This is a genomic window from Herbaspirillum sp. C7C2 (assembly GCF_022627865.1).
Classification (GTDB): domain Bacteria; phylum Pseudomonadota; class Gammaproteobacteria; order Burkholderiales; family Burkholderiaceae_D; genus Herbaspirillum; species Herbaspirillum frisingense.
In genome coordinates this window covers 1-807,240 of the sequence record NZ_JABXGI010000001.1, presented here as the reverse complement: position 1 = coordinate 807,240, position 807,240 = coordinate 1, and the positions used below count along the sequence as shown (strand labels likewise).

Sequence of the window (807,240 nt, the reverse complement as noted above, 5' to 3'; positions counted from 1 at the left end):
TAGCCCAGGGCGATCAGTGCGTACATGCTGCCTAGCACCAATCCGTTGATGATCTGCTGGATGAAAATGTCCATGAATAACTCTTCGATCTAAATTGAAACAATAAAAACACGCAGGTCTGCACCAAAGCGGACACCGCGCGAAAGCATGTCGATTAGCAAAATCCGTTCCCGGCGTTCGGGATAGCGTTATCACCCTTCCTATAAAAGGCGATAGCGCACCGTCGAAACAGTCGTCGAATTCGGGAGGAAATGAAGTGGGGATCAGCTGCTGTCGCCGCCAGGGCGGCGGGGGCTGGACCAGGAAGCGCCACCGGAGCGGCAACTGGGCGGCCGGGACCGGATGCACCGGCGCGCGCCGGTAGGCAGATGGACTTGCATGGTGGTGTCTCCCTGTCTCTGGTTGCGCCGCATTTGCGGCGCTCCGCCCTCTTTGGAGAGGGCTTGCGCGGGAGCCGCCTTTTGGGCGGCGTGTCGATAATGGTGCGGAATTATACGCAGAAGCGGCCAACAATCGCGCACAAACAATCGGCTGTTACACAAGAAATCGCGGTAAGACCATTGAACCATGGGGCAAATCTGCAACAGGCTCCGGCAAGGCGAATTCCCAACAAAAAAGGCTTGCGTCAGCAAGCCTGGGGGCGGTTGTGGCGGTTGTGGCGGCCGCAACAGTCATACGGCCGCCAGCTCGCAGGTACTCAGTGGGTCTCGGCAGCCGTGCCGCGCGCGCCCAGGCCCTTGGGCAGGGGGAAGGTGACGTTTTCCTCGATCCCGTCCAGCACACGGACGCTGCGGGCACCGATTTCCTTGATGCGATCGATTACGGCCTGCACCAGCACTTCCGGCGCAGAGGCGCCGGCAGTGACGCCGATACGCTGGCGGCCGCTGATCCATTGCGGATCGATCAGGGCGGCGTTGTCGACCATGAAGGCCGGTACGCCCTTCTTTTCGGCCAGTTCACGCAGGCGGTTGGAGTTGGAGCTGTTGGGACTGCCCACCACGATCACCACATCCACTTGCGGCGCCATGAACTTCACGGCTTCCTGGCGGTTGGTGGTGGCGTAGCAGATATCGCCCTTCTTGGGTTCGGAGATGGCCGGGAAGCGCTCGCGCAGGGCGGCGATGATCTCGGCTGTGTCGTCCACCGACAGCGTGGTCTGGGAGACATAGGCCAGCAGCGCCGGGTCGGCCACCTGCAGGCGCGCGACGTCATCCACCGTTTCCACCAGATGCATGCCGCCTTCGGTCTGGCCCATGGTGCCTTCGACTTCGGGGTGGCCGGCGTGGCCGATCATGATGATCTCGCGCCCTTCACGGCGCATCTTGGCCACTTCCATGTGCACCTTGGTGACCAGGGGACAGGTGGCGTCGAACACGGTCAGGCCGCGTTCGGCCGCCTCGGCCTGGATCGCCTTGGACACGCCGTGTGCCGAGAAGATGACAGTGCTGCCGGCCGGCACGTCGGCCAGTTCCTCGATGAACACTGCGCCCTTGGCGCGCAGGTCGCTGACCACATAGGCGTTGTGCACGATCTCATGGCGCACATAGATGGGGGCGCCGAACTGCGCCAGGGCGCGTTCGACGATCTCGATGGCGCGGTCCACGCCCGCGCAGAAACCACGGGGCTGGGCCAGCAGGATTTCGGATTCGGCTTTAGCCATGGTCATGGTAATTCCCTTGATTCTTCAAAACATCGCGAGCGCAGTATCGCCAATTATCGAGGCGCTTACAGGATTCCTATGATTTTCACCTCGAACTTCAGCGTCTGCCCGGCCAGCGGGTGATTGAAGTCGAAAATTGCGCCATCATCATCCATTGCACGCAGGATGCCGGCGAAGCGGCCGCCACCGGGGGCGGCGAAGTCCACCAGGTCTCCGATGCGGTATTGCTCGTCCATGGACGAGTTCTCGTCCAGCGTGGCACGCGAGATGCGCTGGACCAGTTCATCGCTGCGTTCGCCGAAGGCCTGGGCCGGCGCCAGTTCGAAGGTCTGGTGCGCCCCTTCCGGCAGGCCCAGCAGGCAGGCTTCCAGGAAAGGGGCCAACTGGCCCTGGCCGAATTGCAGCGTGGCCGGGTTTTCGTTGAAGGTGCTGACGATATCTTCCCCCTCCAGCGAAGCCAGGCGGTAATGCAGCGTGAGATAGGCGTTTTCGGTGACGACGGGGACGGATGGGCTGGACATGACAGGTATTCGAAGGTGCACAGGAACCCGCTATTGTAAGCCACGTTGGACCGGCGCGCCGCTGGAGGCTTCACGGCACTGAGGTTCCACATGCAGTTCCCTGCCCTGTCCTTGCGCCTGCGCAAATCCACCCCCTCGTGATCTTCATTCCATCTTCTTAGAGGAGCACAACGACATGAGCATGACCCTGACAGCCTGGCCCAAGGAACAACGGCCACGCGAACGCCTGATCCAGCATGGGCCGGCAGCCCTGTCGGACGCCGAACTGCTGGCGATCTTCCTGCGGGTGGGCATCCCCGGCAAGAACGTGATGGACCTGTCCCATGGGCTGCTGCAGCGTTTCGGCACCCTCGATGAACTCTTCGATGCCGCCCACAAGAACAGCGACCTGGGCGACGGCCTGGGTCCGGCCAAATGCAGCCAGTTGCGGGCGGCGCTGGAACTGTCGCGGCGCGTGATCCACGAACAGTTGAAGAAACGATCGGTCATGAACTCCAGCCGCGCCGTGGGCGACTACCTGAAGCTGATGTTCAAGGGCAAGGAACGTGAAAGTTTCGTCGCCCTCTTCCTCAATGTGCGCGGTCACCTGATCGGTACCGAGGAATTGTTTCGCGGCACGCTCAATCATTCCGCGGTCTACCCGCGCGAAGTGGTCAAGGCGGCGCTGCGACACAATGCCGCCTCGGTGATCGTGGCCCATAACCACCCTTCGGGTGACCCTGAGCCCAGCAAGGCCGACCTGGAACTCACCAGGGCGCTGGACGAGGCATTGGGGATGATCAACGTGGATCTGCTGGACCATTTCGTGGTAGCCGAGACACTCGTGTACTCCTTCGCCGACCATGGCCGGCTGTGAAGCAGGCAGGCCTGGCCAGCCGCAAACCCGCATGGGACAAGGCTGAGAGCCCGATGACCCAGGTCTTGACAGCAATGCCTCTGCCAATTGTTAAATCAATCAGGAATGGCAAGACACAATTGTTTTATGCAAGTCATTGAAAAAGCTGAGTTTTTTCCATATACTCTCGTTTTTCCCAAATTCGGAAATTTTTAAGGAGTCTCACATGGCACGTGTCTGCCAAGTCACCGGGAAGGGGCCGATGGTCGGCAACAACGTTTCCCATGCAAACAACAAGACCAAGCGTCGTTTCCTGCCCAACCTGCAGAATCGCCGCATTTTCGTCGAATCCGAGAACCGTTGGGTTTCGCTGCGTTTGTCCAACGCCGGCCTGCGCGTGATCGACAAGATCGGCATCGATGCCGTTCTGGCCGATCTGCGTGCTCGTGGCGAAAAAGTCTAATTAGCAGAGTAAAGGAAATCTATCATGGCGAAATCCGGCCGCGACAAAATCAAACTGGAGTCGACCGCAGGTACTGGTCACTTCTACACCACCACCAAGAACAAGCGTACTACGCCCGAAAAGATCAGCATCATGAAGTTCGATCCCAAGGCGCGCAAGCACGTCGAATACAAGGAAACCAAGATCAAGTAATTGATCCCGGTCTCTGGGTATTCCAGCAAAAAACCCGCAGAGCGATCTGCGGGTTTTTTATTGCCCGGCGCCGGTCGGCGACCACCACCTGGAAGGCAGCACTGCTTTTCCTGCGCGGCAGTGGGCACAAGGCTGCGGGATCAGCCGGCCATTCGTCATTGGACGCTACGTCCACGTCCCACCTTGGCGGGGTAAGCGACGCGACGACCGCTGCAGCCCCTGACCCGGCGCGGACGATTGTTCATATCCCTGAGCGGCGCCCAATGAAAAAATCCCCGCAGATCGCTCTGCGGGGATTTTTCATTCACATCCCGGCCTGACCGGGCTGGAAAATCATGCGTAGCTGCGCAGGCGCAGGGCGAAGTCGCGCAGGGCCTTCACGCCCGAGGCTTCGGCACGTGCACACCAGTCCTGCAGTTGCTGCAGCAGCTGTTCGCGGGTCGAATGCGAACGCTCCCAGATGGCGCTCAGTTCGATGCGCATTTCATGCATGGTCTGCAGCGCCTTGCTGTGGGCGAAGAGCTCGGACAATTGCTGCTTCTGACCATCTTCCAGGCGGCCCGGCTCACGCTGCAACAGCTTCTTGGAGGACTTCAGGAAGCGCGATTCCAGCTTGGCCTTCTCGATCAGGTGATCCAGCTCATCCTGCCAGGCGGTCTTCAGCGAACGGGCATACTTGGCCGTCACGTCGTAACGGTTGGAAATGACCGATTGCAGCGTATCCAGGTCGATCACCGACTTCTGGCGATCGAACTTGGGCACCGGAGCCACCTTCTTGACCTTGGCCAGGCCGAAGGTTTCGAGGATGCGGATGTACATCCAGCCGATGTCGAACTCGTACCACTTGGCCGAGAACTTGGCCGAGGTGCCGAAGGTGTGGTGATTGTTGTGCATTTCCTCGCCGCCGATGATGATGCCGATCGGGAACAGGTTGGTGGCTGCATCATTGCAATCGTAGTTGCGGTAGCCCCAGAAGTGACCCAGGCCATTGACCACACCGGCTGCCCAGAAGGGAATCCAGGCCATCTGCACGGCCCAGACCGTCAGGCCGATGGCGCCGAACAGCAGCACGTCGATGATCAGCATGATGCCCACACCCTGCCAGCCGTACTTGCTGTAGATGTTGTGTTCAATCCAGTCGTCCGGGGTGCCGTGACCGAACTTTTCCATGGTCTCGGCATTCTTGGACTCATTGCGGTAGAGCTCGGCGCCCTGCCACATCACCTTGTTGATGCCGCGGGTCTGCGGGCTGTGCGGGTCCTCTTCAGTCTCGCACTTGGCGTGGTGCTTGCGGTGGATGGCAGCCCATTCCTTGGTCACCATGCCAGTGGTCATCCACAGCCACAGACGGAAGAAGTGGCTGGGGATCGCGTGCAGTTCGAGCGCGCGGTGCGCCTGGCAACGATGCAGGTAGAGAGTCACGCCCACGATGGTGATGTGGGTCATCACCAGTGTGTAGATGACAATCTGCCAACCGGATGCATGCAGCAGGCCGTTGGCAACAAAGTCGAGGATCGCATCAAGGGTCATCAGTACAACTCCAAATAGAAAACAACTATCGGACTACAAATCGGGATATTACTTGTTCCGTGAAAATGGTTTTATTTTCTTTTAAGTGCCGGGTATTGTACGCGAATTCTTCGGCTCCGGACCATCAGGATTTTCCTGGGGCGTACTTTGGCGGAAGCTCCGCTCATCCATGATGCGAATGTCGCGCTTGGCATGGGCCACCTGGATGCCATGTTGCTTGAAGGCTTTCCAGATCGCACGGTTGACGTCGGAAAGGACATTGAGGCGCCCGTTTTCAGGATCGGTGATCCAGAACCCCAGCTCCAGGTCCAGCCCATCGACGCCGATCTTGATCAGCAGCGCATGCGGCGCGGTCTGCTGGGAGACTCTCTCTACACCAAGTGCGGCCTGCTCCATGATGGACAAGACCGTTTCCACATCATCCTGGTACAGAATTGTAACTTGTGTAGACAAACGTACAATGCGATGCGTCAAGGAATAGTTCTGTACCGGATTGGAGACAAATAGCTCATTGGGCAACACCGTCTCGATACCGTCCAGCCCTTCCAGGATGGTGTAGCGGGAGTTGATCTGGGTGACCCTGCCGAAATATTTCTCCACTGCAACCATGTCACCAATGACCATGCTGCGTTCCAGCAGGATCACGAAGCCGGAAACATAACTGCTGGCGATCTTCTGCAAGCCCAGCCCGATACCTACACCGAGCGCGCCGCCGAAGACCGACAGCACCGTCAGGTCGATGCCCACCAGCGACAGGCTGACCAGGAAGGCGATCAGGATCAGCAGCGCTCGTGCCATGCGGGCCACCACCGTGCGCAGCGAGGAGTGCATGCCGCTGAACTTCATCAGCCGGTTCTCCACCACCGTGCCTATCCAGAGCGCGATGATCAGCGTCACCAGCACCGAAGCCGCGCCCTGCAGCATGGTCAGCAGCGACACCTTGTGGCGCGCCAGCGGCAGCGTGGTGGTATCGAGATAATCGACGAAGTCCGGCCACAGGCCGGTGATCCACAGCACCACGCACAGCCAGACCAGCAGCGCGATCAGCTTTTCCGACAGGTGCAGCAGCGCGCCCACGGTGGCGTCCTTGACGAAGATCCCTCGCAACACATAGAACACGAAGCGCATTGCCACCTGCGCGACGGCCAGCGGGAACATGATTTCCCACAGCGAGACAGCATGGCCGCCGCGCTTGAGGATGAAGTACGCGGCCGTCAGCAGGCCTAGCGCCAGCAACGGTGAGAGCACGCGGGCAAAGCTCTTGACGCCGATCTGCATCACCAGGGACTGCTCTTCCTGGTCGGAGGGCAGCACGAAGCGCGCGCGCAGCCAGCGCGACAGGCCGACACCACCCAGCAGCGAGAGGACGATCACCACCAGCTGGCGCAACAGGTCAACCGGGCTGGGATCAGTGAAAAGGGAGAAGAAATGGTCGGTCATGGGGTCATGAAAGGCCGCTGTCGACGGTCAGCTCAGGCTCGACGCTTCAAGGCGCCGCTTCGGCATCCTGCCGGTGGCGTTGCCAGTTGGCGGCGTAGCGCGCGGCCAGGGGCGGATTCTTGCCCAGGACCAGGATGTTCTCGGCGTTCTTGTGCTGGGCCGACCAGGTGAAGTTATAGCTACCGGTGATCACCGTGGCCGAGGCCAGGCTGGCATCGATGACGATCACCTTGTTGTGGGCATTGCGGTAGGCGGTCTCCAGCCAGACCGGGATGCCGGCACCGCGCAGCTGGCGCAGGCGGTCGTTGGCGTTCTTGTCCAGCTGCCCGCCATCCATGAGCACGCGCACATCGATGCCGCGCTTGCGGGCGGCCACCAGGGCGTCGGTGATGGGCCGGCTGGTCAGCAGATAGGCTTGCACCAGGATCTGGCGCCGGGCGCTGTCGAGCTGGCTGACGATCAGGGCTTCGATGTCGTCCCAGGGAGCGAAGGCCGACTGGATCGTGCCCTGCGCGGCCACCACGGGCGGTGGCGGCAGGGATTCCCTGGCCTGGGCGCCGGGGATGGCGGCCAGGCCAAGCAGCAACCCGGCCGTCAGGACAGGCACAGAAGCCAGGCGCATCGTGTGCTTCATGCCGCGCGGCGCTCCAGCACGGCCGCAAAGAAGCCGTCGGTCTGATGCAGGTGCGGCAGCAACTTCAGGTAGTCGCCCATGTCCAGCGCAATCTTCTGCTCGGCCAGGACCTCGCTCATCGGACGCAGGATGAAATCCGGGTGCGACTGCAGGAAGTCGGCGATGACTTCGTCGTTCTCTTCTTCCAGGATGCTGCAGGTGCCATACACCAGGCGACCGCCCGGGCGCACCAGGCGGGCGGCGCTGGCCAGGATGGAGCCCTGCTTGGCGCGCATCTCGCCCAGGGTTTCCACGGACTGGCGCCATTTCATGTCGGGGTTGCGACGCAGGGTGCCCAGGCCGCTGCAGGGGGCGTCGACCAGCACGCGATCGAGCTTGCCGGCCAGGCGCTTGACCTTGGCGTCGTTCTCGTGGGCGATCACCACCGGGTGCACGTTGGACAGGCCGCTGCGCGCCAGGCGCGGCTTGAGCTTGGCCAGGCGCTTTTCGGACACGTCGAAGGCATACAGGCGACCGGTATTGCGCATCAGCGCACCCAGGGCCAGGGTCTTGCCACCGGCGCCGGCACAGAAATCGACCACCATCTCACCGCGCTTGGCGCCGACGATCTGGGCCAGCAACTGGCTGCCTTCATCCTGCACTTCGATGGCGCCTTCCTTGAACACCGGGATGTTCTGCAGCGCCGGTTTCTTGAACACGCGCAGGCCCAGTGGTGAATACGGGGTCGGCTCACAGGCCACCGGGGCCTTGGCCAGTTCGGCGATGACGGTGTCGCGGTCCGACTTGATGGTGTTCACGCGCAGGTCCAGCGGGGCCGGGCGGTTCATGGCGTCGGCCAGTTCCAGGGTGGCCGCCTCGCCCATGCGGGCCACCAGCTTGTCCCACAGCCAGGGCGGCAGGTTGCTGCGCATCTGCGGCGCCAGCTGGGTACGATCGATCTGGGCCACACGCTCCAGCCATTCGGCCTCGCCTTCCTGCAGGCCGGCGATGGATTCGGCTCCGACAGCATCGGCCAAGCCCAGCAGGGCCAGGCGGCGCATCATCGGACCGATGCCGGACTCGGCGAAGTTGGTCAGCACCGTCTTGTTGCGCAGCAGGCCATAGACGGCCTCGGCGATGACGCCGCGTTCGCGGCTGCCCAGACGCGGGTTGTCGCGGAAATAACGCGACAGCGTCACGTCGGCCGGGCCGGTGAAGCGCAGCACTTCGCGCAGCAGTTCTTCGGTATGGGGAATGATCGCGGGAGGCAATCTCATGCTAGGTCCTTCAGTTTCAATTCAAGATAAGTGATGCGCAGGCCGCCACGGCCGGCAGGCAATTCAGGCCGCGCCCGTCAGGCGCACGCGGGCGCCCTCCAGTGTCAGGCGGCCGTCGATGAACCAGCGCACGGCGCGCGGGTAGATCGCATGTTCCTGTTCCAGCACGCGCTGGGCCAGCGTTTCCTCGCTGTCCTCTTCCAGCACCGGCACGGCCGCCTGGGCCACGATGGGGCCGTGGTCAAGATCGGGCGTGACGAAATGCACCGTGGCGCCATGCAGCTTCACGCCGGCGGCCAGGGCCTGCCGGTGCGTCGCCAGGCCCGGAAAACTGGGCAGCAGGGACGGATGGATGTTGAGCATGCGGCCCTGGTAATGGTCCACGAAAGGCGCCGTCAAGATGCGCATGAAGCCGGCCAGGACCACCAGGTCAGGGGCAAACGCATCGATGCGATCGCGCAGTGCGGCGTCGAACAGATCACGCGTGGGATAGTCGCGATTGGCGATGACGGCGGTGGCAATACCGTGCCGGGCGGCGAATTCCAGGCCGCTGGCATCAGCGCGGTTGCTGATGACGGCGGCGATTCTGGCAGGCCACCGCTCGGCCTGTGCGGCACGGACGATGGCTTCCATATTGCTGCCCCGTCCGGAAATCAGGATGACGATGCTTCTCATGGGGTCGCATTGTACCTGCTGCCGGCCCGGCTGCCGCCGTTTTTCACAATGCGAAAGGCAGGGCGTGGCGTAAATGCTTTATCCGGATGTACCCCGAATGTGCCGGAATGTGCCCGGATTGCTGCGCAATTTACTGGAAGGAATAGAAAACCCGGAACGGCACCTTCTTTTCGGCCCAGTAATCGGCGGCGTCGCGGAACACGTCCAGCAGGGTCTCCCGGGCTTCCTTGTCGAACTTCTGGGTATTGGGCAGTTGCTCCAGCACCACGACGAAGCCGATCTGCTTGCCGGCCTTGTGGGTCAGGTCGGTCAGGCAATCATGCAGGGCGTCGAAATTCTTGCCGAAATGCCGGGGGAAATGGAAGGCGCTGGCGATGGTGCTCAATACCTGCTGCTTGGTGACGGCCTCGGCACAATAGGCATAGAGAAAATGCTGCTCCAGATGCGCGGCCTCCTGCTGCAGCTCGTTCACGCGGAAGGCGCGAATGGACTGCACGATATTGGGCGGCACCGTTTTAAACAAACTCATTCTCCCTTCAGTATCCATAGGCGGGGCTGTGTGGCTGTCGTGGTTGATCTGGCTGACCTGGGCTGACACGCGTGCTGCGACAGGGCCCGGTGCCCTGCCCTGCTGCCTGACCGCGATCAATCGCGGATCCGGCGGAAGCTCTTGTAGTGATCGCTCGTGTAATAGTATTCGCCGGAAGACTTGGGATCCCCGCCACTGATGATGCGTCGGGCGCCCCGGTTGCGGGCGCGCGGCGTCTTGACAGTGTATTCGCGATAATACCCGCGCTTCTGCCTGGGTAAAACCCCTTCGTAATTGCCGAAGACGGCACCGTCCTTTTCATACGGGAAAGGCCCGCCCTCGCGGATCAGGGCCATGGTCTGCTGGGCCTCGCGCGGCAGCTGGTCGAGGTTCACTTCGGGCAGACCGCCCGGCTCCGGGCCACGTGCATGCACGGGCGCGGCCAGCATCAGGGCGGTGAGCAGCACCATCCAATACTTCATGAATATCGAGGAGATGAATCGAGCTCGCATCTGCGTGGTCCGTGGTTATTCTCTAAATTGCAATTTTGTCAATTAAAAACAACAGCACCCGGTAGATTAACTTGTTGCTTTCAGCTAGGCAACCACGGCAGGGCCAAGGCTTGACCGGCAGCAAATCAGGCAGAGGCTTGGAGCAATTGCGCCGTGTCCGGTTCAAAAAAGGCCAGCACTTCCTCGCGCTTGGCGTAGGTATCGCTCTCTCCCAGGGCGATCAACTCGTTGGTGAAGCTCTGTTCGAACAACAGATAGGACGCCAATGCCGAGCCACGGGCCTCGGTCGCGCCGATGCCGCCCAGCATGGTGCGGATCGGGCGCGGCAGGCTGCTCACGTGACGGCTGGCGATGCTGTCGATGCGATGCGAGGGCGAGATCACCAGGGTGCGAATGGGTTTCAAGGGCGTGTGGCGACGCTGTTCCTCGTTCAACACCGAGAGGGTCTGGTTGACCCGGTTGATGCGTTCGATGTCGGCCGACAGGCCATCCAGGAAGATGCCCGACATCGCATGCCCTGCCACCTGCGCCAGGCTGGGATAGTGGGGCGTATTGGTGGGCGCCTGCTCGCCTTTCTCGCCCATGCGGCCGGCGCCGATGATGAGTACCTTGGTCGCGCCCAGGTGGATGGCCGGCGAGATCGGTGCGATCTGGCGCATGGAGCCATCGCCGCAGTATTCGCAGCGCCCGTCGATATACACGGGAATGGCCGGAAAGATGAAGGGAATCGCCGACGAGGCCAGCAGATGGTCGATGCCGATCTGGTCGCGGATGGCCAGACGCTGCGTGCGCCGCCAGGGTTCGATTTCCTCGGCGCATTGATAGAAGGTGATGTGCTGGCCGCTGGTATAGGACGAGGCGGTCACCGCCAGCGCATGCAGCTGTCCTTCCGCCAGCGCGGCATCCAGACGCGGCAAGTCCAGCAGGCGATGCAGCATGCTCACCAGGGGCGTGTTGTCCAGCAGGGAGTTGGGCGGGTTGGCGCGCCACTTGCGCAGCAGCCAGCCGAATGAGAACAGCGACAGCCAGCGCGCCCCGGAGCGGATCACGCCCAGTGAATCGGCGCGGTAGACCTGCTCCACCTGGAAGTTGCTCCATACCGCCATCAGCTCGCGCACGGCCTCGCCGAAATCATCGGCGCGGCAGGCCAGCGCGGTACCGTTGATGGCACCGGCCGACGTGCCGCAGATGATGGGGAAGGGATTGCTGTGTACCGGCCAGCCGGCTTCGAGCAGGATCATCGAGAGCGCATTGAGCACCCCCACCTGATAGGCCGCCCGTGCGCCGCCGCCGGTCAGGATCAAGCCTGTTTTATGTTCCATTGTCTCCATGCGGGCAGCTTATCAGCAGCGCCCGCGCTGTGGACAAGAGAATTGGCAGGGAAATGCGGCCTATTTGGGGGGCATGCGGATGGCCCCATCCAGACGGATGGTCTCGCCGTTCAACATCACGTTCTCGATGATGCTCCTGGCCAGTTGCGCGTATTCGGTGGCGCGCCCCAGACGCGGCGGGAAGGGTACGGCCTGGCCCAGCGAGTCCAGCACTTCCTGCGGCATGGCCAGCATCATGGGCGTTTCGAAGATGCCCGGTGCAATGGTCATGACCCGGATACCGCTGCGCGACAGATCACGCGCCATCGGCAAGGTCATCGCCACGATGGCGCCCTTGGAGGCCGAATAGGCGGTCTGCCCGATCTGGCCGTCATACGCCGCCACCGAGGCGGTGTGGATGATGATGCCGCGCTCGCCCTCCGCCAGCGCCTCGCCCTTGGCCATGGCATCGGCCGCGAAGCGCGCCATGTTGAAGCTGCCGACCAGGTTGATGTTGAGCGTCTTCATGAACAGCGCCATGGTATGCGGACCGTTCTTGCCGATCAGCTTTTCGGCCGGGGCGATGCCGGCACAATTGATCAGGCCGCGCAGGCTGCCCAGCGCTTGCGCGGCTTGCACCACCGCCTGCGCATCGTCCTCGGAACTGACATCGCAGCGCACGAAGATGCCGCCCAGTTCCTGCGCCAGCGCGCTGCCGGTTTCCTGGTTCAGGTCGGCCAGCACCGGCTTGCCGCCGGCGGCCGCGATCATGCGCGCAGTGGCCGCGCCCAGACCGGATGCAGCGCCGGTGACGATGAAAACATTTCCTTCGATACGCATGGAGTCTCCTGTTTTTTATCTCGCTGGCCCGGACGGATGGCCCGGGTCGCCGTGGCCTGATGATGAGGTGATGCCTCAGGCAGCATTATTTGACGGATCGGCCGGCCTGGCAATGTCTGCCCGGCATGGCGATTCCGTGGTGGCGGAGATTATGCGCAGGCCGCCGCGCCCCGACTATCGGCGCGGCGACAATTGCACGACTGCAGACGGGCTCAGTTAGGGATGTTCGGCAACAGCGGCACCAGCAGCAGCGCCACGATGTTGATGATCTTGATCAGCGGATTGACCGCCGGTCCCGCCGTGTCCTTGTAGGGGTCACCCACGGTGTCACCGGTGACCGCCGCCTTGTGGGCATCGGAACCCTTGCCGCCGTGATGACCGTCTTCGATGTATTTCTTGGCGTTGTCCCAGGCGCCGCCACCGGTGGTCATCGAGATCGCCACGAACAGGCCGGTGACGATGGTGCCCATCAGCAGCCCGCCCAGTGCCGAGGCCCCCAGCAGCAGGCCCACCAGGATCGGCACGATCACCGGCAAGAGCGACGGCAGGATCATCTCGCGGATGGCCGAGGAGGTCAGCATGTCGACCGCCTTGTCGTATTCCGGCCGTCCGCTGCCATCCATGATGCCCTTGATCTCGCTGAACTGACGCCGCACCTCGACCACCACCGCGCCAGCCGCCCGCCCCACCGCTTCCATCGCCATCGCGCCGAACAGGTAGGGAATCAGCCCCCCGATGAACAACCCGATGATCACCGCCGGACTGGAGAGGTCGAAGCTGGCCGTCTTGCCCACCGATTCCAGCGCATGCGTGTAATCAGCGAACAGCACCAGCGCCGCCAGCCCGGCCGAACCGATGGCATAGCCCTTGGTAACGGCCTTGGTGGTATTGCCCACCGCATCCAGCGGATCGGTGATGGCCCGCACCGAGTCAGGCAGGCCGGACATCTCGGCGATGCCGCCGGCATTGTCGGTGATGGGGCCATAGGCATCGAGCGCCACCACGATGCCAGCCATGGACAGCATGGCGGTTGCCGCGATGGCAATGCCATACAGGCCCGCCAGCCAGTACGACACCAGGATCGCCGCGCACACCGCCAGCACCGGATAGGCGGTCGACTTCATCGACACCCCCAGGCCAGCGATGATGTTGGTGCCATGGCCGGTGGTGGAGGCCTCGGCGATATGCCGCACCGGCTTGAAGTCGGTGCCGGTGTAGTACTCGGTGATATAGACCATCAGGCCGGTCAGCACGATGCCCACCACCGCCGCGCCCATCAGCGGCGCGCGCAATTCGGGCGGCAGCAGCAGCCAGGTGACCAGCGCAAAGCCTACCAGCGACAGCCCGGCCGACCACCACAAGCCGGTATAGAGCGCCGACATGATCTTCTTGCCCGGCTGCGCCTTGACCATCGCGCAGCCGACGATGGAGGCCAGGATCGACACCCCGCCCAGCGCCAGCGGATACAGCACGGCCAGCGTCTCCATGCCCTGCAGCACCAGGGTACCCAGCAGCATGGTGGCGATCAGCGTGACCACGTAGGTCTCGAAGAGGTCGGCCGCCATGCCGGCGCAGTCGCCCACGTTGTCGCCGACGTTATCGGCGATCACGGCAGGATTGCGCGGATCGTCCTCGGGAATGCCGGCCTCGACCTTGCCCACCAGGTCGGCGCCCACATCGGCGCCCTTGGTGAAGATCCCCCCGCCCAGGCGGGCGAAGATGGAAATGAGCGAGGCCCCGAAAGCCAGCCCGATCAGCGGCTGGATGGCGTCGTGCAGACTGGCCGCGCGCCCCTGTCCATAGACGAACAGGACCCAGAAGAACAGCGACACTCCCAGCAGCCCCAGCCCCACCACCAGCATCCCGGTGATCGCCCCGCCACGAAATGCCACGGCGAGCGCCTCGTTCATGCCCCGCGTGGCTGCCTGGGCGGTGCGCACATTGGCCCGCACCGAGACATTCATGCCGATGAAACCGCAGGCGCCCGACAGCACCGCCCCCAGCAGGAAGCCGACGGCGGTCAGCCAGCCCAGTCCGGGGATGAGGGCAATGACGATCAGCAGCACCACGCCCACCATGGCGATGGTGCGGTACTGCCGCGCCAGGTAGGCCGCCGCGCCCTGCTGGATGGCCAGTGCGATTTCCTGCATGCGGGGGTTGCCGGGGTCCTGCTTGAGAATCCAGCTACGCGAGACGAGGCCATAGATCACCGCGACAATGCCGCAGGCAATGGCAAACCACAGGGCAAGTGCCATCTTTATCTCCTTTTGTTATCACGACTCATCAACAATCACGAACATCCGCCGTGGCGCCCGGATCGGACATCGCTGCCCTGTCACCCACGCATCACCGCCGATACTGCGCCTGCAAATTACGTCGCCCTTCTTATTGGAGTTGTTGTGCTTGCCGGGGCTGCAACCGCCACACCCTCGGGCGGGTGCGGACGGCGACCAATTCCGATCGACCTCGACGATTGACCTCGCCGATGGACCGCGATCTGCCGCGATCTATCGATTTGTTAGTTTTCGAGCTCTTCCGCTCTTTGTGTCAGCCTTCAAAAGGCTAAAAAAAAGCGGACCGTAGTCCGCTTTACTTTACTCCGCCAGGGCGGCAAATGCACGATCCCTGATTTCTTCCACCGGACCCACGCCGGCGATCTTGCGATACTTCGGCGCACCCGGCTGGCCCGATTCGGCCCACTTGCCGTAGTAGCCCAGCAGCACTTCGGTCTGGTCATGGTAGACCGACAGGCGCTTCTTGACGGTTTCTTCCTTGTCGTCGTCGCGCTGGACCAGCGGTTCGCCGGTGATGTCATCCTTGCCCTCGACCTTGGGCGGGTTGAACTTGACGTGGTAGCTGCGGCCCGAACCCGGGTGCACGCGACGGCCGCTCATGCGCTCGACGATGGCGCTGTCGGGGACGTCGATTTCCAGCACGTAGTCGATGGCCACGCCGGCTTCCTTCATGGCGTCAGCCTGACGGGTGGTGCGCGGGAAGCCGTCGAACAGGTAACCGTTGGCGCAATCCGGCTGTTGCAGACGGTCCTTGACCAGGCCGATGATGATGTCGTCGGAAACCAGACCGCCCGCATCCATCACCTTCTTGGCGGCGATACCCAGCTCGGTACCCGCCGCCACCGCAGCACGCAGCATGTCGCCGGTAGAGATCTGCGGAATGTTGAATTTTTCCTTGATAAAAGTGGCTTGCGTGCCTTTACCGGCACCAGGCGCTCCTAAAAGGATGAGGCGCATAGGGTTTCCTAAATTGAGGTTTTTGAAAATTTGAATGCTTGAATTCTTTTGCGACGGGATGACAGAGGATGCCTGCCATCTACACGGTTATGCAGCTTGTTTGCGCGCCGTTTGCGTCAGCTCCGGGACGAAACTTACCACAAAATCTTACCAAACCATGACAAACGCCTGATTTTTAAGCAGTCTCCTGGCCCTGATTGTGTCGTGTCAGCTTGACAGGGAACTTACAGCAAGCGGCACCGGCCAGCCTTGCGCCGGATCATGCCAGGATAGCTGCCTGTCTTCACATCAGAGTGCGGAGATGCTTTGCACCAGGGCACTGTCGGGCGGGGCCTCGAAATGCTTGCGCACGCGCAACAGGTCCTCGGGCGTATCGACGCCGGCTTCCGGCACCAGCGAAGTGACATGCACGGCAATCGCATGGCCGTGCCACAGCACGCGCAGCTGCTCCAGCGCCTCGATGCGTTCCAGCGGGGCCGGCGTGAGCGTGGGATAGAGCTGCAGGAAGCGGTTGCTGTAGGCATACAGCCCGATATGGCGCAGCGGTACGTATTCGTTGGCGTGATCAGGGCCGCTGGCGTCCGGCAACACCTCGCGCGATTGGGCGAAGGCATCGCGATGCCAGGGAATGGTGGCCCGCGAAAAATACATGGCGCAGCCTTCCCTGTTCAGCACCACCTTGACCACATTGGGATTGAATGCATCGGCGGCGCTCTCGATGGCATGCGCGGCCGTGGCCATGGGCACGCCGGCCTTGATGTGGGCGGCGGTGGCGGCGATCAGGCCGGGATCGATCAGCGGCTCGTCGCCCTGCACGTTGACCACCACGGCATCCTCGGCCAGGTCCATGGCGGCGGCCACCTCGGCGATGCGGTCGGTGCCGGAGGGATGGTCGGCGCGGGTCATCGCCACCTCCACGCCATGCGCCTGGCAGGCGGCATGGATGTCGTGGTGATCGGTGGCCACGATGATGCGTGCGGCACCGGACAGGGCCGCACGCTCGGCCACCCGCACGATCATCGGCTTGCCGCCGAGGTCTGCCAGGGGCCTGTTGGGCAGGCGCGTGGAAGCCAGGCGCGCCGGGATGATGACGGTGAAGGTCATGGGATCAGCCGCAGCAGGAAGGGAAAATCGGGATCAGGCTGCCGGAGCCGGCGGCACGGAAGTACCTGAAGCAGCCGCAGGCGCAGCGCCCAGTTCACGGGCTTCATCGGCCCACATGATGGGGATGCCGTCACGGATGGGGTAGGCCAGCTTGTCTGCCTTGCAGATCAGTTCCTGGGCTTTCTTGTCGTAGTCCAGGGGACCTTTGCAGATGGGGCAAACCAGGATATCAAGCAGTCGGGCGTTCACGGAGTTTCTCCACTAGATGTTCAGCCAGCGCGCCGTCGATGCGCGCTGTTACGGGCACGACCCAGATACGCGGGTCGTTTCGGATGGCCTCGATAGCCCTGCATTTTACTGCATCCTTTTCCGTGATCAGGATGACATCGGCGGCAAGGCCTGCAAAGGGATCGATGGCGAAGTCGTAATGGTCAGGCAAGGGGTGGCGGGCAAAGCTCAGGCCGGCCCCTTCCAGCGTGGCGAAAAAGCGCTCGGGATTACCGATGCCGGCCACCGCTGCCAGGCGCACCGCGCCCTCGCCCATCTGGGTCAATGGCTTGCGCGCCTGCGGTGGCGCCAGTTGCACGGCCTCGTCAGCCTGCAGGCACATGGCATGCACGCCGGCCGGAGCCTTGCCCTGCAAGCCAACATTGAGCACCGAGAAATCACGCCGGCGCGAAGCCGGCTCGCGCAAGGGACCGGCCGGCAACAGCCAGCCATTGCCCACGCCCCGTGCATCGGAGAGGACGATCTCGATATCGCGCCCCAATGCGTAATGCTGCAGCCCGTCGTCGGAGATGATCACATCCACCTCCGGGTGCGCCGCCAGCAGGCTGCGCGCCGCCGCAACCCGGCGCCGCCCCACCACCAGCGGCACGCCGGTACGCTGGGCGATCAGCAGCGGCTCATCACCGACCTGCGACGCCGCAGCCTCGGGGCTGACCTCCAGGGTCTGCCCGGCACCGATGCCTGCTCCATAGCCACGCGAAATCACGCCCGGATGCAAACCGGCCGCCCGCAGCGCCTCGATCAGCCAGATCGCAAAAGGCGTCTTGCCGGTCCCGCCGACGAAGACATTACCCACCACGATCACCGGTACCGGCAGGCGCTCGGCGCGCTTGATGCCCAGCGCAAAGAGCAGCCGGCGCAGCGCCGCCAGGCCGCCGAACAGCAGCGACAGCGGCCACAGCGCGCAGGCCAGCACGCCACGGGATTGCCAGGCGCGGCTCAGGATGGCTTCGGCAGTGGGCCTGGAATCGGCCATGGTTTCAATCCGTCATCAAGAAAAGCGTGGCGCCAAGGCCAAGGCCCTGGCGCCACGTCGAAAAACAAAAGCCTGTGGATAAATCACTTGCTGCTGGACTGCGCTGCAAAGGTCAGCTTGGGATACCCCGCCAGGCGCGCCGCCTCCATCACGTTGACCACGGTCTGGTGCGTGGCCAGTGCGTCGGCATTGATGATGATGACCGGGTCGCGCTGGCTGCCGCTGGCCTGCACGGCGGCCTGCATTTCCTCGGCGAGCCCCTGCGCATCACGTGCCGGGATGCGCTTGTTGTTGATCGCATAGCGCCCGCTGGCATCGATGGCGATGTTGATCTCGAAGGGCTGCTCCAGCGCCTTCTGGGCATCGGCCGTGGGCAGCGTGACCTGCAACGCGGTGAACTTGCTGTAGGTGGTGGTCACCATCAGGAAGATCACGATCACCAGCAGCACATCGATGAAGGGGATCAGGTTGATCTCCAGGTCTTCGCGGGGACGGCCCTTGCGGAAGTTCATGGTCGGCTCCGCGCAATCAACGGCGCACGTCGTGCACGATGTCCACGAACTTCACGGCCTGCTGCTCCATGTCCACCACGAAGCCATCCACCTGGGCGCGGAAGTGGCGGTAGAACACCAGCGCCGGCATGGCGATGGCCAGGCCAAACCCGGTGTTGTAGAGCGCAATCGAGATACCGTGCGCCAGCTGCGCCGGGTTGGTGCCGACCGCATTCTGCGAGGCGAATATCTCGATCATGCCCACCACGGTACCGAACAGGCCCATCAGCGGCGCCAGCGAGGCGATGGTGCCCAGCGTGGTCAGGAAGCGCTCCAGCCGGTGCGCGGCGGCCTGGCCGGCTTCTTCGATGGCTTCCTTCATGACTTCGCGCGGGGCGTCGACATTGCGCAGACCGGCAGCCAGCACCTGGCCCAGCGGCGAATTCTGTTCCAGCTTGTCGATCACGTCGTCGTTGACGCGACCGCTCTGGTAGACCCGTACCACCTCCCCCAGCAGGTCCGGCGGCAGGATGCGCGGGCGGCGCAGATAGACCAGTCTTTCGATGACCAGCGCCAGGCCGATGATGGAAGCGATCAGCAAAGGCCAGATCGGCCAGCCGGCGGCGAGGATGATGGCGAGCAAAACGTACTCCTGTTGAATGCGGTGAAAATCTGATCCTGTTGCAAAGAAACGACCCGCCGGGTGCGCCTTCTTCTGCGGTGCAGAATGTAGCCGGTTGCGTGCGCCTCGGCAAGCGCCGTCGGCTTGGCCTTACAATGCGGCATTGTATCGCCCCTGGATCACCTGCGCCCTCATGCCCACCGACAAGTTCCCGCCCTTCCCCACCGCCCGCCCCCGTGCTGAAGCCCTGCCCGCAGGCGCCGCCAGCGAGGGCGGACCGCCCATGCTGACGGTCTCCGCGCTGAACCAGGCGGTGGCACGCATGCTGGAGCGCAATTTCCCGCTGATCTGGGTCAAGGGCGAAATCTCCAACTTCACCCGCGCCGCCTCCGGCCATTGGTATTTCAATCTCAAGGATGACGGCGCCCAGGTCCGCGCGGTCATGTTCAAGGGACGCGCCCAGTACGCCGGCTTCATGCCGCGCGAGGGCGACAAGGTCGAGGTACGCACCCTGGTCACCCTCTACGCGCCACGGGGCGACTATCAATTGAACGTGGAAGCCATCCGCCGCTCCGGTGTAGGCGACCTCTACGCTGCCTTCGTGCAGCTGAAGGAAAGACTGGAACGCGAAGGTCTGTTCGCCCGCGAACGCAAGCGGCCCCTGCCGGGCTTTGCGCGCCGCATCGGCATCGTCACCAGCCCCCAGGCCGCCGCCCTGCGCGATGTGCTGGCCACCCTGCGCCGCCGGGCGCCGCACGTGGAGGTGGTGCTCTATCCCACTCCGGTGCAGGGCGAAGGGGCGGCCCAGCGCATCGCCACTGCCATCCAGACCGCCTCGGCCCGCGCCGAGTGCGACGTCCTGCTGGTCTGCCGGGGCGGTGGCAGCATCGAAGACCTGTGGTCCTTCAATGAAGAGATGGTGGCCCGCACCATTGTCGCTGCCACCATGCCGGTCATTTCCGGCGTCGGCCACGAGACCGATTTCACCATTGCCGACTTCGCCGCCGACCTGCGCGCCCCTACGCCGACCGCCGCCGCCGAGCTGGCCGCCACGGCCCGTGAAGACTGGCTGGCCGAACTGCGCGGCCATGCGGGCGAGCTCACCCGCGCCCTGCGCCGCAGCCTCGCCGACCGCGCCCAGAACATGGACTGGCTGGCACGCCGCCTGGTCAATCCGGGTGCCACCATCGCCCATGAGCGGGTCAAGCTGGCCGCCCTGCAAACCCGCCTCTCGCATGCCAACCGCGTGCCATTGACACGCATGCGCCATCGCCTGCAGCAGGCCGCCACCCACCTGGCGCACCAGATGCCCGATACCACCCACGCCCGGCGTGACCTGGGCGAGCTGGCGCGCCGCCTGCAGGATGCCCAGGCGAGCCGCCAGGCCCAGCAGCGCCAGGCGCTGGCCAGCCTGAATGCGCAGCTGGAACTGCTGAACCCGCAACGCACGCTGGAACGCGGCTATGCCATCGTCAGCGACCGTCAGGGGCGGGTGCTGCACGCACCGGCCGAGCTGGCCGCCCGCAGCGAGATCACCATCCGCCTGGCCCAGGGCAGCGCCGAGGTCGGCATTGCCAGCGTGCAGCCACGGCTGGATTGAAGGGTGAACGCGCTACGCTTGACAGCTGTGGCAGACTTTTTTCTCATCAGCTTATAACGCCGGCCGGGGACGGTTCCCGGCCCGTTCGGCTTGGCACGTCCGCCACGCAGGTGAAGGATGAGCTGGAACGTCTTTCCACCACTGGCATCTACGGTTTTCCTTGCCTCGCGGACAGGCGCCACGCCAGCAAGAACCATTCGCATTACCCGACCGGGATGTGAAAGAAGCCGACCGGCAGGGCATTTGATCGAGTGCAAAGAATTGTCTTCCGCTTTAGAATCTCAGGTTCGGAAAAGACCCCTTCGTAGCAAACCAACAAGACTGAAAGGATTCATCATGGCACATACCCTTCCGGCACTGCCTTACGATCTGGACGCGCTGGCGCCCACGATTTCCAAGGAAACCCTGGAATATCACTATGGCAAGCACCATCAGACCTATGTGACCAACCTGAACAACCTGATCCCTGGTACCGAATTCGAAAACCTGTCCCTGGAAGAAATCATCAAGAAGTCTTCCGGTGGCATCTTCAACAACGCCGCCCAGGTGTGGAACCACACCTTCTACTGGAACGGCCTGACCCCGAAGGGTCAAGGCGCTCCGAGCGGCGCGCTGGCTGACGCCATCAACGCCAAGTGGGGCGGCTTCGACGCCTTCAAGGCCGAGTTCACCAAGCAGGGCCTGGCCAACTTCGGTTCCGGCTGGACCTGGCTGGTCAAGAAGGCTGACGGCACCCTGGACATCGTCAACACCACCGGCGCCGGCACCCCGCTGACCACCGACAGCAAGCCGCTGCTGACGGTCGACGTGTGGGAACACGCCTACTACATCGACTACCGCAACGCACGCGCCAAGTATGTCGAGAACTACTGGGGCATCATCAACTGGGACTTCGTGGCAAAGAACTTCGCCTGATCCCGGCTGCTGCCTTCCCGGCAAGAAAAAACCACGCGCAAGCGTGGTTTTTTTTCGTCCCTGCCCGGCATACAGCGTCAGGAAAAGCGATCCAGCACACTGTACCAGGCCACCCCGGCGGCGATGTAGAAGCGCTGCAGGCCGTGCAGCGGAATCGGCTGGATGGTACTGACCGGGAACGGGAACACCGCCCCCGCCTGCCCCGTGATGCGCTGCGCCAGGCAGCGTCCCATGGTACTGGCCATGGCAATGCCGCGCCCGTTGTAGCCCACTGCGATGGATAGCCCGGTCGCCGGCTCATGCACATGCGGCAGGAAATCACGCGTGATGGCGACCCGCCCCGACCAGCGGTATTCATAGCCGATCCCCGCCAACTGCGGGAACAGCAGTTCCACCGACCGTTCCAGGTGCGCGAAATCGCCCGCCCCGCGCGGCTCGCCGAAGGGACCCCGACCGCCCATGAGCAGGCGCCCCTGGGCATCGCGCCGGTAATACAGCAGCAGCCGCCGCGAATCGGAGGTGACCTCGCCACCCGGCAGGATGCTGGCCCCCTGCTCCGGCGACAGGGGTTGCGTCGCCACGATGAAGCTGTTGGCAGCGATCACCGACTGCCGCAGATGCGGCCACAGCCCATCGGTATAGCCATTGGTGGCGATGACCACGCGTTCGGCATCCACATGCGGCCCATGGGCAGTATGCAGGCGCCAGCCCGGCTGGCATCGCTCCAGCCGTACCACCGGCGTGCCACCGTGGATCACCACCCCCAGCCGCTGCGCCGCACGCGCCAGCCCCTGGCAATACTTCAGCGGATGCAGGCTGCCGGCACGCTCATCCTTCCAGCCGCCGACGTAGGCATCGGTGCCGATATGGCGCGCCACCTCGGCCGCATCCATCAGCCGCGCCGGCGCGCCTTCGGCCATCCACTGCCGGGCGCGGGCTTCCAGCGCATGCATCACCTTGGACGAATGGGTGGGCTGGATCCAGCCGCGTCGCAGCGCATCGCAGGCGATGCCGTGGCGTTCGATCAGGTCGAAGACGGTATCGGCGGCCGAACCGATGGCCGCGATCAGCGGATCGGCCACGGCGCTGCCGAACATCACCCGCAACTGGTCCGGGTCGTACTTGAGCCCCGGAATCACCTGCCCGCCATTGCGCCCGGAAGCGCCCCAGCCGGGGGCATGGGTATCCAGCACGCACACCGATACCCCGGCCTCGGCCAGGTGCAGTGCGGTCGAGAGCCCGGTATAACCGGCACCGACGATGACCACGTCATAGCGCGCGCTGGTGGCCAGCGGTGGCACCTCCGGGGCGGTGTCGACGGCCGCCGTGGCAGCCCACAGGGAAGGCGGAAAATCCTGCAGCAAGCTCGTCATGCGCGCCTCACTTGCCGATCACGCGCCGCAGGAAATCCTGGGTACGTGCATGTTGTGGTTCGCTCAGCACCTGTGCTGCCGGGCCGGATTCGACGATGCTGCCACTGTGCAGGAAGCAGACGCGGTCGGCCACCTCGCGGGCGAATCCCATCTCGTGCGTCACCACGATCATGGTCATGCCGTCCGCGGCCAGGGTGCGCATCACCGCCAGCACCTCGCCCACCAGTTCCGGGTCCAGGGCTGAGGTCGGCTCATCGAAGAGGATGGCTTCCGGCTGCATCGCCAGCGAGCGGGCAATGGCCACACGCTGCTGCTGGCCGCCCGACAATTGCGCCGGATAGGCATCGCAGCGCTGCGCCAGGCCGACCTTGTCCAGCAGGGCGATGGCCTGCGCCCGCGCCTGTTCACGCGGCACCCGGTTGACGAAGATCGGTCCCTCGGTGACGTTCTCCAGCACCGTGCGATGCGGGAACAGGTTGAAGCGCTGGAACACCATACCCACCCGCGTGCGCAGGCGATGGATGTCGGCGCCGTTGCGATCCACGCGCTGGCCGTCGATCAGGATGTCGCCGCGCTCATAGGATTCCAGTCCGTTGATGCAACGCAGGACCGTGGACTTGCCCGAGCCCGAGGGCCCTATCAGGCAGACCACCTCACCCTCGGCCACCGACAGCGAGACATCCTTGAGCACCTCGTGCTGGCCGAAGCACTTCGAAATACGTTTGACCTCGATCATCGTGCCCTCCCCTTGCTTCCACGGATTTCCAGGCGACGGATCAGGAACACCAGCGGCAGCGACAACAGCAGGTACAGCACTGCCACCATGGTATAGACCGTCATGTTCTGGAAGGTGCTGGAGGCGATCATCTGGCCGGCGCGGGTCATCTCCAGCACGGTGATGGTCGAGACCAGCGACGAATCCTTCAACATCATCACCAGCGTATTGCCATAGGGCGGCAGCGCGATGCGAAAGGCCTGCGGCAGGATCACGCGGCGCATGATCAGCGGCCCGCGCATGCCGATCGATTGCGCCGCCTCGATCTGGCCCACGTCCACCGCCTCGATGCCGGCGCGGAAGTTCTCCGCCTGGTAGGCCGAGTAGGCGATCCCCAGCCCGATCACCCCGGCCTGGAAGGCGGAGAGCTGGATGCCGATCTCGGGCAGCACGAAATAGATGTAGAACAGCTGCACGATGATGGGCAGCCCGCGGATGATGTTGACGATGGTGGCGCCCAGCAGCGAAACCGGTTTCAGGCGCGATACCTTCATCAGCGCCAGCACCAGCCCCAGCAGCGAACTGAGCAGGAAGGAATAGATCGTGACTTCGATGGTGACCAGCGCTCCCTTGAGGAGGATGGGCAGGAAGTCCAGCACGGTTTGGGAAAGCATGGGCGTAGAGATATGGGTGGGAAGGTGCGCAGGAGAACCGCCCCGCCACCCTGCGGCGACGGGAACTTGCGCGGCCACCGGTGGAGCGGTGGCCTGCGGTTACAGCGACGTCGCGCCGACGTCGGCCCGGTTCACTCAGTTCAGCTTCCACTGATCGACGATGCGCGCGAGCGTGCCATCAGCCTTGAGTTCGGCAATCGCCTTGTTCAGGCGCTCCATGAGCTTGGGATCGCCCTTGCGGATCACCAGGCAGACATCCCCCATCAGGGTGGACTGGTATTCCTTGACCAGTCGCACCTGCGGATTGGCGCCCTGCGAGAGCTGGTAGGCCACGATCGGGCGATCACCGAAACCGGCCTTGATGCGGCCCAGGCCGACGTCGCGCATCATGTCGGCCACCGAATCGTAGGTCTTCACTTCCTTGAAGCCGCCCTTCTTGTTCAGGGCATCGACGAACACCGTCCCCACCTGGGCGCCGACGATCTCACCCTTGAGGTCGTCCAGCGTCTTGTAGACCTTCTGGTCCTGGGCGTTGACGAACAGGCCCTCGCCATAGGAATAGACCGGATCACTGAAGTCCACGATCTGGGCGCGGGCCTCGGTCTTCAACATGGCTGCGGCGATGATGTCGATCTTGTTGCCGGTCAGCGAGGGGATCAGCGCGGAGAACGGCGTCTGCTGGATGTTCACCGAAAAACCGGCCTTGTTGCCTACCGCCGTGACGGTGTCGACCATCATGCCCTGCAGCTTGTTGGTCTTGATATCGAGGAAGGTGAAAGGCACCCCGGTGGAGGTGGCGCCCACGTTGTAGCTGGACTGGGCCATGGCGGGCGCGGCGGCCAGCACCGACATCAGGGCCGCAGCCCCCAGCAGTGGCGACAGCAGACGATGCAACAGGCGACTGGACGGCAGATTGAACGACTTCATACGACTCCCCCTTTGGCACAAGATCACGACGGATCGGAACGAACGGCTGGAAGTCCGCACGCCGGCAGGTGCCGACGGCGGTGTGGACTGCAGCGCCCCCGGGCGGGGACGCGGTTTCCGGTCTTCCTCCCCGGCCCGGCCTGCATCGGACTACCCGGTATGGCGCGATGCGACTTAAACCACTGAAGCGGCTGGAAGGGCTGAGGCGGGAAGAACGGCAGACGACAAACAAAGATGCATGAATATCAATATACGGCCTTGGATTAAGTATATTTGGTTTACTCGAATCGTCAATAGATATTTATGTATCGATATTCGATACATTAGATGCGAATTCCCGTAGAATTCCCCCATTCCTATCTGCGAGGAGTAGGCATGAGCGAGACCGAAGCAAGCCCCACCGACCTGCTGTTCAATCAATCACTGGAAAAAGGCCTGGCCGTGCTGCGCGCCTTCAATGCGCAGCGCCGCACCATGACCCTGGGCGACGTGGCCAGCGCCACGTCCATTTCCAAGAGTTCGGCGCAACGCATGGTGCATACGCTGGAAACACTGGGCTACATCTGCAAGCATCCCAGGACACGCCGCTACCAGCTCACGCCCAAGGTGTTAGAGGTGGGCTACAACTACCTGGCGGCCGACATCCTGGTGGACGTGGCCAATCCCTTCCTGTCCGAACTGGCCAACATGACCGGCGAGACCGTCAACCTCACCGAGCCCTACGAGCTCGAGATGGTCTATGTGGCCCGCTTCGTGGCCAGCAAGTTCATCCCCATCCACATGCCCATCGGCAGCCGCATCCCCATGTATTGCACCGCCTCCGGGCGGGCCTACCTGAGCGGGCTGGACGAGAGCGAGGCGCAGACGCTGCTGCTCTCCAGCGAGCGCACGGTCCACACGCCGCATACGCGCACCGGGGTGGAAGACATCATGGAAACGGTCAGACTGGCCCGCGAACGCGGCTTTGCCAGCAACCGGGAAGAACTGTTCCTGGGCGACATGACGGTGGCCGCGCCCATCTTCAACAGCGAGCGCCGGCCGGTGGCTTCCGTGCATGTGGTAGCGCCGACCAGCCGCTGGACGGCCGAGGATGCCGAACGCAAGCTGGGGCCGCTGGTATTGGAGTGCGCACGCTCGATCTCCAATTCGGTGCGCACGCTGGTGTAAGGCCGCAGCAGGAAAGTACAAGATCGGCCGCCGCGTGTGTGTCACAATCCCCGCTCCCCCTTAAGCCACACAGACCACCGATCGGAGAAACCATGGCCCACGTCACCCTGCACAACGCCGCCGGCTACGCCCAGGACATCAAGGCGCGCATCCACCAGCTCAAGTCGGATGAACCGGAAAGCAATGGCGGCAAGGACACCGGTCCCGCGCCCTATGAACTGCTGCTGGCCGCGCTGGCATCCTGCACTTCGCTGACCTTGCGCATGTACGCCGACCGCAAGGGCTGGGACCTGGGCAGCATCGCAGTGGACGCCCACTTCGGCCGCGACGACAGCGGCCTGGAAACCATCACCCGCAAGATCAGCTTCGGCAATGCCCTGAGCCAGGAACAACTGACCCGCCTGGCCGAAATCTGCGAAAAGACCCCGGTCACCAAGACCATCCGCCAGGGCACGGCGATTCAGACGTCGATCGCGTAACCGGCTGCGCGCCAGGCATCGATGCCGCCAGTCAGCGGCCGCACCCGGGTGTAGCCGCGCCGCATCAGCTGGCGCGCCACCACGGCCGCCGAGGCCTCGTTGGGACAGGCGCAATAGACCACCACTTCCCCTTCCACCGGACCATCGAAGACGAAGGTCTGGATTTCCTGGTTGGAGATGGTCACCGCCCCCGGGATGCGGCCATCCTGCTGCGACAGCGGCGAGCGCACATCGATGATGGTGGGCGCATTGCCCTGTTCGAGCATGGTATTGAGTTCATCCACGGTGATGCGCGCCATCTCCAGCGACTTGCGGAAGCGCCGGCGCTGCCACCACTTGTTGGCCACGAACGCCGCCAGCGCCACGGCGATCAGCAGCATCCCGTAATGCCCCAGCTGGGCCAGCACGTTCAGCAGGTCATCCACGGCCGAACTGAACAGCGAACCCAGGAAAATCCCCAGTCCCGCCCATAAAGCGCTGCCTGCCGCGTCCCACAGGATGAAGCTGACGCGGCGCGTTCCCATGGTGCCGGAGAGCGCACTGGCAATCGAGGCAAAGCCGGGGATGAACTTGGCCAGCAGCAAGGACCGCGCGCCCCAGCGCAGGTAGATCGATTCGGTCTGGCGCACACAGGAATCCGGCGAGAGCGAAATGCGGCACAGGCGCGACATGATCTTGCGCCCGTAGCGGCGGCCGGCGAGATACCAGACGTAATCGGCCATCAGTGCCGCACCGACCGCCAGGACGAGCAACAGCAGCGGCGAGTAGCGCCCGGTGGCCGACAAGGCACCGGTGATGATCAGGGTCGGATAGGCCGGCACCGGCGCACCCAGCTGCTCCACCAGCACGTTGACGAAAACGAGGATCAGACCGTATTGCTCGATGAGGTGGTAGAGGGTTTCCATGGCCAGGCCGCCTTGATGTCTTGCCGCGTGAGAAGCGGCGACTGTCCCGCCGTAACGGCGGATTGCAGGCTGCCATTATAGGCATGCCGACACCGCCCCTGCTTGGCCTGATACGGATAAAAAGGGGACGGACCATAAAAAGCGCCCTGCTCACCCGCTACAACGCGGGCGCGCAAGGCGCGAACGAGGAAGACCTCGGAGAAATCGATACTGCCGGACCGCCTCAGGCAGCGTGCTTGACGACGGCCTCGCTCTTGCCGCTGGCGGTGCCACCACCATCCTGTGCTGCCGGCCGGGTGCGCGCCAGGAACACCAGCACCGCCGCCAGCAACGAGGCACCGGACAGGGCATACAGCCCGCCCTGGATGGAACCGGTCTTCTGCTCCAGGTAGCCGAAGGTGGCAGGCGCGAAGAAGCCGCCCAGGTTGCCCAGCGAATTGACCAGCGCCAGCACCGCGGCCGCAATACGTGCATCCAGGTAGGCCTGCGGGATCGGCCAGAACAGCGAGGAAGCCGCCTTGAAGCCGATGCCGGCGAAGCACACCGCGACAAACCCGATCACCGGCCCGGACGAGGCCGACACCGCCATGCCCGTCGCCGAGATCACCAGCGCGGCAGCGACCCAGAACTGCTGCCGCTTGAAGCGCGCCGCCAGCACCGCGAACATGTACATGGCGGCAATGGCGATGATCCACGGAATGGTATTGAACAGGCCGACCTGGAAGTCATTGAAATGGCCCATCTTCTTGATGATGGTCGGCAGCCAGAAGGTCGCGCCGTAGATGGTCAGCTGGATGGCGAAGTAGATCAGACAGAACAAGACGATCTGCGGGTCGCGCAACAAGGTCAGCGCGGAAACGTGCGCCGGCCGGTTGGCGGCGCGCAGCTCCTGTTCGGCGGCGATCACCGCGGTCAGTGCTTCGCGCTGTTCCGGCGAAAGCCACTTGGCATCGGCCGGGGTGGAGTCCAGCACATTCCAGACCACCACGCAGAACAGCATCGAGACGCCGCCTTCGATCAGGAACATCCATTGCCAGCCATGCAGGCCACCGCCCTCGATGAGCAACAGCGCGCCGGTAATCGGACCGGAGAGGATGGATGCAATCGCCGAGCCCGACAGGAAGACCGCCATGGCGCGCCCACGTTCATGATTGGGCAACCACTGCGTGAAGTAATACACCACGCCGGGGAAGAAGCCCGCCTCAGTCACGCCCAGCAGGAAACGCATGAAATAGAAGCTGGTCTCGCTCTGCACGAAGGCCATGCAGGCCGCCACCAGGCCCCAGGTGAACATGATGCGGGTCAGCCAGGCGCGCGCGCCGTAACGTTGCAGCAGCATGTTGGACGGTACCTCGAAGATCGCGTAACCGACGAAGAACAGCCCGGCGCCCAGGCCGAAGGCAGCCGCGCCGATGCCCAGATCGGTAGAGAGGTGACTGCGCACGAAACCGATGTTGACGCGGTCGATGTAGTTGATGATGAACATGGCCACGAACAGCGGCAGGATGCGCCACTTGATCTTGCTCACCGCGCTGGTGAGGGCCAGGGTTGCTGCGCCTGATGATGCGGATGGGGAAGGATTCACGGGTTGTCTCCTCTGTTGAGCCCGTACTAACGATGGATGAAAGAAAAAATGAAGGAAAATTCGGGACCAGCGGCGCGTTCATCGCGCTCTTGTCACGGCCCCGCTAGCAGATGTGCAGCCCTGTGCTCAACGCACCAGGCAGGGTTTCTTGGGATCGAATTTCCAGCCCGGGATCAGGTACTGCATGGCCACCGCATCGTCCCGCGCACCCAGTCCCATGTTGCGATAGGTCTGGTGGGCCGCTTCCACCTGCTCCATGTCCAGTTCCACGCCCAGGCCCGGCTTGGCCGGCACTTGCACCTTGCCGCCCACGATCTGCAGGGGTTCGCGGGTCAGGCGCTGGCCGTCCTGCCAGATCCAGTGGGTATCGATGGCGGTGATCTTGCCCGGCGCGGCAGCGGCCACATGGGTGAACATCGCCAGCGAGACGTCGAAGTGGTTGTTGGAATGTGAACCCCAGGTCAGGCCCCACTCGTGGCACATCTGCGCCACCCGCACCGAACCCTGCATGGTCCAGAAATGCGGATCGGCCAGCGGGATATCCACCGACTGCAGCGAAATCGCATGCCCCATCTGGCGCCAGTCGGTGGCCACCATGTTGGTGGCTGTCTGCAGGCCGGTGGCGCGGCGGAACTCGGCCATCACCTCGCGTCCGGAATAACCTTCCTCGGCGCCGCACGGATCTTCCGCATAGGCCAGCACGTCATGCTGGTCGCGGCACAGGCGGATGGCATCCTTGAGCAGCCAGCCGCCGTTGGGATCAAGGGTGATGCGGGCCTTGGGGAAGCGTTCGGCCAACGCCGTGACGGCGGCGATCTCTTCCTCGCCACGCATGACACCGCCCTTGAGCTTGAAGTCGTTGAAGCCATACCGCGCATAGGCCGCCTCGGCCAGGCGGACTACCGCCTCGGGCGTGAGCGCGGCTTCATGGCGCAGGTGCAGCCAGTCGTCGGCCTGCTCCGCTTCGGCGTGATACGGCAGGTCGGTCTGCCTGCGGTCACCCACATAGAACAGGTAACCCAGCATTTCCACCTCATCACGCTGCTGCCCCTCGCCCAGCAGCGCTGCCACCGGTACCTCCAGGAACTTGCCCAGCAGATCCAGCAGGGCCGCTTCCAGCGCGGTGACGGCGTGCACTGCAATACGCAGGTCGAAGGTCTGCAGGCCCCGACCGCCGACATCGCGGTCGGCGAAGGCGGTGCGTGCCCGGTTCAGGATGCCCTGGACATTGCCGATGGACTGCCCCACCACCAGCGAGCGCGCATCTTCCAGGGTCTGGCGGATGCCCTCCCCGCCCGGGACCTCGCCCACCCCGGTATGGCCGGCGCTGTCGGTGAGGATCACCAGGTTGCGCGTGAAATACGGACCGTGGGCGCCGGACAGGTTCAGCAGCATGCTGTCGTGGCCGGCCACCGGAATGACGCGCATGTCGGTGACGCGGGGCGCCCCTTTGGCCAGGGCAGCGGAAGACGAGGTGGCAGACGTCGAGGAGGCAGGAGTGGCAAGGGCAGTCATGGCAGCACTTTCTCTTTCAATGAAGAAAAACCGGCACCCACCGGGAATGACCTGGCAGCGGATCCGGCAACAATTTGGTAGCGGTACCAAATCAGGATGAATGCATGGTAGCGGTACCAAATCAGCATGTCAACAGGGGGATGTGAAGCGCCAGATCAACTTGCCTGGCAGCATCAAAACGGATGGGGCAGTAAAGGTGGGAAAGACAGGTGGGGCAGGAGGAGCAGGAAGTGCGGAATCGCCGCGTCAGGCGCTTTCGCGCTGGATGATGGAAAAGCCGACATCGACAATGCGCTCGGCCACCTCGATGCCCGCCGCCCGGTCGATGATGAAGCGCGCCGCGCGCTGGCCGATGCCGGTGCCGTCGATGCGCACGGTGGTCAGGCGGGGTTGCAGGTCACGCGAGAATTCCAGGTCGCCGAAGCCGACCACCGCCAGTTGTCCGGGAATGGCGATGCCACGGCTCTGGGCCTCGATCATCACGCCCAGCGCCAGCAGGTCGGAACTGCAGAAGATGGCATCGGTGTCGGGCTGTTGCTGCAACAGATCGGCCAGACCCTGCCGTCCCTGCCCCAGGGTGGTCGGGGCGATGACGTGGTACATCGGCAGGGCTGCCACCCCCTGCCCGTCGTTCATGCCCAGCGCCACCGCTTCCTGCGCGAAGGACTGCATGCGGCGCTGGCTACGCTCGTCGCGCCCGCCCACCACCGCGACCTTGTTGCGACCGCGCTGGTGCAGGTAGCGCGCCACTTCGCGGCCGATGGCCTCGTGCGAAAAACCGACCAGCATGTCGATCGGCGTGGGCGTCAGGTCCCAGGTCTCGACCACCGGGATGCCGCTGGCCAGCAGCCGCTTCCTGGCCTCCGCCGAGCGCATGATGCCGGTCAGCACCACGCCATCGGGACGGCGGCCGATGATGGCTTCCAGCAGCGCATCCTCACGCGAATTCTCGTAGCCGCTCTGGCCCAGCATGACCTGGTAGCTGGCGGCGGCCAGGGTTTCGGTCAGGGTATGGACGATTTCCTGGAACACCGGCCCGATCACGGTGGGCACCACCACCGCCACCAGCCGGCTCTTGTTGGAGGCCAGCCCGCCGGCCAGCAGGTTGGGGACGTAGCCGGTCTTTTCCACCGCCTCGCGCACTTTCTGCAAGACCTTGGGCGAAACCGCCGAGGGTGTGTTCAAGGCCCGCGAGGCCGTGATCGGCGCCACCCCGGCCAGTTGCGCCACGTCGCGCAGCGTGACGCCACCGGCGCTCTTGCGCGGGCCGCGACGACGCGGTTCGGGACCATCGTCGTCGGTTCCGCGCGTGGCAAGGCTGAGGGGGACGTCAGGGGAGGTGGTTCTGTTTTCGGACATGCGGGCATTCTAGCATCGGCCCTGGTAGCGTTACCAAGTCTGGCGGCCGTGCCATCAACCGTGGGTCGGCAACCTGCGCCCGCTTGCCGCCCGAAAAAAAAGGTGGCGAACGCCCTATGCAATCCGCCACCAAGCCAGGAGAAACCGAACACATCGCACCCCGGGCAGCGCGACGCCGACCTCAGGCGAACACCGACAAGCCGGCAGCGTTGGAGACCAGTTCCAGCGCCATCATGGCCCGTACCGAATTGCCACGTGCATCCAGACGCGGCGACCAGGCGCAGATGCTGCCGCGGCCCGGCAGCACGGCCAGCACGCCGCCGCCCACGCCACTCTTGGCCGGCAGGCCGATGGCAAAGGCAGTCTTGCCGGAATGCTCGTAGGTGCCGGTGGTGAGCATGAGCGCGCAGATACGCTGCGTCTGCTGCGCCGTCAGCAACTGCCGTCCCCCTTCGATCCCGTTACCGCCATTGGCCAGGAACAGCGCGGCACGTGCCAGTTCCGTGCAAGAAGCCTCGATGGCGCAACTGGCGCAATAGGCCGTCACCACGTCGTCCACTGCATTGACCATGTTGCCGTGGCTCTGCATCAGGTGGGCCGCTGCGAAGTGGCGCGAGGCGCAGCGCAACTCGCTGTGAAAGACCTCCGAGTCGTAATTGAGATCGCCGCTGCCGGTCAGCTCCCGCAGCAGCGCCACCATCGCCGATTCCAGATGCGTATGCCGGCTCAGCAAGGCGTCCGTCACCACCAGCGCGCCCGGATTCAGAAACGGATTGCGCGGGATGCCGCGCTCCAGCTCCAGTTCGATCAGCGAATTGAACGGATTGGTGCTGGGACTCTGCCCGACCCGCTCCCACAGGCATTCGCCATGGCTGCGGTAGGCCAGGGCCAGCAGGAACAGCTTGCTGATGCTCTGGATGGAAAAGCGCGTCGCACTGTGCCCTACCGCATGGACTGCGCCGTCGAGGGTGGCGACAGCCATGCCGAACTGATCCGGGTCGACCTGCGCCAGGGCCGGGATGTAGCTGGCCAGTTCCCCCTCCTGGCGACAAGCCTCGGAGAGATGCGCGGCACGCCTGAGGATCTCGGGCCAAGGCTGCGCGGCAAAATCACCGGCACGTGCCGACCGCGCACGGCCGGCAACATCGCCCATCACGGCCGACTGCCACTGCAGGGGATCAAGCTCCGGCGATTTCACGCAGACACACCCAGATAGCGCTGCACCAGTGCGACCCAGTAGGCGACACCGGCATCGATGATGTCGTCGTTGAAATCGTAGAAAGGGCTATGCAATTCCCGCGAAGCGGCCCGCCCGGTACCCTCGCCAGTGGCGATCAGGCCGTTGCCGAGAAAGGCGTAGCAGCCCGGCTTGTGGTGCAGGTAGAACGCGAAGTCCTCGGAAGCGAAGGCCGGCTCGGTCTCGCCATCGACCTGCTCCGTGCCGACGGCCGCCATCATGGCCTGCATGGCCTCGCTGGTTTCTTCGGGATGATTGACCAGCGCCGGGTACAGGCGCTCGAAGCTGAACGACACCCGCAGGTCGAACATCTTGCCGATGGACTTGGCGATGGATTCCATGCGGCGCTCGATGAGCTCAAGCGTATCGTCATCGAAGGCGCGTACCGTCCCGGCCAGGGTGGCCTGCTCGGGGATCACGTTGTCGGCGCTGCCCGTGTGGATCTGGGTGACCGAGAGCACCGCTGGGTGATTGGGGTTGACGTTGCGCGTGAGGATGCTCTGCCAGGCCAGCGTGAGCTGCGCCGCCGCCACCACGGGATCGATGCCGCGATGGGGCTGGGCAGCGTGGGCACCACGTCCGTACAGGGTAGCGCTGAAGGTATTGCTGGAGGCCATCAGCGGGCCGGGGCGCACGCCGAAACTGCCCGCCGGCAATCCCGGCCAGTTATGCAGGCCAAAGATGGCGTCGGTGGGAAAACGCTTGAACAGGCCATCCTCGATCATCGACCGCGCACCTGCCCCGCCCTCCTCGGCCGGCTGGAACACGAGGTGCACGGTGCCATCGAAATCGACCGCATGGCTCAATCTGGCCGCTGCGCCCAGCAGCATGGCGGTGTGGCCGTCATGGCCGCAGGCGTGCATCTTGCCGGCGCAGGTGGAGGCATGGGCAAAGGTGTTTTCCTCCTTCATCGGCAAGGCATCCATATCCGCACGCAGCGTGATGGCGCGCGACGAACTGCCCTTGCGCAACGTGCCCACCACGCCGTAGCCACCGATATTCTCCTCGACCTGGAGACCGTATCCGCGCAGCAGACGGGCCACGTAGCCGGCGGTGCGCTTTTCTTCGAAGCGCAGTTCGGGGTGGGCGTGCAGATGACGCCGTATGGACACCAGATCCATCTCTTCGGGCACTTCCAGGCGCCCATGCTTGTTCATCTCCATGTGGAGTCCTCTACAGGTTGGTGGGGGGCAAACCTCATGCACGGCGCCAGGGCGAGAGCCAGGAGGTCACGAGGCGGGCCAAAAAATCAGAGCCAGCGACCTCAGGCCAGCGCCTGCTTGCGCTGCATGCGTACCAGAGCGCCGATCAGGGCCAGGCTCAGCAGTGCGGCCACGGTCAGGTACAGGCCGATGATGAGCTTGTCGCCGCTGACCTGGATCAGTGTGGTCACGATCATGGGCGTGAGCCCGCCGAAGATCATCACACCCAGGGCGTAAGAGGTGCCCACGCCGGTGGCACGATAGCGGGTCGGGAAGATATCGGACATGACCAGCGGCGCACAGGCGGCATACAGGCCCAGCGTGACGGAGATGGCGATCTGTACCATCAGCAGCATCGGCAGGGTCGGGGTGGCCACCAGCAATTTGAACAAGGGATAGGCCAGCACGCCCGCCAGTCCGGCACCCCAGGCCATGGGCTTGTAGGGGCCGATGCGGTCCGCCAGCATGCCCACCAGCGGGCAGATCAGGAGCAGGGTCAGACCGGAAGCGATCTGGCCCAGATAGGTCGACGCTACCGGCATCTTCAGTTCACGCACTGCATAGGTGGTGAAGTAGTTGGAGACCTGGGTTGCCACGGTCCAGAAGATCATGATGGCGATGCCGATCAGGATGCGACCGAAGTTGGCCTTTACGCCCGCGAGGAAGGAATCTGCCGGGCCTTGCTCGATGCTGCGCTCGAACTCCGGCGTCTCCGGCAGTGCGCGGCGGATGTACCAGCCCACCGGACCGATCAGCAGCCCCACCAGGAAGGCCACGCGCCAGTAATCCTGCAGCATGCGCTCCTGGCCATACACCACGGCGATGGTGAAGCCGACCACGCCGCCCAGCAGCACCCCGCCGCCCTGCGCCATCTGCTGGAAGGAGCTGAAGAGGGCACGATTGCGACCGGATGCATTTTCCACCAGCATGGCCACGTTGCTGCCGATCTCGCCGCCGGCCGAAAATCCCTGCAGCAGACGGCCGAATACCAGGATGGCAGTCGCGGCGATCCCGATCGAATCGTAGGACGGACAGAGCGCCGGAATGATGGTACCCAGCGCCATCAGCAGCAATGTGAAGCTCAGCGCCTTCTTGCGACCGACCTTGTCGGCATACTGCCCCAGTACCAGTGCGCCGATGGGCCGCACCACGAAGCCGGCGGCGAAGGTCATGAAGGTGAACATCAGTGCCGCATAATCGTCGCCACTGGGAAAGAAGGTCTTGGAAATGGCCACGGCGAAGATGCCGAAGATGATGAAATCGTAGATCTCGAGAACGTTACCGATGGTGGCCGCGATCACCGCGCGGCGTTGCGTTTTCGCGTCCAACCCGTTGGCTTGGCTGTGCATAAGGTCTCCACTTGTTATGTTTGGTGGCCGAAGTGTAGGTCTTATGCCCTATACTGAAAACTTCCGTTTAAATATAAGAACCATACTCGCAAGGTATAGATCCGCCATGATCGAATTTCGTCATCTGCGCTATTTTCTCGGCGTGGTCGAACACGGCAGCGTCGCCGAAGCGGCGCGCCGACTGCATATCGCGCAACCGGCCCTGAGCCGGCAGATCAAGGATCTGGAAGAGGAAGTGGGGGCGCTCCTGTTCGACCGCAGCGTCCGTGGTGCAACCCTGACCGCCGCCGGACAGCAACTGGCCATTGATGCCCGCCGCATGCTGGGGGAGCTGCAAGAAACGCGTCAGCGCGTCGCGCGCGTAGCCGAGGGCGTGGAAGGCAATCTGCGCATGGGCATCACGCCCAATTTCGGCTGGCATCCCCGCATACTGGGTTCGCTGCGCAGCTTTCACCAGGCCGAGCCACGGATTGCCATGTCACTGGAACCGGGCCTGTCGGCCCGGCAACTGGAACGGATCAGGGAAGGTGAACTGGATGCCGGTTTCCTGGCCTGGCGCTATCCGCCCAACGACCAGTTCCTGGCGGGTGAATTCAACGAGATCGAAGTCTTCGAGTGTCGACTCAAACTGGCGCTACCCCGCGACAGCCGGCTGGCCCGCCAGGTACCAGTCCATCTGTCGGCACTGCGCGAGGAGCCGGCGATCTGGTTCCCGACCGAGGTGGCGCCGGGTTACGACCAGTTCCTGGACTACCAGTGCCAGACGGCTGGACTGGTGCCGCGCAAGGCGCAACTGGCCAGCGACGTACTGAGCATTCTCGGCCTGGTGGCCGCCGGCGTGGGCTATGCCATCGTCTCTGACGTGAGTGCCTATACCTGCCCGGAAGGCGTGGTGCTGGTCGACCATCCGGAACTGACCATGCGCCACCCCGTCTCCTTCGTCTATCGCGCCGATAACGGCAACCCCACGCTGGGCCGCTATATCGCCCATCTGGAAGGAGCCCAGCCGCTGCCCATGACGGACACCACCGGCTAACGCGGCTGGGGCACGAGCAGGCGCGGCTGCGGCGGCGCGCCGACAGCCACCACCGGCGACGATGCCAACGCGTGCCGGGAGGCAGACGACGCTTCTCCGGCGTGCGTCCCGATCGCGAAAATACTGACCACCTGCGTCAGCTCGCCCGCCTGCGCACGCATCGAAGCGGCAGCGGCGGCGGCCTGTTCGGCCAGGGCAGCATTCTGCTGGGTCAGGTCGTCAAGCTGGGCCACGGCATCGTTGACCTGCTGGATGCCCTCGCTCTGCTGGGCAGTGGCCACGCTGATGTCATCGACAATGGCATGGACGTGCTCAACGCTTTGCACCACACGTTGCATGGTGGCGCCGGCCACTTCCACCAGCGCGCTGCCGGCCACCACCTTCTGCACCGAATCATCGATGAGCGACTTGATCTCCCTGGCGGCGGCCGCCGAACGCTGTGCCAGGGAGCGCACCTCCGACGCCACCACCGCGAAACCGCGCCCCTGCTCCCCGGCGCGAGCGGCTTCCACGGCCGCATTCAGTGCCAGGATGTTGGTCTGGAAGGCGATGCCGTCGATCACGCCGATGATGTCCACGATCTTGTCGGACGACGCGTGGATCTTTTGCATGGTACCGACCACCTTGCCCACCACCGACGCGCCCTCGCCCGCCACCGATGATGCCGAGGCCGCCATCTGGCTGGCCTGGCGGGCGTTGTCCGCATTGGTACCCACGGTAGCGATGAGTTCTTCCATGGCCGATGCGGTCTCTTCCAGCGCCCCTGCCTGCTGCTCGGTGCGCGAGGAGAGGTCGAGATTGCCCTCCGCCATTTCAGCGGAGGCCAGCGTGATGGAATCGGTGCCGTGCCGCACCCGGCTGACGATATCGCGCAGGCGCTGACTCATGTCCTGCAGGGCCGTCATCAGTTGCCCGATCTCGTCGCGCGAGGCCGGGCTGACGCTGGCCGTCAGATCACCCCGAGCCACCCGCTCCGACAATCCCACTGCCTGTCGCAGCGGACGCACGATGCTGCGCGTGAGCAGCCAGGCACAGGCCACGCCGAAGAACAAGGCTGCTGCCTCCAGCACCACCAGCAGGATGCGGCTGTCACGCGAGAGCCGCTCGATGTTCTGCGAAGCGGCATCGATTTCAGTCTGCTGCGCCTGCTGCAGCGTCCGTACGGCCGCCAGATACAGCTTGGCCAGCGGCATGAATTCCTGGATCAGGGTACTGCTGGCCAGCTCCTGTTCACCGGTGGATTTGAGATCCATGATCTTGAGGAAGATCTCCTTGTAGCGGCGCTGGTATTGGCCTATTTCCGCCAGCAGGGCCTGCTCTTTCCCTGCCACCAGCAGCGGTGTCAACTGCGCCTGCAGGTCTGCGATTTCCTTGTTGGCGGCGATTTCCTCGTTGAGAAAGTAACTGCCCAGCGTCGAATCGACACTGCGCGACATCGCCACCGAACGCATCACGCCAGCGCGCAGGCTGCCGACCCAGGCAGAGATGAGGCGCTCCTTCAAGGCCGAATGATGGACCATCTCATGGGTGACATCGGAGACGATCTGCAGGCGCCAGATACCTAGCACCATGACGAGGATGGACAAGGCCAGCACGATGGCGAAACCGACCGCCAGGCGGGTCCCGATACGGATACCAGAAAGAAATTTCATTGCCGTTCCTTGCGAGAGCGGATGCAGATGCGGATGTGGATAAGGATGGGGAGGTGAAGCACGGCCGACGACTGTTCCATCCGCAGAATGCGGCGCGCGAGGATCGCGCGCCGCCAACTGGTGGGTCTTACTGATAGGTGGTGGCGATCTTCTCGGGCAGCGGTACGTTGAGCCACTTCTTGACCAGACCATTGAGTTCGCCACTCTTCTTGGAGGCGGTCAGCACGTCGTTGATCTTTGCCACCAGCGCAGTCTCGCCCTTGTTGACGCCGACGAAACAGGTCGACACATTGATGACGTACTTCAGCACCGGCTTGTTGGAGGGCGTCTTCTCGGCCAGCGAATAGGCGACGAAGTCACCCGTGCCTACAATCTGGACCTGCCCGGCGACATAGGCCGACACCAGTCCGTTGTTGTCTTCGTAGCGCTTCAGGACGGTGGTCTTGGGTACCGTATCGGTGAGCATCAGATCTTCGAAGGTGCTGCGGGTGACGCCCACGGTCTTGCCCGCCAGATCGGCCGGGCCGCTGATCTTCAGCGCAGCGATACCAAAGACGCTGTTGTTGTACGGCGCGTAACCCTGCGAGAAATCCATCACCTTCTCGCGCTCGGCATTCTTGCCGAGGGTGGAGATGATCATGTCGATCTTGTGGCTCTGCAGGAAGGCCACCCGGCTGGAGGTGGGGACCGGGATCAGCTCGGCCTTCACGCCCATGCCCTTGGCCACCAGCCGTGCCACATCGATATCCAGCCCCTGCAGCTGCAGGTCGCCATTGACCGCGCCGTAGGGCGCGAAGTCCTGCGGCACGCCGATCTTGACGACCCCGGCCTTCTGGACCGAGGCCAGCGTGTCGGCCATGGCCGCGCCACCCGCAGCAGCAGACAAGGTGATGGATGCGGCAATGGCGAGCTTGATGACGTGCATGGTGTTCCCCCTGAGATGATTTCCGGACGCGCCGGAAGGTCTGATGTAAGGCCATCCAGCGATGGCTGGCGCCAGTGTAATCAGCCCCTATCAGGCTTGGAAATTACCGAGTTGCGATAGGGCATATACCCTGAAGGTATATGAAGAACCAAGCAGGACGCGGCTCCCGCCGGGCGGGAGGAAATCATTTAAACAATATCCAGAATGATCGCCCGGCGGGAACACCATGCCTGTACCGCCAAACATTATTGAGTTGTGATCAACAATGATTTGCCGACGGAGCACTTCAAGCAACAAAGGATTTGTCCGATACTCGATCGCACTGATGCCGCCGCCCAGGCAGTTCCCGTCTGGCGGCCCTCATCGTCAACGCAAAGGACAAGACATGCACAACGCCCCCACCCCTTCCCCCCTCCCCGCGCTGGGCCTGGGCACCTTCCGCCTCAAGGACCAGCAGGTCATCGACTCGGTACGCACCGGCCTGGAGCTGGGCTATCGCCATATCGATACCGCGCAGATCTACGGCAACGAAGCCGAAGTCGGCCAGGCGCTGGCCGAGAGCGGCGTGGCCCGTGATGCGCTGTTCGTCACCACCAAGATCTGGACCGAAAACCTGTCGCGCGACAAGCTCATCCCCAGCCTCAAGGAAAGCCTGCAGAAGCTGCGCCTGGAACAGGTCGACCTGACGCTGATCCACTGGCCCTCGCCGCAGGACGCGCTGCCGGTGGCCGACTACCTGCAGACACTGGCCGAGGCCAAGGCCCAGGGCCTGACGCGCCTGATCGGCATCTCCAATTTCACCATCACCCACATGGAGCAGGCCATTGCCGCCGTCGGTGCCGACCAGATCGCCACCAACCAGGTCGAGATCCATCCCTTCCTGCAGAACCGCAAGCTGATCGAGTACGCCCGCACCCAGGGCATCCACCTGACCGCCTACATGCCCCTGGCCTATGGCAAGGTGATGCAGGATGCGACGCTGCTGGAGATCGCTGCCAGGCACGGTGTATCGGCCGCGCAGGTGGCGCTGGCCTGGTCGCTGCAACAGGGCTTCGCGGTGATCCCCTCGTCCACCCGGCGCGAGAACCTGGCCAGCAACCTGGCCGCGGGCAAGATCAGCTTGTCAGACGCCGAGATGAGTGCCATCGCAGCACTGGATCGCGGCGAGCGCCTGGCCAATCCGGACTTTGCTCCGGCGTGGGATTGATGCCGCCTCGCAGCATTGCCCCGTCTCGATCCGGCCCTGCCGGTGACGAACTCAGTTGAGCGCCTGCACCTCCCTGGCAACTGCCGCGATGATGCCGACGGCCTCATCGATCTGCGACGGCGAGATGTTCAAATAGGGAATGGCACGCACGCCCCGCTCCCCGGATGGCAGAACATGCAGCCCACGGGCGTGCAGCCTGTCGACGAAATCGCCGGCCGTGGTCGAAGTGACTTCGAAGCGGACGATATTGGTTTCGACCGTGGCCACATCGATGGCGATGCCGGGTATCCCGGCGATGCCTCTTGCGAGAATTCTTGCGTGGAGGTGATCGTCGCCGAGTCGCTCGCGATGGTGACGCAGCGCATACAGGGCGCCGGCAGCAATGATGCCCGCCTGACGGAAACCGCCACCGATCTGCTGCTTGAAGCGACGGGCGCGCGCGATGAATTCCCGCGAGCCTGCCAGTGCGGAACCGACTGGCGCTCCCAGCCCCTTGGAAAAGCAGACACTGACGGAATCAACGTGCCGCGCATATTCGCGCTCCGTGATGCCGGAGGCGGCCGTGGCATGCCACAATCTGGCACCGTCAAGATGCAGGGCGATGCCGCGCTGCCGCGCCAGTTCGCACACCGCGGCCATCTGCTCGATGGGCCAGACCTTTCCGCCTCCCAGGTTGTGGGTATTTTCCAGGCACAGGAGTTTCACCGGTGCCGGAATCGTGCTGGGGAAGAAGCGGTGCGACAGGCCCAGGGCGCCACTCACATCGGCGGCCGAGAACACACCGCGCGCGCCCGGTAGCAAGCGCGGCAGCACGCCCGCGAAAGCCGCCGGCGCCCCGCCTTCCAGGATGTACACATGGGCGTTCTGATCGAACAGTACCGCATCGCCCGGTTCGGTATGGGCGCGGATGGCGACCTGGTTGGTCATGGTGCCGGTCACCATGAACACTGCATCCTCCTTGCCGAGCAGCGCGGCAACCTCGCGCTCCAGTTCTTTGACGGTCGGGTCGTCGCCATAAACGTCGTCACCGACCACTGCATCCCGGATGGCGTCGCGCATGGCCTCGGTAGGCCGACTGCAGGTATCACTTCGAAGATCAATCACGGCACACCTCGCTTCAATGATGGAGCAAGCAATATGCGCGCGGCGCGGTCTCGGGATTTGGATAATCTTGCTATTTTCTAGCGACCGATCCGGCTCGGCGCTACACCGTAGAAGGTCTTGAACTCACGACTGAGATGCGCCTGATCGCAATAGCCCAGCTCGATGGCGACCCGCCTGGGCTGGCGGCCGGCCAGCAGCATCGTCTTGGCCATGGCAACCCGCCGCTGGATCAGGTAGCGATGGGGCGCCATGCCGTGAATGGCCTTGAACTGGCGCAGCAGGTGGTAGGGGCTGACCCCGGCCACCGACGCCAACTCCTCCAGCGAAGGACTGGCGACCAGATGGGCATCGATGAATTCCCGCGCATGACGGACTGCCCGCGGCGCAGCCGCCTGCTCCAGCCTGCGCTGACGGAACTGCGCATGCCGGGCGAACAGCTGGATCACTGCCGCAGTCAAGAGCGAGCTCACCTCCAGTCGGCTCGCATGGGGCGACGCCGAACTGCAGTGCGCCGCCCGCAACATGACAATGGTCTGGTCATCGAAGATCACGTTCCGGGCAAACCAGGGCAAGCCAGCCGGATGGCCGGCTTCCCGCTCGAAGAGACGGCAGACGAAGTCGGGCGACAGATAGACCATCCGGTAATCCCATCCCTGACCGTCGGCGGGGCGTCCTTCGTGTACGTCGCCCGGATTGATGACGCCGATCGATCCTTGCGGCATGGTCAGCCGCTTGCCACGGTCGTGCTGGAAGGCCTGAGCACCTCGTTCGATGATGCCGAAAGCATATTCATCATGCGCATGCGGTGGAAAATGGTGGTTGTGATAGCTGGCGGCAAGCAGTTCGGCACCGCCGAAGTCCGCCTCGCGCCAGAGGCGCACCAGATTGGATCGTTCGGAAGCAGGTGGCGATTTATTCATGGACGCAGACGAGGAATTCGATACCGTGGATGAACAAGGATAAATGACAAGCATCATGCATGCCCACCAGCCACGACCAGGGACCGCGCAGGCCAGGCCGGGACCAGGTACCGGTGGCAGGCTTGATCGCTTATGATGAAGCCTTTTCTCCATCCCCAGGAACCACCATGCCCCGCGTTACCCTTGAGCAAGCAGAACTGAATCGTGACCGCATCGAACACGTCTCGGCGCAACTGTTTCGCGAAATGGGCATCGACCGGGTCAGCGTGATCGACCTGATGAAGGCCGCCGGCCTCACGCACGGCGGTTTCTACGGCCACTTCAAATCCAAGGACGAGCTCGCCGCCATCGCCTGCACCCGCGCCTTCGATCTGTCGCGCAACAAATGGCACGCCCAGGCCGCCCAGAGCCGATCACCGACGGACGCCATCGAGGCCATCATCGGCCGCTACCTCAGCGAGGAGAACCGCGACGCGCCCGGCAAGGCCTGCCCGGCCGCCATGCTGGCCAGCGACGTGGCACGCGTGGACGAGGACAAGCCGGTGCGGGCCGCCTATCGCGCCGGCCTGGATGACCTGCTCGACAGCCTGACCGCACTTCAGCCACAAAGTGGACCCAAGACCCGCAGACGACGCGCCATCGCCCAGCTCTCCACCATGGTGGGCGCACTGCTGCTGGCGCGGGCCAGCGGCGCGACCGCTCTGTCCGGCGAGATCCTCGACGCCACCCGGAAGGAATTGCTCTCGGACCTGAAGGAAAAGCGGCCCTAGAAATCCCGCCATGTCCTGCGCCTAACGGCCCCGGACGGGTCTCCTGCACGCCCATCGAACCAGCTACCGCCTCCCGAGTAGGGTGCGGTGCATATTTTCTCCGATTTATATATTATGATCATAATTTATTTAACGGATCAATGAACATGAAGATACTGGTTCTCGGCGCTGGCGCCATGGGAGGATATTACGGTGCACGTCTGATTGAAGCGGGCCAGGACGTCAGTTTCCTGGTGCGTGAGCGGCGTGCCCGGCAATTGCAACAGGAGGGACTGGTCATCGACAGCGCGCTGGGCAACTTCGCCGGCCCGGTCAAGACGCTGGTCTCCGGTACCGCCATCGCGGCGGAGTTCGACCTCATTCTGCTGGCCTGCAAAAGCTACGACCTGGACGGTGCCATCGAGACCTTGAAGCCACTGACGGGGCAGAACACGGTCATCCTGCCCATTCTCAATGGCCTGTCCACCTACGACAGCCTGGACGCCACGTTCGGTCGGGATCGCATCCTCGGTGGGGTGTCCTATATCGCGACCACGCTGGACAAGAACGGCCATATCCAGCACCAGGGCAGCAACGACAGCCTGAGCGTAGGCGCCCGCGCCAGCAGCAGCGAGAGCATCGCCAGGGCGTTCCACGCCGCCATCGCACGCACGCCAGGTCTGCGACAGTTCTCCGACAACATCGATCAGGCGCTGTGGAACAAGTGGGCCATGATCGCGGCCGGCGCCGCCGTGACCTGCCTGATGCGCGGCAACATCGGCCAGATCCTGGCGACGGCCGGGGGTGAGTCACTGGTGCGCCAGGCCATCGCGGAGACCACCTCGGTGGCCGCCGGCAGCGGCTATCCCCTGCCGCAGGTAGCGCTGGACCAGATGCACAAGCTGCTGCTGTCACCCGCTTCCACCTGGGAAGCCTCGATGGCGCGCGACATCGCCGCCGGCATGGCGCGGCTGGAAGCCGACGCCATCATTGGCGACATGCTGACCCGGGCCCGGCAGCTCGGCATCGAGCTGCCCTTGCTACGGGCGGCCTATTGCCACCTGCAGGTCTATGAACTGCGGCAAGCCGCCAATTGAGCTGCAGTCCGCTAGGGGCTGCTACGGGAGGGGGAAGATTGCGGCGTCTGGGAGGATGGCCGGTCCTGCAACTGCAGATTCAGGCGCTGCAGCGCACTGCCGACCGGAATGAAGAAATTCATCCCGGCCAGCCCCTTGGCCCCCAGCCCGGCCACGGTGATGCCGATCACCTGGCCTGACTTGTCCAGCAACGGACCGCCGCTGCTGCCGGGCAGGATGGCCACGTCACTCTGCAGGAATTCCAGATCGCGCACCGTGCGCACCCCACTGAGAATGCCGCGCGTCAACGTGGTATTGAAGGCATCGCCCAGCGGCGAGCCCAGGGCATAGACATCCTCGCCGATGCCCGGCTCGCTCATGCGCAGCGGCAGCGGGCGCACGCCGGGTGGTGCGGTCTTGAGCAGGGCCACATCCCGCGCCACGTCGGAGCGCACCACCTCGGCCATCAGCTCGCGTCCGGCGGGCAGGCGCACGCGCACCACCCGCGCATCGCCGATGACGTGATGGTTGGTCAGCAGCCAGCCGGAACTGCCGATATAGAAACCGGTACCCGAGCTGCGCTCGCTGAAGACCGTGACCACCGCCGTGCGCAATTCGCCGATGACCTTGGACATCTCCGCCCCCTGGCGGTCGGGTAAGCGGTTGTCGATCTCCACAGCCCTGGCCGGCGGCTGATGCTCGGTTCTGGGCGGTGGCAACGCAGCGGCAGCGCGCTCGTAGGGTGTCTGCACTGCCAGTGCGAAGGCCGGGTCGGCCAGCAGATTGCGCAGCGCCACGGCGAAGGCTTCCACCGGAATCTGGGGCGATGCGCCCTCGAAGCCGGTGCTGCCCGAACGGAACACCCCTTCGCTGCTGCCGCGATAGATCACCTTGCGCTGCTCCGGCGCGAACAACTGCCAGTCGAGCCTGATGTAGGCCTCGCCGGTCCAGGCATTGCCGCCCTTCATGCAGAGATTGGTCTGCAACTGGGTGATCACCACGCCGACCTGGAGACTGGTTTCGCCGGCGCGCTTCGCGTCGCCTTGCGCGATGTCTTCCGGCCGCTCGGGGAAGAGGATCTCCGGCCGCGCTGCCGGCACCGGATAACCGTGGGCCAGCAGCTCCTGGCGAAAGCGCGCAGACAGGGCATCGGTCGGCAGCAGCACATCGGCGCTTTTCGGATTCCAGACGATGTCGTTCTTGCGCGAGCAGAACAGCCCCTGCTGCAGCTCGCCGATGACCTGCGGGCCCTGCTCGAAATGGCGCAACGCGCGGGCCAGGAAGGCCGGCCGGGCCTGGGCTTCGGCCGGCATGCGCAGCGGTGTCTTGTCCGCTATCGATGGCAGGGCCGCCGGACCGGCGTAGGCCGGCAGGTTCAGACCGAGCATGACCGCCAGCGCGGTCAACATCCTTGGCAGGGTGAGGTTGCGGTTCTTGTTCATCATCGGGCAGGTGATTGGACCGGCGCAAGCGTTGCCGGAGATCGGCACACCCGGTCAGGCCGGCGCTGCGGGCGTGCGGCATTCTCGCACGCCATATGCCCTTGCACGATTGCCACAAATACCTAACAAGCAAGAAAAGTCATCCTTCCAGAAGAAGGATGACTTTTCGCACAAACCCGGGGGGAGAATCAGGCCGGAACCGGCGTCGGCTGACTCTGCTTGCCCTTGATACGCAGTACCAGCACCGCACCGATCAGACAGGCCACACCCATCATGATGGACGACAGGGTGTAGTTGCCCAGCGTGGCCCGCATATAGCCGGCAACCGTGGTGGCGGTCGCGGCACCCAGCTGGTGGCCGGCGACGATCCAGCCGAAGACGATGGGAGCAGCCAGGCGGCCGAAGACGTCATTGGCCAGGCGCACGGTGGGCGGCACGGTGGCGATCCAGTCCAGGCCATAGAAGATGGCGAAGATGGTCAGGCCGTAATACTGCAGGCCGAAGGCATAGGGCAGGAAGATCAGCGCCAGGCCACGCAGCCCGTAGTACCAGAACAGCAGCACGCGCGGATTGTAGCGGTCCGACAGCCAGCCCGAGAGCGTGGTGCCGACCAGGTCCAGCATGCCCATGGCGGCCAGGATGGAGGCGCCACTGACTTCGTTGATGCCGTAGTCATTGCACATGGCGATGAACTGCGTACCGATATAGCCATTGGTGGACAGGCCGCAAACGAAGAAGCTCATGAACAGCAGCCAGAAGTCCGGCATGCGTACCGAGGTGCGCAAGGCGTCCAGGGCGATGGCCAGGGGATTGCGGCGGGACAGGCCCTCGTCCTTGATGTCCTCGACCTGGCCGACCATCTTCTGGCCGATGGCCGCCGGGCTCTCCGGCAGCAGCAACCACACCAGCGGGATGGCCAGCAGCGCCACCGCCGACACCAGGAAGGCCACCGAACGCCAGCCATAGCTGCCGACCATCGATGCCATCAATGGCAGGAACACCATCTGTCCGGTCGCCGCACTGGCGGTCAGCAGGCCCATGGCCAGCCCGCGCCGGGTCTCGAACCAGCGGCTGACGATGGTGGCACCCAGGGTATTGGCGGCCACGCCGGTACCGGCGCCCACCAGCAGGCCCCAGGACAGCAGCATGTGCCAGGGCATGTGCATCAGGGTCGACAGTGCCGTGCCGGTGGCCAGCAGCACCAGCGCCGCCAGCACCACCCGGCGGATGCCGAAGCGCTGCATGGCGGCAGCCGAGAACGGACCGATCAGGCCGTAGAGTGCGATGTTGACCGAGATCACCACCGAGATGGTGGAGCGGTTCCAGCCGAACTCCTGCTCCAGCGGCAGGATCATCACCGAAGGCGTGGCACGGATACCGGCCGAGCACAACAGGACCAGGAAGATCACGCCCACCACCACCCAGGCGTAGTGAAAGCGTGGCGTGACGGCGTTGGCGAGTGATTGTGTGAGCTTGTTCATTGCGGTCCTGTGGAGAAAGAGTCGCGTAAGGGTTGAGGTTGTGATTGTGGTTGTGGTTGCAGCAAAGGCAAAAACGAAGCCGAACGCGCTCAGGCGTCCTGCAGGCGTATATAGGCGTCTTCGATGAGGTCGTTGAATTCGCGCGCCAGCTTGGGGCCGAGGCGGCGGTCGATCTCGTCCTGGGCGCGGCGCCAGCGGGGTCGGGCCTCTTCCAGCTTGGCCTGGCCAGCGCGGCTCAGTTGCAGCGCGAAGGAACGCTTGTCCAGCAAGGCTTCCTCCGGCAGGTCCACGGTCTCGACCCAGCCGGCCGCCATCAGCGGCTTGAGGGCGCGACTGAGGGTGCTGCGGTCCATGCCCATGTCCTGCGCCAGGGTGATATTGGCGATCGGGCCCTTGCGGCCGATGCGGCTGATCAGCGAATACTGGGTGATGCTCAGGTCGCTGTCCTGCAGGTGGTGGTCATAGATGATGGTGATCCTGCGCGTGAGGCGGCGCAGGGGCGCGCAGGTACAAATATCCTTGCTCATGGGCATCCCGGTCGTCAGTAGATACAAACCCGACAACCGGGATGGCCGGCCGTCTGATCGCAATAACTATGCATATGCATCGATGTATGCGCATCATATGGACGGCGCGACGCCAAGTCAAGCAGGAGGACACTGAGGAAAAAATCAATCAACACCTCCAGTAGCCTGCCAGTTGGACTGCCCTTGAGTCGGAGGAGCCAGATTTATGATGTGATGCAAAGGAAGAGGCCAAGCAGAATCGGGCTTGGCGCTTGACCGAATAGTGCACAGCAAAGGCAATAGGTCACCCACGACGAAGCGGCGCAACAGACGTCGGTTTTATCGGGACTTTCATGTGGTGATCATGGGGCAACGAAGAAAATGGACGTCAGAAGCTTGTGCTTTGGTATCGACCGGATTCCGATATCGCCCACCTCAGGCGCACCAAGCGCTGAAGGAATTTCCCTCGCATGGGCATTGCTGGCGAGGTATGTGCAAGGGAGTGATTGACCCAGCACCACCCTTTATCAGTCATGAATGTAGGCGCAGCAATGTGATCAGGCCCGCGCGCTCCTCCCACTCAATCACTATCCCTCGCGTGCCACCTGGCGCCTCAACCGGCTCAACCGGCCAGCGCGTCCTGCAGGTAAACCGAGGACGACAGGGCCTGATGCACCTGGCGGCTGACCTCATCGACGAAGACCTCCAGCGCACCGGCTTCCAGCGCATCCAGGGTCTGGCGCACCACATCTTCGGGACGCGACTTGGGGGCGTCAAAGCCGCGGGTCAGGTCGGTATCGATAAAACCGGCGTGCACGCCCATCACCTGCGTCCCCTGCTCACGCAGTTCCTGGCGCAGGCCATTGGTCAGCGACCAGGCCGCTGCCTTGGAAACCCCGTAGGCCGCCAGCATGGGCGAATTGACCATGCTGATCACCGACAGCACGTTGACCAGCGCGCCGCCACCCTGGCGGGCCAGCACGGGGGCGAAGGCCTGGCTCAGGTTGAGCATGCCGAACAGGTTGGTGTTCAAGTGATCCTGCAGTTGTTCCTGCGCACCGGCGTGCAGCAGGCCGCCTACACGGGCGATGCCGGCGTTGTTGATCAGCACGCTCAGGTCGCCGATGCGCTCCACGGCGGCCTTGACCTGCTCGGGCTTGGTCACGTCGAGCTCGATCGGCTCCACGTCGGCCAGCTTGACCGAGGCGATATCACGCGCACCGGCATAGACGCGACGGGCGCCGCGCTCCAGGGCTTGTTTGGCGAATTCCAGGCCCAGGCCGCGGTTGGCACCGGTCACTAGGACGACAGCGTTTTCGAGTTTCATGATCTTTCCTTTCAATGGAGTTCTGTGGGGTCAGTGAGGCCGGTCTGTCCGGCCTCGATCCGGGTTGGCAATCGAACGTCTTGTGATCGGGCCAAACAAAAATATGATGTTCATCATATTCGTGGGTAAAAAAACAGGGCGCCACCCGATCCCGGGCGCCCTGGCTCAGTTTCCTGTTCAGTCTGCGTAGCGCGCCAGCAATTCGGCCCGGGTGGATGCCAGCAAGGCGCGTCCCTGCGGGGTGTTGCCCATCACCCGTGCCATCTGCAGCGCGCCGCTGAGTGTCGCGGCCACCACCCAGCTCGCCTGCTCGTCATGATGGGCTGGCAAGACCTCGCGCACCAGTTGCTGCAGGCTGTGGATGGCCTCGCGCGAGGACGCCATCACCTCCGGCGCCTGGCCGCGCATCTCGCTGCACAGCGCCGCCACCGGGCAACCGTTTTCGCAAGCCTCGATCTGGGTGTCGGACAGATAGGCATTGACGTAGGCGCGGAAGCGCTCGCCGCCGGCGCCCGCCTGCTTGCCGACGTGGTTCATGATCAGCGTCGCGCTATCGCGGCTGGCATGGCTGAGCGCTTCGGCCAGCAAGGCATCCCGCGAGGCAAAGTGGGCGTAGAAGCCACCATGGGTCAGCCCGGCCTCCTTCATGACCTCGGCCACGCTGACGCCCTTGAAGCCGCTGCGACGCATCGCCCGCGCGGCGGCGGCCACGATGCGCTGGTGGGATTGCTCCTTCTTGCTGGGTGCGGTGGAATTCATGGAAGCACAATAGCACAAATATGATGTTCATCATATTTTTTGCCGATTCCCGGTTTGCGTTGTACCTCCCGCGCCACACCGCAGACTTGAGCCCGGCCGTATCAGGTGCCCGGGTCTTGGCCAAAGGACTCCCGATAACGCTGCGGACTCACCCCCAGCACCCGCACGAAGGCATTGCGCATGCGGCCGGCGTCGCCAAAGCCGCAGGCGTAGGCAATCGCCTTGATCGGCGCGGTGCCATGCTCCAGCTGGGCGCGTGCTGCATCGATGCGGGCGCGCTGCACGAACTCGGCCGGCGCCATGCCGGCCTCGCGTGAAAAACTGCGGGAGAAACTGCGCAGGCTCATGCGTGCCACGGCCGCCAGTTCGGCTACCGACAGCGGCTGCCTGAGATTGGCCAGCACATGGCGCTGCACCTCGGCGATGGGAGAATCGGGCGGCGCCAGGTGATCGAGATATGGGCTGAACTGCGACTGGCCGCCGCTGCGCTGCATCACCACCACCAGCCGCTTGGCTACGTTCAGGGCCAGTTCGGCGCCATGATCCTGACGCAGCAGGTAGAGCGCCAGATCGATGCCGGCGGTAACGCCGGCCGAGGTGTACAGGTCCTCGTCCTGTACATAGATACGGTCGGCCTCGACCCGCGCCAGCGGACACAGCGTGGCCAACGCGGCGGCATCATTCCAGTGGGTGGTCACGGTGCGGTGATCCAGCAGCCCTGCCCGCCCCAGCATGAACGCGCCATTGCAGATCGAGCCGAACTTGCCGGCACGGGCGCAGGCCTGGCGCAACCACGCATGGATGGCGGGATCGAAACGACGTTCCACCAGCGTCGGGCCACCGGCCACCAGCAAGAGGTCATCCTCGCCGTCGGCGTCGCGCCAGGTAAGGCCGGCGATCAAGCCCAGGCCGTTGGAACAAGTCACTGCCGCGCCATCCACGCTGACGGTCTGCAGGCGATAGCGGTCACCCGGCAGCAAAAACCGGTTGGCCTCGGAGAACACGTCCAGCGGGCCGGACACATCCAGCGATTGCACGCCATCGAAAATCACGACTGTCACTGTCTTCATGGGGGTTCGCATCAGGGGTCGGAAAACGGCATGCAGGCCTGCCCGCATGCCGTCGGCAGAGCGCAATTGTGGCACGCGCATGGGCCGGCCGCTGCGGCAGCGCCATTGACCCTCGGCCAGACGACAGCCGAATCCGGCCAGCCCCGGTGCTGACCGGATTCACCTCCAGACTGGCCGAAAGCCCAGGCCGAATGCGCATCCCGGCTTGCGGTGGCACCGCGATAATCCTCGCTCCCGCCGCACCGCCGGCATGACCACCAGGAGTTCTGCATGTCATCCCCTACCCCCTCCGTTTCCCTGCCGGCCGAACGCGTCGGCCCCGCCTTCTCTGTGGACGGCATGCTGCTGGCGCGGCGCAAGACCCGTGAAGCCATCGCCCGCATCGCCGAGCGCGTCGTGCCGGGCATGGTGGAAGAAGACGCGGTGGCCATGGCCAAACAGGAGATGGCCGGGATGGGCCTGGCCCTGAGCTGGCACCCTACCCGCGTGCGCTTCGGGCGCAATACCATCAAGCCCATGAAACTGGCCTCCGAGCCCGGCGTGGTGCTGGGGGAGAACGATATCTTCTTCCTCGACATCGCCCCCCGCGTGGATGCCTGGGAAGGCGATGGCGGCAAGACCTTCACGGTCGGCCAACATGCCGACTATGCACGTTGCGCCCGCGATGCCGAGGAACTCTTCCACCAGGCACGCCAGGCCTGGGACCGGCAGCAACTGAGCGGGCGCCAGCTCTACGACTTCGCGGACAAGACGGCGCGCGCCATGGGCTGGGAACTCAATTTCGACCTGCCGGGCCACCGCGTGTCCGATTTCCCGCATGCGGCCATCCACACCGGTGCGCTGGCCGAGTTCGAGCAGGCGCCGGCGACCCTGCGCTGGATCTTGGAAATCCACCTGCGCGATCCGCAGCATCGCTTCGGCGCCTTCTTCGAAGACATGCTGCTGGAAGATGAACACTACCCGCTTTGAGCCATCACAGCCTGAGCGAAAACAAGAAAGCCAGCTCCGCGGAGCTGGCTTTTCTTCTTCCATCAATCAATCAAGCAATCGGGCGCTCAGGCAATCACGCCAAATGCTCATGACCTCATGCGCTCATACCAGCGAATCGTCGTAACCGCCGCTGTCGTCCAGATCGAAGTTGCTCAGGTCTGCCAGATCGCTGCTGGAGCCGAAGTCACTGCTGTCATTACCGCTGTCACTACCGCTGGCATTGCTGGCCAGGTCTGATTTGCGCTCGCCATCGCTGCCGTAGTAATTGTTGACCGTGGTGTTCTCGATGTTTTCCACAGGAGCGCTCAGGCCGTTCTGGCGCGCCAGGCCGGCCCCGCTATTGCCATTGAACATGTGCTCGATGCCCTGGTACAGGAAAGCACCACCGGCCACGCCGGCCGCCGTGGCGGCGACACTGCCCAGCACGCTGCCCATGCCGCCCCCGAAGAAGCCTGAAGACGGCGCCGGTGCCGGCGCTGCCTGGTAGGCCGGCGCTGGCGCAGGTGACGCATAGGCCGGTGCCGGTGCGGGCGCCGCTGCATAAGCCGGAGGATAGGCCGGTGCCGGCGCCGCCTGCGGACGGGCGCCAGACGGTGCATGCCCCCAGGCATTGCCATCCAGAAAACCCGGTTCCCGGGCGCCACCGGCCTGCAGCGCCTGTACCTGGGCCTGCAGCGCACTGACCTGGGCCTTGCTGGCATTGAGCGCCTGCTCCATCAGCAGCGCCCGCTGCACCAGCAGATAGGCCGCGTCCGGCTGCTGCGCGACCGCCTGGGCGATCATCGCATCGGCCTGGGCATCCTTGGTGATGCCCCGGACCTGGGTCAATTGTTGGAGAAAATCCTGAAGGGCTTGGGTTTCTTGCGGATTCATCATGGCGGGCTCCTGCCGTTACGGTAATGACGACAAATGTAGACACAGCGACCCACATTCAACCCATGGACGAACGGGATCGCCGACAAATGGATTATGCGCGCCTTCATCTCGAAGAGATGTGTCGACAATCAACGAGATGGAAACAGCTTGTAACAGACAGCCGACAAGACTTCGCTCAAAGCAGACGTACGCACAAAAAACCCGAATGTTGAAATTTTAGGTAATATCCCCCTCCCCGCACCCGTTCCGGCGGCCACAAGCCCGGAGCGGGCGGAGGCAGGCGCGTGGAGCCGATGACCGGTTCCCGCACCCATTATCCGAGCCGACGAGAACGCAGCACCCTGCGCGATCGGCCCGCCGCATTCAGACCAGGAAACCAGAACAGCGAACGCGAGCCGCCTGCATCCGGCCCTCGCTTCCTCAAGACCGTTAATCCCTCATCAAGATCATGACCCAACAAATTTCCGCCGCCGAGCAACTCCTGCGTGACGCCGCCCGCGATTACCATCGCACCCCGTCGCGCGGCAAGATCGAAGTCCGCCCCACCAAGCCGCTGTCCAACCAGCGCGACCTGTCGCTGGCCTATTCGCCGGGCGTGGCCTATCCCTGCCTGGATATCGAAGCCGATCCGCTGAAAGCCTTCGACTACACCTCGCGCGGCAACCTGGTGGCCGTGGTCTCCAACGGCACCGCCGTGCTGGGCCTGGGCAACATCGGTCCGCTGGCATCCAAGCCGGTGATGGAAGGCAAGGGTTGCCTGTTCAAGAAGTTTGCCGGCGTGGACGTGTTCGACATCGAACTGGCCGAGACCGACCCGGACAAGCTGGTCGAGATCATCGCCTCGCTGGAGCCTACCCTGGGCGGCATCAACCTGGAAGACATCAAGGCCCCCGAGTGCTTCTACATCGAGCAGAAGCTGTCGGCCCGCATGAACATCCCGGTCTTCCACGATGACCAGCACGGCACCGCCATCATCTCCTCGGCGGCCCTGCTGAACGGCCTGGAACTGGTGGGCAAGGACATCGGTAGCGTCAAGATCGCCGTCTCCGGCGCCGGTGCAGCCGCGATTGCCTGCGTGGAAGTGATGATCGGCCTGGGTGTAAAGCGCGAGAACGTCTTCATGGTCGACAGCAAGGGCGTCATCTATGAAGGCCGCCCCGGTGGCCTGGACGCTTCCAAGCAACGCTACGCCATCAAGACCGAAGCGCGCACCCTGGCCGACGTGGTCAATGGCGCCGACGTCTTCCTGGGCTGCTCGGCCCCGGGCGTGCTGACCGCCGACATGGTCAAGACCATGGCCGACAAGCCCATCATCCTGGCCCTGGCCAACCCGGAACCGGAAATCCGCCCCGAACTGGCCAAGGCTGTGCGCCCGGACTGCATCATCGCCACTGGCCGTTCGGACTATCCGAACCAGGTCAACAACGTGCTGTGCTTCCCCTACATCTTCCGTGGCGCGCTGGACTGCGGCGCCACCAAGATCACCGAAGCCATGAAACTGGCCTGCGTGCGCGAGATCGCCGACCTGGCCAAGGCCGAGACCAGCGCCGAAGTCAGCGCCGCCTATCCCGGTAAGGAGCTGGTGTTCGGTGCCGACTACCTGATCCCGACCCCCTTCGATTCGCGCCTGATCCTCAAGATCGCCCCGGCCGTGGCCAAGGCTGCCGCCGAGTCCGGCGTGGCGACCCGTCCCATCAAGGACTACGCCGCCTACCGCGAAGAGCTGACCCGCTTCATCTACCAGACCGGCATGTTCATGCAGCCCGTCTTCAACACCGCCAAGGTGGCCGCGCAGCGCGTGGTCTATGCCGACGGTGAAGACGAGCGCGTCCTGCGCGCAGTGCAGTTCGTGGCCGACGAAGGCCTGGCCGCGCCCATCCTGGTCGGCCGTGCGGACGCCATCGAAGCCGGCATCAAGAAAGCCGGCCTGCGCCTGAAGATCGGCCAGAACGTGCAAGTCATCAACCCCGCCAGCGATGCCCGCGTGGCCGCCTACGCCGCGCAATACCAGGGCGGCAGCGAAGCCGACGTGCGTGCCAGCGGCAGCCTGCTGGCCGCGCTGATGGTCAAGGCCGGCGACGCCGATGCCATGCTGTGCGGCCTGGACGGCAATTACGACGGCCACCTGGCGCATGTGGAAAAGGTCATCGGCCTGAAGGATGGCGCCCAGGAATTCGCGGCATTGAACGCCGTGCTGCTGCCGGACCAGACCCTCTTCATCACCGATACCTACGTCAACGACACCCCGGACGCCGAGCAACTGGCACGCATCGCCAAGGCCGCCGCCGAGGAAGTGGCGCGTTTCGGCGTGCCGCCCAAGGTCGCCTTCCTGTCGCACTCCAACCATGGCAGCTCCTCGCGCCCGTCGGCCCGCAAGATGGCGCAGGCGCATGAAGCCTTCAGGAAGCTGGCCCCGGAAGTGGAATCGGCCGGTGAACTGCACGGCGACGCCGCCCTGTCGGAAAAGATCCGCAACAACGTCGGCCTGGCCGACAGCGGTCTCACCGGCGCAGCCAACGTGCTGGTCTGCCCCAACCTGGATGCGGCCAACATCCTCTTCAACGTGTTGAAGACCAGCAGCGGCCAGGGCACCACCATCGGCCCCATCCTGCTGGGTGCGGCCGCCCCGGTGCATGTGCTGACCCCGTCGAGCACCGTGCGTCGCGTCATCAACATGACCGCGCTGGCAGCGGCCAAGGCACAGGACGGCAAGTCCAAGGCCTGAGCCAGGCCCTAAGCAAGCAGCCAGAAAAGACCGGGTTCGCCCGGTCTTTTTTTTCGTCCCTCGACAGCCAATGCCGCGACCGACGGGAACGGGCTGCAAATCGATATCAAATCGCGCATTGCCCGAAAGAATAATTTCATTGGATGGAAGGCTTGCCGCTGATTACTATCATTGGCGATTCAGCCATGCGACCATCGAACAAGCAAACGCCGGCAGTACAGGGAAGCCGGCGGCAAGAAGAGAGACAGGATGGGCAGGAAGCCGACGCTTCGTGACGGCATGACAGCATGACATCACCAGCACTTCATTGCTCGCCGCGACCGCCCATCCGGGCCGGCCGCCGCTCCTAGCTTCTCGCGCCCGCACGACCGCACGCCAAACGGGCGGCTCCGCTTCGATCGCATCGCCTGGGTCCGATACCAACAACGATAGCAATCGAACGCGAGGAAGACATGATCTGGTTCTACAACCTCAACATCGCCAGGAAGCTGGCCCTGTCCTTTGCCGTGGTGATCGCACTGACCCTGCTGCAGGGCCTGTTCGCCATCAAGGAGCTCAAGCAGGTCAACAACGCTTCCGGCGAGATCGTCACCAAGTGGATGCCGACCATGGATGCCGCACGCGAGCTGCAGGGTTCGCTGCCGCCGCTGCGCCTGACCGAACTGGAACTGGTCACCGCCGTCACCCCGCAGGAGCGCGCCGCCGCCAACCAGGCCATCAAGACGCGCCTGGAGGCGCTGGCCAAGCAACGCGCCGTCTTCGAACAACGCATGTCCGAGCCGCAGGAAAAGGAGCAGTACGCCCAGTTCGGCAAGAACCTGGCCGCCTACATCAAGGTCGATGAGCAACTGGCGGAGATGGCGGCCAATCAGCAATACGACGAGACCCGCGTGCTCTTCAAGGGCGAATCGGCGCGGCTGTATGGCGCCATGGTCGGTAATCTGGACGCCATCGTGAAGATCAACGCCAGCGGCAGCGCCCGGGCCGACGAAGAGGCCACCGGTGTATTCCGTGGCGCCCAGCGCTGGATCGGCGGGCTGTTGCTGGCGACCGTGGCGATCGGTTCGCTGCTGGCCTTCGTGGTGGCCGCCAATGTGGCGCGTCCACTCAAGGAAGCGGTGGAGATCGCCCAGCGCGTGGCGCGCGGTGACCTGACGCTGCGCATCCGCCCGGCCGGGCGCGATGAAACCGGTCGCCTGATGGAAGCCCTGCGCGCCATGAATGAAAGCCTGCGCGACATCGTCAACGAGGTGCGCCAGGGTACCGACACCATCGCCACCGCCTCCAACGAAATCGCCCGCGGCAACCTGGACCTGTCCAACCGCACCGAGCAGCAGGCGGGTTCCCTGGAGGAGACCGCCTCGGCCATGGAGCAGCTCACCTCCACCGTGACCCAGAACGCTGACAACGCCCGCCAGGCCAACCAGCTGGCCGCCACTGCCTCGGACATCGCCAGCCAGGGCGGCGAGGTGGTGGGCCAGGTGGTGCAGACCATGGAAGGCATCACCGAAAGCTCGCGCCGCATCGCCGACATCATCAGCGTGATCGACGGCATCGCCTTCCAGACCAACATCCTGGCCCTGAACGCAGCGGTGGAAGCAGCCCGTGCCGGCGAACAGGGCCGCGGCTTCGCGGTGGTGGCCTCGGAGGTGCGCTCGCTGGCCCAGCGTTCGGCCGGAGCAGCCAAGGAGATCAAGGAACTGATCGACGATTCGGTGCAGAAGGTCAGCGCCGGCAGCGCCCTGGTGGAACGCGCCGGCAGCACCATGAACGAGGTGGTCGCCAGCGTGCGGCGCGTGACCGATGTGGTGGCCGAGATCAGCGCCGCCACTCAGGAACAGAGCGGCGGCATCAATGAAGTGAACCTGGCCATCACGCAGATGGACGAGACCACCCAGCAGAACGCCGCCCTGGTGGAACAAGCGGCAGCCGCCGCCGATTCACTCAAGGGCCAGGCCGGCAACCTCGCTGCGGTGGTGGGCAAGTTCAAGCTGGACTAGGGCCTCATCCCTACGGCAGATGGACGGGAAGCAGGCGGGAGCCGGCCTCCTGGCGCCCATCCCTGAGCACGTAATCGACTTCGCTGGCGCCGATGCCCAGGTCATTGAGTTCGCGGGCCTCCATGCCCCGGATCTCAACGACCGCGGCGCCGCGTGATCTGCTGTAGTCCCCGAGTACGCGGGCAAGGACCTGGCTGACGATAGGCCACATGGACTTCTCCTTGGTTGAATGCGCACATGATCAGGCAATCCAGACTATTGGTAAAATTGAGTTTGATGACATCTATTATCAGGAAACCTGATGCGAGAACTCAGCCTGGACCAGTTGCGCACACTGGTCAACATCGTCGACCTGGGGACCTTTTCGGCCGCCGCCAATGCGCTGCACCTGGCCCAGCCCACCATCAGCCTGCATGTCAGCGATCTTGAGGCGCGCCTGGGCGGTGCCCTGCTCATGCGTGGCAGTCGCCGGGTACAGGCCACGGCCCTGGGCGCACTGGTGATCGAACGGGCCAGGCGACTGTTACGCGACGCCGACGATCTACTGGAGGTGACCAGAAAACACGTGGAAGGCAAGGTGGGCCGGGTACGGCTGGGGACGTCGACGGGGGTGGTGGTCAACCTGCTGCCGCGCGTATTGCGCAAACTGGAAAGCAGCTTTCCCGGCATCGATGTGGAGGTCAACATCCTGGGCTCGAACGAGACCATGGCGCGCCTGCAGGAAGGCACGCTCGACATCGGCCTGGTGGCGACCCCGATCCAGTCTTCCAAGGACATCCTGATCACGCACTGGCGCAGTGACCGCATGATGGCCTTCCTGCCGGCCACGTGGAAATCACCGGCTGCCATCAAGCCGGGCTGGCTGGTGGACAAGCCAATGATCTTCAACGACGCGACCACGCAGATGTACCGCCTGACCATGGCCTGGTTCGCCGAGGCCGGGGAAAACCCGCGCGCGCGTATCGAACTCAACTACAACGAAGCCATGAAGAGCCTGGTCTCGGCCGGCTACGGCGCCGCCGTCCTGCCGCTGGAACAGCCCTTGGCCGCCGAGCTGGAGCGCCACAAGGATATCCGCATCGTTCCCCTCTCCCCGGTACTCAAGCGCCACATCGGCGTGGCGCATCGTGCCCTGCCCGGCCTGGACAAGGCGACGGCCAACGTGCTGGAGACGATACGGCAGTTCGAGCAGGCCTGAACCGGGGTCTCCCCTGCCAGCCCGTCTTTCGGAGGCACGCGCAGGCTCATTAACGACCGTTTAATGCTGGATTCAATGAGCATTAAGCACAGCCCCGGGTGCATCTCCTATAGTCAGCACTCCTTCACGTGCAATCTTCAGGAGTTCCCCATGAGCCTGGCATCCCTGCCCACGCCCGCCGCCTTGATCGACATCACCCGCATGGAGCGCAACATCGCCCGCATGCAGCAGCGCATGGATGCGCTGGGCGTGCGCTTCCGCCCCCACGTCAAGACCACCAAGTGCCAGCAGGTCGTGCAGGCGCAATTGCAGGCCGGGGCGAGCGGCATCACCGTCTCCACCCTGAAGGAGGCCGAGCAGTTCTTTGCTGCCGGCATCGGCGACATCGTCTATGCGGTAGGCATGGCGCCCACCAAGCTGGAGCAGGCGCTGGCCCTGCGTCGCCAGGGCTGCGATCTCAAGATCGTGGCCGACAGCGTGGTCTGTGCCGAGGCCATCGTGGCCTTCGGACGGGAGCACGATGCGTCGTTTGAAGTCTGGATCGAAATCGACGTCGATGGCCATCGCTCCGGCATCGCCCCGGACGATGCCGTCCTGCTGACCGTGGGATCGATACTGCACGCAGGCGGCATGCGCCTGGGCGGGGTGTTGGCCCACGCCGGCTCCAGCTACGACCATGACAATGATGCCGCCCTCATCGCCGTGGCCGAACAGGAACGCGCCGGCTGCGTACGCGCCGCCGAACGCCTGCGCGCCGCCGGCCTGCCGTGCGAGGTGGTCAGCATCGGTTCCACCCCGACCGCCCTGCGCGCCGAACAGTTGCGTGGTGTCACCGAGGTGCGGGCCGGGGTCTATGCCATGTTCGATCTGGTGATGTACAACGTGGGCGTCAATACGCTCGATGACATCGCGCTGAGCGTGCTGACCACCGTGATCGGCCACCAGCCCGAGAAAGGCTGGGCCATTGTCGATGCCGGATGGATGGCCATGAGCCGCGACCGGGGTACCCAAGGGCGCCGCCAGGATTTCGGCTATGGCCAGGTCTGCACCGAGGATGGCCAGGTGCTGCAAGGCTACCTGATGAGCGGCGCCAACCAGGAGCACGGCATCCTCTCGCGCCAGGGCAGCCCGGATAGCCAGATCGCACAGCACCTGCCCATCGGCACCCGCCTGCGCATCCTGCCCAATCACGCCTGCGCCACCGGTGCGCAGTACCCGCACTATCAGGCCATCGCCGCCGACGGCAGCGTGACGACCTGGCCGCGCTTCAACGGCTGGTAGGCGTCGCGCCGTTCAGGCCGCTGCCGAAATAGGACTGCGCCAGCGCCACCCAGTAGCGTACGCCCTCTTCGATGATGTCATCGTTGAAGTCGTAGTGCGGGTGGTGCAGCGAATGGGAGCTGCGGTCCTGCGGCGCATTGCCGATCAGGACATAGGTCCCCGGCCGCTCCTCCAGCATGAAACCGAAATCCTCCGAGGTCATGTTGGCGGGGATGCCGGTGTGGATGCGCGCATCACCGAAGGTGGTGCGGATCACCCGTTCACAGAACTCGGTCTCGGCCGGTGTATTGATGGTGGCCGGGTAGTACTGGAAGAATTCCACCTCGACCTGCGCGCCATAGGCGTCGGCCAGCGCATGACACATGCGGCGGATGTCTTCCTGCAACTTCTGCTGCAGGGTCGATGAGAGCGTGCGGATGGTGCCGCGCAGCTCGGCGCGGTCGGGAATCACATTGTCGGTATCACCCGCATGGAACATGCACACCGAGATCACGGCCGGATCGACCGGGTCCTTGTGACGGGCGGCGATGGTCTGGCACTGCAAGACCATGGAGCAGGCCAGCGGAATCGGGTCCAGCCCGAGATGCGGCTGGGCTGCGTGCGCGCCCTTGCCGGTGATGGTGATCTTCAGGCGCGAGCCGGCGGCCATGATGGGACCGGTGCGCAGGCCGAACTGCCCGGCCGGCAGGCCCGGCCAGTTGTGCATGCCGAACACGGCCTCGGTCGGGAACTGTTCGAAGAGGCCATCCTCGATCATCTTGCGCGCCCCCGCCCCACCCTCCTCCCCCGGCTGGAACACGAAGTGCACGCTGCCCGCCAGCGTCGGCATCTGCCTCAGTACGCGGGCCGCACCCAGCAGCATGACGGTATGGCCATCGTGGCCGCAGGCATGCATGACGCCGTGCGAGCAGGAAGCATGGGCGAAGTCATTGGCCTCGGTGATGGGCAGGGCGTCCAGGTCGGCGCGTAGCACGATGCCGCGCTGCTGGTCGCTGCCCGGCAAGCTGGCCACCACGCCGGTGCCACCCAGGCCACGGGTGACGGCATAGCCCAGTGACGCCAGTTCCCGCACCACCACGTCGGCGGTGCGATGTTCCTCGAATCGCAGTTCGGGATGCGCATGCAGGTCGCGGCGCAGGCCGGCCCAGTGGGCCAGATACGGGTGCAGGCTGTCGTGCTGATGGGGGGGGTGTTCCATGATGCGGCTCTGTCTCCGGTTCGGCAGGCAATCAGGCGTAATAGCCCAGGATCGATTTCACTTCCATGTACTCTTCCATGCCCTCGACGCCGTACTCGCGGCCGTTGCCGGACTGCTTGTAGCCGCCGAAGGGCGCCTGCGGGTCCCAGGCCGGGTAGTTCAGGTGGACCTGGCCGGACTGGATGCGGGCCGCCACGGCGCGTACCTGGTCCTTGTCGGTCCCCTGCACATGGGCACCCAAGCCATAGACGCTGTCGTTGGCGATGGCGATGGCTTCTTCCACGCTGTCGTAGGGCAGGATGGCCAGGACCGGGCCAAAGATTTCCTCCTGCGCGATCACCATGTCGGTATGCACGTCCGAGAAGATCGTGGGCCGCGCATAGTAGCCCTGCTCCAGCCCCTGCGGGCGTCCGGGACCGCCGGCCAGCAGCCGGGCGCCATCCTGCAGGCCGGCTTCGATCATCTGCTGCACGCGCAGGAACTGGGCGCGATTGGCCAGCGGGCCATGGGTGGTGGCCTCCTGCCACGGATCGCCCACCTTCATCTGCGCCAGCGCTGCCAGCGCCAGGGCATGCACGCGATCCAGCGCCACGCGGGGCACGATCAGCCGCGTGGGCGCGCTGCAGGACTGGCCCATGTTACGCAGGGCGGCCGCCACCCCGGGCGGGATAGCGCGTTCCAGGTCGGCATCCGGCAGCACCAGGTTGGGCGATTTTCCTCCCAGCTCCTGCGCCACGCGCTTGACGGTGGTCGCGGCCGCCTGCGCCACCAGCACGCCGGCACGGGTGGAGCCGGTGATGGAAATCATGTCCACCTGGGGATGCACGGACAGGGCCGCGCCGACTTCGGCGCCGGTGCCATTGACCAGGTTGAAGACCCCGGCCGGCACCCCGGCCTCATGCACGATCTCGGCAAACAGCAGCGCCGACAGTGGCGACAGTTCGCTGGGCTTGAGCACTACCGTGCAACCGGCCGCCAGGGCCGGGCCGACCTTGGCGGTGATCTGGTAGATCGGCCAGTTCCAGGGCGTGATCAGGGCGCATACGCCGATGGGCTCGCGCACGATGGCGGTGGTGCCGCGTGGGCGGATGAAGGGGTAGTCGGCCAGGTTGTCGCGGGCCACGCGCAGGTGCTCGGCCGCCAGCGGCACGTGGGCGTTGCGGGCGTAGCTGATGGGCGCGCCCATTTCCAGCGTGAGCGCCTGGGCGAACAGTTCGCTGCGCTCCAGCAGCAAGGCATGCACGCGGCCCAGCAAGGCGGCGCGCTCAGCCGGCGAAGTCGCGGCCCAGGCCGGGAAGGCCCGTCGTGCGGCCTGCACCGCATGGTCCACATCGGCAGCATTGCCCAGCGCGATCTCGCCGACCGCCGCTTCGGTGGCCGGGGCGATGACGCTGGCGCATTCGCTGCCCTGCGGGCGCACCCAGGCACCATCGATATAGAAATGCGCCAGCCGGGCGGTGCGGCCCAGGTGGTCCAGCGGAAGTGAGGCAGAGGCGTGGAGGGTCATGTCGGGATGTCCTTGGGTTGGGGGCGGTCCTGGTCGCAAAGCCAGGTGTTCACAGCAACGCGGTCGCCTCGACCTCGATCTGCAGACCGAAATGCAGAGCCGGTACCGGTACGACCGCGCGTGCCGGACGGGCAGCGCCGGCCCAGGCCGCATAGATCTGGTTGAACAGGGGCCAGTGCGCCACGTCGGTGAGGTAGATGCGCACCTGCAGAAGCTTGCCGATCTCGCTGCCGCCACCGGTGAGGGCGGTCTCGACATTGGCCAGCACCTGCCGTGCCTGGACTTCGAAGGACGCCTCGGTGAGCTTGTGGCCGCTGGCATCGATGGGCAGTTGGCCGGAGATGAACAACATGCCGTTGCCGCTGGCGACATGGCTGTAGTGGCCGCCGGGCGTGGCCAGGCCGACCGGGTTGAGGGTGACCGGGTAGCGGTGGGGATCGGTATCGTGATTCATGAGGTCCATTGATCGAAGTGAAAAGTCAGAAAACAGATAAGAAACCGGAAAGCAAAACGCTATGCGACCGCAGTTTCCCTGGATGGACTGTAGCCAGATGGCGCTCATCCATGTTTAATATCCGTTCAATTCACCATTAAGAGGTCTTTAATGCTGCAACTCGATGACATGCAACTGCTGCGCGCCCTTGGCGCGTCGTCTTCGCTGGCCGCCGCCGCTCGCCTGCTGGACCTGACGCCGCCTGCCGTCACGGTGCGCCTGCAGCGCATCGAGGACCGCATCGGCGTGCGCGTGGCACACCGCGCTGCGCGAGGCATCGCCCTGACCGACGAAGGCCAGCGCCTGGTGCAGGAGTCCATGGACATCCTGGAGCGCATCGAATCGCTCACCGCCAGCATCTCGCGCGAGGCCGATCGCGGCGGGTCCATTGGCGAGACCCAGATCAGCGGATCGCTGCGGGTGGTGGCCCCGTTCGGCTTCGGCCGCCGCCATGTGGCACCGCTGGTGCGCGATCTGCAGCGCAGCCACCCGCAGCTGGCGATTTCCCTGCTGCTGGCCGAGAGTCCCCTGTCGGCCGCCACCGGTGCCGATGCCGTGATCTCCATCGGGCGGGTCAAGGACTCTTCGTGGGTCGGGCATTTTCTGGCGCCCAACGAACGCTTCCTGTGCGCCGCACCGACGCTGGCACGACGCATGCAGCGCCTGAAACATCCGTCCGAACTGGCCGAGTATCCCTATGTCTGCCTGCGCGAGAACGACGACGACGTCAGTCGCCTGCGCTTCACTCCCGTGGACCGTGCCGGAGGGCGTACCGGCAAGGCCCTGACGGTCAAGCTCAAGGGCATGCTCTCGTCCAATGACGGCACCATCACCCGCGACTGGGCGCTCGACGGCGAAGGCTTCGTGGAGCGTTCCGAATGGGATTGCGCCCATCTGGTGGCCGAGGGCCGCCTTGCCCGCATCCTGCCCGGCTGGCAACTGGAGCCGGCCCCCGTCATGGCGCTGCTGCCCGGGCGCGAGGGCTTGACCACGCGCCAGCGGGTCTTCCTGGAAGCGGCCCGGCGCGCCTTCGATCCGGTTCCCTGGCGTCGCTGACAAGAGCCGCCGGAGGCCACGTCAGAAGTCCGCCACCTTGCCCCAGGACGAATCGTTGAAGCGATTCGGGTGATAGGGGCGCGGATCGACGATGGGCGTAACGCCACTGGCCAGGTCCGCGATCAGGTGCCCGGCGCCCGGTCCGATGCCGAAACCGTGGCCGGAGAAGCCGGCCGCCAGGATCAGCCCCGGGGTCTGCGGCAATTCGCCGATGCCTGGCACGCCGTCGGGCGTGCTATCCACATAGCCGGCCCAGGTATGGGTGACGCGGGCCTCTGCCAGCTCGGGCAGCAGTTCGATGGCGCGGCGATGGGTGGCACGGATGGACACCGGATCGGCCGGCGCATCCAGGATGCGCATGTGTTCCATCGGCGTGGGCGCATCCAGGCGCCAGCGCGACAGGCTCTCGTGACCACTGCGCCAGGCCTGCAGGCCACCCGGCGACAGATTGCGCCAGCGCTTGGCGAACATCGGCAGGAATTGCGGCGAAAAGCGCAGGAACTGCAAGGTCGGATCGACCCGCGCCCGACCGCTGATGGCCAGTGCATAAGAGCCGTCGCTGCGCCGCGTGACCGCCACACCCGAGGTGTACAGCGCGCCCGGCAAGGGCTCGTTGGTCGGCGCCACACTCATGATGGACTGCCGCACCGAGGCCTGCGGAAAACGGATGCCCAGCTGGTGGCAGAACGATGACGCCCAGGCGCCGCCGGCCAGGATGGCGGTGCGGGTCTTGATGACGCCGGCTTCGGTGATCACGCCGGAGACGCGTCCACCTTCGGTTTCGATACCACGCGCCGCGCATTGCTGGATCACGTGGCCGCCCAGCTTCATCACCGCGCGCGCCACCGCCGGTGCTGCCTTGCCCGGATCGGCAGTGCCGTCGGTGGGCGAGAACACCCCGCCCTTCCAGGGACGTCGGGTGGCGTGCCCACGTTCGGCGGCCTGTTTGCTGTCGAGCATATAGGTGGTCACGCCGGCGCTCTTGGCGAACTTGCCCCAGGTGGCCCAGCGATTGATTTCCTCGTCATCGTTGGACAGGTAGAGCAGGCCGCAGCGGGTGAAACCCGTGTCTTCGCCGCTCTCGGCGGCGAACTGCTCCCACAGGTCGATACTCTTGGTCGCCATGGGCAGCTCGCGGGCATCGCGGTTCTGCTGCCGGCACCAGCCCCAGTTGCGGCTGGACTGCTCGGCACCGATGCGCCCCTTTTCGACCACGGCCACCGAGATGCCGCGCTTGGCCAGGTAGTAGGCGGTGAAGATGCCGATGATGCCACCACCGATGATGACCACATCGGCCGCAGCAGGCGGCGTGGTCGGGCTCTGGACTTGGACGAGTGGGGGCGACATCTTACTTTCCCTCCCCGGCCGGCACGGTCTGGACCACATAGAACTTGGCCACGCGCTCGCTGCTCTCCCAGCCGATGGACGCACCCTGCGGCACGAACACGGCATCGCCCCGCTCCACCGCCACCACGCCGCCATCGGGCTCGGCGAAGCGCACCCCGCCATCGAGGATGTGCATGAATTCATTGACCGGATGGGCGCGCACGATACGGTGGTAAGGGGTGGAATCCCAGGTGCCGATCTTGGCGTGGATGGAGGTTTCATCGACCACGTTGTCGCTGCGGCATTGCGGGACCGGCCCCAGCAGGATTTCCTTGGGCAGGGAATTGGCCGAGGGCTTGAAGTCGGCCTCGGCCACCAGCGGGAACACGCCCGGCTGCACCGGTTGCGGGCAATCGGCGGCGCAGAACACCACCAGCGTCGGCACCGGGGCCGATACCCGCAGCGCGGCACCGGTGGTGAGCACCACACCGCTGTCGGGCTTGAGCACCAGCGGCGCGGCGCCCTCGGTCTCGACATGCAGTTCACCCTGCACCACCACCAGGGTTTCCTGGTGCGGGAAACGGGCGATATCGATTGCCAACGCGCCATCCAGGCGCAGCCGTCCGGCGCTCATGCCGCCGTTGCCCTGCCAGGCGATTTCACGCGAAGCGGCAAAGGGGTCGGCCTGACCCAGCGCGGCCGGGCGGAACGGGGTGGACAAGGGGGCGCCAGAGGCACGGTACAACACCAACGCTGCAGACATTTCTTCTCCTATGGGATGGCCAATGGACTTGGCCTTGAATTCGAATACCGGTGCCGGGATCAGACCGTCACGCCTTCCACCGGCAGCAGCGGCGCCTGCGCCTGCTGCAGGTCGGCGTCGGAGCGATGGCACAGGATCTCGCCGCCATGTTCCATGTTGCGGCGACGCGGCGGCACCACGTTACAGACACCATCCACCCGCAGCGAACAGCGCGGCAGGAAGGCACAGATCTCAGGCGACGGGTCGGCCGCGCCGATGGGCGGCAGCTTGTGCTGGCCGGCCCCGGCCACCTGTTCCAGCCAGCCCTGCTGCATGGCCGGGACCGACGACAGCAGGAGGTGCGAATACGGGTGGTAAGGCGGCGCCATCATCGCCTCGCGCGGGCGGTTGGCCACCATGCGACCGGCATAGAGCACCACGATGTCGTCACAGATGGCGCGCACCGTGCTGATGTCGTGGCTGATGAACATGTAGGACACCTGCAGCTCGCGCCGCAGCTCGGCCAGCAATTCCAGGATGGCGGCAGCCACCACCGTATCCAGGGCCGAGGTCACCTCGTCGCACAGGATCAGGTCGGGCTTGGCGGCCAGGGCGCGGGCCAGGTTCACGCGCTGCTTCTGGCCGCCGGAGAGTTCGGCCGGCAGACGGTCGATCACGCTGGAGGGCAGTTTGACCAGGTCCAGCAGTTCGGCCGTGCGACGCCGCATGGCATCGCCCTTGAGGCCGTGATAGAAGGCCAGCGGACGGTTCAGGATGCGGCCGATGCTGTGGGCCGGGTTGAGCGCGGTGTCGGCGTTCTGGAACACGATCTGCACCCGCCGGAACTGTTCGCGGGTGCGCCCCTCCAGGGTCGGCGAGAGGTTCTGGCCATCGAGCTGGATGCTGCCGCGCGCCGGGGCGATCATGCCGGCCACCGCGCGTGCCAGGGTGGTCTTGCCGGAGCCGGATTCGCCGATGATGCCCACCGTGCTGCCGCGCTGGATGGTGAGGTTGATGTCGTCCAGGATGCGCACGCCAGGCAGGCCCAGGCGGTCCGGGGCGCCGTAGCCGGCCACCAGGCCGCTGATGCGCAAGAGCGGCGCCCTGACCTCGGCCGGCATGCTGGCCGGCAGCACTTCACGTAGCTGCGCCACCCGCGTGGCCGGGGAGACGGCTGCGATCAGGCTCTGGGTATAGCTGTCGGCGGGTTCATGCAGCACCTGGCCGGTGCTGCCCATTTCGCGTACGGCGCCATCGCGCAGCACGATGATGCGGTCGGCCATCTGCGCCACCACGGCCAGGTCGTGCGAGACATAGACGGCGGTGGTGCCAAGTTCCTTGACCACCTTCTTGAAGGCGCGCAGCACCTCGATCTGGGTGGTCACGTCCAGGGCCGTGGTGGGTTCGTCCAGGATCACCAGTTCCGGGTCGGTGATCAGGGCCATGGCCGCCATCACGCGCTGCAGCTGGCCCCCGGAGACCTGGTGCGGATAACGGTCGCCGATGCTCTCGGGTTTCGGCAATGCCAGCGCGCGGAACAGCTCGACCGCCTTGGCGCGGGCGCTGGCCTTGTCCATCACGCCATGTTGCAGGGCACTTTCGATGACCTGATCCATCAAGGTACGCGCCGGGTTGAAGGCCGCCGCCGCACTCTGGGCGATATAGGCCACATGATGGCCACGCATGGCCAGCAGCGCCTTTTCATCCATCTGGTCGATCTGGCGCTGGCCGATGCGGATCCGGCCACCGGCGATCTGACAGCCGCTACGGGCATAGCCCAGCAGCGAGAGGGCGATGGTGGTCTTGCCGGAGCCGGACTCACCGATCAGCGCCAGCACTTCGCCAGGCGCCACGGTGAAATCGACGTTCTTGACGATTTCCACCGAGCTGCCATCGTCCTTGCGGGCGGTGACCCGCAGGCCCTGCACGTCGACCAGGGGCTGACCGGTCGGGGAGGCGGGCGTGCTGCCCTTCTTGCCGAGGAAAGTATCGAACTGCTTCACAGGCTTACTCCTTGGCAGCGCGCTTGCCGCGCAGGTTGTCGATCAGCAGGTTCACGCCGATGGTGAGCGAGGCAATGGCCAGCGCCGGCATGATCACCGCCAGGGCGCCCTCGCCCAGGCCGGAAATGTTTTCCCGCACCAGCGAGCCCCAGTCGGCATCCGGCGGCTGCACGCCCAGCGAGAGGAAGCTCAGGCCCGACAGCAGCAGCACCACGTAGACGAAGCGCAGACCGAAGTCGGCCAGCACCGGGCGGATCATGTTGGGCAGCATTTCGGTGGTCATGATGTACCACACGCCCTCGCCACGGGCACGCGCAGCCTGTACGTATTCCATGGCCTGCACATTGACCGCCAGCGAACGGGCGATGCGGTAGGCGCCGGGCATGTAGGTGATGGCCGCCGTGACTACCAGCAGCAGCATGGAAGAGCCGAAGGTGGCCACCATCATCAGCGCGAACATCTTGCTGGGGATCGAGATCAGGGCATCCAGGGCGCGGCTGATGACGGCATCGCGCCAGCCACCGGAGAAGGCCGCAAACAGCGCCACGGCCGTGCCGGTGGCGCTGGCCAGTACGGTCGCCGCCAGCGCCAGGCCGATAGTGGCGCGGGTGCCGAAGAGGATGCGGCTCAACATGTCACGCCCCAGGTAGTCGCTGCCCAGCAGGAACTTGTGGCTCATGCCGGAAAACACGTCGGTATCGACGATGGCCGTGGCGTCATAGGGCGAGATGCTGGGGCCGAGGATGGCCATGAGCACCCAGAAGCCGACGATGGCCATGCCGATCCAGGCCATGGTCGAGTGACGGCGCACGCGCTTCACGGGCGCAGAAGCGGGCACAGGCGCGGCGGCAGCTTCCCCGCCGGTGGAATCGTGGAGGGCTTTCATCGGGTCTTCAACCTTGGATTGGAAACAATGGCCAGCACATCGGCCGCCAGTACCAGCAGCAGGTAGCCGGCACAGAAGATCATCGAGCAGGCCTGCACCAGCGGCATGTCACGGGTGGTCACGGCATCGATCATCAGGGTGGCGATGCCGGGATAGTTGAAGATGCTTTCGACGATGATGACCCCGCCCAGCAGGTAGGACAGGCTCAGCGCGACCGCGTTGGCGATCGGGCCGATGGCGTTGGGCAGCGCATGGCGCAGCACGATGCGGGTACGCTTGACGCCTTTCAACAAGGCCATCTCGGCATAGGAAGAACGCAGCTGGTCGATCACGGCGGCGCGGGTCATGCGCGTCATCTGGGCCACGATCACGCAGCACAGGGTCAGCACCGGCATGGCATAGGCCTTGATGAAGGCCCCCAGGGTGGCGGCCTCGCCCGCATGCGACAGCGCCGACAGCCAGCGCAGCTTGACGGCGAAGATCATCACGGCCACGGTGGCGACCAGGAACTCCGGCACCGAGACCATCGACACCGCGCTGACGTTGACGGCGCGGTCGAAGAAGGAGCCCCGGTACATGGCCGAGAAGATGCCCAGGAACAGCGCCAGCGGCACCGATACCAGGGCGGTGACGGCGGCCAGCATCAGCGAGGCCGGCAGGCGCCCGCCTATCATCTGCGCCACCGGCACGTTGTTGACCAGCGACATGCCCGGATTGCCCGAGACCAGGTTGCCCAGCCAGTGGGCATAACGCAGCGGGGCTGGCAGATCCAGGCCGTACTGCAGGCGCAGCGCGGCCACCGTCTCGGGCGTGGCAGCCTGACCCAGCGCGGTCTGGGCGGCATCGCCCGGCAACAGGTTGGTGATGAAGAACACGCCGGCCGACACCAGCAACAGCGTCAGCACCGCCTGCAGCAGGCGGCGCACGATCAGACGCAGGACCATTCCATTCATAGCTATCCTCGGTAACCAGTGCCGGGACCGGCCGACTGTGCCGACCGGTCCCATGCGACTTGCACTGCCTTCATTGCGTCAGGCGCGAGACTTTCCCGTTCTCACGCATCCAGCCAGACGTACTCGGCACAGGTGTAGTTCATGAAGGCACCCAGCGGCACCGGATCGATGCCCTTGACCTTGGTGCTCATGCCTTCCAGGTTGATGATGAAGACCGGGATACCGATGCCGCACTTCTCGTGGATCATGGTCTGCAGATCGGCATACATGGACTTGCGCTTGGTGAAGTCGGTCTCGCCGCGTGCGGCCACCACCAGCTGGTCGAACTGGGCATTCTTCCAGCCTGATTCGTTCCACTGGGCATCGGACTTGAAGAACTGGGTCAGCAGGATGTCGGCGCTGGGGCGCGGATTGATGTTGCCGAAGCCGACCGGCACCTTCATCCACTGGTTGGACCAGTAGCCATCAGCGGGGACCCGCTTGACATCAAGCTTCAGACCGATCTTGGCAGCGCTCTGCTGCATCAGCACGGCCATGTCCACCGAGCCGGTGGCGGCCACCGAGGCCACGACCGGAATGGTGCTGCCCATGACACCGGCCTTCTCCAGGTGGAACTTGGCCTTGTCGGGATCGAAGGCGCGCTGCGGCAGGCCGGCGAAATAGAAGCGGTTGGTGGGGTCGATCGGCTGGTCGTTGGCGGTGACGGCGTAACCGCGGAAGGCGGCCATCTTGATCTGTTCGCGGTCCAGCAGATACTTCATGCCCAGGGTGAAATCCATGCTGCTGCCGGGTGCCACGTCCTGGCGCATGATCAGGTCGGTGTACTGACCCGACTTGGTTTCCATGACGGTATAGCCGGCGGTACCCTTGACGCGGCCGGTGGAGCGGGAGTTGACGTCGTTGATCCAGTGCACGTCGCCGGAGAGCAGCGCATTGACGCGGGCCGCCTCGTCGGGGATGCCGAACAGTTCGACCTCGTCCAGGTAGGGCAGGCCGCTCTTCCAGTAGTTTTCGTTGCGTACGCCGATGGTGCGCACGCCGGGGGTAAATTCCTTGAGCTTGAAGGCACCGGTGCCGTTGGCGCTGCTGAAGTTGGTGGTGCCGTCGCGCACGATCAGGAACTGCGCGGTCGCCAGGATCACCGGCAGGTCGGCATTGGCGCTGGTGAGCTTGATCTGCACTTCATTGGGGCCGGTGGCCTTGACCGATTCAATCTGGTCGGCCAGCACCTTGACCTTGGAGGCGGTGGCCGGGTCCTTGTGGCGCATGAGCGAGAACACCACGTCGGCCGGGGTGAGGGGCTTGCCGTCGTGGAAGGTCACGCCCTTCTTCAGCTTGACAGTCCAGGTGATGGCGTCGTTGGTGAGCATTTCCTCGGCCAGCACCATCTGCGGCGCCAGCTTGCCGTCCAGCTTGGTCAGACCGTTGTAGAACATGTGCGCCCGGGTGTAGTCGGTGGAGTGCGCGGTCTTGGCCGGGTCCAGGGTGTCGGCGGTGGAACTGGTCTGGGTGGCGATGCGCATCTTGCCACCGCGCTTGCCGGTCTGTGCTGCCTGCGCCATTGCGCTGCCGCTGGCCGTGAGCAGGCCGCTGCCGCCCACCGTCATGAGACTACCGGCCAGCAGGGTGCGCATCATGTCGCGGCGGGTGAAACCGCCCTGCGCATTTTCCAGCGATAGGTCGGTGATGATGGAGCCCTCTGCGGGGAGTCGTCCGTTTTCCTGCTTGCTCATGAAAAGCCTCACGATAAAAGTTCAACCACGAAGACCACCGGCCTGCCCTGGCGTCTGCTGTCGCAGATCCCTCCGCACAGGGCGTGCCACCTGATGGGGCCGGTCGCATGGATCGCAAGCCTGATGCCAGGCCGGCGACGACCGGAACACTGCTGTTACCGGGAGTGCCTGCGCACGGGCTGTGCGTGGGCGGCTCCCTTCCTGCTCCTGCCCGGCTTACAGCCCGAGCACGCCCGGCAGGCCGGAGATGTCCTTGATCTCGGTATAGCCGTAGTACGGCGTCGAGGGCTCATGGCCGCGATTGACGAAGACCTTGTTCTTGATCCCCATGTCGGACGCCGGCATGAGGTCGTAGCGCAGGCTGGAAGAAACGTGCAGCACGTCTTCCGGATTGCAGTTGAGGTTGTCGAGCATGTATTCGAAGGCGCTCAGGCGCGGCTTGTAGGCTTGCGCCTGCTGGGCGGTGAAGACCTTGTGGAAGGGCGCACCCAGTTGTTCGACGTTATGCATGATCTGGCTGTCGTCGGCGTTGGAGAAGATCACCAGCGGGAACTCCTTGGCCACCTTGGACAGGCCGGCCGGCACGTCGGCATGCGGGCCCCAGGTCGGCACGGCCTTGTAGAAGGCGCCGGTCTCCTCGTCGGTGGTCTTGATGCCCCAGCGCGCGCAGGTACGGGTGATGGCGTTCTTGCAGACCTGTTCGTAGGGCTTCCACTGATCCAGCACTTCATCGAGGCGATAAGCGGCGAACTGGCGCAGGAAGAAAGGCATGTCCTCGGCCGATACACGGTCGGCGTAGATCTTCTGCGCGGTTTCCGACATCTGGAAACGGGTCAGCGTGCCGTAGCAGTCGAAGGTGATGAATTTGGGCTTGAAAGTGCTCATGGAAAATCGTCCTGTCAAAAAAATGATCCTGCAAAGGGATGCGGCGAATTCTCTTGCCTGAGGTTCAATGCATGAGAAGGATTACAACATGGCGACACTTGCGGTTTATTCCTTTTTGACGGGGCCGCGAAACAGAAATATGTGTTTTCGACGGCCCAATCAGCATAGCTTGCCGAGCAGTGCAGCAATGCGAGCCGGGCGCGCTGCTTTGGGGCATTTTCACCAAACTGGTGCGGTTTCCGCCGGCAGGCTGGCGATCCGGAGGCAGGCAGGGTGTTGGCGCAGATGACCCCTGCCCGGGCAATCGCTTGCACCACACATGCGTAAATCATTTAGCAGTGAGGCATGCGGGGCAGCACCATGCTAATGCCGATGCCGCCCAATTTTGTGCCGAGATAGGGGTGCAGATCGCCATAAGATTGCGAATTCGCGGCACGGAAACCCTCCGCCGCATGCTGCCGATGGCGCATCATCGCTGAGGTGTGCCGACTGCCCGGCAGCTCCGCAGGCAGCACTCATATAGAACGCGATCACATGGATCGACACGTATTGATAAGGACAAGCTTCATGCACACTGAAAGCACGCTCGACACCACCCAGGCCGACCGCACCACGCTGCGCCCCATGCGCGCCACGGATCTGCCGGCCTGCCATGCCATGAGCCTCCATCTGCACTGGCCGCACCGCCTGGCGGACTGGCAGTTCCACCATCAGGTCAGCAGCAGCTGGGCGGTCGAACAGGAACAGCCTGATGGCACCCTCAATGTGGCCGGCAGCGGCATGCTGTGCCGGCTGGACGATGACTATGCGTCGCTGGGTCTGGTGATCATCGCTGATGCCCTGCAGGGACGCGGCCTGGGGCGCGCCATGATGCAGCGCCTGCTGGCCGATGCCGGCTCCCGCAACGTCATCCTCAATGCCACCGAGGCCGGACGCCCGCTGTATGAAAAACTGGGTTTCGTGGTCACCGATACCCTCAGCCAGCACCAGAGCACCACGGCCAGCGCGCCTGCCACGCTGCCGGCGGGCACGCACATCCGCCCGCTGCGCCCGGATGAAGTGCCGGCCCTGCTGGCACTGGATCGCCAGGCCAGCGGCATCGACCGCAGCGCCCTGCTGCAGGCCTTGTTGAAGCTGGCCGAGGTGGTCGTGCTGGAGCGGCAGGGACAGGTGGCGGGGGTGGCCTTCCAGCGCGAATTCGGCCGCGGCCGCGTGATCGGGCCGGTCATCGCCAGCAACGTGGAAGACGCCAAGGCGCTGATCGCCTATTGGGTCAACGCCTACCCGGGCGCCTACCTGCGCATCGACGTGCCGGGCCGTACCGGCCTCAAACCCTGGCTGCAGGAGATCGGCCTGACCTGCGTGGACGACGTGGTCAGCATGTGCCGGGGCACGCCGCCCAAGGCGGATCCGACCTGGCGCACCTATTCCATGATCAACCAGGCGCTGGGCTGAACGGCCGGCGCGACTCACCATGACCTTTCTCTACAAAGCCGACCCCGTGCGGGGCGCCGAATGGGCCGAGCTGTTTGCGCAAAAGGCACCGGAGCAGCCCTTCCAGATCTGGCCACACCAGGGCGATGACGCCAGCGTGCGCTACCTGGCGGCCTGGACGCCGCCGGACGATATCGCACGGCGCTTCCCCAACCTGGAAATCCTGTTTTCGGTCGGTGCCGGCATCGACCAGTTCGACATGTCCACCCTGCCGCCTGGGCTACCGGTGGTGCGCATGACCGAACCCGGGATTGCCGCCGGCATGGTGCAATACGTGACCCACGCGGTGCTGGGCCTGCATCGCGACAGCCGCCTCTATGCCCGCCAGCAGCGCGAACAGGTGTGGCGGGCGCATCGTGTACGGCCGGCCACGGCCTGCCGGGTCGGGGTGCTGGGCCTGGGCATGCTGGGCCAGGCGGTGCTGCAGCAGTTGCATGGACTGGGTTTCCCCTGCGCCGGCTGGAGCCGTTCGGCGCACCAGCTGGAGGGCATCGATTGCTATAGCGGCAGCGCGGGCCTGCGGGATTTCCTTGCACGCACCGATGTGCTGGTATGCCTGGTACCGCTGACCGACGATACGCGCGGCATCCTGTGTCGCGCACTGTTTGAGCAACTGCCGCGCGGGGCGGCGCTGGTCAATGTCGGCCGTGGCGGCCACCTGGTCGAGGACGACCTGCTGGCCGCCCTGGCTGATGGCCAGCTCAGTGCGGCGGTACTGGATGTGTGCGAGGTCGAACCCTTGCCGCCGGGCCACCCGTTCTGGTCGCATCCCGACATCGTGCTCACGCCCCACATCGCCAGCATGACCCAGCCCGACGGTGCCGTGGAAGCGGTGCTGGAAAACCTGCGCCGTCATCGTGCCGGCCTGCCGCTGCTGGGTCTGATCGACCGCCAGCGCGGTTACTGAGTCGGGAGGCGATGCCGCATGGCGAACAAAATGCCGATTGCCCACGCCAGAACGGCATGCCATGCCGCCGGCGCGCTGCAGTTCGCGCCACATCGCTTGCCGGCACGCCCTATCCTTGATGACATGGCGTGCTGCGTCAGCAGACGCGCCGCCCTGCCCCTATCCAACTGCCCGACATCCCGACCATGAAGCTGGAATCCTACTGGACCGATTCTGCCCCGCTGTATATCTCCCCCTCGCGAGAACTGCCAGCCCAGGTCGACGTGGCCATCGTCGGTGGCGGCTTTACCGGCCTGTCGGCGGCATTGGCGCTGGCCAGGCGTGGCGCCTCGGTAGTCGTGCTGGAAGCCGGCGCGCACGTGGCGGCCGAAGCCTCGGGCCGCAATGGCGGTCACGTCAACAACGGCCTGGCGATGGATTACGCGGAGGTTGCCGCCCGGGTCGGGATCGAACGCGCCCGCGCCTGGTACCACGCCTATGACGATGCGGTCGATACGGTGGCACGGCTGGTACAGGAGGAAGACATCGCCTGCGACTTCCTGCGCCACGGCAAGCTCAAGATGGCCACCCGGCCGCAACAGATGGAGGCCCTGCGACGCAGCGCCGAGCGCCTCTACGCCGACGGCGTGGACCGCGACATCGAGATCCTGGACGCCGCCCGCGTACGTGCCGAGGTGCAGAGCGAGCGCTTCCATGGCGGCATGCTCTACAAGCGCAGCGCCCAGATGCACATGGGCCGCTTCGCCTATGGCCTGGCGCTGGCGGCCGAACGCCACGGCGCGGCCATCCACACCGGCACCGAGGTACGACGGCTGGAACGCATCGGCGAGAGCTACGGACATCGGGTCCATACGCCCCGCGGCAGCATACTGGCGCGCCAGGTCCTGCTGGCCACCGGTGCCAGCCGTCACGGCGCCTACCGCAGCTTCGGCTGGCTGCGCCGGCGCATCGTGCCGGTAGGCAGCTTCATCGTGGTGACCGAGCCGCTGGGGGCCGAACGCGCGGCCAGCCTGCTGAGCCAACAGCGCACCTACACCACGGTGGCCAATATCCACCACTACTTCCGCATGACGCCCGATACCCGCCTGGTCTTCGGCGGACGGGCACGCTTTGCGATTTCCAGCCCGCAGTCCGATGCCGCCAGTGGCGAAATCCTGCGCCAGGGCCTGCAGCAGACCTTCCCGCAGCTCGGACCGGTGCGCCTGGACTATTGCTGGGGCGGGCTGGTCGACATGACCCGCGACCGCCTGCCGCAGGCGGGCGAACGCGATGGCCTGTTCTATTCCATGGGCTACAGCGGCCACGGCACGCAGATGTCGGTGCACATGGGCCAGTGCATGGCGCAGGTGATGGCCGGCGATGTGCTGGCCAATCCCTGGCGTGACCGCGAGTGGCCGGCCATCCCCGGTCATTTCGGGCCGCCCTGGTTCCTGCCGGTGGTGGGCATGTACTACCGGCTCAAGGATAAGCTGGCGTGAATGCCCTTTCGAATCCTCTTCACTTTGACTGAATGCCTGCCATGACTACACTCGAACTGCACCGCCAGGACCTGCTGCCCGGTGCCCACCTGATCGGCGCCGAATGGCGCGCAGCGGCTGACGGTCGCGAACTTGCGGTCAGTGATCCGGCCACCGGCAAGGTGTTTGCCAGCGTCCCCGACGGCAATGCCGCCGATGCCCGCGCCGCGGTGGATGCCGCTGCTGCTGCATTCCCGGCCTGGCGTGCCACGCCGGCCAAGCAGCGCGCCGCCATCCTCAAGCGCTGGAACGACTTGCTGCTGGCGCACCAGGAAGACCTGGGTCGCCTGATCTCGCGCGAGCAGGGCAAGCCGCTGGCCGAGGGGCGCGGTGAAGTGGCCTATGCGGCCAGCTATGTGGAATGGTTCGGCGAAGAAGCCACCCGCGCCAATGGCGACATCATCCCGGCCCCGGTCACCGGCCGCCGCATGCTGGCGCTGAAGGAACCGGTGGGCGTGGTCGCCACCATCACGCCCTGGAATTTCCCGGCCGCGATGATCGCCCGCAAGATCGCGCCGGCCCTGGCCGCCGGTTGCACCGTGGTGTGCAAGCCGGCCGAGGATACACCGCTGACCTCGCTGGCACTGGTGCGCCTGGCGCAGGAAGCGGGCGTGCCGGCCGGGGTGATCAACATCGTCACGGCCTCGCGCGAGCGCACGCCGGAAGTGGTCGACGTGTGGCTGGCCGACAGCCGGGTACGCAAGATCAGCTTTACCGGCTCCACCGCCGTGGGCAAGCACCTGGCGCGTCATTCGGCCGATACCCTCAAGAAGCTCTCCCTAGAACTGGGCGGCAATGCGCCCTTCATCGTCTTCGACGATGCCGATCTGGATGCCGCCATCGACGGCGTGATGGCGGCCAAGTTCCGCAATGGCGGCCAGACCTGCGTGAGCCCCAACCGCATCTACGTACAAGAGCAGGTCTATGACGCCTTCGTGGCCAGGCTGGGCGCCCGGGTGGCGGCGCTGAAGGTCGGCCCGGCCAGCGATCCGGCCTCGCAGATCGGCCCGATGATCAATGCCCGTGCCATCGCCAAGATCGACCAGCACGTGCGCGATGCCGTCGCCCGCGGTGCCCACGTGATCACCGGCGGCCAGCGCCTGCAGGGGCCCGGCTACGAAAGCGACAACTACTACGCGCCCACCGTGCTGGCCAACGTGACCGATGCCATGCAATGCAGCTGCGAAGAGACCTTCGGCCCGGTGGCACCGGTGACGCGCTTCACCAGCGAGGAAGAAGTGATCGCCGCGGCCAATGGCACGCCCTTCGGGCTGGCCGCGTATTTCTATTCGACCGATGTACGGCGCATCCATCGTGTCACCGATGCACTGGAGAGCGGCATCGTCGGTGTCAACGAGGGCGCGCTGGCGGCCGAGGCGGCCCCCTTCGGTGGCGTCAAGGAATCCGGTTATGGTCGTGAAGGCTCGGTGCACGGGCTGGATGATTATCTGCACACCAAGTACGTGTGCCAGGGCCAGCTGTGAGATCGCCGCTGTGAAATTGCAGCCCTGAAATCTCTGTACTACGTTACCTTCAACGAACCGACCAGGAGCCCCCATGCCAGCGCCGACCACCCCCGTCCCGAGCAGCGGCCAGGAAGCCTTGCCCGACCTGCGCCTGCGTGCCATCGCCGCCGATGACCTGGGCAACTGCCACCGGCTGTCGCTGCGCTTCAAGTGGCCACACCGGCTGGAGGACTGGAAATTCCTGTTGCAGATGGGCCAGGGCTATCTGCTGGAACACACCGCCGACGGTGCCGCGCTGCCGGTAGTGGGTTCGGTAGTGTGCACCTGCTACGGCGAGCAGCACGCGGTCATCGGCATGCTGCTGGTGCAGGCCGAGCTGCAGCGGCGCGGCCTGGGGCGGCGGCTGATGCAGCACACCGCCAGCCAGGTCAATGGCCGCAGCCTGGTGGTCAATGCCACCGCGGCGGGCATGCCGCTGTATCGGCAACTGGGCTTTATTCAGCAGGATGTGTTGCACCAGTTCCAGGGCTCGTCGGCGCAGCCGGTACTGGTCTCGCTGCCGCCCGGCGAGCGCGTGCGGCCGATGGGCAAGAACGATGTGCAGCGGCTGCTGGCGCTGGATGCGCGCGCCACCGGCATGGAACGCAGCAAGCTGCTGCTGGCCCTGCTGGAGATGTCGGAAGGCGTGGCGCTGGACCGCGATGGCGAGATGCTGGGCTTTGCGCTGGTGCGTCGCTTCGGCCATGGCCGTGTGATCGGGCCGGTGGTGGCGCCGGATGCCGAACGGGTCAAGGGCCTGATTGCGCACTGGATCAATACCTATTCGGATTCCTTCATCCGCATCGACGTGTTCGAATCGAGCGGTCTGCCGGCCTGGCTGGACACGCTGGGCCTGACCAATGTCGACCATGTCACCCGCATGTGCAAGGGTACGCCGCCGGCGCGCGATGCGGGCATGCAGTTGTTTTCCATCGTCAACCAGGCGCTGGGCTGAGGCCGCAGCCGGTCGCACGGGGCGCGCCGCAGAAAATGCCAAAGCCGCCCGCAAAACCCATGAAGATGCTTTTTGGACCCCGCATCTTGCGCATCCGCTGCGACCGGGCAGGCATAGCATAGAACGCATCCCGGTTGTGTTGCCCGCCTGGCACGACCTTGTTCAACGCCATCGTCAGCGAGTCCTCCTTCATGCAAACATCGACCCTGGCTGCCCTCGACCGCAGCCACCTGATCCATCCCGTGACCAACTTTCGCGAACACGAAGAGCTGGGTCCCATCATCCTCAAGTCCGGCCGTGGCGCCTACCTGACCGACCATCAGGACAAGGAACTGCTGGATGCCTTCTCGGGCCTGTGGTGCGTCAACACCGGCTATGGCCAGGAGAGCGTGATCCGCGCCGCCACCGAGCAGATGCAGCGCCTGCCGTATGCCACGGGCTACTTCCACTTCGCCTCGGAACCGGCCATCCTGCTGGCCAAGAAGCTGGTGGACATCAGCCCGGCCTCGCTCCGGCATGTCTACTTCACCCTGGGCGGATCGGACGCGGTGGATGCCGCCGTCCGCTACATCACGCACTACCACAACGCCATCGGCAAGCCGGCCAAGAAGCATTTCATCTCGCTGCAGCGTGGCTACCATGGTTCCTCTTCGGTGGGGGCGGGGCTGACGGCGCTGCCCAATTTCCACTTCAACTTCGATCTGCCGCTGCCAACCCAGCACTACCTGCCTTCGCCCTATCCCTACCGCAGCGAACTGGCCGACGACGCAGCTATCATCGCCGCCTCGGTACAGGCGCTGCGCAGCAAGGTGGCCGAACTGGGCGCGGACCAGGTGGCGGCCTTCTTCTGCGAACCGATCCAGGGTTCGGGCGGTGTGGTGGTGCCGCCCAAGGGCTGGTTGAAGGCCATGCAGCTGGCTTGCAACGAGCTGGGCATCCTGTTCGTGGTGGACGAGGTGATCACCGGCTTCGGCCGCACCGGCCCCATGTTTGCCTGCCTGGACGAAGACGTGCAGCCGGACCTGATGACCATGGCCAAGGGCCTGACCGCGGGCTACGCGCCGATGGGCGCGGTGATGATGTCGGACCGGGTCTACCAGGGCATTGCCGATGGCGCGCCCATGAGCACCGTGGTCGGCCACGGCCAGACCTATTCGGCCCATCCGGTCAGTGCGGCGGTGGCGCTGGAGGTGCTGCGCCTGTACGAGGAAGGTGGCCTGCTGGAAAACGGTCGTCGGGTCGAACCCCATTTCACAGCAGGCCTGCGCGCCCTGCTGGATCATCCGCTGGTGGGGGATGCCCGCAGCCGGGGGCTGCTGGGTGCTCTGGAGCTGGTGGCCGACAAGCACACCAAGGCGCGCTTCGCGCCCGAACTGAAGCTGCATGAACGCATCTTCAAGGTGGCCTACCAGCAGGGCCTGGTGTTCCGCGCCTTCGGCGACAACATCCTCGGCTTTGCGCCGGCGCTGTGCTATACACCGGCCGATTTCGAACTGATGTTCCAGCGGCTGAAGGCCATCCTCGATGAAGTGCTGGCCCAGCCCGAGGTGCGCCAGGCGCTCAAATAAGCCGCCCAATGCGAGTAAAGCTCCCGGTCACATGCCAAAAACAGGGACCGGAGGAGTTAAAATGCCCTGACATCCGGCCTGCCTTCCCCGCCCAGGGACAGCAGGCCGGTTGAGTCGAATAACCCGAGGCAACATGATGACTAACGGCGCGTTGAAACTGGACCGGATCGATCTGAGGATTTTGTGTCACCTGCAGGAAAATAGCCGCATTACCAATGTGATCCTGGCCGACGCCGTCGGCCTGTCCCCCAGCCCCTGCCTGATCCGCGTCAAGCGCCTGGAAAAAGCCGGCTACATCAGCGGCTACGGCGCCTACATCCGCCTGGAAAAACTGGCCGACGTGCAGATCGTGTTCACCGAGGTGACGCTGTCGGACCACCGCCGCGAAGACTTCGCCAAGTTCGAGTCCTATATCCGCAATGTCGACGAGATCATCGAATGCCACCTGGTCAGCGGGGGTTACGACTACCTGCTCAAGTTCATGACCCGCAGCGTGGTGCATTACCAGAGCGTGATCGAGTCGCTGCTGGAGCAGAACCTGCGCATTGAAAAGTATTTCAGCTACATCGTCATCAAGTCACCCTTCATCAAGCATCACTACCCGCTGGAAAAGTTCATCCAGACCTGATCCGGACTGAAGCCAGGGGGGGATGGGGCATGGGCCGGAGGCTCCGTGCCGCTCCTTTCCGCTCCTTTCCGCTCCTTGCCGCCCTCTGCAGCCTTCCTTCTGTCTTCCCGCCGCCCTCCCCCGTCCGCTGCCCGCCCTGTTTAGCTGCGCGGGCCGCATCTCCATCAAATCTCCACAAAAATCCCGAACAAATTCCAGTTTTGGTCAGCAAACTGACCTTTACTTTTGTAAAGAGCTGCCGTTAATGTGGCGAACGCTGACGATTTGTCAGTGTTTCCAGATTACAAGAAGAATTCGATATTGTTCAGGGGTCAACATGGCAACTTCCACCGGGTCCATCTCCACGTCGGCCGGTCCGCTCGATGTGGCGACCTTGGTCAACCAGCTCATTTCGGTTGAAAGCAAGTCGCGGCTCACGCCGCTGAAAAACAAGGAAACCGGCTTCAACACGCTCATTTCGGCCTACGGGACGCTGAAGAACGCGCTGTCGACCTATCAGAGCGCCCTCAAGGGGATGACCTCGGCCACCTTCAGCGCCCAGAAGACCACCCTGACCAACGCCGGTACCGGCACGGGCCTCACCACCGATCCGCTCACGGCCGAGACCAACACCGATGAATCGACCAAGGTACTGGCGCAGAAGCTGAAGTCGGGCGGCTATGCCACCGGCACCACCTTCAATGCCGGCGATTCGGTCGCCATCAAGGTGGGCAGCAACCAGCCCACCTTCATCACGCTCAAGGCCAATGCCACGCTGGCCGGCGTGCGCGATGCGATCAATGCCTCCAAGGCCGGGGTTACGGCGTCGATCACCACCGACGGCAGCGGCGACCACCTGGTGCTGGAATCCAATACCGGCGGCACCGCCAATACCATCAAGATCACCGCCAACAACACCCTCTCGGGGCTGAGCTACGATCCGGCCTCCAGCACGCCGGGCAGCGTGACCCAGGTGCAGGCGCCGCGCGACGCGGCCAAGGCGGCGTCGGGCTCGTACAGCCTGGCGGTGAACCAGCTGGCGCAAGCGGTCAAGGTCAGCTCGGCCGGCATCGCCCCGGGCAGCACCTTCGACAATGGCGTGCTGGCCATCAAGACCGGCAACGGCTCGACCGTGCTGATCCAGCCCAAGACCAATACCCTGGCCGGTGTGCGTGATGCCATCAACGCCAGCGAAGCGGGCGTGAGCGCCTCCATCGTCAGCGATGGCACCAATGACCACCTGGTGCTGACCGCCAAGGATAGCGGCGCGGCCAACACCCTGCGGGTCAGCGGTACCGGCTCGTTTGCGCCGTTCGCCTTCGATCCCAGCGGCACCGTCACCACCCCGGGCGTGACGGCTGGCCAGACCTTCACCACTGGCGCGCTGGCACTGCAGGTGGGCAACAAGTCTTTCAACATCACCCCGACCGATCTGGACGCCAGTGGCGACATCCGTCTCAATGACGTGATGAAGGCCATCAACGACGCCAACACCGGCGTGACAGCCAGCATCACCACCAGCGGCGGCAAGGAGCAGCTGGTGCTCACCCCGACCGGCAGCGACGCGGTCAAGCTGACCGGCAGCAATGATTACGCCGGCCTCACCGGCAGCAGCATGGGCCAGCTGGCCAAGGCGCAGGATGCGCGGATGACCATCGACGGCGTGGTCGTGACCAGCACCAGCAACAAGGTCACCAACGTGATCTCGGGGGTGACGCTGAACCTGAGCAAGGTTACCAATGCCACCGACAATTTCACACTGGCCATTTCCAATGACACCAGCGGCCTGACCACCGCCGCCAATACCTTCGTCAACGCCTACAACACGCTGGCCAAGGCGGTGACCAACCTGACCAAGCAAACCCCGTCCACCACCAAGGGCGAGGCCAATACCGGCTCGCCGCTGGCCTCGGAATCGTCGGTGCTGAACATGATGGCGCAGATCCGCAGCACCATGCTGGGGGCGCTGGGGGAAGGCGGGGGGATGAACCTGTCGCAGGTCGGCATCTCCTTCCAGAAGGACGGCACGCTGGCGCTGGATTCGACCAAGCTGACCACGGCTGCCAACAAGGACTTCGAGGGCATCAGCAAGCTCTTCACCGCCACGGGCGGCGTGGTCACCAAGCTGCAGACGGTGATGGATGGCATCCTGAAGGAAGGTGGCACGCTGGCCACCAAGACCAAGGGCCTGCAGGCCAGCCTGAAGATCGTCACGGACCAGCAGACGGCGGCCAATTCGCGCCTGCAGGACCTGAAGGATAACTACACCAACCAGTTCAATCGTCTGAACGTCACGCTGGCGACGATGCAGGCAAGGCAAAGCTATCTGACCCAGCAGTTGACCAAGCTGTCGAAGTCGTCCTGAGCCCGAAGCTCGGGTCGATCGCCGGTAACAACACCACAGGCCGCAGCGCGCCCTCCGCTGCGGCCTGTGGTTTTTGCGGAAGTCGCTATACTGGGGGCCTTTCCGGTTTCCTGAAGACCGGGACATCACAGCGATAACAACGATCAGGAGACATCGTGGATACCCCCAAGTATTTGGAAGATTTCCAGCCCGGCCAGGTTTTCCGTTCACCCGCCACGTTGACCGTGGATGCCGAGGCCATCAAGCAGTTCGCCACCCAGTTCGATCCCCAGCCCTTCCACCTGGATGACGCTGCCGCCCAGCAGACCTTCTTTCGTGGACTGGCGGCCAGCGGCTGGCATACCGCCGCGCTGACCATGCGCCTGCTGGTCGATACGCTCCACATCCAGGGCGGCATCATCGGCGCCGGCTTCGACGAATTCCGCTGGCCACGGCCCACCCGCCCCGGCGACGTGCTGCGGCTGGAGGCCGAAGTGCTGGGTATCAAGACCTCGCAATCGCGCCCCCTGCAGGGTTTTCTCAACCATCGCGTGACCACCTACAACCAGCACGACGAAGCCGTGCTGATCATGACCGGCAACCTGCTGGTGCCGCGCCGCAGCTAAGCCTGGCCCAGTTCAGGCGGCGTCCGGCTGGCGTGCCGGATGCGCCTGTTCGAAGGCCGGCAAGACATTGCAGGCAGCCTCGATGGCGCATAGCGTCGGATAGGGTGCCATGTCGACCTCGAAGCGGCGCGCATTGAATATCTGCGGCACCAGGAAGCAATCGGCCATGGTCGGCGCATCGCCCACGCAGAAGTGGCCGCGCGTGGTGTCGGCGGCCAGTTGCTGCTCCAGCGCGGCAAAGCCTAACTTGATCCAGTGCTGGATCCAGGCGTTCTTCTGGGTTTCATCGACGTTGAGCTGGTGCTTGAGGTAACGCAGCACGCGCAGGTTGTTCAGGGGATGGATTTCACAGGCGATGGCCAGCGACAGCTCGCGGATGCGGGCACGCGTGAAGGCATCGCCGGGCAGCAGCGAGGGCGTGGGATAGCGCTCTTCCAGATACTCCAGGATCGCCATCGACTGCCTCAGCAGTTGCCCCTGGTCGGCCAGCACCGGCACCAGCGCATGCGGGTTCAGTTGCGTGAAGGCCGGCAGCAACTGCTCGCCACCCTGGTTGAGCAGGTGCACCGCCGCCGTCTCGTAGGTCACGCCCTTGAGATTGAGGGCAATGCGCACGCGGTAGGAGGCCGAGCTGCGGAAATAGCTGTACAGGGTAGTCATCCTCTTCCTTTCATCCTTCCTTGGAAACCAGGCGCATCAGGCCAGGCTGCGCGCCGGGAGCACGGTGCCGGCGGCTTCGCCGAACCCGATCGTGGGCAAGCCGTCGCGACGGGCGGCAGCACGCAGGATGATGGTGTCGCCATCTTCCAGGAACACGCGACGTTCACCGTTGGCCAAGGTGATGGGCGCCTTGCCGCCGGCGCTCAGTTCCAGCAGCGAGCCGGCTTCGTCAGCCTGCGCACCGGACAAGGTGCCGGTACCCAGGAAATCGCCGGGCCGCAGGTTGCAGCCGTTGACCGTGTGGTGCGCCACCAGTTGCGCCACGGTCCAGTAGGCGTCGCGGTAGTTGGACAGCGACAGGCGCTGCGGGGCGGTGCCGGCCTCACGCATGGCGGCGGTCTGGATCAGCACTTCCAGCTGCAGGTCGAAGGCGCCGCTCTCGCGCAGGGTGGGGGCATCCAGGTAGGGCAGCGGCTGCGGATCGTCGGCCGGACGGGTCCAGGCGCAACGATACGGGGCCAGTGCTTCCAGCGTGACAATCCAGGGCGAGATGGTGGAGGCGAAGCTCTTCGACAGGAAGGGGCCGAGCGGCTGGTATTCCCAGGCCTGCACGTCGCGTGCCGACCAGTCATTGAGGAGGCACAGGCCGAACACCTTGTCTTCGGCCTGGCTCATCGGCACCGGTTCGCCCAGGGCATTGCCACCGCCGATGAAGATGCCCATTTCCAGTTCGTAGTCCAGGCGCTTGCAGGGTCCGAAGCTGGGCGTTTCAGCATCCGGCGCCTTGGTCTGGCCGACCGGGCGGCGGAATTGCTGGCCCGAGACCGCAATCGACGAAGCACGACCGTGGTAGCCGATCGGCACCCACTTGTAGTTGGGCAACAGCGGGTTGTCCGGACGGAAGAGCTTGCCCACCGAGGTGGCGTGGTGGATGGAGGTATAGAAGTCGGTGTAGTCGCCGATGGCGGCCGGCACGTCGTAGCGGGCCTGGGCCTGCGGCACCAGGCAGCCCGCCAGTTCGGTCTGGTGCGGCGAACCGCTGCGCAGCAGGCGCGACAGCGCCAGGCGCAACGCCGACCAGGCTGTCGGGGTCAAGGCCATCAGGGCATTGAGCGTGCTACCGCTGCAGGCCGCGTGGGCGGCCTGGCGCGTGGCTTCGTCAAAGCCGGAGAAGGCACCGGCCGCCTGCGCCGCCGGCAGGTCCAGGATCTGGTCACCGATGGCCACGCCTGCACGGAAGCTTTCTTCACTTGCGGCGCGACGGAACACACCATAAGGCAGGTTCTGGATCGGGAATGGGCAGCCGTCGGTATTGGCGCTCTCGACCCAGCTGCGCAGCTCGGTGTCGTGGGTTTCGTTCAGTTTCAGGCTAGGCAGGCTCATGCGCGCTCCGGGTTGAAGTTCTTCTGGATCCCCAGCCAGCAATCCTGGTAGTCGCGCTGCAGGGTCGGCGACGCCAGGGCATGGCGGGTGGGGCAAAGGATGTTGCGGGTCTCGAACATGAAGGCCATGGTGTGATCGACCTTGTTCGGCTGGCTGGTATCGATGCGGCTGGCCTTCTCGAAGGTGGCCGCGTCCGGTCCGTGGCCGCTCATGCAATTATGCAGGCTGCCGCCGCCGGGGACAAAGCCGCCGCCTTCCTTGGCGTCGTACTGGCCGGTGATCAGGCCCATGTATTCGCTGGCCACGTTGCGGTGGAACCAGGGCGGGCGGAAGGTATTCTCGGCGGCCAGCCAGCGCGGCGGGAAGATCACGAAGTCGATGGTATCCACGCCCGGGGTATCGCTCTGCGACTGCAGCACCAGGAAGATCGAGGGATCGGGATGGTCGTAGCTGATCGAGCCGATGGTGTTGAAGTGGCGCAGGTCGTACTTGTAGGGCGCGTAGTTGCCGTGCCAGGCCACCACGTCCAGCGGCGAATGGCCGATCTTCGCCTGCCACAGGTTGCCGCCGAACTTGGCGATCAACTGGAAATCCCCCTCGCGATCTTCGTACCAGGCATGGGGCGTTGCGAAATCACGCGGATTGGCCAGCCCGTTGGACCCCAGCGGCCCCAGATCCGGCAGGCGCAGCAATGCGCCAAAGTTCTCGCAGACGTAACCGCGTGCCTCGCCGTCCGGCAGCCGCACCTGGAAGCGCAGGCCACGCGGGATGACGGCGATTTCCTGCGGCTCGATGTCGATCACGCCCAGTTCGGTACGCAACTGCAGGCGGCCCTGTTGCGGCACGATCAGCAGCTCACCATCGGCCGAATAGAAGAAGCGGTCGGTCATCGAGCAATTGGCCGCGTACAGGTGGATGGCGCAACCGTTCTGGGCCTGCGGCGAGCCGTTGCCGGCCATCGTGACCAGCCCCTCGATGAAATCGGTGGGGACGGTGGGCATGGGCTGCGGGTCCCAGCGCAACTGGTTCGGCGGCGCTGCCACGTCATCGAAGTGGCTTACCAGCAGGCCGCGCTCCATTGGGGCAAAGGGTTCATGTACCGCCGCCGGGCGGATACGGTACAGCCAGGAGCGGCGATTGTGACCACGGGGGGCGGTGAAGGCGGTACCTGAAATCTGTTCGGCATAGAGACCATAGGCCACCTTCTGCGGCGAATTGCGGTGCGCCGGCAAGGCGCCGGGCAAGGCCTCGGTCTCGAACTCATTGCCGAAGCCGGACTGGTAGCCACGGGTATGGACGTGGTGACTGACGGCGGAATCGGTGACGGTAGTCATGCGGAAACTCCTCGGGAAGTACGATGCAGGCGCGCAATGGTCAGCGCCGAAATCAGGGCCGGCACGGCGGCGGCGATGAAGAGCGAACCATTGCTCCATTGCAGGGCGATCAGCTGGCCGCCGATCACCGGGCCCACCACCGAGCCGATGCGACCGATACCGAGCGCCCAGCCGATGCCGGTGGAACGCAAGGTGGTCGGATAGTAGGTCCCGGCCAGGGCATTGACCGCCGGCTGGCCGCCGACGATGCAGAAGCCAGCCACGATCACCGCCACGAACAGCAGTGCCGGCAGGGCCGCCACCTTGCCGATCATGGCAATCGAGACGCAGGCCAGCAGGAAGCAGACACCCAGCACCCGGGTAAATCCATAGCGATTGATGAAGCGCCCCAGGGTCAGGGTGCCGATCACGCCGCCCACCTGTAGCGAGGTGCCGATCAGTACGGCCATGCTGGTGGAATAGCCGGCGTCATGGATTAGTGTGGGCAGCCAGTTGGAGAGGAAATAGAGGTTGATCAGGTTCATGAAGCTGATCAGCCACAGCAACACGGTCACGCCGGCGCGACCATCACGGAACAGCGCCGCCACCGGCATGCCCTCGGCCTTGGCTTCCTTGACCACCACCTCGGTGCGCTCATCGATGACGATGGATGGATCGAGCTTGCGCAGCCAGCGTGCTACCTGCGCCTGCGGACGGCGATGCAGTACCAGGAACTGGATCGATTCCGGCAGCCAGACCAGCATGACCAGGCCCAGCACCAGCGGCACCGCGCCGCCGACCCAGAACACCGCATGCCAGCCGTGCGCCGGAATCAATGCGGCGCTGACGAAGCCGCCAGCGGCAGCGCCCACGGTGAAGCCACAGGAGACCAGCATCATGCGCGTGACCCGGGACGAGGATGGACTGAATTCCCCCACCAGCGCCATGGCATTGGGCATGATGCTACCCAGGCCGAAACCGGTGATGAAGCGCACCACCAGCAACTGGTCCAGCGTGGTCACGAGCGGCGTGGCCAGCATGCAGGCCGCGAAAAAGAGAGTGGAGACAATCAGTACCGGGCGGCGGCCATAGCGGTCGCCGACCGGCGTCAGCACCAGCGAACCCAGCAGCATGCCGAACAGGCCGGCACCGAACACCGGCCCCAGGCTGGCCTTGCTTACGCCCCAGTCGGCGATGATGGCCGGAGCCACATAGCCCATGGCCTGGACGTCGAAACCATCGATGATCAGGCACAGGCCGCACAACAGCAGCAGGCCGAACTGGAAAGTGCCGAAACGGCCCTGCTCCACCACCTGGTCCACATGGACCGTGGGGAGAGCGCCACTCGCGTGGATACTCATGTCTTGACTCCTCGTCTGTCTTTACGTTGTTTTAATTGTGTTGCCGGTCTGGCGCGCCGATGACGGCCGACAATGTCGCTCTGGATGGCGCTCTGCGTACGTCCTGCGACGTGGCCCCGATGGCTGGGGCGGCGACGTCACTGTAGTGCAATCGCCCTTCTTTTACGATATAAATACGAAAATACGATCCATTCATTTCGTGAATATTGCAGTGCACTGCAGGGCGTCCTGCGGTGTGCACGTTCCAGGCTCCAAGCTCATCCATGGCCCTCATCGAACCCCGCGACATCGATCTCAACCTGCTGGTGGTATTCCAGGAGGTCTTCCAGGAACGCCAGATTTCCTCGGTAGCGCGCCGCCTGGGCCTGTCGCAGCCGGCCGTCAGCAATGCGCTGGCGCGGCTGCGGCGCAGCTTCGGTGATGAACTCTTCGTGCGCACCGCGCAGGGCATGCAACCCACGCCGTTCGCAGACCAGCTGGCCGAGCCGGTCGCTGCGGCACTGCAACAGGTGGCGCGGGCTCTCAACCTGCAGGAAGGTTTCTCCCCGCAAAGTAGCGAGCGCCGCTTTACCATCGCCATGACCGATGTCGGCGAGGTCTATTTCATGCCCCGGCTGATCGAGGCCTGCGCCACGCTAGCGCCGGGGGTGAGCGTGAGCACGGTGCGCGCCGGCGCCGTCGATCTCAAGAGCGAGATGGAAGCCGGCCGGGTGGACCTGGCCATCGGCGCCTTCGACAACCTGTCCGAGGCACTGTACCAGCGGCGGCTGTTCCGCCAGGACTACGTCAGCATGTTTCGCATCGGCCATGCGCTGGACCGGCGCGGCGAGGTCAGCCTCAAGGAATTCCTGGCGGCCGAACACCTGATGGTGTCGTCGCTGGAGAGCCCCTATGACCGTATCAACCAGAATCTGGAAAAGGCCGGTATCCTGCAAAGCCTGCGCTTTCGCGTGCCGCATTTCACGGCCGTACCCTACATCGTCAGCACCACCGATCTGGTCGTGACCGTGCCGCGCAAGCTGGCCGAGAGCGCGGCCATGCCGTTCGGACTGCGCTACATCAAACCGCCGCTGCGACTACCGGCGCTGCAGACCAACATGTTCTGGCATCGCCGCTACAATCAGGACGAGGGCAATGTCTGGCTGCGCAATCTGATTTCAGAGCAGTTCGCCGAATAACAGGAAACAGGGCCGCAAGAGGCCAGGGGAGGAAGACCATGCACATCTATCGCGACTACGACCGCGAAGCGCTGGACCTGCAGTATTACGTGCGCCTGCACATTCCGGATTTCCAGGACTACTTCGACCGTTTCGCCCGTGAAGCGCTGGCCGCGCGTGAGGCCCACCCCCACCTGGCCGATGTGCCCTACGGCGAGGATGCGCTGCAGACCCTGGATTTCTTTCCCGGACGCAGCAATGGCCGCCCACTGCTGGTGTTCATCCACGGCGGCTACTGGCGCTCTCTGGACAAGCACCAGTTCAGCCAGCTCGCCCTGCCCTACCTGGCGCAGGACATCAATGTAGCGCTGATCAATTACCGCCTGGCACCCCAGGTGCGCATGGGTGACATCGCCGCCGACTGTGGTCGGGCGCTGCGCATGCTGCACGCCAAGGCCGGCGCGCTGCGCTTCGATCCGGAGGCGATCTGGCTCATGGGCCACTCGGCCGGCGCCCATCTGGCCGCGCTGATCGCCTCGCTGGGCGCAGCCCCGGTACGCGGCGTCTGCGGTCTTTCCGGCATCTACGACCTGGAGCCGGTGCGCCTGTCCTACGTCAACGAATCCCTGCACCTGTCCCCGTCCGACGCCCTGCAGGCCAGCCCGCTGCAACTGGACCTGCCGCAAGGTGCGCAGGCAGTGCTGAGCGTGGGTGGACAGGAGACGGAAGAATTCCTGCGCCAGAATGCCACCTACGCCGCCAAGCTGCGCCAGTCGGGTCATGCGGTGGAAACCGTGGCGCTACCGCAGATACATCACCTGAGCATCGTGGACGTGGCGGCCGATGCCGGGAGTGTGTTGACGCGGACGATGATCAAAATGATGCTGGAGTGAGCCGACGCAAGCTTGCCGCCGGCAAGTCTTTCATCCTCAGATATCAATAAGAATCATTTTCATCTGCTCTATAATAGCGGGCTGATCCGCCCAGCCCGTCCGGGCGGTCATTGACGCGCCGGCCGTTTCACTGGCCTGGCAGACAAGATCAACAAGGCGCTCCCCGCGCCTGTCACCGCCCTACTGATACATGTTCAAGAAGATCTGGTTCCAGCTCCACTGGTTCATCGGCATCACCGCCGGCACCCTGTTGATGACCATCGGCGTGACCGGTGCGCTGCTGGCTTTCCGCGAAGAAATCATGGAGGCCTTGAGCCCCGGCGTGATGCACGTGCAAGTGCGCCAGCAGGCCACGCTGACACCGCAGCAGATGCTGGAGCGGCTGCGCGATGCCGAACCGCAGCGCCGGGTCACCACCCTGACCCTGTCGGCCGAGCCGGGCGCTTCGGTGCGTGTGGTCTTCGCACCGCCGCCGGGCGAACGACGCGGGCAGGCGCGCTATGCCGATCCCTATACCGGAGCACTGTTGCCACCGGTGACTGGCGCGGAGTTCTTCGAGATCATCGAGCGCTTCCACCGCTGGCTGCTGCTGCCCACCGAGATCGGCAAGATCGTCCTGGGGACGCTGGCACTGTCGCTGCTGACCCTGGCACTGTCCGGGCTGTACCTGCGCTGGCCGCGCCGGCCCTTGTCGCTGCGGGCCTGGCTGCGGCTGGATTTCCAGCTGCAGGGACGCTCCTTCCTGTGGAACCTGCACTCGGTCATCGGTACCTGGTCGCTGGTGATGTACGTGATCTTCGCCACCACCGGCGCCTACTGGGCGCTGGACTGGTTCAAGGACGGCGTCAACACGCTGGCCGGCGAGAGCCGCCGTGCGCCCATGCAGCGCGGCGAAGGCAAGAAGAAGGAAGCGGCTGCAGCCCCCGTGCCGCTAGATCTGACCCTGGCCTGGAACAGCTTCCTGACCCAGGCCCCCGATTACCAGAATGCCCAGTTGCGCCTGCCCGAGCAGGGTACGCAGCCTGTGCAGATCTTCTTCCTCAGTCACGACGCGCCGCATGAGCGTGCGCGCAGCCGCATGGTGGTGGCACCGCAGACCGGCGAAGTGCGGCAACTGGAGCGCTACCAAGACAAGAGCCGCGGCGGGCGCTTCATCGCCGCCATCTATCCGCTGCACATGGGGACCTACTTCGGCCTGCCGGGTCGCATCATCATGGCCATTGCCAGCCTGATGATGCCGTTGTTCGGCATTTCCGGCTGGATGCTCTACCTGGATCGGCGCCGCAAGAAGGCCGCGCTGCGTGCCGAGCGGGCCAGCATCGACAGTGGCGAGGCGGCCAGCGTCACCGGCGGCGAACCGGTGCTGGTGGCCCATGCCTCGCAGACCGGCCAGGCCGAGCGCATCGCCCTGCATACCGCTGCCGGACTGCGCAAGAGCGGCGTGCCGGTGACCCTGCTGCCGCTGGCGCAGGTCACCCCGGAAATCCTGCGTCACCATCGTCGCCTCCTCGTCATCGCCAGCACCTTCGGCGAAGGCGACGCCCCCGACAGCGCACGCGGCGTCGAGAAGCGCCTGCGCCAGGCCGCCGGGCAATCGCTGTCGCATGTGCAGTACGCGGTCCTGGCCCTGGGAGACCGCCATTACACCCAGTTCTGCGGCTTCGGTCACACGCTTGATCACGGCCTGCGTCAGTGCGGTGCCAAGCCGATGTTCCCGCTGGTGGAAGTGGATCGCATGGATGGTGAGGCGCTACGCAAATGGGAGAGCGAACTGGCCGCACATGGTCTGCAAGCCGCGGTCAGCGATATCCTGCCGACCCATGCACCGGCCTGGCAGACCTGGACGCTCACGCGCCGTGTACTGATGAATCCGGGCAGCCAGGGCGCACCCCTGTATCACCTGGAACTGCAGCCGCAGGACGGCACCCTGCCCGCCTGGCAAGCCGGCGCGCTGGTGGAAATCCTGCCGCGTCATGCGCCGGACCGCATCGCCCTGCTCTTGCAACGCCTGCAACTGGACGGCGCCACTCCGGTGCGTCACCAGGGCCAATCCTGCACGCTGGCGCTAGCGCTGTCATGCAGCGTGCTGCCGCAGCATGCCGTGGCCGACGCTCAGGGCCTGGTCGATACGCTGCAGCCCCTGACGCCCCGCTCCTATTCGGCAGCCTCGGTGACCGAGGATGGCGCCCTGCACCTGCTGGTGCGCCAGGTGCAGCATGAGGACGGCCTGGGCCTGGCTTCCGGCTGGCTGACCGAATTCGCGCCGCTGCAGTCTGCATTGCAGCTGCGCCTGGTGCACAACGCCGGCTTCGCGCCGCCACCGCCGCAGGCGCCGGCGATCTTCATCGGCAACGGCTCCGGCATGGCCGGTCTGCGCGGCCACCTGCTGGCGCGCATCCACGCCGGGCAGACACGCAACTGGCTGCTCTTCGGCGAACGCAACGAGGCGCACGATTTCCTCTACCGCGAACAACTGCAGCAGTGGCTGGCACAAGGTCAGCTCACGCGCCTGGACCTGGCCTTCTCGCGTGACCAGCCCGAGCGCATCTATGTTCAGGACCGCCTGCGCGAGGCGGCTGCCGAACTGCGCCACTGGCTGGATCAGGGTGCGGTGCTGTACGTCTGCGGTAGCCTGGAAGGCATGGCTGCCGGGGTCGATGCGGTGCTCACCGCCGTCCTGGGCGAGGCCGGCCTGCAGGACCTGATCGAACAGAACCGCTACCGCCGCGACGTCTACTGATCCCCTTCAGGATGGGCCGACCGGCCCATCCTTGCCCTCTCCCTGCGCAGATACGATGCAATAGCGCGGTCATCCCCGGCCTGCCCTGTAGGCAGCCCCCGCTTTCCGCTGTAGGACAGTTCCGATTCGCGCTTCCCGCTGCGCCATCGCGCTGTTGTCGGGCATATACTCGACCGCACAGCGTTGCCCTCCCCGGCATCCGAGACAGCCTCAGGTCGATGGCAGCGCCCAACCGGGAACCTTCCATGACCAACAAGAAAACAAATTCCAAGTGGCCCACTGCCTGGCTCTTGCTGCTGTTGTTCTCCCTGATGCTGGCGGCCTGCAGCTCGCTGCCCACCATCGTGCCCGATATGGATTCGCAGTCGGCGCGCAACATCCAGATGAAGGGGGGGCGCGGCGTCCTCAGTGAAGCGCAGGCCAAGGCCGTGCTGGACAAGCTGCGCAGCCAGAACGCCGACAATACCCTGCTGGACCGCCACGTCGCCATCGAAGGCGCCATCACCGGCTCGCCCCTGGTGACCGGCAACAAGGTGACGCTGCTCATCGATGGTCCCGCGACCTATGCCTCCATGCAGCAGGCCATCCAGGCGGCGCGCTACCACGTCAACATGGAAAGCTACATCATGGAAGACGACGAGGTCGGCCGCCAGTTCGCCGACCTGCTGATCTCCATGCAGAAGAAGGGCGTGCAGGTCAACCTGATGTATGACAGCGTGGGCTCCATCAACACCCCGCGCGCCTTCTTCCAGCCGATGATCGATGCCGGCATTCACGTGCTGGAATACAACCCCATCAATCCCACCCAGGTGCGCAAGGACTGGGAGGTCAACCAGCGCGACCATCGCAAGCTGCTGGTGGTTGATGGCAAGACCGCCTTCGTGGGCGGCATCAATATCAGCAGCGTCTATTCCAGCGGATCCTTCAGCACCCGCAAGAAAAAACCGCGCGTCAACAAGGACGGCGAACAGATTCCCTGGCGCGATACGCAGGTACGCATCGATGGCCCGGTGGCCCTGGAATTCCAGAAGCTCTTCGTCGAAACCTGGCACAAGCAGCGTGGCCCCGATCTGGGCGAACACCGTTACTTCCCGCCGGTGGCTCCGGCCGGCAACGAAATCGTGCGCGCCATCGGCAGCTCGCCCGACGATCCTTACAGCATCATCTATGCCACCTTCATCTCCGCCATCCAGCACGCCGAAAGCTCGATCTACCTGACCAACGCCTACTTCGTGCCTGATCCGCAGCTACGCGACTCGCTCAAGGATGCCGCCCGGCGCGGCGTGGACGTGCGCCTGATCCTGCCCTCGCACAGCGATTCCTCGCTGGTACTGTATGCTTCCCGCTCCTTCTATGCGGAACTGCTGGAAGCCGGCGTACGCATCTTCGAACGCCAGGACGCCCTGCTGCATTCCAAGACCGCCATCATCGACGGTGTCTGGTCGACCATCGGCTCGACCAATCTGGACTGGCGCAGCTTCGTCTACAACCAGGAAATCAATGCAGTGATCCTGAGCCCGCAGTTCGGCGTCCAGATGAAGAGCATGTTCGACCGCGATCTCGGCGCCTCAAAGGAAATTACCAAGGAACAATGGGATCAGCGACCGATCAGTGAACGAATGAAGGAATTCGGCGCCAGCGTCTGGTCCCGCCTGCTGTAGCCAGCATCGAATACTGAAACCACTGCACCATTGAAGAGGAGTCCGGTTTGCGATCCATGTTGTCCCGTCTGACCCTGCATCTGATCTTCCCGGCCACGCTGGCCCTGGCCGCCTGCGGCTGGGCGCACGCCCAGACCCAGACGGGCGCGGCCGCCATGAAAAGCCGTTACACGGAGCTGCAAGGCGAGCTCAACAACAATGCCTACCATCGCCCGCTCTATCTCAATTCGCGCGAGGACGGCGGCAACGTCAAGGGCGATATCTACGCGGTGCTGGACTATCCCTTCACCCAGGTGCGCGAAGCCCTGGGCAGCCCCGACCGCTGGTGTGACATCCTGATCCTGCACCTGAACACCAAGTATTGCCGGCTCCTCCACGATGGCGCGAAGACCACCCTGCGCATGCAGGTCGGCAAGAAGACCGAGGAGTCCCTCGACAGCACCTACCGGGTCGACCTGCGCTACAGCGGCGGCACCAGCGGCGCCGACTATTTCTCGTCCTCGATGCTGGCCGAGAAGGGACCGCTGGATACCTCCGACTATCGTATCGAGATCGAATCCATCCCCCTGGATGAAAAGCGCTCCTTCCTCCACTTCAGCTATGCCTATTCGTATGGCTTGGCCAGCAAGCTGGCCTTGCGCGCCTACCTGATGACGGCCGGGCGTGACAAGGTCGGCTTCAGCGTGGTCAAGCGCGACGCGCAGGGGCAGCCGCAATACATCGAAGGCACCCGTGCCACCGTGGAGCGCAACACCATGCGCTACTACCTGGCCATCGACGCCTACCTCTCCGGACTGGCGGCGCCCGCCGAGCAACGACTGGAAAAGCGTCTGGCCAACTGGTATGACGCGACCGAACAATATCCGCGCCAACTGCATGAAGTCAGCCGGGACGAATACCTCGGCATGAAGCGCAACGAAGTGGCGCGGCAGCAGAAGGCGGGCAGCTAGAGACAAGCGACAGCCGGAAAAGGGAGGGCTGTTGCGGGAGGGCTGATCCAACGGGCTACAGCCGTCCCCGGATCCGGTCATTGGCCGTATCGAAAACGCGGACTGCACCGATGCGTGGCGCCTTGAAATAAAAAAAGGAGACCGCAGTCTCCTTTTTTCATTGCATGCAAGCAGATTTACTTCAGGCTCAACACCCACTTCACCAGCTCACGTGCCTCGGCTTCGCTCACCTGGCCCTTGTTGGCCGGCATGGCCACCGCGCCCCAGGCGCCGCTGCCACCGTTGAGGACCTTCTGGGTCAGCTTGGCTTCGGCGTCCTTCTGGCCGGCGTATTTCTTGGCGACGTCCTTGAAGGCGGGACCGACGATCTTGGCATCCACCGAGTGGCAGGCCATGCAATTCTTGGACTTGGCCAGTTGCGCATTGGCCAGCGCTTCGGCCGAAATGGCCGATCCGGCCACCAGGGTGGCAATCAACAACAGGTATTTCATGGGAGCTCCTCAGCAAGCGGTGATCGACAGTGACGCCTGCTGCGGCACTCTCCAGGCGCTTCGCAGGCGGGGCTATTCTAACCGGCTTCGGTACCCCGCCTCTATCTGCCCTGGCGTATATCTGTCATAGATCAAATTCCATGACGGAAATATCAGGCAAGGTCGCTGGCTTGCCGCTACCGATGGCCAGGGATATCATGAACGCCCGACTCATTCGGAACCGATATCAGTCCATGTCCGATCATCCCCGCCTGGAACTGCGCCAGCTACGCTACTTCGCCGCCGTGGCCGAGGAAAAGCACTTCGGGCGCGCCGCCGCCCGCCTGCACATGACCCAGCCGCCCTTGTCACAAACCATCGCGGCGCTGGAAGAGCAACTGGGTACGCCGCTGTTCCAACGCACCAAGCGCAGTGTGGCGCTGACCCCGGCGGGGGAAGCCCTGCTGCCGGAAGTCCAGCGCATCCTGCAGCAGGCGGCCGCTTTGCCGGACCTGGCGCGACGCGCCGCCAGCGGGGCCTCCGGGCTGCTGTCGCTGTCCTTCATTTCCAGCGCCGACTACAGCATCCTGCCACCGCTGCTGCAGCGTTTTCGCGCTCGCTATCCGCAGGTGCAGATCGAATTGCGCGAAGCCACCACCGACATCCAGCTGGAAGACCTGATGCAGGGCAAGATCGACGCCGGCTTGCTGCTGCCGCCGCTGCCCGAGAAAGCTGCGGCGCTTTTGGATGTGCGGCCGGTGCTGTCCGAACCGCTGATCGCGGCGATCCCCGAGGGTGCCGTCAGGAAGCGCGGACCGGTATCGCTGAAAAGCTTGCGCGAGCTGCCGCTGATCATCTTCCCGCGCCGCATCTCTCCAGCCTTCCATGACACCATCCTGTCGTGCTTTCGCGATGCCGGGGTGACCCCGCACATCGGCCAGGAAGCCATCCAGATGCAGACCATCGTCGGCCTGGTCTCGGCTGGCATGGGAATGGCGCTTGTGCCACAATCCGTGTCGAACCTGAAACGCCCGGGTGTCGACTACCGCCGGCTCTCCGACCCGGCGCCGGAGATCCAGACCGGCCTGGCCTGGCGGCGCGACAATCCGTCCAGCGTCCTGCGGGCCCTGCTGGACCTGCTGGACGCGCCGACCTGATCGCATTGGACCGCGCCATTTCCTGCCTGGCGGGAACAGCACCGGCGAACTTGCATCGCCCGTCGCGTTCCAATTGCGGTTCCGCCCAACAACAGAAAGATCAAACTCATGCTCGTCCACCCCATGCCCGACCCGATTGCCATCCACATCGGGCCGCTGGCCGTCCACTGGTATGGCCTGATGTACCTGCTGGCCTTCGCCCAATTCATCGCGCTGGGACGCCTGCGCATCAAACAGCCACACATCGCCGCCGTCGGCTGGAAAAAGGAAGACCTGGACGACATGCTCTTCTACGGCGTGCTCGGGGTGGTACTCGGCGGGCGACTGGGTGAAATCCTGTTCTACAACCCTGCCTACTATTTTGCGAATCCGGCCGACATGATTGCGGTCTGGAAGGGCGGCATGTCCTTCCACGGTGGCTTCCTGGGGGTGATGCTGGCCATGTACCTGTGGGGCCGCAAGCGTGGTCGCAACCTGATGGACATCATGGACTTCATCGCGCCCATGGTCCCGCTGGGCTATGCCGCCGGCCGCCTGGGCAATTTCATCAACGCCGAACTGCCAGGCCGCCCGGCCGACCCCTCGCTGCCCTGGGCCATGATCTGGCCCAATGTGGACAACATCCCGCGCCACCCCTCGCCGATCTACCAGATGCTGGTCGATGGCATCCTGCTGTTCATCATCCTCTGGATCTTTGCGCGCCACTCCCGCCCGCGCATGGCGGTGGCCGGCATGTTCTCGTTGCTGTACGGTTGCGCGCGCTTCTTTACGGAATACTTCCGCGTGCCGGATTACGAAGTCCACTTCGGCGGCATCACCATCTCGGCCGGGCAGATGCTGTCGGTGCCGATGATCGTGCTGGGCATCATCCTGCTGGTGCTGGCCTACAGGCTGAAGCAGCAGGCACAGGCGCCTTCTGAAGCTGCACTGGTCGGCAAGAAGTAATCCTCTCCTGCTCACGAAAAAGGGCGGTACCGATTCGACCTCGGTACCGCCCTTCGTTTTGCTGGCCTGTGGAAAACTCAGGCCTTCTTCAATGCACTGGCCGCCTTGGCGATCTCGGTGATCTTGTCCCAGTCACCCGCTTCGATGGCGGCCTTGGGGGTCAGCCAGGAGCCGCCCACGCAGACCACGTTCTTGCAGGCCAGGAACTGCGGTGCAGTCTCTTGCGTGATGCCGCCGGTGGGGCAGAAGGAGACATCCGACAAGGGACCGGCGATGCCGTTGAGCATGCCGATGCCGCCCGCGGGCACGGCCGGGAACAGCTTCAGCTGGCGGAAGCCCGCCTCGCGCGCCGCCATCACTTCGGACGGGGTCATCACGCCCGGCAGCAGCGGCAGGCCACTGTGCTTGGCGGCTTCGATCAGCGCCGGGGTCAGGCCGGGCGAAACACCGAAGACGGCACCTGCATCACGCGAGGCGGCGAATTCTTCCGGCGCAGTCAAGGTGCCGACGCCGACGATGGCGTCCGGCACCGACTCGGCGATGGCGCGGATGGCCGGCAGGCCGTGCTCGGTGCGCAGCGTGATTTCCAGCACGCGGATGCCGCCTGCCACCAAAGCGCGTGCCAGCGGCACGGCGTGTTCGAACTTGTCGATGGCGATCACCGGGATGACCGGCGAGGCGCGCATGATTTCCAGTGTGGTCTTCATACCGTGGCTTTCTCTTTCTCAAAAATCGGCGGCAGGCCGAAGGTGGCGCCGCCCTCTTCTGCGGTTCCCACCGCGTTGCGGAACAGGCTGAACAATTCGCGGCCCATGCCGTGCTGATTGCCGGAGAGGTCGCTGGTGTCGAGGCTGCGTGCTTCCCACTCGGCGGCATCGACCTTGGCTTCCAGGGTGCCGGTCTCGGCATCCAGGCGGATGATGTCGCCGTCGCGCACGCGACCCAGCGGACCACCGCCCAGCACTTCGGGCGTCACGTGGATCGCGGCCGGTACTTTACCCGATGCGCCGGACATGCGGCCATCGGTGACCAGGGCGACGTGACGGCCCTTGTCCTGCAGGATACCCAGTGCCGGGGTCAGCGCGTGCAGTTCGGGCATGCCGTTGGCGCGCGGTCCCTGGAAGGTGATCACGGCCACGAAGTCGCGATCCAGCTGGCCAGCCTTGAAGGCGGCCATGAAGGCTTCCTGCGAATGGAAGACCACTGCCGGCGCCTCCACCACGCGGTGTTCGGGCTTGACCGCCGAAATCTTGATGACGGCACGACCCAGGTTGCCCTGCAGCAGCTTGAGGCCACCATCGGCCGCAAACGGCTGGGCCACGGTGCCCAGCACACCGGCGTCGGCGCTCTGGGCCGGTGCATCCTGCCAGGTCACGGTGCCGGGACGACCATTCTCGCCTTCGGTGGCCAGCATCGGCTCCTTGCAGTGCTGGCGCAGTCCCTGGCCGAGGATGGTGGTGACGTCGTCGTGCATCAGGCCGGCATCGATCAGCTCGCGCAGCACGAAGCCGGTGCCGCCAGCGGCATGGAAATGGTTCACGTCGGCGGTGCCGTTGGGGTAGATCTTGGTGATCAGCGGAACCACGGCGGAGAGCTTGTCGAAGTCGTCCCAGTCGATCACGATGCCGGCCGCCTTGGCGATGGCCACCAGGTGCAGCGTGTGATTGGTGGAGCCGCCGGTGGCGTGCAGTGCGACGATGGCGTTGACGATGGCCTTCTCGTCGATCATGCGGCCCACCGGGGTGTATTGGGTGCCGAGGTCGGTGATCCTGGCGGCCTGCTTGGCGGCGGCCGCAGTCAGCGCGTCGCGCAGCGGGGTGTTGGGGGTGATGAAGGCCGCGCCCGGCAGGTGCAGGCCCATCGCTTCCATCAGCATCTGGTTGCTGTTGGCGGTGCCGTAGAAGGTGCAGGTACCGGCGCCGTGGTAGGACTTGGATTCCGCTTCCAGCAGTTCGGCGCGACCGATCTTGCCGGCCGTGTAGAGCTGGCGGATCTTGACCTTGTCGCTATTGCTCATGCCGCTGGTCATGGGACCGGCGGGCACGAACACCGCCGGCAGGTGGCCGAAGTGCAGCGCGCCGATCAGCAGCCCCGGCACGATCTTGTCGCACACGCCCAGATACAGCGCGGCGTCGAACATGTTGTGGGACAGCGCGATGGCGGTGGCCATGGCGATGGCGTCGCGCGAGAACAGCGACATCTCCATGCCGGTCTGGCCTTGCGTGACGCCGTCGCACATGGCGGGGGTGCCGCCGGCGAACTGCGCAACGGCGCCGGCTTCACGGGCTGCGTCCTTGATGATCTGGGGGAAACGCTCGAAGGGCTGGTGCGCCGAGAGCATATCGTTGTAGGCCGAAACAATCGCCAGCGAGGGCGCCTTGTCTTCCTTCAGCTTCAGTTTGTCATTGGCGGGGAAGGCGGCGAAGCCGTGGGCCAGGTTGGTGCAGGCCAGTGCGCCGCGCTGCGCGCCCTTGCGGCGGGCCGCTTCCAGGCGTTCGAGATAAGCGGTCCGGTAAGGACGGCTACGTTCGGCGATGCGTTGGGTGACGCTGGCTAAGGTAGCGTTGAGAGGCATTGTCGGTTTCCTGTTAGCGTTAACACTGTAATTTTACTACATAAATTTGCACGAATGAAATCATACACTTAGAGCACTGCAGCATGGCCAAACCGCGCATCTTTTCATTGGTGAACATCAATCCGCTTCAAAAGCCTTATCAGTCTTCGCTTCCCGACTACCGGCATGGATGCCGACAGGCAATGTAACAGGGCCGTCATAAACTGTAGTGAAACTACCACTTCGGCGGCATTTGATGTATAGTCACCCGCATTGTCCCAAGAACATGAACACGGCCTGCCCGGCTCTTTTCCTGCAATGCGCATGACGACATGGCGCATGGATCGCAGGGATGGATGCCGCAGCCAGACATGACAGGCCACGACAGCCAACCCATCTCCGACTCATGCATACACCCGCCCTGACCGACACGGCCGCCTTCAAGGCATTGCAAGAACACCACGCCACGGCTGTCCAGTGGCACATGCGCGATCTGTTCGCCCGCCAGCCCGACCGTTTCGAGCGCATGCATGTGCGCGCCGCCGGGCTCCTGCTGGACTACTCCAAGAACCGCATCGACACCGACACCCTCGCGCTGCTGATGAGCCTGGCCCGCGAGCGCGGCGTGGAAGCCCTGCGCGATGCCATGTTCAATGGCGAGAAGATCAACTTTACCGAACATCGCGCCGTCCTGCACACCGCGCTGCGCGCACCCGAGAATGTGGCCGGGGCCGTAGTGGACGGACAACCCGTTGCGTCAGAGGTTCATGCGGTGCTCAAGCACATCCGTGCATTCAGCGAGCGCGTGCGCAGCGGTACCTGGCGCGGCTACAGCGGACGCGAGATCACCGACATCGTCAATATCGGCATCGGCGGCTCCTTCCTGGGCCCGCAAATGGTGTGCACCGCCCTGCGCGCCTACGCGCACCCACGCCTGCGCGCCCACTTTGTTTCCAATGTCGATGGCCATGACCTGGAAGAGGTGCTTTCCCGCGTCGATCCCGAGACCACGCTCTTCATCGTCGCCTCCAAGACCTTCACCACCCAGGAAACCATGCTCAACGCCCGTTCGGCGCGCGCCTGGTTCTTGCAGCACAGCAAGTCCGACGACCTGGCCCGGCACTTCGTGGCCGTCTCCACCAATGCGGCCGAGGTGGCCGCCTTCGGCATCGATACCGAGAACATGTTCCCCTTCTGGGACTGGGTGGGTGGCCGTTATTCGGTCTGGTCGGCCATCGGCCTGCCTGTGGCGCTGCTGGTCGGCTACGACAACTTCGCTGCCTTCCTGGCCGGCGCGCACGATATGGACCGCCATTTCCGTGAAGCCCCGCTGGAATCGAACATGCCTGTGATCCAGGCGCTGGTGGGTATCTGGAACCGCAACTTCCTCGGCAGCGCCTCGCTGAGCATCGCTCCCTATCACCAATGGTTGCGCTTCTTCCCGTCCTACCTGCAGCAACTGGACATGGAGAGCAACGGCAAACGCATCACCCGTGACGGCACGCCGGTCACAACCCTGACCTGTCCGGCCATCTGGGGCGACGTCGGCACCAACGGCCAGCACGCCTATTTCCAGCTGCTGCATCAGGGCACCGACATCACGCCCATCGATTTCATCGCCGTCCTCAAACCCTCGCACGGCATTGCCGGACACCAGGAAGCACTGCTGGCCAACTGCTTCGCGCAGTCCGAAGCCTTCATGCGCGGCAAGGATGCCGACGAGGTGCGCGCCGATCTGCAGGCACAAGGTCTGCCCGAAGCGGAACTCGCGGCCCTGATCCCGCACAAAACCTTCGAGGGCAACCGCCCCAGCAATACCCTGCTGCTGCCGGAACTGAGCCCGCATGCCCTGGGCGCGATGATTGCGCTGTACGAGCACAAGACCTTCGTGCAGGGCGCGATCTGGGGCATCAACAGCTTCGACCAGTGGGGCGTGGAACTGGGCAAGGTGCTGGCCAAGACCATCCTGGGCGAACTGCAGGCCAAGGACGCTGTGCAGGCCGCACGCCACGACGCCTCCACCAGCGCCCTGATCGCACTGGCCCGCCAGGCTGTCCAGGCTGGCCGGCAGGGCAACTAAACACGTAGCGCTCCATCCGCTACTTCACGTACAAAGAGACGACACACACCATGGCTACTTCTGATTTCGATCTGGTTTTATTCGGCGGCACCGGCGACCTCTCGATGCGCAAGCTGCTGCCCGCGCTGTATGCCCGAGACCGCGCCCGCGACCTGCCGCCCGATGCACGCATCATCTGCCTGGGCCGCGACGAGAAATCCCGTGAAGACTTCCTCAAGCTGGTGGAGAAGGATTCCAAACCCCACGTGCCGGCCGCCAACCTGGATGCCAGCGTCTGGGAACGCTTCACCGGCCGCCTGCAATACGCCTCGGTCAACGCCAAGGAAGCCGACAGCTTCAGCCACCTGAAGGATGCCCTGCGCGACATCGTCGGCCTGGCGCGGGTGTTCTACCTGGCGACTCCGCCCAGCCTGTTCGCCTCCATCTGCGAAAACCTGTCCAAGGCCGGACTGGTCACGTCGACCTCCCGCGTGGTGCTGGAAAAGCCGCTGGGCCGCGACCTCAAGAGCGCCCGTGACATCAACGCCCAGGTCGGCCGCTTCTTCCAGGAATCGCAGATCTTCCGTATCGACCACTACCTCGGCAAGGAAGCGGTGCAGAACCTGCTGGCGCTGCGCTTCGGCAACGTGCTGTTCGAACCCCTGTGGCGGCGCGAATGGATTTCCGACGTGCAGATCACCATCGCTGAAGAACTCGGTGTGGGCGGCCGCTTCGACTACTACGACACCTCCGGCGCCCTGCGCGACATGCTGCAGAACCACCTGCTGCAACTGCTCTGTATCGTCGCCATGGAACCGCCGGTATCGAACTCGGCCGACGCCGTGCGCGACGAAAAGCTCAAGGTGCTGCGCTCGCTCAAGCGCTTTACCCCCACCACGCTGGCCATGAACGTAGTGCGCGGCCAGTACCGCGCCGGCCATGTCGATGGCGTGGCCGTGCCGGGCTACCGCAAGGAAGCCGATGCCAACCCCGACTCGCGCACCGAGACCTATGTCGCAGTCAAGGCCGAGATCGACACCTGGCGCTGGGCCGGCGTGCCGTTCTACCTGCGTACCGGCAAGCGCATGGCCGACTCCCTGGCCGAGATCGTGGTGCGTTTCAAGAGCGTGCCGCATTCCATCTTCTCGCACCAGAACGACACCCCGAACTGCCTGGTGATCCGCCTGCAGCCTGACGAAGGCCTGCACATGAACCTGATGGCCAAGCAGCCTGGCGACGGCATGCGCCTGCGTCCGGTGGAGCTGGAGCTGGACTTCCGCGAGAAGTTCAAGACCCCGCGCATGGACGCCTACGAACGCCTGCTGCTGGACGTGTTGCGCGGTCATCTCACGCTCTTCATGCGCAGCGACGAACTGGAAGCCGCCTGGGAATGGGTGGAGCCCATCATCGATTACTGGGACCAGCAGGAGGCCGACCCGGTCCCCTACAACGCCGGTACCTGGGGGCCTGCTGCGGCGAGCGCCCTGATCGGTCGCGATGGACTGCAGTGGCGCGAAGAAGCCCTGCCCGAGGTCTGACCAGCGCCCGCTAGCGTCACCAGGTCACCGTCATGTCCATGCTGCTCGACTCCATCCGCACCCACATCAACTCCCTCTCCAAGTCGGAGAAGAAGGTGGCTGCGACCATCCTGGCCAATCCGCAACTGGCCTTGGCCGAGAACCTGACGGCGCTGGCCAAGAATGCGGAAGTGTCGGAACCGACCGTGATCCGCTTCTGCCGCGCCATCGGTTACGAAGGCTGGCATGACTTCAAGCTCAAGCTCGCCCAGAGCCTGGCGCTGGCCCTGCCGGGCGCGGATGAAACGCTGGCCCAGGACGACCTGGCCGCCGATCTGGTCAACAAGATCTGCAGCCGTTCCATCAATACCCTGCTGGACCTGCGCAACCACCTCAACCCGGATGCCATCCAGCTGGCGCTGGATGTATTGGCACGGGCCAACAAGATCGAGTTCTACGGCCAGGGGACCTCCGGTATCGTGGCCAACGACGCGCAGCACAAGTTCTTCCGCTCGGGCGTGCCCACAGTGGCGTATTCCGACCCGCACATCCACAGCATCGCGGCCTCGCTCCTGAAGGCCGGCGACTGCGTGGTGGCGATCTCGCAGCGCGGCGGCAATGCGGCCCTGCTGCGCTCGATCCAGCTGGCGCGCAAGGGCGGTGCCGACATCATCGTGCTCGGCCCTTCCGGCACCCCGCTGGCCGAACTGGCCACGGTACTGGTGCCGATCGACCTGTCCTTCAACATCGACCCCTATACCCCCATCTCGGCGCGCCTGGCGCACCTGGTGGTGATCGACATCCTGGCGGTCGGACTGGCGCTGCGACGCGGCCCGGAATTCCGCAAGAAGATGCAGAACGCGCAGAAGTCGCTGCAGAAATTCGACATGCAATTCGACTCCTTCTTCCGCTAAGCGTGCCAAGTGCAGCGGCAGATCAAGGATCAGTGATTTAGCGACATTCACCGACAGACAGGAAACGGCCATTGCGTACAATGCCTATCCTTATTCTTCACCCTAGCAACAGGACTTTCCATGAGCCAGCTTGAACAGTTGAAGCAGTACACCACCATCGTGGCCGATACCGGCGACTTCCAGGCCATGAAGGCCTTTGCGCCCCAGGATGCCACCACCAACCCCTCGCTGATCCTAAAGGCAGTGCAGAAGGCCGAGTACAAGCCGCTGCTGGAGTCGGTGGTCAAGGCCCACGCCGGCAAGAGTACCGATGCCATCATCGACCGCCTGCTGATCGCCTTCGGTCTGGAGATCCTGAAGCTGATCCCGGGCCGCGTCTCCACCGAGACCGATGCCCGCCTGTCCTTCGATACAGAAGGCACCGTCGCCAAGGGCCGCGAGCTGATCCGCCTGTACGAAGAAGCCGGCATCGCCCGCGAGCGCGTGCTCATCAAGATCGCCTCCACCTGGGAAGGCATCCGTGCCGCCGAGATCCTGGAAAAGGACGGCATCCGCTGCAACCTGACCCTGCTGTTCTCGCTGCCCCAGGCCATCGCCTGCGCGGAAGCCCGCGTGCAACTGATCTCCCCCTTCGTCGGCCGCATCTACGACTGGTACAAGAAATCCACCGGCCAGGAATACACCGGCAGCGACGATCCCGGCGTGCAATCGGTCAAGGCGGTCTACAACTACTACCGCAAGTTCGGCTACGCCACCGAAGTGATGGGCGCGAGCTTCCGCAACACGTCGCAGATCGTCGAACTGGCCGGCTGCGACCTGCTCACCATCAGCCCGGACCTGCTGCAGAAGCTGGCCGACAGCGATGCTCCAGTGGAACGCAAGCTGAGCAAGGAAGCTGCCGATGCGGCCGACATCGAGCGCGTGTCGCTGGATGAAAAGGCCTTCCGCCTGGCCCTCAACGCCGACGCCATGGCCACCGAGAAGCTGGCCGAAGGCATCCGCCAGTTCGCCGCCGACGCCGTCAAGCTGGAGCAGATCGTGGACGCCTTGCGCTAGATCCCGCGTTCAGATCAACAAGTACAAAGGCCGCATCGTGCAAACGATGCGGCCTTTGTCGTCAACGGCGGATCATGAAACGCAATGCCCGGCCACCAGGTCGGGACATGGACGATCAGCTCGCCAGCAGATCAGGCAAGGCCCCCACCACCTTCTTGCTGCACTGGTCCAGGGTTTCATCGACCCACTGCTGGACCATCACGTAGTCGTCCTTGGCCCAGTCTTCCAGCGGCAGGGCCTTTTCCGATACGCGATTGCAGGACACCTCGACGAACGGGTTGAAGGTGAACAGACCAGCATCTTCCTTGCGCTTGTAGATGGTCAGCTCGGTATTCATCTTGTACAGATTGGCCTCATCACCGGTCAGGGATTCGTAGATCAGGGTGGAACTGCCGCCGGCCACCATGACGCTGTTCTTGAAGGCGCCCGGCTTTAGTTCCGCACGCGCCTGCAGGGCAGCATTGATTTCCTTGCTGAGCTTGCCGATGTAGTCGGTGGAGACTGGGTTGCGCACGTGCTTGCGATCCTTCACGTCGTCCAGCTTGTCCCCCTTCAGGTCGCCCTTGTCGAAGCCATTGACCGCCAAGCCGCCGCCGAGGGCGAACATGAACATGTTCAGCGCCACCTGGGCCGCGACATTGTTCTGGGTATTCTTGGGGCGCACGATGAAGACCTCCTCGGGGACCTCCTTCAGGTACGAACCATTGGTGAACTTGGTGGTATAGGCCACGCCCACCTTGATTTCCGGGTCCTTGTCGCCGGTCGCGGCCGTCGATGCGGGCAGCGCAGCAGGTGCGGGTGCTGCGGCGGACGACTGGGAACCGCTGGGCTGCGTGGCGCAGCCATTGAGCACGATCACGGCCGCCAGGGCGATATGTTTCAACTTTGTTTGCATATTATCTTCGTCGAAAAAAGTTAAAGCGATCCCCTGCCCCGCAAGACGGAGCATTAGAAATTGGAGAACGCGGAAAAGGCAGACGAAAATCGTTTCTTCGCTGAAACTCGCGCACAGGCTGGCCGGCGACGAGACGGAAAAAACAGACTCCCCCGATGTCTGGAGTCAGAATATTAGTTTCGGAAGTGAAGATTGTCTATAGGCAATCTTGCAACGCCATGAGAAATCAATGTGCTTTGTTATTTCCGGTTACCTGCACAAATGGCGCTATAGAACGTGGAGCCAACGTGCTTTAGAGCGCCGCTGCAACGACTGCGCGATCACGCCGGCCGACCCGGCACTGGAAAAAGCCCATGGTGGTCTGCAACACCATGGCGCGTCGGTTCAGCTCCTCCGAAGTCACGGCAAGCTCTTCGGAGCTTAGCGAGTTCTGCTGGATCACCTGGGCCAGCTGGCTGGCGGCGACACTGATCTGGCTGACTGCGGTGGATTGCTTTTCTGAGGCCTGCACGATTTCCTGTACCAGTTCCGAGGTACGTCCGATCGCCGGCAGCATGTGCTGCAACTGCTCTTCGGCGGCGCCCGCCAGGATCACGTTGGCGCGGGCGACTTCATCGATTTCCTGCGCGGCGGCCTGGCTGCGTTCGGCCAGCCGCCGGACCTCGGCCGCGACAACGGCGAAGCCGGTGCCGTGCTCACCTGCATGGGCCGCCTCGATGGTGGCGTTGAGCGCCAGGAGGTTGGTCTGATAGGCGATGTCGTCGATGACCGCGATCTTGCCGGCGATCTGCTGGATCGCCTCCACCATCTGCCTGAGGGTCTGCGCGCACTGCCCTGCCTGGCTGGCAGCACCGGCGGCGATCTGCTCGGTCTGGCGCGCATTCTCGGAGGTACTGAGGATGGACCCGTGGATCTGCTCCAGTGCCATGCTGGTCTGCTCCACACCAGTGGCCTGCTCGGTCGAGGCACGGGAGAGCGACTGCGCCGTGGCGCTGACCTCCTCGGCGGTGCTGACCATGGCTTCGGCACTGGCGGTGACTTCGGCCACCACCTGGCACAGGCGTTCGATCATGGTCTTGATGGAATTCATCATGCTCCGGCCATGGCGCGGCTTCAGAGCGATCTGCTGCACGAGGTCGCCATCGGAGAGGCGTTGCATGACCGTGACCACGTCGCCCGGTTCAGCGCCCAACTGGCGTGTGAGAGTGTGGGTGATGCCCCAGCCGGCACCCAGCATGATCAGCAGGACCCCGCCGGCCATCAGGAGCACGGTCTGCAGCGCATGTTCGATGATCTCGCGTGCCGACAGGGCGCTGGCTTCGCCCAGGGCGATGTTGTAGGAACGATGGCGCGCAAAGGCGGCCTGCACGGCTTCGATAGCCCCGCGAAACTCCAGCCCCACCACGATCTTGCCCTGCTCGTCCAGGCCCTGGTCCACCAGCGCCAGCAGGCGTCGCACCACGTCCTCGAAAACGGTCAGGCGCTGGAGGTCGTCTTCCAGCATGGCCTGGTCCGTTTCATCGGTGACATAGGCCGCGCGGTAGACTTTCATCTGCTTGTCCAGGCGCTGGCGGTAGATCTCGATTTCCTGCAGGAGGCGGCGCCGGTCGCTGGGGTCCTGGTTGGCCTGGTAGTGATAGACCCGCCCCTGGATAGCATTGAAGGCGCCTTGCGCATCATCCAGCGAGGTAACGCTGGGGACGGTATTGACCTGTGCGTAGTTGGCAGCGTGGTAGACGTTCTCGATCTGGCGCAGGCTGACGGCGGCGGTGGCAGCCAGGCCCAGCATGGCCAGCACGATCAACAGAAACAGGCGCTGTCCCACCGTCAGCGCATAAGGTCTGGCCATCATGTCCTCCCCCCAGAGGTTTGCCGTGCTTGTCAGGCGGGACGGGCATTCATCCCTGCCATCCCATGGGGGCAAAACTTATAGCGTGCACAAGATATTGTCAATCTGGCATAGACGATCGGACCAGAAAGCAAGGCAGGACTGCCTTTCGAACGCGGGGCGACCACCACACTGCAGGGCAGCGCGGACATCGCCCCGGGCGGATCAGTCGAAACTGATCTGCACCTTCATCATCTTCGAACGATCACCGGCGATCTCGAAGGCCTCCACCGCCTGTGCGATGGGATAGGTGGCCGAGATCAACGGCTTGACGTCCACCAGGCGGCGGTTCATCAGCTCGACGGCCATGGCGAACTCTTCATGGAAGCGGAAGGCACCGCGCCAGTCCAGCTCCTTGCCCACCAGCAGGTTGGCCGGGAACTGGATGTCACCGCCCAGGCCCACCTGCACGATCACGGCCTGCGGACGCAGCGCCTCCAGTGCACCCACCAGCGCGCGCTCGTTGCCGCTGGCTTCGAAGAGCACGTCGAAGGTCCCCTTGTCGGCGGCGTAGGCCTTCAGCGCCTCCGGTGTCTCGGCCATGTTGATGGCGCGGTCGGCGCCCACCTTCAGTGCGGCTTCCAGCGGCATCTTCGCCACATCGGTGACCACCACTTCCAGCGCGCCGGCGCGACGGGCGGCAATCACCACCAGGGCACCGATGGGGCCGCAGCCCGTCACCAGCACGCGCTTGCCCACCAGCGGACCGGCGCGACGCACGGCATGCAATGCCACCGACAGCGGTTCAGCCATGGCGGCCTCGCCATCGCTGACGTGGTCGGCCACGACGTGGGCCTGTGAACGCTCGATGACGATTTCCTGGCGGAACGCGCCCTGTACGTGCGGGGTGCGCATGGCACTGCCGTAGAAACGCATGTCCAGGCAATGGTTCTGCTTGCCTTCCTGGCAGTATTTGCACTGACCACAGGGGCGGCTGGGCGAGATGGCGATGCGGGTACCGGGCGCGATGTCGGTGACGGCGCTGCCGACTTCCGCGATCTGGCCCGATACTTCGTGGCCCAGCACCATCGGTTCCTTGATGCGCACCACGCCGAAACCGCCGTGGTGGTAGTAGTGCAGGTCGGAACCGCAGATACCGCCGGCCTTGACCTTGACCTTCAGTTGTTGCGGCTGCAGTTCGCCGCTGTCGAGTTGCTGGATGCGCAGGTCGTGCGGAGCATGGATGACGAGGCCTTGTTGCATGATCTTCTCCTGAATGGCATCAATGGGTTACAGGGTCGCGGTGACACCGCCATCCACGTAGAGGATGTGGCCGTTCACGAAACGCGAGGCATCGCTGGCCAGGAACACGGCCGCGCCCACCAGGTCTTCGACATCGCCCCAGCGACGCGAGGGCGTGCGGCCGACCAGCCAGTCGGTGAACTTGGCATCGTTGACCAGGGCCATGTTCATCTCGGTCTTGAAATAACCCGGGCCCAGGCCATTGACCTGGATGCCGTACTTGCCCCAGTCGATCGCCATGCCCTTGGTGAACATCTTCACCGCGCCCTTGGTGGCGGTATAGGGGGCGATGCCGGGACGACCCAGTTCGCTCTGCACCGAGCAGATGTTGATGATCTTGCCGGCGCCACGCGGGATCATGTGGCGCGCCACTGCCTGGGCGGCGTAGAAGACGCTGTTGAGGTTGGTGTTGATGAGGTCGTGCCAGTCCGATTCCTTGAACTCCTCCAGCGGATTGCGGCGCTGGATGCCGGCGTTGTTGACCAGGATGTCGATGGCGCCGATCTCGCCTTCGATCTTCTGCACGGCGGCCTTGACCTCGTCAGAAGAGGTGGCGTCGAAGCTGGATTCATGGATGACGTGGCCTTCGGCACGCAGTTGCGCCGCCACAGCGGCCAGCTTGGTGGCATCGCGTCCATTGAGCACGATGGCCGCGCCCGCTTGCGCCATGCCGCGCGCCAGTGCCAGGCCGATGCCGCCGGACGAACCGGTGATCAGGGCCAGCCGGCCTTCGAGGGAAAAACCCTGCAGGCCTGCCGGCAGGGAGGTGGTCTTGGTGGTCATGTGGTCTCTTTCTTCTTGTTGGGGAGGTGGCAGATCGAAACTGCTCAGGCCGGCCTGCGCCGGAGCAGCGTTCAGTGCGCCTTTCCGGTCTCGCGCTGGAAGGCGGCGATGGCGTGGTACTCCGCTTCCAGCTTGGCCGGAATGGCCGCAAAGATGGGTTGCAGGCGGCTGTAGACCGCCACCGCGTCGGCATGCGGCGCGTGATGGTTGGTGGACCAGACCATGCCGGAAATCACCGACAGCGACGGCACCAGCCCCAAGGCCCAGGCGCCCAGCACGGCCGCGCCCAGGCAGGACGATTCCACGCTTTCCGGCACCATCACCTCGCGATTGAAGATGTCGGCCATCATCTGGCGCCACAGGGCCGAACGGGCAAAGCCGCCGGTGGCCATCATGCGCTTGGTCGGGCCGACCAGTTCTTCCAGCGCCGGCAGGATGCTGTAGAGATTGAAGATCACCCCTTCCAGCGCGGCGCGGATCATGTGGTGCTTGCCATGGTGCAGGGCCAGGCCGAAGAAGGAGCCGCGCAGGTCGGCATTCCACAGCGGTGCACGCTCGCCGGCCATGAAGGGATGGAACAGCAGCCCTTCGGCGCCGGGGCGCACCTTCTCGGCGATACGGGTCAGGGCCTCATAGGGATCGACGCCTTCATCACGGGCCGCGGCCGCCTCGGCGGTCGCCAGTTCATCGCGCACCCAACGGAAGATGTTGCCGCCGTTGTTGACCGGGCCGCCGACCACCCAGTGCTTCTCGGTCAGGGCGTAGCAGAACAGGCGGCCATGCGGGTCTGTCAGGGGCTCATCGATCACCGTGCGCATCGCGCCGGAAGTGCCGATGGTCACCGCGACGTGGCCGATCTCGATGGCGTTCACGCCCAGGTTGGAGAGCACGCCGTCATTGGCGCCGATGATGAAGGGGGTGTCCACCGACAGCCCCAGGCGCTGGGCCATCCCGGGTGACAGCGGCGGCAGGCGGTGGGTGGTCGGCACCGGCGTGGGTAACTGCTCGGGCGTGACGCCCAGCAGTTCCAGCGCACCGCGATCCCAGGCCAGCTCGCGCAGGTTGAACATGCCGGTGGCCGAGGCGATGGAGTGGTCCACCACCCACTGGCCGAACAACTGGTACAGCAGATATTCCTTGATGCCGACAAAGCGCGCCGCCTTGCTGAAGACTTCCGGCTTTTCATGGCGCATCCACATCAGCTTGCACAGCGGCGACATCGGGTGGATGGGCGTACCGGTGCGGCGGTAGATGGCGTTGCCATCGTGTTCGTGCTTGATGCGCTCGGCCCAGACCGAGGCGCGGATATCACCCCAGGTGATGCTGTTGGACAGCAGGCGGTTCTCGGCATCGAGCGCGATGACGCTGTGCATGGCCGCGCTGAAGGACAGCAGGGCGATCTCCTGCGGCGCTGCGGCGGCAGCCTTGACGGCCCCGGCAATCGAGGCCAGCGCGGCCTCGACGATCTGTTGCGGGTCCTGCTCCGCCATGCCCGGCTCGGTACAGATCACCGGGTATTCCTGCGCATGCTGTGCGACCACCTTGCCATCGAGCGTGAAGACGACAGACTTGGTGCTGGTGGTGCCGATATCGACACCGAGCATGTAGCGGGCGGAGGTGGACATGGAAATTCCTTATCTGACAGATGGCAAGACGCCCGGACCAGCCGGGCGTTGCATCGTGAGTATTAAATGACGATCAAACGACGAGGTTGAGCAACATGATGAAGATGATAGCAACAACCGAGATCAGTGTTTCCATCACCGTCCAGGTCTTGAAGGTTTCACCCACGCTCATGTTGAAGTATTCCTTGACCAGCCAGAACCCGGCATCGTTGACATGCGACAGGATCAGCGAACCGGCGCCGGTGGCCAGCACCAGCAGTTCCTTGTTGGTACCGGGGATCAGTGCCACCAGCGGGGCCACGATGCCGGCACCGGTGATGGTGGCCACCGTGGCCGAACCGGTCGCCACGCGGATCACGCCGGCCACGAACCAGGCCAGCAGCAGCGGCGAAATCTGTGCATGCACGGCCAGCTGGCCGATGGCAGTCCCCACACCGGAATTGACCAGCATCTGCTTGAAGCCGCCACCGGCACCGATGATCAGCACGATGGCCGCGGTCGGCGCCAGGCTCTGATCGACGAACTTCAACACCTGCTGGCGGGTGAAGCCACGGGCCAGGCCGAAGGTCCAGATCGCCAGCAACAGCGCGGCCAGCAGGGCCACGATGGGGTTGCCGATGAAATCCATCAGGTCGCGCACGGCGTGGCCTTCAGGCAGGGTAACGTCGACGAAGGTCTTCAGCAGCATCAGGAACACCGGCGAAAGCACCGTCACCAGGGTGGTGGTGAAGCCCGGCAGGTTGCTGGTCTGCGGCTCGCGCGCCAGTTGCGCCATCAGTTCTTCCGAAGGCTTGATGTCGACGTAGCGCGAGATGAAGGAACCGAACATGGGGCCGGCGATGATGACCGTCGGCAGGCCCACCAGCAGGCCGTAGAAGATGGTCTTGCCGATGTCGGCACCGAAGATGCCGATGGCCAGCAGCGGCCCCGGATGCGGCGGTACCAGGCCGTGCATCACCGACAGGCTGGCCAGCATGGGCATGCCGATCTTGAACAGCGGCACGCCGGAGCGACGCGCCACGATGAATACCAGCGGGATCAGCAAGACGAAGCCGATTTCGAAGAACAGGGGAATACCGACCAGGAAGGCCCCCATCATCATGGCCCAGTGCACGCGCTCGCGGCCGAAGGCACGCACCAGCGTCTGCGAGATCTGGTCGGCACCGCCGGACTCGGCCATCAGCTTGCCCAGCATGGTACCCAGGCCCAGCACGATGCCGACGAAGCCCAGCACGCCGCCGAAGCCGTCCTGGAAGGACTTGACGATCTTGGGCAGCGGCATGCCCGAGATCAGACCGAGGAAGCCCGAGGTGATCGTCAGGGCGATGAAAGGATGGATGCGCAAGCGCGTGATCATCAGGATCAGCGCGAGGATCGCAATGACTGCATTGAACAGCAAGGTGGCGTCGTGGCTCATTCCCAGCATGGGATCTCCGATTGCCGATAGCCGATGCCGTGCGGCCCGCAAAGAGCCGCAGCAGCGTGGCCCCGGCGCGAGGCTGAGGACGGACGTCTCCTGCGGCCTGCCCTGGCGGGAGGCGCGAACATCTGCACTATCTGCGTAGTGTTATCTGATTGACCTGAGTGTGGTATGCCGCCGCTGACCCCGCCGCCGTGTGCCCGGAGGTTCGGATGTTAGCGTTAACATGGGGCGCGATGATAACGCTAACATTTTGCGCGGGTCAAACACTTGTTGTGCTGCAGTGCGGCAGAAGGAGGGGCGAACGGAGGGCCGGGCGTGCCGTACGGAAATCATTTTCCTTCGGGTGTGCTCCGGACTCATCCTGCCGGGCGAGGATGGCGGTGCTCTGTCGGCGTGTCTTCGATACGCCGCTGCGCGGCTACTCAGTCCGAACGGGAGGGGGTGATGGCCTGTGAGCGGTTGGCGGTTGGCGGTTGGCGGTTGGCGGTTGGCGGTTGGCGGTGGACGGTGGGCGCAGGATGAAGAGAGGAAGCGTTGATCATCGGAAACCGTTCGGACTGAGTAGCGGCATGGCCGCGTATCGAAGGCGCAGCGTCTCCTCGCATCCCACAGGAATCACGCCCTCCCACCCCGCAAGCAGGTATCATGTCGCCACCCTGAATTGACCGCACTCTCCCGCTCTCCATGACCCAGCGCGCAGCACCCAAATCCACGCCCAGGCCCAAGCCGAAGTCTTCCGCCCCCGCACGCGGCAGCCGCGCCACCGGTCGCGTCACCATCATTGATGTGGCAGCCGAGGCCGGGGTCAGTCCGATGACGGTATCGCGTGCACTGAAGACGCCGGCCCTGGTGCAGGAACAGTCCCGCCAGCGCATCCTGGAGGCCATTGCCCGGCTCGGCTATGTTCCCAACCAGGCCGCCTCGACGCTGGCCTCGGCACGTTCGCAGGTAATAGCGGTACTGGTGCCTTCTCTCACCAATGCGGTCTTCATCGAAACCCTCTCGGGTATCCGCGACTACCTGGCCGGTGCCGGTTACCAGTTCCTCATCGGCGAGACCGGTTACGTGCGGGACAAGGAAGAACAACTCATCGCCACCTACCTGGCCCATGCGCCGGCCGGCTTCCTGCTCTCCAGCAGCGAACAGCACGACATCCTGCAGGCCCGCCCCGGCAGCCGCGACATCCCGGCCGTACGCATGTTCGACCTGGGACGCAGCCAGCACGACCTGTCGGTGGGTTTCTCGCAGACCCGCGCCGGGCAGGCGGTGGCACGCCATCTGGTCCAGCGCGGCTATCGCCGACCGGCCTTCCTGGCGGCGCAGCTGGACCCGCGCATGATGAAGCGTCGAGAGGGTTTCCGCAAAGGCCTGATCGAGGCCGGCATCCAGCCGGATATCGAGGTGCTGCTGCCGGAACCGACCACCGTCAACATGGGCGCGCAATTGCTGCGCCGCGTGCTGGAGCAGCATCCGGACTGCGATTCGGTCTTCTGCTGCAACGACGACCTGGCCCTCGGTGCGCTCTTCGAATGTCAGCGCCAGGGCATCAGCGTGCCGGGGCAGATGGCCATCGCCGGCTTCAACGACCTCTCCTGGGCCGCTTGTGCCACGCCGTCCATCACCACGGTGGTGACGCCGCGCTATGACATCGGCTACAAGTCGGCCGAGATGCTGGTGCGCCAGCTCAAGGGCGAAGACATCGCCAAGGGCCGCCTGGACCTGGGCTTCGAACTGGCCGTGCGCGAGAGCACCTGAACCGGCGAAGGGCTTCGTCGGCACCTGCTGCGCAAGGGAGCTGCCTCCCGGCGAACCACCTCATCGGTCCGCCGCATCCCGTCCATCCATGGACGAATCACCATCAATAATCCATCCAACGCTGGCCGCTGGCTCTGGACAGATGCGGTCCATTCTCTACAATCTTCCGGTGTCGTCCAGGCTGCTGCCGCATCGCATCGGGACGGCATTCCTATAAATAATATGCACATTCTCAAGTCCAGATCATCAGGAGCATCCCTCATGCAGACATTCACCGGTCTTTGCAAACCCGCCGCCATGGCCCTGCTGCCCTTGTGCGGCGCACTGGCCTTCCTGCCGGCCAGCGCCCAGACGGCACCACCGGCGGCCCCCGTGGTCAAGTACGACCTGACCTACGACATCATCAGCCCGGTCCATAGCCAGCACGGCATGGTCGCCACCGAACAGGAACTGGCCACCAAGGTCGGCGTGGACATCCTCAAGAAGGGCGGCAACGCCGTCGATGCGGGCGTGGCGGTCGGATTCGCGCTGGCGGTGGTGCTGCCCAATGCGGGCAACATCGGCGGTGGCGGTTTCATGATGATCCACGACGCCAAGACCGGCAAGAACGTGGCCCTGGACTTCCGCGAGATGGCGCCGCAGCGCGCCACCCGCAACATGTACCTGGACGACAAGGGCAACGTGGTCCCCGGCCGTTCGCTCTACACCCACCTGGCCGTGGGCGTACCGGGCACGGTGGCGGGCCTGTCGCATGCGCTCTCCAAATACGGCACGATGAAGCTGTCGCAGGTCATCCAGCCGGCGGTCGAACTGGCCGAAAAAGGCTACCCGGTCAGCCGCAGCCTGGCGCTGATCCTGGCTGCCGAGCGTGAGCACCTGGGCCAGTGGGATTCGTCCAAGGCGATCTTCTTCAAGGAAGGTCGTCCCCTCAAGGAAGGCGAAATGCTGGTCCAGAAGGATCTGGCCAAGTCCCTGCGCCTGATCGCCAAGGAAGGCCCCAAGGCCTTCTATGACGGCGCCATCGCCAGGAAGATCGTGGCCGAGATGGACAAGCACGGCGGTCTCATCAGCGCCGACGACCTGCGCAACTACAAGGTGGTCGAACGCGTGCCGGTATCGGGCAACTATCGCGGCTACCAGGTGATGTCCATGCCGCCGCCAAGCTCGGGCGGGGTGCACATCATCCAGATGATGAACATCCTGGAACGTTATCCGCTCAAGCAATACGGCGCCGACAGCGCCCAGACCATCCACCTGATGGCCGAAGCCATGAAGCTGGCCTACGCCGACCGTTCGGAATACCTGGGCGATCCGGATTTCACCAAGGTCCCCGTCAAGGGCCTGACCTCGCGCGCCTACGCCGACGAACTGGCCAAGAAGATCAACCCGGATCGCGCCACGCCTTCCACCGAGATCAAGCCGGGCCAGCCGCAGCCGTATGAAAGCGACCAGACCACCCACTACTCGGTGGCCGACAAGGACGGCAACCTGGTGGCCACCACCTATACCCTGAACCTGAACTTCGGCAGCGGCATCGTCGCCACCGGCACCGGCATCACCTTGAACAACGAGATGGATGACTTCGCCGCCAAGCCGGGCGTACCCAATGCCTTCGGCCTGATCGGTGGCGACGCCAATGCAGTGGGACCGTATAAGCGACCGCTGTCGTCGATGTCGCCCACCTTCGTGCTCAAGGACGGCAAGCCCTTCCTGGTCACCGGCAGCCCGGGTGGCAGCCGCATCATCACGACCACGATGCAGACCATCCTCAACGTGATCGACCACGACATGAACGTGGCCGAAGCCACCATCACTCCGCGCATCCACCATCAGTGGGCGCCGGACCAGCTGCGCGTGGAAAAGGGGCTCTCCGCCGATACCCTGAAGATCCTGCAGGACAAGGGCCAGAAGATCAGCGTGCAACCCTCCATGGGACGCACGCAGACCATCCAGATCCGGGAAGACGGCTTTGACGGCTTCTCCGATCCGCGCAATCCGGATGGACGTACGCTGGGGTTCTGATCTGACTCGCGTGACATGAAGTATGCATCACCCTGCCCCGTCACTGATTGACGGGGCAGGCAGTGAAGAGAGAAACCGGTTCCTGATTTTCAGGGACCGGTTTTTTTTCGACTGTGTGGGATGTGGGGCGATGACGCATTTCTCGTCAGACATCCCGGGATGAGAGGTGAAAGCTGAGGACGACTGATGGATGCTGACGTAATCCACGGTTCATCTCCCTTGCCACCCGTCTGAATATCTATACCGGGAAAATAAAGTTAGTTCTTTTGCGCCTCCCGAGCATGCACTCCAACCTCCGACATACTTTTTCCAACGCGCCTTTGTCAGCCTCATCCATTCGGAGCAAGGCATGAGTCCATGCAGAGCATCTCTCGGGCGACGGCTCAAATCCGTTCGCCTGCAACTGGGTATCAGCCAGCGCCAGTTCGCCATTGCGCTGGGCACTGCACCCAACCACATCTACCAGATTGAACGTGGTCGCAGCATGCCCGGTGCCAAACTGCTGCGCGGTATGCGCGAGCGGTTCGGCATCGATATCAACTGGCTGCTCAGTGGTGACGCCGATTATGTCGCCACCACGCTGCTGGAACGTGAATTGGAAAAGCTGGTCCGGCAATTCCGACACGCAGATCGTTCTGCTCGGGCGATGTTGTTGAAGACGGCGAGTTTCACGGCGTCTGCATCTCTGTGAGGCGTTGCCACGGCGGTAAAAGCAGCAGCAGCGCTATCGAAGCCCCCTCCCCGCCCCCGAAACAAAAAATGCCGTCCAGCACGACGCTGAACGGCATTCCTGGTGCAAGGACCGGCGTGGTCCTCAGTCAGGCACAGACCTACTCCCGCATCTCCACCATCTTCGGATAGACCTTCACCAGCACGATCTTCGGCCCAGACATGCGCTTGATGACCACGTCGAAGGCGGGAAACTCGATCTTCTGGCCTTCCTTGGGGAGGTCGCCCAATTTCTCCATCACCAGGCCACCGACGGAGTCGATGCTGTCGTCGTACTCGATGTCGATGCCCAGCATGTTCTCCAGCGTGACGATGGGCAGGCTGCCCTTGCCCAGCAGGGTACCGTCGTCCTGGCGGGTCCACTCGCCGGTGTTGTGGCGGAATTCGTCGCGGATCTCACCCACCAGCAGGCTGAGCATATTGTCCAGGGTGATGAAGCCCTGCGGCGGCTGGCCCTTCTTGCCGATGACGGCGAAGTGCGGCGTGCCGGTGCGGAAGCGGCGCAGCAGGTCCAGCGCCGGCAAGGCGGGCGAGATGAACTGCACCGGGCGCAGATAATCCTTCAGGTTGCCGATGGCGCGACCATCCTGCTGTGCCAGGAACACGTCCTTCAGGTGGACCAGGCCCAGCACCTGCTGGCGCTCGGCGTCGAAGTAGGGATAACGCGAATAGCGGTTGCGGTAGATGATGTCCAGGTTTTCTTCCTGGGTCTTGTCATCGCCCAGGGCCACGATTTCACTGGCGGGGCGCATGATGTCGGCCACGTCCAGTTCGGCGAAGTTCAGGCTCTGGGCCAGCATGTTCCATTCGTCGCGGGTGAACTTGCCACTCTTGCCGCTCTTGCCACCGGCGCGCAGGATCAGCTTGAGTTCATCTGAGGAATAGTGCGCGTCATGCCCATGGCCGGCGCCCAGTCCGGCCACGCGCAGCAGCCAGTTGGAGCTGGCGTTGAGCACCCAGATCAGCGGATACATGCCCCAGTAGAAGCCATACAGCGGCACCGCGCACCACAGGCCCAGCTTTTCCGGGCTGCGGATGGCCATGGACTTGGGGGCCAGTTCGCCGGCCACGATGTGCAGGAAGGAAATGACGAAGAAGGCAAAGACGAACGAGATGCCGTGGATCAGTTCCTGGTTGGTCACGCCCACCAGCGAGAAGAGCGGTTCCAGCAGCCGGGCGAATGCCGGTTCACCGATCCAGCCCAGGCCCAGCGAGGCCAGGGTGATACCGAGTTGGCAGGCGGAGAGATAGGCGTCCAGTTGATTGTGGACCACGGCCAGGATGCGGCCGCGCAAGCCTTGTGTTTTTGCGATGGCCCTGATGCGCGTTTGACGCAACTTGACCAGACTGAATTCTGCAGCGACGAAAAAACCGTTCAACGCAACCAGGAAGAAGGCTGCGACGATCAGTAATATGTTTTCCAACGAGGGTTCCTATCGGGGTTGTCAAAGGGCCCGGACGCAATGAGCCGGTCCGGACCCGGTAATTTACCATGGGTCGGCGGGCGAACCGGTTTTGCTATCAAAATAACAATATCGCACGCATCAGCCGACTGGAACGGGCAAAACCCTCCATCACGTTGGCGAAGCCATCATCTCCTGCCCCGCCTGCAACAGGAAATCCCGCAGCAGTCGTGCACTCGGCCCCACGCGCTGGGCGTGGACCAGATAGATTTCCAGTGGCGCGGTCTGCACCTGCGGTAGCACCCGCACCAGTTCACCCGAGGCCAGCAGGGTCGCGGCGTCATAGGCTGGCAGCCTGGCCAGGCCCTCACCGGCCAGCACGAAGGCCAGGCGCGAGGCGGCGCTGTCGGTGATCACGTCACCCCGGACGGGGACCTGGATTTCCCGCTCGCCCTGCTGCAGGGACAGGGTCTTCTGATTGGGCGGGTAGACCACCCAGCGGTGCTGGGCCAGCTCCTCCACGCTGGTCGGCGCCCGATAGCGGCGCAGGTAGGCGGGCGCCGCGCAGAGCATGGTGGGCTCCTTGACCAGACGACGTGCCACCAGGCTGGAATCGGCCAGCGGACCGGCGCGCACGGCCAATTCCATCCCCTGCTGCACGAGATCGACATTGCTGTCGTTCATCGCCACGTGCAGGCGCACGGAAGGGTAACGACGACGAAACTCCAGCAACGCCGGCAGGATGCGCTTGTTGCCGAAATGATGCGAACAGGTGATGCGCACCTCGCCGCTGGGCTCGGCACGCAGCAGTTCCATGCCGCGAATGCCGTCGTGGGCCTCGTCCAGCAGGCGCTCGCAATGCACCCGGAAAGCCTCCCCGGCCGGCGTCAGGCTGAAGCTACGCGTGCTGCGCTGGGCCAGCGGCACGCCCAGCCGGGTCTCCAGCGCCCGTATGTGATGGCTGACGACCGCCCGTGTCAGGCCCAGTGCACGCGCACCGGCGGCAAAGCTACCGGCGCGCACCACCGTGGCAAATACGGCCATGGCACGCAGTTCGTCGAGGATGGGGGCGTCATCAGGCATGGAGGATTGTATCAATCAGTTTGACATTTCGTAAGCATAACAGACTCTACCGCAACAACCGGCTCTTCCCTATAGTTTGATCAACCGCAGCGATGCGGCATCTACCCAATCATCCGACTATAAGGAGCTTTATCATGAGCATGAAGACTGTCCTCTTTATTTTGACAAATAGTGCGACCATCGGTCCCAATTCGCGCGCCACCGGCTACTTCTTCCCGGAAGTGGCGCATCCCGTCGAGGTGTTCGAGCAGGCTGGCATCGCGGTGGAGTTCGCCTCGCCCCTGGGCGGCACCCCGCCGGAAGACGGCTACGACGCCAACGACCCGGCGCAGCTGGCTTTCCGCAACGGCCTGGCGATCCGTCGCATGGCACGCAGCCGCAAGCTGTCCGAAGTGGATGTGCTGGACTATGACGCCATCTTCTTCCCGGGGGGCCTGGGTCCGATGGTGGATATCGCGGTCGACCCCGAGGTCAAGCGCGCCATCGCCCGCGCCTGGGATGCGGGCAAGATCGTCTCGGCCGTCTGCCACGGGCCGGCGGCGTTCCTGGGGGTGACGCTGGGGGATGGCACGCCTTTGCTGCGCGGTCGCAAGCTGACCTCCTTCTCCAACGAAGAGGAAGCCAACTACGCCCAGGCCGACGTCCCCTTCCAGCTGGAAGACGCCCTGCGTGCCGAAGGTGCCGAACACACGTCGACTGCACCCTGGCAAGCCCAGGTGGTGGTCGATGGTCGGCTCATCACGGGCCAGAACCCGGCTTCCGGCGCCGGCATGGCCGCCGCCGTGGTGCAGGCACTGACTGCGGAGGCAGCATGAACGCCGCCGACGCCATCACCGTGCTGGCACGCTGGCAGCCGGCGCCCAATGCCATGGCCGAGGTACTGGCCCTGGCCGAGGAAATGCGCCAGCGTTCACTGGCCGAGCCGGGTTGCCTGGGCTATGAAATCTATCGCTCGCCGGCAGGGCCGGAAGCGGTGTTGCTGGTGGAACGCTACCGCGATGCCGCCGCCCTGGAAAAGCACAAGCAGTCGGCGCACTACCAGTTGCTGGTCACCGGCCAGGTGTTGCCGCTGCTGGCCTATCGCAAGGTGGACCTGCTGCGTGCCTGCACGCCGGCATGAGCGCCAGGCAGGGGGAGGCTGATCGCCCTACCCTGCCGGCTCAGGCTTCAATACGTCACGGAATTCTTTAGCGGACTTCAGAAGCCTTCCAGCACCACCTTGCCCCGCGCCCGATTGGTCTCGATCAGGGCATGCGCGCGGCGCAGATTCTCGGCATTGATGCTGCCGAAATGCTCGCCCGTGGTGGTGCGCAGCACACCCTCGTCGATCAGTTGCGCCACGCGTTGCAGGAGCTCGTGCTGGCGGATCATGTCGGCGGTCTGGAACATGGAGCGCGTAAACATCAGCTCCCAGTGCAGCGAAATGCTCTTGCGCTTGAGCGGCACCACATCCAGCGTGGCCGGGTCGTCGATCAGGGCCAGTTGGCCCTGCGGCGCCAGTACCTCGACGATCTGCACAAAGTGCTGGTCGGTGTGGGTCAGGCTGATGACGATATCGACCTCGGGGATGCCGATCTTCTCCAGCTGCGGCTTGAGCGGCTGGCTATGGTCGATCACGTGGTGCGCACCCAGCTCCTGCACCCATTGCACGGTCTCCGGGCGCGAGGCGGTGCCGATGACGGTCAGTTGCGTCAGGCGACGGGCCAACTGGGTCAGCATGGAGCCGACACCCCCGGCAGCACCGATGATGAGCAGGCTGCGTCCCTGGCCACCACCTTCCGGCACGGCCACGCGGTCGAACAGCAGTTCCCAGGCCGTGATGGCCGTCAGCGGGATGGCGGCTGCATCGGCGTGGCCCAGGCTGGCGGGCTTGCGGCCGACGATGCGCTCGTCGACCACGTGCAGTTCGCTGTTGGAGCCGGATCGGGTGATGGAGCCGGCATAGAACACTTCATCGCCAGGCTGGAACAGCGTTACTGCCGATCCCACGGCGCGCACCACGCCCGAGGCGTCCCAGCCCAGTACGCGCGGCTCCTTGACGGGCGAGCCGGCGCGCACCTTGGTATCGACCGGATTGACCGAGATCGCCTTGACCTCGACCAGCAGGTCGCGCTCGCCCGGTGTGGGCTCGGGCAGGGTGGTATCGATCAGGGACTCGGGGTTGCTGATGGGCAGGCCGTGCTGCCTGTAGACGATGGCTTTCATGGGAAATCCTTTCCTGTGGAACATGAGGGTTGCATCAGGCAGGAGGCTTGTATCTGCCTGCCTTGCATGGACACCATCTTAGGTCCGCAAGCTCGCGACCGCCAGAACCTGCCCCGATAAAGACTTTCATCGCAGAAGCGAAAATCGCCCGCAATCCCTTGCTGCAGGCGGCTCACGCCAGATGCGGCTTGATCACCGCAGCCAGCTTGTCGAACGCCCGGGCGATCTCGTCATTGGGGACACTCGCATAGCCCAGCAGCAGTCCACGCCGCGCACCACGGGCATGCATGTAGTAGCGCGACAGCGGTCGCACCACGATACCGGCGGCCAGCGCCTGCTCGCAGATGAGCACGTCGTCGCATTCCTGCGGCAGACCCAGCACCAGGTGCAGGCCGGCCTCGCCGCCGGTGATGGTCATCTTTTCGCCGAAGTGGCGATTGATGGCCTGTTGCAGCAACTGCAGCCGTTCCGCGTAGAGCACCCGCATCTTGCGGATGTGCGACGCAAAATGCCCCTCGGCCATGAAGTCGGCCAGCGTCGCCTGCAGGAACACCTGGCCGTTGCGGTACAACTCGGCGATGCCGGTGGCGAAGGCGCGGGAGAGCGATTCCGGCACCACCAGGAAACCGATGCGCAAGCCCGGGAACATGATCTTGCTGAAGGTCCCCATGTAGAGCACCCGGTCCTGTGTATCCATGCCCTGCAGCGAAGCCAGCGGCCGTCCACCGTAGCGGAATTCGCTGTCGTAGTCATCCTCGATGATCCACACCTTGTGGGTGGCGGCGTATTCCAGCAGCATGCGCCGCCGCGACAGGCTCATCACCATGCCCAGCGGGTACTGGTGCGAAGGCGTGGTGCAGATGAAGCGCGGTGGCCGGCGCAGGTTGGCCAGGCGCATGCGCATGCCTTCCTGGTCCACCGCGATGGGGACCGACTGGATGCCCAGCGAATTGAGCACGCTGCGCGTACCCCAGTAGCAGGGGTCTTCGACCCAGGCGGTATCGCCATGCTCGCCCAGCAGCTTGACCACGATGTCGATCGATTGGTGGATGCCGGTGGTGATCAACACCTGCGAGGCCGTGCAATTGACCGAGCGCGCCACGCGCAGGTATTCGGCGATCTGCTCGCGCAGCCCCGCATAACCGGCGCCGGGGCCATAGGTCAGCAGGTCGGAATTGGAACGGCGCCAGTGCTTGTTCTGCAGCCGCCCCCAGATCTTGTAAGGCACACAGGTGACGTCCGGCACACCTGGCATGAAGGCACCCCACTGGCGCTCGCCGACACCGGCCTGCCGCGTCAGCAACGCACCCCGCGCCGACAGTTCGGACTTGCCGGAGGGGTCCGTCAGCGGCTCCTTGCGCTCCACTGCTTCGGGCATCTGGTCCGGCGCCGTGTCGGCCACGAAGGTTCCGGCGCCGGTGCGGCTTTCCAGATACCCCTCGGCCAGCAACTGCTCATAGGCATAGGTCACGGTATTGCGCGAGGTCCCCAGCTCAGTGGCGAGGTCGCGCGAGGACGGCAATTGCATGCCGGCCGGCAAGGTGTGGGCCAGGATGGCTTCGCGGATCAACTGGTAGATCTGCCGATTCACCGGAACGGCAGCCGCGGTCTTGCCTGTGCGGGGGCTTTTCGCTGCGGCGCTTTCCCGGCCGGCAGCGGCACGGCCCTTGCCCGGACCGGCCTTGGACGAAGGTCGGTTGATGCGCAGCAGCAGATAGTCGGACAAGGAGGCAAGTTTCAAGTGGCACCATCAGATATTTGAAATTGGCTCTATATTACAGTGCCACTTGGGTTTTATATTGTTTCCCGACTCAGCAATTTCCGCGCCGTGCCGGCGCCATTCAACGCAGCAAGAACGGAGCAAGCAATGACCACCCAGGTGACCAACCAGGAACTGCAACAACGAAAGAACGCCGCCACCCCGCGCGGCGTGGGCGTGATGTGCGACTTCTACGCCGAGCGTGCCGTCAACGCCGAGTTGTGGGATGTCGAGGGCCGCCGCTTCATCGACTTCGCCGCCGGCATCGCCGTGCTCAACACCGGCCACCGTCATCCGAAGCTGCTCGACGCCATGCGCGCCCAGATGGAGAAGTTCACCCACACCGCCTACCAGATCGTGCCCTATGCCAGCTACGTGGAACTGGCCGAGCGCATCAACGCCGTGACCCCGGGCGACTACCCCAAGAAGACCGCCTTCTTTTCCACCGGCGCCGAGGCGGTGGAAAACGCCATCAAGATCGCCCGCGCCCATACCGGCCGTCCTGGCGTGATCGCCTTTGCCGGCGGCTTCCACGGCCGGACCATGATGGGCATGGCGCTGACCGGCAAGGTCGCTCCCTACAAGCTGGGCTTCGGGCCCTTCCCGGGCGACGTCTACCACGCCCCCTACCCCAGCGCGCTGCATGGCATCAGCACCGAGGATGCGCTGGAAGCCGTCAAGGGCCTCTTCAAGAGCGACATCGAAGCGCGCCGCGTGGCCGCCATCATCCTGGAGCCGGTGCAGGGCGAAGGCGGCTTCTACGCCGCCCCGGCCGACTTCATGCGCGGCCTGCGCGCCATCTGCGACGAGCACGGCATCCTGCTGATCGCCGACGAAGTGCAGTCCGGCTATGGCCGTACCGGCAAACTGTTTGCGATGGAACATTACGATGTGCTGCCCGATTTGATGACCATGGCCAAGAGCCTGGCCGGTGGCATGCCGCTGTCGGCCGTCAACGGTCGTGCCGAGATCATGGATGCGCCCGCCCCCGGTGGCCTGGGCGGCACCTATGCCGGCAATCCCCTGGCGGTGGCCTCGGCGCTGGCGGTGCTGGACGTGATGCAGGAAGAAAAGCTGGTGGCCCGTGGCGCGCGCCTGGGCGACAAGCTGCAGGAGCATCTCAAGGAGCTGCGTTCGGCCGTGCCGCAGATTGCCGAAGTGCGCGGCGTGGGTGCCATGGTCGCCGTCGAGTTCGCCGACCCGGCCACCGGCAAGCCGGATGCGGACTACACGAAGAAGGTGCAACAACACGCCCTGGATCACGGCCTGCTGCTGCTGACCTGCGGCAGCTACGGCAACGTGATCCGCTTCCTGTTCCCGCTGACGATTCCTGATGCCGTCATGGACGAAGCGCTGGGCATCCTGGCCGCAGCCATCAAGCTGGCCTGAGATTTGCATTGCAGGGCAGCTGCAGAATCAATAGCAGATCAGTAACAGGGTAGACGGGCCGGACGACGAATCCGGCCCCGCGTAGAGAGAGGATCGATGATGGCAGCTTATGCAATGAAGCAGGCACCCCAGCAACAAGCGACGGCCGACAGCAACAGCGATGTGCTGGTGCAGTTCTGTGGCGTGAAGAAGACCTATGACGGCGAGAACCTGATCGTCAAGAGCCTGGACCTGGAGATTCGCCGTGGCGAATTCCTGACCCTGCTCGGCCCCTCGGGTTCGGGCAAGACCACCTGCCTGATGATGCTGGCGGGGTTCGAGTTTCCCACCGGCGGCGAGATCCGTCTCGATGGCCAGTTGCTCAACCGCGTGCCGCCCCACAAGCGCAACATCGGCATGGTGTTCCAGAACTATGCGCTGTTCCCGCACATGACCATCGCCCAGAACGTGGCCTATCCGCTGTCGGTGCGCAAGATGGATCGCGCCACCCGCGAAGCCAAGGTCAAGCAGGCGCTGGACATGGTGCAGATGGGGAAATTCGGCGACCGCTATCCGACCCAGCTCTCGGGCGGCCAGCAGCAGCGCGTGGCGCTGGCGCGCACACTGGTCTTCGATCCGCAACTGGTGTTGATGGACGAACCGCTGGGCGCGCTCGACAAGCAGCTGCGCGAACACATGCAGCTGGAACTGAAGGCCCTGCACAAGCGCCTGGGCGTGACCTTCGTCTATGTCACCCACGACCAGAGCGAAGCCCTCACCATGTCCGACCGCGTGGCCGTCTTCGACCAGGGCGTGATCCAGCAGCTGGCCCCAGTGACCGAACTCTACGAATATCCCGACAACCAGTTCGTGGCCAACTTCATCGGCGACAACAACCGTTTCAAGGGCAGCGTGGAATCGGTACAGGGCGAGCACTGTACCGTGCGCCTGGCCGATGGCACCGTGCTGACCGGTCTCAATGTCCACCGCGCGCACGCCGGCCAGACCATCACCGCCTGCGTGCGCCCCGAACGCATCCGCCTGGCCGCAGGTGGCAGCAGCGAACCCAACAGCCTGCGCGCCACCATCGGCGGCCTGATCTATTTCGGCGACCATGTGCGTGTGCGTTGCACCGTCACAGGGCAGGAAGATTGCTTCGTCAAGCTCTCGCTCTCCGACCCGGCGCTGGCCGGCCTGGCCGAGGGCAGCAGCGTGGTGCTGCATATCGCGCAGGATCGCCTGCGCTGCTTCCTCTGAGCGCCCGGCTCATTCCCGTTTACTTAGTTTTTCTTAGCTTTTTTGTTTCGCCGTACCTTGATGTTGCAGTTCCATTTGTTAGTTTTCCAGGCAACGCAGATTGCCCATGAAGTCCGATCCAGCGCAACAACGTCACACAGTCAACAAGCACGATAACCAACGAGGAACAACAATGAAACGCCTGACACCCGCCCTGCTGTCCCCGCTCGCCCTGGGCCTGCTGCTTTCCGGCGCGGCCTCTGCCGCTGAACTGACCCTGGTCAACTTCGGCGGCGCCAATGGCAACGCGCAGAAGGTCGCCTACGTCGAACCCTTCCAGAAGAGCACCGGCACCAAGGTCGTGACTGCCGAATTCAACGGTGAACTGGCCAAGGTCAAGGCCATGGTCGAAACCAGGAAGGTCAGCTGGGACGTGGTGGAAATCGATGGCGGCGACCTCAACCGCGCCTGTGACGATGGCCTGATCGAAAAGCTGGACCTGGCCAAGACCATCAAGAAGGACGACTACATCCCCGAAGCCACCGTCAGCGAATGCGGCATGGGCGCCTTCGTCTGGTCCACCGTGCTGGCCTACAACGCCGACAAGCTCAAGACCGCACCGACCGGCTGGGCCGATTTCTGGGACACCAAGAAATACCCCGGCAAGCGCGGCATGAAGAAGAGCGCCCAGTACAACCTGGAATTCGCCCTGATGGCCGACGGCGTGCCGACCAAGGACGTCTACAAGGTGCTGGCCACCAAGGAAGGCGTGGACCGCGCCTTCAAGAAACTGGACCAGCTGAAACCCAACATCCAGTGGTGGGACGCGGGCGCCCTGCCGGCACAGTTCCTGGCCTCGGGTGACGTGGTCATGGCCAACGCCTACAACGGCCGCATCGATGCCGCCCAGCGCGAAGGCAAGAACCTCAAGGTGGTCTGGACCGGCAGCGTCTATACCCTGGATTACTGGGTGATCCCCAAGGGTTCGCCGAACAAGGCCCTGGCCGAGAAGTTCATCAGCTTCGCCAGCCAGCCTGAGAACCAGAAGGTCTATGCCAACAACATCGCCTACGGCCCCGTCAACAAGGGCGCCCTGAAGCTGCTGGACGCCAAGACCCTGGGCAACCTGCCGACCTCGCCGGCCAATGCCAAGGACGCCGTGCAACTGAGCCTGCAGTTCTGGACCGACCACGGCGAAGAGCTGGAGCAGCGCTTCGCCGCCTGGATCGCGAAGTAAGAGGCCCCATGCAGCTGCGCGCTCCCACTCCCGTTCGTCCTGAGTAGCGGCGTAGCCGCGTATCGAAGGCGCCCACCTCTGTGCGCCTTCGATACGGCCCTCGCAGAGCCTACTCATTCCGAACGGGAGCGGGTATTGCAGCAGCAGTTGCATGCGTCCTGCAACGGCGCGCTGATTTCCAGGAACCGTTGCGTTGAACACCGCTGCCACCGGACTACCGAGACATGACCACCATCGCCACCCGCACCGCCGCCGCCATGCCCCTGGCCGAACCCGACCCGCAGCAACTCAAGCGTGAACTGCACGCCGCCCAGACCCGCAAGCGACTGGGCGCACTGGCACTGATCGCCCCACTGGCGATCTTCCTGCTGCTGACCTTCGTGGCCCCCATCGTGGCGCTGCTGCAGCGCGCCGTGGAAAATCCCGAAGTCGCCGCTACCCTGCCGCAGACGGTGGCGGTACTGTCGCGCTGGGACCGCAAGGCCGCCCTGCCCGACCAGGCTTTCGCCGCCCTGGCCGAAGACCTGGCCCGCGCCAAGGAAGAGACCACCGCCGGCAACCTGGCGCGCCGTCTCAATATCGAAATCGCCGGCTCGCGCTCGCTGGTGATGGGTACCACCCGCGCCATGCCGCTGCGCGACGCCGACGGCAAGCCACTGGCACCGGCCGCCGCGCGCGAGGCCATCATCGCCCTCAATCCGCTCTGGGGCCAGCCCGACATCTGGCGCGTGATCGCCCAGAACGGCTCGGTCTATTCACCCTATTACCTGCTGGCCTCGCTGGACCTGCGCCAGAACGTCTTTGGCGACATCGAAGCTGCCGCGCCCGAATCGGCCATCTACCGCACCATCTTCGGCCGTACCTTGTGGATGAGCGCGGTGGTCACCCTGATCACGCTGCTGCTGGCCTATCCGCTGGCCTACTGGCTGTCCACCATGTCGGAGCGCCGTGCCAACCTGCTGATGATCCTGGTGCTGATCCCCTTCTGGACCTCGATCCTGGTGCGCGTGGCGGCCTGGATCGTGCTGCTGCAATCGGAAGGCCTGGTCAACAAGGCCCTGATGCTGGCCGGCCTGACGCAGTCGCCGCTGGAACTGGTGTTCAACCGGGTCGGCGTGTATATCTCGATGACCCACATCCTCCTGCCCTTCATGATCCTGCCGCTCTACAGCGTCATGAAGTCGGTGCCGCCGACCTACCTGAAGGCGGCCGTGTCGCTGGGTAGTCACCCGTTCGCCGCATTCTGGCGCGTCTATGTGCCGCAGACCTATCCGGGCGTGGGTGCCGGCGTGCTGCTGGTATTCATCATGGCCGGTGGCTACTACATCACCCCGGCCCTGCTGGGCGGCCCCAACGAACAGATGGTGAGCTACTTCATCGCCTACTTCATCAATACCACCATCAACTGGGGCATGGCCTGCGCGCTGGGCGCCCTGCTGCTGGCCGCAACCCTGGTGCTGTACAGCGTCTACCGCCGCTTCGCCAAGGTCGACGTCGGCATCGGATGAGCTTGCACCGACCGACTGCCGCGCTGCCATCGATGAATCCAGGAAATCCGCCATGAACAAACCGCCTCTCTTCCCGCCCTATACCTCGCTCGTCGAACGGGTCTGGTACTTTGCCTCGCGCAGCTTCAACCTGCTGGTGTTGCTGTTCCTGGTGCTGCCCATTCTGGTGATGATCCCGCTGTCGTTTTCCGACAGCAGCTTCCTGATGTATCCCATCAAGGGGTTCTCGCTACGCTGGTATGAGAACCTGTTCACCTCGGACGACTGGATCCGCGCCGCCAGGAACAGCTTCATCGTCGCCCCGGCCGCCACCGTCATCGCCACCGTGCTGGGTACGCTGGCTGCGGTCGGCCTGAACAAGGCCGACTTCCGGGGCAAGGGCATCCTGATGGCGATCCTGATTTCGCCCATGATCGTGCCGGTGGTGGTGGTGGGCGTGGGCGTGTACCTCTTCTTTGCCCGGATCGGCCTGGCCGACAGCTATCTCGGCCTGATCCTGGCGCACGCTGCACTGGGTGCGCCCTTCGTGGTGACCACCGTGCTGGCGACCCTGCAGGGCTTCAACCACAACCTGGTGCGCGCCAGCCTGAGCCTGGGCGCCAGCCCCTTGCGCACCTTCTTCCGCATCACCCTGCCGGTGATCGCCCCGGGCCTGATCTCGGGCGCCCTGTTCGCCTTTGCAACTTCCTTCGATGAAGTGGTTCTTACCCTGTTCGTAGCCGGCCCCGAACAGGCCACGCTGCCGCGCCAGATGTTTGCCGGCATCAAGGACAACATCAGCCCGACCATCGCCGCGCTGGCGACGATCCTGATCCTGTTTTCGACCTGCCTGCTGCTGGCCCTGGAATGGCTGCGCGGGCGCAACAAGGCCGCAGCCCGCTTCTGACGCTGCGCCCATCCGGATACCTACATGGAAACCCAACGGAGACCCGACATGCTGCAACAACTCAAAGACCCTTCCCTGCTGCGCGAGCAAGCCTATGTCAACGGCGCCTGGTGCGACGCCGACAGCGGCGCCACCCATGAAGTCCATAACCCCGCCAACGGCACCCTGCTGGGCCATGTGCCGATGATGGGCGCAACCGAGACGCGCCGCGCCATCGAGGCCGCCAACGCTGCCTGGCCGGCCTGGAAGAAGAAGACCGCCAAGGAACGCAGCGTCATCCTGCGCCGCTGGTATGAGCTGATGATGGCCAACGCCGACGACCTGGCCCTGATCATGACCGCCGAGCAAGGCAAGCCGCTGGCCGAGGCACGCGGCGAAATCGGCTACGCCGCCTCCTTCATCGAGTGGTTTGCCGAAGAAGGCAAGCGCACCTACGGCGACACCATCCCCTCGCCCTCCCCGAACAGCCGCATCGTCGTGGTCAAGGAAGCCATCGGCGTATGCGCGGCGATCACCCCGTGGAACTTCCCGGCGGCAATGATCACCCGCAAGGCCGGCCCGGCACTGGCCGCCGGCTGCCCGATGGTCTTGAAGCCGGCCGAAGCCACCCCCTTCTCGGCCCTGGCGCTGGCGGTCCTGGCCGAGCGCGCCGGCGTGCCGGCGGGCGTGTTCAGCGTCGTCACCGGCGCGGCCAAGGAAATCGGCGGAGAAATGACCTCCAACCCCATCGTGCGCAAGATCAGCTTCACCGGCTCCACCGGCGTGGGCAAGCTGCTGATGCAGCAGAGCGCATCGAGCATCAAGAAGCTCTCGCTGGAACTGGGCGGCAATGCGCCCTTCATCGTCTTCGACGATGCCGACCTGGATGCCGCCGTCGAAGGCGCCATCGCCTCCAAGTACCGCAATGCCGGCCAGACCTGCGTCTGCGCCAACCGCATCTACGTGCAAGACGGCGTGTACGATGCCTTCGCCGCCAAGCTGGTGGAAGCGGTGAAGAAACTCAAGGTCGGTGACGGCATGGAGAATGGCGTGAACCAGGGCCCGCTGATCAACGAACAGGCCGTCAAGAAGGTCGAACAGCACGTCGCCGACGCCGTCGCCAAGGGCGCCCGCGTGCTGCTGGGAGGCAAGCGCCACGCGCTGGGCCATGGCTTCTTCGAACCCACCGTGCTGGCCGACGTCACCCCGGCCATGCAGGTCGCCCGCGAAGAGACCTTCGGCCCCATGGCCCCGCTGTTCCGCTTCAAGACCGACGACGAAGCCGTGGTCCTGGCCAACGACACCGAATTCGGCCTGGCCAGCTATTTCTATTCACGTGACATCGGCCGCATCTGGCGCGTGGCCGAAGGCCTGGAATCGGGCATGGTGGGCATCAATACCGGGCTCATCTCCAATGAGGTCGCTCCCTTCGGCGGCGTCAAGCAATCCGGCCTGGGCCGCGAAGGGTCGCACTATGGGATCGATGATTATCTGGTGGTGAAGTATCTGTGCATGGGGGGCATCTGACGCCAGCCATCGCCGCAGGAAGTTAACGCTCCTGACCAGACCTCGCATCGGCTCTTGAAAACGCCGCACCGCTGTGCAAACAGCCGTGCGGCGTTGTCCATGATGGCGCAGGCGCACAAGCACGGCGCAGGCCGTTGCACGCATTTATCGCATAAGAAAACCGAATGTGAAAGATTCAAAAAGCTAATTTTTCTTATGAGCGCGGCAATCGTATAACTCCAGTTCCCCTTACCTCAACACCCACTACGGGAGACTGGACCATGCACACCGCCCCACCCCGGCACCAGCCGGTTCGCGCCTCACTGGCCGCCTTCGTCGGCACCATGATCGAATGGTATGACTTCTACATCTACGCCATGGCCTCGGCCCTGGTGTTCGGCAAGCTGTTCTTCCCGACCACCAATGGCTTCTACGGCACGCTGGCTTCCTTTGGCACCTTCGCCGTCGGCTTCCTGGCGCGACCGCTGGGCGGGGCGATATTCGGCTACATCGGCGACCGCGTCGGTCGCAAGAAATCGCTGGTGATCACACTGCTGATGATGGGCTCGGTGACGATCCTGATCGGGCTGCTGCCGACCTATGCCAGCATCGGCATCTGGGCGCCGGTGGCCCTGGTGCTGCTGCGCCTGATCCAGGGCATCGCCGTCGGCGGCGAATGGGGCGGGGCCGTGCTGATGGCGGCCGAACATTCGCCGGATCGCAGCCGGCGCACCTTCCTCGCCTCGTTCGCGCAACTGGGCAGCCCCGCCGGGCTGATCCTGGCCACGCTCATGTTCAAGCTGGTCAGCAGCCAGGACAATGCGGTCTTCCTCGACTGGGGCTGGCGCGTTCCCTTCCTGGTGAGCGCCCTGCTGCTGGCAGTGGGATTCGCCATCCGGCTGTCGGTGCAAGAGTCGCCCGACTTCCTGGCCGAACAGCAGCGCCGCGCCACGGCACCCGCCACCCGCGCCGAGCGCGCGCCGCTGACCGAGGTACTGCGGGGCGCGCCCGGCCTGCTGGCGCTGGCCATCGGTGCCAATGTGCTGGGCATCGCCGGCTTCTACTTCACCAATACCTTCATGCTGGTGTACACCACGCAATACCTGCACCTGCAGCGGGCGCTGGTGTTGAATGGCTTGCTGGTGGTGTCGGTGATGCAGTTCTTCATCACGCCGCTGGCGGCGCACCTGGCACGCGGTGTCGGCAATCATCGTTTCCTGGTGGCGATGTCGGCGCTGTCGGTGGTCTCGCCCTATGCCATGTTCTCGCTGGTGGACCAGGGTTCGCTGGCCAGCGTGACACTGGGCGTGGCGATCGCGGTGCTCTTCATCGGCGCCTACTATGCGGTCATCGCCGGCTTCGTCAGCGAGGCCTTCCCGACCCGCATCCGCTATACCGGCATTTCCATGGCCTATCAGGTTTCGGGCGCCATCTTCGGCGGGCTGACACCCTTGCTGGGCACCGTCCTCGCGGAAAAATTCCAGGGCCAGTGGTGGCCGCTGGCCCTGCTGTTCTCCGGTATCTCGCTGCTGTCGCTGCTGTGCGTACAGCGCCTGGGCCATGTACACCATGCCGCCCCGGAACGCGGTCTGCAGGCACAGGAGGGCTGATGAAGACCTTCTACCACCCCGACCAGAAACTGCATCACCCCCAGAGCTATTACTCGCGCGGCAAGATGCGCGTGCCGCAGGAGGTACCGCAACGGCTGGACGAACTGGCCGCGCTGGCCACCCGCCTGGGCTTTGCAGTACAGGCACCACCGGATGCCGGGGCGGCCGCCATCGGTGCGGTGCATGCGCTGGATTATCTGCAATTCCTGCAGGAGGCCCATGCACAATGGATGGCCTTGCCCGACGACTGGGGCGATGAAGTGGTCTCCAACATTTTCGTGCGCGAACCCAATCCCCTGCGCGGCGTGCTGGCCAAGGCGGCGCGTTACCTGGCCGATGGCAGCTGCCCGGTGGGGCCACAGACCTGGCATGCGGCCTACTGGTCGGCGCAATGCGCCATCGCCGGCGCACAGGCGCTGCTGGCCGGTGAGCGGCGTGCCTATGCGCTGTGCCGCCCGCCGGGCCACCATGCGCGGCGCGATGCGGCCGGTGGCTTCTGCTATCTCAACAATGCCGCCATCGCCGCGCAGATGCTGAGCGAACGTCATCGGCGGGTGCTGGTGCTGGATACCGACATGCACCACGGCCAGGGCATCCAGGAAATCTTCTATGCCCGGCGGGACGTGATGTATGTCTCCATCCACGGTGATCCGGTGAATTTCTATCCGGTGGTGGCCGGCTTCGAGGAAGAGCGCGGCCAGGGCGAAGGCCTGGGTTACAACCTCAACCTGCCCATGCCCCATGGCTCGCCGGAGGCGGTCTTCTTCGACCGGCTGCAGCAGGCCTGCCGCGCCATCACCCTGTATCAGCCGGAGGTGCTGGTGCTGAGCCTGGGCTTCGACATCTTCGAGAAAGACCCGCAGGCCGTGGTCGGTGTGAGCGCGGCCGGCTTCGAACGGCTGGGGCGCGCGGTGGGCGCGCTGGGACTGCCCACGCTGGTAGTGCAGGAAGGCGGTTACCATATTGCCGGATTGCAGGACAATGCCGCGCGATTCTTCGCCGGACTGGAGCATCCCTGAATCGCCATTGCCGCTCCCCCAGCCCCCAACGCCAGAGCCCCCCATGCGCCACGACCCTGCCAGCCCCCGCCCGCTCCTGCCGCCGCTGTCCTCGGAACGCATGGACTGGAACCTCCTGCGCACCTTCATGTTCGTGGTCCAGGAGCGGGGCGTGGGGCGCGCCGCCGAGACCCTGTGCCTGAGCCAGCCTGCAGTCAGCCAGGCCCTGCGGCGACTGGAAGAGACCCTGGGCGGCGTGCTGCTGCACCGCCGCCATGGTGAATTCCGCCTGACGCCGCTGGGCGAGGAAATCTATGCGGTGGCGCGGGAGATGTATGGCATGGTGGCGCGCATCGATGGCGCCGCCGGGCATGCCGGCGAGGACGTGGCGGGCAGTCTGCGGCTGTTGCTGATGAGCCGGGTGCAGAGCGCGGCGTATGACGATTTCCTGGCGCGCTTCCATCGCCGCTATCCGCGTGTGGAGTTCCGTATCGATGTCATGCAGAGTGCCGCCATTCTCGACACTCTGGCCAAGGGCAGCAGCGGCCTGGGCCTGTGCCTGTGCCGCAAGCCGGTGGAAAAACTGGAGCGGCGCCTCTTCCTGCGGCATCGCTATGTGCTGGTGTGCGGACGCCATCATCCCCTGTTCGCCCAGCGCAGCGTCAGCATGGCCGAACTGCTGGTGCAGAATTTCGTCTGCTTCGCCAGCGACCAGTTGGGCGACACGCTGTCCCCGTTGACCGTCTTCCGCGACCAGCAGGGCTTCACCGGCCATATTGCCGGCACCTCACCGCATGTGGAGGAAATCCGCCGCATGGTGGTGGCCGGCGTGGGCCTGAGTTTCCTGCCCGAGCACCTGATCGGCCAGGACGTGGCCGAGGGCCAGTTGAAGGTGCTCCCGCTGGACGGGCCGGTGGCCGAGATCGATGTCTTCCTGACCTGGCATGGGCAGCGCAAGCTGTCGGCGCCGGAGCAGGCTTTCCTGGCCTCGTTTGAAAGGTTCCTGCAACGGGTGCCGCTAGAGGCCAGGACGGCAAGCTAGCTGAACAGCGGATTGCCCCGCAAGCGCGCCACCGCCAGGTCGATGAAAGCCCGCACCTTGGCCGGTGAGTGCCGCCCTTCCGGGTAGAGCACGTGGATCGGCAGGGGTGGCTCTTCGAATTCGCGCAGCACGCGCTGCAAGCGGCCTTCCTTCAGATCGGCCGCGACCTGGTAGGCCAGCACCCGGGTCAGTGCCCAGCCCTTGCGGGCGGTGCTGATGGCGGCTTCGTTGGTGTTGGTCTGCAGGACGGCGTCGATCAGCACGCGCTGGCCGTCGGCGAAGCGCCATTCCGGCGAGGCCCAGGCGCTGGTGGAGGTGACGATACGATGCTGCTTGAGATCGGTAGGCGAGGCAGGTGTGCCGTGCTGGCGCAGGTAATCCGGCGCGGCGCAGATCACCTGGCTGACCGATCCCACCTGGATGGCCGTAAAGCCGGAGTCGGGCAGATGGCCGATGCGTATGGCCACGTCCATGCCTTCATCGACGATGTTGACGGGGCGGTCGATGAAGAAGGTACGCGCCCGCATCTCGGGATAGAGGTCCAGGTATTCGGTGACGATGGGCAGCACATGCATCTGCCCGAACATGAAGGAGGCGGTCACCGCTAACGTACCGGCAGGCCTGGCGTGGTGGCCGGCGGCGGCGGCCTCGGCTTCGGCGATCTCGCCCAGGATGCGGCGGCAGTCTTCCAGGTAGCGCGCGCCGGCTTCGGTGGTCTTCACCGAGCGGGTGGTGCGGATCAGCAGGCGACCGCCGACCAGTTCTTCCAGCGCCGCCACGGTACGGGTCACCACCGGGGCGCTCAATTGCATCTGTCGCGCGGCCTTGGCGAAACTGGCCGTTTCCGCGACTTGTACGAAGATGCGCATCGCCAGCCAACGGTCCATGTGCTTCCCTTCCCTGGGTATCGAAGAAGCTCGCATTATGCCTGCTTCTGCCGGGCCGGAGGCAACCCGCATGGCGCGCATGATCCCGCCTACAGCGCCAGTTCGATGCGGCCACTTGCCGGCTCGGCCGGCTGCGCGGGAACGGCGCAGCACAGCAGCACTTCACCCTCGCCGACCTTGGCCTGGGGCGGCGTCGGGTAGGTGACGGCGCCGGCCAGCAGGCGGGTGCGGCAGGTACCGCAGTGGCCTTCGCGGCAGCTGAATTCCGGCTCCAGGCCGCGGGCCTCGGCCAGTTCCAGCAGGCTGCCGGTGCCGGGTGTCCAGCGCGCTTCCTTGAGGCTGTCCATGAAGAACACCGGCACCGCTTCGGTGGCAACCGGTACCGGGGCGGGTGCGGCTTGAGCTGGCTGTGCCATCTCGGTGGCAGCGCCGGTGCGGGTGAGCGATGCCGGGCCGAAGGCTTCGGCATGGATGCGTTCATCGCCGATGCCATAGCCGCGCAGGCCGTCGTAGAGCGATTGCATGAACGGTGACGGCCCGCACAGGTAGAACTCGTAATCACCGAAGGACAGCGAGCGTGCCAGCAAGGTCATGTCGATGCGGCCGGCGGCATCGAAGTCGCGGCCTTCGATGGCATCGGTGGTGTCGCCCAGCACGCGCACCACCTTGATGGCCCCCTTGCCGGCTGCCACCAGTTGCGCCAGTTCGGCGTCGAATGCGCGGTCATTTTTGCTGCGTGCAGCGTATAACAGTGTGGCCGGGCGCATGCGCTGCGTGCGCAAACCTTCATACACCATGTGACGCAGCATCGCGATCATGGGCGTGATGCCCACGCCACCGGCCAACAGGACTACCGGCCGGGAGGATGTTTCATCCAGCATGAAATCGCCGGCCGGCGCCCGCACTTCAATATGGTCACCTTCCTGCAATTGCGCATGAAGATGCTGGGATACCTGGCCATCACGCTTGACGCTGATGCGGTAATGCGCATCCGACGGTGCCGAGGATAAGGTATAGGTGCGGATCAGCGGCTTGTCGCTGCCGGCGGTCTGCACGCGGATCGGCAGGTGCTGGCCGGGCAGCGCCGGCAGCAGGCCCGCACCGTCATCAGGCTGCAGGTGGAAGGAGCGGATGGAATCGCTCTCCTGCACCACGCGGGCCACCTTGAGCCTGCGCCAGCGGCTACCCTGCTCCTGGGCCAGCAGGCGTTGGCCGGTCTGCTGCCAGTCGCCCGTCATGAGCGAGTTCGGCGACCAGGCGTCTTGCTGGAAACGCCAGCGCAGGGCCAGCGCGCCGGGGCGACGCACGATCTTGCGCGGGCGGAAGGTCCACAGCCGTTCGGCGCCCTGGAAGGCGGCGATCTCGGGCGACTCCAGGATCAGCTCGGCCTCGCCGGTCATCTGCAGGACGTCGCCCTTGTCGAAATCGACGAACATCAGGCCGGCCCGGCCATTGAGGACGATGTTGCCAAGTGTGGAAAAGAACAGGTTGCCGTCGAAGTCCGGCACGGTCAGCGAGCCGTCCTGGTTCACCCGGACGAAACCGGCCTTGCCGCCGCGATGCGAGACATCGACCTGGCGGGCTTCTTCCAGAGCGACATAGGAGGCCACGAAGAAGGTGTCGGCCTGGCTGATCAGCGTGCGGGCTGCAGCGTCGAAGCTGGTCATCGGCTCGACCTGGTCGACATGGGCCGCTTGCGGTTCGCGCTCGAAGGAAAAATCACGCAGCTGGATGTAGCGCGGGCAGTTGCCGAAACTCTGGTCCACCTCCACCCGCCAGCCATCGGCCAGCGGCGTGAGCACGCCATTCATGCGGTTGCGGCGACGGGTATGCAGTTCCATCCCCAGCAAACCCACTGGCGCACCGGCGATCATGCCGGCCGCTGCCGGGTCCTGGGCCGAGGGACGGGCCCGGATGTCCAGCACCGTGGGCGAAGGCGACGCCATGAAGCCGGGCCGGCCTTCCAGGAAGGTGGCCCAGGCATCGCCCTCGGCGTCCACGCTACCCAGCACGATGAAGGGCAACTGGGCGTAGAAGGCGCGATGCTGGTCGGGCATGAAGTCGCGCACCACGCGACGCCCCACCGCTTCCATCTTGTCGGCCACGCCCAGCTTTTGCTGGAGCAGCTTTTCGCCGGCATGCCAGGTCGGTGCGTTGGAAGGAGTCTTCATGTCTGGCCTCACTGAATCTGATGGGTGGTGGGTGGTCGGCTGATCGGTGGACTGGACGTTCAGGCCTTGGCGGTCAGGCCGGCCGGGGTCTGGATGAACGGCACGAAACCAGGCAAGGCTTCGATGCGCGCCAGGAAAGCGGTCACTGCCGGGTAGCCGCTCAGGTCGACATTGCCTTCCGGGGCGCGGGCCAGGTAGCTGTAGACGGCCACGTCGGCGATGGTGGGATGGTCGGCCGCCAGCCAGGTGCGCTGGCCCAGGTGCTGTTCCATGCGGTTGAGCAGGACGTGGGCGCGCTTGATCACTTCCTCGGCATTGAAGGTGGCACCGAATACCGTCACCAGTCGCGCCGCCGCCGGGCCGTAGGCCAGTTCGCCGGCCGCCACCGACAACCAGCGCTGCACGGTCGCTGCGCCCTGCGCGTCTTCCGGCAGCCAGTCGCTGCGACCGGCTTTCTTGGCCAGGTAGACCAGGATGGCGTTGGAGTCGGCGATGACCACACCTTCATCTTCCAGCACCGGAACCTGACCGAAAGGGTTGAGCGCGAGGAAGGCCGGCTGGCGGTGGGCGCCGGCCATCAGGTCGACTTCGATCAGTTCGGCATCCAGGCCGAGCAGGGAGGCGAACAGGACGGCGCGGTGGGCGTGGCCGGACATGGGGTGGTGATGGATCTTCATGGGGTGGCTCCTGGTGGGTTAAGTCGGTCAGGACTTGTTCCTGAACCGTGAAGCCAGTGTGGGGCCAAGCGCGGATGAAGAGAATCCGTGCCGTGAGCACTTCTTTATTGCATGGGGAGGAATAATGCCGGGAGGGGTGCTGCTTCCGGTGCCAGAGGCCACCGGAAGCGGGAGGACTGCATCAGGACGGACAGTCAGTCAGGGCGGTCTCAGAAGTGGGCGTTGCCGGCCACCGCCGCGCCGCCGCCACGCGGGCCGTAGCGCAGGGTCAGCAGCGTACCCAGCGAAATGGTGACCACCGCGAAGATCGGCCCACCCAGGGCGCCGACGTGATCCACCAGCACACCGCCACCGATGGCGCCGCTGGCGATGGCGACCTGGAAGGCCGCTACCAGCAGGCCACCAGCACCTTCGGCATGGTCCGGGGCGGCCCGTACGATCCAGGTCTGGAAGCCGACCGGGAAGGCGCCAAAGGCAAAGCCCCACAGCGTGATGGCGATGGCTGCCACCACCGGCGAGCTGCCGGCCACCCACAGGGACGCCGCCAGCAGCGCAATCAGGGTACCGCCGGCCACGATGGCATAGCGCTCGCTGCGCTCGGCGATGAAGCCGCCGGCGAAGTTACCGAAGAAGCCGCCCACGCCATAGCCCAGCAACACCGCCGAGATGGTGGCCACCGACATGTGGGTGATCTGCTCCATCAGCGGGCGGATATAGGTGAAGCCGGCAAAATGCCCCGACACCACCAGCAGTACCGCCAGCAAGGCCACCCGCACATCGGTGCGGCCCAGCAGTTCGGACAAGACCTTGAGGCTGGGGTGATCCTTGGGCGGCAGCCGGGGAATGGCGATCCACTGGATGGCGATGGCCACCAGGCTGACCACGCCAGCGGCCACGAAGGCGCTGCGCCAGCCCCACAGATTGCCCATGTAGGCGCCGATGGGGGCGGCGCAGACGGTCGCCACCGAGACCCCGGTCAAGATCAGCGACATGGCACGGGCGAAGAGGCGTTCCGGCACCAGGCGCATGGCCAGGGCCGCCGCCATCGACCAGAAGCCGCCCAGCGCTACCCCCAGCAGGACCCGCGCCACCAGCAGCACCGGCAGGCTGGGTGCAGTCACGGCCAGGATGTTGGAGATCAGCAGCAGGAGCGAGAGCATCAGCACCACGCGCTTGCGGTCGATATTGCGGGTCAGCAGCGGGATGCTGGGTGCGGCCACGGCGCCGACGATGGCAGTGGCGGTGACGGCCTGGCCAGCGGCGCCGTCGGAGACGTGCAGGTCGGTGGCGATGGCTGTCAGCAGGCTGGCCGGCAGGAATTCGGCAGTGACCAGGCTGAAGACGCCGAGCGCCAGGCTGGCAATGCCGGCCCAGTTGGCGGGGGCCTCCTGCCCTGCTTCGTGGGCAGGAGGGGAAGCTGGGCGTGCCGGGGCCGACGTCTGGGTCAGCGGGGCCTCGAGGGTGCCGGGGTTGGACATGGAAATACCTTTCTTATCACAGGGAAGCGAAGTTTATGGTTAAATACCTGGACTTTCCATGCCGATATTTCGCAATAAGATGACTATTCGTCCAAACTTGTCCGATATCCCTGAGACCCCTGCCGGGTTCCGTCCCGCGCCTGCCGTGCGCCAGCCCCATCAGGCTGATCCAAGCGATGCGCTGACCGAAATCCTGCTGGGCCTGCGGCTGGATGGCGTGGAATATGCGCGCTATGTGCTGCATGAACCGTGGGCCGTGGCCCTACCGGCGCGACGTGAGGCGACTTTCCATTTCGTCGCCCAGGGCAGTTGCTGGATGCAGGTCGGCCAGGATGACTGGCTGCAGCTCAATGCCGGTGATGCGGTATTGCTGCCACGGGGTTCGCTGCATGCCCTGGCCAGTTCACCGGGGTTGCCGACGGTGGAGATCGGCAAGCTGGCGCGCAAGGCGCTGGCGGAGAACCTGTTTCTGGTGGACGACCGCGCGCCAGGCCTGGCGGAGGTAGACCGGGCCAGTGCCGAAGCCGTCACGGCGGCGCCCTCTCATGTGCTGTTTTCCGGCACGCTGCGCTTCAATCTCGATCCGCTGCACCCGCTGTTGATGATGATGCCGGAGGCGATGCGCGCCTGCGACCTGGCCCAGCGAGACCCGGCGGTGCTGGCGCTGCTCGATGCGATGGAGCGCGAGGTGGTGCTCAACCGCATCGGCGCCTGCGGCATCCTGGCACGCCTGGCCGATGTGCTGGCGGCCAGCATCATCCGCGGCTGGGTGGAATGCGCCTGCACCGATGCCAACGGCTGGATCGCGGCGGTGCGCTGCCCGCAGATCGGGCGCGTACTGGCGGCGGTGCACCAGCACCCGGAGCGTGACTGGTCGGTGGCCGAACTGGCCTCGCTGATGGGGGCCTCGCGATCGAGCTTCATCGAGAAGTTTTCCAGCGCGGTGGGCGAGACCCCGGCCAAGTACGTGGCCCGGGTGAAGATGTTCCAGGCACGCCACTGGATCGCCCGCGACGGGCTGCGCGTGGCGGTGGTGGCCGAGCGCCTCGGCTACGATTCGGAAGCCTCCTTCAGCCGCGCCTTCAAGCGCATCATCGGTCATCCGCCCAGCCAGGCCCGGCTGGGCTGACCCTGCCCGCCGGCGCCGACTGCGGCGCGTACTCAAGCGTTTTTCTCCGGGACAATATTGCCCGGCGGGATGCTGCCGGCCAATCGTGTCCGCCCCCTTGTACGCCTCCATCCCCCTTGGCTATGATGGCTGCCGGGGGAGCAGCGACTGCTCGATGATGGCTGGACGAAGCAAAGAGCCAAGCGCAAGGGGGCGCCATGCAACATGAGATCGTGCACGCGTTCGGGGCCGGGGTGTATTGCGTCTTCATCGCCCTGTTCCTGCTGGCATCAAGGATTCCACGCACCAATCCCGGCGCTCGCTGGTGGGCCGCAGCCATCGGCTGTGCGCTGGTGGCGCGCCTGAGTTTCCTGTTCCTGGCCCCGCTGAAAGATCCCGCCCTGTCCAATGTGGTCTATGGCAGTTTCACGATCCTGGAAAAGAGTTTCATGGCGGTGGGCTTTGCACGCTTCTTCAAGGTCGGCATCCATCCCTGGCTGGTGGCGCTGGTCAGCGGTACGACCATGCTGTGGTTGCTGACCTCCTGGAGCGGGCTGCCGGTGCCGCTGATCCGCAGCCCCGTCTATGCCGCCTTCAACGTCTTCATCCTGGGCTATGTGCTGTGGTTCATCGTCAGGACCGAGCTGGATTGCCTGCCCCTGATCCGCCGTGTCATGGCCGCCGCCTTCGGCGCCCTGCTGCTGCACTGGGCATGTGGCGGGCCGATCGGTGCACTCTATCCAAGCTGGCTGGACCATGGCTTCGTGCTGGGGACGGCATTGGCGGCATTGCAGTACATGAGCCTGCTGGCAGCCATCCTCTCGCTGTTCCAGCGGCGGCTACTGAGCGCCGAGGCCAAGGCCCTGACGATGGCCTTCAAGGACCCGTTGACCGGGCTCTACAACAAGCATTTCATGAACAAGCTGTTCGATCAGGCGCTGTTACTGGCCACCCGCCCCCACCATCTGGTGGCGGTGTACTACATCGATCTGGACAACTTCAAGCCGGTCAACGACAAGGCTGGGCACGCCGTGGGGGACAAGGTGCTCGTGTGTGTGGCCCAGCGCCTGAAGGAAGCAGTGCGCAGTACCGACATCTGTGCCCGCCTGGGGGGCGATGAATTTACCGTCATCGCCACCCAGCTGGAGCATCAGGAACAGGCCCCCGAAATCGCCCGCAAACTGCTGGCCAGGCTGGCCGCGCCCATCGAGGTGGGCGATCAGCAGTTCGTACTGGGGGCCAGTATCGGCATCAGTCTTTATCCCAGCCACGGCAGCGACCTGTCGCTGCTGCTGGAGCAGGCCGATGCCGCCATGTATCACGTCAAGAGCAGCGGCAAGAGCGGCTTCCAGTTGCATGGTGCCAGCTGGAAGCCGTCCGCCGAATACAAGGCCGAGGCGGCCGTCAACGCTGCGGCAAGGCCTGGATGAACTGTTCCAGTTCACGCGCGTAGAACTTCGCCATCCCGGTGGTGCCATGACCACGGGTCTCGGCGCTGGCCGGGATCAGCAGCAACTGCGCGCTCGGCACTTCCTTCAGAGCCGCCTGCATGATGCCGGTCTCGGGCGGGTTGCGCTCGTCGTCGGCGGAGTTGATGGCCAGCACCGGCACCTTGATCTTGGACAGGCCGGGCGCGGCATTGTAGTCGGCCGAGGAACCCCACTGGTAGATGAAGTCATTGGCATCGGCCGTTACCGGCGCGGCCAGGCGTTCGTCGACCAGCTTGTCGGCTTGTGCATGGGTGCCGGCCATGGCCTGGTAGGCCAGCGTGCCGCCATTGGTGGCAAAGACGAACATGTTGTTGGCCAGGCGCAGCGAGGGGGGCTGGGTGGTGTAGTTGCCATTGTTCCAGGCCGGGTCCTGCTTGATGGATTCCACCAGCATGCGCCGCATCATCCAGTTACGGCTGGCCATCTCGGTGGGCTGCGAGGCCATCGGCACCAGGCCGTCGGCAAAGCCGGGGTAGTTGCCGCCCCACATCCAGGTCTGCATGCCGCCCATGGAATTGCCGATGATCAGGCGCAGGTGCTGCACGCCCATGCCTTCGGTGAGCATGCGGTATTGCGCCAATACCATGTCGGCATAGTTGTACTGCGGGAAGGCCGCGCGCAGGCCGTCGGACGGCTTGGTGGATTTGCCCACGCCGATGCCATCGGGAATGATGATGAAGTACTTGCTGGCATCCAGCGGCTGGCCGGGGCCGAACAACTGGCCGCCGAAATCCTTGGAGAGCATGGCCCCGGCGCTCTGGTAGGTCCCGTGCAGCACCAGCACCGCCGGCTTGCTGCGATCGCCCAGGGTGACGTAGTGCAGGCGCAGGTTTTCCAGCGTCTGGCCGGTGTGGAACTGGAAGCTCGGGGCGACCCAGCTGCCCTCCACCGGCTTGGGCGGCTCGGCCGCGTGGCTGGGTGCGGCACCCAGCAGCAGGCTGGCCGAGGTGAGGGTGATGGTCAGCGTGTGAGTGAAAAGCAGGCCGGCGGCGCGGCGCAAACGGGAGGTCAATCGCATGAGGTCTCTCTCTGGTCGGTGTGGTTTTGGATGTTTTTAGATTTTCTATTTTGACAACTTTTTTTGCCCGCCCGCACAATTGTCGCCATGTCGGGCAGGCCCGAGTATGTAACAACTGTAAGAGAAGTTGTGAAAGCTCGAATTTTTTCTAGCCCAAGCTGGTCTATTGCAGTACCGGCGACGCGGGCGAAGCAATAGTTGATGCGCGAGCCGGTCCCTCAACACTAGGGCCTGTTCACATTCAATCTGCGAGATGCGTTGCCCCCAGAAGGCGGGATGGCAAGGCGCGTGTCAGGGCTGGTGGTGGTGCCACCAGCCCTGACGTGCAACGCGGCCAGCGCGCTTTCTGGGGGCAACCCTCCGGGAGAGGCCGCCAAGCGTCGCCTGCCGTTGTTGCAGCTCCTTGCCGTAGCACCACTACGGCGCGTCGCTGCGCCTAGGCAGTCAACGCTTGGCGACCTCTCGCACTCGTAGATTGAATGTGAACAGGCCCTAGCAACCAACCTTCACGATCAGGAAAAAAATCATGAAAACTCTACACAAGATCGCAGCCATTTCCGTTACTGCCATTGCGCTGACCGCCATGACCGGCTGCAGCAACATGAGCACCCGAGACAAGAACACCGCCATCGGCGCCACCGTCGGTGCTGTAGGCGGCGCCATCCTGACCGGTGGCAGCGGCATCGGCACTGCCGGTGGCGCAGCCGTCGGCGGCGTGATCGGCCACCAGATCGGTCGCTGATCTCACACCACACCGGCAGCGTCGCTGATGCTGTCGGCTGAAATGACAATGGGGCAACCGGATGGTTGCCCCATTTGCATGGGTATCGCCCTGACACTGCATTCGCCACTAGACCGCCAGGAACCCGCCATCCACCGGTAGCACCGCCCCCGTCAACATGGCGGCGTCGCCCGAGAGCAGCATGGCGATGCTGCGCGCCACCTCCTCGGCCGAGGCAAAGCGGCCTATTGGGTGGCGCACCATCATCGGGGTCGACTTGGCTGGATCGCTCCAGGCCGCTTCGGCCAGTTCCGTCAGGGTAATGGTGGGGGCCACCGCATTGACGCGGATGCCGTGCGGCCCCAGTTCCCTGGCCAGGACCCGGGTTGCCCCCTCCAGACCGGCCTTGGAAGCCGCATAACAGAGATGCTCGGTAAAGCCGCGATGGCCGGCAATCGAAGTGATATTGACGATGGCCCCACCACCGCCGGCGGCGATGCGCTCACGGGCGAAGGCCTGGCAGGTGATGAGAGCGGCGCGCAGGTTCACGCCCAGGATCGCTTCATAGGCCTGGTCGCTCATCTCGGTACTCGATTGCAGAATGTTGATGCCGGCGCTGTTGATCAGATAATCGGCGCGGCCTGCCTGCGCCATGGCATGCCGGGCCGCGGCCGGGTCGGCCAGGTCGACCTGCACCGAACGCGAGCCGATTTCCTCGCGCAGGCTGTCCAGGTCGCTGACGGTACGCGAGAGCGCGATCACCTCGGCGCCGCGCTGCGCCATCAGGCGCGCGCAGGCCCGGCCGATGCCCTTGCCGGCGCCGGTGATGATGACCGATGTTCCTGCAAATTCCATGTCATGCTCCTGTTCAATGTCGCTGGCCTGCCTGCGCGGCCAGCAGCGGCGCCAGGCTGTCGCGCGACGCGCGCGCCAGTTGCTGGCTGTTGAGGAAGACCTGGTAACGCGCCGCGTGCAGCCGCGCAATGTCGCCACCGGCCGCCTGCTCGCGCCCGGCCACGCTGGACATGGCGGGCATGGCGCTGCGCAGGTCGGGATGGATGCCAGCGGCCACCGCCGCCAGCATGGCCGATCCCAGCAGCACCGGCTCGGGACAGGCGGTGATCTCCACCGGCACACCGGTGGTATCGGCCAGCAACTGGCGCGTCAGCGCATGGGTGCCGGCGCCGCCCGATACCGAGATGCTGGCAATGCGCAAACCACACGCCGCCTGGGCCTCGATGATTTGTCGCAGGCCATATCCCAGGCTGCACAGGCCGGCCACATAGAGCGCCACCAGGCTGTCGATGTCCTGCTCCATACCCAGGCCCAGCAACAGCGCCCGGGCCTGCGGGTCGGCCAGTGGCGAGCGGTTGCCCAGGAACTCCGGCACCACGGTGAGCTGGCCGGCCAGCCAGGCTGTCTGCGAGGGATGCGCCACCACCTGCAAGGCACGCTGTGCCAGCCATTGCGGCAGTTCCATCTGCTCGGCGGCAGCCTGCTGGCGCGCCTGCGGCTCGGCCGGGTGCAGTCGCAGCAATTGGTCGATGGCGGCGCCGGCGGCCGACTGTCCGCCTTCGTTCAACCACATGCCTGGTGCCATGGCGTTGTAGTACGGGCCCCAGACGCCGGGCACGAAGACCGGTTCGGCATGGCTGGTCATGGTGCAGGACGAGGTACCGAATACATAGGCCATGCAGGCCGCCGCATCCTCGGCGCCACCGCGGGCGGCCACCGTGCCGATGCCGCCCGCATGGGCGTCGATCAAGCCCGCCGCCACCGCGATACCGGGTCGCAACTGCAGCGCCTGCGCAGCCTGAGCGCTGAGGCCGCCGCGCAAGGCCGTACCGGGCCAGACCACTTCCTGGCCGATGCGGACAAAGCCCTCGTCGGCCAGGTCGCCCAGGCCGATGCTTCGGAAATAGTCGGCGTCCCAGCGGCCTTCATGGGCCAGATAGGTCCACTTGCAGGTCACCGTACAGGACGAACGCTGCAGCGAACCGGTGGCTTTCCAGGTGAGGAAATCGGTGAGATCGAAGAACTGCGCGGCGCTGTAATAGACCTCGGGCAGCTGTTCCTTCAGCCATAGCAGCTTGGGGGTTTCCATCTCGGGCGAGATCACGCCGCCCACATAGGACAGCACCGCATGCCCGCCGGCATTGATGCGCTGCGCCTGCTCCAGTGCGCGGTGATCCATCCAGACGATGACGTCGCGTTCCGGATGGTCGGGGTCACCCACGCCACCCCGGGCGCCCTGCACCACCAGCGAACAGGTGGCGTCGAAGCCGATACCGCTGACCGCTGCCGGATCGATGGCGGCCCGCGCCACCGCCGCCCGCACGGCCTCGCAGACCGCCTCCCAGATCTGGGCGCTGGATTGTTCGACGCGCGCCCGGCGCTCGTCGCGAAAGAGCGCAATGTCATGCCGGGCACTGGCCAGCAACCTGCCGTCAGGTTGAAATACGCCGGCCCGGGCCGAGCCGGTACCGACATCAATGCCGATCAGATAGGTCTCCATCTTTCCTCGCTGTTCTCGCTGCTGTCTCTGTCCGCCGGGACCTGAACACCACCTGCCTTGTTCATACCCGGTCGAAATTGGTGGGGAGAACGAGCATATCCCGGATGGTCACATTGCGGCTTCGGGTAAGCATGTACTCGACCGCATCGGCCACCTCGGCGGGCTCGATCAGGCTGCCGGACTCCTTGGCCTTGCGCAGGTTTTCCTCCGGCCAGTCGGCCAGCAGGGCCGAGATCACCGGCCCCGGCGAGACCTGCCCCACCCGCACGCCATGCGGGATCATCTGACGTCGCATGGTCTGGACGAAGCAGGTGATGGCCCACTTGGAACCGGCATAGACCGGCTCCCAATAGGTCGGGAAGTGACCAGCCACCGAGCAGGTGACAATGATGTCGCCACTCTTGCGGGCCATCATGTGAGGCGCGACCGCATGGACGTTCTTCATGACCGCGTTGACGTTGAGATTGAGCATGCGGTCGATGGCCTCGGGGGTGGTATCCACCAGGTCGCCGCCGATGTAGGTACCGGCATTGCAATGGAGGATGTCGATGTGCGCGACCTTTTGCAGGATCTCCGGCACCATGGCCGCGCAGCTGTCGGCGTCCAGCAGATTGGTCACCTGCGGGACGGCCTGCGGACCGAGGCGAGCGGCAAGTTCGTCGAGGGCCTTGGCGTTCCAGTCCACCATGACCACGGTCACGCCGTTGGCCAGCAGTTTTTCGGTGGTGGCCAGGCCGATGCCGGAGGCCGCGCCGGTGATAACGGCGATCTTGCCAGCCAGGGATTGGGTCATGTCTATCTCCTTGAAAGTGAATAAGAGGGATGAAGAGAAGCAACGGAAGGACTCAGCGCCATTCCCGTGCGATATAGATGGCCAGCAGGATGATCACGCCCCGGATGATGTCCTGCAGGTAGGGATTGATGCCCATCAGGTTCAGGCCGTTGTTGAGGATGCCAAGCAACACCGCGCCGATGAGGGTCCCCAGCACCAGCCCGCGACCACCGGCAATGGCGGTGCCACCCAACACCACGGCGGCAATCGCATCGAGCTCGAAGCCGACACCGGCGTTGGGTTGGCCGGACATCAGGCGCCCGGTCAGGATGATGGCCGCCAGACCCGAGGTAAAACCGGAGATCGCATACACCGCCAGCTTGATGCGTGCCGTCTTCACGCCCGACAGGCGCGCCGCCATCTCGTTGCCGCCGATGGCATAGACGTGGCGCCCGAACGGCGTGCGTTGCAACAGCACCCAGGCCAGTGCATAGACCAGCAGCATGAGGATCACCGGCACCGGGATCGGGCCGATCCGCCCCACCCCGAACCAGGCAATCCAGCCCGGCAGACCCGAGATCGGGTAGCCCCCCGAATAGATCAGCCCGACGCCGCGCGCCACGCCCATGGTGGCCAGCGTGACGATGATGGCCGGCATGCGCCCCCAGGCCACCAATACTCCGTTGAGCAGGCCGATACCCACCGCCAGTGCCACCCCGGCCAGCAGGGCCGCCGGTGCGGGCAGGCCGCTGTTGACGATCAGTCCGGCCGACAGCGTGCCGGCCAGGGCCATGGCCGCGCCAACCGACAGGTCGATGCCGCCGGTGAGGATCACGAAGCTCATGCCCACGGCCAGGATGCCGACGATGGATACCTGCCGCAGCACGTTGAGCCAGTTGGAGACTGTGAAGAAGTTGTCCGAGGCCAGGCCCATCAGGAGCGACACCACCACCAGTCCGGCCAGCGGCAGCGCCAGTGGCGAATGGGCCAGGGCGCGCCAGCGAACCCGGGAAGAAGCATGTGCCGGGGTGACATCGCTTGGGATTGCATGTGCGTTGGCATTTGTGTTTGCGTTTGAGTCAGGCTGCATGATGGAGTCTCCCCGTGGTGGCATGGGTCATGATCTCTTCGGCATTGACGGCCTCGCCTTCGAGGGTGGCGACGATGCCGCCGCCCTTGAAGACGCACACCCGGTCGGACATGCCGACCACCTCCGGCAACTCGGAAGAGATCATGATGATGGAATGGCCTTGCGCAGTGAATTGGCGCATGAGCTGGTAGATTTCGGCCTTGGCGCCGACATCGATACCCCGCGTGGGCTCGTCGAAGATCAGCACCTGCATGTCGTGGTTGATCCAGCGCGCAATCACCACCTTCTGCTGGTTGCCACCGGACAGCGTATCGACCCGCGCTGCCGCATCCGTCGCCTTGACCCGCACCCGCTGCATGGCCGCCCGGGTGGCTTCTGCTTCACGCCGGCGATCCAGAAATAACCCGCCCAGGCGGTACTTGCCGTAGTTGTTCAGCGAGATGTTGTGCAGGATGGGGAAACTGGTGATGAGTCCCTGCTCCTTGCGACTTTCCGGCAGCAGACCGATACCGGCCTGCAGGGCTGCGGCCGGATCGGCCAGGCGTAGCGGCACGCCATGCATGGACAGCTTGCAGGTCAGCGCGGGATGCGCACCCAGCATGGCCAGCACGGTCTCGCTGCGGCCGGAACCGACCAGACCGGCAAAGCCGAGTATCTCGCCGCGCCGCAACTGGAAGCGCGACACGGGACTGTGACGCCGGAGCTGTACTGCATGCACATCCAGCAGCACCTCCTGGGCGGTTGCTCCGGATTGCTGGAGTGGTTTGGGCGGAAAGCAGTTCTCGATGCGGCGCCCCACCATCATTTCCACCAGCCGCGCCTGGTCCACCTCGGCGACTGCGCAGCTGCCGACGTAGGCGCCATCGCGCAGGACGGTGATGCTGTCGCCGATCTCGAAGATTTCTTCCAGATGGTGCGAGATGAAGATGATCGCCACTCCCTGCTCACGCAGGCCGCGCATGACCTTGAACAGATGCGCGACTTCCGCCGGCGTCAGCGTGGCGGTCGGTTCATCCAGTACCAGGATACGCGCCTCCAGCGCCAGCGCCTTGGCGATTTCCACGAACTGCTGCTGCGCCACCGAGAGCTTGCAGACAGGGACTTCCAACGGGATATCCACACCCAGTTGCGCGATGATCTGCGCAGCCCGGCGCCGCATGGCGGCCCGCTTGAGCAGGCCCAGCGGGCTGCGCAATTCGCGCGCCAGGAACATGTTGTCCACCGCGTCCAGGTAGGGGATGAGCGAAAACTCCTGAAACACCACGCCGATGCCGGCGGCGATGGCCTGGTCGTAGCTGGCAAAGCGACAGACCTGGCCACCGATGCGAATTTCACCTGCATCCGGCGTGACGATGCCGCACAGGATCTTCATCAGCGTGGACTTGCCGGCGCCGTTCTCACCCAGCAGCGCGTGGACCTCGCCAGCCTTGACCGCCAGCTCGACGCCGCGCAGCACCGTCACCGGGCCGAAGTGCTTCTTGATACCAGTCAGTTGGAGCATGGCTGCCTCCATCAAGGGAAAGAATGGCGCGCACGCGCAAGCGCGGCGCGCCGACGGCTTACCAGCTGAAACCTGCGGCGTTCTTCCTGGTCACCGGCATGACGTCGATGGGGACTTCCTTCGGCACTACGCGCGCGCCCCACTTCTTGGCCAGCGCCATGGCCAGGCCTACCCGCACCTGGTCACGCGGGAACTGCGCCGTGGTCTCGATGAAAGGGCCGCCATCGGCGATGGCCTTGATCGCCTCCGGCGCGCCATCCACCGAGGTCAGCTTGATGTCCTTGCCGCTGCCCTGGATCGCGGCCAGCGCCCCCATGGCACCACCGTCGTTGACGGAGAAGATGCCCTTCAGGTTGGGCTTGGACTGGATCATGTTCTCCACCACGCCGAGCGCTATGGAGCGATCCTGGCGACCGTTCTGTTTGTCCACCAGCTTGATGTCCTTGTATTCCGCCAGGGCCTGCTTGCAGCCTTCCACGCGCTGCAGGATGGGTACCACCGGGATGCCGTCGAGGATCGCCACTTCCCCCTTGCCACCGATGGCATCGGCCAGCGCACGGCAGGACTGGTAGCCGGCGTCCTTGTTCTTGGAGCCGACGAACATGTCCACCGGACCAGCGGCGTTGGCATCGACCGCCACCACGATCACATTGCGCGCCTTGGCGGCCTTGACGGCTGACTCCACCCCGGCCGAGTCGGTGGGATTGATGAGCAGGATGTCGATGTTCTGTTGCAGCATGTCTTCGATGTCGGCGAGCTGCTTGGCCACGTTGTGGGCGGCATCGGTAACGATGACCTTGGCGCCGAAGGACTTGGCGGCATCGTCCAGGGCCTTCTTCATGGAGACGAAATAGGGGTTGTTCATTTCCTGGAAGCTCATGCCGATCTTGAGCTTGCCCAGTTCCTGAGCACTTGCCGGGGTGGTGCCGAAGCTGGCCAGGATGGCGCCGGTCAAGGCCAGGCTTGTCAGTGCTTTATTCATTGCAGTCTCCATTGTTGTTGGTCGTGTGCTTGCTTGCGGATGGCGTTCGGATTGCTCTTGCGGGCGACAGGCAATGCCTGTCCTGTTCCGGAAAGCGGAGGCTTTCCTGAATGCTGTGATTGCTGCCTTGAATGTGTTCGCGGATGAAGATGTCGAGCCGGGAAAACCTGCTCCGTAGCTCAGCCGCCGCCCTGACTATCCGGTAGCGGCAAAGAGGCTGTTGGTGGCAAAGGTGTTGCGAAATGCCGAGGGCGACATGCCCTTGATCCGGTGGAAATGACGGTTGAAATTGGACAGGTTGGAAAAACCGGTCTCGTAGCAGATGTCGGTGATGCGTGCCTCCGGCCGCGTCAGCAGGGCCAGGCAGGCGAGATCGACGCGCAACTGGTTCTTGTAGCGCACGAGCGTGGTGCCGGTATGGCGCTTGAAGGCCCGCGAGAAACTGCTCGGGTGCTGGCCTACCATGTCGGCCAGGTCCTGCTCGCCGATGTCATCGGTGAGATGTTCGCGCAGGTAGGCAATAGCGCGGTTCAGGCCACTGCCCTGCACGTCCGACAAGTCCAGCTTGTAGGACAGGCTGGCCAGCACCTCCGGCTCAGGGGCATTGGCCAGCACGTCGAGGATGTCCCAAAACAGGGCCAGGCGCTTCAAGCCACGCTGATCGATGAGGCGCTGCATCAGCGGGCGCACGGTGTCGCTGGTGGCCTGGTCGAACAGCAGGCCACGATGGCTGCGCTCCAGCAGCGGCATGATGGCCTCCATCTCGGCAATGCCGGCCGCGCACTGATCCACCAGTTGCGCAGGAAACTGGATCACCAGGGAGCGCACCGGCACCACTTCGTCGGGGGCGATATTGGAAATCCAGTTCTGGGGAAGATTGGGACCGGTCATCACCAGTTGCCCCGGAGCAAAGTCCCCGACGTGGTCACCCACGTAGAAGCAGCCGCGGGTGGCCACCACCAGATGGATCTCGTATTCCGGATGGTAATGCCAACGCACGGTACGGAAAGGGTAGCCGTGCATCCAGGCCGCGAAGGATTCGCCCTTACGGATATGGACCAGTTCCAGGTCGGGTTGCATCGTGTCTCCTCTCAATCGAGAGCATTTTCTTTATCGAAACTGGCAACTCGAAGTTGGCAGTTTCTGTCATTGACCGCATCTTAGTTCCCGCCAGGTGCGGCTTCTACATCACCAGCGCCGGACGACCGATACTTTTTTGCAGGAAACAACAGGAAGAATGAAAACGATGCAGTGCAGCACCCGCCATGGCCCGCATACGCGGCCATGGCGGGTAGCGCCCTCAGACCGAACGCATCAGCCCGCCATCGACCCTGAGGTTCTGGCCGGTGATGTAACCTGCGCCGGGCGAGGCCAGGAAGGCGATGGTGGCCGCCACTTCGTCGCTGGTGCCGTAGCGCTGCATGGGCACGCCGGCGCGGCGCTCCTCGCGTTGCGGCAGGCTGTCGATCCAGCCTGGCAGGACGTTGTTGATGCGGATGTTGTCAGGGGCGTACTTGTCGGCGAAGAGTTTGGTGAAGGCGGCCAGGCCAGCGCGGAACACCGCCGAGGTCGGGAACATGTCGGACGGCTCGAAGGCCCAGGCCGAGGAAATGTTGATGATGGCGCCACCGCCGGCCTGCTGCATCAGCGGCGTGACCAGGCGCGTGGGGCGGATCACGTTGAGCAGGTAGGTATCCATGCCGCGATGCCAGTCCTCGTCGGTGATGTCGAGAATGGGCGCGCGCGGGCCGTGGCCGGCGCTGTTGACCAGCACATCGACGCGGCCCCAGCGTTGCACGGCCAGGTCCACCAGGCGTTGCAGGTCGTCCACTGACTGGTTGGAACCGGTCACGCCGATGCCGCCCAGTTCGGCGGCCAGCGCCTCGCCCTTGCCGGACGAGGAAAGAATGCCAACCTGGAAACCGTCGGCCGCCAGGCGACGCGCCGCGGCGGCGCCCATGCCGCTGCCGGCGGCGGTGATCAGGGCTACTTTGCTGCTCATGGAAACTCCTTGTGGATAAATGAAGATGTCGAGTCGATAGGTTAGACGCGCTAGGCTAGTGGGGAGCGAATTTGGAATCTCGGCTTAGCCAAAAACAAAGTGAGTGGATCAGCGGGACGGTAGATGCTTCCGCCGGGGTTCTCTCAAAATACAACCAGCGTATTCGTGCGACAAGCTGACCAGTCAATGCTGATCCATTAAGACTAGATGGCAGCCCTATTGCATCCATGAACACACCTGCAATAAGTCGCAAATCGTCTCAATTGAAATTGGACGGAAATACCAAGCTGTTACTGCCCCACCTCTTTGGCGGAAATAAACGCCATAAAAGCGTCATACATTTCCTTGGCCGGCTTCGACGGGTTACTCGCATGTGTTGAGGCAAATATCCAATGAAACTTCTCGAAACGAGATTGATCTGCTGCCCAATCGCGATTCCATGACGTCGAGTAATACTTGGTCTTGTTCTTACCTGCTGGGCTGTTTTCGTGGCTCCGTTTAAGCATGTCGAAGAAGCAGTGCGAGTTCACCCCGCGCACGAGTGCCTCCAGCGCTTCCGCGATGTCCTGCAAGTGCATAACAGTGAGCCTCAGTGGTTTTTCCAACAACGGCTTATGCTTGTCGAGCCCAAGCTTTACTGCCTGCTGACTACCCAGTTTACCGAAACGGTGGATGCCACAATGGCGGATCTGGCAGATGTCTTCGAAGCTCTGAAACAGAGGATCAAGCGAAGACGAAATCTGAGCGATGTTACACAGCGAATTGAGCTCTGACTTTACGTTTTTCGTCGACGCGAGCGATACCCCTTCAAGCAATGCTTCAGGAAGTAACTCTGGCCGATGGTGGACGGCCGCAGCGTAACTGACCGTCTTGCTAGCGGCATTCTCTGCACACATTTCGTCGGTCAGAATCAGATGTCGAAGAAGAGAGCGGAAATATCCTTCGACAGCTGAGACCATGCCAAGATAGACAAGGCCGCCAAGGGTAGAGTTGTAATCACCGCGCTGATGCGCCTGAAGATACAACGTATTGATCTCAGAGAGGTTGGCCCTAAACTCATCGATCGGAGACAGAATTTGAGGCGTATGGCCCGCGTCGAACCAAGAGGCAGTATCCAAGCCAGATCCGAGAGGTGCTGCGAATGGGGTAATCTCTGCGAGAGTGGCATCAGGTGCGACTACTGTCGTCATAGCAATTAGGAAAGATATTCGTCCAGGAATGCCTCAACGGCATCGATAATAGTACGTGCGCGGATCTTCCCCACATGCGGAATGGTTCGCAGAGTAGTGCCGGGGTCTTGCAGCGCTACGAATTCTCCAACCGTCCGAGGCACAGATCTCCAATCACCAAGCTTCTCTTTCTGCCATTTCGTGAGACCTGGAACGTCGATCAGAAGCGTAAGCATCATGCGATCGTATGTGGATTCTTCTGTCAGCTTCTCGCCACAGTTGAAGCAATACTTTGCCCCCTCGACCCTTTTGGCGTCGCAGTTACGGCAATTCGGCAGATTCAGCCCTAGAGTAGCAACAGTATTCGCATCGAGCAGTGTCGATACTGAGCGACGTACTGGATGCTTCTCATCTGGGCGTTGCAGCATGTCCATGGAAAAACGCGGGGAAAAGGCACCTCTGCGGCTGAAGGCGCGACGAAATTGCAACGCCCCCAGGTGGACCACATAGCGCAGGTACTCCCTATCTCCATGCGAGACGCGATCCAGCTTGTAAAGCAGTCCCACCTCTTCGAGCAACCTTAGCATCCTTTCTACATAAGGCTGACCAACAACAGAGGTAGGATCAATCCCAAGCAGAAGTTGCCTCGTTGAGCCATCGATGAGCGCTTGATTAGCCTGACTGATATCGTCGGCCGCACGGTCAAACACCCGCAAACCTGCCTCGACGATCGAAGAAAATTGTGGAATCTTGTCCTTGAGCGTCAGATACTCCGCCCTACGCTCATTAACAAATTCCTCAATAGTCCGGTTGAACGCGGCCTGCGGAGTTGCCAGTTTGGCGACATTCTTCAAATAGGCTCGGACCAAGGTCATAAACGCACGCGGCACACCAAACGCTGCGTAGGCCAGTAGTACCCTTGTCTCCTCCGGGATCAACACAAGATCGGAAAAACGTTTATTGCCGATATCCAGCATGAAGTCCAGATAATTGACATCGGTGACGCTCTTCCACACGAATATCGATTCGGCCTCGTGCGAGGCATGAAAGCTTGGACCGTACTCCGTCGTTCCAGGGTAGACCGATGCCTTGAGCGCAATGCGTGTGCTCTTCAACGCCCGATAGATGTCGAAGAAATGGCTGAGATATTCGGGGGTCAGCGTCAGTGCCGCGTCATCGAGGAAAAGAACAATGCGCTTACGTCCAAGCACTTCCGCCAACGAAACCAGGATTGCCTTCAACTTATCGATCGAGAGGCGAGCCGCAACGCTGTCCTGTTCCGGGGAGAGTGGCCGTCCTTGCTCCAACGTCGCAATGATGTGCGACACAGCAGAACCGTCGAACTCCAAAAGGTTATCGATTACCGTGTCATGTACGTTGGCAGCGACCGAGAACTGCTTCGCCGCTTCCGAAATACCGATGAAGATGTTCGACAATGCCCAGTAGTAGAACATCGCCATTGCATCCGGCCGGCGGCGCAGCATAGGCTCCAGACGATAATAACGATTCAGGTTTGTGTAGACAGCAAACGGCAGCTCTTTCTTGTTCTGGCACATCAGGAATGCAAAGCGCATCAGATGTGTCTTACCACAGCCACGTGGGCCCACCAGCAGTTTCGATCCCCCGCCGGTCAGAGCGCCGATCCATTCTTCAGTATCGGATGTCAGTGTGGTTGCACCTTCGATGATGCTCTGACCAAGGTGCTCCGCACGTTCTTCATACAGCTGCGTAACCTCGGTTTCTTCAGCTGCGCTCAGTGGTGGCGCATTGTCCAGCGATATGGCTGTCATAGTATGCGTAATGGAAGATTTAGAAGGTCACTCTTTGTGAGTTGGCGAGCCGCGACCCCATAGGCATGGAGTTCGAGCCAAGCTCGACCTTCGGAGGAACTCAGTGCTTGGAGAACCGCGTCCTGTTTCGAAGGGGAAACTCGCAGTCGATACAAGCAATCCGTGAGCACAACGCTCCCAGCACCGATGCCGATCACCTTGTCATGCGCGGTGCGGCCAACACGGGCGACGACGATATCACCCGCCTCAGCGCGCGTCACTGGGCCGCTCTTCGCCAAGGGGAATCGGAAGCTCTTACCGCTGAAGTCGAGCCATTGGCCGCGGTTGTGTGAATTAAGGTTGGTCGTATGCAGTACGAAGTGGCTCACATCTTTGGCCTGCGCACTGTGCAGCGAACCGCGCCGTAAATCCACCGCGATATCTCCCAGGCGCATACCCTGCTGCCGGGCGTTTGCCTCAGCAAAGTGGAATTGGTAGTCCAAACGGTGGGCCGCCTTCGAATGCTCAACCAACAGACTAGAAGTCTTGACGCCAAACTCATTGAGTGACGACAGCGCAATCGCTGCACCATTTGACGCGGAGTTCTCGATGACCAAAATGTGGGCTAGGGCATCAGTGCCGCCAAACGAACCACGAGAAAGTCGGACTGCACTGCGAATTCGATATCGGTTGAGCAGTTCGATACGGAAGTTCTTGTACTTGTCTGCGCTGACGATCGAATCCGGCACGATGATCCCGAGGATGCCACCAGGTTGAAGAAGGCGCAGATTTTGAGCGAGGAATACCAATGCTGCGTCGACCGTGGCGATCGCCGGCAAGCACGAACTCAGACCAACATCCTCAAGGATCGCGCTGTATCCTCTCTTCCACTTCGGCACCAAGAATGGCGGATTACAAACAGCGATTTCAGGTTGGGCCTTTTCACGTCGCAGCGACGTCGCCAACTCAGGAGAAAGCGCGTCGTACATCATATGATAATGGCCACCCACGAAGCCGGATTCACGCAGCTTTTCCTGTAGCACCTGTGCGATCGTGCAGTCCAAGTCCACGGTAACTATGTTCGTATTTGCCCACCTGCGAGAAGCCGCAAAAGATAAAGAACCGGTTCCGCATCCCAAGTCCAGTACGGTGCTTGGACTATTGGAAGGAAGATCTGCCACTAACGCCTGACTCACCACTGCATTCGTGTAGTAGCGGCCTAGTGAGTCGGAGCGGATCGAGTGAAGCTGAGTTCTCATGGGACGCGGATTACTTGGACAAGAACAAAGTGAGGGAATATTGCATTATAGCTATGCACCTGCATAGTTGCCATGACATACCGGCCCTTGCCCTGGTGGACTACTTATCTGCGAAAGTGCTCCGAAAGGGGTGAAACATCTCCTGGACTCGCTCCACCTTTCTGGTACGACGTTATTTTAGTACGACGTTATATCCCTTCCTTCAGTGCGACATCCCTACCGACCTTATCCTTTGTCGTCCACGCCCCAGATCCGAATTTCAAGTCTTGCCGTATCCCCTTGTAAATTAGCGGAGAGAATTTGTCACGCGCCTGTTGCATTTGTCCGGCATCATCGCGCACCATTGCGCAGCCACCCTGCCCTTCAACATCGTCCAGACCTGATCTCCATGCAAATTCTCGCCAACATCAATCTCGCTTCCCTGCTCGATACCCTCATCAGCCTGACCGCGGCCTTCATCCTGGGCGGTCTGATCGGGCTGGAACGCCAGTACCGGCAACGCACCGCCGGTCTGCGCACCAATGTGTTGGTGGCACTGGGTGCGGCGGTCTTCGTGGACATGGCCAATCGCATGGGCGGCCATGAGGGCGCGGTGCATGTGGTGGCCTATGTGGTGTCGGGGGTGGGTTTCCTGGGCGCGGGCGTGATCATGCGCGAAGAAGGCAATGTGCGCGGCATCAATACTGCCGCGACCTTGTGGGGCTCGGCGGCGGTGGGGGCGGCGGCGGGCGCCGACCTGCTCCTGGAGGCGATCCTGGCGACGATCTTCGTGCTGGCGGCCAATACGCTGTTGCGCCCGGTGGTCAATACCATCAACCGCAAGCCGCTGGATGTGCCGTCGGTGGAAGTGACCAACACCCTGCACCTGATCGTGGAGAGCGAGCACCAGAAGCGTGTGCTGGCTGCCGTGACCGACATGCTGGAGCAGAGCCGCTATCCGACGCACGACCTGGAGGTGCGGCCCTTTGCCGAGGACGAGGTGGAAATCGAGGCGACGCTGGCGGCTACCTCGGTCAATGGCGACGAACTGGACGCGCTGATCGAGCGCCTGCTGGCCCTGCCGGCGGTGAAGCAGGCATTCTGGAGCCCCAGCACCACCGACTGACCTGCGCTACCGGGCTGGCGGGCGGAACTGTTTCAATTGAAATCCGGGGTTGGTTTCCTGCAATCGACCTGTAACGGCTCGACGGCATGATGACTACATGGCCAGACGCAAACCGCTGACGGCATCAACCCAAGGAGAACAACATGCCCATCCTGCCCATGCTTGCCGAAGGCGCCCTGTACATCGCCGGTCTGATCTCTGCAGCCTCGCCGTTCTGGCAATAAACCGAAGGAGAATCACATGCCCATCCTGCCCATGCTCGCCGAAGGCGCCCTGTACATCGCTGGCCTGTTTTCCGCCACCTCGCCACTCTGGCAATGAACTGAAGGAGAATCACATGCCCATCCTGCCCATGCTCGCCGAAGGCGCCCTGTACATCGCCGGTCTGATCTCTGCGGCCTCGCCGTTCTGGCAATGACATCCAACAGGGCGGCCGCTCAATGTCCGGTCGCCCTGAATCGCCCCCGCAACCACTTGACCGGCCCGCCGATGACGGGCAGTTTCTGCCACAGCTCCTCAGCTGCATCCCAGTAATCGCGATGTTCGCTGACCCGTCCCGCCTCATCGAAGCGGAAATGCGTCGCCCCCAGCACCGTATAGAAATGTCCCTTGAGCCGGAACTCGAAACGCCAGGTGGCGAAGCCCTGCTCGCCCTGCCCCATGCGCTCCAGGATCACGAAACGCGGGTCCTCGGTGGTGGCGAACATGTGCGCGAAGATGGCGCGGATCGAGCGCACGCCCTTGACGTCGTTGAAGGGGTCCTTGAACAGGGCCTGTGGCGCATAGAACTCGTCGATGCGCTCCAGGCTGGCGCGATCCAGCGCGGCATACCATTGCAGTAATCGGTCCAGGTTCTGCATCGTCAATTCCGTCGACTCAGTCATTCATTCAATTCAGTTCAGCAGGAAGCGCTGGAACAGCATGAAGCGCAGGCGGAACGGCAAGAGCCGCAGTATCTTCAGCCAGGCGGTGAAGCGCAGCGGGAAATGAATCTCGAAGCGACCCTCGGCAATGCCGCGCCAGATGGCGCTGGCGGCTTGCTGCGGGGTCTGGATGGCCGGCATGGGGAAGTCGTTCTTGTCGGTCAGGTCGGTCTTCACGAAACCCGGATTGACCAGATAGACGTTCAAGCCCTTGGGCCGCAGGTCGCTGTAGAGGATTTCCGCCAGGTTGATCAGGGCCGCCTTGCCCGGGCCATACACGCTCGCGCCGGGCAGGCCGACATAACCGGCCACGCTCGCCACCAGGGCAATGCCGCCGCTGCCGCGGGCCAGCATGTCCGGCAGTGCCGCACCGAGCGCCGAATAGACGCTGGCGAGGTTGGTGCGGATGGTGTGCTCGGCTTCGTCTTCCTGTACTTCCCAGCTGCGTTCGGGCCGGTATTTGGCGGCACAGAAGACCAGCAGGTCGATACCGCCGAAGGCTTCCAGGATGCGTGCATGCTGGTCGCGCCAGGCATCGTGGCAGAGCACGTCGAGCGGGGCGATGAAGGCATTCTTGTGACCTGCGGCCACCTCCTGCAATACGTCGCCCCGGCGTGCCGACAGCGCCACGCGCGCACCGGCCTGCAGGGCCTGGCGCGCCAGTTCGGCGCCGATGCCGCTGGAGGCGCCGACCAGCCAGATGCGCAGGCCGCGCAGGTCACTGACCGGCTGGTTCATGGGACCGAACAGGACCGCCGGTCGCGAGATCGGGGCACGCTCGGATGCGGCCTGCTTGGGCAGCGGACTGGTGTGGATGCTCATACCCCCTCCTTGCGGAAGAACAGCGTGACCTGGCCGACTTCAACCCCGAACTTGCGCATGCTGGTGCGGTTGATGAGGGTGCGCTCGTCCATCTGGTACATCCAGTCATCCATCTGGACTTCATATTGCTTGTCATCCACCGGCAGCAGCAGCGTGTAGTTCCAGTGCAGGGCGTTGCCGGCGGTGTGGCCGATGGCCTCGCCGATGACGTCACCGGCGCTTCCGCGCCAGCTGTTGTCGGGCTGACGCACCAGGGTCCAGACGCGGGTCTGGGTCTGGCCGTCGTCATAGCGGAAGCGCTCATCCAGGGTCAGGGTATTGCCCTCGACGCTACCGGTGACCACGACATGGAAGCGCCGCGCCACCTCGCCACCGCGCTTCTGGAACATGCCCCAGGCTTCGGTGCGGCCCTTGAAGAACACCGCCGGATCGAACACCGGCGTCTTGCCGGCATAGTCGGACAGCTGCTGCGAGGCGCATCCGCCTAGCGCCAGTGCCAGTACGGCAAGCATGATCAAGGCCAGCCAGTTCCCCCGACGCGCCCGGGCGCCCTTGCGCATTGCGATGGCATCCATGACTCACTCCTTCTGCAAGAGGAACTGCACCACATCGGTCTGGCCTTCGTCGAAGCCGACTTCACAGAACACGTAATACAGCTGCCACAGGCGGCGGAAGCGTTCATCGAAGCCCTGGGCGGCGATGGTCTCGCGCCGGGCCTGGAAGGTGTCGTTCCAGCGGCGCAGGGTTTCGGCATAGTCGCGTCCGAAATGGAAGCGGTCGCGGGTGGCCAGGCCGGCACGCTGAGCGCCAAGCGAGAAGCGCTCGTGGCTGGGCAGCATGCCGCCGGGGAAGATGAATTCGCGGATGAAGTCGGCGCTGTCGCGGTAGCGTTCGAAGACGGCTTCATCAATGGTGATCGACTGGATCAGGGCGCGGCCGCCGGCCTTCAGGCGCGCGGCAACGGTGTCGAAGTAGGTCTGCCAGAAACGCTCGCCGACGGCTTCGAACATCTCGATGGAGACGATGGCATCGTATCGGCCGTCCAGGTCGCGGTAGTCGCACAGTTCCAGGTGCGCCAGGTGATCCAGCTGCTGATGGCGCAGGCGATCCTGAGCGAAGGCCAGTTGCGCCGGCGAGATGGTCACGCCGTGCACGCGGATGCCCAGGCGCGCCGCATGTTCGGCAAAGCCACCCCAGCCGCAGCCGATTTCCAGCACGCGGTCGCCGCTGCGCAGGCCGAGCTGGTCGATGATGCGCTGGTACTTGGCGGCCTGTGCCGAGGCCAGGCTCTGGCCGGGCTGGCTGAAGATGGCGCTGGAGTAGGTCATGCTGGGGTCCAGCCATAGCTGGTAGAAATCATTGCCCAGGTCGTAATGCGCGTGGATGTTGCGGCGGCTGCCGGTGCGGGTGTTGGAGCGCAGCAGGTGTCGCAGGCGATACCACCAGGAGGCCAGGCGCCCGCCTTCGACTGCGCTGGAAAGCGCCTTGCGGTTGCGCATGGCCAGGCGCAGCAGCGCGGCCAGGTCCGGGGTATCCACCCAGCCGTTGCCGTAGGCTTCGCCGAAGCCGATGTCGCCGGCGCGCAGGATGGCACCGCAGGCACGCCAGTCGAGGATGCGTAGCTGTGCGCTGGGCGGCTGGCGCAGGTCGCCGAAGGTCAGGGTGGTGCCGTGCGGCGTGATCAGTTCCAGGTGACCGTGGTTCAGGCGTTCCAGCATCGCCAGGAACAGGCGGGTCGAAATGGAGCCAAGGCGTGCGCCGATGCGCCGGCCGGAGGTCTGCAATGCGGGGCTATGGTTCACGATAGGGTTTCCTTTCCGGAGGGTGCTCCTGTGGGGCTGTTGCGTTCGGGCTTGCTGAACCAGGGCACGCGCTTGCGCCACAGCAGCAAGGCTTGCCAGTGAATGCGGGCGACCACACCCAGGGTAAGCAGCGGCTGCGCGCACAGTGCGGCGAAGGCCGAGGCGGCGGTCAGGGGCTGCAGACGGCCGCCGATGGAGGTGCGCATCAGCGGCTGCAGGCCGGTGCTCACCTCGGCAGGCTGGCCGAGGTCGTAGTAATCGATGCCGACGAAGGCGGTCGCGTCCTGGCCACCCTGCTCACCCTGCCCCCTCTCGCGGGCAGCATGGTCACGAAAGCGGAAGCGATAGAAGCCCCGGACCTCGCAGAAGGGCGAGACATGCATCAGCTTGTTGCAGTGCAGGCGGGTGTGCTCGTCGATGACGCCCTGCTGCGGGGCCGACAGCAGGTAGTGCTGGGTTTCGCCAAAGGTGCTGTTGACCTCGGCCAGCACGGCACGCAAGGCGCCGTCGCGGTCATGGCAGAGGAAGAAGCTGACCGGATTGAAGACAAAGCCGAACAGGCGCGGGAAGGTCTGCAGCCAGATCGTGCCATCGTGCGGCAGGCCGGCCTGTTGCAAATGGCCGCGCACCCAGGTACCGAGGTCGCTGCCGTCACGCGGGCCATAGTCGCGGGTACGCACGCACATCAGGCGCCGACGATCCACGCCGAACCAGGCATTGCCCGCCTCGGCCATGCGTGCCAGGTCCAGGCGCACGCAAAAGACCGGATAGACGAAGCGGTGCCGCACCGGGCGCAGGCGCTGGTGCATCACCTGTCCGCTCAGCAGCAGCGCGGCGGCATCGGCATGCGAAGCGCGCGAGTCGTTCATAGGACCGCCCAGTGCGGCAGCACGCCGAAATGCTGGCTCACCCGCAGCGCCGACTTCAGCCCGTCTTCATGGAAGCCATAGCCGGTCCAGGCGCCGGCGAACCAGGCCCGGTGACGGCCCTGGATCTGGGGCAGGCGCTGCTGGGCGTCGATGGCGGGCTGGTCGAAGACCGGATGTTCGTAGTCGAAGCGGCCCATCACGGTGGCCGGATTGGGGGCCTGCGGCGGGTTCAGGGTGAGGATGACGTCGCTCTTGCAGGGCAGGTCCTGCAGACGGTTCAGCCAGTAGCTCACGCAGACGGCGCGACTGCCGTCGTCGTGGCGCGAACCCAGGTAATTCCAGGCCGACCAGACCTTGGGCAGCAACGGCATGAGGGTGGTGTCGCCATGCAGCCAGGCGGTATTGGCCTGGTAACGCACGGCCGAGAGCACCTGATGTTCCTCGATGGTGGCATCTTGCAACAGGGCCAGGGTCTGCGGGGCATGGGTGGCAAAGACCACGGCGTCGAACTGTTCCTCGCGTGGTTCGGCGCCACCGCTGCGTACCAGCACGCCGCGCTCATTGCGGGTGACGCTCTCCAGGCGGCTGCCCAGGCGCACATCTTCCAGGGTGGCGGCGATGCGACGTACATACTGGCGCGAACCGCCGCGCACGGTGCGCCAGCGGGGACGATTGTTCACCTGCAGCAGGCCGTGGTTGATGCAGAAGCGCAGGAAAGTGGCGGCCGGGAAGTCCAGGATGTCCGAGGGCGAACTGGACCAGATGGCGGCCGCCATGGGGATCAGGTAGGCATCGCTGAACAGGGCACCGTAGCGGCCGTCCTTGAGTAACTGGCGCAGGCTCACGGGATGCCCGTCGCAGGCCGCCAGGTTGGCGTGGGCGGCACGGTTGAAGCGCAGGATGTCGCGCAGCATGCCCAGGAAGGAGGGCTGCAGCAGGCGCTTGCGCTGGGCGAAGACGGTGTCCAGATTGGTGCCGGCCCATTCGAAGCGGCCCTCATCCATCGAGACGCCGAAGGACATGTCGGTGTCGTAGGTCTCGACCTTCAATTCATCGAACAGGGCGATCAGGTTGGGATAGGTCCAGTCATTGAAGACCAGGAAACCCGTATCGACCGGGAACGGCACGCCCTGCGGCGCGATGTCCACGGTATTGGCATGCCCACCCAGGGTGGGCGCGGACTCGAACAGCACCACCTGGTGCCGGCGCGCCAGCAGATAGGCGCTGGCCAGGCCGGAAACGCCGGCGCCGATGACGGCGATGCGCTGTCCTGATGCCTGCTCGATGGCTGCTGTACCTGGATTCATGAAATCTTGTCCACCTATGTCTTTGTTATTGGGGTGTTGCCCTCGGCCGGGCGGCGCCTGCCGCCGGGACTCTTTTTGTCTGCTGGCCTGCTTTGGCGTCCCAGTATTTCTACCCTGCCGCGATTTAGGTGCTAAGATTACTACCAAAGAAAAATAAAATCTACTAATTAGTAACTTAAACTACCAATGAGTATTTTCGGCAAACTGAGCTTCAAGGATCAAGCCTTCAAATTACGGGAAAACGCCATCCTGGATGCGGCCACGTCGGTACTGGGCAGCAAGGGCTATGACCTGATGACGATGGACGACGTCGCCGGTGCGGTGGGTATCTCCAAACCCAGCCTGTACAAGCATTTCAAGTCCAAGGAAGAATTGATCGGCGAGACCATGATCCGTCTCATCGACGGCGCCATCGACCAGCTGGCGCAGCTGGAGGGCATTCCCAGCCCGCGTGGCAAGCTGGAGGCGATGCTGGAATGGGCGCTGCGGGTGCGGCTGGAGGGCGGCCTGCCCTTCCTGCCTTCCACCAGTACACCGGTGCGCGACATGCTCATGCGCAACGTCAAGTATGTGATGCGGGTGCTCAAGCTCAACGGCCAGCTGGAAAAGCTGGTCAAGGAAGCACAGAAAAGCGGCGAACTCGACGCCGCGCTGCCCAGCGATGTGATCCTGTACAGCTACTACGCCCGCACCTGTGATCCGGCGGTGGACTACCTGCAGAAGTTCAGCAAGATGAGTACCGAAGACATCGTGAAGTACATGCTGCACGTGGCCTTCAACGGTTTCACGCGGGATTAGGGCCTAGCCCAGGCCATAGGCCTAGCCCAGACCGTAGCAGCGCGCGGCCGTCTGCCCCCACAACAGCTCCTGTTCGGACGTCGACAGCCGGGTCGCGGCCCACTCCCGCACCACGGCGGCCACCTTGGCATAGGAGGCGGCCAGCAGGCAGACCGGCCAGTCCGAGCCGAACATCAGGCGCTGCGGGCCGAAGGCGTCCAGCGCCGCATCCAGGCAGAGGACGATATTGTCGTAATCCTTCTGACGCAGACCGCGCTGCCAGTCGGCCTCCGTGACCAGTCCCGATAGCTTGCAGGCCACGTGCGGCAAGGCTGCCAGGGCGCGCAGGTGGCGCTTCCAGTCGGCGAAGACCGCCTCGCTCTTGCCGAAATCGGCCAGGGCCGGCTTGCCCAGGTGATCCAGCACCAGCCAGTGGCGATCATGGCGGGCGCAGAAGGCTTGCACTTCGGGCATCTGGCGCGCATAGATCAGCACGTCATAGACCAGGCCGCGCCGTTGCAGCCAGCCGATGCCGGTATTGAAGGCCGGTGCTTCGACGAAGGTACTTACGTCGGCCTCATCCTGCAGCTGGTGGCGAAAGCCCACCAGCTTGTCACTTCCCCATCGCTCCACATTGGCCGCCAGGTGCGGCGAAGCGAGGTCTTCCCAGCCAACCACTCCGGCAATGCGCCGGTTACCGCGCGCCAGGTCCAGCAGGAATTCCGTTTCGTCGCGACCAGCGCGGGCCTGCACGGCAATGGACTGCTCCAGTCCTTCGGCGGCCAGCACGGGCTGCAGTTGGCCGGGCGTGCGGTCGCAGGCCAGCAGCTCCATACCGCGGCCGATCCAGGGGTAGGCGTCGGGCTGGTAGAACCAGAAATGCTGATGGGCGTCGATGCGATGCGGCTTCATGATGGACTCTTCGAGGGGCAGGACGGCGCAGGATTGCCGGTCTGCATTGCGCGCAACCGGCAGGGGAATACAAAAACACCAGAAACAGGAAAACGGCAAGGCGCCGCCGCTGGCGACGCCCTCCCGTCACGTCATGTCAAGATCAGTCGTACAGCACGGCCGCGATCTTGGCGTCGTCGATGTTGCTCTTGTCGTACCAGTAGAAGCCGGTATCGATGACCTTGGGCAGCTTCTCGCCCTTGATCGCCTTGACCGCTGCTTCCACAGTCTTGTAGCCGATGCCCACCGGGTTCTGGGTGATGGCGCCGGCCATCACGCCTTCGCGGATCGCGTCCTTCTGCTGCTTGCCGGAGTCATAGCCGATGATGACGATCTTGCGCTTCATTTCCTTCACGCCATTGACCACGCCGATGGCCGAGCCTTCATTGGTACCGAAGATGCCCTTGATCTTGGGATAGGCCTGCAGGATGGACTTGGTGACCTCGGTGGACTTCAACTGGTCGCCGGCACCATATTGCACGCTGACCACCTTGATCTTGGGATAGTTGGCCTTGATGCGTTCCAGGAAGCCGTCGCGGCGGTCGATGCCGGTGCGGCTGGTCTGGTCGTGGGCGACCACGGCCACTTCGCCTTCCTTGCCGACCAGCTCGGCCATCTTGTCGGCCGCCAGCGCGGCGGCGGCGCGGTTGTCGGTGGTGGCGGTGGTGACCGGGATGTCGCTATCCACGCCCGAGTCGAAGGCCACCACCGGGATCTTGGCGGCCTGCGCCTTCTTCAGCAGCGGGATGGCGGCCTTGCTGTCCAGCGCGGCAAAACCGATGGCCTGCGGCTTCTTGGCCAGCGCGGCGGAGAGCATGTCGATCTGCTTGTCGACCATGGCTTCGGTCTCGGGACCTTCGAAGGTGACCTTCACCTTCAGGTCCTTGCCGGCCTGGTCGGCGCCTGCCTTCACGGCCTGCCAGAACTGGTGCTGGAAGCCTTTGGAAATGAGCGGCACATACACTTCCTGCGCCTGTGCGGCCGAACCGCCGACAGCGAAGGCCAGGCCCAGGGCAGCGCCCAGTAGTTGTTTCTTGAACACGGTAAGTCTCCTTTTGTTATCGATGATGGAGTGCCGGGCATTGGCGCTGCCCGGCGGGGCTTGCATTGCTACTGCGAATACTGCTGCGGTGGCTGATGTGGATACCGGTTCAGGCACGACGACGACGGCGCAGGATGTCGAGGTAGACCGCCAGGATGATGATGACCCCGGTCACCACCGTCTGCCACTCCTGCGCCACCGACATGATGCGCAGGCCATTGACCAGCACGCTCATGATGAAGGCGCCGATGATGGTGCCCATGATGGTGCCGGTGCCACCGGAGAGCGAGGTGCCGCCGATCACCACGGCAGCAATGGCGTCCAGCTCGTAACCCTGGCCCAGCGCCGGCTGCGCCGAGTTCAGGCGGGACGCGATGATCAGGCCGGCGATGCCGCAGATGGCGCCGGAGAAGGTGTAGACCGCGACCTTCCAGAAATCCACCTTCACGCCCGACAGGCGCAGCGCTTCCTCGTTGCTGCCCAGGGCGAAGGTATAGCGGCCGAACACTGTCTTGTTGAGGATGATGGAAGCGCCGATGGCCACCAGGAACAGGATCAGCACCGCATTGGGAATCGGCAGCGCCGGGATCAGGTCGCCGATCAGCGAATCCTGGGCAATGGCCGAGAAGCCCTCGGTATCGTTGAAATAGATCGGCCGGGTACCGGAAATCACCAGCGACAGCCCCTTGAGCAACATCATCATGCCCAGCGTGGCGATGAAGGGCGGCACCTTCAACTTGGCGATCACCATGCCGGAGACCCAGCCCGAGAGCGCACCGAAGAAGATGGCGGCGGCGATGCCCAGCGGCAGCGGCATGCCCCAGTTGGTCAGCACCACCCCTGCCATGACGGCGCAGAAAGTCATCATGGTGCCCACCGACAGGTCGATGCCGGAAGTGATGATGACGTAGGTGCAGGCAATGGCCAGCACGCCGTTGACGGCAGTCGATTGCAGGATGCTGACCAGGTTGTCCACCTCCATGAAATTGGGCGAGGCGACGCTGAAGAACACGATCAGCAAGAGCAGGCTGGCAAAGGCCAGCAGCTTCTGGCGGGCGGCCGGGTTGAACAGGCGGGCGCGCAGGCCCGAGGAGGAAGCGGTATTGGCCATGGTGGATGCGGACGCTGCGGAATGGATGTTGTTTGCCATGATGGTTCTGGTCTCTGATAGGGGTTGGATCGCAGTGCGGCCCGACCGGCTAGTGCGCCACCGCCGGTTCGCGCTGCGTGGCCAGTTGCATGATGTTTTCCTGGGTCGCCTCGGCGCGAGTGAGCTCGCCGGTGATGCGACCTTCGCACATCACCAGTACGCGATGGCTCATGCGCAAGACCTCCGGCAGTTCGGAAGAGATCATCACGATCGCTTTGCCCTGCTCGGCCAGGGCGTCGAGGAGCTTGTAGATTTCGCTCTTGGCGCCGATGTCGATGCCGCGCGTGGGTTCATCGAAGAACAGGATGTCGCAGTCCCGCAGCAGCCACTTGGCAATCACGATCTTCTGCTGGTTGCCGCCCGAGAGCAGGCGTGCCTGCTGTTCCACCGACGGCGTCTTGATCGCCAGTTGCCGCACATAGCCCTGCGCCACTTCGCGGATGGCACGCTGGTTCATGAAACCGGCGCGGGTGAAGCGGCCCATGCTGGAGAGCGCGATGTTGGCCTGCACATCCATGCCCACCGCCAGCCCGAAGTGCTTGCGGTCTTCCGAGAGGTAGCCAATGCCATGCGCCACGGCGTCGGCCGGCTGGCGGATCTCGGCCTTGCCACCGTGGATGATGATCTCGCCGGACTCCAGCGGGTCGGCACCGAAGATGGCGCGCGCCACCTCGGTGCGGCCGGCGCCCATGAGACCGGCAAAGCCGAGGATCTCGCCCTTGCGCAACTGGAAGCTGACATCGCGGATGGCGCGACCGCGGTTGAGCCCGCGCACTTCCAGCACCACTTCGTTGGCGGAGGTATCCGGCGGAGTACGTTGCTCGCCCTCCAGCGAGCGGCCGACCATCATGGAAATGATGCTGTCCATCGAAGTCCCCTGCATCGGCACGGTGGCGATGTAGCGGCCATCGCGCATGACGCTGACGCGGTCGGCGATCTGACGCAGCTCGTCCATCTTGTGCGAGATATAGACAATACCCACGCCCTGCGCCTGCAGGTCGCGGATGATGCGGAACAGCTCGGCGATCTCGGCGTTGTTCAGGGCCGCCGTCGGTTCGTCCATGATGAGCACGCGTGAATCGAAGGAAAGGGCCTTGGCGATTTCCACCATCTGCTGGCGCGCCACGGTCAGTTCGCCCACCGGCGTGCGCGGGTCCATCTCAAGGCGCATGCGGGCAAAGATGGCAGCGGTCTGGCGATTCAACTGGTCTTCATCAATGATCAGGCCGAACGCCTTGCGCGGCTCGCGACCGATAAAGATGTTCTGCGCCGCCGACAGGTGGTTCATCAGGTTCAGTTCCTGATGGATGATGCCGATGCCCAACGCCTGCGCCTGGCGCGGCTCACCGATCTGCACCGGTTTGCCGTCGAGGAGGATCTCGCCGCTGTCGCACTGGTAGACGCCGGAAAGGATTTTCATCAGCGTCGACTTGCCGGCGCCGTTCTCGCCCATCAGGGCGTGTACCTCGCCGGCGACCAGGTCGAACTGGCAGTTGTCCAGCGCCAGTACGCCGGGAAAGCGCTTGCTGACGTTACGCAGCGCGATCAGCGGGGGCGCCGCTGCGGGGGATGGTCTGGATGTCTCGTTATCTTGTTGCATGCTCACCTCGGATGCGGATGCATTGCCGGCCCTTGCTGCCGGGGCCATCGTTGACGCGACTCTGCGGTCGCTGCCTGCTGCGTGCTACGTGTCACTTGCACTACATCATTTACAACCTGCCACTGCGGGCAGGAAATGGTCCGCACCTTCCGGTACGGGTCCTGGTCCTATTGCTCGGACAGATCGAAGATGCGCGTCATCGGCACCCATTTCTGTCCGGCCGGCGTCCAGGGTGTGGGCGCCTGGAAACGCCACATCAGTTCCTCCCAGGCGCGCACCCGAGGATCGGTGTCGGTCGCCGCTGCCATTGCTACGGCGTCGAAGACGGCGTCATCGGTTTCCATCACCATCATCATGCGGGTACCGAGACGGTAGATTTCCATGCCGGTCACCCCCTGCTGCTTCAGGTGCTGCGCGATCTCGGGCCAGATGCGCCGGTGATGCTGTTCATACTCGGCGATGAGCGCGGGGTCGTCCTTCAGGTCCAGTGCCAGCACGGTACGCATACGGGCCTCAGCTCAGGGCACGGTCGAGATGGGTGTAACCCCCATCGACGAAAATCCACTGCCCGGTGGTATGCGACGAGCGCCCGGAGAGCAGGAAGACGGCCATGTCCGCCATTTCCTCGGAGGTCGTGAAGCGCTTGCCCAGCGGGATCTTGCTGGTGATGGCGGCGAGCTTTTCCTCGGGGTGATCGAAGGTGGCGATCCAGCGTTCATAGAGGGGCGTCATCACCTCGGCCGGGATCAGCGCATTCACGCGCACGCCGTCGGCCAGCAGTGCCGCCGCCCATTCCCGGGTCAGCGACAGCTGCGCGCCCTTGGAGGCGCAATAGCCGCTGGTATTGCCCTGGCCGGTGAGCGCGGTCTTGGACGAGACATTGACGATGGCGCCGCGCGTAGCCTTCAGGTGCGGTACGCAGTAATGGGCCATCACGTAGTAATGGATCAGATTGCGTTCCAGCGAAGCGACGAACTGGTCGCGGCCCGCTTCCAGGCCGACGCTGTCGTTGACGCCGGCATTGTTGACCAGACCGTCCAGACGACCGAAGCGCTGCACCGTCTCGGCCACGGCCTGGGCACAGCGGGCTTCGTCCTGCAATTCCAGCTGGAACAGGGTGGCGTGCGGCTGCAGCGCAGTCAGCCGGGTCCAGAATTGCGGCTCCGGTTCGCTACGCGCAAAGACCACCGGAATGGCGCCTTCGGCGGCCAGTTGCATGCTGATCGCCGCACCAATGCCGGAGGCACCGCCGGTCACGATGACGACCTTGTCTTGCAGGTTCAGATCCACTTCAGTCTCCGTTATGTTTTATATCATTTCCTGACGCCGCCACTTGCCGGGGGCTAGCCGCGAAAGCGGTACTGCTCCAGCGATTCCGGCTTCATCTCGATCGAGAAGCCCGGCAGGCTGGGCGGCACGTAGGCCGCGTTGCGGATCACGCAGGGGTCGACGAAATGCTCGTGCAGGTGATCCACGTATTCGGTCACGCGTCCCTCCTTGGAACCGGAGATGCACAGATAGTCGATCATCGACAGGTGCTGTACGTATTCGCACAGACCCACGCCGCCGGCATGCGGGCAGACCACCTTGCCGTACTTGGCGGCCATCAGCATGACGGCCAGGATCTCGTTGACGCCACCCAGACGGCAGGAGTCGATCTGCACCACGTCGATGGCGTCGCGCATGATGAACTGCTTGAACAGCACGCGGTTCTGGCACATCTCGCCGGTGGCGACCTTGACTGCGCCGATGCCTGCACGGATCTTGCGGTGACCTTCCACGTCATCCGGGCTGGTCGGTTCCTCGATGAACCAGGGCTTGGCAAACGCCAGCTGCTTGACCCAGTCGATGGCCTGGTCCACTTCCCAGACCTGGTTGGCGTCGATCATCAGATGACGCTGCGGGCCCAGTACTTCACGGGCGATGGTGACGCGACGCTTGTCGTCGGCCAGGTCGCGCCCGACCTTGAGCTTGACATGGTTGAAGCCCTGGTCGATGGCTTCCTGGCACAGGCGGCGCAGCTTGGCGTCGTCATAGCCCAGCCAGCCGGCCGAGGTGGTGTAGCAGGGATAGCCTTCCTGCTGCAGGATGCGCAGGCGCTCGGCCTTGCCCCCTTCCTTCTCGCGCAGCAGGGCCAGGGCCTCGTCGGCGGTGATGCAATCGGTGATGTAGCGGAAGTCGATGGTGCGTACCAGCTCCTCGGGCGTCATGTCGGCCACCAGCTTCCATACCGGCTTGCCTTCGGCCTTGGCCCACAGGTCCCAGGCGGCATTGACTACCGCGCCGGTGGCCAGGTGGATGGCGCCCTTGTCCGGGCCGATCCAGCGCAGCTGGCTGTCGGAGGTGACGTGACGCCAGAAGCGGCCCATGTCGGCGGCGATCCATTCCAGATCCAGACCGACCACGAGATGTTCCATGGCGCGGATGGCGGCGCAGCAGATTTCATTGCCGCGACCGATGGTGAAGGTCAGGCCGTGGCCTTTCAGTTGCGGGTGGTCGGTGTCGAGGATGACGTAGGCGGCGGAATAGTCCGGGTCCGGATTCATCGCATCCGAACCGTCCAGTGATTGCGAAGTGGGAAAGCGCACGTCCAGCACGCGCATGGCGGTAATCTTGGTCATCGGTCTCTAGCGTGATGCCGCTGCGGGACGGGTAGCGCCTCGGGCTCGGGCGCTGCCTCTGCTTGCCGCTGGTCGGCGGGCTGACCGCTAGGGGGCGGCCGCCTGTTGTCGTCGTCTCCGGGGACTGGCCCCTTGTTCGTTTTACTCACAAATAAAATTTATTTTTATCTGTGAGCGACACAGCATAACCTCGATTATCCTCTTATTGCCGAGCCAGCCTGATGAAGTTTCGGTATCGATCGATATCGATTTAGGGATGTCTCCACCTCAGCATCGGAGCGATCTATAAAAAATAATTTTACAAATAAAACACGTCATCCATCAAAAATCCCCTACAATCCGGCCCCAGAAACCGGCGGATTCACCCTTCTGTTTCCGCCCTCCTGCCCGCTAACGATACCCAGGCTGCCATGCCCAGAACCAGGAAAATCAATCCTTCCGACGCCCCTGCGCCGCAGACCGCAGCGGCCGCCGCCGCGATCAACGACGACAATGAGATGGGTAGCGACAGCGGCCATGACGGCAACAGCGGCAAGACGCGCTATGCCGCGCCAGCGCTGGACAAGGGACTGGATATCCTGGAACTGTTGAGCCGCTCGGAGCAGATGCTGACGCTGAACCAGATCTCGCGCCAGCTGGGTCGCAGCGTCAACGAGATCTTCCGCATGGTGGTGACGCTGGAGCAGCGTGGTTACCTGATCGCCGACAACGACCACTACCGGCTGTCACTGAAGCTGTTCGAGCTGGCACACCATCACCAGCCGATACGCTCCCTGGTCAGCACCGCCCTGCCCCACATGCGCGAGCTGGCCAACCGCTCCATGCAATCGACACATCTGACAGTCTATGAGGCCGGACGGGTGATCGTGGTGGCGCAGGTGGACAGCCCCGAACGCTGGGCCTTCGGGCTCAAGGTGGGGGCGCTGGTGAGCCTGACGGATACGGCTTCCGGCCATGTGCTGCTGGCCTTCCGCGACCAGGCCGAACAGGCCAGCATGCTGGCCGCGCATGTGCGCATGGATGGTGAACAGGAGATCGGGACGGCGCAGCTGATGCGGCAGATCGAGGACACCCGCAAGCGCGGGCATTCGCGCATGGAGAGCCGGCAGATCCGGGGCGTGATCAACCTGTCCTATCCGGTGATGGGGGCCAACAACCGCATGCTGGCTGCACTCAATGTGCCCTATATCGAACGCATCGACAAGAAGGTCAACCCCAGCCTGGACGAGGTGCAAGGCATCGTCCAGGAGATTTCGGCGCGGCTGTCGCGACTGATGGGGGATTCCAGCTTCGGCGCCTGAGGCTGGCGCCAGCTGCCGGTGCTAGCCGGCGAAACGCACTTCCGGCAGGCCACGCACGCCGCTCTCCGGCACGGCGAAAAGCGCACCGGCCAATGCATCCTGCTCGCGCTGCCGGGCGCTCATGCCTTCATGCGCCGAGGTGACGAACAGCGTATCGAGCGCCGCGCCGCCGAAGGCCACACAGGAAGGCTGGGCGGTCGGCATGTCGACGATGCGATCGATGCGGCCATCGGGCGTAAAGCGCACTACCCGCGCCCCACCCCACTGCGCGTTCCAGACATGGCCGTCGGCGTCCACGGTGGAACCATCGGGGCCGCCCGGCTGTTGCGCCAGATCGGCGAACACGCGCTGGTGGGCAATGGCGCCGGAAGCCGGATCATAGTCGCAGACCATGATCTTGCCTTCCATGGAATCGCAGTGATACATGCGCGTGCCATCGGGACTGAAGCAGATGCTGTTGGAAATGGCGATGCCCGGCAGCGGCAGGCGCTCCAGGCTCAGGTCGGCATTGAGGCGATAGAAGCTGGCAATGGGTGCGCGGCCGACGTCCTCGTTGAGGGTGCCGAAGACGAAGCGGCCCTGGCGGTCGCAACGACCGTCGTTCAGGCGCGTGGTCGGCAGGTCATCCTCGATGCGGCAGATCGGCGTGATGGCGCCGGTACCGAGATTGAAGAAAGCCAGGCGCGATGCCAGACCGATCAGCAGGCGCTCGGGATCGGCGGTAAAGGCGAAGCAGCACAGCCGCTCAGGCATGGGCCAGCTGCGCGTGGCGCCGCTTTGCGGATCGTGGTTCCACAGGCGCGAAGCGTGGATATCGGTCCAGAAGACCGTTTGCGAGCGTTCGCACCAGAGGACGCCTTCGCCCAGTTCATGATGTCCGTCGACCAGCAATTGCGCATTCATCGGGTTTCCGCCTGCAAATCAATTAAATAAGATAAATGAAATAAACGATATAAAACAATGTCAGTGTCCCGGCCACGCCCGTGTGCGCCGGCCACAAGACAAAAAAGGGTGGGCTTGCGCCCACCCTCAACTACATCAAGACCACCTCAGGAAGGATTACAGATACTACTAGATCGTTACATCAGAACGAGTGGGCGATACCGAAGTAGCCGCCGTTCTGCTTCAGGCCCGAAGGACCGACGTTGCCGCCGTTTTCCAGTGCGTGGGTGGCACCGGTGCCGTTACGAACGGTACCGACGTCAACATACAGCAGGGTGCGCTTGGACAGGAAGTAGTTGATACCGGCCATGTACATGTTGGCAGTACCACCGCCGTTGCCGTTGCCGGCAGCGTCAACACGTGCGTTGTTGGCGTTGACGTGGAACCAGCCACCGACCAGCTGGAATTGCGGGGTCACGTCATAGTTGGCGCCGATCCAGTAGTGGTTCGCGCGGTCCGGAGCCCCAGCGGCGGCTGCGTTGGCACGCAGGTTTTCCCAGCCAGCGAACATCTTCAGCTTGTCGAACTTGTAGGTACCGCCGACGATCAGCTCCTTGGAATGGCTCCAGATGTCGCTGTAGTTGCCGTTGGCGTCGCGCACGGTGTCATAGATCACGCGCAGTTCCAGGCCGTTCTTCTGGTAGGCCAGCGAGATACCGTCCTTGCGGCCGTCGCTGCTACCCGCGTTGGGGACGCCACCGCTGAACGAACCCGGCTTTTCGCCCAGGCTGGTCTGCAGGTTGACGGTGAAGCCAGCCATATCCGGGCTGTTGTACTCGATGATGTTGCTGGCGCCGGGCCAGTTGCGGCCGTTGACCAGGCTGGCGGTGCCGATGGCCTGCTGGCCGGTCGGGTCGAGGAACCAGACATCATTGTTGATGAACAGGTTCTTACCGAACTTGACGGAACCGGCGGTGGCCGAGGACAGGCCGACATAGGAACGACGATTGAACAGTGCCGAACCGTTGCTGGTGTCGGAACCGTTGAAACCGCCCTTGGTCGAGTTGAAACCGGACTCCAGCAGGAAGAAGGCATTGGTACCGCCGCCCAGGTCTTCCGTGCCCTTGAAGCCGATCATGCTGGTGCCCCATTGGTTGTTCGCAGCGCTCCAGCGCGTACCTTGGCCGTTGGTGCCAGCATTGGTCAGGAAATCAACACCGGCCACGACGCGACCGTAGATGGTGACACTGCTTTGCGCCTGCGCCTGTGCCGAGAACGCTCCCATCAGCGCGAGCGCGCACAGGGTCTTTGCTCCAATAAAGGATGGCTTCACTTGCTTCATGAATAGTCTCCGTGGATATTGCCGTTTAAATTTTTGTCGTCGGTGGGCTTGGTCGTGCAGCTTTGCACTTCAGACCCCTTGAATCCTGACGGACTCCTGACGGTCTTCCAACTTTTTGTTTTGATGCTGCCCGACCTTCTCTTCTTTCATTCCGGCCCTTTGGTCGTTGTCCTGTACAGTCCGGAATGTGGCTAGATACTAAGTATTCGGTTCATGTCTTTCCAATGAAATCTTTAGCAATTCCGATATGCGATTTGATATCATGAATTTCTAATAAAAAAATCATTGAAAAAATTGAGAACACCGTCCCCGGAGACTTATGAAAAACAGTGACCCGAACTGGTTTCTGCGGGCGCGATTGAAGACACGCCAACTCCTTCTGCTCATCGCCCTCGACGACACCCGCAACATCCATCGCGCCGCCAGCGAACTCAATATGACGCAGCCGGCCGCCTCCAAGCAGTTGAAGGACCTCGAAGACATGCTGGGCGTGTCCCTCTTCGAGCGCCTGCCCCGTGGCATGCGGCCCACCATCTATGGCGAGGCCATGATCCGCCATGCGCGCATGGCCCTGACCAGCCTGTCCAAGGCGCATGAAGACATCGTGGCACTGAAGTCCGGCCTGTCCGGCCAGGTCGATGTGGGCGTGATTCTTTCGCCCGGCATGGCATTGTTGCCGCCAGCCATCGCCCGCGTGAAGGAACAGGCGCCGATGTTGCGTATCGGCGTCGAAGTGGAAAGCAGCAACATCCTGCTGTCGCGTCTGCTGCATGGCGAACTGGACTTCATCATCGGCCGCATCCTCGACGAGGAAGCCCGCAGCGGCCTGCTCTATGAAGAGCTGGCCGACGAGCCGGTGTGCGCCGTGGCCCGGGTGGGACATCCCTTCCACACCCGCAACGACCTGAGCCTGGCCGACCTCGCCGGCGAAGCCTGGATCATGGCGCCCAAGGGCAGCATCCTGCGTGCGCGCTGCGACCAGATGTTCCGCGAACAAGGCCTGGCGCCGCCCTCCAACGTAGTCGACACCACGGCCATCCTGTTCATCACCAGTCTGTTGCAGCAGACCGATTTCATCTACGCCATGCCCACTGAAGTGGCGCGTTATTACACCCAGGCGCGCCTGATGGACATCCTGCCCATCGAGCTGCCCTGCCGCATGGCCGGCTTCGGCATCATCACCCGCCAGGACAACCTGCTCTCGCCGGGTGCCAATCTGGTGCTGCAGGCCATCCGCGAAGTGGCCAAGATGATCTACTGATTCACCTCCTCGCCAACCCGCGCATTATGCGATCACGGGGTGGCGGAACTGCGCCGAGTTTTATTAAGAAATGTAAGGAAGAGTAAGCCGATCTGAAAATTCAAAAATAGGGCTGCTCGAAACAATTCCAGGCGCACCAATTCATTAAAAAATCGCAGCAAAAAAACAACACTACAAACCGGATAAAAACTAAGTTTTTTCCGAGTTGTATGACAGCTCTGCATCACCCACACGAGAATGTGGCTGCATCACAAAAAAAAGAGTCGCCAAATGGCGACTCTTTTTCAAGATCCGCGCCGACGGGATATCGGGCGGTCATTGCTGCCTCACACCCAGCCAGCATCGACGATGAATTCCTGCGCGGTACACATCGCACTGTCGTCAGCGGCCAGGAACAGGACCATGCGCGCCAGGTGCCAGGGCAGCAGGTCCTCCTGCAGGCACTGGTTGCGGGCTATGGCCTTCTTGCCTTCTTCATCCAGCCACAACTTGATCTGGCGTTCGGTCATGACCCAACCCGGCGTGACCGTGTTGACGCGGATCTTGTGCGGACCAAGGTCGCGCGCCAGTCCGCGGGTCAGGCCCAGGGTCGAGGCCTTGGCCGTGGTGTACACCGGGAATCCGCCGCTGGACTGATGCCAGCTGATGGAACTGAAGTTGATGATGGAGCCACCGCCACGACGCTTCATGCCGTCCACCACCGCTTGCACGGCGAAGAAGGACGGACGCTGGTTGATGGCGATGCGGTCGTTCCAGTAATCGAGGGTCACGTCTTCCAGCTTGTGACGTTCGTCATTGGCGGCATTGTTGACCAGCACATCGAAGTCGCCAAGCTCGCCCTGCAGCTCGGCAATGGTCTTCTGGAATGCCGGGATGTCGCGCAGGTCGCAATGGCGGAACAGCGGCTTGGGATAGCCGGCGCTGGCCAGCTCATTGCACAGTGTCTCGCTGGCTTCGCGGGCGATATCGACGAAGGCCACGTGCGCGCCCTGCTGCGCAAATGCTTCGACAATGGCTGCACCGATGCCGGTGCCACCGCCGGTAATGAAGACACGCTTGCCCTTCAGGCTGGGGAAAGTCGCCAGCTGCACGTTCTGGGGAGTGTTGCTCATGAGGTTTCCTTGCTGGCCGGTGTCATGCCGACACCGGCGCTGTCTTGTCGTGATGGATCAGTGCGAGTGCTTGGGAACGGCCGCGCCACGGCAACCGACCAGGAAGTCGAAGTCGCAACCTTCGTCGGCCTGCAGCACGCGGTCCACGTACAGGGACTGGTAGCCGCCGACCATCTCCGGCTTGCGTTCGGCCAGCACCTTGGCGCGTTCGGCCAGGCGACGCTGCATTTCCTCGTCGCTGATGTCGAGCTGCAACTTGCCGGCGTAGGCATCCAGTTCGATGAAGTCACCATCCTGGACGATGCCCAGCGGCCCACCGGCAGCGGCTTCCGGCGCCACGTGCAGGATCACGGTGCCATAGGCGGTACCGCTCATGCGGGCGTCCGAGATGCGCACCATGTCCTTCACACCCGTGGCCAGCACCTTGGGCGGCAAGCCCATGTTGCCCACTTCGGCCATGCCGGGGTAACCCTTGGGGCCGACGTTCTTCATCACCAGCACGCAGGAGGCGTCGACATCCAGGTCGGGATCGTTGATGCGTTCCTTGTAGTGGTTGAAGTCTTCGAACACCACGGCACGGCCGCGATGCTTCATCAGTTCAGGCGTGGCGGCCGAGGGCTTCAAGACCGCGCCGCGTGGCGCCAGGTTGCCGCGCAGGATGCAGATGCCGCCATCCTCGATCAGCGGCTTGGCCAGCGGCCGCACCACTTCATCGTTGTAGATCGGCGCATCCTTGACGTTGTCCCACATGGTCTGGCCGTTGACGGTCAGCGCATCCTTGTGCGGCAGCATGTCGGCTTCGCCCATGCGGCGCAGCACGGCAGGCAGACCACCGGCGTAGTAAAACTCTTCCATCAGGTAGCGGCCCGAGGGCTGCAGGTCGACAATGGTCGGAGTGCCACGGCCGATGCGGGTCCAGTCTTCCAGTTCCAGGTCCACGCCGATGCGGCCGGCGATGGCCTTCAAGTGGATCACGGCATTGGTGGAGCCACCGATGGCTGCATTGGTGCGGATGGCGTTCTCGAAGGCCTTGCGGGTCAGGATCTTGGACAGGGTCAGGCCTTCCCAGACCATGTCGACAATGCGCATGCCGGACAGGTGCGCGAGCACGTAGCGGCGCGCATCAACGGCCGGAATGGCCGCATTGTGCGGCAGCGACACGCCCAGCGACTCGGCCATGCAGGCCATGGTGGAAGCGGTGCCCATGGTGTTGCAGGTACCGGCCGAGCGCGACATGCCGGCTTCGGCGGCCATGAAGTCGTGGATAGTGATCTCACCGGCCTTGACCTGCTCCGACAGTTGCCACACCACCGTGCCGGAACCGATGTCACGGCCCTGGTGCTTGCCGTTCAACATCGGGCCACCGGTCACGACGATGGCCGGCACGTCGCAGCTGGCAGCGCCCATCAGCAGGGCCGGGGTGGTCTTGTCGCAGCCGGTCAACAGCACCACGCCGTCGATGGGATTGCCGCGGATCGATTCTTCCACATCCATGCTGGCCAGGTTGCGGGTCAGCATGGCGGTCGGGCGCAGGTTGGATTCGCCATTGGAGAACACCGGGAACTCCACCGGGAAGCCACCGGCTTCGATGATGCCGCGACGCACGTGTTCGGCGATCTTGCGGAAGTGCGCATTGCAGGGCGTCAGTTCCGACCAGGTGTTGCAGATGCCGATGACCGGCTTGCCCTGGAATTCGTGATCGGGGATGCCCTGGTTCTTCATCCAGCTGCGGTACATGAAGCCGTTCTTGTCGGCAGTGCCGAACCAGCCGGCCGAGCGCAGGGTGCGGCTCTTGTCTTTTTTATCGCTACTCATTGTTGAATTCCTGACTGAAGGAAACGAAAGGATCTGGTGGTCCCGAATGCAAAAGGCGGGCAACCCTGCCCGCCTTGCTCATCCGGATTACTTGTTCTTGTTGTAGACGTCGAAGCACACGGCCATCAGCAGCACGAAGCCCTTGATCATCTGCTGGTAGTCGATGCCGATGCCCATGATGGACATGCCGTTGTTCATCACGCCCATCACGAAGGCGCCGATGACCGCGCCCATCACCTTGCCCACGCCGCCCGAGGCCGATGCGCCACCGATGAAGCAGGCCGCGATCACGTCCAGCTCGAAGCCCAGACCAGCCTTGGGAGTGGCGGTGTTCAGGCGGGCCGCGAAGATCAGGCCGGCCAGCGCGGCCAGCACGCCCATGTTGACGAAGGTGAAGAAGGACACGCGTTCGGTCTTGATGCCGGACAGCTTGGCCGCCTTCTCGTTGCCGCCCACCGCATAGACACGACGGCCCAGGGTGGTGCGGCTGGTGATGAAGGTGTAGAGCACCATCAGCGCGAACATGATGATCAGCACGTTGGGCATGCCGCGATAGGTCGACAGCAGGTAGCTGAAGGCGATGATGGCCACGGCGAAGATACCGTTCTTGAGCAGGAAGAACAGGACCGGTTCATCTTCCATGCCATGCTTGGTCTGCTTGCGACGGCCATGCAGCTTGACCAGCACCAGCACCACGGCGGCCAGGATGCCGACGACCAGCGAGGTGGTACGGAAACCCGTGCTGTCGGTCAGCTCAGGGATGAAACCCGAGGACAGCATCTGGAAGGTCGGCGGGAAGGGGCCGAGCGACTGGCCCTGCAGCAGCGCCAGCGCCATGCCCTTGAAGACCAGCATCCCGGCCAGGGTGACGATGAAGGAGGGAATCTTGAAGTAGGCGATCCAGTAGCCCTGCGCCGCACCGATCAGGCCACCGGCGATCAGACAGACGATGGAAGCTGGCACGAAGCCCCAGCCATAGTCCACCATCAGTACCGCCGCCAGCGCGCCGATCAGGCCCACCACCGAACCCACCGACAGGTCGATGTGACCGGCCACGATCACCATCAGCATGCCCAGCGCCATGATGACGATGTAGCTGTTCTGCAGCACCAGGTTGGTCAGGTTCAGCGGACGCATCAGCGTGCCGTCGGTCATGATCTGGAAGAAGGCCATGATGGCCACCAACGACATCAGCATGCCGTATTCACGCATGTTGTTCTTCAGGAAGCTGCCGTAGTCCTTCTTTTCGGCGGCGCCACCGGCGACGGCCGGCTTCTTGCTCACGTCAATGCTTTCCATTGTCTTGCTCCTCTGGTGCTCTCTGGTCTTTATGATAGTTGCCGCCGGTTTGGCTCCGGCTTGGTGTCAGGGTTTCAGGCGGCCTGGGACAGGCCGGAATCGTCGATGCGCTTGTTGCGCATGATGGCGCGCATGATGTTTTCCTGGCTGGCCTCAGCCTTGGGCAGATGACCCACGAACTGGCCTTCGTTCATGACGTAGATGCGGTCGCACATGCCCAGCAGTTCCGGCATCTCCGAGGAGATCATGATGATGCACTTGCCCTCGGCAGCCAGCTTGCTGATGATGTTGTAGATCTCGAACTTGGCGCCCACATCGATGCCGCGCGTGGGTTCGTCCAGGATAAGCACTTCGGGTTGCGAGAACAGCCACTTCGACAGCACCACCTTCTGCTGGTTGCCGCCGGAGAGGTTGACCACCTTCTGCAGCACGCTGGAACAGCGGATGCGCATCTGCGCCTTGAAGTCGGCGGCAATCTTGTACTCGCGCGCCTCGTCGATGACAGTACGCTCGGAAACGCCACCCAGGTTGGCCAGCGAGATGTTCTTCTTGATGTCTTCTTCCAGCACCAGGCCGTCGCCCTTGCGGTCTTCCGTGACGTAGGCGATGCCCTTGTCGATGGCCTTCTGGATGGTGGACAGGTCTGCTTCCTTGCCATGCAGGAAGACCTTGCCACTGATCTTCTTACCGTAGGCACGGCCGAAGATGCTCTTGGCCAGTTCGGTACGGCCGGCGCCCATCAGGCCCGCGATACCGACGATCTCGCCGGCGCGTACCGTCATGTTGACGTCCTTGATGGCCAGGCGGTCGCTGTGCAGCGGATGGTGCACGCGCCAGTCGCGCACTTCGAAGATCACGTCGCCGATCTGCGGATCACGCTGGGGATAGCGGTCGGCCATCTCGCGGCCAACCATGTGCTGGATGATACGGTCTTCGCTGATGGGTTCAGCGCGGCAGTCGAAGGTATCGACCGTGGTGCCGTCGCGCAGCACGGTGATGGAGTCGGCCACCTTGGAAATTTCGTTGAGCTTGTGCGAGATCAGGATCGAGGCGATGCCCTGGCGCTTCAGTTCCAGCAGCAATTCCAGCAGCGCATCGGAGTCGCTTTCGTTGAGGCTGGCGGTCGGTTCATCAAGGATCAGCAGCTTGACTTCCTTGGAGAGCGCCTTGGCGATCTCGATCAGCTGCTGCTTGCCCACGCCCAGGTCACCGACCTGCGTCTGGGGCGATTCCTTCAGGCCGACCTTGGCCAGCAGTGCCTTGGCGCGCACATAGGACTGCTCCCAGTCGATCACGCCGCCACTGGCCTGCTCGTTGCCGAGGAACAGGTTTTCCATCACCGACAGCAGCGGCACCAGTGCCAGCTCCTGGTGGATGATGATGATGCCCAGGTGTTCACTGTCGCGGATATCCTTGAAGGCACGCACCTCACCCTTGTAGACGATGTCGCCCGAGTAGCTACCGTGCGGGTACACGCCCGAGAGCACCTTCATCAACGTGGACTTGCCGGCGCCGTTCTCGCCGACGATGGCATGGATCTCGCCTTCGCGCACCGCCAGGTTGACGTTGTTCAACGCCTTCACACCCGGGAAGCTCTTCTCGATGCCGCGCATTTCCAGAATGTTGCTCATGATGCTGACCTCTCTTCTGCCGGTCTTGCGAAGCCCTGCCAAGCCGGAGTTTTTATCTCGTGTGCATTGCTTTGGTGCAAGCACATCTTCCTGAAAGTATTAGTCCCGCACAGGGCGGGACTATGCTGATCTTGTGTGTATGCGTGCTGCGAAAGATTCAGCGGGCGGCGCAGAGCAGATGCCATCGACGCCGCCCGGGTAGTGCTTACTTCAGCTGGGCTTCGGTGTAGTAACCGCTGCCGACCAGGATTTCCTTCCAGTTCGACTTGTCGACCACGACCGGCTTCAACAGGTAGGACGGAACGACCTTCACACCGTTGTTGTAGGTCTTGGTGTCGTTGATCTGGGGCTGCTTGCCACCCAGGACGGCATCAACCATGCCGACCGTGACCTTGGCCAGTTCGCGGGTGTCCTTGAAGATGGTGGAGTACTGCTCGCCACGGATAATGGACTTGACCGAAGGCACTTCCGCATCCTGACCCGAAACGTACGGGAACGGTTGTTGCGGCGAACCGTAACCCACGCCGCGCAGCGAGGACAGGATGCCGATGGACAGGCCGTCATACGGCGACAGCACGGCATTGACCTTGGCGTTGGTGTAGAAGGCCGACAGCAGGTTATCCATACGGGCCTGGGCGGTAGCCGGATCCCAGCGCAGGGTCGCGACCTTGTCCATGCCCATCTGCTTGGAGCGCACCACCAGCTTGCCGCTGTCGATGTAGGGCTTCAGGACCGACATGGCGCCGTTGTAGAAGAAGAAGGCGTTGTTGTCGTCCGAGGAACCGCCGAACAGTTCGATGTTGAACGGACCCTTGCCTTCCTTCAGGCCCAGGGCCTTTTCCAGCGACTGTGCCTGCAGCACGCCGACCTGGAAGTTGTCGAAGGTGGCGTAGTAGTCAACGTTCTTGGAACCACGGATCAGGCGGTCATAGGCGATGACCTTGACGCCCTTGTCGGCCGCCTTCTGCAGCACGTCGGTCAGGGTGGTGCCGTCGATGGCGGCGATCACCAGCACCTTGGCGCCCTTGGTCAGCATGTTCTCGATCTGGGACAGCTGGTTGGGGATGTCGTCTTCCGCGTATTGCAGGTCGGTCTGGTAGCCCTTTTCCTTCAGGACCTTGACCATGTTGTTGCCGTCGGCGATCCAGCGTGCCGAGGACTTGGTGGGCATGGCCACGCCGACCAGGGCCTTGCTCTGTGCGCTCACCTGTGCGCTGATGGACATCAGGGTCACGCCCAGGCCGAGTGCGATCCCGGTCAATACCGATTTGATTTTCATGCTTCGAGTCTCCAGTCTCTATTTATGGAATGGCGTGTTGTAGTTATTTCTAAAACAGCGCCGCGATTTCTGATGAATGTCATGCAGAGCAACTGTTTTGCGGGCTCTACATTAATTGCTTTACCAATACATTTCTAATGATTTTTTGAGCGTAATGGATATGTTTTTCGGTATAACTCCCTCTATGTAAAGTTATCTTAACTAAGCTTAGAAAATCCCGCCGAAGCCCCGACTGGCGCGGCTTTCGCCGATCCGGCCGGTTTGCCGCGCAGGGCACCCAGGGAAATGATGCGTTGAGCCACGCAAAAGACGAAAAGGAGTGCGCCAATGAAGATCTTGGTCCACCAGGAACTGAGGCTGCCATCGAAGGCAATGAGGGTCTGGATCACGCCAAGGATGAGCACGCCGGTGAGCGTGCCGGCCACGTAACCGTAGCCGCCGGTGAGCAGGGTGCCGCCGATGACCACGGCCGCAATCGCGTCCAGTTCCACACCCTGCGCATGCAGGCCATAGCCCGACAGCATGTAGAACGAAAACAGCAGACCACCCACCGATGCGCAGAAACCGCTGAAGGCATACACCAAGACCTTGGTGCGCGCCACCGGCAAGCCCATCAGCATGGCCGAGCTTTCGCTACCACCAATGGCATAGACGGCGCGGCCGAAGCGCGTGCCGTGCGCCATCCAGATGGCCACGGCCAGCACGATCAGGGCGATCACCACGCTGGGCGAGATGAACAGGCCGGCGAACTCGATGCGCGTCTGTGACATGGCCGTGAAGAACGGATCGTCGATGGTAATGGAATCGATACTGATGAGGTAGCACAGGCCGCGCGCCAGGAACATGCCGGCCAGCGTCACGATGAAAGCCTGCAGCCTGAAGTAGTGGATCATCGCGCCCATGGCCGCGCCGAAGCCTGCGCCCATCAGCAGCACCGTGACCATCACCAGCAGCGGGGGCCAGTGCCAGTGCTGCAGCAGGAAGGCCGCCACCATGGTGGTCAGCGCCAGCACCGAACCGACCGACAGGTCGATGCCGCCGGAGAGGATGACAAAGCTCATGCCGATGGCCACCACCAGCAGGAAGGCATTGTCGATGAGCAGGTTCAGCATCACCTGCGGCGACAGGAAACCGTCATACCCTGCTGCCCCTGCAAGCAGCATGATCACCAGCAACACCACGGTCACCATGGAGGTAAACCACGGCGCATGGGAAGCGCGCCGCAAGGAAGAAACGAGCATCATGATTTGGACATCCTCAACATGCGACGGAATTGCGGCGACTGCGACAGGCAGACCAGGAACACCACGATGGACTTGACCACCATGTTGACCTCGGGCGGCACCCCCAGCGAATAGATCGTATAGGTCAGGGTCTGGATGATGAGCGCACCGATGACGCTGCCCACCAGGCTGAACTTGCCCCCGGCCAACGAGGTACCACCCAGGGTGACGGCCAGGATCGCATCGAGCTCCAGCAGCAGACCGGCATTGTTGGCGTCGGCGCTCTTGATGTTGGACGCGATCATCAGGCCCGCCAGCCCGGCGCAGGCACTGCAGAACATATAGACGAAGAAGATCAGCGCCGCCGTGCGGATACCGGCCAGGCGCGAAGCCACCGGATTGATGCCGACCGATTCGATGAACAGGCCCAGGGCGGTCTTCTTCATCAGCAGCGCCAGCAGCAGGAACATGCCGACGGCGATGTAGAGCGAGAATGGCAGGCCGAACAGGTAACCACCGCCGAGGAAGAAGAAGGGCTTGTAGTAGACCGTCACGATCTGGCCATCGGTGAGCAACTGCGCCAATCCGCGCCCGGCCACCATCAGGATCAGCGTGGCGATGATGGGCTGCAGTCCCAGCCCGGCCACCAGCACGCCGTTCCAGGCGCCGCACAGCAATGCCGCGCCCATGGCTGCGGCCAGGGCCCACACCATCGGTACGTTGCTCACATACTCCGGCACACCATTGACCACCACCATCTTGCCGCCGATCAGGATCGCTGCGACCGCGCCTGAAATGGCCACCACCGCGCCCACCGAGATATCCACGCCACGCGTGGCGATGACCAGGGTCATGCCCAGTGCCGCCAGCATCAGCGGCGCGGCACGGTTGACGATATCGATCAGCGCGCCATACAGGTGGCCATCCTTGATCTCCAGCCTGAAGAAGCCCGGCACCAGCAGGAAATCGATCAGCAGCAACAATGCCAGTGCCGCCAGCGGACGTACCAGCGGGTGGCGCAAGAGCGCCGTCCAGCCCGCCCCGCCAGCGTGGGTGGCGGCATCGGGAATCAGTTTGGAATCCATGGAAGCACTCATGCGGCCTCTCCCGCGATGACCTGCAGGACCGTCTGCTCGTCGAGTTCACCACGACGGTATTCTCCACAGGCACGACGGTCGCGCAGCACCAGCATACGGTCGCTGCAGCGCAGGACCTCGGGAATCTCCGAGGAAATGAAAAGAATGGCCATGCCCTTGCGGCACATGGCGATGACGAAATCCATGATCTCCTGCTTGGCCCGCACATCGATGCCGCGCGTGGGTTCATCCAGGATCAGCATGCCCGGGTCGGTCGCCAGCCAGCGCGCCAGCAAGGCCTTCTGCTGGTTGCCGCCGGACAGCAGGCCGATCGGGGTTTCCAGGTCGGCGGTCTTGATGCCCAGCCACTTGACGTAGTCGCTGGCGATCTGGTTCTGGCGCTTGCGCGGCAGCACGCGGAACAGGCCCTGCCTTGCCTGCAGCGCCAGGATGATGTTTTCGCGCACCGACAATTCCAGGATCGCGCCTTCCTTCTTGCGGTCCTCGGAACAGAAACCGATGCCGGCCGCAATCGCATCGCGCGGCACATTGAGTTTGACGGCGCGACCTTCGATGCGCAGTTGGCCGCTATCGGCGCGGTCGGCGCCAAACAGCAGACGCGCCATCTCGGTCCGTCCCGAGCCCAGCAGGCCGCACAGGCCATACACTTCGCCGCGCCGCAATTCCAGGTCCTGCGGCGCCAATACGCCACGCCGACCGAACCCGTCGGCCTGCAGGAAGACTTCGCCCTGCTCTGCCGCATCGGCTGACAGCCCCGAGGCCAGGGCCTCGGCACCGGCTTCGACCTTGCGATGATCGACTGCGGTCACGCCCACCATCTTGTTGACCAGCTCCAGACGCGACAGGTCGGCGACCAGGTATTCGCCTTCGCGTACCCCATTGCGCAGTACCGTGATGCGGTCCGAAATCTCGTAGGTCTGGTCCAGGAAATGGGTCACGAAGAGAATCGCCATGCCCTGCTCGCGCAGGCGCCGCAGCACCTTGAACAGTTGCTGGACCTCGGCCTCGTCCAGGCTGGAGGTGGGCTCATCCAGGATCAGCACCTTGGCCGATACCGACAGGGCACGCGAGATCGCCACCATCTGCTGGATCGCCAGCGGATAGGACGACAACTGGGCAGCCACATCGATATCGATCTGCAATTGCTGCTGCAGCAGCAGCCTGGCTTGTGCGTGGACGCTTTTCCAGTCGATCCGACCGAAGCGCTTGGGATAGCGGCCGATGAAGATATTCTCGGCCACCGACAGATTGGGACACAGATTGACTTCCTGGTAGACCGTGCTGATGCCAAGCGCCTGGGCCTCCAGCGTGGAGGCCGGTGCAATGGCGCGGCCATCCAGTTCGATCTTGCCCTGATCGGGCTCATGCACACCCGTCAACACCTTGATCAGCGTGGACTTGCCTGCGCCGTTCTGTCCCATCAGGGTATGCACTTCCCCCGGGAACAGACGCAAGCCGACATCGGTGAGCGCCTTCACGCCCGCGAATGCCTTGTGTACACCACTCAATTCAAGCATGGGACGCGCCTGCGCCCCGACAGACATCGTCATCGCAACTCCATCAAAACCATCGCAACACCTCATGCGCCAGCATGCGCACCAGGTCCGACCAGCCCGACCAGCAACACACCCGCCCTGAAGCCCAGGGCGGGTGTGTTGCCTTCATGCCGATCTCAATACTTGCGGTTCGGGAATTCCTTGGCCGCCACTTCGGCCGGGAAGACGCTTTCCTCGGTGGTGATGCGCTTGGGCACTTCCTTGCCGGCCTTGATGTCCTTGGCGATCTGCATCAGTTGCGGACCCAGCAGCGGACTGCATTCCACGGTCACATTGAGCTTGCCGGCCATCATGGCTTCGAAGGCACCCTTCACGCCGTCGATGGAGATGATGATGATGTCCTTGCCCGGCTTCATGCCGGCCTCTTCGATGGCCTGGATGGCGCCGATGGCCATGTCGTCGTTGTGGGCGTAGAGCACGTTGATCTTCTTGCCCTCGGCCTTGAGGAAGGCTTCCATCACTTCCTTGCCCTTGGCGCGGGTGAAGTCGCCGGTCTGCGAGCGGATGATCTTCAGGCGCGGTTCGCCCTTGATGACTTCCTCGAAGCCGGTCTTGCGATCGATCGCCGGGGCCGAGCCGACGGTGCCCTGCAGTTCGACAATATTGATGTCACCTGCCGGCATGGACTTGGCCTTTTCCAGCAGCCAGCGACCGGCGCGGCGGCCTTCTTCGACAAAGTCCGAACCGATGAAGGTCACATACAGCGACTTGTCGGTGACGTTGACCGCACGGTCGGTCAGGATGACCGGGATCTTGGCGGCCTTGGCTTCACGCAGCACGGTTTCCCAGCCCGATTCCACCACTGGCGAGAAGGCGATCACGTCCACCTTTTGCGCGATGAAGGAGCGGATCGCCTTGACCTGGTTTTCCTGCTTCTGCTGGGCGTCCGCGAATTTGAGATTGACGCCGGCCTGCTTGGCAGCATCCTTGATGGATACGGTATTGGCAGTGCGCCATTCACTCTCGGCGCCCACCTGGGAAAAGCCCATGGTCAGCGGTTTGTCGGCAGCGAAAGCCGGAAGGCTCATGGCGCTGCTACCCAGGCTCATGCAAATGGCCGCGCCCAGAAGCGCTCTTCTTTTCGAGTTCATTGTCAGTCTCCGTTGGCAGGGAATTGTGGACTTCCCTTTGTTGTATGCGTGGGTTGCGCTGCGCCGGAATGCGTTTGATTTATAAGTATGAAGTCGGGAAGCGGCGCGGTGCGGCTGAAATCCTGGACGACCCTGCACTCCCGGAAGGCCGTGAAGTCCCTGATTCGCGCTCCATATTAGGCAAGCGACCAATAGGTATCCAATGAATTTTTAATGTTTTTCGATACCGTTTCGCACATCGTTGGGGAAAATCGGCCTACCGCTGCACCGCGCCGGCGCATGCCCGCAGGTGCTGCAGCGGGCAGCAGGCGCCGCCCAATTTTGATATCGTTTGCGATGTTTTTTTCATTATTCCCTATCGGAGGGCGGTGATAGGATCAGCCAGATTTTTTTAGAAGCGCAAGCCTGAAGACCGAGCGCGAATCCACGTGAGCCCACTCCTTCTTCCTGCCGACGACTTCGCTGTCCCCACGACGGGACGCCGCACCACCGCAACGCTGATGCGCGCCGCACTCCATAACAAGATACGAGACACCATGCCATCCCGAGCAACCGATGCCAACCGCGCAGGCTCCAAGGGGCTGCCGGAAATCCATACCCTGCAATCAGGGCGTCAGCGTCTGCACGTGCTCCCCGCGCTGGGCGGGGCATTGGCCGGGTGGGAATGGCAGCGCGAGCGCAAGTGGCTGCCACTGCTGCGCCCCTGGAGCGCCGATCCGGCTGCGCTCTACGCGACAGCCTGCTTCCCGCTGCTGCCCTGGTCCAACCGCATTACCGGTGGCGGTTTCGATTTCAATGGCAAGCATTACCCGCTGCAGCCCAACCGCGCTGGCGAACCGTTTCCCATCCATGGCGACAGCTGGCGCCAGGCCTGGAGCATCGTGGCCCAGAGCGAGGACCGCATGACCCTGGCGCTGGACTCGGCGCGCTGCGACGGCAATCCCTATGTCTATCAGGCGCGCCAGGTGCTGACGCTGCGCGAGAATGCACTGGAGATCGAACTGCGGGTCACCAACACCGGCGAAGAGACCCTGCCCTATGGCCTGGGCCTGCATCCCTACTTCCTGCACGACGCTCATACCCGTCTGCAGTTCCGCGCACGCGGCGTATGGCTGTCCGGACCTGATCGCATCCCCACCGGTTTCAGCCGCCAGTTGCCGGCCGGCTGGGACTACAACCGCCCGGCGCTGTTGCAGGGCGGCCTGATCGATAACTGCTTCGAGGGCTGGGACGGCCTGGCCATGATCGAAGACCCCACCCGCGGCCTGCGCCTGCAGATGCACACCACTGACCGCAGCGGTTACGTGCTGATGTTCCGGCCCAATGGCCTGCCGTACTTCTGCCTGGAGCCGGTGACCCATCCCATCGATGCCTTCCACCAGCCCAACCAGCCCGGCCTGATCGCGCTGGCCCCGGGCGAAGACATGGTGCTGCTGACCCGCTTCACGGTCTGCGACATCGCCCAGGAACAGGCACGCAGCGAAACGAACCATACCAGCCTGGCGCGCTGACGCCCGGCACCGAACATGACGACCCACCAAGATATCCAAACAGACTGCGCCCTGATCGCCCTCGACTGGGGTACTTCCTCGCTGCGCTGCTACCGCTTCGACCGCAACGGCCAGGTGATCGAGCGCCGCGCTCATCCCTGGGGCATCATGAACCTGCCCGCCGTGGAGCATGGTGAGGACGCTCACGCGCCCTACCGCGTCGCGCTGCAAGCCGCCTGCGGCGACTGGCTGGAGGCTGCACCGCAGGCGCCGCTGATTGCCGCCGGCATGGTCGGCAGCAAGCAGGGCTGGCGCGAAGCCGCCTACCTGAACGTGCCGCTCTCGCCCGACCTGATCGGCAGCAAGCTGACCGAGGTCGATACCGGCCTGGGCCGTCCGCTGTGGATCGTGCCGGGCCTGCTGCAGGCCTCGACCCTGCCCAACGTGATGCGCGGCGAGGAAACCCAGGTCATCGGCGCCCTGCAGACACGCCATGAGCGCGAGCTGCTGATCGGCCTGCCTGGCACCCATTCGAAGTGGGTGCGCGTGGTCGCTGGCCGCATCGAGCATTTCGACACCTTCATGACCGGCGAGGTCTACGGCGCCCTGTGCGCCCACACCATCCTCGGTCGCACCATGCACAAGCCCGATGCCGCCGATGATGCCGCCTTCCTGCGTGGGGCGCGCGTGGCGCTGGGGCCGGAAGGCAAGAGCGGTGTGCTCTCCAACATCTTCAGCAGCCGCACCCTCGGGCTGACCGGCGAACTGGCAGCCGAGGCGCAGCCGGACTACCTGTCGGGCCTATTGATCGGCCATGAACTGGCCGCCCTGAAAACCCTGTACCCGGCCCAAGCGCCGGCCATCGTCCTGATCGGCGACGCCGGTCTGTGCCGCCGCTACCAGCTCGCGCTGGACCTGTTCGGTCTGGGACCGGTCAGCCAGGCCGACGCCGCTACCGAAGTCGGGCTGTGGGTGCTGGCACGCCACGCCGGACTGGTCGCCTGAGGCCTAGGTCGTCACCATCAACCGCATCACGGAAGAAAACATGCAACTCCAGACCCAACGATTCAACGACGCCCTGCGCAACACCGGCATGATCGCCATCCTGCGCGGCGTGCGTAATGCCGAGGCCGAAGCCATCGGCGCGGCCCTCTATGACAGCGGCTTTCGCATCATCGAAGTACCGCTCAATTCGCCCGACCCGCTGGTGAGCATCAGCGCCCTGCGCAAGAGCCTGCCGGCCGACTGCATCGTCGGCGCCGGCACGGTCCTCAAGCCCGCGCAGGTACAGCAGGTCAAGGATGCCGGTGGCGAACTGATCGTCATGCCCCACAGCGATGGCGCCGTCATCCGCGCAGCCCGCGATGCCGGCCTCTACAGCGCACCGGGTGTGGCCACCGTGACCGAGGCCTTTGCCGCCCTGGACAACGGTGCCGACGTCCTCAAGATGTTCCCGGCCGAACAGCTCGGCCCCCAGGTGGTCAAGGCCTGGCGTGCCGTCATCTCGCGCGACATCGCGCTGCTGCCGGTGGGCGGCATCACGCCCGAGGGCATGGCGGTGTTCCGCGCAGCCGGTGCATCGGGCTTCGGCCTGGGCTCGGCCTTGTACACCCCCGGCCTGTCGGCCGAGGAAGTGCGCCAGCGCGCCGTCGCCTTCGTCACCGCTTGGAAGGCGCTGGGCTGAGAGCGCGCCTGCCGGCCCTGGACATTCATCGTTGCAACCGATCGCAAACCGATCATTTTTCACCTGAACAGATTAAACGCATAACCGGACAGAACAATGAAAATCACCAAGATCACCACCTTCATCGTGCCGCCGCGCTGGTGCTTCCTCAAGATCGAGACTGACGAAGGCATCGTCGGCTGGGGCGAGCCCATCGTCGAAGGTCGCGCCCATAGCGTCTCGGCCGCCGTGGACGAACTGGCCGACTACCTGATCGGCAAGGACCCGCGCAATATCGAAGACCACTGGACAGTGCTCTATCGCGGTGGTTTCTACCGTGGCGGCGCCATCCACATGAGCGCCCTGGCCGGCATCGACCAGGCCCTGTGGGATATCAAGGGCAAGGCCCTGGGTGTACCGGTACACCAGTTGCTGGGTGGCGCGGTGCGTGACTCCATCCGCGTGTATTCCTGGATCGGCGGCGACCGGCCGGCCGATACGGCTGCGGCGGCCAAGAACGCTGTGGCACGCGGCTTCACCGCCGTGAAGATGAACGGTACCGAAGAACTGCAATTCATCGACAGCCACGACAAGATCGAACTGACCCTGGCCAACGTCCAGGCCGTGCGCGAAGCGGTCGGCCCCAACGTGGGCATCGGCGTGGACTTCCACGGCCGCGTACACAAGCCCATGGCCAAGGTATTGATCAAGGAACTGGAGCCGTACAAGCTGATGTTCATCGAAGAGCCGGTGCTGTCGGAGAACTACGAGGCCCTGAAGGAAATCGCCCACCTGACCTCGACCCCGATCGCCCTGGGTGAACGCCTGTATTCGCGCTGGGACTTCAAGCGCATCCTCTCCGAGGGTTACGTGGACATCATCCAGCCCGATGTTTCGCACGCCGGCGGCATCACCGAGACCCGCAAGATCGCCATGATGGCCGAGGCCTACGACGTGGCGCTGGCGCTGCACTGCCCGCTGGGCCCGATCGCCCTGGCCTCCTGCCTGCAGGTGGACGCCGGCAGCTACAACGCCTTCATCCAGGAACAGAGCCTGGGCATCCACTACAACGAAAGCAATGACCTGCTGGACTACATCCGCGACAAGAACGTGTTCGCCTATGAAGACGGCTACGTCAAGATCCCGCAAGGCCCGGGCCTGGGCATCGAGATCAACGAAGAATATGTCCGTCAGCGCGCCGAAGTCGGCCACCGCTGGCGCAACCCTATCTGGCGCCACAAGGACGGCAGCTTTGCCGAGTGGTAATAAGCCAAAACCTCCTCCTCGGTAGTCCCTCAGCCCGGTCCCAGCGCAAGCTGGCCGGGCTTTTTTTCGGTCGTCCACCTGCCGACCGGATGACATCGGCTGGCATGGGTGGGCTGATTCATCTGTCTGATCGATGGACTTGATCTAAATATTCCATTTAACAGATGAATCAAATACTGGCAAAGTCACGCTTTTTGATTTTTCCTGCAGGTTCTTCATGACGCCCGGCACCTCTCCCCGCTCCACTTCCCCTGCCGAATCCGTCCGCATCCGTAACGCCACCCGCGCCACGATGGCGCAGTTCTTCGTCAACGGCGCCACCTTCGCCACCTGGGGCGTGCTGATTCCCTCGGTGAAGGAGCGTTTCGCGCTGTCTGACGCGGTGCTGTCGCTGGCCATGCTGGCCGTGGCCGGGGGCGCGCTGCTGACCATGGGCCAGTCCGGCAAGTGGATCGCGCGCGTCGGTAGCGCCCGTGCCCTGCGCCAGGTCGGCATCCTGTATGCGGCCACGCTGTTGCTGATCCCGCTGGCACCCCAGTTCTGGATGCTGGTGGCGCTGCTGCTGGTGTTCGGCAGCGCCATGGCCGCCTTCGATGTGGCCATGTCGGTACAGGCCGCACTGGTGGAGGGCCAGCGCACGCGGCCCATCATGTCCACCCTGCACGCCATGTTCAGCATCGGCGGCATCGCCGGCTCGGCGCTGGGTGCCCTGCCCGGGCTGTCGCCGCTGGCCCATGCGGCGCTGGTCGGGGCCGGCACGCTGGCGGTGGCCTTGTCCATCGGCCCCTTCGCCCTGCCCGACGCCACGCATGACGAGGCCGGCGGCGCAAGCGGAACCGATGGCCGGGCGCGCCGCATGGTACTGGTGCTGGGTGGCATCGCCTTCCTGGCGCTGGTATGCGAAGGAGGCATGTATGACTGGGCGGCGGTGTACATGCGCGACGTGGCGCAGTCGCCGGCAGCCTGGGTCAGCTACAGCTATGCGGCATTTTCCACCGGCATGGCGGCCGGACGGCTGACCGGCGACCGCATCCGTGCCCGCATCGGCGGCCTGCGCACCCTGGCCTGGAGCGGTGCGGCCGGTGCCGCCGGCATCGCCCTGGCGGCGGCCTGGCCGGTACCCCTGGCCACCATGGCCGGGCTGCTGCTGGCGGGCCTGGGCATTGCCAACCTGATGCCGATCTTCTTCCTGGCTGCGGCCCGGGTACCGGGCATGGCGGCCGCCGAGAGCATTGCCGCCGTGGCGCGCTTCGCCTATGTGGGTATGCTGCTGGGGCCGGTCTTCATCGGTGGCGTGGCCGAACATCTGGGCTTGCGGGTCAGCTTCGTGGGCGTATCGCTGGTGATGGTGGTGGTCGCACTGTTCGGCGGCAAGGCGGTACGGCGTTTCATCTGAGGGGCTGCCCGGCCGGCATGCTAAGGTGGCGGTCCCTGCCGGCTGGCGCGGGGCACCATCGCGATGTGCTGCCCGCCTTACCGGCCTACCCATTGCCACTGAATCAGGATGACGCAAACCATGAGCCCCGCCCCTGCTGCATTAAGGATCGACAACATCGAATTCAACGTCACCGACATCGCCCGCAGCAAGACTTTCTACGGCAGCGTATTCGGCTGGACCTTCACCGACTACGGCCCGACCTACACCGAATTCAGCGACGGCCGCCTCAAGGGTGGCTTCACCACCGGCGAAGCGGTGCGCCCGGGCGGCCCGCTGGTGATCCTCTACGGTGACGACCTGGATGCCATCCAGGACCGCTTGCTGGCGGCCGGTGCCACCATCACCCGCCCCACCTTCTCCTTCCCGGGCGGCAGGCGCTTCCATTTCAGCGACCTGGATGGTTATGAGCTGGCGGTCTGGTGCGCCGGATAAATTCCCTGCAGCGGTAGCGTTCAGGTACCACGAAGTGCGGGCAGGAAAGGTCGGTCAAGTCACGCCCGCCCCTGCTCCCGCGCCTGTTCCATCAGTAATTCGAGAAACGCCGCCGGTGCTGCGTCGAGCACCGGTGCGCCATTGCGGGCGGCACCCTTGTGGGTGACCACCAGCTCCCAGCACAGCTCCACGCCGCGCAGGTTGACCGTGGCCAGCTTGCCCCGGCGCGAGCGCACCACGTCGCGCGGCAACAGGGCCACGCCCAGTCCGTGTACGACCAGGTCCAGCAAGGTCACCAGATCGCTGACCTCGAAGGCCAGGCGGCGCCGCAGGCCGGCTTCGGCAAAGCCGCGATCCACCAGGGCCCGCGTACCCAGGCCGGTCTCGAAATCGACGAAATCCTCGCCGGCCAGTTGTTCCAGTGTCACCGAGCGCGCCTTGGCCAGGCGATGGGTCGGGGTGCAGGCCAGCACCAGGTCTTCGCAGGCGATGATATGGCTCTGCAGGCCTTCGCCGCTTTCTTCGATGGGCAGGACGGCCAGGTCCAGCTGGCGCGAAGCCACCTTCTCGTTCAACTCGCCCGCCGCGCCCTGGCACAGCCGGACCTCCACGGCAGGATGACGACGATGGAAGCGTGCCAGAACGGCCGGCAGGTCGACGAAGGAAGGCAGGCTCTGCACCGTGCCGATGGACAGGCGGCCGCGTCGCATGGCATTGACATCGGCCACATCGGTGGCGCCCTGCTCCAGCGCACCCAATGCGCGCCGGGCGCTGTCGAGGAAGGCTTCGCCGGCCGCAGTCAGTTCGACCCGGCGCGTGGTGCGCACGAACAGCGGTGCGGCCAGTTCCTCTTCCAGCAGGCGGATGGAAGACGACAGCGCCGATTGCACGATATGGCAGCGCGAAGCGGCCCGGGTAAAACTCTTTTCTTCCGCCAGCGCCACGAATTGGCGCAGTTGCCTCAGTTCCATATGGCCTCTGGTGAAAATCCTGTTGAGAAAATCTGCTGTTGAGAGAATCTGGTTTATCTGTGAAATGGATGGATCAAGTACAAACTATCGATTTTACCCATAAGTGAATGAGGCCAGGCCGGGGGTCGAAAATACCCATTACTTGTCGAAAAATCCCGACGATCGCGCAAACCGAGGCGGGCGGCGCACGAGACGGATAAAATACACGGCCGAACGACCGCCACGCAGCGCGTGGCACACCGAGATTAGACAAGCATGAGAAAAGTGAAGCTGCGCAGCGCCGCAGAAATCGCCCAGGCCCGCGTGGCCGGGCAACTGGCGGCCGAAGTGCTGCACATCGTGGCCGAGCACGTCCGGGCCGGGGTGAGTACCGATGAACTGGACCGCATCTGCCACGACCATATCGTCAACGTGCAAAAGGCCACGCCGGCCAATGTGGGCTATCACGGTTTCCCCAAGACCATCTGCAGTTCCGTCAACGAAGTGATCTGCCATGGCATTCCCGGTGGCCAGGTGCTGAAGGATGGCGACATCATCAACATCGACGTGGCCGTGATCAAGGACGGCTGGTATGGCGACTGCAGCCGCATGTATTTCGTGGGTTCGCCCAATGCCACGGCGCGCAAGCTGGTCAACACCACCTATGAGGCGATGTGCGCGGGCATCCGCGCGGTACGCCCGGGCGCCACGCTCGGCGATGTCGGCCATGCCATCCAGACGGTGGCGCAGCGGGATGGTTTTTCCGTGGTACGGGAATATTGCGGCCATGGCATCGGCACCGTCTATCACGACGAACCGCAAGTGCTGCACTACGGCCAGCGCAATGCCGGCCTGCCACTCAAGGAAGGCATGATCTTCACCATCGAACCGATGTTGAATGCCGGCAAGCGCCATACACAGCAACTGGACGACGGCTGGACCGTGGTGACCGCCGACGGTTCGCTGTCGGCGCAGTGGGAACACATGGTGGTGGTCACAGCCAAGGGCTATGAAATCCTCACGCCCTGGCCGGAGGGCAGCGGAGGCTACCCGGCCATTGCCACCCGCAGCTGAGATCCATCCAGGACGGCTTGCAGCCGCCCGAAAAATAAATTTTCGCGGGACTGCATCCGTTCGGGCGCCTGGTGGGTAGTACTCATGTCAGCAGGAAAAGCTGATCGTGGTACGACCCATTTCAAGAACTTACAGGAGCCCATCATGCAACATTCCATCCCGTCCATCCCCTTCTCGCGTCACCTGTCCGCCCTGCGCCCCGTCCTGGGCCGGACCGCCACCGTCGCTGCCGCCGCGGCCAGCCTCACGCTGGCGGCCTGCGCACCGATGTCGACCATGTATTCGCAGGACAGCCTGCCCGACGCCGTCAAGGTGCCGGCCGGCAACAAGGTGGTGCTGCAGACGGTGGGCGCGGGCGAAATCCTCTATGAATGCCGCCCCAAGAAGGACATGCCCGGCCAGTTCGAATGGACCTTCGTCGGCCCGGATGCGGTGTTGAAGGACCGTAGCGGCATGCAGGTCGGTCGCTACTATGGACCGCCGGCCACCTGGGAGAGCAGCGACGGCTCCAAGGTGACCGCGACCCAGGTGGCGGTGGCGCCGGCCGGCACCGGCAATATCCCGTACCAGCTGGTGAAGGCCAATCCGGCCACCGGCATGGGTGCGATGACGCAGACCACCTACATCCAGCGGGTCGCCACCCGGGGTGGCGTGGCGCCGGCCGAGGCCTGCGACATGAGCAAGGCCGGTGCCAAGCAGAAGGTGGGCTACCAGGCCGATTATATTTTCTGGAAAGCCAACTAAGTCAGGCGCTGGCCTCGCTATAATCGACGCCATCCCGGCCGGATGTTCCGGCCGGGCAACAAGCGCCCGGATCCTTTCGCGTGACAGACGCCCCTGCTTTCGCCCCTGCTTTCGACCATGAAGCCGCCCTCCTCGCCTGCGCCGCTGGTGAGCGCGGGGCATTGCAGAGGCTGTACCAGCAGGAGGGGCGCTATCTGCTGGGCGTGGCGCTGCGTATCGTACGTGACCGGGCGCTGGCCGAGGACGTGCTGCACGACGCCTTCCTCAATATCTGGACCCGCGCCGCCAGCTTCGACCCCTCGCGGGGTGCAGCGCGCGGCTGGATCTTCACGGTGGTGCGCCATACGGCGCTGAACCGCCTGCGCGCCCTGCAGCACGAGGTCAATGCCGGCGACGATCTGGAAGAACTGGCCGACTACCATGAGCCCGCCGTCCAGGCGCCCGAGTGGCAGGCCGATCTCGGCCGGCTGGAAGACTGCCTGGGGCAGTTGAGTGATGCCAAGCGCGCCAGCATCGTCTACGCCTATGTTGATGGCTGCACCCACACCGAAATCGCCGAACGCCTCAAGGCGCCACTGGGATCGGTCAAGGCATGGATCAAGCGGGGCCTGGCCGCGCTGCGGGAGTGCATCGGATGAACGAATCACACGACGAACTGCAATGGCTGGCTGGCCAGTATGTGCTGGGCACGCTGGACCTGGCACAGCGCCAGGCGGTGGAACGACGCCTGCCGCAAGAGCCTGCCCTGCGCGCCGCGGTCGATGCATGGGAAGCCAGACTGCATCCACTGACCGCACTGGCGCCGCCTGAACAACCTTCGCCGGGCCTGTGGCAGCGGATCGAACGCAGCCTGCCGATGCCGGCGCCGGTGCGCCGCCAGGGCGGCTGGCGACAATGGTGGGAGAGCGTCAATTTCTGGCGCTGGAGCACCGCTGGGGCGCTGACCTGCTCGGTCTTGCTGGCGCTGCTGGTACTGCGTGCCGAGCCGCCGGGTCCTGCACCATCCTTCATGGTGGTACTGGTCGCGCCCCAGGACAAGGCTCCGGGCTGGGTAGTCCAGACCGGCGGCAGTGGGCGCCTGAATCTGATCCCTCTGGGCGTGGCTACCATCCCGCAGGAAAAGGCCCTGCAGTTCTGGACCAAAGGCGCCAACTGGAGCGCACCGGTATCGCTGGGACTGGTCCAGCCCGGCAGGACGCAGCAGGTGGCGCTGGAGAAACTGCCCCCGCTGCAGGCCGATCAACTTTTCGAAATCACCCTGGAACCCGGCACCGGCTCGCCCACCGGACGACCGACCGGCCCCATCCTCTATATCGGACGCGCCGTGAAGGTCACGTCCTGAACCACACCGCGGACGTCACAAAAAGAGGGAATCACGGAGGAGTGACGGGGCAATGACGGGGAAATGGGGAGGAATGGCGAGAATTGAGTCCGATACGCATCAGCAGGGGGCCGGGTTCCTATCGCCGGCCGGGAAATCGAAGTGAAATCCGATTCAAAACAACAGCCTGCGAAAAAAACCAAATAAGTCATAACGGATTTAAATTAAGCTTGCGCCAGGGATAGTTATTTTTTAATCAATGAATCGCAAAGTCTTCCGTCGCGTGTCGGCATGGAAAATCCTGCTCTGGGCCTGTCTTGGCATGCTCATCGGGCTGGTCCTGGCACAGCTTGCGCTGACCGTTTCGGAGCTGCGCCACATCGACGCCTCGTCGCTGCAGGCCCTGCAGCGCGCCGAAGATGCGGCACGCGCCACGGGGGATGCGCTGCGTCGGGCCGAGGCCAGCCCGTTCCAGCATTGCTCGGACGACGACCTGGCGGTACTGCGCAATATCGCCTACGCCAACAGCTATGTGGCCGATCTCGGACGCATCGACCAGGGTATGGTGCGCTGTACCGCGCTATGGGGCCAGCTGGCTGAGCCGTTTGTGCTGCCGGAGCCGCTTTACCAGGCCGGCCGCGGCTTCAAGATCTGGCTGGGGCAGGCCATCGTGCACACTCACGCCCCCAGCAACGTGGTCGGCCTGCAGCGCAGCCTGGCCCTTACCGCACCGACCACCTTCGATCTCAATCGCTTCTATCAGGATGTCTCGCTGCGCATCACCAACGCAGACGGCACGCACGTGCTGGTTGAGCGCGAAGGCATGCGCTACAACCCGGACGGTGCCATCGGGCTGCTGCCGGGGATCGACGTGACCCACTGCAATGCCGATCTGGCACTGTGCGCACAGGCATCGGCGCGCCTGCACTGGTACCCGGTACTCTATCCGCGAGGACTCATTGCGCTGCTGGCCGGCAGCTTCGTCGCCGGCGCCCTGGCCTGCCTGCTCCACCTGCGCAGCCGGCGCCACCAGGGGGTGCTGGACCGGCTGCGGCATGGCATTGCCAACGATGAAATCGTGCTGTTGTACCAGCCCATCGTCTGCATCAACGATCTGAGCCTGAAGGGCTATGAAGCGCTTGCCCGCTGGCGCCCGGCCGATGAGCCAGAAATCGGCCCCGATATCTTCGTGCCGCTGGCGGTGCAGAATCGGCTCTGCACGGCCCTGGCCAAGGTCGTCCTCGCGCGCGCATTGCGCGAGATGCAGGAGCTGCTGCTGGCCAATCCCGATCTCATCCTGGCGATCAATACCGAAGTTGCCGACATCGAAGACGCCAACTTCATCCGCTTCGCACTGGACCTCACCGCCAACCAAGCGGCCCTGCGCCGGCAATTGCACCTGGAGGTGACCGAGCGCGCCGACATCCGCTCCGATGCCTTCACCCACAATATCGAATTGCTGAGGCGGGCCGGCTTTGCGATCTGGATCGACGACTTCGGCACGGGCAGCGCCAATCTCTCGCACCTTTCCTACGCCCGCTTCGACGGCATCAAGATCGACCGGCTGTTCACCAGTGCGCTGAGTACCGGTTCGCCGCTGCGTTCGGTGGTGCCCAACCTGCTGCGCCTGGCCGGCGAACTGGATCTGCAGGTGGTCATCGAAGGCATCGAGACCGACGAGCAACTGCAGCTCATTCGCGGCATCGCCCCCGACATCCACGCCCAGGGCTGGTTGTTCAGCAAGGCGCTGGAACTGGATGAATTGCTGCAGCAGCGCCCGCCGGAAGCCGCCAACGAACTGGGACTGGCGGCCTGACCGCCCGCGGCGCTCACCACGGCGGGCTATAGGGCATAGGGCGCCAGAGCCCGCCTGACCAGTGTTCTGGCGTCGCCATCATCCTTCAATCCCAGTTGCCGTGCGCGACAGTCATCGAGCACGGGATATCTGCCGAAGATCGCTTCCACCCCTTCCTGCGGTGCATAGCGCACCAGCGCATGGCCGTCCACGCCATACAGCGTCGACAGCGTGTCCACCAGTTCGCCCATGGAGAGCCGCAGCACCGGCAAGGCCCAGCAGCGTTCGCGATGACCTTCGGTATCCAGCGTCGGATCCATGGTGGCGGCATGCAGCAGATTCCCGGCGCAACACTGCGCCGACATCCACCAGGCGGTAGCCTGCGGGCCGACCGGCAGCGTCACCGGGGCGCCGGCAGCCAGTGCATGCAGCAGTTCGCTCATGAAGGCCGAGACCAGTCCGGAGGCGGCGCGGGGGCGTGCCACGATACCCGGCAGCCGCAAGGAACGACCATCGAGCTGGCCGCGACGCGTGGCATCGGCCAGCAGGATTTCGCAGGCGCGCTTGTGGGCGCCATAGACCAGTGCCGGCTGCGCGGGCGTGGACGGGGTGACCGGGTCGGGCAAGGGTGTGCCATAGACGGCGATGGTGCTGGCATACACCACCACCGGCGCAGCGCCCGCTGCCGGCCTGGTCGCCAGCACCTCAAACAGGTCGAGGGTGGCCTCCAGGTTGACGCGACGGCTCAATGCGGGATCCGCCTCGGCCGCCCCGCCGGGCACAGCGGCCAGGTGAAAGCAGAGATCGGCGCCGAAACGGGAGATGCGCTCCAGCACCGCAGCATCCTGCAGCTCGCCTTCGATGCGCACGATGTCAGCCGACGTGGGCGGCAAGTGCCGATCCATGGCGGCCAGCTGCGTGATGCGCTGCGCCCCGATCTGCCCCACCTGCTGCAGCAGTTGCATCAGGGTCGCGCCGATGAAACCGCCGGCACCGGTGACCAATACCTTCATGGCGCCTGCACCACGCGCTGCTGCAGGATGCCGAAGGGACCTTCACGGCCGTCGGCGTAGCGGGCCTGCATGCGTACCTCGTCACCGAAGCGCATGAAACCGGTGCGGATCTCGCCCAGGTCGATCTTTTCGATCACGCGGCGCTCGGCGATGCAGGCGGAGCCAGCGGCGCGCGCCACATTGGAGACAGTACCCGAACCGATGATGCAGCCAGCGGTGAGGCGACGACTGTGCGCGGCATGCGCGATCAGCTCGCCGAAGGAGAAATTCATCTCGCCGCCATGTGGCTCGCCGAAGTCCACGCCATTCCATTGCACCTGCAGATGCATCTGCACCCTGCCGTCGCGCCATGCCTCACCCAGTTCGTCGGGGGTGACCGCGATGGGTGCGAAGGCGGTGGAAGGCTTGGCCTGCAGGAAGCCGAAGCCGGTCTTCATCTCATGCGGGCCCAGCGCGCGCAGGCTCCAGTCGTTGAGCTGCAGTACCAGGCGCACGGCCTGCTGCGCCTGTTGCGGGCTGGCGCCCATGGCCACCGGACCGACCACCACACCGAACTCGCCTTCGAAATCGATGCCGTCGGATTCCGAACACAGGGGTACATCCTGATGCGGGCCAAGGAAGTCATCACTGGCGCCCTGGTACATCACCGGCACCGTATCGAAATGCGGGATCGGGGGCGTCTTGAAGGCTTCTTCCATCAGCCTGCCGTGGTTGAGGAAGGCCGAGGCATCCAGCCATTGCGGCGCGCGCGGCAGTGGCGCCATGCACTGCCGGGGGTCGAAGGCGATGGCCCCTTCCACCTGACCTTCGTTGAGGGCCCGGTAACACGCTTCCAGGGGCGCACGCACGTCTTCCCAGCGCGCCATGGCATCGATCAGGGTGGCAGCGATCTGCGGCACCGGCAGGGCTCTGCGCCCATCCCGCGCCACCAGGACCAGGGTGCCGTCGGCGCTGCCGTCATGCAGGGTGGCAAACTTCATGGCTTATCCCCCCGACCGAGTTGCGCGGCGATGGCCGGGTCATAGCGGCCATCCACCAGAATGAAGAGCATGCGGCAAGGCTTGCCCGAGCGATTGGCCCAGGCATGGTTGGTGCCACGCTGCACGACCACGCTGCCGGGCTTGAGGTCGACTTCGCCACGCTCCAGCACCAGCGTCATCTCTCCTTCGATGACGATGCCATAGTCCACCGATTCGGTCCGGTGCATCAATGGATGGGGGGAGTCGGCCTGCACGGTGGAGGCAGCGGCTTCGCCGATCTGGCTGAAGGCGTCGTGCATCCTGCTGCTGGCGCTGGCCAGGAATTCTTCGGTGTCGGGAGGAATATCGACGAAGCGCATGCGCGTGCCATGCGCCGGGGGCGAGAGCACCAGAGCGCCCAGGGTGGGATCAGGGCCGTTGTCCACGGACACGGGCGTGGCGCCGGTGCTCCAGACTTCATGGAACAGCGTGCCGGGAATGGCGGCCACTTCCACCACCGTCGGTAGCGGACCCTCGCTGCTGACGATGGAATGGCCTTGCGCATCGTGGCCGGTGACCACGCGGTAGATGGGAGGAAAATTCATCCGGGTTCCTTCAGGAAGCGTCAAAGATCGCCACCGCCCGTGTCCAGCCGGCGCTGGCGCCCCGGATCTTGTGCGGGAAGCAGCTGATGGTGAAACCGTGTGGTGGCAGGGCTTCCAGGTTGTGCAACTTTTCCAGATGGCAGTAGCCGATGTCGCGACCGGCCTTGTGGCCTTCCCAGATCAGGGACTTGTCGCCGGTCTCGGCCACCCGCTGGGCGGTGTAGGAAAACGGTGCATCCCAGCTCCAGGCATCGGTGCCGGTCAGGCGCACGCCACGTTCGAGCAGGTACATGGTGGCTTCATAGCCCATGCCGCAACCGGCGCCGAGATAGTCGCGATGACCATAGCGCGATCCGGCGCGGGTGTTGACCACCACGATGTCCAGCGGCTGCAGCACATGACCGATGCGCTTGAGTTCGGCTTCGACGTCGGCGGCGCTGGCGACGTAGCCATCCGGGAAGTGGCGAAAGTCCAGCTTCACACCCGGCTGGAAACACCATTCCAGCGGCACTTCATCGATGGTGATCGAAGGACGTGCACCGCCATTCTTGGCATCCTGGGTGGAATGGAAGTGCCAGGGTGCATCCAGGTGGGTGCCGTTGTGGGTGGTCAGGGTGACCCATTCGGCCGCTGCCGCCTCGCCATCGGGATAATCCTCGGGCCGGGTGCCGGGCAGCATGGCCATGAATTCGGGCAAGGTGTCGGCATGCTTCTGGTAGGTGATCTTGGGCGCCAGCGGCGGTGGATCGGAGAGCACGTCGTTTTCGAGGTAGATGGACAGGTCGACGAAACGATGTCGGCGACGCGTCTGCAGGGATGCGGTCATGCCAGGGCCTCCTGGGGTTGGATGGCGGCTGCGCGCGGCAGCCGCGAGAAACAGAACGATGCAGCCACGCCCAGCACCACGGCCACCGGGCCCAGGCTGGCGTAGCTCCAGCCCTGCACCAGCGTGCCGCCGAGGATGGGGCCAATGGCCGCGCCCGTCATCAGCATGGCGGGGGTGGCGGCCATGGCGCGGCCACTGCGGTCCAGCCGGGCCATGAGGCCGAAGGCGAAGGTGTGGGTAAAGATCATCACGGCGGCAAATACCGAGGCGGCAGCGGCATAGGGCAGGAAGTGCGCCGACGACATGATCACCACCACCAGCAGCGCCTGGACCAGTGGGCCGGCCATCAGCACGCTGCGGGCGGGCAGGCGTTTTTCCAGCAAGGCCGCCAGCGGTGCCGGCAAGAGATTGACGAAGCCCAGCGCGATGAGTACGCCGGTCACCGCCTGCAGGCCGAAGCCACGATCACTGCCGACACGTTCCAGGAAACTGAAGGTCATGGATTGCACCAGACCCATGCAGGCGATGCCGGCGATACCAAACCAGACCTGACGTGGCACCGGCTGCCGGGGAGCGGCGACGCGCGCCGTGCCGTCCGTCTCGGCACGCGGAAAAGCCAGGGCACAGGCCAGCGCGCCCACGGCCATCACGCCGGCGAAGAGATAGAACAGCGCAGGACCACCCAGGCTGGCGATGATCGGCGGCGCACTGCCCAGGAACACGATGGCGAACACGCCCAGCGCGATACCCACCAGCGCAAAGCCGCGATGCGGATTGCTGCCGCGCGCGAGGGTGCCATGCGTGACACTCAGGGATAGCCCGGTCGTGACGCCGCACACCGCATGCAGCAAGGCCAGCAGCAGGTAGTGCTGGGTCTGAGCAGCCACGGTGAACAGCAGCGCCGAGAGCGCGAAGCCGATGGCCGCCTTCCAGCGCGCGGTATCCGGATCGAAGCGCGGTGCCAGCCAGGCGCTGGCCAACACGGCGCCACCCAGGAACAACGAGGCCAGCAGGCCGGCCTGGCGGGGATCGAAGTGGTAGTGCGCCACCAGCGTGCCGACCCAGACCGGCAAGGCAACCAGGTCGATCATGCCGGCGCAGTGCGCCAGCATCAGCGCAGCCAGGGCGCGCTTGGAATAGGTCGTGATCATCTTGTCTCCTCGCGTCATACGCAGATTGCAAAGCCGTTCATGGTTTCTATTTTTTATGGTGATGGTGGCAGTCAGATGGGTTGCACCAGTGCCGCGTGTGATTCGCGCATGATGCGGGAGTGCTCGTCCTTGTCGCCGCCCTCCACCTCGATCTCGCCCAGCCGTGCCGAGTTCTCCACCACCATGCGGCAACGCTCCCAGCGACGTTCTTCGAAGGCCGACAAGGCCAGCGGCACGCTGACGTTGCGTGCCAGTTCGTCGGCCAGCACCAGGGCATCCTCGATGCCGATGCAGGCGCCCGAGGCCAGGTGCGGCGTGGTGGCATGTACGGCATCGCCGATCAGCACCACGCGTCCCTGATACCAGGGACGCGGCAGCAGCAGGCCTTCCAGCGGACGGAAGATGATGCGGGCGCGGTCATCGAGCTGGTCGCGGATGGTCTTGAGCGCCGGGGCGCTGAAGTCTTCCAGCAAGCCGCGCAGGCGCGCCACGAAGGTGGATGGATCGATGTGGTCGTTGACCGGACGTGGCTCGGTCACGAAGAGGTACATCTCGTCCCGGGAGACCGGATTGACGCCGGGCTTGATACGCGGGCCCATCCACATGGTGCAGGTATGGATCTCGGCCGGGCGCGGCAGGATGGCGCGCCACACGGCCTGGCCGCTGTAGCGCGGCTTGGGCGCGTCGGGAAAGAGCTGGGCGCGCAGTTTGGAGTACAGGCCATCGGCGCCGATCACCAGGTCGTAGCGGCGGGTCTGGCCATCGGTGAATTCCACCTCGACCTGGTCGCCCTGCTCACGCAGGGCGGTGAAGGTGCAACCCAGGCGGACATCGGCACCCGCCGCGCGGGTGGCATCGGCCAGGATGCGCGCCAGTACCGGGCGCAGGATGGCACCGCCACCCGGTACATCGGGTGCTGCCAGGCGCGGCGTGGGCAGCTCGGCGATCTGCGGGCCGTGCGGCAGGCACAGGCGCACGCCATCACCGGCCGCGCCTTCGCGCAGGAAGGCCTCCAGTACGCCCAGTTGCTTGAGTGCACGCAGGGTGGCGGGGCCCAGACTGATGCCGGCGCCATAGTTGCGCCACTGGGCATCGAGCTCCACCAGATCGACCTGGGCGCCACGGCGGCACAGATCGATGGCGGCGGACATGCCGGAAAAGCCGCCGCCGATGATGAGGATGCGTTGGGCTGCGAGTGTCATGGTGTCTCCTGAATCTTTTTCTTGATGAGTTAAACGTGATCGTCGCTGGCCAGGTGCAGACCACCGTCGTCATCGATACGCAGCGCGACCGGTGTGAGCGTGTCGCCCAGGCAGGGACCGAGCGTGCACAGTCCGGTGAGTGGATCGAACAGTGCGCCATGGGCGGCACAGACTACGTGCTGCCCGCTGGCGTCGAGATAGGCATCGCGCCGCCACGGCAGCGGTGTGCCGTGATGCGGACAGCGGTCGCGCCAGGCGCGCACCTGCTCGCCCCGGCGCAGCAGGAAGATGGTGGCCTGCCCCGCCCCGTCGGTATCGAAACCGCGGGCGCCGTCCTCGGGCAATTGCGTGACGTGACACAGGTACATGGCCGTCTCTCCCGGTGGGGTCAGTGTGCGGCGCCCGGCGGCGGCGGACCGCTGGGTGCCCATTTCTCGCGATACTGGAACAGGAACAGTTGCGAGGCATCCGCGCCCATCGGCACTTCGCGGGCGGCCCAGGCCTCATCATGCAGGTCCATGTCGGCGTCGTATTCGACGTGGCAGCCCAGCGGCGAATTGAAGTACCAGAACCAGTTGCTGCCGAAACGATGGCGGCCAGGCCCCCAGAAGCTCTGGTAACCCTTTTCGACAAAGCGGGTGCCTGCCAGCAGCACTTCGGTCGGGCCGCCCATGTGGAAGGTGAAGTGTTCGCAGCCTTTCATGAAGGGCGGGGTCTGGATCATGAAGAGGGTATGGTGGTCCTGCGTGCCGGCCGGGCGCAGGAAGGGTCCCACGCCGGTGAAGCGGTCGGTGCAGACGAAGCCCAGCCGCTGGTAGAAGGCCTCGGCCCGGGCCGCATCAGGGACGAAATACACCACGTGCGAGAGCGTACGCGGCAGGGCCGGCAGTTCCGGCGGCAGGCCCAGCTGATTGGGCGGGCGCTGCGGGTCGCCGGGCCCGTTGACGCGTTCGGCCGGCATGACCAGGGAGCGGCGTACGGTCAGCTGGAAGGCCAGCGCAAAGCCCATGTCGTCCACGCTGCGCACCACGCCGTCACGACGACTGACTTCGCGGTCGCGGCGCAATTCGGTTTCGATGGCGTCCAGGGAGGCGGCATCGGCCACCCCGTAGACGGTTTCGCGCAACAGGCTGGCGGTGCCCATGGCCGGTGGGAGGGTAGCGTCGTCGCGGGCACGCAGCACGATGGCGGTGCCATCCAGGGCTTCGAAACGGTCACCGCCGGCGTCGCTCAGGCCATAGTCGAGCAGGTACTGGCGGCAGGCGGGCAGATCGTCCACGCCAAAGACCAGGGCATCGGGTCCAATGATGTTCATGCGGATTTCCTTGTGATTCAGTCTGTGTGTCATCGGTGATCGTTCTGCCTCAGCCCCGGGTGCGACCACCCAGGGTCTCGGCCACCCAGTCGGCAATGACATGGCCGGCATTGATGGAGTTATCGAAACTGGCGTGCTGCACCCCGCCTTCGCGGTCGGTGAAGATCTTCAATTCGCGCTTGGGGCTGTTGACCAGTTGTTCGTAGGTGCGATGCGCCCACTTGAGCGGAATCTGGCTGTCCTTTTCGCCGTGGGTGACCAGGAAGGGCACACGGATCTTTTCGACCACGCCATCCAGGTGCACGTCTTCGGCGATGCGCATGAAGTCGTCGACGTCCTTGGCGCCCCACACCCAGCACACGTGCTGCCAGTAATGCGGCACGGGGAAATCGCCTTCCTTTTCCAGGCGACGCTTCTGCACGTCGCGCCAGTCGTGATTGGCGCCCCACACCACGCCGCAGGCAAAGCGCGGCTCCATGGCCACCACGCGCGGGCAGTAGTAGCCGCCCAGCGAAACGCCTTCGCAACCGATGCGTTTGGGGTCCACGTCATCGCGCTGCTCCAGCCAGTCCACCACGTGAGCCGCCCAGTGCTCGGCATCGAAGCGTGCGGTCATGCCGTGCAGGCGCAGGGCTTCGCCGGTGCCGGGCTGGTCGATCACCAAAGAGGACACGCCGCGCTCGGCCAGCCAGCCGGGCAGGCCGACCAGGTATTTCATTTCCTTGGTCGAATCCAGGCCGTTGAGCTGGACCAGCACCGGTGCCGGTCCCTGCACACCGATGGCACGGGTATAGAGGCCCGAGATCACCTGGCCTTCATAGGGGATCTCGACGCGCTGGCAGTTGTCGCCGGCCAGGGCGATGCCGCGCTGGAACACTTCGAGGAAACGCCGGTACAGTGCCAACCGGCCCGGCGCGCCGTGACCCTGCAGGCGTTCGCAGGTCAGCAGATAGCTGGCGGCGCGCTTGTACTTGGCGCCGGCCGAGAGCAGCCGGCCGCGCACTTCGTCCTCGGCGGCCAGGCTGCACAGCTTTTCTGCCATGTCCGCCCAGGTGGCGCGGAAGGCGGCCGTGCCTTCGGCGTCAGGCTGCTTGGCCGCCTCCTGCAGAGGTGCGCACATGGCTTCGATCTCGCCGATGCGCGCCCCCATCTCGATGGCAAGGTCGACGGAAAGATTCCAGACATAATTCGTCGGGAAGTAACGGAACATGGTGAAACTCCTTTGATGATGAGTGATGCTTGGGGTGGGCCGGACCCAGGTCCTCAGTGCGGGCCGCCCAGCCACAACGGCATGGCGAAGTTGATCCAGATGGCATCGCTCTTGGCCGTGTTGGCGGCGTACAGACCGCGCTGGACATTCATGTTGATGCTGAAGGGACCGGCGTTATAGGCGACGGTCGGGCCCATGGCGAAGCTGCGCATGCGATTGCCAGGGATGTCGCTGCCGTTCTGGCGGTCGTCGGTGAACTGGTTCAGGTAGGAACCGGTCACGCCGACCTTCCACTTCCCGAAGTTCCAGCCGCCGATGAAATCGGCCACGTAGGCGGTGCCGGAGCGGTAATTGGTATCGCTGTTCTTGTCATTGAAGAGCAGGCGGTTGGAGATGCCCAGGTCCAGTCCATCGGGATCGTTGTGGCGTATCGCCAGCACCGGCTGGTACGAGGTATAGCCCACTGCCACGCTGGGGCGGGCGGGATTGTAGGAGCCGGTCTTGAGTGCGAAGTCGAACCCGAACGTGACATTGGTGTGGGCCGCCACATCCCAGCGCAGCAGCAGCGGCGTGACGGTGACGTTGGACAGGCCATTGTGGTTCTCGCCGTGGCCGGCCACTTCGGTATGCAGCGACACCACCGGCAGCACCAGCTGCGAATACACCTTGGCGCCGAGCCATTCCACGCCATAGGAGGCCAGCAGACGCGTGGTGGCCGAGAAGGCTTGGGACTTGAAGGGGATGGGCAGCTTGTTGCCCTTGTTGTCGTACAGACCGTCGGCACTGCTGTAATTGAATTGCTCCACCGCAAACAGGCCCGGGATGGGTGGCAGCGCGGCGATGTATTCACTGGTGGACCCGGTGGGGAATGGCGAGATGCCACCTTCAAACGCTTGTGCGGACTGCATGGCCGCCGTGCCCAGCATGCCCAGGACGGCGCATGTGGCCAGCCGCTGGACTGGTACGTATCCTCTCTTCACTTCTGTCTCCTTGTCTCCTACCCTGCCTGGCTTGTTGTCTCGCCATCGCGGCGTCTTTTCGGGGCCAGGCCAAAAGCGGCGCGCAGAGGGCGCCGCCGGCTTGCCGTGCCGGCCCTTTCTTCGATCTGCGGGGGCCGTGCAGCGGATGAGGGAAGCTTAAGTTCGAGCTTGATATTGATCAAATGGATTGTTTTGATTCATGATATGGGCGGCATCAATACATGACCGCGCCCGCACACCCCGTGTACAGAAGGCCGGCACGCCAGAACAACGGAGACACGCCCATGCGCTTCAACAAGCTCGACCTCAACCTGCTGGTCGCCCTGGATGCCTTGCTGACCGAACTGAGCATCAGCCGCGCCGCCGAGAAGATTCACCTGAGCCAGTCGGCCATGAGCAATGCGCTGGCACGCCTGCGCGAATATTTCGACGATGAATTGCTGATCCAGGTCGGGCGCCGCATGGAGGCCACGCCACGGGCCGAAGTGCTGCGCGACGCGGTCAATGATGTCCTGCGGCGCATCGAGGGTTCGATCGCCGCCAAGCCGGCTTTCGTGCCGGAGCAATCACAACGGGAATTCCGCATCTCGGTCTCGGACTTCAGCCTGAGTGTGCTGGTGCCGCGGGTGATGGCGCGTGCCTACGCCGAGGGGCCGGGCATCCGCTTTGCGCTGATGCCGCAGGTGCAAGACCCGCCCCGCTCTCTGGACCGTGCCGAGGTCGATCTGCTGATCCTGCCGCAGGAATTCTGCACGCCCGACCACCCCGCCGAAGAAGTCTTTCGCGAACGCCACGTGTGCGTGGTCTGGCGCGACAGCCCGCTGGCCGACGGCGAACTGACGCTGGAACGCTACATGAACGCGGGCCACGTGGTGATGGTGCCGCCGGGCGCCAATGCCTCGTCGGTGGAAGCGTGGATGACCAACAAGCTGGGCTTTGCCAGGCGCGTGGAAGTCACCAGTTTCAGCTTTGCCTCTGCGGTGGCGCTGGTGCAGGGTACGGACCGGATTGCCACCGTGCACGGCCGCCTGGCGCGCAAGCTGGCGCCGCAATGGCCGGTGGTGATCAAGGAGAGTCCGTTGCCGCTGGCGGAGATGCATCAGATGATGCAGTGGCACCGCTATCGCACCAATGATCCGGGCATCGAGTGGCTGCGGCGGATATTCCTGGAAAGCGCGCGGGAGATGGATGCTGTACCGACCTTAGCGACCTGAGCGACCTGAGCGGCCTGAGCGGCCTGACTCGCTGCAGTGTCAAGCGGCCCTGATCCTGCAGAAGAGGTCGGCGATATAAATCGTATAAAAAATATTCGCCATCGGACCAGAACAGGGTCAACAGGCTCAAGAAAAAAAGCCCTGCCGCCCGGGGGCGACAGAGCTTTTGTGCAGGCTTGGGCGCTGCGCCTGACGGCGCAAGCGGGTGAGGTCAGAAATCGACCTGCGCCGACAGCACCAGCGTGCGGCCGGACGAGGTACCCACATAGCCGTTCTGCATCAGCCAGTAGTTCTTGTCGAACAGGTTTTCGATATTGGCGCGGTAGGTCACGACCTGCCCTGCCGCCTTGGTGATGTAGCGGGCACCGATATCAACGCGGGTCCAGCCCGGCACCTTGAGCGTGTTTTCATTGCTGTACCACATCGAACCGGTGCGGGTCACGCGGGTATTGAGCGCCAGGCCTTGCAGCCAGGGCGCGTCCCAGTCCAGCCCGAGGTTGAAGTTGCTGCTGGGGATGGCGCCGACATCCTTGCCGTCGTTGGTGCCATTGTCGGTGTGGTATTGCTTGGCGTCGAAGAAGGTGCCGCTGGCATTGAAGCGCAGGCCGCGCTGCAGTTCGCCATAGGCCGCCAGTTCCAGGCCGCGCACGCGGTTGCGACCATCCTGGGTGGTGGTGTTGATGCCATTGACGAGGGTGGTGCTGGAATTGGCCTGCTCGATCTGGAACACCGCGGCAGTGGTGGTCACACGGCCCCAGTCGATCTTGGCACCGGTCTCGATCTGCTTGGATTTGTACGGCGGGAACAGCTGGTTGGGATTGCCGTCGGTGGCTGAGGTGAAGCCGCCGGCGCTGAGGGCTGCCGTGTAGTTGGCGTAGAGGGAGACACTCTCCATCGGCTTGACCACCACGCCCAGCACCGGGGAAATGGCGGTCTTGTTGGAGGTCTGGGTATCGTCAACCAGGCTGTGCGAATAGACCTGCTGGCGCCGCAGTCCGCCGATCAGGCGCAGGCGGTCATCGGCCAGCGACAGGGTATCGGTCAGGGCCACGCTGGTCAGGCGCACCTGGCTTTGCGGCGTGGGCTGGCCGCGGCTGCCGGTGACGGTGGGCAGGGCCACCGGGTGATACAGGTTGGAGGTGACGCTGCTGGGTTCGGAGAGGTAGAAATAATCGGTCTGCTGGTTCAGCATGTTCACGCCCAGCATCAGGGTGTGCTTGATGCCGCCGGTATTGAAGCGCGCCCGCATGCCGACATCGGCAGAGGTGGAGGTCACCTGCTGGTCGTAATAGCCGTTGTACAGGGTAGCCGTGTCGCCGCGTGCATTGAGGATGGTGGCGCCGGGCCAGCTCTGGGCGGAACTGGCGACGTGGTAGCCGACTGCGCCATAGGCGGTCAGCTGGTCGTTGATGTCGTATTCCAGACGGGTGGTGGCGGCCTTGTCGTCCGATTGCAGCGTGGTGCCGGGATACAGATTGGTCTTGCCCGAGGGCGCGTCCGGCATGACCAGGCTGCTGATGCTGAATTGCGGGCGGAAGTTGCGGGCATCTTCATGCTGGGTATAGGCGTCCAGGCTCCAGCGCACACGACCGCCGTTGTAGTCCAGTCCGACCGACCCCATGCTCTGCTGTTGATTGCTGCCGGACAGGCCGGTATTGCCGTCGGCATAGAGTGCATTGACGCGCACGCCCCACTCCTGGTTTTCACCGAAGCGGCGGCCGAGGTCGGCCTTGAGACCGAACTGCGAATTGGACAGATAGGTGGCCGTCACGCTGGAAATGGGGTCTTCATGGGCGCGTTTGGGAATCAGGTTGACCGCGCCGCCGACGCCGCCGGCTGGCCCCATGCCATACATCAGGGTGCCCGGACCTTTGAGTACTTCGATGCGCTCGACCATGGAGATGGGCATGCGGGTCAGGGGCACCATGCCATACAGGCCATTGAAGGCAACATCGTTGGCCGACATGGTGAAGCCACGGATCTGGTAGCTGTCGCCGAAACCACCGTTGCCATTGGTGTTGCGCACCGAGGCGTCGTTGGCGATGACGTCGCCGATGGCGCGCGCCTGCACGTCTTCGATGCCTTGCGAGGTGTAGTTGGTGGTGCTGAACGGCGTATCCATGACGCTGGCAGTGCCGAGCACGCCCAGGCTGCCACCCCGCGCCACCAGGCCGCCGGCATAGGGGGCGGTGGGGTCGGCGCTTTCGGTGATGGTCACGGTGGGCAGGACGGCATTGGCGTTGCTACCCACGGTGGGGGCCAGCAGCGTGTAGCCACCATCGGCATTCTTGACGGCCTGCAGGCTGGAGCCGCTCAACAGGGCGGCGAAGCCCTCGTCCACGGTGTAGCGCCCGGACAGGCCGGCACTCTGGCGTTCGCGGGTCACGGCGGGGTCGAACGAGAGCAGCACGCCGGCACGGCGCGCAAAGCTGTTCAAGACCTGGTTCAGCGGGCCGGCAGGCAGATCATAGGCCTGGCGCTGGGCGTCACTGGCCTGGGCCTGGACGGTGGCCATGGGCGTTGCCAGGGCAGCCAGTACGGCCAGCCTGGAGAGGGTCGGACGGGAGGGGAAACGGATCGTTGTTTTCATGTCGGTCTACGGTGATGGGCGAGCTTGCTATCAGGTAAACCGAACGAGCCGCAAAAAACTGCAGAGGGTGGCCAAGAAATCTTTACGTTGTGCTGCGTGGGGCTGCTGCCCGTGGACGCAGGGTGATCCAGTAGGAAGTCCAGGTATCGATCTGCACCGGCAAGGTACGCGCGATGGCGGCCAGGATGCGCGCCGGCTGGTCCAGCGGGAACACGCCCGAGATGGGCAGCGACGCAACAGCCGGATCGCAGCGCAGCCTGCCGGGCAGGTAACGGTCCAGCTCGGCCACCAGTTCGCCCAGCGGCATGCGGTCGGCGACGATGACGCCGTCGGTCCAGGCCAGCGCCTGTTCATTGGCGGGCGCCAGATTGCCGACCAGGCCATGCCGGTCGAACATGCCCTGCTGCCCGGCATCGATGCGCACGCTGTCGACGCCATCCCTGGCGGTGAAGGCCACCGCACCGGCATAGACGGCCAGTCGCATGCCGGCCTCGCTGTCACGCAACTGGAAGCGGGTACCCAGCGCACGCGCCTGCCCCAGGCGGGTGTGGACCATGAACGGACGATAGGGGTGGCCCTCTTCGCGGGCGGTGGTGATGAGCACTTCACCGCGATGCAGCTTGATCAGGCGCTGCTGGTCGTCGTAGGCAGTGTCGATGGCGGTGGCGCTGTTGAGTTCGAGCACGGTACCGTCGGCCAGCAGCACACGCCGCCGCTCGCCCACCCGGGTGGAATATTCGGCCATCAGCGCCGGCCAGGAGGTGGCCATGCCGGCGCCGGTGGCCACCAGCCCTACCCCTGCGACCAGGCACAGGGCCTTGACGGCGAAGCGGCGGTTATGACGACTGCGGGCTTCACCATCGCCGATGCTGCCATGCGCCAGTGTGCGCGGTAGCGTGGCGACCCGCTCGCTCAACGACTGCAGCCGCTGCCAGGCCAGTTCGTGCTGCGGCTGCTCGGTGCGCCAGCGGCGGCAGGCTTCGTGTTCCTGGGCGGTGGCGGTGCCCGATTGCAGCCGCACCATCCAGTCGATGGCGGTCCTGACGATGTCGTCGGTGGGAGCGGTGATCTCAGCGGCCATATTGGACGCTGTAACAGGCGGTGAAGGCACGCTTCATGTATTGCTGTACCGAACTGAGCGAAACCTGCAGGCGCTCGGCGATCTCGGCATAGCCCAGGCCATCCAGTTGTGACAGCAGGAAGGCGCTGCGCACCTTGGCCGGCAATGCGGCCAGCATGGCATCGATTTCGTTGAGGGTTTCCAGCACCAGCAATTGCGCCTCGGGTGAAGGCAGGTGCTCGGGCGGCAGTTGCGCCAGCATTTCCAGGAAGCTGGCTTCCAGCGCGCAGCGACGGAAATGATCGATCACCAGACCGCGTGCGATGGTCGCCAGCAAGGCCCGCACTTCTTCCAGATAGAAGCTACGGCGCGACACCATGACCCGCACGAAGGTGTCCTGGGCCAGGTCGGCCGCCAGTTCCGCATCATGGGTGCGACGACGCAGCCAGCCCAGCAGCCATTGGTGATGACCGGTGTAGAGGCCAGCGATGTCTGGGTGACGCGGAGCGGGATGGACGACGTCGGTCATGACGGCGAAAAATAATGAGAACTGTTCTCATTATAATCCGTAAAGGACGGTGCGCCAACAAACCTTCATTTACGGATGAAGCCTTGTGAATTAATCGACGGGAAAAACGACAAAGCCCCGGCACGAGGCCGGGGCTTTGTCCAGGTTTGTACGGCCCTGGCTTGCTGCCGCCCACCGTAACAGTGGCCGGCAGGAGCAGAACTGCAGCTTCCCTCTTTACTTGACCACGCTCAGCAGCGAGCGCTTGCCACCCTTGTAGGTGTACAGGGTCAGGGTACCGTTCAGGATGTCACCCTTGGGGTCGAAGGCGATTTCGCCGGTCACGCCCTTGTGGTGGATCTTGGCCAGTTCTGGCAGGTAGACCTTGGGATCGGAAGAACCGGCCTTCTGCATGGCATCGGCCAGGGTCATCAGCGCATCGTAGGTGTACGGAGCGTAGATCACGACGTCCTGGTTGAACTTCTTCTTGTAGGCAGCCTTGAAGTCGTCCAGCGCCTTCTTGCCTGATTCGGTCACGCCACCGGCTTCGGCGCAGACCACTTCGCTGTCCTTCAGACCGGGGCCAGCCAGGTTGGGCAGTTCGGTGGTGCAGATGCCGTCACCGCCCATGAACTTGGCAGCCACGCCCAGCTGATCCATCTGGCGCAGCATCGGGCCGGCCACGGCGTCCATGCCGCCGAAGAAGACCAGGTCAGGCTTCTTGGACTTGACCGAGGTCAGGATGGCGTTGAAGTCGGTGGCCTTGTCGGTGGTGTACTGGGTCGCCACCACGGTAGCACCGGCAGCCAGCGCGCTCTTGCGGAATTCCTCAGCCACGCCTTGACCGTAGGCAGTACGGTCGTCGATGACGGCGACGTTCTTGCCCTTGAGTTCATTGACGGCGTAGCGACCCAGCACGCCACCCAGCTGGCCATCGTTGGCCACCACGCGGAAGGCGGTGTTGAAGCCTTGTTGGGTGTACTTGGGGTTGGTGGCCGACGGCGAGATTTGCGGGATGCCGGCATCGAAGTAGATCTTGGAAGCGGGGATGGTGGTGCCCGAGTTCATGTGGCCGACCACGCCCTTGACCTTGGCATCGACCAGGGCCTGGGCCACGGTGGTGGCTTGCTTCGGATCGGAAGCGTCATCCTGGGGAACCAGCTGGAAAGTCACTTTCTTGCCGCCGATCATGAAGCCCTTGGCATTGAGCTCGTCCACGGCCATGCGGGCGCCGTTTTCGTTGTCCTTGCCGATGTGGGCGTTGGGACCGGTCAGGGGAGCGACGTGACCGATCTTGATGACCTCTTGTGCCTGCGCAGCCCCTGCGAATGCGAACGCTGCCACGATGGCGGTGGCGACAGGAATCCCTTTAATTTTTTGCATGAAATGCTCCTATTACTTCCGATAGAGTGATTGAAAACGCAGTTCGTTGTGCCATTTGTTATATGCGCTGACCAATCCTGACATCCGCGAACGAAGGCCCGGACGATCAACACCGCAGCACCCCCAGTTGCTGACTGGATGTTGCTTGCGGACTCTGCTACTGCAAAAAACGAGCCATGCCCCATGGCATCACGACTCGGGAGCCCTCCCCGTGGTGTTTCCCGCTTAAAAAGGGACGGAGCCACCTCAGGTAAGCGGCCCGGACGAAACGCCAGGCCAGGCGGGGCAGTTCCTACGACGCGATCCACCCCGCTGGGCAGAATACACCGTAATGGTGCGGCTGGGAGCGGCGCACGGAGACCAGTACAGTTCTTCAGACAGATCGCACGTTTTATGCACTTTTTTAATACGCGGCATTGGGTTTCGCACCAAATGGGAACGTGAAACCGAAAAAAACTGCACGCCCGCACAAGTGGTCGCAGGGGGAGCGCATTTCTCACCAAAGCATCCATCCCGCTAGATGAGAAAATCAGTTTCCCGCAGCCTTCCTGCTCCCTCGCTGTGTCGTGTTTCGAGGTGTAAGCACGACTTGCGCCAGTCAATTTGCCGGCATTCGAAGTAATGACATTGCTGAAATATCGCCTTGCCATTTCGGCTATCCCGGCAGACCTCGCGTTAAGTGCAGTTTTACGAAAATCGGCAGGGTGCGATACAATGTATCTCAATCAATCGCAACAGGAGGCTGTCATGGCTACCACCACTATGGTTCACGTTCGGGTGGACGAGGATCTCAAGGCGCAGGCAGCAGAAACGCTGGCCTCCATGGGCCTGACCGTCTCCGACGCTATCCGGGTGTTTCTCACCCGGGTCGTCGCCGACAAGGAACTGCCGTTCGCGCTCAAGGCTCCGAACGCCGCCAGTCAGTTGGCCATCGCCGAGGCAAACGAGATCATCAAGAACCGTCGCGCTCGCTTCGCAACCGCTGACGCTCTGCTGAATGACCTCGAAGAAGCCAGCCGCAATTAAGCGGGCAAAGCTGCCTCGCGCGTCGGACTACACCAGGGACTTCCTCAAGGACTGGCAGCGCCTGTCTCATTCCGGCCGATACGATATGAACCGGCTGAAAGAGGCCATGACGCTGCTGATCGCCAACGACGGGCCGCTGCCGCCCGAATGGCTCGATCATTCGCTGGCCGGCGACTGGACAGGTCATCGCGAATGTCACATCGGCGGCGACTTCCTGCTGATCTATACACTGGACGACTCGGGCAAGAGCGGCCTGGTCGTATTCGTGCGCAGTGGGACGCACTCAGACCTGTTCTCGTAGGCTTGCATCCGACCAAGCTTCAACTGACCAGCAACATGCGGCTGGCCACTGCTACGCGCGACGCCTCGGGGCCCTCGATGGGCCAGAGTTGTTGATTTCTTTCAGAATTATCCCCCTCAGCCCATCAATTTTCACTGCAACTAGACGACAAGTCTTTGATTTCAAAGCGGAATATCGGCGTCATCCTTATTGATCACCAAGAGATCAATTAAGATCGCGAACGCAATTGACGCCTTGAAAAATCCAAAGCCCATCCCTATACTTAGCACTCGTCACGGCAGAGTGCTAACAGCCCGCCGGGCGCAATCCCCTTTTTCTTGCGGTGAGGTTTGCTGCATTTGGAAGAAAACCGTTGCAGGCTTCGCCGCAATCAATGCTAACTTATTGAAAATTAAGGAGTTCTCATGAATCTTCGCCCTTTGCACGATCGCGTCATCGTCAAGCGCCTCGACCAGGAAACCAAGACCGCTTCCGGTATCGTTCTGCCTGATGCAGCGACCGAAAAGCCGGACCAGGGCGAAATCCTGGCCGTCGGCAATGGCAAGATCCTGGAAGATGGCAAGGTCCGCCAACTGGCCGTTAAGGTCGGCGACCGCGTCCTGTTCGGCAAGTATTCCGGCCAGGCCGTGAAGGTCGATGGCCAGGAACTGCTGGTCATGCGCGAAGAAGACCTGTTCGCCGTCGTCGAGAAGTAATTCGGCATCCGGCCCGTCTGTATCTTCATATATAGAGGGCCCTCGGCAACAAGACAGCAGCCGGCGCTTGCCTCAGCTTTCAGCACCAAGCCCGGCGACATGAACTGAACCGAATTTCTGGAGAATCCAACATGGCAGCAAAGCAAGTTATTTTCGGCGATGAAGCACGCGCCAAGATCGTCAACGGCGTCAACATCCTGGCCAACGCAGTCAAGGTCACCCTGGGCCCCAAGGGTCGTAACGTCGTGCTGGAGCGCAGCTTCGGCGCCCCGACCGTGACCAAGGACGGCGTTTCCGTCGCCAAGGAAATCGAACTGAAGGACAAGCTGGAAAACATGGGTGCCCAGCTGGTCAAGGAAGTCGCTTCCAAGACCTCCGACAACGCCGGTGACGGTACCACCACCGCCACCGTGCTGGCCCAGGCCATCGTGCGCGAAGGCTTCAAGTACGTCGCCGCCGGTTTCAACCCGACCGACCTGAAGCGCGGTATCGACAAGGCCGTCACCGCCATCGTCGGTGAAGTGAAGAACCTGTCCAAGCCCACCACCACCTCCAAGGAAATCGCTCAAGTCGGCTCGATCTCGGCCAACTCCGACGCGGACATCGGCGACATCATCGCCAAGGCCATGGAAAAGGTCGGCAAGGAAGGCGTGATCACCGTCGAAGACGGCAAGTCGCTGGAAAACGAACTGGACATCGTCGAAGGTATGCAATTCGACCGCGGCTACCTGTCGCCGTACTTCATCAACAACCAAGAGAAGCAGATCGTCGCCCTGGACAATCCCTTCATCCTGCTGTTCGACAAGAAGATCTCCAACATCCGTGACCTGCTGCCGGTGCTGGAACAAGTCGCCAAGGCTGGCCGTCCGCTGCTGATCGTGGCTGAAGATGTCGAAGGCGAAGCCCTGGCTACCCTGGTGGTCAACAACATCCGTGGCATCCTGAAGACCGCTGCCGTCAAGGCTCCTGGCTTCGGCGACCGCCGCAAGGCCATGCTGGAAGACATCGCCATCCTGACCGGTGGCCAAGTGATCGCCGAAGAAGTCGGCCTGACCCTGGAAAAGGCCACCCTGGCTGAACTGGGCCAAGCCAAGCGCGTCGAGATCGGCAAGGAAAACACCACCATCATCGACGGCGCTGGCGAAGCTGCCGGCATCGAAGCACGCGTGACCATGATCCGTACCCAGATCGGCGAAGCAACCTCCGACTACGATCGTGAAAAGCTGCAAGAGCGCGTGGCCAAGCTGGCCGGCGGTGTTGCACTGATCAAGGTTGGCGCTGCCACCGAAGTCGAAATGAAGGAAAAGAAGGCCCGCGTCGAAGATGCACTGCACGCTACCCGCGCTGCCGTTGAAGAAGGCGTCGTGCCTGGCGGTGGCGTGGCCCTGCTGCGCGCGCGCGCCAACGTCAAGGACCTGAAGGGCGACAACCCCGACCAGGAAGCCGGTATCAAGATCGTGCTGCGCGCCATCGAAGAGCCGCTGCGCCAGATCGTCTTCAACGCCGGCGACGAGCCGTCGGTGGTGGTGAACAAGGTGCTGGAAGGTTCGGGCAACTTCGGCTACAACGCCTCCAACGGCACTTACGGCGACCTGGTGGAACTGGGCGTGCTGGATCCGGCCAAGGTGACCCGTTCGGCTCTGCAGAACGCTGCCTCCGTGGCCAGCCTGATCCTGACCACCGACGCCCTGGTGGCCGAAGTGGCTGACGACAAGCCGGCCGGCATGCCTGGCGGCATGGGTGGTATGGGCGGCATGGGCGGTATGGACGGCATGATGTAATTGCCCTCCTGCTGCGGGCCATGGATGACATGGCCTGTGCTGCAAGAAGAAAACCCGCATCGGTGACGATGCGGGTTTTTTATTGTGCTGGTGCCACTGGATGGTGGCCGATTCCGCTCTGCGCGGCAGTTCCGCTCCGCGCTACCTTTCGATCGGCATTTGCCGCTGGTCGTGCCGGATTTGCGATCAACTCTGAGTCGCCTGCCCTCTGTCTCTGGAGGGGTCGTGCCAGCCGACCATATTCCAGGACGGAAGCTTGATGCAGGAATTCACACAATGAAAAAGACCCGCATCCTTGTGGGATGCGGGTCTTCAAACAGTGCGCCCTCGCAGGCGCGGCGTCCAACGTCTTAGAAGCTGTGGATCATCCCGGCATTCAGACCGGTCTGGCTGCGGTTGGCGCCCGGGATGCGGTCGCTGGCCGTGCCGACGTTGTACATGTCGTTCGAACGCAGGTTGCGCAGGACAGCATACGTCGTGGTGCGCTTGGACAGGTCATACTTGGCGCCCAGGTTCAACTGCACCAGGCGACCGTTGGAGCCCTTGACGAACTTGGCGCTGGTCAGTTGCACGCTGCTGATCAGCGACAGGGCCGGCAGCAGCTTGTAGTTCACGCCCAGGTCCACAGTCTGGCTGGACTCGTTGTTGGGTCCGCCGATGGCAAAGTCAGCCTTGTCTGCAGGCTTGTAGGCTGCGCCCCGCTTCGGATCGACCAGCATCGCGAAGTTGTAGTCCTTCGGGTTGTAGTCTGGACGTGCTGCGGTCAGCGGCAGTTTCACGCGCGAGTACGAACCGTAGACCTTGGCCGGGCCGAACTGGTAAGAAGCCGCCAGGGTCCAGGTCTTCAGGCAGGTATCGCCATTCTTGCCGGGGCCGTTGCAGGCTGCCGCGCCATTGACGTCACTGGCATTCTTGGAATCACCCATCTTGCTCTGGAAATAACCCAGGCCGACGTTCAGCGGGCCGTTGGCGTACAGGCCGCCCAGGCCGAAGGATTGACCGGAACCGGTGCGGCCGGCCTCTTCGCCGAAGCCATAGATCAGGCTGCCGGTGAAGCCGTTGAAGTCAGGGGAGTTATAGCGGATGGAGTTGTTGACGCGCTCACCGTTGGTGCGGTCCAGGTTCAGCGAGTGGATGCGGCTGACACCGCCGCCGAAGTCACCCGGAGAGGTGATACCGCCGATATCATCCAGGACGTCCTTCTGACGACCGGCCAGGATGGTACCGAAGTTGCCCGACATGCCGACGAAAGCCTGGCGGCCCCACAGCAAGCCGCCCTGACCCGCCGCGCCGTTATCGACGTTGAAGCCGTTCTCGATGTTGAACACGGCCTTCAGGCCGCCGCCCAGGTCTTCGCTACCCTTGATGCCCAGGCGCGAGCCCTTCATCAGGCCGGAATCGAGTGCCACCTGACCGCCGGTTTCCTTGCCGGAAGTGATGATCTTGTTGGTGTAGGACAGGCTGGCATCGACCGAACCATAGACGGTGACAGTGCTTTGTGCATGCGCCGCGCCGGCGAAGGCAGCCAGCACGGCCAGGGCCAGGATGGACTTTTTCATAGAGAGTACTCCGTAGTGGTTTGATTGCTGTTGATTGGCGGGTGCCGGTCGCGATCTCGCGTGGCCACCCCCACACTTCTTGGAAGATGACTTCAAGAAGTTACGGCAAATCTAAACGGTATTTATTTTCTCAATCGATTCATAATTTGAATTGTGTCGATTTATGAGAATATTCTGTATCTTTATTGCAACCAATGCCAACAAAAAGGGACGTCCCTTTTTGCTGCTTCAGTAATGAAATCGACACTGATGCACGATGACGATCCCCGGCATCCGCTCGATCACGATGCGGTGTTCGCCGCACAGCCGGATGGCCCACAGGCCCGGCAAGCGCAGCGGCAACCGGGTCATGCGCGCGGCAGGCAGCGGGGTGTCGTCTTGCAGCCGTCGCAGCAGGCCCAACAGCTCGCGGGCCGTGACACGGTCGTGGCGGCGCCACCAGGCCAGGTCCTGCCGGGCCATCGGCGAAAGCCAGAGCCCGTTCACGAAGGGGATGGTCCGGATAGCAACGTGGCCCGCAGCTGCTGAAGGCTGCACAGGAGCCGCTCGGCATTGAGGTCGTTACCCAGCAGGAGCAGGGCCTCCTGGACTCCGCGCCAGACCGATTCCCGCACCAGCACCAGGTTTTCGGCGTTGTCGCGGGTGAGGATGACTTCATCGATATCGGCCAGCTCCAGCAATTCATCGAGCCGACCATTGAGCGCCTGGACGGGGTATGCGTACATGGGAATAGGTGTAGTCGAGGCAGCAGGCGGTACGTAGCGCACCGGCCACCACCGGGCTGAAAGAACGCAAAAAGATACGCTTCCCCGGACGCCCGGCGACGATCCCGGCAAAAATTGCTGCACCTACTAGAATTTATTCGAAGACTTTGTCGTGCCAGGCCGGCAACCAGCGCCTGGAAAAGTGCCGATGCCACCCTGGAAGCCAGTCTCCAGGCGGCTTCCCGTCGCATGCTAAGACGCGGAGGTTATATGCATAAGCGAAAAATTGTTTTCCCTATATAACCTTGCCGCCTTAAAATAGCGGCTTCTTATAAAAAATATCGATGGCAGTGGAGACCTGTGATCCGGCGACCGCCCGCGCGTCTCCCTGAGGGGTTGTGCCGGGATGCCGGCACCCGGGGGCCCGCTGCCATTTCCGTTCCCATCATGATCGAAATACAAGCTGTCACCCAGCGATTCGGCAATGTCGAAGCGGTGCGCAACGTCGAACTGTCGATCCGCAAAGGCGAGGTCTTCGGCATCATCGGCCGCAGCGGCGCCGGCAAGAGCACGCTGGTACGCACCCTGAACCTGCTGAACCGCCCCACCTCCGGACGTATCATCCTGGACGGCCAGGACCTGACCACCCTGTCCTCGTCCCAGCTGCGCGAGGCCCGCCGTGGCATCGGCATGATCTTCCAGCATTTCAACCTGCTGTCCTCGCGCAGCGTCTACGACAACATCGCCCTGCCGCTGGAACTGGCCGGCAAGAGCAAGTCCGAGATCGCCGCCAAGGTGGAGCCGCTGCTGGAACTGGTGGGCCTGACCGCCCTGCGCGACCGTTACCCGGCGCAGATTTCGGGCGGCCAGAAACAGCGCGTGGGCATCGCCCGCGCACTGGCCAACGATCCCAAGGTCCTGCTCTCCGACGAGGCCACCTCCGCACTGGACCCGGAAACCACCCGCTCCATCCTGGAACTGCTGCACAAGATCAACAAGGAACTGGGCCTGACCATCGTCCTGATCACCCACCAGATGGAAGTCATCAAGGACATCTGCGACCGCGTGGCCGTGATGGAAGCCGGCCAGGTGATCGAACAGGGCGAGGTGCTGGAGGTGTTCCGCCAGCCGCGCCATGAAGTCACCCGTGCACTGATCGGCGACGTCATCGCCCACGAACTGCCCAAGGGCGTGCTGGCGCGCCTGCGCGAGCGCCTGGCCCGCGCCGATGCCGGCCAGGGCACCGACCACCTGTTCCGCTTTGCCTTCACCGGCAACGATGTGGACCAGCCGCACCTGTCGGAAGCGGTGCGCCGCTTCAACCTGAATTTCAACATCCTGCACGGCCAGATCGACGAGATCCAGGGCCAGGCCTTCGGCTCGCTGGCGATCCTCGCCAACGGCTCGCAGGAAAACATCAACCAAGCCATGCAATACCTGCGCGAGCAGGGCGTCGTCGTCGAGGAGCTCAACCATGTCATCTGAACTGATCGATCTGTTCGTCAGCTCCTTCGGTGAGACGCTGATGATGGTGGTGATTTCCGGCCTGGTCGGTTCGCTGCTGGGCATCCCGCTGGGCATCGCCCTGCACATCACCGAAGACAAGGGCGTACTGCCCAATGCGGTCTTCAACCGCGTCGCCGGCCTGCTGGTCAATGCAGTGCGCTCCACCCCCTTCATCATCCTGCTGGTGGCGGTGATCCCGATGACGCGTTTCTTCGTCGGTACCTCCATCGGTACGGCTGCCGCCATCGTGCCGCTGACCATTGCCGCCGCGCCCTTCATCGCCCGCCTGGTCGAGACCGCCTTGCGCGAAGTGGACCACGGCCTGGTCGAAGCCGCACAGGCCATGGGTGCGAACACCTGGCAGATCATCTACAAGGTCTTGGTACCAGAAGCATTTGCTGGTATCGTCGCCGGTCTCACGATCACCTTCGTCAGCCTGGTCGGCTATTCGGCCATGGCCGGCGCCATCGGTGGTGGTGGCCTGGGCGACCTGGGCATCCGCTACGGCTACCAGCGCTTCCTGCCGGAAGTGATGCTGGCGGTGGTGCTGATCCTGATCGTGTTCGTGCAGTTGGTGCAATCCCTGGGAGACCTGCTGGTGCGCAAGCTCAGTCATCGCTGAATGGCCGCAAGAGTGTGCCAAGAGAGCGCCAAGAGCGCCACGCGCAACCGGCATCGATAACACCGCGCAGCTATCCGCTGCGCATTTCAAAAAAGCTTGAAAGGAAAGTCATGAAGCGTCGTCAGTTGATTCAATTCATCGCAGGCCTGGGCCTGGCCGCCGGCCTGGTGTCGGCCCCCGCATTCGCCGAAGACCAGATCAAGATGGGCGTGACCGCCGGTCCGCACGCCGAGATCATGGAACAGGTCAAGAAGCTGCTGGAAAAAGACGGCGTGCAGATGAAGGTCATCGAATTCACCGACTACATCCAGCCCAACGCCGCCCTGGCTGCCGGCGACCTGGACGCCAACTCCTACCAGCACCAGCCCTACCTGGATGCGCAGATCAAGGATCGCGGCTACAAGTTCATCAGCGTCGGCACCACCATCACCTTCCCGATGGGCGTGTACTCCAAGAAGGTCAAGTCGCTCAACGACCTCAAGCAAGGCGCCCGTGTCGGCGTGCCCAACGACCCCACCAACGGCGGTCGCGCACTGCTGGTGCTGCAGGCCAAGGGCGTGATCAAGCTCAAGGCCGATGCCGGTCTGAAGGCCACCCCGCTGGACATCGTCGAGAACCCCAAGAAGGTCAAGATCATCGAACTGGATGCCGCCCAGCTGCCGCGTTCGCTGGATGACTTCGACGCTGCCGTCATCAACGGCAACTACGCCGAATCGGCCGGCCTGTCGCCGACCAAGGACGCCATCGCCGTGGAAGCGTCGACCGGCCCCTACGCCAACGTGCTGGCCATCCGCGCTGCCGACAAGGACAAGCCCTGGGTCGCCAAGCTGGTCAAGGCCTACCACAGCCCGGAAGTGAAGAAGTTCGTGCTGGAAAAGTACAAGGGTTCCGTGATCACCTCCTGGTAATCCACCTCCCCTGCAGCCTCCTTGCAGCAAACGAAAAGGCCAGCTTCGCGCTGGCCTTTTTGCTTTTCCGGAACGGCAAATCAATTATATGATTTGAGCACGCCAGAAGGAAAGCCGACCGAGCGGCACAGGCGCACTCAGTCCTTGCGCTCCCGGTGATCCGGCGCATTGCGCCAGTCGTAGTCCTCTTCCTCTTCTTCCTCATCCTCGGCCGGCAGGGCATCGGGGTTGTCGGTGGAACGGTAGGTCGCCAGCAGCTCGGCACGCGACGCCGGGGTCTCCAGCGAGATGCGCCCCAGCGCACCACTGCGGTAATCCTGCAGGAAGGTATGCGCGGCCTTTTCGAAATCGTAGTCGCCCCCCTTGAGACGGAAGCCCCGCTTGGCCGCCACGCCCTCCACCACGGCCAAGCCATCCATGCCCTCGGGATCGAAGCCGTAGCGCGCCTTGAGCAATTGCGGATAACGCTGCAGCAGCAGGTCGGCCAGGAAGGTGGCCACCTCTTCCTCGATCAGCGCATTGCTGCCCACCGCATGACTGGCGGCCAGCATCAGGCCATCGCTGGGGTGCTCGATCTTGGGCCACAGCATGCCCGGGGTATCGGTGAGGACCATGTTGTTGCCCAGGTAGAGCCGCTGCTGGGTCTTGGTCACGGCCGGCTCGTCGCCGACTGCCGCCACGCGCTTTTTAAGCAAGGCATTCATCAGTGTGGACTTGCCCACGTTGGGGATGCCCATGATCATCATGCGCAAGGGCTTCAGGGCCGTGCCGCGATGCGGGGCCACCTGCATGGCCAGCTTGGGCACGCGTGCCACGTCGGAGGGCTTCTTGCACGACAGCGCCACGGCGGTCACGCCCTTCTGGCTGTTGTAGTAGTCGATCCAGGCTTGCGTGGCCACCGGGTCGGCCATGTCGGTCTTGTTGAGGATCTTCAGGCAGGGACGCTGACGCGCATTGCGCAACTGCTCGATCATCGGATTGCAGCTGGCCTGCGGCAGGCGGGCATCGACCACTTCGATGACCATATCGACTTTTTCCATGCTCTCGGCGGCCTTGCGGCGGGCCGAGTTCATGTGACCGGGGAACCATTGGATGGACATGCGGGATTTCTTTCTGGTGCGTATTTCGTTGAAGGCGCTATTTTACGGCCCTGCCCCGCCAATCCCTAACAAATCCCCAATAAAACAGCCTGCCGCGCACAAGTCGGGGCAGGCTGTTGGACGGGGAACAACACCGCGCTCAGGCGCGCCGGGTCACCCATTGCTCCTTGACAACACCGACGAAACGCCACACCAGCCACAGCGCCAGCCCGTAAGCGGCGGCCATGACGCCAAAGGCCAGGCCATTGCGCAGCCCCCAGCCGTCTACGCTGTGCAGGATGGCGCCCATCAGGGCCACGCCGACCAGGGCACCGATCTGGCGATTGGCGTTCAGGGCCGCCGCCGCGCTGTTGGCGTGGGCCTTGCCGGCCACCTGCATCACCACCGTGGTCATGGCCGGGATGGCCGTGCTGATGCCCAGGTTGGCTGCGGCGCAGACCACGGCCAGCACCCAGTAGGGCGTGTCCGGGCGAAAGCTCATGGCCACGGCGGTAAACACCGTACCCACCGACAAACCCAGCAACAGCGGCACGCGCGGCCCCCAGTGCGCGGCCATGCGGCCCGACATCAGGTTGCCGAAGAACACCACGGCCATCATCGGCACCAGTTGCAGGCCGGTATGCAGGGCATCGGCACCGCGCCCCTGCTGCAGGAACAGCGCCAGGTAGAACAGGTTGCCGTAGATCCCGAAGTTGATCATGAAGCCGATGCCATTGGCGGCCGCAAACTGCGGTGTGGCGAACAGGGCCTTGGGCAGCAGCGGCGCCACGCCACGCAGTTCGTGTCGCACCAGGGCCACGGCGGCCAGCACTGCCACCGCCAGCCCGGCCAGGATGCGCGGCGAGGTCCAGCCATAGACCGGCCCCTGGATCAGCACAAAGGACAGCCCGGCCAGCATCACCACCCCGGCCAGGTGGCTATACAGATGCAGGGCACGGGCCTGCCCGGCCACCTGCGGGATGAGCTTCCTGGCCATCAACAGGCCCACCAGCCCGACCGGCACGTTGATGAGGAAGATACTGCGCCAGCCCAGCCAGTGGATCAGCACGCCCCCCACCAGCGGACCGATGGCGGCGGCCAGGCCGACCGTGGCCGACCACACGCCCAGCATGCGGGCGCGCACGCGGTCATCCTCGTAGACGTGACTGAGCAGGCTCAGCGAACTGGGCATGAAGAAAGCCGCACCCAGCCCCTGCAGCAGGCGCGCCGCCACCAGGAAAGGACCATTGGGCGCCGCCCCGCACAGCAACGAGGCCAGCACGAACAGGAAAAGTCCGGCCAGGTACAGCTTGCGCGCGCCGAAGCGGTCGGCCAGCGCACCGCCCACCAGCAGCATGGCGGCAAAGGTCAGGGTATAGCCATCCACGATCCAGACCAGGGTGGACAGCGGTGCATCGAGACTGGTGGCGATATTGGAGAGACCGACGTTGACCACCGTCACGTCCAGCATGGCCATGACGAAACCGATGGCCAGCGCCACCAGCGGCAGCATGCCGGTGCGATGTGCGGTCGCGCAAGCTGGTGGGACGGCCGATGCCGTCAACTGTGGGCAGGGGGCGGAAGACATGATGAAGGTTCTTTCTGCATGAAGGACGCGAGTGAGAGCGGCGGACCCGCTGCCGGAAACGCCGGGGCGGGTGACGATGGGAGAATTCTAGGCCGCGACCGCGATGCAATAAAGAGGTATAAAATCGGCAGCCCGATGCAAATCTGCATCACAAAACCGACCTGGAAAATGCATCATGGATTGGGACAACGCCCGCATCTTTCTCGCCATCTACCGCGTCGGTACCCTGCGCGGTGCAGCCGAGCACCTGGAGATCGACCAGGCCACGGTCGGCCGGCGCCTGGCCGCGCTGGAAAAATCGCTGGGCGCGCGCCTGTTCCTGCGCACCCCGGGTGGCTACGTGCCCACCCCTGCCGGCGAACTGGCCGCCACCGCCGCCAGCCAGATGGAGCAAGGCGCCGAGCAACTGCAGCGGCAGATGCAGGGAATCGACGAGCGCCTGTGCGGCGTGGTGCGGCTGGCCGCCACCGACATCACGGCGCGCCATTTCCTGTTGCCAGCCCTGAAGCGACTGCGGGAATCCCATCCCACCATCAAGGTGGTGCTCACCACCTCCACCCAGTTGAGCAACCTGACCAAGCGCGAAGCCGACATCGCCGTGCGCACGGTGCGCCCGGACGCGCCGGACCTCATCACGCGCCATCTCAAGCGGCTGCACAAAGGCATGTATGCGTCCAAAGCCTATGTAAAAAAGCGGGGGCGGCCCGAATCCGGCAGCGGTTTGAAGGGGCATGACGTCGTGATCTACCCGTACAGCATCTCGCCGAACAAGTCCGAACAGATCTGTGGCGAATCCATCGTCCATGCCAACGTGGCCATGGAAGTCAGTACCGGGCTGGTGATGTACGACTGCCTGCAGGCGGGATTCGGGATCGGCGAACTGCCCATCCATGTGGGCGACGCTGCCAGCGGGCTGGTGCGCATCTGGCCGGAGCGGGCCACGCCCTACGACATGTGGTTGGTCCTGCACAGCGACCTGAACCGTACCGCCCGGGTGCGGGCGGTGGCCGATGCGATCATCGCGGCCTATGAGGCCTACGAGCCCCACCCGGCCTAGCGCGCCAGCAAATCCTCGCAGCGCGCGCGTGGCTCACTCCAGGTCGGCCAACACCTTCAGGTGGGCCACCACGCTGCGCCCCAGCGCCGAGGGGCTATAACCTCCCTCCAGGCAGCTGACGATGCGGCCCTGGGCGTACTGGTCGGCGATCTTCATGATCTGCCGCGTGATCCAGGCGTAATCGGCCTCGACCAGTCCCATCTGGCCCATGTCGTCTTCGCGATGGGCATCGAAACCGGCCGAGATGAAGATCATCTGCGGCTGATGCGCATGCAACGCCGGCAGCCATTTCTCGGTGACCACCTGACGCACCGCACTCCCATCGGAGTAGGCCGGCACCGGTACGTTGATGATGTGCGACTCGGTCGGGCCATCGCCGGAAAAGGGATAGAAAGGATGCTGGAAGAAACTCACCATCAGCACCCGTGGATCGTGGGCAAAGATGTCTTCGGTGCCATTGCCGTGATGCACGTCGAAATCGATCACCGCCACCCGCTGCAGCCCGTGCACGTCGATGGCATGCCGGGCCGCCACCGCCACGTTGTTGAACAGGCAAAATCCCATGGCCTTGTCGTGCGTGGCGTGATGCCCGGGCGGACGCACGGCGCAGAAGGCGTTGTCCAGCTCGCCGGCCAGCACCGCATCGGTCGCCGCCACGGCCGCGCCGGCCGCGCGCAAAGCGGCATTCCAGCTGTGCCGGTTGATCAGGGTCTCGCCGTCGATGGAGTAATAGCGCTCGCCCGACAGGCTCAGCGCATGACTGTGCTCGCGCACGTAATCCACGGCCGCAGCCGTGTGCACCCGCTCCAGCTCGGCCGGATCGGCCAGCGGCGCTTCCCGGCGGTCGAGGAATTGATCGATCCGGCTCAGGATCAACTGATCTTCGATGGCCTCCAGACGGGCGGGGGCCTCGGGGTGCCAGTCGCCCATTTCGTGGCGCTGGCAGTCGGCGTGCGTATAGATGGCGGTGGTCATTATTGCTCTTGTTACTAACAGGCAAGCCGTGGCCGGCCGGGTTGTCTCATCGGGCTAGGGCCTGTTCACATTCAATCTACGAGTGCGAGAGGTCGCCAAGCATTGACTGCCTAGGCGCAGCGACGCGCCGTAGTGGTGCTACGGCAAGGAGCTGCAACAACGGCAGGCGACGCTTGGCGGCCTCTCCCGAAGGGTTGGCGCCAGAAGGCGCGCTGGCACCAACGCATCTCGCAGATTGAATGTGAACAGGCCCCAGTGTACATCCGCTGTCGCGTATCGTGTACGGGACGCAGCACCCAGCATGCACCAGCACGGGGCAAGGGGGCCGATGCGGTATACTTGCAGGCTTGTTCCGCCCCCTGCTCCGCTGACCAGATCGCTTCACCGCTTGCCGCTCATGCCCATCTCCCTGCCTCGCCTGACTTCGTCCCTCTCCACCCTGTTGCTCGCCGGCCTGTGCGCCCTGGCGCCGGCAGCGCATGCGCAGGACGGCAAGCCTGTGGAAAAGAAAACCCAGAAGAAGCCGGCAGATAAAAAAGCCGGCAGCGACAAAACCAAGCCCAAGGCCAAGCCGCCAGCAAAGTCGGCAACGAAGAAGAAAGTCGTGGCAGACGATCAGGGCGAGTTCGTCAACTTCAATGACTGGAAGGACGTCGGCCGCTTCATCGACGAGATGGTCGAGCGCAACCAGTTCCAGCGGGGCGACCTCAACGATCTCTTCGCCAAGACCCGTTATGTGGACAGCGCCATCCAGCTGATCAAGCCGGCCCCCAGCACCAAGCCCAAGAACTGGAGCGCCTATCGCGCCCGCTTCGTGGAACCGGTGCGCATCAATGCCGGCGTCGAGTTCTGGAACACCTATGGCGTGGCCCTGGCGCGGGCCGAAGCGCAATACGGGGTGCCGATGGAAATCATCGTCGGCATCATCGGCGTGGAAACTGTCTACGGCCGCAACACCGGCAACTTCCGCGTCATGGATGCGCTCACCACGCTGGCCTTCGATTATCCCAACACGCCCAATCGCGAGGCCCGCATGGCCTTCTTCCGCGGCGAGCTGGAAAACACCCTGCTGCTGGCTCGCGAGGCCGGTATCGATCCGCTGTCGCTGCGCGGCTCCTATGCCGGCGCCATCGGCTGGCCGCAATTCATGCCCGGCAGCATCCGCGAATACGCGGTCGACTTCGATGGCGACGGCAAGATCGACCTGCGCAACTCGCCGGTGGATGCCATCGGCAGCGTGGCCCACTATCTGTCCGTGCATGGCTGGCAGCGCGGCGAACCGGTGGCCTTCCCGGTCACCGTCTCGGCCGACAACCTGCAATGGCAAGCCATGCTCAACCAGGGGCTGGAAGCCAAGTACAGCGAAGACCAGTTGCACGCGGCCGGCATCTCCACCCCGCCGCTGCCGGCCGGTCAGCGCTTCGGCCTGGTCGACCTGCAGAACGGCACCGGCCCGACCGAGTACTGGATCGCCACCAATAACTTCTACGCCATCACACAGTACAATCGCAGCTACTTCTATGCGATGTCGGTGGCCGACCTCGGCCGCGCCGTGGCCGTCGCCCGCAATCGCTGAGCCGGCGACCACGCTGGCCGATACGACGGAGCGCCCGGCGCTCCGGCTCTCCTACCCTCCACGATCAGAACCACCATGAAACGCATTGCACCCCTGGCCTCCACGCTGATGCTGACGCTGGCCGGCACCTCGCTCGGCCTGTCGGCCACTGCCCGCGCCGCCGATGTCGGCGACGACAAGGGCGAAGCGCTGCCCACGGTCAACGTCACCGCCAGCGGGACGACCAGGGATGGCGCGCGCCCTCGATCAGCCGCCGTGGCCGGTTTCGACGATGCGCCGCTGCTGGACACCCCGGCCTCGGTGGCTGTGGTCACGGCCGCGCAGATGCGCGACCAGCAATCGCGCCTGCTCTCGGACGTGGTCAAGAACGATGCCGCCATCAACGAGAATTACGCTCCGGTGGGCTATTACGAGAACTTCAGCATCCGTGGCGTGACGCTCGACCCGGCCAGCGCCTATCGCATCGATGGCCTGACGGTGACCGGCGAACAGAACATCGCGCTGGAAAACAAGGAACGCGTCGAATTCCTCAAGGGCGTGGCCGGCCTGCAGGCCGGTGTCAGCAGCGCCGGCGGCATCGTCAATTACGTGACCAAGCGCCCGGCCGATGTACGCTCGATCACCCTGGGTACCGATTCCTACGGCTCGCGCTACCTGGCCACCGACCTGGGCGTACTCTTCGGCGAGCAGAAGCAGTTCGGCCTGCGCATCAACGCCGCGCATGAAGACATCCACTCCTACGTCGACCATGGCGATGGCTGGCGCGACTTTGCCTCGCTGTCGGCGACCTGGGCGCTGTCCTCCAAGACCCTGGTGCAGTTCGATGCCGAATACCAGCAGAAGGCGCAGCACTCGGTGGCCGGCTACCAGCTGCTGGGTGGCACCACCCTGCCCTCGGGCGTCTCGCCCAAGACCATGCTGACGCCGCAATCGTGGGCGCAACCGGTGCGCGACAGTGCGCTGAACTACCGCCTGCGTGTGGAGACCGAATTCAATGCCGACTGGCGCGGCTACGTGCAGGCCGGTCGCAGCCGGGCGGTGATCGATGATTACCTGGCTTTCCCGTATGGCAGCGGCAGCTTTGCCTCCACCACCTTCGGCGCCAATGGCGACTTCGATGTCTATGACTATCGCGTCCCCAATGACGAACGTCGCAATGACGAAGCGCAGGCGGTCATGATCGGTAAGTTCGACACCGGCTGGCTGCAGCACGAGTTGACGCTGGGCCTGGCGATGTCGCGCCGGACCGTGGACAAGCCCGATGGCATCAGCGTGTTGGTGGGCGAGGGCAATATCTATACTGGCACACCGGAATTGGCACCGGCCACCGATGTTCCCGGCCCGGCCTATCGCAACCTGGACAGCCGCCAGAAGGCGCTCTTCTTCAGCGACCGCCTGCAATTCTCCGAGCGCTGGCAAGCCATCGCCGGCGGCCGTCAGGTGTGGTTGAACGAGCAGGCCTTCGGTGCCGATGGCAGCGCCACGCGCACCACCTCGCGCAACCTGTTCCTGCCGCAACTGGCGCTGATCTTCAAGCCGCTGCAGAACCTCTCGGTCTATGGCAGCTACGCAGAGACACTGACCCTCGGGACCTCCGCGCCGTTCTGGGTCAGCAACTTCCCGACCACCTTGCCGCCTTCGGTGGCACGTCAGCTGGAAACCGGCGTGAAATGGGATGTCTCGCCTGACCTGGCACTGACGGCCGCCCTGTTCCGTATCCGCAAGGCCTACGAATACCAGCAGCCGGACTCCAGCGCCAGCGGCTTTACCTACGTCCAGCAAGGCCGCCAGACCAACACCGGCATCGAGCTGGGCGCCAGCGGCAAACTCAGCCCGCGCCTGGCCGTTGGTGCCAGCGTGGCCGCCACCCGCGCACGCGCCAGCGATACCGGCACCGCCGCCTACGATGGCCAGCAGGTGGTCAACGTGCCGCGCCTGCGCAGCAGCGTCTATGCCGATTACGCGCTGCCCGGCGTGGAAGGCCTGAACCTGATGGGCAACTGGCTCTACAGCAGCAGCAAGCCGGCCACCCGCGATGGCAGCGTCAACCTGCCGGCGGTACATGTCTTCAATGCCGGCCTGCGCTACCGCATGCGCATGGGCGGCCATACCGCCACCCTGCGCGCCAACATCGACAACCTCTTCGACAAGCGCTACTGGAAGGATGCCGGCCAGTACCTGGGCGACGGCTATGTGCACCTGGGTGCGCCGCGCACGGCGCGCCTGTCGCTGCAGTACGATTTCTGACCGGTTACCGCGATCATGCAAGCCGCGTCGCACCATCTCACCCGCGTCATCAGCCATGGCATGGGCGCCGAGCCGGTCATCTCCGACTGGCCGGCGCTGACCTCCGCCGAAGTGGCCCGGGTGCTGCATCACTATCCCGAGGTCGGCCAGCCGCTGCGGCTGGAGTGGCATAGCCCACGCCCGTTCTCGGCGGCCTGCGTGATGCAGACCGCCAGCGGGCCCGTCATCGTCAAGCGCCATCATGCGCGGGTACGCGATGTCGTCGCACTGGCCGAGGAACATCGCTTCGTGGCGCACCTGCAGGCGAATGGATTGCCGGTCAGCCCGGCGCTGGCCACCGCCGAGGGCGCCACCGCGCTGGCCGACGAATACTGGACCTATGAAGTATTTCCGCTGGCGCCGGGGGTCGACCTGTACCGTGAGGCGATGTCGTGGACGCCCTTCAGCAGCGGCCAGCATGCGCATTCCGCAGGCCACATGCTGGCACGACTGCACCAGGCATCGGCCGGCTACGACGCGCCGGCGCGGCCGGCGCGTCCGCTGGTGTCGAGCTTCACCATCTTCTCGCAGGAAGACCCGGTGCGGCCCCTGCAGGCTTACATCGAACAGCGTCCGGCCATCGCCGATTACCTGGAAAACCGCCCCTGGCGGGGCGAGGTGGCACAGCACCTGCTGCCCTGGCACGCCGGATTGAAACCCTATCTGGATGAATTTGCGCCGCTGTGGACCCACAACGACTGGCATGCCTCCAACCTGCTGTGGAGCGATGCCACCGAACAGGCGCAGGTGCAGACGGTACTGGACTTCGGCCTGTGCGACCGCACCTGCGCGCTGCACGACCTGGCGACCGCCATCGAGCGCAACATCGTCGAATGGCTGGCCATCCCGCAACGCCAGGTGCAGCTGGTGCACCTGGATCTGCTGGATGCGATGCTGGACGGATATGCCTCGGTGCTACCACTGAACGCGCGCCAGACACGCGCATTGGCGGCGCTACTGCCGCTGGTGCATGCCGAGTTCGCGCTGGCCGAGCTGGATTACTTCCACGGCGTGACGCAGTCGCCGCAGAATGCCTCGCTGGCCTATGACACCTATTTCCTGGGCCACGCTGCGTGGTTCCACACCAGCGAAGGACAGCGCCTGCTGACGCATCTGCAGCATCGCGCCGATGCGCTGGAGCACAAGCCGGATAGCGCTTCTGCAGCGGTCAATCAGGCCGCCCGCTGAGGCACAGGCGCCACGTCGCGCAAACCTGGTGGAGAATCAGGCAAAATCCTTGATCGTTTCCGGTTCGATCAACACCATCTCTTCATTGGCGCCCAGCCAGACCTGACCATCCTGGATCGTGCATTGCAATTGCATGGTGCGCTGCGCCAGGGCCGCCAGTGCCTGGCTGGCCTCGGCCGGGATATTGACCACCTTCAGGTTCTTGGCGCGCTCCACGCGGCTGCCGGTCTGGTTCCACCAGATATTGGAGACGCTGCTGTAGCTATACACCAGCACCTGGTCGGCGCGGCCACAGGCCTTGAGGATGGCGCGGTCATCGGGCTGGCCGACTTCGACCCAGAGTTCGATGGCGCCGGTCAGGTCCTTCTGCCACAGGTCGGGCTCGTCGGTATCGGAGAGTCCCTTGCCGAAGGCCAGTGACTCGCTGGCGTTGAGGGCGAAGGCCAGCACCCGGATCATCATGCGCTCGTCGGTCTCGGACGGATGGCGGGCAATGGTCAGTGCGTGTTGCTGGTAGTAATGCCGATCCATGTCGGAGATCTGCAGGTCAGCCTTGAAGATGGTGGATTTGAGCGCCATGGAATGTGTACTTGTACTTGCTAAGGAAATGCGGGGCCGCCGGTACGGGGCCGCCGCCAAAGGTTGGCAAGCATAGCCGATCTGGCCGGTGCGTGGGCATTTGTGGCGGCTTGGGCTGGCCGGCGGCTGCCCGTGTCCGCCTGCCCATGCGACAATGCCGCCCCATGAACGCCACCTCCGCCTCCCCTGCCACCGAGCCCCCCTTCAGCGATGACGACGTCATCGCCCTCACCCGCGCCTGGCTGGAACAGGCCGTCATCGGCCTGAATCTTTGTCCCTTTGCCAAGTCGGTCCATGTGAAGGACCAGGTCCGCTACCACGTCAGCCAGGGCCAGGACTGGGACAGCCTGGCGGCCGATCTGGAACAGCAATTGGCCTTTCTGGCAAAGACCGACCCGGAACAGGTGGACACCACCCTCTTCATCATTCCGCTCGCATTAGCCGACTTCCACGAATACAACGACTTCCTGGATTGGGCCGATCGCATCCTGGAACGACTCGAGCTCGACGGCGTGCTGCAGATCGCCAGCTTCCACCCGGACTACCAGTTTGCCGACACGCAACCCGACGATATCGAGAACTACAGCAATCGCTCGCCTTTTCCCATCCTCCATCTGTTGCGAGAAAACAGCATCGACAGGGCCGTGGAAGCCTACCCCGATGCCTCCGCCATCTTCGATAAAAACATGGTTACCTTGAGGAAATTGGGGCTAACTGGCTGGAACATGCTGCCATTTGTCGTATCAAAACGGCAACGCTAGCAATTTTTCGAGGAATGCTGTTAATATCTGTTACAAATTCGGGCATGAGTTTCTGCAACTATTGTGGAATAGAATTTTCTGACTGCATGAAAAATGTGCAATTATTTCTATATAGACATAGAATTATTGTTGTGCTGCCTCAAGCGCACTTGGTCAGAGAACAGAGAACTTGATAAGCGTTGTTTTGAAGTCGTTCTTTGATAGGGCTTTCGTTATCCTGCAGAAAAAGGCATCGCCTTGGCTCTCAGATACCGTCAGTCGCGTTTTGCAGTTTTACAAACAATTAATGCATAGGCGCAAAGCCTTCCACAAACATCTGCATAATGGAACGTCCCGATCATGACTACCAACGATACTGCTGAAACCAACTCCATTTCCGATCATGTCAACTACGATCCGAACCATCTGCTGGATGCGTTGATCGAGAAGCTGCACCTGAAGAATGACGCAGCCCTGTCACGCGCGCTGGAAGTGGCACCGCCGGTGATCAGCAAGATTCGTCACCGCCGCCTGCCGGTGGGTGCATCGCTCTTGATCCGCATGCATGAAGTCAGCGAGCTGTCCATTCGCGAGCTGCGCGAACTGATGGGTGATCGCCGCGAAAAATTCCGCATCAGCGACAAGCAGTTCAAGCCGAAGCCAGGCGCTGCTCCTGGCGCTGCGCCGACCGCCGGTTCGCCGGAGTAAGCAACGGCCCGGGACCTGGTCCCGACTGTGCGACAAAAACAAAACGGAGCCATTGGCTCCGTTTTGCATTGTGCGTCATGCGTCGGCCGGCGTCAGGCCGGGAACACCCCGGTAGAGAGATAGCGGTCGCCGCGATCGCAGACGATGAAGACGATGGTCGCGTTCTCCAGCTGGTGCGACAGCCGCACTGCCACCTCACAGGCGCCAGCGGCCGAGATGCCGCAGAACAGCCCCTCGGTCACGGCCAGCTTGCGGGCCATGTTCTCGGCATCGGCCTGGCTGACCGATTCGGTCTGGTCCACGCGGGAACGGTCGAAAATCCTGGGCAGGTAGGCCTCGGGCCACTTGCGGATGCCCGGAATGGACGAGCCCTCTTCCGGCTGGGCACCGACGATCTGCACCTGCGGGTTCTTTTCCTTCAAATATTGCGACACACCCATGATGGTTCCGGTCGTGCCCATGGCACTGACGAAGTGGGTGATGCTGCCCTTGGTATCGCGCCAGATTTCGGGACCGGTGGTCTCGTAGTGGGCCAGCGGATTATCCGGGTTGGCGAACTGGTCCAGGATCAGGCCTTCGCCGTTCTTCTGCATCTGCTCAGCCAGGTCGCGGGCGTATTCCATGCCGCCGCTCTTGGGCGTGAGCACGATACGCGCGCCATAGGCCGCCATGCTCTGGCGGCGCTCCTCGGAGAGGTTCTCCGGCATCAGCAGCACCATCTTGTAGCCACGCATGGCCGCCACCATCGCCAGCGCGATACCGGTATTGCCGCTGGTGGCTTCGATCAGGGTGTCGCCGGGCTTGATCTGGCCACGCGCCTCGGCGCGGGTGATCATGGAATAGGCGGCACGGTCCTTGACCGATCCGGCCGGGTTGTTGCCTTCGAGCTTGCCGAGGATGATGTTGTTGCGGCGCCGGGCTTCATCGCCGCCGATGCGCGGCAACTGGATCAGCGGGGTATTGCCGATGGTGGATTCGATGGTCGGATAAGACATCTGCTGGGCTTCCTTGCGCAGCCGTGCACACGCACGGGGGCGATCTTTGGTCGAAACAAGCATTCTAATATGACTGCAACGCATGTGCCGGCGACGCCACCTAACAAGATGCTTATATGGATATAGCCAAAACATCGTAGGGATGGCCAGGCAGGATCCGGGCGTGGCAGTCGCCGCAAGGAGCAAGGAAGGCAAAAGCCTGCAACGGTTCCCAAGTCCAGCAAATACGCGCACACTGCTACCTATCAAAGTGCACAAAAAAGCGGGCGAAGCGGCCCCATCAAAACAGCTGTGCGCGTTTTCGGAGACGCCATGCACACCCACGAGATCAGCAACCAGGTCCCGGACCTGCACGACTACAACCTCTACCGCAGCGACGCCGCCCTGGTCGAGGCCGTCCGGCGCGAAGGCGCCCACTGGCACGACTGCACCCTGGTCAGCCAGGGCGAAGCGCTCGGCAGCGCCGAGATGATGCAGCTGGCCGAACTGGCCAATCGGCACACCCCCGTACTGCAAACCCACGACCGCACCGGCCATCGCATCGACGTGGTCGAGTTCCACCCTGCCTGGCACACCCTGCTGGCACAGCTGCGCCGCGCGGGCCTGCACGCCCTGCCCTGGATGCAGCCGGGCGATGGTGCCCACGCCGCCCGCGCTGCCGGCTACTTCCTGCATGCGCAGATCGAGGCCGGTTCGCTCTGCCCGACCACCATGACCTTCGCCGCGATCCCGGTGCTGCAGCAGGAACCGGCCCTGTTCGAACAGTTGCGCACGCGCCTGTTCTCGCGCGAGCACGACGCCCGCGACCTGCCGATCACGCACAAGCGCTCCATCCTGATCGGCATGGGCATGACCGAGAAACAGGGCGGCTCCGACGTGCGCAGCAATACCGCCATCGCCATGCCGGCCGATCCGCTCAACGATGGCCGCGGCACGGCCTATCTGCTGTCGGGGCACAAGTGGTTCTTCTCGGCGCCGATGTGCGATGCCCACCTGATGCTGGCGCGCACCGAGAACGGCCTGTCCTGTTTCTTCGTGCCGCGCTGGCTGCCCGATGGCACGCGCAACCCCATCCTCATCCAGCGGCTCAAGGACAAGCTCGGCAATCGCTCCAACAGCAGCAGCGAGGTCGAATTCGAGGAAGCCATGGGCATCATGGTCGGTGCCGACGGGCGCGGCATCACCACCATCATCGAGATGGCCAACCATACCCGCCTGGATTGCGTCATCGGCAGCGCCGCGCTGATGCGCCAGGCCCTGGTGCAGGCAATCCACCACGCCCGCCATCGCAGCGCCTTCGGCCGCCTGCTGGCCGAACAGCCGCTCATGCGCAACGTCCTTTGCGACCTGGCCCTGGAAAGCGAAGCCGCCACCATGCTCATGCTGCGCCTGGCGCATGCCTTCGATGCCCCGGACGACCCGTTGCAGCGGGCCTGGAAACGCATCGTCACGCCCGCCGCCAAGTTCTGGATCTGCAAGCGTGCCCTGGAATTCACCGGCGAATGCATGGAAGTCTGGGGCGGCAACGGCTACGTGGAAACCGGGCCGATGGCGCGCCTGTACCGGGAGGCCCCGGTCAATTCGATCTGGGAGGGTTCGGGCAATGTGATGTGCCTGGACGTGCTGCGCGCCATTGGCCGTGAAACGCAAGGTTTCCAGCTACTACTGCAGGAACTGGAGGACGCGGCCGGCGCGCATGTTTCGCTGGCGCAACGCGTGAGCGCCCTCAAGCAGATGCTGCAGGCACCCGAGGAAGAACGCGAAGCCTGTGCCCGGCGGCTGGTACAGCAACTGGTGCTGGCCCTGCAGGGCATGCTGATGCTGCGCCACGCCCCTGCCGGCTCGGCCGATGCCTTCCTTGCCAGTCGTGGCGAAGGCGATGGCGGCCGGGTCTACGGCACGCTGGCAGGCCACAGTCTGCCGGCCCAGCAAGCCATCCTGCAGCGTGCCTGGCCGGGCTGATCCCGGCCCCCCACCCGGTTCAACCTCGTTCAGCCCGGCAGGGATGGCAGCGATGGCATCAGGGGGCTGCGTTCGCCCCAGGCCACGAAGAGCTTGCCACGGCGTGTGCGCAGGCGGCGCTGCTTCATGGCCGAATAGACCAGTTCGGACAGAGTACGCTGCTCGGCCGCACTCATCGTCAGCGACATGCGGTACATGCGCAGCAGCATCAGGGCATTGTTCATGAAGGCGTTGTCGGCCGCGTCACTGCGCGCCAGCGCCGCCATCTGCGCCGCCAGGGTCAGGTTGCGCGCACCCTCGGCCGCCGCCGCTGGCAGTGGCTGCCTCATGGAGGGCGCATCCTGCAGCGCGATGCGTTCCAGCACCATCCGATAAGCGGCTTCCAGTTCGCTGCTCTCTCCCGCACTCTCGCCCAGCGGTACTCCGGCCAGGCCGGCCAGCAGTTTTTCCAGGGCACTGAAGCTGCTCACATGACCGCTCAGGTCGCCGTCACGCCAGCCGCCGCCGGCAGGGTCGAGCAGCCACGCCAGGAAGCCATGGTCCAGCCGGGTCATGCTGGCCGCGCGGCTGGTCAGCAGGCGCTGCGCGATGGCGGCCTCTTCACTGCTCATGCGGCCTGCCTGCGCCAGCGATACCGCACCCGCCTGCCCGCTGGAAGCGCCGCCATAGGAAGCCGGGCCGCCGGCGCGTGCCTGCCGATAGGTGGCCAGATCCCGCGCCAATGCATCCACCTCGTCCAGCGCCATCCCGTTGGCCTGGGCATAGGCATAGGCTTCGGCCAGCAGGCGCCGGTCGCCATAGGCCAGGAAATCGCGGCTGGCCACACCGGCCGTGGTACGTCGCACCGGCGTAGGTTCATCCTCGCGCCGCAGCACCCCGAAGACCCGTTGCAGCAGGACCAGATAGGCGCTGTCCTGCACGCTGTGGGCGGCATTGTTGACCTGGATCAGGTCGGCCAGGCGCGGAGCGGCGGCGATCAGTTCGGCCAATGACGGCCCCAGGCGGGGCAGCATCAGACCCCGGATGACACCGCCGGCCAGCGCCAGCGGTCCCATTGGCAGCACCAGCGTTTCCAGCATGCGCGCCAGATCGATCTGCTGTTGCGGCGGCAACGGCGCTTGCGGCTGCAGCTGGTAGAGATCCATGTATTGCTGCAGCAGCTGGGCGTAGTTGTCGGGATAGGCGGTCTGCTCCAGGGCCGACAGGCTGGCGTAGAACACCAGCGCTGCGGTGATGACCGGCTTCCAGTCGCCGCTGTCGAGGGCGCGCTGGAACACCGGCGCCCAGAATTTCTGGTCCAGCTCGGTACGCTGGTTGGCGGCGGCGTAGCGTTCATTGATGGTGTAGGCGCCGCTCTCGTCATAGACGATGGCCGACAGCTCGGCCCGCGACCAGCCGGCAAACGGATTGGGCGCGCGACCATACAGTGCCTCGGTGGCCTGGCGTGCCTGGCTCAGGCGACGCGGATCGGACGAGGGCGGCACCTCGACATCGGCCGCCGCAATCGCGTCGGCCCCGCGTCGTGCCGCGACCAGTCTTGCCTCGATGGCGAAGAGCGTATTGCGGGTGATCGGCAGCGTGGCGTCCAGCATCGCCTTCACCGCCGCCGGTGCACTGGCAGTGGCACCCTGCGCCGCTTCGGTGGAATCCACCGCCGCCGTGGTGACATGGTCGACCGCCGTGGCCAGGGCCGCCATGAGCTTGCCCTGCGCCGACAGTGTCAGCGTCACGCCCTCATCGGGCGGCACTGGCAGCGCCGTGGCACTGGCGGCCGTGCTCGCCGGTGGCGTATCGCCCCGGGGGTGTTGCTGCGTGGTCAGTTGCGCGACGGCTTCGCGCGCCATGATGGCCAGATCGGTTTCCATCGCCATGTCCGCTCTCCTGGGTCGGAGTTCTCATGACTTGGTTACGGTAGAAAATCGACAATCTTTACACTTGCAAAGCGGCATCATCCAGGCGGGACGCGGCGTCTCGGGCGATCACGGTCTCTGCAGGACGTGGCAGTTCAGGATTTCTCCGATGCGCGGATGACGGGCCAAGCGCTACAGTGAAGGCACAGGAGAACGCCATGAACAAAGCCTACCCCGTCATCGCCATGATGACGCTCATGCTGGTGCTGCAAGCCCAGCGCAGCGAAACAGCAGCAGCGGCCAACGTCGCCGCACTCGATATCTCGGTGGTGGTGGCGGAGAAATGTCGCATCGATTTCTCCGAGGGCAGCGCCGACTTCTTCCAGGTCTGCTCGGTGGGCGGGGGCGCAGCCAAAGAGCGGGCCCAGCAGGTCACCGGCGCGGTCAGCGCACTGGCGCCGCAAGATGATCCCTACTACCTGGAACGTGACCCCGATCAGCCACAACGGCAAGCCAGCGCATCGGCCGGCCGGCCGGTGGCAAGCACAACAGCGCCGGTCCGACGCGGCCCACGGGTGGTGGTCATTCCCTACTGAAGCGCGCTGCGATCCTGCTCCGGCAGGGTGATGCGTCGCCTTTCGTGGCGCGGCTGGTAATGATTGGGTGAACTGCGCAGGGCCTTGCGGAACATGTTGGAAAAGGCGCTCTGGCTGCGATACCCGAGGGCCTGCGCTACCACGCCCACCGCATCGCCACGCGCCAGGCGCACCAGCGCTTCGCTCAGATGCACCTGCTGCACCCAGTGCCGGAACTGCAGGCCGGTTTCACGCGGAAACAGGCGAATCACCGTACGCACGCTGGCCCCACCCACCCCGGCCCAGTCGGCCAGCGCAAACTGCCGCCCGGGCTCGGCCAGGATGGCTTCGCAGATGGCCTGCAGGCGGCGGTCCTGCGGCCAGGGGATGGCCACCGGAATGGACGGTGCCCGCGCCAGCTCCGACATGATCAGGGCCGCCACATGACCGGCGCGGCTCTCCGGTTCATATTCCCTGGGCTCGGCCAGCGAGGCCAGAATCAGTTCGCGCAGCAAGACCGAGACTTCCAGCAAGCGGCACTGTTCACCGATCGCGCGCCCCTCGGCCTGAGCGATGTAGAGGGTGCGCATGCTGACCTTGCTCAGCATGCGGATTTCGTGCTCCACCATGGGTGGCACCCACAGGGCGCGTTGCGGCGGCACCAGCCACACCCCTTGCGGCGTGCGCACCTGCATCACGCCTTCCACTGCGTAGAGCAACTGGCCACGCGCATGCGAGTGCGCCGTCAGCAGGTCGCGATAGGCCAGTTCCCGGGCAAAGGCCACCACCACACTGCGTGCCTGCTGGAAGGCATTGACCTCGGCACTGGGACAGACAGGCTTGAGCTGGGCAACCATGGCATTTAATCGCTAACAATTGGCATCATCATCAATAGATGCCAATGATACGCTTCGCTCCTCCCTTTTTGTTCACTCGAACTGCTCATGTCATGACAAGTGCTACCGATCCCAACACCTCTGCAGCCTCCGCCGCCGCCACCCAGCCCGCCATCAGCGCTGCCCCGCCGCTGGTGATGAGCATCATCCTGGCCTGCGGCGGCGCCCACCTGATCAACGACATGATCCAGGCCCTGCTGCCTTCGATCTACCCCATGCTCAAGACGGGCTATGGGCTCAGCTTCACCCAGGTCGGGCTGATCACCCTGACCTTCCAGGTCACCGCTTCGCTGCTGCAGCCCTGGATCGGCATGTACACCGACCGCCACCCGCAGCCCTGGCTGCTGCCCACCGGTGCCGTCGCCACCCTCGTCGGCATCGTACTGCTGGCGCTGGCCGGCAGCTTCAGCGCCTTCCTGGTAGCGGCAGCGCTGATCGGCATCGGTTCCTCCACCTTCCACCCGGAAGCCTCACGCATCGCCCGCATGGCCTCGGGTGGCCGCTTCGGCCTCGCGCAATCGACCTTCCAGGTCGGCGGCAATGCCGGCTCGGCCTTCGGCCCCCTGCTGGCCGCCGCCATCGTGGTGCCTTACGGGCAAACCCATGTGGCCTGGTTCCTGGTGCTCTCGGCGCTGGCCATCCTGGTGCTGTCGCGGGTGTCGTCCTGGTACCGCAGCCACCTGGCCGCCGGCAAGGGCAAGGGCAAGGTGCTGGCCCGTCATCAGCTGCCGGCCTCGACCGTGCGCCGCGCTCTGGTAGTCCTGGCCCTGCTGGTGTTCTCCAAGTATTTCTACATGGCCAGCTTCACCAGCTATTTCACGTTCTACCTGATCGACCGCTTCCAGATGTCGGTGGCGTCCTCGCAGCTCTACCTGTTCCTGTTCCTGGGTGCGGTGGCCGTGGGCACCTTCGTGGGCGGCCCCATCGGCGACCGCATCGGACGCAAGCTGGTGATCTGGATCTCCATCCTTGGCGCGGCGCCGTTCGCCCTGATGCTGCCGCATGCCAACCTCTTCTGGACGGCAGTGCTGTCGGTGGTGATCGGCCTGATCATTTCCTCGGCCTTCTCGGCCATCGTGGTGTACGCCCAGGAGCTGGTGCCGGGCAAGGTTGGCATGATCGCCGGGGTGTTCTTCGGCCTCATGTTCGGCTTCGGTGGCATCGGTGCGGCGCTGCTGGGCCACCTGGCCGATCTCTACGGCATCGCCTGGGTCTACGGTCTGTGCGCCTTCCTGCCGCTGGCCGGGCTGCTGACGGTGTTGCTGCCGGACGTGCGGGAGCACTGACGGCGGTGAAAAACCCTGACCCAAAACAAAAGCGCGCTGGCTTTCAGGCCAGCGCGCTTTTTTTGGACCGCTGCGGTCGGACGGTCGTGACGCTTCAGTCAGTGCCGCCAGATCAAGCCGCGCTCAGGGAAGCGGCGGAGACAGCACGTGCATCGCCCCGGCGACGACGGCGCCAGGCCATTCCACCTACCAACGCCAAGCCTACCAGCAGCATGGCGTAGGTCGACGGTTCCGGTACCGGGGCCACAGTGCGCAGGGCAGCGTTGGAATAGAACATGGTCAGGTTGGAGTATCCCGGCACCTTGCCGCCATTGTTGGTCCAGTTGATGGCGAAGCTGCCACTCTGGGTCTGGCCAGCGGTCAGCACCAGGTTGTCGAACAGGAAGGAACCGGTGGCATTGCCCGCGTGGATACCCAGTACCAGGTCCATCTGCAGGCTCTTGCTGGAGGTGATGGTCCAGGTCCCGCTCTTGCTGTCGCTGCCCAGGGTGAAGCTGACGCTGATGTTGGAACCCAGCACCGAGCCCGGGCTGCCGACGAGCGCGCCGGTCGAGTCGATCTTGTTGAGCAGGTTCCAGGTCCCGCCGCCGAAGGCGCTGCTGAAGAGCGAGCTCGTTCCGGAGGGGCCTGCCTGCGCATTGCCTACGGCAAAGGTAAAGTTGTCGGCCTTGTGAGCACTCAGGGTCACATCGTCGCGGCTGGCATTGGCCACGCTGGGGGCGCTCGGGGCGGCGCTGGCGCCCGAGCTGGCGATTGAACTGGCTACCATAAGGATGGCTGCAATCAGGGTTTTCATGGGCTTCTCTTTGTTGTCAATTCGACATTAATCCGGAAAGGATTTTAATCAAAAGACAACAAAAAGTTTAGCTAAATTTACAATCTTGTTTGCTACTTGCCACAAATGATTGCCTCGCTGCAGCTTTTTGCCTGCAGCCACTCACAGGCCGGGAATGTCGGCATCATCGGCACCGGTGGAGCCACTCACCGACCTGCGCGGCGATGGCATTTCTTCCTGCTCTCAATTTTTCGGCGATTTAAGTCTCGCTTAATTTTCAACGCCTACAGTGGGCACATCGGGATCTCCTCTTTCCCCTTGTCCGCTGCGACGACATCCAGCGGATCTTTCAGGCCCGTCCATCCCCCGGACGGGCCTTTTTTTCGCCCGTTACCCGTGCTTCAGGGTGTGGCGTCTTTGTCGGATTGCCGGCTGCAAGGGATTTGCAGGCAGCTCAACCGTTCACTTATGGTCTTTCGTATGAGATCATTAACGACTGGCAATCCTGACCAGGACTCAATGGCAACCTGCCGCCAGCCCGGGTCAGGGCGGGCCAAGCTAACCTGTTCCCCCGGCGCGCCGGAGAGAAGTACGAGAAATGTTAAAGAAAATCAAAACGGAGGATCTGGTCCTCGGCATGTACTTCTGCGGCTTCGAGGCCGCATGGCTGGACCATCCGTTCTGGAAGAACAAGTTCCTGCTCAAGAACGAGAACGAGCTCAAGCAGGCCCATGCCAGTGGCATCGCCTATTGCTGGATCGATATTTCACGCGGCCTGGACGTGGCCGAACAGGCGCCCACGGACGCCCCCGAGGTGGACGCAGAACAAGCCGAACCCGCCCCGCTGCCCCCCGAACCAGCCCCGGTCCCGGCCATCGACACCACGCTGATGGATGCCATGGCCCTGCGCGAGACGGCCAAGAAGGCCACCAAGGCCATGTTCAGCGAAGCCCGCATGGGCAAGGTGCTGGACATGGAGCGTTGCGTCTCGGTGGTGGAAGAAATCGCCAGTTCGGTCGTCAAGAGCCCCAGCGGCATGCTCAGCGTCTTGCGCCTGAAGCTGGCCGATGAATATACCTACCTGCACTCGGTGGCGGTGTGCGCCCTGATGGTGGCGCTGGGTCGCACCCTGGGCCTGGACGAGGCAGCCTGTCGCGAAGCGGGCCTGGGTGGCTTCCTGCACGACGTGGGCAAGGCCTTCATCCCGCATGAACTGCTCAACAAGCCCGGCAAGCTCACCGACGAAGAATTCACCCAGATCAAGAAGCATCCCGAACTGGGCTACAAATACCTGAGCCAGGACCCCAACGTTCCCGACTACGCGCGTGACGTCTGCCTGCACCACCACGAAAAGATGGACGGCAACGGTTACCCGGAAGCCCTGCGCAGCGGCTCCATCAGCCTGTATTCGCGCATGGCGGCGATCTGCGACGTCTACGACGCCCTCACCTCGGACCGCCCCTACAAGCGCGCCTGGGACCCGGCCGAAGCGATCTCCACCATGGCCACCTGGACCGGCCACTTCGACCGCGCCATGTTCCTGGCCTTCGTCAAGACCCTGGGCATCTACCCGGTGGGTTCCATCGTCAAGCTGGAATCGGGCCGTTCCGGCTTCGTGATCCGGCAGAACGCCCAGGACCTGACCCGTCCGGTCTTGAAGGTGTTCCGCTACAACGACAGCATGGAAATGAGCGATACCGAAATCCTCGACCTGATGGCCACGCCCGAAGCCGATACCATCGTCGCCCGCGGCGGCGAGGAATGGGCGCGCCTGAGCCATCTGGATTCCATGCAATTGCTCAGCACCGGCACACCGGGCTAAGCCTGTCCCGATCCGCTCAGGCCATGCCCAGTGCCGTCATGAAGTGGCGGCCATGGGCCTCGTGGGAGGCATCGGGTACACCGATGTCGCAGGCCATCACGAAGGTGGAAGCGGCGTCGAAGAAACCCGTGGCGAGTTGCATGCAATCCAGCAGGAAGCTTTCCATGATCGTTCTCCTTGAAAGGCCCGCCGCCTGATTGCTGCGGGCTTGAGAACATCATGCGGTCGTGGCGTGTCAATCCGATGTCAGGCGGTGCGGGCTGGATTTCAGTTGAAACATTGCACCACCCGCCACCCCGTTACCCAACACCCACCGCCTGCCGCCTGCCGCCTGCCTAGCGGTCAGACCGCGCTGACCTGGCGGATCGCCGCTTCCCAGGCGTGGATTCTTTCCTGTGCCTGCTCACGCGTGAAGCGCGGCTCGAAGGTGCGCTCCATGCGCCACTGCGCGGACAATTCCGACAGATCCCGATAGACCCCGGTGGCCACACCGGCCAGGTAGGCCGCGCCCAGGGCGGTGGTCTCGGTGACCTGCGGGCGGATCACGGGAATGCCCAGCAGGTCGGCCTGGAACTGCAGCAGCAGGTTGTTGGCGGCCGCCCCGCCATCGACCCGCAATTCGGTGATGGGCGAGACCGCGTCCCGCACCATGGCATTGAGCAGGGCCGTGCTCTGGAAGGCGATCGATTCCAGCGCCGCGCGGGCGATGTGCGCCACCGTACTGCCACGGCTCAGGCCCACGATGGCGCCCTTGGCCGACGGGTTCCAGTAGGGCGCACCCAGGCCGGTGAAGGACGGCACGAACACCACCCCGCCCGAATCCTCCACCGTGCAGGCCAGACCTTCGACGTCGGTAGAGGTCTTGATGGCTTTCAAGCCATCACGCAGCCATTGCACCACTGCGCCTCCGATGAAGACGCTGCCTTCCAGCGCATATTGCTTGCGTTCGTCGACCTGGCAGGCGGCGGTGCTGATCAGGCCGTTGTGCGAGGTGGCGCACTGGTCGCCGGTATGCAGCAGCATGAAACAACCGGTGCCATAGGTATTCTTGGCCATGCCGGGGCGCACGCAGGCCTGGCCGAACAGGGCCGACTGCTGGTCGCCGGCGATACCGCCGATCTTGACCGCTGCGCCCAGGTGCTGCGCATCGATCTCGCCATAGAGATGGGCCGAGGCATGCACCTGCGGCAGCATCGATGCCGGAATGCCCAGCCACTGCAGCAGTTCCTCGTCCCAGGCACCGGTGTGGATATTCCACAGCATGGTGCGCGAGGCGTTGGAAACATCGCTCACATGCAGACGGCCGCCAGTGAGCTTCCACACCAGCCAGGAGTCGACGGTACCGAACAGCAGTTCGCCGCGCTCGGCACGCTCGCGCAGGCCGGCCACGTTATCGAGGATCCAGCGCAACTTGGTGCCGGAGAAATAGGGGTCGAGCACCAGCCCGGTCTTCTTCTGGATGGCCTCGCCCAGGCCGCGTTCGCGCAGCGCCGCGCACACCACCTCGGCGCGTCGGTCCTGCCACACCACGGCGTTGTAGACCGGCTTACCGGTGGCGCGCTCCCAGACCACGGTGGTCTCGCGCTGGTTGGTGATGCCCAGCGCGGCCAGCTCACTGGCCTGGATGCCACTTTGCGCCAACACCTTCTGCGCGGTCTGCAACTGGCTTTGCCACAGGTCCATGGGGTCGTGTTCGACCCAGCCCGGCTGGGGGAAGATCTGCGGGAACTCCTGCTGGGCGGTGGCCACGATGGCCCCGCTCTGGTCGAAGATGATGCTGCGCGAGCTGGAGGTTCCCTGGTCGAGGGCGAGCAGATAGGCCATGCTGGTTCCTTGCTGACGTACTGAAAACGGCGGGTTGAAAATGAAGCCTTGAAAACGGAAAAACTGAATCAGACCGGCTACAAGACCGGTACACCAGAAACACGAAGACGCCATCCCGACACAAGCCGGGATGGCGTCATCCTACGCGTGATGCGGATCAGATTGCACGATCAGACTGCATCAGCGTACGCGGCCATCCTTCCAGGCCTGCAGCAGCTTGTCGTAGGGGATGGTCTCGCCCTTGGGCTTTTCGTTGGCCAGCTTGGCCCACGGCGCACCCTTGTCGGACAGCCAGGAGGCCGGGTCCTTCTTCGGGTTCAGCTTGGGCGCGCACTGCTTCATGCCGGCGCGCTGTAGGCGGGCCATGATACCGTCCATCTCGTCGGCCAGGTTGTCCATCGCACCTTGCGGGGTCTTCTCGCCGGAGATGGCCGAGGAGATGTTCTTCCACCAGATCTGCGCCATCTTCGGATAGTCGGGCACGTTGGTACCGGTCGGGGTCCACGCCACCCGTGCCGGGCTGCGATAGAACTCGATCAGGCCGCCGTACTTGGCCGCATTCTTGGTGAAGTAGTCGGAGCGGATGTCGGAGTCACGGATGAAGGTCACGCCGACGATAGACTTCTTCAGTGAGACGGTCTTGGCCGTGGTGAACTGCGCATACAGCCAGGCCGCAGCCATCTGGTCCGGCGGGGTGCTCTTGAGGAAGGTCCACGAGCCTACGTCCTGGTAACCGTTCTGCATGCCATCCTTCCAGTACGGGCCGTGCGGGCCGGGGGCCATGCGCCACTTGGGCGAGCCATCGGTGTTGACCACCGGCAGGCCCTGCTTGGTCATGCTGGCGGTGAAGGCGCTGTACCAGAAGATCTGCTGCGCGATGTGACCTTGCGCCGGCACCGGACCGGCTTCGGAGAAGGTCATGCCCAGCGCCTCGGGCGGGGCATACTTCTTCATCCAGTCCAGGTACTTGGTCAGGGCATAGACCGCTGCCGGCGAGTTGGTCGCACCGCCGCGTGCCACCGATGCGCCCACTGGGGTGCACTTGTCGTCGGCTACGCGGATGCCCCACTCATCCACCGGCAAGCCGTTGGGCAAACCCTTGTCGGCGGCGCCAGCCATCGACAGCCAGGCATCGGTGAAGCGCCAGCCCAGCGAGGGATCCTTCTTGCCGTAGTCCATGTGACCGTAGATCTTCTTGCCATCGAGTTCCTTCACGTCGTTGGTGAAGAAGGCCGCGATGTCTTCATAGGCCGACCAGTTCTGCGGCACGCCCAGTTCATAGCCGTACTTGGCCTTGAACTTGTCCTGCAGGTCCTTGCGTGCGAACCAGTCGGCACGGAACCAGTACAGGTTGGCGAACTGCTGGTCGGGCAGCTGGTAGAGCTTGCCGTCGGGTGCGGTGGTGAAGCTGGTGCCGATGAAATCCTTCAGGTCCAGGCCGGGGTTGGTGTATTCCTTGCCGGGGCCGGCCATGTAGTCGGTCAGCACCACGGTCTGGCCGTTGCGGTAGTGGGTACCGATCAGGTCCGAGTCATTGACCCAGCCGTCGTAGATGGACTTGCCGGATTGCAGCGAGGTCTGCATCTTCTCGACCACGTCGCCTTCCTGGATCACGTCGTGGATGACCTTGATGCCGGTGATTTCCTCGAAGGCCTTGGCCAGGGTCTTGGATTCATAGGCATGGGTATCCAGGGTCTCGGAGACCACGTGGATTTCCTTGACGCCCTTGGCCTTGAGCTTGGCGGCAGCGTCGATGAACCATTGCATCTCGCTGACCTGCTGCTGGCGCGACAGCGTGCTGGGCTGGAATTCCGAATCCACCCACTTCTCGGCCGCCTTGATGTCGGCCCAGGCATTGCCGGCGACACCGGCCATCGCCATGGCAGCCACCAGCACGGTTAATTTGATTTTCCGCATGTTCTGCATCATGTCTCCTCGTCACCTTCCCCTGAATTGGCGTGCCGGGTAGGGAAGGAGTATCCCCGGACGTCCGTTCTGATTGGCACTACAGATCTGTTGCCTGCTGCTATAAAAAATCGATGTCCAGCTCACCACGAACCGTTCGGACCGAGCAGGCCCGCCAGGGCCGTATCTAAGACGCTCAGCCTCATGCGAACCTTCGATACGCGGCTGCGCGGCTACTCAGGACGAACGGGAGTCATCAGCTCCGATCAGCCCTTGCGCATGATCAGCACCAGGGCGAGCAAACCCAACACCGCTGCGTACCACTGGTCCAGGTCGGTCAGGCCGACCCAGGCCAGGTTGATATAGGCCGCTGCCAGCAGTCCGATGAAGAGGCGATCGCCGCGGGTGGTGCGCATGGGCAGGAAGCCCTTGCGCTCGATCGTGGGAGAACGCACCTCCCACACCGTCATGCCCACCAGCATCAGTGCCACACAGGCGAAGAAGATCGCCACTGGTGGCGTCCACGACATCCACGAAAATGCATTTGCCATGATCACACTCTCCCCATTGCGAAGCCCTTGGCGATATGGTTGCGCACGAACCAGATCACCAGGGCACCAGGAACAATCGTCAACACGCCGGCTGCGGCCAGGATGCCCCAGTCCATGCCCGCCGCCGAGGCGGTGCGGGTCATGATGGCGCTGATCGGCTTGGCGTTGACCGAGGTCAGGGTGCGCGCCAGCAGCAGCTCCACCCAGCTGAACATGAAGCAGAAGAAGGCCGTCACGCCCACGCCGGACTTGATCAGCGGCAGGAAGATACGCAGGAAGAAGCGCGGGAAGGAGAAGCCGTCGATATAGGCGGTCTCGTCGATCTCGCGCGGCACGCCGGACATGAAGCCCTCCAGTATCCACACCGCCAGCGGCACGTTGAAGAGCATGTGCGCCAGCGCCACCGCGATGTGGGTGTCGGACAGGCCGATGGTGGAATACAGCTGGAAGAACGGCAGCAGGAACACCGCCGGCGGCGTCATGCGGTTGGTCAGCAGCCAGAAGAACATGTGCTTGTCGCCCAGGAAGCGATAGCGCGAGAAGGCATAGGCCGCCGGCAAGGCCACCAGCAGCGACATGACCGTGTTCATGGCCACGTAGATGATGGAGTTGATGTAACCCGAATACCACGAAGGATCGGTGAAGATCACCTTGTAGTTGTCCAGCGTGGGCGCATTGGGCCAGAGGGTGAACACCGACAGGGTTTCCTCGTTGGTCTTCAACGACGTGTTCAGCAGCCAGTACAGCGGGACCAGCGTGAAGGCGATGTAGAGCAGCATCACCAGCACGCGGGTGAGGGTCTTGTCCTGGTTTTTTCCCTGGATTTTATTCATGTTGGCCACCCGAAGCATTGGCGTTGTTGCCGGCGCTCTGCATCCAGTTGTAGAGCACGAAGGACAACAGCAGGATGATGAGGAAGTAGATCAGCGAGAAGGCGGCTGCCGGACCGAGGTCGAACTGGCCCACGGCTTTCTGCGTGAGGTACTGGCTCAGGAACGTGGTGGAATTGCCGGGGCCACCACCGGTGAGCACGAAGGGCTCGGTATAGATCATGAAACTGTCCATGAAGCGCAGCAGCACCGCGATCACCAGCACGCCGCGCATCTTGGGCAGCTGGATGAAACGGAACACTGCCCAGCGGCTGGCGCCATCGATCTGCGCGGCCTGGTAGTAGGCATCCGGGATCGAGCGCAGACCGGCGAAGGCCAGCAGCGCCACCAGCGGTGTCCAGTGCCACACGTCCATCACCAGCACGGTCAGCCAGGCATCCAGCGGATTGGAGGCGTAGTTGTAGCCGATGCCCAGCAGGTTGAGCACGTAGCCACCCAGGCCGATGTCGGCGCGGCCGAAGATCTGCCAGATGGTACCGACCACGTTCCATGGGATGAGCAGCGGCATGGCCAGGATCACCAGCGTGGCCGAGGATTTCCAGCCCTTGTGCGGCATGGCCAGCGCCAGGCCGATGCCCAGCGGGATCTGCACCAGCAGCACGCAGAAGGAAAAGATCAGCTGGCGCAGCAGGGCCGCATGCAGCTCGCTGTCGCGCATGACATCCTTGAACCATTCCAGGCCGACGAAGACCTTCTGCTCGGGGCTGATGATGTCCTGCACCGAATAGTTGACCACCGTCATCAGCGGGATGATGGCCGAGAAGGCCACCGTCAGGAAGACCGGAAGGATGAAGAACCAGGCCTTGTTGTTGTAGGGCTTGTTCATGGGCTTAGCGTCCTATTCTCTGGTCGTTGCTGAAGTAGATCGTCTCGGGCTTGGCCAGTCGCAGCCATTGCGGCCCGGTAGCGATCTTCATCTCCGGCGCCACGCGCGCCTTCACGCTCATGCCCTCGAACTGCGCCGTCACCAGCTGGCTGGTCCCCAGATGCTGGACCTGCGTGACCTCGGCGCTGATGGCACCGGCCGTGCCGGGGGTTGCCAGTTCGACGAATTCGGGGCGGATGCCCAGCTTCAGTTCGCCACTGCTGTTCTTCAACGCCTGCAACTGCGCCGCGTCCACCTGCACTTGCTGCCGGCCCAGCAGCACGGTATCGCCTTCGATGCTGAGCGGGCAGAAGTTCATGCCGGGGCTGCCGATGAAATAGCCCACGAAGGTGTGGTCCGGCCGCAGGAACAGTGCCTCTGGCTTGCCCTGCTGCACCACCTTGCCTTCGGTCATGACCACCACTTCGTCGGCGAAGGTCAATGCCTCGACCTGATCGTGCGTAACGTAGATGAGGGTCAGCTTCAGCTGGTGGTGGATTTCCTTCAGTTTCTGGCGCAGTTCCCACTTCATGTGGGGGTCGATCACCGTCAGCGGTTCGTCGAACAGGATGGCGGCCACGTCCTTGCGCACCAGGCCGCGCCCCAGCGAAATCTTTTGCTTGGCATCGGCCGACAGGCCGGCGGCGCGCTGCTTGAGGTCACGGGTGAGATCGAGCATCTCGGCGATCTCGCGCACACGCGCCTGCACTTCGCGCTCGGGCATCTTGCGGTTGCGCAGCGGGAAGGCCAGGTTGTCGAACACGCTCATGGTGTCGTACAGCACCGGGAACTGGAACACCTGGGCGATGTTGCGATCGCGGGTTGCCATGCGGGTCATGTCGACACCGTCGAACAGCACCTGCCCCTCGGAAGGCTGCAACAGCCCCGAGATGATGTTCAACAGCGTGGACTTGCCGCAGCCGGAGGGGCCCAGCAAGGCATAGGCGCCACCGTCTTCCCACACCATGTTCATGGGTTGCAGGGCGTAGTCCTTGAGGCTGGCCGGATTGCCGCTGTAGGCATGGCCCAGGTTCTTGAATTCGATGCGGGCCATGTCAGTGCGTCTCCAACGGGGCGCTCAACAGGCGACCCTCTGTGTCGAACAGGAAAGCCTTGGAAGCGGCGATGCTGACCTGCACCGTACTGCCGATGGCCACTTCATGCACGCCCGATAGCTGCGCCACCAGCGGTACCTCGCCATGGCGCAGGTGCAGGTAGGTCTCGGAGCCGGACAGCTCGGCCAGGGCCACGCTGCATCCCAGGCTCACGCCCGGTGCGTCCAGCGCCTGCAGGCGTACGTCGTTGCAGCGGATGCCCAGCTTGCAGCGCTGGCCTTCGGCCAGTGTCAGCGCGCGGCCGGCAATCTCCAGCACGCTGCCATCGTTCATGCGGACGGCGGCCACGCCATTGGCCGAGGCCACGGCCGTGGCATCCAGCAGGTTCATCGGTGGATCGTTGAAGATCGCCGCCACCTGGGTGGAGGCCGGCGAATTGAACAGTTCCAGGGTCGGTGCGAACTGCAGCAGCCGGCCTTCGTGCATCACTGCGGTATGGCCGCCCAGCAGCAGGGCTTCCTGCGGCTCGGTGGTGGCATAGACCACGGTGGTGTCGCCGGTGGCGAAGAGCGAAATCAGTTCGCTGCGCAATTCCTCGCGCAGCTTGTAGTCCAGGTTCACCAGCGGCTCGTCCAGCAGCACCAGCGGGGCACGCTTGATCAGCGCGCGCGCCAGCGCAGTGCGCTGCTGCTGGCCGCCGGAGAGTTCGCCCGGCAGGCGTTGCAGCAGGTGGGCGATGTGCAGCTTGTCGGCGATCTCGTTGACGCGCCGGGTGATTTCCTGCCCGGCCTGCTTTTGCAGGCGCAAGGGTGCAGCGATGTTCTCGAACACCGTCAGGCCGGGATAGTTGATGAATTGCTGATAGACCATCGCCAGGTTGCGCTCGCGCACCCCCACGCCAGTGACATCCTGGCCATCGACCAGCACGCGGCCGGCGGTGGGCTTGTCGAGGCCGGCGATGATGCGCATCAGCGAGGTCTTGCCGGCCTGGGTCGGGCCTAGCAGGACGTTGATGCCGCCTTTGGCGAGATTCAGGTCAAGCGGGTAGAGGTGCGTTTCGGCACCGACCGTCTTGGCCACTTGTTTCAGTTCCAGGGTCACGCTGTCTCCTCACTGCATTTTTTTGATTGATGGTGGGCGTCGACCTGGGATCAGCTGGCGGCGTGATCGGGCAGACTCGCCAACCACGCCTCCAGCCGTCCTCTGTGCTGGGGCCCGCAATGCAGGCCCAGCTTGCTGCGGCGCCAGAGGATATCGTCGGCGCCGCGCGCCCATTCGTGTTGCACCAGGTAGCGCGCCTCGGCTTCATACAGGCCCGGGGTCAGCTCCTCGCCCAGCGCGGCCAGGCTGTCGGCCTGACCGATGATCTGGGTCACGCGCGAACCATAGCTGCGCGCATAGCGATGCGCAAGCGCGGCCGGCAGCCAGGGATGACGTGCCTGGAACTGGCGCAGGAAGGCGTCGAAGTCGTAGCGCGCCACGGTCTTGCCGGGCTGTTCCAGGTCGCCGCCGGGCAGGGGCGCCGCGGCCGTCCACGGCTGGCTGGAGGCACCCAGATGCGGCGCCAGCATGGCCAGCGCCTCTTCGGCCAGCTTGCGATAGGTGGTGATCTTGCCGCCCCAGACATTCAACATGGGCGCACCGGCGTCGTCGCATTCGAGCAGGTAGTCGCGGGTGATGGCCGAGGCATTCTCGGCACTGTCGTCCAACAGCGGACGCACGCCGGAATAGGTCCAGACCACGTCTTCACGGCCGATCTGGCGCTTGAAGTAGCGGTTGGCCATCTCGCAGAGGTAATCGATCTCCTCGGCATCGATCTCGACCTTGCCGGCATCGCCGTGGTATTCAAGGTCGGTGGTACCGATGAGAGTGAATTCTTCCTGGTAGGGAATGGCGAAGATGATGCGCTTGTCCGGGTTCTGGAAGATGTAGGCGTAGGGATGGTCGAACAGGCGCTTGACCACGATGTGGCTGCCTTTGATCAGGCGCAGGCTGCGCCCGGTCCTGGCCTGCGGCACCGCCTGCGCGAAGCGTGCGGCCCAGGGGCCGGCAGCGTTGACGATGGCGCGGGCGCGCACTTCTTCCTGTTGCACGCCATTGGCATGCTGATGTTCCAGCACCGCATGCCAGGCATCGCCCTCGCGGCGGGCGCTGATGCACTTGGTACGGGTGAGGATACGGGCGCCGCGCTCCTGCGCGTCCATCGCATTCAGGACCACCAGGCGCGCATCGTCGACCCAGCCATCGGAATAGACGAAGCCACGACGATAGTCGCCCTTCAAGGGTTGGCCCGCGACGTGCCGGGTCAGGTTGGCACCTTCGGAGGCTGGCAATATCTCGCGCTTGGCCAGGTAGTCATACATGAACAGGCCGGCGCGGATCATCCAGGCCGGACGCTGGTTGGCATCGTGCGGCATGACGAAGCGCAAGGGCCAGATGATGTGCGGCGCCGAGCGCAGCAGCACTTCGCGCTCCTGGAGCGCCTTGCGCACCAGCTTGAATTCGTAGTATTCGAGATAACGCAGGCCGCCATGGATGAGCTTGGTGCTGGCCGAAGAGGTGTGCTGGGCCAGGTCATGCTGTTCGCACAGCAGCACCCGCAGCCCGCGGCCGGCCGCATCACGTGCAATGCCTGCACCGTTGATGCCACCGCCTACCACCAAGAGATCGTATTCGAGCGCCATTGGCCTGTTCTCCACTTTCCGCTTGTTCGCTTTTCGCTTCGTTCGCTGCACCCAACTCACCCATTTCCCGGGAGTTGGCAATGCCCAGTAAGATAAGCGACATCCCGAACGTAAATCAACAATTATTTGTTGTTTTAAGTTCGTTTATGTTTTTTAATGTTCATCTCTGATCGCAACCGTTAATCCTTTTTCAAGCACACCATGCTCAATCCCAGGCAACAGACGCTGCTGGAATGCGTGCGCAAGCACGGCACGATCTCGGTCGAAGAGTTGGCTCAACAGCTGGGCGTGACCACCCAGACCGTGCGCCGCGACGTCAAGGCGATGGTCGATGCCAGCCTGCTGGCGCGCTACCACGGCGGCGTCGGCCTGCTGTCCTCGACCGAGAACATCGCCTATCCGGAGCGCCAGGTCCTGCATGCCGAAGCCAAGCGCCGCATCGGTCGTACCGTGGCTGCCCGCGTGCCCGACGGTTGCTCCCTGATCCTGAACCTGGGCACCACCACGGAAGAGGTTGCGCGCGCCCTGCAACAGCATCGGAACCTGCACGTGGTGACCAACAACCTGAACGTGGCCAATTCACTGGCCAGCAATCCCGAACTGGAAGTGATCATCGCCGGCGGCGTGGTGCGCGCCCGTGACCGTGGCATCGTTGGCGAGGCGACCATCGATTTCATCCGCCAGTTCAAGGTGGACATCGGCATCATCGGCATTTCCAGTATCGAGATGGACGGCGTGCTGCGCGACTTCGACGCCCGCGAGGTCAAGGTGGCCCAGACCATCATCGAACAGTCACGCCAGGTCTGGCTGGTGGCCGACGCCAGCAAGTTCGGCCGGCAGGCGCTGGTGAAGATGGCGCACCTGTCGCAGATCGATGTGCTCTTCACCGATGCCTCTCCACCGCCGGAACTGGCCAAGTTGCTGGCCGAGACCGATGTGGAAGTGGTGATCGCGAAATAGCAAACACCCTGCCCTGGGGAGGGTCATGGGAGCAGGGCCTGCGCACCGCCCGTCCTGCGTATTTCTTGAATGAACGTCCAAGTTTTTCAACGATGAGCGACATGGATCAACCCATGTCCAATCATTGATTGTCGTCCCTGTGCGCGCGGAGGATAGTGGGCTATGCAGGCAGGCACAACAGTTGGCCAACGCAGCAAAACGGTCATCACCCTGCCCTCGCATCCCGTTGATCCCCCCGAGGAGTGCATATGACGCAAATGATGAAAGCGGCCGTCGTCCGCGAATTCGGCAAGCCCCTGTCCATCGAGGAAGTCCCCGTTCCCACACCCGGCCCAGGCCAGATCCTGGTCAAGTTCGAGGCCAGCGGCGTCTGCCACACCGACCTGCACGCCGCCCATGGCGACTGGCCCGTCAAGCCCACCCCACCCTTCATCCCCGGCCACGAAGGTACCGGCTATGTCGCCGCGCTGGGCGCTGGCGTCAAGCGCGTCAAGGAAGGTGACCGCGTCGGCGTGCCCTGGCTGCATACGGCCTGCGGCTGCTGCTCACCCTGCCGCACCGGCTGGGAAACCCTGTGCGCCGAACAGCAGAACACCGGCTATTCCGTCAATGGCAGCTTCGCGCAATATGGCCTGGCCGATCCCGATTTCGTCGGCCATCTGCCGGCCGGCCTGGAGTTTGGCCCGGCCGCTCCGGTGCTGTGCGCGGGCGTGACCGTCTACAAGGGCTTGAAGGAAACCGAGGTGCGCCCCGGTGAATGGGTGGTGATCTCCGGCATCGGCGGCCTGGGCCACATGGCGGTGCAATACGCCAAGGCCATGGGCATGCACGTGGTCGCCGCCGACATCCACGAAGACAAGCTGGCGCTGGCCAAGAAGCTGGGCGCGGACCTCACCGTCGATGGGCGCGACATCAATGCCGTGGCCGACGTCCAGCGCATCATCGGCGGTGCCCATGGTGCGCTGGTGACGGCGGTCTCGCCCAAGGCGATGGAACAGGCCTTCGGCTTCCTGCGCGCACGCGGCACCATGGCCCTGGTCGGTCTGCCGCCGGGCGACATCAGCCTGCCGGTGTTCAACACGGTCTTGAAGCGCATCACCGTGCGGGGCTCCATCGTCGGCACCCGCCAGGATCTGGAAGAGTCACTGGTCTTCGCCGCCGAAGGCAAGGTCGCGGCGCACTTCACCTGGGACAAGCTGGATAACATCAATGCCATCTTCGCCCGCATGGAAGAAGGCAAGATCGATGGGCGCATCGTGCTGGACCTGAAGTAGCCACATACGTGGCAGACAGGAAAATGGCGACACACATCAGTGCGTCGCCATTTTCATGGGCCCTCTCCAGATTCAGGCGGAGGGTTCTTCCCAGGGCTGCCACTGCCAAATGCCGGCATGCCGCTATCCTACCAATACCCCAACACCTTCCACCACGCCGTCCCGACGGTCGCGAACACCAGCAGTTCCACCACCGCCATCACCAGCCCCACGCCCCACCACTTGCCCATGGAGACGTAGCCGCTACCGAAGATGATGGGCGAGGTGCCGGTGGCGTAGTGCGTCAGCGTCATCATGATGGCCGAGCCGGCGGTCATCATCAGCATGAAGGGCAGCACGTACTGCTGCGGCAGCAGTTGCGCTCCCACCATCAGGAAGGCCAGCAGCATGGCGCTGATGTGGGCGGTGGTACTGGCAAAGAAATAGTGCGACAGCACGAACACCAGCAGCAACACCGCCGCGACCGCGAACCAGCCCATGCCGCTGGCGACGATGGCCGCCTTCATGCCCTCCGAGAACCAGGCCACCACGCCGGTCTTGTTCAACTGCTCGGCCAGCATCACCAGCGCACCGAACCAGACCAGGGTGTCCCAGGCGCTCTTTTCGGAAAGCACATCATCCCAGTCGATGGTACCGGTGATGATCAGCACGAACAGGCCGACAAAGGCCACCACCGTCGGGTCCAGCGTGAAGGCCGCACCCAGCAGCATGGCCGGCACATTGGCCCACAGCAGCAGCAACAGGGCGAAGGTCCCCAGCATGACCTTTTCACTGGCACCCAGGCGGCCCATCTTGTCCAGCTCGCTGCGGGCGTAGTCCACCGCATTGGGCGTGGACTTCAGCTCCGGCGGCGAGACCAGGTAGATCACCATGGGCATGATCAGCAGGCACACCAGACCGGGCAGCAGCATGCACAGCGCCCAGGTGGTCCAGGACAGTTGCAGCGCCTGGCCGGTCGCCTTGGCGACGTAGTTGACCACCAGCGGATTGGGCGCGGTGGCGGTAAGGAACATGGCCGAGGTGATCGGATTGGCGTGATAGTTGACCAGGGCCAGGTAGCTGCCGACCTTGTTCTGTGTGCCCTTGGCCGGGTCGGAGTCAAAGGCATTGGCGATCGACTTCATGATGGGGTGGACGATGCCGCCGCCACGCGCGGTATTGCTGGGGGTGAAGGGCGCCAGCACCAGTTCGCAGACCGCCAGCCCGTAGCCGATGCCGATGGTGCGCCGGCCCAGCAGGGCGATGAACATCAGGCCCACGCGCCGTCCCAGCCCGGTCTTCTTCAGGCCACGCGAGATCAGGATCGCCACCACGATGAGCCAGATCAGCGGATTGGAAAAGCTGGCCAGCGCATCCGCAATGGCGCCCTTGGATGAGGTCGAGGTGACCTGCGAGAGCGAGACGATGACGATGGCCATCATCGCCATCACGCCGATGGGCATGACCTTGAGAATGATGGCCACGATGGTGGTGAGGAAGATCGCCACCAGCGCCCAGGCCTTGGGCGCAAGACCCTGCGGACAAGGCAGCAGCAACAGCAGGATCAGCACGGCCGTGGTGATCAGGGCGGGGACCAGCCGGAACGGCACGGCCTCGTTGAAGTAGTTGAAAGTGGCTTTGAGTCTGGCAAACATCGCGTCATCCCTGGAGTGGAAAAGCAGGATGGCCGCGCGGCATCACCGTGGCGACCATCGTGGCGCCAGTATAGTCACGCGACCGCCCGGGCTGGTCCGCTCATTGCCGATGAATTGATCTGTGCCAGCTAAGCAGCGGATTTCGCCGCCTTCCATTCCTGCTGCGCCTTCTTCAGTCGCGCCACGCCCTCCACGATGTCCTCGGGCTGGGCATTGGCGAACGACAATCGCCAGTGTCCAGCGTCCGCTGCGCTGGCGTAGAAGGCCGAGCCCGGCACATACATCACGTTGTGCCTGACCGCCTGCTGCAGCAGGGCCGTGGCATCGGTGCCATCCTTCCAGCTGGCCCAGATGAACATGCCGCCTTCCGGCGCGATCAGGTCCAGGCTGTCGCCGAACGCCTCTTTCAGCGAGGCCAGCATGATCCGGCAACGTTCGCGATAGGTGGCGATGATGGTGGGCAGATGCGCCTGCAGGCAACCGGCCTGCAGGTAACGGGCCGCGACCATCTGCATCCACGGCGCGGTGCACAGGTCGCCGGTCTGCTTGGCGATGACGGCGCGGCGCAGGATTTCCGCCGGGCCGCACATCCAGCCGATGCGCAGACCCGGTGCCACCGTCTTGGACAGGCTGGACAGATAGACCAGCCAGTCGCTGGCGCCGTCGATCTCCTGCGCCACCTGCAGCAGCGGCGGTTCGGCCTGGCCGGAGAAACGGAGTTCTCCGTAGGGATCGTCTTCCACCACGATGAACTGGTAGCGCACCGCCAGTGACAGCAGATGCCGCCGGCGCGCCAGCGGCAAGGTCGCACCGGTGGGATTGGCGAAGGTCGGCACCAAATACAGCATCTTCGGCCGGGCGCCGGCCTGCAGCGCGGCTTCCAGGGCATCGGTGTCCATCCCCTGGGCGTCGCCGGGAATTTCCAGCAGGTCGGCATGCGCCAGTCGCAAGGCCTGGATCGCGGCCGGATAGCAGGGACGTTCGATGGCCACGCAGTCACCTGCCTGCAGCAGGATGCGCAGCAGCAGTTCGAAACCCTGCTGGGAGCCAGTGGTCACGATCAGCTCGCCCGGATCGGCGCCGCCGATGCGCTCGCGGGTGAGCTGCTTCAGCGTCTGCGTCAACACCGCCGTGCCTTCGGTAGCACCATATTGCAGGCAGGCCGCAGCGGCGCTATCGAGCAAGGTGGCAGCACTGCGCGCAAGTCCGGCGGCATCGAACAGGGACGGTGCGGGATAGCCACCGGCAAAGGAAATCATGCCGGGCTGCTGGGTGTACTTGAACAACTCGCGGATAGGCGAACCCTGCGGCGCCTCGAAGGCGGGATTGAAGCGGTAGGCAGCTGTCATGATGTGCGCAGCAAAATGTGAAGAAAAAAGGACGAGCGCGGCCAGCGCGGGATGTGCGGCGCCGCGTAGTTCTTCAGGAATATGAATAAAGCTTCTACGGTGGCTGCAGCTGCAGCCCAAGGGGAAAAGAGCAGCAAAGAAGAGAACAGGCCAGCGGGGGCTCCAGGCGGAGCCCCGTCGCGTCAGCCGATCACTGCTCGATCATGCGGTTCCAGCGGTTGTTCCATTCGGAACGCTTTTCGTTGACCACATCCCAGTCCACGGTATTGAGGTTCTTGGTCAGCACCTCGCTCTTGCCCAGCTTGGCCTGTGCGGCTTCCGACAGCGGCACGTTGCGGTTGACCGGGATGGAATTGGCCAGCGCCATGCTCTTGGCTTGCACGGCCGGGGTCAGCAGGTATTCCAGCAGCTTCTGCGCCAGTTCCGGCTCGCTGTTGCCCTTGATGGGGCAGGCGCCGGTCATCAGCAGCACGCCACCTTCCTTGGGTGTGGCGAATTCGGCGGGGATGCCCTTGTCCTTCAGGTTGGCAATGCCGGTCACGGTCAGCGGGAAGATCGCCGCTTCGTTGGTCTGCACCATCTCGGAAATCTTGGCCGAGCTGGACAGGTATTCGACCACGTTGGGGCCGACCGTGCTGCCCCACTTCTTGAAGCCGGGGTCGACGTTCTTGTCGGTGCCGCCCACCAGACGGTTGAACATCATGAAGCCATACAGGCCGAAGGTGCTCGCAGAGATGGACTGGAACACCACCTTCTGCTTGTACTTGGGATCGGCGAAGTCCATCCACGAGGTCGGTGCCGGCCAGCCCTTTTCGGCGAACAGCTTCTTGTTGTAGCCGATGCCCAGTACGCCCATCTCGATGGCCACGGCCTGGTCATTGGCCAGGCGTGCGAAGGGGTAGACATCCTTGAGCACGGCGGCGTCCTTGACCTTTTCGCACAGGCTCATGTTGATGGCACGGTACATGATGCCGTCGTCCAGGAAGGCCACGTGCATCTGCGGCTTGTCGCGCTGCGCCTGCATCTTGGCGATGATGTCCGAGGAAGTGCCGGGCACCACCACCACCTTGACGTTGTTGGCCTTCTCGAAGTCCGGGAAGATCGAGGCGGTGTAGTTCTTTTCCATCGTGCCGCCGTTCATGCCGACGTAAATGGTCTTGCTTTGCGCCTGCGCGCCGGAGGCGGCCATCAGGGTCGCGCCGATTGCACAGGTCACTGCCAGGGTCTTCATCTTCATTACTGCACTCCTTGCCGGTTTGCCGATGTGGGTCCCGCTTGCGCGGGTGTGGGTACGTGGGATGCCGCGCCGGTCCCTTGCCGGGCCGGCGTGGTTGCTGCTGTCGCTATTGCTGCTGTTGACGCTGTTGCTGTTATTGCTGTTATCGCTTCAGGCCCTGCGCGGGCCGCCGTGGAGGGCGGCCGCCGGTGACTCAGTCGATATCGAACTTCACGCCCTGCGCCAGCGGCAGGGTCTTGCTGTAGTTGATGGTATTGGTGGCACGACGCATGTAGTTCTTCCAGGCGTCCGAGCCCGATTCGCGGCCGCCGCCGGTTTCCTTCTCGCCACCGAAGGCGCCACCGATCTCGGCACCGCTGGTGCCGATGTTGACGTTGGCCAGGCCGCAGTCGCTACCGACTGCGGAGACGAACAGCTCGGCCTCGCGCATGTCGTTGGTGAAGATGGCCGAGGACAGGCCCTGCGGCACGGCGTTGTTGAGCGCGATGGCGTCGGCCAGCTCTTCGTACTTGACGATGTAGAGGATGGGCGCGAAGGTCTCGTGATGCATGATGGCGGTCTGGCCGGGCATGACCACCACGGCCGGACGCACGTACCAGGATTGCTCGCCCATCACCGTCACGCGTTCGCCGCCGGTGACTTCGCCACCCTGGGCGCGCGCCTGCTGCAACGCAGCCTGCATGGCATCGAAGGCGCCCTTGTCGATCAGCGGGCCGACCAGGGTGTCACCCTGCAGCGGATCGCCGACCTTGACGCTGGCGTAGATACGCTTGATCTGCGCCACCACCTGGTCATGGATGCTGCTGTGGACAAACAGGCGGCGCAGGCTGGTGCAACGCTGTCCGGCCGTGCCCACGGCGGAGAAAGTGATGGCGCGCAGCGCCAGGTTGAGGTCGGCCGAGGGCGCGACGATCATGGCATTGTTGCCGCCCAGTTCCAGCAGGCTGCGACCCAGGCGCTCGGCCACCACGGTGGCGACCTTGCGGCCCATGCGCACGCTTCCGGTGGCGCTCACCAGCGGCACCAGCGCCGAACGCGACAGGCTCTCGCCCAGGTCGGCGCCGCCGATCAGCAAGGGGCACAGGCCGGCCGGAACCAGGTTGGGACGCTGTGCCGAAAAGCGCGCGACCGCCTTCTCGAAGATGGCCTGTACCGCCAGCGCGGTGACGGGCGTCTTTTCCGACGGCTTCCACACCACGGCATTGCCGGCGACCAGGGCCAGCGCGGCATTCCAGGCCCACACCGCGACCGGGAAGTTGAAGGCGGTGATCACGCCCACCACACCCAGCGGATGCCAGGTTTCCATCATGCGGTGACCGGGACGCTCGGAGGCGATGGTCAGGCCATGCAGCTGGCGCGACAGGCCCACGGCGAAGTCGCAGATATCGATCATTTCCTGCACCTCGCCCAGTCCTTCGGAGAGGATCTTGCCCGCCTCCTGGGTCACCAGTGCGCCCAGTTCCTCGCGGTGCTCGCGCAGCACTTCACCCAGCACGCGCACCAGTTCGCCACGCACCGGGGCCGGTACTTCGCGCCAGGCCAGGAAGGCCTTGTGCGCGCCGGCGATGGCGGCCTCGGCGTCGGCCGGCGTCTGCGCCTTGAGTTGCGCGATGATCTCGCCATCACGCGGCGAACGGATCACCAGATCGTTGCCGGCATAGGCCGCGAGGTCAGCACCCAGAGTGGAGAAGATGCGTGGAGAAGACATGGAATTCCCTTGAAAAGTGGAGTGGGATGGGTCTGGAACGGTGGAGTATAAGGACAGCCAGGACAATTCTTAAAACCAAAAAATTTCACGACATCATGAGTTTTTGGAATGCACCGTCGTGGCGCGCGATAATCCGCGAGGATGCGCGAGGATGGTGCGGCGCATCACGGGCATTTACGCCGAGAGCCTTTCTGATAGAGGGATAGCGCCCTGCCGACCAGAACCCGGCCAGCGCTGCCCGGGCGCCCTGCGCAACCTGGGCGCCCTCTCTCCCGGCCCAGGCCTTGCGACCGTCGGCCATGAGTTTTAGTCAGCCTGGAGATCAAATGGCCCGCAGCCATGCGCACCGAAGCAATGCAGCGCCGTACCGGCCTCAGGACTCAACCGCCCTGGGCTTCGCCCAGCAGCCATTCGCGGAATTTCAGGATGGCGGCCTTGCCGGCGTTTTTCTCGGGATAGACGAGGTAGTAGGATTGCGGACTCTTGACCGCGAAGGGGAACGGCACATGCAACTGGCCCAGGCTGATCTCGGTCTCGACCATGAACTTGGGCATCAAGGCCACGCCCATACCGGCGACAGCCGCCTGGATGACCATCGCCAGTTGCTCGAAACGCGGCCCCGACAAGGCATTGGGGCAGTCCACGCCGACATGGCGGAACCAGTCCTGCCAGGCCTGCGGGCGTGTCGTGTGCTGCAGCAGGGTGACGTTGGCCAGGTCTTCGACCGCGTGGATGCGTTCGCTCAGGGCCTTGCTGCACACCGGCACCACCTCTTCGCCCATCAGACGCACCATCACCGTATCGGGCCAGTCGGGTTCGCCGAAGTGGATGGCGGCATCCACCTGGCGGGTACTGAAATCGAAGGGCAAGACCTCGGTACTGAGGTTGAGCAGCACATCCGGATGGGCGGCGGAAAACTTGGCCAGGCGCGGGATCAGCCACTTCACGCCGAAGGTCGGCAGGATGGCCAGGTTCAGCACGCTGGCCAGGCTGTTGTAGGTCATCACCTGGAAGGTCGCCATCTCGATCTGCTTGAGGATGGTGGAGACCTGGGCCGCGTAGTCGCGCCCGGCCTCGGTAAGGATGAGTCGGCGGTTGATGCGCTCGAAGAGCTTGACGTTGAGGTAGTCCTCCAGGATCGCCACCTGCCGGCTCACCGCCCCCTGCGTCATGTGCAACTCGTTGGCCGCCTTGGTAAACGACATGTGCCGCGCCGAGGTATCAAAGGCGATCAGGCATGACGTTGACGGGATGAAACGGCGCATGGGACGGGTTCCGCTGGGTAAATGACCCCGCACTATAGCAAAAGCCGCCCCCTCCCCTCCAGCGTGACCGGCCCCGCTCATGCCAGTGGCAGCAGCGCTGGCTGCAGCGCCGCCGGGCGGGACGGACTCATGCAAAACGCGTATTGCCCAGCAGGCAGTCCGGATCGAACACCGGCTGCACCCGCGCCGCCAGCGCGCGTTGCGCGGGCTGGGTATAGCGCTGGTAGTAGTGCTGGTTGAACGGCCCGATGCCATGCTCCGCACTGAAGCTGCCCTGGTAGCGCTGCACCACCAGGTCATACAGGGCGGTGCGCAGGGCCTCGATGCGTTCAGCCGGGAATTGCGGCTGTGCGGCGGGGGCGATGGCCAGGTTGAAGTGCACGCCACCGTCACCCCAGTGACCGAAGTCATACACGTCGGCACCCGCGAAATCCCGCTCCACCAGCGCCAGCGCCTCGGCACGGAAGGCCGGCAGGCGCGAGCGCGAGACCGAGATATCGAAGGCCACGATCTTGCCCTCCTGCTTGACGCTGTCGCTGATGGCGTGGCGCAGGCGCCAGAGGGTATCGGGCTTGTCGACCACGGCATCGACGATGGCGTCGTCGAAATGGCGCTCCAGCCAGGCCATGAAGAGCTTGTCCAGATCGAAGTGCTCGCCTGCTTCAGCCGATGAACTGACTTCGACCAGCAAGGCATAGTCCGGCAACGGATCGAAAGGTGCGACGATCTGCGGCAGATGGCGCAGCACCGAGGCCAGCGCATTGCGGGAAATGCCTTCGAAGGCGGTCAGGAAATCGGCGAACTGCGCCTGGGCATCCTGCAGCAGGCGCAGACCGGCCTCCAGCGACGCAGGCACCACCAGTGCCGTGGCACGCTGGCGCGGCAGCGGATGGGCGCGCAACACCGCCTGGGTGACGATGCCGTAGCTGCCGGCGGTACCGATGAACAGTTGCTTCCAGTCGGGGCCGGTATTGTTCTTGTGCAGGCGATTGCCCATTTCCAGCAGTTCGCCGGGCGGCTGCATCAGCAGGGCCTGCAGGCCCAGTGTGTTGTGGCGCACATCGCCGTAGCGGATCAGGCGCGCGCCACCGGTATTGGCAGCCAGCATGCCGCCCACCGACGGGTCCGCGCCGAGATCGATGGGAAAGCACAGCCCATGCGGCGCCAGCGCCTGGTTCAGGTCCGACAGCCGGGTACCGGCCCAGGCCTGGATCACGCCATCGACGGGATCGATATCGATCACGCCGCGGATGCGCTCCATGCTGAGGATCACTTGCAGGCCGGAATCATCCGGGGAAGCCGCGCCGACCAGCCCGGTATTGGCACCCTGCGGCACCAGCCGCACACCCTCGGCGGCGCACAGGCGCATCAGCTCGGCGGCCTGGGCCACATCGGCGGGACGCGCCACGCACAGGGCCTGGCCGGCGCCATAGCGCGGGCCATGTTCATAGGGCGTACGTTCGGCGGCGGCAGTGATCAGGCCGCTGCTGCCCAGCAGCGACTGCAGCTGCTGCAGCGCCCGTTCAGCAGACACTGCCTGCCTCGTCGCCGGCCGGTACGGCTGCGGTCATCTTGAAGATGCCCTGGGCGTTGCCGCTGTCGAAGCTCAGGTCCAGCTTGCGCTGGCCGGCCTCGTCCAGGTAGTGGTCGCGCGAGATGAATTCGTAGAAGGAACCGGGCACCGTCATGGCAACCGGCTGGCCATCGTCGCCTTGCATCTGGTAATCGACCTTGACGGCGCGGAAGGCGGTCTGGCGCACGCGGCCATTGCGCGAGACCTCGACCTGATCCTTGATCGGCCGACCCAGCTGGCGCTGGCGCTCGGCCGTGGCGACTACGTCGCCCACGCGGTCGGTGGCGTGGTTGAAGGCATTGCCTTCGGTGGAGATCCAGGCCATCTCGGCGGACTCGGCCTTGAGGGTTTCGTATTGCGCCACGGTGGGCAGGTCATGGTGACGGGCGAAGCAGGCCAGCATGGCGGGAAGCAGGCGCTTGGCCTGGTCCAGGGCCAGCTTGCCCTGCGCTTCCAGCTGCGCCAGCAGCGCCAGCACCTCATCGGAGAGCGGGTTGCGCGAGCTGGCCAGCACTGCCTCTACGGTCTGCTGGAACTGCGGCGAGAACTGCTCGGGATGCAGTTCGCTGACGAAGAACTGGGCGATGTTCTCGGCGTCATCGGCGTGGGTATAGACACGGCCGGTCATCTTGATGCGGGCCAGCGGATAGGTACCGCTCTGCTGGTAACCCAGCGGCAGCAAGACCTTGGTGAACAGGGTCTCGCCATCGGGGAAGCCGCTGTCGCGACCACGCCGTACGGTGCGCACGGCACCGTGGTCGAAACAGATCTTCACACCGTCGCGCTCGGCGTCGTCCACATAGTCGCGGCCGCTGGCGACCTGCTGCAGCAATTGTTCGAAGAGCAGCATGTTCAGTGCCTGCGCCAGCTCCAGGCGCGACACCTCCTGCCCGGCTGGCTTCAGGGTGGATACCGGGACCTCCAGCCGCACGAACTGGCGCTCGACAATGGCTTGATCACCGTAATGGGAAAGCAGGAGTTGGTAGAGGTTGCTGTCTTGCGCGGAAGTCGTCATTTGCTTGCCTTTGACCATGGGACAATGAGATAGCCTCATGGTAACGGCAGCGCAGGGAAGGAATAAAACGATAATTTCTGAGGTATGCCCGCTTTTTTCTCATGCAAACGGTTTATAGCAGCCGGGCAGTGCCGGAGAAAACATGCCAATGTCGATCACGATGCCGAGCAGATGCCTGACCTGTCCATTGACGACCGTCCCGCAAGTCAAAGTCACGGTGCATCCTGCGATTGTCGGCATCGTTCCTTTCCTTTGACCTGTTCTACGTGCAGCCGGAAAACCCCTCCATGACTGCACGGCGCCGGCGCGGGCTTGCGCCCGCCGTGCCCCCCGACACGGCACCGACGGGAAACGGCAGGCCTAATGTATTACAAGCGAGGCGATTTGATTAGCCGTCGTTTTACGAAGGAACTCATTAACACAGCTTAACAATTGCGGCGCAGTGCGGCTCTGGCAGCGGTCCGCAGGGATTGGGCCAAATCATTGAGCACACTCTTTAGTGATGGACCTCTAATCAATTTTCCCGGGATGTAATACATTGGCGCCTCGCACGGCTCACTTGCCGGCCCGCAAGTAATCGTCCGGTCGCTGCCTGCAGAGGTTCCGGCAGCCCGGCTTACCCGGCCTGCCGGCCCCTCACCGCCCCACCGCTTTTCATCACCCGCAGCCAATCGATGACCCACCTGAAGAAAATCCATGTCAAGCAGCTCAGCCCCGGAATGTATTTCTCAGGTTTTGACGGTGCATGGATCACCTCCCCCTTCTGGCGCGCCAGTTTCCTGATCCGCACTGCTGGCGAAGTGCATCTGGCGCAGCAGACCGGGCAGGAGTATTGCTGGATCGACACCGAGAAAGGCGGCCAGCCGCCGCCCGAACCTACCTCACAGGAGCCCTGCGCGCAGACACCCGCCAGCGCAGCCCCGCCCGAGGAAGCCGGTATCGATCCGGACCTGGCCGATGCCTTGCAGCTCTACGAAAAGGCAAGGCAGATCACGCAGGAGGTCTTCAACCAGGCGCGCCTGGGCAAGTCACTCGACGTGCAGAAATGCAAGGAACTGGTGGAACAGATCGCCGTCTCGGTGGCCCACCACGGCGATGCCTTGCTGGGCATCATCCGTCTGAAACGCGCTGACGAGTACACCTACCTGCACTCGATCGCGGTCTGCACCATGATGGTGGCCCTGGCACGCACGCTGGGCCTGGACGACACGGCCTGCCGCCAGGCCGGCCTGGCGGGCTACCTGCACGACATCGGCAAGGCCTTCATTCCGCTCGAACTGCTCAACAAACCCGATCGCCTGACCGACCAGGAATACAAGGCCATCCAGCGTCACCCGGCGCTGGGCCACGCCTACCTGAGCGGTCTGGTGGGCATACCGGATGACGTGCTCGATGTCTGTCTGCATCACCACGAGAAGGTCGATGGCTCCGGCTACCCCGATCGTCGGCAGGGCCCGCAGATCAGCCTGTATGCGCGCATGGCCGCAGTCTGCGATGTGTATGACGCGGTGACCTCGCATCGTCCCTACAAGAGCGCCTGGGACCCGGCCGAATCGCTCTCGCGCATGGCCTCGTGGCAGGGACATTTCGACCGCACCATTTTCCTGGCCTTCGTCAAGACGCTGGGTATCTACCCGCTGGGCTCCATCGTCACCCTGCAATCGGGGCGCACGGGACTGGTGATCCGCCAGAATCGCCGAGACCTGACACGCCCGGTGGTCAAGGCCTTCAGCACCACCAGCACGATGGAAGTGCTGGAACACGAGATCATCGATCTGTCTGCCGCTGGCCAGACCGACACCATCGTCGAACGCAGCGGCCAGGACTGGCTCAGGAGCCACGGCCTGGCCATCGGTTCACTCCAGGCCATGCTGGCGGTATCGGACGCCGCGGCGTCTACACAGGCGACCAATGACGCGGCAGGTCAGCCAGGGCCGGACTTGCCCGCATCGACCGGATGGCGCCGCCTGAAATAGGCGCGGATCTGCTCGATGCAGGCGAGGATCTTCTGCGGGACAGGCGCCCGGTGCTTGGTGGTGAGGAAGGCACTGTAACTTTCCAGTGACCAATCCGGCAGCACCACCACCAGCCGCCCGGCATCGAGATCCTCCTGCACCTTGCTGCGCAGCAGGCGCGCCACGCCATGGCCTTGCAAGGCCAGACGTCGCAGCGAGCGCGCATGATTGGCCGTAATGTGCGGTGTCAGGCGCATCTGCATGCACTGCCCGCCGCGATCGCGCAGGGCAACTTCCACGCTGGCGCCGTGCGGCGTGAAGAAGAGGAATTGCTGGTGCACCAGATCTTCAGGCCTCCAGATCGGTGCGCGCGCCTGGAGATAGGACGGTGCGGCGCAAAGGACCGCCTCCAGCTGCGTGAGGTAGACATCCTCGGCGCCGGGCGCCTTGCCTACGCGCAACGCCAGATCCACGCTCTTGTCCATGAGATCGACGTTATGGTCATCGACGTCGATGTGGATGCGCAGCCGGGGATGCTCGTGGATGAAACTCTCCAGGGCCGGGACCAGGTACTCGGAAGCCATGAAGCTGGAAGCAGCGATACGCAACTCCCCGACAAGTTCATTGTGCAGGCTCTCGGTATTGAGCCTGGCCTCGTCCGCCAGGGCCACGATGCGCGCGCAATTGGCGTAGAAGGCTTGCCCCGCCTCGGTCAGGCTGAGCTTGCGGGTGGTCCGATGCAGCAGGGTGGTACCGAGGATGGCCTCCAGCGCACTGATGTGCTGGCTCACCGAAGACGAGGTCAGCCCCAGCTCGCGGGCCGCCTTGGAAAAGGCGCCCAGCTCCACCACCCGGGAAAAGATCACCATGCGCGGCAGGTAGTCCATCGCGTTGTTTTTCATCTTGCGCTGTCGTTGTCGTATGTCGGTTCCGGGTCCGGGCACTACTGGCCGATGACCTATTGTCGGGACCGACTATAGCCGCTCCCGGAAGTCATACAACTTGGAAGCTGGGCGCAAGAAATGGTTTAATTTCCAGTTTGGCAAGACAGGTATTTTCAGGTAATGGACGCCCGCCTGAAGTGGCAGCGTCAACCTGGGCGCAGCGTCCTACCAGAGCCAGGACGCCAGTTGTACCTCCAGCGAGCGTTTTGACATGGCGCCGCCGAAGGACTTGACCACGTTGCCTTCGACGAACACCTTCAACTCAGGAATCGCCGTGACGCCATAACGTTGTGCGAGAGCAGGGCATTGATCGACGTCGACCTTGTAGACCACCAGTTTTTCCTGATGCTCCCCCGCAATGGCGTCCAGATTCGGCGCAATGCTGCGACATGGCGCACACCACGGCGCCCAGAAGCCGACCAGGACCGGTCTGCCGCTATGCAGTACATCCCGCTCGAAGTGTTCTACCGACGTATGCCTGGCGCTCATGGAATGACTCCTACGCTGTGATGGCACTAAGGGCCGATACAGATGAAAAAGAGGAAAGTAGATTGCCATGATGGCAATCCACCTTCCTGAAAGGGACTACCCACGTCCCCTTACCTGGCTATCCGATCAATGGCAAACTCCGCAGCTCGGCGTTGGCCTCCAGCACGAAACCCGCCACCGCGCCGGCCAGCTGCTGCGACTGTTGCTTGAGGGAGATGGATGTGGCTGAGGACTCTTCCACCAGGGCCACGTTCTGCTGGGTCGAGTGATCGATCTCCTGGACCGCCTGGCTGATATCGGCAATGGCCATGTCCTGCTCGCGCGAGGAACGCAGGATTTCTTCGGTGATCTCGCTCACGCGCCGTACCTCGGCCACGATCTCGGTCATGGTCGATCCGGCGTTCTGCGCCAGCCGGGCGCCGTTTTCGATCATGTCGACCGAATTGACGATGAGTACCTTGATCTCCTTGGCAGCATCGGCGGAACGACGTGCCAGCGAACGCACTTCCGACGCCACCACTGCAAACCCGCGCCCCTGCTCACCGGCCCGCGCTGCCTCCACTGCGGCGTTGAGTGCGAGGATATTGGTCTGGAAAGCAATACCGTCAATGAGTCCAATGATCTCTGCGATCTGCTTGGAATTCTGATTGATGGCATCCATGGTATGAACCACTTCCCCCACCACGGTACCGCCTTGCTGCGCCACGCCACTGGCAGCGGACACCAGCGAGTGCGCCCGCGATGCAGCCTGGGTACTTTGACTCACGGCGACGGTCACCTGCTCCATGGCTGCGGCAGTCTGTTGCAGCCGCTCGGCGGTGAGCTCAGTACGACGCGACAGTTCGTCATTGCCATTGGCAATCTCTTGCGAAACATGGTCAATGTCGTTGGCCATGCCACGCAACCGCTGCACGATGGTCGCCAGTTGGCTCCGCATGGCAAACAGCGAGAACAGAACGCTTCCGTTGGTAATCTTCCCGACCTGCCCTGCCTGGCTCAGGTCACCATTGGCGACGGCTTCTGCGATTGCCGCCAAGGCCTCGGGTTCGGCCCCCAGGAAGCGTTGCACCAACCGCCCCATGACGATACGGGTGACGGCAAATGCCAGTACGACGATGACCACGGTGCTGCAGATCAGCCATAGCAGCAATTCGTTCAAGGCCTGCGAAGGAGGCGGATGCGGCAGATCCGACACCAGCCACCATCCCTTGCCGGCGGGTCCTGTGTGATCAAAACGGCTGGCGGCCTGGAAGCGCCCCAGATCGGCGCCCACATGCAGATAGGAAGCGGCACCACCGGCAGGATGCTGCACGTTTGCGGTAGTGGCGCCCATGCGCGCCACTGCGGCACCTGCGCCATCATAGAGCGCTGCGCTCACATCCGTGGTGGGGCGCAGGATCACCGCCGACTTCATACTCAGCACCAACGTACCCAGATGCTTGCCGTCTCTGATGACCGGTACTGCCGCATCGACCTGTCCGTCTTGTAGTCGACCATAGAAGCGCACGTCATCGGCACTGAGGAACTGTTGTCGTATCGCCGGTGCCGGGGGAGCAGCCACCTTGGTCCCGGCATCACGGGCGGCGGCGAAAAGCACGCGTCCGTCGGAAGCCATGAAGATGGCGCTGTCGTAAGCCGGGCGCACCCGCATCAACCCACGCAGATTGGTCTCACCGCGCGCCGCCCACTGGGCCTGGGTGCTCTGATCGGCGGGATCGATACCCTCGTTGGCCAATGCCCTGAGTGCGCCCTGGAAAGGCGGGGTCATCACCACAAAGCGGGCATCAGAGGCAATCTGCGCCATCGCGCTGCGCGCCGCTTCCACCAGCATTTCCTGTTGCTGGCCCGCCCCTTGCAATGCCTTGCCACTCTCGGCCGAGTCGACCTGGAAAGCTGCAACCGCTCCGATTACAAGGGTGGAGGCCAGCGCCACCGAAAGCACCACCAGCATCAATTGGGTCTGGAATCTTAATCTCATCTCTACCTTTGCGTGAAAGGGCGGGACCGTCGCATGTGGTCATCGATCGGCCAACTGCCCGGTCTGTGTGATCGCCCCGGTTAGCTCTTACTGGATATCGGAGAATGCGCACAGCAGCTTGCGCACCGCCATCAGAGGCGCCAGCAGGGCATCGCTGATTTCGTAGTCGGCTCGCAATGCCTCACTGGGATCGGCATAATCAAGGTAGGTGCGACCATCGGCGGCTTCCCAGATCACCACTTTCAATGGCAATTCCAGTGCAGCACGCGGGTTACTGAGCATGATGGGTGTTCCCAGCGCTGGATTGCCGAACAACAGTACGCGGGTGGGACGCAAGGACAGGCCCTTGTGCGCAGCAGCGGCTTGCTGGTCGATATCGGCAAAGAGCGTGAGGCCGCGATCACGCAGCAATGAGATCAGCAGGCCATGGGTTTTCTTGAAATCCAGCCGGCTGCGGATCGACAATACGTTGGCCGGGGCGTAGCACACCCCCTCGAGTCGGGCATTCATAAGTAGCAGTTCAGAAAGTGTTAAGCGGAATCTTCAGGTAACGGATGCCGTTGTCGCCTGCAGCCGGTAGCTCGCCGGCATGCATATTGACCTGCAGCGCGGGGATGATCAGTTGCGGGAGGGACAACGTGGCATCGCGCCGGGTTCGCATGCGCACAAAGTCGGCCAGTTCGACACCATCACGCAGGTGGATATTGCGTTCACGCTGCTCCTGCACGGTGGTATGCCAGACCGGCGCACGTCCATCAGGCGGATAGTCATGGCACATGTAAAGCACAGTCTGCGGTGGCAGTGCCAGCAGCTTGCGCACCGAGCGATACAGTAGCTGCGCGTCTCCTCCAGGGAAATCACAACGCGCCGAACCGATGTCGGGCATGAACAGGGTATCGCCCACGAAAACGGCCTGCTCGCCAATGCGGTAGGCCAGGTCGGCTGGCGTATGACCTGGCACCGATATGACCTCGGCGTTCAGCCGTCCGATCAGAAAACGCTCCCCGTCCTCGAAGAGGTGATCGAAGTCCGTCGCCTGCAAGGATGCCGGCGCCAGATCGAAGGCGTGCGAAAACGTCTGCCTGACATCGGCGATGCGAGCACTCATGGCAATCTTCCCGCCCAGGGACTGGCGCAGGTAGGCGGCAGCAGAGAGGTGATCGGCATGCACATGGGTCTCCAGATGCCATTGCACCTGCAAGCCGCCTTGCCTGACGTAGTCAGCGATCTGATCGGCGCCGGCAGCAGAGATGCGGCCGGAGCGTTGATCGTAGCCGAGCACTGAATCGATGATGGCGCATGCTACGCCACCCTCTTCGTGGATGACATAGCTGAAGGTCCCGGTGGTGGCATCGAAGAAAGCTTCTATCCGTGGTGTCATCTCATTGGCCCTGAACGCCAGGTCCTCAAGCAAATACACGCCGCGTCGTCAGCGCGGTCATGTCCTTTACCGGCCCCGGCCCTTCAATTTCAATAGGTCTTGTACGGCAAGTACTTCCCGGAAAGCAGTACATTGACGCGATCGCCATTCGGATCGGCCTGGCGCTGGATATCCATCTTGAAATCGATGGCACTCATGATGCCGTCGCCAAACTCCTCGTGGATCAGCTCCTTGATGGTGGTGCCATAGACATTGACCATCTCGTACCAGCGATAGATGAGCGGATCGGTCGGCACGGCCGTAGGCAGGGAGCCCTTGTACGGAACGATCTGCAACCACGCGACGGCTTCGTCACTCAGGTCGAAGAGCCGGCCGACGGCTTCCGCCTGGCTCTTGTCGAGGGTCATCTGGCCCAGGCAGGCCGCCGTGCTCCATTCCTTGGAAAGGCCGGTAGCCGCGGTGACCTGACTCCACTTGATGCCCTTCATTACCTTGGCAGAAAGGATCATCTTGGTTACTTCTTCACGACTGGAAATCATTTGATAGCTCCGAATTGACGGGTTGAAAAAAAGCGGTGCGCGGACTCACGCCGAAGCGCGTATATCCAGCACAGAGGAGATGTCAGGCACGGCGTCGGACTCCAGGCCGGGCCGTACGATGCGCGTGACGGCCAGCTCGGCCACCTCGCCCGACATCTGGAATGTCCTGGATCGGTGCACCAGGAAATCGACGAGGTGGTTGCGTATCCGGTAGAACTGGGGATCACGATGAATGGTGGCCCGGGTGCGCTGCGGCGAGAGTGTGTTGATCACGATCTCGGCGATGCGCGCCTTGGGGCCGTTACTCATCAGGAAGATGCGATCGGCCAGCAGGATGGCTTCGTCCACGTCGTGGGTGATCATGAAGACGGTCTGTTGCGTCGCCTCGCAGATGTTGAGCAACTCGTCCTGGATGACGCCGCGCGTGAGGGCGTCAAGCGCGCCGAAGGGCTCATCCATGAGCAGCATCTTGGGCTCGATGGCGAAGGCACGGGCAATGCCGACGCGCTGCTTCATGCCGCCGGAAAGCTCGGCAGGCTTCTTTTTGGCTGCGGCCGACAGGCCGACCATCTCGATGAAACGCGCAGCGTGGGCCGCCACCTTGTCGCGGCTCCAGTCGGCGTAGCGCGAACGCACTGCGAAGGCGATGTTCTCTTCCACGCTCAGCCAGGGCAACAGGGCGTGGCTCTGGAACACGACGCCCCTATCCAGGCCAGGTCCGGCCACCTCGCGGTTGTCCATGATGACGGTGCCGGTGGTGGCCGCCTCCAGCCCGGCCAACACATTCAGGATGGTGCTCTTGCCGCATCCGGAGTGGCCGATGATGCAGATGAACTCGCCACGCTCGATGCCGAACTGTACCTGATTGAATACCGGCGGCAGGTCGTGCCGGTACTGCTTGGACAGGCCGTCGACCTGGACGAAGGGTCGGCCGGCGGGGGACCGGGAAGTATCCCGGGTGCGATCATTCAGCATAGGTCACCTTCTTTTGCAGGGCGGCGAAGAGGATGTCGAGCAGCATACCGACGACGCCAATGACGAGGACGGCAAAGATCACGTTCGACAGCGAGAGGTTGTTCCATTCGTTCCACAGGAAATAGCCGACCCCGTTGCCGCCGATGAGCATCTCGGCGGCAACGATGACCAGCCAGGCGATCCCCATGGAGATGCGCATGCCGGTGATGATGGTGGGAGCGGCAGCCGGCAGGATCACCAAAAAGGCCTTGCGTAGCGGTGAGACTTCCAGGGTACGTGCCACGTTGAGCCAGTCACGGCGTACACCGGCTACGCCGAAGGCGGTATTGATGAGCATCGGCCATACCGAGCAGATGAAGATGACGAAGATGCCCGAGACCGAAGAATCCTTGATGGTGTAGAGCGCAATGGGCATCCAGGCCAGCGGCGAGATGGGCTTTAGCACCTGGATGAAAGGGTCGATGGCTCGATACAGAAGTGGGGACATGCCAATAGCAAAGCCCAGCGGAATGGCGACCAGCATGGCCAGCAGATACCCGAGTGCCACGCGCAGCAGGGAATGCGCCAACTGGATGCCGATGCCCTTGTCGTTGGGGCCATGATCGTAGAAAGGATCGCTCAGGTGCCGTGCCGCGATATGCAGGAACTGCCCGGGCGTAGGAAAGCCGTCGACCTTCGCCGGCGTCTCTCCGGCGGCAGACGGGGCCTGCCCCATGAGGGCTGCGTATTCGGCATCCTTGGCGCTGACCGCGGTGGGGGCCGAGGCACGCGGCATCGTTGCCAGTTGCCAGATACCCAGCAGAAGCAACAGCAGCAACACCGACAACAAAGCCGCACGCAGTTTGAGTTGATGGTTCATGTTCTTTCCTCGCTGCGGTCAGGTTCGCTTGATGGCGAAGCTGTTCAGGTAGCCCTGCGGATTGGTCGGATCAAATGTCTTGCCCATGATGCTGAACGAACGGTAGCCATTGCTGGCCGCCGCCGGCACCTGCATGCCCAGTGCTGTCATCTGGCGACGCGCGTCAGTGAGCAGGAACACCTTTTCCGCCAGCGCCTGGTAGTTCATATCCCCCTTGATGTAGCCCCATCGTTTCATCTGGGTCAGCATCCAGGTCGCCATCGAGTACCAGGGCATGGCATCGAAATCCGCGCGATCCGGTTCGTTGCGCACATTACCCAGCCCGTCGGCATAACGACCGCTGAGGGCTTGCAGTACCACTGTCTCGGGCTGATTCAGATAGCCCGGGGTGCAAATAGCCCGCGCGATGGCCGCCCGGTTCTCCGCCTTGTGCGCCATGGCGCTGGCGTTGAGAATGGCCCGGTAGAGCGCCGCGAAGGTATTGGGGTTGCGGTCGATGAAGGCCTGCGTGGTGCCAAAGGCACAGCAGGGATGGCCGTTCCAGATATCCTTGGTCAGCAGATGGATGAAACCGATCTGGTCGTATACCGCACGCTGGTTGAAGGGATCGGGACCGAGAAAGCCGTCGATATTGCCGGCGCGCAGGTTGGCGATCATTTCCGCCGGTGGCGTCACCCGCAGTTGCACATCGCGGTCGGGATCGATGCCATGCTCGGCCAGGTAATAGCGCAACAGGAAGTTGTGCATCGAATACTCGAAGGGAATGGCGAACTTGAATCCCTTCCAACGACGCGGATCACGGTTGTCCTTGTGCCGCAGCGCCAGCGTGATGGCCTGACCATTGATGTTCTGGATCATGGCGACCCGCATCGGTTGCGCGGCCGCGCCAAGGCCGGCGGAGATTGCCAGCGGCATGGGCGCCAGGAAATGCGAGGCATCCAGTTCGCCATTGATCATCTGGTCGCGTACCAGCGCCCAGCCTGCGGTCTTGCTGAGGGTCACATCCAGGCCCTGCTCCCGGTACATGCCCATCGGGTCGGCCATGATCAGTGGCGTCGCGCAATTGATGGGAATGAAGCCGATCCTGAGGCTCTTCTTTTCCAGACTGCCCTGTTTTTCCAGCGCTTGCGCCTGCAGGCTGCCCAACGGCAGCACTGACGCCACTGCAGCCATCAGTGCATGGGAACCGATCGCCTTGATCAGGTTGCGGCGCGTGGCATCGTGAGGAAACAGCGCGCGCACGGCGGCCGCTTCGACGAAGTCGCATGACAGCGCCTCGACGTCTCCAGCGCGGGCCAATCGGGTCGCGCTGGCCGCTGCGGCCTGGTTCGCATGCTCCTCCTCGGAGGCATGCTGGCCGCATGAACAGGCCGCCAACGAGGTGTCGAGGGAATACGGACGATAGAGATTTTTATCGGTCATGCAAGGCCCCTGGTTGGGAGTGGATGGGTGAAATATCAACAGAGATGCGGCGATATCAGGCGGCCAGGCGTTGTCGCGGGACACTCATGTCCAGCGCGGCAACGATCTTGTCCTGGTAGAGCTGATGCATTCGGAGGACCTCCGGGCTGTCCTCCAGAACCAGCCATTGGCCATTGGCGCAGGACTGGCCATGCAGTACCACCGAAAGCGATTTGGTCTTGAGGCGGATGACCGGCGGCCGGTGCTCGTATTGCGGCCCGGCCAGGCCGAGCAACTGGGCGGCGATCACGGCTGCCTGACGCGCCAATGGTTCGATGAAGCGACAGGGTGTGCCGGCGATGCTGATGCAATCGCCCAGCGCATAGATGTGCTCGGCGCTGGTGCGCAAGGTAGCGGCATCGACCGTAATACCTCGATCGAACGCCAGCCCCGCACCGCGGGCCAGGCGGCTCTCGGTATGCAGGCCGGTGGCGACCACGATCTGGTCGCAACTGAGGCTAAGGCCGTCGGCACCGCGGATTTCCTTGATGCCTTGCGCGCTGCCAGCGATGTGGCTGATCCGGGTCTGCCCGTAGAAGGCAATGCCCTGGGACTGGAAACTGGCACGCATGCGCTCAGCGGCTTGCGGCGGCAGCAGTTGCGCCAGTGGCAGCGCTGCTACGTCAAGCAAGCTGACCTGATGCCCTGCGCGCGCAAAATCCTCGGCCAGCTCGCACCCCACCATGCCGGCGCCAATGATGGCCACGCGCCTTGCAGCCCCTGCAAGACCTGCTTGCAGGCCACTCCAACCTGCCAGATCGTTGACGCGCCAGCACAACGCAGGCGGCACCTCGTCCGGCAGGTAGGGCTTGGCTCCCTGGGCCAGCACGAGGTCGGTATAACGCAGGGTGCCGCGCGTGGTACGCAGTTGTCGCAGGCCAGGAGCAATGCCGATGGCATAGGTCCCGTTGAGCAGACGCACCCGAAGACGTCGGGACGATTCGGCTGCCGATTCGCGTACCAGGGCAGCGGGGTCGAGCTTGCGGCTGAGTGCGATCGACAACTCCGGTTTGTGATACCGGTCCCCGGCGCAGGCAGTCACCAGGGTGATGGGAACATCGGCATCCAGCTTGCGAAGCGCCTCGACCACCGACCAGCCAGCGATGCCGGCACCGACGACGATGACCCCGCGGCGGTGCGTCGAAGCCTGCATCGTTGCGCCCGACGGCGGCGGCGGCGCCTCCGACTGCGGTGCATAGGGCTCGAAGTCCGCCTTGACCACACCGCACAGGGGGCAAACCCAATCGTCGGGTATGTCTTCAAAGCGTGTTCCCGGCGGCAGGCCGCTATCGGGATCGCCTTCCTGTTCGTCGTAGATCAGGCCGCAGGCGCGGCACAGGTATTGGCGCCACTTCACGACAGCGAGGCTCATGCCGGCACCTCTTCGCGGGACAGGCGCGCCATTTCCGAGCGCAGATGCTTGATGGCGGGTGTGACAATGGCTGCGAAATGCGCCTCGCGTACGCGCCGTTGCGGGGCCGAGTTGATCAGGTAGCCGCGCGCGCCCTGATGCAACAATGCCGACTGGGTCGCTCGCAGCGCCAGCTCGGCCCCCTGGGCGCGGGCGTCGAGCACGTCCAGCATATAATCCTTGCTGCCGTCGAAGGGCGAGCCGACAAGCCTGGCGACGCGGCCAGCCAGTTCGAGATATTCGGCTTCCAGTTCATCCGGGCGGTCGTCCAGGAACTGGTTCACATGCCCCAGCAGCGGTTCCACGTCGCGCATGGAATCGAGCGCTCCCTGGATCAGCCCGGTGGCCATTCCTATCTGCAGCAGGATGAAGGCAGCGCGGATCTTTTCGATAAAAGGCCGGGCCGGATCGGCGATCATATTGTCTTCGCCGACGAAGTAATCCTCCAGACGCACACCCCAGGTACTGGTGCCTTCCATCCCGGAAAACTCCGGACATTGACGCAGCACCACCTGTTGGTCACAGCGAACCAGAAAGATGATGTCATGCGAATGCGACTGGTCATCGCGATAGACCGAGGCAATCGCGCCGAAGTACTGACCCGGCCCGATATGGCTGACCCAGGGCAAGGCACCGCTGACCCGGTAACCGCCCGCTACCCGGCGCGCGCGCAGCAACATTCGTTCGATCCCGGCGAAGGCCTTCATGGGATTGGACAGGCCGGTGCCTCCGAAGCTGCGCCCTGCCACATGGTCGTCCAGCAACTGGCCGTCGAGGGCGGGGTTGCCGGATTGTTCAAGGTACAGCGCGCAGACGTCATGCGCCCAGGTCAGGAAACCGGTCGAGCCACACTGCCTGCTGATTTCATGCATGGCGCCCAGCGCCAGCCCATAACGCTCGCCGTTGCGCCGCAAATGGCCGGCAAAGGCCCCCGCGCGCGCCAGCGACGCCATGACCTCCAGCGGATAGTGGCCCTCATGGTCGATCCTGGTCGCCAGCGGCGCCAACTGGTCGACCGCAACACCGGCCACGGCGGCCACCACGGCGGCATCGCCAAGGGCCGGATCGAGTTGTGCACTACGGATATCTATGGTGGTCATGACGTTCTCCTCAACAAGCTGATGGCGGGGACTGGCGCGACGAAATCAGTCGGCCAGGCCGATGCTGAAGGGGATGGGGTTACGCATGGTGTTGGCCACTGGCGAGTAGAAGTTGGCCTGTTTGACGATCTCGTCAAGTTCTTCGCGACTGGCATCGCCTTCCACCAGCACCTTGACGCGGATTGCCTGGAAGCCCATCTCGGAAGGCTGCATCTGCGCGCCACCGGCACCCCAGGCAGCGGGGTTGCCGATATCGCCCTCCACGAACAATTCCAGACGCGACAGCTTGACCTGCTTCCAGGTCGCCACGGCGGTGATGCCCACCGCCAGGCAGCCGCCCAGCGCAGACAGCACGATCTCGCCCGGGGCTGGCGCGGTGTCTTCTCCGAACAGATGTAGCGGCTCATCCACCACCACGGCGGCGTGGTCACCGACATAGCTGAGAGTGCGGTACTGACCCTCGACAACGGTATGGACCTTGTTCGTGCCGCGACGCGCGGGGTTGTCACGGCCCTGTTCGGCGAATTTCATCAGTCCGTCGCGATCAATCGGACGCAGATAGGTCTGGACGGTCTGGGGGGTGGCGGTAGTCACGGAACGCTCCTTGGGAAATAACGGCTTTTGGCGCCGTGCCAGCCAGAAGATCTTTCTCCGGCCCTTCCCTAATGGCAAAAGCTGTGCCAAGACGATTTATCACGGTAAGTCATTGATTTAAATCATAAAAACTATTTTCAGTGACAATTTTATCCACCCACCAAATGTCAGACAATGTTTACAATTTGTAGACATTGTTAATCTTCATGGCGATAATTGACCGGTCCATTCTTTTGCTCACCACCACCGGCCTCCATGACCCCTGACCCCGAAATCGACATCGATTCCGATAGCTCGCCGTCGTTTTGGCGCCAACAGGAAATGCTGTTGTTTGAACAGGTGATGTCCCTGGTCGGCAAGAGCCTTTCTCCCGAAGTGGTCCTGCGCGAGATGCTGCATCTGCTCTCCGAACTACTGGGACTGAACCGGGGCCGCGTGGTCCTGCGCGATGAGGGTAGCGAGACGGCGCGCATCCATTACGCATATGGCATGACGCGCCAGGAGATGGCACGCGGGGTGTACCAGCCTGGCGATGGCGTGACCGGGCGCGTGCTGGCGACCGGGCAGTTGACCATCGTCCAGGATATTGACCAGGAACCGCGCTTCCTGCTGCGTACGGTGCGGCGGGAGGACCTTCCCTCCGGCCCGGTTTCCTTCATCGCCATGCCGATCAAGATCGACCGCCAGACCGTGGGCGTGATGGCCTGTCACCGCATCCGCAGCCGGATGCGCACGCTCAGTGACGACCTCACGGTGCTGCGCATCCTCAGTACGCTGGCGGGCCAGTTGCTGCAACTGCAACAGAGTCTTCTGGCCAAGACCAAGGTGCTGGAACAGCGCAATGAAATCCTGACCAAGGCGTTGCAAGCCGAGGCCACCCGCTATGGGATCGTCGGTACCGCCCCTTCGCTGCTGAAGGCAATTTCTGAGCTTGAGCGGGTTTCCGACGCTACAGCCAGTGTCCTGCTGATGGGCGAATCCGGGACCGGCAAGGAACTCTTCGCACGCGCACTGCACCTGGCCAGCCCGCGGCGCGACAAGCCCTTCATCAAGATCAATTGCGCTGCCATCCCCGACACGCTGTTCGAATCGGAACTGTTCGGGCATGAGCGCGGCGCCTTTACCGGCGCAGCTACTGCACGTGCTGGATGGTTCGAGCAGGCCAATGCAGGCAGCATCTTTCTCGATGAGATCGGTGAGATGCCGCTGGCAATGCAAACCAAGCTGCTGCGTACCTTGCAGGAAGGCACCATTACGCGCCTGGGGGGCAAAAAGGAAATTGCCATCGATGTGCGGCTGGTCGCCGCCACCAACAGGGACCTGGCGCATGAGGTCGAGGTCGGCGCATTCCGGCAGGATCTGTACTACCGGCTCAATGTGATCCCCATCCATCTTCCCTCGCTGGCCGAACGGCGCGAGGATATTCCAGCGCTGGTCCTGCATTTCCTCAATCACATCAACCAGGCGCACCAGCGCAATGTCAATCTCTCCCAGGATGCGCTGGACCTGCTCCAGCAGCAGGAGTGGCCTGGCAATATCCGCGAGCTCTCCAATCTCATCGAGCGCGCGATCCTGCTGGCTGAGCGCCCTATCCTCGATGCCCGCGACATTGCGCGCTTCCTGCCGGACAAGCGCAAAAGCTCTGGCATGGCGCAGCCATTGCCGCCACAGCATCAGGAGGCGGCGATGCGGCCGATGGACAGTGCCTCCTGGGGCCAGGACGTGGCATCGACTGCTGTTGCGGTCAGGCCGTATGCCCCAGTGGCCTCGCACTCCGCAGCGCAACTGACGGCGGCGCTGACGCAAAGCGCCGGCAACAAGTCGCGCGCCGCGCAACTACTGGGCCTCACGCCAAGACAGTTTTCCTACCGCTGGGAGAAGCTGGGGCTGGAATAAGCTGCGCGACCGAGCGCATCGCGGTCCGGGCATGCAAGGCCGCCGCACCGGACCACCTCCCCATCCCGGATTTGACAGCAAGGCATCGGCACGGTATTCTCGTCAAAAGGTCATAAGTATGACCTAATGATTTTAATGATCCGTTCCCCCTTCCCCCTCCCCTTACATGAGATACGAGGCAGGAGGCCGGCGCATCCAACAGCATCGATAAAGAACAATGAACGAGGAGACCCGATGAGCAACGCTGATTCCCCATCCCTGGGGCAGGCCGGCCACCAGTCCATGGCGCCGGACCGCGCCACGCTGGCCGATGCCACCTACCGCAAGATCCTGTGGCGCATCATGCCCTTCCTGATGCTGGTGTACGTGGTCTCCTTCATCGACCGCTCCAACGTCGGCTTTGCCAAGCTGCACTTCCTGGCCGATCTCAATTTCACCGATGCCATCTATGGCATCGGCGCCGGCATCTTCTATGTGGGCTACATCCTCTTCGAAGTCCCCAGCAACCTGTGGCTGCAAAAGATCGGTGCGCGCAAGACCCTGCTGCGCATCATGGTGCTGTGGGGGCTGTTCTGTGCCGCCCTGGCGTTCATGCAGACCGCCACGCATTTCTACCTGATGCGCCTGCTGCTGGGTGCCGCCGAGGCAGGACTGTTTCCGGGCATGCTGCTCTATCTCACCTATTGGGTTCCACTGTCGCGCCGTGCACGCTTCACGGCCCTGTTCACCGCCTCCATCCCGCTGGCCGGACTGATCGGCGGCCCGCTCTCGGGCTGGCTGATGCACGCCTTCGAGGGCGTGGCGGGCATGCGCGGCTGGCAATGGCTGTTCATCATCGAAGGCCTGCCAGCCTGCGTGCTGGGCGTGGTGGCCTATTTCTACCTGAATGACAAGCCGGATCATTGCCGCTGGCTCACTCCCGAAGAACGCGCCCTGGTGACGGCCGACATGCAGGCCGACCAGGCCGCCAAGCCCAAGGGCGGCGGGCATTCCTTCGGCGACGCGCTGCGTAATCCTCAGCTGTACTGGCTGGCCGGCATGGGCGTGGCCGTGCTGGTCGGCACCGGTGGGGTGTTCTTCTGGCTGCCCACCATCATCCGCAAGGCGGGCGTGCATGACATCGCCACGGTGGGCCTGCTCTCGGCCATTCCCTTTGCTGCAGCCATCGTCATCCAGTATCTCAATGCCCGTCACTCCGATCGCACCGGCGAGCGCCGCTGGCACGTGGCCATCCCGGCCATCATCGCCGGCATCGGCTGGATCGCTCTGCCTTCGGTGCAGAACAGCATTCCCATGTCGCTGGCGATGCTGACCCTGGTGACCGCGGGCACCTTCAGCCTGACCGGACCGTTCTGGATCCTGCCGGCGCAATTCCTTTCCGGCACCGCACTGGCGGCCGGCATCGCCCTGCTCAGCACCCTGGCCGGTATCGGCAGCGTGTTCAGCCCGATGCTGGTGGGCTGGCTCTCCAGCACCACCGGCAGCCTCGCCACCGGCCAGTACTACTTCGGCGCTTGGATGCTGGTGGGTGCGTTCACCCTTCTGCTGGGCGTCAAACCGAAGCCCCGCACCGCCGCAGCCTGACCACGCCATGACCTCTTTGCATACCCACATGAACGCCTTGAAACCAGACACCCTCATCGGCATCATCGGCGCCGGCGCCATGGGCAGCGGCATCGCCCAGGTGGCTCTGGACGCCGGTCACCCGGTGGTCTTGCACGATGCCGCAGCGGGCGCACTGGAACGTGGCCTCGATGGCATCCGCAGCCGCTACGCCCGGCTACTGGCCAAGGGCAAGATAGACCAGGCCCATCACGATGCCTGCCTGGCCCGCCTGCGCGGCGGCAGCCTGCAGGAGCTGGCCGGCGCCGCACTGGTGATCGAAGCCATCGTCGAACGACTGGACGTGAAGATCGCCGTGCTGTCGCAACTGGAGCAACTGCTGCGCCCGGACGCCATCATCGCCAGCAATACGTCCTCCCTGTCGATCACCGCCATCGCCGCCGGACTGGCGCGGCCGCAGCAGGTAGTGGGCATGCACTTCTTCAACCCGGCACCGCTGCTGCCGCTGGTCGAGGTGGTCAGCGGCAAGGCCAGTGCCGAGGCAGTGGTGCAGACCATCTTCGAGACCGCCCTGGCCTGGAAAAAAGTCCCGGTGCATTGCCGCTCCACGCCGGGCTTCATCGTCAATCGCATCGCCCGCCCCTACTATGGCGAGGCACTGCGCCTGCTGGCCGAGGGCGCTGCCGATGCCGCCACCCTGGATCGGGTGCTGCGCGAGACGGGCGGCTTCCGCATGGGCGCCTTCGAGCTGATGGACATGATCGGCCACGACGTCAATTACGCCGTCACCCAATCGGTCTACGACGCGCTCTACCAGGACCCACGCTACAAACCATCGTTGCTGCAGAAGGAACTGGTCGACGCCGGCTGGCTGGGGCGCAAGAGCGGGCGCGGCTTCTACCGTTATGACGTGGAGCCGCAGACAGGCGACGCGATCACCTCCAGCGCCGACACCCCTGCCGGCTACACCATAGGCAGTGTCATCGCCGAAGGCGACCTGGGCCCCGCCGCCGCACTCATCGACCTAGCGCACGAACACGGCCTGCCAGTGCGCGTGACCGACGGCGCGGGTGTGTTGCACATCGATGGCGTGACGCTGGCCCTGAGCGACGGCCGCAGTGCCAGCGAGCGCTTTGCCCGGGATGGCGTGCAAGTGGTCTTCGACCTGGCCCTGGACTATCGTCAGGCGCGCAGCATTGCCCTGGCGGCGGCCGACCAGACGGATCGCCATGCACTCACCGTCGCCCAGGCCTTCTTCGCCGGTATCGGCAAGTCGGTCGTCGTGCTGGATGACTGCCCGGGGCTGGTGGTCATGCGCACCGTGGCGATGCTGGCCAACGAAGGCGCGGACGCCGTGCAGCAGACGATTGCCACGGCCGCCGATGTGGATCTGGCGATGCTCAATGGCGTGAACTATCCGCGTGGGCCGCTGGCCTGGGCCGACCGCATCGGCATTGCCCATGTGGCGCGCGTGATCCGCCATCTGTCACTGAGCTATGGCGAGGACCGCTACCGTCTCTCGCCGCTGCTGGCGCGCATGGCATTGACGAATCGCGCCTTCTTTTCCGAGAGGGCCAGCGCATGAGCCAGGCTGCCGACAGGACAGCGCCCGTCCGCTGCGAAATCTCCGGCGCGGTGGCCGTCATCACCATCGACCGGCCGGAACGCCGCAATGCCCTCAATCTGGAGGTCAAGCAGGCCCTGGCCGAGCTGATCGACGCGGCGGCGGCGGACCCGACGGTACGCGTGATCATCCTCACCGGCTCGGACCGCTATTTCGTCGCCGGGACCGATATCGGCGAGATGGCGACGATGACGCCGACCTCGCATACCCTGCAAGCCACCGACCGCGTCTTCAATGTGCTGCGTCGCGTAGACAAGGTGCTGATTGCGGCAGTGGAAGGCTATGCACTGGGCGGCGGCTGCGAGCTGGCGCTGTGCTGCGACCTCATCGTCGCCGGCGAGACTGCCAGGCTGGGCCAGCCGGAAATCCGCGTGGGCATCATGCCGGGTGCCGGCGGCACGCAACGGCTGGTGCGCACCATCGGCAAGTACCAGGCCATGAAGCTGGTATTGACCGGCGAAGCGGTCAGCGCACGCGAAGCCCTGACCATGGGCATGGTCTCGGAAGTCTGCGACGACGGCCAGGCGCTGGCGCGCTCGCGCGAACTGGCAAGCACCATTGCGGCCATGCCGCCGCTGGCGGTGCGGGCGATCCGGGAGGTCATGCAGCAGGGTCAGGATATGGCGCTGGACAGTGCGCTGGCGCTGGAACGGCGCGCCTTCCAGATGCTGTTCGACACGCAGGACCAGAAGGAGGGCATGCAGGCGTTCCTGGAAAAGAGAGCAGCGCGCTATCAGGGGCACTGAGCCGCCAGGCAGCGGGCAAAGGCAGTATGGAAGGGTATCAGTCAAAAGTTTGAGCTAACGGATAATTCGGGGATAATTCGTCAATAAACGGCCGAATTATCGCCCAGTGCACCGCCCCTCCCGGCGGCCGCCAAGCTCCCGAAAGCTTTTGATGAAAAACCCGCCCTCCCGCCCCTCCCTCCCTGACCTGGCCGACCCGCGCAAGCTGGCCATCGATTTCAGCCGTAGCGCCGTACCGCGCTACGTCCAGCTGGCCAGTCTGTTCCGCAATCGGGTGGAATCGGGTGATTGGGCAGTCGGCACGCAGATTCCCACGGTCGATGAACTGGCCGAGGAATGCCAGGTGGCCCGCGCCACGGTACGCCAGGCGCTGGACATGCTGGAAGAGGAAAAGCTGATCGCGCGCTACCGTGCCAAGGGCACGTTCGTGATCGGCAAACCGCAGGAGCAGTTCTGGTGCGAGGTGGCCACCGACTGGTCAGGCCAGTTGCTGGCACCGGAAGGTGCCACCATCGAAGTGCTGACCGAGCGCGAGCGGCTGGCGCCTGCGCCGGTGGAGCCGTCGCTGGGCCAGATGGCCGAGGCCTACGAGCACTGGCGGCGCCGCCACTGGCGCAATGGCAAGCCGTATTACCTCGGCGATGTGTATATCGATGCGCGCGTCTGCGCCCGCATCCCGAAGAAGTCCTTCGAGACCAAGACCTCGATGCGCATCTTGCGCGATCTGCCGGGGCTGGAGATCAAGGAGGCACACCAGACGCTGACGCTGGGCTCGGCCGATCCGCTCATTGCGGAACTGCTGCAGATCCCGCTCAATGCGCCGATCGCGTATGTGACGCGCTCGGCGGTAGACCAGGCCGGCCGCGTCGTGTTCGTGGGCCGGGGCATTTACCGGGGCGATGTGATTCGCCTCGACATACGACTGAAGTAACGGTGCACCGATTGCCGTTGCCAGTCATCGACAGATGAGGAAACGGCATGAAACTCCATTGGTCGCCACGCTCGCCCTTCGTGCGCAAGGTGGTCATCCTGCTCAAGGAAACGGGTCTCGAATCGCGCGTGCAGCTGGTGCGTTCGGTGGCCGCCATCGCCACGCCCAATCCGGCCATCATGGCCGACAATCCCCTCTCGCAGATTCCCGCGCTGGTTCTGCCCGGCGGTGAGCCGCTGTACGACTCGCCGGTGATCTGCGAATACCTCGACAGCCTGCACGACGGCCCACGGTTCTTCCCGGCGGCCGGCCCGGCACGCTGGACTGCGCTGCGCCGCCAGGCACTGGGCGACGGCATGCTGTCGGTATTGCTGATCTGGCGCCAGGAACGCATGAAGACGCCCGCCCAGCAACTGGATAGCTGGCTGCAGGCATTTGCGCTCAAGATCGGCACTGCGCTTGACCGTCTCGAAGACGAGGCCCCGGCCCTGGCCGACAGTGGCTTCGACATCGGTCACCTCACCCTCGGCTGCACGCTGTCCTATCTCGATTACCGCTTCGCCGATCTCGACTGGCGTGCCGGCCGCCCGCAACTGGCGAGCTGGCACGCGGGATTCTGCCTGCGTCCCTCGGCACAGGCGACGGTGCCGGACGACGCTGCAGCCTGAACACGGCTGCCCTTCTTTTTCTGCTTTTTGGTTTGATATCGGAGTTCTCATGGCAGGTCCGCTTTCCCACATCAAGGTGCTCGATCTTTCGCGCATCCTCGCTGGTCCCTGGTCGGGCCAGATCCTGGCCGATCTCGGCGCCGACGTCATCAAGGTGGAGCGCCCGCGCGTGGGCGATGACACCCGCAGCTGGGGCCCGCCCTTCCTGCGTGACGCAGAGGGCAACGAAACCCGCGAAGCCGGCTACTACCTGGCCTGCAACCGCGGCAAGCGGTCCATCACGGTGGATCTGAACACGGCCGAGGGCCAGCGCATCATCCGCGATCTGGCGGCGCGCTCGGATATCCTCCTGGAAAACTACAAGGTCGGCACCCTGGCCAAGTTCGGCCTGGACTACGCCAGCCTCAAGCAGATCAACCCCGGCCTGATCTACTGCTCGGTGACCGGCTTCGGCCAGACCGGCCCCAAGGCCGACAACGCCGCCTATGACTTCATGATCCAGGCCATGGGCGGCCTCATGAGCGTCACCGGTGAACGGGACGACCTGCCAGGCGGCGGCCCGCAGAAAGTGGGCGTGCCCATCGTCGACCTGATGACCGGCATGTACACCTCGGTGTCGGTACTGGCGGCGCTGGCGCGACGGGCAGAGACCGGCCTGGGCGACTACATCGATATCGGCATGCTCGACGTCATGGTGGGTTCGGTCGCCAATCAGGGGATGAACTACCTGATCTCCGGCAAGACCCCGCAACGCGCCGGCAACAAGCACCCCAACATCCAGCCCCAGGACGTGTTCGCCTGCGCCGATGGTTACATCGTCCTGGTGGTCGGCAACGATGGCCAGTTCGCCAAGTTCTGCCAGGTGATCGGCCAGGCCGGATGGCCGGCCGACGAGCGCTTCGCCACCAACGGCAATCGGGTGCGCAACAAGGATGTGCTGCTGCCCATGATCACTGAGGTATTGAAGACCCGTGGCATGCAGGAATGGGCCGCGCTGCTGGATGCCGCCGGGGTCCCGTGCAGCCCGATCAACACCATCCCGCAGGTGTTCGAGGACGAACAGGTGAAGCACCGCGAAATGCTGATCCAGATCCCCCACCCTACTGCCGGGTCGGTGCCGCAGATCCGCAGCCCGATGCGCTTTGCCGATGCCGCCTTGCGCTTCGACAAGGCGCCTCCTCTGCTGGGCCAGCATACCGATGAGGTGCTGACCGAACTCGGCTTTGATGCCGCCCAGATCGCCGCGTGGAATGACGCTGGCGTGATCTGAAATCGAACCACGACAAGAACCTGACCGAAACGCCATGCCAAGAATTTCCTTCCCCTCCCCGGAGACCATGAACGCCGAACAGCGTGCGGTCTACGACGATATCGTCAGCGGCCCGCGCGCGCGCCTGGTCGGCCCCTTGAAAGCCGCCCTGCACAACCCGGCACTGGCTGACCGCTGGCAAAAGATGGGGGCCCTGCTGCGCTTCGGCACCAGTATTCCGCCGCGTCATAGCGAACTGGTGATCCTGGTGGCAGCGCGGCGCTGGAACAGCCAGCTCGAATGGGCCATCCATGCGCAGGCAGCGCAGGCCGCCGGCCTGCCGCAAACGGTGATCGATGCGCTGTGCGCATGCCAGGCCCCCATGTTTGCCGACGCCGCCGATGCCCACGTCTACGAATATGCCCGGCAACTGCAGCAGCACGGCAACGTCGATGAGGAGGTGTATCAACACGTGCTGGGTCTCTACGGCGAGGCCGGCATCGTCGAACTGGGCGCCATCCTGGGCTACTACACGATGGTGGCCATGACGCTCAACGTGCACCAGATTCCGGTGCCGGAGGAATATGCAGAACCGCGCCTGCAGGTCGCCACGCAACAGGGCCGGCCGCAGTTGGCCGACTTGCCGCCCGGCCAGCTGAGCCCGGTCAAGGAGCCGCTATCGTGACGACCTCCGGCTTCATCCCCACCGAGACTGAGACACCGCGCATGCCTACGGCGCCGCGTACCTCCCTGCCGGCCCAGGCTTGCGACAGCCACGCCCATGTCTTCGGTCCGTATGCGGCATTTCCGTTATCCACGGCATCGAACTATCCGCCGCCGCTGGCCCCTGCCGAACTCCATGCGCAGATGCTGGCCACGGTAGGTGCAAGTCGCGGCGTGCTGGTGCAACCCGCTCCTTACGGTAGCGATCCGGCCTGCATGCTGGCAGCCATCGCCGCCAGCGCCGGACAGGTACGCGGCATCGCCGTGGCCAGCGCCGACACGCCGCTGGCCACTCTGCAGGCCTGGCATGCCGGCGGCATCCGTGGTCTGCGTTTCGTGGAGATGCTCACCCCTGCCGGTGACAGGTTTGCCGGCAGCGTGGGCGTGGACGATCTGCTGCAGCTGGCACCGGCCATGCGCGAAGCAGGCCTGCACGCGCAACTGTGGGCGCCCTGCGAGGCCTATGCGCAGCTGTTGCCGCAGCTGCGTGCGACCGGGCTGACACTGGTGCTGGACCACATGGCTTGCCTGAAGGTCGAGCGCGGCGTCGATGATCCTGCCTTCCAGACGGTGCTGGCCGCGCTTCGGGACGGTGACGTATGGATCAAGCTGTCGGTCTGCCGGGTCTCCGGTGCGGCCCCCGCCTATGCCGATCTCAAACCCTTCCACGACGCCCTGGTGGCGGCCAATCCGGCGCGCCTGCTGTGGGGCTCGGACTGGCCCCATGTCCGCATGGGGGAGAAGGCACCGGATGTGGGCGCACTCATCGACCTGTTCCACCAGTGGGTGCCGGACGCCGCGGTGCGGCAGCAGATCCTGGTGGACAACCCGCAGACACTGTATGGCTTTGACCAGGCCGGCCGTTAAATTCATGACGAGGGATTCCATGTTCGACTTCACCCAGCTCAATGTCAGACTCGATGGCCATGTCGCCACGCTGACCCTGAATGCGCCGCCGGTCAATGCGCTGACCCGCACGCTCAACGATGAACTGACGATGGCACTGGACGCCATCTCCGAGACCGATGACATTCGCGCCGTCGTGCTGACGGGTGCCGGCAAGGTGTTCTGCGCCGGCGCCGACCTCAAGGGCCGTGCCGAGAACATCCGCCAGCCGGGCGACTTCATGGCGCACTCGCGGCGCACCCGGGAATGCTTCCATGCCGTGCGTGAATGCGCCAAGCCTGTGGTGGCCGCCATCAACGGCGCCGCACTGGGCTCGGGGCTGGCACTGGTGGCCTCCTCGGACATCCTGGTGGCGTCCGAGCAGGCCAGCCTGGGCTTGCCGGAGGTCGATGTCGGCCTGCTCGGTGGTTGCCGTCATGCCATGCGCCTGTTCCCGCATTCCCGCCTGCGCCGCATGGCCCTCACCGGCTACCGGGTCGGCGGCCAGGAGCTGTACCGACTGGGCATCGTGGAAGCCTGCGTGGCGCCCGAGGCCCTGCTGGAGACAGCACTGGAGATCGCCCATGTGATCGCTTCCAAAAGCCCGGTCTCCACGCGCATGGGCAAGCACACCATGAACGTCATCGAAGACCTGAGCCTGCGCGACGGCTATCGCTACGAACAGGACATGACCGCCGCCATCGGCAAGACCGAGGATGCGCGCGAAGCGCAGCTGGCGTTCAAGGAAAAGCGCGCACCGGTCTTCACCGGCCGCTGACCTCTACCGGTGCCGTCCCACCGCTACGCACGAACTTAGCGGCCGGCCCGGAACACCTTCACAAGATTCCACCGCTGCGACCTCGCCGTCGCAGTGGAAGGGACACGTCTCGCCTGCGCCCGGCATCGGGCCGGGCAGCAGACACATATCAACCACAAGGAGGAGCATCCATGTCTTACCCATTGCCATCACAGTTTTCCCGGTCGACAAGGCAGCCTGACACCCGCACATATGCCCGCCAGCTGGCCCTGGGCGCCGCCCTGCTGCTGTCGACCCACGCCGCGTTGGCGCAGTCCGGCGTGACCATCTACGGTATTGTCGATACCGGCTTCGTGCACGAATCCGGTGGCCGCAACGGCTCGGTCAACAAGATCACCGGCGGGATAGGATCGGGTTCCCGACTCGGCTTCAAGGGGACTGAAGATCTCGGTGGCGGCATGGCGGCGCTGTTTGTACTGGAGTCCGGATTCCAGAGCGACACCGGGGCGATGGGCCAGGGCGGCTTGCTCTTCGGGCGCCAGTCCTATGTGGGCCTGTCGGGTTCGCAAGGCACGCTCACGGTGGGCCGCCAGTACACACCGCACTACACCGGCTTCGTGCTGGCCGATCCGTTTGCGGCAGGCTTTGCCGGTAACGCTGCGAACCTGGCGGCGAATTCGGGCAGTCGCATGGACAACACGGTCAAGTACGTGTCACCTTCCTTCGGCGGCGTCTCCGCCGAAGCGGTCTACGGCTTCGGCGAAAACGCCGGTTCCAATGCCATGGGCCGCGCCTGGGGCGGCGCCCTGGCCTATGCCAATGGCGGCCTTTCGCTACGCCTGGCGCACCACAACCGCAACATGGATACGCCCACCGTCCAGCGCAGCGAGAACGCCAAGAACACGCTGCTCTCCGGCAGTTATGACCTGAAGGTGGTCAAGTTCAACTTCGGCTACGGCATCAACAAGGGCTATGGCAGCTCGGCACTCAACAATGCCAATGCCTACGGCCTGGCGGTCGCCCCAACCCCGACCACCGACAGCCGCGACATGATCCTCGGCGTGACCCTGCCCGTGGGACGGCACAAGCTGATCGCCTCCTACATCCGCAAGGATGACCGCACCCGCTTCAACCAGGATGCTTCACAACTGGGACTGGGCTATCTGTATGCGCTCTCCCGACGTACCGAACTGTACACAACGGTGGCCAGGGTCTGGAACAAGAACGGCGCCGGCTACACAGTGGGCAGCGCCATCGAGACCGGCTCGGGCGACATGGCCTGGAATGCCGGGATCAGGCATACGTTCTGAGCAGCACTTGCCTGAGCCCATGCATGGATACGGGTGGGCGGCACGGCAGGCTCCGACCTGCCGTGCCGCCCGCGCCAAGATCGTGACAAGAAAAAGGAGACCCCATGAAGATTGCGATGTTGCTGGCCGCCGTAACGGCATGGCTGGCGTGGAGCGCGCCACTGGCGGCAGCCAATGTACGCAACCATGCCATTGTTCAAGAGGGTGAAACGTCGATCGAGGTCATCGTCGATGAAGCCTCAGGCCCCGATGCCCGGGAGCGCAAGGGAGTGATCGTGCTGCTGCCTTCCTCGCAACGCGGCAGCGAGGATTTCGACACCGTCGCCGAACTCCTGTCCCAGGCCGGTTACCGTGTGCTGCGGCCGCAACCGCGTGGCATCGGTGCCAGCCGGGGAGCACTGGAAGGGATGAGCCTGCACACCCTGGCCGGTGATGTGGCGCTGGCGATCCGGCTGCTGGGCCAAGGTCGCGCCATCGTGGTGGGCCATGCGTACGGACATTACGTGGCCCGGGTCACGGCGCAGGATTATCCCGCACTGGTACGCGGCGTGGTCGTGGCAGCTGCGGCAGCCAAAGGACGGCTCCCGGCGCAATTGAGCGCGGCGCTGGATATCGCTGCAGACCAGCGCAACTCAACCGCGCAGCGGATTGCGGCGCTCAGAGATGCCTTCTTCTACGGACCGTTCGTGTCGCAGTCCTGGCTGGAGGGATGGCATCCAGAACTCGCTTCGGCCTATCGGCAGGCCAGCCGGACGACACCACAGTCGACGTGGTGGCCGTATTCGACCGTACCCATCCTCGACCTGCAAGCGCAGCACGACCCCTGGCGCCCTGCGGCCACCCGCGATGAACTGCGCGACGCCCTGCCCGGCAGGGTGGAGGTGCGGGTGATTCCTGATGCCAGTCATGCGCTGTTTCCGGAACAGCCACAGGCGGTTGCCAGGGAGATTGTGGACTGGGCCGACAGGCTGGCTCGCTAAGGCCTGTTCACAACGCGCAAGGTTCAGCCCGGCAAGGTCGCCATGATGAACATGCGCTGGAACGGCAACAAGGTACTGCCGTCACTGCGAGGCGGATAGGCCAGATGCATCCTGCGCGCATAATCGGCGCGGAAGGCCTGCAGCTGTTCGCCCTTCATCTTTTCAAGGTGGGGCCGCAGGCTGCTGCCGCTGGCCCACTCCAGCACCGGGTCCTCGCCCTTGAGCACATGGAGATAGGTGGTCTGCCAGATATCCAGGCTCGCCACCCGTGGTCGCAGCAGGTCGTGATAGCCGCCCATATCCAGCACATTGCGCCGTTCCGACACGTCACCCAGAACCTCTGCATAGGCCGGCGAGCGCGCCAGTTCCACCTGCGCCAGTCTCAACGGCGCATCGTGCATGACCGGCATCTGCACCGCCAGGCAACCACCGGGATTAAGGAAGGACAACAGCCGTGGGAACAGCTGTGCGTGATCGGGAAGCCATTGGAGGGTCGCGTTGGTGTAGATCAGGTCAAGCTTGTGCTCCGGCGTCCAGTGGTTCAGATCGGCCTGGATGAAGCGACCATGCGGAACGGTCGCGCGCGCCTTGGCCAGCATGTCCTCCGAGCCATCCACGCCCAGCACTTCAGCCTCTGGCCAGCGCTGCTGCAGCAAGGCCGTCAGGTTACCCGCACCGCAACCGAAATCGAGAATACGGGCGGCTGCCTGCAAGGGCAGATGCAACATCAGGTCCAGCGCCGGACGCAGGCGTTCACCGCCGAAGCGCAGATACTGGGCGGCGTCCCACGGAAACTGGGGTTGTTGCGGGTCATGAAGGTTTGGCATGCCTTGCTCCTGATGGGGTCCGTGGATGGGTCACCATCGTATACCTGTGTGCGTGATCTTGCCTGGGAGGGGGTGAGCGTTGGCTTGGGCGGCTTTGCGTGAGCTGGATCCGCAAAGTCATGACAATTGCCTGTAGCCTCAAAAGAAAAAGGGACTTCGATTTCTCGAAATCCCTTTCAGGTACTGGTGGCCCCCCCGTGAGTCGAACACGGCACCAACGGATTATGAGTCCGCTGCTCTAACCAAGCATGAGCTAGGGGGCCAAAAAATCAGCCGGCGATTTTAACATCTTCGCCGGCCAATTCTGACACCCTAATATCAATTCCCTTCCAGGAAGCTCTTCAGCTTGTCCGAACGGGAGGGGTGACGCAGCTTGCGCAGTGCCTTGGCTTCGATCTGGCGGATACGCTCGCGGGTCACGTCGAACTGCTTGCCCACTTCTTCCAGCGTATGGTCGGTCGACATCTCGATGCCGAAACGCATGCGCAGGACCTTGGCTTCGCGCGGGGTCAGCGAGTCCAGGATGTCCTTGACCACGTTGCGCATCGAGGCATGCAGCGCCGCATCGGCCGGGGCCAGCGTGTTGTTGTCCTCGATGAAGTCGCCCAGATGGGAATCGTCGTCGTCACCGATCGGCGTTTCCATGGAGATCGGTTCCTTGGCGATCTTCATGATCTTGCGGATCTTGTCTTCCGGCATTTCCATCTTGATCGCCAGGGTTGCGGGATCCGGCTCGGCACCGGTTTCCTGCAGGATCTGACGCGAGATGCGGTTCATCTTGTTGATCGTCTCGATCATGTGCACCGGAATACGGATGGTGCGCGCCTGGTCGGCGATGGAGCGGGTGATGGCCTGACGGATCCACCAGGTCGCATAGGTCGAGAACTTGTAGCCGCGACGATATTCGAACTTGTCCACTGCCTTCATCAGACCGATGTTGCCTTCCTGGATCAGGTCCAGGAACTGCAGGCCACGGTTGGTGTACTTCTTGGCGATCGAGATCACCAGACGCAGGTTGGCCTCGGTCATTTCACGCTTGGCCATGCGTGCCTTCTTCTCACCAGCGCCCATCTTCTTGTTGATGGCGCGCAGGTCAGGCAGCGGCAGTACCACGCGGGCTTGCAGGTCGATCAGCTTCTGCTGCAGTTCCTTGATGGCCGGGACGTTACGGCTGAGCACGGTGCTGTAGTCGTGGTTGGCGGCGACTTCGCCGTCCACCCAGTCGAGGTTCACTTCATTGCCGGGGAAGACCTTGATGAAGTGGGCGCGCGGCATGTTGCACTTGTTGACGGCCACGTCCAGGATCTGGCGTTCGACGGTGCGGACTTCATCCACCTGCGCGCGCAGGGTGTCGCACAGCTTCTCGACGATCTTGGCGGTGAAGCGGATGCCCAGCAGCTCGTTGGAAATGATTTCCTGCGCCTTGACGTAGGGCTTGGAGTTGTAGCCCTCCTTTTCGAAAGCCTTGCGCATGTTCTCGAACTGGGTGCCGATGACGGCGAACTTGCCCAGCGCGTCGCGCTTCAACTGTTCCAGCTGTTCGGCGGAGAAGCCGGCAGCGCCGGAACCGCTGTTCTCGCTTTCCTCTTCTTCGTCTTCTTCCTCGTCTTCTTCCGCTTCTTCGTCGTCCTCGTCGGAGTCGGAAGCGGCGGCGTCGACCTGCTGTTCGCTTTCGTTGGGATCGACCAGGCCATCGACGATTTCGTCGACCTTGATCTCATCCTTGGAGATGCGGTCAGCGGCAGCCAGGATCTCGGCGATCGTGGTCGGGCAGGCGGAGATGGCCTGGATCATGTCCTTCAGGCCGTCTTCGATGCGCTTGGCGATCTCGATTTCGCCTTCGCGGGTCAGCAGCTCGACCGAACCCATTTCACGCATGTACATGCGCACCGGGTCGGTGGTACGGCCGAAGTCGGAATCGACGGTCGACAGGGCGGCTTCGGCGGCGGCTTCGGCGTCGTCATCGCTGGCGACGTTGGCCACGTTGTCCGACAGCAGCAGGGTTTCGGCGTCAGGGGCGTGCTCGTAGACCGAGATGCCCATGTCGCTGAAGGTGCCGATGATGCCTTCGATGGCTTCCGGATCGACGATGTTCTCGGGCAGGTGGTCGTTGATTTCCGAGAAGGTCAGGAAACCACGCTCCTTGCCGAGCTTGATCAGGGTCTTCAACTTCTGGCGACGGCGCTCCAGCTCTTCTTCGCTGGCTTCGGTGTCGGAAGAGAAGGCGTCCTTCAACAGGGCCTTTTCCTTGGCCTTGCGGTCCTTGGCCTTGGCCTTGTCGGCAGCCTTCAGTTCAGTACGCTCGATGGTGTTGAGCGCGGCGACTTCGTCGCTCTCGGGCTGGAATTCCTTGGGCTTGCGGCCACGACGGCCCGGCACCTTGACGCTCGGCAGCACATAGCCGGACGTGTCGATGGCTGCCAGGGCGGCAGCATCAGTGGTTTGACTTACGCTCGACGCGGCAGTCGCGCTGACGTCTTTGCCTTCGACCTGTGCGGCTTTGGTGGTCTTGGCGGTCTTGGTTTCGGGTTTCTTGGTGGTCACGGAAGTCTTCGTCGCTTTCACAGAAACCGCTTGTTCGGCGGCTTGAGGTAACTTGTTGGCTGGCGTTGCAGTACCCTTGGGCGCTGCGGCGCGGGCCGGCTTGGCGGCAGTTGTCTTGACTGTCGTCTTTTTCGGCGTCGCTGCTGCTGCAGTCTTTGCCGTGGGTTTTACGGTGCTGGCTGCCGTCGCAGTCCCCTTGACTGGCGATTTGGCGGCCACCGCCTTGGTGGGCTTGGTAGCGGCGGTGGATTTTACCGCCGTTGCCGGCTTGCTGCTCTTTGTCGACGCTGCTGGAGTTTTCGCGGGTTTCTTCATTGCATTTGCCATAGAATCAACTGCCAATTGAGAATTCACTCATTGCGCCAATCAAGTCATGCTAATGATGCAACTCCGGTACCGATTTCCCGGTAGACTCCGGCTGCACGCGCAACGTTCCTTTTTACCGGCGGGCCATCGATCTGGAAAGCAGGCAGTCGTGCCATTCCCGATCCGGCAGGCGATACCGCTGTCTGCCGGCCTTCATCCCGATGCGCCGGGGTGAAGACATGGTGCCGCAGGGTGGGGATGCAAGAGCCATCCGGCGGAACTAAAGCCCTATAGTATAGCACAGATGGGGCTCTTTTCTCCGGGATCAAGCCGCGATATTCGGCCATTCGCCAGCGATCCGGCGGACAAATCACGGCAATTTGCATGGCTTTACCGTGTTTTCCGGAAACCTGCCCTGCCAGCTCCTGCGACCCTGCCATCGATGACCTGGGTCACCGATGTCCATCCTCCTGTTTCAAGCGCGTCGCCCCACTCCCCAGCAGCTACTCATCAGCCCCTGGCGACGGCGGCCCATCCTCATCCCGCCACGGCGGCACCGCCGGTCTGGCGCTTGAGCCATTCCTTGCGTTGCATCAGCTCGCGATAGCGGTTGCGCTCTTCCTCGGTGCGCAGGTTCGAGGTCACCAGCATCTGCATCTCCTCGTCGAGGGCGCGGATCCTGGCCTGGCGGATGGCGCCGGCCATCTCGGCCCGCACCACATCGAATTCGGATTCCGATTCGGCCGCGATTTCCGCGATCATCGAATCGAACTCGGGGCCACCCTCGCGCAGATGCTCGACCAGGGCGGCGAAATTGGCCTGCTCGCCCATGCTCTGGGCGGCGCCGACCAGTTGTCCGAGCATCTCGGCCTGGTCCGGAGCGATACGGGCGATGGCTTCCAGCGCGCCGGCATCAAGGTCGGCCGACAACTGCGGATGCGCCACCAGCAGGCGCATGATCTGGCGCGCCAGGCCAACCGGCGCGGTACGCTTGCTGCGCGGCGGTGCGGCGCGTACGCGGGCGACCGGTTTTTCCAGTTCAAACAATGCCTCAAGCTCGGCCGCGGTTGACTGCGTGGCCTGGGCGATGCTGCGCACGATCTGCAAGCGCAAGGCCGATGCCGGCAGGGCCTGCAGCATGGGCTTGGCCGCAAACTGTGCATGGGCGCGGCCTTCCGGGGAGCGCAGGTCGTTCTCGCCGATGATTTCCCGCAGCAGGAACTGCGACAACGGCAGCGCTTCGCGAATCTGTTCCTCGAAGGCCGGGGCACCCATCTCGCGCACGTAACTATCGGGGTCATGTTCCTTGGGCAGGAACAGGAACTTGATGGTCTTGTTGTCCGAGGCATACGGCAGGCAGGCCTCCAGCGCGCGGCGCGCGGCACGGCGGCCGGCGTTGTCGCCGTCGAAGCTGAAGATCACCTGGTCGGTCTGGCGCAACAGCTTTTGCACATGGATCGGGGTGCAGGCCGTTCCCAGCGTGGCCACCGCTTGCGGGAAGCCCAACTGGGCCAGCGCCACCACATCCATATAACCTTCGGTCACCAGCGCATAGCCGGCCTCGCGAATCGCCTGGCGCGCCTCGAACAGGCCGTACAACTCGCTGCCCTTCTGGAACAGCGGGGTTTCGGGCGAGTTCAGGTACTTGGGTTCACCCCCATCCATCACGCGACCGCCAAAGCCGATCACCTGGCCCTTGGTATTGCGGATGGGGAACATGACGCGGCCCCGGAAGCGGTCATAACGCTTGCGGTGGGCGCCGCCCTCTTCGCTCTTGTCGATCACCAGGCCCGATTCGACCAGGGCCTCGTTCTCGTAATCGGGGAAGACCTGACGCAGGCTGTCCCACTCGTCGGGCGAATAGCCCAGGCCGAAGCGGGCGGCGATCTCGCCGGTCAGGCCTCGCCCCTTGAGATAGTCGATGGCAATCTGGGCGCCACGCAGCTGGTGCCGGTAAAAGTCATTGGCGCGCGTCATCACATCCGACAAGGCCATGCTCTTGGCCTGCTTTTCCTGGCGCTGGGCCAGGGGGATGCTGTCTTCGCGCTCGGGCACCACCATGCCCACGTTCTGGGCCAGATCCTTGACCGCTTCCACGAAACCCATGCCGGAATACTCGATCAGGAAACTGATCGCGGTACCGTGCGCGCCACAGCCGAAGCAGTGATAGAACTGCTTGGTCGGGCTGACGGTGAAGCTGGGGGATTTCTCGTTGTGGAAGGGGCACAGGCCCATGAAGTTGGCGCCACCCTTCTTCAGCTGCACGTAACGTCCCACCACGTCGACGATGTCGACGCGGTTGAGCAGGTCCTGGATGAACGACTGTGGAATCACCTGGGTTGCGGACGAATGGACGGAGCCAGTGGCAAGAAGGGCGGCAGCCCGATCAGGACGCCAGCGCGGCCTTGACCAGCGCGGACACGGCCGTCATGTCGGCACGACCGGCCAGCCTGGGCTTCAACACGCCCATGACCTTGCCCATGTCCTGCGGACCGGCGGCACCCGTGGCGGCCACGGCAGCCTGTACCTCGGCCTTGATCTCGTCATCCGACAGGCTGGCCGGCATGTAGGCCGCCAGCACCGCCAGCTCGGCCTTTTCGATGTCGGCCAGATCCTGGCGACCACCGGCTTCGAACTGGGAGATGGAATCCTTGCGCTGCTTGACCATCTTGTCGATGATGGCCAGCACGTGGGCGTCGGTCAGTTCGACGCGTTCATCGACTTCCTTCTGCTTCATCGCGGCGGTCAAGAGGCGGATGGTGCCCAGCTTGCCCATTTCCTTGGCGCGCATGGCCGCCTTCATGTCTTCCGTGATCTGCTCTTTCAAACCCATGGGGTACTCCGAAGATGAGGTGGATGAGTATTCTGCAATCTGGCGCCATCCCGCATCCAGTGTTCCAGGCGGCAAGGTGGCCGCCTGTCATAGGATCGTAGAACATGGATGGGCTTATCGCCAGCCCGAATCGCTGCCTTTGCTTCATATCTGGGGTTTCAGAGAAGAAAATCCAGGACGGGCAGGCTCAAGGTGACGAACCAGCGAACAAATGAGGAAAAAAGCGAAAACCCGCTGCGGACCAACACCGGAGCGGGTTTACACATCGGCCGCACCTGGGCGCGGCAGAAAATTCTTAGTACAGCTTCTTCGGCAGCTGTTGGCTGCGGATGCGCTTGTAATGACGCTTCACGGCAGCAGCCAGCTTGCGCTTGCGCTCAGCGGTCGGCTTTTCGTAGAACTCGCGTGCGCGCAGTTCGGTCAGCAGACCGGTCTTCTCGATGGTGCGCTTGAAGCGACGCATTGCAACTTCGAACGGCTCGTTCTCTTTAACGCGAATAGTGGTCATGTAAATTCAAACCAAAAAGGTTAGGTTGGATAGCAAAGAAAGCGATTGTAGCAGTACTGATACCCGATTGGAAGGCCAAACGTGGCATTTTTTCCACCCCGCCAGTAAAAAACGGATAAGAATCAGTCACTTATCACAGTCAAGATGATGCTTCACCTGAAGTCAAGGGAAGCGGACGAAAAATTCCGCCCTTGCCATCTACAACGTCAGCAACCTCACCACCAACTTCGCCTCACACCGCCGAACCGGCCGCCACACCCGAGGCCCAGGCCCACTGGAAGTTGTAGCCACCCAGCCAGCCGGTGACATCGGTGGCCTCGCCGATGAAATGCAGGCCCGGCACCTTGTTGGCCATCATGGTCTGTTGTGACAGCTCGCGGGTATCGACGCCACCCAGGGTGACCTCGGCCTTGCGATAGCCTTCCGAGCCGCTGGGGACGATCACCCAGCGGTTCAGGGAGTCGCCCAGCTTCTTGAGTGCCTTGTCCGGCATGTCGGCAATGCGCGCGCCGGCATCGAAGCCATGGATCTGGAGCCAGCCCTCGGCCAGGCGGTTGGGCAGCCATTGCGCGAGCAGGTTGCCCAGGTTCTTCTTGAGCGTCCCCTTGCCCTCGATCAGTGTCTCGGCCACATCCAGTTGCGGCAGCAGGTTCAGGCTCAGCGGCGCGCCCGGCTTCCAGAAGCTGGAAATCTGCAGGATGGCCGGGCCGGACAGGCCACGGTGGGTAAACAGCAGGTCTTCCAGGAAATAACCCCGCTCCTTCTTCACTCCGGTTTCCACTTCCACCTCCAGGGCGATGCCGGCCAGCTCCACCAGCGATTGCCAGCCCTTGCCATCGAAGGTCAGCGGCACCAGCCCCGGGCGCGGTTCGATCAGCTTGAGATCGAACTGGCGGGCGATGCGGTAGGCGAAATCGGTGGCGCCGATCTTGGGAATGGACAGTCCGCCGGTGGCGATCACCAGGCTCGCCGCCTGGATTTCGCCGGCACTGGTGGCGATGCGGAACAGCTCTCCGCTCTTGCCGACCTCATGCACGGTGCAGGGCATGCGCCAGCTGACGTTGCCGGTCTCGCATTCGGCCTTGAGCATGGCAATGATGTCCTCGGCTGAATCGTCGCAGAACAGCTGACCCTTGTGCTTTTCGTGAAAGCCGATGCGGTGGCGCTTGACCAGTCCGATGAAGTCCTGTGGGGTATAGCGCGACAGGGCGCTGCGGCAGAAATGCGGATTCTGCGAAAGATAATGCTGTGGCCCGGCGCCCACATTGGTGAAATTGCAGCGACCGCCCCCGGAGATGCGGATCTTCTCGGCCAGCTTGCCGGCATGGTCGATCAGGACCACGCGCCGGCCACGCTGGCCGGCCACGGCGGCGCACATCATGCCGGCCGCGCCGGCGCCGATGACGGCGACATCAAAATGCTTGGGGGAATGGTGGTTCATGCTGGCTCCGGCACGCATCTCGGTGCAGCCCGAGGTCGCTTCAAAAGCCGTGATTGTCGGCGATCCCGGCCCTTGCGCACAAGAGCCAGGAAACAACGATCACAAAGACAAGGGGCCGGCATCTTGCGACACCGGCCCCCTGCCTTCTCGCCGCCGTCCCCTGTGCTCTGCAATCACCCGGGCGGGCGGACACCTCAACTCCAGCTCACCGCCTTGCGGTGGAAATCATGGATAGCGACATATCGGTTACTGGAAATACGGCGGCGGCTCCACGCCCATCCACAACTCCGAGGACAGCCGCATCATGTCATTGAGCGATCCGCGCTGGGCGAACATCTGGCGCAGCCAGTTGGCGTCCGAGAGCCGGTCATGCGCAATGCGACGCAGGCGCACGATGGTCTGATGCTCGGCCTCGTTGGCCACGTAGGGTTCCAGCAACTGCAGCTGCTGCAGCAGATGTTCGAAGATGGGCAGCTTGCGCGACTGCGAAGGCGTGGCGCCATGCAATGCCAGCTGACCGTTCAGGCCAAAACGGCTGGCCTCGAACCGGTTGAACTGGTACAGCAGGTAGAAATCGTCACCCACCACGAAGGGCCGTTCAGTCAGGATCCAGCGTGCCAGCAGCTGGGCATAGGCGCCCAGGTGTGCCGCATGCTCGATGGTCAGGGGCGTATCGCAGACGCGGATTTCCACGGTGCCGTATTCCGGCTTGGGACGGATGTCCCAGTAGAAATCCTTCATGCTGGCGATGATGCCCATCTGGTGCAATTCATCGTAGTAGGTCTCGAACTCGGCCCAGCGGGTGTGGACCGGGGCCGTGCCCGACAACGGGAAGGCGCGTACCACATTGCTGCGCGAGGAATCGAACTTGGTGTCGGCCCCCTGATAGAACGGCGACGCCGCCGAGAGTGCGATGAAATGCGGCACGTAACGCGAGAAGCCGTGCGTGAGGTACAGCGCATCGTCGCCATTCTCCACCCCGATGTGGATGTGCTGGCCGAACACCGTGAAGGTCTTGGCCAGGTAGCCGTATTTCTCGTGCAGGTAATGGAAACGCTCGCTGGGCGTGATGCGCTGTTCATTCCAGTGCTGGAAGGGATGCGCGCCACCGCCGGAGACGTCGATGTTGAGGTATTGCGCGCCCTTGTTCAAGGCGGCGCGCAAGCCCTTGAGCTCTTCGATCAGTTCATCGACGCGGGTATGGATGCCCGAATTGAGCTCGATCATGCCTTGCGTCATTTCCAGCTTGATCTGCTTTTGCAGGTCGCGCGGCTCGATCCAGTTCAGCAGATCGACCGCATCGCTGGCCAGGTTGTAGTTGCGGCGGTTGACCAGTTGCAGTTCCAGCTCGATGCCCATGGTAAAGGGCGTGGAAGAACCGAACGGCAGGATGCCGGCGCTGCCCTGCGGACCGGCCACGTGGGCCTGGCTCGCAGCGGCGTCTTGTTCATTGCGGATCAGTGTCTCGGTATTCATTCGCGTCCACTCTCTCCAGATTTGATCAGGGCAAACTGTGTCGCCACCGGCCCCAGGAATTCCAGGACCACCATGCTGCCCGCCAGCAGCGGCAGCACATTGGCCGTGGTGTGCGGGTACAGCGAAGACACCGTCTGCATCAGGCCCACGCCGACCTCGGTCATGGGCAGGGTACCCAGCGTGAGCAGGCCGGCCTGGCGCCAGTTCATGCGTGCAAAGCGGGCGAACAGGAAGATGCCCAGCCCCATCGCCAGGAAGCGGGCTGCGATCAGGATCAGCACCGAGAAACCCAGCAGGCCCAGGTCCGACAGCTTCATCGAGGCCCCCACGGTGACGAATAGCATCACCACGAACAATTCATTGGCGACGCCGAATTCCAGCTCCATCAGATCGAACTGGCGATCCAGGTTCTTGGAGAGGATGGCGAAGATCAGCATGGTCAGCATCACCGGCAGGTGCAGCGCATGCGCCACACCGATGGCCAGCGCGATCACCGAGATCACCAGCACGAACTGCGAGCTGTTCTCGCGACCCAGCAGGCGTGCCAGCGGCATCATCAGCCAATAGGTCAGGTAGGCCAGGACCGCCGAGCCCACCAGCGAATACAGGGTGTGCTGGATCAGCGTGGCCACCGGCGTGCCGGCCTCGTGCGCAATCACCGGCAAGAGCGCATAGGCGGCCAGCACGGCGACGAAGTTGTTCAAGGCCGTCATGGCGGCGAGCCGGCGCGTGACCTGGCCTTCGGCCTTGAGGTCGCGCAATACCACCAGCACCACGGCCGGAGCCGTAGCGATGGCCATCACGCCACCCAGCAGCGCCATCACCGAATCGGTACCGAACCAGGTCAGCGCAATGCTGACGAAGCCGAAGCACAGCACCGCCGACACGGCCACGGTGATCATCAGCCACTTCTCGCGACGCAGCCAGCCGATATCGACATAGCGACCCAGCTGATACACCACCAGTGCCACGGCGATGTCGGCAAAGATGTTGGTGACCTTGAGCACTTCGCCCGAAAGCAGGTTGAAGCCGCCCGCACCGAGCAGGAAACCGACCAGCAGATAACCCGTGATGCGTGGCACCCATGGGGACTTGGAAACTACGTAGCCCGCGATCAGCCCGAACAGCAGCAGACCGCCGAATACCAGCAAGGCATTCCATTGCAGCGTCTGTGCGAGGGTGAAAGACGGAAGAGCCCACTCCATATCTCCTCCTGTAGAACGATTAGGTTGTTGGAACCGCGCCCGGTGCGGGGACCGGACGGGGACCATGCGTGGATCGCATGAGCGTGCAAGCGTGCGAGCGTGGATAGCCGGATCGGCCTGGCGATGCATGACTACCCGATGCGATCGGTCCCGGATTGATCAACGCGGATTTACTAACAAAACCACGTTGCCAACAATCACGGAGCACCGAAGATATCACTCTTGCCCTCTGCGATGATCTTTTTTATCTTACAACGGAAAATTTAAACTTCCTGATTTGATGTTTATTGAATTTCTGGAACTTATCCGAAGCGCATGGAGTGGATGACGGTAGTTGGGGGAGCCTCAATGTTCCACCAGTGTGCCATCTGCGGTAATCAGCGCAGACCTGATTCGCATGTCAGAAAAGACCGACACGAGCGCGCTGCGATAGCGCGCCAGCTGTGCGGCGTAATCGGCGCGTTCGCTATCGAGCAGGCGCCGCTTGTAGTCGAGCACCCAGACTTCATCCTCGAACATCACGACCCGGTCCAGGCGCATCACACCGCTGGTGGAAACGATCTCCATCTCGTTGCGCGCCCAGCGGTGCAGGGCCGGATTGAAGAAGCGTTCCAGTTGCGGCTGCGCCAGCATCTGGCGCGCCTGCGCATGCACCACCTGCGCCATCTCCGCCGACACACCCAGCCAGCGCACCAGCACCGGTGGCGCGGGCAGCACCAAGGGCCAGGCCTGGGCATGGGTCAGGCGTTCCAGCAGCGCGTGCAGGGCCACGCCTTCATCGATGGCTTCGCTGGCGACCAGGGTGCCGTCTTCGGCAACGACGGTCGGCGTTTCGGCCTCGCCAGGGCCAGAGCCAGAGCCAGTGCCCGCACCGAACAGCGACAACGGGACCGGCCGCGGCTCGAACAGCGACAGCTCGAAGCGCTCTTCCAGCACTGCCGCCTGCGCGCCCTGCACCGCCTCCTCGCTGATCTCGCGCACCGGGGCATCGCTGGCGAAGAGGCGCTCGTACCAGCTGCCGGCCACCATACCGCCCTCCCCCGCGCCACGGGTGCCGGCCACGCCTGACACCAACAGCAATTGCTTGGCGCGGGTGACGGCGACGTAGAGCAGGTTCCAGTCTTCCTGCTGACGCAGGGCATCCTCTTCGTCGAACAGGCGCTGACGCGCCGCGCCACGTTCGCTACGACGGCCGAAGGCGGAGAAATGCGTCGGCGCATCCTGGTCCTGCGGCCATTCGCAGATGATGCCCAGGTTGTCTTCCACCGATTCGCTGTGATTGGCATCCAGGATCGCCACCACCGGCGCCTCCAGCCCCTTGGCGCTGTGTACGGTGAGGATGCGCACGGCATCGGCACTGGCATCCACGCTGGCCTCGTCGGGCGCATCGCCACCGGCACTGCGCTGCAACACGCGCAGCGCGTCGATGAACTTGGGCAGGCTGGGATAACGTCCGGCATCCATGTTCAACGACAGCTCGACGAAGGCGGCGATATTGCCCAGGGTCTGGCTGCGCGTCAGCGGCGAGGCGTACTGGGCATAGCGCGCAACCAGGTCGCCCTGGTGCAGGATCATGTCCAGCAGATCATGCACCGGCAGGTGCGGTGCCGCCTGCAGCCAGCGTTGCAACATGCCCGTCGCGCGCACCAGCGCGGCCGAGGCCACACCTTCCTGCTGCATGGCCAGCATGTGCTGCCACCAGTGACCGCCATCGGCCTGTGCGGCACGGCGGGCGATCTGTACCAGATCGTCGTCGGCCGCGCCGATGATGGGACTCTTGAGGACGTGCGCCAGCGCCCGCGTGTCGTTGGGGGTGATGAGGAAGGTCAGCAGCGCGATCAGGTCGGCGATCTCCAGCGACTCCAGCAGACCACCGCGCTTGTCCGAGATGAAGGGGATGCCGGCTGCGCGCAAGGCACTTTCATAGGCCGCCAGGTGGCTGCGCTTGCGCACCAGCAGCATGATGTCGCTCCAGCGCATGGGCCGGGTCGACTTGCCCTCCACCACCGGCACTTCGCGGCTGGCCTTGAGCAGCGCCTGCGCCAGCGCCTGCCCCTCCAGCAGGCGACGGGCATCGTCTTCCTCGCCGCGTGCCGTGGTCAGTGGATTGCGCCAGGCGATCGCGGGCGCCGGGTCACTGGCGTCGGCGTCCTCGTCGTTGACGTTTTCTGCACCTTCCTCCTGCCGCACCAGCGGCAGGCGCCACACCTCGCCTCCCTCCAGGCCCAGCGTGGTCTGCTGGGCGAACAGCGGATTGCCGCCGCGCACGAATGAGCGATTGAGCACCTCGACCACGGCGCTGGCATTGCGCCGCGTCTGGTTGGCGCGCAGCACGGCCGCGCCCTGCGCGCGCAACAGGTCACGCGCCGCCACGAACACCCGGGGCTCGGCGCGCCGGAAGCGATAGATCGATTGCTTGGGGTCCCCCACCACGAACACGCTCGGTTGCGCCGCATCGCCACCATAGGCACGCAGCCAGGAACGCACGATGCTCCATTGCAGCGGGTTGGTGTCCTGGAATTCGTCCAGCAGGATGTGCTTGTAGCGGGCATCCAGCCGGGTCTGCAGGTAGGCGGCGCTGGCCTCGTCGTTGAGCAGGCGATAGGCCTGCCATTCGAGGTCGGCGAAGTCCAGCACGCGCTGTTCCGATTTCACTTCCTGATAGCTGTCGAGATAGGCGCGGCCGGCGATGAAGAGGGCGCCATTGAGCTGCAGTACCTGTTTTTCCTTGCTGCGTCCCTGCAACTTGCGCAACTCGGTGCCGACGGCATTGAATTCGCTGTCGAAGGCCTCCAGCGCGGCATCCTCGCTCACCTGGAAATGCTGCACCACTGCCGCCAGCAGGGATTTCACCTTGCCGTTCTTGCGCGACTTGTCCTTGTCGTCGAAGAACTGGCTGTACAGCGCGTCGAAGTGCGCCAGCGCCGGCCCGGCAGTCAACGCCGATTCGATGGCCACGGCCCGGGTCTTGTTGGCGGCACCGCCCCGCCCCAGCAGGATGGCGATGCGACTGGCGCGGTCCACCAGGGCAGCGTCATCCCACAACGACAGTCGTGCGTCGCGCAGCGCATCCTCGCCGCAGAGGGCTTGCAGCCACAGCAGCGGGGTCGGCGCATCGATCTCTTCACCGTCGTCGCCATCGTGCTGGGTCGCGGCCCACCATTCGGCACGCTTGTCGATGAAGGCGTCCAGCAACTGGCGGGAATTGAAGTCGCCGGCCAATTCATACAGTTCCAGCAAGGCAGCCTTGATGCGCTCGCCCTCGGGGTTGCGCAGCTTCTGCATGAAGCGGCGATAGGCCTCGTCCAGCAGCTCGCCATTCTTCTCGGTCAGGGTATAGCCATGCGGCACGCCCGAGGCCAGCGGCGCGATCTGCAGCAGGCGCGCAAACCAGCTATGGAAGGTGTCGATGGACAGGCTCTGTTCGGACGACAGGATGCGCTCATACAGGCCGCGCGCCACCGGCAGCAACCGCGACAGATCGGCCTCGGCCACGCCGCGCTCGCGCAGCAGTGCGGCGGCCCCGGCCTCATCGGCCAGCGCCAGTTCATGCAAGAGCTCCATCAGGCGCTCGCGCATCTCCTGCGCGGCCTTGCGGGTGAAGGTGATGGCCAGCAGTTCAGGCGCCTGGGCGCCCGCGAGCAACAGGCGCAGCATGCGTGCCACCAGCAGCCAGGTCTTGCCGCTGCCGGCGCAGGCTTCCACCACCACCGAGTGGCGCGGATCGCAGGCGGCGCGGGTGAACTGGGCGGCCTCGACGGCAGTGCCGTCGATCTCGTAGGCCGCCGGAGCGGGTTTCTTCATCTCGCCGGTGCTCACAGCCAGGCTCCCTTGCGGCAGAGGCCGCGCATATCGCAGTACTGGCATACCGATTCGATGCCATTGGCCGGTAGCGGCGCGCCCTGCGCCACCTGATGCAGGGTGGTGGTGATCTGTTGCTTGAGCATGTCTTGCTTGCGGAGGAAATCAGGGGCGGCGGCGTCGCCGGTCTTCTTGTCGCTGCCCAGTTCGAGGGCCACGTAATGGGCGTGCTCTATCGCACCACCGGCCAGCAGGCCATAGAAGGCCAGTTGATGATCATCCTCTTCCTTGACCTTCTGCCTGAGGCTGGCGACGCTGCGGGTCTTGTAGTCCAGCAGGGCGCGCTCGCCCTGCGCATTCTGATCCACCCGATCCAGGCGACCATACAGTTCGATGCCGCCATCCTGCCAGGACAGCGCTTGCGACTGCGACTGCTCACCGAAGACGAACTGCCAGCCATCGGCCTCGCGTTCATTGGCCCAGAGCAGGTAGGCTGGCATCACCTTCTGCCAGCGGGCGTGGAAGGCCAGCGCCGCAGGATGACGCTGCATCTCGCGCTGGAACACCTCTTCCGAGATGCCGGCCAGCAGAGCGGGACGTGCCGCCAGCGGCGTGGCCTGCTCACGCAGGTGGGCGTGGTAGCGATGCAGGATTTCATGCAACCAACTGCCGTAGTCGCGCTTTTCGGGCAGGTCGGAGAGCTCGTCCATCACGGCCACGCGCAACATGCGCGCCGCGAAGAACTGGTAGGGGCAGGCCAGGAAACTGCCGAAGCCGCTGGCCGACAGGCTGGACGGCAACAGCTCCGGGGCGCTCGGTGCCGGCATGGATGAACGCTGCGCCTGCAGCTTGCGCAGCGGCGCCTGCCAATGCACATTGCGCAACGGCGCCATGCCCTGCTGCGCCAGCTTCAGTTCCAGGCGCTGTATCCAGGGGCTGACCGGGTTGGGTTCTCCGTCCTGATGGGTCTGCCAGCACAGCACCACCTCGGGATTCACGCACAGCAGTTCGGTCAGGTCGCGCAGTTGCTGGCGCTGGCGTTCGCCGCGCGTGACCAGGTTCAGTTCGCGCCGTACGGCATTGGAAAAGAACAGCGTTTCCTGCGGTGGCGATGGCAGGTGCGCGGCATCGGCACCGATCACGAGTACCGCATCGAAGCGACGCAGGCGGGCGCCATTGAGCGGCAGCATCACCACCCGCCGATCCTTGATGGGCGGCATGTAGGAAGTGGCATCGAGGCGCAGGTTCAGCAGTGCACGCCACTCGGCAAAGGAGAAACTGTCTTCCAGGCCACCTTGCCCGGCGGCGATGTCGTCCAGCATCAGGAGGCATTGTTCGCCCGCGCCATCGTCGCGCAGTGCGTTCTCCATGCCCAGGGCCTGACACAGGGCGCGCTGGGTGTCACACCATTGCGCCAGGGTCTTGCGACCGCCGAAACGGGCGGCCTGGCGGGCCAGCAAGGTGATGCAGGCGAGGTCGGCGCCATCCTCCGCCTGCGCGAAGGCCGATTGCAGGGCTTGCCAGTCACCGGCGATATTGGCGCGACGCAGGCGGGCTTCGATGCGCATGACGCGATCGGCGCGGTCCGGGTCATCGGGAAAGACGAAGGGCGACTTCAGCAGGTCCAACAGGGCATTGGTCTCGCCACGGGCCGACACCAGATCGTTCCAGGCCGCCAGCGCGGCAGCGGCGCGGGTGGTGGAGAGCTTCCAGCCGGTCTCGTCGGCCACGGCCACTTCGGCGCGTTCCAGCAGGGCTCGCAGACGGCGTGCGGTGACCCGATCCTGGGCGACGATGGCGATCTCGCCCTTGCCCTGCTCCAGCCAGCGCAGCACGATCTGTGCGCTCTGCACGGCCGCGCTCTCCAGGTCCGGCGCCGGACAGAGCAGCGGGAGCGGCAGCGCGGGAGCCTTGACCGTGGCCGGGTCCGGCAGGGAGGCCGGTTCGAGGAAGGCCGGCGGTACGCCTTCATCCTCGGCCACCAGTTCTTCCCATGCCGCCAGATAGACGGGATGCAATGGCGCGATGGCCTGGCGGCTCCAGTCGAGGGTGACGATGCGTACCGGCTGATGCCTGGCATAGGTGGCCAGGAAGGCCGCGTCCAGCGGTTCCGGGGCAGTGGGGCTGACCCACACCAGCGGCAGGCTGGCGCGTTCGGCCAAGGCCAGCATGGCGTCAAAGCGCTGCACGATGCGGTCGTTGGCATCCAGCTGGGTCTTCCAGACCTGCCACACCAGCGCGGCCTCGTCGGACAACATGCCATGCGCCGACGGCGCCAGCGGTTCCAGTAGTTGGGCCAGGGCCTGCGCCCAGCGGCCGACAGCGGCCTGCTCACCCTCGGCGCTGGCACGGATCTCGGGCAAGAGCGCCAGCGTCAGCTCGTCCGACAACGCCAGCAGGGTGTGTGCCAAGGGCAGGAGATCGGCATTGCGACGCGCGGAAAACATATTCTTCAACCAGCCGTGCTCGCGCAACTGGGCGTAGAGCTGCATCAGGCGTTCGCTCTCGGACGGCGGTGCGCTCTCGCCCGGGACCTGCATGGCCAGCAAGCCCGAGAGGGTATTGATGCGCGGTGCGATGAAGGGCCGGCGCAGTTCGCGCGCCAGCGCCGCCTTGAAGTTCTGCGCGTGGGAGAAGGCCGGCACCATCAGCTGCACGCCCGAGAAATCCAGCGCTGCGGCGGCCTGCGTCTCGCTGTGCAGGGCCTGGCCCAGTGGCTGGCCTTCGCGCAGCAACAGACGCACGGCCTGTTGCCAGAAGTCGGGAGTGGGAGCGATCGGGACGGTGGCTGACAGCATGCGTTCTCGGGATTGAATCAGGGCGATTGAGGAAACCAGGGCGCCAGGTCAGCGCCACATCGGGCGAGCACAAGGCCCCTTCCAGGGCTGGCGGCGATTGTATTTTTCTCTCGAAGCAAGAGATATTTTCAATCGCAGTGCGCCCCGGACTGCTGCGCATTGTATGCCAGCAGGTCCTGGCGCTTGCGCATTTTTTGCCGGCAGATCGCCTGCAAAGCCGCGTCGGCACTCGTCGGCCAGCCTGCAGCCGGCGTGAGGACGAGACACAACAAGCCCGGGCCGCTGCGTCTACACATTCCCTCAAAATGGGTTATGATTGTTCCTGTACCCCGCCGCTTACCCCTGCCGCGCTTCAAATACAACTTGAATCGGCGCGCAACGACTCCACGTAGACCAAGCAACTCCGGAAGCGTTGATGGCTCACGCCAGGCATGATGGTATGTGTCCACCGGCGCTAATTGACTACTTACTAGACCTCCCTCATACCGAGGAAATGCCATGAGCGAACATATCAAACATATTACCGACGCCTCCTTCGAAGCTGACGTGCTGAAGTCCGACAAGCCCGTGCTGGTTGATTTCTGGGCCGAATGGTGCGGTCCCTGCAAGGCCATCGCCCCGATCCTGGAAGAAGTCGCCAAGGAATACGACGGCAAGCTGCAGATCGCCAAGCTGGATGTGGATTCCAACCAGGCCATCCCGGCCAAGTTCGGCATCCGCGGCATCCCGACCCTGATCCTGTTCAAGAACGGTGCAGCCGCAGCCCAGAAGGTCGGCGCACTGGCCAAGGGCCAGCTGGTTTCGTTCATCGACAGCAACATCTGATGTAATATCCGACGGCGGCGCGCTCGCGCTGCCGTCTGTCCGGCACAACAGGCCGGGCTTGACCCCAGACTCACACCACGCAATTCCCTCCCCCACCTTTACTTATCCCGTCCCGGGACACTCATATGCACTTATCAGAACTAAAAGCGATGCACGTCTCTGCCTTGCTGGAAATGGCAATCAGCCTGGACATCGAGAACGCTGCGCGCCTGCGCAAACAGGAGTTGATGTTTGCCATCCTGAAGAAGCGCGCAAAATCAGGAGAACAGATTTTTGGCGATGGCGCCCTGGAAGTGCTGCCTGACGGCTTCGGCTTCCTGCGCTCGCCCGACGCCAGCTACATGGCGTCCACCGACGACATCTATATCTCGCCTTCGCAGATCCGCCGTTTCAACCTGCACACCGGCGACTCCATCGAAGGTGAAGTGCGCACGCCCAAGGACGGCGAGCGCTATTTCGCCCTGGTCAAGGTCGACAAGGTCAACGGCGAACCGCCGGAAGCCTCCAAGCACCGCATCCTGTTCGAAAACCTCACACCGCTGCACCCCAACAAGCTGCTGCAGCTTGAGCGCGAGATGCGCGGCGAGGAAAACATCACCGGCCGCATCATCGACCTGATCGCCCCGGTCGGTCGCGGCCAGCGCGGCCTGCTGGTGGCCTCGCCCAAGTCGGGCAAGTCGGTGATGCTGCAACACATCGCCCACGCCATCACCACCAATCATCCGGACACCGTGATGATCGTGCTGCTGATCGACGAACGCCCGGAAGAAGTGACCGAAATGCAGCGCTCGGTGCGCGGTGAAGTGGTCGCCTCCACCTTCGACGAACCGGCCACGCGTCACGTGCAGGTCGCCGAAATGGTGCTGGAAAAGGCCAAGCGCCTGGTCGAAATGAAGAAGGACGTGGTCATCCTGCTGGACTCGATCACCCGCCTGGCACGCGCCTACAACACCGTCATCCCGGCCTCCGGCAAGGTGCTCACCGGCGGTGTGGACGCCAACGCCCTGCAGCGCCCGAAGCGTTTCTTCGGCGCGGCGCGCAATGTGGAAGAAGGCGGCTCTCTGACCATCATCGCTACTGCCCTGATCGAAACCGGCTCGCGCATGGACGACGTGATCTTTGAAGAATTCAAGGGTACCGGCAACATGGAAGTCCACCTGGAGCGTCGCCTGGCCGAGAAGCGCGTGTACCCGGCCATCAACCTCTCCAAGTCCGGCACCCGCCGTGAAGAGCTGCTGATCAAGCCCGACCAGCTGCAGAAGATCTGGGTGCTGCGCAAGCTGATGTACGACATGGACGAGATCGAGGCGATGGAATTCATCCTCGACAAGATGAAGTCCACCAAGAACAACGCCGAGTTCTTCGACATGATGCGTCGCGGCAACTAAGCGTATCACTGCATCATCCGGTCATCCACCGGTGAAACGGCATGCCTGCTTGCAGACATGCCGTTTTTCATTGCATCAGGAGCAATACAATCGCAATACGATCCGCGTCCATGAACCCGAAAAACCACGCCCGGACTGGCCAGAGCATTGCGCACCTTGCCCCAAGCTCCTGATTTGATTGTATAATTTCGGACTTTTCCAAACCGGCAAGTGATCATCAATCGGGTCAAGAAGCAGGGCGACCGACGAAGTGGCGATTGGCTACCAAACTACTCTTGAGGCAATCATGAAAGAAGGCATCCACCCGGATTACCGCGAAGTCCTGTTCCACGACGTGTCGAACGACTTCAAGTTCATCACCCGCTCCACCATCGGCACCCGCGAAACCGCTGAGTTCGAAGGCAAGCAATATCCCCTGGTGAAGATCGAAGTTTCGGCTGAATCGCACCCGTTCTACACCGGCAAGCACAAGATCGTCGACACCGCTGGCCGCGTCGAGAAGTTCCGCCAGAAGTTCGGTTCCGTCGGTTCGAAGACTGCTGTCTCGAAGGCGTAATCAGTACTTCCCTCAGAAAAGGCAGCTCCGGCTGCCTTTTTTGTTTTGCATGGTCGTGGTGCCGGCACGATGCAATGGGCGAATTCCACGCCACAGCACCACAGCACCACAGCAACAGAGCAACAGAGCAACAGAGCAACACCGCATGCACCAGGATGTAGCAGTCAGAAACAACTATTTACTGTGATTTCCTGCACAATAGGGCCTGCAAAAAATATCCGCCGCCCCATGCAGCGGCGAGCGCACAGCAAAGGCCTGTGCCCACCCCAATATCGCAGCACAGAACAAGAGCAACAACATCTTGATGAAGCCCGTCCGTCTTCCAGCAGCAGCCACCCATGCGCTTCCGCGCATGGCACTGCTTGCGCTCGCCCTCCTGTATATCCTGCCCGGCCTGATCGGCCGCGACCCCTGGAAGAACGAGGATGCCACCAGCTTCGGCATCATGTGGACCATGGCGCACGGTGTGCTGGCCGACTGGCTCACGCCCAATGTGGCCGGCCTGCCGCTACCGGCGGAAAGTCCACTGGCCTACTGGTTCGGGGCAATCTGCATCAAGCTGTTCGGCTGGCTGCTCGGTGACCCGCTGGCGGCACGCATTTCCACGATCGGCTGCTTCCTGGTCGGTTCGCTCTCGATCTGGTACACCACCTACCTGCTGGGCCGTCGTCCCGAGGCACAGCCGCTGAAGCTGGCCTTCGGTGGCCAGCCCGAACCCAAGGACTTCGGCCGCACGCTGGCCGATGGCGCCTTCCTGATCTATCTGGGTTTCCTCGGCCTGCTGTTGCATAGCCACGAAACCAGCCCCAAGACCCTGCAGATCGCGCTGGTGGCCTATGCCATGTACGGCGCAGCCCGCGTGTTCGATGCCGGCAAGCTGCGCCACGCCTTCTGGCTGGGCCTGGCGCTGGGCATGCTGGTGCTGACCTATGGCTGGCTGCTGCCGGCCGGCGTGCTGATCGCGCTGCTGGTGCTGGCGCTGGTTCGCAAGGATGGCCGCGCACTGCGCCTGGCGGCACTGGTATCGCTGCCGCTGGCCCTGCTCATCAGCGCTGCCTGGGTATTGGCGCTGCGCCGGCTCATCGGCGACGACGCTGCCGGCCAGTTCGATCTCTGGATGAGCTGGAACATCTACCAGTTGAATCGCCCCACCCTGGCCACCCTCGCCTTCCTGGGCAAGTACGGTGTCTGGTTCGCCTGGCCGGCCTGGCCCTTCGCCGGCTGGGCGCTGTATGCCTGGCGCCGCCAGCTGGGTTCGCTGCACATCGCGCTGCCGCTGGCCTTCCTGATCCCGATCACGCTGCTGGTGCTGATGAACGTGCATCACGAAGAAGGCATGTTGCTGCCGCTGCTGCCGGCGCTGGCCATCCTGGCCGCCTTCGGCCTGCCGACCATGAAGCGTGGCGCCATCAATGCGGTGGACTGGTTCTCGGTGATGACGCTGACCACCTCGGCCGCCTTCATCTGGATCGGCTGGATCGCCAAGGAAACCGGCTGGCCGGCGCAGATCGCGCGCAATGCCTACAAGCTGGCGCCTGGCTTCAAACCCGGCTTCGCCTGGATCTCGCTGGCCATCGCCATCGCCGCCACCATCGCCTGGATCGTGGTGGTGCACTGGCGCATCTCGCGCCGCCCCTCGGTACTGTGGCGTGCCGTCGTGCTGTCTTCGGGCGGGGTGATCCTGTGCTGGGTGCTGCTGATGACGCTGTGGCTGCCCTGGGTCAACTATGGCAAGAGCTATGCGGGCGTGGCCGAGCAGATCGAATCCAGGCTGGGCTCGGTCAAGCAATGCGTGCAGACCAATGTCGGCCCGGCGCAGCGCGCCTCCTTCGCCTACTTCGGCAACGTGCGCTTCGCCGACGAACGTGACCAGAGCTGTGATTACCTGCTGCTGCAGGATGACATCAGCAATCAGGATGCCTCGCTCATGCTGCGCCAGTACCCCGGATCATGGCGCATGGTGTGGGAAGGTCGCCGCCCGTCGGACCGCGATGAACGCTTCCGTCTCTATCGTCGCGCCGGTCGCTGAACACCGGCCTGATATCGATGATATTGCGGATATCGCCGACACAGCACACCTTGCACATCTGCCCCTAGCCCCCGCGTGACCACCGAACTGCCCGCCCTCTCCTCCCGCCATCACGTCGGCCGCATCGCGCGGCTGGCCTGGCCACTGCTGGTCGGCCAACTGGCCCTGATCGCCAATGGCGTGATCGATACCGTGATGGTGTCGCGCTTCTCGGCGCTGGATCTGGGTGCGCTGGCACTGGGGGTATCGATCTATGTGAGCGTGTTCGTGGGTCTGTCGGGCGTGCTGCAGGCCCTGCAACCGACCATCGGCCAACTGTTCGGCGCCGGCCGGCTGGACGAGATCGGCAACGAGGTCAAGCAGGGCATGTGGCTGGCGGTACTGCTATCCATCGTGGGGTCGCTGGTGCTGATGTTCTCGCCGGTATTCCTGGCCTTCGCCAAGGCCTCGCCGGAACTGGTGGAAAAGGCCACCCTGTATCTGCGCATCGAGGCGCTGGCGCTGCCGGCGACGCTGTTCTTCCGCGTCTATTCGGCGCTCAACACTGCGCTGGCGCGACCCAAGATGGTCATGGCCATCCAGCTCTGCGGCCTGTTGCTCAAGCTGCCGCTAAACGCCCTGCTCATCTTCGGCGGCCTGGGCCTGCCCGCCTTCGGCGGCCCCGGCTGCGCCATCGCCACTACCCTGATCGCCTGGCTGATGATGATCGCCGCCTGGTTGCTGGTGGCGCGACTGCCCTACTATCGGCCACTCAAGCTGTTCGGCAGCGGCTTCGTCGCCCCCTCCTGGAAGGCCCAGGGCAAGCTGCTGCGCCTGGGTGTTCCGATCGGCATGTCCTACTTCATCGAAGTCACCGCCTTCACGCTGATGGCGGTCTTCATCGCGCGCCTGGGCGCCGTGCCGGTGGCCGGCCACCAGATCGTAGGCAACGTCGGGACCGTGCTCTACATGCTGCCGCTGTCCATCGCCAGCGCCACCAGCACCCTGGTAGCCCAGGCCATCGGCGGCAACAACATGCAGGAGGCGAAGAAAATCGGACGCGCCGGCATCCGCCTGGCGGTCTCGCTGTCGGTGGTGATCGGGATGGTCGTCTGGTTCCTGCGCGAGCACATCATCCACGCCTACACGCCCGATCCGGTGATCATCGGCGCGGCGCTGCCGCTGTTCCTCTACATCGCTTTCTACCAGTTCTTCGATGCGATGCAGGTGACCACCGCCTTCGTACTGCGCGCCTACAAGGTCGCCGTGGTGCCCACCGTGATCTATGCGCTGACCTTGTGGGGCGTAGGCCTGGGCGGAGGCTACCTGCTGGGTCTCGACCCGCTGGGCTGGACCCCGGCCGCGCTGCGCGGACCGGCCGGCTTCTGGGCTGCCAACAGCCTCAGCCTGGGTCTCGTGGCGGTGGGCCTGCTGGCCTACCTGCGCGTGATCCAGCGACGCGCTGCCAGGGGCGAACTCAGGATCTGAACGCGCCGCCGGCAAACAGATCGTCGTTGCTGGCGTTGACCAGCCCTGGCACCGTGGGCGCCTCCGCCGGGCGTCCCAGCAGGAAGCCCTGCACCTGGTCGCAATGCAGCAACTGCAGCTCGCGCAATTGCCCTTCCGTCTCCACCCCTTCGGCCACCACCTCCATCTGCAGCGCATGTGCCAGCGCGATGATGGCAGCGACGATGGCGCGCCCGGAGTGATCTTCCAGGTCCAGGCGCGAGGTAAAGAAGCGATCGATCTTGACCTGGCGGCAGTGGAACTGCGCCAGGTAGGCCAGGCTGGAATAACCGGTGCCGAAGTCATCGATGGCGATGTCAAAGCCCAGCGATTGCAGCTCGCGCACCACTTGTGTGGTGCGTTCCACATCCTTCATGGCGGCGGTCTCGGTGATCTCGAACATCAGCCGCTGCGGTGCGATGCCGGCCGCGCCGACCATGGCGATGATGCGCTCCACCAGATCGGCGCGCATCTGCAGCGGCGACAGGTTCAGTGCCACCTTGACCGGCTTCATGCCCGCCCCGTCCCAGCGCGCGATCTGGCAACACACCGCCTGCAGCACCCAGTCGCCGATGGCGATGATCTGGCCCGAGCGCTCGGCGATGGGGATGAATTCCGCGGGCGCCATCTCGCCCAGCTCCGGGTGGTTCCAGCGCAGCAGAGCCTCCAGGCCGGTCAACTCCTTGCTGGCACCGCGATACTTGGGCTGGAAATGCAGGCGGAACTGCTGCTGTTCGATGGCCTGCTGCAAGGCCTGGCGCACCTGCAGGTGACGCATCGCGCTGGCATGCATGGCCGGTTCGAAGAAGCGATAGGTATTGCGCCCGCTCTGCTTGGCCTCGTACATGGCGGCATCGGCATTCTTCATCAGGGCATCGGCCGATTCGCCGCTATTGGGATAGACCGCGATGCCGATGCTGGAGGTCACGCGCAGGGTCGCATCCTCGATCTGGAAATCCAGGCGCAGCGCGGCCAGGATGTTTTCCGACAGCTGCTCCACCACCTCCGGCGAGGCCAGATTGCTCATCACCACCACGAACTCGTCACCACCGATGCGCGCCACCATGTCCTCGCCGCGGATGCAGGCGCGAATACGCTGGGCCACCGCCACCAACAGGCCATCGCCCACCGCATGGCCGAGTGAATCATTGATGGCCTTGAAACCATCCAGGTCCATGAACAGCACCGCAAAGGGCCGGCCATTGCGCCGCGCCACCTCCACCGCGTGCTGGATGCGATCGGCCAGCAGGGCCCGATTGGGCAGGCCGGTCAACACGTCGTGGGTGGCGAAGTGCAGCAGCTTGTCATTGGTACGGCCGACGATCTTCTTCAGGACCTGGTTGCGTTGCACCCCGCTGACCACCAGCGCCATGGCCATGGCCAGGAAGGCCAGGAACACCAGGCCATTGACCAGGTGCTCGCGGGTAATACCCTCCAGCACCTGGCTCTGTGCCTGCGGGCCGATCATCACCGCGCGCAGCCCGGCCGCAGCCGAGGACACCAGTCCGGCCCCGACCAGCAGCGCGGCCAGTACCCGCCGCGTCTGCTGCGAATTGAGTGAGCCGGTCATGGGCTTGCGACCATTGCTGGCCGAAAACAGGGTCACGATGAACACTGCCACCACCTCGGTCACCACCAGCGCCACGACCAGCAGGATCGTGTGATACAGCAGCGGCGGTTGCAGCGTCATGGCCTTGAGCGCGATATGGAAGGCCGCATTGAAGGCCGCACCCATGGCGAGACCGCCGATGACCAGGCGGGTCGGGTGCGGACGCCGCAGCCCCGTCAGGTGCATCAGATAGAAGGCGCTACCCATGCACAGCAGCAAGGACAGCGCCACCAGCCGGGCATCGAAGTTGACCGCGATGCTGATCTGCAGCGACGCCACCGTGAGTAGCATGGCGCCCCAGACGCCCACGCCGAACACGGCCGCCCCGACCGACAGCCACAGCCGCCGGTGCTGCGCCTCCTGCAGCACGATGCGCTCGGAGACCTCCAGCGCGGCATAGGCGGAAAGGCTGGCGACCAGCAAGGCAAAGGCCAGCAGCAGGAAATGAAAGGAACCTGACATCGTCGAACCTGGGCTAGGTTGCGCGTCTTCCATGCGGGCGATCGCTGGGAGCCCGCAAGCATCTGCGCCTGCACGGTATCGCGGCCATTCCGCCCGCCACTGCAGCCGCCGGTGCAAAGCGCACGGCGGGCGGCGGAGCGTCAGTCGATCCACCGTTGCATGCCAACGGGTCGCCGCGGTCCTTTCCGGAGCAGTTCCTGAGCTTGCCTGGAGGCGCCGCAAGGGCGCCGGCAAGGCGGCAGGAACCGACCCGGGAAACCTCAAAAAGTTACGTAACCAGAACGTACCACAGGGATGCTGCTGACTTCTTTGATTTATTCGTCTTGTTTCAACCAGCGTGCTGCTTGTCTGCCCGGCGCTACCGGGTCCATGCCACGCCCCATGGGAAGGAGCGTATTTTCAACCTGCTTCCCCATCCCCACCAGGTGGGAAGTTAATCGGTTATTCACCACCGCATTGAATTTGTTTTTCGGTGAGGCGCTATTCTAGCGCGCTTCTGCGCCGATGTGCCGCGCTGCGGCATGCATGGCGCGTCGGATGTGCTGTCTCGCGGCGGATACATCCCCTGAAAAAATCTGGCTGCGCGGCTCACATGCGATGCATCTGGACTGACAATAAGCGCCGTAGATCACCGGCGCGCAGCATGGTTGACCAGGGCGCCATTGCGGTGACATGCACCGCGAGAGCGTCCGGAAGACAGTCCCAGGCACGTACCTAAAGTGGCCTGATGACCTGACATCCACATGCCCGCAGCGCGCCGTGATCGACGAAACGGTTGTCCCACCATCGCATCGGAGACCTGCGCATGGCCCCCTTCCCGTTCGGCGCAAAGCCGCGACCGATCTGCCTTTCCGGCATCCCGCGAGGATCTCGCGCAGGGCGATGGCGAGGCTTTCCTGACCAGTGAGCATAAATCACGTTTGCTGCGTAACTCACCCCAAATGCAAACGTACCCCGGAAAGCGCTACGTCAAAGTACCTTCGAAACCATGGAAACCGCCAATCAAAAATTCGCAAAGCGCTTGCGCACCGCGATGGAAAAAGCTGGATACGAACCCAAGCCCGCCGTTCTGGAACGGGAATTCAATCTGCGGTACTGGGGCAAACCGATGACCCTGCACGGCGTACGACGCTGGTTGCTGGGCGAGTCGATGCCCAAGCAGGACAAGCTGGAGACGCTGGCCGAATGGCTCATCGTCACTCCCCAGCACCTTCGTTTCGGCGAAGAGATCGGCAAGCGCATCGACAAGCGCCGCGCCCGCTGGGAAGAAGCCATCGGCTACCGCGAACGAGAAGCCTTCGAGGCCTTCATCAATCTGCCGGCGCCCCAGCGCAAGATCGTCAAGGAAGTGATCTTCGCCTTCGCCCAGATTGCCGCCCACGCACCGGAAAAGCTCGTGGCAGCCGCCAAGACCACCGCCCGCCGCCGTCCGCGCAACTAAGCCAGGCGCTCTCCCAAGTCCCTCCGAATCACGATCCCGACTCCCCAGGGATCTTCATCCGGGTCTTTTCCAGCCTGCCCTCATGGCCGCATTGCCGGCAATTCTTCCCGATTTTTTCCTGACCATTGCTGACCGCCACGCCTTGCTTGCGTCCTGGCGACGGGCTGTCAATTCGTCAGCTTCCCGCCCCGCAGGAGCCGCTGTGGCGAAACATCCACGCCGCAGACGATGTCAGGAAATATTTTTGCGTACCCGCGCAGCCACGTCGACACAGTGATCGACCTGCTCGGCGATGGCCTGCGGTACAGGACGGCGGCCATCAAGCACCTCGTTGATCCAGCGCGCCGTGGCCAGTGCATCGCTACCTTCGGGCAACTCCGGCACGTCCTCGGCCACGCTCTGCTTTTCCACCAGCACGGTGCGCGTGCCATGGCTGAACCAGTCGATGCGTTGGGCGCGCCGGGCATTGGCCACGGTCTCGCCCTCGGTACCGCGCATCAGGAAAGCATCGCCGCGATCATGCGGTGCAGCGTTGCCAAAATAGTCGCTCAACATCTCCAGATACTCGGGATGGGTGTACGACGTCAGACGCAAGGCCGGCTGCGCAAACGGTTGCATGATCTTCACCAGGGTATGCGTGGAGTTGCGCACCCCCAGGATACGGCGCATCTCCAGCAGTCGCGCGATGGACGGAGCCAGTGCAGCAATCGGGATGAAGGCCGGTTGTCCGGCGGCCATCAGCGCTTCAGCCTGGGCACCGGAGGCTGCGTGGGCAATGCCCAGTGCACTGAATATCTCGGCGCTGGTCAGGCGCTGTGGGTCGCGGGTCACGCCGTGCATGAGCACTGGCACGCCCCGGCGCACCAGCAGCATGCACAGCAGCGGCGTAAGGTTGGCCATCTTGCGCGACCCGTTGTAGCTGGGCAGGACCACAGGTGCGTAATCGCCGGCGGGCGCGCGCAGCGGCGTGAAGGACGCTTCGGCGGCCGCCAGGAAACCGGCGATTTCCTGGACCGACTCGCCCTTGATGCGCATGGCCAAGAGGATCGCGCCCAGCTCCAGGTCGCTGACGCGGCCCTCGAGCATGGCCTGGTACATGGCCTGGGCATCGTCACGGGAGAGGCTGCGCGCGCCATCCTTGCCGCGGCCGATCTCCTTGATGAAGGGCGCAGCAACGAAGGGGGTGGCGACCAGCGGGGCGGCCACCGCGGCGGCAATACCCGGGGCAGCGCTGGCAGGCTCGACGGCCGCAGCCGGAGCAGGAATGTGGGCATCGTTTTGCATGGCCGAAGGGTACACCAAAAGCGGCGCCTGCCGCAGCCGGCAGGGCCAGCGGCCGGGCTTTCCATTACAATAGCGCCTTTGCCGCGCACCCCACCCGTCGGGGACCGGCCGCTTCATTGAGTCCATCCCCATGCTAGTCCTCGGCGTCGAATCCTCCTGTGATGAAACCGGCCTCGCTCTGTACGACACCGAGCGCGGCCTGCTGGCGCATGCCCTGCATTCGCAGATCGCCATGCACCAGGAGTACGGTGGTGTCGTCCCCGAGCTGGCCTCGCGCGACCACATCCGGCGCGCCATTCCGCTGCTGCGGCAGACCCTGGCGGACGCCCATATGCAGGCGCAAGAGATCGACGCCATCGCCTACACCCAGGGACCGGGACTGGCCGGCGCGCTGCTGGTCGGCGCGTCCGTGGCCTGCGGACTGGGCCTGGCACTGGACAAGCCGGTACTGGGCATCCATCACCTGGAAGGGCACCTGCTCTCCCCGCTGCTGGCCAGCAAGCCGCCGCGCTTTCCTTTCATCGCCCTGCTGGTCTCGGGCGGCCATACGCAATTGATGCGGGTCGATGGCGTGGGGCGCTATGAACTGCTGGGCGAAACCCTGGACGACGCTGCCGGCGAAGCCTTCGACAAGTCGGCCAAGCTGCTGGGCCTGGGCTATCCGGGTGGACCGGCCATCTCGCGTCTGGCCGAGTTCGGTGACCCGGCCGCGTACCAGCTGCCGCGCCCCATGCTGCATTCCAAGAATCTGGACTTCAGCTTCTCCGGCCTGAAGACTGCGGTGCTGACCGTGGTCAAACAGCACGGCAGCAACAGCGCCAATATCTGCGAGCAGGACAAGGCCAACATCGCACGCGGCTTCGTGGACGCCATCGTCGACGTGCTGGTGGCCAAGTGCATGACCGCGTTGAAGCAGACCAACCTGAAGCGCCTGGTGATTGCCGGCGGTGTGGGTGCCAATGCCCAGTTGCGTGCTGCCCTCAATGCCGCTGCAGCCAAGCGCCGCTACGAAGTGTTCTATCCGGAACTGCAGTTCTGCACCGACAACGGCGCCATGATCGCCTTTGCCGGCGCCATGCGCCTGCGCGAGCAACCCGATGCGGCGCGCAAGGAATATGGTTTTGGCGTGCGGCCGCGCTGGCCGCTGGATGAACTGCGGCCGCCACAAGGTGCGACGACTCCATCCACATAAATAATTTATACGATATAAACAAAAAGGGCCGCAATCTCCATTGCGGCCCTTCTGTTTTCGGGAAGTGGCAAGCAGCCTTGCCCAACTTACTTGTCCAGCTTACTTGCCGGCCTTCTTCTTGCTCCCGATCTTGCTTTCCTTGCCGGCCAGCAGGTTGCCGATGTTCTTGCGATGGCGATAGATCAGCAGTGCCGCCATCGCGACCACGGCCAGCAGGATGCCGTCGGTGGTACCGAACAGCAGGCCGTAGTAGAACGGGGCGAACAGGGCCGCCACCAGCGCTGCCAGTGAGGAATAGCGGAAAGCGAAGGCCACCACCAGCCAGGTCCCCAGCGTGGCCAGGCCCAGCCAGGGGTCCAGCGCCAGCAGGATGCCCAGCGCGGTGGCCACGCCCTTGCCGCCCACGAAGCGGAAGAACACCGGCCACAGGTGACCCAGGAAGACGGCCAGCGTGACCAGGGCGATACCGGTGTCATCCACGCCATACTGCGGCCCGAACTTCTGCGCCAGCCAGACCGCCAGCCAACCCTTGAAGCCATCGCCCAGCAGCGTCAGTGCCGCCGCCTTCTTGTTGCCGCTGCGCAGCACATTGGTGGCACCGGGATTCTTGGAACCGTAGGTACGCGGATCGGCCAGTCCGAAGACCTTGGACACCACCACCGCAAAGGACAGCGAGCCGATCAGGTAGGCCGCGATGGCGAAAAGGATGTTGTACATGAATGCGTTCTTTCTCTTGTCTCTGGGTTCTTGTCAGGGTGCATCAGCCAGGGCGCACTGCACCGCCTTGGCCGGCAACACCTTCAGGAGGACGGCGGGGTCGATGCCCACCAGGAAGCCGCGCTGGCCGCCATTGATGTAGATCTTGTCGAGTTCCAGGATGCTGGCTTCCACGTAGACCGGCATGCTCTTGCGGGTGCCGAAGGGCGAGGTCCCACCGATCAGGAAGCCCGAGTGGCGATTGGCCACCTCCGGTTTGCAGGGCTCGACCGACTTGCAGCCGATCTGGCGTGCCAGGTTCTTGGTGGAGACCTTGCAGTCGCCATGCATGAGCACCAGCATCGGCTTGGCCACCTCATCCTGCATCACCAGGGTCTTGATGACGGCATGCTCGTCCACGCCCAGCTCGCGCGAGGAGACCGAGGTGCCGCCATGCTCCTCGTAATCGTAGGGATGCTCGGTGAAGGTCACGCCCTGCTTGCGCAGGAATTGCGTGGCGGGGGTTTCGGAGATGTGTTCTTTCTTGGCGCTCATCGGTGTTCTTCCTGACGGCTGCCTGACCGGCCCAGCAGGCCGGCCGGGCCGTCATGGGCGCACATTATGCCGCAAGATCAGCCGCGGGGGTGATGTGCGGCATGCAGTTGCTTGAGCCTCTCACGTGCCACGTGGGTGTAGATCTGGGTGGTGGAGATGTCGGCATGGCCCAGCAGCAGCTGTACCACGCGCAGGTCGGCGCCATGGTTGAGCAGGTGGGTGGCAAAGGCGTGGCGCAGCGTGTGCGGTGACAGGCGCACCGTGATACCGGCCTGCAGTGCGTGCTTCTTGATCAGGGTCCAGAACATCTGGCGCGTCATCGGCCCGCCGCGTGCGGTGACGAACAGGGCATCGTCGACCTGGCCCTGCAGGATCTGCGGCCGTCCCTCGGCCAGGTAGCGGGCAATCCAGGCGCCGGCCTCCTCGCCGAACGGTACCAGCCGGGTCTTGTCGCCCTTGCCAGTGACCCGCAGCACGGCCTCGTTCATACCGACTTCGATGCTCTTCAACAGCACCAGCTCCGACACCCGCAAGCCGCTGGCATACATCAGCTCGATCATGGCGCGGTCGCGTAGCCCGAGGGGCGTGGACACATCAGGTGCGGCCAGCAGGGCCTCGACCTGGCCTTCCGACAGGGTCTTGGGAAAACGCTGCGGCTGGCGCGCCGAGCGCATCTTCAGGCAGGGATCGGCGGCCACCCGGTTCTGGCGCAGCGCCAGCTGGAAAAACCGCTTCAACACCGCCAGCCGGCGATTGGAAGAACTGGGCTTGGTCTGGTCGTGACGGGCCGCGAAATAGGCATGCAGGTCATCGGCCTGGGTCTCATAGAGCGACTTGGCGTGCTCATGATGCAGCCAGTGGGCGTACAGGGTCATGTCGCGCCGGTAGGCCTCCAGCGTATTCTTGGACAGGCCGTCTTCCAGCCACAGGCTGTCGCAGAATTCGTCGATGGCCTCGCGGCTGGCGGCGGGCGCTTCTATCTTCGGTGTCGTGCGTCCCATGCGAGTCCGTCAGTATCCGTGCACGCCTTCGTGGCGCAGCAACCAGCGCTTGACCTCCAGGTGGAAGCCGTCGACGTCGTCATGATGCGAAAACCCGCCCAGGCCGCCGGCTGCGGTGACCCGATGACAAGGAATCACCAGCGGATACCAGTTGGCGCCGCAGGCCTGCCCGACCGCACGCGGGGCGGACTGGATGTGCTTGGCAACCTGGCCATAGGTCTGGACCTGGCCGCAGGGAATGGCGGCGATGGCCTGCCAGACGCGTTGCTGGAAGGCGCTGCCCACCGGAGCCAGCGGCAGCTTGAAACGAAAGCCCGGATCGGCCAGGTAACGCCGGATCTGCTGTACAGCCTTGGCCGCCACCGGATCGGCGGCATCCTTCTCGGCGTAATGCGCCGGCAGGTAGACCATCTCGACCAGCGCCCCGGCCTGGGTACGGATGCCCATGCCGCCAAAGGGCGTATGCACCACGGCGGAAAACAGCGCGGTCAGGGGCGATTCGGTCTGGAGCTGGGTCATGGACAATGGGCCAAATGCGATGGAGGCCTATTTTAAGCAATTCAGGCCCGGGCTTGATACCATCGGGCAAAACAGAGGACAACACTTCAGGAGACCGCATGACGCAGGCATCGCCCCACACCGAACCGGACCACCTGGTGGTCACCGCCCCCAGCCTTGAAGCCGGCATGGCCTGGCTACAGCAGCAACTGGGCGTCTCGATGGCGCCGCGCATCGGCGGACAACATGAGCGACTGGGCACACACAATGCCCTGCTGTCGTTGGGTGCGGGCTTCTATCTGGAGGTGATCGCCATCGATCCCGCCGGCAGCACTCCTGCTCGCCCGCGCTGGTTCGGCATGGACGAGCTGGTCGCGGATGCGCCGCCGCGCCTGGCCCACTGGGTGGTCCGCACCGACGACATCGAAGCGGCGGTGGCCGCCAGTCCCATTGCCGTCGGCGAGATCACGCCCATGAGCCGCGGCACCCTGGCCTGGCTGATCACCATCGCCGCCGACGGCCGCCTGCCCTGCGCGGGGCTGATGCCCTCGCTGATCCAGTGGCACAGCCAGCCTCACCCGGCCAGCGCCCTGCCCGACCTCGGCTGCCGCCTGCAACGCCTGGTGCTGAGCCACCCGGCGCCGGCCGAACTGGGCGCTGCCCTGGCGGCAGTGGGGATGGAGGATGCACGCATCGTGCTGCAGGAAGGAAGGCAGACCGCCATCGAGGCCGTGATATCGACGCCATACGGGGAACGGGTGCTGCCGGGCTGAGAGAGCCCCTGAAGAGAGCCCCTGGAAGGGATGTGGAAAAAATATAAACCGTATAAACCGTACAAACCGTATGAACTATCCGCTTACGGCTGGCACAAAGAAAAAAGGCGCATCCTCGGATGCGCCTTCAAAATACTCCTGATGCATTCCCGGCCGTTTGAACGGCTTCAATCGAATGCACGTCTCCTCAGTTTCCCGGTATCGATACCGTTTGTTATGCACCACCCGCTTTGTATTCGGTGCTGCCCGCCTGCGCCCGCGCCGATGTGTCGGCAGGGTCGCCGGTGAGGCGCGTACATCAACAACTCACTAGAAAAACATCACTGCAAAACTCGATTGCCAGGACGGCAAATGCACGGTGCCGATTCAGCAAAGCCCGCACTTTAGCAGCACTCTGCGCGGTTTCAAAGCACTTTTTCAGGGCAAAACCAACATACTTTCGAGCAACTTAACAGACATCCGACAAAATCGGCACCATCGTAGTGCGTGGTGCCGATTATGAGAGACATTTGTTGTGTCAGTTGTAGATCAGGTTTGGCAGCCACAGCGACAGTGCCGGCCAGTAGGTCACCAGCATCAGGAAACCGAGCATGGTCAGCAGCCACGGCATGACCGCGATGGTCAGCTCGGTAATGCCCATCTTGGTGATGCCCGAGGCCACGTACAGGTTCAGACCGACCGGCGGATGGCACATGCCCACTTCCATGTTGACCACGATGAGGATGCCGAAGTGCACCGGATCGATGCCCAGCTTCATGGCCACGGGGAACAGGATAGGCGCCAGGATCAGCACGATCGAAGACGGCTCCATCACGTTACCGGCCAGCAGCAGCAGGACATTGACCACCAGCAGGAAGGTGATCGGACCCAGGCCGGAGTCGGTGATCCATGCCGCCATCGCCTGCGGGATGTTTTCGCTGGTCACGAGGAACGAGAACAGCACCGCGTTGGTGATGATGTAGAGCAGCATGGCCGACATCGAGGCCGAGTCCAGCAAGACCTTGGGCACCTGGCTCAGGCGCAGGTCCTTGTAGACGAACACCGAGATGAAGAAGGCATACACCGCGGCCATGGCAGCCGCTTCCGTGGGCGTGAACACGCCGCTGTAGATGCCGCCCATGACGATGACGATCAGGAACAGGCCCCAGCCACTCTTGCGGAAGGCCGCGAACCGCTCGGCCCAGGTGGCCTTCCTCAGGCGCGGGTAATTGTTCTTGCGCGCCAGGTACCAGGTGGTCACCCCCAGCAGGAAGGCCAGCAGCAGACCCGGCACCACGCCGGCCATGAACAGCTTGCCCACCGACGTATTGGTCGAGACCGAATACATCACCATCACGATGGAAGGCGGGATCAGGATGCCCAGCGCACCTGAAGTGGTGATCACGCCCGCGCCGAAGCGGTTGGGGAAGCCCTGCTTGACCATCGCCGGCAGGATGATGGAGCCGATCGCCACCACGGTGGCCGGCGAGGAACCGGAGACCGCCGCGAACAGCGCGCAGGCCAGCACGCCGGCCAGCGCCAGGCCTCCATGCCAGTGCCCCACCATGGAGGTGGCGAAGTTGATCATGCGCCGCGCCACGCCGCCATGGGTAAGGAAGTTGCCGGCCAGGATGAAGAAGGGGATCGCCATGATCTCGAACTTCTCGATGCCGGTGAACAACTTCAGCGCCACCGACTGGATCGGCACGTCGGTCATGGTGAAGAGGAAGGTCAGTACCGTCAGGCCCAGCGAGATCGAGATCGGCATCCCGGTCAGCATCAGCCCGAACAGCAGGACGAAAATGATCAATGCATTCATGCTTTACCTCCGCTGGTTTCTTCGTCCAGACCTTCCACGTGGGAATGGTCATGCTTGGGCAATTCGCCGGTCCGGTGGAAATTCCACGCGACCTGGAGGAAACGGAAGCACATCAGATAGGAACCCAGCGGCACGGCCAGATAGACGATCCACATCGGCACTTCCAGCACTTCGGAGGTGCTGTCGTGCTGGGCGATGTCATAGACGAACTCGGCGCCGAAGGTGCCGACGATGCCGGTGAAGAGGGCGCCAGCGAACAGGCCGAAGAGCACGAACTTGTTGCGCCACGGAGTGTTGAGGCGATTGATGAGCACATCGACGCCGACGTGGATGCCGGTACGCACGCCATAGGCGGCGCCGAACTTGGCCATCCACACGAACATGAAGATGCACAGCTCCTGCGCCCAGCTCATGTTGATCTGGATGAGCTGGTCCTGTAACCAGGGAATGTCGAGGCCGGAGGCGTAACGATGCACCACGGCCACGAAGATGATGAAGGTGGCCGCGGCCATGAGGAACGCGATCAGCCACTCTTCCAGATGGTCGAGTAACTTCATGGAATCTCCTTGCGCCGGCAGGCCGCTCCCATGCTGGTAGCGGCCGCTGGCTTAGCTTGTTCTGATTGTTTTAGAGGGTGGCGCGGCGCACGCCGGACGGGCGCGCCGCGCACAGGTACCGAGCCCGGTTACTTCTGGCCCAGCGCTGCCGATTCCTTGTTGACGGCGTCGATCAGCTCCTTGCCGATACGGCTGGCCATCTGCTGCTGCACCGGCAGCAAGGCCTTGCGCCATTCAGCCTTCTCGGCATCGGTGAGACGGTAGACGGTGGTCTTGCCGGTCTTTTCCACGGCTGCCAGGGCGGCATCGTTTTCCTGCTGGGCGATGGCATTGGCGTACTTGGTCGCGTCCTTCATGGCGCCTTCAAGCTGGGTACGAACGTCGGCCGGCAGGCCATCCCAGAACTTCTTGTTGACGATCACCGCATAGCCCAGATAGCCGTGGTTGGACACGGTCACGTGCTTCTGCACTTCGTGCATCTTCTGGGTATAGAGGTTCGAAGGCGGGTTCTCGGTGCCATCCACCACGCCAGTCTGCAGCGCCTGGTAGACCTCGGAGAAGGCCAGCACCTGCGGGTTGGCGCCCAGTGCGCGCATCTGCGCGTCCAGCACCTTGGAGGACTGGATGCGCATCTTCAGGCCGCGGAAGTCGGCCGGATGATGCAGCGGCTTGTTGGCCGACATCACCTTGAAACCGTTATCCCAGTAGGCCAGGCCGGTGATGCCCTTGGGCTCCAGCTTCTTGAACAGATCCTTGCCGATGGGGCCTTCGGTCACGCGGTAGAGCACGTCCTTGCTGGGGAAGATGTAAGGCAGGTCGAACACCTCGAACTCCTTCACGCCCAGCGGGCCGAACTTGGCCAGCGACGGGGCCAGCATCTGCACGGCGCCCAGTTGCAGGGCTTCCAGTTCCTCCTTGTCCTTGTACAGGGTGCTGTTGGGATAGACCTCGACCTTGACGCGGCCCTTGGTGGCCTTCTCGGCCAGCTCCTTGAAGCGCTCGGCGGCCTTGCCCTTGGGTGTGTCGTTGGCCACCACGTGGCTGAACTTGATGATGATGGGCTGCTGTGCGAAGGCGCTCGCAGTCAGGCCGGCGTTGACGATGGCAGCGGCCGACATGGCCAGCAGGATGGACTTCAGTTTCATGCGTGTCTCCCCAGTGAGGTATGAATCGTTTTGGTGGTGTGCTTGTTTTTGTAGTGGCTCTGCTTGGCGCGGGCCAGATTATGCCCGCGCATTTTGCTCGGTGTCACCAAAATGGGGCAAGTGTGGATAACCACAATGCTCGCCGAACCACACTTCCTGCATTTTCCCGCCGCCCGGGATGCTGGCGCTCGCCCCGGGCGGCAGCTACACTGGCGGCGACATGAAAACCATCCCGCCTCCGCCGATCTCGCCCCAGCCCAACGCCGCCTCGCAATTGCAGGCCTCGGGGCGCAAGACCACCATGCGCTGGCTGATTCCTTTCCTGCTGCTGTGCCTGTTCCTGGCCACCCTGATCTGGTTGCCACGCCAGGCCCAGCAGATGGAGGCAAGCGAACGGCTGGAGCAGTTGATCGCCGATTCGCTGTGGGTGGAACAGGCGATCCGTTTTCAGCTGAGCCGCGACGACGAAAGCATGCGCATCATCGGACGCGAGATCATCACCGGCCGCCTGCACCAGGACCACTTCCGCAGCCGCCTCAATGCGCTGCTGCGCAACAACCGCGAGTTCTATCGCGTCACCTGGTTCAATGCCGAAGGGCGGCCGGTGGCCTCCACCGACGACTTCCCCATCAGTCGCAACGATCTCTCGCAGTCCTCGCTGATGACCGGTGACCGCGCGCGCCAGATGCACCGCCCGCTCTACAGCCCGCCTGCCGTGCCACCGGGGATCGCCGAACCGATGCTGATGGACTATCACGTGCCCCTGTTCCGCGACAATCATTACGTCGGCAGCCTGGTGGCCAGCTATGCAGTGGCGCGTATCCTCAATGAAATGGTGCCGTGGTGGTTCGCCCAGGACAACGAGATTTCGCTCACCGACACCGACGACAACGTGGTGGCACGCCGCACCTCGGGCGGCCCCGGCCTGAATGTCTACACCCATCGCCGCGAACTGGAACTGCCCGGCCTGACCCTGGTGCTGCACACCAACAGCACCAAGAGCGCGCCCAAGCTCTTGCCCAACCTGCTGGTGGGGTCCGTGATCGTGCTCTCGCTGGGCCTGCTGTGGAGCCTGTGGGCGCTGTGGCGGGACATCACCCGCCGCACCAAGGCCGAGAAGGCCCTGCTGAACGAGGCAGTGTTTCGCGCCGCGATGGAAAACTCGCTGGTCACCGGCATGCGCGCACGCGACCTGGAGGGGCGCATCACCTATGTCAATCCGGCCTTCTGCAAGATGGTCGGCTTCGCCGCCGAAGAACTGGTGGGCAAGATCCCGCCCATGCCCTACTGGGCGCCGGAAGCCATGGACGAATACCAGGAGCGTTTTTCCAACGTCCTGGCCGGACGCGCCACACCACAGTTCGAGACCATTTTCCAGCGCCGCGACGGGGAGCGCTTCCCGGTGCTGATCTTCGAGTCTCCGCTGGTGGACCAAAACGGCAAGCAGACCGGCTGGATGGGCTCCATCCTCGACATCTCCGAACGCAAGCGCGCCGAAGACCTTAACCGCACCCAGGAGGAGAAACTGCAGGCCAGCGCCCGCCTGGCCAGCATGGGCGAGATCGCCTCCACCCTGGCGCATGAGCTGAACCAGCCGCTGGCGGCCATCTCCAGCTTCACCACCGGAGCGCTGAACATGATGCAGCAGGGCCAGGCCGACCCCAAGGCGCTGCAGCCGGCGCTGGAAAAGATCCACGCCCAGGCGCAGCGCGCCGGCCACGTGATCCGCAGCGTGCACCAGTTCGTCAAGAAGCGCGAACCGGCGCGGCAGCGCCTGCAGGTGAGGCAGCTGATCGACAACGTGACACCGCTGATCGAACTGCAGGCCCAGCAGTTCTTCGTGGTGTTGCAGTTGCAGGTGCCCCGTTCCCTGCCGCCTATCCTGGGCGACCAGGTACTGCTGGAACAGGTGATCCTGAACCTGACCCGCAACGGCATCCAGTCCATGGCGGCCGTGCCCTCGGCACGCCGCATCCTGCGCGTGACGGCCGAGCTGACCCGCAACGACGATGGGGTGGAATCAGTCACCGTCTCGGTGATCGACCAGGGCCACGGCATTGCCGAGGACGTGGCGGCGCGCCTGTTCTCGCCCTTCTTCTCGACCAAGGCCGAGGGCATGGGCATGGGCCTCAACATCTGTCGCACCACCATCGAATTCCACGGCGGGACGCTGACTTACACCGATAACCCGGCAGGCGGTACAATCTTCCGGTTTTCGCTGCCCGCCCAGAGCGGCCAGCCACAATAAAGAGACCGCCGCCCCACGGCCCCACTGATCTGGCCCCACCCCGCACACCAATGCTGCACATAGTCGACGACGAAGAAATCATCCGCGATTCGCTGACCTGGCTGGCGCGTTCCCGCAACATCGCCGCCACCGCCTATGAAGGTGGTGCTGCGGTCCTGACCGCCCTCGGCGCGGCCGGCGGTATCGATGCCGAAGGGGAATGCCTGCTACTGGATGTGCGCATGCCCGGCACCAGCGGTGTGGCGCTGTTCAATGAACTCAAGACCAAGGGTCTGCTGCACCGGCGCCCGGTGATCTTCCTCACCGGCCATGGCGACGTCCCCATGGCGGTGGACATGCTCAAGAACGGTGCCTTCGATTTCTTCGAGAAGCCCTTCAACGACAACCAGTTGATGGACCGCGTACTGGAAGCCCTGGCCAGCTCGCGCGCCGGCGGCGCCGAGGATGCCGTCCAGGGCCGCCTGGCGGCACTCTCGGCACGCGAACGCGAGGTGCTGGACCTGATCCTGGCCGGCAAGATGAACAAGGTCATCGCCGATGAACTGGGCATCAGCATGCGCACCGTCGAGGTCCACCGCGCCCACATCTTCGACAAGATGAATGTCAAGACCGCCGTCGAACTGGCGCGGCTGCTCAAGTAAGGTGGAAATCCTCAATCTCCTGCTGCCGGACTTCAGCCTGATCGTGCTGGGGGTGCTGGTCTATCGCATCTCCAACTGGGGCGACGAGTTCTGGGCCGGCATGGAAAAGCTGGTGTACTTCCTGCTCTTTCCAGCGCTGCTGTTCTATTCCACCGCACGCCTGAAGGTCGACCTAGGGGTCACCGGTGGCCTGGTGCAGACCGGGGTGCTGTCGCTGCTGGCCGGCATCGTACTGACCTGGCTGGGCAAACCCCTGCTGCGCGCCACGCCGATGACCTACGAATCGGGCATGCAATGCGCCTACCGCTTCAACTCCTACATCGCGCTGGCGCTGGCCACCCGCATGGCCGGCGAGGAAGGGGCGGGCCTGATGGCCATCCTGCTGGGCTTTGGCGTCCCGCTGTGCAATATCGCGGCGGTCCATGCGCTGGCACCGAAGAACAGCAACCTCTTACGCGAACTGGCCAAGAATCCACTGCTGGTGGCCACTGCCGGCGGACTGACGTTTTCAGCACTGGGGCTGCACCTGCCGGAGGCGGCATCGGTGGTGCTCTCGCGCCTGGGCGCGGCTTCCATCGCGCTGGGCCTGCTGATGGTGGGTGCCGGCCTGCGCCTGTCGGGGCTCAAGGAAAGCAAGCTGGTGGTGGGATGGTTCATCCTGATCAAGCTCTTCGCCGTACCGCTGGTGGCCTACCTGATCGGTCGCCATCTGCAACTGCCCCCGCTGCAGTTGCGCATCGTGGTGCTGTTCTGCAGCCTGCCCACCGCCTCCAGCGCCTACATCCTGGCCGCGCGCATGGGCGGCAATGGTCCCTTCACGGCTTTCCTGATTTCCTTCGGCACGCTGCTCTCGGCGCTGACCATTCCATTCTGGCTGGCGCTGGTGCATTGAACACTGCGCCCAGAGCACCGCGCACTGGGGCCTAGCCGCCCGCACCGTGGCGGGACAGTGCCCACTGCACATGCTCGACCACCAGCGCCGACGGATGCACAAGCCTTGCCCGCAGCGCCGCCACAATGGCCGCATCGCCCCGGTGCGAGGGCGAATCGGCGGCATTGCCCAGGCCCACGGCCAGGTTGCGCAGCCAGCGTTCATGGCCGATGCGGCGGATCGCGCTGCCCTCGGTGTTCTTCAGGAACTGCTCTTCGCTCCAGCCGAACAGGTCGACCAGGCTGGCGCTGTCCAGGCCATGGCGCGGGTCGAAGTCGGGCAGGCTGGCGCGCTGGGCGAACTTGTTCCAGGGGCAGTAGAGCTGGCAGTCGTCGCAGCCGTAGATGCGGTTGCCGATCAGCGGCCGCAGGTCGGACGGGATGCTGCCCTTCAATTCGATGGTGAGGTAGGAGATGCAGCGCCGCGCATCCAGCTCATACGGGGCGACGATGGCCCCGGTCGGGCAAACCGTGATGCAGGCGCTGCACTGGCCGCAGTGCGGGGTGACCGGGTCATCGACCGGCAGCGGCAGATCGGTCAGCATCTCGCCCAGGAAGAACATGGAACCGGCCTCCCGGTGTAGCAACAGGGTGTGCTTGCCGCGCCAGCCCAGCCCGGCCTTTTCGGCCAGGGCCACTTCCATGACCGGTGCCGAATCGGTGAAGACGCGGTAACCGAAGCTACCAATGCGCTCCTCGATGCGGGTGGCCAGTTGCTGCAGACGGGTGCGCAAGACCTTGTGGTAGTCGCGCCCACGTGCATAGATCGAGACCTGAGCCGCCGACGGGTCGCCGCTGCGGGCCTCTTCCCGGGCTCGCCAGTCGGCCTGGCCGGGGTCGCTAGCGGCCGGCAGATAGGGCATGCGCACGCTGACCACCCGCACCGTCCCCGGCACCAGTTCGGCCGGCCGCGCCCGTTTCAGGCCGTGGCTTGCCATATAATCCATCTCGCCGTGGTAACCCTTGTCCAGCCAGGCCTGGAAGCCCGCCTCCCGGTGCGACAGGTCGACATCGGCGATGCGCACCTCGGCAAAGCCCAGTGCCCGGCCCCAGTCCTTGATGGCGGCGGCCAGGGCGGCCAGGCTGGCGGGGTCGGCAAGATCGACAGGGGTGGCGTGAGCGGACATGAAGCGATTGAACCAGTGAACAAGTCATCTCGGATGACGTAACAAACCAGGATGTATATGCAGCGACTCCACCTCCACCTGCCCGACGAAACCGCCACCGCACGCCTGGGCGCCGACCTGGCGCAGGTGCTGGCACCGGGCCTGGCGATCTACCTGCACGGCGACCTGGGCGCCGGCAAGACCGCGCTGACACGCGCGCTGCTGCATGCGGCGGGCTATTCGGGGCGGGTCAAGAGCCCGACCTACACCCTGGCCGAACCCTATGAAGTGACACTCGCAGGGCGCATGGTAACAGTCATCCACTTCGATCTGTACCGCATGGCCAGCCCGGAGGAATTCCTCGATGCCGGTTTCCGTGAACATTTCAACGAAAACTCCGTCTGTATCGTCGAATGGCCAGAAAAAGGCGATCCGGTGTTGCCGCCGCCGGACATCCACGTCAACCTGTCTCTTGCAGGGAACGGTCGTGATGTAGAATTGCGTGCGTTGTCCGACAAGGGTCATCAATGCCTCGCTCGACTGAAATTCGCCCCCAACCTGTGAAGTCCAAAAGCCGCCGCACCATCCTCAAAGCCGGCGGTGCGCTGTTCGTCTCCGTCGTCACTCCCCTGCCCGCCCTGGCCTCCCAGATCCTGGCCGTGCGTGTCTGGCCGTCCGACGACTACACCCGCGTCACGCTGGAAAACGACAGCGACCTGAAGGTCACCCACTTCGTGGTCAAGAACCCGGAGCGCCTGGTGGTGGATATCGAGGGCATCGACCTCAATTCCACCCTGAAGGACCTGGTCGCCAAGATCCAGCCCAACGATCCCTATATCAAGCAGGTACGCGTGGGCCAGAACCGGCCCAGCGTGGTGCGCCTGGTGTTCGACCTGAAGGATGAAATCAAGCCGCAGGTGTTCACCCTGGCCCCGGTGGGCGAATACAAGTACCGCTTCGTGATCGACCTGTATCCGTCCAACCCGCCGGACCCGATCGCCGCCCTGATCCAGAAGGGCGACTGGAACAAGGAAGCCCCGGCCACCCCGCCGCTGGCGCAGGCACCGGCGCCCAAGCCGGACCCGGTACCGCTGGCAGAAATCAAGCCACAACCGGACGACAAGAGCGATCGCAATCCGCGAGTGGTCCCGGAAGAGCCGCGCATGCAGCTCACCCGCATGATCACCATCGCGCTGGACCCCGGCCACGGCGGCGAAGACCCCGGCGCCACCGGCGCGCGGGGCAACCGCGAGAAGGACGTGGTGCTGTCCATCGCCAAGCGCTTGAAACGCAAGATCGAGCAATACCCCAACATGCGCGTCATGCTGACCCGCGACGCCGACTTCTTCGTGCCACTGGGCCAGCGCGTGGTCAAGGCGCGCAAGGTGCAGGCCGACCTGTTCGTGTCGATCCACGCCGATGCCTTCGTACAGCCCACCGCACGCGGTTCTTCGGTGTTCGCCCTGTCCGAGAAGGGTGCCAGCTCGACGGCGGCGCGCTGGCTGGCCAACAAGGAAAACTCGGCCGACCTGATCGGTGGCGTCAACATCAAGACCCATGACCGCCAGCTGGCCAGCGTGCTGCTGGACCTGTCGACCACCGCCCAGATCAACGACAGCCTGCGCGTGGGCAATGCGGTGTTGAAGGAAATCGGCGGCATCAACAAGTTACACAAGGGCGCGGTGGAACAGGCCGGCTTTGCCGTGCTCAAGGCTCCGGACATCCCCAGCATCCTGATCGAAACCGCCTTCATCTCCAACCCGGAAGAAGAAGCCAAGCTCACCGACGAGCGCTATCAGGACCAGATGGCCGACGCCATCCTGACCGGCATCCGCAACTACTTCGCCAAGAACCCGCCGCTGGCCAAGAACAAGCTGACCTGACCCCGGCGCCAGCCGCTGATGCCGTTCAGTCAGGCACTGAACGGCATTTTTATTTCATATTTGTCATTGATAGCGCGGTCAAGCGAGTCTGCTGCTTCACCTGCTTTTTGCGGCAGCGTCGGCGTCCGCCTTGGATCACCACCGGATGGGGGATAATAGCGCCCTCTCCCGTTTCTTGTTTCTCGTTTCAGCCGCTTTTCGGCTCTTTATCGGAATTCCGCCATGGAAATCAAAGTCAACTTCCTCGACAAGCTGCGTCTTGAAGCCAAGTTCGACGACTTTACCGTCATCGCCGACCAGCCCATCCGCTACAAGGGGGATGGCTCGGCACCGGGCCCCTTCGATTACTTCCTGGCGTCCTCGGCCCTGTGCGCGGCGTACTTCGTGAAGCTGTACTGCAATACGCGCAATATTTCCACCGAGAATATCCGCCTGTCCCAGAACAACATCGTCGATCCGGAAAACCGTTACCAGCAGACCTTCAAGATCCAGGTCGAGCTGCCGGCCGACATCAGCGAGGCCGACCGCCGCGGCATCCTGCGCTCGATCGAGCGCTGTACCGTCAAGAAGGTGGTACAGGAGGGGCCGGAATTCATCATCGAGGAAGTCGAGAACCTGGACGCCGATGCCCAATCCCTGCTGACCCTCCAGCCTGAAGCCGGCGCCAGCACCCGCATCCTGGGCAAGGATTTGCCGCTGGAGCAGACCATCGCCAACATGTCGGGCCTGCTGGCCGAGCTGGGCATCAAGATCGAGATCGCCTCCTGGCGCAACATCATTCCCAATGTGTGGTCGCTGCATATCCGCGACGCGCATTCGCCGATGTGCTTCACCAACGGCAAGGGTGCCACCAAGGAAAGCGCGCTGGCCTCGGCTCTGGGCGAATACCTCGAACGCATCAGCAACAACCACTTCTATGCAGGTTCCTACTGGGGCGAGGACATTGCCAATGCCGAGTTCGTGCACTATCCCGACGAGCGCTGGTTCAAGCCCGGGCGCGGCAACAAGCTGCCCAAGGAAATCCTCGACGCCTACTGCCTGGACATCTACAACCCCGACGGCGAGCTGCGCGCTTCGCATCTGGTCGATACCAATTCCGGCAACGCCGAACGCGGCATCTGCTCGCTGCCGTTCGTGCGGCAGTCGGATGGCGAGGTAGTGTATTTCCCTTCCAACCTGGTCGAAAACCTCTTCGTCAGCAATGGGATGAGTGCCGGCAATACCTTGCCCGAGGCCCAGGTGCAGTGCCTGTCGGAGATCTTCGAGCGCGCGGTCAAGCGTGAAATCCTGGAAGGCGAGATCTGCTTGCCCGACGTGCCCCAGGAAGTGCTGGCGAAGTATCCCGGCATCCTGGCGGGCATCCAGGGCCTGGAAGAACAAGGCTTTCCGGTGCTGGTCAAGGATGCCTCGCTGGGCGGCGTCTATCCGGTGATGTGCGTGACCCTGATGAACCCGCGCACTGGCGGGGTCTTTGCCTCCTTCGGCGCTCACCCCAGCTTCGAGGTGGCGCTGGAGCGCAGCCTGACCGAATTGCTGCAGGGACGCAGCTTCGAAGGCCTCAACGACCTGCCCCAGCCGACCTTCGAGAGCAACGCCGTCACCGAGCCCAACAACTTCGTCGAGCACTTCATCGATTCGTCGGGCATCGTCTCGTGGCGCTTCTTCAGTGCCAGGTCGGACTACGAATTTGTGGAATGGGATTTCTCCGGCCAGGGCGAAAATTCCAACGCCGAGGAAGCCGCCGCCCTGTTCGGCATCCTGGAAGAGATGGGCAAGCAAGCCTACGTCGCCGTATATGACCAACTGGGCGCCACAGCCTGCCGCATCCTGGTGCCGGGCTATTCCGAGGTGTATCCGGTGGAAGACCTGATCTGGGACAACACCAACAAGGCGCTCCTGTTCCGCGCCGATATCCTGAACCTGCATCGCCTGGACGACGATGCCCTGGCCGCCCTGCTTGAGCGCCTGGAGAACAACGAGCTGGATGACTACTCGGACATCGCCACCCTGATCGGCATCGAGTTCGATGAAAACACCGAGTGGGGCCAGTTGACCGTGCTCGAACTGAAGCTGCTGATCCATCTGGCCCTGCAGCAGTTCGACGAGGCCCATGACCTGGTCGGCGCCTTCCTGCAATACAACGACAACTCGGTCGAACGCGGTCTGTTCTACCAGGCCCTGAACGTCGTGCTGGAAGTGGAACTGGACGATGCGCTGGCGCTGGAAGACTACGAAACCAACTTCCGTCGCATGTTCGGCAATGAGCGCATGGATGCGGCCATCGGATCGGTGAAGGGGGACGTGCGCTTCCACGGCCTGACGCCGACCAGCATGAAGCTCGAAGGCCTGGACCGCCATCAGCGCCTGCTCGACAGCTATCGCAAACTGCACAAGGCACGCGCCAGGTTCGCGCAGGCTGCCGCTGCGGCCTGAGGCGATTGGCCGGCATCATGAAAAATGCCGTTCAGTCTTCACTGAACGGCATTCACGAGGCTGCCAACGCTTGTTCTTTTCTGCCCTGACGCCGGCGGTCTCAGGCGCTGCGCACCTTGCGCTTGCCGCGTACCTTGCGCCACAGCTGCCACAAGGCGCCCAGCACGATGGGAATGATGGCCGCCACGATCCCGATCAGGACCAGGGTATTGAGGTTCTGCTGCACCACCGGGATATTGCCGAACAGGTAGCCCAGCACCACCAGCCCCACCACCCACAGCAAGGCGCCCAGCACATTGAAGAGCTGGAAGCGGGCGAAACTCATGCCCGACACGCCGGCGATGAACGGTGCGAAGGTTCGCACGATGGGCGTGAAGCGGGCGATGACGATGGTCTTGCCGCCGTGTTTTTCGTAGAAGGAATGGGTCTTTTGCAGGGCTTCCGGATTGAGCCAGCGGTAATTGTGGGTATAGACGCGGTGACCGACCCAGCCGCCTATCCAGTAGTTGAGGGTATTGCCCGCCACCGCTGCGATCACCAGCAGGGTCATCAGCAGCCAGATATCCATGGCCCCCATGGCACAGAAGGTGCCGGCGATGAACAACAGGGAATCTCCCGGCAGGAACGGCAACACCACCAGCCCGGTCTCGCAGAACACGATCAGGAACAACACCGCGTAGATGAGCGTGCCGTACTGCTCGATGAGGACGCCCAGATATTTGTCCACGTGCACCAGCACGTCCAGCAACTGCAGATAATCCATAAAACCCAATCGTTGGTGATTCATCGATGCCGCGGCGCCCCATCGCCAGGCGGCGGGATATTTCCCTGATGCAACACCGGGAGATATCCGGAAGGCGGGGTGATCCCTCCCACCTGCGAAGGCATCATACAACACTCACCCGGGGCGGACTCAAGAACCCCGAACGGATGTCGATAAAAAGAACGGGGCTTGTACTTGTGCAACAGGACAATCCTCGCAGAACCTCATGACGCTGTTGCGCTCCTCTGGCGCCGGCCGAGAGCGAGCGCACAAGGCTGGCGATTTGGCATATGATCAAGACAGATTGCTTCAGTTTCCAGCGGGTCGAGATGTACGGCGAGGTATGGTCGGCGCAGACAGGAAAACGGAAAAAATCGTAACTCCGGACTGCATGAGGCAAGACGCGCGGCAGGCGTCATTACCGGGCCACAGGGGGGCTGTATGGGGAGCCAGGAGTCGTTCACCGGCGAATTTGATCATCAGCGTGATCTGCCAGGTGAGGTGCCGCAGGATGATCAGAATCTGTGTGGCCAGGAGCGCGATGCGCTGCTGGGTGCATTGTGGCGTTCGATGGCCATTCTGGAATTCGCTGCCGATGGCACGATACTGCAGGCCAATGACAATTTCCTGGGCATGCTGGGCTACCGTCGCGAAGAGCTGATCGGCCAGCATCACAGCATGCTGTGCGAACCGCTGTACGTCCAGTCTGCGGACTATCAACAATTCTGGCAGCACCTGCGCCAGGGCGAGATCATCACCGGCACCCTGCAGCGCTGCCGCATCGACGGCACCATCGTCTGGCTGGAGGCATTGTGCAGCCCGATCCTGGACGAGCGCGGCGAACTCAGCAAGGTCATCTCGGCGGCCGCCGACATCAGCTCCCACATCGACGACTCGCATCACAGCAACAGTGTGCTGAGCGCGCTCAATCGCTCGCTGGGGGTGGTCGAGCTCTCGCCCGACGGCCTCATCCTTGCCGCCAACCGCAACTACCTCAAGACCATGGAATACCTGGCCGAGGACCTGGTAGGCAAGTCGCACTCCCTGCTATGCGACCCCGAATATGCCAACGGCGAGGAATATGCCGCCTTCTGGCGCGATGTCTGCAATGGCCGCTTCTTCTCCGGCCGCTTCCCGCGGCGCACCCGCAGCGGCCGCACGATCTGGTGGGAAGCCACCTATTCGCCCCTGCTGGACCCGCACGGCAAGGCCGAGCGCGTGATCTGCATCGGCAACGACGTCACCTACCGCGTGACCCGCGAAAAGAGCGATCGTGAACACCTGCACCTGCTCTCGCTGGGAATCAATGAAACAGACAATGCGGTGCTCATCACCGACGCCCAGAACCGCATCGTCTTCCACAACACCGGCTTTACCCGCATGCTCGGTTTCCAGAGCCAGCAGGTGATCGGCAAGCAACCACGCGAACTGTTCGCCCATCATCCGACCTTCGTGAAGTCGATCGAACGCTGCCACGGCGAGCTGCTGCAGGGCCACAGCTTCCATACCGAGGAGCTGATCCACGACTTCCACGAACAGCCGGTCTGGATTTCGGCGGTGGTCAACCCGATCCTGGACGCCGATGGCCGTCTCATCAATGCCGTCTGCGTGATGACCGACATCACCAATACCAAGGTGCATGAGGTGCTGCAGTACCGCGTCCTCAATGCCATGGCGCGCGACTCTTCGCTGTCCGAGCAGATGAACCTGCTGTGCGAGGAAGTCGAACGCGTCGCGCCGGAGGTGATCGCCTCCATCCTGCGGGTGGACGAACAGGGACGCCTGCACACCCTGGCCGGCCCCAGCCTGCCGGAGGCCTACAGCCGCGCCATCGATGGCCTGTCCATCGGCCCGCTGGTGGGCTCCTGCGGCAGTGCCGCCTTCACCGGCCAGGCGATCATCTCGGAAGACATCGCCAGCGATCCGCACTGGGCCGACTACAAGGAACTGGCGCTGACCCACGGCCTGCGTGCCTGCTGGTCGACGCCGATCAAATCGGCCGATGGCAAGGTGATCGGCACCTTCGGCTTCTACTTCCGCCAGCCCCGCCAGCCCAGCGGCTTTCATCACCTGCTGGTCGATGCTGGCCTGCACCTGTGCGCACTGGCCATCGAACGTGAAGCCTCGCGCGCGCGCATCCACCAGCTGGCCTTCTATGATTCGCTGACCGGCCTGCCCAACCGCAGCCTGCTGCTGGTCCAGGCCGGCCAGGCCATTGCCGCCGCCGAGCGCAACCACAGCACGGTGGCGGTGATGTTCATCGACCTCGATCGTTTCAAGCAGGTCAACGACTCGCTGGGGCACCAGGCCGGCGACGAACTGCTGCGCACGGTCGCCACCCGGCTGCAATCGCAGGCACGGCGCTCCGATATCGTGGGACGACTCTCCGGGGACGAGTTCGTGGTGGTCCTGACCCAGTACGACACCCTGCACCTGACCGAAGTGGTCAAGCGCATCCAGGAACGACTGGCCATGCCCTGCCACATCAACGGCACCCCGCTCAATCCCTCGGCCAGCATCGGCGTGGCGATCTTCCCGGACAATGGCAACGACATCGAAACCCTCCTGCACCGGGCCGATATCGCCATGTACCAGGCCAAGGCCGTCAATCGCGGCCGCTTCAGTTTCTTCAGCGAAGAAATGAACAGCATGGCCCAGGAGCGCCTGGCCCTGGAAGGCGCCCTGCGCGACGCCCTGCGGGGTGGCCTTTTCGAATTGCATTACCAGCCGCAGATCAGGCTGCGCGAGCATACCCTGCATGGCGTGGAAGCCCTGGCGCGCTGGCACGACGCACAGCTGGGACAGATCTCGCCGGGCCGCTTCATCCCGATTGCCGAGGAATGCGGCCTGATCGGCGAACTCGGCAAATGGGCACTGGAAGAAGCCTGTTTCCAGCTGGCCGACTGGCGTCGGCGCGGCATCCAGGTGCCTTGCATCTCGGTGAACCTGTCCGCGACCAACTTCCACGACTTGGACCTGCCGCAGTTCGTCACCGGACTACTGCGCCGCTACAGCCTGGTACCCACCGACCTGACCCTGGAAATCACCGAAACCGTGTTGATGGACACCAACCCCAGCACCAACCAGACCATCGCCGCCGTGCATGCGCTGGGCATCCCGCTGGCCATGGACGACTTCGGCACCGGCTATTCCAGCCTGGGCTACCTGCGCAAGCTCCCGGTTTCCGAACTGAAGCTGGACCAGAGTTTCGTGCGCGACATGGCCAAGGATGACGCCGTCAGCGCCTTGACCAATGCCGTCATCCGCATCGGCGAAAGCCTGAAACTGACGGTCGTGGCCGAAGGGGTGGAAGATGCCGACCAGTACCAGCTGCTGCTCAGCCAGGGCTGCGACGTGGCGCAGGGCTACTACTTCTCGCGCCCGATGGCGGCCGATGAACTGGAACGCTGGGTCAGGGATTTTCGTGCAAACCTGAACCAAGAAGCCGGCCAGGCGACTTAGCACTACAGTGGCCAAGATGGAGACAATCAGGAACAAGTGAGGCAAATTCGTCATGCCAAAAAAGCACTTTCCGGATAGAAAAACAACAGCACAGTTGCATGTGGGCGCAAACATTCGAAGTATTTTGATCGAGCTCAAACGCTGACGATATACTGACGGCCTCCCCCAGCGAGTACCGTAATGGCAGCGTCAGCAACAACACTGGCGCCGCACGATGTCAACGTGTTCGAAGCCGCGCACCATTGCCGATTCGGCAATGTCGCCGACGTGCTACCTGACCGGCACGCAGGCCGTGCCGCGCGAACGCAGCGTTGCAGGCTTTCCGCATGACGGAGAACAAGGAGGGGCCAACGGTCACAGCGTAATGCGCGCCTACCGGCGCGACCGTCCTCCCGGGCAGTTTTCCGTTCGGTATTTGCATTTCCACACGACGTTTTTTCAAAAACAAGAACAGCCATGGCTAACGATATGTCTGGTGCGCGCCGCGCATCCCTTTTCCACCGCTCGGTAGGTGCAAAACTGACTGCCATGACGGTCGCCCTGGTGGGCGTCGTCTTCGTGATCGCATTGATGCTGATCACCTATTCCGCCTCGCGCATGATGGAGCATCGCTCCATCGAACAGATGGGCAACGATGCCCGTGGCGTGGCCCACATGGTCGGCATCTTCGACCGCTCGGTGAACAGCCAGGTCGACCGTTTCTCAAAGATGTTCGACAATGAGTTCGGCAAGCTCACCCTGGATGAGAGCCGCACCGTACAGATCGCCGACCGCGCCACCCCGGTGCTGCAGAACGATGGACACGACCTGAACCTGGACTTTTCCATCCCGGACCGGTTCACCGGCCGTACCGGCGTGACCGCGACCATCTTCGCCAAGACCGGCGAGGACTTCGTGCGCGTCTCGACCTCGGTGAAGAAGGAAAACGGCGAGCGTGCCGTGGGCACCCTGCTCGACCGCACCCACCCCGGCTATGCCGCCCTGAAGTCCGACAAGCCCTATAGCGGCCTGGCCACGCTGTTCGGCAAGCAGTACATCACCAAGTACGTCCCCATCAAGAACGATGCCGGCCAGATCATCGCCGCCCTGTATGTGGGGATCGACATCTCCGCCGACGTCAAGGCCTTGAAGGAGCAGATCAAGGCACTGAAGATCGGCCAGACCGGCAATTTCTATGCCCTCAACGGTCGTGAAGGCAAGGACCTGGGCGTGATGATCGCCGGCGCCCCGCGCGAGGGCAAGGAAGAAGGCGCCAGCCTGCTGGAACTCAAGGATGCCGCCGGCGAGAGCTACATCAGGACCGTGCTGCAGCAAAAGGAAGGTGCGCTGCACTACACCGCCATCGATGGTCGCAAGAAGATCGTGGTCTTCACCCACTACTCTCCCTGGAACTGGGTCATCGCCGGCGAGGCCGCGGTTGACGAGATCACCAGCGAAGTCACTTCCATGCGCAATCTCTACATCGGCCTGGGCCTGCTGTTCCTGGCGGTACTGGGGGCGATCCTGACGGTGATGATCAACCGCATGGTCACCCGCCCGCTGGATGCGGTGTGCAAGGCCGCCGACCAGATCGCTGGCGGCGACCTGACCACCCGCCTGCACGTACACAGCCGCGACGAGATCGGTCGCCTGATGGGCGCCTTCAATGGCATCAGCGCGGGCCTGTCGGAAGTGGTCTCCAGCGTGCGCGCCGGTACCGAGGAAATCAATACCGCCGCCAGCGAGATCGCCGCCGGCAACCTCCATCTGTCATCCCGCACCGAACAACAGGCCGGCGCCCTCGAAGAAACCGCTTCGGCCATGGAAGAACTGACCTCCACCGTCAAGCAGAACGCCGCCAATGCGGTACAGGCCGACGAACTGTCGAGCTCGGCCTCGGACGTGGCCAGCCATGGTGGTGAAGTGGTGGGCAAGGTGGTGCAGACCATGGACGCCATCAACAGCTCTTCGCAACGCATCGTGGACATCATCAGCGTGATCGATGGCATTGCCTTCCAGACCAACATCCTGGCCCTGAACGCCGCGGTGGAAGCCGCCCGCGCCGGTGAGCAGGGACGCGGCTTTGCAGTAGTGGCCACCGAGGTGCGCACCCTGGCCCAGCGCAGCGCCTCGGCTGCCAAGGAAATCAAGGAACTGATCGATGCCTCGGTGCAGACCGTCTCCAGCGGCGGCCAGCTGGTGGCCCAGGCCGGCAACACCATGAACGACGTGGTCTCCAGCGTGCAGCGCGTCTCCACCGTCATCAGCGAAATCACCACCGCCAGCCGCGAACAGAGCGAGGGCATCGACCAGATCAACCGCGCCATCGCGCAGATGGACGAGAGCACCCAGCAGAACGCCGCCTTGGTGGAGCAGGCTGCCGCCGCAGCGCAATCGCTGCAGCAACAGGCCGAACGCCTGGCAGCGGCGGTCAGTACCTTCCGCGTGTAAGGCGGGTCTCTGGAGTGGGGCGCCGGAGGCCAGCAGCCCCTTTTGTCAGCCATGGGGCGCCGGTTTTTGCCGGATGGAAAACCTGTTTTTCTCCACCGCCAACGAAGCCGCCCACGGGCGGCTTCTTCACATTGCCGCCATTGCGTCGGCGGTATAATCGCCGGATGAACGCACCGCATGCCTCCCCTGTTTCCGATTCCGCCGCCACGCCCCATCGCCCCATCCAGGCCCTGCCCGATCAGTTGATCTCGCAGATCGCCGCAGGCGAGGTAATCGAACGCCCCTCGGCAGTCGTCAAGGAATTGCTGGAAAACGCACTCGACGCCGGCTCCACCCAGATCACCGTGCGGCTGGAGCAAGGCGGCGTCAAGCGCATCGCCATCACCGACAACGGGCGCGGCATCCCGCCCGAGCAATTGCCATTGGCCCTGGCACGGCACGCCACCTCCAAGATCGCCTCGCTGACCGACCTGGAGAATGTCTCCACACTGGGCTTTCGGGGCGAGGCCCTGGCCTCGATCGCCTCGGTAGCGCAACTGACGGTGACCAGCCGCACCGCCGACGCCCCCCACGCCTGGGAAATCACCGGCTCCCAGTTCGGCACGGTCGCCCCCGCCTCGGGCGCACAAGGCACCACCATCGACGTCCAGGACCTGTACTTCAACACTCCGGCGCGCCGCAAGTTCCTCAAGTCCGAACAGACCGAATATGGCCACTGCGCCGAGGTCGTGCGCCGCATCGCGCTGGCGCGGCCGGACGTGAGCTTCTCGTTGTCGCACAACGGCAAGACCGTCGATCACTGGAACGTCGGCGAATTCGCCAAGCGCAGTGCCCATATCCTCGGCGATGAATTCGCCAACGCCCGCCTGCCGCTCGACGAGAGCGCCGGCCCGCTGCGCCTGCATGGCTTCGTCGGCCTGCCCACGGCCTCCAAGGCGCGCGCCGATGGCCAGTATTTCTACGTCAATGGCCGCTTCGTGCGTGACAAGCTGCTCACCCATGCGGTGCGCGCAGCGTATCAGGACGTGCTGCACGGCGACCGTTATCCGGCTTACGCCCTGTCGCTGATGCTGGACCCCGCACTGGTGGATGTGAACGTGCACCCGTCCAAGATCGAAGTGCGCTTCCGCGACAGCCGCGCCGTGCACCAGTTCGTATTCCACGCCGTCTCGCGCGCGCTGGCGCAGACCTCGGCGGTCTCCTTCGGCAATCTGCCGCAACAAGCGGGTGAAGGCGAGGGTGACAGCCAGACAGCCGCCTCGGCCACCACCACTGCCACCGGGGGGGGCCTGCCCTGGATCCGCGAACAGCAGCAGCAGACCTTCTCGGCCCAGTTCGCGGAACCGCCACGCCCCTACTCCTTCGGCGGCAACAGCGGCTTTGGCGTGCGACAGAATACCGAGGCCTACGGCAGCATGTTCCGCAGCGATCCGCCCGCTGGCGAGGCCCTTACCGGTCGCCCCGCAGCAGGGTATCCGGGCAGCACAGCCGCGCCCGCCCCGGCGCCGCTGCCGGAAGGCGACTTCCCGCTCGGCTTCGCGCTGGCGCAGTTGCATGGCATCTACGTGCTGGCACAGAACCAGGCCGGCCTGGTGGTGGTGGACATGCATGCCGCCCACGAACGCATCCTCTACGAACAACTGAAGACGGCGCTGGACGGCAATGAGATCTTCCTGCAGCCCCTGCTGATCCCGGTGACCTTCTACGCCGATCCGGTAGAGGTGGGCACGGTGGAAGAACACCAGGAAACCCTCTCGGCGCTGGGCTTCGACATTGCCGTGATGTCGCCCACCACGCTGGCCGTGCGGGCGGTTCCGGCCCTGCTCAAGAATGCCGATGCCCAGACCCTGGCCCGCGACGTCCTGCGCGATGTGCGCGAATACGGTGGCTCGCGCGTGCTGCTGGAGCGCCGCAACGAACTGCTGGGCACCCTGGCCTGCCACACCGCCGTGCGCGCCAACCGCAGCCTGACCCTGCCCGAGATGAATGCGCTGCTACGCCAGATGGAGGCCACCGAGCGCTCCGACCAATGCAATCACGGCCGCCCGACCTGGACCCAGATGGGCCTGTCGGACCTGGACAAGCTCTTCCTGCGCGGGCAATGACGATGGAGAAGCACCCGCCCCTGGCGGTGGCCATCATGGGCCCCACCGCCTCCGGCAAGACCGCCGCCGCCCTGGAAATCGCACGCCGCATTCCGAGCGAAATCATTTCGGTGGACTCGGCCCTGGTCTATCGCGAGATGGACATCGGCACCGCCAAGCCCACTGCGGCCGAGCTGGCCGAAGTCCCGCACCACCTGATCGACATCATCGATCCCACCGAAGCCTATTCGGCCATGCAGTTCCGCCAGGATGCACTGCGCCTGACCCAGGACATCGCCGCGCGCGGCAAGCTGCCGCTGCTGGTGGGCGGCACCATGCTGTACTTCAAGGTGCTGCGCGATGGCCTGGACGAACTGCCGCAAGCCGACCCGGTCCTGCGCGCGCAACTGGACGAAGAAGCCGCCCAGGTCGGCATGCCGGCCATGCACGCCAGACTGGCGACGCTGGACCCGGTCACCGCCGCCCGCCTCAAGCCCAACGACAGCCAGCGCATCCAGCGCGCTCTGGAGATCACTTTGTTGACCGGGCAGCCGATGTCGTCGCTGCTGTCGCAAAAACCCGCCGAGCCATTGCCCTTCACCCTGTTGCCGCTGGCGCTGGAGCCGGGCGAGCGCGCCGTGCTGCACGAGCGCATCGCCCTGCGCTTCGACCTGATGTTGCAGGGTGGCGCCCTGGAGCGTGAAGTGGCCGCCCTGCGCGCACGCGGCGACCTGCACCTGGGCCTGCCCTCGATGCGTTGCGTCGGCTACCGCCAGATGTGGGAATACCTGGACGGCAGCATCGATGCCGCCACCCTGCGCGAAAAAGGTATCGCCGCCACCCGCCAGCTGGCCAAGCGCCAGCTGACCTGGCTGCGCTCCATGCCGGAGCGCATCAGCATCGACTGCAACCGCCCGGACGCCACCGCCGAGGTGCTGGCGAGAGTGCAAGAGGCTGTGGATAAGTAAATTCGAGGAAAATCCGAAAAACTATTGACAGAAGCCGCGCCGATGCTTATAGTCTCGGGCTTGCCTCCTGGTGATATAGCTCAGCTGGTTAGAGCACAGCACTCATAATGCTGGGGTCGGTGGTTCAAGTCCACCTATCACCACCAAAGACATGTAAGCCGTTGATTCCGAAAGGGTCAACGGCTTTTTTGTTGCCTTCGGACTACACGATTGCCAACTCATCGATTCTGTCTTTGAGACATAGTTGAGCAGAATAGCCCAAATAAACGGTGGCCTGCAATATTGGCCTGATTTTAGAAAGACCTACACAGACAAAAAAGAAGGAAAGGCCAATTCCGAATGGACATCCTCGGTAAGTCGCTCGATCAATGCTGAGAACAAGTAAGATATGCGCTCCATCTTAAGAAGAACAACTTCCAGAGTATTACCAGAAAGTATCACGATGAAGATTTTCCACCTCACTGATATGCATTTTGGAAACACAGCTGCAGCTTTCTCACCCGATGATCTTGAGAATGCCTTACAGCAGTTTTCGAGAGACTTCCAGCTCGATACTACTTACCTCATCGTGACTGGCGACGTTACATTCAAGGGACAAACAAGTGGATACGAAGACGCCACAGATGTCATCAAAAAAGCTTGGATTGATAAAGGTGGGAACAATGAACGCTTTATTGCCTGCCCTGGGAATCACGATATCTGCGCCAACAGCTTTTCAGACTTTGACAAGTTTCTGTATTCAATCAGACGTAGCTCCTCCTTGAATTTCGAAAATGAGAGCGCAATTGTTTTGCAATTTCAAAACTGCGTGATAGCAGCAATAAACTCCTCCCATCACAGAAATCATCAGTTTGGGCTGGTAGACGTTGATCAGCTTGACTTCGCATTAAACCAAGCAGCACTAACCGAAGATGATATTCGCCCCAGGGTTGCAATTATTCATCATCATGTCATCGGGGTAGATGCAAACGATTCCTCAACCATCAAAAACGCATTGCCTTTGCTTCACATACTTGAAGAGAATCGATTTGGACTATTGCTTCACGGACACCGGCACGCGCTTTCTGAATTAGTTGTGGGAGAGCACGGAATGAAAGTGCAAGCAGGAAGATCGCTAGCCTTTAACCAGCCCGGCTATGCTAACGGAATGACAATTCATGAGTTAACAGCAGACGGCTGGCAATCAACTCATCTATTTCTCTCAAAAGACAATCAAAGACCGGGGAAAGCTATTTTCGCAAAGCAGGAGAAGCTATGACACAACGAGGCTTATTTATCGTATTTGAGGGCATCGACGGCTCTGGAACATCCACGCAAGCATCACTGCTGCGTGGCCGAATTGAAAAAACAGCTCGGTCAGGCGTTCTCACATCCGAACCTTCGGAAGGGCCGGTGGGCAATATGATTCGCCAAGCGATGAAAGGGCGTGTGGTATTTTCGTCCAAGCCGGAAAACTTCGATCGCCAAATGGCTTATCTTTTCGCGGCCGATCGATACGACCACCTTTCGAACCCTATTGACGGAGTGCACAAATTTCTCGATAGCGGCACAACGGTCATCAGCACACGATATTTTTTCTCATCCTTCGCCTATCACTGCGCAACTGAGGCGGATTGGGAGTTCATCCGTTCGCTTAACTCTAATTTCCCCAATCCTGACTTGGTAATCTATTTGAAAAACTCAGTAGACAACTCAATTGAGCGAATTTCGAATCGAAAGCACATAGATGTTTACGAGAACAGAGAAAAATTAAAAAGCGTATTGGCAAACTATGAACGAGTCTTCAATGAATACACCGGGCAGTCATTAATTTTAGATGCAAAAGAGGAAATTGAGACAATTCATGGACAGATCTGGAACCGAGTTGAGAGGATGCTTTGACACACACAAATTACCCTTCCATTAAAAGTCTTGAGGACTTAGCAACAACAGCTCGCGCCGAAATTCACGAAGAAACACGCTTCTTCAACTACGTTCTGCGAGGAGAATTGACTCGACAAGCAATCGAAAAATTGCCGCTTCAAGATGTTACGGACAAAGCGTATCTTTGGCAGCAAAAAAATGTTCCACCAGATTTAATCATCAATCATGGGAGTTACATCGGGGACGGCGTAGAAGGTATTGCAAGTGAGCTTCAGAATAAATCAACCTCCAATCGAGCGCTATACTCATTAATCAACACAAAAGACATTTCCCAAAGCGGAGATATGCCTATCCCGTCCTTCATGGTATTCCAATGCGGTTTGGAGGGGGGGGTCTTGTATTGCTCGGCTTACTTTCGCGCACTCGAGGTTTCCAATTTTCTTAGGATTAATCTTGAGGAGATGAGGCTAAATCTTTGCACGATTTTAAAGAAAATCGACGCAACGCTTGTGCGAATTACGGTTTTTGCATTTAGTGCCTACAACCGCCCCAATCAATCCACGCTCGATAAGCCGAAATTAGATCAACTGAAAACTGTCGCGCTTTTGGATCTACTTGATAACGATAGAGGTTATGTTGCTACTCTATTAAAAGAAAAAGCGAGGGAGGCCACATTTATAGAGGTAGAGAAGTTGGAAATCATCTCGGAGTGGGCTTCGCCTAGCCGTAAGAAACGCCCCGAACTTAGCAATATCAATTCAATTTCCGCCGCTGCTGAATCGGCGATTAAGGTCGCCCAGCAGTTGGCAGATCTCCGGATTCGGCACTCAGTTCATGCGCAAGTATCAGATGCTGCCAAGCAGTATACGTCTGCGATCGACAAATTAGCTGAGGAGTTTCGAAAATGAGCACCACGCTTCAGAACCTTCTTGAAAGCCAACGTAAGTTTGATGAGGCACATGCGGCGGGCATTCCTTTCTTCGTAAAAATAGGAAAAGAGAATATAGAAGAGCTGGAGCATTTACTCGTTTGCATTCTCGGTGAGCTCGGTGAATTCTCAAACTTAGTAAAAAAGGTGCGACGCGGCGACGTTGAGTTTGACGACGTTAAGCCAGCGCTAGATGAAGAAATCGTCGACGTGTTTATCTACTTGCTGAAAATCGCAAATCAGTTCGATGTAGATTTAGAGTCTGGCTACAAGACAAAGATGCAAAAGAACGTGCGTCGCTTTTCTAAATTTGAGAGATGATTTTATTTCCTGGTATGAGCTTCAACGCGCAGTATCTACGAGCCTTAGATACTGCCATTAGTGGCACTCCGGTATATGAGCCTTCTCGAGCAGGAGAGGTTATAAACCTAGGACAAGCGTTCTTCGAGATAAACTCTAACGATCCTAGAATTCCCTTCTTAAAAGGAAGAGGATTTAATTGCTCTTTCGCGATGGTTGAAGCCGCTTGGATTCTCCTTGGAAGCCGCGAGCTGCAGCCGCTACTGCGCGAAATCCCCTCTTACGGAAAATACTCGGACGACGGCTCCACATTGAACGGAGCATACGGGTATCGTCTCCGCCATTATTTTGGGAAAGATCAATTAGATATCGCAGTCCAAGAGCTTAAACAAGACCCTAATTCTCGGCGTGTTGTTCTTTCTTTGTATGGCTCCCAAGATCTTGGCATAGGATCAAAGGACATTCCTTGCAATACTTCTATTTTCCTCAAAATCCGTGACCGAAAGTTAGATTTAACGGTTATAAATCGATCCAATGATCTTTTCCTCGGACTTCCTTACAATGTATTCACGTTTGGAATCTTGCAACTATACTTAGCCCGTCAGCTGCAGATATCGGTTGGCACGCAACGACATTTCACCGACTCTCTCCACCTTTATCGCGAGCACATTCCGCGAAGCGAGGAAATCGTCCAAAATAACACTCTGGACGAAGTGGAGCGCGAGAGTGCTCAGTTTGACTGGGAATACGCTAAATCCGTGGTGGACAGCGCCGAGTCGTTGCTAGATGGAGCTATGGAAAAAGTTACATCAAATCACCTACGTCACTTCCTTCTTTGGTGCCATCACAAAGAAAGAGACAACGCCAAGCAAGACGACCAGTCAGAGTTTGAGCATTTTTTTTCATTTCTCCGCTCCCGAGTCGGCAGACGCCGCCTTAACATTTAAAACTGAAATATAGTGACAACCATGCACGAGAATATAGCTAGCACCTTCGCTGAACTTGCGAGTTCCTCTGCCCCAGTCATCGTCAAAAACATATTGATTTGGGAAGAGCGATTAGCAGGAAAGCTCCCTGCTCTTAAAATAGCTTTAGGTAATAGCGGGCGTGGAATTGGTCTAGATTGCTCAGAAAGAACGGAGTCCCAAGCTCTTCGAACCATCTTACTTTCGGCAGTTGTGACCGCTTACGACCCATATCTAGCAGGATCTCCTTTGGGTATAGCACATCAGAGCGCAATAAAAGAAGCTGCTGCAACTCTTAATGTCGTTGAAGCAGATATCAAGCCTCTATCAACCGTCGAGAAAAATTTGTATGCAGTCCTTGCCACAGCAGCACCTTAAACCGCTGCCTTCAAGACTGCTTCGACCTAGATAATTAGCAGAAACAACATCGTTTATTGCTATCGGGGTTGGACGAGTCCTTGAGACAAGCTTCAGCAAAGATTTCTCGGACCAATTATCTAGAAGAATCAATAAGCCGAACCTCCCTCCTGTCCTCAAAAGCCTCATCAAATCGTTCATAGCGGGAGCGAGCCCTCCCGACAGAGGAAATCCATCACAGAAGCTCAATCGCTCCAAAGCCCTCGAATCCCGCGCCCATCCTGCACAACCGGACAATGCGTGAGAACTAACGCGCAACTGATGCGTAAGAAAACGAGAGGGGTAGTGAGCCCCCTCTACGGATGGAAGTCCTAGATATAAGAAATGAACCGGAAGGGTTTGCTGTCATCGTTCCGTCCTTCCGGAGCGCAATCCTTATAGGGCGAGGAAGACCTCCATTCCGCGCTCCCCTCTCGTATTTTCTGCGGCAGCCTACTTGAGAACCGATTTTATCTTTCTTTAGAAAAACGGCCGACAAAGTCGGCCAAAGATTTAATACACTTCTACTGTTTTACATTTCTACGCCGAAAAAAATCCCCAGAATGAGGTCGGAACCCGCATGAATCGGGCATCATGGAGAGAAAGATCTATCCCCACATCTATCCCTCCAGACATCCCCTACCGCGCCACACTCACTCTATCGAGATATTTATCCAGCGACTTAATTGTTCGCGCGACTGCTTTCCTATCACGCGGTTTGTCACCGGACATCAGAGCAATAAGACGCGAGATCCTTGCGGGACTCTCCCCGGCGATCTTACGTGCTTTCCAGGTGCTTACCATACCCGGGATACTCGAGAGGACATGACGCATGCCAGCATTAGACACTGCCACACTCAGTGATTGCTCAATTTGGGGTGCTCCAACTTGCTTCACGACATTATTTTCCCTCACGTCGCCTCGCTCAATCACCGCCCACTTCTTTCTAATTGCATCCGACTGCAAGACTGCATTTTCCCATTGCGCGTCGTCCGACAAATGCAGATGAATGACTTTTGAGGTGGGCGACCAATTTTCCTGCGCAAAACGCTCAGCAGCCGAAAGGTCGAATGGGGAGTCATCAAGAATCGTCGGATAATTGTTCACCGGCGAGATAGGTTTGTTGATCGAATGCGCAAGCCAATGCAGATCGATCACCTGCCTATCCAGACTCTCAGCGCGCTCATCAACGGTATGCAATTCCCGTTTCATTCTATGCATCGGCCGGAAACGAGGAGCATGCGCCTGACGCAAATTCATTTCGATATGGATCGCACAAAGGCTTTCACGCACTGCAGCATAGCCAGATGCCGGCGTCAAATGAAACGCCCTATCGACCAGTCGCTTCATTTCCGCCACCAACGCATTACCTGCACGACTCTGATATGGTCGCCCCTCTGGCATCGGAAATCTATACTCACCGGCAGAGGGTTCAGCCATTTTTGGAGATGCAACAACAGAAACCACCTTTGGCGGCATACTGGGCACAACAGCCGAATGTTCCGCCATTAATGGCGCAGCAATGGCAACTAACGTGCGCCCTTCAACTTCCGCCAACAACGCATCCCACTCGAGCGCATCTTCTTGCCTCTCTTGAGGACGAGGGGGCAGCACTCGATGACACAAGCCATTAATCACCTCAATCGACAATCCCTTCGAGATGCGATCGATCTGCTCTTCATCAACAGCAAGAAGCTGACTGATACCGGCATGGCGCTTTCGCAAATCCCTCAATTCATACGTGCTGTAATTATCAGCCGACAACCGCCCTTCTCTCGCCGCAGACAATACAGCCCATATTGCCGAAAGACAGGGCTCCTTCTGGCGACATTCCCCACAAGACAAATCAAGCGTCGCATCCAACCGACGCCCAAAGCAATCTGGCTTACCATCCAAAAACTCGTTGAATTGCCCCATTCCTACACCTCCTTTTTAAAGAAGGCGTAGGCTACAAACCGTAGATGGGATTTACAACACCATCTAAGTCATTGAATAAAAAGGAATTTATAAAATATTCTAGCCACTTGGTGTGTGATTCACCATCACGAACATTGTTCTTGCCACATTTCATCCATCAAATTCTTCGCGCCTTCTATTTCAGCAATCCTATTCAGCTCTGCCGGAGAGAGTTGTTCGTCTACGCTTCTTTTCATTAACGTGGATTCAACACCAAGCTTGGCAAGTGCCAACTTAATGGCCACAGCGGAATGTTTGTGGCCAAAAACATCCCTATCTTGAGGCAACTCTTCTAGTCCATCACGCTCTAGAAACACATAGTCAAACGCGGTGATAACACGTTGAAATCCAATGTATGCGCCATAACGATTCTTTGCATTTGCTTCAGCACAGAAAAAATCACCATTGGCACTCCAGTGTCGATTGCGAATCTGAACCGAAGCTGGGTCAGCAAACACCCTCCTTACATTGGCCTCGTGAAAATCATATTTGAAATGCCAAATTGCATATCCAATTGCCACCACCCCAAAAAAGAAAGCAGCCCAACTCTTCCAGTATTTTGAAAATTGCATCGTTGTTTTAATAGTTAAAATTTTCTGTCTTTGTATTTTTTGATAGCCCGACCGAAGAAATAACAATGGTCGTTAATGCTTCCCCAAATTTATCCTTAATCTTCAGGCTCAAAACGTCACGATTAGTGCGTGGCCGATAAATATACACCACCGGAACATCTGGGGCGTGAAGAACACCCTCAGAAAACAATTCGGGCAGCGAGTCAGGGAGCTACGTCTAGCCATGATGTGCTCCCAGGAAGCGTTTGCAGATCGATGCGGCTTTGCCCGCAGCTACATGAGTCGAATTGAACGTGGTGCTGGGAATCCATCACTGGATGCCATCGAAACACTAGCAACCGCCCTAGAGGTCGATGCGCAAGAGTTGTTCAAACCCGTTAATTCGACCTCTATCAAAAAACCAATCAGTGTCCCTTTTGCTGCTGATGGGACTTGCTTTCACCCTGATTTGGTGCGACCTCGCTCAAGTCGCTACCAAGTCGGTATCAGAGGGGATGAGCATCAGTTTGAGCACTTTGAAGATGCGCTGAACTATCTCCGAAAAATGGATGTAGCCTACTGGCGCCGTCCAAACACTAGCGGTAGCTGGGGTATCGTTAAAGCAGTTCATTGGGACGAGCTGCCGGGAAGCTAACCGATCCCAGCAGTTTTTTCCCCTTACGATTGGGCTAGCTTGTCTGCCAAACGTGCTGCACTCAGATGCGTATAGCGAGACAGCATTTGCAGTGTCTTATGTCCGGTTATGGACGCCACCTCCATCGCGCCAAACACGCCCCGCTCGAATAGGCGGCTCGTTGCCTCATGACGTAAGTCATGAAAATGGAGATTGCTTAGATACCCTTCATTCGGATTGATGCCATCATCAGCACATGCTTGCTGATATGTAGTCCGGGCACGCTCCACTGCCCTCGACCAAGCCTGACTGATGGATGCACCACTAATGCCAAACACTTGGCCATCCAGCCGTCTGGGCAACTCAGACAAAAGAGCAATCGCAATTGGGCTTAGAGGGACGATACGCCCCGTTCCATTTTTACTGTCATGCAAAGTAGCGGTTCTCTGAGCAAGGCTTATGTCTCGCCAACGAAGCCCAACGATCTCAGATAAGCGCATAGCGGTTTCTACGGCTAGCCGAGCAACCGGCACCAATCCTGAGCTTTCCGATGCTTCAAGCACAGCATCCAACTCCCCTGTATGCAACCGCCGTGACCGCGCATTGCTCACCACAGGCTTACGAATCAATGACACAGGATTGGCAACATCAATCGCCCACTCTTTGCGAGATATCTCGAAGCAATGGGAAAGGATTGCCAGACGTCGTCGCACTGTAGCAGGTGCAAGTGTTTTCAACCATGCATCACGCATTGCAGCTATCTCCGCCGCAGTAATGGAAAGAATGTCCCGCTGAGCCCCTTTCTCTCTCGCGATAGCATTGATGATGCAGGTTTCCTGCGCAGCCCCTTTTTTTGAAATAGAGATTTCATCCCTGTAGCGCTCCAAGGCTGCTTGCAGGGATGGGCTATTACTTACTTTGGATGACTTCCAACGACCTGCCTGAATATCCGCTTCAGTCTGACGCGCCCAAACGAGCGCATCCTTCTTGAGGTGAAAAGACTTACAAACTGCCCCCTCTTTTCGATAAACCCGAACGTGAAATTTACCGTTCCGTTCCATAATGCTTGCCACGTATCACTCCCTCTATCGGCGTAATTTGAGATAGAGTTGAGCAAAGGTGAGGGACAGCGATATGTGCTGCACTAAGCTGTTGATCCGAAAGGACTATTAAATAGCTCAGCTGGTTAGAGCACAGCACTCATAATGCTGGGGTCGGTGGTTCAAGTCCACCTATCACCACCAGATACCCGTCGCTGCATGTGCAATCATGCGTATGCGGCGCCGTCCGAAAAACCCGCCTCTTCGAAAGAAGGGCGGGTTTTTTGTTTTCCGAGCGCATCCGCTGCGGTTTGAAGACCAATGATGCTCATCTACCGACAGCTGGAGCGCGCAACTCCTCCAGTCCTTTTCCGGTCCAGCGCTTGAGCGCCCGGCGGAAATTGGCCGTATCGGTAAAACCCAATAGCATTCCGATATCGTCGGTACTCATCTTGGAGCTCTGCAGATACTCCAGCGCCAGCGTGCTGCGCACGTCATCAAGGATCTGCTGGAACGACGTGTCTTCGAGCGTCAATCGACGACGCAGGGTCCGGGGGGTGGTATTTAGCCGCTCGGCCACCGCCTCCATCGAAGGGAAATTGCCGGGAACTGCCATCAACAGGCGATACACCTCACCGCTTGCCCCCTCGGAGATCTTTGCCTGTCCCAGCAAGCGGTCGCAGGTTTCCTGAACCAGGGACGCAGTGAGCTGATGCGCCATCTTCGGTTTCCTGTCCAGGATCGCGCTGTCGTAGAGCAGCTGTGTTTCCGGCTGCGCGAATTCACAACGACACCCGAGATATCGTCTGTAGAGCGCTGCATGCGGCGGCCGCGCATAGGGAACCCTTGCCGTCAGGGGCGGGCAATCGAAACCGGCCACCTCTTGCACATGCGTCACGGTGATGGCGAGCTGGAGTTCGAACAGGAACTGCCTCAGCTCAGCTGATGGCGGCGAAACGAATCTGTCCGGAAAGCGCCATGTGACCGTCGTCGTCCCTTCTTCCCAGATCGCCGGAAAAGGCGGCGTTGCCAGCCGTCGGTATTTGACCGCCAGCCGAAAATACTCGCGCAGGGAGAGGCAAGACATCAGGGCATAGCCGTACATCCCGTAGGCCGACAAATGCAGGCGACTACCGATCTCGAATGGCGTGGCCGGGTCCTGGCTGAGCGCAAGCGCATTCTCGCAAACGGTCAGGAACTGCCTGAGCGAAGTCAGTGCATTGGGATCATGCAACTGCCCGGCCGACAGGCCGCTTCCCGCCAGTACGGATTGCGCGGCAATACCCTGCTCGGCCAGCACTTCCACGATGGCATTGATCTTGTAGGGCGCATAAATCCGCTCACTTGCCTTCGGCAGAATCTCCGACATGTGCGCCTCTTGAGGTTGTCCTTTGATGACCTGCATGATGACCGAAAATGACCTTCCCGCTCGAAGCGTATCTCACTACCATTCTGGAAACAAGCTCGGACAAGGCAAGACAGGAAAAGGCACCGCGGCACCGCGCGATCGCCATTGAACACGAGCCATCGGAGACGCCCACATGAAACCACAGCCCACCATTCTCTTTTCCGGATAGGCCAGCCATCTGGCCATCGCCAGTGACTGAAGCGGATGGCCGCCCGGTCACGCAGACCCGGATTGCATGCATTCATGCATCGGCTGCAGCCAGCGCGGCGGTCCGAAGCTTTCTGTTTTCTTTTTCCGAGCCCGAGTCCAGGGGGACCCGGGCGGGGCGATTGCACCCCTTGCCCACGGCACGTTGGCGCAATCGGATCAAATCATGACGACCATTCAAAAGGAGTAGCAATGCGGGCAGCAATCGTCGGCGCCGGCTCACTGGGCACCATCATCGGCGCCTTCATCAGCAAGGCCGGTCAGGATATCCATCTCATTGATAGCAACGTCGAACACGTCAGGGCCTTGAACGAACATGGCGCAACCGTCACCGGTTCGCTTGAGTTCAGTTCGCCGGTCTCGGCATTCACCCCGGACGCACTATCAGGCAGCTACGACCTGATTTTTCTGCTGACCAAGCAAACCAGCACACAGCAGACCCTGTCCCTGCTGAAAGCGCATCTCCATGCCGACAGCATCGTCTGCACATTGCAGAACGGGATTCCCGAACTGCTCGTGGAAAAGATCGTGGGACGACAGCGCACCATCGGTGGCGCCGTCGGCTTCGGCGCCACCTGGCTGCGCCCGGGCGTCTCCTCGCTGACATCGAGCAGGCAGGCACTGGAGCAATCGGCCTTCGAGATCGGGGAGATCGACGGCATCGAACGCCCCAGACTGGCCGTCGCCAAGCGCTACCTGGAATGCGTGGGCAGTACCAAGGTATTGAACAATCTGATGGGTATCCGCTATTCCAAGCTGTTGATGAATGCGACCTTCAGTGGCATGTCTGCCGCCCTTGGCTGCACCTTCGGCGAGGTGCTGGGCAACCCCCGGGCGATGACCTGCCTGGCCTTCATCGCCGACGAATGCATCAAGGTGGCCCACGCCCAGGGCATTGATCTGGTGCCGATGCAGGGCGAGGATTTCAACGCCTTCGAACTCCACGGCGCAGGCGACATCCCCGGCAAGATGCCGCTCTACAGGAAGATCTGGTCGCAACACGTGGCCTTGAAGGCCAGCATGCTGCAAGACCTGGAAAAGGGACGGGCGACCGAGATCGACTTCATCAATGGCGTGATCTGTCATCAAGGTCGGCAGCACGGTATCGCCACTCCCTTCAACGACAAGGTTGTCGACATCGTGACATCGGCCCAGCAGCGGCAAGTCCTGACCTCCCCGAACAATCTCCAGCAGTTCAACGGACTACTGGAACGCCACGCTGCGGTGCTTGCCGGTGGCGCCGCCTGGACGGCGTGATCTGCCCTTCTTCTGTCCGCCTTCCCACTACCGCCACTACGATCGGAGCCGCGTCCATGTCCCGTCACAAAAAGAAAGTCATCATTACCTGCGCCATCACTGGTGCAATCCATACCCCCACCATGTCGGATGCGCTGCCCTATAAGCCGGAGGACATTGCAAGGCAGGCCATCGATGCCGCAGAAGCCGGTGCGGCCGTGCTTCATCTCCACGCGCGCCACCCGGAAAATGGCGCCGTGTCGATCAATCCCGATCACTTCATGCAGTTCCTGCCGCAGATCAAGGCCGCGACCCATGCCGTCATCAATCTCTCCACGGGCGGCAGCCTGACCAATACGATGGAGGAGCGCATTGCCCCGGCACAGCGGGTATCGCCGGAGATGACGTCGCTCAACATGGGCAGCATGAATTTCTCCATGCACCCGCTGGCGGATCGTTACAAGGAATGGAAATTCGATTGGGAAGAAGCCTATCTGCGCAACTCCGATACCTACATCTTCCGCAACACGTTTCGGGATATCGCCTTCAGTGCCAGAGAACTGGGCGAACGACACCAGGTCAAGTTCGAACACGAATGCTATGACGTCGGCCACCTGTACAACCTGAAGTTCTGCATGGATGCCGGCATGTTCAAGGCGCCGGTATTCATCCAGTTCATCTTCGGCATCCTGGGCGGCATCGGGGCCGACATCGACAATCTGGTCTTCATGAAGCGCACCGCCGATCGCCTCTTTGGTGACCAGTATCAATGGTCGGTGCTGGGTGCCGGCGCCGCCCAGATCAACTTCGCCACCATGGCCGCATCCATGGGTGGTCATGTCCGTGTGGGCCTGGAAGATTCGCTCTTCATCTCGCGCGGGAAGCTGGCCACCTCCAATGCAGAGCAAGTGACCAAGATCCGACGGATTCTCGAAGACCTCGGTCATGAAATCGCAAGCCCCGACGAAGCCCGGGAGATCCTCGGCCTGAAGGGTGCAGACAAGGTGTCGTTCTAGGACACCAGATTGACCCACAAAAACCAAAGGAGACATGATGAAGCATTCGATTACACGGGACATCCAGCCCAAGCCACTCACCTCGGCCATGCGGCAACTCCTGAAAAATACGCTACTCGCGACAGGCCTGCTGCTGGCTGGCGCAGGTATTGTGCAGGCGCAGATTTCGGATGACAGGATCAAGATCGGTTTCGTCACCGACATGTCGGGGCCGCTGGCGGACAACGATGGTCCCGGCAGCCTGGAAGCCATTCGCATGGCGGTGGCCGACGCGGGTGGCAGCATCAATGGCAAGCCCATCGAGATTCTCTGGGCCGATCACCAGAACAAGGCCGACAACGCCTCTGCCAAGGTGCGGGAATGGGCCGACGTGCAACATGTGGACATGGTCATCGGCGGCGCCAATTCGGCCGCCATGCTGGCGGTGAACCGGCTGGTGGAGAGCAAGAAATTTGCCTTCCTGGTGGTCTCGGCGGGGGCGACGCAGTTCACGAACGAAGAGTGCACGCCCTATACCATCCAGTACGCCTACAACACGACGGCAGTCTCCAGGGCCTTGACCAGCGCGGCAATGAAGCAGGGCGGAAAGTCGTGGTTCTTCCTGACCAGCGACTATACCTTCGGCCACTCGCTGGAGACTGAAGCCAGCAAGATCGTCAATGAACAGGGGGGCAAGGTGCTGGGCCGTGTACGCCACCCGCTCAACACCGAAGACTTTTCTTCGTTCCTACTGCAGGCCCAGGGCTCCAGAGCGGATGTCCTGGCTCTCGCCTCCTCCGGGAGTGACACGCTCAATGCCATCAAGGGCGCGCGCGAGTTCGGCCTGACCAAGACCATGAAGATCGCCGGCCTGCTGCTCTTCATGAACAACATCGACAGCATCGGATTGAAGAATGCCCAGGGGCTGCTGCTCTCGGAGGCCTGGTACTGGGACCAGAGCGATGCCTCGCGCGCCTTTGCCAAGCGCTACCTGGCCAAGACCAAGCGCATGCCCAACAGCCTGCAGGCAGCCAGCTATTCCGCCACCGCCAACTATCTCGCTGCGGTGAAGGCCGTCGGCAGCGATGATCCGGTCAAGGTGCTCAAGCACATGCGCTCAGTGGGCGTGAACGACATGTACGCGAAAGGCGAGATCCGTCCTGATGGACAGATGGTGCATGACTTCTATCTGTACGAAGTAAAGAAGCCGAGCGAATCCAAAGGGCAGTGGGATTATCTGAAGCTGGTTTCCACCACTCCCGGCAATGATGCCTATGCCCCGCTGTCGGAATCCAGATGCCCGGCGGCCAAGCGCCCCTAGCCTGACGGGTATCAGGGCTGTTCACCATCGATGCACGCCGGGCCGTTGTTGAAGCGGCCCGGCGTCAGCGCATCAGCGCCGTCATTTCGCCTCCCGCCACCTCGAACCGCTCGACCAGATAATCCAGCAAGGCCCGCACCCGGGGCGCCATGTAGCGCGTGCGTTGGTAAAGCGCATGCACCGGTGCTTCCGGGGCGCGCCACTGCGGCATCACCACCTGCAAGTTACCCTCGCGCAAGTCCGCCGCCACGTCCCAGATCGACTTCATGACCAGTCCCTTGCCTTCGATGGCCCACTGCCGGGCCAACGCGCCGTCGTTGGTTTCGCGTGCGCTGGTGAGGGGAACGGTATGGGTCTGCACCACGCCGTCACGCTCAAAGCGCCACTCATTGGCCGGACCGCTGGCCGTGAGCAGCACGATGCAGTCCTGATGCTGCAGATCGGCCGGCTGTTGCGGCGCTTGGCGACCGGCCAGATAGGACGGCGCCGCGCACAGCACGCGGCGGTTCGGCGCCAGCGGGCGGGCAACCATGGAACTGTTCTGCGGTACACCGAAGCGGATGGCCAGGTCCAGGTCGTCCTGCAGCAGATTGGCGACCGTGTCGCCCAGGATCAGGGCCAGCGTGATCTGGGGATGCAGCGCATTGAATTCTTCCAGCCAGCCCTGCAGGACATGGCGGCCGAAGTCGGAGGTGGCGGCGATGCGCAACTTGCCGCTGACCGCGCTGCGGCCTGCCTGCAGGGCCGCCTGGGCATCGTCCAGCGCGGCCAGGGCCTGCTGGCAGTGCGACAGATAGAGCGCTCCCTCGGCGGTCAGTCGCAGGCGGCGTGTGGTGCGCTCGAAGAGCCGCGTGTTGAGCTCCGCCTCCAGCTTGACCAGCCGCGCGCTGGCGGCCGCCGGGGACAGGCCAATCTTGCGCCCCGCTGCTGACAGGCTGCCCAGGCCGGCGGCTTCCACGAAGAGTCGGATATCACCCAGGTTTTGCGCTGCCATTATTCCGCTCCATTTGATAATTATTCAAATACTAGACCAATTATCAAATTCCAATGCGGTTCGCATAATGACCTCCATCAGCGCCTGAACCCTTCGATGAACCCTTTGATCGTCTTGCCCCTTTTTGGAGTCTTTCATGCAAACCCCGACCTCCCTGCTGGCACCGCTGACCGTGGGCCACCTCTCGCTTCCCCACCGCATCGTGATGGCGCCCATGACCCGCGCACGCAGTTCGCAGCCGGGTGACGTTCCCAATGCCATGAACGCCTTGCATTACGCTCAACGCGCTTCGGCTGCGCTGATCATCACCGAGGCATCGCAGATTTCGCCGCAGGGCAAGGGCTACTCCTTTACCCCCGGCATCTACAGCCCCGAGCAGGTCGCCGGCTGGCGCCTGGTCAGCGAGGCGGTGCATCGTGCCGATGGCCGTATCTTCCTGCAGCTGTGGCATGTGGGCCGCATGTCGCATCCCGACTTCCACGACGGCGCGCTGCCGGTGGCGCCGTCGCCAATGCCCTTCGAGGGCCAGATCTGGAAGGTGGACTCCGTCACCGGCCAGGGCGGCATGGTCGCCAGCCCGACCCCGCGTGCACTGGAACGCCAGGAGATCAAGGCCATCGTGGAGGACTTCCGCCGCGCTGCACGCAATGCCATCGACGCCGGTTTCGATGGTGTGGAAATCCACGGCGCCAATGGTTACCTGGTGGACCAGTTCCTGCGCACCACTTCCAATGTACGTACCGATGAATACGGCGGTTCACGCGAAAACCGGTTGCGCTTCCTGAAGGAGGTGGTCGATGCAGTGGCCGATGAAGTCGGTGCGCATCGCACCGCGATCCGCCTGGCGCCCTTCCTGACCGCTCGCGGCATGGATTGCCCGGACATCCTGCCCACCATCCTGGATGCGGCCGCCTGGCTGCAGCAGCGCGGCATTGCCTATCTGCACCTGGTCGAAGCGGACTGGGACGATGCACCGGTCGTGACCGAAGCATTCCGCCAACAGCTGCGCGAGCGTTTCAGCCATCCCATCATCGTGGCCGGCAACTACAACAAGGCGCGTGCGCAATGGGTGCTGGAACACGGCTACGCCGACCTGGTGGCCTTCGGCCGCCCCTTTGTTGCCAATCCGGATTTCCCGCGCCGCCTGATCGAAGACCTGCCCCTGGCCGAATTCGATGGCGCCACACTGTTCGGTGGTACCGAGGTCGGCTATACCGACTACCCGGCCCTGCCGACTGCCACCGCGGCAGCCGCCTGAACCTCTTCCACCGGTTGATCCCTCAAGGAGTCTGATCATGAAAGACCAGAAAATCGTCGTCATCGGCGGCCTGACCGGCATCGGTCGCGCCGTCGCCGAACAGGCTGCCGCTGCCGGCGCGCAGGTGACCGTGGCCGGGCGCCGCAGTGCGCCGGCCGACTTTCCCACCCACATCACCACGGCCCAGGTCGACATCGGCAACGATGCGTCGGTGGCGCAACTGTTTGCCGGCATCGGCAGCTTCGATCATCTGGTGGTCACGGCCGGTCCCGTGATCGGGTCGGCGCGACTGGCCGACCTGAAGATCGCCGACGCCATGGGCGCCTTCAACGTCAAGTTCTTCGGCCAGATACGCGCCGCGCAACAGGCACTACCCTATCTGCAACCCAACGGTTCCATCACCTTCACTTCCGGCCTGCTGGCACGCAAGGCGGCGCCGGGTGCACTAGTGAAGGCGACCATGAATGCCGCCACCGAAATCCTCGCCAAGACCCTGGCCAAGGAACTGGCGCCCCTGCGCGTGAATGTGGTCAGCCCAGGCATGGTCGAGAGTGGCATGTGGGGCGACATGAGCGAGGCCGACCGCAAGGCCATGGCCGCGCGTGCCGGAGGCAAGCTGCCGGTGGGACGCGTGGGTCAGGGCGCGGACCTGGCGCAGGCCTACCTGTTGCTGATGCAGAACGGTTTCATGACCGGCAGCGTGGTCGATGTCGACGGTGGCGGGCTGCTGTAGAGATCAGGTATCGCATGCATCTTGATCACATCACCATCGTGGCCGGTGACTGCAGCTTCCTGCGCCAGTTCTTCGTGGAAGTGGCCGGCCTGAGGGAGGGTCCAAGGCCGCCTTTCGGCAGTACCGGCCATTGGCTTTACCTGGGCCAGCAGCCGGTGCTGCATCTCATCGAACGCATCACCCTGCCAGCCCGGCACGGCATCAGCAATGGGCCGCCAGCCACACGGATCGACCATCTGGCGCTGCGCATCGACAGTCATCCGGAATGGCAGGCGCTGCTGCAGCGTCTGCATGTGCAGCGCCTGCGCTATCGGATCGAGACGATCGATGCCCGGCAGGAACGTCAACTCTTCGTGGCACCGGTTCCCGGGGTCAAGGTCGAGTTCGTCATTGCCGAACGGCATCTTGCGGCGACCTGATTGCGCCCCTTCTGCCGCAATCCTCACCAACCCTTCGCATCCATCCCCCTCCGCAAACTTCTCGGCCCCCCTGCGGGCGCAATTTAGCCAACATCATTGGCAGTTTCGCAAAACCTAACTGTTAAAATTTGCTCCACGCATTCAACGACCAGCACGTTGATCATTTTCATTCCAGCGGGAGGAAATTCCATGGGGCAGCAGCATGCCTTGCCAACGCACCCGATCCCGCCCGGCGGGACGCAGCGTCAACCTGCAGGGGAGGTCGCGGGCGCATGGCGGAGCCTTCCGCTCTGTCGATTCTCTCAATACTGAGCAGAGCATCCCCATCACGCAAGAACATGAATTTGCTCTCCAAGAATTCCCTGGCGGTCCACCTGCTGCGCATCATTTTCGGGAGCTACTTCCTGGTGACGCTGATCGTCACCTGCCTGCAGCTGGGGGCCGAGTACGAGCACACCCAGTCCGGAGTGGATAACGAATTGCGGGCAATGGACCTGACCTTCGGCGCCAGCCTGGCCAGTTCGACCTGGCGTTTCCAGGGCGATGTGCAAAAGGCCACATTGCGCGGCATCAGCAACCTGCCGGTGGTGACCGGGGTGAAGATCGAAGATCCGCAGGGTCGGCTGGTGATGGCCCAGGGCAATATCGTCGATCACGACGGCCGCCAGATCCATGTCGATGCCGACGGGCAGCGTAGCCCGGTGCGGACGGGTTTCCTCAACGCCGCCACCAGCCACCGCTTCCCCATCCTGTATCGCGATGAACATGGCGTGACGCACGACATCGGCGCCTGGACCGTGTACTCCAGCCGTCACGTGGTGATCCAGAAAGTGGCCTATGGCTTTACGCTGATCCTGATCAACTCGGTGATCAAGACGCTGGTGCTGTGGTTCATCTTCCTCTATGTCTTCAATCGCTGGCTGGGCCGGCCGATCACGCGCCTGTCGGGCTTCGTGCGTCGCCAGGACCTGAACCGCCCGGACCTGCCGGACTCGCCGCAGAGCATCGACCTGCCGGGCAAGAAGCGGCATGAGCTGCACTTCCTGGCCGATGCCATCAATGCCATGCTGGCCAATCTGCGCAGCCATACCATCCAGAATCGCACCCTCTACGCCCAGCTGGAACAGGAAAAGGAATCCCTGCGCGCACTCAACAAATCGCTGGAGCTGCGCATTGCCGAGCGTACCCGCGATCTGGCCCAGGCCAATGAACAGCTGCGCTCGCTCAGTCTCACCGATGGCCTGACCGGCATTGCCAACCGGCGCAGCTTCGATGACACCCTGGACCAGGAATGGCGGCGCAGCGTGCGTCATGGCAAGCCGCTGACGGTGGCCTTCATCGACGTCGACTGGTTCAAGCCCTACAACGACCACTACGGCCACGTGGCGGGCGACGCCGTGCTGCGCCAGGTGGCGCAGACCATGCGCGATACCGTCTGCCGCGCCGGCGAGACCGTGGCGCGCTATGGCGGCGAAGAATTCGCGGTGATCGCGGCCGACACCGATGGCGAGCAAGGCGTGCAGATCGTGCAGCGCATGTGCGATGCCATCCATGCCCTGGCGTTGCCGCACGCCGGGTCGACACTGGGGCGCATCACCATCAGCGGCGGCGTGGCTTCCTGCATACCGGCCCATCCCGGCGCGCGACTGGAGTCCTTGCTCCAGGCTGCCGATGCGGCCCTGTACCAGGCCAAGACGCTGGGACGCAATCGCGTCCTGCTGGCGCCGCCATTTGTGTCACCGCCCCCTTCTTCTTCCCCTTCCCCTGCCTGAAGAAAGTCGCGCATGCCCTCACGCATTTTCCGCCGCCTTGCCTGTTCTCTGGTTCTCGGCAGCACGCTGTTATCGGCGATGTCGTCAACGTCAGCACAGTCGACACAGCCGACACAGCCGGCGGCGCAGGCGACCGACCAGATCGTCTGGGGCAAATACAATGTGCCGCCCTACATGATCCGCAGCGGTGAATTCGCGCATCAGGGTATCTTCGACCTGACCCTGGACGTCATCAAGAAGGGCTTGCCGCAATACCAGCACGTGGAACTGGAAGCGCCCTTCCCGCGCATCAACAATGAAATCCGCAAAGGTAGCCACTGGTGTTACAACGGCATGTTGAAGACTCCGGAACGCGAGAAGGTCGGCTACCTGTCGCTGCCGACCTCGATCTTCCTGCCGCTGCGCATCATCGTGCGGCGCGACCGGGTAGACCAGTTCAAGGGCAGGCTATCGCTGCAGGCACTGCTGCAGAATCCGCAACTGACCACCTCGGTCATGCGCGACCGCTCCTACAGCCCGACCGTGGACAAGCTGCTGGCGGCCTATCCACCCAGGGAAAACTACTCGGAACAGGTGGAATCGATCGGCATGCTGCTGGCCGGGCGCATCGACTACATGATCGAGTTGCCATTGCTGGCCTTCGAGCAGGCACGCGTGATGGGACAGCCCGGCGCGCTGGTGGCGCTGCCGATGCAGGAGGCCAGCGAGGTCGTGTTCAATCGCGTAATGTGCCCCAGGAATGAATGGGGACGGCAGGTGGTGGAGCAGGTCAACAAGGTCTTGCTGGCCAAGCGCGCCCAGCCTGCCTACCGGGCGATCGTGGAAAAATGGCACGATCCGGAATCGGTGGCGGAAATCGACAGGATCTATGACAAGGTGTTCCTGAAGATCCCCTGACGTCCCCGACCGACCCGATCTTCCCGCCACGCTAGGGCCGCAGGCCACCCGTCTCCAGCACGTCCCAGCAGGCGCCCATGGTGTGGTAGTCGACCTTGCCGGCGGGGGACTTGGTGTCTTCCAGCTTTTTGCCGTCGGCGGCGAGAATGCGAAACCAGGCACCGTACTGGTGATCGACCAGGTGTTCCCAGCTCCAGGCCCAGATGGCGTGATATTGGCGGCGGAATGCCTCATCCCCGGTCACCCGCCACAGACGCCAGGCACTGGCGAAGGATTCGGCCTGGACCCAGAAATACTTGTCGCTGTCATAGGGCCGCATGTCCGGATCGAAACCGTAGATCAGGCCACCATGTTCGCCATCCCAGCCATGCGTCCAGGCGGCCTTCTGCAGCTCGGCCGCGTGCGTGACGTAATCCGGGCTGGCCTCGATGGCGTGGGCGATCAGCAGCAGCTTGGCCCACTCGGTCTGGTGACCGGTCTGGAAGCCCCAGGGCTTGAAGATGTTGTCGCGATTGCCGCGGTTGTAGTCGTGGTCGGGCGTCCAGTCCGGGTGGTAGTGCTCCCAGACCAGCCCCTGCGACTGCTGCGCCAGTCCGAACACGAAACGGTCGATCAGCAGACGGGCGCGCTCCAGATAGCGCGCCAGGCCGGTGGCCGCATAGGCTGCCAGGCAGGCTTCGCACATGTGCATGTTGGCGTTCTGGCCGCGATAGGCAATCAGCTCGCCAGACGGGGTGATCTCATCGGCATAGGCGCCATGGGCGGGTTCGAAGAAGGCGCTCTCCATGCGTTCGAAGGCCTGCGCCACCTGCTGCGCATCACACAGGCCAACGCGATGGGCGTGGGCATAGGCCAGCAGTACGAAAGCCTGGCCATAGGCCATCACGGTACCGTCCTCGATCTGCCCGTCGCGCAGGGTCCAGGCATACAGGCCGGCCAGCGGACCGTGCGGATGGCGGAAACGCTCCAGATGCGATAGCGCGTGCCGCGCCTGCTCCAGATAACGTTCCTGGCGAGTATGCGTATAGGCCATGGCCTGCGTGAAGACCAGGCGGGTGGCACTGACCAGATGGCGGTGCGAGCGGTCATAGACGCTGCCGTCGTCCTTCAGGTAATGGAAGAAGCCGCCCTGCGGATCGATGGCATGGCGGTCGTAGAAGGCCAGGGTATCGGCCACATGCGACTGCAGGAAATGACGGCTTTCGAAATCGGGTTGCTGCATGCTGCGCTCCTTGTACGAGAGGCTGAGGTTCATTGGCTGGCATCCTTCTGGCGCCATTTGTCGAGGATCACCGCCAGCACGATCACCGCGCCCTTGGCCACGTATTGCCAGAACGAGGACAGGCCGAGAATGGTCAGCCCGTTGTTCATGACGCCGATGATCAGCGCCCCCACCACCGTTCCCCAGATCGTGCCCACGCCGCCCATCAGGCTGGTGCCGCCCAGTACCACGGCAGCGATCGCGTCGAGTTCATAGCCACTGCCCCAGTTGCCGTTGGCGCCATACAGGCGACTGGCCGACATGGCACCGGCCAATCCCGAGAACAGGCCGCTGATGGCATAGACGAACAACAGGACCAGCCCGACGCGGATGCCGGTCAGGCGCGCTGCCTGCAGGTTGCCGCCGATGGCATAGATGTGCATGCCCAGCACCGTCTTGCGCAGGATCACCCAGGACAGCAGCACCACCGCCAGCGCCACCCAGATCAGCCAGGGCACATGCAGGAAGTCGCCATTGCCGATCCACTCGAAGCTGGGGATGTCGTTGTTCAAGACCGTGGTGCCATCGGCCAGCAGGTAGGCCGCCCCGCGAAAGGCCGTCATGGTCCCCAGGGTGACCACGAAGGCATTGATGTTGAGGAAAGCCACCATGGTGCCGTTGAGCAGGCCCATCAGTAAACCCGAGAAGACGAAGACTGGAATCGACCAGCCGGACGCCGCACCCAGAGACACCTGCATGCCCAGCACCGCCGAGACCGCCAGCACCGACCCCACGGACAGGTCGATGCCGGCAGTCAGGATGACGAAGGTCATGCCGGCGGCCAGCACCAGGTTGATGGCGACCTGGCGCAGGATGTTCATGGTGTTTTCGGCACTGGCGAAATTGGACGTGCCATCGCCGCTGAGATAGATCGTCAGCGCGTAGAAGAGGAGGTAGAGCACCACCAGCACCGGCAACATGCCCAGCCGGTGCAGCAGCCATTGCGAGGGGCCGGAAGGGGCGCGCGAAGGGGCGCGTGCAGTCTCATGCATGGGATCGATTTCAGCCATGGGTGGGATCAAGGGAAGGTTGAGGTGAATGGGGAGATGCTGGTGGCACGCCGGCAGTGTCGGTCGCCAGGCGCATGATGTTTTCCTGGGTGATGTCGGCACCGGCCAGTTCGCCGGTGATGGCGCCTTCGCGCATGACCAGTACACGGTCGCAGATGCCGATCACCTCCGGCAGTTCGCTGGAGATGACGACCACGGCCACGCCCTGCTCGGCCAGCCTGTGGACAAGTTGATAGATCTCGCTCTTGGCATAGATATCCACACCCCGCGTGGGCTCGTCCAGGATCAGCACGCGTGGCGCGATCTCCAGCCAGCGCGCCAGCAAGACCTTTTGCTGGTTGCCACCAGAGAGCTTGCCCACCGGCACGCCGGGATGGGCCACCTTGACGTTGAGGCGACGTATCGATGCCTGCGCCACCCCGTGCAGGGTGCGGCCGTTGACCAGTCCCAGCCGCGCATGGCGCGATGCCACATTCATGGTGGCGTTGGCCGCCACCGCCATCTGCAGGAACAGGCCCTGCCCCTTGCGGTCCTCAGGCACATAGGCGATGCCAGCCCGCATGGCCGCGCGCGGGCTATCGATCTGCAGCAACTGGCCATTCAGCAGGACCTTGCCGCCGCTGCGGGCATCCGCACCGAACAGCAGGCGCGCCAGTTCGGTACGGCCGGCACCCACCAGCCCGGCAAAGCCCAGCACTTCGCCTGCGCGCAGCGCGAAGGAAGCCGGTTTGACCTTGCCACCGGCGAGCGCCCGCACCTGCAATACGGTGGGCAAGGTCGCGGCTTGCTCGGGCGCCATGCGGCGATGCTGGTAGAACTCCCCCAGCGAGCGCCCGACCATCATCTGGACGATGCGCTCGGCGTCGATCTCCTGGCGTGTCAGCTCGCCGACGAAGCTGCCATCGCGCAGTACGGTGACGCGGTCGGCCAGGGCGTGGACTTCGGCCATGCGATGGCTGATGTAGATGATGGCCAGGCCTTCGTCGCGCAAACGACGCACGACCTTGAACAGGTTTTCGGTCTCGCGCTCGGACAGCGCTGCCGTCGGTTCATCCATGATGACGATGCGGCTGCGATGCACCAGGGCGCGGGCGATTTCCACCTGCTGCTGCTCGGCGATGGAAAGGCGTCCGGCGCGGTCGCTGGCGCGAAAGGCGGCACCCAGCTGAGCCAGCACGGCATCGGTACGCTGCCGCATCGCGACGTGGTCGATCAAGCCCAGGCGCGTGCGCAATTCGCTGCCCATGAAGACATTGGCAGCCACGCTGATATTGGGTGCCACGGCCAGTTCCTGGTAGATCAGGTTGATACCGGCCACGCGGCTGGCTCCGGGGTCACGCAGGGACAGCGGCTTGCCGTCCAGGAGAATCTCGCCGCTGTCCGGCGCATGCACGCCGGACAGGACTTTCATCAAGGTGCTCTTGCCGGCGCCGTTCTCGCCCATGAGGGCGTGGATTTCGCCGGGATAGATGCTCAGGTGCATCGCCGACAGGGCGCGCGTGGCCCCGAAAGACTTGCTGATGCCGGTCATCCGCAGCAGGGGTGTGGAAGTCATGAGATCGTAAAGGAAATGGTAACGTCAGCCGTACGCGGCAACGCTGCCCAAGGGCGCCGGACGGTGCAGCCATCGGACTCACCGGCCCGCCACGATGCAGGCAGGCCGGCGCTCCGGGCAGCGACAGATCAGTCGATCAGTTGGCCGGGACCCAGCCCTTGTAGTCGGCCACGTTGTCGCGGGTAATCAGCTTCACGGGCAGCAGCTTGACGTTCTTTTCCGGGGCGCGGCCATTCATCAACTGATAGCCGATGGCCACGCTCTCGGCGGCCATGCCATACGGGTCCTGGGCCGGCGAGGCGGCGAACAGCGACTTGCTGTCCTTGAGGGCGCGCTCGGCATCGGGTGCGCCATCCACGCCACTGATGACCTTGATGTCACTGCGCTTGGCCTGACGGATCGCCAGTTCGGCACCGATCGCGGTGGGGTCGTTGATGGCAAAGACGCCATCGATCCTGGCATGCGCGGCCAGCAGGTTGGACATGGTGGTCATGCCACCGTCGCGACTGCCACCGGCATTCTGGTTGTCGGAGAGGATCTTGATGCCGGGCGACTTCTTGAACTCGGCCTTGCAGCCGGTGACACGGTCCATCACCGCCGAAACCGGCGGGCCGTTGACGATGACCACATTGCCCTTGCCCTGCAGCTTGTCGGCGATGAACTTGCAGGACTCGGCGCCGGCCATGGTGTTATCCGACATGACAGTGACATCGGCTCCCTCGGCGGCCACGTCCACGGCCACCACTACGATGCCAGCCTTCTTGGCCTTCTTCACCGCCGGGCCGATACCCTTGGAATCAGCCGCGTTGAGCACGATCATGTCGACCTTGTTGGCGATGAAATTCTCGATCTGGCCGACCTGGGTGTTGAGGTCGTACTTGGAGGACACCACAGTCACGCGGGCGTCGGGATTGATCTTGTGGGCGCCACTCTCGGCCCCCTTGGCGATGGCCACGAAGAAGGGATTGGCGAGGTCACCCAGGGTGACGCCGACCGACTTCAGCGGCTTGTCAGCGGCCTGGACCTCATGTGTGAAGGATGCCAGCGAGAGAGTGGCACAGGCGATGGCGAGGGATTTTCTGATCATGCTTGTCTCCGGTTTTTTTTAGAGGGGGGATGGCTTGTTCTACGTTTTGCGTGCTGCTGACTGAGTGCTGCTCACTGCGTGCTGCTAAATGCGTATTGCTGATTGCGTGCTGCCAACCAGGTACTGCTGACATTGACGCCGGGAGTTCAGTCCCAGCGAAAAATACGGTCGGCCCGATCCCGTGTGGTGGCGATCAGGGCGGCATTGATTTCATCGCTGTTCATCACCCAGGCCTCGGCATCGGCCCGGCTGCGTCCGAACTGCACATGGCGGGCAATCAGGCGTTCCAGCCGCAGCGCAGGATCGACCTCGACATACCAGACCTCGTCCAGCAGCGGACGCACGCGCGACCAATGGCCGCGGTCGAGCAGCAGATAGTTGCCTTCGGTGATGATGAGCGGGATATCGGCACTGATGGCGATGCTGCCGGCAATGGCTTCCTCGATCTCGCGCAGGAACTGCGGAGCGTAGACCATCTCGTCGGCGACCTGGCTGCGCAGACGCGACAGCAGGTGGACGAAACCGGCGCTGTCGAAAGTATCCTCGGCACCCTTGCGGGCAGCGCGACCCAGGCGTGCCAGCTCGGCATTGGCGAGGTGGTATCCATCCATGGGCAGCACCGCAGCGCGGGAACCGGCATGGTCGAGCAAGGCCTGTGCCAGCGTGGACTTGCCACAGCCGGGCGGCCCGGCCAGTCCAAGTATCGTGCGCTGGCCGCTGGCGAGCAGCGCATCAAGCCTGTCGCGAAAGACTGCCGGGATCATGTTCGACTCATCCTTTTTCCAGGGAGCGTGGCGGTGGCAACGGGCCGCCTTATGCAGCCAACTTATGCAGCCACCTTAGTGAAATGCGGCAGCGCGAAAACTGCAGTGGTTCTGTTCGGTACGTCTGTCAAGCTTGCTGCGCCTGGCCTTTCAGCTTGGCGCGGGGCGTGATCGACATTTTTTTGACAGCGGACAAACTAAGCGATTCTGTCACCTGAATTTCAGTGCTCCTGATTGTTCTCAGGGAAATTCCAATTATTGCTAGTTCCGCGTCGTCAACGTGATGAAATTTTCTTCAGAAAAATTCGATATCGATCAACTTATGGATAACAGGATGTAAAAAGTCTGCTGGGCGCAGCTTCGTCTCCCCCGGTTATCCAGCGCCATTCGTTCGCGGTCGCTTTACTTACCGAGCAAGATTGCTCCGGCCATATTCCATACCTGATCACTCAGCAGTGTCCTGACGACCTCGCTTCATTCGCGCATAAGAAAAAGATACGCACCAACACATTTCAGCGAACGTGAAGACCCTAGTACAGGTTCGATGTGTCCCGTCAAAAGCTGATTTTCACGAGAAAAAACTTCACGATCACGCCCGCGTTGATTGCCACGCTCAACATAAGTTTTGCTTCCTTGAAAAATTTTGGGCAAGCAAGACAAATAGGCTTGCGCCTATCGATACCCCTGCCACTATGGCGATAGGAGAGCACCGTGGTGTCCTCCTTGTTGAATTGCAGCGCACGTCGTTTTTATTCCATTTGAATGTTCACATCAGGAAGGAAATCGATATGAAAAATTTACTTGATAAGGAGAAGTACCAGTGAACACAATCCACAACGCGTACATCGGTGCCTTGCTTGCCGATGCAGCGCACATAGATTTAGACAAGGATATGGATGTCGGAAAATTGGTCGCCACCCTCGAAAAGAGAATGGAAAAAGATCAAGCGAAATTCATCGCCGCCAACTTCGAGGTCATCGCATCAGAAAACAAACGCGACATCCCGCTGCCAGGATCCGGCTTTGACGCCACTGTATGGCGCGGCAGGGTTGGAAGAGTCTACGCCGGCGAGATTTACGTCTCCTTTCGCGGAACGCAAGCACAAGACGGCGGAGCCGGCATCGAGGCCGATGTCGATCTTGCCTCACGCGGCGTGGGCCACAACCAGGTGCGTGACATGGTCAACTGGTGGATGCGGATCACCGCCAAGCCGGGGGACTTGGTCAAACAGCTCAAGGTCGAGACCATTGCGCCCTCCCCTCTCGCAAATAACTACACCTTCGCCGCCGATAGTCCAGTGGTCGCCACCGGCGAACTCTACGGCCAGGTCAACACCATCGCGGGCGTGAACGCCCTCAGTCTCGGTGGATGCCTCTTCACGGCGTTCACGCATCTGCTTGAAGCCAATCTCTTGGCGGCCACTACCTTCAATAGCGCGGCTATCAGCAACGTAACGGGTGACGGGACAAATCAAGATACCAGGGGGGCGTAGGCATGATCGGATTGCTATTCCTCATCGTGTTCGTTGTGTGGCTGGCATCCGCCTTTTACTTTGGCAGGGCAATCCCACGATGGTTGGGCCTGAAACGCGCGTGGTCGTATCTGTTTGTCCCGTTGGCGTTTCTCGCGCCCATTGTCGATGAGTTGATTGGTCGTTGGCAATTCAAACGGCTTTGCGAGAAAGAGGCGGTTGTTTGGCTCAGCCCGGATTGGGAAAGCGTAAGGGCTGTACGTAATGTCAGTCCTGATTCATCTGAACCAGTTCGTGGAGCAGTCATACCGATCCGCATTCAAAGGCTCGCTTACATAGATGCAGAAACGGGGCGATCAGTCATGACATACAGCGCGGTACATACCAAAGGTGGCATGTTGCTTGGAAAGTTGGGCTTAGGACTTGAAGGAACTACTACTTGCTGGCCCAAAGATGAACTTGAGATTCGCAAGAAAATTGATATCGAAAATTTACTTATTAAGGAGAAATCACAATGAGAACTATCCACAATGCATATATCAGTGCCTTGCTTGCTGATGCTGCCTACGTCGATTTGGAAAAAGGACTTCCTTTCGACAAAATGGTAGGCGCACTCGATACAAGAATGACCAAAAATCAAGCGCAATTCATAGCAACGAGCTTCGACGTCATCGCCTCAGAAAACAAAAGCGATATCCCCTTGCTGGGCTCCGGCCTTGACGCTACTGTATGGCGCGGCAAATCTGGCACAGACTACGCTGGGGAGGTCTATGTCTCCTTTCGCGGCACGCAACCGAAAGACGGTGGAGCCGATATCGAGGCCGATGTCGATCTTGCCTCACGCGGCGTCGCCTACAACCAGGTACGCGACATGGCCAACTGGTGGATGCGGATCACCGCCAAGCCGGGTGACCTGGTCAAACAGATCAAGGTCGAGACCATTGCTCGCTCCCCTCTCGCAAATGTCTACACCTTCGCCGCCGACGTGCCAGTGGTCGCCACCGGTGAACTCTATGGCCAGGTCAACACCATCACCGGCGTGAACGCCCACAGTCTCGGTGGTTACCTCTCCACGGCGTTCACGCGTCTGTTTGGTGCCAAGGTCTTGGCGGTCACTACTTTCAACAGTGCAGGCTTTAGCGACGCGGCGGGCAGCAACATCCGCGCCGAGTTCAACAACATCGAGACCTTGCTGGGCACTGCGGCGTTGGGTACGCGCAGCTTTGATGCTGCAGCCCTCAAGCAGACCAACTTCAGGGCTGGCAACGGCGTGAGCGTGACCACCAATGACTGGGGCGAGAAGTCCTATTGGACCCTGGGCTTCAACCAATATGGCAAGAAAATTGCGCTCTATCAAGAAGGCAGCCTGGTCAACCCCATGGCCAACCACTCCATGTTCAAGCTGACCGACTATCTGGCGCTGGGAGCGACCTTGGAGAAGCTTGCGCCGACGCTCACGTTTTCGCAGCTCAATACCCTTGTGCAAGCGGCCAGCAATGACATGGAGGCCAGTCTTGAGAGCGTGCTCGACGCAGTGCGTCGGATTGTGACTGGGACGGAATTCCCCATCACGCGGGTTGGCGATGTGGGCGATGACGCTGCCAGTCGTGTTGACTTTCACAAGCATCTGTTAGATCTGCAAGCCAATGCCGCCTACAAGAAACTGCTCGGCAACGCCAACATCATCTCGCTCGCTGCGACATCGGGCGCTGCGATACTGAGCGCAGCCGAGCAAGCGGGGACGATCGGCATGGCTTACCGCTACGCCCTGGTTACCGGCACCCCCTTCGTCGTCACAGGCGCAGACTACAGCGCCGCCAACAAAGACGGGAAGCTTGATCTCTTTGACAAGACCAGCGGCGCGGGCAAGTTGACCGAGCACTACCTCAGTGACCGGGCTAACTTCCTCGTCTGGAAAATCATCAAGAACAATGCCGACGCAAGCTACGCCAGTGCCATCAGCAGCGACACCACCGAGGGCGATTGGGACTACACCGATATGGCCGCAAAAATCACGCTGAAGGTGGATGGACGCGGCGACCTGTTCAGCACGGCCCATCAGATCATCTTTGGCACCGACACGGCCGATACCTTGACGGGCAAGGATCAACGCGACCACCTGTATGGCGGTGATGGTAACGACACCCTGATCGGGGGCGACGGTGCCGATTATCTGGAGGGTGGAAATGGTGTTGATATCTATCAGGCCGCAAACGGCGACATCCTCTTCGACGCTGACAGCCAGGGCGTGGTGATGCTGGCCGGCAAGCGCCTGGAGGGTGCTACGCAGCGCTTGAGTGAACACCGCTGGCGGGGTGCCGCCGGAGAAATCTACACCCGTAATGGCGATGATCTGGACATCACGCTGGACGCTCAACGGATCACGATCAAGGACGGTTATCTGCGCCACCTCACGGCCCCGGGCGGCGTACTAGGTCTGGCGCTGACGGGCGAAGTGCCAACGCCGTCGGGCGATGACAAGGTCTACACCGGTAGTAGCTTGCGCGACATCTGGGAGTGGCAGCGCATTTATGGTGTCGGTTACTACGAGACCACCGGCCGTGAAACCTTTCGCATGGGGGCTGGCGATGACCAGGTAGCCTCGGTCGGGGGCGGGGATATCTTTTACGGCGAAGACGGTAACGATGTCTTCATCGCTACCGACGGCGACAATGTTGGCGAGGGTGGCAAGGGCAACGATGTACTGGCCGACGGCGTGATGCTGGACTACACCTCGCGTCCGGTCTGGCAGGCGGGCGATCCGTACTACGTCCCCTTCCTCGGCTGGACACAGGGACCGGGCTACTGGCGTGACGAGGTCGACGTGCCCGACGTGGAACGACAGGAGCGCACGCTGGCCACGACCGGTATTGTGGTGCATACGCTGACCGGCACCATTGACCGCATCAATACCAATACCAACGACAACTATGCCGGCGGCGACGGTGACGATTGGCTATGGGGCGAGGGCGGCGACGATGTGCTGGCGGGCGATGCCGGTAACGATGTGGTCTATGGTGGCGAAGGCCGGGACGATGTCACGGGCGGAGATGGCGACGACATCCTTTCAGGAGACGACCTCACGCTCAATACGGCCGGCGCAAAGCATGGGGATGACTTCGTCGACGGCGGCGCAGGCAACGACACCCTGTTCGGCAACGGCGGTCAGGACGATCTGTGGGGCGGCGCCGGGGATGACCGGATCTGGGGCGATGATGCGTTCACGCCGCTCAAGTTTCACGGTGACGACTGGATTTCCGGCGGAGCCGGCAATGACAAGATCTATGCGGGCGGCGGCGATGACACTGCCTATGGAGACGAGGGCAATGACCTGGTGGTAGGGGGTGAAGGCGATGACCTGCTGTACGGTGGAGAAGGAAACGACCGCCTGGTGGGAGACCTGCCGTCACCAGCGGACCGCGACGCGGGTACGCACCTCTATGTGAGCGCCACCGAATGGAGTGCCAAGTTCTATCAGACGCAACTGGCCAATGGCACGCTGACCAGCTATGCCGAACGCTATCAACCCGATGAAGCCGCCCCGGGTGGCAACGACGTGCTGGACGGCGGCGCGGGGGACGACACGCTGATGGGCGGACGGGGTAACGACATCCTGCTGGGCGGCACGGGCAGTGATACCTATCTCTTCAATCTCGGCGATGGCGTCGACTTCATCAGAGACGCCGCTGGAAAAGCGGGCGACGTCGATACCCTGCAACTAGGGAGCGGACTGACAGCCGCGGCCACGGTGGCGACGCGCCAAGGCGATGATCTGATCCTGAATTGGGGCGGCGATGATGCCGTGATCGTGAATGCCTTTTTTGCGGCAGACGCGTCGGGCCGCATCGAGCAGGTCCTGTTCGCGGATGGCACGCGATGGACTGCCGATGCGCTTGCAGCACAGGCCCGATCGGACGCGCAAGACAACGGCGGGGACGACCATATCGATGCGGCGCACCACTACACCCGCGGCAGTCTGGCATGGGACAGCTTCCTGAGCAGAAACGCCAGCGTCATCAGTACCAGCGGCAAACTGGCTGATCTGGATCTGATGAGCAGCAGCTTCACCCTCAATGGGGCCTCAGTTGCCGGTGACTATGCTGCCCGTGTCATCCAGCTCGACACCCGGGTCACGGGTCAGGCCATGGCGTGGATCGGTTTCTATGACGGGGCCGTCTACAGCAAGGCCGTCCGGGTCCGGTTTGCCGACAAGGCTGATGGAGGCATCACCGCCACTGTACTCAACGCCAAATACACCGAAGGAAATGTGCTGGACACGGACTTCAACTGGGACAGCCATGGCAAACTGACCAATGTGGCAACCAGCAACTCGGGTGCCGGTTATGGCTTGGCCAGCATGCGCCTGAAGGGTGCGCCGACCTTTGCCGATGGCAGGCGCTTCGAAGGCGGCGCTGGCAATGATACGGTCGACTATCGAGCAGGCTATGTGGAGGGGACCCGCTTGGGCATCGACGCCTCGCTCGCGCGCGGGACCGTCATCGTCGGTGGCGGCACGGACAGGCTGATCGGCATCGAAAACCTGGGCGGCACCGACGCCGCCGATCGCCTGGCTGGCGACGCCAACGACAACCGGCTCGAAGGCTATGGTGGTAATGACCTGTTTGTCACCGGCGCAGGGCGGGATCAGGTGTCCGGCGGCGACGGCGACGACCGCATCGAGGTGGCACATCACTACACGCGCAGCAGCCTGGCATGGGATCGTTACCTGACCAAGAACGCCAGCATCATCAGCACCAGCGCCAAGCTGGCTGATCTGGACCTGGCCGGTAGCCACTTCATCCTCAACGGCGCTTCGGTCGCCGGCGATTACGCCGCGAGGGTGATCGAGCTCGACACCAGCGTTGCCGGTCAGGCCACGGCATGGATCGGCTTCTATGACGGGGCGGTCTACAGCAAGGCCATGCAAATCCGCTTTGCGGATCGGGTTGAGGGCGGTTTGACGGCTACCGTACTCAATGCAAAATACACATACGGCAACGTGCTCGATACGAACTTCAACTGGAACACCAACGGCAAACTGACCAATGTGGCGACCAGCCACACCGCCGGTGGCTACGGTCTGGCCAGCATGAGCTTGTACGGCCTGCCAACCTTTGATGACGACAAGGTGCTGGTGGGTGATGCCGGCAACGACACGGTCGATTACCGGGCCAATTATCTGGGGGGTGCCGGGATTGGCATCGATGCCTCGCTGGCAAGGGGCACGGTCATTCTCGGAGATGGAGCAGATACGCTGATCGGCATTGAAAACCTGGGCGGTACCGATGCAGCCGACCGCCTCGTCGGCGACGCCAATGACAACCGGATCGAAGGCTATGGAGGCAATGACATCCTTTCCGGCGGGCGAGGAAACGATATCTTGATCGGAGGGAGCGGCAGCGATACCTATCTGTACAGCGCGGGCGATGGAAAGGACATCCTTGTAGATCACGACAAGACTGGCCGCACCGATATGCTGATGTTGACGGACATTGACCGGACCCAGCTGTGGTTCCGTCATGTGGGCAATGATCTGCAGATCGATGTGCTGGGTACGGCGGATCAGATCAGGGTGAAGGACTGGTACGTCGGCGGTGCCAGCGGGGCGGACAATCACATTGAGCGTATCCGTACGGCTGACGGCAGCACTCTCTACGACAGCGATGTGGACAAACTGGTGCAAGCGATGGCAGCCTTTGCGCCACCTGAGGCCAGTCAGACACGCTGGACCACCGGCCAGGTGATCCTGGCGTGACGCACTGCAGGTCGTTTCCGCAGCTGGATTAGAGACCGGCTGCTCCCAAAAAATGCGCTACCGCATGGGTAGCGCTTGAGCGTGATTTTTAGAAGCAGCGCACTTCTCCGGACATTGTCAGCCGGTCGCCAGCGCGTTCGCATCCGGCACCACGGTGGCGAAACGATCCGCCAGCTCGACCAGGGCCGCGCGCTGGATGTCGGCGGCGCTGATGGGCTGGCCGCCCAGCGGATCAGGCAGGTCGCGCGTGGCGCAGGCGGCAGCGACCACGGTACTGGCGTAGCCGTGATCCAGCGCAGAACGCACGGTGGCGCTGACGCACATGTGGGTGGCGAAGCCGGCCACGATCAGGGCGCGGCGACCGGTCTTCTGCAGGGCCTCATCCAGGGTGGTGCCGGCAAAGGCGTTGGGCAGGCTCTTGTGCACGATCAGCTCGCCGGGCTCGGCCTGCAGGCCGTCGATGATGGCCACATGCGGCCCTTGTGGATCGAACATGGCAGCACCCGGCTTGCTGTGGTGGACCACGTGGATCACCGGTGCGCCAGCAGCGCGCGCCTGTGCCAGCAGGGTGGCGATCTGGCCGACGGCAGCATCGATGCCGGCCAGCGGTGCGCGGCCGGTGGTGTATTCGGTCTGATGGTCGATGATGAGCAGGACGGCTTCCTGCCAGGTGGCGGCGCGGGAAGTGCCGCCGGCGATCTGGATCAGGGTCTGTGGCGTGGACATGGGTGACTCCTTGTCTGAAGAAGGGAAGAAGGAAATTCGAAAAGATGCTGCAGAACATTGATGACAGGCCATCTTAGTCCGATAAAATTCGCACCACCATTCCCCGCCATCGACAGCCACCTGTGAAAAAATTGACAGCCCTTCCCCCCGCCACCCAATCCGCGCACGCAGCCTTGCAAGCCGACTGGGAGAGCCTGCGCAGCTTTGTCGCCTTCATCGACGCCGGCAGCTTTTCCGGCGCGGCGCGCTTGCTGGGGGTGACGCACGCCACCATCGGCCGCCGCCTGCAGCAGCTGGAGGCGGCGATGCAGGCGCCGCTGTTCATCCGGCGCGCCGACGATGTCGAGCTCACCCGCCTGGGCGAAAGTGTGCTGACGGCCGCCCGCGCCATGCAGGAACAGACCCGGCAACTGGCCCGCACCCTGGCCGGTGAAGACCTGCGGCTGGAAGGCAAGCTGCGCCTGGCCTGCACCGATGCCATCGGTACCCTGTTCCTGGCGCCGCGCCTGCCGGCGCTGTTGCAGCAATGGCCGGCGCTGGACGTGGAACTGGCACTGGGCCACCAGACGCTCAGCCTGGCCCGGCGCGAGGCCGACCTGGCGCTGCGTTTCGCCCGGCCGCAGGATGGCGAACTGATCGCGCGCCGGCTGGGGAGGGTGCGCTTCTACCTGTGCGGCACGCCGGCCAATGTCGCCCTGTGGCGTCGCGCCCGCAAGACGGCGCCCTTCGTCGGCTATGACGATGGCGTGCCCGACATTCCGGAGACGCAGTGGATTGCCACCCATGCAGCCGGAAATCCGGTGCGCTTTCGCAGCACCAGCCTGGTGGCGCAGTGCATGGCGGCGCGCGCCGGGGTCGGACTGGCGCTGCTGCCCAGCTACCTGCTGGCGCCGGAATTGCAGACTGTGGACGCCGCGCCACAGCTGGAGCGCGAGCTGTGGGCGGTCTTTCACCGCGACCTCAAGGCCCTGCCGCGCCTGCGTGCGGTACTGGACTGGCTGCTGGACTGCTGCGGCGAACTCTGAGCCGATTCCCGGCGATACGCCGCCCGCAGGCCACGCCCGGCCTGGCGCGGCCTGCGGTGATATAATCGCGAACCTTCGAGGATGGGCTCCTCCACCGCTGTAGCAGCAGATTCCAGCGGCCCGCCGCCCTCCTCCTTGCCGGCGCCCGCATGGGTCCATGCGGCCTCTCCAGCGCTCTACGCCTGAAACAGATCTATGCAGAAAAAAGTATTCATCAAAACCTTCGGCTGCCAGATGAATGAGTACGACTCGGACAAGATGGCCGACGTGCTCAATGCCTCCGACGGTCTCATCAAGACCGACCGTCCGGAAGAGGCGGACGTGATCTTGCTCAACACCTGTTCCATCCGCGAAAAGGCGCAGGAAAAGGTGTTTTCCGACCTGGGCCGGCTGCGCGCACTGAAGAAGGACAATCCCGACCTGCTCATCGGCGTGGGCGGTTGCGTGGCCTCGCAGGAGGGGGACGCCATCATCAAGCGCGCGCCCTTCGTGGACATGGTGTTCGGCCCGCAGACCCTGCACCGGCTGCCGCAGATGATCAGCGAGCGACGCTACAGCGGCCGCCCGCAGGTGGACATCAGCTTCCCGGAGATCGAGAAGTTCGACCACCTGCCCCCGGCGCGGGTGGAAGGCGCCAGCGCCTACGTGTCAATCATGGAAGGCTGCAGCAAGTATTGCAGCTACTGCGTGGTGCCCTATACCCGTGGCGAGGAAGTCTCGCGCCGCTTCGAGGACGTCTTGACCGAGGTGGCCGGCCTGGCTGACCAGGGCGTGAAGGAAATCATGCTGCTGGGCCAGAACGTGAATGCCTATCGCGGCGTGATGGAAGATGGCGAAATCGCCGACTTCGCGCTGTTGATCGAGTACATCGCCGAGCTTCCCGGCATCGAGCGCATCCGCTTCGTGACCAGCCATCCCAAGGAATTCTCGCAGCGCCTGATCGATACCTATGCCAAGGTCCCCAAGCTGTGCAACCACCTCTACCTGCCGGCCCAGCATGGCTCGGACCGTACCCTGGCGGCCATGAAGCGCGGCTACACGGCGCTGGAATACAAGTCGGTGATACGCCGCATGCGCAAGGTGCGCCCCGATATCACGGTGCAGTCCGACTTCATCGTCGGTTTCCCCGGTGAGACCGAGGAAGATTTCGAGGCCTTGATGAAACTGGTGGCCGATGTCGGCTTCGACAACAGTTTCTCGTTTATCTTCAGCGCCCGCCCCGGCACGCCGGCAGCCAACCTGCCCGACGATACGCCGGCCGAGGTCAAGCTGGCGCGTCTGCAGCGTCTGCAGGCCGCACTCAACGACAACGCCGCCAAGATCAGCGCAGCCCAGGTCGGCTCGGTGCAGCGCATCCTGGTCGAAGGCATTTCCAAACGCCGCGAAGATGAACTGCAGGGCCGCAACGAGAGCAACCGCGTGGTCAACTTCGATGGTGGACCGAATGGCCAGCGCCTGATCGGCCAGATCATCGAGGTCCGTATCACCGAGGCCTTCCCGTTCTCGCTGCGCGGCGAGATCGTCACGCGGCATTGATATTTCAATCCCCCCCAACCGGAAACGTGCATTGAAAAAAGTCCCCAACCAGCCTCACCACTTCACCCCCCAGCCGCTGGACAACCGGCGCCTGGCCAACCTGTGCGGCGCACTCGATGAAAATCTGCGTCAGATTTCCGCCGCGCTGGACGTGACCATCTTCCGCCGTGGCGACCGCTTCGTGGTCACGGGCACCAATGCCGAACGTGCGGTGGAAGTGCTGGAGCGCTTCTATGAAAAGGCGGACCGCCCGGTCGCCGTGGACGACATCCAACTGGCCCTGGTCGAGCAGCGCGCCAATGCCGCCGCCGATGAAGAAGCCGGCCTGCCACCGCTGCCGGCACGGCGTGGCAAGACTGCAGCTGCAGCCGCTACCGACGACGACGACAAGACGGACCAGGACCCGCTGCCCGAGAGCCCGGTATTGAAGACCCGCAAGCACGACCTGCGCGGCCGCACCCCCCACCAGAGCCAGTATCTCAACGCCATCCTGGAGCACGACATCACCTTCGGCGTGGGCCCGGCCGGCACCGGCAAGACCTATCTGGCAGTGGCCTGTGCAGTCGATGCGCTGGAGCGCGATGCCGTGCAGCGCATCGTACTCACGCGCCCGGCAGTGGAAGCGGGCGAGCGTCTGGGCTTCCTGCCGGGCGACCTGGCGCAGAAGGTCGATCCCTACCTGCGCCCGCTCTATGACGCGCTGTATGACCTGCTGGGCTTTGACCGCACGCAGAAGCTGTTCGAGAAGCAGGCCATCGAGATCGCGCCACTGGCCTACATGCGCGGGCGTACGCTGAACCACGCCTTCATCATCCTCGACGAAGCCCAGAACACCACGCCGGAACAGATGAAGATGTTCCTCACCCGCATCGGCTTCGGCAGCAAGGCCGTCATCACCGGTGACGTCACCCAGGTGGACCTGCATCATGGCCAGAAAAGCGGCCTGGTCGACGCCATCTCGGTACTGCACGATGTACGCGGCATCGCCTTCTCGCGCTTTACCAGCGCCGACGTGGTGCGTCACCCGCTGGTGGCGCGCATCGTCGATGCCTATGACGCCGCCGGCAACAGCCGCCCCGATACCGCGCGCGCCACCGCCCGCACCGCCACCAATCTCTTGACCAAGTCCGCCAGGCCCCGCAATGCCAAAACCTAAACTTACGCTGTCGGTGCAATACGCCGACGACCGCCTCAAAGAGGCCATCACCCGTCCCCTGCTGCGCCGCTGGGTGCAGGCCGCGCTGTTCGCGCCGGCCGAACTGACGCTGCGCTTCGTGGGCAGCGAGGAAGGCCGCGACCTGAACCGCGACTATCGCGGCAAGGACTACGCCACCAACGTGTTGACCTTCGCCTATACCGAAGACGAAGACAGTGAAGTCACCCAGGCCGACATCATCTTCTGTACTGACGTACTGGAAAAGGAAGCGGCCGAGCAGAAGAAGAGCGTGGAAGAACACACCGCCCACCTGGTGGTGCACGGCGTATTGCATGCGCAGGGCTACGACCATGAGGACGACGAAGAAGCCAACGAGATGGAGGCGCTGGAAACCGAGATCCTGGCCGGGTTGGGCTATGGCAATCCTTATGCCGCGCGCTGACGCGATGCGCTGAGGGTGCCGCCCTTGCCTTGATGGATGAACGGTCTGCTGCGGCAGGCCGTTTTTTTTTCGTCTGCTTGCCAGACATCAAGCAGTTGCCAACCTGGCTACGACAAATCTGATCGATGGGAGCACATCGATATTCAAACCCGAGATTGTGATGACGGTATATCAATGAAGCCCGTCTTTCACATCGGTTTTTCTGCAAACTTTAAGGAAAAACCTGATGGGAATTTGCCTCCTGCTGGACAAGAATGGAGGCACACAATTATTCATCGGGGAGAAGGTCATGAAGAACTGGAAGATCGGCCACCGTCTTGGCCTGGGTTTCGCAGCAGTCCTGGTATTGCTGGTGGCAGTGGCCGCTTTCGGCCTGCAGCAGGTGTCGCGCCTGAACGATCGCATCGTCTTCCTGACCTCCATTGACGAGGGCAAGCTGGAAGCCTTGTCCAAAGTGCAATTCGCCATCGGCCTGCGCGCCATCGCAGCCCGCAACCTGACCCTGGTGACTGATGCCGCCGAGCAAAAGAATGATCTGGCGCTGGTGGGCTCTTCGCAGCAGGACATCGACGCCGGCATGGCCGCACTGACCAAGCTGATGCAGGACCCGGCCACCACCCAGCAGGAACGCGACATGCTGGAGCAGTTGCGCAAGCTGGAAGCGCAGTATCTGCCGGTGGCCGTCAACATCGTCAAGCTGGCCACTTCGCAGCAGACCGATGCCGCGCGCGCTTCGCTGGTCAAGGATTGCATGCCTATCCTGAACCGCGTCATCGCCCATGTTGCGCAATTCAACAAGATGCTGCGCAGCAATTCGGAAGCCAACGTGGAACAGGCCGAAGCCGCCTATGACCTCGCCAAATGGACCATGCTGGGCGCCAGCCTGGCGGCCCTGATGCTGGGAGGCCTGATCGCCTGGCTGCTGACCCGCTCCATCTCCCGTCCGCTGGCCCAGGCCGTGAGCGTGGCGCAAAGCGTGCAGGCCGGTGACCTGGGCAGCCATATCGAAGTGAACAGCAAGGATGAGCTGGGTCAGCTGATGGCCGCACTCAAGGGCATGAACGAGAGCCTGGTGGCCATCGTGGGCGAAGTGCGCCATGGCACCGACACCATCGCCGTGGCTTCCGACGAAATCAAGCGCGGCAACATGGACCTGTCCAACCGCACCGAACAGCAGGCCAGCTCGCTCCAGGAGACCGCCTCGGCCATGGAACAGCTGACCGCCACCGTCAAGCAGACCGCCGACAATGCCCGTGAAGCCCGTCGCCTGGCCGACAATGCCTCGCAAGTCGCTGCCAAGGGTGGCGCCGCAGTGGGCCGGGTGGTAGAGACCATGCATTCGATCAGCGCGTCCTCGCACAAGATCGTGGACATCATCAGCGTCATCGATGGCATCGCTTTCCAGACCAACATCCTGGCCCTGAACGCGGCCGTCGAAGCGGCCCGTGCCGGCGAACAAGGCCGCGGCTTTGCGGTGGTGGCCTCCGAAGTGCGCACCCTGGCGCAACGCTCGGCGGTCGCCGCCAAGGAAATCGAAGCACTGATCAACGAGTCGGTGGCCAAGGTGGCTGCCGGCGAACAGCAGGTCGGCGAAGCCGGATCGACCATGCAGGAAGTGGTCAAGAGCATCGGCAGCGTGACCCAGATCGTGCAGGACATCAGCGCCGCGAGCAGCGAGCAGACCACCGGCCTGGAACAGATCAACAGCGCCGTCGCCCTGATCGACGAAGCCACCCAGCAGAACGCCGCACTGGTGGAAGAAGCAGCCGCTGCCGCCGCGTCGATGCAGCAGCAGACCGAAGCGCTGACCGATGTGGTGAGCGTGTTCAAGCTCTCCCCCACCCAGGGCCAGGCAGCACCGGTTGCCGTCTCCGCCAACCCGCAGCGCAGCCAGCAGCAGCACGCCGAGGTGCACGGCGGCGGACAGATGGAAGCGCTCAGCTATGCCTAAGCAGGCATAAGCGGGGCAACAGCTAGCGCCCATCGATACGATTTCCCTGAAGTAGTTCTTGCCGGCATCAGTGATGCCGGCTTTTTTCACGTCCATGCGCAACGTCACTGCCAGCTTGCGTTTCCGGGCGGCAAGCGGGGCGCCAAGGATGAGCTGGAGAGCGCTGTTGTCGGGCCCCTTTAGTGGACTTGTCACATAATTGTTGTATCCTATGGATCTTCGAAACTACGTCGGGCTCGCGCCTAACGCCATGCAAGATCACCCTAGTAGCGTCAAATCTGACGCTAAACCCCATCGTTCTCTGTTTGAACGACTCACCGCACTGATTTCCCCCGAGCCCGAGAACCGGGCAGAACTGCTCGAAGTGTTGCATGACGCCCACGAGCGCAACCTGATCGATGCCGATGCGCTGTCGATGATCGAAGGCGTGTTCCAGGTGTCTGACCTGGCCGTACGCGACATCATGGTCCCGCGCTCGCAGATGGACACCATCGATATCTCCAAACCCATCGAGACCTGGATGCCGGAAGTGCTGGCGACCTCGCACTCGCGCTTCCCCGCCGTGGATGGCGAGCGCGACAAGGTCATCGGCATCCTGCTGGCCAAGGACCTGCTGCGTTACTACGCGGAGGAATCCTTCGACGTGCGTGACATGCTGCGCCCGGCCATCTTCATCCCTGAATCCAAGCGCCTCAACGTACTGCTGCGCGACTTCCGCGCCAACCGCAATCACATGGCCGTGGTGGTCGACGAATATGGTGGCGTGGCCGGCCTGATCACCATCGAGGACGTGCTGGAACAGATCGTCGGCGACATCGAGGACGAATACGATTTCGACGAAGCCGAAGACAATGTGCTGGCCCTGAAGGACGGTCCGCACGGTCCGCGCTGGCGCGTCAAGGCGCTCACCGAACTGGCCCAGTTCAACGAAGAAGTGGGCAGCCGCTTCTCCGAGGACGAGGCCGATACCATCGGCGGGCTGGTCGCCAACCATGTGGGCCGCGTGCCGCGCAAGGGCGACGAGTTCGATATCGATGGCCTGCATTTCGAAGTACTGCGCGCCGATGCGCGCCAGGTGCATGTACTGCTGGTGTCCAAGCTCCCCCCGGCACCGGTGGACGAAGAGTGATGTTCTGATCTGCCAGCCTTTCCAGCGTGAATTCCCCTGCCTCCCCTGAATTGCACTCCCCGCCCGGGGAGGCCGCCGCTCGCGGTCGCCTTGCCCTGACCGTCGGCCTGTTGCTGCCGGTGGCGGCAGGTGCGCTGAACGTCTTCGCCTTTGCCCCGTTCAAGTGGTGGCCGCTGCAGATCGTCGCGCTGGCCTGGCTGTTCCACGGTGTACTGGCACGGCCGCAGGCCAGTGTGCGCGGCCACTTCCTGCGTGGCTGGCTGTATGGTTTCGGCTGGTCAGCGGCAGGCGTGCACTGGCTCTACATCAGCATGCACGACTACGGTGGCATGCCGGGCTGGATGGCGGCGCTGGCAGTAGGCCTGCTGGCGCTGTACCTGGGTCTCTATGCCGGCGCGGCCACGGCCCTGGCGGGCTGGCTGCGCAATCGCTGGTCGTCCTCGCCCCTGCTGCTGGCGCTGTTCATGCTGCCGGCCCTGTGGGCCTTGTCGGAATGGCTGCGCGGTTGGGTATTCACCGGTTTCCCCTGGCTGATCTCGGGCTATGCGCACACGGTGGGGCCGTTGGCCGGCTTCGCCCCGGTCGGCGGGGTCTATCTGGTGGGCTGGGTCGCGGCGCTCATTGCCGGCAGCCTGGCCCTGCTGTGGATGGGGCTGTGCCGCAAGGGCGTGGCCGGTACCGGCCAGCGCATCGTGCTGCCGCTGTGCGCGGCCGCCCTGCTCTGTGCAGGCGGCGTGGCACTGCGGCTGGTGAAGTGGACTGCGCCACAGGGCCAGCCGATCACGGTGCGGCTCCTGCAAGGCAATATCCCGCAAGAAATGAAGTTCTCCAACGATGCCCTGGTATCCACGCTGGGGATGTATGAACAGATGATCAGCGCGGCCCCGGCGGACCTGATCGCCACGCCGGAAACCGCCATCCCGCTGCTGCCCCAGCAATTGCCGCCGGATTACCTGGAACGTATCGCCCGCTTTGCGCAACTCAGCGGCAGTCACCTGGCGCTGGGCATCCCGCTGTCCGATGGACCGCAGCAGTATGCCAATTCGGTGCTCGGCTTCAGCCCCGGCGTCGGGTCGGCACTGATGCCTTACCGCTATGACAAGCACCACCTGGTCCCCTTCGGCGAGTTCATCCCGCCCGGTTTCCGCTGGTTCGTCGACCTGATGCATATCCCGCTGGGTGACATGACGCGCGGCGCGCCGGTGCAATCGCCCATGGGCGTGAAGGACCAGTGGATCCTGCCCAACATCTGCTACGAAGACCTGTTCGGCGAGGAAATCGCCGGCCAGCTGCGCGATGCCTACCGCGCCGGCCAGCCGCAGGCCAGCGTGCTGCTGAACCTGTCCAACATCGCCTGGTTCGGCAACTCCATCGCCCTGCCCCAGCACCTGCAGATTTCGCAGATGCGTACCCTGGAAACCGGCCGCCCGATGCTGCGGGCCACCAATACCGGCGCCACCGCCGTGATCCTGCCGGGCGGTGCCACCAGCGAGCTGCCGCCCTATACCCGCGGCGTACTGGCCGGCCAGGTGCAGGGCTATGGCGGCCAGACACCCTACATTCTGCTGGGCAACAAGCTCATCGTCGGCATTGCGCTGTTGATGCTGCTGCTGGCCTGGGGCCGCAACAAGGCTGCCCGTATCCGGCACTGAACCCGGCGATGATGCCCACGCTGGCCCCCAGCGCGCCGCCGGTCCCGTCCAAAACCGGGTCAAACGCCCCAAAAGACGCTAAAATCCAAGGTTTTCGCAATTCCTCCGCCGGTTCGCCAGGCAACCACACACGATGCTGACATTTCAACAAATCATCCTCAAGTTGCAAGAATATTGGGACGCCCAGGGCTGCGCGCTGCTGCAACCCTATGACATGGAAGTTGGCGCAGGTACCTCGCACACCGCGACCTTCCTGCGCGCGATCGGCCCCGAGCCGTGGCGCGCCGCCTATGTCCAGCCGTCGCGCCGTCCCAAGGATGGCCGCTATGGCGAAAATCCCAACCGCATGCAGCATTACTACCAGTACCAGGTGGTGTTGAAGCCGGCTCCGGAAAACATCCTCGATCTGTACCTGGGTTCGCTGGAAGCCCTGGGCCTGGACCTGAAGCAGAACGATGTGCGCTTCGTCGAGGATGACTGGGAAAATCCCACCCTGGGCGCCTGGGGCCTGGGCTGGGAAGTCTGGCTCAATGGTATGGAAGTGACGCAGTTCACCTATTTCCAGCAGGTCGGCGGTCTGGACTGCAAGCCGGTGCTGGGCGAGATCACCTATGGCATCGAACGCCTGGCGATGTACCTGCAGGGCGTGGAAAACGTCTATGACCTGGTCTGGACAGAATGGACCGAGAACGGCGTCAAGAAGCACCTGACCTATGGCGATGTGTTCCACCAGAATGAGGTGGAGCAATCGACCTTCAACTTCGAGTATTCCAACACCGAGTTCCTGTTCTCGCTGTTCTCCAACTACGAAGCCGAAGCCAAGCGCCTGATGGAGGTGCCGCTGGCACTGCCGGCCTACGAGCAGGTCCTCAAGGCGGCACACACCTTCAACATGCTCGACGCCCGTGGCGCCATCTCGGTGACCGAGCGTGCCGCCTACATCGGTCGCATCCGCAACCTCTCGCGTTCGGTGGCGCAGGCCTACTTCGAATCGCGCGAACGCCTGGGCTTCCCGATGCTGGGCGAGGCCAAGGTTGCAGCCTGAAGAGCGGGCTGAACACGGCCAATGACATCATGCGGCGTCGGCCCAGGGCCGGCGTCCCGAGCAAGACAGCAAGACAGACAACATGAACCAGACACTCCTCGTAGAACTCGTCACCGAAGAACTGCCGCCCAAGGCCTTGGCCAAGCTGGGCGATGCCTTTGCCTCCGGCATTTTCAACGGCCTGCAAAGCCGCGGCTATCTCGAATCCGATGCCGCCGCCACCGCCTATGCGACTCCGCGCCGGCTGGCCGTGTCCATCACCGGCGTGCGCGCTGCCTCGCCCGACAAATCCATCCGTGAAAAGGTCTTGCCGGTCACCGTGGCGCTGGACGCCGAAGGCCGTCCGGCCGCACCGCTGGTGAAAAAGCTGGCCGCCCTGGCCGCCGCCACCGGTGCCACCGTGATCACCCCGGACCAGCTCGAACGCGCGCAGGACGGCAAGGCCGAGAGTTTCTTCTACACCTACACCGCCAAGGGCTCGGCCCTGGCCGTGGGCCTGCAGGCGGCGCTGGAAGAGAGCCTGTCCAAGCTGCCCATCCCCAAGCTGATGAGCTATCAGCGCCAGTTCGGCCGTGCTGCCGGCGAGACGGTGCACTTCGTCCGCCCGGCGCACTACCTGGTGGCACTGCTGGGCAACGACGTGGTGCCGATCAACATCCTGGGCCTGGATGCCGGCCGTACCACGCTGGGCCATCGCTTCCTGTCCTCCGGTGCGCTGCAGATCAGCGCGCCGCAAACCTACGTGGAAACGCTGGCTGCGCAAGGCAAGGTCATCGCCAGCTTCACCGAGCGCCGCGAAAAGATCCGCACCGCGCTGCTGGCCAAGGCGGGTGCCGACCAGGTGCTGATGCCCGATTCGCTGCTGGACGAAGTGACGGCCCTGGTCGAATGGCCGGTGGTCTATGAATGCAAGTTCGAGGATGAATTCCTGGCCGTACCGCAGGAATGCCTGATCCTGACCATGCAGACCAACCAGAAGTATTTCGCGCTGACCGACAACGCCGGCAAGCTGCGTTCGCGCTTCCTGATCGTCTCCAACCTGGAGACCGCCCATCCGGAACACATCATCGGCGGCAACGAGCGCGTGGTGCGCCCGCGCCTGTCGGATGCCAAGTTCTTCTTCGAGCAGGACAAGAAGAAGACCCTGGCCGAGCGTGTCCCGCAACTGGCCAACGTGGTCTACCACAACAAGCTGGGCAACCAGCTGCAGCGTACCGAGCGCGTGCAGGCGCTGGCCGGCAAGATTGCCACGCTGATGGGCGGCGATGTGGCCCTGGCCGAACGCGGCGCCCTGCTGGCCAAGGCCGACCTGTTGACCGACATGGTGGGTGAATTCCCCGAACTGCAGGGCATCATGGGTACTTACTATGCGCGCCATGACGGCGAGCCCGACGAAGTCGCCCTGGCCGCCTCCGAACACTACCAGCCGCGCTTTGCCGGCGATGCGCTGCCCGCCAGCGCTACCGGTACCGCCGTGGCCCTGGCCGACAAGCTGGAAACCCTGGTCGGCATCTGGGGCATCGGCCTGCAGCCGACCGGCGACAAGGACCCGTTCGCCCTGCGTCGTCACGCCCTGGGCGTGCTGCGCATGCTGGTGGAAAAACGCCTGCCGCTGTCGTTGACCGCGCTGCTGGACGCCGCTGCGGCACTGTTCGCCGGCAATGCCAATTTCAAGGACCCGCGCGCCGACGTGCGTGCCTTCATCTACGACCGCCTGCGTGGCCTGCTGCGCGAGCGCGGCTTTGCGCAGAACGAAGTCGAAGCGGTAGTGGCGCAGCAACCCGAGGTGCTGGACAACGTGGTCGAACGCTTGCAAGCCGTGCAGGCCTTCGCTGCCCTGCCGGAGGCTGAAGCCCTGGCTGCGGCCAACAAGCGCATCACCAACATCCTGAAGAAGATCGAAGGCGTGGCCATCGATGCCCACGGCGCGGTGCAGGAAAGCCTGCTCCAGGAAGCGGCCGAACAGGGCCTCTTCGCGGCCATGCAGACCACCCGTCCACAGGTGGAGGCCGCCTACGCCAAGGGCGACTTCGCCGGCGCCCTGAAGGCGCTGGCGCAATTGCGCCAGAACGTCGATGCCTTCTTCAACGACGTCATGGTCAACGCCGAGGACGAGCAACTGCGCAAGAATCGCCAGGCACTACTGGCGGCGCTGCACGGCATGTTGAACCAGGTGGCCGATATTTCCAAGCTGGCGGCGTAAGCAGCACGCCACGCCCGACCGTCGTACCGATCCGCCGCGCATGGGCCTGTTCCTGCGCGGCGGTGTTCATGAAGGGAAGCAGCAGGCATGAAACTGATCATCCTCGATCGCGATGGCGTCATCAACCATGATTCCGACGCCTACATCAAGTCCCCCGACGAGTGGATCCCCATCAAGGGTTCACTGGAGGCGATTGCGCGCCTGAACCAGGCCGGCTATCGCGTCGTGGTGGCGACCAACCAGTCCGGCGTGGCGCGCGGCCTGTACGACATCAAGACCCTCAACGCCATCCACCAGAAGATGCACACGGCGGCCCAGCAGGTCGGTGCCGATATCGATGCAGTGTTCTTCTGCCCGCACTCGGACGCCGACAACTGCGATTGCCGCAAGCCCAAGCCGGGCATGTTCCACGAGATCGCCAAGCGCTTCAACATCAGCCTGCGCGGTGGCGTGACCACCGTCGGCGATTCGCTGCGCGACCTGCAGGCCGGCTATGTGGCCGGCTGCGCACCCTTCCTGGTGCTGACCGGCAAGGGCGAGAAGACCCAGGCCAAGGGCGGTCTGCCGCCTGGCACGCTGGTTTTCCCGGATTTATCGGCTGTGGTTGATTTCATCCTGAAGTCGCCGGTCGGGGTTTCGGTATAGTGCCGGCAGCCCGTCGCAAGGCGGGCAGCATCCCCTCACAACAACAACATGCCTTGGCATGGGAGAAACGATTTTGCGCCTAGTACTGATCCTGCGTTCGGTAGTCTTCATGGTCCTGATGGCCGTGGCCACCATCATCTGGTCCTTCGCCTGCCTGCTGTCGGCCCCCTTCCCTTACGCCCAGCGATACTGGTGGACGTCGCGCTGGAACGTCTTCGTGATCTGGACCGCGCGCGTGATCTGCGGCATCCGCTACGAGATACGCGGCAAGGAGAACCTGCCCGATGCGCCGGCAATCCTGCTGTCCAAGCACCAGTCGGCCTGGGAAACCATCTTCTACGTCATCAACAGCCCGCGTCCGCTGGTGTTCGTATTCAAGAAGGAACTGACCTATGTGCCCTTCTTCGGCTGGGGCATCGCCCTGCTGCGCATGATCCCGATCGACCGCAAGAAAGGACGTGACGCCTTTGCCCAGGTACTGGAACATGGCCGCCGCCGCCTGCAGGATGGTCAGTGGATCATGATGTTCCCCGAAGGCACGCGCACCGCAGTCGGCTCGCAAGGCAAGTACAAGGCCGGCGGTTCGCGCCTGGCGGTGGAAACCAATACCCTGGTGGTACCGGTGGCGATGAACTCCGGGGAGTGCTGGCCCAAGGGCAGCTTCATCAAGAAACCGGGGCTGATCACGGTGTCCATCGGCAAGCCGATTTCGCCGGAAGGCCTCAATCCCCAGGAGTTGAACGAGCGCGTCGAAAATTGGATAGAATCGGAGATGCGCGTGATTTCGCCGGACGTCTACAAAAACAGCGCGCCCCGGCCGGCCGCCCAAGCTGCTTCCCAGTAATGCTGCGCGGCCTCCATCCTTAGCCTATTGCCCCCAGGACGCCGCGACCACCTTGATACACCTGCGCAAACCCAAGCCCAATCCCGACCAGCTCTCGCTGCAACTGGACTTGTTTGCGGCGCCCGCAACTGCGACTGCGCCACCGGCCGAACTCGGCCCGGCGCTGCCTTCGCCGACGGTACAGCCACCGCTGATCGTCACGCCCAATCCGGTGGTGCATGCCGCGCCACTGCCCACGCCCCTGATCGCCCCCCCAGTGGCACCGGCCAGCCCACGGCCGGCCCCGCCCAGCGGGCGACCGGCCGATGGCAAGCGGCGCATCCACCTGGGTGAACACACCATCGATTTCGCCTTGTTGCGTTCCAAGCGCCGAACCATCGGCTTCCTGGTCAGCGATGAAGGTCTGCGCGTGACCGCGCCCAAGTGGGTGACCCTGGCCGAAATCGACAATGCCATCCGCGAAAAGCAACGCTGGATCCTCACCAAGCTCAACGAACGCCGCGAGCGCTCGGCACGACGCCTGCAACCGCAGATGCAATGGCGCGACGGCGCCACCCTGCCCTACCTGGGCCAGGACATCACCCTGCGTATCCGTACCGGCCAGCGCCAGGCGGTGATCCTCGATGAGGTGACGCGCGAACTGAACATCAGCCTGCCGGCCGATGCCGGCGAGCAGCAATTGAAGGATCGTGTGCAGGGCTGGCTGCAGGCGCGCGCTGAAGAGCTGTTCGGCAAGCGCCTGATGATCTATGCCGAAAAGCTGGGCGTGACCTATAGCTCCTATGCGCTGTCGTCGGCCACCACGCAGTGGGGCTCCTGCACCTCGGATGCGCGCATCCGCCTGAACTGGCGGCTGATGCATTTTGCCCTGCCGCTGATCGACTACGTGATCGCCCACGAACTGGCGCACCTGCGCGAGATGAACCACAGCCCGCGCTTCTGGGCCACGGTGCAATCGATCTTCCCCGAGTTCGAATCGGCCAAGAAGGCCTTGCGCGACAGCGCGCCGGAAACCCTGCCGATCTTCTGACCGGCGCGCCCTGGCGTGCTCAGAAACTCACATTCACGCCCACATCCAGCGAACGTCCATAGCCGGGCAAGGCTTGCAGGCTGCCGCTCTTGGCATTGGCCAGTCCCGACAGATAGACCCCGCCCAGCGGGTCGGCGTAATTGCGGTTGAACAGATTGCTGATGCCCGCATTGACGCTGATGGCCTGGTTGAAGCGATAAGCGGTCCTGAGATTGACGACGGTGTAGCTGGCGGTGACCGGTTCCAGTCGATTGCTGTCCACCAGTGTCTTACGGGCCACGTAGTTCAATTCGGCGCGGTGGGTCCAGGCACCGCGTTTCTGTTCCAGCGCAGCCAGCACGTTGAAAGGCATCATGTGATAGAGGTTGCCGCCATCGACTCGCTTGCCGCGCGTGAGACCGGCCTTGCCGGTAAAGGCAATGTCACCCAGGCCAGCGGTGCGCCACAGCGGCCATTTCCAAGAGGCATTGATACCGTACAGACGGGCATCATGGTTGGCGAACTGCAGTAGCTTGCCGGAGGCACTGCTCACGCTGTAGGGATTGAAGCTGCCGATCACATCCGCATCAATGTAGTTCTCGACATAGCTGAAGTAGGGCGTGAGCCTGAAGAACCAGCGCGGCCCGGCACCATCGCTACCCTCACTGTCCTCGCTGTGCCAGTCCGCCGTGGCCGACAGCGTATGCGCCACCTCCGGCTTGAGGTCGATATTGCCGACGTAACCGTTGCCATCGCCGAACCAGTTCGTCATGGTCATGGCCATGGTGCCGCGGCCCCAGGTGTAGCGCTCGTACAGGTTGGGAGAGCGGGTCTTGCGGGCATAGCCAAACTCGTAGGTGTGACCGGCATCGGCCTCCAGGCGCACCAGGGCCGTGGCATCGATGTTGTTGTCGCGTCGTGCGTGATCCCGTGCATTGAAGGCGTTGGCCGCCATCAGGTCGGTCATATTCATCATGCCGGTACCGTAAGGCTGCACGTTGCCGGCATCGGTCCTGACCAGTTCGTCGCGTACGCCGACCAGGGTGGTCCAGCGCGCATCGAGCTTGTGCTCCCATTCGGCGAACAGTGCCATGCGCTCGCGGCTGCCATCGTTGATGTTCACATAGGTGCTCGGCCCCATCATCATCGAGCCCGGTACTGGCGGCCAGAAATCATCGAGGTGGAAGCTGTGGAATTCGTTGCCCAGACGAAGCACGCTGGCACCGTCCTGGCCCAGATCGATGTCCGCGCGCACGCTGTAGCCCATGTCGCGGCCTCGAGTATCCATGGGCATGGTGCCGCTGCGCTCTGCGCTGAAGAAGCCCATCTCGTGTTCGGTACGCTGCCAATACAATTTGGTCAACAGCTTGCCCCAGCCAAAGCGACGGTCGTAGCCCAGGTTGGCGAAGGTGGAACGATTTCCCGTCATGTCCATGTACTGGTTCGGGAAGCCTTGATAGGGAATGTATTGCTGGCCGACCTTGAGCACCAGCTGCTGGTCGTCTCCCCGCGCCGCCAGCGTCAATGCGTGGTTGTTGCTCTCGAACTGGCTGCCGAGGACCTTGTCGCCGTTACCGTTGACATAGCTCTCGGCACGCGACTGGCTCCCCACGTAGCTGACGGACAGACTATCGCTGGCCACCGTGGCATTGACGGAGGTCGATACTTCGGAGTTGACGCTGCGTGCCGAGACCGAGAACCCACCCTTGCTCAACAACTGCCCCGCCTGTTGTGAAAACTGTGGTGCCGGCGAAGACAGTTCGATGCTGCCACCAATACTGTCGCCGCCAATGCTGACCGGCGTGATGCCGGCCACCACCCGCGTCATGCCGACCTGCGATGGTGGCATGTAGGACATGGGCGCGTTCATCTGGTTACCGCAGGCGGCGGTGACTTCCATCCCATCCAGGCGGATCTTGAGGCGGTCGGCGGCAAAGCCGTTGAGCACCGGCAGTGCCGAGACGCCACCGGCGGCAGCGGCATAGAAGCCTGGTTGGTCGCGCAGCAGCGCGGTGCTGTCAGCGCTTGCCGCAGTGGCTGCGGTGCTCGGAGCCGACGACTCGCCATGGACTGTGACGGTGGGCAGACGGGTGTCGTCGGTGCTTTGTGCCAGCGCATGGCCGCACGCAGCGAAGGCCAGCGCAATGGCGCAGGCGCAAGGTGTCAATTGCATGGAACTCCCCTGTGATTGTCGTTATCGGTAGGCTGACAATTATCAGGAAGAGCGGCGCTGCAGGGCTGCGACATATTGTCGCGACCCGCCGCTTGAAGCGACGACGATGACGGTGATGCAAAGAGGACAAGGGGATGGGCAACTGCGTCAAATTGACGCAGTTGCCGGACGACTCATCAGAATCAATGCTTCAGGTAACGCTCTGCCAGGGTTTCATACAGCGGCGGCGCAAAGACCTTGGAGACGGCTGACGCGATCAAGGCAGTCGCCATCAACGAAATCACCAGTGCGTGGCCGTCGACCATTTCCATCACGATCACGAAGGCGGTGATCGGTGACTGCGTCACTGCCGCCAGGTAGCCGACCATGGCCAGCGCCACCAGCATGGGCAGCGAAGTCCCGCCGAAGAGCAGGTGCAGCAGGTTGCCGAAACCGGCGCCGATGGACAGCGAGGGCGCGAAAATCCCGCCCGGCAGGCCCGGCAGGTAAGAACCGATCATCGAGGCGAACTTCAGGAAGGGATAGAACACCGACAATCCCTGGCCATCATTGAGCAAGCCGTGCGCCTGCTCGTAGCCGCTTCCGAAGGTGGCGCCACCGGCCGCTACGCCGATGACGGCGACGACGAAACCGCAACCGGCGGCAAAGGCCACCGGACGTTCGGCGCGCAGGGTCAGGACGGGAGCAGGAATCCAGCGGGTGGGATTGAGGATCAGCCAGCAGAACAGGCCGCCGGCCACGCCGGTCAGCACGGCCGTGACCACCACCGCCAGGATCAGCCGGCCACTGGTCTCGCCGGGAAAGGCGATCGAACCGAAATAGGTGTAGTTGCCATTGATGGACAAGGCCACCAGGCCGGCGAAGATGATGGTGGTGATGACCACCCCGCTGGCGCGTTGCTCGAAGCTGCGCGAGAGTTCTTCGATGGCAAAGACGATCCCGGCCAGCGGGGTATTGAACGCGGCAGCCAGACCGGCTGCCGCGCCGGCCAGGATCAGGCGGCGCTCCATGTGTTCGTATCCGGCCGGATACAGGCGGCGCAGGTTGTACATGATGGCCGCACCGATCTGCACCGTCGGCCCTTCCCGGCCGATGGTCATGCCACCGGCAATGGCCACCACCGAGAGCACGATCTTGCCGACCATGACACGAATGGAAAGCAGCGCATTGCCACGCTCGGCGGTATCCCCGTGCAAGGTAGCGATGGCCTGGGGAATGCCGCTGCCTTCAGACCCGGGGAAGTAGCGCCGCGTGATCCAGACGCATGCGGCACAGACGGCCGGCGTCAACAGCAACGGCAGCCAGGGCGAGCGATGTTCGATACTGCGAAAGACACCGAAACCGATCTCGATGGCCTGCGCATACAGGACCGCCACCAGGCCGACGATGATGGCGCCGCTCCAGAGAATGCCGTATTCGACCCACAGGCGACGCATGTGGCTTTTGGAAAGTTGGTAGAGGCTCAATTGGCGTTCCTGTTGTCGTTGTGGGTGGAGTGATGTGGCTTCCACGTGGGTACCGGAGTAGCAACCGGCCAGTCTTCGCAATGAAAAAAGCCCGCATGAGCGGGCTGGCAGGCTGGCAGTCGCTCGCCTCAGTCGGCGGCGTTGTACTGCTCTTTCTTCTGGATGAACTCGATCTTGTAGCCATCCGGGTCGGTGACGAAGGCGATCACGGTCTTGCCGTGCTTCATCGGGCCGGCTTCGCGGGTGACCGCGCCGCCCTTGGCCTTGACCGCGTCGCAGGCGGCATAGGCGTCATCGACCTCGATGGCGATATGACCGTAGGCGTTGCCCAGGTCGTAGGATTCGGTGTCCCAGTTATGGGTCAGTTCGAGCACGGTGTGATCACGTTCTTCGCCGTAACCGACGAAAGCCAGCGTGAACTTGCCGTCAGGGTAGTCATTCCTGCGCAGCAGCTTCATGCCCAGCACCTGGGTATAGAAATCGATGGAACGATCCAGATTTCCCACACGCAGCATCGTATGCAACATTCTCACTTGGCGACTCCTTTTGATTCATGGCTAATGTGACGCAAGCCGACATTATCCCCGATTTGGGGGACTCGCGCCCAGGGCGGGCAGATGCGGGGCGGTCAGGCAGTCGGTGGCCAGCAGAGGGAGACTCAAAAAAAACGGGCAATCCGTGGATTGCCCGTTTTTCCTCAAGATGGCTAGCGCCGTGGATGTCCTGGACCGTTAGCGGGTGACCAGTCCCGTGTCCTGCCTCAACGGCCGTAGTAGTAAGCGGAACGGTCGTCGTAGCGATAACGGTCGTCGTAACGATAGGTGCGCACTTCGGTACGCTCAACGTAACGCACCGGGCGCGGCGGCGGAGGTGCGTAATAACGCGGTTGCTCGTACACCACCTGCTGCGGCGGCTGGTAGTACACCGGCTGGGGGGCCTGGTAATAGACCTGCTGTGGCGGGGCCTGATAGACCGGTGCGGAATTGGCGTTGGCGATCAGCGATCCGATGGCGACGGCGCCGATGATACCGGCAGCGATGGCCGCTCCGTTGCCGCCCCGGTCATGCGCCATGGCGGGCGCGCTGACGACTGCAGCAGAAGCAAGAAGAGTGGTGGCGATCAATACCGATGCGATTTTTTTGCTGGCCATGATTGGCTCCTGTCAAAGTAGTCCGCGATCTGTCGCGGCACGATTCCAATATAAGACAGCTTCAGCTCAAATCCACCAAATATGAAACTTCGTTACAGTTCTTACGGATGGGCCAAGCGTCTGTAATAAAGTGCAACGCGGCACCATCCAGTGGCGCGAACCAGGGTGAATCAGGCCTGGCGGGCCGCCAGCAGGTTGGCCAATGCCACGAACTGTTGCACCGGCACGGCTTCCGGGCGGTCCTGGGGATCGACGCCGGCCTGGCGCAGTTCGTCTTCGCTGAACAGGCCCGCCACGCAGTTGCGGATGACCTTGCGACGTTGCGAGAAGGCCTTGGTCACCACCTGCTCCAGCAGGGCCTGCTGGCAGGGCATGGGCTGGGCCAGCGGGATCATGCGCACGATGGCGGAATCGACCTTGGGCGGCGGGTCGAAGGCGGTAGGAGGCACCACGAACAGCAGCTCCATGTGATACCGCCATTGCAGCATCACCGACAGGCGCCCGTAGGCCTTGCCACCCGGTTCGGCCACCATACGCTCGACCACTTCCTTTTGCAGCATGAAGTGCTGGTCCTGCACCTGCGGGGCGATCTCGGCCAGGTGGAACAGCAGCGGGCTGGAGATGTTGTAGGGGAGGTTGCCGACCACGCGCAGCTTGCGCCCTTCCGGTACCGGGATGCTGGCGAAATCGAACTTGAGCGCGTCGGCCGAATGCACGGTCAGGCGGGCGGCATCGAAGCGCTTCTTGAGGCGTTCCACCAGATCGCGATCCAGTTCCACCACGTGCAGGTGGCGCAGTTCCTCCAGCAGCAAGGCCGTCATCGCCGCCAGGCCGGGACCGATTTCAACCATGGCGTCATCGGCGGCGGGTGCGATGGAGCGGATGATGTCGTGCAGCACCAGGTCGTCGGTGAGGAAGTTCTGGCCGAAGCGCTTGCGCGGGATATGTTTCATGGTCTGCTCTTGTGTTGTGTTGCGGCGGGCCTCACTGGCCCGCGTTCTGTTGCCGGCGCGCCATGTCGGCGGCGGCGCGGATGGCCACCAGCATGCTGCCGTGGTCGGCGTGTCCCAGGCCGGCGGCGGCCAGGTCCAGGGCGGTACCGTGATCGACCGAGGTGCGGATCAGGGGCAGTCCGAGCGTGATGTTGATGCCATGTCCGAAACTGGCGAACTTGAGCACTGGCAGACCCTGGTCATGGTACATGGCCAGCACGCAATCGGCTTGCTCCAGGTACTTGGGCTGGAACAGGGTGTCGGCCGGATACGGGCCTCGGGCATCGATGCCACGGGCACGGGCGGCTTCCAGTGCGGGCGTGATGACCTCGATTTCCTCTCGGCCCAGATAACCGTTTTCACCGGCATGCGGATTGAGCCCGGTGACCAGGATGCGCGGGCTGGCGATGCCGAACTTGCCGCGCAGGTCGGCCTGCAGGATGTCCAGCGTGCGCGCCAGGCTGGCGGCGGTAATGGCGGCCGGCACATCCTTCAAGGCCAGGTGCGTGGTGGCCAGGGCCACACGCAGATGGGGGGCATCGCCACCGGCCAGCATCATCACGACCTGCGGGGTGTGGGTGACCTCGGCCAGGTATTCGGTATGGCCGGTAAAGGCGACGCCGGCATCGTTGATGCTGCTTTTTTGCAGCGGGGCGGTGACGATGGCGGCGAAAGCGCCAGCCAGCGCCCCCTGCACGGCCAGGTCCAGTGTCTGCAGCACGGCGCGGCCATTGCGCGCATCCAGTACGCCCGGGCGCACCGGTTCGGCCACGGGGCAGTCAATGACGGTGAGGCAGTCCTGCGGGAAGTGCGGCAGGCCGCTGTTGCGCCAGGCCTGGATGGAGATGGCGGCCACGCGCATGGCCGGATCGATGTCATGGGCGGTCTGGGCCAGCAGCGCGGCATCCCCCAACAGGATGCAGCGCACCTGCGCGCGCAGCTCCCAGGCGGCACGCAGGGAAATCTCCGGACCGATGCCGGCCGGTTCGCCGCAGGTCAGGGCAAGAATGGGGCGGTTCATGGCGTCTTCAGGACTCACGATAGCGGGCTTCAAAAAGCGGGCTTCAAAAATGCAAGAGCCGGCAACGGGGCCGGCCTCTTGCGCGGGTGGGAGGGCACAGAGGCGCCCTCTTATCCTCCTGTCACTGCACTTCACTGCACTTACTCGTCGTTGCGGTACTCGACGTAGGCGCGGTCGCGGATCTGGCGCATCCAGTCCTCGGTGGCTTCCTCGATCTTGCGATCGCGGATGGCCTGGCGCGCAGCCTGGCGGGTGCGTTCCTTGGAAGCGTCGTCGGTCTTGCGCTCGACCACCTGGATCAGGTGGTAACCGAACGGGGTCTCGATGGGCTGGCTGACTTCGCCCGGCTTCAACTGGTCCATGGCGCGTTCGAACTCGGGGACGGTGTCACCGGGGTAGATCCAGCCCAGGTCACCGCCCTTGGAGGCGGACAGATCATTGGAGTACAGCTTGGCCAGTTCCTCGAAAGAGGCGCCGTGGTCCAGGCGTTCCTTGAGTTCGGTCAGCTTGCGCTTGGCTTCGGCGGCAGTGACCACCTGGTTGACCTTGATCAGGATGTGGCGCACATGGGTCTGCTGCACAGCCGGGGCAGCGGCCTGGGTACCACCGGCGTCGCGGCGGCCGACCAGCTTGAGGATGTGGAAGCCATTACCGCTCTTGAGCAGGCCGCTGACCTGGCCATCCTGCAGCTTGGCCACGCCGTCGAGGAACAGCTGCGGCAGGCGATCGGTAGGACGCCAGCCGAGATCGCCACCGGTGAGGGCGTCGGCAGAGTCGGAATACGCGGCCGCGGTCTTGGCGAAATCAGCACCGGTCTTCAGTTGACGCAGGACATCCTCGGCGCGTTCACGACGGGCGGCCAGTTGTTCGGGGGATGCGTTTTCGGGCACGCGGATCAGGATCTGGGCGATGTCGAGTTCCTGGCGCTGGCCACCGGCATTGGCTTCGGCGGCGAGGTAGTTGTCGATCTCGGATTCTGTGACCACCACCTTGTTGTCGACCTCGCGCTCGCGCAGGCGCTGGCTGAGGATTTCACGGCGGATCTCTTCGCGGAAGCTGGCGTAGTTCATGCCCTCGGATTCCAGGCGGGCGCGGAATTCCGGCATCGACAGCTTGTTCTGTTCGGCAATGCGCTGCATGGCACGATCCAGCATGCTGTCGTCGACCACGATGCCGTTTTCCTTGGCCATCTGGGCCTGGGCCCGTTCGACGATCATGCGTTCGACCAGTTGACGCACCAGTTGCGCACGCGGCGGCAGCTGCACGTTCTGCGCAGCCATGCGCTTTTCCACGCTGGCCAGGCGTTCGGCCACTTCCTGGCGGGTGATGACTTCGTTATTCACCACCACCAGGATCGAATCCACCGGGCGTGGATCGACGCGGCCGCCGGTTGTGGTGGCCGGGGTGGCCACCGCTGCCGCAGGTGCTGCGGCCGGCACCGCCGGCTTGGCAGCAGCCGGCTTGGTGGCGGGCTTGGACGCCGCCTTGGCCGGTGCGGCCTGCTGGGTGCTGGCCGCGGTCTCGGGCGGTGTCACGGGGATGATGGTGGTCGCGAACTGCGCATGCGCATTGCTGATCACGCCCAGCATGCACAGCAGCGCGGTCACTGTTTTGGTTGTTGCGAGGTGGGGTGTACGCATATTACGCATGGACTAATCGTTGGTTCGTAAAAGGTTAGAAGTTGTTGTTGCCGGTCATGGAGTCCGGCAGGTTCACGTTCTGGTAACCGGGCACGCTGCTCTTGATCGCCTCCATTGGGTTGGAACCGATCTTGGAGAAGCCATTGAGTTCGAGCTGGATGAAGAAGCCCGTGGACGCCTTGGTAGAGGACGTCGGAATGCGCTGCGCGACCACCCGGAAGACCCAGCAATCGGCCTTGTATTCGAAGCCGGCCAGGCCTTCGGCCACGGTGCGGTCGGGGATGGAATAGTTCATGCGGCCCACGGCGTAGATACGCTGGGTCAGGGGCCATTGACCGGAAATGTCCACCTGCTTGAGCGGGTCGAGCACGCCGGTGTAGGGATTGATATAGGTACGGTCGAGACGGTATTGCAGGTTCAGCACGCGCTTGGGGGCGGGCTGCCAGCGGATGCCGAAGGTCGAACGCACCATCTGGCGCAGGGTTTCGCTGTACTGCACCGTGTTGTCGGTGGAGAATTCGCGCGTGATCTGGCCACCCAGTGCCAGCAGCAGGTCGGACTTGCTGCCCAGCGTGGTGGTGGTGGTGCCACTGATGCCGACCTTGGGATCGGTGAAGTAATAGCGTTGGCCGACTGCGGCGCGCAGACGCTCCAGGCCGTTCTCCTCGATCAGGCGGGAGGTCACGGCGGCAGTCAGCTGGTTGGCATCGCTGATGCGGTCGTGGCCGACGAAGCGGTTCTCGGTGAATATCTGGGCAAAGTTGAAGTCCGCCAGGCCCGAATCGAAGACCGGGAATTGTGACTGGTCGCGATAGGGCGTGCGCACATAGAACAGGCGCGGTTCCAGTGTTTGCGTCATGCTGCGGCCGAGCAGGTTGGATTCACGCTCGAAGATCATGCCCGAGTCCAGCGACAGGGTCGGCAAGGTACGCGAGAAGGTAGTCGGCTGCCCAACTGAAGTGTTGTTCAGGCTGTATTGCGTGGCATCCAGGATCACCTTGGGCGTGATGAAATAGCCGGGACGGATGATCGGATACGACACGGTCTGCGTCACATAGCTGCGATCGCCTCCGACCAGATCGCCGCTGCTGAAACGGGTGAATTCGGCGACCGTATTGAAATCGAAGCCGCCGACGTCATAGCGGGTACCGTTGAAAGTCAGCTGAGGTACACGGTCGTAGGGCTTACTAATCGGTGCATTGACATCTTGAAGCAGTTGGTACTTGGAAACCAGGCCAACGACGCTCCAATAGGTGCTGCCATAGCTTAGGCTGACATTACGCGGCAACAAACGCTGTGTACTAGCCGTGATGGAATGCGCGAAATCGGACGGATAGTCGTTGTCCGAAGCCTTGTTCAGGTTCCACGCCAGCTGCAGGCCGGGGGCCAGGGTCTGGTTATGGATCGAGGACAGCGAATAGCGCCCGGTGCCGGTAACCCGATCCTGGATGCCTTCGACATAGGTGACACCATTGTAGCTATCGCCCATGTAACGGGTTTCGGCCCCCATTTGCAGGCCGCGCCGGGCGATATACTTCGGCACCAGCGTCATATCATAGTTGGGCGCCAGGTTGAAGTAATAGGGTACCGCGACTTCGGCCCCACCATTGGTGGTCATCCCGATGGTGGGCGGCAACACACCAGACTTGCGCTCGCCCGACAAGGGGAACGACATCCAGGGTGCGCCCAGGATGGGCACATCCTTGAAATAAACCAGACCGCCATGCATGACGCCCTCGTCACGGCCGCTGTCCAGGTCCATGGTATTGGCGCGCAGGTACCAGTCCGGGTCCGGGGCTTCGCAGGTGCTGTAGGTGCCACGGGTCACCTGCGCCTCATCGTCGGAGATGAAATCGATGCGTTCGGCCTTGCCGCGTCCGCCGTTCTTGCCCAGCAGATAAGTCGGCTTGGTCACGTAGCCCGCGCCGGTGCCTATGTTCATCTGGGCATAGTCGCCCGTGTATTGGTCCTGCAGGCGCTGCATCCAGACGTGCCCGGTCGCTTCGACCTCGTCCTGGATGATGCGGTATTCGGCCTTGTCGGACTTGATGGTGGTGCTGCCCTTGACCAGTTCGACGTCGCGATCGAGGTTGACCTGGCGATCCGGACGGCCGGTCATCTGCTCGGCACTGACATTGACCGGGGCGTCCTGGTCCTGCGCCGGGGTGGGTGCTGGCGAGGCCGTGGGCAGGCTCATCTGCGCGTGCACGGAAAGCGGCAACAGGGCCGAGGCCGAAGCCACCACCATTGCCGAAGAAAACAGACGCGCCAGCCGCCAGTTGACAGTACGTTCAGTTAAAGACTTGGAAAACCGGATCATGAAAAGAGAGGCTAGATACCGTGCAGGCGGATTTTTTGGGGTTAATCCCTTATTATATGGGAACTCAACCACGTCCAACGATTTCCTCAGATAGTTCATGTCTTCACCTGGTTCCAACCCCGATTCCCGCCTGTCCGAACTGCAAGCCTGGCTGTCCACCCTGGCCGCCACGCCCGTGCTGCCCTCTTCCCTGCGCCCGGCCTCGGCCGACGCCAGTTTCCGCCGATATTTCCGCGTAGACACGCCGGACGGTGGCACGGCCATCGTCATGGATGCCCCACCGCCGCAGGAAGACGTTCGCCCCTTCGTCAAGGTCGCCGGCCTCTTCGGCGAAACCGGCGTGACCGTGCCCAAGGTGTTGGCGCAGGATGCGGAGCGCGGTTTCCTGCTGCTTTCGGACCTGGGTTCGACCACCTACCTGTCGCAACTGTCAGCCGATAGCGCGCACGCACTATACATGGACGCGATCGAGGCCCTGGTACTTTTACAAGCGCAAAGCAAGCCCGAAGCGCTGCCCGAGTATGACCGGCCGCTGCTGCTGCGCGAGCTGGAACTGTTCCGCGAGTGGTATATCGGCAAGCACCTGGGCGTGACGCTCACCGACGAGCAGAATGCGGTGCTGGACAAGACCTTCGACGCCATCCTGGCCAACAACCTGGCGCAAGCGCAGGTCTATGTGCATCGGGACTACCATTCGCGCAACCTGATGGTGATGCCCAAGGGCAATCCGGGCATCCTCGATTTCCAGGATGCGGTCTATGGCCCCATCACCTATGACCTGGTTTCGCTGCTGCGCGATGCCTACATCCAGTGGGACGAGGAAATGGTGCTGGACTGGGCCATCCGTTACTGGGAAAAGGCGCGCCGCGCCGGCCTGCCAGTGACACCCGACATCGACAGTTTCTACCGTGACTTCGAGTGGATGGGCCTGCAGCGCCATCTGAAGGTACTCGGCATCTTCGCCCGTCTGTGGCATCGCGATGGCAAGGATGGCTACCTGAAGGACATCCCGCTGGTGATGGAATACACCCTCAAGACCGCGCGCCGCTACGTGGCCTTCACCCCGCTGGTGCGCCTGATCGAAAAGCTGGAACAGGAACACGCACCCAAGTTCGGCTACACCTTCTGAGGCGCCGACCATGAAAGCCATGATCTTCGCCGCCGGACGCGGCGAGCGTATGCGTCCGCTGACCGATACCTGCCCCAAGCCGCTGTTGAAGGTCCGCGGCCGACCGTTGATCGTCTGGCAGATCCTGTCGCTGGTGCGCGCCGGCATCACCGAGATCGTCATCAACCATGCCCATCTGGGGCAGATGATCGAAGACACCCTGGGTGACGGCAGCCGCTACGGTGCGCAATTGCGCTACTCAGCCGAAGGCACGGCGCTGGAAACCGCAGGCGGCATCGTCCAGGCGCGCCACCTGCTGGGCGAGGAGCCTTTCATTGCAGTATCCGGCGACATCTGGTGCCCGCACTTCGATTACTCCGAACTGCTGAGCGTGCTGGAAGACGAAGACCCGTGGGGCAATCCGCTGCCGGAAGAAAAACGCGACATGGCCTGGCTGTATCTGGTCAAGAATCCGCCCTTCCATCCAGCAGGCGACTTCGCACTGAACAATTTCGCCCTCTCCAATGACGGTGAACCCAAGCTGACCTTCGCCAACATTGGCGTGTACCGTCCGCAGATGTTCGATGGCATCACCCCTGGCGAGCATGCCAAGCTCGGTCCGCTCTTGCGCGAGTATGCGGCGCAAGGCCGTATCGGCGGCGACGTCTATCGCGGCGTGTGGCACAACGTCGGTACCATCGAACAACTGGAAGCACTGAACCAGCCGCCCCAAGGAAACCAGCCATGAGCTTCGACGCCACTCCCTTCGCCGCCCGCCGGGCGCGTCTGATCGCCAGCCTGCAACAAGCCGGAGGGGGCGTGGCCATCATCCCGACCGCGCCCGAGGTGATGCGCAACCGCGATGCCGACTATCCGTATCGCCATGACAGCTATTTCTACTACCTGACCGGCTTCACCGAACCTGAGGCGGTGCTGGTGCTGGTCGCCGGCAAGGAAAACCGTAGCATCCTGTTCTGCCGCGACAAGAACCTGGAACGCGAGATCTGGGACGGCTACCGTCACGGCCCGCAAGCCGCACAGCAGCTGTTCGCCCTGGACGCCGCCCATCCCATCGAGGAACTGGACAAGAGCATGCCCGCCCTGCTGGCCGACGCTCGCGCGGTCTACTTTGCACTGGGCCAGGACGACCAGCGCGATGCACAATTGCAGCGCTGGCTGCAAGGCGTGCGTGCACTGGCGCGCAGCGGCGTGTCGGCGCCGGGTGCCGTGGTCGATGTGAACGTGCTGCTGGACGACATGCGCCTGTTCAAGGACGCCTTCGAGATCGACCTCATGAAGCGCGCCGGCGTCATTTCCGCAGAGGCGCATTGCCGCGCCATGCGCATCTGCCGCCCCGGTCTGCGTGAATACCACCTGGAAGCCGAGCTGCTGCACGAATTCCGTCGCAACGGTTCGCAATATCCGGCCTACGGCTCCATCGTCGCCACCGGTGCCAACAGTTGCGTGCTGCACTATCGCGCCGGCGACGCCGAGATCAAGGACGGCGATCTGGTACTCATCGACGCCGGCTGCGAACTGGACAGCTACGCCTCCGACATCACCCGCACCTTCCCGGCCAACGGCCGCTTCAGTGGTCCGCAAAAGGCACTGTATGAAATCGTGCTGGCCGCGCAGGCGGCCGCCATCACCGAAACCGCACCGGGCAAGCGTTTCATGGACGGACATGATGCCGCCGTGCGCGTACTGGCGCAGGGCATGCTGGACACCGGCCTGCTGGACAAGAGCAAGGTCGGCTCGCTGGAGGACGTTATCGAAAAGGGCGACTATCGTCAGTTCTACATGCACCGCACCGGCCACTGGCTGGGGATGGATGTGCATGACGTGGGCGACTATCGCGATCCGGCCACCGCCGACGGCAGCAAACCCTGGCGTACGCTACAGGCGGGCATGGTGCTGACCATCGAGCCTGGCATCTATGTGCGTCCGGGTGAAGGCGTGCCGGAACAGTTCTGGAACATCGGCATCCGCATCGAGGATGACGCCCATGTCACCCCCGCCGGCTGCGAGCTGCTGACCACCGGCGTCCCCACCCGGGTTGACGACATCGAAGCCCTGATGCGCCAGGGCTGACCGGTGGGCATCGGGATCACCGCTGCCCGCCCCCAGGACTCCACGGCATGCGCCGGATCAAGCCCGGGCGACGTGGCTCCGCTACAATGACGCCTTCCCGAATCTTTCATCCAAGGCATCGTCCGGCATCATGCAATCCGTCGATTTCGATCTGATCATCTGTGGTGGCGGCCCGGTCGGCCAGAGCGTGGCCGGTCTGCTGGCACGTCGCCAGCGACCCGCGGCGCGCATCGCCGTAATCGACATGAAGACGCCCGAGCAGGCCGCCGCCGACCCACGCACCATCGCGCTTTCCTATGGCAGCCGCCAGATCCTGGAAGAACTGGGCGCCTGGGACGACATCGGCCGCAGCGCCACCGCCATCGAACAGATCCACGTCTCGCGCCGTGGCCATTTCGGCCGCACATTACTGGACCGCAAGGACTACGACCTGCCAGCGCTGGGCTATGTGGCCCGCTACGGGGAAGTCAACCGGGCGCTGGCGACCGCCATCGCGCCATTGGGATTGACGCTGATGCGACCGGCCGAGGCGCAGGACATCAGCGAAGAGGACGAACACGTTGCCGTCACCCTCAAGGACGGCCAGGTGCTGCGCGCTGCACTGGTGATCCAGGCCGAGGGCGGCGTCTTTGGTGAGCAGCAACAAAAGACCCTGCAGCGTGACTACCAGCAACTGGGCGTGATCGCCCATGTGCATGCCGACCAGCCCGTCGCGCACCGCGCCTTCGAGCGCTTCACCGATGAAGGCCCGCTGGCGCTGCTGCCGCAGGACGATGGCTATGCCCTGGTCTGGTGTGTCCGTCCGGCCACCGGCGAACAGCTGCTGGCGCTGGAGGACACCGCCTTCCTGGCTGCCCTGCAGCGGACCTTCGGCGAGCGGCTCGGGCGCTTCACCCGCATCAGCCCGCGCCACGCCTTCCCGCTGGGCCTGAACGCCCGCCCCGGCCAGGGCCGGCGTGTCGTGGCCATCGGCAATGCCGCGCAGACGCTGCATCCCGTCGCCGGCCAGGGCCTGAATCTTGGCCTGCGCGACGCCCGTGTACTGGCCGATGTGCTGGCCCGTGACCTCACGCCGCAAGCGCTGCAGGCCTTCGACCGCCAACGTGACCAGGACCGGGGCCTGACCATCCGCTTGACCGACCTGATGGCGCGCATCTTCGCTGGCTCGCCCCAGGGCTCGCCACTGCAGGCCGCGCTGGGCCTGTCGCTGGGGGCCATCGACCTGCTGCCGGGTGCGCGCGCCCTGCTGGCCGGGCAGATGATGTTCGGTCGTCGCTGATGTGAATAAAGCTGCATGCGCGCGGTAGCAGTCCGTCGCGCATGCGGTCAGGAAATGCGACAATGCTGACTCGCGGCGCCAGCCGCCCCACCTAGCAGACACGCATTTGCCATGAAACAAGACCCGCGCTTCAAGAACCTCTTCATCCTCGACCATCCGCTGATCCAGCACAAGCTGTCGCACATGCGCGACAAGCACACCTCCACGCGTACCTTCCGCGACCTGCTGCGCGAAATCACGCTGCTGATGGGTTACGAAATCACGCGTGATCTGCCGCTGACCACCGAGACCATCGAGACCCCGCTGGTCACCTACGAGGCGCCGGTGATCGCCGGCAAGAAGCTGGCCGTGGTGCCGGTGCTGCGCGCTGGCGTGGGCATGAGCGATGGCCTGCTGGAACTGATTCCTTCAGCCCGCGTGGGCCATATCGGCGTCTACCGTGACGAGAACCACCTGCCGGTGGAATACCTGGTGCGCCTGCCTGACCTGCAGGACCGCATCATGATCCTGTGCGACCCCATGGTGGCCACCGGCAACTCCGCCGTCTATGCCGTCGATGCGCTGAAGAAGCGCGGCGTGCCGGCTTCGCACATCATCTTCGTGGCACTGGTCGCCGCCCCGGAAGGCGTGCAGGTCTTTGCTGATGCACACCCTGACGTGAAGCTCTATGTCGCCTCGCTGGATTCTCACCTGGACGAGGACGCCTACATCGTCCCGGGCCTGGGCGATGCAGGGGATCGTATCTTCGGCACCAAGTGAGCATAAAAACGGCCCGCGCTGCAGTTCGTGCAAACGCGGGCCGATTCATCTGAACGGCCGCATGCTGCGGCCCCTCTTGCTTCGCTGGATTACTTGACGGCAGCGCCGCTGGCTGGTGCGGAGGTGCTGGCGGTCACCGGAGCCGATGCCTGGGCCGGCTGCACTGGCGTTGCAGGCACCGCCTTGTTCTGCTCAGTGCTGACCCTCTTGTCGACCACAGCCGACTCGCCCATCTTCACCGGCAACTGACTGGGGTAATCATATCCATTGCCACGAGAGTGGTCGACGATGGCGCCAATGCCACCGCCGAAGATGATGTTGCCCCACATTGAACCGGCAGCCCGCGATATTGCCTTGAGCAAACCGTCTGGAGTTTCGTTGCGCTTGCAGACCACGTCCAGGTCTTCGTTGGATTTGCGAACCTGCACGTTGGCAGGAGAGGTCGCGGTCCAGGAGCCTTTGTCGTTGCTGAGGATGCAGGCGGCTTCCACCGGCTTGTCCTGGTAGACGGTCGTTACCGACACGGTTTGTGTATCGCTTTGCGTAATGGTTGAGCAGCCGGAAACCAACACGACGCAGAGCGTCGTGAACGTCATTCTCATCATGGATTTTCCCCTTGGATTTTTGATCTATTCAGTCTTGCCGTACTGCCGGGCCGGAACGGTGATCGGCGGCATGCGCCCCTGAAATTGAGCATGCTAATACGGCTTGCAAATTGTACAAGATGTACTTTAGTGCAAGCCGTCGGAAGATCAAAAAATTCGCGGGGATGTTTATGCCATCGATCAGTCCACCGCCTTGACCATATCCTCGATGACCTTCTTGGCGTCGCCAAAGACCATCATGGTCTTGTCCATGTAGAACAGCTCGTTGTCCAGCCCGGCGTACCCGGCGGCCATGGAGCGCTTGTTCACGATTACGGTCTTGGCCTTGTAGGCTTCCAGGATGGGCATGCCGGCAATCGGCGACTTCGGGTCCTTGGCGGCCGGGTTGACCACGTCGTTGGCCCCCAGCACCAGTACCACATCGGCCTGGGCAAATTCGCTGTTGATGTCTTCCATCTCGAAGACCTGGTCGTAGGGTACTTCGGCCTCGGCCAGCAGCACGTTCATGTGACCGGGCATGCGACCGGCTACCGGGTGGATCGCATACTTCACGGTCACGCCGTTGTGGGTGAGCTTTTCGGTCAATTCCTTCAGGGCATGCTGGGCGCGCGCCACTGCCAGGCCGTAGCCGGGCACGATGATGACGGTCTCGGCATTGCCCATCAGGAAGGCCGCATCATCGGCCGAACCGGACTTGACATTGCGCTGCTGCTGCGCGCCGCCACCGGCGGCGGCGGCCTCACCGCCAAAGCCGCCCAGGATCACGTTGAAGAAGGAGCGGTTCATCGCCTTGCACATGATGTAGGACAGGATCGCGCCGGACGAGCCGACCAGCGAACCGGCGATGATGAGCATGGAATTGTTCAGCGAAAAGCCGATGCCGGCTGCCGCCCAGCCGGAATAGCTGTTGAGCATCGAGACCACCACCGGCATGTCGGCGCCACCGATGGGGATGATGATCAGCACGCCCAGGGCGAAGGCGATGGCGGCCATGATGATGAAGGGCAGCCAGTTCTGCGTGAGGACGAAGATGATGCCGAAGCCGATCATCGCCACCGCCAGCAGCAGGTTCAGGAAGTGCTGGCCGGAGAAGTTGACCGGGGCGCCCTGGAACAGGCGGAACTTGTATTTGCCCGAGAGCTTGCCGAAGGCGATCACCGAGCCGGAGAAGGTGATGGCACCGACGAAGGTACCGATGAAGAGCTCCACACGGTTGCCCACCGGGATGGCTTGCCCATGGCCGGAAATGCCCAGCGCCCAGGGTTCGGCCACGGCCGCCACCGCGATGCAGACCGCCGCCAGGCCGATCAGCGAGTGCATCGCCGCCACCAGTTCGGGCATCTTGGTCATCTCGACGCTGCGCGCCAGGTAGGCGCCGATACCGCCGCCCACGATCACGCCGGCCGCCACCAGCAGGTAGCCGATGTCACCGGAGGCATTGCCGCCCTCGCTCTTGAGCTTCACGATCAGCGCCAGGGTGGTCAGTACCGCGATGAGCATGCCGGCGATACCGAAGCTGTTGCCGCGTCGTGCCGTGGCCGGGTGCGACAGGCCTTTGAGCGCCTGGATGAAGCAGATCGATGCGATCAGGTACAACAGGGTCACCACATTCATGCTCATGCTTGTTCTCCCGACTTGGCCTTGGGCTCTTTCTTCTTGAACATTTCCAGCATGCGCTGGGTCACCATGAAGCCGCCGAACACGTTGACCGCCGCCAGCGCCACGGCCAGCGTGCCGGCAATGCGGCCCACCGTGCCTTCGGTCAGGCCGGCGGCCAGCATGGCGCCGATGATGATGATGGCCGAGATGGCATTGGTCACCGCCATGAGCGGTGTGTGCAAGGCGGGAGTGACGGTCCAGACCACGTGGTAGCCGACATAGATGGCCAGCACGAAGATGATCAGGTTGATGATGGTGTGGCTGACTTCCATGTTGTTCCTCCTTGTGGCACGACCGGCCGAAGCGGCTGGCCGTGCGGATTATTGGTGAGGGGTCAGATCGCTTTGAGGCTGGTGATGCGGTTCTTGTCGTCCACGAAGACGACCTTGGGCTTGTAGGTGGCGACTTCTTCATCGCTCATCGGCGCATAGGTGCAGATGATCAGCAGGTCACCCAGATGCGCCAGGCGGGCAGCTGCGCCATTGAGCGAAATCTCGCCGCTGCCGCGCTTGCCGCGGATGGCATAGGTGGAGAAGCGCTCGCCGTTGTTGACGTTGTAGAGCTCGATCTTCTCGAACTCGCGGATGTCGGCCGCTTCCAGCAGGTCTTCGTCGATTCCGCAGGAGCCTTCGTAGTTCAGGTCACACTGGGTGACCGAGGCGCGATGGATCTTCGCGCGCAGCATGATGCGTTGCATGTACTTCTTCCTTCTTTGTTTCCGTGGGTGATGATTTGCGGCTAAAGGGCCGGGATTGCCCGGGTTTTCCGCCGCCCCGGGCCGGCAGATTCATTTGCGCAGGATTTCGCCGCCCTGGCAGAGCAGCGTGGCCGCAACGATGTCGTCTTCCCGGTTGATGACCAGCTTGCCCTCGGCGTCGATGATCAGCTTCAGGAAGTCCAGCACGTTGCGGGCATACAGGGCCGAGGCATCGGCCGCCACCAGGGCCGCCAGGTTGCCTTCGCCGATGATGTGCACACCGTGCTTGACGACGGTCTTGCCGGGTTCCGACAAGAGGCAGTTGCCCCCCTGGTCGACCGCCATGTCCAGGATCACCGAACCGGGCTTCATGGCCTTGACGGTCTCTTCGCTGATGAGCACCGGTGCCTTGCGGCCGGGGATCAGGGCGGTCGTGATGATGATGTCAGCCTGTCTGGCGCGCTCATGCACCAGTTCTGCCTGGCGCTTCATCCAGTCCGGCGGCATGGGACGGGCATAGCCGCCCACGCCCTGGGCGATTTCCTTCTCTTCGTCGGTCAGGAAGGGAACATCCAGGAATTTGGCGCCGAGCGACTCGATCTGCTCCTTCACGGCCGGACGTACATCAGAAGCCTCGATCACCGCACCCAGGCGCTTGGCGGTGGCAATGGCCTGCAGGCCGGCCACGCCGGCGCCCATGATCAACATGCGGGCGGCCTTGACGGTGCCGGCGGCAGTCATGAGCATGGGCATGAAGCGCTGGTAGGTGTTGGCCGCCATCAGTACGGCCTTGTAGCCGGCGATGTTGGCCTGCGAAGACAGCACGTCCATGGATTGTGCCCGCGTGGTACGCGGCGCGGCCTCCAGGGCGAAGGCCGTGAGCCCGGCGGCTGCCATGGCGGCGATGTTGTCGGCATCGAAGGGGTTGAGCATGCCAACGATCACCGTGCCTGGCGTGATGCGGGCCCGCTCGCTCTGGCTGGGCGCCCGCACCTTGAGCAGGATTTCGGCGCTGTAGACCGCCTCGGCACTGCCGATGCTGGCGCCAACGGCGACATAGGCCTCGTCAGGAATGCTGGACTTGATCCCGGCCCCGGATTCGACCATCACCTCGTGCCTGGCGGCCACCAGTTTCTTGACGGTTTCGGGGGTGGCGGCGACACGGGTTTCTCCGTCCCGGCTTTCGGCGGGGATCGCTATCCTCATTCCTGGCTCCTTTTTTTGTGGATTCTTGCCCCAATCTTACACGACTGCCCTTGCCGGCCAAGTAATTTACCGATCCATGAGAACCGCCGCAGCCGCTTGTGTGGCGAGGGCTGGCGCTGAAGAGTCGGCCCCGACAGGGTAGAATGCCGGATTCACGAGGTCATCAATGTCTGAAGTCTGGAAACCCTCTGTCACCGTCGCCGCCGTCATCGAGCGTGACGGCCGCTTCCTGATGGTGGAAGAACATAGCGCCGGCGGGCTGCGCATCAACCAGCCGGCCGGGCACCTGGAACCGGGCGAGTCGCTCATCGCGGCCGCGGTGCGCGAGGCGCTGGAAGAATCGGCCCACGTGTTCAGCCCTACCGCTCTGGTCGGCACCTACCTGTCGCGCAACGTGTCGTCCTCCCGCGGCGGGATGTCGGTTACGTACCTGCGCTTCGCCTTTGCCGGGACGGTCGGCGATGCACTCGATCGACCGCTGGATGAAGGCATCGTGCGCGCCCTCTGGATGACACGCGACGAACTGGCGGCCTGTGCCCAGCGCCACCGCAGCCCGCTGGTACTGCGCTGCGTGGACGACTACCTGCGCGGCCAGCGGGCACCGCTGGAGCTGGTGCATACCGATCCCAGCGCGATCGGGGACCTGCCGGATCATTGAGCGACAGCAGCGCTGCCTGTCGCATAGAACGGAAACAACATGAGCAAGAAAAGAGTAGTCATCGGCATGTCGGGCGGCGTGGATTCGTCGGTTTCGGCATGGCTGCTGAAGGAGCAGGGTTATGAAGTCATCGGCCTGTTCATGAAGAACTGGGAAGATGACGACGATTCGGAATACTGCTCCACCCGCGAAGACTGGATCGACGCGGTCAGCGTGGCCGATGTGGTCGGGGTGGACATCGAGGCGGTCAACTTCGCCTCCGAATACAAGGACCGCGTCTTCGCCGAATTCCTGCGCGAATACCAGGCGGGACGCACACCCAATCCGGACGTGCTGTGCAATGCCGAGATCAAGTTCAAGGCCTTCCTGGACCATGCCATGAAGCTGGGCGCCGATCTGATCGCCACCGGCCACTATGCGCGCGTACGCCAGGGTCCGCAGGGCGACTTTCAGCTGCTCAAGGCGATGGACGCCAGCAAGGACCAGAGCTACTTCCTGCATCGCCTGAACCAGGAGCAGCTCTCGCGCACCGTCTTCCCGCTGGGGGAGATCCACAAGACCGAAGTGCGCAAGATCGCCGAGCAACTGCAACTGCCCAATGCGAAAAAGAAGGATTCGACCGGTATCTGCTTCATCGGCGAGCGGCCCTTCCGCGAATTTCTCAACCGTTACCTTTCCTACAAGCCGGGGCCGATCAAGACCGCCGATGGCCAGACGGTGGGCGAGCATGTGGGCCTGTCGTTCTATACGCTGGGCCAGCGCAAGGGCATCGGCATCGGCGGCCTGAAGGCGCACCAGAATGCTGACGGCCATGGCGACGCCTGGTACGTGGCGCGCAAGGATGTGGACAACAACACCCTCTACATCGTGCAAGGCCATGACCACCCCTGGCTGCTGTCGCCCACGCTCTCGGCCGGCCAGGTCAGCTGGGTCGCTGGTCACGCGCCGCAACTGCCGGCGCTGTCGGCCAAGACGCGCTATCGCCAGGCTGACGTCCCCTGTGGCTTCAGCGACGCCGGTGCCAGCTTCTCGCTGGCCTTCGACAATGCCCAGTGGGCCGTCACGCCGGGGCAATCCGCCGTGTTGTACGACGGCGACGTCTGCCTGGGTGGCGGCATCATCGAAACCGGCGCATTGCCCGACTAGACATTCCTGTAGTTCAACATTCTGACGCCCCGACGGTGATTTCACCTCGGGGTGTTTTCTTTTGGGCAACATCTCGGCGATGGGTGGCCTTGAACTGTCAGCCTGATGGCTCCAGATGATAAAAATTATCAATCACACCGATAAAAGGGCTTGCAATCCGGCCGCAAATGGCAAATAATCTAAATAAGAATTGTTCGCATTTAATAGGAGGTGATTGTAATGAGCCAACTGAACGACAACAGCATGGAACGTCGCAACAAGCCGGGCACGACCGCCAACGGAACTCCGATCACCCGCATCAAGAGCACGGACCTGTTCCGTCAGATGCGCGAACTGGAGATCGATCATGGCGGTCGCATCTACAAGCTGCGACTGACGCAATTGAACAAGCTGATCCTGACGGCCTGATCCGGTCGTCTTCAGGAGAAGGTGGATAAACAGGCCAGCCAGCGTCGTTCGTCATGACGCGTCGCCAGCCAAGCTAGCCCAGCGAGGAGAGTTTGATGGTTACCGAGAACATGACGTCCGCATTTGTGGAACCCAACAACGCACCGGCCCAACCTGAACTTCTGGTGTCCGCCGTGTTGCATCTGATGTCGCACTACACCGCCAACAACAGCCAGGAAACGCAAAGCTGCGTGAAGCTGGCCTCGGTGATCGAAAGACACCTGAAAGCGCTGGCGGAATTGCCCAACCTGGCGCCGGTACTGCGGGCGACCTGCCAGCAGTTGTCGGAACAATGGGCGCATGTGGTGGAACGGACGATGCCCCCGCCGGAAAAATTCAATTTCTTCTCGCGCATGGTTGCAGGAGCGAGATCTGCATAGAGCCTGATGAAGCAGGCAGCAAGGCGTACAATGATCGTATGTGTTTGTAACAACATCTCCGAAGGCAAGATCCATCAGGCGGTCGATGCAGGCATGACGTCCATGGCCGAGTTGCGCAAGCAGCTCGGCGTGGGTACTTGCTGCGGCAAGTGCCATTCCTGCGCCAAGAATGTCCTGCGCGAGTGTCTCAGCAATACCCGACAAACACAGCAGGGCGCCCGTCCGGTGGTATTCCATCCCGCCTTCGCGGCCGCCTGAACAAGATCAATGAACGCCATTTCACCGTCTCTCATGAGTGTCAGCCCACCCAGCGCCCTGTTGCGCCAGGCACGCAAGATCGGCCCGCTGGGCCTGATCATCCTGTTGCACATCGCTTTCTTCTGGGCGCTGCAAAGCGGCCTGGTCAAGCAGGCCGTCAATGCCGTCCCCAAGGAAGTCATCGCCACCTTCATCGTGCCGGAAAAGGCCCCTGAACCGGCACCTCCCAAGGCCGAGCCGGCCCCGCCCAAGCAGGTGAAGATCGTCAAGAAGGTAGTGGCGCCGCCCAAGCCGATCCCGGTGACGGAAACGCCAACCCCGACCAGCATCACCGCACCACCGCAACCGCCGCAGCCGGCCACGCCTGCGCCTCAGGCAGCCGCCGAGCCGACCCCGGCACCGGCCGCACCACCGGGTCCGGTCCTGCCCAAGCAGATCACGTCCGGCATCGAATACATCGAGAAACCGAATCCGAGCTACCCCAGCGTCTCGCGCCGCATGGGTGAAGAAGGCGTGGTCGAGTTCCGCGTCACCGTCAACACCAGCGGCCGCGCGGAAAAGGTGGAGATCACCAAGTCCTCAGGCTATTCCCGCCTGGACGATGCAGCGCGTACGGCCATCATGCGTGCCGTGTTCAAGCCCTACATCGAGAATGGCAAGGCCATCACCGTCAGCACGGTCGGCAGCCTGGCTTTCCGCCTGAACTGAGACCGCTGAGTCCGGACCACGCAGCACTGGACAGCATCGACAGCATTTTGCCGGGCCTGGCCCGGCATCGTATCCGTTTCATCATCCCCTCATCTGATAGACACAAATAGAAGGAAATATCATGGAAGTTAGTCCCTACGGATTGGAAAGCCTCTGGGCGCAAGGCGATTTCGTGACCAAGGGCGTCGCCGTCCTGTTGCTGGCGATGTCGATCGCATCGTGGTACGTGATCATCACCAAGGCACTGCAGCTGCTGCGTTTCCGCAAGGCCTCGGCGGCCGCTGGCCACCAGTTCTGGGATACCACCAGCCTGCCTGAAGGCGTGGCCACCCTGGGTCAGGAAAATCCCTTCGCCGATGTCGCCCGCGCCGGTGTCACCGCGATGAGCCACCACACCGCCCACAAGGGCCACCTGCATGACCAGCTGTCGGTGAGCGACTGGGTCACCCTGTCGCTGCGCCAGGCCATCGACGAAGCCTCCGGCAAGCTGCAAACCGGCATGGCGGTACTGGCTTCGGTGGGCTCCACCGCGCCCTTCGTGGGCCTGTTCGGCACCGTCTGGGGCATCTATCACGCACTGGTGTCCATCGGCACCACCGGCCAGGCCAGCATCGACAAGGTCGCAGGCCCCGTGGGCGAAGCGCTGATCATGACCGCACTCGGCCTGGCCGTGGCCATTCCCGCCACCTTTGGCTACAACGCCCTGGTACGCGGCAACAAGACCACCATCGCCAAGCTCAACAAGTTCGGCTTCGACCTGCATGCCCTGTTCGTCACCGGCGCACGCGCCGCCGATGAAGACGGCCAGCCCAATGGTGGCAAGGCCAAGCTGACCGCCGTCGGGAGGGCATGATGGCAATGGGTTCCCTGTCCGATTCGGACGACGACTTCAATCCGGAGATCAACACCACCCCGCTGGTGGACGTGATGCTGGTGCTGCTGATCATCTTCATCATCACCATCCCGGTGATGAACCACGCGGTCAAGATCGACCTGCCCAAGGCCAGCAGCCAGCCCGACCAGGTCAAGCCGGAAAGCATCAACCTGTCCATCGACGCGACCGGCAACGTCTTCTGGAACGAAGAAAAGATCGACAGCAGCGAACTGGGTGCGCGCATTGCCGTGGCGGCCCAGAAGCAACCGCAGCCCGAACTGCACCTGCGCGCCGAGCGCACCACCCAGTACGAAAAGGTGGCGCAGGTCATGGCGGCAGCACAATCGGGCGGCCTCGCCAAGATCGGGTTCGTGACGGATCCCGAGAAGAAATAAGCCGCGAAACAAGCCGCGACGCGACCACCTGCCGGTCGCCCGATGCCCATCCCAAGGGATGGCCGGAAAAACCTCCCTCGCCCGCCGACGGAGGTTTTTTTGTTTTCATTCACTCGCAGCAACAAAGGCAAGAATGATTCGCGCTAATTAATGATGAAGATTGGAAACGGCTGCGCTATGATCCGTCCGTCAACGCCGTGGCCAGGCAGCCATCCGCCCCCCAGCAAACGCGGCTCCCCCTTCAATCCCCCATTTTTTCGAGGTGCCCATGAAAGGCGATCCCGCAGTCATCAAGTTGCTCAATGCCCAGCTGACCAACGAACTTACCGCCATCAACCAGTATTTCCTGCATGCCCGCATGTACAAGCACTGGGGTCTGGACAAGATCGGCGCCAAGGAATACGCCGAATCCATCGGCGAAATGAAGCATGCCGACAAGCTGATCGACCGTATCCTGATGCTGGACGGCCTGCCCAACCTGCAGGCACTGCACAAGCTGATGATTGGTGAAAACACCAAGGAAATGATCGAATGCGACCTGAAGCTGGAACAGGCCGCCCACAAGACCGTCAAGGAAGGCATCGCCACCTGCGAACAGCATGGCGACTATGTCTCCCGTGAACTGTTCCAGATGATCCTGGACGACACCGAAGAACACATCGACTGGCTGGAAACCCAGCTGGACCTGATCGACAAGGTCGGCATCCAGAATTACCTGCAAAGTCAGATGTCGCCTGCCAGCGAATAAAGCTGCGCTGCCCAGGCAGACAAACAAAAAGCGCGCTCGGTTGAGCGCGCTTTTTTGTTGACCTTGTTTGAGGACCTTGTCCCCTACAGCAGGGACAGCCTCAGAGGTGCGGCACCGTATCCTTGAACGACACCCGCTCCGACACCTTGTCGAACAGGCGCGCCAGTTGCGGATAGTCATCGCGCCAGGCCTGATCCGGGAAGCGGAAGCTCAGCCAGCCCAGTGCACAGCAGACCGCCACATCGGCCAGGGTGTAATGATTGCCCACGCAGAAAGGCTTTTCGCCCAGACCGTCGGCCATTGCCTTGAGCGAGGCCTCGACCTTGCTCCACTGACGCTTGATCCATTCCGGGCTCTGCTGCTTGGTCGGCCGCATGGTCTTTTCCAGGCGCACCAGCACGGCGGCATCCAGCATGCCGTCCGCCAGCGCTTCCCAGCACTTGATCTCGGCGCGTTCGCGACCATTGGGGGGCAGCAGCTTGCCTACCGGGGTCAGGGTATCGAGATACTCGACGATCACGCGGGAGTCGAACATGGCGCCACCGTCATCCATCAGCAGGCAAGGCACCTTGCCCAGCGGATTGTTTTCTTGGATGGTGGTCGATGCGCTCCAGACATCTTCCAGGATGAATTCGTAATCGATCTTTTTTTCAGCCATCACGACGCGCACCTTGCGCACGAAGGGACTGGCATTGGAGCCGATGAGTTTTAGCATAGCAAGTGGAGTAATGATCTGAGTCGATTATAACATTCGCATTTCTTGGCAAAATCGTGAAGAGTAATGCCAGGGACGGAAAGCAACGGTCGGCCAACAACGCGTGCTGGCCGGAAAACTGGGCTGCCCAGCGCGCGGATGGTAAAATGCCGGCCTCGGGCGATTCGGGTTTTTAGGCAAATGCCTCTGAAAACTCGCCAATCTTCAGTCAACGCATCTCATCCGTTTCCATCATGTCCCTCTCTGCTCTCTCGGCCCTGTCCCCGCTGGACGGCCGCTACGCCTCCAAGACCGATAAACTGCGTCCGCTGCTCTCCGAAGCGGGCTTCATGCACCATCGCGTGAAGGTCGAGATTGCCTGGCTGCAAGCCCTGTCCGAAGCCGGCTTTGCCGAGATCAAGCCGTTCTCCGCCGAGGCACGCGCCTTGCTGGACAAGCTGGCCGCCGACTTCACCGAGGCCGACGCCGCCCGCATCAAGGAAATCGAAGCCGTCACCAACCATGACGTGAAGGCGGTCGAATACTGGCTCAAGGAAAAAGTGAAGGATGTGCCGGAGCTGGTGGCCGCCTCCGAATTCATCCACTTCGCCTGCACCTCCGAAGACATCAACAACACCTCGCACGGCATGATGTTGAAGGCCGCCCGCGACACCGTCGTGCTGCCCTCGCTGCAAGCCGTGATCGCCCGCCTGACCGAACTGGCGCACGAGCACGCCGCCGTGCCGATGCTCTCGCGTACCCACGGCCAACCGGCCAGCCCCACCACCCTGGGCAAGGAAGTGGCCAACGTCGTGGCACGCCTGCAACGCGCTGCCAAGCGCATCGCCGCCGTCGAGATCCTGGGCAAGATGAATGGCGCCGTTGGCAACTACAACGCCCACCTCTCGGCCTACCCGCAGACCGACTGGGCCGCCTTCTCCAAGCAGGTGGTGGAACAGCGCCTGGGCCTGGTCTTCAATCCCTACACCATCCAGATCGAGCCGCATGACTACATGGCCGAACTGTTCGATGCCGTCGCCCGTACCAATACCATCCTGCTGGATCTGAACCGCGACATCTGGGGCTACATCTCCCTGGGCTACTTCAAGCAACGCACCAAGGCTGGCGAAATCGGTTCCTCGACCATGCCGCACAAGGTCAACCCGATCGACTTCGAGAACTCCGAAGGCAACCTGGGGATGGCCAACGCCGTGTTGAAGCACCTCGCCGAAAAGCTGCCGGTCTCGCGCTGGCAGCGCGACCTGACCGACTCCACCGTGCTGCGCAACATCGGCGTGGGCTTCGGTTATACCGTGCTGGCCTACGATAGCTGCCTGCGTGGCCTGAACAAGCTGGAAGTGAACCCGCAACGCCTGGCCGACGACCTCGACGCCACCTGGGAAGTGCTGGCCGAGCCGGTGCAGACCGTGATGCGTCGTTATGGCATCGAGAATCCGTATGAACAACTGAAGGAACTGACCCGCGGCAAGGGTATTTCCAAGGATGCGCTGCGTGACTTCATCAACGGCCTGGCCATCCCCGAGGAGGCCAAGGACCATCTGCTGGCCATGACCCCGGCCAACTACATCGGCACCGCCGTGGAACTGGCCAAGACCATCTGATCCTGCCAGTCCCGCTCGCCCGCCTTTGGAATGGCGCACAGCAATGTGCGCCATTTTTCATTTGCGCAGAGAATAAACTGAAGCAAAACTGATTACTCGCAAAACCGGATGGCTGAAGTACCATTTCGACCAGTAATGCGAGTAGCCAAAGCTCTTTATACTCATCAGCGTCAAAAAGAGTGGCATCATCCCTTGCCGCCGGGAATGCAAGGCCTTGGCGCCGCGCATCTCGTGAAGACTTCGCATTGAAGACTTCATGCCGAACACTTCCCCCGACGCAAGAACGAACTGCCCGCCCTGCAGAACCATTGCAGAGCTAGCCGCTCCAACCGCCACCAACTTCTGCCTGCCCTATGGATCGCTACACCAAACCCGCCGTACTGCTGCACTGGCTGATTGCCCTGCTGATCATTTCCGCCTTCGGGCTGGGCCTGACCATGGTCGACATTCCTGGCCTGACGCCGACCAAACTGAAGTATTTTTCCTGGCACAAGTGGCTGGGTGTGACCGTCCTGGCCCTGGTCTGCGTGCGCTTGCTGTGGCGCCTCACGCACAAGGCACCGGCCTACCCGCGCAACATGCCGCAATGGCAGCAGTCGGCTGCCCATGGCCTGCACCTGGGGCTGTACGTGCTGATGTTTGCCATTCCTGTTTCCGGCTATCTCTACAGCCTGGCCGCCGGCGTGCCGGTGGTCTACCTGGGCGTGGTGCCGCTGCCGGTGCTGATCGCACCCAATCCCGAACTCAAGCTACTGCTCAAGGCCACCCATTACTGGCTCAACATGACGCTGCTGGCGGCCTTCGCGCTGCACGTACTGGCTGCGCTGAAGCACCAGTTCATCGATCGTGACAATATCTTCAAGCGCATGCTGCCCTGAACCTGCATCGCCTGATTCTTCATATCTTGCTCGTTTTTACACGGAACCCGACATGACCCTCTCCCGCTTCATCCGCCCCTCCCTGCTGGCCCTGGCTGCCGCTTCCTTCACATTGGCTGCACAAGCGGCTCCGTTAAAAGTGGATGCCGCCAAGAGCGCCGTAACCGCCACCTTCAAGCAGCTCAACGTCCCGGTGGACGCCAAGTTCAAGAAGTTCACCTCCACCATCGATTTCGATGCCGCCAAGCCGACAGAAGGCAAGGCTACGGTGGAGATCGACGTCGCCAGCTTCGACCTGGGCGAGCCTGAGTACAACAAGGAAGTGCTGAAGAAGGAATGGTTCAACGCCGCGCAGTTCCCCAAGGCCACTTTTGTCACCAGCAGCATCAAGCCGGCCGGCAGCGGCAAGTTTGACGTGGCCGGCAAGCTGACCATCAAGGGCAAGAGTACCGACGTCTCCTTCCCCCTGACCGTGAAGAAGGAAGGCAGTGCCCAGGTCTTCGACGGTACCCTGCCCATCAAGCGCCTGACCTACAACATCGGCGAAGGCGAATGGAAGGACACCGGCATGGTGGCCGATGAAGTCACGATCAAGTTCCACATCGTCGCACAGTAAGCCAACAATAAAACAGCAGCTCCGCGCCATGTCGCACCGCCTCGCAGCGGGCTTCCCCCAGCGCTTTTTTCTCTCAACAAGGAATCGAATCACATGAAACTGAACCACCTCCTGCTCGCCCTGGTCGCCGCTGGCGCCGCCGTTTCCGCCAACGCTGCCGACACCTACAGCATCGATCCCAGCCACACCTATCCCAGCTTCGAAGCTGACCACATGGGCGTGTCGATCTGGCGCGGCAAGTTCGACAAGACCAGCGGCACCGTCACCCTGGATCGCGCTGCCAAGACCGGTACCGTCGACATCATCGTGGACACCGCCTCCATCGACTTCGGCATGAGCAAGATGAACGATCACGCCAAGAGCGCCGATATGTTCGACGTCGCCAAGTATCCGACCGCCGAGTACAAGGGCACGATCAAGTTCAACGGCGACAAGCCGGCCACCGTGGAAGGCAACCTGACCCTGCATGGCGTCACCAAGCCGGTCACCCTGACCCTGAACAAGTTCACCTGCATCCAGCACCCGATGCTCAAGCGCGAAGTCTGCGGTGGCGACGCCTCGGCCACCTTCAACCGCGCCGACTTCGGTATCGACTACGGCGCCAAGTATGGTTTCTCCACCGAGACCAAGCTGGCCATCCAGGTCGAAGCGATCAAGACCAACTGATTCGCTTTTCCAACGCAGAGGTGAAGCTCTGCAGCAGGAAGCAAACAAAAGCCGATGCGATAATGCATCGGCTTTTTTGTTTGTGCGGCTTGCTTGCGATCATGGAGCAATTTGCCGCAACGCCGCACAATGGCTCGCATTCGCCGTTTTGCTGCCCTGCAAAACTTTTTAAAACGCGCTAATCTAAGCGCCGTTCCCCAAGGAGCAAGTAGCATGTCGTTAGCAGACCTACGTAAAGACTACAGCCGCGCCAGCTTGTCCGAGTTCGATACCGCCGCCGACCCGATCGACCAGTTCGCGATCTGGTTCGATGAGGCGACCCGAGCGCAGATCCCCGAGCCCAACGCCATGAGCGTGGCCACGGTCGGGGCCGATGGACGCCCCTCGTCGCGCATCGTGCTGATCAAGCAGTTCGACCAGCAGGGCTTTACCTGGTTTACCAACTACGACAGCCGCAAGGGCGTGGACGTCGCCGCCCAGCCTTACGTGGCCTTGCTGTTTCACTGGGTAGAACTGGAACGCCAGGTTCGCATCGAAGGAAAGATCGAACGCGTTACCAAGGAAGAAAGTGACGCTTACTTCTACAGTCGCCCCTTGGCCAGCCAGCTCGGTGCGATTGCATCGCAGCAGAGCCGTACCGTGGCCGACCGCGAGACGCTGGAACAGCAATACGAAACAACCAAGCAGCAAGTCGGGGAGCATCCATCCCGCCCGGCGCACTGGGGCGGCTACCGTGTTATTCCCGATCGCATCGAATTTTGGCAAGGCCGCCCCTCCCGTATGCACGACCGCGTGCTCTACACGCGTGATGCCAACGGGCAATGGCAGCGGCAGCGCCTGCAGCCCTGAGGGAAGTAGCATGCCTGGCAGGGCGCAAAGCATTCATCACTGACGCGGAGGAAAATCGTGTTTTGGGAAAAGAAGCTTGACGCCTGGGTGGAAAACATCCGCAACGTATCCGCCCTGCCCCTGCGGCTGGTGCTGTGGAACGGACAGCAGTACGACTTCGGCACCGGCGCGCCGGAAGTCACCTTGAAAGTCCCGCATGCATCGGCCATCACCTCGCTGTTGACGCCCTCCCTCTCCAACCTCGGCGAAGCCTACGTCGAGGGCAAGATCGAAGTCGAGGGCAAGGTCAAGAACATCATCAACGTGGCCAATGCCCTGGCCGCCAACACCCTCAAGGCCGAAGGCCGTCTGGGCCGCATGGTGCGCAGCGTGACGCACACCAAGAAGCGCGACGCCGAAGCCATCCAGTACCACTACGACGTTTCCAACGACTTCTACAAGCTGTTCCTCGACGAGAACATGGTCTACTCCTGCGCCTACTTCGAGAACGGCGACGAGGACCTGGGCAGCGCGCAGTTGAAGAAGATCGACCACATCCTGGAAAAGATCCAGCTCAAGCCCGGCCAGACCCTGCTCGACATCGGCTGTGGCTGGGGTGCCCTGGTGCTGCGGGCGGCGCAGAAGTACGGTGCCCGCTGTGTGGGGGTGACGCTGTCGAAGAACCAGTATGCGCTGGCGCGCGAACGGGTCGAAGCTGCCGGGCTCTCGGACCGCATCGACATCCGCCTGCAGGACTACCGCGATGTCACCGGCAGCTTCGATCGCATCACCTCGGTGGGCATGTTCGAGCACGTCGGCATCAAGAACCTGCCGGGCTACTTCGCCCAGATCCGCAAGTTGCTGGCCGATGGCGGCATGGCAATGAACCACGGCATCACCAGTACCGATATCGAAAACGGCGAGTCACCCTACGGTGCCGGCGAATTCATCGACAAGTACGTCTTCCCGGCCGGTGAGCTGCCGCATATCAGCACCGTGCTCAAGACCATGCAGGAGGGTGGGCTGGAAGCCTTCGACGTCGAAAACCTGCGGCGCCACTATGCCCGTACCTGCGGCATCTGGGCCGACAACTTCGAGGCCAATACCGAGGCCATCCACAAGGTCACCGACGAGAAGCATTACCGTATCTGGCGCGTCTACCTGGCCGGCAGCTCCTACGGCTTCGAACGCGACTGGATTTCGCTCTACCAGGTCATCTGCACCAAGGCCGGCAACAGCGCACAGACGCTGCCTTGGTCACGCAAGTACATTTATCAAAAATAAGATTTCGCCGACACCATCAAGCAAGAACGGGCATGCCGCGGCATGCCCGTTCTGCTTTCTGCCCCACGCATCCGGGCAGTACCTGTCTCACCTCGCTATGCCGGCTTGCTCTTCTCGGCAAACACCTCGCGCAGCTTGGCCACCTTGGGCGCAACCACGAAGGCGCAATAGCCCTGGAACGGATGCTGCACAAAATAGTTCTGGTGGTAGTCCTCGGCCCGGTAGTACGGCTGCGGCGCCGATAGCTCGGTCACGATCGGGGCATCCCACACCAGGGCCATCTCGGCGATGATGTGCTTGGCGACGTCATGCTGCACCTCGTCCTGGTAATAGATCACCGAACGGTACTGGGTACCGACGTCGTTCCCCTGGCGGTTCAGGGTGGTCGGATCGTGGATGGTGAAGAAGATCTCCAGGATCTCGCGATAGCTGATCTGCTGCGGATCGAAGGCCAGCTTGACCACCTCCGCATGCCCGGTCTGCCCGCCACACACCTGTTCATAACTGGGATCGACGACGCTGCCGCCGGTATAGCCGGACTCCACCGACTGCACGCCCCTGACCTGCTGGTAAACCGCTTCCAGACACCAGAAGCAGCCCCCGCCCAGTACTGCGATTTCCGTGGCCATGCTGTTCTCCCGTTGAGTTGCTTGTCGTAAAACTTTACTCCAATTCAGCACTTCATGTATGGCTGACGTGAATGATTGTCAAGACTGCGCCGCAGCATGACGGCGGCAGAAGCAGGCCGTATCCGCTATCATGTGCACATCTGCGCCATGCCGGCTGACCGCAACAATGCGGCCCGGGCGCCCCGACCCAGACCATACTCCCGATGCACACACGTTTTCCCCGCGCCGACACGCGCCAGTTCGACGCCGCGCATTTCCGCCAGGCCCTGTCCCAGTTCGCCACCGGTGTCACCGTCATCACCACCCGTCTGGCCGATGGCACGCTGCTGGGCCTGACCGCCAGCTCCTTCAATTCGGTCTCGCTGGACCCGCCGCTGGTGCTCTGGAGCCTGGGCACGCGCGCCAACAGCATGCCGGTCTTCTCCGGCAATTCGCATTACGTCATCAACATCCTCGGTGCCGAACAGGCGCATCTGGCGCAGCAGTTCGCCAGCAGGATGGAAAACCGCTTCGAGGGCGTGCCCTATACGCTTTCGCGTACCGGGCAGCCGGTGCTGGAAGGTGTGTCGGCCTGGTTCGAATGCCACAACCGCAGCCAGTATCCGGAAGGCGACCACGTCATCTTCGTGGGCGAAGTCGAACATTGCGAAGTCCGGCCGCAATCGGCACTGGTCTTCCACAACGGCCGCTTCAGCAAGACCGAAGACGTCTGAACACCACAGTGATGGACGAAAAAAAAGCGCCCGAGGGCGCTTTTTTTTCGTCCGGGACCGCTTAGAACTTGTAGCCCACCGACAGGAAGGTCACGATCGGATCCAGCGTGATGGTGGTCTTGTAGCGCTGGGGACCCAGGGCCGCAGCGGCACCGGCCGGCTGTGCGGTGATATCCGCATCGGTCTTGAGCGGAATGTAGGACACCGACAGGCTGGCCGACCAGCGGTCGTTGAAGGCGTAGGTGGCGCCGCCGGTCAGCACGGGCGACCAGGAGGAGCTCAGCGAGGCGCTGGCGGTACCACCAGTGTTCAGCGATGCCGAATTCTGGAAATTGCGCGACAGCGACACGTCGGAATACCACACATAGGTCACGCCGGCGCCCACGAAGGGACGGAAGGTGTCATTGGCACCACCGAAGTAATACTTGGCGACGATGGCCGGGCTCCACTGCTTGGCCTTGCCCAGTTCGCCCAGGGCTTGCAGGTCACCGGTACCCTTGAGCTTGAACTCGGGCGGAATGCCCAGGTCGGCGGTCAGCGCGAAGTTGTCGGTGAAGAAGTGGGTGAAGGCGATCCCCACGGTATCGGCATTGCTGACCGAGGAGGTGCGGTTGGGATAGCTGGCAGCGCCAGGACCGTTGAGCTTGGTCAGGCCGCCACTGGAATCCTGCGGTGCCAGGTGGAACCAGCCCAGGTTGACCACGTTGCTGCCCGCAGTCTGTGCCATGGCCGGCGCAGCAAAGGCTGCCATCACGGACAACGCGGCGAGTTTGGGCAAGAAGGAAAATTGTTTTTGCATTGCTGTCTCCAAGAGTTTGCGGGCGTGGCCCGGATTTTTTATTCCCGACGGCTGGCGTCTGACGGGATTGTGTTCACGGCTGGTTACCGCTTTTCATTATTCAGCGTAAGTTCACGTCACTGCGGATGACCCTGCTTTTACACTGATGAAACAAAAAGAACGCGCGTGCTATTCTTTGGAGATACTATGCCAGCTTTGTCATATTTTGTATAGAAGTTGTGAAGCCCCCATCGGACCCTGTAGGCTTTTGACAACCGGCGACTGACCTACTGACCGCAGAGTCAGTACCAGCGCGGCTGACAGCGCGGGAACAGCGCGACAGCAGGCGTTCGGGGGAGCGAGCAAACAGGAAGGGGAAGACGGCCTCAGCTCAAGCGTTGAGCAGTCTTTCCAGCACGCCTTGCGAATCAAAGGCCGCACGGCGCAGCCTGTCGTTGACGCCTTGCCACGCCGGCGTCGCCGGCAGTGACTCGACCACGATCAGGTCGGCACCGGTATGGTCCATGTCGCGCAGCGCAGCATAGAGATCGTGTGCATAGGCGTCGACCGACGCCGGCATCGCGCGCACGACCGTCGCGCTTACCTTGCCTTCGTGCTGCCCACCGCCGATCAAGGCCACCTTCTTGCCGATGGCGGCCAGACGCGCCAGCACGTCCTGCAGCCGGCCCGGCTCAACCTGCACCACCGGCGTATGCGGCGCATAGTGGGCGTCGAGCGTCCCGGAAGCACGTGGCGCGGTGGCGTCGGGCGTGGCCAGCGGCACGCCCAGCACGGCGGCGATGCGGTCCGCGCTGATCTGGCCGGGGCGCAGCAGCACCGGGCCGTGGGTCTCCACCCGCGAGAGATCGACGATGGTCGACTCGATGCCGACTTCGCTCTGTCCACCATCAAGCACGTAATCCACCAGGCTGTCGGCATCGCTGCCGAATTCCTCGCGGACATGGTCAGCCGTGGTCGGGCTGACGTGGCCGAACTTGTTGGCGGAGGGGCCGGCGATACCGCCTTTGCCGCCACGGAATTCACGCAGCAGCGCCTGCGCCACCGGGTGCGCAGGGCAACGCAGTCCCACCGAGTCCTGGCCGCCGGCCACGGCGTCGGGGATATGCGCTGCGCGCTTCAGGATCAGGGTCAGCGGACCGGGCCAGAACGAGGCGATCAGGCGTCTCGCTTCCACCGGGACCGATGCGGCCCAATAGCCGATGTCAGCCTCCGGCGAGACATGCACGATCACCGGATGATTGGCCGGTCGCCCCTTGGCCGCATAGATGGCGGCAATCGCCGCCGGGTTCTCGGCATCGCCGCCGAGACCATAGACCGTCTCGGTCGGGAACGCCACCAGGCCGCCCTGCTCCAGCTTGCGGGCGGCATGCATGACGGCGGCGGCATCGATATGCGGGGCCGGGGAAGTGCTCTTGTCGTTCATCGCCTGGTCCTGCCGCTTACAGTGGGATACCCAGAATGCCGCAGGCTGCAGCCAGCTGCTGCTGCGCACCTTCCAGCGTGGCACCGGTGAAGGTGACGTGACCCATCTTGCGACCGCGTCGCGCCTCGGCCTTGCCGTACAGGTGCAGGTGCGCACCGGGCAACGCCAGGACCTGGTCCCAGGCCGGTTCGCGCTGGCTGTCGCCATCGCCTTCATACCAGACGTCACCCAGGATGTTGAGCATGACCGACGGCGAATGCTGGCGCGTATCGCCCAGCGGCAATTGCGCCATGGCGCGGGCTTGCTGTTCGAACTGGCTGGTGACACAGGCATCGATGGTGTAGTGGCCGCTGTTGTGCGGACGCGGCGCCATTTCGTTGACCACCAGCGCGCCATCCTCCAGCACGAAGAATTCGATGCACAACACACCCACGTACTGCATCGCGCCGATGATCTGCAACGCTGCCTGCTGCGCGCGCTCGGCGGCATCCGGCTTGATGTTGGGACCGGGGACGGTGGTGGTGAAGAGGATGCCATCGCGATGCACGTTCTCGGCGATCGGATAGACCACGGCCTGGCCATCATGCCCCCGCGCCACCAGCACGGAAACTTCATAGGCCAGCGGCAGCATCTTTTCCAGCACGCAGGTCACGCCTTTCATGGCGGCGAAGGCAGTGCGCACTTCCTCGACACTGCGCACGCGCACCTGCCCCTTGCCGTCATAGCCCATGCGGGCGGTCTTGAGGATGCCGGGCAGCAGGTTCGCATCGAGACCGTCGATGTCGGCTTCGGTATTGATCACCAGATGCGGGGCCGGCAGTACGCCGGAACGCGATCCGCACTCGGTGAAGAAAGCCTTCTCGGCCGTGCGGTCCTGGGCGATCGACACGCCCGAGGCCGCCGGTGCCACGAAGGTCTGGGCCGCCAACGTCGCCAGGCTCTTGGCCGAGACATTCTCGAATTCGGTGGTGACCGCAGCGCACAGCGCACCCAGCTCGGCCAGCGCCGGACCGTTGTCGTAGGCGGCGGTGATCAGGCGGTCCGCCACCTGGCCGGCCGGACAGTCGGCATCGGCTTCCAGCACGGCGACCTTGAAGCCCATGCTCTGCGCGGCATGCGCGAACATGCGCCCCAACTGGCCGCCTCCCATCACGCCCAACCAGGTGGCCGGGGTGGTCGAGGGAACGGCAGGGTTAAGCGAGGGTGCGGACTGCTGGGTCATACAGGCAACTTCATATCGAGAGCGACTTGCGTCTGGGTCTTGCGGAAGGCTTCCAGCTTCTCAGCCAGCGCCGCATCGGTGGTGGCCAGCATGGCGATGGCCGACAGGGCCGCATTGGCGGCACCGGCTTCGCCGATGGCATAGGTCGCCACCGGAATGCCCTTGGGCATCTGCACGATGGACAACAGCGAATCTTCGCCACGCAGATACTTGGACGGCACCGGCACGCCCAGCACCGGCACGATGGTCTTGGCGGCGATCATGCCCGGCAGGTGGGCAGCACCACCGGCACCGGCGATGATGGCGCGCAGGCCGCGCGCACGGGCGCTCTCGGCATAGGCAAACATCTGGTCCGGCATGCGGTGCGCGGAAATCACCTGCGCTTCGAACGGGACGCCGAAGTCCTTCAGGATGGCGACCGCATTCTGCATCACCTCCCAGTCCGAGGACGAACCCATGACCACACCCACCAGGGGCTTGACGGTATCGCTCATGATCTCAGTCCTTCAGCTTGTTGCCGGTCAGGCGTTCCAGCGCTTCGCGGTACTTGGCGCCAGTCTTCTCGATGACGTCGGCCGGCAGCGGCGGCGCCGGCGGGGTCTTTTGCCAGCCATCGACGGTTTCCAGGTAGTCGCGCACGAACTGCTTGTCGAAGGACGGCGGCGAGATACCGACCTGGTAGCTGTCGGCCGGCCAGAAGCGCGAGGAGTCCGCGGTCAGCACTTCATCCATCAGGTGCAGCACGCCGTTGTCATCCAGGCCGAACTCGAACTTGGTGTCGGCGATGATGATGCCGCGGGTGGCGGCGTAGTCGGCGGCTTCCTTGTAGAGCTGGATGGCGACGTCGCGGATTTTGTGCGCCAGCTCGGTGCCGATGCGCTTCTCGGTCTCTTCGAAGCTGATGTTTTCGTCATGTTCGCCCAGGTCGGCCTTGGCGGCCGGGGTGAAGATCGGCTGTTCCAGCTTGGAAGCCTGTTGCAGGCCGGCCGGCAGCTGGATGCCGCAGATCGCGCCGGTGGCCTGGTAGTCCTTCCAGCCGGAGCCGATGATGTAGCCGCGCACCACGGCTTCCACCAGGATGGGCTTCAGGCGCTTGGCCACCACGGCGCGTCCGCGCACCTGTTCCACTTCGGCCGGGCTCACCACGGATTCCGGATCGACGCCGGTCAGGTGGTTGGGCACGATGTGGCCGAGTTTCTCGAACCAGAAATCGCTCATCTGGTTCAAGACCTTGCCCTTGCCCGGGATCGGTTCGTTCATGATGACATCGAAGGCCGACAGGCGATCGGTGGTCACGATCAACAGCTTGTCGTCGCCGACGGCGTAGTTTTCGCGGACCTTGCCGGTGCCCAGCAGAGGCAGGGAAGTGATCGAGGATTTGTACAGACTGCTCATGATGGTCTTTTCGTAAAGTCAAAAACCGGAACCGCCATGTTCAGGGCGATTCCGGTCGGTTAGTGCCGGCGCTTGATTGCTCAGCGCTGCTCAGCGCTTACTGGACGATCTGCGCCAGTTCGCCGCTCTTGTACTTCTCGGCGATCTTTTCCAGCGAGACCGGCTTGATCTTGCCAGCCTGGCCTTCGCAACCGAAGGACAGGAAGCGTGCCTTGCAGACCAGCTTGGCGGCTTCGCGGGCCGGCTTCAGGTAGTCACGCGGGTCGAACTTGGACGGATTCTCGAACAGGTAGCGACGGATCGCACCGGTCATGGCCAGGCGGATGTCGGTGTCGATGTTGATCTTGCGCACGCCGTGCTTGATGCCTTCCTGAATCTCTTCGACCGGCACGCCATAGGTTTCCTTCATGTCGCCGCCGAATTCGCGGATCTCGGCCAGCAGTTCCTGTGGCACGGACGAGGAACCGTGCATCACCAGGTGGGTGTTGGGGATGCGGGCGTGGATTTCCTTGATGCGGTCGATGGCCAGGATGTCGCCGGTGGGCTTGCGCGAGAACTTGTAGGCACCGTGCGAAGTACCGATGGCAATGGCCAGCGCGTCGCACTGGGTGGCCTTGACGAAGTCGGCGGCCTGGTTGACGTCGGTCAGCAGCTGTTCGCGGGTCATGGTGCCGTCGGCGCCGTGGCCGTCTTCCTTGTCACCCTTCATGGTTTCCAGCGAACCCAGCACACCCAGTTCGGCTTCGACGGTCACGCCGATGGCGTGCGAAAACTCGACCACCTTGCGCGAGACTTCGACGTTGTACTCGTAGCTGGCCACCGTCTTGCCGTCGGCTTCCAGCGAGCCATCCATCATCACGGAAGAGAAACCGGACTTGATGGCGGCCATGCACACGGCCGGGGACTGGCCGTGATCCTGGTGCATCACCACGGGGATGTGCGGATAGGCTTCCACGGCCGCCGAGATCAGGTGGCGCAGGAAGGCTTCGCCAGCATATTTGCGGGCGCCGGCAGAGGCTTGCATGATCACGGGCGCGCCGACTTCATTGGCGGCTTCCATGATGGCAGTGACCTGCTCCAGGTTGTTGACGTTGAAGGCCGGCAGGCCGTAACCGTTTTCGGCGGCGTGGTCCAGCAGTTGACGCATGGATACGAGAGGCATGATGAAAACTCCAGAACGATGAAAAATCAGTACTCGCCAACGCGCAGAATCTTCAGCGCGTTGGTGCCGCCGACCTGGCCGATGGGCTCGCCCCAGGTCACGACGATAAGATCACCCTTCTGCACCACGCCTTGCGCCAGCAGCAGATCCTGGGCGCCCTTCAACATGGCTTCGGTGTCAGGCGCCTGAGCCAGTTCCAGCGTATGCACGTTGCGGAACAGCGAGGCCTTGCGGCGCGTGGCGACATTGGGGGTGATCGCGAAGATCGGGATATCGATGTTGTGCCGGCTCATCCACAGGGCAGTCGAACCGGATTCGGTAAGTGCTGCAATGGCCTTCACGCGCAGGTGGTGCGCGGTGAACAGTGCGCCATAGGCGATCGACTGGTCCACGCGGGTGAAGCGCAGGTTCAGGAAGTCCGCGTCCAGCTGCACATTGTCGGAGCGCTCGGCTTCCAGGCAGATGGCATGCATGGCTTCCACGGTTTCCACCGGGTACTTGCCGGAGGCGGTCTCGGCCGAGGTCATCACGGCATCGGTGCCATCCAGCACGGCGTTGGCGACGTCAGAGACTTCCGCGCGGGTCGGCACGGCATTGACGATCATGGACTCCATCATCTGGGTCGCGGTGATGGTCAGCTTGTTGGAGGCGCGCGCCATCTTGATCATGCGCTTCTGCAGGCCCGGCACGGCGGCATTGCCCACTTCCACGGCCAGGTCGCCACGGGCCACCATGATGCCGTCGGAGGCATCCAGGATTTCCTGCAGCAGCGGGATCGCTTCGGCGCGTTCGATCTTGGCGATCATCATCGGCTTGTGGCCGAAGGGTTCGCCGGCCACGTTGGACAGCTGGCGTGCCATCTCCATGTCGGTGGCGTTCTTGGGGAAGGACACGGCCACGTAGTCGGCCTGGAAGCTCATGGCAGTCTTGATGTCGTCCATGTCCTTGGCCGTCAGCGCGGGCGCCGACAGGCCGCCACCCTGGCGGTTGATGCCCTTGTTGTTGGACAGTTCGCCGCCGATCTTGACCACGGTATGGATTTCATTGCCCATCACGCGCTCGACCTTGAGCACGATCAGGCCATCGTTCAACAGCAGAACGTCATTGCCCTTGAGGTCACGCGGCAGTGCCTTGTAGTCCAGGCCCACGCGCTCCTGGTTGCCCATCTGGCAGTCGGAATCGAGGATGAACTTGTCGCCGTTGGCCAGCATGATCTTGCCATTCTCGAACTTGCCCACGCGGATCTTGGGACCCTGCAGGTCGGCCATGATGGCGACCTTCTTGCCGCATTCGTCGGCCACTTCACGCACCAGGGTGGCGCGGTCGATGTGATCCTGCGGCTTGCCGTGCGAGAAGTTCAGGCGCACCACATCCACGCCGGCGCGGATCATGCGGGTCAGGGTCTCGCGGTCGCTGGAAGCGGGGCCGATGGTGGCGACGATTTTTGTTGCTCTGGACATGAATACCTTCTGGTTGCGACTTGGTGATAGAAGCCCGCTGCCCGGCCCGATGCAGGGCCGATCAGGCGGATCGCTTCCGCCCCGGACGCGCGTCTCGGACGCGTCCTCGTTGGTGATGCTACAGACTCAGAATTCGGATGGCCCCGGATGGGACCACGAGACGCCGCACCCGGCAGCGGAGTACGGCGCCGGTCTTGCTTACTGCGCGCGTTGCAGCAGGATCTCGACCGCAGGCAGGGTCTTGCCTTCCAGGAATTCCAGGAAGGCGCCGCCACCGGTGGAGATGTAGCCGACCTTGTCGGCGATGTGGTACTTGGCGATGGCTGCCAGGGTGTCGCCACCACCGGCAATCGAGAAGCCCGGCGAGGTGGCAATGGCGCGCGCCAGGGTCTCGGTGCCACGACCGAACTGGTCGAACTCGAACACGCCCACCGGGCCGTTCCAGACGATGGTGCCGGCACGACCCAGTTGCTCAGCCAGCACGGCAGCGGTCTGGGGACCGATGTCGAAGATCATGTCGTCGTCGGCAACATCCTCGGCCGCCTTCACGGTGGCCGCGGCGGTCGGCGAGAATTCCTTGCCGACCACGACGTCGGTGGGGATGGGCACCGAGGCGCCGCGCTTGGCCATCAGATCGATGATGGCCTTGGCGTCGTCCACCAGGTCCGGCTCGGCCAGCGACTTGCCGATCTTCAGACCGGCGGCCAGCATGAAGGTATTGGCGATACCGCCACCGACGATGAGGTTGTCGACCTTCTCGGCCAGGGTCTTGAGGATGGTCAGCTTGGTGGAGACCTTGGAACCGGCCACGATGGCCACCAGCGGACGGGCCGGCTGGTTCAGGGCCTTGCCCAGGGCATCCAGCTCGGCCGCCAGCAGCGGACCGGCACAGGCCACCGGCGCGAACTTGGCCACGCCGTGGGTGGTGGCTTCGGCGCGGTGCGCGGTGCCGAAGGCATCGTTGACATAGACATCGCAGAGCTTGGCGATCTTTTGCGCCAGCTCGTCACTGTTCTTCTTTTCGCCCTTGTTCAGGCGGCAATTTTCCAGCAGCACCACCTGGCCCGGCTGGACGTCCACGCCGTCGACCCAGTTGGCCACCAGCTTGACCTCGCTGCCCAGCAGCTCGGACAGGCGCTTGGCCACGGGGGCCAGCGAATCCTCGGGCTTGAACTCGCCTTCGGTGGGACGACCCAGGTGCGACGTCACCATCACTGCAGCGCCTGCCTTCTTGGCTTCGCGGATGGCGGGCACCGAAGCGCGGATGCGGGTATCTTCGGTGATATTGCCGGCATCATCCTGCGGCACGTTCAGATCGGCACGGATGAAGACGCGTTTGCCTTGCAGTTGATTGGCAGAAACCAGATCGCTCAGTCGGTTGAATTTCATAGGTAGGAATTCGAAGAAGGGGGCGAAAAACGTCGTATTTTACTCCAGCCTGACCCGCTCCTGACGGCTTTTTGCCAGCCCGGACAAGATCCCGGGCGCTTCAGGCTGGTGTGCGCAAAGATTCACATGAACCAACGCAACAGTGTAAAGAGTGACATTCCCGCCACAATAGTTCCCAGAAGATGACGCGTTGCGGCAAAGAAGATGGCGCCACCGATGCCGGCCAGCAACTTGGGATTGCCCAGGCTCAGGTCAAGGACTCCGTGCGCGCTGACCAGATCGGGGAAGATGATGGCCGCCATGGCCGCCGCCGGGGCATAGCTCAGGGCGTGCTTCAGCCGCGGCGGCAGCTTGACCGCGTGGCCGAACAGGAAAAAGCCGCTGCGCGTGACCAGGGTGGACACGGTCATCAGGACGATGGCGCCCCACACATACCATTCACTCATGCGGCCGCCCCTTCATCCTTTTCTTTTCCCGGAAGCAACTTGTCGGCCAGCATGGCCGCACTCATCCCCAGCACCATGGCCAGCAGCAGACCCAGACGGTAGGGCAGCTCCAGCGCCAGCACTGCCACCGTGCCGGAGACCACTACCCCGGCCAAGGCCGGCAGGCTGCTGGTCATGGGGATCATGATGGCAATGAGTGCCAGGGTGCCGGCGAAACCGATGTTCCAGCTCTCCGGAATCTGGCTGGCCAGCAGGATGCCGATGGTGGCCCCGAGTTGCCAGGCCACCCAGCCCGGATAGCAGATCGCAGCAAAATACCCGATCTTGCCTGCAGGTTGACCGAAGGTCGAGGGGGGAAAGCGCTGCGGGAAGAAGGCCATCGAGATATCGCCGTTGAAGAAGCCGTACCACACCCGGCGATACCAGGGCAGGTGCTCGAAATGCGGCGCCACGGCGGCCGAGAAGATGACAAAGCGCAGGTTGACGATCATGGCCGTGAAGAACACCACCAGCAGCGGCACGCCGGTCGCCAGCAAAGGCAGCACGGCAAACTGGGCCGAGCCGGCATAGACCAGCAGGCTCATGCCCAGCGACTGGAAGATGCTCATCCCCGACTTGACCATGGCCATGCCCGAGACCACGCCCCAGGCCAGCACGGCCGGTATGGTCGAGGCACTGGCGCGCCAGCCTTCCTGGAAGGCGTCCTTCTCGATGCGGCGGGCGGTGGCGAGGTCGTGCGGCGCTGGCTGGCCTGCCGATCCTGATCCCTGCTCGCCTGTCTCCTTCTGCATTGTTGTTCCGTTACGCGTATTGGATGCGCCGGCCGGGAATGCCGGTGCATGTGACGATGTGTGCATTTTCACTCAGGTCTTTCATTCTACAGATGAAAGTTTTTGCTCGCGTGAATCCGCTAAAATGCAGTTCCTTGGCCGGTTCGTCCGCGCCGGGCGTTTCATACCGAATTTTCGCTTTCTGCACATTCTGCATTTTCTGCAATCACCGCATACAGGGAGATGACCATGTCCATGGCTGACCGCGACGGCAAGATCTGGAAAGACGGCGAGCTGGTCGACTGGCGCGACGCCACCGTCCACGTACTGACCCACACGCTGCATTACGGCATGGGCGTCTTCGAGGGCGTACGCGCCTACAAGACGGCCGAGGGCACGGCCATCTTCCGCCTGAAGGAACACACCCAGCGCCTGTTCAACTCGGCCAAGATCTTCCAGATGGAAGTGCCGTTCGACCAGGAAACGCTGGCCCAGGCGCAATGCCAGGTGGTGCGCGAAAACCAGCTGGAATCCTGCTACATCCGCCCGCTGATCTGGATCGGCTCGGAAAAGCTGGGCGTGTCCGCCAAGGGCAACAAGATCCACGTGGCCATCGCCGCCTGGCCGTGGGGCGCCTACCTGGGCGAAGACGGCATCAGCAAGGGCATCCGCGTGAAGACCTCTTCCTTCACTCGCCACCACGTGAATGTGTCGCTGGTGCGCGCCAAGGCTTGCGGTTATTACATCAATTCCATCCTGGCCAACCAGGAAGCGCTGGCCGACGGCTACGACGAAGCCCTGCTGCTGGACACCGAGGGCTATGTCTCGGAAGGTTCTGGCGAAAATGTCTTCATCGTCAAGAACGGCAAGCTCTATACTCCCGACCTGGCCTCCTGCCTGGATGGCATCACCCGCGACGCCGTGCTGACCATGGCGCGCGACCTGGGCATCGAGGTCATCGAGAAGCGCATCACCCGCGACGAGATGTATTGTGCCGATGAAGCCTTCTTCACCGGCACCGCCGCCGAAGTCACGCCGATCCGCGAACTGGATCGCCGCGTCATCGGCAATGGCGGCCGTGGCCCCATCACCGAGAAGCTGCAGACCCTGTTCTTCGACGTGGTGGCCGGCCGGGCGCCGCAGTACAAGCACTGGCTCACGCTGGTGTAAATGGCAGCGGCGGCCGCCAGAATATCGATTCGCAACACCCGACCTTAACGTTTCAACAGTCAATCGCAAGCAACGGAGAACAAGATGAGCCAAGCTCAAGCATCGCAGGGCGTAGTCCTGCTCGAAGGCAAGGACCTGCCAGCCCACTGCCCCAGCCCCGGCATGACCGCCTGGAATTCGCACCCGCGCGTGTTCCTGGAACTGGACGCGCACGGCGCGGCCAAATGCCCATACTGCGGTACCCAGTACCAGTTGAAACCGGGCACCGTGGTCAAGGGCCACTGAGCAGAAGTTTCAAGCCAGACACGAGAGGGCCCACAAGGCCCTCTTTTCATCTGATCCGGAGATTTGTCATGCCGCGCACCAAACTGATCCATGGCTCGCCCGATGAAATCGAGGCCGCCTACTACGACGCCCTCGCCCGCGCCGACCTGGAGGCGCTGATGGACCTGTGGGCCGATGACGAGGAAATCGTCTGCATCCACCCCGGCGCACAACGCCTGGTGGGCCACGCAGATATCCGCGCCGTGTGGGAAGACATCCTCTCCAACGGCGGCCTGCATATCCGGCCACGCCAGCTGCACGTGTCGCAGAACATGATGACCTCGGTGCACAGCGTGGTGGAAGAAATCGATCACGGCGGCGAAGGCCCGCCCGATGTGCACGTCATCGCCACCAATGTCTACCTCAAGACCGCGCTGGGCTGGCGCCTGGTGATGCACCACGCCTCGGTCGCCCCGGGCGCAGCGCCGGTGGAAGCCGTCGTCAGCGCAGCCATGCTGCACTGAGTGTGGCCGTTTTCCGTTTTCTATCCTCCACAGGCAGCATCGAACACGAGCAAGGCCGCATCATGCTTTACATCCCGCCCCGCTGGCTCCCCGGCGGTCATCTGCAGACCATCTATCCCTCGGCCTTCCTGCCCAAGCCGGCCGTGCGCTACCGGCGCGAGCGCTGGGAAGCGCCGGATGGCGACTTCGTCGATATCGATTTCGTCGACGGCCAGCCGGGACGTCCGCTGCTGGTGCTGTTCCACGGGCTGGAAGGCTCCTCCGACAGCCACTACAGCCGCGCCTTGATGGCCGAGGTGCAACGGCGCGGCTGGCATGGGGCGATTCCGCATTTTCGCGGGTGTTCCGGCGAGATCAACCTGGCGCCGCGTTTCTATCATTCCGGCGACACGGCGGAACTGGACTGGATCATCCGCCGCATGAAACTGCGTCAGCAGGACCTGGCCGCGACCCATCTGTATGCCTGCGGGGTCTCGCTGGGCGCCAATGCACTGCTGCGCTGGCTGGGGGAATCACAGCACCAGGCCGAGATCGTCGATGCTGCCTGCGCGGTGTCGGCGCCGCTGGACCTGGCGGGTGGCGGCGCGGCACTGGCGTCGGGTTTCAACCGGCTCTATACCTGGGTTTTCCTGCGCACCATGCGGCCCAAGTGCCTGGCCAAGCTGGACCAGTTCCCGGGCCTGTTTGATCGCGAAGCGCTGCTGTCGGCCCGCGACCTGTACGCCTTCGACAACATCGTCACCGCCCCCCTGCACGGCTACCGCAACACCGAGGATTACTGGGACCGCGCCAGCGCCAAGCACATCCTCAACGACATCAGCGTGCCCACGCTGGTCTTGAATGCGCAGAATGATCCCTTCCTGCCGGCGCGCCACCTGCCCCGCTCGGCGGCGCCGGAAGTGGTGCTGGAATACCCGGAGCAAGGCGGCCATGTCGGCTTTGCCGCCGGCGGCCCGCCCGGCAACCTGGCGTGGCTGCCGCGCCGCTTGCTGCATTTCCTGGAGGGCAAGTCGGAGAGCGCCTTCCCGGCCCCTACGGAGCTGGCCCATGGATGAGATCGTGCAGCAGGCCATGGCCCGCTGGCCCAACGTGCCACACTGCTTCGGCTGGCTGCGGCTGGATGCGCGAGGCGGCTGGCGCATGCGCGACGAGCGCGCGCAACAACTGGACTTGCCGGGCGACCTGATCCGCCACCCTGCCCTGCTGGCCTTCATCGACCGCAATTACGCCAGCGATGCGGCCGGCCGCTGGTATTTCCAGAACGGGCCGCAGCGGGTCTATGTGGATCTGGAATGGATGCCGCACATCCTGCGCACCCAGCCGGACGCACAGGGCAACCTGTCACTGGTGCTGCATACGGGGATCGCAGTCGATGTGGCGACAGCCGCCTGGATGGATGAAGCCGGGCGGCTCTATCTGCATGCCGGTGAGCTGATTGCCGGCGTCGATGATCGCGACCTGGCGCATCTGTTGCCCTGCCTGCAGGTGGACGATGCGGATGAGGATGCCCTGCTGCGCTGGCTGGAAGGAGTCGACGAGGCCACGCCCCGCTTCAAGCTGGGTGAGCAATCACTCCCGTTGCAGCGCATCGCTACCAGCCAGCTGGAAAAGATCTTCAGCTTCGTCAGCCGCCCGCGCCAGGACTAGGGCCGTGTGTCGCGGCTAGCCACGCTCCTTCATGTCTTTCTGTTCATCTTTCCAGCGCGCCTTCCATTCACGCTCGCGCGCGTCGATCTGCGACTGGTCGTAGAAGGTCGCATCGGGCGCCTTGCGCGCAATGCCCAACTGATCGATGGCCGCCAGCAGGCTGCCATTGAGCGCATACGATTCAGCCAGCGCCATGTGCTGCAAGGCCTGCTTGCCCTGGGCCGCGTAGACCTTGGCCAGCAACTGCTGGACCTGGGCATCGGCACGGTAGAGCTGGGCCTGATCGCGCAGGTAGGCCACGGCCACGTCGTAGCGTCGGGCGGCGATCAGGGCATCGGCATACTGGCGCGCGATGGTGCGTGAAATCGGAAACTGCTGGCGCAGGCTGTCGGCCAGTTGCAGCGCCTGCGGGGCCTGCTTGCGGGCGATCTTGATATCGATGTCGAGGCTGCCGAACATGATGCCGGTCTTCATCGGGATGGCAGCTTCCTGGGCTTCCTTCAAGGCTGTCTCGGCCTGGTCGAAGCGGTTCTGGCGGTAGTAGGTGTAGGCCAGCCCGTACTTGGCGGCGGCAGTCTGCAACTTGGTGTTCTGCTTGGCCTGGTCGGTGAATTTCTGCACATTGTCGCGCAAGCCCTGCACGCTGTCGTTCTGCAGCACCTGGGTGCGCGCCCGCACCAGCTGGAATTCGGGATTGTCCACACGCTGCTTGTAGCGCTGGTCGCGGATGCGGGCCTCGATGTCGGCGATACGGTCGGTGGTCAACGGGTGCGTCATCAGGTAAGGCGGCACGGCGTCGGTGTAGTTGCGCGAGGCCGCCTGCAGACGACCGAAGAAGGTGACCATGCCGGAAGGATCGAAGCCGCCATCACGCATGATCTGCAGGCCGATGCGGTCGGCCTCGCGCTCGGCGTCGCGGCTGAAGTTGAGCTGGCGCTGCACGGCCAGGCCGGTACCGCCCATCATGGTGGCCATCGCCGCATCGCCCCCGGCCTTGGACACTCCGGCCAATGCGCCCAGCACGATGGCGGCCAGCTGGATCATCGAGTTCTGCTTCTGCTGGCCCAGCATGCGGGCAATATGGCGCTGCGCCACGTGACCGATTTCGTGCGACATCACGCCGGCCAGTTCGGACTCCGATTGCGCGGCCAGCACCAGCCCGCTATTGACACCGATGAAGCCGCCCGGCAGCGCGAAGGCGTTCAGCATGGGGTCGCGCACCATGAAGAACTGGAAATCGAAACCGGCTTCGCCTCTCACCTCGGGGTGGATGGAGACCAGGTTCTGGCCGAAGTTGTTGAGGTATTCCGAAATCGGGCCGTCGTCGACATAGTCGCGGTCGGTCCGGATGTCACGCATGATTTCCTCACCCAGCTTGCGCTCCATCAGCGGCGAAAGACCTTCGCGTTCGGTATCACCCAGCGTGGGCAAGCCCTGGGCCACGCCCGGATGGGGTAGCAGGGTCAAGGGCGCCGCCGGCAGCAGCATCAAGGCCGCACTCAGATAGCGGGCCAGCAGCCGGCGCGCGGGGAGACGGAAACGGCGGGACACATCGGAAACGGTGGGTGGCATGGACGACATCGGTAACGGTCAGGGCTGGCGTGGAAGTCGGAGCAGCGCGGGCTGCGGGCTGGCTGCTATGATACCCGCTCCTTTCCCTCCATTTCACCTAGAGCGAATCAGCATGAACACATCCGGCGAACACGCGCCCAACGGCGGCCTCACTCACTTCGACCAGGGCGGACAGGCGCACATGGTCGATGTCGGCGGCAAGCACGAGACCCACCGGGTGGCGCTGGCAACTGGCGTGATCCGCATGCAGCCGGCCACGCTGACCATCATCGAGGCCGGCACGGCCAAGAAGGGCGATGTCCTGGGCATCGCCCGCATCGCCGCCATCATGGCGGCCAAGCGCACCGGCGACCTGATCCCCCTTTGCCATCCACTGGCACTGACGCATGTCTCGGTGGAGTTCGAGACCGACGCCGGCAGCGCTTCCGTGCGTTGCACCGCGCGCGTGGAAACCTTCGGCAAGACCGGTGTGGAAATGGAGGCATTGACCGCCGTGCAGGTGGGCCTGCTGACGGTCTACGACATGTGCAAGGCGGTCGACAAGACCATGGTCATGACTGACATCTGCGTGACCGAAAAGCGCGGCGGCAAGAGCGATATCACGATGGCGAGGCCCTGAAGCGCCACGGCTCCCCGAAATGAAAAACGCGCCTGACGGCGCGTTTTTTCTTGGCTTGTCAGACCAGGCAGCGGATCAACCGCGGCAGTTGGCCGGTGCGTACTTGGCCGGCAGGGAGCCGGCGGCAAAGCCGGTGTTGGCAGTGGCACCTTCCGGCGTGGCGGCCTGCTTCACATCCTTGGCGGCGCACTGCCACTGGATGGTGCCGGAGCTGATGGTCGGGGTCAGCGTGAGCGTACCGCCCTCACCCACGCGTGCGCTGTAGGTGATGGTGATGACGCCGCCCACGCCGCGCTTTTCCATCGGCGAGACGTCGATCTTGCTCACGTTGTCGGTGGGCGTGAAGGTCGGCAGACCCAGTTGCGCCACGGTGAAGACGCCGTTGTTGGAGCTGATCTGTTCGGTCACGGCCAGCTTGTACGGCTCGGCCAGGTTGAAGCCTTCGGCCACGCGCGCGCGGGCGATGTAGTCCTGGTATTGCGAAGCGCCCAGCATGGCGAGAATGCCGATGATGGCCAGCGTGACCATCAGTTCAAGCAGGGTAAAGCCGCGTTGGGCGCGACGGGAGACGACTGGTTTCATGGATTCCTCGTGAAGGTGATAAGGGCGCTTCCAGTATCGGCAGCGTTGGCAATGCCGACTAGCGAATAAATTGTGAAACTAACAGTTTTGAAGCGGACCGGCGCTGACCTGCGTCAATCGCCACCGGGGCCATCCCGGGTCCGTCCCGGGGCCAGATGGGCCTAGGCCTGCTTCCTGCGCTTGAGCGTGAGACCGGTCAGCACCACTCCGATGGCGCCCACCAGGCCGGGCAGGCTCAAATGCACGGCGGCGCCGGGCAAGACGAATTCGGTATCGGCGATGAAATCCCGCAGCCAGGACTGCACGGCGCTGTCGCTGAAGATCATGCCACCGGCGATGTAGCCCAGGAGAGCCGCGCCCAGGGTGACGATCACCGGGAATTTTTCCATCAGCTTCAATACCAGCGTGCTGCCCCAGACGACGATGGGAATGCTGACCACGATGCCGAACACCACCAGCAGCAACTGGTGCTCGCCGGCCGCCTGCTCAGCGGCGCTGGCGATGGCGATCACGTTGTCCACGCTCATCACCAGGTCGGCCACGATCACGGTCTTGACGGCGCCCCACAGGCGGTCACTGCCGTTGACGTCGGTGTGTTCGTCATCCTCGTTGAGCAGCTTGATGCCAATCCACAGCAACAGGACGCCGCCCAGCAGCTTCAGGAAGGGCAGTTGCAACATGGTGACGGCAAAGGCGATCAGGGCGATGCGGATGCCAATCGCGCCCACGGTACCCCAGACAATGCCCTTCATGCGCAGATTGTCCGGCAGATTGCGGCAGGCCAGCGCGATCACGATGGCATTGTCGCCACCGAGCAGGATGTCGATCAGGATGATCTGCGCGACCGCGACCCAGTTCAGGTTGGCCAGGAATTCCATGCTTGTCCTTTGCGAAAACGTGTCCGCCAGAGAAAGCGGCGTATGGCAGGATGACCACGGTCACCGAGCTTAGTGCCGTCACAGCCTTCTGTGCTAGCTCTGGTCGATGCGCGCCCGTCCTCACGACAGACTTCGCGCCTTCCATAAAACGACATGGGGAGCCGGAGCTCCCCATGCTGGTATTGCGTGTACTACAGGTCTGGCTGAGCTTGCCTTTCGCCCGCCTCCGAGGAGACCGGCGAAATGCGGCCGGCAATCTTACAGCACCGACTTCAGCAGGCGACCCATTTCCGACGGGTTGCGGGTGACCTTGATGCCGCACTCTTCCATGATGGCCAGCTTGGCTTCGGCGGTATCAGCACCACCGGAGATCAGGGCACCTGCGTGGCCCATGCGCTTGCCCGGGGGCGCGGTCACGCCGGCGATGAAGCCGACCACCGGCTTCTTCATGTTGTCCTTGATCCAGCGCGCAGCGTTGGCTTCGTCAGGACCACCGATTTCACCGATCATGATGACGGCGTCGGTGTCCGGATCGTCGTTGAAGGCCTTCATGACGTCGATGTGCTTCAGACCGTTGATCGGGTCGCCACCGATACCGACGGCGGAGGACTGGCCCAGGCCCAGGGCGGTCAGCTGACCCACGGCTTCATAGGTCAGGGTGCCGGAGCGGGAAACCACACCGATACGACCCTTCTTGTGGATGTGACCCGGCATGATGCCGATCTTGATTTCGTCCGGGGTGATCAGGCCGGGGCAGTTCGGGCCCAGCAGCAGGGTCTTGGAACCGGCCTTGGCCATGCGGTCCTTCAGGGCCAGCATGTCACGCACGGGGATGCCTTCGGTGATGCAGATGGCCAGGTCCAGGTCGGCTTCGACGGCTTCCCAGATGGCGGCGGCAGCGCCGGCGGGCGGCACGTAGATCACCGACACGGTGGCGCCGGTGGCGTTCTTGGCTTCGGTGACGTTGGCATAGATGGGGATGCCTTCGAAGTCTTCACCAGCCTTCTTCGGGTTCACGCCGGCGACGAAGGCATTCTTGCCATTCGCGTAGTCGCGGCACATGCGGGTGTGGAACTGACCGGTCTTGCCGGTGATACCTTGGGTGATGACCTTGGTGTCTTTGTTGATGAGGATCGACATTTCTCTTCCTTGACTGTGATGCCTGCGCCGCTGGCGGCGCCCGGTGCTGCAATTGCTCGCAGCCGGCGGCTCGCGCCGCGCAGGCTTTCGTGTTGGGTTACTTACTTGGCAGCTGCCACGACCTTTTGTGCGGCTTCTTCCATGGAGTCGGCCGAGATGATCGGCAGACCGGAATCGGCCAACAGCTTCTTGCCCAGGTCTTCGTTGGTGCCCTTCATGCGGACCACCAGAGGCACCTTCAGCGAGACAGCCTTGGAAGCAGCGATGACGCCTTCGGCGATCACGTCACAGCGCATGATGCCGCCGAAGATGTTGACCAGGATGGCCTTCAGTTCGGGGTTCTTCAGCATGATCTTGAAGGCTTCGGTGACCTTCTCGGTGGTGGCACCGCCGCCCACGTCCAGGAAGTTGGCCGGCTCGCCGCCGAACAGCTTGATGGTGTCCATGGTGGCCATGGCCAGGCCGGCGCCGTTGACCAGGCAGCCGATGTTGCCGTCCAGGGAGATGTAGGCCAGGTCGAACTTGGAGGCTTCGACTTCTGCCGGATCTTCTTCGTCCAGGTCGCGGTAGGCGACGATTTCCGGGTGACGGTACAGGGCGTTGGAGTCGAAGTTGAACTTGGCGTCCAGAGCGATGACCTTGCCGTCGCCGGTCAGGATCAGGGGGTTGATTTCAGCCAGGGAAGCGTCGGTTTCCCAGTAAGCCTTGTACAGGCCTTGCAGGTTCTTGCGGGCTTCCGGGATGGAAGCGGCCGGCACGCCGATCTTGGCGGCCACGTCGTCGGCTTGCGCGTCGGTCAGGCCATCGATCGGGTCGATGATGACGTTGTGGATCTTTTCCGGGTTGCTGTGGGCAACTTCTTCGATGTCCATGCCACCTTCGCTGGAGGCCATCAGCACGACCTTTTGCGAAACGCGGTCGGTCACCAGGGAAACGTACAGTTCCTTCTTGATGTCGGCGCCTTCTTCGATCAGCAGGCGACGCACCTTCTGGCCTTCAGGACCGGTCTGGTGGGTGATCAGTTGCATGCCCATGATCTGGTTGGCGTATTCCTTGACCTGTTCGATCGACTTGGCCACCTTCACGCCGCCGCCCTTGCCGCGACCGCCTGCATGGATCTGGGCCTTGACGACCCACACCGGGCCGCCCAGCTTCTGGGCTGCCGCTTCGACTTCGTCGACCGACATGCAAGGAATGCCGCGCGGCACGGTTACGCCGAACTGGCGCAGGATTTCTTTACCCTGATACTCATGGATTTTCATGGGAGCTTCCCTTTAGACACTGAATGAATAAAACTTGCCGGATTGAAATTCGGTAGCCGGCAGCATGCCGGCCGACGAGAAAGCAGACAGCAACCCGCAGGCGGGTGTCACATCCGGAGACGGACGGAGACGGGCGCAGGCGTGAGCTGCGCGGGTTGCTAGTGAATTCGTAGAATTGGGCATGTGCATGCCGTCTGCTTTAGTTGGTCTGATATTCGAAACGCGCCAGCTTGCGCCGAAGCGTCCGCATTATCCATTCCTGCTGCTACATGGGCCTTGCATCGTTGCGCCGTTTTGACAAACCGGCAACACGCGATATCTCCTCAGGCTTGCGCGCCGCAGCAAAAACTTCCGAATTCTAGCACAGGCCGGCCGGGCTGTTAGCCGGTAGCGCTAACAGAAGACCGAAAGGGATAGCTTTTCCATATGGCGGGACAGATGGCTGCCATCTGCGCAAGCTGCTGGAAGAAGATAGGGACAAGGGGAACGCAACTGCGGTGGTGAATGGCTGGCCGGGAATGCCCAGGATGCGAGTGCGCACCGGATGCGAGCGCAGGGCGACACCCTCTCGGGCTCAGCGCATCAAGAGACCCAGTTGTCCCCGCTCACGACGATTCCTCCTCGTCGCTCCACGCGGTCTGCAAGGCTTCGCGGATACTGCGGTGGGAAAAACCGCGTTGCTGCAGGAAGCGCATCTGTTTGGCGCGTGTCTCTGCATCGGGAGGGGGCGCACTGAATTTGCGGCGCAAGACCTGCGCGGCGCGCCCGCCCTCTCCTGCTGCCAGGTCGGCCTTCAACTCGGCGATGGCTTCCCCTTCAATGCCGTGTCCATGCAACTCGGAAAAGATGCGCTGGTTGCCATAACGGGCCGAGCGGCGATGCACCAGCGATTCGGAAAATCGTTCTTGGGAAAGGAAACGGGACTGCTCCAGCCACTGCAGGAGCGCGTCGATGTCATCACCCTCTTGCGCGTAAGGGGCAAGCTTACGCGCAAGTTCCAGGCGACTATGCTCACGTGAAGAGAGATATTTGAGCGCCCGTGCTTTCAGGCTGATCGGCGGTCTGGGCATGACGTTCGACTACACGGGCGATGTGACGGTGAAGAACACGAAGAAAAAACGATGGAACCGTATTGCATTGAAACGAGGCAGCAACAGAACGATGCGGCCGGTACTTCAGCTCCACTCCCGGCCGGACCGGCGCCGGGGGCGAAGCGGGACAGGCACCACCGTGACCTCAAGGCTCAGGCAAACCCTGCCGCCATGGTGGTACGTGAAGACCTTGGGATCAGGAGGCTGGTGCCTCGGCGGTGCCACCTGCCAGTTCAGGCACGCCCAGTGCGACGCGGACCTTGTTCTCGATCTCGCGCGACAGTTCCGGGTGTTCCTTCAGATAGTTACGGGCGTTGTCCTTGCCCTGGCCGATGCGCTCGCCGTTGTAGCTGTACCAGGCGCCGGACTTCTCCACGACCTTGTGCTCGGAGCCCAGATCCAGGATTTCGCCTTCGCGGGAAGTGCCTTCGCCATACAGGATGTCGAAGTGAGCTTCGCGGAACGGAGGTGCAACCTTGTTCTTGACGACCTTGACCTTGGTTTCGCTGCCGATGACTTCGTCACCGGACTTGATGGAGCCGGTACGACGGATGTCCAGGCGCACCGAGGCGTAGAACTTCAGCGCATTGCCACCGGTGGTGGTTTCGGGATTACCGAACATGACGCCGATCTTCATGCGGATCTGGTTGATGAAGATGACAGTAGTATTGGTGCGGTTGATGCTGCCGGTCAGCTTGCGCAGGGCTTGCGACATCAGACGGGCCTGCAGGCCGGGCAGGGAGTCGCCCATGTCGCCTTCGATTTCGGCCTTGGGCGTCAGCGCTGCCACGGAGTCCACCACGATCAGGTCGACCGCACCGGAGCGCACCAGGGCGTCGGTGATTTCCAGGGCCTGTTCGCCGGTGTCCGGCTGCGAGATCAGCAGGTCGTTCAGGTTCACGCCCAGCTTTTGCGCATAGGTGACGTCCAGTGCGTGCTCGGCGTCGATGAAGGCGCAGGTGCCGCCCAGCTTCTGCATCTCGGCGATCGATTGCAGGGTCAGGGTGGTCTTGCCGGAGGACTCCGGACCGTAGATCTCGATGACGCGGCCACGTGGCAGGCCACCGATGCCCAGCGCGATGTCCAGGCCCAGGGAACCGGTGGAGACGGCCTGGATTTCCTCGGCGACGACGCCGTCTTCCATGCGCATCACCGAGCCCTTGCCAAACTGCTTTTCAATCTGTGCCAACGCGGCGGCCAGCGCCTTGCTCTTCTCAGAGTTGTTCGCAGCTTTTTTGTCGTCCATAAATCTCTCTCGGCAAAATGTCGTGAAGAAGGGGTTCAGGGGGGAGTCTTGCGGTCTTGCTGATGTTGCCCGGAGGCAGAGGATGATGACCGCCCCGATAGAGCGACACTGTATAAAAAAACAGTGCTTCGTGCAAGCGTTTTTGTGTGCATCAGACACAAACGCTATCAGGCAACGATAATCGGCGGCCGAAAACCACAATTATAAGAGAGCTGACCCTTGAGGAAGTCCAAATTCAAAGAGGAATGATGCATGGAAGGAAAAAAAACGGCACACTCGCGAGTTGGTAGGAATAATTCGTCAGCTATGCGTCAATGAACGCGTACAGCAAGTCATCTCGCCAGTTATTGCATCGCAGCAACATCAGCTCATCCGGTGTAGCCTGCCGCAATCAAGACCGATAGATCGTTAGACAGACAGTTCTCATGAGTTTAGTGCCCTTCAGCCATATCAGCGCCCTGCGCTGCCTGGTCATCGACGACATGCCGACGATGCGCCAGAACATCCGCATGCACCTCGGGCAGCTCGGGGTGACCAAGGTGGACCAGGCCGCCACGCCGGATGAGGCTATCCGTTTCGTGCAGTCCGGCACGTATGACCTGATCATCTGCGACTACAACCTGAACAAGGAAAGCAACGGCCAGCAGCTGCTGGAGTTCTTCCGCACCCAGAACATGCTCTCGCCGACCTGCATGTTCATCATGGTCACCGCCGAGAGCGGCTACAACCTTGTGGCCAGCGCCGCCGAGTTCCAGCCGGATGCCTACATGCTCAAGCCGCTGACGGCCAGCCGCATCGCCGAGCGCGTGGACCGCCTGCTGGAAAAGCAGCACGCCATGCTGCCGGTGACCGAGAAGATGAAGCGCAAGGACATCTCCGGTGCCATCCTGGAATGCGACAACGTCCTCAAGGCAGCGCCCAAGTGGATCGTGGAAATCATGAAGACCAAGGGCACGCTGCTCATCGAGCAGCGCCGCATCGACGAAGCCCGCGAAGTCTACAAGCAGGCACTGGCCATGCGCGACGACCTGGTGTGGGCCAAGATCGGACTTGCCCGTTGCAACATCGTGGCTGGCCAGATGGATGACGCCCGCATCATCGTGGAAGAGGTGCTGGCGCAGAACAAGCAGTTCATCGCCGCCTACGACCTGCTGGCGCAGATCGACGAGGCACAGGGCAATCAGGAAGGTGCACTGGAAGCGCTCACCAAGTCGTCCGAAATCATCCCTTCGGCGCGCCGCAGTCGCCTGGTGGGTGATGTGGCCTACCGCAGCGGCCACCTGGACCAGGCACGCGAAGCCTATGACAGGGTACTCAAGCACACCAAGGGTTCGCTGACGGCACAGCCCACCGACCTGCTGTCGCTGGCGCAGGTGCACGTCGACAGTGGCGACCCCGACGCCGCGCTGCGCCTGCTGGAGGCCGCACCGCGCCGCTACGAGGAATCCAACATCTTCGTCTCGGCGCAGGCCGCTGTCCAGGCGCAGGCCTACGTGCAGCTGGGCGACTCGATCTCGGCCCAGCAGGCGTTCGAGACCGCACGCCAGGCTGCCGCCAAGGAGTCGTCCGACACCACTACATTGGCGCTGGCCAAGGCCGCCTTCTCGATGGGCAAGGACGAGGAAGGCGCCAAGTTGATCGCCGAGGCCATCAAGTCCGATCACGAAAACACAACCCTCCAGATGCTGGCACGCAAGGTGCTTGCCGATACTGGCCGGGCCGGTCTGGCCGAAGAGCTGATCGACGGTGCCGTCAAGCATTGCATGAGCATCATCGCCGAAGCCAACGCCCTCATGCGCAGCGCCAAGCCGGACGAATCGCTGGCCAAGCTGGAAGAGGCGCTGGCCAGCATGCCCGAGAACACCGGCGTGCTGCTGGCCTCGGCGCAGCTGCATCTGCTGTGGATGAGCCAGCGCGGCTGGAATGAAGAATACGTCAAGCGCGTGCGCCGTTACCTGGCCACGCTGGATCGCCTTATCCCGGGCAACGATAGAGTCGCGAAGATGCACAAGTTCCTGCGCGATACCCTGAGCAAAGTAGCCCCGAAGAGCTGACCATGGACCCCAAGCTTGCCGCGATCATCATTCACGACATCAAAAACTCCCTGGGCGTGCTGGAGGGGGAATTGCGCCGCCTGTCGGACGACGTGCCACGCGCCCAGCAGGCCCATGTCACCTGCCTGGCCCTGCAGGAAAAGCTGATCGCCTTCCTGACGCTGTACAAGGCTGATTCGCAAGGCCTGCGCGCGCAGGTCGAAGCAGTCTCGCCGCTGGATTTCCTGGAGGCACTGGCGCGCGAGCAGGCGGTCAGCCGCAGCAGCGAGATCGCCCTGACCGTGGACGAGAGCGATATGCCGGTCATCGGTTTCTTCGACGAACACCTGGTGGCCCTGGCGCTGGAAGCAGCCCTGCAGAATGCCGGGCGTTTTGCCCGCACCCGCATTGTGCTCGGCTGTCGCAAGCATCCGGAAGGCGGGGTGATCTTCACGGTACGCGACGACGGCCCCGGCATCGGCACCCAGGAAAAGAAGCCCTCGACCGGCCTGGGCATGGACCTGTGCAATGCGATTGCCACCGCCCACAACAAGGAGACGCGCCACGGGGAGGCGCGCCTGTCCAATCATCCGGACGGCGGCGCGCTGTTCGAGCTGTGCCTGCCCTGAAACGGGTCGGCAAGGGCGCGATCGACTGATCGCCCCATGGCGCCAGCGTCACATACGCAAAGCGCATATCCAAGTGTGAAAATAGTCGTTCTGTCACCCGGGCTTCGTGCTTAGAGTGCTGGTTTGTCGCGCCGCTACGCGGGTATGGCCCCATCCGGGTCGTTCACAGGCGGCGTCGCCCTTCCCTATCTCACGAGAACGAATCCATGCGACGAAGACATTTTCTCGGCCTGGCACCGGCCGCGCTCGGCCTGGGTGCGCTGCTGCAGCCGAATGCTCAGGCCCAGAACGATAACAAGACCATCCGCATCGGCTACCAGAAGTCATCCACCCTGCTGACCATCATCAAGGCCAATGGCACACTGGAAAAGCGTCTCGGACCGTCCGGCGCGAAGATCAGCTGGCACGAGTTCACCAGTGGCCTGCCGCTGCTGGAAGCGCTCAATGTCGGCGGTATCGACCTCAGTGCGGACGTTGCCGATACGGTTCCCGTATTCGCCCAGGCGGCCGGGGCCAAGCTGGCCTATGTGGCACAGGAGTCACCCTCGCCATCGGCCCAGGCCATCGTCGTGCGTGTCGATTCGCCGCTGCGCCAGGTGAGCGAACTCAAGGGCAAGAAGATTGCGGTGACCAAGGCTGCCGGCGTGCACTATCTGCTGATCGCCAGCCTGGAAAAGGCGGGCCTGAAATTCAGCGATGTCGATGCCGCCTATCTGTCGCCAGCCGATGGGCGCGCTGCATTCGAACGTGGCAGCGCCGATGCCTGGGTGACCTGGGATCCCTTCCTGGCGGGTGTGCAGCGGCAGTCGCAGGTGCGCATTCTGGCCGATGGGCGCGGCGTGGCAGACTATCAGCGTTACTACCTGGCCTCCGCCAGCTTTGCCCAGGCGCGTCCGGATGTCCTCCAGGTAGTGTTCGATGAATTGAAGAAGGCAGGGATACAAGCCAAGCAACAGCCCGACCAGACGGCTGCCTTCCTGGCGCCGCTCTGGGGGCTCGATGCACAGACCATCGCCCTGGCCAACAGCCGGCGCAGCTATGAGGTGCGCGCCATCAGGCTGGATGCATTGGGCGAACAGCAACGTATCGCCGATACCTTCTTCGCCGCCGGCCTGCTACCCAGAAAGGTCAATACCAGCGATGTCGCGATCTGGACACCGGGGCAAGGCTAACCATGGACGGCCTGGATCGCGTCACCCTTCTGCTGCTGGCTTTTCTGGTTGTGGTGGCGCTGCTGTTTCCGCTTTCTGAAGGACGTGCCCACCGGCGCGAAAAGCACAGGCAGGATAGCCGGGATGAATGAAACGAGCGCCGCTGATGCGGTGCTTTTTTTGCGCAAGGCAAGGATGGGATGTCGGTACGAAACAGCGCAAGACGGGAAACAGCGTCTTTGCGGAACACTTCCTGAAAAACGACTGGCGTGGAATGCACAAAAAAAACCGCCGGCAAAAGCCGGCGGTAAAACGGACTGGCGACGCTCATCCACTAACCGCCGCCTTCCGCGCCAAACTGATACTTCAAACTGATACTTGCTACATGAACTTCATGGACTGTCGTGCCGCGATCACCCCGACACCGGGTCCAGTTGCTGGATACCTGCCAGCACCCAGCCACCCTGGCCGGCAGCCGGCTTGGACAGGTTCCAGATTTCGGCGAACTGGGCAGGCGAAGCAGTCGGATCTTCCTTGATGAAACCGAAGAACTTGACGCTGGCCAGGTAATCATTGCCCACGGTCTCCACGCCCAGCACTTCAGCATCCAGCGAGACCACATCGGTCTGGTTGGATGCAGCGCCGCGTTCCTGGATCTGCAGACGCAGCTCGGCGAACATTTCGGGCGTGGTGAATTCACGGATGTCGTTGATGTCGGCCTTGTCCCATGCCGCTTGCAGGCGGATGAAATAGGTCTTGGCATTGCGCACGAAACCCACCGTGTCGAAGCCCGCCGGGACGCCGTAGGCCGGGACCGCTTCGGCATTGCCGAAACCGCCACCGAAACCACCTTGCGGTGCAGCTGCAGGTGCTTCGCCGGTCTTCAACATCGAGCCGATCTGGGGCGTGGCCGAGCCATTGTCAGAGGCTTGCGGCGCCGCACCAGCCCAGGCCGGCGTCGGCTGCGAAGCTTCCTGCTTGCGACGGAACAGACGGATCACGAACATGATCGCCAGGGCGATCAGGGCCACGGTCAGGATGGTGCTGATCATGCTGGCCAGGGCGCCACCCAGGCCGAAGTGCGACAGCAGTGCGCCCAGGCCCAGGCCCAGCAGCGCGCCACCCAACAGGCCCTTCCACATGCTCGGCTTGGCTGCGGCAGCAGCCGGTGCGGCGGCAGGCGCGGCCGGCTTGGCGGCAGCGGCCTGGTTCTGTTGCATCGGGGCAGTGCTCTGCGCCTGACGGCTGGCGCTGGAGGACTGTTTGCCGATCGAGCCGCCACCGCCAAGACGCTTGGCTTCGACGGTCGAAATGCCAACAGACAGCGTCATCACCGCCACTATCAGCGCGACAAATGCTTTTTTCATGCTTTCTCCTAGAGGATTCTGATGATGTGATGCGGTCACATCGGCCGTAATTCGTAAAACTGGTGAGGTACCCTGGCTGGTTCAGCGCCAGCGCAGGCAGGCGGGCGCAGGTCGCGAACGCGCATGTCACTGCAGTCGCAGCACGCGTGGCCTCAGGGGTTCAAGGGCAATTCCGCGGGCGCGGCAGGACAGTCGCGCTAGGCGACGGGATCAGGCCCGGGGAGGACGTCCTGCGCGGGGCAGGAAGGGAGGTTGCATGGCGGCATCGCTACGCAGAGCGGGCGCCAGACGGGAAGTTTGCGGCACGACGGCCAGCGACTGGATCAGCACGGGTTCGTCGCCGATGCCCGCGTGCGTGGAAAAATCTTCACCGCTGTCGGCATAACCGGCACCGTCATCGTCATTGACGGCGGCGTCGGCCACCACGGCGTGCGACTGGTCGTCGGTAGCGGCATGGTCAGCCAGGGAAACGGTCTTGGCAGCAAGATGCTGCACCGCCACGGTGGCGTGTGCCGGAACCGGGACGGAGAAATCGGTTGCGGCCATCGAGCTGGCGTACGTCACCACCGCTGCAAAAACTTGCACCGGTAACAGACAGATCAGCAGAAGGACCCACAAACGTTTCATCAGATTTTCCAGCAAATGATGCGAGAAATTATATCAACAAAAATTGCGCTGGCAGCAAGTAAATGTTGCCGGCCTCGATACTATAAGGCCAAAGCGTCATAGTTCAATGCGCTATCCCGGAATTGTTACATTTCATGCGATCGGTGCATCAAGCTGCCCGGTTTATCAGGATTTCCCTGATTTGCATTGGCAATTGAATTAGTGGAATATGAAGGAAAATTACCATAACAATTCAACCATCCGAGACAAATCAGCCGAGTCCGACTCGCTGACCGATTCCTATGCGCATCCTCCTTGCTGAAGACGACAGCGTACTGGCCGACGGTCTGACCCGGTCCCTGCGCCATTCCGGCTATGCCGCCGATTGTGTCAAGAATGGCGTGGAAGCCGATTCGGCCCTGTCGACCCAGGACTTCGATCTGCTGATCCTGGACCTGGGCCTGCCCAAGATGTCCGGCCTGGAAGTGTTGCGCCGCCTGCGCGCGCGCAATTCGCGCCTGCCGGTGCTGATCCTGACAGCCGCCGATTCCGTCGAGCAACGTGTGCAGGGCCTGGACCTGGGCGCAGACGACTATATGGCCAAGCCCTTTGCCCTGTCGGAGCTGGAAGCCCGGGTGCGCGCACTGACCCGGCGCGGCGCCGGTGGCGGCCCCACCGTGATCAAGCACGGCCCGCTGTCCTTCGACCAGGTCGGTCGCATTGCCTATATCGGTGAGCAGATGCTGGAATTATCGGCGCGGGAACTGGGACTTCTGGAAGTATTATTGCAACGCACGGGTCGCCTGGTCTCCAAGGAACAACTGGTGGACCACCTGTGCGAATGGGGAGAGGAAGTCAGCAACAATGCCATCGAGGTCTATGTCCATCGTCTGCGCAAGAAAATCGAGGTCGGCGGCGTGCGTATCGCTACCGTGCGCGGGCTGGGCTATTGCCTGGAAAAACTCCCCGAAGCCGGTACCGCACCACTGGTGGCATCCAACAGCGTGGCCTGAGCCGGCGCCCTCCCCCTCACACATCGCACGCGCGCCTGCGCTGATCCGTCATGACAGCGCGTGATCCCTCTTCCGCAGCGTCCCCCACGCCCGAGCCGCAGACGCACCCCGAAGCCCAGCCCGGCCAGACACCCCGCAAGAAGCGGCGCGCCGCCCTCGCCACGCAACCGGTGGAGCGCATCCAGCGCTCGCTGTTCGGTGAAATCCTCGACTGGATGCTGGCCCCGCTACTGCTGCTGTGGCCGATGAGCATCGCCATCACTTACCTGATCGCCCAATCGATCGCCAACCAGCCCTTCGACCGCGCCCTGGAAGACAGTGTCACCGTGCTCGCCCAGCAGGTCTCCGAAGTCAACGGCAAGGTCGTCGCGCGCCTTCCGGTCTCGGCCCGCGACCTGCTGCGCGCCGACGACATCGACAACATCTACTACAAGGTCACCGGCCCCAACGGCGAATATGTGGAAGGCGACGTCGACATGCCGCAGCCGCCGGCGGAAGAAGATCGCAGCACTATCGGCACCGTGCAGTTCCGCAACGACATCCTGCACGGCAGCGATGTGCGCATCGCCATGCTGCAGGTGGACCTGCGTCGTAGTCCGGCCCAGCGCGCCGCTCAGCGCGAGCCGCGACTGGCCACGGTCCAGGTCGGCGAGACCCTGGAAAAGCGCGCCCAGCTGGCCAACGAAATCATCAAGGGCGTGATCCTGCCGCAGTTCGTGATCCTGCCGGTCGCACTGGCGCTGGTGTGGTTCGCACTCTCGCGTGGCCTGTCGCCTCTGTCCGAATTGCAGCAGCGCATCCGCGCGCGCCGGCCGGATGACCTTTCACCCATCGACTCCGGCCAGGTGCCCGAGGAAATCTCGCCCCTGGTCCGGTCGCTCAACGACATGCTGGCGCGCCTGTCGCAGACCATCGCCATCCAGAAGCGCTTCATCGCCGACGCCGCCCATCAGATGAAGACCCCGCTGGCCGGCATGCGCATGCAATCCGAACTGGCCCTGCGCCAGGATGATCAGGTGGACGTGCGCCGCTCGCTGGAACAACTGGCCAAGAGTTCGGAAACCGCCACCCGCCTGGTCAACCAGCTGCTGTCGCTGGCCCGCGCCGAGAACCAGCAATCGCAGTCCGGCGGCATGGCCGCACTGGAATTGAACGAACTGGCCCGCAGCGTGGTGCAGGAGTGGGTGCCGATGTCCTTCACCCAGCGCATCGACCTGGGTTTCGAGCAGCCCAACCATCCCATCATGATCACCGGCAACGCCATCATGCTGCGCGAGCTCTTGTCCAACCTGCTGGACAATGCCCTGCATTACACGCCGCATGACGGCAGCGGCCGCGTCACCGTGCGCGCCCGCACCGACGAAGGGGGCGGCCTGGCCATCCTGGAAGTGGAAGACAACGGCCCCGGCATCCCCGCCGCCGAGCGCGCCAACGTGTTCGAGCGCTTCTATCGCATCCTCGGCACACCCAGCACCGGCAGCGGCCTGGGCCTGGCCATCGTGCGCGAGATCGCCCAGCAGCACGATGCCGCCGTCGAGATCACCCACAACCCGCGCAGCACCGATCCCAAACAACCGGGCAGCCTGTTCCGCGTGAGCTTTCGCATGATGCCCAATACGCCTTTCCTAGACGACATCACCTGACATGGACCACGGCTCCCCTCCCCTCGACCCCGGCAACCAATGGCACCGCACGCGCCGCATGACCGGATGGCTGCTCGCGCTGTGGTTCCTGGCCACGTTCTTCTTCATCTACTTCGCCCGCGAACTGGACCAGGTACACCTGTTCGGCTGGCCGATCTCCTTCTACATGGCGGCGCAAGGCATGATGCTGATCTACCTGGCCATCGTCGTCATCTACGTACGGCGCATGCGGCGCATCGAACAACTGGTCAGACGTGAACAAGGCGAGCCCTGGCATGGAGAGTAACAAGGACTTCTTCCGGCGCCTTTGCCGCTACTACGGTTTCTACACGCTGGGCTTCATCGCCTTCCTGTGCGTGCTGGCCATCCTGGAACGCGAAGGCATGCCACGTTCCTGGATCGGCTACCTGTTCCTGTTCGTCACCATCGGTCTGTATGCCGGCATCGGCGTGGTCTGCCGCACCTCCGACGTGCCCGAATACTATGTGGCCGGACGGCGCGTGCCACCCCTCTTCAATGGCATGGCCACCGCCGCCGACTGGATCTCGGCCGCCACCTTCATCAGCCTGGCCGGCGGCCTCTACCTGCAGGGCTTCGACGGCCTGGCCTACATCCTCGGCTGGACCGGGGGCTATTGCCTGGTGGCGCTGCTGATCGCGCCCTACCTGCGCAAATTCGGCCAGTACACCATCGCCGACTTCCTCGCTGCGCGTTATCCCGGCCGCGCCGGCAGCCATGGCGTCAACTTCATCCGCATTCTCGCGGTGGCGGCCACTATCCTCATCTCCTTTACCTATGTGGTGGCGCAGATCTATGGCGTGGGCCTGATCACATCACGCTTCACCGGCATCGATTTTTCCATCGGCATCTTCCTCGGGCTGGCCAGCATCCTGGTGTGCTCCTTCCTGGGCGGCATGCGTGCCATCACCTGGACCCAGGTGGCGCAATACATCATCATCCTGTTCGCCTACCTGATCCCGGTGATCTGGCTCTCCGCCAAGCACGCCACGGTGCCGGTGCCGCCGGTGGCCTACGGCACGGTGCTGCCCAAGCTCAGCGCCATGGAACACAAGCTGGAAGACGACCCCAAGGAAAAGGAAGTCCGCCAGATCTTCCAGGCCCGCGCCGACGACTACGAACGGCGGCTGCGCAACCTGCCGCAATCCTGGCTCGATGGCCGGGTGGAAGCGCAGAACCAGGCCGACCAGATCCGCCGTGATGTGCACGCGTCCCTTGCCGACATCAAGGCCGCCAGTCGCACGCTGTCGGCCTACCCAAAGTCGCCCGAGGAAGCCGAACGCAAATGGACCGAAGCCCGCGCCGCCAACCTGGCCCGGGCGCAACCGCCGGTCTCGCAGACCGAACCCTTCCCCGGGCGCGACAAGCAGAGCTCCGACATCAAGCGCAACAATTTCCTGGCGCTGGTGTTCTGCCTGATGCTCGGCACGGCGGCACTGCCGCACATTCTCATGCGCTACTACACCACGCCCACCGTGGCCGGTGCGCGCAGTTCGGTCTTCTGGACCCTGTTCTTCATCATGCTGATCTACCTCACCGTACCCGCCCTGACGGTGCTGGTGAAGTACGACATCTACACCTCACTGGTGGGCAGCAGCTACAGCCACCTGCCGGACTGGGTCTATTACTGGGGCAACATGGACAAACTCAATCCACTGCTCTCCATCAATGACCTGAACCGCGACGGGCTGGTGCAACTGGGCGAGATCTCCATGGATGGCGACATCATCGTGCTAGCCATGCCCGAGATCGCCGGCCTGCCCTATTTCGTGTCCGGCCTGGTGGCTGCAGGTGGCCTGGCGGCGGCGCTGTCGACCGCCGACGGCCTGTTGCTGACCATCTCCAATGCGCTCTCGCACGATGTCTATTACAAGGTGGTCGACCCCAGTGCGTCGACCCAGAAGCGGGTGACCATTTCCAAGCTGCTGCTACTGGTGGTGGCGCTGCTGGCAGCCTACGCGGCCTCGCTCAAGCCGGGCGATATCCTGTCGATGGTGGGCGCAGCGTTTTCGCTGGCCGCCTCGACGCTGTTCCCGGCACTGGTATTGGGGGTGTTCTGGAAACGCGCCAACCAGGCCGGCGCGATTGCCGGCATCGTGTGCGGCTTCCTGATGTGCGTGTACTACATGCTGCACACCAACCCGTCATTCGGCGGCAGTGCAGCCGGACAGTGGTTCCACATCGCACCGATCTCGGCGGGCATCTTTGGCGTGCCGGTGGGCATGGCGGCCATGGTCATCGTCAGCCTGCTCACGCCGCCACCGGATGAGGCCACCATCGCGCTGATCGACCATATCCGCACGCCCTGAGCGCGGAGTATCACCTCAGATCGACAGCTGCAGCCCTCGCGCCTCTTCGCCCGGCATGACGGTCACCGCCACCTGCATGGTCTGCTGGCCGCCGCCGATGAGGACACCACGCAGCGGCGAGATATCCAGGAAATCGCGGCCCCAGCCCAGCGTGATATGGCTGGTATCGGGGAAGACGCCATTGGTCGGATCGGCATCGACCCAGCTGCCCTCGCCCCCTGCGGGGTCGGGGCAATACACCGACACCCAGGCATGCGAAGCATCGGCGCCGATCAGGCGTGGCTGCCCCGGTGGCGGTTCGGTCAGCAGATAGCCGCTGACATAGCGCGCCGCCAGGCCGATGGAGCGCAGACAGGACAGCATCAGGTGCGCAAAGTCCTGGCAGACCCCGCGCCGGTTGACGAAGACCTCGGTCACCGGAGTGGAGACAGTGGTAGCAGTCGGATCGAACGCGAACTCTTCATGGATCCGCATCATCAGCGCACGCACCCCCTCCACCACCGACACACCCGGCACGAAGCACTCAGCCGCATACCGGATGAATTCACGCTTGATGCGCACGTGCGAGGATTCGAACAGGAAGTTGGATGCGTCCAGCATCCCCGGCGCCATCATCCGCCCGCCGTGATAGGCCATCAACATCGCCGCCTCGTCCCAGGCCATGCTCTCCTGCGGCTGGCCACGGGGTGTCAAGGCGACCCAGGAATCGGCCTGCACATCCAGGCTGGTGTGGTCCGTATCGAGGGAAAAGGCCTTGATGATATTGCCGAAATTGTCCGCATAGCTGCGCACCAGCTGCGGTGCCGGCAGCACGTTGACGGTATGCGACAGGCACTGCTGCCAGGGCAGTTCGCGTGGTGTCAGGTGCAGCACCTGATGCGACAGGCGCACCGGCAGCGCATAGCCGTAATGGGTCTGGTGGTGGATGCGATAGACCACGCGCTGGCTATCCGCACTCATCTCAGACCCCCTGGCTGACCGGTGCGGTCAGCGGCGTGAAGTAATGACGCGACAGGTCATCGGAGAGCATGTAGCCGCCGCTGACCGCATCGCGCATCAGTTGCACCAGGCGTGCATTGGCTTGCTCCATGTTGGGATGATCGTGGGCGAATTCGTTCAGGTTCATCGCCTCCAGCTGGCTGGACAGGTGCGTGGGGATGCTCATGCTGAGCAGGCCGAGCTGCTGGGCGATATCGCTGATGTATTGCTGCAGCATGCGGAACTGGTAGGCCATGCCATGCGGATTGCTGACATCGAACACCAGCAGGTGCAACACCGGCAGCCATTCCGGCGTGCGGCGATAGCGCACCCGATAGGTCACGATACTGCTGGCCGCCTCCAGCAGCCACGACAGCGCCGCCGTCTGGCGCTGCGGCGGCAACCGCAGGAAGTTGTCGAACAGCGCGGCCATGTTGGCCATGCGCTCGATGTGACGGCCCACCATCAGGAACTGCCAGCCGGCATCGCGCGTCATGTCGTCCAGCGCATGCCCGGCCAGTCCGGAACAGGCATCGATCACATTGCCCAGCACATGCTGGGCCGCAGCCGGGGTATGGATGCGTTCCTGCACCATGGCCGGCATCTTGGTCAGCGCATGCCAGTTGTCCAGCGAAAGATGTTCCCGCACCTGATAGGCGGCATTGGCCAGCTGTCGCAATTGCGTGGCCACGCTGACCGGCACCGACGGGTCGATCACCGCCGCCTGCAGGCTCTGCTGCAGGCCGGTGATGGTCGGTCGTGGTTCCGACTTGGGCATCTGCACGCCGAGCTGGCTGCAGATCCACGAGACGCTACCCAGCATGCCCCGGCTTTCGCTCTGGCCATCGAGGGTGTATTCCAGCGTGGTCCGCAACAGGCGCGAGAGATTCTTCACGCGCTCCGAATAGCGCCCCATCCAGAACAGGTTTTCACCAGAGTGCGACGACACATCGACCGTGCCCTTGATGACGGTAACGTTGTTGACACCCTGAACGACCTCCACAGCACTCGGCGCCCACTGCTCCGCCTCGCGCAACACCCACACATCCTTGCTGGTGCCCCCCTGCTGCATCGACACCACATCCCGCCGCTGGCGCGGCGCCACCCGGGTCAGGCCGCCCGGCATCACCTGGTAGCCGCCTTCGCCATCGGCCACTGCGAACACGCGCAGGCTGATGGTGCGGTTCATCAGGCGATAGTCACCGCTGCGCGACATCACCGGTGCCTGCGACAGGCGCACCCATTCCTGCGCCGCATAGGCGTGCGGCTGCAGTTGCAGGCTTTCGATCAGGCGCCGGCGCGCCGTGCCGGTAAGGGCATGGCCGAACACCGGCTGCATGCGCATCGAGGAAAACGCTGGCACGATCACCAGATCATCGAGATGCGCCAGTGTGTAATCCAGCGCAGGTTTTTCACCGCACCACCACGACGCCACCGAAGGCAGCATCAGCGGCTCGCCAAACAGCCGCTCGTTGATCGCCGGCAGGAAACCGTGCAGCGCGGTCGACTCCAGCACGCCGCTGCCCAGCGAATTGGCGATCACCACATTGCCCAGGCGCGCCGCCTGCGTCAGCCCCGGTACGCCCAACGCCGAATCGGCGCGCAACTCCAGCGGATCGCAGTAGTCGTCGTCCATGCGGCGCAGGATGGCATGCACGCGACGAAGGCCATTCAGGGTCTTCAGGAACACCTGCTCGCCACGCACCGTCAGGTCCACCCCTTCCACCAGCGGAAAGCCCAGCGTATGCGCCAGGAAGGCATGTTCGGAATAGGTTTCGTTGTAAGGGCCGGGGGTCAGCAGCACGATCAGCGGTACCTCGCCCTCGGACGGCGCCAGGCGCGTCAGCATCGCGCGCAGCGTATGGAAGTAGCGATGCGGCGACTCCACATGCATGTCGCGCAGCGCCTCCGGCATGGCACGCGCCATGATCTGGCGGTTCTGTAGCGCATACCCGGTGCCGGACGGTCCCTGGGTACGATCCGAGACCACCCACCAGGTACCGTCGGCCGAGCGTGCCAGGTCGATCGCATAGGCATGCAGATGCACGCCGCCCGGCGGCTGCCAGCCATGGCAGGGCATCAGGTAACCGTGCTGGCCGAACACCAGCGCCGGCGGCAACAAACCCTCGGCGATCAACGATTGCGGCCCGTAGATGTCGGACAGCAGGCCGTTCATCAGCCGCGCCCGCTGCGCTACGGCGCGCTCCAGGAAATCCCATTCCTCCGAGGACACCAGGTGTGGCAGCAGATCCAGCTCCCATGGGCGATTGGCGCCCTTGGGATCGGCATAGACGTTGTAGGTCACGCCATCGGAGGCGATGGCGTCACGCACCTCGTTGGCACGCCGGCGCAACATCTCCGGCGAGAGGTTTTCAAGCTGGTCGATCAGCGTTCGCCAGTGCGGGCGCAGGCGGCCGTCGGCCGCCAGCATCTCGTCGAAACGATCGCTGGCTACCGAATAGCTCTCCAGTAGACGCTGGTGCATAAGTCATTGGCGGCCAGGTTGCGCTGCGCGACGGCCTGCATCGCGCAGCGCCAGAGGCGGCAAGACGCCGCGCCCGGCTCAGTTTTAGAAGTAGCGTAAGTCTAACGTAAAAGGAAACTCGATAGACGGCCGCGCCGGGGTGACTCGCAATTTTCCCGGGGTATGGTTCATGCGGAAGTAGCGCGCCAGACGGCGACTTTCCGCCTCGAAGGCATTGACCGGGAAGGTCTCGTAGTTGCGTCCGCCCGGATGCACCACGTGGTACTGGCAACCGCCCAGGCTGCGGCCATTCCAGGTATCGACCAGATCGAAGGTCAGCGGTGAATCCACCGGGATGGTCGGGTGCAGCGCCGACGGCGGCTGCCAGGCGCGGTAACGTATGCCCGAGACGAACTGTCCGACCGTGCCGGTGGGCTGCAACGGCACCGAGACACCATTGCAGGTCAGCACGTAGCGATCCGAGGCCATGCCGCTGACCTTGACCTGCAGGCGCTCCAGCGAGGAATCGACATAGCGCGCAGTACCGCCGCCGCTGTTCTCCTCGCCCAGCACGTGCCAGGGTTCCAGCGCCGTGCGCAATTCGATCTGCATGCCCTTGACGGCATAGTCGCCGATCTTGGGGCAACGGAATTCCATGTGCGGCGCGAACCACTCGGCGCGCATGGGATAGCCGGCCTCGTTCATGTCGGCCATCACATCGGCAAAGTCCTGTTCGATGAAATGCGGCAACAGGAAGCGGTCATGCAGCTCGGTTCCCCAGCGCACCAGGCGCGCCGGCTTGTACGGGTCCTTCCAGAAACGCGCCACCAGGCCGCGCAGCAGCAGTTGCTGGGTCAGGCTCATGCGCGCATGCGGCGGCATCTCGAAGGCGCGCAGCTCCAGCAGACCCAGGCGGCCGGTGGCACTGTCGGGGGAATACATCTTGTCGATGCAGAACTCGGCGCGGTGCGTATTGCCGGTGACGTCGATCAAGAGATTGCGCAACAGCCGGTCCACCAGCCAGGGGGGGCAATCCCCCTTGGCGACCTGCTTGTCCATCTCGGCAAAGGCCAGTTCGATTTCCACCGTCGAGTCGTTGCGCGCTTCGTCGATGCGCGGCGCCTGCGAGGTCGGACCGATGAACATGCCCGAGAACAGGTAGGACAGCGAGGGATGGTTGTGCCAGTAGGAAATCAGGCTGCGCAACAGGTCCGGCCGGCGCAGGAATGGCGAATCGCTGGTGGTGATGCCGCCCAGCACCATGTGGTTGCCGCCGCCGGTGCCGGAGTGATGGCCATCCAGCATGAACTTCTCGGTCGTCAGACGCGAGGCGCGGGCAGCGTCGTACAGGTGCGTGGTCTGCTCGACCAGTTCGCTCCAGTTGTTGGCCGGCTGGATGTTGACCTCGATCACGCCCGGGTCGGGGGTGACGCTGAACTTGCGCAGGCGTGGATCATTGGGCGGCTCGTAGCCTTCCAGCAGCACCGGCTGCTTCAGTTCCTCGGCCACGGCCTCGATGGCGGCCACGAGTTCAAGATAATGTTCCAGTTGCGACAGTGGCGGCATGAAGAGGTAGAGCACGCCATTGCGCACTTCCGCGCAAAGTGCAGTGCGGGTGATCCAGTTGGCCGACTCGAAGCTGGCCGGCGCCGCCTGGGTGGCAGTCGTTTCCCTACCGACGGTACCGGCAGTGCCGATCTTGCCCTCAGCGCCCCCGCCGATGGCCGCTCCCATACTGCTTGCCCTGTCAACGCGTCCACCTGGCTCCTGGGGGCTACCCAACTGACGACGGATCTCAGTATTGCTGGGCAAGGGTCGGAAGCTCTGGGCGGGATCGGCCGGATACACCGCCGGGTATTCCCCTTCCTTGACCCACGGCAGCGAATCCAGCGGCATGCGATAACCCAGCGGCGAATCGCCTGGATACAGATAGCAGCGCTCGCTGCGCAGGAACCACGCCCCGCTCTGCCAGCCGCGTCCATCATCGCGTCGCGCCAGCGGCAGTACATGCCCCACGGCGCTCTGCAGGCCCTGCGTGAAGACGCGCATCAGGCGTTCACGTTCCTGCTTGTCATCCACCCGCGAGTCGAAGGGGTCGACATTGCCCGGCAGGCGGCGCTCGCGCCACATGTAGTAGAACACGTCTTCGTAAGCGGGGAAGACGTTCTTGCCATCCACCTTCAGTCGCTGCGCCACGCGGTGCAGGAAGTGGCTGGTGACGATCTTGTCGGTCACGTTGGGCTTGGTCTCGTCACCGATCAGAGCCGGGTTCATCCAGATCGGCTCGCCATCGCGACGCCAGTAGCAATTGAGCGCCCAGCGCGGCAGTTGCTCACCGGGGTACCACTTGCCCTGGCCGAAGTGCGGCAGGCCCTGTGCCGCATACTTGTCGCGCATGCGGTGGTACAACTCGGCCGCCAGCGGCTTCTTGGTCGGCCCCATGGCGGCGGTATTCCATTCCGGCTCGTCCGGATGATCCAGCGAGACGAAGGTCGGCTCGCCGCCCATGGTCAGGCGCACGTCATTGGCCTGGAGGTCGGCGTCGATGGCATGACCCAGCTGTTCGATCGCGGCCCACTGCTCCTCGGTATAGGGCTTGGTCACACGCGGCGCTTCCCAGATGCGCTTGACCGACATCAGGTGTTCGAACTCCACTTCGCAGGGATCGACCAGGCCACTCACCGGCGCGGCCGACGCCGGCTCCGGCGTGCAGGACAAGGGGATGTGTCCTTCGCCGGCAAACAGGCCCGAGGTCGGGTCCAGCCCCACCCAGCCGGCACCCGGCAGGTAGACCTCGCACCAGGCGTGCAGGTCGGTGAAATCGGCCTCGGGGCCGGAAGGACCATCGAGCGACTTCTGGTCGGCCGTCAGCTGGATCAGGTAGCCGGAGACGAAACGCGCCGCCAGCCCCAGGTGGCGCAGCAACTGCACCAGCAGCCAGGACGAATCGCGGCAGGAGCCAGACTGCAGTTCCAGCGTTTCTTCCGGCGTCTGCACGCCCGGTTCCATGCGGATGGTGTAGCCGATGTGCGAAGCCAGCTTCTGGTTCAGCGCCACCAGGAAGTTGGCACTGCCCACCTTCTCGCGCGGAACACTGTCCAGGAATTTCTTGAACAGCGGCGACAGCGGCAGCTTCTGCCGGTACGGCATCAGTTCGTTCTGCAGGTCCTTGGCGTACTCGAAGGGGAATTGCTCGGCATACGGCTCAAGGAAGAAATCGAAAGGATTGATGACCGACATCTCGGCCACCAGATCGACTTCGATCTTGAATTCAGTGGTCTTCTCCGGGAACACCAGGCGTGCCAGGTAGTTTGATTCCGGGTCCTGCTGCCAGTTGATGAAATGCGGCTCGGGCAAAACCCGCAGCGAATAGCTCAGGATGCGCGTACGACTATGCGGAGCGGGACGCAAGCGGATGACTTGCGGTCCCAGGTTGATGGCACGGTCGTACTTGTAAGAGGTGACATGGTTCAGGGCCACGTGGATCGACATGGAATTCCTTTACGACAAGCAATGGTTCAAGCACAGGGCTTGGTTGTTGGCGACATGCAGTGACAGACGCAGAGCCCCGTCATGCATACCTTGTTTTTCTTACCGCCTGATTACTTTTCTGAAGACATCCTGAAGGCGACCTCGCTGTGAGTGTAAGTGAGACTGTAAGTGCCCGGCCTGCGACAACCTGGATTTCTGATCCGGAAAACCAGGTCTTCAACAAGACGGGACAGGCGCCGAAGGCTCACCTGTGATGCATATTAATGAAATCCCGCAGACGCGGATAGATTTCGTTTTCCCAGCGCCGGCCATTGAAGACGCCGTAATGCCCGACCGCCGTCTGAACATGGTGCATGCGCATATAGGGCCGGATGTTGCTGCACATTTCCTGTGCGGCCACGGTCTGGCCGACGGCGCAGATGTCGTCCTTCTCGCCTTCGATGGTGAACAGCGCGGTGCGGCGAATGGCACGTGGCTCCACCACACGCTCGCGATAGGTCAGCTTGCCCAGCGGCAGCGCATGTTCCTGGAAGACCGTGCGCACCGTTTCCAGGTAGAACTCGGCCGGCAGGTCGGACATGGCGAAGTACTCTTCGTAGAAATCCTTGATCTGCGCCGCCTGCGCCTCCTCGCCCTCGACCAGATGATGGTAGAGCTTGCGGAAGGCGTCGACGTGGCGGTTCAGGTTCATGTTCATGAACGCACCCAGCTGCACGAAGCCCGGATAGACGCGCCGCCCCGCACCCGCATGGCGTGCCGGCACGGTGCTGATCATGTTCTTCTCGAACCAGGCGATGGGCTTGCTCTTGGCCAGCGCATTGACGGCGGTCGGATTGACCCGGGTATCCAGCGGCCCCGCCATCAGGGTCATGGTGCGCGGCTGGGCCGGATGGTTTTCCTCGGCCATGACCGCTGCCGCAGTCAATGCCGCCACCGTGGGCTGGCACACCGCCAGGAGGTGGGCGCCCGGCCCCAGCTCGGTGAGGAACTGGATCACATGGGAAACGTATTCATCCAGGCCGAAAGGACCATGCTCCAGGGCGATGTCGCGTGCATTGCGCCAGTCGGTGATGTAGACGTCGTGGTCGCGCAGCAAGGTCTTGACGGTCCCGCGCAGCAGCGTGGCGAAGTGGCCCGACATGGGCGCCACCACTAGCACCTTGGGTTGATGGGCCGAAGTTTCCTTGCGGAAATGCAGCAGGCCACAGAAGGGCGTACCGGCGACTTCTTCCTCGTGCACCGCAATTGTGCGTCCACCGTCGACCACCTCGCCGATGGCGAAGGGTGGGCGGGCATGGGTCAGCTGCGTGCGCGCAAAGACCTCGCAGGCCGACGCCATCTTGCGCAGATAGGGCTGGGCCGGCACGCCGGGCCAGGTCATGCCCAGCATGGGCGCCATCATGCGGGCACAGGCCCGCAGTGGATCGGTGGCGTCGGCGTAGTTCTGGTAGAGCTGATAGGTATTGATCATGAAAACGCCGCCCTCGGGAGTGTCTCTTCTTGGTTTCCTTGACTGCCGCTCGCTGACCACGGGATGCAATTGTCGTGCCATTGCCGTGCCATCGATGGGCCGCAAACGCCGCCGTCCACCGCTTTTCCAGGCCCTGCACCGGCATTGATGGCCGCACGGAAACCCCGCGGTCGGGCAGGCGGGCATTTCCCGCGAGCTGGCACAAGCTTTGCAAGCAATCCCCTCGCATGCCGGTGACCGGCCTGTGCCTTTCCTGACGCGCAGACAGGAAGGGCTGATCAAGATGATGAAGATGACACCGCCGCTCACGCGGCAGCGTGCCCAAAGTCAACCTGCACAAAACAGAAAAAGGACTGACATGCCTAAGACGACTTTGCGCATCACCAGCAAGAACTACTCCTCGTGGTCCCTGCGCGGCTGGCTCATGGCCAGGTTCGCAGGGCTCTCCTTCGAGGAAGACATCGTGCCGCCGGACGACCCGTCGGCACGGGCAGAGATCCTGCTCCTGTCTTCCTCCATCCTGGTACCCAGCCTCCACCATGGCGATGTACTGGTATGGGATACGCTGGCCATTGCCGAATATCTCAACGAAATCCGCCCCGGCGCCAAGCTGCTGCCCTCCGACCTGGCCGCCCGCGCCCATTGCCGCTCGGTCTGCGGCGAAATGCATTCCGGCTTCTCGGCCCTGCGCGCAGCGCTGCCGATGAATCTGAAGGGACACTTCCCCAACTTCAAGGTGTGGTCGCGCGCGGAAGCCGACATCGTGCGCATCACCACCATCTGGAAGGAATGCCTGGCCAAGTACGGCGGGCCTTTCCTGTTCGGCGAACAACGCACCATGGCCGATGCCATGTATGCCCCGGTGGTCACGCGCTTCATGACCTATGACGTCAAACTCGATCCCGTCTGCACCGCCTATGCCAAGCGCATCATGGCCATGCCGGAGATGCAGGAATGGATCACCGCCGCCAAGAAGGAGCCGGAGGATATCGACGAGCTCGACGTGGAATTCTAGGGCGCCGCATTGAAGAGGATCGCGCCCGTTTTTTGTCGCAGGCCCATTGCGGGAGACCGCAGAAAGGATGGATGTGATGAATACCGTAGCTGATGCAAGCGTACTGGCGCAAAACACCTTCTCGCATGTGAGCGAGGGCGACACGCCCTATGAAACGGGCGGACTGCGCGACTTCTTCCTCTACCGCGACCTGGGTATCGCCGCAGCCACCGGCGGCCAGGTGGTAGCGCAGCTGGTCAAGGCCAACATGGCGCCCGAGACCGGCACCGGATGGCATCGGCACGAGGCCAACTTCCACATCGTCATCATGCTCAAGGGCTGGGCGCGCTTCATGTACGACACCGAGGTCACGCTGGTCAAGGCCGGCGACTGCGTGCACCAGCGACCGGGCATCGTGCACTTCCTGTTCGACTATTCACCGGACATGGAGTACCTGGAAATCGTCAGTCCGGCCGACTTCAAGACCATCGACATGCCGGCGCCCTGCGAGGTACCCGCACCCACTCCATGGAACAACTGAAGCCAATGCGGGTCTGCAGGACATGGCTGCAGGCCCGCGCATGAGAGGAGCAAAAGCGTGCAATTTTCCACTGTCAAAAATTTCAGGGCTCTGTTAGTCTTTCTTCGTGCACGCCCCCTCTGGCGTGCCGCTGCAGTCCCCTAGGGTCATTGCTTCACGCTGCAATCCCGCTGGTGTTTTGCCGTACCCACCGCCTCTGTTTTCGTTACAACCTACTTAGAAAGATTCCCGCTCCCCACGGGAACGCGAAGCAAACCTATGGCACATTTTTTTGATGAGATGTATTCAGGAGGCTCCGGCAGCGAAGATCGTGAAGTGCGTCAGCACTATGCAGAATTCGCCAGCTGGCTTTCCGCGCAATCGCCGGAAATCATCGCCCGCAAACGTGCCGAATCCGACCTGATCTTCCGCCGCGTCGGTATTACCTTCGCCGTCTATGGAAACGATGCCGGCACCGAACGCCTGATCCCCTTCGACATCATCCCGCGCATCATCCACAAGGCTGAATGGGCCAAGCTGGAAGCCGGGCTGGTTCAGCGCGTCAAGGCGCTCAACATGTTCATCCACGACATCTACCACGAGCAGAAGATCGTCAAGGCCGGCATCATCCCGCCCGAGCAGATCTTCCAGAACGCCCAGTACCGGCGCGAGATGCAGGATGTGAACGTGGTCAACGACATCTACGCACACATCGCCGGGGTCGACATCGTGCGCGCCGGCGAGGGTGAGTTCTACGTGCTGGAAGACAATCTGCGCGTGCCTTCCGGCGTGTCCTACATGCTGGAAAACCGCAAGATGATGATGCGGCTCTTCCCCGATCTCTTCAAGCGCCACAAGATCGCGCCGGTCGATCACTATCCCGACCTGCTGCTGGACAATCTGCGCTCGGTGGCCCCTGCCGGCGTGACCGATCCGACGGTGGTGGTGATGACCCCGGGCATGTACAACTCGGCCTACTTCGAGCATGCCTTCCTGGCCCAGCAGATGGGCGTGGAACTGGTCGAAGGCCAGGACCTGTTCGTCAAGGACAACGTGGTCTACATGCGCACCACGCGCGGCCCCAAGCGGGTCGACGTGATCTACCGCCGCATCGACGACGACTTCCTCGATCCGCTGGCCTTCCGTCCCGATTCGGCGCTGGGCGTACCGGGACTGCTGCAGGCCTATCGCGCCGGCAAGGTCACATTGACCAATGCCATCGGTACCGGCGTGGCCGACGACAAGTCGATCTATCCCTACGTGCCGGACATGGTGCGTTTCTACCTTTCCGAAGAACCCATCCTCAACAACGTGCCGACCTACCAGTGCCGCAAGAAGGAGGACCTCTCCTACACGCTGGCCAACCTGGAAAAGCTGGTGGTCAAGGAAGTCCACGGCGCCGGCGGCTACGGCATGCTGGTCGGCCCGGCCTCGACCAGGCAGGAGATCGAGGACTTCCGCGCCCGCATCATCGCCAAGCCTGACGGCTACATCGCCCAGCCCACGCTGGCCCTCTCCGTCTGCCCGACCTATGTGGAGTCCGGCATCGCGCCGCGCCACCTGGACCTGCGCCCGTTCGTGCTGTCGGGCAAGCAGATCACGATGGTCAAGGGCGGCTTGACGCGCGTGGCCTTGAAGGAAGGCTCGCTGGTGGTGAACTCGTCGCAGGGCGGCGGCACCAAGGACACCTGGATTCTGGAGAAATAACGATGTTGAGCCGCACCGCCGATCACCTCTTCTGGATGGCCCGCTACACCGAGCGCGCCGAGAACACCGCCCGCATGCTCGATGTGCATGTACAGACCGCGCTGCTGCCGCAATCGACCGACGACGCCGAGCAGGGCTGGCGCGCCGTGCTGGGCATCTCGGAACTGCTCTACGGCTACAACCAGAAATACGACAAGCTCACGCAGAAGGACGTCATCGACTTCATGGTGCGCGATCCCAACAACCCGTCGTCGATCGCCTCCTGCCTGCGCCAGGCCCGCGAGAATGCGCGTGCCGTGCGCGGCGCGCTGACCACGGAAGCCTGGGAAATCCAGAACGCCACCTGGATCAAGATGCAGTCCTACCTGCAGACCAATGCGCTGGAGCAGAACCCCAGCGATTTCTTCGAGTGGGTCAAGCATCGCTCGCACCTTTCACGGGGCGTGACCATCGGCACCATGCTGGAGGATGAGGCCTTCCACTTCATCCGCCTGGGGACCTTCCTGGAACGTGCCGACAACACCGCGCGCATCATCGACGTCAAGTTCCACGGCGCCAAGGAAGCGCAGTCGCAGAAGCAGAACGGCCAATCGCAATCCCAATCGCAGTCCCAATCACAGAGCCAGGCCGCACGCGACGAAGCCGGGCAACTGGACTTCTACTACTGGGCCGCGATCCTGCGTTCGGTGTCCGGCTTCGAGATCTACCGCAAGGTCTATCGCGACGTCATCACCCCCGAGCGCGTGGCCGAACTGCTGATCCTGCGCGCCGACATGCCGCGCTCGCTGCTGGCCTGCATGGGCAATGTGATCTCCAACCTGCACCATGTGCGCAACGATGTCTCGGCCGACACCGAGCGCTTCGCCGGCAAGCTCCATGCCGACCTGAAGTTCGCCCGCATCGAGGAAATCCTGGAAGCCGGTCTGCACGACACGCTGACCGAATTCCTGGAACGCATCTTCGAGCTGGGCAATCGCATCAGCCGCGATTTTCTTGTTCCTTTGGCAGCGTAAGTGGCCCCGGCTGTGCTCTGCAGCATGAGAAAGGAGCACAGCCGCTGTCATCTTTTCCGGAAACAGGCCGTTACTGTAGGTACGTCACGACAGATGCCCCCGGTGCGCAAGCTCTGGCGCCGGGCCTTACGGTAAAATCCGGCTTTACGTTTCCAAGTACCAAGATTCCATCATGACCTACTGCGTAGCCATGCGCCTCAACAGCGGCCTGGTGTTCCTGTCCGATTCTCGTACCAATGCGGGTGTCGATCATATCGGCACCTTCCGCAAGATGAGTGTTTACGAGAATCCGGGCGACCGCGTCATGGTCTTGATGACCGCCGGCAACCTGTCGATTTCGCAATCCATCCGCCAGATGCTGACCGAGCGCACCAATGCCGAGGGCCGCAGTATCTGGACCGCGACCTCCATGTACGAAGCAGCCCAGATCCTGGGCGACGCCATCCGCGCCGTACATGACCGCGAAGCGGCCGAGCTCAACAAGTTCGGCATCGACTTCAACGTCAGCATCATCTTCGGCGGCCAGATCCGCGGCGAGCGCTGCCGCCTGTTCCAGATGTACTCGGCCGGCAACTTCATCGAGTCGCACGACGAGAACACCTATTTCCAGATCGGTGAATCCAAGTACGGCAAGCCCATCATCGATCGCGTGGTGACTCCGCAGACCTCGCTGGACGAAGCCGCCAAGTGTGCGTTGATCTCCATGGATTCCACGCTGAAGTCCAACATCTCGGTGGGCCTGCCGCTGGATCTGCTGGTCTATGAGAGCGAAGACCTGGCCGTGACCCGTTTCGTCACCATCGACGAGCAGAACCAGTATTTCCAGATGATCCGCCGCAGCTGGGGTTCGCAGTTGCGACGCGTCTTCGAGGCCATCGACGACCCGGTCTGGGATGCCCTGCCGGAAGACACGCTCAATGTGCTCTCGACCGCCTCCGACATCAGCGAACCGGTGCGCGTGCCGCCGCCCAATGGCATGGCCCGCGGCGTACAGACGGGGCCGCGACAGATCCTGGCAGAGCAGGATGGGGATGTGGGACAGGCGGGCTGAGGGTACGCCCCCCGAATTTCCTTGAAGAAACTTGTTCTCGTGTTTCTTGAAACACGACGAACACTCGACTATTGCCGGATTGCCAACTACCGTTCGTCCTGAGTAGCGGCGTTGCCGCGTATCGAAGGCGCGCCCCGGATTGTCGCAACAGGCTGCCGTATATTGGCCGGAGCGCCTTCGATACGGCCCTGTGGGCCTACTCAGTCCGAACGGGTGAAGTTGTTTCAAGGGCGAGCCTAGTTCGGGCTTCTCGCGGATCACCTCTACTGCCTGGAATGGCCGACATAGAAAAGGCTGCATTCAATTCAATGAATGCAGCCTTTTGTCTTTATAAATCGTTAAAACGATTTATATCGCTGATTGATTACATCGGTCAGCGATCACACCATTCAACGCACGATGGTCTGCGCTTCACCCTCGGCGCGGGCGCGGATGGTACCGATGCGGTAGACGGTCTCGCCCGCAGCCTTCAGGTGGGCTTCGGCGGCATCCGCGTTTTCCTTGGAGACGATCACGGTCATGCCGATGCCGCAGTTGAAGACGCGGTGCATTTCTGCATCGGCCACGCCACCATGCTGCTGCAGCCAGGTGAACAGCGGCGGCATGGTCCAGGACTTGGCATCCAGTTCGGCGGTCAGGTGGTCCTGCAGTACGCGCGGGATGTTCTCGACCAGGCCGCCACCGGTGATGTGGACCATGCCCTTGACTTCCAGCTTTTCCATCAGCGACAGCAGCGGCTTGACGTAGATGCGGGTCGGGGCCATCAGCACGTCGGCCAGCTTGCGGCCGTGGAAGTCGGCTTCCAGGTCCGGCTTGGCCACGTCCAGGATCTTGCGCACCAGCGAGTAGCCGTTGGAGTGCGCGCCCGAGGAAGCCAGGCCCAGCACCACGTCGCCCGGAGCGATCTTGGTGCCGTCGATGATCTTGGATTTTTCCACCGCGCCGACGGCAAAGCCGGCCAGGTCGTATTCACCGTCCGGGTACATGCTGGGCATTTCGGCAGTTTCACCACCGATCAGGGCGCAACCGGCCTGTTCGCAGCCAGCGGCGATACCCTTGATCACATCGGTGGCCGAAGGCACGTCCAGCTTGCCGCAGGCAAAGTAATCCAGGAAGAACAGCGGCTCGGCGCCCTGTACCAGGATGTCGTTGACGCTCATGGCCACCAGGTCGATACCGACCGTATCGTGACGATTCAGGTGGAAGGCCAGCTTCAGCTTGGTACCCACGCCGTCGGTCCCGGACACCAGCACCGGCTCCTTGAACTTCTTGCTGATCTCGAACAGGGCGCCGAAACCGCCAATGCCGCCCAGCACGCCTTCGCGGGTAGTGCGCTTGGCGAAAGGCTTGATCGCTTCGACCAGGGCGTCACCGGCATCGATATCGACGCCAGCGTCACGGTAGGAGAGGGAGACATTGGAAGGTGAAGTCATGATGAAATATTGCCAGTGAAGACGGTAAAATAGGGGATTCAGGGTGGAGAATGCCCTGCCAAAGCGTGATTTTAACAAAACCGACACTCCCGAACTCCGAATCCATGCCTTTTTCTTTGTCCGAAGAGCAAAAACAAAACCTGGCGTGGCTGATTGTCGGCATTTTGCTATTGTCCCTGCTGGTGGCGCTGGGGCCGATGCTGTCCCCTTTCGTCGCTGCCGGCATCCTCGGCTATGCACTCAACCCGGGCGTGGACTGGATCGCCAGCCGCCGGCTGGGCCCGGTGCGGGTGCCGCGCTTCGTGGGCGTGACCATCATGGTGTTGCTGCTGATCCTGGCCGGCCTGGCGCTGGTGCTGATCGTGGTGCCGCTGGTGCTGCGCCAGATCCCGTTGCTGCAGGCCCAGGTGCCGCCGCTGCTGGACAAGCTGAACGCCTTCCTCTCGCCGCGGCTGCACCAGCTGGGCATCGACGTGCGCCTGGACATGGCCGGCATCAAGGCCCTGCTCACGCAGCAGATCAGCACCAGCGGCGACGAGCTGTGGAGTTCGGTGCTGGCCTCGGCCCGGGTGGGCGGCACGGCGTTGCTGGCGTGGCTGGCCAACCTGCTGTTCGTGCCGATGGTGTTGTTCTACCTGTTGCAGGACTGGCATCCCTTCCTCAAGCGGGTGCAGATCATGATTCCACGCCGCTGGGCCGGTCGCGTCAATACCATGGCGGCCGAGGTCGATGGCCTGCTGGGACAGTATCTGCGCGGACAATTGCTGGTGATGCTGGTGCTGGCAGTCTATTATTCGGTTGCGCTCACGGTGGCAGGCTTCGACAGCGCGCTGCCGGTGGGCGTGTTGACCGGCTTGCTGGTATTCATCCCCTACGTCGGTTTCGGCCTGGGGCTGGTGCTGGCGATCCTGGCGGCGATCCTGCAGTTCGATGGTGCCATCGGCCTGCTGTGGGTGGCCCTGATTTATGGCGTGGGACAGGTGCTGGAAAGCTTCATCCTCACGCCCAAGCTGGTGGGCGAGCGTATCGGCCTGCATCCGCTGGTCGTGATTTTCGCCCTGCTGGCCTTTGGCCAGCTGTTCGGCTTCGTCGGCGTGCTGCTGGCGCTGCCGGCCTCGGCCATTGTCTCGGTGATCGCCATGCATGTGCGGCGCGAGTACCTGGCCAGCAATTTTTACAACCGCTAGATAGAGTGTCCATGTCTTATCACAGCCTCCATGCAGGACCGGGAAGCTGCGCAGTGTCCGGCGCCGCGCGCCGACCTGCATTAACTTGCCGCAGCACAACTGCGGCACCCGTAGCTGATACACGCCGATGAAACAGATTCCGCTCGATTTGAGCGCGGACCAGCCACAAAGCTTCGACAGCTTCGTAACCGGCCGCAACGCAGAACTGCTGGAGCGCTTGAAGCTGCTGGCCTCTGCCGGCGTGGGCAAATCCACCCATACCGGCAGTGCCAGCACCGATCGCTTCATCTATCTCTGGGCCGAAGCCGGGGCCGGCAAGAGCCACCTGCTGCACGCCCTGGCCACCAAGGCCGGCCAGGAAGGCAATCATGCCCGCCTGATCCACGCCGACTCGCCCGAGTCGGCCTTCGAATACAGCCCCCGCACCAGTCATTACCTGCTCGACGACGTGGACCAGTTGTTCGAGGAGCAGCAGATCGCTGCCTTCAACCTGTTCAACCAGATCCGCGAACAGGGCGGCTGCATGGTCTGCAGCGGTACCTTGCCCCCTACCCGCCTGGAGTTGCGCGAAGACCTGCGCACCCGGTTGGGCTGGGGCCTGATCTATCAGGTCCATGATCTCTCGGATGATGAGAAGATCGCCGCCCTGCTGCAGATCACGCTGGACCGCGGCCTGGAAATCCCCCCGGCCGTGATGATGTACATGCTCACCCACTACCGGCGCGACATGCCTTCGCTGTCGCGCATGCTCGACGCGCTGGACCGCTACTCGCTGGCCACCAAGCGCGCCATCACCCTCCCCTTGCTACGCGAACTGTTACAACAGGAATCCGGAGAACAATGAACCTCGCCCTTTTCGATCTCGACCATACCCTGCTGCCGCTCGACTCCGACCACGAGTGGGGCGAATTCATGGCGCGCATCGGCGCCGTGGATGCCGACAGCTTCCGGAAAGCCAATGACGAATGGTTCGCCCATTACCAGAACGGCACGCTGGACCCGGTGGCCTACCTGGAGTTCGCGCTGGGCAACCTGTCGCGCATCCCGCGCCAGCAACTCGACGAGATGCACCAGCAGTTCATGGAAGAAGTGGTCAAGCCGGCCATCCTGCCGCAAGCCGTGGCCCTGGTGAAGAAGCACCTGGACGCCGGCGACCTGGTGGCCATCGTCACCGCCACCAACCATTTCGTGACCAAGCCCATCGCCTCGCATTTCGGCGTGGAGCACCTCATCGCCGCCCTGCCGGAGCTGGACGCCCTGGGCAACCTCACCGGCAAGCTGCGCGGCACGCCGACCTTCGGCCCGGGCAAGATCGTCCATACCGAAGCCTGGCTGGACCAATTGGGCCACACCCTGGACAAGTTCGAGCGCAGCTATTTCTATAGCGATTCGCAGAACGACATCCCCCTGCTGGAACGCGTCACCGACCCCATCGCCACCAACCCCAACGACAAGCTGCTGGCGCATGCACAGTCCCGTGGCTGGCCGGTACTGAACCTCTTCGCCGACGGCCACGTGCAATGATCAAGAAACTGATTCGCTCCATCCTGGGCCGCGGCAAGGCTGCTGCAGCCGCAGAGAGCGCCGAACCGGTCAAAAAATCGCGGGCCAAGGCCGGCACTGCAGGCGGCAAGATCGAACCCGACGTGCTCGGCCCCAAGCAGCATGGTATCGACCCAGCGCTGGTCTCGCCCAATGCGGTGCGCGTGACGCAGACCCTGCAGGATGCCGGCTACAAGGCCTTCATCGTCGGCGGTGCAGTGCGCGACCTGCTGCTGGGCATCAAGCCCAAGGACTTCGACGTCGCCACCAACGCCACCCCGGAACAGGTCAAGCAACTGTTCCGGCGCGCCTTCATCATCGGCCGCCGTTTTCAGATCGTCCATGTCATGTTCGGTCAGGAACTGATCGAGGTCACCACCTTCCGTGGCGCCTCGGCCGAAGCTGCGCCCAAGGATGAACATGGCCGCGTGCTGCGCGACAACACCTTCGGCGAACAACATGAAGACGCAACCCGACGCGACTTCACCATCAACGCCATGTACTACGATCCGGCCAGCCAGACGGTGCTGGATTATCACGGTGGCATCGCCGACATCCGCGACAAGAAGCTGCGCATCATCGGCGAGCCGGAAGCGCGCTATCGCGAAGACCCGGTGCGCATGCTGCGCGTGGTGCGCTTCGCGGCCAAGCTCAAGTTCAGCATCGACCCGGCCAGCAGCGCCCCCATCCGCGTGATGGCACCGCTGATCGACAACGTGCCGGCCGCGCGCGTGTTCGACGAAATGCTGAAGCTGCTGATGAGCGGCCATGCCCTGGCCTGCCTGCAGCAATTGCGCAAGGAAGGCCTGCACCATGGCCTGCTGCCGCTGCTGGATGTGGTGCTGGAACAGCCCCTGGGCGAAAAATTCGTCAGCCTGGCGCTGGCCAATACCGACGCCCGCGTCAAGGAAGGCAAGGGCGTCTCTCCGGGCTTCCTGTTCGCCTCGCTGCTATGGCATCAGGTACTGGAGAAATGGCGCGCCTACCAGGCTGCCGGCGAATACCCGATTCCTGCACTGCACCTGGCCGCTGACGATGTGCTGGATGCCCAGACCGAAAAACTGGCCCTGCAGCGCAAGATCGCCTCGGACATGCGTGACATCTGGGCCATGCAGCCACGCTTCGAGCGCCGTGTCGGCAAGGCTCCCTACAAGCTGCTGGAACACCTGCGCCTGCGCGCCGGTTTCGACTTCCTGCTGCTGCGCTGCCAATCCGGTGAACTCGATGCCGAACTGGGCGAATGGTGGGAAGCCTTCATCGCCGGCAACGCTGCGGAACGCGAAGAACTGATCGCCCGCAAGCCGGCCGATACTGCCAGCGGCAGTGCCGGCGCCGGCCCCAAGAAGCGCAAACGCCGCGGTGGCCGCAGCCGCAGCAAGTCCGTCGGCGACAGCGGCGGCAATGATGGCGGTGACGAACAGCAGGCCGCGCCGGCAGAAGTGGCCGACGCGCCAGCCAGGAAGCCTGCCGCGACGCCCGCCGAGGCAGTTGGCGAAGCAGGCAGTGAAGGCGGCAGCGCCGAAGCGCCCAAGCGCCGTCGTCGCCGCAGCCGCACCAGCACCGGCGGCGCAGGCCCCGATGCAGCACCCACCGGCGACGACCAGTAAGCAGGCATGAACCGGCCCGAGACCCTGGCCTGGATCGGCATTGGCGGCAATCTGGGCGACGCCCGGGCCACGGTCGAGCAGGCCATCGCGCGGCTCACAGGATTGCCGCAGTCACGCCTAATGCACAGCTCCTCGCTGTATCGCACCGCCCCCATCGACTCCAGCGGCGACGACTATGTCAATGCCGTGGTGCTGGTCAGCACGACCCTGCCCGCACTGGAGCTGCTGCACGCCTTGCAGGCGATCGAACTGCAGCACGGGCGCGAGCGGCCCTATCGCAACGCGCCGCGCACGCTCGATCTGGATGTACTGATGTATGGAAATGCCAGCATCGCCAGCGCGGAACTGACCGTTCCCCATCCGCGTATGGCACAGCGCGCCTTCGTCCTGGCGCCGATGCTGGAAATCGATGAAAAGGTGGAAATTCCCGGACTGGGACCGGCCCGCCCGTTTCTGGATGCCATCACGGATCAGCCGGTCAGCAGGCTGTGACCCCTCCCCTGCGGCCTTGTCCGTCGCCTACGCGACCCCACCCGTAGCCGCCCCGCGTCCCAGCGGTCGCAACTCGTGCAGGCGGCGGTGATGTCCCTTCAGCCACAGCGACAACTCATTGGCCGGCATGGGCTTGCCGATCAGGTAGCCCTGCCCCAGGCTGCAACCGAAATCCTGCAGCAGGCGCCAGTCTTCCATGGTCTCCACACCTTCGGCGACGGTCACCAGTTCCAGGCGCTGCGCCATGTCCAGCGCGGATTGCAGGATCACGCGCAAGTTCTTGCGTTCATGCGCACCATGCACGAAGGAACGGTCGATCTTCAGTTCCGTGAAAGGGATGCGGGCCAGTTGCTGCATCGATGAGAAGCCGGTGCCGTAATCGTCAATCGACAGGCCGAAGCCCTTGAGCCGCAAACGCGCCAGCATGCCCAGGGAATTTCCCTTGTGCGCGACCACCGAGCTTTCGGTGATTTCCAGCACTACGTTCTCGGCCGGCAAGGCATGCTTGTCCACCAGTTCCAGGATGCGGTGCAGGAAGTCGGGTTGCTCCAGCGACAGCGGCGACAGGTTCACCGCCACCTTGATCGCCAGCCCCCGGCTATGCCACACCGCCGCCTGCGCCATGGCCTGGTCCATCATGCTGATGGTCAGGTCGTGGATCAGGCCGCACTGCTCGGCCAGGGGAATGAAACGGTCCGGTGGCACCATGCCGCGTTCCGGATGAATCCAGCGCGCCAGTGCCTCGACGCCCTTGAGGATGCCCGTCTGCACATCCACCTTGGGCTGGAAGTAAGGCAGCACCTGCCCACCCTCGAGTGCCACGCCCAGGTCGGTTTCGCACATCGAGGGCAAGGGATCGTCATGCGCATGCGCATCGCCGCCATGACGCCGGAAGCCTTGCAGCGCGGCGCGCAACTGGCCGAGATTGAGTGGTTTCTGCAGGACGCCGATCAGGTTCATGCCCAGCGCATGGATCATGGTTTCCACCGACAGCAGCAAGGAAGTCTCGCGACTGGAGGCCACGATCAGCGGAATATCGATGCCCTTCTGCTGCAATTGCTGGATCAGTTCTATGCCATCCATGCCCGGCATTTCCAGATCGATCACCACCAGCCCGGGAGGCAGCTTGAGCAGCGCCAGCAGATCCAGCGCTTCGTTGCCGTTACCGGCCTCGTAGATCAGATCGACGCCCAGCTCCTGCAGCAGCGACACGCTATGGCCGCGCTGCAGGGCGCTGTCGTCGACGACCAGCGCGGATTCGATCAGCTCATTGAGATTCTCTAGAGGCATATTTTTCGATCACGGCAGAGATATTGTCGAGCGGGAGGACATCACCGACGCCCCCCATGTGTATCGCTTCTTTCGGCATGCCGAAGACCACACTGCTGGCCTCGTCCTGAGCGTAGGTCGCGGCGCCGCAATCGGCCATCTCCCGCATTCCCCGCGCTCCGTCGTCCCCCATGCCTGTCATGATGATGCCTACTGCATTGCTGCCGGCGGCCTTCGCCAGCGAGCGGAACAGCACGTCCACCGATGGCTTGTGCCGGCTCACCAGCGGCCCTTCCAATGTTTCCACATAGTACTGCAGGCCATCGCGCCGCACGACCAGATGCTTGCCGCCCGGCGCGATCAATACGCGTCCGGGCAGGATCACGTCGAGATGCTCGGCTTCCTTGACCTCGGCTCCCGAGAGACGATGCAACCGCTCGGCGAAGCTGCGCGTGAAACGCTGCGGCATGTGCTGCACCACCACGATGCCGGGACAACGCTGGTCCAGTCGGCCCAGCACCCTCTCCAACGCCTGCGGTCCGCCGGTGGAAGCACCGATGGCGACGATGCGCGCCGTCGGTGGACGGTAGCCGTCTTCCGGCCCTGGCGGGTTCAGTACGGCATCGGCGGTGTAGCGCTGCAAGCCCGAGGTCCAACCCGCATCATGCAGTATTTCGCGCGATGCTGCTTTGACCGGGCGCAGCCTGGACAGCTGCGGCACGGACCGTGTCGGCGCCGGGGTGGCTACGCCGCCATTGCGGCTACCGGGTCCGGCCTGCATCGCGGTGCGGATGGCGCTGGCCAGTTCGACCACGGCCTCCTGCAGGAACTCGCGCACACCCAGTTGCGGCCTGGCAATGACGCTCACCGCGCCGGCCGCCAGTGCTTCGGCCGCGACGTGGCTGCTGTCGCCGGCCCGCGCGCTGCACATGATGACCGGCGTGGGTCGGGTGGCCATGATCTGGCGCAGGAAGGTGATGCCATCCATGCGCGGCATTTCGATATCCAGCAGGATCACGTCCGGCCACTCCTGATGCATCTTGCGCAAGGCAAACACCGGATCGGGCGCCGTGCCGATCACACGGATGTCGGCAGTCTGCGCCAGCAGTTGTTGCATCAACTGCCGTACCACCGAAGAGTCATCGATGACCATGACCCGGATTGCCGGCGGCGCATTCATTGCGGCCTGCGGTAGATGGAGGGTGAATGCATCAGCAGGTCCAGCTCCATGCCGTGCAGGGATTCCGAATGCCCGACCACCAGATAACCGCCTGGGCGCAAGCGCGCAATCACGTCGCGCAATACCTTGAGCTTGGTCTCGCAATCGAAATAGATGATCACGTTGCGCAGGAAGATCAGGTCATACATGCCATCGTCATGGGCATGCAGTGCGGTCAGGTTGCGCTGGGCAAACTCGACCTTGGTGCGCAGGTCGGCCTGCACCAGGAACTGGCCCTCGTATTCCCCGGTGCCGAGCAGGCAATAGCGGCGCAGGTAAGGGCGCGGAATGTTCTGGCCGCGGGCCATCGGATACAGGGCGCGACGGGCGAAACGCAGCACCCGCGTGCTGATGTCGGAGCCGAATACCGACCACGATGCCGGGGGACGGTGATGGTCCAGCAGCATGGCCAGGGTATAGGCCTCTTCCCCGGTGGAACTGGCGGCGCTCCAGATGCGCAGGGTCTTGCGTTCGCTCCACAGCGGCAACAGTTCGTCGGCCAGGAAATCGAAATGACCCTGCTCGCGGAAGAAGTAGGTCTCGTTGGTGGTGATGAGGTCGATGGCGCGCTGCCGCTCCTGGCCACCCTGCTCACTGCTGATGAGGGCATAGTACTGGCCCAGCTCGCGCAGGCCCAGCTCGTGCACGCGGTTGCTCAGGCGGCTTTGCAGCAGGGCCTTCTTCGATAGCGGCAGGTGCAGGCCGATATGCTTCTTGAACAACTGCTGGAACAGCTGCATGTCGTGATCGCTGACCTCGTCGTCCAGTTGCAGACCCAGGCCTGTGCTGCCGCCCAGGTGGGGGTGGGTGATGCCGCCGGAACCGCCGATGCTGGCCATGGCCGCTACTCCCGCGTGGCCTGGACCGACAGCACCGGCACGCCGCCCAGGGCGTCGTCGGCGCTCATGCCCAGCAGGCTGGCCAGCTCATCGACCGACAACACGCGCTGCACGTCCAGCACCACCACGAAACGCTCGCTGACGTTGATCATGCCTTCGATGAAATCGGCCCGGATGCCGGCGCCAAAGGAGGGCCGTGGTTCGATGTGGTCCACGCCGATGCTCAGCACTGCGCTGACCGCGTCGACCATCACGCCCAGCAGCAGCATCTGCTCGTCCTGCACCAGTTCCATGATGATGATGCAGGTGCGCTTGGCTTCGACGGTGGGCGGGCGACCGAAACGCACCGACAGGTCGATCACCGGCACCACCGAGCCGCGCAGGTTGATCACCCCGCGCAGGAATTCGGGCATCAACGGCACTTCGGTCAGACCACCGAATTCGATGATCTCGCGGATGTTGACGATGGGCATGGCAAAGCATTCCGCACCGACCAGGAAGGTCAGGAACTGGCGGGTCTCGATGACTTCTTCCTGTTGCCGCTTGCGGGCCGATTCGCCGTTCAACGATACGCTGGGCATGGCCTGCTCTCCTGGCTGTGCCGGCGGGGGCCGGATCGGTCTACTGCGCGCCGTATGGGCGCTGACGTGAGGGTGGATGCAATCTTGCTCATGGCTTGCGACCTCAGAAACGCTTGAAGGCGGACTCGTCCACGCCGGGCTCGTTCTCGTCCACATCCAGCATGGACAGCCGGCGCACCCGCTCGTGCTTCACACCAGGGGTGCGGGGTTCGCCGGGCTTGTCGCCACGCGGTGGCATCTTCTGCATCTCGCCCACGCGGAAGAAGCGCATCAGGTCCTGCAGATGGATGGCCTGGGCACTCATCTCTTCCGAGGTGGCCGACAGTTCTTCCGAGGCCGAGGCCGTCATCTGGGTGGTTTGCGCCATCTGGTGCACGGCGTTGTTGATCTGTTCCAGACCGGTGGATTGCTCGGCCGAGGCCGCAGCGATCTCCTGCACCAGGTCGGCAGTCTTGCGGATCGATGGCACCATCTGGTTGAGCAGGCCGCCGGCCTTTTCGGCCAAGCCCACGCTGTTCTCGGCCACGGCAATGATTTCCTGGGCGGCGGTCTGCGAACGCTCGGCCAGCTTGCGCACTTCGGCGGCGACCACGGCAAAGCCCTTGCCATGCTCGCCGGCACGTGCCGCTTCGATGGCCGCATTCAACGCCAGCAGGTTGGTCTGGTAGGCGATGTCGTCGATGATGCCGATCTTGCTGGCGATCTGCTTCATCGCAGCCACCGTCTCGCGCACCGCTTCGCCACCTTCGGTAGCGGCATTGGCCGAGAGGCTGGCGATGCCATCGGTGGTGCGGGCGTTGTCGGCGTTCTGGGCGATGGTGGCGGTGATCTCTTCCACCGAGGCACTGGTTTCCTCGACGTTGGCAGCCTGTTGCGAAGCATTGTGCGACAGCGCCTGGGAAGACGATGAAATCTGCTCCGATGCCGAGGCCAATGCGCTGGCCGTGCCACTGACATCGCCGATGACGTCAGTCCACTTGGTGACCATCTGTTGCGTGCTGTAGAGCACACTCACCTTGTCGCGCTTGCGCAGCGGCACGGTCACGGTGAGGTCACCCTCGGCCACCCGGCGCAGCACGCTCATGGCATCACGCGGTTCGCCCCCGATCTGGGAACGGATGGTGCGATAGGCAAACCCCAGGCAGGCGAACAGCACCACTACCGAGGCGGTGAGCAGCCAGAAGATCTTCTGTTCCAGTTCCGCGTAGTCGGTACCGGCCTTGACCACCCGGGCCTGGGTCCGCTCATCGACCAGGCGCAGGAAATCGTTGACCGGACTCATCACCTTGCCGAACAGGGTGCGATAGGTCTGGTCGAACACCAGCTCCTGCGCCATGGCCTGGTTGGGCGCGCCCACCACGCTGTACTTGCCTTCGCCATCGTCGAACTCGCCCTTGACGGCGTGGAAGGCGGTGATCTCGATGCGCGAAAGCTGGTCGGCCAGTTTCAGCGCTTCCTGCATCTTAGCCAATTCCTGTTCGGTGAAGCCGGAGCGCTTCATCAGCTCGGACAGCGGCACCGCCTGGGCACCCGCTTCCAGCGGAAGCTTGCGGGCGCTCACCAGGTCCCAGTTGAAGCGGTCATAGTTGGCAGGACGCGGACGCTTGCCGTTACGGATATCGAGGATCATGTAGTAACGATCTTCGTCGTTGGGATCACCCGTGGTCACATAGGCACGCGCGAACTTGGTCATGTCCTCGGTGGTCCGGCGCAGCTCATTGGCCAGCGCAGCCGACGAATAGCGCGACTGGTGGGCATGCTCCAGGGCCGTGTTAGCCTGCCTGAGGGTATCGGTGAGACTGATCACCACCGCCACCAGGATGGACAGCACCACTGCCAGCCAGATGAAGATCTGCTTGATGCTCATTCTGTTGGTCATCGATTCTTGCATGCTCGCGTCCCCTTGTGCTGCACTCGTCATTGCGCGGACGTCACGCCGCGTTCGGCGTAGACCGCCGTATTGCCTTGTTCCTGCTGCTGGGTATGGTGGACCAGGTGCGGGATGTCCAGGATCAGCGCCACCCGGCCGTCACCGAGGATGGTCGATCCCGACAGTCCCTTGACCTTGCCGAACAGCCTGCCCAGCGGCTTGATCACCGCCTGGCATTCGCCGAGCAAACCATCGACCAGCAAACCTGCGCGCAGCTGGCCGTATTGCACAATCACCAGGCTCTTGCGCGCACGGCCCTGCTGGCGCTCAGGCAGGTCGAACAGCTCGCGCAGCGGGACAAAGGGCAAGGGTTCGTCGCGTACCGCCACGATGTGGCTGCCGCTCTGGTGCGGCGGCATGTCGATGCATTCCACCACCATGTCCAGCGGGATCACGAAGACTGCATTGCCCACCACCACCTGGAATCCGGAGATGATGGCCAGCGTCAGCGGCAGGCGGATACGCACCACGGTGCCGCGCCCGCCCTCGGTATCGATGGAGACCTCGCCATGCAAGGCCTCGATATTACGCTTGACCACATCCATGCCGACCCCGCGTCCCGACAATTCGGTCACCTGCCGGGCCGTGGAAAAACCGGGCTCGAAGACGAAGCGATAGATGTCGGCATCGCTGAGGTCTTCTTCGCCGCTGGTCAAGCCCTGTGCCACGGCCTTTTCCAGGATGCGGTCGCGGTCCATGCCGCGTCCGTCATCCATGACTTCGATCAACACGCTGCCCGATTCGTGGGTGGCATTCAGGCGCAGGGTGGCCTTGGGTGGTTTGCCGGCGGCGAGGCGCTCGTTGGCCGGTTCAATACCGTGGTCGATGGCATTGCGCACGATGTGCATCAGCGGATCGGCCAGGCGCTCGACCATGGATTTGTCCAGCTCGGTATCGGAGCCGGTCATGATGAGGTCGATGTCCTTGTCGAGGTCGCGCGCAATGTCGCGCACGATGCGCGGGAAGCGCTGGAACACTTCATTGATCTGCACCATGCGCAAGGTCAGGGCAGCATCGCGGATCTGTTCCATCAGGCCGTCGATGGCCTGGGTCGCTTCCTCGAACTGGCTGTCCTTGCGACGGCGCGCAATCAGGCGGGCACTGGCACCGGCAATCACCAGCTCGCCCACCAGGTCGATCAGCTGATCGAGCTTGGAGACTTCGATCTTGATGAACTTCTGCTCCTGCGCACGACGTTCGTCCAGCAGGCGCGGCCGCTGGCGCGCATCGGGTGCGGCCACCGGGATTACCGACACGGCGGCCTCGTCGACCGTGGCCGCGCCCAGGCAACGCCATTGCGTTTCATTGAACAGTCCGTGGTGGCGCCAGAGACCGACCAGACGCGCCGCATCCTCACGCGCCAGGCGTTGCAGCACGGTGGCGTAGTCAGCCAGCACGCTATGTGGCGACAGGATATCGATGCGACTGTCGTCACGCACGAACTCGAAGACATCCTCCAGCGTCTGGCGGGAAGAGCCCGAGGCAAAACAGATTTCCACGCCCAGGTAGCAGCTTTCGGCATCCATGCTGGCGGCATCGGGGATGCCGCTTTCCACCGGCAGGATGGCGACGATACGGCCGAGCGAGCGCAGATAATGCAGGAAGGACAGGGGGTCGAGGCCATCACGCAGCACGTTCTCGTTGAACTGCAGCGACAGGTGCCAGTAGGGATAGTCGGCCGGAGCCTGGGCAGTGAGTTCATCAATCGCACCCAGGCCCTCCCGCTGGCCCGCCACCGCGTCGCCTGCTGCGGCAGGCTGGCCGGCGCCGGCTGCCTCGGCCGCGTCGCCCGTGCTTGCAGTCAGCGCCACCAGGGCCAGCTCGGCCAGCAGCGCCGTGCGCCGCTCGGCATTGGGTTCCTCGGCTTCCTGGCCGCGTTCGATGGCATCGACCAGTTCACCGATGTAATCGCCACACTGCAGCAACAAGGACATCAGGTGGCCATTCAGAGGCAGACGATCCTGGCGCACCAGGTCCAGCAAGTGCTCCACCTGGTGCGTGAACTGGACGATGCTGTCGAAGGCGAACAGCCCGGCCGATCCCTTGATGGTATGGGCGGCGCGGAAGATGGCGTTGATGCACTCGCGGGTCGGACCTTCCATCTCGATCTGCAGCAATGCGGCTTCCATCGCCACCAGCAGTTCGCGGGCTTCCTGTACCACGGCATCGCGGGCAGAATCCTTTTTCATGCGTGCTCCCCTGCTGGTGGGAGCAGGACCTCGGCAGGACCGAATCGCTCATGCAGCTGCAGCAGGTCCAGCGCCGCCACCACGGCCGGGCTATAGGCGCCAATCTCCAGCTGGCGGTCCTGCTCGGCTAGTTCGCGCCGCAGCAGCAACAGCAACTGGATGCCCGCGGTGTCGATCTCGTCCACTCCGGCCAGGTCCAGCACCACGCGCGGCTGCACCAGCGTCAATGCGTGCAGCAGCTCGGGCTTGCGCTCGGCTGCCTGGAAAATGGTCAGTCCGCCGCTCACGGTGAGCAGCAGGCTGTCCTCTTGCACGGAGTACGTCAGTGGCATGTGGCGGGTCTCGGCTTTCTATCGGTCGCTTGCTGTCGGTCTGGGCTATCGCTCGGCGGTTCGGCGGTTCGGCGTTCAGGGTTGTACCAGCTTGGCCACCGCATCGAGCAGCACCGGTGGCTGGAAGGGCTTGTGCACCCAGGCACGGATACCGGCGGCCTTGCCTTCCTGCTTGCGCGCTTCGCTGCTCTCGGTGGTCAGCATGATGACGGGGGTGAACTTGTAGGCGGGCATCTGCTTCATCTCGCGCACGAAGGACAGTCCGTCGAGGTTGGGCATGTTGAGGTCGGAGATGACCAGGTTGAACTTGCGGCCGTCCAGTTTCTTCAGGGCTTCGCGCCCGTCAGCGGCCTCTTCCACGTGGTAGCCGGCACTCCTCAAGGCGGCCGAGATGGTCTGCCGCAGGCTGAAGGAATCGTCGACGATCAAAATGCTCTTTTCCATCTCGGTTCCTCAGAAGAAATCCACTTGGGACGGCGCTGCGGGATGGCCCTGCTGGCCGGCGTGTATCTGACGCTGTTCCTGCGTGGTATAGGTCTTTTCGAGATCGGCCAGCCATTGCTGGGGGGAAGGCAGCGCGTCCTGGCCAGGTTCGGCGGCACCGCGCAGACGGGCGATGTCCTGTTGTACGTGGTCCAGGATCTGGCTGATGCGGTCCTGGAATTGCAGGTGGACCAGGATGTCGCAGACTTCGCGATCGACTTCGCGGCCTTCGTCTTCCAGCTCCTCCACGGTGGTGGTCAGCTTCATGGCGGACTGGCGGAAGTCGGCGATGATCTGGTCGATCACGGCCCGCGAGTTTTCCACGATCTCGCTGGCGCCGGCTGCCATCTCGCCGGTGCTGCCGATGGCAGCCAGGATCTGCTGGCGGGCACCCTTGGCGCGGGCGGCGATCTGCCGACTGTTCTCGGCCGAACGCTCGGCCAGCTCCTGCCAGCTCTGGGCATCGCTGAGGAGATCGGTCACACCGGTCTGGCCGGCCAGTTGTTCATTTTGCTGGGCCAGGCGGCGGATGTCGTCATTGGCGGCCATGAGCGCGTCGAAGCGGGTCGCCAGCACCTGACGGGCGGCCTGCATGCCTTCCAGCGCCGAGGCGATGATGCCCAGTTGCTCTGCAGCATCCTGGATGGTCTGCAGGATGTCGCCGTTGGCAGCACGGCTGGCAGGGTCCAGCGTGCCACCGAGACGCTCGTGGATGCCGACGAAACGGGCCGTGAGGCTATCGATGGCCGACTGGGTCTGTGCACGTGCCAGCTGGACATTGCCTTGCCACACCGGCAGCACTTCGCGCAGCAGGTCGGCCAGCGGGTGGGCCTGAGTGGCGCGGGAGGTGGACGCCAATTCCGGCTCCAGTACGGGTTCCATTGCAGGCACCAGGATTGGCTCACCCAAGGCTGCGCCCGGCGCGTGGACGCCCGTTGGCTCGCGCGCCTCGGCTGCCCCGGCAACGGCGGTCCGCGAGACGTCTGCGGCGGCGGGTGCCGGCAGGCAAGTCAGATAGAACGCACCGCCGATCAGGAGGCCGACCAGCAAACCCAGCCACCAGTGCTGGGCCAGCATCATGAACAGCAGCAAATTGACCAGGCACAGCACTGGCAAGATATTGCGAAGCGATTTCAAAGCCACGATCCCGATTTGTTGTTCTCAGCTTGGGTCAATGCGCGTGGCGCCACGGGCGCACCATGCTCTTGACAGCGTTTACGGCAGGTATTGGCCGATCTTGGGGCAACAGACAACAGACCGGCACACCGCCTGCTCGGCATGCCGCCCTGCAGCGAACCCGGCACTAATCTCCCACCGGGTTGGTCTATCCTGCGCGCACCAACCCACAGTCTATTGTGCTGGTTGCCCGAGTGTCGCCTTTCGTCGAATAAAGGCCAATTTCCGTTTGAGTTATCGACGCAGTGGATGGGCGAACGGGGATTATTGCAATAGTTACAACAAAACCAAGCTTCCGCGGGTGCCGCCCGTCGGGGGAAATCAACTACAATGCCGCACCCGGCGTGCCGGGGGAAAGAGGACGCATGGAACTGGAAAGTTACCGCTACATTGCAATCGACGGGCCGATCGGCGCCGGCAAGACTTCCCTGGCCAAACGCCTGGCCAGCTTGTGGGACGCCCAGGTGGTGCTGGAACAGCCGGAGGAGAATCCCTTCCTGGCCGACTTCTACCGCAATGCCGGCCAGCATGCCTTCCAGACCCAGGTGTTCTTCCTGTTGCAGCGGATCCGACAGTTGCAGGCGCCGCTCGATCCGGCGCTGCTGGAGGGGCGCTTCGTCGCCGATTTCATGCTGGAAAAGGACATGCTTTTCGCCGGGCTGACCCTGGCCGGCGAAGAACTGGCGCTCTATGAAACCTTGTACCTGCAGTTGCGCCCGCAGGCGCGGCTGCCGGACCTGGTGATCCATCTGCAGGCCGCGCCCGAGATATTGCAGGCGCGCATTGCCGAGCGCGGCGTGGCCATCGAAGAAGGTATTTCGCTGGATTACCTGCAACGGCTTTCCGAGTGCTACAGTCAGTTTTTCTATCATTACGAAGGGGCGCCGGTATTGACCGTCAATACCGAACACCTGGATCCGGCGCACAACGACGCCGATCTGCGCACGCTGCTGCAGCACATCGAAGAGATGCGCGGCAAGCGCGCCTTTCTCAATCAAGGAGGTTGAATTTCCAATGGCAGGCTATCTTCAGGAATCCGGCGCGGCACGCGCCAAGCCGGTGACGACCCACACCCTGCAGGCCATGCGCGCCAAGGGCGACAAGATCAGCATGCTGACCTGTTACGACGCCAGCTTTGCGACGCTGATGGAGCGTGCCGGGCTGGAGACGGTATTGATCGGAGACTCTCTCGGCATGGTCTGCCAGGGTCACGATTCGACGCTGCCGGTGAGCATCCAGGACGTGGCCTACCACACCGCTGCCGTGGCGCGCGGCAGCCACACCATGCTGATCATCGCCGACCTGCCCTTCGGCACCTATCCGACCCGTGAAGAAGCCTTCCGCAATGCCGCCCTGCTGATGCAGGCGGGGGCGCAGATGGTCAAGCTGGAAGGCGGTGTATGGCTGGCGGATACGATCAAATTCCTGACCGAGCGCGGCATCCCGGTCTGCGCCCATATCGGCCTGACGCCGCAGTCGGTACACCAGCTGGGCGGCTTCAAGGTGCAAGGCAAGACCAGCGATGGCGCTACGCAATTGCACGCCGATGCACTGGCCGTGCAGCAAGCGGGGGCGTCGCTGGTGGTGATCGAGGCGGTACCAGCCACGCTGGGCAAGGAAGTGACCGACCGCCTGGCCATTCCCACCATCGGCATCGGTGCCGGCCCGGATTGCTCCGGCCAGGTGCTGGTGATGCATGACATGCTGGGCGTCTTCCCGGGGCACAAGAGCCGCTTCGTGCGCAACTTCATGGACGGCGCCGGCAGCATCGAGCAGGCCGTGCGCGCCTACGTGGCTGCGGTCAAGGACGGCAGCTTCCCGGCACCGGAGCATTGCTTCTGAGACTGCGTGAAGCATCAACCGCCTGCAGCATGACGCAGGCGGACAGCAAAACGGCCAGCGATCTGCTGGCCGTTTTGCTTTGCTGCGGTTGTGCAAAGGAGCTCCGGTCTTACTCGAAGAATTCCTTGACCTTGTCCTTCCAGGTCTTGGTCTGCGGGCTGTGCTTGGCGCCGCCTTCGGTGGTCAGCTGCTCGAACTCGCGCAGCAGTTCCTTCTGGCGTTCGGTCAGCTTGACCGGCGTTTCCACCACGACATGGCAGAACAGGTCACCTGCATAACCGGAGCGCACACCCTTGATGCCCTTGCCGCGCAGACGGAAGGTCTTGCCGCTTTGGGTTCCTTCGGGGATGGAGAAGGATGCCTTGCCGTTCAAGGTCGGGGCTTCGATCTCGCCGCCCAGCGCTGCCTTGGCAAAGGAGATCGGCATTTCGCAATGCAGGTCGTCGCCATCGCGCTGGAACACGTCATGCGGCTTGATGTGGATTTCCACATACAGGTCGCCCGGAGGACCGCCGTTGACACCCGGCTCGCCGTTGCCGGAGGAGCGGATGCGCATGCCGTCGTCGATGCCTTCGGGAATCTTCACCTCCAGCGTCTTGTTGCGCTTGATGCGACCGGCACCGGCGCAGGTGGGGCAAGGTTCAGGAATGATCTTGCCGCTGCCGTGGCACTTGGGGCAGGTCTGCTGGATGCTGAAGAAGCCCTGCTGCATGCGCACCTGGCCATGACCGCCGCAGGTGGTGCAGGTGACCGGCGAGGTGCCGGGCTTGGCGCCGCTGCCGTGGCAGGTGTCGCACTGGTCCCAGGAGGGCACGCGGATGGTGGTATCGAAACCGTGGGCCGCCTGTTCCAGGGTGATTTCCAGGTTGTAGCGCAGGTCGGCGCCACGATAGACCTGCGGGCCCGAATTGCGCCCGCCACGTCCGCCGCCGCCACCGAAGATGTCGCCGAAGATATCGCCGAAGGCGTCTGCAAAGCCGCCCGCGCCGGCACCGCCGCCGGCTCCCATGTTGGGATCGACACCGGCGTGTCCGTAGCGGTCGTAGGCCTCGCGCTTCTGCGGGTCCGACAGCATCTCGTAGGCTTCCTTGACCTCCTTGAACTTGTCTTCCGCGCCCTTGCTGTCGGGGTTGCGGTCAGGATGGTACTTCATCGCCAGCTTGCGATAAGCCTTCTTGATTTCGTCGTCGCTGGCGTTCTTCGCCAGTCCGAGCACTTCGTAAAAATCGCGTTTTGCCATGTTGTATAACCCACCTTGTTATTGTGTTCCGTCGCTGCTGCGAAGGCCTGCACTGCGGCCGCCCTTGCGCGACCGGGAACCAACAATGTGAAAAAGCCGAGTTCAGCTTTTGACTGCGGACTCGGCGTACCGGCCTGGCCGATCAGACAACCCGGCCGGGTGGATGCTGCTGGAGCTGATTTCCTAAAAATCCGCCCGGGCTGCGGAAAAACCGCACCCGGGCGCGAGCGCTGACGTCAGGTGAAACGACGCGTCAGTCCCGGATTACTTCACTTCCTTGAAGTCGGCGTCGACCACGTTGTCGTCCTTCGCGGCTGCACCACCGGCACCGGCCGCACCCGCCTGGGCGCCTGCGGCACCGGCTGCGCCACCGGCGGCAGCGGCTTGCGCCTGCTGGTCGGCGTACATCTTCTCGCCCAGCTTTTGCGCAGCGGTCGACAGGGCCGCGGTCTTGGCATCGATGGAGGCCTTGTCGTCACCCTTCAGGGCTACTTCCAGCTCCTTGATGGCCGCTTCGATGACTTCCTTCTCGCCGCCTTCGAGCTTGTCGCCGTACTCGCCCAGGGCCTTCTTGGTCGAGTGCACCAGCGCGTCGCCCTGGTTGCGGGTCTCGGCCAGTTCCTTCAGGCGCTTGTCTTCCTCGGCGTTGGCCTCGGCGTCGCGCACCATCTTTTCGATCTCTTCCTCATTCAGGCCAGAGTTGGCCTTGATGGTGATCTTGTTTTCCTTGCCGGTGGCCTTGTCCTTGGCGCCCACGTGCAGGATGCCGTTGGCGTCGATGTCGAAGGTCACTTCGATCTGCGGGGTGCCGCGCGGTGCCGGCGGGATGCCTTCCAGGTTGAATTCACCCAGGGCCTTGTTGCCCACGGCCATTTCACGCTCGCCCTGATAGACCTTGATGGTCACGGCCGGCTGGTTGTCGTCGGCAGTGGAGAACACCTGGCTGAACTTGGTCGGGATGGTGGTGTTCTTCTTGATCATCTTGGTCATGACGCCGCCCATGGTTTCGATACCCAGCGACAGCGGGGTCACGTCCAGCAGCAGCACGTCCTTGCGGTCACCCGAGAGGACCGAACCCTGGATCGCGGCGCCCACGGCGACGGCTTCGTCGGGGTTGACGTCACGGCGCGGGTCCTTGCCGAAGAATTCCTTGACCTTCTCGATGACCTTGGGCATGCGGGTCATGCCGCCGACCAGGATCACGTCGTCGATGTCGGAGACCTTCACGCCGGCATCCTTGATGGCGGTGCGGCAGGGTTCGATGGTCTTGGCGATCAGTTCCTCGACCAGGGATTCCAACTTGGCGCGGGTGATCTTCAGATTCAGGTGGACCGGCGCGCCATTGGCCATGGCGATGTAGGGCTCGTTGATCTCGGTCTGCTGAGAGGACGACAGCTCGATCTTGGCGCGTTCGGCCGAAGCCTTGATGCGCTGCAGGGCGATGGCGTCCTTGGACAGGTCCAGACCGTTAATCTTCTTGAATTCCTCGATGATGTAGTCGATCAGGCGCTGGTCGAAGTCTTCGCCACCCAGGAAGGTGTCACCGTTGGTGGAGAGCACTTCGAACTGCTTTTCGCCATCGACGTCGGCGATTTCGATGATGGACACGTCGAAGGTGCCGCCGCCGAGGTCATACACGGCGATCTTGCGGTCGCCCTTCTCTGCCTTGTCCAGACCAAAGGCCAGCGCAGCCGCGGTCGGCTCGTTGATGATGCGCTTGACATCCAGACCGGCGATGCGACCGGCATCCTTGGTGGCCTGGCGCTGGGCGTCGTTGAAGTAGGCCGGCACCGTGATGACGGCTTCGGTCACTTCTTCGCCCAGGTAGTCTTCGGCGGTCTTCTTCATCTTGCGCAGGACTTCTGCGGAGATCTGCGGCGGTGCCAGCTTCTTGTCGCGCACGCCGATCCAGGCGTCGCCGTTGTCGGCAGCCACGATCTCGTAGGGCATCAGGTTGATGTCCTTCTGCACTTCCTTCTCGGTGAACTTGCGACCGATCAGACGCTTGGAGGCGTAGATGGTGTTGCGCGGGTTGGTCACCGCCTGACGCTTAGCCGGTGCGCCGACGAGGATTTCGCCGTCTTCCTGGTAAGCAATGATGGAGGGCGTGGTGCGCGCGCCTTCCGAGTTTTCGATCACCTTGGGCTGATTGCCTTCCATGACGGAAACGCAAGAGTTGGTGGTGCCCAGGTCAATGCCAATGATTTTTCCCATGATTTTTCCTTCGATCTTTCAGCCCTGGATGCCGGGCTACAGTAGTTTTGGATGTTTTTAATATGTGGAGAAAAGATGGACTTTCAAGCGTCGAAACCACCGGAACAAGCAAAAATGATGCCTTTGGCGCTGTTCCCCCTTCGACGCCGGTCCGCTTACTTTCCCTGGGCCACCGTCACCAGCGCGGGGCGCAACAGACGGTCGGAAATCATATAGCCTTTTTGCAGCACGGCCACGACGGTGTTGGCTTCCTGCTCGGCCGGCACGGCCGAGACGGCCTGGTGCTTCATCGGGTCCAGCTTGTCGCCGGTTTGCGGGCTGACTTCCTGCAGCTTGTTCTTGTCGAAGGCCGAGGTCAGTTGCTTCAAGGTCATGTCCACGCCTTCCTTCAGGGATTCCAGCGAGGCGTTTTCGATCTTCAGGGCCATTTCCAGGCTGTCCTTGACGGCCAGCAGGGATTCGGCAAAACCTTCGATGGCGAACTTGTGGGCCTTGGCGATGTCTTCCTGAGCGCGGCGGCGGATGTTCTCGCCTTCGGCACGGGCGCGCAGGAAGGCGTCCTGCATCTCGGCAGCACGGGCTTCTGCGGCGGCCAGCTTGTCTTCCAGGGTGGGCTCGGCCGGAGCAGCCTGCTCGGTGGCATTGGCGGCAGCGGCGGCATCCTGCGACTGGGGATCTTGCTGGGCGGTTTGGGCTTCCTGTTTTTCCATGTCTTGCATTCCTGAATTACCTCCAACGAATCGATTGGTGACGTGCATCCGGCAAATTGCGTGCAGTATCGCCGGCGCAAGATGCGGCTCAAGTAAGGCATATCCCTGCATTTTCAAGGGCTATTTAGCCTTTTTTGAGTGGTTTTTTGCCTGATTCTGCCGTTACCGCGTGAAATCCCGAACGTTGGACAGCGCTTTGGACAGTGTTTACCAGGCCGGCCTTCACGTTCACTCGATGCCGGCCTAATATGAATTTAGCCCAATAGCGGGCTGCCCTCGGACTTATCGTATCAACAAGGTGACATCATGAAACCGCCACTGATAGCGGCCACCATCCTCATCGCCGCCTACAGCCTCTTGGCCACCGCCTGGATCAGCTATACCCATCTGGTCGGCGAATTCACGCTCTGAGACTGCCTCTGGGCTGACATCCTGCTTCTGCCGTCGCAACCGCTGGCAAGCCGTGGCGACCTGCGGAACGGCTGCTTTGTTCTTCTATAGAGCAAGCCATCGCGCGGCAAAGAGTTGCACAATAAACAACAACGATGCATCCCGTCCGTATTCTAGCAGGCTGCACGCGGCATTCCGTCGATTCCGGGCAACTTGTTGTTGCCCCATGACAATGCATTACTGGGTGGCACCCAGGGCCTTGGCGCGTTCGGCGGAAATGAGCGCTTGCCGGGCGGCCTCGTCGCGGGCCGCCCCGTTGCTCATGGTGGGCCAGCCGGCCAGGTGCTGCTCGACGATCTCCACCATGCCGCCGATCCAGGCTGGGGCTTCATTCAGACATGGAATAAAGTGAAACTCCTTGCCACCAGCCTGCAGGAAGTCATGCTTGACCTCCATGGCGATTTCTTCCAGCGTTTCCAGGCAGTCACTGGTGAAACCGGGGCACATCACATCGACCCGGCGCACGCCCTGGCGCCCCAGTTCCTGCAGGGTCGGGGCGGTATAGGGTTGTAGCCATTCCGCCTTGCCAAAGCGCGACTGGAAGGTGACCAGATATTCTCCTTCGGACAAACCCAGCGACTGCGCCAGCAGGCGCGCCGTCTTGTAGCACTCGCAATGATAGGGATCGCCCAGCAGCAGCGTGCGCTTGGGAACACCGTGGAAACTCATGACCAGCTTGTCGGGGCGCCCATTGAGCTCCCAATGATCCAGCACCGACTGGCGCAGGGCCTGGATGTAGCCGTCCTGGTCATGATAATTGCGGATCAGGCGCAGCTCGGGGATGTTGCGCACCTGGCGGTAGTGCTCGAACACGGCATCGAAGATGGAGGCCGTCGTGGTGCCGGAATATTGCGGATAGGCCGGCAGTACCAGGATGCGGGTGCAGCCCTGTTCCTTCAGCTGGTCCAGCACCTGCGGCAGCGAAGGCGTGCCGTAGCGCATCGCATACGTCACCTGCAATTGATGATGGCCGCGCGCAGCCAGCTGCACGCCCAGTGCGGCCGCCTGGCGCTGCGTATGCACGCGCAGCGGCGAGCCCTCCTCGGTCCAGATGCTGGCGTACTTGGCGGCCGATTTCGAAGAACGGAACGGCAGGATGATGCCATTGAGGATGAACCACCAGACCGCCCGCGGGATTTCCACCACGCGCGGGTCTGACAGGAACTGCCTGAGGTAGCGGCGCAGTGAGGAGGCATCGGGAGCGTCGGGCGTGCCCAGGTTGACCAGCACCACCGCAGTGGAAGCCGGACTGCCGTGGGTGTAGGGAGGTTCTTTGCGGAAGGCCATGGTCGCTTGATTGGATGTTCTTGTTGTGATCGTGGACGATCAGGGATCTGGGATCAGGAGGCCAGCAGTTCGCGTGCGTGCTTGCGCGTGGTGGCGGTGATTTCCAGGCCACCCAGCATGCGGGCGATTTCCTCGACACGGGCCTTGGCATCCAGACCGTCGATGTCGGACAGGGTCTTGCCACCCTCGCTGCGTTTCTTGACCTGGTAATGCTGGTTGGCCTGGCTGGCGACCTGCGGCAGGTGGGTCACGCACAGTACCTGGCGTTCCTGTCCCAGGCGCTTGAGCAAGCGTCCCACCACTTCGGCCACGGCGCCGCCGATGCCGCTGTCGACTTCGTCGAAGATCAGGGTCGGCACGGTCGTGGCCGCCGAAGCGATCACCGAGATGGCCAGCGAAATACGCGCCAGCTCACCGCCCGAAGCCACCTTCGCCAGCGCACGCGGTGCCACCCCGGCATGACCGGCGACCAGGAACTCCACCTGTTCCAGGCCATACGCAGCGGGCTCGCCGACGTTGAGCGCGATCTCGAAACGACCGCCGGCCATCGACAGGTCCTGCATGGCCGCTGTGACGGCCTCACCCAGTGCAGTTGCCGCCTTGGCCCGGGCCTTGGACAATTTCTGCGCCTGAGACAGGTAGGCGGCCTGCAGCTTGTCTTCCTGGGCGCGCAGGGCGTCGAGATCGCTGGCGTCGGCCAGCTGCTTCAATTGTTCGGAGAGCTTGCGATATTCCTCGGGCAGTTCATCGGGCTGCACATGGAATTTGCGGGCGCTGGAATGAATCGCTTCCAGGCGCTCTTCCACTTCCTGCAGACGCGCCGGATCGAGCTCCACCCGCCCCAGGTAATCATTGAGCGCATACACGGCTTCCTGCAGCTGGATCTGGGCCGGCTCCAGGGCGTCAAGCACGGGCTTGAGGGCGGTATCGACATCCACCAGCTTGCCCAGCTTCTGCGTGATCGAGGACAGTTGCGAGAGGATCGGCGACTCCGATTCGGAGATCACGCCCAGCGCTTCCTGCGCACCGCCGATCAGCGCTGCCGCATGCGAGAGGCGGCTATGTTCGGTGCTGATCTCGGTCCACTCACCGGGCTTGACGGACAGTTTCTGCAGCTCCGCCACCTGCCATTCCAGGCGCTCGCGCTCCAGCAGCACATTGCGGGCATCCTGCTCGAACTGCTCGCGTTGGCGCGCCAGGGCGCGCCAGGTGCGATAGGCGGCGGCGACTTCACCTGCCTGGTCGAGCAGGCCGGCCTGGCTATCCAGCAACTGGCGCTGCGCATCGGCCTTCATCAGCGACTGGTGCGCATGCTGGCCGTGGATATCGACCAGCATTTCGCCGACCTCACGCAATTGCCCGGCGGTGGCCGCGCTGCCATTGATGTAGGCCTTGCTGCGACCGGCATTGTCGATCACCCGACGCAGCAGCACGCCGCCATGTTCGTCGGCGAACTCATGCTCTTCCAGCCAGGCCTGGACCTCGGGCGTAGCGGTGAAATCGGCGCTGACATCGGCCTTGGCCGCGCCCTCGCGCACCACGCTGGGATCGCCGCGACCGCCCAGGGCCAGCGCCAGGGCATCGATCAGGATGGATTTGCCGGCGCCGGTTTCGCCGGTGAAGACGGAAAATCCGCGCGCAAATTCGAGCTCGATGGCATCGACAATCACGAAGTCGCGGATCGTTAAGGTACGCAGCATGGTGGTCTCGCAGCGGGTTGGACGGACAGGCCTGAAGAATGGCGCAAGCCGGCATGCGCCGGCCGCGCTTATTGTAATCGGCCTTCTATCGAGGGGTATTCATTCCAGTGCAGCTTCTCGCGCAGGGTGTCGAAATAGCTCCAGCCCTGGGGATGCAGGAAGGTGATCTTGTGTGCCGAACGGCGGATCACGATACGGTCGCCATGCAGCACGCTGGTGAGCGACTGCATGTCGAAGTTGGCGCTGACCTCGCGCCCGGAAACCACCTGGATCACGATCTCGCAGGAATCCGACAGCGTGATCGGACGATTGGACAGCGAATGCGGGGAGATCGGCACCATCACGATGCCATGCAGGCTGGGGTGCAGGATGGGTCCGCCGGCCGAGAGCGCATAGGCGGTGGAGCCGGTCGGGGTGGCCACGATCAGGCCGTCGGAGCGCTGGTTGTACATGAAGCGGCCATCGACCTCGACCCGCAGCTCGACCATGCCGGAGGTGGAACCCCGCGCCACCACCACATCGTTCAGGGCCAGGGCGCGGAAGATCTCGCCGCCCTCGCGATAGACCCGCGCTTCCAGCAGCGAACGCGACTCGGCTTCGACATTGCCGTCCAGCATTTCGGCCAGAGCCGGTATCATGCGGTCTTGCGCGATGTCGGTGATGAAGCCCAGGCGTCCCTGGTTGATGCCGATCAGCGGTACGTTGTACGGTGCCAGCTGGCGCGCGATGCCCAGCATGGTACCGTCGCCGCCGACCACGATGGCCACGTCCGCGTGATGACCGATCTGCTCGGGAGTCATGCTGTCATAGCCTTGCAGGGCGATGTTCTCGGCGGTTTCGGTCTCGAAGACCACGGTGTGGCCGTGCGACTCCAGGAACACGGCGATGTCCGACAAGATCTGCGCGATGCCGACGGCCTGGTACTTGCCGACGATGGCGACGGTTTTGGGTACGGCTGCCTGAACGGGTAATTTGATGGGCCACATGCTGCGGATTAGACCATAATTTGAGATGACATTGTAATGAAACCAAGCGCTTCCACCCTGCCTCCCCCGCCCATCGAAGCGGTCCTGTTCGACCTCGACGACACCCTCTGGGCCATCGAACCAGTGCTGGTGCGCGCCGAAGGCCTGCTCTACGACTGGCTGCGCCAGCACGCACCTGCCGTGGCTGCCGCCCATACCGTGGCCAGCCTGCGCGAACGCCGCATGGCCCTGATGCAGACCGATCCGATCTACCGCATCGACCTCTGGAAGCTGCGCCACACCGCCTTGACCGATGTCTTCCGCGAACATGACGTGGACCTGGCCCTGGTCGATCCCGCCATGGCCCTGTTCTCCGAAGCGCGCAGCACGGTCGCGCTGTTCGACGATGTGGAACCGGCACTGCTGCGCCTGAAAGACAAACTGACGCTGGGCTCGGTCTCCAATGGCTTCGCCGACCTCGAACGCATCGGCCTGGCCGGGCACTTCGGCGTCTCCATCGCAGCCCACCGCTTCGGTCGCGCCAAGCCCGATCCGGCGATCTTCCACGCCGCCTGCGAAGCGCTACAGGTGGCGCCGGGCGCTACGGTCTATGTCGGCGACGATCCCCTGCTGGATGTGCAGGGTGCGCAACAGGCCGGCCTGCGCGCGGTGTGGATGAACCGCTTTGCGCGAACGCTGCCCGATGGCATCTGCCCCGATGCCATCTGTCGCGATCTGCACGAGCTGCACGACTGGCTGGCGGCTCAGGCCTGAAGTGCCGGCTGGCGCCAATTCACATCCGCCGTCACGTAGCTGTCACTCTTTGCATCATAAGCCGCTAGAATATGCACCATGCAACTCGATAACCGCGCCCGCACACTCCTGAAGGCACTGGTCGAACGGTACATCGCCGACGGCCAGCCGGTGGGCTCGCGCGCCCTGTCGAAACTGTCCGGCCTGGAACTGTCACCAGCGACCATCCGCAACATCATGGCCGACCTGGAAGAGATGGGCTTCGTCGCCAGCCCGCACACCTCGGCCGGACGGGTGCCGACCCCGCGCGGCTACCGCATGTTCGTCGATACCCTCCTGACAGTCGAGGCGATCGACGAAAGCGCCCTGGAAGGCCGCTTGCAGGCTCGCCTGCAGCACAATACCTCGCCCCAGAAGATCATCACCAACGCCGCCCAGGTGCTGTCGTCGCTGTCGCAGTTCGCCGGGGTGGTGATGACGCCCAAGCGCGAATCGGCGTTCCAGCAGATCGAATTCCTGCGGCTGTCGGAAAAGCGCATCCTGCTGGTGATCGTGGACCAGGGTGGCGATGTGCAGAACCGCATGCTGCTCACCGAGGTTGATTACACCCCCAGCCAGCTGACCCAGGCCGCCAACTACATCAACCAGCATTACGCCGGCCAGTCCTTCGACCAGGTGCGGCTGCGCCTGCAGGGCGAGCTGCGCCAGTTGCGCGACGACATGACCGTGCTCATGCAGGCCGCCGTGGAAGCCGGCAGCGACGCCATGAGCGAGGAAGCCGACAACAACGTGGTCATCTCCGGCGAGCGTAACCTGCTGTCGGTGAGCGACCTGTCCTCCAACATGAATTCCCTGCGCCGCCTGTTCGACATGTTCGAGCAGAAGACCGGCCTGCTGCAGTTGCTGGATGTGTCCAGCAAGGCCACGGGCGTGCAGATCTTCATCGGCGGCGAATCGCAACTGGTACCGATGGACGACATGAGCATCGTCACCGCCCCCTACGAAGTCAACGGGCGCATCGTCGGTACCCTGGGCGTGATCGGCCCCACCCGCATGGCCTACGAACGGGTCATCCCCATCGTCGACATCACCGCCAAGCTGCTCTCCAGCGCGCTAAGCCAGCACTGAAGACGGATACGGCTTCCGCCGACGGAGCCAACGAAAAAGCCACGTGGGACATCACGTGGCTTTTTCATTGTCTTTGCAAAGGATTGCCTGCGTAAATATCCGCAAGCAAGGCCCCTGGTTTATTTCTTCAGCTTCTTGCAGTTCTTGCAATGTCCGTACAACGCCAAGGCATGGTCGGCGATTTCGAAACCGTGTTCCTGGGCGATCTTGATCTGGCGCTTCTCGATCTCGGCATCGAAGAATTCCTCGACCTTGCCGCAGTCCAGGCAGACCAAGTGGTCGTGGTGCGAACCTTCGTTCAATTCGAAGACCGCCTTGCCGGTCTCGAAGTGGTTGCGTTGGAGCAGGCCTGCCTGCTCGAACTGCGTCAGCACGCGGTAGACGGTGGCCAGGCCCACGTCAAGATTGTCGGAGAGCAACTGTTTGTAGACGTCTTCGGCGCTCAGGTGGCGCACGGAGGTGTTCTGGAAGATTTCCAGGATCTTCAGGCGTGGCAGGGTGGCCTTCAGGCCGCTGGCCTTCAGTTCGGATGGATTGTTCGGCATGGTAGAGTGGGTTCCCGGTTTTTACTGGTCTCAAACAGGCGCGCTGGTCCGCTGGGAGGGCCTGGGGACCGCTCCGGCCGGGCTGGTGGGGCAGCCTTTTGCGTCCGGAACGCACTCATGCCTATTTAAGAAGTAAGTTCTAGCTTATCATATAGCGCTTTAGGCTCATGGCTCAACCCGGTTGAAAACTTTATGCGCATGCTTTCCCGAATGAAGTCCCGTCATCAAACCGCCGCAATCGGCGTCGTCGCGGTCCTGGCCCTGCTGGCGGGCTGTTCCTCGACCAAGTCGCCCGAGCAGGCGGCCCCGACCGACACCTCGGGCGTGAAGGTAACCGGCAAGAGCAACAGCCTGTTCGGCTTCCTCAAGCCCTACCGCATCGACATCCAGCAAGGCAATTTCGTCTCCAAGGAAATGGTGGCCCAGCTGCGCCCCGGCCTGACCCGCGACCAGGTGCGCTTCGTGCTGGGCACCCCGCTGCTGACCGACATGTTCCACGCCAATCGCTGGGATTACGATTTCCGCCTGGCCAAGGGCAATGGCGAAATCATGACCAGCCGGGTCTCGGTCTTCTTCAAGGATGACCTGCTGGATCACGTCGAAGGCGGCGAGAACCTGCCCACCGAGAGCGAATACCTGACCCTGATCACCGACTCCAAGGTCGGCGCCAAGGCCAGTTTCGGCGCCGACAAGGACAAGGCCGACAGCGAAGTCAAGCCGGCCTCTCCCGTGGCGCCCTCCTCGGCCACTGGCAAGTAAGCAATACCCGTCTCCCGTCATCCGTCATTCCGAGTTTCCCATGACAGTATTGAATATCGCAGTCGCCGGCGCCTCCGGGCGCATGGGCCGCATGCTGATCGAAGCCATCCTCAACGCCGACGACCTCAAGCTCTCCGGCGCCCTTGACACCCCCAGCGCACCGGCCATCGGCACTGATGCCGGCCTGTTCCTGGGCAAGACCACCGGCGTGCTCATCGAATCCGACCTGGCCCGTGGCCTGGCCGGTGCCGACGTGCTGATCGATTTCACCCGTCCTGAAGGCACGCTGAAGCACCTGGAGTTCTGCGCTGCGCATGGCGTGAAGGTCGTCATCGGCACCACCGGCTTCGACGCCGAGGGCAAGGCCGCCATCGCCGAATTCGCCAGCAAGACCGCCGTCATGGCCGCTCCCAACATGAGCGTGGGCGTCAACGTGACCCTCAAGCTGCTGGAACTGGCCGCCAAGAACTTCTCGCACGGCTACGACATCGAGATCATCGAAGCACACCATCGCCACAAGGTCGACGCCCCCTCCGGCACCGCCCTGAAGATGGGTGAAGTCATCGCCGACGCGCTGGGCAAGAATCTCGACGACGTCGCCGTCTATGCCCGCGAAGGCGTCACCGGCGAGCGCGATCCGTCCTCCATCGGTTTTGCCACCGTGCGCGGCGGCGACATCATCGGCGACCACACCGTGCTGTTCGCCGGCATCGGCGAACGTATCGAGATTTCGCACAAGTCGTCCAGCCGCGTCTCATACGCCATGGGCAGCCTGCGTGCCGCGCGCTTCCTGGCCGGCAAGCAGAGCGGTCTGTACGACATGCAGGACGTGCTGGGCTTCAAGTAAGCCTGGCCCGGAACCACAGGAAATGCCCGACGCTGCCGCGCCCCACCAGGTCCGGCAGCGAATTTTTTTGGGGCAGGCCGCTCCAAGCGACAGCCCCCCTTGATTGCTTCCGATTGACCCATTGCCGCGCTGGCGCGGCGCTTTCCCGAAAGAACGCAATATGGAACCGAACGTTGGATTTGCCCACTACTGGGCGCAAGGCGATGCCGTTTCCCACTCCGTCGCCTATCTGCTGCTGATCATGTCGATCGCCAGCTGGTACTACATCCTCTCCAAGGCCTGGGCCGCCTGGCGCATCCGCCGTGGCAGCAACGCGCTGGAACAGTTCTGGCAGGCTCCCACCCTGGCCGACGCCACCGGTGCCATGCAGCGCCTCGACAGCGAGCAGATCTACAGCCCCATGGCCGAGCGCGCCGCCGAAGCCGCCGACATCGGTACCCGCCAGCAAGGCACGCCCTCGCTGAATGCCGCCACCGACCCCGGCGAACTGATCACCCGCACCCTGCGACGCGAAATCAACCGCGTCTCGGCCCGGCTGGAACGCGGCCTGACCCTGCTGGCTTCGGTCGGCTCCACCGCGCCCTTCGTCGGCCTGTTCGGCACCGTCTGGGGCATCTATCACGCGCTGGTGGCGGTCTCGGCCAGCGGTACGGTACAGATCGACAAGGTCGCCGGCCCCGTCGGCGAGGCCCTGATCATGACTGCGCTGGGCCTGCTGGTGGCGATTCCGGCGGTGCTGGCCTACAACGCCTTCACCCGCATCAACCGCGTGGTGCTGGCCGAACTCGACGGCTTCGCCCACGACCTGCACGCCTATCTCACCACCGGCGAACGCGTCGGCGGCATGCGCAAGCCATGACACCCGGGAGCCCATCATGAGTTTCGGCGGATTCAACGACAATCAGAACTCGGCCCCGATGGCCGACATCAACGTCACCCCGATGGTGGACGTGATGCTGGTACTGCTGGTGATCTTCATCATCACCGCGCCCATGTTCACCCACGCCCTCAAGCTGGACCTGCCCACCGCACAATCGGCGCCGGCCCCGGAAAAACCGGAGACCATCACCCTCGGCATCGACGCCGCCGGCAAGCTGTACTGGAACGACCAGCCGGTCAGCGAAGAGGAAATGGACAGTCGCCTGGCCGATGCCGCCGGCAAGAAGCCACAGCCCGAGCTGCAGCTGCGCGCCGACAAGTCGACCCGCTACCAGACCATCGCCGAGGTGATGTCGGCCGCGCAGTCTGCCGGCCTGACCAAGCTGGGCTTCGTCACCGACCCCAAGGCCGGCAGCAAGACGCAAGCCAAAGCCAACTGAAAGAGATAGCACATGGCCACCGTAACACTGGCGGGCGACCGCATCACCGACTGGGAGAGCTTCCACACCGAGAGCGCGCAAGCCTTCGGCTTTCCCGATTTCTATGGCCGCAACATGGATGCATGGGTGGATTGCCTGTCCTACCTGCGCGATGACGAAGGCATGTGCAAGTTCAAGCTCAAGCCCAAGGAAGTGCTGGTCATCGAGATCAGCCACAGCGCCGAGTTGCATCAGCGCCTGCCGGACCTGGTCGAGGATGTGGAATTCTGCTGCACAGCCATCAATGACCGCTGCGAGGATTACGGTGAAGCGCCGGTGATCGAACTGATCTGGAAGTAGATCGGCGCAGTTGACTTATCTTTCGTATCGCTGCGGCCGGATGAATTGATCTCTATTGCAGATCAATCCATCCGCCCCCTTCAATCACCTTCAATCACCTTCAATCGATCAGTTCATCGCCGTCATAGAACGGATACGGACCATCGAACTCGCCGATGAATGCCGTATGGCTCACCAGGCTGCGCGCCTGCGCATCCCACCAATGCAACTGGTAGCCCGGCGGCTCCATCACGAAACAGGATGGCGCCTGCGGATCCAGGTCCAGTTGCACCTGATGTGACACCCCCGGACAGGTCGTGGCCACCGTGCCGGCAAAACGCCGCTGGATGGAGCGATGCAGGTGACCGCACAGGATGCGCTCCACCTGCGGGTGCTTCTTCACCACTGCTTCCAGCACCTGCGGATTGACCAGCCCCATGTCATCCATGTGTCCGATGCCGGTCGTAAACGGCGGGTGGTGCATGGCGATCACGGTGGGCCGCTCCGGCTGCTGCGCCAGCACCTCATCGAGCCACTGCATGCTCTGCGCCGACAACTCGCCACCGCTGGCGCGCGGGATCACCGTATCGAGCGCCACGATGCGCACTGGATAATCCTCGACCACATACTCGATGCGTTCACCGCCCTGCTGCAGGTAGGCATGCTCGGGAAAGGCCGCGCGCAGCGCATTGCGCTCGTCGTGGTTGCCCGGCAGCAGGTAGTAGGGCATCGTCAGCGGTGCCAGCAGCTCGCGCAGGCAGGCATATTCGGACGGCTTGCCGAAGTCCACCAGGTCGCCTGTGATAACCAGCACATCCGGGCGCTGCTTCAGGCCGTTGACCTGCGCCACGCAACGGCGCAGGCTTTCGGCGGTATCCACCACCCGGTACGACTTCTTGCCATCGGTCTTGATGTGCAGGTCGGAAATCTGTCCCAGTATCATGCGTTCTCCTTCACGGCAGCGGGCGCCATCTTCACCAGGGCCTCGGCCGGCACCCGCAGCGCGATCTGCTGGCCGGCTTCCCACCAGCCACGGCGGCTGGTCTCGGCGATGACCGGGCGCTCCGCCCCGATCTCGATTTCAAAGCGGGTGCGGTCGCCCAGGAAAAAGGTATTGATCAGCTTGCCACGCAGGCATTGCGCATCGGCTTCGGTGATATCGACCACCTGCACATCCTCGGGACGGAACATGGCCCATGCCGGCTGGCCCTGTTGCGTCGCATTCATCGGATTGCCGGCATCGGGCAGCGGCAGGCTGCCATTGGGCAGCAACAACCTATCTCCGGAAACGATACCCTGCACGCGATTCATCGCACCGATGAAATCGGCCACGAAGTCATTGGCAGGATGATAGTAGATCTCCTGGGGCGTGCCGATCTGCGATATCTTGCCGCGCTCCATCACCACGATGCGGTCGCCCAGCGCCATCGCCTCACCCTGGTCGTGGGTGACGTAGATGGCGGTGATGCCGAGGCTGCGCAAGAGCTTGTTCAGGTCACTGCGCACCGCTTCGCGCAACTTGGCGTCGAGCGCTGTCAGCGGTTCATCCAGCAGCAGCACGCGGGGCTCCATCGCCAGCGCCCGGGCCAGCGCCACACGCTGCTTCTGGCCACCGGAAAGCTGGTCCACGCGACGATGCGACAGCCCCTGCAGATGCACCATCTCCAGCAGCTTTTCCACGCGCTCGGCGCGCTCGCCGGCCGGAATCTTGCGGATCTTCATGCCGTAGGCGATGTTCTCGCCCACGCTCATGTTGGGGAACAGCGCATAGTTCTGGAATACCATCCCCACGCCGCGCTTTTCGATCGGCAGCGCGGTCACGTCATCCTCGCCGAAGAGCACACGACCGCCCTCGTCGGGAAATTCCAGACCGGCAATCATGCGCAGCGTGGTGGTCTTGCCGCAGCCCGATGGGCCCAGCAACACCAGGGTTTCACCGGGATGGATTTCCAGGTCCAGCGGCTGCAGTGCCCGTGTGCCGTTGGCGAAGGACTTGGCACACTGGTGTAGGCGAATGGAAACGGCTTCTTTCTTGGACTTCATAGACTGACTTTCTTGCGTGTTGCCTGGGTCGCCCACTGCATGCCGATCAGGAGCGGAATGATCATGAAAAAGAAGATCAGCGTATAGGCCGATCCCACCTCCAGCCGCATCGATGCATAGGCATCGGCCAGGCCCACCGGCAGGGTCTGGGTCAGCGGCGTGTGCAACATCCAGGTGATATTGAATTCGCCGATCGACAGGGTCACCACCATCAGCGCGCCGGCCAGGATGCCGGAGGCCGCATTGGGAATCACGATGCCGAAGAAGCGACGCAGGCGCCCCGCGCCCAGGCTGGCAGCGGCTTCTTCCAGCTGCGCCAGTTGCGAGGACTGCATCACCGCCAGCACCGGGCGCACCATGAAGGGCAGCGTGAAGAGCACATGCCCCACCAGGATGAAGAGAATGCTGGCGCGGAACTGGCGATACTGCCCATAGGCCATGATCAGCGCCAGCGCAGTGGCCAGGCCCGGCACCGCCACCGGCATCATCAGCAATTCCTCGATCACCCGTGCCAGACGGCTATGCCCACCGCGATAGCGCGCCAGCATATAGGCCAGCGGTACCCCGGCCACCAGCGTCACCGCCAGGCAGGCCAGCGCGATGAATAGCGAGCGCCAGATGGTGGGCTGGTACATCTCCCACACCTGGGCCACCCAGCGCAGCGTGAGTCCGCTGGACAAGCCCACGAAGAAATTCTCGGTGACGCCGGCCAGCATCGACAGCACCACCGGCACCACCAGAAAAGCGCACACCAGCAGCGTAAAGGCCAGTTGTACGTAAAAACGCAATCGTTTCTGCATCATCGTTCCTTGCGCGCCTTACGCCGCTGCCGCCACGCCGCTGCCGGTGAACGAGCGCGCCAGGGCCAGCATGGCCCAGGTGATCAGGCCCAGCACGATGGACAGCGAGGCCGCCGTGGCGAAGTTGGCGTAGCCGGTAAATTCGTTGTAGATGGTCATGGGCAGCACATCGATATTGGCGGCCAGGGTGAAGGCCGTACCGAAGGCACCGACGCTGGTGGCAAAGCAGATCGCCCCCGACGAGATCAGGGCCGGCAGCAACGCCGGCAGCACCACATGCAGCAACACCTGCCAGGGTCTTGCGCCCAGCGAACGGGCCGCCTCTTCCAGCGAGGGATCGAGCTTCTCGGCCGCCGCCACCACCGTCAGGATCACCCGCGGAATGGAGAAGTACAGGTAGCCCAGGAACAGCCCCGCCAGCGAATACGCAAACACCAGCGATTCCCCGAACAGCCAGTTGGTGAAGCTGCCGATCAGGCCTTGGCGCCCGGCCAGCATGATCACCATGAAGCCGACCACCACGCCGGGAAACGCCAGCGGGAAGGTCAGCATGGCCAGCAATACCGACTGGCCGGCAAAGCGGTTGCGTTGCAGGAACAAGCCCACCATCACCGAGATCGCCAGCGTGGCCAGGGTCACCACCGCCGACAGCGCCAGCGTGGACAAGAGGCTGGCGAAATAATGGCGATTGGTCAGCACCGACAGATAGGCCATGGCACCGTCCGGACCGGATGCGCCGACTGCGACCAGGCGCGCCATCGGCAACAGCCAGAAGGCGCAGAACAGGGTCAGGCCCGGCGCGGCAAACCACAGCCACACGCCGTTGCCGGCGCTACGCACACCGGCGCCCGGTTTGCGCTCGGGCTTGAGCACGCCCGGTGCATCTGGCGTAGCGGGGATGGCGTTTTTCATGCTTGCTCCTGCGTTCCGCATTTATCGCACTTCAGCCAGGTAACGCTCGCCGAACTTGCGCTGCGCCTCGGCCATCTTGCCGTAGTCGACCGACTTGGCGCGGGCGTATTCCGAGGCCGGCAGGAAGCGCGATTCGGCTTCCTTGGACATGGCCGCAGCACGCACCGGACGCAGATAGGCGTTGGCCCAGATGGCCTGGCCCTGGTCTGACAGCAGGAAGTCCAGCACCTTCTTGGCTTCGGCCTGGTGCGGCGCATTCTTCACCAGCGACACCACGTAGGGCACGGTCACGGTGCCTTCGGTGGGGATCACGAAGGCGACGTTGGCGTGGTCCTTGTACTTGGCGCGATAGGCGTCGAAGTCATAGCCCAGCAGGATGGGAATCTCACCCGAGATCAGGCGCGCATAGGAGGTCTGCTTGGGGACGATGGGCTGGTTCTTCTGCAGGTTCTTGAAGTAACCGATGGCGGGCGAAAAGTCGTCCAGCGTGCCACCCAGGGCCTGGTTGATCGCCACCGCGCCGACGTAGCCGACGAAGGCCGAGGCCGGGTCCAGGTAGCCGATCAGGCCCTTGTATTCCAGCTTCTGCAGGTCAGCCCAGGACTTGGGGACCGGCTTGCCCTTGAGTGCATCGACGTTGACCATGATGCCCATGGTGCCGGAGTGGATGGTGAACCAGTAACCGTCCGGGTCCTTCAGGCCATTGGGAATGTCGTTCCAGTTGGCCGGCTTGTAGGGGGCCACCAGATCCTTGTTCCTGGCTTCGATGCCGAAGGACACACCCAGGTAGGTGAAGTCGGCCACCGGACTGGCCTTTTCGGCCGTCAGCTGGGCCAGGGCCTGGCCACTGTTCTTGTTATCGGGCGGGACGGTGATGCCGGTCTTGTCCTTGATCGCCTTGATCTGGGCTGCCCAGTCGGCCCACTCCGGCGGACAGTTGTAGCAGATCGCGGTCTGGGCAGAAGCAGCGACGGAAGCCGAAAGCAGCAGTGCGCCGGCAGCGGTTTGAATAACACGTTTCAGGAACATGTCAGATCCTTTCCTAGAGGTTGAACAACGAAAGCACGACAAAATTCAGGACAGCGAATGTGCAGCCGGCGGCGGTGCCACCGACCCGCCCTCGCGCAGTACATGCGGCAGGATGTGACGCAGCGCCGGCTGGGCAGACTGCGGGGACTGCGGGGACTGCAATGACGGGCCCTTGGCAGCCGCCGGCACGGCACGCTCGATGGCTTCCACCAGCGTGCGCAGGGCGACATCACCGATGCGCTCGGAAGGCTGCACCACGCTGGCCAGCACCGGAGCCATCAGGGCGCCGACCGGAATGCCGTCGAAGCCCATCACCGAGATATCGCCCGGCACCTGCAGACCCAGTGCGCGCAGGTCGCGCATGGCACTCAGGGCCAGCAGGTCGTTGGAACAGAACAGCGCGGTCGGGCGCTGCAGCGGGTCGGCCATCATCTGCTGGTAGTCGGTGGCGGCGGTGAGGGTATGGCGCTCCACCTCGATGGCCGGCAGCGGCGCCAGGCCGGCCGCCTTCATTGCATCGAGATAGCCGTAATAGCGCTGCATGGCACGGTCGGACGCATTGAAGCGCCCCGACAGCATCTGGATACGCCTATGGCCCAGCCTGATCAGGTGGGCCACCGCGTCACAGGCGGCGGCGCGGTTGTCCACCGAGACCGAAGCGCGATGGGTGGTCGGGCCGGACGTGGCCAGCTGGTTGTAGGTCAAGACGAAAGGGATGCGTTCACGCTCCAGCAGGTCCAGCGTGGCATTGGAGCCGGCATCGGCCACCGTCAGGATCACCCCGTCCACCCGATGCCCCAGCAAGAGCTCGACGGCCGCAGATTCTTCCTCCGGCAGGTATTCGGTGGTGGTGAACATGACCGAGTAATCCAGCGCGCGCGCCGCCAGTTCGATGCCCTGCAGGCACTGGGCGAAGACGGTATTGGACAGCGTCGGCACCACCACCCCCACGGTGCGCGAATTGCCGGCCCGCAGATTGCGACCGGTGAAATTGGGCCGAAAACCCAGTTCGGCGATGCTGCGATGGATCTTCTCGGCCGTTTCCGCGCTCACCGAACCAGGCTTGTTGAGCAGGCGGGACACCGTGGCGATGGACACACCGGCCAGATGGGCAACTTGTTTGATGGAAGGACGCACGGCGGCACCAGGGGGCGAATGAAAACGATTTCATGATGCCGCCCGATTGTTACGACCTCATGACCATGCGCGACAGGCATGCGGTATGCCGCAGGCGGCCGGGGCGCCGGGACGCCCGGAGGGGGGCCCAACCCGGGGGCGCCAAATTCATCGGTTCTATCGTAAAAAAATAGCTTTTTCGCAATTTTTCGATATTTGATGAGAACAAATTCGAGAATCGACATCGCCCGACGTGAAGATGGTTTCATACGTCTGCTCGATCAACAACACCGCCTACAGCCGCGCGAATCCAGCCGATCCGTCCCCCCTGACCGGCCGGATGCACGTAGCTGCGGTCCCTGATGCCGCCCTGCTCTGGCACAGGGATCTTTGCCCGCCCCCGGCTTTTTCCAGGGGGGCGGGCTTTTTTTGTTTCCCGTCGGAAAACCCTCATCCAGGCCTGCCCCGGGCCTGACCGGCGCAGACTGCGTCGACGGGGTGGCGAGCCGGTATAATGCAGGGTTTCGAATCGCATTCCCTTCCCAACCGAATCCCATCCGTATCAGCCCGTCATGCAAGATAAATACAGCCCAGCCGAAGTCGAACAATCCGCGCAGCAGCACTGGAACGCCATCGACGCCTACAAGACCGTCGAAAACGCCCGTGACAAGCAAGGCCGCGACAAGAAGAAGTTCTACGCCTGCTCGATGCTGCCCTACCCCTCCGGCAAGCTGCACATGGGCCACGTGCGCAACTACACCATCAACGATGTGATGTATCGCTACCTGCGCATGAACGGCTACAACGTCCTGATGCCAATGGGATGGGACGCCTTCGGCATGCCCGCCGAGAACGCCGCCATGGCCAATGGCGTGCCACCGGCGCAGTGGACCTATTCCAATATCGACTACATGAAGTCGCAGATGCAGTCCATGGGCCTGGCCATCGACTGGTCGCGCGAGATGACCGCCTGCCGTCCCGAGTATTACAAGTGGAACCAGTGGATGTTCCTGAAGATGCTGGAGAAGGGCATCATCTACAAGAAGACCGGCACCGTGAACTGGGACCCGATCGACCAGACCGTGCTGGCCAACGAGCAGGTCATCGACGGCCGCGGCTGGCGCTCGGGTGCGGTGATCGAAAAGCGCGAAATCCCGATGTACTACGCCCGCATCACCGACTACGCCGACGAGCTGCTGGAACACGTCGAGACCAAGCTGCCCGGCTGGCCCGAGCGCGTGCGCCTGATGCAGGCCAACTGGATCGGCAAGTCCACCGGCGTGCGCTTCGCCTTCCCGCATGAGATCAAGGACGCCAGCGGCCAGCTGATCAACGACGGCAAGCTGTTCGTCTTCACCACCCGCGCCGACACCATCATGGGCGTGACCTTCTGCGCAGTGGCCCCGGAACACCCGCTGGCCACCCTGGCCGCCGAGAACAACCCGGCCCTGCAGACCTTCATCGCCGAATGCAAGCAAGGCAGCGTCATCGAAGCCGACATGGCGACGATGGAAAAGAAGGGCATGCCCACCGGCCTGTACGTCACCCACCCGCTGACCGGCGACAAGGTCGAGGTCTGGGTCGGCAACTACGTGCTCATCACCTACGGCGATGGCGCCGTGATGGGCGTGCCGGCGCACGACGAGCGCGACTTCGCCTTCGCCCGCAAGTACGACCTGCCGATCAAGCAGGTCATCGGCGTGGAAGGCAAGACCTACTCCACCGACGCCTGGGAAGAATGGTACGGCGACAAGGAAGCCGGCAAGACCATCGCCTCCGGCAAGTACGATGGCCTGGGCTACCAGGCGGCCGTCGATGCGGTAGCAGCCGACCTGGCTGCGCAGGGCCTGGGCGAAAAGAAGGTCACCTTCCGCCTGCGCGACTGGGGCATCTCGCGCCAGCGCTACTGGGGTACGCCCATCCCCATCATCCACTGCCCGGATTGCGGCGACGTGCCGGTGCCTGAAAAGGACCTGCCGGTGGTGCTGCCGGAAGACTGCGTGCCGGACGGCAGCGGCAATCCCCTGAACAAGCATGAGCAATTCCTCAAGGTCGACTGCCCCAAGTGCGGCAAGCCGGCCCGTCGCGAAACCGACACCATGGACACCTTCGTGGACTCGTCCTGGTACTACATGCGCTATACCTCGCCGGGCAGCAACGACGCCATGGTCGACTCCCGCAACGATTACTGGATGCCCATGGACCAGTACATCGGCGGCATCGAACACGCCGTGCTGCACCTGCTGTACGCGCGCTTCTGGACCAAGGTCATGCGCGACTTCGGCCTGGTCAAGTTCGACGAGCCCTTCACCAACCTGTTGACGCAGGGCATGGTCCTGAACGAGACCTACTATCGCGAAGAAGCCTCGGGCAAGAAGATCTGGATCAACCCGGCCGATGTGGAACTGACCTTCGATGACAAGGGCCGCCCGGTCTCGGCGATCCTCAAGACCGACGGCCAGCCGGTGGAGATCGGCGGTACCGAGAAGATGTCCAAGTCCAAGAACAACGGCATCGACCCGCAAGCCCAGATCGACCAGTACGGCGCCGATACGGCCCGTCTGTTCACCATGTTCGCCTCGCCCCCGGAACAGACCCTGGAATGGTCGGGTGCCGGCGTGGAAGGCGCCAACCGCTTCCTGCGCCGGGTGTGGGCCTTCGGCTACAACAATGCCGCGCGCATCACCGCAGCCGGCACCGTCGCTGCCATCGACGCGACCCAACTGGATGATGGCCTGAAGACCCTGCGCCGTGAAGTCCACAAGGTGCTGCAACAGGCCGACAACGACTTCAAACGCATCCAGTACAACACCGTGGTCTCGGCCTGCATGAAGATGCTCAACACGCTGGAAGCCGCCAAGCCGGCTGCCGGCGCGGCCGGCGACGCGGTCCTGGCGGAGTGCTTCTCGATCTTCCTGCGCGTGCTCAATCCGGTGGCGCCGCACATCACCCACGTGCTGTGGCAACAACTGGGCTACGCCGCCGCCCAGGGCGACATCCTCGACGCCGACTGGCCGCAGGTGGACGCAGCCGCCCTGGAACAGAGCGAGCTCAAGCTGGTGGTGCAGGTCAACGGCAAGTTGCGTGGCGAGGTGACGGTTCCCAAGGATGCCGACAAGGCCGCCATCGAAGCCGCTGCCCTGGCCAACGAGGATGTGAAGAAATTCCTCACCGGCGCCCCCAAGAAGGTGATCGTGGTGCCCGGCAAGCTGGTCAACATCGTCGCCTGATCCGGCCCAACCCAACCGACGGAACTCCATGCACGCTCAAGTCCAAATCAAGCGTTTCTCGCAATGGCTGCTGATGGCCCTCGCTGCCGTGATGCTCACGGCCTGCGGCTTCCACATGCGCGGCGCGGCCGACCTGCCCTTCAAGACCATCTACCTCGGCTTTGCGCCCAACTCCGCCGTGGGCGTGGAACTCAAGCGCAACATCGAGGCCAGTGGCGCCAAGGTGGTCGCCGACGCCAAGGATGCCGAAGCCAACTTGAAGGTGTTGGCCGACTCCCGCGACCGCCAGGTGCTGACCTTGAACACCAACGGCCGCGTGCGTGAATATGCGCTGTTCCAGCGCTTCACCTTCTCCGTCACCGACCCCAAGGGTGTGGTGGTGATTCCACCCACGGCCATCACCCTGCGTCGCGTCATCACCTATGACGAGAACCAGGAACTGGCCAAGCAGGCCGAGGAAGCACTGCTCTACCGCGACATGCAGTCCGACCTGGTGCAGCAGATCCTGCGTCGCCTGGCGGCCTCGAAGTCGGCCATCAGCACCGAGAAAGCGCAGTCGGATTCCTGATCCGGCCACGCACAATCATGCAACTGCGCCACGACTCCCTGGACGCCCATCTCGGCAAATCGCTGGCGCCACTCTATGTGATCGCCAGCGACGAGCACCTGCTGGCGCTGGAAGCGGCCGACAAGATCCGCCGCAGCGCCCGCGCCAATGGCTATACCGAGCGTGAAGTGCTGGTGGTGGAACGCAGCTTCAAGTGGGGCGAACTGCTGGCGGCCAACCAGTCGCAATCGCTGTTCGGCGACAAGAAACTGATCGAACTGCGCATCCCCACCGGCAAGCCCGGCAAGGACGGCGGCCAGGCCCTGCAGGATTACGCCGCCAACCTCTCGCCCGACAACCTCACCATCATCAGCCTGCCCAAGCTGGACTGGGCCACGCAGAAGGCGGCCTGGGTCGGCGCCCTGCAGCAGGCGGCGGTGTACATCGACATCCCGCTGGTGGAACGCGCCCAGTTACCGGGCTGGATCGGCAACCGCCTGGCTGCCCAGCAGCAGAGCGCTGACCGTCCCTGCCTGGACTTCATCGCCGACCGCGTGGAAGGCAACCTGCTGGCCGCGCACCAGGAAATCCAGAAGCTGGCCCTGCTCTACCCGCCCGGCAAGCTCGGTTTCGAACAGGTGCAGGACGCCGTGCTCAATGTGGCCCGCTACGATGTCTTCAAGCTCAACGAAGCCATGCTCTCCGGCGACATCGCCCGTCTCACGCGCATGATGGACGGCCTGAAGGGTGAAGGCGAGGCCCTGCCGCTGGTCCTGTGGGCCGTGACCGAGGAAATCCGCACGCTCCTCAAGCTCAAGTCCGGCATGGCCCAGGGCAAGCCCGTAGGCGCACTGCTCAAGGAATACCGCATCTGGGGTCCGCGCGAACGACTGATGGAACCGGCCCTGCGCCGCATCAGCCTGGCCGCGCTGGAACAGGCCCTGCAGGAAGCCGCCCTGGTGGACCGCATGGTCAAGGGCCTGCGCGCCCGCACCTTCGCCGGCGACCCGTGGGACGCCCTGCTGCAACTGGGACTGAAACTGGCCCGCGGGCGCTGAGCCGCCAGCAGGCCCATCTAGATCGCGCAACACAGACATACCAACACGGCCGCGCCCATCGCGCTGCGGAGGAACCAGAATGGAAAACATCGAACTCTACATGAACCGCATCGGCCAGCAGGCCCGTGCCGCCTCGCGTGCCATGGCGCGTGCCGATACCGCCGCCAAGAACCAGGCGCTGCTGCTGATCGCCGCCGCCATCCGGCGCGATGCGGACGCCCTGCGCGCCGCCAATGCGCTGGACCTGGATGCGGCCCGCGCCAATGGTCTGGCCGAGGCCATGCTGGACCGCCTGACGCTGTCCGACAAGGCCATCGCCACCATGGCCGAAGGCCTGGAGCAGATCGCCTCCCTGCCCGACCCGATCGGCGAGATCAGCAACATGAAATACCGCCCCACCGGCATCCAGGTCGGCCAGATGCGTGTGCCCCTGGGCGTGATCGGCATCATCTACGAGGCCCGTCCCAACGTCACCGTGGACGCCGCCGGCCTGTGCATCAAGAGCGGCAATGCCACCATCCTGCGCGGCGGTTCCGAAGCCATCCATTGCAACCAGGCGCTGGCCAGGCTGGTGAAAGAAGGCCTGGCCGGTGCCGGCCTGCCGGAAGATGCGGTGCAGGTGGTCGAGACCACCGACCGCGCCGCCGTCGGTGTGCTCATCACCATGCAGGAATACGTGGACGTCATCGTGCCGCGTGGCGGCAAGGGCCTGATCGAACGCCTGATCAAGGAAGCCAAGGTCCCCATGATCAAGCACCTGGACGGCATCTGCCACGTCTACATCGACGACAAGGCCGACACCCGCAAGGCGCTGGACGTGGCCTTCAACGCCAAATGCCATCGCTACGGCACCTGCAACACCATGGAAACCCTGCTGGTGTCGCGCAACATCGCCGCAGCGGTGCTGCCACCGCTGGCCGAACTGTATCGCGTCAAGGAAGTGGAACTGCGCTGCGACCCTGAGGCGGCCGATATCCTGGCCGACTACCCCTTCCTGAAGCCGGCCTCGGCTGAAGACTGGGACACCGAATACCTGGCCCCGATCCTGGCCGTGAAGGTGGTGGCCGACATGGATGAGGCCATCGATCACATCAACCGCCATTCCTCCCAGCACACCGACAGCATCATCACCGAGGACTACACCCGCGCCATGCGCTTCCTGCGCGAAGTGGATTCGGCCTCGGTCATGGTCAACGCCTCGACCCGCTTTGCCGATGGTTTCGAATACGGCCTGGGTGCCGAGATCGGCATCTCCAACGACAAGCTGCACGCGCGTGGCCCGGTGGGCCTGGAAGGCCTGACCTCGCTGAAGTATGTGGTGCTGGGCCAGGGCCAGGTGCGCCAGTAACCGATCACGTCAACCCGAACGCCAACGCCAAGGACCGTCATGCTCTGGATCAAAGCCCTGCACATCGTCTTCATCGCCTCCTGGTTCGCCGGCCTGTTCTATCTGCCGCGCATCTTCGTGAACCTGGCGCAGGAGACCGACCTGGTCTCCCGCGAACGCCTGCTGGGCATGGCGCGCCGGCTGTACCGCTTCACCGGCATGACCGCGCTGGTGGCGCTGGTGCTGGGCGCATGGCTGCTGGCCATCACCTGGCAATTCTGGAAAGGCCCGGGCAACGGCTGGCTGCATGCCAAGCTGTTCCTGGTGGTGCTGGTGATCGGCTATCACCACGCCTGCGGCTCCCTGCTCAAGAAATTCGAGCACGGCAAGAATACCCGCAGCCACGTCTGGTTCCGCTGGTTCAATGAAGTCCCGGTGCTGCTGATGCTGGCCATCGTGATCCTGGTCGTCGTCAAGCCGTTCTGATATCCCCAAGCCACGTACCTCTCACCACACACCATCATCCCTTCCGGAGCCGGTCATGAGCAAAGTCTGTGAATACTTTTTCGCCCCGCATTCTCCGTTCGCCTATCTGGGGCACGAACGTTTCGTCGCCCTCGCCGAGAAATACGAGGTGCAGATCCTTCCCAAACCCTTCGACCTGTCGAAGATCTTCGGCGTCTCCGGCGGTCTGCCGCTGGCCAAGCGCGCCCCGCAGCGCCAGGCCTATCGCCTCAAGGAACTGGCACGCTGGAGCGAATTCCTGGGTAAGCCGATGATCCTGCAGCCGGCCTATTTCCCGGTCAACAGCGATACCGCCGCCCGCCTGATCATTGCCACCCAGCTCGCGAACGGCACCGCCGCGTCGCTGCGCCTGACCGGGGCCATCATGCGCGCCGTCTGGGAAGAGCAGAAGAACATCGCCGACACCGATACCCTGGTCGCCATTGCCAACGCCCAGGAGCACGATGGTGCGGCCCTGCTGAAATCAGCCGAGACCGCCAGCGTTCAGGCCGAGTTCGACCGTTTCACCGATGAAGCCAATGCCGCCAGCGTGTTCGGCGCCCCCTGGTTCGTCTACGAAGGCGAAGGCTACTGGGGCCAGGACCGCCTCGATTTCGTCGAGCGCGCCTTCGCGAAAGGCTGAGCGGCCAGCGTACAATGACGCCGGGCTGCGCAATGAACAGAAGCGCAGCCCGGCGTTCTGATTTTTGAAGCCCTGTTTTTCAACGGATAAAAGGTACTCCCATGCAATCCCAAGACACCCAATACTCTTACTTCTGCCCCTGCCCGCGTGGCCTGGAAGCGGCACTGGCAGAAGAACTCAACGAGATCGCCGCCCATGCCGGCCCCGCCGCCAATCTCAAGGTGCACAACCAGGTCCCGGGTGGCGTGCACTGCTCCGGCACGCTGCTGGCGGCCTACCAGATGAACCTGCATTCGCGCATCGCCAGCCGCGTGCTGCTGCGCATGGGTCACGGTTCCTACAAGAACGAAAACGACATCTACGACCTCACCCTGGCCCAGGCCTGGGAAGACTGGTTCAAGGTCTCGCACACCATCCGCGTGGACCTCACCGCCGTGAAGTCGCCGCTGCGCAGCCTGGAATTCAGCACGCTCAAGATCAAGGATGCCATCTGCGACCGCTTCCTCGACCAGTTCAAGCTGCGTCCCTCGGTCAATACCCGCACGCCCGACATGCGCATCGCCGGCTTCGTCGATGCCCACAACTTCACGGTCTACCTGGATACCTCCGGCGAAGCGCTGTTCAAGCGCGGCTGGCGCGAAGAGACCGGTGACGCCCCGCTGCGCGAGAACCTGGCGGCAGGTCTGTTGCGCACCTCCGGCTGGAAGCCGGGCGTGCCGCTGTTCGATCCCATGTGCGGCTCCGGCACCATCCTGGCCGAAGCCGCCCAGATGATTGCCGGCGTGCCGCCGGGCGCACGTCGCCGCTTCGCCTTCGAGAAGTTCAGCAACTTCGACGCCGATGCCTGGTTCGCCATCAAGGGGGACTTCAAACCCAACCCGATCCCGACCACGCCGACGCTCTTCGGCAGCGACATCTCTGGCGACATGGTGGAACTGACCCGCAAGAACCTGCTGCGTGCCGGCGTGCATTTCGAGGTACCGCTCAAGCAGATCGAGGCGCAGGAGATCAAGCCACCGCTGGACGCCGATGGCCAGCCGCTGGTCGGCATCATCCTCTCCAACCCGCCCTACGGCGAACGGATCGGCGTGCGTGGTGACCGTGCCCTGCCGACCGAAGAACTGTTCACGCAATTCTTCAGCGCCTTCTCCAGCACCCTGAAGCAGCGCTTTGCCGGCTGGAGCGTGTTCCTGTTCTCGGCCGACCTCGGCCTGCCCAAGCTGATGCGCCTGAAGGAATCGCGCAAGACCCCGTTCTTCAACGGTGCCCTGGAATGCCGCCTGTTCCGCTTCGACATGGTGGCCGGCTACAACCGCCGCGAAGAGGCCAAGCCGCATTCCCGCGACAGCGAGGACTGAAGCAGGACAGGCGGGACCGGATTGTCAACCACGCCAAGACAATCCATCCCGCCACGGCCGGTTTATCCGGCCCGCATTCTTCCCTACAGTGTGGACATGGCCCATCTCCATCACGCCCGCCAGAGAGCGAGCACGATAGCTGGCCTGCCTTCATCCACTCCACACTTCCCGGGATCATCATGAGCACCGTCACCGTCAATACCCGTGCCGACTACGCCGCCTTCCTGCTGCGCGTCACCATGGGCATCTTCTTCCTGGTCCACGCCGGACTGAAAATCTTCGTCTTCACCCCGGCAGGCACCGTGGGCTTCTTTGCCTCGCTGGGTGTACCCGGCTGGTTCGCCTATCCCGTCATGGCGCTGGAAGTGGTAGGCGGCATTGCGCTGGTGCTGGGCTACTACGGTCGTTGGCTGGCACTGCCCCTGGCGGCCGACCTGCTGGGCGCCATCGTGCTGGTCCACGGCAAGGCAGGATTCTTCTTCACCAACCCCAAGGGTGGCTGGGAATACCTGGCGCTGTGGATCGTCGGCCTGGTCGCCGTGTTCCTGCTGGGCGACGGCGCCTTTGCCCTCAAGCGTGAAGAGCGCAGTTGATCGCCCTGTTTGCCGAAATCATCCAGCCGGGCCACGCGCCCGGCAAAATTCATATAGATTCAGTTTGATCGTCGAGATCTTTTAGTTCAGTTCTTGCGTGCGGGAAATCAAGTTTTCCACAGGCGATTCAAGGAAACCATCATGTCCGATACCCTCCACCTGCCCTCGCTGTTCGTCTCGCACGGCTCGCCCATGCTGGCCGTGGAACCCGGCCGTACCGGTCCGCTGCTGGCCGGCATCGGCGCTACCCTGCCGCGCCCGCGTGGCATCGTGATGATGTCGCCACACTGGGAGACCTTCACCCCGCGCGTGGTCAACCAGGCCAGGCCGCGCGTGATCCACGATTTCGGCGGTTTCCCGCAGGCGCTCTATGCACTGGACTACCCGGCACCAGGCGCGCCCGCACTGGCCGAACATGTGGCCCAGCGGCTGCGCGATGGCGGCCTGCCGGCCAATACCGATGACGGCTGGGGGCTGGACCACGGTGCCTGGGTACCGCTGCGCTATCTTTATCCACAGGCCGATGTGCCGGTGATCCAGCTGTCGCTGCAATCGCAGCAACCGCCGGCCTATCATTTCCAGGTCGGCCAGTTGCTGGCACCGCTGGCCCGCGAAGGCATCCTGCTGGTCGGCTCGGGCAGCTTCACGCACAACCTGCGCGAACTGCGTCGCAACGATGCCGATGCCGGCGACGCCCCGCATACGCTGGAATTCCTGCAATGGTTCCTGGACCGCATGCAGGCCGGTGACCTCGAGGCGCTCTTCGGTTACCGGACCACGGCCCCGCACGCGGTGCGCACCCACCCCAGCGACGAACACCTGCTGAGCCTGTTCTTCGCCATGGGCGCGGCCGATGACTGGACCCGGCTGGTTCACCTGGACAGCGGTTCGACGTATCATAGCCTGCGCATGGACGCCTTCGCCTTCGGCACGGCCTCCAGCCTGCTGGCACAACTACCGGCTGCCGCCTGAGCCCCCGTCTCCCTGACGGCGCCGGCGCGGCGCCATCTGGGGGATAGACGGGTTGAACAAACTGCGTGAAATCGAATGCTTCATTGCCGTGGCCGAGCTGGGCAGTTTCGTCAAGGCCGCCGATGCGCTAGGCATCTCCAAGGCGGCCGTCTCGCGCACCGTACTGGAACTGGAAGCCCGCCTGGGCTCCCGCCTCATGCAACGGACCACGCGCCGGCTCTCGCTCACCGAAGCCGGCGGTCTCTACCTCGAACGCTGCAAGCAGATCGTGGCCGACCTGGAAGCCGCCGACGACCTGCTCTCGGCCGGCGCCGCCCGACCGGCCGGCCTGCTGCGCATCAACGCCCCGGTCACCTTCGGCGTGCTGCACCTGGCACCGCTATGGCCGATGTTCCTGGAGCGTTACCCGGAGGTGGAGCTGGACATCACCTTGTCGGACCGCATCGTCGACATCATCGATGAAGGCTACGACCTGGCCATCCGCATCGCCCGGCTGGCCGATTCCACCCTGATCCACCGCAAGCTCACCAGCACCAGCCTGCCGGTATGCGCCTCGCCCGCCTATCTGGAAAAACACGGCACGCCCACCCATCCGCACGACCTGGCGCGGCACCAGGTCATCAGCTACAGCTACAACCAGGGCAAGGATGAATGGCAGTTCAGTGGCCCGGAAGGGCCAGTCAGCGTGCGCGTAAATTCGCGCATGCACGCCAACAACGGTGACAGCTGCGTGCAGGCGGCGTTGGGCGGCGTGGGCATCACGCGCCAGCCCACCTTCATGATCGACCAGTATCTGCGCAGCGGCCAGCTGGTTCCCATCCTCGCCGACTACGGCACGCCTTCGCTGGGCATCTACGCCGTCTATCCCAGCCGCGCCCATCTCCCGGCCAAGGTCAGGGCAATGCTGGACTTCCTCGCCGAGGCATTCGCCCAGGTCCATTGGGACCACTGAAAGCGCCACGCACCCGCTGGCACCCGGCCGCACCTTCCCATCCCCTGCAGCAGCGCTCCCGCCCAATGGCTTGAACGTCATCGGCGCATAAATTTCATCATTCCAGGCCAGGCCCTTGCGCTCGTGTTGCGTGCCTCGGCCTGCCTTTTCCTGCCTGACGCTTGATCGATATCAAGGATGGCGACTCGCTTTTGTGGAAACGGGATCGGGCCACTACGCTGTTGACTTTCACTTTCTGATCACTCAAAGTGACCATATTGCAGACGCATTGTTCATATTATGGACAATAAAAGACAAATATCCCGCCTGGAGACCTCATGAGCACTCTCACGCCCGCTGACGCGAAGATGCAGCCCTATCAATTCCCCAACCCCAAGGAAGCCCCGCTGGAAATCGTGGTCAACCCGGCCATCCCCGAGGACGAGCGCGTCTGGGTCCCGCAGGCCGACAACGTCTGGTTCCGCCCGCTCTGCCTCAATGTCTCGCAGGGCTACTGGACCAATCTGCTGCGCGTGCGCAAGTCCGGCGTGCTCTCGCGCCACCGCCATCCCGCGCCCGTCCATGGCATGGTGCTCAAGGGGAAATGGCGCTACCTGGAGCATGACTGGATCGCCGAACAGGGCAGCTATGTCTTCGAACCACCCGGCGAGACCCATACCCTCTACGTCCCGGAAGACGTGGAAGAAATGATCACCTACTTCCACATCACCGGCGTGATGTTCTACTGCGACCCCTGGGGCAAGTTCGAAGGCTATGAAGATGTCTTCACCAAGCTCGATATGTGCCGCAAGCATTACGAAGCGGTCGGGCTGGGCAGCGACTACGTCGACCGCTTCGTGCGCTGAGGGCGGAGCGCATGCATTACGACACTGCGAACTACGATTTCACTGACTGCGTGGCCGTGGTCACCGGCGGCCATGGCGGTATCGGCGCGGCCATCGCGGCGCGCCTGGCCGAGGCCGGCGCACGCGTGGTGGTGTGGGACCTGCACCAGGCTGCCAGCTCCCCCTACCGGCAGCAACAGGTGGACATCACCGATGCAGGCTCGGTCGAGGATGCCGTCCATCAGTTGCTGGTGGAGACCGGCCGCATCGACTTCCTCATCAACAATGCCGGCTATGCCGGCCCCACCGTGCCGCTGGACGAATACGACGTGGCCGAATGGCATCGCATCGTGCAGGTCAACCTGCTGGGCGTCTTCCACGCCTGCCGCAGCGTAGTCCCGGCCATGCGTGCGGCCGGACGAGGGCGCATCGTCAACATCGCCTCGCTGGCCGGCAAGGAAGGCACGCCCAATGCGTCAGCCTACAGCGCCGCCAAGGCCGGCGTACTGGCGCTGACCAAGTCGCTCGGCAAGGAACTGGCCGAGACCGGCATCCTGGTCAATGCCATCGCCCCGGCGGCGGTGAAAACCGCGCTGCTGGAACAGATGTCGCCGGCCCACGTCCAGACCATGATCGCCAAGAGTCCCATGCACCGTCTCGGCACCGTGGAAGAAGTGGCCGAACTGTGCGCCTGGCTGTGCTCGGGCTCGTGCAGCTTCAATACCGGTGCCATATTCGACCTCTCCGGTGGCCGCGCCACCTACTGAGCAAAACAGGAAGGAGCAGGACCGCAGAATCATCCGGGCAAGCGAGGATCACGGCCAGGGGCGATGCAGACATCACCCCGGCCGTGCCGGAGCAGTAGCAGGGACGGCATCCACAACGTCCTCAAGACCGCGTCCTCGCATGACGCTTTCGCCATGTCACAGACACAGAGCACCGCAGCAGACGGCGCCGGCAGGAAGCACGCCAATGGCATCAACTCATTCACTCTGGAGACGTAACCCATGGAAGTCCAAAAGGAAAAGAGCCCCCGGCTCAAACGCATACAGGTCGTCGCACTGACCTTTCTGATGCTGGCAGGCATCGTCAACTATCTTGACCGCAGCACCCTGTCCATCGCCAATCATTCGGTGAGCCAGGAACTGAACCTGAGCGCCTCGCAGATGGGCCTGCTGCTGTCGGCCTTCTCGCTGGCCTATGCCTTCTCTCAATTGCCCATCGGCGCCATGCTGGACAAGTTCGGCGCGCGCGTGATGCTGGGCGCCGGCATGTTCGTCTGGTCGCTGGCGCAACTGGCCGGCGGCTTCGTCAACACCCTGCAGCAATTCCTGGTCGCCCGCGTGTTCCTGGGCCTGGGCGAGGCACCGCAATTCCCGGCCGGGGCCAAGGTGGTCTCGGAGTGGTTCGCCATGCGCGAACGCGGTGGACCGACCGGCATCTTCGTGGCCTCCTCCACCATCGGCCCCGCCCTGGCGCCGCCCATCCTCACCATCCTGATGCTGTCGTTCGGCTGGCGCATGATGTTCGTCATCATGGGCGTGCTGGGCATCGCGGTATCGGTGGGCTGGTATCTGTTCTACCGCAATCGCAACGAGGTCGAACTGACCCCGTCCGAGGTGCTGTACCTGGCCGACGACCACGACACCGATCCCAATGCCAACGCCAAGCTGACCTGGAGCGAGTGGAAGAGCCTCTTCAAGTACCGCACCACCTGGGGCATGCTGTTCGGCTTCATGGGCGTGATCTACATGGTCTGGCTGTACCTGACCTGGCTGCCGGCCTATCTGGAGCATGAGCGTCACCTGTCCATCGCACGTACCGGCTGGGTGGTGGTCATCCCCTACATCTTCGGCACGCTCGGCATGCTGTCCTCCGGCTATATCGCCGATGGCCTGATGAAGCGCGGCATGCCTGCCATCCGCAGCCGCAAGTGGCCGATCTGTGCCGGTCTGATCGGCGCCGGTGCCTTCACCATCCCGGCCGCCTACACCCCCAGCACCACCATGGCGATCGTCTATATCTCGCTGGCCATGGCCTTCGTGAACATGGCCTCGGGCGGTGCCTGGGCACTGGTGTCGGTGGCCATCCCGCGCCGTCTGGTGGCTTCGCTGGGCAGCATGCAGAACTTCGGCGGCTACCTCGGTGGTTCGCTGGCGCCGGTCATCACCGGGGTGGTGGTGGACCAGACCCACTCCTTCGTCAACGCCCTGCTGATCAGCGCGGCGGTGGCCTTTGCAGCAGCGCTGGTGTACATGTTCGTGGTCGACAAACCCATCGAATCGCACGCCTGATCCCGCTGCACGCAGTCGCCTGACCCGATGCCGCCGCCTGCGGGTAGCGGCATCCAGCCAGTCCCCTGCCACCCTCGCTATTCACAAGGAAAACCATGAGCTTCATTCCCGATCTTCTGCAGGGCAAGACCGCCCTCGTCACCGGCGGTACCCAGGGCATAGGCGGCGCCGTCGCACGCCAGCTGGCAGCACTCGGCGCCCGCGTCATCGCAGCCGGATTGCCGCCCTTCGCCCACGAGGAATTCGCCGGCACCGACATCACCCTGGTGGAAATGAATGTAGCCAGCGAAGAGAGCGTGCGCGCTGCCCTGGCCGGCCTCAAGCAACTGGACATCGTCGTCAACTGCGCCGGCATCATCAAGCGCGGTGCGGAACTGGAGACCGAAGTCTTCGAACAGGTGATCGCCGTCAACCTCACCGGCACCATGCGCGTGTGCGCGGCTTCCCGTGAATTGCTGCGACAGTCCGGCGGTTGCATCGTCAACACGGCCTCCATGCTCAGCTTCTTCGGTGGCGGCCTGGTCCCCGGCTATAGCGCCAGCAAGGGCGGCGTAGCGCAGCTGACCAAATCACTGGCCATTGCGTATGCGGCCGACGGCATCCGCGTCAATGCGGTGGCGCCGGGCTGGATCGCCACCCCGCTCACCCAGGCCCTGCAGGACGACCCGACCCGCGCCGGCCCGATCCTGGCGCGCACTCCCTTGAACCGCTGGGGACGCCCGGAAGACATCGGCAATGTCGTGGCCTTCCTCTGCTCACCCGCCGCCTCCTTCATGACCGGCACCATCATCCCGGTCGACGGCGGCTATCTGATTGCCTGATCACCCCATTCCATGCATGCCTTTTCCCGCGTCCGCTGCTCCAGGCGGCGCGGGCTTTTTTGCGCTGGGGCACTACCAGGCTCCGCTATAATCTGCCCGCTCCCGCTCCCGATTCTGCTCCTGTCTCCTTAAGCCTGCGCCCATGCCAGACCACGACAAACATCCCGACGACCCGAACAAGATTGCCGGCACCGCCGCCTTCTCCAAGTTCGTCGCCGTGCTGCAATTGATCGCCGACCAGGACGCGCCCCTGAACATCGCGCAGCTGGCGGCGCTCTCTGGCTATCCGCGCCCCACCGTCTATCGCATCCTGGCCGCCCTGATGGCCGAGGGCATGGTGGTGGAAAACCCACGCAGCAAACAGTTCGAGGTGGGACCGCGCCTGATCAACCTGGCCAGCCGCGCCTGGGATCGCAGCGATATCCGCACCACCGCCATCGAACCGCTGCGGCAGCTGCGCGACATCACCCGCGAGACCATCCACCTGGCCGTGCCCAGCGACGTCAGCATGGTCTACATCGAGAAACTGGAAAGCCCGCAAGCCGTGCGCATGGCCTCGCGCATCGGCACCCGCGTGACGCTCTATTCGAGTTCGGTGGGCAAGGCCTATCTGGCCGGCCTGGAAGAATCGCGCCGCGAAAACCTGATGCGCACGCTGCAGATGGAGCCCTTCACCGAGCATACCCACACCGATCTGTCGGCTCTGCGCCAAGACCTGGAACAGACCCGCGCACGCGGCTATGCCGAAGACCGTGAAGAGAACGAAGCCCAGATCTTCTGCTACGGTGCCGCCATCGTCGGCGCCGACGGCTTGCCGGTGGCCTGCGTGAGCGTGAGCATCCCGCTGTTCCGGCGCCTGCCCGATCCACAGCAGGCCTATGTGGCGCCACTGCTGCAAGCCTGCGCCACCATCTCGCGCAAGCTGGCCGGACCGGGGTGAAACGGGTCCGGCCTTCCGCTCAAGGCCGCATCACGCACTGAACATCAGGCCTCGGGCGGCAGTTCAACCCTGTAGATTTCCTTGCCGTCGGTATTGTGCAGCGTCACGGTGAGCGTCTTCGATTTCGCATCGATCTTGCCGATACCGAAGAACTGCAGCAGCTCCGCCGGCGATCGGTTCTGCTTCATGTCCGCCGGAATGCTCACGAAACGCACATCCGGACCAAAGGTCCGATCAATCTCGCCCGGACCGAAGGTACCGGCGTTGATCGGCCCTCCGACGAATTCCCAGAACGGCTTGAAGTCGGTGAACTGCGCGCGTTCCGGCGCATAGTGGGTGGCCGAGGCATAGTGCACATCGGCAGTCACCCACACCACGTTCTTGATGTCGTGCTGCTTGATGAAGCGCAGCAGCTCCGCCACTTCCAGCTCACGCCCCGACGGCTTGCCATTGTCGGCATTGGCCCAGGCCTCGAAGGTGCCGGGCGGCACATCGACATTGAGGTCCGGCACCACGATGGACAAGGGCATGTCGCTGGCGATCAGCTTCCAGGTCGAGCGTGAGCGCAGCAGCGCCTGCTTGATCCAGCGCATCTGCTCCGGCCCGAGAAACTCGGCATCGTGACCGCCGCGCTGGCGATTGGGCGAATTGCGACCGCGATAGCTGCGCTCGTCCAGCATGAACACCTCCAGCAGCGGTCCGTGATTGAAGGCGCGATAGATGCGGAAAGGATCGGCCTGGTCGATGCGGAAGGGATTGTGTTCGAACATGGCCTGGCGCGCACGGGCCGCCAGCACATCGATGTTGCGCTCGTCGTAGCGTTTTTCCTGGGCGCCGATCACCTGGCCCGGATACCAGTTGTTGCGCACCTCGTGGTCATCCCACTGCACCAGGAACGGCACCTCGGCGGCGAAGCGGCGCTTGCTGGCATCCAGCATGTTGTAGGCGAAGTTGCCGCGATAGTCGTCCAGCGTCTGCGCCACCTTGGACTTGGCCTCGGTCACCACGTTGCGCCACAGGCTGCCATCGTCCAGCTTCACCTCGGCCTGGATCGGACCGTCCGCATAGATCTGGTCGCCCGAATGGATGAAGAAGTCGGGACGGAAGCGGCGCATGCTCTCGTACACCCGGTAGCCACCCCATTGCTCATTGATGCCCCAGCCCTGGCCGGCTTCGTCCCCCGAGAAGGCGAAGGTGATGTCGCGTGCCTGCCCGCGCGCTGTAGCAGGCACCATCAGGCTGCCGGTCAGCGGCTCGCTCAGGGCCGACTCATGCACCAGGTCCTGGAAACGCACGCGGTAATACACCCGCTGCCCTGCCGGCAAACCCCGCAGGTCCACGCGGGCGGTGTAGTCGTCCCGCGCCAGCGCGGTGGGGCCGGCGATGCGCACCGCATCGGCGAAGTTCTCGCTGGTGGAGTATTCCACCAGCATGCGCGCATTGCGGTCGGCGCGCGCCCAGACGATGGCACTGTCGCGGGTGACGTCGCCGCTCATGATCCCGCCCGGGAACTGCGGGCGCAGACGTTCGGAGGTGACGATGGCCGGCGCGGCAGCCAGGCTGGCGGGGCTGGCGATCACGGCCACGCTGCCTGCGGCGGCGGCAGTGACGGCGCTGTCGCGCAGGAAGCGGCGACGGCTGGGTTCGGCTGGCGAATTCTGGTCTGGCATGGCAACTCCTGAGGGTGAGGAAAAAAGAAGGGAGTTGCAATTTAGCAATCGTGTATGACCGTTCCATGAAAGCACGATGACCAATGCTGACCGGATCCCCCAAAACGGCTAAATGACGTGATTTTCAAAAAATTTCGAGCCGCCCTGCCCTCGCACCAAAACAAACCGCGCCACCGCATCGCCTACCCGTATCGCACAATTTTCGTGCGCATCACAAGCTGACAAGGACCTGACGCACCCGAAAAGTCCTTTTGAATCAAGCCACTGCAAAATAATCACCAAAATGGAACGAAAATTGCATCAGTCCGGGCTTTCGATTCTTTCCTTGCACAATTTTTGGGAGATTTTCTGGTGGACGATCACAAAAACGGCGCAGACGCCCTCTTCATCCTGCTGGGGGCGATCATGATCCTGGCCATGCATGCCGGCTTCGCGTTCCTGGAACTGGGGACGGTGCGCAAGAAGAACCAGGTCAATGCCCTGGTGAAGATCCTGGCCGACTTCGCGGTCTCGACCATTGTCTACTTCTTCATCGGCTACTACGTCGCCTACGGTGTGAGCTTCTTCGCCGGTGCCGAAACCCTGGCCGAGCGCAGCGGCTTCGAACTGGTGAAGTTCTTCTTCCTGCTGACCTTCGCCGCCGCCATTCCGGCCATCATCTCGGGTGGCATCGCCGAGCGCTCCAAATTCAACCCGCAGCTGCTGGCCACCGCCGTACTGGTCGGCCTGGTCTATCCGTTCTTCGAGGGCATCGCCTGGAACCAGCACTTCGGCGTACAGGCCTGGCTGGCAGCCACCTTCGGCGCCGAATTCCACGACTTCGCCGGTTCCATCGTGGTCCACGCCGTCGGCGGCTGGATCGCCTTGCCCGCCGTGCTGCTGCTGGGTGCGCGCCGCGGCCGCTACAGCAAGGAAGGTGCGGTCGCTGCCCATCCGCCCTCCAACATCCCCTTCCTGGCACTGGGCGCATGGATCCTGACGGTGGGCTGGTTCGGCTTCAACGTGATGAGCGCGCAGACCCTGGACAAGATGAACGGCCTGGTCGCGATGAACTCCCTCATGGCCATGGCCGGTGGCACCCTGGTCGCACTGCTGATGGGCCGCAACGACCCCGGCTTCGCCTACAACGGCCCGCTGGCCGGCCTGGTAGCGGTATGTGCCGGCTCGGACCTGATGCACCCGCTGGGCGCGCTGGTTACCGGCGGCATGGCCGGCGCCATCTTCGTGTGGATGTTCACCCGCACCCAGAACAAATGGAAGATCGACGACGTACTGGGTGTCTGGCCCCTGCATGGGCTATGCGGCCTGTGGGGCGGCCTGGCGGCTGGCATCTTCGGCTTGCAGGCGCTGGGGGGACGCGGCGGCGTGTCCTTCATGTCGCAACTGGTGGGCAGCGTGATGGGCATCGCCATCGCGGCAGTCGGCGGATGGATCGTGTACGGCCTGCTGAAGAAGACGGTCGGCATCCGCCTTGATCCTGAACAGGAATTCGAAGGCGCCGATCTGGCGATCCACAAGATTTCGTCGACGGCGGAGCGGGAGACGAGTTGGTGACCTGATAAATAAGAATAAAGTCTGTATTTCCGGATGAAAGTCTGTCGAGCCCGTTAAAGTCTGTCGGACTCCTTGCTACTGTATTGAAAGCGCAATCGCAAAAGCGTCAGCTCCAATGGAAAGGCCACCATTCCGGTGGCCTCGACTGGCTACTGGTGAAAAAAAACGGATCCGTCACCTGCACAAACTAAGTACCGAAATCACCTTTGACTTAGTAAGCGAGTGAACCATTCACTATGGGCGACGTTCTGGTTCGCTTCGTTTCGGCTGGCGCCAGGCTCATCGGCCGGAAACGGGTCAGTTCAAGGCCATTACGCAGCGCGAAAAAACCTTAGTAATTGGCTGCGGCATGTACGCACGACGAAAATTCGAAACATTACGATTTCTGGTAACAGCTCAATATTGCGGGCGCCATTAGCGGTTCAAAACCTTGGCGTAGGATTCTTTCTGAATCTTGTGCCGCCCCCCCCCTAGTCAAGTGATCGTGTTCGTCGTACGCGAATACTCTCTTTCTCAGGCAAACTCCTCCTGTTGGATAAACGCTTGGATGCCTCCTTGATCCACATCGAGTTGAGACGGATGCATAAATTCCTGCGCGTACTTAAAACATATGCCACTACGTAAGAGCAACTGGAATATATCCGGGTCAATATGCCCGGTATCTGCCATCTTTTTCATGATTGTTAGTGTCTCTGATAATTTTTTCCCCGTTTTATACGGACGATCTGCAGCTGTCAGGGCTTCAAAAATATCCGCGATTGCCATCATTCGGGCCTCGATGCTTAACTCATTTTTGTTCAGCATTTTGGGATAACCGCTACCGTCCATCTTCTCGTGATGCCCCGTGGCAATTTCAGGAACGCGCTTTAGATTTGATGGCAAAGGCAGACTGTCAAGCATGATGATAGTTTGCACAATATGATCATTGACCAAGTATCGCTCCTCGGCCGTTAGTGTTCCACGGCCAATTGACAGATTGTAAATTTCGCCCAAATTAAGCCGGTATTTAGGCGCAGGCATTTTGATACCTAGGTTCGTATATAGCGTCGGATCTACAGATTCAGCATGGCGCTCTATCAAGTGCTCTGGCTTATCGTCCAACAAGTATTCTTTGCTCGCCGCCACGGGAGATATGCTCTTTTTCCTTGCGCGTTCTTCCCACGATAAACCGAGAGAGTCATCCATCGTTCGGATCCAGGTGCGGCGAGCGATGCAGCGCAAGCGCTCAAGGTCCTCCGGGCGAACTACTTCCCCACCCATATTGCACGACGCCACAAATTCAAATTCCTGATCAAGCTCTACGCACTGTCTACTTAGCTCATTTTTCAGAAGCTCTGGGTCACCTCCTGCCAGCTGCTTCTGGAGGGATAGTATCTCTGCATCACGCTTAAGAACTTCAAACCGCATTCTTATTTCATGGATACGGTTGTATAGAGTCTGTAGCTTGGTTGATTTATCAATTACATATTCCGGCGTGGTAACTTTCCCGCAATCGTGCAGCCAACTAGCAACATGAATTTGCTCTCGCTCAAGATCCGTAAGGTGGTAGTTCTTGAACGGGCCTTCGGATTCATCATTTGCGGCCTCAGCGAGAGCCTTGGTAATTGCTGGAACTCGCTTGCAATGCCCGCTAGTGTGGGGATTTTTCGCGTCAATCGCCTCGCCAATCAACTTGATAATGCCATCGACCAACGCTCGCTGGCCTTCAAGCAGGCGATGGTGATCTATAGCTATGGCCACCGTTCCGCACAAAGCTTCAATGAATGCAATACGAGCAGGATGAGGAGACTCGTCACCTTCCAAGACGAGTAAATGCAGGCCAACAAATTTCTCATCATGATTAAACAAGGGCGACAGAACCATGCTCACGCATTTTGCTAACGGATCAACTTTTAATTTATTGAGGTCGAGTCCATTCCAACGGTAATCTTCATTCAGTCGGATGATCACTGAACTGCGGGACTGAGAAAATAGACACATCACTCCAGAGAGGGGAATAGATTTTTCCCGACAAGCTATAGCGCCGGATTCGGCGGAATAGAGCAGACTCATCTGCAATTCATTGCAGCTATCCGCAGCCAAGAATACTGCGCCGCCAGCTGCGTTCATCGTTCTTGTCGTCTCTTCCAACGTTCCCAGCAACAGTTTTGGAAGATCTTGCTCACTCCCCAGCCGTTGGCTGATTCTCAGGAAACTCTGAAGTGTTTTCTGTAGTGTTTGTATGGTCTCGATCAGGCTCTGAATTTCCCGTACCGGAGATTGGGGTGGCGGAGTATCGGCAAACTCGAAACGACGTATCGCCTCAGTTCGTGCGGTCAATGCTACCAGCCGCCGTGCGATACGTTTGGCGAGATAATAGGAAAGAACGATTGCGAGAACAAGGCAGCTAAGTGAGACGGTCAATATGCTAGTTCTTAAATTGATGGCCGGCTTCAATAATTCATCAGCGGGAGAGAGGAGCGCCAGCCAAGCTAGTGCGCCTCCTTCCAGATGCAAGGGCATGGTTGCAACAAGCCATTGCCTCTTGGCATCGTCTTCATCATATCGTTGGCTGTAGCTTGATGACGACGGCGGGGTGCGAATCAAATTTGATCAAATAGTGGGGTCAAGGTCAGATAGATGTGCAGTGCGAAGGCCGTTGGAGATAGAGAGGTTACCGCTTACCAGGTCATTCCAACGGTGATAGGCATATAGAGCCCCACTGGGGTTGAGAATGGCAATTTCGGAACTATCGGTGGGTCGAGCGTTTTTTAATACATTGGAAAGAGAGCTAAACGTGATTAGCGTGGCGACGACGGCTCTCCCTTTCACACTTCTTTTGGAGAACGCAATTGCCCACTCTTGAGTGGTCGAGGAGGCAAATGGGCCAAATTTTGCTAGGCCTGGCTGCTCCTTGGCAGCTTTATACCAAGCTCTTTCACGAGGATCAAATTTATAGTCTGGGCGATTGACAGCTTGAATTAAGCGGAGCTCTTTATCAAAAAATAGAAATTGCCTTTTGGGATTGTCACTATCGGCCCGCTCAATAGACTGAACTGCATAGGCTGTATCTTTTGTCGCACGGATCTTTCCACGATTAAAATCATCGACTCGCCGAAAAACCATGTAGTCGCCATTCTCGTACCCTACAAAGATACTGTCTAAGAACGGATTCACATCGGCAAGAAGACGAAGTGCATCAATACTTTCCAATCTCTCGGAAAGAGTCGTCCGTTCTCCGATGGAACTCCTTGAGAATGACTCGACCGTCTTTTCCGCAACAACGTACATGCTTTCTAGATTGCGTTGAACATCTCCCGCAAGATGTTTTACATCATGATTAATGCGTGACGTTGCCTCCTCCTTATTTTTTTCGAAAACGTAATAGGAGAGAAAACCGCCTGAAAGAATGACAGCAAATGAGGCGACAGCGATGATATAAACGTGAAGAGGCATTCCTTGACTTGAATCGCGCTGCATAGCTCTTCCCCCCAGAAAAGAATATAGCGAATTTGATCCTGGCTGCGCGCTTTGACGAATTTGATCAGTCGGCTCGGCCGCGTGGCCAATTTACACACCCTTGCCGGCACTGTTGATGGAAATACCCGTTTCAGCGGAAATGCATTCCAATCAGGCATCGTAGTTCGATTCTAACTCCGCATCATTCATTCTAGAAGAAATCATCGGAATCCCGGTCATCCTCCATTTTCGGAAGCGGCCTGAGAGAAGAAACCATGCGACCAAGGCCAGTTTCTGATTTTGGCGGGATGCCTCTGATGGCCATGTTGGCGCTCTTGATTATGGCCCAGCCGGTTGCAAGTTCCGGGACCTCATCAATGCTGTCGAACAGGTGGCGCATCAGCCAGTCGTAACGCACGGTCCGGTTGTAGAGCTTGATATGAGCGTTCTGATGCAGCTTGCCAGGGTGAAAGAACTCGTAATGACCCCAAACTTTAGGTAAGAGATTTCGAGTCGGATTAAGCGAGGTCTTATTCCTTAACTGTTATATTTGAAGTTATGGCACCGTAACTCAACTAATCAAACGTTCTAGCGGACAGATACGACTATGCGAGATGCACATCTCTCAATTGCTTTTCTCTGCTTTAGATTGCTTATCTTGCTGGCACTGCCGCTACCTGTAGTCAATGCAACCGCTCAGTCCACGAACAAACCAGTAGCATCCTCAATCTCTACACAAGCAACAGCCGTCACCCCCATCGCATTCCAAGACATTCTTGGTCGCGCAGATGAAGATCAACAGCGTGTGGACTGGGCGAACCGATTACTGGCCGCACCTGATCCGGTCGACGATCTTCGCCGCTCGCTAGACGATATCGCGAAACCTGTCGATGCAAAATTGCGTACCGCAGCGAAAGCCTCTTTACGCGGATTGCCGATCATGCGGCTGGAAAGCCTTTCCCGACATTGGGAATTTGATGCTAGACGTCTAGAAAACTGGGAATCGAAAGCGCGGCGCGTGCTGACGCCTTATGCCGACAGCGCATTGCAGCTAGCCCAGCGCCGCGCAACTTGGACAGCGAACCGTGCCGCCGGCATCCTGAATGGATTGCCGCCAGCGCTGTCGAATCGGGTCGACACCCTCCTGGCGCAGATCGATACATCAGAACTTGCGCTTGGAACAGCGCTAACGCACCAGTTTGAGCTGACAAGCCGCGCTGGCGAACTCAAGGCCCGTATACAGGCCGGGCGCAACGATGTGGCGGCGGCCATCGATGACATTGATCACCGTCTGCTGCAACTGGATGCGCCACCGTTGTGGAAGGGACTGGGCCTGTCTGGCGGAGCGAGCTCAGCATTCGATGCCATGGATCGAGGTCTGGATATAGAAAGCCAGTTCGCACTTGATTATCAGGCCGCAGGTACAGGTAACCAGCAAGCGCTCCGGGTGATACAGATTGTCCTTTTACCGCTCATTGTTTGGTTGTTTTTACGTAGCCGAAATGCCAAATCAAAAACAACTGATTCCGACAGAGTGGCACGCGCATTACGCCGACCAATATCTACGTGGGTGCTGTTATCAATGCTGTCGGTACTGCTGCTGGAGTCTGACGCACCGTTGCTCACCCAGGAGTTTGCGCTAATGATCGCGCTTATTCCGGTATTGCGGTTGCTGCCGGCAGGCACATTACGTGCGCTTGGCATTCTTCCGTATGTAGCGATTGGCTTATATGGCATTGATCGTCTGGGAATAGCATTTGTCGCGGATGCGGATTGGTATCGATTGTTTTTGCTAGTGCTGAATGTGTTCGCTCTTGGCTTGTCGCTATGGATACTGCGTCATCCGATATCCAAGGTGTCAGTCGCAAGAGAAAAAAAACTGCAGAGCACCGTGCGCCCGTTTGGATGGCTGGTTGTATTGATTCTGTTTGTCGCTGCAATTTGCAATGTCAGCGGCAATGTTTCCATGGCAGAGGCGCTGACGAGCGGTGTTATCGACAGCGGCTATATGGCGCTGCTGTTATACACAGGTGTGACGGCCTGCCTTGGTATTGCTGGTGCATTGATCAATCAGCCGGAGTTTGCCAACAGGGGAGGGATGCAGCGCCATGGCACCATCTTGCAGGCAGCATTTACACGTCTTCTGATTTTGTCCGCCGTAATTGGCTGGCTGCTATACAGCATAGATCGGTTCCGTATTTTCCGGCCTTTGCATGACGCGGGGAGAAAAATATTGGGATTCGGAATAGAGGTGGGCGAAGTTTCGATTCACCTCGGCGATGTACTGGTATTTCTTTTCTCAAGCTGGTTGGCATTCTGGGCTGCGCGTGCGGTGCGGCGCCTTTTGCGTGATGAATTGCCGGGGTCGGCCAAATTGCCACGTGGGGTTGGCAATAGCATTGCGTCGTTAAGCTATTACGCCGTTCTGATTCTAGGAATTCTGGTGGCACTATCCGCAGCGGGCTTTAAGGTTGGCCAGTTAGCGCTGTTGTTTGGTGCTTTAGGTGTCGGCATCGGTTTCGGATTGCAGAATGTGGTCAATAATTTTGTCTCCGGCCTGGTGCTGATGGTAGAGCGTCCGATTCAGCCCGGCGACATTGTCGATGTAGCTGGCGCATCTGGTTCCGTGCGCGAGATCGGTCTGCGCTCGACGACAATTCGTACCTTTGATGGGGCAGATGTCGTGGTGCCTAACGGTCTACTACTCAGCGGCAACCTGACCAACTGGACCATGTTTGATCGAAGTCGCCGCTTTGAAATCATTGTTGGCGTTGCTTACGGCTCGGACCCGGCTCAAGTACTTTCCCTACTCACTACCGCGGCCAGTGACACCCCCGGCGTGGCCACGGATCCGGCTCCTGCAGTTTTGATGACGGGCTATGGAGACAGTGCGCTCAATTTTGTCATACGTGCTTGGACCAATGACATCACGACATGGGCCGATGTGCGTGGCGATCTTCTTGCGCGTGCCCTTGCTGCATTGCAGGCAGAAAACATATCCATTCCATATAACCAAATGGATCTGCATCTAAGGACTGTACCGGTGACCTGAGCCAAATTTTGGAGCCACCGAATAAGTGAGTTCTTTATGCGATGAGCGGCCTTGTTTTCTAGCCAACGCTAGAGTTAGTCGACAGAATATTCAGAGTCTGCATCACCCACGCTCAAAATCATTAGATTCTTCAACCCACTCTGCATTGCACATTGGTGCCACGAGGATGTCTGACATAAGCGGGCAAGAAAATTCGTGCAATACGATATCGGTATAGACATCGTGAATAGAACCCAAGCAACTCGCAACTGCAATCTACAGACTTTGAACCATTTTTTCTAATTTTCGGAGTCAGCTCCAGCCAGGCTTTTCAACCTCCAATAATTACAGACTTTATTGTTCATCATCAGACCTGAAGAATCAGCAATGGATCCTATATTCCTCTAGGACGTCTATAGCGAACTTGCGAAGTTACTCAGATATGCATTGCAAAAGTGTTATCCGATAAAAAAAGAGAGAGCGCCAGAACTGAACTGGCCCCTCTCTTTTTTATGCCAACTTATTGAGCACCGATGACGCTCTGCAAGTAATCGGCCAAATCCTGCAGGGTGACGAATTTCACACCGTATCTCTCTGTCAACCAATTGCAATGGGTTTTGTGGAATACAGAATTCTGCCCCGCTTTTCCCGCTTTATCATGCGTGCAAAAGAAATCATTTCCATAGCCGACGTGAGCTGCAATTGCCTCACCATCAATCCATTCATTAATTACTTCCCGTACCTTTTTAAGTTTTCCGTTCGTAATTGCTCGTTCCAAACCTTGCGGCCACCACTCGCCGTCATCAATGTCTTCGCACCCTAGTTTAATCGCCCGTGCGCGCCCCACTCCACGAGACAACAGCTCTGAATCAACTGTATTAGTCAAACCTGCACAGACAACAAACTTTTCCGCTGCGATTGGTTCGTAGCATTCGTCATCAAACCCACGTATCGCTAGACTATAGCCAAGCAATCTTGGGCCTATCAAGGCCCGCATTCCGAGATCTAGTGCCTTTTGAAAAGAAACTAAGAATTCTGCCGGTATTTCGCGCCGCTCCGAATGGCGGCCAATGGAGATCGAGACCGATAATGGTCGAGTGCTTTGCGCAGAAGATTTGCATATGATTCTCGAGCTAGCGACAACATCCACCTTGTCTTTTCTTGTAAGCGCGTCAACGGAAATCATCGCTTCGCTGAAATACCCACTAGGGCCTGTTCACATTTAATCTGCGAGATGCGTTGGCGCCAGAAGGCGTGGTGGCAAGGCGCGCGTCAGGGCTGGTGGTGGTACCACCAGTCCTGACGCGCGCCTTGCCAGCGCGCCTTCTGGCGCCAACCCTCCGGGAGAGGCCGCCAAGCGTCGCCTGCCGTTGTTGCAGCTCCTTGCCGTAGCACCACTACGGCGCGTCGCTGCGCCTAGGCAGTCAACGCTTGGCGACCTCTCGCACTCATAGATTAAATGTGAACAGGCCCTAAAAGACAAGAAAGGACATGACATGAAGAAACTCTCCATTGCGGCGATCGCCGGTGTGCTGGCGCTTTCCGGCTGCGCCGACATGAGCCCGACGCAACGTGGCACGGCTACCGGTGCAGGTATCGGTGCCGGCCTGGGTGGCATCATCGGCGCAGCCACCGGTGGTGGTGGTGGCGGACGCGCCCTGGGTGGTGCGGCCATTGGTGGCGCCATCGGCGCGGTAGCGGGCAACATCTGGTCCAACCGTATGGAAAACCAGAAGCGCGCCATGGAACAGGCAACCCAGGGTACTGGCGTGCAGGTCACCCAGACTGCGGACAACCGCCTGAAGCTGGAAATCCCGAGTGACATCTCCTTTGATACGGGTCGTGCCGACATCAAGCCCGAGATGCGTCCGGTGCTGGATCGTTTCGCCGCCACGCTGGTGGAAAATCCGGCGACCACGGTCACCATCGTTGGCCACACCGACAACACCGGCAGTGATGCCATCAACGACCCGCTGTCGCAACAGCGTGCAGCCCGTACCCGCGACTACCTGAGCTCGCGCGGCGTAGCGGCCAATCGTTTCGTGATCATGGGGCGTGGTTCACATGAGCCGCTGGTGCCGAACAATTCGGATGCCAACCGCGCCAAGAACCGCCGCGTGGAAATCTTCGTGGCCGAGCAACAGGCTGCAGCACCCGCCCAGCAAGCTCCGGCAGGCTATGCGCCGGGTGGCTATCCCCCGCCGCCTCCGCCGCGTTATTGAGCTTGAGATGGACAGCCGGAAGGTGCCATGCGCACCGCCGGCAACTGGCGCCTTCGCAGCATGACAGGGCGGCCGGAAATGAAAAATCCCCGAATTCGATTCGGGGATTTTTTTTGACGACGTATGATTTCCGGCGGGATGCAGGTCTTACTTGGCAGGTGCGTCTGCAGCGGGTGCGGCACCTTCAGCGGCGGCGGGCGCCTTTGCTTCCGGTTCCTTGAACTTGCCACCGGACTGGTTGGCCATGTAGGCCACGGTACGCTGGATTTCCACATCGTCCAGGTCTGGATTGCCGCCCTTGGCGGGCATGGCGCGCAGACCGTTGATAGCGTGCGTGACCAGGGTGTCATAGCCTTGTGCGATCCGGGCTTGCCAGGAAGCGGCATCGCCCACCTTGGGGGCGCCTGCCACGCCGGCGCCATGGCAGGCGGCGCAGGTGGTCTTGTAGACTTCTTCGCCCGAAAGCAGTTGCTTGGGGCCGTTGGCATCGCGGAAAGTGAAGCCGTCATCGGAGACGGGCTTGATGCGCGCCGCGATCATCTCGGGCGTCTGACTGTCGGAGCCGGCCCCGGTCTTCTGGCCGTTGGTCACGTACTGCACCAGTAGCACGATGCACACGATGGGGACCATAAAACCTGCGACTACCGCTGCGATCAATTGCTTGGGAGTCTTGATTGCCGACTCGTGTTCATGCTGAGCTGAGCTCATTGGCGTCCCTCCGTAATGTTTCCTCGAAATTGGGGCGGAAAACGTCGGTTCCCTTTGTATCGCCTGGCATTGCGTGGAACTAGGATCAGGCAGGGCTTTCATTGCGCTCTCTCGCCGAACTCTTGATTATAGTCACAATGCTTTCCGTTTGACACGGAAAAACCGCCAGCGCCATGGACGTCCAGAGGGAAAGGGGGTATCCTTCAGGCCTTTCCGGGGTTCGCCCCGTCAGCGCGGCTGTAGCTCAGTGGATAGAGTATTGGCCTCCGAAGCCAAGGGTCGTGGGTTCGATCCCCGCCAGCCGCGCCACTTTCCCCCTTCGCCGTCACCTGCCCGCCGCCCTGTGCCCTGCAATGTCGGGCCGTCCTGTCGGAAGCGCCTTCAGCCAGTCTTGAAAAGGATTGGTCACTCCGGCAAAGCAGACACCCACGCGATACAAAATTATCAAAACAGCAACGTATTCTGCTGGGAAATATTATCCTTTGCTTATACGGCAAATACTTTGCGCGATATCAATGTCCAGCCGGCGCAGGTCGACATTGTGAGATGTTTGATATGTCTCTCAGCCTGCAGGCTGCGGATGCGCGGCACGGCATTGACGCTTAGTCTTGTCCCGTTTCTTGTTTCATTTCGCGCAGACACTCATCCAGCGCCTGGTCCCAGTCGGGAAGAGTGATGCCGAAAACGCGCGTGAGCTTGTCCGTGCACAAGCGGGAATTGCTCGGACGTTGCGCCGGCGTCGGATACGCCGCACTGGAAATGGGTGCCACCTCGGCGGGCGATAGCTGTGCTTGCAGGCCCAGGGCCGGCATGGCTTCCACAATGCGGCAGGCGTACTGCTGCCAGTTGGTGGCGCCGCGCGAGCTGAGGTGATACACGCCGCGGGTGTGTTGCATGCGAGAGTGCAGCGCCATCCTGCCGTCGTCCCCCAGCATGCGCGCTACGACGTCCGCTATTGTGCGAGCCCAGGTCGGCGCTCCCCACTGGTCGGCAACAATGCTCAACTGCCTGCGCTGCTGGGCGAGTTGCAGGATGGTGTTCAGGAAATTGCGGCCGTGGGCAGAATAGACCCAGCTCGTTCGCAGTATCCAGGCGGCATCGCACTCTTCCAGCACGGCGATCTCACCATCCCGCTTGCTGCGACCGTAGACGTTCAGTGGTGCCGTCAGGTCATCTTCCCGGTAGGGTTCAGACTGCATGCCATCAAACACATAATCGGTCGAGAAGTGAATCAGCCCGATACCGTGGTGCCGGGCCGCGCGCGCCAGTACCCGGGGGGCGACGGCGTTGATGGCAATGGCCACCTCAGGTTCGCTTTCGGCCTTGTCGACAGCAGTGTAGGCCGCCGGATTGATGATCAGGTCGGGCCGGGTTCGGTCCACGTAGCGGAGGATGGCCGCACTGTCTTCAAGATTCAGCTCAGAGCGTGTGGGAGTGAATAATTCTTCGCCATGCAGTCGTTGCGCCAACGCTTGGCCCACCTGCCCCGATGCGCCAGTGAGCAGGATGCGCAAGCGCTTCATTCGAACACCGCGGCCTGCGCCAGCGGAATCCCGTTTCTATCCTTGTCGGACAGGATAGGTTCCCCTTGCAGTTGCCAATCGATGGCCAACGCCGGGTCATTCCAGAGAATGGTGTGTTCCTGTTCCGGCATCCAGTAATCGGTGGTCTTGTAAAGGCATTCGGTCTCATCTTCCAGGACCGAGAATCCATGCGCGAATCCCGCCGGCAGCCAGAGTTGCAGCTTGTTGCTTGCGCTCAGCACCTGGCTGAACCACTGACCGAAAGTGGGCGAGCTGCGACGGATATCAAGCACCACATCCAGCACTGCACCCCGGGTGACCCGCACCAGCTTGCCCTGTGCCTGCGGGAGCTGGTAGTGCAGACCGCGCACGACGCCGCGCGCGGAGAGGGAGTGGTTATCCTGTACGAAACGGACATCGGCCCCGGTCCGTGCGCGGAAGTCGCGCTCGTTGAAGCTTTCGTAGAAGAAGCCGCGACTGTCGCTGAAGACCTGGGGTTGGATCAGCATCAGGCCCGCTAGGGGAGTGGGGGTGACCAGCATGGAATGGTAGCCGCGATGGCAGTTAATAACTCATTTCGGTCAGCAGCTGAAGCAGATACTTGCCATAGGCATTGTTCTTCAACGGCTCGGCAAGCCTCTCCAGCTGGAGGGCGTCGATATAGCCTCGACGATAGGCGATCTCTTCCGGGCAGGCGACTTTCAGGCCCTGACGCTTCTCGATGGTGGCGATGAACTGGCCTGCATCCAGCAGCGATTCATGGGTGCCGGTATCGAGCCAGGCGATGCCGCGTCCCATCAGTTCCACATGCAATTGCCCACTTGCCAGGTAGCTGCGGTTGATGTCGGTGATTTCCAGCTCCCCACGCGCCGAGGGGCGGATGGTGCGGGCAATGTCGACCACCTGGTTGTCGTAGAAGTAGAGGCCGGTCACTGCGAAATTGGATTTCGGCTCCGCCGGTTTTTCTTCGATGCCGATTACCCGGCGTGACGGGTCGAATTCGACCACACCGTAGCGTTCCGGATCCTGTACATGGTAGGCAAAGATGGTCGCGCCATCGGTGCGGGCATTGGCCTGGCGCATCGGCGGTTCCAGGTCGCGTCCGTAGAATATGTTGTCTCCCAGAATGAGCGCACAAGGATCATTGCCGATGAAATCCTGGCCGATCAGGAAAGCCTGCGCCAGTCCGTCGGGCGAGGCCTGTACCGCATAGCGGATCTGCAGGCCCCATTGCCGGCCGTCTCCCAGCAGTTCGGCAAAGCGCGGCGTATCGCGCGGAGTGGAAATGAGCAGGATATCTCGGATGCCAGCCAGCATCAGGCTCGATAGCGGGTAGTACACCATCGGCTTGTCGTAGATCGGCATGAGCTGTTTGGAGGCAACCTGGGTGGCCGGGTAAAGCCGCGTGCCAGAGCCTCCGGCGAGGATGATGCCCTTGCGGCGCACCGGCGGGGTCGTATCGCTCATATCAGTGCTCCCGGTGGATGATCGCCGTATTGCTGCCGCAGCCAGTTCAGGTAATCGCCCGAGCGCACCTGGCGTACCCATTCACCATGCGCCAGATACCACTGCACCGTTTTGCGGATGCCGGTCTCGAAGGATTCCGCCGGTTGCCAGCCCAGTTCGCGTTTGATCTTTCCGGCGTCGATGGCATAGCGACGATCATGTCCGGGCCGGTCCTTGACGAAGGTGATCAGGTCGCGATAGCTGCCTTGCGGTCGCGCCGCGAGTTCATCCAGGATATCGCAGAGGGTGTGCACCACGTGCAGATTGGTATGTTCGTTGCCCCCGCCGATGTTGTAGGTCTCGCCTACCGTACCGTTGGCCAGAACTGTTCGCAATGCGGCACAGTGATCGGTCACGAACAGCCAGTCCCGGATCTGCATGCCGTCGCCGTAGACAGGAAGGGGATTTCCCGCGAGGGCGTTGGAAATGACCAGCGGGATCAGCTTTTCCGGGAAGTGAAAGGGCCCGTAGTTGTTGGAGCAGTTGGTGGTCAGTGTCGGCAATCCATAGGTTTGATGATAGGCCCGCACCAGATGGTCGGATGCCGCCTTGGACGCCGAGTAGAGGCTATTGGGCGCATACGGTGAAGCTTCCGTAAATGGCGCATCTTCCGGCGCCAGGCTGCCATAGACTTCGTCGGTGGAGATGTGCAGGAAGCGGAAGTCCGTTTTTTCCGGGCCCGGCAGCGTCAGCCAATACTGCAACGCCCTGTTGAGCAGATTGAAGGTGCCATTGACGTTGGTACGGATGAACTCGTCGGGACTGCGGATGGAACGATCGACGTGGCTTTCGGCGGCGAAGTGAATGATCGCGCGTGGGCGATAGCGCGAGAGCAAGGTAGCCATCGCTGTCTCATCGCAGATGTCGGCTTGCACGAAGGCATAGCGCGTATCTTTCTCGACCGCATCCAGGTTATAGGGATTGCCGGCGTAGGTCAGCTTGTCGATGTTGAGCACGGGTTCGGCCGTGCTCTGCGTCAACCAGTCGAGGATGAAGTTGCTGCCGATGAAGCCGGCACCGCCAGTGATGAAAATCATGGGGCGGCCCGGTTCAGCAGGGTTGACGGCGGCAGACCACCTGCAGGTTGACGAGGGTAATCATGCTGGTCCTGTTGATTGGTACGGGATAGCGCGATTATGTCAGAGTCGCAGGCCGGTTCGCAGCATTTGGACGCAATCGTCTGCGGGGTCAGTCTGCATGCGCCGAAATCCGGCAAGGCAGCCGGGTGTGCCCCTGCCCCGGCCGAAGCAGCCGGGGCAGGGGGGGCAGCCTGCTTACTTGGTGGCCGCCACGGCATCCAGGATCACCTTGGCCACGTCGGCCGGACGCGATTGCTGCGGCACATGGCTGGTCGGCAGTTCGGTGGTCTTGGCGTTGATCTGCTTGGCGAAGGCGCGTTCCAGGTCGGGCTGGATCATGCGGTCGTTCTTGCTGACGATGTACCAGCTGGGACGGGTCTTCCAGGCGGCGGTCTCGACCTTGTCGCCGAAGGCTTTCAGGGCGATCGGACCTTGGGTCGCGGCCATCACGGCAGCCTGCTTGGCCGGCACATCCTGGGCAAAGTCAGCGGCCAGAGCGGACGGCGGCAAGCTGGCGAAGCCGGCCTTGTCCACGGACAGCTTCGCAATGCCCGGCGGAACCGGCAGGTCCTTGCCCAGATCGCCCGTGGCCTGGCCGGCGTCCGGTGCGAAGGCGGCCACATAGACCAGGCTGGCGACCTTGTCATTGTTGCCGGCTTCGGTGATCACGGTGCCGCCCCAGGAGTGGCCGACCAGCACCACCTTGCCCGGTTGGTTGTCGATGGCGCGCTTGGCTGCAGCCACGTCGTCGGCTAGCGAGGTCAGCGGATTCTGCACGGCGGTGACCTTGATACCCTTGGCTTGCAGCAGCGGGATCACCTTGGCCCAGTCGGAGCCGTCGGCGAATGCGCCGTGGACGATCACCACCGATGGCTTTTCGGCAGGTTCGGCAGCCATGGCGCTGCTGCCGGTGAAGGCGGCGGCGACGGCGAGCATGCCTAGGCCGGTCTTGAGGCTGAAGAGGCGGGAAGTTGCTTTCATGATGTTCTCCTTGGGAAGGTGGTTGGGGTGTTCGTTTCAGTGAGGCCAGTATAGGAATGCGCTCCGGCCACCGGTATCGGTCAATTGACCGACCCGGGGTGGCAGCGGGTGTGCGCGGCGATAGTGGCCCCTCATGCCGGCCCTGCCCATTAACCGAAGAGTTGATTGCCTCACGCTCGGAGTTGCCGCTACAGTGTCGGGATGCTTCCCGACGTCATTTCATCCGGCAGTGCCGCGCCTGCCCCAGCCAGCGATCTGGCTGCCTCCGATCCGCTTGCCTGCGGTGTTCCGATGATTTCCGCCGAGGTAGCAGTGCATGTCCTGGCGCTGGTGGGCGATCTGAGCATGGGGCAACCCCCCGCCCAGTCGCAGCGCGCCGCACGGTTGGCGGCCCAGGTGGCACAGCTGGACGGCGCCGGTGCGCAAGACATCCTGCATGCGCGCCTGGTGGCCTTGCTGCGCTGGTCGGGCTGCACCGCCAATGCCGCAGGTTTCGCCAACCTGCTGGGCGACGACGTCGGTGGTCGGGAGGCCATGCTGCGTCATGGCTTGCCACCAGACCATCCGCTGACCTTTTCCAATATCGAACCGCTGGCGCGCATCCATTGCGAGGTCGCCGGCGATGTGGCCGGTATGCTGAGCCTGCCGCCCGCGGTGGAGGCCGGACTGCGCCATGTCTGGGAGCACTTCGACGGCAGCGGGGCGCCACAACAACTGAGCGGCGACCAGGTGCCGGCGCTGGTGTATTACACCAGCCTGGCGGGCGACCTCGACATCCTGGGCCGCACGCACGGTACCGACAGTGCCATCCGCATGCTGCTTGCCTCCGGCGGCATCAAATACCCGGCACCGTTGGCAGAACGCGTGGCAGCGCAGGCCGGCGCATGGCTGGCTGCGCTGGACGGGCAGGACACGCTGGCATCCTCTGGTGAGCTGCCCGCCCATGAGGTGCCGCTGAGCATCGTGGCGGACCTGATCGAACTGAAGCTGCCCTGGTTGACAGGTTATTCGCGTCGCGTCAGCGAACTGGCGGCGCGGGCTGCCGCGCTGGCGGGTCTGCCACCCTTGCAACAGCAAGGGCTGGTGCGTGCCGCCTTGCTCCACGGCATCGGTCGGGTTTCCGTTTCCAACACCATCTGGGAGCGCGCGGGGCGTCCTGGCGTGGACGACTGGGAGCGCATCCGCCTGGCACCCTACTGGACGGCGCGCGCCGGCGCATTGATTCCGGCCCTGCGCGAGCACACGGCCCTGGCCTCCCAACTCTATGAGCGCCTGGACGGCACGGGCTATTTCCGCAGTTTGGACCGCGACATCCTAGGCCAACCCGCGCGCCTGCTGGCGGCGGCTGCCGCCCACGCCGCGCTCTGCGCCCGCCGCCCATGGCGGGCCGCGCTGACCATGGGCGAGGCTGCCGACCTGCTCACTCAGCAGGCGGCGGACGGCCTGTTCGACGCCGATGCCGTGCGCTGGGTACTCGCTGCCGCCGCAGGCGACGCCGGCAATTCCTTGCCCGTACCGGTCCGCAAAGGGTTGCTGTCGGAACGCGAGGTCGAGGTGTTGCGGCGCATCAGCCTTGGTGAAAGCAACAAGGAAGCCGCCCGGGTGATGCAGATCAGCCCGTCCACGGTGCGTACCCACGTGGAGAGCATTTTCCGCAAGCTGCATTGTTCTACGCGGGCTGCAGCCACACTCAAGGGCCTGAACCTGGGCCTGATCTGAAGACCGTATTTCTACTGCATGCCAGGCGGGCCGATCCTGCCCGTCGCGGTCCGGGCTCACGTTTCTTGAGTTGCTTCGCTGTGCTGCAACATATGACCTCGAACGCGAGCTTGGTCGTCTGACAACTTCCAACTTCCTGACAAAATGTCAGTACAATCGCCGCTCGATTGCGAGCGCCCGGCCAATTTCCGTAAATCATTGAATTTGCGGGATATTTTTCTGGCCCTGCAGGACATTTTTGATTAAATTGAGCGCTGTTCGCAAAACCGGCGACGTTTTTGGCCTTTTGTGCATTCTTGCCAGCAATTTCAGTGCAGCTTGTGCAAACCTGAACAAACAGTCAGCAGGGGAGAACCCGCTCCGCGCGAAAAGAGGATGGCTGCCATGCATGGATCAGCAATCGTTCTTGTTGCAGTGCAAAAAATCGAAGTGGCTGCCTTTTTGCCACAACTCGCCGCGAAGTGCCCCAGATAAGGCCCCGATCTGGCCGCAAAAGGTTTGACTTACCGGAAAACGAACCTTTATAATCGCCGGGCTTTTAAGCTGCCGTCTGCCCTTAAGGGGTGCGGCGCATGCACGATATTGGATAGATATGCTGCGCATCATTCTCTTGCAGCTCGTAGCCACGGTCGTCGCTGCTTTGGTCGCAGGTATGTTGGGTGGACTTTCGGCGCTTTGGTCTGCTCTGCTGGGCGGGATTTGCTGTGTCGTCCCCAACGCCCTGTTTGCCCTGCGACTCCATGTCAGTGCACAGAAACCCGGTGGTACCAACCCGATGGCCTTTTTCTTCGGGGAATTTATCAAGATTGCTACGACGTTTGCGCTCATGGGCGCGACCGTTTGGTTGTACCACGGTGTCAATTGGCTCGCATTTCTGCTGAGCTTCATCGTGGTGCTTAAGAGTTATTTCATTTTACTGTTTAGACACCGACCATGACCGTAGAAGCCGCTGAGCACGCGCCGACAGCCTCTGAATATATTGTCCACCACCTCGGACACCTTTCCACCCATCACCAGACCAAGATCGTCGATTTCTCGATCCTGAACGTGGACACCATCTTCTGGTCCGTGTTCTGCGGCGTGATTGCCTGCTTCTTCATGTTCCTGGCCGCCCGCAAGGCGACCTCGGGCGTGCCGGGCCGCTTCCAGGCCTTCGTCGAGATGGTCGTGGAAATGGTCGAAGACCAGTCCAAGGCCATCGTGCATGGCGACCGCACCTTCATCGCTCCGGTGGCACTGACCGTGTTCGTCTGGGTTGCCCTGATGAACTCGCTGGACTTCCTGCCGGTGGACCTGGCCTCCGGCATCCTGGGCCTGTTCGGCCTGGGTGAAATGCACCACCGCATCGTTCCGACCGCCGACCTCAACGGCACCCTGGGCATCGCCCTGGGCGTGCTGGCCCTGATGCTGTATTACAGCGTCAAGATCAAGGGTGCCGGTGGCTTCATCCACGAACTGTTCGCAGCACCGTTCGGCATCTGGCTGGCGCCGTTCAACCTGCTGCTGAACATCATCGAATTCGCCGCCAAGACCGTGTCCCTGGGCATGCGACTGTTCGGCAACATGTATGCAGGCGAACTGTTGTTCCTGCTGATCGCATTGCTGGGATCGACCGCGACCGCATTCGGCTTCATCGGCCATGTGATCGCCGGTTCTATCTGGGCAATTTTCCACATCCTGATCGTGTTGCTCCAAGCATTCATCTTCATGATGTTGACACTGGTTTACCTGGGCCAGGCGCACGAAGCGCACTAACACAAGGCTTGCAGTACCTGTTTTTCAGTTTGTTTTTTGGTTTTGTATTTAATTAACTTTTCTTAAGGAATTGTCATGACTGATGTCTCTTTCGTTGCTCTGGCTTGCGGTTTGATCATTGGCCTGGGTGCTATCGGCGCTTGTATCGGTATCGCGATCATGGGCGGTAAGTACCTCGAAGCATCCGCACGTCAGCCTGAACTGATGAACACCCTGCAAACCAAGATGTTCCTGCTGGCCGGCCTGATCGACGCCGCCTTCCTGATCGGCGTTGGTATCGCCATGCTGTTCGCATTCGCAAATCCGTTCATCGCCAAGTAATTCGCGCTTCATAGCCGATTCTCATCTGCCGGACGATTGGTTCCGGCACTCGTTATTCTGAGAAGGAAATTACCGTGAACTTAAATGCAACATTGATTGCGCAGTTCGTGGTCTTCTTCATCCTCGCCGGCTTCACGATGAAATTCGTGTGGCCGCCGTTGATCAAGGCGCTCGACGAACGCGCCAAGAAGATTGCGGACGGGCTGGCAGCCGCTGACCGCGGTAAGGCCGATCTGGCCGCCGCCGAAAAGCGCATCCAGGGCGAACTGGCATCGGCACGTGATGAAGGCCAGAAGCGTATCGGCGAAGCCGAAAAGCGCGCTCAGCTGATCATCGAAGAAGCGAAGAAGACGGCCGCTGAAGAAGCAGCCCGCATCGTCGCCGCTGCGCGTGCCGACGCCCAACAGCAAGTGAACCAGGCGCGTGAAGAACTGCGCGGCCAGGTCGCAACGCTCGCCGTCAAGGGCGCGGAACACATCCTCAAGCGCGAAGTGAATGCTGCGGCCCACGCCGACTTGCTGAATCAACTGAAGACAGAGCTGTAATATGGCCGAACTCGCAACGATCGCTCGTCCTTACGCTGAAGCCTTGTTCCGTGTGGCCAAGGCAGGCAGCCTGGCAGCCTGGTCCGATCTCGTCGACGAGATGGCCCAGGTGGCAGCGCATCCTGAGGTGCAGGCCCTGGCGCAGAACCCTTCCGTATCCCATGACAAGCTGGCTGACGTCTTCGCTGCCGCCTTGAAGACCCCGCTGTCCGTCGAGGCGCAGAACTTCGTCAAGACGCTGGCTGACAATGGCCGTCTGGTGCTGCTGCCGGAAATCGCCCAACAATTCCATGCGCTCAAGAACGCATCGGAAGGTTCGGCCGATGCCAACATCGTCAGCGCCTTCGAGCTCAGCGATGCCCAGGTCAAGGATGTGGTCTCGGCACTGGAGAAGAAGTTCGGCCGCAAGCTGAACCCTTCGGTGACGGTGGACAGCAGCCTGATCGGTGGTGTGCGCGTTGTGGTCGGCGATGAAGTGTTCGATACCTCCGTGCGCGCGAAGCTGCAGCAGCTGCAAGCTGCTCTGGCCGCGTAAGTGCCTCTGGCTGGCTAAGCGAAAGAACAATTTTTAGGAGTTAGTATGCAACTCAACGCATCTGAAATCAGCGAGCTGATCAAGAGCCGGATCCAAGGCCTTGGCGATACCGCTGAGATTCGCAATCAGGGCACGGTCATTTCCGTGTCCGACGGTATCTGCCGTATCCATGGTCTGTCCGACGTGATGCAAGGTGAGATGCTGGAATTCCCGGGCAACACCTTCGGCCTGGCGCTGAACCTGGAGCGTGACTCGGTGGGCGCCGTTATCCTGGGCGAATACGAACACATTTCCGAAGGCGACGTTGTCAAGTGCACCGGCCGCATCCTGGAAGTGCCCATCGGTCCTGAACTGAAGGGCCGCGTGGTCAACGCACTGGGCCAGCCGATCGATGGCAAGGGTCCGATCAACGCCAAGCTGACCGCCCCGATCGAAAAGATCGCTCCGGGCGTGATCGCGCGTCAGTCCGTGTCGCAACCGATGCAGACCGGCCTGAAGTCGATCGACTCCATGGTGCCCGTCGGCCGCGGCCAGCGCGAGCTGATCATTGGCGACCGCCAGACCGGCAAGACCGCTGTCGCGATCGACGCCATCATCAATCAAAAGGGTCAGAACATGACCTGCATCTACGTCGCGATCGGCCAGAAGGCTTCGTCGGTCAAGAACGTGGTGCGCGCACTGGAAGCGCACGGCGCGATGGAATACACCATCGTCGTGGCCGCTACCGCCTCCGAATCGGCTGCGATGCAATACGTTTCGGCCTACTCGGGTTGCGCCATGGGCGAATACTTCCGCGACCGCGGTCAAGATGCCCTGATCGTCTATGACGACCTGTCCAAGCAAGCCGTGGCCTACCGTCAGGTGTCGCTGCTGCTGCGCCGTCCGCCGGGCCGTGAAGCCTACCCTGGCGACGTGTTCTACCTGCACAGCCGCCTGCTGGAACGTGCTGCCCGCGTGAACGCCGACTACGTCGAGAAGTTCACCAACGGTGAAGTCAAGGGCCAGACCGGTTCCCTGACCGCACTGCCGATCATCGAAACGCAGGCGGGTGACGTGTCGGCCTTCGTTCCGACCAACGTGATCTCGATCACCGACGGCCAGATCTTCCTGGAAACCTCGCTGTTCAACGCCGGTATCCGTCCTGCGATCAACGCCGGTATCTCGGTGTCGCGCGTCGGTGGTGCTGCCCAGACCAAGGTCATCAAGAATCTGTCCGGCGGTATCCGTACCGACCTGGCACAGTACCGTGAACTGGCTGCCTTCGCGCAGTTCGCTTCCGACCTGGACGAAGCCACCCGCAAGCAGCTGGACCGCGGTGCACGTGTGACCGAACTGCTGAAGCAGGCTCAGTACACCCCGCAATCGATCTCGATCATGGCCGTGACCCTGTTCGCCGTCAACAAGGGCTACATGGACGACGTCGAAGTGAAGAAGATACTGGCCTTCGAAGCCGGTCTGCACAACTTCATGAAGACCAGCCACGCTGACCTGTTGAAGAAGATCGAAGACACCAAGCAACTGGATAAGGATGCTGAAGCAGCCCTGGCGGCCGCCATCGCTGACTTCAAGAAATCCGGCGCGTACTAATTTTTACTGAAGCTATAAGGAGTCTTACTCATGGCTACAGGTAAAGAGATACGTGGCAAGATCAAGAGCGTAGAAAATACGAAGAAGATCACCAAGGCGATGGAAATGGTCGCTGCATCCAAAATGCGCAAGGCGCAGGACCGGATGCACGCAGCCCGCCCGTACAGCGACAAGATCCGCAACATTGCGGCCAACCTGTCGCAGGCCAATCCGGAGTACGTGCACCCGTTCATGGTCCAGCAGGAGTCGGCCAAGCGCGTTGGTTTCATCGTCGTCACGACCGACAAGGGTCTGTGCGGCGGCATGAACACCAACTCGCTGCGTCTGTTGACCACCAAGTTCCGTGAACTGGAAGGCCAAGGCAAGTCCATCGAGACCGTCGCCATCGGCAACAAGGGTCTGGGTTTTCTGAATCGTATCGGCGCCCGCGTGGCCGCCAACGTGACGCAACTGGGCGATACGCCTCACCTGGAAAAGCTGATCGGCCCCGTCAAGGTGCTGCTCGACGCATACCAGGAAGGCAAGCTGGACGCGGTGTACCTGGTGTACACCAAGTTCATCAACACGATGAAGCAGGAAGCCACCCTGCAGCAGCTGCTGCCGCTGACCAGCGACAAGCTCAAGGCTGATGAGGGTGCGCACTCCTGGGACTACATCTATGAGCCCGATGTGCAATCCGTGGTGGACGAGCTGCTGGTGCGTTACGTTGAAGCACTGATCTATCAGGCCGTCGCCGAGAACATGGCGTCCGAGCAATCGGCGCGCATGGTGGCGATGAAGGCGGCGAGCGACAACGCCGGTAGCGTGATCGGCGAGTTGAAGTTGGTCTACAACAAGACTCGTCAGGCCGCGATTACCAAGGAACTGTCGGAAATCGTCGCCGGTGCGGCCGCAGTTGGCTGATCAGCTAACGTAGCGCAGCGAAACAGAATTTAAATTTTATCTATTGAAGGAACGAAAATGGCTGATGGCAAAATCGTTCAGTGTATCGGCGCTGTGGTGGACGTGGAGTTTCCCCGCGATGCGATGCCCAAGGTTTACGATGCCTTGAAATTGGAAGGTTCGGATCTGACCCTGGAAGTCCAGCAGCAGCTGGGTGACGGCGTGGTTCGTACCATTGCGCTCGGTTCGTCGGACGGTCTGCGCCGCGGCCTGACCATCTCGAACACCGGCAAGGCAATCACGGTGCCGGTCGGCACTGCGACCCTGGGTCGCATCATGGACGTGCTGGGCAACCCGATCGATGAATGCGGTCCTGTCTCGCACGAGCAAACCGCTTCGATCCACCGCAAGGCTCCTGCATACGACGAACTGTCGCCGTCGCAAGAGCTGCTGGAAACCGGCATCAAGGTGATTGACCTGGTCTGCCCGTTCGCCAAGGGTGGTAAGGTCGGTCTGTTCGGTGGCGCCGGTGTCGGCAAGACCGTGAACATGATGGAACTGATCAACAACATCGCCAAGGCGCACAGCGGTCTGTCCGTGTTCGCCGGTGTTGGTGAGCGTACCCGTGAAGGTAACGACTTCTATCACGAAATGGCAGAAGCCAAGGTGGTGGACCTGGAAAACCCGGCCAACTCCAAGGTGGCCATGGTCTACGGTCAGATGAACGAACCGCCGGGCAACCGTCTGCGCGTGGCGCTGACCGGCCTGACCATCGCCGAAGGCTTCCGTGATGAAGGCAAGGACGTTCTGTTCTTCGTCGACAACATCTACCGTTACACCCTGGCCGGTACCGAAGTGTCCGCGCTGCTGGGTCGTATGCCGTCCGCCGTGGGCTACCAGCCGACGCTGGCCGAAGAAATGGGCCGTCTGCAAGAGCGCATCACCTCGACCAAGACCGGTTCGATCACCTCGATCCAGGCCGTCTACGTCCCTGCGGATGACTTGACCGACCCGTCGCCGGCAACCACCTTCGCCCACTTGGACTCGACCGTCGTTCTGTCCCGTGACATCGCCTCGCTGGGTATCTACCCCGCCGTCGATCCGCTGGACTCGACCTCGCGCCAGCTGGACCCGCAAGTGGTCGGCCAGGAACACTACGAGACCGCCCGCGCGGTCCAGGGTACCCTGCAGCGCTACAAGGAACTGCGTGACATCATCGCGATTCTGGGCATGGACGAACTGGCTCCGGAAGACAAGCTGCTGGTGGCACGTGCACGTAAGATGCAACGTTTCCTGTCGCAGCCCTTCCACGTCGCCGAAGTGTTCACCGGTTCCCCGGGCAAGTACGTTTCGCTGAAGGACACGATCAAGGGCTTCAAGATGATCGCCAGCGGCGAACTGGACCACCTGCCGGAACAAGCGTTCTACATGGTCGGTACCATCGAAGAAGCAATCGAAAAAGCCAAGAAGATCAACTAAGACTGACCGGCTTCGGCCGGTTCCGCTGTTTGGCGGGGCAGGCAGGGCAGGGAAGCATTCTTTGATTTTCGGCGCCGCCACCCTTCAGGGTGGCGGTCCATCGACTAGGAAACGACATGGCACATACTATTCACGTGGACGTGGTCTCGGCGGAAGAGGAAATCTTCTCCGGCGAGGCGGAATTCGTCGCGTTGCCGGGCGAAGCGGGTGAGCTGGGTATCTACCCACGTCACACCCCGCTGATCACGCGCATCAAGCCAGGTGCTGTCCGTATCAAGGTGTCGGGTCAGGCGCACGAGGAATTCGTGTTCGTGGCCGGTGGCCTGCTGGAAGTGCAGCCGGACGCCGTGACCGTGCTGGCCGACACCGCGATCCGTGGTGCCGACCTGGACGAAGCCAAGGCCGCCGAAGCCAAGCGTCTGGCCGAGGAAGCGCTGGTCAATCGCGACTCCAAGATCGACCACGCCGCAGCCCAGGCCGAACTGGCCGCCGCAGTGGCACAGCTGGCTGCGATCCAGAAGTTGCGTCAGAAGCGCTGATCACTCGGCGTGTCCTCACTCCAGTGGGGACGAAGGCAGTAAATCGAAAGGCAGCCTCGGCTGCCTTTTTTCATGCTCATCGCGAATCGGTCGCCGTACTCTGTACTGCATCTTGCGGCGCAAGCCGACCTTTCCCATCCCAGACGTACCTTCTTCTGGCTGCCTTACTTAACCTGTATCAAGCTGCCTGGCGGCACGCCTGCCGTCATGCTCATGTTCGGGTAAAGTGAGCCCTTCGATGCGCCGTGGCGAACCAAATCGGCGTGCGTAAATCATTTAGATGATATGGGCGCCGAGCGCCCATTCATCCTCAGCAGGAGCACACATGTCTTCAGCCGTCTCGCCTTCTTCCTCCGCCGCCCTGTCCTCACGCGTCAATGGCAAGCCCATCATCGCCGTGGTCGGACTGTCCAACCGCCCCGAGCGGGCCAGCTTCGACGTTGCCGCCTACCTCCAGTCGGCGGGCTATCGCATCGTTGCAGTCAATCCCATGTACGCCGGGCAGACCATACTGGGCGAACAGTGTCACGCCAGTTTGCAGGAGGCCAGCACGGCCTTGGCGGGGCAGGGCCTGAGGGTGAGCATCGTGGATTGCTTCCGCAAGTCGGCCGACATCCCACCGGTGGTGGAAGAAGCCATCGCCATCGGTGCCGACTGCGTCTGGATGCAGCTGGACATCGTCAATGAAGCAGCGGCGGCCCGCGCCCGCGCCGCAGGCCTGAAGGTCGTCATGGACAAGTGCATCAAGATCGAGCACGCCATGGGGGAATTGCACGGCGTGCTGTAAAGGGCTCCACCTGCAATACGGACATTCACTGATAGCGACAAAGCGAGACAGCATGGCAAAGAAGATCGGCCCACCATTCACCGTCCATCCCAAGTTCGTCCTGAAAGAGAGCGAAGCCTCCAACAAGCCCCTCTCCAGCGGCGACAAGGAAAAGGACAAGGCCACCGTCCAGGCCCTCGCCGCCAAGATCGGCCTGCAGCAGCAGATGCTCTACGCCGGTCACAAGCACAAGGTGCTGGTGATCCTGCAAGGCATGGATACCAGCGGCAAGGATGGCACCGTCAATGACGTGTTCGCCGCCGTCAATCCCCAAGGTATCCGCATCGCCAACTTCAAGGGGCCGACGGCCATCGAGCTGGCACACGATTACCTGTGGCGCGTACATGCGCAGGTACCGGTGGCAGGGGAGATTGCGGTGTTCAACCGCAGCCATTACGAGGACGTGCTCATCACCCGCGTCCATGACTGGATCGATGACAAGGAATGCCAGCGGCGCTATCGTCAGATCAACGATTTCGAGCGCATGCTGTGGGAAACCGGGACGGTGGTGTTGAAGTTCTTCCTGCACATCTCCAAGGCCGAGCAGAAATCACGCCTGCAATCCCGCATCGACGACCCCAACAAGCACTGGAAATTCGATCCCCAGGATCTGGCCGAGCGCAAGTTCTGGGATGCCTACCAGCAGCGCTATCAGGAGGTGCTGCGTGCCACCAGTACCCTGCATGCGCCCTGGTATGTGGTGCCGGCGGATTCCAAGACCCATCGCAACCTGCTGGTGGCCAATGTGGTCCTGGAAACACTGCAGAAGCTGAAGCTGAAATTCCCCGATGCCAAGCCGGAACTGAAGAACCTCAAGTTCGACTGAGCGCCCGGCCATCGGGATGCCGGCGGACTACTTCAGCCACTTGTCGAAGATCTGCTGGTATTCGCCAGTGGCCTTGGCCAGGTGCAGCCAGGTGTCCACATACGCCTTGAAGGCCAAATCGCCACGCGGCAGCAGGTAGGCTTTTTCGGCGAACTGCAGCGGCTGGTCCGGAGTCACCGGGCAAAGTTCAGGATGCAGCTTGGATTGCCACAGGGTCTCGCTGGCATCGGTCACCATCACGTCGGCCTTGCCATCCACGATCTGCTGGAAGATCGTCACGTTGTCCGGGTGCAGCAGGAGCGTGGCGCGCTTGTAGCGGGCACGGGCGAAGCGCTCGTTGGTGCCGCCCGGATTGACGATGGCGCGGGTACCCGGCTGGTCGATCATGTCGAAGTTACGGAACTTGTCCTTGTCGGCACAGCGGATGATGGGGGCCTTGCCATCCACCATGGTGGGTTCCGAGAAGGCGGCCTTGCGGGCGCGGTCCAGGGTGATGGAGACGCCACCCATGGCGATGTCGCACTGGGCGATGAAGTCGTTCATCAGCGTGCTCCAGGTGGTCTTGACGAACTGCGCCTCTACGCCCAGCGACTTGGCCAGCGCCTGCCCCAGTTCCACATCCATGCCTTCGAAGGTCTGGTCGGGCCGGTAATAGGTGAAGGGCTTGTAGTCGCCGGTCATGCAGATGCGCAGCTTGCCGGCCTTGAGTACCTGGTCCAGGCGCGACGCCGGGACGCTGTCCTCGGCGCGGGCCGATGACAAGGTCAGTGACAGCACAGCCAGACCTGCCAGCAGGACGGCGCGGATAGTGTTCTTCATGGATTCTCCTTGTGGATGATTGCGCGGGATCGGCCCGATCTCTGTTCGGTTCTTGTGCGGTTCTTGTTGATTTGAAAGGCCGGCTGGGCGAGCACTTCGCCAGCCGGGCCATCATAGCAAAACCCGCTGCCACGACCTGCATCAATATCAGCGCACGCCGATAGCGACAATTAGCCCGGAAGCCCCGCCCGTAGGATGCGATAATGCCGGATTGTCCTCAGAGCGCATTGCAGGCCGACCATGTCTTCTTCCACGTCTCCGTCCACCTCTCAGTCCACCTTCGCTCCGCTGAAGAACGATACCTTCCTGCGAGCCTTGTTGCGCCAGCCCACCGACTACACCCCGCTGTGGCTGATGCGCCAGGCCGGCCGCTACCTGCCCGAATACCGCGCCACCCGCAGTCGCGCAGGTTCCTTCATGGGCCTGGCGACCAACCCGGACTACGCGACCGAAGTCACGCTGCAGCCGCTGGAACGCTATCCCCTGGACGCCGCCATCCTGTTCTCGGACATCCTCACTGTTCCCGACGCCATGGGCCTGGGTCTCTATTTCGCCGAGGGCGAGGGCCCCAAGTTCGAGCGCCCCCTGCGCGATGAAGCCGCGATCCGTGCGCTGCAGGCCCCGGACCTGGAGCGCCTGGATTACGTCTTCAAGGCGGTCACCCAGATCCGTCGCGAGCTCGATGGCCGGGTTCCGCTGATCGGCTTCTCCGGCAGCCCCTGGACGCTGGCCTGCTACATGGTCGAAGGTGGTGGCTCGGACGATTTCCGCCTGGTCAAGAGCATGCTCTACAGCCGCCCTGACCTGATGCATCACATCCTCAAGACCAACGCCGCTGCGGTAGCCGCCTACCTGAATGCGCAGATTGCCGCCGGTGCGCAGGCCGTGATGATCTTCGATACCTGGGGCGGTGCGTTGGCCGATGGCATCTACCAGCAATTCTCCCTGGCCTACATGCAGCAGGTGGTCAGCCAGCTCCAGCGCAAGCAGGATGGCCAGCAGATTCCGGTGATTGTCTTCACCAAGGGCGGTGGCCTGTGGCTGGAGCAGATCGCCGCCATCGGCGCCGACGCCGTAGGCCTGGACTGGACCGTCAACCTGGGCGACGCACGGCGCCGTGTGGGCGACAAGGTCGCCCTGCAAGGCAACCTGGACCCCAACGTCCTCTTCGCCGGCGACGACGCCATCCGCGCTGAAGTCCGCAAGCTGCTGGAGTCATTCGGACGTCCTGGCCCCGGCAGTGGCCACGTCTTCAACCTGGGCCATGGCATCTCCCAGCACACCCCGCCGCAAGCCGTGGCGACCCTGGCGCAGGCGGTGCACGAAATGAGTCGTGCCATGCGCGGCTGATCGTGCGCGTATCTGTCGTTATCTGTTCATATCTGTGCAGCGGGATAAGTTAATATGCACATCCTTGCCGGTCGGACCTGACTTATACACATTCGCCGGCGTTTTCTGATTGAGAATCAAACTTATTGGAATATGAACGGCAAGTGCAAGACGGTGTTTGTAAGTCCTTGATTTTCATGGATTTATTTTTGTCGAATAAATGCCTGGTCTGTCCGTAAGCCGCTGTGGTATTAGCTCTCGGACTTGTCAAGAGGCACTTGTCAACAAAGTTATCCACAGGCACTGTGCATAATGGGCAAAAGCGTTTACAAAACCGCCGCTTATCGAAGTATTTGAAGAATTACTTTAAGTTTGTAGGACAGTACGCGCAGGTCGGTGCAGGAAAAAGCCAGGGTTTTTTTGTCAGCCAGCACTTGACAAATGCCCTTCGCCTGATCCGCAAACCGGGACTTATGCACATAAAAGGCATGCCGCATTTGCACAAACCGTCTAAGCAAATTTTTTTCCCGTGCTAAGACGAACAATTTTAAGTCATTGATTTTATTGGACTAATTTTTTGCCCTGCATTTGGGCAGCGCGCCGTAAGCCTCGCCCAGTCTACGCGTGGCGATGTCAAGAGGCATTTGTCCCCAAAGTTATCCACAGGGTTTGTGGATAGGTTGAAAAATGACGATTAAACCGGGGCTTAGGCCGGTTTTTCAGGATTTACATTAAGTTCGTGGAACAACGTCTGCTTCAGGTCGCGCTCGATACGCCCCTGCATACCGTCTTTGATTACCGCTGGAAGGCCAGTTCGCCGGATGAGCCGTTGCCGGCGATCGGCCAACTGGTGGTGGTCCCCTTCGGCCGCCGCGAAGCCGTCGGCGTGGTCGTCGGCCAGGATGCGCAGACCGACCTGCAGGCCGACAAGATCAAGGACGTCATCGCCGTGCGGCACCAGTTGCCGCCGATGTCAGCGCATTGGATGGCACTGTGCGGCTTTGCCGCCGACTACTACCAGCGTCCGCTGGGTGAGGTGATGCTGCCGGGGCTGCCCAAGAATCTGCGGGCCCTTACCACGGTGGCGCTGGACAAGGCACTCAAGGCCCTGGGCCGGCTTGCGCCCGCCACCAAGGGCAAGCCCAGGTCCAGGAAAAAGGCGGCGGTGGCCGCCACGGTGGACGAAGCCATCGTCGATCCTGTGTTGGCCGGTCCATCGCCGGACCTGCTGCAACTGGGTGCCGCGCCGCCGCTGAACCCGTCCCAGCAGCAGGCGGTCGATGCGATCGCCGGCGCCGAGGGTTTCGCCCCGTTGCTGCTGTATGGCGTCACCGGCAGCGGCAAGACCGAGGTCTACCTGCAGGCTGCCGCCGCCATCCTGCGTCGCGCGGCAGAGCAGGCCAGCTCATCCGGTTCGCCTGAGCCTGGCCAGCCGACGCCGGCCCCCGCCCAGATCCTGGTCCTGGTGCCGGAAATCAATCTGACCCCGCAGCTGGAAGGCAACATCCGCGCACGTTTCCCGCATCTGAACGTGGTCGCCCTGCACAGCGGCCTGGCCGAGGGCGAGCGTGCCCGCAACTGGCTGGCGGCCCACCTGGGGCAGGCGCACATCTTGCTGGGGACGCGACTGGCGATCCTGTCGTCGCTGCCGTCACTGAAGCTCATCGTCATCGACGAGGAACACGATCCCTCCTACAAGCAACAGGAAGGCCTGCGCTACTCCGCGCGCGACCTGGCCGTCTGGCGTGCGCACCAGCTGGGCATCCCGGTGGTGCTGGGCTCGGCCACGCCCTCGCTGGAAACCTGGCAGCACGCCCAGGCCGGCCGCTATCGCCGCCTGGAACTGCGCCAGCGCGCGGCCCTGCAGGCGGTACTGCCCAGCGTCAAGGTGATCGACATGGAACGCGACAAGCCCGTCGACGGCCTCACATCAACCCTGATCGCGGCCGTGCGCAAGCGCCTGGAGCAGGGCGAGCAGTCGCTGCTGTTCCTCAACCGGCGTGGCTATGCGCCGGTGCTGGCCTGCGACGCCTGCGGCTGGATCAGCAACTGCATGCGCTGCGATGCCTTCATGGTGGTGCATCGCCCCGAGCGCCGCCTGCGCTGCCACCATTGCAGCCTGGAACTGCACATCCCACGCGCCTGCCCGACCTGCGGCAACGTCGACCTGCAACCGTTGGGACGCGGCACCCAGCGGGTCGAAGAGGGCCTGCATGGCATCTTCCCCGAGGCCCGCATCCTGCGCATCGATGCCGACTCCACCCGCCTCAAGGGCTCGGCCCAGAGCGCTTTCGACAGCGTGCACCGGGGCGAGGTCGATATCCTGATCGGCACCCAGATGGTGGCCAAGGGGCATGACTTCAAAAAGCTCACCCTGGTGGGCGTGCTCAATCCCGACACCGCCCTGTTCTCGCACGACTACCGCGCCAGCGAGCGCCTGTTCGCGCAACTGATGCAGGTGGCCGGCCGCGCCGGCCGTGCCGGGCTGTCGGCCGATGGCAGTTCGGGCGAAGTGCTGATCCAGACCCGCTATCCGCATCACCCGCTGTACCAGGCCGTGATCCGCCACGACTACGATGGCTTTGCCGGTGAATTGCTGGACGAGCGGCGCCAGGCGCATTTCCCGCCCTTCATGTACCAGGCACTGTTGCGCGCCGAAGGCCGCGAACTGGAGATCGCCATGGGCTTCCTGAAGGAAGCGGCCACCTTGCTGGACGCCCCGGCCATCACCATCAACGAACCGATCCCGATGACCATGATGCGGGTGGCCAATGTCGAGCGTGCCCAATTGCTGATCGAATGTCCCTCGCGTCCGACACTGCAGGCTTTCCTCAAGGAATGGCTGGCCTTGTTGCGGCAGATGAAGACCCGCGCGCGCTGGTCGCTGGAAGTCGATCCGGTCGATATCTGAGACGGCCCGGGCCGGGTTTTGTTGTGATTACGGCATCTTTGCCTCGGCAGGGCGCCGGACTGCACGCAAGCCGCTTGTTCATGCAGCCAACACGGTACGCCTAGCCGGTATAATCTCGGCTGCTCAACCAATTGCAAGCGATCCCTCCGCGCGGCGCCTCACAGCCGGTCCAGCGCCACGGCCGCTTCCGCTTTACCCCTCATTCCCATGCTCGCACAACAGAAACAACGCATCTCCGACCTGTTCTCGTCCGCCCTGCAGCCGCTGCTGGCCGACAGCGGCCTGACGCCGACCATCACCCTGGAGCGCCCGCGTGACGCCTCGCACGGCGACATCGCCTGCAACATCGCCATGCAGCTGGCCAAGCCGCTCAAGAAGAACCCGCGTGAGCTGGCGCAAGCCATCGTGGCCGCCGTGATGGCCGACCCGGCCCGCGAAGGCCTGGTGGAATCGGTCGAGATCGCCGGTCCGGGCTTCATCAACCTGCGCGTGGCCGCAGCCGCCAAGCAGGCGGTGGTGAAGGCGATCCACGAACAGGGCGAGGCCTTTGGTCGCGGCACTGCAGGCGCCGACCAGAAGGTGCTGGTCGAGTTTGTCTCCGCCAACCCCACCGGTCCGCTGCACGTGGGCCACGGTCGCCAGGGTGCGCTGGGCGACGCGTTGTCGTCACTGCTGGACGTGCAGGGCTACGATGTCCTGCGCGAGTTCTACTACAACGACGCCGGTGTCCAGATCGCTACGCTGGCAAGCTCGGTGCAGGCGCGTGCCCGCGGCTTCAAGCCGGGCGATGCGCAATGGCCGGAATCGGCCTACAACGGCGACTACATCGCCGACATCGCCCGCGACTTCCTGGACAAGAAGACCGTCGCCGCCAGCGATGGCGAACCCGTCACCGGCAGCGGTGATGTCGAAGACATCGAATCGATCCGTCGCTTCGCCGTCGCCTACCTGCGTCATGAGCAGGACCTGGACCTGCAGGCCTTCGGCGTGAAGTTCGACAATTACTACCTGGAGTCCTCGCTCTATGCCGACGGCAAGGTGGCCGCCGCCGTGGACGCGCTGGTCAAGGCCGGCAAGACCTACGAGCAGGACGGCGCCCTGTGGCTGCGCACCACCGACTATGGCGACGACAAGGATCGCGTCATGAAGAAGACCGACGGCACCTATACCTACTTCGTGCCCGATGTCGCCTATCACATCAACAAGTGGCAACGTGGCTACGGCAAGGTCATCAATATCCAGGGCAGCGATCACCACGGCACCATCGCCCGCGTGCGTGCCGGCCTGCAGGCAGCCGGCGTGGGCATCCCGCAAGGCTATCCCGACTACGTGCTGCACAAGATGGTCACCGTCATGCGCAATGGCGAAGAGGTCAAGATCTCCAAGCGCGCCGGTTCCTACGTCACCCTGCGTGACCTGATCGAATGGTCGGCCGGCGAGGCCGTCGAAGGCGAGGAACGCGACCTCACCCGCGGCCGCGATGCCGTGCGCTTCTTCCTCATCTCGCGCAAGGCCGATACCGAGTTCGTCTTCGACGTCGACCTGGCCCTGGCCCAGTCCGACGAAAACCCGGTCTACTACGTGCAATACGCCCATGCGCGCATCTGCACCGTGCTGGGCAAGTGGGGTGGCAACGAGGATGAGCTCAAGGACGTGACCGACCTGTCGCCGCTGACCGCCCCGCGTGAAGCGACCCTGCTGGCCAAGCTGGCCGAATACCCGGACATGCTGGCGCATGCCCTGCAGGAGCTGGGACCGCACCAGGTTGCCTTCTACCTGCGCGATCTGGCAGGCGAACTGCATAGCTACTACAATGCGGAACGCGTGCTGGTCGACGATGTCCCAACCAGGTCCGCACGCCTGGCGCTGTTGTCCGCCACCCGTCAGGTACTGCGCAACGGCCTGGCCCTGCTGGGCGTATCGGCCCCGGCCAGAATGTAAACAAGCAGCTAAAGAGAAACGTGAAACCGTTGAACGCGAAACATCACAAGCAGGCCGGCGGCACGCTGCTCGGCCTGATCCTGGGTTTGATCGTCGGCCTGGGCATCGCCGTGGGCGTGGCCCTGATGATCACCAAGTCGCCCATTCCTTTCGTCAACAAGGTGGTGCGTCCCGAACGGGCCGATCCGACCCCGGCCCAGGCGGCCGACCCCAACCGTCCGCTCTACGGCAACCGCGACATCGCTCGCGAGGCCGCGCGCGACCAGCAACAGTCGCAGACCCCGGTGCCGCCCAATACCGCCGCTGCCCAGCCGGTGCCGCCTGTGGCGCCGACACCCCAGGCCGCGACTCCGCCGGCCAAGCAGCCTGACACCAGGACGGCGGACGCCAAGCCATCTGCCGCCGCGCCGTCGGCCTCCAAGAACGACAGCAACGACGACAAGTGGACCTACTTCCTGCAGACCGGCGCCTTCCGCGACCAGGCCGATGCCGAGAGCGCTCGCGCCAAGCTGGCCCTGCTCGGTTTCGAAGCCCGCGTCACTGAACGTACCGCCGACAGCGGCGTGCTCTATCGCGTGCGCATCGGTCCCTTCGACCATGCCGAAGCGATGAACCGCACGCGCAGCAAGCTGTCCGATAACGGGGTCGATGCCGCCATCGTGCGCATTCCCAAGTAATCCACAGCACACCCACGGTGCCGGCGGCAAGGGATGACCGGCCGGCACGGGGTACAGACCGGCGCACAGGCCGGTTCCAAACGACTATCCATCAGAGAGGGTAATACCATGCGTTTCCATCAAAAGCTGCTGGCAGCCGTCAGCTTTGGCGTACTGGCCTTCGCCGTCAGCGTCGGCGCCTCGGCCTCGCCTGCCAATCCGCAAGTGGGCAGCGACTACCGCGTGCTGGAACAGGCCCAGCCGACTGACTCCGGCAACAAGGTCGAAGTCACCGAATTCTTCTGGTTTGACTGCCCGCACTGCGCCGCATGGGACCCCTCGCTGACCGCCTGGGTCAAGAAGCAAGGCGACAAGATCAACTTCAAGAAGGTGCCGGTGGCCTTCCGCGATACCTTCGTGCCGCAGCAGAAGCTGTACTACACGCTGGAAGCCATGGGCAAGGCGGATGAGCTGACCCCCAAGATCTTCCACGCCATCCACGTCGAGAACCAGCGCATCAACACCGACAAGACCATCCTGGCCTACATCGAGAAGATCGGTCTGGACAAGCAGAAATTCCTCGACCTGTACAACTCCTTCGGCGTGCAGACCAAGGCCCGCCGTGCCGCCCAGTTGCAGGAAGCCTACAAGGTCGACGGCGTGCCCATGATCGCCATCGACGGCCGTTATGTGACCTCGCCGGCCGTGGTCGGTGTGGCCCTGGCCAACCAGCCCGAGTCGATGCAGCAGGCCGCTGCCCTGCAGGTGATGGATCACCTGGTAGCCAAGGTCGCTGCCGAGAAGGCCGCCGGCGGCGCTGCAGCCAAAAAGAAGTAAGCTTCACCTGTCCTGCACGGTCCGCGTCCGCAAGGCCGCGGACCGTTGTCATTTGAGCCCGGGCATGTTCGACCGGTCGCAACCCTTCACATACCCTCAGGAGCCGGCATGGCCACCCTTCCCGTCGTCGCAGCCCAGGAACGCGTCTTCCTGACCGGAGCTTCCAGCGGCATCGGCATGGCCCTGGCGCGCGCCTATGCACAGCGTGGCGCGGTCCTGGGGTTGGTGGCACGGCGTGGCGCCGAGCTGGAGGCCTTGCGAGCCAGCCTGCCGCATCCTGAACGGCATCGCGTGTATGCGCTCGATGTCACCGATCACGCCGCCCTGGCCACTGCCGCAGAGTCTTTCATGACCGAGTTCGGTGGCGCCGACGTGGTCATCGCCAACGCCGGCATCTCCCAAGGCACGCTCACCGAATACCAGGAAGACCTGCGCGCCTTCGAGCGCATCCTGGCCGTCAATGTCACCGCCACCTTCGCCACCTTTACGCCCTTCGTGGCGCGCATGAAGGCACAACCCGAGGCACAGCGTCGCCGCTGCCGCCTGGTCGGCATCGGCAGCGTGGCCGGCATCCGTGGCTTGCCCGGTGCCGAGGCCTATAGCGCCTCCAAGGCGGCCGTGATCAGCTACTGCGAATCGCTGCGGGTGGAATTGCGCAGCTCCGGCATCAAGGTCGTGACCATCGCACCCGGCTACATCGACACCCCCATGACCCGCGTGAACACCTATCGCATGCCCTTCCTGATGCCGGTGGAGCGCTTCGCCGAACGCGCCGTACAGAGCATCGCCGAAGGCGTCAGCTACCGCGTCATTCCCTGGCAGATGGGGGTGGTGGCCAAGCTGCTCAGACTGCTGCCGAACTGGCTGTACGATATGGCCTTCGCCCGCGCCCCGCACAAGCCCCGCAATCTCTAGCCACCCGACATCGCGGCGCCCGGCGCCGCCTCTGGAGTTTTTCATGAAGATCATTTTCGCCGGCACGCCGGAATTTGCCGCCGTTGCTCTCGAAGCCCTGTACGCCGCCGGTCACGAGATCACCCTGGTCCTGACCCAGCCTGACCGTCCGGCCGGACGTGGCATGCAGCTGCAGGCCTCGCCGGTCAAGCAATGCGCGTTGAAGCACGGCACGCCTGTGGCGCAGCCGGTCTCGCTGCGCCTGAACGGCAAGTACCCCGAGGTCGCGCAGGAAGCGCATGCGCTGCTGCAATCGACCCCGCATGACGTGATGGTGGTCGCCGCCTATGGCCTGATCCTGCCGCGTAGCGTGCTCGACATCCCGCGTTACGGCTGCATCAACATCCACGGCTCGCTCTTGCCGCGCTGGCGCGGCGCCGCCCCCATCCACCGCGCCATCGAGGCCGGCGACACCGAGACCGGCATCACCATCATGCAGATGGAAGAAGGACTCGATACCGGCCCGATGATGTTGATCGAAAGCCTGCCCATCACTGACGAGGACACCACCGGCAGCCTGCATGACAAGCTCGCCGCGCTGGGCGGCCGGATGATCGTGGAAGCCATGGAAAAGCTGGAGCAGGGCGCATTGCCGGCCACGCCGCAACCGGAAGAGGGCGCCAACTACGCCGCCAAGATCGCCAAGGAAGAGGCCGCGCTGGACTTCAGCCAGAGCGCGCAACAACTGGCGCGCCGCATCCGCGCCTTCAATCCCTTCCCCGGTGCCACCGGCCGCTTCGGCGACACCGTGGTCAAGCTGTGGCAGGCGCGTCCGGTGACCGTGGCGCAGCAGGGTGAACCCGGCCAGGTGTTGTCGGCTGATGCCCAGGGCGGGATCGTGGTGGCCTGCGGCGAAGGCGCACTGCTGCTGACCGAATTGCAGAAGCCCGGCGGCAAGCGCCTGCCGGCGGCGGAATTCCTGAAGGGTTTCCCGCTGGAAGGCGGCCGCTTCGCCTGAGCGGGTGGGCTCAGGCGTATTGCTTGAGCACGTGCGGCAGATGCCGCCAGAACAGCTCCGCACCCAGGTGGACGCGGGCCTGCCAGTCATCGGCGGCATCGTCGTCGGCGCCGTCGGTGACGAACTTGAAGGCCCGCCAGGGCAGCCCGAAATGGTGGCAGACACGGGCGATGGCAAACAACTCCATGTCCACCAGATCCACCCCCTGCGCCACCAGCCAGTCGTCGGCTGCGGTGACGAAGCTGTCGCCGGTGCCGCACAGCACGCCGTGATGGCCGGATTCCAGGCGCGGCGGTTGCTGCTCCTGGTTCATCAGCGGCGTCACGCCACGTGGCGCCAGCGGCATGGCCGCCATGTCGCGCTGGATCACCGCCGCCACTTCCAGCAGGCCATCATGGTGCGGATCGATCTTGCCCGCGGTACCGAAGTTGATCACCAGGCGCGGCTGCCGCTCCAGGATGGCCCGCGTGGCATGCAGCGCGGCATTGACCTTGCCGACGCCGCAATAGAGCACATCTACGCCATCGGGCGCGTCAGTGGCCTGGAGTTCGCTTTCCAGGGCGGTCAGGATGAGGATCGGGCGAGGCGCTGTCATCTTTGTCAACAGTTAATGGATTGCAAGCAAATCCAGCCGCAAAGGCCGGCTGGCTCGGGGTGGTAGGGCGCTTTCGCGTATAATCTGGCTCTCATTTTTGCCTGTAAAACCGGTCGGTCCAGACCGGTTTTTTTGTCCCGCCAAAGCGTGGACAGTCCCGCAGACAGGCCCGCATTGTTGCCGCAACCAGAGAAAAACGCCAGATGAAGCCGAACGAACTGTGCCAGACCGAATTGCTGCTGCGCGACCTGATGTCGCAGCGCATCCTCATCCTCGATGGTGCCATGGGCACCATGATCCAGCGCTACAAGCTGACCGAAGAGGATTATCGTGGCCAGCGTTTTGCCGACTTCAGCGTTCCCGGCAAGGAGATGTTCGTCAAGGGCAACAACGAGTTGCTCTCGCTGACCCAGCCGCACATCATCCAGGAAATCCACGAGCAATACCTGGCCGCCGGTGCCGATCTGATCGAGACCAATACCTTCGGCGCCACCAGCGTGGCCCAGGACGATTACCACATGGCGCATCTGGTCTACGAGATGAACCTGGAATCGGCCCGCCTGGCCCGCGCCGCCTGCGACAAGTATTCGACCCCGGACAAGCCGCGCTTCGTGGCCGGCGCCCTTGGCCCTACGCCCAAGACTGCATCGATTTCTCCTGACGTCAACGATCCGGCAGCGCGTAACGTAACTTTCGATCAACTGGTGACCGCGTACCTGGAACAGACGCGCGCGCTGGTCGAAGGTGGCGCCGACGTGCTGCTGGTCGAGACCATCTTCGATACCCTGAACTGCAAGGCTGCGCTGTTCGCCATCGATACCTTCTTCGAGGAAAGCGGCAAGCGCCTGCCCATCATGATCTCCGGCACCGTCACCGACGCCTCTGGCCGCATCCTGTCGGGCCAGACCGTGACCGCCTTCTGGAACTCCATCCGTCATGCACGCCCGCTGACGGTGGGCCTGAACTGCGCGCTGGGTGCAGCCCTGATGCGCCCCTATGCCGAAGAACTGTCGCGCATCGCCGATACCTACGTCTGCATCTACCCCAACGCCGGCCTGCCCAATCCGATGAGCGACACCGGCTTCGACGAAACCCCCGACGTCACCTCGGCCCTGCTCAAGGAATTCGCCGAGAGCGGCTTCGTCAACGTCGCCGGCGGCTGCTGCGGCACCACGCCGCCGCACATCAAGGCCATCGCCGAGACGGTGGCCACCATCGCTCCGCGCAAGGTCCCGGAAGCCACTCATGAGATGCGCCTGTCGGGCCTGGAGCCCTTCACCATCAATGATGAATCCCTGTACGTCAACGTCGGCGAGCGCACCAACGTCACCGGTTCCAAGGCCTTCGCCCGCCTGATCCTCAACGAGCAGTACGACGAAGCCCTGGCCGTGGCCCGCCAGCAGGTCGAGAACGGCGCGCAGATCATCGACATCAACATGGACGAGGCGATGCTGGATTCGGTCGCAGCCATGACGCGCTTCCTGAACCTGATCGCTTCTGAACCGGACATCGCCCGCGTGCCCATCATGATCGACTCCTCCAAGTGGGAAGTCATCGAAGCCGGTCTCAAGTGCGTGCAGGGCAAGTCCATCGTCAACTCCATCTCGATGAAGGAAGGCGAAGAGAAATTCCTGCGCGAAGCCAAGCTGTGCCGTCGCTACGGCGCCGCCGTGATCGTCATGGCCTTCGACGAAGTGGGCCAGGCCGATACCTTCGCGCGCAAGATCGAAATCTGCGAGCGCGCCTATCGCCTGCTGGTGGACAAGCTGGACTTCCCGCCCGAGGACATCATCTTCGACCCCAACATCTTCGCGGTGGCAACGGGTATCGAGGAACACAACAACTACGCGGTCGACTTCATCGAAGCCACCCGCTGGATCCACGAGAACCTGCCCTACGCCAAGATCAGCGGCGGTGTCTCCAACGTGTCCTTCAGCTTCCGCGGCAACGACCCGGCGCGCGAGGCCATCCATACGGTCTTCCTGTACCACGCCATCAAGGCCGGCATGACCATGGGCATCGTCAATGCCGGCATGATCGGCGTCTATGACGACCTGCCGGCCGAACTGCGCGAGCGCGTGGAAGACGTGGTGCTGAACCGCCGTGACGACGCCACCGAGCGCATGATCGAATATGCCGCCACCCTCAAGGCCGGCGACAAGAAGGAAGAAGCCACCCTGGAATGGCGCAGTGAACCGGTCGCCAAGCGCCTCTCGCATGCGCTGGTGCACGGCATCACGCAATGGATCGTGGAAGACACCGAAGAGGTGCGCCAGCAGATCGCCGCCGATGGCGGCCGTCCCATCCATGTCATCGAAGGCCCGCTGATGGACGGCATGAACGTGGTCGGCGACCTGTTCGGCCAGGGCAAGATGTTCCTGCCGCAGGTGGTCAAGTCGGCCCGCGTGATGAAGCAGGCCGTGGCGCACCTGATCCCCTTCATCGAGGAAGAAAAGCGCCAGCTCGAAATCACCACCGGCGAGGTCGCCAAGCCCAAGGGCAAGATCGTGATCGCCACCGTCAAGGGCGACGTCCACGACATCGGCAAGAACATCGTCACCGTGGTCCTCCAGTGCAACAACTTCGAGGTGGTCAACATGGGCGTGATGGTGCCCTGCGCCGAGATCCTGGCCAAGGCCAAGGAAGAGAAGGCCGACATCATCGGCCTGTCGGGCCTGATCACCCCCTCGCTGGAAGAGATGGCCTACGTGGCCAAGGAAATGCAGCGCGACCCGTATTTCGCCGGCATCAAGATGCCGCTCATGATCGGCGGCGCCACCACTTCGCGCGCACACACGGCGGTCAAGATCGCGCCCAACTACGAAGGCCCGGTGGTCTATGTGCCGGACGCCTCGCGTGCCGTGTCGGTGGCGCAATCGCTGCTGGCCGACGAGCAGAAGACCCAGTACGTCAGCGAACTCAATGCCGACTACGAACGCATCCGCGAGCAGCACGCCAGTAAGAAGGCCGCGCCCATGCTGTCGCTGGCAGCCGCCCGCGCCAACAAGACCCGGCTCGACTTCGCCCCGGTCAAGCCCAAGTTCATCGGCCGTCGCCTGTTCAAGAATGTCGACCTGGGCCTGCTGGCCAACTATATCGACTGGGGCCCGTTCTTCCAGACCTGGGACCTGGCCGGACCTTATCCCGCCATCCTGACCGATGAGGTCGTCGGGGAAGCCGCTACCAAGGTCTTCGAAGAAGCCCAGGCCATGCTCAAGAAGATCATCGATGGCCGCTGGCTCACCGCCAATGGTGTCATCTCGCTGCTGCCCGCCAATAGCGTCAATGGCGACGACATCGAGATCTACACCGACGACAGCCGCAGCCAGGTCGCCTTCACCTACTACGGCCTGCGCCAGCAGACCGAGAAGCCGGTGGTCGATGGCGTGGCGCGTCCCAACCAGTGCCTGTCGGACTTCATCGCGCCCAAGGATTCGGGCGTGCAGGACTACATCGGCATGTTCGCCGTCACCGCCGGCCTGGGCATCGAGAAGTACGAGAAGCGCTTCGAGGATGCGCATGACGATTACTCCTCCATCATGCTCAAGGCCCTGGCCGACCGCCTGGCCGAAGCCTTCGCCGAATACCTGCACGAGCGCGTGCGCAAGGACTTGTGGGGCTATGCCGCGGACGAGCAGTTGAGCAGCACCGACCTGATCAAGGAAAAATACCTCGGCATCCGCCCCGCGCCCGGCTATCCGGCCTGCCCGGAGCACACCGTCAAGGCTGACGCTTTCCGCACCATGCAGTGCGCCGAGATCGGCATGCAGTTGACCGAGTCCTATGCCATGTTCCCTGGCGCGTCGGTGTCGGGCTTCTACTTTGCCCATCCGCAGTCGAAGTACTTCGTGGTCGGCAAGATCGGCGCCGACCAGGTCGAGGACATGGCCCGCCGTCGCCAGGTGTCCAGGGACGAGCTGGAACGCTGGCTCGCGCCCAACCTGTAAGTCCTCCCATGCCCGGCCTGCGCGCCGGGCAGTTTTTCCTGTGGCTTGTAATCGGCAGCCGTCCTGCTATCATCCACGCCCGCCGTCCCGTAGCCCTTGCTTTAGCCATGATCGATTCCGCTGACCACGTCACCCATGCACTGCCCGTGACCGTGGCCACGCGCCTGCACTTCTCGGACGGCAAGTCGCGCGCCATCTTCACCGTGGACCTGGTCCAGGACCTCCTGGGGGACTGGGTACTCACACAGGCCTGGGACGGTGCCGAGGGCCGCAGTGCGGTGCGTCGCGTGGTGGTCGAGGGCCATGAGCAGGGCCTGCAGATGCTGCAGAAGATCGCCCGCCACAAGGAGCGCCTGGGCTTTCGCCAGGTGCACTTGTATCACGTTGGCTGATCACGTTGGCTGAACACGTCGGCTGAACACGTGGATTGATCCCCCCACATCGCCGGCGCCAAGTACTCACCAGCAAGCCGGCGCGACCCATGTTAGGCTAGTCGGCCCGCACCAGTCGGGTGCAATTCTTGCGCGGCAGATAAAAACCAGAAACGCCGCAGCGATATCAATAATTAGTCCGGAGACCGACCGTGCCACCCTCATTGCCCCCAGAGCCTGCTGCCGTTGACCGTCATCAGGTCGATTCCTCCTATGCCGTGCTGCGCCTGTGCATCACCATGGTCTTGATGGTCGTCGGGGCCAGCGGCATGTACGTGATGGCGGTGGTGCTGCCGGCGGTGCAGGCGCATTTCCAGGTGGATCGTGGCCTGGCGTCCATGCCCTACACGCTGACCATGCTTGGCGTGGGCGTGGGTGGCCTGCTGATGGGCCGCATGGCCGACCGCTCCGGCATCATGCGCCCCCTGCTGCTGGGCGGCGTCTGCCTGGGCGGAGGATTCATCGCTGCAGCGCTGGCGCCCAATATCTGGTTCTTCATGGCGGCGCACTGTGTGCTGATCGGCCTGCTGGGGACGGCCTGTACCTTTTCCCCGCTGGTGGCCGACACCTCGCTGTGGTTCCGCAAGCGACGAGGCATCGCCGTGGCGGTATGCGCCAGCGGCAACTACCTGGGTGGCGCGATCTGGCCACCCATCGTCCAGCATTTCGTCGACAGTGTCGGCTGGCAGCAGACCTATATCGGCCTGGGCATCACCTGTACGCTGATCATGTGCTCATTGGCCCTGCTGATGCGCGCCCGTCCTCCGGTGCAGGAAAGTGGCACGACCGGCGCCCGCATCGGCGGCGGACCGCGTCCCTTCGGCCTCTCGCCCGGTGCGGCGCAGTTGCTGCTATGCGTGGCCGGTGTGGCCTGTTGCGTGGCCATGGCCATGCCCCAGGTACACATCGTGGCCTACTGCGGCGATCTCGGTTACGGTCCGGCGCGGGGTGCCCAGATGCTGTCACTGATGCTGGCCTGCGGCGTGGTCAGCCGCCTGGTCTCGGGAGCCATCTGCGACCGCATCGGCGGCCTGCGCACGCTGTTGCTGGGTTCCATGCTGCAGGGCCTGTCGCTGCTGCTGTTCATCCCCTTCGACAGCCTGGCTTCGCTGTACATCATCTCGGCACTGTTCGGCCTGTTCCAGGGCGGCATCGTGCCGTCCTACGCCATCATCGTGCGCGAATACTTCCCGGCCGCCGAAGCCGGCCAGCGGGTGGGGGCGGTCATCATGGCGACCATGTTCGGCATGGCCCTGGGCGGTTGGATGTCGGGCAAGATCTTCGACCTGACCGGCTCCTATCACGCCGCCTTCGCCAACGGCATCGCCTGGAACCTGCTCAACCTCGGGATCGCGGTCCTGCTGCTGACCCGTGTGCGCGGCATGCGCTTGCGGGCGGCCTGATCAGGCCAGCAGCGGGCGAACATCGGGCGCACAGCACGGTCGTAGTTGGCAGCGTAGCGGCTTTCAGCTACGCTGCCGGGTCAACCGATCAATGCATTTCCGAGCGCCCATTCCGCCATGTTCATCCTCTTCCTCAAGGCCGTGGTCCTGATCCCGATCACGCTGCTGCCCATCCTCAATCCGCTGGGCATCGCACCGGTGTTCGCCAACCTGCTGGGCAACGTCAGCCGCAGCACCGAGAAGCGTATTGCGCGTCAGGTGGCCATCAATTGCTGGTTCATGCTGGTGGCGGCGATCTTCATCGGTTCACACGTGCTGACCTTCTTCGGTATCTCGCTGCCCATCGTACGCGTGGGTGGTGGCCTGCTGGTAGCGGTATCGGGCTGGAAGCTGCTCAACGACAACAGCCAGGACAGTTCCATCCCCACCCAGGTCGCCAAGACCTATGACGAAGACCTGCCCGACGAAGAGATCAAGGCGCGCAGCTTCTATCCCATGAGCTTTCCCCTCACCGTGGGACCGGGCACGATTGCCGCCTCCATCACGCTGGGTGCCAATACGCCCACGCGCCTGCTGGACTGGGTGATTTCGGTGGGCAGCGCCGCGCTGGGTGCCGCGCTCACCGCGCTGGTGATCTTCCTCTGCTACAACTACGCCCACAAGCTGGTCAACCTGATGGGGCGCCTGGGCACCATGGTGGTGCTGCGCCTGTCGGCCTTCATCCTGTTGTGCATCGGTATCCAGATCTTCTGGTCGGGATTGTCGGCCTTGCTGGCTGAGGCGGGGATCAGCGGGGTCGCGCCGTAAGGCAAGGGATAAGGGATAGGCGGCTACTTCAGCCAGCCCAGTTCATCCAGCGCGTCCTGCACCAGCTCCAGGCGGAGCACGGGGTTGTCCAGCGCCAGCAGGCTCTGCTTGAGTTCGACTGTGAGGGGCATCATCTCGGCCCAGCGGTTGGCGACCCAGCCGCAATCGTCCAGCCGGTAAGGCGCCGCGATCGGCACCTCGCTCTCCGGCAGGCCCTGGCGCAATACCGACTGCAGCAGGTTGTCCAGCGCCTGCGCGGTGTTGCCCAGTTCCTCGGGAATCGTCACGGCGCGATCGGCCTCCATCATTTCCACCTGGGCCGTCCACAGGCCATGCTTCTGCTGTTCGGCCTGCAGGATGCGGAAGCGCTCGTCACCCAGGCAGGCCACCCGCATCAGCCCGGGGGATGGCGTACTCCACTCCTTGATGCGGGCCATCGTGCCTACGCCGACGAAACGCTCGCTCTGTCCCGGACGACGGACCTCGGAGCCTGCCGTCAGGGCCACCACGCCGAAGCCACTGCCTTCGGCGATGCACTTGCCGATCATGTCCAGATAGCGCACCTCGAAGATCTGCAGTGGCAGCCGCCCTTCGGGAAAGAGCGTGCTGGCCAGCGGAAACAGCGGGATGGTTCGGGCCGAGATCGGCGGGCGCGGGGTGGCGGGGGCAGCGGGCATCATCACTCCTGATGGCGATCAGTCATGAGCGCAGAGCATACCTGTTCTCGGCCACGCATTCATAGCGTTGCACGATGTAGCCGTTGTCATCCACGCTCTCCAGATAGACATCGAACTGCCACAGCCGGGCCATGTGTCGCAGCACCTCATTGGTGCTGTCGCCCAGCGAGCGGCCGTCACTGCGGAAGTGGCGCAGCGTCAGGCTGCGGTTGCCGCGCGTGTTGACCGACCAGACCTGGATGTTGGGCTCGCGATGGTTGATGTCATACTGCCGCGAGAGGGCCTGGCGCACATACTGGAAGCCCCGCTCGTTGTGGATGGCCGAGACCTCGATCTCGCTGCGCGCTTCATCGTCCAGCACGGCGAACATGCGCATGTCGCGCATGAGCTTGGGCGAAAGATACTGGGCGATGAAGCTCTCGTCCTTGTAGTTGCGCATCACGTATTGCAGGGTATCGAGCCAGTTGCTGCCGGCGATCTCGGGGAACCATTCGCGGTCTTCATCGCTGGGCTGTTGGCAGATGCGGCGGATGTCGCTCATCATCGAGAAGCCCAGGGCGTAGGGGTTGATGCCGTTGTAATAGGGCTTGGTGATGGGCGGCTGGAACACCACATTGCTGTGCGAATGCAGGAATTCCATCATGAAGCCATCGGTCAGGCGACCCTGGTCGTAGAGCGTATTCAACAGCGTGTAATGCCAGAAGGTGGCCCAGCCCTCGTTCATGACCTGGGTCTGGCGCTGCGGATAGAAATACTGGCCGACCTTGCGCACGATGCGGATCACTTCACGTTCCCAAGGCTCCAGCAAGGGCGCGTTCTTCTCGGCGAAGTAGAGCAGGTTTTCCTGCGGCTCGGAGGGGAAGCGGCCTTCGACAGCAGCGGCGGCCGTTTCCTTCTTCGCCGGCAGGGTGCGCCAGAGTTCGTTGACCTGCGACTGCATGTAGGCTTCGCGCTCGCGCTGACGCGCCTTTTCCTGCGCCAGCGACAGCCGTTGCGGGCGCTTGTAGCGATCCACGCCGTAATTCATCAGCGCATGGCAGGAGTCCAGCAGCTCCTCGACCCGCTCGAAGCCATGACGCTCTTCGCACTCGGCAATGTAATTGCGTGCATACACCAGGTAATCGATGATGGCACTGGCATCGGTCCACAACTGGAACAGGTAGTTACCCTTGAAGAAGGAGTTGTGTCCGTAGGCCGCGTGAGCGATGACCAGGGCCTGCATGGTCATCGTGTTCTCTTCCATCAGGTAGGCGATGCAAGGGTCGGAGTTGATCACGATCTCATAGGCCAGGCCCATCTGGCCCCGCTTGTAGTCGCGTTCGGTCAGCATGAAGTGCTTGCCGTAGGACCAGTGTCGATAGTTGACCGGCATGCCGTGCGAGGCATAGGCATCCATCATCTGTTCGGCCGAGATGATTTCCAGCTGGATGGGATAGATGTCCAGCTCGTAACCCTTGGCCACCCGGGCGATTTCATCGTTGTAGCGTTCGATCAGATCGAAGCTCCAGTCCGAGGGGCAGGGCAGGGGGTCATGCTTGAAGCGGCTGTTCATGCGTGCACCTGCTTTTCAAAGAGTTCGCGGAAGACCGGGTAGATCTCGGCGGCCGACTGCACCTTCTTCATGGCGAAGTGCGGGTGCGACTCGATCAGTTGCATGTACTCGGTCCACAGGTTCTGTTCCGGATCGGCCACCTGGATGTAGGCGAAGTAGCGCGTCAGCGGCAGGATGGCCGACTCCAGCAGCTCGCGGCATTTCGGGGAATCGTCGTTCCAGTTGTCGCCGTCGGAGGCCTGCGCACCGTAGATGTTCCATTCGCTGGGAGAGTAGCGCTTGGTGATGATGTCGTGCATCAGTTCCAGGGCGCTGGAGACGACGGTGCCCCCACTTTCCTGCGAGTGGAAGAAGGTGTTTTCATCGACCTCGTCAGCCCGCGTGTGATGGCGGATGAAGACCACTTCGATGTGCTCGTAATTGCGCGTGAGGAAGAGATACAGCAGGATGAAGAAGCGCTTCGACAGATCCTTGCGCTGCTCATCCATCGAGCCCGACACGTCCATCACGCAGAACATCACCGCACGACTGGAGGGTTGCGGTTGACGCACCCGGTTCACATAGCGCAGGTCGAAGGGGTCGATGAAGGGGATGCGCAGGATGCGGGCGCGCAAATGCTTCACTTCCTCTTCCAGCAACTGGATGTCGGCGCTGTGCTCCTCGGGTTTGCGCTTCATCTCGGCCAGCGTTTCCTCGGCCACGTCGAGCTGGCGCTGCAAGGGACCACCCAGGGCGATGCGGCGGCCCAGCGAGGAGCGCAGCGAGCGCACCACGTCGATGTTGTTGGGCGAGCCATCCACCGAATAGCCGGCGCGCTGGTTCTTCCAGCTTGGTACCTGCAGCAGGTTGGTTTCCACCAGGCGCGGCAGTTCGAGGTCCTCGAAGAAGTAATGCATGAATTCTTCGCGGGTCAGTTCGAAGGTGAAATCGTCCTGTCCTTCGCCGTCGTTGCTGGCACTGCTGCCGCCTCCGCCGCCGCTGCCACCGTTCTGGCGCGGGATGCGGTCACCCTGCAGGTAATCCTGGTTGCCCGGATGCACGGCTTCGCGCTTGCCGCCCTTGCCGTGATGGAAGAAGGGCTCCGAGACATCCTTGCGGGGGATGCTGATGCTCTTGGATTTTTCGAGATCGGTGATGCTGCGGTCGCGCACTGCGTCCGCCACCGAACGTTGGATATGCCCCTTGAAGCGCCGCAGGAAGCGCTCCCGGTTGGCGATGCTCTTGTTCTTGCCAGCCAGCCTGCGGTCGATGATCTGATGCAGCACTCGGTTCTCCTGCTAGTGGTCGGCGGTGCGCCAGGCGCACGGCGCCGAAGGGTCGCCACGCGCATCGCCACGCATGCCGCGGACGATGCGCAACAGCGGCGCTTACGAGGACTTGCGCACGCGCAGGTACCATTCGCACAGCAGGCGCACCTGCTTGGGCGTGTATCCCTTGCTGACCATGCGATTGACGAAGTCTTCGTGTTTCTGCATTTCCTCGGTGGAACCCTTGGCATTGAAGGAGATCACCGGCAGCAGGTCCTCGGTGTTGGAGAACATCTTCTTCTCGATCACCACACGCAGTTTTTCGTAGCTGGTCCACAGCGGGTTCTTGCCACCGTTGTTGACCCGGGCGCGCAGTACGAAGTTGACGATCTCGTTGCGGAAGTCCTTGGGATTGCTGATGCCGGCCGGCTTCTCGATCTTTTCCAGTTCCGCATTCAGGGCGGCGCGGTCGAAGCTCTCGCCGGTGTCGTGATCGCGATATTCCTGGTCCTGGATCCAGAAGTCGGCATAGGTCACGTAACGATCGAAGACGTTCTGACCATATTCCGAGTACGACTCCAGGTAGGCGGTCTGGATTTCCTTGCCGATGAATTCGGCATAGCGCGAGGCCAGCGTGTCCTTCACGAAGGAGAGGTATTTCTGCTCGGCTTCCTGCGGGAACTGTTCACGCTCGATCTGCTGTTCCAGCACATACATCAGATGCACCGGATTGGCCGCGACCTCGGTGGTATCGAAGTTGAATACCCGCGACAGAATCTTGAAGGCGAAGCGGGTGGAGATACCGTTCATGCCCTCATCGACGCCGGCATAGTCGCGGTACTCCTGATAGGACTTGGCCTTGGGATCGGTGTCCTTCAGGTTCTCGCCGTCGTAGACCTGCATCTTGGAGAAGAGGCTGGAGTTTTCCGGCTCCTTCAGGCGGGTGAGCACCGAGAACTGCGCCATCATCTTCAGCGTGCCCGGCGCGCAAGTCGCCTTGGCCAGCGAAGAGCTGCGGATCAGTTTTTCATAGATCTTGATTTCTTCGGACACGCGCAGGCAATACGGCACCTTGACGATGAAGATACGGTCCAGCAGCGCTTCGTTGTTCTTGTTGTTGCGGAAGGCCTTCCACTCCGATTCGTTGGAGTGGGCCAGGATGACGCCATCGAATGGAATCGCGCCAAAGCCTTCGGTGCCCTTGAAGTTGCCTTCCTGGGTTGCCGTCAGCAGCGGGTGCAGCACCTTGATGGGCGCCTTGAACATTTCCACGAATTCCAGCAGGCCCTGGTTGGACAGGCACAGCCCACCCGAATAGCTGTAGGCGTCGGCATCGTCCTGTGAATACTGTTCCAGCTTGCGGATATCGACCTTGCCCACCAGGGTCGAGATGTCCTGGTTGTTCTCGTCGCCCGGTTCGGTCTTGGAAATACCGATCTGGCGCAGGATCGACGGGTAGCGCTTGACCACGCGGAACTGGCGGATGTCGCCGTTGTACTCGTGCAGGCGCTTGACGGCCCAGGGGCTCAGGATGGGCTTGAGGTAGCGGCGCGGGATGCCGTACTGTTCCTCCAGGATGGCGCCATCCTCGTCATAGTCGAACAAGCCCAGCGGCGATTCATTGACTGGCGAACCCTTGATGGAATAGAAGGGCACCTGCTCCATGAGCTGCTTCAGGCGCTCGGCGATGGAGGACTTGCCGCCGCCCACCGGACCCAGCAGGTAGAGAATCTGCTTCTTCTCTTCCAGGCCCTGGGCGGCATGGCGGAAATAGGAAACCACTTGCTCGATCACTTCTTCCGCGCCGTAGAACTCCTTGAAGGCGGGATAGACCTTGATGACCTTGTTGGCGAAGATGCGCGAGAGGCGCGGATCTTCCCGGGTGTCGACCTTCTCCGGCTCGCCGATGGCCATCAGCATCCGTTCGGCAGCCGATGCATAGACTGCCGGGTCGTTCTTGCAAAGATTCAGATACTCTTCAAGCGATAATTCTTCTTCTCTGGTCTTGTCGAACCGGCTTGCAAAGCTGCTGTAGATATCCATACCACCTCCGTCGCTCTCAAAAAAGTACGAAACAGATTCATATGTCTGGACTTGCCATCTGCGGTTATCGAAGAACGCGTCGGTGACTCGGAAAAGCGTCATTGCCGGTGTGTTCTTTGAAAGCCGTAGCGTCTACAGCGTGATGCGAAGAACTTTTCAGTTCTGTTTTTTATTCTAGTCCTTTTTTACTTCGTCTTTTGCTTCCAGGTAGTGATCCATTGTGACCGGCATGGTTCATCTGATGCGAAGATTTTCTGAACTGCCGGAAGTCATGGTGAAAACGATCCATCTGATGAGAACGATCCCTTCGCGCCATTCTTATGCGCTATTTGCGAAGCAAGCTTCTGTCCATGCTCTTTCAATGTGCGGATTGCTGCAGCGGTTGACCTCACGGTGCGCTATTTTCGCGCAGCGTGCCATCGTAAAAACCCTGATGGCCGTCGGGAGAAAACCGGCAGACAATATCCGCCTGGTCAGATTGGCAGGCGTTCCCGCCTGTGTTTGTCGTCTCCTGGTTGCGGTGCGATTTGCACACTGATGACTACCCCTAGTTCCTTATAGCTGGAATCGTGCCAGCCCGGTATGACTTATTTCTACCGGCGGGGTGGAGCCACCATCTTTTTTGTAACGAGGCCGGTCGCAAGCCTGGGGTGTTGCTGTTCTGCCTCATCCCTTGAGCCAGTACGGCGCTGTGAAATGCTTTAGATGATTTTCGCAGTTGAACATGAGGCGCACGCATGGGCTCCATGCGTTGGCAGAATTGCAGTGGCGGGAGGGGATGGGAATCATGTCGTCATGGCAATTTCTTTCCTGTCCCTGTCGTCGGCGAGGCTAATCTGCCACGTTCCTGTCGCGAACTCGGCCGTTGGCTGCCATCAGCGGCCTCAAAAGCGCATAAGTCATTGACAGCTAAGTAGAAAATGCAGTCTAATTCAGGGTTCACCATCTGAAGAATTGCGCGCGGTGCCGTCGCAGTGCTGTTTCAGTTGCAGGTCGCCCGATTACCCCGGTAAGCCAGGCCGCCAGCGACAGAGGCCAACAAATGGTGTCAGCGATGCAGGGGCTGCCGGCTTATATGGCGGCAGGGCATCGGTGATGCGGAACAGGCACACCGAAAGCGGTTCCAGAATTCCGATTTATTTTTGCTGTTTGCTCCAAGGCAGCCCAACTTAGCGAGTCCAACATGAAACGTACTTACCAACCTTCCGTCGTGCGTCGCAAGCGTACCCATGGTTTCCGTGCCCGTATGGCAACCCGTGGCGGCCGTGCCGTGATCAACGCCCGTCGCGCCAAGGGCCGCAAGCGTCTGGCTGCTGTTTAAGCCAGGGCATTGCGCTGCCGTTTCGTGTGACGGACGTCCGCTCACCGCTTCCAGCACGTCAAGCAGGCGACTTCCCACGCGATCGGCGAATCGTTAAAACGGATGAGTTTTCATCCGTTTTTCGTTTGCGCCCCGTGTATCGTACCGAGCACTTCGTGTTGTATGCGCGCCGTAACAGCCTGCCGCAGGCCCGCCTTGGCGTGGTTGCGGCCAAGCGGCTCGCGCCGCGTGCCGTGACCCGCAATACGATCAAGCGTGCCACGCGCGAGCTGTTCCGCCAGGCCGAATTGCCCGCCGTGGATTGCATCGTGCGCCTGTCGCGCCCGGTCAATACACGCAAGGATCCGGCACGCAGCGCCAGCGTCAAGGCCATTCTGCGGGCCGAGTTGCTGCAGTTGTTCGCCTTCTTGCCGAACGCGCCGGCATTTGCCAGGAAATAGGAAGTGATGAAAACGCCTTTGCTCCTGCTGTTACGTGCCTACAAGCTGGGAGTAAGCCCGTTCCTGGGGCAGAATTGCCGTTTCTATCCCAGCTGTTCCGACTACGCCGCCGAGGCGGTGCGCGTACATGGCGCGCTCAAGGGTAGCTTCCTGGCCGGCAAGCGCCTGTGCAAATGCCATCCCTGGCATGCCGGCGGACTGGATTTCGTGCCGGGTTCGGCCGAGGCGCGGGCGCATGCGATGAGCCAGTCTTCCGCGTCTTCTCCCGATTTTCCGAATACTTCGTCGCAGCCCCCGGCTGCGCGGGTTTCTCCCCCTGTGGCCGCTGACGGTTGCAGCCACTCCTGAACTCATCAATACGCATATGGATATCAAACGTACCGTCCTGTGGGTTGTATTCTCCTTCTCCCTGCTGCTGCTCTGGGATAGCTGGATGCGCCATAACGGACATCAGTCGATGTTCTTCCCGTCGGCCACCCCGACTCAGGAGCAAGCCGCCGCCAATCCGGCCGCACCCACCGCCAGCCCGACCGGTTCGCCTGTCCCGCAGGCAGGTACGCCGGCTCCGGCCGCTGCCGGTACCCCTGGCGCAGTGCCGGGCGCGGACGGCAATGCCGTGGCGACCAAGGGCGAAACCATCACCATCACGACCGATCTGGTGAAGGCCAGCATCGACACCGTCGGTGGCGAACTGAAGCGCCTGGAACTGCTCAAGCAGCCGGACGTGGTCGATCCGACCAAGAACGTGGTGCTCTTCGATTCCGAACCCGGGCATATGTATCTGGCCGAGTCGGGCCTGATCGGCGGTCCCTTCCCCAACCACAAGACCATCTTCACCGCCCAGCCGGGTCCGCGTTCGCTGGACAACGGCAATGAAGTGCAGCTGGTGCTGGTGGCCGACCAGGGTGGCGTGAAGCTGACCAAGACCTACACCTTCAAGCGCGACAGCTATCTGATCGACGTCAAGCACACGGTGACCAACGCCACCGGCGCGGCCATCAATCCCTCGCTGTACCTGCAGCTGGTGCGCGACGGCAACAAGCCTGGTGGCGAGTCGCACTTCTACAGCACCTTCACCGGCCCGGCCGTCTACAGCGACAGCGAACACTTCGAAAAGCTGGACTTCGAGAAGATCGCCAACGGCAAGCAGCAGCACGTGAACAAGGCCGACAACGGCTGGATCGCGATGGTGCAGCACTACTTCGTCTCGGCCTTCATCCCGCCGGAGAAGGCCCAGCGCGACGTCTTCAGCAAAAAGGTCGGCGACAACCTGTATGCGGTCGGTTCCATCCTGCCGCTGGGTACCGTGGCGCCCAACGCCAGCGTGACCATGGACAGCCAGCTGTACTCCGGCCCCACCGTCTCCAAGACCCTGCAGGCCATCGCCCCGGGCCTGGACCTGGTGCGTGACTACGGTCACCTGACCGTGATCGCCGAGCCCATCTTCTGGCTGATGACCCACATCCACAACCTGGTGGGTAACTGGGGCTGGACCATCATCCTGCTGACGGTGCTGATCAAGCTGGTGTTCTTCCCGCTGTCGGCTGCCAGCTATCGCAGCATGGCCAAGATGAAGGCGGTCTCGCCCAAGATGCAATCCATCCGCGAACGCCACAAGGGTGATCCGCAGGCCATGAACCGCGAGATGATGGCGCTCTACAAGACCGAGAAGATCAACCCGCTGGGCGGCTGCCTGCCCATCGTGATTCAGATCCCGGTGTTCATCGCGCTGTACTCGGTGCTGCTGGCATCGGTGGAAATGCGCGGTGCGCCGTGGCTGGGCTGGGTGCATGACCTGACCGCACCGGACCGCCTGTTCGGCACCATCCCCTACTTCAACATGCCCATCGGCCTGCTGCCCATCATCATGGCTGCCTCGATGTTCCTGCAGACCAAGCTGAACCCGACCCCGCCGGATCCGGTGCAGGCCAAGGTGATGATGTTCATGCCGCTGGTGTTCTCGTTCATGTTCTTCTTCTTCCCGTCCGGCCTGGTGCTGTACTGGGTGACCAACAACATCCTGTCGATCGCGCAGCAATGGGTGATCACCCGCAATATCGAGAGCGGCAAGACCAAGTAAGCCGATCCCTGTCGTCATCGAAGAAAAAACCCGTGGAATCCACGGGTTTTTTTTCGGTCTTACGCGCCCGTCAGGTTTAACATTGTCTTTACCGCTGGCCCGAAGGGGGGATCCGGCGTGTTTTGATCACACAACAACAAGTAGACGCAGATGACTTTCGATTCTTCTCCCATTGCCGCCATCGCCACCGCACCCGGACGCGGCGGCATCGGCGTGGTCCGCATTTCCGGCAAGAACCTGGCACCGGTGATCCGCGCGGTATGCGGGCGCGACAGCCTGGCGCCGCGCCACGCCACCTACCTGCCTTTCCTCAACGAGGACGGCAGCGCCATCGATCAGGGTCTGGCGATCCATTTCCCGGGCCCGCATTCCTACACCGGCGAAGACGTGCTCGAACTGCAGGGCCATGGCGGCCCGGTGGTGATGCAGATGTTGCTGGCACGCTGCGTCCATGCTGGCGCCGAGATCGGCCTGCGCCTGGCCGAGCCGGGTGAATTCACCCAGCGCGCCTTCCTCAACGACAAGATCGACCTGGCCCAGGCCGAGGCCGTGGCCGACCTGATCGAAGCCACCACCGAGGCGGCCGCCAAGTCGGCCTCGGAGTCGCTCTCCGGCGCATTTTCCAAGGTGATCCATGAGCTGGTCGATCAGGTCACCCGACTGCGCATGCTGGTGGAGGCCACGCTGGACTTCCCCGAGGAAGAGATCGACTTCCTCAAGCAGAGTGATGCGCGTGGTCAACTGGCCACCATCCGCAGCACGCTGGAAGATGTCTTCCGCCATGCCGCCCAGGGCGCCCTGCTGCGGGACGGTCTCAATGCCGTGCTGGCGGGCAAGCCCAATGTCGGCAAATCCTCGCTACTCAATGTCCTGGCCGGTTCGGACGTGGCCATCGTCACCCCCATCGCCGGTACCACCCGCGACAAGGTCACCCAGACCATCCAGATCGAAGGCATGCCGCTGAACATCATCGACACCGCCGGCATCCGCGAGGCTGGCGCCGATGGCAGCGGCCCCGACGAGGTCGAGCGCATCGGCATCGAACGCACCTGGGCCGAGGTGGCCAAGGCCGATGTCATCCTGCACATGCTGGATGCCGACCGTGGACCGACCCTGGAAGACGAAAATATCACCGCCCGTTTCCCCGAGGGCGTGCCGATCATCCGCATCTGGAACAAGATCGACCGTTCCGGCCACAAGCCCGCAGTGGACCAGATGCCCGACGCCACCCATGTCTACCTGTCGGCGGCCGAAGGGCAGGGCGTGGAGCTGCTGCGTGGAGAACTGCTGCGCATCGCCGGCTGGCAGCAGACGGTGGAATCGCGCTACCTGGCACGTGAGCGTCACCTGCTGGCCTTGAAGGCGGCCGATGAGCACCTGGCCCAGGCAGCGGCCCATGCGGCGCTGGACAACGAGGCCGGTGAACACGCGCTGGACCTGTTCGCCGAAGAGTTGCGGCTGGCGCAGGAGCGCCTGTCCAGCATCACCGGCAAGTTCACGCCGGATGACCTGCTGGGCGTGATCTTCTCGCGCTTCTGTATCGGCAAGTAAGTGTGGCACCGATGGGGACAGGGATGGCGCGGATGCCATTCCTGACAGATTCCCCACAGTCCACTGCAGAATTGCAACGAATGTTACAGCGTGTAAAAAGCTTGGAGGCGGGAAGAGAGCATCGTTATTCTGAAGTTCCTCCCCCTCCAATTCATCACCCCTGAGAATTGGATTTAACCCGCCGCCGCAAGGTGCGCGGGTTTTTTTATGGCTGGCGCGGCCGTGCAGCCGCCGCCCCCTTTGCTGCCCTGCACGAAAAAGGCGGCGCTGCTAATATGCCTGCTGCCTGAATTCATCCCTCAAAAACAACTTCACAGGAAAAGAGCATGTCCGCCAATCCGCGCAACGCCGACTACCCCATCGATCCGCAATTCCTGAACCGCTGGTCCCCCCGCGCCTACAACGGCGCCGAGATTGCCGAAGAAACCGTACTGACCTTCCTGGAAGCCGCCCGCTGGGCGCCCTCCGCCTACAATGCCCAGCCCTGGCGCTTCGTCTACGCCCGTCGCGGCACCCCTGCATGGGACAGCCTGCTGGGCCTGCTCAATGAATTCAACCGATCCTGGTGCGCCAACGCGTCGGTCCTGATCGTTGTGCTGTCGCGTACCGTCATGCTGCCCCCTGGCGCGACCGAAGTCGTCCCGGCCCCGACCCACTCCTTCGACACCGGCTCGGCCTGGGGCTACCTGGCCCTGCAAGCCTCGCTGTCCGGCTGGCATGCCCACGGCATGGCCGGTTTCGACAAGGACAAGGCCCGTACCGAACTGAACGTACCGGCCGAATTCTCGGTGGAAGCCATGGTCGTCATCGGCAAGCTGGGCGACAAGTCCGTCCTGCCGGAAGGCCTGCAAGCCCGCGAAGTCCCCAGCCCGCGTGAACCGCTGTCGAAGCTGGCATTCGAAGGCAAATTCAAGGCGTGAGCCTGACCGTAAAATATTTCGCAATTTTATGAAGAGGGGCTAGCTTTTTGAAAAAAGCTCTCCTATAATAGCGTTCTTTCAGCAAGCAAAGACAGCTGAAACGGTTTTAGGAGTGGTAGTTCAGTTGGTTAGAATACCGGCCTGTCACGCCGGGGGTCGCGGGTTCGAGCCCCGTCCGCTCCGCCAAATAAAACGCCTCGTTCGCAAGAACGGGGCGTTTTTGTTTTTGCGCAGCAAAAACCACCTGCGGAGTGGAGGGAGCCGCCTGCGCGGCTCCCGGCGGGGCGAGAAGGGAATCGCTTGCAAGCGATTCCGCGGCCTGCGCGTGTGTAGGAGAGCCCCTGCCGCTGTGCCAGATAAAACGCCTCGTTCGCAAGAACGGGGCGTTTTTGTTTGTTATGCGCTTGTATAAACAAGCGGACTAGCCGCGTTGCACGTGGTCTTCGCTGGGTTTAGCCCGCAGCCGTACGTATCCATTCCCTGAATGCCTTCACCGCCCGCATGCCGGCGTCTCCCCGGCGATAGCACAGGAAGTGCATTTCCTTCTGGATGGACTTGAAGACATTCTCGTCCAGCCGCACCAGGTCCCCGCGCGCCAGTTCGGTCTCGGCGAAGCGCGCCGTCTCCAGCGCCACGCCCAGGCCATCGACGGCGGCGGCTACTGCCAGCGAGCCACGGTCAAAGGAGGGATGGGCGCGCGGCGGCAGGCGCACGCCGTGCAGGTCGAACCAGTCCTTCCAGCGCACCGGATTGAGCTTGGATTCGATCAGGGTGAGTTCCAGCAGATCGAGCGGCCCACGGATGGCGTGACGCTGCAGCAGAGCCGGAGAGCACAGCGGTACGGTCGGTTCCATGCCCAGGGCTTCGACGAGGACACCATCGCGGTGCGGCGGGGCGCCGTAGGCAATGTCGATATCGATGGCGGCGTCGCGCTGCAGGTCGATGGGCTCGGCGCTGGTGGACATCTGCAGGGTGATCGCCGGATGCGCCTGCATGAACTGCCCCAGGCGCGGACTCAACCACTTGCTGGCAAAGCTGGGCGCGCAATGCACCGCCAGTACGGCCCGCTCATCGGCCTGGCGGAACACCGCACAGGCGTCTTCGATCGCATCGAAGGCCGGGGAGAGCTTGCCCAGAAACAGCTGCCCCTGGAGGGTCAGCGTCACCCGCCGGGTCTGGCGGATGAACAACTCCTTGCCGCACCACTCCTCGAGCGAGCGCACCTGGTGACTGATGGCCGAGGTGGTCAGGTGCAGCTCCTGTGCCGCCAGTGTGAAACTGCCCAGCCGGGCAGCAGCCTCGAAGGCACGTAGCGAGAAGAAGGACGGCAGTTTGCGCATGGCGGATGGCTGGCAGGGTGGAGTGTGCGGCGGATCGGCTTATGGTTGAGCCGGATTCAACAATCGGTGAAAACAGGTCTTTTGTCAACGCGCGGGCGTACTGCCACCATGGCAGCCAGCCGTCAGGAAGACTACCTGCGCCCCTTCATTCCCGATAACAGGAGACCGCATCATGCTCGACACCGTCAAACGCACATCTGTCTACCAGCCCGAGCAACTGGGCCTGAGGTTCCCCGAGATTCCCGAGTTCAAGAGCTTCGACGAGCAGCGTCTCTACCTCAAGAAGCGTCTGGTCGCGGCCTGCCGCGCCTTCGCACAGCAAGGCTTCGACTATGGCTTCGCCGGCCACCTGACGGTGCGTGACCCGGAGCGTCCCCACCTGTACTGGACCAATCCGATGGCCGTGCATTTCAATCAGGTGCGTATGTCCAACCTGATCCTGGTGGATCACGAAGGTCGCGTGGTCGAAGGTGACTATGCTGTCAACCGCGCCGGTTTCGTGTTGCATGCGGCCGTGCACGAAGCGCATCCCGAGATCGTCGCCATGTGCCATGCCCATACCGAATACGGCACCGCTTTCTCCACGCTGGGCCAGCCGCTGTTGCCGATCAGCCAGGATGCCGCCGCCTTTTTCGAAGACCACGTGGTCATCGGCGACGAGGCCGGCCAGGTCGCCGTCGAGGTCAAGGCCGGGCATCGCGTGGCCAATGCCTTTGCCGGCGTGAAGGCGGCCATCCATCAGAACCACGGGCTGTTGACCGCCAGCCGCCACAGCATCGAATCGGCCGCCTTCTGGTTCATCGCCCTGGAACGCTGCTGCAAACAGCAGTTGCTCATCGCCGCCAGCGGCCAGACGCCGCGCCTGGTACCCGAAGACAAGGCCCGCTACAGCCGCGAACACGTCGGTAGCGACTATATCGGCTGGTTACACTTCCAGCCCATCTACGACGACCTGGTGGCGACCCAGCCCGACATGTTCACCTGAGCCGGCAATAGCGGCCGAGCCCCCGCAGAGGCGGCCGGCCAGCAGTACCCCATCACAACGGAGACCCCATGACCACCACTATCGCCACCGGCCACGCCGGGCTTGCGCCGGCCGCCGAAGAGCGGCTCTATGCCAAAGTCACCTGGCGCCTGATTCCCTTCCTCTTCATCTGCTACGTGGTCGCCTATCTCGACCGCGTCAACGTCGGTTTCGCCAAGCTGCAGATGCTGAATGAACTGCAGTTTTCCGAGGCCGTGTACGGCCTGGGCGCCGGTATCTTCTTCCTCGGGTATTTCATCTTCGAAGTGCCCAGCAACCTGATGCTGCATCGCTTCGGCGCGCGTCGCTGGATTGCCCGCATCATGTTCAGCTGGGGCATCATCTCCGGCGCCATGATGTTCGTGCAGACGCCTACCGTCTTCTACATCATGCGCTTCCTCCTGGGCGTGGCCGAGGCCGGCTTCTTCCCTGGCATCATCCTCTACCTGACCTACTGGTATCCCTCGGCCCGACGCTCCAAGGTGACGTCGCTGTTCATGACCGGCATCCCCATGGCCGGGGTACTGGGCGGTCCGCTGTCGGGCTGGATCCTGGCGACCTTCGATGGTGCGCATGGCATGGCGGGATGGAAGTGGCTGTTCCTGATCGAAGCCTTGCCTTCGCTGCTGCTGGGCGTGATGGTGCTCAAGTACCTGGACGACGGGATCAACAAGGCTTCCTGGCTCAACGATGACGAGAAGCGCCTGCTGCAGGCCAATATCGACGCCGACGACGCCAAGGTCAGCGAGCATTCGATGCTGGGTGGATTCCGCCATCCGATGGTGTGGATGCTGTCGGCGGCCTACTTCGGTTTCATCATGGGCCTGTATGGCATCGGCTTCTGGTTGCCAACGCTGATCAAGGCCTCCGGTGTGAGCAGCCCTGAAACCATCGGCTGGCTGGTCGCCATCCCCTATGCTGCGGCCACCCTGGCAATGATCTGGACCAGCACGCATTCCGATCGCACCGGTGAACGCCGCTGGCACGTGGCCCTGCCGGCGCTGTTGGGGATGGTCGGCCTGATTGCCAGTACCCTGCTGCCGCAGACGCCGCTGGTGGCCGTGGCCACGCTGACGCTGGCGACCATGGGCATCATTACCGGCCTGGCGCAGTTCTGGTGTCTGCCACCGGCCTTCCTGCGGGGTGCCGCTGCCGCCGCAGGGATCGCAGTCATCAACTCGGTGGGCAACCTGGCGGGTTTTGTCAGCCCCTTCATCGTCGGCTGGATCAAGGATGTCACGCACAGCACCAACAACGGCCTGTATGTGATCTCGGCCAGCCTGGTCGTGGCAGCGGCGATTGCCCTGTCGATGGCCAGGGAGAAAGTCAACCAGCCACGTTGACTGGCCGTCTCTAAAAATAAAGCCGGGACATCGCAAGATGCCCCGGCTTTGTGACTACCCGGCGTAGTACCCCGGTTGCCTGCGCAGGCCAGGCAATCAGCCGCGGGCCTTGTTACCGGTCAATTGCTCCACCACCTGCCGTGGCGCCTCGGCATAGTGCTTGAACTCCATCGAGTAGGTGGCGCGACCCTGCGACAGTGAACGCAGCGTGGTCGAGTAGCCGAACATTTCCGACAGGGGGACTTCGGCGCGCACCAGCTTGCCGCCGCCGACCATGTCTTCCATGCCCTGCACCATTCCGCGCCGCGAGGACAGGTCGCCCATCACGTTGCCCATGAATTCCTCGGGCGTTTCCACCTCGACCTGCATCATCGGCTCCAGCAGCATGGGACCGGCGCGCTTCATCGCTTCCTTGAAGGCCATCGAGCCCGCCATGCGGAAGGCGTTTTCGTTGGAGTCCACGTCGTGATACGACCCGAAGGTCAGCGTGGCCTTCACGTCCACTACCGGATAACCCGCCAGCACACCCGCCTTGAGCGATTCCTGGATACCCTTGTCCACCGCCGGGATGAATTCGCGCGGGACCACGCCACCCTTGATGGCATCGACGAATTCATAGCCCTTGCCGGCCGGTTGCGGCTCCAGCTTGATCACCACATGGCCGTACTGACCGCGTCCGCCCGACTGCTTGACGAACTTGCCTTCCACGTCTTCCACGCCCTTGCGGATCGCTTCGCGGTAGGCCACCTGCGGCTTGCCGACGGTGGCTTCGACGTTGAACTCGCGCTTCATGCGGTCCACCAGGATTTCCAGGTGCAGCTCGCCCATGCCCGACATGATGGTCTGGCCCGATTCCTCGTCGGTATGCACGCGGAAGGACGGATCCTCCTGCGCCAGGCGGTTCAGGGCAATGCCCATCTTTTCCTGGTCGGCCTTGGTCTTCGGTTCCACCGCCTGCGAGATCACCGGTTCCGGGAAGATCATGCGTTCCAGGATGATCGGGTGCTCCGGGTCCGACAGGGTGTCACCGGTGGTCACGTCCTTCAGACCGACGGCCGCCGCGATATCGCCGGCGAACACTTCCTTGATCTCCTTGCGCTCGTTGGCGTGCATCTGCAGGATGCGGCCCAGGCGTTCCTTCCTGCCCTTCAGCGGGTTGTAGACCGTGTCGCCGGAGTTGATGAGGCCGGAATACACGCGGAAGAAGGTCAGTTGCCCCACGAACGGGTCGGTCATGATCTTGAAGGCCAGGGCCGAGAACGGTTCCTCGTCCGACGGATGGCGCTCGATCTCGCTGTCGTCCTCGGCATGGCCGGCGATGGCCGGCACGTCGATGGGCGAGGGCAGGTAGTCGATCACCGCATCCAGCATGGCCTGCACGCCCTTGTTCTTGAAGGCGCTGCCAGCCAGCATCGGCACGATCTCGTTGGCCACCGTGCGCAGGCGCAGGCCGCGCTTGATGTCGTCCTCGGTCAGGGGAGTGCCGGAGAGGTATTTCTCCAGCAATTCCTCATTGGCCTCGGCGGCCTGCTCGACCATGCGGTCGCGCCATTCGCGTGCGGTCTCTTCCAGCTCCAGCGGGATGTCTTCGTACTTGAACAGCACGCCCTGGCTGGCCTCGTCCCAGATGATGGCCTTCATCTTGACCAGGTCGATCACACCCGAGAAGTGGTCTTCCGCGCCCACCGGAATCTGGATGGGGACGGCTTTGCCCTTCAGGCGTTCTTCGATCTGACGCTGCACGCGGAAGAAGTCTGCGCCGATGCGGTCCATCTTGTTGACGAAGGCGATGCGCGGCACCTTGTACTTGTTGGCCTGGCGCCAGACGGTCTCGGACTGCGGTTGCACGCCACCCACCGAGTCGTACACCATCACCGCGCCATCCAGCACGCGCATGGAACGCTCCACCTCGATGGTGAAGTCCACGTGGCCCGGGGTATCGATGATGTTGATGCGATGCTCGGGGTAATTGCCGGCCATGCCTTTCCAGAAGGCGGTGGTGGCGGCCGAGGTGATGGTGATGCCGCGTTCCTGCTCCTGCTCCATCCAGTCCATGGTGGCCGCACCGTTATGCACTTCGCCGATCTTGTGATTCACACCCGTATAAAAAAGAATGCGCTCGGTGGTCGTGGTCTTGCCCGCGTCGATGTGGGCGCTGATACCGATGTTGCGGTAGTTTTCTATTCGGGTCTTGCGGCTCATGGCATGTCCTTTCGATGGGTGCCTATTTGACTGATGAGGTGGGAAACAGGTGGTCATGGACCACCAATCCTGTTCGGTACACGCTTATTTATGTAACGAGCATTAGATAATAGAAACGACTGCGGGATTATTCAAGGGGTTTGCAATTATTTTTGTAACCCCGATTAAAATAAACTACACTGCCTGACGTATCCATTACCGATTGGGGTAACACCCCGCAAAGGACACCGATGATAAGAACCCGCGGCCGCCCGCGCAGTTTCGATCGCGATCAGGCATTGCGCCAGGCCATGCAAGTCTTCTGGAACAAGGGTTACGAAGGCACCACCATGGCCGACCTGACCGATGCCATCGGCGTGAAGGCCCCAAGCCTGTACGCCGCCTTCGGCGACAAGGATGCCTTGTTCCGCGAGGTGGTGGAAGTCTATTCGCGCACCGTCAGCGCCGAACCCTTGCGCCTGTTGCAGGCTGGAAAGGGCATACGCGAAGATCTGCAGGCCATGCTGCGCGCCAGCGTGCGCATGTATTCCGGCAAATCCGAGTTACCGGGATTGCCGGTTGGCAAAGGCTGCATGGTGGTGATTTCCGCCATCAACTGTGCCCCCGAGAACAGCGAACACAGTGATGCGCTGTCGCAACGCCGGCACAAGCGCCGCAACGAGATCCGTGCCCGCCTGCTACAGGCGCAACGCGATGGGGAGATTCGCGCCGATGCCGACGTGACCGCGCTGGGCGATTTCTACACCAGCTTCCTCAATGGACTGGCGCTGGGCGCCCGGGACGGGGTGTCCAATGCGCGGCTGGCCGCCACGCTCAAGCACGCCATGCTGCCGCTGGAGAATGTGCTGGTGGAGGCGGGCAGTTGACACTGCGATGCCAGCGTTGGGAAGGGACATAAAAAAACGGGAGCCGAGGCTCCCGTTGTTCATTGGCTTGCTTGCTTGCAGCAGCTCAGGCCTTAGTCCTCAGGCCGCTTGTGCCAGGGCGCCGTCATTTTCCTTCAACTGGCCGCCCAGGGCGTCCACCAGCGCGGCCAGCAGCTTGGCCAGTTCGCCGCTCATCAGCATGAAATCGCCGTCGAAGCGTTCGTCGTCGTTCTTGCCGGCGATTTCGCTGTCTTCCTTGAGCACGTCCAGCGGCGCGATGCGCTTGACCGACAGGTTCTCGGTCAGCACGAAGGACACCTTGTCCGCCCAGGTCAGGGCCAGGCGGGTGCACTGCTTGCCGGCCTCGATGTGGCGGCGGATGTCTTCCGCTTCCAGTGCGTGGCGGACATAGCGCACGGTGGCCTTGCTCTCGGCGGTGGAGCGCAGTTCGGTATCCTGGTCCACGGTGAAGCCGTTGGGGGCTTCATCGCTGACCAGCCAGTCGGTCATCGCCGCGCCTGGCGACATGACCGTGCGCAGCGTTTCCAGCGGGAACTTCGGAATGGCCTTGAACAGCAGTTTCAGGACTTCCTCGGCCTTGGAGGGCGAGCCGGCGTCGACCAGCAGCCAGCCATTGACCGGATCGATCCACACCCAGGTGCTGCGCACCACGGAAAAGGCGCGTGGCAGCAGCTCATCGGTGACCTGCTCCTTCAATTCCTTGGTCTGCTTGCGGCCGGGCGGGAAGCCCTGCTGTTCTTCCAGCTCGGCGGCGCGGGCCTTGGTGACCTGGTTGATGACGGTCGAGGGCAGCAGTTTCTTTTCGGTATCGAGCTTGAGCAACAGCTGGCGGTTCACCACATGCACCAGCTTTTCATTGTTGCGCGGCGGGACCCAGCCCTGGCTTTGCATGTCCAGGCTGGAGCAGGCGGTGAAGGCCTGCGGTGCCAGGTGGGATTCGAGTTCGTCGGCGTTGATCGCCCACGGTGCGGGCAGACGATAGATCTGTAGATTCTTAAACCACATAGGCTTCCGGAGGCAGGGGCAAAAAGGAAGATTTTACACGTCCGTCCCGACACAAGCGATGTCGGATTGTCCACGTCCGTCCCTGAATTCTCCATCCCGCGACAGTGCCGTCGCCTATGGTTCAGTAATGCGGCGGCCTTTCATTGGCCGCCGCACGATCCTGACTGCTGTCGGACATTTCCTTGAAGCGTTTGGCCAGGGCATGCAGCAGCATTTCCAGTTCTTCGATCTTCTTCTGCTGGCGATAGACGGTCTGGTTCAGCTCATCCACCAGGTCTTCCTGATGGGCGATCTTCATCTCGATGTCGATGATGCGGTCTTCGTTGATCACTTCTGTCCTTCCGTAGAGGGGGTGGCCAGGCCGGCATGGCGGCCTTCGTCCTTGAGCCATTGGACTACGCCAAGGCCGGCGGCATGGCCGGTGGCGAAGCAGGCGGTGAGCAGGTAGCCGCCCGTGGGCGCTTCCCAGTCCAGCATTTCGCCGGCGCAGAACACACCCGGCAGGGCGCGCAGCATCAGTGCGTCGTCCAGCGCCTCGAAGCTGACGCCACCGGCACTGCTGATGGCTTCCTCGATCGGACGCGGTCGCAACACCGGCAGCGGCAGTGCCTTGATGGCACGCGCCAGCTTGCCCATGTCGGCGAAATCTTCCTTGCTCATCAGTTCGCGCAGCAGGCCGGCCTTGACGCCCTTGAGATGCAGGCGGCTCTGCAGGTGGCTGGACAGCGAGCGGGCGCCCCGTGGATGGGCCAGCTCGGCTTCCACCTTTTCCAGCGACCAGTCCGGCAGCAGGTCCAGATAGAGGCGGGCCGATCCGGTGCTGGCGATGGTCTCGCGCAGGGCGGCCGACATGGCATAGACCAGGCTGCCTTCGATGCCTTGTGCGGTGACGATGAATTCACCGCGACGATTCTGTACGCCGCCACTGGGCAGCGCGGTACTGGCGACCACCGGCTTGACCGGCTCGCCGGCGAAGCGCTCGCGGAAGTGTTCGCTCCAGTCCAGTTCGAAGCCGCAGTTGGAGGGCTGCAGCGCAGCGACCTCGACCTGCCGTTCACGCAGCAATGGCACCCAGCTCCCGTCCGAGCCCAGGCGCGGCCAGCTCGCTCCGCCCAGGGCCAGGACCACGGCGTCGGCGCGCACGCTGATGTCGCCCTCGGGGCCGGCCAGGTGCAGGCTGCCGTCGTCCTGCCAGCCCAGCCAGCGATGGCGCATGTGCAGGCGCACGCCGGACTCGCGCAGGCGATGCAGCCAGGCGCGCAGCAGCGGCGCAGCCTTCATCTCGCGCGGGAAGACCCGGCCGGAACTGCCGACGAAGGTCTCGATGCCGAGATCATGGATCCACTGGCGCAGGCGATCCGCATCGAAGCGGCGCACGAAGGGCGCGACCTGCTCGCGGCGATTGCCGTAGCGCGGCAGGAAGTCGGGCTGCGCTTCGGAGTGCGTGATGTTCATGCCGCCACGCCCGGCCAGCAGGAACTTGCGGCCGGCCGAGGGCATGGCGTCATAGACGTCCACGGCCAGGCCATGGGCGGCCAGCACTTCGGCCGCCATCAGCCCGGCCGGGCCGGCACCGATCACGACTGCGCGGCCGTTGCCTGGGGTGTTGCTTGGGAGAGTCTGCATCTGTGTCATGCGCGGGATGATACCGCCCGCCTGCGCTGAGCGCACGCGATTGCCGCACATTGCTGCGGTGGCGGTCAGTAGTGGTCAGCTGCGATCAACGACGATGCGGTGCGCTGTACTTGTTTTCCAGGCGCGATACGACCAGCGCCAGGCAGATGGTCATGGAGAAATACAGTACCGAGATGGTGATATACGGTTCCCAGTAGCGGGCATAGGTGCCGGCCACGGTACGAGCCGCATACGCCAGTTCGGCCAGGCCGATGGCCGAGACCAGGGACGAATCCTTCAGCAGCGTGATGGCTTCGTTGCCCAGCGGAGGCAGCATTCGGCGAAAGGCCTGGGGCAGCACCACGTAGCGCATCGTCAGGCCGTAGTTCATGCCCAGGCTGGCGGCGGCATAGGACTGGCCGCGCTCGATGGACTGGATGCCGGCGCGGAAGATTTCCGAAATGTAGGCCCCGGCATTGAGCGACAAGGCCACCGTACCCGACAGGAAGGCGCCGTAGTCCTGCTTGATGGTCCTGGCCAGTTCACCGCTGATCAGGAGGCCATGTTCCTGCTGCACCAGCAAGGGCATCACTGCAAAGTGGATCAGCATGATCTGCACGAACAACGGCGTGCCACGGAAAAAGGCCACATAGAAGCCGGACAGCCAGCGCAGGCATCTGAGCGGCCACTTCCAGGCGCCGTGCTGTACCTCGGCCAGGCGCAGCATGCCCACCAGCAAGCCGATCACGGTGCCGATCAGGATACTGATCAGCGACACCTGCAAGGTCATGAGAACGCCCTTGGCGAACAGCGGCGCATAGCCTTGGATGATGCTCCAGCGGAAATCCATGTCGGACTCGATCGGTGATTGAAGAAATCGGGTGTCGAAAATGCAGGACGGCGGCATGGCGCCGCCGTCCTGTCTTGGCAGCGGTCTGCTTACTTGCCGAAGTATTGTGCGCTGATGGCGGCGAAGCTGCCATCGGCCTTCATCTCGGCCAGGCCCTTGTTGATCCTGGCCAGCAGTTCCGGATCATCCTTGCGCACGGCGATGCCGTAGTCTTCCTTGGGGAAATCCGGATCGGTGACGGTGCGCAGCTTGCTGTTGGGGTTGTTGGCGATGTAGTTCTTGACCACCGGCTCATCGGCCACGACCGCATCGACGCCACCGCTTTCCAGTTCCTTCAGGGCCAGCGGGGTCGAGTCGAAGCGCTTGATCTTGGCGCTGTTCTTGCCCAGCACCTGCTGCACCAGTTCGTCGCCGGAGGTGGCGCTCTGGGTACCCACGGTCAGGGGCTTCAGGTCGGTCATCTTGCTGACCTTGGTATCAGCGGCCGGCAGGGCGATGGTCTGGGTGGCCACGAAGTAGGGCTCGGAGAAGGCCACCGACTTCTTGCGCTCGTCGGTGATGGTGATGGCCGAGATCAGCAGGTCACGGTCACCCTGCGCCAGGAAGTTGAAGAAGCCTTCGAACGGAGTCGGCACGAACTTGACTTCGATGCCGATCTTCTTGGCCAGCGCCTTCATGATGTCGATGTCGAAGCCGACCACTTCCTTCTGTTCGTTTTCCGAGGAGAAGGGCGCATAGGCCGATTCCACGCCAACCACGTACACGCGTGCCGGGGCGGCCTGCGGCGCGGCGGCAGCGGCGCTCTTGTCTTCCTGCTTGCCGCAGGCAGCCAGGCCCAGCATGCCGACGAAGCCGGCGGTCAGCGCCAGCGCGCGGGCGTGGCGGGAGAACATCTTGATCATCTTGTGGATTTCCTTGTCTGGAATGGTTGGGCGGAGCAAGGCGGCACGCGCGGATGGCACAGCCGGTGATGTTGCTCCGGTGAAACTTGGGGATTTTTTAGCAGGCGGCATTTTAAACCGCGAGACGGCCGGGGCGGGCGCTTGCACATCAAATCCGGGCAAATCGCACAATATATGTGCGTGTGGACGACATTTTTGCCACGTTTTGAACACTCTGGCGCGGCCAGGCTCAACTTCCTTCCGGCGTCGGACGAGGTTTCTGCAACAAGGCCTTCAGATTGGCCAGCCGCGCCTGGGGCGTGATCTTTTCACTTTCCTGCGGCACCGCCTCGCCTTCGTCCAGCCGCATCTCCTTCACGAAGCGCGAAATCTGGCACTCGATCACTTCCTTGGCGCGCTTGCGGCGCTTGCACCAGGACAGGTGCAGCGAGCGCTGGGCGCGGGTGATGCCGACATACATCAACCGGCGTTCTTCTTCCACGCGTGCGGCGGCGGCTTCGGGCGGGGTATCGGGGTCGCCCTTGTGGGGCAGAATGCCTTCTTCCACACCCACCAGGAAGACGTGCGGAAACTCCAGTCCCTTGGAGGCGTGCAGGGTCGACATGCGCACCGCATCCTGCTCTTCATCGCGGCCTTCGAGCATGCTCATCAGGGCCACCATCTGGGTGATCTCCAGCAGGTTCTTTTCCTCGCCGTCGCCATCGCGGCCGCCGCAGGCGCGTTCCTTCAGCCAGTTGATGAAGTCCACCACGTTCTGCCAGCGTGCCTGGGCGGCGCGCTCCTCGAAGCTGTCATAGAGGTAGAACTCGTAGTTGATGGCCTCCATCATGTCGTCCAGCACGCGGCCGGCCTCGGCACCGCTGCCGGAGGGGCCGGGGCGGGTGGCACGCGATTCCAGGGCGTTGATGAAGTCGCAGAACTTGCGCAGCGGCAGCAGCTGGCGGTCGGTCAGCTTGTCTTCCAGGCCGCCCTTGTAGACGGCCTCGAACAGCGAGCACTGCCACTGCCCGGCCAGCGTACCCAGCACTTCCAGTGTGGCCTGGCCGACGCCCCGGCGCGGGGTAGTGACGGCGCGGATGAAGGCGGGGTCGTCATCCTGGTTGGCGATCAGGCGCAGGTAGGCAATGATGTCCTTGATCTCGGCGCGGTCGAAGTAGCTCTGTCCGCCCGACATGACGTAGGGAATGCGTTCGCGCCGCAGCGATTTTTCCAGGATGCGGGCCTGGTGGTTGCCGCGGTACAGGATGGCGTAGTCGGCGAACTTGGCGCGCCGTTCGAAGCGGTGCGCCGAGAGGGTGATGGCGATCTGGTCGGCCTCGGCTTCCTCGTCATCCATGGCCATCACGCTGATCGGATCGCCCAGACCGTGTTCCGACCACAGGGTCTTGTCGAACAGCTTTGGGTTGTTGGAAATGACCGCATTGGCCGCCTGCAGGATGCGCGTGCTGGAGCGGTAGTTCTGTTCCAGCTTGATCAGGTGCAGGTTGGGGAAGTCCACACCCAGCAGTTTGAGGTTTTCGATGGTGGCGCCGCGCCAGGCATAGATGGCCTGGTCGTCGTCGCCCACGGCGGTGAACATGGGCTTCTTGCCCACGCCGGTGACCAGCAGCTTGACCAGTTCGTACTGGCAGGTGTTGGTGTCCTGGTATTCATCGATGAGCAGATAGCGCAGCTTGCGCTGCCAGCGGTCGCGTACTTCCTCGTTGCTGCGGAACAGTTCCACCGGCAGGCGGATCAGGTCGTCGAAGTCCACTGCCTGGTAGGCCTTGAGCGTGGCGACATAGCTGCGATAGATGCGGGCCGCCTGGGCCTCGTCCTCGGTGCGGGCGTTCTTCTCGGCCAGTGTCGGATCGACCAGGCCGTTCTTCCACAGCGAGATGGCGTTCTGGATGCCGCGGATGATGGCCTTGTCGGTGGTTACCGCCAGTTCTTGCACCAGGGAAAAACAATCGTCGCTGTCCATGATTGAAAAGCGGTCCTTCAGCCCCAGATGCTTGGACTCCTGCCGCAGTATCTTCACCCCCAGCGAATGGAAGGTCGACACCGTGAGGTGCTTGGCCTGTTTCGGGTCCTTCAACAGCTTGGCGATACGCTCCTGCATTTCCAGCGCAGCCTTGTTGGTGAAGGTCAGCGCGGCGATGTTGCGCGATTCGTAACCGCAGTTCTCGATCAGGTGTGCGATCTTCTGCGTGATCACCCGGGTCTTGCCCGAGCCGGCCCCGGCCAGCACCAGGCAAGGTCCGGCCATGTAGTGGACGGCTTCGCTTTGTGGCTTGTTCAGGCCGAAAGAAGGGGCGGACATACGGAGGGTATCGGCGGCGGCAGGGGGTGGAAAAGAGGCGCCATTGTAGCAGTCCGCCTGCAGCCCGGCCGCTTCAGGTCGCTACCGGCGGACCGGCCCTGTGGGACAATGCGCGCATGGGCTCACCCAGCGTGGCCAGACTAAACGAGTGCAAACATGAAATTCAATCACCTCATCCAGATCAACGATCCGCTCAACCCGCTGATCGACACCCTGAGCCGCGACGAGCTGTGGCATGGCCTGGTCCTGCGGGCGGAGTCGCCGCGCCTGTTCATGCCGCACCTGGACGAGTGCCGCCTGTCCGACAAGAGCCTGGAGGGCGTGCATCGCGAGTTGCGCTATGGCGAACTGGTGATCATCGACAAGGTGAGCTACCTGCCGCAGATCCAGGTGCTCTACGAAGTGCCGGCGCAGGGTGACATCCCGGCCTCGCGCATGAGCATGACCATCGAGGAGCCGCAGGCCGAGGTGCTGTTCGTGCGCTTCGAGTACGACGATGGCAAGCCGGCCGATATCGATGGTTCCGAAGCCTTCTACGACAATTTCCGGCGCCAGGCCTATCAGGAGGCCGATATCGATACGATACGCATCATCCGTGAATTGTCCCAGCGCGGCGGCTTGCACTGAGTGACGTCCCCTGTCTGGCAGTCATTTCCGCATGCGAAAAGCGCGGCTCCCCAGGGAGACCGCGCTTTTTTTCAGTCTGGTGCCAACACTCAGGCCAGCAAGCGTCCCAGTGCGCCGTTGACCAGTGCGCCGCCGATCACCAGCCAGGCGAACAGCACGGCACCCAGGATCATCGGCTTGATGCCGGCGCTGCGCAGGGCCGAGAGGTGGGTGGACAGACCCAGGGCGGCCATGGCCATGGCCAGCATCAGGGTATCGATCTGCAGCAGCACCTGGTTGACCTGGGCCGGCAGCGGGAAGAAGGAGTTGAAGATCACCACGCCGATGAAGGCAAAGGCAAACCAGGGAATGGACAGCTTGCGCTGCTGGTGCGACTGGTGCGGTTGGTGTTGCTGACCCGAGCTGCGCGGAGCGACCCGCATCGACAGCATCAGCAGGAAGGGCGCCAGCATCATCACGCGGACCATCTTGGTGATCACCGCCACGTCGGCCGTATGCTGGTCGATGGAGCGCGCTGCAGCCAGCACTTGCGCCACTTCATGGACGGTGGAACCGATGTAGACGCCGAAGTCCGGCAGGCGCAGGCCCCAGACCGGTTCGGCCTGCAAGGTGTAGAGCAGCGGATAGAGGAAGATGGCCAGGGAGCCGAAGATCACCACCGTCGATACCGCCACGGTGACTTCTTCGCTGCGTGCCCGCAGTACCGGTTCGGTTGCCATCACCGCGGCCGCGCCACAGATCGAGCTGCCGGCGCCGATCAGCAACGCGGCATCGCGATCCAGCTTCAGCACCCGGGTACCGACCAGCCAGGCCAGGCCGAAGGTGGAAAGCAGCATGGCCGCATCGATCACCACCCCGGAGATGCCGACATGGGCGATGTCCTGGAAGGTCAGGCGAAAGCCGTACAGGATGATGCCGGCGCGCAGCAGCGTCTGCTTGGAAAAGCGCACGCCCTCGCCACAGTAGGCGCCCATGCGCGCATAGACGGTGTTGCCCAGGATGATGCCCAGCACGATGGCCACCGTCAGGGCCGAAAAGCCGTGGTTCTGCAGCCAGGCGATATCGCCCAGGCGCATGGCGACCCACGCCACCGCGCCCGAGAGGACGATGCCGGCCAGCGCGGGATGCAGGGGGGAAGTTTGGGTTGCGGTACGCATGATGCTCTCCACACAGGATGTGTTCGATAGATCAGTTCGGTTGATGGAGTGCACTGTACGTGGGCTGGATGTAAAAGAAAAACGCGTTGTTTTGCTAATATCTACCTGTTAAATGGGTAGATTGATGGTGGCTCCCGGGCGCCGGGAATGCACTTGGTGGATATTGGGGAAAATATGCGGATCACACTCAGGCAATTGCAGATCTTCCTGGCCGTGGCCCAGTCGGGTTCGACCACGGCCGCAGCCGGGCTGGTCGCCTTGTCGCAATCGGCGGCCAGCGCTTCACTCAATGAGCTGGAGAGTCTGCTGGGCGTGCAGCTGTTCGACCGTGTCGGCAAACGGCTGGTCTTGAACGACAGCGGACGGCAGCTGCTGCCGCAGGCACGCCACATGCTGGACGCCGCCCATACCATCGAGCGCCAGTTCAACGACCCGGCCTCCGGCAGCGAGCTGCATCTGGGGGCCTCCACCACCATTGGCAGCTATCTGTTGCCGGCCATGATCGCGGCCTATCGCCGGGATCACACCGGTGCACGGGTACGGGCGCTGGTGGCCAATACGGCCGACATCGTCGATGCGGTGGTCAATTTCGAGGTCGATGCCGGCCTGATCGAAGGCCCCTGCCACGCCGATGACGTGCAGGTCGAACCGTGGATGATGGACGAGCTGATCGTGGTGGCCGCGCCCGCGCATCCCATTGTCACGGGCGGGCGCAAGATCACGCTGAAGATGTTGCGCGAGGCCGACTGGCTCTTGCGCGAGGCCGGTTCAGGCACGCGCGAGGCGGTCGAGCATGCCCTGATTCCCTATCTGCACCACTTGCCGTCGTCGTTCGAATTCGGCAATTCTGAGGCGATCAAGCGCGCCACCGCCGAAGGCCTGGGTATCAGTTGCCTGTCGCGCTCGGTGGTGGAGGACCTGATCGAGTCCGGCAAGCTGGTCGAACTGGAGACCCCGTTGCCGACCTTGCGCCGCCATTTCTACATGGTCGTCAGCCGCCACCGGGCTGCTTCGCCCAGCCTGGCGGCGCTGTTGTCGTTCTGTCGGGAGTGGGCGCAGCAGCAACCCCGCTAGCGCAGGGCGGCCGGTGCCATTTCAGATCGGCTCGAAGACGCCGGCACTGCGGTTCTTGGCGACCTTGTTCCAGGCGAAGATGCGTCCATTCATCGCCACATACACACCCGGTGGCAGCACTTGCGCCACGCCGCAGGCGAAGCCGAAATTGAACAGGGCATCGGAGTTGGCGATCTCGTAGGGGATCATGGCGCCGGTCAGCACCACGGTCTTGTCGGTCAGCGCCTGGCCCAGCACCTGGGCGGTCTGCTGCATGGTATCGGTGCCGTGCACGATGACAATGGCCTGTTGCTGCGAGGCCTGGCAGGCCGCCAGCACGCGCTGGCGATCGCCATCCTGCATCTCCAGCGAATCGAGCAGGCTCAGGATTTCGAGGGACACTTCGGTGGTGATGCGGGCACGGGCGATGACGTCCGGCAGGTGGCTTTCGCCGAAGCCAAGCTGGCCTGCGATTTCGTCATAGTGCTTGTCGAAGGTGCCGCCGGTGGCGATGATGCGCAGGCTCATGGTCTTCCTATCTTCCAACTGGTCAAAAAATCGAGAAATCGAGAAAAGGGTGTTCCGGGGATCAAGCAAGGAACGCTCCAATGGCGCGGGGAACGGCAGTTCCGGCACGGGCCAGCCGCTATCTTACACGCAGCCGCGGCGGTTTCCTGCCTGGTGCGACCGTGGCGCACGCGTTGCGGCCTGGTCGCCAATGCGATTCTGCAAGGACATCTATAATGGTTCGGATATGAAACCTTTGGCACCCGGCACCGTTATCTTCCACCGCCATCGCGGCTATGGCGTGATCGTGCTCGTCAACCTGTTGACGGGCTGGATTTCTGCACGTTTCGGCAGTGAAGTGCGTACGCTGGATCTGAACCTGTCCTCCGACGAAGTGCAGCACGCCGATGGCACGCCCATCCTGTTCCGTCGCACCCCGCCGGACCGCATGCCGCATGCCCGGCTCATGGAGATGGTGCGCGAACTGCATCGTGCCGGTTATCAGCGGCTCTATCTCTACAGCTGGCCCAAACCGTCCGGGCTGCACTGGCGCTGGCACCTGTTCAGCGGCCCGCGCAACTGGATCGAGCGGCCGTGGCGGGAGGGCTGGTATGGTTCGGGCGCCGATTACAACTTCAATCCGGTGCTGGGCTGGGGCGATGGCCCCTCGGCCTCGCCGCAGGAACTGGCACGCCTGCTGGCGCAGTTCGATCCGCACGGGCTGGCGCAGGCGCTGGGCGAGGACCAGGAGCACGCCAACTGGTTCGAGCTGGTGTGCGCCACCTTGTTGCCGGATTATGCGTTCAGCCTGGGCTGGCACTACAACGGCAGCATGCCGGAGCATCTGCCGGTCATTCCGGTGCGGCGCAATGTCCCGGAGTATGCCGGGCCACCGCTGCCATGGCCGCCGGGCTGGCGGCACCTGTGGAAGTCAGGCGGCCCGATGCCGCAGTCGGTGTATCAGCCGCCGGTGCGCACCATCCATCGCATCACCCCAGAACCTCAGGATTGAGCACGTTCGCGGGCGTGCCGGCGGCATAGTCCACGATGTTCCGGAAGGCGGCGCGGAAGTAGAGTTCGTAGCCGTCCTTTTCCACATACCCCAGGTGCGGGGTGGCCACCACGTTATCCATCTTCAGCAGGGGGGAGTCCACCGGCAAGGGTTCGCGCTCGAAGACATCGAGCCCGGCCAGGCCGGGGCGTCCTGCCGCCAGTGCGGCTTCCAGCGCGTCCGGCTCGACCAGCTCGGCGCGGCTGGTGTTGACGAAGCAGGCCGTCGGCTTCATCAGTGCCAGGTCGGCCGCCTTGACGATGCCGCGGGTGGCGTCGTTCAGGCGCAGGTGCAGGCTCAGTACATCGGCCTGGGCGAAGAAGGCTTCCTTGCTGGCAGCAGCCTGGTAGCCATCCTTGACTGCCTGTTCGCGGCTGGCCTCGCGGCCCCACACCAGCACCTGCATGCCGAAGGCGCGACCATAGCCTGCCACCATGCGACCGATCTTGCCGTAGCCCCAGATGCCCAGCGTGCGGCCCTTGAGTGCCGTGCCCAGCAGGTTCAGGTGCGGGGTGGGCGAGACCTGCTGCCAGGCACCGGCACGCAGCGCGCTGCAATACTGCGGCACCCGGCGCATGGCCGCCATGATCAGTGCCCAGGTCAGTTCGGCCGGCGCGGTCGGGTCGCCCACGCCTTCGACAATGGCGATGCCGCGCTCGGTGGCGGCAGCCACGTCGACATGACCACTGACCTTGCCGGTCTGCGAGATCAGCTTGAGCAGGGGCAGCTTTTCCAGGACGGGTCGGGTCAGGGCAGTGCGTTCGCGGATCAGCACCACGGCGTCGAAGGGTGACAGGCGCGCCACCAGCTGGCCGGTGCCGCGGATGGTATTGGTGAATACCTTGACGTCGTGACCGTCGAGCAGGCTGAAGCAATCGAGGTGGCGTACTACATCCTGGTAGTCGTCGAGGATGGCGATCTTCATGGGGGTCTCCGTGGCAGTCTTGCGGGGCTGCGCCGGCCAGGTGGGTGGCCGGCGTGGGCGTCCATCATAAAGCGATTGCCAGGATTCGGCACGAGCTGACCCTAGCGGGCGATATCGATGACCACCTTGCCCCGGGCCTGAGCTTCGCTGACCAGCGCGTGGGCCTGGTTGACCTGCTCCAGTGTAAAGCGATGCGTATCGGTGAGCACGCGCAACTGCCCGGCATCGACCATGCGGGCGGCCTCGGCCATGATCCGGCCGTGACGCGCACGCTCCTGCCCGGTCAGCAGCGGCAGCAGGGTGAAGACGCCCGAATAGCTGGCCGCCCGGAACGACAGCGGCGCCAGCTTGTGCACGCCCCAGCCCAGGCAGCTGACGACATGACCGAGGTAACGCCGGGCGGCCGCGAACGAGGCATCCAGGGTCGCGCCGCCGACGGTGTCGTAGATGACATCGAAGCCCTCGCCGCCGGTGTACTGCTGCACGTACTGCTCCACCTCCTGGGCGCGGTAGTCGATGGCGGTGGCGCCCAGGCTCTCGATCACGGTCTTCTGGTCGGCGCTGCCGGTGGCATAGACCTCGGCACCCAGGGCGACAGCGATCTGCACGGCCACGTGGCCCACGCCACCAGCGCCGCCGTGGATCAATACCTTCTGCCCTGGCTGCACGCGGGCGCGGTCAACCAGGCCTTCCCAGGCGGTGATGAAGATCAGCGGCAGCGCGGCGGCTTCGCGCATGGACACCGTGCGGGGCTTGTGGGCCAGCAGATCGGCATCGAAGGCGGCGAACTGCGCCAGCGAACCGGGGACGCCACCGATGCCGCCGCTCATGCCGAAGACTTCGTCGCCGGGCGAAAATCGCGTTTCACCGGGCGCCACGGATTCGACCACGCCGGCCATGTCCATGCCGAGGATGGCCGGCAGGCGGGTCTGGGCGTGGGCGGCATTGCCGGCCTGGATCTTGGTATCGAGCGGGTTGACGCCGCTGGCAGCGATGCGTACCAGCACCTGGCCGGGACGCAGGCTGGGCGTTTCAATGTCGGTGATGTCGAGTGGTGCGCCGAAGCGGGTGAGGACGGCGGCTTGCATGGTGGCAGGGATGGCGTGGGTCATGATGGCTTCCTTGAGACTGGGTGGACGGGTGGATATCGCCATGCGCCAGGTGGCGGTGAGGTCGATGCACGCAGTCTAGGTAGCCCGGGCCAGCGGAAAAACCGGGCGCGACCGAAGTCAGAATTGCGGGGTTGCGGATAATCGCGGCGTCGTGAGGCCCTAGAATCTCGCTAACGGATGACGACAACCAAACCGGGGAGAAAAAGATGGACAGGCTGGACATGCTCAAGGTGTTCTGTACCGTGGTCGAGGCTGGCGCGTTCAGTCGGGCGGCCGAGAAACTGTCGATGTCGACCTCCTCGGTGACCACCCACGTCGCCGCCCTGGAGGCACATTTCAAGGTGCGGTTGCTCAACCGCACTACGCGCAGCATGTCGCTCACCGAAGAAGGCCGCCACTGCCACCAGCAGGCACTGCGACTGCTGGCGGACATGGGCGAGCTGGAGGCCGGCTTGCGTGCCTCCGATACCCGTCCGGCCGGTGTGCTGCGGGTCGACCTGCCCAGCGTCATCAGCCGCCGCTATGTGGCGCCCGCGCTGCCACGTTTCTTGCGCCAGTACCCGGAGCTGGAGCTGCGCATCACCGTCAGCGACCGCATGGTCGACATGGTGGAAGAAGGCGTGGACGTGCTGGTGCGCATCGGCGCGCTGGGCGACTCGGGGCTGGTGGCGCGCAAGCTGGCCGCGACCCGTTACCTGTGCTGCGCCGCGCCGGCCTTCCTGCAGCAATACGGCTGGCCGGAAACGCCCGACGCACTGGACCAGTTTGCCTGCCTGGGCTTTCTCAATCCGCGTACGCGCATGGTCCGGCCCTGGCGCTTCAGTCATGAGGGGAAGGAAAGCTCGCATATTCCCCGGGGCCTGGTGATGATGGATCACGTAGAGTCGATGGTGGCGGCCGCCCAGGCCGGTTGCGGCATCATCCAGCAGATGTCGGTGACCCTTGCTCCGGCCTTGCAGGAGGGCAGTCTGCTACCGGTGCTGTCCGAATGGCAGGCGGCTGGTCCCGATATCGTCGCGCTCTACCAGCCCACACGTCGGGAAACCGCCAAGGTGAAAGTTTTTGTCGAATTTCTGCGCGAGATATTCACAACGTGAATGATGAATCGCCCGCAATCCCTCGCAAATCCAGTCTTCATGCGGTTTTTAACGAAATCGATGTTATGCGCCACAGTAATGAAAAAACAGAATTTTTTTGATTTGTAATTACCTACTACATAAGTCGGGTATTTTCCGCTACAAATTTGCGTAAATTCTTTTTTATCGGGGTACAATCGCTGCCACTTTCTTGCATTCTCGACTGTCGAAGAGTGAGCAAAACCCGCCGCCGTCCACGGTGACGGGCAAGGTGGCCGGCCTCGGCGAGGCGGTCGCCATCGACAAGACCGCCGTCTCGCAGCCTGATGTGAACACCCCATCGCCTGGAAACGACGATCCTGCCGTGCCAACCGAATTCATCAACTTAGTGGCATTGGAGGTAGCATATGAACCAACCCCTCATGGCAGGCATTCCCGCAGTGAACGCCCCCGCCTACGTCAAACACCAGAAACTGATCAACTGGGTCGCAGAAATCGCCGCGCTGACCAAGCCGGCTCGCATTTACTGGTGCGATGGCTCCCAGGAAGAATATGACCGCCTGTGCGGCGAAATGGTCGCCGCCGGCACCATGAAGAAGCTGAACGCCGAAAAGCGTCCCAACAGCTACCTGGCCTGCTCCGATCCGTCGGACGTGGCGCGCGTGGAAGACCGCACCTTCATCTGCTCCAGGAATAAGGAAGACGCCGGCCCGACCAACAACTGGACCGACCCGGCCGAGATGCGCCAGACACTGAACGGCCTGTTCGATGGTTGCATGGCCGGCCGTACCCTGTACGTCGTGCCGTTCTCGATGGGCCCGCTGGGTTCGCCCATTGCCCACATCGGCGTGGAACTGTCGGATTCGCCCTATGTGGCGGTGAACATGCGCATCATGACCCGCATGGGCAAGGCGGTGTACGACGTGCTGGGCAGCGATGGCGAGTTCGTGCCTTGCGTGCATACCGTGGGCGCACCGCTGGCCGCCGGGCAGAAGGACGTGCCCTGGCCGTGCAATGCCACCAAGTACATCGTGCACTACCCGGAAACCCACGAAATCTGGTCCTTCGGCTCCGGCTACGGCGGCAACGCGCTGCTGGGCAAGAAGTGCTTCGCGCTGCGCATCGCTTCCACCATGGGCCGCGCCCAGGGCTGGCTGGCCGAGCACATGCTGATCCTGGGCGTGGAATCCCCGGAGGGCAAGAAGCATTACGTCGCAGCGGCCTTCCCATCGGCCTGCGGCAAGACCAACTTCGCCATGCTGATCCCGCCCAAGGCCTTCGGCGGCTGGAAGGTCACCACCATCGGTGACGACATCGCCTGGATCAAGCCCGGTGCCGATGGCCGCCTGTATGCGATCAACCCGGAAGCCGGCTACTTTGGCGTGGCCCCGGGCACCAACGAGAAGAGCAACTACAACTGCATGGCCTCTGTCTCGGCCAATACCATCTTCACCAACGTGGCGCTGACCGATGACGGCGATGTCTGGTGGGAAGGCATGACCAAGGAAGCCCCGGCCCACCTGATCGACTGGCAGGGCAAGGACTGGACGCCGGAAATCGGCAAGGAAACCGGCCGCAAGGCGGCTCACCCGAACGCCCGCTTCACCGTCGCCGCCACCCAGAACCCGGTGATCGACCCGGCCTGGGATGATCCGGCCGGCGTGCCGATCTCGGCCTTCATCTTCGGTGGCCGCCGTTCCACCACCGTGCCGCTGGTGACCGAAGCCCGCAACTGGGTCGAGGGTGTCTACATGGCCGCCACCATGGGTTCGGAAACCACCGCTGCGGCTGTCGGCCAGCAGGGTGTGGTGCGTCGTGACCCGTTCGCCATGCTGCCCTTCGCCGGCTACAACATGAGCGAATACTTCCAGCACTGGCTGGACATCGGCAAGAAGATCGCCGCCTCCCCGGCCGAGCTGCCCAAGATCTACTGCGTCAACTGGTTCCGTACCGATGCCGACGGCAAGTTCGTCTGGCCGGGCTTTGGTGACAACATGCGCGTGCTGAAGTGGATGCTGGACCGCATCGAAGACCCGCAAGGCGTCAAGACCGGCGGTGTCGAGCACCTGTTTGGCGTCACCCCGCGTTTCGATGACCTGCAATGGGAAGGCCTGGACTTCAGCGCCGAGCAGTTCTCCACCATCACCTCCATCGACAAGGCCGCCTGGCTGAAGGAACTGGAGCTGCATGCGGAACTGTTCGACAAGCTCAAGCACAAGCTGCCGCCCGAACTGCAGGGCGTGAAGGACAAGCTGGAGAAGAAGCTGGCAGCCTAAGCTGACCGGCACGGAGAAGACGAGAAGCGCCTGCCGCAGCGATGCGGCAGGCGTTTTCTTTTGCGGATCAGCCTCGGATCAGCCTCGGATCAGCTCTGTATCAGGCCGGCCAGCGCCTGACGCAGCGTGGCCGGCAATTCCACCGGCCGCCGTGTAGCGCGATCCACATAGACATGCACGAAGTGGCCGCGTGCCGCCGTCAGCTCTTCGCCGGCCTTGAAGATACCCAGTTCGTAGCGCACGCTGCTGCGACCCATGTGTGCCACCCGCACGCCGACCTCGATCGCATCCGGAAAGGCGACTGACGCAAAATAATTGCAATGGGTTTCGATGACCAGGCCGATGACTTCCCCGTGCTCGATATCCAGCACGCCCTGTTGCACCAGGTAGTAGTTCACGGCGGTATCGAACCAGCTGTAGTAGACGACGTTGTTGACGTGACCATAGACGTCGTTATCCATCCAGCGCGTCTGGATCGGGTGGAAATGCGGAAAATCGGCGCGTTGGCCGGCTTGCGGTCGGGAATCACTCATCTCGGGCAGGGCGTCAGGATTGGTCGGCTTGTGCGGCTGCACAAGAACGGCAGGCTTGCAGTAACATTGCTCCCACTTTCGCTGCTCCCCGGTCAGACGTCGGCCGGAGCGTCGAAAGTGCTTCATCTTAAGCGATCGATATCGGATTTTGGCTCGCGTCGCGCTTGCATCTGCAGGCCGTGCCGCCATGTGATCCGGGTGCCCGGGCTGTTTGCCGGTCGCTGGCGAGTCCGATAGCCTCGCCTCTACGACTGATAGTTAAATCCAATCAAAAGTATTGATTAAATAAAATTGATCTATTTTGTTTGGCGTTCTACTATTCAACCCATCGCTTCACTCAACCCCCCTTAAAAGGAAATCGACATGTCCCTGATCAACACCACTATCAAACCGTTCAAGGCAACTGCTTACCACGATGGCAAGTTCGTCGACATCACCGAAGCCACCCTGAAGGGCAAGTGGTCCGTGTTCGTGTTCTACCCGGCGGACTTCACCTTCGTGTGCCCGACCGAACTGGAAGATCTGGCCGACAACTACGCTGAATTCAAGAAGCTGGGCGTTGAAGTCTATGGCGTGTCCACCGACACCCACTTCGCCCACAAGGCATGGCACGACACCTCCGACGCCATCAAGAAGGTCCAGTACCCGCTGGTGGGCGACCCGACCGCTACCCTGGCACGCAACTTCGAAGTGCTGATCGAAGAAGAAGGCCTGGCACTGCGCGGCACCTTCGTGATCAATCCGGAAGGCGAAATCAAGGTCATGGAAGTGCATGACAACGGCATCGGCCGTGACGCTTCGGAACTGCTGCGCAAGGTCAAGGCTGCACAATACGTCGCCTCGCACCCGGGTGAAGTCTGCCCCGCCAAGTGGGAAGAAGGCGCTGCCACCCTGAAGCCGTCCCTGGATCTGGTCGGCAAGATTTAATTTCCGATTGGGCTACTGCGCGGCGCGATCTCTGCGCTGCGATGCTCACCGTACTCAAGTACGGTTGCGCTTCTCCCGCAGACCTCGGGCCGCTCGCTACGCCTACTCGGCAATTAAATTCAGCTAGAAATTATCCTGTAGTACCTGTCTGGAGCGGCCCCTTTGGGCCAGCGGCGGATCCCCACAAGGGCCAAGCCGTGCTCCAGAAGACTCGAATCTCCCAACTAGGAAGTAATCATCATGCTTGATGCCAATCTCAAGACCCAATTGAAGGCCTATCTGGAAAAGGTCAGCCACCCGATCGAGATCGTCGCGTCGCTCGATGATGGCGCCAAGTCCCGTGAGATGCAGGAACTCCTGCAGGAAATCGTGCTGCTGTCGGACCGCATCAAGCTGGTCGAGCAACGCGACTCCAGCGCGAACGCACGTACCCCGTCGTTCACACTGAACCGCCCCGGGACCGATATCAGCGTCGAATTCGCCGCGATCCCGATGGGCCACGAATTTACCTCCCTGGTGCTGGCCCTGCTGCAAGTGGGCGGGCACCCGATCAAGCTCGACGACAAGGTCATCGAGCAGATCAAGAATCTGGATGGTGACTACAGCTTTGAGACCTATGTCTCGCTGACCTGCCAGAACTGCCCGGAAGTCGTGCAGGCCCTGAACGTGATGTCCATCATCAACCCGCGCATCCGCTCGGTGACCATCGATGGCGCGCTGTTCCAGGGTGAAGTCGAGCAACGCCAGATCATGGCCGTGCCGACCGTGTACATGAACGGTGAAGTGTTCGGCCAGGGCCGTACCGGCGTGGAAGAAATCCTCGCCCGTCTGGACACCGGCGCCGCCGCCCGCAAGGGTGAGGAACTGAGCGCCAAGGAAGCCTACGACGTGCTCATCGTCGGCGGTGGTCCTGCTGGTGCAGCTGCTGCAATCTATGCCGCCCGCAAGGGTATCCGCACCGGTGTGGTGGCTGAGCGTTTCGGCGGCCAGGTACTCGATACGCTGGCGATCGAAAACTTCATCTCGGTGAAGGAAACCGAGGGCCCGCAATTTGCCACCGCGCTGGAACAGCACGTCAAGGCGTATGACGTCGACATCATGAACGTGCAACGCGCCGAGGCCCTGGTGCCGGGCGACAAGCTGATCGAAGTGAAGCTGGCCAACGGCGGCGTGTTGAAGGGCAAGACCGTGATCCTGTCCACCGGCGCCCGCTGGCGCAATGTGAACGTGCCGGGCGAGCAGGAATACAAGAACAAGGGCGTGGCCTATTGCCCGCACTGCGATGGTCCGCTGTTCAAGGGCAAGCGCGTGTCGGTGATCGGCGGCGGCAACTCGGGCGTGGAAGCGGCCATCGACCTGGCCGGTATCGTCGCCCATGTGACCCTGATCGAGTTCGCTGCTGAACTGAAGGCCGATGCAGTGCTGGTGCGCAAGCTGAAGAGCCTGCCCAATGTCACCATCGTGACCTCGGCGCAGACGACCGAGATCACCGGCGATGGCCAGCGCGTCAACGGCATCAGCTACAAGGAGCGTGATACCGGCGAGGTCAAGCACGTGGAACTGGAAGGCGTGTTCGTCCAGATCGGCCTGGTGCCCAATACCGAATGGCTGAAGGGAACGCTGGCGCTGTCCAAGCATGGCGAGATCGAGATCGATGCCCGTGGCCAGACTTCGATTCCCGGCGTGTTTGCAGCGGGTGACGTGACCACCGTGCCGTTCAAGCAGATCGTCATCGCCGTGGGTGCTGGCGCCACTGCAGCCCTGTCGGCCTTCGATCACCTGATCCGCTCCTCGGCTGACGATGTCGCGCCGGCCGTGACCAAGGAAGCCGTGGCTGCCTGAGCATCATCGCAGTCCTGAACAAAACGCCACCGGTTCGTTCCGGTGGCGTTTTTGTTTGTGGGATGCCTGCATCGGAGTCGGCATCTCACGCATTTCACGCATCGCATGCCTATCCAGTAGGCATAAAAAAACGCCATCGATTGCTCGATGGCGTTTTGCTGGGTGCCGAAGCAGCCGGAAGACCTGCTTACTTGAACATCAGGCGCAGCGAATCCCAGGCGCGGCCGATGAAGCCGGCCGGACCCACCGATTCCAGGGCCACTACCGGCAGTTCTGCCACGGTCTTGTCATCGATGGTCACCTTCAGGGTACCGATCTTGGCGTTTTCCGAGATCGGAGCGATCAGCGGATCGTTGCGATCCAGCTTGGTCTTGACCTTGTCGGCGCTGCCCTTGGGGATGGTGATGTAGACATCGTTCTTGAAGCCGACCTTGATCTTGCCCTGCGAACCCTTCCATACGTCAGGCGTATCGACCGGCTGGCCCTTGGCGTACAGCTTGACGGCGTCGAAGTTCTGGAAGCCCCAGTTCAGCAGCTTCTGGCTTTCCTGCGTACGGACCTGGTCGGAGACGGTACCGATCACCACCGAGATCAGGCGGCGCTCGCCGTTGGGCACCGGGCGATGGGCCGAGGTGATCAGCGAATAGCCGGCGCTGGAAGTGTGACCGGTCTTCATGCCGTCCACCGTCGGGTCCAGCCACAGCAGGCGGTTGCGGTTGGGCTGGGTGATGTTGTTGTAGGTGAACTTCTTGACGGAGTAGTAGCGCTTGTAATAGTCGGGGAAGTCGTTGATCAGGTTGCGGCACAGGATCGAGAGGTCGCGCGCGGTGGTATAGGTGTCCGCGCTGGGCAGGCCGTGCGGGTTGCTGAAGTGGGTATTGGTCAGGCCCTGGCGCTGGGCTTCGCGGTTCATCAACTGCACGAAGGCGTCTTCGGTGCCGGAGACCGCTTCGGCCACGGCCACGGCGGCATCATTGCCGGAGACCGAGATCAGACCGTACAGCAGGTTGTCGATGGAGACCGGTTTGTTGGGCTCGATGAACATCTTGGAGCTGCTCGGGTCGACCTTCCAGGCGTTGACCGAGACGCTGACTTCCTGTTCCAGGCTCAGGCGCTTGTCGCGCAGGGCGGCAAAGGCCAGGTAGGCGGTCATCAGCTTGGTCAGCGAGGCTGGCTCCACGCGGGTGTCCGGATCGGCGGAGGCGATCACCTGGTTGGCCGAGGCATCCAGCAGCAACCAGCTCTTGGCAGCCACGGTAGGCGGCGGCAGACTCTGGGCGGAAGCGGTAAGGGCGGAAACGGAAAGGACGGTTGCGGCGAGCGCCGCGAGAAGCTTTTTCATCGGTGCCTAAGAAAAATTGCCAGCACGGGGGGACATCGTAGCTGTTGGTTTGAAAAGAGAGTAAGGCAGGGCAGGCTCAGTTTGAGGTGGCAGCGTGGCGAAGGCGCCGAGGACACCGGGCCGGCTGCACGCACTGAATTATAAACGTCATGTGGCTTCGTTCCCAATTGAATGGATCTTCACCCCGAAAATCCCCTCACGAAACCGGCATGGCGCCCTGTGCTTCACAGCGCCGCCGTGCCTTCGGGCCGTCGGTGAAAAACGCTCAGGCCTGAAGCTGCGCCGGGCGGCGATGCCAGCTTTCGACCACGACGTTTTTGATATGTTGCAGCTTGCGGTGAAAAAAGTGGTCCGATCCCGGAATGACGACTACCGGCAGTTCCTGCGGGCGGGCCCAGTCCAGTACGGCGGTCAGGGGAATGGTGTCGTCCTGCTCGCCGTGGATCAGGATGGTATTGGCCGGAGCCGGTGGCATGGGCCACTTGCCGGCGGCGGTGCCGACCAGCACCAGGCGCTCGGCAGCCGAGCCCGCATCCTGTTGCAGCAGGCGCTGCTGCAGTTGGGCCTGGACGAAGGTACCGAAGGAAAATCCGCCCAGCGCCAGCGGCAGGTCCGGATACTGGTTGCGCATGTGTTGCAGCAGCAGGGCCATGTCGTCGGTCTCCCCGGCGCCATGGTCGTGCACGCCCTCGGACTTGCCCACGCCACGGAAATTCATGCGTACCGCCACATAGCCCAGCGCCAGGAAGGTGCGGGCCAGGGTTTGTGCGACCTTGTTGTCCATGGTTCCGCCATAGAGCGGGTGGGGATGGGCCACCAGGGCCAGGCCGACCGGGGCGGCGAAGAGTTCGGGGTCAGGCAGGTCGAGTGCGCATTCTAGCTGGCCGACGGCGCCTGCGATCATGAAATTCTGGGTGTGTGCGTTCATGGCTTGCTGAAAACTGTGATGGAGCGTGCTGCTAGATCTTGAGGCGGTCGACCACCTTGCCACCGACGATGTGGCTGTCGATGATCTCGTCGATGTCTTCGTTATCGACGTAGGTGTACCAGGTGCCCTGCGGGTAGATCACCACCACCGGGCCTTCTTCGCAGCGCTCCAGGCAGCCGGCCTTGTTGATGCGGACCTTGCCGGGTGCCGACAGGCCCAGTTGCTTGATGCGCTTCTTGGCATGTTCCTGGGCTGCCTGGGCACCCTTGTCGGCACAGCAGGTGCGCTCGCCCGGCTTGCGCTGGTTCAGGCAGAAGAAGACGTGGTGTTCGTAGTAGGGTTGATCGCTCATGGATGAAGACCTCTGGACAGTGGCGACGCTGCCGGCGCGGGCCGGCAAAGCGTCAATGATACACCCCGCTCAGACTTGCCTGCGGTGCACCGGGTGGAACAGGAACCAGATCGCCAGGAAGGGCCACAGGACCGACAGGAACTGGGCGGCGCCGTCGAAGTTGAGGAACTTGCCCTGTACCCAGGTCTCCAGTGTGGAGAGGTAGTAGGGGTTGGCCGGTACCGCATTGGTCACCACCAGGCTCAGGATCAGCGCCAGTGCGGCGACGCGTCGCTGTGCCGTGGGGGGCGCCCAGGTCAGTCCGGCGATCATCAGGGTGCCCAGCATGATCCCGCCCACGGCGCTGGGCGAAATCCAGATGAAGGCATTCTGGGGCGCGAAGAACAGCGCGCAGGCCAGCGACTTGGCCGCGATGCAGGCCAACAGGTACAGCGCCACCAGGCGCCGCCGTGGTGCCTGCCTGCGCAACAGCAGCAGGAACAGCAAGGCGGCCCCGGTCAGGCCGCAGGCGGTGACGATGACGTCGGCCAGCCAGTACTGCTCGGCACTGAGCTGGGCGCTGTTGAGCCAGGTAGTGGCCAGGTCGATGGGGGTATCGAGCAGGTCGGAAAAGAAGGCCGACAAGGGTGGCACCAGATGACCCAGGCCGAACAGGTGGTTCTGGGGATAGATCAGCGCCAGCGGCCACAGGCCCGCCACCGCCAGTCCGCGGCTGGCTTCACCCGAGAACCAGCGCCGCCGTACCAGCAGGAAGCGGCTCTCGTGCAGGAAGTAGCGACTGCAGAGCGCTCCCAGTACGGCGCCCAGTGCGGCCCCGGCGGAGTTGGTCAGGAGATCGAGGTTGGAAGGCACGCGGGTCGGCAGGTAGGTCTGCACCGCCTCCATGCAGGCCGACAGCAGCGCCCCGCCCAGCATGGCCGGCCATACGGCCCACCACGGCCGGATGCGCGGATACATGGCCAGCACCAGCAGCGCTCCCAGGGGCGCGTAGCCGGCGACATTGGTCCAGACGTCGAAGGCGGTCCAGTAATAGGGTAGCCGCGCGCCCAGGTAGTCGAAGGGTTTGATGCCCATGTCGCGCCAGCCGCTGAAGGGGTACCAGCTGGCGTAGACGATCAGCAGGGCATAGACCAGCAGGCTGACCCGCGCAAAGGAAGACGCGGTCGGCGCAGCAGGAGCGCGGGTGCGGTTGGCCTCGCTGTTGGCGGCGGAATCGGTTGGAGCTGGCATGCGCCAGAGGGTAACCGATTTCGCGGGCCGCCGCCCCTGCCGTCCCTACTGCCCCTGGCCCGCCGCGCGGACACTGTCTGCCGGTACAATGCGCGCTATGACCCTGACTTTTCCCATGCCCGCCGAATCGGAATCGGCGCCGCTGGTGCGTCCCGAGCGCATCGGCATGTTGCTGGCCGGCTCCGACCGCGATGGCCAGCAACGCATCGACGTCGAGGCGGTGGCCCAGACCGGTTCCACCAACGTCGACCTGATGCAGCGTTTGAGCAGCCTGCAACGCCCTCTGTTGCTGGTGGCGGACCGCCAGACCGCTGGTCGCGGCCGCGCCGGCCGTCCCTGGCGCGCGGCCCCCGAGGATTCGCTGACCTTTTCGCTGGCCTGGCGCCTGCAGCGCCCTACGCATGCTTTGCTGGGTCTGCCGCTGGCCATCGGCGTGGCGCTGGCCGAGGCGCTCGAAGTGTTCGGCGTGCGCCCGCAGCTGAAATGGCCCAATGACGTGCTGCGCGACGGCGCCAAGCTGGCCGGCATCCTCATCGAGACCGCTTCCGACGGTGGGCGCGGTGACGCCACCTGGGCGGTGATCGGCATTGGTATCAACCTGGCCGTGCCGGTGGGCCTGGCCGACGAGCTGCAGCGTCCGGTGGGGGCGGCGACCGAATTGCAGAAGGCGCCCCGCGAGACGGTACTGGCCATCATCGCCAGCGCCCTGGCCGGCGTGCTGGAGGAGTTCGAACAACGCGGCTTCGGTGCCTTCGTCAAGCGCTGGGAAGCCTTCCACGCCTACGCCGGACAGTCCGTCAAGATCGTCGACAACGGTCGCGTGGTCCATGAGGGGACCGCCGTTGGGGTGGACATGATGGGCCGCTTCCTGATGGATACCGAGCTGGGCCAGGTCGAGGTGCTGGCCGGTGACCTGTCGTTGCGCCTGCAGGACGGATGATGCTGCTGATCGACGCCGGCAATACCCGTATCAAGTGGGCCCTGTCCAGCGTTGACACGGCCGTGACGGGCGGCTGGCTGCAGCAGGGCGCGGTCGAGCGTGCCGACGTGGCCACGCTGTTGCAGGCCTGGTCAGGCATGGTGGTGCCGACTGCAGGAATGCAGGTGTGCGTCTCCAACGTGGCCGGCCCGGCGTTGCGGGACAGCCTGCAGGCTGTCTTGCAGGAGGCTTTCGGGCCGCGTGTCATCGTCGAATGGTTTGCCTCCACCGCCGAGCGTGCCGGCGTGCGCAACGGCTATCGCCATCCCGGCCAACTCGGTTGTGACCGTTTCGCCGCCGCCATCGGCGCGCGCGCGCTATTTCCCGACGAGGAATTGCTGGTGGTCACCTGTGGTACGGCCACGACCATCGACGTGCTCAGTGCCGCTGGTGTGTTCGAGGGCGGCATGATCCTGCCCGGCTTCGGCACCATGGCCACCTCTCTGGCGCTGAACACCGCGCAACTGCCACGCATCGATGGCGCGGCACCGCCCGAGAAGGTATTTGCCGACAATACGGTGGACGCCATCGTTTCCGGTTGCATCGCCGCCCAGGTCGGGGCGATCGAACATGCGCTGGTGCAACGCCAGCTCGCGCGACCCCGGGCGCGGGTGCGCTGCCTACTGTCCGGTGGTGCCGGCGTGCTGCTGGCGCCTTACCTGCGGCTGGGCGATACGGCGCTGGAAAAAGTGGATAATCTGGTCCTGCTCGGCCTGCAGACGGCCATGAACCATGGGCGTTGAAGCCAGTCCATCAAGTCAGGCAGATCAACCAAGGCAAGCAAAGACAAGGAAAGACAAGGCACGGATGAAGCTGAAACTGCTTTTTTGGCTATTGCTGGTCGGTAACGTGGTCCTGTTCGGATTGCCGCGCGGCTATTTCGGCGCCAGTGCGACCGAACGACGCGAGCCGCAGCGCCTGGCCGAGCAATTGCATCCCGAGCTGTTGAGCGTGCTGCCGGCCAATAGCGAGAAGCTGGCCTCCCAGCTGCGGGCGCAGCCGGCGCCCGGCGCGCCTGCCAGCGCCGAGGGCGCGCCCGCTGCCGTTGCCCCGGCCGCCGCCACGCCTGCTGCAAGTGATCCTGCCGCCGCTGCGCAAGCGACGCCGGCGGGGCCGGCCACCTCAGCAACCCCATCCACCCCAGCCACGACGGCGCCTCAGGTCGCTGCCGTCACCCCTTCCTGCACCGAGGTCGGCAACTTCACGGCTGCCGATGCCCGTCGCTTCTCGGCCCAGCTTGCCAGTCTCAACCTGGGTGACAAGGTGGTCCAGAAGCTGACCCAGGATGTGACCAGCCACATGGTCTACATCCCCCCGCAGGATGGCCGAGAGGGAGCCGACCGGCGCATCGCCGAGCTGCGTCGCCTGGGCATCGGCGACTTCTACGTCATTCCTGACAGTTTCCCCAACCCGGCATTGCGCTCGGGTGTTTCGCTGGGCATCTTCCGCACCGAGGAGGCGGCCAAGGCCTATGTCAGCCAGCTGATCTCGCGCGGGGTGCGCAGCGCCCGCATCATTGCGCGCCGCTCCGGGGCCGGCAAGCAGGTGTTCCAGTTGCGTGATCTGACACCGGAGGCGCGCAGCGCCCTGGACAACATCAAGAGCGCTTTCCCGGACCAGGAAATCCGCGGCTGCAGCGCCTGAAGGCGGCGGCGTTGTCTGGATCGGACACGCCGCATGTTGCGCTGCGAAGCCGGGCGGCTTTCCATGTAAAATCCCGTCCCTAACCTTTACCCGTCACCCATCCCTCATCGCATCGACAGGACATTGCCATGACCACCGACCTGACCAACGTAGCCCCCCAGATCAAAGCCGAAATCCTGGCCGAGGCGCTGCCGTATATCCGTAAATTCCACGGCAAGACCATCGTGGTCAAGTACGGTGGCAATGCGATGACCGAGGAAAGCCTCAAGCACGGCTTCGCCCGTGACGTGATCCTGTTGAAGCTGGTCGGCATGAACCCGGTGGTGGTCCACGGTGGCGGCCCGCAGATCGATGCGGCACTCAAGAAGATCGGCAAGCAGGGGACCTTCGTGCAGGGCATGCGCATCACCGACGAAGAGACCATGGAAGTGGTGGAATGGGTGCTGGGCGGCGAAGTGCAGCAGGACATCGTGATGCTGATCAATCACTATGGTGGCCAGGCGGTGGGCCTGACCGGCAAGGACGGCGGCCTGATCCGCGCGCGCAAGATGCAGATGCCGGACAAGGAGCATCCGGGCCAGTTTCTGGACATCGGCTACGTGGGCGAGATCGAGGCGATCAACCCGGCGGTGGTCAAGGCGCTGCAGGACGATGCTTTCATCCCCATCATTTCGCCCATCGGTTTCGGTGACGACGGCCAGGCCTACAACATCAATGCCGACGTGGTGGCCGGCAAGATCGCCGAGATCCTGCACGCCGAAAAGCTGATCATGATGACCAACATCGCCGGTGTCCAGGACAAGGCCGGCAATCTGCTGACCGACCTGTCGGCCCGCGAGATCGACGAGATGTTTGCCGACGGCACCATTTCCGGTGGCATGCTGCCCAAGATTTCCTCGGCCCTGGATGCGGCCAAGTCGGGCGTGAACACGGTGCACATCATCGACGGTCGCATCGAACACTCGCTGCTGCTGGAAGTGCTGACCGAGCAGGCCTTCGGGACCATGATCCGCTCGCACTGATACCGCGTCGGGTAGTCGGCAGGACAAAAAATGGATGAGCATGCTCATCCATTTTTTATGCCCGCCGGTCAAGGTGTGGCACAGCTCAATAGAGTTGTTTGACCTGCAATCCCGTTTTCTTCAGCAAGAGCGGCACGCTGTCCGGTCCCACCAGGTGCAGGATGCCGATCGCCGCCACGGCGCCGTCATGCTGGCGCAGCAGGTCGGCCACGCCCTTGGCCAGCCCGGGATTGCGTTGCTGGAGCAGGGTCTTGAGCGTAAAGCGGGTGGCGAAGCTGTCATCCTGCCGCATGTCCTTGAGCGCTGTGGCGAAGCCGGCGCTGTCGGCGTGTCGCCAGGCGGTCACCAGCAGGTCGAGCTTGCGGCTCAGGGCGGCATCATCCAGTTCGCGCAGGGTATCGGCCAGGAATTCGGCCTGTTGTGCTTCGGTAAGCTGGCTGAAGAGGCTCATCTGGCGGTCCGCGCTCTCCAGTTCGACTACTTTGCCACCGTGGGCGCGCACGGCGTTGGCCAGATGGCTGTCCACGGCCAGGTCGGTGCGGTAACCGTGGCGCCCGTATTCTTGCACCGTCAGGGCCATGGCCAGCATCCATGGACGCATGTGCTGCACAGCCTGCAGCGGCAGGCCCATACGTTCCAGCGTGGCAATCGTGCGCTGCGCCAGGGCGGGATCGAGGTGGTCCTGGATGCGCTGACCGTCAGGGTAGAGGGCATAGCGCTGCACGGCGTTCTGCATCGCGGCGCCATTGTCCGGGTCCAGTTCCAGCGCCAGCACGGGGGCGGCAGACAGGGCGCGGGTCAGGCGCGGCTCCAGCGGATAGAAATCGGGTGCACCCACGTGGATGGTGCCGAACAGCAGCAGGGAATGGCGACCATCGGAGACCTGATACAGCGCGCCGCGCGGCGGGATACTGCTTTGTCCCTCGCCGGTAGCGGCCGCATGGGCGGGGAGGGAGAAGTTAAAGCAGGACAACCAGGTCAAACTCACTATAATCACCCGTTGCATCAATCCGTTCACTGCTGGCCTTTCTTTGCTGAAGGTGCGTCCATGCCTGCTGGCAGGCGCGCCGGTCCGATTTATGGCGTCCAATACTACACCGCTCTGGCTGTTCGACCTCGACAACACCCTGCACAACGCCTCGCACGCGATCTTCCCGGCCATCAACACCAACATGAACCGCATCATCCAGCGGGTGCTGGAGAACGACGGGCAGCCCAGCGACGAGGCGGCGGTGAACTATCTGCGCCGGCATTACTGGAAACTGTACGGTGCCACCCTGCTGGGCCTGGTGCGCCATCACGGCATGGATATCGATGAGTTCCTGCACGAGGCACACCTCTTCGATGACCTGCCCGGCATGGTCCGTGCCGAGCGTGGCATCGGCCGCTGGCTGCAGCAACTGCCGGGACGCAAGATCCTTCTGACCAATGCGCCCCGCCGTTATTCACGCGAACTGGTGCGGCATCTGGGGCTGCACCGCCATTTCTCGCATCACATTTCCATCGAGAGCATGCACGTGCATCGCCAGTTGCGGCCCAAGCCTTCGCGGCTGATGCTGCGCAAGCTGCTGGCGCGTCACAAGATCGCGCCGCGTCGCTGCATCCTGGTCGAGGACACCGTGGACAACCTGAAAAGTGCCCGCGAACTTGGCGTGCGTACTGCCTGGGTGACCCAGTACCTGCGCGGCAGCCAGGCGCTCCTGGGACATATGGGGGGACAGCGCGCCTTGAGCCGCTTACCGGGTTTCGTTGATGTGAAGGTTCGTTCAGTGCGGCAGTTGCCGCGCCGGCTGGCGGCGCTGGGAGCCTTGCGCTAGGCGAGGATGGGGTCGCTGGGTTGCTAAGTTGCCGGGCTGGCTTTAGTCGGCGCAATCGGCGCACCAGCCCTTGATGGTCAGCTCCACTTCGTGGCTTTGGAAACCCTTGCCCAGTGTCTTGCGCAGGGCCGATTGCAATTGCGCGGCGGTGGAGCGATGCCGATCGGCATCGGGCAGGACGGTCGCCAGGAAATCGGTGCCATCGCTGGCATCCAGGCAGAACACTCGGTGGCAACGGGTGCATTTGAAATGACCGTGCTGGTGTTGCTTGCCATGGGAGTGGTCGTGCAGGCCGTGCTCGGGATGATCGGCACCGGCGCTGTAGCGGAAGATCCGGTCATCGCTGGAAATCTTGTGCGCCAGGCCGGCCTCGGTCAGGCAATCCAGGGCGCGGTAGAGCGTGACCCGGTCCATGTCGGCGAAGCGATCCTGGATATCCTGGTGTGACGCCGCACTGCGGGTTTCCAGCAATGCTCCCAGCACGTTCACGCGGGCCTGCGTCACCCGCACGCCGGCTTCGCGCAGTTGCGCCTCGGCCAGCCCCGTCACGGTCGCGGCTTGCGCGCTGGTGCTGGCGGAGGAGTGGTCGGCGGCTTTGGCTTTCATGGTCGGCATTGGCTGGAACGTTCGAGGAGCCAGGTCACTGGCAGAGAAACTTGGCGGCGCAGCAAGCGCCGGTCATCTATTTTAGCCCATGCGGCGCTCACCCCCCGCGCCGACAGCCGTAGCGGCGGTCGCGGCTAGTTGTTGTTGTCCTTGCCGCCCTTGCGCGCGCGGGGGTGGGCCTGGTCGTAGACCTGGGCCAGGCGCTGGAAGTCCAGCGCGGTATAGACCTGGGTCGCGGTGATGGAGGCATGGCCCAGCATTTCCTGTACCGCACGCAGGTCGCCCGAGCTCTGCAGCACATGCGAGGCAAAGGAGTGTCGCAACATGTGAGGATGCACGTCGGACGCCATTTCCACTCCCTTGCCATGCGCTTTCAAACGCAATTGCGTGACCCGGGGCGACATGCGGGCGCCCCGCTCGTTGAGGAAAAGTGCATGGCAGTCGGTGCCGCCATCGGCGCGCACCAGGCCGGCCCGCAGCGGCAGCCAGTCGCTGATGGCCTGCAGGGCGGCTTTTCCCACCGGCACCTTGCGCTTTTTGCCGCCCTTGCCGGTGACGGTGACCTCGGCCTCGCCCAGGTCGATCCAGCCGGCGGACTCATAGCTGCCTTCGCCGATATCGGCCACGTCGATGCCCACCAGCTCGGAGACGCGTAATCCGCTCGAATAGAGCAATTCGAACATGGCGCGATTGCAGGCCGCCAGGGTGGAGTCGGGGTCGCGCCCCGGATCGGCCTGTGCGACCAGGCGCACGGCATCATCGGCGGCCAGCGCCTTGGGCAGGGGTTTGCTCTTCTTGGGGGGCTTGACGCCATCGACCGGGTTGGCGGGCAGTTCGATTTCCATCGACAACCACCCGAAGAAGCCGCGCCAGGCCGACAGCTTGCGTGAAATCGAGCGGGCATTCAGGCCGCGTGCATGCAGCCGGGCGGCGCATTTCCTGATCTGTACCTGGGTGACGCCGCGCAGATCGAGCTCGGCAGTAGATGCGTCCGCGTCGGCCGGCGCCAGCAGCGAGCGTAATTCCTGCAGGTCACGGCCGTAGTTGTCCAGTGTATGGGGGGACAGCTTGCGCTGGGCGCGCAAAAAGGAGAGATAGTGGCCGATCAGGGCGGAGGCGGTGCCATCCATGGCGTCATCCTTCACATTGGCGGCGTGCGCAGAACGGAACAGGGCCGCTCTGCCAGGCGGTGCATCAGCGCAGCAGGCAGGCCAGTGCGGCGCTACCGGTTTCGCCGATGCGGGTCAGGAAATCGGTCCCCATGTCGGAGGTGAAACGGCTCGGGTCCGGCGAGCCCAGTACCAGCAGGCCGAAGGCTTCAGGCGCTGCACCCACGCGCAGTGGCAGGATGGCGACCGATTTCACCGAGTCGGCATCGTCCAGCCAGGTGGCCGCTTCGAATTCCTTGTTGGGACCGCAGAAGGGCGCCGACAGACCGTTGGCAAAGATGCGGGCATCGTCCGAGACTTGCCGGGTGGCCCAGTTGTCGGCATGGGCCTGGCCCAGATTCCACAGGCGCACGGTCACTTGCGGCACGTGGAAGATTTCCTGCAATTGGGTGACCAGCGTGCGTGGCAGGTCGGCGGCGTCGCGCGTCAACAGCAGGGCGCGGCTCCAGGCCTGGAACTTGTTGGTGATCTCGTCGTTTTCCTGGGCGATACGCATGAGGTCGGCCATGCGCAATTCCTGCACGCGGATCTTTTCGCGCAGGATTTCCATCTGCCGCTCCTGCAGCGAGACCGCGCGGCCCATTACCGGGCTGGTCAACTTGATGGTCGAAAGCAGCTCTGCATGCTCCTCGAAGAAATGAGGATGTTCCAGCAGGTAGTCGGCAATCAGGTTGGAATCCAGTTCGGAGGTCATCGTCGAGGGTCTGTGAGTGAGGTACCAGCGGCAGGCAAAAGGTGGCGTGCCGGAAATATCGCGAGATTATCCTCGCTATCGGACATGCTGACAATCATCGCCGGCGTGGCCAGGCGGCCTTGCCTGCCATGGCGTGCAAAGCATGGCGGCGCGATAAGAAAAGGCAAGGGAAGGTAAAGGAAAGGTAAAAGAAAAAGGCCTGCATGATTGCTCATGCAGGCCTTTTTCGTTCCAGCTCAGGCTCAATTCAGGTTGAAACTGACACATTCATGCCAGTTTCAGATCCATGAATTAGAACTTGTGACGGATACCGGTGATGACAGCGGTTTGGCTGGCATCGGAACCGGTTGCGCCACCGGTGACACCCGGGTTTTGGATGTCGCTAGCGCGCATGTTGGACACGAAGGCGTACAGGTCGGTACGCTTGGACAGCCAGTAGTCAGCACCCAGGCTGATCTGGGTCAGCTTGCCCTTGCCGTCGACGCCGTTGAAGGTCGCGCGGGAGTGGTCAACAGCTGCCAGCAGCTTCAGGGAAGGCGACAGGGAGTAGGCGGTACCGACTTCATAGGTATCAACCTTCTGTGCGTTGCCCAGGGTTGCGGTAGCAACGGTCGGGGTGCCCTTCAGATCTTGCTTGACGCGCGAGTAGTTAGCGTACACGCGGGCGGCGCCGAACTGGTAGGAAGCCACAACGTTCAGGGACTTCAGAGCGGTGTTGCCAGCGACGGCAGCAGCGGTGTTGGCGTTGCCGGTGGTGCCAGCAGCCGGGATCAGGCTGGTGTCAGACGGGGTCGAACCGGCCTTGGATTGGTAGTAGTTGATACCCAGACCCAGAGGACCGTTGTCGTACTTACCACCGATGCCGTAGGCTTGACCAGCGGAGGTCTTGCCAGCTTGTTCGCCGAAACCGTAGATCAGGTTACCGGTGAAGCCGCTCAGGTTGGTGGTGGTGTAGCTGATCGAGTTGTTGGTACGAACACCTTGCAGGCGGTTCAGGCCCGAACCCGAGTTGGAGACCACGCCGCCGAAGTCGTTAACAGCGGTGTAAGCGGAGATGGTGTCCGAGAAGTCGGTTTGACGACCCAGCAGAACGGTACCGAAGCCACCAGCCAGACCGACCACCGACTTGCGGCGGAACAGGTTGGAGGAGGTCACGGCGTCGGAGCCTTGCAGGCCGCCGTCGTCGTTGGTGAAGCCGGCTTCCAGGTTGAAGACTGCGGACAGACCGCCGCCCAGATCTTCAACGCCCTTGAAACCGATACGGGAACCTTGGATCACGCCAGAGTTGATGCCGAACTTGCTGCCGGTGCCACCGGTTGCGGTAGCGACCTTGCTGGAGTAAGCGATACCGGTATCAACGATACCGTAGATGGTGACGGAGCTTTGTGCTTGAGCAGCACCTGCGAACGCGCCGAGGACGGCCAGTGCCAGCAGAGATTTTTTCATTTGACATCCTTCTATAAAAATAGTCTTGAGGATCCGTACTTCTGGTCGGATGGTGAGACATTAAGGGTTCTCATTTGGCGTGGCCGCAGATTGGTCACGTGGGGGGAGGAATTTTGGTTGAAAGCGCCAAAGTGCAGTATGAGTGTTGTTTTTTTCAAACGCTTTCCACCCCGTCAATGCATGACAGGCAAATTTTGGCACTCAGCTTGTCACTTATTAACGGCAGGTATGACGCAAACTTGATCCGCATCGTCTCGTCAATACGCTTGTTGTCAAAAAGATGCATTCTGATAGTTTTTCGAGTCATTTTTAAAGAAATGTCGATTGTGGGGCATAATTTTGGCTTTCTGACCGGACGTGGAGGTCTGATGGCCAATCGCGAGGATCTTGTAATCATCCGCGCCGCGCGTGCTGGAGAGGCGCAGGCGCAATTGACGCTGGGCAAGCGTTATCTGTTTGGCGGTAATGGTTTGCCGCAAAGTGCAGGCACTGCCTTTCATTGGCTGGAGCGGGCGGCGCGCCAGGGGCTGGCCGATGCCTGGATGCTGATCGCCCAGCATATTCCCTATGAGGTCGTGGTACCGCTGGCCAAGCCGCAGGAAGCTGCGCAATGGTACGAACGTGCATTCGACGCCGGCCTGACGCGCGCCGGGTTGGTGTTTGCGCGGCTGGTGCTGGATAACCCTGCCGTCACCGCCACCATCAGCGTCGAGTTGAAGCACAAAGCCATCCGCGCCCTGGAAGTGGTCGCCCGCGAGGGGGATCCGGACGCGCAGTGGTTATTAGCCCGGCAGGGCGAGCGCATGCTGGCTCCCGCCACTGCAGCCTCTTCGAACGCCATCCCTGGCGAAGCGCAGTCGCCCGCGCCGGCGGTCAAGGCCGAGGAGCTGCATCAGTGGACGAAGAAAGCCGCTGACGCCGGCGTCGAACAAGCCCAGCACGCGCTGGCCGACGCGGCCTGGCGGCAATCCGACTTCGCCACCTTCCGCCAGCGGGCTCAGCCCCTGGCTGACGCCCTGTTGCGCCAGCACGAGGGCACGGTGGCGCAACTCAATGCCCCCTCCGAGGCCCTGGCGGCGGCGCTGGGCGCGCAGAACATCCAGCTGCTGTATCGCCTGGCCCAGGTCCATATGGCTGACAAGCGTCCCGACCTGTTGCACGCCCAGCAATTGCTGGAACTGGCCGCGCTGGCCTGCGACCGTGACGCGCAGCTGGCCCTGGGTCTTTTATATGGACGTCTGGACCAAGCGGGCGTGCGGCGCTTCGCCGGCCAGGGTTCGGCCAACTACAAGAAGGCCATCCGCTGGCTCACCCTGGCCGGGGAGCAGGGCATGGCAGCGGCCTGGTATGTCCTGTCGCGTATCTATCTGAAGCCCGAGTTTTCGCAACGCAATCTGGCTGACGTGCAGCATTACCTCGAGCGTGCTGCCGAGATGGGCCATGTGGAAGCGCAGGTCGAATGCGGGGTGGGCGCCTGGCGTAACCGTCGCGATGATCCGGGCAACGACGTGCGTGCCCTGTATTGGTTGCAGAAGGCCGCCACTCAGGGAGCGCAGCAGGCGCGGACCTTGCTGGACAAGGTCGCCGATCGCCCCCTGGCTGCCGAATGGGCGATGCGGGCGCGCGCGCAGCTCAGTCGCGAGCAGATCAATGCGCATCCCTTCCTGGCGGCACGCATCGAACTGGCGGCCCTGTTCGGGCTGACCCGGCCGGAAGCGCTGCTGATCGATCTGAAACAGGCCGATTGCGGTCATTGCCTGATGGTGGACATCCGCAGCCAGTATGCGCGCAGCAAGCGGCGCCTGATCCTGGTGGAGACGGGAGAGCAGCGCGGTACGCTCAATCGCATCGGACGCCTGTTCGAAGACATGGATTGTGGCCCCGCCGGTCCGGAAGGCAATTATCGTCAGCGGCTGTACCGCCTCAAGAGCGTGTTGCCGCAGGTGCAGGAGGACGACGAGGTGGAAGAACAGGATCTGGCTGCTTGAACCGCCGCGCCACGGCCTTCCAAGGTCGCAGGCAAATGAAAACGGCTTGCTGATGTGTTCAGCAAGCCGTTTTCATATGTGTATTAAATTGTCTCAGAGCTGATCCGGCAAATCGATCTCGCCTTCGAACACGGTCACCGCCGGTCCGGTCATCATCACCGGTTCGCCCGGGCCGGCCCAGGCAATGTTGAGCACGCCGCCATGGGTCTGCACCGCCACCGGTGAATCCAGCAGGCCGCGCCGAATGCCGGCCACCACTGCGGCACAGGCGCCGGTGCCGCACGCCAGGGTTTCGCCGGCACCGCGTTCATAGACACGCAGGTTGATGTGATGGCGATCGACCACCTGCATGAAACCGGCATTGACGCGCTTGGGGAAGCGCGGGTGATGTTCGATCAGCGGACCGTCGGTCAGTACCGGCGCGGCTTCACTGTCATCGACCAGTTGCACCGCGTGCGGATTGCCCATCGACACCACCGAGATCCAGGTGGTCTTGCCGGCCACGTCCAGCGGCCACAGATTGTCTTCGGCCTCGCTGCGATGCTGCAGGCCATGGCTGTCGAAGGGAACGTCGGCCGGGGTCAGGATGGGGGCGCCCATATCCACGGTGATCTGGCCGTCGTCTTCCAGGCGCGGTTCGATCACGCCGGACATGGTTTCCACACGGATGGCGCGCTTGTCGGTGAGCCCCTTTTCGGTGACGAAGCGCACGAAGGCGCGCGCGCCATTGCCGCATTGCTCGACCTCGCCGCCATCGGCGTTATAGATGCGATAACGGAAATCGATGCCGGCACCCTGTGCTTTTTCCACCACCAGCATCTGGTCGGCACCGATGCCGAAGCGACGGTCGGCGATGAACTGCCACTGGGCGGGGGTAAGCGAAATGGCCTGGTTGACGGCGTCGAGGACGACGAAGTCGTTGCCGGCGCCATGCATCTTGGTAAATTTGATTTTCATGTGCAGATTATAGGACGGCTGCTGGCCGTCGCGCTCGCTGCTCAGTCCGCGTCGCGTCCATAGACGTCCGGCTCGCCCGGCGGACGGGTCTTGAAGCGCTTGTGGGCCCAGAAGTATTCAGCCGGATGCTCACGTACGCGTTCTTCGATGAAGGCATTCATGCGGCGCGTGGCGGCCACGATGTCCTCGCCCGGATAGTCGGTCCAGGCGGGATAGTAGGTGGCTTTCCAGCCCTTGTAGTTGGGCAGGAAGGTGCAGACCACCGGCACCACCGCGGCACCGGTAGCTGCGGCGATGCGGGCCGTGGCCGTGAGGGTGGCGGCGGGTACCCCGAAGAAAGGCACGAATTCGGCGTCGCGGATGCCGAAGTCCATGTCCGGCAACATCAGGAAGGGCAGGCCCTTGCGCATGGCGCGGATGATGGGTTTGACGCCCTGTTCGCGCGCCAGCAAGGTTGCCGGCCGGAAGCGCAGACGGCCCTTCAGCAGTGCGCGGTCGATGACGGCATTGCGTTGCTTGGTATAGATGGTACAGGCCGAATATTCGGAGAACACGCCCAGGGTCGCGCCGGGAATTTCCAGGCAGACGAAATGCGGTGCCAGCAGGATGGTCGGCCCCTTGGCGAAGGTCTCCAGCGGCATGCCCGGGTCGACCTGGATCAACCGGCGCAGACGCGATACCGGCGCCCACCAGAGGATGCCGCGTTCCAGTGCACTGCGGGCGAACAGGCGGAAATGCTCGCGGGCAATGCGTACGCGTTCTTCTTCGGTCTTCTCCGGGAAGCACAGGCGCAGGTTGGTCAGCGCGATATGACGCCGGGGACGCATATAGATATAGAGCAGCGCGCCGATACCTTCGCCCAGGCGGCCGAGGATGGGCAGGGGCAACCAGTGCAGCAGCCACATGATGGCCAGGAGCAGTCTCATGACGATGCCTCCCCGGGCCTGGTCACGCCGGGCGGTGTCTTGTAGCGGTTGTAGCTCCAGATATATTGGGCCGGGCAGTGGGCGATCAGTTTTTCCATGGCGGCGTTGATGGCGCGGGCCTGTTGTACCGGCGATTCGGGAAGTTCACCTTCAAATGGAACGAAGTGCACGGCAAAGCCGCGTCCCCAGGACAGCCTTTCCGCATAGACAAGCAGCAAGGGTGCGCCGCTCATCTGTTGCAGCTTGGCGGGCAGGGTCATGGTGTAGGCCGGCTTGCCGAAGAAGTCGGCCCAGACGCCTTCGCCGTTTTGCGGCACCTGGTCCGGCAGCAGGCCGATGGCCTGGCCATTCTTCAGCGCCTTCAGCAGTATGCGCACGCCCGCCAGGTTGGCCGGGGCCAGGTGCAGGTTGGCGCGGGCACGGGCGCCCTCGATCAGGGGCTTGAGGGCAGCCTTGCGTGGGGGGCGGTAGAGGACACTCAGGCTGGTCTGGTGCGCCACCACCTGGGCCGAGATTTCGAAGCAACCCAGGTGCGGCGTGAGGAAAATGACACCGGACTTGGCCGCCAGCGCCTGCTCCACCATATCCCAGTTGCGCAGGCGTGCCGTGCGCAGAACCCGGCGGGGCGAGGCGCACCAGATGAACGGCAGCTCGAACATGCCCTTGCCCGCCTCGCCGACCGCCTTGAACAGGCTGGCGCGATGTCCGGCCAGGGCAATGTTGTTCTGCAGACGGCGCCGGTAGGACGGCGAGAGCAGGAACACCAGCCAGCCCGTCACCACGCCGATGGCATGCAATACTGGCAAGGGCAGGAAGGACAGCAGGCGGAATAAAGAAACGAGCATACGTGCCGATAACGGTTGAGCGGGGCGCTTCCGCCGCCAAATTGCAGAAAATTGCAAGAGGCGTAAAATAGCACAAGCCGTCGAGTTAATGACAACTTGCGAGACGGGGTACAAATTTCGCTAAAGCGTCGCAGGCACGACTGACGATGGGCCGCGACATTGCTAAATCGTTTTCAGTCAGAGGCTTGCATGTCCAACGAATATCTCTTCACTTCCGAATCCGTTTCCGAGGGTCATCCCGACAAGGTCGCCGACCAGATCTCGGACGCCATCCTGGATGCCATCTTCACCCAGGATCCGCAATCCCGCGTGGCCGCCGAAACCCTGTGCAACACCGGTCTGGTGGTGCTGGCCGGTGAAATCACCACCCGTGCCAATGTCGACTACATCGATGTGGCCCGCGAAACCATCAAGCGCATCGGCTACGACAATGCCGACTTCGGCATCGACTACAAGAGCTGCGCCGTGCTGGTCGCCTACGACAAGCAATCCCCCGACATCGCCCAGGGCGTCGATGAGGGCAAGGGAGTGGACCTGGAGCAGGGGGCCGGCGACCAGGGCCTGATGTTCGGCTACGCCTGCAACGAAACCCCGGAGCTGATGCCGGCTGCCATCTACTATGCGCACCGCATCGTGGAACGCCAGTCGCAACTGCGCAAGGACGGCCGCCTGCCCTGGCTGCGTCCGGACGCCAAGTCCCAGGTCACCCTGAAGTACGTGGACGGCAAGCCGGTCGCCATCGACACCGTGGTGCTGTCGACCCAGCATTCGCCCGAGATGGAGCAGAAGGCTATCCACGAAGCCGCCATCGAGGAAATCATCAAGCCGGTGCTGCCGGCCGAATGGCTCAAGAACACCCGCTACCTGATCAACCCCACCGGCCGCTTCGTCATCGGCGGCCCGCAGGGTGACTGCGGCCTGACCGGCCGCAAGATCATCGTCGATACCTACGGCGGTGCAGCCCCCCACGGCGGTGGCGCCTTCTCCGGCAAGGACCCGTCCAAGGTCGACCGTTCGGCCGCCTATGCCGGCCGTTACGTGGCCAAGAACATCGTCGCTGCCGGCCTGGCCGAGCGTTGCCAGATCCAGGTGTCCTACGCCATCGGCATCGCCAAGCCGACTTCGGTGATGGTGACCACCTTCGGCACCGGCAAGATCAGCGACGAAAAGCTGGCGCAACTGGTGACGGAACACTTCGACCTGCGCCCCAAGGGCATCGTGCAGATGCTGGACCTGCTGCGCCCGATCTACGCCAAGACCGCCGCCTATGGTCACTTCGGCCGCGAAGAGCCGGAATTCACCTGGGAGCGCACCGATAAGGTCGCCGCCCTGCGCGCGTCGGCCGGCCTGTAATACGCAGCCTGACGGCGCGGACCGGGCATTGACTAACGCCCGGCCCGCGCTACAATGCTGTTCCCGCGGATGAACAGCTTCATCCGCTGCCCGTACCGATGTCGGCATTGCGTCCGGTACGTCAATCCTCACAATGCCTCACCGCCGCAAGGAGCGTTGCGACAGGGACAACCCCTGCCAGGCTTGCAGCGATGAACAGGCGCATCGCGCCTGGCAACCGCGCTCACGTTACTTTTTTTCTGGCTTTTTCATGAAAGGAGGGCGTGAACAGCGCCATTGCCATGACTACTCAACAAGACTACATCGTCGCCGACATCAACCTGGCCGACTGGGGCCGCAAGGAAATCAAGATCGCCGAGACCGAAATGCCGGGCCTGATGGCGATCCGCGATGAATTCGCCGCCGCCCAGCCGCTCAAGGGTGCCCGCATCACCGGTTCGCTGCACATGACCATCCAGACCGCCGTCCTGATCCAGACCCTGGAAGCACTGGGCGCGCAGGTGCGTTGGGCGTCCTGCAACATCTACTCGACCCAGGACCACGCCGCTGCCGCGATTGCCGCCAACGGCACTCCGGTGTTCGCCGTCAAGGGCGAGAACCTGGACGAATACTGGGAATACACCCACCGCATCTTCGAATGGACCGACGGTGGCTATTCCAACATGATCCTGGACGACGGCGGCGACGCCACCCTGCTGCTGCACCTGGGTGCGCGCGCCGAGACCGACATCTCGGTCCTGGCCAAACCGGACTCCGAAGAAGCGGTCTGCCTCTTCAACGCCATCAAGCGCTACCTGGCCAAGGATGCCAACTGGTATTCCAAGCGCCTCAAGGAAATCAAGGGCGTCACCGAAGAGACCACCACCGGCGTGCACCGCCTGTACCAGATGCACAAGGAAGGCAAGCTGGCCTTCCCGGCCATCAACGTCAACGACTCGGTCACCAAGTCCAAGTTCGACAACCTGTACGGCTGCCGCGAATCGCTGGTGGACGGCATCAAGCGCGCCACCGACGTGATGATCGCCGGCAAGGTCGCCATCGTGGCCGGCTACGGTGACGTCGGCAAGGGTTCGGCCCAGGCCCTGCGCGCGCTGTCGGCCCAGGTCTGGGTTACCGAGATCGACCCGATCTGCGCCCTGCAGGCCGCCATGGAAGGCTATCGCGTGGTGACCATGGACTATGCCGCCGAACACGGCGACATCTTCGTCACCTGCACCGGCAACTATCATGTGATCACCCATGAGCACATGAAGAAGATGAAGGACCAGGCCATCGTCTGCAACATCGGCCACTTCGACAACGAAATCGAAGTCGCCGCCCTGAAGCAGTACACCTGGGAAAACATCAAGCCGCAGGTCGACCACGTGATCTTCCCGGACGGCAAGCGCATCATCCTGCTGGCCGAAGGTCGTCTGGTCAACCTGGGTTGCGCCACCGGCCACCCGTCCTACGTGATGAGCTCGTCGTTTGCCAACCAGACCATTGCCCAGATCGAACTGTTCGTCAACACCAAGGCCTACCCGGTCGGCGTGTACACCCTGCCCAAGCACCTCGACGAGAAGGTCGCCCGCCTGCAACTGAAGAAGCTCAACGCCCAGTTGAGCGAACTCACGCCAGAGCAGGCCGCCTACATCGGCGTGAAGCTGGAAGGTCCGTACAAGCCGGAACACTACCGCTACTGATCCATGCCAGCGGCCGGCCTCACGCCGGCCCTGCATGGTTGGCAACGTCCGATCCAGCGGCCTGTGCGGCGTCCCGAGGGGCGCCGCGCTCACAGTGGCCGCTGCTGTCTTCATCACTCCCCTGACGGGGTCGAAAGGAATCTCCGTGCGCCTGCTGCTGACCTGGCTCATCAACGCCCTGGCCTTGCTGGCCGTCCCCTACCTGATGCACTCGGTGCAGGTCGACAGCTTCGGCTCGGCCCTGCTGGCTGCGCTCATCCTGGGTTTCGTCAATACCATCGTGCGCCCGGTGCTGGTCGTGCTGACCCTGCCGGTGACGGTGGTCACGCTGGGTCTGTTCATCCTGGTCATCAATGGCCTGATGTTCTGGGTCGTGGCGCAACTGGTGGGCGGCTTCCACGTGGCCGGATTCTGGTCTGCCGTGGGCGGCGCGCTGCTCTATAGCATCGTGTCCTGGGCCTTGTCGACGCTGTTGCTGAAATCGGGATCGAATCAATGAGTACGCATAATTTCAGTATCGAATTCTTCCCGCCCAAGACCGCCGAAGGCGCGCAAAAGCTGCGCGCCACCCGCGCCCGGCTGGCCCAATTGCAGCCCCGCTATTTCTCGGTGACCTTCGGCGCCGGTGGCTCCACCCAGCAGGGCACCCGCGACACCGTGCTGGAAATCATCGGCGAAGGCCATCAGGCTGCACCGCACCTGTCCTGCATCGGCAGCTCGCGTGCCAGCCTGCGTGCCATCCTGGACGATTACCGCACCAACGGCATCAAGCGCCTGGTGACGCTGCGCGGTGACCTGCCCAGCGGTTATGGCGCCATGGACCAGGCATCCAGCGAATTCCGCTATGCCAACGAATTGGTCGAGTTCGTCCGCGCCGAGACCGGCGACTGGTTCCACATCGAAGTGGCGGCCTACCCGGAAATGCATCCCCAGGCCCGTTCGCCGCAGGATGATGTCCAGAATTTCGCGCGCAAGGTCAAGGCCGGCGCCAATGCGGCCATCACCCAGTATTTCTACAACGCCGATGCCTACTTCCGCTTCGTGGACGAGGCCGCTCGCCTGGGCGCGACCGTGCCGGTGATCGCCGGCATCATGCCCATCACCAATTACTCGCAGCTGATGCGCTTCTCGGACATGTGCGGCACCGAGATCCCGCGCTGGATCCGCCTCAAGCTGTCCAGCTATGGCGACGATACGGATTCGATCCGCGCCTTCGGCCAGGATGTGGTCACGCAACTGTGTGAGCGCCTGCTGGCCGGTGGCGCACCGGGTCTGCATTTCTATTCACTGAACCAGGCCGCCCCCACCGAGGCGATCTGGCAGCAACTGGTGAAGTAACGCCACACCTGGCAAGCGGGTGCCAGTTGCAGAGCCGGGCCTTGGCCCGGCTTTTTCATTGTCCAATCGATAATGGCGAATGGTTGGAAGACATCAGCCCACATCAGCCGACATCGGTGAGGATGGCATCCAGCGGCACGTCATGCGTCTGCGGTTCGAACGCCACCAGCCCGAAGCCATAACACACGCCCACCGCCAGCGGCCGCACCGGGCCGGCCAGGGTGCGGTCATAGAAGCCGCCCCCGTAACCCAGCCGGAACCCGGCCTCGTTGAAGCCGAGGCAGGGAATGAGCAGGGCCTGCGGCTGGACCACTGCGGTACCCGCCGGCGGCACCCTGGTCCCCATGGCATCCTTTTCCAGGACATCACCCGGGCGCCAGCGGCGAAACTCCAGCGGCATCTCCCGCCCCACCACCACCGGCAGGCACAGGTCCACGCCGTGCGCTGCCAGCGCGTTATAGGCGTCAGCCAGGTCGGGTTCACGCCGTATCGGCTGATATACCGCCAGGCTGGTGATGGCCGAGCCGACGCACCAATCCACCACACGCTGGCCGATGCGCTGTTCGGCGCGCAGCTTGTCCGTGTCGCCCAGGGCCTTGCGACGTCCCAGCAGGTCGGCGCGCAGGGCATTCTTGTGCAGCACCGCGAGGGCCTGTTCGGTCTCCGGCGCGGGTGCATCGCGTGCTATGCTTGGGTTCATTATTTGTTCCATCAATCTGCATGAAGAAGCTTGCATGAGTATGCGTCCGAAGAAACATCCGTTCAACCAGCGCCTGCGCGCGCTGGCCGCCTCATTGGCCACCTCGCTGGCGCTGCCTCTGGTCGTGGCGACCGGCACCATCCTGATCGTGGCGCCAGCGGCCCATGCCCAGAAACGCCTGGCCCCGGACGCGGCGCCCGACGATCTCTTCCTCGCCCTGCGCCAGGCCGCTGCCAGCGACAATGCCGCGCTGGCGCAGGACCTGGCCGCGCGCCTGTCCGGTTACGAACTGGCCTCCTACGTCGATTACTACCGCCTCAAGCCGCGCGTGCGCGACTATAGCGCCAGTGAACAGGAAATCCGCGATTTCCTGTCACGTTGGGATGGCCAGGCCATCGTCGACCGCCTGCGCAACGACTGGCTGCTGGCATTGGGCAAGACCGGCAACTGGACCGTCTTCGACGAGCAATACCCCAAGTTCGTGCTCAACGACGATGTCCAGGTCAAGTGCTTCGCCCTCAACTCGCGCGCCCTGAAGGGCGAGAACGTGGCCGAAGAAGCACGTGCCTTGTTGAGCAACCCCAAGGACTATGGTCAGGGCTGCAGCGACCTGATCTCCACGCTGGCCCAGAACGGCCAGTTCAGCCAGGCCGATGTCTGGTTCCAGATCCGCCAGGCGGCCGAGAACGGCAATGCTACCGTCGCCCGTCGCGCCGCCGTGCTGGTCGATAGCGGCGATGTCGGCGTCACCCAGGTCATGGACCGCCCGGCGCTGATGCTGGCCAAGGGGCCGGGCAAGGGGGCTGCCAACCACCAGCTCTACATCATCGCGCTGGGCCGCATCGCCAAGAGCAATCCGACCCAGGCCGCTACCTATCTCGGCGATGCCGGGCGCAACATGACCGCGCAGGAAGTCGCCCAGGGCTGGGCGCAGATCGCGCTGGCCGCGTCCTACAAGCTGGCGCCGGAAGCTTCCGATTACTGGCGCCGCGCCAAGGATGCAGCGCTCACGCAAGATGCCATGCAGTGGAAGGTCCGCATGGCCCTGCGCGATGGCGACTGGAAGACCGTGCGCAAGACCATCGAGGCCATGCCGGCCCCGCTGCGCAGCGACACCGCCTGGGTCTACTGGCTGGGCCGTGCGCTGAAGGAAGAAGGTCAGACCGACGCCGCGCGCCGCCTGTTCGAATCGATCGCACCCAACTTCAGCTTCTACGGTCAGCTGGCCCTGGAAGAGCTGGGCCAGAAGATCAGCATCCCGCCCGGACCGACCCCGCCCGGCGCTGGCGAGGTGGCGCTGTATTCGCAGAATGCCGGCTTCAAGCGTTCGCTCAAGTTCTATCAGTTGAACCTGCGCTTCGAAGCCATCCGCGAATGGAACTGGGAATTGCGCAACATGAGCGACCGCCAGCTGCTGGCCGCCGCCGAGTACGCGCGCCAGAGCGACGTGCTGGACCGCATGGTCAATACCTCTGATCGCACCCGCAGTGAATTCGATTTCACCCAGCGCTTCCCGGCCCCGCACCTGCCCGAGATGAACGCCGCCACCAAGCCGCTGGGCATGGAGAACGCCTGGGTCTATGGCCTGATCCGCCAGGAATCGCGCTTCATCAAGTCGGCCCGTTCCCATGTGGGTGCCTCCGGCCTGATGCAGTTGATGCCGGCGACCGCCAAGTTCGTCGCCAAGAAGATCGGCATGAGTGAATTCACCGCCGACCAGGTCAACGACATCAACACCAACCTGCTGCTGGGCACCAGCTATCTCGACATGGTGCTCAACAACATGGAAGGCTCGGAAACCCTGGCCACCGCCGGCTACAACGCCGGCCCCGGCCGCCCCCGTACCTGGCGCGCGACCTTGCCGCGTCCGGTGGAAGGCGCGATCTTCGCCGAGATCATCCCTTTCAATGAAACCCGGGGCTATGTCAAGAGCGTGATGTCCAATGCGACCTACTATGCGGCCATATTCGAGAACCGCCCGCAATCGCTGAAGCAGCGCATGGGCACGGTGGCGCCCAATTCCAACGTCGCCACCGACCTGCCCTGATCCCGTCGCCCGCGCTGTCGGCGATGGCCGGCGGCCAACAGGAAATCGGAGAGTGACAAATGGCAGTCAGGAAGATCCTCGTCATCGGTGGTTCCGGCTTCATCGGCACGCGGCTGGTGGAACTGCTGGGCAGCAGCACCGCTTATCGCATCATGGTCCCCACGCGCCGCTACGAGCGCGCCAAGCATCTGCTGGTGTCGCCGGTGGTCAGCGTGGTACAGGCCGATATCCATGACGACGCCGTGCTGGCGCGGCTGGTGGCCGAGGCTGACGCAGTCATCAATCTGGTCGGCATCCTGCAGTCGCGCCCGGCACGCGGTGGCGCGCCCTATGGGCCCGACTTCGAACGCCAGCATGTCCTGCTGCCGCGCCGCATCGTCACCGCCTGCGTGCAGCAAGGCGTACCGCGCTACCTGCACATGAGCGCGCTGTGCGCCGATGCCCAGGGGCCATCGATGTACCTGCGCTCCAAGGCGGCCGGCGAACAGGAAGCACTGGCCTCGCCGGCGCTGGATGTGGCCATCTTCCGGCCGTCGGTGGTGTTTGGCGAGGGCGACAACTTCCTCAACATGTTTGCCGGCCTGAACCGGATGTTCCCCGTGATCCCGCTGGGCAGCGCCCAGGCGCGCTTCCAGCCGGTCTATGTGGGTGATGTGGCACAGGCCTTCGTCAATGCGCTGGCGTTGCCGCGCCTGGGCGGCAAGGTGTTCGAGCTGGGCGGGCCCAGGCAATACGCCCTGCGTGATCTGGTGCGTCTGGCGGGCTGGTACAGTGGCCATCCGCGCCCGGTGGTAGGCTTGCCGGATGCCCTGGGCTGGCTGCAGGCCTTCGTCCTGGAACACCTGCCCGGCAAGCTGATGAGCCGCGACAACGTGGCCTCCATGCAAGTGGACAACGTACTGCACGGCCCTATCGCAGCCGAACTGCGGCTTGCCCCCCGGTCGGTCGAGGAGATCGTCCCCGGCTACCTGTCGTCGCGCAGCCCGCAACAGCAGTTCGACCTTTTTCGCAGCACCGCGCGGCGCTGAGCCTGTCGCTCACCGCGCTTTTGACCTTCAAGAAACGAGCCCCCATGCAAGACACTGAACTTGATCCGGTACTGTCCGAGACGCTGCAAAAAGCCGGCCGCCACATGCCTACGCTGGTGATCGCCAACAAGAACTACTCGTCCTGGTCGATGCGACCGTGGGTGGCCATGGTCGCCTTCGACATCCCCTTCAAGGAAGTGCGCGTGCTGCTGGACCAGCCCGATACCGCCGCCGACATCGCCCGCTACACCGGCTCCGGCCGCGTGCCGGTGCTGCTGGATGGCGACATCGCGATCTGGGATTCGCTGTCCATCTGCGAATACCTGGCCGAACAGTTCCCCGATCGTGGCCTGTGGCCGGCACGCACCGATGCCCGCGCCATCGCCCGCAGCATCTGCGCCGAGATGCACTCCGGCTTCACCGGCCTGCGCAGCGCCATGAGCATGGACATCCGTGGTCGTTACCCCGGCCAGGGCCGTACCCCCGAGGCGCAGGCCGATATCGGCCGCGTCTGCGAAATCTGGGAAGAATGCCTGTCGCAGTTCGGCCATCACGATTTCCTGTTCGGCGATTTCTCGATCGCCGACGCCTTCTACGCGCCCGTGGTGATGCGCTTCATCAGCTACCAGGTGCCGCTGGCCCCGGCCCTGCAAGCCTACGCCGACCGCGTGCGCGCGCATCCGGCGGTGGCACGCTGGATCGCCGAGGCGCTGGCCGAGAAGGAAGTCCTTCCCGATCACAAGTGAGGCAAGCAAGATGAAGATCTACACCGTCGGCGGCGCAGTGCGCGACGGCTTGCTGGGCCTGCCGGTGAAGGACCGCGACCACGTGGTGGTCGGCGCCACCCCGCAGCAGTTACTGGAGCGGGGCTTTCGTCCGGTGGGCAAGGATTTTCCGGTGTTCCTGCATCCAGAGACCCAGGAGGAATACGCCCTGGCCCGCACCGAGCGCAAGACCGCGCCCGGCTACAAGGGCTTCGCCTTTCATGCCGCGCCCGACGTCACGCTGGAAGAGGACCTGGCGCGTCGCGACCTGACCATCAACGCCATCGCCCAGGACGAGGATGGCACCCTGGTCGATCCCTATCAGGGCCGTGCCGATATCGAGCGCCGCGTGTTCCGCCATGTCTCCGATGCCTTCATCGAGGACCCGGTACGCATCCTGCGGCTGGCGCGCTTTGCGGCGCGCTTCGCCGATTTCAGCGTGGCCCCCGAGACCCAGGCGCTCATGCAGCGCATGGTCGAAGAGGGTGAAGTCGATGCCCTGGTGCCTGAACGTGTATGGCAGGAGCTTGCACGTGGCCTGATGGAGCGCAAGCCCTCACGCATGTTCGAGGTATTGCGCAACTGCGGCGCATTGCAGCGCATCCTGCCCGAACTGGCCGCGCTGTGGGGCGTGCCGCAACCGGAAAAGTGGCATCCCGAGATCGATACCGGCGTGCATGTCATGCTGGTGGTGGACTGGGCAGCAGCACAGGGCTTCTCCTTGCCCATCCGCTTCGCCGCGCTGTTGCACGACCTCGGCAAGGGCAGCACGCCGCCCGAGATGTGGCCACGTCATCACGGTCATGAAGCACGCAGCGAGCGCCTGGCCGAGCAGGTCTGCGCCCGCCTGAAGGTACCGGGTGAATGCCGCGACCTGGCGCTGATGACGGCCCGCGAGCACGGCAACGTCGGCCGCGCCTTCGAGATGCGTCCCGATACGCTGGTCAAGTTCTTCGCCCGTTGCGACGCCTTCCGCAAGCCGCAGCGCTTCATCGACATGCTGCGCGCCGCCGAGTGTGATCATCGCGGCCGCACCGGCCTGGAGCTGCAGCCCTTCCCGCAGGCACCCTATCTGGAGGGCGCGCTGCAGGCCGCGCAACAGATCGATGCCGGTGCCATTGCAGGCCAGCAGACGCAGCCGCAACGCATCCCCGAGGCCATCCTGGCAGCCCGTACCGCCCAGGTCGAGGCCTTCGTCGCGCAGCACCGGCCGGTGCAGCACTGAAGCAGAGGCCGACCATGAGCAACCCCTTCACCCGCTGGATGCAACGACTGCGCGGCGCCTCTGCGGCCGCTGGTGAGCGGCATGAGAAGCCGCATGTCTTCGTCAAGGAATTGTCACCCCGCTCGCGGCGTCACCTGTTGCGCCACTTCCTGGCGCTGGAAGAAAAGGATCGCCTGCTGCGCTTCGGCTCCAAGCTCTCCGACGAGATGGTGACGCGCTATGTCGAAGGCATCAACTTCGAACGCGATACCGTCTTCGGCGTCTACGACCGTCGCCTGCGCCTGCTGGGCGTGGGGCACCTGGCTTTCGCGCCCAAGGAAAGCACGCGCATCAGCGGCGCCACCATCAAGCCGGTGGTGGCCGAGTTCGGGGTCTCCGTCACGGCCGCCGCACGCGGGCTGGGCGTGGGAACACGCCTGTTCATGCGGGCCTCCATGCGCTGCCGCAATGCCGACGTCGATACGCTGTACATGCATTGCCTCTCTTCCAACAAGGTGATGATGCACATCGCCAAGAAGGCCGGTATGGAAATCCATCGTGACTACGGCGAAGCCGATGCCTACCTCAAGATCAAGCCCGCCAATTCGGCCACGGTGTTCCAGGAGGCCGTGGAAGAACAGGTCGCCATGCTCGACTACATCGTCAAGGCCAACTTCAAGGCCCTGCTCAAATGGGGCGCCCGCGTGACCGGCATTGGCAGCGACAAGAAGGACCGGACGCCGCCTCCGCCCGGCGCATAGATTCACTCCCGCACCGCCACGCATGACCATCCCGGCAAGGGGGCGCATAATATGCGCCTCACTTTGATAACGGGTATGCCATGAGCACCAATCCCAACACTGACGATTTCTTTGCCACCGTCGCCACCAAGTCCGATAGCGGCGCCTTGCGCGGTGACTACAGCCAGGCCGACGCCAACTATGTCGTGGCCCAGAACTGGGAGGCCTATACGCCGGCCCAGCACGCACTGTGGCGGCGTTTGTATGAACGCCAGGCGCGTCTGATCCCGGGGCGTGCCTGCGACGTCTTCATCGACAGCCTGAAGGCTCTGGACGTCTCGCAAGGCATCCCGCGCTTCGACCAGACCACCGAGACACTCTTCAAGGCCACCGGCTGGCAGCTGGTGGCCGTGCCGGGCCTGGTACCGGACCACACCTTCTTCGAGCATCTGGCCAACCGCCGCTTCCCGGTCACGGTCTGGCTGCGCGAAGAACACGAATTCGACTACATCGTCGAACCCGACGTGTTCCACGACTTCTTCGGTCACGTACCGCTGTTGTTCAATCCGGTCTTCGCCAATCACCTGCAGGAATACGGCAAGGGCGGCCTGAAGGCGCTCAAGCTCGACGGCCTGGCCTACCTGGCGCGCCTGTACTGGTACACCATCGAGTTCGGCCTGATCCAGAGCGAACAGGGTTTGCGCATCTACGGCGCCGGCATCCTGTCTTCCGGCGGCGAGGTGGAATATTGCCTCTCCAGCGAGCAGCCACGCCGCGTGCCTTTCGACGTAGAGCGCATCATGCGCACGCTCTACAAGATCGATACCTACCAGGAAACCTATTTCGTCATCCGCGATTTCGAGCAACTGTTCAATGACACTGCGCCCGATTTCACGCCCATCTACGAGCGACTGAAGCAACAGGAAGCGTTGTCCGCCCACAGCCTGCTGCCGGGCGAGACCAACCTGCCACCGAACCGCTGAAACCTGAAGAGATCGGCAGGCGGCCTCGTTGAAGAATCGCTGAAGAACTTCGAGGCCGCCGGTCAGCTTGCTGACCTTTCAAGACGAGATGATGCAGGTCAAGAAAGGCCCGCCTTGGCTACAGACAATGATCGGCTTCATTGTCCGTCACCAAGGAGTCAGCCATGCCCTTCAAGCCCATCCTGTCCACCTTGCTGCTGGCCGCCAGCACCTTGCTGGTACCGCCCGCCCACGCGGCCCCCACCGCCACTGCCACCACCACCACCGGGAAAGAGCCGATCACGCCCATCCAGCCCGCCCGCGTGAGCAATCGCGCCATGGTCGAACTGGGCAAGCAGCTGTTCTTCGATCCCCGCCTCTCGCGCTCCGGCGCCATCTCCTGCAACTCCTGTCACAACCTGTCGATGGGCGGGACGGACAACCTGAAGACCTCCATCGGCCACCAGTGGCAACAGGGACCGATCAATTCGCCCACGGTGCTCAATGCCAGGTTCAATGCCGCGCAGTTCTGGGACGGACGTGCCGCCGATCTCAAGGCCCAGGCCGCTGGCCCCATTGCCAACCCCAAGGAGATGGCCTTCTCGCATGCCCTGGCGGTGGATGTGCTGCAGTCCATTCCGGGTTACGTGGCTGCCTTCAGGCAGGCTTTCGGTCACGGCCGTCTGGGTATCGATGAAGTGACGCAGGCCATTGCCGCCTTCGAAGAAACCCTGGTCACGCCCAATTCGCGTTTCGACAAATGGCTCAAGGGCGACCGCAAGGCGCTCACCAGGAACGAGCTGGACGGCTACAAACTGTTCAAGTCGGCCGGCTGCGTGGCCTGTCATAACGGTCCTGCGGTGGGCGGCAATTCCTTCCAGAAGATGGGCCTGGTCGCTCCCTACCTGACCAGCAATCCGGCCCTGGGTCGCGCCGATGTCACAGGCAAGGAAGAAGACCGTCACCACTTCAAGGTGCCGACCTTGCGCAACGTCGAGCTGAGCTATCCCTACTTCCATGACGGCGCTGCCGCCACCTTGACCGAAGCCGTCGATACCATGGCGCGCCTGCAGCTGGGTCGGCAGTTCAGTGCCGATGAAAACGCCAAGGTCGTCGCTTTCCTCAAGACCCTGACCGGCGAGCAGCCGCGCGTGAGCCTGCCATTGTTGCCACCTTCGACTGGAAAGACGCCGCCTCCACGACCCTTCGACCAGCCCTGACCAACCCTGCAGACATAAAAAAAGCGGACCCGGCAGGGGGGGCCGGATCCGCGAGCTAGTGGTGCTTTCAACACTAGAGGGGAGGAACCTTGCACAGTAACGGATAACCAATCAATCGCTGTTCAAGTGAGGTCTATTAAACGTCAGCGCAGAACCTCGTCCAATGGCTTTTACTGGTTGTTACATTCACGTCTTGCTTGTAACAACTGAACTTGTCGCCCATTTTTTTTCAGCCGGAAATATTGTTGTTTTCACCTTTCCGGCATTTTCTCCTCCCTATCACCGGGATTGCCGCAGGACCTGCGGAAAGTGTTTCCGGTATGTCAAAAAAGCCCGGAAACCCTGCTGCAGCGTGCGTAGCGGGGCGATCACCCTTGTGCTAACTTGATACCACAACATTAAGAAAACCCGGCCCACAAGGCCGAGGTGTTCCCTTTTCCCGACAGCGCGACGGATTTCGAGAGTCTGATTCTGCTGCCGATTCTGCTGCCGGGAGCATGTGCAGGCAAAAACAAGATTTTTGGCACGGAGACCACATGAACGCACCCCTACCCGCCGGGCAACGCCTGCTGCTGGACGATGTATCCCTGGACGACAAATATGCGCTGGAGCGCGGCCGCGTCTTCATGACCGGCATCCAGGCGCTGGTGCGCCTGCCGATGCTGCAGCGGCAATACGATGAACGCGCCGGGCTCAATACTGCCGGCTTCATCACCGGCTATCGCGGCTCGCCCCTGGGCGCGGTCGACCAGACCGCCGAGAAGGCCCGCAAATACCTCGAAGCGAAACAGGTCCGCTTCCACCCTGGCATGAACGAGGACCTGGCGGCCACCAGCGTGTGGGGCACACAGCAGGTCAATCTCTTCAAGGACGCGCAATACGATGGCGTCTTCTCGCTGTGGTACGGCAAGGGACCGGGCGTGGACCGCTGTGGCGACGTGTTCAAGCATGCCAACATGGCCGGCACCTCCAGGCATGGCGGCGTGCTGGTGATCGCCGGCGACGACCATGCCGCCAAGTCCTCCACCGCTGCGCACCAGAGCGAACACATCCTCAAGGCCTGCGGCATCCCGGTGCTCTATCCGTCTTCGGTGCAGGAGTATCTCGACTACGGCCTGCACGGCTGGGCCATGAGCCGCTATACCGGCCTGTGGGTGGCCATGAAGTGCGTGACCGACCTGGTGGAGTCCGGGATGTCGGTGATGATCGATCCCGATCGCGTCAAGATCCAGCTGCCGGAAGACTTCGCACTGCCACCTGATGGCCTCAACATCCGCCAGCCCGACACCGTGCTGGGTCAGGAAGCGCGGATGATCAACTACAAGTGGTACGCCGCGCTGGCCTATGCCCGCGTGAACAAGCTCAACCGCATCATCTGGGATAGCCCGCGTGCGCGCATCGGCATCATCACTGCCGGCAAGTCCTATCTCGATACGCGCCAGGCCCTGGAAGACCTGGGTATCGACGAACAGGTCGCCGCCGACATCGGTATCCGTCTCTACAAGGTCGGCATGACCTGGCCGCTGGAAGCCGAAGGCGTGCGTGAATTCGCCCAGGGACTGGATGAAATCCTGGTGGTGGAAGAGAAGCGCCAGATCCTCGAATACCAGTTGAAGGAAGAGCTCTACAACTGGCGCGACGATGTGCGTCCGCGCGTGGTTGGCAAGTTCGACGACACCGGAGAATGGAGCGGCTCGCAGCGTGAAGGCCATGGCAACTGGCTGCTGCCGGCCACCTACGAACTCAACCCGGCGCAGATCGCGCGCGCCATCGCCACCCGCATCTCGCGCTACTTTGCCGGCCATCCGGTGGAGCAGCGCGTGCGCACCCGCGTGGCCTATCTGGAAGCCAAGGAAGCCGCACTCAACATCAGCAGCAAGCCCGATCCCGACAAGGATCGCACCCCGCATTTCTGTTCAGGTTGCCCGCACAATACTTCCACCAAACTGCCTGATGGCAGCCGTGGCCTGGCCGGTATCGGTTGCCACTACATGGTGACCTGGATGGACCGTGAAACCAATCTCTTCACCCACATGGGCGGGGAGGGTGTGACCTGGGTCGGGCAGGCGCCCTTCACCAGCGAGAAGCACGTGTTCGCCAACCTGGGCGATGGCACCTACTTCCACTCCGGTCTGCTGGCAGTACGGGCCTCGGTCGCCGCCAAGGTCAATATCACCTACAAGATTCTCTATAACGATGCGGTCGCCATGACCGGCGGCCAGGAGTTCGATGGCCCGCTCGATCCGGCCATGATCTCGCGCCAGCTGGCCGCCGAGAACGTGGGGCCGATCATCGTTGTCACCGATGAACCGGACAAGTATCCGGCCGACACCCGCTGGGCCGAGGGCGTCACCATCCGCCATCGCAGCGAACTCGATGCGGTCCAGCGCGAGTTGCGTGAGAAGCCGGGTGTATCGGCCATGATCTACGACCAGACCTGCGCCTCGGAAAAGCGTCGTCGCCGCAAACGCAATGCCTACCCGGACCCGGCCAAGCGCGCCGTCATCAACGAAGCCGTGTGCGAAGGCTGCGGCGATTGCAGCGTGCAGTCGAACTGCCTCTCGGTGGAGCCGCTGGAAACCGAGTTCGGCCGCAAGCGCCAGATCAACCAGTCGTCCTGCAACAAGGATTATTCCTGCGTCAACGGCTTCTGCCCCAGCTTCGTGACGGTGGAAGGCGGGCAGTTGAAGAAGCCCGCCCGTGCCAAGGCCGCCGCCGGCCCGAGCTTGCCGGCGCTGCCGCAGCCCGTGCTGCCGGGACTGGCCCAGCCCTACGGCATCCTGGTCACCGGCGTCGGTGGCACCGGCGTGATCACCATCGGCCAGATCATCGCCATGGCCGCGCACGTGGAGGGGCGTGCCTGCTCGGTGCTGGACATGAGCGGCCTGGCACAGAAGGGCGGTCCGGTGATGTCGCACGTGCGCGTGGCCGAGGATGCGACGCATATCCATTCCACCCGTGTCGGTACCGGCATGGCGGATCTGGTCATCGGTTGCGACGTGATCGTCACGGCGGGCCGCGATGCGTTGTCACGCATGGGAGAGGGGCGTACCCATGCCGCCGTCAATTCCACGCAGATGCCGACGGCAGCCTTCGTGCGCAATCCCGACTGGCAATTCCCCACCGCCTCCAGCGAGGGCGAGATCGCCCAGGCTTGCGGGCGCGACAACCTGTCGCTGGTCGATGCCGGCCGGATCGCTACCGCCCTGATGGGGGATGCCATCGCGACCAATATGTTCATGCTGGGCTATGCCTGGCAAAAGGGCTGGGTCCCCTTGTCGGAGGCGGCCCTGCTGCGCGCCATCGAGCTCAATGCCCTGCAGGTGGACTTCAACAAGCAGGCCTTCGCCTGGGGGCGGGTGGCGGCGCATGACGTCGAGTTCGTCCTCAATGCCGCCGGTCGTAACGGCACGAGTGCGCAAGTGATCGATTTCAAGCGCACGCCATCGCTGGATGAATTGGTGGAGCGTCGCGTGGCCTTCCTGACCGATTACCAGAACGCCGCCTATGCCCGCAGCTATCGTGATTTCGTCGAGCAGGTGCGCCAGCGTGAGAGTGCGCTGGGCGAGGCCGGTCGCGGCCTCAAGCTGAGCCGGGCAGTGGCGAACTACCTCTTCAAGCTGATGGCCTACAAGGATGAATACGAGGTCGCGCGCCTGCACAGCGATCCGGCCTTCCGCGCCAAGATCGCCGGCATGTTCGAGGGCGACTACAAGCTGCGCTTCCACCTGGCGCCGCCGCTGCTGGCCCGCCGCGACGAAAAGGGCCACCTGCGCAAGCAGGCCTTCGGCAGCTGGATGATGCCGGCCTTTGGCGTGCTGGCCCGCTTGCGCTTCCTGCGCGGCACGGCCTTCGATCCCTTCGGCTATACCGGGGAACGCAGGCAGGAGCGCGCCCTGATCGGCGCCTATCGCGACACCATGACGCGCCTTTTGTCACGACTGACACCGGCCAATCTGGAGCAGGTCATTGCCGTGGCCCGCGTCCCAGAAGGGATCCGGGGCTATGGGCATGTCAAGGAGCGTCACTTGCAGGATGCAAAACTGAAGGAAGCTGCATTGCTGGCTCAACTGGGCCAGGGGCCGTCGCAAGCACCGCAATCACCGCAGGATGGAGGAAAACAGGCGGCCTGAGTGGCACCTGTGGAGTGAACTGCGCGTGTGGAGGGAGCGCGTCAGGCCAGGCGGCCGCCGCTGACGCGTTCGATGCCGGCCAGGTCGCGCCAGCTTTGCACGTCCGTAAAGCCGGTACCGGCCAGCAGGGCGCGCACTGCGGCGGCCTGGTCGTAGCCGTGTTCCATCAGCAGCCAGCCTCCCGCTAGCAGGTGCGCCGGGGCGCCATCGATGATGGTGCGCAGGTCGGAGAGGCCATCGCCGTGGTCGGTGAGGGCATCCACCGGTTCGAAGCGCAGGTCGCCTTGCGACAGATGGACGTCACCCTCGACGATGTAGGGCGGGTTGGAGGCGATCACGGCAAAACGCTGGTCCTTGGCCAGGGCGCCGTACCAGTCGCTCTCCAGCAGGGTCACGCGGGCCTGGTGGGCGGCGGCGTTCTCGCGTGCGATGGCCAATGCTGCCGCGCTGGCGTCGAGCGCCGTGACCACCGCATCGGGGCGGCTATGGGCGATGGAGACAGCAATCGCGCCCGACCCGGTGCCCATGTCCAGCAAGGCGCCGCCGGTGGGCAGGCGCTCCATGGCCAGCTCCACCAGCAGTTCGGTATCCGGGCGCGGGATCAGCACGTCCGGCGTCACCCGGAAATCCAGTCCATAGAACTCGCGCAGGCCCACGATGTAGGCGATCGGCTCGCCCCGCAGACGGCGTGCGAAGAGGGCCTTGAGCGCATCGGACTCGGCCTGGTCCAGGCGCCGTTCCGATTGCGTGATCAGTTGCACCCGTGTCAGGCGCAGGGCGTGGCAGAGCAGGATGCGGTTTTCCAGCGGGTCCAGCGGCGCCGTCTTCAATACGGTGGCCAGCGTGCAGCCGGCGTAGCTGGACAGCGGTTCCATCATTTCCAGATGGTGGTGCGCGGCGCGCGCTTGAAGGCCTGGACCGCCAGCACCACGGCCAGCACGCCGAACCAGATCAGCGACCAGGTCGGGATCTGCAGTCCGAATACCGGCGGCCACGGGGCCGAGCAGAAACCGTCAGCGGTGAACATCTGCGGCAGCAGCTTGGCGGTGGGCAGCTGGTTCAGGGCCGTTTCCAGCGGATCGGTGGTGCAGGAGACGCCAGGATGCGCCTTCACATACAGATGCCAGATCGCCGTGCCGGCGCCGCCCAGCGCGGCCAGCAGGCCCAGTGCCGAGCTACCGCGACGCGCCCCGGCCGGCAGGCCGGCGCCGATCAGCGCAAAGATGCCCACCAGCACGAACATGTAGCGCTGGATCACGCACAGCGGGCAGGGCTGCATTTCCTCGACGATCTGCAGATACATGGCAAAGCCCAGCAGGCCGGCGCACACCAGCGCCACCAGCAGGAAAACCGGTTTGGATGATTTCATGGTTGTTGTTCGAAATTGTCTTGGTTGGTGGGATTCTCATGGCTGCGGCAATCCGGCCATGACGCGATTGTAGAGACATCCCGGGGACCCTGCACTCTGTTCCCCCGAACAGGCCGCATGGTCAGCCTGAGACCGGTGCAGGAAAACCTGGTTCCGTGACAGCTCAGTCATCCCCCAGCTGCGCCAGCAGTTCGGCCTGGTGTTCGGTGATGAGCGCATTGGTCAGTTCGTCCAGGTCGCCATCCATGATGAAGTCCAGCTTGTAGAGCGTGAGATTGATGCGGTGGTCGGTCATGCGCCCCTGCGGGAAATTGTAGGTGCGGATGCGCTCGCTGCGGTCGCCCGAGCCGATCAGGGACTTGCGGGTGGCCGCCTCCTTGGACTGCTGTTCCCGCAGTTGCACGTCCTTGATGCGTGCGGCCAGCACCTTCATGGCCTGGGCCTTGTTCTTGTGCTGGCTGCGGTCGTCCTGGCACTCCACCACGATGCCGGTGGGCAGGTGGGTGATACGCACGGCCGAATCGGTCTTGTTGATGTGCTGGCCGCCGGCGCCGGAGGCGCGGTAGGTATCGATGCGGATATCGGCCGGGTTGATGTCCACATCCTCGACCTCGTCGGCCTCGGGCATCACCGCCACCGTGCAGGCCGACGTGTGGATGCGGCCCTGGGTTTCGGTGGCCGGCACGCGCTGCACGCGGTGGCCGCCCGATTCGAACTTCAGGCGCGAATAGGCGCCGAAGCCGACGATGCGGGCAATCACTTCCTTGTAGCCGCCCAGTTCCGATTCGGAGGACGAGACGATCTCCACCTGCCAGCGTTGTCGTTCGGCATAACGCGTGTACATGCGCAGTAGGTCGCCGGCAAACAGGGCCGATTCATCGCCACCGGTGCCGGCGCGGATTTCCAGGAAGATGTTGCGTTCGTCATTGGGGTCGCGCGGCAGCAGCATCTTCTGCAGGTCCAGTTCCAGCGCCTCCATGCGTGCCTTGGCGCCATCGATCTCTTCCTGGGCGAAGGCCTTCATGTCAGGATCCGACAGCAGTTCCTGGGCGGTGCGGATGTCGTCACCGGCTTGCACGTAGTCGTGATACAGCGCCACCAGCGGCCCCAGTTCGGCGTGTTCGCGGGTCATCTTGCGGAAGTTGTCCATGTTGGCGGTGGCATCTTCCTGGGCCAGCAGGCTGTTGAGCTCTTCCAGCCGTTCGGCAAGCTGGTCGAGTTTGGCGAGCATCGATGGTTTCATGGGTGTCGAATCCGGTAACGTAAAACAGGGGAAGAAGGAGATATCGGCGGCCCGGGAAAGGCAGCACGATCAGCCGTCTGCATCAGGCAAGGACGCAGGCGGCGGGAGAGGGGAACGCTAACGCTTGGCGCGGAACAGTTGCGGCAGCAGCGAAGCCAGCTGGCTGCGCTGTTCGCCCTGGGCGTGGTGCAGGGCCTGTTGCGGGCCGTGCAGGAACTTGGCGGCCAAGCCCTTGGAGAGGGCTTCCAGGACGGCTTCCACGTCGTCGCCCTTGGCCAGCATGCGACGGGCGCGATCCAGTTCGGCCAGGCGCAGGGCCTCACCGGTTTCCTGCAGGTCCTGGATCAGCGGCACCATGGCGCGGCTGTCGATCCAGTGCATGAAGGACTGCACACGGGTCTCGATGATGGCCTCGGCCTGCGCCACCGCTGCCTGGCGGTTTTCGACACCGCTTTGCACGACCGAAGCCAGGTCGTCCACGGTGTAGAGGAAGACGTCATCCAGGCGGCCGACTTCGGCTTCGATGTCGCGCGGCACGGCCAGGTCGACCATGAAGATGGGTTTGTGGCGGCGCGCCTTGACGGCCCGTTCCACCAGCCCCAGGCCGATGATGGGCAGTTGCGAGGCGGTACAGGACACCACGATGTCGAAACTGGCCAGCTGCGCCGGCAGGTCGGCCAGGCGGATGGCACGGCCGTTGAAGCGGTGGGCCAGGGTTTCGCCGCGCTCCATGGTGCGGTTGGCCACCGTCAGGGTCTTGGGATTCTGCGCGGCGAAGTGGGTGGCGCACAGTTCGATCATCTCGCCGGCGCCGATGAAGAGCACGTTCTGGCCCGAGATGGAATCGAAGATGCGCTGCGACAGCCGCACGGCCGCTGCCGCCATCGACACGCTATGGGCGCCGATCTCGGTGGTGGTACGCACTTCCTTGGCCACCGCGAAGGTGCGCTGGAACAGCTGGTGCAGGTAGGTGCCAAGCCCGCCGGCGGCGTCGGCCTGGCGCACCGCATCCTTCATCTGGCCCAGGATCTGCGGCTCGCCCAGGACCATCGAATCCAGGCCGGAAGCGACGCGGAAGGCGTGGCGCACGGCATTGTCCTGCGGCAGCGAATATAGATAGGGGCGCAGGTCGGCGTAGGGAATGTGATGGTAGTCAGCCAGGAACTGCGCGGTGCGGTCGATGGCGAACTCCACCCCGTCGCGCCCGGCCGCCGCCGCGGCATACAGCTCGGTGCGGTTGCAGGTGGAGAGGATGGCCGCTTCACCACTGGCGATGATCTTGTCATTGCCGCCAAACCAGGCACGCGCGGACGACACCGCCTGACCGATCTGGTCAGCGGGGAAGGCCACTTTCTCGCGCAGCGAGACAGGCGCGGTAGTGTGGTTGAGTCCGACAGCGAGCAAGTGCATGGAGTGCGCGGCAGCAGTGCCGATGAGCTGGGATGGTGCGATCTATGAGTCCCGAAACAGACAATTTCGAACAGTTTCGGGCCCGGTTTTGGGAATAATTATACTCTTCGGGCCATTTCGGGTTGGGACGGTCCCCGATAATCGGTATATGTCTGTGACATGGATCAGGTTTGGCGTGCACTGGGAACGACAAAAACAACAGCCCGCCGGCCGGCCCCGGCGGCTATTCCAGCCGTTCCAGCTGATAACCGTAGCCATAGACGGTCGCCAGCTGGTAGCCATTGGCCGGTTGCAGCCCCAGCTTGGTCCGGATGCGCGAGACATGGGTATCGATGGTGCGGGTCGGGGTCTCCGGCTCGGCGCCCCAGATGCGCTCCTGCAGGAAGGCACGCGACAGCGGGCGCCCCAGGTGCTGCATGAACAGCAGCGCCAGTTCGGCCTCCTTGCGGGTCAGCGTGGCATCCAGATGTGGCAGCCCTGGATGGGTCACCCGCAGGCGCGCCAGGTCGACCATGAAGCCGCCGGCCTCGACGATGCTGGGCGGCGCCTCGTAAGGCTGCGCTGCCAGCAGCAGCAGGTCCAGGCGCAAAGCCAGTTCCTGGCGCCGCACCGGCTTGACCAGGAAATCGTCGGCACCGGCCAGCAGCAGGCTGCGCAGCCAGGCCTGGTGCGCCGGTGTGCACAACAGCAGCAATACCGGCCTGGCCTTGGCGGCCGCCGGCGGGCGATGGCGTTGCACCAGGGTCGTGATCGCCTGGAGATGCCGTTGCACGTCATCCAGGTCCAGCACCACCAGCTGCGCGCCATCGTCGCAGGCCGCGGCAAAGCCATCGGCGCCACGATAGACGGTGGCGTCGTGACGTTCGGCCAGTTGCGTCACCAGCGTGACGGTATCGGCGTCGGAAGAGATGATCCCGATCTTCATGGCATCAGGCTGGACAAGGGCAGGTTATCGACAAGGAGACTCAGATAGACGAAAGGGCAGCCAGGGCTGCCCTTGCATCGGTGGCGACCGTCGCGTCAGGCCGCCGGGACGTCGCTGTCGGGCAGCACCACGTTCACGTCCAGCACTTCCAGGTTGCCCTGGCGGTCCAGCGAGATCTTGATGTCGTCGGCATTGACCTTGGTGTACTTGGAGATGACCTCGATCAGTTCCTTGTGCAGGGCCGGCAGGAAGTCCGGACCCTGACGGCCGTTGGAGCGCTCGCGGGCGATGATGATCTGCAGCCGCTCCTTCGCCGCCACCGCGCTCTTGGGCTTGCTGGGGAACAGGAAAGAAAGCAGGGACATGTCACTTACCTCCGAAGATGCGCTGCAGCAGACCCGGCTTTTCGTAGGTGGTGAAACGCAGTTCGACGGTCTCGCCGAGGAAGCGCGACACCACGTCCTGGTAGGCCTGGGCGACGTCGGAATCCTTCATGTGGATCGCCGGGGAGCCCTGGTTGGAGGCCTGCAGCACGGTTTCCGACTCGGGAATGATGCCGATCAGGGGAATGCGCAGGATTTCCTGCACGTCGGTATAGGACAGCATCTCGCCGTCTTCCACGCGCTTGGGCGAATAGCGGGTGATCAGCAGATGCTCCTTGACCGGCTCGCCGCCGGCCGAGGCACGACGCGACTTGGCCTGGATGATGCCCAGGATGCGGTCCGAGTCGCGCACCGACGACACTTCCGGGTTGGACACCACGATGGCCTCGTCGGCGAAGGTCAGTGCCATCACCGCGCCATGCTCGATGCCGGCCGGCGAATCGCAGATGATGTATTCGAAGTCCATCTTCGACAGGTCGCCCAGCACGCGCTCCACGCCTTCTTCGGTCAGGGCGTCCTTGTCGCGGGTCTGCGAGGCCGGCAGGATGAACAGGTTGTCGCAGTGCTTGTCCTTGATCAGGGCCTGGTTCAGCGTGGCTTCCTTGTTGATCACGTTGATCAGGTCGTAGACCACGCGGCGTTCGCAGCCCATGATCAGGTCCAGGTTGCGCAGACCGACGTCGAAGTCGATCACGGCCGTCTTGTGGCCACGCATGGCCAGGCCCGATGCGAAACTGGCGCTGGACGTCGTTTTGCCGACGCCGCCCTTACCCGAAGTCACAACGATGATTTTTGCCACGAAAAACTCCTTAAGAAGAACAGTACGCCGGTGGGGGCCGGCCCGATTATTCGTTTAGATGATGATGGTCACCGGAGGCTCACGACGCCGACATCGGCAGCACGTCGATGCGTTCGCCCTGCAGGCGCACCTGCACCTGCTTGCCCGCGAGCTCCGGCGCGTGACCGTTCTCGAAGGTTCGATAGACTCCGGCAATGGAAACCAGTTCCGCTTCCAGTGAAGCGGCGAAGATGCGCGCCTCGGTATTGCCCGACGCACCGGCCAGCGCCCGGCCGCGCAAGGGCGCGTAGACGTGGATGCAGCCGTCGGCGATCAGTTCGGCACCGTTGTTGACCGCAGCCAGCACCACCAGGTCGGCGCCACGCGCATAGATGCGCTGGCCGGCACGCACCGGAGTATCGACCACCACGGTACGGGCCTGGGGGGCGGCGGGCGCTTCAGGCGCGGCAGCCGGTGCGGGGGAGGCGGGTGCCGGTGCCGCAGCGACAGGCGCGGGAGCCGGTGCGGGTGCAGCCACGGCTTCCTGGGCGGCCTCCTGGGCGCGGGCATTGGCCGCGCCGGCGCCGGACACCGCCGAGGTATCGATGGCCAGTCCGTGGCCGACGATGCCGGGGTGCAATTGCTCGGGCGCGTTGCGCACCGCCACCGTGTTCAGGCGGAAGCGCTTGAACAGCGCCACCACGGCGCTCCAGTCGATGCCGGCAGCCGCCTCGGCGTCCAGGGAGCCGATATCGAGGACCGCGAACTCGTCTTCGAAGAAGTCGGCCACACCACCGGTCATTTCCTTCAAGGCGGATTCCAGCGAAGTCGGATCAGTTTCATGCAGGATTGCCGAAATGGCAACCACAGTGGAAATTTTGATTTCGATCGGTTTGCGGGCTTTTTGCATAAATCCTGTAGTTCAATGCGGCAGAAAGTGAAGGAAAAAGCCAGCTTTCCGCCCGGGCTGGCTGTGCATTATACAGGCAGGATGCGGCTGCGATAGCGGTGGATCGCGGCTTTCAGCGGATATCCGCCGCACCGCCCGCAAGCCGAAATCGGGCATCAAAAAATTGTATGGAGGCAATATATAGACGAGACGCGTCCTCTGTGGAATGCCGATTTGCCAAAAAAAAGCCGCCGACACCTCGCGGTGCCAGCGGCCTTTCATGCTCACCCCCGGTACGGGCGCCGTGACTGCGCCCGTACCACGGTAATACCGTAACAATCAGCCCGGAACCTTGCCGTCCACGCCTTCGACGTAGAACTTGATGCCATGCAGGAAGCCGTCATCGGCCACGGCGTCCTTGCCCAGCACTTCCTTGCCGGCGTTGTCCTTGATCGGACCCTTCCAGATCGGCGCGGAGCCATCGACGATGCCCTTCTTGCGCTCTTCCACCAGGGTCTTCACGTCAGCCGGCAGTTCCGGATTGAAGGCGGCCAGGTCGATGCCGTTTTCCTTCAGGCCGATCCAGCTGGTGCTGCTCTTCCACGAGCCATCCAGCACTGCCTGTACGCGGGCGGTGTAGTACACGCCCCAGTTGATCATCGAGGCGGCCAGGTGGGCCTTGGGGCCGAAGCTGGTCATGTCGCTGTCCCAACCGAAGGCATAGACGCCCTTTTCCTGCGCGGTCTGGACCACGGCGGCGGAGTCGGTGTTCTGCATCAGCACGTCCACGCCCTGGCCGATCAGGGTGGTCGCGGCTTCACGTTCCTTGCCCGGATCGAACCACTTGTTCACCCAGACCACGGCAGTGGTCGCCTTGGGGTTCACCGAACGCGCACCCAGGGTGAAGGAATCGATATTGCGGATCACTTCGGGGATAGGCACCGAAGCCACCACGCCCAGCTTGCCGGACTTGCTCATCTTGCCCGCGACCACGCCGGCCAGGTAGGCACCTTCATAGGTACGCACGTCGTATTGCGCCAGGTTGTCGGCGGTCTTGAAGCCGGTGGCGTGTTCGAACTTGACGTCCGGGAATTCCTTGGCGACCTTCAGCATGGCTTCCATGTAGCCGAAGGTGGTGCCGAAGATCAGCTTGTTGCCATCGGTGGCCAGCTGGCGGAACACGCGCTCGGCGTCGGCTGCGGATTCAGGAATGTTTTCCACGAAGGTGGTCTTGACCTTGTCGCCGAACTTTTCCTCGACGGCCTTGCGACCCTTGTCGTGGGCGAAGGTCCAGCCGGCATCGCCCACCGGGCCGATGTAGACGAAGGCTACCTTCAGCGGATCGGCGGCGGGAGCGGCGGCGGCCGGCGCAGCAGCGGGCGCGGCGGCAGCGGGTTCTTCCTTCTTGCCGCAACCGATCAGGGTTGCGGCCGCCAGGGTGGCGAGCATCGTCAAGGATGCCCTGCGCGAAATCTTCATTGTGTTCTCCCTCAAGGTCAGTGGATAAATACAGGTGCTGCTACAAAAACGGAACGGAACGAAAGCAAAAAACGAACGCCGCAAAGACCATCGGCGCCGATCAGGACGCCCCCGGGCGGAAGGGCTTGCCCAGCGAGGCCGGCATGTTCAGGCGGATCCAGTCGGGGTTGCGCGAGATCAGCGCCAGCACCACGATGGTGGCCAGGTAGGGTGCCATCGACAGGATCTGCGACGGCACCGTCACGCCCATGCCCTGCAGGTAGAACTGGGCGATGGTGACGCCGCCGAACAGCAGTGAACCCAGCAGCACCCGTGCCGGGCGCCAGGTGGCGAACGCGGTCAGGGCCAGCGCGATCCAGCCGCGTCCGGCCACCAGGCCCTCCACCCACATCGGGGTATAGACCAGCGACATATAGGCCCCGGCCAGTCCGCAGCAGGCACCGCCGAACAGCAGCGCCAGATAGCGGATGCCGCGTACCGAATAGCCCAGCGCATGGGCCGACTCCGGCGACTCGCCCACCGCGCGTAGCACCAGGCCGGCGCGCGTGCGATACAGGAACCAGATGCTGGCCAGGCACAGCGCCAGCGCCACGTAGCTCATCCAGTGCTGGTGGAACAGCGCCTTGCCCAGGAAGGGAATGTCTGCCAGCAGGGGAATCGAATTGGGTTGGGCCGGCAGCGCCAGTCCGACGAAGCGCTGGCCGACGAAGGCCGACAACCCCGCGCCGAAGATCGACAGCGCCAGGCCGGTGGCCACCTGGTTGGTGGCCAGGCGCAGCGCCAGCCAGGCGAACAGCGTAGCCATCAGCATGCCGCACACGGCGCCGGCCATGAAGCCCAGCAGCGGGCTCTTGGTGGCGTAGCCGACAGCGAAACCGGCGATGGCCGCCACCAGCATCATGCCCTCGGCGCCCAGGTTGAGCACGCCGGAGCGTTCATTGATCAACAGTCCGATGGCCGCCAGCAGCAAGGGTGTGCCGGCATTGATGGAGGCTGCGATGAGAGGAGCGAGTTGTTCCATGTCCTGTCCTGATTCCTTAGACTTTCTTTTTCCACGCCAGGCGGTAATCGATCAAGGTATCGCAGGCCAGCAGCAGGAACAGCAGCATGCCCTGGAAGACCCCGGTGATGGCCGATGGCAGGCCCAGACGCGACTGCGCCAGCTCGCCGCCCAGATACAGCAGCGACATGATCAGCCCGCCCAGAATCGCGCCGATCGGATGCAGGCGGCCGATGAAGGCCACGATGATGGCCGCGAAGCCATAGCCCGGCGATACCGACGGCAGCAACTGGCCGATCGGCCCGGCGATCTCGAACGCCCCGGCCAGGCCGGCGAAGGCCCCCGAGATCAGGAGCGACACCCACAGCGCCGAGCGTGCCGAGAAGCCCGCGTAGCGCGCCGCATGCGGCGCCACCCCGCCCACCATCAGCGAAAAGCCGCGCAGGCTGCGCATCATGAAGATCGCCATCAGCACCGCCAGCACGATGGTCACCGCAAAGCCCACGTGCAGGCGTGTGCCGGAGAGCAGCATGGGCAGCATGAACTCGCTGGAGAACACTTTCGATTGCGGGAAATTCATGCCATTGGGGTCCTTCAGCGGACCATTGACGGCCCACATCAGCAACAGCTGCGCCACATAGGTCAGCATCAGCGACACCAGGATTTCATTGGCATTGAACTGGTCGCGCAGGTAGGCCGTCACCGCCGCCCACAGCGCCCCGCCGACCACGCCGGCCAGGATCATGAGCACCAGACCCATGCCGCCGGAGATACCATGTCCCGGCACATCCAGCCAGACCAGCATGGCGCCCGAGCACAGCGCGCCGACCGTGAACTGACCCTCTGCACCGATGTTCCAGATGCTGGCGCGGAAGCACACCGCCAGTCCCAGCGCACACAGGATCAGCGGTATCGATTTGAGCAACAGTTCGCTGATGGCGCGCTTGCTACTGAAGGGATCGACCAGGAACACCTTCAACCCGGCCAGCGGGTCCTTGCCCAGCGCCAGGAACAGCAGCGCGCCCAGCAGTAGCGTGGCGACGATGGCGATCACCGGCGAGAGGTAGGTCATCGTCTTCGACGGTGCGCCACGCAGCTCCAGGCGCAGCGGGAAACTCATGCGCTCAGCCATGACCCACCTCCGTGGCGGCGGGGGCATCCCACAGGCCGCTCATCCACACGCCGACCTGCTCGCGGGTGGCTTGCTCAATGGGAATGGTGGGCGACAGCCGACCCTTGGCGATGACGTGCAGGCGATCACATAACGCGAACAATTCGTCAAGTTCTTCCGAGATCACCAGCACCGCACACCCTTCCTGTTTCAGTTTCAAGATTTCGCCGTGGATCTGTGCCGCCGCGCCGACGTCCACGCCCCAGGTCGGCTGTGCCACCACGAAGACGGCGGGCTTGCGCTCCATCTCGCGGCCGACGATGAATTTCTGCAGATTGCCGCCCGAGAGGCTCTTGGCCGGCGCATCGGGGCCTGCCGCCTTGACCTTGAAGCGTTCGATGATGGAGGCTGCGGCACGCCGCGTGAAGGCGAAATCGATCATGCCGCGCTTCACGTAAGGCGCCTTCTGGTGTGACAGCAGCATGTTGGCCGTCAGCGAGAGCGTGGGGACGGCACCGCGTCCCAGGCGTTCTTCCGGCACCAGGCCGAGGCCGGCGGCGCGACGCGGGTTGGGCGACAGATCACCGACCGCCTTGCCGCCCAGCATGATCATGTTGGGCGCGGCGCGCTGGTCCTCGCCCGACAGCGCCGCCAGCAATTCCTGCTGGCCATTGCCGGACACCCCGGCGATGCCGACGATCTCGCCAGCCCGCACTTCGCACTCGATGTCCTTCAGTTCGGTGGCGAACAGGTGGGCCTTGGGCAGCGACAGGCGATTGACGTGCAGCTTGCGCTCATTGCGCTGCGAATCGGGATTGCGCTCGCGCTGCAGGCGCACCAGTTCGTCGCCGATCATCATGCGCGACAGGCTGGCGCTGCTTTCATTGCGCGGATCGCAGTTGCCGGTCACGCGACCGCCGCGCATCACCGTGGCGCTATGGCACAGGGCGCGGATTTCGTCGAGCTTGTGGCTGATGTACAGGATGCTGCAACCCTCGTCGGCCAGGCGACGCAGGGTGACGAAGAGCTTTTCCACCGCCTGCGGGGTCAGCACCGAGGTCGGCTCGTCCAGGATCAGCAGTTGCGGCTCGGTCAGCAGGGCGCGCACGATTTCCACGCGCTGGCGCTCGCCCACCGACAGGGTGTGCACATGACGTTGCGGTTCCAGTTCCAGGCCGTATTTCTCGCCGGTACGGGTGATGCGCTCGGCCAGTTCCTTCAGGTCGGTCTTGGCATCCAGGCCCAGGGCGATGTTCTCGGTGACCGTCAAGGTATCGAACAGCGAGAAATGCTGGAACACCATGGCGATGCCCAGCTTGCGCGCCACCTGCGGATTGGCGATCTGCACGGTCTCGCCGTTCCAGCGGAGTTCGCCGGCATCGGGCTTGACCGCGCCAAAGATGATCTTCATCAAGGTGGACTTGCCCGCGCCGTTCTCTCCGAGCACGGCGTGGATCTCGCCAGGCGCGACCGCCAGGCTGACATCGTCGTTGGCCAGCACGCCCGGATAGGACTTGCGCACGTGGCTGATTTCAAGACGGAGTGGAACTGCGCTCACGTGATTTCCCTGTGGTTTCGTATCGTTGTTGCTTCGATGGTCGCGGGCAGCCCCTCTGCCCCGGTTTCTTCAACTGCCTGCTGCGGCCTACCGTGCCGGTAGCGAGCAGCCGGCGCGCCCGCGCGACATCATAGACAAATTGGGCCGCGCCGCATACCGCTTTCGCCGTGTTGGCTCCGGCGCTGTGGCGCAAAGCCCGATTTGTTTCATTTTCCGCGATGCGCCCAGCCGGTGGTGCGCCGTTCGATGATCGCAAACAGTTCGTACATCGCCATGGCCATGGCGCCGATCACCACCAGCCCGGCAAAGGCCAGCGGCATCTTCATCGACGACCCGGCCGATACCAGCAGATAGCCGATGCCCTGGTTGGACGCATTCATCTCGGACACCGTGGAACCCACGAAGGCCAGCGTGATGGCCACCTTCAGCGAGGCGAAGAAGTAGGGCATCGAGCGCGGCAGGCCCACTTTGAGCAGGATATCCATGCGGCGCGCGCCCAGCACGCGCAACACGTCCTCCAGTTCGGGCTCCAGCGTGGCCAGCCCGGTGGCGATGTTGACCATGATGGGGAAGAAGGAAATCAGGAAGGCCGTCAGGATCGCCGGCCCCGCCCCGATTCCGAACCAGACCACCAGCACCGGCACGAAGGCCGCCTTGGGCAGGGCATTGAAGGCCGTCATCAGGGGATAGGCGGCGGCATACAGCATGGGCGAGGAGCCGATCACGAAGCCCAGCGTCACCCCCACGAACACCGCAATGGCAAAGCCCACCATGGTGACCCAGAAGGTCGAGAGCGCATGCTCGGTGATCGGCCCGGCATAGTCCACCATGGCCTGCAGGATGGAGGCCGGACTGGGGAAGATGAAGTCCGAGACCTGCCAGACACTGCAGATGAACTGCCAGATGCCGAGGATGACGATCAGCAGGAACCACGGCGCGAGCGTGGTGGCGGCGCGGTTGAGCTTGCCGTTGAACGGTGTTTTCATGTTGGGTCCTTGGCCGGTCGATCAGGGTCAGGTATTGCGCACATGGCCGATGTGCTCGCGCAGTTCATGCACCAGCGCGTTGAAGCCGTCGGTATAGGTGGTTTCCAGGTCGCAGGGACGCGGCAGCGGGTTTTCGCGGCGCACCACGATGCGCCCCGGGCGCTTGCTCATCACGTAGATGGTGTCGGCCAGGAAGGCGGCTTCGCGCAGGTCATGCGTGACCAGGATGACGTTGAAGCGGCGCTCGGCCCACAGGTCGCGCAGCACGCACCACAGTTCCTCGCGGGTGAAGGCGTCGAGCGCGCCGAAGGGCTCGTCCAGCAACAGCATCTTGGGTTCGTGGATCAGCGCCCGGCAGATCGAGGCGCGTTGCTGCATGCCGCCCGACAGTTGCCAGGGAAACTTGTCGGCGTAGCCCTCCAGGCCTACGGTCTTCAACAATTTCAGGGCGCGCTCGGTATATTCGGCCTTCTTCTGCTTGAAATCGCGCCGGTAGGGCTCGACGATCTCCAGCGGCAACAGCACGTTGTCCAGCGTAGTGCGCCACGGCAACAGGGTCGGCGCCTGGAAGGCCATGCCCACGAACTTCAGCGGCCCGGTCACTGGCTGACCATCGATGACGACGCTGCCGCGATTGGCTTGCTTGAGGCCCGTGGCCAGTTTCATGAAGGTCGACTTGCCGCAGCCGGAGGGGCCGACGATGGCGATGAATTCGCCCGCGCGGGTCTGCAGGTCGATGTCTTCCACTGCAAAATCGGTGGCGCCATCATAGGCCAGGTAGACGTGGCGGAAATCGACGAAGGGTTCGCTCATGGAAACGGTCTGCCAAGGATGCGGCCTTGATCCTGACTGGCCCGTTGTGGCCAGCCAGGGTCGTGGCCGGAAAAAATATAAATGATTTACTTCGGGAACACGTCCAGCTCGGCCTTGGAGGGCAGGAAGCTGGCATTCCAGATCTTGTCGGCATTGACCCGCGTCTTGGTGCCGTAGGCATCCGAGACCTGCGAGGCCATCAGCGTCAGGCGCGGGCCATAGACCTGGCCATAGCCTTCCGACTTGGCATGCGGCGTGGCGATGGCGCTGGCAATGGCCAGCTTCAGGCGACGCAGTTCGAGTTTTTCGTCGATCAGGCCGTCGCGCTCCTTGAGCACCTTGATGGCGGCGTCCGGATTGGCCATCACGTCACGGCTGGCCTTGGCGAAGGCGCGCAGGAAGCCCTTGATGGCTTCCGGCTTCTGCTTGACCATGGCGTCGGAGGCGATGATGGCGTTGCCGTACAGACGCACGCCATAGTCCGGATACATCATCACGTTGATGTCTTCATCCTTGATGCCGCGGGCATTGAGGTTCAGCAGGGAGGTGAAGTAGAAACCGGTGATGGCATCCACATCGCCGCGGGCCAGCATGGTTTCACGCAGCGGCGGGTCCATGCTGGTCCACTGGGTCTTGGTGGCGTCCAGGCCGTTGGCCTTGGCAAAGATGGGATAGGCACGGCGACCGGCGTCGAATACCGGTGACCCCAGCTTCTTGCCGACCAGGTCGGCCGGTTTCTTGATGCCGGATTTCTTGAGCGAGAAGATCGCTGCCGGCGTGTCGTTGTAGACCATCATCACGCCCACCGGCTTGCCCGGCGCATCCGGGTTGTTGGCGGTGAATTCCATCAGCGCGGCCATGTCGGCAAAGCCCATGTCATAGGTGCCCGAGGCCACGCGGTTGACCGCATTGCCCGAGCCATTGCCGGCGTCGATGGTGACATCCAGTTTTTCCTGGGCGAAGTAACCCTTGGACTTGGCCACCAGGAACAGGGCCGACGGACCCTCGAAACGCCAGTCGAGCTGGAACTTGATCCTGGTTTCCTGGGCGGCCGCGAGGGTGCAGCTGGCGCCCAGCAGCAGGCTGATGCCGAATTTGAAGAACTTGCTGGAATGCACGGTGGACTTCCCTTCCTGGTTCGTTTGAATGGCAGATTCCCACCGGTTAAAAGCATTTAATGTGCCAAGCGCCGTCCGGCCCCGTTGAGCACCCTCACGCTCCCCGCGGCTCGCGGCCGCAAGCGCAATCCGGTCGGCAAGCCGGTCAGCAAGCCGCTGGGCAATGATCGACAGCGCCTGGATTTTTTGTCGACAATCAAAAAATCCATTTGCGACAATTTGGTGCTTGTCTGCACCTTCATAGATAAAAATGCACTAAAAAAAATGCGATGACAGGGCTGGAAGGCTTATCGGCTGCGCCTTTGCCTGTTCCCTGTCGGTTGCGGGCAGAGCGGTTTGATTGTTGACAATCGAAGTGGCGGACCCGGGGTGTCGCCTGCAGGCCCTTGGGATTCGGCCCGGACTCGGCTAGGATTGCGCCCCTGCGCGGGCCGATGCCTGTCCTTTCGGGGGAAAGCGACTCGTGTTTTTGACCACCGCAGACAAGTCAACCGAAGCCCTCGGAAGGGCTGGCACGGGCTTTGCGTAATGGCTGCCGTCGGTGCGGGTGTCGGCAGTGCTGTCAGCAATTTGCCAGGCCTTATTTGACAGGTAAGCACAGCGGAATGGCCGGTTTCATCCGGTGGCGGGGAGAGTGCAGGACGCCACGGGTGAACACGGAGATCCGGTCCAACAGCATTTTTTACAGTAGCAATACAGGGAGAAACTTATGAACAAGGGTATCAAGGGGAAGTACTGGATGATGGCGGCCGTGGTCGCCTCGGCAGCCGGCAGCATGTCGGCGCAGGCCGCCGACTGGGCTGACAACTCGATTGGCTATCGCTACGGCACCCGCTTCGCCGAGCCGTACAACTCGCAGGACATCACCAAGAACATCGTCAACTTCCAGCACGCCAGTGGCTACAAATACGGTACCAACTTCCTCAACGTCGACCTGCTGATGTCCGACAGCAAGGATGACAATGCGCAGGAAGCCTACATCACCTATCGTCATACCCTCGATTTCAGCAAGATCAGCGGCAAGAACCTGGCCTTCGGCCCGGCACGCAGCGTGGGCCTGACCCTGGGCTTCGACTGGAACACCAAGAACGACAACAGCTATGCCTCCAAGAAGCGCATGCTGGTGATCGGTCCGACCCTGATGATGGATGTGCCTGGCTTCCTCAACGTGAGCGTGCTGGCACTGTTCGAAAGTAACCAGCCCAAGGGCATCAGCAGCCGCTATACCTACGATACCCACCCGATGCTGAACCTGGCCTGGGGTATCCCGCTGGGTTCGACTGGCCTGGCCTTCGAAGGCTACATGAACTATATCGCCGCCAAGGGCAAGAACGAGTTCGGCGGTTCCACCGGTCCCGAAGTCAACTTCGACGGCCAGATCATGTATGACGTCGGCACCCCGCTGGGCATGGGCAAGAACACCTTCCGCGTCGGTCTGGAATACCAGTACTGGCGCAACAAGTTCGGCAACCCGTCCAACGTCCCGGGCTCGCTGGCCAAGACCCCGATGGTGCGCGCCGAGTACCACTTCTAAGCGGTCCGGTCGCTGCCGATGCTGGCAGTATCATGGCGATGCCGGATCATTCGATCCGGCATTTTTTGTTGGCGCGCCGCCTGCGTGGCGCGAGCCGGAATTGGCTACACTGTCGGTCCCCGGGTGCATGGATGGCGCGCCCGGATCGGCGGGGCGGCAATCCCGGAAATGGATCACCCCCGGGTCGTGAGGGGAATGATCGGCGGTACTTGAGAGCGGAACATCATGGAAGCATATCTACTCGACTGGCTGAACCTGCTGCTGCGCTGGCTGCACGTGATCACGGCCATTGCCTGGATCGGTTCATCCTTCTATTTCGTCTGGCTGGACAACAGCCTGGTGGCACCCACCGATCCCGAGCTGAAGGAAAAAGGCGTCGGTGGCGAACTGTGGGCGGTCCACGGTGGCGGCTTCTACAATCCGCAGAAATATCTGCTGGCGCCCAAGGCCTTGCCTGAGCATCTGCACTGGTTCTACTGGGAGTCCTACAGTACCTGGCTGTCGGGCTTTGCCCTGTTTTCACTGCTGTACCTGTTCAATGCCAACGTGTTCCTGGTGGACCGCAACGTGTTCGACATGTCGGCCTCGATGGCTGGCGGCACCGCCATCGCCTTCCTGCTCTTCAACTGGCTGATCTACGACGCCATCTGCAGCACCATCGGCGACCGTCCCGGTGCGGACCGGCTGGTCAACCTGCTGGTGGGCCTGCAGGTGATCGTCTCGGTGTGGGCGGCCTGCCATCTGTTCTCGGGACGGGCAGCCTTCCTCATCAGCGGTGCCTCGCTGGCCACCATCATGAGTGCCAATGTGCTGATGTGGATCATCCCGGGCCAGCGCAAGATGGTGGCGTCGATGCGCGCCGGGCAGGCGCCCGACCCCATCCACGGCAAGCGCGGCAAGCAGCGCAGCGTGCACAACACCTACTTCACCCTGCCGGTGTTGTTCGCGATGCTCTCCAATCACTACAGCATGACCTACAGCGCGCCACATAACTGGCTGGTGCTGCTGTTCATCATGGCCGCCGGCGCCCTGATCCGGCAGTTCTTCGTGTTGCGCCACAAGGGTGTCTACAACTGGTGGTATCCCGGAGCCGCCGTGGTGCTGCTGCTGGCGGTGATCATCTGGATGAGCCCGGCGATGCAGGCCAGGCCGGCTGCCCCGGCCGCTGCTGCCACGCTTGCCGAGGCTGCTGGCGCCGCGGCATCGCCAGCGCCATCGCCATCGGCTGGCGGGTTTGCCCAGGTGCAGCAGGTGATACAGGCGCGCTGCATCCAGTGCCATGCGGCCAAGCCGACGCTGATGCCGGTGCCGGGCAAGGGCGTGCTGCTGGATAGCCCCGACAACATCGCCCAGCATGCACAGCAGATCTATCAACAGGCCGTGGTGCAGAAGTCCATGCCACTGGGGAACATGACCCACATCACCGATGACGAGCGGGCGGTGATCGGAAAGTGGTTCGAGAGCGGCGCCTCCATCAAGTAGAAATGCCGCCAGCAGAAGCTGGCGGCATCGGTCCTGATGTTGATGTCATGCAGGGCGTCCGGCCATCCGACGCCCTTCTCTTCAGCGTTGCGCGAAGGGATGCGTCTTCTGCCAGTGCTCGGCGATATCGATGCGGCGGCAGATCCAGACCTTGTCGTGCGACTGCACGTAATCCAGGAAGCGCTGCAAGGCGCGGAACCGCCCCGGGCGTCCCAGCAGGCGGCAATGCATGCCGATGGAGAGCATCTTCGGCGCTTCTTCTCCCTCCTCGTACAGCACGTCGAAACTATCCTTCAGGTACTGGTAGAAATGCTCGCTGGTGTTGAAGCCCTGCGGCGTGGCAAAGCGCATGTCGTTGGAGTCCAGCGTATAGGGGACGACCAGATGCGGACGCTTTTCGCCGCTGGCGGTCTGGACTTCGGTCCAGAACGGCAGGTCGTCGCCGTAGTAATCCGAGTCATAGGCGAAACCGCCATGCTCCACCACCAGTTGCCGGGTATTGGGTGAATCGCGGCCGGTGTACCAGCCCAGCGGGGCCGATCCGGTGAGTTCACGGAAGATCTGCACGGCCTCGCGCATGTGGGCGCGTTCGGTCTCGATGTCCATGCTCTGGTAATGAATCCAGCGCAGGCCATGGCAGGCAATCTCATGACCCAGCTCCTGGAACGCCTGCGTGACGTCGGGTGAACGCTGCAATGCCATGGCCACGCCGAAGATGGTCATGGGCAGGCCGCGTTTTTCGAATTCGCGCAGGATGCGCCAGACACCCACCCGTGAGCCGTATTCGTAGATCGATTCCATCGACATGTGCCGCGCCGGATACGCCGCCGCGCCCACGATCTCCGAGAGGAACTGCTCCGAGGCGGGGTCGCCGTGCAATACGCAGTTCTCGCCGCCTTCTTCGTAGTTCAGCACGAATTGCAGCGCCACCCGCGCCTGGCCGGGCCAGTGTGCGTGCGGCGGGTTGCGGCCGTAGCCGGCGAGGTCGCGTGGGTAAGTTTGTTGCTGTGACATAAGTTCTTCGTTTGGCTATCAAGAAAGAAAACCGCAGCACCCGACAACGGCGCTGCGTGGGAAATCAGATGCGTGCAAAACCGCTGAGCAAACCATGATAAGTCTTGGGCAGCGGGCGCGCCCATTCACCACCCTTGGCCGTACCCAGGCCCAGTGCCACCAGCGACTCGGCCAGCTTGACGGCGGCGGTGACGCCATCGATCACCGGCGCACCGATGTCGCGACCGATTGCCGCGCACAGGTCGGCCATGCCGGCACAGCCCAGGACGATGGCCTCGGCGCCGTCTTCGGCCAGCGCACGCCGGCATTCCTCGGTGATGCGGGCACGCGCATCGGAGGCCGGGTTCTCCAGCTCCAGCACCGCGATCTCGCAGGCGCGCACGTTGCGGCAGAAGCGCTGCATGCCGTAGCGCTCGGCCAGGTGCCAGGCCATGCCGCTGGTGCGCGCCAGCGTGGTCACCACCGAGAACGATGGGGCGACCAGGCTGGCCATGTGCATGGCCGCTTCGGCAATCCCGATCACCGGACCACGGGCCAGCTCGCGTGCCGCCGACAGTCCCGGGTCGCCGAAGCAGGCGATCACGTAGGCATCCATGCCGGCGCGCTCGCCCGCTTCGATTTCCTGCAGCAGCCCCGGCACGGCCAGCGCCTCGTCATAGTGGCTCTCGATCGAGGCCGGCCCCATCTGCGGGCTCACGCCCGTGATCTCGGTGCCGGGCGCGGCCACCTGGCGGGCGCAGGCGGTCATGGCCTCGGTCATGCTCATGGTGGTGTTGGGATTGATCAGCTTGATGCGCATGCTTGTTCCTTGATGCAAGGGGAGACGATGTCGACGGCGTTCAGCGCTTGCGCGTGAACATCAGGTAGAACACCGAGCCCAGCGCCGCGCCGATGAACCAGGAGAAGTCGGCTGCCTTGCGCAATTGCGGCAGCATGACGCAGGCCACGCACACGGCAGCGGCCAGCACCAGCGCCTTGACGGCGTCGCGGTTGATCCCGTTGGTGTACCAGTAGCGACCCTCCGGACGCATGGTGTACAGGTCCTCGACCTTGACCTGGCGTTGCTTGACCAGGTAGTAGTCCGCCAGCAGGATGCCGTACAGCGGGCCGATGAAGCCGCCCAGCACATCCAGGGTGTAGTGGATCACTTCGGGATTGCCGAACAGGTTCCAGGGCGTGATGAAGATCGAGGCCGTGGCCGCGATCATGCCGCCGGCGCGCCAGCTGATGCGGCTGGGCGAGAGGTTGGAAAAATCGAAGGCGGCCGAGACGAAGTTGGCCACGATGTTGATGCCGATGGTGGCCGTCAGGAAGGTCAATGCGCCGATCACCGCGGCCGTGGTGCTGTCGATGCGCGAAACGGTCTCCACCGGGTCGGTGATGAGTTCACCGAAGACGGCAATGGTGGCCGAGGTGGTCACCACGGTGACGATCGAGAACGCCAGGAAGTTCACCGGCAGGCCCCAGAAGTTGCCGCGCTTCACATCGGCGAAGCTATGGCAGTAGCGTGAGAAGTCGCCGAAGTTGAGCATCGGCCCGGAGAAGTAGGACACCACCAGCGAGATGGCCGTGATCATCACCGAGACTGCTGCCCAGCCGCTGTACTTGATCTCGCCCAGGTTCAGGCCGACATTCTGCCAGCCGGCCTTGTAGATCATCCAGCCGGCCAGCAGGAACATCACCACGTACACCGCCGGTCCGGCGAAGTCGATGAATTTCTTGATGGTCTCCATGCCGTTCCAGAACACCAGCGCCTGCAGCACCCACAGCAGCAGGAAGCCACCCCAGCCCAGCGCCGAGAGGCCGGCGAAGGAGTGCACGTGGACATCGGCATAGGGCTTCAGTTCGGGGAAGAACTTCAGCACCACCACCACGAAGGCGGCCGAGGCCAGGTAGGTCTGGATACCGTACCAGGCCACCGCGATCAGGCCGCGGATCATGGCCGGCACGTTGGCCCCCAGCACGCCGAAGGACAAGCGGCTCATCACCGGATAGGGCACGCCATGCGCCTGGCTGGGACGCGCCACCAGATTGCACAGCAGGTAGACGATGCTGATGCCGATCAGCAGCGAGATCAGCACCTGCCAGCTGGTCAGGCCCAGTGCGAACAGGCTGCCGGCGAAGACATAGCCGCCCACGCTGTGCACATCGGACATCCAGAAGGCGAAGATGTTGTAGGAACCCCAGGTCTGTTTTTTCAGCGGGGCGAGATCTTCATTGGTCAGGCGCGCATCATTGCCGCCGGTGGCGCCGGCAAGCGCGGGGCCGGAAGCAGAGGGGGAAGCATCGGTAGTCATGGCCGGTCTCCATCAGAGAGAAAGGGTGGGGCGAAACGAATCACGCCCGGCCGGGGCCGGGCTGTTCAACGGACTTCCTGCATGCTCTTGGCGGCATGGTGGTGGTCACACGGTCGGTGCTGCAGCGAGCCGCGCGACGTGGCCCTGTCTGTTGCTGACTTCCTTTTTCACTTCCTTCTTCCATCTTCCTGAGGCCCCCCGTCGGGGGAAATCAGGGTGTGCGCGCCGGCCCGTGGTTCACAGTCCCTTGCCGAGCACGGCGCGCAGATCGAACTGGTCATCCGCATCCGGCCGTACCCGGTCCTCGCACAAATGCAAGTGATGTGCCATATGCGACTGGGCTGCGGCGATGTCGCCCTGTTCCAGCGCTTCCAGCACGGTCTCGTGTTCATCGAAGGAGCAGGCGTTGTGGCCCGGCGCCTCCGTCTTGGCAATCATCAGCGTGGTGCGCGAGACCAGCTTGCGCAGCGTCTCCACCAGCAACGCGTTGCCGGTCAGTTCCGCCAGCGCCAGGTGGAACTGGGCCGAGAGCCTGATCCAGCGCGGCCGGTCGCCGTTGAGATAGCAATCCCGTTCTTCTTCCACCATGCGCCGCAGGCCTGCGATCTGGCGCGTCCCGGCGGCCTGCCCGACCTTTTCCAGCACCGCGTGTTCGAGGATGTTGCGCAACTCGAACATGTCGCGCACCTCGGCGTGCGAGGGACTGGCGATGAAGGCGCCGCGATTGGCTTCCAGGTCCACCATGCCCTCCGAGGCCAGCCGCGAGAGCACCTTGCGCACCGTGTGGCGGGCCGTGTCGTAGATCTGGCACAGCGTCTGCTCGGTCAGCTTGGTCCGCGGCGGCAGCCGGTGTTCCATGATGGCGTCGTAGATGTCCTGATACATCCTCTCCTCGACCGCCCCGGTGTGTTCACGCTCGCGGGCGCTGGTACCGGAACTGGCACTGGCACGCGTGGCGGGGGCAGGGGGGCGGGCGGTCTTGTTGGCTTTGTTCATGGTGATCGTGCTCTGGCTGGTCATTCTGGTCTGGAAGGTCTTCGCCGGATGACGAGGGAGTGCAGGAATCGTCAACAATCGCGGAACAGATGTGCAACAAAACGGGGCTTATTCTGCACCAAAAAGAGAGGAATGTGTCCCCCTTTGGTTCAGCCATCTGCCGCGTTTCGATGCTGCGATGCAGCGCCGCTCAGCCTGTGCTGCCTTGAGGGCCAGTGCTTGTCGGCATGTTGCAGGGCATGATCTGCGTTCCACAGATTGTCGGCAATCCGTCTCGTGATTCCCGGCAAAAATCCTGCTCAATGGCGTAGTCCAGTTGCCGTCATTCACGGACGGGACGGTTGCCAATTCAGGGCCACACACATGCAAGAAGCGTGCTTGCCGGCGTCTTGCCAAACAAAAACGCCCGGCCAGGGCCGGGCGTGGAAGGCGGAAAGCGGGGCAAAGCGGGCTGCGCTCAGTGGGCGGCGGCGTACTGTTCCAGTTCCTGATGCAGGATGGCCTTGTCCTCGTCCGACAGGAAGCAGGCGTCGATGCCATTGCGTGCCAGTTGCAGTACCTGTTGGCGCGACAGCTCGAGCGAGCGCGCCACGGCGTGGTAGTTGGCATTCATGTAGCCACCGAAGTAGGCCGGGTCGTCGGAGTTGACCGTCACCGCCAGCCCGGCATCGAGCAGACGCGCCAGGTTGTGTTCTGCCATGTCCTTGACCACGCACAGCTTCAGGTTGGACAGCGGGCAGACCGTCAGCGGCGTGCGCTGCTGCGCCAGGCGTTGCATCAGGGCCGGGTCTTCCTCGCTGCGCACGCCATGGTCGATGCGCTCCACGTGCAGCACGTCCAGCGCACCGATGACGTAGGCGGCCGGGCCTTCCTCGCCGGCATGGGCCACCAGGCGGAAGCCCAGTTCGCGGCAGCGCGCATAGACGCGTTCGAACTTCTCCGGCGGATTGCCGCGCTCGGAGGAGTCCAGGCCGATGCCCAGCCACAGGTCGGCATATTGCTCGCGCAGCGGCAGGGCGGCCTCCAGGGTGGCGAAGGCATCTTCTTCCGACAGGTGGCGCAGGAAGGACATGATCATCACGCTGCCGAAACCATCGCGACGACGCGCATCGCGCAGCGCACCGGCGATGCCGGCAAACACGGTGGCGATTGGAATGCCGCGCTCGGTATGGGTCTGCGGATCGAAGAAGATCTCTGCATGACGCACCTGGTCGGCCTGGGCGCGGGCGATGTAGGCAGCCGTCATGTCGTAGAAGTCCTGCTCGGTGCGCAGCACGTTGGCGCCGGCGTAGTAGAGGTCGAGGAAGGACTGCAGGTCGCTGAAGTTGTAGGCGGCGCGCAGGTCTTCCACCGAGGCGTAGGGCAGATCGACCTGATTGCGCTGGGCCAGGGCGAACATCAGCTCGGGTTCCAGCGTGCCTTCGATATGCAGATGCAGTTCGGTTTTCGGCATGCCGGCGATGAAGCCGTCGAGGGCGGTGCCGGTGGCGGTGGAGGAAATGGCTGCTGAGCTCATGGAGACGACCCTTCAAAAATGGCGATAACAGGGGAGGCGGGCATAGGCTGGCCCCGGGGCCAGTTCAAGCAAACGGGGTTCGCGCCAGTATGGCCGCCTTCCGGACCCCGCATTATCACGCAAATCCCATACCGGGCTCCATCTGCGTACGCGATGCTGAACCATCCGCAGGCGCCAGGCTCTGAGTAGCACGGTATCAGGCATCCCGTCAGACGGGACTTTGACGGGGATGCAAGGAAATATCGCCAGCGACCGGCAAGACATGATTAAATGCTAAGCTTCTTGGGGGAAACGAATGCGCAACACGATCAGGGGTACTGTGCAGTGGATGTTGACCGGAACCATGCTGGCCACCATGGCCGGCTGTTCCATGATGCCGTGGACCGAAGAGGAGGACCCCACCGTGGTCCCCTACAAGACCATTCTCAGCGGTTCCTACCAGGGCTTCCTGAAGAACTGGGATGACCAGCGCCAACCGGTCTTCTGCGCCCTGATCCGCAGCCGCAGCGAATGGGACCGCTGGATGCAGCCGGCCCCGACCAACGGTGACCAGCGCCCCACCGGCCCCTCGGCCGATCACTTCGAACGCAAGCAATACCTGCTGGTGGCCCGCACGATGAGCGCCCCGGATGCGGCCGAACGTCCGCATGTCTTCACGCCGCTGTCGGTACGCCTGCGCGATGGCCGGCTGCGCCTGAACTACCTCTATCGCGCCCCGGCCTCGGGCGCTTCCTACCGCATCAAGGATTACCTGATGGTGGCCATTCCCAAGGAGCGCTTCACCACCGGACCGGTGGTGTTCTATGAGAATGATCGCAAGGTGTGTGAGATCGAACGCTGATCACGCGTCCCGGCTCGGCTTGAGCGCTTTCATTGGCATCAAATAAAAACACCCCAGGTCCGGAAAATCTTCCGTACCTGGGGTGTCTTCTATCCGGCAATCGATGCAGTACAGTGCGGTCGCTCAGGCGCCCTGCGTCATGCCGATGAACTGCTGCAGTTCCGGGGTCTTCGGATTGCCGAACAGTTCTTCCGGCGGTCCGATCTCATGGACCTTGCCCTGGTGCATGAAGACCAGGCGATTGCAGACCTCACGGGCGAAGCGCATTTCGTGGGTCACCATCAGCAGGGTCATGCCCTCCTTGGCCAGACCGCGCATGACGGTCAGCACTTCATTGACCAGTTCCGGGTCCAGCGCCGAGGTGATTTCGTCGCACAGCAGGGCCTGCGGGCTCATCGACAGCGCGCGCGCAATCGCCACGCGCTGCTGCTGGCCGCCGGAGAGCTGGTCGGGGAAGGCGTCGAACTTGTGACCCAGGCCGACCTTCTCCAGGTTGGCCTTGGCCGTGGCCATGGCTTCGGCTTCGGACGTGCCCTTGACGATCATCGGCGCGATCATCACGTTGCGACCCACCGACAGGTGCGGGAACAGGTTGAACTGCTGGAAGATCATGCCGACCTTCAGGCGCAGGTTGCGCAGTTCCAGTTCGCTGGCGCCCAGCTTGGCGCCGGCCACGCTGATGTTGCCTTCGTCGATGCTCTCCAGACCGTTGATGCAGCGCAGGAGGGTGGACTTGCCCGAGCCGCTCTTGCCGATGATGGCGATCACTTCGCCGGGCTCGACATCCAGGCTGATGCCCTTGAGGACCTCGTTGTCGCCGAAGCGTTTCTTGACGTTGTCAATGGCGATGAGCGGCATTGTATTTCCTTTCTAAAGACTGGCTGTACTTGGACAGCGGCCAGCAAAGCACGAAGTAGAAGGCGCCCACGATGGCGAACACCGTGAAGGGGCGGAAGGTGGCGTTGGTGATGACGGTGCCGGCCTTGGACAGTTCGATGAAGCCGATGATGGACGTCACCGCAGTGGATTTGATGATCTGCACGCCGAAGCCGACGGTGGGCGCAATGGCGATACGGAAGGCCTGCGGCAGCACGATGTAGCGCATCTGCTGGAAGTAGCCCATGGCCAGCACCGAGGAGGCTTCCCACTGCCCCTTGGGTACGGCTTCCACGCAGCCGCGCCAGATTTCGGCGAGGTACGAGGCGCTCCAGCACATCAAGGCCAGTCCTGCCGCCAGCCAGGCCGGCACTTCGATGCCGAACAGCGCGATGCCGAAGAAGACCAGGAACAGCTGCATCAGCAGCGGCGTGCCCTGGAACAGTTCGATGTACAGCCGCGCCACCTGACGCAGCCAGTTCTGGCGCGAGGTGCGCATGAACAGGATGATCAGGCCCAGCGCGCCGCCGAGCAGGAAGGTGACCAGCGAGAGCAGGATGGTCCAGCGCCACGCCAGCATCAGGTTGCGGACGATGTCCCAGGTGGTGAACGAGATCATGCGGTCCTCCGGGCGGTGATGAAGTGTTGACCGATCAGGCGCAGCAGTTGGCGCAACAGGATGGCCAGTACCAGGTAGATGGCGGTGGCCACGATGTAGGCCTCGAAGGCGCGGAAGTTGCGGCCCTGGATATAGTTGGCGGCGAACGACAGTTCTTCCACCGCGATCTGCGAGCATACGGCCGAGCCCAGCATCACGATCACCACCTGCGAGGACAGCGCCGGCCAGATCTTCTGCAGCGCCGGGCGCAGGATGATGTGGCGGAAGATCTGCATGCGCGACATCGACAGCGATTGCGCCGCTTCGATCTGGCCGCGCGGGATGGCCTGCACGCCGGCACGGATGATCTCGGTGCTGTACGCGCCCAGGTTGATCACCATGGCCAGGATGGCGGCGCTGATTTCACTGATATGGATATTCAGCGAAGGCAGGCCGAAGAAGATGAAGAACAATTGCACCAGGAAGGGCGTGTTGCGGATCATCTCCACATAGGCGCTGACGATGGGCTTGAGCCAGCCCGGTCCCTGCGTGCGCGCCCAGGCGCCGAAGATGCCCACGGCCACGCCGAGCACGCCGCCGATGGCAATGAGCTCGATGGTGGTCACCACACCCTTGACGATGACGTCGGTGTAGTCGAGGGTGGAAAGGAAATCGAATTGATAAGCCATGATGTCGTGTCTGCCCTGCCTTTATATTGCTGCGTGCTGCCGGGTTGTCCGCCTGCCCTGCGATGGTGCTCTTGCTCTGAAAACGTGTATCTGGTGCTGCGTGCATCGCCGGTTCCGGGCGGAATCGGACCGGCAATGCAGGGTACTGCGGGGCTATTGCAATTTACAGGCCAGCCGGCAGCGGCAGGCCCAGCCACTTCTGCGAGATGGCGTTGAGGCTGCCATCCTTCTTGGCTTCGGCCAGGATCGCGTCGACCTTGTCCTGCAGCTTCTTCTCACCCTTGTTCAGACCGATGAAGCAAGGCGAATCCTTGATCAGGAACTTGGTTTCGGGCTTCTTGGGCGGGTTCTTGGCGATGATGGCAGCGGCCACCACGTTGCCGGTGGCCACCAGTTGCACCTGGCCCGAGAGGAAGGAGCTGATGGTGCTGTTGTTGTCTTCGTAGCGCTTCACTGTCGCAGTGGGCGGGACGATCTTGGTCAGTTCCAGGTCTTCCACCGAACCACGGGTGACCGCGATGGTCTTGCCGGCCAGGTCGGCCGCGCCCTTGACGGACAGGTCGGCCGGGCCGAACACGCCGTTGAAGAACGGTGCATAGGCAGCCGAGAAGTCGATCACTTTCTCACGCTCTGCGTTCTTGCCCATGCTGGAGATGACCAGGTCGACCTTCTTGGTGGTCAGGTAGGGGATACGGTTGGCGCTGGAGACCGGGATCAGTTCCACCTTCACGCCCAGCTTCTTGGCGATCAGGGTGGCCACGTCGATGTCCAGGCCCAGTGGCTTGAGATCGGAGTCGACCGAGCCGAACGGCGGGAAGTCGGCCGGCACGGCCACGCGCAGCGTGCCGTTCTTCTGGATATCGTCCAGGGCGTCGGCACGGGCAGCCGAAGCGGAGAACATCATGGCGCCGGCCATCAGGCCGAGCAGGAGTTTGGTCAGTTTCATAGCAGTTTCCCTAGTGTTGACGACGTTGATGAGTGGCCCTGCGCGGTGCTGGCGCTTACTGCGGCCGTTTGCCTGGCGGGCCCGCGACGCCGGTCCCTGCGGCGGCCCCCTGCCGCGAGACCGATGCCAGTGCCTGCCGCAGCGGTTCCAGCGGATCGCTGCTGCGCACCTGGTTGAGACCTGATTCCACGTGTTGCAAGTGGACCTGCATCAGGTGCTCAGCCTGTTCCAGATCGCCGCGTTCCAGCGCCTCGACGATCAGGACATGTTCCGAACACGAATCCTCCGCCTGCTCCGACGACTGATGCAGCATCGCCGTCAGCGTGGTGCGGGCGGTCAGGTCGCGCAGCGTTTCCGACAGCAGCGAGTTGCCCAGGCATTCGCACAGGCAGACGTGGAAGTCGCCCAGCAGATAGCTGCGCGCCCCGACGTCGGCGCCGGCAATGGCGGCCTCTTCGCGGGCGATGTGCTCGCGCAGTTGCCGGATTGCCTCGCCGCTGACCGGACGTACCCGCGCCTGTCGCAGCAGCCCCAGCTCGATCACGCGGCGCGCCTCGAAGGCCTCGCGCGCCTGCTCCGGCGTGGGTTCGATGACGAACCAGCCGCGCCGCGCACTGACCGTGACGATGCCGCGTGCCATGAGCCGCGTCAGCGCTTCCCGCACCTGGGTGCGCGAAACGCCGAACAGGTCGGCCAGTTGCTGCTCGCCCAGCCGGGTACCCGGCGCCAATTGCTTGGCGAGGATGGCCTCGGTGATGCGGACCGCAATCTGCGACGACGACTTGACGGAAGGATTGGTGCTCATGTCCCCTCATCAGCAAGTTGTGTGCCACGCTGATATACAAGATTGGCATACAACACACGGCGACGATTATTGGTGGCGAAAAGCTTGCGTGGCAAGGATTTTCGCTGGGTGCTGGGCAGGGGGAATACTGCGGGGGTGAAGTGTGCTGCAGTGCGATGCGAGTGGAGGTGAAGCTTAATACTGCACCTTTTGCTGCTTTTTGGTGCAGGAAAAGATACGCCGGGGTCATCGCCGCCGCCCCGGTTTTGTGCATTGCATTGTCGTCATGCCATCGTTGGTGGCGGGTGACGGCGGGCCTGTCCCGGCCTGCGGGACGATGGCCCTAAGGCAGCCGGCCCAGCGCTTCCCTGGCTTGCCGGTATTGCTCGACCAGTTGCTCCACAATGCCTGCGGCCGGCAGCACTTCGCTGACGGCGCCCAGCCCCTGGCCGCTGCCCCAGATGTCCTTCCAGCGCTTGGGGCGGGCCACATCCATGCCTTGCGCCGGCGCCTCTCGAAGCTGGTCGGGATCGAGGCCGGCGGCGCGGATGCTCGGTTTGAGGTAATTGCCGGGGACGCCGGAGAAATAGGGGGTATAGACGATATCCTCGGCGCTGCCCTGCACGATCATCTGCTTGTACAGCGGGGCCGCCGCCGATTCTTCCGAGGCGATGAAGCGTGTTCCCATATAGACCAGGTCGCAGCCCAGGGCCTGTGCCGCCAGGATGCCGCGTCCATCGGAAATGGCGCCGCCCAGTACCAGCAGCCCGTCGAACAGGCGGCGTACATCGGCCGCCAGGGCGAACGGACTGAGCGCGCCGGCATGCCCCCCGGCCCCGGCGCAGACCAGGATCAGGCCATCCACACCGGCGGCGATGGCCTTGCGCGCATGGCGCAGCGTGGTCACATCGTGCAGCACGATACCGCCATAGGCATGTACCGCAGCCACTACCTGCTCGGGCGCATGCAGCGAGGTGATGACGATCGGCACGCGGTGGCGCACGCAGGTGGCCAGGTCATCCTGCAGGCGCTGGTTGGAGGGATGCACGATCAGGTTCACTGCATAGGGCGCAATGATGCGCGAAGGATGGGCCTGGCGCAGGGCGTCCAGGTCCTCTTCGATGCGGCACAGCCATTGCTCCAGTTGTTCCTGCGGACGGGCATTGAGGGCCGGGAAGGCGCCGACGATGCCGGCCCCGCATTGCGCCGTCACCAGCGCCGGATTGGACACCAGGAACATGGGCGAGCCGATCACCGGCAGCCGCAGCCGTGCCGCCAGGGTGGCGGCGTTCATGCCGTCCTCCCGCTGGCCTGGCCGAAGGCGGCGATGCGTGCGGCCATGTCCGGGCCCTTGCCGGCATTGCGGAATACTTCGTGCGCCAGTCCGGCCGCCAGGGGCAGGCCATCGGTCTCTTCCAGCAGGCGCTTGGTGGCGCGGTGAGAGAACCAGGAGCCGGCCAGAAGCTCGCGTACCAGTGCCTGGAGTTCGGTCTCGAACTGCGCATCGTCGAAGCAGAGATTGGCCAGCCCCATCTCTGCGGCGCGCTGGCCGTCGTAACGCCGGCCCAGCAACATCATCTCGCGCGCACGGGCCACGCCGATGCGTCTTGGCAGGCGCTGACTCATGCCCCATAACGGCGTCAGCGCCCAGCGCGCATGGGTATCGGCAAAGCTGGCCGAGCGGCTGCAGACGATCAGGTCGCCGGCCAGCGCCAGTTCCAGCGCACCGGTATAGCAATGGCCGTGCACCGCCACGATCACCACCTGCGGCAGCCGCGCCAGGCGATCGACGGTGCGCGCCTGCAGATGCGGCAGCGGCAGGGCCTGGCCGGCGGCGATGTCGTGCAGATCGTTGCCGGCCGAGAAGCAGCGGCCGGCACCACGCAGCAGCACCGCACCGATGTGCTCCTGTTGCTGCTCCAGCGCACCCAGGTGGGCGTGCAACTGCTGGAACATCTCTACCGTCAGGGCATTGAGCTTGTCGGGCCGGTTCAGCGTCAGCGTGCATAGCCCATCGCAGTCCTCCCGCAACACCTGCGCGCTCATGACTGCGCCGCCTGCGCCTGCTGGCGCGCGCCTTCGCGGGTGAGGACGAGGACATCGCTGTCGCCTTCCTGGGCGACCTCGCCGCGCTGGTTCAGCAGCCGGAAGCGCCGTCCCAGCTTGCCGCTGCGTCCGCTCTTGCCGGCTTCCACCGTCAGGATCTCCAGCTCCAGGTGCAGTGTGTCGCCCACGAGGATGGGTTGCTTGAACTCCCACTGGCGCAAGCCCAGCATGGCAATCACGGAGTGTTCGAAGATGCCCAGCTGGTGCAGCATCCCGGTACACAGGGCGATGCCCAGGGTGCCATGCACCAGGCGCTGACCATAGCGCGTGTGGCGCGCAAATTCGGCATCGGCGTGGATCGGGTTCCAGTCACCGGACAGCATCGAGAACATGGTCAGGTCGGTCTCCGTGAGAGTGCGTCCGCCGCTGGTGAAGCGTTGGCCGGGCTGGAAATCTTCGAGGTAGAGGGAAGGCATGCGGGCTCCGTGGGCAAAAGGGTCAGGCGGCTGCGGTCAGCCGTTGCAGCGCCATGTCGCGCAGCTTGGCGCGCTGGATCTTGGTGCCGTTCGAACTCTGGGTGGTCGGGAAGGCATCGACCAACCAGACATGCGCCGGCACCTTGAAGGGCGCCAGGTTCTGGCTGGCGCTGCGCAGGATGGCCTGCGTATCGGGACGGACGTCGGGCGCGGCGATGACGAAGGCCACCGGCCGCGCCTGGCAGCCGATATCCACCGAGACCACCTGCACATCGGCGACCCCGGCCACGGTCTTGATGACATCCTCGATTTCCACCGGGCTGACCAGATAGCCGCCCAGCCGCATGGCGTCGCCCTGGCGAGTCAGATAGACGAAGCTGCCATCGGCGCGCAGGTATCCGACGTCGCCGGTACGGAAGTAGCCTTCGGCGTCCATTGCGCGGGCGCTGGCTTCGGGGTTGTTCAGATAAGTCACGAAGTTGGTATCGGCGCGGATTTCGATGGCGCCGCTCTGGCCTGGACCCAGCAGTTCGCCACTGTCGATGTCGCGGATGCGGATCTGCACGCCGAAAGCGTGGCTGGCCGGCAGGCCACCGCCGAGAATGCGCTCCGACAGTGGCAGAGCGCGAGGTTGCAGCGAGAACAGTGCCTGCACCTCGGACGAGCCGTACAGACCGATCAAGGGGATGCCTCTGGCCCAGGCGGCCTCGGTGAATTCCACCACGCCCGGATGGAAGCAGGCAAAACCGAATACGCGTGCACTGGGGAAGGGGCGTTCGCCCTGTCCGTGTTCGATGATGCGACGGAACATCTCGTCGCTGCCGAAGACATGCGTGACCGCGTGGCGCACGATGAGCTGCGCGGCCTGTTCTCCATCGAAGGTATCCATCATCACGATCGGCTGGCCGGCAACGAAGGTCGCCATCGCCGCATTGAATCCGAACACGCCGGCGAAGGGCAGGGCCGCCAGCAGCCGCACCCCATCCTCGCTGAAGCCATAGGCCGGCGCCGCGCGCTGGCTGTGCAGGCAGATCGTGCGCTGGCTATGCAGCACCAGCTTGGGACCACTGGTGGTCCCTGAAGTGGTGAAGAGGATACTGGCCATATCCGGTGCGGCGGCCGTGATGGGGTCGTCGGCGGCCACCGGCGGCAGCCGATGCAGATCGAAGCGCACTGCGGGTTTGCCCAGTACCTGCGCGGGTGGCGTATCGCCGGCATCCAGTACCACCACCTCGCGCAGCGCTGCTGCAGCTTGCGCCGGCACATCGGCCAGCACCGCCGGAAAATCGATCTTGCGGAAGTTCAGTTGCAACACCAGCAGACTGGCCTGGGAACGTTCCAGGATGTAGGCCAGCTCGTGCGAGCGATAGCGGGTATTGACCGTCATCACGGCCGCGCCCAGACGCGCCAGTGCGAAGTACAGCGCCAGCCACTCGATGCGGTTGACCAGCCACAGCGCCACCCGGTCGCCGGGTCTGACGCCGCGCGCCTGCAGCCAGGCTGCGCTGCGTCGGACCATGTCATCGAATTGTGCGTAGGTAATGCGCTCTTCATCGACGATGAAGGCGGTGGCGTCGCCGCGTTCGGCCACATGACGGGCCAGCAGAGCGGGCAGGGTCAGCAGGGTCTGCGGAGTTTGCGGAGTTTGGTCGGGCATCAGTACAGCTCCATCAGCTTGGCGTTGTCGTCCAGTTCGGCGGGCAGGGCTTCGCGGATGATGGCACCGGACTTCATGACCACCACCCGATCCGAGATCTTCAGGGCCTGCTTGACGTTCTGCTCCACCAGCAGGATCGCCATGCCGGTCTCGCGCTGCAGCTGCCGGATCGGTTGCAGCAGGTCCTGGAACAACTTGGGTGCCAGACCGATCGAGGGCTCGTCCATCAGCAGGCAGCGTGGCCGCGACAGCAGTGCGCGGCCGATGGAAACCATCTGTTGCTGGCCGCCCGAGAGGGTGCCGGCGCGGCGCCCGTAGAACTGCCGTAGCGCTGGCAGGACCGACATCACCCACTCCAGGCGTGCCTGGCGTTCGCCTTCGGCTACGCCGGCGGCCCACAGGCCCATCTTCATGGTCTCGGCCACCGTCAGTCCGGGAAACACTCCGCGTCCCTCCGGCACCAGCGAGATACCGGCCGCACACAGGCGACGCGGTTCCACTACCGCCAGCGGTTGGCCGTCCAGCAGCACCTGGCCTTCCTGGCGGGCGACCAGACCGAACAGCGTCTTCAACAGGGTCGACTTGCCGGCGCCGTTATGTCCGATCAGGCAGAGCACTTCGCCCGGCAGCAGGCGGAAATCGAAATCGCGCAATACCGGACGACCGCCATAGCCCACCACCAGCTGGCGGGTTTCCAGCAGGGCCGGGGCAGGGTCGGGATGGACTTGGGCATTCATGAGGTCTGGTCTCCGAAATAGATGGCGGCGAGGTGCGGATTCTTCAGTACCTCGTCCGGCAGGCCATCGGCCAGCAGCTTGCCCTGATCGAGGAAGGCGATGCGGTCGGAAATGCCGACCACGATATCGAGGTTGTGTTCGATGATGCACACCGTCACGCCCTTGGCGACCTCGCTGCGCAGTAGTCCGAGGAAGCGCTCGTAGGAGCTGCGGTCCAGGCCCGAGGCCGGTTCGTCGAGCAGCCAGATGCGGGCATCGGCGGCCATGATGCGGGCCATGCTGAGAAACTTGCGTTCCGCATAGGAGAGGTCGATGGCACGGGTGCGCGCCTTGGTCTCCAGGCCGGTGCGTGCCAGGATATCGTGCACCCGTTCCAGGCGCTGCTGGCGCGCGGCACGCCCGCCCGGTTGCCAGATCCACGACACCGGCTCCATCACCGTCAGCACGTTTTCTTCCACGCTCATCTGGTTGAACAGGCGCAGGTCCTGGAAGGTACGGGCGATGCCCATGCGCGCGATCTGGAAATGGCGGCGACCGATCAGGGATTGCCCGCGCCACAGGATCTCCCCGTCATCCGGGACCAGATGGCCGGTGATCTGGTTGAACAGCGTAGTCTTGCCCGCGCCATTGGGGCCGACCAGCGTGGTGACGATGCCGGCGCGCAGATCCAGGCTCACATCGTTGGTCACCTTCAAGCCGCCGAAGCTCTTGTTGAGGTGGCGTATCGACAGCAGCACTTCGCCATCGCCCTGCGGCGCAAGCGCAGCCTGCATGGCGCCTTCGTGTTCGGTGATGGCATTCATGCGGCCTTCTCCTTGGCAGGTCGTGCGGACGAGGAACCGACGATGCCGCCGGGGCGATAGATCATCAGCAGCACCATGGCCAGGCCATAGGCGATCTGCTGGATCGAGCCGATCTCGGTCTGCGGCAGGAAGGACATGTAGCTGAACACGCCCGGCAGCAGCATCAGCAGCACCGTGCCCACCAGGGGGCCGAGCAGGGTGCCGGTGCCACCGATGATGACCATGGCCATCAGCAGTACCGAGGTGTCGAGCATGAAGCTCTCGACATTGATGAAGCCCATGTAGAACGCGTAGAGGGCGCCCGCCACCGCGGCCAGCATGGCCGAGATCACCACCGACAACGTCTTGATCACGGCCACGTTCTTGCCGCAGGCATGCGCGGCCGACTCACTGTCGCGGATGGCCTTGAGATTGCGACCGAACGAGGAGCGCAACAGCACGCTGGTCAGCAGCAGTACCGGGATCAGGCAGCACAGTGCCAGCAGCAGGAACTGCACCGGATCGGCAACCGCATGCCCGAACAGTTCGGCGGGCGGGATGCCGATCATGCCGCCCAGCCCGCCGGTGACCGACTTCCATTCGGAGAACACGGTCACCCCCAGGACCTGCAGCCCCAGCGAGGCGGCCACGAAATATTCGCCGCGTACCCGCAACGCCGGCAGTGCCAGTACCAGCGACAGGGCGCCGGCCACCAGCATGGCCAGCGGGATCACCAGGAAGATGTTGGCGCTGGCGTGGAGCGCCAGCCAGGCCGCGCTATAGGCCCCCACGCCGAAGAAGATGGCATGGGCGATCGAAAAGATGCCGGCATAGCCCATGATGAAATTGAGCGTGATGGCCAGCACCGCATTGATGCACATGAGCGTGGCCAGGTTCAGGAGATAGGCAAGCATGGTGGCCTCAGCTGGTGGCGACCCGACCGAAGAAGCCGGAGGGGCGGAACAGGATGAACAGGAACAGCACGATGAAGGTGATGGCCTCGCTCCATTGCGGCTCGAACCAGGCCAGCGCCAGGTTTTCGGCCAGGCCCAGCAACAGGCCGGCGCAGGCGGCGCCACGCAGGCTGCCCACACCGCCCACGATGGTGGCGGCCAGGCTGATGAGCATGACGTGGTGACCGATGGCTGGATTGAGTCCCGAGCCGGCCGCCGACAGCAGCGCTGCCGGCACCACCAGCAGCGAACCGAGTGCGAACACCATCATCGACAGCCGGCGCGGCGACAGGCCGTAGGCGCGCACCAGTTCCGGGTTCTCCGAGAGGGCGCGCATGGCCATGCCGGTATGGGTGCGCATGAGGAAGAGCTGCAGTGCGAAGAAGAACAGCAGCGCGATCACGATGGCAATGCCGGCCAGCGGTGACACATATAGCCCCGGCAGCCATTCGACGCTGCGCGAGAGCGGTGTGCTGACGGCCACGAAGCTGCGTCCGAACAGCATGCCGCACAGGTTCTGTACCACGATGCCGACCCCGAAGGAAGCGACGAAGACGGTGAAGAACGATCCCTCGTGCTTCTGGATCGGTACATACACGAAGCGGTTCAGCGCCAGTCCGAACAGGACCGCCGCTGCAGCCGAAGCCAGTACCGCCAGGCTCCAGTGCCACTGGGCGATGGACAGCAGGTCATAGAAGACGTAGGCGGCGATGGTAAAGGTGGAGCCGTGGGCGAAATGGAAGATGCGGGTGGAGCCGAAGATCAGCGAAAACCCCACCGCAATGAGCGCATACAGGGCGCCCACCTGTACTCCATTGATCAATAGCTGTAGCAATAGCATGTCTGGATCCTCCGGGTGCCGTCCGGCGACGGACGGCACGCTCCTGTAGTTGCACCGATGGCCGAGATAGCGGCTCAGCGGGCCGAGGTGCTGACCACCTTGCCACCCTTGCCGTCGATCTCGTTGATCTGCATCGGCATGGTGACCGTACCGTTGGCCGCGAAGCTGACCTTGCCGCCGACCAGGTCGAAGCTGGCGCTCTCGATGCGCTGCTTGAGCAGGTTCTCACCGGTGACAGGCAGTCCCTTCTTGATCAGTTGCTGTGCCAGCAGGCCGAACATGCGTACCGCGTTGTAGTAGTTGGCGATATAGGCCGTGGGCATCTTGTTGTACTTCTTGCGGTAGTCGTCGACGAAGCGTCGCGTCACCGGATCCTGTGAATTCCAGTCGATGTTCTGCGAGGTGTAGAGCGAGCCGGCGGCCTCGGGCAGGGCATTGATTTCCGGAATCGAGAAGGCGGTATAGCTGGCGAACTGCTGCTTGATGCCGTTGTCGCGGAACTGCTTGACGATCTGCGACTGCTGCGAGCCGTAGGAGGCCACGTAGATCACGTCCGGATTGGCGGCCCGCACACGCGCGGCGATGCCGCCGAACTGCTGCGCCGTGGCCGGCACCGACAGGGCTTCTACCAGCTTGCCACCGGCACCGGGCAGCACGCTTTCCATTTCCTTGCGGATGGCCTGGCCGAGCGGGTCATCGACATAGACCAGCACGAAGTTCTTCAGCTTGCGCTCGTTGATCAGGTAGGGAATGATGGCCCGCACTTCATAGTTGGCCAGCGGGATGATGTTCCAGAAATAGGGGCCGAGTTCGGCCAGGTCCGGCCCGACGCCGCCACCGTTGACGGCGACCGTCTTGCTGCGTCCGGCAATGGTGGAAATGGCCTTGGAAACGCCGGTGAAGGCCGACAGTACATAAGGAACCTTCTCCACGTTGACCAGCTTGTTCATGCCGATCACCCCCTGTTGCGGCAGCGCCTGGCTGTCTTCGTACTGGATGCTCAGCTTGCCGCCCAGCATCTGGTCGGCATTGATGTGGTCGGCTGCCAGATTGGCACCTGAACCGAAGATGTCGCCATAGGAGGCGTTCGGGCCACTCATCGGGAACAGCGCGCCGATGCTGATGTCCCCCGCGTGCGCCAGATCCGGTGCGGCAGACATTGTCAGTGCGCAGGCCATGATCCCGGCCGTCCATGCCTTGTTCCACTTGCTCATGTTCATCTCCTTGTCTCCTCGCTTGTGATAGGCGCTGGTCGGATGGCCGCGCCGGTTTGTACCGTCAATGCCCCCGAAAGACGGGGTTGCGTTTTTCGCGGAAAGCGCTCACGCCCTCCCGGTAGTCATCGGTATGGCCGAGCGCACGTTGACCCTCGGTCTCCAGGTCGAGCTGGCGTGCCAGGTCGTTGTGGGCGGCGGCATGGATGGCGGCCTTGGTCAGACCCAGGGCACGGGTGGCGCTGCCGGCCAGCTGCTGCACCAGCGCCTGGCTGGTCGCTTCGAACTGCGCGTCGTCCACGCAGCGCCAGATCAGGCCCCAGTTGGCCGCCTGTTCGGCATCCAGCCGCTCGTTGAGCAGGCACAGCCCCAGGGCACGCGCCGTGCCGATGCGCTGTGGCAGAAACTGCGTGGCACCACCGTCTGGCATCAAGCCCAGTCGTGAGAAACCCTGCATGAAGTAGGCCGAGCGAGTGGCGATGACGATGTCGCAAGCCAGCACCAGGGTGGCGCCTACGCCCACCGCCAGTCCATTCATGAGGCACACCACGGGCACCGGCAAGGCACGCAGGCGCAGCATCAGGGGTTTGTAGTAACGCTCCAGGGCTGCACCGAGATCGCGCTGCTGGCCGGGCGGCAGCGGCGCGCGGTCGCTCTGGTCCTGGCCGGCGCAGAAGGCGCGTCCGCGACCGGTCAACACCAGCACCCGCAAGTCCGACTCGCCTTCGATGCGATCGAGGAAGGCACGAATCTGCTCATGCATGGCGTCGTTGAAGCTGTTGAGCCGCTCCGGCCGGTTCAGCGTAATGCTGGCCACGCCCTGCTCGAAGCTGCACAGTACGGAACTGTCCTCCATGGCGCTCATCCCTTACTCCTGCTCGCGCAGGTGGGCGCTGGCGCGGGCTTCGATCTCGTGCCACAGCTGATAGGACATGGGCGACTCCGATTCCTCCAGCAGATGGCCGACCAGGCCGATGGCGCGCGCCATCACGCCGAAGCCGCGCACGATCTTCCAGGGAAAGCCGAACTCGCAGCAGATGGCGCCCAGCGCGCCGGTGGCATTGATGGGCAGCTGCTTGCCGGAGGCCCGTTCGGCCTCCTGCTGGATCAGCTGGATCAGTTGCACATAGCGTCCCGCCATGCCGTTCTCCTGCGCCAGCGCGAACAGGCGTGGGGTACGTGGATCGATGGGCTTGTGCACCGGATGGCCCAGCCCGGGAATGATCTGCCGGCGCTCGCGATAGTGCGCCACCGTCTGCACTGCCAGGGTCGGCAGGTCAGCTTCGTCGCCAGCCTGTTCGAAGGCTTCGTAGAGCATCCGGGCGGCGCCTTCGGTGGTGCCGACGAAGACCGTACCCAGTCCGCACAGGCCGGCTGCCACTGCTGCTTGTAGCGACTCCGGCGCACCGGCATAGGTCATGCGTGCGGCGATCGCACTGGGAGTGATGCCGTGTTCCACCAGCGTGATCAACAGGGCGTTGAACATGTTGGATTGTTGCGGCGTGGCAGTCTTGCCGGTCAATTGCAGGTAGGCGAAGTCGCCCAGGTTCATCTTGCCCAGGATGTCGTCGGGTAAGCTCTTGCCGCGCACCACGATGCGGTCGGCCGTGCTGAAGGCGATGTCGGAGCGGATCGGCTGGTTGTTGCTGGTCATGGGGTCTCCGTGGAGAAGTTCGAAGGCGTGGCATCGGTCATTTCGGCGGTACCGTTGGCGAGCACGATCACATCGCGTTCCAGCGCACGCATCTGGAACTGCAGGTGGCGACCGTCACGCCAGATTTCGGTACGCAGGGTTTCACCCGGGTAGACCGGGGCGGAAAAGCGCGTGGCCAGGGCGCACAGGCGGCTGGCGTCGTAATCGCAGCAGCTGCGTAGCAGGGCGTGGCAGGCGATGCCATAGGTCGCCAGGCCGTGCAGGATGGGCCGCCCGAAACCGGCACGCAGGGCGGTCTGTGGATCGGCGTGCAATGGGTTGCGATCGGAAGAGAGGCGATACAGCAGTGCCGCCTCCGACCGGGTCGGCAGGTCACAATGCAGATCTGGCGCGCGCATCGGGACCGTTGGCATGGGCGCCGACGGGGCATCGGCTGGCGTGTGCGCATCGCTGAAGCCGCCGTCGCCACGACAGAAGCTGGTCTGTTCCACCGTTGCCAGCAGCTCGCCGCCGGCATCGCGCAATTCGCGCTCCACGATCAGCAGCGCGCCCTTGTCACGCCCCTTGTCGATCACCGCCCTGACCCGCGAGCGGCCGACCACGCTGCCGCTGGCCGGCAATGGGCGATGCAGCCGCAGGCGCTGTTCGCCATGGACGACCTTGAGCAGGTCCACCCCGGCTTGCGGCGCGCCCATCCACAAGCCGGGGTGCGCCAGGATCACCGCCATGCTTGGCAAGGCCTGCAGGCGGGCCTCATAGACGTAGCGCAGGGCTCCGTCGCGTTGCCCGTCGTCGCTGGTGGCGGCGGCTCCCAGTCCCACTGCCAAGGCATAGCGCATGGTGTCATCGGCGTCGTAGGCGTGCTGCAGGACCGGGAATTGCCAGTTCTTCAGGGTCTGGTAATCGATGCTCATGATGGGCTCGTTGCCGTGACCGGTTCAGACCGGGTCCCACTGGAAGACATCGGCGGAGCGTTCCAGCGGCACGAAGCTGGCCTTTAGGGCTGGCATGGCATGCTCGGCCACGGTCTGTGCGGTCCAGCCCTCGCCACGGTGGATGGAGCGCAGCGGACGCGGCTGGCTCATCAGGAAGATCTCATTGTTGCGCACCGTGAAGACCTGGCCATTGACGTCGGCGGCAGCGTCGCTGGCCAGATAGGTGGCCAGCGGCGCGATCTTGTCGGGTGTCATGCGCTTGATCTTGTCCACCCTGGCCTGCTGTTCCTCGTTCTTGACCGGGATGGAACTGATCATGCGGCTCCACGCAAACGGCGCGATGCAGTTGGAGCGCACATTGAATTTCTGCATATCCAGTGCGATCGATTTGGACAATGCCGTCAGTCCCAATTTTGCGGCCGAATAGTTGGCCTGACCCAGATTGCCGATCAGGCCCGAGGTCGAGGTCATGTGCACCAGGCTGCCCGATTGCTGTTCGCGGAAGTGCAGCGCCGCAGCGCGACTGACGTGATAGGCGCCATAGAGGTGGACCTTGATCACGGCATCCCATTCGTCGCCACTCATCTTGTGAAACAGGGCGTCACGCAGGATGCCGGCGTTATTGACCACGCAATCGACGCGACCGAAGCTGTGCACTGCCTGCTCCACGATGCGTGCCGCGCTGGCGGCGTCGGCCACGCTGTCGGTGTTGGCCACAGCCTGGCCACCGGCCTGTCGGATCTCATCGACCACCTGCTGCGCCGGACCGGCGCTGGCGCCTTCACCGGTGAGCGAGACACCGATGTCGTTGACCACCACGGCGGCGCCCTGCTGCGCCATCGCCAACGCGATTTCACGTCCGATGCCGCCACCGGACCCGGTGACGATGACGACCTTTCCTTCCAGCATGCGGGGAGTGCTCATCTTTTTTCCTGTGCGGGAAACGACGGGCAAAGCTGCGCCCTCGCGCCGGTCTGCGCGTTGTCGTTTCGGTTGATCGGTGGTGCCGGTTCCGGTCGTGACCGGGATCCGGTGAACGCTGTGCGCCGTGACTCCTGCGGGAGTGGCGGCAGCGAACTGCTGCTGATGCTGACGTGATGGTGTTGCTCACACGTGCGGACTGCTACGACGGGTGTGGCTGGTGTCTCGTGTGTTCTGCTGTTCTTGTATGCGCTTGACGGTGCTGCGGGTACTGCGATGTGCGTATAGTCTGGAAGAGCCAAAACAGTGTCAAGCCGGCCGGGGACGATGTTCCGTACAACGGAATGAATTTTTTTCTTCCATCCTCCGTGTCACTGGTCGTCCGGCCGGCAGCGGCCAATTGCGCGCCGCAAGAGAAAATCCGAGTGCCTCTAGAAGTCCCCAGAATACAAGGCGGATTCGGGATAGCTGCATCGCATCAAAGCTGGTCAGGAATCTGCGGATGATCTGCGCCGTTGGAGAGAAAATTCAAAACTGCATTGGAAATTCCAAAGTACGGAACATAAAATATTCATCGGTTGACCCTCGGCGGATCGTTGTCGCAAGGTAGCGTCCAGGAAACAATCCCGCGCCTGGCGCTCTGCGCAAGGCCGGACCATAGAGGGCAAGGAGACCCGGTGAATCTGATCATTGCAGCGGCATCCATGGCCGCCGGTCGCGCATGAGCACGGCGACCCGCCAGCCTCACCCGCAGGCCCCACGGCAGCGGCGCGCACGCATCAAGGATGTGCGCCTGGTGCTGCGCGCTCCCCATCCGCCCGGCTATCGCGCAGGTGCCGATGCCGGTACGGTCGGCGAGAGTGCGGTCATCAAGCCGGTCGAACGCGGCTTCGCCGTGCTGGATGCCTTCCTCGGTACCGACGAGTGGCTGGCCAACCAGGACCTGGCCGCGCGCACCGGTCTGCCCAAGGCCACGGTGTCACGCCTGACGCAGACGCTGACCGCCTTGGGCTATCTCGGCTACAGCGAACAGCGGCGCAAGTACCGGCTCGGCGTGGCCGTACTCACCCTGGGTTTTGCCGCCATGGTCGATGCCGACGTGGTCCTGCAGGCGCGTGCACTGATGCAGAAGCTGGCCGACGACAATGGTGTCTTCGTGGCGCTGGCCGGACGTGACGGACTGGACATGATCTTCTTCGAGAACTGCCATAGCGCTTCCAGCAATGCGACCGTGGGACTGGGTGTGGGCGAACACCTGCCGATGGCATCCTCTCCAGTGGGATGGGCCTTGCTGGCCTGCCTGCATGAAAACGAACGCAATTACCTGCTGGACCACATGCGCCCCTATCACAAGCGTGACGAATGGATGCTGCTGCGCCAGAAGCTGGCCGATGCCCAGCAGCAGATCGCCGACAAGTCGTATTGCCTCTCCACCGGTGACTGGGGGCCGGAGATCACCGTACTGGCGGCGCCGCTGCAACTGGCGCAACGCATGCCCATGGTGCTCTTGTGCGCCGGCCCTGCGCGTAGCCTCAGCAAGGCCCGTGTCGAGCAGCGCATCGGTCCGCAACTGCTGGCCGTGCGTGCGCGCCTGGGGGCGGGCACATGAGTGGCGCTGCAGGGAACCGGCGTGCGGTACGTCAATTGCCGGCCGCAGCGGCGGGGCAGGCCGATGAGCGTAGCGAGGCCGGACAGGCCGCCACCCATTCGCTGGAGCGCGCGCTGTTGCTCATGAAGGTTTTTCAGGGCAGCGCCAAGCCCTTGTCGCATGCCGAACTGGTGCGTCGCAGTGGCTACTCCAAGGCGTCGGTCTCGCGCCTGACCGCCACCCTGGTGGCCCTGGGCTATCTGGATCGCGCACCGGATGGCGTGCGGGTGCAGGTGGGTGTGCGCGGCTTGCGACTGGGGCAGCGCTACCTGTCCAATAGCCTGGTACAGGATGCGGCCCGTCCTATCATGCAGGACTTCGCCGACCGCTTCGACATGTCCGTCGGGCTGGCCGTGGCCGATCAGCTGGACATGGTCTATATCCAGTATTGCAATGGTCGCAAGATCGCCACCTTGAGACTGGGCGTGGGACGTTCGGTGCCGATGGCGCTCAGTTCGATAGGACGCGCCTACGTCTGGTCACAGTCGCCGGAGCAGCGCCAGCGCCTGCTGTTCGGCATATGGAAGAAAAGCGGCGAGCACGGCCCGCAGGTGGTGGCACGTATGGAGCGTGCCTTCGGCGAGCTCGATGCCCATGGGTATTGCCTGGCGGCCGGCGAATACCAGCGCGACACCTTTGCCATCAGCGTCCCGCTGGCGCTGGGCAATCCACCGCTGCGCATGGGCCTGAACTGCAGTGCCGTGGGAGCGCTGCCGGATCGCGAGGTGATCCGCGAACAGCTGGCGCCAGCCTTGATGAAGACTGCCCGGCTGCTGATGCTGGAACTGGAAGAGGTCGACTCCAGCTGCTTCTGAGCGACTTCCGGCTGAGGGTACCTAACGCGGCAACTCCTGCGCCTGCCATTTCTTCCAAAGGCGCCGTGTGCGCGCATGACCATCCCCGGCCTGTCCGCTCAGGAAGCCGCGGACCCAGGCCACGCTGGGCGCCAGCCGGGCCTGCCGGCGCTGCAGTTGCTGCAGCAGGGCGTCGGCCACGACCAGGTCGTTCTGCTGGCCGAGCTGATCCTGCAGGCGGGCCAGCGCCTTGAGATAGGGGCGGCTCTTCTTCTCGCCATACAGGGTCAGGAAGAATTCGATGTCATAGCGCATCTTCTTGGCGGCGATGCGGGTGCGGTGACGGGCGCGAGCGCTTTCGTCCATGTGCGCGCCGCGTTTGTTCAGCCGCTTTTCGTCCTGACGCAGATGCTGTCGGGCAAAGCGTGCCAGGGCTTGCTCCTGGGCTTGGCGGTTGTCCCCCGTGGCGGTCGTGCGCCAGCCGGCCTGCAGCAGCCAGCGACTGAATTGCAGCACCAGTGCGGTGTAGCGCGGCGAGGCTACGGTCTCGACCGCCTGCGCATGTTGCTTGCGCGCCTGGATCAGGGCGGCGTGACGTACCGCCTCAAGATCGATTCCCGCGATGCTGTCTGCTGCCAGGCCCGGCAGGGTGGATAGGGTCTGGGTGGCCAGCACGTCCCAGTCGCGGGCGTGGCCGATGGCTTCGGCGATCCAGGTGAATTCCTGCTCCAGTGCAGCGGGCAGGGCGATCACCTCGCCGAACAGGCTGAAGGCAGAACGCAGGCGTCGCAGGCCTACGCGCATCTGGTGCAGGCGTTCGATGTCGCCGCTGTCCTGGTCGGCAATGTCGTTGGCCTGGATCTGCGCCACGCAATTGCCCACCACTGCGAGGAAGGCCTGTTCCACCGGCATCTTGCGCGCCAGTTGCAGCGCCGTGGCGCGGCTGGCGGACGAGACCGGTGCCGCATCGCCGCGCCGGGCCTGATGGAACAGCGTATAGCCGCGCTGTGCCTTGCTCTGGATGCCGATGCGCAGGGGCAGGTCCTGCAGCAATTGCAACGCGAAGTCGAACAGGGCATTGACGTCACCGCTCTTGAGCTCCAGTTCGATCTCGCACACCGGCGACTGCAGCGTGCCGTGTTCCACCGTCCCCTGGTCCAGTACGCATTCCACTTCGGTGCCGTCTTTCAGCCGCAGGTCCCACACCATGCGCTGGATGCGGGTGCTGAAGATGGGCGTGATGCGTGCCGCCACCTCGTCGGACAGGATCTCGGCCACCTGCTCGTCGTCGCCGGCCACCAGTGCACGCAGCGCGAGCAGGTCCGGGGTCTCCGCTGCCACCTGCGACTCCCACTCGTTGCGCTGATGCAGCCCGCCGGACACGCCGCCGCCGGCCTTGAGGGTCTGGATGAATTCATTGCCGGTGCGGCGCACCCGCAAGCCGGCATCATGACGACGCAGCAGCAGGTCGGGGGTATCGAAGTAGGTGCCGGTCTGGTCCTTGATGCGCGGCGCAGCCAGGGCATGGCGCTTGACCAGCGGATGACGGATGAAGGCTTTGGTGTGGGCCGGGGCGAGCAGGAGTTTCAGTTCGGTTTCCATGAGGGGGTCCGTTTCGGTTGGAAGTAGGGGGCCGTCGGCAGCGGTGGCGAAGTTGGCGAGGGCGGCGGCGGGTGCGCCTGGCGCTGCGCCATGTAGCGCGCCGGTGGCTTGCCCAGGGTCTTCTTGAACATGGTGATGAAGGCGCTGACCGAGTCATAGCCCAGGTCCTGCGAGACGCGTTGCACCGAACTGCCCGAGGCCAGGCGCTGCAGCGCCACCATCAGGTGGATCTGGCGCCGCCAGCGGCCAAAGCTCATGCCGGTCTCGGCCTGGACGAAGCGGGCAAAGCTGCGTTCGCTCATGGCGTGGCGCTGGCCCCACTCGGCCACGGTGCTGCGGTCGGCCGGCTGTTCGGCCAGGCGCCGGGCGATCTCGCGCAGGCGCGAATGCTGGGGCATGGGCAGCGGTGGCGGCAGGTGCGTGGGCTGGGCCTGGCGTTGGCTGTGTTCCAGTTCTTCCACCAGTACCGCCGCCAGGCGCGCAGTACGTTCATGGGGGGCGTAATCCTGCGCCTGCTCGGCCAGGTGGCAGATCATCTGTACCAGCAGGGGCGTCAGTGCGAGTGTGCAGCAGGTGGTGGGCATGCGCGCCGCATCAGGATCGATGAACAGGAAGCACAGCTGGCCATCCAGTGTGACCCGGTTGCTGTGCGGCACGCCGGCCGGGATCCACACCGCCGATTGCGGCGGCACGATCCACATGCCCTGCGCCGTCTCGCAGGTGACCGCGCCATGCAGTGCCACCACCAACTGACCCTTGCGATGGCTGTGGAAGGGCGTTTCCCGCTCGCTCTCGTGGGTATGCACGCGCAGCGCCGTCACGGCGGCGGCCAGGCGGTCCGGATCGTGTTCGACGAGGCTGGCGTAGAGAGTGGGCATATGCGTGGTCATGCGGCGGCAGGGCAGGTGGGTTGACCGTTTTTAGCAATATCCTGGCATTGTAGCCAAATACGTCCACGCTGCGATTGGCTAAGCTTGGCGCTCCATCTTTCCGCCCGCTGCCATGCACGCTACCGACACCGATTCCTCATCCCCAGCCGCCAGCCCGTCGGCGGTGCGCCGCGCCGGCCGCCTGTGGCTGGTGGCCGGCATCCTGCTGATCGCCGCCAACCTGCGCGCCCCGGTCACGGCCGTGGGGCCGGTCATGGAACTGCTGCAGCAGACCTTTGCGCTCTCGGCAGGGGCGGCCGGACTGATGCTGACCTTGCCCCTGCTGTGCTTTGCGCTCATTTCGCCGCCGGCGGCGCGGCTGGCCCGAAGCCTGGGGCTGGAACGCGCCCTCTTGCTGGCCTTGCTGCTGATCGCCGCCGGCATCGTGTTGCGCTCGACCGGATCGATGGCCGCGCTCCTGGTAGGGACCTGCATCATCGGCTGTGGTATCGCCGGCGGCAATGTCCTGCTGCCCAGCCTGCTCAAGCGCGACTTCCCTGACCAGCTCACGCGCATGACCGCGATCTACGCCCTGACCATGGGTGGTGCCTCGGCGCTGGGCTCGGTGTGTGCGGTGCCGCTGGCCGGCGCCCTGGGCTGGTCATGGGCGCTGGCGACCTTCATCGTGCTGCCGCTGGTGGCCATCCTGGTCTGGTTGCCCCAGTTGCGCCGTGCCACCCGCCCCGCTGCCATGCCGGCCCGCGCTGCGTCCATGTGGCGCCAGCCCCTGGCCTGGCAGGTGACTTTTTTCCTCGGCACCAATTCGCTGGTGTATTACGTGGTCACCGCCTGGCTGCCTTCGATACTTGCCGCCAATGGTCATAGCGCGGTCGAGGCCGGCAACCTGCATGGCCTGATGCAACTGGCCTCGGCCCTGCCGGGCTTGCTCCTGATCCCGCTGGGCGGGCGCATCCGCGACCATCGCCCGGTGGCTGCCAGCATGTCGGCGGCCACCGTGCTCAGTCTGGTCGGCCTGATTGCCTGGCCGCAAGCCTCCATCGTCTGGGTGCCGCTGTTCGGGTTTGGCACCGGCGCGGTGCTAATCCTGGGCCTGGCTTTTGTCGGCACCCGGGTATCGACGCCACCCCAGGCCGCGGCGCTGTCGGCGATGGCGCAAAGCGTGGGTTACCTGCTGGCCGCCGCCGGTCCCATCCTGATGGGCCGCCTGCACGATGCCAGCGGCCACTGGACCGTGGTCCTGGCCTTGTGTGCGGCCGGTGCGGTACTCATGGGTGTGCTGGGCTGGCTGGCCGGCAAGCCGGGCCGGGTGATTGCCTCGCCTTGACGCTAGTCCACGGCATTGACGGCATGCCGACAAGACCTGACCGACCAGTCGACCGTGGCATGGTCGATGGCGGCATGCACGGGTGAACCGGCCAGCTCGGTGACGATGCCCCGGGCCGCCCACTGGCCGTTAGCGACCGAGGTCCACAGGAGCATGTCGACGACCATCCCGTCGTCCTGTACGCAGATGCGCCGCAGGATGAATCCGGGCTGTTGCCTGAGCCATTCGTCGACATCGGCATTGGCCGCGATGAATTGCTTCATCGTCACGCCGGGCGCGAGGTGAAAGCGCGTGATCTCCATTGCCTGCGCCATCATGCCTCCGGGTGTTGCCAGCTCTTGTAGACGAACTCCAGGCTGTAGCCATCCGGGTCCAGTACATTGGCGGCGTAGTAGCGCGGATCGTAATAGGTGCGTGCTGCCGGCGCGCCATTGTCGGTGGCACCGGCGGCCATTGCCGCCGCATAGGCTGCCTGTACTTCATCACAGCTATTGGCGACGAAGCCGACATGGGCGGCCTGTCCTTCTACCTTGCCCTCGCGTAACCAGAAGAACATGCGCCCACGGGCGCCGAAGCCTTTCAGGTCAGGGTGTCCGGGCGGACCATCCTTGCCGTCATAGTCATGGCGTGCAGTGATGCCCAGTGGCGCCAGGGTCGCCGTGTAGAAGGAGATCGAGCGTTCAAGGTCGCTGACCGACAGAAATAGGTGATCCAGCATGGCGTCGTTTCTTTCGTGAAGCAGGGTTTGTCGGAAGCCTTCAGCTTAGCCACTCAGGCGCAGACTCGCCTTGCCGGTTCCTGCCTCAAGCCTGCCTGTTTCTGCTTTTCCATTGCCGGCGTGCCGGCATCCCGGTTCTAATGCGCAGATGGAAGATCAATTGAACGAACTACGCCAGCTCGCCGCAGGGGCCGAGAACCGGCGTACCGAGACCGGCATTGCGCGCGTGGCCATGGTGCAGGGGGAGATTCCCCAGCACCAGCTGGCCGCCGTCTACGATCCCATGGTCAACCTGATCCTGCGCGGCAGCAAATCCATGACCGTCGGCGGCAGCACCCTGCATTACGATCCTGCGACCTATTTCGTGATGTCGGTAGACCTGCCGGCAGCCGGGACTGTCCATCCGGATGCACAGGGGAATCCCTATCTTGCGGTGAGCCTGACGCTGGACCCCGGCATCATCGTCAAGTTGCTGGGCGACCTGCCGGACCATATCGGGCGACCAAAAAACTCAGCCGGTTTTTCGGTGGCGTCGGTGACGCCGGAACTGCTCGATGCCTGGATCAGGATGTTGCGCCTTATGGGGCAGCCGGCCGACATTGCCGCGCTGGCCCCGGTGTATGAACGTGAAATCCTCTATCGTGTCCTGCAGGGGCCGATGGGCTGGATGCTGCGCGACATCGCCCTGCCCGACAGCGCGCTGGCGCGGGTCAATGCGGCAATCCAGAGAATACGTCGCGACTATGCGCAAGCCCTGCGCATCGAGGATCTGGCCGATGGCGTGGCCATGAGCGTGTCTGCCTTCCATCGCCACTTCAAGGCGGTCACCGCGATGAGCCCGCTGCAATACCAGAAGCAGATCCGTCTGTTGCAGGCCCGTACCTTGCTGGTGGCCGCGCGCTATAACGTCAGCGCCGCCGCCCATGAAGTGGGCTACGAGAGCGCGACCCAGTTCAGCCGGGAATACGCACGTGAGTTCGGCAGTCCTCCCGGTCGTGATGCCGAAAGGATAGTGCGCGAGATGAAGCCCTAGGGACGTTGAAAAAGCCGTGCCGTGTCGCACAGGTTGCCATGGCTCTGCGATGTGTGACCGGGTGAATGCGGCTGAAGGGTTTGTCTCCGCCCGCATCCAGTCTCACCTCAGCCCTTGCCGGCTCGGCTTCGCGCCACTCGCCCACCCTCCAGCGTGCCGCCCTTGTACGGCACGCGTCCCGACGGCACCACCACTGCCGCCTTCTGCACATGCCCCTCCTGATCGTCGAAGAACATGTGGGCGCCGAAGGCCTGCAATACCTCCGCCTTGTTCAGGCCACCGAGGAAGAAGGCTTCGTCCACCGTCACGTTCCAGGTACGCAGGGTGTGGATCACGCGCTGGTGTGCGGGACTGTTGCGGGCCGTGACGATGGCGATGCGCACCGGGCACTGCTTGGGCGGAAACTGTTTCTGGATCGCCGACAGGGCCAGCAGCAGCTTGGCGAAGGGGCCTTCCTTCATGGCCTTCTTGCGATGCCGCTGCTCGTGGCGGGCGAAGGCCTCCAGGCCTTTCTCGGCAAAGATGCGTTCGGACTCCGCCGAGAACAGCACGGCGTCGCCGTCGAAGGCGATGCGGATCTGGTTGTCCGGTGCGCTGTAGTCCAGCGGTGCCGCATACAGCTGCGCAGCGGCCACGCCGGCATCGATGGCTTCCTGCACGTCACCGGTATCGCGTGACAGGAACAGGTCGATCTTGAAGGCCTGCAGGTAGGGTGCGGTCGGTCCACCGCCAGTGAAGGCGGCACGGCTGATGTCGAGCTTGTGGGCGGCGATCGCGTTGAAGGCGCGCAGGCCGGTATCGGGCGTGTTGCGCGAGATCACCACCACTTCCACCAGCCGGCGTTCCGGGATCAGTTCATTCAATTGCAGCAGCGCCTTGACCAAGGGGAAGGCCGTGCCGGGTTGCAGCGGATCGTTCTCGTGGGCGCGCTGGTAGTCAGCGTAGGTCTCGACGCCTTGCTCGTCGTAGATGGCGTTTTCCACCTCCAGGTCGAACAGGGCGCGGGAGGAAATTCCGATGACGAGCTTGTCCGAGAGATCGTAGGGCATGCGGCGAATCCGTAGCGGGAAACCGTCGATTGTAGAGCCAGCCGCCCGGCGATGCAGCTATGGCTCAGATATTCACATTCTTGATGTCTGGAGCGAACGGCTGGATATAACACTCCAATTTCTTTCATCTCCTTCAAATTCTTGCAAAAAGGGGGTGTTACTCCGCGTAAAGAGAAAAAATCGGATTGCCGGCCTCAAAATAAATTTGTATGATGACCGGATAACCTGACGATAAAACGACCGCGAGACAGCATGTTTCAGAAAATCCCCGCCCAGGCCCTGAGCGACACGGTAGCCCGGCAATTGCTGGAAAACATCGATGCCGGCGCCTTCCCGCGTGGCAGCAAGCTGCCGACCGAAGCGGTGCTGGCTCAGCAGTTCGGCGTCAGCCGCACGGTGGTACGCGAGGCCATCGCGCGGCTCAAGCATGAGGGCGTGGTCGAGCCGCGTCAGGGAAGTGGGGTGTTCGTCACCGAGCAGGCCGGCATCAAGCCCTTGCGCATCGATTACACCGAAGTCAGTTCGCCCGACGCGGTGCTGCAGATCGTCGAGCTGCGCCGCGCCATCGAGGCCGAAGTGGCAGCGCAGGCGGCCAAGCGTCGCAGCGCCGAGGACCTGCGCGCCATCGACGATGCGCTGGCGCAGATCGGCGCCGATGTCGCCGGCGGCGGTGACGGCGTGGCGGCCGATGTGGCCTTCCACCGGGCGCTGGCGCAGGCCACGCGCAATCCCTACTTCATCAAGACGCTGGAATTCCTGTCGCAGTACCTGGAGGCGGCCACGGCGGTCACCCGGGGCAACGAGGCCCGTTATGAGGACTTCTCGCGCCAGGTGCGCGAAGAACATGAGGCCATCGTCGAGGCGATCCGTGCCGGCGATGAAATGGCTGCGCGCAATGCTGCGCAGACCCACATGTTCAATGCGGCGCGTCGCCTGAGCCAGGGCCAGGCCTGAAGCCGGCGGCGTCAGATGAGCCGCACGTAAGAAGCAAGCAGCAAATGAGCAGCACATGATTCGATGATCTGGCGGGGACTTCCCTCCAGACCAAGTTGGAAATACGGACGCCGGCATGAGCCGGCGTCGCATCATCAACCCGGCGCAACGTCCTGCCCTCATTCATCGGCAGCGGCGCCAACAACGCGGAGGCAATTATGTCCAGGAATGTAGGTGTGATCGGTTTGGGTGCCATGGGTTATGGCGTGGCCAGCTCGCTGTTGCGTGCCGGCTTCAACGTGCATGCCTGTGACGTGCGCAAGGAAGTTCTGGACAAGTTCGCCGCCGCCGGTGGCGTGGCCTGCGCCAATCCGGCCGAGCTGGCCAAGTCGGTGGACGTGGTCATCACCCTGGTGGTCAATGCTGCCCAGACCGAGACCGTGCTCTTCGGTGAGAACGGTGCCGTGGCGCAGATGAAGCCGGGCAGCGTGGTCATCTCCAGTGCCACCGTGGCGCCGGACTTCGCCATCGAACTGGGCCAGCGCCTGGCCGCCAAGGGCCTGCTGCTGCTGGACGCGCCGGTCTCCGGTGGCGCCGCGCGTGCCGCCTCCGGTGAAATGACCATGATGACTTCCGGCCCCGCCGAGGTCTATGCCAAGATCGAAGACGTGCTGGCCGGCATGGCCGGCAAGGTCTACCGCCTGGGCGACACCCACGGCATTGGCTCCAAGGTCAAGATCATCAATCAACTGCTGGCCGGCGTGCACATCGCCGCCTCTGCCGAAGCCATGGCCCTGGGCCTGCGCGAAGGCGTCAATCCGGATGCGCTCTACGACGTCATCACCCACAGCGCCGGCAACTCCTGGATGTTCGAAAACCGCGTGCCGCACATCCTCAATGGCGACTACACCCCACTGTCGGCCGTGGACATCTTCGTCAAGGACCTGGGCCTGGTGCTCGATACCGCCCGCCGCAGCAAATTCCCGCTGCCGCTGTCGGCCGCTGCCCACCAGATGTTCATGATGGCCTCCACCGCCGGTCATGGCGGCGAGGATGACTCGGCCGTCATCAAGATCTTCCCGGGCATCGACCTGCCGCCGGCCAAGGCCAAATAAGTCGTCGGCAAGACGCCGTCACCACCACAGAATCGAGGAGCTTCCATGTCCCAATCCCGACCCTTGCTGGGCTGCATCGCCGATGATTTCACCGGCGCCACCGACCTGGCCAACATGCTGGTGCGCGGCGGCATGCGTACCGTGCAGACCATCGGCGTGCCCAGCGAAATGCCCGGCGTCGCTGCCGACGCACTGGTGATCGCGCTGAAGTCGCGCACCGTGCCGGCTGCCGAGGCCATCGAACAATCGCTGGCCGCGCTGCGCTGGTTGCAGCAACAGGGCTGCACGCAGTTCTTCTTCAAGTACTGCTCCACCTTCGACTCCACCGACGAAGGCAACATCGGCCCGGTCACCGACGCGCTGATGAAGGAGCTGGGCGTGGACTTCACCATCGCCTGCCCGGCCTTCCCGGAAAACGGCCGTACCCTCTATCGTGGCTACCTGTTCGTGGCCGATGCGCTGTTGAACGAATCGGGCATGGAAAGCCATCCGCTCACGCCCATGACCGACGCCAACCTGGTGCGCGTGCTGCAGCGCCAGACCGAGTCCAAGGTCGGCCTGGTGCGTTACGACACCGTGGCCCGTGGCGCGGCGGCCACCCAGGAGCGCTTCACCGCGCTGCGCACCGAAGGCGTGAAGATGGCGATTGCCGATGCCGTCTCCGACAAGGACCTGTTCACCCTGGGTGAAGCCTGCGCCGAACTGAAACTGATCACCGGCGGCTCCGGCGTGGCCCTGGGCCTGCCCGAGAACTTCCGCCGCGCCGGCCTCCTTACCGCCGCCGGCGAAGCCGCACAACTGCCCAAGGTCGATGGCCTGTCGGTGGTGCTGGCCGGTTCCGCTTCCAAGGCGACCAATGCCCAGGTGGCCGAATGGAAGGCCAAGCGTCCGGCCTTCCGCATCGATCCGCTGGCCCTGGCCCGTGGCGAAGACGTGGTGGCCCAGGCCCTGGCCTTTGCCGACGAGCGCATCAAGAACGAACCGGTGCTGATCTATGCCACCGCCACCCCTGACGAAGTCAAGGCGGTGCAGAAGGAACTGGGTGTGGCCAAGGCCGGCCATCTGGTCGAGCAGGCGCTGGCCAGCATCGCCGCCAGCCTCAAGCAGCGCGGCGTGCGCCAGTTCGTGGTGGCCGGTGGCGAGACCTCCGGCGCGGTGGTGCAGGCGCTGGATGTGCGGGCGCTTCGTATCGGCCCGCAGATCGATCCGGGTGTGCCGGCCACGGCCACGCTGGATGAGCAACCGGTGGCACTGGCCCTGAAGTCGGGCAATTTCGGCAGCGTCGATTTCTTCGAAAAGGCACTGCGCTACCTCGACGGGAAAACCGCATGAGCCAGGAAAGCCAACTGCGTGAAGAGATCTGTCGCATCGGTGCTTCGCTGTACCAGCGCGGCTACACCGTAGGCTCGGCCGGCAACATCAGCGCCCGCCTCGACGACGGCTGGCTGATCACGCCCACCGACGCCTGCCTGGGCTATCTCGATCCGGCCGCCATCGCCAAGGTCAATGCGGCCGGCGAATGGGTCTCGGGCGACAAGCCCTCCAAGACGCTGGTACTGCATCGCGCGATCTACGACAACAATCCCGAGATGCATGCCGTGGTGCACACGCACTCCACGCATCTGGTTGCGCTGACCATCAACGGCGTATACAGCGAACAGGACGTGCTGCCGCCGATCACGCCGTACTACGTGATGAAGGTCGGCCACATCCCGCTGATCCGCTACGCCCGCCCGGGTGCACCGGAAGTGGCCGAGCAGGTCGCCAGGATCGCCACCAGCGTGCGCGGCGTGCTGCTGGAACGCCTCGGCCCGGTGGTCTGGGAGAGTACGGTGTCCAAGGCCGCCTTCGCGCTGGAAGAACTGGAAGAAACCGCCAAGCTGTGGCACCTCGCCGGTGGCCGCGCCACGCCGCTGGAAGAGCCCGCGCTGCAGGATCTGCGCGATACCTTCAAGGCGCGCTGGTAGGCCAGGCGATTTCAGGCAGGTCCGGACAAGTTTGCGCAAGTCCGGGCCAGCCCAAGGAAGCTCGCGCCACCCAACAGCAACAACGCAATCATGGCGGCCATCGTATGGCCGCCATGCCCTGCCTGCGCCCATCGTCAGGAGATAGGTGCAGGAATGGGACAAGAAAGCCGGCGCAAGACCGGTCCATCAATGCCGGGTGCCAGCCTCTTTCGGAAGGAAAGGCTGGCGCCCCGATTGAATCCATAAATTGCCCGTCAGACCACGGGCACCAAGCAACCAGCGGCCGCAGCTGCAGCCGCGACACTCTTAGGGAGATGTAACACCATGACCACCGCAAGCAACACCGGCGTCGGACTCGACGTCAACGACAAGACCAAGGACGGTCTGTACAAGAAAGTCTTCTGGCGCATCATGCCCTTCCTGATGCTGTGCTACGTGATCGCCTACCTGGATCGCGTCAACGTCGGCTTCGCCAAGTTGCAGATGTCGCAGGACCTGGGCTTTTCCGAGACCGTCTTCGGTCTGGGCGCGGGCCTGTTCTTCATCGGCTACTTCCTCTTCGAAGTGCCCAGCAACATCCTGATGCACAAGGTCGGCGCGCGTATCTGGATCGCCCGCATCATGATCACCTGGGGCCTCCTCTCGGCGGCCTTCATGTTCGTGCAGAACGCCACCCAGTTCTACATCCTGCGCTTCCTGCTGGGTCTGGCCGAGGCCGGTTTCTATCCCGGCATCATCCTGTACCTGACCTACTGGTTCCCTTCACACCGTCGTGCCAAGGTGATCGCGGTGTTCATGTCCGGCATCCCCGTGGCCGGTATCCTGGGCAACCCGCTGTCGGGCTGGATCATGGATGCCTTCCACAACAACGGTGGCCTGGAAGGCTGGCAGTGGATGTTCCTGATCGAAGCCATTCCCGCCGTGCTGATCGGCGTGGCCACGGTCCTGTACCTGGACAACGACGTCAAGAGCGCCAAGTGGCTCAGTGACGACGAAAAGAAGTCCCTGCAGGCTGACATCGACGGCGACGCCAAGGGCAAGGAGAGCAAGCACGGCTTCGGCGCCATCGTCAAGGATGCGCGTGTCTGGCTGATGTGCCTGATCTACTTCTCCTTCGTGATGGGCCAGTATGGCCTGACGCTGTGGATGCCGACCCTGGTCAAGGCCACCGGCGTGAAGGGCAACCTGGAAATCGGCCTGCTGTCGGCCATTCCCTTCGGCTGCGCCATCATCGCCATGAACCTGATCGGCCGTAGCGCCGACCGCATGCGCGAGCGTCGCTGGCACCTGGTGATCCCGGCCCTGATGGGTGGTGTGGGCTTCGTGGGCGCCGCCCTGTTCGCCGACAACACCGCCGTGTCGATCGCCGCACTGTCGCTGGCTGCCGCTGGCGTGCTGACCTGCGCACCGTTGTTCTGGTCGCTGCCGACGTCCTTCCTGTCGGGTGCTGCTGCTGCCGTCGGTATCGCCGCCATCAACTCGGTGGGCAACCTGGCCGGTTTCGTCAGCCCCTACCTGATCGGTTACTTCAAGGACCTGACCCAGAGCAATGCGACCGGCATGTACATGCTGGCCATCATGCTGGTGGTAGGTTCGGTCGCCACCCTGATGACCAAGCCCAGCGTGGTCAACAAGTAATGTGATGTCCCGTTCGAAGCCCGCATGCCTGTGCCTGCGGGCTTTGACGTTTTCTGCACCGTCGGTGTCTGCGCGGCGATCCGCGTTCGCGCTACACTGGCCCCCCTTCGTTATCAAGGAGAACCCGATGCTGCGTTTTGCCGCCAACCTGAGCATGATGTACGTGGAACACGATTTCCTGGACCGCTTCGCCGCCGCCGCCAAGGATGGCTTCTCCGGCGTCGAGTTCCTGTTCCCCTACGACTATCAGCCGCAAGAGATCAAGTCGCGCCTGGAGGCCAACGGCCTGACCCAGGCGCTGTTCAATGCGCCTCCGGGTGACTGGGCTGCCGGCGAGCGCGGTATTGCCTCGCTGCCGGGCCGCCAGGATGAATTCAAGCGCAGCATCGACACCGCGCTGGAATACGCCGCCGTGATCGGCAACCAGACCCTGCACGTGATGGCCGGCCTGATCAAGCCTGATCAGGATCGCGCACAGCACCGCGCCGTGTACCTGGACAACCTGTCCTACGCCGCGCACCAGGCCGAGTCCGCTGGCCTGACCGTGGTCATCGAGCCGATCAACACCCGCAACATTCCCGGCTTCTTCCTGAACCGCCAGGATGATGCGCAAGCCATCTGCGCCGAAGTGGGCGCACCCAATCTGAAGGTGCAGTTCGACTGCTACCACTGCCAGATCGTCGAGGGCGACGTCGCCGTGAAGCTCAAGCGCGACATGCCCGGCATCGGCCACATCCAGATCGCTGGTGTGCCGGAACGTCACGAGCCAGACGTGGGCGAGCTGAACTATCCCTACCTGCTGAAACTGATCGATTCGCTGGGTTACCAGGGCTGGATCGGTTGCGAATACAACCCGGCCGGCGCTACCTCGGCTGGCCTGGGCTGGCTGAAGGCCCTGGCCGAACAGGGACTGACGACGCTGAAGAAGTAAGTGCCCAGGCGCCCGCAAGTTGGGCGTCGATGCAACGGAATGCCGCCCGGTGTTGTGCCGGGCGGCATTTTTTGTTGATGGTCAGAGGGTTCAGGCGGAGGGCTGACTTCGTGCAGCACCGGTCTTGGCGGGACCTTTTTCTTCATCGGCCTTCCGCGATCGGGGCTTGGCGACGGAAGACTGAGTCGACGCCGATTTCCTGATGGGCCTGCCTTTCGTCGCAGGCTTCGCAGGTTTGGCAGCGGCAGGTTTTCTCGCTTTGCGAATTGCCCGCGCGGGGCTGATGCTCAAGCGGATGCCAAGCGCGCCCAGCAGGCGCAGGATCGTTCCCAGCCTCGGTTCGGCGCCCGGCTTCAGGGTCTTGTAGAGGCTCTCCCGTCCCAGCCCGGCCTTGCTGGCAACTTCCGCAATGCCGCGGGCGCGGATGACGTCACTGAGTGCGGCCATCAGGAAGGCAGGATCGTTCTCTTCGAAGGCGGCCTCGAGATAGGCGACCATTGCCTGGTCGCTGTCGAGATAGTCCACCGGATCGAACACGGAGACTTGCAGATCCCCGCTGTTGAATTTCCGACTTGTCATGCTGGCTCCCTTGATGTCCTGGCCGAATCACTTCTTCCTGAGTTGCCGCCAGAGTTCCCTGGCTGCCAGAATGTCGCGCGCCTGAGAAGACTTGTTGCCGCCACATAGAAGGAGATAGGTTATCTCTCCTTCGCGGGCGAAATAGACACGATACCCAGGGCCATACGCTATCCGCATTTCACTGACGCCATCGCCCACAGGTTCGCAGTCGCCGAGGTTACCCTGTCCCGCACGTACGATGCGGGCCACGATTCGCGAACGCGCCCGCAGGTCCTTCAGACCGGCCAGCCACGTCTTGAACTTTCCTGTTTCCTTGATGGTGTACATCGACGGCAGCCTGATCATTGAACGCGATATCGCGCGCAATTGTATCCATATGGATACTTCGCTGCCGAAGCGTCATGTTACCAGAAGCGGAAAATCGTGAAATGACGAGCGCGCACGCCGGCATCGTACCGGTCGTACGCAATACGGAAGGGGAAGAAGAGGTGTTGGTGGAGCAGAAATTCAGAACAGATCGATTTCCCCACCCACCGGCTTGGCCTGCAGCTTGGAGGCATATTCGCGTTCGCGGCTGGCCAGGTCGGCGCCGGCGTCCTTGATCTTCTTGACCAGCACCTTGCCGCTGCGGGGGAAGAAGTGGACCTTGCGCGGCCAGATGTCGTTGAGGTCTTCGGCCACCACGCGGATCTTTTCGGCGGAGAGGAAGCTCCTGACGAAGGCGGCATTGCGTTCGCCGACATTCATTGCATTCATCCCGCGCAACACCGCACCGCCACCAAATACCTTGCATTCCAGGTTTTCGCGCCGGGCGCCGGCCTTGAGGACGTCGTTGATCAACACTTCCATGGCATAGGTGCCGTAGCGCATCGAAGCCGAGACGGGGCTATCGGCCTCGCCACCGCCGTCGGGCAGCATGAAGTGATTCATCCCGCCCACGCCGCTGACGCGATCGCGCAGGCAGGCTGATACGCAGGAACCCAGTACGGTGACGATCATCATGTCGGCGCCGGTGTAGTAGTACTCGCCCGGCAGGATCTTGGCGGTTTCGCAGTCGAAGGCCCGGTCGTGATAGACGTAGGAAGCGAAATTCTCCGGCTTGTTGATGACGGTCTGCATACGGGCCCCTGGCTGTTCTGGTGATCCCTGTGAGGGATGGTGACTGTTTTTGCTGTTCCCATTGTCAGTCAGCCATCGTGCTGCCGGTATCGGGGATTTCCTGAGCGAGAACAGGCTTGTGGCGGTGCGGTAATGAGGGATATCCGCAATCGCCGCCGGTATCGGCACCGTGCTACCCTGCGCTCCCTCGACATGACCCGATCCCGGTCCGCTCTGACGGAGACGATTTGTACAGGCATTCCCCAAATGCCGGAGACAGGCATCGGACAGGCAGTTGAATCCGGCAGGCACGCCGCGGGCAGCGACCCCCGCCCCGCGATGTGCGCCGTGGCCCCGCGCGGCCACGCCCGGTCGCCGATACGCCGCCAGGCAGTGGCGCGTATTGCACGTGGCGCCTCATGTCGCGCCTGCCCTCCACGGCAGGTGTGCAGGAAGCGTCCCGCACCGGTTGTCCGACTCCCGCGCCTGGCGCAGGGAGGCAGCCCTCTCTCCATCACAAACGGTTTAGACAATGTTGAAAAAATCTTTCCTGGCCTTGCTGGGATTCGTAGTTGCGCTGGTCACCGTACCAGCCTCGCAGGCGGCCGACGTCAAGAAGGTCGACGTGCTGCTGATCGGCGGCGGCATCATGAGCACCACCCTGGCGGTCTGGCTCAACGAGCTGGAACCGGGTTGGTCCATGGAAATGGTCGAGCGCCTGGATGGCGTGGCCGAGGAAAGCTCCAACGGCTGGAACAATGCCGGCACCGGCCACTCGGCCCTGGCCGAACTGAACTACACGCCCGAAGACAAGAACGGCAAGATCCAGATCGCCAAGGCCATCGAGATCAACGAAGCCTTCCAGATCTCGCGCCAGTTCTGGTCCTGGCAGGTCAAGAACGGCGTGCTGAAGAACCCGCGCTCCTTCATCAATTCGACCCCGCACATGAGTTTCATCTGGGGCGACGAGAACGTGGCCTATCTCAAGAAGCGCTATGAGGCGCTGCAGGCCAGCCCGCTGTTTGCCGGCATGCAATATTCGGAAGACCACGCGCAGATCGCCAAGTGGGTACCGCTGATGATGGAAGGTCGCGATCCGGCGCAGAAGATGGCCGCCACCTGGACGCCGCTGGGTACCGACGTGAACTTCGGCGAGATCACCCGCCAGTTCGCCGGCTATCTGCAGAGCCGCCCCAATTTCGCCCTGAAGCTCTCCAGCGAAGTGCGCGACATCACCCGCAACGCTGACGGCAGCTGGCGCATCGGCTACAAGAACCTCAAGGATGGCAGCACCACCGAGACCGATGCCAAGTTCGTCTTCATCGGCGCCGGTGGCGGCGCGCTGAAGCTGCTGCAGAAATCCGGCATCCCGGAAGCGCGTGACTACGCAGGCTTCCCGGTCGGTGGTTCGTTCCTGATCACCGACAACCCTGCCATCGCCGAGCGCCACCTGCCAAGGCCTATGGCAAGGCTTCAGTGGGCGCGCCGCCGATGTCGGTGCCGCACCTGGATACCCGCGTGCTGGATGGCAAGCGGGTGATCCTGTTCGGACCCTTTGCGACCTTCTCGACCAAGTTCCTGAAGCAAGGCTCGCTGTGGGATCTGTTCTCCACCGCCACCACCCACAACGTCTGGCCGATGGCCCGCGTCGGTATCGACGAGTATCCGCTGGTGGAATACCTGGCCGGCCAGTTGATGCAGTCCGATGACCAGCGTTTCGCGGCCCTGAAGGAATACTTCCCCAATGCAAAGAAGGAAGACTGGCGCCTGTGGCAAGCCGGCCAGCGCGTGCAGATCATCAAGCGCGACGACAGCAAGGGTGGCGTACTGAAGCTGGGTACCGAGATCGTGGCCTCGGCCGACGGCAGCATGGCCGGCCTGCTGGGTGCATCGCCCGGTGCCTCCACCGCGGCGCCGATCATGCTGACCGTGCTGGAGAAGGTCTTCAAGGACAAGCTGGCCACGCCCGAATGGCAGCAGAAGGTGCGCCAGATCGTCCCCAGCTACGGCACCAGGCTCAATGACCATCCCGACCAGGTTGCCAAGGAATGGGCCTATACCAGCGAGGTGCTGCAACTGGCACCGCCACCGGTGATCGCCCCCAAGGCCGGTGGCAAGGATAGCGCCAAGGGCAGCATGGAAAAGCCCAAGGCCAATGCCGCAGCCGACATGGCGCTGTAAGGTGCCAGCCCCGGTGTGACGGAATCGGCAAGCCGTAATGCGGCCGTCTGATCCCCACACCAGGAAATCGAAAGAGGGTAGCCAGGGTAGCCGTGGCTACCCTTTTTTATTGTGTCTTGCCGCCGGCAGCAGCAGTGTGCGAAGTGCAGGGCAAAGGCTGGCGCAGCAGTCCCGGCCAGATGGCCGGCCAGTCGCTCTCGTGGGCCATGCCCGGCACCACCTGCAGGGCAGCGCAGGCCCCGGTCTGTGCCAGGAAGTCGCGGGTAATGACGGTGGGAACGACGCGATCATCGGCGCCGCTGAAGTGACGTTGCGGGATAGTCCTCACCCGTTGCGCCACGTCGATGGGATTGAGCGAGCCCGGCATCTGCGAGACCTGATGCCAGCGGTTCACGGCCACGTGATCCAGGTTGCCGGCGATGGTGCGGATGGCACTGACATCCTGGCGCCGCGCTGCAAGCAGCACCGCGATGGCACCGCCGCCGGAATACCCGACCAGCTCCAGGCGCGCTGGCTTGAAGCGTGCCACGTACTGGCTCAGGGCCTGGTTCATGGCATCGACCACCTCCGGCGCATAGCGCAGACCGGTCCAGTAGGCCGGGCCACAGGCGGGGTTGCGTGCCATCGGCGTGAACTGGCAGGGGCGCGCCAGGTAGAGCAGGGCGGTACCGTTCGCCGTATCGGTGGCGGTATCGGCGCGGGCATCGCTCAGCGCCAATTGCAGGCCCATCGCTTCATGCGGGGTCGGATCGGGCGAGACCTGGGTGCGGCTGAGCCAGGCACGGCCATCCCCCTCGATATAGACGCGCAGCACGGTCGGCGCGGGCCGCGCCTTCACGTAGGTGGTGAGCACGAAGCGGCCGGTGTCGATCTCTTCGCGCTGGAAAGCCGCGCCGGAGGCCAGTCCATCGGCATGTTGCAGGGGATCGCCGGCACAGCCGGCCAGCAGGATGGCCAGGCCGGCGAGGAGATTCCGATAGGGCAGATGAGGTAGGAAGGGTAAGCGCATGGCGCGCATTGTCACCCGAGTAAAAACGGCCCGCAAGCTGGCGCCGCGGGCCGTTGGCGGAATGACGCCGGATCAGAACAGCCAGCCCACCCGTGCCGTCAATTGATGCACCAGTGCACGATCGCGGATTTCGGCATCGTAGCCCAGCGTGCCGTAGCTGCCTTGGGCGGCATTGAAGCGATAGCTCGCCCCCAGTTGCACGGCATCGCGATTGGGCGCGGCGCTGGCGGTGGTGAAGCTGGGACCGCCGGCCACGAAGCTGGCGGTGACGTCCGGATTGCCGGCCAGCTCACGCAGGTAGCGTGCGCGCAGTTGCAGGCGATCGCCGTTGTCGTTGACGCGGTTCAGTTCCACGCCCAGCGTCGGCTGTACGGAATTGGCATTGGTCGCGCCCACGTTCTGAGCCAGCGCTGCGTTGCCGCTCTCGGTATAGCCCTGGTTGGCCAGGTGCGACAGGCGCAGGCCCGCCAGCCAACGGCCTGACCAGGTCTGGCTGATGGCAAAGGGCAGGCCGGCTTCGACCCGTGCGCCGAGCTGCCAGCCGTTGTAGCTGCCGTTCACGTTCTGGCCGAGGAAGTTGATGGCGCGCTTGCTGCTGTAGTGATTGCCACCCACCATCAGCGAGCCGTCCAGGGTCCAGCCGCCCATATCCAGGCCGAGGTAGCCGCCCAGGTTCACCGCATCGACATCGACATCATTGCCGCTGGCATTGTCGTTGCCACGGGTACCGGCGCGGGTGTAGCCCAGCGTGAGGCCGGCCACTTCGCGTGCGGAGAGGTCGGTTTCCAGGCCAGCCGCCATGCCGTAGGCGTTGATGTTGTAGCCATCGGCGCCGGCACGCGCATCCTGCCGGCCCCAGGCACCCAGGCCTTGCAGCCAGACACGGCTGCGGGCGGCCGCTTCACCGGTGGAGATGCCGCTGCCGCGCTTGCCATCCATGCCGGAGGCGCTGGCAACCTGGCTGTCATTGCGGGCGCTATCAATGCGCCCGGACACCGCCGAGAACACGCTGCCCATGGCCACCTGTGCCGCCTGCTGGCTGGCACGATTGGTCTCGGGCTGCAGTTGTCGCACCGCGCTGCGGTAGGCGCTTGCAGTGGGCAGCGCATCCAGCGAGGCCAGCAGCGATTGCACCTGCGCGTTATTGCTGTTGTTGCCCAGTGCATCCAGAGCACGGCCCAGCGGACTGCCGGTGACATCGCTGACGCTGCTGGTGCGCTGCGCGCTGAGGATCAGGTCATTGCCACTGAGCTGCAGGCTGTAGTTCAGCGTGGCAGTGTTGGCCACCTGGAGTTGCGACACATCGGCCGACACGCCGCCGGCCGCCGACAGGATGGTCCAGCGGGCGCTGTTGGGGACGTAGGTCTTGACCACCGGCTGCACGGTGGCGCCATTGGCCAGCGTGGCGCGGCCGGCGGTGACGATCTGGTCAGCCTGCGGACCGGCCACGCCGACCTGCAGGGTGGCGCCACTGCCCAGCGAGAAATTGCCGCCGACATTGATGCTGCGCACCGCCGTCCCATCGGCCGCCTGGAACACGCCATTGACGGCCAGGTTGCCGCTGGTGCCGAAGGCGCCGTTGACCTGCAGCACGGCGCCCTGGTTGACGGTCATGTTGCTGACCGTGCCCAGGTCATAGTTGAAACGCGTGACGCCATCGCGCACGACGAAGTTCTCGAAGCCCGACAGCACACCCGCCGCGAAGGTCTGGTTGCCGCCGGTGGTGAGGGTGTCGGTACCGGCGCCGCCGTTGATGGTGCCGATCACGGTGCCACCCAGCAACTGCAGCGAGTCGTCGCCATCGCCCATGTCGATGGCCAGGCCGTTCTTGCCTTCGATGCGGCCGTAGTTGATCAGGGTGTCGTTACCGCCGCCCATCTGCACCGCCGCGCCCGGTGTGGTGCTGCCACCCTGGCCGGTCAGCGTGGCCTGGGCGCCACCGGTGATGACGCCGCTGGCATTGTTGATCAGGGTGTCGTCGTAGTTGCCCACCAGGCCGACGGCCACGCCCTTGTTGCCGATGATGCTGCCGTCGTTGACGATGTAGGCCTTGCTGCCATTGACGCTGCTGGTGCCGCGCCCGGTGGTGTTGCCGTTGTTGTAGGTGATGAGCGGATTGCTGGCGTCCTTGGACCAGTCATTGCCGTCGTCGATCAGGATGCCGTGCGCATCGCCATAGATCACCGCGCCCGCATGGTTGATCACTGTGCCGCCGCCAGCGGCCACGCCATCGGCGCCATTGGGCTGGCCGGTAGAATCCAGACCACCGGCGCCGGTGCCGCGAATGCTGCCCCAGTTCTCGATATAGGCGGTACCGTCGATGTCCACGCCGTCACCGTCGCCATTGCTGGTGGTGGCACCGTTGCCCAGCACGTCATACACGCGCCCGCTGCCGGCATAGTTGCCGACGATGGTGCCGTAGTTGAAGACCACGCCGTGACTGTCGAAACCGACGCCCGAGCCGTTATTGCCGGTGATGACGCCGCCGGCCTGGTTGATCACCACGTTGTTGCTGATGGTGACATTGCTGCGCGTGCTGCCGTCGGCATAGGTGGCATCGAAGCTGATGCCGGTGGTGGTCAGGTGCGGGGTGAGCTGGATGGCATTGGCCAGGTTGCTGTCAGGCGTGGCGGCGACCGGATCGCCACCATCGATGCCATGGCGCGCGCCGGTGATGCTGCCATAGTTGACGACGACGGCATTCTTGATGCCGTCATCGATGGAGATGCCATCGGCCGCCTTCGGTGGCGAACCGCTGGCGCAGGCGCTGAGGTAATCCGGGCAGGAGGTGTTGACCGGGCTGGTGGTGAAGATGCGCCCATAGTTGGTCAGCAGGATGTTGGAGCCCATCTTGATCGCGGTCGAGCTCGACGAACTGATGGTGGCGCTGCTGTTGGTCGCCGAGCCGTTGACGATGGTGTTACCGGTCGTGGAGTAGTCACCGTTGGCATTGATCGCGTAGTTCTTGCCGTTGTCCGCATTGGTCGGTGTCGGCCCGGTCTGCGAGATGGTGCCGAGGTTGACGATGGAGAAGCTATCGCTGCCCTTGCCGATCAGGATGGTCGGCGTCTTGGACGCGCTCGACGAACTCGTGATCACCCCGCCCAGCGCATTGTTGAGGATCAGGTTGACCTTCTTGTTGTTGATGCTGATGGCCGACAGACCGCTGGTCTGGCTGATCGTGCCGGCGTTGTTGATGGTGACCGTGGAGAGGTTGTCGTTGTCCTGCGAGGTCTTGATGCTGGCCGCGCTGCCCGAGGCCAGCGTGCCACCGGCATCGACGGTGATGGTGTCGCTGCCGTTCTTGGTCAGCGTCTTGGCCGTGGTGTCGGTGGTGCCGTTGCCGACCGTGTAGTTGGCCGCGTGGGCGGGAGCGTAGATCGCCTGCAGGGCAAGCACCAATGGAAGCAGACGAAGAGGGAAGGAGGAGCGCGCCATGTGCAAAGAGTTGATAGCAGATTGTAAAGAACTGAAATTCTGCTGACGACTTGTGACCGGTTCATTACAGCAGTCTGCTGAAGGCGGCATTTGGTCACTGGGTGTGGTCTTTCTGCTAATCTTCATTCTTTACAGGTGGTAATGAGACTAAAGCGACCAAGCGACAAGGGGGAAGGGATGAGGGGATGGACGATGCAGACGGGGGCCGGCGATGAATAAATCCGTGCTGGATTTTTTGATGCCGCAATGGAATGGCGCGGCCGATGGCGGCCTGCAGCTCGTGGTGGCGCTGCTATTGCTGGCGCTGGTGATCGGGCTGCCGCTACTGCTGGCGCGCAGCGCCCGCCCGGCGCAATGGGAGGCCCGCCTGGGCGCACTCACCGGCGAGCGCCTCGCCCTGCCTGCACCCACCACCCCGGAACAATTGAGCCAGGCCGTCGCGACCGCGCCGGAACGCTGGGCGCAGGTCGCGCCTGGCATGGTGCTGATGCTGGGCCTGCTCGGCAGCTTCATCGGCCTGGGCCTGGCCCTGGGCGATACGGCTGCGGTACTCGGCCCGCAACAGGCACCGGGCGCACTGGCAGCGGTCATCGATGCGCTGGGCGCCAAGTTCAGGATGGCCACCTGGGGCATCCTGGCCTACCTGATCCTGAAGATCTGCATCACCCTCAGCGCGCGCGAACAGGCGCGCCTGGCCTGGAGCGTAAGCACCCTCAGGCGGCTCGATACCGAACAGGCACACGCCCGCGCACAACTGGAGGCGCAAGACCGGCAGCGCCTGATCGACGCCATCACCCACAGCGGCAACGCGCTGCTGGCGGCACAACAGGCCGAAGCGCAACGCGCCCACCTGCGCCATGCCGAGTTGATGGACGCCCTGCAGCGGCAGACTGCACGCTCTTCCTGACCTGAGGCAGCGATGAAACAGGCAGACAACGAATGGGTGGTCGCCACCGGCCTGATGGCCGCCCTGGCGGCGGTGCTGGTGCTGCTGCTGGCCGTGCATCGCGCAGGCGGGACCGAGGCCGCACAGGCCGCCCTTGCGCAGCAACGTACGGCGCAGAGCGTGTCGCCTGCCTCGGCCACGGTGCCGGCTGCGGCACCATTGCCGACGCCGGCATCGCCGCCAGCAATTACGCCGGCAACTACGCCAGCACCGACCCCACCCCAGCCCACACCCTCGACGGCACCAGCGTCGGCGCAGCCGACAACGACGCCGGCTGCATCGCGTGCCGACACGCCCACGGCGGCGCAGGAACAGCGGGAACAGGATCAGCGGGAGCAAGGCGTGACCGGCGTATTGCGTCAGGTGCAGAACGTATTTGCGCAGCAGGGCGCTTCCCGATTGGTTGCCATCGATACCGAGGCGGGCACGATCACACTGAAGGAAGGCGCCTTCCGCCGCGGCAGCGCCTGCGTGGAACCGGAAGCCCGGGCCGCCTTTGCGCAGGTAGAGCAACGCATCGCCGATTACCTGAAGCAGAACCCGGCAGGCCGCATCTATGTGGAAGGCCACACCGATGACAAGCCGGTCAAGGCACCGGTGACGGACGTCCGCGCCTACTGCACCGTCTATGACGACAACATCACCCTCTCCGCCGCCCGTGCGCGCGAAGCGCGATTGCTGCTGATCGGGCGCAGCGCACCGGAAGCCGCGCGCAGGGTGATCGTGGCGGGGTATGGGGATTCGCAGCCTTTACCAGGGCTGGCTGCCAGTGATGAGCGGAATCGGCGGGTGGAGGTGAGGTTTGTGAATGGGGGCTCGAAGTAATCAGCCCAAAGCGACGCGCCAACTTGAGGATAAGCACCGCGAATATCGGTGTTATTTTTTGCCTTGTGTCCCCTCACACGCAATCAATGAGCCGAACCATGAACTTAAGGGGCGAGACACAATTCAAGATGCTTCCATCTCTACGGACAACGTAAAGGCCTGCTATGTCGTCACTGAAAAGCTCTGAAAAAGTGATCTTCGAAAAGCTTTTTGATCGCGGTGGATATGTCTTGGATTTCAACGAGCCAAGATATGCGGAGTTCTTTCGCGAACACAGGATTGACATCAATCATCAACGGTACCAGATCAACGGGTCGTCCAAGATGAAACGGTTAAGAGCCTTTTGGGAAATTGAGGAAGATGCTGTTGTTTCCCAAGTCTTAAGTGCCCTTTTGCAATACGCCGAAGCTATTGGAACCGTAGATAGTTCATTGAGGGTAAAGGCTTTCGACATATTGAAGCGTCTGGAACCCAAAAGTAACGTCGAGAAAGAATCAACGGAGAGTGAGTTTCTTGGGCAGAGTTTTCCGCTCGAAAGTCTAAACGGACTTAATGTGGATTCCGCTTTGCTTGCGGTATTAGAACAACGGATTACCGAGATACAGCAAGCAATGAAAGCAGGAGTGTCTTTAGCCGCAATTCTTTTATGCGGGAGCACGCTAGAAGGATTGCTGTTAGACGTTGCAAGCAAGAAGCCAAGCCATTTTAATCAAGCATCTGCTGCTCCGAAATTAAATGGGCAAGTTCGGCCGCTTTATGAATGGACTTTAGAGAGTTTGATTAACGTGGCGTATGAGGTGAGGGTGATATCCCTGGACGTGAAAAAATATAGCCACTCATTGAAGGACTTCCGAAATTTCATCCATCCTCGTCAGCAGGCCGCATCTGGTTTTAATCCTGATCACCATACGGCAAGGATCTGTTGGCAAGTCTTACAAGCGGCAATAGCAGACCTTCGGCGGGCGCGTGCCACTATGTAGCGAGGCAAGGAGACAGTGTGCAGAAATTTGAATGAGGGGACGCAAAGATAATATGCACAAATTTCGCCGAAGCCATGACCGGCCTGAAACGCGTGTCAATATTCTTTGGAACTTTTCAGTTAAGCTACGTTGTCTTGGGATCCAAAATTTCCAAAAAATGAAGCGTGCCACCGATTAGCGGCTTGTCTTTTTGACCGTATATAACCGCTCTACTTCAATCGAGAGATATCGTGATTCTAAAAAAAATATCAGTAATTAAGCTATTTGGAATTTTTGATCACAACATACCGTTAAATGATGGAGGAATAACAATAGTCATCGGTGAAAACGGCTTAGGAAAAACAGTCATTCTAGAAGCGATAAATGCCTTCTTCGGCCGAAATTTCGGATTTTTCAGAGATTTAGAATTTCAAAAGATAATTTTTACTTTTGAAAATCACGAGGTGTGGGAGATAACCAAAACAAAGCAAGAGCAAGGACTTTTCCTCATGCTAAACAGAATCTTTTCCACGAAGGATTCTAAATCTAAGCCCATCAAAATCGCGGAAATGAGCTCGAATGAAAACTCCAGAAGAAGCAGGAGCTCCCGCGAGATGGAAGCTATAAGACGACATCAAATGCTTCGTTTCGAAGCCGAAATGATGGAGCGGGGTCAGACCGGAGATTCTCGTTGGAGAGAATTTGAACGAGAGCATTACGCTCAAGAAATGATGCGGCGAGAATTTCTTTTAGATTCAGCTGACATTAACTTGCCTAAATGGTTTGTTGAGGCACTTGCGTTGGTTAAGGTTAAGCTGATTGAGACTCAACGTCTGATAACAGCAAAGGAGCGTGGCGGCGACTCATATATAAATACTGTATTGAAGTCCTCAAAGGAGCTCACGGAGCGAATCTACAGTATAGATAAAACGGCATCTGCGATTTCAACTGAGCTTGATAGCACTTACCCAAATAGATTGGTTAAAAAACTTAGATCAAATACAAATGAGCCATTTGAGGAACTTAATGATTCACTATCGAAGCTAGATGCTCAGCGCAAGCGTTTGTCTTCGCTAGGTTTAATTGAGTCCACTCAAGATTCAGATCTATTGCAAATCAGCGGCGGTCAGCTTGAATTGGTCGGCGCGTTGAAGCTCTATATTGAGGACAGTCATAAGAAACTCGCGCCTTACGACGATATTTCGGGGCAAATTCAGCTTTTCCTGGACATTGTCAATTCGCGCTTTAAACACAAAACTCTAGAGGTGAACAAAAAAGACGGTTTCTTATTTAAATCAAAAATTAAGCGCGACGGCGCAGGACAATTAGAAACCATTTCGCCGAAAAAGCTCTCATCGGGCGAGCAAAACGAGCTTATCCTTTTCTATGAACTTATTTTCAAATCGTCGCCAGGTGACATGATTTTGATAGATGAGCCCGAGCTATCACTCCACATATCTTGGCAAAATAAGTTTATTGGTGACCTCAAGGCTGTTACTTCGATAAACGATGTTTCAGTAGTTATCGCAACCCATTCGCCAGACATTATTGACGAAAATTGGGAACTACGCGTTAAGTTGCTCGGAGTCGAGTAATGGAGGAAGAAATCACACCGGCCCGCATTGCAAATGCGATCTGTCAAGATACAACTTACGAGGGATATTATGTCTTGGTCGAAGGAAAAAAAGATGTCCGAATATATCGTCGCTTCACTTCCGATGTTTCGGCGAAGGTCAAAGCGACTTTTGGAAAAAGTAAGCTTCGTGAAGTTTATAGAATTTTGACTGAACGAAACTTTGTTAGAAAAATAGGAATTCGCGACGCAGACTTTCTGAGAATAAAAGGAAATCCAAAATACACAGCGGAGTTTACTGATCCCATTTTCGTCACAGACGGGCATGATTCAGAAATCATGATGGTGGCCACAGGAGTTATCAATAATTTTTTCTTAATGGTAACTGACGAAGCGAAGGTTGCTGTTTTCGAAGAAAAGCATAATAAGAAGGTGGTCGATATGATCTTTTCCCTTATCAGGCCCTTAGGTAATTTAAGACTGGCAAATAAGAGATTTGGATTGGGTCTTGCTTTCAAGCCAGAACGGCCAGAAGGTAATGCACTTAGGATCGACAGGTTCGTGAATAGTAAAAGCTGGGGCTATAACGGAGATGAAAGCATGGTAAATACCGTCATAGAATATTCGAAAAACAGAGGTTCGGTAGTAGCATCCCGGGCTGTAGTTTTAGAGAAACTTCGGGAAATTTCAATGGAAGAACATCCGAACAATGAGATCTGCAATGGACACGACTTTGCGTATGTTTTGCATCTGATTTCAAAGCAGGGAATTGGGAGCAAAAGCAAACTACTTCAGGACTCCGCTTGTGTCGAGGACCTACTTATATCCCAATTCGACTGGATTAAATTTTCGGGTACTCAGTTGTTTGCTCGAATAAATCAATGGCAGAACATTGAGGAAAAAGTCATTTTTGAAGCGCGGTGAAGTTAGGCTTTGTCCGTCGACCGCACTAGAAGTGCCTTTTGATCTTTTACTTTGCGCGCAACGCCACGTTTTTAACCGAGATTGAACCGGCATTCGATTGATTGCAGTCCTCCCCCCGCTCTCCCCCAAAAAATGGTTCTTCGAAGAATTCCGTGGACTGATTTGCTGGGTTTTGTATCCTCGCGGCTTATTGGATAGTCGTCAGGAGGCAAGATGTTGGTGCAAATGATGCGGGGGTTGAACGCGGTGCAATGCCCGCCTTTATGGCGGCTGCGTAAGAAACAAAAAAGGCAGCGACACCGGAAAGTGTGGCTGCCAATTCTGGTACAGCTGAAATCTTGGTGGCCCGGGGCGGAATCGAACCACCGACACAAGGATTTTCAATCCTCTGCTCTACCAACTGAGCTACCAGGCCAAGACGGACAAGTATAGCGGCTTTGAAGAAATATGCAAGTCCTTTTTGAAAAATAGTTTCCGCCACCCCGTTTATAATCGCCGGCATGAATACCAATTCACATTCCCCATCTTCCTCGCCGGCCGCGGCTGGCACTGATATCTGCATCGTCGGCGACGGCGCGGTCGGCAAGACGGCGGCGCTGGGGCTGGCGCAGGCCGGCTTCAAGGTGACCCTGCTGGCACCGCCACCCAAGCCCGCCGCACCCGACCCGGCCAGCTGGGACGTGCGGGTCTATGCGCTGAACCATACCGCGCATCGGCTGCTGTCCTCGGTCCGCGTCTGGGATGCCATGGATGCCGCGCGCATCGCGCCGGTGGATAACATGACCGTCCACGGCGACGGGCTGCCGGAAAAGGCGCAGCCCGGCCTGCTCAGCTTCGATGCCTACGCCGCGCGCACGGATGCCCTGGCCTGGATCGTCGAAGACCGCAATCTCGACCAGGCGCTGGACGCCGCCCTGCGCTTCGCGCCCAATGTGCGCGTGCTGCAGGGTCGCGCCACGGCGCTGGCGGTCGGCGGCGAGACTGCCACGCTGACGCTGGAATCCGGCCAGGCCCTGTCCGCTTCGCTGGTGGTGGGGGCCGATGGCGCCAATTCCTGGGTGCGCGGACAGTGTGATATCGGGCTGGATTACCGCTCCTATGGCCAGAACGCCATCGTCACCAATTTCACCTGCGAGCTGCCGCATCGCGGCGTGGCCTATCAATGGTTCAGTCCGACCGAGGGCGTGATCGCGTTGCTGCCGCTGCCGGGTAACCGCGTCTCGCTGGTGTGGTCCGCGCCGCAGGCGCTGGCCGAGCAGCTGCTGCGCCTGCCGTTGTCGGCGCTGGCCGAGCGTCTGGCGCAGTGGGCCGCGCCGGTGCTGGGGACGCTCACGCCGCTGCAGCCGGAAGTGGCCAAGGCTTTCCCGCTGCGCCTGATCAAGCCGCATGCGATGATCGCGCCGCGTGTGGCGCTGATCGGCGATGCCGCCCATGTGGTCCATCCGATGGCCGGGCATGGCATGAACCTGGGCTTTGGCGATGTGGCCGCGCTGATCGATATCCTGCTCAAGCGCGAGCCCCAGTACGATTGCGGCGATGATCGTGTGCTGCGTCGCTATGCCCGCGCCCGCAAGGAAGAAGTATTGCTGATGCAGATCGCCACCGATGGTCTGCATCGGCTCTTCTCCACCGAGGCCGAGCCGGTGCGGCTGGTGCGCAATATCGGCATGAGCCTGGTGAACCGTCTGCCGCTGCTCAAGCGCCGGCTGATTGCCCACGCGTTGGGACAGTGAAGCGCGGCGATTTCAGGTAAGGTAGTGGCCTTTGGCGAGCCAGCAGGGCTATTTGCGCCTGCCGTTGCCGGAAAAACTTCCCCGCGATTTTTTTGAGAGACATCTGCAACCCCAGTCTTTGCAAGGCTTTGCGGCCGATGCGTCAAGGATTGGGTGTGCGTTTGATTTGAATCAGGACGAGTATGAAAAAATTTCTGACCGCCGGTGCGCGCCCATTGCGCCATCTGAGCATGGCCGCATTGCTGCTGGTTTCCACCGTCGTCGGCGTGAGCGCCCATGCGCAGGCCGAGGCGGCTGACAGCACCGAGGCCACCATCAAGAAGCTCATCGAGCCGCGCCTGGGCAAGGATGCCAAGGTCGATGCGGTGACCAAGACGCCGTATTCCGGCCTCTATGAAATCCAGATCGATGGCGACGTGATCTACACCGATGCCAAGGCCCAGTACCTGTTCATCGGCCGCGTGGTGGATGCGCAGAGCTACCGCGATTACACCAAGGAAAAGATCGATTCGCTGAACCAGGTGCCGTTCTCGGGCCTGCCGCTGGACAAGGCGATCAAGACCGTCAAGGGCAATGGCAAGCGCGTGATCGCCATCTTCGAAGATCCCAACTGCATCTACTGCAAGCGCCTGCACAAGACCCTGCAGGAAGTGGACAACATCACCTACTACACCTTCCAGTACAACATCCTCTCGCCGGATTCCATCGTGAAGTCGCGCAACATCTGGTGCGCGCCCAATCCGAGCAAGGCCTGGAACGAGTGGATGGTCAACGGCAAGGAAGCACCCGCAGCGGCGGCCTCCTGCAATGCGCCGCATGAGGATGTACTTGCACTGGGCAAGAAGCTCAAGGTGACCGGCACGCCGACCATCTTCTTCACCGACGGTTCGCGCATTCCTGGCGCGGTCGATGCCAAGGGTCTGGAACAGAAACTGTCTTCGCTGAAATAAGTCCAGGACGCACGGGAGCGCCTCGCAGGTTGGGGCGCTCCTGTTGCGTTGTGGTTCAGCGCATCAGGCTCATTTCCCCGTATGCAGTTCCATCATGGCGGCCTCGAACTTGCCCTGCACCAGCAGGGGGATGACGTTGAGGCTCTTGTCCAGGGCGTCGTTGATGAGCGCCTGTTCTTCCTTGCGCGGCCGGTGCAGTACGAAGTCGGCGACCGGCTGTTGCAGTCCCAGCGTGCGCGGATGACCGATGCCCAGGCGCAGGCGCCAGTAGTCCTGGGTGCCCAGTGCGGCGGTGATGTCCTTCAAGCCATTGTGGCCGCCGGAAGAACCGCCTTTCTTGATCTTGGCCGCGCCCGGTGGCAAGTCCAGTTCGTCATGCACCACCAGCACTTCGTCCGGATTGATCTTGTAGAAGCGCGCCAGCGCGCCGACCGACTGGCCGGAGCGGTTCATGTAGGTCTGCGGTTCCAGCAACCACACCTCATTGCCGGCGATGCTGGTCTTGCCAGCCAGGGCGTTGAAGCGCTGCTCGCGGCTCAGGCGCACCGGACCGGCGAGGTTGTCGACCAGCCAGAAGCCGGCATTGTGGCGGGTTTGTTCGTATTCCGGGCCGGGGTTGCCGAGACCGACGATGAGACGGATGGACATGTTGCAAGAAATGAGGGGCTGCACGAGGCGGAAGCGCCGATTATCCCGGCTTTGGCCGCCGCCGTCCAATCCCGCGCGGCCCGGATGCGCCCGCGCCGCCTGCCTTCCCGTGCAATCAGGCAATGTCAAGATTGGCGCGGGTGGCTGAATTGCGTATCATCCAACGCTTGTTTTTCTTCACCGCATAACTGCTTAATTGCTTAACTGTTGACTGGGTTTCACCATGCTGCCTTCTATCGAACAACGACTCGCCCTTGAACTCGCCGCCAAGCCGGTTCAGGTCGCTGCCGCCATCGCCTTGCTGGACGAAGGTGCCACCGTCCCCTTCATCGCCCGCTACCGCAAGGAAGTCACCGGCGGCCTGGACGACATCCAGCTGCGCCTGCTGGAAGAGCGCCTGCGTTACCTGCGCGAGCTGGAAAGCCGCCGCGCCGCGATCATCGCGTCCATCGAAGAGCAGGGCAAGATGACGCCGGTGCTGCTGGACGCCATCACCCACGCGGAAGACAAGACCCGCCTGGAAGATCTCTACCTGCCCTACAAGCCCAAGCGTCGCACCAAGGCCCAGATCGCCGCCGAAGCCGGCCTGACCGAGCTGGCCGATGCGCTGCTGAACGACCCGGGCCTGAACCCGGAAGAGGAAGCCGCCAAATACATCAAGGCCGCCTTCACCACCGACAACGGTGACAATCCGGGCGTGCCCGATACCAAGGCCGCGCTCGATGGCGCGCGCCAGATCCTCATGGAGCGTTTCTCGGAAGACGCCGAGCTGCTGCAGAGCCTGCGTGAGTACATCACCGAACACGGCGTGGTCGAATCCAAGGTGATCGATGGCAAGCAGGACGCTGGCGAAAAATTCGCCGACTACTTCGATTACTCCGAGACCTATTCCACCATCCCTTCGCACCGTGCGCTGGCGCTGTTCCGTGGTCGCCGCGAGGAGATGCTCAACGTTGTTCTGCGTCTGGACAGCGAAGAAGAAAAGCCGAAGTGGGATGCGCCTCATAATCCTTGCGAAGGTCGTATCGCCTCGCGCTTCGGCGTCTCCAACAAGGGCCGTGCCGCTGACAAGTGGTTGTCCGATACCGTGCGCTGGGCCTGGCGCGTGAAGGTCTTCATGCACCTGGAAACGGAGCTCATGACCAACCTGCGCGAGAAGGCCGAGGCCGAGGCCATCAACGTCTTCGCCCGCAACCTGAAGGACCTGCTGCTGGCCGCGCCTGCCGGCCCGCGTGCCACCATGGGCCTGGACCCGGGGCTGCGCACCGGCGTCAAGGTCGCCATCGTCGATGCTACCGGCAAGGTGGTCGCCACCGATACCATCTATCCGCACCAGCCGCGCAACGACTGGCACGGTTCGCTGCACACCCTGTCGCAACTGGCCGAGAAGCACAATGTCTCGCTGATCTCGATCGGTAACGGTACCGCCTCGCGTGAAACCGACAAGCTGGCACAGGATCTGATCAAGCTGCGTCCCGAACTGAAGCTGACCAAGATCGTGGTGTCCGAAGCGGGTGCGTCGGTGTATTCCGCCTCGGAATTCGCTTCCAAGGAATTGCCGGATCTGGATGTGTCGCTGCGTGGCGCAGTCTCGATTGCACGTCGTCTGCAGGACCCGCTGGCCGAGCTGGTCAAGATCGATCCCAAGTCCATTGGCGTGGGTCAGTACCAGCACGACGTGAGCCAGTCGCAGCTGGCACGCTCGCTGGATGCCGTCGTGGAGGATTGCGTGAACGCCGTTGGCGTGGATGTGAACACCGCTTCCGCTCCGCTGCTGGCACGCGTGTCGGGTCTGAATGCCAGCGTGGCACAGAGCATTGTGTCGTATCGGGATATGAAGGGGATGTTCAGCTCGCGTGCTGCCTTGCGCGAAGTGCCGCGCCTGGGTGACAAGACCTTTGAACAGGCGGCCGGCTTCCTGCGTGTGATGAATGGCCAGAACCCGCTGGATGCGTCGGCGGTCCACCCGGAATCCTATCCGCTGGTGGAAAAGATCCTGGCCGACATCAAGAAGGATGTGAAGAGCGTGCTGGGCCAGACCTCGCTGTTGAAGGGCCTGACCCCGGCCAAATATGCCGACGAGAAGTTCGGCGTGCCCACCGTCACCGACATCCTCAAGGAACTGGACAAGCCCGGCCGCGACCCGCGTCCGGAATTCACCACTGCCACCTTCAAGGAAGGCGTGGAAGAGATCAAGGACCTGCGTCCGGACATGATCCTGGAGGGCGTGGTCACCAACGTGGCGGCCTTCGGCGCCTTCGTCGACATCGGTGTGCACCAGGATGGTCTGGTGCACATCTCGGCGCTGTCCAACACCTACGTCAAGGACCCGCACACCGTGGTCAAGGCCGGCCAGGTGGTCAAGGTCAAGGTGCTGGAAGTGGACGAGAAGCGCAAGCGCATCGCCCTGACCATGCGCCTGAACGACACCGCCCCGGCCCCGGGTGCACGCAACGAGCAACGTGGTGACCGCAACGATGCGCGTCGTCTGTCGCAGCACCAGAACCAGCGTGGTCGCGAGCAGGCACCGAGCAACAATGCCATGGCGGCGGCGTTTGCGAAACTGCGCGGTTGAACTGATGCACGTCGCTGCAATGGCATTGCGGCGACGTTGATGTGATGCAATGAAAAGAGGCTGTTCCCTTGCGGGGACAGCCTCTTTTTCGTTCGCGTAGCGGCCCGGATCGACGGGCGTCAATCCTATGCGGTGGTGCTGATCCGCGTCTGGCTCACCGATACCGAGATACTGACGGTGGTCTCGCTGGCAACCACGGTGCCGCCCTGGCCATCACCGTTGTCAGTGCTGCCTTCACTATCGCCACCATCCTGCTTGCCACCCTTGACCTTGTTGATGAAGTCATTCAGCGACTTCTGCACGAGGTCATAGGTCTTGTCGATGTTGCTGGCGATGTCGCCCTGCAGGACGCTCAGGCTTTCCAGGATGCCGCGTGCTTCCTTGAAGCCCTGGTCGACGCCCTTGAAGATCAGGTTCATGTAGTCGTCGATGTTGGCGGCGTCTTCCTTGTCGGGATTGTTCTGCTTGTAGAGCTCGAACATGTTGGTGATGAAGGAGACGATGCGTCCGGCCGTGCCCTCCGGCGAGTTGTCCTGGGATGCCGCGTTCTGCACGGCGTTGTCGCCCAGCTGCGGGCGCAGGATGTCGTTGATGTTTTCGATGGCGGTCTTGTAGACCAGCGACAAAGGATCGTTGCCGCTCTGCAGTGACACCTCCAGCGAGGACTGGACGATGGACAGGTTGAACTGTGCCTTGGCGCCTGCTTCGGTCAAGAGGTTCGCCTTTCTGGCTTCGGCGATCTTGTCATTGCTGGTGCCGGACGCACTGCCAGACAAAGCGGTGCTGTCGCCGTTGGTGGCGTTGGCGGAGTTGGAGGAAGTGGTGCTGGGCAGCAGGGATTTGCTGTCCAGGCCGGTGGTGTTGCCGATGGCCATGACGGTCTCCTGTAGAAAAAGGGGATCCGGGCATCAAGGGGGAAGACGGATCCACTGGAAATGATGGTGCGTCGGATGACGAACCACTCCATTCCTGCATAACGGCCCGGTCGTGACGGACTTGATATTGACAAAAATTAACAGGTGTCAGTTTCCTCGTCCGGGTGGCAGCACTTACTGCGGTGGATTTGTTCGATCTGACGCAAAGCCTTTTCGGTAAAGGCTTTGCGGCGAGCCGATGCGGGTCGATACGGTGGCTCTCACCCTAAAAAATTTTTCAGAAAAAATGTAACGAAATGTCCGATCCGTGGTGGCAGGCGGATTTCATTTGCAGCGATGCAATGAAATCACGATGACATGCTGCCAAGGATGAGCTGAGAGAAAACGCAGCGTATCGAAACGCTGCGTTCAGTGACGATGAGTATGTAGATATGGACGTGGATGTGGATGAGCTGGAAAGCCTGCTCCGCTCATTCCATGACGAACAGGCGACGATGTTCGCGGATGGCGTAACGGTCGGTCATGCCGGCGATGTAGTCGGCGACCTTTCTTGCCTGCTTGTCCAGCTGCTGGGCGTCATCATGCATTGCCTTGACCTGATAGTCCGGTGGCAGCAGGCTGGGCTGGCCCATGAAGGCGGAAAACATCTCGGCAATGATGCGCCGCGCCTTGGCGGTCATGCGGTTGACCTGATAGTGACGGTAGAGCTTTTCACGCAGGAATTTCTTCAGCACTGCCGCTTCGCCGGCCATGGCATCGGAGAAGGCAATGAGCGGCGGGGCGTTGCGGACATCCTCGATGTCGCGTGGCGCGAGCTCGGAGATGCGCACGCTCGCGGTCTGGATCAGGTCGACGATGAGCGCGTTGATCATGCGGCGGACCGTCTCATGGATCACGCGGCGACCGGTGATGCCGGGATAGGTCTGTTCGACTTCGCGCAGATGGCGGGCAAAGAAATCCACTTCGCTCATCAGCTCCATGGTCAGCAGGCCCGAGCGCAGGCCGTCGTCGATGTCGTGGTTGTTGTAGGCGATCTCGTCGGCCAGGTTGGCCAGCTGGGCTTCCAGCGAGGGCTGTTTCTTTTCCAGGAAGCGTACGCCGATGTCCCCCAGTTGTCGGGCATTGTGCAGCGAGCAGTGCTTGAGGATGCCTTCGCGGGTTTCGAAGGTGAGATTCAGACCATCGAAGGCGCCATAGTGCTGCTCCAGCTCATCGACCACGCGCAGGCTCTGCAGGTTGTGCTCGAAGCCGCCGTGGTGCTTCATGCAGTGGTTCAGCTCATCCTGGCCGGCGTGGCCGAACGGCGTGTGGCCCAGGTCGTGGGCCAGGGAGATGGCTTCGACCAGGTCTTCGTTGAGTTGCAGGTTGCGGGCGCAGGAGCGAGCAATCTGCGCGACTTCGATGCTGTGGGTCAGGCGGGTACGGAACAGGTCGCCTTCGTGATTGACGAAGACCTGGGTCTTGTATTCGAGACGGCGGAAGGCGGTGGAGTGGACGATACGATCGCGGTCACGCTGGAATTCGCTGCGCGAGCCGGGCGGGGTTTCACTGAAGCGCCGGCCCCGCGAGCTTGCCGAGTGGGCGGCATAGGGAGCCAGACGGGGGGGCGCTTCAGCGTGCATGCTTACTCTCCGGTGCAGGCCGCCAGGGTTTGCAAGAGCAATTCCTGCGGCACGTTGGTGATCAGGGGGCTGCCCAGCGGTTTGATCAGGATGAACTTGATCTGGCCGCCTTCGTTTTTCTTGTCCACTTCCATCAGTTCCAGCCAGCGTTCGGTACCGAGGCTGGGGGCCACCGTCGGCAGGCCCGTTGCGGCGGCGACTGCCTGGATGCGGTCCCGCGTGCCGGCATCGATATAGCCCAGTCGCTGCGACAGGTCGGCCGCCATGACCATGCCGCAACCGACGGCTTCACCGTGCAGCCATTGGCCGTAGCCCAGGCCGTTTTCGATGGCGTGGCCGAAGGTGTGGCCGAAGTTGAGGATGGCGCGCAGGCCACCTTCGCGTTCATCCTGGCGCACCACGTCGGCCTTGATTTCGCAGGAGCGCTGGATGGCATAGGCCAGGGCAGCATCGTCCTTGGAGACCAGTTGGGCGATATTGGTTTCGATCCAGTCGAAGAAGGGCGCATCGATGATGGCGCCATGCTTGATGACTTCGGCGATGCCGGCGGCCAGTTCGCGCGCGGGCAGGGTATGCAGGGTGGCGGTGTCGGCGATGACGGCCTGCGGCTGGTAGAAGGCGCCGATCATGTTCTTGCCCAGCGGATGGTTGATGCCGGTCTTGCCGCCCACCGAGGAATCGACCTGCGAGAGCAGGGTGGTCGGCACCTGCACGAAGGGTACGCCGCGCATGTAGGAGGCAGCGGCAAAGCCGGTCAGGTCGCCAATCACACCGCCGCCCAGGGCGACCAGGGTGGTCTTGCGATCACACTTGTCGGCCAGCAGGCGGTCGAAGATCTTCATCAGGCTGGCCCAGTTCTTTTCTTCCTCGCCGTCGGGCAGCACGATTTCGCTGACCTGTTTGCCGGCAGCGCGCAGGGCGTTGGCGACCTTGTCCAAGTACAGGGGGCCGACCGTATCGTTGGTGACGATGGCCACGCGCTTGCCCTTGACGTATTGCGGCAGCAGGGACGCATCGTCCAGCAGGCCGCGACCGATGTGGATGGGGTAGCTGCGCTCGCCCAGGTCTACGTTGAGGGTGATCGGGTGGATGGCGGTGGAGGCGGTGTTCTGGTTCATGCGGTGATGGCTGGGTTCGGCGCCGGCAGCGCCATGGAAGGTGTGGGAGAAATGGCTGGTGGCGACCACCGTAGTACCGTCGGCGGTACGGGTGACCAGCGCGCTGCTGCGTTCGACGACGACGGTTTCATCGGCCTGCGCTCCATCAGCCTCCGCCGAGGGCTGCCAGGCACCCTCCTTGGGTGAGAGTTCCAGATGGCTGATGATGGTCTGTACCAGGAACTGGACATTGGGCCGGTTGGTTTCGATCACGAAGTCGGCCACCTCGCGGTAGAGCGGGTCACGCTGGCGCGAGAGTTCTTCCAGCTTGCGACGCGGGTCGGCGGTCTGCAGCAGCGGGCGGTTCTTGTCGCGCCCGGTGCGCTGGAGAATCTGGTTGATGCTGGCCCGCAGGTAGACGACGGTGCCGCCCTTCTTGAGGTTTTCACGATTCTCGGCACGCAGGACGGCGCCGCCACCGGTGGCCAGCACGATGTCGGGCTGGGCCGAGAGTTCGCGGATCACCTCCGCTTCGCGGCGGCGGAAGCTTTCCTCGCCCTCGATCTCGAAGATCACCGGGATGGTGGCGCCGGTGCGCGCCTCGATCTCGTGGTCCGAATCGACGAAGCGCTTGTTCAGCTTCTTGGCCAGGGCCCGGCCTATGGTGGTCTTGCCGGCTCCCATCAGGCCGACAAGGAAGATGCTTCCAGTCATATCTAAGAATTCTGCGCTCTGCGCTACTGGCCAATGTCGATGGCGCCGCGCATCTGACGGCACGGTCACCCGCCGCCCGGTGGGCGGTGTCCGGGCCGGCCGCCGGCCGGCTTGCGCCCGGCGGTACGGGCCTGGAACAGCGATTTTACCGTTCTTTGTGCCGCCGCCGGGAAAAATCGGGCTGGACAGCCCGCCGGGGGGCAACGGGCGTCAATACGGGCGCGGCGGTGCGACGATGCGGGGTGTGAGGAAGATCAGCAGTTCGGTCTTGTCGCGCACCCGGCTGTTGCTGCGGAAGAGGGCGCCCAGGATGGGGATGTCGCCCAGCAACGGTACCCGGGTTTCATGGTCATTGTCGGTCTGGGTATAGATGCCGCCGATGACCACCGTGCCGCCATCTTCGACCTGGACCTTGGTCTTGACGTGCTTGGTGTTGATCGCCAGGCCGCCCGGGGTGACGTTGCCCCGGCTGTCCTTGTTGAGGTCGACGTCGAGGATCACATTGCCGTCGGGGGTGATCTGGGGCGTCACTTCCAGCTTCAGGTTGGCTTTCTTGAATGCGGTGGCGGTGGTGCCATTGCCAGCGGCCTGCTGGTAGGGGATTTCCTCGCCCTGTTCGATCAGGGCCGCCTGCTGGTCGGCGGTGATCAGGCGCGGACTGGAGACGATCTTGCCGCGCCCGTCGGCTTCCAGGGCCGAGAGTTCGACGTTGAGGAAGCGCTGGGCGGCGGCGTTGAAGAGGGTAAAGCCGAAGCTGCCCGGAGTGGCACCGCTCAATGGCTCGGCGCGCAGGTTCAGGGCTGGTTCGCTCAGGTAGAGACCCGGTGTGGGTGGCGTCTGCCGGGTCTGCTCGCCGATGGCTGCATAAGTGTTGCCCACCGCTGCGCCGCGGGTGGTCGCCGCCAGCCCGAGCTTGACGCCGAGGTTGCGGGCGAAGCTGTCGTCAGCTTCGACGATGCGGGCCTCGATGAGGACCTGGCGTGCCGCCACGTCGATGCGCTCGATCAGCTTGCGCACGTTGGCCAGAACGGCCAGGGTGTCGGTCACCAGCAACTGGTTGGTGTGATGGTCGATCATGGCGCTGCCACGGCGGGATAGCAGGGTGTTGCGACGCCCGGCCTGGGTGTTGCCGTCTTCGCCGATGCCCAGTGCGCGGCGCAGGGTGTCGGCGCGCTGGTAGTTGAGCTGGAAGCTCTCGGCATGCAGCGGCTCCAGGTCGGCGATCAGGGCTTTCTGTTCCAGCTCCTGGCGTTCGCGCGCCTGCATTTCCTCGCGCGGGGCGATCCACAGTACCTCGCCAGTGCGCCGCATCTCCAGTCGCCCGGCCTGCAGGATCAGGTCCAGCGCCTGATCCCAGGGGACATCCCTCAGGCGCAGGCTCAACTGCCCGGCCACGGCGTCGCTGGCCACGAGATTGACGTCGCTGTAATCGGCCAGGACCTGCAGGACGGTGCGGATGTCGATGTTCTGGAAATTGAGCGATAACCTGTCGCCGCCATCGTGCTTGTCGGTCGGTGTTCCGGAGGAAGCGGGGACGGTGCTGCCGCCGGTGACGGGCAACACGTCGATCACCAGACGGCGACCGCTCTGATAGGCCTGGTAGCGCCATTGGCCCTGCGTTTCGAGCATCACGCGTACGCCTTGTTCGTACGGGTAGGCATGGTATTGCGTCACGGGGGTGGCGAAACGCCCGACCTCGACCGGCCGCTGCAGGTCCGGTGACAGGCTGGCACCGCCGATGTCCACCACCAGGCGCCGGCCCATTTGACGGACCTGCAGCGGTTGATCGGCCGCGCCCAGCTCCAGTATCAGTTGTCCCTCGCCGGCGCCGCCGCGGCGAAAGTCGATGTTCTGCAGTGCGCCGGGCTCGGGCGCGGCGCGCTGGTCGAGTTCGACCAGCAGGCGAGCATCCTCGACCCGCAGACGATGGCTGACGGCGTGCTTGAGCTGCAGTTGCAGCCGCAGCCGGTCGTCGTCGGCGGCCACCAGCACGCGCTTGAGCAGGCCGCTGCCGGCCAGCGCGCGGGGCAGCATGTCGGCAGGCGTGGTCTTTGGCAGGTCCAGTACCAGTTGTGCTGGATCAAGCAGCTGGAATGCGCCTACCTGTGCGGGGTCCACGGGATGGGACAGTTGCAGGCTCAGTGTGAGCCCTTGCGGGCGGTACTGGATACCGATGCCGTAAAGGCGGTTCTCGGCCAGGGTCGGCCAAGGTGACAGGGACAGCAGACCGGCGAACAAGAGCAGCAGGGTTCTCATGGCCGGCTCCCGGGGCGGATCAGCCGGCGCCCGTTGCTGCGCGGTGACAGGCGCTGGTTGCGTGCATTGCGTGGGTAGGGCGTCACGGTTGGCAGCGCACCGGCCGCGTAATTTTCCATCGTGATGGTCTGGGTCGACCCGGCGTGGTGGAGGGCGATCTGGTCTTCGTGCACCGCCAGCACTTCGCCCAGCGCGCCGGGAAGCTGGTCGCCGACCTGCAGGCGGCGGGTGGCGCCGTCCAGCTCCACCAGTGCGATCCGCTGATCGTTACGACGTAGCGTACCCAGCAGGCGCAGCGCCGGACGTGCGGGTGTTGCCGGGGCGGAGGATGGTGATGGGGCGGCAACGGCTGTAACAGCTGCAACAGCAAGGTCTTCCTCTTCCTCGCTTTCCGTCGCAGGGCTGGCTTTGCCGCGCGCCTGCCGTGACGTGAGCGTTGCTGTCGCCGCTTCATCTTCGAGTTGGAATGGATCGGGAAGGTCGGACGAGGGATGTTCGATTTCTCCCGCAGGCGGGCGCGAGGCCGACGCTGTGGCGGGTGGCAGGCGCAATGACTGTTCACGGCTGAGGGTGATCCACTGCCGGGTTGCCGTGGCCTCGTCAGGGTGTTCCAGTGTCACCAGCGCGGCATAGGCGGTCGCGGCCAGCAACACCGGCGCAAGCATCAGCGAGGCGAGGGAAAGCACGCTCATGGTGGGGACTCCACGGAAGCCGACTTGGCATTGCCGGTGGGGGCGGAGACCGTGGCCTTCATCAGCAAGGCCGCCTGCGTGCCGCGCTCGCTGGTGATCTCCAGGTTCTCGAAGAGCACCGGCATCGGTGGCCGACTGACCTGTTCGACGAAGCGCAGCAGGCCCGCATGCTTGCCACGCAGGCTGATGGTGGCGCTCAGTTTGCCGGGCTGGGGCTGGAAGGAGGTCAGTACCAGACCATGCTCCTCGGCGCGGCGCGCCAGCTTGGCATGCAACAGTTCGGATTGCTGCTGGTCGGGGCGCCATAGCTGAACCTGTTGCGCGACCAGTTGCATCTCCAGCGCGGTCTGGCGCGACTGCAGGCCATCCCGCAGCGCGACCTGGTTCAGGGCGGATTGATACTGCACGCGCAGGTCCTGCTGTTGCCGTTGGGCAGACTGGCGCGATTCGTCCAGTTCTTCGACCGCCAGCAACAGCCCGCTGGCCGCGCACGCCAGCGTTGTCAGCAGGTACAGCGCCAGCCGTGCCGGCCGGGGCCAGTGGGCCGGATGGGTACGCAGGCTTGCACGTTTCATTTCGGCTCCTGGGTGGCGTTCGCGGCGGGTGATGCCAAGGGGATGACGATGCTGAAGGCGTAACCACGATCTTCGGCGTGCAGATCATTGAGGGTGGCACCGTCCAGGCCGGCACCGGTGAGCGCTGCAGCGTATTCCTGCACCGCTTGCGCGCTTGTCGCATGGCCGCGAAGCTCGGCCCGCCCGGCTTGCAGCATGACTCGCTGCAGACGGGTCTGCGGGTTGCCGGCCTGGGCCGCGCCGCGCAGCAACTGGATGGCCTGCTGGCGCCGTCGGGCCAGTTGTTCTTGCACACTCAGCTGTGTGTTGAGCGCTTCGATGCGGGCGCGCAGTGCGCTGGTCTGTTGCACCAGGGGCGCCATCTTTTGCAGCTCCTGGCTCAGCATGGCATTGGCCTGCTGCAGCGATGCCGTGTGCCACCACACCCGCAGGCCGGGTACTGTGGCGATCAGGCAGCCCAGCAGCGCAGCTGCTGCCAGCCAGCGATAGAAGCCCAGTTCGCGCTGGCGGCGACGCTGCTGCGGGGTGCGCGAGAAATCGAAACTTGCGAAACTTGCGAAGCTTGGCTTCATGCCATGCCCTCCCACGCCAGGGCCAGGGCCAACTGATAGTCGGCCGGGATTTGCGCGGCAATCGCGGAGGACAGCATCAGCGGTGAGGGGATGGGGGCGAGCTGCGCATCGATGCCGGCATATTTGACGAAGGCGCGCCCGATGGCGCCCAGCTGAGGGTGGTCGCCGCTGAGCAGCAATCTGCGCGGCAGGGGTTTGAGCAGCGGCGCCACGCTGGCCAGCAGGGGCAGCGCTCCGCCTGCGGCAGCCTGCGCCGGCAGGTTGTGGGCCGGGCCCCTGCCGTGCAGCAGCCAGTTGCCGCCGCGGTCCAGCCGCAACACCGCAGTCTGGTCGGCGCGCCGCTCGTCGCGCAACCAGGCGGCCAGGCACAGGTCCTCCGGTGCCAGCGTCGCCAGGGAGCGATTCAGGGCCTCGGCCAGTGCCAGCCGGTCTTCGATGGCCAGCGTCGAGGCGGCCAGCGCCAGCACCTGGACGTCGGCGGGTGAGGCCGGTTGTGGACCGAGTATCCGGTAATCCAGTACCTGCTCTTCGGCGGAAGCGCCATGGGCGGCCATTTCGGCGCGCACCTGTGCCAGGCGCTGGACCTCGCTGGAGCCGGCCGGCAGGACCAGGCGACGGCCGGTCAGGGTCGCTGCCGGCAGGGCCAGCGCCAGGGTGCCGCCCTGGCACACCGGGTTTTCCAGCAGCGAGCGGCAGATCAGCACCAGTGCATCGAAGTCGACCACCTGGCCATCGCGGCACAGGGGCCTGGCCGACAGGCGCTGATCCAGGCGCAGCAGTTGGGCGCGCTGGCCGCAGCGGCGCAGCAAGGCCAGTTGGACCCGGTCAGGACCGATATCGACTCCGGCGCACAGGCGCGCCGACATCCGGCGGGAAGGAAAGAGGGAACTAGCCATGCCGCAGTTCTTTCGCAAGGGAAAAGGGGGAATTGTCTGGCCGGCGGGAAGGCGGGGGAATAGCGGAAACTTGAGGAATGCCTGTCAATTTGCAGTAAATGATGTCAATTGCTTCACTTCCGGCCATCCTGGTCGGAACCGCGCTCCTGTGCTTTGGTCTATTTGCAACACCTGGCCGCGCGGCCCGTCAGGGCGAGCCGCTATAATGCGGGCTTGTTTCTTCCAACCCGGCTCCGGCCTGCTTTAACGCTTATCTCGAATGTCTTCATCTTCCAACGGCGGCGATCAACACCAACCGGCATCGGCGGCGGATAAACCCGCAGGAAAGGCCCCGCGCAAGCGCATGCACTGGTCGCTGCGCATCCTCCTGGGCCTGTTCGGCACGGTGCTGGGCCTGGTCGTGATGGTGGCGCTGGGCGTGACCTTCATTGTCGCGCTGACCTATCCCAAGCTGCCCGACCTCGATACGCTGACCGATTACCGTCCCAAGATCCCGCTGCGCATCTTCTCGGCCGATGGCGTGCTGATCGGCGAATTCGGCGAGGAACGCCGCAACCTGGTGCACTTCAAGGACATCCCGGAGATCATGAAGAAGGCCGTGCTGGCCATCGAGGATGACCGCTTCTACGAGCACGGCGGCGTCGATTACCAGGGCATTGCCCGGGCTACCTTCTCCAATCTCTCCGGCGGTGGCGGGGGTGCTTCCACCATCACCCAGCAGGTGGCGCGCAATTTCTTCCTGACCAGCAACGAGCCGACCTTCCTGCAGAAGGCCACGCGCAAGTTCTTCTATGAAATCCCGCTGGCCTGGAAGATCGAGAACAACCTCACCAAGGACCAGATCCTTGAGGTCTACATGAACCAGATCTATCTGGGCCAGCGCGCCTATGGCTTCGCCTCGGCCGCCCAGATCTATTTCGGCAAGCAACTGAAGGACATCAGCATCGCCGAAGCCGCGATGCTGGCCGGCCTGCCCAAGGCGCCGTCAGCCTACAACCCGGTGGTCAATCCCAAGCGCGCCCATGCGCGCCAGCAATACATCCTGCTGCGCATGCGCCAGCTGGGTTACATCACCGATGCGCAATACCAGGAAGCCAAGGACGAGGAACTGCGGGTCAAGGGTGACAGTTCCGCCTTCGGCATGCATGCCGAATATGTGGCCGAAATGGCGCGCCAGCTGGTCTACGCGCAATACAAGGACGAGACCTATACCCGCGGCCTGAACGTCTTCACCACCATCACCAAGACCGACCAGGACGCGGCCTACATCGCCCTGCGTCGCGGCATCATCGACTATGAGCGCCGGCATGGCTATCGCGGTCCGGAAGGCTACATGGACCTGCCGGACAACGCCACCAAGGAAGCCGTGGAAGACGCCGTGGAAGTGGAGCTGGCCGATCACCCCGACAGCGATGACATGGTCGCGGCCGTGGTGCTGGATGCCAAGCCCAAGGAAATCACGGCCATGCTCTCCACCGGCGAGGAGATCAGCATTTCCGGCGCCGGCCTGGGCTTCGGCGCCAACCTGCTGTCGGACAAGGCCCCCCCGCAGAAGAAGATCCGTCGCGGCGCCATCATTCGCGTCTTCCAGGACGGCAAGGCCTGGATCATCACCCAGATGCCGGAAGTGGAATCGGCCTTCGTTTCGGTGAACTCGCAGGATGGCGCGATCCGCTCGCTGGTGGGCGGCTTCGACTTCAACCGCAACAAGTTCAACCACGTCACCCAGGCCTGGCGTCAGCCGGGTTCGTCGTTCAAGCCCTTCATCTATTCTTCTTCGCTGGAAAAGGGCCTGTCGCCGGCCACCATCATCAATGATGCGCCGCTGACCTTCACCCAGACCGGTGGCCAGGTGTGGCAGCCGAAGAACTACGGCGGCAAGTTCGAGGGCCCGATCTCGATGCGCCGCGCGCTGCAGAAGTCGATCAACCTCGTTTCCATCCGCATCCTGGAGCGCGTGGGTGTGAAGTATGCGCAGGAGTACATCACCCGCTTCGGCTTCGACGCCGACAAGAACCCGCCCTACCTGACCCTGGCGCTGGGTGCGGGCAACGTCACCCCGCTGCAGATGGTGGGTGCGTATTCGGTGTTCGCCAACGGCGGCTACAAGGTCAATCCCTATCTGATCACCAAGGTCACCGACAGCAACGGCGAAGTGCTCTCGCAGGCCAAGCCGGCTACCGCAGAGGATGAATCAAACCGTGTCATCGATGCCCGCAACGCCTTCATCATGGACAGCATGCTGCGCGATGTGGTGCGTCATGGCACGGCGGTCAAGGCGCTGTCGCTGAAGCGTACCGACCTGGCCGGCAAGACCGGTACCACAAACGACTCCATGGATGCCTGGTTCGCCGGCTACCAGCCCGGCCTGACCGCGATTGCCTGGATCGGCTACGACCAGCCCAAGAGCCTGGGCGACCGTGAAACCGGCGGCGGCCTGGCCCTGCCGGTGTGGATCAGCTACATGTCCAAGGCGCTCAAGGATGTGCCCAACGTGGATCGCAAGGTCCCGGACGGCGTGATCGAATCCGGCGGCGAGTATTACTACGCAGAGTTCCCGCCCAGCGCCATGGTGCGTGACCTGGGCATGGGTGATCGCAGTGGCCTCACGCCTGAAGAAGAAAAGGCCAAGACCCAGATGAAGAACGAGTTGTTCTGAGTCTGCCTGGAAGGAACGATCAGATAATGATTTATATCGTTTAGATTTTCTGTTGATCCCATGCAAAACCGCCGGTCGCGAGAGCGTGACCAGCGGTTTTTTTATGGCTGCCGGCAGCGCGGAGCTCAGTCCCGGCCGGCCAGGTAATGACTGATCCTGCGCATGGCCAGCGTGGTCAGGACTTCGTCCTGTTCGGCGCCGTAGTCGCTCAGCTTGACGATGACGGTGCGGGTCGCCGGATTGACGTAGATGTACTGTCCGAATACGCCGATGGCCGAGAAGTCCTGGTCCTGCGCATTGCCCGGTGGAATCCACCAGCCATCGCGGTATTCGAGGATGTCGCTGCGGTTGTCCGGACGTCGCGGTTCGTTGGCCCATGTGGTGCTGACCACCTGGCGCTCGCCGATGCGTCCCTGGTTCAGATAGAGCAGACCCAGGCGGGCGAATTCGCGCGCGGTGGTGTTGAGGCAGCAGAACGCCTTTTCCACGCCGTGCTTGCGGCTGTCCACGCTCCAGCTGGCATCCTGCTCCATGCCCAGCGGTTCCCACAAGGCCTGCTGCGCGTAGTCGGACAGGGGCATGCCGGTCGCGCGCGCCAGTACCCGCGACAGCACCAGGGTATCGACGCTGCGATATTCGAACCGTTCGCCGGGTGCGAAGCGCAAGCCATGGCGCCGGGCCAGGAAACTGTGCAGGTCGGTGCTGACGAACATGCGCACCACCGGTGAGGTCAGCGACCCCGCATAGCGCTCGTCGACGTCGATGCCGGAACGCATGTCCAGTAGCTGGCCGATGGTAATGCCGGCGTAGGCGGGGGCCAGTTCATCGCTCTTGAGGTAGTGACCGATGGGCTCGTCCAGCGACTTGATCTTGCCTTGCATCAAGGCCACGCCGGTCAGCGCCGAGACAAAGGATTTGGCCACCGAGAAGGACGTGAAGCGGGAATTGGCATCGAAGCCGTCGATGTAGCGCTCGTAGACGACGCTGCCATCCTGCACCACCACGAAGGCGTGGGTGGCAGTGGTCTTGAGGAAATCGGCCATGCTGAGCTGGCCATTCTTCTTCCATGGCACGTTGATTTCCAGCGGCCGCAACGCCACCGGCAGCGCTTGCGGATGACTGGAACGGGCGATGGGATTGGCGTCGAAGACCTTGTAGCTCTGGCTGCGCGGCGTCAGGTCGAACTGCAGGTCGACCAGCGCCGGCAGGCTGGGCAGATCGGCGACACGACGCCCGATCTCGGCGCCGGCCAGCAGGATCAGCAGGGCAGCAGCGCCGCGGGCGAGGCGCTGGGAGGTACGTGGGCTGGGCATGGGGCTCGTTCTTTTTGGAGTGAGCCTATTGTGCCTGATCAGCCGATCTTTTTGCTTGCCCTGTTCTGTACGTCTTGCACGTATTGCTCGTAGCCGCGTGCGCGCAACTGGCAGGCCGGGCAGGTGCCGCAGCCATGGCCCCAGTCATGCAACTGGCCGCGCTCGCCCAGGTAACAGGTGTGGGTGTCTGCGCGGATCAGGTCCACCAGCGCCTGGCCGCCCAGCGATTCGGCCAGCGCCCAGGTCTGGGCCTTGTCGATCCACATCAGCGGTGTCTCGACCTTGAGTTGCGTGGCCATGCCCAGGTTGAGCGCCACCTGCAGGGCCTTCATGGTGTCGTCACGGCAATCGGGATAGCCGGAGAAATCGGTTTCGCACATGCCGCCCACCAGTACGTTCAGGCCGCGTCGATATGCCAGGGTCGCGGCCACCGTCATGAACAGCAGGTTGCGGCCCGGGACGAAGGTATTGGGCAGGCCATTGTCCTGCATAGTGATTTCGACGTCGCGGGTGAGCGCGGTGTCGGAAATCTTGCCGATCAGCGACAGGTCGATCATGTGATCCTCGCCCAGACGCACCTGCCAGTCGGCGGAAAAGCCCTTCATCTTCTCCAGCAGGGCCGGACGCACTTCCAGTTCGATGGCGTGGCGCTGGCCATAGTCGAAGCCGATGGTTTCCACGCGCTGGTAGCGCGACAGCGCCCAGGCCAGACAGGTGGTGGAATCCTGACCGCCGGAGAAAAGCACCAGGGCGCTCTGGGTGTTCAGGGTCGGGGCGATGGCGGAGGTGGCGGACATGGAGGACATGGTTTCTGGCTCAGTGCTGGCTGGGAGGATGGAAGGATGGGGCGATGGACGCGGGGCCTGGCGGCATCCCTGCCGGCCAGGCCCCGCACCTTGCGTGGGAAGCTAGCTTAGTTGGTTTTGCTGACCGAATCCAGCACCTGCTCGATATAGTCGCCATTGGGATCGGTGAATTTCAGACGCACCGGATACCACTCCATCTTGGGGGCCAGCCAGATATCGAGTTTCTGGGCCTGGTCGTCCGGCGGCGGGTTGCGGAACAGGTGCAGCGCCTCGGTTTCGCCCTGGGCGGTCTTGATCTTTTCGCGACCGATCACCTTGAAGGTCCACTGTTCGGCATCACGCGGTCCGGCCACGAAGAACTTCCATTCCGACCCTGGCTTCATCTTGGCGGCATTGGCGCGCGCGATGGCCACGAACTGCCAGGTGATGCCGGTGCGATCCTGCTCGCCCCCCTGCAGCGGGAAACTCTCGCCGGATTCGGTGAAGGTGATCTTGTTCTGCTCGCGGTTGAAGGTGGTGGTGGTGGGTTCGCGACGCAGGCGCTTTTCCACGAAACGGGACGGCGCCAGGCCGTAGGCATCGATGGCGCCTTCGCTACTGGTTTCCAGGATCTTGCCCAGGAGCATCGCCCGGGTCTCGGTGGTGACGCTGTAGGCGGTCTTGCTCTGGGTCCACTTCACCAGGCCCTCACCCTTGAGGTCGAGTCCGCTCTGCTTGGCCTGGATGGCATAGTGCAGCTCGGCCGACGGCGGCAGATTGAAGGGACGCTTTTCGACCGGGTGCGGGCCATCGGCGGCCAGCAGCGGGCCACTGGCCAGCAGGCCGGCCAGGGTCAGGGCGGAAAATCGTGTCAGGAGGCGGTGGGGGATACGGTTCATGGCGAGCTCTTCGTAGTGGTCTCTGTGGATGGGTTCGGGCCATCGGGATGGTAGACAGCGGATGGCTTTCGGAGCGGTCGGAAATCATATGACTACGGATACGACTGCGATCATTGCTGACGGTTCGGCTATCCCGGGGGCGCAATTGTGCGCAATTGTTTCGGATTTTGACAGGACTTCGCGAATGCGGCAGGACTCATGGCGGCAAGGCTTCCATGCCGGAGAGCGACAGGTCGATGAAATCTCCTCCCCGGGAAGGTGGTTCGGTATAGCGCACCCGCACCGGATACCACTCGTGCTGGGGCGCCAGCCAGATGTCGACGCGATCATCATAAGAGCCGGGTTTGGGCATGCGGACCACATGCCAGGTATGCAACTGCCCGATGGGTAGCGTCACGTCTTCTTCGCCCTGCACCTGCATGCGCCAGACCTCGCCATCGCGCACGCCCGCCACGAACATGTCGATCACCGCACCGGCCCGGAACTGCGCGGGGTCGCCGCGACCGATGGCAGCCAGCTGCCAGATGACACTGCCGCGATCCTGTTCGCCGCCGCGTCGTGGATAGGTGGTGGTCGAGGCAGAAAAGCTGACCACGTTGCGCTCGCGGTTGAAGTGGGTGTTGGTGGCCGACTTGAAGCCGGTCTGTTCGGTGTACAGCTCCGGTGACAGGCCATTTCCATCCAGGTCGCCCTGGCTGGTGAAGTTGAGCACGGTAAACACCAGGACCTTGGCCTTGCCCTCGACGCTGTAATGCGGGCCGTCATTGCGCCAGGCGATGCTGCCACGGCCGTAGCTGGCCCGTCCATCCTTGGTGCCGGTGGCGTCGTAGCGCAGCAGTACGCTTGGTGGTGCGCTGGTCTGGTAGGACTTGCCGGGCGCATCGCTTTGGGCTTGGCCGCCCTCGGCGGCGGCGCCCGCCGTTCCCTGGCCCTTGCCATCCGAGGTCTTGCCAGTGCCATCGTCCGATGCCGTGGCCGTCGCGGTGGCGGGCGCGGAATGCGGCGCTTCGGGGGCGGGTGTATAGATGGGCTCGACGGTCTCCCGTATCGGTTCATCAGGCGGTTCGATGGAGGGCTCGCTGCGGCGCGCCGGCGCGGCTTGACGACTGGCCGGCTTGGCTGCACGCGGTTGCGTCGGTCTGGGAACCGGCAGCGCCACCGGTTGCTCGGGTGGTGGGAGGGGGCGCAGTTCCACGGTCATGGCCTGTTCTTGCGTGGCACCCGGCAGGATGATCTGGCGCCGTCCCCAGTCCACCAGCAGGGCGTGCAGCGCCAGGCTCAGTGCAATCAGCAGCAGCAGGCGCGGCCAGCGCCGGGGTGGGTGGGAAACTTCGCTCATGTGCGCCAGTTTATCGGATCACGCCTGCAGCGTCGTGGGGACGGAGATCAAAAGAGCGGTCATTCAAACAACGTACAATGCGCGTTTGCGCCTTTGCTCTGTTGACGCTGTCTCTTTCGAATGATGAACCTGTCCTTGTCCTTCCGTCTGCTCTCCCTCGCGGCGCTGCTCGCCTCCTCGCTTTCACTGTCGTTGCCTGCACATGCAGTACAGGGCGTTCAGGGCGCGCCTGCCTTGCCACCGGTACGCATCGGCATGATCGATGGTCTTTCCGGCCCCTTTGCCAATGCCGGCGAGGCCGTGGTGCGCAACATCAGCTATGCCATCGAACGGATCAACGCGCGCGGTGGCGTCAGCCTGCCCGATGGCAAGCACCTGCTGCAGCTTTCCACCTTCGACAACAAGCTCGGCGTGGAAGACTCGCTGGTGCAATTGCGCCAGTTGACCGACGAGCGCATCCCCTTCCTGATCGAGGGCAACAGCTCGGCGGTGGCGGCGGCCCTGATCGATGCGGTCAACAAGCACAACCAGCGTGAACCGGATCGCCGCGTGCTGTTCCTGAACTATTCGGCGGTGGACCCGACGCTGACCAATGAGAAGTGCAGCTTCTGGCACTTCCGCTTCGACGCCAGCGCCGACATGCGCATGCAGGCCCTGACCGAGGCCATCAAGGCCGATCCCGCGACCCGCAAGGTCTACCTGATCGGCCAGGACTACAGTTTCGGCCGCCAGGTTGCCAAGGCCGCCCGAGAGCAACTGGCGGCCAAGCGGCCCGACATCGCCATCGTCGGCGATGAGCTGCACCCCATTGGCAAGATCAAGGATTTTGCCCCCTACATCGCCAAGATGCGCAGCGCCGGGGCTGACGCCGTCATCACCGGCAACTGGGGCAATGACCTCACCCTGCTGGTGAAGGCCGCGCGCGATGCCGGCTTCAAGGCCAAGTTCTATACCTTCTATGCCAACAGCCTGGGCGCGCCGGCGGCCATTGGCGAGGCGGGCGTGGGCGTGGTGCGGGCGGTGGCGGAGTGGCACCCCAATGCGGGCGGGAACCCCGGTTCGCCCAGCGATGCCTACTATCAGGAATTCCGCAAACGCTATCCCCAGCCCAAGGATGACTACCTCTACCTGCGCATGCAGGTCATGATCGAGATGCTGGTCAAGGCCATCGAAAAGGCCAGGAGCACCGATCCCAAGGCGGTTGCATATGCCCTGGAAGGCGCGCATTATCAGAACGCTTTCCACCAGGCCACGATGCGGGCCGAGGATCACCAGCTGATCCAGCCGCTGTACCTGATGCAGATGCAGCGTGCCGATAGCGGCGGCATCCGCTTCGACAATGAGGGCAGCGGCTATGGATTCCGCACCGAGCGCTTCATCCCGGCCGAGCAGACCGCACTGCCGAGCTCATGCCGGATGCAGCGCCCGCCGCGCTGACGACCAGAACACGACAACAGGAGCGACCAATGCTGAACCACGACAAGATGCCGGGCGCCGGCTCGGTAGGCGATACCATCGAATTCATGAAGAAGATGTGGAGCAGCATGGGCGCCCCGGCCATGGCCACGCCCTCGCTTTCGGTGGAGGATATCAACAAGAAGATCTCCGACCTCAAGACCGTCGCCTCCTGGCTGGAGCTGAACCTGAACATGCTCAAGGCCACCATCCAGACCCTGGAAGTGCAGAGCGCCACCTTGTCCACCCTGCAGGCCATGAGCGCCATCATGGCCTCGCGTGGAACCCCGGAAGCCGCCGCCGGCAGCGATGCCGATGAGGAGGCGGCCACGCCGCCGCCGTTCCCCTTCGGCTTCCCGCTTTGGCCGGGTGCCGCTGCTGATGCTGCTGCTGGCGCCGAGCCTGAGCCCGCAGCCGACGAGCCCGAGGAAGCCCCGGACGAAGCGGAGCCCGAGCTTGCTGCAGGACAAGACCGTCAGCCCGAAGCGGCCACGCCAGGGGAAGAGGGCGGTTTCGCTATCCCGCCCGCGCCCGATTTCCAGTCCGCCATCGCCAATCCCAACGCCTGGTGGAATGTGTTGCAGGAGCAATTCAAGCATGCCGTCGGCAATGTGATGGCCGGCGCCCAGGCCGACCAGGAGCCCTTGTTGAAGCCCGCCAAGGCGCCCAAGCCGGCCAAGCGTAGCGAAAATAAGACAGTGTCACCAAAGTCCAAGGCCAGCCCCAAAGCCAAGCCGGCTGGCGCTCCCAAGGCTGGCAAGGCGGTCAAGGCGGCGCCGAAGAAGCCACCGGTCAAGAAAGCCCCGAAGAGCGCGGCAAATACGAGCGCCCCGGCCCGGACGCCTGTTGTACAATCCCGGCAAAACAAGAAGCCAGCCTCCCGCAAGCCAATCTCCCCCTGATCCTCGCCATGGCACTGCCTGGCCCTGGGCGCAGACGCGTCCGGCCGGCTGTCATATTGCTGAAACCTGAGCGTTTTAGTATGGTTCAGGAAAATCTTGTTAAAATCAAACACTTAACGCATATAGGTCCCTACTGAGATGCTGTACCCAGAATTGTTCAAATCGCTAGAGCAGGTCCGTTGGAATATGGATAAGGATGTTCCCTGGGACAAGTTCGACGCTTCCTTGCTCACCGACGAACAGGCGCAGACCATCCGCATGAATGCCATCACGGAATGGTCGGCACTGCCGGCGACCGAGATGTTCCTGCGCGACAATCGCGGGGACAGCGATTTTTCGGCATTCATGTCGGTATGGTTCTTCGAGGAACAGAAGCACTCGCTGGTGCTGATGGAATACCTGCGCCGTTTCCGTCCGGACATGTGCCCGACCGAAGAAGAACTGCACAACGTGCGTTTCGAGTTCGATCCCGCCCCGCCGCTGGAAACCCTGATGCTGCACTTCTGTGGCGAGATCCGCCTGAACCACTGGTACCGCTGCGCCGCCGACTGGCACACCGAACCGGTCATCAAGCAGATCTACAAGATCATCAGCCAGGATGAAGCCCGCCACGGTGGCGCCTATCTGCGCTACATGAAGAAGGCCCTGAACGAAGTGGGCGACAAGGCCCGTGCAGCCTTCGCCAAGATCGGTGTCTTGATGGCATCGGCCCGCCGCACCGAGAAGCCGCTGCACCCGACCAACCTGCACGTGAACCAGGCGCTGTTCCCCAACGACACCGTGCAAAGCCGCCTGCCCGATCCGGAATGGCTGGAACGCTGGCTGGACAACCAGATCAAGTTCGACGGCGAATGGGAAAAGAAGGTCGTGGACCGCATCCTGCACAACATGTCGCTGTTGTTCGAACGTACCTTCAGCAACGTCCAGGAGCTGAACCGCTACCGCAAGGAAGTGACCCAGCGCATCCTGCCGGCGGGCGCTGTCGCAGCCTGAGTGCGGATGCAGCACACCGGATAGCACAGGCAGTACAATCGCAAGCCGCAACCCAGGTTGCGGCTTTTTTCATGGGATGCGCCGCCTTCCGCTCCACAGCGCGCCCATCTGATCCACCCCACAGCCAACCCAGCTCACCACGATGGCCGATTTCGAATCCAAACTCTGCACCCGCGAAGAACTCAAGGCCCGCGTGGCCCAACTGCCCAAGCCGGTGGTGATGACCAATGGCGTGTTCGACATCCTGCATCGCGGCCATGTGACCTATCTGGCCCAGGCCCGCGCCCAGGGTGCCTCGCTGGTCGTGGCGGCCAATACTGATGCCTCGGTCAAGCGGCTGGGCAAGGGGGATGACCGTCCCATCAATAGCTGCGAAGACCGCATGGCGGTGCTGGCGGCGCTGGAATCGGTGGCGCTGGTGGTGCCCTTCGACGAAGACACGGCGCTGGAAGCCGTGCAGGAAGCGCATCCGGATATCTACGTCAAAGGCGGCGACTACGACATGCACGCCATCCCCGAAGGCCAGGCGGTGGCGGCCTATGGCGGCCAGGTACTGGCGATCGCCTTCGAACATGACCGCTCCACCAGCAAGCTGCTGGCCAAGGTACGCAAGCTGGCCGGCTGAATACGCCACGCAAGACCGTCAACGACAAGGCCGGCAGGAGCATCGCTCGCTGCCGGCCTTGTCGTTTCAGGCGATGGCCCGCCGGGCCGGGGTGGCTCAGTGGTGCATGTGTCCCTTCATGTCCTTCATGTCATCCTTGGCGCCAGCCGCCGCAGGGTCCTCGACATTGACGACGACCTCGATCTTGCCGGCCTTCTCGAAGCTCAGGGTGAGCGGGATCTTTTCGCCCGCCTGGAGCGGCTTGGACAGGCCCATCAGCATGATGTGGTAGCCATTGCCGGGTTGCATGGCGATCTTCTGGCCGGGTTTGATTTCCAGTCCGCCATCGACTTCGCGCATCTTCATCAGATTGCCTTCCATGGCCATGGTGTGGATTTCACCACTCTTGGCGACCGGCGAGGAAACGCCCACCAGGCGGTCCGCAGCGCTGCCCTTGTTCTCGATGCTGATGTAGGCGCCGGCGGCCGGCTGGCCGGGTACTGTGGCCCGCGCATAGGGATGGCCGATTTCCAGTTGGCCCAGCTTGAAGCTGTGGGCCTGCGACAGCGGCGCAGCAGCCAGCAGGGCAGCGGTGAGGGCCAGGCCGGCGCAGCGTTGGAAGAAATGTTTCATATTGTTTAGTCCTTTTGTCCTATTTGAATCCTGATCGGGCGGGCCTGACTCGTCGTGATGGCATGGCCCGCGTAAGAAAGCCTGGTACAGCGGAATCTGATCAGGCCGGAGGCGCACGCGCCTGCGGAGTCAGTGACGTCGGACTGGCCGAGCGCCCGGTGGAAGTCAATAGTGCCAGCGGGTAACTGATGCCCGGTACGGCATCAGCGTGGAAGGCGGCGGTCGGTGTGGTCGCCGCATGCTGGCTGCCGCAGCACAGCGGGCAATGGCTGGCGGCCAGGTGGGCGGGGCCGTTGCCGGTGTTGCCGCCCACGCTGCAGATGGCCATGGCCGGCGCTTCACGGGCGGTGCGCGCCATCGCCTGCTGCCACCAGGGCGCCGCGACTATGGTCAGCACCAATGACAGGCAGGCCCATGCCGCGAGCCAGGGGCGGCGCGATGCAGCCGATGCAGTCAATGGAGAAGGGCGCGAAGACATGGGCTGCGATTATAACAACGGTTGATGCACTGTCTGTGCGTCGCCAGGATCGCTCAGGGTGTCCGCATAACGAATGCGAGTGTGTCACTCGCGGGCGCGGATCCTGCCAACAGGCAGGGCCGACGGCCGCCTCTGGAGCGGGCCAAACATGCGTCTTTTATGCGCCGTTCCAAATTGATTGTTCACATCCGCTAGGCTAGACTTACCGTCTTTCGGGTTTTTGGGTAATCCATCCACATTTTTCTAGGGAGACTGCATGTCCTACAACAACAAGCTGACACTGCGCGCAATGGTCGCCGCCCTGTCCCTGGCTGCCGTCTGCGCAGCCCCGGCCATGGCTGCCGACAAGTCGGTCGCGGTGACCGCCATCGTCGAACACCCGGCCCTGGATGCCGTGCGTGACGGCGTGAAGGACGAGTTGAAGGAAGAAGGCTTCGAAGCCGGCAAGAACCTGAAGTGGGAATACCAGAGCGCCCAGGGCAACACCGGCACCGCCGCCCAGATCGCCCGCAAGTTCGTCGGTGACAAGCCCGATGTCATCGTCGCCATCGCCACCCCGTCGGCCCAGGCCCTGGTGGCCGCTACCAAGAGCATCCCGGTGGTCTATTCCGGCGTGACCGACCCGGTCGCGGCCCAGCTGGTGAAGGACTGGAAGGCCTCCGGCACCAATGTCACGGGCGTGTCCGACCTGCTGGAACTGGACAAGCAGATCGACCTGATCAAGCGCGTAGTGCCCAATGCCAAGCGCGTGGGCATGGTCTACAACCCGGGCGAAGCCAACTCCGCCGTGGTGGTCAAGGCCCTCAAGGAGCTGCTGGCCAAGTCCAACATGACCCTGGTGGAAGCCGCTGCACCGCGTTCGGTGGACGTCGGTTCGGCCGCCAAGAGCCTGATCGGCAAGGTCGACGTGATCTATACCAACACCGACAACAACGTGGTCTCGGCCTATGAAGCACTGGTCAAGGTCGGCAACGATGCCAAGATCCCGCTGGTGGCCTCCGACACCGACAGCGTCAAGCGTGGCGCCATCGCTGCCCTGGGCGTGAATTACTACGACCTGGGTCGCCAGACCGGCAAGGTGGTCGGCCGCATCCTCAAGGGTGAAAAGCCGGGCGACATCGCCTCGGCCACCAGCAGCAAGCTGGAGCTGTTCGTCAACACCGCCGCCGCGCAGAAGCAGGGTGTGACCCTCTCGCCGGAACTGGTGAATTCGGCCAAGACCGTCATCAAGCAATAAAGTGAACCTGTCGATCCCGCTGCAAGGCGGGATCGGCACATCAGGCGCCCTGCTGCCTGCGACCAAAACGAACAGGATGCCCGGCCACGATCATGCCGAGGCACCGACTACCATCATGAGGAGATGAACATGTTTGCCCTGTCCCAATCCCTGCGCGCCATCGCCGGTGCGCTGGCGCTGAGCGCCGTATGTGCCTCGGCCCTGGCTGCCGAGAAGGTGGTGGCCATCACTTCCTTCGTCGAACACCCGGCGCTGGACGCCGTGCGCGACGGCACCAAGGACGAACTGATCGCCGAAGGCTTCGAGCCCGGCAAGAACCTGAAGTGGGATTTCCAGAGCGCTCAGGCCAATGCGGGCACCGCCGGCCAGATCGCCAAGAAGTTCGTCGGTGACAACCCCGACGTGATCGTCGCCATCGGCACCCCGTCGGCACAACCGATGGTGGCCGCCACCAAGAGCATCCCCATCGTCTATTCGGCCATCGCCGACCCCATGGCCGCCCAGCTGGTCAAGGACTGGAAGCCCTCCGGTACCAACGTGACCGGCCTGTCGCACATGCTGGACCCGGTCAAGCAGGTCGAGGTGATCAAGCGTGTGGTGCCCGAGGCCAAGCGCGTCGGAGTGGTTTACAATCCGGGCGAAGCCAATTCCGTGTCGGCCCTGAACAACCTCAAGGGCGAGCTGCAGAAAGCCGGCTTCACCCTGGTGGAAGCCGCTGCACCGCGCTCGGTGGACGTGGCCCCTGCCGCCAAGAGCCTGATCGGCAAGATCGACGTGATGTACACCACCACCGACAACAACGTGGTCTCGGTCTTCGAGTCGCTGGCCAAGGTCTGCAACGATGCCAAGATCCCGCTGATCGCCTCTGATACCGGCAGCGTCAAGCGCGGCGCCGTGGCGGCGCTGGGCGTGAACTTCTACGATATGGGCCGCCAGACCGGCAAGGTGGTGGCACGTATCCTGAAGGGCGAGAAGGCCGGCGATATCGCCTCTTCGCCCGTCAAGAACCTGGAGCTGTACGTCAATACCTCGGCGGCGCAAAAGCAGGGCGTGACCCTGTCGCCGGAGTTCCTGAAGTCGGCCACCAAGGTGCTCAACTAAGCTTGTCCTGACGGTCCGGACATGCACCGCCGGCGGCTGCATCACCCTTGCCGCGGCCGGCGTAACGCAGAAGACATTCGGCATGGCGTATCGCGCCGTGCCGAATGTGTTTTTTAAGAAAGCCTTTTTATGTCGCTGTATACCCTCTTGGGCGCCCTGGAGATCGGCCTGATCTTCAGCCTGGTGGCCCTCGGAGTGCTGATTTCCTTCCGCATTCTGGTTTTCCCTGACCTTACCGTCGATGGCTCCTTCCCGCTGGGTGGCGCCGTGGCGGCCACGATGATCGCGGCCGGCTTCAATCCCTTCCTGGCCACCTTCGTGGCGCTGCTGGCCGGCGCCCTGGCCGGCTTCACCACCGCCTGGCTGAACGTGCGCCTGAAGATCATGGACCTGCTGGCCAGTATCCTGATGATGATCGCGCTGTACTCAATCAACCTGCGCGTGATGGGCAAGCCCAACGTTCCGCTCATTTCCGAGCCGACCATCTTCACCATCCTGCAGCCGGAGGCGATCCCCGACTACGTCGCCCGTCCGCTGATCCTGCTGGTGGTGGTGGCCATCGCCAAACTGATGCTGGACTGGTTCTTCTCCTCCGAGATCGGCCTGGCCATGCGTGCCACCGGCGCCAACGCCCGCATGGCGCGCGCCCAGGGCATCGCCACCGGCCGCGCCACGCTGGCCGGCATGGCGCTGGCCAACGCCCTGGTCGCACTGGCGGGTGCGCTGTTCGCCCAGACCCAGGGCGGCTCCGACATCTCCATGGGCATCGGTACCATCGTCATCGGCCTGGCGGCCGTGATCATCGGCGAGAACATCCTGCCGGCACGCCGCCTGGTGTGGACCACCCTGGCGGTGATCCTGGGCGCCATCCTGTATCGCTTCTTCATCGCCCTGGCGCTCAACAGCGACTTCATCGGCCTGCAGGCGCAGGACCTGAACCTGGTGACGGCCGTGCTGGTGATGCTGGCGCTGGTGCTGCCCATGGGCAAGCGCAAGCTCAAACTGCTGAGAAAGGGAGCCTGAGATGTTGAAAGCCACCGATCTCAAGATCACCTTCAATCCCGGTACGCCCATCGAGAACCCGGCCCTGCGCGGCCTCTCGCTGGAAATCCCGACCGGCCAGTTCGTGGCCGTGATCGGCTCCAACGGTGCCGGCAAGTCGACCTTCCTCAATGCCATCTCCGGTGACCTGCTGGTCGATACCGGCAAGATCGAGATCGACAGTACCGATGTCACCCGCAAGCAGGCATGGGACCGCGCCGGTCTGGTGGCGCGTGTCTTCCAGGACCCGATGGCCGGCACCTGCGAAGCGCTGACCATCGAGGAAAACATGGCCCTGGCCATGGCGCGTGGCCGTCGTCGCGGCTTCAATTTCGCCATTCGCGGCAAGATGCGCGAGCTGTTCCGCGAGAAGCTCTCCATCCTCAACCTGGGGCTGGAGAATCGCCTGACCGACCGCATCGGCCTGCTCTCCGGCGGCCAGCGCCAGGCGGTGAGCCTGCTGATGGCGTCGCTGCAACCCTCGCGCATCCTGCTGCTGGACGAGCACACCGCCGCGCTGGACCCCAAGACCGCTGCCTTCGTCCTGGAGCTGACCGCCAAGATCGTCGCCGAGAGCAAGCTGACCACCATGATGGTGACCCACAGCATGCGCCAGGCGCTGGACTACGGCGACCGCACCGTGATGCTGCACCAGGGTCGCGTGGTGCTGGACGTCTCCGGGCCGGAACGCGCCGGGCTGGACGTGCCGGACCTGCTGAAGATGTTCGAGCAGACGCGCGGAGAGAAACTTTCCGACGATGCCCTGCTGCTGGGGTGATCCTCAGCCAGCTGACGCTGCACAAGAAAACGGCTCCCTCGGGAGCCGTTTTTCATGAGCGCGAGCGGTAATCAGCTACCGCCGTCATAGCCATTCTGCCGCCAGGCCTCATAGACCACCACCGCCACCGTATTGGACAGGTTGATGCTGCGATTGCCCGGGCGCATCGGCAGGCGGATGCGTTGCGTCGTGGGAAAGGATTCGCGCCGCTCCGGCGCCAGTCCCCGCGTTTCGGAGCCGAAGACGAAGGTGTCTCCACGACGGAAGGCCAGCCCCGCGAAAGGCGTCGAGCCATGGGTGGTCATGGCGAACATGCGGGTTTCATCGAACTGCGGGTCTTCACGCCGGTGCGCCAGGAAGCTGTCCCAGTCGGGATGCACCTGCATGTTGGCGTATTCGTGATAGTCCAGCCCGGCGCGCCGCATCTTGGCGTCGTCCAGCGGGAAGCCGAGCGGCTCGACCAGATGCAGTTGCGCGCCGGTATTGGCGCACAGGCGGATGATGTTGCCGGTATTGGGAGGGATCTCCGGCTCGACCAGGACGACGTGGAACAAAAGACTCTCCTGCGGGGAAATGGGACAAGCAATAAAGGGAATAAGGGGACCGGCCTGCGCTCAGGTCGGCAGGGTGCGTGCAAATACCAGGTTGGTCACCCGGCGCGCGCCGTGCCGCTTGAGCACGATCGCCACTTCATTCAAGGTGGCGCCGGTGGTCATGACATCATCGACGATGCCCACGTGCAGGCCGCGTACCTGGTCCATCGCTGCGAAGGGCAGGGCGAAGGCCGAGCGCACGTTGCGGGCCCGTGCGCCTACCGGTAGCGCTGATTGCGCCTGGGTTTCCTTCTTGCGTTCCAGCAGGCGGCCATTGAGGGGGATCTCCAGCATCCGTGAAAGCGGCTTGGCGATCTCCAGCGCCTGGTTGAAGCCGCGCTCCTGCAACCGTGCCAGTCCCAGCGGTACCGGTGCCAGCAGGGTCGGCATGGCCAGCTGCACATCACTGCCGGGGACCGGGTTGCGACGCGAGGCGTCAAAGATCAGGCGGGCCAGCAAGGGGGCCAGGCGCAGGTCTGCGCCGAATTTCAGGGCCAGCGCCAGCTGGTCGGAGGGCGCGAAGTAATCGGTGGCGACAATGGTGGCGTCGAAGGCCGGGCGATCCTTGAGACAGGCGCCGCAGCGCAGTTCCTTGCCGGTCACCGGCATCGGCAGGGCGCACTGGATGCAGCGCCGGTGCTGGCGGGTATAGAAGCGCTTGTGACAGGGCGCGCACAGCGTCTCGCGCCCGGCCGCGCCGCACAGCGCGCAGGACGAGGGCAGCAACTGCGGCATGTGCGCCAGCAGCCGCTGCAGCCAGCCGGGACCGGCCGGCTTGCCCGAATTCGACGGTTTCGACGACTTGGACGGCTTCGACGACGTCGGCGGCTTGCCAGTGACGGCGCGATAAGCGCCGGCAGGCTTGGCCTGGGCCGGGTTGGCAGGGGAAGTTGGCGGTTTGGGGTCCATGCGTGCGGCGCCCGGGAAAAATGGATTTCGACTAAACTACGCGCATTATCGCATCAGCCCTCCCGGATCTGCTGCCCCTCTGTTTCCCTACACCCGATCCCGATGTCCCTGCCGCCGCCTACAGCCAGCGCCAAGCTGAGCGCTCCCATCGATCTGCCCCTGGTGCGTCGCCGTTTCGGCCAGCCGCAACGGGTGGCCGAGTCCGATTTCCTGCGTCGCGAAGTGTCGGCGCGCATGCAGGAGCGCCTGGCCCTGGTGAAGATAGAACCGCGCGAGGTGCTCGACGCCGGTTGCGGCGAAGGTGCCGACCTGCCGGTGCTGCAGAAGCGTTACCCCGAGGCCAGCGTGATCGGCCTGGATGGTGCCTACGGCATGCTGGCCCGCGCCGCCGAGTACCAGCGCGGCGCGCAGACGGCCATGAACCGGCTCTTCGGCTCCATCAACAAATGGCTGGGGGCCGGCCCTGGTGCCGGCGCCAACGGTCCGCAACTGGCCTGCGCCGATTTCGCCCAGCTGCCGCTGGCCGCCAATGCGCTGGACCTGGTCTGGTCCAACCTGGCCCTGCACTGGCACCCCCAGCCCGACCGGGTATTTGCCGAGTGGCGCCGGGTGCTGCGGGTGGAAGGGCTGCTGATGTTTTCCTGTTTCGGTCCTGATACCCTGCGCGAGGTCCGCAGCGCCTTCGAGAGCATCGATCTTGCACCGCACACCTTGCCTTTCGTCGACATGCACGACTTCGGCGACATGCTGGTCAATGCCGGCTTCTCCACGCCCGTCATGGACATGGAGACCATTACCGTGACCTATGAAACCCCTGAGCGCCTGCTGGAAGACGTGCGTGCCTGGGGCGGCAATCCCCTCGAATCGCGGCGCCGCAGCATGATGAGCCGCCATCAGTACCAGCGCCTCCTGGCGGCCTTCGACGCCATGCGCAAGCCCGACGGCAAGATCCCGCTGACCTTCGAGATCGTCTATGGCCACGCCTTCCGTCCGGTACCCAAGACCACGGCGGCCGGGGAGAGCATCATCCGTTTCGAACGGCCCCCGCGATAGGCCCTGGCTGTTCTCCACTTTATCCATTACTTCATATAAGGCTTAGTCGCACAGCACTATCTGGCTGTGCGCATAGTTGCTGTATCGTGACGCCCGGCCTCACCCCTGCACACCCTGTAGTCGCCCGCCAAGCCAGGCCCATGGCCGCTGTGCGGCAGGCGGCGGGGTGTGCTGGTGCGGCCGCCGGCGCTGCCGTTGTCAATGCGGCGGTGCGTGCTTGATCCATGGCGACGTTAGCCCTTATACTCAAATGGGTAAAAAAATTCACACAAAGAAATTCCAGCACGAACAAATAGCAAGAATAAATAAAGACCGCAAAACGGATAGCCACGGATAGCGCCAAGACCAGGCATGCCACCCAGCAAGACCGGGCCGCCCCCGCCATCCAGTGAGTGATCCTGCAGCGGATCGAAACAGAGACACACTCGACCGACAATCATGCTGGCGAGGTGCTATGGAGACGCGGGAATGGATATTGAAGCGCAATTGTTCGATTGCGCCACGTCAGCTGGCGTGGGTCTTCGCAATCCTTTGTACGGTTTCACTCACGGTCGCGCTGGGCTTCACGCTCCACGGCGCCTGGACCATCCTGTTTTTTTCAGTCATTGAATTATTGGCGGTGGGCGCGGCCATGCTGGTCTACGCCCGTCACGCCACGGATCGCGAAGTAGTGATGCTGGTCGATGATGGCCTGGTGGTCGAACTCTTCCAGGGTAGTCATCGGCATCGCAGCAAATTGCAGTTGCATGGCATGCGCATCGCTTTTCCAGCGGGACGCCAGGCACTGGTGGCCCTGGAGAGCCGGGGGCAGCGCGTGGAAGTGGGACGGTTCATGAGCGAATGGAAGCGATACGAATTCGCGCAGGAGCTGGAGCGCGCACTCTCCGCCAGGGCCGGCGGGACGGCTGCATTCTCATTCTTATAATTTTGGGCTTTTGAGGAAATCCATGAAACTTGCGAAGCGCCTTCAATCCCTGACCCTCGGTGCCTCGCTGCTGGCAGCCGGCTTGCCGGCCTGGGCAGTGGTGGACAGTCCGGGGGGACCGGCCGTGCTGCAGATGAACTTCCAGCCGCCGGTGACCAAGATCGCCGAGCAGATCTACGACCTGCACATCCTGATGCTGATCATCTGCCTGGTGATCTTCGTGGCGGTGTTCGGGGTGATGTTCTATTCCATCATCAAGCACCGCAAATCGGTCGGCCACAAGGCCGCCACCTTCCACGAAAGCACGACCGTGGAAATCGCCTGGACCGTGGTGCCATTCCTGATCGTGATCGGCATGGCCCTGCCGGCTACCAAGACGGTGGTCGCCATGAAGGACACCTCCAACGCCGACCTCACCATCAAGGTCACCGGCATGCAATGGAAGTGGGGCTACGACTACCTCAAGGGCGAAGGGGAAGGCATTTCCTTCCTCTCCAACCTGGCCACGCCGCGCGAGCAGATCACCGATCCCTCGCTGAAGAAGAACGACAACTACCTCATCGAGGTGGACAACCCCGTCGTGGTGCCGGTCAACAAGAAGGTGCGCATCGTCACCACCGCCAACGACGTGATCCACTCCTGGACCATCCCCGCCTTCGGCGTGAAGCAGGATGCCATCCCCGGCTTCGTGCGCGATACCTGGTTCCGCGCCGAGAAGATCGGCACCTATCGCGGCCAGTGCGTGGAACTGTGCGGCAAGGACCACGCCTTCATGCCCATCGTGGTCAACGTGGTCAGCGATGACGACTACAAGAAGTGGGTCGACGAAAAGAAGAAGGAAATGGCCGCCAAGGCTGATGACCCCACCAAGACCTGGACCGTGGACGAGTTGAAGCAGCGTGGCGAAAAGGTCTATGCCGCCAACTGCGTGACCTGCCACCAGGCCAACGGCAAGGGTCTGCCGGGCGCCTTCCCGGCGCTCGATGGCAGCCCGGTGGTCAATGGCCCCAGGGCTGACCAGATCCACCTGGTGCTCAACGGCAAGAACGCCATGCCGCCCTGGAAGGGCTCGCTCAACGACACCGAGATCGCCGCCGTCATCACCTACACGCGTAACGCCTGGTCCAACAAGGCCGCGGAAAACATCGTGCAGCCGGCCGAAGTGCTGGCCGCCCGCAAGTAATCGTTTGGAGAACCGGACATGACTACCACTGTCGACCACGCCCCCGACCATTCCCACGATCACGGGCATGGGCATGCTCACGACGATCACCACGATCATGCGCACGATCACCCCCACGGCTGGCGGCGCTGGCTCTTCGCCACCAACCACAAGGACATCGGCACGCTCTACCTGTGGTTCTCGTTCACCATGCTGCTCTCTGGCGGGGTGCTGGCGCTGTTGATCCGGGCCGAGCTGTTCCATCCCGGTCTGCAATTCTTCCGTCCCGAATTCTTCAACCAGTTGACCACCATGCACGGCCTGGTGATGGTGTTCGGCGCGATCATGCCGGCCTTCGTGGGCTTCGCCAACTGGATGATTCCGCTGCAGATCGGCGCCTCCGACATGGCCTTCGCGCGGATGAACAATTTCTCCTTCTGGCTGCTGCCACCGGCCGCCCTGCTGCTGGCGGGTTCCTTCCTGGTGCCGGGTGGCGCCACTGCCGCCGGCTGGACGCTGTACGCACCGCTGTCGACCCAGATGGGGCCGGGCATGGACATGGGTATCTTCGCCATGCACATCATGGGTGCCTCTTCCATCATGGGCTCGATCAACATCATCGTCACCATCCTCAACATGCGCGCGCCCGGCATGACGCTGATGAAGATGCCCATGTTCTGCTGGACCTGGCTGATCACCGCCTACCTGCTCATCGCCGTCATGCCGGTGCTGGCCGGTGCCATCACCATGACGCTGACCGACCGTCACTTCGGCACCTCCTTCTTCAACGCCGCCGGCGGTGGCGACCCGGTGATGTACCAGCACATCTTCTGGTTCTTCGGTCACCCCGAGGTCTACATCATGATCCTGCCGGCCTTCGGCATCGTCTCGCAGATCATCCCGGCCTTCGCCCGCAAGCCGCTGTTCGGCTATGCCTCCATGGTGTATGCGACCGCCTCGATCGCGATCCTGTCCTTCATCGTCTGGGCGCACCACATGTTCACCACCGGCATGCCGGTCACCGCGCAGCTGTTCTTCATGTACGCCACCATGTTGATTGCCGTGCCCACCGGCGTGAAGATCTTCAACTGGATCGCCACCATGTGGCGCGGCTCGATGACCTTCGAGACGCCGATGCTGTTCTCGGTGGGCTTCATCTTCGTCTTCACCATGGGCGGCTTCACCGGCCTGATCCTGGCGGTTACGCCCATCGACATCCAGATGCAGGACACCTATTACGTGGTGGCCCACTTCCACTACGTGCTGGTGGCCGGTTCCCTGTTTGCGCTCTTCGCCGGTTACTACTACTGGGGTCCCAAGTGGACCGGCTACATGTACAACGAATGGCGCGGCAAGTTCCACTTCTGGGCCTCGCTGATCACCTTCAACATCACCTTCTTCCCGATGCACTTCCTGGGTCTGGCCGGCATGCCGCGTCGCTATGCCGACTACCCGGCGCAGTTCACCGATTTCAACATGGTCGCCTCCATCGGCGCCTTCGGTTTCGGCCTGTCGCAGGTGTACTTCCTGTTCTTCGTGGTGATTCCCTCCATCAAGGGCGGCCAGAAGGCCGAAGCCAAGCCCTGGGATGGCGCCGAAGGCCTGGAATGGACCGTGCCCAGCCCGGCGCCCTTCCACACCTTTGAAGAACCGCCGGTGGTGAAGTAAGCGCCTGTGGACAAGACAACCTACGTCAACGGAGCCGCCATGAGCGAACGCAAGAAGCCCAACAACCTGCGTACCGGCCTGCTGCTGGGGCTGGTGGCGCTGGCCTTCTTCGTGGGGATTTTCATCAACCGTATCTGGTTCGCCAAATGACTCGTCCATCGGATCAGGAGCAACAAGCAGAAGAGCGTGGCCTGAACCGCACGATGCTCAGGAAGCTGGTCGTGGTGGCGGTACTGATGTTCGGTTTCGGTTACGCGCTGATCCCGGTCTATCGCAAGATCTGTGAAGTGACCGGGGTGAATTTCCTCACCCCCAAGGACGTGACGGTAGAGGCGCCGGCCAATACGCAGATCGACAAGACGCGCACGATCACGGTGGAGTTCGATGGCAATGCCCAGGGACCGTGGCGTTTCCGGCCCACGGTGACCAGCATGCAGGTGCATCCGGGCGAGATGACGCAAGTCACCTACGAGGTGGTCAATACCCAGGCGCGCAATGTCGACGCCCAGGCCATCCCCAGCTATGCGCCGCAGCAATCGGCGGCCTTCTTCAAGAAGGTGGAGTGCTTCTGCTTCACCCAGCAGACGCTGGGGCCCAACCAGGCCAAGCAGATGCCGGTGGTGTTCTATATCGATCCGAAGTTGCCCAAGGAGGTGACCACGATCACGCTGTCCTATACCTTCTTCGAGATCAACGGCAAGGACAAGACAGCAGGCTGAAGCAGGGCTGGCCCTGCGAGGAGACGGTTTGGACGATGAGCTGAAACAGGCGGCGCAGCGCAAGGCCTCGTTCGGCGCGACGATGAAGGCGGTGTTCTGGTCCTTCTTCGGCGTGCGCAAGCGCAAGGATTACGAATCGGATGCGGCCAGGCTCAATCCGGTGCACGTGATCATCGCCGGCATCCTCGGCGCGGCCATCTTCATTGCCATCCTGGTGACCATCGTCAAGCTGGTGGTGGCCAGTGCGGCGGGTGGCTAGGTGGGTGGGGAGGCGCATGGGACGTGGGTGGCCATTGAGCGGGCCGGTAGAGGCAGCGATGGATTTGAGCATTAGGAAAAAGTGAACCTGGAACGCAATGGCATTCACCACAGATGAATGCAGCACCAGACCAGGCAACCGTAATCGGATTTCGTACCGGGAGAAGAACATGAGTTCTCAGCAAGCCAAGGCGCCCCATTATTTCGTTCCAGGCCCGTCGCGCTGGCCGATGATGGCAGGCATTTCCATGCTCATCACCATGATCGGGGCCTCGGCCTGGGTCAACGGGGTGTCGTGGGCGCCCTATGTCAACATCCTCGGCATCCTGATGGTGTTGGTGGTGCTGTATTACTGGTTCGGCGACGCCATCGGCGAATCCGAGTCCGGTCTCTACAGCGAGCGCATCGACCTCTCCTATCGCTGGAGCATGAGCTGGTTCATCTTCTCGGAGGTGATGTTCTTCGCCGCCTTCTTCGGTGCGCTGTTCTATGCCCGCAGCATCACCATGCCCTGGCTGGCTGACCTCGATCACAAGCTGATCTGGCCCGACTTCGCAGGTCAGTGGGGCAACGTCGGCCCGGCGGGAACGGTGGAGAACTTCACCACCATGGGACCGTTCCCCATTCCCACCATCAACACCTTGCTGCTGCTGACCTCCGGCGTGACGCTGACCATTTCGCACCATGCGCTGCGCGCCGGTCATCGTACGCAGACGGCGGTGTGGCTGTTCCTCACCATCCTGCTGGGCGCGGTCTTCATGGGCTTCCAGGCCTACGAATACATCCACGCCTACCATGAGCTGAACCTGAAGCTGACCTCGGGCATCTACGGTTCCACGTTCTTCATGCTGACCGGCTTCCACGGCTTCCACGTGACCATGGGCGCGATCATGCTGTCGGTGGTGCTGTATCGCCTGCTGCGGGGGCACTTCACGCCGACCCACCATTTCGCCTTCGAGGGTGCGGCCTGGTATTGGCACTTCGTGGACGTGGTGTGGCTGGGACTGTACGTGGTGGTGTACTGGCTGTAAGCCTGGTGAATTCCTGGCAATCCAGGCAGTCCAGTCAGGTGAGGGCCGCACTTCGGTGCGGCCTTTTCATGTGAGGGAAGGTTTCAGCGGATGCCGGTCGGCTGTATCCAGCCCAGCTTGTAGCTCAGCAGGATGAACAGGAACAGCGCCACCGAAAAGCCCACCCGCAAGGTCAGCGCCTGGACCGTGCGATTGCTCTTGCCCTTGTCGCGCATGAGGAAGATCAGTGCCGAGGCCAGGCTGGCCAGGATCAGGATGAAAGCGATGGCGACGATGATTTTCATGGCGGTAGAATTCCTGTCTCGGTCCGCTGGCTTGCGGTATGCTGCGTTGGTTTACTTAGTTTTTGCATCCCGCTTCTGAGGCCATTGTAAGGCCAAACCTCCCCGATGCCGACCAGATTCCGCTTTCGCCTCATCCCCTTCTGCGCCACGTTGATCGTGGCCGCCGCCGGTATCGCGCTGGGCCAGTGGCAGAGTCATCGGGCGGCGGAGAAAACCGCCCTGCAGCAGCGCATGCAGGCGCGTGCCAGCGAAACGCCATTGCTGACCCTGCCCGCGGAAGCGGTCACCAGCGATATGGAATTCCGCCATATCAAGCTGCGTGGAGAGTTCGTTCCGCAGTGGACGCTCTATCTGGAAAATCGTCCCTACAATGGCGCCGTCGGGTTTCACGTGCTGACGTTATTCAAGCCGGAAGGCAGCCCGCAGGCCGTGGTCGTGGCGCGCGGCTGGGCGCCGCGTGATGCCGCCGATCGCACGCGGGTACCGCAGGTGGCACCACCTGCGGGTGTGACGGAAGTGGAGGGCGTGCTGCGCCATGATGCCGGCCACGTGCTGCAGCTGGGCCAGGCCGATGCGCCCCGGCCGCAGGCCATCCTGCAGAATCTGGACATCCCCGCACTGGCGCAGGCCAGCGGCATGGCGCTTTCGCCGCTGGTGCTAGAGCAGGGCGGTAAGCCCGGTGATGCGCTGGTACGCGACTGGCCCGCGCCTTCGCTGGGCATCGACCGCCATCGCGGTTACGCGGTGCAATGGTATGCACTGGCCGCCATGGCGCTGATTTTTTTCATCGTGACAGGATACAAACGTGGTCGTCATGACAAAGCCTGAAGTCCCTGCCAAGCCGGCGTCCCTGGAAGATGCGCGCCGTCGCCGCCTCGGTCGCTGGAAGATGCTGGCCATCGTGGCGGTCTGTGCTGCGCCGCTGATCGCCTCCTATTTCACCTACTACGTGGTCAAGCCGCAGAGCCGCAACAACTACGGCGCCTTGATCGACCCGCGCCAGTATCCGATTCCGGACCTGGGCAGCAGCGCCATCGATGGTAGCCCCGCCAGGCTTGAGGATTACAAGGGCAAGTGGGTGATGTTGCAGGTGGATCGCGGCGAATGCGGCGCGCCCTGCCAGCAGAAACTGCTGACCATGCGCCAGCTGCGGCTGATGCAGGGCAAGGAGATGGAGCGCGTCGAACGCGTCTGGCTGGTGACCGATCGTGCACCCATCCAGACCCTGCTCCTGCGCGAATACGACGGAACCGATATCCTTCGGGTTGACGCCGGCAAATTGCAGTCCTGGTTGCCGGTCGATGCCGGTACCTCGGTCGAAGACCACATCTACCTGATCGACCCGCTGGGCAATCTGATGATGCGCTTCCCCAAGGACCCCGATCCCGGCAAGATGAAGAAGGACATTTCCAAGCTGCTGCGCGCTTCGGCCATCGGGTGATGCCCGGGCCGGCACGCATGCTGACGCAAGTTTGAATCAAGATGAATGCAACGACGCTGATACAACTGGGCCTGACCGGGCTCGTGGTCGCCCTGATCCCCCTGGCGCTGGTTTCGCGCGCACAGGGCGTGGCCAACAAATACCGCAAGCTGGTGTGGGTGACGCTGTTCTTTACCTTCGACCTGATCATGTTCGGCGCCTTCACGCGCCTGACCGATTCCGGCCTCGGTTGCCCCGACTGGCCGGGTTGCTACAGCCACGCCAATCCGCTGCTAGCGCATGAACACATCAATGCCGCCCAGGAAGCCATGCCCTTCGGCCCGGTCACCTGGGCCAAGGCCTGGATCGAGATGATCCACCGTTATTTCGCCATGGCGGTGGGCTTCCTGATCATCGTGCTGATGGTGACGGCGTGGCGGCGCTGGATCAGATCGGGCAGGACCGAGCTGCAGTTCCGTCCCTGGTTCCCCACGGCCCTGCTGGGCTTCGTCTGCCTGCAGGGGGCCTTCGGTGCCTGGACCGTAACCATGAAGCTGCAACCCGTCATCGTCACGATTCATCTGCTGCTGGGCCTGACATTGCTGGCCATGCTGGCCTGGCTGGGCGCGCGGCAGGAGACCCATGTACCGGTTTCTGCGGCCGGGCGCGCCTTGATCGTGCCAGCCACCATCGGCGCCGCCCTGCTGGCGCTGCAGATCGCGCTGGGGGGCTGGGTCAGTACCAACTATGCAGCGCTGGCCTGTTCCGATTTCCCGCTTTGCAACGGCCAGCTGGTGCCGCAGATGGACTTCGAGCACGGTTTCACCCTGTGGCGCCACCTGGGCATGACCTCGGCTGGCGACTACCTGCCGGTCGAAGCGCTGACCGCAATCCACTGGGTGCACCGCAGTTTTGCCTTTGTCGTGATCTTGTATGTTGTATGGCTGGCACACCGCGCCCTGCGTGACGAGGGCTTGCGCAAGACCGCCCGCTGGATGCTGATCGTGCTGGGTTTGCAGCTCTGTACCGGTCTGGCAACCATCTATCTGAACTGGCCGCTGGCTATTGCCGTGGTCCATAACGGCGGGGCGGCGCTGCTGGTCATCCTCATGGTCATGTTAAACTACAAGGTCCGTTACGCACCCTCCGGCCTGGCCGTCGCTGCTCCACCAGCATCCGCCCGGCCCGTCACGCCATGACCACACTGACCGCCCAACCCAACCGCATCGCCCAGTACTGGGCACTGACCAAGCCGCGTGTGACGCAGCTGGCCGTGTTCTGTGCCGTGATCGGCATGTTCCTCTCCACGCCTGATCTGCCGGATTGGCACAAGGTCATCTTCGGCACGGTTGGCATCTGGCTCCTGGCCGGGGCCGCCTTCGCCATCAATTGCCTGGTCGAGCGCGAGATCGATTCGCGCATGGCCCGCACCGCCCGCCGACCACTGGCGCGCGGCGAAATCACGGTGCCGCAGACGCTGGTGTTCTCGGGCGTACTCGGCGGCCTGGGCATGTGGGTGCTGTACAACCTGGTCAATCCGCTGACCATGTGGCTGACCTTCGCCACCTTCGTCGGCTACGCCATCATCTACACCATCATCCTCAAGCCCGCCACCTCGCAGAACATCGTCATCGGCGGCCTGGCTGGCGCCATGCCACCCGCCCTGGGCTGGGCTGCGATCGCCAACGACGTGCCGATGCAGGCCTGGGTGCTGGTGATGATCATCTTCATCTGGACGCCACCACACTTCTGGGCGCTGGCCATGTACCGCCGTGACGACTACGCCAAGTCCGGCCTGCCCATGTTGCCCATCACGCACGGTATGGATGTGACCAAGTTGCACATCCTGATGTACACCATCGCGCTCTTCGCCGTGAGCCTGCTGCCCTTTGCCATTGGCATGAGCGGCCTGATCTATCTGGCCACGGCGGTCGTGCTGGGCGCGATCTTCTTCTGGTATTCCTGGCAGATCTATCGCCGCTACACCGACCTGATCGCGCGCAAGGCCTTCGCCTATTCCATCGTCTACCTGTCCATCCTGTTCGCGGTACTGCTGGTGGATCACTATTTCCTGTTCCGCGGTTTCTAAGCCCATGAAAAGATTTTTCTCGGCGCTGCTGCTGGCCGGCTGCGCAACGCTGCTGGCGGCCTGTGGCCCGTCCAAGCCTGAGCTGAAGTTCAACAATACCGATGTCACCGGCCTGGACTACGCCAAGGACTTCGCCTTGACCGACCACAACGGCAAGCCGCGCACCCTGGCCGATTTCAAGGGCAAGGTGGTGGTCATGTTCTTCGGCTACACCCAATGCCCGGACGTCTGCCCGACCACCATGATCGAGATGGCCAATGTCATGAAGGAACTGGGGCCGGATGCGGACAAGGTGCAAGTGCTCTTTGTCACCGTCGATCCCGAGCGCGATACGCAGGAAGTGCTGTCGCAATACGTGCCAGCCTTCGACAAGCGTTTCCTGGGCCTGCGCGGTGACCTGCCGCAGACCGAGAAGGTCGCCAAGGAATTCAAGGTGTTCTACCAGAAGGTACCTGGCAAGCAGCCCGGCAGCTACACCATGGACCACACGGCCGGCAGCTATGTGTTCGATACCCAGGGCCACATCCGCCTGTTCGTCAAGCACGGCCAGGGACCGCAGACCCTGACGCATGACATCAAGCTGCTGTTGAACTGAGCCGGAGAGCTCATCCATAGATGGAAAAAAGAAAGGCGCCCGAGGGCGCCTTTCTTGTTGCTGCGATGCGGATCAGCCGGATCAGGAATAGGCCTGCAGCGCCGTCTTCATCTTCTTCAATGCGACCGCTTCGATCTGGCGAATACGCTCGGCAGACACACCGAACTCATCAGCCAGCTCATGCAGGGTGGCACCGGAACCATCGTCATTGGCCAGCCAGCGGGCTTCGACGATACGGCGCGAGCGGTCATCCAGTTTGGACAGTGCGGCTTCCAGGCCTTCCGATTGCAGGCGATCGTACTGCTTGGCCTCGATGACACGGGTCGGCTCCGAATTGTCGGAAGACAGGTAGGCGATGGGTGCGAACTTGTCATCTTCATCATCGGTGGGCGACTCCAGGGCGATATCGCGACCGGACAGACGGGTTTCCATCTCGATCACTTCCTCGCGCTTGACGTCCAGGGTCTTGGCCAGCGCCTCGACCTGTGCCGGGGTCATCGCGTCCAGACCTTCCTTGTGGCTGCGCAGGTTGAAGAACAGCTTGCGCTGGGCCTTGGTGGTAGCAACCTTCACCAGACGCCAGTTCTTCAGGATGTACTCGTGGATCTCGGCCTTGATCCAGTGCATGGCGTAGGACACCAGACGCACGTTCTGCGCCGGGTCGAAACGCTTGACCGCCTTCATCAGGCCGATGTTGCCTTCCTGGATCAGGTCGGCGTGCGGTAGGCCATAGCCGAGATAACCACGGGCGATCGAGACGACCAGGCGCAGGTGCGACAACACCATCTTCTGGGCGGCACCCAGGTCATTCTTTTCGCGCAGGTCGCGGGCCAGCTTGATCTCTTCCTCGTGGGTCAACATGGGCAGGCGGTTCACTGCGGAAATATACGCGTCGATATTGCCCAGGCTGCCGGAAAAACCAAGCGCGAGTGCATTGGACTCGGCAGGCATGAGTGCAGTTTGTGCAGACGCAGTTTTCATGGATTCTCCTCGTTCCTAGCGGAAACAGTATGAAGCGGTAAGCTTTGGGGCCGGCGCCGGTGGCTTGGCGCGGCAGATGCGCAGCGGGCGCATCGTCTCGGTTTGTTGCAGTGCTCACATAAAACTGGAGCAATTCGATAAGGTATTCTAGCACTCGTCACCCCAGAGTGCTAATAGCATGATTGGGAAGCGTTGATAGCCGAAGACTATTGCCGATCAATCTCTCATTGCATTATTTCCCCTTCATATTAGTCGCCTTTGGGCGACAAAAGTTGCGATGCGGGTCAAAAGCAGGCGAGAAACTTGTAACAATTTTTGCAGCGCGCCACGGGGCTGGGAAGAGGCAGACGCCAGGGCAGAAAAGGGAGCACAGACAGAAGTGCCGCTTTGCCGGCAGGGACCGGCGACCACCCTTGGGAAGACGTACGAGACTTGGAATTATTGCAGGGCGAGGAGTTCCACCGGTGTTTCCGATGCCAGAAAAACCGAAGCCCGCTACTGCGGGCTTCGATCTGGAGGCGCCAGGAACAGCCTCAGGCCTTGCGGGCCAGCTGCCGATGCACCGACAGCATTGCCCCGAACAGGCCCAGCAGGGCGCTCACGGCCAGCAACAGGGCGATGGCCATGGGGCTGGGCAGGGCCAGCTGGAATTCCGACGCATACAGGTGCGCAAAGTCGAGGATGGCCGCATTGAGCGGTTGCTGTGCCGCCACCACCAGCCCCAGCGCCACCAGTCCCGCGCATCCGCCCAGCAGCGCGCCGGTGTAATAGAAGGGCCGGTAGATGAAGGAATTGGTCGCCCCGAACAGGCGCGACACCTCGATCTCGTCGCGCTGCGTCATCACCTGCAGGCGGATCGTATTGAACACCACCGCCACCACCACCGCACCCAGCGTAATGCCGAGGAACAGCAGCACCAGCCGCAGGATGCGCAGCAACGCCGCCAGCCGCTTGACCCATTCCGAGTCGATCTGCACCGTATCCACGCCGGCCTGCTTCTTCAGTTGCTGCGCGATGTCATCGACGCGGCCGGCATTCATGGCGTTCTCGAAGCCTGGCAGGCGCACCACGAAGCTGTCCGGCAGCGGATTGCTGCCCAGGGTATTGAGCACATCGGCCAGGCCGGTCTTGCTCTTCAAGGCATCGAAGGCCTTCTCGCGCGGGATGAACTCGACCTTGCCGTTGGTATTGCCGTCCTTCAACACCTGGTTGATGGTCTTGCCCACCGCCAGCGCAGCATCGCGGCTGGCCTCGGGTTTCATGAAGATGCTGATTTCCGGCTCCACCGACATCTGGTCCGAGATCGGGCGCACGTTTTCCAGCGCCGAGAGGCCCGCAAAGGGCAGCGCCAGCGCTATCGAGACCACCAGCACGTTGAGCACGAAGTTGCCCGGCGAGTGCAGCAGGTGGCGCAAGGCGTCGGCGATGGCGGCGAAATGCTGTCTCAACCAGTTCATGGCGATACCTCCACCGGATTGGCCACGCCGTTGTGCCAGCCATCGACGATGCGGCCGCGGTCCAGGTAGACGATGCGGTCGGCACCGGTCAGGAATTGCTCATCATGGGTCGAGATCAGGCAGGTCACGCCCACGCCATGGAAGGATTTCAGGGCCGCCAGCACCTTGTTGGCATTGGCGCGGTCCAGGTTGGCCGTCGGTTCGTCGGCCAGGATGATCTGCGGACGGTTGACGATGGCCCGTGCAATGGCCACCCGCTGCTGCTCGCCACCGGACAGTTCCAGCGGTTCGCACATGGCCTTGCTCAGCAGGTCCACCTTGTCCAGCGCGGCGCGGGCGCGCTTTTCGGCGTCCTGGCGCGAGGAACCGGTGACGATCAGCGGCAGCATCACGTTGGCCAGCAGGTTGCGGTCCAGCAGCAGCTTCTGCTGCTGGAAGATCAGCCCCAGATTGCGGCGCAGGTAGGGCAGGCCGGAAGCCTTGATGCCACCGATGTCGGTGCCGTTGACGCTCAGCTTGCCCGCCGTGGGGCGCTCGATGGCCGCGATCATCTTCAGCAGCGTCGATTTTCCGGCGCCCGAAGGGCCGGCCAGGAAGATCAATTCGCCCTTCTTTACCGACAGCGTGATGTCGCGCAGGGCGTAGACCTCGCGCGCGTATTGCTTGGAAACCCGGGTAAATTCAATCATCAGTTCAGCTCAGGAGGGCATCGACGAATTCGGTGGCGTTGAATGGTTGCAGGTCTTCGATCTTTTCGCCCACACCGATGAAATACAGCGGCACCGGGCGGGTCTTGGCGATGGCGGCCAGGATACCGCCCTTGGCGGTGCCGTCCAGCTTGGTCACCACCAGGCCGGTCAGCCCCAGCGCATCATCGAAGGCCTTGACCTGGGCCAGCGCATTCTGGCCGGTGTTGCCGTCGATGACCAGCAGCACTTCATGGGGGGCCGAGCTCATCGCCTTGGCAATGACCCGCTTGATCTTCTTGAGTTCATCCATCAGGTGCAATTGCGTGGGCAGGCGGCCGGCGGTATCGACCATCACCACATGCGTACCGCGCGCCTGCGCCGAATGCACCGAGTCATAGGCCACCGCAGCCGGATCACCGGATTCCTGCGCGATCACCTGCACATTGTTGCGCTCGCCCCAGATAGCCAGCTGCTCGCGGGCGGCGGCGCGGAAGGTGTCGCCGGCGGCCAGCAGCACTGACTGCCCATGGGCCTGCAGGTGCAAGGCCAGCTTGCCGATGGTAGTGGTCTTGCCGGCACCGTTGACGCCGGCGATCATCATCACCAGCGGCTTCTCGCGGCCCAGCACCAGTGGACGCTGCAGCGGTTGCAGCAGGTCGATCAGCAGCGTGCGCAAGGCAGTACGCACCTGGGCGGCTTCGGTCAGGCGCTCGGCCTTGACCTTCTTCTTCAGTTCGTCCAGCAGCCACTGGGTGGCCTCGACACCAGCGTCCGACACCAGCAGTGCCGATTCCAGTTCTTCGTAGAGATCGTCATCGATGCGCGCTCCCACGAACAGGGTGGTGAGATTGCTGGACGTCTTGGACAGCCCCGCCTTCAGGCGCGACAGCCAGGAACGCTTGACCTCCGGTTCCGGCTCGGGTGCGGCGACGATCTCGGCTTCTTCCTCGGCCGCATCCTCGACGGGGGCAACTGCCTCGGGCAGCACTGGCGGCGCAGGGGCCACGGTAGGCGCCGCTACAGGCGCGACTGCGGGTGCAGACACCATCGGCGCGGGTGCAACGGGAGCAGCAGGTGAGACGGGGGCTGCCGGTACGGGCTCTACCGGAGTGGGAGCCGGCTGCGGCGCCGCTTCGGGCTGGGGCGGCAGCGCGGGCTGCGCTTCCGGTTTGGGTTTTCTCTTGAAGAAACTGAACATCGGATGGCGATAGGCTGGATTCGGGCTGCGGCCGGGGCGGGAAGGCGGGAGGGGAGGCGCGCATGGCTGTCCTGACAACCGCAGTGGACAGGTTACAATTGCCCTTCCACAAGCCCCGCGCATGGCCGCCAGGGTCAATGAATCCAGCATTTTATCAGAGCACAGCCCATGAATTTGAAGATCAGAGCCCTTCTCGCCACTGCCCTCTTCAGCCTGCTGGCCGGTGGCGTCACCCCGGCACAGGCCGAGCCGGCACGCGAATTCGTGCTCGGCAATGGCATGAAGGTGGTGGTCAAGGAAGACCGGCGCGCGCCCACGGCGGTGCAGATGGTCTGGTACAAGGTCGGTGCGGTCGACGAGTTCAACGGCACCACCGGTGTCTCCCACGCGCTGGAACACATGATGTTCAAGGGCACCCGCAACCATAAGGTGGGCGAGTTCAGCCGCCTGGTGGCCGAACTGGGCGGGCAGGAAAATGCCTTCACCGCCAATGACTACACCGCCTACTTCCAGCAGATCGAGAAGAGCCACCTGGAAAAGGTCATGGCCCTGGAAGCCGACCGCATGGCCAACCTGCAATTCGACGCCAACGAATTCGCCAAGGAAATCCGCGTCATCATGGAAGAGCGCCGCTGGCGCACCGATGACCAGCCCATGGGCCTCCTGAATGAAGCCCTCAACGCCGCCGCCTGGACCGCCCATCCCTACCACCATCCGGTGATCGGCTGGATGGATGACCTGCAGCACATGACGGTGCAGGACATCGCCAGCTGGTACCGCCAGTGGTATGCCCCCAACAACGCCACCCTGGTGGTGGCCGGCGACGTCGATGCCCAGCGCGTGCTGGCGCTGGCCAAGAAGTATTTCGGCAAGATTCCCTCCCACGCCCTGCCACGCGGCAGGCCGCAGAACGAACCCCAGCAGATCGGCATGCGCCGCGTCACCGTCAAGGCGCCGGCCGAGAATCCCTATGTGGTGATGGCCTGGAAGGTGCCGGCCCTGCGCCAGGTGGAGCAGGACCAGGAAGCCTACGCCCTGGACGTGCTCTCGGCCGTCCTGGATGGCTATGACAATGCCCGCCTCACCGCGCAGCTGGTGCGCACCAGCAACCAGGCCACCTCCGTGGGCGCCAGCTACAGCGGCGTGGCACGTGGCCCGGTACTGTTCACGCTGGAGGGCAGCCCGGCCAATGGCGTCACCACCGAACAACTGGAAACCCTGCTGCGGGCCGAAGTCACCCGCATCGCCAGCGAGGGCGTCTCCGAACAGGAACTGCAGCGCGTAAAGACCCAGCTGATCGCCTCCCAGGTCTACAAGCGCGACTCCGTCTTCGGCCAGGCCATGGAAATCGGCATGCTGGAAACCGTCGGACTGGGCCAGAAGAACATCGACCGCATCATCGATCGCCTCAACAGCGTCACCGCCGCCCAGGTGCAGGAAGTGGCCCGCAAATACTTCGGCGATGACACCCTGACCGTGGCCACGCTGGTGCCGCTGCCGCTGGACGGCAAGAAGCCCGCGCCGCCACCGGCAGGGCTGTTGCACTGAGGCGCGTGTCGCCAGCGGTCACCGAGAGTCTTTCCAGTCCTTGCCGGAGGAAAACATGCCCGTCATCGTCGTCGCCAACCCCAAAGGGGGTGTCGGCAAGACCACCCTGGCCACCAACCTGGCCGGCTATTTCGCCAGCCAGGGCCATGGCGTCCTGCTGGGGGATATCGACCGCCAGCAGTCTTCACGCGCCTGGCTCGCCATCCGCCCTGAGCAGGCCCGTCCGATTGCCACCTGGGAAGTCAATGAAGACTACGTCGCCAAGCCCCCCAAGGGGACCAGCCACGTCGTGCTCGATACCCCGGCCGGGCTGCATGGCTGGCGCCTCAACGACGCCCTCAAGCTGGCCGACAAGGTGCTGGTGCCGCTGCAGCCCTCGATCTTCGACATCCTGGCCACCCAGGACTTCCTGCGTCGGCTGGCCAGTGAAAGGGCGGTGCGCGAAGGCGAGATCGACGTCGGCATCGTCGGCATGCGGGTCGATGCCCGTACCCGCTCGGCCGAGCAGCTGCAGCGCTTCATCGAGGGCCTGAAACTGCCGGTGCTGGGTTATCTGCGCGACACCCAGAACTACGTCCAGCTGGCCGCGCACGGTCTGACGCTGTGGGATATCGCCCCCTCCCGCGTACAGCGCGATCTGGAGCAATGGCAGCCCATCCTGCAGTGGCTGGCCAGCGCCAAGGGCAATGAGCAAGATGCACAACGCGGATGATCCGCAGGTTTCGATTCCAGGCTTCCATGAAAAAATACTTAGGTTTTCTCCTCCTTCCGCTGAGCCTGCTGAGCAGCGCCCCTGCTTCGGCAGCCCTGGCGATCCAATCGTGGACCCAGCCCGACGGCGCCCGCGTACTGTTCGTGGCCAACCATTCCATTCCCATGCTGGACGTGAGCGTGCAATTCGACGCCGGCCAGCGCCGTGATCCCGCCGCCAAGGCTGGCCTGGCCGAACTGACTGTGGCCAGCCTCACGCGTGGCGTGGACGCCGGCCAGGGTGCTGATGGCGCCAATGCTGCCCTGTCCGAAGCACAGATCCTGGATGGCTTCGCCGATGTCGCCGCCCAGCAGCAGGGTGGGGCCGGCCAGGACCGCGCCGGCGTGAGCCTGCGCACCCTGTCTGCCCCGGCCCAGCGCGACGTCGCATTAGGCCTGCTGGCGCGCATGCTGGCCCATCCCAGCTTCCCGCAGGCCGGCCTGGATCGCGACAAGGCCCTGGCCATCGCCAACATCAAGGAAGAACTGACCAAACCTGAAGCCATCGCCGAAAAAGCCTTCATGCAAGCGGCCTATGGTACGCACCCCTACGCCGTCGACGCGGATGAAGCCAGCCTGCAGGCCATCACCCGTGATGACCTGGTGGCCTTCCACCGCGCCCATTACGTGGCCAATCGCGCCGTCATCGCCCTGATCGGCGATATCACCGAAGCCCAGGCCCGTGCCATTGCCAGCGCGCTCACCCGCCAGTTGCCACAGGGCGCAGCCTTGCCGGCGCTGCCACCGGTGCCCACGCCTAAAGGGGGAGAAACGCGTATCGCCCATCCGGCCTCGCAATCCCATATCCTCATCGGCGCCCCGGCCCTGCAGCGTGGCGACAACGATTTCTTCGCGCTGACGGTGGGCAACTATGTGCTGGGCGGCGGCGGTTTCGTCTCGCGTCTGACCGACGAAGTGCGTGAAAAGCGCGGCCTGAGCTACAGCGTCTATAGCGGTTTCTCGCCACTGGCCCAGCCCGGCCCCTTCCAGATCGGCCTGCAGACCAAGAAGGAACAGACCGCCGAAGCATTGCGCGTGACCCGCGCCACGCTCGACAAATTCCTCCAGGACGGCCCCAGCGCCGCCGAGCTCAAGGCCGCCAAGGACAACCTGGCCGGTGGTTTCGCGCTGCGCATCGACAGCAACGCCAAGCTGCTGGAAAACCTCTCCGTCATCGGCTTCTACGGCCTGCCACTGGATTACCTGGATCACTGGATCGAACGCGTCCGCGCCGTCAGCGTGCAGGACGTGCGCGCCGCCTTCCGCCGCCATGTGCAGCCGGCGCAGCTGTCCACGGTCATCGTCGGTGACGACGCCCCATAAAGGCACAATCAGCAGCAAGGAAAGTCATGAGCAAGAGCAGTCCCCCCAAGTCCGCCCCACCGGGCAAGCCGCGCAAGCCCGTCAATCGCGGCCCGCACCAGGTCCGCATCATCGGCGGCCAGTGGAAGCGCACCCCGCTCCCGGTGCTGGATGCCGAAGGTCTGCGCCCCACGCCGGACCGCGTACGCGAAACCGTCTTCAACTGGATCACCCACCTGATCGATGGCGACTGGGCCCAGGTGGCCTGCCTGGACCTGTTCGCCGGCTCCGGCGCCCTTGGTTTCGAGGCCGCCAGCCGTGGCGCGCGTCGCGTGGTGATGGTGGAAAACAGCAGCCCGGCGGTACGCCAGCTGGAAGCCAATCGCGACAAGCTCAAGGCCGACGCCATCGCCATCCTGCGCGGCGACGCCCTGGCGGCCGCCCAGAATGCGGCCCAGCGCGAGCCCGGCGGCTACAGCCTGGTATTCATCGACCCGCCGTATCACCAGGGCTGGCTGGAAAAAGTGTTGCCTGTCTGCATGACTTTGCTTGCGCCGTCGGGGCTGGTCTATGCCGAAGCCGAATTCCCGCTCGACGGCGATGATGCCCCGGCGTGGATGCAAGACTGGGAAGTGGTCCGCGCCGACAAGGCCGGCATGGTCTTCTATCATTTATTGCAACGCAAAAGCAGTGCCCGAATTGAGGCATAATGCGCCTTCTGATTGAATAGCCGGTGAGGAGACACCATGGTCACAGCTGTATATCCAGGGACATTCGATCCGTTGACGCGTGGGCATGAGGACCTGGTCCGCCGCGCTTCCGGATTGTTCGACAAGCTGGTCGTGGGCGTAGCCGACAGCAAAAACAAGAAACCCTTCTTTTCGCTCGAAGAGCGTCTGTCGATCGCCAATGAAGTGCTGGGCCACTATCCGAATGTCCAGGTGGAGAGTTTCTCCGGCCTGCTGAAGGATTTCGTGCGCCAGAACAATGCCCGCGTCATCGTGCGCGGCCTGCGCGCGGTGTCCGACTTCGAGTATGAATTCCAGATGGCGGGGATGAACCGCTACCTGCTGCCGGACGTCGAGACGCTGTTCCTGACGCCCTCCGACCAGTACCAGTTCATCTCCGGCACCATCGTGCGCGAGATCGCTCAGCTGGGCGGCGACGTCTCCAAGTTCGTCTTTCCTTCGGTCGAGAAATGGCTCAAGGAAAAGATCGCCAAGCAATAAGGCCAGGCGATCCACAAGAGGTAAAGGTAGGGCAATGATGTTTCAAGCAAGCGAGGTGCGGCAATGGCACTGATGATTACCGACGATTGCATCAACTGCGACGTCTGCGAACCGGAATGCCCCAACGAGGCCATCTACATGGGTCCGCAGATCTACGAGATCGATCCGGACAAGTGTACCGAGTGCGTCGGTCACTTCGAGGAGCCGCAGTGCCAGCAGGTCTGCCCGGTGGCCTGCATCCCCTTCAACCCGGCCTGGCGTGAAAGCCGCGAGCAGTTGATGGAGAAGTACGAGCGCCTGCAGGCAGGGGCCAAGGCTTCCTGATCCCATTCCCGCCGTCCTTTCCGAGATGCCGTTCAGTGTCGCGCTGAACGGCATTTTGGTTTTGTGGATGCGCATGGAAAACACCATAGGCCAGGCTTGATACCGGCTATCGGCAGGCACAGATCGGCCCCGGTGCAGACAATGCCAGACTCGTGCCAGCCTCAGATTCATCCGCCCGGTATTCATCCACCCGGCTTCATCCTGCTACAACATGCATTCACTGCAAAAATCCGCCGTCGCCGCGCTGCTGCTCAATTCCACCCTCTGGGGCCTGTCCTGGACCGGCACGCGCGCGCTGGAAGGTATGGGTCTGCATCCGGTATGGGCCACGGCTGCCATCTTCAGCGCCTGCGCACTGCTGCTGGTGCTGCTGCGCTGGCGTGAGCTGCCGCAACTGTGGCGCCACCCGACGCTGTGGTGCGTGGGCCTGGCCACGGGCCTGACCAACTGTTCCTTCAACGTTGCGGTGGCCTATGGCGATGTAGTGCGGGTGATCCTGCTGTTCTACCTGATGCCCATCTGGACCGTGATCCTGGCGCGCCTGGTCCTGCACGAAGCCATCACCTCGCGCTCCCTGGCCCGGGTGGCACTGGGCCTGGGCGGCGCCTTCATCGTGCTCTATCAGCCGCGCCTGGGCCTGCCGCTGCCGCAGAGCCTGCCGGACTGGATGGCCGTGCTCTCCGGTCTGCTGTTTGCCATCACCAACGTCTTGCTGCGGCGCCTGCACGGACTTTCCGATGGCGCCCGCGCCGTCGCCATGCTGGCCGGTAGCGGTGTATTGGCGGGTCTGTTGGGTGTGGGGTTGTCCCTGGCCGGCATGATCGCCTGGCCGCTGCACGTGCCGGTGGCTGCGTGGCCGGTGGTCGGGCTGTGGGCAGTGCTGTTCCTGGTATCGAACCTGTGTCTGCAATATGGGGTGGCGCGCCTGCCGGCCAACATCACGGCCGTGATCATGCTGGCCGAAATCCTGGTGGCCAGCAGTTCGGCCTGGGTGCTGGGCGCGGCCGGCCTGCGTGCGCAGGACATCGTGGGCGGCATCCTTATTCTGGCCGCACCCTGGATCGTGCGCGACCGCCGGCCTGCCGTGCAGCCGGCCTGATCAGTCCGCCGGCGCCAGCATCACGCGGTTGCGCCCGGCTTCCTTGGCCTGGTACAGCGCCTGGTCGGCCGCCTTGAGCATGGCCTGCTTGACCTCGCCCGCCGGCCGGCTGCGGTCCGGCGGCGACAGCGAGGCCGCGCCGATGGAGGCACTGATCTTCAAAGGATCGCGCGAGCCCTCGATCATCACACCCCGGCTGCAGATGCCGGCACGGATACGCTCGGCGATGCGGGCTGCATCGTCCCGGGTGGCGTGCGTGAGCAGCACCACGAATTCCTCGCCGCCGAAGCGCCCCAGCGCATCCGACAGGCGCAGCTCTTTCTTGATCCGCGCCGCTACCTCTCGCAACACATCATCCCCGCTCTGGTGACCGAATTGGTCGTTGACCCGCTTGAAATGGTCGATGTCGATGAACAGGCAGGACAGGGCCGAGCGGTCGCGCTGGCTGCGCGCCACTTCTTCCTGCATGCGCTGCTCGATGTAGCGGCGGTTGTTCACGCCGGTCAGCGGATCGGTCAGGCCGATGTGCTTCAGGCGTTCATTGTTGATGACGTTTTCCAGGCAGACCGCGGCAATGGTGGCCAGCCGTTCGATGAAATCGGTGGCCAGCGAACGGGTGAATCGCTCGCTGTAGGCACTGCCCAGCGACAGGTAGCCCAGCAGCCGGTGCTGGCGCACCAGCGGTAGCACCGCCACGCTGACCGGCTGGTAGTGCGGGAACAAGGGGCCATGCAGCGCCGGCACGTATTCGCCCAGGCGCGGCTTGTCCTCGGGCAGGGCATGCTGGTCGTCGATGAAGGCCAGCGGGCGCGTCAGGAACAGCAGCTTGGGGAATTCGTTCACGCCGATCTGCAGGTCGCGCAGGATGCGCTGGATCGCGTAATCGCCGTCGATCAACGACAGGGTCACCGTCTCCAGGCTGAACACCCCCGGCATCACGGTCAGCATCACATCGATCAGTTCGCGGAATTCGCTGGCGCCGATCAGCTTGAGGTCGAACGCCTGATGGCGCTCGATGATGGACTGGTTGATGTGTGCCTGCTGCAGCAGGTCCTGCAGTTCTGCCCGCAGTTGTTCGTTGTCGGCAATCAGCGATTCCATAGCGATGGTCGATCTCATGTGCTCATCTGCATTTTCCGGCGCCCGGCCGGCCCCTTGCCCCGACCGGTCGCCCGGCCTCCCAGCGGCCGGTTGCGCTTGTGGCGGCCGGCCTTGCTCTCATGCAATATATCGACAGCATCGGCGCCGGCTTGATGCTGCCGCGCCTGATTTTTTACCAGCAAGAAACGTTCCTGTCCCGCTGCGTGTTCAGGCCGCCTGCGGCGCGAAGAAGCGCGTCCCCATCTCTTCCAGGCCCAGCGTGCGCAACACCTCCTGCAGGCGCTCTGCCGGACGGCGGCGCGGCAGGTCGCGGTATTGGGCGATGATCAATTCATTCTTCATCGAATGTTCCCAGCCCACCAGTTCGGTCACGCTGACCTTGTAGCCATGCGCTTCCAGCTGCAGGCAGCGCAATACATTGGTGACCTGGCTGCCGAATTCGCGGGTATGCAGCGGATGGCGCCAGATTTCGGTCAGCGAATTGGCCAGCGACTTGCCCTTGTTGCGGTTCAGGACCGAGGCCACCTCGGCCTGGCAGCACGGCACCAGGACGATGAATTTCGCCTGTTTGGCCAGCGCGAAATGGATGGCGTCGTCGGTGGCGGTGTCGCAGGCATGCAGGGCGGTCACCACGTCGATGCGCTCCGGCAGGCTGGGTGAGCTGATCGAATCGGCCACCGACAGGTTGAGGAAGGACATGCCACCAAAACCCAGGCGCGCCGCCAGTTCCTCGGACTTGCGTACCAGTTCTTCGCGGGTCTCGATGCCGTAGATGCGCGGCGCACCGGCCAGCGCCTTGAAGAACAGGTCGTACAGGATGAAACCGAGGTAGGACTTGCCCGCGCCATGGTCCACCAGGCTCACGTCCGGATGGTCGGCCAGCACTTCCTGCAGCAGCGGTTCGATGAACTGGTAGAGGTGATAGACCTGCTTGAGCTTGCGGCGGCTGTCCTGGTTCAGCTTGCCGTCGCGGGTCAGGATGTGCAGTTCCTTGAGCAGTTCGATGGACTGGCCGGAGCGGATCTCATGCGCCTGCGGCGCAGTGTCGGAATGGCCGGTGGCATTGGCTGCACCGGCGGCGTCGGCGGGTTTGCCACGGCGCTTGTCGCGGCCGGGGGCGCTGGGGGCTTGCTTGCTCATGGTGCTGCACTGGCGAAGAGCCGGCGCGGAGCCGGCGGGTTGGTATCGGGGGCGGGACGGGTGGCGCGCGTGCGGGTACAAGTGCAAGTACCACAAGTGCGCAGCCAGGGCCTGCCGTGGCCGGGCATTTTACCCGATCCCGATGTCAAGCTCGTGAAGTGTCTCCGGCGGGCGAGGGTTCTCTTTGAGCTTAGGCTGTTACAAAGTTTTTGAATTTGCTGTTATCCGTATGCTGGTCTCGATTTGAGAATTACTGTATGTTTGCACAGTAATTTCAGTGATGCCTTAAAATTGCATCCTGCCAAAAAAACGAAAGTGGAAATGCATTTGATCAAAGCTGGCAGCCAGCCTGCGATTCAAGCAGATAGAAATGTGTGTCGTTTATTTAAAAACCGTTGAAATTCAACGATTAAGTCTCATAATCTAAGGCATGCCAACCTATAGCCCAAGCTTAGTCGCAAACGCCTTTCTGTATAAGGCGAGGGAGAGTGGCGTCCAAATTTCGCACATGAAATTGCAAAAGCTCGTTTTCTTTATTCATGCCTGGAGCCTGGTGTCGGTAGGGTCGAGCTATGTTGGAGAACGCCCAGAGGCATGGCCCTATGGCCCTGTTTTTGACTCGCTATATCACGAATTAAAAAATTTTGGTTCTAGCGACATTAATACATACCTTACGCAAATGAATCCGCAAACTGGTGAGCGGCAGGCGTTAATGCCTATAGCTTCGGACCAAGCGTTTTGGTCCCTATTGAACCAAGTTTGGGACCGTTATGGGTATTTTTCAGCTCTCCAGCTATCAGCTCTTACCCATGAGCCGGGGGGGCCATGGGAGCAAGCACGTCAGAATAATCTAGGATGGCTGTCTGATGACGCAATTCGCAACCACTACGGACGACAAATCCAGAATGCCCGCTGATAACCCGTCGGACGGTTCACCTATTGCCTCTGGTGAAACTCAGCTCGTACCCCCTGTAACACCTCCAAAAACAAAGAGGTGGCCGTTCGGATCGGAGCGCGATGAGCGAAAGCAAATTGAAAAGGATGGCTCACAAAGCCATAACATCCGCCGATTAGCAGCATACGGCGGTGTAATTTTTTCGGGGGTACTGTACTTAGCTGGCTTGGGGGCCATTGCATTGGTCTTAGGAGTAGTGCCTGGTCACGACAGGGTAGATTCCTCATCTTGGCATATTGTTGTTGCAATCCTGGTGGCATTGTTCACGGTTCCAACTGTGCTCCTTATCGCAATCCTAAAGGTTACGTCTCCCAGTCAAGCAGGTGATTTGCCAACTAGCGTTCACGAGGCACTTGGCAAGATGTTTGAAAAGGTTGTTGACAAGGTAATAGGAAAAGATTGATCCGATTGGAATCACTGGCATTTTCTGTCCATCATGCCCATCACCATAACCAGGTCTTCGTGTCCGGAGGAAATCCGTTAAGCGTATTTCCATTGCTGGCGTAGTCTTGATGGACTTGTGAATCTTCACGAAGTTGTCGCCGCGAACTAGAAGCTGACTGCATGCATATGGTTCTCTAGCTTCTTTCTGAATGCGTTTGTCAGATAGGCGAGGCGGATTGTTGTCAGCCCAAAAAAATGGCTAGAAGAGCTGGCGGCCTAGAAGGCAGAAGCAATCAGCGCCCGCTGAACACCGCTGCCCGTTTCTGCTGGAAGGCCGCGATGCCCTCCTGGCGATCGGCACTGGCCGCCATCAGGGAAAAGGACTTGCGCTCCAACAGCAGCCCAGCCTCCAGCCCCAGTTCGAAGGATTGCAACATGGCCTCCTTGGCCAGGCGCACCGCCAGCGGCGATTTCTGCGCAATGGTGGTGGCCAGCGCCAGGGTGCGGCCCAGGGTGTCGGCATCGTCCACCACCTCGGCCACCAGGCCGGCGCGCAGGGCCTCCTCGGCCGCGATGAATTCACCCGACAGCACCATCTTCATCGCCAGCGGCTTGCCCACCGTGCGGATCAGGCGCTGCGTGCCACCGGCGCCGGGCAGGGTGCCGACATTGATTTCCGGCTGGCCGATGCGGGCGCCGCGCCCGGCGATGGCGATGTCGGCATGCATCAGCAGTTCACAGCCGGCCCCCAGCGCATAGCCGTTCACCGCCGCCAGCAGCGGTTTGGGGAAACGGGCGATGGCGCGCCAGTATTGGACACGCACATCAAGCTGGGTGGCGATGGCGTCCTTCTGGATCATTTCGTTGAGATCGGCGCCGGCAGCGAAGGCCTGCTCGTTGCCACTGATCACCACGGCCCGCACGCTGTCGTCGCTCTCTGCGCGCGCCAGTTCGCCGGCGATTTCCCGCAGGCTCTGGTTGCGCAGGGCATTGCGCAGCGCCGGCCGGTTCAGGCGCAGATGCAGCACGTGCGGCCCATGCCGCGCCACCAGGATGTCTTCCGGTTCTGGCTGCGCCGACATCAGGCCACCCTCTCGATCACCAGCGCGATCCCTTGCCCCACGCCGATGCACATGGTGCAGAGCGCATAGCGGCCGCCGTTGCGTTCCAGCTGGTTGATGGCCGTGGTCACCAGACGTGCACCCGAAGCTCCCAGCGGATGGCCGATGGCGATGGCGCCGCCATTCGGGTTGACGTGGGCGGCATCGTCCGGCAGGCCGAGTGCACGCATCACGGCCAGCCCCTGTGCGGCAAAGGCTTCGTTGAGTTCGATCACGTCCATCTGCGCCAGCGTCAGGCCCACTTGCGCCAGCACCTTGCGCACCGCCGGTGCCGGACCGAAGCCCATGATCCGTGGCGCCACCCCGGCACTGGCCATGCCCAGCACGCGGGCGCGTGGCCGCATGCGATACCGGTCGGCTGCCTTGGCCGAGGCCAGCAGCAGCGCGCAGGCGCCGTCGTTGACGCCCGATGCATTGCCGGCCGTGACCGTGCCGTCGGGCCGCACCACGCCCTTGAGCCGGGACAGCGTCGCCAGCGTGGTCTCGGGGCGCGGATGTTCGTCGGTGGCCACGAGGAGCGGATCGCCCTTCTTCTGCGGGATCGCCAGCGGCGCGATCTCTCCCGCGAAGAAGCCGTTCTCCTGCGCCGCGGCCCAGCGTTGCTGGCTGCGCAGGGCGAAGGCATCCTGGTCGGCGCGGGCGATGGCGAATTCCTCGGCCACGTTCTCGGCCGTCTCCGGCATGGAGTCGATGCCGTGCAATGCCTGCATCAGCGGATTGACGAAACGCCAGCCGATGGTGGTGTCGAAGATCGCCGCGCTACGCGAGAAGGCAGTGTCGGCCTTGCCCATCACGAAGGGGGCGCGCGTCATGCTCTCCACGCCACCGGCGATCATCAACTGCACCTCGCCGGAGCGGATGGCGCGGGCGGCCATGCCCACCGCATCCAGGCTGGAGCCGCACAGGCGGTTGATGGTGGTACCCGGTACCTCCAGCGGCAGGCCCGCCAGCAGCCCCGCCATGCGGGCCACGTTGCGGTTGTCCTCGCCAGCCTGGTTGGCGCAACCGTAGAGGATGTCGTCGACCTGGCCCCAGTCCACGCCGGGGTTGCGCGCCATCAGGCTGCGTATCGGTGCGGCTGCCAGGTCGTCGGCGCGCACCGCGCCCAATGCGCCGCCGTAGCGGCCGAAGGGTGTGCGGATGGCGTCACAGATGAATGCGTCCATGTGTAATCTCGTCGCTTGTGTCGTGATGTTGCGGGGTTCAGGCCGGCACGGCCGGGGAAGAGGTGGCGGCCTCCAAGGCGGGCGCGCCCTCGTTCTTCCTGCGGTTGTCGATCACGCGCCGGGCCTTGCCCACGGAGGAGCGTTCGATCATCCCCGCCGGCACCACGGTGACCTTGGTGGAGATGCCCACATAGGTCTTGATGCTGTGCTGCAGCTCCTTCTCCAGTGCCTCCACATGTTCGATGGAGGCATCCTCGCGCAGTTCGGCGAAGACGCACATGCTGTCCATGTGACCATGGCGCTCGATCTGCAACTGGTATTGCGGCGCCAGTTGCGGCAGCTTCAGGATCAGCTCCTCGATCTGGGTCGGGAACACATTCACCCCGCGGATGATGAGCATGTCATCCGAGCGCCCGGTGATCTTGCCGATGCGGCGCATCGAGCGCGAGGTCGGCGGCAGCAGGCGCGTCAGGTCACGGGTGCGATAGCGGATCATCGGGAGTGCCTCCTTCGACAGCGAGGTAAAGACCAGTTCGCCCTCCTCGCCATCGGGCAGCACTTCGCCGGTATCGGGATCGATGATTTCCGGATAGAAGTGGTCTTCCCAGATCACCGGGCCATCCTTGCTCTCGATGCATTCGCTGGCCACGCCCGGCCCCATCACCTCCGACAGGCCATAGATGTCTACTGCATCGATGCCGGCGCGTTGCTGGATTTCGCCGCGCATGGCATCGGTCCAGGGCTCGGCACCGAAGATGCCGACCCGCAGCGAACTGGCCGCCGGGTCCAGGCCCTGGCGCTGGAATTCCTCGATCACGTTGAGCATGTAGGAGGGCGTGACCATGATGATGCTGGGCTTGAAGTCGCGGATCAGCTGCACCTGCTTCTCGGTCTGTCCGCCCGACATGGGGATGACGGTGCAGCCCAGTTTTTCCGCACCGTAGTGGGCACCCAGGCCGCCCGTGAACAAGCCGTAGCCATAGGAGATCTGCACGATGTCGCCACGCCGGCCGCCAGCTGCCCGGATCGAGCGCGCCACCACGGTGGCCCAGGTATCGATGTCATTGCGCGTATAGCCGACTACCGTGGGCTTGCCGGTGGTACCGCTGGAAGCATGCACCCGCACCACCTGCTCGCGCGGTACCGCGAACAGGCCGAAGGGATAGTGGTCGCGCAAGTCCTTCTTGCTGGTGAAGGGGAAACGGGCCAGGTCCGCCAGGCTCTTCAGGTCGTCCGGATGCACGCCGGCCTGGTCGAAGGCGTGGCGATAGTGCGGCACATTGTCGTAGGCATGCCGGAGCGACCACTTCAAACGCTGCAGTTGCAGTGCCTGCAGTTCGTCGCGGCTGGCGGTCTCGATGGCGTCCAGCTCGCCGGGTTGGGGATTGCGGGTGGTCATGCTCGTCTCCAGTCTCGTTGTCGTTGTTCGGGATCTCTGGTTCTGGTGGTGCGGTGGTGCTGCCGTAGGTGTGGCTGTAGGTGCGGCTGTAGGTGCGGCTGTAGGTGCGACCGGGTGGGGTCAAGGCGCGGCGTGCAGGCCGGCGATCACCTCTCCCTTGATGCGATAGGACTTGCCCCGGAACAGCGCGATCAACTTGCCGTCCTGGTTGTTCACGGTGATGTCGTAGACACCGGTGCGCCCGCTCAGCGAGCGTTCCTGCGCCTCGGCAGTCAGCACATCGTTGCGCAGGGCCGGCGCCACGTATTCGATGCTGCACCCCGATGCCACGGTGTTGAGGTTACGGCTGTTGCAGGCGAACGCAAAGCAGCTGTCGGCCAGTGCAAAGATGAAGCCGCCATGACAGGTGGCATGGCCGTTGAGCATGTCGCTGCGCACCAGCATGCTCATGCGTGCGCGGCCCGGCGCGATGTCCAGGATCTTCATGCCCAGTCCCTGGGAAGCGTTGTCGCGCGGGTACATGGCCTGGACCGTAGCCTCGGCCAGGGTTTGCGGGTCCGTCCCGGTGTCTGGGGTGCAGGTGGGAAGTGCGGTCTCATTCATGGAATTTCCTCTTCGCGGCTTGCAGGCGTTGCAGCAGCGGCGAGACGCGGTAGCGGTCTTCGCCATAGGTGGCGCTGAGCCGTTGCAGCACCTTGACCACGTTATCCACACCGATTGCATTGGCCCATTCCAGCGGTCCTCGCGGATAGTTCAAGCCCTTCTGCATGGCCATGTCGGCGTCGGCGGCGCTGCACACGCCCTGGTTGACGGCATCGGCGGCTTCGTTGATCAGCATGCAGACGGTGCGCATGACGATCATCCCCGGCACATCGTCCATCGGCGAGAGTGCGAAGCTGCAGGCCTGCAATACCCCGGCCACGGCCTGATAGGCGCGCGGGCTGCACTGGTCGGACCGGGTCACTGCCAGCCGGCTGGTGGTGGCATAGTCCAGCGCCAGGTCCACCAGCACCACGTCGGGCATGTCGTAGTCGTAGGATTGCTGGGTGGCGGTGCGCCCCTCGGTGACGTACAGCCGACCGGGGCCAGCCTTCAGGAGCAGGTTGTCGGCACGTGCCCCATGGTATTCAACATGGCCCTTCTTGTAGCGCTTCCGGATGACTTCCACCAGCGGATGGGAGCCGAAGATCTGCAGTGCCACCGGGGGCGTGCTGCAGGGCAGCTCGTCCTCGATCGGAGGCGGTACGTGCTCCGGACCGTGATGATAGAAACCGCGCCCGGTCTTGCGGCCGAGGTGGCCGGCGTGTACCAGTTCCTGCTGGATCAGCGACGGCGTGAAGCGCGGATCATTGAAGCAGGCCTGGAACACCGATTGGGTGACCGCGAAATTGATATCGTGGCCGATCAGGTCCATCAGCTCGAACGGCCCCATGCGAAAACCACCGGATTCGCGCATCACGGCATCGAGAGTGGCCGGCTGGGATGCCCGCTCATTGAGTACCCGCAGGCCTTCGGCGTAGTACGGACGGGCCAGGCGATTGACGATGAAGCCGGGTGTGGAACTGGCAAACACCGGCGTCTTGCCCCAGGCGAGGGCGGTGTCGTGCACGCATTGCACCACGGCGGCGTCGCTGGCCAGGCCGCGGATGACTTCCACCAGCTCCATCTGCGGCACCGGGTTGAAGAAATGCATGCCGATCAGGCGCTGCGGGTGGCGCAGCGAGGCAGCGATGCGCGTGATCGAGATCGACGAGGTATTGCTGGCCAGGATGCATTCCGGGCTGACGATGTCTTCCAGCTTGGCGAACAGTTCCTGCTTGGCCGGCAACTGCTCGACGATGGCTTCGATCACCAGCCCGGCACAGGCCAGTTCCCGCAGAGACGTGGCCGGGGCCAGGCAGTCATTGGCCTTCTCGGCCTGCTCCCTGGTGATCTTTCCCCGGCTGGCCAGGCGGTCCAGGCCGAGGCGGATGCTGGCGATGGCACGGGCGCAGGCACCTTCGCCGCTGTCGTAGATCAGCACGGGGTGCCCGGCGGTGGCCGCGACCTGGGCGATGCCGGCGCCCATGGTGCCGCCGCCGACCACGGCGATGGTGGTGTCCACCGGTAGCGCCCGCGCTCCCGGTGACGGTTGCGACTGGGGTACCAATCTCGACCGTTGCGTGACGCGTAAATATTTCGGTGTGCGTTCTGCCTCCATCTCACTGCCCCGTAAAGTGTGGCGCACGCTTTTCCTGGAAGGCGGCCACGCCCTCCCGGTAATCACGGCTATGGCCGAGGGTGCGCATGGTGTCTCGCTCCAGGTCCAGTTGCTGTTCCAGCGTGTGCGCCGGGCTACGGTACAGGGTGGCCTTGGTCGCGGCCAGACCCAGGGTAGGCGCGCTGGCGAAATGACGGGCCATGGCGCGGGCCTGTTCCATCAGCTGTGCATCGTCCACGCATTTCCAGATCAGCCCCCATTGCTCGGCCTGCTCGGCGCTGATCTTCTCGCCCAGCAGCGCCATGCCCATGGCGCGCGCGGTGCCGACCAGGCGCGGCAGGAAATAGGTGCCGCCGGTATCGGGGATGAGCCCCAGCTTGCAGAACACTTCGACGAAACTGGCCGAGCGTGCCGCGATCACGATATCGCAGGCCAGCGGCAGGTTGGCGCCGGCCCCTGCGGCTACGCCATTGACGGCGCAGATCACCGGGAAGCGCAGGGCGCGCAGCGATTTCACCAGCGGGGCGTAATACTGATCGATGGAGTGGCCCAGGTCGACGCCGGCGCTGCCTTCGTCACCGGGCTTGACGGCGCGGTCGCCCAGGTCCTGGCCGGCGCAGAAACCGCGTCCGGCGCCGGTCAGCAGCAGCACGCGCACCTCGGGATCGGCTTTCAGCTTGTCGATGGCCTCGCGCAGTTCCAGATGCATCGCCACCGTGAAGCTGTTGAGCTTGTCGGGACGATTGAGGGTGATGACGGCAACGCCGTCCTGTTTCTCGAAGAGAATGGTTTGATAGCTCATGGCATGGAGGGAGGAGGAATCAGTGGGCCCGGATCAGTTGTCCTGGTCGAAGTCCAGCAACAGCTTGTCGGTGACCGGGAAGGACTGGCAGCTCAGGACGAAGCCGCGGGCGATCTCGTAGTCTTCCAGCGCGTAGTTGGCGTCCATGTCGACATTGCCCTCCACCACCTTGCAGCGGCAGGTGGCGCACACGCCGCCCTTGCAGGAGTGGCGCAGGTCGATGCCGCTCTTGAGGCCCGCTTCCAGCACCGACTCCTTTTCCTTGTCCATGGTGAAGACATTGTGGGTGCCGTCCACGATCACCGTCACCTCGCACTGGCTGCTGCCGATCACCGGGCGCGCTGCGTGGTTGCGCGCCGGCACGCTGGCGGCGAACAGTTCGGTCTTGATCTGCGACTTTGGCAGACCGTGCGCTTCCAGCGATTCGCCGATGGCGTCCACCATCTGCTGCGGGCCACACAGGAAGGCGGCGTCGATATCGTCCAGCCTGATCCAGGACGCCAGGAAGGCATCACACTTGGCGCGGTCGATGCGGCCATTGAACAGTTCCACATCCTGCTGCTCGCGGCTCATCACGTAGACCACGTTCAGGCGGTCCAGGTAGCTGTCCTTGAGATCGCTCAGTTCGTCCTTGAAGATCACCGAGGACGACGCCCGGTTGGCATAGACCAGCGTGAACCGGCTGCGCGGCTCGGTCAGCAGGGTGGTCTTGATGATGGACATCATCGGCGTGATCCCGCTGCCGGCGGCAAAGGCCAGGTAGTGCTTGCGGTTGGCCGCATCCAGCGGCACATTGAACTGCCCCATGGGCGGCATGACCTCGATCTGCTGGCCGGCCTGCAGGTGGTCATTGGCCCAATTGGAAAACAGCCCGCCCGGTGCGCGCTTGATGGCCACCCGTAGGCGCCTTTCCTGCACGGCCGAACAGATCGAGTAGGAGCGGCGCAGTTCCTCGCCATTGACCTGCGAGCGCAGTGTCAGGTGCTGGCCCGGCAGGTAGGAAAAGCTGTCCTGCAATTCACCGGGAACGGCGAAGGAGACCACGATGGTGTCGCGCGTATCCTGCTTCACGCTGTCGATGGTCAGTGGATAGAATTTGCTCATGTTGTTGTGCCTTCTGTCATGTTCTGGGTGGGACCGGGTGCCACGCTGCGGTCCGGTTCAGTGGGCCTTGAAATAGTCGAATGGCTCACGGCAGTCCTTGCACTGGTACAGCGCCTTGCACGAGGTCGAACCGAACTGGCTCACGCACACGGTCTGCGTCGATCCGCAGTGCGGGCAGGGCACTTTCGGCGCGGCATGACGCTGCGGGCTGATACCGCCGATGTCGATCACCTGCTGTGCCGGCGGGGCAATGCCGTAGTGGTTCAGGTTGCGGCGGCCTTTCTCGCTCATCCAGTCGGTGTTCCAGGCTGGCGCCAGCTGGGTGCGCACGCTGACCTGGGCGACACCATGCTGTTGCAGCGTGCTCACGATGTCTGCGGCGATCACGCCCATGGCCGGGCAGGCGGAGTAGGTGGGCGTGATCACCACCGTGCAGTGCATCTGCTGCGCCGGGTCGTGCTGCAGTTCCACCGCACGCACGATGCCCAGGTCGACCACCGAGATCGCCGGGATCTCGGGATCGGCGATCTGGTCCAGCCAGTGCCAGATATGCGCTTGCAGCGCCTCCAGGTCGCTTTCCGCCTGTGCGGGAAGCGACCTGGCCTGGATTGCCGGGCTCACGCTCACCACGCCGCTCCGGGATAGCTGCGTTGCAGGAACTGCATTTCCGCCAGCAGGTAGCCGAGATGTTCGGTATGCCGGCCCTGCTTGCCACCGCTCTGCATCCACAGTCCGGCCGCCGGGATGCGCAGGGTGGCCAGCTGCAGGACCTCGGTCACATGCTGCTGCCACTTCTGCTGCAGTTCATCCAGGGCAGGCGCCAGGCCCTGTTGCTGCATCGCCGTGTCCAGCGCGTCGGGCGTGAACAGTTCGCCGGTGTACATCCACAGATCATCGATGGCGGCCTGCATGCGGCGGTGGCTTTCCTCGGTGCCATCACCCAGGCGGACCACCAGGTCCGTGCTACGGCGCACGTGGTAGGTCACTTCCTTCAAGCATTTCTGGGCGATCTCGACGATGCGGGCATCGTCGGACTGGCACAGGCCCTGCAGCAGGAAGTAGTGCCACACATCGAACAGGAACTGGCGCGCCAGCGTATCGGCATAGCTGCCGTTGGGCAGCTCCACCAGCAGCAGGTTGTGGAACTGGTGGGCGTCGCGCAGGAAGGCCAGCTGGTCTTCGCTGCGGCCCTGCCCCTCCAGCTCGCCGACGTAGCTCAGCCACAGGCGGGCCTGGCCGATCAGGTCCAGCGAGACGTTGATCAGGGCCATGTCCTCTTCCAGCGCCGGCCCCTTGCCGCACCATTCGGAGAGGCGTTGCGAGAGCACCAGGACGTTGTCGCCCAGGCGTCGCACGTAATCGGTTTTGCTTGTCATGTCGGGCTCCGGTTCAGAGGTTCTTCAGTTCGGCCGGCATGGGAAAGAAGGTCGGGTGGCGATAGACCTTGCTGTTGGACGGCTCGAACAGCGGCGCCTTGTCACCCGGGCTGGAGGAGACGATATCGGCGGCGCGCACCACCCAGATGCCCACGCCCTCGTTGCGGCGGGTGTAGACATCGCGGGCATTGTTGATGGCCATCTCGCCATCGGGGGCATGCAGGCTGCCGACGTGTTTATGGGCCAGACCGTGCTGGCTGCGGATGAAGACTTCCCAGAGAGGCCATTCCTTGCTCATGATCGATTTCCTTGTTGGCGGGCCGCGCAGGGGGCGGCCACTGGCATTGTTGTGAATTGAAGCGAAAGGGATTGAAATCGGACAACCGGCGGATCAGGCGGCCTTCCGGCTGGCCTGTTTGTCGGCGTGCGCTACCAGGGCATCGCGGAACCAGGCGCCGTCCTCGTAGGCCTGCCTGCGGGTGGACAGGCGCTCGCGGTTGCAGGGGCCATTGCCGCGCACGACGTTGTGGAATTCGTCCCAGTCGACCTGACCAAAGTCGTAGCGGCCGCGTTCTTCGTTCCACTTCAGGTCGGGGTCGGGCACGGTCAGGCCCAGGTATTCGATCTGCGGAATGGTCTGGTCGACCATGCGCTGGCGCAGTTCATCATTGGAGAACAGCTTGATGCGCCACTGCATCGATTGCGCGCTGTGCACCGAGGTCGCATCGGACGGGCCGAACATCATCAGTGCCGGCCACCACCAGCGGTTCAGCGCATCCTGCGCCATCTGCTTCTGCTCGGGGGTGCCACGACACAGCGCCAGCATGATGTCGTAGCCCTGGCGGGCGTGGAAGGATTCTTCCTTGCACACCCGCACCATGGCACGCGAATAGGGACCGAAGGAACAGCGGCACAGCGGAATCTGGTTGATGATGGCCGAGCCATCCACCAGCCAGCCGATGGCGCCCATGTCGGCCCAGTTCAGGGCCGGGTAGTTGAAGATGCTGGAATACTTGGCACGACCGGCGTGCAATTCGGCCAGCAGGTCTTCGCGGGAAACACCTAGGGTCTCGGCGGCGCTGTACAGGTACAGGCCATGGCCGGCCTCGTCCTGGATCTTGGCCAGCAGGATGGCCTTGCGTTGCAGCGTGGGCGCGCGCGTGACCCAGTTGCCCTCGGGCAGCTGGCCGACGATTTCCGAGTGCGCGTGCTGCGAGATCTGGCGTACCAGGGTCTTGCGATACGCCTCCGGCATCCAGTCCTTGGGCTCGATCTTGACGCCCGCATCGATGCGGGCCTGGAACGCCAGTTCTTCCGGCGACATCTCCTCGGCTTTGCGCACCTGGGTCAGGCCGGTGTCTACCATCTGTGCATACATGGTACTTCTCCGTGAAAGGGTTGCACGCTGAGCGACGGGCGAACGAGGTCCTGACCGCATCGGCCCGCTTCAGGTGGGTGAAACTGAAAAGCTAAAAAGCTAAAAAGCTAAAAAGCTGAAAAAACTGCTGAATCGAAAATCGGTAAAACTGTCCTGTCGCAACGCTACGCGCGCCTGGCGGCGATCAAGGGCTGGACCCGGGGCGCGGCAAGGGCTGGCCGGTTCTCCTCGATCTCGCTCAACGGGCTGACCTCGCGCAGACTGAGCAGGCTGCGCCGGGTCAGGTCGTGATACGTGCTGGTGCCGGTCTGCTTCCAGGCGATCTCCTCGGGCGAGAGTTCGCGCACCACCTTGGCCGGCAGGCCTGCCACCAGCGTGCGCAGCGGCACCTGCATGCCGGCCCGCACGAAGGCACAGGCCGCCACGATGGCCTGCTCGCCCACCACCGCCTCATCCATGACCACTGCGTTCATGCCTACCAGCGCGTCGCGTTGCACGGTGCAGCTGTGCAGCACCGCGCCGTGGCCGATATGGCCGTTTTCCCCGACCACGGTGTCGTGACCGGGAAAGCCGTGGATCACGCAGGTGTCCTGCACATTGGCGCCACGCTGCAGCACGATGCGACCGAAGTCGCCGCGCAGGCAGGCCGCCGGGCCGACATAGCAATCGGCACCGACGATGACGTCGCCGATCAATACCGCCGTGGGATGCACATAGGCCGTGGGGTGGACCACCGGAATCACATCTTCGATTGCATAGCTGGGCACCGCGTCTCCTTGTGCAGCGGCCCTTGCCGGGCTGCGCCGCCTTGTCGTTGCAGCGAAACTGGCTGGCTTGTCCGCTGCTTTCTTCCTGGCTGAAGGCGGGAAAAAAGCATTTGCCTGTCGCTGTTTTTTAGGGAATAATAATTTCGACCGACCGGTTGGTCAATAATGTTTTTGAAGTTTTTCCTGACCGGTATCGGAAAGTTCGGGATGCACCGATGATCGGGCAGGGCAGTTGGAGAGGTCGGACGCTGTGCTGGTTGCAGATGTTGCGTAGATGTTTCGTAAGAGTTTTGATTTACGGCACAATCATGACTTTGCGGAAATATCGAAGAGGACGCACTTATGCCACGCAAGCGTGCAGCGGGATACGACAACCAGCGCGAGACCATCATCGAACAGGCGGCAGCCTTGTTCGCGCGCAACGGTTTCGCCGGCACATCGATGAATGAAGTGGCACTGGCATGTGGCCTGTCCAAGGCCTCGCTGTATCACTACTACACCGACAAGCATCAACTGTTGATGACCATCTGCGAAGGCCATATCGACCGCCTGTGCGCTCTGGTCGATGAGGTGGCACAGCAGGACCTGCCCCCCGAGCCACGCCTGCGCCTGCTGATCCAGCGCTTCGTGGAGGAATACCGCGACGCCCAGAACGAGCACCGGGTACTGACCGAGGACGTGCGCTTCCTGGCGCCGGACGACCAGGAAAGCATCCTGGCCGGCGAACGCAAGGTGGTCAAGGCAGTGGCCGATGCCATGTGCGCGGTGCGCCCGGAGCTGGATCGCAGTCGCATGGCCAAGCCGCTGGCGATGCTTCTGTTCGGCATGATCAACTGGATGTTCATGTGGCTCAAGCCCGATGGCGAGCTGACCCATGAGCGCATGGCGGTGGTCGTGTCCGATCTGTTGTTCGGGGGTATCGGCGCCGTGGGCCTGGACGGCGCCCCCAGGAAGAAACGATGACGTGAGCCCTTGATCGGTCGCGTCATTGCAGGCATGCAACACCACAATGACAACACCATCAAGGAGACTCCATGCCGTACCGCTTGCCCTCTATTTGTCCACCTCGACTGCCGTTTTTCCGTCCGCTGTTTGCACTGGCCCTGGCCGGCTGCATGCACCTCGCCCACGCCGACATCAACGTCGGCGTCACCGTCTCCACCACCGGTCCGGCCGCCTCGCTGGGCATTCCGGAGAAGAACACCATCGCGCTGCTGCCGACCACCATCGCCGGGCAGAAGATCAACTACATCGTCCTCGATGACGCCTCCGACACCACGCAGGCGGTCAAGAATGCGCGCCGCTTCGTCACCGAAAACAATGTCGATGTCATCGTCGGTTCTTCCGTCAGCCCCAACTCGATCTCGATGATCGAGGTCGCCGCCGAAGCGCAGACGCCGATGATCTCGCTGGCCGCGGCCGCCCGCATCGTCGAGCCCATGGATGCCAAGAAGAAGTGGGTCTTCAAGACTCCGCAGAATGACATCATGATGTCGCTGGCCATCGCCCGTGACATGGTGGCGCGGGGCTATCAGCGTGTTGCCTTCATCGGCTACGCCAATGCCTACGGTGAAGGCTGGTACGAGGAATTCAAGAAGGCCGCCGGACTCAAGAAACTGGAGCTGGTGGCCAACGAACGCTTCGCTCCAACCGATACCTCGGCCACCGCACAAGCCCTGAAACTGGTGGCGGCCAAGCCGGATGCGATCCTCATCGCCGCCTCCGGCACACCGGCCGTGGTCCCGCAGCGTGCTCTCAAGGAGCGCGGCTTCAAGGGCCAGATCTACCAGACCCATGGCGTGGCCAATGCCGACTACCTGCGGGTGGGCGGCAAGATGCTGGACGGCACCCTGCTGCCGGCCGGCCCGGTGCTGGTGGCGGCGCAACTGCCGGCTACCAATCCCATCCGCAAGGTAGCGCTGGACTATACCGCCCGCTATGAGGCCGCCCACGGCAAGGACAGTGTCTCCCTCTTCGGCGGTTATGCCTGGGATGCCGGCGTGCTGCTGCAATCGGCCATTCCCGTGGCAATGAAGCGTGCCAAGCCCGGTACCCCGGAGTTCCGCGCCGCCCTGCGCGACGCGCTGGAAGCCACCCGTGAAGTGACCGGCGTACACGGCGTCTACAACATGTCGGCCAGCGACCACCTGGGTCTGGACCAGCGCGCCTCGGTGATGGTCAAGATCGTCGATGGCGCCTGGCAATACCAGCCCTGATCCGCTTTGCAGGTCGGCCTCTTCAGACCATTTGATTCCCATGCCGGCCATGCACCCGGGCTGACCTTCAGCCGGGTGCGCCAGCATCTTCACGTCTACAGGAGTTCCCATGACGGTACGTACACCGCAGCTACAGAGTTTCATTGCCGGCCGCTGGCTCGGCGAGAGTCCCGCCCAGATCTTGCACAGCGCCGTCAACGGCCGCGCCGTCGCAAGCACCCATGCCGAGGCGATCGACTTCGGTGAAGCACTGGATCATGCCCGCCAGCAGGGGCTGCCCGGCCTGCTGGCGCTGGACTTCCAGCAACGCGCCGCCCGCCTCAAGGCCCTGGCGAAATACCTGACCGAACACAAGGAGACGCTCTACGCCATCTCCGCCCACACCGGCGCCACCCGCGCCGATAGCTGGATCGACATCGAAGGCGGCAGCGGCACGCTGTTCACCTATGCCAGCATCGGCACCAATGAATTTCCGTCCTCCAACTTGCTGCATGAAGGTCCGGCCTTCGCGCTGGGCAAGCAGGGTCGCTTCGCCGGCAGTCACATCCTGGTACCGCGCGGCGGCGTAGCGGTGCATATCAATGCCTTCAACTTCCCGGTCTGGGGCATGCTGGAAAAATTCGCGCCAAGCTTCCTGGCGGGCATGCCCTGCATCGTCAAGCCGGCCACCGCCACCAGCTATCTGGCCGAGGCGGCAGTGCGGCTGATCCAGCAATCCGGCCTGCTGCCGACCGGCAGCCTGCAGCTGGTGATCGGCGGCACAGGCGACCTGCTGGATCGCCTGCAGCCGCAGGACGTGGTGACCTTCACCGGCTCGGCCGACACCGCCGCCCGCCTGCGCGTCCACCCCAATCTGGTTGCCAATGCCATTCCCTTCAACGCCGAGGCCGACTCGCTGAACTGCGCCATCCTTGGCCCGGATGTCGGCGCGGACGATGAAGAGTTCGAGCTCTTCGTCAAGGAAGTGGCGCGCGAGATGAGCACCAAGGCCGGCCAGAAATGCACCGCCATCCGGCGCGCCATCGTGCCGCGCCAGCAGGTCGATGCCGTGGCTGAACGGCTGGCAGCGCGGTTGCGCAAGATCGTGGTCGGCGACCCGGCGCTGGAGTCGGTGCGCATGGGGCCGCTGGCTTCCCGCGACCAGCAGCGCGATGTCGAGCAACGGTTGGCGCTGTTGAAGCAGGGCGGGGACATCCTGCTCGGTGCCGGCACGGCATTCCAGCCGCAGGGCGAGGATGTGGCCGAGGGCGCCTTCTTCGCGCCGACCCTGCTGCTGGCGCGCGACACCGCCGCCGGCAGCCCGGTGCATGAAGTGGAGGCCTTTGGCCCGGTCAGCACCCTGTTGCCCTACGACGACCTGGACGAAGCCCTGGCCCTGGCCGCCCGCGGACGCGGCAGCCTGGTGGCCAGCCTGGTTACGCGCACGCCCGCCGTGGCGGCGCGCGTCATTCCTGCGGCCGCCGCCTGGCATGGTCGCCTGCTGGTGTTGGATCGCGAATCGGCACCGGAATCCACCGGCCATGGATCACCCCTGCCGCAGCTCAAGCACGGTGGCCCCGGTCGTGCTGGTGGCGGCGAAGAACTGGGCGGGGCGCGGGCGGTCAAGCATTACCTGCAGCGCAGTGCGGTGCAGGGTTCGCCCACCATGCTGGCGGCGGTGGTCGGCGAGCATGTGCGCGGCGCCCAAGTCCGCGAATCGGACATCCACCCCTTCCGTCATTACTTCGAAGACCTGCAGATTGGCGATTCGCTGAGCACCCATCGACGCACCGTGACCGAGGCCGACATCGTGAATTTCGGCTGCCTCTCCGGTGACCATTTCTACATGCACTTCGACGACATCTCGGCACGCCAATCGCCCTTCGGCAAGCGCATCGCCCACGGCTACTTCGTGCTTTCGGCGGCAGCCGGGCTGTTCGTCTCGCCGGCACCCGGGCCGGTGCTGGCCAACTACGGGCTGGATACGCTGCGCTTCGTCAAGCCGGTCGGCATCGGCGACACCCTGCGCGCCCGCCTGACCTGCAAGCGCAAGATCGACCGCAACAAGAAGGACGCTAACGGCCAGGGCCAGGGCGTGGTGGCCTGGGATGTGGAAGTCAGCAACCAGGATGACGAACTGGTCGCGTCCTACGACATCCTGACCCTGGTGGCCAAGCGACCGGTGGCCGCATAGTCATATGACTGAACGGCTGGATGCCGGCAGTCATTGATTGCGTAAATGATATAAAAAATATAAACGGCTCGACGGAGCCGGAGACCTGCCCGGCCAGCCGCAGCCCGAACTGCGACGGCCGGCAGAACAGGAGGAGACAAATGGATGCAAGCATATTGACCGTGCTGGTGCAGGACGGCATCACCACCGGCGCCATCTATGCGCTGTTGTCGCTGGCGCTGGTGCTGGTGTTTTCGGTGACGCGGGTGATCTTCCTGCCGCAGGGCGAATTCGTCGCCTTCGGCGCCTTGACACTGGCGGCGATCCAGAATGGCCAGGCTCCCGGCACGGCCTTGCTGTTGCTGGCGCTGGGCGCCGTGACGCTGGCGGTGGAAGCCGGCAGCGCATTGCGCCTGCCGCAATCGCGTGCGCGCCTGCGGCGACGCTGGCCCTGGATGCTGGCCACGCAGGTACTGGTGCCGCTGCTGGTGGTCGCAATCACCCGTTACGTTGACCTGCAGACACTGGCCATGCCGCTGCAGATCCTGCTGGCACTGCTCATCGTGGTGCCGATGGGGCCGATGATCTATCGCGTGGCCTACCAGCCGCTGGCGCATTCCAGCGTGCTGGTGCTGTTGATCGTCTCGTTGGGTGTGCACCTGGCCATGGTCGGGCTGGGGCTATTGATGTTCGGGCCGGAAGGCAGCAACACCCGGCCCTTCACCGATCTGCAGTTCAACCTGGGCGAGAGTCCCGTGTCGGGACAGAGTGTGATCGTACTGGTGACGGTGGCGGCGCTGATCGCAGTGATCTATCTCTTCTTCGAACGTACGCTCACCGGCAAGGCCTTGCGTGCCACTGCCGTCAACCGGCTCGGCGCCAGGCTGGTGGGCGTGGGCATCAACCAGGCCGGCAAGCTGTCCTTTGCGATGGCGGCCGGCATCGGTGCGCTGTGCGGCATCCTGATCGCGCCCTTCACCATCGTCAATTACGAATCGGGTTTCATCATCGCCCTGAAAGGCTTCGTCGGCGCCATCTTCGGCGGACTGGCCAGCTATCCGCTGGCGGCACTGGGTGCGGTCTCGGTGGGCCTGGTCGAAAGCTTTTCCTCGTTCTGGGCCAGCTCGTTCAAGGAATTGATCGTCTTCACGGTCATCCTGCCCATCCTGCTGTGGCGGTCACTGACCAGCCACCACATCGACGAAGAAGCCTGAGGTCTCCACCATGCCATCCTTAATGACTCATCGCGCCGCTTTACCGGCGCTGTTCTTCGCCATCGTACTGGCCCTGCCGCAACTGGGCCTGCCGCCGTTCTGGGTGACCCTGCTGTCCTATGTCGGCCTGTATGCCATCGTCGCCCTGGGGCTGGTCTTGCTGACCGGCGTGGCCGGCCTGATCTCGTTCGGGCAGGCGGCCTTCGTCGGCATCGGCGCCTACACCACCGCCTATCTCACCACGCAATTCGGCCTCTCGCCCTGGGTCGGCCTGTTGGCCGGTATCGCCCTGACCGCCTGCTCGGCGCTGGTGATCGGCGCGCTGACCATGCGCATCTCCGGCCACTACCTTCCCTTGTCCACGATTGCCTGGGGGCTGTCGCTGTACTACCTGTTCGGCAATCTGGAGATGCTGGGCAAGCACGATGGCATCAATGGTATCCCCGCCATCAGCATCGGCAGCTTCGAGTTCGGCAACGGTGGCTCGATGTATCTGTTGATCTGGGGCGTGGTGATCCTGGCGCTGGTTTCGGTCGTCAACTTCCTCGACTCGCGCGCCGGTCGTGCGGTGCGGGCGCTCAAATATGGGTACGTCATGCCCGAGTCCATGGGTGTGGATACCGCCCGGCTGAAGATCGTCATCTTCGTCTATGCCGCCGTACTGGCGGGCATCTCGGGCTGGCTCTACGCGCATCTGCAACAGGCGGTCAATCCCACGCCCTTCGGACTGAAATACGGCATCGACTACCTGTTGATGGTGGTGGTGGGCGGTGCCGGCCATGTCTGGGGTGCGCTGTTGGGTGCGGGATTGCTGGCGGTGTTGAGCAACTTCCTGCAGGAGTGGCTGCCCGGCCTGTTGGGGAGCGGCGGCAACTTCGAAGCCATCGTCTTCGGCATTGCCCTGGTGATCTTCCTGCAGTTCGCCAACGAAGGCCTGTGGCCGCGCCTGCAGGCGCGCTTCGGCCAGCGCCGGGTGCGCAGCTTGCCGACCGGTTGCGCGCCGCTGGCGCAGTTGCCCAAGCCGCAGCGGGGAGAAGTCATCCTGCAGGTCGAATCGGCCCGCAAGCAGTTCGGCGGATTGGTGGCGGTCAACGATGTCAGCTTCGCGGTCAAGGCTGGCGAGATCGTCGGACTGATCGGGCCGAACGGCGCCGGCAAGTCGACCACCTTCAACCTCGTGACCGGTGTGTTGTCGATCACCAGCGGCAAGCTCGACTATCGCGGCCAGTCATTGGCGGGATTGTCGTCACGGGAAATCTGCAGTCGCGGCATCGCCCGCACCTTCCAGCATGTGCGCCTGGTGCCGGGCATGAGCGTGCTGGAGAACGCTGCCATGGGGGCCTTCCGTCGTGGTGAATATGCCCCGCAGCGCGGCATCCTCGCCAGCCTGGTGCGCGCCAATGCATCCGAGGAGGCGCGCATCCTGCAGGAAGCCCGCCACCAACTGGAGCGCGTTGGCCTGGGCAACATGCTGGACCGGCCTGCCGGCAGCTTGGCGCTGGGCCAGCAGCGCATTCTCGAAATCGCCCGTGCACTCTGCTGCGACCCCGCGCTGCTCCTGCTGGACGAACCCGCCGCCGGCCTGCGCCTGAAGGAGAAGCAAGCCCTGGCGGCGCTGCTGGACAAGCTGCGCGGCGAAGGCATGGCGGTGCTGCTGGTGGAGCATGACATGGACTTCGTCATGCAATTGACCGACCACATCGTGGTCATGGAATTCGGCACCAAGATTGCCGAGGGCACGCCGGCACAGATCCAGGTCCACCCTGCCGTGCTGGAAGCCTATCTCGGAGGAGCCCAATGATGACCGCCGCCACCATGAGCCTGCCGCTGCAGGAGCAGGCCGAAGTACGCACTGCCGTTGCCCCGGTCCTGCTGGAGGTCAGTGGCCTCTCGGCCCGCTATGGCAAGGTCGCCGCGCTGACCGATGCCGCGCTATCCCTGCGGGCCGGCCAGATCGTCACCGTCATCGGCCCCAACGGCGCCGGCAAGTCCACCCTGCTCAACGCCATGATGGGCGCGCTGCCCACGGGCGCCACGGCCAGTGGCAGGATCGTCTTCCAGGGCGAGGATGTGGGGCGGATGGAGATCGAAGAGCGCGTCGCACGCGGCCTCTCGCTGGTGCCGGAAAAGCGCGAACTGTTTGCCAGCATGACGGTGGAAGACAACCTGCTGCTGGGGGCCTACAAGCGTCGTCGCCATGGTGAAGCGGGCTATCTGGATCAGCAGGATTTCGTATACACCCTGTTCCCGCGCCTGAAGGAACGCCGCAAGCAGGCCGCCGGCACGCTCTCCGGCGGAGAACGCCAGATGCTCGCGGTAGGCCGAGCATTGATGGCCAAGCCGCAGGTGTTGATGCTGGATGAGCCCAGCCTGGGCCTGGCACCATTGGTGACGCGCGAGATTCTTGCCATCATCAGCCAGCTACGCAGCACTGGCGTGGCGACCTTGCTGGTGGAACAGAATGCGCGGGCGGCCTTGCAGGTGGCCGATTATGGCTATGTGCTGGAGATGGGGGAGATTGCCTGCGAAGGGGCGGCGGCGGTGCTGGGGGCGGATGGGCGGATTGTGGAGAGTTATCTGGGGGTGGGGAGGGGGTGAGCTTCGGGGGAGGGCGGCGTCAATAGTCGGTGGACGTGATTTACGGAATTTTCCCCCGCCAGGCGTTGGATACAAATTTGTCACGCAATCGCCTGGATGCCTTTCTTTTCCACTACGGTCAGCAGACGAAGAGCCGGGCCGCCTGGTTTCTTGACACCTCGCTCCCAGTCCGAGATCAGGTTCCTGCTCACATTCAGATAAAGGGCAAAGATGGGCTGCGACAGGCATTCACGCTCGCGCAGCGCACGGATGCGCTCGGGTGGCATGGCTTGTATCGGCGTCAGGCAGCTTTCGTCGAACGCGCGCATGGTCTGCTTGTCGATGGCACCGATGTCATGCAGGGCCTCCATCGTTTCATGGAGCGCCGCATAGGCTTGGCTACGGTATTTCTTGGTCATGATGGTCTATCTCCGTCAATTGCCCCTTGGCTATCAATGCGGCGAGCTGGTCTTCCGTCAGCCGGAGGATATGCTGCGCTGCTTTTTTGAACGCGACCTCTTCATCAGCATCGATGTTGTCGCGATCATTCTTGGCGAATCCGTACACAAAGAAGGCACGCTCCGCCGTGCGATACAGGATGATGGTGCGAAAACCTCCGGCCTTGCCGTGGCCGGTGCGTGCTACGCGTTGCTTGATGACGCTGTTGATTTGCTCGCAGAATTGACCCTCGCCATCTGACCCACTTTCCACTGCCTTCCGAAGGCAGCTACGCGGTCAT

Annotated in this window: 727 protein-coding genes, 6 tRNA genes, 1 pseudogene and 1 riboswitch; of the genes and pseudogenes, 347 read left to right on the top strand and 387 right to left on the bottom strand. The window is 63.2% G+C overall.

Annotation, left to right across the window (positions count from 1 at the left end):
• Window positions 1-697 precede the first annotated feature (697 nt).
• Both ispH and HWE04_RS03670 read right to left on the bottom strand, forming a co-directional pair.
• On the bottom strand, window positions 698-1,666 hold the full coding sequence (gene ispH / locus HWE04_RS03675; RefSeq protein ID WP_241811524.1) for a 4-hydroxy-3-methylbut-2-enyl diphosphate reductase: 969 nt from the start codon (window positions 1,664-1,666) through the stop codon (window positions 698-700).
• 59 nt (window positions 1,667-1,725) lie between these two features.
• Window positions 1,726-2,181, bottom strand: coding sequence for an FKBP-type peptidyl-prolyl cis-trans isomerase (locus tag HWE04_RS03670; RefSeq protein ID WP_006463728.1), 456 nt, complete (start codon window positions 2,179-2,181; stop codon window positions 1,726-1,728).
• Between the two features lie 175 nt (window positions 2,182-2,356).
• Here HWE04_RS03670 and radC point away from each other — a divergent pair, with 175 nt between their 5' ends.
• The 3 genes from radC to rpmG all read left to right on the top strand — a co-directional run bounded on the left by radC (window position 2,357) and on the right by rpmG (window position 3,671).
• Window positions 2,357-3,037 (top strand): RadC family protein, encoded by a 681-nt coding sequence (gene radC, locus HWE04_RS03665; RefSeq protein WP_241811523.1) that lies wholly within the window; start codon window positions 2,357-2,359, stop codon window positions 3,035-3,037.
• Window positions 3,038-3,242: 205 nt separating this feature from the next.
• Entirely contained in the window at window positions 3,243-3,479 is a 237-nt protein-coding gene (gene rpmB, locus HWE04_RS03660) for a 50S ribosomal protein L28 (protein WP_006463730.1), read from the top strand.
• A gap of 24 nt (window positions 3,480-3,503) precedes the next feature.
• On the top strand, window positions 3,504-3,671 hold the full coding sequence (rpmG, locus tag HWE04_RS03655; protein WP_006463731.1) for a 50S ribosomal protein L33: 168 nt from the start codon (window positions 3,504-3,506) through the stop codon (window positions 3,669-3,671).
• 333 nt (window positions 3,672-4,004) lie between these two features.
• Here the strand turns inward: rpmG and HWE04_RS03650 are convergent, their stop codons facing one another.
• From HWE04_RS03650 to HWE04_RS03575, 16 genes are all read right to left on the bottom strand, one after another.
• Entirely contained in the window at window positions 4,005-5,201 is a 1,197-nt protein-coding gene (locus HWE04_RS03650) for a DesA family fatty acid desaturase (protein WP_006463732.1), read from the bottom strand.
• Between the two features lie 81 nt (window positions 5,202-5,282).
• Entirely contained in the window at window positions 5,283-6,641 is a 1,359-nt protein-coding gene (locus tag HWE04_RS03645) for a mechanosensitive ion channel family protein (protein ID WP_241811522.1), read from the bottom strand.
• Between the two features lie 46 nt (window positions 6,642-6,687).
• Window positions 6,688-7,263 (bottom strand): phospholipase D family nuclease, encoded by a 576-nt coding sequence (locus tag HWE04_RS03640; RefSeq protein ID WP_241811521.1) that lies wholly within the window; start codon window positions 7,261-7,263, stop codon window positions 6,688-6,690.
• A gap of 8 nt (window positions 7,264-7,271) precedes the next feature.
• Window positions 7,272-8,531, bottom strand: coding sequence for an RsmB/NOP family class I SAM-dependent RNA methyltransferase (locus tag HWE04_RS03635; protein ID WP_077236531.1), 1,260 nt, complete (start codon window positions 8,529-8,531; stop codon window positions 7,272-7,274).
• A 63-nt stretch (window positions 8,532-8,594) separates the two neighbouring features.
• Window positions 8,595-9,206, bottom strand: coding sequence for a phosphoribosylglycinamide formyltransferase (gene purN, locus HWE04_RS03630; protein WP_006463736.1), 612 nt, complete (start codon window positions 9,204-9,206; stop codon window positions 8,595-8,597).
• A 130-nt stretch (window positions 9,207-9,336) separates the two neighbouring features.
• A complete protein-coding gene (locus HWE04_RS03625) occupies window positions 9,337-9,804 on the bottom strand; it encodes a barstar family protein (protein WP_233207686.1) in 468 nt (155 codons plus the stop codon).
• 47 nt (window positions 9,805-9,851) lie between these two features.
• A complete protein-coding gene (locus HWE04_RS03620) occupies window positions 9,852-10,247 on the bottom strand; it encodes a ribonuclease (RefSeq protein ID WP_241811520.1) in 396 nt (131 codons plus the stop codon).
• 125 nt (window positions 10,248-10,372) lie between these two features.
• Window positions 10,373-11,578, bottom strand: coding sequence for a patatin-like phospholipase family protein (locus HWE04_RS03615; protein WP_077236532.1), 1,206 nt, complete (start codon window positions 11,576-11,578; stop codon window positions 10,373-10,375).
• Between the two features lie 60 nt (window positions 11,579-11,638).
• Window positions 11,639-12,397 carry an SDR family NAD(P)-dependent oxidoreductase gene (locus HWE04_RS03610; protein ID WP_006463740.1) on the bottom strand — a complete coding sequence of 253 codons (759 nt, stop codon included), beginning with the start codon at window positions 12,395-12,397 and terminating at the stop codon, window positions 11,639-11,641.
• Between the two features lie 212 nt (window positions 12,398-12,609).
• On the bottom strand, window positions 12,610-14,652 hold the full coding sequence (locus tag HWE04_RS03605) for a sodium-translocating pyrophosphatase (RefSeq protein ID WP_241811519.1): 2,043 nt from the start codon (window positions 14,650-14,652) through the stop codon (window positions 12,610-12,612).
• A gap of 339 nt (window positions 14,653-14,991) precedes the next feature.
• Window positions 14,992-15,648, bottom strand: coding sequence for an adenylate kinase (adk, locus tag HWE04_RS03600; protein WP_241811518.1), 657 nt, complete (start codon window positions 15,646-15,648; stop codon window positions 14,992-14,994).
• A gap of 288 nt (window positions 15,649-15,936) precedes the next feature.
• A complete protein-coding gene (kdsB, locus tag HWE04_RS03595; protein ID WP_241811517.1) occupies window positions 15,937-16,752 on the bottom strand; it encodes a 3-deoxy-manno-octulosonate cytidylyltransferase in 816 nt (271 codons plus the stop codon).
• 33 nt (window positions 16,753-16,785) lie between these two features.
• Complete coding sequence (locus tag HWE04_RS03590) at window positions 16,786-17,001, bottom strand: Trm112 family protein (protein ID WP_077236536.1); 216 nt, start codon at window positions 16,999-17,001, stop codon at window positions 16,786-16,788.
• A complete protein-coding gene (gene lpxK / locus HWE04_RS03585) occupies window positions 16,982-18,016 on the bottom strand; it encodes a tetraacyldisaccharide 4'-kinase (RefSeq protein ID WP_241811516.1) in 1,035 nt (344 codons plus the stop codon). The genes HWE04_RS03590 and lpxK overlap by 20 nt, the downstream gene beginning before the upstream one ends.
• A gap of 83 nt (window positions 18,017-18,099) precedes the next feature.
• Window positions 18,100-18,528, bottom strand: a complete 429-nt coding sequence (locus tag HWE04_RS03580) for an ExbD/TolR family protein (RefSeq protein WP_006463746.1) — start codon at window positions 18,526-18,528, stop codon at window positions 18,100-18,102.
• Between the two features lie 16 nt (window positions 18,529-18,544).
• A complete protein-coding gene (locus HWE04_RS03575; protein ID WP_006463747.1) occupies window positions 18,545-19,150 on the bottom strand; it encodes a MotA/TolQ/ExbB proton channel family protein in 606 nt (201 codons plus the stop codon).
• A gap of 172 nt (window positions 19,151-19,322) precedes the next feature.
• Between HWE04_RS03575 and xseA the strand changes: the two genes are divergently transcribed.
• Both xseA and sodB read left to right on the top strand, forming a co-directional pair.
• Window positions 19,323-20,729 carry an exodeoxyribonuclease VII large subunit gene (xseA, locus tag HWE04_RS03570; RefSeq protein WP_241811515.1) on the top strand — a complete coding sequence of 469 codons (1,407 nt, stop codon included), beginning with the start codon at window positions 19,323-19,325 and terminating at the stop codon, window positions 20,727-20,729.
• A 336-nt stretch (window positions 20,730-21,065) separates the two neighbouring features.
• Window positions 21,066-21,644, top strand: a complete 579-nt coding sequence (gene sodB / locus HWE04_RS03565) for a superoxide dismutase [Fe] (protein ID WP_077236539.1) — start codon at window positions 21,066-21,068, stop codon at window positions 21,642-21,644.
• 77 nt (window positions 21,645-21,721) lie between these two features.
• Here sodB and HWE04_RS03560 read toward each other — a convergent pair whose 3' ends face one another.
• The 4 genes from HWE04_RS03560 to HWE04_RS03545 form a co-directional block, all read right to left on the bottom strand.
• Complete coding sequence (locus HWE04_RS03560) at window positions 21,722-23,017, bottom strand: NAD(P)/FAD-dependent oxidoreductase (protein WP_241811514.1); 1,296 nt, start codon at window positions 23,015-23,017, stop codon at window positions 21,722-21,724.
• Between the two features lie 7 nt (window positions 23,018-23,024).
• A complete protein-coding gene (locus HWE04_RS03555) occupies window positions 23,025-23,753 on the bottom strand; it encodes an amino acid ABC transporter ATP-binding protein (protein ID WP_006463751.1) in 729 nt (242 codons plus the stop codon).
• A complete protein-coding gene (locus HWE04_RS03550) occupies window positions 23,750-24,406 on the bottom strand; it encodes an amino acid ABC transporter permease (protein ID WP_006463752.1) in 657 nt (218 codons plus the stop codon). Before HWE04_RS03550 ends, HWE04_RS03555 begins: the two co-directional genes overlap by 4 nt.
• 135 nt (window positions 24,407-24,541) lie before the next feature.
• On the bottom strand, window positions 24,542-25,333 hold the full coding sequence (locus HWE04_RS03545) for an ABC transporter substrate-binding protein (protein WP_006463753.1): 792 nt from the start codon (window positions 25,331-25,333) through the stop codon (window positions 24,542-24,544).
• Window positions 25,334-25,708: 375 nt separating this feature from the next.
• Here HWE04_RS03545 and HWE04_RS03540 point away from each other — a divergent pair, with 375 nt between their 5' ends.
• Together HWE04_RS03540 and HWE04_RS03535 are read left to right on the top strand one after the other, a co-directional pair.
• On the top strand, window positions 25,709-26,500 hold the full coding sequence (locus HWE04_RS03540) for an IclR family transcriptional regulator (protein ID WP_241811513.1): 792 nt from the start codon (window positions 25,709-25,711) through the stop codon (window positions 26,498-26,500).
• A gap of 92 nt (window positions 26,501-26,592) precedes the next feature.
• Window positions 26,593-26,979 (top strand): OsmC family protein, encoded by a 387-nt coding sequence (locus HWE04_RS03535; RefSeq protein WP_006463755.1) that lies wholly within the window; start codon window positions 26,593-26,595, stop codon window positions 26,977-26,979.
• Here the strand turns inward: HWE04_RS03535 and HWE04_RS03530 are convergent.
• The 7 genes from HWE04_RS03530 to HWE04_RS03500 form a co-directional block, all read right to left on the bottom strand.
• On the bottom strand, window positions 26,961-27,884 hold the full coding sequence (locus HWE04_RS03530) for a DedA family protein/thiosulfate sulfurtransferase GlpE (protein WP_241811512.1): 924 nt from the start codon (window positions 27,882-27,884) through the stop codon (window positions 26,961-26,963). The genes HWE04_RS03535 and HWE04_RS03530 overlap by 19 nt on opposite strands.
• 223 nt (window positions 27,885-28,107) lie before the next feature.
• Entirely contained in the window at window positions 28,108-29,469 is a 1,362-nt protein-coding gene (locus tag HWE04_RS03525) for an MFS transporter (RefSeq protein ID WP_241811511.1), read from the bottom strand.
• A 126-nt stretch (window positions 29,470-29,595) separates the two neighbouring features.
• Window positions 29,596-30,984, bottom strand: a complete 1,389-nt coding sequence (gene gudD, locus HWE04_RS03520; protein ID WP_274620011.1) for a glucarate dehydratase — start codon at window positions 30,982-30,984, stop codon at window positions 29,596-29,598.
• 246 nt (window positions 30,985-31,230) lie between these two features.
• Window positions 31,231-32,343, bottom strand: a complete 1,113-nt coding sequence (locus HWE04_RS03515) for a LacI family DNA-binding transcriptional regulator (protein ID WP_241811510.1) — start codon at window positions 32,341-32,343, stop codon at window positions 31,231-31,233.
• A gap of 181 nt (window positions 32,344-32,524) precedes the next feature.
• Window positions 32,525-33,496 carry a glutaminase gene (locus HWE04_RS03510; RefSeq protein WP_274620039.1) on the bottom strand — a complete coding sequence of 324 codons (972 nt, stop codon included), beginning with the start codon at window positions 33,494-33,496 and terminating at the stop codon, window positions 32,525-32,527.
• Window positions 33,497-33,537: 41 nt separating this feature from the next.
• Window positions 33,538-34,743, bottom strand: a complete 1,206-nt coding sequence (locus HWE04_RS03505) for a M20 aminoacylase family protein (protein ID WP_241811508.1) — start codon at window positions 34,741-34,743, stop codon at window positions 33,538-33,540.
• 101 nt (window positions 34,744-34,844) lie between these two features.
• Window positions 34,845-36,131, bottom strand: coding sequence for an MFS transporter (locus HWE04_RS03500; protein ID WP_241811507.1), 1,287 nt, complete (start codon window positions 36,129-36,131; stop codon window positions 34,845-34,847).
• A gap of 106 nt (window positions 36,132-36,237) precedes the next feature.
• Between HWE04_RS03500 and HWE04_RS03495 the strand changes: the two genes are divergently transcribed.
• Window positions 36,238-37,167, top strand: a complete 930-nt coding sequence (locus HWE04_RS03495) for a LysR family transcriptional regulator (RefSeq protein ID WP_241811506.1) — start codon at window positions 36,238-36,240, stop codon at window positions 37,165-37,167.
• Here the strand turns inward: HWE04_RS03495 and HWE04_RS03490 are convergent.
• Window positions 37,164-38,819 carry a methyl-accepting chemotaxis protein gene (locus HWE04_RS03490; RefSeq protein ID WP_241811505.1) on the bottom strand — a complete coding sequence of 552 codons (1,656 nt, stop codon included), beginning with the start codon at window positions 38,817-38,819 and terminating at the stop codon, window positions 37,164-37,166. The two genes, HWE04_RS03495 and HWE04_RS03490, sit on opposite strands and share 4 nt — an antisense overlap.
• A gap of 127 nt (window positions 38,820-38,946) precedes the next feature.
• Window positions 38,947-39,744 carry a transporter substrate-binding domain-containing protein gene (locus tag HWE04_RS03485; RefSeq protein WP_241811504.1) on the bottom strand — a complete coding sequence of 266 codons (798 nt, stop codon included), beginning with the start codon at window positions 39,742-39,744 and terminating at the stop codon, window positions 38,947-38,949.
• Window positions 39,745-40,129: 385 nt separating this feature from the next.
• On the opposite strand from HWE04_RS03485, the gene dkgB reads away from it, so the two are divergent.
• Window positions 40,130-40,951 (top strand): 2,5-didehydrogluconate reductase DkgB, encoded by an 822-nt coding sequence (gene dkgB, locus HWE04_RS03480; RefSeq protein WP_241811503.1) that lies wholly within the window; start codon window positions 40,130-40,132, stop codon window positions 40,949-40,951.
• Between the two features lie 51 nt (window positions 40,952-41,002).
• On the opposite strand, the gene HWE04_RS03475 is transcribed toward dkgB, so the two are convergent.
• Together HWE04_RS03475 and HWE04_RS03470 are read right to left on the bottom strand one after the other, a co-directional pair.
• Window positions 41,003-42,055, bottom strand: a complete 1,053-nt coding sequence (locus HWE04_RS03475; RefSeq protein ID WP_077236549.1) for a threonine aldolase family protein — start codon at window positions 42,053-42,055, stop codon at window positions 41,003-41,005.
• Window positions 42,056-42,132: 77 nt separating this feature from the next.
• A complete protein-coding gene (locus tag HWE04_RS03470; protein WP_158243295.1) occupies window positions 42,133-42,975 on the bottom strand; it encodes an AraC family transcriptional regulator in 843 nt (280 codons plus the stop codon).
• A 167-nt stretch (window positions 42,976-43,142) separates the two neighbouring features.
• Between HWE04_RS03470 and HWE04_RS03465 the strand changes: the two genes are divergently transcribed.
• On the top strand, window positions 43,143-43,745 hold the full coding sequence (locus HWE04_RS03465; RefSeq protein WP_102663166.1) for a TetR/AcrR family transcriptional regulator: 603 nt from the start codon (window positions 43,143-43,145) through the stop codon (window positions 43,743-43,745).
• Window positions 43,746-43,891: 146 nt separating this feature from the next.
• Window positions 43,892-44,821: a ketopantoate reductase family protein gene (locus tag HWE04_RS03460; RefSeq protein WP_241811502.1), complete on the top strand. Its 930-nt coding sequence runs from the start codon at window positions 43,892-43,894 to the stop codon at window positions 44,819-44,821.
• Window positions 44,822-44,832: 11 nt separating this feature from the next.
• Here HWE04_RS03460 and HWE04_RS03455 read toward each other — a convergent pair whose 3' ends face one another.
• From HWE04_RS03455 to HWE04_RS03430, 6 genes are all read right to left on the bottom strand, one after another.
• The gene (locus HWE04_RS03455) at window positions 44,833-46,245 is read right to left on the bottom strand and encodes a S1C family serine protease (protein WP_241811501.1); all 1,413 of its coding nucleotides are present in this window, start codon (window positions 46,243-46,245) and stop codon (window positions 44,833-44,835) included.
• A gap of 185 nt (window positions 46,246-46,430) precedes the next feature.
• Window positions 46,431-47,723, bottom strand: a complete 1,293-nt coding sequence (locus tag HWE04_RS03450; RefSeq protein ID WP_241811500.1) for an MFS transporter — start codon at window positions 47,721-47,723, stop codon at window positions 46,431-46,433.
• Window positions 47,724-47,812: 89 nt separating this feature from the next.
• A complete protein-coding gene (locus tag HWE04_RS03445; RefSeq protein ID WP_077236707.1) occupies window positions 47,813-48,250 on the bottom strand; it encodes a MarR family winged helix-turn-helix transcriptional regulator in 438 nt (145 codons plus the stop codon).
• A 601-nt stretch (window positions 48,251-48,851) separates the two neighbouring features.
• Window positions 48,852-49,556 carry an SDR family oxidoreductase gene (locus tag HWE04_RS03440; protein WP_241811499.1) on the bottom strand — a complete coding sequence of 235 codons (705 nt, stop codon included), beginning with the start codon at window positions 49,554-49,556 and terminating at the stop codon, window positions 48,852-48,854.
• 177 nt (window positions 49,557-49,733) lie between these two features.
• Window positions 49,734-50,315, bottom strand: coding sequence for a TetR/AcrR family transcriptional regulator (locus HWE04_RS03435; RefSeq protein ID WP_241811498.1), 582 nt, complete (start codon window positions 50,313-50,315; stop codon window positions 49,734-49,736).
• Window positions 50,316-50,416: 101 nt separating this feature from the next.
• Window positions 50,417-51,385: a GlxA family transcriptional regulator gene (locus HWE04_RS03430; RefSeq protein ID WP_241811497.1), complete on the bottom strand. Its 969-nt coding sequence runs from the start codon at window positions 51,383-51,385 to the stop codon at window positions 50,417-50,419.
• A 270-nt stretch (window positions 51,386-51,655) separates the two neighbouring features.
• Between HWE04_RS03430 and HWE04_RS03425 the strand changes: the two genes are divergently transcribed.
• Window positions 51,656-52,354, top strand: coding sequence for a M24 family metallopeptidase (locus tag HWE04_RS03425; protein WP_241811496.1), 699 nt, complete (start codon window positions 51,656-51,658; stop codon window positions 52,352-52,354).
• A gap of 123 nt (window positions 52,355-52,477) precedes the next feature.
• Here the strand turns inward: HWE04_RS03425 and HWE04_RS03420 are convergent, their stop codons facing one another.
• Window positions 52,478-53,248, bottom strand: a complete 771-nt coding sequence (locus tag HWE04_RS03420) for a DUF2076 domain-containing protein (RefSeq protein ID WP_039875615.1) — start codon at window positions 53,246-53,248, stop codon at window positions 52,478-52,480.
• A 451-nt stretch (window positions 53,249-53,699) separates the two neighbouring features.
• On the opposite strand from HWE04_RS03420, the gene HWE04_RS03415 reads away from it, so the two are divergent.
• Together HWE04_RS03415 and HWE04_RS03410 are read left to right on the top strand one after the other, a co-directional pair.
• On the top strand, window positions 53,700-55,976 hold the full coding sequence (locus HWE04_RS03415; RefSeq protein WP_241811495.1) for an NADP-dependent malic enzyme: 2,277 nt from the start codon (window positions 53,700-53,702) through the stop codon (window positions 55,974-55,976).
• 452 nt (window positions 55,977-56,428) lie between these two features.
• Window positions 56,429-57,976 carry a methyl-accepting chemotaxis protein gene (locus HWE04_RS03410; protein WP_006463779.1) on the top strand — a complete coding sequence of 516 codons (1,548 nt, stop codon included), beginning with the start codon at window positions 56,429-56,431 and terminating at the stop codon, window positions 57,974-57,976.
• Between the two features lie 10 nt (window positions 57,977-57,986).
• On the opposite strand, the gene HWE04_RS03405 is transcribed toward HWE04_RS03410, so the two are convergent.
• Window positions 57,987-58,187: a hypothetical protein gene (locus tag HWE04_RS03405; RefSeq protein ID WP_241811494.1), complete on the bottom strand. Its 201-nt coding sequence runs from the start codon at window positions 58,185-58,187 to the stop codon at window positions 57,987-57,989.
• A 90-nt stretch (window positions 58,188-58,277) separates the two neighbouring features.
• Between HWE04_RS03405 and HWE04_RS03400 the strand changes: the two genes are divergently transcribed.
• Window positions 58,278-59,174: a LysR family transcriptional regulator gene (locus tag HWE04_RS03400; RefSeq protein ID WP_241811493.1), complete on the top strand. Its 897-nt coding sequence runs from the start codon at window positions 58,278-58,280 to the stop codon at window positions 59,172-59,174.
• Window positions 59,175-59,324: 150 nt separating this feature from the next.
• On the top strand, window positions 59,325-60,455 hold the full coding sequence (locus HWE04_RS03395; RefSeq protein WP_241811492.1) for a DSD1 family PLP-dependent enzyme: 1,131 nt from the start codon (window positions 59,325-59,327) through the stop codon (window positions 60,453-60,455).
• Here HWE04_RS03395 and HWE04_RS03390 read toward each other — a convergent pair.
• Genes HWE04_RS03390 through HWE04_RS03380 form a run of 3 tightly spaced genes read right to left on the bottom strand, consistent with a single transcriptional unit; the run spans window position 60,442 to window position 63,614 of the window.
• Window positions 60,442-61,653 (bottom strand): M20 aminoacylase family protein, encoded by a 1,212-nt coding sequence (locus HWE04_RS03390; RefSeq protein WP_241811491.1) that lies wholly within the window; start codon window positions 61,651-61,653, stop codon window positions 60,442-60,444. The two genes, HWE04_RS03395 and HWE04_RS03390, sit on opposite strands and share 14 nt — an antisense overlap.
• 31 nt (window positions 61,654-61,684) lie before the next feature.
• On the bottom strand, window positions 61,685-63,160 hold the full coding sequence (locus tag HWE04_RS03385; protein ID WP_241811490.1) for an aldehyde dehydrogenase family protein: 1,476 nt from the start codon (window positions 63,158-63,160) through the stop codon (window positions 61,685-61,687).
• Between the two features lie 49 nt (window positions 63,161-63,209).
• Window positions 63,210-63,614: a RidA family protein gene (locus HWE04_RS03380; RefSeq protein WP_077236571.1), complete on the bottom strand. Its 405-nt coding sequence runs from the start codon at window positions 63,612-63,614 to the stop codon at window positions 63,210-63,212.
• A gap of 150 nt (window positions 63,615-63,764) precedes the next feature.
• On the opposite strand from HWE04_RS03380, the gene HWE04_RS03375 reads away from it, so the two are divergent.
• Window positions 63,765-64,709 carry a LysR substrate-binding domain-containing protein gene (locus HWE04_RS03375; RefSeq protein WP_241811489.1) on the top strand — a complete coding sequence of 315 codons (945 nt, stop codon included), beginning with the start codon at window positions 63,765-63,767 and terminating at the stop codon, window positions 64,707-64,709.
• A 21-nt stretch (window positions 64,710-64,730) separates the two neighbouring features.
• Here the strand turns inward: HWE04_RS03375 and HWE04_RS03370 are convergent, their stop codons facing one another.
• From HWE04_RS03370 to HWE04_RS03340, 7 genes are all read right to left on the bottom strand, one after another.
• Window positions 64,731-66,056 carry an NAD(P)/FAD-dependent oxidoreductase gene (locus HWE04_RS03370; protein WP_241811488.1) on the bottom strand — a complete coding sequence of 442 codons (1,326 nt, stop codon included), beginning with the start codon at window positions 66,054-66,056 and terminating at the stop codon, window positions 64,731-64,733.
• Between the two features lies 1 nt (window position 66,057).
• Window positions 66,058-66,798, bottom strand: coding sequence for a cupin domain-containing protein (locus HWE04_RS03365; protein ID WP_241811487.1), 741 nt, complete (start codon window positions 66,796-66,798; stop codon window positions 66,058-66,060).
• Between the two features lie 59 nt (window positions 66,799-66,857).
• Window positions 66,858-68,780 carry an ABC transporter ATP-binding protein gene (locus HWE04_RS03360; RefSeq protein WP_241811486.1) on the bottom strand — a complete coding sequence of 641 codons (1,923 nt, stop codon included), beginning with the start codon at window positions 68,778-68,780 and terminating at the stop codon, window positions 66,858-66,860.
• Window positions 68,781-68,784: 4 nt separating this feature from the next.
• Window positions 68,785-69,666, bottom strand: a complete 882-nt coding sequence (locus tag HWE04_RS03355; protein WP_006463790.1) for an ABC transporter permease — start codon at window positions 69,664-69,666, stop codon at window positions 68,785-68,787.
• Window positions 69,663-70,619, bottom strand: a complete 957-nt coding sequence (locus HWE04_RS03350; RefSeq protein ID WP_077236575.1) for an ABC transporter permease — start codon at window positions 70,617-70,619, stop codon at window positions 69,663-69,665. Before HWE04_RS03350 ends, HWE04_RS03355 begins: the two co-directional genes overlap by 4 nt.
• Before the next feature lie 101 nt (window positions 70,620-70,720).
• Entirely contained in the window at window positions 70,721-72,352 is a 1,632-nt protein-coding gene (locus tag HWE04_RS03345; RefSeq protein WP_241811485.1) for an ABC transporter substrate-binding protein, read from the bottom strand.
• A 216-nt stretch (window positions 72,353-72,568) separates the two neighbouring features.
• Window positions 72,569-73,237, bottom strand: a complete 669-nt coding sequence (locus HWE04_RS03340; RefSeq protein WP_006463793.1) for a haloacid dehalogenase type II — start codon at window positions 73,235-73,237, stop codon at window positions 72,569-72,571.
• Window positions 73,238-73,804: 567 nt separating this feature from the next.
• On the opposite strand from HWE04_RS03340, the gene HWE04_RS03335 reads away from it, so the two are divergent.
• The 9 genes from HWE04_RS03335 to HWE04_RS03295 all read left to right on the top strand — a co-directional run bounded on the left by HWE04_RS03335 (window position 73,805) and on the right by HWE04_RS03295 (window position 84,760).
• On the top strand, window positions 73,805-74,692 hold the full coding sequence (locus HWE04_RS03335; protein ID WP_077236577.1) for a GNAT family N-acetyltransferase: 888 nt from the start codon (window positions 73,805-73,807) through the stop codon (window positions 74,690-74,692).
• A 19-nt stretch (window positions 74,693-74,711) separates the two neighbouring features.
• Window positions 74,712-75,638: a 2-hydroxyacid dehydrogenase gene (locus tag HWE04_RS03330; RefSeq protein ID WP_077236578.1), complete on the top strand. Its 927-nt coding sequence runs from the start codon at window positions 74,712-74,714 to the stop codon at window positions 75,636-75,638.
• 185 nt (window positions 75,639-75,823) lie between these two features.
• The gene (locus tag HWE04_RS03325; RefSeq protein ID WP_241811484.1) at window positions 75,824-77,116 is read left to right on the top strand and encodes an NAD(P)/FAD-dependent oxidoreductase; all 1,293 of its coding nucleotides are present in this window, start codon (window positions 75,824-75,826) and stop codon (window positions 77,114-77,116) included.
• Window positions 77,117-77,157: 41 nt separating this feature from the next.
• Entirely contained in the window at window positions 77,158-78,639 is a 1,482-nt protein-coding gene (locus HWE04_RS03320; RefSeq protein ID WP_241811483.1) for an NAD-dependent succinate-semialdehyde dehydrogenase, read from the top strand.
• A gap of 73 nt (window positions 78,640-78,712) precedes the next feature.
• A complete protein-coding gene (locus HWE04_RS03315) occupies window positions 78,713-79,615 on the top strand; it encodes a GNAT family N-acetyltransferase (protein WP_241811482.1) in 903 nt (300 codons plus the stop codon).
• Between the two features lie 191 nt (window positions 79,616-79,806).
• Complete coding sequence (locus HWE04_RS03310; RefSeq protein WP_241811481.1) at window positions 79,807-81,183, top strand: aspartate aminotransferase family protein; 1,377 nt, start codon at window positions 79,807-79,809, stop codon at window positions 81,181-81,183.
• Window positions 81,184-81,316: 133 nt separating this feature from the next.
• The gene (locus HWE04_RS03305; protein WP_081626852.1) at window positions 81,317-81,811 is read left to right on the top strand and encodes an Lrp/AsnC family transcriptional regulator; all 495 of its coding nucleotides are present in this window, start codon (window positions 81,317-81,319) and stop codon (window positions 81,809-81,811) included.
• A 316-nt stretch (window positions 81,812-82,127) separates the two neighbouring features.
• Complete coding sequence (fliD, locus tag HWE04_RS03300) at window positions 82,128-84,155, top strand: flagellar filament capping protein FliD (RefSeq protein ID WP_241811480.1); 2,028 nt, start codon at window positions 82,128-82,130, stop codon at window positions 84,153-84,155.
• 155 nt (window positions 84,156-84,310) lie between these two features.
• Window positions 84,311-84,760, top strand: a complete 450-nt coding sequence (locus HWE04_RS03295; RefSeq protein ID WP_006463802.1) for a MaoC family dehydratase — start codon at window positions 84,311-84,313, stop codon at window positions 84,758-84,760.
• Between the two features lie 12 nt (window positions 84,761-84,772).
• On the opposite strand, the gene maiA is transcribed toward HWE04_RS03295, so the two are convergent.
• From maiA to HWE04_RS03275, 4 genes are read right to left on the bottom strand one after another with little or no spacing between them, the layout of a single operon-like run.
• On the bottom strand, window positions 84,773-85,420 hold the full coding sequence (gene maiA, locus HWE04_RS03290) for a maleylacetoacetate isomerase (RefSeq protein WP_241811479.1): 648 nt from the start codon (window positions 85,418-85,420) through the stop codon (window positions 84,773-84,775).
• 36 nt (window positions 85,421-85,456) lie between these two features.
• Window positions 85,457-86,803: a fumarylacetoacetase gene (gene fahA / locus HWE04_RS03285; protein WP_241811478.1), complete on the bottom strand. Its 1,347-nt coding sequence runs from the start codon at window positions 86,801-86,803 to the stop codon at window positions 85,457-85,459.
• Complete coding sequence (hmgA, locus tag HWE04_RS03280; protein ID WP_077236586.1) at window positions 86,800-88,137, bottom strand: homogentisate 1,2-dioxygenase; 1,338 nt, start codon at window positions 88,135-88,137, stop codon at window positions 86,800-86,802. The genes fahA and hmgA overlap by 4 nt, the downstream gene beginning before the upstream one ends.
• On the bottom strand, window positions 88,134-89,477 hold the full coding sequence (locus HWE04_RS03275) for an MFS transporter (protein ID WP_241811477.1): 1,344 nt from the start codon (window positions 89,475-89,477) through the stop codon (window positions 88,134-88,136). Before HWE04_RS03275 ends, hmgA begins: the two co-directional genes overlap by 4 nt.
• Before the next feature lie 263 nt (window positions 89,478-89,740).
• On the opposite strand from HWE04_RS03275, the gene HWE04_RS03270 reads away from it, so the two are divergent.
• The 5 genes from HWE04_RS03270 (at window position 89,741) to HWE04_RS03250 (ending at window position 96,878) form a co-directional block, all read left to right on the top strand.
• Entirely contained in the window at window positions 89,741-90,655 is a 915-nt protein-coding gene (locus HWE04_RS03270) for a LysR substrate-binding domain-containing protein (protein ID WP_102663130.1), read from the top strand.
• A 38-nt stretch (window positions 90,656-90,693) separates the two neighbouring features.
• Complete coding sequence (locus tag HWE04_RS03265) at window positions 90,694-91,527, top strand: alpha/beta hydrolase (RefSeq protein ID WP_241811476.1); 834 nt, start codon at window positions 90,694-90,696, stop codon at window positions 91,525-91,527.
• A 190-nt stretch (window positions 91,528-91,717) separates the two neighbouring features.
• On the top strand, window positions 91,718-94,267 hold the full coding sequence (locus HWE04_RS03260) for a PepSY domain-containing protein (protein WP_241811475.1): 2,550 nt from the start codon (window positions 91,718-91,720) through the stop codon (window positions 94,265-94,267).
• Window positions 94,268-94,512: 245 nt separating this feature from the next.
• Complete coding sequence (cls, locus tag HWE04_RS03255; protein WP_241811474.1) at window positions 94,513-95,928, top strand: cardiolipin synthase; 1,416 nt, start codon at window positions 94,513-94,515, stop codon at window positions 95,926-95,928.
• A gap of 56 nt (window positions 95,929-95,984) precedes the next feature.
• Window positions 95,985-96,878 carry a hypothetical protein gene (locus tag HWE04_RS03250; RefSeq protein WP_241811473.1) on the top strand — a complete coding sequence of 298 codons (894 nt, stop codon included), beginning with the start codon at window positions 95,985-95,987 and terminating at the stop codon, window positions 96,876-96,878.
• A gap of 176 nt (window positions 96,879-97,054) precedes the next feature.
• Here HWE04_RS03250 and HWE04_RS03245 read toward each other — a convergent pair whose 3' ends face one another.
• Complete coding sequence (locus HWE04_RS03245; RefSeq protein ID WP_077236593.1) at window positions 97,055-97,369, bottom strand: c-type cytochrome; 315 nt, start codon at window positions 97,367-97,369, stop codon at window positions 97,055-97,057.
• Between the two features lie 233 nt (window positions 97,370-97,602).
• Between HWE04_RS03245 and HWE04_RS03240 the strand changes: the two genes are divergently transcribed.
• Both HWE04_RS03240 and lgt read left to right on the top strand, forming a co-directional pair.
• Window positions 97,603-98,505: a LysR family transcriptional regulator gene (locus HWE04_RS03240; RefSeq protein ID WP_241811472.1), complete on the top strand. Its 903-nt coding sequence runs from the start codon at window positions 97,603-97,605 to the stop codon at window positions 98,503-98,505.
• A 108-nt stretch (window positions 98,506-98,613) separates the two neighbouring features.
• Window positions 98,614-99,450: a prolipoprotein diacylglyceryl transferase gene (gene lgt, locus HWE04_RS03235; RefSeq protein ID WP_241811471.1), complete on the top strand. Its 837-nt coding sequence runs from the start codon at window positions 98,614-98,616 to the stop codon at window positions 99,448-99,450.
• A gap of 77 nt (window positions 99,451-99,527) precedes the next feature.
• Here the strand turns inward: lgt and HWE04_RS03230 are convergent, their stop codons facing one another.
• Both HWE04_RS03230 and edd read right to left on the bottom strand, forming a co-directional pair.
• Window positions 99,528-100,157 carry a bifunctional 4-hydroxy-2-oxoglutarate aldolase/2-dehydro-3-deoxy-phosphogluconate aldolase gene (locus HWE04_RS03230; protein WP_241811470.1) on the bottom strand — a complete coding sequence of 210 codons (630 nt, stop codon included), beginning with the start codon at window positions 100,155-100,157 and terminating at the stop codon, window positions 99,528-99,530.
• Window positions 100,154-102,025 (bottom strand): phosphogluconate dehydratase, encoded by a 1,872-nt coding sequence (gene edd / locus HWE04_RS03225; protein ID WP_006463825.1) that lies wholly within the window; start codon window positions 102,023-102,025, stop codon window positions 100,154-100,156. Before edd ends, HWE04_RS03230 begins: the two co-directional genes overlap by 4 nt.
• 385 nt (window positions 102,026-102,410) lie before the next feature.
• On the opposite strand from edd, the gene pgi reads away from it, so the two are divergent.
• The 4 genes from pgi to tal all read left to right on the top strand — a co-directional run bounded on the left by pgi (window position 102,411) and on the right by tal (window position 107,550).
• Window positions 102,411-104,084: a glucose-6-phosphate isomerase gene (pgi, locus tag HWE04_RS03220; RefSeq protein ID WP_241811469.1), complete on the top strand. Its 1,674-nt coding sequence runs from the start codon at window positions 102,411-102,413 to the stop codon at window positions 104,082-104,084.
• Window positions 104,085-104,134: 50 nt separating this feature from the next.
• Complete coding sequence (zwf, locus tag HWE04_RS03215) at window positions 104,135-105,601, top strand: glucose-6-phosphate dehydrogenase (protein ID WP_241811468.1); 1,467 nt, start codon at window positions 104,135-104,137, stop codon at window positions 105,599-105,601.
• 38 nt (window positions 105,602-105,639) lie between these two features.
• Window positions 105,640-106,494: an SIS domain-containing protein gene (locus HWE04_RS03210; RefSeq protein ID WP_034310514.1), complete on the top strand. Its 855-nt coding sequence runs from the start codon at window positions 105,640-105,642 to the stop codon at window positions 106,492-106,494.
• Between the two features lie 120 nt (window positions 106,495-106,614).
• A complete protein-coding gene (gene tal, locus HWE04_RS03205) occupies window positions 106,615-107,550 on the top strand; it encodes a transaldolase (protein WP_182994023.1) in 936 nt (311 codons plus the stop codon).
• Window positions 107,551-107,665: 115 nt separating this feature from the next.
• Here tal and HWE04_RS03200 read toward each other — a convergent pair whose 3' ends face one another.
• From HWE04_RS03200 to HWE04_RS03175, 6 genes are all read right to left on the bottom strand, one after another.
• Window positions 107,666-108,433: a hypothetical protein gene (locus HWE04_RS03200; protein ID WP_241811467.1), complete on the bottom strand. Its 768-nt coding sequence runs from the start codon at window positions 108,431-108,433 to the stop codon at window positions 107,666-107,668.
• A gap of 304 nt (window positions 108,434-108,737) precedes the next feature.
• Complete coding sequence (locus HWE04_RS03195) at window positions 108,738-110,297, bottom strand: methyl-accepting chemotaxis protein (RefSeq protein WP_241811466.1); 1,560 nt, start codon at window positions 110,295-110,297, stop codon at window positions 108,738-108,740.
• 201 nt (window positions 110,298-110,498) lie between these two features.
• Complete coding sequence (locus HWE04_RS03190; RefSeq protein ID WP_006463831.1) at window positions 110,499-111,536, bottom strand: L-idonate 5-dehydrogenase; 1,038 nt, start codon at window positions 111,534-111,536, stop codon at window positions 110,499-110,501.
• 27 nt (window positions 111,537-111,563) lie between these two features.
• Window positions 111,564-112,358, bottom strand: a complete 795-nt coding sequence (locus HWE04_RS03185) for an SDR family NAD(P)-dependent oxidoreductase (protein ID WP_077236601.1) — start codon at window positions 112,356-112,358, stop codon at window positions 111,564-111,566.
• A 71-nt stretch (window positions 112,359-112,429) separates the two neighbouring features.
• Window positions 112,430-113,983: a gluconokinase gene (gene gntK, locus HWE04_RS03180; protein WP_241811465.1), complete on the bottom strand. Its 1,554-nt coding sequence runs from the start codon at window positions 113,981-113,983 to the stop codon at window positions 112,430-112,432.
• Window positions 113,984-114,056: 73 nt separating this feature from the next.
• Window positions 114,057-115,409 carry a GntP family permease gene (locus HWE04_RS03175; protein WP_006463834.1) on the bottom strand — a complete coding sequence of 451 codons (1,353 nt, stop codon included), beginning with the start codon at window positions 115,407-115,409 and terminating at the stop codon, window positions 114,057-114,059.
• Between the two features lie 681 nt (window positions 115,410-116,090).
• Between HWE04_RS03175 and HWE04_RS03170 the strand changes: the two genes are divergently transcribed.
• From HWE04_RS03170 to HWE04_RS03160, 3 genes are all read left to right on the top strand, one after another.
• A complete protein-coding gene (locus tag HWE04_RS03170) occupies window positions 116,091-117,161 on the top strand; it encodes a LacI family DNA-binding transcriptional regulator (RefSeq protein WP_234295645.1) in 1,071 nt (356 codons plus the stop codon).
• 261 nt (window positions 117,162-117,422) lie between these two features.
• Complete coding sequence (gene ggt, locus HWE04_RS03165) at window positions 117,423-119,183, top strand: gamma-glutamyltransferase (protein WP_241811464.1); 1,761 nt, start codon at window positions 117,423-117,425, stop codon at window positions 119,181-119,183.
• Window positions 119,184-119,532: 349 nt separating this feature from the next.
• Window positions 119,533-119,874: a helix-turn-helix domain-containing protein gene (locus HWE04_RS03160; protein ID WP_241811463.1), complete on the top strand. Its 342-nt coding sequence runs from the start codon at window positions 119,533-119,535 to the stop codon at window positions 119,872-119,874.
• A gap of 139 nt (window positions 119,875-120,013) precedes the next feature.
• On the opposite strand, the gene HWE04_RS03155 is transcribed toward HWE04_RS03160, so the two are convergent.
• Both HWE04_RS03155 and HWE04_RS03150 read right to left on the bottom strand, forming a co-directional pair.
• Window positions 120,014-121,336 carry a hemolysin family protein gene (locus HWE04_RS03155; protein WP_006465271.1) on the bottom strand — a complete coding sequence of 441 codons (1,323 nt, stop codon included), beginning with the start codon at window positions 121,334-121,336 and terminating at the stop codon, window positions 120,014-120,016.
• 150 nt (window positions 121,337-121,486) lie between these two features.
• Complete coding sequence (locus HWE04_RS03150) at window positions 121,487-122,398, bottom strand: LysR family transcriptional regulator (RefSeq protein WP_241811462.1); 912 nt, start codon at window positions 122,396-122,398, stop codon at window positions 121,487-121,489.
• Window positions 122,399-122,532: 134 nt separating this feature from the next.
• Here HWE04_RS03150 and HWE04_RS03145 point away from each other — a divergent pair, with 134 nt between their 5' ends.
• Window positions 122,533-123,213 carry a type 1 glutamine amidotransferase domain-containing protein gene (locus HWE04_RS03145; protein WP_241811461.1) on the top strand — a complete coding sequence of 227 codons (681 nt, stop codon included), beginning with the start codon at window positions 122,533-122,535 and terminating at the stop codon, window positions 123,211-123,213.
• Complete coding sequence (locus HWE04_RS03140) at window positions 123,210-123,518, top strand: putative quinol monooxygenase (RefSeq protein ID WP_241811460.1); 309 nt, start codon at window positions 123,210-123,212, stop codon at window positions 123,516-123,518. The genes HWE04_RS03145 and HWE04_RS03140 overlap by 4 nt, the downstream gene beginning before the upstream one ends.
• Window positions 123,519-123,595: 77 nt before the next feature.
• Here the strand turns inward: HWE04_RS03140 and HWE04_RS03135 are convergent, their stop codons facing one another.
• Together HWE04_RS03135 and pdxR are read right to left on the bottom strand one after the other, a co-directional pair.
• The gene (locus HWE04_RS03135; protein ID WP_241811459.1) at window positions 123,596-124,603 is read right to left on the bottom strand and encodes a zinc-binding alcohol dehydrogenase family protein; all 1,008 of its coding nucleotides are present in this window, start codon (window positions 124,601-124,603) and stop codon (window positions 123,596-123,598) included.
• A gap of 172 nt (window positions 124,604-124,775) precedes the next feature.
• A complete protein-coding gene (gene pdxR / locus HWE04_RS03130; RefSeq protein WP_077236610.1) occupies window positions 124,776-126,344 on the bottom strand; it encodes a MocR-like pyridoxine biosynthesis transcription factor PdxR in 1,569 nt (522 codons plus the stop codon).
• A gap of 126 nt (window positions 126,345-126,470) precedes the next feature.
• Here pdxR and HWE04_RS03125 point away from each other — a divergent pair, with 126 nt between their 5' ends.
• From HWE04_RS03125 to HWE04_RS03085, 9 genes are all read left to right on the top strand, one after another.
• Complete coding sequence (locus HWE04_RS03125; protein WP_077236611.1) at window positions 126,471-127,751, top strand: 4-aminobutyrate--2-oxoglutarate transaminase; 1,281 nt, start codon at window positions 126,471-126,473, stop codon at window positions 127,749-127,751.
• 114 nt (window positions 127,752-127,865) lie between these two features.
• A complete protein-coding gene (locus tag HWE04_RS03120; protein WP_241811458.1) occupies window positions 127,866-128,987 on the top strand; it encodes an ABC transporter ATP-binding protein in 1,122 nt (373 codons plus the stop codon).
• Between the two features lie 172 nt (window positions 128,988-129,159).
• Window positions 129,160-130,203, top strand: coding sequence for an ABC transporter substrate-binding protein (locus tag HWE04_RS03115; protein ID WP_182994014.1), 1,044 nt, complete (start codon window positions 129,160-129,162; stop codon window positions 130,201-130,203).
• A 224-nt stretch (window positions 130,204-130,427) separates the two neighbouring features.
• On the top strand, window positions 130,428-131,711 hold the full coding sequence (locus HWE04_RS03110) for an ABC transporter permease (protein WP_241811457.1): 1,284 nt from the start codon (window positions 130,428-130,430) through the stop codon (window positions 131,709-131,711).
• 52 nt (window positions 131,712-131,763) lie between these two features.
• Window positions 131,764-132,597, top strand: a complete 834-nt coding sequence (locus tag HWE04_RS03105) for an ABC transporter permease (protein WP_006465263.1) — start codon at window positions 131,764-131,766, stop codon at window positions 132,595-132,597.
• A 48-nt stretch (window positions 132,598-132,645) separates the two neighbouring features.
• Complete coding sequence (gabD, locus tag HWE04_RS03100) at window positions 132,646-134,103, top strand: NADP-dependent succinate-semialdehyde dehydrogenase (protein WP_241811456.1); 1,458 nt, start codon at window positions 132,646-132,648, stop codon at window positions 134,101-134,103.
• Between the two features lie 260 nt (window positions 134,104-134,363).
• Window positions 134,364-135,692 (top strand): MFS transporter, encoded by a 1,329-nt coding sequence (locus tag HWE04_RS03095; protein WP_241811455.1) that lies wholly within the window; start codon window positions 134,364-134,366, stop codon window positions 135,690-135,692.
• Entirely contained in the window at window positions 135,692-136,711 is a 1,020-nt protein-coding gene (locus HWE04_RS03090) for a histone deacetylase family protein (protein WP_077236616.1), read from the top strand. Before HWE04_RS03095 ends, HWE04_RS03090 begins: the two co-directional genes overlap by 1 nt.
• Window positions 136,712-136,754: 43 nt before the next feature.
• Window positions 136,755-137,732, top strand: coding sequence for a LysR family transcriptional regulator (locus tag HWE04_RS03085; RefSeq protein ID WP_237022556.1), 978 nt, complete (start codon window positions 136,755-136,757; stop codon window positions 137,730-137,732).
• On the opposite strand, the gene HWE04_RS03080 is transcribed toward HWE04_RS03085, so the two are convergent.
• The 4 genes from HWE04_RS03080 to HWE04_RS03065 form a co-directional block, all read right to left on the bottom strand.
• Window positions 137,729-138,619 (bottom strand): LysR family transcriptional regulator, encoded by an 891-nt coding sequence (locus tag HWE04_RS03080; RefSeq protein ID WP_241811454.1) that lies wholly within the window; start codon window positions 138,617-138,619, stop codon window positions 137,729-137,731. The two genes, HWE04_RS03085 and HWE04_RS03080, sit on opposite strands and share 4 nt — an antisense overlap.
• A gap of 89 nt (window positions 138,620-138,708) precedes the next feature.
• Window positions 138,709-140,790, bottom strand: coding sequence for an FAD-binding oxidoreductase (locus tag HWE04_RS03075; protein ID WP_241811453.1), 2,082 nt, complete (start codon window positions 140,788-140,790; stop codon window positions 138,709-138,711).
• A gap of 59 nt (window positions 140,791-140,849) precedes the next feature.
• Window positions 140,850-141,467, bottom strand: a complete 618-nt coding sequence (locus HWE04_RS03070) for a glutathione S-transferase family protein (RefSeq protein ID WP_241811452.1) — start codon at window positions 141,465-141,467, stop codon at window positions 140,850-140,852.
• A gap of 209 nt (window positions 141,468-141,676) precedes the next feature.
• The gene (locus HWE04_RS03065) at window positions 141,677-142,945 is read right to left on the bottom strand and encodes an MFS transporter (RefSeq protein ID WP_241811451.1); all 1,269 of its coding nucleotides are present in this window, start codon (window positions 142,943-142,945) and stop codon (window positions 141,677-141,679) included.
• Between the two features lie 79 nt (window positions 142,946-143,024).
• Between HWE04_RS03065 and HWE04_RS03060 the strand changes: the two genes are divergently transcribed.
• Together HWE04_RS03060 and HWE04_RS03055 are read left to right on the top strand one after the other, a co-directional pair.
• Window positions 143,025-144,074: an AraC family transcriptional regulator gene (locus HWE04_RS03060; protein WP_446719203.1), complete on the top strand. Its 1,050-nt coding sequence runs from the start codon at window positions 143,025-143,027 to the stop codon at window positions 144,072-144,074.
• Between the two features lie 197 nt (window positions 144,075-144,271).
• The gene (locus tag HWE04_RS03055; protein WP_077236622.1) at window positions 144,272-145,483 is read left to right on the top strand and encodes a GGDEF domain-containing protein; all 1,212 of its coding nucleotides are present in this window, start codon (window positions 144,272-144,274) and stop codon (window positions 145,481-145,483) included.
• Here the strand turns inward: HWE04_RS03055 and HWE04_RS03050 are convergent.
• The gene (locus HWE04_RS03050; RefSeq protein WP_241811449.1) at window positions 145,458-146,561 is read right to left on the bottom strand and encodes an alpha/beta fold hydrolase; all 1,104 of its coding nucleotides are present in this window, start codon (window positions 146,559-146,561) and stop codon (window positions 145,458-145,460) included. The two genes, HWE04_RS03055 and HWE04_RS03050, sit on opposite strands and share 26 nt — an antisense overlap.
• A gap of 526 nt (window positions 146,562-147,087) precedes the next feature.
• On the opposite strand from HWE04_RS03050, the gene HWE04_RS03045 reads away from it, so the two are divergent.
• Window positions 147,088-147,303, top strand: coding sequence for a glycine zipper 2TM domain-containing protein (locus tag HWE04_RS03045; protein ID WP_006465163.1), 216 nt, complete (start codon window positions 147,088-147,090; stop codon window positions 147,301-147,303).
• Between the two features lie 108 nt (window positions 147,304-147,411).
• Here HWE04_RS03045 and HWE04_RS03040 read toward each other — a convergent pair whose 3' ends face one another.
• The 11 genes from HWE04_RS03040 to HWE04_RS02990 all read right to left on the bottom strand — a co-directional run bounded on the left by HWE04_RS03040 (window position 147,412) and on the right by HWE04_RS02990 (window position 160,341).
• Window positions 147,412-148,137: an SDR family oxidoreductase gene (locus HWE04_RS03040; protein ID WP_241811448.1), complete on the bottom strand. Its 726-nt coding sequence runs from the start codon at window positions 148,135-148,137 to the stop codon at window positions 147,412-147,414.
• Between the two features lie 13 nt (window positions 148,138-148,150).
• On the bottom strand, window positions 148,151-149,797 hold the full coding sequence (locus tag HWE04_RS03035) for an FGGY-family carbohydrate kinase (RefSeq protein WP_241811447.1): 1,647 nt from the start codon (window positions 149,795-149,797) through the stop codon (window positions 148,151-148,153).
• Between the two features lie 61 nt (window positions 149,798-149,858).
• A complete protein-coding gene (locus HWE04_RS03030; protein ID WP_241811446.1) occupies window positions 149,859-150,590 on the bottom strand; it encodes an SDR family oxidoreductase in 732 nt (243 codons plus the stop codon).
• Between the two features lie 52 nt (window positions 150,591-150,642).
• Window positions 150,643-151,659: an ABC transporter permease gene (locus tag HWE04_RS03025; protein ID WP_006465167.1), complete on the bottom strand. Its 1,017-nt coding sequence runs from the start codon at window positions 151,657-151,659 to the stop codon at window positions 150,643-150,645.
• Entirely contained in the window at window positions 151,649-153,160 is a 1,512-nt protein-coding gene (locus HWE04_RS03020) for a sugar ABC transporter ATP-binding protein (RefSeq protein WP_241811445.1), read from the bottom strand. The genes HWE04_RS03025 and HWE04_RS03020 overlap by 11 nt, the downstream gene beginning before the upstream one ends.
• A 58-nt stretch (window positions 153,161-153,218) precedes the next feature.
• Window positions 153,219-154,142, bottom strand: a complete 924-nt coding sequence (locus HWE04_RS03015; protein WP_241811444.1) for an ABC transporter substrate-binding protein — start codon at window positions 154,140-154,142, stop codon at window positions 153,219-153,221.
• 195 nt (window positions 154,143-154,337) lie between these two features.
• Window positions 154,338-155,222 carry a helix-turn-helix domain-containing protein gene (locus HWE04_RS03010; protein ID WP_241811443.1) on the bottom strand — a complete coding sequence of 295 codons (885 nt, stop codon included), beginning with the start codon at window positions 155,220-155,222 and terminating at the stop codon, window positions 154,338-154,340.
• 220 nt (window positions 155,223-155,442) lie between these two features.
• Entirely contained in the window at window positions 155,443-156,144 is a 702-nt protein-coding gene (locus tag HWE04_RS03005) for an SDR family oxidoreductase (protein ID WP_077236630.1), read from the bottom strand.
• Window positions 156,145-156,434: 290 nt separating this feature from the next.
• Window positions 156,435-157,262, bottom strand: coding sequence for a hypothetical protein (locus HWE04_RS03000; RefSeq protein ID WP_241811442.1), 828 nt, complete (start codon window positions 157,260-157,262; stop codon window positions 156,435-156,437).
• A gap of 77 nt (window positions 157,263-157,339) precedes the next feature.
• Window positions 157,340-159,103 (bottom strand): zinc ribbon domain-containing protein, encoded by a 1,764-nt coding sequence (locus HWE04_RS02995; RefSeq protein WP_241811441.1) that lies wholly within the window; start codon window positions 159,101-159,103, stop codon window positions 157,340-157,342.
• Window positions 159,100-160,341: an N-6 DNA methylase gene (locus HWE04_RS02990; protein ID WP_241811440.1), complete on the bottom strand. Its 1,242-nt coding sequence runs from the start codon at window positions 160,339-160,341 to the stop codon at window positions 159,100-159,102. The genes HWE04_RS02995 and HWE04_RS02990 overlap by 4 nt, the downstream gene beginning before the upstream one ends.
• A 388-nt stretch (window positions 160,342-160,729) precedes the next feature.
• Between HWE04_RS02990 and HWE04_RS02985 the strand changes: the two genes are divergently transcribed.
• Window positions 160,730-161,446, top strand: coding sequence for an MgtC/SapB family protein (locus tag HWE04_RS02985; protein WP_241811439.1), 717 nt, complete (start codon window positions 160,730-160,732; stop codon window positions 161,444-161,446).
• A 437-nt stretch (window positions 161,447-161,883) separates the two neighbouring features.
• Here the strand turns inward: HWE04_RS02985 and HWE04_RS02980 are convergent, their stop codons facing one another.
• The 6 genes from HWE04_RS02980 to HWE04_RS02955 are packed head-to-tail and all read right to left on the bottom strand — an operon-like array spanning window position 161,884 to window position 167,169.
• Window positions 161,884-162,306, bottom strand: coding sequence for a nuclear transport factor 2 family protein (locus tag HWE04_RS02980; protein WP_182993997.1), 423 nt, complete (start codon window positions 162,304-162,306; stop codon window positions 161,884-161,886).
• A 33-nt stretch (window positions 162,307-162,339) separates the two neighbouring features.
• Complete coding sequence (locus HWE04_RS02975) at window positions 162,340-163,191, bottom strand: SDR family NAD(P)-dependent oxidoreductase (RefSeq protein ID WP_102663067.1); 852 nt, start codon at window positions 163,189-163,191, stop codon at window positions 162,340-162,342.
• Window positions 163,188-163,766: a DUF3833 domain-containing protein gene (locus HWE04_RS02970; protein ID WP_006465175.1), complete on the bottom strand. Its 579-nt coding sequence runs from the start codon at window positions 163,764-163,766 to the stop codon at window positions 163,188-163,190. The genes HWE04_RS02975 and HWE04_RS02970 overlap by 4 nt, the downstream gene beginning before the upstream one ends.
• 3 nt (window positions 163,767-163,769) lie before the next feature.
• On the bottom strand, window positions 163,770-164,993 hold the full coding sequence (locus HWE04_RS02965) for a class I SAM-dependent methyltransferase (RefSeq protein ID WP_241811438.1): 1,224 nt from the start codon (window positions 164,991-164,993) through the stop codon (window positions 163,770-163,772).
• Entirely contained in the window at window positions 164,990-165,862 is an 873-nt protein-coding gene (locus HWE04_RS02960) for a DUF1365 domain-containing protein (protein WP_077236635.1), read from the bottom strand. The genes HWE04_RS02965 and HWE04_RS02960 overlap by 4 nt, the downstream gene beginning before the upstream one ends.
• Window positions 165,859-167,169 carry an NAD(P)/FAD-dependent oxidoreductase gene (locus tag HWE04_RS02955; protein ID WP_241811437.1) on the bottom strand — a complete coding sequence of 437 codons (1,311 nt, stop codon included), beginning with the start codon at window positions 167,167-167,169 and terminating at the stop codon, window positions 165,859-165,861. Before HWE04_RS02955 ends, HWE04_RS02960 begins: the two co-directional genes overlap by 4 nt.
• 186 nt (window positions 167,170-167,355) lie before the next feature.
• On the opposite strand from HWE04_RS02955, the gene HWE04_RS02950 reads away from it, so the two are divergent.
• A complete protein-coding gene (locus tag HWE04_RS02950; protein ID WP_077236637.1) occupies window positions 167,356-167,967 on the top strand; it encodes a TetR/AcrR family transcriptional regulator in 612 nt (203 codons plus the stop codon).
• A 21-nt stretch (window positions 167,968-167,988) separates the two neighbouring features.
• Here HWE04_RS02950 and HWE04_RS02945 read toward each other — a convergent pair whose 3' ends face one another.
• The 7 genes from HWE04_RS02945 to HWE04_RS02915 form a co-directional block, all read right to left on the bottom strand.
• Window positions 167,989-168,858 (bottom strand): amidohydrolase family protein, encoded by an 870-nt coding sequence (locus HWE04_RS02945; protein WP_241811436.1) that lies wholly within the window; start codon window positions 168,856-168,858, stop codon window positions 167,989-167,991.
• A 142-nt stretch (window positions 168,859-169,000) separates the two neighbouring features.
• Window positions 169,001-169,939 carry an ABC transporter substrate-binding protein gene (locus tag HWE04_RS02940; protein ID WP_006465182.1) on the bottom strand — a complete coding sequence of 313 codons (939 nt, stop codon included), beginning with the start codon at window positions 169,937-169,939 and terminating at the stop codon, window positions 169,001-169,003.
• A gap of 109 nt (window positions 169,940-170,048) precedes the next feature.
• Window positions 170,049-171,050: an ABC transporter permease gene (locus tag HWE04_RS02935; RefSeq protein ID WP_370460919.1), complete on the bottom strand. Its 1,002-nt coding sequence runs from the start codon at window positions 171,048-171,050 to the stop codon at window positions 170,049-170,051.
• Window positions 171,051-171,138: 88 nt separating this feature from the next.
• On the bottom strand, window positions 171,139-172,689 hold the full coding sequence (locus HWE04_RS02930) for a sugar ABC transporter ATP-binding protein (protein WP_241811435.1): 1,551 nt from the start codon (window positions 172,687-172,689) through the stop codon (window positions 171,139-171,141).
• 167 nt (window positions 172,690-172,856) lie between these two features.
• Window positions 172,857-173,195, bottom strand: a complete 339-nt coding sequence (locus HWE04_RS02925) for an L-rhamnose mutarotase (protein ID WP_241811434.1) — start codon at window positions 173,193-173,195, stop codon at window positions 172,857-172,859.
• Between the two features lie 7 nt (window positions 173,196-173,202).
• Complete coding sequence (locus HWE04_RS02920) at window positions 173,203-173,979, bottom strand: SDR family oxidoreductase (protein ID WP_241811433.1); 777 nt, start codon at window positions 173,977-173,979, stop codon at window positions 173,203-173,205.
• A gap of 53 nt (window positions 173,980-174,032) precedes the next feature.
• On the bottom strand, window positions 174,033-175,310 hold the full coding sequence (locus HWE04_RS02915; protein WP_241811432.1) for an L-fuconate dehydratase: 1,278 nt from the start codon (window positions 175,308-175,310) through the stop codon (window positions 174,033-174,035).
• Window positions 175,311-175,720: 410 nt separating this feature from the next.
• On the opposite strand from HWE04_RS02915, the gene HWE04_RS02910 reads away from it, so the two are divergent.
• Entirely contained in the window at window positions 175,721-176,611 is an 891-nt protein-coding gene (locus HWE04_RS02910; RefSeq protein WP_241811431.1) for an IclR family transcriptional regulator, read from the top strand.
• A gap of 21 nt (window positions 176,612-176,632) precedes the next feature.
• Here the strand turns inward: HWE04_RS02910 and HWE04_RS02905 are convergent, their stop codons facing one another.
• Window positions 176,633-177,514, bottom strand: coding sequence for an SMP-30/gluconolactonase/LRE family protein (locus HWE04_RS02905; RefSeq protein WP_241811430.1), 882 nt, complete (start codon window positions 177,512-177,514; stop codon window positions 176,633-176,635).
• 181 nt (window positions 177,515-177,695) lie between these two features.
• Window positions 177,696-178,835, bottom strand: a complete 1,140-nt coding sequence (locus tag HWE04_RS02900; protein ID WP_006465190.1) for a porin — start codon at window positions 178,833-178,835, stop codon at window positions 177,696-177,698.
• A gap of 319 nt (window positions 178,836-179,154) precedes the next feature.
• Here HWE04_RS02900 and HWE04_RS02895 point away from each other — a divergent pair, with 319 nt between their 5' ends.
• Window positions 179,155-180,096, top strand: a complete 942-nt coding sequence (locus HWE04_RS02895; protein ID WP_006465191.1) for a LysR family transcriptional regulator — start codon at window positions 179,155-179,157, stop codon at window positions 180,094-180,096.
• A 326-nt stretch (window positions 180,097-180,422) separates the two neighbouring features.
• Here HWE04_RS02895 and HWE04_RS02890 read toward each other — a convergent pair whose 3' ends face one another.
• The 9 genes from HWE04_RS02890 to HWE04_RS02850 form a co-directional block, all read right to left on the bottom strand.
• Window positions 180,423-181,208: an SDR family NAD(P)-dependent oxidoreductase gene (locus tag HWE04_RS02890; protein ID WP_077236644.1), complete on the bottom strand. Its 786-nt coding sequence runs from the start codon at window positions 181,206-181,208 to the stop codon at window positions 180,423-180,425.
• Window positions 181,209-181,265: 57 nt separating this feature from the next.
• Window positions 181,266-183,023 (bottom strand): IlvD/Edd family dehydratase, encoded by a 1,758-nt coding sequence (locus HWE04_RS02885; protein WP_241811429.1) that lies wholly within the window; start codon window positions 183,021-183,023, stop codon window positions 181,266-181,268.
• A gap of 87 nt (window positions 183,024-183,110) precedes the next feature.
• Window positions 183,111-184,322 (bottom strand): multiple monosaccharide ABC transporter permease, encoded by a 1,212-nt coding sequence (mmsB, locus tag HWE04_RS02880; RefSeq protein ID WP_241811428.1) that lies wholly within the window; start codon window positions 184,320-184,322, stop codon window positions 183,111-183,113.
• A 74-nt stretch (window positions 184,323-184,396) separates the two neighbouring features.
• Complete coding sequence (gene mmsA / locus HWE04_RS02875; RefSeq protein ID WP_102663052.1) at window positions 184,397-185,953, bottom strand: multiple monosaccharide ABC transporter ATP-binding protein; 1,557 nt, start codon at window positions 185,951-185,953, stop codon at window positions 184,397-184,399.
• 205 nt (window positions 185,954-186,158) lie between these two features.
• Complete coding sequence (gene chvE, locus HWE04_RS02870) at window positions 186,159-187,232, bottom strand: multiple monosaccharide ABC transporter substrate-binding protein (protein ID WP_077236647.1); 1,074 nt, start codon at window positions 187,230-187,232, stop codon at window positions 186,159-186,161.
• 197 nt (window positions 187,233-187,429) lie between these two features.
• On the bottom strand, window positions 187,430-188,476 hold the full coding sequence (gene yjfF / locus HWE04_RS02865) for a galactofuranose ABC transporter, permease protein YjfF (protein ID WP_241811427.1): 1,047 nt from the start codon (window positions 188,474-188,476) through the stop codon (window positions 187,430-187,432).
• Window positions 188,473-189,540, bottom strand: a complete 1,068-nt coding sequence (locus HWE04_RS02860) for an ABC transporter permease (RefSeq protein WP_413444074.1) — start codon at window positions 189,538-189,540, stop codon at window positions 188,473-188,475. The genes yjfF and HWE04_RS02860 overlap by 4 nt, the downstream gene beginning before the upstream one ends.
• 8 nt (window positions 189,541-189,548) lie before the next feature.
• Window positions 189,549-191,102: a sugar ABC transporter ATP-binding protein gene (locus HWE04_RS02855; RefSeq protein ID WP_077236650.1), complete on the bottom strand. Its 1,554-nt coding sequence runs from the start codon at window positions 191,100-191,102 to the stop codon at window positions 189,549-189,551.
• A gap of 122 nt (window positions 191,103-191,224) precedes the next feature.
• Complete coding sequence (locus tag HWE04_RS02850; RefSeq protein ID WP_039876531.1) at window positions 191,225-192,199, bottom strand: ABC transporter substrate-binding protein; 975 nt, start codon at window positions 192,197-192,199, stop codon at window positions 191,225-191,227.
• Between the two features lie 536 nt (window positions 192,200-192,735).
• Here HWE04_RS02850 and HWE04_RS02845 point away from each other — a divergent pair.
• The 6 genes from HWE04_RS02845 to HWE04_RS02820 all read left to right on the top strand — a co-directional run bounded on the left by HWE04_RS02845 (window position 192,736) and on the right by HWE04_RS02820 (window position 198,488).
• Entirely contained in the window at window positions 192,736-193,710 is a 975-nt protein-coding gene (locus HWE04_RS02845) for an aldose 1-epimerase (protein WP_077236652.1), read from the top strand.
• Between the two features lie 15 nt (window positions 193,711-193,725).
• The gene (locus HWE04_RS02840) at window positions 193,726-194,694 is read left to right on the top strand and encodes a 2-dehydro-3-deoxygalactonokinase (protein ID WP_006713077.1); all 969 of its coding nucleotides are present in this window, start codon (window positions 193,726-193,728) and stop codon (window positions 194,692-194,694) included.
• 40 nt (window positions 194,695-194,734) lie between these two features.
• Window positions 194,735-195,373 (top strand): 2-dehydro-3-deoxy-6-phosphogalactonate aldolase, encoded by a 639-nt coding sequence (locus tag HWE04_RS02835; RefSeq protein WP_234295610.1) that lies wholly within the window; start codon window positions 194,735-194,737, stop codon window positions 195,371-195,373.
• A gap of 96 nt (window positions 195,374-195,469) precedes the next feature.
• Complete coding sequence (gene dgoD / locus HWE04_RS02830) at window positions 195,470-196,618, top strand: galactonate dehydratase (protein WP_077236655.1); 1,149 nt, start codon at window positions 195,470-195,472, stop codon at window positions 196,616-196,618.
• A 217-nt stretch (window positions 196,619-196,835) separates the two neighbouring features.
• On the top strand, window positions 196,836-198,014 hold the full coding sequence (locus tag HWE04_RS02825; protein ID WP_241811425.1) for an MFS transporter: 1,179 nt from the start codon (window positions 196,836-196,838) through the stop codon (window positions 198,012-198,014).
• Between the two features lie 120 nt (window positions 198,015-198,134).
• On the top strand, window positions 198,135-198,488 hold the full coding sequence (locus tag HWE04_RS02820) for a VOC family protein (protein WP_006713084.1): 354 nt from the start codon (window positions 198,135-198,137) through the stop codon (window positions 198,486-198,488).
• A gap of 59 nt (window positions 198,489-198,547) precedes the next feature.
• On the opposite strand, the gene HWE04_RS02815 is transcribed toward HWE04_RS02820, so the two are convergent.
• A complete protein-coding gene (locus tag HWE04_RS02815; protein WP_006713087.1) occupies window positions 198,548-199,459 on the bottom strand; it encodes a LysR family transcriptional regulator in 912 nt (303 codons plus the stop codon).
• 255 nt (window positions 199,460-199,714) lie between these two features.
• Between HWE04_RS02815 and map the strand changes: the two genes are divergently transcribed.
• The 5 genes from map (at window position 199,715) to HWE04_RS02790 (ending at window position 204,393) form a co-directional block, all read left to right on the top strand.
• Complete coding sequence (gene map / locus HWE04_RS02810) at window positions 199,715-200,512, top strand: type I methionyl aminopeptidase (RefSeq protein ID WP_006713089.1); 798 nt, start codon at window positions 199,715-199,717, stop codon at window positions 200,510-200,512.
• Between the two features lie 267 nt (window positions 200,513-200,779).
• On the top strand, window positions 200,780-201,256 hold the full coding sequence (locus tag HWE04_RS02805; RefSeq protein ID WP_233207608.1) for a DUF3455 domain-containing protein: 477 nt from the start codon (window positions 200,780-200,782) through the stop codon (window positions 201,254-201,256).
• Window positions 201,257-201,336: 80 nt separating this feature from the next.
• Window positions 201,337-201,894: a sigma-70 family RNA polymerase sigma factor gene (locus HWE04_RS02800; RefSeq protein ID WP_241811424.1), complete on the top strand. Its 558-nt coding sequence runs from the start codon at window positions 201,337-201,339 to the stop codon at window positions 201,892-201,894.
• Window positions 201,891-202,598 (top strand): anti-sigma factor, encoded by a 708-nt coding sequence (locus HWE04_RS02795; protein ID WP_077236660.1) that lies wholly within the window; start codon window positions 201,891-201,893, stop codon window positions 202,596-202,598. The genes HWE04_RS02800 and HWE04_RS02795 overlap by 4 nt, the downstream gene beginning before the upstream one ends.
• 238 nt (window positions 202,599-202,836) lie before the next feature.
• Window positions 202,837-204,393, top strand: coding sequence for an EAL domain-containing protein (locus HWE04_RS02790; RefSeq protein ID WP_241811423.1), 1,557 nt, complete (start codon window positions 202,837-202,839; stop codon window positions 204,391-204,393).
• A gap of 26 nt (window positions 204,394-204,419) precedes the next feature.
• Here the strand turns inward: HWE04_RS02790 and HWE04_RS02785 are convergent, their stop codons facing one another.
• The 10 genes from HWE04_RS02785 to HWE04_RS02740 all read right to left on the bottom strand — a co-directional run bounded on the left by HWE04_RS02785 (window position 204,420) and on the right by HWE04_RS02740 (window position 213,579).
• Window positions 204,420-205,385: an NAD-dependent epimerase/dehydratase family protein gene (locus HWE04_RS02785; protein WP_241811422.1), complete on the bottom strand. Its 966-nt coding sequence runs from the start codon at window positions 205,383-205,385 to the stop codon at window positions 204,420-204,422.
• A complete protein-coding gene (locus HWE04_RS02780; protein WP_241811421.1) occupies window positions 205,382-206,365 on the bottom strand; it encodes a fumarylacetoacetate hydrolase family protein in 984 nt (327 codons plus the stop codon). Before HWE04_RS02780 ends, HWE04_RS02785 begins: the two co-directional genes overlap by 4 nt.
• On the bottom strand, window positions 206,362-206,949 hold the full coding sequence (locus tag HWE04_RS02775; RefSeq protein ID WP_234295601.1) for a cupin domain-containing protein: 588 nt from the start codon (window positions 206,947-206,949) through the stop codon (window positions 206,362-206,364). Before HWE04_RS02775 ends, HWE04_RS02780 begins: the two co-directional genes overlap by 4 nt.
• A 10-nt stretch (window positions 206,950-206,959) precedes the next feature.
• A complete protein-coding gene (locus HWE04_RS02770) occupies window positions 206,960-207,775 on the bottom strand; it encodes a cyclase family protein (protein WP_241811420.1) in 816 nt (271 codons plus the stop codon).
• A complete protein-coding gene (locus tag HWE04_RS02765) occupies window positions 207,772-208,926 on the bottom strand; it encodes an MFS transporter (protein WP_241811419.1) in 1,155 nt (384 codons plus the stop codon). Before HWE04_RS02765 ends, HWE04_RS02770 begins: the two co-directional genes overlap by 4 nt.
• 71 nt (window positions 208,927-208,997) lie before the next feature.
• Window positions 208,998-210,128, bottom strand: a complete 1,131-nt coding sequence (locus HWE04_RS02760) for an FAD-dependent oxidoreductase (RefSeq protein WP_241811418.1) — start codon at window positions 210,126-210,128, stop codon at window positions 208,998-209,000.
• Window positions 210,129-210,157: 29 nt separating this feature from the next.
• Entirely contained in the window at window positions 210,158-210,496 is a 339-nt protein-coding gene (locus HWE04_RS02755; RefSeq protein ID WP_006713107.1) for a Rieske (2Fe-2S) protein, read from the bottom strand.
• Window positions 210,497-210,516: 20 nt separating this feature from the next.
• Window positions 210,517-211,443, bottom strand: a complete 927-nt coding sequence (locus tag HWE04_RS02750; RefSeq protein WP_241811417.1) for a VOC family protein — start codon at window positions 211,441-211,443, stop codon at window positions 210,517-210,519.
• 49 nt (window positions 211,444-211,492) lie between these two features.
• The gene (locus HWE04_RS02745) at window positions 211,493-212,653 is read right to left on the bottom strand and encodes an alpha/beta hydrolase family protein (protein ID WP_077236670.1); all 1,161 of its coding nucleotides are present in this window, start codon (window positions 212,651-212,653) and stop codon (window positions 211,493-211,495) included.
• A 53-nt stretch (window positions 212,654-212,706) separates the two neighbouring features.
• A complete protein-coding gene (locus tag HWE04_RS02740; protein ID WP_241811539.1) occupies window positions 212,707-213,579 on the bottom strand; it encodes a SphA family protein in 873 nt (290 codons plus the stop codon).
• 338 nt (window positions 213,580-213,917) lie between these two features.
• Between HWE04_RS02740 and HWE04_RS02735 the strand changes: the two genes are divergently transcribed.
• A complete protein-coding gene (locus HWE04_RS02735; RefSeq protein WP_241811416.1) occupies window positions 213,918-214,847 on the top strand; it encodes a LysR family transcriptional regulator in 930 nt (309 codons plus the stop codon).
• A 211-nt stretch (window positions 214,848-215,058) separates the two neighbouring features.
• Here HWE04_RS02735 and HWE04_RS02730 read toward each other — a convergent pair whose 3' ends face one another.
• The 4 genes from HWE04_RS02730 to HWE04_RS02715 form a co-directional block, all read right to left on the bottom strand.
• Complete coding sequence (locus HWE04_RS02730; protein WP_241811415.1) at window positions 215,059-217,437, bottom strand: TonB-dependent receptor; 2,379 nt, start codon at window positions 217,435-217,437, stop codon at window positions 215,059-215,061.
• 82 nt (window positions 217,438-217,519) lie between these two features.
• Window positions 217,520-218,518 carry a FecR domain-containing protein gene (locus tag HWE04_RS02725; RefSeq protein ID WP_241811414.1) on the bottom strand — a complete coding sequence of 333 codons (999 nt, stop codon included), beginning with the start codon at window positions 218,516-218,518 and terminating at the stop codon, window positions 217,520-217,522.
• Window positions 218,508-219,026, bottom strand: a complete 519-nt coding sequence (locus tag HWE04_RS02720) for a sigma-70 family RNA polymerase sigma factor (protein WP_241811413.1) — start codon at window positions 219,024-219,026, stop codon at window positions 218,508-218,510. Before HWE04_RS02720 ends, HWE04_RS02725 begins: the two co-directional genes overlap by 11 nt.
• Before the next feature lie 216 nt (window positions 219,027-219,242).
• Window positions 219,243-220,388: a branched-chain amino acid ABC transporter substrate-binding protein gene (locus HWE04_RS02715; protein WP_241811412.1), complete on the bottom strand. Its 1,146-nt coding sequence runs from the start codon at window positions 220,386-220,388 to the stop codon at window positions 219,243-219,245.
• Between the two features lie 747 nt (window positions 220,389-221,135).
• Between HWE04_RS02715 and HWE04_RS02710 the strand changes: the two genes are divergently transcribed.
• From HWE04_RS02710 to groL, 4 genes are all read left to right on the top strand, one after another.
• Window positions 221,136-221,414: a type II toxin-antitoxin system RelB/DinJ family antitoxin gene (locus tag HWE04_RS02710; RefSeq protein WP_241811411.1), complete on the top strand. Its 279-nt coding sequence runs from the start codon at window positions 221,136-221,138 to the stop codon at window positions 221,412-221,414.
• Complete coding sequence (locus HWE04_RS02705) at window positions 221,386-221,715, top strand: type II toxin-antitoxin system YafQ family toxin (protein ID WP_241811410.1); 330 nt, start codon at window positions 221,386-221,388, stop codon at window positions 221,713-221,715. Before HWE04_RS02710 ends, HWE04_RS02705 begins: the two co-directional genes overlap by 29 nt.
• Window positions 221,716-222,119: 404 nt before the next feature.
• Window positions 222,120-222,410 carry a co-chaperone GroES gene (gene groES, locus HWE04_RS02700; RefSeq protein WP_006713122.1) on the top strand — a complete coding sequence of 97 codons (291 nt, stop codon included), beginning with the start codon at window positions 222,120-222,122 and terminating at the stop codon, window positions 222,408-222,410.
• A gap of 131 nt (window positions 222,411-222,541) precedes the next feature.
• A complete protein-coding gene (groL, locus tag HWE04_RS02695) occupies window positions 222,542-224,191 on the top strand; it encodes a chaperonin GroEL (protein WP_039876549.1) in 1,650 nt (549 codons plus the stop codon).
• 350 nt (window positions 224,192-224,541) lie between these two features.
• On the opposite strand, the gene HWE04_RS02690 is transcribed toward groL, so the two are convergent.
• From HWE04_RS02690 to HWE04_RS02680, 3 genes are all read right to left on the bottom strand, one after another.
• A complete protein-coding gene (locus tag HWE04_RS02690) occupies window positions 224,542-225,750 on the bottom strand; it encodes a porin (RefSeq protein WP_241811409.1) in 1,209 nt (402 codons plus the stop codon).
• A 228-nt stretch (window positions 225,751-225,978) separates the two neighbouring features.
• Window positions 225,979-226,236, bottom strand: coding sequence for a type II toxin-antitoxin system YoeB family toxin (locus HWE04_RS02685; RefSeq protein ID WP_241811408.1), 258 nt, complete (start codon window positions 226,234-226,236; stop codon window positions 225,979-225,981).
• A complete protein-coding gene (locus HWE04_RS02680) occupies window positions 226,233-226,475 on the bottom strand; it encodes a type II toxin-antitoxin system Phd/YefM family antitoxin (protein ID WP_006713127.1) in 243 nt (80 codons plus the stop codon). The genes HWE04_RS02685 and HWE04_RS02680 overlap by 4 nt, the downstream gene beginning before the upstream one ends.
• A 426-nt stretch (window positions 226,476-226,901) precedes the next feature.
• Here HWE04_RS02680 and HWE04_RS02675 point away from each other — a divergent pair, with 426 nt between their 5' ends.
• From HWE04_RS02675 to HWE04_RS02665, 3 genes are all read left to right on the top strand, one after another.
• On the top strand, window positions 226,902-227,939 hold the full coding sequence (locus HWE04_RS02675) for a methionine ABC transporter ATP-binding protein (RefSeq protein ID WP_006713128.1): 1,038 nt from the start codon (window positions 226,902-226,904) through the stop codon (window positions 227,937-227,939).
• A complete protein-coding gene (locus HWE04_RS02670) occupies window positions 227,929-228,582 on the top strand; it encodes a methionine ABC transporter permease (RefSeq protein WP_006713129.1) in 654 nt (217 codons plus the stop codon). Before HWE04_RS02675 ends, HWE04_RS02670 begins: the two co-directional genes overlap by 11 nt.
• 110 nt (window positions 228,583-228,692) lie before the next feature.
• Entirely contained in the window at window positions 228,693-229,490 is a 798-nt protein-coding gene (locus HWE04_RS02665) for a MetQ/NlpA family ABC transporter substrate-binding protein (RefSeq protein WP_077236679.1), read from the top strand.
• Between the two features lie 137 nt (window positions 229,491-229,627).
• On the opposite strand, the gene ylqF is transcribed toward HWE04_RS02665, so the two are convergent.
• Complete coding sequence (gene ylqF / locus HWE04_RS02660; protein WP_241811407.1) at window positions 229,628-230,590, bottom strand: ribosome biogenesis GTPase YlqF; 963 nt, start codon at window positions 230,588-230,590, stop codon at window positions 229,628-229,630.
• 139 nt (window positions 230,591-230,729) lie between these two features.
• Window positions 230,730-232,157 (bottom strand): MFS transporter, encoded by a 1,428-nt coding sequence (locus HWE04_RS02655; RefSeq protein WP_241811406.1) that lies wholly within the window; start codon window positions 232,155-232,157, stop codon window positions 230,730-230,732.
• 175 nt (window positions 232,158-232,332) lie between these two features.
• Here HWE04_RS02655 and HWE04_RS02650 point away from each other — a divergent pair, with 175 nt between their 5' ends.
• Window positions 232,333-233,214, top strand: coding sequence for a LysR family transcriptional regulator (locus HWE04_RS02650; RefSeq protein WP_102663018.1), 882 nt, complete (start codon window positions 232,333-232,335; stop codon window positions 233,212-233,214).
• Window positions 233,215-233,247: 33 nt separating this feature from the next.
• Here the strand turns inward: HWE04_RS02650 and HWE04_RS02645 are convergent, their stop codons facing one another.
• Window positions 233,248-234,189: a histone deacetylase family protein gene (locus tag HWE04_RS02645; RefSeq protein ID WP_241811405.1), complete on the bottom strand. Its 942-nt coding sequence runs from the start codon at window positions 234,187-234,189 to the stop codon at window positions 233,248-233,250.
• Between the two features lie 397 nt (window positions 234,190-234,586).
• Between HWE04_RS02645 and mltB the strand changes: the two genes are divergently transcribed.
• The 3 genes from mltB to HWE04_RS02630 all read left to right on the top strand — a co-directional run bounded on the left by mltB (window position 234,587) and on the right by HWE04_RS02630 (window position 239,239).
• On the top strand, window positions 234,587-235,765 hold the full coding sequence (gene mltB / locus HWE04_RS02640; protein WP_241811404.1) for a lytic murein transglycosylase B: 1,179 nt from the start codon (window positions 234,587-234,589) through the stop codon (window positions 235,763-235,765).
• Window positions 235,766-235,840: 75 nt separating this feature from the next.
• Window positions 235,841-238,012 carry a TonB-dependent siderophore receptor gene (locus HWE04_RS02635; RefSeq protein WP_241811403.1) on the top strand — a complete coding sequence of 724 codons (2,172 nt, stop codon included), beginning with the start codon at window positions 235,841-235,843 and terminating at the stop codon, window positions 238,010-238,012.
• Between the two features lie 15 nt (window positions 238,013-238,027).
• Window positions 238,028-239,239: a phosphotransferase enzyme family protein gene (locus HWE04_RS02630; RefSeq protein WP_241811402.1), complete on the top strand. Its 1,212-nt coding sequence runs from the start codon at window positions 238,028-238,030 to the stop codon at window positions 239,237-239,239.
• 36 nt (window positions 239,240-239,275) lie between these two features.
• Here HWE04_RS02630 and HWE04_RS02625 read toward each other — a convergent pair whose 3' ends face one another.
• Window positions 239,276-239,818, bottom strand: coding sequence for a YaeQ family protein (locus HWE04_RS02625; protein ID WP_241811401.1), 543 nt, complete (start codon window positions 239,816-239,818; stop codon window positions 239,276-239,278).
• A 164-nt stretch (window positions 239,819-239,982) separates the two neighbouring features.
• On the opposite strand from HWE04_RS02625, the gene HWE04_RS02620 reads away from it, so the two are divergent.
• Together HWE04_RS02620 and HWE04_RS02615 are read left to right on the top strand one after the other, a co-directional pair.
• The gene (locus HWE04_RS02620) at window positions 239,983-240,579 is read left to right on the top strand and encodes a DUF1415 domain-containing protein (RefSeq protein ID WP_241811400.1); all 597 of its coding nucleotides are present in this window, start codon (window positions 239,983-239,985) and stop codon (window positions 240,577-240,579) included.
• 339 nt (window positions 240,580-240,918) lie between these two features.
• Complete coding sequence (locus HWE04_RS02615) at window positions 240,919-241,266, top strand: hypothetical protein (RefSeq protein ID WP_006713143.1); 348 nt, start codon at window positions 240,919-240,921, stop codon at window positions 241,264-241,266.
• 92 nt (window positions 241,267-241,358) lie between these two features.
• Here HWE04_RS02615 and cysM read toward each other — a convergent pair whose 3' ends face one another.
• A complete protein-coding gene (cysM, locus tag HWE04_RS02610) occupies window positions 241,359-242,261 on the bottom strand; it encodes a cysteine synthase CysM (RefSeq protein WP_077236689.1) in 903 nt (300 codons plus the stop codon).
• Window positions 242,262-242,573: 312 nt separating this feature from the next.
• On the opposite strand from cysM, the gene HWE04_RS02605 reads away from it, so the two are divergent.
• A complete protein-coding gene (locus HWE04_RS02605) occupies window positions 242,574-244,223 on the top strand; it encodes an isovaleryl-CoA dehydrogenase (RefSeq protein WP_241811399.1) in 1,650 nt (549 codons plus the stop codon).
• A 29-nt stretch (window positions 244,224-244,252) separates the two neighbouring features.
• On the opposite strand, the gene HWE04_RS02600 is transcribed toward HWE04_RS02605, so the two are convergent.
• A complete protein-coding gene (locus HWE04_RS02600; RefSeq protein WP_241811398.1) occupies window positions 244,253-246,094 on the bottom strand; it encodes a hypothetical protein in 1,842 nt (613 codons plus the stop codon).
• Between the two features lie 197 nt (window positions 246,095-246,291).
• On the opposite strand from HWE04_RS02600, the gene HWE04_RS02595 reads away from it, so the two are divergent.
• On the top strand, window positions 246,292-246,669 hold the full coding sequence (locus tag HWE04_RS02595; RefSeq protein WP_241811397.1) for a hypothetical protein: 378 nt from the start codon (window positions 246,292-246,294) through the stop codon (window positions 246,667-246,669).
• Here the strand turns inward: HWE04_RS02595 and HWE04_RS02590 are convergent.
• Window positions 246,663-247,505: an AraC family transcriptional regulator gene (locus tag HWE04_RS02590; RefSeq protein WP_241811396.1), complete on the bottom strand. Its 843-nt coding sequence runs from the start codon at window positions 247,503-247,505 to the stop codon at window positions 246,663-246,665. The genes HWE04_RS02595 and HWE04_RS02590 overlap by 7 nt on opposite strands.
• A 92-nt stretch (window positions 247,506-247,597) precedes the next feature.
• On the opposite strand from HWE04_RS02590, the gene HWE04_RS02585 reads away from it, so the two are divergent.
• Window positions 247,598-248,830 (top strand): MFS transporter, encoded by a 1,233-nt coding sequence (locus HWE04_RS02585; RefSeq protein ID WP_077236694.1) that lies wholly within the window; start codon window positions 247,598-247,600, stop codon window positions 248,828-248,830.
• Between the two features lie 112 nt (window positions 248,831-248,942).
• Here HWE04_RS02585 and HWE04_RS02580 read toward each other — a convergent pair whose 3' ends face one another.
• Complete coding sequence (locus HWE04_RS02580) at window positions 248,943-249,626, bottom strand: PEP-CTERM sorting domain-containing protein (protein ID WP_077236695.1); 684 nt, start codon at window positions 249,624-249,626, stop codon at window positions 248,943-248,945.
• 577 nt (window positions 249,627-250,203) lie between these two features.
• On the opposite strand from HWE04_RS02580, the gene HWE04_RS02575 reads away from it, so the two are divergent.
• Window positions 250,204-251,427 carry an HD-GYP domain-containing protein gene (locus HWE04_RS02575; protein WP_006464941.1) on the top strand — a complete coding sequence of 408 codons (1,224 nt, stop codon included), beginning with the start codon at window positions 250,204-250,206 and terminating at the stop codon, window positions 251,425-251,427.
• A 16-nt stretch (window positions 251,428-251,443) separates the two neighbouring features.
• On the opposite strand, the gene HWE04_RS02570 is transcribed toward HWE04_RS02575, so the two are convergent.
• From HWE04_RS02570 to glpD, 9 genes are all read right to left on the bottom strand, one after another.
• A complete protein-coding gene (locus HWE04_RS02570; RefSeq protein WP_158243320.1) occupies window positions 251,444-251,593 on the bottom strand; it encodes a hypothetical protein in 150 nt (49 codons plus the stop codon).
• Window positions 251,594-251,769: 176 nt separating this feature from the next.
• Window positions 251,770-253,251 carry a glycerol kinase GlpK gene (glpK, locus tag HWE04_RS02565; protein WP_241811395.1) on the bottom strand — a complete coding sequence of 494 codons (1,482 nt, stop codon included), beginning with the start codon at window positions 253,249-253,251 and terminating at the stop codon, window positions 251,770-251,772.
• A 180-nt stretch (window positions 253,252-253,431) separates the two neighbouring features.
• Window positions 253,432-255,180, bottom strand: coding sequence for an ABC transporter substrate-binding protein (locus HWE04_RS02560; RefSeq protein ID WP_077236698.1), 1,749 nt, complete (start codon window positions 255,178-255,180; stop codon window positions 253,432-253,434).
• Between the two features lie 242 nt (window positions 255,181-255,422).
• Window positions 255,423-255,707, bottom strand: coding sequence for a DUF2160 domain-containing protein (locus HWE04_RS02555; RefSeq protein ID WP_039876711.1), 285 nt, complete (start codon window positions 255,705-255,707; stop codon window positions 255,423-255,425).
• 2 nt (window positions 255,708-255,709) lie between these two features.
• Window positions 255,710-256,486, bottom strand: coding sequence for a carbohydrate ABC transporter permease (locus HWE04_RS02550; protein ID WP_369878643.1), 777 nt, complete (start codon window positions 256,484-256,486; stop codon window positions 255,710-255,712).
• Between the two features lie 46 nt (window positions 256,487-256,532).
• Window positions 256,533-257,423: a carbohydrate ABC transporter permease gene (locus tag HWE04_RS02545; RefSeq protein WP_006464946.1), complete on the bottom strand. Its 891-nt coding sequence runs from the start codon at window positions 257,421-257,423 to the stop codon at window positions 256,533-256,535.
• A gap of 4 nt (window positions 257,424-257,427) precedes the next feature.
• Entirely contained in the window at window positions 257,428-258,516 is a 1,089-nt protein-coding gene (locus HWE04_RS02540; RefSeq protein ID WP_241811394.1) for an ABC transporter ATP-binding protein, read from the bottom strand.
• A gap of 1 nt (window position 258,517) precedes the next feature.
• Window positions 258,518-259,618 carry an ABC transporter ATP-binding protein gene (locus HWE04_RS02535; RefSeq protein WP_241811393.1) on the bottom strand — a complete coding sequence of 367 codons (1,101 nt, stop codon included), beginning with the start codon at window positions 259,616-259,618 and terminating at the stop codon, window positions 258,518-258,520.
• Between the two features lie 50 nt (window positions 259,619-259,668).
• Complete coding sequence (gene glpD / locus HWE04_RS02530; RefSeq protein WP_006464949.1) at window positions 259,669-261,201, bottom strand: glycerol-3-phosphate dehydrogenase; 1,533 nt, start codon at window positions 261,199-261,201, stop codon at window positions 259,669-259,671.
• Between the two features lie 201 nt (window positions 261,202-261,402).
• Between glpD and HWE04_RS02525 the strand changes: the two genes are divergently transcribed.
• Together HWE04_RS02525 and adhP are read left to right on the top strand one after the other, a co-directional pair.
• A complete protein-coding gene (locus tag HWE04_RS02525; RefSeq protein ID WP_241811392.1) occupies window positions 261,403-262,161 on the top strand; it encodes a DeoR/GlpR family DNA-binding transcription regulator in 759 nt (252 codons plus the stop codon).
• A gap of 248 nt (window positions 262,162-262,409) precedes the next feature.
• On the top strand, window positions 262,410-263,435 hold the full coding sequence (adhP, locus tag HWE04_RS02520; RefSeq protein WP_180666105.1) for an alcohol dehydrogenase AdhP: 1,026 nt from the start codon (window positions 262,410-262,412) through the stop codon (window positions 263,433-263,435).
• A 128-nt stretch (window positions 263,436-263,563) separates the two neighbouring features.
• Here adhP and HWE04_RS02515 read toward each other — a convergent pair whose 3' ends face one another.
• The 8 genes from HWE04_RS02515 to HWE04_RS02480 all read right to left on the bottom strand — a co-directional run bounded on the left by HWE04_RS02515 (window position 263,564) and on the right by HWE04_RS02480 (window position 273,456).
• Window positions 263,564-265,069 (bottom strand): DASS family sodium-coupled anion symporter, encoded by a 1,506-nt coding sequence (locus tag HWE04_RS02515; RefSeq protein ID WP_241811391.1) that lies wholly within the window; start codon window positions 265,067-265,069, stop codon window positions 263,564-263,566.
• A 128-nt stretch (window positions 265,070-265,197) separates the two neighbouring features.
• Window positions 265,198-266,418, bottom strand: coding sequence for an aminotransferase-like domain-containing protein (locus HWE04_RS02510; protein WP_241811390.1), 1,221 nt, complete (start codon window positions 266,416-266,418; stop codon window positions 265,198-265,200).
• Between the two features lie 190 nt (window positions 266,419-266,608).
• Window positions 266,609-267,649, bottom strand: a complete 1,041-nt coding sequence (locus tag HWE04_RS02505; RefSeq protein WP_370460917.1) for an ABC transporter substrate-binding protein — start codon at window positions 267,647-267,649, stop codon at window positions 266,609-266,611.
• 199 nt (window positions 267,650-267,848) lie between these two features.
• Window positions 267,849-269,363, bottom strand: a complete 1,515-nt coding sequence (amaB, locus tag HWE04_RS02500) for an L-piperidine-6-carboxylate dehydrogenase (RefSeq protein WP_241811389.1) — start codon at window positions 269,361-269,363, stop codon at window positions 267,849-267,851.
• A gap of 380 nt (window positions 269,364-269,743) precedes the next feature.
• Entirely contained in the window at window positions 269,744-270,628 is an 885-nt protein-coding gene (gcvA, locus tag HWE04_RS02495) for a transcriptional regulator GcvA (RefSeq protein WP_039876716.1), read from the bottom strand.
• A 127-nt stretch (window positions 270,629-270,755) separates the two neighbouring features.
• Entirely contained in the window at window positions 270,756-272,162 is a 1,407-nt protein-coding gene (locus HWE04_RS02490) for an FAD-binding oxidoreductase (protein ID WP_241811388.1), read from the bottom strand.
• Window positions 272,152-273,216 (bottom strand): DUF1338 domain-containing protein, encoded by a 1,065-nt coding sequence (locus HWE04_RS02485; protein WP_166758368.1) that lies wholly within the window; start codon window positions 273,214-273,216, stop codon window positions 272,152-272,154. Before HWE04_RS02485 ends, HWE04_RS02490 begins: the two co-directional genes overlap by 11 nt.
• A gap of 99 nt (window positions 273,217-273,315) precedes the next feature.
• The gene (locus HWE04_RS02480) at window positions 273,316-273,456 is read right to left on the bottom strand and encodes a hypothetical protein (protein ID WP_241811387.1); all 141 of its coding nucleotides are present in this window, start codon (window positions 273,454-273,456) and stop codon (window positions 273,316-273,318) included.
• Between the two features lie 434 nt (window positions 273,457-273,890).
• Between HWE04_RS02480 and HWE04_RS02475 the strand changes: the two genes are divergently transcribed.
• Entirely contained in the window at window positions 273,891-275,192 is a 1,302-nt protein-coding gene (locus HWE04_RS02475) for an HD-GYP domain-containing protein (RefSeq protein WP_241811386.1), read from the top strand.
• Here the strand turns inward: HWE04_RS02475 and HWE04_RS02470 are convergent.
• The 12 genes from HWE04_RS02470 to HWE04_RS02415 all read right to left on the bottom strand — a co-directional run bounded on the left by HWE04_RS02470 (window position 275,141) and on the right by HWE04_RS02415 (window position 286,839).
• The gene (locus tag HWE04_RS02470) at window positions 275,141-276,073 is read right to left on the bottom strand and encodes a LysR family transcriptional regulator (protein WP_241811385.1); all 933 of its coding nucleotides are present in this window, start codon (window positions 276,071-276,073) and stop codon (window positions 275,141-275,143) included. The two genes, HWE04_RS02475 and HWE04_RS02470, sit on opposite strands and share 52 nt — an antisense overlap.
• A 207-nt stretch (window positions 276,074-276,280) precedes the next feature.
• Window positions 276,281-276,604 carry a thioredoxin family protein gene (locus HWE04_RS02465; protein WP_241811384.1) on the bottom strand — a complete coding sequence of 108 codons (324 nt, stop codon included), beginning with the start codon at window positions 276,602-276,604 and terminating at the stop codon, window positions 276,281-276,283.
• 118 nt (window positions 276,605-276,722) lie between these two features.
• On the bottom strand, window positions 276,723-278,582 hold the full coding sequence (locus HWE04_RS02460) for a methyl-accepting chemotaxis protein (RefSeq protein WP_241811383.1): 1,860 nt from the start codon (window positions 278,580-278,582) through the stop codon (window positions 276,723-276,725).
• Between the two features lie 87 nt (window positions 278,583-278,669).
• Complete coding sequence (locus HWE04_RS02455; RefSeq protein WP_241811382.1) at window positions 278,670-279,092, bottom strand: DUF302 domain-containing protein; 423 nt, start codon at window positions 279,090-279,092, stop codon at window positions 278,670-278,672.
• A gap of 10 nt (window positions 279,093-279,102) precedes the next feature.
• On the bottom strand, window positions 279,103-279,963 hold the full coding sequence (locus HWE04_RS02450; protein WP_241811381.1) for an MBL fold metallo-hydrolase: 861 nt from the start codon (window positions 279,961-279,963) through the stop codon (window positions 279,103-279,105).
• Between the two features lie 89 nt (window positions 279,964-280,052).
• On the bottom strand, window positions 280,053-280,502 hold the full coding sequence (gene cynS / locus HWE04_RS02445; protein ID WP_006464967.1) for a cyanase: 450 nt from the start codon (window positions 280,500-280,502) through the stop codon (window positions 280,053-280,055).
• A 45-nt stretch (window positions 280,503-280,547) separates the two neighbouring features.
• On the bottom strand, window positions 280,548-281,477 hold the full coding sequence (locus HWE04_RS02440; RefSeq protein ID WP_006464968.1) for an ABC transporter ATP-binding protein: 930 nt from the start codon (window positions 281,475-281,477) through the stop codon (window positions 280,548-280,550).
• A complete protein-coding gene (gene ntrB, locus HWE04_RS02435) occupies window positions 281,467-282,336 on the bottom strand; it encodes a nitrate ABC transporter permease (protein ID WP_006464969.1) in 870 nt (289 codons plus the stop codon). Before ntrB ends, HWE04_RS02440 begins: the two co-directional genes overlap by 11 nt.
• A gap of 18 nt (window positions 282,337-282,354) precedes the next feature.
• Complete coding sequence (locus tag HWE04_RS02430; protein WP_077237319.1) at window positions 282,355-283,758, bottom strand: CmpA/NrtA family ABC transporter substrate-binding protein; 1,404 nt, start codon at window positions 283,756-283,758, stop codon at window positions 282,355-282,357.
• Between the two features lie 55 nt (window positions 283,759-283,813).
• Window positions 283,814-285,169, bottom strand: a complete 1,356-nt coding sequence (locus HWE04_RS02425) for an FAD-dependent oxidoreductase (protein WP_241811380.1) — start codon at window positions 285,167-285,169, stop codon at window positions 283,814-283,816.
• Window positions 285,166-286,308 carry an acyl-CoA dehydrogenase family protein gene (locus HWE04_RS02420; RefSeq protein ID WP_077237321.1) on the bottom strand — a complete coding sequence of 381 codons (1,143 nt, stop codon included), beginning with the start codon at window positions 286,306-286,308 and terminating at the stop codon, window positions 285,166-285,168. The genes HWE04_RS02425 and HWE04_RS02420 overlap by 4 nt, the downstream gene beginning before the upstream one ends.
• Before the next feature lie 45 nt (window positions 286,309-286,353).
• Window positions 286,354-286,839, bottom strand: a complete 486-nt coding sequence (locus tag HWE04_RS02415; protein ID WP_077237461.1) for an OsmC family protein — start codon at window positions 286,837-286,839, stop codon at window positions 286,354-286,356.
• A 318-nt stretch (window positions 286,840-287,157) separates the two neighbouring features.
• Between HWE04_RS02415 and HWE04_RS02410 the strand changes: the two genes are divergently transcribed.
• From HWE04_RS02410 to HWE04_RS02355, 12 genes are all read left to right on the top strand, one after another.
• Window positions 287,158-288,798 (top strand): sigma 54-interacting transcriptional regulator, encoded by a 1,641-nt coding sequence (locus HWE04_RS02410; protein WP_413444024.1) that lies wholly within the window; start codon window positions 287,158-287,160, stop codon window positions 288,796-288,798.
• A 234-nt stretch (window positions 288,799-289,032) separates the two neighbouring features.
• Window positions 289,033-290,382, top strand: coding sequence for an MFS transporter (locus HWE04_RS02405; RefSeq protein WP_241811379.1), 1,350 nt, complete (start codon window positions 289,033-289,035; stop codon window positions 290,380-290,382).
• 28 nt (window positions 290,383-290,410) lie between these two features.
• Window positions 290,411-291,946 (top strand): 3-hydroxyacyl-CoA dehydrogenase, encoded by a 1,536-nt coding sequence (locus HWE04_RS02400; protein WP_241811378.1) that lies wholly within the window; start codon window positions 290,411-290,413, stop codon window positions 291,944-291,946.
• The gene (locus tag HWE04_RS02395) at window positions 291,943-292,731 is read left to right on the top strand and encodes an enoyl-CoA hydratase-related protein (RefSeq protein WP_241811377.1); all 789 of its coding nucleotides are present in this window, start codon (window positions 291,943-291,945) and stop codon (window positions 292,729-292,731) included. Before HWE04_RS02400 ends, HWE04_RS02395 begins: the two co-directional genes overlap by 4 nt.
• 151 nt (window positions 292,732-292,882) lie before the next feature.
• On the top strand, window positions 292,883-293,662 hold the full coding sequence (locus HWE04_RS02390) for a GntR family transcriptional regulator (RefSeq protein ID WP_077237326.1): 780 nt from the start codon (window positions 292,883-292,885) through the stop codon (window positions 293,660-293,662).
• Between the two features lie 47 nt (window positions 293,663-293,709).
• Complete coding sequence (locus tag HWE04_RS02385; RefSeq protein ID WP_006462966.1) at window positions 293,710-294,330, top strand: glutathione S-transferase family protein; 621 nt, start codon at window positions 293,710-293,712, stop codon at window positions 294,328-294,330.
• 49 nt (window positions 294,331-294,379) lie between these two features.
• Complete coding sequence (locus HWE04_RS02380; RefSeq protein WP_241811376.1) at window positions 294,380-295,600, top strand: CaiB/BaiF CoA transferase family protein; 1,221 nt, start codon at window positions 294,380-294,382, stop codon at window positions 295,598-295,600.
• Between the two features lie 34 nt (window positions 295,601-295,634).
• Entirely contained in the window at window positions 295,635-296,264 is a 630-nt protein-coding gene (locus HWE04_RS02375; RefSeq protein WP_241811375.1) for a carboxymuconolactone decarboxylase family protein, read from the top strand.
• Window positions 296,261-297,169, top strand: coding sequence for an amidohydrolase family protein (locus HWE04_RS02370; protein ID WP_241811374.1), 909 nt, complete (start codon window positions 296,261-296,263; stop codon window positions 297,167-297,169). The genes HWE04_RS02375 and HWE04_RS02370 overlap by 4 nt, the downstream gene beginning before the upstream one ends.
• A gap of 19 nt (window positions 297,170-297,188) precedes the next feature.
• Complete coding sequence (locus tag HWE04_RS02365) at window positions 297,189-297,965, top strand: enoyl-CoA hydratase/isomerase family protein (RefSeq protein ID WP_166758372.1); 777 nt, start codon at window positions 297,189-297,191, stop codon at window positions 297,963-297,965.
• Between the two features lie 170 nt (window positions 297,966-298,135).
• Window positions 298,136-299,254 carry a porin gene (locus HWE04_RS02360; RefSeq protein WP_241811373.1) on the top strand — a complete coding sequence of 373 codons (1,119 nt, stop codon included), beginning with the start codon at window positions 298,136-298,138 and terminating at the stop codon, window positions 299,252-299,254.
• Window positions 299,255-299,358: 104 nt separating this feature from the next.
• On the top strand, window positions 299,359-300,234 hold the full coding sequence (locus HWE04_RS02355; protein ID WP_241811372.1) for an alpha/beta fold hydrolase: 876 nt from the start codon (window positions 299,359-299,361) through the stop codon (window positions 300,232-300,234).
• A gap of 23 nt (window positions 300,235-300,257) precedes the next feature.
• Here HWE04_RS02355 and HWE04_RS02350 read toward each other — a convergent pair whose 3' ends face one another.
• The 3 genes from HWE04_RS02350 to rpoD all read right to left on the bottom strand — a co-directional run bounded on the left by HWE04_RS02350 (window position 300,258) and on the right by rpoD (window position 303,605).
• The gene (locus tag HWE04_RS02350) at window positions 300,258-301,061 is read right to left on the bottom strand and encodes a methyltransferase domain-containing protein (protein ID WP_241811371.1); all 804 of its coding nucleotides are present in this window, start codon (window positions 301,059-301,061) and stop codon (window positions 300,258-300,260) included.
• A gap of 184 nt (window positions 301,062-301,245) precedes the next feature.
• A tRNA-Ile gene (locus HWE04_RS02345) sits at window positions 301,246-301,324 on the bottom strand.
• Window positions 301,325-301,379: 55 nt separating this feature from the next.
• Complete coding sequence (rpoD, locus tag HWE04_RS02340; RefSeq protein ID WP_006462953.1) at window positions 301,380-303,605, bottom strand: RNA polymerase sigma factor RpoD; 2,226 nt, start codon at window positions 303,603-303,605, stop codon at window positions 301,380-301,382.
• A 115-nt stretch (window positions 303,606-303,720) separates the two neighbouring features.
• On the opposite strand from rpoD, the gene HWE04_RS24530 reads away from it, so the two are divergent.
• Window positions 303,721-303,951, top strand: a complete 231-nt coding sequence (locus tag HWE04_RS24530) for a hypothetical protein (RefSeq protein ID WP_241811370.1) — start codon at window positions 303,721-303,723, stop codon at window positions 303,949-303,951.
• 497 nt (window positions 303,952-304,448) lie between these two features.
• Here HWE04_RS24530 and dnaG read toward each other — a convergent pair whose 3' ends face one another.
• The 8 genes from dnaG to HWE04_RS02295 all read right to left on the bottom strand — a co-directional run bounded on the left by dnaG (window position 304,449) and on the right by HWE04_RS02295 (window position 317,973).
• The gene (dnaG, locus tag HWE04_RS02330; protein ID WP_006462951.1) at window positions 304,449-306,245 is read right to left on the bottom strand and encodes a DNA primase; all 1,797 of its coding nucleotides are present in this window, start codon (window positions 306,243-306,245) and stop codon (window positions 304,449-304,451) included.
• 52 nt (window positions 306,246-306,297) lie between these two features.
• Window positions 306,298-306,744 carry a GatB/YqeY domain-containing protein gene (locus HWE04_RS02325; protein WP_241811369.1) on the bottom strand — a complete coding sequence of 149 codons (447 nt, stop codon included), beginning with the start codon at window positions 306,742-306,744 and terminating at the stop codon, window positions 306,298-306,300.
• Between the two features lie 295 nt (window positions 306,745-307,039).
• Window positions 307,040-307,252, bottom strand: a complete 213-nt coding sequence (gene rpsU, locus HWE04_RS02320; protein ID WP_006462949.1) for a 30S ribosomal protein S21 — start codon at window positions 307,250-307,252, stop codon at window positions 307,040-307,042.
• A gap of 232 nt (window positions 307,253-307,484) precedes the next feature.
• A complete protein-coding gene (locus HWE04_RS02315) occupies window positions 307,485-308,693 on the bottom strand; it encodes an NAD(P)/FAD-dependent oxidoreductase (RefSeq protein WP_241811368.1) in 1,209 nt (402 codons plus the stop codon).
• A gap of 246 nt (window positions 308,694-308,939) precedes the next feature.
• Window positions 308,940-310,169 (bottom strand): YbdK family carboxylate-amine ligase, encoded by a 1,230-nt coding sequence (locus tag HWE04_RS02310; RefSeq protein ID WP_006462947.1) that lies wholly within the window; start codon window positions 310,167-310,169, stop codon window positions 308,940-308,942.
• Window positions 310,166-311,374, bottom strand: a complete 1,209-nt coding sequence (locus HWE04_RS02305) for a cation:proton antiporter (RefSeq protein ID WP_006462946.1) — start codon at window positions 311,372-311,374, stop codon at window positions 310,166-310,168. The genes HWE04_RS02310 and HWE04_RS02305 overlap by 4 nt, the downstream gene beginning before the upstream one ends.
• Window positions 311,375-311,719: 345 nt before the next feature.
• Window positions 311,720-315,178, bottom strand: a complete 3,459-nt coding sequence (locus HWE04_RS02300) for a UvrD-helicase domain-containing protein (protein WP_241811367.1) — start codon at window positions 315,176-315,178, stop codon at window positions 311,720-311,722.
• Between the two features lie 11 nt (window positions 315,179-315,189).
• The gene (locus HWE04_RS02295) at window positions 315,190-317,973 is read right to left on the bottom strand and encodes a PD-(D/E)XK nuclease family protein (protein ID WP_241811366.1); all 2,784 of its coding nucleotides are present in this window, start codon (window positions 317,971-317,973) and stop codon (window positions 315,190-315,192) included.
• 498 nt (window positions 317,974-318,471) lie between these two features.
• Here HWE04_RS02295 and trxA point away from each other — a divergent pair, with 498 nt between their 5' ends.
• From trxA to HWE04_RS02270, 5 genes are all read left to right on the top strand, one after another.
• Window positions 318,472-318,798: a thioredoxin TrxA gene (gene trxA, locus HWE04_RS02290; RefSeq protein ID WP_006462943.1), complete on the top strand. Its 327-nt coding sequence runs from the start codon at window positions 318,472-318,474 to the stop codon at window positions 318,796-318,798.
• A 125-nt stretch (window positions 318,799-318,923) separates the two neighbouring features.
• Window positions 318,924-320,186, top strand: coding sequence for a transcription termination factor Rho (gene rho / locus HWE04_RS02285; RefSeq protein ID WP_006462942.1), 1,263 nt, complete (start codon window positions 318,924-318,926; stop codon window positions 320,184-320,186).
• A gap of 286 nt (window positions 320,187-320,472) precedes the next feature.
• Entirely contained in the window at window positions 320,473-320,742 is a 270-nt protein-coding gene (locus HWE04_RS02280) for a type B 50S ribosomal protein L31 (RefSeq protein ID WP_006462941.1), read from the top strand.
• 304 nt (window positions 320,743-321,046) lie between these two features.
• Complete coding sequence (locus HWE04_RS02275; protein ID WP_241811536.1) at window positions 321,047-322,771, top strand: ArnT family glycosyltransferase; 1,725 nt, start codon at window positions 321,047-321,049, stop codon at window positions 322,769-322,771.
• A gap of 75 nt (window positions 322,772-322,846) precedes the next feature.
• Entirely contained in the window at window positions 322,847-324,238 is a 1,392-nt protein-coding gene (locus tag HWE04_RS02270) for an MATE family efflux transporter (RefSeq protein WP_234295549.1), read from the top strand.
• On the opposite strand, the gene HWE04_RS02265 is transcribed toward HWE04_RS02270, so the two are convergent.
• Window positions 324,228-326,327 (bottom strand): putative bifunctional diguanylate cyclase/phosphodiesterase, encoded by a 2,100-nt coding sequence (locus HWE04_RS02265; RefSeq protein WP_241811365.1) that lies wholly within the window; start codon window positions 326,325-326,327, stop codon window positions 324,228-324,230. The two genes, HWE04_RS02270 and HWE04_RS02265, sit on opposite strands and share 11 nt — an antisense overlap.
• Before the next feature lie 988 nt (window positions 326,328-327,315).
• On the opposite strand from HWE04_RS02265, the gene HWE04_RS02260 reads away from it, so the two are divergent.
• The gene (locus HWE04_RS02260; protein WP_166758385.1) at window positions 327,316-327,768 is read left to right on the top strand and encodes an XRE family transcriptional regulator; all 453 of its coding nucleotides are present in this window, start codon (window positions 327,316-327,318) and stop codon (window positions 327,766-327,768) included.
• 231 nt (window positions 327,769-327,999) lie between these two features.
• Here HWE04_RS02260 and ybiB read toward each other — a convergent pair whose 3' ends face one another.
• Window positions 328,000-329,052: a DNA-binding protein YbiB gene (gene ybiB / locus HWE04_RS02255; protein WP_077237465.1), complete on the bottom strand. Its 1,053-nt coding sequence runs from the start codon at window positions 329,050-329,052 to the stop codon at window positions 328,000-328,002.
• 130 nt (window positions 329,053-329,182) lie between these two features.
• On the opposite strand from ybiB, the gene tsaD reads away from it, so the two are divergent.
• Window positions 329,183-330,244: a tRNA (adenosine(37)-N6)-threonylcarbamoyltransferase complex transferase subunit TsaD gene (tsaD, locus tag HWE04_RS02250; RefSeq protein ID WP_241811364.1), complete on the top strand. Its 1,062-nt coding sequence runs from the start codon at window positions 329,183-329,185 to the stop codon at window positions 330,242-330,244.
• A gap of 99 nt (window positions 330,245-330,343) precedes the next feature.
• On the opposite strand, the gene plsY is transcribed toward tsaD, so the two are convergent.
• From plsY to HWE04_RS02230, 4 genes are all read right to left on the bottom strand, one after another.
• Window positions 330,344-330,961 (bottom strand): glycerol-3-phosphate 1-O-acyltransferase PlsY, encoded by a 618-nt coding sequence (gene plsY / locus HWE04_RS02245; protein WP_077237343.1) that lies wholly within the window; start codon window positions 330,959-330,961, stop codon window positions 330,344-330,346.
• Between the two features lie 33 nt (window positions 330,962-330,994).
• On the bottom strand, window positions 330,995-331,495 hold the full coding sequence (locus HWE04_RS02240; protein WP_241811363.1) for an aminoacyl-tRNA deacylase: 501 nt from the start codon (window positions 331,493-331,495) through the stop codon (window positions 330,995-330,997).
• Window positions 331,496-331,572: 77 nt separating this feature from the next.
• Window positions 331,573-332,496 (bottom strand): site-specific tyrosine recombinase XerD, encoded by a 924-nt coding sequence (gene xerD, locus HWE04_RS02235; RefSeq protein ID WP_006462930.1) that lies wholly within the window; start codon window positions 332,494-332,496, stop codon window positions 331,573-331,575.
• A gap of 9 nt (window positions 332,497-332,505) precedes the next feature.
• Complete coding sequence (locus tag HWE04_RS02230) at window positions 332,506-333,015, bottom strand: methylated-DNA--[protein]-cysteine S-methyltransferase (protein WP_006462929.1); 510 nt, start codon at window positions 333,013-333,015, stop codon at window positions 332,506-332,508.
• A gap of 98 nt (window positions 333,016-333,113) precedes the next feature.
• Between HWE04_RS02230 and HWE04_RS02225 the strand changes: the two genes are divergently transcribed.
• Window positions 333,114-333,767 (top strand): VOC family protein, encoded by a 654-nt coding sequence (locus HWE04_RS02225; protein WP_241811362.1) that lies wholly within the window; start codon window positions 333,114-333,116, stop codon window positions 333,765-333,767.
• Window positions 333,768-334,284: 517 nt separating this feature from the next.
• Here the strand turns inward: HWE04_RS02225 and HWE04_RS02220 are convergent.
• The 3 genes from HWE04_RS02220 to HWE04_RS02210 all read right to left on the bottom strand — a co-directional run bounded on the left by HWE04_RS02220 (window position 334,285) and on the right by HWE04_RS02210 (window position 337,267).
• A complete protein-coding gene (locus HWE04_RS02220) occupies window positions 334,285-335,565 on the bottom strand; it encodes a TRAP transporter large permease (RefSeq protein ID WP_006462927.1) in 1,281 nt (426 codons plus the stop codon).
• The gene (locus HWE04_RS02215; RefSeq protein WP_006462926.1) at window positions 335,562-336,122 is read right to left on the bottom strand and encodes a TRAP transporter small permease; all 561 of its coding nucleotides are present in this window, start codon (window positions 336,120-336,122) and stop codon (window positions 335,562-335,564) included. Before HWE04_RS02215 ends, HWE04_RS02220 begins: the two co-directional genes overlap by 4 nt.
• Before the next feature lie 128 nt (window positions 336,123-336,250).
• Window positions 336,251-337,267, bottom strand: coding sequence for a TRAP transporter substrate-binding protein (locus tag HWE04_RS02210; RefSeq protein ID WP_006462925.1), 1,017 nt, complete (start codon window positions 337,265-337,267; stop codon window positions 336,251-336,253).
• Window positions 337,268-337,487: 220 nt separating this feature from the next.
• On the opposite strand from HWE04_RS02210, the gene HWE04_RS02205 reads away from it, so the two are divergent.
• Genes HWE04_RS02205 through HWE04_RS02195 form a run of 3 tightly spaced genes read left to right on the top strand, consistent with a single transcriptional unit; the run spans window position 337,488 to window position 341,048 of the window.
• Window positions 337,488-339,515 carry a two-component system sensor histidine kinase NtrB gene (locus HWE04_RS02205; RefSeq protein ID WP_241811361.1) on the top strand — a complete coding sequence of 676 codons (2,028 nt, stop codon included), beginning with the start codon at window positions 337,488-337,490 and terminating at the stop codon, window positions 339,513-339,515.
• Between the two features lie 50 nt (window positions 339,516-339,565).
• Window positions 339,566-340,156 (top strand): response regulator transcription factor, encoded by a 591-nt coding sequence (locus HWE04_RS02200; protein WP_241811360.1) that lies wholly within the window; start codon window positions 339,566-339,568, stop codon window positions 340,154-340,156.
• A 1-nt stretch (window position 340,157) separates the two neighbouring features.
• Complete coding sequence (locus HWE04_RS02195) at window positions 340,158-341,048, top strand: AEC family transporter (RefSeq protein ID WP_006462922.1); 891 nt, start codon at window positions 340,158-340,160, stop codon at window positions 341,046-341,048.
• Window positions 341,049-341,079: 31 nt separating this feature from the next.
• Here HWE04_RS02195 and queG read toward each other — a convergent pair whose 3' ends face one another.
• On the bottom strand, window positions 341,080-342,213 hold the full coding sequence (gene queG / locus HWE04_RS02190; RefSeq protein ID WP_241811359.1) for a tRNA epoxyqueuosine(34) reductase QueG: 1,134 nt from the start codon (window positions 342,211-342,213) through the stop codon (window positions 341,080-341,082).
• 57 nt (window positions 342,214-342,270) lie between these two features.
• Here queG and tsaE point away from each other — a divergent pair, with 57 nt between their 5' ends.
• The 3 genes from tsaE to HWE04_RS02175 all read left to right on the top strand — a co-directional run bounded on the left by tsaE (window position 342,271) and on the right by HWE04_RS02175 (window position 346,508).
• Entirely contained in the window at window positions 342,271-342,756 is a 486-nt protein-coding gene (tsaE, locus tag HWE04_RS02185) for a tRNA (adenosine(37)-N6)-threonylcarbamoyltransferase complex ATPase subunit type 1 TsaE (RefSeq protein WP_006462917.1), read from the top strand.
• Complete coding sequence (locus tag HWE04_RS02180) at window positions 342,720-344,075, top strand: N-acetylmuramoyl-L-alanine amidase (protein WP_039875026.1); 1,356 nt, start codon at window positions 342,720-342,722, stop codon at window positions 344,073-344,075. The genes tsaE and HWE04_RS02180 overlap by 37 nt, the downstream gene beginning before the upstream one ends.
• Window positions 344,076-344,297: 222 nt before the next feature.
• On the top strand, window positions 344,298-346,508 hold the full coding sequence (locus tag HWE04_RS02175) for an OsmC domain/YcaO domain-containing protein (RefSeq protein ID WP_241811358.1): 2,211 nt from the start codon (window positions 344,298-344,300) through the stop codon (window positions 346,506-346,508).
• Window positions 346,509-346,608: 100 nt separating this feature from the next.
• Here HWE04_RS02175 and HWE04_RS02170 read toward each other — a convergent pair whose 3' ends face one another.
• Window positions 346,609-347,271, bottom strand: coding sequence for a VTT domain-containing protein (locus tag HWE04_RS02170; protein ID WP_006462914.1), 663 nt, complete (start codon window positions 347,269-347,271; stop codon window positions 346,609-346,611).
• A 441-nt stretch (window positions 347,272-347,712) separates the two neighbouring features.
• Between HWE04_RS02170 and HWE04_RS02165 the strand changes: the two genes are divergently transcribed.
• The 11 genes from HWE04_RS02165 to HWE04_RS02115 all read left to right on the top strand — a co-directional run bounded on the left by HWE04_RS02165 (window position 347,713) and on the right by HWE04_RS02115 (window position 360,649).
• Window positions 347,713-350,733, top strand: coding sequence for a sensor domain-containing protein (locus HWE04_RS02165; protein WP_241811357.1), 3,021 nt, complete (start codon window positions 347,713-347,715; stop codon window positions 350,731-350,733).
• A gap of 456 nt (window positions 350,734-351,189) precedes the next feature.
• Complete coding sequence (locus tag HWE04_RS02160) at window positions 351,190-353,163, top strand: methyl-accepting chemotaxis protein (protein ID WP_039875023.1); 1,974 nt, start codon at window positions 351,190-351,192, stop codon at window positions 353,161-353,163.
• Window positions 353,164-353,327: 164 nt separating this feature from the next.
• Window positions 353,328-355,268: a DNA mismatch repair endonuclease MutL gene (mutL, locus tag HWE04_RS02155; RefSeq protein WP_241811356.1), complete on the top strand. Its 1,941-nt coding sequence runs from the start codon at window positions 353,328-353,330 to the stop codon at window positions 355,266-355,268.
• Between the two features lie 2 nt (window positions 355,269-355,270).
• Window positions 355,271-356,215 (top strand): tRNA (adenosine(37)-N6)-dimethylallyltransferase MiaA, encoded by a 945-nt coding sequence (gene miaA / locus HWE04_RS02150; RefSeq protein WP_446719202.1) that lies wholly within the window; start codon window positions 355,271-355,273, stop codon window positions 356,213-356,215.
• 69 nt (window positions 356,216-356,284) lie between these two features.
• A tRNA-Met gene (locus HWE04_RS02145) sits at window positions 356,285-356,361 on the top strand.
• Between the two features lie 296 nt (window positions 356,362-356,657).
• Complete coding sequence (locus tag HWE04_RS02140) at window positions 356,658-357,473, top strand: metallophosphoesterase family protein (RefSeq protein ID WP_241811354.1); 816 nt, start codon at window positions 356,658-356,660, stop codon at window positions 357,471-357,473.
• A complete protein-coding gene (gene tmk / locus HWE04_RS02135; protein ID WP_241811353.1) occupies window positions 357,470-358,096 on the top strand; it encodes a dTMP kinase in 627 nt (208 codons plus the stop codon). Before HWE04_RS02140 ends, tmk begins: the two co-directional genes overlap by 4 nt.
• Window positions 358,093-358,986, top strand: coding sequence for a hypothetical protein (locus HWE04_RS02130; RefSeq protein WP_241811352.1), 894 nt, complete (start codon window positions 358,093-358,095; stop codon window positions 358,984-358,986). The genes tmk and HWE04_RS02130 overlap by 4 nt, the downstream gene beginning before the upstream one ends.
• Window positions 358,983-359,327, top strand: a complete 345-nt coding sequence (locus HWE04_RS02125) for a MazG nucleotide pyrophosphohydrolase domain-containing protein (RefSeq protein ID WP_241811351.1) — start codon at window positions 358,983-358,985, stop codon at window positions 359,325-359,327. The genes HWE04_RS02130 and HWE04_RS02125 overlap by 4 nt, the downstream gene beginning before the upstream one ends.
• Window positions 359,324-360,253, top strand: coding sequence for a thymidylate synthase (locus HWE04_RS02120; protein ID WP_241811350.1), 930 nt, complete (start codon window positions 359,324-359,326; stop codon window positions 360,251-360,253). Before HWE04_RS02125 ends, HWE04_RS02120 begins: the two co-directional genes overlap by 4 nt.
• Before the next feature lie 21 nt (window positions 360,254-360,274).
• Window positions 360,275-360,649 (top strand): hypothetical protein, encoded by a 375-nt coding sequence (locus HWE04_RS02115; RefSeq protein WP_241811349.1) that lies wholly within the window; start codon window positions 360,275-360,277, stop codon window positions 360,647-360,649.
• 657 nt (window positions 360,650-361,306) lie between these two features.
• Here the strand turns inward: HWE04_RS02115 and HWE04_RS02110 are convergent.
• Together HWE04_RS02110 and HWE04_RS02105 are read right to left on the bottom strand one after the other, a co-directional pair.
• Window positions 361,307-362,584, bottom strand: a complete 1,278-nt coding sequence (locus HWE04_RS02110) for a hypothetical protein (protein WP_241811348.1) — start codon at window positions 362,582-362,584, stop codon at window positions 361,307-361,309.
• Between the two features lie 125 nt (window positions 362,585-362,709).
• The gene (locus tag HWE04_RS02105; RefSeq protein ID WP_241811347.1) at window positions 362,710-363,195 is read right to left on the bottom strand and encodes a hypothetical protein; all 486 of its coding nucleotides are present in this window, start codon (window positions 363,193-363,195) and stop codon (window positions 362,710-362,712) included.
• 166 nt (window positions 363,196-363,361) lie between these two features.
• Between HWE04_RS02105 and HWE04_RS02100 the strand changes: the two genes are divergently transcribed.
• A complete protein-coding gene (locus HWE04_RS02100; protein WP_241811346.1) occupies window positions 363,362-363,829 on the top strand; it encodes a helix-turn-helix domain-containing protein in 468 nt (155 codons plus the stop codon).
• A 23-nt stretch (window positions 363,830-363,852) separates the two neighbouring features.
• Here the strand turns inward: HWE04_RS02100 and HWE04_RS02095 are convergent, their stop codons facing one another.
• Window positions 363,853-364,881, bottom strand: coding sequence for a site-specific integrase (locus HWE04_RS02095; protein ID WP_241811345.1), 1,029 nt, complete (start codon window positions 364,879-364,881; stop codon window positions 363,853-363,855).
• A 99-nt stretch (window positions 364,882-364,980) separates the two neighbouring features.
• Between HWE04_RS02095 and HWE04_RS02090 the strand changes: the two genes are divergently transcribed.
• A tRNA-Met gene (locus HWE04_RS02090) sits at window positions 364,981-365,052 on the top strand.
• A 124-nt stretch (window positions 365,053-365,176) separates the two neighbouring features.
• Here HWE04_RS02090 and HWE04_RS02085 read toward each other — a convergent pair.
• Window positions 365,177-366,217 (bottom strand): AraC family transcriptional regulator, encoded by a 1,041-nt coding sequence (locus tag HWE04_RS02085; protein WP_241811344.1) that lies wholly within the window; start codon window positions 366,215-366,217, stop codon window positions 365,177-365,179.
• 438 nt (window positions 366,218-366,655) lie between these two features.
• Here HWE04_RS02085 and HWE04_RS02080 point away from each other — a divergent pair, with 438 nt between their 5' ends.
• The 3 genes from HWE04_RS02080 to HWE04_RS02070 all read left to right on the top strand — a co-directional run bounded on the left by HWE04_RS02080 (window position 366,656) and on the right by HWE04_RS02070 (window position 370,015).
• Window positions 366,656-367,720: a ketopantoate reductase family protein gene (locus HWE04_RS02080; RefSeq protein ID WP_241811343.1), complete on the top strand. Its 1,065-nt coding sequence runs from the start codon at window positions 366,656-366,658 to the stop codon at window positions 367,718-367,720.
• Window positions 367,721-367,776: 56 nt separating this feature from the next.
• A complete protein-coding gene (locus HWE04_RS02075) occupies window positions 367,777-368,715 on the top strand; it encodes a 3-keto-5-aminohexanoate cleavage protein (protein ID WP_241811342.1) in 939 nt (312 codons plus the stop codon).
• Window positions 368,716-368,803: 88 nt separating this feature from the next.
• Window positions 368,804-370,015, top strand: a complete 1,212-nt coding sequence (locus tag HWE04_RS02070; protein ID WP_446719204.1) for an ABC transporter substrate-binding protein — start codon at window positions 368,804-368,806, stop codon at window positions 370,013-370,015.
• Window positions 370,016-370,079: 64 nt separating this feature from the next.
• Here the strand turns inward: HWE04_RS02070 and HWE04_RS02065 are convergent, their stop codons facing one another.
• On the bottom strand, window positions 370,080-371,009 hold the full coding sequence (locus HWE04_RS02065; protein ID WP_077237358.1) for a LysR family transcriptional regulator: 930 nt from the start codon (window positions 371,007-371,009) through the stop codon (window positions 370,080-370,082).
• A 136-nt stretch (window positions 371,010-371,145) separates the two neighbouring features.
• On the opposite strand from HWE04_RS02065, the gene HWE04_RS02060 reads away from it, so the two are divergent.
• The 5 genes from HWE04_RS02060 (at window position 371,146) to HWE04_RS02040 (ending at window position 376,088) form a co-directional block, all read left to right on the top strand.
• Window positions 371,146-372,267, top strand: coding sequence for an alkene reductase (locus HWE04_RS02060; protein ID WP_241811340.1), 1,122 nt, complete (start codon window positions 371,146-371,148; stop codon window positions 372,265-372,267).
• Window positions 372,268-372,304: 37 nt separating this feature from the next.
• The gene (locus tag HWE04_RS02055) at window positions 372,305-373,000 is read left to right on the top strand and encodes an SDR family oxidoreductase (RefSeq protein WP_241811339.1); all 696 of its coding nucleotides are present in this window, start codon (window positions 372,305-372,307) and stop codon (window positions 372,998-373,000) included.
• Window positions 373,001-373,014: 14 nt separating this feature from the next.
• Complete coding sequence (locus HWE04_RS02050) at window positions 373,015-373,419, top strand: extradiol dioxygenase (RefSeq protein WP_241811338.1); 405 nt, start codon at window positions 373,015-373,017, stop codon at window positions 373,417-373,419.
• A gap of 338 nt (window positions 373,420-373,757) precedes the next feature.
• Window positions 373,758-375,191: a GGDEF domain-containing protein gene (locus HWE04_RS02045; RefSeq protein WP_241811337.1), complete on the top strand. Its 1,434-nt coding sequence runs from the start codon at window positions 373,758-373,760 to the stop codon at window positions 375,189-375,191.
• Between the two features lie 78 nt (window positions 375,192-375,269).
• Window positions 375,270-376,088: a TIGR02285 family protein gene (locus HWE04_RS02040; RefSeq protein ID WP_241811336.1), complete on the top strand. Its 819-nt coding sequence runs from the start codon at window positions 375,270-375,272 to the stop codon at window positions 376,086-376,088.
• Between the two features lie 31 nt (window positions 376,089-376,119).
• Here HWE04_RS02040 and HWE04_RS02035 read toward each other — a convergent pair whose 3' ends face one another.
• The 5 genes from HWE04_RS02035 to HWE04_RS02015 form a co-directional block, all read right to left on the bottom strand.
• A complete protein-coding gene (locus HWE04_RS02035; protein ID WP_241811535.1) occupies window positions 376,120-377,310 on the bottom strand; it encodes an AGE family epimerase/isomerase in 1,191 nt (396 codons plus the stop codon).
• Between the two features lie 29 nt (window positions 377,311-377,339).
• Window positions 377,340-378,359 (bottom strand): ABC transporter permease subunit, encoded by a 1,020-nt coding sequence (locus HWE04_RS02030; RefSeq protein ID WP_413443795.1) that lies wholly within the window; start codon window positions 378,357-378,359, stop codon window positions 377,340-377,342.
• Complete coding sequence (locus tag HWE04_RS02025; protein ID WP_241811335.1) at window positions 378,352-379,914, bottom strand: sugar ABC transporter ATP-binding protein; 1,563 nt, start codon at window positions 379,912-379,914, stop codon at window positions 378,352-378,354. Before HWE04_RS02025 ends, HWE04_RS02030 begins: the two co-directional genes overlap by 8 nt.
• A 136-nt stretch (window positions 379,915-380,050) precedes the next feature.
• Complete coding sequence (locus HWE04_RS02020; protein WP_241811334.1) at window positions 380,051-381,001, bottom strand: ABC transporter substrate-binding protein; 951 nt, start codon at window positions 380,999-381,001, stop codon at window positions 380,051-380,053.
• A 146-nt stretch (window positions 381,002-381,147) separates the two neighbouring features.
• Entirely contained in the window at window positions 381,148-381,765 is a 618-nt protein-coding gene (locus HWE04_RS02015) for a nucleoside/nucleotide kinase family protein (protein ID WP_077237366.1), read from the bottom strand.
• A gap of 521 nt (window positions 381,766-382,286) precedes the next feature.
• Between HWE04_RS02015 and HWE04_RS02010 the strand changes: the two genes are divergently transcribed.
• Genes HWE04_RS02010 through HWE04_RS24435 form a run of 4 tightly spaced genes read left to right on the top strand, consistent with a single transcriptional unit; the run spans window position 382,287 to window position 388,991 of the window.
• Entirely contained in the window at window positions 382,287-382,589 is a 303-nt protein-coding gene (locus tag HWE04_RS02010) for a hypothetical protein (protein WP_241811333.1), read from the top strand.
• Entirely contained in the window at window positions 382,586-383,257 is a 672-nt protein-coding gene (locus HWE04_RS02005) for a hypothetical protein (protein WP_241811332.1), read from the top strand. Before HWE04_RS02010 ends, HWE04_RS02005 begins: the two co-directional genes overlap by 4 nt.
• A 2-nt stretch (window positions 383,258-383,259) precedes the next feature.
• Window positions 383,260-383,754, top strand: coding sequence for a hypothetical protein (locus HWE04_RS02000; RefSeq protein WP_241811331.1), 495 nt, complete (start codon window positions 383,260-383,262; stop codon window positions 383,752-383,754).
• Window positions 383,751-388,991 carry a calcium-binding protein gene (locus tag HWE04_RS24435; protein WP_274620004.1) on the top strand — a complete coding sequence of 1,747 codons (5,241 nt, stop codon included), beginning with the start codon at window positions 383,751-383,753 and terminating at the stop codon, window positions 388,989-388,991. Before HWE04_RS02000 ends, HWE04_RS24435 begins: the two co-directional genes overlap by 4 nt.
• 117 nt (window positions 388,992-389,108) lie before the next feature.
• Here HWE04_RS24435 and HWE04_RS01975 read toward each other — a convergent pair whose 3' ends face one another.
• Entirely contained in the window at window positions 389,109-389,717 is a 609-nt protein-coding gene (locus tag HWE04_RS01975; protein WP_241811330.1) for a cysteine hydrolase family protein, read from the bottom strand.
• A gap of 122 nt (window positions 389,718-389,839) precedes the next feature.
• Between HWE04_RS01975 and HWE04_RS01970 the strand changes: the two genes are divergently transcribed.
• From HWE04_RS01970 to HWE04_RS01915, 12 genes are all read left to right on the top strand, one after another.
• Window positions 389,840-390,742, top strand: a complete 903-nt coding sequence (locus tag HWE04_RS01970) for a LysR family transcriptional regulator (protein WP_241811329.1) — start codon at window positions 389,840-389,842, stop codon at window positions 390,740-390,742.
• A 195-nt stretch (window positions 390,743-390,937) separates the two neighbouring features.
• On the top strand, window positions 390,938-392,278 hold the full coding sequence (miaB, locus tag HWE04_RS01965) for a tRNA (N6-isopentenyl adenosine(37)-C2)-methylthiotransferase MiaB (protein ID WP_241811328.1): 1,341 nt from the start codon (window positions 390,938-390,940) through the stop codon (window positions 392,276-392,278).
• Between the two features lie 31 nt (window positions 392,279-392,309).
• Window positions 392,310-393,434 carry a PhoH family protein gene (locus HWE04_RS01960; RefSeq protein WP_241811327.1) on the top strand — a complete coding sequence of 375 codons (1,125 nt, stop codon included), beginning with the start codon at window positions 392,310-392,312 and terminating at the stop codon, window positions 393,432-393,434.
• On the top strand, window positions 393,421-393,876 hold the full coding sequence (ybeY, locus tag HWE04_RS01955) for an rRNA maturation RNase YbeY (RefSeq protein ID WP_039875009.1): 456 nt from the start codon (window positions 393,421-393,423) through the stop codon (window positions 393,874-393,876). The genes HWE04_RS01960 and ybeY overlap by 14 nt, the downstream gene beginning before the upstream one ends.
• 226 nt (window positions 393,877-394,102) lie before the next feature.
• Entirely contained in the window at window positions 394,103-395,827 is a 1,725-nt protein-coding gene (locus HWE04_RS01950) for a methyl-accepting chemotaxis protein (protein WP_241811326.1), read from the top strand.
• 250 nt (window positions 395,828-396,077) lie between these two features.
• Entirely contained in the window at window positions 396,078-396,956 is an 879-nt protein-coding gene (locus HWE04_RS01945) for an HlyC/CorC family transporter (RefSeq protein WP_039875006.1), read from the top strand.
• A gap of 26 nt (window positions 396,957-396,982) precedes the next feature.
• Entirely contained in the window at window positions 396,983-398,608 is a 1,626-nt protein-coding gene (gene lnt / locus HWE04_RS01940; RefSeq protein ID WP_241811325.1) for an apolipoprotein N-acyltransferase, read from the top strand.
• A 133-nt stretch (window positions 398,609-398,741) separates the two neighbouring features.
• Window positions 398,742-399,653 carry a glycine--tRNA ligase subunit alpha gene (gene glyQ, locus HWE04_RS01935; protein WP_077237376.1) on the top strand — a complete coding sequence of 304 codons (912 nt, stop codon included), beginning with the start codon at window positions 398,742-398,744 and terminating at the stop codon, window positions 399,651-399,653.
• An 82-nt stretch (window positions 399,654-399,735) separates the two neighbouring features.
• A complete protein-coding gene (glyS, locus tag HWE04_RS01930) occupies window positions 399,736-401,856 on the top strand; it encodes a glycine--tRNA ligase subunit beta (RefSeq protein ID WP_241811324.1) in 2,121 nt (706 codons plus the stop codon).
• 87 nt (window positions 401,857-401,943) lie between these two features.
• A complete protein-coding gene (gene gmhB, locus HWE04_RS01925; RefSeq protein WP_006462865.1) occupies window positions 401,944-402,501 on the top strand; it encodes a D-glycero-beta-D-manno-heptose 1,7-bisphosphate 7-phosphatase in 558 nt (185 codons plus the stop codon).
• Window positions 402,502-402,559: 58 nt separating this feature from the next.
• Window positions 402,560-403,345, top strand: coding sequence for a lysophospholipid acyltransferase family protein (locus HWE04_RS01920; protein ID WP_102661735.1), 786 nt, complete (start codon window positions 402,560-402,562; stop codon window positions 403,343-403,345).
• Window positions 403,346-403,397: 52 nt separating this feature from the next.
• On the top strand, window positions 403,398-404,375 hold the full coding sequence (locus HWE04_RS01915; RefSeq protein ID WP_241811323.1) for a M48 family metallopeptidase: 978 nt from the start codon (window positions 403,398-403,400) through the stop codon (window positions 404,373-404,375).
• A gap of 19 nt (window positions 404,376-404,394) precedes the next feature.
• Here the strand turns inward: HWE04_RS01915 and HWE04_RS01910 are convergent, their stop codons facing one another.
• The 8 genes from HWE04_RS01910 to HWE04_RS01875 all read right to left on the bottom strand — a co-directional run bounded on the left by HWE04_RS01910 (window position 404,395) and on the right by HWE04_RS01875 (window position 415,116).
• Window positions 404,395-406,527, bottom strand: coding sequence for a TonB-dependent receptor (locus HWE04_RS01910; protein WP_241811322.1), 2,133 nt, complete (start codon window positions 406,525-406,527; stop codon window positions 404,395-404,397).
• A 182-nt stretch (window positions 406,528-406,709) separates the two neighbouring features.
• Window positions 406,710-407,963 (bottom strand): chloride channel protein, encoded by a 1,254-nt coding sequence (locus tag HWE04_RS01905; RefSeq protein WP_241811532.1) that lies wholly within the window; start codon window positions 407,961-407,963, stop codon window positions 406,710-406,712.
• A 158-nt stretch (window positions 407,964-408,121) separates the two neighbouring features.
• Window positions 408,122-408,526, bottom strand: a complete 405-nt coding sequence (gloA, locus tag HWE04_RS01900) for a lactoylglutathione lyase (RefSeq protein WP_006462860.1) — start codon at window positions 408,524-408,526, stop codon at window positions 408,122-408,124.
• A gap of 227 nt (window positions 408,527-408,753) precedes the next feature.
• A complete protein-coding gene (locus tag HWE04_RS01895) occupies window positions 408,754-409,143 on the bottom strand; it encodes a hypothetical protein (RefSeq protein ID WP_006462859.1) in 390 nt (129 codons plus the stop codon).
• 170 nt (window positions 409,144-409,313) lie between these two features.
• Complete coding sequence (rsmA, locus tag HWE04_RS01890; protein ID WP_241811321.1) at window positions 409,314-410,096, bottom strand: 16S rRNA (adenine(1518)-N(6)/adenine(1519)-N(6))-dimethyltransferase RsmA; 783 nt, start codon at window positions 410,094-410,096, stop codon at window positions 409,314-409,316.
• A gap of 31 nt (window positions 410,097-410,127) precedes the next feature.
• Window positions 410,128-411,156, bottom strand: a complete 1,029-nt coding sequence (gene pdxA / locus HWE04_RS01885; protein WP_241811320.1) for a 4-hydroxythreonine-4-phosphate dehydrogenase PdxA — start codon at window positions 411,154-411,156, stop codon at window positions 410,128-410,130.
• Between the two features lie 140 nt (window positions 411,157-411,296).
• Window positions 411,297-412,805: a peptidylprolyl isomerase gene (locus HWE04_RS01880; RefSeq protein ID WP_241811319.1), complete on the bottom strand. Its 1,509-nt coding sequence runs from the start codon at window positions 412,803-412,805 to the stop codon at window positions 411,297-411,299.
• Window positions 412,806-412,830: 25 nt separating this feature from the next.
• Window positions 412,831-415,116 (bottom strand): LPS-assembly protein LptD, encoded by a 2,286-nt coding sequence (locus HWE04_RS01875; protein WP_241811318.1) that lies wholly within the window; start codon window positions 415,114-415,116, stop codon window positions 412,831-412,833.
• 97 nt (window positions 415,117-415,213) lie between these two features.
• Here HWE04_RS01875 and HWE04_RS01870 point away from each other — a divergent pair, with 97 nt between their 5' ends.
• The 5 genes from HWE04_RS01870 (at window position 415,214) to upp (ending at window position 420,353) form a co-directional block, all read left to right on the top strand.
• A complete protein-coding gene (locus HWE04_RS01870; RefSeq protein WP_241811317.1) occupies window positions 415,214-416,245 on the top strand; it encodes an aminoglycoside phosphotransferase family protein in 1,032 nt (343 codons plus the stop codon).
• 10 nt (window positions 416,246-416,255) lie between these two features.
• A complete protein-coding gene (gene murU, locus HWE04_RS01865) occupies window positions 416,256-416,972 on the top strand; it encodes an N-acetylmuramate alpha-1-phosphate uridylyltransferase MurU (protein WP_241811316.1) in 717 nt (238 codons plus the stop codon).
• Window positions 416,969-418,315 carry an aminopeptidase P N-terminal domain-containing protein gene (locus HWE04_RS01860; RefSeq protein WP_241811315.1) on the top strand — a complete coding sequence of 449 codons (1,347 nt, stop codon included), beginning with the start codon at window positions 416,969-416,971 and terminating at the stop codon, window positions 418,313-418,315. The genes murU and HWE04_RS01860 overlap by 4 nt, the downstream gene beginning before the upstream one ends.
• A gap of 130 nt (window positions 418,316-418,445) precedes the next feature.
• Window positions 418,446-419,594, top strand: coding sequence for an FAD-dependent monooxygenase (locus tag HWE04_RS01855; protein ID WP_241811314.1), 1,149 nt, complete (start codon window positions 418,446-418,448; stop codon window positions 419,592-419,594).
• A gap of 111 nt (window positions 419,595-419,705) precedes the next feature.
• Window positions 419,706-420,353, top strand: a complete 648-nt coding sequence (gene upp / locus HWE04_RS01850; RefSeq protein ID WP_241811313.1) for a uracil phosphoribosyltransferase — start codon at window positions 419,706-419,708, stop codon at window positions 420,351-420,353.
• Window positions 420,354-420,442: 89 nt separating this feature from the next.
• Here upp and HWE04_RS01845 read toward each other — a convergent pair whose 3' ends face one another.
• The 5 genes from HWE04_RS01845 to HWE04_RS01825 form a co-directional block, all read right to left on the bottom strand.
• Entirely contained in the window at window positions 420,443-420,958 is a 516-nt protein-coding gene (locus HWE04_RS01845; RefSeq protein ID WP_241811312.1) for a hypothetical protein, read from the bottom strand.
• A 180-nt stretch (window positions 420,959-421,138) separates the two neighbouring features.
• Window positions 421,139-422,578 carry an NAD(P)(+) transhydrogenase (Re/Si-specific) subunit beta gene (locus HWE04_RS01840; RefSeq protein ID WP_241811311.1) on the bottom strand — a complete coding sequence of 480 codons (1,440 nt, stop codon included), beginning with the start codon at window positions 422,576-422,578 and terminating at the stop codon, window positions 421,139-421,141.
• Window positions 422,575-422,889: an NAD(P) transhydrogenase subunit alpha gene (locus HWE04_RS01835; RefSeq protein ID WP_006461707.1), complete on the bottom strand. Its 315-nt coding sequence runs from the start codon at window positions 422,887-422,889 to the stop codon at window positions 422,575-422,577. Before HWE04_RS01835 ends, HWE04_RS01840 begins: the two co-directional genes overlap by 4 nt.
• A gap of 62 nt (window positions 422,890-422,951) precedes the next feature.
• Window positions 422,952-423,314 carry an aspartate 1-decarboxylase gene (gene panD / locus HWE04_RS01830; protein ID WP_006461708.1) on the bottom strand — a complete coding sequence of 121 codons (363 nt, stop codon included), beginning with the start codon at window positions 423,312-423,314 and terminating at the stop codon, window positions 422,952-422,954.
• A gap of 90 nt (window positions 423,315-423,404) precedes the next feature.
• Window positions 423,405-424,520 (bottom strand): Re/Si-specific NAD(P)(+) transhydrogenase subunit alpha, encoded by a 1,116-nt coding sequence (locus tag HWE04_RS01825; RefSeq protein WP_241811310.1) that lies wholly within the window; start codon window positions 424,518-424,520, stop codon window positions 423,405-423,407.
• A gap of 166 nt (window positions 424,521-424,686) precedes the next feature.
• On the opposite strand from HWE04_RS01825, the gene HWE04_RS01820 reads away from it, so the two are divergent.
• From HWE04_RS01820 to bfr, 9 genes are all read left to right on the top strand, one after another.
• Window positions 424,687-425,178 (top strand): NUDIX hydrolase, encoded by a 492-nt coding sequence (locus tag HWE04_RS01820; RefSeq protein WP_234295480.1) that lies wholly within the window; start codon window positions 424,687-424,689, stop codon window positions 425,176-425,178.
• A gap of 39 nt (window positions 425,179-425,217) precedes the next feature.
• Window positions 425,218-426,324 (top strand): tRNA 2-thiouridine(34) synthase MnmA, encoded by a 1,107-nt coding sequence (mnmA, locus tag HWE04_RS01815; protein WP_039874133.1) that lies wholly within the window; start codon window positions 425,218-425,220, stop codon window positions 426,322-426,324.
• A 219-nt stretch (window positions 426,325-426,543) separates the two neighbouring features.
• A complete protein-coding gene (gene hemP / locus HWE04_RS01810; RefSeq protein ID WP_006461712.1) occupies window positions 426,544-426,732 on the top strand; it encodes a hemin uptake protein HemP in 189 nt (62 codons plus the stop codon).
• A 95-nt stretch (window positions 426,733-426,827) separates the two neighbouring features.
• Window positions 426,828-427,151 (top strand): hypothetical protein, encoded by a 324-nt coding sequence (locus HWE04_RS01805; RefSeq protein WP_006461713.1) that lies wholly within the window; start codon window positions 426,828-426,830, stop codon window positions 427,149-427,151.
• Window positions 427,152-427,181: 30 nt separating this feature from the next.
• Complete coding sequence (locus HWE04_RS01800) at window positions 427,182-427,409, top strand: (2Fe-2S)-binding protein (RefSeq protein WP_006461714.1); 228 nt, start codon at window positions 427,182-427,184, stop codon at window positions 427,407-427,409.
• A 9-nt stretch (window positions 427,410-427,418) separates the two neighbouring features.
• Window positions 427,419-428,117: an energy transducer TonB gene (locus HWE04_RS01795; RefSeq protein WP_241811309.1), complete on the top strand. Its 699-nt coding sequence runs from the start codon at window positions 427,419-427,421 to the stop codon at window positions 428,115-428,117.
• Between the two features lie 121 nt (window positions 428,118-428,238).
• Entirely contained in the window at window positions 428,239-428,970 is a 732-nt protein-coding gene (locus HWE04_RS01790) for a MotA/TolQ/ExbB proton channel family protein (RefSeq protein WP_039874140.1), read from the top strand.
• Window positions 428,970-429,386, top strand: a complete 417-nt coding sequence (locus tag HWE04_RS01785) for an ExbD/TolR family protein (RefSeq protein ID WP_006461717.1) — start codon at window positions 428,970-428,972, stop codon at window positions 429,384-429,386. Before HWE04_RS01790 ends, HWE04_RS01785 begins: the two co-directional genes overlap by 1 nt.
• A gap of 268 nt (window positions 429,387-429,654) precedes the next feature.
• On the top strand, window positions 429,655-430,134 hold the full coding sequence (bfr, locus tag HWE04_RS01780; RefSeq protein ID WP_006461718.1) for a bacterioferritin: 480 nt from the start codon (window positions 429,655-429,657) through the stop codon (window positions 430,132-430,134).
• Window positions 430,135-430,234: 100 nt separating this feature from the next.
• Here bfr and HWE04_RS01775 read toward each other — a convergent pair whose 3' ends face one another.
• Window positions 430,235-430,849 (bottom strand): glutathione S-transferase family protein, encoded by a 615-nt coding sequence (locus HWE04_RS01775; protein ID WP_241811308.1) that lies wholly within the window; start codon window positions 430,847-430,849, stop codon window positions 430,235-430,237.
• A 233-nt stretch (window positions 430,850-431,082) separates the two neighbouring features.
• Here HWE04_RS01775 and purB point away from each other — a divergent pair, with 233 nt between their 5' ends.
• The 6 genes from purB to HWE04_RS01745 all read left to right on the top strand — a co-directional run bounded on the left by purB (window position 431,083) and on the right by HWE04_RS01745 (window position 436,722).
• Window positions 431,083-432,450 carry an adenylosuccinate lyase gene (purB, locus tag HWE04_RS01770; protein ID WP_241811307.1) on the top strand — a complete coding sequence of 456 codons (1,368 nt, stop codon included), beginning with the start codon at window positions 431,083-431,085 and terminating at the stop codon, window positions 432,448-432,450.
• Between the two features lie 353 nt (window positions 432,451-432,803).
• Window positions 432,804-433,328 carry a cytochrome b gene (locus HWE04_RS01765; protein WP_241811306.1) on the top strand — a complete coding sequence of 175 codons (525 nt, stop codon included), beginning with the start codon at window positions 432,804-432,806 and terminating at the stop codon, window positions 433,326-433,328.
• Window positions 433,329-433,380: 52 nt separating this feature from the next.
• A complete protein-coding gene (locus HWE04_RS01760; protein ID WP_241811305.1) occupies window positions 433,381-433,944 on the top strand; it encodes a YceI family protein in 564 nt (187 codons plus the stop codon).
• Between the two features lie 93 nt (window positions 433,945-434,037).
• On the top strand, window positions 434,038-434,610 hold the full coding sequence (locus HWE04_RS01755) for a YceI family protein (RefSeq protein ID WP_006461725.1): 573 nt from the start codon (window positions 434,038-434,040) through the stop codon (window positions 434,608-434,610).
• Window positions 434,611-434,823: 213 nt separating this feature from the next.
• Window positions 434,824-435,459, top strand: coding sequence for a pyridoxamine 5'-phosphate oxidase (gene pdxH, locus HWE04_RS01750; protein WP_241811304.1), 636 nt, complete (start codon window positions 434,824-434,826; stop codon window positions 435,457-435,459).
• A gap of 57 nt (window positions 435,460-435,516) precedes the next feature.
• A complete protein-coding gene (locus HWE04_RS01745) occupies window positions 435,517-436,722 on the top strand; it encodes an SAM-dependent methyltransferase (protein ID WP_077237398.1) in 1,206 nt (401 codons plus the stop codon).
• 95 nt (window positions 436,723-436,817) lie between these two features.
• On the opposite strand, the gene msrA is transcribed toward HWE04_RS01745, so the two are convergent.
• The gene (gene msrA, locus HWE04_RS01740; protein WP_241811303.1) at window positions 436,818-437,351 is read right to left on the bottom strand and encodes a peptide-methionine (S)-S-oxide reductase MsrA; all 534 of its coding nucleotides are present in this window, start codon (window positions 437,349-437,351) and stop codon (window positions 436,818-436,820) included.
• Window positions 437,352-437,554: 203 nt separating this feature from the next.
• Here msrA and HWE04_RS01735 point away from each other — a divergent pair, with 203 nt between their 5' ends.
• Window positions 437,555-438,064 carry a flavin reductase family protein gene (locus HWE04_RS01735; protein ID WP_241811302.1) on the top strand — a complete coding sequence of 170 codons (510 nt, stop codon included), beginning with the start codon at window positions 437,555-437,557 and terminating at the stop codon, window positions 438,062-438,064.
• A 61-nt stretch (window positions 438,065-438,125) separates the two neighbouring features.
• Here the strand turns inward: HWE04_RS01735 and HWE04_RS01730 are convergent, their stop codons facing one another.
• The 10 genes from HWE04_RS01730 to HWE04_RS01685 all read right to left on the bottom strand — a co-directional run bounded on the left by HWE04_RS01730 (window position 438,126) and on the right by HWE04_RS01685 (window position 448,151).
• Complete coding sequence (locus HWE04_RS01730; protein ID WP_241811301.1) at window positions 438,126-438,863, bottom strand: OmpW/AlkL family protein; 738 nt, start codon at window positions 438,861-438,863, stop codon at window positions 438,126-438,128.
• Between the two features lie 370 nt (window positions 438,864-439,233).
• Window positions 439,234-440,286 carry an L-threonylcarbamoyladenylate synthase gene (locus HWE04_RS01725; protein ID WP_241811300.1) on the bottom strand — a complete coding sequence of 351 codons (1,053 nt, stop codon included), beginning with the start codon at window positions 440,284-440,286 and terminating at the stop codon, window positions 439,234-439,236.
• Between the two features lie 16 nt (window positions 440,287-440,302).
• Window positions 440,303-441,508: a 5-(carboxyamino)imidazole ribonucleotide synthase gene (locus HWE04_RS01720; RefSeq protein ID WP_241811299.1), complete on the bottom strand. Its 1,206-nt coding sequence runs from the start codon at window positions 441,506-441,508 to the stop codon at window positions 440,303-440,305.
• Window positions 441,505-442,002, bottom strand: a complete 498-nt coding sequence (purE, locus tag HWE04_RS01715) for a 5-(carboxyamino)imidazole ribonucleotide mutase (protein ID WP_077237402.1) — start codon at window positions 442,000-442,002, stop codon at window positions 441,505-441,507. The genes HWE04_RS01720 and purE overlap by 4 nt, the downstream gene beginning before the upstream one ends.
• A gap of 4 nt (window positions 442,003-442,006) precedes the next feature.
• Window positions 442,007-442,903, bottom strand: coding sequence for a phosphoribosylaminoimidazolesuccinocarboxamide synthase (locus HWE04_RS01710; RefSeq protein ID WP_006461734.1), 897 nt, complete (start codon window positions 442,901-442,903; stop codon window positions 442,007-442,009).
• A gap of 97 nt (window positions 442,904-443,000) precedes the next feature.
• Complete coding sequence (gene fba / locus HWE04_RS01705) at window positions 443,001-444,065, bottom strand: class II fructose-bisphosphate aldolase (protein WP_006461735.1); 1,065 nt, start codon at window positions 444,063-444,065, stop codon at window positions 443,001-443,003.
• Between the two features lie 26 nt (window positions 444,066-444,091).
• Window positions 444,092-445,525 (bottom strand): pyruvate kinase, encoded by a 1,434-nt coding sequence (pyk, locus tag HWE04_RS01700; RefSeq protein ID WP_006461736.1) that lies wholly within the window; start codon window positions 445,523-445,525, stop codon window positions 444,092-444,094.
• A gap of 198 nt (window positions 445,526-445,723) precedes the next feature.
• Window positions 445,724-446,914, bottom strand: a complete 1,191-nt coding sequence (locus HWE04_RS01695; RefSeq protein WP_241811298.1) for a phosphoglycerate kinase — start codon at window positions 446,912-446,914, stop codon at window positions 445,724-445,726.
• A gap of 122 nt (window positions 446,915-447,036) precedes the next feature.
• On the bottom strand, window positions 447,037-447,360 hold the full coding sequence (locus HWE04_RS01690; RefSeq protein ID WP_077237405.1) for an AzlD domain-containing protein: 324 nt from the start codon (window positions 447,358-447,360) through the stop codon (window positions 447,037-447,039).
• Window positions 447,357-448,151: an AzlC family ABC transporter permease gene (locus tag HWE04_RS01685; protein ID WP_241811297.1), complete on the bottom strand. Its 795-nt coding sequence runs from the start codon at window positions 448,149-448,151 to the stop codon at window positions 447,357-447,359. The genes HWE04_RS01690 and HWE04_RS01685 overlap by 4 nt, the downstream gene beginning before the upstream one ends.
• Window positions 448,152-448,379: 228 nt before the next feature.
• Between HWE04_RS01685 and HWE04_RS01680 the strand changes: the two genes are divergently transcribed.
• From HWE04_RS01680 to HWE04_RS01660, 5 genes are all read left to right on the top strand, one after another.
• Window positions 448,380-449,300, top strand: coding sequence for a branched-chain amino acid transaminase (locus HWE04_RS01680; protein WP_006461740.1), 921 nt, complete (start codon window positions 448,380-448,382; stop codon window positions 449,298-449,300).
• A gap of 84 nt (window positions 449,301-449,384) precedes the next feature.
• Window positions 449,385-449,585, top strand: a complete 201-nt coding sequence (locus HWE04_RS01675; RefSeq protein ID WP_006461741.1) for a zinc-finger domain-containing protein — start codon at window positions 449,385-449,387, stop codon at window positions 449,583-449,585.
• Window positions 449,586-449,653: 68 nt separating this feature from the next.
• Window positions 449,654-450,088: a YybH family protein gene (locus HWE04_RS01670; RefSeq protein WP_077237408.1), complete on the top strand. Its 435-nt coding sequence runs from the start codon at window positions 449,654-449,656 to the stop codon at window positions 450,086-450,088.
• Between the two features lie 62 nt (window positions 450,089-450,150).
• Window positions 450,151-451,143, top strand: a complete 993-nt coding sequence (locus tag HWE04_RS01665) for a YheT family hydrolase (protein ID WP_241811296.1) — start codon at window positions 450,151-450,153, stop codon at window positions 451,141-451,143.
• Complete coding sequence (locus HWE04_RS01660; RefSeq protein WP_241811295.1) at window positions 451,136-451,735, top strand: DUF2946 family protein; 600 nt, start codon at window positions 451,136-451,138, stop codon at window positions 451,733-451,735. The genes HWE04_RS01665 and HWE04_RS01660 overlap by 8 nt, the downstream gene beginning before the upstream one ends.
• Window positions 451,736-451,750: 15 nt before the next feature.
• Here the strand turns inward: HWE04_RS01660 and HWE04_RS01655 are convergent, their stop codons facing one another.
• A complete protein-coding gene (locus HWE04_RS01655) occupies window positions 451,751-453,307 on the bottom strand; it encodes a M48 family metalloprotease (RefSeq protein ID WP_241811294.1) in 1,557 nt (518 codons plus the stop codon).
• 112 nt (window positions 453,308-453,419) lie between these two features.
• Here HWE04_RS01655 and moaC point away from each other — a divergent pair, with 112 nt between their 5' ends.
• Entirely contained in the window at window positions 453,420-453,926 is a 507-nt protein-coding gene (gene moaC / locus HWE04_RS01650; protein WP_241811293.1) for a cyclic pyranopterin monophosphate synthase MoaC, read from the top strand.
• A 75-nt stretch (window positions 453,927-454,001) separates the two neighbouring features.
• On the opposite strand, the gene HWE04_RS01645 is transcribed toward moaC, so the two are convergent.
• The 6 genes from HWE04_RS01645 to recA form a co-directional block, all read right to left on the bottom strand.
• A complete protein-coding gene (locus HWE04_RS01645) occupies window positions 454,002-454,508 on the bottom strand; it encodes a pilin (RefSeq protein WP_006461747.1) in 507 nt (168 codons plus the stop codon).
• A 161-nt stretch (window positions 454,509-454,669) separates the two neighbouring features.
• Window positions 454,670-455,386 carry a TerC family protein gene (locus HWE04_RS01640; RefSeq protein WP_241811292.1) on the bottom strand — a complete coding sequence of 239 codons (717 nt, stop codon included), beginning with the start codon at window positions 455,384-455,386 and terminating at the stop codon, window positions 454,670-454,672.
• A 258-nt stretch (window positions 455,387-455,644) separates the two neighbouring features.
• Window positions 455,645-456,526 carry a succinate--CoA ligase subunit alpha gene (gene sucD / locus HWE04_RS01635; RefSeq protein WP_006461749.1) on the bottom strand — a complete coding sequence of 294 codons (882 nt, stop codon included), beginning with the start codon at window positions 456,524-456,526 and terminating at the stop codon, window positions 455,645-455,647.
• 101 nt (window positions 456,527-456,627) lie between these two features.
• Window positions 456,628-457,788: an ADP-forming succinate--CoA ligase subunit beta gene (gene sucC, locus HWE04_RS01630; protein ID WP_006461750.1), complete on the bottom strand. Its 1,161-nt coding sequence runs from the start codon at window positions 457,786-457,788 to the stop codon at window positions 456,628-456,630.
• Window positions 457,789-458,393: 605 nt separating this feature from the next.
• Entirely contained in the window at window positions 458,394-458,858 is a 465-nt protein-coding gene (recX, locus tag HWE04_RS01625) for a recombination regulator RecX (RefSeq protein ID WP_241811291.1), read from the bottom strand.
• Between the two features lie 217 nt (window positions 458,859-459,075).
• Window positions 459,076-460,125: a recombinase RecA gene (gene recA, locus HWE04_RS01620; protein ID WP_006461752.1), complete on the bottom strand. Its 1,050-nt coding sequence runs from the start codon at window positions 460,123-460,125 to the stop codon at window positions 459,076-459,078.
• Window positions 460,126-460,550: 425 nt separating this feature from the next.
• Between recA and HWE04_RS01615 the strand changes: the two genes are divergently transcribed.
• The 5 genes from HWE04_RS01615 (at window position 460,551) to HWE04_RS01600 (ending at window position 464,313) form a co-directional block, all read left to right on the top strand.
• A complete protein-coding gene (locus HWE04_RS01615) occupies window positions 460,551-462,179 on the top strand; it encodes a tetratricopeptide repeat-containing response regulator (RefSeq protein ID WP_102661696.1) in 1,629 nt (542 codons plus the stop codon).
• Between the two features lie 2 nt (window positions 462,180-462,181).
• Entirely contained in the window at window positions 462,182-462,787 is a 606-nt protein-coding gene (locus HWE04_RS01610; RefSeq protein WP_006461754.1) for a sensor histidine kinase, read from the top strand.
• A gap of 206 nt (window positions 462,788-462,993) precedes the next feature.
• Window positions 462,994-463,959, top strand: coding sequence for an aliphatic sulfonate ABC transporter substrate-binding protein (locus tag HWE04_RS01605; protein WP_241811290.1), 966 nt, complete (start codon window positions 462,994-462,996; stop codon window positions 463,957-463,959).
• Window positions 463,960-463,961: 2 nt separating this feature from the next.
• Window positions 463,962-464,090: a hypothetical protein gene (locus HWE04_RS24430; protein ID WP_274620001.1), complete on the top strand. Its 129-nt coding sequence runs from the start codon at window positions 463,962-463,964 to the stop codon at window positions 464,088-464,090.
• Window positions 464,083-464,313: a hypothetical protein gene (locus HWE04_RS01600; protein WP_241811289.1), complete on the top strand. Its 231-nt coding sequence runs from the start codon at window positions 464,083-464,085 to the stop codon at window positions 464,311-464,313. Before HWE04_RS24430 ends, HWE04_RS01600 begins: the two co-directional genes overlap by 8 nt.
• Window positions 464,314-464,351: 38 nt before the next feature.
• Here HWE04_RS01600 and HWE04_RS01595 read toward each other — a convergent pair whose 3' ends face one another.
• The gene (locus tag HWE04_RS01595; RefSeq protein WP_241811288.1) at window positions 464,352-465,305 is read right to left on the bottom strand and encodes a Tim44 domain-containing protein; all 954 of its coding nucleotides are present in this window, start codon (window positions 465,303-465,305) and stop codon (window positions 464,352-464,354) included.
• A gap of 210 nt (window positions 465,306-465,515) precedes the next feature.
• On the bottom strand, window positions 465,516-465,932 hold the full coding sequence (locus HWE04_RS01590) for a hypothetical protein (protein WP_241811287.1): 417 nt from the start codon (window positions 465,930-465,932) through the stop codon (window positions 465,516-465,518).
• Between the two features lie 281 nt (window positions 465,933-466,213).
• Between HWE04_RS01590 and HWE04_RS01585 the strand changes: the two genes are divergently transcribed.
• Genes HWE04_RS01585 through HWE04_RS01570 form a run of 4 tightly spaced genes read left to right on the top strand, consistent with a single transcriptional unit; the run spans window position 466,214 to window position 470,894 of the window.
• Entirely contained in the window at window positions 466,214-466,924 is a 711-nt protein-coding gene (locus HWE04_RS01585; RefSeq protein ID WP_006461758.1) for a response regulator, read from the top strand.
• A gap of 50 nt (window positions 466,925-466,974) precedes the next feature.
• Entirely contained in the window at window positions 466,975-468,567 is a 1,593-nt protein-coding gene (locus HWE04_RS01580; RefSeq protein ID WP_241811286.1) for a sensor histidine kinase, read from the top strand.
• Between the two features lies 1 nt (window position 468,568).
• A complete protein-coding gene (locus HWE04_RS01575) occupies window positions 468,569-468,853 on the top strand; it encodes a DUF4212 domain-containing protein (protein WP_039874156.1) in 285 nt (94 codons plus the stop codon).
• Entirely contained in the window at window positions 468,843-470,894 is a 2,052-nt protein-coding gene (locus tag HWE04_RS01570; protein ID WP_241811285.1) for a sodium:solute symporter family protein, read from the top strand. The genes HWE04_RS01575 and HWE04_RS01570 overlap by 11 nt, the downstream gene beginning before the upstream one ends.
• A gap of 15 nt (window positions 470,895-470,909) precedes the next feature.
• Here the strand turns inward: HWE04_RS01570 and HWE04_RS01565 are convergent, their stop codons facing one another.
• The 4 genes from HWE04_RS01565 to HWE04_RS01550 all read right to left on the bottom strand — a co-directional run bounded on the left by HWE04_RS01565 (window position 470,910) and on the right by HWE04_RS01550 (window position 479,299).
• Window positions 470,910-471,854, bottom strand: a complete 945-nt coding sequence (locus HWE04_RS01565) for a transglutaminase family protein (protein WP_006461764.1) — start codon at window positions 471,852-471,854, stop codon at window positions 470,910-470,912.
• Between the two features lies 1 nt (window position 471,855).
• Window positions 471,856-474,357 (bottom strand): circularly permuted type 2 ATP-grasp protein, encoded by a 2,502-nt coding sequence (locus tag HWE04_RS01560; RefSeq protein ID WP_077237417.1) that lies wholly within the window; start codon window positions 474,355-474,357, stop codon window positions 471,856-471,858.
• A gap of 84 nt (window positions 474,358-474,441) precedes the next feature.
• On the bottom strand, window positions 474,442-477,828 hold the full coding sequence (locus HWE04_RS01555; protein WP_006461767.1) for a transglutaminase family protein: 3,387 nt from the start codon (window positions 477,826-477,828) through the stop codon (window positions 474,442-474,444).
• Between the two features lie 244 nt (window positions 477,829-478,072).
• Entirely contained in the window at window positions 478,073-479,299 is a 1,227-nt protein-coding gene (locus tag HWE04_RS01550; protein WP_182993765.1) for a polyhydroxyalkanoate depolymerase, read from the bottom strand.
• Between the two features lie 358 nt (window positions 479,300-479,657).
• Between HWE04_RS01550 and HWE04_RS01545 the strand changes: the two genes are divergently transcribed.
• From HWE04_RS01545 to HWE04_RS01525, 5 genes are all read left to right on the top strand, one after another.
• Complete coding sequence (locus HWE04_RS01545; protein WP_006461769.1) at window positions 479,658-480,314, top strand: glutathione S-transferase family protein; 657 nt, start codon at window positions 479,658-479,660, stop codon at window positions 480,312-480,314.
• A gap of 76 nt (window positions 480,315-480,390) precedes the next feature.
• Window positions 480,391-480,834, top strand: a complete 444-nt coding sequence (locus HWE04_RS01540) for a cupin domain-containing protein (protein ID WP_006461770.1) — start codon at window positions 480,391-480,393, stop codon at window positions 480,832-480,834.
• Between the two features lie 258 nt (window positions 480,835-481,092).
• Window positions 481,093-482,520, top strand: coding sequence for a circularly permuted type 2 ATP-grasp protein (locus tag HWE04_RS01535; RefSeq protein WP_006461771.1), 1,428 nt, complete (start codon window positions 481,093-481,095; stop codon window positions 482,518-482,520).
• A gap of 2 nt (window positions 482,521-482,522) precedes the next feature.
• Complete coding sequence (locus HWE04_RS01530; RefSeq protein WP_077237419.1) at window positions 482,523-483,533, top strand: alpha-E domain-containing protein; 1,011 nt, start codon at window positions 482,523-482,525, stop codon at window positions 483,531-483,533.
• Between the two features lie 172 nt (window positions 483,534-483,705).
• Window positions 483,706-484,584, top strand: coding sequence for a hypothetical protein (locus tag HWE04_RS01525; RefSeq protein ID WP_006461773.1), 879 nt, complete (start codon window positions 483,706-483,708; stop codon window positions 484,582-484,584).
• Window positions 484,585-484,973: 389 nt separating this feature from the next.
• Here the strand turns inward: HWE04_RS01525 and purM are convergent, their stop codons facing one another.
• On the bottom strand, window positions 484,974-486,017 hold the full coding sequence (purM, locus tag HWE04_RS01520; RefSeq protein WP_006461774.1) for a phosphoribosylformylglycinamidine cyclo-ligase: 1,044 nt from the start codon (window positions 486,015-486,017) through the stop codon (window positions 484,974-484,976).
• Between the two features lie 104 nt (window positions 486,018-486,121).
• On the opposite strand from purM, the gene HWE04_RS01515 reads away from it, so the two are divergent.
• The 5 genes from HWE04_RS01515 (at window position 486,122) to folK (ending at window position 490,845) form a co-directional block, all read left to right on the top strand.
• Window positions 486,122-487,204: an AI-2E family transporter gene (locus tag HWE04_RS01515; protein ID WP_077237421.1), complete on the top strand. Its 1,083-nt coding sequence runs from the start codon at window positions 486,122-486,124 to the stop codon at window positions 487,202-487,204.
• Between the two features lie 127 nt (window positions 487,205-487,331).
• Entirely contained in the window at window positions 487,332-488,048 is a 717-nt protein-coding gene (hda, locus tag HWE04_RS01510; RefSeq protein WP_006461776.1) for a DnaA regulatory inactivator Hda, read from the top strand.
• Window positions 488,045-488,728, top strand: a complete 684-nt coding sequence (locus HWE04_RS01505; RefSeq protein ID WP_006461777.1) for a histidinol-phosphatase — start codon at window positions 488,045-488,047, stop codon at window positions 488,726-488,728. The genes hda and HWE04_RS01505 overlap by 4 nt, the downstream gene beginning before the upstream one ends.
• Window positions 488,725-490,353, top strand: coding sequence for a polynucleotide adenylyltransferase PcnB (gene pcnB, locus HWE04_RS01500; protein WP_241811284.1), 1,629 nt, complete (start codon window positions 488,725-488,727; stop codon window positions 490,351-490,353). Before HWE04_RS01505 ends, pcnB begins: the two co-directional genes overlap by 4 nt.
• 6 nt (window positions 490,354-490,359) lie before the next feature.
• Window positions 490,360-490,845 (top strand): 2-amino-4-hydroxy-6-hydroxymethyldihydropteridine diphosphokinase, encoded by a 486-nt coding sequence (folK, locus tag HWE04_RS01495; protein ID WP_241811283.1) that lies wholly within the window; start codon window positions 490,360-490,362, stop codon window positions 490,843-490,845.
• Between the two features lie 27 nt (window positions 490,846-490,872).
• Here folK and HWE04_RS01490 read toward each other — a convergent pair whose 3' ends face one another.
• The 9 genes from HWE04_RS01490 to HWE04_RS01450 all read right to left on the bottom strand — a co-directional run bounded on the left by HWE04_RS01490 (window position 490,873) and on the right by HWE04_RS01450 (window position 500,824).
• Window positions 490,873-492,135, bottom strand: coding sequence for an EAL domain-containing response regulator (locus HWE04_RS01490; RefSeq protein ID WP_241811282.1), 1,263 nt, complete (start codon window positions 492,133-492,135; stop codon window positions 490,873-490,875).
• Window positions 492,113-493,294: a protein-glutamate methylesterase/protein-glutamine glutaminase gene (locus HWE04_RS01485; RefSeq protein ID WP_241811281.1), complete on the bottom strand. Its 1,182-nt coding sequence runs from the start codon at window positions 493,292-493,294 to the stop codon at window positions 492,113-492,115. The genes HWE04_RS01490 and HWE04_RS01485 overlap by 23 nt, the downstream gene beginning before the upstream one ends.
• Entirely contained in the window at window positions 493,291-494,172 is an 882-nt protein-coding gene (locus HWE04_RS01480) for a CheR family methyltransferase (protein WP_241811280.1), read from the bottom strand. The genes HWE04_RS01485 and HWE04_RS01480 overlap by 4 nt, the downstream gene beginning before the upstream one ends.
• Before the next feature lie 5 nt (window positions 494,173-494,177).
• Window positions 494,178-494,753 carry a chemotaxis protein CheW gene (locus HWE04_RS01475; RefSeq protein WP_077237428.1) on the bottom strand — a complete coding sequence of 192 codons (576 nt, stop codon included), beginning with the start codon at window positions 494,751-494,753 and terminating at the stop codon, window positions 494,178-494,180.
• Between the two features lie 103 nt (window positions 494,754-494,856).
• Complete coding sequence (locus tag HWE04_RS01470) at window positions 494,857-496,644, bottom strand: methyl-accepting chemotaxis protein (RefSeq protein WP_077237429.1); 1,788 nt, start codon at window positions 496,642-496,644, stop codon at window positions 494,857-494,859.
• Between the two features lie 26 nt (window positions 496,645-496,670).
• On the bottom strand, window positions 496,671-498,872 hold the full coding sequence (locus tag HWE04_RS01465; RefSeq protein WP_241811279.1) for a chemotaxis protein CheA: 2,202 nt from the start codon (window positions 498,870-498,872) through the stop codon (window positions 496,671-496,673).
• A complete protein-coding gene (locus tag HWE04_RS01460) occupies window positions 498,869-499,204 on the bottom strand; it encodes an STAS domain-containing protein (protein WP_077237431.1) in 336 nt (111 codons plus the stop codon). The genes HWE04_RS01465 and HWE04_RS01460 overlap by 4 nt, the downstream gene beginning before the upstream one ends.
• Window positions 499,205-499,279: 75 nt before the next feature.
• Window positions 499,280-499,648, bottom strand: a complete 369-nt coding sequence (locus tag HWE04_RS01455; protein WP_006461787.1) for a response regulator — start codon at window positions 499,646-499,648, stop codon at window positions 499,280-499,282.
• A gap of 9 nt (window positions 499,649-499,657) precedes the next feature.
• Window positions 499,658-500,824, bottom strand: a complete 1,167-nt coding sequence (locus HWE04_RS01450) for a chemotaxis protein (RefSeq protein WP_274620000.1) — start codon at window positions 500,822-500,824, stop codon at window positions 499,658-499,660.
• A gap of 404 nt (window positions 500,825-501,228) precedes the next feature.
• On the opposite strand from HWE04_RS01450, the gene HWE04_RS01445 reads away from it, so the two are divergent.
• Complete coding sequence (locus HWE04_RS01445) at window positions 501,229-501,870, top strand: deoxynucleoside kinase (protein ID WP_006461789.1); 642 nt, start codon at window positions 501,229-501,231, stop codon at window positions 501,868-501,870.
• Between the two features lie 7 nt (window positions 501,871-501,877).
• Window positions 501,878-502,705 carry a 3-methyl-2-oxobutanoate hydroxymethyltransferase gene (panB, locus tag HWE04_RS01440; protein ID WP_234295448.1) on the top strand — a complete coding sequence of 276 codons (828 nt, stop codon included), beginning with the start codon at window positions 501,878-501,880 and terminating at the stop codon, window positions 502,703-502,705.
• A gap of 109 nt (window positions 502,706-502,814) precedes the next feature.
• On the opposite strand, the gene dnaJ is transcribed toward panB, so the two are convergent.
• From dnaJ to HWE04_RS01410, 6 genes are all read right to left on the bottom strand, one after another.
• Entirely contained in the window at window positions 502,815-503,945 is a 1,131-nt protein-coding gene (gene dnaJ / locus HWE04_RS01435; RefSeq protein WP_006461791.1) for a molecular chaperone DnaJ, read from the bottom strand.
• A gap of 264 nt (window positions 503,946-504,209) precedes the next feature.
• Window positions 504,210-506,159: a molecular chaperone DnaK gene (gene dnaK, locus HWE04_RS01430; protein WP_241811277.1), complete on the bottom strand. Its 1,950-nt coding sequence runs from the start codon at window positions 506,157-506,159 to the stop codon at window positions 504,210-504,212.
• A gap of 155 nt (window positions 506,160-506,314) precedes the next feature.
• On the bottom strand, window positions 506,315-506,878 hold the full coding sequence (gene grpE, locus HWE04_RS01425) for a nucleotide exchange factor GrpE (protein WP_077237435.1): 564 nt from the start codon (window positions 506,876-506,878) through the stop codon (window positions 506,315-506,317).
• Between the two features lie 618 nt (window positions 506,879-507,496).
• Entirely contained in the window at window positions 507,497-508,606 is a 1,110-nt protein-coding gene (hemH, locus tag HWE04_RS01420; RefSeq protein ID WP_241811276.1) for a ferrochelatase, read from the bottom strand.
• Window positions 508,607-508,659: 53 nt separating this feature from the next.
• The gene (recN, locus tag HWE04_RS01415) at window positions 508,660-510,306 is read right to left on the bottom strand and encodes a DNA repair protein RecN (RefSeq protein WP_241811275.1); all 1,647 of its coding nucleotides are present in this window, start codon (window positions 510,304-510,306) and stop codon (window positions 508,660-508,662) included.
• A gap of 68 nt (window positions 510,307-510,374) precedes the next feature.
• Window positions 510,375-511,292, bottom strand: a complete 918-nt coding sequence (locus HWE04_RS01410; protein WP_006461796.1) for an NAD kinase — start codon at window positions 511,290-511,292, stop codon at window positions 510,375-510,377.
• 36 nt (window positions 511,293-511,328) lie between these two features.
• Here HWE04_RS01410 and HWE04_RS01405 point away from each other — a divergent pair, with 36 nt between their 5' ends.
• Both HWE04_RS01405 and hrcA read left to right on the top strand, forming a co-directional pair.
• The gene (locus HWE04_RS01405) at window positions 511,329-512,045 is read left to right on the top strand and encodes an HAD family hydrolase (protein ID WP_241811274.1); all 717 of its coding nucleotides are present in this window, start codon (window positions 511,329-511,331) and stop codon (window positions 512,043-512,045) included.
• Window positions 512,046-512,123: 78 nt separating this feature from the next.
• Window positions 512,124-513,152, top strand: coding sequence for a heat-inducible transcriptional repressor HrcA (gene hrcA / locus HWE04_RS01400; protein WP_234295443.1), 1,029 nt, complete (start codon window positions 512,124-512,126; stop codon window positions 513,150-513,152).
• 119 nt (window positions 513,153-513,271) lie between these two features.
• On the opposite strand, the gene fur is transcribed toward hrcA, so the two are convergent.
• Window positions 513,272-513,697: a ferric iron uptake transcriptional regulator gene (gene fur, locus HWE04_RS01395; RefSeq protein WP_006461799.1), complete on the bottom strand. Its 426-nt coding sequence runs from the start codon at window positions 513,695-513,697 to the stop codon at window positions 513,272-513,274.
• A 210-nt stretch (window positions 513,698-513,907) separates the two neighbouring features.
• Between fur and HWE04_RS01390 the strand changes: the two genes are divergently transcribed.
• The 5 genes from HWE04_RS01390 (at window position 513,908) to HWE04_RS01370 (ending at window position 516,961) form a co-directional block, all read left to right on the top strand.
• Window positions 513,908-514,456 carry an outer membrane protein assembly factor BamE gene (locus HWE04_RS01390; RefSeq protein WP_006461800.1) on the top strand — a complete coding sequence of 183 codons (549 nt, stop codon included), beginning with the start codon at window positions 513,908-513,910 and terminating at the stop codon, window positions 514,454-514,456.
• A 40-nt stretch (window positions 514,457-514,496) separates the two neighbouring features.
• Window positions 514,497-515,303: a 4-hydroxy-tetrahydrodipicolinate reductase gene (gene dapB, locus HWE04_RS01385; protein ID WP_241811273.1), complete on the top strand. Its 807-nt coding sequence runs from the start codon at window positions 514,497-514,499 to the stop codon at window positions 515,301-515,303.
• Window positions 515,304-515,463: 160 nt separating this feature from the next.
• Complete coding sequence (locus tag HWE04_RS01380) at window positions 515,464-516,162, top strand: MotA/TolQ/ExbB proton channel family protein (RefSeq protein ID WP_006461802.1); 699 nt, start codon at window positions 515,464-515,466, stop codon at window positions 516,160-516,162.
• A gap of 16 nt (window positions 516,163-516,178) precedes the next feature.
• Window positions 516,179-516,622, top strand: coding sequence for an ExbD/TolR family protein (locus HWE04_RS01375; protein WP_077237439.1), 444 nt, complete (start codon window positions 516,179-516,181; stop codon window positions 516,620-516,622).
• A 12-nt stretch (window positions 516,623-516,634) separates the two neighbouring features.
• A complete protein-coding gene (locus HWE04_RS01370) occupies window positions 516,635-516,961 on the top strand; it encodes a barstar family protein (RefSeq protein ID WP_102661666.1) in 327 nt (108 codons plus the stop codon).
• 100 nt (window positions 516,962-517,061) lie between these two features.
• Here the strand turns inward: HWE04_RS01370 and HWE04_RS01365 are convergent, their stop codons facing one another.
• The 6 genes from HWE04_RS01365 to HWE04_RS01340 are packed head-to-tail and all read right to left on the bottom strand — an operon-like array spanning window position 517,062 to window position 522,861.
• Entirely contained in the window at window positions 517,062-517,883 is an 822-nt protein-coding gene (locus HWE04_RS01365; protein WP_234295441.1) for a phosphodiesterase, read from the bottom strand.
• Window positions 517,880-518,983, bottom strand: coding sequence for an ABC transporter ATP-binding protein (locus HWE04_RS01360; RefSeq protein ID WP_006461806.1), 1,104 nt, complete (start codon window positions 518,981-518,983; stop codon window positions 517,880-517,882). The genes HWE04_RS01365 and HWE04_RS01360 overlap by 4 nt, the downstream gene beginning before the upstream one ends.
• Entirely contained in the window at window positions 518,980-519,783 is an 804-nt protein-coding gene (locus HWE04_RS01355; RefSeq protein WP_006461807.1) for an ABC transporter permease, read from the bottom strand. Before HWE04_RS01355 ends, HWE04_RS01360 begins: the two co-directional genes overlap by 4 nt.
• 18 nt (window positions 519,784-519,801) lie before the next feature.
• Window positions 519,802-520,695, bottom strand: a complete 894-nt coding sequence (locus tag HWE04_RS01350; protein WP_241811272.1) for an ABC transporter permease — start codon at window positions 520,693-520,695, stop codon at window positions 519,802-519,804.
• 21 nt (window positions 520,696-520,716) lie between these two features.
• Complete coding sequence (locus HWE04_RS01345) at window positions 520,717-521,724, bottom strand: ABC transporter substrate-binding protein (protein WP_241811271.1); 1,008 nt, start codon at window positions 521,722-521,724, stop codon at window positions 520,717-520,719.
• Between the two features lie 45 nt (window positions 521,725-521,769).
• Window positions 521,770-522,861, bottom strand: a complete 1,092-nt coding sequence (locus HWE04_RS01340) for a LacI family DNA-binding transcriptional regulator (protein WP_241811270.1) — start codon at window positions 522,859-522,861, stop codon at window positions 521,770-521,772.
• A gap of 551 nt (window positions 522,862-523,412) precedes the next feature.
• Between HWE04_RS01340 and leuS the strand changes: the two genes are divergently transcribed.
• The 15 genes from leuS to HWE04_RS01265 all read left to right on the top strand — a co-directional run bounded on the left by leuS (window position 523,413) and on the right by HWE04_RS01265 (window position 538,903).
• Window positions 523,413-526,070: a leucine--tRNA ligase gene (gene leuS, locus HWE04_RS01335; protein ID WP_241811269.1), complete on the top strand. Its 2,658-nt coding sequence runs from the start codon at window positions 523,413-523,415 to the stop codon at window positions 526,068-526,070.
• Between the two features lie 28 nt (window positions 526,071-526,098).
• Window positions 526,099-526,638, top strand: a complete 540-nt coding sequence (locus HWE04_RS01330; protein ID WP_077237445.1) for an LPS-assembly lipoprotein LptE — start codon at window positions 526,099-526,101, stop codon at window positions 526,636-526,638.
• A 17-nt stretch (window positions 526,639-526,655) separates the two neighbouring features.
• Window positions 526,656-527,675, top strand: coding sequence for a DNA polymerase III subunit delta (holA, locus tag HWE04_RS01325; protein WP_077237446.1), 1,020 nt, complete (start codon window positions 526,656-526,658; stop codon window positions 527,673-527,675).
• A gap of 79 nt (window positions 527,676-527,754) precedes the next feature.
• The gene (locus tag HWE04_RS01320; protein ID WP_241811268.1) at window positions 527,755-529,023 is read left to right on the top strand and encodes a glutamate-5-semialdehyde dehydrogenase; all 1,269 of its coding nucleotides are present in this window, start codon (window positions 527,755-527,757) and stop codon (window positions 529,021-529,023) included.
• Window positions 529,024-529,062: 39 nt separating this feature from the next.
• Window positions 529,063-529,488: a CopD family protein gene (locus HWE04_RS01315; RefSeq protein WP_006461815.1), complete on the top strand. Its 426-nt coding sequence runs from the start codon at window positions 529,063-529,065 to the stop codon at window positions 529,486-529,488.
• 55 nt (window positions 529,489-529,543) lie between these two features.
• Entirely contained in the window at window positions 529,544-530,149 is a 606-nt protein-coding gene (locus HWE04_RS01310; RefSeq protein ID WP_241811267.1) for a 2-hydroxychromene-2-carboxylate isomerase, read from the top strand.
• Window positions 530,150-530,250: 101 nt separating this feature from the next.
• A complete protein-coding gene (locus HWE04_RS01305; RefSeq protein WP_241811266.1) occupies window positions 530,251-531,507 on the top strand; it encodes a THUMP domain-containing class I SAM-dependent RNA methyltransferase in 1,257 nt (418 codons plus the stop codon).
• A gap of 179 nt (window positions 531,508-531,686) precedes the next feature.
• On the top strand, window positions 531,687-532,100 hold the full coding sequence (locus HWE04_RS01300) for a DoxX family protein (protein ID WP_102661657.1): 414 nt from the start codon (window positions 531,687-531,689) through the stop codon (window positions 532,098-532,100).
• 141 nt (window positions 532,101-532,241) lie between these two features.
• Window positions 532,242-533,072: a dioxygenase family protein gene (locus HWE04_RS01295; RefSeq protein ID WP_241811265.1), complete on the top strand. Its 831-nt coding sequence runs from the start codon at window positions 532,242-532,244 to the stop codon at window positions 533,070-533,072.
• A gap of 52 nt (window positions 533,073-533,124) precedes the next feature.
• Window positions 533,125-534,024 (top strand): LysR family transcriptional regulator, encoded by a 900-nt coding sequence (locus tag HWE04_RS01290; protein ID WP_234295436.1) that lies wholly within the window; start codon window positions 533,125-533,127, stop codon window positions 534,022-534,024.
• Window positions 534,025-534,341: 317 nt separating this feature from the next.
• Window positions 534,342-534,869 carry a 2,4'-dihydroxyacetophenone dioxygenase family protein gene (locus HWE04_RS01285; protein WP_182993743.1) on the top strand — a complete coding sequence of 176 codons (528 nt, stop codon included), beginning with the start codon at window positions 534,342-534,344 and terminating at the stop codon, window positions 534,867-534,869.
• Window positions 534,870-534,880: 11 nt separating this feature from the next.
• On the top strand, window positions 534,881-535,615 hold the full coding sequence (locus HWE04_RS01280; RefSeq protein WP_241811264.1) for an SDR family NAD(P)-dependent oxidoreductase: 735 nt from the start codon (window positions 534,881-534,883) through the stop codon (window positions 535,613-535,615).
• 240 nt (window positions 535,616-535,855) lie between these two features.
• Window positions 535,856-537,142 carry an MFS transporter gene (locus tag HWE04_RS01275; protein WP_077237454.1) on the top strand — a complete coding sequence of 429 codons (1,287 nt, stop codon included), beginning with the start codon at window positions 535,856-535,858 and terminating at the stop codon, window positions 537,140-537,142.
• Between the two features lie 95 nt (window positions 537,143-537,237).
• Window positions 537,238-537,963, top strand: a complete 726-nt coding sequence (locus HWE04_RS01270; protein WP_077237455.1) for an SDR family NAD(P)-dependent oxidoreductase — start codon at window positions 537,238-537,240, stop codon at window positions 537,961-537,963.
• Window positions 537,964-538,105: 142 nt separating this feature from the next.
• Window positions 538,106-538,903, top strand: coding sequence for an IclR family transcriptional regulator (locus tag HWE04_RS01265; RefSeq protein WP_077237456.1), 798 nt, complete (start codon window positions 538,106-538,108; stop codon window positions 538,901-538,903).
• Window positions 538,904-538,947: 44 nt separating this feature from the next.
• Here HWE04_RS01265 and HWE04_RS01260 read toward each other — a convergent pair whose 3' ends face one another.
• A complete protein-coding gene (locus tag HWE04_RS01260) occupies window positions 538,948-540,573 on the bottom strand; it encodes an alkaline phosphatase D family protein (RefSeq protein WP_241811263.1) in 1,626 nt (541 codons plus the stop codon).
• Window positions 540,574-540,924: 351 nt separating this feature from the next.
• Here HWE04_RS01260 and HWE04_RS01255 point away from each other — a divergent pair, with 351 nt between their 5' ends.
• Window positions 540,925-542,127, top strand: coding sequence for an ammonium transporter (locus HWE04_RS01255; RefSeq protein WP_077237458.1), 1,203 nt, complete (start codon window positions 540,925-540,927; stop codon window positions 542,125-542,127).
• A 513-nt stretch (window positions 542,128-542,640) separates the two neighbouring features.
• Here HWE04_RS01255 and HWE04_RS01250 read toward each other — a convergent pair.
• From HWE04_RS01250 to HWE04_RS24425, 3 genes are all read right to left on the bottom strand, one after another.
• A complete protein-coding gene (locus HWE04_RS01250; protein WP_241811262.1) occupies window positions 542,641-544,713 on the bottom strand; it encodes an HD domain-containing phosphohydrolase in 2,073 nt (690 codons plus the stop codon).
• Between the two features lie 6 nt (window positions 544,714-544,719).
• Window positions 544,720-545,586: a cache domain-containing protein gene (locus tag HWE04_RS01245; protein ID WP_241811261.1), complete on the bottom strand. Its 867-nt coding sequence runs from the start codon at window positions 545,584-545,586 to the stop codon at window positions 544,720-544,722.
• A gap of 190 nt (window positions 545,587-545,776) precedes the next feature.
• Complete coding sequence (locus tag HWE04_RS24425) at window positions 545,777-545,965, bottom strand: hypothetical protein (RefSeq protein WP_077236962.1); 189 nt, start codon at window positions 545,963-545,965, stop codon at window positions 545,777-545,779.
• A gap of 258 nt (window positions 545,966-546,223) precedes the next feature.
• On the opposite strand from HWE04_RS24425, the gene HWE04_RS01235 reads away from it, so the two are divergent.
• Window positions 546,224-548,617: a mechanosensitive ion channel family protein gene (locus HWE04_RS01235; RefSeq protein WP_241811260.1), complete on the top strand. Its 2,394-nt coding sequence runs from the start codon at window positions 546,224-546,226 to the stop codon at window positions 548,615-548,617.
• A 499-nt stretch (window positions 548,618-549,116) separates the two neighbouring features.
• Here the strand turns inward: HWE04_RS01235 and HWE04_RS01230 are convergent, their stop codons facing one another.
• On the bottom strand, window positions 549,117-549,782 hold the full coding sequence (locus HWE04_RS01230; protein ID WP_241811259.1) for a hypothetical protein: 666 nt from the start codon (window positions 549,780-549,782) through the stop codon (window positions 549,117-549,119).
• A 310-nt stretch (window positions 549,783-550,092) separates the two neighbouring features.
• Here HWE04_RS01230 and HWE04_RS01225 point away from each other — a divergent pair, with 310 nt between their 5' ends.
• Window positions 550,093-550,818, top strand: coding sequence for an OmpA family protein (locus HWE04_RS01225; protein WP_006461322.1), 726 nt, complete (start codon window positions 550,093-550,095; stop codon window positions 550,816-550,818).
• A gap of 147 nt (window positions 550,819-550,965) precedes the next feature.
• Here HWE04_RS01225 and HWE04_RS01220 read toward each other — a convergent pair whose 3' ends face one another.
• On the bottom strand, window positions 550,966-551,526 hold the full coding sequence (locus HWE04_RS01220; protein ID WP_006461323.1) for a c-type cytochrome: 561 nt from the start codon (window positions 551,524-551,526) through the stop codon (window positions 550,966-550,968).
• A gap of 233 nt (window positions 551,527-551,759) precedes the next feature.
• Between HWE04_RS01220 and HWE04_RS01215 the strand changes: the two genes are divergently transcribed.
• Window positions 551,760-551,835, top strand: a tRNA-Arg gene (locus tag HWE04_RS01215).
• A gap of 293 nt (window positions 551,836-552,128) precedes the next feature.
• On the opposite strand, the gene rfbD is transcribed toward HWE04_RS01215, so the two are convergent.
• From rfbD to HWE04_RS01190, 5 genes are all read right to left on the bottom strand, one after another.
• On the bottom strand, window positions 552,129-553,049 hold the full coding sequence (gene rfbD / locus HWE04_RS01210) for a dTDP-4-dehydrorhamnose reductase (RefSeq protein ID WP_241811258.1): 921 nt from the start codon (window positions 553,047-553,049) through the stop codon (window positions 552,129-552,131).
• Window positions 553,046-553,591: a dTDP-4-dehydrorhamnose 3,5-epimerase gene (gene rfbC, locus HWE04_RS01205; RefSeq protein ID WP_241811257.1), complete on the bottom strand. Its 546-nt coding sequence runs from the start codon at window positions 553,589-553,591 to the stop codon at window positions 553,046-553,048. Before rfbC ends, rfbD begins: the two co-directional genes overlap by 4 nt.
• Window positions 553,592-553,613: 22 nt before the next feature.
• A complete protein-coding gene (gene rfbA, locus HWE04_RS01200; protein WP_241811256.1) occupies window positions 553,614-554,516 on the bottom strand; it encodes a glucose-1-phosphate thymidylyltransferase RfbA in 903 nt (300 codons plus the stop codon).
• A complete protein-coding gene (gene rfbB / locus HWE04_RS01195; RefSeq protein ID WP_077236249.1) occupies window positions 554,513-555,592 on the bottom strand; it encodes a dTDP-glucose 4,6-dehydratase in 1,080 nt (359 codons plus the stop codon). Before rfbB ends, rfbA begins: the two co-directional genes overlap by 4 nt.
• Window positions 555,593-555,829: 237 nt before the next feature.
• On the bottom strand, window positions 555,830-556,615 hold the full coding sequence (locus HWE04_RS01190; protein ID WP_241811255.1) for an alpha/beta fold hydrolase: 786 nt from the start codon (window positions 556,613-556,615) through the stop codon (window positions 555,830-555,832).
• 201 nt (window positions 556,616-556,816) lie between these two features.
• Here HWE04_RS01190 and HWE04_RS01185 point away from each other — a divergent pair, with 201 nt between their 5' ends.
• From HWE04_RS01185 to HWE04_RS01130, 12 genes are all read left to right on the top strand, one after another.
• Complete coding sequence (locus HWE04_RS01185) at window positions 556,817-558,334, top strand: HD domain-containing phosphohydrolase (RefSeq protein ID WP_241811254.1); 1,518 nt, start codon at window positions 556,817-556,819, stop codon at window positions 558,332-558,334.
• 592 nt (window positions 558,335-558,926) lie between these two features.
• Window positions 558,927-559,271: an ATP synthase subunit I gene (locus tag HWE04_RS01180; protein WP_077236247.1), complete on the top strand. Its 345-nt coding sequence runs from the start codon at window positions 558,927-558,929 to the stop codon at window positions 559,269-559,271.
• Window positions 559,268-560,089 carry a F0F1 ATP synthase subunit A gene (gene atpB, locus HWE04_RS01175; protein ID WP_034330986.1) on the top strand — a complete coding sequence of 274 codons (822 nt, stop codon included), beginning with the start codon at window positions 559,268-559,270 and terminating at the stop codon, window positions 560,087-560,089. Before HWE04_RS01180 ends, atpB begins: the two co-directional genes overlap by 4 nt.
• A 75-nt stretch (window positions 560,090-560,164) precedes the next feature.
• Window positions 560,165-560,410, top strand: coding sequence for a F0F1 ATP synthase subunit C (gene atpE, locus HWE04_RS01170; protein WP_006461334.1), 246 nt, complete (start codon window positions 560,165-560,167; stop codon window positions 560,408-560,410).
• Window positions 560,411-560,484: 74 nt separating this feature from the next.
• Complete coding sequence (locus tag HWE04_RS01165; protein WP_006461335.1) at window positions 560,485-560,955, top strand: F0F1 ATP synthase subunit B; 471 nt, start codon at window positions 560,485-560,487, stop codon at window positions 560,953-560,955.
• 1 nt (window position 560,956) lies between these two features.
• A complete protein-coding gene (locus HWE04_RS01160; RefSeq protein ID WP_077236246.1) occupies window positions 560,957-561,490 on the top strand; it encodes a F0F1 ATP synthase subunit delta in 534 nt (177 codons plus the stop codon).
• A 45-nt stretch (window positions 561,491-561,535) separates the two neighbouring features.
• Window positions 561,536-563,077 carry a F0F1 ATP synthase subunit alpha gene (gene atpA / locus HWE04_RS01155; RefSeq protein WP_006461337.1) on the top strand — a complete coding sequence of 514 codons (1,542 nt, stop codon included), beginning with the start codon at window positions 561,536-561,538 and terminating at the stop codon, window positions 563,075-563,077.
• 30 nt (window positions 563,078-563,107) lie between these two features.
• Window positions 563,108-563,980: a F0F1 ATP synthase subunit gamma gene (gene atpG, locus HWE04_RS01150; RefSeq protein WP_006461338.1), complete on the top strand. Its 873-nt coding sequence runs from the start codon at window positions 563,108-563,110 to the stop codon at window positions 563,978-563,980.
• Between the two features lie 57 nt (window positions 563,981-564,037).
• Entirely contained in the window at window positions 564,038-565,438 is a 1,401-nt protein-coding gene (gene atpD / locus HWE04_RS01145) for a F0F1 ATP synthase subunit beta (RefSeq protein ID WP_006461339.1), read from the top strand.
• A gap of 116 nt (window positions 565,439-565,554) precedes the next feature.
• On the top strand, window positions 565,555-565,977 hold the full coding sequence (locus HWE04_RS01140; protein ID WP_006461340.1) for a F0F1 ATP synthase subunit epsilon: 423 nt from the start codon (window positions 565,555-565,557) through the stop codon (window positions 565,975-565,977).
• Between the two features lie 325 nt (window positions 565,978-566,302).
• On the top strand, window positions 566,303-566,764 hold the full coding sequence (locus HWE04_RS01135; RefSeq protein ID WP_006461341.1) for a CoA-binding protein: 462 nt from the start codon (window positions 566,303-566,305) through the stop codon (window positions 566,762-566,764).
• Window positions 566,765-566,816: 52 nt separating this feature from the next.
• Complete coding sequence (locus tag HWE04_RS01130) at window positions 566,817-567,629, top strand: polyphosphate kinase 2 family protein (RefSeq protein WP_102662774.1); 813 nt, start codon at window positions 566,817-566,819, stop codon at window positions 567,627-567,629.
• A gap of 27 nt (window positions 567,630-567,656) precedes the next feature.
• On the opposite strand, the gene HWE04_RS01125 is transcribed toward HWE04_RS01130, so the two are convergent.
• Window positions 567,657-568,448 carry a transporter substrate-binding domain-containing protein gene (locus tag HWE04_RS01125; RefSeq protein WP_241811253.1) on the bottom strand — a complete coding sequence of 264 codons (792 nt, stop codon included), beginning with the start codon at window positions 568,446-568,448 and terminating at the stop codon, window positions 567,657-567,659.
• Between the two features lie 240 nt (window positions 568,449-568,688).
• Here HWE04_RS01125 and hemE point away from each other — a divergent pair, with 240 nt between their 5' ends.
• From hemE to fmt, 7 genes are all read left to right on the top strand, one after another.
• On the top strand, window positions 568,689-569,798 hold the full coding sequence (hemE, locus tag HWE04_RS01120; RefSeq protein WP_039873801.1) for a uroporphyrinogen decarboxylase: 1,110 nt from the start codon (window positions 568,689-568,691) through the stop codon (window positions 569,796-569,798).
• A 718-nt stretch (window positions 569,799-570,516) separates the two neighbouring features.
• The gene (locus tag HWE04_RS01115) at window positions 570,517-572,688 is read left to right on the top strand and encodes a primosomal protein N' (RefSeq protein WP_241811252.1); all 2,172 of its coding nucleotides are present in this window, start codon (window positions 570,517-570,519) and stop codon (window positions 572,686-572,688) included.
• A 207-nt stretch (window positions 572,689-572,895) separates the two neighbouring features.
• The gene (argS, locus tag HWE04_RS01110) at window positions 572,896-574,629 is read left to right on the top strand and encodes an arginine--tRNA ligase (RefSeq protein ID WP_241811251.1); all 1,734 of its coding nucleotides are present in this window, start codon (window positions 572,896-572,898) and stop codon (window positions 574,627-574,629) included.
• Window positions 574,630-574,649: 20 nt separating this feature from the next.
• Window positions 574,650-575,306 (top strand): SPOR domain-containing protein, encoded by a 657-nt coding sequence (locus HWE04_RS01105; RefSeq protein WP_077236239.1) that lies wholly within the window; start codon window positions 574,650-574,652, stop codon window positions 575,304-575,306.
• Between the two features lie 108 nt (window positions 575,307-575,414).
• The gene (locus tag HWE04_RS01100; protein ID WP_241811250.1) at window positions 575,415-576,122 is read left to right on the top strand and encodes a thiol:disulfide interchange protein DsbA/DsbL; all 708 of its coding nucleotides are present in this window, start codon (window positions 575,415-575,417) and stop codon (window positions 576,120-576,122) included.
• Window positions 576,123-576,230: 108 nt separating this feature from the next.
• Window positions 576,231-577,037 (top strand): SDR family oxidoreductase, encoded by an 807-nt coding sequence (locus HWE04_RS01095; RefSeq protein WP_241811249.1) that lies wholly within the window; start codon window positions 576,231-576,233, stop codon window positions 577,035-577,037.
• A gap of 43 nt (window positions 577,038-577,080) precedes the next feature.
• Window positions 577,081-578,034: a methionyl-tRNA formyltransferase gene (gene fmt / locus HWE04_RS01090; RefSeq protein WP_241811248.1), complete on the top strand. Its 954-nt coding sequence runs from the start codon at window positions 577,081-577,083 to the stop codon at window positions 578,032-578,034.
• A 10-nt stretch (window positions 578,035-578,044) separates the two neighbouring features.
• Here the strand turns inward: fmt and HWE04_RS01085 are convergent, their stop codons facing one another.
• The gene (locus HWE04_RS01085; RefSeq protein ID WP_241811247.1) at window positions 578,045-578,629 is read right to left on the bottom strand and encodes a phosphorylase family protein; all 585 of its coding nucleotides are present in this window, start codon (window positions 578,627-578,629) and stop codon (window positions 578,045-578,047) included.
• 203 nt (window positions 578,630-578,832) lie between these two features.
• Between HWE04_RS01085 and metH the strand changes: the two genes are divergently transcribed.
• The 4 genes from metH (at window position 578,833) to HWE04_RS01065 (ending at window position 585,217) form a co-directional block, all read left to right on the top strand.
• Window positions 578,833-582,576 carry a methionine synthase gene (gene metH / locus HWE04_RS01080; protein ID WP_241811246.1) on the top strand — a complete coding sequence of 1,248 codons (3,744 nt, stop codon included), beginning with the start codon at window positions 578,833-578,835 and terminating at the stop codon, window positions 582,574-582,576.
• Between the two features lie 107 nt (window positions 582,577-582,683).
• Window positions 582,684-582,968 carry a WGR domain-containing protein gene (locus HWE04_RS01075; RefSeq protein ID WP_077236299.1) on the top strand — a complete coding sequence of 95 codons (285 nt, stop codon included), beginning with the start codon at window positions 582,684-582,686 and terminating at the stop codon, window positions 582,966-582,968.
• 278 nt (window positions 582,969-583,246) lie between these two features.
• On the top strand, window positions 583,247-584,410 hold the full coding sequence (locus HWE04_RS01070) for an MFS transporter (protein ID WP_274620020.1): 1,164 nt from the start codon (window positions 583,247-583,249) through the stop codon (window positions 584,408-584,410).
• 117 nt (window positions 584,411-584,527) lie between these two features.
• On the top strand, window positions 584,528-585,217 hold the full coding sequence (locus HWE04_RS01065; RefSeq protein ID WP_006461355.1) for a MarC family protein: 690 nt from the start codon (window positions 584,528-584,530) through the stop codon (window positions 585,215-585,217).
• A 23-nt stretch (window positions 585,218-585,240) separates the two neighbouring features.
• Here HWE04_RS01065 and HWE04_RS01060 read toward each other — a convergent pair whose 3' ends face one another.
• From HWE04_RS01060 to HWE04_RS01045, 4 genes are all read right to left on the bottom strand, one after another.
• Window positions 585,241-585,894: an LON peptidase substrate-binding domain-containing protein gene (locus HWE04_RS01060; protein ID WP_241811245.1), complete on the bottom strand. Its 654-nt coding sequence runs from the start codon at window positions 585,892-585,894 to the stop codon at window positions 585,241-585,243.
• 22 nt (window positions 585,895-585,916) lie between these two features.
• Window positions 585,917-587,446, bottom strand: a complete 1,530-nt coding sequence (locus HWE04_RS01055; protein WP_241811244.1) for a SpoVR family protein — start codon at window positions 587,444-587,446, stop codon at window positions 585,917-585,919.
• Window positions 587,443-588,711 carry a YeaH/YhbH family protein gene (locus tag HWE04_RS01050; protein WP_006461358.1) on the bottom strand — a complete coding sequence of 423 codons (1,269 nt, stop codon included), beginning with the start codon at window positions 588,709-588,711 and terminating at the stop codon, window positions 587,443-587,445. The genes HWE04_RS01055 and HWE04_RS01050 overlap by 4 nt, the downstream gene beginning before the upstream one ends.
• Window positions 588,712-588,813: 102 nt before the next feature.
• Window positions 588,814-590,736, bottom strand: coding sequence for a PrkA family serine protein kinase (locus HWE04_RS01045; protein WP_006461359.1), 1,923 nt, complete (start codon window positions 590,734-590,736; stop codon window positions 588,814-588,816).
• Between the two features lie 229 nt (window positions 590,737-590,965).
• Between HWE04_RS01045 and HWE04_RS01040 the strand changes: the two genes are divergently transcribed.
• The 8 genes from HWE04_RS01040 to HWE04_RS01005 all read left to right on the top strand — a co-directional run bounded on the left by HWE04_RS01040 (window position 590,966) and on the right by HWE04_RS01005 (window position 597,234).
• Entirely contained in the window at window positions 590,966-591,274 is a 309-nt protein-coding gene (locus tag HWE04_RS01040) for a hypothetical protein (protein ID WP_241811243.1), read from the top strand.
• Window positions 591,275-591,919: 645 nt separating this feature from the next.
• Window positions 591,920-592,057 carry a 50S ribosomal protein L34 gene (gene rpmH / locus HWE04_RS01035; protein ID WP_006461360.1) on the top strand — a complete coding sequence of 46 codons (138 nt, stop codon included), beginning with the start codon at window positions 591,920-591,922 and terminating at the stop codon, window positions 592,055-592,057.
• A 26-nt stretch (window positions 592,058-592,083) separates the two neighbouring features.
• A complete protein-coding gene (rnpA, locus tag HWE04_RS01030; RefSeq protein ID WP_081626806.1) occupies window positions 592,084-592,497 on the top strand; it encodes a ribonuclease P protein component in 414 nt (137 codons plus the stop codon).
• A gap of 6 nt (window positions 592,498-592,503) precedes the next feature.
• Complete coding sequence (gene yidD / locus HWE04_RS01025) at window positions 592,504-592,845, top strand: membrane protein insertion efficiency factor YidD (protein WP_241811242.1); 342 nt, start codon at window positions 592,504-592,506, stop codon at window positions 592,843-592,845.
• 16 nt (window positions 592,846-592,861) lie between these two features.
• On the top strand, window positions 592,862-594,577 hold the full coding sequence (gene yidC, locus HWE04_RS01020; RefSeq protein WP_006461363.1) for a membrane protein insertase YidC: 1,716 nt from the start codon (window positions 592,862-592,864) through the stop codon (window positions 594,575-594,577).
• Window positions 594,578-594,727: 150 nt separating this feature from the next.
• On the top strand, window positions 594,728-596,128 hold the full coding sequence (gene mnmE / locus HWE04_RS01015) for a tRNA uridine-5-carboxymethylaminomethyl(34) synthesis GTPase MnmE (RefSeq protein ID WP_241811241.1): 1,401 nt from the start codon (window positions 594,728-594,730) through the stop codon (window positions 596,126-596,128).
• Between the two features lie 326 nt (window positions 596,129-596,454).
• Window positions 596,455-597,048 (top strand): nitroreductase family protein, encoded by a 594-nt coding sequence (locus HWE04_RS01010; protein ID WP_077236226.1) that lies wholly within the window; start codon window positions 596,455-596,457, stop codon window positions 597,046-597,048.
• Window positions 597,049-597,157: 109 nt separating this feature from the next.
• Window positions 597,158-597,234: transfer RNA gene (locus HWE04_RS01005), tRNA-Asp, on the top strand.
• Window positions 597,235-597,500: 266 nt separating this feature from the next.
• Here HWE04_RS01005 and HWE04_RS01000 read toward each other — a convergent pair.
• Complete coding sequence (locus HWE04_RS01000; protein WP_077236225.1) at window positions 597,501-598,388, bottom strand: LysR substrate-binding domain-containing protein; 888 nt, start codon at window positions 598,386-598,388, stop codon at window positions 597,501-597,503.
• Between the two features lie 172 nt (window positions 598,389-598,560).
• Between HWE04_RS01000 and HWE04_RS00995 the strand changes: the two genes are divergently transcribed.
• Both HWE04_RS00995 and HWE04_RS00990 read left to right on the top strand, forming a co-directional pair.
• Window positions 598,561-599,373, top strand: coding sequence for a class II aldolase/adducin family protein (locus tag HWE04_RS00995; RefSeq protein WP_006461377.1), 813 nt, complete (start codon window positions 598,561-598,563; stop codon window positions 599,371-599,373).
• Window positions 599,374-599,441: 68 nt separating this feature from the next.
• Entirely contained in the window at window positions 599,442-600,755 is a 1,314-nt protein-coding gene (locus HWE04_RS00990) for an MFS transporter (RefSeq protein ID WP_241811240.1), read from the top strand.
• Between the two features lie 96 nt (window positions 600,756-600,851).
• Here the strand turns inward: HWE04_RS00990 and fusA are convergent, their stop codons facing one another.
• Window positions 600,852-602,957, bottom strand: a complete 2,106-nt coding sequence (fusA, locus tag HWE04_RS00985; protein ID WP_006461379.1) for an elongation factor G — start codon at window positions 602,955-602,957, stop codon at window positions 600,852-600,854.
• A 230-nt stretch (window positions 602,958-603,187) separates the two neighbouring features.
• On the opposite strand from fusA, the gene HWE04_RS00980 reads away from it, so the two are divergent.
• Window positions 603,188-603,823 (top strand): TetR/AcrR family transcriptional regulator, encoded by a 636-nt coding sequence (locus tag HWE04_RS00980; RefSeq protein ID WP_102662794.1) that lies wholly within the window; start codon window positions 603,188-603,190, stop codon window positions 603,821-603,823.
• Between the two features lie 99 nt (window positions 603,824-603,922).
• Here the strand turns inward: HWE04_RS00980 and HWE04_RS00975 are convergent, their stop codons facing one another.
• The 6 genes from HWE04_RS00975 to HWE04_RS00950 all read right to left on the bottom strand — a co-directional run bounded on the left by HWE04_RS00975 (window position 603,923) and on the right by HWE04_RS00950 (window position 610,517).
• The gene (locus tag HWE04_RS00975; protein WP_077236221.1) at window positions 603,923-604,849 is read right to left on the bottom strand and encodes a recombination-associated protein RdgC; all 927 of its coding nucleotides are present in this window, start codon (window positions 604,847-604,849) and stop codon (window positions 603,923-603,925) included.
• A 121-nt stretch (window positions 604,850-604,970) separates the two neighbouring features.
• The gene (locus HWE04_RS00970; RefSeq protein WP_006461382.1) at window positions 604,971-605,180 is read right to left on the bottom strand and encodes a SlyX family protein; all 210 of its coding nucleotides are present in this window, start codon (window positions 605,178-605,180) and stop codon (window positions 604,971-604,973) included.
• On the bottom strand, window positions 605,177-606,475 hold the full coding sequence (locus tag HWE04_RS00965; RefSeq protein ID WP_241811239.1) for a TIGR03862 family flavoprotein: 1,299 nt from the start codon (window positions 606,473-606,475) through the stop codon (window positions 605,177-605,179). Before HWE04_RS00965 ends, HWE04_RS00970 begins: the two co-directional genes overlap by 4 nt.
• A gap of 94 nt (window positions 606,476-606,569) precedes the next feature.
• Complete coding sequence (locus HWE04_RS00960) at window positions 606,570-607,313, bottom strand: amino acid ABC transporter permease (RefSeq protein WP_006461384.1); 744 nt, start codon at window positions 607,311-607,313, stop codon at window positions 606,570-606,572.
• Window positions 607,314-607,402: 89 nt separating this feature from the next.
• A complete protein-coding gene (locus HWE04_RS00955) occupies window positions 607,403-608,215 on the bottom strand; it encodes a basic amino acid ABC transporter substrate-binding protein (RefSeq protein WP_241811238.1) in 813 nt (270 codons plus the stop codon).
• Window positions 608,216-608,444: 229 nt separating this feature from the next.
• Window positions 608,445-610,517: a UvrD-helicase domain-containing protein gene (locus HWE04_RS00950; protein ID WP_077236217.1), complete on the bottom strand. Its 2,073-nt coding sequence runs from the start codon at window positions 610,515-610,517 to the stop codon at window positions 608,445-608,447.
• A gap of 156 nt (window positions 610,518-610,673) precedes the next feature.
• On the opposite strand from HWE04_RS00950, the gene HWE04_RS00945 reads away from it, so the two are divergent.
• A complete protein-coding gene (locus tag HWE04_RS00945) occupies window positions 610,674-611,144 on the top strand; it encodes an SRPBCC family protein (RefSeq protein WP_006461387.1) in 471 nt (156 codons plus the stop codon).
• Between the two features lie 89 nt (window positions 611,145-611,233).
• On the opposite strand, the gene HWE04_RS00940 is transcribed toward HWE04_RS00945, so the two are convergent.
• Window positions 611,234-612,301, bottom strand: a complete 1,068-nt coding sequence (locus HWE04_RS00940) for a YeiH family protein (RefSeq protein ID WP_241811237.1) — start codon at window positions 612,299-612,301, stop codon at window positions 611,234-611,236.
• Window positions 612,302-612,475: 174 nt separating this feature from the next.
• Here HWE04_RS00940 and HWE04_RS00935 point away from each other — a divergent pair, with 174 nt between their 5' ends.
• Window positions 612,476-613,375, top strand: a complete 900-nt coding sequence (locus HWE04_RS00935) for a LysR family transcriptional regulator (RefSeq protein WP_234294807.1) — start codon at window positions 612,476-612,478, stop codon at window positions 613,373-613,375.
• Between the two features lie 21 nt (window positions 613,376-613,396).
• On the opposite strand, the gene HWE04_RS00930 is transcribed toward HWE04_RS00935, so the two are convergent.
• Window positions 613,397-613,882, bottom strand: coding sequence for an asparaginase domain-containing protein (locus tag HWE04_RS00930; RefSeq protein WP_241811236.1), 486 nt, complete (start codon window positions 613,880-613,882; stop codon window positions 613,397-613,399).
• A 226-nt stretch (window positions 613,883-614,108) separates the two neighbouring features.
• On the opposite strand from HWE04_RS00930, the gene HWE04_RS00925 reads away from it, so the two are divergent.
• Window positions 614,109-614,873 (top strand): hypothetical protein, encoded by a 765-nt coding sequence (locus HWE04_RS00925; RefSeq protein ID WP_006461391.1) that lies wholly within the window; start codon window positions 614,109-614,111, stop codon window positions 614,871-614,873.
• Here HWE04_RS00925 and HWE04_RS00920 read toward each other — a convergent pair.
• Together HWE04_RS00920 and HWE04_RS00915 are read right to left on the bottom strand one after the other, a co-directional pair.
• Entirely contained in the window at window positions 614,851-615,837 is a 987-nt protein-coding gene (locus tag HWE04_RS00920) for a D-2-hydroxyacid dehydrogenase family protein (RefSeq protein ID WP_006461393.1), read from the bottom strand. The genes HWE04_RS00925 and HWE04_RS00920 overlap by 23 nt on opposite strands.
• A 101-nt stretch (window positions 615,838-615,938) precedes the next feature.
• Entirely contained in the window at window positions 615,939-616,949 is a 1,011-nt protein-coding gene (locus tag HWE04_RS00915; RefSeq protein ID WP_006461395.1) for a zinc-dependent alcohol dehydrogenase family protein, read from the bottom strand.
• A 206-nt stretch (window positions 616,950-617,155) separates the two neighbouring features.
• Between HWE04_RS00915 and HWE04_RS00910 the strand changes: the two genes are divergently transcribed.
• Both HWE04_RS00910 and HWE04_RS00905 read left to right on the top strand, forming a co-directional pair.
• A complete protein-coding gene (locus HWE04_RS00910) occupies window positions 617,156-618,046 on the top strand; it encodes a LysR family transcriptional regulator (protein WP_241811235.1) in 891 nt (296 codons plus the stop codon).
• A gap of 386 nt (window positions 618,047-618,432) precedes the next feature.
• Window positions 618,433-620,301 carry a phosphoenolpyruvate carboxykinase (GTP) gene (locus HWE04_RS00905; protein ID WP_241811234.1) on the top strand — a complete coding sequence of 623 codons (1,869 nt, stop codon included), beginning with the start codon at window positions 618,433-618,435 and terminating at the stop codon, window positions 620,299-620,301.
• An 89-nt stretch (window positions 620,302-620,390) separates the two neighbouring features.
• Here HWE04_RS00905 and HWE04_RS00900 read toward each other — a convergent pair whose 3' ends face one another.
• Entirely contained in the window at window positions 620,391-620,834 is a 444-nt protein-coding gene (locus HWE04_RS00900; RefSeq protein WP_006461401.1) for an acyl-CoA thioesterase, read from the bottom strand.
• A 363-nt stretch (window positions 620,835-621,197) separates the two neighbouring features.
• On the opposite strand from HWE04_RS00900, the gene ahpC reads away from it, so the two are divergent.
• Complete coding sequence (ahpC, locus tag HWE04_RS00895) at window positions 621,198-621,761, top strand: alkyl hydroperoxide reductase subunit C (protein ID WP_006461404.1); 564 nt, start codon at window positions 621,198-621,200, stop codon at window positions 621,759-621,761.
• Window positions 621,762-622,001: 240 nt separating this feature from the next.
• Window positions 622,002-623,603 (top strand): alkyl hydroperoxide reductase subunit F, encoded by a 1,602-nt coding sequence (ahpF, locus tag HWE04_RS00890; protein WP_006461406.1) that lies wholly within the window; start codon window positions 622,002-622,004, stop codon window positions 623,601-623,603.
• 187 nt (window positions 623,604-623,790) lie between these two features.
• Here ahpF and HWE04_RS00885 read toward each other — a convergent pair whose 3' ends face one another.
• The 4 genes from HWE04_RS00885 to HWE04_RS00870 all read right to left on the bottom strand — a co-directional run bounded on the left by HWE04_RS00885 (window position 623,791) and on the right by HWE04_RS00870 (window position 627,455).
• Window positions 623,791-624,945 carry a D-alanyl-D-alanine carboxypeptidase family protein gene (locus tag HWE04_RS00885; protein WP_241811233.1) on the bottom strand — a complete coding sequence of 385 codons (1,155 nt, stop codon included), beginning with the start codon at window positions 624,943-624,945 and terminating at the stop codon, window positions 623,791-623,793.
• 265 nt (window positions 624,946-625,210) lie between these two features.
• Window positions 625,211-625,873, bottom strand: coding sequence for an alpha/beta hydrolase (locus tag HWE04_RS00880; RefSeq protein WP_006461408.1), 663 nt, complete (start codon window positions 625,871-625,873; stop codon window positions 625,211-625,213).
• 31 nt (window positions 625,874-625,904) lie between these two features.
• The gene (locus tag HWE04_RS00875; RefSeq protein WP_006461409.1) at window positions 625,905-626,225 is read right to left on the bottom strand and encodes a (2Fe-2S) ferredoxin domain-containing protein; all 321 of its coding nucleotides are present in this window, start codon (window positions 626,223-626,225) and stop codon (window positions 625,905-625,907) included.
• A 69-nt stretch (window positions 626,226-626,294) separates the two neighbouring features.
• Window positions 626,295-627,455, bottom strand: a complete 1,161-nt coding sequence (locus HWE04_RS00870; protein ID WP_241811232.1) for a VanZ family protein — start codon at window positions 627,453-627,455, stop codon at window positions 626,295-626,297.
• Window positions 627,456-627,552: 97 nt separating this feature from the next.
• Here HWE04_RS00870 and HWE04_RS00865 point away from each other — a divergent pair, with 97 nt between their 5' ends.
• From HWE04_RS00865 to argB, 4 genes are all read left to right on the top strand, one after another.
• On the top strand, window positions 627,553-628,395 hold the full coding sequence (locus HWE04_RS00865) for a biotin--[acetyl-CoA-carboxylase] ligase (RefSeq protein ID WP_241811231.1): 843 nt from the start codon (window positions 627,553-627,555) through the stop codon (window positions 628,393-628,395).
• On the top strand, window positions 628,392-629,177 hold the full coding sequence (locus tag HWE04_RS00860) for a type III pantothenate kinase (protein ID WP_241811230.1): 786 nt from the start codon (window positions 628,392-628,394) through the stop codon (window positions 629,175-629,177). The genes HWE04_RS00865 and HWE04_RS00860 overlap by 4 nt, the downstream gene beginning before the upstream one ends.
• Window positions 629,178-629,241: 64 nt before the next feature.
• Complete coding sequence (locus tag HWE04_RS00855; RefSeq protein ID WP_241811229.1) at window positions 629,242-630,078, top strand: SPOR domain-containing protein; 837 nt, start codon at window positions 629,242-629,244, stop codon at window positions 630,076-630,078.
• A gap of 128 nt (window positions 630,079-630,206) precedes the next feature.
• Window positions 630,207-631,100: an acetylglutamate kinase gene (gene argB / locus HWE04_RS00850; protein ID WP_006465160.1), complete on the top strand. Its 894-nt coding sequence runs from the start codon at window positions 630,207-630,209 to the stop codon at window positions 631,098-631,100.
• Between the two features lie 85 nt (window positions 631,101-631,185).
• Here the strand turns inward: argB and HWE04_RS00845 are convergent, their stop codons facing one another.
• Entirely contained in the window at window positions 631,186-632,106 is a 921-nt protein-coding gene (locus HWE04_RS00845; protein ID WP_274619995.1) for a TraB/GumN family protein, read from the bottom strand.
• A gap of 73 nt (window positions 632,107-632,179) precedes the next feature.
• Here HWE04_RS00845 and HWE04_RS00840 point away from each other — a divergent pair, with 73 nt between their 5' ends.
• The gene (locus HWE04_RS00840) at window positions 632,180-632,917 is read left to right on the top strand and encodes an HAD-IA family hydrolase (protein WP_077236202.1); all 738 of its coding nucleotides are present in this window, start codon (window positions 632,180-632,182) and stop codon (window positions 632,915-632,917) included.
• Window positions 632,918-632,959: 42 nt separating this feature from the next.
• Here the strand turns inward: HWE04_RS00840 and HWE04_RS00835 are convergent, their stop codons facing one another.
• The 4 genes from HWE04_RS00835 to HWE04_RS00820 form a co-directional block, all read right to left on the bottom strand.
• The gene (locus tag HWE04_RS00835) at window positions 632,960-633,532 is read right to left on the bottom strand and encodes a Fur family transcriptional regulator (protein ID WP_241811227.1); all 573 of its coding nucleotides are present in this window, start codon (window positions 633,530-633,532) and stop codon (window positions 632,960-632,962) included.
• A gap of 125 nt (window positions 633,533-633,657) precedes the next feature.
• Window positions 633,658-634,653, bottom strand: coding sequence for a tyrosine recombinase XerC (locus tag HWE04_RS00830; protein WP_077236200.1), 996 nt, complete (start codon window positions 634,651-634,653; stop codon window positions 633,658-633,660).
• Between the two features lie 64 nt (window positions 634,654-634,717).
• Window positions 634,718-635,386 (bottom strand): DUF484 family protein, encoded by a 669-nt coding sequence (locus HWE04_RS00825; RefSeq protein WP_006465155.1) that lies wholly within the window; start codon window positions 635,384-635,386, stop codon window positions 634,718-634,720.
• A 291-nt stretch (window positions 635,387-635,677) separates the two neighbouring features.
• On the bottom strand, window positions 635,678-636,832 hold the full coding sequence (locus HWE04_RS00820; RefSeq protein ID WP_006465154.1) for a porin: 1,155 nt from the start codon (window positions 636,830-636,832) through the stop codon (window positions 635,678-635,680).
• Between the two features lie 368 nt (window positions 636,833-637,200).
• Here HWE04_RS00820 and HWE04_RS00815 point away from each other — a divergent pair, with 368 nt between their 5' ends.
• Entirely contained in the window at window positions 637,201-638,820 is a 1,620-nt protein-coding gene (locus HWE04_RS00815) for a tetratricopeptide repeat protein (RefSeq protein ID WP_241811226.1), read from the top strand.
• A 93-nt stretch (window positions 638,821-638,913) separates the two neighbouring features.
• Here HWE04_RS00815 and dapF read toward each other — a convergent pair whose 3' ends face one another.
• From dapF to HWE04_RS00800, 3 genes are read right to left on the bottom strand one after another with little or no spacing between them, the layout of a single operon-like run.
• The gene (gene dapF, locus HWE04_RS00810; RefSeq protein ID WP_006465152.1) at window positions 638,914-639,777 is read right to left on the bottom strand and encodes a diaminopimelate epimerase; all 864 of its coding nucleotides are present in this window, start codon (window positions 639,775-639,777) and stop codon (window positions 638,914-638,916) included.
• Between the two features lie 41 nt (window positions 639,778-639,818).
• Window positions 639,819-640,703, bottom strand: a complete 885-nt coding sequence (locus tag HWE04_RS00805) for an LpxL/LpxP family acyltransferase (RefSeq protein ID WP_077236195.1) — start codon at window positions 640,701-640,703, stop codon at window positions 639,819-639,821.
• Window positions 640,700-641,548 carry a lysophospholipid acyltransferase family protein gene (locus HWE04_RS00800; protein ID WP_241811225.1) on the bottom strand — a complete coding sequence of 283 codons (849 nt, stop codon included), beginning with the start codon at window positions 641,546-641,548 and terminating at the stop codon, window positions 640,700-640,702. Before HWE04_RS00800 ends, HWE04_RS00805 begins: the two co-directional genes overlap by 4 nt.
• Before the next feature lie 189 nt (window positions 641,549-641,737).
• Here HWE04_RS00800 and metK point away from each other — a divergent pair, with 189 nt between their 5' ends.
• The 4 genes from metK to metF all read left to right on the top strand — a co-directional run bounded on the left by metK (window position 641,738) and on the right by metF (window position 645,921).
• Entirely contained in the window at window positions 641,738-642,901 is a 1,164-nt protein-coding gene (metK, locus tag HWE04_RS00795; protein WP_102662817.1) for a methionine adenosyltransferase, read from the top strand.
• Between the two features lie 142 nt (window positions 642,902-643,043).
• A riboswitch (S-adenosyl-L-homocysteine riboswitch) is annotated at window positions 643,044-643,133 on the top strand.
• Between the two features lie 49 nt (window positions 643,134-643,182).
• A complete protein-coding gene (gene ahcY / locus HWE04_RS00790; protein WP_274619994.1) occupies window positions 643,183-644,583 on the top strand; it encodes an adenosylhomocysteinase in 1,401 nt (466 codons plus the stop codon).
• Window positions 644,584-644,728: 145 nt separating this feature from the next.
• Window positions 644,729-645,082 carry a phage holin family protein gene (locus HWE04_RS00785; RefSeq protein WP_006465147.1) on the top strand — a complete coding sequence of 118 codons (354 nt, stop codon included), beginning with the start codon at window positions 644,729-644,731 and terminating at the stop codon, window positions 645,080-645,082.
• A complete protein-coding gene (gene metF / locus HWE04_RS00780; RefSeq protein ID WP_241811224.1) occupies window positions 645,079-645,921 on the top strand; it encodes a methylenetetrahydrofolate reductase [NAD(P)H] in 843 nt (280 codons plus the stop codon). The genes HWE04_RS00785 and metF overlap by 4 nt, the downstream gene beginning before the upstream one ends.
• Before the next feature lie 103 nt (window positions 645,922-646,024).
• On the opposite strand, the gene HWE04_RS00775 is transcribed toward metF, so the two are convergent.
• A complete protein-coding gene (locus tag HWE04_RS00775) occupies window positions 646,025-646,621 on the bottom strand; it encodes a 5-formyltetrahydrofolate cyclo-ligase (RefSeq protein WP_241811223.1) in 597 nt (198 codons plus the stop codon).
• 34 nt (window positions 646,622-646,655) lie between these two features.
• Between HWE04_RS00775 and HWE04_RS00770 the strand changes: the two genes are divergently transcribed.
• From HWE04_RS00770 to HWE04_RS00735, 8 genes are all read left to right on the top strand, one after another.
• The gene (locus HWE04_RS00770; protein WP_241811222.1) at window positions 646,656-648,668 is read left to right on the top strand and encodes a lytic transglycosylase domain-containing protein; all 2,013 of its coding nucleotides are present in this window, start codon (window positions 646,656-646,658) and stop codon (window positions 648,666-648,668) included.
• Window positions 648,669-648,727: 59 nt separating this feature from the next.
• A complete protein-coding gene (locus HWE04_RS00765; RefSeq protein WP_241811221.1) occupies window positions 648,728-649,696 on the top strand; it encodes a complex I NDUFA9 subunit family protein in 969 nt (322 codons plus the stop codon).
• A 44-nt stretch (window positions 649,697-649,740) separates the two neighbouring features.
• A complete protein-coding gene (locus tag HWE04_RS00760; protein ID WP_102662823.1) occupies window positions 649,741-650,442 on the top strand; it encodes a glutathione S-transferase family protein in 702 nt (233 codons plus the stop codon).
• A 10-nt stretch (window positions 650,443-650,452) separates the two neighbouring features.
• Window positions 650,453-651,685 (top strand): multifunctional CCA addition/repair protein, encoded by a 1,233-nt coding sequence (locus HWE04_RS00755; protein ID WP_241811220.1) that lies wholly within the window; start codon window positions 650,453-650,455, stop codon window positions 651,683-651,685.
• A 14-nt stretch (window positions 651,686-651,699) separates the two neighbouring features.
• The gene (locus HWE04_RS00750; RefSeq protein WP_077236185.1) at window positions 651,700-652,425 is read left to right on the top strand and encodes a GNAT family N-acetyltransferase; all 726 of its coding nucleotides are present in this window, start codon (window positions 651,700-651,702) and stop codon (window positions 652,423-652,425) included.
• Between the two features lie 80 nt (window positions 652,426-652,505).
• Complete coding sequence (gene phhA, locus HWE04_RS00745) at window positions 652,506-653,387, top strand: phenylalanine 4-monooxygenase (RefSeq protein WP_241811219.1); 882 nt, start codon at window positions 652,506-652,508, stop codon at window positions 653,385-653,387.
• 164 nt (window positions 653,388-653,551) lie between these two features.
• A complete protein-coding gene (locus HWE04_RS00740) occupies window positions 653,552-654,586 on the top strand; it encodes a cytochrome-c peroxidase (protein ID WP_241811218.1) in 1,035 nt (344 codons plus the stop codon).
• A 536-nt stretch (window positions 654,587-655,122) separates the two neighbouring features.
• Window positions 655,123-658,719 (top strand): indolepyruvate ferredoxin oxidoreductase family protein, encoded by a 3,597-nt coding sequence (locus HWE04_RS00735; RefSeq protein WP_241811217.1) that lies wholly within the window; start codon window positions 655,123-655,125, stop codon window positions 658,717-658,719.
• Window positions 658,720-658,760: 41 nt separating this feature from the next.
• Here the strand turns inward: HWE04_RS00735 and prmC are convergent, their stop codons facing one another.
• The 15 genes from prmC to HWE04_RS00660 form a co-directional block, all read right to left on the bottom strand.
• Window positions 658,761-659,594 (bottom strand): peptide chain release factor N(5)-glutamine methyltransferase, encoded by an 834-nt coding sequence (gene prmC / locus HWE04_RS00730; RefSeq protein ID WP_241811531.1) that lies wholly within the window; start codon window positions 659,592-659,594, stop codon window positions 658,761-658,763.
• Window positions 659,594-660,088, bottom strand: coding sequence for a disulfide bond formation protein B (locus HWE04_RS00725; protein ID WP_241811216.1), 495 nt, complete (start codon window positions 660,086-660,088; stop codon window positions 659,594-659,596). The genes prmC and HWE04_RS00725 overlap by 1 nt, the downstream gene beginning before the upstream one ends.
• Before the next feature lie 163 nt (window positions 660,089-660,251).
• A complete protein-coding gene (gene prfA / locus HWE04_RS00720) occupies window positions 660,252-661,331 on the bottom strand; it encodes a peptide chain release factor 1 (protein WP_006465134.1) in 1,080 nt (359 codons plus the stop codon).
• Between the two features lie 117 nt (window positions 661,332-661,448).
• Window positions 661,449-662,741, bottom strand: a complete 1,293-nt coding sequence (hemA, locus tag HWE04_RS00715; protein ID WP_241811215.1) for a glutamyl-tRNA reductase — start codon at window positions 662,739-662,741, stop codon at window positions 661,449-661,451.
• A 223-nt stretch (window positions 662,742-662,964) separates the two neighbouring features.
• Window positions 662,965-663,666, bottom strand: a complete 702-nt coding sequence (locus HWE04_RS00710) for a response regulator transcription factor (RefSeq protein ID WP_006465132.1) — start codon at window positions 663,664-663,666, stop codon at window positions 662,965-662,967.
• 95 nt (window positions 663,667-663,761) lie between these two features.
• Window positions 663,762-664,031, bottom strand: a complete 270-nt coding sequence (gene minE / locus HWE04_RS00705) for a cell division topological specificity factor MinE (RefSeq protein WP_006465131.1) — start codon at window positions 664,029-664,031, stop codon at window positions 663,762-663,764.
• A gap of 1 nt (window position 664,032) precedes the next feature.
• Window positions 664,033-664,848 (bottom strand): septum site-determining protein MinD, encoded by an 816-nt coding sequence (gene minD / locus HWE04_RS00700; protein WP_006465130.1) that lies wholly within the window; start codon window positions 664,846-664,848, stop codon window positions 664,033-664,035.
• A gap of 79 nt (window positions 664,849-664,927) precedes the next feature.
• Entirely contained in the window at window positions 664,928-665,737 is an 810-nt protein-coding gene (gene minC, locus HWE04_RS00695; RefSeq protein ID WP_241811214.1) for a septum site-determining protein MinC, read from the bottom strand.
• 318 nt (window positions 665,738-666,055) lie between these two features.
• Window positions 666,056-667,195: a BMP family ABC transporter substrate-binding protein gene (locus HWE04_RS00690; protein WP_077236178.1), complete on the bottom strand. Its 1,140-nt coding sequence runs from the start codon at window positions 667,193-667,195 to the stop codon at window positions 666,056-666,058.
• 100 nt (window positions 667,196-667,295) lie between these two features.
• On the bottom strand, window positions 667,296-668,216 hold the full coding sequence (locus HWE04_RS00685) for an ABC transporter permease (protein WP_077236177.1): 921 nt from the start codon (window positions 668,214-668,216) through the stop codon (window positions 667,296-667,298).
• 16 nt (window positions 668,217-668,232) lie between these two features.
• Window positions 668,233-669,327, bottom strand: coding sequence for an ABC transporter permease (locus HWE04_RS00680; protein WP_241811213.1), 1,095 nt, complete (start codon window positions 669,325-669,327; stop codon window positions 668,233-668,235).
• Window positions 669,320-670,864, bottom strand: a complete 1,545-nt coding sequence (locus tag HWE04_RS00675; RefSeq protein ID WP_241811212.1) for an ABC transporter ATP-binding protein — start codon at window positions 670,862-670,864, stop codon at window positions 669,320-669,322. The genes HWE04_RS00680 and HWE04_RS00675 overlap by 8 nt, the downstream gene beginning before the upstream one ends.
• A 206-nt stretch (window positions 670,865-671,070) precedes the next feature.
• Window positions 671,071-671,850: an ABC transporter permease gene (locus tag HWE04_RS00670; protein ID WP_241811211.1), complete on the bottom strand. Its 780-nt coding sequence runs from the start codon at window positions 671,848-671,850 to the stop codon at window positions 671,071-671,073.
• A gap of 27 nt (window positions 671,851-671,877) precedes the next feature.
• The gene (locus tag HWE04_RS00665; RefSeq protein WP_006461419.1) at window positions 671,878-672,663 is read right to left on the bottom strand and encodes an ABC transporter ATP-binding protein; all 786 of its coding nucleotides are present in this window, start codon (window positions 672,661-672,663) and stop codon (window positions 671,878-671,880) included.
• A gap of 86 nt (window positions 672,664-672,749) precedes the next feature.
• Window positions 672,750-673,781 carry an ABC transporter substrate-binding protein gene (locus tag HWE04_RS00660; protein WP_006461420.1) on the bottom strand — a complete coding sequence of 344 codons (1,032 nt, stop codon included), beginning with the start codon at window positions 673,779-673,781 and terminating at the stop codon, window positions 672,750-672,752.
• Window positions 673,782-673,865: 84 nt separating this feature from the next.
• Here HWE04_RS00660 and HWE04_RS00655 point away from each other — a divergent pair, with 84 nt between their 5' ends.
• From HWE04_RS00655 to HWE04_RS00645, 3 genes are all read left to right on the top strand, one after another.
• On the top strand, window positions 673,866-674,054 hold the full coding sequence (locus tag HWE04_RS00655) for a hypothetical protein (RefSeq protein ID WP_241811210.1): 189 nt from the start codon (window positions 673,866-673,868) through the stop codon (window positions 674,052-674,054).
• Window positions 674,055-674,490: 436 nt separating this feature from the next.
• Window positions 674,491-675,315: a hypothetical protein gene (locus tag HWE04_RS00650; RefSeq protein ID WP_006461421.1), complete on the top strand. Its 825-nt coding sequence runs from the start codon at window positions 674,491-674,493 to the stop codon at window positions 675,313-675,315.
• A 225-nt stretch (window positions 675,316-675,540) separates the two neighbouring features.
• Entirely contained in the window at window positions 675,541-676,797 is a 1,257-nt protein-coding gene (locus HWE04_RS00645) for a urate hydroxylase PuuD (RefSeq protein WP_241811209.1), read from the top strand.
• 81 nt (window positions 676,798-676,878) lie between these two features.
• Here HWE04_RS00645 and puuE read toward each other — a convergent pair whose 3' ends face one another.
• The 5 genes from puuE to HWE04_RS00620 form a co-directional block, all read right to left on the bottom strand.
• On the bottom strand, window positions 676,879-677,811 hold the full coding sequence (gene puuE, locus HWE04_RS00640) for an allantoinase PuuE (RefSeq protein ID WP_241811208.1): 933 nt from the start codon (window positions 677,809-677,811) through the stop codon (window positions 676,879-676,881).
• A 64-nt stretch (window positions 677,812-677,875) separates the two neighbouring features.
• The gene (locus HWE04_RS00635; protein ID WP_241811207.1) at window positions 677,876-678,610 is read right to left on the bottom strand and encodes an aspartate/glutamate racemase family protein; all 735 of its coding nucleotides are present in this window, start codon (window positions 678,608-678,610) and stop codon (window positions 677,876-677,878) included.
• A gap of 40 nt (window positions 678,611-678,650) precedes the next feature.
• Complete coding sequence (locus HWE04_RS00630) at window positions 678,651-680,108, bottom strand: NCS1 family nucleobase:cation symporter-1 (RefSeq protein WP_241811206.1); 1,458 nt, start codon at window positions 680,106-680,108, stop codon at window positions 678,651-678,653.
• A 237-nt stretch (window positions 680,109-680,345) separates the two neighbouring features.
• Window positions 680,346-681,104 (bottom strand): GntR family transcriptional regulator, encoded by a 759-nt coding sequence (locus HWE04_RS00625; RefSeq protein ID WP_039874068.1) that lies wholly within the window; start codon window positions 681,102-681,104, stop codon window positions 680,346-680,348.
• Window positions 681,105-681,561: 457 nt separating this feature from the next.
• On the bottom strand, window positions 681,562-682,620 hold the full coding sequence (locus HWE04_RS00620) for an adenosine deaminase (protein ID WP_234294773.1): 1,059 nt from the start codon (window positions 682,618-682,620) through the stop codon (window positions 681,562-681,564).
• Window positions 682,621-682,915: 295 nt separating this feature from the next.
• Here HWE04_RS00620 and HWE04_RS00615 point away from each other — a divergent pair, with 295 nt between their 5' ends.
• Entirely contained in the window at window positions 682,916-683,461 is a 546-nt protein-coding gene (locus HWE04_RS00615) for a hypothetical protein (protein ID WP_234294772.1), read from the top strand.
• 123 nt (window positions 683,462-683,584) lie between these two features.
• On the opposite strand, the gene HWE04_RS00610 is transcribed toward HWE04_RS00615, so the two are convergent.
• The 18 genes from HWE04_RS00610 to HWE04_RS00525 all read right to left on the bottom strand — a co-directional run bounded on the left by HWE04_RS00610 (window position 683,585) and on the right by HWE04_RS00525 (window position 699,558).
• Window positions 683,585-684,319 carry an amino acid ABC transporter ATP-binding protein gene (locus HWE04_RS00610; protein WP_077236161.1) on the bottom strand — a complete coding sequence of 245 codons (735 nt, stop codon included), beginning with the start codon at window positions 684,317-684,319 and terminating at the stop codon, window positions 683,585-683,587.
• Window positions 684,300-684,956 (bottom strand): amino acid ABC transporter permease, encoded by a 657-nt coding sequence (locus HWE04_RS00605; protein ID WP_006461431.1) that lies wholly within the window; start codon window positions 684,954-684,956, stop codon window positions 684,300-684,302. The genes HWE04_RS00610 and HWE04_RS00605 overlap by 20 nt, the downstream gene beginning before the upstream one ends.
• Window positions 684,953-685,624: an amino acid ABC transporter permease gene (locus tag HWE04_RS00600; RefSeq protein ID WP_182993155.1), complete on the bottom strand. Its 672-nt coding sequence runs from the start codon at window positions 685,622-685,624 to the stop codon at window positions 684,953-684,955. The genes HWE04_RS00605 and HWE04_RS00600 overlap by 4 nt, the downstream gene beginning before the upstream one ends.
• A gap of 163 nt (window positions 685,625-685,787) precedes the next feature.
• Entirely contained in the window at window positions 685,788-686,570 is a 783-nt protein-coding gene (locus HWE04_RS00595; protein WP_006461433.1) for a transporter substrate-binding domain-containing protein, read from the bottom strand.
• Between the two features lie 55 nt (window positions 686,571-686,625).
• Window positions 686,626-687,375, bottom strand: coding sequence for a GntR family transcriptional regulator (locus HWE04_RS00590; RefSeq protein ID WP_241811205.1), 750 nt, complete (start codon window positions 687,373-687,375; stop codon window positions 686,626-686,628).
• Window positions 687,376-687,697: 322 nt separating this feature from the next.
• The gene (locus tag HWE04_RS00585; protein ID WP_241811204.1) at window positions 687,698-688,648 is read right to left on the bottom strand and encodes an NAD(P)H-dependent flavin oxidoreductase; all 951 of its coding nucleotides are present in this window, start codon (window positions 688,646-688,648) and stop codon (window positions 687,698-687,700) included.
• Window positions 688,645-689,400: an enoyl-CoA hydratase/isomerase family protein gene (locus HWE04_RS00580; protein ID WP_241811203.1), complete on the bottom strand. Its 756-nt coding sequence runs from the start codon at window positions 689,398-689,400 to the stop codon at window positions 688,645-688,647. Before HWE04_RS00580 ends, HWE04_RS00585 begins: the two co-directional genes overlap by 4 nt.
• Window positions 689,397-689,876, bottom strand: coding sequence for a MaoC/PaaZ C-terminal domain-containing protein (locus tag HWE04_RS00575; RefSeq protein ID WP_077236155.1), 480 nt, complete (start codon window positions 689,874-689,876; stop codon window positions 689,397-689,399). Before HWE04_RS00575 ends, HWE04_RS00580 begins: the two co-directional genes overlap by 4 nt.
• A 22-nt stretch (window positions 689,877-689,898) precedes the next feature.
• Window positions 689,899-691,533: an AMP-binding protein gene (locus tag HWE04_RS00570; RefSeq protein WP_241811202.1), complete on the bottom strand. Its 1,635-nt coding sequence runs from the start codon at window positions 691,531-691,533 to the stop codon at window positions 689,899-689,901.
• Window positions 691,533-692,270 (bottom strand): ABC transporter ATP-binding protein, encoded by a 738-nt coding sequence (locus tag HWE04_RS00565; RefSeq protein ID WP_241811201.1) that lies wholly within the window; start codon window positions 692,268-692,270, stop codon window positions 691,533-691,535. Before HWE04_RS00565 ends, HWE04_RS00570 begins: the two co-directional genes overlap by 1 nt.
• The gene (locus HWE04_RS00560; RefSeq protein ID WP_006461440.1) at window positions 692,267-693,073 is read right to left on the bottom strand and encodes an ABC transporter ATP-binding protein; all 807 of its coding nucleotides are present in this window, start codon (window positions 693,071-693,073) and stop codon (window positions 692,267-692,269) included. The genes HWE04_RS00565 and HWE04_RS00560 overlap by 4 nt, the downstream gene beginning before the upstream one ends.
• A complete protein-coding gene (locus HWE04_RS00555; RefSeq protein WP_006461441.1) occupies window positions 693,070-693,966 on the bottom strand; it encodes a branched-chain amino acid ABC transporter permease in 897 nt (298 codons plus the stop codon). Before HWE04_RS00555 ends, HWE04_RS00560 begins: the two co-directional genes overlap by 4 nt.
• Before the next feature lie 7 nt (window positions 693,967-693,973).
• Window positions 693,974-694,846 (bottom strand): branched-chain amino acid ABC transporter permease, encoded by an 873-nt coding sequence (locus HWE04_RS00550; protein WP_039873933.1) that lies wholly within the window; start codon window positions 694,844-694,846, stop codon window positions 693,974-693,976.
• A 74-nt stretch (window positions 694,847-694,920) separates the two neighbouring features.
• Complete coding sequence (locus HWE04_RS00545; protein WP_241811200.1) at window positions 694,921-696,060, bottom strand: ABC transporter substrate-binding protein; 1,140 nt, start codon at window positions 696,058-696,060, stop codon at window positions 694,921-694,923.
• Between the two features lie 64 nt (window positions 696,061-696,124).
• Window positions 696,125-696,925, bottom strand: a complete 801-nt coding sequence (paaG, locus tag HWE04_RS00540; RefSeq protein WP_241811199.1) for a 2-(1,2-epoxy-1,2-dihydrophenyl)acetyl-CoA isomerase PaaG — start codon at window positions 696,923-696,925, stop codon at window positions 696,125-696,127.
• A gap of 3 nt (window positions 696,926-696,928) precedes the next feature.
• The gene (locus tag HWE04_RS00535; protein ID WP_077236147.1) at window positions 696,929-697,714 is read right to left on the bottom strand and encodes a citryl-CoA lyase; all 786 of its coding nucleotides are present in this window, start codon (window positions 697,712-697,714) and stop codon (window positions 696,929-696,931) included.
• Window positions 697,711-698,628, bottom strand: a complete 918-nt coding sequence (locus HWE04_RS00530) for a MaoC family dehydratase (protein WP_241811198.1) — start codon at window positions 698,626-698,628, stop codon at window positions 697,711-697,713. The genes HWE04_RS00535 and HWE04_RS00530 overlap by 4 nt, the downstream gene beginning before the upstream one ends.
• A 24-nt stretch (window positions 698,629-698,652) precedes the next feature.
• Window positions 698,653-699,558 carry an SDR family NAD(P)-dependent oxidoreductase gene (locus HWE04_RS00525; protein ID WP_241811530.1) on the bottom strand — a complete coding sequence of 302 codons (906 nt, stop codon included), beginning with the start codon at window positions 699,556-699,558 and terminating at the stop codon, window positions 698,653-698,655.
• Between the two features lie 733 nt (window positions 699,559-700,291).
• On the opposite strand from HWE04_RS00525, the gene HWE04_RS00520 reads away from it, so the two are divergent.
• Both HWE04_RS00520 and HWE04_RS00515 read left to right on the top strand, forming a co-directional pair.
• A complete protein-coding gene (locus HWE04_RS00520) occupies window positions 700,292-701,179 on the top strand; it encodes an IclR family transcriptional regulator (RefSeq protein ID WP_006461452.1) in 888 nt (295 codons plus the stop codon).
• Window positions 701,176-702,033 carry an IclR family transcriptional regulator gene (locus HWE04_RS00515; RefSeq protein WP_152486608.1) on the top strand — a complete coding sequence of 286 codons (858 nt, stop codon included), beginning with the start codon at window positions 701,176-701,178 and terminating at the stop codon, window positions 702,031-702,033. The genes HWE04_RS00520 and HWE04_RS00515 overlap by 4 nt, the downstream gene beginning before the upstream one ends.
• 21 nt (window positions 702,034-702,054) lie before the next feature.
• Here HWE04_RS00515 and HWE04_RS00510 read toward each other — a convergent pair whose 3' ends face one another.
• Together HWE04_RS00510 and HWE04_RS00505 are read right to left on the bottom strand one after the other, a co-directional pair.
• A complete protein-coding gene (locus HWE04_RS00510) occupies window positions 702,055-703,614 on the bottom strand; it encodes a CYTH and CHAD domain-containing protein (protein ID WP_241811197.1) in 1,560 nt (519 codons plus the stop codon).
• Complete coding sequence (locus HWE04_RS00505; protein ID WP_241811196.1) at window positions 703,599-704,492, bottom strand: AraC family transcriptional regulator; 894 nt, start codon at window positions 704,490-704,492, stop codon at window positions 703,599-703,601. Before HWE04_RS00505 ends, HWE04_RS00510 begins: the two co-directional genes overlap by 16 nt.
• A 124-nt stretch (window positions 704,493-704,616) precedes the next feature.
• Between HWE04_RS00505 and HWE04_RS00500 the strand changes: the two genes are divergently transcribed.
• Window positions 704,617-705,828 carry an MFS transporter gene (locus tag HWE04_RS00500; protein ID WP_241811195.1) on the top strand — a complete coding sequence of 404 codons (1,212 nt, stop codon included), beginning with the start codon at window positions 704,617-704,619 and terminating at the stop codon, window positions 705,826-705,828.
• Between the two features lie 2 nt (window positions 705,829-705,830).
• Here HWE04_RS00500 and HWE04_RS00495 read toward each other — a convergent pair whose 3' ends face one another.
• Both HWE04_RS00495 and HWE04_RS00490 read right to left on the bottom strand, forming a co-directional pair.
• Entirely contained in the window at window positions 705,831-706,130 is a 300-nt protein-coding gene (locus tag HWE04_RS00495; protein WP_241811194.1) for a hypothetical protein, read from the bottom strand.
• An 11-nt stretch (window positions 706,131-706,141) separates the two neighbouring features.
• Window positions 706,142-706,546: a VOC family protein gene (locus HWE04_RS00490; protein WP_182993151.1), complete on the bottom strand. Its 405-nt coding sequence runs from the start codon at window positions 706,544-706,546 to the stop codon at window positions 706,142-706,144.
• 160 nt (window positions 706,547-706,706) lie between these two features.
• On the opposite strand from HWE04_RS00490, the gene HWE04_RS00485 reads away from it, so the two are divergent.
• Window positions 706,707-707,579, top strand: coding sequence for an AraC family transcriptional regulator (locus tag HWE04_RS00485; RefSeq protein ID WP_006461459.1), 873 nt, complete (start codon window positions 706,707-706,709; stop codon window positions 707,577-707,579).
• Between the two features lie 107 nt (window positions 707,580-707,686).
• Here the strand turns inward: HWE04_RS00485 and HWE04_RS00480 are convergent, their stop codons facing one another.
• A complete protein-coding gene (locus HWE04_RS00480) occupies window positions 707,687-708,628 on the bottom strand; it encodes a 5'-nucleotidase (protein WP_241811193.1) in 942 nt (313 codons plus the stop codon).
• 252 nt (window positions 708,629-708,880) lie between these two features.
• Here HWE04_RS00480 and HWE04_RS00475 point away from each other — a divergent pair, with 252 nt between their 5' ends.
• The 6 genes from HWE04_RS00475 to otnI all read left to right on the top strand — a co-directional run bounded on the left by HWE04_RS00475 (window position 708,881) and on the right by otnI (window position 715,212).
• Entirely contained in the window at window positions 708,881-709,582 is a 702-nt protein-coding gene (locus HWE04_RS00475) for a FadR/GntR family transcriptional regulator (RefSeq protein ID WP_006461461.1), read from the top strand.
• A 197-nt stretch (window positions 709,583-709,779) separates the two neighbouring features.
• Window positions 709,780-710,676 (top strand): L-threonate dehydrogenase, encoded by an 897-nt coding sequence (gene ltnD, locus HWE04_RS00470; protein ID WP_102663687.1) that lies wholly within the window; start codon window positions 709,780-709,782, stop codon window positions 710,674-710,676.
• A 45-nt stretch (window positions 710,677-710,721) separates the two neighbouring features.
• Window positions 710,722-712,008, top strand: coding sequence for a 3-oxo-tetronate kinase (gene otnK / locus HWE04_RS00465; protein ID WP_241811192.1), 1,287 nt, complete (start codon window positions 710,722-710,724; stop codon window positions 712,006-712,008).
• Window positions 712,005-712,643, top strand: a complete 639-nt coding sequence (gene otnC, locus HWE04_RS00460; RefSeq protein ID WP_241811191.1) for a 3-oxo-tetronate 4-phosphate decarboxylase — start codon at window positions 712,005-712,007, stop codon at window positions 712,641-712,643. The genes otnK and otnC overlap by 4 nt, the downstream gene beginning before the upstream one ends.
• A gap of 324 nt (window positions 712,644-712,967) precedes the next feature.
• Window positions 712,968-714,281, top strand: coding sequence for an MFS transporter (locus HWE04_RS00455; protein ID WP_182993146.1), 1,314 nt, complete (start codon window positions 712,968-712,970; stop codon window positions 714,279-714,281).
• A gap of 127 nt (window positions 714,282-714,408) precedes the next feature.
• Entirely contained in the window at window positions 714,409-715,212 is an 804-nt protein-coding gene (otnI, locus tag HWE04_RS00450) for a 2-oxo-tetronate isomerase (protein ID WP_077236125.1), read from the top strand.
• Between the two features lie 90 nt (window positions 715,213-715,302).
• Here the strand turns inward: otnI and HWE04_RS00445 are convergent, their stop codons facing one another.
• From HWE04_RS00445 to cheD, 3 genes are all read right to left on the bottom strand, one after another.
• Window positions 715,303-715,791: an addiction module antidote protein gene (locus tag HWE04_RS00445; protein ID WP_241811190.1), complete on the bottom strand. Its 489-nt coding sequence runs from the start codon at window positions 715,789-715,791 to the stop codon at window positions 715,303-715,305.
• A gap of 27 nt (window positions 715,792-715,818) precedes the next feature.
• Entirely contained in the window at window positions 715,819-716,118 is a 300-nt protein-coding gene (locus tag HWE04_RS00440; RefSeq protein WP_006461468.1) for a type II toxin-antitoxin system RelE/ParE family toxin, read from the bottom strand.
• A gap of 180 nt (window positions 716,119-716,298) precedes the next feature.
• Window positions 716,299-716,910, bottom strand: coding sequence for a chemoreceptor glutamine deamidase CheD (gene cheD / locus HWE04_RS00435; protein WP_102663692.1), 612 nt, complete (start codon window positions 716,908-716,910; stop codon window positions 716,299-716,301).
• 511 nt (window positions 716,911-717,421) lie between these two features.
• Here cheD and mqo point away from each other — a divergent pair.
• A pseudogene (gene mqo, locus HWE04_RS00430) lies at window positions 717,422-719,070 on the top strand (malate dehydrogenase (quinone)).
• 106 nt (window positions 719,071-719,176) lie between these two features.
• Here mqo and HWE04_RS00425 read toward each other — a convergent pair.
• Both HWE04_RS00425 and HWE04_RS00420 read right to left on the bottom strand, forming a co-directional pair.
• Complete coding sequence (locus tag HWE04_RS00425; RefSeq protein ID WP_241811189.1) at window positions 719,177-720,079, bottom strand: alpha/beta hydrolase; 903 nt, start codon at window positions 720,077-720,079, stop codon at window positions 719,177-719,179.
• Between the two features lie 72 nt (window positions 720,080-720,151).
• Complete coding sequence (locus HWE04_RS00420) at window positions 720,152-723,478, bottom strand: autotransporter outer membrane beta-barrel domain-containing protein (protein WP_241811188.1); 3,327 nt, start codon at window positions 723,476-723,478, stop codon at window positions 720,152-720,154.
• A gap of 250 nt (window positions 723,479-723,728) precedes the next feature.
• Here HWE04_RS00420 and HWE04_RS00415 point away from each other — a divergent pair, with 250 nt between their 5' ends.
• From HWE04_RS00415 to HWE04_RS00395, 5 genes are all read left to right on the top strand, one after another.
• Complete coding sequence (locus tag HWE04_RS00415; protein ID WP_241811187.1) at window positions 723,729-724,424, top strand: hypothetical protein; 696 nt, start codon at window positions 723,729-723,731, stop codon at window positions 724,422-724,424.
• Window positions 724,425-724,436: 12 nt separating this feature from the next.
• Window positions 724,437-725,288, top strand: a complete 852-nt coding sequence (locus HWE04_RS00410; RefSeq protein ID WP_241811186.1) for an OmpA/MotB family protein — start codon at window positions 724,437-724,439, stop codon at window positions 725,286-725,288.
• A 164-nt stretch (window positions 725,289-725,452) separates the two neighbouring features.
• Window positions 725,453-726,268, top strand: a complete 816-nt coding sequence (locus HWE04_RS00405) for a phage protease (RefSeq protein ID WP_241811185.1) — start codon at window positions 725,453-725,455, stop codon at window positions 726,266-726,268.
• A gap of 230 nt (window positions 726,269-726,498) precedes the next feature.
• Complete coding sequence (locus HWE04_RS00400) at window positions 726,499-727,842, top strand: AAA family ATPase (protein ID WP_241811184.1); 1,344 nt, start codon at window positions 726,499-726,501, stop codon at window positions 727,840-727,842.
• Window positions 727,842-728,744: a DUF4435 domain-containing protein gene (locus HWE04_RS00395; RefSeq protein WP_241811183.1), complete on the top strand. Its 903-nt coding sequence runs from the start codon at window positions 727,842-727,844 to the stop codon at window positions 728,742-728,744. Before HWE04_RS00400 ends, HWE04_RS00395 begins: the two co-directional genes overlap by 1 nt.
• A gap of 339 nt (window positions 728,745-729,083) precedes the next feature.
• Here the strand turns inward: HWE04_RS00395 and HWE04_RS00390 are convergent.
• Window positions 729,084-729,159, bottom strand: a tRNA-Phe gene (locus tag HWE04_RS00390).
• Between the two features lie 85 nt (window positions 729,160-729,244).
• Between HWE04_RS00390 and HWE04_RS00385 the strand changes: the two genes are divergently transcribed.
• Window positions 729,245-730,477 (top strand): UbiH/UbiF family hydroxylase, encoded by a 1,233-nt coding sequence (locus HWE04_RS00385; protein WP_241811182.1) that lies wholly within the window; start codon window positions 729,245-729,247, stop codon window positions 730,475-730,477.
• A 182-nt stretch (window positions 730,478-730,659) separates the two neighbouring features.
• A complete protein-coding gene (locus HWE04_RS00380) occupies window positions 730,660-731,427 on the top strand; it encodes a DsbC family protein (protein ID WP_102663702.1) in 768 nt (255 codons plus the stop codon).
• Between the two features lie 69 nt (window positions 731,428-731,496).
• Here HWE04_RS00380 and pth read toward each other — a convergent pair whose 3' ends face one another.
• A complete protein-coding gene (gene pth / locus HWE04_RS00375; RefSeq protein WP_006461482.1) occupies window positions 731,497-732,075 on the bottom strand; it encodes an aminoacyl-tRNA hydrolase in 579 nt (192 codons plus the stop codon).
• A gap of 223 nt (window positions 732,076-732,298) precedes the next feature.
• Between pth and HWE04_RS00370 the strand changes: the two genes are divergently transcribed.
• Window positions 732,299-734,650, top strand: coding sequence for a Tex family protein (locus HWE04_RS00370; RefSeq protein WP_241811181.1), 2,352 nt, complete (start codon window positions 732,299-732,301; stop codon window positions 734,648-734,650).
• A gap of 125 nt (window positions 734,651-734,775) precedes the next feature.
• Here the strand turns inward: HWE04_RS00370 and HWE04_RS00365 are convergent, their stop codons facing one another.
• The 8 genes from HWE04_RS00365 to pilM all read right to left on the bottom strand — a co-directional run bounded on the left by HWE04_RS00365 (window position 734,776) and on the right by pilM (window position 743,949).
• Entirely contained in the window at window positions 734,776-735,525 is a 750-nt protein-coding gene (locus HWE04_RS00365; protein ID WP_241811180.1) for a DUF5610 domain-containing protein, read from the bottom strand.
• 470 nt (window positions 735,526-735,995) lie between these two features.
• Complete coding sequence (locus HWE04_RS00360) at window positions 735,996-737,147, bottom strand: deoxyguanosinetriphosphate triphosphohydrolase (RefSeq protein WP_241811179.1); 1,152 nt, start codon at window positions 737,145-737,147, stop codon at window positions 735,996-735,998.
• A 2-nt stretch (window positions 737,148-737,149) separates the two neighbouring features.
• Entirely contained in the window at window positions 737,150-738,958 is a 1,809-nt protein-coding gene (gene aroKB, locus HWE04_RS00355) for a bifunctional shikimate kinase/3-dehydroquinate synthase AroKB (protein WP_241811178.1), read from the bottom strand.
• Between the two features lie 210 nt (window positions 738,959-739,168).
• A complete protein-coding gene (locus tag HWE04_RS00350; RefSeq protein ID WP_241811177.1) occupies window positions 739,169-741,214 on the bottom strand; it encodes a type IV pilus secretin PilQ in 2,046 nt (681 codons plus the stop codon).
• Complete coding sequence (locus HWE04_RS00345; protein ID WP_241811176.1) at window positions 741,211-741,906, bottom strand: type II secretion system protein N; 696 nt, start codon at window positions 741,904-741,906, stop codon at window positions 741,211-741,213. The genes HWE04_RS00350 and HWE04_RS00345 overlap by 4 nt, the downstream gene beginning before the upstream one ends.
• Window positions 741,903-742,481 carry a type 4a pilus biogenesis protein PilO gene (pilO, locus tag HWE04_RS00340; protein ID WP_241811175.1) on the bottom strand — a complete coding sequence of 193 codons (579 nt, stop codon included), beginning with the start codon at window positions 742,479-742,481 and terminating at the stop codon, window positions 741,903-741,905. Before pilO ends, HWE04_RS00345 begins: the two co-directional genes overlap by 4 nt.
• Window positions 742,478-743,053 carry a PilN domain-containing protein gene (locus tag HWE04_RS00335; RefSeq protein ID WP_241811174.1) on the bottom strand — a complete coding sequence of 192 codons (576 nt, stop codon included), beginning with the start codon at window positions 743,051-743,053 and terminating at the stop codon, window positions 742,478-742,480. Before HWE04_RS00335 ends, pilO begins: the two co-directional genes overlap by 4 nt.
• Window positions 743,050-743,949 (bottom strand): pilus assembly protein PilM, encoded by a 900-nt coding sequence (gene pilM, locus HWE04_RS00330; RefSeq protein WP_241811173.1) that lies wholly within the window; start codon window positions 743,947-743,949, stop codon window positions 743,050-743,052. The genes HWE04_RS00335 and pilM overlap by 4 nt, the downstream gene beginning before the upstream one ends.
• Window positions 743,950-744,292: 343 nt before the next feature.
• Between pilM and HWE04_RS00325 the strand changes: the two genes are divergently transcribed.
• Window positions 744,293-746,608: a penicillin-binding protein 1A gene (locus HWE04_RS00325; RefSeq protein WP_077236099.1), complete on the top strand. Its 2,316-nt coding sequence runs from the start codon at window positions 744,293-744,295 to the stop codon at window positions 746,606-746,608.
• Between the two features lie 125 nt (window positions 746,609-746,733).
• Here the strand turns inward: HWE04_RS00325 and HWE04_RS00320 are convergent, their stop codons facing one another.
• The 4 genes from HWE04_RS00320 to HWE04_RS00305 form a co-directional block, all read right to left on the bottom strand.
• On the bottom strand, window positions 746,734-747,921 hold the full coding sequence (locus HWE04_RS00320; protein WP_241811172.1) for a serine hydrolase domain-containing protein: 1,188 nt from the start codon (window positions 747,919-747,921) through the stop codon (window positions 746,734-746,736).
• Window positions 747,922-747,959: 38 nt separating this feature from the next.
• The gene (gene queC, locus HWE04_RS00315) at window positions 747,960-748,718 is read right to left on the bottom strand and encodes a 7-cyano-7-deazaguanine synthase QueC (RefSeq protein WP_241811529.1); all 759 of its coding nucleotides are present in this window, start codon (window positions 748,716-748,718) and stop codon (window positions 747,960-747,962) included.
• Between the two features lie 116 nt (window positions 748,719-748,834).
• On the bottom strand, window positions 748,835-749,605 hold the full coding sequence (locus HWE04_RS00310) for a DUF3108 domain-containing protein (RefSeq protein ID WP_006461497.1): 771 nt from the start codon (window positions 749,603-749,605) through the stop codon (window positions 748,835-748,837).
• 196 nt (window positions 749,606-749,801) lie between these two features.
• Window positions 749,802-750,944 (bottom strand): DUF3108 domain-containing protein, encoded by a 1,143-nt coding sequence (locus HWE04_RS00305; protein WP_241811171.1) that lies wholly within the window; start codon window positions 750,942-750,944, stop codon window positions 749,802-749,804.
• A gap of 123 nt (window positions 750,945-751,067) precedes the next feature.
• Here HWE04_RS00305 and HWE04_RS00300 point away from each other — a divergent pair, with 123 nt between their 5' ends.
• From HWE04_RS00300 to rfaE2, 4 genes are all read left to right on the top strand, one after another.
• Window positions 751,068-752,381, top strand: a complete 1,314-nt coding sequence (locus tag HWE04_RS00300; RefSeq protein WP_039874083.1) for a branched-chain amino acid ABC transporter substrate-binding protein — start codon at window positions 751,068-751,070, stop codon at window positions 752,379-752,381.
• A 29-nt stretch (window positions 752,382-752,410) separates the two neighbouring features.
• Window positions 752,411-753,301 carry a PhaM family polyhydroxyalkanoate granule multifunctional regulatory protein gene (locus HWE04_RS00295; RefSeq protein ID WP_077236095.1) on the top strand — a complete coding sequence of 297 codons (891 nt, stop codon included), beginning with the start codon at window positions 752,411-752,413 and terminating at the stop codon, window positions 753,299-753,301.
• Between the two features lie 138 nt (window positions 753,302-753,439).
• On the top strand, window positions 753,440-754,294 hold the full coding sequence (locus HWE04_RS00290; protein ID WP_241811170.1) for a diiron oxygenase: 855 nt from the start codon (window positions 753,440-753,442) through the stop codon (window positions 754,292-754,294).
• A 142-nt stretch (window positions 754,295-754,436) separates the two neighbouring features.
• The gene (gene rfaE2 / locus HWE04_RS00285; RefSeq protein WP_006461502.1) at window positions 754,437-754,919 is read left to right on the top strand and encodes a D-glycero-beta-D-manno-heptose 1-phosphate adenylyltransferase; all 483 of its coding nucleotides are present in this window, start codon (window positions 754,437-754,439) and stop codon (window positions 754,917-754,919) included.
• Window positions 754,920-755,015: 96 nt separating this feature from the next.
• On the opposite strand, the gene HWE04_RS00280 is transcribed toward rfaE2, so the two are convergent.
• The gene (locus tag HWE04_RS00280) at window positions 755,016-755,531 is read right to left on the bottom strand and encodes a copper chaperone PCu(A)C (RefSeq protein WP_241811169.1); all 516 of its coding nucleotides are present in this window, start codon (window positions 755,529-755,531) and stop codon (window positions 755,016-755,018) included.
• A 100-nt stretch (window positions 755,532-755,631) separates the two neighbouring features.
• Window positions 755,632-756,009 carry a DUF2946 family protein gene (locus tag HWE04_RS00275; protein ID WP_342222429.1) on the bottom strand — a complete coding sequence of 126 codons (378 nt, stop codon included), beginning with the start codon at window positions 756,007-756,009 and terminating at the stop codon, window positions 755,632-755,634.
• Between the two features lie 256 nt (window positions 756,010-756,265).
• Between HWE04_RS00275 and HWE04_RS00270 the strand changes: the two genes are divergently transcribed.
• The 4 genes from HWE04_RS00270 to HWE04_RS00255 all read left to right on the top strand — a co-directional run bounded on the left by HWE04_RS00270 (window position 756,266) and on the right by HWE04_RS00255 (window position 760,166).
• On the top strand, window positions 756,266-757,246 hold the full coding sequence (locus HWE04_RS00270) for an ABC transporter substrate-binding protein (RefSeq protein WP_102663718.1): 981 nt from the start codon (window positions 756,266-756,268) through the stop codon (window positions 757,244-757,246).
• 129 nt (window positions 757,247-757,375) lie between these two features.
• Entirely contained in the window at window positions 757,376-758,347 is a 972-nt protein-coding gene (locus tag HWE04_RS00265) for an ABC transporter substrate-binding protein (protein WP_006461506.1), read from the top strand.
• Window positions 758,348-758,476: 129 nt separating this feature from the next.
• Window positions 758,477-759,370: an ABC transporter permease gene (locus HWE04_RS00260; protein ID WP_006461507.1), complete on the top strand. Its 894-nt coding sequence runs from the start codon at window positions 758,477-758,479 to the stop codon at window positions 759,368-759,370.
• A gap of 1 nt (window position 759,371) precedes the next feature.
• Entirely contained in the window at window positions 759,372-760,166 is a 795-nt protein-coding gene (locus tag HWE04_RS00255; protein WP_006461508.1) for an ABC transporter ATP-binding protein, read from the top strand.
• A gap of 71 nt (window positions 760,167-760,237) precedes the next feature.
• Here HWE04_RS00255 and HWE04_RS00250 read toward each other — a convergent pair whose 3' ends face one another.
• Together HWE04_RS00250 and HWE04_RS00245 are read right to left on the bottom strand one after the other, a co-directional pair.
• The gene (locus HWE04_RS00250) at window positions 760,238-760,720 is read right to left on the bottom strand and encodes a tRNA (cytidine(34)-2'-O)-methyltransferase (RefSeq protein ID WP_234294731.1); all 483 of its coding nucleotides are present in this window, start codon (window positions 760,718-760,720) and stop codon (window positions 760,238-760,240) included.
• A 60-nt stretch (window positions 760,721-760,780) separates the two neighbouring features.
• Window positions 760,781-761,668, bottom strand: coding sequence for a ComF family protein (locus tag HWE04_RS00245; RefSeq protein WP_241811167.1), 888 nt, complete (start codon window positions 761,666-761,668; stop codon window positions 760,781-760,783).
• A gap of 102 nt (window positions 761,669-761,770) precedes the next feature.
• On the opposite strand from HWE04_RS00245, the gene HWE04_RS00240 reads away from it, so the two are divergent.
• From HWE04_RS00240 to HWE04_RS00205, 8 genes are all read left to right on the top strand, one after another.
• A complete protein-coding gene (locus HWE04_RS00240) occupies window positions 761,771-762,721 on the top strand; it encodes a methyltransferase domain-containing protein (RefSeq protein WP_241811166.1) in 951 nt (316 codons plus the stop codon).
• Window positions 762,722-763,175: 454 nt separating this feature from the next.
• Window positions 763,176-763,646 (top strand): DUF2244 domain-containing protein, encoded by a 471-nt coding sequence (locus HWE04_RS00235; protein WP_241811165.1) that lies wholly within the window; start codon window positions 763,176-763,178, stop codon window positions 763,644-763,646.
• Window positions 763,647-763,668: 22 nt separating this feature from the next.
• Window positions 763,669-764,829 (top strand): cytochrome c oxidase subunit II, encoded by a 1,161-nt coding sequence (gene coxB, locus HWE04_RS00230; RefSeq protein ID WP_077236087.1) that lies wholly within the window; start codon window positions 763,669-763,671, stop codon window positions 764,827-764,829.
• An 18-nt stretch (window positions 764,830-764,847) separates the two neighbouring features.
• Window positions 764,848-766,476 (top strand): cytochrome c oxidase subunit I, encoded by a 1,629-nt coding sequence (ctaD, locus tag HWE04_RS00225; protein WP_077236086.1) that lies wholly within the window; start codon window positions 764,848-764,850, stop codon window positions 766,474-766,476.
• A gap of 39 nt (window positions 766,477-766,515) precedes the next feature.
• The gene (locus HWE04_RS00220; RefSeq protein WP_006461515.1) at window positions 766,516-766,626 is read left to right on the top strand and encodes a cytochrome oxidase small assembly protein; all 111 of its coding nucleotides are present in this window, start codon (window positions 766,516-766,518) and stop codon (window positions 766,624-766,626) included.
• Window positions 766,623-767,195 (top strand): cytochrome c oxidase assembly protein, encoded by a 573-nt coding sequence (locus HWE04_RS00215; protein ID WP_039873973.1) that lies wholly within the window; start codon window positions 766,623-766,625, stop codon window positions 767,193-767,195. Before HWE04_RS00220 ends, HWE04_RS00215 begins: the two co-directional genes overlap by 4 nt.
• Before the next feature lie 28 nt (window positions 767,196-767,223).
• The gene (locus HWE04_RS00210) at window positions 767,224-767,454 is read left to right on the top strand and encodes a DUF2970 domain-containing protein (RefSeq protein ID WP_006461517.1); all 231 of its coding nucleotides are present in this window, start codon (window positions 767,224-767,226) and stop codon (window positions 767,452-767,454) included.
• Between the two features lie 169 nt (window positions 767,455-767,623).
• Window positions 767,624-768,484 (top strand): cytochrome c oxidase subunit 3, encoded by an 861-nt coding sequence (locus tag HWE04_RS00205; RefSeq protein ID WP_039873976.1) that lies wholly within the window; start codon window positions 767,624-767,626, stop codon window positions 768,482-768,484.
• A gap of 83 nt (window positions 768,485-768,567) precedes the next feature.
• Here HWE04_RS00205 and HWE04_RS00200 read toward each other — a convergent pair whose 3' ends face one another.
• Window positions 768,568-768,768 carry a twin transmembrane helix small protein gene (locus tag HWE04_RS00200; RefSeq protein WP_006461519.1) on the bottom strand — a complete coding sequence of 67 codons (201 nt, stop codon included), beginning with the start codon at window positions 768,766-768,768 and terminating at the stop codon, window positions 768,568-768,570.
• A gap of 105 nt (window positions 768,769-768,873) precedes the next feature.
• On the opposite strand from HWE04_RS00200, the gene HWE04_RS00195 reads away from it, so the two are divergent.
• The 5 genes from HWE04_RS00195 to HWE04_RS00175 are packed head-to-tail and all read left to right on the top strand — an operon-like array spanning window position 768,874 to window position 772,872.
• A complete protein-coding gene (locus HWE04_RS00195) occupies window positions 768,874-769,596 on the top strand; it encodes an SURF1 family protein (protein WP_241811164.1) in 723 nt (240 codons plus the stop codon).
• The gene (locus HWE04_RS00190) at window positions 769,583-770,209 is read left to right on the top strand and encodes an SCO family protein (RefSeq protein ID WP_241811163.1); all 627 of its coding nucleotides are present in this window, start codon (window positions 769,583-769,585) and stop codon (window positions 770,207-770,209) included. Before HWE04_RS00195 ends, HWE04_RS00190 begins: the two co-directional genes overlap by 14 nt.
• 41 nt (window positions 770,210-770,250) lie before the next feature.
• Entirely contained in the window at window positions 770,251-771,387 is a 1,137-nt protein-coding gene (locus tag HWE04_RS00185; RefSeq protein WP_077236083.1) for a COX15/CtaA family protein, read from the top strand.
• Window positions 771,384-772,277, top strand: a complete 894-nt coding sequence (cyoE, locus tag HWE04_RS00180) for a heme o synthase (protein ID WP_006461523.1) — start codon at window positions 771,384-771,386, stop codon at window positions 772,275-772,277. Before HWE04_RS00185 ends, cyoE begins: the two co-directional genes overlap by 4 nt.
• A gap of 4 nt (window positions 772,278-772,281) precedes the next feature.
• Complete coding sequence (locus tag HWE04_RS00175) at window positions 772,282-772,872, top strand: SCO family protein (protein WP_077236082.1); 591 nt, start codon at window positions 772,282-772,284, stop codon at window positions 772,870-772,872.
• 81 nt (window positions 772,873-772,953) lie between these two features.
• On the opposite strand, the gene rpoH is transcribed toward HWE04_RS00175, so the two are convergent.
• The 4 genes from rpoH to ftsY all read right to left on the bottom strand — a co-directional run bounded on the left by rpoH (window position 772,954) and on the right by ftsY (window position 777,197).
• Complete coding sequence (gene rpoH, locus HWE04_RS00170) at window positions 772,954-773,853, bottom strand: RNA polymerase sigma factor RpoH (RefSeq protein ID WP_077236081.1); 900 nt, start codon at window positions 773,851-773,853, stop codon at window positions 772,954-772,956.
• 533 nt (window positions 773,854-774,386) lie between these two features.
• The gene (locus HWE04_RS00165; RefSeq protein ID WP_241811162.1) at window positions 774,387-775,310 is read right to left on the bottom strand and encodes a cell division protein FtsX; all 924 of its coding nucleotides are present in this window, start codon (window positions 775,308-775,310) and stop codon (window positions 774,387-774,389) included.
• Window positions 775,307-775,999, bottom strand: coding sequence for a cell division ATP-binding protein FtsE (locus HWE04_RS00160; RefSeq protein ID WP_077236079.1), 693 nt, complete (start codon window positions 775,997-775,999; stop codon window positions 775,307-775,309). Before HWE04_RS00160 ends, HWE04_RS00165 begins: the two co-directional genes overlap by 4 nt.
• A gap of 4 nt (window positions 776,000-776,003) precedes the next feature.
• Complete coding sequence (gene ftsY, locus HWE04_RS00155) at window positions 776,004-777,197, bottom strand: signal recognition particle-docking protein FtsY (RefSeq protein WP_241811161.1); 1,194 nt, start codon at window positions 777,195-777,197, stop codon at window positions 776,004-776,006.
• A gap of 168 nt (window positions 777,198-777,365) precedes the next feature.
• On the opposite strand from ftsY, the gene HWE04_RS00150 reads away from it, so the two are divergent.
• The 7 genes from HWE04_RS00150 (at window position 777,366) to HWE04_RS00120 (ending at window position 783,449) form a co-directional block, all read left to right on the top strand.
• The gene (locus HWE04_RS00150) at window positions 777,366-778,745 is read left to right on the top strand and encodes a M16 family metallopeptidase (RefSeq protein WP_241811160.1); all 1,380 of its coding nucleotides are present in this window, start codon (window positions 777,366-777,368) and stop codon (window positions 778,743-778,745) included.
• A 55-nt stretch (window positions 778,746-778,800) separates the two neighbouring features.
• Entirely contained in the window at window positions 778,801-779,457 is a 657-nt protein-coding gene (locus tag HWE04_RS00145; protein WP_077236076.1) for a ParA family protein, read from the top strand.
• Between the two features lie 26 nt (window positions 779,458-779,483).
• Entirely contained in the window at window positions 779,484-780,818 is a 1,335-nt protein-coding gene (locus HWE04_RS00140) for a M16 family metallopeptidase (RefSeq protein ID WP_241811159.1), read from the top strand.
• Window positions 780,819-780,844: 26 nt separating this feature from the next.
• Window positions 780,845-781,507, top strand: coding sequence for a 16S rRNA (guanine(966)-N(2))-methyltransferase RsmD (gene rsmD, locus HWE04_RS00135; RefSeq protein WP_241811158.1), 663 nt, complete (start codon window positions 780,845-780,847; stop codon window positions 781,505-781,507).
• 36 nt (window positions 781,508-781,543) lie between these two features.
• Window positions 781,544-782,026: a pantetheine-phosphate adenylyltransferase gene (gene coaD, locus HWE04_RS00130; protein ID WP_006461533.1), complete on the top strand. Its 483-nt coding sequence runs from the start codon at window positions 781,544-781,546 to the stop codon at window positions 782,024-782,026.
• A gap of 63 nt (window positions 782,027-782,089) precedes the next feature.
• Complete coding sequence (locus tag HWE04_RS00125; protein ID WP_102663732.1) at window positions 782,090-782,350, top strand: YfhL family 4Fe-4S dicluster ferredoxin; 261 nt, start codon at window positions 782,090-782,092, stop codon at window positions 782,348-782,350.
• 211 nt (window positions 782,351-782,561) lie between these two features.
• Window positions 782,562-783,449: a DMT family transporter gene (locus tag HWE04_RS00120; RefSeq protein ID WP_241811157.1), complete on the top strand. Its 888-nt coding sequence runs from the start codon at window positions 782,562-782,564 to the stop codon at window positions 783,447-783,449.
• Here the strand turns inward: HWE04_RS00120 and HWE04_RS00115 are convergent, their stop codons facing one another.
• Together HWE04_RS00115 and HWE04_RS00110 are read right to left on the bottom strand one after the other, a co-directional pair.
• Window positions 783,450-784,568 carry a sensor domain-containing diguanylate cyclase gene (locus HWE04_RS00115; RefSeq protein ID WP_241811156.1) on the bottom strand — a complete coding sequence of 373 codons (1,119 nt, stop codon included), beginning with the start codon at window positions 784,566-784,568 and terminating at the stop codon, window positions 783,450-783,452.
• A gap of 189 nt (window positions 784,569-784,757) precedes the next feature.
• Window positions 784,758-785,690 (bottom strand): class I SAM-dependent methyltransferase, encoded by a 933-nt coding sequence (locus HWE04_RS00110; protein ID WP_241811155.1) that lies wholly within the window; start codon window positions 785,688-785,690, stop codon window positions 784,758-784,760.
• Between the two features lie 430 nt (window positions 785,691-786,120).
• Here HWE04_RS00110 and HWE04_RS24595 point away from each other — a divergent pair, with 430 nt between their 5' ends.
• Together HWE04_RS24595 and HWE04_RS00105 are read left to right on the top strand one after the other, a co-directional pair.
• Window positions 786,121-786,606, top strand: a complete 486-nt coding sequence (locus HWE04_RS24595; protein WP_446719201.1) for a Panacea domain-containing protein — start codon at window positions 786,121-786,123, stop codon at window positions 786,604-786,606.
• Entirely contained in the window at window positions 786,557-787,048 is a 492-nt protein-coding gene (locus HWE04_RS00105) for a hypothetical protein (RefSeq protein ID WP_241811154.1), read from the top strand. The genes HWE04_RS24595 and HWE04_RS00105 overlap by 50 nt, the downstream gene beginning before the upstream one ends.
• A gap of 274 nt (window positions 787,049-787,322) precedes the next feature.
• Here HWE04_RS00105 and HWE04_RS00100 read toward each other — a convergent pair whose 3' ends face one another.
• The 12 genes from HWE04_RS00100 to HWE04_RS00045 all read right to left on the bottom strand — a co-directional run bounded on the left by HWE04_RS00100 (window position 787,323) and on the right by HWE04_RS00045 (window position 798,342).
• Entirely contained in the window at window positions 787,323-788,111 is a 789-nt protein-coding gene (locus tag HWE04_RS00100) for an enoyl-CoA hydratase-related protein (protein ID WP_241811153.1), read from the bottom strand.
• Window positions 788,111-789,316, bottom strand: coding sequence for a 3-oxoadipyl-CoA thiolase (gene pcaF, locus HWE04_RS00095; protein WP_241811152.1), 1,206 nt, complete (start codon window positions 789,314-789,316; stop codon window positions 788,111-788,113). Before pcaF ends, HWE04_RS00100 begins: the two co-directional genes overlap by 1 nt.
• Before the next feature lie 37 nt (window positions 789,317-789,353).
• A complete protein-coding gene (gene paaK / locus HWE04_RS00090) occupies window positions 789,354-790,715 on the bottom strand; it encodes a phenylacetate--CoA ligase PaaK (protein ID WP_241811151.1) in 1,362 nt (453 codons plus the stop codon).
• 120 nt (window positions 790,716-790,835) lie between these two features.
• Window positions 790,836-791,318, bottom strand: a complete 483-nt coding sequence (gene paaI / locus HWE04_RS00085; protein ID WP_241811150.1) for a hydroxyphenylacetyl-CoA thioesterase PaaI — start codon at window positions 791,316-791,318, stop codon at window positions 790,836-790,838.
• Entirely contained in the window at window positions 791,311-792,819 is a 1,509-nt protein-coding gene (locus HWE04_RS00080; RefSeq protein ID WP_342222428.1) for a 3-hydroxyacyl-CoA dehydrogenase, read from the bottom strand. The genes paaI and HWE04_RS00080 overlap by 8 nt, the downstream gene beginning before the upstream one ends.
• A 97-nt stretch (window positions 792,820-792,916) precedes the next feature.
• On the bottom strand, window positions 792,917-793,717 hold the full coding sequence (gene paaG, locus HWE04_RS00075) for a 2-(1,2-epoxy-1,2-dihydrophenyl)acetyl-CoA isomerase PaaG (protein ID WP_006461543.1): 801 nt from the start codon (window positions 793,715-793,717) through the stop codon (window positions 792,917-792,919).
• Window positions 793,718-793,750: 33 nt separating this feature from the next.
• A complete protein-coding gene (gene paaE, locus HWE04_RS00070; protein WP_241811149.1) occupies window positions 793,751-794,821 on the bottom strand; it encodes a 1,2-phenylacetyl-CoA epoxidase subunit PaaE in 1,071 nt (356 codons plus the stop codon).
• A 57-nt stretch (window positions 794,822-794,878) separates the two neighbouring features.
• Window positions 794,879-795,448, bottom strand: a complete 570-nt coding sequence (gene paaD, locus HWE04_RS00065) for a 1,2-phenylacetyl-CoA epoxidase subunit PaaD (protein ID WP_342222427.1) — start codon at window positions 795,446-795,448, stop codon at window positions 794,879-794,881.
• Window positions 795,445-796,197, bottom strand: coding sequence for a 1,2-phenylacetyl-CoA epoxidase subunit PaaC (paaC, locus tag HWE04_RS00060; protein WP_241811148.1), 753 nt, complete (start codon window positions 796,195-796,197; stop codon window positions 795,445-795,447). Before paaC ends, paaD begins: the two co-directional genes overlap by 4 nt.
• Window positions 796,198-796,210: 13 nt before the next feature.
• Window positions 796,211-796,495, bottom strand: coding sequence for a 1,2-phenylacetyl-CoA epoxidase subunit PaaB (gene paaB, locus HWE04_RS00055; RefSeq protein WP_006461548.1), 285 nt, complete (start codon window positions 796,493-796,495; stop codon window positions 796,211-796,213).
• Between the two features lie 93 nt (window positions 796,496-796,588).
• Complete coding sequence (gene paaA, locus HWE04_RS00050; protein ID WP_006461549.1) at window positions 796,589-797,575, bottom strand: 1,2-phenylacetyl-CoA epoxidase subunit PaaA; 987 nt, start codon at window positions 797,573-797,575, stop codon at window positions 796,589-796,591.
• Between the two features lie 164 nt (window positions 797,576-797,739).
• The gene (locus HWE04_RS00045) at window positions 797,740-798,342 is read right to left on the bottom strand and encodes a phenylacetic acid degradation protein PaaY (RefSeq protein WP_241811147.1); all 603 of its coding nucleotides are present in this window, start codon (window positions 798,340-798,342) and stop codon (window positions 797,740-797,742) included.
• A gap of 342 nt (window positions 798,343-798,684) precedes the next feature.
• On the opposite strand from HWE04_RS00045, the gene HWE04_RS00040 reads away from it, so the two are divergent.
• The 6 genes from HWE04_RS00040 (at window position 798,685) to HWE04_RS00015 (ending at window position 806,522) form a co-directional block, all read left to right on the top strand.
• A complete protein-coding gene (locus HWE04_RS00040) occupies window positions 798,685-799,305 on the top strand; it encodes a TetR/AcrR family transcriptional regulator (RefSeq protein ID WP_241811146.1) in 621 nt (206 codons plus the stop codon).
• A 107-nt stretch (window positions 799,306-799,412) separates the two neighbouring features.
• Window positions 799,413-800,558, top strand: coding sequence for an ABC transporter substrate-binding protein (locus HWE04_RS00035; protein WP_241811526.1), 1,146 nt, complete (start codon window positions 799,413-799,415; stop codon window positions 800,556-800,558).
• A 109-nt stretch (window positions 800,559-800,667) separates the two neighbouring features.
• A complete protein-coding gene (paaZ, locus tag HWE04_RS00030; RefSeq protein ID WP_241811145.1) occupies window positions 800,668-802,731 on the top strand; it encodes a phenylacetic acid degradation bifunctional protein PaaZ in 2,064 nt (687 codons plus the stop codon).
• A 140-nt stretch (window positions 802,732-802,871) separates the two neighbouring features.
• On the top strand, window positions 802,872-803,924 hold the full coding sequence (locus HWE04_RS00025; RefSeq protein WP_241811144.1) for a branched-chain amino acid ABC transporter permease: 1,053 nt from the start codon (window positions 802,872-802,874) through the stop codon (window positions 803,922-803,924).
• Window positions 803,925-803,946: 22 nt separating this feature from the next.
• Complete coding sequence (locus tag HWE04_RS00020) at window positions 803,947-805,725, top strand: branched-chain amino acid ABC transporter ATP-binding protein/permease (protein WP_446719200.1); 1,779 nt, start codon at window positions 803,947-803,949, stop codon at window positions 805,723-805,725.
• A complete protein-coding gene (locus HWE04_RS00015; protein WP_241811525.1) occupies window positions 805,725-806,522 on the top strand; it encodes an ABC transporter ATP-binding protein in 798 nt (265 codons plus the stop codon). The genes HWE04_RS00020 and HWE04_RS00015 overlap by 1 nt, the downstream gene beginning before the upstream one ends.
• Window positions 806,523-806,602: 80 nt before the next feature.
• Here the strand turns inward: HWE04_RS00015 and HWE04_RS00010 are convergent, their stop codons facing one another.
• Window positions 806,603-806,920, bottom strand: a complete 318-nt coding sequence (locus HWE04_RS00010) for a helix-turn-helix domain-containing protein (protein ID WP_006461557.1) — start codon at window positions 806,918-806,920, stop codon at window positions 806,603-806,605.
• On the bottom strand, window positions 806,901-807,212 hold the full coding sequence (locus HWE04_RS00005; protein ID WP_241811142.1) for a type II toxin-antitoxin system RelE/ParE family toxin: 312 nt from the start codon (window positions 807,210-807,212) through the stop codon (window positions 806,901-806,903). Before HWE04_RS00005 ends, HWE04_RS00010 begins: the two co-directional genes overlap by 20 nt.
• Window positions 807,213-807,240: the final 28 nt, after the last annotated feature.

Excerpts from the sequence above, each read along its gene's own strand:
- HWE04_RS00855 (WP_241811229.1), top strand. The coding sequence starts at position 629,242 with ATGAAGCTGAAACTGCTTTTTTGGCTATTGCTGGTCGGTAACGTGGTC.
- HWE04_RS01910 (WP_241811322.1), bottom strand. The coding sequence starts at position 406,527 with ATGCAATTGACACCTTGCGCCTGCGCCATTGCGCTGGCCTTCGCTGCG.
- HWE04_RS02025 (WP_241811335.1), bottom strand. The coding sequence starts at position 379,914 with ATGACTTCCACACCCCTGCTGCGGATGACCGGCATCAGCAAGTCTTTC.
- HWE04_RS00620 (WP_234294773.1), bottom strand. The coding sequence starts at position 682,620 with ATGAGCTCAGCAGCCATTTCCTCCACCGCCACCGGCACCGCCCTCGAC.
- HWE04_RS00110 (WP_241811155.1), bottom strand. The coding sequence starts at position 785,690 with ATGAGCAAGCAAGCCCCCAGCGCCCCCGGCCGCGACAAGCGCCGTGGC.
- hmgA (WP_077236586.1), bottom strand. The coding sequence starts at position 88,137 with ATGACTACCGTCACCGATTCCGCCGTCAGTCACCACGTCCATACCCGT.
- HWE04_RS00545 (WP_241811200.1), bottom strand. The coding sequence starts at position 696,060 with ATGAGCAAGTGGAACAAGGCATGGACGGCCGGGATCATGGCCTGCGCA.
- HWE04_RS00140 (WP_241811159.1), top strand. The coding sequence starts at position 779,484 with ATGAAAAAATACTTAGGTTTTCTCCTCCTTCCGCTGAGCCTGCTGAGC.
- HWE04_RS00765 (WP_241811221.1), top strand. The coding sequence starts at position 648,728 with ATGGCAGTCAGGAAGATCCTCGTCATCGGTGGTTCCGGCTTCATCGGC.
- HWE04_RS00490 (WP_182993151.1), bottom strand. The coding sequence starts at position 706,546 with ATGCTGGATCACCTATTTCTGTCGGTCAGCGACCTTGAACGCTCGATC.
- HWE04_RS00825 (WP_006465155.1), bottom strand. The coding sequence starts at position 635,386 with ATGACCTCCGAACTGGATTCCAACCTGATTGCCGACTACCTGCTGGAA.
- HWE04_RS00220 (WP_006461515.1), top strand. The coding sequence starts at position 766,516 with ATGAGCGAACGCAAGAAGCCCAACAACCTGCGTACCGGCCTGCTGCTG.
- dnaK (WP_241811277.1), bottom strand. The coding sequence starts at position 506,159 with ATGGGAAAAATCATTGGCATTGACCTGGGCACCACCAACTCTTGCGTT.
- HWE04_RS03080 (WP_241811454.1), bottom strand. The coding sequence starts at position 138,619 with ATGGACCGTTGGCTGGCGATGCGCATCTTCGTACAAGTCGCGGAAACG.
- HWE04_RS01085 (WP_241811247.1), bottom strand. The coding sequence starts at position 578,629 with ATGACAGCGCCTCGCCCGATCCTCATCCTGACCGCCCTGGAAAGCGAA.
- prfA (WP_006465134.1), bottom strand. The coding sequence starts at position 661,331 with ATGAAACCATCGATGCTCGCCAAACTCGACCAGCTTGCCGAACGGCTG.
- rpmH (WP_006461360.1), top strand. The coding sequence starts at position 591,920 with ATGAAACGTACTTACCAACCTTCCGTCGTGCGTCGCAAGCGTACCCAT.
- groES (WP_006713122.1), top strand. The coding sequence starts at position 222,120 with ATGAATCTTCGCCCTTTGCACGATCGCGTCATCGTCAAGCGCCTCGAC.
- HWE04_RS00830 (WP_077236200.1), bottom strand. The coding sequence starts at position 634,653 with ATGGATGGCACCGCCTCCGCCCTGATCGGCCACTATCTCTCCTTTTTG.
- HWE04_RS01675 (WP_006461741.1), top strand. The coding sequence starts at position 449,385 with ATGAGCCAAGCTCAAGCATCGCAGGGCGTAGTCCTGCTCGAAGGCAAG.
- HWE04_RS00500 (WP_241811195.1), top strand. The coding sequence starts at position 704,617 with ATGCACGCTACCGACACCGATTCCTCATCCCCAGCCGCCAGCCCGTCG.
- HWE04_RS03645 (WP_241811522.1), bottom strand. The coding sequence starts at position 6,641 with ATGACCGACCATTTCTTCTCCCTTTTCACTGATCCCAGCCCGGTTGAC.
- panB (WP_234295448.1), top strand. The coding sequence starts at position 501,878 with ATGGCAGGCTATCTTCAGGAATCCGGCGCGGCACGCGCCAAGCCGGTG.
- HWE04_RS00455 (WP_182993146.1), top strand. The coding sequence starts at position 712,968 with ATGACCACCGCAAGCAACACCGGCGTCGGACTCGACGTCAACGACAAG.
- HWE04_RS01945 (WP_039875006.1), top strand. The coding sequence starts at position 396,078 with ATGCAAGATCACCCTAGTAGCGTCAAATCTGACGCTAAACCCCATCGT.
- HWE04_RS02745 (WP_077236670.1), bottom strand. The coding sequence starts at position 212,653 with ATGTTCCGTTACTTCCCGACGAATTATGTCTGGAATCTTTCCGTCGAC.
- paaC (WP_241811148.1), bottom strand. The coding sequence starts at position 796,197 with ATGACAAGCAAAACCGATTACGTGCGACGCCTGGGCGACAACGTCCTG.
- HWE04_RS02900 (WP_006465190.1), bottom strand. The coding sequence starts at position 178,835 with ATGAAGCAAGTGAAGCCATCCTTTATTGGAGCAAAGACCCTGTGCGCG.
- HWE04_RS02465 (WP_241811384.1), bottom strand. The coding sequence starts at position 276,604 with ATGAGCGCCAGGCATACGTCGGTAGAACACTTCGAGCGGGATGTACTG.
- HWE04_RS00380 (WP_102663702.1), top strand. The coding sequence starts at position 730,660 with ATGAAAAAATTTCTGACCGCCGGTGCGCGCCCATTGCGCCATCTGAGC.
- HWE04_RS02240 (WP_241811363.1), bottom strand. The coding sequence starts at position 331,495 with ATGAGCGCCAAGAAAGAACACATCTCCGAAACCCCCGCCACGCAATTC.
- HWE04_RS00755 (WP_241811220.1), top strand. The coding sequence starts at position 650,453 with ATGAAGATCTACACCGTCGGCGGCGCAGTGCGCGACGGCTTGCTGGGC.
- HWE04_RS00965 (WP_241811239.1), bottom strand. The coding sequence starts at position 606,475 with ATGCAGACTCTCCCAAGCAACACCCCAGGCAACGGCCGCGCAGTCGTG.
- HWE04_RS01445 (WP_006461789.1), top strand. The coding sequence starts at position 501,229 with ATGGAACTGGAAAGTTACCGCTACATTGCAATCGACGGGCCGATCGGC.
- HWE04_RS02365 (WP_166758372.1), top strand. The coding sequence starts at position 297,189 with ATGTTCGACTTCACCCAGCTCAATGTCAGACTCGATGGCCATGTCGCC.
- HWE04_RS02995 (WP_241811441.1), bottom strand. The coding sequence starts at position 159,103 with ATGACAGCCATATCGCTGGACAATGCGCCACCACTGAGCGCAGCTGAA.
- HWE04_RS03640 (WP_241811521.1), bottom strand. The coding sequence starts at position 7,263 with ATGCGCCTGGCTTCTGTGCCTGTCCTGACGGCCGGGTTGCTGCTTGGC.
- hemP (WP_006461712.1), top strand. The coding sequence starts at position 426,544 with ATGAGCCAACTGAACGACAACAGCATGGAACGTCGCAACAAGCCGGGC.
- HWE04_RS02055 (WP_241811339.1), top strand. The coding sequence starts at position 372,305 with ATGAAAGACCAGAAAATCGTCGTCATCGGCGGCCTGACCGGCATCGGT.
- HWE04_RS02655 (WP_241811406.1), bottom strand. The coding sequence starts at position 232,157 with ATGTCTTCCGCCCCCTGCCCACAGTTGACGGCATCGGCCGTCCCACCA.
- HWE04_RS02550 (WP_369878643.1), bottom strand. The coding sequence starts at position 256,486 with ATGCTGCTCTACATCGCCTTCACGCTGGTCCCGCTGTACTGGCTGCTG.
- HWE04_RS03455 (WP_241811501.1), bottom strand. The coding sequence starts at position 46,245 with ATGATGAACAAGAACCGCAACCTCACCCTGCCAAGGATGTTGACCGCG.
- xerD (WP_006462930.1), bottom strand. The coding sequence starts at position 332,496 with ATGGGACGCACGACACCGAAGATAGAAGCGCCCGCCGCCAGCCGCGAG.
- HWE04_RS02305 (WP_006462946.1), bottom strand. The coding sequence starts at position 311,374 with ATGGAGTGGGCTCTTCCGTCTTTCACCCTCGCACAGACGCTGCAATGG.
- HWE04_RS01360 (WP_006461806.1), bottom strand. The coding sequence starts at position 518,983 with ATGAAGTCCAAGAAAGAAGCCGTTTCCATTCGCCTACACCAGTGTGCC.
- HWE04_RS01725 (WP_241811300.1), bottom strand. The coding sequence starts at position 440,286 with ATGAACGACAAGAGCACTTCCCCGGCCCCGCATATCGATGCCGCCGCC.
- HWE04_RS01230 (WP_241811259.1), bottom strand. The coding sequence starts at position 549,782 with ATGATTTCCGTTGACGCGCTTACAAGAAAAGACAAGGTGGATGTTGTC.
- HWE04_RS02485 (WP_166758368.1), bottom strand. The coding sequence starts at position 273,216 with ATGACGACTTCCGCGCAAGACAGCAACCTCTACCAACTCCTGCTTTCC.
- HWE04_RS00845 (WP_274619995.1), bottom strand. The coding sequence starts at position 632,106 with ATGCAACGGGTGATTATAGTGAGTTTGACCTGGTTGTCCTGCTTTAAC.
- HWE04_RS00690 (WP_077236178.1), bottom strand. The coding sequence starts at position 667,195 with ATGAAGATTTCGCGCAGGGCATCCTTGACGATGCTCGCCACCCTGGCG.
- HWE04_RS03040 (WP_241811448.1), bottom strand. The coding sequence starts at position 148,137 with ATGGAATTTGCAGGAACATCGGTCATCATCACCGGCGCCGGCAAGGGC.
- HWE04_RS01220 (WP_006461323.1), bottom strand. The coding sequence starts at position 551,526 with ATGAGCTCAGCTCAGCATGAACACGAGTCGGCAATCAAGACTCCCAAG.
- HWE04_RS01040 (WP_241811243.1), top strand. The coding sequence starts at position 590,966 with ATGGTTCATCTGATGCGAAGATTTTCTGAACTGCCGGAAGTCATGGTG.
- HWE04_RS01160 (WP_077236246.1), top strand. The coding sequence starts at position 560,957 with ATGGCCGAACTCGCAACGATCGCTCGTCCTTACGCTGAAGCCTTGTTC.
- HWE04_RS03270 (WP_102663130.1), top strand. The coding sequence starts at position 89,741 with ATGGCCCTCATCGAACCCCGCGACATCGATCTCAACCTGCTGGTGGTA.
- HWE04_RS02605 (WP_241811399.1), top strand. The coding sequence starts at position 242,574 with ATGCACACCCACGAGATCAGCAACCAGGTCCCGGACCTGCACGACTAC.
- HWE04_RS02590 (WP_241811396.1), bottom strand. The coding sequence starts at position 247,505 with ATGGTTGCCCAGCTCAAGCCTGTCTGTCCCAGTGCCGAGGTCAATGCC.
- HWE04_RS00710 (WP_006465132.1), bottom strand. The coding sequence starts at position 663,666 with ATGAAGATCGGGATCATCTCTTCCGACGCCGATACCGTCACGCTGGTG.
- hrcA (WP_234295443.1), top strand. The coding sequence starts at position 512,124 with ATGCAACTCGATAACCGCGCCCGCACACTCCTGAAGGCACTGGTCGAA.
- HWE04_RS01365 (WP_234295441.1), bottom strand. The coding sequence starts at position 517,883 with ATGATACTGGGACAGATTTCCGACCTGCACATCAAGACCGATGGCAAG.
- dkgB (WP_241811503.1), top strand. The coding sequence starts at position 40,130 with ATGCACAACGCCCCCACCCCTTCCCCCCTCCCCGCGCTGGGCCTGGGC.
- HWE04_RS01075 (WP_077236299.1), top strand. The coding sequence starts at position 582,684 with ATGATCGATTCCGCTGACCACGTCACCCATGCACTGCCCGTGACCGTG.
- HWE04_RS00520 (WP_006461452.1), top strand. The coding sequence starts at position 700,292 with ATGAGCACGGCGACCCGCCAGCCTCACCCGCAGGCCCCACGGCAGCGG.
- HWE04_RS01585 (WP_006461758.1), top strand. The coding sequence starts at position 466,214 with ATGCGCATCCTCCTTGCTGAAGACGACAGCGTACTGGCCGACGGTCTG.
- HWE04_RS02450 (WP_241811381.1), bottom strand. The coding sequence starts at position 279,963 with ATGACACCACGGATAGAAGCTTTCTTCGATGCCACCACCGGGACCTTC.
- cyoE (WP_006461523.1), top strand. The coding sequence starts at position 771,384 with ATGACCACACTGACCGCCCAACCCAACCGCATCGCCCAGTACTGGGCA.
- HWE04_RS00570 (WP_241811202.1), bottom strand. The coding sequence starts at position 691,533 with ATGCCCGACCAAACTCCGCAAACTCCGCAGACCCTGCTGACCCTGCCC.
- HWE04_RS02755 (WP_006713107.1), bottom strand. The coding sequence starts at position 210,496 with ATGTACCTGTGTCACGTCACGCAATTGCCCGAGGACGGCGCCCGCGGT.
- HWE04_RS00940 (WP_241811237.1), bottom strand. The coding sequence starts at position 612,301 with ATGCGTACCGCAACCCAAACTTCCCCCCTGCATCCCGCGCTGGCCGGC.
- HWE04_RS03530 (WP_241811512.1), bottom strand. The coding sequence starts at position 27,884 with ATGGAAACCCTCTACCACCTCATCGAGCAATACGGTCTGATCCTCGTT.
- HWE04_RS00270 (WP_102663718.1), top strand. The coding sequence starts at position 756,266 with ATGTCCTACAACAACAAGCTGACACTGCGCGCAATGGTCGCCGCCCTG.
- HWE04_RS02430 (WP_077237319.1), bottom strand. The coding sequence starts at position 283,758 with ATGACCGATAAAAATCTCTATCGTCCGTATTCCCTCGACACCTCGTTG.
- holA (WP_077237446.1), top strand. The coding sequence starts at position 526,656 with ATGCAACTGCGCCACGACTCCCTGGACGCCCATCTCGGCAAATCGCTG.
- paaG (WP_241811199.1), bottom strand. The coding sequence starts at position 696,925 with ATGAGCGCCATGGAGGACAGTTCCGTACTGTGCAGCTTCGAGCAGGGC.
- HWE04_RS03390 (WP_241811491.1), bottom strand. The coding sequence starts at position 61,653 with ATGGAACACCCCCCCCATCAGCACGACAGCCTGCACCCGTATCTGGCC.
- HWE04_RS01695 (WP_241811298.1), bottom strand. The coding sequence starts at position 446,914 with ATGAAATTCAACCGACTGAGCGATCTGGTTTCTGCCAATCAACTGCAA.
- HWE04_RS02385 (WP_006462966.1), top strand. The coding sequence starts at position 293,710 with ATGAAACTCCATTGGTCGCCACGCTCGCCCTTCGTGCGCAAGGTGGTC.
- HWE04_RS00885 (WP_241811233.1), bottom strand. The coding sequence starts at position 624,945 with ATGAAAAAGCTTCTCGCGGCGCTCGCCGCAACCGTCCTTTCCGTTTCC.
- paaB (WP_006461548.1), bottom strand. The coding sequence starts at position 796,495 with ATGAGCAAGGAATGGCCTCTCTGGGAAGTCTTCATCCGCAGCCAGCAC.
- metH (WP_241811246.1), top strand. The coding sequence starts at position 578,833 with ATGAAGCCGAACGAACTGTGCCAGACCGAATTGCTGCTGCGCGACCTG.
- HWE04_RS00245 (WP_241811167.1), bottom strand. The coding sequence starts at position 761,668 with ATGGACCCCAAACCGCCAACTTCCCCTGCCAACCCGGCCCAGGCCAAG.
- HWE04_RS03510 (WP_274620039.1), bottom strand. The coding sequence starts at position 33,496 with ATGGGCGATGTTGCCGGCCGTGCGCGGTCGGCACGTGCCGGTGATTTT.
- HWE04_RS02895 (WP_006465191.1), top strand. The coding sequence starts at position 179,155 with ATGAAAAACAGTGACCCGAACTGGTTTCTGCGGGCGCGATTGAAGACA.
- HWE04_RS01540 (WP_006461770.1), top strand. The coding sequence starts at position 480,391 with ATGAATACCGTAGCTGATGCAAGCGTACTGGCGCAAAACACCTTCTCG.
- HWE04_RS02410 (WP_413444024.1), top strand. The coding sequence starts at position 287,158 with ATGACCCCTGACCCCGAAATCGACATCGATTCCGATAGCTCGCCGTCG.
- purB (WP_241811307.1), top strand. The coding sequence starts at position 431,083 with ATGTCCCTCTCTGCTCTCTCGGCCCTGTCCCCGCTGGACGGCCGCTAC.
- HWE04_RS03555 (WP_006463751.1), bottom strand. The coding sequence starts at position 23,753 with ATGATCGAGGTCAAACGTATTTCGAAGTGCTTCGGCCAGCACGAGGTG.
- HWE04_RS01380 (WP_006461802.1), top strand. The coding sequence starts at position 515,464 with ATGGAACCGAACGTTGGATTTGCCCACTACTGGGCGCAAGGCGATGCC.
- HWE04_RS02600 (WP_241811398.1), bottom strand. The coding sequence starts at position 246,094 with ATGGCGATGGAAACCGATCTGGCCATCATGGCGCGCGAAGCCGTCGCG.
- HWE04_RS00950 (WP_077236217.1), bottom strand. The coding sequence starts at position 610,517 with ATGTCCGCCCCTTCTTTCGGCCTGAACAAGCCACAAAGCGAAGCCGTC.
- HWE04_RS01730 (WP_241811301.1), bottom strand. The coding sequence starts at position 438,863 with ATGCAAAAACAATTTTCCTTCTTGCCCAAACTCGCCGCGTTGTCCGTG.
- HWE04_RS02080 (WP_241811343.1), top strand. The coding sequence starts at position 366,656 with ATGCGGGCAGCAATCGTCGGCGCCGGCTCACTGGGCACCATCATCGGC.
- HWE04_RS03150 (WP_241811462.1), bottom strand. The coding sequence starts at position 122,398 with ATGCCTGATGACGCCCCCATCCTCGACGAACTGCGTGCCATGGCCGTA.
- HWE04_RS03145 (WP_241811461.1), top strand. The coding sequence starts at position 122,533 with ATGAGCATGAAGACTGTCCTCTTTATTTTGACAAATAGTGCGACCATC.
- HWE04_RS01010 (WP_077236226.1), top strand. The coding sequence starts at position 596,455 with ATGTCCGCCAATCCGCGCAACGCCGACTACCCCATCGATCCGCAATTC.
- HWE04_RS01600 (WP_241811289.1), top strand. The coding sequence starts at position 464,083 with ATGAATGAAACGAGCGCCGCTGATGCGGTGCTTTTTTTGCGCAAGGCA.
- amaB (WP_241811389.1), bottom strand. The coding sequence starts at position 269,363 with ATGTCTTCTCCACGCATCTTCTCCACTCTGGGTGCTGACCTCGCGGCC.
- dnaJ (WP_006461791.1), bottom strand. The coding sequence starts at position 503,945 with ATGGCAAAACGCGATTTTTACGAAGTGCTCGGACTGGCGAAGAACGCC.
- HWE04_RS01130 (WP_102662774.1), top strand. The coding sequence starts at position 566,817 with ATGGCAAAGAAGATCGGCCCACCATTCACCGTCCATCCCAAGTTCGTC.
- HWE04_RS02050 (WP_241811338.1), top strand. The coding sequence starts at position 373,015 with ATGCATCTTGATCACATCACCATCGTGGCCGGTGACTGCAGCTTCCTG.
- HWE04_RS00555 (WP_006461441.1), bottom strand. The coding sequence starts at position 693,966 with ATGCTTGCCTATCTCCTGAACCTGGCCACGCTCATGTGCATCAATGCG.
- HWE04_RS02570 (WP_158243320.1), bottom strand. The coding sequence starts at position 251,593 with ATGGAAAGCTTCCTGCTGGATTGCATGCAACTCGCCACGGGTTTCTTC.
- HWE04_RS02125 (WP_241811351.1), top strand. The coding sequence starts at position 358,983 with ATGAGCACCACGCTTCAGAACCTTCTTGAAAGCCAACGTAAGTTTGAT.
- HWE04_RS02040 (WP_241811336.1), top strand. The coding sequence starts at position 375,270 with ATGTCGTCAACGTCAGCACAGTCGACACAGCCGACACAGCCGGCGGCG.
- HWE04_RS01835 (WP_006461707.1), bottom strand. The coding sequence starts at position 422,889 with ATGGAAGTCAGCCACACCATCATCAACCTGATCATCTTCGTGCTGGCC.
- dgoD (WP_077236655.1), top strand. The coding sequence starts at position 195,470 with ATGAAAATCACCAAGATCACCACCTTCATCGTGCCGCCGCGCTGGTGC.
- pilM (WP_241811173.1), bottom strand. The coding sequence starts at position 743,949 with ATGGCTAGTTCCCTCTTTCCTTCCCGCCGGATGTCGGCGCGCCTGTGC.
- phhA (WP_241811219.1), top strand. The coding sequence starts at position 652,506 with ATGAGCACCAATCCCAACACTGACGATTTCTTTGCCACCGTCGCCACC.
- HWE04_RS01605 (WP_241811290.1), top strand. The coding sequence starts at position 462,994 with ATGCGACGAAGACATTTTCTCGGCCTGGCACCGGCCGCGCTCGGCCTG.
- HWE04_RS03190 (WP_006463831.1), bottom strand. The coding sequence starts at position 111,536 with ATGCAACAAGGCCTCGTCATCCATGCTCCGCACGACCTGCGCATCCAG.
- pdxH (WP_241811304.1), top strand. The coding sequence starts at position 434,824 with ATGTCGTTAGCAGACCTACGTAAAGACTACAGCCGCGCCAGCTTGTCC.
- gntK (WP_241811465.1), bottom strand. The coding sequence starts at position 113,983 with ATGTCCACCTCCGCCCGCTACATGCTCGGTGTCGATATCGGCACCACC.
- HWE04_RS01805 (WP_006461713.1), top strand. The coding sequence starts at position 426,828 with ATGGTTACCGAGAACATGACGTCCGCATTTGTGGAACCCAACAACGCA.
- HWE04_RS01375 (WP_077237439.1), top strand. The coding sequence starts at position 516,179 with ATGAGTTTCGGCGGATTCAACGACAATCAGAACTCGGCCCCGATGGCC.
- HWE04_RS02470 (WP_241811385.1), bottom strand. The coding sequence starts at position 276,073 with ATGAAAAACAACGCGATGGACTACCTGCCGCGCATGGTGATCTTTTCC.
- HWE04_RS03425 (WP_241811496.1), top strand. The coding sequence starts at position 51,656 with ATGTCATCCCCTACCCCCTCCGTTTCCCTGCCGGCCGAACGCGTCGGC.
- HWE04_RS03505 (WP_241811508.1), bottom strand. The coding sequence starts at position 34,743 with ATGGAGATGAACAAGCATGGGCGCCTGGAAGTGCCCGAAGAGATGGAT.
- HWE04_RS02835 (WP_234295610.1), top strand. The coding sequence starts at position 194,735 with ATGCAACTCCAGACCCAACGATTCAACGACGCCCTGCGCAACACCGGC.
- HWE04_RS02670 (WP_006713129.1), top strand. The coding sequence starts at position 227,929 with ATGTCATCTGAACTGATCGATCTGTTCGTCAGCTCCTTCGGTGAGACG.
- HWE04_RS02680 (WP_006713127.1), bottom strand. The coding sequence starts at position 226,475 with ATGTACGCATACCCCGTCCAGGCGCTCAATGGTCGGCTCGATGAATTG.
- HWE04_RS01680 (WP_006461740.1), top strand. The coding sequence starts at position 448,380 with ATGTCCATGGCTGACCGCGACGGCAAGATCTGGAAAGACGGCGAGCTG.
- HWE04_RS24435 (WP_274620004.1), top strand. The coding sequence starts at position 383,751 with ATGAGAACTATCCACAATGCATATATCAGTGCCTTGCTTGCTGATGCT.
- HWE04_RS02075 (WP_241811342.1), top strand. The coding sequence starts at position 367,777 with ATGTCCCGTCACAAAAAGAAAGTCATCATTACCTGCGCCATCACTGGT.
- HWE04_RS00905 (WP_241811234.1), top strand. The coding sequence starts at position 618,433 with ATGAACCAACCCCTCATGGCAGGCATTCCCGCAGTGAACGCCCCCGCC.
- HWE04_RS03415 (WP_241811495.1), top strand. The coding sequence starts at position 53,700 with ATGACCCAACAAATTTCCGCCGCCGAGCAACTCCTGCGTGACGCCGCC.
- rpoH (WP_077236081.1), bottom strand. The coding sequence starts at position 773,853 with ATGAAAACTGCGTCTGCACAAACTGCACTCATGCCTGCCGAGTCCAAT.
- HWE04_RS02280 (WP_006462941.1), top strand. The coding sequence starts at position 320,473 with ATGAAAGAAGGCATCCACCCGGATTACCGCGAAGTCCTGTTCCACGAC.
- HWE04_RS00635 (WP_241811207.1), bottom strand. The coding sequence starts at position 678,610 with ATGCGCATCAAGCTGATCAATCCCAACACCACCATGAGCATGACCGAG.
- HWE04_RS01465 (WP_241811279.1), bottom strand. The coding sequence starts at position 498,872 with ATGAAAAAGGATTCTGCCCGCGATGCCGTGGTACAGGAAGCCCGCGAA.
- HWE04_RS00935 (WP_234294807.1), top strand. The coding sequence starts at position 612,476 with ATGCGGATCACACTCAGGCAATTGCAGATCTTCCTGGCCGTGGCCCAG.
- HWE04_RS00930 (WP_241811236.1), bottom strand. The coding sequence starts at position 613,882 with ATGAGCCTGCGCATCATCGCCACCGGCGGCACCTTCGACAAGCACTAT.
- HWE04_RS00680 (WP_241811213.1), bottom strand. The coding sequence starts at position 669,327 with ATGGCTGAGCGCATGAGTTTCCCGCTGCGCCTGGAGCTGCGTGGCGCA.
- HWE04_RS01485 (WP_241811281.1), bottom strand. The coding sequence starts at position 493,294 with ATGAATGCGCCGCCGGCAATCCGGGTCATGGTCATCGATGACTCTTCG.
- HWE04_RS02950 (WP_077236637.1), top strand. The coding sequence starts at position 167,356 with ATGAGTATTTTCGGCAAACTGAGCTTCAAGGATCAAGCCTTCAAATTA.
- HWE04_RS02650 (WP_102663018.1), top strand. The coding sequence starts at position 232,333 with ATGGATTGGGACAACGCCCGCATCTTTCTCGCCATCTACCGCGTCGGT.
- HWE04_RS00870 (WP_241811232.1), bottom strand. The coding sequence starts at position 627,455 with ATGCCAGCTCCAACCGATTCCGCCGCCAACAGCGAGGCCAACCGCACC.
- HWE04_RS01560 (WP_077237417.1), bottom strand. The coding sequence starts at position 474,357 with ATGCACCAGCGTCTACTGGAGAGCTATTCGGTAGCCAGCGATCGTTTC.
- HWE04_RS00025 (WP_241811144.1), top strand. The coding sequence starts at position 802,872 with ATGGATGCAAGCATATTGACCGTGCTGGTGCAGGACGGCATCACCACC.
- HWE04_RS01760 (WP_241811305.1), top strand. The coding sequence starts at position 433,381 with ATGACCCTCTCCCGCTTCATCCGCCCCTCCCTGCTGGCCCTGGCTGCC.
- recA (WP_006461752.1), bottom strand. The coding sequence starts at position 460,125 with ATGGACGACAAAAAAGCTGCGAACAACTCTGAGAAGAGCAAGGCGCTG.
- HWE04_RS02775 (WP_234295601.1), bottom strand. The coding sequence starts at position 206,949 with ATGAATTTTCCTCCCATCTACCGCGTGGTCACCGGCCACGATGCGCAA.
- otnK (WP_241811192.1), top strand. The coding sequence starts at position 710,722 with ATGTCCCAATCCCGACCCTTGCTGGGCTGCATCGCCGATGATTTCACC.
- cynS (WP_006464967.1), bottom strand. The coding sequence starts at position 280,502 with ATGATTTCCAGTCGTGAAGAAGTAACCAAGATGATCCTTTCTGCCAAG.
- HWE04_RS03160 (WP_241811463.1), top strand. The coding sequence starts at position 119,533 with ATGAGTCCATGCAGAGCATCTCTCGGGCGACGGCTCAAATCCGTTCGC.
- HWE04_RS00625 (WP_039874068.1), bottom strand. The coding sequence starts at position 681,104 with ATGAACAAAGCCAACAAGACCGCCCGCCCCCCTGCCCCCGCCACGCGT.
- queC (WP_241811529.1), bottom strand. The coding sequence starts at position 748,718 with ATGTCCGCCACCTCCGCCATCGCCCCGACCCTGAACACCCAGAGCGCC.
- HWE04_RS02890 (WP_077236644.1), bottom strand. The coding sequence starts at position 181,208 with ATGAGCAACACTCCCCAGAACGTGCAGCTGGCGACTTTCCCCAGCCTG.
- HWE04_RS03580 (WP_006463746.1), bottom strand. The coding sequence starts at position 18,528 with ATGAACTTCCGCAAGGGCCGTCCCCGCGAAGACCTGGAGATCAACCTG.
- HWE04_RS01370 (WP_102661666.1), top strand. The coding sequence starts at position 516,635 with ATGGCCACCGTAACACTGGCGGGCGACCGCATCACCGACTGGGAGAGC.
- HWE04_RS02000 (WP_241811331.1), top strand. The coding sequence starts at position 383,260 with ATGATCGGATTGCTATTCCTCATCGTGTTCGTTGTGTGGCTGGCATCC.
- HWE04_RS01655 (WP_241811294.1), bottom strand. The coding sequence starts at position 453,307 with ATGCCACCCACCGTTTCCGATGTGTCCCGCCGTTTCCGTCTCCCCGCG.
- HWE04_RS24430 (WP_274620001.1), top strand. The coding sequence starts at position 463,962 with ATGGACGGCCTGGATCGCGTCACCCTTCTGCTGCTGGCTTTTCTGGTT.
- HWE04_RS01135 (WP_006461341.1), top strand. The coding sequence starts at position 566,303 with ATGTCTTCAGCCGTCTCGCCTTCTTCCTCCGCCGCCCTGTCCTCACGC.
- HWE04_RS02635 (WP_241811403.1), top strand. The coding sequence starts at position 235,841 with ATGAAACGCATTGCACCCCTGGCCTCCACGCTGATGCTGACGCTGGCC.
- mmsB (WP_241811428.1), bottom strand. The coding sequence starts at position 184,322 with ATGGAAAGCATTGACGTGAGCAAGAAGCCGGCCGTCGCCGGTGGCGCC.
- HWE04_RS02575 (WP_006464941.1), top strand. The coding sequence starts at position 250,204 with ATGTTAAAGAAAATCAAAACGGAGGATCTGGTCCTCGGCATGTACTTC.
- purE (WP_077237402.1), bottom strand. The coding sequence starts at position 442,002 with ATGAGCGATACCGTCAAGCCCCTGGTGGGTGTGGTCATGGGTTCGTCC.
- HWE04_RS02390 (WP_077237326.1), top strand. The coding sequence starts at position 292,883 with ATGAAAAACCCGCCCTCCCGCCCCTCCCTCCCTGACCTGGCCGACCCG.
- hemA (WP_241811215.1), bottom strand. The coding sequence starts at position 662,741 with ATGCACTTGCTCGCTGTCGGACTCAACCACACTACCGCGCCTGTCTCG.
- mutL (WP_241811356.1), top strand. The coding sequence starts at position 353,328 with ATGAACGCACCGCATGCCTCCCCTGTTTCCGATTCCGCCGCCACGCCC.
- HWE04_RS02525 (WP_241811392.1), top strand. The coding sequence starts at position 261,403 with ATGCTCAATCCCAGGCAACAGACGCTGCTGGAATGCGTGCGCAAGCAC.
- mnmE (WP_241811241.1), top strand. The coding sequence starts at position 594,728 with ATGACTTTCGATTCTTCTCCCATTGCCGCCATCGCCACCGCACCCGGA.
- HWE04_RS00165 (WP_241811162.1), bottom strand. The coding sequence starts at position 775,310 with ATGAACTGGTTGAGACAGCATTTCGCCGCCATCGCCGACGCCTTGCGC.
- HWE04_RS02020 (WP_241811334.1), bottom strand. The coding sequence starts at position 381,001 with ATGATCAGAAAATCCCTCGCCATCGCCTGTGCCACTCTCTCGCTGGCA.
- maiA (WP_241811479.1), bottom strand. The coding sequence starts at position 85,420 with ATGACTACCCTGTACAGCTATTTCCGCAGCTCGGCCTCCTACCGCGTG.
- HWE04_RS00395 (WP_241811183.1), top strand. The coding sequence starts at position 727,842 with ATGGAGGAAGAAATCACACCGGCCCGCATTGCAAATGCGATCTGTCAA.
- chvE (WP_077236647.1), bottom strand. The coding sequence starts at position 187,232 with ATGAAAATCAAATCGGTATTGACCGGGATCGCACTCGGCCTGGGCGTG.
- HWE04_RS03230 (WP_241811470.1), bottom strand. The coding sequence starts at position 100,157 with ATGAAGACCACACTGGAAATCATGCGCGCCTCGCCGGTCATCCCGGTG.
- HWE04_RS01845 (WP_241811312.1), bottom strand. The coding sequence starts at position 420,958 with ATGATGAGAATGACGTTCACGACGCTCTGCGTCGTGTTGGTTTCCGGC.
- HWE04_RS03620 (WP_241811520.1), bottom strand. The coding sequence starts at position 10,247 with ATGCGAGCTCGATTCATCTCCTCGATATTCATGAAGTATTGGATGGTG.
- HWE04_RS02035 (WP_241811535.1), bottom strand. The coding sequence starts at position 377,310 with ATGCAGCAACCCGATTTCGAAAGCCGTCATTTCCTGCAGTCGCATGTG.
- HWE04_RS00235 (WP_241811165.1), top strand. The coding sequence starts at position 763,176 with ATGGAGACGCGGGAATGGATATTGAAGCGCAATTGTTCGATTGCGCCA.
- HWE04_RS02710 (WP_241811411.1), top strand. The coding sequence starts at position 221,136 with ATGGCTACCACCACTATGGTTCACGTTCGGGTGGACGAGGATCTCAAG.
- HWE04_RS03540 (WP_241811513.1), top strand. The coding sequence starts at position 25,709 with ATGAGCGAGACCGAAGCAAGCCCCACCGACCTGCTGTTCAATCAATCA.
- HWE04_RS01555 (WP_006461767.1), bottom strand. The coding sequence starts at position 477,828 with ATGTCGATCCACGTGGCCCTGAACCATGTCACCTCTTACAAGTACGAC.
- HWE04_RS00105 (WP_241811154.1), top strand. The coding sequence starts at position 786,557 with ATGACGCAATTCGCAACCACTACGGACGACAAATCCAGAATGCCCGCT.
- HWE04_RS01765 (WP_241811306.1), top strand. The coding sequence starts at position 432,804 with ATGGATCGCTACACCAAACCCGCCGTACTGCTGCACTGGCTGATTGCC.
- HWE04_RS00275 (WP_342222429.1), bottom strand. The coding sequence starts at position 756,009 with ATGTCTTCGCGCCCTTCTCCATTGACTGCATCGGCTGCATCGCGCCGC.
- folK (WP_241811283.1), top strand. The coding sequence starts at position 490,360 with ATGAACCGGCCCGAGACCCTGGCCTGGATCGGCATTGGCGGCAATCTG.
- HWE04_RS00010 (WP_006461557.1), bottom strand. The coding sequence starts at position 806,920 with ATGACCAAGAAATACCGTAGCCAAGCCTATGCGGCGCTCCATGAAACG.
- HWE04_RS03350 (WP_077236575.1), bottom strand. The coding sequence starts at position 70,619 with ATGAATGGAATGGTCCTGCGTCTGATCGTGCGCCGCCTGCTGCAGGCG.
- HWE04_RS02425 (WP_241811380.1), bottom strand. The coding sequence starts at position 285,169 with ATGAGCCTCGCTGTCGTGAAGTGGCGCCAATACCTGTGCCGCGCCTGC.
- HWE04_RS02420 (WP_077237321.1), bottom strand. The coding sequence starts at position 286,308 with ATGACCACCATAGATATCCGTAGTGCACAACTCGATCCGGCCCTTGGC.
- HWE04_RS00040 (WP_241811146.1), top strand. The coding sequence starts at position 798,685 with ATGCCACGCAAGCGTGCAGCGGGATACGACAACCAGCGCGAGACCATC.
- HWE04_RS03335 (WP_077236577.1), top strand. The coding sequence starts at position 73,805 with ATGCACACTGAAAGCACGCTCGACACCACCCAGGCCGACCGCACCACG.
- HWE04_RS00335 (WP_241811174.1), bottom strand. The coding sequence starts at position 743,053 with ATGAAGCCAAGCTTCGCAAGTTTCGCAAGTTTCGATTTCTCGCGCACC.
- HWE04_RS00320 (WP_241811172.1), bottom strand. The coding sequence starts at position 747,921 with ATGCCCAGCCCACGTACCTCCCAGCGCCTCGCCCGCGGCGCTGCTGCC.
- HWE04_RS03210 (WP_034310514.1), top strand. The coding sequence starts at position 105,640 with ATGCTGCTCGACTCCATCCGCACCCACATCAACTCCCTCTCCAAGTCG.
- HWE04_RS01825 (WP_241811310.1), bottom strand. The coding sequence starts at position 424,520 with ATGAGGATAGCGATCCCCGCCGAAAGCCGGGACGGAGAAACCCGTGTC.
- HWE04_RS00610 (WP_077236161.1), bottom strand. The coding sequence starts at position 684,319 with ATGCCGCTCATCGCCATTGACAACGTCAAGAAACGCTTCGGCGACAAC.
- HWE04_RS01790 (WP_039874140.1), top strand. The coding sequence starts at position 428,239 with ATGGAAGTTAGTCCCTACGGATTGGAAAGCCTCTGGGCGCAAGGCGAT.
- HWE04_RS01515 (WP_077237421.1), top strand. The coding sequence starts at position 486,122 with ATGCCTTTTTCTTTGTCCGAAGAGCAAAAACAAAACCTGGCGTGGCTG.
- HWE04_RS00920 (WP_006461393.1), bottom strand. The coding sequence starts at position 615,837 with ATGAAGATCGCCATCCTCGACGACTACCAGGATGTAGTACGCCACCTC.
- rsmA (WP_241811321.1), bottom strand. The coding sequence starts at position 410,096 with ATGAAACATATCCCGCGCAAGCGCTTCGGCCAGAACTTCCTCACCGAC.
- HWE04_RS00345 (WP_241811176.1), bottom strand. The coding sequence starts at position 741,906 with ATGAGCGTGCTTTCCCTCGCCTCGCTGATGCTTGCGCCGGTGTTGCTG.
- pth (WP_006461482.1), bottom strand. The coding sequence starts at position 732,075 with ATGTCCATCCGTCTCATCGTCGGTCTCGGCAACCCCGGCCCGGAATAC.
- HWE04_RS02360 (WP_241811373.1), top strand. The coding sequence starts at position 298,136 with ATGTCTTACCCATTGCCATCACAGTTTTCCCGGTCGACAAGGCAGCCT.
- HWE04_RS03265 (WP_241811476.1), top strand. The coding sequence starts at position 90,694 with ATGCACATCTATCGCGACTACGACCGCGAAGCGCTGGACCTGCAGTAT.
- HWE04_RS02615 (WP_006713143.1), top strand. The coding sequence starts at position 240,919 with ATGACTACCAACGATACTGCTGAAACCAACTCCATTTCCGATCATGTC.
- HWE04_RS01275 (WP_077237454.1), top strand. The coding sequence starts at position 535,856 with ATGGAAGTCCAAAAGGAAAAGAGCCCCCGGCTCAAACGCATACAGGTC.
- HWE04_RS02215 (WP_006462926.1), bottom strand. The coding sequence starts at position 336,122 with ATGAAGTTACTCGACCATCTGGAAGAGTGGCTGATCGCGTTCCTCATG.
- HWE04_RS01405 (WP_241811274.1), top strand. The coding sequence starts at position 511,329 with ATGAAACCAAGCGCTTCCACCCTGCCTCCCCCGCCCATCGAAGCGGTC.
- HWE04_RS03605 (WP_241811519.1), bottom strand. The coding sequence starts at position 14,652 with ATGGCACTTGCCCTGTGGTTTGCCATTGCCTGCGGCATTGTCGCGGTG.
- HWE04_RS01280 (WP_241811264.1), top strand. The coding sequence starts at position 534,881 with ATGCATTACGACACTGCGAACTACGATTTCACTGACTGCGTGGCCGTG.
- HWE04_RS00630 (WP_241811206.1), bottom strand. The coding sequence starts at position 680,108 with ATGACTACCGATGCTTCCCCCTCTGCTTCCGGCCCCGCGCTTGCCGGC.
- HWE04_RS00145 (WP_077236076.1), top strand. The coding sequence starts at position 778,801 with ATGCCCGTCATCGTCGTCGCCAACCCCAAAGGGGGTGTCGGCAAGACC.
- HWE04_RS00735 (WP_241811217.1), top strand. The coding sequence starts at position 655,123 with ATGAACGCACCCCTACCCGCCGGGCAACGCCTGCTGCTGGACGATGTA.
- HWE04_RS03435 (WP_241811498.1), bottom strand. The coding sequence starts at position 50,315 with ATGAATTCCACCGCACCCAGCAAGAAGGAGCAATCCCACCAGCGCATC.
- HWE04_RS02510 (WP_241811390.1), bottom strand. The coding sequence starts at position 266,418 with ATGACAGCTGCCTACCGCTTCAATCCCGCCTTCGAGGCGCCGCAGGGT.
- tsaE (WP_006462917.1), top strand. The coding sequence starts at position 342,271 with ATGCAGCGACTCCACCTCCACCTGCCCGACGAAACCGCCACCGCACGC.
- HWE04_RS02265 (WP_241811365.1), bottom strand. The coding sequence starts at position 326,327 with ATGTCAGGTTCCTTTCATTTCCTGCTGCTGGCCTTTGCCTTGCTGGTC.
- HWE04_RS03020 (WP_241811445.1), bottom strand. The coding sequence starts at position 153,160 with ATGCTCCAACTGACTGGTATCAAGAAGCACTTCGGCCCGGTGACGGTG.
- atpA (WP_006461337.1), top strand. The coding sequence starts at position 561,536 with ATGCAACTCAACGCATCTGAAATCAGCGAGCTGATCAAGAGCCGGATC.
- HWE04_RS02060 (WP_241811340.1), top strand. The coding sequence starts at position 371,146 with ATGCAAACCCCGACCTCCCTGCTGGCACCGCTGACCGTGGGCCACCTC.
- atpE (WP_006461334.1), top strand. The coding sequence starts at position 560,165 with ATGACTGATGTCTCTTTCGTTGCTCTGGCTTGCGGTTTGATCATTGGC.
- HWE04_RS02505 (WP_370460917.1), bottom strand. The coding sequence starts at position 267,649 with ATGAAGACCCTGGCAGTGACCTGTGCAATCGGCGCGACCCTGATGGCC.
- HWE04_RS02015 (WP_077237366.1), bottom strand. The coding sequence starts at position 381,765 with ATGATCCCGGCAGTCTTTCGCGACAGGCTTGATGCGCTGCTCGCCAGC.
- HWE04_RS03005 (WP_077236630.1), bottom strand. The coding sequence starts at position 156,144 with ATGAGCAGCAAAGTAGCCCTGATCACCGCCGCCGGCAGCGGCATGGGC.
- HWE04_RS00445 (WP_241811190.1), bottom strand. The coding sequence starts at position 715,791 with ATGACAAGTCGGAAATTCAACAGCGGGGATCTGCAAGTCTCCGTGTTC.
- HWE04_RS00240 (WP_241811166.1), top strand. The coding sequence starts at position 761,771 with ATGTCCCTGCCGCCGCCTACAGCCAGCGCCAAGCTGAGCGCTCCCATC.
- paaI (WP_241811150.1), bottom strand. The coding sequence starts at position 791,318 with ATGAATGAGACCGCACTTCCCACCTGCACCCCAGACACCGGGACGGAC.
- rfbA (WP_241811256.1), bottom strand. The coding sequence starts at position 554,516 with ATGAGCGATACGACCCCGCCGGTGCGCCGCAAGGGCATCATCCTCGCC.
- hemE (WP_039873801.1), top strand. The coding sequence starts at position 568,689 with ATGTCTTCTTCCACGTCTCCGTCCACCTCTCAGTCCACCTTCGCTCCG.
- HWE04_RS03245 (WP_077236593.1), bottom strand. The coding sequence starts at position 97,369 with ATGAAATACCTGTTGTTGATTGCCACCCTGGTGGCCGGATCGGCCATT.
- HWE04_RS01270 (WP_077237455.1), top strand. The coding sequence starts at position 537,238 with ATGAGCTTCATTCCCGATCTTCTGCAGGGCAAGACCGCCCTCGTCACC.
- HWE04_RS02935 (WP_370460919.1), bottom strand. The coding sequence starts at position 171,050 with ATGGCCAATACCGCTTCCTCCTCGGGCCTGCGCGCCCGCCTGTTCAAC.
- HWE04_RS01820 (WP_234295480.1), top strand. The coding sequence starts at position 424,687 with ATGTCTGAAGTCTGGAAACCCTCTGTCACCGTCGCCGCCGTCATCGAG.
- HWE04_RS02460 (WP_241811383.1), bottom strand. The coding sequence starts at position 278,582 with ATGAGATTAAGATTCCAGACCCAATTGATGCTGGTGGTGCTTTCGGTG.
- HWE04_RS00685 (WP_077236177.1), bottom strand. The coding sequence starts at position 668,216 with ATGGAACAACTCGCTCCTCTCATCGCAGCCTCCATCAATGCCGGCACA.
- HWE04_RS02690 (WP_241811409.1), bottom strand. The coding sequence starts at position 225,750 with ATGAAAAAGTCCATCCTGGCCCTGGCCGTGCTGGCTGCCTTCGCCGGC.
- HWE04_RS02780 (WP_241811421.1), bottom strand. The coding sequence starts at position 206,365 with ATGAAGTTTGCCACCCTGCATGACGGCAGCGCCGACGGCACCCTGGTC.
- HWE04_RS01480 (WP_241811280.1), bottom strand. The coding sequence starts at position 494,172 with ATGGCCAGCATCGGCGGTTCCGGCGGCATCACCCACCCCCACCTGGGC.
- HWE04_RS00860 (WP_241811230.1), top strand. The coding sequence starts at position 628,392 with ATGATGCTGCTGATCGACGCCGGCAATACCCGTATCAAGTGGGCCCTG.
- HWE04_RS03305 (WP_081626852.1), top strand. The coding sequence starts at position 81,317 with ATGATGACTAACGGCGCGTTGAAACTGGACCGGATCGATCTGAGGATT.
- HWE04_RS01720 (WP_241811299.1), bottom strand. The coding sequence starts at position 441,508 with ATGACCCAGCAGTCCGCACCCTCGCTTAACCCTGCCGTTCCCTCGACC.
- rpsU (WP_006462949.1), bottom strand. The coding sequence starts at position 307,252 with ATGACCACTATTCGCGTTAAAGAGAACGAGCCGTTCGAAGTTGCAATG.
- HWE04_RS03315 (WP_241811482.1), top strand. The coding sequence starts at position 78,713 with ATGCCAGCGCCGACCACCCCCGTCCCGAGCAGCGGCCAGGAAGCCTTG.
- trxA (WP_006462943.1), top strand. The coding sequence starts at position 318,472 with ATGAGCGAACATATCAAACATATTACCGACGCCTCCTTCGAAGCTGAC.
- HWE04_RS01855 (WP_241811314.1), top strand. The coding sequence starts at position 418,446 with ATGCAATCCGTCGATTTCGATCTGATCATCTGTGGTGGCGGCCCGGTC.
- HWE04_RS02555 (WP_039876711.1), bottom strand. The coding sequence starts at position 255,707 with ATGGCAAATGCATTTTCGTGGATGTCGTGGACGCCACCAGTGGCGATC.
- HWE04_RS03650 (WP_006463732.1), bottom strand. The coding sequence starts at position 5,201 with ATGACCCTTGATGCGATCCTCGACTTTGTTGCCAACGGCCTGCTGCAT.
- HWE04_RS00260 (WP_006461507.1), top strand. The coding sequence starts at position 758,477 with ATGTCGCTGTATACCCTCTTGGGCGCCCTGGAGATCGGCCTGATCTTC.
- HWE04_RS03085 (WP_237022556.1), top strand. The coding sequence starts at position 136,755 with ATGCGCCACGACCCTGCCAGCCCCCGCCCGCTCCTGCCGCCGCTGTCC.
- HWE04_RS03340 (WP_006463793.1), bottom strand. The coding sequence starts at position 73,237 with ATGAGCACTTTCAAGCCCAAATTCATCACCTTCGACTGCTACGGCACG.
- ispH (WP_241811524.1), bottom strand. The coding sequence starts at position 1,666 with ATGACCATGGCTAAAGCCGAATCCGAAATCCTGCTGGCCCAGCCCCGT.
- HWE04_RS02300 (WP_241811367.1), bottom strand. The coding sequence starts at position 315,178 with ATGAAGAAACCCGCTCCGGCGGCCTACGAGATCGACGGCACTGCCGTC.
- HWE04_RS02855 (WP_077236650.1), bottom strand. The coding sequence starts at position 191,102 with ATGACGATGTCTGTCGGGGCGCAGGCGCGTCCCATGCTTGAATTGAGT.
- atpD (WP_006461339.1), top strand. The coding sequence starts at position 564,038 with ATGGCTGATGGCAAAATCGTTCAGTGTATCGGCGCTGTGGTGGACGTG.
- HWE04_RS02885 (WP_241811429.1), bottom strand. The coding sequence starts at position 183,023 with ATGAGTAGCGATAAAAAAGACAAGAGCCGCACCCTGCGCTCGGCCGGC.
- sucC (WP_006461750.1), bottom strand. The coding sequence starts at position 457,788 with ATGAAAATCCATGAGTATCAGGGTAAAGAAATCCTGCGCCAGTTCGGC.
- HWE04_RS00350 (WP_241811177.1), bottom strand. The coding sequence starts at position 741,214 with ATGAGAACCCTGCTGCTCTTGTTCGCCGGTCTGCTGTCCCTGTCACCT.
- HWE04_RS24595 (WP_446719201.1), top strand. The coding sequence starts at position 786,121 with ATGCCAACCTATAGCCCAAGCTTAGTCGCAAACGCCTTTCTGTATAAG.
- HWE04_RS02705 (WP_241811410.1), top strand. The coding sequence starts at position 221,386 with ATGACCTCGAAGAAGCCAGCCGCAATTAAGCGGGCAAAGCTGCCTCGC.
- pdxA (WP_241811320.1), bottom strand. The coding sequence starts at position 411,156 with ATGAACCGCCCCATTCTTGCCCTGACCTGCGGCGAACCGGCCGGCATC.
- HWE04_RS01670 (WP_077237408.1), top strand. The coding sequence starts at position 449,654 with ATGCCGCGCACCAAACTGATCCATGGCTCGCCCGATGAAATCGAGGCC.
- HWE04_RS03345 (WP_241811485.1), bottom strand. The coding sequence starts at position 72,352 with ATGAGCAAGCAGGAAAACGGACGACTCCCCGCAGAGGGCTCCATCATC.
- HWE04_RS00670 (WP_241811211.1), bottom strand. The coding sequence starts at position 671,850 with ATGAAAACACCGTTCAACGGCAAGCTCAACCGCGCCGCCACCACGCTC.
- HWE04_RS03055 (WP_077236622.1), top strand. The coding sequence starts at position 144,272 with ATGCAACATGAGATCGTGCACGCGTTCGGGGCCGGGGTGTATTGCGTC.
- HWE04_RS03060 (WP_446719203.1), top strand. The coding sequence starts at position 143,025 with ATGACTATTCGTCCAAACTTGTCCGATATCCCTGAGACCCCTGCCGGG.
- HWE04_RS01055 (WP_241811244.1), bottom strand. The coding sequence starts at position 587,446 with ATGAACAGCCGCTTCAAGCATGACCCCCTGCCCTGCCCCTCGGACTGG.
- HWE04_RS03465 (WP_102663166.1), top strand. The coding sequence starts at position 43,143 with ATGCCCCGCGTTACCCTTGAGCAAGCAGAACTGAATCGTGACCGCATC.
- ybiB (WP_077237465.1), bottom strand. The coding sequence starts at position 329,052 with ATGCAAAACGATGCCCACATTCCTGCTCCGGCTGCGGCCGTCGAGCCT.
- rfbB (WP_077236249.1), bottom strand. The coding sequence starts at position 555,592 with ATGATTTTCATCACTGGCGGTGCCGGCTTCATCGGCAGCAACTTCATC.
- HWE04_RS01350 (WP_241811272.1), bottom strand. The coding sequence starts at position 520,695 with ATGAAAAACGCCATCCCCGCTACGCCAGATGCACCGGGCGTGCTCAAG.
- HWE04_RS00650 (WP_006461421.1), top strand. The coding sequence starts at position 674,491 with ATGAACAAGGGTATCAAGGGGAAGTACTGGATGATGGCGGCCGTGGTC.
- cheD (WP_102663692.1), bottom strand. The coding sequence starts at position 716,910 with ATGCAGACCGTCATCAACAAGCCGGAGAATTTCGCTTCCTACGTCTAT.
- HWE04_RS01975 (WP_241811330.1), bottom strand. The coding sequence starts at position 389,717 with ATGTCCACGCCACAGACCCTGATCCAGATCGCCGGCGGCACTTCCCGC.
- HWE04_RS01660 (WP_241811295.1), top strand. The coding sequence starts at position 451,136 with ATGGATGAGATCGTGCAGCAGGCCATGGCCCGCTGGCCCAACGTGCCA.
- HWE04_RS01570 (WP_241811285.1), top strand. The coding sequence starts at position 468,843 with ATGGAGAGTAACAAGGACTTCTTCCGGCGCCTTTGCCGCTACTACGGT.
- HWE04_RS03635 (WP_077236531.1), bottom strand. The coding sequence starts at position 8,531 with ATGAGATTGCCTCCCGCGATCATTCCCCATACCGAAGAACTGCTGCGC.
- HWE04_RS02110 (WP_241811348.1), bottom strand. The coding sequence starts at position 362,584 with ATGGGGCAATTCAACGAGTTTTTGGATGGTAAGCCAGATTGCTTTGGG.
- HWE04_RS03670 (WP_006463728.1), bottom strand. The coding sequence starts at position 2,181 with ATGTCCAGCCCATCCGTCCCCGTCGTCACCGAAAACGCCTATCTCACG.
- purN (WP_006463736.1), bottom strand. The coding sequence starts at position 9,206 with ATGAGAAGCATCGTCATCCTGATTTCCGGACGGGGCAGCAATATGGAA.
- HWE04_RS01390 (WP_006461800.1), top strand. The coding sequence starts at position 513,908 with ATGAAGTCCCGTCATCAAACCGCCGCAATCGGCGTCGTCGCGGTCCTG.
- HWE04_RS03240 (WP_241811472.1), top strand. The coding sequence starts at position 97,603 with ATGTCCGATCATCCCCGCCTGGAACTGCGCCAGCTACGCTACTTCGCC.
- dapF (WP_006465152.1), bottom strand. The coding sequence starts at position 639,777 with ATGAAAATCAAATTTACCAAGATGCATGGCGCCGGCAACGACTTCGTC.
- HWE04_RS01410 (WP_006461796.1), bottom strand. The coding sequence starts at position 511,292 with ATGTGGCCCATCAAATTACCCGTTCAGGCAGCCGTACCCAAAACCGTC.
- ylqF (WP_241811407.1), bottom strand. The coding sequence starts at position 230,590 with ATGTCCATCCAATGGTTCCCCGGTCACATGAACTCGGCCCGCCGCAAG.
- HWE04_RS02165 (WP_241811357.1), top strand. The coding sequence starts at position 347,713 with ATGGGGAGCCAGGAGTCGTTCACCGGCGAATTTGATCATCAGCGTGAT.
- HWE04_RS03485 (WP_241811504.1), bottom strand. The coding sequence starts at position 39,744 with ATGCACGTCATCAAGCTCGCCATTGCCGCATCCATCACCTTGTCTGCT.
- HWE04_RS02990 (WP_241811440.1), bottom strand. The coding sequence starts at position 160,341 with ATGAGAACTCAGCTTCACTCGATCCGCTCCGACTCACTAGGCCGCTAC.
- paaG (WP_006461543.1), bottom strand. The coding sequence starts at position 793,717 with ATGAGCTATCAAACCATTCTCTTCGAGAAACAGGACGGCGTTGCCGTC.
- HWE04_RS02815 (WP_006713087.1), bottom strand. The coding sequence starts at position 199,459 with ATGGAACTGAGGCAACTGCGCCAATTCGTGGCGCTGGCGGAAGAAAAG.
- HWE04_RS00565 (WP_241811201.1), bottom strand. The coding sequence starts at position 692,270 with ATGAATGCCCAAGTCCATCCCGACCCTGCCCCGGCCCTGCTGGAAACC.
- HWE04_RS01895 (WP_006462859.1), bottom strand. The coding sequence starts at position 409,143 with ATGGCCAGCAAAAAAATCGCATCGGTATTGATCGCCACCACTCTTCTT.
- HWE04_RS00310 (WP_006461497.1), bottom strand. The coding sequence starts at position 749,605 with ATGAACCGTATCCCCCACCGCCTCCTGACACGATTTTCCGCCCTGACC.
- HWE04_RS00585 (WP_241811204.1), bottom strand. The coding sequence starts at position 688,648 with ATGAACGCCGCCACCCTGGCGGCACGGCTGCGGCTGCCGGTGATCGGC.
- HWE04_RS03025 (WP_006465167.1), bottom strand. The coding sequence starts at position 151,659 with ATGCAGCCTGACTCAAACGCAAACACAAATGCCAACGCACATGCAATC.
- HWE04_RS01060 (WP_241811245.1), bottom strand. The coding sequence starts at position 585,894 with ATGCCCGCTGCCCCCGCCACCCCGCGCCCGCCGATCTCGGCCCGAACC.
- HWE04_RS02540 (WP_241811394.1), bottom strand. The coding sequence starts at position 258,516 with ATGGCCCGCATCGAATTCAAGAACCTGGGCCATGCCTACAGCGGCAAT.
- HWE04_RS02790 (WP_241811423.1), top strand. The coding sequence starts at position 202,837 with ATGAATCGCAAAGTCTTCCGTCGCGTGTCGGCATGGAAAATCCTGCTC.
- HWE04_RS02350 (WP_241811371.1), bottom strand. The coding sequence starts at position 301,061 with ATGCCAAACCTTCATGACCCGCAACAACCCCAGTTTCCGTGGGACGCC.
- miaB (WP_241811328.1), top strand. The coding sequence starts at position 390,938 with ATGCAGAAAAAAGTATTCATCAAAACCTTCGGCTGCCAGATGAATGAG.
- HWE04_RS03370 (WP_241811488.1), bottom strand. The coding sequence starts at position 66,056 with ATGTCGCCCCCACTCGTCCAAGTCCAGAGCCCGACCACGCCGCCTGCT.
- HWE04_RS02750 (WP_241811417.1), bottom strand. The coding sequence starts at position 211,443 with ATGAACATCATTGGACCCGATGCCCTGGTCTTTGGCGTGGACGATCTG.
- HWE04_RS02455 (WP_241811382.1), bottom strand. The coding sequence starts at position 279,092 with ATGAATGCCCGACTCGAGGGGGTGTGCTACGCCCCGGCCAACGTATTG.
- yidD (WP_241811242.1), top strand. The coding sequence starts at position 592,504 with ATGAAAACGCCTTTGCTCCTGCTGTTACGTGCCTACAAGCTGGGAGTA.
- HWE04_RS00370 (WP_241811181.1), top strand. The coding sequence starts at position 732,299 with ATGCTGCCTTCTATCGAACAACGACTCGCCCTTGAACTCGCCGCCAAG.
- HWE04_RS00290 (WP_241811170.1), top strand. The coding sequence starts at position 753,440 with ATGCTGTACCCAGAATTGTTCAAATCGCTAGAGCAGGTCCGTTGGAAT.
- msrA (WP_241811303.1), bottom strand. The coding sequence starts at position 437,351 with ATGGCCACGGAAATCGCAGTACTGGGCGGGGGCTGCTTCTGGTGTCTG.
- HWE04_RS02595 (WP_241811397.1), top strand. The coding sequence starts at position 246,292 with ATGAACAAAGCCTACCCCGTCATCGCCATGATGACGCTCATGCTGGTG.
- HWE04_RS00365 (WP_241811180.1), bottom strand. The coding sequence starts at position 735,525 with ATGGCCATCGGCAACACCACCGGCCTGGACAGCAAATCCCTGCTGCCC.
- ahcY (WP_274619994.1), top strand. The coding sequence starts at position 643,183 with ATGACTACTCAACAAGACTACATCGTCGCCGACATCAACCTGGCCGAC.
- upp (WP_241811313.1), top strand. The coding sequence starts at position 419,706 with ATGAAACAAGACCCGCGCTTCAAGAACCTCTTCATCCTCGACCATCCG.
- HWE04_RS00605 (WP_006461431.1), bottom strand. The coding sequence starts at position 684,956 with ATGATCTCGTTCACCACCTGGGACATCGTCCGCAACCTGATGCTGGCG.
- HWE04_RS02105 (WP_241811347.1), bottom strand. The coding sequence starts at position 363,195 with ATGCAATTTTCAAAATACTGGAAGAGTTGGGCTGCTTTCTTTTTTGGG.
- HWE04_RS03050 (WP_241811449.1), bottom strand. The coding sequence starts at position 146,561 with ATGCGATTGACCTCCCGTTTGCGCCGCGCCGCCGGCCTGCTTTTCACT.
- HWE04_RS00160 (WP_077236079.1), bottom strand. The coding sequence starts at position 775,999 with ATGATTGAATTTACCCGGGTTTCCAAGCAATACGCGCGCGAGGTCTAC.
- HWE04_RS02735 (WP_241811416.1), top strand. The coding sequence starts at position 213,918 with ATGCGCTTCAACAAGCTCGACCTCAACCTGCTGGTCGCCCTGGATGCC.
- HWE04_RS03550 (WP_006463752.1), bottom strand. The coding sequence starts at position 24,406 with ATGCTTTCCCAAACCGTGCTGGACTTCCTGCCCATCCTCCTCAAGGGA.
- HWE04_RS02860 (WP_413444074.1), bottom strand. The coding sequence starts at position 189,540 with ATGGATTCCAAACTGATTCCCGATGCCGCCACCCACGCTGGCGGGGCG.
- miaA (WP_446719202.1), top strand. The coding sequence starts at position 355,271 with ATGGAGAAGCACCCGCCCCTGGCGGTGGCCATCATGGGCCCCACCGCC.
- argB (WP_006465160.1), top strand. The coding sequence starts at position 630,207 with ATGACCACCGACCTGACCAACGTAGCCCCCCAGATCAAAGCCGAAATC.
- fba (WP_006461735.1), bottom strand. The coding sequence starts at position 444,065 with ATGCCTCTCGTATCCATGCGTCAACTGCTGGACCACGCCGCCGAAAAC.
- HWE04_RS03260 (WP_241811475.1), top strand. The coding sequence starts at position 91,718 with ATGTTCAAGAAGATCTGGTTCCAGCTCCACTGGTTCATCGGCATCACC.
- HWE04_RS00960 (WP_006461384.1), bottom strand. The coding sequence starts at position 607,313 with ATGGATTTCCGCTGGAGCATCATCCAAGGCTATGCGCCGCTGTTCGCC.
- HWE04_RS02625 (WP_241811401.1), bottom strand. The coding sequence starts at position 239,818 with ATGGCGCTCAAATCCACCATCTTCAAGGCTGACCTGCAGATCTCCGAC.
- HWE04_RS02845 (WP_077236652.1), top strand. The coding sequence starts at position 192,736 with ATGCCATCCCGAGCAACCGATGCCAACCGCGCAGGCTCCAAGGGGCTG.
- HWE04_RS00515 (WP_152486608.1), top strand. The coding sequence starts at position 701,176 with ATGAGTGGCGCTGCAGGGAACCGGCGTGCGGTACGTCAATTGCCGGCC.
- HWE04_RS02980 (WP_182993997.1), bottom strand. The coding sequence starts at position 162,306 with ATGCAGAACCTGGACCGATTACTGCAATGGTATGCCGCGCTGGATCGC.
- HWE04_RS03195 (WP_241811466.1), bottom strand. The coding sequence starts at position 110,297 with ATGATGGCCAGACCTTATGCGCTGACGGTGGGACAGCGCCTGTTTCTG.
- queG (WP_241811359.1), bottom strand. The coding sequence starts at position 342,213 with ATGTCCGCTCACGCCACCCCTGTCGATCTTGCCGACCCCGCCAGCCTG.
- pgi (WP_241811469.1), top strand. The coding sequence starts at position 102,411 with ATGCATACACCCGCCCTGACCGACACGGCCGCCTTCAAGGCATTGCAA.
- ahpC (WP_006461404.1), top strand. The coding sequence starts at position 621,198 with ATGTCCCTGATCAACACCACTATCAAACCGTTCAAGGCAACTGCTTAC.
- yidC (WP_006461363.1), top strand. The coding sequence starts at position 592,862 with ATGGATATCAAACGTACCGTCCTGTGGGTTGTATTCTCCTTCTCCCTG.
- HWE04_RS03405 (WP_241811494.1), bottom strand. The coding sequence starts at position 58,187 with ATGTGGCCTATCGTCAGCCAGGTCCTTGCCCGCGTACTCGGGGACTAC.
- glpK (WP_241811395.1), bottom strand. The coding sequence starts at position 253,251 with ATGGCCTATCTGCTCGCCCTCGACCAGGGAACCTCCAGCTCGCGCAGC.
- HWE04_RS02925 (WP_241811434.1), bottom strand. The coding sequence starts at position 173,195 with ATGCGTACCGTGCTGGCACTGGACCTGAAGGACGACCCCGCGCTCATC.
- HWE04_RS02225 (WP_241811362.1), top strand. The coding sequence starts at position 333,114 with ATGACGCAGGCATCGCCCCACACCGAACCGGACCACCTGGTGGTCACC.
- argS (WP_241811251.1), top strand. The coding sequence starts at position 572,896 with ATGCTCGCACAACAGAAACAACGCATCTCCGACCTGTTCTCGTCCGCC.
- HWE04_RS02170 (WP_006462914.1), bottom strand. The coding sequence starts at position 347,271 with ATGGATTATCTGCAGTTGCTGGACGTGCTGGTGCACGTGGACAAATAT.
- pcnB (WP_241811284.1), top strand. The coding sequence starts at position 488,725 with ATGATCAAGAAACTGATTCGCTCCATCCTGGGCCGCGGCAAGGCTGCT.
- zwf (WP_241811468.1), top strand. The coding sequence starts at position 104,135 with ATGGCTACTTCTGATTTCGATCTGGTTTTATTCGGCGGCACCGGCGAC.
- HWE04_RS02375 (WP_241811375.1), top strand. The coding sequence starts at position 295,635 with ATGCCAAGAATTTCCTTCCCCTCCCCGGAGACCATGAACGCCGAACAG.
- HWE04_RS01645 (WP_006461747.1), bottom strand. The coding sequence starts at position 454,508 with ATGAAACCAGTCGTCTCCCGTCGCGCCCAACGCGGCTTTACCCTGCTT.
- HWE04_RS02720 (WP_241811413.1), bottom strand. The coding sequence starts at position 219,026 with ATGACCGACGTCGTCCATCCCGCTCCGCGTCACCCAGACATCGCTGGC.
- HWE04_RS01300 (WP_102661657.1), top strand. The coding sequence starts at position 531,687 with ATGAGCACCGTCACCGTCAATACCCGTGCCGACTACGCCGCCTTCCTG.
- HWE04_RS00835 (WP_241811227.1), bottom strand. The coding sequence starts at position 633,532 with ATGCCGACCATGAAAGCCAAAGCCGCCGACCACTCCTCCGCCAGCACC.
- HWE04_RS01615 (WP_102661696.1), top strand. The coding sequence starts at position 460,551 with ATGAGTTTAGTGCCCTTCAGCCATATCAGCGCCCTGCGCTGCCTGGTC.
- grpE (WP_077237435.1), bottom strand. The coding sequence starts at position 506,878 with ATGCAAGACATGGAAAAACAGGAAGCCCAAACCGCCCAGCAAGATCCC.
- HWE04_RS02945 (WP_241811436.1), bottom strand. The coding sequence starts at position 168,858 with ATGAAGCCGCATCGCATCGACGCCCATCAGCATTTCTGGTTCTACCAG.
- HWE04_RS03470 (WP_158243295.1), bottom strand. The coding sequence starts at position 42,975 with ATGAATAAATCGCCACCTGCTTCCGAACGATCCAATCTGGTGCGCCTC.
- HWE04_RS02200 (WP_241811360.1), top strand. The coding sequence starts at position 339,566 with ATGCTGCACATAGTCGACGACGAAGAAATCATCCGCGATTCGCTGACC.
- HWE04_RS00120 (WP_241811157.1), top strand. The coding sequence starts at position 782,562 with ATGCATTCACTGCAAAAATCCGCCGTCGCCGCGCTGCTGCTCAATTCC.
- HWE04_RS00295 (WP_077236095.1), top strand. The coding sequence starts at position 752,411 with ATGCTGAACCACGACAAGATGCCGGGCGCCGGCTCGGTAGGCGATACC.
- HWE04_RS00750 (WP_077236185.1), top strand. The coding sequence starts at position 651,700 with ATGAGCAACCCCTTCACCCGCTGGATGCAACGACTGCGCGGCGCCTCT.
- HWE04_RS01775 (WP_241811308.1), bottom strand. The coding sequence starts at position 430,849 with ATGCTAAAACTCATCGGCTCCAATGCCAGTCCCTTCGTGCGCAAGGTG.
- ahpF (WP_006461406.1), top strand. The coding sequence starts at position 622,002 with ATGCTTGATGCCAATCTCAAGACCCAATTGAAGGCCTATCTGGAAAAG.
- rho (WP_006462942.1), top strand. The coding sequence starts at position 318,924 with ATGCACTTATCAGAACTAAAAGCGATGCACGTCTCTGCCTTGCTGGAA.
- hda (WP_006461776.1), top strand. The coding sequence starts at position 487,332 with ATGAAACAGATTCCGCTCGATTTGAGCGCGGACCAGCCACAAAGCTTC.
- adk (WP_241811518.1), bottom strand. The coding sequence starts at position 15,648 with ATGCGCCTCATCCTTTTAGGAGCGCCTGGTGCCGGTAAAGGCACGCAA.
- ctaD (WP_077236086.1), top strand. The coding sequence starts at position 764,848 with ATGACTACCACTGTCGACCACGCCCCCGACCATTCCCACGATCACGGG.
- HWE04_RS00115 (WP_241811156.1), bottom strand. The coding sequence starts at position 784,568 with ATGAGATCGACCATCGCTATGGAATCGCTGATTGCCGACAACGAACAA.
- HWE04_RS00575 (WP_077236155.1), bottom strand. The coding sequence starts at position 689,876 with ATGCCTTCCCTCTACCTCGAAGATTTCCAGCCCGGCCAACGCTTCACC.
- HWE04_RS02795 (WP_077236660.1), top strand. The coding sequence starts at position 201,891 with ATGAACGAATCACACGACGAACTGCAATGGCTGGCTGGCCAGTATGTG.
- HWE04_RS01610 (WP_006461754.1), top strand. The coding sequence starts at position 462,182 with ATGGACCCCAAGCTTGCCGCGATCATCATTCACGACATCAAAAACTCC.
- HWE04_RS00495 (WP_241811194.1), bottom strand. The coding sequence starts at position 706,130 with ATGGAGATCACGCGCTTTCACCTCGCGCCCGGCGTGACGATGAAGCAA.
- tsaD (WP_241811364.1), top strand. The coding sequence starts at position 329,183 with ATGCTAGTCCTCGGCGTCGAATCCTCCTGTGATGAAACCGGCCTCGCT.
- HWE04_RS00725 (WP_241811216.1), bottom strand. The coding sequence starts at position 660,088 with ATGAAATCATCCAAACCGGTTTTCCTGCTGGTGGCGCTGGTGTGCGCC.
- HWE04_RS02545 (WP_006464946.1), bottom strand. The coding sequence starts at position 257,423 with ATGAACAAGCCCTACAACAACAAGGCCTGGTTCTTCATCCTTCCGGTC.
- HWE04_RS02275 (WP_241811536.1), top strand. The coding sequence starts at position 321,047 with ATGAAGCCCGTCCGTCTTCCAGCAGCAGCCACCCATGCGCTTCCGCGC.
- HWE04_RS01525 (WP_006461773.1), top strand. The coding sequence starts at position 483,706 with ATGACCTACTGCGTAGCCATGCGCCTCAACAGCGGCCTGGTGTTCCTG.
- HWE04_RS02620 (WP_241811400.1), top strand. The coding sequence starts at position 239,983 with ATGAACGCCACCTCCGCCTCCCCTGCCACCGAGCCCCCCTTCAGCGAT.
- HWE04_RS02140 (WP_241811354.1), top strand. The coding sequence starts at position 356,658 with ATGAAGATTTTCCACCTCACTGATATGCATTTTGGAAACACAGCTGCA.
- HWE04_RS00440 (WP_006461468.1), bottom strand. The coding sequence starts at position 716,118 with ATGTACACCATCAAGGAAACAGGAAAGTTCAAGACGTGGCTGGCCGGT.
- HWE04_RS02915 (WP_241811432.1), bottom strand. The coding sequence starts at position 175,310 with ATGACCAAGATTACCGCCATGCGCGTGCTGGACGTGCGCTTTCCCACT.
- fahA (WP_241811478.1), bottom strand. The coding sequence starts at position 86,803 with ATGAGCCTGCCTAGCCTGAAACTGAACGAAACCCACGACACCGAGCTG.
- HWE04_RS24425 (WP_077236962.1), bottom strand. The coding sequence starts at position 545,965 with ATGCGCCACCTGTTCGACAGCATTGATGAGGTCCCGGAACTTGCAACC.
- HWE04_RS03090 (WP_077236616.1), top strand. The coding sequence starts at position 135,692 with ATGAAGACCTTCTACCACCCCGACCAGAAACTGCATCACCCCCAGAGC.
- otnI (WP_077236125.1), top strand. The coding sequence starts at position 714,409 with ATGCTGCGTTTTGCCGCCAACCTGAGCATGATGTACGTGGAACACGAT.
- HWE04_RS03430 (WP_241811497.1), bottom strand. The coding sequence starts at position 51,385 with ATGAAGACAGTGACAGTCGTGATTTTCGATGGCGTGCAATCGCTGGAT.
- HWE04_RS00865 (WP_241811231.1), top strand. The coding sequence starts at position 627,553 with ATGACCCTGACTTTTCCCATGCCCGCCGAATCGGAATCGGCGCCGCTG.
- HWE04_RS00760 (WP_102662823.1), top strand. The coding sequence starts at position 649,741 with ATGCAAGACACTGAACTTGATCCGGTACTGTCCGAGACGCTGCAAAAA.
- HWE04_RS03120 (WP_241811458.1), top strand. The coding sequence starts at position 127,866 with ATGAAGCAGGCACCCCAGCAACAAGCGACGGCCGACAGCAACAGCGAT.
- HWE04_RS01545 (WP_006461769.1), top strand. The coding sequence starts at position 479,658 with ATGCCTAAGACGACTTTGCGCATCACCAGCAAGAACTACTCCTCGTGG.
- HWE04_RS02045 (WP_241811337.1), top strand. The coding sequence starts at position 373,758 with ATGAATTTGCTCTCCAAGAATTCCCTGGCGGTCCACCTGCTGCGCATC.
- panD (WP_006461708.1), bottom strand. The coding sequence starts at position 423,314 with ATGCAACGCATCATGCTGCGCGCGAAGATCCATCGCGCCTCGGTCACC.
- HWE04_RS02715 (WP_241811412.1), bottom strand. The coding sequence starts at position 220,388 with ATGCAAAAAATTAAAGGGATTCCTGTCGCCACCGCCATCGTGGCAGCG.
- HWE04_RS03410 (WP_006463779.1), top strand. The coding sequence starts at position 56,429 with ATGATCTGGTTCTACAACCTCAACATCGCCAGGAAGCTGGCCCTGTCC.
- HWE04_RS00325 (WP_077236099.1), top strand. The coding sequence starts at position 744,293 with ATGCACTGGTCGCTGCGCATCCTCCTGGGCCTGTTCGGCACGGTGCTG.
- HWE04_RS02825 (WP_241811425.1), top strand. The coding sequence starts at position 196,836 with ATGACGCCCGGCACCTCTCCCCGCTCCACTTCCCCTGCCGAATCCGTC.
- HWE04_RS02295 (WP_241811366.1), bottom strand. The coding sequence starts at position 317,973 with ATGCTGTCAGCCACCGTCCCGATCGCTCCCACTCCCGACTTCTGGCAA.
- HWE04_RS01795 (WP_241811309.1), top strand. The coding sequence starts at position 427,419 with ATGAACGCCATTTCACCGTCTCTCATGAGTGTCAGCCCACCCAGCGCC.
- HWE04_RS00255 (WP_006461508.1), top strand. The coding sequence starts at position 759,372 with ATGTTGAAAGCCACCGATCTCAAGATCACCTTCAATCCCGGTACGCCC.
- pcaF (WP_241811152.1), bottom strand. The coding sequence starts at position 789,316 with ATGGACGCATTCATCTGTGACGCCATCCGCACACCCTTCGGCCGCTAC.
- mnmA (WP_039874133.1), top strand. The coding sequence starts at position 425,218 with ATGAGCAAGAAAAGAGTAGTCATCGGCATGTCGGGCGGCGTGGATTCG.
- rpmG (WP_006463731.1), top strand. The coding sequence starts at position 3,504 with ATGGCGAAATCCGGCCGCGACAAAATCAAACTGGAGTCGACCGCAGGT.
- HWE04_RS03535 (WP_006463755.1), top strand. The coding sequence starts at position 26,593 with ATGGCCCACGTCACCCTGCACAACGCCGCCGGCTACGCCCAGGACATC.
- HWE04_RS00590 (WP_241811205.1), bottom strand. The coding sequence starts at position 687,375 with ATGAGCACCAATCCTTCCGTCAAGTCGTCGTCGCAGATTGCGGTCCGC.
- HWE04_RS02580 (WP_077236695.1), bottom strand. The coding sequence starts at position 249,626 with ATGAAAACCCTGATTGCAGCCATCCTTATGGTAGCCAGTTCAATCGCC.
- metF (WP_241811224.1), top strand. The coding sequence starts at position 645,079 with ATGAGTACGCATAATTTCAGTATCGAATTCTTCCCGCCCAAGACCGCC.
- HWE04_RS01735 (WP_241811302.1), top strand. The coding sequence starts at position 437,555 with ATGCACACACGTTTTCCCCGCGCCGACACGCGCCAGTTCGACGCCGCG.
- leuS (WP_241811269.1), top strand. The coding sequence starts at position 523,413 with ATGCAAGATAAATACAGCCCAGCCGAAGTCGAACAATCCGCGCAGCAG.
- HWE04_RS01285 (WP_182993743.1), top strand. The coding sequence starts at position 534,342 with ATGAGCACTCTCACGCCCGCTGACGCGAAGATGCAGCCCTATCAATTC.
- HWE04_RS00910 (WP_241811235.1), top strand. The coding sequence starts at position 617,156 with ATGGACAGGCTGGACATGCTCAAGGTGTTCTGTACCGTGGTCGAGGCT.
- HWE04_RS01490 (WP_241811282.1), bottom strand. The coding sequence starts at position 492,135 with ATGCCTCTAGAGAATCTCAATGAGCTGATCGAATCCGCGCTGGTCGTC.
- HWE04_RS01860 (WP_241811315.1), top strand. The coding sequence starts at position 416,969 with ATGAGCTTCGACGCCACTCCCTTCGCCGCCCGCCGGGCGCGTCTGATC.
- HWE04_RS02725 (WP_241811414.1), bottom strand. The coding sequence starts at position 218,518 with ATGGCCGCTGAGATCACCGCTCCCACCGACGACATCGTCAGGACCGCC.
- otnC (WP_241811191.1), top strand. The coding sequence starts at position 712,005 with ATGAGCCAGGAAAGCCAACTGCGTGAAGAGATCTGTCGCATCGGTGCT.
- HWE04_RS03015 (WP_241811444.1), bottom strand. The coding sequence starts at position 154,142 with ATGAATAAAGCACTGACAAGCCTGGCCTTGACCGGCGCCATCCTGGCC.
- HWE04_RS02380 (WP_241811376.1), top strand. The coding sequence starts at position 294,380 with ATGGCAGGTCCGCTTTCCCACATCAAGGTGCTCGATCTTTCGCGCATC.
- HWE04_RS02730 (WP_241811415.1), bottom strand. The coding sequence starts at position 217,437 with ATGAAAACAACGATCCGTTTCCCCTCCCGTCCGACCCTCTCCAGGCTG.
- HWE04_RS03330 (WP_077236578.1), top strand. The coding sequence starts at position 74,712 with ATGACCTTTCTCTACAAAGCCGACCCCGTGCGGGGCGCCGAATGGGCC.
- HWE04_RS03045 (WP_006465163.1), top strand. The coding sequence starts at position 147,088 with ATGAAAACTCTACACAAGATCGCAGCCATTTCCGTTACTGCCATTGCG.
- HWE04_RS01045 (WP_006461359.1), bottom strand. The coding sequence starts at position 590,736 with ATGGATATCTACAGCAGCTTTGCAAGCCGGTTCGACAAGACCAGAGAA.
- gmhB (WP_006462865.1), top strand. The coding sequence starts at position 401,944 with ATGAAACTGATCATCCTCGATCGCGATGGCGTCATCAACCATGATTCC.
- HWE04_RS00945 (WP_006461387.1), top strand. The coding sequence starts at position 610,674 with ATGAAATTCAATCACCTCATCCAGATCAACGATCCGCTCAACCCGCTG.
- ggt (WP_241811464.1), top strand. The coding sequence starts at position 117,423 with ATGCAGACATTCACCGGTCTTTGCAAACCCGCCGCCATGGCCCTGCTG.
- paaZ (WP_241811145.1), top strand. The coding sequence starts at position 800,668 with ATGACGGTACGTACACCGCAGCTACAGAGTTTCATTGCCGGCCGCTGG.
- HWE04_RS01550 (WP_182993765.1), bottom strand. The coding sequence starts at position 479,299 with ATGATCAATACCTATCAGCTCTACCAGAACTACGCCGACGCCACCGAT.
- HWE04_RS02160 (WP_039875023.1), top strand. The coding sequence starts at position 351,190 with ATGGCTAACGATATGTCTGGTGCGCGCCGCGCATCCCTTTTCCACCGC.
- HWE04_RS00550 (WP_039873933.1), bottom strand. The coding sequence starts at position 694,846 with ATGCTATTGCTACAGCTATTGATCAATGGAGTACAGGTGGGCGCCCTG.
- HWE04_RS01330 (WP_077237445.1), top strand. The coding sequence starts at position 526,099 with ATGCACGCTCAAGTCCAAATCAAGCGTTTCTCGCAATGGCTGCTGATG.
- HWE04_RS01190 (WP_241811255.1), bottom strand. The coding sequence starts at position 556,615 with ATGAAAGCAACTTCCCGCCTCTTCAGCCTCAAGACCGGCCTAGGCATG.
- fur (WP_006461799.1), bottom strand. The coding sequence starts at position 513,697 with ATGCCGAACAATCCATCCGAACTGAAGGCCAGCGGCCTGAAGGCCACC.
- HWE04_RS03495 (WP_241811506.1), top strand. The coding sequence starts at position 36,238 with ATGATCGAATTTCGTCATCTGCGCTATTTTCTCGGCGTGGTCGAACAC.
- HWE04_RS00840 (WP_077236202.1), top strand. The coding sequence starts at position 632,180 with ATGGCGTCCAATACTACACCGCTCTGGCTGTTCGACCTCGACAACACC.
- mmsA (WP_102663052.1), bottom strand. The coding sequence starts at position 185,953 with ATGAGCAACATTCTGGAAATGCGCGGCATCGAGAAGAGCTTCCCGGGT.
- HWE04_RS01140 (WP_006461340.1), top strand. The coding sequence starts at position 565,555 with ATGGCACATACTATTCACGTGGACGTGGTCTCGGCGGAAGAGGAAATC.
- HWE04_RS01875 (WP_241811318.1), bottom strand. The coding sequence starts at position 415,116 with ATGATCCGGTTTTCCAAGTCTTTAACTGAACGTACTGTCAACTGGCGG.
- HWE04_RS00995 (WP_006461377.1), top strand. The coding sequence starts at position 598,561 with ATGCTCGACACCGTCAAACGCACATCTGTCTACCAGCCCGAGCAACTG.
- HWE04_RS00505 (WP_241811196.1), bottom strand. The coding sequence starts at position 704,492 with ATGCCCACTCTCTACGCCAGCCTCGTCGAACACGATCCGGACCGCCTG.
- HWE04_RS01580 (WP_241811286.1), top strand. The coding sequence starts at position 466,975 with ATGACAGCGCGTGATCCCTCTTCCGCAGCGTCCCCCACGCCCGAGCCG.
- HWE04_RS03030 (WP_241811446.1), bottom strand. The coding sequence starts at position 150,590 with ATGACCCAATCCCTGGCTGGCAAGATCGCCGTTATCACCGGCGCGGCC.
- HWE04_RS01710 (WP_006461734.1), bottom strand. The coding sequence starts at position 442,903 with ATGAGCAGTCTGTACAAATCCTCGATCACTTCCCTGCCTCTGCTGGGC.
- moaC (WP_241811293.1), top strand. The coding sequence starts at position 453,420 with ATGAACACATCCGGCGAACACGCGCCCAACGGCGGCCTCACTCACTTC.
- HWE04_RS00020 (WP_446719200.1), top strand. The coding sequence starts at position 803,947 with ATGACTCATCGCGCCGCTTTACCGGCGCTGTTCTTCGCCATCGTACTG.
- HWE04_RS03385 (WP_241811490.1), bottom strand. The coding sequence starts at position 63,160 with ATGACCCTCCACGCCTCTGCCTCACTTCCGCTGGACCACCTGGGCCGC.
- HWE04_RS02560 (WP_077236698.1), bottom strand. The coding sequence starts at position 255,180 with ATGATGCAGAACATGCGGAAAATCAAATTAACCGTGCTGGTGGCTGCC.
- HWE04_RS02220 (WP_006462927.1), bottom strand. The coding sequence starts at position 335,565 with ATGAATGCATTGATCATTTTCGTCCTGCTGTTCGGGCTGATGCTGACC.
- HWE04_RS00405 (WP_241811185.1), top strand. The coding sequence starts at position 725,453 with ATGTCGTCACTGAAAAGCTCTGAAAAAGTGATCTTCGAAAAGCTTTTT.
- HWE04_RS03325 (WP_241811484.1), top strand. The coding sequence starts at position 75,824 with ATGAAGCTGGAATCCTACTGGACCGATTCTGCCCCGCTGTATATCTCC.
- HWE04_RS00410 (WP_241811186.1), top strand. The coding sequence starts at position 724,437 with ATGAAACAGGCAGACAACGAATGGGTGGTCGCCACCGGCCTGATGGCC.
- HWE04_RS02760 (WP_241811418.1), bottom strand. The coding sequence starts at position 210,128 with ATGACACTCGCAGCCCAACGCATCCTCATCATCGGCGGCGGCTTTTCC.
- HWE04_RS01595 (WP_241811288.1), bottom strand. The coding sequence starts at position 465,305 with ATGAAAAAAGCATTTGTCGCGCTGATAGTGGCGGTGATGACGCTGTCT.
- HWE04_RS00615 (WP_234294772.1), top strand. The coding sequence starts at position 682,916 with ATGCGCAACACGATCAGGGGTACTGTGCAGTGGATGTTGACCGGAACC.
- recN (WP_241811275.1), bottom strand. The coding sequence starts at position 510,306 with ATGCTGCGTACCTTAACGATCCGCGACTTCGTGATTGTCGATGCCATC.
- HWE04_RS02070 (WP_446719204.1), top strand. The coding sequence starts at position 368,804 with ATGCGGCAACTCCTGAAAAATACGCTACTCGCGACAGGCCTGCTGCTG.
- HWE04_RS00530 (WP_241811198.1), bottom strand. The coding sequence starts at position 698,628 with ATGAGCATCGATTACCAGACCCTGAAGAACTGGCAATTCCCGGTCCTG.
- groL (WP_039876549.1), top strand. The coding sequence starts at position 222,542 with ATGGCAGCAAAGCAAGTTATTTTCGGCGATGAAGCACGCGCCAAGATC.
- HWE04_RS02210 (WP_006462925.1), bottom strand. The coding sequence starts at position 337,267 with ATGAAACTGAAGTCCATCCTGCTGGCCATGTCGGCCGCTGCCATCGTC.
- HWE04_RS00645 (WP_241811209.1), top strand. The coding sequence starts at position 675,541 with ATGGAAGCATATCTACTCGACTGGCTGAACCTGCTGCTGCGCTGGCTG.
- HWE04_RS02400 (WP_241811378.1), top strand. The coding sequence starts at position 290,411 with ATGAACGCCTTGAAACCAGACACCCTCATCGGCATCATCGGCGCCGGC.
- HWE04_RS03375 (WP_241811489.1), top strand. The coding sequence starts at position 63,765 with ATGCTGCAACTCGATGACATGCAACTGCTGCGCGCCCTTGGCGCGTCG.
- HWE04_RS00415 (WP_241811187.1), top strand. The coding sequence starts at position 723,729 with ATGAATAAATCCGTGCTGGATTTTTTGATGCCGCAATGGAATGGCGCG.
- HWE04_RS02395 (WP_241811377.1), top strand. The coding sequence starts at position 291,943 with ATGAGCCAGGCTGCCGACAGGACAGCGCCCGTCCGCTGCGAAATCTCC.
- HWE04_RS02415 (WP_077237461.1), bottom strand. The coding sequence starts at position 286,839 with ATGAAATTCGCCGAACAGGGCCGTGACAACCCCGCGCGTCGCGGCACG.
- HWE04_RS03310 (WP_241811481.1), top strand. The coding sequence starts at position 79,807 with ATGCAAACATCGACCCTGGCTGCCCTCGACCGCAGCCACCTGATCCAT.
- yjfF (WP_241811427.1), bottom strand. The coding sequence starts at position 188,476 with ATGATGCTCGTTTCTTCCTTGCGGCGCGCTTCCCATGCGCCGTGGTTT.
- HWE04_RS01180 (WP_077236247.1), top strand. The coding sequence starts at position 558,927 with ATGCTGCGCATCATTCTCTTGCAGCTCGTAGCCACGGTCGTCGCTGCT.
- HWE04_RS01295 (WP_241811265.1), top strand. The coding sequence starts at position 532,242 with ATGTCCGATACCCTCCACCTGCCCTCGCTGTTCGTCTCGCACGGCTCG.
- HWE04_RS00990 (WP_241811240.1), top strand. The coding sequence starts at position 599,442 with ATGACCACCACTATCGCCACCGGCCACGCCGGGCTTGCGCCGGCCGCC.
- HWE04_RS03175 (WP_006463834.1), bottom strand. The coding sequence starts at position 115,409 with ATGCTGGGAATGAGCCACGACGCCACCTTGCTGTTCAATGCAGTCATT.
- HWE04_RS00740 (WP_241811218.1), top strand. The coding sequence starts at position 653,552 with ATGCCCTTCAAGCCCATCCTGTCCACCTTGCTGCTGGCCGCCAGCACC.
- HWE04_RS03075 (WP_241811453.1), bottom strand. The coding sequence starts at position 140,790 with ATGAAGACTCCTTCCAACGCACCGACCTGGCATGCCGGCGAAAAGCTG.
- tal (WP_182994023.1), top strand. The coding sequence starts at position 106,615 with ATGAGCCAGCTTGAACAGTTGAAGCAGTACACCACCATCGTGGCCGAT.
- coxB (WP_077236087.1), top strand. The coding sequence starts at position 763,669 with ATGAAACTTGCGAAGCGCCTTCAATCCCTGACCCTCGGTGCCTCGCTG.
- HWE04_RS03355 (WP_006463790.1), bottom strand. The coding sequence starts at position 69,666 with ATGAAAGCCCTCCACGATTCCACCGGCGGGGAAGCTGCCGCCGCGCCT.
- HWE04_RS03035 (WP_241811447.1), bottom strand. The coding sequence starts at position 149,797 with ATGGAGACCTATCTGATCGGCATTGATGTCGGTACCGGCTCGGCCCGG.
- HWE04_RS01535 (WP_006461771.1), top strand. The coding sequence starts at position 481,093 with ATGGCACATTTTTTTGATGAGATGTATTCAGGAGGCTCCGGCAGCGAA.
- HWE04_RS00510 (WP_241811197.1), bottom strand. The coding sequence starts at position 703,614 with ATGGAAACCGAACTGAAACTCCTGCTCGCCCCGGCCCACACCAAAGCC.
- HWE04_RS02120 (WP_241811350.1), top strand. The coding sequence starts at position 359,324 with ATGATTTTATTTCCTGGTATGAGCTTCAACGCGCAGTATCTACGAGCC.
- HWE04_RS03560 (WP_241811514.1), bottom strand. The coding sequence starts at position 23,017 with ATGACGAGCTTGCTGCAGGATTTTCCGCCTTCCCTGTGGGCTGCCACG.
- HWE04_RS01665 (WP_241811296.1), top strand. The coding sequence starts at position 450,151 with ATGCTTTACATCCCGCCCCGCTGGCTCCCCGGCGGTCATCTGCAGACC.
- HWE04_RS03140 (WP_241811460.1), top strand. The coding sequence starts at position 123,210 with ATGAACGCCGCCGACGCCATCACCGTGCTGGCACGCTGGCAGCCGGCG.
- HWE04_RS03135 (WP_241811459.1), bottom strand. The coding sequence starts at position 124,603 with ATGAAAGCCATCGTCTACAGGCAGCACGGCCTGCCCATCAGCAACCCC.
- HWE04_RS02180 (WP_039875026.1), top strand. The coding sequence starts at position 342,720 with ATGCCTCGCTCGACTGAAATTCGCCCCCAACCTGTGAAGTCCAAAAGC.
- HWE04_RS00385 (WP_241811182.1), top strand. The coding sequence starts at position 729,245 with ATGAATACCAATTCACATTCCCCATCTTCCTCGCCGGCCGCGGCTGGC.
- aroKB (WP_241811178.1), bottom strand. The coding sequence starts at position 738,958 with ATGACTGGAAGCATCTTCCTTGTCGGCCTGATGGGAGCCGGCAAGACC.
- HWE04_RS01185 (WP_241811254.1), top strand. The coding sequence starts at position 556,817 with ATGCTTCCCGACGTCATTTCATCCGGCAGTGCCGCGCCTGCCCCAGCC.
- HWE04_RS02985 (WP_241811439.1), top strand. The coding sequence starts at position 160,730 with ATGCAAATTCTCGCCAACATCAATCTCGCTTCCCTGCTCGATACCCTC.
- murU (WP_241811316.1), top strand. The coding sequence starts at position 416,256 with ATGAAAGCCATGATCTTCGCCGCCGGACGCGGCGAGCGTATGCGTCCG.
- HWE04_RS00480 (WP_241811193.1), bottom strand. The coding sequence starts at position 708,628 with ATGCCCTACGATCTCTCGGACAAGCTCGTCATCGGAATTTCCTCCCGC.
- mltB (WP_241811404.1), top strand. The coding sequence starts at position 234,587 with ATGCCCATCTCCCTGCCTCGCCTGACTTCGTCCCTCTCCACCCTGTTG.
- HWE04_RS02785 (WP_241811422.1), bottom strand. The coding sequence starts at position 205,385 with ATGAAGGTATTGGTCACCGGTGCCGGCGGTTTCATCGGCGCGACCCTG.
- HWE04_RS01785 (WP_006461717.1), top strand. The coding sequence starts at position 428,970 with ATGGCAATGGGTTCCCTGTCCGATTCGGACGACGACTTCAATCCGGAG.
- HWE04_RS03320 (WP_241811483.1), top strand. The coding sequence starts at position 77,158 with ATGACTACACTCGAACTGCACCGCCAGGACCTGCTGCCCGGTGCCCAC.
- HWE04_RS01880 (WP_241811319.1), bottom strand. The coding sequence starts at position 412,805 with ATGCGTAATATGCGTACACCCCACCTCGCAACAACCAAAACAGTGACC.
- HWE04_RS00525 (WP_241811530.1), bottom strand. The coding sequence starts at position 699,558 with ATGCTGGAAGGAAAGGTCGTCATCGTCACCGGGTCCGGTGGCGGCATC.
- HWE04_RS00015 (WP_241811525.1), top strand. The coding sequence starts at position 805,725 with ATGACCGCCGCCACCATGAGCCTGCCGCTGCAGGAGCAGGCCGAAGTA.
- HWE04_RS02030 (WP_413443795.1), bottom strand. The coding sequence starts at position 378,359 with ATGGCTGAAATCGATCCCATGCATGAGACTGCACGCGCCCCTTCGCGC.
- HWE04_RS01920 (WP_102661735.1), top strand. The coding sequence starts at position 402,560 with ATGGGAGAAACGATTTTGCGCCTAGTACTGATCCTGCGTTCGGTAGTC.
- HWE04_RS03440 (WP_241811499.1), bottom strand. The coding sequence starts at position 49,556 with ATGAAACTCGAAAACGCTGTCGTCCTAGTGACCGGTGCCAACCGCGGC.
- HWE04_RS00150 (WP_241811160.1), top strand. The coding sequence starts at position 777,366 with ATGAATTTGAAGATCAGAGCCCTTCTCGCCACTGCCCTCTTCAGCCTG.
- HWE04_RS02645 (WP_241811405.1), bottom strand. The coding sequence starts at position 234,189 with ATGACCACCGCCATCTATACGCACGCCGACTGCCAGCGCCACGAAATG.
- HWE04_RS02405 (WP_241811379.1), top strand. The coding sequence starts at position 289,033 with ATGAGCAACGCTGATTCCCCATCCCTGGGGCAGGCCGGCCACCAGTCC.
- HWE04_RS03070 (WP_241811452.1), bottom strand. The coding sequence starts at position 141,467 with ATGAAGATCCATCACCACCCCATGTCCGGCCACGCCCACCGCGCCGTC.
- HWE04_RS01640 (WP_241811292.1), bottom strand. The coding sequence starts at position 455,386 with ATGGAATTCCTGGCCAACCTGAACTGGGTCGCGGTCGCGCAGATCATC.
- radC (WP_241811523.1), top strand. The coding sequence starts at position 2,357 with ATGAGCATGACCCTGACAGCCTGGCCCAAGGAACAACGGCCACGCGAA.
- HWE04_RS00280 (WP_241811169.1), bottom strand. The coding sequence starts at position 755,531 with ATGAAACATTTCTTCCAACGCTGCGCCGGCCTGGCCCTCACCGCTGCC.
- HWE04_RS02085 (WP_241811344.1), bottom strand. The coding sequence starts at position 366,217 with ATGTCGGAGATTCTGCCGAAGGCAAGTGAGCGGATTTATGCGCCCTAC.
- HWE04_RS00360 (WP_241811179.1), bottom strand. The coding sequence starts at position 737,147 with ATGCACGCTGAAGCGCCCCCCCGTCTGGCTCCCTATGCCGCCCACTCG.
- pilO (WP_241811175.1), bottom strand. The coding sequence starts at position 742,481 with ATGAAACGTGCAAGCCTGCGTACCCATCCGGCCCACTGGCCCCGGCCG.
- HWE04_RS02960 (WP_077236635.1), bottom strand. The coding sequence starts at position 165,862 with ATGAACGACTCGCGCGCTTCGCATGCCGATGCCGCCGCGCTGCTGCTG.
- HWE04_RS02515 (WP_241811391.1), bottom strand. The coding sequence starts at position 265,069 with ATGTTTGCCAGACTCAAAGCCACTTTCAACTACTTCAACGAGGCCGTG.
- HWE04_RS02325 (WP_241811369.1), bottom strand. The coding sequence starts at position 306,744 with ATGGGTTTGAAAGAGCAGATCACGGAAGACATGAAGGCGGCCATGCGC.
- HWE04_RS01345 (WP_241811271.1), bottom strand. The coding sequence starts at position 521,724 with ATGTTCCTGAAACGTGTTATTCAAACCGCTGCCGGCGCACTGCTGCTT.
- adhP (WP_180666105.1), top strand. The coding sequence starts at position 262,410 with ATGACGCAAATGATGAAAGCGGCCGTCGTCCGCGAATTCGGCAAGCCC.
- HWE04_RS01070 (WP_274620020.1), top strand. The coding sequence starts at position 583,247 with ATGGTCTTGATGGTCGTCGGGGCCAGCGGCATGTACGTGATGGCGGTG.
- HWE04_RS01505 (WP_006461777.1), top strand. The coding sequence starts at position 488,045 with ATGAACCTCGCCCTTTTCGATCTCGACCATACCCTGCTGCCGCTCGAC.
- HWE04_RS02770 (WP_241811420.1), bottom strand. The coding sequence starts at position 207,775 with ATGACCGCATCCCTGCAGACGCGTCGCCGACATCGTTTCGTCGACCTG.
- HWE04_RS01565 (WP_006461764.1), bottom strand. The coding sequence starts at position 471,854 with ATGAGTGCGGATAGCCAGCGCGTGGTCTATCGCATCCACCACCAGACC.
- cysM (WP_077236689.1), bottom strand. The coding sequence starts at position 242,261 with ATGTCTTATCCGACCATCGAATCCACCATCGGCAATACCCCGCTGATC.
- gabD (WP_241811456.1), top strand. The coding sequence starts at position 132,646 with ATGCTGCAACAACTCAAAGACCCTTCCCTGCTGCGCGAGCAAGCCTAT.
- plsY (WP_077237343.1), bottom strand. The coding sequence starts at position 330,961 with ATGTACAACATCCTTTTCGCCATCGCGGCCTACCTGATCGGCTCGCTG.
- fliD (WP_241811480.1), top strand. The coding sequence starts at position 82,128 with ATGGCAACTTCCACCGGGTCCATCTCCACGTCGGCCGGTCCGCTCGAT.
- HWE04_RS00305 (WP_241811171.1), bottom strand. The coding sequence starts at position 750,944 with ATGAGCGAAGTTTCCCACCCACCCCGGCGCTGGCCGCGCCTGCTGCTG.
- HWE04_RS02910 (WP_241811431.1), top strand. The coding sequence starts at position 175,721 with ATGCCCAGAACCAGGAAAATCAATCCTTCCGACGCCCCTGCGCCGCAG.
- HWE04_RS01755 (WP_006461725.1), top strand. The coding sequence starts at position 434,038 with ATGAAACTGAACCACCTCCTGCTCGCCCTGGTCGCCGCTGGCGCCGCC.
- HWE04_RS00820 (WP_006465154.1), bottom strand. The coding sequence starts at position 636,832 with ATGAAAAAATCTCTGCTGGCACTGGCCGTCCTCGGCGCGTTCGCAGGT.
- HWE04_RS03105 (WP_006465263.1), top strand. The coding sequence starts at position 131,764 with ATGAACAAACCGCCTCTCTTCCCGCCCTATACCTCGCTCGTCGAACGG.
- HWE04_RS00775 (WP_241811223.1), bottom strand. The coding sequence starts at position 646,621 with ATGAACCCAAGCATAGCACGCGATGCACCCGCGCCGGAGACCGAACAG.
- HWE04_RS02630 (WP_241811402.1), top strand. The coding sequence starts at position 238,028 with ATGCAAGCCGCGTCGCACCATCTCACCCGCGTCATCAGCCATGGCATG.
- HWE04_RS02850 (WP_039876531.1), bottom strand. The coding sequence starts at position 192,199 with ATGAACTCGAAAAGAAGAGCGCTTCTGGGCGCGGCCATTTGCATGAGC.
- edd (WP_006463825.1), bottom strand. The coding sequence starts at position 102,025 with ATGCCTCTCAACGCTACCTTAGCCAGCGTCACCCAACGCATCGCCGAA.
- HWE04_RS00475 (WP_006461461.1), top strand. The coding sequence starts at position 708,881 with ATGTTTCAGAAAATCCCCGCCCAGGCCCTGAGCGACACGGTAGCCCGG.
- HWE04_RS01460 (WP_077237431.1), bottom strand. The coding sequence starts at position 499,204 with ATGCCACTGACGTACTCCGTGCAAGAGGACAGCCTGCTGCTCACCGTG.
- HWE04_RS03250 (WP_241811473.1), top strand. The coding sequence starts at position 95,985 with ATGTTGTCCCGTCTGACCCTGCATCTGATCTTCCCGGCCACGCTGGCC.
- HWE04_RS02310 (WP_006462947.1), bottom strand. The coding sequence starts at position 310,169 with ATGAATACCGAGACACTGATCCGCAATGAACAAGACGCCGCTGCGAGC.
- HWE04_RS03400 (WP_241811493.1), top strand. The coding sequence starts at position 58,278 with ATGCGAGAACTCAGCCTGGACCAGTTGCGCACACTGGTCAACATCGTC.
- HWE04_RS03170 (WP_234295645.1), top strand. The coding sequence starts at position 116,091 with ATGACCCAGCGCGCAGCACCCAAATCCACGCCCAGGCCCAAGCCGAAG.
- HWE04_RS00215 (WP_039873973.1), top strand. The coding sequence starts at position 766,623 with ATGACTCGTCCATCGGATCAGGAGCAACAAGCAGAAGAGCGTGGCCTG.
- HWE04_RS03420 (WP_039875615.1), bottom strand. The coding sequence starts at position 53,248 with ATGAATCCGCAAGAAACCCAAGCCCTTCAGGATTTTCTCCAACAATTG.
- fmt (WP_241811248.1), top strand. The coding sequence starts at position 577,081 with ATGAAGATCATTTTCGCCGGCACGCCGGAATTTGCCGCCGTTGCTCTC.
- HWE04_RS03490 (WP_241811505.1), bottom strand. The coding sequence starts at position 38,819 with ATGAAATTTCTTTCTGGTATCCGTATCGGGACCCGCCTGGCGGTCGGT.
- HWE04_RS01245 (WP_241811261.1), bottom strand. The coding sequence starts at position 545,586 with ATGCAGCGCGATTCAAGTCAAGGAATGCCTCTTCACGTTTATATCATC.
- HWE04_RS01225 (WP_006461322.1), top strand. The coding sequence starts at position 550,093 with ATGAAGAAACTCTCCATTGCGGCGATCGCCGGTGTGCTGGCGCTTTCC.
- HWE04_RS01475 (WP_077237428.1), bottom strand. The coding sequence starts at position 494,753 with ATGCCCAGCGTATCGTTGAACGGCGAATCGGCCCGCAAGCGGCAACAG.
- HWE04_RS01470 (WP_077237429.1), bottom strand. The coding sequence starts at position 496,644 with ATGCAAGAATCGATGACCAACAGAATGAGCATCAAGCAGATCTTCATC.
- atpB (WP_034330986.1), top strand. The coding sequence starts at position 559,268 with ATGACCGTAGAAGCCGCTGAGCACGCGCCGACAGCCTCTGAATATATT.
- HWE04_RS00665 (WP_006461419.1), bottom strand. The coding sequence starts at position 672,663 with ATGAGCGAACCCTTCGTCGATTTCCGCCACGTCTACCTGGCCTATGAT.
- HWE04_RS01530 (WP_077237419.1), top strand. The coding sequence starts at position 482,523 with ATGTTGAGCCGCACCGCCGATCACCTCTTCTGGATGGCCCGCTACACC.
- pyk (WP_006461736.1), bottom strand. The coding sequence starts at position 445,525 with ATGTCCAGAGCAACAAAAATCGTCGCCACCATCGGCCCCGCTTCCAGC.
- HWE04_RS03115 (WP_182994014.1), top strand. The coding sequence starts at position 129,160 with ATGAAACGCCTGACACCCGCCCTGCTGTCCCCGCTCGCCCTGGGCCTG.
- HWE04_RS03095 (WP_241811455.1), top strand. The coding sequence starts at position 134,364 with ATGCACACCGCCCCACCCCGGCACCAGCCGGTTCGCGCCTCACTGGCC.
- HWE04_RS00200 (WP_006461519.1), bottom strand. The coding sequence starts at position 768,768 with ATGAAAATCATCGTCGCCATCGCTTTCATCCTGATCCTGGCCAGCCTG.
- HWE04_RS03610 (WP_006463740.1), bottom strand. The coding sequence starts at position 12,397 with ATGCGTATCGAAGGAAATGTTTTCATCGTCACCGGCGCTGCATCCGGT.
- rsmD (WP_241811158.1), top strand. The coding sequence starts at position 780,845 with ATGAGCAAGAGCAGTCCCCCCAAGTCCGCCCCACCGGGCAAGCCGCGC.
- HWE04_RS02585 (WP_077236694.1), top strand. The coding sequence starts at position 247,598 with ATGACAAGTGCTACCGATCCCAACACCTCTGCAGCCTCCGCCGCCGCC.
- HWE04_RS03365 (WP_241811487.1), bottom strand. The coding sequence starts at position 66,798 with ATGTCTGCAGCGTTGGTGTTGTACCGTGCCTCTGGCGCCCCCTTGTCC.
- HWE04_RS00800 (WP_241811225.1), bottom strand. The coding sequence starts at position 641,548 with ATGCTCGTTTCTTTATTCCGCCTGCTGTCCTTCCTGCCCTTGCCAGTA.
- bfr (WP_006461718.1), top strand. The coding sequence starts at position 429,655 with ATGAAAGGCGATCCCGCAGTCATCAAGTTGCTCAATGCCCAGCTGACC.
- HWE04_RS03065 (WP_241811451.1), bottom strand. The coding sequence starts at position 142,945 with ATGTCCAACCCCGGCACCCTCGAGGCCCCGCTGACCCAGACGTCGGCC.
- puuE (WP_241811208.1), bottom strand. The coding sequence starts at position 677,811 with ATGTCACAGCAACAAACTTACCCACGCGACCTCGCCGGCTACGGCCGC.
- HWE04_RS03445 (WP_077236707.1), bottom strand. The coding sequence starts at position 48,250 with ATGAGCAAGGATATTTGTACCTGCGCGCCCCTGCGCCGCCTCACGCGC.
- HWE04_RS03110 (WP_241811457.1), top strand. The coding sequence starts at position 130,428 with ATGACCACCATCGCCACCCGCACCGCCGCCGCCATGCCCCTGGCCGAA.
- HWE04_RS00600 (WP_182993155.1), bottom strand. The coding sequence starts at position 685,624 with ATGGCTTATCAATTCGATTTCCTTTCCACCCTCGACTACACCGACGTC.
- HWE04_RS01800 (WP_006461714.1), top strand. The coding sequence starts at position 427,182 with ATGATCGTATGTGTTTGTAACAACATCTCCGAAGGCAAGATCCATCAG.
- HWE04_RS00975 (WP_077236221.1), bottom strand. The coding sequence starts at position 604,849 with ATGTGGTTTAAGAATCTACAGATCTATCGTCTGCCCGCACCGTGGGCG.
- HWE04_RS03500 (WP_241811507.1), bottom strand. The coding sequence starts at position 36,131 with ATGCACAGCCAAGCCAACGGGTTGGACGCGAAAACGCAACGCCGCGCG.
- HWE04_RS01685 (WP_241811297.1), bottom strand. The coding sequence starts at position 448,151 with ATGCAGAAGGAGACAGGCGAGCAGGGATCAGGATCGGCAGGCCAGCCA.
- HWE04_RS01100 (WP_241811250.1), top strand. The coding sequence starts at position 575,415 with ATGCGTTTCCATCAAAAGCTGCTGGCAGCCGTCAGCTTTGGCGTACTG.
- HWE04_RS01260 (WP_241811263.1), bottom strand. The coding sequence starts at position 540,573 with ATGCCAGACCAGAATTCGCCAGCCGAACCCAGCCGTCGCCGCTTCCTG.
- HWE04_RS01840 (WP_241811311.1), bottom strand. The coding sequence starts at position 422,578 with ATGAGCATGAATGTGGTGACCCTGTTGTACCTGATCGCATCGATCTGC.
- HWE04_RS03125 (WP_077236611.1), top strand. The coding sequence starts at position 126,471 with ATGACCACCCAGGTGACCAACCAGGAACTGCAACAACGAAAGAACGCC.
- lgt (WP_241811471.1), top strand. The coding sequence starts at position 98,614 with ATGCTCGTCCACCCCATGCCCGACCCGATTGCCATCCACATCGGGCCG.
- HWE04_RS00580 (WP_241811203.1), bottom strand. The coding sequence starts at position 689,400 with ATGAGCGCGCAGGTGTTGCGGGAGGACTGCGATGGGCTATGCACGCTG.
- HWE04_RS02175 (WP_241811358.1), top strand. The coding sequence starts at position 344,298 with ATGGAAATCAAAGTCAACTTCCTCGACAAGCTGCGTCTTGAAGCCAAG.
- HWE04_RS03460 (WP_241811502.1), top strand. The coding sequence starts at position 43,892 with ATGAAGATACTGGTTCTCGGCGCTGGCGCCATGGGAGGATATTACGGT.
- HWE04_RS02315 (WP_241811368.1), bottom strand. The coding sequence starts at position 308,693 with ATGAACCACCATTCCCCCAAGCATTTTGATGTCGCCGTCATCGGCGCC.
- HWE04_RS00955 (WP_241811238.1), bottom strand. The coding sequence starts at position 608,215 with ATGATCAAGATGTTCTCCCGCCACGCCCGCGCGCTGGCGCTGACCGCC.
- HWE04_RS01455 (WP_006461787.1), bottom strand. The coding sequence starts at position 499,648 with ATGGAAAAGAGCATTTTGATCGTCGACGATTCCTTCAGCCTGCGGCAG.
- HWE04_RS02970 (WP_006465175.1), bottom strand. The coding sequence starts at position 163,766 with ATGGATGCCATCGCAATGCGCAAGGGCGCCCGGGCGCGTCGGGGGAAC.
- HWE04_RS01125 (WP_241811253.1), bottom strand. The coding sequence starts at position 568,448 with ATGAAGAACACTATCCGCGCCGTCCTGCTGGCAGGTCTGGCTGTGCTG.
- ltnD (WP_102663687.1), top strand. The coding sequence starts at position 709,780 with ATGTCCAGGAATGTAGGTGTGATCGGTTTGGGTGCCATGGGTTATGGC.
- HWE04_RS02805 (WP_233207608.1), top strand. The coding sequence starts at position 200,780 with ATGTCGACCATGTATTCGCAGGACAGCCTGCCCGACGCCGTCAAGGTG.
- HWE04_RS01265 (WP_077237456.1), top strand. The coding sequence starts at position 538,106 with ATGCCAGACCACGACAAACATCCCGACGACCCGAACAAGATTGCCGGC.
- HWE04_RS02675 (WP_006713128.1), top strand. The coding sequence starts at position 226,902 with ATGATCGAAATACAAGCTGTCACCCAGCGATTCGGCAATGTCGAAGCG.
- HWE04_RS02930 (WP_241811435.1), bottom strand. The coding sequence starts at position 172,689 with ATGCAACAAGATAACGAGACATCCAGACCATCCCCCGCAGCGGCGCCC.
- HWE04_RS00175 (WP_077236082.1), top strand. The coding sequence starts at position 772,282 with ATGAAAAGATTTTTCTCGGCGCTGCTGCTGGCCGGCTGCGCAACGCTG.
- metK (WP_102662817.1), top strand. The coding sequence starts at position 641,738 with ATGTCCAACGAATATCTCTTCACTTCCGAATCCGTTTCCGAGGGTCAT.
- atpG (WP_006461338.1), top strand. The coding sequence starts at position 563,108 with ATGGCTACAGGTAAAGAGATACGTGGCAAGATCAAGAGCGTAGAAAAT.
- HWE04_RS03380 (WP_077236571.1), bottom strand. The coding sequence starts at position 63,614 with ATGAATCACGATACCGATCCCCACCGCTACCCGGTCACCCTCAACCCG.
- HWE04_RS00185 (WP_077236083.1), top strand. The coding sequence starts at position 770,251 with ATGAATGCAACGACGCTGATACAACTGGGCCTGACCGGGCTCGTGGTC.
- coaD (WP_006461533.1), top strand. The coding sequence starts at position 781,544 with ATGGTCACAGCTGTATATCCAGGGACATTCGATCCGTTGACGCGTGGG.
- paaA (WP_006461549.1), bottom strand. The coding sequence starts at position 797,575 with ATGTATGCACAGATGGTAGACACCGGCCTGACCCAGGTGCGCAAAGCC.
- HWE04_RS03185 (WP_077236601.1), bottom strand. The coding sequence starts at position 112,358 with ATGACCACCAAGACCACCTCCCTGCCGGCAGGCCTGCAGGGTTTTTCC.
- HWE04_RS03545 (WP_006463753.1), bottom strand. The coding sequence starts at position 25,333 with ATGAAGTCGTTCAATCTGCCGTCCAGTCGCCTGTTGCATCGTCTGCTG.
- HWE04_RS01950 (WP_241811326.1), top strand. The coding sequence starts at position 394,103 with ATGGGAATTTGCCTCCTGCTGGACAAGAATGGAGGCACACAATTATTC.
- HWE04_RS01575 (WP_039874156.1), top strand. The coding sequence starts at position 468,569 with ATGGACCACGGCTCCCCTCCCCTCGACCCCGGCAACCAATGGCACCGC.
- HWE04_RS02955 (WP_241811437.1), bottom strand. The coding sequence starts at position 167,169 with ATGAATCCAGGTACAGCAGCCATCGAGCAGGCATCAGGACAGCGCATC.
- HWE04_RS01315 (WP_006461815.1), top strand. The coding sequence starts at position 529,063 with ATGCTCTGGATCAAAGCCCTGCACATCGTCTTCATCGCCTCCTGGTTC.
- lpxK (WP_241811516.1), bottom strand. The coding sequence starts at position 18,016 with ATGGCCGATTCCAGGCCCACTGCCGAAGCCATCCTGAGCCGCGCCTGG.
- fusA (WP_006461379.1), bottom strand. The coding sequence starts at position 602,957 with ATGAGCCGCAAGACCCGAATAGAAAACTACCGCAACATCGGTATCAGC.
- purM (WP_006461774.1), bottom strand. The coding sequence starts at position 486,017 with ATGACTTCACCTTCCAATGTCTCCCTCTCCTACCGTGACGCTGGCGTC.
- hemH (WP_241811276.1), bottom strand. The coding sequence starts at position 508,606 with ATGGCCTTCCGCAAAGAACCTCCCTACACCCACGGCAGTCCGGCTTCC.
- HWE04_RS02840 (WP_006713077.1), top strand. The coding sequence starts at position 193,726 with ATGACGACCCACCAAGATATCCAAACAGACTGCGCCCTGATCGCCCTC.
- rpmB (WP_006463730.1), top strand. The coding sequence starts at position 3,243 with ATGGCACGTGTCTGCCAAGTCACCGGGAAGGGGCCGATGGTCGGCAAC.
- minE (WP_006465131.1), bottom strand. The coding sequence starts at position 664,031 with ATGTCCCTGCTTTCTTTCCTGTTCCCCAGCAAGCCCAAGAGCGCGGTG.
- HWE04_RS02975 (WP_102663067.1), bottom strand. The coding sequence starts at position 163,191 with ATGAGCATCCACACCAGTCCGCTGCCCAAGCAGGCCGCATCCGAGCGT.
- HWE04_RS00925 (WP_006461391.1), top strand. The coding sequence starts at position 614,109 with ATGAAACCTTTGGCACCCGGCACCGTTATCTTCCACCGCCATCGCGGC.
- map (WP_006713089.1), top strand. The coding sequence starts at position 199,715 with ATGAGAAAAGTGAAGCTGCGCAGCGCCGCAGAAATCGCCCAGGCCCGC.
- HWE04_RS02440 (WP_006464968.1), bottom strand. The coding sequence starts at position 281,477 with ATGCTGAATGATCGCACCCGGGATACTTCCCGGTCCCCCGCCGGCCGA.
- HWE04_RS02475 (WP_241811386.1), top strand. The coding sequence starts at position 273,891 with ATGACCCACCTGAAGAAAATCCATGTCAAGCAGCTCAGCCCCGGAATG.
- ftsY (WP_241811161.1), bottom strand. The coding sequence starts at position 777,197 with ATGTTCAGTTTCTTCAAGAGAAAACCCAAACCGGAAGCGCAGCCCGCG.
- HWE04_RS01095 (WP_241811249.1), top strand. The coding sequence starts at position 576,231 with ATGGCCACCCTTCCCGTCGTCGCAGCCCAGGAACGCGTCTTCCTGACC.
- HWE04_RS00425 (WP_241811189.1), bottom strand. The coding sequence starts at position 720,079 with ATGCGCTTACCCTTCCTACCTCATCTGCCCTATCGGAATCTCCTCGCC.
- HWE04_RS01905 (WP_241811532.1), bottom strand. The coding sequence starts at position 407,963 with ATGCGTCGCCTGTGGGTCGAATACGGCATTCTCTGGAGCGGCGCCATC.
- glyQ (WP_077237376.1), top strand. The coding sequence starts at position 398,742 with ATGCTGACATTTCAACAAATCATCCTCAAGTTGCAAGAATATTGGGAC.
- HWE04_RS02665 (WP_077236679.1), top strand. The coding sequence starts at position 228,693 with ATGAAGCGTCGTCAGTTGATTCAATTCATCGCAGGCCTGGGCCTGGCC.
- HWE04_RS00265 (WP_006461506.1), top strand. The coding sequence starts at position 757,376 with ATGTTTGCCCTGTCCCAATCCCTGCGCGCCATCGCCGGTGCGCTGGCG.
- HWE04_RS01000 (WP_077236225.1), bottom strand. The coding sequence starts at position 598,388 with ATGCGCAAACTGCCGTCCTTCTTCTCGCTACGTGCCTTCGAGGCTGCT.
- recX (WP_241811291.1), bottom strand. The coding sequence starts at position 458,858 with ATGCCCAGACCGCCGATCAGCCTGAAAGCACGGGCGCTCAAATATCTC.
- HWE04_RS00805 (WP_077236195.1), bottom strand. The coding sequence starts at position 640,703 with ATGAGACTGCTCCTGGCCATCATGTGGCTGCTGCACTGGTTGCCCCTG.
- rfaE2 (WP_006461502.1), top strand. The coding sequence starts at position 754,437 with ATGGCCGATTTCGAATCCAAACTCTGCACCCGCGAAGAACTCAAGGCC.
- HWE04_RS00125 (WP_102663732.1), top strand. The coding sequence starts at position 782,090 with ATGGCACTGATGATTACCGACGATTGCATCAACTGCGACGTCTGCGAA.
- rfbD (WP_241811258.1), bottom strand. The coding sequence starts at position 553,049 with ATGAAGCGCTTGCGCATCCTGCTCACTGGCGCATCGGGGCAGGTGGGC.
- minC (WP_241811214.1), bottom strand. The coding sequence starts at position 665,737 with ATGCAAAAAGCCCGCAAACCGATCGAAATCAAAATTTCCACTGTGGTT.
- HWE04_RS00195 (WP_241811164.1), top strand. The coding sequence starts at position 768,874 with ATGCCGACCAGATTCCGCTTTCGCCTCATCCCCTTCTGCGCCACGTTG.
- HWE04_RS01590 (WP_241811287.1), bottom strand. The coding sequence starts at position 465,932 with ATGAAACGTTTGTGGGTCCTTCTGCTGATCTGTCTGTTACCGGTGCAA.
- HWE04_RS02355 (WP_241811372.1), top strand. The coding sequence starts at position 299,359 with ATGAAGATTGCGATGTTGCTGGCCGCCGTAACGGCATGGCTGGCGTGG.
- HWE04_RS00815 (WP_241811226.1), top strand. The coding sequence starts at position 637,201 with ATGGCCAATCGCGAGGATCTTGTAATCATCCGCGCCGCGCGTGCTGGA.
- HWE04_RS01305 (WP_241811266.1), top strand. The coding sequence starts at position 530,251 with ATGCAATCCCAAGACACCCAATACTCTTACTTCTGCCCCTGCCCGCGT.
- HWE04_RS00770 (WP_241811222.1), top strand. The coding sequence starts at position 646,656 with ATGAGTATGCGTCCGAAGAAACATCCGTTCAACCAGCGCCTGCGCGCG.
- HWE04_RS02205 (WP_241811361.1), top strand. The coding sequence starts at position 337,488 with ATGAAAACCATCCCGCCTCCGCCGATCTCGCCCCAGCCCAACGCCGCC.
- HWE04_RS02820 (WP_006713084.1), top strand. The coding sequence starts at position 198,135 with ATGAGCCCCGCCCCTGCTGCATTAAGGATCGACAACATCGAATTCAAC.
- paaE (WP_241811149.1), bottom strand. The coding sequence starts at position 794,821 with ATGAGCAAATTCTATCCACTGACCATCGACAGCGTGAAGCAGGATACG.
- HWE04_RS02480 (WP_241811387.1), bottom strand. The coding sequence starts at position 273,456 with ATGCCGACAATCGCAGGATGCACCGTGACTTTGACTTGCGGGACGGTC.
- HWE04_RS01065 (WP_006461355.1), top strand. The coding sequence starts at position 584,528 with ATGTTCATCCTCTTCCTCAAGGCCGTGGTCCTGATCCCGATCACGCTG.
- HWE04_RS01690 (WP_077237405.1), bottom strand. The coding sequence starts at position 447,360 with ATGAGTGAATGGTATGTGTGGGGCGCCATCGTCCTGATGACCGTGTCC.
- ybeY (WP_039875009.1), top strand. The coding sequence starts at position 393,421 with ATGCCAAAACCTAAACTTACGCTGTCGGTGCAATACGCCGACGACCGC.
- paaK (WP_241811151.1), bottom strand. The coding sequence starts at position 790,715 with ATGACCACCCGCAATCCCCAACCCGGCGAGCTGGACGCCATCGAGACC.
- HWE04_RS02905 (WP_241811430.1), bottom strand. The coding sequence starts at position 177,514 with ATGAATGCGCAATTGCTGGTCGACGGACATCATGAACTGGGCGAAGGC.
- HWE04_RS00560 (WP_006461440.1), bottom strand. The coding sequence starts at position 693,073 with ATGAATGCCATCACCGAACACGAAGGCGCCATGCAGGCTGCGCTTGCG.
- HWE04_RS00980 (WP_102662794.1), top strand. The coding sequence starts at position 603,188 with ATGATAAGAACCCGCGGCCGCCCGCGCAGTTTCGATCGCGATCAGGCA.
- glpD (WP_006464949.1), bottom strand. The coding sequence starts at position 261,201 with ATGGCGCTCGAATACGATCTCTTGGTGGTAGGCGGTGGCATCAACGGT.
- xseA (WP_241811515.1), top strand. The coding sequence starts at position 19,323 with ATGCCCACCGACAAGTTCCCGCCCTTCCCCACCGCCCGCCCCCGTGCT.
- HWE04_RS02115 (WP_241811349.1), top strand. The coding sequence starts at position 360,275 with ATGCACGAGAATATAGCTAGCACCTTCGCTGAACTTGCGAGTTCCTCT.
- HWE04_RS00875 (WP_006461409.1), bottom strand. The coding sequence starts at position 626,225 with ATGAGCGATCAACCCTACTACGAACACCACGTCTTCTTCTGCCTGAAC.
- kdsB (WP_241811517.1), bottom strand. The coding sequence starts at position 16,752 with ATGACCTTCACCGTCATCATCCCGGCGCGCCTGGCTTCCACGCGCCTG.
- prmC (WP_241811531.1), bottom strand. The coding sequence starts at position 659,594 with ATGGAACCGCTGTCCAGCTACGCCGGCTGCACGCTGGCCACCGTATTG.
- glyS (WP_241811324.1), top strand. The coding sequence starts at position 399,736 with ATGAACCAGACACTCCTCGTAGAACTCGTCACCGAAGAACTGCCGCCC.
- HWE04_RS00100 (WP_241811153.1), bottom strand. The coding sequence starts at position 788,111 with ATGTCGGCGCAGCCAGAACCGGAAGACATCCTGGTGGCGCGGCATGGG.
- HWE04_RS00880 (WP_006461408.1), bottom strand. The coding sequence starts at position 625,873 with ATGAACGCACACACCCAGAATTTCATGATCGCAGGCGCCGTCGGCCAG.
- HWE04_RS03615 (WP_077236532.1), bottom strand. The coding sequence starts at position 11,578 with ATGGAGACAATGGAACATAAAACAGGCTTGATCCTGACCGGCGGCGGC.
- HWE04_RS00300 (WP_039874083.1), top strand. The coding sequence starts at position 751,068 with ATGAACCTGTCCTTGTCCTTCCGTCTGCTCTCCCTCGCGGCGCTGCTC.
- HWE04_RS00205 (WP_039873976.1), top strand. The coding sequence starts at position 767,624 with ATGAGTTCTCAGCAAGCCAAGGCGCCCCATTATTTCGTTCCAGGCCCG.
- HWE04_RS03515 (WP_241811510.1), bottom strand. The coding sequence starts at position 32,343 with ATGTCCGAAAACAGAACCACCTCCCCTGACGTCCCCCTCAGCCTTGCC.
- HWE04_RS01320 (WP_241811268.1), top strand. The coding sequence starts at position 527,755 with ATGGAAAACATCGAACTCTACATGAACCGCATCGGCCAGCAGGCCCGT.
- cls (WP_241811474.1), top strand. The coding sequence starts at position 94,513 with ATGACCAACAAGAAAACAAATTCCAAGTGGCCCACTGCCTGGCTCTTG.
- HWE04_RS03275 (WP_241811477.1), bottom strand. The coding sequence starts at position 89,477 with ATGAGTATCCACGCGAGTGGCGCTCTCCCCACGGTCCATGTGGACCAG.
- ntrB (WP_006464969.1), bottom strand. The coding sequence starts at position 282,336 with ATGAACCATCAACTCAAACTGCGTGCGGCTTTGTTGTCGGTGTTGCTG.
- rfbC (WP_241811257.1), bottom strand. The coding sequence starts at position 553,591 with ATGCTGGTCACCCCCACTCCCCTAGCGGGCCTGATGCTGATCCAACCC.
- sodB (WP_077236539.1), top strand. The coding sequence starts at position 21,066 with ATGGCACATACCCTTCCGGCACTGCCTTACGATCTGGACGCGCTGGCG.
- HWE04_RS02765 (WP_241811419.1), bottom strand. The coding sequence starts at position 208,926 with ATGATCACGACCTATTCCAAGCGCGCCCTGGCTGCGCTGATGCTGGCG.
- HWE04_RS02065 (WP_077237358.1), bottom strand. The coding sequence starts at position 371,009 with ATGGCAGCGCAAAACCTGGGTGATATCCGACTCTTCGTGGAAGCCGCC.
- HWE04_RS00915 (WP_006461395.1), bottom strand. The coding sequence starts at position 616,949 with ATGACCCACGCCATCCCTGCCACCATGCAAGCCGCCGTCCTCACCCGC.
- tmk (WP_241811353.1), top strand. The coding sequence starts at position 357,470 with ATGACACAACGAGGCTTATTTATCGTATTTGAGGGCATCGACGGCTCT.
- gcvA (WP_039876716.1), bottom strand. The coding sequence starts at position 270,628 with ATGCGCCGTTTCATCCCGTCAACGTCATGCCTGATCGCCTTTGATACC.
- HWE04_RS03395 (WP_241811492.1), top strand. The coding sequence starts at position 59,325 with ATGAGCCTGGCATCCCTGCCCACGCCCGCCGCCTTGATCGACATCACC.
- HWE04_RS02260 (WP_166758385.1), top strand. The coding sequence starts at position 327,316 with ATGGAAACCGCCAATCAAAAATTCGCAAAGCGCTTGCGCACCGCGATG.
- HWE04_RS01355 (WP_006461807.1), bottom strand. The coding sequence starts at position 519,783 with ATGCAGAAACGATTGCGTTTTTACGTACAACTGGCCTTTACGCTGCTG.
- HWE04_RS00535 (WP_077236147.1), bottom strand. The coding sequence starts at position 697,714 with ATGACCAGCAACAACCAGCCGATCCGCTCCGACATCGCCTTCAGCACG.
- HWE04_RS00900 (WP_006461401.1), bottom strand. The coding sequence starts at position 620,834 with ATGAGTGATTCCCGACCGCAAGCCGGCCAACGCGCCGATTTTCCGCAT.
- HWE04_RS01310 (WP_241811267.1), top strand. The coding sequence starts at position 529,544 with ATGAGCAAAGTCTGTGAATACTTTTTCGCCCCGCATTCTCCGTTCGCC.
- HWE04_RS03450 (WP_241811500.1), bottom strand. The coding sequence starts at position 47,723 with ATGAACAAGCTCACACAATCACTCGCCAACGCCGTCACGCCACGCTTT.
- dapB (WP_241811273.1), top strand. The coding sequence starts at position 514,497 with ATGACAGTATTGAATATCGCAGTCGCCGGCGCCTCCGGGCGCATGGGC.
- HWE04_RS00190 (WP_241811163.1), top strand. The coding sequence starts at position 769,583 with ATGACAAAGCCTGAAGTCCCTGCCAAGCCGGCGTCCCTGGAAGATGCG.
- HWE04_RS00595 (WP_006461433.1), bottom strand. The coding sequence starts at position 686,570 with ATGAAACTGACCAAACTCCTGCTCGGCCTGATGGCCGGCGCCATGATG.
- gudD (WP_274620011.1), bottom strand. The coding sequence starts at position 30,984 with ATGACTGCCCTTGCCACTCCTGCCTCCTCGACGTCTGCCACCTCGTCT.
- HWE04_RS02230 (WP_006462929.1), bottom strand. The coding sequence starts at position 333,015 with ATGACCCAGCTCCAGACCGAATCGCCCCTGACCGCGCTGTTTTCCGCC.
- HWE04_RS03010 (WP_241811443.1), bottom strand. The coding sequence starts at position 155,222 with ATGCAACCCGACCTGGAACTGGTCCATATCCGTAAGGGCGAATCCTTC.
- sucD (WP_006461749.1), bottom strand. The coding sequence starts at position 456,526 with ATGTCGATCCTCATCAACAAAGACACCAAGGTCATCACCCAAGGTATC.
- HWE04_RS02740 (WP_241811539.1), bottom strand. The coding sequence starts at position 213,579 with ATGCTGGGCACGGCGGCCATGCAGTCCGCACAAGCGTTTGAAGGTGGC.
- HWE04_RS01870 (WP_241811317.1), top strand. The coding sequence starts at position 415,214 with ATGTCTTCACCTGGTTCCAACCCCGATTCCCGCCTGTCCGAACTGCAA.